This is a genomic window from Planococcus sp. PAMC 21323, from assembly GCF_000785555.1.
Lineage (GTDB): Bacteria > Bacillota > Bacilli > Bacillales_A > Planococcaceae > Planococcus.
On record NZ_CP009129.1, the window covers coordinates 2,364,248 to 3,196,500 of the forward strand.

759 protein-coding genes, 2 tRNA genes, 9 rRNA genes, 1 other RNA gene, 9 pseudogenes, 8 riboswitches and 2 other annotated features (1 of these 790 cut by a window edge) are annotated in these 832,253 nt (G+C 39.7%); of the genes and pseudogenes, 247 read left to right on the forward strand and 533 right to left on the reverse strand.

The annotated features are described in order from the left end of the window. On the forward strand, positions 1-422 hold the final stretch of the coding sequence (locus PLANO_RS11775) for a short-chain fatty acid transporter (RefSeq protein ID WP_038704638.1). The gene continues 907 nt to the left of window position 1, outside the view; only the last 422 of its 1,329 coding nucleotides appear in the window; the start codon falls outside the window, past its left edge; its stop codon occupies positions 420-422. A gap of 19 nt (positions 423-441) precedes the next feature. Next, on the forward strand, positions 442-1,959 hold the full coding sequence (locus PLANO_RS11780) for a class I adenylate-forming enzyme family protein (RefSeq protein WP_038704639.1): 1,518 nt from the start codon (positions 442-444) through the stop codon (positions 1,957-1,959). Between the two features lie 65 nt (positions 1,960-2,024). Here PLANO_RS11780 and wecB (PLANO_RS11785) read toward each other — a convergent pair whose 3' ends face one another. The 19 genes from wecB (PLANO_RS11785) to PLANO_RS11875 all read right to left on the reverse strand — a co-directional run bounded on the left by wecB (PLANO_RS11785) (position 2,025) and on the right by PLANO_RS11875 (position 22,884). Further along, entirely contained in the window at positions 2,025-3,113 is a 1,089-nt protein-coding gene (gene wecB, locus PLANO_RS11785) for a non-hydrolyzing UDP-N-acetylglucosamine 2-epimerase (protein WP_038705451.1), read from the reverse strand. A 33-nt stretch (positions 3,114-3,146) separates the two neighbouring features. Beyond that, positions 3,147-4,373, reverse strand: a complete 1,227-nt coding sequence (locus PLANO_RS11790) for a nucleotide sugar dehydrogenase (protein ID WP_038704640.1) — start codon at positions 4,371-4,373, stop codon at positions 3,147-3,149. Positions 4,374-5,055: 682 nt separating this feature from the next. Further along, positions 5,056-6,177 (reverse strand): glycosyltransferase family 4 protein, encoded by a 1,122-nt coding sequence (locus PLANO_RS11795; RefSeq protein ID WP_038704641.1) that lies wholly within the window; start codon positions 6,175-6,177, stop codon positions 5,056-5,058. 39 nt (positions 6,178-6,216) lie between these two features. Next, the gene (locus PLANO_RS11800; RefSeq protein ID WP_038704642.1) at positions 6,217-7,686 is read right to left on the reverse strand and encodes a lipopolysaccharide biosynthesis protein; all 1,470 of its coding nucleotides are present in this window, start codon (positions 7,684-7,686) and stop codon (positions 6,217-6,219) included. Beyond that, positions 7,679-8,971, reverse strand: a complete 1,293-nt coding sequence (locus PLANO_RS11805) for an O-antigen ligase family protein (protein ID WP_156108906.1) — start codon at positions 8,969-8,971, stop codon at positions 7,679-7,681. Before PLANO_RS11805 ends, PLANO_RS11800 begins: the two co-directional genes overlap by 8 nt. A 29-nt stretch (positions 8,972-9,000) precedes the next feature. Continuing rightward, positions 9,001-10,191, reverse strand: coding sequence for a glycosyltransferase family 4 protein (locus tag PLANO_RS11810; RefSeq protein ID WP_038704644.1), 1,191 nt, complete (start codon positions 10,189-10,191; stop codon positions 9,001-9,003). A gap of 13 nt (positions 10,192-10,204) precedes the next feature. After that, positions 10,205-10,807 (reverse strand): CatB-related O-acetyltransferase, encoded by a 603-nt coding sequence (locus PLANO_RS15990; protein WP_197053089.1) that lies wholly within the window; start codon positions 10,805-10,807, stop codon positions 10,205-10,207. Positions 10,808-10,824: 17 nt separating this feature from the next. Continuing rightward, complete coding sequence (gene wecB, locus PLANO_RS11820; RefSeq protein WP_038704645.1) at positions 10,825-11,949, reverse strand: non-hydrolyzing UDP-N-acetylglucosamine 2-epimerase; 1,125 nt, start codon at positions 11,947-11,949, stop codon at positions 10,825-10,827. A 2-nt stretch (positions 11,950-11,951) separates the two neighbouring features. Continuing rightward, positions 11,952-13,064 (reverse strand): polysaccharide biosynthesis C-terminal domain-containing protein, encoded by a 1,113-nt coding sequence (locus PLANO_RS11825; protein WP_038704646.1) that lies wholly within the window; start codon positions 13,062-13,064, stop codon positions 11,952-11,954. Then, positions 13,061-14,086 carry a nucleoside-diphosphate sugar epimerase/dehydratase gene (locus PLANO_RS11830; RefSeq protein ID WP_038704647.1) on the reverse strand — a complete coding sequence of 342 codons (1,026 nt, stop codon included), beginning with the start codon at positions 14,084-14,086 and terminating at the stop codon, positions 13,061-13,063. Before PLANO_RS11830 ends, PLANO_RS11825 begins: the two co-directional genes overlap by 4 nt. A 17-nt stretch (positions 14,087-14,103) precedes the next feature. Further along, complete coding sequence (locus tag PLANO_RS11835; protein WP_038704648.1) at positions 14,104-15,306, reverse strand: glycosyltransferase family 4 protein; 1,203 nt, start codon at positions 15,304-15,306, stop codon at positions 14,104-14,106. Between the two features lie 31 nt (positions 15,307-15,337). Further along, positions 15,338-16,309, reverse strand: a complete 972-nt coding sequence (locus tag PLANO_RS11840) for an ATP-grasp domain-containing protein (RefSeq protein ID WP_038704649.1) — start codon at positions 16,307-16,309, stop codon at positions 15,338-15,340. Between the two features lie 32 nt (positions 16,310-16,341). After that, entirely contained in the window at positions 16,342-16,854 is a 513-nt protein-coding gene (locus PLANO_RS11845) for a GNAT family N-acetyltransferase (RefSeq protein WP_052124317.1), read from the reverse strand. A 37-nt stretch (positions 16,855-16,891) separates the two neighbouring features. Next, a complete protein-coding gene (locus PLANO_RS11850) occupies positions 16,892-17,518 on the reverse strand; it encodes a sugar transferase (RefSeq protein WP_038704650.1) in 627 nt (208 codons plus the stop codon). Between the two features lie 3 nt (positions 17,519-17,521). Beyond that, a complete protein-coding gene (locus tag PLANO_RS11855) occupies positions 17,522-18,634 on the reverse strand; it encodes a DegT/DnrJ/EryC1/StrS family aminotransferase (RefSeq protein WP_038704651.1) in 1,113 nt (370 codons plus the stop codon). A gap of 42 nt (positions 18,635-18,676) precedes the next feature. Further along, positions 18,677-20,518 (reverse strand): polysaccharide biosynthesis protein, encoded by a 1,842-nt coding sequence (locus PLANO_RS11860; RefSeq protein ID WP_038704652.1) that lies wholly within the window; start codon positions 20,516-20,518, stop codon positions 18,677-18,679. Between the two features lie 124 nt (positions 20,519-20,642). Beyond that, entirely contained in the window at positions 20,643-21,410 is a 768-nt protein-coding gene (locus tag PLANO_RS11865; RefSeq protein WP_038704653.1) for a tyrosine-protein phosphatase, read from the reverse strand. Positions 21,411-21,457: 47 nt separating this feature from the next. Beyond that, positions 21,458-22,159, reverse strand: a complete 702-nt coding sequence (locus PLANO_RS11870; RefSeq protein WP_038704654.1) for a CpsD/CapB family tyrosine-protein kinase — start codon at positions 22,157-22,159, stop codon at positions 21,458-21,460. Positions 22,160-22,161: 2 nt separating this feature from the next. Beyond that, a complete protein-coding gene (locus PLANO_RS11875) occupies positions 22,162-22,884 on the reverse strand; it encodes a YveK family protein (RefSeq protein WP_038704655.1) in 723 nt (240 codons plus the stop codon). A gap of 179 nt (positions 22,885-23,063) precedes the next feature. On the opposite strand from PLANO_RS11875, the gene PLANO_RS11880 reads away from it, so the two are divergent. After that, positions 23,064-23,849 carry an SGNH/GDSL hydrolase family protein gene (locus PLANO_RS11880; protein ID WP_038704656.1) on the forward strand — a complete coding sequence of 262 codons (786 nt, stop codon included), beginning with the start codon at positions 23,064-23,066 and terminating at the stop codon, positions 23,847-23,849. A 14-nt stretch (positions 23,850-23,863) separates the two neighbouring features. Further along, positions 23,864-24,787 (forward strand): LCP family glycopolymer transferase, encoded by a 924-nt coding sequence (locus tag PLANO_RS11885; RefSeq protein ID WP_038704657.1) that lies wholly within the window; start codon positions 23,864-23,866, stop codon positions 24,785-24,787. 1,219 nt (positions 24,788-26,006) lie between these two features. Here the strand turns inward: PLANO_RS11885 and PLANO_RS11895 are convergent. From PLANO_RS11895 to PLANO_RS11910, 4 genes are all read right to left on the reverse strand, one after another. Beyond that, the gene (locus PLANO_RS11895) at positions 26,007-27,167 is read right to left on the reverse strand and encodes a glycosyltransferase (RefSeq protein ID WP_038704659.1); all 1,161 of its coding nucleotides are present in this window, start codon (positions 27,165-27,167) and stop codon (positions 26,007-26,009) included. A 31-nt stretch (positions 27,168-27,198) separates the two neighbouring features. Beyond that, positions 27,199-28,173 (reverse strand): GDP-mannose 4,6-dehydratase, encoded by a 975-nt coding sequence (locus PLANO_RS11900; RefSeq protein WP_038704660.1) that lies wholly within the window; start codon positions 28,171-28,173, stop codon positions 27,199-27,201. 418 nt (positions 28,174-28,591) lie between these two features. Continuing rightward, positions 28,592-29,617: an acyltransferase gene (locus tag PLANO_RS11905; RefSeq protein WP_038704661.1), complete on the reverse strand. Its 1,026-nt coding sequence runs from the start codon at positions 29,615-29,617 to the stop codon at positions 28,592-28,594. 239 nt (positions 29,618-29,856) lie between these two features. Further along, entirely contained in the window at positions 29,857-30,816 is a 960-nt protein-coding gene (locus PLANO_RS11910; RefSeq protein WP_038704662.1) for a patatin-like phospholipase family protein, read from the reverse strand. Between the two features lie 513 nt (positions 30,817-31,329). Here PLANO_RS11910 and PLANO_RS11915 point away from each other — a divergent pair. Then, positions 31,330-32,073, forward strand: coding sequence for a C40 family peptidase (locus PLANO_RS11915; protein ID WP_038704663.1), 744 nt, complete (start codon positions 31,330-31,332; stop codon positions 32,071-32,073). 793 nt (positions 32,074-32,866) lie between these two features. Here the strand turns inward: PLANO_RS11915 and PLANO_RS11925 are convergent. From PLANO_RS11925 to PLANO_RS11960, 8 genes are all read right to left on the reverse strand, one after another. Further along, entirely contained in the window at positions 32,867-33,277 is a 411-nt protein-coding gene (locus tag PLANO_RS11925) for a DUF6843 domain-containing protein (RefSeq protein ID WP_038704665.1), read from the reverse strand. Between the two features lie 600 nt (positions 33,278-33,877). Then, entirely contained in the window at positions 33,878-35,041 is a 1,164-nt protein-coding gene (locus tag PLANO_RS11930; RefSeq protein ID WP_038704666.1) for a S1C family serine protease, read from the reverse strand. Positions 35,042-35,124: 83 nt separating this feature from the next. Next, positions 35,125-36,159 carry a hypothetical protein gene (locus tag PLANO_RS16200; RefSeq protein ID WP_038704667.1) on the reverse strand — a complete coding sequence of 345 codons (1,035 nt, stop codon included), beginning with the start codon at positions 36,157-36,159 and terminating at the stop codon, positions 35,125-35,127. Between the two features lie 45 nt (positions 36,160-36,204). Further along, a complete protein-coding gene (locus tag PLANO_RS11940; protein ID WP_038704668.1) occupies positions 36,205-36,873 on the reverse strand; it encodes a hypothetical protein in 669 nt (222 codons plus the stop codon). A 79-nt stretch (positions 36,874-36,952) separates the two neighbouring features. Further along, entirely contained in the window at positions 36,953-40,606 is a 3,654-nt protein-coding gene (locus PLANO_RS11945) for a S8 family serine peptidase (protein ID WP_038704669.1), read from the reverse strand. Positions 40,607-41,961: 1,355 nt separating this feature from the next. Continuing rightward, complete coding sequence (locus PLANO_RS11950; RefSeq protein ID WP_038704670.1) at positions 41,962-46,230, reverse strand: S8 family serine peptidase; 4,269 nt, start codon at positions 46,228-46,230, stop codon at positions 41,962-41,964. A 1,225-nt stretch (positions 46,231-47,455) separates the two neighbouring features. Continuing rightward, positions 47,456-50,989, reverse strand: a complete 3,534-nt coding sequence (locus PLANO_RS11955) for a DUF6359 domain-containing protein (RefSeq protein WP_038704671.1) — start codon at positions 50,987-50,989, stop codon at positions 47,456-47,458. A 163-nt stretch (positions 50,990-51,152) separates the two neighbouring features. Next, positions 51,153-52,973 (reverse strand): FAD-dependent oxidoreductase, encoded by a 1,821-nt coding sequence (locus PLANO_RS11960; RefSeq protein ID WP_038705454.1) that lies wholly within the window; start codon positions 52,971-52,973, stop codon positions 51,153-51,155. Positions 52,974-53,168: 195 nt separating this feature from the next. Here PLANO_RS11960 and PLANO_RS11965 point away from each other — a divergent pair, with 195 nt between their 5' ends. Next, a complete protein-coding gene (locus PLANO_RS11965; protein WP_038704672.1) occupies positions 53,169-55,046 on the forward strand; it encodes an LTA synthase family protein in 1,878 nt (625 codons plus the stop codon). A gap of 580 nt (positions 55,047-55,626) precedes the next feature. On the opposite strand, the gene PLANO_RS11970 is transcribed toward PLANO_RS11965, so the two are convergent. After that, complete coding sequence (locus PLANO_RS11970) at positions 55,627-57,798, reverse strand: 5'-nucleotidase C-terminal domain-containing protein (RefSeq protein ID WP_038704673.1); 2,172 nt, start codon at positions 57,796-57,798, stop codon at positions 55,627-55,629. Between the two features lie 307 nt (positions 57,799-58,105). Between PLANO_RS11970 and PLANO_RS11975 the strand changes: the two genes are divergently transcribed. Beyond that, positions 58,106-59,236, forward strand: coding sequence for an acyltransferase (locus tag PLANO_RS11975; RefSeq protein ID WP_038704674.1), 1,131 nt, complete (start codon positions 58,106-58,108; stop codon positions 59,234-59,236). A gap of 79 nt (positions 59,237-59,315) precedes the next feature. Here the strand turns inward: PLANO_RS11975 and csaB are convergent, their stop codons facing one another. The 5 genes from csaB to PLANO_RS12000 form a co-directional block, all read right to left on the reverse strand. Further along, entirely contained in the window at positions 59,316-60,410 is a 1,095-nt protein-coding gene (csaB, locus tag PLANO_RS11980; protein ID WP_038704675.1) for a polysaccharide pyruvyl transferase CsaB, read from the reverse strand. Next, positions 60,407-62,320 (reverse strand): DUF5693 family protein, encoded by a 1,914-nt coding sequence (locus tag PLANO_RS11985; protein WP_038704676.1) that lies wholly within the window; start codon positions 62,318-62,320, stop codon positions 60,407-60,409. Before PLANO_RS11985 ends, csaB begins: the two co-directional genes overlap by 4 nt. Before the next feature lie 48 nt (positions 62,321-62,368). Then, on the reverse strand, positions 62,369-63,928 hold the full coding sequence (locus PLANO_RS11990; protein ID WP_038704677.1) for a putative polysaccharide biosynthesis protein: 1,560 nt from the start codon (positions 63,926-63,928) through the stop codon (positions 62,369-62,371). After that, positions 63,925-64,662: a WecB/TagA/CpsF family glycosyltransferase gene (locus PLANO_RS11995; protein WP_038704678.1), complete on the reverse strand. Its 738-nt coding sequence runs from the start codon at positions 64,660-64,662 to the stop codon at positions 63,925-63,927. Before PLANO_RS11995 ends, PLANO_RS11990 begins: the two co-directional genes overlap by 4 nt. Positions 64,663-64,780: 118 nt before the next feature. Continuing rightward, entirely contained in the window at positions 64,781-66,748 is a 1,968-nt protein-coding gene (locus tag PLANO_RS12000) for an S-layer homology domain-containing protein (protein WP_038704679.1), read from the reverse strand. A 428-nt stretch (positions 66,749-67,176) separates the two neighbouring features. On the opposite strand from PLANO_RS12000, the gene PLANO_RS12005 reads away from it, so the two are divergent. Then, positions 67,177-68,571 carry an N-acetylmuramoyl-L-alanine amidase gene (locus PLANO_RS12005; protein WP_038704680.1) on the forward strand — a complete coding sequence of 465 codons (1,395 nt, stop codon included), beginning with the start codon at positions 67,177-67,179 and terminating at the stop codon, positions 68,569-68,571. A gap of 75 nt (positions 68,572-68,646) precedes the next feature. Beyond that, entirely contained in the window at positions 68,647-70,296 is a 1,650-nt protein-coding gene (locus tag PLANO_RS12010; RefSeq protein ID WP_038704681.1) for a S8 family peptidase, read from the forward strand. 782 nt (positions 70,297-71,078) lie between these two features. Here the strand turns inward: PLANO_RS12010 and PLANO_RS12015 are convergent. The 17 genes and pseudogenes from PLANO_RS12015 to PLANO_RS12090 all read right to left on the reverse strand — a co-directional run bounded on the left by PLANO_RS12015 (position 71,079) and on the right by PLANO_RS12090 (position 88,267). Beyond that, complete coding sequence (locus PLANO_RS12015; protein WP_038704682.1) at positions 71,079-72,095, reverse strand: C40 family peptidase; 1,017 nt, start codon at positions 72,093-72,095, stop codon at positions 71,079-71,081. Positions 72,096-72,387: 292 nt separating this feature from the next. Continuing rightward, complete coding sequence (locus PLANO_RS12020; protein WP_038704683.1) at positions 72,388-73,806, reverse strand: alanine/glycine:cation symporter family protein; 1,419 nt, start codon at positions 73,804-73,806, stop codon at positions 72,388-72,390. A 181-nt stretch (positions 73,807-73,987) separates the two neighbouring features. Further along, on the reverse strand, positions 73,988-75,082 hold the full coding sequence (locus PLANO_RS12025; protein WP_038704684.1) for an amidohydrolase: 1,095 nt from the start codon (positions 75,080-75,082) through the stop codon (positions 73,988-73,990). A 253-nt stretch (positions 75,083-75,335) separates the two neighbouring features. Further along, positions 75,336-76,292, reverse strand: coding sequence for a nuclease-related domain-containing protein (locus tag PLANO_RS12030; RefSeq protein ID WP_038704685.1), 957 nt, complete (start codon positions 76,290-76,292; stop codon positions 75,336-75,338). Between the two features lie 378 nt (positions 76,293-76,670). Continuing rightward, positions 76,671-78,284: a M20/M25/M40 family metallo-hydrolase gene (locus PLANO_RS12035; protein ID WP_038704686.1), complete on the reverse strand. Its 1,614-nt coding sequence runs from the start codon at positions 78,282-78,284 to the stop codon at positions 76,671-76,673. A gap of 150 nt (positions 78,285-78,434) precedes the next feature. Further along, positions 78,435-79,349: a DMT family transporter gene (locus PLANO_RS12040; RefSeq protein WP_038704687.1), complete on the reverse strand. Its 915-nt coding sequence runs from the start codon at positions 79,347-79,349 to the stop codon at positions 78,435-78,437. Positions 79,350-79,386: 37 nt separating this feature from the next. Continuing rightward, the gene (gene panF / locus PLANO_RS12045; RefSeq protein WP_038704688.1) at positions 79,387-80,838 is read right to left on the reverse strand and encodes a sodium/pantothenate symporter; all 1,452 of its coding nucleotides are present in this window, start codon (positions 80,836-80,838) and stop codon (positions 79,387-79,389) included. Next, a complete protein-coding gene (locus PLANO_RS12050) occupies positions 80,835-81,104 on the reverse strand; it encodes a YhdT family protein (RefSeq protein WP_038704689.1) in 270 nt (89 codons plus the stop codon). Before PLANO_RS12050 ends, panF begins: the two co-directional genes overlap by 4 nt. Before the next feature lie 133 nt (positions 81,105-81,237). Next, positions 81,238-82,536, reverse strand: coding sequence for an efflux RND transporter periplasmic adaptor subunit (locus tag PLANO_RS12055; RefSeq protein WP_038704690.1), 1,299 nt, complete (start codon positions 82,534-82,536; stop codon positions 81,238-81,240). Next, positions 82,529-83,221, reverse strand: coding sequence for a hypothetical protein (locus PLANO_RS12060; protein ID WP_038704691.1), 693 nt, complete (start codon positions 83,219-83,221; stop codon positions 82,529-82,531). Before PLANO_RS12060 ends, PLANO_RS12055 begins: the two co-directional genes overlap by 8 nt. Before the next feature lie 385 nt (positions 83,222-83,606). Continuing rightward, entirely contained in the window at positions 83,607-83,834 is a 228-nt protein-coding gene (locus PLANO_RS12065) for a DUF2187 family protein (protein ID WP_008433044.1), read from the reverse strand. A gap of 85 nt (positions 83,835-83,919) precedes the next feature. Further along, entirely contained in the window at positions 83,920-84,858 is a 939-nt protein-coding gene (locus PLANO_RS12070) for a C40 family peptidase (protein WP_231554723.1), read from the reverse strand. 15 nt (positions 84,859-84,873) lie between these two features. Continuing rightward, positions 84,874-85,797: a S66 peptidase family protein gene (locus PLANO_RS12075; protein WP_038704693.1), complete on the reverse strand. Its 924-nt coding sequence runs from the start codon at positions 85,795-85,797 to the stop codon at positions 84,874-84,876. 313 nt (positions 85,798-86,110) lie between these two features. Continuing rightward, a complete protein-coding gene (locus PLANO_RS16240; RefSeq protein ID WP_081976660.1) occupies positions 86,111-86,284 on the reverse strand; it encodes a M55 family metallopeptidase in 174 nt (57 codons plus the stop codon). Beyond that, positions 86,266-86,403 (reverse strand): annotated as a pseudogene (locus PLANO_RS16245) (M55 family metallopeptidase); the annotation flags it as partial. The gene PLANO_RS16240 and the pseudogene PLANO_RS16245, both read right to left, overlap by 19 nt. Positions 86,404-86,986: 583 nt before the next feature. Continuing rightward, on the reverse strand, positions 86,987-87,457 hold the full coding sequence (locus PLANO_RS12085) for a hypothetical protein (RefSeq protein ID WP_038704694.1): 471 nt from the start codon (positions 87,455-87,457) through the stop codon (positions 86,987-86,989). A gap of 438 nt (positions 87,458-87,895) precedes the next feature. Then, on the reverse strand, positions 87,896-88,267 hold the full coding sequence (locus PLANO_RS12090; RefSeq protein ID WP_038704695.1) for a hypothetical protein: 372 nt from the start codon (positions 88,265-88,267) through the stop codon (positions 87,896-87,898). Between the two features lie 198 nt (positions 88,268-88,465). On the opposite strand from PLANO_RS12090, the gene PLANO_RS12095 reads away from it, so the two are divergent. Both PLANO_RS12095 and PLANO_RS12100 read left to right on the forward strand, forming a co-directional pair. Then, positions 88,466-89,998: a hypothetical protein gene (locus tag PLANO_RS12095; protein WP_038704696.1), complete on the forward strand. Its 1,533-nt coding sequence runs from the start codon at positions 88,466-88,468 to the stop codon at positions 89,996-89,998. Next, positions 89,995-92,718: a DEAD/DEAH box helicase gene (locus tag PLANO_RS12100; RefSeq protein ID WP_038704697.1), complete on the forward strand. Its 2,724-nt coding sequence runs from the start codon at positions 89,995-89,997 to the stop codon at positions 92,716-92,718. The genes PLANO_RS12095 and PLANO_RS12100 overlap by 4 nt, the downstream gene beginning before the upstream one ends. 63 nt (positions 92,719-92,781) lie before the next feature. Here the strand turns inward: PLANO_RS12100 and PLANO_RS16115 are convergent, their stop codons facing one another. Both PLANO_RS16115 and PLANO_RS12105 read right to left on the reverse strand, forming a co-directional pair. Further along, positions 92,782-92,925 (reverse strand): hypothetical protein, encoded by a 144-nt coding sequence (locus PLANO_RS16115; protein WP_197053091.1) that lies wholly within the window; start codon positions 92,923-92,925, stop codon positions 92,782-92,784. Positions 92,926-92,942: 17 nt separating this feature from the next. Beyond that, positions 92,943-93,353 carry a single-stranded DNA-binding protein gene (locus PLANO_RS12105; RefSeq protein WP_038704698.1) on the reverse strand — a complete coding sequence of 137 codons (411 nt, stop codon included), beginning with the start codon at positions 93,351-93,353 and terminating at the stop codon, positions 92,943-92,945. A gap of 287 nt (positions 93,354-93,640) precedes the next feature. Between PLANO_RS12105 and PLANO_RS12110 the strand changes: the two genes are divergently transcribed. Next, on the forward strand, positions 93,641-94,072 hold the full coding sequence (locus PLANO_RS12110; protein ID WP_038704699.1) for a YwpF family protein: 432 nt from the start codon (positions 93,641-93,643) through the stop codon (positions 94,070-94,072). A 70-nt stretch (positions 94,073-94,142) separates the two neighbouring features. On the opposite strand, the gene fabZ is transcribed toward PLANO_RS12110, so the two are convergent. From fabZ to PLANO_RS12280, 33 genes are all read right to left on the reverse strand, one after another. Beyond that, entirely contained in the window at positions 94,143-94,580 is a 438-nt protein-coding gene (gene fabZ, locus PLANO_RS12115) for a 3-hydroxyacyl-ACP dehydratase FabZ (RefSeq protein WP_038704700.1), read from the reverse strand. Positions 94,581-94,644: 64 nt separating this feature from the next. Then, complete coding sequence (locus tag PLANO_RS12120) at positions 94,645-94,908, reverse strand: DNA-directed RNA polymerase subunit beta (RefSeq protein ID WP_038704701.1); 264 nt, start codon at positions 94,906-94,908, stop codon at positions 94,645-94,647. A 96-nt stretch (positions 94,909-95,004) separates the two neighbouring features. Continuing rightward, positions 95,005-96,021, reverse strand: coding sequence for a rod shape-determining protein (locus tag PLANO_RS12125; RefSeq protein WP_038704702.1), 1,017 nt, complete (start codon positions 96,019-96,021; stop codon positions 95,005-95,007). A 221-nt stretch (positions 96,022-96,242) separates the two neighbouring features. Beyond that, positions 96,243-97,541: a UDP-N-acetylglucosamine 1-carboxyvinyltransferase gene (murA, locus tag PLANO_RS12130; protein ID WP_038704703.1), complete on the reverse strand. Its 1,299-nt coding sequence runs from the start codon at positions 97,539-97,541 to the stop codon at positions 96,243-96,245. 351 nt (positions 97,542-97,892) lie between these two features. Beyond that, positions 97,893-98,126, reverse strand: a complete 234-nt coding sequence (locus PLANO_RS12135) for a DUF1146 family protein (protein WP_038704704.1) — start codon at positions 98,124-98,126, stop codon at positions 97,893-97,895. A 453-nt stretch (positions 98,127-98,579) separates the two neighbouring features. Continuing rightward, positions 98,580-98,984, reverse strand: coding sequence for a F0F1 ATP synthase subunit epsilon (locus PLANO_RS12140; RefSeq protein ID WP_038704705.1), 405 nt, complete (start codon positions 98,982-98,984; stop codon positions 98,580-98,582). A gap of 24 nt (positions 98,985-99,008) precedes the next feature. Continuing rightward, on the reverse strand, positions 99,009-100,424 hold the full coding sequence (gene atpD, locus PLANO_RS12145; protein ID WP_038704706.1) for a F0F1 ATP synthase subunit beta: 1,416 nt from the start codon (positions 100,422-100,424) through the stop codon (positions 99,009-99,011). A gap of 104 nt (positions 100,425-100,528) precedes the next feature. Next, entirely contained in the window at positions 100,529-101,386 is an 858-nt protein-coding gene (gene atpG, locus PLANO_RS12150) for an ATP synthase F1 subunit gamma (RefSeq protein ID WP_038704707.1), read from the reverse strand. A gap of 47 nt (positions 101,387-101,433) precedes the next feature. Continuing rightward, entirely contained in the window at positions 101,434-102,942 is a 1,509-nt protein-coding gene (gene atpA / locus PLANO_RS12155; RefSeq protein ID WP_038704708.1) for a F0F1 ATP synthase subunit alpha, read from the reverse strand. A gap of 27 nt (positions 102,943-102,969) precedes the next feature. Beyond that, positions 102,970-103,500, reverse strand: a complete 531-nt coding sequence (locus PLANO_RS12160) for a F0F1 ATP synthase subunit delta (RefSeq protein ID WP_038704709.1) — start codon at positions 103,498-103,500, stop codon at positions 102,970-102,972. Next, positions 103,497-104,018: a F0F1 ATP synthase subunit B gene (gene atpF, locus PLANO_RS12165; RefSeq protein ID WP_038704710.1), complete on the reverse strand. Its 522-nt coding sequence runs from the start codon at positions 104,016-104,018 to the stop codon at positions 103,497-103,499. Before atpF ends, PLANO_RS12160 begins: the two co-directional genes overlap by 4 nt. Positions 104,019-104,177: 159 nt before the next feature. After that, positions 104,178-104,390, reverse strand: a complete 213-nt coding sequence (gene atpE, locus PLANO_RS12170; protein ID WP_008433003.1) for a F0F1 ATP synthase subunit C — start codon at positions 104,388-104,390, stop codon at positions 104,178-104,180. Positions 104,391-104,448: 58 nt separating this feature from the next. After that, positions 104,449-105,159 (reverse strand): F0F1 ATP synthase subunit A, encoded by a 711-nt coding sequence (atpB, locus tag PLANO_RS12175; protein WP_038704711.1) that lies wholly within the window; start codon positions 105,157-105,159, stop codon positions 104,449-104,451. A gap of 27 nt (positions 105,160-105,186) precedes the next feature. Further along, positions 105,187-105,558: an ATP synthase subunit I gene (locus PLANO_RS12180; RefSeq protein ID WP_038704712.1), complete on the reverse strand. Its 372-nt coding sequence runs from the start codon at positions 105,556-105,558 to the stop codon at positions 105,187-105,189. A 3-nt stretch (positions 105,559-105,561) separates the two neighbouring features. Continuing rightward, a complete protein-coding gene (locus PLANO_RS12185; protein WP_038704713.1) occupies positions 105,562-105,783 on the reverse strand; it encodes an AtpZ/AtpI family protein in 222 nt (73 codons plus the stop codon). A 353-nt stretch (positions 105,784-106,136) separates the two neighbouring features. Beyond that, the gene (wecB, locus tag PLANO_RS12190) at positions 106,137-107,261 is read right to left on the reverse strand and encodes a non-hydrolyzing UDP-N-acetylglucosamine 2-epimerase (protein ID WP_038704714.1); all 1,125 of its coding nucleotides are present in this window, start codon (positions 107,259-107,261) and stop codon (positions 106,137-106,139) included. Between the two features lie 19 nt (positions 107,262-107,280). After that, positions 107,281-107,910 (reverse strand): uracil phosphoribosyltransferase, encoded by a 630-nt coding sequence (gene upp, locus PLANO_RS12195; protein ID WP_038704715.1) that lies wholly within the window; start codon positions 107,908-107,910, stop codon positions 107,281-107,283. Between the two features lie 175 nt (positions 107,911-108,085). Then, complete coding sequence (locus PLANO_RS12200; protein ID WP_038704716.1) at positions 108,086-110,263, reverse strand: sensor domain-containing phosphodiesterase; 2,178 nt, start codon at positions 110,261-110,263, stop codon at positions 108,086-108,088. A gap of 117 nt (positions 110,264-110,380) precedes the next feature. Further along, complete coding sequence (gene glyA / locus PLANO_RS12205; protein ID WP_038704717.1) at positions 110,381-111,616, reverse strand: serine hydroxymethyltransferase; 1,236 nt, start codon at positions 111,614-111,616, stop codon at positions 110,381-110,383. Then, positions 111,603-112,187, reverse strand: coding sequence for a TIGR01440 family protein (locus PLANO_RS12210; protein WP_038704718.1), 585 nt, complete (start codon positions 112,185-112,187; stop codon positions 111,603-111,605). The genes glyA and PLANO_RS12210 overlap by 14 nt, the downstream gene beginning before the upstream one ends. A gap of 12 nt (positions 112,188-112,199) precedes the next feature. After that, positions 112,200-112,637: a ribose 5-phosphate isomerase B gene (gene rpiB / locus PLANO_RS12215; protein ID WP_008432989.1), complete on the reverse strand. Its 438-nt coding sequence runs from the start codon at positions 112,635-112,637 to the stop codon at positions 112,200-112,202. A 147-nt stretch (positions 112,638-112,784) separates the two neighbouring features. Further along, entirely contained in the window at positions 112,785-113,213 is a 429-nt protein-coding gene (locus PLANO_RS12220; protein ID WP_038704719.1) for a low molecular weight protein arginine phosphatase, read from the reverse strand. Positions 113,214-113,234: 21 nt separating this feature from the next. Further along, on the reverse strand, positions 113,235-114,227 hold the full coding sequence (locus PLANO_RS12225) for an L-threonylcarbamoyladenylate synthase (RefSeq protein WP_038704720.1): 993 nt from the start codon (positions 114,225-114,227) through the stop codon (positions 113,235-113,237). Between the two features lie 89 nt (positions 114,228-114,316). After that, complete coding sequence (gene prmC / locus PLANO_RS12230; protein WP_038704721.1) at positions 114,317-115,174, reverse strand: peptide chain release factor N(5)-glutamine methyltransferase; 858 nt, start codon at positions 115,172-115,174, stop codon at positions 114,317-114,319. Next, positions 115,161-116,240 carry a peptide chain release factor 1 gene (gene prfA / locus PLANO_RS12235; RefSeq protein ID WP_038704722.1) on the reverse strand — a complete coding sequence of 360 codons (1,080 nt, stop codon included), beginning with the start codon at positions 116,238-116,240 and terminating at the stop codon, positions 115,161-115,163. The genes prmC and prfA overlap by 14 nt, the downstream gene beginning before the upstream one ends. Before the next feature lie 455 nt (positions 116,241-116,695). Beyond that, positions 116,696-117,289, reverse strand: a complete 594-nt coding sequence (locus PLANO_RS12245) for a thymidine kinase (RefSeq protein WP_038704724.1) — start codon at positions 117,287-117,289, stop codon at positions 116,696-116,698. Between the two features lie 326 nt (positions 117,290-117,615). After that, on the reverse strand, positions 117,616-117,831 hold the full coding sequence (gene rpmE / locus PLANO_RS12250) for a 50S ribosomal protein L31 (RefSeq protein ID WP_038704725.1): 216 nt from the start codon (positions 117,829-117,831) through the stop codon (positions 117,616-117,618). 150 nt (positions 117,832-117,981) lie between these two features. Continuing rightward, on the reverse strand, positions 117,982-119,265 hold the full coding sequence (rho, locus tag PLANO_RS12255) for a transcription termination factor Rho (RefSeq protein WP_038704726.1): 1,284 nt from the start codon (positions 119,263-119,265) through the stop codon (positions 117,982-117,984). A 134-nt stretch (positions 119,266-119,399) separates the two neighbouring features. Further along, positions 119,400-120,365, reverse strand: a complete 966-nt coding sequence (gene glpX / locus PLANO_RS12260; RefSeq protein WP_038704727.1) for a class II fructose-bisphosphatase — start codon at positions 120,363-120,365, stop codon at positions 119,400-119,402. Between the two features lie 73 nt (positions 120,366-120,438). Further along, a complete protein-coding gene (locus PLANO_RS12265) occupies positions 120,439-121,737 on the reverse strand; it encodes a UDP-N-acetylglucosamine 1-carboxyvinyltransferase (RefSeq protein ID WP_038704728.1) in 1,299 nt (432 codons plus the stop codon). Between the two features lie 171 nt (positions 121,738-121,908). Further along, positions 121,909-122,556 carry a fructose-6-phosphate aldolase gene (gene fsa, locus PLANO_RS12270; protein ID WP_038704729.1) on the reverse strand — a complete coding sequence of 216 codons (648 nt, stop codon included), beginning with the start codon at positions 122,554-122,556 and terminating at the stop codon, positions 121,909-121,911. A gap of 76 nt (positions 122,557-122,632) precedes the next feature. Further along, positions 122,633-123,490, reverse strand: coding sequence for a class II fructose-bisphosphate aldolase (locus PLANO_RS12275; RefSeq protein ID WP_038704730.1), 858 nt, complete (start codon positions 123,488-123,490; stop codon positions 122,633-122,635). An 87-nt stretch (positions 123,491-123,577) separates the two neighbouring features. After that, positions 123,578-123,934, reverse strand: a complete 357-nt coding sequence (locus PLANO_RS12280) for a response regulator (protein WP_038704731.1) — start codon at positions 123,932-123,934, stop codon at positions 123,578-123,580. Between the two features lie 47 nt (positions 123,935-123,981). Between PLANO_RS12280 and PLANO_RS12285 the strand changes: the two genes are divergently transcribed. Then, positions 123,982-124,467, forward strand: coding sequence for a DUF2529 family protein (locus tag PLANO_RS12285; RefSeq protein WP_038704732.1), 486 nt, complete (start codon positions 123,982-123,984; stop codon positions 124,465-124,467). A gap of 53 nt (positions 124,468-124,520) precedes the next feature. Here the strand turns inward: PLANO_RS12285 and PLANO_RS12290 are convergent, their stop codons facing one another. The 29 genes from PLANO_RS12290 to PLANO_RS12430 all read right to left on the reverse strand — a co-directional run bounded on the left by PLANO_RS12290 (position 124,521) and on the right by PLANO_RS12430 (position 156,674). Beyond that, positions 124,521-126,119, reverse strand: a complete 1,599-nt coding sequence (locus tag PLANO_RS12290; RefSeq protein WP_038704733.1) for a CTP synthase — start codon at positions 126,117-126,119, stop codon at positions 124,521-124,523. A gap of 157 nt (positions 126,120-126,276) precedes the next feature. After that, positions 126,277-126,837 carry a DNA-directed RNA polymerase subunit delta gene (gene rpoE / locus PLANO_RS12295; RefSeq protein ID WP_038704734.1) on the reverse strand — a complete coding sequence of 187 codons (561 nt, stop codon included), beginning with the start codon at positions 126,835-126,837 and terminating at the stop codon, positions 126,277-126,279. A 575-nt stretch (positions 126,838-127,412) separates the two neighbouring features. After that, on the reverse strand, positions 127,413-130,664 hold the full coding sequence (icmF, locus tag PLANO_RS12300) for a fused isobutyryl-CoA mutase/GTPase IcmF (protein WP_038704735.1): 3,252 nt from the start codon (positions 130,662-130,664) through the stop codon (positions 127,413-127,415). Next, positions 130,664-131,311 carry a TetR/AcrR family transcriptional regulator gene (locus PLANO_RS12305; protein WP_038704736.1) on the reverse strand — a complete coding sequence of 216 codons (648 nt, stop codon included), beginning with the start codon at positions 131,309-131,311 and terminating at the stop codon, positions 130,664-130,666. Before PLANO_RS12305 ends, icmF begins: the two co-directional genes overlap by 1 nt. Before the next feature lie 15 nt (positions 131,312-131,326). Then, positions 131,327-132,466 carry an acyl-CoA dehydrogenase gene (locus PLANO_RS12310; protein WP_038704737.1) on the reverse strand — a complete coding sequence of 380 codons (1,140 nt, stop codon included), beginning with the start codon at positions 132,464-132,466 and terminating at the stop codon, positions 131,327-131,329. 14 nt (positions 132,467-132,480) lie between these two features. Next, entirely contained in the window at positions 132,481-133,617 is a 1,137-nt protein-coding gene (locus PLANO_RS12315; protein ID WP_038704738.1) for an acyl-CoA dehydrogenase, read from the reverse strand. Positions 133,618-133,635: 18 nt separating this feature from the next. Then, on the reverse strand, positions 133,636-134,487 hold the full coding sequence (locus tag PLANO_RS12320; protein WP_038704739.1) for a 3-hydroxybutyryl-CoA dehydrogenase: 852 nt from the start codon (positions 134,485-134,487) through the stop codon (positions 133,636-133,638). Positions 134,488-134,489: 2 nt separating this feature from the next. Then, entirely contained in the window at positions 134,490-135,683 is a 1,194-nt protein-coding gene (locus tag PLANO_RS12325; RefSeq protein WP_038704740.1) for an acetyl-CoA C-acetyltransferase, read from the reverse strand. 223 nt (positions 135,684-135,906) lie between these two features. Then, positions 135,907-138,042, reverse strand: coding sequence for a (Fe-S)-binding protein (locus PLANO_RS12330; RefSeq protein ID WP_038704741.1), 2,136 nt, complete (start codon positions 138,040-138,042; stop codon positions 135,907-135,909). A gap of 206 nt (positions 138,043-138,248) precedes the next feature. Then, positions 138,249-138,926, reverse strand: a complete 678-nt coding sequence (locus PLANO_RS12335) for a hypothetical protein (RefSeq protein ID WP_038704742.1) — start codon at positions 138,924-138,926, stop codon at positions 138,249-138,251. Further along, complete coding sequence (locus PLANO_RS12340; protein ID WP_038704743.1) at positions 138,916-139,398, reverse strand: ECF transporter S component; 483 nt, start codon at positions 139,396-139,398, stop codon at positions 138,916-138,918. The genes PLANO_RS12335 and PLANO_RS12340 overlap by 11 nt, the downstream gene beginning before the upstream one ends. 1 nt (position 139,399) lies before the next feature. Further along, positions 139,400-139,990, reverse strand: coding sequence for a cob(I)yrinic acid a,c-diamide adenosyltransferase (locus PLANO_RS12345; protein ID WP_038704744.1), 591 nt, complete (start codon positions 139,988-139,990; stop codon positions 139,400-139,402). Then, positions 139,987-140,394, reverse strand: coding sequence for a bifunctional adenosylcobinamide kinase/adenosylcobinamide-phosphate guanylyltransferase (locus tag PLANO_RS12350; RefSeq protein WP_038704745.1), 408 nt, complete (start codon positions 140,392-140,394; stop codon positions 139,987-139,989). The genes PLANO_RS12345 and PLANO_RS12350 overlap by 4 nt, the downstream gene beginning before the upstream one ends. Further along, positions 140,346-140,930, reverse strand: coding sequence for a histidine phosphatase family protein (locus PLANO_RS12355; RefSeq protein ID WP_038704746.1), 585 nt, complete (start codon positions 140,928-140,930; stop codon positions 140,346-140,348). Before PLANO_RS12355 ends, PLANO_RS12350 begins: the two co-directional genes overlap by 49 nt. Then, positions 140,903-141,673: an adenosylcobinamide-GDP ribazoletransferase gene (cobS, locus tag PLANO_RS12360; RefSeq protein ID WP_038704747.1), complete on the reverse strand. Its 771-nt coding sequence runs from the start codon at positions 141,671-141,673 to the stop codon at positions 140,903-140,905. The genes PLANO_RS12355 and cobS overlap by 28 nt, the downstream gene beginning before the upstream one ends. Continuing rightward, positions 141,670-143,127: a cobyric acid synthase gene (locus PLANO_RS12365; protein WP_038704748.1), complete on the reverse strand. Its 1,458-nt coding sequence runs from the start codon at positions 143,125-143,127 to the stop codon at positions 141,670-141,672. Before PLANO_RS12365 ends, cobS begins: the two co-directional genes overlap by 4 nt. Positions 143,128-143,131: 4 nt before the next feature. Next, complete coding sequence (locus PLANO_RS12370) at positions 143,132-143,680, reverse strand: bifunctional adenosylcobinamide kinase/adenosylcobinamide-phosphate guanylyltransferase (RefSeq protein ID WP_038704749.1); 549 nt, start codon at positions 143,678-143,680, stop codon at positions 143,132-143,134. Continuing rightward, the gene (locus PLANO_RS12375; RefSeq protein ID WP_038704750.1) at positions 143,662-144,741 is read right to left on the reverse strand and encodes a pyridoxal phosphate-dependent aminotransferase; all 1,080 of its coding nucleotides are present in this window, start codon (positions 144,739-144,741) and stop codon (positions 143,662-143,664) included. The genes PLANO_RS12370 and PLANO_RS12375 overlap by 19 nt, the downstream gene beginning before the upstream one ends. Next, entirely contained in the window at positions 144,728-145,681 is a 954-nt protein-coding gene (gene cbiB / locus PLANO_RS12380) for an adenosylcobinamide-phosphate synthase CbiB (protein ID WP_038704751.1), read from the reverse strand. Before cbiB ends, PLANO_RS12375 begins: the two co-directional genes overlap by 14 nt. Next, entirely contained in the window at positions 145,678-147,144 is a 1,467-nt protein-coding gene (locus PLANO_RS12385; RefSeq protein WP_038704752.1) for an adenosylcobinamide amidohydrolase, read from the reverse strand. The genes cbiB and PLANO_RS12385 overlap by 4 nt, the downstream gene beginning before the upstream one ends. A 2-nt stretch (positions 147,145-147,146) precedes the next feature. Next, the gene (locus PLANO_RS12390) at positions 147,147-148,139 is read right to left on the reverse strand and encodes a FecCD family ABC transporter permease (RefSeq protein ID WP_038705455.1); all 993 of its coding nucleotides are present in this window, start codon (positions 148,137-148,139) and stop codon (positions 147,147-147,149) included. Continuing rightward, a complete protein-coding gene (locus tag PLANO_RS12395) occupies positions 148,132-149,103 on the reverse strand; it encodes an ABC transporter substrate-binding protein (RefSeq protein WP_038704753.1) in 972 nt (323 codons plus the stop codon). The genes PLANO_RS12390 and PLANO_RS12395 overlap by 8 nt, the downstream gene beginning before the upstream one ends. 174 nt (positions 149,104-149,277) lie before the next feature. Then, a riboswitch (cobalamin riboswitch) is annotated at positions 149,278-149,464 on the reverse strand. Positions 149,465-149,510: 46 nt separating this feature from the next. Further along, positions 149,511-151,172: an arginine--tRNA ligase gene (gene argS / locus PLANO_RS12400; RefSeq protein ID WP_038704754.1), complete on the reverse strand. Its 1,662-nt coding sequence runs from the start codon at positions 151,170-151,172 to the stop codon at positions 149,511-149,513. Beyond that, the gene (locus tag PLANO_RS12405) at positions 151,172-151,579 is read right to left on the reverse strand and encodes a YwiB family protein (protein ID WP_038704755.1); all 408 of its coding nucleotides are present in this window, start codon (positions 151,577-151,579) and stop codon (positions 151,172-151,174) included. The genes argS and PLANO_RS12405 overlap by 1 nt, the downstream gene beginning before the upstream one ends. 194 nt (positions 151,580-151,773) lie before the next feature. Then, positions 151,774-152,997, reverse strand: a complete 1,224-nt coding sequence (locus PLANO_RS12410) for a cation:proton antiporter (protein WP_038704756.1) — start codon at positions 152,995-152,997, stop codon at positions 151,774-151,776. A gap of 152 nt (positions 152,998-153,149) precedes the next feature. Then, on the reverse strand, positions 153,150-153,647 hold the full coding sequence (locus PLANO_RS12415; RefSeq protein WP_038704757.1) for an antibiotic biosynthesis monooxygenase family protein: 498 nt from the start codon (positions 153,645-153,647) through the stop codon (positions 153,150-153,152). Positions 153,648-154,050: 403 nt separating this feature from the next. Beyond that, entirely contained in the window at positions 154,051-154,923 is an 873-nt protein-coding gene (gene speB / locus PLANO_RS12420; RefSeq protein WP_038704758.1) for an agmatinase, read from the reverse strand. 3 nt (positions 154,924-154,926) lie between these two features. Continuing rightward, positions 154,927-155,760, reverse strand: a complete 834-nt coding sequence (speE, locus tag PLANO_RS12425; RefSeq protein WP_038704759.1) for a spermidine synthase — start codon at positions 155,758-155,760, stop codon at positions 154,927-154,929. A gap of 398 nt (positions 155,761-156,158) precedes the next feature. Continuing rightward, the gene (locus PLANO_RS12430; RefSeq protein ID WP_038704760.1) at positions 156,159-156,674 is read right to left on the reverse strand and encodes a YwhD family protein; all 516 of its coding nucleotides are present in this window, start codon (positions 156,672-156,674) and stop codon (positions 156,159-156,161) included. 62 nt (positions 156,675-156,736) lie between these two features. Here PLANO_RS12430 and PLANO_RS12435 point away from each other — a divergent pair, with 62 nt between their 5' ends. Continuing rightward, positions 156,737-156,922: a 2-hydroxymuconate tautomerase gene (locus tag PLANO_RS12435; protein WP_038704761.1), complete on the forward strand. Its 186-nt coding sequence runs from the start codon at positions 156,737-156,739 to the stop codon at positions 156,920-156,922. Between the two features lie 185 nt (positions 156,923-157,107). On the opposite strand, the gene PLANO_RS12440 is transcribed toward PLANO_RS12435, so the two are convergent. From PLANO_RS12440 to PLANO_RS12450, 3 genes are read right to left on the reverse strand one after another with little or no spacing between them, the layout of a single operon-like run. Next, positions 157,108-157,602, reverse strand: coding sequence for a YwgA family protein (locus PLANO_RS12440; RefSeq protein ID WP_038704762.1), 495 nt, complete (start codon positions 157,600-157,602; stop codon positions 157,108-157,110). Further along, the gene (locus PLANO_RS12445) at positions 157,603-158,907 is read right to left on the reverse strand and encodes an HD domain-containing protein (protein ID WP_038704763.1); all 1,305 of its coding nucleotides are present in this window, start codon (positions 158,905-158,907) and stop codon (positions 157,603-157,605) included. Between the two features lie 53 nt (positions 158,908-158,960). Then, positions 158,961-159,782, reverse strand: coding sequence for an octanoyl-[GcvH]:protein N-octanoyltransferase (locus PLANO_RS12450; RefSeq protein WP_038704764.1), 822 nt, complete (start codon positions 159,780-159,782; stop codon positions 158,961-158,963). A 175-nt stretch (positions 159,783-159,957) separates the two neighbouring features. Here PLANO_RS12450 and hemQ point away from each other — a divergent pair, with 175 nt between their 5' ends. Further along, entirely contained in the window at positions 159,958-160,707 is a 750-nt protein-coding gene (gene hemQ / locus PLANO_RS12455) for a hydrogen peroxide-dependent heme synthase (RefSeq protein ID WP_038704765.1), read from the forward strand. A gap of 479 nt (positions 160,708-161,186) precedes the next feature. On the opposite strand, the gene PLANO_RS12460 is transcribed toward hemQ, so the two are convergent. From PLANO_RS12460 to PLANO_RS12475, 4 genes are read right to left on the reverse strand one after another with little or no spacing between them, the layout of a single operon-like run. Further along, positions 161,187-161,564, reverse strand: a complete 378-nt coding sequence (locus tag PLANO_RS12460; protein WP_038704766.1) for a DUF423 domain-containing protein — start codon at positions 161,562-161,564, stop codon at positions 161,187-161,189. A gap of 20 nt (positions 161,565-161,584) precedes the next feature. Next, positions 161,585-161,851 carry a YwdI family protein gene (locus tag PLANO_RS12465; protein ID WP_038704767.1) on the reverse strand — a complete coding sequence of 89 codons (267 nt, stop codon included), beginning with the start codon at positions 161,849-161,851 and terminating at the stop codon, positions 161,585-161,587. Positions 161,852-161,911: 60 nt separating this feature from the next. Further along, complete coding sequence (locus PLANO_RS12470) at positions 161,912-162,586, reverse strand: uracil-DNA glycosylase (RefSeq protein WP_038704768.1); 675 nt, start codon at positions 162,584-162,586, stop codon at positions 161,912-161,914. Positions 162,587-162,591: 5 nt separating this feature from the next. Further along, the gene (locus PLANO_RS12475; RefSeq protein ID WP_038704769.1) at positions 162,592-163,311 is read right to left on the reverse strand and encodes a DUF4230 domain-containing protein; all 720 of its coding nucleotides are present in this window, start codon (positions 163,309-163,311) and stop codon (positions 162,592-162,594) included. A 70-nt stretch (positions 163,312-163,381) separates the two neighbouring features. Here PLANO_RS12475 and PLANO_RS12480 point away from each other — a divergent pair, with 70 nt between their 5' ends. The 5 genes from PLANO_RS12480 (at position 163,382) to PLANO_RS12500 (ending at position 167,242) form a co-directional block, all read left to right on the forward strand. Further along, positions 163,382-163,636 (forward strand): hypothetical protein, encoded by a 255-nt coding sequence (locus PLANO_RS12480; protein WP_038704770.1) that lies wholly within the window; start codon positions 163,382-163,384, stop codon positions 163,634-163,636. 58 nt (positions 163,637-163,694) lie between these two features. After that, positions 163,695-164,528: a bifunctional hydroxymethylpyrimidine kinase/phosphomethylpyrimidine kinase gene (gene thiD / locus PLANO_RS12485; protein ID WP_038704771.1), complete on the forward strand. Its 834-nt coding sequence runs from the start codon at positions 163,695-163,697 to the stop codon at positions 164,526-164,528. A gap of 151 nt (positions 164,529-164,679) precedes the next feature. Continuing rightward, positions 164,680-165,030: a YojF family protein gene (locus PLANO_RS12490; protein ID WP_038704772.1), complete on the forward strand. Its 351-nt coding sequence runs from the start codon at positions 164,680-164,682 to the stop codon at positions 165,028-165,030. 15 nt (positions 165,031-165,045) lie between these two features. Then, the gene (gene bshB2 / locus PLANO_RS12495) at positions 165,046-165,735 is read left to right on the forward strand and encodes a bacillithiol biosynthesis deacetylase BshB2 (RefSeq protein ID WP_038704773.1); all 690 of its coding nucleotides are present in this window, start codon (positions 165,046-165,048) and stop codon (positions 165,733-165,735) included. Between the two features lie 154 nt (positions 165,736-165,889). Beyond that, on the forward strand, positions 165,890-167,242 hold the full coding sequence (locus PLANO_RS12500; protein ID WP_038704774.1) for a YjiH family protein: 1,353 nt from the start codon (positions 165,890-165,892) through the stop codon (positions 167,240-167,242). A 54-nt stretch (positions 167,243-167,296) separates the two neighbouring features. Here the strand turns inward: PLANO_RS12500 and PLANO_RS12505 are convergent, their stop codons facing one another. Then, positions 167,297-168,241, reverse strand: coding sequence for an L-threonine 3-dehydrogenase (locus tag PLANO_RS12505; protein ID WP_038704775.1), 945 nt, complete (start codon positions 168,239-168,241; stop codon positions 167,297-167,299). Between the two features lie 418 nt (positions 168,242-168,659). Here PLANO_RS12505 and PLANO_RS12510 point away from each other — a divergent pair, with 418 nt between their 5' ends. From PLANO_RS12510 to PLANO_RS12520, 3 genes are read left to right on the forward strand one after another with little or no spacing between them, the layout of a single operon-like run. Further along, complete coding sequence (locus PLANO_RS12510; RefSeq protein WP_038705456.1) at positions 168,660-169,469, forward strand: transporter substrate-binding domain-containing protein; 810 nt, start codon at positions 168,660-168,662, stop codon at positions 169,467-169,469. Beyond that, complete coding sequence (locus PLANO_RS12515; RefSeq protein ID WP_038704776.1) at positions 169,456-170,157, forward strand: amino acid ABC transporter permease; 702 nt, start codon at positions 169,456-169,458, stop codon at positions 170,155-170,157. Before PLANO_RS12510 ends, PLANO_RS12515 begins: the two co-directional genes overlap by 14 nt. A 36-nt stretch (positions 170,158-170,193) precedes the next feature. Then, positions 170,194-170,940 (forward strand): amino acid ABC transporter ATP-binding protein, encoded by a 747-nt coding sequence (locus PLANO_RS12520; protein WP_038704777.1) that lies wholly within the window; start codon positions 170,194-170,196, stop codon positions 170,938-170,940. A 348-nt stretch (positions 170,941-171,288) separates the two neighbouring features. Here the strand turns inward: PLANO_RS12520 and PLANO_RS12525 are convergent, their stop codons facing one another. Further along, on the reverse strand, positions 171,289-172,401 hold the full coding sequence (locus PLANO_RS12525; protein ID WP_038704778.1) for a mandelate racemase/muconate lactonizing enzyme family protein: 1,113 nt from the start codon (positions 172,399-172,401) through the stop codon (positions 171,289-171,291). A 97-nt stretch (positions 172,402-172,498) separates the two neighbouring features. On the opposite strand from PLANO_RS12525, the gene PLANO_RS12530 reads away from it, so the two are divergent. After that, a complete protein-coding gene (locus tag PLANO_RS12530; RefSeq protein WP_038704779.1) occupies positions 172,499-173,704 on the forward strand; it encodes a M20 metallopeptidase family protein in 1,206 nt (401 codons plus the stop codon). A 119-nt stretch (positions 173,705-173,823) separates the two neighbouring features. Here the strand turns inward: PLANO_RS12530 and PLANO_RS12535 are convergent, their stop codons facing one another. The 9 genes from PLANO_RS12535 to PLANO_RS12575 all read right to left on the reverse strand — a co-directional run bounded on the left by PLANO_RS12535 (position 173,824) and on the right by PLANO_RS12575 (position 184,284). Then, complete coding sequence (locus PLANO_RS12535) at positions 173,824-175,014, reverse strand: glycine C-acetyltransferase (protein WP_038704780.1); 1,191 nt, start codon at positions 175,012-175,014, stop codon at positions 173,824-173,826. 92 nt (positions 175,015-175,106) lie between these two features. After that, the gene (locus PLANO_RS12540) at positions 175,107-177,203 is read right to left on the reverse strand and encodes an immune inhibitor A domain-containing protein (protein WP_038704781.1); all 2,097 of its coding nucleotides are present in this window, start codon (positions 177,201-177,203) and stop codon (positions 175,107-175,109) included. Positions 177,204-177,513: 310 nt separating this feature from the next. After that, positions 177,514-178,647, reverse strand: a complete 1,134-nt coding sequence (locus tag PLANO_RS12545) for a bifunctional cystathionine gamma-lyase/homocysteine desulfhydrase (RefSeq protein ID WP_038704782.1) — start codon at positions 178,645-178,647, stop codon at positions 177,514-177,516. Between the two features lie 2 nt (positions 178,648-178,649). Beyond that, entirely contained in the window at positions 178,650-179,579 is a 930-nt protein-coding gene (locus tag PLANO_RS12550) for a PLP-dependent cysteine synthase family protein (protein WP_038704783.1), read from the reverse strand. An 11-nt stretch (positions 179,580-179,590) separates the two neighbouring features. Next, the gene (locus tag PLANO_RS12555; protein ID WP_038704784.1) at positions 179,591-180,064 is read right to left on the reverse strand and encodes an S-ribosylhomocysteine lyase; all 474 of its coding nucleotides are present in this window, start codon (positions 180,062-180,064) and stop codon (positions 179,591-179,593) included. Between the two features lie 12 nt (positions 180,065-180,076). Continuing rightward, on the reverse strand, positions 180,077-180,712 hold the full coding sequence (locus PLANO_RS12560; protein ID WP_038704785.1) for a class I SAM-dependent DNA methyltransferase: 636 nt from the start codon (positions 180,710-180,712) through the stop codon (positions 180,077-180,079). Positions 180,713-180,861: 149 nt separating this feature from the next. Beyond that, the gene (locus PLANO_RS12565; protein ID WP_038704786.1) at positions 180,862-181,503 is read right to left on the reverse strand and encodes a YczE/YyaS/YitT family protein; all 642 of its coding nucleotides are present in this window, start codon (positions 181,501-181,503) and stop codon (positions 180,862-180,864) included. 65 nt (positions 181,504-181,568) lie between these two features. Continuing rightward, entirely contained in the window at positions 181,569-182,060 is a 492-nt protein-coding gene (ybaK, locus tag PLANO_RS12570; RefSeq protein ID WP_038704787.1) for a Cys-tRNA(Pro) deacylase, read from the reverse strand. Positions 182,061-182,124: 64 nt separating this feature from the next. Continuing rightward, entirely contained in the window at positions 182,125-184,284 is a 2,160-nt protein-coding gene (locus PLANO_RS12575) for a DNA topoisomerase III (RefSeq protein WP_038704788.1), read from the reverse strand. 72 nt (positions 184,285-184,356) lie between these two features. Between PLANO_RS12575 and PLANO_RS12580 the strand changes: the two genes are divergently transcribed. Beyond that, positions 184,357-185,487, forward strand: coding sequence for a nuclease-related domain-containing protein (locus PLANO_RS12580; RefSeq protein WP_231554724.1), 1,131 nt, complete (start codon positions 184,357-184,359; stop codon positions 185,485-185,487). 156 nt (positions 185,488-185,643) lie between these two features. Here the strand turns inward: PLANO_RS12580 and PLANO_RS12585 are convergent, their stop codons facing one another. Both PLANO_RS12585 and PLANO_RS12590 read right to left on the reverse strand, forming a co-directional pair. Beyond that, positions 185,644-186,207 (reverse strand): NADPH-dependent FMN reductase, encoded by a 564-nt coding sequence (locus PLANO_RS12585; protein ID WP_038704789.1) that lies wholly within the window; start codon positions 186,205-186,207, stop codon positions 185,644-185,646. Between the two features lie 134 nt (positions 186,208-186,341). Continuing rightward, positions 186,342-188,165, reverse strand: coding sequence for a cation:proton antiporter (locus tag PLANO_RS12590; protein WP_038704790.1), 1,824 nt, complete (start codon positions 188,163-188,165; stop codon positions 186,342-186,344). Between the two features lie 147 nt (positions 188,166-188,312). Here PLANO_RS12590 and PLANO_RS12595 point away from each other — a divergent pair, with 147 nt between their 5' ends. Continuing rightward, positions 188,313-188,495: an SE1832 family protein gene (locus tag PLANO_RS12595; protein ID WP_008430410.1), complete on the forward strand. Its 183-nt coding sequence runs from the start codon at positions 188,313-188,315 to the stop codon at positions 188,493-188,495. Positions 188,496-188,532: 37 nt separating this feature from the next. Continuing rightward, positions 188,533-190,098 (forward strand): ABC-F family ATP-binding cassette domain-containing protein, encoded by a 1,566-nt coding sequence (locus PLANO_RS12600; protein ID WP_038704791.1) that lies wholly within the window; start codon positions 188,533-188,535, stop codon positions 190,096-190,098. A gap of 63 nt (positions 190,099-190,161) precedes the next feature. Here PLANO_RS12600 and PLANO_RS12605 read toward each other — a convergent pair whose 3' ends face one another. From PLANO_RS12605 to PLANO_RS12615, 3 genes are all read right to left on the reverse strand, one after another. Further along, the gene (locus tag PLANO_RS12605) at positions 190,162-191,616 is read right to left on the reverse strand and encodes a phospholipase D family protein (RefSeq protein WP_038704792.1); all 1,455 of its coding nucleotides are present in this window, start codon (positions 191,614-191,616) and stop codon (positions 190,162-190,164) included. Positions 191,617-191,712: 96 nt separating this feature from the next. After that, positions 191,713-192,249, reverse strand: coding sequence for an RNA polymerase sigma factor (locus PLANO_RS12610; protein WP_038704793.1), 537 nt, complete (start codon positions 192,247-192,249; stop codon positions 191,713-191,715). A gap of 189 nt (positions 192,250-192,438) precedes the next feature. After that, the gene (locus tag PLANO_RS12615) at positions 192,439-193,686 is read right to left on the reverse strand and encodes a CNNM domain-containing protein (protein WP_038704794.1); all 1,248 of its coding nucleotides are present in this window, start codon (positions 193,684-193,686) and stop codon (positions 192,439-192,441) included. A 149-nt stretch (positions 193,687-193,835) separates the two neighbouring features. On the opposite strand from PLANO_RS12615, the gene PLANO_RS12620 reads away from it, so the two are divergent. From PLANO_RS12620 to PLANO_RS12635, 4 genes are all read left to right on the forward strand, one after another. Continuing rightward, positions 193,836-195,212: a dipeptidase gene (locus tag PLANO_RS12620; RefSeq protein ID WP_038704795.1), complete on the forward strand. Its 1,377-nt coding sequence runs from the start codon at positions 193,836-193,838 to the stop codon at positions 195,210-195,212. 74 nt (positions 195,213-195,286) lie between these two features. Then, positions 195,287-195,847 carry a glycerol-3-phosphate acyltransferase gene (locus tag PLANO_RS12625; protein ID WP_038704796.1) on the forward strand — a complete coding sequence of 187 codons (561 nt, stop codon included), beginning with the start codon at positions 195,287-195,289 and terminating at the stop codon, positions 195,845-195,847. Between the two features lie 106 nt (positions 195,848-195,953). Then, positions 195,954-196,811: a DegV family protein gene (locus PLANO_RS12630; protein ID WP_038704797.1), complete on the forward strand. Its 858-nt coding sequence runs from the start codon at positions 195,954-195,956 to the stop codon at positions 196,809-196,811. A gap of 133 nt (positions 196,812-196,944) precedes the next feature. Continuing rightward, the gene (locus PLANO_RS12635; protein ID WP_038704798.1) at positions 196,945-197,964 is read left to right on the forward strand and encodes a DUF2804 domain-containing protein; all 1,020 of its coding nucleotides are present in this window, start codon (positions 196,945-196,947) and stop codon (positions 197,962-197,964) included. Positions 197,965-198,000: 36 nt separating this feature from the next. Here the strand turns inward: PLANO_RS12635 and PLANO_RS12640 are convergent, their stop codons facing one another. The 8 genes from PLANO_RS12640 to PLANO_RS12675 all read right to left on the reverse strand — a co-directional run bounded on the left by PLANO_RS12640 (position 198,001) and on the right by PLANO_RS12675 (position 206,938). Next, positions 198,001-198,714 (reverse strand): glycerophosphodiester phosphodiesterase, encoded by a 714-nt coding sequence (locus tag PLANO_RS12640; RefSeq protein ID WP_038704799.1) that lies wholly within the window; start codon positions 198,712-198,714, stop codon positions 198,001-198,003. Between the two features lie 10 nt (positions 198,715-198,724). Beyond that, positions 198,725-199,579, reverse strand: coding sequence for a tryptophan 2,3-dioxygenase (gene kynA, locus PLANO_RS12645; RefSeq protein ID WP_038704800.1), 855 nt, complete (start codon positions 199,577-199,579; stop codon positions 198,725-198,727). Positions 199,580-199,673: 94 nt separating this feature from the next. Continuing rightward, positions 199,674-200,522: a GNAT family N-acetyltransferase gene (locus tag PLANO_RS12650; RefSeq protein ID WP_038704801.1), complete on the reverse strand. Its 849-nt coding sequence runs from the start codon at positions 200,520-200,522 to the stop codon at positions 199,674-199,676. A gap of 155 nt (positions 200,523-200,677) precedes the next feature. Continuing rightward, the gene (locus tag PLANO_RS12655) at positions 200,678-202,501 is read right to left on the reverse strand and encodes an ABC transporter ATP-binding protein (RefSeq protein ID WP_156108909.1); all 1,824 of its coding nucleotides are present in this window, start codon (positions 202,499-202,501) and stop codon (positions 200,678-200,680) included. Next, on the reverse strand, positions 202,494-204,221 hold the full coding sequence (locus tag PLANO_RS12660) for an ABC transporter ATP-binding protein (RefSeq protein WP_038704803.1): 1,728 nt from the start codon (positions 204,219-204,221) through the stop codon (positions 202,494-202,496). Before PLANO_RS12660 ends, PLANO_RS12655 begins: the two co-directional genes overlap by 8 nt. Before the next feature lie 143 nt (positions 204,222-204,364). Next, on the reverse strand, positions 204,365-205,297 hold the full coding sequence (locus PLANO_RS12665; RefSeq protein WP_038704804.1) for a DMT family transporter: 933 nt from the start codon (positions 205,295-205,297) through the stop codon (positions 204,365-204,367). Between the two features lie 52 nt (positions 205,298-205,349). Further along, the gene (locus PLANO_RS12670) at positions 205,350-206,408 is read right to left on the reverse strand and encodes a copper resistance D family protein (protein ID WP_231554725.1); all 1,059 of its coding nucleotides are present in this window, start codon (positions 206,406-206,408) and stop codon (positions 205,350-205,352) included. Then, positions 206,408-206,938, reverse strand: coding sequence for a copper resistance CopC family protein (locus tag PLANO_RS12675; RefSeq protein ID WP_038704806.1), 531 nt, complete (start codon positions 206,936-206,938; stop codon positions 206,408-206,410). Before PLANO_RS12675 ends, PLANO_RS12670 begins: the two co-directional genes overlap by 1 nt. A gap of 164 nt (positions 206,939-207,102) precedes the next feature. Here PLANO_RS12675 and PLANO_RS12680 point away from each other — a divergent pair, with 164 nt between their 5' ends. Further along, on the forward strand, positions 207,103-209,109 hold the full coding sequence (locus tag PLANO_RS12680) for a sensor domain-containing protein (protein ID WP_038704807.1): 2,007 nt from the start codon (positions 207,103-207,105) through the stop codon (positions 209,107-209,109). A 307-nt stretch (positions 209,110-209,416) separates the two neighbouring features. On the opposite strand, the gene PLANO_RS12685 is transcribed toward PLANO_RS12680, so the two are convergent. From PLANO_RS12685 to PLANO_RS12700, 4 genes are all read right to left on the reverse strand, one after another. After that, positions 209,417-209,884, reverse strand: coding sequence for a threonine/serine exporter family protein (locus tag PLANO_RS12685; RefSeq protein WP_038704808.1), 468 nt, complete (start codon positions 209,882-209,884; stop codon positions 209,417-209,419). 12 nt (positions 209,885-209,896) lie between these two features. After that, the gene (locus tag PLANO_RS12690) at positions 209,897-210,652 is read right to left on the reverse strand and encodes a threonine/serine exporter family protein (RefSeq protein ID WP_038704809.1); all 756 of its coding nucleotides are present in this window, start codon (positions 210,650-210,652) and stop codon (positions 209,897-209,899) included. A gap of 180 nt (positions 210,653-210,832) precedes the next feature. Continuing rightward, positions 210,833-212,986, reverse strand: a complete 2,154-nt coding sequence (locus PLANO_RS12695) for a beta-propeller domain-containing protein (RefSeq protein ID WP_038704810.1) — start codon at positions 212,984-212,986, stop codon at positions 210,833-210,835. Between the two features lie 67 nt (positions 212,987-213,053). After that, complete coding sequence (locus tag PLANO_RS12700; protein WP_038704811.1) at positions 213,054-214,235, reverse strand: serine-tRNA(Ala) deacylase AlaX; 1,182 nt, start codon at positions 214,233-214,235, stop codon at positions 213,054-213,056. 107 nt (positions 214,236-214,342) lie between these two features. Here PLANO_RS12700 and PLANO_RS12705 point away from each other — a divergent pair, with 107 nt between their 5' ends. Further along, a complete protein-coding gene (locus PLANO_RS12705) occupies positions 214,343-215,254 on the forward strand; it encodes a diacylglycerol/lipid kinase family protein (protein WP_038704812.1) in 912 nt (303 codons plus the stop codon). Between the two features lie 179 nt (positions 215,255-215,433). On the opposite strand, the gene PLANO_RS12710 is transcribed toward PLANO_RS12705, so the two are convergent. Further along, complete coding sequence (locus PLANO_RS12710) at positions 215,434-216,600, reverse strand: saccharopine dehydrogenase family protein (protein ID WP_038704813.1); 1,167 nt, start codon at positions 216,598-216,600, stop codon at positions 215,434-215,436. 18 nt (positions 216,601-216,618) lie between these two features. Beyond that, entirely contained in the window at positions 216,619-218,100 is a 1,482-nt protein-coding gene (locus PLANO_RS12715; RefSeq protein WP_038704814.1) for an aldehyde dehydrogenase family protein, read from the reverse strand. A gap of 248 nt (positions 218,101-218,348) precedes the next feature. Between PLANO_RS12715 and PLANO_RS12720 the strand changes: the two genes are divergently transcribed. Continuing rightward, the gene (locus PLANO_RS12720) at positions 218,349-219,200 is read left to right on the forward strand and encodes a MerR family transcriptional regulator (protein WP_231554726.1); all 852 of its coding nucleotides are present in this window, start codon (positions 218,349-218,351) and stop codon (positions 219,198-219,200) included. Between the two features lie 170 nt (positions 219,201-219,370). Here PLANO_RS12720 and trhO read toward each other — a convergent pair whose 3' ends face one another. The 4 genes from trhO to PLANO_RS12740 form a co-directional block, all read right to left on the reverse strand. Continuing rightward, complete coding sequence (gene trhO / locus PLANO_RS12725) at positions 219,371-220,333, reverse strand: oxygen-dependent tRNA uridine(34) hydroxylase TrhO (protein WP_038704816.1); 963 nt, start codon at positions 220,331-220,333, stop codon at positions 219,371-219,373. 421 nt (positions 220,334-220,754) lie between these two features. Beyond that, positions 220,755-221,705: a 2-hydroxyacid dehydrogenase gene (locus tag PLANO_RS12730; protein ID WP_038704817.1), complete on the reverse strand. Its 951-nt coding sequence runs from the start codon at positions 221,703-221,705 to the stop codon at positions 220,755-220,757. Positions 221,706-221,777: 72 nt separating this feature from the next. Continuing rightward, positions 221,778-222,392 (reverse strand): DedA family protein, encoded by a 615-nt coding sequence (locus PLANO_RS12735; RefSeq protein WP_038704818.1) that lies wholly within the window; start codon positions 222,390-222,392, stop codon positions 221,778-221,780. Positions 222,393-222,405: 13 nt separating this feature from the next. Continuing rightward, the gene (locus PLANO_RS12740; protein ID WP_038704819.1) at positions 222,406-223,491 is read right to left on the reverse strand and encodes a metallophosphoesterase; all 1,086 of its coding nucleotides are present in this window, start codon (positions 223,489-223,491) and stop codon (positions 222,406-222,408) included. Between the two features lie 255 nt (positions 223,492-223,746). Between PLANO_RS12740 and PLANO_RS12745 the strand changes: the two genes are divergently transcribed. The 5 genes from PLANO_RS12745 (at position 223,747) to PLANO_RS12765 (ending at position 227,161) form a co-directional block, all read left to right on the forward strand. Continuing rightward, positions 223,747-224,094, forward strand: a complete 348-nt coding sequence (locus PLANO_RS12745) for a lmo0954 family membrane protein (protein ID WP_038704820.1) — start codon at positions 223,747-223,749, stop codon at positions 224,092-224,094. A 13-nt stretch (positions 224,095-224,107) separates the two neighbouring features. Next, entirely contained in the window at positions 224,108-224,746 is a 639-nt protein-coding gene (locus PLANO_RS12750) for a PspA/IM30 family protein (RefSeq protein ID WP_038704821.1), read from the forward strand. A 63-nt stretch (positions 224,747-224,809) separates the two neighbouring features. Next, positions 224,810-225,508, forward strand: a complete 699-nt coding sequence (gene liaF, locus PLANO_RS12755) for a cell wall-active antibiotics response protein LiaF (protein WP_038704822.1) — start codon at positions 224,810-224,812, stop codon at positions 225,506-225,508. Continuing rightward, positions 225,505-226,551 carry a sensor histidine kinase gene (locus PLANO_RS12760; protein WP_038704823.1) on the forward strand — a complete coding sequence of 349 codons (1,047 nt, stop codon included), beginning with the start codon at positions 225,505-225,507 and terminating at the stop codon, positions 226,549-226,551. The genes liaF and PLANO_RS12760 overlap by 4 nt, the downstream gene beginning before the upstream one ends. Then, on the forward strand, positions 226,526-227,161 hold the full coding sequence (locus PLANO_RS12765) for a response regulator transcription factor (protein ID WP_038704824.1): 636 nt from the start codon (positions 226,526-226,528) through the stop codon (positions 227,159-227,161). The genes PLANO_RS12760 and PLANO_RS12765 overlap by 26 nt, the downstream gene beginning before the upstream one ends. A gap of 75 nt (positions 227,162-227,236) precedes the next feature. Here the strand turns inward: PLANO_RS12765 and PLANO_RS16210 are convergent. Next, positions 227,237-227,347, reverse strand: a pseudogene (locus PLANO_RS16210) (AMP-binding enzyme); the annotation flags it as partial. A 105-nt stretch (positions 227,348-227,452) separates the two neighbouring features. Further along, positions 227,453-228,712 carry a mechanosensitive ion channel gene (locus PLANO_RS12770; protein ID WP_038704825.1) on the reverse strand — a complete coding sequence of 420 codons (1,260 nt, stop codon included), beginning with the start codon at positions 228,710-228,712 and terminating at the stop codon, positions 227,453-227,455. 207 nt (positions 228,713-228,919) lie between these two features. Here PLANO_RS12770 and PLANO_RS12775 point away from each other — a divergent pair, with 207 nt between their 5' ends. Beyond that, positions 228,920-229,150, forward strand: a complete 231-nt coding sequence (locus PLANO_RS12775) for a MerR family transcriptional regulator (protein ID WP_038704826.1) — start codon at positions 228,920-228,922, stop codon at positions 229,148-229,150. A gap of 80 nt (positions 229,151-229,230) precedes the next feature. Here the strand turns inward: PLANO_RS12775 and metX are convergent, their stop codons facing one another. Both metX and PLANO_RS12785 read right to left on the reverse strand, forming a co-directional pair. After that, positions 229,231-230,244 carry a homoserine O-acetyltransferase MetX gene (gene metX / locus PLANO_RS12780; RefSeq protein ID WP_038704827.1) on the reverse strand — a complete coding sequence of 338 codons (1,014 nt, stop codon included), beginning with the start codon at positions 230,242-230,244 and terminating at the stop codon, positions 229,231-229,233. Between the two features lie 12 nt (positions 230,245-230,256). Further along, positions 230,257-231,549 carry an O-acetylhomoserine aminocarboxypropyltransferase/cysteine synthase family protein gene (locus PLANO_RS12785; RefSeq protein WP_038704828.1) on the reverse strand — a complete coding sequence of 431 codons (1,293 nt, stop codon included), beginning with the start codon at positions 231,547-231,549 and terminating at the stop codon, positions 230,257-230,259. A 95-nt stretch (positions 231,550-231,644) separates the two neighbouring features. Beyond that, positions 231,645-231,762, reverse strand: a riboswitch (SAM riboswitch). Between the two features lie 133 nt (positions 231,763-231,895). Between PLANO_RS12785 and PLANO_RS12790 the strand changes: the two genes are divergently transcribed. Both PLANO_RS12790 and pepT read left to right on the forward strand, forming a co-directional pair. Further along, positions 231,896-232,537 (forward strand): glycerol-3-phosphate acyltransferase, encoded by a 642-nt coding sequence (locus tag PLANO_RS12790; protein ID WP_038704829.1) that lies wholly within the window; start codon positions 231,896-231,898, stop codon positions 232,535-232,537. Between the two features lie 125 nt (positions 232,538-232,662). Further along, positions 232,663-233,880, forward strand: a complete 1,218-nt coding sequence (gene pepT, locus PLANO_RS12795; protein ID WP_038704830.1) for a peptidase T — start codon at positions 232,663-232,665, stop codon at positions 233,878-233,880. 46 nt (positions 233,881-233,926) lie between these two features. On the opposite strand, the gene PLANO_RS12800 is transcribed toward pepT, so the two are convergent. Continuing rightward, on the reverse strand, positions 233,927-234,946 hold the full coding sequence (locus PLANO_RS12800) for an STAS domain-containing protein (RefSeq protein ID WP_038704831.1): 1,020 nt from the start codon (positions 234,944-234,946) through the stop codon (positions 233,927-233,929). Positions 234,947-235,074: 128 nt separating this feature from the next. Here PLANO_RS12800 and PLANO_RS12805 point away from each other — a divergent pair, with 128 nt between their 5' ends. The 3 genes from PLANO_RS12805 to PLANO_RS12815 all read left to right on the forward strand — a co-directional run bounded on the left by PLANO_RS12805 (position 235,075) and on the right by PLANO_RS12815 (position 236,791). Next, entirely contained in the window at positions 235,075-235,293 is a 219-nt protein-coding gene (locus PLANO_RS12805) for a hypothetical protein (protein ID WP_038704832.1), read from the forward strand. Positions 235,294-235,387: 94 nt separating this feature from the next. Beyond that, on the forward strand, positions 235,388-236,281 hold the full coding sequence (locus PLANO_RS12810; protein WP_038704833.1) for an EamA family transporter: 894 nt from the start codon (positions 235,388-235,390) through the stop codon (positions 236,279-236,281). Between the two features lie 87 nt (positions 236,282-236,368). Further along, positions 236,369-236,791 (forward strand): pyridoxamine 5'-phosphate oxidase family protein, encoded by a 423-nt coding sequence (locus PLANO_RS12815; protein ID WP_038704834.1) that lies wholly within the window; start codon positions 236,369-236,371, stop codon positions 236,789-236,791. 33 nt (positions 236,792-236,824) lie between these two features. On the opposite strand, the gene PLANO_RS12820 is transcribed toward PLANO_RS12815, so the two are convergent. Beyond that, positions 236,825-237,259: an RrF2 family transcriptional regulator gene (locus PLANO_RS12820; RefSeq protein ID WP_038704835.1), complete on the reverse strand. Its 435-nt coding sequence runs from the start codon at positions 237,257-237,259 to the stop codon at positions 236,825-236,827. 93 nt (positions 237,260-237,352) lie between these two features. Here PLANO_RS12820 and hmpA (PLANO_RS12825) point away from each other — a divergent pair, with 93 nt between their 5' ends. Further along, positions 237,353-238,540 (forward strand): NO-inducible flavohemoprotein, encoded by a 1,188-nt coding sequence (hmpA, locus tag PLANO_RS12825; protein ID WP_038704836.1) that lies wholly within the window; start codon positions 237,353-237,355, stop codon positions 238,538-238,540. A gap of 295 nt (positions 238,541-238,835) precedes the next feature. Further along, entirely contained in the window at positions 238,836-240,017 is a 1,182-nt protein-coding gene (gene hmpA / locus PLANO_RS12830; protein WP_038704837.1) for an NO-inducible flavohemoprotein, read from the forward strand. Between the two features lie 75 nt (positions 240,018-240,092). Here the strand turns inward: hmpA (PLANO_RS12830) and PLANO_RS12835 are convergent, their stop codons facing one another. Beyond that, positions 240,093-240,455 carry a VOC family protein gene (locus PLANO_RS12835; RefSeq protein WP_038704838.1) on the reverse strand — a complete coding sequence of 121 codons (363 nt, stop codon included), beginning with the start codon at positions 240,453-240,455 and terminating at the stop codon, positions 240,093-240,095. A 119-nt stretch (positions 240,456-240,574) separates the two neighbouring features. Between PLANO_RS12835 and PLANO_RS12840 the strand changes: the two genes are divergently transcribed. After that, the gene (locus tag PLANO_RS12840) at positions 240,575-241,255 is read left to right on the forward strand and encodes a hypothetical protein (RefSeq protein WP_038704839.1); all 681 of its coding nucleotides are present in this window, start codon (positions 240,575-240,577) and stop codon (positions 241,253-241,255) included. A 32-nt stretch (positions 241,256-241,287) separates the two neighbouring features. On the opposite strand, the gene PLANO_RS12845 is transcribed toward PLANO_RS12840, so the two are convergent. Then, positions 241,288-242,112: a VLRF1 family aeRF1-type release factor gene (locus PLANO_RS12845; RefSeq protein WP_038704840.1), complete on the reverse strand. Its 825-nt coding sequence runs from the start codon at positions 242,110-242,112 to the stop codon at positions 241,288-241,290. Positions 242,113-242,275: 163 nt separating this feature from the next. On the opposite strand from PLANO_RS12845, the gene PLANO_RS12850 reads away from it, so the two are divergent. After that, positions 242,276-242,587 (forward strand): DUF3243 domain-containing protein, encoded by a 312-nt coding sequence (locus PLANO_RS12850; RefSeq protein WP_038704841.1) that lies wholly within the window; start codon positions 242,276-242,278, stop codon positions 242,585-242,587. A gap of 21 nt (positions 242,588-242,608) precedes the next feature. Here the strand turns inward: PLANO_RS12850 and PLANO_RS12855 are convergent, their stop codons facing one another. From PLANO_RS12855 to PLANO_RS12925, 15 genes are all read right to left on the reverse strand, one after another. Next, complete coding sequence (locus PLANO_RS12855) at positions 242,609-243,877, reverse strand: MDR family MFS transporter (RefSeq protein ID WP_038704842.1); 1,269 nt, start codon at positions 243,875-243,877, stop codon at positions 242,609-242,611. 51 nt (positions 243,878-243,928) lie between these two features. Continuing rightward, the gene (locus PLANO_RS12860; protein WP_038704843.1) at positions 243,929-246,055 is read right to left on the reverse strand and encodes an ATP-dependent helicase; all 2,127 of its coding nucleotides are present in this window, start codon (positions 246,053-246,055) and stop codon (positions 243,929-243,931) included. Between the two features lie 145 nt (positions 246,056-246,200). Further along, positions 246,201-246,401 carry a YwbE family protein gene (locus tag PLANO_RS12865; RefSeq protein ID WP_038704844.1) on the reverse strand — a complete coding sequence of 67 codons (201 nt, stop codon included), beginning with the start codon at positions 246,399-246,401 and terminating at the stop codon, positions 246,201-246,203. 542 nt (positions 246,402-246,943) lie between these two features. Further along, complete coding sequence (locus PLANO_RS12870) at positions 246,944-248,041, reverse strand: DUF2382 domain-containing protein (RefSeq protein WP_038704845.1); 1,098 nt, start codon at positions 248,039-248,041, stop codon at positions 246,944-246,946. 464 nt (positions 248,042-248,505) lie between these two features. Then, on the reverse strand, positions 248,506-249,471 hold the full coding sequence (glsA, locus tag PLANO_RS12875; RefSeq protein WP_038704846.1) for a glutaminase A: 966 nt from the start codon (positions 249,469-249,471) through the stop codon (positions 248,506-248,508). Between the two features lie 105 nt (positions 249,472-249,576). Continuing rightward, positions 249,577-250,179 carry an alpha/beta hydrolase gene (locus PLANO_RS12880; RefSeq protein ID WP_038704847.1) on the reverse strand — a complete coding sequence of 201 codons (603 nt, stop codon included), beginning with the start codon at positions 250,177-250,179 and terminating at the stop codon, positions 249,577-249,579. Positions 250,180-250,329: 150 nt separating this feature from the next. Next, positions 250,330-251,208 (reverse strand): Hsp33 family molecular chaperone HslO, encoded by an 879-nt coding sequence (hslO, locus tag PLANO_RS12885; RefSeq protein WP_038704848.1) that lies wholly within the window; start codon positions 251,206-251,208, stop codon positions 250,330-250,332. Positions 251,209-251,243: 35 nt separating this feature from the next. After that, the gene (locus tag PLANO_RS12890; RefSeq protein ID WP_038704849.1) at positions 251,244-251,462 is read right to left on the reverse strand and encodes a DUF896 domain-containing protein; all 219 of its coding nucleotides are present in this window, start codon (positions 251,460-251,462) and stop codon (positions 251,244-251,246) included. Positions 251,463-251,480: 18 nt separating this feature from the next. Then, positions 251,481-251,963: an RrF2 family transcriptional regulator gene (locus PLANO_RS12895; protein ID WP_038704850.1), complete on the reverse strand. Its 483-nt coding sequence runs from the start codon at positions 251,961-251,963 to the stop codon at positions 251,481-251,483. Positions 251,964-252,112: 149 nt separating this feature from the next. Further along, positions 252,113-252,646 (reverse strand): chromate transporter, encoded by a 534-nt coding sequence (locus tag PLANO_RS12900; RefSeq protein WP_038704851.1) that lies wholly within the window; start codon positions 252,644-252,646, stop codon positions 252,113-252,115. Further along, the gene (locus tag PLANO_RS12905; protein WP_038704852.1) at positions 252,643-253,209 is read right to left on the reverse strand and encodes a chromate transporter; all 567 of its coding nucleotides are present in this window, start codon (positions 253,207-253,209) and stop codon (positions 252,643-252,645) included. The genes PLANO_RS12900 and PLANO_RS12905 overlap by 4 nt, the downstream gene beginning before the upstream one ends. 26 nt (positions 253,210-253,235) lie before the next feature. After that, the gene (locus PLANO_RS12910) at positions 253,236-254,840 is read right to left on the reverse strand and encodes a gamma-glutamyltransferase family protein (protein ID WP_038704853.1); all 1,605 of its coding nucleotides are present in this window, start codon (positions 254,838-254,840) and stop codon (positions 253,236-253,238) included. Positions 254,841-255,046: 206 nt separating this feature from the next. Further along, a complete protein-coding gene (locus PLANO_RS12915) occupies positions 255,047-255,493 on the reverse strand; it encodes a GNAT family N-acetyltransferase (RefSeq protein WP_038704854.1) in 447 nt (148 codons plus the stop codon). Between the two features lie 37 nt (positions 255,494-255,530). Then, positions 255,531-256,385 carry a patatin-like phospholipase family protein gene (locus PLANO_RS12920; RefSeq protein ID WP_038704855.1) on the reverse strand — a complete coding sequence of 285 codons (855 nt, stop codon included), beginning with the start codon at positions 256,383-256,385 and terminating at the stop codon, positions 255,531-255,533. A gap of 31 nt (positions 256,386-256,416) precedes the next feature. After that, entirely contained in the window at positions 256,417-257,094 is a 678-nt protein-coding gene (locus tag PLANO_RS12925) for an SOS response-associated peptidase (RefSeq protein WP_038704856.1), read from the reverse strand. 310 nt (positions 257,095-257,404) lie between these two features. Between PLANO_RS12925 and PLANO_RS12930 the strand changes: the two genes are divergently transcribed. Both PLANO_RS12930 and PLANO_RS12935 read left to right on the forward strand, forming a co-directional pair. Continuing rightward, positions 257,405-257,836, forward strand: coding sequence for a hypothetical protein (locus tag PLANO_RS12930; RefSeq protein ID WP_008498457.1), 432 nt, complete (start codon positions 257,405-257,407; stop codon positions 257,834-257,836). A gap of 129 nt (positions 257,837-257,965) precedes the next feature. Then, positions 257,966-259,165 (forward strand): MFS transporter, encoded by a 1,200-nt coding sequence (locus tag PLANO_RS12935; RefSeq protein ID WP_038704857.1) that lies wholly within the window; start codon positions 257,966-257,968, stop codon positions 259,163-259,165. A gap of 26 nt (positions 259,166-259,191) precedes the next feature. Here PLANO_RS12935 and PLANO_RS12940 read toward each other — a convergent pair whose 3' ends face one another. The 3 genes from PLANO_RS12940 to PLANO_RS12950 form a co-directional block, all read right to left on the reverse strand. Continuing rightward, positions 259,192-260,838 (reverse strand): SLC13 family permease, encoded by a 1,647-nt coding sequence (locus tag PLANO_RS12940; RefSeq protein WP_038704858.1) that lies wholly within the window; start codon positions 260,836-260,838, stop codon positions 259,192-259,194. 178 nt (positions 260,839-261,016) lie between these two features. After that, a complete protein-coding gene (locus PLANO_RS12945) occupies positions 261,017-261,205 on the reverse strand; it encodes a hypothetical protein (RefSeq protein WP_038704859.1) in 189 nt (62 codons plus the stop codon). A 59-nt stretch (positions 261,206-261,264) separates the two neighbouring features. Further along, complete coding sequence (locus PLANO_RS12950) at positions 261,265-261,741, reverse strand: metal-dependent hydrolase (protein ID WP_038704860.1); 477 nt, start codon at positions 261,739-261,741, stop codon at positions 261,265-261,267. Between the two features lie 164 nt (positions 261,742-261,905). Between PLANO_RS12950 and PLANO_RS12955 the strand changes: the two genes are divergently transcribed. The 3 genes from PLANO_RS12955 (at position 261,906) to PLANO_RS12965 (ending at position 264,950) form a co-directional block, all read left to right on the forward strand. Then, positions 261,906-262,535, forward strand: a complete 630-nt coding sequence (locus PLANO_RS12955) for an HD domain-containing protein (protein WP_038704861.1) — start codon at positions 261,906-261,908, stop codon at positions 262,533-262,535. Positions 262,536-262,621: 86 nt separating this feature from the next. Further along, on the forward strand, positions 262,622-263,929 hold the full coding sequence (locus tag PLANO_RS12960) for a hemolysin family protein (protein ID WP_038704862.1): 1,308 nt from the start codon (positions 262,622-262,624) through the stop codon (positions 263,927-263,929). Positions 263,930-264,053: 124 nt separating this feature from the next. Continuing rightward, positions 264,054-264,950, forward strand: coding sequence for a YihY/virulence factor BrkB family protein (locus tag PLANO_RS12965; protein ID WP_038704863.1), 897 nt, complete (start codon positions 264,054-264,056; stop codon positions 264,948-264,950). Between the two features lie 58 nt (positions 264,951-265,008). Here PLANO_RS12965 and PLANO_RS12970 read toward each other — a convergent pair whose 3' ends face one another. The 18 genes from PLANO_RS12970 to PLANO_RS13055 form a co-directional block, all read right to left on the reverse strand. After that, positions 265,009-265,962: a dipeptidase gene (locus PLANO_RS12970; protein ID WP_038704864.1), complete on the reverse strand. Its 954-nt coding sequence runs from the start codon at positions 265,960-265,962 to the stop codon at positions 265,009-265,011. After that, positions 265,963-266,685: a gamma-glutamyl-gamma-aminobutyrate hydrolase family protein gene (locus PLANO_RS12975; RefSeq protein WP_038704865.1), complete on the reverse strand. Its 723-nt coding sequence runs from the start codon at positions 266,683-266,685 to the stop codon at positions 265,963-265,965. A 140-nt stretch (positions 266,686-266,825) separates the two neighbouring features. Further along, entirely contained in the window at positions 266,826-268,316 is a 1,491-nt protein-coding gene (gene dacB / locus PLANO_RS12980) for a D-alanyl-D-alanine carboxypeptidase/D-alanyl-D-alanine endopeptidase (RefSeq protein WP_038704866.1), read from the reverse strand. A 563-nt stretch (positions 268,317-268,879) separates the two neighbouring features. Next, the gene (locus PLANO_RS12985) at positions 268,880-269,146 is read right to left on the reverse strand and encodes a hypothetical protein (RefSeq protein WP_038704867.1); all 267 of its coding nucleotides are present in this window, start codon (positions 269,144-269,146) and stop codon (positions 268,880-268,882) included. 169 nt (positions 269,147-269,315) lie between these two features. Beyond that, the gene (rbsB, locus tag PLANO_RS12990) at positions 269,316-270,239 is read right to left on the reverse strand and encodes a ribose ABC transporter substrate-binding protein RbsB (RefSeq protein ID WP_038704868.1); all 924 of its coding nucleotides are present in this window, start codon (positions 270,237-270,239) and stop codon (positions 269,316-269,318) included. Between the two features lie 13 nt (positions 270,240-270,252). Next, positions 270,253-271,197, reverse strand: coding sequence for an ABC transporter permease subunit (locus PLANO_RS12995; RefSeq protein WP_038704869.1), 945 nt, complete (start codon positions 271,195-271,197; stop codon positions 270,253-270,255). Continuing rightward, on the reverse strand, positions 271,181-272,680 hold the full coding sequence (locus tag PLANO_RS13000) for a sugar ABC transporter ATP-binding protein (RefSeq protein ID WP_038704870.1): 1,500 nt from the start codon (positions 272,678-272,680) through the stop codon (positions 271,181-271,183). The genes PLANO_RS12995 and PLANO_RS13000 overlap by 17 nt, the downstream gene beginning before the upstream one ends. 17 nt (positions 272,681-272,697) lie before the next feature. Then, positions 272,698-273,084: a D-ribose pyranase gene (rbsD, locus tag PLANO_RS13005; RefSeq protein WP_038704871.1), complete on the reverse strand. Its 387-nt coding sequence runs from the start codon at positions 273,082-273,084 to the stop codon at positions 272,698-272,700. Next, a complete protein-coding gene (rbsK, locus tag PLANO_RS13010; RefSeq protein WP_038704872.1) occupies positions 273,081-273,962 on the reverse strand; it encodes a ribokinase in 882 nt (293 codons plus the stop codon). The genes rbsD and rbsK overlap by 4 nt, the downstream gene beginning before the upstream one ends. Then, positions 273,959-274,942: a LacI family DNA-binding transcriptional regulator gene (locus PLANO_RS13015; protein WP_038704873.1), complete on the reverse strand. Its 984-nt coding sequence runs from the start codon at positions 274,940-274,942 to the stop codon at positions 273,959-273,961. Before PLANO_RS13015 ends, rbsK begins: the two co-directional genes overlap by 4 nt. Positions 274,943-275,095: 153 nt before the next feature. Continuing rightward, on the reverse strand, positions 275,096-276,340 hold the full coding sequence (locus tag PLANO_RS13020) for a dicarboxylate/amino acid:cation symporter (RefSeq protein ID WP_038704874.1): 1,245 nt from the start codon (positions 276,338-276,340) through the stop codon (positions 275,096-275,098). Positions 276,341-276,505: 165 nt separating this feature from the next. Next, entirely contained in the window at positions 276,506-276,871 is a 366-nt protein-coding gene (locus PLANO_RS13025) for a rhodanese-like domain-containing protein (RefSeq protein WP_038704875.1), read from the reverse strand. Between the two features lie 69 nt (positions 276,872-276,940). Continuing rightward, the gene (locus PLANO_RS13030) at positions 276,941-278,344 is read right to left on the reverse strand and encodes an MBL fold metallo-hydrolase (protein WP_038704876.1); all 1,404 of its coding nucleotides are present in this window, start codon (positions 278,342-278,344) and stop codon (positions 276,941-276,943) included. Between the two features lie 258 nt (positions 278,345-278,602). Continuing rightward, positions 278,603-279,496, reverse strand: a complete 894-nt coding sequence (locus PLANO_RS13035; protein ID WP_038705458.1) for an NAD(P)H-dependent flavin oxidoreductase — start codon at positions 279,494-279,496, stop codon at positions 278,603-278,605. After that, complete coding sequence (locus PLANO_RS13040; RefSeq protein WP_038704877.1) at positions 279,489-280,670, reverse strand: acetyl-CoA C-acetyltransferase; 1,182 nt, start codon at positions 280,668-280,670, stop codon at positions 279,489-279,491. Before PLANO_RS13040 ends, PLANO_RS13035 begins: the two co-directional genes overlap by 8 nt. Positions 280,671-280,703: 33 nt before the next feature. After that, positions 280,704-281,918 carry an acyl-CoA dehydrogenase family protein gene (locus PLANO_RS13045; protein WP_038704878.1) on the reverse strand — a complete coding sequence of 405 codons (1,215 nt, stop codon included), beginning with the start codon at positions 281,916-281,918 and terminating at the stop codon, positions 280,704-280,706. A gap of 219 nt (positions 281,919-282,137) precedes the next feature. Next, positions 282,138-282,857 carry a YebC/PmpR family DNA-binding transcriptional regulator gene (locus tag PLANO_RS13050; RefSeq protein WP_038704879.1) on the reverse strand — a complete coding sequence of 240 codons (720 nt, stop codon included), beginning with the start codon at positions 282,855-282,857 and terminating at the stop codon, positions 282,138-282,140. Between the two features lie 147 nt (positions 282,858-283,004). After that, the gene (locus PLANO_RS13055; protein ID WP_038704880.1) at positions 283,005-284,102 is read right to left on the reverse strand and encodes a nitric oxide synthase oxygenase; all 1,098 of its coding nucleotides are present in this window, start codon (positions 284,100-284,102) and stop codon (positions 283,005-283,007) included. A gap of 137 nt (positions 284,103-284,239) precedes the next feature. Between PLANO_RS13055 and PLANO_RS13060 the strand changes: the two genes are divergently transcribed. Further along, positions 284,240-285,028 carry an HAD family hydrolase gene (locus tag PLANO_RS13060; protein ID WP_038704881.1) on the forward strand — a complete coding sequence of 263 codons (789 nt, stop codon included), beginning with the start codon at positions 284,240-284,242 and terminating at the stop codon, positions 285,026-285,028. 301 nt (positions 285,029-285,329) lie between these two features. On the opposite strand, the gene serA is transcribed toward PLANO_RS13060, so the two are convergent. The 11 genes from serA to PLANO_RS13115 all read right to left on the reverse strand — a co-directional run bounded on the left by serA (position 285,330) and on the right by PLANO_RS13115 (position 297,644). Continuing rightward, positions 285,330-286,916, reverse strand: coding sequence for a phosphoglycerate dehydrogenase (serA, locus tag PLANO_RS13065; RefSeq protein ID WP_038704882.1), 1,587 nt, complete (start codon positions 286,914-286,916; stop codon positions 285,330-285,332). Then, on the reverse strand, positions 286,913-288,076 hold the full coding sequence (locus tag PLANO_RS13070) for a pyridoxal-phosphate-dependent aminotransferase family protein (RefSeq protein WP_038704883.1): 1,164 nt from the start codon (positions 288,074-288,076) through the stop codon (positions 286,913-286,915). Before PLANO_RS13070 ends, serA begins: the two co-directional genes overlap by 4 nt. 96 nt (positions 288,077-288,172) lie before the next feature. Continuing rightward, positions 288,173-288,397: a binding site (T-box leader), on the reverse strand. Between the two features lie 228 nt (positions 288,398-288,625). After that, positions 288,626-289,204, reverse strand: coding sequence for a TerD family protein (locus tag PLANO_RS13075; RefSeq protein WP_038704884.1), 579 nt, complete (start codon positions 289,202-289,204; stop codon positions 288,626-288,628). An 18-nt stretch (positions 289,205-289,222) separates the two neighbouring features. Further along, on the reverse strand, positions 289,223-290,305 hold the full coding sequence (locus tag PLANO_RS13080; protein WP_038704885.1) for a toxic anion resistance protein: 1,083 nt from the start codon (positions 290,303-290,305) through the stop codon (positions 289,223-289,225). A gap of 20 nt (positions 290,306-290,325) precedes the next feature. Then, the gene (locus tag PLANO_RS13085; RefSeq protein ID WP_038704886.1) at positions 290,326-291,939 is read right to left on the reverse strand and encodes a YceG family protein; all 1,614 of its coding nucleotides are present in this window, start codon (positions 291,937-291,939) and stop codon (positions 290,326-290,328) included. A gap of 24 nt (positions 291,940-291,963) precedes the next feature. Next, positions 291,964-292,779 carry an HAD hydrolase family protein gene (locus PLANO_RS13090; RefSeq protein ID WP_038704887.1) on the reverse strand — a complete coding sequence of 272 codons (816 nt, stop codon included), beginning with the start codon at positions 292,777-292,779 and terminating at the stop codon, positions 291,964-291,966. Beyond that, positions 292,776-293,885, reverse strand: a complete 1,110-nt coding sequence (locus PLANO_RS13095; protein ID WP_038704888.1) for a cysteine protease StiP family protein — start codon at positions 293,883-293,885, stop codon at positions 292,776-292,778. Before PLANO_RS13095 ends, PLANO_RS13090 begins: the two co-directional genes overlap by 4 nt. Continuing rightward, on the reverse strand, positions 293,882-295,252 hold the full coding sequence (locus PLANO_RS13100; protein WP_231554727.1) for a phosphoribosyltransferase family protein: 1,371 nt from the start codon (positions 295,250-295,252) through the stop codon (positions 293,882-293,884). Before PLANO_RS13100 ends, PLANO_RS13095 begins: the two co-directional genes overlap by 4 nt. Next, entirely contained in the window at positions 295,185-296,330 is a 1,146-nt protein-coding gene (locus PLANO_RS13105) for an HpcH/HpaI aldolase/citrate lyase family protein (protein ID WP_038704890.1), read from the reverse strand. The genes PLANO_RS13100 and PLANO_RS13105 overlap by 68 nt, the downstream gene beginning before the upstream one ends. A 106-nt stretch (positions 296,331-296,436) precedes the next feature. Continuing rightward, positions 296,437-297,015, reverse strand: coding sequence for a TerD family protein (locus PLANO_RS13110; RefSeq protein ID WP_008430247.1), 579 nt, complete (start codon positions 297,013-297,015; stop codon positions 296,437-296,439). Positions 297,016-297,029: 14 nt separating this feature from the next. Then, positions 297,030-297,644, reverse strand: coding sequence for a TerD family protein (locus PLANO_RS13115; RefSeq protein WP_038704891.1), 615 nt, complete (start codon positions 297,642-297,644; stop codon positions 297,030-297,032). Positions 297,645-297,923: 279 nt separating this feature from the next. Between PLANO_RS13115 and PLANO_RS13120 the strand changes: the two genes are divergently transcribed. From PLANO_RS13120 to PLANO_RS13140, 5 genes are all read left to right on the forward strand, one after another. Then, complete coding sequence (locus PLANO_RS13120; RefSeq protein WP_038704892.1) at positions 297,924-298,862, forward strand: glycosyltransferase family 2 protein; 939 nt, start codon at positions 297,924-297,926, stop codon at positions 298,860-298,862. Next, the gene (locus PLANO_RS13125) at positions 298,852-299,247 is read left to right on the forward strand and encodes a GtrA family protein (RefSeq protein ID WP_038704893.1); all 396 of its coding nucleotides are present in this window, start codon (positions 298,852-298,854) and stop codon (positions 299,245-299,247) included. The genes PLANO_RS13120 and PLANO_RS13125 overlap by 11 nt, the downstream gene beginning before the upstream one ends. Before the next feature lie 19 nt (positions 299,248-299,266). Beyond that, positions 299,267-301,864 (forward strand): YfhO family protein, encoded by a 2,598-nt coding sequence (locus PLANO_RS13130; RefSeq protein ID WP_038704894.1) that lies wholly within the window; start codon positions 299,267-299,269, stop codon positions 301,862-301,864. A gap of 193 nt (positions 301,865-302,057) precedes the next feature. After that, positions 302,058-302,690, forward strand: a complete 633-nt coding sequence (locus PLANO_RS13135; RefSeq protein WP_038704895.1) for a superoxide dismutase family protein — start codon at positions 302,058-302,060, stop codon at positions 302,688-302,690. Between the two features lie 151 nt (positions 302,691-302,841). After that, a complete protein-coding gene (locus PLANO_RS13140) occupies positions 302,842-303,717 on the forward strand; it encodes an SDR family oxidoreductase (protein WP_038704896.1) in 876 nt (291 codons plus the stop codon). 42 nt (positions 303,718-303,759) lie between these two features. Here the strand turns inward: PLANO_RS13140 and PLANO_RS13145 are convergent, their stop codons facing one another. Beyond that, on the reverse strand, positions 303,760-304,569 hold the full coding sequence (locus PLANO_RS13145) for a YtvA family blue-light photoreceptor (protein ID WP_231554728.1): 810 nt from the start codon (positions 304,567-304,569) through the stop codon (positions 303,760-303,762). A gap of 134 nt (positions 304,570-304,703) precedes the next feature. Here PLANO_RS13145 and PLANO_RS13150 point away from each other — a divergent pair, with 134 nt between their 5' ends. Then, entirely contained in the window at positions 304,704-305,408 is a 705-nt protein-coding gene (locus PLANO_RS13150) for a type 1 glutamine amidotransferase domain-containing protein (RefSeq protein ID WP_038704897.1), read from the forward strand. Between the two features lie 48 nt (positions 305,409-305,456). Continuing rightward, positions 305,457-305,672 carry a hypothetical protein gene (locus PLANO_RS13155; protein ID WP_038704898.1) on the forward strand — a complete coding sequence of 72 codons (216 nt, stop codon included), beginning with the start codon at positions 305,457-305,459 and terminating at the stop codon, positions 305,670-305,672. A 63-nt stretch (positions 305,673-305,735) separates the two neighbouring features. On the opposite strand, the gene PLANO_RS13160 is transcribed toward PLANO_RS13155, so the two are convergent. The 6 genes from PLANO_RS13160 to PLANO_RS13185 all read right to left on the reverse strand — a co-directional run bounded on the left by PLANO_RS13160 (position 305,736) and on the right by PLANO_RS13185 (position 313,005). Next, positions 305,736-306,929: a S1C family serine protease gene (locus PLANO_RS13160; protein WP_038704899.1), complete on the reverse strand. Its 1,194-nt coding sequence runs from the start codon at positions 306,927-306,929 to the stop codon at positions 305,736-305,738. Positions 306,930-306,942: 13 nt separating this feature from the next. Next, a complete protein-coding gene (locus PLANO_RS13165) occupies positions 306,943-307,809 on the reverse strand; it encodes a peptidylprolyl isomerase (protein WP_038704900.1) in 867 nt (288 codons plus the stop codon). A gap of 125 nt (positions 307,810-307,934) precedes the next feature. Beyond that, positions 307,935-309,338 (reverse strand): sensor histidine kinase, encoded by a 1,404-nt coding sequence (locus PLANO_RS13170; protein WP_038704901.1) that lies wholly within the window; start codon positions 309,336-309,338, stop codon positions 307,935-307,937. Then, entirely contained in the window at positions 309,319-309,999 is a 681-nt protein-coding gene (locus tag PLANO_RS13175; protein ID WP_038704902.1) for a response regulator transcription factor, read from the reverse strand. The genes PLANO_RS13170 and PLANO_RS13175 overlap by 20 nt, the downstream gene beginning before the upstream one ends. Positions 310,000-310,102: 103 nt before the next feature. Beyond that, entirely contained in the window at positions 310,103-311,116 is a 1,014-nt protein-coding gene (locus PLANO_RS13180; RefSeq protein WP_038704903.1) for a YcjF family protein, read from the reverse strand. A gap of 71 nt (positions 311,117-311,187) precedes the next feature. Beyond that, on the reverse strand, positions 311,188-313,005 hold the full coding sequence (locus tag PLANO_RS13185) for an LTA synthase family protein (RefSeq protein ID WP_038704904.1): 1,818 nt from the start codon (positions 313,003-313,005) through the stop codon (positions 311,188-311,190). 171 nt (positions 313,006-313,176) lie between these two features. Here PLANO_RS13185 and PLANO_RS13190 point away from each other — a divergent pair, with 171 nt between their 5' ends. Continuing rightward, positions 313,177-313,800 carry a flavodoxin family protein gene (locus PLANO_RS13190; RefSeq protein WP_038704905.1) on the forward strand — a complete coding sequence of 208 codons (624 nt, stop codon included), beginning with the start codon at positions 313,177-313,179 and terminating at the stop codon, positions 313,798-313,800. 50 nt (positions 313,801-313,850) lie between these two features. Here the strand turns inward: PLANO_RS13190 and PLANO_RS13195 are convergent, their stop codons facing one another. From PLANO_RS13195 to PLANO_RS13215, 5 genes are all read right to left on the reverse strand, one after another. Next, a complete protein-coding gene (locus PLANO_RS13195; RefSeq protein ID WP_038704906.1) occupies positions 313,851-314,381 on the reverse strand; it encodes a histidine phosphatase family protein in 531 nt (176 codons plus the stop codon). Between the two features lie 129 nt (positions 314,382-314,510). Beyond that, the gene (gene ribH, locus PLANO_RS13200; RefSeq protein ID WP_038704907.1) at positions 314,511-314,975 is read right to left on the reverse strand and encodes a 6,7-dimethyl-8-ribityllumazine synthase; all 465 of its coding nucleotides are present in this window, start codon (positions 314,973-314,975) and stop codon (positions 314,511-314,513) included. A 22-nt stretch (positions 314,976-314,997) separates the two neighbouring features. Then, positions 314,998-315,618, reverse strand: coding sequence for a 3,4-dihydroxy-2-butanone-4-phosphate synthase (gene ribB, locus PLANO_RS13205; protein WP_081976662.1), 621 nt, complete (start codon positions 315,616-315,618; stop codon positions 314,998-315,000). A gap of 17 nt (positions 315,619-315,635) precedes the next feature. Then, a complete protein-coding gene (gene ribE / locus PLANO_RS13210; RefSeq protein WP_038704908.1) occupies positions 315,636-316,265 on the reverse strand; it encodes a riboflavin synthase in 630 nt (209 codons plus the stop codon). Beyond that, a complete protein-coding gene (locus tag PLANO_RS13215; protein WP_038704909.1) occupies positions 316,266-316,547 on the reverse strand; it encodes a hypothetical protein in 282 nt (93 codons plus the stop codon). A 62-nt stretch (positions 316,548-316,609) separates the two neighbouring features. Continuing rightward, a riboswitch (FMN riboswitch) is annotated at positions 316,610-316,780 on the reverse strand. 132 nt (positions 316,781-316,912) lie between these two features. Between PLANO_RS13215 and PLANO_RS15900 the strand changes: the two genes are divergently transcribed. Beyond that, positions 316,913-317,236, forward strand: coding sequence for a CHY zinc finger protein (locus PLANO_RS15900; protein WP_081976663.1), 324 nt, complete (start codon positions 316,913-316,915; stop codon positions 317,234-317,236). Between the two features lie 75 nt (positions 317,237-317,311). Here PLANO_RS15900 and PLANO_RS13220 read toward each other — a convergent pair whose 3' ends face one another. From PLANO_RS13220 to msrA, 7 genes are all read right to left on the reverse strand, one after another. Then, positions 317,312-317,800: a GNAT family N-acetyltransferase gene (locus PLANO_RS13220; protein WP_052124321.1), complete on the reverse strand. Its 489-nt coding sequence runs from the start codon at positions 317,798-317,800 to the stop codon at positions 317,312-317,314. A 38-nt stretch (positions 317,801-317,838) separates the two neighbouring features. Then, a complete protein-coding gene (locus PLANO_RS13225) occupies positions 317,839-318,663 on the reverse strand; it encodes a metallophosphoesterase (RefSeq protein WP_038704910.1) in 825 nt (274 codons plus the stop codon). Between the two features lie 52 nt (positions 318,664-318,715). After that, positions 318,716-319,120 carry a VOC family protein gene (locus PLANO_RS13230; RefSeq protein WP_038704911.1) on the reverse strand — a complete coding sequence of 135 codons (405 nt, stop codon included), beginning with the start codon at positions 319,118-319,120 and terminating at the stop codon, positions 318,716-318,718. Between the two features lie 76 nt (positions 319,121-319,196). Next, complete coding sequence (locus PLANO_RS13235; protein ID WP_038704912.1) at positions 319,197-319,982, reverse strand: ABC transporter permease; 786 nt, start codon at positions 319,980-319,982, stop codon at positions 319,197-319,199. Further along, positions 319,979-320,860, reverse strand: coding sequence for an ABC transporter ATP-binding protein (locus PLANO_RS13240; RefSeq protein WP_038704913.1), 882 nt, complete (start codon positions 320,858-320,860; stop codon positions 319,979-319,981). Before PLANO_RS13240 ends, PLANO_RS13235 begins: the two co-directional genes overlap by 4 nt. After that, positions 320,857-321,051 (reverse strand): PLD nuclease N-terminal domain-containing protein, encoded by a 195-nt coding sequence (locus PLANO_RS13245; protein WP_038704914.1) that lies wholly within the window; start codon positions 321,049-321,051, stop codon positions 320,857-320,859. The genes PLANO_RS13240 and PLANO_RS13245 overlap by 4 nt, the downstream gene beginning before the upstream one ends. Before the next feature lie 25 nt (positions 321,052-321,076). Beyond that, positions 321,077-321,757 carry a peptide-methionine (S)-S-oxide reductase MsrA gene (msrA, locus tag PLANO_RS13250; protein WP_038705461.1) on the reverse strand — a complete coding sequence of 227 codons (681 nt, stop codon included), beginning with the start codon at positions 321,755-321,757 and terminating at the stop codon, positions 321,077-321,079. Between the two features lie 154 nt (positions 321,758-321,911). Here msrA and PLANO_RS13255 point away from each other — a divergent pair, with 154 nt between their 5' ends. Then, on the forward strand, positions 321,912-322,496 hold the full coding sequence (locus tag PLANO_RS13255; RefSeq protein WP_081976664.1) for a protein-L-isoaspartate(D-aspartate) O-methyltransferase: 585 nt from the start codon (positions 321,912-321,914) through the stop codon (positions 322,494-322,496). A gap of 49 nt (positions 322,497-322,545) precedes the next feature. On the opposite strand, the gene PLANO_RS13260 is transcribed toward PLANO_RS13255, so the two are convergent. Next, the gene (locus PLANO_RS13260; RefSeq protein WP_038704915.1) at positions 322,546-323,742 is read right to left on the reverse strand and encodes a MalY/PatB family protein; all 1,197 of its coding nucleotides are present in this window, start codon (positions 323,740-323,742) and stop codon (positions 322,546-322,548) included. A gap of 94 nt (positions 323,743-323,836) precedes the next feature. Beyond that, a complete protein-coding gene (locus PLANO_RS13265) occupies positions 323,837-325,945 on the reverse strand; it encodes a type IA DNA topoisomerase (RefSeq protein ID WP_038704916.1) in 2,109 nt (702 codons plus the stop codon). Between the two features lie 137 nt (positions 325,946-326,082). On the opposite strand from PLANO_RS13265, the gene PLANO_RS13270 reads away from it, so the two are divergent. Then, on the forward strand, positions 326,083-326,760 hold the full coding sequence (locus PLANO_RS13270) for a Rossmann-fold NAD(P)-binding domain-containing protein (protein WP_038704917.1): 678 nt from the start codon (positions 326,083-326,085) through the stop codon (positions 326,758-326,760). A gap of 38 nt (positions 326,761-326,798) precedes the next feature. Here the strand turns inward: PLANO_RS13270 and PLANO_RS13275 are convergent, their stop codons facing one another. The 17 genes from PLANO_RS13275 to PLANO_RS13355 all read right to left on the reverse strand — a co-directional run bounded on the left by PLANO_RS13275 (position 326,799) and on the right by PLANO_RS13355 (position 341,144). Next, entirely contained in the window at positions 326,799-327,575 is a 777-nt protein-coding gene (locus PLANO_RS13275; protein ID WP_038704918.1) for a sulfite exporter TauE/SafE family protein, read from the reverse strand. Between the two features lie 59 nt (positions 327,576-327,634). After that, on the reverse strand, positions 327,635-327,862 hold the full coding sequence (locus PLANO_RS13280) for a sulfurtransferase TusA family protein (protein WP_038704919.1): 228 nt from the start codon (positions 327,860-327,862) through the stop codon (positions 327,635-327,637). A gap of 38 nt (positions 327,863-327,900) precedes the next feature. After that, positions 327,901-329,028 carry an MBL fold metallo-hydrolase gene (locus tag PLANO_RS13285; protein WP_038704920.1) on the reverse strand — a complete coding sequence of 376 codons (1,128 nt, stop codon included), beginning with the start codon at positions 329,026-329,028 and terminating at the stop codon, positions 327,901-327,903. A gap of 39 nt (positions 329,029-329,067) precedes the next feature. After that, positions 329,068-329,625, reverse strand: coding sequence for a sulfurtransferase TusA family protein (locus tag PLANO_RS13290; RefSeq protein WP_038704921.1), 558 nt, complete (start codon positions 329,623-329,625; stop codon positions 329,068-329,070). A gap of 42 nt (positions 329,626-329,667) precedes the next feature. Beyond that, entirely contained in the window at positions 329,668-329,964 is a 297-nt protein-coding gene (locus PLANO_RS13295) for a rhodanese-like domain-containing protein (RefSeq protein WP_038704922.1), read from the reverse strand. A gap of 16 nt (positions 329,965-329,980) precedes the next feature. Beyond that, positions 329,981-330,346: a rhodanese-like domain-containing protein gene (locus tag PLANO_RS13300; protein WP_038704923.1), complete on the reverse strand. Its 366-nt coding sequence runs from the start codon at positions 330,344-330,346 to the stop codon at positions 329,981-329,983. Positions 330,347-330,376: 30 nt separating this feature from the next. Continuing rightward, complete coding sequence (locus tag PLANO_RS13305) at positions 330,377-330,859, reverse strand: DsrE/DsrF/DrsH-like family protein (protein ID WP_038704924.1); 483 nt, start codon at positions 330,857-330,859, stop codon at positions 330,377-330,379. Between the two features lie 140 nt (positions 330,860-330,999). Continuing rightward, the gene (locus tag PLANO_RS13310) at positions 331,000-331,260 is read right to left on the reverse strand and encodes a metal-sensitive transcriptional regulator (protein WP_038704925.1); all 261 of its coding nucleotides are present in this window, start codon (positions 331,258-331,260) and stop codon (positions 331,000-331,002) included. 147 nt (positions 331,261-331,407) lie between these two features. Next, a complete protein-coding gene (locus PLANO_RS13315) occupies positions 331,408-331,791 on the reverse strand; it encodes a DUF302 domain-containing protein (RefSeq protein ID WP_038704926.1) in 384 nt (127 codons plus the stop codon). 107 nt (positions 331,792-331,898) lie between these two features. Beyond that, positions 331,899-333,281, reverse strand: a complete 1,383-nt coding sequence (locus PLANO_RS13320) for an SLC13 family permease (RefSeq protein ID WP_038704927.1) — start codon at positions 333,279-333,281, stop codon at positions 331,899-331,901. Between the two features lie 11 nt (positions 333,282-333,292). Then, entirely contained in the window at positions 333,293-334,792 is a 1,500-nt protein-coding gene (locus tag PLANO_RS13325) for a tripartite tricarboxylate transporter permease (protein ID WP_038704928.1), read from the reverse strand. A gap of 14 nt (positions 334,793-334,806) precedes the next feature. Continuing rightward, positions 334,807-335,265, reverse strand: a complete 459-nt coding sequence (locus PLANO_RS13330) for a tripartite tricarboxylate transporter TctB family protein (RefSeq protein ID WP_038704929.1) — start codon at positions 335,263-335,265, stop codon at positions 334,807-334,809. Between the two features lie 65 nt (positions 335,266-335,330). Next, entirely contained in the window at positions 335,331-336,341 is a 1,011-nt protein-coding gene (locus tag PLANO_RS13335) for a tripartite tricarboxylate transporter substrate binding protein (RefSeq protein WP_038704930.1), read from the reverse strand. 991 nt (positions 336,342-337,332) lie between these two features. Continuing rightward, entirely contained in the window at positions 337,333-338,007 is a 675-nt protein-coding gene (locus tag PLANO_RS13340; protein WP_038704931.1) for a response regulator, read from the reverse strand. Positions 338,008-338,025: 18 nt separating this feature from the next. Next, positions 338,026-339,600 (reverse strand): ATP-binding protein, encoded by a 1,575-nt coding sequence (locus PLANO_RS13345; protein WP_038704932.1) that lies wholly within the window; start codon positions 339,598-339,600, stop codon positions 338,026-338,028. A 138-nt stretch (positions 339,601-339,738) separates the two neighbouring features. Further along, the gene (locus PLANO_RS13350) at positions 339,739-340,188 is read right to left on the reverse strand and encodes an OsmC family protein (protein WP_038704933.1); all 450 of its coding nucleotides are present in this window, start codon (positions 340,186-340,188) and stop codon (positions 339,739-339,741) included. Beyond that, on the reverse strand, positions 340,188-341,144 hold the full coding sequence (locus PLANO_RS13355) for a carbohydrate kinase family protein (RefSeq protein WP_038704934.1): 957 nt from the start codon (positions 341,142-341,144) through the stop codon (positions 340,188-340,190). The genes PLANO_RS13350 and PLANO_RS13355 overlap by 1 nt, the downstream gene beginning before the upstream one ends. Positions 341,145-341,305: 161 nt before the next feature. Here PLANO_RS13355 and PLANO_RS13360 point away from each other — a divergent pair, with 161 nt between their 5' ends. Beyond that, on the forward strand, positions 341,306-341,869 hold the full coding sequence (locus PLANO_RS13360) for a GNAT family N-acetyltransferase (RefSeq protein ID WP_038704935.1): 564 nt from the start codon (positions 341,306-341,308) through the stop codon (positions 341,867-341,869). Between the two features lie 68 nt (positions 341,870-341,937). Here the strand turns inward: PLANO_RS13360 and PLANO_RS13365 are convergent, their stop codons facing one another. The 4 genes from PLANO_RS13365 to PLANO_RS13380 all read right to left on the reverse strand — a co-directional run bounded on the left by PLANO_RS13365 (position 341,938) and on the right by PLANO_RS13380 (position 345,460). After that, entirely contained in the window at positions 341,938-342,762 is an 825-nt protein-coding gene (locus PLANO_RS13365; RefSeq protein ID WP_038704936.1) for a MetQ/NlpA family ABC transporter substrate-binding protein, read from the reverse strand. 12 nt (positions 342,763-342,774) lie between these two features. Then, positions 342,775-343,446 (reverse strand): methionine ABC transporter permease, encoded by a 672-nt coding sequence (locus PLANO_RS13370; RefSeq protein ID WP_038704937.1) that lies wholly within the window; start codon positions 343,444-343,446, stop codon positions 342,775-342,777. Beyond that, a complete protein-coding gene (locus tag PLANO_RS13375; RefSeq protein ID WP_038704938.1) occupies positions 343,436-344,449 on the reverse strand; it encodes a methionine ABC transporter ATP-binding protein in 1,014 nt (337 codons plus the stop codon). The genes PLANO_RS13370 and PLANO_RS13375 overlap by 11 nt, the downstream gene beginning before the upstream one ends. A 68-nt stretch (positions 344,450-344,517) precedes the next feature. Continuing rightward, a riboswitch (SAM riboswitch) is annotated at positions 344,518-344,622 on the reverse strand. A gap of 49 nt (positions 344,623-344,671) precedes the next feature. Further along, positions 344,672-345,460, reverse strand: coding sequence for a carbon-nitrogen family hydrolase (locus PLANO_RS13380; RefSeq protein WP_038704939.1), 789 nt, complete (start codon positions 345,458-345,460; stop codon positions 344,672-344,674). An 85-nt stretch (positions 345,461-345,545) separates the two neighbouring features. On the opposite strand from PLANO_RS13380, the gene PLANO_RS13385 reads away from it, so the two are divergent. After that, positions 345,546-346,709: a pyridoxal phosphate-dependent aminotransferase gene (locus PLANO_RS13385; RefSeq protein WP_038704940.1), complete on the forward strand. Its 1,164-nt coding sequence runs from the start codon at positions 345,546-345,548 to the stop codon at positions 346,707-346,709. A gap of 70 nt (positions 346,710-346,779) precedes the next feature. Here PLANO_RS13385 and lepB read toward each other — a convergent pair whose 3' ends face one another. Continuing rightward, a complete protein-coding gene (gene lepB, locus PLANO_RS13390; RefSeq protein ID WP_038704941.1) occupies positions 346,780-347,313 on the reverse strand; it encodes a signal peptidase I in 534 nt (177 codons plus the stop codon). Between the two features lie 226 nt (positions 347,314-347,539). Between lepB and PLANO_RS13395 the strand changes: the two genes are divergently transcribed. Both PLANO_RS13395 and PLANO_RS13400 read left to right on the forward strand, forming a co-directional pair. Further along, complete coding sequence (locus PLANO_RS13395) at positions 347,540-348,559, forward strand: SEC-C domain-containing protein (RefSeq protein ID WP_038704942.1); 1,020 nt, start codon at positions 347,540-347,542, stop codon at positions 348,557-348,559. Positions 348,560-348,832: 273 nt separating this feature from the next. Then, positions 348,833-349,351 (forward strand): DUF421 domain-containing protein, encoded by a 519-nt coding sequence (locus PLANO_RS13400; RefSeq protein WP_038704943.1) that lies wholly within the window; start codon positions 348,833-348,835, stop codon positions 349,349-349,351. Between the two features lie 48 nt (positions 349,352-349,399). On the opposite strand, the gene PLANO_RS13405 is transcribed toward PLANO_RS13400, so the two are convergent. Continuing rightward, positions 349,400-349,879, reverse strand: a complete 480-nt coding sequence (locus PLANO_RS13405; protein WP_038704944.1) for an acyl-CoA thioesterase — start codon at positions 349,877-349,879, stop codon at positions 349,400-349,402. Positions 349,880-349,975: 96 nt separating this feature from the next. Between PLANO_RS13405 and PLANO_RS13410 the strand changes: the two genes are divergently transcribed. Beyond that, positions 349,976-350,806 carry an AAC(3) family N-acetyltransferase gene (locus PLANO_RS13410; RefSeq protein ID WP_038704945.1) on the forward strand — a complete coding sequence of 277 codons (831 nt, stop codon included), beginning with the start codon at positions 349,976-349,978 and terminating at the stop codon, positions 350,804-350,806. Between the two features lie 14 nt (positions 350,807-350,820). On the opposite strand, the gene PLANO_RS13415 is transcribed toward PLANO_RS13410, so the two are convergent. From PLANO_RS13415 to adh, 4 genes are all read right to left on the reverse strand, one after another. Further along, positions 350,821-351,411 (reverse strand): Fic/DOC family protein, encoded by a 591-nt coding sequence (locus tag PLANO_RS13415; protein WP_038704946.1) that lies wholly within the window; start codon positions 351,409-351,411, stop codon positions 350,821-350,823. After that, entirely contained in the window at positions 351,404-351,592 is a 189-nt protein-coding gene (locus PLANO_RS13420; protein ID WP_038704947.1) for a hypothetical protein, read from the reverse strand. The genes PLANO_RS13415 and PLANO_RS13420 overlap by 8 nt, the downstream gene beginning before the upstream one ends. 144 nt (positions 351,593-351,736) lie before the next feature. Then, positions 351,737-352,099, reverse strand: a complete 363-nt coding sequence (locus tag PLANO_RS13425) for a DUF779 domain-containing protein (RefSeq protein WP_038704948.1) — start codon at positions 352,097-352,099, stop codon at positions 351,737-351,739. Positions 352,100-352,139: 40 nt separating this feature from the next. After that, the gene (gene adh / locus PLANO_RS13430) at positions 352,140-353,660 is read right to left on the reverse strand and encodes an aldehyde dehydrogenase (protein ID WP_038704949.1); all 1,521 of its coding nucleotides are present in this window, start codon (positions 353,658-353,660) and stop codon (positions 352,140-352,142) included. 208 nt (positions 353,661-353,868) lie between these two features. Between adh and rluF the strand changes: the two genes are divergently transcribed. Together rluF and PLANO_RS13440 are read left to right on the forward strand one after the other, a co-directional pair. Then, positions 353,869-354,576 (forward strand): 23S rRNA pseudouridine(2604) synthase RluF, encoded by a 708-nt coding sequence (rluF, locus tag PLANO_RS13435; RefSeq protein ID WP_038704950.1) that lies wholly within the window; start codon positions 353,869-353,871, stop codon positions 354,574-354,576. 13 nt (positions 354,577-354,589) lie between these two features. Next, the gene (locus PLANO_RS13440) at positions 354,590-355,306 is read left to right on the forward strand and encodes a DUF6904 family protein (RefSeq protein WP_038704951.1); all 717 of its coding nucleotides are present in this window, start codon (positions 354,590-354,592) and stop codon (positions 355,304-355,306) included. Positions 355,307-355,632: 326 nt separating this feature from the next. Here PLANO_RS13440 and PLANO_RS13445 read toward each other — a convergent pair whose 3' ends face one another. From PLANO_RS13445 to PLANO_RS13485, 9 genes and pseudogenes are all read right to left on the reverse strand, one after another. After that, a complete protein-coding gene (locus tag PLANO_RS13445) occupies positions 355,633-355,932 on the reverse strand; it encodes a cupin domain-containing protein (protein ID WP_038704952.1) in 300 nt (99 codons plus the stop codon). 99 nt (positions 355,933-356,031) lie between these two features. Next, positions 356,032-356,904 (reverse strand): glycine betaine ABC transporter substrate-binding protein, encoded by an 873-nt coding sequence (locus PLANO_RS13450; RefSeq protein ID WP_038705463.1) that lies wholly within the window; start codon positions 356,902-356,904, stop codon positions 356,032-356,034. A gap of 21 nt (positions 356,905-356,925) precedes the next feature. Then, positions 356,926-357,756: an ABC transporter permease gene (locus tag PLANO_RS13455; protein ID WP_038704953.1), complete on the reverse strand. Its 831-nt coding sequence runs from the start codon at positions 357,754-357,756 to the stop codon at positions 356,926-356,928. Continuing rightward, positions 357,753-358,946, reverse strand: a complete 1,194-nt coding sequence (locus tag PLANO_RS13460; RefSeq protein ID WP_038704954.1) for a quaternary amine ABC transporter ATP-binding protein — start codon at positions 358,944-358,946, stop codon at positions 357,753-357,755. Before PLANO_RS13460 ends, PLANO_RS13455 begins: the two co-directional genes overlap by 4 nt. A gap of 32 nt (positions 358,947-358,978) precedes the next feature. Next, a complete protein-coding gene (locus tag PLANO_RS13465; protein ID WP_038704955.1) occupies positions 358,979-359,446 on the reverse strand; it encodes a thioesterase family protein in 468 nt (155 codons plus the stop codon). Positions 359,447-359,486: 40 nt separating this feature from the next. After that, complete coding sequence (locus tag PLANO_RS13470; protein ID WP_038704956.1) at positions 359,487-360,449, reverse strand: L-carnitine dehydrogenase; 963 nt, start codon at positions 360,447-360,449, stop codon at positions 359,487-359,489. Continuing rightward, on the reverse strand, positions 360,449-361,342 hold the full coding sequence (locus tag PLANO_RS13475) for a beta-keto acid cleavage family enzyme (RefSeq protein WP_038704957.1): 894 nt from the start codon (positions 361,340-361,342) through the stop codon (positions 360,449-360,451). The genes PLANO_RS13470 and PLANO_RS13475 overlap by 1 nt, the downstream gene beginning before the upstream one ends. Positions 361,343-361,589: 247 nt before the next feature. Then, a complete protein-coding gene (locus PLANO_RS13480) occupies positions 361,590-362,126 on the reverse strand; it encodes a TetR/AcrR family transcriptional regulator (protein ID WP_038704958.1) in 537 nt (178 codons plus the stop codon). 419 nt (positions 362,127-362,545) lie between these two features. Then, positions 362,546-364,125, reverse strand: a pseudogene (locus PLANO_RS13485) (sensor domain-containing diguanylate cyclase). 1,598 nt (positions 364,126-365,723) lie between these two features. Between PLANO_RS13485 and PLANO_RS13490 the strand changes: the two are divergent. Then, positions 365,724-366,530 (forward strand): GNAT family N-acetyltransferase, encoded by an 807-nt coding sequence (locus PLANO_RS13490; RefSeq protein WP_038704959.1) that lies wholly within the window; start codon positions 365,724-365,726, stop codon positions 366,528-366,530. Between the two features lie 190 nt (positions 366,531-366,720). On the opposite strand, the gene PLANO_RS15710 is transcribed toward PLANO_RS13490, so the two are convergent. Next, positions 366,721-367,758 carry a family 20 glycosylhydrolase gene (locus PLANO_RS15710; RefSeq protein ID WP_052124324.1) on the reverse strand — a complete coding sequence of 346 codons (1,038 nt, stop codon included), beginning with the start codon at positions 367,756-367,758 and terminating at the stop codon, positions 366,721-366,723. A gap of 157 nt (positions 367,759-367,915) precedes the next feature. On the opposite strand from PLANO_RS15710, the gene pgaC reads away from it, so the two are divergent. The 5 genes from pgaC (at position 367,916) to PLANO_RS13520 (ending at position 372,645) form a co-directional block, all read left to right on the forward strand. Beyond that, positions 367,916-369,160, forward strand: coding sequence for a poly-beta-1,6-N-acetyl-D-glucosamine synthase (gene pgaC, locus PLANO_RS13500; protein WP_038704960.1), 1,245 nt, complete (start codon positions 367,916-367,918; stop codon positions 369,158-369,160). After that, a complete protein-coding gene (locus PLANO_RS13505) occupies positions 369,124-369,591 on the forward strand; it encodes a hypothetical protein (protein WP_052124325.1) in 468 nt (155 codons plus the stop codon). Before pgaC ends, PLANO_RS13505 begins: the two co-directional genes overlap by 37 nt. Then, positions 369,575-370,444 (forward strand): polysaccharide deacetylase family protein, encoded by an 870-nt coding sequence (locus PLANO_RS13510; RefSeq protein WP_038704961.1) that lies wholly within the window; start codon positions 369,575-369,577, stop codon positions 370,442-370,444. The genes PLANO_RS13505 and PLANO_RS13510 overlap by 17 nt, the downstream gene beginning before the upstream one ends. Positions 370,445-370,975: 531 nt before the next feature. Further along, positions 370,976-371,971 (forward strand): sensor domain-containing diguanylate cyclase, encoded by a 996-nt coding sequence (locus tag PLANO_RS13515; protein WP_231554730.1) that lies wholly within the window; start codon positions 370,976-370,978, stop codon positions 371,969-371,971. 308 nt (positions 371,972-372,279) lie between these two features. Further along, on the forward strand, positions 372,280-372,645 hold the full coding sequence (locus PLANO_RS13520; RefSeq protein WP_038704962.1) for a hypothetical protein: 366 nt from the start codon (positions 372,280-372,282) through the stop codon (positions 372,643-372,645). 184 nt (positions 372,646-372,829) lie between these two features. On the opposite strand, the gene PLANO_RS13525 is transcribed toward PLANO_RS13520, so the two are convergent. The 4 genes from PLANO_RS13525 to PLANO_RS13540 all read right to left on the reverse strand — a co-directional run bounded on the left by PLANO_RS13525 (position 372,830) and on the right by PLANO_RS13540 (position 376,629). Continuing rightward, positions 372,830-373,216 carry a DnaJ family domain-containing protein gene (locus tag PLANO_RS13525; RefSeq protein WP_038704963.1) on the reverse strand — a complete coding sequence of 129 codons (387 nt, stop codon included), beginning with the start codon at positions 373,214-373,216 and terminating at the stop codon, positions 372,830-372,832. Positions 373,217-373,257: 41 nt separating this feature from the next. Beyond that, positions 373,258-374,505, reverse strand: coding sequence for an MFS transporter (locus PLANO_RS13530; protein WP_038704964.1), 1,248 nt, complete (start codon positions 374,503-374,505; stop codon positions 373,258-373,260). A 245-nt stretch (positions 374,506-374,750) separates the two neighbouring features. Then, positions 374,751-376,025 carry an MFS transporter gene (locus PLANO_RS13535; RefSeq protein WP_038704965.1) on the reverse strand — a complete coding sequence of 425 codons (1,275 nt, stop codon included), beginning with the start codon at positions 376,023-376,025 and terminating at the stop codon, positions 374,751-374,753. After that, positions 376,018-376,629: a winged helix-turn-helix domain-containing protein gene (locus tag PLANO_RS13540; RefSeq protein ID WP_038704966.1), complete on the reverse strand. Its 612-nt coding sequence runs from the start codon at positions 376,627-376,629 to the stop codon at positions 376,018-376,020. The genes PLANO_RS13535 and PLANO_RS13540 overlap by 8 nt, the downstream gene beginning before the upstream one ends. Positions 376,630-376,916: 287 nt before the next feature. On the opposite strand from PLANO_RS13540, the gene PLANO_RS13545 reads away from it, so the two are divergent. Then, positions 376,917-377,534, forward strand: coding sequence for a recombinase family protein (locus tag PLANO_RS13545; RefSeq protein ID WP_038704967.1), 618 nt, complete (start codon positions 376,917-376,919; stop codon positions 377,532-377,534). Positions 377,535-377,621: 87 nt separating this feature from the next. Here PLANO_RS13545 and PLANO_RS13550 read toward each other — a convergent pair whose 3' ends face one another. The 4 genes from PLANO_RS13550 to PLANO_RS13565 all read right to left on the reverse strand — a co-directional run bounded on the left by PLANO_RS13550 (position 377,622) and on the right by PLANO_RS13565 (position 380,641). Further along, positions 377,622-378,026 (reverse strand): PBECR4 domain-containing protein, encoded by a 405-nt coding sequence (locus tag PLANO_RS13550; protein ID WP_038704968.1) that lies wholly within the window; start codon positions 378,024-378,026, stop codon positions 377,622-377,624. Between the two features lie 303 nt (positions 378,027-378,329). Next, positions 378,330-378,767 carry a hypothetical protein gene (locus tag PLANO_RS13555; protein ID WP_038704969.1) on the reverse strand — a complete coding sequence of 146 codons (438 nt, stop codon included), beginning with the start codon at positions 378,765-378,767 and terminating at the stop codon, positions 378,330-378,332. A gap of 125 nt (positions 378,768-378,892) precedes the next feature. Beyond that, positions 378,893-379,708 (reverse strand): hypothetical protein, encoded by an 816-nt coding sequence (locus PLANO_RS13560; protein WP_038704970.1) that lies wholly within the window; start codon positions 379,706-379,708, stop codon positions 378,893-378,895. 378 nt (positions 379,709-380,086) lie between these two features. Beyond that, positions 380,087-380,641, reverse strand: coding sequence for a recombinase family protein (locus PLANO_RS13565; protein ID WP_038704971.1), 555 nt, complete (start codon positions 380,639-380,641; stop codon positions 380,087-380,089). A gap of 553 nt (positions 380,642-381,194) precedes the next feature. Here PLANO_RS13565 and PLANO_RS16215 point away from each other — a divergent pair. From PLANO_RS16215 to PLANO_RS13575, 3 genes are read left to right on the forward strand one after another with little or no spacing between them, the layout of a single operon-like run. After that, entirely contained in the window at positions 381,195-381,686 is a 492-nt protein-coding gene (locus tag PLANO_RS16215) for an SMODS domain-containing nucleotidyltransferase (protein WP_231554731.1), read from the forward strand. Further along, the gene (locus PLANO_RS16220; protein ID WP_231554732.1) at positions 381,674-382,072 is read left to right on the forward strand and encodes a hypothetical protein; all 399 of its coding nucleotides are present in this window, start codon (positions 381,674-381,676) and stop codon (positions 382,070-382,072) included. The genes PLANO_RS16215 and PLANO_RS16220 overlap by 13 nt, the downstream gene beginning before the upstream one ends. Further along, positions 382,050-382,622: an SLATT domain-containing protein gene (locus PLANO_RS13575; protein WP_038704972.1), complete on the forward strand. Its 573-nt coding sequence runs from the start codon at positions 382,050-382,052 to the stop codon at positions 382,620-382,622. Before PLANO_RS16220 ends, PLANO_RS13575 begins: the two co-directional genes overlap by 23 nt. 389 nt (positions 382,623-383,011) lie before the next feature. On the opposite strand, the gene PLANO_RS13580 is transcribed toward PLANO_RS13575, so the two are convergent. The 5 genes and pseudogenes from PLANO_RS13580 to PLANO_RS13600 all read right to left on the reverse strand — a co-directional run bounded on the left by PLANO_RS13580 (position 383,012) and on the right by PLANO_RS13600 (position 388,349). Next, a complete protein-coding gene (locus PLANO_RS13580) occupies positions 383,012-383,908 on the reverse strand; it encodes a tyrosine-type recombinase/integrase (protein WP_038704973.1) in 897 nt (298 codons plus the stop codon). A gap of 585 nt (positions 383,909-384,493) precedes the next feature. After that, a pseudogene (locus PLANO_RS15715) lies at positions 384,494-385,005 on the reverse strand (transposase); the annotation flags it as partial. A 267-nt stretch (positions 385,006-385,272) separates the two neighbouring features. Further along, positions 385,273-387,435 carry an ABC transporter ATP-binding protein/permease gene (locus PLANO_RS15720; RefSeq protein ID WP_052124326.1) on the reverse strand — a complete coding sequence of 721 codons (2,163 nt, stop codon included), beginning with the start codon at positions 387,433-387,435 and terminating at the stop codon, positions 385,273-385,275. Positions 387,436-387,499: 64 nt separating this feature from the next. Next, positions 387,500-387,841 (reverse strand): hypothetical protein, encoded by a 342-nt coding sequence (locus PLANO_RS13595; protein WP_038704974.1) that lies wholly within the window; start codon positions 387,839-387,841, stop codon positions 387,500-387,502. A gap of 40 nt (positions 387,842-387,881) precedes the next feature. Then, positions 387,882-388,349: a hypothetical protein gene (locus PLANO_RS13600; protein WP_038704975.1), complete on the reverse strand. Its 468-nt coding sequence runs from the start codon at positions 388,347-388,349 to the stop codon at positions 387,882-387,884. A 230-nt stretch (positions 388,350-388,579) separates the two neighbouring features. On the opposite strand from PLANO_RS13600, the gene PLANO_RS13605 reads away from it, so the two are divergent. Beyond that, positions 388,580-389,467: a helix-turn-helix transcriptional regulator gene (locus PLANO_RS13605; RefSeq protein WP_038704976.1), complete on the forward strand. Its 888-nt coding sequence runs from the start codon at positions 388,580-388,582 to the stop codon at positions 389,465-389,467. Here PLANO_RS13605 and PLANO_RS16000 read toward each other — a convergent pair. After that, positions 389,464-389,622: a hypothetical protein gene (locus PLANO_RS16000; protein ID WP_156108911.1), complete on the reverse strand. Its 159-nt coding sequence runs from the start codon at positions 389,620-389,622 to the stop codon at positions 389,464-389,466. The genes PLANO_RS13605 and PLANO_RS16000 overlap by 4 nt on opposite strands. A gap of 559 nt (positions 389,623-390,181) precedes the next feature. Beyond that, positions 390,182-390,479 (reverse strand): annotated as a pseudogene (locus tag PLANO_RS16275) (ATP-binding protein); the annotation flags it as partial. Between PLANO_RS16275 and PLANO_RS15910 the strand changes: the two are divergent. After that, a pseudogene (locus tag PLANO_RS15910) lies at positions 390,474-390,689 on the forward strand (transposase); the annotation flags it as partial. The pseudogenes PLANO_RS16275 and PLANO_RS15910 overlap by 6 nt on opposite strands. A 306-nt stretch (positions 390,690-390,995) precedes the next feature. Here the strand turns inward: PLANO_RS15910 and gntK (PLANO_RS13615) are convergent. The 13 genes from gntK (PLANO_RS13615) to kduD form a co-directional block, all read right to left on the reverse strand. Beyond that, a complete protein-coding gene (gene gntK / locus PLANO_RS13615) occupies positions 390,996-392,540 on the reverse strand; it encodes a gluconokinase (RefSeq protein ID WP_038704977.1) in 1,545 nt (514 codons plus the stop codon). A 234-nt stretch (positions 392,541-392,774) separates the two neighbouring features. Beyond that, entirely contained in the window at positions 392,775-393,455 is a 681-nt protein-coding gene (gene rpiA / locus PLANO_RS13620; RefSeq protein ID WP_038704978.1) for a ribose-5-phosphate isomerase RpiA, read from the reverse strand. A 13-nt stretch (positions 393,456-393,468) separates the two neighbouring features. Next, positions 393,469-393,735 carry an HPr family phosphocarrier protein gene (locus PLANO_RS13625; protein ID WP_038704979.1) on the reverse strand — a complete coding sequence of 89 codons (267 nt, stop codon included), beginning with the start codon at positions 393,733-393,735 and terminating at the stop codon, positions 393,469-393,471. A 29-nt stretch (positions 393,736-393,764) separates the two neighbouring features. Beyond that, positions 393,765-394,760, reverse strand: coding sequence for a C-terminal binding protein (locus PLANO_RS13630; protein ID WP_038704980.1), 996 nt, complete (start codon positions 394,758-394,760; stop codon positions 393,765-393,767). Between the two features lie 29 nt (positions 394,761-394,789). After that, positions 394,790-395,686, reverse strand: a complete 897-nt coding sequence (locus PLANO_RS13635; RefSeq protein ID WP_038704981.1) for an AEC family transporter — start codon at positions 395,684-395,686, stop codon at positions 394,790-394,792. Between the two features lie 3 nt (positions 395,687-395,689). Beyond that, entirely contained in the window at positions 395,690-396,838 is a 1,149-nt protein-coding gene (gene dgoD, locus PLANO_RS13640; RefSeq protein WP_038704982.1) for a galactonate dehydratase, read from the reverse strand. Positions 396,839-396,918: 80 nt separating this feature from the next. Continuing rightward, complete coding sequence (locus tag PLANO_RS13645) at positions 396,919-397,563, reverse strand: bifunctional 4-hydroxy-2-oxoglutarate aldolase/2-dehydro-3-deoxy-phosphogluconate aldolase (protein ID WP_038704983.1); 645 nt, start codon at positions 397,561-397,563, stop codon at positions 396,919-396,921. Between the two features lie 18 nt (positions 397,564-397,581). After that, complete coding sequence (locus PLANO_RS13650; protein ID WP_038704984.1) at positions 397,582-398,550, reverse strand: sugar kinase; 969 nt, start codon at positions 398,548-398,550, stop codon at positions 397,582-397,584. 38 nt (positions 398,551-398,588) lie between these two features. Continuing rightward, positions 398,589-399,863 carry a TRAP transporter large permease gene (locus PLANO_RS13655; RefSeq protein WP_038704985.1) on the reverse strand — a complete coding sequence of 425 codons (1,275 nt, stop codon included), beginning with the start codon at positions 399,861-399,863 and terminating at the stop codon, positions 398,589-398,591. A gap of 32 nt (positions 399,864-399,895) precedes the next feature. Continuing rightward, on the reverse strand, positions 399,896-400,405 hold the full coding sequence (locus PLANO_RS13660) for a TRAP transporter small permease (RefSeq protein ID WP_038704986.1): 510 nt from the start codon (positions 400,403-400,405) through the stop codon (positions 399,896-399,898). Positions 400,406-400,531: 126 nt separating this feature from the next. Beyond that, positions 400,532-401,575: a TRAP transporter substrate-binding protein gene (locus tag PLANO_RS13665; protein ID WP_038704987.1), complete on the reverse strand. Its 1,044-nt coding sequence runs from the start codon at positions 401,573-401,575 to the stop codon at positions 400,532-400,534. Positions 401,576-401,654: 79 nt separating this feature from the next. Continuing rightward, the gene (gene gnd / locus PLANO_RS13670) at positions 401,655-402,551 is read right to left on the reverse strand and encodes a phosphogluconate dehydrogenase (NAD(+)-dependent, decarboxylating) (RefSeq protein ID WP_038704988.1); all 897 of its coding nucleotides are present in this window, start codon (positions 402,549-402,551) and stop codon (positions 401,655-401,657) included. 104 nt (positions 402,552-402,655) lie between these two features. Further along, on the reverse strand, positions 402,656-403,411 hold the full coding sequence (gene kduD, locus PLANO_RS13675) for a 2-dehydro-3-deoxy-D-gluconate 5-dehydrogenase KduD (protein ID WP_038704989.1): 756 nt from the start codon (positions 403,409-403,411) through the stop codon (positions 402,656-402,658). A 294-nt stretch (positions 403,412-403,705) separates the two neighbouring features. Between kduD and PLANO_RS13680 the strand changes: the two genes are divergently transcribed. The 4 genes from PLANO_RS13680 to PLANO_RS13690 all read left to right on the forward strand — a co-directional run bounded on the left by PLANO_RS13680 (position 403,706) and on the right by PLANO_RS13690 (position 406,909). Continuing rightward, positions 403,706-404,494 carry an IclR family transcriptional regulator gene (locus tag PLANO_RS13680; RefSeq protein ID WP_038704990.1) on the forward strand — a complete coding sequence of 263 codons (789 nt, stop codon included), beginning with the start codon at positions 403,706-403,708 and terminating at the stop codon, positions 404,492-404,494. Between the two features lie 85 nt (positions 404,495-404,579). Beyond that, on the forward strand, positions 404,580-404,705 hold the full coding sequence (locus PLANO_RS16250; protein ID WP_269429579.1) for a hypothetical protein: 126 nt from the start codon (positions 404,580-404,582) through the stop codon (positions 404,703-404,705). A 774-nt stretch (positions 404,706-405,479) separates the two neighbouring features. Continuing rightward, a complete protein-coding gene (locus PLANO_RS13685; protein WP_038704991.1) occupies positions 405,480-406,073 on the forward strand; it encodes a type IV toxin-antitoxin system AbiEi family antitoxin domain-containing protein in 594 nt (197 codons plus the stop codon). After that, the gene (locus PLANO_RS13690; protein ID WP_038704992.1) at positions 406,070-406,909 is read left to right on the forward strand and encodes a nucleotidyl transferase AbiEii/AbiGii toxin family protein; all 840 of its coding nucleotides are present in this window, start codon (positions 406,070-406,072) and stop codon (positions 406,907-406,909) included. Before PLANO_RS13685 ends, PLANO_RS13690 begins: the two co-directional genes overlap by 4 nt. 144 nt (positions 406,910-407,053) lie before the next feature. Here the strand turns inward: PLANO_RS13690 and PLANO_RS13695 are convergent, their stop codons facing one another. The 5 genes from PLANO_RS13695 to PLANO_RS13715 all read right to left on the reverse strand — a co-directional run bounded on the left by PLANO_RS13695 (position 407,054) and on the right by PLANO_RS13715 (position 410,798). Then, entirely contained in the window at positions 407,054-407,467 is a 414-nt protein-coding gene (locus PLANO_RS13695; protein WP_038704993.1) for a CBS domain-containing protein, read from the reverse strand. 151 nt (positions 407,468-407,618) lie between these two features. Next, positions 407,619-408,341, reverse strand: coding sequence for an amino acid ABC transporter ATP-binding protein (locus tag PLANO_RS13700; protein ID WP_038704994.1), 723 nt, complete (start codon positions 408,339-408,341; stop codon positions 407,619-407,621). Between the two features lie 12 nt (positions 408,342-408,353). Next, positions 408,354-409,022 carry an amino acid ABC transporter permease gene (locus PLANO_RS13705; protein WP_038704995.1) on the reverse strand — a complete coding sequence of 223 codons (669 nt, stop codon included), beginning with the start codon at positions 409,020-409,022 and terminating at the stop codon, positions 408,354-408,356. 28 nt (positions 409,023-409,050) lie between these two features. Further along, on the reverse strand, positions 409,051-409,887 hold the full coding sequence (locus PLANO_RS13710) for a transporter substrate-binding domain-containing protein (protein WP_038704996.1): 837 nt from the start codon (positions 409,885-409,887) through the stop codon (positions 409,051-409,053). A gap of 68 nt (positions 409,888-409,955) precedes the next feature. Beyond that, positions 409,956-410,798, reverse strand: coding sequence for a MurR/RpiR family transcriptional regulator (locus PLANO_RS13715; protein WP_038704997.1), 843 nt, complete (start codon positions 410,796-410,798; stop codon positions 409,956-409,958). A gap of 380 nt (positions 410,799-411,178) precedes the next feature. On the opposite strand from PLANO_RS13715, the gene PLANO_RS13720 reads away from it, so the two are divergent. Genes PLANO_RS13720 through PLANO_RS13735 form a run of 4 tightly spaced genes read left to right on the forward strand, consistent with a single transcriptional unit; the run spans position 411,179 to position 415,177 of the window. Further along, entirely contained in the window at positions 411,179-411,928 is a 750-nt protein-coding gene (locus tag PLANO_RS13720) for a carotenoid biosynthesis protein (RefSeq protein WP_038704998.1), read from the forward strand. Then, a complete protein-coding gene (locus PLANO_RS13725) occupies positions 411,925-412,605 on the forward strand; it encodes a lysophospholipid acyltransferase family protein (RefSeq protein WP_038704999.1) in 681 nt (226 codons plus the stop codon). Before PLANO_RS13720 ends, PLANO_RS13725 begins: the two co-directional genes overlap by 4 nt. After that, the gene (locus PLANO_RS13730) at positions 412,602-413,702 is read left to right on the forward strand and encodes a glycosyltransferase family 2 protein (protein WP_038705000.1); all 1,101 of its coding nucleotides are present in this window, start codon (positions 412,602-412,604) and stop codon (positions 413,700-413,702) included. The genes PLANO_RS13725 and PLANO_RS13730 overlap by 4 nt, the downstream gene beginning before the upstream one ends. Then, positions 413,699-415,177: a phytoene desaturase family protein gene (locus PLANO_RS13735; protein ID WP_038705001.1), complete on the forward strand. Its 1,479-nt coding sequence runs from the start codon at positions 413,699-413,701 to the stop codon at positions 415,175-415,177. Before PLANO_RS13730 ends, PLANO_RS13735 begins: the two co-directional genes overlap by 4 nt. Positions 415,178-415,233: 56 nt before the next feature. Here PLANO_RS13735 and PLANO_RS13740 read toward each other — a convergent pair whose 3' ends face one another. The 13 genes from PLANO_RS13740 to PLANO_RS13800 form a co-directional block, all read right to left on the reverse strand. Beyond that, positions 415,234-415,467 carry a hypothetical protein gene (locus PLANO_RS13740; protein WP_038705002.1) on the reverse strand — a complete coding sequence of 78 codons (234 nt, stop codon included), beginning with the start codon at positions 415,465-415,467 and terminating at the stop codon, positions 415,234-415,236. A gap of 36 nt (positions 415,468-415,503) precedes the next feature. Further along, the gene (locus tag PLANO_RS13745) at positions 415,504-416,337 is read right to left on the reverse strand and encodes a phytoene/squalene synthase family protein (RefSeq protein ID WP_038705003.1); all 834 of its coding nucleotides are present in this window, start codon (positions 416,335-416,337) and stop codon (positions 415,504-415,506) included. Further along, complete coding sequence (locus PLANO_RS13750) at positions 416,334-417,791, reverse strand: phytoene desaturase family protein (protein WP_038705004.1); 1,458 nt, start codon at positions 417,789-417,791, stop codon at positions 416,334-416,336. The genes PLANO_RS13745 and PLANO_RS13750 overlap by 4 nt, the downstream gene beginning before the upstream one ends. Further along, positions 417,788-419,314 (reverse strand): phytoene desaturase family protein, encoded by a 1,527-nt coding sequence (locus PLANO_RS13755; protein ID WP_038705005.1) that lies wholly within the window; start codon positions 419,312-419,314, stop codon positions 417,788-417,790. The genes PLANO_RS13750 and PLANO_RS13755 overlap by 4 nt, the downstream gene beginning before the upstream one ends. 235 nt (positions 419,315-419,549) lie before the next feature. Further along, positions 419,550-420,308 (reverse strand): LysM peptidoglycan-binding and 3D domain-containing protein, encoded by a 759-nt coding sequence (locus PLANO_RS13760; protein ID WP_038705006.1) that lies wholly within the window; start codon positions 420,306-420,308, stop codon positions 419,550-419,552. A gap of 245 nt (positions 420,309-420,553) precedes the next feature. Continuing rightward, complete coding sequence (locus PLANO_RS13765) at positions 420,554-421,999, reverse strand: DEAD/DEAH box helicase (protein WP_038705007.1); 1,446 nt, start codon at positions 421,997-421,999, stop codon at positions 420,554-420,556. A gap of 114 nt (positions 422,000-422,113) precedes the next feature. Continuing rightward, a complete protein-coding gene (locus tag PLANO_RS13770; RefSeq protein ID WP_038705008.1) occupies positions 422,114-423,985 on the reverse strand; it encodes an alpha-E domain-containing protein in 1,872 nt (623 codons plus the stop codon). After that, entirely contained in the window at positions 423,985-425,442 is a 1,458-nt protein-coding gene (locus tag PLANO_RS13775) for a circularly permuted type 2 ATP-grasp protein (RefSeq protein WP_038705009.1), read from the reverse strand. Before PLANO_RS13775 ends, PLANO_RS13770 begins: the two co-directional genes overlap by 1 nt. Positions 425,443-425,551: 109 nt before the next feature. After that, positions 425,552-426,016 (reverse strand): hypothetical protein, encoded by a 465-nt coding sequence (locus PLANO_RS13780; protein WP_038705010.1) that lies wholly within the window; start codon positions 426,014-426,016, stop codon positions 425,552-425,554. Positions 426,017-426,183: 167 nt separating this feature from the next. Further along, positions 426,184-427,671 (reverse strand): glutamate synthase subunit beta, encoded by a 1,488-nt coding sequence (locus PLANO_RS13785; protein WP_038705011.1) that lies wholly within the window; start codon positions 427,669-427,671, stop codon positions 426,184-426,186. Positions 427,672-427,778: 107 nt separating this feature from the next. After that, a complete protein-coding gene (gene gltB, locus PLANO_RS13790) occupies positions 427,779-432,365 on the reverse strand; it encodes a glutamate synthase large subunit (RefSeq protein ID WP_038705012.1) in 4,587 nt (1,528 codons plus the stop codon). A 251-nt stretch (positions 432,366-432,616) separates the two neighbouring features. Next, positions 432,617-434,392, reverse strand: coding sequence for a DNA helicase RecQ (gene recQ, locus PLANO_RS13795; protein WP_038705013.1), 1,776 nt, complete (start codon positions 434,390-434,392; stop codon positions 432,617-432,619). Between the two features lie 144 nt (positions 434,393-434,536). Continuing rightward, positions 434,537-434,893 carry a helix-turn-helix domain-containing protein gene (locus PLANO_RS13800; protein ID WP_038705014.1) on the reverse strand — a complete coding sequence of 119 codons (357 nt, stop codon included), beginning with the start codon at positions 434,891-434,893 and terminating at the stop codon, positions 434,537-434,539. 540 nt (positions 434,894-435,433) lie between these two features. Here PLANO_RS13800 and PLANO_RS13805 point away from each other — a divergent pair. Next, positions 435,434-436,930 (forward strand): peptide MFS transporter, encoded by a 1,497-nt coding sequence (locus PLANO_RS13805; protein WP_038705015.1) that lies wholly within the window; start codon positions 435,434-435,436, stop codon positions 436,928-436,930. Between the two features lie 582 nt (positions 436,931-437,512). Here the strand turns inward: PLANO_RS13805 and PLANO_RS13810 are convergent. Then, a complete protein-coding gene (locus tag PLANO_RS13810; RefSeq protein WP_038705016.1) occupies positions 437,513-438,154 on the reverse strand; it encodes a pentapeptide repeat-containing protein in 642 nt (213 codons plus the stop codon). A 70-nt stretch (positions 438,155-438,224) separates the two neighbouring features. Next, the gene (locus tag PLANO_RS13815) at positions 438,225-438,914 is read right to left on the reverse strand and encodes a universal stress protein (RefSeq protein WP_038705017.1); all 690 of its coding nucleotides are present in this window, start codon (positions 438,912-438,914) and stop codon (positions 438,225-438,227) included. Positions 438,915-439,232: 318 nt separating this feature from the next. Between PLANO_RS13815 and PLANO_RS13820 the strand changes: the two genes are divergently transcribed. The 8 genes from PLANO_RS13820 to PLANO_RS13855 all read left to right on the forward strand — a co-directional run bounded on the left by PLANO_RS13820 (position 439,233) and on the right by PLANO_RS13855 (position 446,522). Continuing rightward, positions 439,233-441,635, forward strand: a complete 2,403-nt coding sequence (locus PLANO_RS13820) for a Na+/H+ antiporter subunit A (protein ID WP_038705018.1) — start codon at positions 439,233-439,235, stop codon at positions 441,633-441,635. Then, positions 441,622-442,044, forward strand: a complete 423-nt coding sequence (locus PLANO_RS13825; protein ID WP_008498308.1) for a Na(+)/H(+) antiporter subunit B — start codon at positions 441,622-441,624, stop codon at positions 442,042-442,044. Before PLANO_RS13820 ends, PLANO_RS13825 begins: the two co-directional genes overlap by 14 nt. A 3-nt stretch (positions 442,045-442,047) precedes the next feature. Then, positions 442,048-442,386 carry a Na(+)/H(+) antiporter subunit C gene (locus PLANO_RS13830; protein WP_038705019.1) on the forward strand — a complete coding sequence of 113 codons (339 nt, stop codon included), beginning with the start codon at positions 442,048-442,050 and terminating at the stop codon, positions 442,384-442,386. Further along, entirely contained in the window at positions 442,379-443,860 is a 1,482-nt protein-coding gene (locus PLANO_RS13835; RefSeq protein ID WP_038705020.1) for a Na+/H+ antiporter subunit D, read from the forward strand. The genes PLANO_RS13830 and PLANO_RS13835 overlap by 8 nt, the downstream gene beginning before the upstream one ends. Positions 443,861-443,892: 32 nt before the next feature. Continuing rightward, positions 443,893-444,378, forward strand: coding sequence for a Na+/H+ antiporter subunit E (locus tag PLANO_RS13840; RefSeq protein WP_038705021.1), 486 nt, complete (start codon positions 443,893-443,895; stop codon positions 444,376-444,378). Next, positions 444,375-444,659, forward strand: coding sequence for a Na(+)/H(+) antiporter subunit F1 (locus tag PLANO_RS13845; RefSeq protein ID WP_038705022.1), 285 nt, complete (start codon positions 444,375-444,377; stop codon positions 444,657-444,659). The genes PLANO_RS13840 and PLANO_RS13845 overlap by 4 nt, the downstream gene beginning before the upstream one ends. Continuing rightward, positions 444,637-444,987 carry a Na+/H+ antiporter subunit G gene (locus tag PLANO_RS13850; RefSeq protein WP_038705023.1) on the forward strand — a complete coding sequence of 117 codons (351 nt, stop codon included), beginning with the start codon at positions 444,637-444,639 and terminating at the stop codon, positions 444,985-444,987. The genes PLANO_RS13845 and PLANO_RS13850 overlap by 23 nt, the downstream gene beginning before the upstream one ends. Positions 444,988-445,331: 344 nt before the next feature. After that, positions 445,332-446,522, forward strand: coding sequence for a CDP-glycerol--glycerophosphate glycerophosphotransferase (locus PLANO_RS13855; protein WP_038705024.1), 1,191 nt, complete (start codon positions 445,332-445,334; stop codon positions 446,520-446,522). Positions 446,523-446,591: 69 nt separating this feature from the next. Here the strand turns inward: PLANO_RS13855 and PLANO_RS13860 are convergent, their stop codons facing one another. Beyond that, the gene (locus tag PLANO_RS13860) at positions 446,592-447,347 is read right to left on the reverse strand and encodes an exodeoxyribonuclease III (protein WP_038705025.1); all 756 of its coding nucleotides are present in this window, start codon (positions 447,345-447,347) and stop codon (positions 446,592-446,594) included. Positions 447,348-447,565: 218 nt separating this feature from the next. On the opposite strand from PLANO_RS13860, the gene PLANO_RS13865 reads away from it, so the two are divergent. Beyond that, a complete protein-coding gene (locus tag PLANO_RS13865; protein ID WP_038705026.1) occupies positions 447,566-448,843 on the forward strand; it encodes an MFS transporter in 1,278 nt (425 codons plus the stop codon). A gap of 47 nt (positions 448,844-448,890) precedes the next feature. Here the strand turns inward: PLANO_RS13865 and PLANO_RS13870 are convergent, their stop codons facing one another. From PLANO_RS13870 to PLANO_RS13920, 11 genes are all read right to left on the reverse strand, one after another. Further along, positions 448,891-449,751: a YkuS family protein gene (locus tag PLANO_RS13870; protein WP_038705027.1), complete on the reverse strand. Its 861-nt coding sequence runs from the start codon at positions 449,749-449,751 to the stop codon at positions 448,891-448,893. An 84-nt stretch (positions 449,752-449,835) separates the two neighbouring features. Beyond that, entirely contained in the window at positions 449,836-450,324 is a 489-nt protein-coding gene (gene thiW / locus PLANO_RS13875; protein WP_038705028.1) for an energy coupling factor transporter S component ThiW, read from the reverse strand. Further along, positions 450,321-450,974 carry a thiamine phosphate synthase gene (gene thiE, locus PLANO_RS13880; protein WP_081976668.1) on the reverse strand — a complete coding sequence of 218 codons (654 nt, stop codon included), beginning with the start codon at positions 450,972-450,974 and terminating at the stop codon, positions 450,321-450,323. Before thiE ends, thiW begins: the two co-directional genes overlap by 4 nt. Then, positions 450,958-451,803: a bifunctional hydroxymethylpyrimidine kinase/phosphomethylpyrimidine kinase gene (thiD, locus tag PLANO_RS13885; RefSeq protein ID WP_038705029.1), complete on the reverse strand. Its 846-nt coding sequence runs from the start codon at positions 451,801-451,803 to the stop codon at positions 450,958-450,960. Before thiD (PLANO_RS13885) ends, thiE begins: the two co-directional genes overlap by 17 nt. Continuing rightward, positions 451,800-452,585 (reverse strand): hydroxyethylthiazole kinase, encoded by a 786-nt coding sequence (thiM, locus tag PLANO_RS13890; protein ID WP_038705030.1) that lies wholly within the window; start codon positions 452,583-452,585, stop codon positions 451,800-451,802. Before thiM ends, thiD (PLANO_RS13885) begins: the two co-directional genes overlap by 4 nt. Before the next feature lies 1 nt (position 452,586). Next, the gene (gene tenA, locus PLANO_RS13895; RefSeq protein WP_038705031.1) at positions 452,587-453,270 is read right to left on the reverse strand and encodes a thiaminase II; all 684 of its coding nucleotides are present in this window, start codon (positions 453,268-453,270) and stop codon (positions 452,587-452,589) included. 89 nt (positions 453,271-453,359) lie between these two features. Next, a riboswitch (TPP riboswitch) is annotated at positions 453,360-453,463 on the reverse strand. A 120-nt stretch (positions 453,464-453,583) separates the two neighbouring features. After that, positions 453,584-454,141, reverse strand: coding sequence for a hypothetical protein (locus PLANO_RS13900; protein WP_038705032.1), 558 nt, complete (start codon positions 454,139-454,141; stop codon positions 453,584-453,586). Between the two features lie 152 nt (positions 454,142-454,293). Continuing rightward, the gene (gene rlmN, locus PLANO_RS13905; RefSeq protein ID WP_038705033.1) at positions 454,294-455,367 is read right to left on the reverse strand and encodes a dual-specificity RNA methyltransferase RlmN; all 1,074 of its coding nucleotides are present in this window, start codon (positions 455,365-455,367) and stop codon (positions 454,294-454,296) included. 511 nt (positions 455,368-455,878) lie between these two features. Continuing rightward, positions 455,879-457,393 carry a succinyl-CoA:acetate CoA-transferase ScpC gene (locus tag PLANO_RS13910; RefSeq protein WP_038705034.1) on the reverse strand — a complete coding sequence of 505 codons (1,515 nt, stop codon included), beginning with the start codon at positions 457,391-457,393 and terminating at the stop codon, positions 455,879-455,881. A 522-nt stretch (positions 457,394-457,915) separates the two neighbouring features. Continuing rightward, positions 457,916-458,560, reverse strand: a complete 645-nt coding sequence (locus tag PLANO_RS13915; protein ID WP_038705035.1) for a LytTR family DNA-binding domain-containing protein — start codon at positions 458,558-458,560, stop codon at positions 457,916-457,918. Between the two features lie 95 nt (positions 458,561-458,655). Next, complete coding sequence (locus PLANO_RS13920; protein ID WP_038705036.1) at positions 458,656-460,158, reverse strand: succinyl-CoA:acetate CoA-transferase ScpC; 1,503 nt, start codon at positions 460,156-460,158, stop codon at positions 458,656-458,658. 320 nt (positions 460,159-460,478) lie between these two features. On the opposite strand from PLANO_RS13920, the gene PLANO_RS13925 reads away from it, so the two are divergent. Both PLANO_RS13925 and PLANO_RS13930 read left to right on the forward strand, forming a co-directional pair. Next, positions 460,479-461,678: an MFS transporter gene (locus PLANO_RS13925; RefSeq protein ID WP_038705037.1), complete on the forward strand. Its 1,200-nt coding sequence runs from the start codon at positions 460,479-460,481 to the stop codon at positions 461,676-461,678. A gap of 188 nt (positions 461,679-461,866) precedes the next feature. Further along, positions 461,867-462,754, forward strand: coding sequence for a MerR family transcriptional regulator (locus PLANO_RS13930; protein WP_038705038.1), 888 nt, complete (start codon positions 461,867-461,869; stop codon positions 462,752-462,754). A gap of 50 nt (positions 462,755-462,804) precedes the next feature. Here PLANO_RS13930 and PLANO_RS13935 read toward each other — a convergent pair whose 3' ends face one another. Together PLANO_RS13935 and PLANO_RS13940 are read right to left on the reverse strand one after the other, a co-directional pair. Further along, the gene (locus tag PLANO_RS13935; protein ID WP_038705039.1) at positions 462,805-462,990 is read right to left on the reverse strand and encodes a hypothetical protein; all 186 of its coding nucleotides are present in this window, start codon (positions 462,988-462,990) and stop codon (positions 462,805-462,807) included. A 92-nt stretch (positions 462,991-463,082) separates the two neighbouring features. Next, on the reverse strand, positions 463,083-464,381 hold the full coding sequence (locus tag PLANO_RS13940; protein ID WP_038705040.1) for an NCS2 family permease: 1,299 nt from the start codon (positions 464,379-464,381) through the stop codon (positions 463,083-463,085). A gap of 176 nt (positions 464,382-464,557) precedes the next feature. Between PLANO_RS13940 and PLANO_RS13945 the strand changes: the two genes are divergently transcribed. Beyond that, on the forward strand, positions 464,558-465,619 hold the full coding sequence (locus tag PLANO_RS13945; RefSeq protein WP_231554733.1) for a nuclease-related domain-containing protein: 1,062 nt from the start codon (positions 464,558-464,560) through the stop codon (positions 465,617-465,619). 274 nt (positions 465,620-465,893) lie between these two features. On the opposite strand, the gene PLANO_RS13950 is transcribed toward PLANO_RS13945, so the two are convergent. From PLANO_RS13950 to PLANO_RS13975, 6 genes are all read right to left on the reverse strand, one after another. Then, entirely contained in the window at positions 465,894-467,105 is a 1,212-nt protein-coding gene (locus PLANO_RS13950; RefSeq protein WP_038705041.1) for a NupC/NupG family nucleoside CNT transporter, read from the reverse strand. Positions 467,106-467,358: 253 nt separating this feature from the next. Continuing rightward, positions 467,359-470,406: an efflux RND transporter permease subunit gene (locus tag PLANO_RS13955; RefSeq protein WP_052124329.1), complete on the reverse strand. Its 3,048-nt coding sequence runs from the start codon at positions 470,404-470,406 to the stop codon at positions 467,359-467,361. Positions 470,407-470,505: 99 nt separating this feature from the next. Further along, positions 470,506-470,751, reverse strand: coding sequence for a hypothetical protein (locus PLANO_RS13960; protein ID WP_038705043.1), 246 nt, complete (start codon positions 470,749-470,751; stop codon positions 470,506-470,508). 114 nt (positions 470,752-470,865) lie between these two features. Then, positions 470,866-472,032, reverse strand: a complete 1,167-nt coding sequence (locus PLANO_RS13965; RefSeq protein ID WP_038705044.1) for a TraB/GumN family protein — start codon at positions 472,030-472,032, stop codon at positions 470,866-470,868. 131 nt (positions 472,033-472,163) lie between these two features. Then, positions 472,164-473,009 carry a KPN_02809 family neutral zinc metallopeptidase gene (gene ypfJ, locus PLANO_RS13970; RefSeq protein WP_038705045.1) on the reverse strand — a complete coding sequence of 282 codons (846 nt, stop codon included), beginning with the start codon at positions 473,007-473,009 and terminating at the stop codon, positions 472,164-472,166. A gap of 57 nt (positions 473,010-473,066) precedes the next feature. After that, positions 473,067-473,678, reverse strand: a complete 612-nt coding sequence (locus tag PLANO_RS13975; protein ID WP_038705046.1) for a class I SAM-dependent methyltransferase — start codon at positions 473,676-473,678, stop codon at positions 473,067-473,069. Between the two features lie 104 nt (positions 473,679-473,782). Further along, positions 473,783-473,961: riboswitch (Lysine riboswitch) on the forward strand. Positions 473,962-474,087: 126 nt separating this feature from the next. Between PLANO_RS13975 and dapA the strand changes: the two genes are divergently transcribed. Then, on the forward strand, positions 474,088-474,978 hold the full coding sequence (dapA, locus tag PLANO_RS13985) for a 4-hydroxy-tetrahydrodipicolinate synthase (protein ID WP_038705048.1): 891 nt from the start codon (positions 474,088-474,090) through the stop codon (positions 474,976-474,978). Positions 474,979-475,023: 45 nt separating this feature from the next. Here the strand turns inward: dapA and rpsN are convergent, their stop codons facing one another. After that, positions 475,024-475,293 (reverse strand): 30S ribosomal protein S14, encoded by a 270-nt coding sequence (rpsN, locus tag PLANO_RS13990; protein ID WP_038705049.1) that lies wholly within the window; start codon positions 475,291-475,293, stop codon positions 475,024-475,026. Positions 475,294-475,343: 50 nt separating this feature from the next. Next, positions 475,344-475,493 (reverse strand): 50S ribosomal protein L33, encoded by a 150-nt coding sequence (gene rpmG / locus PLANO_RS13995; protein WP_008498267.1) that lies wholly within the window; start codon positions 475,491-475,493, stop codon positions 475,344-475,346. Between the two features lie 220 nt (positions 475,494-475,713). On the opposite strand from rpmG, the gene PLANO_RS14000 reads away from it, so the two are divergent. Together PLANO_RS14000 and PLANO_RS14005 are read left to right on the forward strand one after the other, a co-directional pair. Then, complete coding sequence (locus PLANO_RS14000; protein WP_038705050.1) at positions 475,714-476,259, forward strand: YflT domain-containing protein; 546 nt, start codon at positions 475,714-475,716, stop codon at positions 476,257-476,259. Positions 476,260-476,392: 133 nt separating this feature from the next. Next, positions 476,393-477,184, forward strand: a complete 792-nt coding sequence (locus PLANO_RS14005) for a YsnF/AvaK domain-containing protein (RefSeq protein ID WP_038705051.1) — start codon at positions 476,393-476,395, stop codon at positions 477,182-477,184. Positions 477,185-477,308: 124 nt separating this feature from the next. Here the strand turns inward: PLANO_RS14005 and PLANO_RS14010 are convergent, their stop codons facing one another. Both PLANO_RS14010 and PLANO_RS14015 read right to left on the reverse strand, forming a co-directional pair. After that, positions 477,309-478,415 (reverse strand): mechanosensitive ion channel family protein, encoded by a 1,107-nt coding sequence (locus tag PLANO_RS14010; protein ID WP_052124330.1) that lies wholly within the window; start codon positions 478,413-478,415, stop codon positions 477,309-477,311. A 377-nt stretch (positions 478,416-478,792) separates the two neighbouring features. Continuing rightward, a complete protein-coding gene (locus PLANO_RS14015; RefSeq protein ID WP_038705052.1) occupies positions 478,793-479,419 on the reverse strand; it encodes a Yip1 family protein in 627 nt (208 codons plus the stop codon). Between the two features lie 162 nt (positions 479,420-479,581). Here PLANO_RS14015 and moaC point away from each other — a divergent pair, with 162 nt between their 5' ends. Next, a complete protein-coding gene (gene moaC, locus PLANO_RS14020; RefSeq protein ID WP_038705053.1) occupies positions 479,582-480,067 on the forward strand; it encodes a cyclic pyranopterin monophosphate synthase MoaC in 486 nt (161 codons plus the stop codon). Positions 480,068-480,142: 75 nt separating this feature from the next. Here the strand turns inward: moaC and PLANO_RS14025 are convergent, their stop codons facing one another. The 5 genes from PLANO_RS14025 to modA all read right to left on the reverse strand — a co-directional run bounded on the left by PLANO_RS14025 (position 480,143) and on the right by modA (position 483,854). Next, positions 480,143-480,655, reverse strand: coding sequence for a MogA/MoaB family molybdenum cofactor biosynthesis protein (locus PLANO_RS14025; protein WP_038705054.1), 513 nt, complete (start codon positions 480,653-480,655; stop codon positions 480,143-480,145). Between the two features lie 17 nt (positions 480,656-480,672). Further along, entirely contained in the window at positions 480,673-481,692 is a 1,020-nt protein-coding gene (locus tag PLANO_RS14030; protein WP_038705055.1) for a ThiF family adenylyltransferase, read from the reverse strand. A gap of 68 nt (positions 481,693-481,760) precedes the next feature. After that, complete coding sequence (locus PLANO_RS14035) at positions 481,761-482,399, reverse strand: ATP-binding cassette domain-containing protein (protein ID WP_038705056.1); 639 nt, start codon at positions 482,397-482,399, stop codon at positions 481,761-481,763. 4 nt (positions 482,400-482,403) lie between these two features. Further along, positions 482,404-483,087, reverse strand: a complete 684-nt coding sequence (gene modB, locus PLANO_RS14040; protein WP_038705057.1) for a molybdate ABC transporter permease subunit — start codon at positions 483,085-483,087, stop codon at positions 482,404-482,406. After that, positions 483,084-483,854 carry a molybdate ABC transporter substrate-binding protein gene (modA, locus tag PLANO_RS14045; protein ID WP_038705058.1) on the reverse strand — a complete coding sequence of 257 codons (771 nt, stop codon included), beginning with the start codon at positions 483,852-483,854 and terminating at the stop codon, positions 483,084-483,086. The genes modB and modA overlap by 4 nt, the downstream gene beginning before the upstream one ends. 197 nt (positions 483,855-484,051) lie before the next feature. On the opposite strand from modA, the gene PLANO_RS14050 reads away from it, so the two are divergent. Both PLANO_RS14050 and PLANO_RS14055 read left to right on the forward strand, forming a co-directional pair. Then, positions 484,052-484,990: a Gfo/Idh/MocA family protein gene (locus PLANO_RS14050; RefSeq protein WP_038705059.1), complete on the forward strand. Its 939-nt coding sequence runs from the start codon at positions 484,052-484,054 to the stop codon at positions 484,988-484,990. 123 nt (positions 484,991-485,113) lie between these two features. Further along, positions 485,114-485,788: an HAD family hydrolase gene (locus PLANO_RS14055; RefSeq protein ID WP_038705060.1), complete on the forward strand. Its 675-nt coding sequence runs from the start codon at positions 485,114-485,116 to the stop codon at positions 485,786-485,788. Between the two features lie 279 nt (positions 485,789-486,067). Here PLANO_RS14055 and PLANO_RS14060 read toward each other — a convergent pair whose 3' ends face one another. The 3 genes from PLANO_RS14060 to PLANO_RS14070 all read right to left on the reverse strand — a co-directional run bounded on the left by PLANO_RS14060 (position 486,068) and on the right by PLANO_RS14070 (position 488,343). Beyond that, complete coding sequence (locus PLANO_RS14060; protein WP_052124331.1) at positions 486,068-487,285, reverse strand: CynX/NimT family MFS transporter; 1,218 nt, start codon at positions 487,283-487,285, stop codon at positions 486,068-486,070. A gap of 270 nt (positions 487,286-487,555) precedes the next feature. Beyond that, entirely contained in the window at positions 487,556-487,948 is a 393-nt protein-coding gene (locus PLANO_RS14065) for an RDD family protein (protein ID WP_038705061.1), read from the reverse strand. 5 nt (positions 487,949-487,953) lie between these two features. Next, positions 487,954-488,343 carry a DUF4181 domain-containing protein gene (locus tag PLANO_RS14070; protein WP_038705062.1) on the reverse strand — a complete coding sequence of 130 codons (390 nt, stop codon included), beginning with the start codon at positions 488,341-488,343 and terminating at the stop codon, positions 487,954-487,956. Between the two features lie 88 nt (positions 488,344-488,431). On the opposite strand from PLANO_RS14070, the gene PLANO_RS14075 reads away from it, so the two are divergent. Then, the gene (locus PLANO_RS14075; RefSeq protein WP_038705063.1) at positions 488,432-488,776 is read left to right on the forward strand and encodes a hypothetical protein; all 345 of its coding nucleotides are present in this window, start codon (positions 488,432-488,434) and stop codon (positions 488,774-488,776) included. Positions 488,777-488,852: 76 nt separating this feature from the next. Further along, positions 488,853-489,464, forward strand: coding sequence for a hypothetical protein (locus PLANO_RS14080; protein ID WP_038705064.1), 612 nt, complete (start codon positions 488,853-488,855; stop codon positions 489,462-489,464). A 16-nt stretch (positions 489,465-489,480) separates the two neighbouring features. On the opposite strand, the gene PLANO_RS14085 is transcribed toward PLANO_RS14080, so the two are convergent. Further along, entirely contained in the window at positions 489,481-490,215 is a 735-nt protein-coding gene (locus tag PLANO_RS14085) for a glucose 1-dehydrogenase (protein WP_038705065.1), read from the reverse strand. A gap of 158 nt (positions 490,216-490,373) precedes the next feature. Here PLANO_RS14085 and PLANO_RS14090 point away from each other — a divergent pair, with 158 nt between their 5' ends. Continuing rightward, positions 490,374-490,958 (forward strand): TetR/AcrR family transcriptional regulator, encoded by a 585-nt coding sequence (locus tag PLANO_RS14090; RefSeq protein WP_038705066.1) that lies wholly within the window; start codon positions 490,374-490,376, stop codon positions 490,956-490,958. Between the two features lie 353 nt (positions 490,959-491,311). On the opposite strand, the gene PLANO_RS14095 is transcribed toward PLANO_RS14090, so the two are convergent. Together PLANO_RS14095 and PLANO_RS14100 are read right to left on the reverse strand one after the other, a co-directional pair. Beyond that, positions 491,312-491,671, reverse strand: coding sequence for a DUF4181 domain-containing protein (locus tag PLANO_RS14095; RefSeq protein ID WP_038705067.1), 360 nt, complete (start codon positions 491,669-491,671; stop codon positions 491,312-491,314). Between the two features lie 66 nt (positions 491,672-491,737). Then, a complete protein-coding gene (locus PLANO_RS14100; RefSeq protein WP_038705068.1) occupies positions 491,738-492,106 on the reverse strand; it encodes a DUF4181 domain-containing protein in 369 nt (122 codons plus the stop codon). A 345-nt stretch (positions 492,107-492,451) separates the two neighbouring features. Between PLANO_RS14100 and PLANO_RS14105 the strand changes: the two genes are divergently transcribed. Next, entirely contained in the window at positions 492,452-493,684 is a 1,233-nt protein-coding gene (locus PLANO_RS14105) for an AI-2E family transporter (RefSeq protein WP_038705069.1), read from the forward strand. Between the two features lie 40 nt (positions 493,685-493,724). Here PLANO_RS14105 and PLANO_RS14110 read toward each other — a convergent pair whose 3' ends face one another. Then, a complete protein-coding gene (locus PLANO_RS14110) occupies positions 493,725-494,147 on the reverse strand; it encodes a MarR family winged helix-turn-helix transcriptional regulator (RefSeq protein ID WP_038705070.1) in 423 nt (140 codons plus the stop codon). Between the two features lie 110 nt (positions 494,148-494,257). Between PLANO_RS14110 and PLANO_RS14115 the strand changes: the two genes are divergently transcribed. Continuing rightward, positions 494,258-495,244, forward strand: a complete 987-nt coding sequence (locus PLANO_RS14115) for a YhdH/YhfP family quinone oxidoreductase (RefSeq protein WP_038705071.1) — start codon at positions 494,258-494,260, stop codon at positions 495,242-495,244. Between the two features lie 293 nt (positions 495,245-495,537). Here PLANO_RS14115 and PLANO_RS14120 read toward each other — a convergent pair whose 3' ends face one another. The 3 genes from PLANO_RS14120 to PLANO_RS14130 form a co-directional block, all read right to left on the reverse strand. Then, positions 495,538-495,984, reverse strand: coding sequence for a DUF4357 domain-containing protein (locus tag PLANO_RS14120; RefSeq protein ID WP_038705072.1), 447 nt, complete (start codon positions 495,982-495,984; stop codon positions 495,538-495,540). An 83-nt stretch (positions 495,985-496,067) separates the two neighbouring features. After that, positions 496,068-498,959, reverse strand: coding sequence for a DEAD/DEAH box helicase (locus PLANO_RS14125; protein ID WP_038705073.1), 2,892 nt, complete (start codon positions 498,957-498,959; stop codon positions 496,068-496,070). Between the two features lie 31 nt (positions 498,960-498,990). Continuing rightward, on the reverse strand, positions 498,991-499,395 hold the full coding sequence (locus PLANO_RS14130) for a (deoxy)nucleoside triphosphate pyrophosphohydrolase (RefSeq protein WP_038705074.1): 405 nt from the start codon (positions 499,393-499,395) through the stop codon (positions 498,991-498,993). A gap of 219 nt (positions 499,396-499,614) precedes the next feature. Here PLANO_RS14130 and PLANO_RS14135 point away from each other — a divergent pair, with 219 nt between their 5' ends. After that, a complete protein-coding gene (locus PLANO_RS14135; RefSeq protein WP_038705075.1) occupies positions 499,615-500,406 on the forward strand; it encodes a putative hydro-lyase in 792 nt (263 codons plus the stop codon). Positions 500,407-500,472: 66 nt separating this feature from the next. On the opposite strand, the gene PLANO_RS14140 is transcribed toward PLANO_RS14135, so the two are convergent. From PLANO_RS14140 to PLANO_RS14155, 4 genes are read right to left on the reverse strand one after another with little or no spacing between them, the layout of a single operon-like run. Beyond that, complete coding sequence (locus PLANO_RS14140; RefSeq protein WP_038705076.1) at positions 500,473-502,092, reverse strand: M20/M25/M40 family metallo-hydrolase; 1,620 nt, start codon at positions 502,090-502,092, stop codon at positions 500,473-500,475. Positions 502,093-502,105: 13 nt separating this feature from the next. After that, on the reverse strand, positions 502,106-503,524 hold the full coding sequence (locus PLANO_RS14145) for an amino acid permease (protein ID WP_038705077.1): 1,419 nt from the start codon (positions 503,522-503,524) through the stop codon (positions 502,106-502,108). A 38-nt stretch (positions 503,525-503,562) separates the two neighbouring features. Further along, positions 503,563-504,321, reverse strand: a complete 759-nt coding sequence (locus PLANO_RS14150; RefSeq protein WP_038705078.1) for a dimethylarginine dimethylaminohydrolase family protein — start codon at positions 504,319-504,321, stop codon at positions 503,563-503,565. Next, positions 504,314-505,201 carry a dimethylarginine dimethylaminohydrolase family protein gene (locus PLANO_RS14155; protein ID WP_038705079.1) on the reverse strand — a complete coding sequence of 296 codons (888 nt, stop codon included), beginning with the start codon at positions 505,199-505,201 and terminating at the stop codon, positions 504,314-504,316. Before PLANO_RS14155 ends, PLANO_RS14150 begins: the two co-directional genes overlap by 8 nt. Before the next feature lie 162 nt (positions 505,202-505,363). On the opposite strand from PLANO_RS14155, the gene PLANO_RS14160 reads away from it, so the two are divergent. The 3 genes from PLANO_RS14160 to PLANO_RS14170 all read left to right on the forward strand — a co-directional run bounded on the left by PLANO_RS14160 (position 505,364) and on the right by PLANO_RS14170 (position 511,439). After that, complete coding sequence (locus PLANO_RS14160) at positions 505,364-506,101, forward strand: IclR family transcriptional regulator (protein WP_038705080.1); 738 nt, start codon at positions 505,364-505,366, stop codon at positions 506,099-506,101. A 296-nt stretch (positions 506,102-506,397) separates the two neighbouring features. Next, the gene (locus PLANO_RS14165) at positions 506,398-508,800 is read left to right on the forward strand and encodes a putative bifunctional diguanylate cyclase/phosphodiesterase (RefSeq protein WP_081976669.1); all 2,403 of its coding nucleotides are present in this window, start codon (positions 506,398-506,400) and stop codon (positions 508,798-508,800) included. A gap of 248 nt (positions 508,801-509,048) precedes the next feature. Beyond that, entirely contained in the window at positions 509,049-511,439 is a 2,391-nt protein-coding gene (locus PLANO_RS14170) for a putative bifunctional diguanylate cyclase/phosphodiesterase (protein WP_052124332.1), read from the forward strand. A 65-nt stretch (positions 511,440-511,504) separates the two neighbouring features. Here PLANO_RS14170 and PLANO_RS14175 read toward each other — a convergent pair whose 3' ends face one another. From PLANO_RS14175 to PLANO_RS14190, 4 genes are all read right to left on the reverse strand, one after another. Then, positions 511,505-512,098, reverse strand: a complete 594-nt coding sequence (locus tag PLANO_RS14175) for an NADPH-dependent FMN reductase (protein WP_197053092.1) — start codon at positions 512,096-512,098, stop codon at positions 511,505-511,507. A gap of 2 nt (positions 512,099-512,100) precedes the next feature. Beyond that, a complete protein-coding gene (locus PLANO_RS14180; RefSeq protein WP_038705082.1) occupies positions 512,101-513,084 on the reverse strand; it encodes a ring-cleaving dioxygenase in 984 nt (327 codons plus the stop codon). Between the two features lie 303 nt (positions 513,085-513,387). Further along, on the reverse strand, positions 513,388-515,103 hold the full coding sequence (locus tag PLANO_RS14185) for a sensor histidine kinase (protein ID WP_038705083.1): 1,716 nt from the start codon (positions 515,101-515,103) through the stop codon (positions 513,388-513,390). Next, positions 515,090-515,806, reverse strand: a complete 717-nt coding sequence (locus PLANO_RS14190) for a response regulator transcription factor (RefSeq protein WP_038705084.1) — start codon at positions 515,804-515,806, stop codon at positions 515,090-515,092. Before PLANO_RS14190 ends, PLANO_RS14185 begins: the two co-directional genes overlap by 14 nt. Positions 515,807-515,974: 168 nt before the next feature. Between PLANO_RS14190 and PLANO_RS14195 the strand changes: the two genes are divergently transcribed. Genes PLANO_RS14195 through PLANO_RS14205 form a run of 3 tightly spaced genes read left to right on the forward strand, consistent with a single transcriptional unit; the run spans position 515,975 to position 517,850 of the window. Next, positions 515,975-516,664 (forward strand): ABC transporter permease, encoded by a 690-nt coding sequence (locus PLANO_RS14195; protein ID WP_038705085.1) that lies wholly within the window; start codon positions 515,975-515,977, stop codon positions 516,662-516,664. Continuing rightward, positions 516,664-517,569, forward strand: coding sequence for an ABC transporter ATP-binding protein (locus tag PLANO_RS14200; RefSeq protein WP_038705086.1), 906 nt, complete (start codon positions 516,664-516,666; stop codon positions 517,567-517,569). The genes PLANO_RS14195 and PLANO_RS14200 overlap by 1 nt, the downstream gene beginning before the upstream one ends. A 26-nt stretch (positions 517,570-517,595) precedes the next feature. Next, positions 517,596-517,850, forward strand: a complete 255-nt coding sequence (locus PLANO_RS14205) for a hypothetical protein (protein ID WP_081976670.1) — start codon at positions 517,596-517,598, stop codon at positions 517,848-517,850. Between the two features lie 140 nt (positions 517,851-517,990). On the opposite strand, the gene PLANO_RS14210 is transcribed toward PLANO_RS14205, so the two are convergent. The 3 genes from PLANO_RS14210 to PLANO_RS14220 form a co-directional block, all read right to left on the reverse strand. Then, positions 517,991-518,323 carry an ArsR/SmtB family transcription factor gene (locus tag PLANO_RS14210; RefSeq protein ID WP_081976697.1) on the reverse strand — a complete coding sequence of 111 codons (333 nt, stop codon included), beginning with the start codon at positions 518,321-518,323 and terminating at the stop codon, positions 517,991-517,993. A gap of 34 nt (positions 518,324-518,357) precedes the next feature. Continuing rightward, entirely contained in the window at positions 518,358-520,103 is a 1,746-nt protein-coding gene (locus tag PLANO_RS14215) for a SulP family inorganic anion transporter (protein ID WP_038705088.1), read from the reverse strand. A 242-nt stretch (positions 520,104-520,345) separates the two neighbouring features. Further along, positions 520,346-520,909, reverse strand: coding sequence for an NADPH-dependent FMN reductase (locus PLANO_RS14220; RefSeq protein WP_038705089.1), 564 nt, complete (start codon positions 520,907-520,909; stop codon positions 520,346-520,348). Between the two features lie 336 nt (positions 520,910-521,245). On the opposite strand from PLANO_RS14220, the gene PLANO_RS14225 reads away from it, so the two are divergent. The 7 genes from PLANO_RS14225 to PLANO_RS14255 all read left to right on the forward strand — a co-directional run bounded on the left by PLANO_RS14225 (position 521,246) and on the right by PLANO_RS14255 (position 529,313). After that, positions 521,246-522,427 (forward strand): IS256 family transposase, encoded by a 1,182-nt coding sequence (locus PLANO_RS14225; RefSeq protein ID WP_038702803.1) that lies wholly within the window; start codon positions 521,246-521,248, stop codon positions 522,425-522,427. Between the two features lie 148 nt (positions 522,428-522,575). Beyond that, positions 522,576-524,612, forward strand: coding sequence for a PAS domain S-box protein (locus PLANO_RS14230; RefSeq protein ID WP_038705090.1), 2,037 nt, complete (start codon positions 522,576-522,578; stop codon positions 524,610-524,612). 131 nt (positions 524,613-524,743) lie between these two features. After that, positions 524,744-525,418, forward strand: a complete 675-nt coding sequence (locus PLANO_RS14235; protein WP_038705091.1) for a response regulator transcription factor — start codon at positions 524,744-524,746, stop codon at positions 525,416-525,418. Next, positions 525,415-526,785, forward strand: a complete 1,371-nt coding sequence (locus PLANO_RS14240) for a sensor histidine kinase (protein ID WP_038705092.1) — start codon at positions 525,415-525,417, stop codon at positions 526,783-526,785. Before PLANO_RS14235 ends, PLANO_RS14240 begins: the two co-directional genes overlap by 4 nt. 174 nt (positions 526,786-526,959) lie before the next feature. Next, positions 526,960-527,994: an ABC transporter permease gene (locus PLANO_RS14245; RefSeq protein WP_038705093.1), complete on the forward strand. Its 1,035-nt coding sequence runs from the start codon at positions 526,960-526,962 to the stop codon at positions 527,992-527,994. A gap of 1 nt (position 527,995) precedes the next feature. Then, entirely contained in the window at positions 527,996-528,670 is a 675-nt protein-coding gene (locus PLANO_RS14250) for an ABC transporter ATP-binding protein (protein WP_038705094.1), read from the forward strand. A gap of 166 nt (positions 528,671-528,836) precedes the next feature. Beyond that, entirely contained in the window at positions 528,837-529,313 is a 477-nt protein-coding gene (locus PLANO_RS14255; protein WP_038705095.1) for a nucleoside deaminase, read from the forward strand. Between the two features lie 160 nt (positions 529,314-529,473). On the opposite strand, the gene PLANO_RS14260 is transcribed toward PLANO_RS14255, so the two are convergent. From PLANO_RS14260 to PLANO_RS14320, 13 genes are all read right to left on the reverse strand, one after another. Beyond that, positions 529,474-529,701 (reverse strand): hypothetical protein, encoded by a 228-nt coding sequence (locus tag PLANO_RS14260; protein WP_038705096.1) that lies wholly within the window; start codon positions 529,699-529,701, stop codon positions 529,474-529,476. A gap of 52 nt (positions 529,702-529,753) precedes the next feature. Next, positions 529,754-530,338, reverse strand: a complete 585-nt coding sequence (locus PLANO_RS14265; RefSeq protein WP_038705097.1) for a DJ-1/PfpI family protein — start codon at positions 530,336-530,338, stop codon at positions 529,754-529,756. A gap of 119 nt (positions 530,339-530,457) precedes the next feature. After that, positions 530,458-530,883 carry a DUF4064 domain-containing protein gene (locus tag PLANO_RS14270; RefSeq protein ID WP_038705098.1) on the reverse strand — a complete coding sequence of 142 codons (426 nt, stop codon included), beginning with the start codon at positions 530,881-530,883 and terminating at the stop codon, positions 530,458-530,460. 22 nt (positions 530,884-530,905) lie between these two features. Further along, entirely contained in the window at positions 530,906-531,862 is a 957-nt protein-coding gene (locus tag PLANO_RS14275; RefSeq protein ID WP_038705099.1) for an ABC transporter permease, read from the reverse strand. Next, positions 531,855-532,775: an ABC transporter ATP-binding protein gene (locus tag PLANO_RS14280; RefSeq protein ID WP_038705100.1), complete on the reverse strand. Its 921-nt coding sequence runs from the start codon at positions 532,773-532,775 to the stop codon at positions 531,855-531,857. The genes PLANO_RS14275 and PLANO_RS14280 overlap by 8 nt, the downstream gene beginning before the upstream one ends. A gap of 154 nt (positions 532,776-532,929) precedes the next feature. Then, entirely contained in the window at positions 532,930-533,256 is a 327-nt protein-coding gene (locus PLANO_RS14285) for a PTS sugar transporter subunit IIB (RefSeq protein WP_038705101.1), read from the reverse strand. Between the two features lie 224 nt (positions 533,257-533,480). After that, the gene (locus PLANO_RS14290; protein WP_038705102.1) at positions 533,481-534,347 is read right to left on the reverse strand and encodes an N-acetylneuraminate lyase; all 867 of its coding nucleotides are present in this window, start codon (positions 534,345-534,347) and stop codon (positions 533,481-533,483) included. Between the two features lie 31 nt (positions 534,348-534,378). Beyond that, on the reverse strand, positions 534,379-535,068 hold the full coding sequence (locus PLANO_RS14295) for an N-acetylmannosamine-6-phosphate 2-epimerase (protein WP_038705103.1): 690 nt from the start codon (positions 535,066-535,068) through the stop codon (positions 534,379-534,381). 44 nt (positions 535,069-535,112) lie between these two features. After that, positions 535,113-535,955, reverse strand: a complete 843-nt coding sequence (locus tag PLANO_RS14300) for a MurR/RpiR family transcriptional regulator (RefSeq protein WP_038705104.1) — start codon at positions 535,953-535,955, stop codon at positions 535,113-535,115. Beyond that, a complete protein-coding gene (locus PLANO_RS14305) occupies positions 535,952-536,866 on the reverse strand; it encodes an ROK family protein (protein WP_038705105.1) in 915 nt (304 codons plus the stop codon). Before PLANO_RS14305 ends, PLANO_RS14300 begins: the two co-directional genes overlap by 4 nt. 19 nt (positions 536,867-536,885) lie before the next feature. Continuing rightward, positions 536,886-538,166, reverse strand: a complete 1,281-nt coding sequence (locus PLANO_RS14310; protein WP_038705106.1) for a TRAP transporter large permease — start codon at positions 538,164-538,166, stop codon at positions 536,886-536,888. After that, positions 538,167-538,634, reverse strand: a complete 468-nt coding sequence (locus tag PLANO_RS16125) for a TRAP transporter small permease (RefSeq protein ID WP_038705107.1) — start codon at positions 538,632-538,634, stop codon at positions 538,167-538,169. Positions 538,635-538,653: 19 nt separating this feature from the next. Continuing rightward, positions 538,654-539,676, reverse strand: a complete 1,023-nt coding sequence (locus tag PLANO_RS14320; protein ID WP_038705108.1) for a sialic acid TRAP transporter substrate-binding protein SiaP — start codon at positions 539,674-539,676, stop codon at positions 538,654-538,656. Between the two features lie 583 nt (positions 539,677-540,259). Here PLANO_RS14320 and PLANO_RS14325 point away from each other — a divergent pair. Continuing rightward, a complete protein-coding gene (locus PLANO_RS14325; protein ID WP_038705109.1) occupies positions 540,260-540,811 on the forward strand; it encodes a helix-turn-helix domain-containing protein in 552 nt (183 codons plus the stop codon). A gap of 9 nt (positions 540,812-540,820) precedes the next feature. On the opposite strand, the gene PLANO_RS14330 is transcribed toward PLANO_RS14325, so the two are convergent. After that, a complete protein-coding gene (locus PLANO_RS14330) occupies positions 540,821-542,035 on the reverse strand; it encodes an MFS transporter (RefSeq protein WP_038705110.1) in 1,215 nt (404 codons plus the stop codon). 217 nt (positions 542,036-542,252) lie between these two features. On the opposite strand from PLANO_RS14330, the gene PLANO_RS14335 reads away from it, so the two are divergent. After that, the gene (locus PLANO_RS14335) at positions 542,253-543,782 is read left to right on the forward strand and encodes an FAD-dependent monooxygenase (protein WP_038705111.1); all 1,530 of its coding nucleotides are present in this window, start codon (positions 542,253-542,255) and stop codon (positions 543,780-543,782) included. A 241-nt stretch (positions 543,783-544,023) separates the two neighbouring features. Here the strand turns inward: PLANO_RS14335 and PLANO_RS14340 are convergent, their stop codons facing one another. Next, the gene (locus tag PLANO_RS14340) at positions 544,024-544,431 is read right to left on the reverse strand and encodes a DUF4181 domain-containing protein (protein ID WP_038705112.1); all 408 of its coding nucleotides are present in this window, start codon (positions 544,429-544,431) and stop codon (positions 544,024-544,026) included. 13 nt (positions 544,432-544,444) lie between these two features. Then, a complete protein-coding gene (locus tag PLANO_RS14345; RefSeq protein WP_038705113.1) occupies positions 544,445-544,660 on the reverse strand; it encodes a DUF6366 family protein in 216 nt (71 codons plus the stop codon). Between the two features lie 200 nt (positions 544,661-544,860). Here PLANO_RS14345 and PLANO_RS14350 point away from each other — a divergent pair, with 200 nt between their 5' ends. Both PLANO_RS14350 and PLANO_RS14355 read left to right on the forward strand, forming a co-directional pair. Then, positions 544,861-546,045 (forward strand): MalY/PatB family protein, encoded by a 1,185-nt coding sequence (locus PLANO_RS14350; protein WP_038705114.1) that lies wholly within the window; start codon positions 544,861-544,863, stop codon positions 546,043-546,045. Between the two features lie 30 nt (positions 546,046-546,075). Further along, on the forward strand, positions 546,076-546,408 hold the full coding sequence (locus PLANO_RS14355; RefSeq protein WP_052124334.1) for a hypothetical protein: 333 nt from the start codon (positions 546,076-546,078) through the stop codon (positions 546,406-546,408). Between the two features lie 86 nt (positions 546,409-546,494). On the opposite strand, the gene PLANO_RS14360 is transcribed toward PLANO_RS14355, so the two are convergent. The 10 genes from PLANO_RS14360 to PLANO_RS14400 all read right to left on the reverse strand — a co-directional run bounded on the left by PLANO_RS14360 (position 546,495) and on the right by PLANO_RS14400 (position 561,649). Beyond that, entirely contained in the window at positions 546,495-547,991 is a 1,497-nt protein-coding gene (locus PLANO_RS14360; protein WP_038705115.1) for a BCCT family transporter, read from the reverse strand. Positions 547,992-548,238: 247 nt separating this feature from the next. Then, positions 548,239-549,189 carry a ribose-phosphate diphosphokinase gene (locus PLANO_RS14365; RefSeq protein WP_038705116.1) on the reverse strand — a complete coding sequence of 317 codons (951 nt, stop codon included), beginning with the start codon at positions 549,187-549,189 and terminating at the stop codon, positions 548,239-548,241. 444 nt (positions 549,190-549,633) lie between these two features. Further along, positions 549,634-551,469: a hypothetical protein gene (locus PLANO_RS14370; RefSeq protein ID WP_038705117.1), complete on the reverse strand. Its 1,836-nt coding sequence runs from the start codon at positions 551,467-551,469 to the stop codon at positions 549,634-549,636. Positions 551,470-551,600: 131 nt separating this feature from the next. Next, a complete protein-coding gene (locus PLANO_RS14375; RefSeq protein ID WP_038705118.1) occupies positions 551,601-552,401 on the reverse strand; it encodes a hypothetical protein in 801 nt (266 codons plus the stop codon). Positions 552,402-552,415: 14 nt separating this feature from the next. Further along, positions 552,416-555,847 (reverse strand): hypothetical protein, encoded by a 3,432-nt coding sequence (locus tag PLANO_RS14380; protein WP_038705119.1) that lies wholly within the window; start codon positions 555,845-555,847, stop codon positions 552,416-552,418. Continuing rightward, positions 555,837-556,736: a DUF4007 family protein gene (locus PLANO_RS14385; protein WP_052124335.1), complete on the reverse strand. Its 900-nt coding sequence runs from the start codon at positions 556,734-556,736 to the stop codon at positions 555,837-555,839. Before PLANO_RS14385 ends, PLANO_RS14380 begins: the two co-directional genes overlap by 11 nt. 56 nt (positions 556,737-556,792) lie before the next feature. Further along, positions 556,793-557,311, reverse strand: a complete 519-nt coding sequence (locus PLANO_RS14390) for a hypothetical protein (RefSeq protein WP_038705120.1) — start codon at positions 557,309-557,311, stop codon at positions 556,793-556,795. Then, positions 557,312-559,300, reverse strand: coding sequence for an AAA family ATPase (locus tag PLANO_RS14395; RefSeq protein ID WP_038705121.1), 1,989 nt, complete (start codon positions 559,298-559,300; stop codon positions 557,312-557,314). Between the two features lie 14 nt (positions 559,301-559,314). After that, the gene (locus PLANO_RS16005) at positions 559,315-559,488 is read right to left on the reverse strand and encodes a hypothetical protein (protein WP_156108912.1); all 174 of its coding nucleotides are present in this window, start codon (positions 559,486-559,488) and stop codon (positions 559,315-559,317) included. Beyond that, on the reverse strand, positions 559,475-561,649 hold the full coding sequence (locus tag PLANO_RS14400; protein WP_038705122.1) for a DEAD/DEAH box helicase family protein: 2,175 nt from the start codon (positions 561,647-561,649) through the stop codon (positions 559,475-559,477). Before PLANO_RS14400 ends, PLANO_RS16005 begins: the two co-directional genes overlap by 14 nt. 498 nt (positions 561,650-562,147) lie before the next feature. On the opposite strand from PLANO_RS14400, the gene PLANO_RS16010 reads away from it, so the two are divergent. Further along, the gene (locus PLANO_RS16010; RefSeq protein WP_156108913.1) at positions 562,148-562,303 is read left to right on the forward strand and encodes a hypothetical protein; all 156 of its coding nucleotides are present in this window, start codon (positions 562,148-562,150) and stop codon (positions 562,301-562,303) included. Positions 562,304-562,665: 362 nt separating this feature from the next. Here PLANO_RS16010 and PLANO_RS14405 read toward each other — a convergent pair whose 3' ends face one another. Genes PLANO_RS14405 through PLANO_RS14420 form a run of 4 tightly spaced genes read right to left on the reverse strand, consistent with a single transcriptional unit; the run spans position 562,666 to position 567,774 of the window. Then, the gene (locus tag PLANO_RS14405) at positions 562,666-564,033 is read right to left on the reverse strand and encodes a glutamine synthetase family protein (protein ID WP_081976672.1); all 1,368 of its coding nucleotides are present in this window, start codon (positions 564,031-564,033) and stop codon (positions 562,666-562,668) included. A 2-nt stretch (positions 564,034-564,035) separates the two neighbouring features. Beyond that, positions 564,036-565,217, reverse strand: a complete 1,182-nt coding sequence (locus PLANO_RS14410; protein ID WP_038705123.1) for a M20 metallopeptidase family protein — start codon at positions 565,215-565,217, stop codon at positions 564,036-564,038. Beyond that, the gene (locus tag PLANO_RS14415) at positions 565,210-566,598 is read right to left on the reverse strand and encodes an APC family permease (protein WP_052124336.1); all 1,389 of its coding nucleotides are present in this window, start codon (positions 566,596-566,598) and stop codon (positions 565,210-565,212) included. Before PLANO_RS14415 ends, PLANO_RS14410 begins: the two co-directional genes overlap by 8 nt. Before the next feature lie 18 nt (positions 566,599-566,616). Continuing rightward, positions 566,617-567,774, reverse strand: a complete 1,158-nt coding sequence (locus PLANO_RS14420; RefSeq protein ID WP_038705124.1) for an amidohydrolase family protein — start codon at positions 567,772-567,774, stop codon at positions 566,617-566,619. A 186-nt stretch (positions 567,775-567,960) separates the two neighbouring features. Here PLANO_RS14420 and PLANO_RS14425 point away from each other — a divergent pair, with 186 nt between their 5' ends. From PLANO_RS14425 to PLANO_RS14445, 5 genes are all read left to right on the forward strand, one after another. Beyond that, complete coding sequence (locus PLANO_RS14425) at positions 567,961-569,694, forward strand: sigma-54-dependent Fis family transcriptional regulator (RefSeq protein WP_038705125.1); 1,734 nt, start codon at positions 567,961-567,963, stop codon at positions 569,692-569,694. A gap of 2 nt (positions 569,695-569,696) precedes the next feature. Beyond that, positions 569,697-571,028 (forward strand): aspartate aminotransferase family protein, encoded by a 1,332-nt coding sequence (locus PLANO_RS14430; RefSeq protein ID WP_038705126.1) that lies wholly within the window; start codon positions 569,697-569,699, stop codon positions 571,026-571,028. Positions 571,029-571,422: 394 nt separating this feature from the next. Beyond that, on the forward strand, positions 571,423-572,358 hold the full coding sequence (locus PLANO_RS14435) for a DNA/RNA non-specific endonuclease (RefSeq protein ID WP_038705127.1): 936 nt from the start codon (positions 571,423-571,425) through the stop codon (positions 572,356-572,358). Between the two features lie 48 nt (positions 572,359-572,406). Next, a complete protein-coding gene (locus tag PLANO_RS14440; protein ID WP_038705128.1) occupies positions 572,407-572,808 on the forward strand; it encodes a DUF4362 domain-containing protein in 402 nt (133 codons plus the stop codon). A gap of 63 nt (positions 572,809-572,871) precedes the next feature. Further along, complete coding sequence (locus PLANO_RS14445) at positions 572,872-573,207, forward strand: hypothetical protein (RefSeq protein WP_038705129.1); 336 nt, start codon at positions 572,872-572,874, stop codon at positions 573,205-573,207. 172 nt (positions 573,208-573,379) lie between these two features. Here the strand turns inward: PLANO_RS14445 and PLANO_RS14450 are convergent, their stop codons facing one another. After that, a complete protein-coding gene (locus tag PLANO_RS14450; protein WP_038705130.1) occupies positions 573,380-574,069 on the reverse strand; it encodes a copper homeostasis protein CutC in 690 nt (229 codons plus the stop codon). Between the two features lie 229 nt (positions 574,070-574,298). Here PLANO_RS14450 and PLANO_RS14455 point away from each other — a divergent pair, with 229 nt between their 5' ends. Further along, positions 574,299-574,667, forward strand: a complete 369-nt coding sequence (locus tag PLANO_RS14455) for a hypothetical protein (RefSeq protein ID WP_038705131.1) — start codon at positions 574,299-574,301, stop codon at positions 574,665-574,667. 405 nt (positions 574,668-575,072) lie between these two features. On the opposite strand, the gene PLANO_RS14460 is transcribed toward PLANO_RS14455, so the two are convergent. Beyond that, the gene (locus PLANO_RS14460; RefSeq protein WP_038705132.1) at positions 575,073-575,345 is read right to left on the reverse strand and encodes an AbrB/MazE/SpoVT family DNA-binding domain-containing protein; all 273 of its coding nucleotides are present in this window, start codon (positions 575,343-575,345) and stop codon (positions 575,073-575,075) included. Between the two features lie 234 nt (positions 575,346-575,579). On the opposite strand from PLANO_RS14460, the gene PLANO_RS14465 reads away from it, so the two are divergent. The 4 genes from PLANO_RS14465 (at position 575,580) to PLANO_RS14480 (ending at position 576,990) form a co-directional block, all read left to right on the forward strand. Next, positions 575,580-575,972: a hypothetical protein gene (locus tag PLANO_RS14465; RefSeq protein ID WP_038705133.1), complete on the forward strand. Its 393-nt coding sequence runs from the start codon at positions 575,580-575,582 to the stop codon at positions 575,970-575,972. Positions 575,973-576,027: 55 nt separating this feature from the next. Next, positions 576,028-576,228: a hypothetical protein gene (locus PLANO_RS14470; protein ID WP_038705134.1), complete on the forward strand. Its 201-nt coding sequence runs from the start codon at positions 576,028-576,030 to the stop codon at positions 576,226-576,228. 57 nt (positions 576,229-576,285) lie between these two features. After that, positions 576,286-576,465 carry a hypothetical protein gene (locus PLANO_RS14475; protein ID WP_038705135.1) on the forward strand — a complete coding sequence of 60 codons (180 nt, stop codon included), beginning with the start codon at positions 576,286-576,288 and terminating at the stop codon, positions 576,463-576,465. Positions 576,466-576,531: 66 nt separating this feature from the next. After that, positions 576,532-576,990, forward strand: a complete 459-nt coding sequence (locus tag PLANO_RS14480) for a GNAT family N-acetyltransferase (protein WP_038705136.1) — start codon at positions 576,532-576,534, stop codon at positions 576,988-576,990. 48 nt (positions 576,991-577,038) lie between these two features. On the opposite strand, the gene PLANO_RS14485 is transcribed toward PLANO_RS14480, so the two are convergent. Both PLANO_RS14485 and PLANO_RS14490 read right to left on the reverse strand, forming a co-directional pair. Beyond that, a complete protein-coding gene (locus PLANO_RS14485; RefSeq protein ID WP_038705137.1) occupies positions 577,039-578,265 on the reverse strand; it encodes an ABC transporter permease in 1,227 nt (408 codons plus the stop codon). Then, complete coding sequence (locus PLANO_RS14490; RefSeq protein WP_038705138.1) at positions 578,252-579,151, reverse strand: ABC transporter ATP-binding protein; 900 nt, start codon at positions 579,149-579,151, stop codon at positions 578,252-578,254. Before PLANO_RS14490 ends, PLANO_RS14485 begins: the two co-directional genes overlap by 14 nt. Positions 579,152-579,348: 197 nt before the next feature. Between PLANO_RS14490 and PLANO_RS14495 the strand changes: the two genes are divergently transcribed. Continuing rightward, positions 579,349-580,092 carry an SDR family NAD(P)-dependent oxidoreductase gene (locus tag PLANO_RS14495; RefSeq protein WP_038705139.1) on the forward strand — a complete coding sequence of 248 codons (744 nt, stop codon included), beginning with the start codon at positions 579,349-579,351 and terminating at the stop codon, positions 580,090-580,092. Positions 580,093-580,562: 470 nt separating this feature from the next. Here PLANO_RS14495 and PLANO_RS14500 read toward each other — a convergent pair whose 3' ends face one another. From PLANO_RS14500 to PLANO_RS14510, 3 genes are all read right to left on the reverse strand, one after another. Continuing rightward, entirely contained in the window at positions 580,563-581,372 is an 810-nt protein-coding gene (locus PLANO_RS14500; RefSeq protein WP_038705140.1) for a hypothetical protein, read from the reverse strand. Positions 581,373-581,457: 85 nt separating this feature from the next. Further along, entirely contained in the window at positions 581,458-581,772 is a 315-nt protein-coding gene (locus PLANO_RS14505; protein ID WP_038705141.1) for a TIGR04104 family putative zinc finger protein, read from the reverse strand. 3 nt (positions 581,773-581,775) lie between these two features. Then, positions 581,776-582,030, reverse strand: a complete 255-nt coding sequence (locus PLANO_RS14510; RefSeq protein ID WP_038705142.1) for a hypothetical protein — start codon at positions 582,028-582,030, stop codon at positions 581,776-581,778. Between the two features lie 358 nt (positions 582,031-582,388). Here PLANO_RS14510 and PLANO_RS14515 point away from each other — a divergent pair, with 358 nt between their 5' ends. Both PLANO_RS14515 and PLANO_RS14520 read left to right on the forward strand, forming a co-directional pair. Next, positions 582,389-583,726, forward strand: coding sequence for a hypothetical protein (locus PLANO_RS14515; RefSeq protein WP_038705143.1), 1,338 nt, complete (start codon positions 582,389-582,391; stop codon positions 583,724-583,726). Positions 583,727-583,782: 56 nt separating this feature from the next. Next, positions 583,783-584,751 carry a class F sortase gene (locus PLANO_RS14520; RefSeq protein WP_038705144.1) on the forward strand — a complete coding sequence of 323 codons (969 nt, stop codon included), beginning with the start codon at positions 583,783-583,785 and terminating at the stop codon, positions 584,749-584,751. Between the two features lie 104 nt (positions 584,752-584,855). Here the strand turns inward: PLANO_RS14520 and PLANO_RS14525 are convergent, their stop codons facing one another. From PLANO_RS14525 to PLANO_RS14630, 22 genes and pseudogenes are all read right to left on the reverse strand, one after another. Then, entirely contained in the window at positions 584,856-585,347 is a 492-nt protein-coding gene (locus PLANO_RS14525) for a methylated-DNA--[protein]-cysteine S-methyltransferase (protein ID WP_038705145.1), read from the reverse strand. Between the two features lie 40 nt (positions 585,348-585,387). Beyond that, a complete protein-coding gene (locus PLANO_RS14530) occupies positions 585,388-586,074 on the reverse strand; it encodes a FusB/FusC family EF-G-binding protein (RefSeq protein WP_052124337.1) in 687 nt (228 codons plus the stop codon). Between the two features lie 162 nt (positions 586,075-586,236). Continuing rightward, the gene (locus PLANO_RS14535) at positions 586,237-586,980 is read right to left on the reverse strand and encodes an SDR family NAD(P)-dependent oxidoreductase (protein ID WP_038705146.1); all 744 of its coding nucleotides are present in this window, start codon (positions 586,978-586,980) and stop codon (positions 586,237-586,239) included. 158 nt (positions 586,981-587,138) lie between these two features. Further along, complete coding sequence (pabB, locus tag PLANO_RS14540) at positions 587,139-588,884, reverse strand: aminodeoxychorismate synthase component I (protein WP_038705147.1); 1,746 nt, start codon at positions 588,882-588,884, stop codon at positions 587,139-587,141. After that, a complete protein-coding gene (locus PLANO_RS14545; protein WP_038705148.1) occupies positions 588,859-589,482 on the reverse strand; it encodes an anthranilate synthase component II in 624 nt (207 codons plus the stop codon). The genes pabB and PLANO_RS14545 overlap by 26 nt, the downstream gene beginning before the upstream one ends. Before the next feature lie 136 nt (positions 589,483-589,618). Beyond that, complete coding sequence (locus PLANO_RS14550) at positions 589,619-589,966, reverse strand: GNAT family N-acetyltransferase (protein ID WP_038705149.1); 348 nt, start codon at positions 589,964-589,966, stop codon at positions 589,619-589,621. A gap of 21 nt (positions 589,967-589,987) precedes the next feature. After that, entirely contained in the window at positions 589,988-590,389 is a 402-nt protein-coding gene (locus PLANO_RS14555) for a DUF1259 domain-containing protein (RefSeq protein ID WP_038705150.1), read from the reverse strand. Positions 590,390-590,863: 474 nt separating this feature from the next. Continuing rightward, on the reverse strand, positions 590,864-591,307 hold the full coding sequence (locus PLANO_RS14560) for a flavodoxin domain-containing protein (protein ID WP_038705151.1): 444 nt from the start codon (positions 591,305-591,307) through the stop codon (positions 590,864-590,866). Next, the gene (locus tag PLANO_RS14565) at positions 591,288-592,334 is read right to left on the reverse strand and encodes a ribonucleotide-diphosphate reductase subunit beta (RefSeq protein ID WP_038705152.1); all 1,047 of its coding nucleotides are present in this window, start codon (positions 592,332-592,334) and stop codon (positions 591,288-591,290) included. The genes PLANO_RS14560 and PLANO_RS14565 overlap by 20 nt, the downstream gene beginning before the upstream one ends. 12 nt (positions 592,335-592,346) lie before the next feature. Continuing rightward, positions 592,347-593,276: pseudogene (locus PLANO_RS14570) on the reverse strand (ribonucleoside-diphosphate reductase subunit alpha); the annotation flags it as partial. A gap of 168 nt (positions 593,277-593,444) precedes the next feature. After that, the gene (locus PLANO_RS15730) at positions 593,445-594,179 is read right to left on the reverse strand and encodes a hypothetical protein (RefSeq protein ID WP_052124339.1); all 735 of its coding nucleotides are present in this window, start codon (positions 594,177-594,179) and stop codon (positions 593,445-593,447) included. Between the two features lie 146 nt (positions 594,180-594,325). Next, a pseudogene (locus PLANO_RS14580) lies at positions 594,326-595,690 on the reverse strand (ribonucleotide reductase N-terminal alpha domain-containing protein); the annotation flags it as partial. Between the two features lies 1 nt (position 595,691). Then, positions 595,692-596,177, reverse strand: a complete 486-nt coding sequence (locus PLANO_RS14585) for an acyl-CoA thioesterase (protein WP_038705153.1) — start codon at positions 596,175-596,177, stop codon at positions 595,692-595,694. Positions 596,178-596,327: 150 nt separating this feature from the next. After that, positions 596,328-596,506, reverse strand: a riboswitch (cobalamin riboswitch). A 244-nt stretch (positions 596,507-596,750) separates the two neighbouring features. Next, positions 596,751-596,882 (reverse strand): annotated as a pseudogene (locus PLANO_RS14590) (DUF3934 family protein); the annotation flags it as partial. A 76-nt stretch (positions 596,883-596,958) separates the two neighbouring features. Continuing rightward, on the reverse strand, positions 596,959-597,438 hold the full coding sequence (locus PLANO_RS14595) for a glutathione peroxidase (protein WP_038705155.1): 480 nt from the start codon (positions 597,436-597,438) through the stop codon (positions 596,959-596,961). A gap of 35 nt (positions 597,439-597,473) precedes the next feature. Then, on the reverse strand, positions 597,474-597,911 hold the full coding sequence (locus PLANO_RS14600; RefSeq protein ID WP_038705156.1) for a MarR family winged helix-turn-helix transcriptional regulator: 438 nt from the start codon (positions 597,909-597,911) through the stop codon (positions 597,474-597,476). Positions 597,912-597,934: 23 nt separating this feature from the next. Next, complete coding sequence (locus PLANO_RS14605) at positions 597,935-598,354, reverse strand: organic hydroperoxide resistance protein (RefSeq protein ID WP_038705157.1); 420 nt, start codon at positions 598,352-598,354, stop codon at positions 597,935-597,937. Positions 598,355-598,493: 139 nt separating this feature from the next. Next, positions 598,494-599,051 (reverse strand): methyltransferase family protein, encoded by a 558-nt coding sequence (locus tag PLANO_RS14610; RefSeq protein WP_038705158.1) that lies wholly within the window; start codon positions 599,049-599,051, stop codon positions 598,494-598,496. Between the two features lie 222 nt (positions 599,052-599,273). Then, positions 599,274-600,926 (reverse strand): b(o/a)3-type cytochrome-c oxidase subunit 1, encoded by a 1,653-nt coding sequence (locus PLANO_RS14615; protein ID WP_038705159.1) that lies wholly within the window; start codon positions 600,924-600,926, stop codon positions 599,274-599,276. Further along, positions 600,923-601,396, reverse strand: a complete 474-nt coding sequence (locus PLANO_RS14620) for a cytochrome c oxidase subunit II (protein WP_038705160.1) — start codon at positions 601,394-601,396, stop codon at positions 600,923-600,925. Before PLANO_RS14620 ends, PLANO_RS14615 begins: the two co-directional genes overlap by 4 nt. Positions 601,397-601,421: 25 nt before the next feature. Then, a complete protein-coding gene (locus PLANO_RS14625; RefSeq protein ID WP_038705161.1) occupies positions 601,422-601,544 on the reverse strand; it encodes a hypothetical protein in 123 nt (40 codons plus the stop codon). A 151-nt stretch (positions 601,545-601,695) separates the two neighbouring features. Then, on the reverse strand, positions 601,696-602,397 hold the full coding sequence (locus PLANO_RS14630; RefSeq protein WP_052124340.1) for a Crp/Fnr family transcriptional regulator: 702 nt from the start codon (positions 602,395-602,397) through the stop codon (positions 601,696-601,698). Positions 602,398-602,582: 185 nt separating this feature from the next. On the opposite strand from PLANO_RS14630, the gene PLANO_RS14635 reads away from it, so the two are divergent. Next, positions 602,583-603,047: a universal stress protein gene (locus PLANO_RS14635; protein ID WP_038705162.1), complete on the forward strand. Its 465-nt coding sequence runs from the start codon at positions 602,583-602,585 to the stop codon at positions 603,045-603,047. A 366-nt stretch (positions 603,048-603,413) separates the two neighbouring features. Then, complete coding sequence (locus tag PLANO_RS14640; protein WP_038705163.1) at positions 603,414-604,760, forward strand: murein hydrolase activator EnvC family protein; 1,347 nt, start codon at positions 603,414-603,416, stop codon at positions 604,758-604,760. Between the two features lie 75 nt (positions 604,761-604,835). On the opposite strand, the gene PLANO_RS14645 is transcribed toward PLANO_RS14640, so the two are convergent. The 8 genes from PLANO_RS14645 to PLANO_RS14680 all read right to left on the reverse strand — a co-directional run bounded on the left by PLANO_RS14645 (position 604,836) and on the right by PLANO_RS14680 (position 611,714). Beyond that, positions 604,836-605,771: a ring-cleaving dioxygenase gene (locus PLANO_RS14645; RefSeq protein WP_038705164.1), complete on the reverse strand. Its 936-nt coding sequence runs from the start codon at positions 605,769-605,771 to the stop codon at positions 604,836-604,838. 46 nt (positions 605,772-605,817) lie between these two features. Next, entirely contained in the window at positions 605,818-606,423 is a 606-nt protein-coding gene (locus tag PLANO_RS14650) for an alpha/beta hydrolase (RefSeq protein WP_038705485.1), read from the reverse strand. A 29-nt stretch (positions 606,424-606,452) separates the two neighbouring features. Beyond that, entirely contained in the window at positions 606,453-607,058 is a 606-nt protein-coding gene (locus PLANO_RS14655) for a flavin reductase family protein (protein WP_038705165.1), read from the reverse strand. 43 nt (positions 607,059-607,101) lie between these two features. Continuing rightward, entirely contained in the window at positions 607,102-608,043 is a 942-nt protein-coding gene (locus PLANO_RS14660; RefSeq protein WP_038705166.1) for a ring-cleaving dioxygenase, read from the reverse strand. 87 nt (positions 608,044-608,130) lie between these two features. Continuing rightward, positions 608,131-608,562 (reverse strand): MarR family winged helix-turn-helix transcriptional regulator, encoded by a 432-nt coding sequence (locus PLANO_RS14665; protein WP_038705167.1) that lies wholly within the window; start codon positions 608,560-608,562, stop codon positions 608,131-608,133. A gap of 221 nt (positions 608,563-608,783) precedes the next feature. After that, positions 608,784-610,166 carry a polysaccharide deacetylase family protein gene (locus PLANO_RS14670; RefSeq protein ID WP_052124341.1) on the reverse strand — a complete coding sequence of 461 codons (1,383 nt, stop codon included), beginning with the start codon at positions 610,164-610,166 and terminating at the stop codon, positions 608,784-608,786. Positions 610,167-610,314: 148 nt separating this feature from the next. Continuing rightward, a complete protein-coding gene (locus PLANO_RS14675; RefSeq protein WP_038705169.1) occupies positions 610,315-611,187 on the reverse strand; it encodes an anti-sigma-V factor RsiV in 873 nt (290 codons plus the stop codon). After that, positions 611,184-611,714 carry an RNA polymerase sigma factor SigV gene (locus PLANO_RS14680; RefSeq protein ID WP_269429580.1) on the reverse strand — a complete coding sequence of 177 codons (531 nt, stop codon included), beginning with the start codon at positions 611,712-611,714 and terminating at the stop codon, positions 611,184-611,186. The genes PLANO_RS14675 and PLANO_RS14680 overlap by 4 nt, the downstream gene beginning before the upstream one ends. Positions 611,715-611,984: 270 nt before the next feature. Between PLANO_RS14680 and PLANO_RS14685 the strand changes: the two genes are divergently transcribed. Genes PLANO_RS14685 through PLANO_RS14700 form a run of 4 tightly spaced genes read left to right on the forward strand, consistent with a single transcriptional unit; the run spans position 611,985 to position 616,926 of the window. After that, positions 611,985-612,938 (forward strand): ABC transporter permease, encoded by a 954-nt coding sequence (locus PLANO_RS14685; protein WP_038705170.1) that lies wholly within the window; start codon positions 611,985-611,987, stop codon positions 612,936-612,938. After that, the gene (locus PLANO_RS14690; protein WP_231554736.1) at positions 612,935-613,786 is read left to right on the forward strand and encodes an ABC transporter permease; all 852 of its coding nucleotides are present in this window, start codon (positions 612,935-612,937) and stop codon (positions 613,784-613,786) included. Before PLANO_RS14685 ends, PLANO_RS14690 begins: the two co-directional genes overlap by 4 nt. Next, a complete protein-coding gene (nikE, locus tag PLANO_RS14695) occupies positions 613,767-615,365 on the forward strand; it encodes a nickel ABC transporter ATP-binding protein NikE (RefSeq protein WP_052124342.1) in 1,599 nt (532 codons plus the stop codon). The genes PLANO_RS14690 and nikE overlap by 20 nt, the downstream gene beginning before the upstream one ends. Then, complete coding sequence (locus tag PLANO_RS14700) at positions 615,358-616,926, forward strand: ABC transporter substrate-binding protein (RefSeq protein ID WP_038705171.1); 1,569 nt, start codon at positions 615,358-615,360, stop codon at positions 616,924-616,926. The genes nikE and PLANO_RS14700 overlap by 8 nt, the downstream gene beginning before the upstream one ends. A gap of 74 nt (positions 616,927-617,000) precedes the next feature. On the opposite strand, the gene PLANO_RS14705 is transcribed toward PLANO_RS14700, so the two are convergent. The 12 genes from PLANO_RS14705 to PLANO_RS14760 all read right to left on the reverse strand — a co-directional run bounded on the left by PLANO_RS14705 (position 617,001) and on the right by PLANO_RS14760 (position 626,201). After that, positions 617,001-617,504, reverse strand: a complete 504-nt coding sequence (locus PLANO_RS14705; protein WP_038705172.1) for a hypothetical protein — start codon at positions 617,502-617,504, stop codon at positions 617,001-617,003. A gap of 36 nt (positions 617,505-617,540) precedes the next feature. Beyond that, on the reverse strand, positions 617,541-618,365 hold the full coding sequence (locus PLANO_RS14710; protein ID WP_038705173.1) for an urease accessory protein UreD: 825 nt from the start codon (positions 618,363-618,365) through the stop codon (positions 617,541-617,543). A gap of 1 nt (position 618,366) precedes the next feature. Continuing rightward, positions 618,367-618,978 (reverse strand): urease accessory protein UreG, encoded by a 612-nt coding sequence (ureG, locus tag PLANO_RS14715; RefSeq protein WP_038705174.1) that lies wholly within the window; start codon positions 618,976-618,978, stop codon positions 618,367-618,369. Positions 618,979-619,014: 36 nt separating this feature from the next. After that, positions 619,015-619,701 (reverse strand): urease accessory protein UreF, encoded by a 687-nt coding sequence (locus PLANO_RS14720; protein ID WP_038705175.1) that lies wholly within the window; start codon positions 619,699-619,701, stop codon positions 619,015-619,017. Continuing rightward, positions 619,694-620,149: an urease accessory protein UreE gene (ureE, locus tag PLANO_RS14725; protein WP_038705176.1), complete on the reverse strand. Its 456-nt coding sequence runs from the start codon at positions 620,147-620,149 to the stop codon at positions 619,694-619,696. The genes PLANO_RS14720 and ureE overlap by 8 nt, the downstream gene beginning before the upstream one ends. A gap of 11 nt (positions 620,150-620,160) precedes the next feature. Then, positions 620,161-621,873, reverse strand: coding sequence for an urease subunit alpha (gene ureC, locus PLANO_RS14730; RefSeq protein ID WP_038705177.1), 1,713 nt, complete (start codon positions 621,871-621,873; stop codon positions 620,161-620,163). Next, positions 621,870-622,193 (reverse strand): urease subunit beta, encoded by a 324-nt coding sequence (locus PLANO_RS14735; RefSeq protein WP_038705178.1) that lies wholly within the window; start codon positions 622,191-622,193, stop codon positions 621,870-621,872. The genes ureC and PLANO_RS14735 overlap by 4 nt, the downstream gene beginning before the upstream one ends. 24 nt (positions 622,194-622,217) lie before the next feature. Further along, positions 622,218-622,520: an urease subunit gamma gene (locus tag PLANO_RS14740; protein WP_038705179.1), complete on the reverse strand. Its 303-nt coding sequence runs from the start codon at positions 622,518-622,520 to the stop codon at positions 622,218-622,220. Positions 622,521-622,841: 321 nt separating this feature from the next. After that, the gene (locus PLANO_RS14745) at positions 622,842-623,084 is read right to left on the reverse strand and encodes a hypothetical protein (protein WP_038705180.1); all 243 of its coding nucleotides are present in this window, start codon (positions 623,082-623,084) and stop codon (positions 622,842-622,844) included. Between the two features lie 283 nt (positions 623,085-623,367). Then, positions 623,368-624,267, reverse strand: a complete 900-nt coding sequence (locus tag PLANO_RS14750) for a DMT family transporter (protein WP_038705181.1) — start codon at positions 624,265-624,267, stop codon at positions 623,368-623,370. Positions 624,268-624,418: 151 nt separating this feature from the next. Further along, complete coding sequence (gene panB / locus PLANO_RS14755) at positions 624,419-625,255, reverse strand: 3-methyl-2-oxobutanoate hydroxymethyltransferase (RefSeq protein ID WP_038705182.1); 837 nt, start codon at positions 625,253-625,255, stop codon at positions 624,419-624,421. 241 nt (positions 625,256-625,496) lie between these two features. Continuing rightward, the gene (locus PLANO_RS14760; protein ID WP_038705183.1) at positions 625,497-626,201 is read right to left on the reverse strand and encodes a Type 1 glutamine amidotransferase-like domain-containing protein; all 705 of its coding nucleotides are present in this window, start codon (positions 626,199-626,201) and stop codon (positions 625,497-625,499) included. An 83-nt stretch (positions 626,202-626,284) separates the two neighbouring features. On the opposite strand from PLANO_RS14760, the gene PLANO_RS14765 reads away from it, so the two are divergent. After that, on the forward strand, positions 626,285-627,052 hold the full coding sequence (locus PLANO_RS14765; RefSeq protein ID WP_038705184.1) for a nucleotidyltransferase domain-containing protein: 768 nt from the start codon (positions 626,285-626,287) through the stop codon (positions 627,050-627,052). Positions 627,053-627,056: 4 nt separating this feature from the next. Here PLANO_RS14765 and PLANO_RS14770 read toward each other — a convergent pair whose 3' ends face one another. The 9 genes from PLANO_RS14770 to gnd (PLANO_RS14805) form a co-directional block, all read right to left on the reverse strand. Then, positions 627,057-627,608 carry a GNAT family N-acetyltransferase gene (locus tag PLANO_RS14770; RefSeq protein ID WP_038705185.1) on the reverse strand — a complete coding sequence of 184 codons (552 nt, stop codon included), beginning with the start codon at positions 627,606-627,608 and terminating at the stop codon, positions 627,057-627,059. Positions 627,609-627,628: 20 nt separating this feature from the next. Then, the gene (locus tag PLANO_RS14775; RefSeq protein WP_038705186.1) at positions 627,629-628,168 is read right to left on the reverse strand and encodes a GNAT family N-acetyltransferase; all 540 of its coding nucleotides are present in this window, start codon (positions 628,166-628,168) and stop codon (positions 627,629-627,631) included. A gap of 91 nt (positions 628,169-628,259) precedes the next feature. Next, the gene (locus PLANO_RS16130) at positions 628,260-628,418 is read right to left on the reverse strand and encodes a hypothetical protein (RefSeq protein ID WP_197053093.1); all 159 of its coding nucleotides are present in this window, start codon (positions 628,416-628,418) and stop codon (positions 628,260-628,262) included. A gap of 19 nt (positions 628,419-628,437) precedes the next feature. After that, positions 628,438-628,911 (reverse strand): DUF4181 domain-containing protein, encoded by a 474-nt coding sequence (locus PLANO_RS14780; RefSeq protein ID WP_231554737.1) that lies wholly within the window; start codon positions 628,909-628,911, stop codon positions 628,438-628,440. Positions 628,912-629,139: 228 nt separating this feature from the next. Further along, a complete protein-coding gene (locus tag PLANO_RS14785; RefSeq protein ID WP_052124343.1) occupies positions 629,140-629,565 on the reverse strand; it encodes a DUF4181 domain-containing protein in 426 nt (141 codons plus the stop codon). Then, positions 629,555-631,225, reverse strand: coding sequence for an FAD-binding dehydrogenase (locus PLANO_RS14790; protein WP_038705188.1), 1,671 nt, complete (start codon positions 631,223-631,225; stop codon positions 629,555-629,557). Before PLANO_RS14790 ends, PLANO_RS14785 begins: the two co-directional genes overlap by 11 nt. A 299-nt stretch (positions 631,226-631,524) precedes the next feature. After that, the gene (gene gntK, locus PLANO_RS14795) at positions 631,525-633,069 is read right to left on the reverse strand and encodes a gluconokinase (protein WP_038705189.1); all 1,545 of its coding nucleotides are present in this window, start codon (positions 633,067-633,069) and stop codon (positions 631,525-631,527) included. A 66-nt stretch (positions 633,070-633,135) separates the two neighbouring features. Beyond that, entirely contained in the window at positions 633,136-634,476 is a 1,341-nt protein-coding gene (locus PLANO_RS14800) for a GntT/GntP/DsdX family permease (RefSeq protein WP_038705190.1), read from the reverse strand. 134 nt (positions 634,477-634,610) lie between these two features. Continuing rightward, positions 634,611-635,495 carry a phosphogluconate dehydrogenase (NAD(+)-dependent, decarboxylating) gene (gene gnd, locus PLANO_RS14805; protein ID WP_038705191.1) on the reverse strand — a complete coding sequence of 295 codons (885 nt, stop codon included), beginning with the start codon at positions 635,493-635,495 and terminating at the stop codon, positions 634,611-634,613. A gap of 127 nt (positions 635,496-635,622) precedes the next feature. Between gnd (PLANO_RS14805) and PLANO_RS14810 the strand changes: the two genes are divergently transcribed. From PLANO_RS14810 to PLANO_RS14820, 3 genes are all read left to right on the forward strand, one after another. After that, a complete protein-coding gene (locus tag PLANO_RS14810; RefSeq protein ID WP_038705192.1) occupies positions 635,623-636,474 on the forward strand; it encodes a MurR/RpiR family transcriptional regulator in 852 nt (283 codons plus the stop codon). Positions 636,475-636,626: 152 nt separating this feature from the next. Further along, positions 636,627-637,850 carry a dicarboxylate/amino acid:cation symporter gene (locus PLANO_RS14815; protein WP_038705193.1) on the forward strand — a complete coding sequence of 408 codons (1,224 nt, stop codon included), beginning with the start codon at positions 636,627-636,629 and terminating at the stop codon, positions 637,848-637,850. Positions 637,851-637,981: 131 nt separating this feature from the next. Continuing rightward, a complete protein-coding gene (locus PLANO_RS14820) occupies positions 637,982-638,575 on the forward strand; it encodes a histidine phosphatase family protein (protein ID WP_038705194.1) in 594 nt (197 codons plus the stop codon). Here the strand turns inward: PLANO_RS14820 and PLANO_RS14825 are convergent. Further along, entirely contained in the window at positions 638,569-639,381 is an 813-nt protein-coding gene (locus PLANO_RS14825; RefSeq protein WP_038705195.1) for a protein phosphatase 2C domain-containing protein, read from the reverse strand. The genes PLANO_RS14820 and PLANO_RS14825 overlap by 7 nt on opposite strands. A gap of 321 nt (positions 639,382-639,702) precedes the next feature. Between PLANO_RS14825 and PLANO_RS14830 the strand changes: the two genes are divergently transcribed. Further along, on the forward strand, positions 639,703-640,902 hold the full coding sequence (locus tag PLANO_RS14830) for an MFS transporter (RefSeq protein ID WP_038705196.1): 1,200 nt from the start codon (positions 639,703-639,705) through the stop codon (positions 640,900-640,902). A 275-nt stretch (positions 640,903-641,177) separates the two neighbouring features. On the opposite strand, the gene PLANO_RS14835 is transcribed toward PLANO_RS14830, so the two are convergent. Beyond that, entirely contained in the window at positions 641,178-641,507 is a 330-nt protein-coding gene (locus PLANO_RS14835; protein ID WP_038705197.1) for a potassium channel family protein, read from the reverse strand. 331 nt (positions 641,508-641,838) lie between these two features. Between PLANO_RS14835 and PLANO_RS14840 the strand changes: the two genes are divergently transcribed. Further along, positions 641,839-642,375 (forward strand): dihydrofolate reductase family protein, encoded by a 537-nt coding sequence (locus tag PLANO_RS14840; RefSeq protein ID WP_038705198.1) that lies wholly within the window; start codon positions 641,839-641,841, stop codon positions 642,373-642,375. A gap of 123 nt (positions 642,376-642,498) precedes the next feature. Beyond that, on the forward strand, positions 642,499-645,699 hold the full coding sequence (locus PLANO_RS16135; protein ID WP_038705199.1) for a hypothetical protein: 3,201 nt from the start codon (positions 642,499-642,501) through the stop codon (positions 645,697-645,699). Positions 645,700-645,764: 65 nt separating this feature from the next. Here PLANO_RS16135 and PLANO_RS14850 read toward each other — a convergent pair whose 3' ends face one another. Further along, positions 645,765-646,634 (reverse strand): hypothetical protein, encoded by an 870-nt coding sequence (locus tag PLANO_RS14850; RefSeq protein WP_038705200.1) that lies wholly within the window; start codon positions 646,632-646,634, stop codon positions 645,765-645,767. Between the two features lie 47 nt (positions 646,635-646,681). Further along, positions 646,682-646,769: riboswitch (cyclic di-GMP riboswitch) on the reverse strand. Between the two features lie 125 nt (positions 646,770-646,894). On the opposite strand from PLANO_RS14850, the gene mgtE reads away from it, so the two are divergent. Together mgtE and PLANO_RS14860 are read left to right on the forward strand one after the other, a co-directional pair. After that, a complete protein-coding gene (mgtE, locus tag PLANO_RS14855; protein ID WP_038705201.1) occupies positions 646,895-648,253 on the forward strand; it encodes a magnesium transporter in 1,359 nt (452 codons plus the stop codon). Between the two features lie 92 nt (positions 648,254-648,345). Further along, positions 648,346-648,759 carry a DUF4395 domain-containing protein gene (locus tag PLANO_RS14860; protein WP_038705202.1) on the forward strand — a complete coding sequence of 138 codons (414 nt, stop codon included), beginning with the start codon at positions 648,346-648,348 and terminating at the stop codon, positions 648,757-648,759. Positions 648,760-649,243: 484 nt separating this feature from the next. Here PLANO_RS14860 and PLANO_RS14865 read toward each other — a convergent pair whose 3' ends face one another. From PLANO_RS14865 to PLANO_RS14905, 9 genes are all read right to left on the reverse strand, one after another. Further along, the gene (locus PLANO_RS14865) at positions 649,244-650,521 is read right to left on the reverse strand and encodes a glutamate-5-semialdehyde dehydrogenase (RefSeq protein ID WP_038705203.1); all 1,278 of its coding nucleotides are present in this window, start codon (positions 650,519-650,521) and stop codon (positions 649,244-649,246) included. Positions 650,522-650,549: 28 nt separating this feature from the next. After that, on the reverse strand, positions 650,550-651,320 hold the full coding sequence (gene proB / locus PLANO_RS14870; protein ID WP_038705204.1) for a glutamate 5-kinase: 771 nt from the start codon (positions 651,318-651,320) through the stop codon (positions 650,550-650,552). 433 nt (positions 651,321-651,753) lie between these two features. Continuing rightward, positions 651,754-653,190, reverse strand: coding sequence for a carbon starvation CstA family protein (locus PLANO_RS14875; RefSeq protein WP_038705205.1), 1,437 nt, complete (start codon positions 653,188-653,190; stop codon positions 651,754-651,756). 226 nt (positions 653,191-653,416) lie between these two features. Beyond that, complete coding sequence (locus PLANO_RS14880) at positions 653,417-654,058, reverse strand: hypothetical protein (RefSeq protein ID WP_038705206.1); 642 nt, start codon at positions 654,056-654,058, stop codon at positions 653,417-653,419. A gap of 22 nt (positions 654,059-654,080) precedes the next feature. Next, positions 654,081-655,508, reverse strand: a complete 1,428-nt coding sequence (locus PLANO_RS14885) for an alkaline phosphatase (protein WP_038705207.1) — start codon at positions 655,506-655,508, stop codon at positions 654,081-654,083. Positions 655,509-656,075: 567 nt separating this feature from the next. Further along, complete coding sequence (locus tag PLANO_RS14890) at positions 656,076-657,281, reverse strand: multidrug effflux MFS transporter (RefSeq protein WP_038705208.1); 1,206 nt, start codon at positions 657,279-657,281, stop codon at positions 656,076-656,078. A 148-nt stretch (positions 657,282-657,429) separates the two neighbouring features. After that, entirely contained in the window at positions 657,430-658,503 is a 1,074-nt protein-coding gene (locus PLANO_RS14895) for a branched-chain amino acid aminotransferase (protein WP_038705209.1), read from the reverse strand. Positions 658,504-658,648: 145 nt separating this feature from the next. Then, positions 658,649-659,263 carry an NUDIX hydrolase gene (locus PLANO_RS14900; protein WP_038705210.1) on the reverse strand — a complete coding sequence of 205 codons (615 nt, stop codon included), beginning with the start codon at positions 659,261-659,263 and terminating at the stop codon, positions 658,649-658,651. A 61-nt stretch (positions 659,264-659,324) separates the two neighbouring features. After that, on the reverse strand, positions 659,325-662,465 hold the full coding sequence (locus PLANO_RS14905; protein ID WP_038705211.1) for a DEAD/DEAH box helicase: 3,141 nt from the start codon (positions 662,463-662,465) through the stop codon (positions 659,325-659,327). Between the two features lie 243 nt (positions 662,466-662,708). Between PLANO_RS14905 and PLANO_RS14910 the strand changes: the two genes are divergently transcribed. Continuing rightward, the gene (locus PLANO_RS14910) at positions 662,709-663,692 is read left to right on the forward strand and encodes a cation diffusion facilitator family transporter (RefSeq protein WP_038705212.1); all 984 of its coding nucleotides are present in this window, start codon (positions 662,709-662,711) and stop codon (positions 663,690-663,692) included. Positions 663,693-663,758: 66 nt separating this feature from the next. Here the strand turns inward: PLANO_RS14910 and PLANO_RS14915 are convergent, their stop codons facing one another. Continuing rightward, positions 663,759-664,637: an HAD family hydrolase gene (locus tag PLANO_RS14915; RefSeq protein WP_156108914.1), complete on the reverse strand. Its 879-nt coding sequence runs from the start codon at positions 664,635-664,637 to the stop codon at positions 663,759-663,761. Positions 664,638-664,850: 213 nt separating this feature from the next. On the opposite strand from PLANO_RS14915, the gene glcT reads away from it, so the two are divergent. From glcT to PLANO_RS14930, 3 genes are all read left to right on the forward strand, one after another. After that, positions 664,851-665,693 carry a glucose PTS transporter transcription antiterminator GlcT gene (gene glcT / locus PLANO_RS14920; protein ID WP_038705213.1) on the forward strand — a complete coding sequence of 281 codons (843 nt, stop codon included), beginning with the start codon at positions 664,851-664,853 and terminating at the stop codon, positions 665,691-665,693. A gap of 158 nt (positions 665,694-665,851) precedes the next feature. Continuing rightward, positions 665,852-667,888 carry a glucose-specific PTS transporter subunit IIBC gene (gene ptsG / locus PLANO_RS14925; protein WP_038705214.1) on the forward strand — a complete coding sequence of 679 codons (2,037 nt, stop codon included), beginning with the start codon at positions 665,852-665,854 and terminating at the stop codon, positions 667,886-667,888. A gap of 165 nt (positions 667,889-668,053) precedes the next feature. Next, on the forward strand, positions 668,054-668,596 hold the full coding sequence (locus tag PLANO_RS14930) for an ECF transporter S component (RefSeq protein WP_038705215.1): 543 nt from the start codon (positions 668,054-668,056) through the stop codon (positions 668,594-668,596). Positions 668,597-668,672: 76 nt separating this feature from the next. Here the strand turns inward: PLANO_RS14930 and PLANO_RS14935 are convergent, their stop codons facing one another. The 4 genes from PLANO_RS14935 to PLANO_RS14955 all read right to left on the reverse strand — a co-directional run bounded on the left by PLANO_RS14935 (position 668,673) and on the right by PLANO_RS14955 (position 676,062). Next, the gene (locus tag PLANO_RS14935) at positions 668,673-670,172 is read right to left on the reverse strand and encodes a malate:quinone oxidoreductase (RefSeq protein ID WP_038705216.1); all 1,500 of its coding nucleotides are present in this window, start codon (positions 670,170-670,172) and stop codon (positions 668,673-668,675) included. Between the two features lie 666 nt (positions 670,173-670,838). Further along, complete coding sequence (locus PLANO_RS14945; RefSeq protein WP_038705218.1) at positions 670,839-671,978, reverse strand: mannitol-1-phosphate 5-dehydrogenase; 1,140 nt, start codon at positions 671,976-671,978, stop codon at positions 670,839-670,841. Between the two features lie 5 nt (positions 671,979-671,983). Continuing rightward, positions 671,984-674,071, reverse strand: coding sequence for a BglG family transcription antiterminator (locus PLANO_RS14950; RefSeq protein WP_038705219.1), 2,088 nt, complete (start codon positions 674,069-674,071; stop codon positions 671,984-671,986). Between the two features lie 98 nt (positions 674,072-674,169). Beyond that, on the reverse strand, positions 674,170-676,062 hold the full coding sequence (locus PLANO_RS14955) for a PTS mannitol transporter subunit IICBA (protein ID WP_038705220.1): 1,893 nt from the start codon (positions 676,060-676,062) through the stop codon (positions 674,170-674,172). Between the two features lie 528 nt (positions 676,063-676,590). Between PLANO_RS14955 and ahpC the strand changes: the two genes are divergently transcribed. Together ahpC and ahpF are read left to right on the forward strand one after the other, a co-directional pair. Next, positions 676,591-677,160, forward strand: coding sequence for an alkyl hydroperoxide reductase subunit C (gene ahpC / locus PLANO_RS14960; RefSeq protein WP_038705221.1), 570 nt, complete (start codon positions 676,591-676,593; stop codon positions 677,158-677,160). Between the two features lie 12 nt (positions 677,161-677,172). Continuing rightward, on the forward strand, positions 677,173-678,720 hold the full coding sequence (ahpF, locus tag PLANO_RS14965; RefSeq protein ID WP_038705222.1) for an alkyl hydroperoxide reductase subunit F: 1,548 nt from the start codon (positions 677,173-677,175) through the stop codon (positions 678,718-678,720). A 75-nt stretch (positions 678,721-678,795) separates the two neighbouring features. On the opposite strand, the gene PLANO_RS14970 is transcribed toward ahpF, so the two are convergent. Next, positions 678,796-679,899, reverse strand: a complete 1,104-nt coding sequence (locus tag PLANO_RS14970; RefSeq protein ID WP_038705491.1) for a GGDEF domain-containing protein — start codon at positions 679,897-679,899, stop codon at positions 678,796-678,798. Positions 679,900-679,968: 69 nt separating this feature from the next. Then, on the reverse strand, positions 679,969-680,343 hold the full coding sequence (locus PLANO_RS14975; RefSeq protein WP_038705223.1) for a DUF1761 domain-containing protein: 375 nt from the start codon (positions 680,341-680,343) through the stop codon (positions 679,969-679,971). 360 nt (positions 680,344-680,703) lie between these two features. Between PLANO_RS14975 and PLANO_RS14980 the strand changes: the two genes are divergently transcribed. Beyond that, positions 680,704-681,549 (forward strand): alpha/beta fold hydrolase, encoded by an 846-nt coding sequence (locus PLANO_RS14980; protein ID WP_038705224.1) that lies wholly within the window; start codon positions 680,704-680,706, stop codon positions 681,547-681,549. Continuing rightward, positions 681,549-682,754, forward strand: coding sequence for a SpoIIE family protein phosphatase (locus PLANO_RS14985; protein ID WP_038705225.1), 1,206 nt, complete (start codon positions 681,549-681,551; stop codon positions 682,752-682,754). The genes PLANO_RS14980 and PLANO_RS14985 overlap by 1 nt, the downstream gene beginning before the upstream one ends. 39 nt (positions 682,755-682,793) lie before the next feature. On the opposite strand, the gene PLANO_RS15735 is transcribed toward PLANO_RS14985, so the two are convergent. From PLANO_RS15735 to PLANO_RS15060, 15 genes are all read right to left on the reverse strand, one after another. Continuing rightward, positions 682,794-685,205, reverse strand: a complete 2,412-nt coding sequence (locus tag PLANO_RS15735; RefSeq protein ID WP_052124344.1) for a bifunctional diguanylate cyclase/phosphodiesterase — start codon at positions 685,203-685,205, stop codon at positions 682,794-682,796. Positions 685,206-685,433: 228 nt separating this feature from the next. Beyond that, entirely contained in the window at positions 685,434-686,708 is a 1,275-nt protein-coding gene (locus PLANO_RS14995) for a hypothetical protein (protein ID WP_038705226.1), read from the reverse strand. A gap of 125 nt (positions 686,709-686,833) precedes the next feature. After that, entirely contained in the window at positions 686,834-689,050 is a 2,217-nt protein-coding gene (katG, locus tag PLANO_RS15000; RefSeq protein ID WP_038705227.1) for a catalase/peroxidase HPI, read from the reverse strand. A gap of 270 nt (positions 689,051-689,320) precedes the next feature. Next, on the reverse strand, positions 689,321-691,765 hold the full coding sequence (locus PLANO_RS15005; protein WP_038705228.1) for a putative bifunctional diguanylate cyclase/phosphodiesterase: 2,445 nt from the start codon (positions 691,763-691,765) through the stop codon (positions 689,321-689,323). 332 nt (positions 691,766-692,097) lie between these two features. Then, on the reverse strand, positions 692,098-693,867 hold the full coding sequence (locus PLANO_RS15010) for a sensor domain-containing diguanylate cyclase (RefSeq protein WP_052124345.1): 1,770 nt from the start codon (positions 693,865-693,867) through the stop codon (positions 692,098-692,100). Between the two features lie 154 nt (positions 693,868-694,021). Continuing rightward, positions 694,022-695,215, reverse strand: a complete 1,194-nt coding sequence (locus PLANO_RS15015; protein WP_038705229.1) for a DUF4317 domain-containing protein — start codon at positions 695,213-695,215, stop codon at positions 694,022-694,024. 110 nt (positions 695,216-695,325) lie between these two features. Continuing rightward, complete coding sequence (locus PLANO_RS15020) at positions 695,326-695,838, reverse strand: GNAT family N-acetyltransferase (protein ID WP_156108915.1); 513 nt, start codon at positions 695,836-695,838, stop codon at positions 695,326-695,328. Positions 695,839-695,914: 76 nt separating this feature from the next. Next, a complete protein-coding gene (locus tag PLANO_RS15025; protein ID WP_038705230.1) occupies positions 695,915-696,397 on the reverse strand; it encodes a nucleoside deaminase in 483 nt (160 codons plus the stop codon). Positions 696,398-696,582: 185 nt separating this feature from the next. After that, the gene (locus tag PLANO_RS15740) at positions 696,583-698,913 is read right to left on the reverse strand and encodes a putative bifunctional diguanylate cyclase/phosphodiesterase (protein WP_052124346.1); all 2,331 of its coding nucleotides are present in this window, start codon (positions 698,911-698,913) and stop codon (positions 696,583-696,585) included. A 4-nt stretch (positions 698,914-698,917) separates the two neighbouring features. Further along, positions 698,918-700,204: an aminotransferase class I/II-fold pyridoxal phosphate-dependent enzyme gene (locus PLANO_RS15035; protein ID WP_038705231.1), complete on the reverse strand. Its 1,287-nt coding sequence runs from the start codon at positions 700,202-700,204 to the stop codon at positions 698,918-698,920. Positions 700,205-700,716: 512 nt separating this feature from the next. Further along, positions 700,717-701,676 (reverse strand): nucleoside hydrolase, encoded by a 960-nt coding sequence (locus PLANO_RS15040; protein ID WP_038705232.1) that lies wholly within the window; start codon positions 701,674-701,676, stop codon positions 700,717-700,719. 39 nt (positions 701,677-701,715) lie between these two features. After that, positions 701,716-702,129 carry a MarR family winged helix-turn-helix transcriptional regulator gene (locus tag PLANO_RS15045; RefSeq protein ID WP_038705233.1) on the reverse strand — a complete coding sequence of 138 codons (414 nt, stop codon included), beginning with the start codon at positions 702,127-702,129 and terminating at the stop codon, positions 701,716-701,718. Between the two features lie 286 nt (positions 702,130-702,415). Beyond that, positions 702,416-703,213: an SDR family NAD(P)-dependent oxidoreductase gene (locus tag PLANO_RS15050; RefSeq protein ID WP_038705234.1), complete on the reverse strand. Its 798-nt coding sequence runs from the start codon at positions 703,211-703,213 to the stop codon at positions 702,416-702,418. A 21-nt stretch (positions 703,214-703,234) separates the two neighbouring features. Next, on the reverse strand, positions 703,235-703,984 hold the full coding sequence (locus PLANO_RS15055) for an SDR family NAD(P)-dependent oxidoreductase (RefSeq protein ID WP_038705235.1): 750 nt from the start codon (positions 703,982-703,984) through the stop codon (positions 703,235-703,237). 635 nt (positions 703,985-704,619) lie between these two features. Next, positions 704,620-705,291 carry an ankyrin repeat domain-containing protein gene (locus PLANO_RS15060; protein ID WP_038705236.1) on the reverse strand — a complete coding sequence of 224 codons (672 nt, stop codon included), beginning with the start codon at positions 705,289-705,291 and terminating at the stop codon, positions 704,620-704,622. 114 nt (positions 705,292-705,405) lie between these two features. Between PLANO_RS15060 and PLANO_RS16140 the strand changes: the two genes are divergently transcribed. Then, positions 705,406-705,543, forward strand: coding sequence for a hypothetical protein (locus PLANO_RS16140; RefSeq protein ID WP_197053094.1), 138 nt, complete (start codon positions 705,406-705,408; stop codon positions 705,541-705,543). 149 nt (positions 705,544-705,692) lie between these two features. On the opposite strand, the gene PLANO_RS15065 is transcribed toward PLANO_RS16140, so the two are convergent. Further along, the gene (locus PLANO_RS15065; protein ID WP_038705237.1) at positions 705,693-706,064 is read right to left on the reverse strand and encodes a winged helix-turn-helix transcriptional regulator; all 372 of its coding nucleotides are present in this window, start codon (positions 706,062-706,064) and stop codon (positions 705,693-705,695) included. Between the two features lie 208 nt (positions 706,065-706,272). Between PLANO_RS15065 and fdhA the strand changes: the two genes are divergently transcribed. After that, entirely contained in the window at positions 706,273-707,490 is a 1,218-nt protein-coding gene (gene fdhA, locus PLANO_RS15070) for a formaldehyde dehydrogenase, glutathione-independent (RefSeq protein WP_038705238.1), read from the forward strand. Between the two features lie 282 nt (positions 707,491-707,772). Here the strand turns inward: fdhA and PLANO_RS15075 are convergent, their stop codons facing one another. The 3 genes from PLANO_RS15075 to PLANO_RS15920 form a co-directional block, all read right to left on the reverse strand. After that, complete coding sequence (locus PLANO_RS15075) at positions 707,773-709,281, reverse strand: DUF1846 domain-containing protein (protein ID WP_038705239.1); 1,509 nt, start codon at positions 709,279-709,281, stop codon at positions 707,773-707,775. 320 nt (positions 709,282-709,601) lie between these two features. Continuing rightward, positions 709,602-710,081: a 23S rRNA (pseudouridine(1915)-N(3))-methyltransferase RlmH gene (gene rlmH / locus PLANO_RS15080; protein ID WP_038705240.1), complete on the reverse strand. Its 480-nt coding sequence runs from the start codon at positions 710,079-710,081 to the stop codon at positions 709,602-709,604. Between the two features lie 90 nt (positions 710,082-710,171). Beyond that, a complete protein-coding gene (locus PLANO_RS15920; protein WP_038705241.1) occupies positions 710,172-710,336 on the reverse strand; it encodes a CxxH/CxxC protein in 165 nt (54 codons plus the stop codon). Positions 710,337-710,706: 370 nt separating this feature from the next. Between PLANO_RS15920 and PLANO_RS15090 the strand changes: the two genes are divergently transcribed. Next, the gene (locus PLANO_RS15090; RefSeq protein WP_038705242.1) at positions 710,707-711,456 is read left to right on the forward strand and encodes an SDR family NAD(P)-dependent oxidoreductase; all 750 of its coding nucleotides are present in this window, start codon (positions 710,707-710,709) and stop codon (positions 711,454-711,456) included. Between the two features lie 97 nt (positions 711,457-711,553). Here PLANO_RS15090 and PLANO_RS15095 read toward each other — a convergent pair whose 3' ends face one another. The 14 genes from PLANO_RS15095 to rpsF all read right to left on the reverse strand — a co-directional run bounded on the left by PLANO_RS15095 (position 711,554) and on the right by rpsF (position 726,299). Next, complete coding sequence (locus PLANO_RS15095) at positions 711,554-712,759, reverse strand: S1C family serine protease (protein ID WP_038705496.1); 1,206 nt, start codon at positions 712,757-712,759, stop codon at positions 711,554-711,556. A 354-nt stretch (positions 712,760-713,113) separates the two neighbouring features. Continuing rightward, positions 713,114-713,902 carry an MBL fold metallo-hydrolase gene (locus tag PLANO_RS15100; RefSeq protein WP_038705243.1) on the reverse strand — a complete coding sequence of 263 codons (789 nt, stop codon included), beginning with the start codon at positions 713,900-713,902 and terminating at the stop codon, positions 713,114-713,116. A gap of 13 nt (positions 713,903-713,915) precedes the next feature. Beyond that, positions 713,916-714,725, reverse strand: coding sequence for a two-component system regulatory protein YycI (locus PLANO_RS15105; RefSeq protein WP_038705244.1), 810 nt, complete (start codon positions 714,723-714,725; stop codon positions 713,916-713,918). Continuing rightward, on the reverse strand, positions 714,712-716,046 hold the full coding sequence (locus PLANO_RS15110) for a YycH family regulatory protein (RefSeq protein ID WP_231554738.1): 1,335 nt from the start codon (positions 716,044-716,046) through the stop codon (positions 714,712-714,714). Before PLANO_RS15110 ends, PLANO_RS15105 begins: the two co-directional genes overlap by 14 nt. Next, positions 716,037-717,863, reverse strand: coding sequence for a cell wall metabolism sensor histidine kinase WalK (gene walK, locus PLANO_RS15115; protein WP_038705246.1), 1,827 nt, complete (start codon positions 717,861-717,863; stop codon positions 716,037-716,039). The genes PLANO_RS15110 and walK overlap by 10 nt, the downstream gene beginning before the upstream one ends. A 4-nt stretch (positions 717,864-717,867) precedes the next feature. Further along, positions 717,868-718,575 carry a response regulator YycF gene (gene yycF, locus PLANO_RS15120; RefSeq protein WP_038705497.1) on the reverse strand — a complete coding sequence of 236 codons (708 nt, stop codon included), beginning with the start codon at positions 718,573-718,575 and terminating at the stop codon, positions 717,868-717,870. Between the two features lie 224 nt (positions 718,576-718,799). After that, positions 718,800-720,086 carry an adenylosuccinate synthase gene (locus tag PLANO_RS15125; RefSeq protein WP_038705247.1) on the reverse strand — a complete coding sequence of 429 codons (1,287 nt, stop codon included), beginning with the start codon at positions 720,084-720,086 and terminating at the stop codon, positions 718,800-718,802. A gap of 132 nt (positions 720,087-720,218) precedes the next feature. Continuing rightward, complete coding sequence (dnaB, locus tag PLANO_RS15130; protein WP_038705248.1) at positions 720,219-721,574, reverse strand: replicative DNA helicase; 1,356 nt, start codon at positions 721,572-721,574, stop codon at positions 720,219-720,221. 12 nt (positions 721,575-721,586) lie between these two features. Next, a complete protein-coding gene (gene rplI, locus PLANO_RS15135) occupies positions 721,587-722,036 on the reverse strand; it encodes a 50S ribosomal protein L9 (protein ID WP_038705249.1) in 450 nt (149 codons plus the stop codon). Beyond that, the gene (locus PLANO_RS15140; protein ID WP_038705250.1) at positions 722,033-724,006 is read right to left on the reverse strand and encodes a DHH family phosphoesterase; all 1,974 of its coding nucleotides are present in this window, start codon (positions 724,004-724,006) and stop codon (positions 722,033-722,035) included. Before PLANO_RS15140 ends, rplI begins: the two co-directional genes overlap by 4 nt. Positions 724,007-724,020: 14 nt before the next feature. After that, complete coding sequence (locus tag PLANO_RS15145) at positions 724,021-724,980, reverse strand: YybS family protein (RefSeq protein WP_038705251.1); 960 nt, start codon at positions 724,978-724,980, stop codon at positions 724,021-724,023. A 215-nt stretch (positions 724,981-725,195) separates the two neighbouring features. After that, entirely contained in the window at positions 725,196-725,432 is a 237-nt protein-coding gene (gene rpsR, locus PLANO_RS15150; protein WP_006830564.1) for a 30S ribosomal protein S18, read from the reverse strand. 49 nt (positions 725,433-725,481) lie between these two features. Then, on the reverse strand, positions 725,482-725,961 hold the full coding sequence (gene ssb / locus PLANO_RS15155; RefSeq protein WP_038705252.1) for a single-stranded DNA-binding protein: 480 nt from the start codon (positions 725,959-725,961) through the stop codon (positions 725,482-725,484). A 50-nt stretch (positions 725,962-726,011) separates the two neighbouring features. Then, on the reverse strand, positions 726,012-726,299 hold the full coding sequence (rpsF, locus tag PLANO_RS15160) for a 30S ribosomal protein S6 (RefSeq protein WP_038705253.1): 288 nt from the start codon (positions 726,297-726,299) through the stop codon (positions 726,012-726,014). A 178-nt stretch (positions 726,300-726,477) separates the two neighbouring features. Here rpsF and PLANO_RS15165 point away from each other — a divergent pair, with 178 nt between their 5' ends. Next, on the forward strand, positions 726,478-727,035 hold the full coding sequence (locus tag PLANO_RS15165) for a DUF3267 domain-containing protein (protein ID WP_052124347.1): 558 nt from the start codon (positions 726,478-726,480) through the stop codon (positions 727,033-727,035). Between the two features lie 12 nt (positions 727,036-727,047). On the opposite strand, the gene PLANO_RS15170 is transcribed toward PLANO_RS15165, so the two are convergent. The 15 genes from PLANO_RS15170 to rpmH all read right to left on the reverse strand — a co-directional run bounded on the left by PLANO_RS15170 (position 727,048) and on the right by rpmH (position 739,951). Then, entirely contained in the window at positions 727,048-727,428 is a 381-nt protein-coding gene (locus tag PLANO_RS15170; protein ID WP_038705254.1) for a gamma-glutamylcyclotransferase family protein, read from the reverse strand. A gap of 99 nt (positions 727,429-727,527) precedes the next feature. Then, complete coding sequence (gene ychF, locus PLANO_RS15175; RefSeq protein ID WP_038705499.1) at positions 727,528-728,628, reverse strand: redox-regulated ATPase YchF; 1,101 nt, start codon at positions 728,626-728,628, stop codon at positions 727,528-727,530. An 88-nt stretch (positions 728,629-728,716) separates the two neighbouring features. Continuing rightward, positions 728,717-728,917, reverse strand: a complete 201-nt coding sequence (locus PLANO_RS15180) for a DUF951 domain-containing protein (protein ID WP_038705255.1) — start codon at positions 728,915-728,917, stop codon at positions 728,717-728,719. A gap of 15 nt (positions 728,918-728,932) precedes the next feature. Further along, complete coding sequence (locus PLANO_RS15185; RefSeq protein WP_038705256.1) at positions 728,933-729,826, reverse strand: mechanosensitive ion channel family protein; 894 nt, start codon at positions 729,824-729,826, stop codon at positions 728,933-728,935. A 19-nt stretch (positions 729,827-729,845) separates the two neighbouring features. Then, complete coding sequence (locus PLANO_RS15190; RefSeq protein ID WP_038705257.1) at positions 729,846-730,559, reverse strand: DUF554 domain-containing protein; 714 nt, start codon at positions 730,557-730,559, stop codon at positions 729,846-729,848. Between the two features lie 128 nt (positions 730,560-730,687). Then, positions 730,688-731,521: a ParB/RepB/Spo0J family partition protein gene (locus PLANO_RS15195; RefSeq protein WP_038705258.1), complete on the reverse strand. Its 834-nt coding sequence runs from the start codon at positions 731,519-731,521 to the stop codon at positions 730,688-730,690. Further along, entirely contained in the window at positions 731,514-732,275 is a 762-nt protein-coding gene (locus PLANO_RS15200; RefSeq protein ID WP_038705259.1) for a ParA family protein, read from the reverse strand. The genes PLANO_RS15195 and PLANO_RS15200 overlap by 8 nt, the downstream gene beginning before the upstream one ends. Positions 732,276-732,496: 221 nt before the next feature. Next, positions 732,497-733,360: a nucleoid occlusion protein gene (gene noc / locus PLANO_RS15205; protein WP_038705260.1), complete on the reverse strand. Its 864-nt coding sequence runs from the start codon at positions 733,358-733,360 to the stop codon at positions 732,497-732,499. Positions 733,361-733,444: 84 nt separating this feature from the next. Next, positions 733,445-734,158 (reverse strand): 16S rRNA (guanine(527)-N(7))-methyltransferase RsmG, encoded by a 714-nt coding sequence (gene rsmG, locus PLANO_RS15210; RefSeq protein ID WP_038705261.1) that lies wholly within the window; start codon positions 734,156-734,158, stop codon positions 733,445-733,447. Positions 734,159-734,260: 102 nt separating this feature from the next. Then, positions 734,261-736,150: a tRNA uridine-5-carboxymethylaminomethyl(34) synthesis enzyme MnmG gene (mnmG, locus tag PLANO_RS15215; protein ID WP_038705262.1), complete on the reverse strand. Its 1,890-nt coding sequence runs from the start codon at positions 736,148-736,150 to the stop codon at positions 734,261-734,263. A 22-nt stretch (positions 736,151-736,172) separates the two neighbouring features. Further along, the gene (gene mnmE / locus PLANO_RS15220; RefSeq protein WP_038705263.1) at positions 736,173-737,558 is read right to left on the reverse strand and encodes a tRNA uridine-5-carboxymethylaminomethyl(34) synthesis GTPase MnmE; all 1,386 of its coding nucleotides are present in this window, start codon (positions 737,556-737,558) and stop codon (positions 736,173-736,175) included. Between the two features lie 266 nt (positions 737,559-737,824). Beyond that, positions 737,825-738,553, reverse strand: a complete 729-nt coding sequence (gene jag, locus PLANO_RS15225; RefSeq protein ID WP_038705264.1) for an RNA-binding cell elongation regulator Jag/EloR — start codon at positions 738,551-738,553, stop codon at positions 737,825-737,827. Next, positions 738,550-739,329: a membrane protein insertase YidC gene (gene yidC / locus PLANO_RS15230; protein WP_038705265.1), complete on the reverse strand. Its 780-nt coding sequence runs from the start codon at positions 739,327-739,329 to the stop codon at positions 738,550-738,552. The genes jag and yidC overlap by 4 nt, the downstream gene beginning before the upstream one ends. 60 nt (positions 739,330-739,389) lie before the next feature. Then, a complete protein-coding gene (gene rnpA, locus PLANO_RS15235; RefSeq protein WP_038705266.1) occupies positions 739,390-739,731 on the reverse strand; it encodes a ribonuclease P protein component in 342 nt (113 codons plus the stop codon). An 82-nt stretch (positions 739,732-739,813) separates the two neighbouring features. Further along, positions 739,814-739,951 (reverse strand): 50S ribosomal protein L34, encoded by a 138-nt coding sequence (gene rpmH, locus PLANO_RS15240; RefSeq protein ID WP_038705267.1) that lies wholly within the window; start codon positions 739,949-739,951, stop codon positions 739,814-739,816. A gap of 489 nt (positions 739,952-740,440) precedes the next feature. On the opposite strand from rpmH, the gene dnaA reads away from it, so the two are divergent. The 11 genes from dnaA (at position 740,441) to PLANO_RS15295 (ending at position 758,128) form a co-directional block, all read left to right on the forward strand. Next, positions 740,441-741,784, forward strand: a complete 1,344-nt coding sequence (dnaA, locus tag PLANO_RS15245; protein WP_038705268.1) for a chromosomal replication initiator protein DnaA — start codon at positions 740,441-740,443, stop codon at positions 741,782-741,784. Between the two features lie 173 nt (positions 741,785-741,957). After that, positions 741,958-743,094 carry a DNA polymerase III subunit beta gene (gene dnaN / locus PLANO_RS15250; protein ID WP_038705269.1) on the forward strand — a complete coding sequence of 379 codons (1,137 nt, stop codon included), beginning with the start codon at positions 741,958-741,960 and terminating at the stop codon, positions 743,092-743,094. Positions 743,095-743,201: 107 nt separating this feature from the next. Beyond that, on the forward strand, positions 743,202-743,441 hold the full coding sequence (gene yaaA / locus PLANO_RS15255; protein WP_038705270.1) for a S4 domain-containing protein YaaA: 240 nt from the start codon (positions 743,202-743,204) through the stop codon (positions 743,439-743,441). After that, positions 743,431-744,543: a DNA replication/repair protein RecF gene (gene recF / locus PLANO_RS15260; protein WP_038705271.1), complete on the forward strand. Its 1,113-nt coding sequence runs from the start codon at positions 743,431-743,433 to the stop codon at positions 744,541-744,543. Before yaaA ends, recF begins: the two co-directional genes overlap by 11 nt. Positions 744,544-744,622: 79 nt before the next feature. Continuing rightward, the gene (gene gyrB / locus PLANO_RS15265) at positions 744,623-746,551 is read left to right on the forward strand and encodes a DNA topoisomerase (ATP-hydrolyzing) subunit B (protein WP_038705272.1); all 1,929 of its coding nucleotides are present in this window, start codon (positions 744,623-744,625) and stop codon (positions 746,549-746,551) included. Positions 746,552-746,581: 30 nt separating this feature from the next. Continuing rightward, positions 746,582-749,149: a DNA gyrase subunit A gene (gene gyrA / locus PLANO_RS15270; protein ID WP_038705273.1), complete on the forward strand. Its 2,568-nt coding sequence runs from the start codon at positions 746,582-746,584 to the stop codon at positions 749,147-749,149. A 909-nt stretch (positions 749,150-750,058) separates the two neighbouring features. Next, positions 750,059-751,608: ribosomal RNA gene (locus PLANO_RS15275) — 16S ribosomal RNA — on the forward strand. A gap of 196 nt (positions 751,609-751,804) precedes the next feature. Continuing rightward, positions 751,805-754,738, forward strand: a 23S ribosomal RNA gene (locus tag PLANO_RS15280). Between the two features lie 76 nt (positions 754,739-754,814). Continuing rightward, positions 754,815-754,930 (forward strand): 5S ribosomal RNA (gene rrf, locus PLANO_RS15285). Together the 16S, 23S and 5S rRNA genes form the textbook arrangement of a ribosomal RNA operon. A 266-nt stretch (positions 754,931-755,196) precedes the next feature. Next, a complete protein-coding gene (gene guaB, locus PLANO_RS15290) occupies positions 755,197-756,660 on the forward strand; it encodes an IMP dehydrogenase (RefSeq protein ID WP_038705274.1) in 1,464 nt (487 codons plus the stop codon). 109 nt (positions 756,661-756,769) lie between these two features. Continuing rightward, positions 756,770-758,128, forward strand: a complete 1,359-nt coding sequence (locus PLANO_RS15295) for a serine hydrolase (RefSeq protein WP_038705275.1) — start codon at positions 756,770-756,772, stop codon at positions 758,126-758,128. A 39-nt stretch (positions 758,129-758,167) separates the two neighbouring features. Here the strand turns inward: PLANO_RS15295 and pdxR are convergent, their stop codons facing one another. Then, positions 758,168-759,562 (reverse strand): MocR-like pyridoxine biosynthesis transcription factor PdxR, encoded by a 1,395-nt coding sequence (gene pdxR, locus PLANO_RS15300; protein ID WP_038705276.1) that lies wholly within the window; start codon positions 759,560-759,562, stop codon positions 758,168-758,170. 104 nt (positions 759,563-759,666) lie between these two features. Here pdxR and pdxS point away from each other — a divergent pair, with 104 nt between their 5' ends. From pdxS to PLANO_RS15320, 4 genes are all read left to right on the forward strand, one after another. Continuing rightward, positions 759,667-760,551 carry a pyridoxal 5'-phosphate synthase lyase subunit PdxS gene (gene pdxS, locus PLANO_RS15305; protein WP_038705277.1) on the forward strand — a complete coding sequence of 295 codons (885 nt, stop codon included), beginning with the start codon at positions 759,667-759,669 and terminating at the stop codon, positions 760,549-760,551. Positions 760,552-760,553: 2 nt separating this feature from the next. After that, a complete protein-coding gene (gene pdxT, locus PLANO_RS15310) occupies positions 760,554-761,168 on the forward strand; it encodes a pyridoxal 5'-phosphate synthase glutaminase subunit PdxT (protein ID WP_038705278.1) in 615 nt (204 codons plus the stop codon). A gap of 11 nt (positions 761,169-761,179) precedes the next feature. After that, positions 761,180-761,386, forward strand: a binding site (T-box leader). 62 nt (positions 761,387-761,448) lie between these two features. Continuing rightward, complete coding sequence (gene serS, locus PLANO_RS15315) at positions 761,449-762,723, forward strand: serine--tRNA ligase (RefSeq protein ID WP_038705279.1); 1,275 nt, start codon at positions 761,449-761,451, stop codon at positions 762,721-762,723. A 96-nt stretch (positions 762,724-762,819) separates the two neighbouring features. Further along, positions 762,820-763,680, forward strand: coding sequence for an alpha/beta fold hydrolase (locus PLANO_RS15320; RefSeq protein ID WP_038705280.1), 861 nt, complete (start codon positions 762,820-762,822; stop codon positions 763,678-763,680). Positions 763,681-763,695: 15 nt separating this feature from the next. Here PLANO_RS15320 and tadA read toward each other — a convergent pair whose 3' ends face one another. Then, positions 763,696-764,187: a tRNA adenosine(34) deaminase TadA gene (gene tadA / locus PLANO_RS15325; protein WP_156108916.1), complete on the reverse strand. Its 492-nt coding sequence runs from the start codon at positions 764,185-764,187 to the stop codon at positions 763,696-763,698. A 123-nt stretch (positions 764,188-764,310) separates the two neighbouring features. Here tadA and PLANO_RS15330 point away from each other — a divergent pair, with 123 nt between their 5' ends. From PLANO_RS15330 to PLANO_RS15340, 3 genes are all read left to right on the forward strand, one after another. Continuing rightward, the gene (locus PLANO_RS15330) at positions 764,311-765,171 is read left to right on the forward strand and encodes a YitT family protein (protein ID WP_038705281.1); all 861 of its coding nucleotides are present in this window, start codon (positions 764,311-764,313) and stop codon (positions 765,169-765,171) included. Between the two features lie 95 nt (positions 765,172-765,266). Then, on the forward strand, positions 765,267-765,905 hold the full coding sequence (locus PLANO_RS15335; protein WP_038705282.1) for a deoxynucleoside kinase: 639 nt from the start codon (positions 765,267-765,269) through the stop codon (positions 765,903-765,905). Next, on the forward strand, positions 765,902-766,570 hold the full coding sequence (locus PLANO_RS15340; protein WP_038705283.1) for a deoxynucleoside kinase: 669 nt from the start codon (positions 765,902-765,904) through the stop codon (positions 766,568-766,570). The genes PLANO_RS15335 and PLANO_RS15340 overlap by 4 nt, the downstream gene beginning before the upstream one ends. 129 nt (positions 766,571-766,699) lie before the next feature. Here PLANO_RS15340 and PLANO_RS15345 read toward each other — a convergent pair. Further along, positions 766,700-766,792, reverse strand: a tRNA-Ser gene (locus PLANO_RS15345). A 273-nt stretch (positions 766,793-767,065) separates the two neighbouring features. Between PLANO_RS15345 and ffs the strand changes: the two genes are divergently transcribed. From ffs to rsmI, 18 genes are all read left to right on the forward strand, one after another. Next, an RNA gene (gene ffs / locus PLANO_RS15925) (signal recognition particle sRNA large type) lies at positions 767,066-767,331 on the forward strand. Between the two features lie 164 nt (positions 767,332-767,495). Beyond that, positions 767,496-769,229, forward strand: coding sequence for a DNA polymerase III subunit gamma/tau (gene dnaX / locus PLANO_RS15350; protein ID WP_038705284.1), 1,734 nt, complete (start codon positions 767,496-767,498; stop codon positions 769,227-769,229). Positions 769,230-769,256: 27 nt separating this feature from the next. After that, positions 769,257-769,577: a YbaB/EbfC family nucleoid-associated protein gene (locus PLANO_RS15355; RefSeq protein ID WP_038705285.1), complete on the forward strand. Its 321-nt coding sequence runs from the start codon at positions 769,257-769,259 to the stop codon at positions 769,575-769,577. A 12-nt stretch (positions 769,578-769,589) separates the two neighbouring features. Beyond that, positions 769,590-770,186, forward strand: a complete 597-nt coding sequence (gene recR, locus PLANO_RS15360) for a recombination mediator RecR (protein WP_008497656.1) — start codon at positions 769,590-769,592, stop codon at positions 770,184-770,186. Between the two features lie 455 nt (positions 770,187-770,641). Next, positions 770,642-772,191, forward strand: a 16S ribosomal RNA gene (locus PLANO_RS15365). Between the two features lie 196 nt (positions 772,192-772,387). Continuing rightward, positions 772,388-775,321 (forward strand): 23S ribosomal RNA (locus PLANO_RS15370). Between the two features lie 76 nt (positions 775,322-775,397). Next, positions 775,398-775,513, forward strand: a 5S ribosomal RNA gene (gene rrf / locus PLANO_RS15375). Positions 775,514-775,668: 155 nt separating this feature from the next. Continuing rightward, positions 775,669-777,111, forward strand: coding sequence for an aminotransferase class I/II-fold pyridoxal phosphate-dependent enzyme (locus PLANO_RS15380; RefSeq protein WP_038705286.1), 1,443 nt, complete (start codon positions 775,669-775,671; stop codon positions 777,109-777,111). A 42-nt stretch (positions 777,112-777,153) separates the two neighbouring features. Next, positions 777,154-778,680, forward strand: coding sequence for an exopolyphosphatase (gene ppx, locus PLANO_RS15385; protein WP_038705287.1), 1,527 nt, complete (start codon positions 777,154-777,156; stop codon positions 778,678-778,680). A 37-nt stretch (positions 778,681-778,717) separates the two neighbouring features. Next, the gene (locus PLANO_RS15390) at positions 778,718-780,829 is read left to right on the forward strand and encodes an RNA degradosome polyphosphate kinase (protein WP_081976676.1); all 2,112 of its coding nucleotides are present in this window, start codon (positions 778,718-778,720) and stop codon (positions 780,827-780,829) included. 115 nt (positions 780,830-780,944) lie between these two features. Further along, a complete protein-coding gene (tmk, locus tag PLANO_RS15395) occupies positions 780,945-781,595 on the forward strand; it encodes a dTMP kinase (protein WP_038705288.1) in 651 nt (216 codons plus the stop codon). Positions 781,596-781,704: 109 nt separating this feature from the next. Beyond that, positions 781,705-782,034, forward strand: a complete 330-nt coding sequence (locus PLANO_RS15400; RefSeq protein ID WP_008498586.1) for a cyclic-di-AMP receptor — start codon at positions 781,705-781,707, stop codon at positions 782,032-782,034. A 121-nt stretch (positions 782,035-782,155) separates the two neighbouring features. Further along, the gene (gene holB, locus PLANO_RS15405; RefSeq protein WP_038705289.1) at positions 782,156-783,148 is read left to right on the forward strand and encodes a DNA polymerase III subunit delta'; all 993 of its coding nucleotides are present in this window, start codon (positions 782,156-782,158) and stop codon (positions 783,146-783,148) included. Between the two features lie 3 nt (positions 783,149-783,151). Then, positions 783,152-783,964 carry a PSP1 domain-containing protein gene (locus PLANO_RS15410; protein WP_038705290.1) on the forward strand — a complete coding sequence of 271 codons (813 nt, stop codon included), beginning with the start codon at positions 783,152-783,154 and terminating at the stop codon, positions 783,962-783,964. Positions 783,965-783,974: 10 nt separating this feature from the next. Continuing rightward, on the forward strand, positions 783,975-784,334 hold the full coding sequence (yabA, locus tag PLANO_RS15415; RefSeq protein WP_008433090.1) for a DNA replication initiation control protein YabA: 360 nt from the start codon (positions 783,975-783,977) through the stop codon (positions 784,332-784,334). An 84-nt stretch (positions 784,335-784,418) separates the two neighbouring features. Beyond that, complete coding sequence (locus tag PLANO_RS15420) at positions 784,419-785,156, forward strand: tRNA1(Val) (adenine(37)-N6)-methyltransferase (protein WP_197053095.1); 738 nt, start codon at positions 784,419-784,421, stop codon at positions 785,154-785,156. Beyond that, on the forward strand, positions 785,143-785,412 hold the full coding sequence (locus tag PLANO_RS15425; RefSeq protein ID WP_038705292.1) for a GIY-YIG nuclease family protein: 270 nt from the start codon (positions 785,143-785,145) through the stop codon (positions 785,410-785,412). The genes PLANO_RS15420 and PLANO_RS15425 overlap by 14 nt, the downstream gene beginning before the upstream one ends. Continuing rightward, positions 785,409-786,278: a 16S rRNA (cytidine(1402)-2'-O)-methyltransferase gene (gene rsmI / locus PLANO_RS15430; RefSeq protein WP_038705293.1), complete on the forward strand. Its 870-nt coding sequence runs from the start codon at positions 785,409-785,411 to the stop codon at positions 786,276-786,278. Before PLANO_RS15425 ends, rsmI begins: the two co-directional genes overlap by 4 nt. A gap of 325 nt (positions 786,279-786,603) precedes the next feature. Here the strand turns inward: rsmI and PLANO_RS15435 are convergent, their stop codons facing one another. After that, positions 786,604-786,882 carry a transition state genes transcriptional regulator AbrB gene (locus tag PLANO_RS15435; RefSeq protein ID WP_008433098.1) on the reverse strand — a complete coding sequence of 93 codons (279 nt, stop codon included), beginning with the start codon at positions 786,880-786,882 and terminating at the stop codon, positions 786,604-786,606. A 328-nt stretch (positions 786,883-787,210) separates the two neighbouring features. On the opposite strand from PLANO_RS15435, the gene metG reads away from it, so the two are divergent. From metG to PLANO_RS15530, 19 genes are all read left to right on the forward strand, one after another. Further along, positions 787,211-789,169 (forward strand): methionine--tRNA ligase, encoded by a 1,959-nt coding sequence (gene metG / locus PLANO_RS15440; RefSeq protein WP_038705294.1) that lies wholly within the window; start codon positions 787,211-787,213, stop codon positions 789,167-789,169. Positions 789,170-789,370: 201 nt separating this feature from the next. Next, the gene (locus PLANO_RS15445; protein ID WP_038705295.1) at positions 789,371-790,147 is read left to right on the forward strand and encodes a TatD family hydrolase; all 777 of its coding nucleotides are present in this window, start codon (positions 789,371-789,373) and stop codon (positions 790,145-790,147) included. A 77-nt stretch (positions 790,148-790,224) separates the two neighbouring features. Next, entirely contained in the window at positions 790,225-791,562 is a 1,338-nt protein-coding gene (locus tag PLANO_RS15450) for a resuscitation-promoting factor (RefSeq protein WP_038705296.1), read from the forward strand. A gap of 114 nt (positions 791,563-791,676) precedes the next feature. Beyond that, a complete protein-coding gene (gene rnmV, locus PLANO_RS15455; protein WP_038705297.1) occupies positions 791,677-792,234 on the forward strand; it encodes a ribonuclease M5 in 558 nt (185 codons plus the stop codon). After that, positions 792,234-793,112: a 16S rRNA (adenine(1518)-N(6)/adenine(1519)-N(6))-dimethyltransferase RsmA gene (gene rsmA, locus PLANO_RS15460; RefSeq protein WP_038705298.1), complete on the forward strand. Its 879-nt coding sequence runs from the start codon at positions 792,234-792,236 to the stop codon at positions 793,110-793,112. Before rnmV ends, rsmA begins: the two co-directional genes overlap by 1 nt. Positions 793,113-793,275: 163 nt before the next feature. Beyond that, entirely contained in the window at positions 793,276-793,539 is a 264-nt protein-coding gene (veg, locus tag PLANO_RS15465) for a biofilm formation stimulator Veg (RefSeq protein ID WP_006830753.1), read from the forward strand. Between the two features lie 147 nt (positions 793,540-793,686). After that, entirely contained in the window at positions 793,687-794,550 is an 864-nt protein-coding gene (gene ispE, locus PLANO_RS15470; protein ID WP_038705299.1) for a 4-(cytidine 5'-diphospho)-2-C-methyl-D-erythritol kinase, read from the forward strand. A 57-nt stretch (positions 794,551-794,607) separates the two neighbouring features. Next, positions 794,608-795,435 (forward strand): pur operon repressor, encoded by an 828-nt coding sequence (gene purR / locus PLANO_RS15475; RefSeq protein ID WP_038705300.1) that lies wholly within the window; start codon positions 794,608-794,610, stop codon positions 795,433-795,435. Further along, positions 795,436-795,813, forward strand: a complete 378-nt coding sequence (locus tag PLANO_RS15480; protein WP_038705301.1) for a RidA family protein — start codon at positions 795,436-795,438, stop codon at positions 795,811-795,813. A gap of 202 nt (positions 795,814-796,015) precedes the next feature. Next, positions 796,016-796,300 (forward strand): septation regulator SpoVG, encoded by a 285-nt coding sequence (gene spoVG, locus PLANO_RS15485; RefSeq protein ID WP_038705302.1) that lies wholly within the window; start codon positions 796,016-796,018, stop codon positions 796,298-796,300. Between the two features lie 244 nt (positions 796,301-796,544). Further along, positions 796,545-797,918, forward strand: coding sequence for a bifunctional UDP-N-acetylglucosamine diphosphorylase/glucosamine-1-phosphate N-acetyltransferase GlmU (gene glmU / locus PLANO_RS15490; RefSeq protein ID WP_038705303.1), 1,374 nt, complete (start codon positions 796,545-796,547; stop codon positions 797,916-797,918). Between the two features lie 15 nt (positions 797,919-797,933). Then, a complete protein-coding gene (locus PLANO_RS15495) occupies positions 797,934-798,896 on the forward strand; it encodes a ribose-phosphate diphosphokinase (RefSeq protein ID WP_008433114.1) in 963 nt (320 codons plus the stop codon). A gap of 113 nt (positions 798,897-799,009) precedes the next feature. Continuing rightward, on the forward strand, positions 799,010-799,657 hold the full coding sequence (locus PLANO_RS15500) for a 50S ribosomal protein L25/general stress protein Ctc (RefSeq protein ID WP_038705304.1): 648 nt from the start codon (positions 799,010-799,012) through the stop codon (positions 799,655-799,657). Positions 799,658-799,787: 130 nt separating this feature from the next. Continuing rightward, complete coding sequence (gene pth / locus PLANO_RS15505) at positions 799,788-800,351, forward strand: aminoacyl-tRNA hydrolase (protein ID WP_038705305.1); 564 nt, start codon at positions 799,788-799,790, stop codon at positions 800,349-800,351. A 69-nt stretch (positions 800,352-800,420) separates the two neighbouring features. After that, complete coding sequence (mfd, locus tag PLANO_RS15510) at positions 800,421-803,954, forward strand: transcription-repair coupling factor (RefSeq protein ID WP_038705306.1); 3,534 nt, start codon at positions 800,421-800,423, stop codon at positions 803,952-803,954. A 108-nt stretch (positions 803,955-804,062) separates the two neighbouring features. Then, the gene (locus PLANO_RS15515) at positions 804,063-805,667 is read left to right on the forward strand and encodes a putative polysaccharide biosynthesis protein (RefSeq protein ID WP_081976701.1); all 1,605 of its coding nucleotides are present in this window, start codon (positions 804,063-804,065) and stop codon (positions 805,665-805,667) included. Then, the gene (gene mazG, locus PLANO_RS15520) at positions 805,664-807,127 is read left to right on the forward strand and encodes a bifunctional methyltransferase/pyrophosphohydrolase YabN (protein WP_038705307.1); all 1,464 of its coding nucleotides are present in this window, start codon (positions 805,664-805,666) and stop codon (positions 807,125-807,127) included. The genes PLANO_RS15515 and mazG overlap by 4 nt, the downstream gene beginning before the upstream one ends. A gap of 1 nt (position 807,128) precedes the next feature. Then, entirely contained in the window at positions 807,129-807,419 is a 291-nt protein-coding gene (locus PLANO_RS15525; RefSeq protein ID WP_038705308.1) for an RNA-binding S4 domain-containing protein, read from the forward strand. A gap of 78 nt (positions 807,420-807,497) precedes the next feature. Next, entirely contained in the window at positions 807,498-808,907 is a 1,410-nt protein-coding gene (locus tag PLANO_RS15530) for a D-alanyl-D-alanine carboxypeptidase family protein (protein WP_038705309.1), read from the forward strand. A 46-nt stretch (positions 808,908-808,953) separates the two neighbouring features. On the opposite strand, the gene argF is transcribed toward PLANO_RS15530, so the two are convergent. The 3 genes from argF to PLANO_RS15545 are packed head-to-tail and all read right to left on the reverse strand — an operon-like array spanning position 808,954 to position 814,062. Then, positions 808,954-809,907, reverse strand: coding sequence for an ornithine carbamoyltransferase (gene argF, locus PLANO_RS15535; protein WP_052124348.1), 954 nt, complete (start codon positions 809,905-809,907; stop codon positions 808,954-808,956). Then, positions 809,904-812,999 (reverse strand): carbamoyl-phosphate synthase (glutamine-hydrolyzing) large subunit, encoded by a 3,096-nt coding sequence (locus tag PLANO_RS15540; RefSeq protein WP_038705310.1) that lies wholly within the window; start codon positions 812,997-812,999, stop codon positions 809,904-809,906. The genes argF and PLANO_RS15540 overlap by 4 nt, the downstream gene beginning before the upstream one ends. After that, a complete protein-coding gene (locus PLANO_RS15545) occupies positions 812,992-814,062 on the reverse strand; it encodes a carbamoyl phosphate synthase small subunit (protein ID WP_038705311.1) in 1,071 nt (356 codons plus the stop codon). Before PLANO_RS15545 ends, PLANO_RS15540 begins: the two co-directional genes overlap by 8 nt. A gap of 279 nt (positions 814,063-814,341) precedes the next feature. Here PLANO_RS15545 and PLANO_RS15550 point away from each other — a divergent pair, with 279 nt between their 5' ends. Further along, entirely contained in the window at positions 814,342-814,764 is a 423-nt protein-coding gene (locus PLANO_RS15550; RefSeq protein ID WP_038705312.1) for an FtsB family cell division protein, read from the forward strand. Positions 814,765-814,882: 118 nt separating this feature from the next. Further along, entirely contained in the window at positions 814,883-815,305 is a 423-nt protein-coding gene (locus PLANO_RS15555) for a S1 domain-containing RNA-binding protein (RefSeq protein WP_038705313.1), read from the forward strand. A gap of 158 nt (positions 815,306-815,463) precedes the next feature. Here PLANO_RS15555 and PLANO_RS15560 read toward each other — a convergent pair. Continuing rightward, positions 815,464-815,537: transfer RNA gene (locus PLANO_RS15560), tRNA-Met, on the reverse strand. Positions 815,538-815,647: 110 nt separating this feature from the next. Between PLANO_RS15560 and tilS the strand changes: the two genes are divergently transcribed. The 14 genes from tilS to rrf (PLANO_RS15630) all read left to right on the forward strand — a co-directional run bounded on the left by tilS (position 815,648) and on the right by rrf (PLANO_RS15630) (position 832,211). Continuing rightward, entirely contained in the window at positions 815,648-817,039 is a 1,392-nt protein-coding gene (gene tilS / locus PLANO_RS15565; protein ID WP_038705314.1) for a tRNA lysidine(34) synthetase TilS, read from the forward strand. A gap of 31 nt (positions 817,040-817,070) precedes the next feature. Continuing rightward, positions 817,071-817,622, forward strand: a complete 552-nt coding sequence (hpt, locus tag PLANO_RS15570) for a hypoxanthine phosphoribosyltransferase (protein WP_038705315.1) — start codon at positions 817,071-817,073, stop codon at positions 817,620-817,622. Positions 817,623-817,743: 121 nt separating this feature from the next. Continuing rightward, the gene (ftsH, locus tag PLANO_RS15575) at positions 817,744-819,762 is read left to right on the forward strand and encodes an ATP-dependent zinc metalloprotease FtsH (RefSeq protein ID WP_038705316.1); all 2,019 of its coding nucleotides are present in this window, start codon (positions 817,744-817,746) and stop codon (positions 819,760-819,762) included. Positions 819,763-819,877: 115 nt separating this feature from the next. Continuing rightward, positions 819,878-820,645, forward strand: a complete 768-nt coding sequence (locus PLANO_RS15580) for a type III pantothenate kinase (RefSeq protein WP_038705317.1) — start codon at positions 819,878-819,880, stop codon at positions 820,643-820,645. A gap of 17 nt (positions 820,646-820,662) precedes the next feature. Further along, complete coding sequence (hslO, locus tag PLANO_RS15585; protein ID WP_038705318.1) at positions 820,663-821,544, forward strand: Hsp33 family molecular chaperone HslO; 882 nt, start codon at positions 820,663-820,665, stop codon at positions 821,542-821,544. After that, positions 821,528-822,469 (forward strand): peptidyl-prolyl cis-trans isomerase, encoded by a 942-nt coding sequence (locus PLANO_RS15590; protein WP_038705319.1) that lies wholly within the window; start codon positions 821,528-821,530, stop codon positions 822,467-822,469. The genes hslO (PLANO_RS15585) and PLANO_RS15590 overlap by 17 nt, the downstream gene beginning before the upstream one ends. Before the next feature lie 132 nt (positions 822,470-822,601). After that, positions 822,602-823,543: a cysteine synthase A gene (gene cysK / locus PLANO_RS15595; RefSeq protein WP_038705320.1), complete on the forward strand. Its 942-nt coding sequence runs from the start codon at positions 822,602-822,604 to the stop codon at positions 823,541-823,543. Between the two features lie 117 nt (positions 823,544-823,660). Then, positions 823,661-824,473, forward strand: coding sequence for a dihydropteroate synthase (folP, locus tag PLANO_RS15600; protein ID WP_038705321.1), 813 nt, complete (start codon positions 823,661-823,663; stop codon positions 824,471-824,473). Continuing rightward, positions 824,473-824,838, forward strand: a complete 366-nt coding sequence (gene folB, locus PLANO_RS15605; RefSeq protein WP_038705322.1) for a dihydroneopterin aldolase — start codon at positions 824,473-824,475, stop codon at positions 824,836-824,838. The genes folP and folB overlap by 1 nt, the downstream gene beginning before the upstream one ends. Further along, a complete protein-coding gene (gene folK, locus PLANO_RS15610; protein WP_038705323.1) occupies positions 824,835-825,335 on the forward strand; it encodes a 2-amino-4-hydroxy-6-hydroxymethyldihydropteridine diphosphokinase in 501 nt (166 codons plus the stop codon). Before folB ends, folK begins: the two co-directional genes overlap by 4 nt. A gap of 145 nt (positions 825,336-825,480) precedes the next feature. Next, positions 825,481-826,965, forward strand: coding sequence for a lysine--tRNA ligase (gene lysS / locus PLANO_RS15615; RefSeq protein WP_038705324.1), 1,485 nt, complete (start codon positions 825,481-825,483; stop codon positions 826,963-826,965). Between the two features lie 374 nt (positions 826,966-827,339). After that, positions 827,340-828,889, forward strand: a 16S ribosomal RNA gene (locus PLANO_RS15620). A gap of 196 nt (positions 828,890-829,085) precedes the next feature. Further along, a 23S ribosomal RNA gene (locus tag PLANO_RS15625) occupies positions 829,086-832,019 on the forward strand. A gap of 76 nt (positions 832,020-832,095) precedes the next feature. Further along, a 5S ribosomal RNA gene (rrf, locus tag PLANO_RS15630) occupies positions 832,096-832,211 on the forward strand. Positions 832,212-832,253: the final 42 nt, after the last annotated feature.

The following is an 832,253-nucleotide window of genomic DNA, read 5'->3' on the forward strand; positions in this document are numbered from 1 at the left end:
GAATTCTTTTACAATTTCCATTTTATGCAGGAATTATGGGTATGATGGTGGGTTCAGGACTGATTGCTGTGATTTCGCAAGCCTTCGTTTCCATTTCAAACGAATACACTTTCCCACTGCTGTCGTTCTTATCGGCAGCTGTTGTCAACATTTTTGTGCCATCCGCTGGCGGTCAATGGCAAATTCAAGGTCCCATTATGTTGGAAGCGTCTAGAGCATTCAATATTCCGATTTCTTCCGTTGTGAACACCGTCACTATTGGAGATTTGGTTACCAACCTAATGCAGCCATTCTTTGTCTTACCTGCACTCGGACTATCGGGTCTTGGGTTAAAAGATATTTGGGGATATTGCTTAGTGTCTATGGTGCTGTTAATGATTGTGGCTGGAACCATCGTCACTGTCATTCCGTTAATTCTGTAACTTGAAAGGAGTTTTTTCTATGCTCACTCATGGTCATCATACAATTTATACAATGCTTGAAAAACAAGCCTTGCAACACCCTTCCAAAGAGTTTCTTGTTTTCGAAGACGCTAATTATAGCTACACGGAAATGCTCCAGCGAGTAAATCAACTCGCTCGCTGGTTTGAAGCTCAAGGCGTTGAAAAAGGCGATACCGTCGCTGCCTTTTTATCAAATTCTCCTTTGTTTTACGAAACCTGGTTTGCGTGTGGCGCAATTGGTGCAATTTTACTGCCAATTAACACAGCAGCTACTGCATCCGAACTCGACTATTTCCTTGAGCATTCCGAAAGCAAAGGGTTTTTATATGAAGCGGACTTAATCAACAATACTCATTTAGAAACGGCTCATCAAAAATCGTTGAGATTTTGTCAAGTAAGTCATGCGGCGTGGTACCAGCAACTCGAACAATATCCGAATGAAAACATTGCAAAAGACGTTTCTCCAAGTGATGTTGTGGGCATTATGTATACTTCCGGTACTACGGCTAAACCTAAAGGTGTGTTAATAACACACGAAAACTATTTGTTCGCAGGACACTCGTCAGTGTTATACCAACAATTAACTCCAAACGACCGATACTTGGTGTTCTTACCGTTATTTCACGTCAATTCCCAGTACTATACATCAATGGCGATGTTGGTTTGCGGAGGCACCATTGTATTGGAAAAACGCTTTAGTTCCTCTACTTTCTGGGACACGGTCGATCAACACAAGCCGACCGTCACCAGTATGGTCGCTACAACCATTAAAATGTTGCTCGAAAAACCACAACACCCAAAAGAAGCCACTAATAGCTTGCGACAAGCAGGCTACGGCTTGTTTGTCCCTACGCCAGACCTTAAAAAATTCCAATCACGTTTTGGCGTCAAGTTGTTTCAGTGGTACGGAATGACCGAGTCAATTACGACCAACATTGTAGTGCCATTATACGAAGACATGCCAGTGGATCCTGAAACCGGCATTTCGTCGATTGGAAAAGCAGCTCTTGGCCACCAAGTCAAAATCATCGACGAACAAGGTCAAGAACTGCCTCCTAAACAAGTCGGTCAAATTATTGTCAAAGGACCTTCGTTTATGAAAGGCTATTACAAAAACCCAGAAGCGACCGCGCAATCCGTGCAAAACGGTTGGCTATACACGGGAGACAATGGCTACTTTAACGAAGAAGGCTTTATTTGGTTCGTTGACCGTAACAAAGACATGATCAAACGGGCCGGTGAAAACATCTCATCTATTGAAATTGAAAACATTTTATCCAACCACCCTGCCATTCAAGCATGTGCAGTCATCGGTGAACCTGACCCCTTACGCGAAGAGGCCGTCATTGCATATGTAAAACTATACGATGGAGCTAAATTAGAAGAAAACGAATTACACGATTTTTGCGCAAAAGATCTCTCCTATTTCAAAGTGCCACAAGAATTCCGCATCCTTGATGATTTCCCAAGAACCTCGATTGGGAAAATCCAAAAAAACTTATTGCGTGGGAAATGACAAAAAACCGCTCACACTTTTGTGTGAGCGGTTTACTTTAGTTAGATGAACATTTTTTAAAAAACTTATAGATTCTCTGTTTCTAAAATATCAGCAATCCGTTTACTAGCAAAGCCATCTCCATACGGGTTACTTGCTTTACTCATTGACTCATATTTCGCTTCATCTTCTAACAATAATTTAAAAGCGTTATATATCGTTTCTTCGTTGGTTCCAACTAGCTCAAGTGTTCCTGCTGCAATTCCCTCAGGGCGTTCTGTTGTATCGCGCATCACTAGAACGGGTTTACCTAAACTTGGTGCTTCTTCTTGAATACCACCACTATCCGTAATGATAATATGAGAATTAGCTAAAAAGTTATGGAAATCGACAACTTCCAAAGGCTCAATTATTCTTACCCGATCCATATCACCCAAAATTTCTTTTGCTGCTTCTCTCACTACTGGATTCATGTGAATCGGATATATGGCTTTAATATCTGTGTGCTCTTCAACAATCCGCTTGATTGCTTTGAACATATTACGCATAGGTTCTCCAAGATTTTCTCTTCGATGAGCCGTAATCATAATAAGACGGCTATCGGAGGCCCAGTCCAACTGCTCATGAGTATATTCCTCAGAAACCGTTGTTTTTAAGGCATCGATTGCTGTGTTGCCGGTAACAAAAATAGATGCTGGATTTTTACCTTCGTTTAACAAGTTCTGTTTTGAAATTTCAGTGGGTGAGAAATTGTAGTTTGCTACAATGCCAACTGCTTGACGATTAAACTCCTCTGGATAAGGCGAATAAATGTCATAAGTTCTAAGACCTGCCTCAACGTGCCCAACTGGAATTTGCAAATAGAAACAAGCAAGAGACGTGACAAACGTTGTCGAAGTATCCCCATGCACTAAAACGACATCCGGTTTTACTTCTTCTAAAATACTCTTCATTTTCTCAAGAATGTTGATGGTTACATCAAATAAAGTTTGCTTGTCTTTCATAATTGAAAGATCAAAGTCAGGTACTACATGAAAAGCATCCAAAACTTGTTTTAGCATTTCTTTGTGCTGACCCGTTACACAGACAACTGTTTCTAACGTATCTCTTGTTTTAAGTTCTTGCACCAACGGACACATCTTAATGGCTTCAGGACGCGTACCAAATACGACCATTACTTTTTTAGCCAAATTTATAACCACATTTCTTTATAGTTTGTAAGAATTTTCTAGCGTGCAAATATTTTTTGTATCCAGTACAAATTTATCTTTCAGCATATCCATATTTTCTTTAATATGATCATGACCTACCATAACTACTACAATTTCCACATCATTGACGAAAGTATCAAAATCCATGATTTGGTTATCCACTAATTGTTCTTTTACAAACGGATCAAATACTTTTACGCCAAATGCCAAATGCTCATCTAATCGTTCTAGTAATTGAAGAGTTGGACTTTCTCTTGTATCGTCTACATTTTCTTTGTAAGCAAGGCCATACAAACCTACTTTTTTGATATCGGTAATGTTGTGCTCACGCATAATGTCTCGAATGCGCCCCAGTACGTGGCGTGGCATAGAATCATTGATTTTACGAGCAGCTAAAATCAAGTTCGTTAAATCTGGGTAATCTCCAACCAAGAACCATGGATCAACTGAGATACAATGTCCTCCAACTCCTGGTCCAGGTTGTAAAATGTTTACTCGCGGGTGCTTATTAGCTATACGTATAATTTCATAGACATCTATATTATCTGTACGACAAATCTTAGCCAGTTCATTTGCAAAAGCAATATTGACATCACGATATGTATTCTCTACAACCTTCGACATTTCAGCAGAACGAATATCCGTTAAAAGAATTTCCGACTTACAGAAACTAGCATATAATTCTTTAATTCGAGCAGCTACTTCTAAGTTATCTGCACCAATTGTTCTAGAGTTATACTCCAACTCGTATACCATGTTTCCAGGGATAATTCTCTCCGGTGCATGTAGCAAGTGAATGTCTTCTCCAATTACAAATCCTCTTGCTTCAATAATAGGTCGAATATGACGATCTATTGTACCTGGTGAAATAGTAGATTCAACAATAACAGCTGCACCTTTTTTGCACACATCTAATACACTATTTACTGCAGAAATAACATAGATAGGATCAAGCTTTTTACTTTCTTCAATATAGGGTGTTGGCACTGCGAGAATATAAGTATCTGTTTTTTTGTATTCTGTAGAGAATTCTACCCCATTAGCTCGTGCTTCCTCAAAAAGTTCTGGAAGACCCTCTTCTTCAAATGAAAGTTTTCCTTGGTTTAATGAATCTACTATACCTTTATTGTAATCCGTACCTACTACTTTTACTCCGTTTTTTGCAAACATCAATGCTGTAGGTAATCCTATATATCCCATACCAACGATATTTATTATAGACATTAATAGTTTCTCCTTTTATTTGTATTTTACTCTTCTATTTAATAGATTATGGTTACTTGTTAAATTTCTTATATTAAATCAATCGATGTTATTCAAAATTAAGTTACACAAGATAAACTGGGAATTTAATGTATATTTGTATTTCTGAATTAAGCCAAACTCTAAATGAAATTCTTCGATACCTCAAAAGGGATGTTTTGGCACACAGTTAAAAGTCAAATAAAAAGATAACATTTTTTGGACTATCTCATTGAGTCTAGCGACCATAAAGTATAATAGCTCAAGTAGTTATCGTGTATTAAATAGTGCGTGATCCAAATGAACTCTGCTTGTTTCATAGGAGGGAACATATGGTATTCAACGAAATTTTATTGTCTGAGAAAAAGTCACTTTCCTAAATTGAGGAGTAGTTAAAAAGAATTAAGAGCACCAACCACTATGAATTAAATGCTGTAATGCGTATAACATCTTTTTAACGCAGTTTAATTCCGATGTCAAACTGGGAAAATTGCGGCTGTATACCACTAGACGATTTATCTAGATAACTTCCATTATATCCTGGATAAATTAGAAATAAATTTTTAGACAACTTATATAAATTGTGGGGTAATTACGTAATCCAACTTCACTGCCATCCTAGTTAAATGCAAGAGTTTAAATAAATAATATTTGCAAATATTGTTTATTTAGATTCATTTAAAATTTTCATTACCACATTTTCGAAAATTTTAATATTATTACTTCCATCGAATCTATTAATTGCAAATTCTTTAGTATTTGCTTCCATGATATTCATAAGTTTTTCATTTTCTAAAATTCTTATTACTTCTTTTCCGAATGCTTGTGGGGATTTTTCATTTATTAAAAATCCAGTTTTACCATTAACTATGTACTCACTCATTATTTCACTATTTACAGAAATTAAAACTTTGCCATTACGCGGAACAATTCCCATCCCGGCACTTTTTTCATTTGCATAAACTCCTAAATCAATTATTTTCATTAGATCATCAACATCAGTCCGATTCCCACTAAAAATAACTTTATCTAATACATGATTTTTTTTCGCCATTTCTATCAAAACTTTTTTTAATGGTCCATCGCCAATTATTAAAAAAACTGCATTATCAATCTTTTCTAAGATTATTGGTATCATTTGGATGTATAATTCAAGACCTTTATTTTCAGCTAATCTTCCAATAGAACAAATTACTCTTTTTTCTTCATCAATTCCTAATCCTTTTTTAATTCTCTTTATTTTTTCTTTAGAAATTCCAAAATCTAAATCATAATATCCATAAATAGTAGTTATTTTTTCAGTTTTAACTCCTACCTCTACCAAGTCTTTTTTTGTCGCTTTATTAAAAGTAATAAAATGATTCGTCCATTTTTCAAAAGGTAAATATTTTAAAGTCTTAGCATTTTTTCTTTCGTATTTACTAATGAAGTTAGGCTGTGATCTAATGTGCTTGATATTAGTAATCTTTGCTGCTATAGAACCGATATAATAAAGAATAGGATCTTGAGTATGGATAATATTAATTTTATTTTCTTTGACATAACTACAAATTTTAAAAAAGTATAAAATATTGAAAAAGGACTTAATTTTTAATACGTCGCCTATTTTTTTTATTTTAACCTCTTCTTGATTTAATTCTTGTTTAAGAAGTCCTTCCTTAATGTATAACACAAAAATATTAAACTTTTTTTTATCTAAAGAATTTATCATACTTAGATTTACTCGTTGGACTCCGCCTACATCAAATTTATGAACTAAAAAGAGTATGTTTATCTTTTTATTCATTACACTCATCCTTCCTTAAAACATAAAATATATCGTGCGTTACACTCGCTCCTTTACTATATTAAAATGCTTAAGGAAATTTTTTAATGTCTGAATTTCTTTTTTGTTAAATAGAAATGACAGGACTATATATATAAATATCCCTGTAATTATTTGAACTATCATTAAAAAAACAGCTGATTGATTTAAATATTCTCCAGCTAACCAAACGAAAAAACCCATTATTATTGAATTAATCAATGTTGGATAAACGTCTTTTAATTGTAAATATAAGTTATAATTAATCTCTTTTCCAGAAGTGTAGGCACTTATAAATAAACTAACATACGAATTTATAACTGAAGCAACCATTAAACCTAAGATTCCTGATTCCGAAAAAATAGCTATTACAAGCAAGACTGTGAAAACAGTTTTTTTTATAAGTTCTAATTTAATAAATAAATCTGATCTATTCTTTATTTGTAAAATATTAAAATTTATCGCTTGAAGAGGATAAAGTAGCCCCGCAACACTTAGAATTTGAAAATAGCTCACCATAGGAATCCATTTTTCTCCGAATATTAATAAAACTAATACAGGAGCAATTGCTGCCGTTCCGAATATAAGGGGGAAATGAAAGAATACAGATAACTTTATAATTTTTCTATATGATTCTCTTAATCGATCATTGTCATCTTGTATAGTAGATAACACAGGATATGATACGCGTTGAACTGCCACAGATATCGATTGTGAAATCATGTCTTTTAGTTTTACAGCATTTGTATAATAACCAAGTTGAGTTGCAGAATATTGCTTACCAATTATTGCACTTAAAGAGTTACGATAAATTGAGTCAATTAGATTTGAAATTAATAGTCTTATCCCAAAGCTATAATATTTTTTTAGAGAGATTTTACTAAACGTCAAACTTGGTGTCCATTCTGAACTTCTCCATATGAGTACTAAATATATAGTTTTACTTAATAAATTATGAATAACTAAAACCCAGATTCCCATTCCAATTGAAGCTAAATATACAGCTATAACTCCAGAGACACCATTAGAAAACAAATTTATTTTTGTTAGGTATTTAAAATTCAGATTTTTTGTTAAAACAACTTTTTTAACTATTCCTAAAGCATTTAGAATAATTAATAACCCAAATACTTTTAAAATATTAACTATAGCTGGTTCATCAAAAAATAAACTTATAGGCTTAGAACTTGCGAATAAAAGTAAATAAATAAATATTGATAGCATAATATTAAAGTAAAAAATTGTTGAATAATCTCTGTTAGTCGTATTTTTATCTCTTATTAATGCTTGTGAGAATCCACTATCAACTAAAGAATTAGAGATGTTTATAAATATTAAAACAATTCCAATTAAACCGAAGTGTTCTGGTAAAAGTAACCTAGCTAAAATAATTTGAATAAAGAACTGAATACCTTGATATCCTAAAAAATCTAGAACAGTCCAATATATTCCTCCTGCTGCTTTTTTCTTTAGAGATATTTTTTCATTCATAGTTTTTTTCCTTTGTTTCATTTTCGATATCAATTCTCATAGTTTTTTTAAAATTTATATTTTCATTAGTAAAGGTAGAAGTAAAAACTAATATTAAAACAAACCAAAGTTCTGAAGATATCAAATAAGTTCCACTAAACATTAGCATTACTAGCGGATATAAAAACAATATTATTATAATTGTATTCTCTTTATTTACTTTTATCATTTTATTTAGTTTAACAAGAAAAAGAATAAATAATGTAGAAACAATTGCTAAATATATTACCCCTCCACCTAGTAAGATTTCTAAAACAATATTGTGTGGAGAAAAAGGCAAAAATTCCCAATAACCAAAAACACCATATCCCATTACAGGACTTTCTTTTATTAAGTTAAGCGCGTAACTATAAACTATATCTCTGCCAGATGTACCAGACCAATTAATTAAGTCATCACCTTCAACAAATTGAAATACTCTTGAGAATCCATCTGAGAAAATATGGTTCTTCATAAAAAACGGAAATAGTAATTGAATAGTAATTACGCTACTTAAAAATAAAAAAATAAAAAATAATATATTTTTTTTCTTTTTTGATTTCATAATTAAAATTGCTATAACTAGTGTATAAACACTAACAAGAACAATACCACCGCGTCCTCCGGATATTATCACACCAAGAATTTGAATGAAAAGCAAAAAAATACAAAACATTTTATATGATATTTTTTCCGTAAAATCTAGCCTTATATGGTGGCTTCCTAGTGTTAAAAAATATAAGTTCAATCCATAAGCAAATGCTGCAATATAGGATGCTGATTGATAAGTAGCTCCTCCTATTGAAGAAAAACTTTGACCAGATATAAAAGGAATAAAAGCTGAATTTATGATTGAAAAACTAAAAATCAGCATTACAATTTCTATATACTTTATAAGTTCGAAAAAACTTTTTTTCATATTTATATAAATAGCAATGTATGCAGCTGGTACTGACCACAACAAGAAATAAGCATAACTTAAAAATGCCGATTTGCTATAAGTATCATTAGTGAAAAAACTAAGTAAATACATTACTAAAAAAATAAAAGGTAATGAGTATGAAAGTAAATCTTTTTTATTTACTTTTACATTTTTTCTAAATAAGTATAAAATGCTTAATAAAAAGCAAAAACAAGCCACTCCTGAGCTATAAACCAAATAAATTTTACTCTCATCTAGTCCATTGTAGTTGTATCCTACTATCGCAGATATTGAGAAAAACAAATTCACACTAAAAATTCCAAAAATAAGTATTATTTTATTCAAATCACCTCTACCGCCCTTGTACAGCTTAATCAAATTTCGTGAAACCTATTGTATTCATCTGTTAATACCCTCGTATATTGATCAACGATATCTACATAATCATAATTTTTTTTAACGTAATTTAATGCATTATTTGAAATTTCCCCAATTTCTTCTTGGCTCATGTTAGCATATAGTTCTATTTTCTCCCTTAAATCTATACTAGAATTAACTTGGTATAATTCTCCATTACCGTGTGCTAATCTACCTTTGTTTATATTATTATTTTCAGCAATTACTGGAAGACCTGAAGCTTGAGCATCATAGAAGCTTAAACTACATTGCTTAGGAAAAACTGAGAGGTCAGCCATTTGGTAAAATGCCGATAAATTAACATACTCCTGTGTAGGAAAGCGAAGAATTCTATTCGCACTTTTTTTGAAAAGTTTTTCAACTTCTTTTTCATATTCTCCATTAGCATTCCCTACTGCTATTAATATTACTTTTTTATTAGTATTAAATTTTTTGATAAACGAATCTGCTAGTATCTTACCTCCTTTACTTTCATTTAGCTTTCCTGTGTAAATTACAACAAAATCATTTTCATTTATATCATATTTTTTTCGCATATTTCTTTTATTAGTCAAACTTGGATAAAAGAGAGTAGTATCTGAACCAAATGAAAGAAAAGGTGTTTGTTCTTTTGGAATTTTTAAATGCTTATTTACGTAATTATCATCTTGAGTTCTAATTACTACTAATTGATGTTTCTTTAGAATTGGCGTAATAAAAGTCCTGTAATAAAAGCGAAATAAATTACTTAAAGGATTTTTTGAGGCCATTTCCAACATATGATTATCAAATACAATTGGGATTTTTATATTTTTATATTTTTTTGTAATAATCATTGAAGACAAAGTATCATTAGTATGACAAAGTATTATGTCAGGTTTCAACTTTTTAATCATATTAATAAAGCCTCTTTTATAAATAACACGACCACTGACTACTTTATAGATAGGTAATCTAATTATTTTTACTCCATAGGTTTCCATGTATTTACGATCTTCTTCTTCAATATCGACTTGTGTTCCGAATTTCGAAAAAGTAGGATGTTTGTCAATTTTTTCCGAAGTCAATATTATAACTTCATGACCTTGTTTTACTTGGTATTTTGGAAGAATATTTATTTGATAACCGAAAGAAGGATGGAACATTTCATCCCAATGCAGAATTCTCATTTAATTAACCCCATTATAAGATTTTAGTAAAACTTTTTATATCATGAATTTTTGTAGATATATTTTTTAAACTAGTATTATCATATGTCCACCATTCACTCTTTTGAAGCATGGAAATAGTTTCTTCATCAAATCTTTTGCGAATCAACCTTGCGGGATTACCTGCCCAAATCTCATATGGACCAACATTTTTTGTTAAAACTGATCCCATTCCAATTATTGCTCCATTACCAATATGTAGTCCACTTTTTATTAATGAATTATTTCCAATCCATACATCACTTCCAATAACTGTTTCTTCCCCTGTGATAAAAGTGTGATTTGAAAAATTTTTTTTCATTACATTTTTTTTATTATGAAATACTGGAGAAGTTGACCCCCATTCTATCGGATGACTTGCACCTCCAATAATACAGTTATCTGCTACTGAACAAAAGTTTCCTATTCTTGCCTGAAGGACTGTGCAAGAGTTTCCAATATAGGTATACTTACCTATATTTGTATTTACTATATGAGATGCTGAACAAATTTTAGAAGATTTATGTATTTTTGAATTTTTAATTGCTGGTATGTGAATTTTTTTTACAATCTTTGAAATTAAATATAAAATATTCAAGGTTTCACCTGCTATTTTTATTTTCTCCACACTACTTTATTTACATAATCCGTATACGATATTATTATTCTAATTACCTTTTCAGAAACGTTTGGCATGTTATAATCTTTAACTATTCTTAATATATTCTCATTTTGATTTTCTAAAATAGCTAGCCCTTGCAAAATTCTATCTTTCTCTAGTCCAACCATCATGACAGTCCCTTCCTCCATTGATTCAGGTCTTTCATGTGCTTGCCTAATATTGAGTGCTTTAAAGCCTAGAATCGAAGATTCTTCACTAATAGTTCCACTATCACTTAGAACTGATTTTGATTTCATTTGTAGTTTTACGTAATCATTAAAACCTAATGGTTTCAGTATCTTGATCAATGAATTGAATTTAATCTCTTTAGCATCAATCATTTTTTGAGTTCTAGGATGAGTACTTATAATTATTGGCATACCATACTTATCTGCAATTGCATTTAAACTATCGCATAGGTCCATAAAGTTCTTTTCAGAACTAATATTTTCCTCACGATGAGCTGAAACTACAAAGTATTTATCTTCTTCAAGATTCAATTTGGTCACAATGTTTGATTTTTCAATGTCTTCTTTTCTTGAATTAAGAACTTCGAACATAGGGCTTCCCGTCTTAATAATCCGATCTGCTGGAAGACCCTCTCTTAATAAATATTCTCTAGCAATATCACTGTAAGTTAAATTGATATCCGCCGTGTGATCGACAATTTTCCGATTCGTTTCTTCTGGAACACGCTGGTCAAAACAACGATTTCCGGCTTCCATATGGAAAATAGGAACCTGTCTTCTTTTAGCTGCAATTGCACATAAGCAACTGTTTGTATCGCCGAGAACTAGCAATGCTTCTGGTTTAACTCCTTCTAAAATCGGATCGATTTTCACAAGAATATTACCGATTGTTTCTACAGCTGTACCATTTGCTGCATTTAAAAAATAATCCGGCTTTCTTAAGTTAAAATTCTCGAAGAAGACTTCATTTAATTCATAGTCATAGTTCTGACCAGTATGTACAAGAATATGTTCAATTGCATTCGATTCTTCCAGTTTATTGATCACTGCTGAAAGCCTGATAATTTCAGGTCTGGTTCCTACCACTGTCATTACTTTTAATTTCTTCATTCTTATACCTCCAAATAATGAGTGTCTGGCTTCTCTGAATCAAAGCTTTCGTTCACCCACATTACAGTCACTAAATCCGTATCTCCCACATTCACAATCGAATGTGTGTATCCTGTCGGAATATCAACTACCTGCAGCTTTTCACCATTCACATAATACTCAATTATTTCTTCCGAATCAATATTTCTGAATCTGATTAGACCTTTACCACTTACCACTAAAAACTTTTCATTCTTTGTATGATGCCAATGATTTCCTTTAGTGATTCCAGGTTTAGAAATATTAACCGAAACTTGCCCGCGATCAGGAGAGCGCAAGAATTCTGTAAAAGATCCACGGTTGTCCACATTCATTTTCAAGTCATATGAAAAATTATCATTTGGTAAGAAGCTAAGATATGTACTATACAATTTTTTTGTCAATTCATCGCTCATAGTCGGCACTGCTAAAGAGTTTCTGCTTTCTTTAAAGCTTCTGATTCGATCAGCCAAGTCACCTAATTCAATCTTATGTGTAACTGGTACAACACAAAGATTGTTGCATACAGTAGGAATGCCTTTTAAAGCTCTAAGAAATTCATCAAGAACATCATCGATATAAGCAAGATCAAGAAGCGCCGTAGAATTGTTTACCTGGATATCTAAATCTCTGGCTACGTTATAGCAATAAGTCGCAACTACTGTATTGTAATTTGGCTTGCTCCATTTACCGAATAAATTTGGCAAACGGTACACAAATACGTTTGCTCCTGTCTCGTTTGCATAAGCATGTAATTCATCTTCTCCAGCTTTTTTACTCTTACCATACGGATTATCTTTCTCAGCCTGAATGGAAGATGTGATTAATACCGTAGCTTTGTTTTCATTTTTTATTAAGAGTTGAAGTAGTTGTGAAGTTAACCCTTGGTTACCTTCCATGAATTCACTTTCATTCAGTGGCCGATTAACACCCGCTAAATGAAAGACGAAATCGCAGTCTTTTGTGAATTTTTCAAGCTCCTCCAAAGAGTTTTCTCTATTAAATAGATACAACTCTTCAAAGCCCTGATTTCTTAATTCTGCTACTAAGTTTTTACCAACAAATCCATTGGCACCTGTCACCAAAATTTTAGTCATTGCGTAACACCCATTTTTGCTAATTCTTCTTGTACTACATCTAGACTTAATAAAAGATCTTTGATTTCCTGCATATTCAAGCGATGAGTGTTATGAGAGTTATATTCCCAACCTTCAGAGATTTCTTCCTCACCTTCAGTGAAATATTTATTGTAATTCAAATCACGATTATCAGCAGGGATTCGGTAATAGCCCCCCATATCTGTGGCAACCGCCATTTCTTCTCTAGTCAAAAGAGTTTCATATAATTTCTCTCCATGACGAGTTCCAATCACTTCAATTGGGTTGTCTGCCTTGAACAACTCTTTAAGAGCCTGAGCAAGTTCACCAATTGTAGAAGCTGGAGCTTTTTGGACAAAGATGTCTCCCTGGTCCGAGTTTTTAAATGCAAATAGCACTAATTCAACAGCGTCTTCTAAAGACATCAAATAACGTGTCATTGCAGGATCTGTAATTGTCATTGGTTTGCCAGATTTAATCTGATCAATAAATAGAGGAATAACAGATCCACGTGAAGCCATTACATTGCCATAACGTGTACTACTGATAGTCGTATCATCCATATCTACTGTTCTCGACTTAGCAACAGTCACTTTTTCCATCATTGCTTTTGAGATTCCCATTGCATTGATTGGATATACAGCTTTGTCAGTAGAAAGACATATTACTTTTTTAACGTTATTTTGAATTGCTGCATTCAGCACATTTTCTGTTCCCAACACATTAGTTTTTACAGCTTCCATTGGGAAAAATTCACATGAAGGAACTTGTTTAAGTGCGGCTGCATGAAAAACGTAATCTACATTGTTCATTACAGTATTAAGGCTATTAACATCTCTTACATCGCCAATATAATATTTTACTTTTGGATTATTAAGACGTTTCCGAATATCTTCTTGTTTTTTTTCATCTCTAGAGAAGATGCGAATTTCCTTGATGTCTGTATTTAAAAACCGGTTTAGTACTGCATTACCAAAAGAGCCTGTTCCTCCAGTGATTAATAATACTTTATTTTTAAACATATTTTTACCTCTTTCTTTTACTCAAAATGACTCATAATGATATCGTATGAATGCTTTGAAGTATAATTTTCCTCTAAATACTTTCTAGCATTATGTCCCATTTTTTCTCTAACAGCTTTATCAGACAGTTGTCTTAATTTTTCACTAAATATTTGTACATCTTTACTCTCGCACCAATAACCAAATTCATTTTTTTCTATTATTTGACCAATATCGGTATTTGAGTCGGTCGTCGCTAGTACAGGCATAGATGCTTGCATATAAGAGAGGATTCTTGACGGGAAATTAGGAATAGTAAAACGGTGATCCAAGAATATTAAACCAACATCGCAAGAGTTCGCCAAAACTTCGTAATCGTTTTTAGGCAATTGTTTAAATAATTGTGCATTTATTGGTTGATTAACTTTGAAGTAATTCTGAATTTTGTTAAACTCTGTACCAGATCCTGCTATTATGAAATAAACTTCATTATTATTTCTATTTGCGTACAAACATTCAATTAAAAAATCTATTCCTTGGGGCTTGCCAAGATTTCCACCATATATGAATACTGTTTTATCAAAAGGTATATTATACTTTTCTCTAATTCTTGTAATCTGTGAGTTATCATTGTTAACTTTAACAACCTCTATACTATTAGGACTTATTTCGACCTTCTGAGAATTTAAATCCAAATTATGATTTAAAATAAATTCTACATTAGCTTGAGACATACATCCAATATAGTCTGACTGCTTGTATAATTTCTTTTCTTTTAATCTAAAATATTTATATATAAGGTTTTTTTTGCTAAACATATTTAAATCTACTGCATTTTGTGGAAAAATATCTTTAAGTAATAAATATGATTTAGCATTATCTCTCTTTTTAATATATCCAATTACTTTTTCAAAAGTAATTGGGGGAGTTGAATATATTATCAGGTCAAATTTGATATTCTTAAAGTATTTTTTAATAGCTTTTAAAAATAAACTTTCTATACATAGTGTCGATATTCCTTTTTCTAAGTTATTGACTTTTGTGATATTTCCGATTTTTACTTTTAAAAAATTCACTCCGTTTTCACTTATAAATTCAGTTGGTTTATTTACTCTTTTTTCTCTAGGACTCACAATGTACATTTGATGGCCATTATCTCTAAATTCTCTTAGTAAATCGGTATATAGTCCGCGATCTTCAATATTATTCAATTTACCAATCGATAAAAATAATATATTCACTTTCTCACCCTTACTCAAATAAACGTTGTTGTTATTTAATTATCTTTACTTCATTAAACTTCATCATATAAACACCCTCATCATATTTACCAGTAACATCTACATTCCTATAACCCTGGACATTATTAATAATCATCTCAGGAACGTTTGCCCCGCACTCATACGCATGAGGAAATCCTCCGCCAAATCTTGGGTTAACTTCAGAAATGTAATATTCCCCATTAACTTTAAAAATATCAATATCGATAATCCCTATAAAACAAGCTTTTTTCACAAAATCGGAGATTAACCTGAAAAGCATATCATTTTTTACCGAAACCGATTTATCTGTTTCTCCAGCTCTCATTTTCAGCTTTTCTTTTATAAATATTGAAACAGGTTCTTTGGAGATCATATCGATATAAACATCTGCTCCATATTCCGCTCCATCCATAAACTCCTGAATCATTAAATTATCAAACTGGCTAAATAGCACCTTAATTTCATTCTTTGTTGTTACTTTGCTAATATTAATACTCGCACTGCCTTTTACAGGCTTAACGAATACCGGAAAACCGATGTCTCCAGTTTCTAAATCATTGTAAAACTGGTCTTCGTTTATATAGCTTTTTACAGTTTGAAAATTATTTCGAACCATAAATTCAAACATTTTGTATTTATCAAAAGACATCTCAATAACGTCAAGTTCTGAAACAATTGGTAATGTTCCAATATCTAAAAATGCTTTCTTATTTTCAGCAAGGAAACTTAACTCCGGATCGACCAATGACAAAACAGCTTTTATCTTATTTTCTTCACAAATTGACAGTATACGCTCTAGATATCCTTCATCATCCAGTCTGGGAACGATAAAATATTCATCTGCTTCATATAGAGCGGGAGCTAAACTGCTACAATCCGTAGCCATAACTAAACCTTTACTATTCAATTCTTTTTTAAAATACTGCACTATTTTATTTCTTGTTCCGCAACTTAATATTAATATATTCAAATCTTTATCCATATAGCTATCCTCCATAATCACTTAAAAATATTTCAAATGAATTTTTCCATTAATACTAGATTTTTATATTCACCTTTTATGAATCGTTCTTCTTTATATTCACCAATCTTTTCATACCCTAAAGATTCCCATAATTTAAGGGCAGCTTCATTATCAAAAACTACATTTAATTTGATTTTTCTTAAATTCAAGTATTCTTTAGCAAATTTCTCGATTAATTTACAAGCCTCTTTACCATAACCCTTGCCTTTAACACTTTTACCTCCTATATATATACCAATCTCACAAGTTCTGTGTATATCTTTTATATCGTAGATACCAACCATTCCAATTGCTAACTTTTCCATATCACAAATAATAAACCGTTTATTATTGCCCGTAGTATCAATTAAAGAATCCATCCACTTTTCCTGTTGATCGACAGATGTTGGCATGAATCCACCACCTAAATATTTATATGTGTCTTCATCATTTTTCCACTCATTTAGAATTAATAAATCACTTTTTTGTATAGGTCTTAAAAAAATATTTTCACCTTTAATCAAACTCTCACCTCATTTAGTTGAACTTATAAAATGAAAATTAAAGAGAATTACTATTCTCCTTATCTTTTTCCATATAAATATTATCGGATTTAAACAGTTTAGAAAAAGTTTTAAATAATATTTTAATGTCAAACCATATATTAAAAGAATCAATATATTTGTTATCTACTATGATACGATCATCCCAACTGACTGAATTTCTCACAGTCACTTGAGTCAACCCTGTTACACCAGGCTTCATAATAAATCTTTTTTTTGCACATTCAGGAAAGTTTTCATACCCTTTATAAGGGAAGTAGGTAACAGGAGGGCGCGGACCTACTAAACTCATTTCCCCACTTAAAACGTTAAATAATTGAGGCAACTCATCTAAGCTAGTTGCTCGTAAAAATTTCCCCACCTTTGTAATTCTATTATCAGCTTTACTTTTTACTGATAATCCATCCCCAATATTCTCTGCGTTCACAACCATCGTTCTATACTTCAAAATTCTGAATACAGTTCCGTTTTCCCCTATTCTTTCTTGTTTAAAAAAAACAGGTCCTGTCGATGTCAATTTAATCGCAAGAGCAATAATAAGAAGAATTGGAGAAATTACTATTAGTCCTATAAGACTACCTAAAAAATCAATTATTCTTTTTATAAACAGATTAAAAGTTCTCATAGCTTATTTCCACAACTCTCGAATAATCTCCACAACTCTCTTCAATTGCACATCTGTAATCTTCGAATCACTTGGCAAACAAATTCCGTTTTCAAATAACTTCTCAGAAACGTCTGTACCTACATAATCGTGCTTCTCAAAATAAGGCTGCAAATGCATTGGCTTCCAAACTGGACGAGACTCAATGTTCTCTTTTTCCAAAGCTTCCACTACTTGAATTGGGCGAACCTTTCCAGTCAACGTCATAGCACTTAACCAATGGTTCGGCTGGTCCCATTCATTATTTGGCATGAATTCTACACCTTCAAGATCTTCCAGGTTGTCTTTGTAAAAATTATAGATGTAATTTTTCTTAGCCACTCGATCGTTTAAGACTTTCAGTTGACCTCTACCGATTCCAGCAACTACGTTACTCATGCGATAGTTGAAACCTAATTCGCTGTGCTGATAATGTCTTGCTTGATCTCTAGATTGAGTCGCCCAAAATCTAGCCTTTGCAATGCGCTCTTCGTTGTTAGAGACAAGCATACCGCCCCCAGAAGTGGTAATGATTTTATTGCCATTAAAGGAAAAAATCCCATAATCGCCAAAAGTGCCTGTGTGCTGCCCCTTGTAATAAGTTCCTAAAGATTCTGCAGCATCTTCAATTAAAGCAACATTGTGTTTTTTACATAACGCTACGATTTTATCCAAATCTGCAGATGCCCCATATAGATGAACTAATAAGACTGCTTTCACTTGTGGGTACTTTTCAAAAGCTTCTTCTAACGCTTTTGGAGACATGTTCCATGTTTCGTAATCACTGTCAATAAACACCGGAATAGCATTTTGATAAATGATTGGGTTCGCTGTTGCTGAAAATGTTAACGTTGAACAAAAAACGATATCGTCTTTTTTTACTCCAGCCGCTATTAGCGCAAGATGAATTGCTGCAGTACCAGATGATAACGCAGCTGCGGCTTTAGAGCCGACTTTAGCTGCTAATTCCTCTTCAAAGCCATTGACGTTTGATCCAAGTGGCGCAATCCAATTGGTATCGAATGCTTCTTTAACAAATTGTTGCTCGTAGCCTTCATCGCTCATATGAGGGGATGAAAGTAAAATTCGTTCTGCCATTTTGCTTGCTTCCTTTCTCGTTCCATCCATCTTCAGTATCAATTAATTTCTTATTTTTAAATCTTCTTTATCTTTTAACGCCACATTCTTCCGATTAGCCAACCCAACCAAAACATCCTTAACCTCATCGTTAGGCATCTCAGGCAACTTCTCGAGCAGATAAGTCAACTCACCCTCACTAACCGGATTCGCTTTCCCAATATAAATCTTCGGAAACACCTGATCAGTCTGGATTTCATTGTCATTCAACAACTCTTCAAACAATTTCTCCCCTGGACGAATACCAGAAAAGTTAATGCCAATCTCGCCTTCTGCGTAACCAGACAAGCGGATCAGGTTTTGAGCCAAATCAACAATCTTCACAGGTTCACCCATGTCTAAAACAAACACTTCGCCACCTTCAGCTAAAGTTCCAGCTTGAATAACTAATCGTGAAGCTTCTGGAATGGTCATGAAATAACGAGTCATGCGTGGGTCTGTTACAGTAACCGGACCACCTGCTGCGATTTGTTTTTTAAACAGTGGAATAACTGAGCCACGAGACCCAAGTACATTACCAAAACGCACCGCTGCGAATTTCGTATCGCTGCGTTTAGCTAAGTTCTGAACAATCATTTCCGCAAAGCGTTTTGTCGCACCCATAACGTTTGGCGGGTTAACGGCTTTATCCGTTGAGACCATGACAAAATTGCCTACACCGTTCATATGAGCTGCTTCAGCTACGTTTTTCGTTCCATAAACATTATTCTTTACAGCTTCCATTGGATTGCTTTCCATAAGAGGAACATGTTTATGCGCTGCTGCGTGGTACACAACGTCTGGTTTGTATGTATTCATAATATCCATCATGCGCGCACGATCTTGAACGTCTGCTATAATAGGGATGATTTCGGTATCAAGTGCGATTTTTTGACGCAATTCCATATCGATCAAGTAAATCGAATTTTCACCATGTCCTAAAAGTAACAGCTTTTTCGGTCCAAAGCGTGCGATTTGACGGGAAATTTCTGAACCAATCGAACCACCCGCTCCGGTTACCAAAATCGTTTTACTTGTTAATTGGCTGGCGATTTTGTCCATATCTAACTTAACTTCATCACGCCCTAGCAAGTCTTCAATTTTGACATCTTGAATGTCCGTCACCGATACTTTACCGGTCATAATGTCTTCAATAAGTGGTATGGTCTGCGTCCGGATACCGGAATCCATACATGTTTTGATGAGCTCAGCCGTTTCTTGCTTACCGAGAGAGGGGATGGCGATGATGATAGTATCGATTTGGTTATCTTGCGCGATTGCGGCTACTTCTTTCGTATTGCCATGAACAACACGAACGCCGTAAATATCAAGACCTTGTTTGTTTTTGTCGTCATCGACATATAAGACAGGCAATAACCCGTTTTCAGGATTGGCTAATAATTGGCGAGCAACTAAGCTACCTGCTTTACCAGCTCCGACGATCAATGTACGTTTCAACTCTAAGCTTTTCGGTTTAAATTTATTGTCTCGAAATAAGCGCCATGACAAACGTGAGCCGCCAATGAGCAATAGATGTAACATCCACGTGATAAGTAGTGCTCGGAATAAAACGTCACCTCTATATGCGTATTGCACAACACCAATCACAACAATTGACCAACTAACGGCTTTAAATATTGAAGTGAGTTCTCCGATTGAGGCATATTCCCATACTTTGCGGTACAAGCCGTAATACATAGCCAGCGCATGGTGTGCGATAAAAATGGTTAATGCACTTGCCAATAAAAATTGATTTTGCAGCACATCTTGATACGGGTTCAATAGGTAATAGCCAACAAATATTGAGAAAAAGACGATAAGCGAGTCGACGATTACTAATAGAGAGACGCGGTTTTTCAGTGACATAGGGTCAATCCTTTCAACGTCCAGTACTTTGGACTTATCTGAGTAAAAATCTTTACTCATTCTAACATACTATTTATGGTAAATGTAGATTTTAAAAAACAAAATAATACTTTTTTAACATTTCTTACGCAAATAGATTCCACCATTTCCCTATGGAGATGTCATCAGGCTCTAATACATGGAAATGCTCATCCAACAGGATGCGCTCGTTATTTTCCAAGAAAATATCAACCATGTCATGATTATTTTTCTTTTCTAAGTAATCGAGCCCTTTGTTAAATAGGAATGGTCGTTTATCGAGACTGTGGACATCCGATCCATACACATGGATTAAATTGGCATCGATTAAGCTCATCGCGGTGCGTTGAATCGCTTTGCCAAAACTGCCAGCAACCGATCCTGCAGTGACTTGCGCCATTGCTCCGTGAAGCAATAACTTTTTAAGACGTTCTGGTTTTTCAATAATGCCTTGATTGCGTTCAGCGTGAGCAATAATCGGTACATAATTGCGCGTAATCAATTGCTGAATAATCGGTACGGAGTAAGTTGGAATACCAGATGAAGGCAGCTCTAGTAATACATAGCGAGATCCCGCTAAAGTTAATGCTTCTTTTGTGTCTAATCTGTCAGGTAGTTTTTCACTTAATCGACATTCTTGTCCACTATAGATGGTAAGTGGCAGCTGTTCTTCAGCAATCCATGCGTTAACAAGTTCTAATTGTTTATTTAAAGCAGCGAGATTCGTTTGAAAGTTTGGATGAAAAGCGTGCGGAGTTGCAATAATCCCCGTTAATTGTTCCTCAACAGCTTTTTCTAACAATCGCTTTGTTTGGTCCATTGTTTCTGCACCGTCGTCAAGACCAGGCAAAATATGAGCGTGCGTGTCGATCATTATTCCGTCCCCTTTGCAAAGGAAAAAAGTAAAAAGGGATGTCCTTTTTACTCCGTGTTCCCGTAATATTGATAATAATAATTGTCTTTTGGTAATTCAAAATTGTTTAATACAGCGCCGATCAAGCGACTATTCGAAGATTCAATGGCTTCTTTTGCTTTGATCGCCATGTCTTTCTCAGTATTCCCAGAACTCAAAACAAGAATGGTTCCTTCACATTTGTTCGCTAAAATTTGTCCATCCGCTACAGACAAAACAGGAGGTGCGTCAAAAATGATCAAGTCATACATATTTTTTAATTGTCCGATTAAAGTATCCATTGACTTTGAAGCTAACAATTCTGCCGGGTTCGGTGGAATTGGTCCACATGTCATTAAGTCTAAACGGTCAACCGATGTTGTCCGTATCACTTCTTGAAGCGAGCTTTGACGCGTCAACACACTCGATAACCCAATCGTATTCCCCATTCGGAATGTGTAGTGAGTGGTTGGTTTACGCATATCGCCGTCGATTAATAACACCTTTTTTCCTTCTTGTGCAAATACAACCGCTAAATTGGCGGCAGTTGTTGACTTACCTTCTGAAGGTGCGGCTGAAGTAATTACCATTGTATGGATTTCTGAATCTGGTGATGAAAAATTTATATTGGTACGTAATGTACGGAACTGTTCAGATACAAACGAACGCGGCGTTGTGAAAGCGATGAGTTTACGCGCAGTTTCCTGCAGGACTTTTTTCTTTCTTGCCATGTTTATCCCGCCCTTCTCTTCGATGTTGGAGTTTCTTCTAGTTTAGCTTCTTCTTTAATTGGTGAAATCACACCAAGTAATGGAATGTCCAAAATTTCTTCGATATCTTGTTGGTCTTTAATCGTTGTATCTAAGTATTCAAGTAAGAATGCAATCCCTACACCAAGCATTAATCCAATTACAGCTGCAATCGCCATGTTTAACATTGGGTTTGGCGCAACAGGTGTTGGATTTTCTTTCAAGACAGCTCGAGACAAAATTGATACGTTATCAACGCTCATCAAGTTTTGAATCTCCGTTTCAAATACTTTGGCAGTAGTGTTCGCAATATCTACCGCTAATGCCGGGTCTTCATCTTGTACCGTGACATCCACTACTTGAGAATTCTCTGCAGTCGCAACGGTGATCTTACTGTTCAATTGGTCTGCAGACAGATCAAGTCCTAATTGGCTTGCTACTTCATCTAAAATTGCCGGACTTTTAATAATAACTGAATATGTATTGATCAATTGCAAATCGGTTTGGATGTTTTGGTTTGTCAATTGGGCAGCTTCTGACTGTTCCTGATTAACAAGAATTTGTGTAGAAGTCTGGTACATCGGTGTTAATACTAAAAACGACACAACGCCAGCGATCGTAATCGCTATAATGGTCATAAGCATGATTAACCCCGCCCGTTTTTTCAGCGTTTTAAAGAGGTCTTGTAAGCTAATGGTTTCTTCCATTTGGTGATTATCTCCTTTTATTTCATATTATTATCATTTTAATTCATAAACAACATAAAATAGTATAGCATAGGAGAGAATCAAAAGAACTTCCAATTTTAAAAAGTTTAGTAGGCTATTAGGATGATTTATGCTATCTTTATTTGTAAGTATCGGTGCTTTTTGAAAGGAGTATTCTCATGAATATGTATAAAATCGGAGCTTCCCTCGCTGTTATTATTTGTATCATTGCCCTAGTATTTAGCTATTTAGCGTGGCAGGACAAGCTAGAAAATGTATTAGGTGAACCCGAACAAGTAAAGGCTGAGTCTGTGGACACAGTGAAAAAAGAAACAGAGAAAGTAAAAAATGACGATTTTGTGAACATCGATTCGTTAATCGTTAACATGGATGCAGATGTACAACAAGTATTTACGGACCGCAACGATCAAGGTGAAGCTTTGAAATTTCTTATCGCGGGCTCTGCTGCCTTAGAAACAGGTGACCCTGGGTATGCAGAACGCTTACAAGATTCGTTAGAAGAAGCTTATGGAGATTTTATTGCTGTCGACATCGTTACTATAAAAGGAACTTCTGAATCATTAGCAGATGTGGATCTTTCAACAGGCTATGACGTCGTACTTCTTGAGCCTATGACATTGATGAACAACGACCGCATCGCCATTGAACAAGAACGTGAGCATATCAACGAATTTAATGAGCGTTTGTCTGACGAAGTAGAAGATGCTGTATTGGTTCTTCATCCGTCTCAACCGATTTATGGTGCTGGTTATTATTTAGCACAAATCGCAGCATTAAAAGAATTTACGCAAATTTATAGTTACGATTATATCGATCACTGGTCTTCATGGCCTGATACGGATAACGAAGTGTTAAAAGATCATTTGGCTGAAGATGGATTGCCAAACAGCAAAGGCGCAGAATTATGGGCAGAAGAACTGGAAGCGTATTTTATCGCTAACTAAAAGGGGAATTTTAGATGGGCAGAAAAGCAAGAGGCACAAAAAAGAAGAAATGGCCATGGGTTCTTGGCATACTTGGAGTTATCGTTATTGGTCTAGCTGTTTACCTATTCACCATTTACAATAGCTTTACGAATACATTAGAAGAAATACATGAACCAATTGAGCGTGAAGCATCAGAGAAACGGACGACTGACCAAGAAGTGGACTTAAATGATCAAGATCCTTTTTCTGTATTGCTATTAGGTGTCGATGAGCGCGAAGACGATCGCGGTCGGTCAGATACAATGGTTGTTATGACGATTAATCCAACAGATAAATCAACGAAGATGGTGTCGATCCCTCGTGATACATACACGGAAATTGTTGGACGTGGCACGACGGATAAGATTAACCACGCGTATGCGTTTGGTGGCATCGAAATGTCGATGGCAACTGTCGAGAACTTGTTGGATATTCCAATTGATTATGTGCTGCAAGTGAACATGGAAGGCTTCCAAGATATTGTTGATGCAGTTGGTGGCGTAGAAGTGAACAACACATTGGCGTTTGATGAGTTTGAAAAAGGGACTCTAGAGCTAGACGGTGAAGAGGCATTAGCTTATGTTAGAATGCGTAAGCAAGATCCTGAAGGTGATTTTGGTCGTCAGAATCGCCAGAAGCAAGTGATTCAAGGGATTATGAAAAAAGGTGCATCTGTGAATAGCTTGTTAAACTATAAGAGTATTTTTACGGCATTGGGTGATAATGTGCGTACGAATATGACGTTTGATGAGATGATGGATGTGCAGTCGAATTACCGTGATGCGATTGGTACGGTTGACCAGATGATGGTTGAGGATGGTACTGGCGAGACGATTAACGGGATTTGGTATTATATGATGAATGATGCGGAGTTGGCGGAAATTCAGTCGACGTTGAAGACGCATTTGAATATGTAAGATTTGTGAGCGTGGTCCTGTTATGGGATTGCGCTCTTTTTGTTGGAGTAGTTAGTGCGGGGTTTTTGTGTCGCTTCGCTCGCTTTGGGCATGGCTTTCGCATTAAGCCGAGAAGTGCACTCGTCTTATTGCTTCGCCTAGCCCTCGGCGCTCCTCAGCTTGGGTGTTGTTTTGAAACCAGCGCACATACTTTTTGATTTGTAGAAAGCGAAGTAGATTCTAGAGTCGCTCGGCCACGGTGATGCACGCGCCTTCGCTAGGAGTAACTTTAGTGGCTTTGCTAAGCTTTCATGTTTATACATGAACTTTTAACGTTTTTACCTTAACTTCTTAACTCTTTACATGAACTTTTTTGATCTTTACCTGAACTTTTGACGCTTTAAATAGGATTTGTTATCACACTGTGTATTAAGGTCAATTTCCCTATAGGTGTCTAGTTATAAAAAGTGACACTTAGAAGAAAGAGCGGAATTCGGCGACTCCTGCGGAACAACGTAGTGAAGAGACCCCGCAGGAGCTTGCGACGAGGAGGCTCAGCGCTGCGTCCGCGGAAAGCGTCCGAATGCAGCGATTTCTTCTTATTGAGCCTATACCAGTTTGCTAGATTGCCCGCGGGCAACTGGTACCGCGACGTCCTGTCGCACCAGTTGCATGACCCACATCCTGTGGGCCCAAAGCGTCCGAATGGAGCGATTTCTTCTTATCTAGAACTCTCTTCCACTTATTTCAACCAAACAAAAAACCCGCTCCAGTATTTCATGAGCAGGTTTGATCGCATTAATTTATTGGATGAGTTCGCGTCTGGAAAGGGAGATTATTTTTTTTTTGCAATTTGCGAATTTGAGTTTTTTTAAGTCGTATAAGTTAACAAAGTATATGACCGCCTGTCTTGGTATCCCAAGCTTCTTTGCGCTTACTGATGGCCCTAGATCTTCGTTGACATAAAGATCTTTAATGACTTCTGATATGGCTTTATTATGGTGTTTTTCTACTTTTTCTTTATAAGAGTCATACCCTGCCATAAACCATTCATCTCACTTTCGTTTGTTTTTTATAGGTCTGGTGCATCGCTAGTTATTTATTATTTTAATTATAATACTTTTGTATACCAATTACTAGTCATAATGTCACATTTATTTGGGTGATTTTTTGGTAATTGTATTGCAGATTAATATATTTTCTTAAAGCAGATTTTTTAATAGGTAATTTAAACTATATTCTAGTGTAAACGAAATGCGAATTGATTGAATTCGGCTTCTTTAATAAAGTTCTCCATCACGTGATCGCTTTCAAATTCATTGGCTTTGATGCGCTCTTTTTTCGAAATCTTATTGTATTCTTCTTTGCTCGACAGGAGCTTCATAATATGGTCTTCGACACTAAACAATTCGCTCGTGTCGGAGAAAGAATCTCCACTTTCGTATGGTGGCAATTGGTGAAGAAAACCTTCCGTTAGTCCGAAACGGTCATTTACTTTGCCGACGATTCCTGGAATGCCACATCCTGCTGCTTGAATAAGCGGAACGCCCATACCGACAAAACAAAATGTGTTTTGCAATGCTTCTTTTTTGTCGTTTGCGGTAAATTTCGTGTGCATGAAGATATGATTACGCGCCGGAGAGTTGGCGATTTTCTTACGTAAGCTTTCTTCTCCTTGCCCTGAACCGTAAATGTGATACGTAAATTCCGGGTCGACTTGGATCAAGCGTTCCATCATGTCGATCATGTAATAGTTATAAGTGCGAAAACGTGCCAATTGACCGATCGAGACAATACGGCGTGATTCGTAATTACCTAATGGATTCATCGCTGTGCAGAAATCCAGTGGCAGTGGGAAAATCGCATTTCCTAGCGGTCGTCCGATGGCATTTTCTGTTCTTTCTTTAATCGCTGGATTCATGAACATCAACTTTTGCGCAAATTTTGGATCGATCAATTTTAATGCGTTGACCGCTCCACCTTTTCCTTTTTGCGCGTAGCTATCTGGCGAATAAACACCCGACATGCGCTTTTTGGCTGGCAATAGGTAAGACAATAAGAACGACATCGGTCCAAACGAATACACCAAGTCAAATTTTTCTTCGATCCGCTTGCTCAACATTTTTGTCGCCATCCACACGTTTACCGCCGGATCACTATTGTCTTCGTCTACCACAATTGTGACCCCCTCAAGCGATTCGAGTTCACGCAATAATGGTCCCCCGCTGCTATACAAGAACAAAGTCACTTTATAGTCGCGCGCACTAAACCATTTCACCATTCGCACCACTAGCATTTCGATGCCACCCGGCTTCATGTTTTTATGAATCAAAGCAATCGACTTGATCGACCCTTTTGGTTTTTCAAAATCGAAGAAATTAGCATTATTAAATGTAATCATGTCTCCACCTCATCCACTGGTTTATCTTCTATTACTTTTTCAGAAAATCTTCAGCTTTGTTTTTACTGGAATACCAATTAAACGTAATGCGTAATCCTTTTTCGAACGGTGTAATTGGTACAATCCCTGGCAGTTGCTTTAGAGTGTCAGGTGATTTTTCTGGTGCAAATGCTTTATTGGAGAAATCGTTTTGTTTTTGTTGTGCATAATTTCCCGGGAAATGGGCTCCCATCAATGATGTGATGCACCAAGCAAGTTCTCGGTCTCCCATGCGTGCGTTATAGCCAATTTCGTATCGCTGTCCGGCATCCCCTAAATGAAATACCGTATCGATCGCTTCACATAAATCACTGACAAACAACCAATTGCGAACGTTTTGGGCTGACTCTTCAAAAACACCTAATTTTCCTTTTAGAGCTTGGTCAATATAAGCTGGGATCAGTTCTCCTTCTTTTTGCATGGGCCCGAAAACTTCCGGACTAGCGGTTGTGAGGACATTTAACCCTGTTTTCTTATGAAAGTCACAAATTATGGCATCTGCTCTTTTTTTGCTGTCGCTGTATAAAGTTTCTTTAGATATGTCTGTTAGAGAAATATGATGAAAGCAAGATGCCATATATTCTTCTTTTGGCTGATGCGGTGATTCCATCCAAGCATTTTCTGCCGCCTGCAGGAGGTTCATCGTACCGAGCACGTTTGTTTGTTCGTAAAGACGAATTTCTCCAACCCGTTCCTCGCTGCGTGTCTCTGCTGCGCAATGAATGATGTCGGTTATGTTATATAGCTCGAATAGATGATTGATTGCGTAAGCGTTCCGAATATCAACTCGGTGATACGAATAACGAGCTGCTTGATCTCTCCCAGTAACATTCCCTGGATAAGCGGCTTCCGTATTGTAATCGATATTCACAAGTTGGTATTCTGGATATTTGTTTAAATAATAACGAATAAGGTTAGACCCAATAAATCCGTGACCACCGGTAATAAGTATGGTTTTAGCATTCAAAGCCGTTCACCTCTCTCGCTTATTCATTAGGTCCAGGAAAGAAAAATGTGTTTTTTCTTTGTGCCACAAGACTTTTGTACCACTTACACTTACTATGTTATGACATTTAAGTTAAATCTAGGTTAAAAGTTCTTATTTTCTTAATATTTAATCATTATAACCCCTAAATAGATAATTTGCATTAGAAATCGACATAAAAGTTGGTCAATAGTCTTGATTTTAAATTAAATAGTCATGAATATTTAATAAAATGGAATTTATTTGATTTTATTTTACTTTTTTTAGGTTGCATCCAGATTTAATGTATCACTTTTTAGTTCTAAATGTTTACTGTTTTCGATTACTATTAATTATATTTTTATTTTTAGCCTAGAGTATATAAAAAAACAGCAGCCTCCTTTTAGAAGACTGCTGCTTTTTATGGTACTAACCGGTTGATAACGGGAAGCTTTTGCATGATCAAAATAATGACGAACGAAATGCTAAAGATTACTATCCACACAAGCGGCACACTAACAATCGGATTAAACGTGGTTTCATTGAGTCCGAAAAATTTATTTAAATAAATTTGGATAAGCGGATGAATGATGTATATCCCGAATGTCGCAGTACTGATGCGTGTAATCAAGGCGTTTGGTTTGATCTTATTGGCCCTATGTTGGAAGCCGATAAAGATGAATAATGTGATGAGTAGGTTGTTTGGACGGTAATGTTCATAGAAAAAGTCATCAAACTCACCTACAGGTAGACCCGCATTTAAATTGGAAGTGCCCCAAACCGTTGCGATATAGCTAACTAATGCCAGTATGCCCAGTGTCGGTAAATATTTTTTGGGTACTGGATAAAGGACCAAGTACGCACCTAGTAAAAAGTAGCCGATATACGGTTCAAAGAGTCCTGCCGATAAGGCGATTTCAAAGTCTAAGAATTTTGGAAGAAACGGCAGGAAACTTGAAAAGACGATCCAAAATAGTAATAGGGCTTGGAATGTTTTCTTATCCATGTACTGGACAAGTAGTTTTAAAAATGGCGCCATGATGTAAAGACCGGTGATGGTGTAGAGAAACCACAAGTGGTAATAGATGTCGTCGGTCAGGAATTGAACAAGAATTTCGTAGGCGGTATACGATTCTTCTAGTTCAACTATATTGTACAGCGTATAAACAATGCTCCAGAAGATTAATGGAATGACGACTTTAGACAAGCGTTTTTTCAGAAACTCCAGAACGCTTTCTTCTTTGTCGCGCGTTAAGAGCAATGCACCACTGAGCATAAAGAAGACTGGTACGCACCAGCGCAAGCCGGCATCAAAGATATTGGCAAAATGCCAGATCCAATCGTCGGGTGTGGTGCTATTGATGATTTTAGATACTACATGAATGCCAACGACGACGAATATCGATATCGCACGCAACCAATCCATATAGTCATATCTTCTAGTCATGGGGGGTGTCTCCTTTAGGTCATCTTTTTAGAAAGAAGAAAGCGCTTCGGGCGGACGATTGCTTCTTAGTGTGTGGTATTAAGGTTATTAGTGTAATTGTGTCGATTCCACTTTTTCGTGTGTATTATATAGAAGGAAAATATAAAGTCGTATAAATATGATGATTTTTTTCTTTTATTCGCTTTCTTATTTTAGCTTGTTCGCCCGAATAGAGCCACTACAATTTGATTGCAATTGTGTTACTTGATTAGTTGTTTGCAGAGCTCACGAATGTCTTGTTGCCGGGAGTCGAGTAGTTCTTGGCCGAGTTTGATGAGTGCGTTGATGTTTTGCGCAGAGCCGTCGTCTAGTTTTTCGGTGCCGGGTTGGAGCAATTCAATTTGAAAGCGGTAATACCGCTTGCTTTTTTCTTGGTCAGGTAGCACAAATTTTAGTTGGTAGTCGACGACGTCGGAGCTACCGTCGGATAGGACATACCATAAAGGCTTTGCCCAGCTGAGCAATCCCCATGTTCTGAATTTCTCGAATTGAATGGTCAGCTGTGGGTTGCCTGTTCCAAGCGATACGATTAATAACTCTTCTCCTGGAAAGACATCTTTTGCTTCTGCGTAAGCACACATCGCTGGATTATTGGCAAACACACCCCCATCGATAAAATTAGCTCCTGGATATTCTTTGATTTTCTTCGGAATAAAATAAGTAGGCGCTGCAGATGCTGCTCGGGCAACATCTCTCATCTCGACGTCTCGTTCAATTTTTTTCGTATGGATGTCTCGACTTTTAAAAAAAGCGGTAAAACGCCCTTGAAGTTCGTAGCTCGGCACAACAATATCGACAATTGCTTCTGACAGCATTGTGTGTCCGAAATATTTTTTCAATGCTTTTTCAAGCGCACGTGCTTGGTAGCGACTTGTGAATATACCTCGCGTTATTTTGAAAAATAAGGATTTGTCAAAAATCTCGTGTGACTCTTCTTTGTAGAACCCGAGAAATTGTTCTGCTGTGTATCGCGGCTTTGTTTGATCGTGTGGGTGTGGCGCAACGAGTCCGAGTGCCAATATGCCTCCCGTTGATGCCCCGACAACCAAATCAAATAGTTCCGAAACCGGCTTTCCACTTTGGGCTTCTAACTCTGCAAGCAGCATCGCTGGGATAATCCCTCGCACGCCGCCCCCATCTATAGATAAAATCCGTTTCATCTCGACACCTCTATTCAGAAAGTTCTGACTTTCATCTATTGTAAGAAGTTGGGCTCTGCTTGTCAAAATCATTTAGTCAATCATTATTGTAATCTCATTAGTCACGCAATTAAGATAGTAAATTACTTTTTTAATATTTTCTTGATCGAGAGATTTAGGTGTCTAGTCTGTAGTGCGTATTTTTTATATTTTTTTGCTTTTGTATAAGTCAGGTATAGCTGTAATACTTTTTAAATTTGGTTTTATTAGGCATTTAATTGTAAGTAAAAACCCATTATTTCCGCTCAAAACTGTTTTATTCGGCTGAAAAAGGCGTTTCCAAATCTTTTTCCTGCTTGAAAACACCTGGTATTAAAGGGTTTTGGAGTTGTCTTTTAATTGTTATACAACTGTAATATAACTGCAATTGAATTGACGTTGTTTTTAAGTTGCTCTGTCTATATAGTAAATGACAGAGCAAAATATTATTAATTCATATACTTGAATAATAAAAACTTGGAGGAACCAACAACAATGAAAAAGATATTCTTCACGCTACTTACAGCAGGATCATTGCTATTTGCTAACTCAGTCACTGACGCACAGACAACTCAACCGGTTCAAAACGAAATTTCAACTTCTCAAGAATCTACAGTTTCAACTATAGAGCAAGTTGCAGCAAGCAAAGCAACTGCCAAATCAGGTACATTTAAAACAAAATACAATTCTAATGTTCGCGCAGATGCGAGCACAAAATACAAAGTTGTAACGGTAGCTAAAAAAGGCGCAGTTGTTACAGCGACTCACCAAAAGAAAGTCGGCAAATCAACTTGGTATAAAGTAAAAGTTAACGGCAAATCTGGTTGGATTTTGAGCACATTGTTGACATCTACAACTGTTAAGAAAGCTTCCGTTAAAAAAGCTTCTTCTTCATCAGTAGTATCAGAAGCACTGGCTTTACAAGGCATTCCTTACAAATTTGGTGGCACGACAACTTCAGGGTTTGATTGCAGTGGATTTATCCAATATGCGTTCAAACAAGCTGGTAAAAGTGTTTCACGTACGACATTAACGCAGTTTGCTGAGAGCTATACAGTAAGCACTCCACAACCAGGAGATTTGGTTTTCTTTGCTAATACGTACCGCCCTGGGATCTCACACGTTGGGATTTACATCGGTAACAACCAGTTCGTCCATTCAGGCGGAGCGAAAGCTGAAGTTAAAAGCATGAATGATCCATACTGGGGCAAGAAATTCCACAGCTTCAAACGTTTCTAATCAACCATAGAACTCCAAAAGGGTGACCCGAAAGTCTGCTAATAGCAGGGTTTTGCTGGTCCTCTTTTTTTGTTTTTTTGGGGGGGGAGAAATCGCTGCAGATGGACGCTTTCCTGCGGGCGAAACGCTGAGCCTCCTCGTCGCAAGCTCCTGCGGGGTCTCATCACTCCGCTTTCCCGCGGGAGTCGCCATCTTTCGCTCTTTCTTAGGTTTTTCCGCACAGTATATGGATAGAATCTAATGATCATTTTTATATAAAGATTAGGTATGGATCTGTAGTTATTTGTACTTATCGCGTTTCGCACGCGAAACGCCGGCATTCTAAGGTAGTGGGTTTTTATATGTTTTTTTGTTTGATATATGCGTGTGATTTTCTTACATGAACTTTTTTACTTTTTACCTGAACTTTTTGTCCTCTTACCTTAACTTTTGACAGCTTTACATGAATTTTTGAATGCCTTATATGTAGGCGGTTTTCTTACGTTAACTTTTTTACTTTTTACCTGAACTTTTGACGGCTTTACATGAATTTTTGGACGCTTTATATGTAGACGGTTTTCTTACGTTAACTTTTTTACGTTTTACCTGAACTTTTCATCCTCTTACCTGAACTTTTGACGGTTTTACATGAATCAAAAGCCCACAACCTATGCATCATCTCCTTTTGTTCTCTCACAAGTTCAAAAACTGCTTTTATCATATCTACTTCACAAACAAGACATGTATTTCTTATGAAATGCATGTCCAAATTTGAACCAATAAAAAATAACACTGCTAGCTGCAGCGTTATTTTTTATTGACATAAGTCACTTGGACCGTCGAAAGAGAGAATGAATTTTTCACTAAATGGTGAGTCGCTCGAGATCATTGCACCATTCGCAAATTTTTCCGGATCTATTTCTTGAGTTCGTTCACCTTTTTTATTTACATAGAACGCTTTTTCCATATGCCATCCTAGATTCGTTATAACGCTTGAAGGCGAAGAGGTAAATAACGTTCCGCTTTCAGGTACTGGGATTAGCAGTTCGTCGTCTACAATCTCCAGTTCTGGTTTACCTTCTCTAAAGAAATGAACAGAGACACATCCTTCTAACCCTTCTGGCAGGAGATAAGTTACTTCGACGTCCTTTGTCTTCGTGTAAAACCAGCCAGCCACTAAATTGCCTACTAAAATAACGCTCAATATCACTACTAATGTTTTCATCTCCCGCACTTGCCTCTTCTCTCGACTAATTTTACGAATCTTGTGTTTGTCTTTTTCTTACCTTTATTATACTTTTTTAGTTTTGCAGAGCGGAAGTATTTATTTTTATTATAGGAATTCCACTCACAAATATAGAGTCACTTTTCAAAACATGCATCTTTGAAAGTATTAACACCTAGGAAACACGGCTATTTCTACCATCACTTAGCGAAGGCGCGTGCACCACCGCTGCCGAGCGTTTCTAGAACTTCACACGTCCATCCTACTACTAAAACATGAAGCTCCTGGTATACGCCAACTCTCCAGCCAAGGAGCGTCTCGGGCTAGGCGAAGCAAGAAGACGAGTGCTCTTCTCGGCTTATTGCGGGAGCCATGCCCAAAGCGAGCGAAGGCGACTTTTAGAACTCCTTAAAATTTATCACCGCTTTCCTACACACCAACCCTAGCCAAGGAGCGTCTCGGGCTAGGCGAAGCGAGAAGACGAGTGCTTTTCTCGGCTTATTGCGGGAGCCATGCCCAAAGCGACCGAAGGCGACTTCTAGAACCCCACATTACCTACTACTCAAAACACAAAAAACAGACTCCCTTAGAGCCTGCTCCTCATTGATTCACAATACCGTCTATCTGATAATCTCCGTACTCATCAATCACCACCGTGTACATGCCTTTATGCGAAATCGTAGACGACTTGTCGCTCGCTTTGTCATGATACGTAAACTCGGCTTCTGCTTCGACTAGTGCGCTGTCACCCTCAATTTCGATTGAAGTGATAGTTGGCTTGACGACGTCGTAAATGAGATTCGGGTCGCTGTATTCTTCGATCAGTCCAGTCGCTTGTTGTTCTGCATTACTGCCTGGGAAAATATAAGACATGTAATAGGTAGATTCACGATCGTTTAATGAATACGGCAATAGCTCATAATATGCGGAGATAAAGCCTGCTAGAAAGTCTTCATCAAAATACGCGTCTTTGACATCTTGCAGCACAATTTCCTCTTCTTCGGTAATAAGCGGATCATTGATCCATTCGGTTAGCTGATCCCATACGGTGTAGATGGGGATTGCGTAGCCCAGATCTGGATTTTCTTCAATAATGATGGAGTTGATGCCGAGTAATTTTCCGGTGTCGGCCGCGATTAAGGGGCCGCCACTAGAGCCTTGCGCGATTTCTGCGCTCATCTCGTACAGATTCGTGTATTCAAATTGATCGGAGAAATCGAGTTCGGTATCCGTGATTTCGCCTATCGTTGCCGTGTTGCTTTGGTCGTTCGGGCTACCGATGGCGACAACGGGCGTGCCAATGTCGACAGGTTCCATTTCAATTTCGAGCGGTTCTTTTCCAGCTAATTCGCTGACGCGAACGATGGCTAAATCTTGCGTTTCAGATATGCCGATTAGATTGCCGTTAAATTCTTGGCCATCACTGTTTTTCACCGTGATGTACGATGCGTCTAACACCACGTGAGCATTTGTTAAAATGTCACCTTGGTTGTTGATAAGAAAGCCTGATCCTTGTTCGAGATCGGTGTAAAGCGTGTAAACATGCGTTTTGGCGTTTGCGATCATCGATGCGAGTTCGGTTTCAGCTTCTGGTGTGCCACTTTCTGTTTGTTGTTGAGTTGATTGAGGCGGTCTGGTTTCAGCGGGTAAATCTGGTTTCATCATTAAGTAAATGCCCAATGCCATTACGAGTACCAATGCTATGGATAAGGCGGCGATGATTTGATTGGTTTTTTTGATTTCCTTGGATGTTCTTCGTGTCATTTCAAATCAACTCACTTTTTTTCGTTCTTGATTTTATTATAGACGGTTTGAGTAAGCAATGGTTTCATTTTTTTGAGAGGTGTTTATTCTTCTTGAAGCAAGTGATCAATCAGTTCTTTAGTTGAAGCATAGTTTTGGCGCTCTTCAAGTAACATAGTAACTTGTGGGCCTGACGGTTCTATCATTACTAATTCGACCGTTATTAACGGTGGCTCGATGTTGTCAAAAAAAGAAAAGATGGCGTCAAAATCCGCTGCTAAATTAGGATTTTGTTTATTAAGTTGACCTGATACAAAATAAATAGTTGTATATGACTCAGTGCACTCTCCTTGTTGATTGACCGCTTTGCAATAAAGCCATAAATCGCCTTCCGGTTCGCCACGAAATTCAAAGCGTTCTGTTTGTGCTTGAGTAGCCGCATCTCGCCATTTGTCTTGCAGCTGATTGCTTACTCTCGATAAATCATTGAGGCTACCCTTTAAGATATACGCTTCAACTTCTGCTAAACTTCGATTGTCACCTAGTTCCCGTAGATCTACAAAAATTCCGTATTTGCCTTCTTTATCGGTAATAAAGAATTTTTGAAAATCAAGTTTGTGTTTTTCTTGAAGATCGAGAAACTTTTTCACCTTCTTAACTTCAGATTTTTCAATCGTGTCAAGTTGACGATCTGTTTCTAGAATCACCCATCGAACCGAATCTTGAGTTCGGAAGCTTTTTACGACGTGATTGACGAAATCGCCAGTTGAAGGTTTTGTATATCCAATCTCTTCTAACTCAGGCAATAATTCCTCCAGTTGTTCTTTTAATTGATAAAACGCCAATTGCATTTTGTAATCATCGCGGTAAATCGTAGCGTAATTTTCGGTATCTACCGTGACCGTAAAAACAACATCTTTTTGTTCTTCAAAAGCCATTTGGTAGCTATGCCCATCTACGAAACTGCCCTTTGTTTCACTAATAATATCAACGTCCATATCATACTTTTCTTCAATAAATTCTTTTATTTTATGGTCTTCTATTTTATCATCAATAATCTGGTTAATAAGCCACCACATGACGACTCCACTGATTAAAAAAAACGGGATCGTCATGACGATTAGAACATTCTTTTTCACCCAGTATCACTCCTTTTCATCTTATTATTTTCATTAAAAAGCAGTTTACTGACTCATGATATACGCTTTTATTTCTTCGTCGCTTTGAATACCCTCTATCTCCTTCAAGTTTAAGACAATTTGTGACCGGTCCCAGCGGTTGTATAGTTTGATTTTCTGAACATCAATATCGTGATCTTTTATAAGATTCAACACCGCAATTATGGATTCAGCTTCATTTTTTTCAATGCTTTCGTAACTCGTTTCTGTTTCTAACATGAGCCAGCGAATCTGGTTCTCGGTTTTTATATTTTCTAAACCCGTTTGTATGAGCAAACCACTTAGTGGTTTTTTAAATCCAATCTTCTCTATTAATGGCAGGATTTTTTCTGCTTGTTCTTTTGCTTCATGCTCTGCCAACATAATTTCGTAATCATCATGATAAACGGTAGCGTAATTCTCGGTTTCGTATGTGACTGTGAAGACCACATCTTCTTGTTCTTTAAAAGCCATTTTATAGCTTTTGCCATCCACAAAGTTGTCAGGTGTAATATTTATAAAGATTGCGTCCATGCCATATTTTTCTTCGATAAAGGCTTTCGCTATCTCGTCTTCCGTTCGGGAGTCTTCAACTTCATCGAAAACGAATATCCCTACGTACCAAAAGACGATTAGCGTCGCTACACCAATCGCTAACACACATGCTGCTAAGATGCTTAGGAATATCTTTTTCATTCCCACCGCCCCTTTTTGCCTTATTATAACCTTAAACAAAAAGAAATAGCTGAGACAATTGGTCTCAGCTATTACGGCATTATTTTTTTATTGTAAAGTTTTGTTCTGTGACATTGCCTGCTGCGTCGATTACTTTTAAGGTGAATCTGTTCTCACCTAGATCAGTCACCGGAACATCAATCGTAATGTCTTCATCAAAGCTATTTTCTCCGTAAGGCTCGCTCATAGCCTGGCTATAAACTTCACTGTCGATTAAATATACTTTGATTTTGTCCATATTATCTGTCACGTTAAATGTGATTTCTGCGCTATCTTGATCAGTTTCTACAGTTTCTGGAACGTCCAATAGCTCGATTTCTGCAGGTTGCGTATCGATTAACACTTGGCTCCGTACTTCCATCTCGTTACCTGCTTCATCAACTGCTTTAACAAAAATATCGTTGCGGCCGTCTTCTAGTGTTAAAACGTGTTGGAAAAACATGCCGTCAAATCGATTGGCTTTTTCTTTGTTTACGGTCACCGAAACAATGCGTGAACTGTCTTCTACAGATCCGAATACTTCTACGCGTTTTGTGCCGTACACTTCAAAAGGTCCTGGCGCAAAAACAGAGATTGCCGGTTTTTCCGTATCGGCAATTGCATCTGTTAAGAACACCGTGGTTTTATTGCCAGCAGTGTCGTGGAAAACCGCTGTCAGTCGGTCACCTTTATCGATTGATACTGGCAGTTTATAGCTAGTCGTTTTAGGCGCTAAGGACTCGTCTTCATACGTATCAAGATTTTCGGTCAGTTCGATGCCGTTGTGGAACACTTCCCAACGGTCGGGTCCCCCGCCTCCTGTGTTATCAGCGAAACTCGTGACCTTAACGGTATTGGCCGCCGCGTCGAGTGTTGCAGTTGCCGTTGGCGCGACTGTATCGACAAGAATTGGCATGGTTAATGACTGCCACTCCGCATGTGGATAATCAATAACCGCACGCATTTCGATTTGATAGTTGCCGTCTTTAACGGGTATTCCTAGCACTTCCCCGTTCCATTCGTTGATGAAATCATAATAATACGAAAAATACTCGGCAAAGTTTTTCACTAAGTTCTTTTCCGTTTGCAAGGTGCGCAATATTTTGCCGTTCGCATCAAGTACATTTACTTCTAATTGTTTGGCGTTGCGTAGAAGCGAAAATACGGGAATGATCGATTCCCTACTGCCATCGCCGTTTGGTGAAAAAGCAAAACGTTCTGGCGCAAAGCCTGTCTGATGGCTGCCTCCATTTATAATCTGTCCGAAATCGTCCGTTAAAAACGTGGTTGCATAAAACGTTTCTGGACTCCATGCAACGTCATCGAAAACAGGGGCTTTGTCCCATTCGCCGTTAAATCCGAAATACGGTACGGAGAGTGCCGTATTGCCAGACACTGCTTCGTCCTTGTCAGTTAATGTAATAAACCCATCGATAAAATACCCATTTTTAAACGCCGCAAATTCTGGACGTCCACGTAAAGTCGAGATATCGATTGTCACATTGATTTCTTCTGTACTGTTTGCAGAAACAGTAACGGTTTCAGGTGCAGTAATATTCACGAAACTTGTCACTACGTTTGAGCCGGCACGGTTTGGGTCGGTAATATCAATTTTCCGTTCCGGGTGTTTGATCGCGTAATCGGTTTGCACGCTAACTGCGACATTGTAGGTCGCGTCCTTATCCGAAAAATTCTCGGCTTGCAGTGTCATGGTTAGTAAATTGTTTTTAATTTCTTTTAACGCTACTTTTGCGTCACCGGTATTTTCGTCGGTTACCAACACATCGGTTGATAGCGCGTCATGCAATTGCATGAGCCCCGCTCCTTGACGACGCGGCGACACGTATTGACCTGCGACAAGTTCCACAGGATTTGCCGTGTTCATCAATAAGTTTTTCGCAAACTCTACGCGGTCTCGCCCTTCTAGACCGAGTTCTTCAATCCGTTGGAACACAAGTGCACTACCACCCGCTACATGCGGCGCTGCCATTGAAGTCCCACTCATTAAGCCGTATTCATTGTTATTAAGTGTGGAGAAAATATTGCCTCCTGGTGCAGTGATTTCTGGTTTAAAATCCAAATTAGGTGTGGGTCCCCAAGACGTAAACTCACTCATTTTTCCTGCATTCGGATTAGGCGTTTCGAGTTGTTGGCCGTCAAAATCGATCGTGACCGCTTTCCCGCCGTCCAACGCTGCTTTCATTGCCAAGCCGTCCTTTTGTAATGTCGATAAAAATGGAATTTGAATAAACGGATCAAACTCCATACTGACGGGTCCAGTCGTGTTGTTGTAAATGAGTACACCAGCTGCCCCCATCGATTCAGCCATATACGCTTTTTCTGTAAATGGAATAACGCCTCGTTCGATTAAAGCAAATTTCCCAGCTACATCTTTTCCTTCAAAGTCTTCTGGTTGTCCAAGGCCGACGTCGACAACTGAGTACGATTTCCTCGGCAAATCTTTTGGGTCGACTTCATTTGCTGCTAAATACAACGCACGTCCTGTTTGTACGCCGTCAACTTGATACGTAAAACTTTCTGTTGTGATTATACTGTTTTCAAATGATGCCACTCCTAGCGAATCCATCGCGGTTCCTGGTGTACCGATTAATCCGTAATCTGGATTTTTCGCAAATGGCGATTGAAAGCCAGATCCGAGTAAGTCTTCATTGCCTGCAGAAATGGCAACGAGTATGCCATTATTGGTCGCGCGTTCCACTGCTTGCTGCTCTGGACTCGACGTATCCACAAACCCAGCCGTTGCACCGAGTGACATATTGATCACATCCGCGCCTAGCTTAATGGCGTCATCCATTGCTTTAATGTAAATATCTCCAAAAGTGGTCGGATACATGGCATCGTTGCCAAATACTTTTAGCGCCAGCAATTGCGCTTCTGGAGCAACCCCTTTAATGCCGCCGTTTTCTTCGTCGCCGTTAGCCGCAATTGTTCCTGCTACGTGCATGCCATGCATCGATGCGGTTGGGGCAATGTCGCGGATTTCATTGTTTTTATCCATATAGTTATAACCAAATGGTACTTTCTCCGTAAAGAACGCACCTTCTTCAATGCTGTGATCCGCAACAAATTCTTCTACTGTTTCTTTCGTTAACCCAGCCATTTCGTTATCATTTAGCACCATGTCACGGTGACCCGGGTCAATCCCCGTATCAATCACTCCGACAATCATTCCTTCTCCTTTAAAGCCGTAATCGCGCCAAGCTTGCTGCGCTTGTACGAGCTCTTTGGAATGTTTCATGAGTGGCTCTACTTTCGGCCGCTTGTATTCGGTCGCTTCGTATACTGCTTTCACATTTGGCAACTTTTCGATCTCTGCGACTTGCTCTGCTTCGACTTCTGCAGAAAATCCATTAAATACTGCCGTAAACGTTTCGAGGTAGTCGATTTCTGGTGCTATCTTATCGATTGCCACTTGCGCAATGTCTTGCTTTACAAGCGCTGCTGCTTCAATTTGTTCTTTTTGCTTTTCCGGTAATTCTTTATAAAGCACTCCTTTTGTCGTCGCCGCTTCAATCGTCGGCTCTTCTTGTAGTTCAATGATGATGCGCACCTGTTCTTTTGGTGACTGCGGCTTTAGCATCGCTTTTGATAAGTTAGCTTCCCTGTTTGGTGCTTCTGACAATACGGGACTGCCAAAAGCCGTGAAGCTGCTCCATACCAATAAAACACATAGCCACATACGCGTTTTTGTCATACAAATTCCTCCTTCGAGTGATTATTATCACAATTATCAAATAATTAAGTCATCTTCATTTTTCCAGTTAACGGACTAGAAGTCTATGGTTCCAAAGCTATCTTATTTGTTGGATTGTGGGATTGGATTTGGGTATTTTGATTAGTTGAGGGAGTGGTTTATTTCCTTTTTTTAGGTTTCTGGAGTTACCTTCGGTCGTGGCGCTCCTTGGCTGGGGTGTGGGGATGTGAGTGCGGGTTCTCGAGTCGCCTTCGCTCGCTTTGGGCATGACTCCCGCAAGAAGCCGAGAAGAGCACTCGTCTTCTTGCTTCGTCTAGCCCGTGGCGCTCCTCGGCTGGAGAGTTGGTTAATATAAAAAGAGCTACTTGTTTTGAGTAGTAGGTAGTGTGAAGTTCTTGTGATCGCCTTCGGCCGCTTTGGGCATGGCTCCCGCGATAAGCCGAGAAGAACACTCGACTTCTTGCTTCGTCTAGCCCTTGACGCTCCTTGGCTGGAGAGTTGGTTATATACAAAGAGCTTCTGTTTTTGAGTAGAAGGTAGATAGTGTGTGGTTTTAAAGTTGCTCGGCGGCTGTGGTGCATGCGCCTTCGCTAGTTTCGGATGATAGTGAGGTGTTAACCAGATGTTTAGTGTATATAAGAATGCTTATTGTTTATACCCAGGTATTCAACATCTTTACAGAAGCATTTTACTTTATACATGTATTTCATGAGAATTCATAGTTTACCTGTGAAATAGAATTGATAAAAAGCGACAATTACTATTTCAGGCTGTTCGCCGTGCGAACAGCTTGCAATCAGTCGCTTGAACTTGTGAGGAAAGACGAGTAGAGATTTCTGGGTGCCGTGTGCGGGGCGAGGAATTTTTGGGGTTCATATAAAGAGTCGAAAAAGTCATGTATAGATGTCAAAAGTTCAGGTAAAAAGTAAAAAAGTTAATGTAAGAGATCCGCACTCATATAACAAACAATAAAAATATATAAAAACCCACTTCCCTAGAATGCCAGCGTTTCGCATGCGAAACGCGATAAGTACAAATAGCTACAGAATCAATCCTAATCTAGTTATAAAAATAATCATTGAATTCTATTTATATACTACGTGGAAAAACCTATGAATGAGCGAAAGATGGCGACTCCCGCGGGATAGCGAAGTGCCGAAATCCACTCGGGCATTCGCCCGAGTTAGTTCGGCGCAAGCCCGCAGGAAAGCGTCCATCTGTAGCGATTTCCCCTTATACTTTTTGGTCTAGCTCGTAGTAGCGATTTCTCACACAAAAAAAGACAAGCAATCAAAATTCTGATTGCTTGCCTGATTTTTTATAGAAGAACGTTTATGTTTCTTCTATATAACAGCTTATTTCAATAGCTTCATCTTATCGAGGGCACGGTAAAGAACTGCCGCTGTTTCGCCTCGTGTGATTTTTGCTTGTGGGTCGAAGATGTTGCCTGTGCGACCTGTGATCAAGCCAAGTGCGTAAGCTTGTGCTGTTGCTTCGCTTGCGTACGGGCTGATTTTCTTGTTGTCCGCAAATTTATGCGTTGTGTCTAAGCCTTCAAGTAATGAAGCTTCTTTGTATTCGATTGCGCGCATCATCATGACTGCTGTGTCTTGACGCGAAATTGGTGCTTTCGGATCGAATGTGTTGTTTGGCAATCCAAGAACGATGCCTGCACGTGCTGCTGCTTCGATTTCTTTTGAAGCCCAAGTTTTGTCTGGTCCTGCATCTGTGAATCGGCCTTCATAGTCTTTCAAAGGCAATTCAAGTGTGCGAGCAAGCAATACTGCAAATTCAGCGCGTGTTAAGTCTTCATTTGGTGCAAATAATGTGTCTGTTTTTCCTTTGATAATGTTTTGTGAAGCAAGTGCTTCAATTTGAGTTTTTGCCCAATATGTTTTGATGTCGCTAAATGTTACTTTTGCTGCTTTTGTAATTGTGAATGTCTTTTTAGTTTCGTGACCGGCTGCATCTTTTACTAACAATGTGTAATTGTTAGCACCGATTTTATCAACCGCCACTTTGACTTTGATCGTTTTGTTAAAGCTAGCTTTTCCGTATGGCTCAGAAAGTTCTTTTTTGAAGACTTCGCTGCCATTTACGTAAGCGTAGATTTGATCCATATTGTCTTTTACGTCGAACGATACTTCAACTTCAGAAGTGTTTGCTCCGACTGTTTTCGGTGCTTTGATATTGGAAACTACAGCTGGTGTTGTGTCGACTAAGATTTGACGACGTAGTTCCATTTCGTTGCCGAATTCGTCGATTGCTTTGACGCTAACGTGCTGTGAACCGTCTTTAAGCGTTACTGTATGTTTGAAGTTTACGCCGTCAAATGCGTCTGCTTTGACGCCATTAACTGTAACTGAAACAACTTTCGAATCGTCTTCTACTCGTCCAGCTACTTGCACTTCGTTTTTGTCATACATTCCTAAAACTTCCGGTGAATCAAAGAAAATTACTGGTGCTACTTTTTCTTCTTTTGTAGAACCTGAAAGTTTCACTTTTGTTACGTTGCCAGCCGTGTCATAAAATGCAGCTGTCAGCGTATCGCCATCTTTAACTTCCGCTTCTACTTTATAAGAAGTTGTTGTTGGTGCTAATGATTCGTTAGCTGGTGTTTTTTCATCTTCTGTTACTTCTTTGCCGTTTACGAATACTTCCCAACGATCTGCGCCGCCGCCTGAAGCATTATCCGCAAATTTAGAAACGTTTACTGTTTTCGTTTCAGCATCATACATTGCTGCAGCTTCTGGAGCTACTGTATCAACTAAGATTGGGAAGCTAATTGATTGCCATTGTGCATTTGGATAATCAATTACCGCGCGTAGTTGAATTTGGTATTTCCCGTCTTTTACTAAATTGTCTGAAGCTTTTCCGTCCCAGCCATTATCTTGTCTAAACGTGTATGGTGGGTTTGTTGCAGATGCTGCGTAATGTTTCGTTAAGTCTGAAGCTGTACGAATCGTACGCAGTTTTTTACCGTCTGCGTCTAAGACGTTTACTTCAAATGCTTTAGCGTTTCTCATTAATGAATAAAGAGGAACTGCCATGTCTTGCATGCCATCACCATTTGGTGAGAACGCAAAGCGTTCAGGAACAAATCCGTTTGCATGTGTACCACCTGAAATTGTCTCGCCTTTTTCATCTGTTAATTGAGCAACTCCGTAATAGCTATTTGCATCCCATGCGAATTTATCGAAAATATTCGCATCGTCCCAGCTGCCGTTAAAGCCAAAGTAAGGAACGACTAACGGTGTATTACCTGTTACTTGTTCGTTTTTATCCGTTAATGTAACAAATCCATCAACAAAGAATCCGTTAATAAAGCTTGCATATTCCGGCATTTCTTTAAGAGCTGATACATCAACTGTTACTGAAATTTCTTTTGTTCCTTTTGCTGGAACTGTGACCGTTTTTGGTGCTGTAATTTTTACGTCTTCAGTTACAACATATGATCCTGTAAGGTTTGGAGCTGTTAATTCGACATCATTTGATTTTACTGAATTATCCGTTTGGACGTTTACAGCTACATCATACGTTGCTGCTTTGTCTGAGAAGTTTTCAGCTTTTAATGTAAATGTGAATTTATTGTTTGCGATTTCTTTTAATGCTACTTTTGCATCGCCTGTTGCTTTATTCGTTACCATAACGTCTGTTGATAACGCATCGTGCAATTGCATCAATCCAGCTCCTTGACGGCGCGGAGAGATAAATTCGCCTTTATCGAATTCCACAGGGTTTGCTGTGTTCATCAATAAGTTTTTCGCAAATTGAACGCGCTCGCGTCCTTCTAAGCCAAGTTCTTCAATGCGCTGGAAGATTAATGCTGCACCACCCGCAACGTGCGGAGCTGCCATCGACGTACCGCTCATTAGTCCGTAGTTATCATCGTTCAATGTTGAGAAAATATTGCCCCCTGGTGCTGTGATTTCAGGTTTGAAATCCAAGTTCGGTGTTGGTCCCCATGAAGTGAAATCACTCATTTCGCCAGCAGCTGGGTTTTGAATGTCAAGAAACTCTCCGTCAAACACGACAGATACTTTTTTACTTGCATCTAGTTCTTTTTTCATCGCCAAGCCATCTGCTTGAAGCGCTGACATGAATGGAATTTTGATCGCTGGATCTGATGCCATATTGATTGTGCCTGTTGTGTTGTTGTAAACAATTACGCCAACTGCACCAGCTGCTTGTGCTGATAACCCTTTTTCAACGAAAGAAATTGCTCCACGAGAAATTAATGCGAATTTCCCAGTAAAGTCTTTTCCTTCAAAATCTGCTGGTTGTCCAAGTCCAGCATCCATTACTTCGTAACTAGCGTTTGGTAAATTTGTTGGATCTGCATCATTCGCAAGCAAGTATAGCGCGCGTCCTGCTTGTGTGCCATCTACTTGGTAAGCTAAGCTTTTTGCTGTAATCATATCGTTTTCGAATGACGCTACGCCAAACGAGTCGATAGATGTACTTGGTGAACCTGTTAAGCCGTAATCTTGATTATCTGGACGTGGGTATGAAAAGCCCGATCCAAACATATCCGAGTTACCAGCTGAAATGGACATCAAGATACCGTTATTTGTCGCTCTTTCAACTGCTTTTTGTTCAGGGTTTGAAGAATCCACAAATCCTGCAGTTGAGCCAAGTGACATGTTGATAACGTCTGCCCCTAGTTTGATCGAATCATCAATAGCTTTAATGTAAATATCGCCATACGTTGATGGATAAAGTGGATCATTACCGAATACTTTTAATGCCAATAATTGAGCTTCTGGCGCAACTCCTTTAATACCGCCATTTGATTCATTGCCATTTGCGCCAACTGTTCCAGCAACGTGCATGCCGTGCATAGAAGCATCTGGGCCAAGGTCAAGAATTTCATTGTTGCCATCCATGTAGTTGTAACCGAATGGCACTTTTGCTGTGAAGAATTTACCGTTTTCGATTGATTTGTCAGCTACTAACGCACTCACTTCAGATTCTGTAATTTCACCTGTTGTGTTATCCGTTAATACCATGTCTTTGTGGCTCGGGTCGATTCCTGTGTCAATAACGCCGACAACAAGACCTGCTCCGCGATAACCATAATCTGTCCAAGCTTGTTGCGCTTGCACCAATTCTTTTGAGTATTTCATTTCTGGTTGTACTTCTGGACGTTGATATTCTGTCGACTCATAAACTGCTTTAACACCGTTTAAATTAGCGATTTCTTCAATTTGTCCAGCTTCCACTTTTGCGGAAAATCCGTTAAATACTGTCGTGAAGTTTTCAAGATATGTAATACGAGGAGCGATCGAAGCGATTGTCATCTGAACAGATTCTTGGTCAGATACGACTGCTGCTTCTAAACTCTCTTTTTGATTGTCTGGTAAATTTTTGTAAAGTACACCTTTGTTTGTAGCACTTTCAATTGCTGGTGCTTTATCGAGTTCGATAATCACCCGTACTTCTTTTTTCGGATCTTCTGGATTTACGAAAACTTCGGGTAGGTTTAGTTCCCCTTGTTTTAGCTCAACGTTTGGTACGCTCGATGAATTTACCGCTGCCGAAGCACCTGTAAGTCCAAAAAGAGCCGAGCTGAGTGTCATTATGAAGACTAATGCCAACAATAAAAACGGTTTTAACTTCGTCAATTTTTCTCCCCCTTAGATCTAATTCGCAATTATATAGAATTTTTACAATTGCACAACAAATTAAATTTACCATATATTTTCAATGTTGCAAATGCAATTTGGAGATTTTTTGATGTTTTCACTCTTTTTTAACACGTATTTACTAGATATGGCTTGATATTATTTAGTTTCTCGAATTAATATAAATATTTTTTTGTGTAGTAGGATTAGAAATACGGAAGGAAAAATTATCACTTTTATAGAAATCGCTGCAGGTGGATGCTTTCGGACAGGAGTCACCACTTTATTACGAGAGTGATTTGCACTTTCGCTTTTCGCGTGCGAAAAGCTGGCATCTTAGAGGAGCAGAGCGGATCGCTTTTTGGTTGGAAGGTGGGTGAAGTTTTTTAAAGGAAGTTTTTCGACTGTTACATGAATATTTGAGCGGGTTACATGAAACACAAAAATTCCTCGCCCCCGTACACGGCACCCAGAAATCTCTACTCGTCTTTCCTCACAAGTTCAAGCGACTGATTGGAAGCTGTTCGCGCGGCGAACAGCCTAAAATAGTAATTGTCGCTTTCTATCAATTCTACTTCACAGATAAACTATGAATTCCCATGAAATACATGTATAAAAGCAGAATTCTTCTGTAAAGATGTTGAATACCTGGGTATAAACAATAAACATTCTTATTATAAACACAAAACATCCGGGTAACACCTCACTATCATCCGAAACTAGCGAAGGCGCATGCACCACAGCCGCCGAGCAACTCTAGAACTACACACTACCTACCTTCTACTATAAAACAGACGCTCTATGTACAAACAACTATCCAGCCGAGGCGCGTCCACGGGCTAGGCGAAGCGGTAAGACGAGTGTTCTTCTCGGCTTACCGCGGGAGCCATGCCCAAAGCGGCCGAAGGCGATCACAAGAACTTCACACTACCTACTACTCAAAACAAGTAGCTCTTTTTGTATTAACGAACTCTCCAGCCAAGGAGCGCCACGGGCTAGGCGAAGCGGTAAGACGAGTGTTCTTCTCGGCTTAGCGCGGGAGCCATGCCCAAAGCGACCGAAGGCGACTTCTAGAACCCACACTACCTATTCCCGCAAAGAAAGCTTTTCATCAACTAGCGCCACACCCCAGCCAAGGAGCGCCACGGGCTAGGCGAAGGCGACTATTAAAATGCCACAAAAAAAAAACGCGATCAGATTTTCTGATCGCGTCTGGAAAGATTGGTTATTTCACCATATACGTGCGGAACAGTGAAAATATTTTCGCTGTTTCTTCGCGTGTTGTGTATCTCTTTGGCATGTATTTGCCGTTATAGCCTTCAACAACTTCGAAATCGTATAACATCGTGATGGCTTTTTTTGTTTCGGCGTTGAAGTTGCCGTAATCCGAGAATGGTGCGTACTTGTCGACTTTGTATTTGCCGTGGTTCATTTCGTATACACGGTTGAGCATCAATGCGAATTGAGCGCGGGTGATGAATTCAGTTGGACGGAATTCGGTTGTCGTTACACCGTTGACGATTCCTGCTTGGTAAGCGGCATTGATTTCGTTTTGATAAATTTTTGGTAGTTTTGAGATGTCTTTAAATGGTGACTTCTCGTTTCCTGTAATTTCAGTATCCAGGATACGTGTAAGGATCGTGACTGCTTGCATGCGCGTCAAGTTGTCTTTTGGTGCATACGTTGTTTCTGTTTTCCCAAGGATGATGTCACGGTCAAACAAATCCTTAATGTATGGATACGACCATGCTGTTTTGCTAACATCTGTGAATGGGAATTTTTTCTCTGGTACTTCTTGTTGTTCAAATGTGATTTGTGCAAGCAATGGATCGTGATCTGATGCACGGCCGTGCTGTTCCATGAACATTGAGTTGATGTGAACCATGTCCATTTCTGTATTTTTCGCTAAGTTATTTGTTACCAATAAGTGATCAAGTACTTGTGAATTTCCTTGATAATAATACGAATAGCGATCTTCTAATGGCACGTCTTCGACTTTATTTGTTAAAATATCACCTTTTAATGCTTGTAAGGCTGGTGTGAATTCGAAATCATTCATGTCGCCTGCAACAATGACGTTCAGGTTTGGATCCTGTTCTAGTCCATCTGCGATAAAGCCGTTAATCGCTTTTGCCAGTTCGATGCGTTCTGCAACAGAGCCCAAGAATGGCGGTTGGTTTTTACCGAATAATGGCTGGTCTCCACCTTTTGAGTTTAAGTGTGCACCAATCACCACAACTTGCTCACCTTGGAAATCAAATTGAGCTGCAATTGGTTTGCGTGTGTTTGGCATTGCGATTGGTTGAACGCGACCTGGGTTTAATGCAAGTTCGCCGTCTACCCATGTGTTGTTTTCAGTCGCTGTGCCTTTTGTTCCTTCAGAAAGTGTTACACGCTCTGGGTTGTACAAGTAACCAACGCGAATATTCCCGCCTGGTTGGCCACCGTCTTTATTGTATTCTGGCGCAATGTCTGTCCATGAATACGTTGGGCCGCCTGCTGTTTTGATGTCTTCTATTAGACGCTCGTAGCTTGCTGTTGCGTCACTATTGTTTGATGCAATTGGGCCGTCGTTGTCTTGTACTTCTACCATGACGATAATGTCTGGTGAGTTCAAGTCATCAACAAATGATTCTGCAATGCGCTGTGCTTTTGCGTCTGATGTATGGCTTGGGTCTGCAGAGAAATTCTCTACGTTATAAGCTGCTACAGTCAGTTTTTCTTCGTCTTTGACGATCCATGTTTGTTCAGGTTTTGTGCCGCCGTCTACTAATTTTGGCAAGCTGCTTTCTGTTGTCCACAGCTTATAGTTTCCGAAGCCAAAGCCCATTACGCCGATGATGTCACCGTCGAATAAGTCGCCTGCTTTAGCTACAAAGTCTTCGTTATCAAAATCAACGGTAATGCGTTCTGGGTTGTAGTCATCCTCTGCAAGCAAAACGCCGCCTTGTTTATGGAACTCTGTATTTGGCGAGTTTTCTGCAATAACGACCACTTCACCATAGTTTTGAGGTCCCACTACTTTTCCTTGTGGTACAGCTAAACGCATTAATTCTAGTGATTCCCAGAAATCAATGCCGTCTTCTTGTGGATCAAATGAAGTTAACTCATCATTGTCGATAATTTGGGATGGTGGTTGAACATCTTCCCCAATGACAATCGGTTCAGGAAGCGGAGCTGTTCCTGTTTTAACTGCGTCAGTTGCACGAATACGTGTAATTGGCAGATCGTTGTCTTTTGCATCAGAATAGCCTTCTTGGAAATGTTCTTCTACTGTTCCGCTAACCGTAACTAAATCTCCAACTTGAAGACCGTTTGATGATTTATTGACCATCAAGGCTTCTGAAGTTGTTACATCGTTGTCTGGGTTAGTATCTTGAATAACAAAGTTTGCTGAGTTGTAAAGGTGTGTAACAACCCCTTCAATGTCGTTTACGACTGCTCCTTTGTAAGCCGAATAATGGCCAGCGCCTTGGATATCACGAATGTGAAGATCGCCTGTTTTTAAAACCGTGTACGTAAATGTAAAAATCTCTGAGGTCTTGTCATTGATGGCAATTGCTTTAATCGATGTGTCTTTTGTTAATTTGATTGGTGCTGTGTATTTCATGCTCGATGCAGTTGGTTTCGACCCATCAAGTGTGTAGTAAATCGTCGCGTCTTCCATGCCAGATGCTAACGTAATTTCTGTGCCTTCAGAAACGACACCTGAAAAAATATCAGCATAAACGGCTGGTTTGTTTACTAAGTCAAAGCTTTCAAAGCCAAGCGTTTTTACTTGATACGAATCGTTAAATTTCGAAGCGATACCTGTTACGTGTACTAGGTCGCCTTCTTTGTATTGCTTCGTAAATTGTTCAAAGCTCAATCCGTTCCGGTTATCGTTGCGGATTGTGATCGTTTCGTCATTTTCAGCTTTTGCCGAAAATTCAAATGTTCCGTAATCATTTACAGATTTTAAGCCTGTAATTGTTACATTTTTTAATTCAATCTGCTCGCCTTGTGTGTCTTCATTAACACCGGCTGGAGTGATTGATTGTACTCCTGGTAATTTATTGTTTGAAGAAAGAACTTTTACTGTATTTGGTTGAAGTTGCAGTTCGCCACCGTATTCAGAAACGCTGCCCGTCATACGAACTTGGTCTCCTGGTGATACGTCTGCACTTGAAGTGAATACAAACATTCCGGCTGTGTCATCTTGAACGTAAAATGAATTTCCGCCCCAGAATCCTGTGCCCGTTGTAACAATTGCGTCTACTTGAATCAGTTTGTCTTTCATCGTACGTGCTTTTGCGAGAGAATCGACAACAGTCGCTGTCGGTGGTGTTTCACCTGCTGCAAGGATAGTGAACGCTTTTGGAGATTTTAGACCTGCTGTTTGGAAATAAGCTTCTAGTGATCCCGTAATTGTCACTTGCGCTTTGAAATTAGTTGGATTATCCACCAAATTCAAACCTGTACGGATCGAACCAGAAGGCAATTGAACCGGCAGTATTTTCGTTGGATCGGTTTCATCCGCAGAATCAGCAAGTCCTACGTTTGTAGGTGATGTAAATGGTGCTTCTTGGTCATAGCTAGTTTTACTGATCGTAGTGCCCACGATAAACCCTTTCACTGTAGCCGTTCCTGTATTGTTTGCAATGGCTTCAGTTACTGTAATCGGCTCTGCTGCGTTTGCAGTTGTTGCCATATAAGGTAACGCTACGGATAACACTAAAACAAAGCTTAACAAAATTTTACTAAAAGCATGTTTAGACAAGTTCTTCACTCCTGACTCGTATTTTTTCCTTACTTTCTTATTATAGCTTAAAATTGGAAGCGCTTTATATTATTTTTGTAAATTTTCTATCAATTCTCTTTATATTTTACTATTCCTCAAATAAAAAATCCTGTTACTCAAAATTTTGAGTAACAGGATAGAATCATTGAATATCTTCTAACACAAGGCCTGCTAAATAATAAGCTTCGGCACCAGTCATGCTTTTGTTTTCGTCCAATTTTTCAGTGAGTACATCATCTGTTAAATTGCGTTCCGCTAGAGCTTCCCACGCATTTTGTTCTTCTGTTTCAATTCCGTGTAAAGCGAGAACCATTTGGGCTGCTTTGTTTCTCGTCAATTCTCGCTCTTCTGTAATAGTCGAGCGGAAGACGTCCAGATTTTCTTGTAAAGATTGTGCTTCAGCATTGGTGATGCGCTGCACACCGTTGCTAAGGATATTGGCAAACGATATTTCTTTCATCGTTTTTTCAACTGGTAATTGGTTTTCGTAACCTCCGACAACCAATCCGTAATTCAGTAATGTACGGATGCCTGGGTAAAACCATTCGCCTTCATATGGAAACGACTCTTCAAAGGCGTAAAGATTGGCTCCTTGACTTTTCAGTTTGGCTTGCAATTGTTCGATCATCATTTGATTGGTTGCCATGTCACGGTAGCTTATGTCTTCTTCGATCGAAATGGCTGCGGCAGCACCTGCTGCTTGACCCGCTGTCATTCCCGCTGGTAAAACGCGTGCACTTGCTGCAGCTAACGAGCTATAACCTGAAGCTTTACTGGCAACGAGTAAGTTTTCGACTTGTAATGGAACGAGTGAACGAAATGGAATGGCATATTGAACTGGCTTTCCATAAACGTAGCCATAATCATTTGGTGATGTTGCTTGAACATCTACAGGATACGCTCCAAAACCGATTCTATCCCAATGGTCTTTATTTTCCCAAACATCGCTTAACGGCAATTGATATTCTGACTCAACATGAACCGTTTCTCGAATATACAGTTGGTCTGGATAACTGGCAATTTCAGCGTTTTCAAAGCCTGGAAAGTTTTCTTTTAAATATGCGAGTATGTACTGGGTTTCTGTTTTCCCGATTTCAATAGCTTTTTGTTTTTCTCCTTCATCTAGTCCATCGATTCCGAAAATTTGAAGTGCGTTAATGATGACACTGCCATCATTTTCTCGCACGATATTCAACCCGCGTAAACGAGTTAGTTCTGGAAAATGCGGTGTATAGGCATCGTGTAGTTCACTAAATCCCCACGCGACATTGCCATTAATCCCACCACCACCAAACACACCTTCGTCCGCAGCTTGGATTATTTGATCCCAATCGATATTGCTAAAATGGAACATTAACGTAACGGCCATCTTTTTTTCTTCTAAGCCAATATCACGACCACCGATAAAATAAGGGGCTCCGGCTGCAACAGCCAAATCCGCGTCTTTTGAGCTATCGATAAAACGGTCTGCTGTAATCGTTTGTTTTTCACCGGCAGTATTCGTAATTTCAACAGCAGTTAACTCTTTTTCGTCCTTGACGACATCTGATAGTTCTACACCTTCAAGTAAGGTTAAATTCTCTTCTTTTTCCATCATTTCAAGAAATGCAGCACGCGCTTCTCCAATATCAAAGCCGATTTTCCCTCCGACTTTTTCGTGCCATTCTTGGAAAATTCCTGTGTTAGCTGGATTGCCTTTTTGATCTGAGCTAACGTCTAAAAAGTTCAACATGCCCGACGTCATCAAGCCTCCGATATCCTCTTCGCCTACCATTAACACGGTACGCATACCGTTGCGTGCAGAAGATAGCGCTGCTGCAATGCCTTCAGGTTCTCCACTCAATACGGCTACATCATACGAATTAGGCGAATCTGCTTGCTCGCCTGTAAAAGCATTTACGACAAGAACCGCTCCTATACTGATAACTGCTAACACAGCAATTAACATGACAATCTTCCTCATTTTTTCCACACTCACATTCTTTTTTACATAGATTCCCACAACATTACCAAAAATATTCCTTTATTTCAATGTATTTCTTTGAATTGTTGACATCTTGTAAATTTTCCATAGAATATACAATAGCTTTGCACTTACCCGTACTCTTACCGTTATGGGGAATATCACAGCAAATACATACTATATAGGTGGTTCTTTATGAAGAAATCGTTTTTATTAAATTTATCAAAAAGTCATTTTTTTATTTTTACCGGTATTATTTTTCTGAAAGCATTATTTTTACGCTATTTACTGTTTCAAGATATTGAATTAACTCAAACAATTTTGTTGGAATTAAGCTATATTTTGATTTTTACTTCGTTGTTTGAACTGGCAAAACCCAGTTGGAAACCCGCTCTTTACTTTTTACTAAACGCTATTTTTTCTATTTTATTTTTAGCAGTTATTCTCTATTATTCATTTTTCGGGAGAATTGTTACGTATTTTGCCCTTTTCCAATTAGGTCAAGTTGGTACGATCAATGAAAGTGTATCGGCATTATTACAACCTATTTACCTGTTGTTTTTCTTAGACTTGATCTTCTTATTGGTGTTACTGGTTTTCAAAAAATACCCATTGCCACCTTTACAACTCAACCGAAAAATCATTTTAGCGGTTTTACTCGTTTTTGGCATCGGTGTATCAGCACTAAACTTTAATCTTCATAAAGATGAAGCAATTTCCAATAACGTCATTGCTGCACAAGAAAAAGGAATTTTAAACTACTCTGCTTTGGAAATTTATTATGGTCCTGAAAACTTAACAGCTGTTGAAACCAATGTTTCTGTAGACAATTTAGCTGAACTAAAAGAAGAAATTAACCGCATTAAACAATTGGAGATTGTACCAGAAGAAGAGCGCAATTATTTCAACGCTGCAGAAGGACGGAATTTAATCGTGATTCAAGTAGAATCGATGCAAAATTTCCCTGTTGGTTTGGATGTTGACGGTACCGAAGTTACTCCGCATATGAACAAACTGATTGAAGAAAGTTTCTACTTCCCAAATACGGCACAACAAACCGGACCCGGAAATACTTCTGATGCCGAATTTATTTTGAATACGTCGCTTTACCCAGTCGCGTTTAATCCAACATCGCAAACTTACGGCCACAAAAAATTCCCAAGTTTGCCTCGTTTGCTGGCTGCGGAAGATTATAAATCGATGACCTTCCATGCGGACGATATTAGTTTTTGGAATCGCGATGAGCTGTATCCTGCTCTTGGAATCAACAATTATTATTACGGAGAGTTTTTCGGAAAAGAAGACGTCATTGGTATTGGCCCTTCTGACCGCGTGATGTTTGAAAAAGCAATGCCGATCTTGCGCGAGCAGCATATGCAAAACAAGCCTTTTTACGCTCAACTCATTGGATTGACGAGTCATCACCCGTTCACCTTGCCCGAAGCTGACCGGAAATTAGAACTTCCTGAGCGGTTTGACAACTCATTGACGGGTGATTACTTGGTGTCGATCAATTATATGGATACGGTCATTAATGACTTTATCGAAGAATTAAAACGAGAAGGTATTTACGAAAATTCCGTTATCGCGATTTACGGAGATCATTTTGGTCTTCAACAAAGCGCCATTAGCGAGAATGATGTCAACTTGGTAAGTGAATTGCTTGGACGTGAGTACGGAACCTTGGACCGCTTAAATATTCCATTTATCGTCCATGCTCCCGGGATTTCAGATGATGGACAAACGTTTGAAAAAACGAGTGGTCAACTTGATATGATGCCAACCCTTGCGAATTTGCTAGGGATTTCACTGGATGAACAAATTGTCTTTGGTCAGGATTTGTTGAATCATGGCAGCAACTTACTAGGTGCGCGATATTATTTACCTATTGGTGCATTTTGGAACGATGAGATTTTGTTTATTCCGGAAAAAGACTTTAGCGACGGCAATGCTTACGATTTAGAAACGGATCAAGCGGTTGATGATTATGAGCAATATCGTGATGATTACGACCGCGTCTTGCAGCTTGAAAAGCTGTCAGATGAGTATATGGAAAGTCTGCCTGAGCAGTAGAAAGTGGAGCCTAGGTGCTCCGCTTAAGTCGTGTACAAAAGAATCTTATATTAGGTAAAGAATGAGTAATCATTTAATCACATATATAATACAGGATTCTGCGCTCCATACGGACGCTTTCCGCGGACGAAGCGCTGAGCCTCCTCGTCGCAAGCTCCTGCGGGGTCTCATCACTCCGTTTTTCCGCAGGAGTCGCCGTATTGCGCTACAAATCCTTGTGTGGTTACCCAACAAGCTTCTTGAAAGTAGGTTAGTTGGGTACTCTCTCTGATATAAGCCACATGCTCTCAACTAGTCTAGCCATTAAGGCTCTTGTGAGAGCAGCGAGGCAACGAGAGATGAAGACAGAACTATTCATTTCGACTGGACCATGTCTATTAACACAGCGGAGCCTAGGTGCTCCGCTTTTTTTGATTAAAGTAGCTGTTGCTATTCCGCAAAACAGCTACGCTTTCCGGCGGGCTTGCGCTGTTTTGTTGCATATCTTTATAAGCCTCGTTCTTTACTGTTTTAAAGAACAAAATCAAAAACCCCCATACACGGCTAATTACGCCGTATATGGGGGTTTTGGGTTCAGCTTTTATTTTTTTGAGTGTGGTGCAAATAATGACACCATTTTAGCCGTTTCTTCTCTTGTCGTGAACTTAGATGGCATGAACTTGCCGTTATAGCCTTGGACGATTCCAAGTTCGTGTAGTAATGTGATGGCTTCTTTTGTTTCAGCAGTATGCTGTCCGTAATCTGAGTACGGAGCGTATTTGTCTACTTTGTAATCGCCGTTTACTTTTTCATAAACGCGGCTTACCATCAATGCGAAATGCGCACGGGAGATTTTATCTCTTGGGTTGAATTTCGTTGTCGTTTTGCCTGTTACATAGCCTTCAGCAAATACGGCATTGATTTCTTTTTGGCGCTCAAGTGGCAAGTCCGAAATATCCGTGAATGGTGATGCTGGAGCTGTTTCTGGATCCAGTTTCATCAGACGCGAGATAATCGTTGCCGCTTCCCAACGTGTCAGTTCACGTTTAGGTGAGAACGTTGTTTCGCTTGTTCCTTTGAAAATGTTTCTGTGGTATACATCGTTAATGTACGGGTAAGACCAACGATCAGTCGCTACATCCGTAATTGGTGTAACTGCGTTAATGCGGTTTTCAAGCATCGGTTTAACTTGGTCTAGCGATTTTGCATGATCAATGAACATTTCGTAATCGATATTTCCTGGCTCACTTACACGACCGTCTTTATAAGCTGCTTCGAATGAAGCAAAGCCGTCGCCGCCTTTAGCTGTAAATGTGTTAGAAGCTACTTTGTACGATTTCTTCATATCCAAAGCAGTATACGTGTTACCGTTTTTAACTTTTACTTCTGTCACACGTGAACCAGCTGGTTTTGTCGCATCAAACGAAAATTGTAGACCCGCTACGTGCAAGAATCCGCCATTTTCAGCTGGGAATTGACGAACGCCGTGTTCAAGAGCCGTTTTCAGTTCTGCTCCTGTTATGTTCATAATTGCTAACGAGTTACCAAATGGCATTGTCGTTAATACTTCACCAACTGTGATGTCGCCCACATTAATCGATGCACGGATACCGCCACCGTTTTGAACTGCGATTACTGTATCTGCATCAATTTTTTTAGCTGCTGCTAACATGCCATCTGCGATTAAGTTACCAAGGTTTGTTTCAGAAGCGCGCACGCCGCCTTCGTTACGTCCACCGTTAAGGAAAACTTCTGCTGTTGCACCAGTAGATTGATTTTTTAATGCTTCAATTTCTGCCGCATAAGGTGCTAAAAGTTCAGCTGCTTCTTCATCTGCAACCACATCTTTTGCTCCTACTTCGTGTAACTTTCCAAGTTGTGATGTAATAACGCCATTTTCATCGAACGTTAAATCTAATTGTCCAAGGAATTTGTTGTATTCGTTGGCTTGAACGATTACTGTCGGGTCTGTATTCCCTTCATAAATAAATGGTTCGTCAATTTTTTTATGTGTGTGACCACCGACAATCACGTCAATTCCTTCAACTTTTTCTGCAAGCAATTGATCGTTATCAAATTCTGCCGAATCATCAAAACCAATATGCGTTACGGCAATAATTTTGTTGATGCCTTGTTTTTCAAATTCTGCTACTGCTTCTTTAGCAGCTTCAACATAATTAGAAAACGTAATCTCTCCTGGGCTTGAAATTGAAGCGGTCTCTTCTGTTGTCAAACCAAAAATCCCAACTTTTTCGCCATCAATTTCTTTGACAATGCCGTTGTAAATTTCACCATCGTTATACTCACTTGAGTACGTTTTGTTTTGCAATCCAGCCATGTCAGCGTCTCCTGAGAAGTCTACGTTTGCTGCTACAAGGGGAAATTCAGCACCCTCCACAAACTCAGCAAGAGATTTATGTCCGCGCTCGCTAGCCCCTAAATCAAATTCATGGTTACCAAATGTCATGGCATCGTATTTCATCAAATTCATAAACGTTAAATCCGCTTGGCCTTCGAACGTATTAAAGTAAAGTGTTCCGGAAAATACATCACCTGCGTCAAGCAATAGGTTATTGGGTTGTTCTGAACGAATTTTTTTCACTAGCGATACACGATTTGCTACTTTATCTAAGTTAGCATGCGTATCATTTGTGTGCATGATCGTTAGTTCGAAATCCCCTGTTGCCGCTTGCGCTGTTTCAGGTGATTGAACTCCCACTACGCTCGCCGTCAATGCAACTGCAATTGCTGATTTAAACATTTTCCCCTTCATTTGACACCATCCTCTGATTTTTTTGGACTACTTCGCTCAAACGCTATATGGATATTGTGTCCTATACTTACACATTTCACAATAATAGAAATTACATCCAATTATCGAGCGAAATCATTCATTTTCAGTGTAGCATGACAAAATTTATTCAACAATAGCATTATTCAATCTAATTTAAAATCAATACACTGTCTTAACATTTTTTACAAAAACGTAACCTTTATAAGCACCTGTCGTCCGGCAAAGCGTGGTAATATTAAATTGATACTTTTAAAATTTTTTGTCATGCAGAAAGCGTGGTAATTGTATGCAACCATTCACAAGAAAACATTTGGATGAAGTTCAATATGCACGGGTAATTGCCTTATTGGGTGTCTTTGCAGTTCATTCGTCATCTACTGGCCTTGTTAGTAGTATGCCCGGATCGCTACCGTTTACGATTTATAATTTTTTTAATATTGCTGGGAAGTTTGGAACTCCTGTATTTTTCTTCTTAAGTAGCTTTGTGCTTTTTTATACGTATTATCCACGAAAATTGACGGTTGGTTTATTTGCTAAGTTTTATAAAAAACGATTATTGTATATTTTAGTTCCTTATGTGGTTTTTTCCATGTTTTATTTTCTTCTTAAGGCTTATTTGTATCAAAACTACACGGATACTTCTCATATGTTTAGGGAATTTCTGATTGATCTAGCAACTGGCAAAGCGCACAGCCACTTATATTTTGTCTTTGTTAGCGTTCAATTTTACTTGATGTTTCCTATTATTCTTTACTTGTTCCAAAAGTTTTCTGCGATTCGCAAATACGCGATCCTTATTGGATTTATCATTCAATGGGCGTGGGTTTTGATCAATTCATTTTATCTTCAAGTACCTGCTAAAGGATCTGTTGCATTATCGTATTTTTGGTTTTATTTTTTCGGCGCATTTCTTGGTGTTTATTATGAAAAAGTGGCGGCTTGGATTGGCAATTGGCGCAAGGTTTGGCCGTTTATCGCTTCTATTGCAGTGGGTTATTTGTACATGATGTATTTCTACGTTTCGATCTACTATGATATTCGAACAAATCAATGGACTGGCAGTACCCGTACTGTTGAGTTTGCTTGGAGCACACATGCCTTTTTGGCTGCTACGTTAATTTTTATTGTTGTTCATTTTATGGAATCCTGGAAGTTATCTCGTTTTAAGAAAGTTGTCACAGAAATCGGGGCTGTTTCTTTCGGTATGTATTTGATTCACCCATTTTTCCTTATGATTCTAGAAAGGTTTATAACAGGAGGTACGCCGATTGTTTTCCACTCCTGGCAGCTGATGATTCTTTTTATCACCTTTTTCAGCAGTTGGTTATTGGTTCGGTTATTTTATGATTTTGTGCCCTATAGCTGGATTTTCTTCGGGCAAGGCAATCGCGTATGGAATAAACCAAGCAATAAGTAATCGATGTTAATTTTCAAAACAAAAACAGGCTGTACCAAAAGGTTTTAAACTTTTGGTACAGCCTGTTTGTTTATGATGATCAATTTGTTCCGGCAGCTAATCGTGTAACTGAGTCGATAACTGCTCGCGCTGTAGCATTTGCGCTTTTTTGAAGAGGCGCTACCTCTTTTTCAAGCTTTTCATGCACATCTGGATAATTCGAGAGAATATGTTCTATAGCTTCTACTAATCCGGTAGCGTTCCAATCTTTCGACTCTACATGACCAAGTACTGGCTGGTTCACAATTTCTGCAAATGAATCGATCTTCGGATCATAGGATAACGCAACAAACGGCGTAGTACCGACTGCTGCAAAAATTAACGCGTGCAGACGCATCCCGAACAATACATCAGACTCTTTCACAATCGCCATTTTTTCTTGAATGGTGCTATCGTGTGGCGCAATATATACGTTGTTGGTCATTAAGTCTTCAATCGATTGAGAAGTTTTAAAGTCGTGTATTCCATGCATGGGCACAAAAACGATTTCATGTCCTTTAGCTGCTAACTTATCGAGACCAGATGCAATTTCTTGGAAAGCGTAATTATCGTTTGCCCAATTTCGCACTGAAACAGTGATGACTTTGCGTTGGAAATTTTGTTGTTGGAGCCAACTGCTGTGAAATCCACTCGCATCAATGCCCATAACCGGATCCGGCACGAGTTGAATATCCGCTGCTACGCCGATTTTTTTCAATAATTGCTCAGACTGTTGATCACGAACCGTTAATAGCTGTACTGCATTTAATACATGCTTCACAATCATTTGGTTAAGCTTATTGCTAATTGGCCCCATGCCTTGTGCATAGACGAATACCGGTTTTTTTAATTGTTGAGCAATTTTTATAACACCGGCATAATACGGAATACTTTTAAATCCGGTTTCGTCTTGAAGCAAGCTCCCGCCTCCGCTAATTAATCCGTCAGAAGACTTGATCGTGGCACGAACTTCCTTCAAACTCCACCGGTTTACGGCTTTTACACGATACGTTTGAGCTGTTTTTTCTGGTTTATTGGATAAAACAACAATTTCGATATTTGGTTGGTACTCTTTTAACGAATGGATAATGGCGTAGAGAATTGCTTCATCACCTACGTTGTCAAAACCATAATATCCAGATAAAACAACCCTCACGCCTGCCACCTCACTCTTATAATGGTCACTATTTTTTTCCACACATTTTCATATAGCCAAATCAATACAAGTCCGATGATTAACCCGAAAACTATACTATACCCACTTCTAAGTAATGAAATCAAGAGTGGTATATGAAGATGAGTAAAAGTATTCACTAATGATAAAAACCCAATTACGCCTGGTATGAGCAGGAAGTAATAAGCTTTTGGATATGATTTGGCGATATGAAGTGCCAATACAAAGAGTGGGAATCCAATGAGAAACTCTTTTGTTCTCGGTCTAACGTATAGAATTTGTTCTAATAATGCACGTATTTGAAGTTCAATTTCTGGAGCCTGTCCATCATTACCTGTACGGCTAAAATAGTATAAAGCGATGCCACTAAGTATCGCGATAACTATAATATGCCAATAAATCACACTAGCTTTTAAGAAGGTCTCAATTAGACTACGCCAATAACCCGCATTGATCTTAGAAAGATGTTTAATATTTATCCAAATTGCATAACCAGCAACAACAGCAATCGGCACAATATAAATTAATGACACGCCTCTAAACAAATCAATGCCAAGTATATATTGATTACCGCTTAACAATACGACAATTAACCAAATACCAATTGCTGCAATACCAACTGCTTGCGCATAAGATTTCACCATATATCTTTTTTTCTGCGGCTCTTTTTTTAATAAAACTGCCCAAATAGGTGCTGTAATGGCAACTGCTAATGCCAGTGCCTTTAAAATGATGCTTTGTTGAATAACCAAATATAGTAGAGCAAACAAAGCAGATCCACTTAGCGCAAAGAGCGTTAGTTTTTTATTTTGGAATACAGATTGAGCAGCTAAGGTTAGAAACGCAACAATCCCAAATAATGCCATTACGGTCTGCCATAACGGAACGCTATAAGTTTCAAATATCCGTGAGTCTCCGCGCGCAAAACTCGCTGGCAAATCTAGATCTACTTCCGCTTGTAAGTTTTGCAATACCGGCAAAGCTTGTTCATATTTTTTCTGATCTATGTTTAGAAAAAATGCCCGCAAATTTCGTTCTTTTGCAGCGCGGACAATTTTTTCTGCGCTTTCTGTAATATTGTCTTCTGTAACACCTAGACTGTGAAGACGCACGAGATTTAAGTCGTTAAGGTATGCTAGTTGATTAAAACCGTTTTGTTCGGTAAATTCAATGTGCATCAACTCATAGCCTGCTGTGTTTAATTGTTCACCAAAGTTTTTCAAGCCGTCAGGATCTGAATTGAAGGGTACCTCTCCTCCACTGAACAATACTTTGTCAATACCAGGTTGTTTAATCGCGAGTAGATCTTCCTTTACTCTCTCAAGCTGAGCTTCTTCGCTATAATTTCCGATCCGCGGAATCACCATCATGTCAGCGTCTAATACGGTTTTAATCACTTCTCGATCATAGGAGACCGGTGTGGATAGAATCGTGCCGGCATCCCCTGGAATAAACAAATATTCGTCGTCATTCATGGTAAACGTATGTTGGTCTTCAAAATAGCCTTCTGTGACTTTTTCAAAATCATACGAAGCGTTTGAATGAATAAATAAACCTGGTCTAGTAAAAGGTTCTTCCAATAGATCTTGTTGTGTTAACAGTAGGTATTCTTGCATCCGAGACGTGCTAACTGCTGTAATCAGTCTTTTTCGTTCAAGAGAACTAACGGTATCTGGTTCTAAGCTGATACTTTGAACACCCGTATTTTTAAAATCCGATAATATCTGGTCTAATGTCAAACTCGGATCTTCAATCATCCAGTCTACCGTGGCTTTATAAGGAACAATAGTTTCGATGCTTTTATTTGATTCTTCTATTTGTACCCGTTGAACGATTGTTGGAATGGTTAGTAACAATGCAACAAGGAGGATACCGATTAATACTTTTTTCACGTAAGTACACACCCTTAACTTTTCTTGGATTGGCCTGATTTGCAGACGCTATTTCTTGGTGATGAATTTGTTGATGACAGGAATGCGTTGCAATACGCTTTGATCTATCGCTCCAGTTACTAGCAACAAACTAAAGTAAATCAGTCCGCCAATTGCGACTGCTGCTCCTACATACAATAAAGCTGCCAGTCTCGACAACTCTTCAAAATCCAATAATAAACTTGGTAGCCAAATAGCTACCCCCATGACAAGTGAAGCAACAACGATGGTACCGGTCTTTTTCGGAAAAAAATTGAATCCGGTATATTTCCGAATAGCTACGGCGTTAAGTAAGAATAGGATTATGTAAATAGCGGCTGTTGAAATGGCCGCTCCAACTAATCCGTATAAATTGACTAAGACCAAATTTAAAACCAATTTAATCGAAACACCGACAATAATAATCCATGCACCAAGGCGTGCTTTATTGATTCCTTGTAAAACGCCCGTCCCGAGCACGGTTAACGACGTAAATAACGAACTAAACGACACGATTGCGAGCACCATACTGCCTTGTAAATCCGTAAACAAACCTAAATTGATCGGCAAGGTTAGAACGACAAGCCCTACTGCAGCTGGAACGGATAATAAATACGTCAGGAAAAATGTATTGTCGATCAACTTTCTTGAGCCGACCTTATCATTTTGAGTTAATTTTGCAGAAATCGAAGGAATTAACGGCAAAATAACTGAACTTGCAAAAACCGTAACGATTTGAACAAGCGCTAAGCCTCTTCCGTATATTCCATAAAGTGAATTGATATCTTCAGTTGCTTCACCATGCATTTTCAATGCGGTTGGAATGGTCACTGAATCGATTAAATTTAATAATGCCATTGTAATGGCGCCAATAGCGATGGGAATCGAGATTTTTAAAATCGTTTTAAAGGTTGAACGAAAATCAGCTAATGTATAAGGCAACCGTTTTGCTACTTTAACCGACGATCGATTGTACAATATGCGCAAATAAACGAGTGAACCAAGCGCACCAATGATTGAACCCATCATAATGCCACCTGCTACTTGCTCGTCTCTGTAAAGACGTTCTACCATAAAAATGGCTACAAGTAGGATTAATCCAACACGGATAAATTGTTCAATCACTTGCGACACCGCAGTCGGCGTCATATTTTGATGGCCTTGGAAATAGCCTCTGTAGACTGCCATATAAGGTGCAATAAGTAATGTACACGCTACGACGATTAACGAAAGCCGCGTTGTAGGGCCCCCTAAAACCGTTGCGATTTGATGAGAAAATCCGTACAGAATTAAGAAACTTGTAACACCAAAAAGCAAGGCCAAAATACCAGAAGTGAAAAAGATATTTTTGACTTGTTGTTCGTCATTTGTCGCACGCGCTTCTGAAATCAGTTTGGAAATGGCGATTGGAATTCCTGCGACCGACAAAGTTAAAGCAACCATATAGACCGGGTATACTAATGTAAAAATACCGAGCACTTCATCTCCCGCAATATTTTGAAGCGGAATTCGGAACAAGCTTCCGAGTATTTTTGATAATAACGCTGCAATGGATAGGATTAATGTACTTTTAACTAAGGTGTTTTTCATCCCTTACGTAAAGCCTTTCGTCCAATCACAGTTGCCGCGAATTTCGGTAAAACGAGCATACGCTTCCACCTTGATGGTTGTTTCACAAGACGGTAAAACCATTCAAGGTTCATTTTTTGCCACATTTCAGGTGCACGTTTGACCGAACCGGAAAACACGTCAAAACTTCCACCAATTCCGATAAAGACTCCTTTATCAAATTGATCAATATTTGCGCCGATCCATTGTTCTTGCCTTGGAAATCCGAGTGCTACAAACACATAGTCGGGTGCTGCGTTTTTAATTTGTTGCGGTAATTGTTGATCGTTCCAATCAAAAAAGCCATTTTGACTACCGGCAACTTTGATGTCTGGATACTCTTGTTTTGCTTTTTTAACTGTCGCTTGTAATACCTCTTCAGCTGCACCTAGGAAAAATACGCTCGAATGATTTTTGTTTGCCGTTTCAAGCAAATCGAGCATAATGTCATAACCACTCACACGTTCTGGCAATGGTTCACCAACAATTGCGGCCGCTTTGACGATGCCAATACCGTCTGCTGTAATGTATGTAGCTTTCGCTAATGTTTGTTTGTACGTCTCGTCTTTTAACGAATGCATGACGATTTCAGGGTTGGCTGTCACTACAAATGCTCTTTCTTGCTGCGCGACATGCGTTTCTAGTGTTGCGATAAAGTCTTTTTGGGTCGTGTTAATGAATGGCACTCCCAATATATGAACGAATTTTAGAGTCATTATTAATCTCCTCTTCAGGGCAAAATATCTTAGGTTAGTATAACATAAAGAAGAACCCCGTGTTCAAGCTATAACGGCTTGAACACGGGGTTCTTCTATTAAGAATTTGTAAATTATATTACTGTACTACTGGCAACATCTTGATGTAATCGCCGTGAACAAAAGCCTTTGTATACGTTTTGTCTTCTGAAGCGACTTCATACCATAAAGAACCTGAAGCTGCTGTCGTCTGTGTGTGGATTACGACTGGAACTGCTGAAGTTTTCAATGTATAAAGTGAAGCAAACGACGTACTTGGATCTTTTCTGAAATTCAACGGGCTTGTTGTTGTGTAACCTAAGGTGTGAACATTTACATCTTTGTTTCCAAGATACTGATCCGTACGGAACATATGTCCCGCAATTTTCTCTCCCCAGAATGCATCTGATGCATAACGAACGTTCATGCCGATGCCTTTGTTTCCAAGAATCGATCCATTATAATAACTACCTGTTGGTGACTGGTAGCCTTTGCTGATGCGTTTAGCAGCATCTTCAATCGACTCTCTAAATGTCGCATAAGAATACGCTCCGTTATATGCATTGCCGTCTGCTGCTCCATAACCAAAAAGATTGTTTTTATCTTGTGCGATTTTGCTCGTTCCCCACTGACTTTCATGAATAGCATGAGACATTAAGTAAAGCGCATTAACTTTATGCGTTGCTTCCATTTCTTTAAAGAACTTCCCAGCACCAACAAGTGGGCTTTCTGTCCATTTTTTTTCGTACTGCATTTTATTGTAATACGGAAATTTGTCCATCAAGTATTTGTCTAGATCTTCCGCCGTGTAATTAGTTGCGGAATGAAGTGGCAGCATATTGAAGTATTGATAGTTTTCAGCTACTTTCGCGCCTGAAGCGTTTGTAAATGTTGCTCCGTCCCAGCTATAGTATTTCATGCCGCTGACAAATTCTTTTGGTGCTTTTCCAATAACGCCTGTTGAAGCATAGCTTCCAGTCGAGTGGTTGAAAATTTTGTGGACCAAACTGCTACCAGCCACTTCGTAATACGATTGCCCTTTTTGCATTTGTTGTGGAATGACACGCACTACTTTTGAACTGACATATCCGACTTTTCCAGCCAATTCTACTTTAACTGTTGTGGCTGTAGAATCGATGAATTTCATTTCGGTATTTGCAGGTACATACGGACGGAATGTGCTCGCGCTTGCTTTCAAGCTGTCCGTTGGATAAATTTCTGTAAATGCGTTAGTAGAGACAATTCCTTGCTTCATCCAAAGAATTTGATTACTACGTTCAACTACTTGAGCTTTAGAAGTTTTTTGTGCATATTGTTTTGCTTCTGCAAAATCATCAAATTGTTTTAAAACAGTTGTCTTGTCTTCAGTAATTGAAGAAACTTGAAACTCTAAAGTTTTAGGGGGTAGAAGTTCAGCTCTTGCTCTTAGCATAACTACAGCCACCATCCATCTAGTTGAGCCATCTTTTGGTTTAAACGTCTTATCATGATTTCCTGTAATAATCCCCAAATGAGAAAGAATACGAACATCGTCTTTGTGATCGTCTCTAATAGTAGAAGCATCTGTAAAATCCAATGCTTTTGTTTCTGAAACATCGATCACTACGCCTTTTGCTTTTAACGCACGCGCAACCATCGTCGACATTTGCTCACGGTTGATCAATTCATTGGGTCTGAAAGTATTATCATCATACCCTTTAATGATTCCGGCATTTACAGCCGCTGCAACTGAATTGTAATACCAAGCTCCTAATGATACATCTTTAAAACTTATTGCGATTTCAGTTGATGCAGCGGTAAATCCAGCGTTTTCTATAGAAGCGCTTTCTGCCGCAGGACCAAGGTCAAATGAATTCACAACCATTTTAGCGAACTCTGCACGCGTTACTTGTTGATTGGGGCGAATTGTTCCATCTTTGTATCCGACGATAACCCCTAACTTCATCAATTCTCTCATTTCTGCTTCATACGCATGACCTGTTAAGTCATCTGCCGCTTTTGCCGTTTCTTGTGTAAAAGCCGATAATGCTAAAAGCACCGCCAAAAAACTCATTAATAATTTATACATCCTCTTAAACTTCCTCCCTTTTGGTTATGAAACCAATATTATACAAATCCCTAGACTTTTTGTTCAAAAAACTCATAAATCTATCACTAAGATAGATTATTGAGAACAGGTATACAATCCTTCTTATTATCTATATTTAACCATTTTTACATGGACAAATAATTATTAGACATTTTTGAGTGTACCATTAATGCTTATATATTAGTAAAGACATTTTTTGTTATTCGTTATTTTTTTATTTTTTTAGCAATATCTCTGATTTAACTGAAACTTTAGTAGGTACAAAGTTATAAGACTAAACTAACCGAACAAAAATAAGCTTTTTAAACCATACTTTATTCTTATTTATTTAAAAAACCCATTAATTTGAATAAATATCTGCTATTATCACTAACAGATAGAATTTTATAGGAGGAAATGACAATTTTATGAAAAATGTATTATCAAAAATTGCCCTGTTTCTAGTTGCTGTTGTTTTTGTGATCTCCAGTTTAGGTGTTCAACCTGTTTCTGCTGCAAGTAATCCTTTTAAGGATGTTTCATCGTCAGACGAAGAAATTTTATATTTATGGAATAAAGGTTTGATTAATGGTGTTGCTAAAAATTCATTCGGACCATCTCAGTCAGTAACGCGTGAGCAAGCTGCTACTTTGATTGGTCGTGCATTAGGCTTAAACGGCAAATTGCGTAAAACATCGTTTCCGGATGTTAACCCAAGCCGCTACAGCTCAGGTTATATTCAATCAGCTTACGAAAAAGGCATCATTACAGGAAACTCCGATGGTTCATTCCGTCCGCAAGACACAATGACTCGTGGCGAAATGGCCTACTTATTAAGTCGTGCATTTAACTACTCAAGCACAGGAAACGTATTCTTTTCAGACATAAATGTAGATACGAGTAAAAACAGTCTTTATACTGCAGTTAGTAAAATCGCGACTGCCGGTGTTTCAAACGGTACTGGTACTGGTACATACTCACCGAACAAAAAACTGATTCGTGAAGAATTCGCTATTTTCTTAGCTCGCGCATTAAATTCAAAATATCGAGTGACCTATAAGAATGTCACTATCAATAATCTACGTGTCACAGTAAATAGCTTGAACATCCGTACAGGTCCAAGCACAGGTTACTACGCTCTTGGTAAATTAAACTCAGGCGATGCGTTCCAAGTTTATGGCTATAAAGGATCGTGGGCATACGGTAAAAGCGGCAGCTATACTGGCTATGTGCATTCTGATTATTTAGCAAAAGCTGTACCGGCAGCTGCTAGTAGTCGCTATATTACACTTGACCCTGGTCATGGCGGTCATGACGGTGGTGCAGCAGCAAATGGACTACTCGAAAAAGACATTAACCTTGACGTTGCAAAACGTGTCGAATCGAAGTTAAAAGCTAAAGGCATTAAAGTTTATATGACAAGAACAACCGATGTATTTCATTCACTAGGTGCTCGTGTTGATAAAGGTGTTGCTAGTGGATCAGATACATTCCTAAGTATTCACACGAATTCAGCAGGCGCTCATGGCGCAAGCGGTTCTGAAACTTACTATTCCGCTTCAGTAGGAAGTGATAGCAAGGAATTAGCCACTTTTGTTCAAAATAGACTTTACAAAGCTATGAACCATCCAAACCGCGGCGTTAAAAACTATGGTTTCCAAGTTATTCGTACGAACCCACTTCCAGCTGCTTTAGTGGAATTAGGATTTATTACGAACAAGTATGATTCTGCGAAATTAGCATCTGGTACTTACAAAGATCGTGCAGCTACAGCGATTGCTGCAGGAATCGAAGATTATTACAACTGGAAAGCAAAAAATTAATTTTTAAAACGGACTTTTTAGTCCGTTTTTTTGTTGTATACTACAGGAAAGTGTAATCTTTCAGGAGGGATTCTATTGAAAAAATTATCAGTTTTAGCAATCTCTGCGCTCCTTATCAGTGGATGGGCCAGTAGCAATGCCTCCGCTGAAGCCAATGATGCTTCAGATCGCGTGATCATTTCATTTAAAGAACGCATCGACTATGACTTGCTCGAAGAAATGGGCGCTGAAATTCACGAGGAATTTGATGCCATTTCTGCAGTTTCTGTCACCTTGCCTAATGATCAATTGGTTCAAACCGCTAGCAACGATTCCTCTATTAAATACGTAGAGGAGAATTCAATCGTTACCGCAGCTGGTCAAACGACTACTTGGGGCTATCGGGCGATTAAAGCGAATACCGCATCGAGTCTCGGTTACACGGGTAAAGGAATAAAAATTGCTATAATCGATTCAGGAATTAATTCTAAGCATCCAGACTTGAAAGTGGTAGGTGGCGTTTCCAAAGTTGCGAATTCAAGTGCTTTTACAGATGGTAACGGACATGGTACTCATGTGGCTGGTGTTATCGGTGCACAAAACAATTCAGTTGGTACCGTTGGCGTTGCTCCAGATTCATTAATTTACTCAGTTAAAGTTTTGTCAGCTAATGGCGTTGGCACGTTGGACGGTGTTGTTGCCGGCATTCAATGGGCGATAGATCAAAAAGTCGACATCATCAACATGAGCTTGACGACAATTAACGATGACCAGGCTTTACGAGATATTACGAAAAAAGCGTACGAAGCTGGCATTGTTGTGATTGCCGCATCTGGAAACGAACGAGAAAAAGGTCTTTATAAAGATGTTCTCTATCCAGCACGTTTTTCTTCTGTTATTGCTGTTGGATCTGTTTCTAAACTTAATAAGCTTTCTTATTTCTCAAATTATGGGGCATCACAAGAACTGGTAGCACCTGGAGAAGGCATTTTAAGTAGTTTTACTGATTCCAAAACAACATCAAATGCCGATTATGCGGTTTCTGAAGGAACATCTGTTGCGTCTCCTTTTGTTGCTGGTACGTTTGCGCAATATATGGAAGCCTATCCGCATCTATCTAACACGCAATTACGTGAAACTGTTAAACGAGCAGCACTTGATCTTGGTGTTAAAGGACGCGACAACACGTACGGAAACGGACTGGTTCAATCGCTGCAAACCAAAGCCGCATTGTTCCCCGATTTGAAAAATGATGTATGGTACACACTGCCAATCAAAAAGAACTTTGATCGTGGCATTATCACTGGCTTCCCTGACGGAACATACCGTCCCGAAGCGACCATTACACGCGCTGAAGCCGTTACCATGCTTGGCCGTGCACTAAAGTTGAATAAAACCAATACCAATCACCATTTTAGCGACGTACCAAAAGATTCGTTTGCAGCTGGCTATATAAACAGCGCGTATGAATTGGGTTATATCAAAGGGGTCAATGCACGCGAATTCCGACCAAACGATCCAATCAAACGTGGCGATATGGCAATTATCATGCAAGCTGCATTTAAGCTTGCTGGTACTCAACAAGCTGGCTTTAAAGATGTTCCAACATCTATGTATTATTACGACGCGATCCAGGCTGCCTATGCAAGTAACGTCGTCAAAGGCTACGCAGACAACACATTCCGACCGAAAAAACCAATCACACGCGCAGAAAGCGCTGAAATTATGAACAATGCATTGAAATAATGTGGAAGTTGAAGCCCAACCGGGTTTGCCGGTTGGGTTTTTCATTTTGGGGGAGATTTGGTGGGGGATTAGTTTAATCCGGGTGTTCGCTTTTTTTTACACGCATATTTTGGTTTTATACATGAACTTTTCGTGCTCTTACATTAACTTTTCATGCTCTTATACGAATCCTCTCAACCGGAGCTCTTTACATGAACTTTTGACACCTTTACATGAACTTTCCACTCGCTTACCTGAACTTTTTGCGCTCTTACCTTAATTTTTCATGCTCTTACATGAATCCACCCAATCCGGAGCTCTTTACAGGAACTTTCCACTCGCTTACCTGAACTTTTTACGCTCTTACCTTAACTTTTCATGCTCTTACATGAATCCGCCCAATCCGGAGCTCTTTACATGAACTTTCTACTCGCTTACCTGAACTTTTTGCGCTCTTACCTTAACTTTTCGTGCTCTTACATGAATCCACCCAATCCTGAGCTCTTTACATCACCTTTTGGCATATTTATTCTACTTTAACGAATTACCCTTCTCCCTTATTAGCTACCAAACTCTTTTCACTCTCCAATCCTCCTTCTACGTCTTCTTTTCACCATACTGTCAAAGTGACACGCAACCACCCCCTTCGCAGCTCGTATGCATGTTTTTAAGCGTTTAAACTATACGCTAACAATAACTGCCTAAAATTATTTCATACTTACAATATTTCACACAATCTAGCACCATAAAAAAACTGCAAATCACCTCGAGTAAATCGAGGTGATTTGCAGTTTTTATTGAATTTATTTGTTAGTGATTGCTCTGTGTACAAATGCTGTGTATTCTGCACGTTTTGCATTTGCGTTTGGCTTGAACGATCCGTCGTTGTGGCCATTCGCTAAGTTATGTGCAGCGATTGTGTTGATCGAGTTTTCAGCCCAGTGACCTTTAATATCCGTGAATGATGTTGAAGGTTTTGATGCTGATAATGCAAATGCTTTTGTTAACACTTTGCTGATTTCAGCGCGTGTAATGTTTTCATTTGGTGCAAAGTATCCTGGAGAGCGTCCGTTAACGATTCCGGCTTTCATGACAGCATTAATGTTACCAGCTGCCCAATGTGATGCGGGTACGTCTTTGAAAGCAGAACTTTTTACAGGAGCTAGTTTTAATGCGCGCGCAATGATTGTCGCTGCTTCTGCTCTTGATACATTATCATTTGGCTTGAAGATGCCATCACCTTTACCTGTGATGATTCCTGCTACGCTTAAATCTTTGATTTCTTTAGCTGCCCAATATCCTGAAGATACATCGTGGTATTGTCCAACTGATAGAGAAGGCTTAGAAACTGTAATTGTTTCATTTTTAACTTCATCCAGACGACGTGCGCCTGTATATTTTGGTGCCCAATACGGGTTTGTGTTTAAGTTCGCAATTGTGATTCCTTTGCTTGTAGCGGAAATAAAATCTCCATTCCCTAAATAAATTCCAGCGTGTGAAATTCCAGGTTTATACGTATCTGAAAAGAAAACCATGTCGCCTTCTTTTAAATTACTTTTACTGACGCTTGTTCCATTGTTGTACTGTTGAACAGAAGTACGGGGTATTGAAATGTCAAATTCATTGAAAACATAACGTAAATATCCAGAACAATCAAAGCCAGATGGAGTAGTTCCCCCAAATTTATACGGCGTTCCTAAGAATTTCTTTGCATATGTAACAATTTCATTTGGTGTAGCAGCACTGGCTTGTGTCGTATTGAAGGGACTAACTGATATTAATAAAATAGCAATTATCATGAGTATTAGACGATTCTTCACTTGGCACCTCTTTAGTTAAATTTCGGGAAGCTGATCAGGCATCTACCGTTTAATTACTTATTTAATATATTTTTGATTGTAACAGTGAAAACACGAAATTGAGGTTACATTTATGTTACAAATGTGTAACAAAGCATATTTATATGTTTATTTTTAGGAAATAAAAGGGATACAGTACTTACGTTTTTTCCAAATCATCTATTTCACCCGTTACATCACTTGATGAAAAATTACACGTATTACGACAAAAAAAGCCCTTATTGCGCAAGCGCAATAAGGGCTTTTGATCTTATTATTTGTGGCGAGTTTCGCCTTCGCCCCAGCATTCTGTGTTTTTCAAACCGGGGATATTTTTTGCAAAAAACTCTGGGTTTTTTCCAGCTTTACGTTGGCTTGTGTAATCTTCCAGTACTTTAAAGGCGGTTTTACCAAGTAACGCAATGACAACTAAGTTGAGTACCGCCATGAAGCCCATAAATAAGTCAGCCATATTCCAAACCAATTGAACTTGAGCAAGTGCACCGAACATTACCATCGCAAGTACACCGAAACGGTAAGCAGTTAACCATGCACTATGCGCATTGATAAATTCGATATTCGTTTCACCGTAATAGTAGTTGCCGATGATCGAACTAAAGGCAAAGAACAAAATAGCTACTGCTAAAAAGTAAGGAGCCCAGCTACCAAGATGAACATCTAACGAATCTTGCGTCAGCAAAATCCCGATTTGTTCACTCGTTGAGTAAAGGCCTGCCAAGATAATAATAAAAGCAGTTGCCGAACAAATAACGATTGTATCGAAGAAAACGCCTAAACTTTGAACAAGTCCTTGTTTGGCAGGATGCGAAACGTTGGCAGATGCTGCGGCATTAGGTACAGAACCCATACCGGCTTCGTTTGAGAACAAGCCGCGACGGACACCTTGCATAATAGCAGCACCAATACCGCCGCCGATTGCTTCTTCTAAGCCGAAAGCACTTTTCACAATAAGTGTGAAGACTGCTGGAATTTCGGTAATATTCATAATGATGATATATAACGCTACGATGATGTAAATCGTTGCCATAACCGGCACGACGACTTGTGTAACTCTAGCAATCCGTTTGACGCCACCAAAAATAACGATTGCCGTTAATAAAACAAGCCCGATTCCAATCGACCAATCTGGAATATTAAAAACGTCTTCAAATGATTGAGCAATCGTGTTTGATTGAACAGAGTTGAAAATAAATCCGAATGCTAATGTTAATAGAATCGCAAAGACAATACCTAGTTTGCGGTTACCGAGTGCTTTTTCCATGTAATAAGCAGGTCCACCACGGAATTGTTCTCCATCACGGACTTTGTAAACTTGTGCCAATGTACTTTCGACAAAAGCAGTAGCCATCCCGATGATCGCGACCATCCACATCCAGAAAACCGCTCCCGGTCCGCCAATAGCAATTGCCAGTGCAACTCCGGTAATATTCCCTGTTCCTACGCGTGACGCAGTAGAAATTGTGAAGGCCTGGAAAGCTGATATCCCGCTATCTCCATCCTTTTTTTCTGTGATTACACGGAACATTTCTCCAAATAATCGAATCTGAACAAAACGAGTGCGAACGGTAAAGTAAAGGCCAAGGCCCATAAGAAGTGCAATTAGTATGTATGTCCAAAGCAACGTATTGACGTTATCAACGAACCAGGTGATTCCATTTAAGAAAGCATCCATTCTACTTCTCCCCTTTTTCAATAAACTTGTATTCAATACCCTTTTTGTTAACGCAAAAAACGTTCTTTTCCAACATATATAAAAATGAGACCCTCTAGCAAAAGAGGGTCTCGGATGTCGGCTTTATTATTTTATCATGTGTTTTTCTCATATAAGAATTTTTAGTATTTTAAGTTTTTTCTTATTGAGTTGCTTTCACGGTATTTGCTAACACGCGCGCACCTATATCAAGCGCCTCGTGGTTAAAGCTCATGTTTGGATGGTGAAGTCCCGGTGTTAAATCAGCACCAACACCAATCATCGCTGCATGCAACTCAGGCTTTTTAATCGTGTAAAAATGAAAATCGTCAGCGCCGGTCGTATGAACGGGTGCCGCGGGTGCCACGTCTCCTAAAGTTTCACGAATCGCTGCATCCGCAATTTGCATCGCTGTTTCTGATACTTCAGCGGCTGGTGTGTAATCCGTCCATTCGAACGCAATTTCAACTTCGTGTAATTTTGCTATGTTGGCTAACCCATCGTTAATTTTTTGCTGAAGATGTTTCATCAATTCGTTCGACTGCGAACGAACATCCATCGCAAAATTTGCGCTTCCTGGAATGATGTTCAAGCTGTCGCCACCTGTTTGAATATGCGTAAGCTTTGCCGAATACGATTCAAACGGAGAGAAATAAATAGATTTCACGAATTGATGAATGGCTGCAATCACGTCGATGGCATTTTTCCCTTGGTGCGGACGTGCCCCGTGCGCATCAACTCCCGTAATTTTCCCTCTTAAGAAAATTCCCGACCCGTGATGAAGTGCAGGTGTTACTTGACCAAATGGCAATTCTTCAATTGGTCGGAGGTGTACGCCGTATAAATGCGACACTTCATCAATTGCTCCGCGCTCAATCATCGAAAGTGATCCGTTGCCTACCTCTTCTGCTGGTTGAAAAATAAAACGTACTCGTTTCGTCAGTTTTTCATCTTTTAAATACAGCAATGCGCCAAGCACCATCGACATATTGGCATCGTGTCCGCACGAATGATTGGCTTGCAATTTGCCATCGACTTCTTGCCAAAGCGCATCAATATCTGCGCGCACCGCCACCACTTCTTTCCCCTCACCAATTTCAGCAATTAAACCTGTCACATCTGGAAACGTGTGATGTTTCACACCTAGTTCCGTCATGATCGCTGCTAGTTTTTTGGTCGTTTCGACTTCTTGCCAACTCACTTCTGGATGTGTATGAAAATGGTTAAAATACTCAAGTATTTGCTGCTCGATGTTCATATGATGGTCTCCTTTGGGTTGATGGATATACTTTAATAGTTTGATTGTACAGGAGCGGGGTGGATTTAAATAGATTGTGGGTTTGATTGGGCTTATGGCTTACCCGGGTGTTCGTTCGTGTTACCCGGGTGTTCTCTCTTTTTATCGAGATAGATCTGGCTAACCCGGGTGTTTGTTCGTGTTACCCGGGTGTTCGCCCGCTTTACCCGGGTGTTTGCACTTTTTATCGAAATGGTGCTGGCGTTTACCCTTTTCACTTATGAAGTGGGTGATAGATATATTTACGATGTTTGCGTCCACCTACTGGCTGACAATTGTTGTTAAGTAGAAATCGTTTAGCCGTTTCTAAATTTTTGAATCCGATAAAATCACGACATTCGGCTGTGTTAATGGTGGGTTTTATTAGCATAAACCATTCTTGTAGCGTTACAACATGGGCATTTCTGCTGACGAGTCTGCACGTTTCGCATTCCCAGGCTATTTGAGTTCTGATCATTTTCCCGAAATGGCAACGTGGACAAAAAACGCCTGTTTCGATTTCAGTTGGGTTGATTTGAAATTTGGGAGCGAGCGGAAAAGGTTGATAGTCTTCATGTGCTGCGAGGAGTGCGTTACCGAGCTGGTGGAGTTCTTCAATAGAAATGATTGTCTTTGACAAATTTAATTTAGAAAGGTAAAAGTTGAGTTCACCTACTGCTAAAATGTGGGAATCTGGTGGTGTGTTTTCAACAATTTGCGAAGGGTGCGATATAACGATAATGCTAAAGATAGGCAACTGGCATCTCAGTGTTCTCAAAAATTTCCCCATACGCATCACCGTTTCGTTCATTTGTGTGATGGGACTTTTATAGCTCCTAATTTCTCCATCTGGCAAAACAGAATGGAGCGCGCTTGGATTTTGTTTGAATTGAAGCTTCCCTGTAATGTTTTTGACTTCAAGCAAAATCACACAGCTTTGTGTAATCAAAACGGTATCGACCTGTAACTTGTACGGTGCGGGCAATGAAAAATCTTGGATAAGTTGGTATGCATAAGGTGGGTCGAAAAAGTCGAGCGCTTCGTCTAACCGCTCTTCACCACCAAAACCCGCTCTCGCATTGTTAAGACTATTTTTCACTGCAGCACGTTTGGGATGAGTAGGTGAAATTCTCTTTAATAACGCTTCATAACCTGCAATTTTAGCTGGTTTTTCCCGGTGTTTAATAATCATAGACTCCCTCCTTTTTTATTAGTTTAGCAGGTCTTCAAGGTTTTTGCCATTTATATCCAAATTTCATTTTTGATGTGAATATACGGAGCAAATATTGTATTTGGAGTGAGTGAGTCGGCATTTCTATTTGAAATTTCTATAAAAATGACTCTCATCCACCCCCCAAAAACCAATATGCCCAAGAACGGCTTTTCGCCAGCGAAAAGCCCCAAAACATGAGCGATCTTCTTTATACATGACCTTCCTCCGCTTACCCGAACTTTTGAGCTCTTTACATGAATTTTCCGCACTCTTACATGAATTTTTTATTTCTTTACATGCATCCACTCCCCATCCGAACTCAATCTCTTTAAAGCAATCCCAACAAAAAAAGCCGCCTTAATGGCGACTTTTCACGGGTATTGAAAGAATCATTTCTTCTAGTAGTACCGGCATTTCTTCGAATGTGTTTTTGATGTGCAAGCGTTCTGTGCGTTTATGCGCATCTTTTCCGTAAGGGCCGACGTTTAGGACGGGTGCCTTGAGCTCTTTCATGGCTTGGAATGGAATGCTGTAGGAATCGCCGTAAACGGGTGTGTTGTTTTCGTAAGCGATCCATCCGTCACTTTGGTCGTTATAGCTGACGTAGCTCAAGTCTGAGATGCCGTTAAAGTAATGACCTTGTTTAACATCGAGGTCGAATTTTTGTTTGGCATTTGTTGTGACTTGTTCGACGCAACGTTTAACGAGTTCGTTTTCGGATGAATTGACGGATGGGTAATAAGGTGGTGCAAACATTAATACCATTGCCGGCGTCAATTCTTGGCAGTTGATCAGCAAGATGTCTGTGACGTGCATTGATTTTTCGCGAATGTCTAAATCAGGCATTATTAATGTGTCGTGTAATAAGTCTGTGATGTAGTCGTGACCGAATTTATTGCGTGCGTATTCCATTAGTTTTTCGTAGCGCATAACGTTGATTCCGCCGACTGGTTCGATGTTTTCACGTTCGCACATGGCGTGGTAGTCACGTTCGCAATGAGCTGCGGCTTCGATTGCGATGTTTTCGAAAATGTCGAAAACTTCTTCTGCGTTGCGTTCCATCGTGAAGACGTTGTACATCGCTGAAGTGCGGTATGGCGTTTGTGCTGAGTATTCTAATTTCATATCACGTTGCGTTAGTGTTACTGGCAGAGGTGTGGTTTCTCCGTAAACGACTTCTTTAAAGCTGGTGTTCCACTCCATGCGATGAGTTAAGTATGTTGAGATATAGCTTGATGTGATGCCTGATAAAGGTTCCCCAACATGGGTTTCTTTGCCATAAAACAAAGCGGATGGCATGATTTTCCCAATAGATCCTGTATATAAATAATGAGATGTATCTCCGGGTTTCATTCCAAAGACAGGTTCACCGTTTAAGAATAAAATATATTCTAAACCGTGCTCACGCTCAAGGTCAAGTAATCGGGAAGCACCGTAACGCATACCTGCTGAGTTTACCTCTTCGTCTGGAACGGTTAGAAGCAACAAATTAATTGGCCATTTTTCGATAGAGGCTTTTTCAATTAATGACATATGAAGCGCAAGTCCCGCTTTCATATCCATCGTGCCGCGGCCGAATAAGTATTCGTCTGAATCAAGGTCCTTTAATGTGTCCGCATCTAGTTCGTCACGAATACGTTTAAAAGCTTCGCCTAATTCTTTCGGGCTGCATGCTAAAGGTTCCAAGTCGCCATATTCCCCTGTGTGAACCGTATCAAAATGACTTAGTAAGACAATGGTTTCAACAGCTTCAGGATGTTTATAAAGAGCTGTCACGCTTTGGCGTCCCCAATTCACTTCTCCCATGCCAATATATTGTGGGTTTTCTTGAAAATATGGCAGCTCCATCAATTTGTCTTTTAACTTATAAGCAAACTCTACTTCTCCATCTGTTAAGGTCATGCTTTTCCAGCTGACAAGTTCACATAATAATTCCTGTAATTTCTCTGGCGTTCCCCATAATGTGGCCACGGCTTTTCACTCCTCTAGTTGCTTAAAGCTATTTATCTATCTTGTTCTTATTATAGTTATTTGTTGCCCAAATAAAAAGAGGATGAGAAAAAAATCCTATATTCGAAACAAAATAACTTTCTATCGACATTATTCCATAAAAAAAACGACTCAAGGTGAGAGCCGTTTTTTACGTTTCTTCAATATGTCCTCTGCTGCGCCGGAACCAAATAGTACACCAATTACAATGAGCACTAATCCAAATATGTGACCAGAGGTAATTTTTTCATTTAATAATACACTTGCTCCTACTAATGAAAATAAGGTGTTCAAGTTCATAAAAATCGCCGCTTTTGTTGGTCCTGCCTGTCCAATTGAGTAATTGTACAGCATATGGCCAACTGCTGTCCCGAGCATTGCCGAGAATACAAAAGCGATCCAAAATGACGTTGGCGCTGCCGCGAATGCTGCAATTTCGCCTGGTTCTTGTACGAGGGAAATGATAAACAATACGAGTGAACCAATTACAAACATATAGCCTGTCAAAATGCGCGGGTCGAGTGTACGCGCTGCATTAGCGATGACAATATAGCTCAACACTTGCGCTAATATAGAAATGAAAACAAAGATATCCCCTACGTTTAACCCTGAGGTAGCCCCACTGCCAACCATTACAGTAGCCGCGACTCCAGCAAAGCCAACGACCACTCCGAGCCATTGCAGTTTAGAAGGGTAATTGCGCATAATGAGCGAAACGAGCACCGCCGTTAACATCGGTCCCGTCCCTAAAATCAATCCTGCATTTGAGCCGGTCGTGATCGACAAACCACTGGATAAGAAATAATGATGGGCCACAACATTGAGTAGCGAGCCGAGAACAATAAACTTCCATTCACTTTTGGCGGGCCAACGTAACATTTTTATACTTGCGAGTATAGCCATTACGGATAATCCCGCTAATAAAATACGAAAAGCTGTTAAGGTAACCGGATCTACGTATCCCAACATGTATTTGACGGCTGATAAATTAAAGCCCCAAACAATCATTACAGCCGTTAAGATGCCGTAAATTTTCCATTTATTCAATCGCCAGACCTTCTTTCGACTTTCCGTAGAGAAGTCCTTATTTTAAATTGTATTGATAAGCTTTTCTTTCGATTAATAAGCTAAAGACGATAAAGGCTACGAGTGACAATAACACAGGCACCGTTACCGTATGTACGCCCAATAAATTGCCATTTTCGATATTGTAAAAATGGATCGCAATATAGCTGAATATCCCCGTTGCCATTGAAGCAATCGCTCCATATTTATTGCCCCATTTCCAATACAAACCGAGAACAATCGGCCAAATAAATGCCGCTTCTAGTCCACCAAACGCGAATAAATTCAAGAAAATAAGCAGCTCTGGTGGATTTAAGGCCAGCAAGAAAACAATTATGCCTAGTATACCGGTAACGCCAAACGAAATCCGTTTAATGGTTTTGATCGTGGCATCGGGTTTCACGTAATTCAAGTAAACGTCTTTTACAATCGACGAACTAACAAGTAGTAATAGAGAATCGACTGTAGACATAATCGCAGCCATTGGAGCAGCGAGTACGATTCCTGCAACCCACGGCGGCAAAGTTTCAAGTGCGATGAGCGGAATAACTTTATCACCAATTTCAATTCCTGGCATTACGGGACGTGCAAAAACACCGATTAAATGCATATTGAGCATAATAAACCCGGTAACAAACGTACCGATAATTAATGCACGGTGCATCGAACGCGAATTTTTATACGACATGGCGCGCACCGCAATTTGCGGCAAGCCAACAACGCCGACACCAACAAGAATCCAAAATGATGATACGTAAGCTGCCGTTAAATTACCGTCTGCACCAAATGGCGTCACCAAGTTTGGGTTTTCATTGATCAAATCATTGACGATGTTTGGTATACCGCCACCTGCGATAATGACTGCAATCAATAAAACCAGTGTCCCAACGAGCATGACCGCTCCTTGCACTGCATCCGTTAGGGCAACTGCACGGAATCCCCCGATGGTTACATACACCAGCACACTCACTGCAAATAAGAACAAGGCCGAATTATACGATAAGCCCGTTAAAGATTCGACGAGACGTGCGCCGCCAATCCATTGTGCAGCCATCGCTGAAAACAAGAAGACGATAATACTAAAAGCAGACAGCAACACCACAATCGTACTATTGTATCGAGCTTTCAAAAAATCAATCATCGTAATCGCTTTATAGCGACGCGCCATGATGGCGTATTTCTTCCCGAGAATCATTAACACGAAATAGCCTGTTACCACTTGGGCCATGGCGAGCAATACCCAGCCGAATCCCATTGTATAGGCCGTTCCAGGTCCACCTAGAAAACTAGATGCACTGCCATATGTCGCGACCATTGTCATAGCGAGTACAAAGCCACCAAGTTCACGACCACCTAAAAAATAATCACTAATAAAATTTGATGAACTCGCCAGTTTACGGCTTGACCAATAGCCGATAAAAAAGATAATTAATAAAAAAGCGAGCATCGGGACTAAAACCGCGTAATTCATCGAACGTCCTCCTCTTCATCAAATGGTACTTCTACAAAGAAGAACTTCACGATGACGACAACTAACACGGAAATCAGTAAAAAGCCGACCACGCAACTATAAAAAAACCAATCTGGCAAGCCGAAGACATAACTATATTCTTCAACTGGACGCGAACCTAAACCGTAAGCAAAACCAAACCACCAAACAAAATTAAAAATGGCCAAACCAACGCCAATCCATGCTTCTCGATGAGCTATTTTAAAACGCCAATCCGTTTCTTCCATCACATACACTCCGTTCGTCCATTTTTCATAATCTCCATCTATCGTACACTATTGCTCGCTCTAGATTAACCCCATTGACTCGCTTTTAAACAGCTAAAAACCCGAAAGCCATGGCTTTCGGGTTGATAAGTTATTAACGTGCCAGTAAATATTCGACGTATGCACGCCAATAGGTGTTTTTAGCAACTTCGAAATCAGGTTGACGACTCGGGAAAGGCATAAAGACTTTTGGAGGCGCTACAAATTCTTCAAGTTTCTCTTCATGAATCACAATCGTGCCAGCTTCAGGACCTTCTGACAACACTGCCTTCGTTCCTTTTTCAAACTCTGTAGTAACGGGCACCATTTTTGGACGACCGTTAATATTTAAAGTATGAGCTTTGCCGACTTTCCCGTCATAATCAAACAACCAAGGTGTTGGAAGTGCTACAGCATTGTCAGCTGTTTCTAAGGTGATTGCTGTATTGACGTTACTGCCAAACGGTAATGTATTATCCACCGGCAATTCAACCACGATTTGTATTTCATAAAATGCGAGCGGATTGTTTTGTTCTTTTGGATCTAGTTGATGGTAAGCTTCAAGCCATTTTGATTTTTCAGCAGGTACTTGAGAAATACGTTGAACTGTTCCTTGAACAATGCCATCTATGCCTTCACCTTGAATATTAACAGGATCTGCAACTTGAACTAATGGCCATTCATCCTCGAGAACGTAGCTGAGAAATACTTTTTCATTTGAATAAATTTCAATGCTTAGTGGTTCTGTATTTCGATTAATTTTAGATACAACACCATCTACTGGGCTAATGACTGATGGATTTGAAGGACTTTGAGCTAATTGTGCTTCTAATACGGCTAATTGTGCTTCGATAGAAGCCAGTTCTTGTTCAGCTTGAGCGATGCCTGCAGCATATGAACCGTCTTGTGGTACTGCGACTCCGACTGAAACATTCACATCAAAATCAATGACTTCATCATCTTCATTCGTAATTTGAGAATTATTAGACGCATCGCGCGAGACGACCCCGCCTTGAGCCGCTCTAGCTTGTTCAAGCGTAGTAAGCGAACTGTTTACTTCATTTCGCTGACCTTCTAGCGCCGTTTTTTGTGTTTCCCACAATGCTCGCTGACCTGCTGTTTCTGCTTCATTTAAAACAGCAAGTTCCGACCCAGCGGATACCGCTTCGCCTTCTTGAACCGTCCATTGTTGAAGTGCTTCGTGATCTTGCACATAAATTTCCAAAGTTTCTTGCGGCGCCGTCAATGCTTCTTTAAATAAATCGATGTTGTATGTACTTGCGTAAGCTTGTTCGTAATCGCTAACGTACACACTTTTCGGCAAAATGCTTTTCTCACCAAACATAAGTAGGGCATTTGCTGTCAAAAAAGCCACAACCGCGATGGATAATCCCACAAAATAAAACCTATTCAAAAAGATTTCCCCCATTCATAAAGCCGCTCAGCATATCGTCCGTAGGAATCAAACTAAACGATGCAACCACTAAAGCCACTAAAATATGGAGCATAATCAAGCCAAATAAAATTAGTTTCGGATTGATTTTTGTAAAGCTACGGATAAATCGGTATTGTACCGCAATAATTAATGACGTGAAAATCGTCAGTTGATTAAAGAAATAAATCAAATATTGATGATCTAAGAACGTTGCAGCAATCGGTCCAAACGAGAAAATCGATACCGACATCGCAAAGCCGGTCAATGCAAACAATAGGAAAATTAAACCTTTTTCAATAATTAGCAAAGCAACCACATACAGTTGCATAATAAGCGCTGCTCGCCAAGCTACTTTTACAATTTTGTTGAATAAAAAAGCCGCTCCATAAAGATGAAAAGCCAAATAAAAGCCTGCCCAGAGAAGCGTACCAACCAGAGAAGTCCAGCGCGCTAATGTATAAGCATCCCACATTCCTGCCGCCAGAATTGGCGTTAATGAATCGGTATTCATGCCCCAAATTTCACCCAGAGCAAATACCAATAGGCCAATCGCAAAGATCCATGCAATGCGTTTATTAACATCGCGCATTTCTGTCGTTTTTATATTATGTATAAGTTGACCTTGTCTTGGGAAAAAGTGCCAAAATCTGAAGTCTGATATCATGCGAATAGTTCCTTTCAAGGCAATTGACGTTCTGCTTCACTATACTTTACCAAAAAAGTGTCATCTTTGGAACGCATTAGATGGGACAATCTTCAATATTTAAATCGTTTGAGCCAAAAGATATAGAATTGCGGTTGAACGGGAGCGTTGCGGTTGGTTTTGCTTACCCGGGTGTTCGGTTTGCTTACCCGGGTGTTCGCCCTTCTTATCGAGATCTACCTCGCTTACCCGGGTGTTCATTTTTCTTACCCTTGTGTTCGCTCGCTTTACCCGAGTGTTCGCTCCCCTTACCCGGGTGTTCGCCCTCCTTATCGAGATCCCCCCACTTTACCAGGGCCCACAATAAAAAAAGCTGCTCACGAGGAGCAGCTTTTGCTTTATCAAATTATGCTTCGATAATACGGTATTTCTTATGTGAAATTACGGTCATGTTGGATGCCGCACCAATTTCTTTTGCGTCTTCTGGTGAAATTTCAACAATCACCGAGTTGTCCATAATTTTAAAAATGGTGCCGTTAACATCGACTCCGTTACGAGTGAAAGAAATCCATTCGCCTATGTAGCGTGCTGCTACGAATTCTGATACTTCTTTTTCATGGGGTTGGAAAGCCATCAATACCACGCCTCTCTTTTTAAAACGCTATCTGCCTATTATAGCACAAATTACCTTCTCTTTCATCTTTAAAGAAACGCAGCATTTATTCCATTTCCACAAATCGGCGAACTGCACATAACTCCACCTCATGCTTTGTTCTTGCGAGTTCAATAATTTCAACGGACTTTCCGGGTTTCGGGGCATGGAGCATTAAGCCATTGCCATAATAAACGCCGACGTGATGGATTTTCCCTTTGCCTTCCTCGTGAGCAAAAAACAATAAATCGCCAATGTGCCAAGAGTCGACGCTCCATGGATCCACTCTGTTTCCATCTAGCACTTGGTCCACAGCATCACGTGAAATGATAATACCATTTGCTTTCATTAAATTATATGTAAGCCCTGAACAATCAAATCCATAACTCGACATCCCTGCCCATAAATAAGGCAAATCCAAAAACTTCGCTCCAAGATTGGCGATGTCTAATCCGCTTCCATTTGGACTTTGGTTATAAGCACTAACGATTTCCACAGCATCTGTCATAATTAACGCATCACCATCGGGCGTTTGCAGTCGAATAAAATCGCCAACTTCTTTGACCGGTAACATCGTATTAAATGGCACCACTTTTAGCGGCTTAAAGTTTTCTGTCCACAATTGTGCTTTATTCTGCACAACGCGAGCATAGCCAAGTTCCGTTAAGTTTCCGACTTCTTTCAGTTGACTAACATGCACCCAACCTGGATAGCCGCGCTCATCTTTTTGGCATGGTTGCCAAAGCGCAACGATTTTCGCCCAGTCGTCCACTACTTCCTCAATCAACACAGGTTCCCCGTAAAGAAGTTGCGTTTGGATTCGGTTACTACTAATCAAGTCTTGCTTGTCTTCCCAGCTCATACTTTGCAGCCAATTGTTCATATTAGGGTGTTCTGCAAGTCCTTGTGCATCAACTGGACGCACCTTTTCTGGTGCTGTCCAAACGGTTCCAACTGGAACATTGCATACCCAAGCCGTGGATTCTGTCTGCAACAAACTGTTCACTCCGTTCTTGTTTTGTTATTCGACGCCCGGAAGAATCGTTAATGTTTTAGCATCTGCATCTAACTTAGCAAGTGCGCCCAGTGGCACAGAAAAATGAGGTTCACAATGACCGATTTTAAAGCCTTTTACGACTGGAATTTTTAAGTCGCTAAAGCAATTGTTTAATACTTGGTCTAATGTCAGAGACGGCTTGCGTTTATTCGGTTCCGCATTTTTGAAATCACCGATAATAATCCCCGCAGCTTCATCAAATTTTCGTGCCATGCGTAAATGGTTGAGGATTTCATCTACTTCAGCAGGTTCTTCATCCACGTCTTCGATCAACAAAATTTTTCCTTTTACATCCAAATCGAACTTCGTGCCGATTGCGCTGCGAATTAACGACAGATTGCCTCCGACTAACTCACCTTGTGCAACTCCACCTACCATTGTTTCGAGTGGCGACACTTCTTCTGTGTAATGCAATTCAAATGGTGCAAATAATTGACCAAACATGCGTCTGCTGCGCTCGTGAAATTCTGGCTTCCCGACATCTGACGCTAGCATCGATCCGTGGAATGTCACTAAATTTGCGTATTCTCCGATTGCGGTATGTAAGAAAGTGATATCTGAATATCCCCAAAACACTTTTGGATTTTCTTTAATCATGGCGTAATCGATTTGGTCTGCGTATCGTGCAGCTCCATATCCTCCACCTGCACAAAAAATACCAGCCACTTCGGGATCTTCAAACATGGCATGTAAATCTGCCAAACGTTCTTCATCTGTTCCAGCCAAATAGCCATTAACTTCGTAAACTGATTTGCCAAGTTTAACGTTCAAGCCGAGCTCTTCTAAAAACGGCAATGCTTTTTTTAAGTTTTCTTGATTTGGTGGACTCGAAGGAGAAACAACCCCTACCGTGTCTCCTTTTTTTAATCGTTTTGGTAAAGTTCTCACACAATCTACTCCTTTTACTCATTTAATCTTTCTCTAGTATAAACTGAAATGCTCGTCGAATAATAAAATTCCGCTTTAACAGAACTTTGTCTGCATTTCGAGTTTAGTCATAACCAACATCGCGCGGTAAGCTTCTAACATATCCTTTGCTTGAAACTGAACAACGGTAGTCCCTTTTTCTAACACACAATCAGCATCATAGTAGCAAGTTCGGCTTCTCCAATTCGAACTTCAAGAGCGGACTTGCTGGTGACACATGTGGTTTCACATTCTCCTTATTATCAATCGCACGAACTGTTCTTTCTTGGAGAAGTTAGTGTGCTTTTTTCGGCTGCAGTGTGCAAACTGCTGAACGTGTCAGCGATTGTTTAACAGCTGCAGTAGTCACATAAGGAATAAGCACTTCTGCTTCTCGACACCCACAATCATCTCCTGCAATGTAAGCATTAAAACTGAGCTCGCCAACTTCTATATCATTGATCCACATCGTTCGAACGGCAAAATCATCGAATAAGCCATTGCGACCTTTTGCCCAGCTCGTGCATGATAGCCAGCAAAAAATGCACCCGTAAATCGACTATCCAATCCTTCCACCATTGAATAAGCATTTACACCACCTTATGTATAATCCGGCAATGCTGTCACACCTTCCATATCATAGATAAATAAAATTTTATCGACAAACCTCCTTCTTCTTTTAGCATTCTTATGACTCAATGTACCAATACCGCTTTAAGAGTTCAATTGATCAGCTAATGATAGTTGACCGAAATCAACGAAAAAAATCTTTTTGTTATACTTTTTAGAATTTTTAGTTATTTTGTACGATGTTTATTACGAATCAGTCATTTATACTAAAAACAAGTTAGCAAACCGCTTAACTTATCAGTAAGATCTTCCAGTAATAAACTTTTAAAAAAGGAGTGGGTAGAGATGATGAATTTCGATAAAGTACTAGAACTAGGTTGGGGAGATCTTGCAATCGGAGTGGCTGGCTCTACAGCAGTTATGCTGTTTATCAATTTTTACACTTTGATGTAAGGGGTGACTTATGAATAACGCAGATATTTAAAAGCTCTTTTCTGATTTTTATTGGAAAAGAGCTTTTAATGTGGATTTTTTCGCATCTAAAAACGCCTTTCCAATTTGATCTGGAAAGACGTTTTATCCATAGGCTGCTATATTCACTTTACAAACCTCCATGTAATTGTTGTGATTCGCGCTGCTCGGCCAACAATGCATCAAACATCGCCCGGTCTCCTGAACTTAACGCTTCATCAATCATGCGATTGTAGTTTGCCTGTTCTAGAAAATGAATGGCATCCGACGCTTCTTTTCTCGTTTGGTCATTAACCTCAATGACTTCTGCTTTTTCTTCCTGCAGTATTGCTTGGAGATGTTTGTGTATATCAGATACCAGCAACAATTGGTATAGAGGCAAGCGGATAAAGCGATTGCCTTTTTGGAAGACGAACACTTCAGAAAGATTTTCTACTTGAAACGTATTGAGGTTGACGATAATTTCTTTGCCTTCCACCGGAATAAAGTGAAATAGCTCGTCATCTTTCATAATTGAGAAATACTGATAAGCGAATACAAATTTAACTAGATGCCCTTCTTTCTTCGTATAGAACGGCTTCATAAGTTTTACGTGCAACATTATAATCACCCCTCATATATTTGTCTTAATATTCCGACTACATTAATTATAGCATAAAATCCTATTTTCGAATATAGAAACGTATAAGAATTTCCTTATATAGTAGTCGTTTCGGAAACCATTTTGTCACATATTTTTAACAATTAAATATCTTTTTAGGATAAAACGCTATAAAACCTACTCCCACTCAATTCTTAAGGATTAGTAATTTCGAGTTTTTTAAAATCAAAAACCATAAAATAATCAAACTACACATGACCTTCAAAAGAAATAAATCGGTGTTGAATGAGCTTATGCGCTAGAGTTTGATATCTATCTTTTTCAGGAGAAATTTTTTCTCTATTTAAAGTGATTAGAGCTACGCTTAAATCTTACAAAATAAAAAAGCTTATCAACTACTTAAAGAAGGTAGCTTACAAGCTTTAGAAAGCGGTTACATTATTTCCGTGGACGCATTCGTTGATGACGATGACGCGGAGGTATAATCATAAAATGCATTTCGTTCGGTTTGATATGTATAGATACTCTCTCCATTATATAGCGAACCAACTTTTGAAATTCTTCATCAGGCATTTCTCGCTTGAAAAAAACGATTCGGTTCATTTTAAAATCGACTTGGACCTGCTCTAAACAATCTGGAAATAAACGTGGGTCTTGAATGCTGTAACAATCACCATCTGATGAAATTTGCCAACTGATCTTTCCAAACACCAACTCAGCTCTCGCATAGACTACTTCCCAAGCCACAACGTCCTTTGGATGCAAAACAGAACGCAAGTCAGGGATTTCTAAAATAAACGTATTGAACAACGATCATTCTCCTATCTTGACTAATATAATTAGGTCTTTATAACTCTAATAGTACCATTTAACTTACACAAAACAATCACCTTCTAAAAATAAATCTATGGAATATTGTGCTCTTTACGCGCTATCTACTCTTCATCATTTACGGAGCTGTCTGAAAGACGTATAATAGAGGGAAAGTTTTATTTTGGGGCGATGCATATGGCTACGGTTCAATCCCTGGCGAAAAGATTCGAAGATACAATACACAATTATATGGCTGCTATCGACAAATCACTTCTACCAACGCGCGCGTTGGATGAGGAAATGGTTCGAAAAGCAGTCTTTTTAGTGCGGCACGATGGTGTTCAAATTCAATCGTTTAATGAAGAGCGATTATTGCTTGAAGCGGTCGTTAAAGACGCACATGCAGTTAAGGTCGTACTTAACTTCGATAAACTTACAGCGATTTGTGTTTGTCCACAAGAAGAAATGTGCCGTCATCGGTTAGCTGTTATTTTCGCGCTTTATCAAAAAATTGGTTCTTTATCTGAATGGGTAGCTACTTGGCGTGAGCCTGAAAGCAAACAGATGGCTTTATTATCAGAAAAACGTTCTCCTGAGCAATGGACCAAGCTAATTCGCAGCATTTGGCGAGATGCCATTCCAGACTATACGACACGTAATTACTTTTACTATGAACAAATGTATGATGGCCGTTTAAAAAACGCCTTGTCTTATGTTCCATTGGAACGTGAGTGGAAAGTACTTTACCGTACATATGCTCATTTTATTTCGTTAACTGAAGTATGGTCAACATTTATTTCAGGTACTCAAGAAGTTCATCATTCGTTCTTCAAAACATGGTTTGATGATGAACTTCATGAACTACGTGACTTGCTTGGCCAGCTTCGTGTACAGCACCGAACATTTGAAGCAGATGCATTTTTTGAGCATTTAAAAGTTTTAGTCCGTGAATTTATTGAAGTGAAAGATTCGTCGTTTTCACAACGATTCTCTCTTTACCAACTATTTTGGACCGATTTGTATACGACAAGTAGACTACGTGAAAAGGAACTTGTCACTCTAAAAAATCCTGATGAACGATTAAAAGCTTTCTTTACTATTCTTTTAAAAAACGATCTAGATATTAAAAAAATCTCACCAAATGAAACTCATGACTGGGTAACTCTTGCAGTTCTTGCCGAAGAGGAAAACCACTTGCAAGCACTGACAAATATTTTATTGGCGATCAAGCCTCATGTGAGAACTTTCTTATTTGAAGGCCTCTATACTCAATACCGTCATCAGTACGTTCGGACACTTAGCCGATTGTTTTCACAAATTGAATTAAGTGAATTAGATTGGGAAGATCTGTTTAAGCAATTTGGACATTACGGATTGCCAGCCTACTCTGCATATTTGATTGAAAAACAAATGTACAAACAATGGGCAGAACTGCATCATCTTCACAATTCTCCTTTGTATTTTGCGGAGGAATGCGGTTTAAAAGAAGTACAAAGTGCAGCACCTGATTACGTGCTTCCCCTTCTCCACCGTTATGCACTTTCTTATCTTGAAGAACGCAATCGTCCTAGCTATAAGCAAGCTGTACGAATTTGGAAAAAGATGAAAGCAGCTTGTAAAAAAAGTGGTCAAATGGAGTTTTGGACTGCGTATATTACTGAAATTCGCAAGCAAAACAAACGCTTACGTGCACTCCAGGAAGAGATCGAGAAAGGAAATCTTATATGAATCAATTCCAAACTGAAGGAAGCCGTCTCTACTATTTAACCATCGATCGTGGAGAATCTTTCCGCATTCAAGCAGCTAATGAAGCTGGCAATCGGATTCCGCCGGAAATCTGGAAATCGTATTTGTATTTTCTAGATAAAGATAGCTTTTACGGCTTAACGGCACAAACGGATGGACTTGACTTAGTATTAACTCCCGCAGATTTTGTGCGGTTGTTTCAAAACGAACCTCATCATTACGTAACGTTTGCTGGTCAACGAGCAGAAGATGAAGCTTGGCTGAAATTGGCTGAAAAAGTGGCTGACTCTTTAAGTGACCCTAATTTATGGGACCATATATCGGTTGAAGAAAACAGTATTGTGATTAGTGATCAGTATGGAGATGACGAAATTCGAACATTTCTTGCTGATACGATTCAGCATCAATTGCGTCAAAAAGGCTTAACGGTAGCTCAACTTCCTTACATTCAAGGTTTTGTGCAACAAGCTGGTTGGCAAGGTTTGCCGGATGCAGATGATTATGTGGTCGCCGTACAATTAAGCGAACCTGATACAGATGAATTTTGGTCTTTTAAAGTCGTTATGCGCTCTAAACGAGGCAGTGTGTACTGGTCTCCTTCTAAACGTCGAGCAAATGAACCTATCCCTAAAGCGTTACCTGAAAAATGGCGTTCGTTTGCGCCAGATATTAAAAATCGCCAAGCTTTGCTATTAAGCTTATGTCCTTCTATTGAGAGCTTTGATGAAGATCTTTTTTATCATACTGAATGGACAGATGCAGAAATTCTTGAGTTCTTACGTAATGACGCAGAAATCTTACAAGCGTTTGGAGTAGAAGTATCGATCCCTTCTTGGTTAAAAGCTGTTCAAGAATCCAAAATTCGTGTGAAAGCCAACGTCAACTCGACGATTAAAAAAGCATCTGTTGTCGGACTTGATCAAATCATCAATTTTGATTGGCAGTTTTCGTTAAACGGACATGATTTGAGTATGCAAGATTTTCAGCGTTTAGTGTCTGAGAACAAGGAATTTATCCGTATAGGTAATGAATGGGTTCGTGTCGATTCCAATTTGTTAATGCAATTGCGGAAAATGATTGAAGAAGCAGAAGATGCTGATTGGACGATCAAAGATATGTTGTTCCAAAACGTACCGGAAATCATGCTTGAGGAAACAGCTGAAGAAGATGACCCACTCGTTGAATTTCATTTAAATAGATCGTTAAAAACATTACTCGATAAACTTCTTGATAAGCGTGACTTACCGGAAACAGCGTTACCAAAAAACTTATTAACAGAGCTACGTCCTTACCAGAAAATCGGCTTTGATTATTTAGTATTTATGCGTCAAGAAGGTTTTGGGTTATGTTTAGCAGATGATATGGGCTTAGGAAAAACAGTTCAGCTCATTACTTATTTGCTACATGTTCATGCAAAAAAACCAGATCAACCTTCGTTAATTATTTGTCCAACTTCTGTACTTGGCAACTGGCAAAAAGAAATAGAGCGCTTTGCGCCTGATTTAAAAGTAGTCACGCATTATGGCAGTGTTCGTCCAAAAGGTGAAGAGTTTAATGCCTTTTTAGCCGCGGAAAAACCTGATGTGGTGTTATCTACTTACGGCATTGCCTCTTCCGATGGAGAAGAAATGCAAAGTTTGCATTGGTCAAGCATCACACTAGATGAAGCACAGAATATCAAGAATATGTACACAAAACAGTCGCGTACGATTCGGAAATTCCGCGGAGATCACCACATCGCCTTAACAGGAACGCCGATTGAAAACCGCTTGTCTGAATTATGGTCAATATTCGACTTTATCAATAAAGGTTACCTTTACCGCATTAAACAATTCCAAGAAAACTTCATGATTCCCATTGAACGGGATAATTCTGAAGAACATAAAGAAAAGTTGCGTCAGCGAATTCAGCCATTCTTGCTTCGCCGGACGAAGAAAGATCCGGACTTGCAGTTAAACTTGCCTGAGAAACAAGAACAGCTGGAATATTGTCCACTGACTCCTGAGCAAGCCGCTCTGTACGAAGGACTTGTTCAAGACACGGTGCAGAAAATGGAGACGCTCACAGGTTTTGAGAAAAAAGGATTAGTGTTGAAAATGCTCAGCAAATTAAAGCAGCTATGTAATCATCCATCTCTTTATTTAAAAGAGCCGTATACGAATGCTGCTGAAATTCTTCCTCGTTCTCAAAAACTAGAGCGCATTGTGACCTTGGCCGGGGAAATTGCGGAACGCGGGGAACAATGTTTGATTTTCACACAATATATTGGAATGGGTCATTTATTACAGCAAGCGATTAACGAGTTGTATGGTCACGAAGTACCTTTCTTAACCGGTAGCATGCCCAAACAACAACGTGATACGTTAGTAGCTCAGTTCCAAGCTGGGAAGTTTCCAATCTTCATCTTGTCTTTGAAAGCAGGCGGTACCGGTCTGAACTTAACGGCCGCAACGCATGTGTTACATGCTGACAGATGGTGGAATCCAGCCGTGGAAAATCAAGCGACCGACCGAGCTTATCGGATTGGTCAAACTCAATTTGTTCATGTCCATAAGTTTGTGACTATCGGAACAATTGAAGAAAAAATTGATTCTCTATTGGTTCAAAAGCAATCGATGTCTGAAGAATTTATTCAATCTAGTCAATGGATGACTGATCTTTCGGATAATGACTTGAAAGAACTCTTTACTTATTCTCTATAACTAGCGTTAAATAATCCGGCCAGGTCCCCACCTGGCCGGATTTCCCCTTTTAGACATGAAAACTTACCCTTTTTGAACAGAGCAGAAAATCGCTTTTAACTCACTTAGTTCCCTCTCCGCTTCTGCCAATCGTTGATGCAGCAAAGCGGTTAGTTTAATTAATTGCTCCATATGCACTTCTAATTGCAGCTGCACATCTTTTGGCATCGCTAAGTGCCTCCTTTCTATGCGTTTACTTGTTCAGTTTCTGGCGGTTGGAAATCGAAGTCTCTATCGTTTTGTGGTGTTTCCTGCTGAGATGTGGTTTCTTCTTGTGTTTTTCTTTTATCGAGGAATCGGATTTGGTCGCCCAATACTTCTGTGACATAAATTCGTGTGCCGTCTTCTTTATCATAGGAGCGCGATTGCAGACGACCTGTAACTGCTACTAGTGATCCTTTCACACAGTATTTGGAGATGTTGTGAGCTGGCCTTCCCCAGGTGGAACAAAGCACGAAATCTGTTTCTGTTTCTCCTTTCTGATTTTTATAGTTTCTTGAAACTGCTACGACGAAGGAAGTATGTATTCGTCCTTCGGTCATGACTCGCATTGTTGGATCTTTCGTCAAACGACCTACAATTCCAACTTGATTCATTTTTTCACCCCCTTTCCTTATTTAGAGCATACTAAGAAGATTGAATTTTTTGCAAAACCGAAAAAATTATTTTTCGTCTATATTCTACTTCTATATTTCATTTTTGATATATTTTAAAAGATTTTTTGAATTATATTCTCTTGATTTTATTCAATTCCACTATAATGTAAGCTAAAAACAAATTTCACTTTTGGTACGCTCTTGTATTTTCAGTAGCTGTTTGCATTCGTCTCTAAAATCTTCTATATGCTATACTGAAACAAAGCTAGTATTGGAGGCATCGCCGCATGAAAACATTTAAAATGCTGTCATTAGGTATTGAAAAAGAAGATCAAGTGACTGATTATCCGGTACACGATGGCATCATCATTAACCAAGAAAATAAAGAGCGTTCGTGGATTTTAGAGATGCTCGTTGATTTACCGCATCAAGAAATCTTTGATCGCTTAAAAGAAAGCAACGAGTTAATAGCTGTGCAAGTGGTCATTTCCTATCCAAAAAACGAACCTGCCCCTTTTGAAGTCTTCGTTAAAGATGTAAAAATCATGGGAGACCATGTTTCGGTATTGATGAAAGGCACGTTAAAACGCGCCCGTCGTAAATATGCAGAAACACTTCTTTCTGAACTATTAGAAGATGGACTTGAAGGACAAGAGTTGCTTGAACGTTTTGAAACAGATATGCGGACTCGTCCAGGACTTCGTAAAGACGAAGCGTAAAAAATTTAAAATTCCACAAAAAAAGCTGTTGCCGAAAGTCTCTAAGACTCTCGGCAACAGCTTTTTCATATTATTTGGATGCTACTGGACCTAACGCAAAAAGAATATCGCATTCACAAGCGAGCTCACCGTCTACTGTCGCAATTGCATGACCTTTGCCCATTGATCCACGAAGTTTTGTTAAAACAACTTCTAAACGTAATTGATCGCCCGGTACAACTTGTCGCTTAAAGCGGCAATTATCGATTCCTGTAAAAAATGCTAATCGTCCTTTATTCGCTTCTAATTGCAAAACAGCTGCAGCGCCAACTTGTGCCAATGCCTCAACGATCAAAACACCTGGCATTACTGGATAACCTGGAAAATGCCCATTGAAGAAATCTTCGTTTGCAGATACATTTTTTAAGCCAACAGCTTTTTTGCCAGCTTCAATTTCTAAAATACGATCTACCATCAAAAACGGGTAGCGATGTGGTAAAATTGCTTGAATTTGTTCAGTTGTCAACAATCAATCCATCTCCTTTATCCTATATTAACGGACAACGCACATTTCAAACTGCTATATGTAATGCTTATTTACCGCCCATTATATCTAATATGTGTTGCCAAGTTTTCCATTTTAATGCATCGGCCGGACTTCCGTCTCCAATCACGCCAAAGCCTATCATCGCGCCTAGAACCGCCGCTAACGCGATTAAAGCGACGACTATGATTATACGTAGCCATATTGGAAATAGACGTATTTGAACCCACCATGTCCGTTTCGGACTATCTGATTTTACCACGTCTCTTTTAGCTTTTTTTCGAAGAGAAAAGTTTTTCTTTTGTTCAGTCATTCACTTTCTCAACCTTTCCATCTACTGAATTCTCGAATTTCATATGAAATTCGAATTTTAAACTCTAATAATTATAACCAGAAAGTACGATTATTGCTATCTGCTGTTTGACCTTGTTTTTTTGGCGCGAAATATATTTTCTTTCGCTTCAAGCATTAAACCTGTGCCAAGTACAACACATTCCATCGGGTTATCAGCGATGGAAATTGGAATCAGTAATTTTTCAGATAACAATTGATCTAAACCGTTTAGCATTGCTCCACCACCTGTTAAAACCGCACCACTTTCAATAATATCTGAAGCGAGTTCTGGTGGTGTTTTTTCCAGAACTGCACGTGTTGCTTCTACAATGGCTTCTACTGATTCTCTTAATGCATGTTCAATTTCAAATGAACTAATGACTAAGGTTTTAGGATAAGCAGTCAAAATATCACGGCCCCGGATTTCCATCTGTTTTTCTTCAAGATGCTTACCCGCAGTACCCAGTTCTATTTTGATTTTTTCAGCGGTTTTTTCACCAATCAGTAATTTATGATGATCCTTTACATACTTCAAAATTTGTTGATCAAATCGATCACCCGCTATTTTAATTGTTTCACTCGCAACTATGTCCCCCATCGATAAAATGGCTACATCGGTAGTGCCACCTCCTATGTCGATGACCATACTCGCATTTGGTTGATAAATATCAAGTCCAGCGCCGATAGCAGCTACTTTGGGCTCGACTTCTACGTAAACCTTTTTAGCACCCGCTTTTTCTGCTACTTCACGGATTGCATTTTGTTCAATACTCGTAATATTTGTTGGACAACAGATTAATATACGGGGTTTAGACATAAAGCCTTTTAATTTTAGAATCTGCACAAAATGTTTAAGCATTGCTTCAGTAACATCAAAGTCGTGAATGACACCATCTTTTAGTGGACGAATTGCTTTAATATGCTTTGGTGTTCTGCCTATCATGTTACTCGCTTCTTTACCCACTGCTAAAATTTCTTCTGTTTTTTTGTCTTTGGCTACTACTGATGGTTCATTTAAAATGATTCCTTTACCTTTTACATATATTAATACGTTCGCCGTACCAAGATCGATTCCAATGTCTTTAGAAAACATTAAGCCCACGCCCCTTTTAAGCCATTTGTTATGCTTTATCAGTTAAGTAAGTCGCTATTTTCTACGTTACCTATGCGAATCAAGATTTCTTTCAAAACCTTCTCTTAACTGAATATTTTATCATAGTAAGGATTGTATATACAAAAATCTTCAAACTGTCTTATTTCATAAAAAAAGCTTGCGGAACTGGTAATCAGCGCCGCAAGCCGGTTATGAATATATTAGACCAAATGCTCAACTTTTTCTACTACTTGATCAGCATTCACACGCTCAATATCAGCGCCCAAAGATGCAAGTTTTAAATGGAAGTCAACGTATCCACGATCTAAATGATAAAGTTCTGTAACGCGTGTAATTCCATCTGCAGCAAGACCCGCAAGAATTAACGCAGCCGCAGCTCTTAAGTCTGTAGCAGCAACTTCTGCACCTTGTAATTTCGATGGACCTTCCATAATAACTGAACGTCCTTCGATTTTAACTGAAGCATTCATGCGGCGGAATTCTTCTACATGCATAAAACGATTTTCGAAAACCGTTTCTGTTAATACTCCGTTGCCAGTTGCAGTCAACATTAATGACATCATCTGAGATTGCATGTCAGTGGGGAATCCTGGGTGAGGCATTGTTTTAATATCAATTGAACGAAGTGGACGACTTGCACTAACGCGCAATCCTTCTTCAGTTTCTTCAATATTAACACCCATTTCGCTCATTTTTGAAATCAATGCCGTCATATGTTCAGGCACAGCGTTTTCGATGATTACATCGCCTTCAGTAATTGCAGCAGCGACCATAAACGTTCCAGCTTCTACGCGATCTGGAATAATGTAATGTTCTGCACCGTGCATTTCTTCTACACCTTCGATGCGCATTGTATCCGTACCCGCACCAATAACTCGACCACCCATTTCGTTAATGTAATTAGCCACATCAACAATTTCAGGTTCTTTAGCCGCGTTTTCAATGATTGTTGTACCTTCAGCTAAAGCAGCTGCCATCATAATATTTTCAGTCGCCCCGACACTTGGGAAATCTAAATAGATTTTTGCTCCACGTAGACGACCATCAGTTTTTGCTTCCACAAAGCCATTACCGAAAGTAATGCTTGCGCCCATTGCTTCGAATCCTTTTAGGTGTTGATCGATTGGACGTGAGCCAATCGCGCAGCCTCCTGGTAAAGCAACACGGGCAAAACCGTTACGTGCAAGAACCGGTCCCATTACTAAAATAGAAGCACGCATTTTACGCACATATTCAAATTGAGCTTCACTTGATAATGTTGCCGAAGAGTCAATCAGCATTTCGTTCTTTTCCGGGAAATATTCAACAGTTACATTTAAACTTCTTAAAACCTCTTGAATTGTATAGACGTCTGCTAAATTCGGTACTTCTTTAATAATACTTTTGCCATTTGAAGCGAGTAATGCTCCAGCCAATACAGGTAAAACTGCGTTTTTAGCCCCTTCTACCCGTACCTTTCCTTTTAACTTTTGGCCGCCTTTTACGATAATCTGATCCACTAAAATACCCTCCATATGTTTGATTTACATCTATATATTCCTATTTACAATATAAAGTCCAATGTCATTCTTAAGAAACAAAACCTTACTCATATTACCTTCTTTTTTAATAAAAATCAAGAAAATTTACTCTCAATTTGTTCTCTTTCCAATTCTAACTTCATATTGTTCGAATAACATAAAGCTTTTATGTCCGTTAAAGGAAGATAGTCATGTTTTATTAATAATCTATTAGTGCTTTTCCCCTTGTTATAACATTTAAACCTTATACAAGAAGTTTATTTCACAGGAAATAATTATATTGCCGTTTTGCCATAGCCATGAGTTTCAAAGACATGGCAAAATGGCAATTTAAAATAGGTATGGCAGTTGCCGTGACCAAGATGATATATTTAGGAAAAAAGTAGATACCATGGTCCCGATTGATATGCTTAGAAAAATGTAGAGGATTTGTGCTTGTAAAACATGGTGTTTGTGTATGAACTTATCAATCATCAATGCCCGCATCGCATAAAAAGCAACACCAGTAAAGAAGATATGGCTAAAAATTGATATTAACGCTGTCTGTCCAATCATCATTTCCATTTAGATCTTCCTTTCTTAGTTATAAATTTATTCATTAGAAAAAGCGAACAAAAGTCAATTTCCCTTCTGTCCGCTTTTACTTTTCTTACTGTCTAGTTCCAACGACCAACTCCTAGAGTCATAAGTTAATCCACCTGCGTGGCAAAGTGCGCCACACTGTTGGTCTGCCTTATGCCTGTCGGAGCTGAATGGCCGTTTTCACTTTTCTTACTGTCTAGCTTCAGAGCCCAGATTCTAGGGTCATAAGCCACTCTGACTGTGCGGCAAAGAACGCCGCTTCGTCAGCGCGTCTTATGCCCGTCGAATCTACACGGGCTCTTACGCTTTTCTTACTGTCTAGTTCCAACGGCCAACTCCTCGGGCCATAAGTCAACCCACCTGCGTGGCAAAGTGCGCCACACTGTTGGTCTGCCTTATGCCTGTCGGAGCTGAACGGCCGTTTTTACTTTTCTTTTAAACATTACCCTCATAAACGTTGATACGATTCATCGCACGCTTTAACGCCAATTCTGCACGTTTAAAGTCGATTTCATCTTTATTAGCCTGTAAGAGTGCTTCTGCACGTTTAGCGGATTCTTGAGCACGAGACAGATCGATGTCTGTCGCGCGTTCTGCCGATTGTGCAAGGATAGTCACTTTTTCAGGGCGGATTTCAAGAAATCCACCGTTTACAGCAACTAATTCTGTTGAGTTCTCTGTCTTCAATCGGACTGCGCCGATTCCAAGAGGAGCAACTGTTGGAATGTGACCTGGTAAAATACCCATCTCACCTGTTGCTGTAACTGCAATAACCATAGATACTTCTGAATCGTATACCGGGCCGTCGGGAGTGACAATATTGACTGTAATGGTCTTCATTTTTTTCCCTCCTGGTCCCTGGTTTTAGACTTCTACGCCCATGCCTTTTGCTTTTGCAATAACATCTTCAATGCGTCCAACTAAACGGAAAGCATCTTCTGGCAAGTGGTCATATTTTCCATCAAGAATTCCTCTGAATCCTTTGATCGTTTCTTGAACAGGAACATAAGAACCTTTTTGGCCAGTGAACTGCTCAGCAACGTGGAAGTTCTGAGAAAGGAAGTTTTGAACACGACGCGCACGGTTAACCGTTTGCTTGTCTTCATCACTTAACTCATCCATACCAAGGATTGCAATGATATCTTGTAGCTCTCTGTAACGTTGTAAAGTTTCCTGAACTTCACGTGAGATTGCGTAATGCTCTTCACCAACAATTTCAGGTGACAATGCACGAGAAGTTGAAGCTAAAGGATCTACCGCCGGGTAAATACCCATCTCAGAAAGTTTACGCTCAAGGTTAGTCGTTGCATCTAAGTGAGCGAAAGTTGTAGCCGGAGCCGGATCCGTATAGTCATCGGCTGGTACATAAATCGCTTGAATCGATGTTACTGAACCTGCGCTTGTAGTTGTAATACGTTCTTGTAATTGACCCATTTCTGTAGCAAGTGTTGGTTGGTAACCAACTGCTGATGGCATACGACCTAGTAAAGCCGATACTTCAGATCCTGCTTGTGTGAAACGGAAGATATTATCGATGAAAAGAAGAACGTCCGCGCCTTGTTCGTCACGGAAATATTCTGCCATAGTCAAACCAGTTAAAGCAACACGCATACGTGCGCCTGGTGGCTCGTTCATTTGACCGAAAACCATTGCCGTTTTCTTAATAACGCCAGAGTCGCTCATTTCAAAGTATAAATCATTTCCTTCACGTGTACGTTCACCAACACCAGCGAATACGGATAAACCACCGTGCTCTTGAGCGATGTTGTTGATCAATTCTTGGATAAGAACTGTTTTACCTACACCGGCACCACCGAAGAGACCGATTTTACCACCTTTGATGTAAGGGGCAAGCAAGTCAACAACTTTAATACCTGTTTCAAGAATTTCAACTTCTGTGGACAAATGTTCGAATGTAGGTGCAGAACGGTGAATTGGGTCACGGCGTTCTGTTAATGGAATTTCTTCCCCTAAATCGATAACTTCACCAAGTACGTTGAATACTCGACCTAATGTTACATTTCCAACTGGAACAGAAATTGCTCTGCCCAAGTCATTTACTACTGAACCACGTTGTAATCCATCAGTAGATTCCATCGCGATTGTACGGACTGAATCGTCACCAAGGTGAAGAGCCACTTCAAGCGTTAAAACTACTTGAGCTTGTCCGGGACGATCAATATTTACAGTTAGGGCATTGTAGATAGCTGGAAGTTCGCCATTAGCAAACTTAACATCTACAACCGGTCCCATAACCTGAAGAACGTGTCCTGTATTCATGCTGTTCCCTCCTGTCTTACGTTTTTAAAAACTTCTATATAAAGAAGTTCGCAATTTTATTGTTAGCAGAATTTAGTGCCCATTTACATGGGCACCTTGCATTTTTACTCTTGTGCAGATGCTCCGCCGACAATCTCAGTGATTTCCTGAGTGATTGCCGCTTGGCGTGCACGGTTGTATTGAAGTGTCAATCCATTAATCAAATCAGACGCATTATCGGTCGCGCTCTTCATTGCTGTCATGGAAGCAGCATGTTCACTCGCTTTGCCATCAAGAACAGCCCCAAAGATTAAGCTTTCTGCGTATTGAGGAAGAAGAACTTCCAGAATCGCTTCTGCTGAAGGATCAAACTCATATGAAGCAGTTGATCCAGTCGGTTGAATATCCGTCAGCGGCAAGACTTTTTTCTCTGTGACTTCTTGTTGAATTGCTGAAACAAAGTGATTGTAGTACATATAAACTTCATCATACGTACCATCTGAGAACATACCAACAGCTTTGCGCGTTATTTCTTTAATATCCGCAAACGTCGGATGATCCGGAAGTGCGATTGCACTTTCAAGAATCGTCATTCCTTGCTTCGCAAAGAATTCCTGACCTTTCCGGCCAACGCTCAGGATAACAAAGTCGTCATTAGAGGTGTGTCGTTCACGGATTCTACTCATAACTGTACGAAGAATATTACTGTTATATCCGCCTACAAGACCACGATCTGATGTAATCACTAAATAAGCGGTTTTCTTTACAGGACGAGCAATCATCATCGGGTTGCTAGTGTCTGATGACCCAGCTGCGATTGATGCTACTACGTCTTGAATTTTGTGCATGTATGGAACGAACGCTTTCGCATTTACTTCCGCACGGCTTAGTTTAGATGCAGAAACCATTTGCATGGCTCTTGTGATCTGACTTGTTTTCTTAGTTGACGTAATTCGGTTTTTTATATCGCGTAATGATGCCACTGGTATTTCACCACCTTATTATTTTTTCTTCGTATTCGAACTCTGTATTACTCAGATTTAGCAAATGTGCGTTTGAATTCGTTAATCGCTGCAGCAAATGCGTCATCAGCAGGTAAGCCTTGAGTTGTGCGAATAGTATCCAAAATTTCTGTGTGGTTTAGATCTAACCAGCTTGTCAATTCAGCTTCAAAACGAGAAATGTCTTTAATAGCGATATCATCAAGGAATCCTCGAGTTAACGCATAGAAAATAACAACTTGTTTTTCAACTTTGATTGGGTTGTTTAAATCTTGTTTCAAGACTTCAACAGTACGTTTCCCACGCTCAAGTTTCGCAGCAGTGGCAGCATCAAGATCTGAACCAAACTGAGAGAATGACTCAAGTTCACGGAAAGCCGCTAAGTCAAGACGCAATGTACCCGCAACTTTTTTCATAGCTTTGATCTGAGCTGAACCACCAACACGTGATACAGAAAGACCCGCATTGATTGCTGGGCGTACACCCGAGAAGAATAGATCCGACTGAAGGAAAATCTGACCATCTGTAATCGAGATAACGTTTGTAGGAATATATGCAGCGATATCGCCAGCTTGCGTTTCAACGAACGGCAATGCTGTGATTGATCCTGAACCAAGAGTTTCGTTTAATTTCGCAGCACGTTCTAATAAACGTGAGTGCAAGTAGAAAACGTCACCTGGGTAAGCTTCACGGCCTGGTGGACGACGAAGTAATAATGAAAGTTCGCGGTAAGCAGATGCTTGTTTTGTTAAATCATCATAGACGATCAACACATGTTTGCCTTCAAACATGAATTCTTCTGCCATAGTGATACCTGCATAAGGAGCCAAGTACAATAATGGAGCTGGTTGTGAAGCTGAAGCTGTTACAACGATTGTGTAATCAAGCGCTCCATTTTTACGGAAAGTTTCTACTACGTTACGTACAGTAGATTCTTTTTGTCCGATAGCTACATAGATACAAATCATATCTTGGTCAGCTTGGTTTAAGATCGTATCGATTGCAACAGAAGTTTTACCTGTCTGACGGTCACCGATGATCAATTCGCGCTGTCCGCGACCGATTGGCACAAGTGCATCAATCGCTTTAATACCTGTTTGAAGTGGTTCATGAACCGATTTACGGGCCATAACGCCTTGTGCAGGGCTTTCGATTGGACGAGTTTTAGTCGTGTTGATTGGTCCAAGACCGTCAACAGGTTGTCCAAGTGGATTTACTACACGTCCAATAAGTTCGTTTCCTACTGGTACTTCCATAATACGGCCAGTTCGACGTACTTCATCGCCTTCTTTGATGTCTTTGTACGGGCCAAGGATAATAATACCAACGTTGTTGGCTTCCAAGTTTTGCGCCATACCAATAGCACCAGTAGAGAACTCTACAAGTTCTCCAGCCATGATGTTGTCGAGGCCATGAGCGCGTGCGATACCATCACCAATAGTGATTACTGTACCAACGTCGTCAACTTTCATCTCTGATTGATAATTTTCAATCTGTTGTTTAATCAGACTGCTGATTTCTTCAGCTTTGATGCTCATGTATGTCACCCTCTCATAATTTCATAATTAACCGATTAATTGACGTTCCAGGTTCGCTAATTTTGTGCTCACACTGCTGTCGTAAATACGGTTTCCGATTTGAATACGCAATCCGCCAAGTAATGATGGATCGATAATGTTTTCAATTCGTAAAGATTGTTTACCAATTTTATTAGCGAAAACAGAAGAAATTGATGAGCGTTCTTCTTCAGTCAAAGGACGTGTCGAATAAACTTCCGCATCTTCAATTCCTTGTGCATTATTAGATAAATTAATAAACTCGTCTACCATTGAGCCGACTTCATTTAAGCGTTTGCGTTCTGCCATCAATTGAAGTGTGTTTACAACAAATGAATTTGCCCCATTAAACACTTCTTTGATCAAGTTTGTTCTTTTATCAGCCGAAAGTTTTGGAGAGACAATCAAATTGTAAAGTTCTGGAGTCATGTTAAAGACCTTTTTTACTTCACGTAAATCTTGTTCAATCTCCAAAGATGATTCATGCTTTTGAGCGACTTGGAACAATGCTAAAGCGTATCGTTCTGCAACTTGACTCACTGAACTTCGCCTGCCTTCGCAATCGTTTCGTTAATCAACTGACGGTTGTCTTCCTCAGAGATTTCTTTTTCAAGCACTTTCGTAGCAGCAAGTAGTGACAATGCCACAACTTCTTCACGAACAGCTGAAATAGCTTTATCTCTTTCGTTAGCAATTTCTTGCACTGCTGCTTCTTTCATACGACCAGACTCAGCACGCGCAGTTGTAATAATTTCCTCACGCGAAACTTCGCCTTGCTTTTTAGCGTTCTCAACGATTTCTTGTGCTTGCGTACGCGCATCTTTAAGAAGGCTACGCTGCTCTTCAAGCAATTTATGAGATTCTAGACGGCTGTTTTCAGCTGTTTCAATTTCACTCTTGATCAAATCTTCACGTTGCTGCATTATGCCCATCAAAGGACCCCATGCGAATTTCTTTAAAAGCAACATTAACCCAATGAAGATGACAAGTGTGACGAGAATGTCTCCAATATTCAAAAACTCCCCGGTTGCACCGAGTACGAGGTGATCAAAAAACACGATTGTTTCACTCCCTTCAAGAGCCTAAAATGCAATTTCTTCTATAGTAAGATCTTTAGTTATTATAAGATGAACTTTCGAAAGCAAATGTTGCATACAAGTTTAAATGGCGAAAACCATATAATAGCATCCCCACCATTTAACTTTTGTATAGGAATCCTATCGGTTCATTACGATGAACGCGATAACTACAGCGATGATTGGCAATGCCTCAACCAATGCAACACCGATAAACATTGTTGTTTGTAGAACGCCACGAGCTTCTGGCTGACGAGCGATACCTTCAACTGTTTTTGAAACGATAAGACCGTTACCAATACCTGCACCTAGTGCTGCTAAACCTACTGCAATTGCTGCTGCTAATAAACCCATTTTAAAATGTCCTCCTCAGGATAATTGTTTTTTTTTTGCTCTATGAGCGGTTTTATACTCAATGGTCGTCGGCAACTTTATGCGATAAATAAACCATTGTCAACATAACGAAAATGAACGCTTGAATTGCCCCGATAAATATCGAGAAGCCTTGCCATAACATCATTGGCAGGATAGCTGCTGCGAATCCAAAAACACTTAATGATGCGAGACCCGCTAACAAAGTTAACAAGATTTCTCCCGCATAGATGTTTCCGTAAAGACGTAGACCGAGTGTCAACGTATTTGCGAATTCCTCAATAATCTTTAGTGGGAATAAGAATGGCATTGGCTTTATATAGCCTCCGGCATATCCTTTTAACCCTTTCAACTTGATGCCATAATAATGACTCAAGATGAGTACCGTAGCGGCTAAAGTCATTGCTACTGTTGGATCAGCTGTTGGTGATTTCCACCAAAGATCTCCGTTAACAACTATTGCAAATGGAAGACCTAACATGTTCGCAACAAAAATGAACATAATTAAGGTGATTCCAAGAACATGGAATCGGCCACCATCTTTCCAATCCATATTGCTCTTAATAATCCCTTTCACGAAATCCATGATCCATTCCATGAAGTTTTGCATGCCCGTTGGTTTAAGCTGCAAATTCCGTGTAGCGAAAAAAGCAATAAGGAAGACGATAAGAGCGGCTACAAGTAGCATCATAACGTTTGATAGGTTGAACCAGATCCCGAACACCTTGAGCATAGGAGCGCCATGTTCCACGATAGTTTCACCTCTCTTTCCACATTGTTAATGGTGTTTCACGTGATAAACAATCCGCTCTGTTAACAACAGAGCATAAGGGACCATCAACCCTATTACTGCACTGACCAAGTGAATGTGCTCTGCGAATAAAATAGCAATCGCTACAGCAGCAATACCTGATGCAAACCGTAATGCCGTTCCAAGCGAACGAACTTTCGAGCCTTCAGCCACCGCACGGTCAAATTTCTCCATCCGACGAACAAGAATCCACATGTTATAAATGCCGAACAAAGTTCCGATTATGAGACCCGCGAACACTTCTTGATAAGAGGTAAACCCCCAACCAATAACGTAGAGCGCTAAGATGAAAATAATCATCTTTTTTAGTCTTGTGTATATCTCCCTAAGTCCATCCATTTTCTACTTGTCTCCTGATTCGAATTTGCGGACGGTCTGAAGCATTGCCCAAACACCGGCAGTGATGCCTATGAATAGGCAGATGATCATGAAAAATGGTGCGGTTCCAATCTTTTCATCGAGCCACATACCCGTGAACACCCCGATGAGTACAGACCCGACAAGTTGTGACAGAATGGCACTATAAATTGCCATCGCTTGTAAGGGCTTTTTTGTTGGGCGCATGACAACCCCCTTGAACCTCGTTGATTTGACATTATACCCTCAAAAAGAGCAGTCGCATCAGGCTTCCACCTACATAATCTATGTAAGAAAACCATCTCATGCATACCCTTTGTAAGCATACATTAGGGGTAAAATCATGTCAATTAGTAGAAGTGAAAAACTTCACAAGCGATTTTTCTCTGACATATTGTGGACAAATTTCAACAAAAAAAAGTGGAATTGGCCGTTTTAGCTCTGACGGGCTTAAGACAGAATGGCAAAGTGGCGCTTTTTGCCACAAAGCCAGGCTGACTTAAGACCCCGAAGAGCTGGCCGATGCAACTAGACAACAAAAAAAAGTGGAATTGGCCGTTTTAGCTCTTCAGTTTTGAAAAATACACATGAAGTGCTTCAACAATTCGTGCAGATGCTTTGCCATCTCCGTATGGATTTGATGCTTGAGACATCGCTTTGTAAGCAGCTTCGTCTGTCAGCAATTCTTTCGCCATTCCGTAGATTGTTTCTTCATCTGTGCCGGCAAGTTTCAACGTTCCTGCCGTAATGCCTTCAGGACGTTCAGTCGTATCACGTAAAACTAAAACCGGTTTTCCAAGTGACGGTGCTTCTTCTTGAATCCCACCAGAATCAGTCAGAATAAAGAATGAGCGTGCCGCAAAATTGTGGAAATCCAAAACTTCTAGCGGTTCGATCAAGTGTATACGAGGATCACGCCCTAGTACTTCATCCGCAACTTCACGGACAGCTGGATTCATATGCACTGGATAAACCACTTGAATATCGTCATGCTCTTCAATCAAACGCTTGATGGCACGGAACATATTGCGCATTGGTTGACCGAGATTTTCACGACGATGTGCTGTCAGTAAAATCATCCGGTCGCTACCCATCTTCTCTAAAATTGGGTGCGTGTATGTTTCGCGGACGGTTGTTTGTAAAGCGTCGATCGCCGTATTACCAGTAATATAAATCGTTTCTTCTTTTTTATTTTCATCAAGCAAGTTTTGAGCTGACTTTTCAGTTGGTGAAAAATGAATATCTGCCATGACTCCCGTCAATTGACGGTTCATTTCTTCAGGATATGGCGAGTATTTGTTATGCGTACGCAAGCCAGCTTCCACATGTCCCACCGCTACCTGGTTGTAAAAAGCAGCTAGGCTCGCAGCGAATGTTGTCGTCGTATCACCATGCACCAAAACAATATCTGGCTTTGCTTCTTTCATTACCGCATCGAGTCCTTGCATTGCTCGCATTGTTACGTCGGTCAATGTTTGGCGATCTTTCATGATATTTAAGTCAAAGTCAGGTGTGATTTTAAATGTTTCTAGTACTTGATCCAACATTTCTCTGTGCTGTGCCGTTACCGTTACAAGTGGTTCAATGGTTTCTGGATGTTTTTGAAGTTCTAAAACAAGCGGCGCCATTTTAATCGCTTCTGGTCGCGTACCAAATATCGTCATTACTTTCCATTTTTTCGTCAAGCTGATTTACCTCGCTCTCTTATTTTGTTCCAAATAAGCGGTCGCCAGCGTCTCCAAGACCTGGGACAATATATCCTTTTTCGTTAAGTTTTTCATCTAATGCCGCGATGAAAATGTCTACATCCGGATGCGCTTCTTGTAAAGCTTCTACACCTTCAGGAGCTGCAATAATACACATAAAGCGAATTTTAACAGCGCCTCGTTTTTTCATCGAATTGACTGCTTCAATCGCTGATCCGCCAGTAGCGAGCATTGGGTCAACAACGATAAATTCACGTTCTTGAACATCGGAAGGCAATTTCAAGTAATATTCCACTGGTTGTAATGTAACCGGATCACGATACAAACCAATATGGCCGACTTTTGCCGCTGGAATCAATTTTAAGATTCCATCTACCATACCAATTCCTGCGCGCAAAATAGGGACTACGCCTAATTTCTTTCCTGCAAGAACATTTGACTTTGCCATTTGAACCGGTGTTTCCACATCAATTTCTTCTAAGGGCAAATCGCGCGTGATTTCAAATGCCATCAATGTAGCAATTTCATCCACCAATTCACGGAATTCTTTTGTCCCTGTCGACTTATCACGGATGTGCGTCACTTTATGTTGGATCAATGGATGATCAAAAACATATACTTTTCCCACGGCCTATCTCTCCTTTTCAAACATTATCTTAAATAGTATAACAGAAAATCTTTCGTTCAAGTTGTCAGATTCTGCTTTGGCATTATTCAGTTATTTCCGCCTATACAAATATTCTCAAAAAAAAACCAGAGAATAAATCTCTGGTTTTAAGATTAAGGATTATATTTTTTTCATTTTAAAGGAGATAAGCTTCGTCAAGAGACATTGGTTTGTAAAACAAATACCCTTGCCCTACTTTACACCCTAGACTCAATAAAATTCTTCGTTCTTTTTCTGTTTCTATACCTTCCGCAACGGCATGCATATTTAAATTATTCGCAAGTTGAATGATTGTATGGACAATCGCCAACGTTCCTGCTTCGTCCATATTTGAAACAAAAGAACGGTCTATCTTCAATTCTTCTATAGGTAACTTCTGAAGATAACTGAGTGATGAATAGCCTGTTCCAAAATCATCAATCGCAGTTGTAAATCCAAAGTATTTCAAGTTCTTAAAAATTTTATTAGCTGTCTCAATATCAACAAAGCCGATACGTTCTGTAATTTCCAATCGAATCCATTTTGGATCTATGCCATACATAGAAGTCATGTTCATTAAGTTTCTAACAAATGAATGATGGAAAAAATGTTCAGCTGATATATTGATGGCTACTTGTCTTAGCTTTAATCCTTGATCCGCTCTTTTTTTCATCCACCCTAGCACTTGCTCTAAAATACTTTTTTCTACCAAACGTATTTTGCCATTTTTTTCAGCAGCCGGTATAAAAATATCAGGGGGAATCACACCTAAATCTGGAGATGTCCAACGTGCCAAAGCTTCAAAACTCAAAATTTCGCCAGTTTCTAAATCAACTTTAGGTTGCAAGTGAACAGCGATTTCATTGCGGTTTAATGCTACTGTTAACTCGTTGGCAACTCGCAAGTCTCTCATCAAAAACTCATCCAGTTCACTTTCAAAATAACAAATTGCCTCGCCGGTCCGTAGCTTTGCTTGTGATAAAGCACTATCCGAGCAGCGGATTAACTCTTCTGAATCTTTTTGGTGTGGCATTACGATAGCGACACCAATTTTCAAGGTTAAGAACAATTCCATGTCCCCAACTTTGATGGGATCAGTAAACCCATGCATCAGTTGTTCCAAGTAGTCTGGTATTTTAGTAAACGGAGTTATGCTGTACATCGATAATGTAGAATCTGAAAATCGAGCAATCAAGTTTTCTGAGACATTTTGATGCAACATTAATCGTCTGCCAATTTCGGTCATGAGTGTATCTCCTGCACGGTGCCCGTATTGATCGACTACTTTTGTATATTCATCTGTTGAAATAAAAGCGACAAAACCTTCTTTGCCAATCTTCAACAATTTATCAATTTCATCTCTAAAATAATTACGGTTAGGTAAGTTCGTATCCCCATCACGATAAGCTAATCTTAATATTTCTTCATGTTGATGTGAGTACTTGATGGCTAAAGACACAATCGAAGCCACACCTTCCATGAATTTCAAATCTTTATCGTATGGAATAGCTGTTGCTGGAAAATAAATACCAAATGTGCCAACCACTTCATCTTCCACACTTAGTATTGGAATAGACCAACTTGAAACTAAGCCATGTTGCTCTACTAATTGTTGATGGTTTCTCCATAAATAATCCGTAGTCATATCCTTAACTACTACCGGCTGACCTCTATGAAATGCAGCTCCACAAGTGCCGATATCTTCCTCTACTTTTAACCCAATAATCTCTTCTTCAAAGCTTTTGGGCATTGATTCGGTAGCACCAATCGTATAAATTCTTTCTTCATTATCGATTAATAACACTGTGCACTTTGCACCGTCAATAAAGAACGATTCACATGTATCACAAATATTTTGAAGGATTGAACTCAACTTATTACCGTTTTCTATTTTTTTGTACGTTTGCTTTTGAAGCTTAACTAAAGCTTCTGTACGCTTTCGTTCAGTAATATCATTTTGAAGCAATAAAGTAAATTTGAGATTTTTTTCTGGAAACGTTAATGGTTGGATTGATAATTCATTCCAAAAAGGTGTTCCGTTTTTGCGGTAATTGATAATTTCAAAAATCCCTGTTTCTCCTTTAGCTATGCAGTCATGTATAGTTGCACCTACTTCTGGAGAAGTTTTTTCTCCGTGAAGAAAACGCCCGTTACGTCCTAACGTCTCTTCTTCACTATAGCCAATCATTTTAAAGAAAGCTTCGTTTGCATAAACAATTGGTTGTTCTTCTATTTCAGAGTTAACGACTAAGAACGATGTATGAAATTTAACACCGAGACGGCGTAGCCACTCTATGATTACATTTTTGTCATTCATTAACTCATGCGTATGCATACGACGCGCCTCCTTTTTTATATGTATATATTATTATAGTCCTCGTTTTTTAGAACTTACTTCTATTATAGTATAAAAATACAGCTGCCAACATTTTTATTTGGCAGCTGTGTGAACTTATTTATATAATGCATGCGCGGCAGTTAATTTTGCAACACGTTCTGCAGCTTCTTTTTTAACATTTTCATCTTCTGGTTTTTTTAGAAGCATTGCCATAATCATAGCAATTTCTTTCATGTCTTCTTCTTTAAAACCACGCGAAGTAACGGCAGCAGTTCCTAAACGGATTCCAGAAGTTACAAATGGGCTTTCCGGATCGAAAGGAATGGTATTTTTGTTTGTTGTAATACCGACTTCATCAAGAACATGTTCTGCCACTTTCCCCGTTAAGTTTAACGAGCGAAGATCAAGCAATAGTAAATGATTGTCTGTGCCGCCAGATACGATATTTACACCTTCTGCAATTAGCGCTTTTGCTAATGCATCAGCATTTTTCACAACTTGTTCAATATAGGTTTTAAATTCTGGCTTTTGCGCTTCACCGAATGCTACAGCTTTTGCTGCAATTACGTGCATAAGTGGGCCGCCTTGAATTCCTGGGAAAATTGTTTTATCGATTTTTTTCGCAAATTCTTCTTTGCAAAGAATTAATCCACCACGTGGTCCACGTAATGTTTTATGCGTAGTCGATGTAACAAAATGAGCATGTGGAACTGGATTAGAGTGAGCACCCGTTGCAACGAGACCAGCGATATGAGCCATATCAACCATCAAGTATGCCCCGATTTCATCAGCGATTTCACGGAATTTAGCAAAATCTAATTGACGCGAATATGCGCTTGCTCCAGCAACGATCATTTTGGGCTTGTGTTCTAATGCCACTTGACGAACTGCCTCGTAATCAATCAATTGCTCTTCTTGAGTCACACCGTACTCAACGAAATTATATTGCATACCACTGAAATTTACTTTGCTACCATGCGTTAAATGCCCGCCATGGTTCAAGTTCATCCCAAGAATCGTATCGCCTTTTTCTAAAACCGCTGTGTAAACTGCCATATTGGCTTGCGATCCAGAATGAGGTTGAACGTTCGCGTGTTCCGCACCGAAAATTTCTTTCAGGCGGTCGCGAGCGATGTTTTCAACAACATCTACATGTTCACAGCCTCCGTAATAACGTTTACCCGGATAGCCTTCTGCATATTTGTTCGTTAACACCGATCCTTGTGCATCCATTACCGCTTGTGAAACAAAGTTTTCAGAAGCGATTAATTCGATATTGGCTTCTTGTCTTTCTTTCTCTGCATTCATCGCTTCATATACTGCTGGGTCTTGCGCCTTAATCAATTCCATCCGTATATCCCTCCCGTGATTGAACAAGCTCACGATTATAGCGTGCACGTTCACCACCAATTAATTTTGGTCGTGTCGTTGCGGAAGCCACAATCGCTTCACCTACTAGTTTAACAGAAGTACGTAACGGAACGGCAACTCTTTTTAAATGCATGCCAATCATTGTTTGTCCAATATCTATTCCCGCATGCGCCTGAATTTCCTCTACCACTACCGGATCAATCATCTTACTAAATGCATGTGCACTCAGCGATCCGCCCGCTTTTGGTGCCGGAATAACAGCGACAGGCTCCCAACCATATTTTTCAGCTGCTCGACGTTCTACTGTCAAAGCTCGGTTAATATGTTCACAACCTTGGAACGCTAAAAAAAGATGGTGGCGAGCTGCGAATTTTTCTAGAGGTTCAAACAAACTTTCTGCAATATCAAGTCCGCCGCCTGTTCCGATGCGCTTACCTGCTACTTCTGATGTTGAACAGCCGACTACAAACACTTGGCCTTTCCTGAACTCGATCTGCTGCTCAAATTCGCTTAAAACCTCTTCAAGTTGCAATTGCCATAAAGTTTGCATGTCGACTCCTCCTTATTTTTCGAGGTCTGTGATTTTTTGAATGCGTTTTTCGTGTCTGCCGCCTTCAAATTCTTCAGTCAACCAAGTTTGAGCTATTTCACGAGCAAGTCCTGGACCAATTACACGCTCACCCATCGCTAAAATATTAGAATCATTATGCCCTCTTGTCGCTTTTGCACTGAAGACATCATGAACAAGTGCACAACGAATGCCTTTGACTTTGTTGGCAGAGATGGACATGCCGATACCTGTTCCACAAATCAAAATTCCACGATCAAATTCTCCACTTGCTACACGATCTGCTACAGGTTTTGCATAATCTGGATAGTCTACTGAATCGTCAGTATGTGGACCAAAGTCTTGGTATTCGATACCAATTTCATTCATTAAGTTAACGATTTCTTTACGCAGGTTATTGCCGCCGTGATCTGATGAGATTGCCACTTTCATAATAAACCCTCTTTTCTTGAAATCAAATTTATAGATCCGTAAAAGCGGCTTTGTCGAATTATGCCGAAAACCTTTTACGCTTTAAATCAATTCTACCATTTTCACGCAAAAAAGACAGACTAGCCTCTCGGATTGTCTGCCTTTCGTTTACGCTATTTTCATGATTAGTTTATCAATTAGCAATTTTAACTCTTGAAACGTTTTTTCATAAAGTGGAATTGGTCCCCCATATGGATCACTAACATCCTCTGTTGAACCAGCCGCAAATTCTTTTATAGTAAAAAGCTTTGTTGCTATTTCCGGATAAGCTTGTAATATTGCTGTTTTATGAGAGTTGGTCATTGTCAACACAAGTTCTGCCCACTCCAAATTTTCACTACTTAATGGTTTTGAAGTATGACTAAAAGAGATTTGTTGTTGGTTTAATACCGACTGCGCATTTTCAGAAAGAGGGGCTGTTCCTGCAAATATACCTGCAGAACGAGCTTCTACTCCTTCTACTTTTTTGGCGGTCAAAATTGCTTCGGCCATCGGACTGCGGCATGTATTCCCTGTACAAACAAAAAGAATTTTCATTGTGCCTCTCCTTTCACCTAATCAACTAAACCACTTGTGGTCTGCAGCTTTTTCAAGTCTGTTCATTAAAGCATCTTGGTCTTGTCCATCCGATTTAACTGTCGCCAAAATCAAATCGATGTTTGCTAAATCACAATCTCGCAAACTAGCATATAAACTTTCCATCGATAATGGGAAATTAAAATCCGCAATTGGATAATCCATTTCACTAATAACCGCTACACGCTTTCCTTTTTCTTGGACATGTTGGATCGCTTTTTCAATCAACCCTTTTTTGTCTTCAATCAAATATAAAGGTGCGGTCGGTGCATAATGCATATATTTCATGCCTGGTGATTTGGGCACATTGTCTTTATTTCCAGACGATGTACGAATTGTTCCGATCACTGTTTCGATTTGCTCTTTTGTTATTTTCCCTGGGCGCAATATAACGGGTGGTTCACAAGTCATGTCTAAAACCGTAGATTCAATGCCAATTTCTGTAGCTCCACCATCTAAAATTAACGGAATTCTTCCTTCCATGTCGTGAAGAACATGTTTTGCCAATGTCGGACTTGGCTTCCCACTCGTATTTGCACTTGGTGCAGCTAAAGGTAATTTTACTCTTTGCAATAATTTTAATGCGACGGGATGGTTTGGAACTCGAACTCCAACTGTTTCAAGGCTTGCTGTTACGTTACTCGCAAAAGTTTCTGGCTTTGCTTGCATAATTAACGTTAAGGCACCTGGCCAAAAAGCATCCATACATTGCAATGCTTTTGGAGAAACTTCCTGGACATAATTTAATGCCGATTCTTTTGAATCAACGTGAACAATTAAAGGATTATCTGCTGGACGTCCCTTTGCTTCAAATATTTTTGCAACGGCTTCAAAGTTTGTTGCATCTGCCCCTAATCCATAAACTGTCTCAGTTGGAAAAGCGACAACTTCGCCTATTTCCAATTTACCAACAGCCTGTGCATAACTTTTTTCTTCATCCACATTTTTATCCACAACAATCATTTCCGTTTTCACTCGAACAACTCCTATTTTTAAGGGTTTTTCACTTTTTACCCACAATCTGTGGATAAAAACATGTGGTTTGTGCGTAATTTGTGTATAAACTACTCAATTATCGCAAAAACCATTCGGTCGTTTTTGTTGATATCTTTTTTACAATAAATAATCGCTTCTGGAAAAGCCTCTTTTAGCATCTTTTCTACCGCCGCACCTTGTTGATAACCTATTTCAAATCCGATAATTCCAGGTTTATTTAGCAATTCCGGAATTTGTTTCGCCATTTTTTCATAAAGAGCTAATCCTTCATTATCTGCAAACAATGCATGATGCGGTTCAAAATCGCGAACACTATCTGATAATCCTGGCGCTTCTGTATAAGCAATATAAGGAGGATTAGATAAAATAACATCCCACTTTTGGTTTTCGATCGGCTTTGTTAAATCACCTAATCGAAAATCGATTTCAGCATTCAACTCTTCTGCATTTTGTGTAGCTGTTTTTAGCGCAGGCTCAGAGATATCTGTAGCTGTAACTTGCGCTTGTGGCAATTCACATTTCATTGTAATGGCGATAACGCCACTCCCTGTGCCAATATCAGCAATAGCTATTTCTTTTTTTGTCAGATGTCGATCAATCAGTCGCAGTGTTTCTTCTATTAACTCTTCTGTTTCTGGTCTTGGAATTAAAACATCTGCGTTAACATGAAACGATCTGCCGTAAAACTCTTCCGTACCCGTTAAATGTTGAACAGGAATTCCTTTTGCATGCTTTTCAATATTTGCCCAAAAATTTTCTAGTTGTGTTTCATTTATTTCATCACGCATCGATGCGATCAACCCGGAATAAGAAAGACCTAGTTCATGTTGGAGAAGAATACGCGCTCCTCCTTCTTCACGGCCGTGTTCCAGTAAAAAAGAAGAAGCCCTCTTCAGGGCCTCATAAACGTACTTAAGCTTGGTCATTATTGAGACTTTCCATACGAGCAGATTGCTCTTCAATGATTAATGCATCGATAATTTCATCCATTTTCCCTTGCAAAATCTGATCTAACTTTTGAATCGTCAAGCCGATTCGGTGGTCAGTTACACGGTTTTGAGGGAAATTATATGTGCGAATTCGTTCAGAACGGTCGCCCGTTCCGACTGCTGATTTACGGACTGCATCGTACTCAGCTTGTGCTTCTTGCTGGAATTTTTCATAAACACGCGCACGCAATACTTTCATTGCACTTGCTTTGTTTTTGATTTGTGATTTCTCATCTTGACATGTTACTACTGTATTCGTCGGAATATGCGTCAAACGAACAGCTGACATTGTCGTGTTTACCGATTGTCCACCTGCTCCAGAAGATGCATAAGTATCTGTACGAATATCATTTTCATGAATATCTACTTCTACTTCTTCAACTTCCGGCAAACAAGCCACTGTAGCCGTTGAAGTATGGATACGTCCGCCTGATTCTGTTTCCGGAACGCGTTGAACGCGGTGAGCGCCGTTTTCATATTTCATTTTTGAATAGGCGCCTTTACCGGTAATCATAAAGACGATTTCTTTAAAGCCGCCAAGTCCAGTTGGATTTGAATCCATCACTTGCACTTTCCAGCCATTCGATTCAGCAAAACGCGTGTACATACGGTATAAGTCTCCTGCGAACAATGCCGCTTCGTCCCCACCTGCTGCTCCACGGATTTCCATAATAACGTTTTTGTCATCGTTCGGATCTTTTGGAATCAATAATTTGTGAAGACGTTCTTCCACCACAGAAACCTGTTGGTCGAGTTCGTTCACTTCTTCTTTGACCATTTCGCGCATATCGGCATCCATTTTCTCGTCAAACATTGCTTTGGCTTCAGCCAATTGCGTTGTTAAATCTTTGTATTCACGGTAACTTTCAACCGTTTCTTGTAAGTCTGATTGTTCTTTTGAATAGTCGCGAAGTTTGTTGGTATCACTGACGATATCCGGGTCACTTAACAATTCATTTAAACGGTCATACCGATCTTCTACTGATTGTAATCGATCAAACATAGGTGTCACCTCAAGTTCTAATTTTTGGTTATTTATTCTAATGAAGAAATCGCTCCAGGCGGACGCTTTCGGGCTCACAGGATGTGAGTCATGCAGCAGGTGCGACAGGACGTCGCACCTGCTGCCAGGGGGGGCCGGCTTCAGCCGCTTCCCTCGCTCCGCTTAGTCCAGGGTCTTCAGCTCGTCCTAATCCCCTAGGAAAGTCATTGAACGAATGCAATTCGGCCAATGGCTTTGCGACGAAGCTAGCGAAGCGATGCAGGAGCATATCTTCGCACTTCGCCGCCTTCCGCTTTTTCTTCTAAATATGCTGTAAAACTTTATAAGCAACAATTGCTTGTAATCTAAGTATGGGATATGGAGAAACGAATCAGAATCTCCGCTAGTTTGCTTTATATCTCATTAATTATTATTGAGAATTTCAAATAATAATTGGATAGTAATTTTTTCAATATCTATTCGCTAACTGTTACACCAGTTGGAACTTCGTGATGATGGCGGCAGCGTGGTTCGTATGCTTCTGAGGCACCTACTAAAATAGTTGGGTCATCTGAGCCTGCTGGCTTTCCATCGATTAAACGTTGCGTCCGGCTTGCGGGAGAACCACAAACTGTGCAAACTGCTTGAAGTTTTGTAACTTGCTCGGCGATTGCAAGTAAAGCTGGCATCGGTCCGAACGGACGACCTCTAAAGTCTTGGTCTAGTCCAGCAACAATTACACGAAAACCGTGATTAGCGAGTTTCTGAACATTTTCGATAATCGCTTCATCGAAAAATTGCGCTTCATCTATCGCAATCACATCGAATTCATCTGTGATGTAATCCCACATTTCAGAAGAACGAGCAATGGGTAGCGCAATCACAGTTGCACCATTATGCGAAACAACCGCTTCTTTGCTATAACGGTCGTCGATTTTTGGTTTAAATACAGCAATCTTTTGTTTTGCGAATTGAGAACGGCGGACACGGCGGATCAGTTCTTCTGATTTCCCTGAAAACATGCTGCCGCAAATCAGTTCAACCCATCCCGTTTGTTTCATGACATACATAGGTGAGACCCCTTTCAAACACTCAGTTATTTTACTCTTACCGTGGCTTTTGCTATATAAATAGATGATGTAGATTCCTTATTAAATCAGCAAACACTCTATTTTTACCACGTAAGCTTTCTATTAATCATACCAAAATAATGCTGCATTCTGCTGATTTTTTGGCATATGTAGGTTATTTTTTCGGATTTAAAACGAAAAAAATACCCGCCAGGCGTTTTCGCGCGAGGCAGGTATAATTTTAATTGATACTTGAAAGCAAAAGACTGGATGATGGAAATTCGCAAATTGAAAATTCCCAATTCCAGTCTGACGCTTAGCAAGTATTACTCGTTGATTTCTTCTTTTAAGCCGTATTTTTTGTTGAAACGATCTACGCGGCCATCTGCTGCTGCGAACTTCTGACGTCCAGTGTAGAATGGATGACATTCAGAGCAAAGCTCAACGTTGATGTTTTCTTTTACAGAACCAGTTGTGAAAGAGTTCCCACATGAGCAAGTTACTGTAGCTTGTTTGTATTCTGGGTGAATTCCTGTTTTCATAATAATTTTCTCCTCTCGCCCTGAACCATCTGGAACAGAGTTTAATCTATTTTACTATTGCCTTACACGGTTCTTCAGACCGTATATGCAATAGCCTTGGTTTAAATCACTAGTAATATCATATCAAGTATCTAGATATTTTGCAAGTAATTAAATCATCTTCTTGTTGTTTCGATGCATTTTCATCTCAGTAGCCAGTTGCTCGAAAAATTCTTCATTCGTATTGGTTTGTCCTAGTTTCTTCAAGAATCGCTCTCCGAAATCATGCGAATCAGAGAAAGTTTTTCGAATTGACCAAAGCTTTTCAAGTTGTTTTGGTTCAATAAGCAATTCTTCTTTACGTGTACCCGAACGGCGAATATCAAGTGCTGGGAAGATACGGCGCTCAGCTAAAGAACGATCAAGGTGCAGCTCCATATTGCCTGTTCCTTTAAATTCCTCGTAAATAACTTCGTCCATGCGTGATCCGGTTTCAACCAAAGCAGTGGCTAATATTGTTAAGCTGCCACCTTCTTCGATATTCCGTGCTGCTCCAAAAAAGCGCTTAGGTCTATGGAAAGCAGCTGGATCAATTCCTCCTGATAGTGTACGACCACTTGGCGGAATAACCAAATTATATGCTCGCGCTAAACGTGTAATAGAATCCATTAAAATCACGACATCGCGTTTATGTTCAACAAGACGCATTGCACGCTCAAGAACGAGTTCTGCCACTTTTACGTGATTTTCAGGTACTTCATCGAACGTTGAAGATACAACATCAGCATCTACAGAACGCTCGATATCTGTTACTTCTTCTGGACGTTCGTCAATTAATAACACAATCAATTCTGCTTCTGGGTGATTAGTTGTAATAGAATTAGCGATTTCTTTTAACAGCATTGTTTTACCTGCTTTAGGCGGAGCTACGATTAATCCACGCTGACCAAATCCAACCGGTGAAACTAAATCCATAATACGTGTAGATAAATGCGCCGGTGTTGTTTCTAAACGTATGTGGCGATCTGGGTAAAGTGGTGTAAGTCCTGGAAAGTGAACGCGTTCTTTTGCCACTTCTGGATCTTCACCATTTACTGCTTCTACTTGAAGTAATCCAAAATAACGTTCATTTTCTTTTGGTGGGCGCACTTTCCCTGAAACTTTGTCCCCGTTTCTTAAATCGAAACGACGTATTTGTGAAGCAGAAATATAAATGTCCTGTGAGCTTGGCGAGTAATTGATTGGTCGCAAGAAACCAAAGCCTTCGGATTGAATAATTTCAAGAACACCTTCCATAAAGAAATAGCCTTCTTGTTCTGCGCGTGTTTTTAAAATCGCAAAAATAAGTTCTTTTTTAGAAAGCTTGCTGTAATTCGTTAGTTTGTATTCTTTTGCTAAGTTATAAAGTTCTTTTAAGGTCATATTCTCCAATGAGGAGATTGTAATCGTTGCCATTTTTTCGAACACCACTCTTATTCGGTTTATTTTTTTGGTTTGTAACTCTTTTGAGGATCGGTAGTGAATGATTTAGAAGATCTTTAAAGAAGAAGTCCGGCAAAATGCCGGACTCATTTTATGAAGTAGGATCGTTAATCGTTCATTACTAGATTTGGCTTTTTCTCCAAGCTGTGACGCCCTTCGATAAAGCGGACTGTTCCAGATTTTGCGCGCATAACTAATGTATGGCTTTCTGCAAATCCACCTTTTAACTGAACACCTTTTAGCAATTCCCCGTCAGTTACACCGGTTGCTGCGAAAATGGCATCATCGCCTTTAACAAGATCATCCATCATTAAGACTTTGTTTACATCGATTCCCATATCTAAGCAACGCTGTGCTTCTTCTTCGTTTTGCGGAAGCAGCTTCCCTTGGATTTCACCGCCGAGGCATTTTAAGCCGACTGCAGCGATAACGCCTTCAGGAGCACCACCGATACCGAATAAAATATCGACTCCGGTTTGGTCAAACGCTGTATTGATCGCACCAGCAACATCGCCGTCTGAAATTAATTTAATGCGAGCTCCTGCTGCACGAATTTGATCAATGATATCTTGATGACGTGGTCGATCCATAACTGTCGCAACGACTTCTTCGATGTTTTTGTTTTTGGCTTTTGCAACCGCACGAAGGTTATCAATTACTGGCGCGTTAATGTCGATTTTGCCTACTGATTCTGGCCCAACCGCAATTTTTTCCATGTACATATCTGGTGCATTTAAAAGGTTACCGCGATCAGCGATTGCTAGAACTGCTAATGCATTCCAACCACCTGCTGCAACAATATTTGTTCCTTCTAAAGGATCTACTGCAACATCCACTTCTGGACCATTGCCTGTTCCCAATTCTTCACCAATATACAGCATAGGCGCTTCGTCCATTTCCCCTTCACCGATGACGACAACTCCACGCATTGGAATGGTATCAAATACCGTTCTCATTGCTGTTGTTGCTGCATCATCTGCTTCGTTCTTCAAGCCACGGCCCATCCATTTTGAAGAAGCAATTGCTGCTGCTTCGGTGATCCGCACTAATTCCATCGATAGACTTCGTTCCATACGATCAGTTCCTCTCGTTCAGTATTAACTTTTCGGTAATTATTGTAGCATATTTTTTTGTACTAAAAGAGAGTCAATTTGTGTCTTGGTCAAGGTCAGACTTCATGCTCGTTACCGGATCAATTGTTTCTCTCCGGATATCTGCACCTATCCCTTGTAATTTTTCGATAATAGAAGAATAACCTCGTTCAATATGGTAAATTTCTCGAACTTCAGTTTCACCTTCCGCAAGTAACCCAGCAATTACTAAAGCGGCTCCTGCACGTAAGTCAGATGCTACTACAGTTGCAGCTGTCAACGGTGTTGGACCTGTAACAATCGCAGCTCTTCCTTCTACACGACCACTTGCATTCATTCGACGAAGTTCGTCAATATGTTTAAAGCGCGCTGAGTAAATTGTATCTGTGATCATCGAAGATCCATGAGCCTGTGTCATTAAGACAGAGAACGGCTGCTGAAGGTCTGTTGGGAATCCAGGATAAACCAGCGTCTTCACATCAATCGCAGTTAATTGTTCCGACTTTGGAATATATATCGATTCTTCGCCTTCTTGCACATCGACGCCCATTTCACGTAATTTAGCTGTTAAAGCTTCCATATGGAAAGGAATAACGTTATCAATTGTTATACCGTCGCCAATAGCGGCAGCCATAATCATGAATGTACCGGCTTCGATACGGTCAGGAATGATTGTATGGTTAGTACCATGTAATTCTTCTACTCCGTCGATCCGGATAACGTCTGTTCCAGCACCTTTGATTTTTGCACCCATGTTTGTTAACAAAGTAGCTACATCAATAATTTCTGGTTCTTTCGCCGCGTTTTCGATCGTTGTTTGGCCTTTAGCCATAACAGCAGCTAACATAATATTAATGGTTGCACCAACACTCACGACGTCCAAATAAATTTTTGCACCGCGAAGTTCATCAGCACGCAAATAAATTGCCCCGTGTTCATTGGTTACTTTTGCGCCAAGCGCTTCAAAGCCTTTAATGTGCTGGTCAATTGGACGTGGTCCTAGGAAACAACCACCTGGAAGACCGATTGCCGCATGTTTAAAGCGTCCAAGCATTGCACCCATCATGTAATAAGATGCTCGCAATTTTTTGACGTTGCCGTTTGGTAGCGGCATATCAATCATTTTCGTTGGATCGATATTCATCGTTCCATCTTCAAATGTTACTTCGCCACCGATTTCTTCCAAAATACTTTTCAGTGTCCATGCATCAGAAATTCCCGGTAACCCTTCAATCGATACAGGCGAATTGGCCAAAATCGATGCAGGAATCAAAGCAACTGCACTATTTTTAGCACCATTTACTTTAATTGTTCCGGAAAGACGGTTGCCGCCCTTTATTTTATAAACATCCATTGAATTTCTCCTTTATCCACTTTTTCGGCTGTTTTGCTGGCCCAAAAAAGTTCAATTGGTTCGGCTAATATGTTGATTGCCGATCACAACTTAGGTTTTCTCCGCTTAAGCGGTCAGTCTCGCTTCCACTTTTTTAGTAGGAATGAGACTGATTATTTTTATCTCGAATTTTTAAACTGAACGTTTTTCCCAGTCTGCAAGAAACGCTTCGATTCCTTGATCAGTTAATGGGTGTTTAAACATTTGGTGCATAACTTTAATCGGCATCGTCGCAATATGTGCCCCGTTCAAAGCAGCTTCGGTTACGTGCTGTGGGTGACGGATAGATGCTGCAATAATTTCTGATGAAATATCGTGAATTGCAAAAATTTCTGCAATCGTCGCAATCAAGTCCATGCCGTTATGCCCGATATCATCTAGACGTCCAAGGAATGGTGAAACGTAAGCTGCTCCTGCACGTGCTGCAAGCAATGCTTGGTTTGCGCTAAAGATCAACGTTACGTTTACTTTTTTGCCTTCTGAAGCAAGAACCGAACAAGCTTTCAAACCATCTGGTGTCATTGGTAATTTCACTGTGATGTTTGGAGCAAGGTCTGCAAGCTCACGACCTTCTTTAATCATACCTTCTGCATCAAGTGCAATAACTTCGCCACTGATTGATCCGTCAACAAGTGCTGCAATTTCTTTTAAGCGGTCATGGAATGAAACATTTTTTTCTTTTGCTACTAATGATGGGTTCGTTGTAACTCCTGAAAGTATACCCCAAGCGTGTGCTTCTTTAATTTCGTCAAAGTTAGCTGTATCGATAAAAAATTTCATTATTTCTCCTCCAGTATGATGGGAAAAAGAGAAGTTGTCTTGCGATCGCTTCTCTTGCCTCTTTTTTGTTTGCTACTTATGCTTTTTGAGAACTTCCAAACTCACGCATTTTACCCATTACGGTCTTCTTAATCGCTTCGCGAGCTGGTCCCATGTATTTACGTGGATCATAAACTTCAGAATCACTATTTAATACGTCGCGGACTGCTTGTGCTGATGTAATTTGGCTTTCTGTATTCACGTTAATTTTAGATGTACCTAAAGAAACAGCACGTTGAATATCTTTTAATGGAATTCCTGTTCCACCGTGTAAAACAAGTGGCACGTCACATAGCTGTGAAATTTCTTCCATTTCTTTAAATCCTAAGTTTGGCTCTCCTTTGTAAGGACCATGAACAGAACCAAGAGCAGGCGCTAAGCAATCAATACCTGTTCCGTCAACCATTTGCTTACATTCTTGTGGATCCGCGTAAATCACGCCGTCAGCAATAATATCATCTTCTTGTCCACCAACAGTTCCTAATTCCGCTTCAACCGAAACATTGTGTTGGCGAGCATATTCTACAACTTGTTTTGTAATTTCAATGTTTTCTTCAAACGGGTGATGAGAAGCATCAATCATAACTGATGTGAATCCTGCATCAATCGCTTCTTTACATTTTTCAAAGCTCGAACCGTGATCTAAATGAATCGCCACGGGAACTGTAATTTTATAGTCATGCATTAATCCTTTTACCATATTAACAACTGTCGTGAATCCACCCATGTAACGAGCAGCGCCTTCAGAAACCCCACAAATAACTGGTGAATTTTCTTCTTGTGCGGCTTGAAGAATCGCCTGTGTGAACTCTAAATTATTTAAATTGAATTGACCAATTGCATATCCTTCTTGTTTACCTTTTATCATCATTTCTTTCATAGAAACTAACGGCATTAAAATTTCCTCCTCAGCAATGTTTAAAGCGAATATCTTTTATACTATATCAAAAACCCACTATTTACGCCACTTCTTCGGTGTTTACTAATCTAATAATTGCTTCACGGCATCGCGTACTTCAAAGACATCAAATGGCTTTGTAAAATAATGCGCTGCTCCCCAATTGATAGACTCTCTAATAAGGTCGAGCTCTCCGTATGCAGTCATCATGAGAACATGAATATTTGGGTTGCTCTTTTTTAAGCGTTTAAGAATTTCGATGCCGTCCATACCTGGAATTTTCATGTCTAGTAAGACCAGATCTGGTGAATCTTGCTCTACTTTTTCAAGCGCTTCTAAACCACTGCCAGCTGTTATCGCTAAGTAACCTTCTTTAGTAAAGACTTCTTTTAACAACATTCGGATTCCTTGTTGATCATCTACTATCAAAACGGTTTTCAAAAAGAGCCTCTCCTTTATCTGCTATACTTTTTAAACGAGGTGATTTTATGGACTTATTCACAACTCAATTGACACGCTTGATTGAGCGATTATCAGAAGAGCACGAAGCGATTGAAAGCATTGCGGCTGTTTTAGCGCAAGCTGCAATTGCAGAAGGCACAATTTTCACTGCTGCTTTCGGTGAAATGAAAGCCGTGACTGCTGTGGCGTTGCATAGCGATAACCCTTTGCAAAATGCAGCCGAATGGTCGTCAGCAAGCATTGTTACAGACATCGATCGCGTCTTCATTTTGGCCACCAATAACGAAGGCGCAGAACTGGCCGGGCGGTTGTCAGATGCCGGTATTCCTTTTGCATATGTTGCACCACCTTCAAACGACAGTGAACTGGCCGATGCCTTTCTTGCTTTAATCAGTGAAGAAACTTCCCTTATACAGGACGGCAACAATGCTTTGTTAGTTCCGCATGCCTTGGCTGGACTTTACGTCTATTATGCCGTTAAATTACGCATTGATAAACTACTAGCTGAATAAATATTGTCATATACAAAAGCCTTCCCTATTTCTCAAGGGAAGGCTTTTGCCGTTTATTTGTTAGCGATAGCTGCTTTAACAAATTCACGGAACAATGGTTGCGGACGGTTTGGACGTGAAATAAACTCTGGGTGGAATTGACAAGCAACAAACCAAGGGTGGTCAGTTACTTCAATAATTTCCACTAAACGACCATCTGGGCTCGTGCCGGTAAATTTAAATCCAGCGTTTTCAAATGCTTCACGGTATTCGTTATTAAATTCATAACGGTGACGGTGTCTTTCGTAAACTAACTCTTCTCCATATGCTTCGTACGCTTTCGATCCTTTTTCAAGTTTCGCAGGGTACAATCCAAGACGAAGTGTTCCGCCTAAATCTTCGATGTCTTTTTGTTCTGGCAATAAATCGATAACTGGGTAAGTTGTTTTCGCATTTAATTCTGAAGAATGTGCGCCTTCTAAGTTCATGATGTTACGGGCAAATTCAACAGATGCTAATTGCATGCCTAAGCAAATACCGAAGAACGGTACGTTGTTTTCGCGAGCATATTGAGTCGCAACAATTTTCCCTTCAACACCACGATCTCCAAATCCACCAGGAACTAAGATGCCATCGCAATCTTTTAGTTTTTCTGCTACATTTTCAGCATTAACGTGTTCAGCATTAATCCAGTCTACTTCGATTTCAGATTCGAATGCGAAGCCGGCATGTTTTAACGCTTCTACTACAGAAATGTAAGCATCTTGCAGCTCGACGTATTTCCCAACTAGGCCGATACGTACGCTCTTTTTAAGAGATTGCACTTTCTCGACAAGTGTTTTCCAATCCGTCATGTCTGCTTCTGGAGCTTCGATTCCAAAATGATCTAAAACGATTTGATCCATATGCTGTTCTTGCAAACGAAGTGGCATTTCGTAAATCACGTCAACATCGCGTGATTCGATAACTTCTTCTGATTTAATATCGCAGAACAACGCAATTTTGTCTTTCATGTCTTGTGGCACTGGGTGTTCAGTACGCACAACAATTAGGTTTGGTTGAATCCCTAGGCTGCGAAGCTCTTTTACGCTATGTTGCGTCGGTTTTGTTTTCATTTCTTTCGCTGCGCCAAGGTAAGGAATCAATGTACAGTGAACGTACATTACTTCTTCACGGCCAAGATCTGATTTCATTTGACGAATCGCTTCTAAGAATGGCAGTGACTCGATATCGCCAACTGTTCCACCAATTTCAGTAATGACTACATCTGCATTTGCTGTTTTGGCAGCGCGCAACAAACGGTCTTTGATTTCATTTGTGATATGTGGAATAACTTGAACTGTTCCGCCCAAGTAATCGCCGCGACGTTCTTTTTGAATAACTGTCGAATATACTTTCCCTGTTGTTACGTTTGAATATTTATTTAAATTAATGTCAATAAAACGCTCATAATGACCAAGATCCAAATCCGTTTCTGCGCCGTCGTTCGTTACAAAAACTTCCCCATGTTGGTATGGACTCATGGTTCCTGGATCAATATTGATGTACGGATCGAATTTTTGAATCGTCACATTCAATCCTCTATTTTTTAATAAACGGCCTAATGATGCCGCAATAATTCCTTTTCCGAGCGATGATACAACGCCGCCAGTCACAAAAATATACTTTGTCATGCTTGTTTCCTCCTCGAATTATAAAAAATAAAAAGCGCTCCGCCTGCTGCATGCAGGGGAGCGCGTAAACTGTACGAATCATCTCTCCTATTATAAGGAGCCCAAATAAAATATTAGCCAGTCTTGCCTCATAAGTCAAGGTGAAAAAGTGTTCAGATTACTTCAAGTCATCTTCTTCGTCGTCGTCTTCGTCATCATCTTCGTCATCGATGATATTGCCATCCATGTCTTCAACTAGTACGTCGTCTTCTTCTTTGTCGTCATCCGCATCGAAATCAAGCACTTCGATAGGCGATTTAACGACTTCATCTTCCTCGTCTTCCTCATCATCTTCACCGAAATCTTCAAATTCCAACTCATCTTCTAGTGATAGCTCATCTAAATCATCAAAGCCTTCATCGTCAGCAACTTTTGCTTTCTTTTTACGCGCTTTAACAGTCGGTGCTGATTCTTCTTCGATTTGCTCAACCGGGTACCACTCACGTAGACCCCAACGGTTTTCGCCCAAGATTAAAAAGCGTCCATCAATATTAAGATCCGTATAGAATTGCACTAGACGATCTTTCATATCTTCTTTCGACAAGTTCAATAATTTCTCAATTTCTGTAACAAGTTCTGCATAAGTTTTTGTTTCATGTGTCTCTTCCAACATTGCATATGTCAAGTCAACAAACGACTCTTCTATTAGTTCTTCTTTAGATAATTCACGAATTTTCATTCCGTGCACGTCCCTTCTTCTTCTTAACTTAATCCATTATATACAAACTAACTAGTCTCCGCTACCGTGTATTCTTTTTTCTCGGATCTATTTGTTTCCATCCGAAATAAAATAAATAAATCGCCAGAACCATAAAAGGAATCGATCCCATCGCTTTATTGTACAGGAAGAAAATCAGTATGACACAGATTGCGATGATTATGTAGTGTACAGCATTTCGCATAGGATCCATCCTTCTTGATTTCTGTGATGCGTATTCTTTTATTATACAGAAGATGGAGAGGGATATCGAATGGAAGATGTGTGAAAGGATGGTTTATGATTTAAGTTGCCTTATTTTTGGTAATTTTTTCTTTATTTCATTAATTTGTTGGATTTAATTACTTTTTCTTATCTTCTTTTTCGCTGACCGTGCGTATTCTTGTTTGAACGTGCGTATTTTCTCCTGAGCGTGCGTATTTCTATTTGAACGTGCATATTTCTATTTGAATGTGCGTATCGCTCTCCCAACGCGCAAAAAAGATGGAACCCTTGCCATTCGACAAGTGTTCCATCTTTTTTAATCAAGCTTCTACTTACATATTACGTCTATATTGTCCGCCTACTTCGTACAAAGCGGTTGTAATTTGGCCAAGACTTGCGACTTTTACGGTTTCCATCAATTCTTCAAAGATGTTGCCGCCAGTTTTCGCTGCTTGTTTTAGACGTTCCAACGCTTCAGCTGAATCGTTGCGTTCTTGGAACGCGCGAAGATTGCTGATTTGTGTTTCTTTTTCTTCTGTTGTGGCGCGGGCGATTTCCATTGCGTTGATGTCGTCGTCCGTTTGCGGATTCGGGTTCAAGTATGTGTTAACTCCGATAATCGGCAATTCGCCTGTGTGTTTTTTCATTTCGTAATGCATCGACTCTTCTTGGATTTTGCCGCGCTGGTATTGTGTTTCCATTGCGCCCAAGACGCCTCCGCGGTCGTTGATGCGATCAAATTCAGTTAGCACCGCTTCTTCAACCAATTGGGTCATTTCTTCGATAATGAACGCGCCTTGTAACGGGTTTTCATTTTTCGAAAGACCGTGTTCTTTTGTGATGATCATTTGAATCGCCATTGCGCGACGAACTGATTCTTCTGTCGGCGTTGTGATAGCTTCATCGTATGCGTTTGTGTGCAATGAGTTACAGTTGTCTTGCAACGCCATTAACGCTTGAAGCGTTGTGCGGATATCGTTAAAGTCGATTTCCTGCGCGTGCAAGCTACGTCCTGAAGTTTGTACATGGTATTTTAGTTTTTGGCTACGTTCGTTCGCGCCGTATTTATCGCGCATGACAACTGCCCAAATGCGACGTGCTACACGTCCAATAACTGTATACTCTGGATCCAGTCCATTCGAGAAGAAGAACGAAAGGTTAGGAGCAAAGTCATCGATGTTCATGCCGCGGCTCAAGTAGTACTCTACGTAAGTGAAACCGTTCGACAATGTAAACGCCAATTGTGAAATCGGGTTCGCTCCTGCTTCTGCAATATGGTAGCCCGAAATCGATACGGAATAATAGTTACGAACTTTGTGATCGATAAAGTATTGTTGAATATCGCCCATCATCCGTAATGCAAACTCAGTTGAGAAGATACATGTGTTTTGTCCTTGGTCTTCTTTTAGAATATCCGCTTGCACTGTTCCACGAACCACTTGTAGCGTTCCTTCACGAACTTCTGTGAATTCTTCTACAGTTAACGTGCGGCCTAATTTTTCTTCGTTAATTTTTACTTGCTGATCAATTGCTGTGTTCATGAACATTGCTAAAATTATCGGAGCCGGTCCGTTGATTGTCATTGATACAGAAGTCGTTGGTGCACAAAGGTCAAAGCCTTCGTACAATTTCTTCATGTCGTCCAATGTACAAATCGATACGCCCGACTCGCCGACTTTTCCGTAAATGTCCGGGCGGTGGTCTGGGTCTTCGCCGTAAAGCGTTACCGAGTCAAATGCTGTCGATAACCGCTTCGCATCGTCGTCTTTTGATAAGTAATGGAAACGACGGTTTGTACGTTCAGGCGTTCCTTCACCCGCAAACTGGCGTTTTGGATCTTCTCCTGCACGTTTGAACGGGAATACGCCCGCTGTGTAAGGGAATGAACCTGGAGCGTTCTCCAAATAAACCCATGACAAAATTTCGCCATAATCAACGAATTTCGGCAATACCACGCGTGGCACTTTAATGCCTGACAAACTTTCTGTACGTAAAATCGTACGGATTTCTTTGTCACGTACCGTTGTGACAAATTCGTCACCCGCGTACATTTCTTTTAAAGCATCCCAGTTGTTTAGAATGCGTTTTGATTCGGCTGTTAGTTCATCGCGAACGCCTTCTGCAAGCGATTCGAGTGAAGCGACTAAAGCGTCATCTGGCGCTTTTTCTTTTACCGCTTCAATTGCTCCTTCTAATTGGAACAAACGACGCGCAAAAGCAGATTGCTCTTTTGTTTTCGCGTGATAGCCACGAACTGTATCTGTTAATTCGCGTAAATAATAGCGACGTTCGTTTGGAATAATGAGGTTTTCTTTTTGTGTTTTTACGAATTTATCGTAATCTGTTTCCCAATCCGTTCCACATTTTTCATTTACTTTGCCTACTAATGCAGCAAATAACGAGTTTGTGCCTTTGTCGTTAAATTGACTAGCGATTGTGCCGTAAACTGGCATATCGTCTAGCTCTTTGTCCCACATTAGACGACTGCGTTGGAATTGCTTTTGCACTTGACGAAGCGCGTCTTGTGAACCGCTACGTTCGAATTTATTGATACAAATTAAATCTGCATAGTCAATCATGTCGATTTTCTCAAGCTGTGACGGGGCACCAAACTCGCTTGTCATAACATACATCGAAACGTCTGAGAAGTTCGCAATTTCTGCATCGCCTTGTCCAATACCGCTCGTTTCAACAACGATTAAGTCAAAATCAGCCGCTTTTACAACGTCTAATACGTCACCGATTGCGCCTGACAACTCAGAACGTGAACCACGTGTCGCAAGACTTCTCATAAAGACGCGTTTGTTGAAGATGGCGTTCATGCGAATACGGTCGCCAAGAAGTGCGCCGCCTGTTTTTTGTTTTGTTGGATCGATTGATAAAATCGCAATTTTTTTGTCTGGAAGTTCTGATAAGAAACGACGAATTAATTCGTCCGTTAACGAACTTTTACCCGCTCCACCTGTTCCTGTAATCCCAAGAATCGGTGTGTTTTTCGTTTTTGCACGGACCGTTTTTAACAATTCTGTTGTATCGGTGTCGCGTGTATGTGCTTCTTCTGCTGCGGTAATCGCGTTTGCCAGTACAACCGGCTCTTCAGATGATAAGTTGTCAAAAGACTGACCCTCTTTAACTGTTGAGAAATCACATTCTTCAACAATTTCTGTGATCATGCCTTGTAAGCCTTTTTTACGGCCATCTTCAGGTGAAAAAATCCCCGCAACGCCATATGCTTCAAGTTCTTTAATTTCACGTGGCAAAATAACACCGCCGCCTCCGCCGTAAATGCGGATATGCGATGCACCTTTTTCTTTTAATAAGTCATACATATACTTAAAGTATTCCATATGACCGCCTTGGTAAGAAGAAATACAAATTCCTTGAACGTCTTCTTGGATTGCGGCATTTACTACTTCTTCAACCGAACGGTTATGACCTAAGTGAATCACTTCGGCACCACTTGCTTGTAGAATACGGCGCATAATATTAATTGACGCGTCATGACCGTCAAACAGGCTTGAAGCCGTTACAAAACGGATATGGTTTTTTGGCTGATAAGTTTTCGCTTCTTCAATGATCGCCATTATAATTTAGCCCCCTGTGTTGATATTTTTTCTCCTGCCATCCCCTGCAAAAGAAACTGTGTTTGAATATCGATAAATTCTTGAATGGTGTAGCCATCAAATGCCCATCTTCTAAATGCCCACATTTGCCCTTGAACAAATAAATGATGAGAGGCCATGCCCACTTCTTTTGTAGTCATGTCAATTTCGCCGTTTTCCACACATTGTGTCAACAAGCGTTCAAAAATCGCGACCATTTCGAGTTCTTTTTTGAGCACATAGCTTAAGGCGTCTTTTGGCAAGGATTTGGATTCCTGGTACATGACAACGAATTCATCCTGCATTTCGTCAATTAATGTGTAATAATGTTCAATCGCCATTGCTAGTACACTAATAGATCCTTGTTCAATATCGAGCCTGTCGAGGCGTGTATGCACTTCGTCATAAATCGAGTCACAAACAAGATACAACACATCTTCTTTTGTCCGGATGTATTCGTATAAAGTTCCAATGCTAAAACCTGCTGCTTTAGCAATTTCTCGTGTCGTCGTCCGGTGAAAGCCTTTTTCTTTAAATAGCGTGACAGCGCCGCGAATCATTTGTTCACGACGCTTTTCTATTAAGCTTTCATCTTTCACGGAAGACTCAATCTCACGCTTTTTGTTCATAAGGCAACCCTCCGCTTATTTCGTGACCATCCGAGAAATAACAAGACGCTGAACTTCTTGTGTACCTTCGTAAATTTGTGTGATTTTCGCATCGCGCATATAGCGTTCAACTGGATAGTCTTTTGTATAACCGTAGCCACCGAATACTTGTACTGCTTCAACGGTCACTTTCATCGCCGTGTCACCTGCCATTAATTTGGCCATTGCTGACTCTTTGCTGTAAGACAATTTGTTCGACTCTAGCCAAGCAGCTTGGTACGTCAACAAACGAGAAGCTTCGATTGAAGTTGCCATATCTGCTAATTTAAATGAAACTCCTTGGTTAACCAAGATTGGTTTACCGAATTGCTCACGCTCTTTTGCGTAATCGATTGATGCATCAAGTGCACCTTGTGCGATTCCAACCGCTTGAGCTGCAATTCCGTTACGGCCGCCGTCAAGTGTTTGCATCGCAATTTTGAATCCTTGGCCAAGTTCGCCTAAAACGTTTTCTTTAGGTACGCGGCAGTTATCAAAAATAATTTCTGTTGTCGGGCTTGAACGAATGCCTAGCTTACGCTCTTTTTTACCAACTGAGAAACCTTCAAAGTCTTTTTCAACGATAAACGCTGTCGTACCTTTATGTTTCGATTCTGGGTCTGTTACAGCGAAAACGACATAAATGTCTGCAATCCCACCGTTTGTAATAAAGATTTTCGAACCATTTAATACGTAATGATCGCCATCTTCTCTTGCAGATGTGCGCATAGAACCTGCATCAGAACCTGCAGATGGTTCTGTTAAACCGTAAGCACCAATTTTTGTTCCTTCAGCCATTGGACGAAGGTATTTTTGTTTTTGCTCTTCTGTTCCAAATGTATATACCGGCCATCCAGCTAATGAAGTATGTGCTGATAAGGTTACGCCCGTTGAAGCACATACGCGTGATAATTCTTCAACTGCGATGCAGTATGCCAAATAATCTGAGCCAATTCCGCCGTACTCTTCTGGCCATGGAATTCCTGTTAAGCCAAGTTCAGCCATTTTGTCGAAAATTTCACGGTCAAAACGTTCTTCTTCGTCGCGTTCTTCTGCAGTAGGTGCTACTTCTTTGTTTGCGAAATCTCTTACCATTTTTCGGATCATTTGGTGTTCTTCAGATAGTTGGAAATTCATTTTTTATTCCTCCATTATTTGGTTAGTTGTTTGCTAATAACGATGCGTTGGATTTCACTCGTGCCTTCGTAAATTTCCGTTACTTTCGCGTCACGGAATAAACGCTCAACTGGGTAATCTTTTGTATAACCGTAACCACCGAATACTTGGATTGCTTCAATCGTTACGTCCATTGCTGTTTTTGAAGCAAAAAGCTTGGCCATTGAAGCTTCTTTATTACACTCTTTGCCTTTTGAATACAGGTCAGCTGCGTTATAAACAAGCAATTTCGCCGCTTCTACTTGCGTTGCCATATCAGCTAGCTTAAAGCCAACACCTTGTTGATGAGCAATTGGTTTACCAAACTGCTCGCGTTCTTTTGCGTAAGCTACAGCGTATTCATAAGCCGCTTCAGCGATTCCAAGTGCTTGTGCTGCGATACCAATACGTCCAACGTTCAAATTCGCCATTGCGATGCTGAATCCTTTATTTTCTTCACCTAATAAGTTTTCAGCTGGTACGCGCATATTCTCGAATGTTAATTGAACTGTTTTCGAACCGTGAAGACCCATTTTCTTTTCATTTTTACCAATGATCAAGCCTGGCGTGTCTTTTTCAACAATAAAAGCTGAAATTCCTCGAGATCCTGCTTCTGGTTTTGTAGAAGCAAAGACAATGTACGTATCAGCTGCTCCACCGTTCGTAATAAAAACTTTTGAGCCATTTAATACATAGTCATCGCCGTCTAAAACAGCTTTTGTTTTCAAGCTCCCAGCATCAGATCCTGCAGCAGGTTCTGTTAAACAGAAAGCACCTAAGTATTCGCCACTTGCTAGTTTTGGTACATATTTTTCAATTTGCTGTTGCGATCCGAAATTTAAAATCGGGTTTGTGCCAACAGACGTATGAACAGATAAAATAACTCCGATCACACCGCTCGCTTTCGATAATTCATGAATCGCTGTGATATATGAAGTAAAGTCCATTTCTGAGCCGCCGTATTTTTCAGGAGCCGTAATCCCCATTAATCCAAGCTCGCCCATTTTCTTTAAAATCGCTGTTGGAAATTCATCGTTTTCCATATTTTCAATAAATGGTGTAATTTCTTCTTTTGCAAAGTCTCGCACCATGTTGCGCATCATAAGTTGTTCATCTGTAAAGTGCAAATCCATAAGGTTTCCTCCTAAATATTATGCGTAGCTATAAAATCCGCGTCCAGTTTTCTTACCAAGCCATCCCGCTTTTACGTATTGACGCAATAATGGGCTCGGACGATATTTGCTGTCGCCAAATCCTTCATGCAACACTTCCATAATATAAAGGCACGTATCAAGTCCGATAAAATCAGCTAATTCTAACGGTCCCATTGGATGGTTCATACCCATTTTCATGATATCGTCGATTGCTTCTTTTGTAGCGACACCTTCTTGAAGTGTGAAAATCGCTTCGTTGATCATCGGCATCAAAATTCGGTTAGACACAAATCCTGGAAAATCATTTACTTCTACAGGTGTTTTTGACAATTGAACTGTCATTTCTTCTACTTTTTTATATACTTCATCAGAAGTTGCCAAGCCACGAATAATTTCTACTAATTTCATGACTGGTACTGGGTTCATAAAATGCATACCGATTACTTGTTCTGGGCGATTTGTTACTGCCGCAATTTCTGTAATTGGTAGCGATGATGTGTTTGTTGCTAAAATGGCATGCTTTGGAGTTACTTCATCCAATGTTTTAAAAATGCTATGTTTAATAGCCATGTTTTCAACAGCTGCTTCGATAACAATATCAACATCGTGCGCGTCTTTTAAATCTAATGAAGACGTGATGCGGCCAAGAACTGCTATTTTCTCATCTTCTGTCATCCGACCTTTTTCCACATTGCGTGATAAGTTTTTCGTGATTGATGCAATGCCTTTATCGTATGCTTCTTGTTTCATATCGTTTAACTTCACATTTAATCCCGCTTGTGCACAAACTTGTGCGATGCCAGAACCCATTTGTCCTGCACCAATAACCATTACGTTTTGAATCGACATACTTATTTTTCCTCCTTAGGAACGCTAATCATAATCGCGTCGCCTTGTCCGCCACCAGAGCAGATGGCTGCGATACCAATGCCGCCTCCGCGACGTTTTAATTCGTAAGCGAGTGTTAAAATAATGCGCGCACCGCTTGCACCAATTGGGTGACCAAGTGCTACAGATCCGCCGTTGACGTTAACTTTTTCAGCGTCAAGTCCAGCAATTTTCGAGCTCGCTAATGCCACTGCTGCAAAAGCTTCGTTAATTTCGAATAAATCAATTTCATCAATCGATTTACCGGTTTTTTTCAATAGCTCATTAATAACAATTCCTGGAGTTTCAGGGAAACGATGTGGTTCAATTGCCACTTCTGTATGAGACAGAACATGAGCTAATACGTTTTTGCCTTCTTTTTGTGCGCGTTCTTCACTCATCAAGACAAGTGCTGCAGCACCGTCGTTAATTCCAGGTGCGTTTCCGGCAGTAATCGTGCCATCTTTTCCAAATGCAGGTTTTAGTTTTGCTAATGCTTCAATTGTTGAGTTAGCGCGCGGAGCCTCGTCCACATCAACCGTGATAGGATCTCCTTTGCGCTGCGGAATATCGATTGCTACGATTTCGTCAGCGAATAAATCTTTTGCCTTAATTGCACGCTCATGTGAACGAGCTGACCACTTGTCTTGCTCTTCACGCGACAAGTCGAAATCATTTGCAGTTGAGTTACCGTAAGTTCCCATATGGACACGGTCTGGGTGGAATGAACACGACAAACCATCATGTACCATGCCATCAATTACTTGTGAATCGCCCATGCGAAGGCCCCAACGTGCTTTTGGTAAATAATAAGGTGCATTTGACATCGATTCCATGCCGCCTGCAACGATAACTTCTTCGTCGCCTAAACGGATAATTTGGTCGGCCAATGTGACACTCCGCATACCCGATGCGCAAACTTTATTAATTGTTTCTGATTTTACGTTATATGGAATTCCCGCTTTCGTTGCTGCTTGGCGAGATGGAATTTGCCCTTGACCTGCTTGTAGAACATTGCCCATGATGACTTCTTGAACTTCTTTTGGTTGGATATCTGCACGGCTCATTGCAGCTTTGATCGCTTCTGCTCCAAGATCACTTGCTGATAATGTGCTCAAGTTGCCTCCGAATTTCCCAAATGCTGTACGTGCTCCGTCAAGTATGACTGTTTTTGCCATGATGATTTTCCTCCCTTAATGTGTTTCGTTGTAAACGTTTTCAACTGCTCTAAAAAAATAAAGCGAGTTGCTTTTTCTGTCGGCATTATATTGACTGAACGCTCGCTCGGTTTTTGAGCAAAAGAAAAGGGAGCATTCGACTCCCTTTCATTTCTTACTTATGCTGTTATTCTACTCAAATTTCTGTTATTAAGCAATTATTTTTTACTCAGTAGCTAAATGCTTATTGGACAATTGCTTCTGGTTCTGGCGTTGCATTTCCGAGAACAGCCATTTCCAATAGCTCAGCTACATCGTAAGTGCCAACTTGTTCTTCTACTTCTTTTGCTTTCGTACCATCTGATAACATCGTCAAGCAGTATGGACAACCAGAAGAGATCATCGTTGGGCTTACTTCAAGTGCTTGTTCAGTACGCGCAACGTTTACGCGATGACCTGCATCTTCTTCCATCCACATCATTCCGCCACCGGCTCCACAGCACATGCCGTCTTCACGGTTACGTTTCATTTCAACCAATTCTACGCCTTCGATCGCTTTTAATATTTCGCGCGGTGCGTCGTAAACATCGTTATAGCGACCAAGGTAACAAGAATCGTGGAACGTAATTCGTTCGTTTACCGGGAATTGTGGTTTAAGACGTCCCTCTTGAACAAGATCAAATAGCATTTCGGTATGGTGATAAACTTCCGCTTTAAAGCCGAAATCTGGGTATTCGTTTTTGAAAATATTATATGCGTGCGGATCAATCGTAACGATTTTCTTGATCTCTGCTTTTTCAAATTCTTTGATATTGCCTGTCGCTAGTTCTTGGAACAAGAATTCATTACCTAGACGACGTGGAGTATCGCCTGAATTTTTCTCTTTGTTTCCGAGAATCGCAAATTTCACTCCTGCCTCATTCATCAAACGAGCAAATGATAAAGCGATTTTTTGTGAACGGCTGTCGAATGATCCCATCGAGCCAACCCAGAATAAGAATTCAAATTCTTCTCCTGCTTTGTTCATTTCTTTTACCGTTGGGATATGAATATCTGGACGTGCATCTCTCCAGTTTTCTTTTTCTTTACGGTTAAGACCCCATGGATTTCCTTGACGTTCGATGTTTGTCATCGCACGCTGTGCATCCGGGTCCATTTTACCTTCTGTCATCACAAGGTAACGACGAAGATCGATAATTTTATCAACATGCTCGTTCATAACTGGACATTGGTCTTCACAGTTACGGCAAGTTGTACATGCCCAAATTTCTTCTTCTGTAATAACGTCTCCGATTAAGCTCGGGCTATAAAGTTCATCGATTGTAATGCCTTCAGCGCCAGCAGCCATTGCTAGCTGGTTTCCTTGTGTGTTGTTAAATGCCATTGCTGGCACCCAAGGTTTTTTCTGCGTCATAACAGCTCCTGTATTTGTCAGGTTGTCACGAAGTTTTGTAATCAGGTCCATTGGTGACAGCATTTTCCCTGTTCCAGTTGCTGGACACATATTCGTACAACGACCACATTCTACGCAAGCGTAGAAATCAATCATTTGGCTTTGTGAGAAATCAGTGATTTTCCCTACACCAAATGATGGCATCGCATCAGGATCTTCTTCGTCTTCCATTTCTTCAAAGTTGATTGGTTTTAAGCGACCTACATGATCAACTCTGTGGAACCATGTGTTAACTGGTCCGAAGATTAAGTGAGCGTGTTTTGATTGTGGAACATAAACCAAGAATGTAAGTAGGAATAGTAAATGTGCCCACCACATGATATAGAAAATCGTAACGGTTGCCGCTTCAGGTAACCAAGCAAATGCACTAGCTACTAAAGATGCTACTGGTTCAGTCCAAGCAGTTTCATGTCCGTGCCAGTTCATGTTCATTCCGTTTCCAATTAGTACAGTGACCATTAAGCCACCAATGAAAATTAACACAAGCCCTGACTTCCATCCGCGTTTCAAACGAACAAGCTTTTCAATATAACGTCTGTAGAACGCCCATATCACTGCGACTAAAATTGTTAATGTCACAATTTCTTGGAAGAACGTGAAAGCTGGATAAAGAGGTCCTAGTGGCAAATGTGAATCCGGAGATAAGCCTTTGATAATAAAATCAATAGCACTCGCCTGAACCAACAAGAACCCGTAGAAGAACATGACGTGAATCGTTCCACTCTTTTTATCTTTCAATAATTTTTTCTGACCAAATACGTTGACCATGACTTTACGCAAACGCTCGTTAAAATTTTCTTCAAACTCGACTTTTTTCCCGAGTTGGATAAAATCATATCTCGACTTCAATAAATAGATGAAGAGATAAACTGCGTAAGCGGTTACAGCTATGAATAAAACCCAGTTTGCAATTAATAATGGCTCCATCGCGATATCCCCCTTGTATTGTGTGTATTCAAAAATAACTTACTCAAAGTTTACGTGAATGACTCTAACTTGTCGATACTATGTTCTATATTAAAATATGAATGAGCATTCAGTCAACCTAAATATAAAAGAGAATGTAAATTCCATTGCATGCTCGAGCACTAAATAAATAAAGCAGTATCCCATTATAGGATACTGCTTAGACTTTACTCAAATTCGACTAAATACAAATGATCTCCAAAATATTGCTGTGCTCGCTCTACATTTTTGTGTTGCACACCCACTAAAACACAAGTTGCAGGCCCGCCAGATTTTTTTAGATCAAGTGCGCTTGAAATTTTCACTGACCACTTTATTAGCAATTTGAATTCTTCCGCAATACCTTTTGAACCAACTGGCCAAATTTGTTCGACTAAAGATAAGTCGAGTGCCTTTTTAAGTAAAGCTAGATTGGCCGTTTGATCTACTCTAGTCAATACTTCTGGGCCAATTAAAGGGACGCCATAAACAAACCATTGCAAAGACTCAACAGACATTGGTTTCCGCAACTCTTTGCCGATCATTGTAACAGCGATACCCGATTGCTTAGTAAGCATATTGGTTTCAGTACTCCCAGAAATTGCTGGAAGAGCTAATTGCGTTTCTGCAAAAAGCTCGGTAATTCCTTCGACATACTGATTCCAACTAGAAGCTCCACTGAAATTGTGAATGAGTACTGCTTGTGGTTCGCTACCTGCTGCCCATTGCTCAAGCAAGGCCACACGTGCCGCAAATTTTGCTGTAACAGCATCAGGAACTTGTAAAACATCTTGTTCTTTCTCGCCAATTGCTGCTGAATTATCTGAAGTGATGACAAATCCATCAATCAATAGTTCATGACGCATTTCTTGAACCCTCACTTATCTTCAAAACATAAGGCATCAATAGAGCAGCTACTGCAGCATTAATCGATGCCGCAATTAATAACGCAGGAACAGAAGCATAAAAAAATGCGGGTGACAGGAGGAAGTAAAACGGCACTGCTGCCAACACTCCGTTACCAATGATGAATGCAGCCCATTTCAACCAACGCTTTCCAGCATGATGCAGTTTTGCAAAAAGCCATACGACTGCCCACATTTCTACTGCAATAAGTAGGTGAAACGGTCCGAGTGGCAAACCCCCGAATGATGCCGATAATAAATGACCAAATGCCGCAATAGTACCGGCGAGCGGTGCTGTAAAAAACAGCACTGCTAAGAGTGCCGGCATCGCATCTAGCGCAATTGATGCGATACCTAGTGGGATTTTAATCATTCCACCAATTGCAGATAAGCTAATGAATAATGCCGCTAACGCTAGTTTTCTAGTCGTCATCTTACTCACCCGTTTTTTTGCTACGTCCGCCGTTTTTAAATACTTTCGCACTGCGAACATATTCGTTATCCGGCACGCTAGCACGCGAGTTGACTACGCGTGAAGCTGCGAATAAATAATCCGACAACCGGTTTAAATAACGTTGAACTACTTGTGGGAAATCTTCTCCAGATTTCATCAACGTAACTGTTTGTCTTTCAGCACGACGTGTAATTGTACGCGCAATGTGGAGCGTTGCAGCAGCTGGAGTTCCTCCAGGCAATATAAAACGTTCAAGAAGTGGTGGTTCTTCCATCAATTCATCAATTCGTTTTTCTAGAACTTCTACTGGTTCTTCTGTCATTTTATAATTCGGCTCTTTACGAACATCTGCCAAATCTCCACCACAATCAAATAATTCGTTTTGAATGGCTTCTAAATCTTCCAGTAAATCTGCATAAGTTTCAGGTGCCAATTCAGTCATCGCTTTGCCTATAAATGAATTGACTTCATCAATTGTTCCGTATGCTTCAACGCGTGGTGCATCTTTGTCTGTACGCGCTCCGATTAAACTTGTTTGTCCTTTGTCCCCTGTTTTCGTGTAAATCTTCATCCTTGATCCGCCCCTTTTATCGTTTGTGGAATACCGTACCAAATTCGTGTAATTTGCTGTGCTTCCGTAAATAAAAATTGATACAACCGGCCAACAAGGTCGCGCATTTCACGCTCGATCCGCTCTGTCGGCACGATGCCTCGGTTCAAATCTGTTAACACCCAGATTTGTTGCGATGAATTGTAGTGTAGTGTTTCTTTGATTTGCTCTACAATTTGCTGTTCTGTTAAGCCTTGTTCGAGCTCTTTTTTTACCCAATGCTCTACTCCGGCGATTACCATTATCGAATCATCGACAATCGCTTGTGGCAATACGCCTTCATACCAAGATGCTTTTTCATTTTGTATCAAATTTTTCACATATTGTCGTTTGCCGTTAAAGGCTCCACCGAAAACGATGTGCATAATGCCCGCTCCTCAAACGCTTGGCGACTTTGCCAAATTAACGTATGGCAGCCTCCGTGTAGCGCAATTTGATCTTGAAATTTCTCACCTAAAGCTTGTGCGATTAAATAACGAATCGGTCCTCCGTGAAGAACTAATGTAACTTTTTTGCCAATTGGTATTTTCCGCATGCCTCGCTCAACTCGCTCCGCCATGTCTTTTAAACTTTCACCACTAGGCGGGCTAATGTTCCAAGGATCGTCTATCCAGTCGCGATAATGTTGTATTTCTTTTAACTGTTCATAGGTTTTCATTTCCCATTGGCCGAAATGACATTCTCGCAAATCTCTATTTGCCCGGTAAACTGCATCTGGGAACAATTTAGCTGCGGTTTCTCGACACCGCTTTAAATCACTGCCCATAACTTCTTTTATCTGCAAATCAGGTTGAGCATCGAATGGCAAAACCGATTCATCGGTCCAGCCAATATAACGTTTTTGCTCGTTTCCTCGTGTTGGAGCATGGCGAATTAAACGAAGAACAAAAGAATTATCCATAATAAAATCTCCACTCCTTCCACATACGCACCAAGCAAATCTCCCGTCACGCCACCAAAGTTGCGGATACACCAAGCGCGGTAAAACCATGTAAATCCTATTAAAAAGATGATTATGATAATAACCGCTAAAAAAGGCGTACTCCAAACAAGTAGCATGAAGCTAAAAACAAATGCTGCGATGGCGACAAGCCTCAATTTATCATGGCTAACTCGTTGCTGAAAAAAGGCAGCTACGCCATCTGGCTTTGCCGATTTTGTAAAACTAAACAAAGCCAATAAGCCAATTCGCGAAAACACAGGTATCAATAAAACCCATAACAGTGATACTTCATTAATGATTTCAGCCACAAGAATGATTTTTCCCACAATGGCCATTACTAACACCATCGTACCAAAAGCACCGATTCGTGGGTCGCCCATAATCGCCAAACGCTTGTCACGGTCTTGATAAGAAAAGTAAGCATCTCCGGTATCTGCCAATCCGTCCATATGCAATCCACCGGTCAATGCAATTCCAATCAAAACCACTATAAAACCGATTATTAATGAACTACTATCTGTCGCATCACGCAATAACCAAACAATAGTTGCCATTATGCTACCAAATAATAGCCCTAGTATAGGGAGCATCCCATACATGACCGTAATGTATTTTTTCTCCATCGGAAATTGTTTATGGACTGGAATCACAGAGAAAAATTGAAGTGCCAATAGAAATCCGATCTTTAACTGGCGTGTCATAGGCTTGCCTCCATTATTTCTGTGACTTTCTTCCAGTCTAAATAATTTTTCACATGTTTTGCCCAGCTATCAATAGGATCTTCCCTTTTTTCATGTGCAGGTAACGGTAAGTTTTTCTGTTTGCGAATCGGCGCTAAAAATGCAGCTCGGCAGCTTGGGTTACGGAAAAATCCGTGTAGATGCGTACCCATTACCCGATTATAGCAATAACCTTCTCCCGAGTTTCCACAATCGATTAAAGAATGTTCGACTCCTGATACTTGGCCATGATGAATTTCATAGCCGCTCACTTGGACTTCTAAACTTCCGAATTTCACTTTTCCTTTTTGACGTTGAACCGTTTTTTCTTTTTCAAAAAGGACATGCATATTTGGCACCAAACTAAAGCCCGCTTCGGCTATTACTGCAACACCATCATGTCCCTCGGGATCTGATAAAGTTTCAGCAAACATTTGATAACCACCACATAAGCCGACCACCCATGTATCAGCTGTTAATGATTTCAACTTTTCTCCAAGCCCCTGCTTTTTCCAATAGCGCAAATCCGCAATGGTGCTTTTTGTGCCTGGCACCAATAAAATATCAGGTTGTCCAATTTCTTCTACAGTTTCTACCCAACGAATCGAAACATCTGGCTCGGTTAAAAACGGCTCAATATCGGTGAAGTTGGATACGTAAGGATGCTTACAAACCACTAAATCAATTGCGCCTTCAATAGCAGATTGCTGTTGCACCACTCCGACTCCGAGAGAATCTTCTTGCTCGATTTCGTGACTGTCCATATAAGGGATAACGCCAAGTACCGGAATGCCTGTATACGATTCTAAAAACTTCACGCCGTCTTCAAAAAGCTTGGCATCTCCTCTGAATTTATTGATGATCAAGCCTTTTATACGCTCTTTTTCTGGCACTAACGCGAGCGTTCCAACAATTGATGCAAAGACGCCGCCACGTTCAATATCTGCTACTAAGATTACCGGAACATCTGCCCGCTTTGCCACTGTCATATTGACCAGTTCGCGGTCGTTTAAATTCATTTCGGCGGGACTGCCCGCTCCTTCAATAACTAAATGGGTGAAGCTTTCTGCTAAATTGGTCAGTGCTTGATCAATTGCTTGTAATCCTTGTTCGTAAAATTGTGCTCGGTAGTCCATGCCGTCCATTGTTTCGAGGTGTTTACCAAACAACACCACTTGTGATTTCATGCCGCTTTCAGGCTTTAATAAAATAGGATTCATATCGACAGTGGCGATCGTGCGAGCTGCTTCTGCCTGTACACCTTGCGCGCGACCAATTTCTTCGCCAGACACCGTCACATAGGAGTTGTTCGACATGTTTTGTGATTTAAAAGGAGAGACTTTCACACCTTCATCCGAAAGAATTCGGCAAAATGCCGTACAAAGCATACTTTTTCCAACATCTGAAGAAGTTCCTTGAATCATTATTCCTCGCATGTTCTCACTTCCTTCTAAATGCCAGACCATTTTCCATTTCGATTGCTTTATCCGCTCTTTCTACAAGCCACATGTGAATTTTTCCAAGCCACGCTTGGTATCGTTCGTCTCGCACAAAATCATCGAGCACTTCATTCGAAACAATAGTCAATAAATCAACGGTATTTAGCATTTGCTCAATTGTCTTTTGCAAGTGGCTCCATTTCGCTTCCATACAGCCAGCTTTATCCGCACATATATTATTCGTTTCCCAACCTTCGTATAATTCATTGGCGAGCCATGTCGTCACACAATCCCATAACACTAAGTCATGCGGTTGCATTTTTTCGATCGCCTTTTCCATGTGATTTGCTTGTTCGATGGTAAACCAGTCGTCTTGCAAGCGATCGAGTTGATGACGCTCAATCCGTTCTTTCATTTCCTTATCGTGAGCTTGTCCACTTGCGATATACACTTTACGGGTCGCGCCAAATGTGCGGACAATCGTTTCGGCATAAGCACTTTTGCCACTGCGTACGCCTCCGCTAATAAAAACTAACTGACCTCGAGCCATTCGCTTATCGCCTCCCGAAGTTTTTCCATATAGTCAGATGATTTCATGCCGATTCGAAACCACTGGCCATCCATTCCTTGAAAAGATTCGGTATGACGAAGGACAATCCCTTTTTTCAAAAGGTCTGTAAAAAATGCAGTGGCATTTTTGGATTTAGGCAACTTAAATGACATGAAATTCACCGCAGATTTTGTTGTCTCACAATGGTGCATTGTTAAAAACCGTTGCATCTTTTCTCGCTCATCTGTTGCTGCTTTGATCACTTTTTCGCGATAATCACTTTGCTTTAAACAATCTGCGCCGATTGTTGCGGACAGCGCATTAACGTTCCAATGCGCAGCTCCACTTTTTAATTGTTTGATTGTCTCTTTCTGACTGACTACATAACCGAGACGCAGACCTGGAATCGCATACATTTTGGTCATGGAACGAACGACAATAACATTTGGAAATCTGTTTAAAAATGGTATGAAAGAAGCTTCTTCACCGATAAAATCGATAAACGCTTCATCAAGCACGAGTTCACAACCGTGATCTAGACACGTTTTCGCGATATGTTGAAGCATTTCAATATGTATGAATACACCCGTTGGATTATGCGGATTGCATATGTAGATTGCAGCACATCCCGGTATAGCATTCCGGACATTTTCGAGTGTTAATGTCCAATCGGTTTTTGATTGCAATTGAATCGCCTTAACCTCAACATTCTCCGCTTCCAAGGTTTGGCGGTATTCCGAAAAGGCTGGCTCGATTAAAACTATTTGTTGATTTCTATACCTTCTAGCCAACCAAGTAAAAACTTCAGCTGCTCCGTTTCCTACAGCTATTTGGTCCACACCGACATGATGAAAAGATGCCGCAGACGAACGAAAAGGTTCACCATCTGGATCTGGATAAGAACCGATTAATGGATACATTTCCGACCATTGATCTTTTAAAAACGCAGGTGGACCAAATGGGTGGACATTTTCACTAAAATCCAAAATCTGTTCGGGTGGGCTGATGCCTGCTTGTTTATATAAGCGCAGTGGATTGGCTCCGTGATTAGGTAATTCCAAGTAAAATTCCCCCTAACGCAAATAATATAAAAAACCCAATTGTTACTTTCTGCATATGTCTAATTGCCTCTTTAATATGATGTGCTTCAAGTTGGTAAATCGGACTTCCCATTAACGCACGATGCGATGTAACGCCGCGGTACCGATTTGTTCCACCTAATTCAACACCTAATTGAACAGCCGTTGCCGCCTCTAACCAGCCACTGTTTGGACTTGGATGCTTAGGTGCATCTTGTAACCAAATTCCAAGACGCTGACGTAATGATCGTGTTTGATGACTTTTTGTTAGAACGATCAGTAAAAACCCTGTTATGCGACTTGGTATAAAATTCAAGACATCATCTGCTTTTGCAGATGCAAATCCAAAGTCCCTAAACTCGTCATTTTTGTAACCGACCATTGAATCGAGTGTATTAACGGCTTTGTATAGCCACAAACCTGGTGCCCCAAGTAAAAACGCCCAAAATAATGGGGCTGTTACGCCATCACTCGTATTTTCAGATACCGTTTCGACAACGCCACGCGTAATCTCACTTTCATCTAATCCATCTGTGTCTCTTCCAACAATCCATGATAATTTCTCACGTGCCAAGTCCATATTTTGATCGACAAGGGGCTGATAAACATCCATCGCTGCATCTTTCAGCCCTTTTTGTGCCAGTCCTGATGCGATTAACAACGCTTCTATCGCAACACCGAATACCGGATTGATCGAGTAAGCTAAATAGACAATGCCATATACAATTAAGAAGACCGCAATCGCAATCGTTATAAGTAGTAAAAACCCGTTTTGGAATGTATTTTTTCCCCGATTCCAACGATTGGTTAATTTTTTTATTGCAGTCCCAATCCAACGAACCGGATGCGGCCAATTAGGTGGATCTCCAACAATGCGGTCAATAACGATTCCTAAAAAAATTGCTATTAGATGTAACATCATACGTTTTTCGCTTTCGCTAGTTCATATAATTCGAGCGCTTTAATTGTGCACTCAAAAACACCAATGCCGATTAATTTGCCAAGCTCTGTGATAGGACCTGCATAAGGTAAACTATCACCTTGTTGCGTGGCCGCTACTAAACAGCTGTCAGTAGATGTCCCTGTTGCAATCGTACCCGTGAGCGGATCTTTGACTTGTCTTTCTTGAAGTGCTTTCGTTTTAGCTTCAGTCGCCGTAATCATCGCTTGTATAAACGCTTCGTCTGACAAAACACCGTTGACCATAATCCACGTATTAATCGTTCCCACCTGTACCGTTCGTTCTACCGCTTTTGACACGTCTACACCATTGCCGACGCCAGCAGTAACCGCAATAACGACTGACCCAAATGGTCCTTCGTATTCTTTAACAATCGCGTCTTTCGTTTGAACGGCGGTCATCATCCCTACTGTGTCAGTTATTTTCAACCCATGACTCTCTATAAACTCGGTCATTTCTTGAACACTGTCATCTACGTTATAAGCGGCATCTACACGACGATTCATAAAATTTCGGAACCATCCAGCTCCTGCATTGACAACAGCCGAAGAAACCGTTTTTAATGGCGTTGGGCTCTGGTACAGCACCATATTTTTTGAAACGATAAAATCTTTTGCACAAATTCGATGGTTCTTTATTTCACTTTTGACTCCTGGCAATAACGTAATTTGCGGTTTTGGCAATTCCGGATGCGGATGATTGCTAACTCGCGTTTTGTAAACTGCTCTAATATCTTGCTCTCGCACCACTTCGTGCGGTTCACCAATTCGAACAATCGTTCCTTCATCGAGCAATAATAATTGATCGCAATACATAGATGCTAAATTGATATCATGGAAAATCGATACGATGGTTAAGTTTTTTTCAATCGCTTGTTTTTTAATTGTATCGAGCAATTCTTTTTGGTGATTAATATCTAAATGATTGGTAGGTTCATCTAACAACAAAATCCCTGCGTCTTGCGCTAACGCTTGTGCAACAAAGACACGCTGTTGTTCGCCACCCGACATTTGGTCAATTTGTGTTTTTTCATATTGGCTAATGTCCATCAATCTCATGGCTTCTTGTACCGCCTGCTCATCTTCTGTTGACCAAGAAGAAAACCAGCCTACTTGATGGGGGTAACGGCCAAGTGATACTGTTTCCCGAACTGTATGAGCAAAAGAATGAACGTGAAGTTGAGGCAATACGGCCATTTTCTTAGCTAGTTCTTTTGCTGGAAAATCTGAAATTGGTGTTCCTTCAATGCGAATTTCTCCACTCTTTGCTGGCAATACGCCACTGATTAATTTCATTAGTGTTGATTTACCACTGCCATTCGGTCCTAGTATACCGAGGATCGAGCCTTTATTGACGGTAAATGACACGTTTTCAACGATTTTTTTCTCGCCATATCCGCCTGTTAGTCCACTGATTTCGAGCATCGTTAAGCTCCTCCTTTGCGTTGACGGAAAAAGATAAAGGCAAATACTGGTGCTCCGATAAACGCAGTAATGACACCAATTGGTAATTCTGTTGGAGAAATAATCGTTCTTGATACTAAATCACAAACGATTAATAAAGCAGCCCCATTGATAAAAGATAAAGGCAACACATGACGGTGATCCGACCCCCATAGTAATCGAGTCATATGTGGCACGACTAAGCCAACAAAACCAATTGTTCCTGAAACGGAAACGGCAGCACCTGTCAGGACAGATCCCCCAATTAAAATCGTCATTTTGCTTTTTTTCACATCTACACCGAGATGTTGCGCACGTTCTTCACCAAACAACATCGCGTTCAATTCACGACGTTTGAGCCATAATACAAATGAGCCAATCAAGACGAAAGGCAATGCCATTCGCACATATGGCCACCCACGCATTGAGACGCTTCCGAGTAACCAACCAATTATTTGACGTAATTCTTCACCGGTTAAGGCAATCATCAACGAAATAATCGATCCAAGAAAAGAACTAAATATAATACCTGTTAAAATCACGGTTTCCATTTTCATCGAGCGATCCACCAATCTCGCAAAACTGACAACAGCAAACATCGTCAGTAATGCGCCGATCATGCTCATAACCGGTAAAGTGAATGGCCCTAAAAACGGGATAGAGATACCAAAAAAGAGCGTCATCACAGCGCCGACTGAGGCACCGGAAGACACTCCCAGGGTGTAAGGATCGGCCAATGGATTTTTCAAAAGCCCTTGAAAAGCTGCGCCAGCAATCGCTAACGCGGCTCCAACAAGTCCTGCTAAAACCACACGTGGCATACGAATATTCCATAAAATATTGGCAGCCGCTTCATCGAATGAAGGATTCCATAGCACCACCGGTGATATAGATACCGTTCCGACCGTAACACCTAACAATACCGCTCCCACTAACAGAAATAGCGAGACGCTATACGCTAGTATATTTTTACTCATTGAATACATCAGGATATACTGCCTGTGCCATTTCCATTAGTCCCGCTGTTAAACGTGGGCCAGAACGAGTGAGCATATCTGAATCTAAGCTGTAAACCGCTTCCTCTTTAACTGCTGTTACTTCTGCAAAGCCACCACGAGACTTGATTTGACCGACTGCATCTTCAACATAAGCGCCTTCGGTTGTAATAATGACGTCTGGATTTGCTGCAACGATTGCTTCTGGGTCCATAATAACCCATCCTTCTAAGTCGCCAGCAACGTTTTCTGCATTAATCAACGTTAACATTTCGTCCATGAACGTCCCGCTACCTGTTGTGTAAATATCCGGTTGACTGCCGACTTCTAAAAAGACCGTTTTTGGTTCTTCAACTGTTGCTGCCAACTCTTCAATCGAGGCTACTTGAGCTTCCATTTCCGAGACAATATTTTCCGCTCTTTCCATGCTACCTGTTGCTTGTCCGATTGTCGTAATCGAATCGTAAACTTCATCAAAGCTCTCTACATTTTGAACAACAAATACATCAAGACCGGCATCACGTAATTGTTGCAGTCCGGCATCGCCCACACCTAATCCTGATTCGTGTGCTAAAACTAAGTCTGGTTGAAGGCCAATGATTTTTTCAACATTGAATTCTTGTCCGCCGATTTTTTCAACGTCAGCTGTTTCTTCTGGGTAGTTGTCATATTCCGATACGCCAACGATTTTATCGCCCAATCCTAGCTCATAAGCAATTTCTGTATTAGATGGAATCATTGAAACAATGGCTCCAGGCTCTTCGTCAATGACAACTTCATTGCCTACAGCATCTGTTATTGTTACCGGAAACTCAACTTCCGCAACTTCAGTTGGTGGTTCTGCTGGTGTTTCGACTTCTTTTTCCGGAGCTGCTGTTTCTCCGCATCCTGCCATTAAAACTGCTGCTAATCCTGCTGTTGCCCCAAACTTCCATAACTTGTTCATCAATAAAATCCCCCTAGAGTATAGTGTTCTTGTTATAGAAAATCTTTGCAGACGGTCCCTTATTTGTGAACGACCCAAAACGAATCCAAAACAAAATCCCCCGCAAAGTTCTGCGAGGGATTGAAAGGACGCCATAAAAAAGCATGCGCATCCAGCCTTTCCTCGCAGGCATATGAGTGTGTTGACATAAAGGCAGGTCTCCTGGCTTGTGATCGTTGGTTTTTGCTCCTTCCCAAAGCGTTGCTTCAGTGGCATATTGCAAATTCCTCTCACGTACAGTGGCGGGACCGCGCCGGAATCGAACCGGCTTCCCTTTTAACTCATGTTCTTAGACATAAGCACCTTTATGAATTGCTATTAAGTTCTGTTTCTTGGTTTTATTATACACGCAATTGTTTAGCTTTTGCTTACATTTTTTCAGGAGCTTCGACGCCTACTGTTTTTAATGCATTCGCTAATGTTGTTTTCACAGCCGTGATCAATGCTAAACGAGCACTTGTCATCTCGACATTTGATGCATCCAATACTTTATTGGCATTGTAGAAGCTATGGAAATTTGACGCTAGCTCTTGGATATACGTTGTAATGCGATGAGGTGCACGTTGTTTTGCTGCATCTGCAATGACTTGTGGGAAATCACCGATCTTTTTCAAGACATCAATTTCTTTTTCTGAAGTCAATAAATTCAAATGCTCTTCTGAAGCTAGCAAACCTTGCTCTTCAGCTTGACGCAAGATCGAACTAATACGCGCATGCGCATATTGCGAATAATAAACTGGATTTTCGTTTGACTGAGAAACAGCCAAATCCAAATCAAAGTCCATATGCGAATCACCTGAACGCATTGCGAAGAAATAACGCACAGCGTCTAATCCGACGAGTTCGACTAGCTCGCGCATCGTTACCGCTTTACCAGTACGCTTGCTCATCTTCATTTTTTCGCCGTCTTTATACAATTGCACCATTTGAATAATGCTAACTTCAAGCGTTTCACGGTCATAACCAAGTGCTTCGATCGCTGCTTTCATCCGTGGAATATAGCCATGGTGATCAGCACCCCAAACGTTGATCAACTTACTAAAACCACGTTGCAATTTATCTTCATGGTAAGCGATATCTGGCATTAAGTATGTGTATGTGCCATCATTTTTAATCAATACGCGATCTTTGTCATCGCCAAATGTTGTTGAACGGAACCAAGTAGCGCCTTCTTCTTCAAAGACATGACCATTTTCACGAAGTTTAGCTAGAGCTTCGTCAATTTTACCGTTTTTGTATAGTGATGATTCTGGGTACCATTCATCAAACTCAACGCGGAAGTTCGCTAAATCATGCTGCAATTTAGCTAATTCTACTTTCAAACCGTGTTGACGGAACGTTTCAAAGCGCTCTTCATGCGTCATGCTGACAAATTTATCCCCGTGCTCTTGTACTAATGCTTCTGCGATATCTTTAATATCTTGTCCGCGATAGCCGTCTTCCGGCATGCTGTCGCCTTTACCTAACGCTTCAAAATAACGCGCTTCAATAGATAACGCCAAATTGTTAATTTGGTTACCGGCATCGTTAATATAATATTCACGAGACACATCATAGCCCGCTAAGTCTAAAATATTGCAAAGCGAATCGCCAACTGAAGATCCACGTGCATGCCCTAAATGCAGGTCACCAGTTGGGTTAGCCGAAACAAACTCGACTTGTATACGCTCATTAGCACCAGCTGTTGAACGACCATAGTCTTCTTTTTGCTCTAGCACCGTTTTGACAACGTCCTGCAAATAATCTTTTTTGATCGTAATGTTGATAAATCCTGGTCCAGCAATATCTACTGTTTGAATGTTTGCTGCATCTTTATCAAGATTTGCTACAATCGCTTCTGCAATCGCACGAGGTGGCTTTTTCGCCAAACGTGTTAACTGCATCGCAATATTCGTAGCATAGTCACCGTTTGTTTTATCTCTTGGCGATTCTAACTGTACTTCAACAGCCTCTGTTGTTAATTCTGCTTTTTCGATTGCTTCTGCAAATGCCGTTTTAATGGCGTGTTGAACTTGTTCTACTGCATTCATTATTTAACCTCCATAAATTGTATTTCCATTTCGTATTCCCCGACAGGATCTGAACCTAACGATAAATCGTAACGAACCATAAACCGCGTATCGCTGACAGAAAGCTCATGCGCTTTTGTCGTCAACATAAATGACCCTTGTTCATTTGTTAGATTGCCGGTTTGTTCTTTATGTAATAAAAAAGGGAGCCGCATCTGCAAGCCGCCGCTTCTCATAATCACTGCTTCATTTTCTTGAAGTTTAACTGTCGTCCGAATTTCAAGGTCGTCTTGCTGCTCGGCATACTGCAAATAGCGCAGCTGGTTTTTCTCCGTCAATGTTCCTCGAGATTCCAACACCATTACTTGTTCTTCCATATCCGGCTGACGGATCGTCGTTGTCAGTTTTATTTCCACTGTCTTTTGCATGTCTCTCCGCCTCCCCATCAAATAATAACCTTCTCATTATAGCCCGATTCACCCGCCTTTTTCAATACAGCACTCATTGTTTACGCCAGTTCTTTTTATCTGAACGCCAAGAGTTAAGAAATTCGACAATTGATACAGAAAAAAACCGACCCTATTATTACAGGATCGGTTTAATTTTATTGGCATTACTGTTTTTATTTTGATTGCAGTCCTAATAGTTTGATCAATGGTTTAATGGTTAACCCTTGGATGACGAGAGAAAACAGAACGACCGCAAACGTTAGGATTAAAATCGTTTCACGTCCGTCAAAACTTGCCGGTAGACTTAATGCTAAGGCAATGGATAAACTCCCTTTTAATCCGCCCCAGTTTAATAAAATCCGCTCTTTTCGATTTAAATCTTTGGCTGGCATCGTACTGAAAAATAGCGCTACAACTCTCGCCACTAAGACGATAACAATGGCCAATACAATAATTACATATTGTCCAGAAAAATCGATATTGCGAATTTCTAATCCGACAATCAAGAAAATTAACGAGTTCGCAATAAGTGTAATCACGTCCCAAAAGGTATTGATCGCATTTTTCGTTAACTCGGACATTCCAATTCTAGCGCCGTAATCATTAAAAACAAATCCTCCTGCCACTACAGCGATGATTCCTGATACGTGAATATGTTCTGCGATAAAATAGCTGCCGAAAAACAATAATGCAGATATGGCAATTTCAAAAGGATAATCGTCATAAAAACGAAGAATTTGTGAAAATAAGTATCCAAGAATGACGCCGACCAATATTCCTCCTACAGCAAAACGAAGAAATAGTAACACGCCACTGCCTAATCCTGCCCACCCCATATCAATATAAGTTAATAAATAAACAGATGCAATTTGAAATAGAACGATCGCAATTCCATCATTAAAAAGTGATTCACCTTCCATAATCGTTGACAGCTTTTCTGAAACGCCTGCCGATTTGAAAATCGATAAGACACTGATTGGATCGGTTGCACTCATTAACGCCGCAAACGTAAAAGCGACTGCTAAAGGAAGACCTAATAAAAAGTGAGTTGAAAAACCAATAAGTACAAATGAGATGAACGTCCCACCTAAAGCAAGACCAATTACCGTTTCTTTTCGTTTATATAAGTGATGAAAGGGCAATTTCAAAGTAGCATCCCCAAGTAAGATCGGTAAAAATAGTGAAATGATAATGACTTGAAAAACTTCTGACTGGGTAATAAATTGTTCCGCCTGATCTATAAAAGGAAATGGAAAACTGGTGGTACCAAGTAATAGCCCAACTAAAACTAATGCGATTGTATCAGGCTGCTTTACTTTTCTAGCGATGCCGACGACCGTTATCGCAATGGCCAATAAAACCAATACTTGTATGAACACTTCATCAAACTCATGCATAAGTCACTCTCCTTTCAGGATAATTGCTTACTCCATCTATATCTCTTATTGCCTATTACTAAACGCATACTTAAAATCCTGCTTAGGTAAGACGAAAAAAGCCTCCTAATAAAGGAGACCATTTTATAACTTGCTTGAGGGCAGTGTTGTATTTACTTCGTATAACTGGTCACAAAAGAAGAACGAGGGAAAATATTTGGACGTTTATCGATGCCTTCTTTAGTCCCGCGTTTTGCGTGCGCATGTCCATAGGCTTGAGACTGTTGCCAATCAATGAATGCTTGTTTGTCATCCCATAACGTGAGGATAATGTAAACATCCGAATCAAGTGGTCGCAATACACGAATTGCTGCGAATCCTGGTTCTTTTTCTACCATGCCCGCTCTATTTTGAAAACGTGATTCAAAAAGCTCACGACCTTCGTCTGTAACGGGAATATTGTTAAATACCGCGTAGTAACCATCAGCAAAATCCCCTACCGCATTCAATACTTCATACGCTTCAGAGGCTTTTAATCCTGGACCTCCGTCTGTTTCATAAAGCAGTACAGCTTCGTCAGTGTTTTTCAAGAGAGTCAGCTGCGCATTCGACAAACTTTCTACTAAGGCTTCAGCTTGATCTTGTGGACCTGTCCATTTATACAATTGCATCGTCAGCACCTCTTTCAGCTAGCTCGTTTCTATAATCTTATCGTTTTTAGAGAGAAGATTCTAATTTCAGGATTTAGCGAAAAAAAGTCGGACTGGATTTCCCAGACCGACTTTTAAAGATTTTAGGTGTTTAATAAAATACGCATCCGCTTTTCTTATTGTCTAGCTCCAGCGGCCAGATTCTAGGGTCGTAAGTCACTCTAGCTGTGCGGCTGGAAATACGCCGCTTCGCCAGAGCGTCTTACGCCCGTCGAATCTACACGGCCGCTGCCGCTTTTCTTATTGTCTAGCTCCAACGGCCAGATTCTAGGGTCGTAAGTCACTCTAGCTGTGCGGCTGGAAATACGCCGCTTCGCCAGAGCGTCTTACGCCCGTCGAATCTACACGGCCGCTGCCGCTTTTCTTATTTAATCCACCCTAATATCATTTCGCGCATTAGCTTGCTTGCTGTGTTTGCCGTTTGATCGGAATGATCGTAAACGGGTGCTAGTTCAACAAGGTCAAACCCAACAACGTTAACGCCTGACGCTGCAATTGCATGAATAGATGCAAGTAGTTCGCGAGACGTGATACCGCCTGCATCGACTGTGCCAGTGCCTGGTGCATGTGCAGGGTCTAATACATCCATATCAATTGTCACGTAAACGTTACGCCCTTCAAGCGTTGGCAGTACTTCTTTTAACGGCTCAAGCACTTCAAATTTTGAAATGTGCATGCCGTTTTCTTTAGCCCAGTCGAATTCTTCTTTCATTCCTGAACGAATCCCGAATGAATAAACATTCTCTGGTCCAATGTGATCTGCGATTTTGCGGATCGGTGTCGAATGCGAATATTCTTCACCTTCATAGTTTTCACGAAGGTCTGTGTGCGCATCAAAGTGAATGATTGCCAGGTCGTCGTATTTGCTCGCGACTGCTTTCATTACAGGTAATGACACTAAATGCTCGCCACCCATACCCATTGGAATTTTTTCGTCGGCTAAAAGTGTGTGTACATACGTTTCGATTTCCGTTAAGCTTTTTTCCGGATTACCGAATGGCAAAGGAATATCGCCTGCATCAAAAAACAGCACGTCTCCTAGTTCGCGGTCAAGGTACGGGCTATATTCTTCTAGCCCAATTGAAACCTCGCGAATTTTGTTCGGGCCAAAACGAGATCCTGGACGGTAACTAACTGTCCAGTCCATCGGCATGCCGTAAAGAACGGCTTTTGATTCTTCGTAATTCGGATGGCTTTTGATAAATACTTTTCCTGAATATGTTTCATCAAATCTCATTTTTTATTCTCCTGTTAAGTCTTTCACGAATTTCGGTAAAACAAACGCAGCGTTGTGCAACTCTGGCGTGTAGTATTTCGTGTCGACTTCATGGAAACGTTCTGCTGGTACTTCTAATGGGTTATACTTTTTCGAACCAATTGTGAACGCCCACAAACCGCTTGGGTATGTTGGGATGTTCGCCAAATACAAGTTCGTGATAGGGAAGATTTCTTTTACATCACTTTGAACTTGCTTGATCAAATCTGCTTTAAACCATGGGTTATCCGATTGCGCGACAAAAATACCGTCTTCTTTTAATGCTTTTGAAATCCCTGCATAAAAGCCTTTAGAAAATAAGTTTACAGCCGGTCCGACAGGTTCTGTTGAATCTACCATAATTACGTCGTATTCGTTGTCTGATTCAGCAATGTGCATGAATCCGTCTCCAACGATTACTTCTACGCGTGAATCTTCTAAGCCTGACGCAATGCTAGGTAAGAATTTTTTCGAGTACTCGATTACTTTTCCATCAATATCGACAAGTGTCGCTTTTTTAACAGACGGGTGCTTTAAAATCTCACGGATTACGCCGCCATCACCACCGCCAACTACTAATACGTTTTCTGGGTTCGGGTGTGTAAACAATGGAACGTGCGCAACCATTTCATGATAAACAAATTCGTCTTTTTCAGAAGTCATGACCATGCCGTCTAAAAACAGCATGTTGCCCCATTCTGCTGTTTCTGCCATTTCAAGATATTGAAAATCTGTTTGTTCTGTATGAAGGGTTTTATTGATTTTCATCGTAATCCCAAAGTTTTCTGTTTGCTTTTCTGTATACCAAAATCCTGCCATCTATAATCAAACTCCTTTTCATTCTGAATAAAATCCACTTAAAAAAGTATAAGTGTTTTCGAAAAAAGTGCAATATTTATTTCATACTCTTCTTTACCCGCTCAATACCGCATTACACTAAAAATAAAAAGGTTTTCTGTACAGGGAATCTTTCCCTTCACAGAAAACCTTTTTAAATCCTGATGGTGCGGAGCAAGAGACATGAGGCATTGGGCTTGGGTTTTATCGCAATGGCTCATGGCACTCGCTCGCTATCAGGTGTCCTAGCTTTCTATTGAAAAGCTGTAGTTCTAGTGTACTGCCTTTTATAAACAACTTCAACCGTACGGTAGACGCAATTTTAAATGTCACAATCTGTTCAATAAAGCATTTTTTTATTAGACAAAAACATTTATTTATTAGCGACCCAAATCTTGATGAAGTTGTTCTGTGCTATTGTTCCACATTTCTGCATTATGCGATGCTAAATAGTCAGCCAGTACGCGTTTTGATGGCTCATCCATTTGGTCCACAAGAATTTTACGTTTCATTGACTTGTCCATGCGGTTTACATGGTCAGCTAAAATTTTATAACCTCGACGTTTTTCACGATTAACGACCATTTCACACGCTGCAACTCCGGCGTAATAAGGGCCCACTGGATTAAAATCAATAGTAATCCACACAAGCCAGTAATCTTTACCGCCTGCCGAATCTTCGCGATTAGTCGTAAACTTAATCCCACGCTCGACTTCACTGCGAGCATGCATGGCACCAATATCAATAAAAGCTTCTTGCTCTTCTACGTCAATAAATAAGGGAGAAACGTTCTCCAAAGATAAAGACCCAATGCCGTATCCTTTATGACCGTCCGTCGGATCGTTTTTTATAATGGTAAATCCTACTTTTTGTTTTGATTTTTCTTCGTTCGCCATTGTCTGAATCCTCCGTTCTGCTATGATGATAGTATTCTTAAGAAAAAGGAGCTGCATCCATTATGCCATACGTTACTGTAAAAATGCTTGAAGGGCGCACAGAAGATCAAAAACGCGCACTAGTCGAAAAAGTATCTGAAGCTGTTTCTGAAACAACCGGTGCACCAATCGAGAACGTAACGGTCTTTATCGAAGATATGAAAAAAACAGATTACGGCACAAAAGGAAAACTCTTTAGCGATCAATAAAGAAAAGTGAAAGTGCCTGTTCAGCTCCGACAGGCATAAGACAGACCGGCAGTGTGGAGCTCTTTGCCACACAGTTGGGTTGGCTTATGTCCCGAGGAGCTAGGCACTTGCAACTGGACAATTAGAAAAGTGAAAGTGCCTGTTCTTCATTCAATACCCGAAAAACTCCCGTAACGGGAGTTTTTTTAAGTCCTTAATTCTTTAATAAAAGTAAAAGCTTCATCAATTTCTTCTGCAGTAAAGTTTAACTTACCTTTAACGACATGCAACTTATCGATTTGTTCTTGACGGGTTAAATGATCGAAATAAAGAAGTGTCGCAGTCAATTCCAAAAATCGACCACTTTTAGCATTAAGTTTTTCTGCGGTAAGTGGGGTATCTAAAATAGACTCTCCCAAAACTTTACGGAATTCCTGGCCTTCATCTGTCACGCTATATTTATATTGTACATATGAACCTTTGTCTTCTAATGCCTCTGATAAAAACCCCATGTCGCATAATTCTTCTACTCGAGCTGTTAATTCTTCTGAATACGGTCCATAAATATGAAACTCAAACTTTTCTTGGAATGGCATGTCTAGTTTCTTCATTATGTAAATCATTTTCTGCAATTTTTTGCGGCCGGTTACGCCTTCCGCTGTGGCAATAAAGTCCACGATTTTTGCGTGTCCCTGGAGCAACTATACCCCTCCTTCTCGAAGCATTCCCAAAATCTGCTGCTTGATAGCTGTTTTCTTGCCATCAATTAATAACTCAGCTGGAAAATACAATTTATAATCCGTTCTGCGTTTACCGGAAATGGCATCTACAATTTGAGACAAACGTGATAGTTCTTTAATATCTCCGTTTGGCATCAATAAATGAATTGGCAAACGTTCTTCTTCTTCTCCCGGTCGGTAAAAATCATATGGCAAGTCAGACGTGGAGTCATCGATTAAATAATATTCCGGATTGATGCCGGCAGAACGGAACAGTTCGGCCAATTCTCCAAGTTTTTTATAGTCTTTGCCTGGATCAAAATCGACATACTGGAACAAACGTCGATTTACAAAGCGGTCGCAAAGATCCGCTAAAATTGGATCGCGTTCGGTCATCCATAATTGGAAATAGGTCATTAAAACGCCTTCGTCTAACGCCAAATACTCTTTCAACGTAAAGCTCTGATCAAAAAACGATAGGAAATGAGTAGGTGGCTGTTCAAACTTATAGCCAGTTGCACTCAGTTCTTTTGCGCGTTGAAGAATTTTACGCAAAATCACTTCCGCACTACGAGCAACCGGGTGGAAATACACTTGCCAATACATTTGGTATCGACTCATGATGTAATCTTCAACGGCGTGCATACCGCTCGACTTAATAACAACTTGATCATCTAGTGGGCGCATCACACGAAGAATCCGCTCCATATCAAAATGGCCATAAGAAACCCCGGTATAATAAGCATCTCGTTGAAGGTAATCCATACGATCTGCATCTATTTGGCTGGAAATTAATGAAACGACTTGTTTATTTGAGTAGGTTTTCGCAATCACTTCCGCCACTTTTGTCGGAAAATCTGGAGAGACTTTTTGAAGGATTTCATTAACTTCCGTGTCTCCAAGTAAAATTTTCCGAGTATACTCCTCGTGGTCAAGCTCAAAAACTTTTTCAAATGAATGCGAAAATGGACCATGCCCTAAATCATGCAAAAGTGCTGCACTTAACACAACAAGACGCTCGCTTTCATCCCATTCTGGACGACCATGAAAAATATCATCCGAAATTCGGCGTACAATTTCGTACACACCAAGTGAGTGATTAAAACGACTATGTTCCGCGCCGTGGAAGACTAAATAAGAGGTGCCCAATTGCTTAATTCTGCGCAAACGCTGAACTTCACGCGAGTTGATTAAATCCCAAATCACTTGGTCGCGGACGTGGATATATCGGTGAACTGGATCTTTAAAGACTTTTTCTTCAGCTAATTTTTGTGTGGCGTAGCTCACTTGCGCACCTCCGTTTTTTCATGTAACAGCTATTCTACACTAGGGTCTTGCTCTTATTCAAGAGGACGTTCTAGCATTTTTCGGTTGCGTTCGACGACACGATTTAAATAAAACCCGTATAACTCTGTCTCGTCGGGTTGCAACGACATCGGTGCAGGTGCTCCCATTAAATCATGAAGGTCGATTACCACTTCTTGAACCGTAATTTTTCTACCGAGCAATTCACTGAGCGATGCCATCGTTTCAGGTTTTATTTCTGGGTAAGCGAATTTGGTTTCTTCTTCTTGAAGTCCTGCATCGTAAAAGTCGCGAATGATTTCAGCGCGTTCTGCACCACTGCCTTCAACGCATAAATACACTTGTACCGCAATTCCGCGGCGAATCCGACGTTGTGAAATGCCTGCGAATTTTCGTCCATTAATACTCAGGTCATAAGAACCCGGGCAATAAGAGCCAACAATTTCATATGCTTCTATAGTAGCTTCCGGAAAAAGTTCGCGCACTAAATCGAGCATTAAGTCGTAGCCTGCTGAGATATCGATGGCATTGTCTTTTTCCGATAGGACGAGCGAAATGTTTAAAACACCGGCATCTAGTACAACTGCTAGACCTCCAGAGTTCCTGACAATCGGCGTAAAGCCGTGCTCTTTTAATACATCCATCCCTTTTTCAATATGAGGCAAACGATGATCTTGTATACCTAACACTACTGTATCGTCATGAACCCATGTCCGAACGGTTGGCGCGCTTTTCCCCGATCCTACCAACTCGCATAATGTGTCGTCCGCTGCAAATGATTCAAGTGCAGAACGACTTTTCGCGCTTAACGATTGATCCCAAAAACGCCAAGCTGTTTCTCTAAAAAATAACGGCATGCCCACTTCTCCTCTTTTTACAATTCCTTAGCTCTAGTTTACCCTTTAAGTAAGCTGCTGAAAAGCCGTGTGCGCTATGTCGAATTCGTGACAGGCAGTAGTTTTAAAGGAAGTTAGATGCTTGTTGTGCTAAACTGAAAAGCGAGAGATTTATATTAAAAGGAGTGTTTGAATAATGAATGAAGCAGCAATTACATTAGACGGCTGGTACGTTCTCCATGATTTCCGCTCAATGGACTGGGTTTCGTGGAAAATGCTAACGGACGAAGAACGCCAATTTGCGATCGACGAATTCCAAGCATTCATGGACAAAATCAACCAAGCCGATGAAAATAAAACCGGTGCACATGCATTGTATTCAATTGTTGGCCAAAAAGCTGATTTGATGCTAATGATGTTGCGTGAAACAATGGATGAATTGAACGAACTGGAAACTGAATATAATAAGCTGACGTTAATCGCTTATACGGTTCCTACGTATTCGTACGTTTCAGTAGTCGAGCTTTCTAATTATCTAGCAGGCCAATCGGATGAAGATCCTTACCAAAATCCTCATGTCCGTTCGCGTCTATACCCTGAACTTCAACGTTCACAGTATATTTGCTTCTATCCAATGGACAAACGTCGCGATGGCGATGACAACTGGTACATGTTGCCAATGGATACGCGCAAAGAGTTGATGCTATCTCACGGTAAAATTGGCCGTGGCTATGCGGGCAAAGTAAAACAGATTATTTCTGGATCTGTCGGCTTTGACGATTACGAGTGGGGCGTTACTTTATTCGCAGACGACGTTCTTCAATTCAAGAAGTTGATTTACGAAATGCGTTTTGACGAAGTGAGCGCACGTTACGCAGAATTCGGTTCATTCTATGTAGGTACACGCCTAGATGCTGAACGTACTGCTAAGTTTTTAGAAGTTTAATTGATTCGAGTCGCCTTTTTGGCGGCTTTTTTTGTTGGAATTTTTGATGACTGCATTTCGCGATGAGATTTCCAACTGATCCTTATGAACTTATTCCAATTATTTGGATATACTGTCGAGTTGTGATGAAATACTGTCCGTTTCGCGACAAATACTGTCGGAATCACACCGGATACTGTCCGAATTTGAAAAATACTGTCCAAATGCTAAATACCAAAAAAAAAGGGCAATTCGCACGATGCGAATTGCCCACTGAAACACTAAAATCCCATCTCAACATGAGATCTCTATCAAACTCCTATGAATTTATTCCAATTATTTGGATATACTGTCCAGATGTGATGAAATACTGTCCGTTTCGCGACAAATACTGTCGGAATCACACCGGATACTGTTCGAATTTGAAAAATACTGACCAAATGCTAAATACCAAAAAAAAAGGGCAATTCGCACGATGCGGATTGCCCACTCAAACCTACTTACAATGCTTTTACTGCAGCCATGATCACCATTACCCATGCAGCGATAAATGCTACGCCGCCAATTGGCGTAATGGCACCAAGAATGCCGATGCCTGTCAAGCTTAATACGTATAAGCTTCCTGAGAAAATAACAATTCCCGCAAGCATTAAATAACCGGCCCAATTTAATGACCCAAGCGAACCGAGTAGTGATGAGCTCATCAAGATGGCAACCACCATCAAGCCAATCGAGTGAAACATTTGATATTGAACTGCGGTTTGCCATGTATCTAAATATTTATCTGCCACGCGACCTTCTAAAAGGTGTGCGCCAAATGCGCCGAATGCGACAGATAATAGAGCGTTAACCGCTCCAGCAATTAAGAAAAACTTCATAGTCTGTTTCCTCTTTCCATTTAAAATTCAAACAGTGAATCACCATTTGAGTCTTCTTCTTTCAGCTTGTTTACTGCAGATACTGTCTGCACTTGCGGCTGAGGGGAAGAAAGCGGCACGGCACGTGGTGCTTGAATATCGCTCATTGGTTGATCGTCTTCTAACAATAAATCACATAATGCACGAATTGCAGCAACCGAGTCACGAGCTTTTGCCACATCGCCGCTACGGGCACGTGAAGTATGTTTATCGATTTCATTTAAAATCCGCATAGTGTCGATGGCCATGATACAGCCCCCTCTCCGTTTTTGATTTACTTCCAGTTTAACACGCCACTGTTCTACAGGTCAGTCTAAACAGAAATCGATTGGCGCTTGGCCGCGACTTTGTAACAGACTGTTCACTTTTGAATACGGACGACTGCCAAAAAATCCGCGATACGCGCTGAGCGGACTTGGATGGGACGCTTCAAGTACATCGTGTTTAGTTATATCAATTAAGCGTTTTTTCGTTTGAGCAGGCTTGCCCCATAAAATGAAAATCACGGGCTCGTCGCGCTCTGACAATTTGCTAATTACGCTATCTGTCAGCGTCTCCCATCCTTTATTGCGATGAGAATGTGCTTCGCCCGCCCTCACTGTTAAAACTGTGTTCAACATTAACAGGCCTTGGTCGGCCCATTTTGTTAACGTACCGTCTATTGGTTGGTCGCAGCCAATATCTTCTTTTAATTCCTTCAATAAATTCCGTAAGCTTGGCGGATGCGGAACTCCCGGTAAAACAGAAAAACTTAAGCCATGCGCTTGGTTTGGTCCGTGATACGGATCTTGTCCAAGGATCACGACTTTTACATCGCGATAGGCAGTATGTTCAAATGCTGTCCAAATGTTTTCCATTGCAGGATAAACCGTTTGCTCAGCATATTCTTTCTTCAAAAACTCGCGCAAATTTACGTAATACGGTTTATCAAATTCTTCACTTAACACTCCTTGCCAGTCGTTATGGAAAATTTGTTTTTTCAACTCGCTCACTCCTTAAATTTAACCGTCACATCGTAGTCGACTAAGCCAAACATTTCTTGAACAGAGCGCACTGCATTTGTTTCTGCAGTTTGAAGTACACCTTGGCCTTCTGTTTCTTCAAGCATCATTTTCTTAGCCTCTTCAGCCAATTCATAAGCTTCCGAAATATCCGTCCTGCTGCGGAACAAACCTTCATAGGAATAGACTTCTACTTGATCCATAAACAATTCAGGACCTCCCAAAAATTCCGCGGGTGGCAAAGTTAATATTGCTGTTTTTGCTTCCTCATCTACCACAATATCTCCTTCTGATACTTTAGAAAAATTAATTCCGGCGCGTACTGAACCTGGAATGACCACTAATAACTGGCGTTTTGTGCCAGGCAAATCAAGTCCGATCTCTTTCCCAAATAACGCATTATCTTCCCGTTCAATAATTACTTTTGAAAAAGCTTCAGCTGTTGACAGTTCATTGAGTTCTTGGATTTGCTCTAAAAAAACACCTTTACTCTCAGTGGCCGTGCTGCCTTGAATCAGCCAAAAAGTACCGAGTGGCAATGCTACTAATAAGAGCAACAAAATTGTAATTAAAACTAAAAATGTATTACGCCAAACTCCCATTAATAATTTAACGCTTTTCCAGAAGCCGGATTCTTTTGTTTCTCCCTGTTCTTTCATTTCTTCTAATAAACGCTCGATCTCTGTCAACTTTGGATCTTTCGCCATGTTTTCCCCTACTTTCATATATTTTATTCAGCTCGGCTTCATGGTACGATTGCTTAAAGGAGCGATGATGATGGCCGATTGGCGCGGAAAGATAACTAGTGTTTCAAAAACGAAAGGCACAACAGCTCCAGAAAGCGCAAAACGCGCAGGACTCGGTTGTCTTGGCCTTATTATTGCAGTTGTTTCCATTCTAACATTACTTATTACGATTGGCCTTTTCAAAAGTGGCTTTGTATTAATGGGCAGTTTTGCAACGCTATTTTTACTTATTTGCAGTGCTACTACTGTTTTACTTCTCATGCCTCATAAGCAAAATCCGTTGTAAATGCCCGATTTTTTGTTAAAATAGTTGCAAAGACATTCCAATTAGAGGAGCAAACCTAATGACACTCAAAAAAACCTTAACCATCGCTGGATCTGACACTTCTGGTGGTGCTGGTATACAAGCAGATTTGAAAACGTTTCAAGAACATGGCACATATGGCATGAACGCATTAACGGTAATTGTGACAATGGATCCTGAAAACGGTTGGAGTCACGGCATTCACCCGATTGCTTTAGATACATTAGATGCTCAGTTGAAAACAGCATTTTCGACAGGCATTGACGCTTTGAAAACGGGCATGTTGCCAACTGTCGACATTATCGAAATGGCCGGAAAAGCAATTGCTGACTCTGGCATTCGGGATGTTGTGATCGATCCGGTAATGGCATGTAAAGGCGAAAATGAAGTCTTGTTCCCTGAAAATGTAGATGCGATGATTAAATATTTATTGCCAAACGCGAAAGTCGTTACACCGAATTTAGTGGAAGCAGGACAATTATCTGGTCAAGGTGCATTGCAAACTGTTGAAGATATGCAAGCTGCTGCTGAAAAAATTCATGCACATGGGGTTGAATTTGTAGTAATCAAAGGCGGCAAACAATTAAAGCATGAAAAAGCGGCAGATTTACTATTCGATGGCAAAACACATTATTTATTAACTTCAGAAAAAACAGATACAACTTATAACCACGGTGCAGGCTGTACGTTTGCTGCAGCAATCACTGCTAACTTGGCAAATGGTCAATCTGTTAAAGACGCTGTACTAAACGCAAAGATTTTCGTTGCTACAGCAATTCAACACGGCTGGAAATTAAATGAGTATGTGGGTCCCGTTATGCACGGTGCCGCATCGAAATTTACAAAAGCTGAAGTTGAAGTGACTACATTATAAAATAAGGAAGGTCACAGGAGGCCAATTCATTGCCTCCTGTGACCTTTTTTATGAGAATTTTTTGCTTGGCCAATCTCTTAGAGCAAGCTAATCGCATTCTCTCGCGCATTTCCCTATACTAATAGAATAATGATTTAATAGGAGGAACATCATGGAATTAGTTGAAGTAAAAAAATTGCAAGTTCAGTTAGATGCATTTGCAGGCAAAGATGTTTACCTTCATTTGGAAACGACAAATGGCTCTTATGCATCACATTTTAACGAAGGCTTTTTCAATGCCGGTGCATTTATTCGAAACGTTGTGATTAATTACGAACTCGGAAAAGTTGTCGGTGACAGCCCACACCGTGTTGGATTGAAATTACCACATGGTTGGGTTTATGCTCAAGGCATCACACATTACGAATTAGATGAAGACGGTCGGCTATTACTTGCTGGACACGCCGGAGACGGAAAACTAGCGGTTGCGCTCGAAATTAGCGAAACACCGTTTAGTTATTAAAGGAGGAAAATGATAATGACAATTCAACCAGAACGTCATGTGTTGGTCGTCTTTCCTCACCCAGATGATGAAGCGTTTGGGGTTTCCGGAACGATCACGACACATATTCAACAAGGCACTCCCGTAACATACGCATGTTTAACACTTGGCGAAATGGGCCGCAACCTAGGAAATCCACCATTCGCTACAAGAGAATCTTTACCAGCAGTTCGCAAAAAGGAACTTCTAGCTTCTGCAGAGGCAATGGGATTAACGGACCTTCGGATGATGGGCTTGCGTGATAAAACCATCGAATTTGAAGACGATGAAAAAATGGTTGGCATGATGACGGATTTAATCCAAGAATTAAATCCATCGAAAATCATAACGTTCTACCCTGGCTTTGCCGTTCACCCAGATCACGAAGCGACAGCTCGTGCAGTTGTTCGCGCAGTCCGTCGAATGAAAGATCGTCCTACTCTTCACGGGGTAGCTTTTGCTAACGACACATTGGAAAAGTTGGGCAAGCCGGATGTTGTTTATAATATTAGTGAAGTACGTACACAAAAAATGAATTCGATGAAAGCTCATATTTCTCAAACTGCTTGGATGCTTGAAGAAATGGAACATAAACTTCAGCAAGGTGATACAGAAACTGAAAACTGGCTAACGCAAGAGCGTTTTTATCATTATCGCTGGGACGAAGATTTCGAAAAATCCTTTTAAAATGACCCCTCAACTTTTTTTTAGTTGGGGGGTGTTTTTTTTTGTCGTTTTCAGATAATATAAACATTGGCGATAAAGCGTTTTCACGGGGAAAAACGCTGTATAATCAGTTATTATCGCGTGTATTCATGCAAAGAGAAAAGGGGAATTATTTATGCAAAAGTATTCAACTTCAACATGGTTATTGTTCTTGATTCCTTCTTTACTCGGAATCCTATTGTTCTTAGTACCAGTCCCAACTGAAGACGGTTGGTTGGTAACCATTGCAGTGCTCGCAAACATCATGGCCGGAGCTATCGAATCCATTGTACCGTGGATTATGATGGGTATTTTAATCGTGGCCGCATTAGGATCATTGCTCTTTGTCACGAAAAAAGTAAACGAAACCGAATATGTTTCATTTTTTGACAAGCTTTTTAACGTCAATCTCTTCTGGACTTTCGTTCGAGTGCTAGGTGCTGTTTTCTCGATTATGGTCTTATTCCAAATCGGTCCAGAGCCTGTATGGAATGAATATACTGGTGGACTTCTTCTTTCAGGAGATGGATTACTTTCTTTCCTTTTCACTATTTTCTTCTTTGCTGGACTTTTCCTTCCACTACTAATGAACTTTGGTTTACTTGAGTTTTTCGGTACGATGATGGTAAAAATTATGCGTCCGCTTTTCCGTTTGCCTGGTCGTTCATCTATTGATGCACTAGCTTCGTGGGTTGGAGATGGCACTATCGGCGTACTACTTACTAGTAAACAATATGAAGCCAATAAATACACACAACGTGAAGCAGCTATTATTGGAACGACTTTCTCAGTTGTTTCTATTACATTTGCGATTGTGGTAATTCAAGAAATCGGTCTTGGAACGTACTTCCTTCCGTATTATGCAACTGTTATTTTAGCGGGCGTAATTTTGGCATTAATCATGCCACGTATTTATCCTCTTAAAAACAAGCCAACTACTTTTATGGATGGTTCGCCACAGGAATCTCAAACAGAAGATGTTCCTAAAGGTTATAATATTGCGACACACGGACTTGAGAAAGCATTATCAAAGGCGGAAGACAACCGCTCAGTGAGCAAATTCTTCCAAGATGGTTTTAAAAACGTCTTAGATATGTGGATTGGTGTTGCACCCGTTGTTATGGCATTTGGTACAGTTGCATTGATTTTGGCTGAATACACACCTGTGTTCTCCATACTTGGCACGCCATTTGTTCCATACTTGAACTTATTAGGTGTTCCTGAAGCGGCTGAAGCAGCTCAATTAATGGTCGTTGGATTTGCAGATATGTTCTTACCAGCGATTCTTGGCGCAGACATCGAATCTGAAATGACTCGTTTCGTTGTTGCTACTATGTCTGTTACACAATTAATTTACATGTCTGAAGTTGGTGGATTATTACTTGGATCTAAAATTCCTGTAAACATTTTGGATTTAGTTGTGATCTTCTTGCTTCGCACAGTCATTGCGTTACCGATTGTTGTCGGTGTTGCACATCTATTGTTTTAATCTACATAAAATGCCATCCGCAAATTGCGGATGGCATTTTTTAATTAGGATTTATTAAACTAATTGAAGCTTTTTTTTTAATTTTTCGAGCATATCGACTGTCATTGCATCTAGGTCGTATGAAGTTTTAAAGCCCCATTCTGCTTTAGCAGCAGATGCATCAATATTGTCTGGCCAGCTATTAGCAATTTCCTGTCTCACAGGATCAACTTCGTAAGACATTTTAAATTCTGGAATATGCTTTTGGATAGAGGCTGCAATTTCTTCAGGCGTGAAACTCATTGCCGTTACGTTAAATGCATTACGGTGAATTAATTGGTCTGGGTCAGCTTCCATCAAGTCGACAATCGCTTGCAACGCATCTGGCATATACATCATGTCCATCGCTGTACCTTCTGCAATATAAGACGTATAGCTGCCTTTTTCAATTGCTTGATAATAAATATCGACTGCATAATCAGTTGTACCGCCACCTGGCTGCGCTACGTTTGAAATTAATCCTGGGAAACGAACGCCACGTGTATCGACTCCGAATTTGGTGTAGTAATAGTCACATAATAATTCTCCAGCAACTTTATTGACACCATACATCGTCGTTGGACGTTGCAATGTATCTTGTGGTGTATCTTTTTTAGGTGTTGAAGGACCGAACGCCCCAATAGAACTAGGCGTGAAAAATTGCATGCCAAGTTTACGAGATGCTTCAAGTGCATTGACAAGACCACCCATATTTAGATTCCAAGCAAGCAAAGGTTTTTCTTCAGCAGTTGCTGATAATAACGCTGCCATGTGGACCATTGTATCTGCGCCAAAGTCTTCTGCTAAATCATGCATTCTTTGCGCATCTGTTACATCTAAAATTTCAAAAGGTCCTGATTGATCATTAGATTGACGAATATCCGTTGCTAATACGTTCTCATTTCCATATATGCCGCGTAATTTCCCGACAAGTTCTGACCCTATTTGTCCTAGAGCACCTGTAACCATAATTCGTTCCATTTTCAACACTCCTTTTCCAAGAAAACATTTGTCCGTCCTAAAAACACAAAAATAACTATGTAAACCTTGTTGTTTTAAGCTTTAATATAAAGACATTATAAGTTGTTCTCTTTAAAAACACAAATATTTTATTTAGAAAAAGTACTTTAATTGATTATTAAAGAAGTTGAGCACAGGTTTAACTCTCTTTAAATTAAAAATAACTTTTTTCTGTTTAAGCTGTTTGAGAGTTATCGAATTGCGTGCTATAATAAATCAGCTTTAAGATTACTAGTGCTTTTTTTAGTAAGCGTCATTTTTTTTGGTTATTAAACCAACTAAACAAGTTGGTAATGTAAGCTATCGTCTTTACTTTGGCGATTTATTATCTGGTAATAAAGAGTACAACAAAAAAATTAAAAGAAATGAGGAGATTTTTATGAAAAAATTTAGTTTATCTTTTTTATTAATAGGAACAATGTCGGTTTTAGCTGCATGTGGTGGATCTGAAGAAACAGATACCTCTAATGGCGAAGCTAGTGGATCGGATCTGTTAACTACAGTGCAAGAAGAAGGCACCTTAGTTATTGGAACAGAAGGTACTTATCCCCCATTCACTTTTCACGATGACTCGGGCGAGTTAACAGGATTTGATGTAGAAGTTGCACGCGAAGTGGCTGATCGCCTTGGCGTTGAAGCTGAGTTTCTTGAAACACAATGGGATGCTATGTTTGCAGGGTTAGATGCTGGTCGTTTTGATATGGTGGCCAATCAAGTTGGGATCAATCCAGAACGTCAAGAAAGCTATGAATTTTCTTCTCCTTATATAACCTCTACTGCTGTTTTAGTTGTTGGCGAAGACAATACTGACATAAACAGCTTTGAAGATTTAGATGGCAAACTTTCAGCACAATCGTTAACGAGTAACTATGCGGAAACAGCTACTTCTTTTGGCGCAGAGTTGGAAGGTATTGAAGGATTTAACCAAGCAATCGAATTATTAAACTCGGGCCGTGTTGATGCGACAGTAAACGATAATTTAACGGTTTTGGATTTTATGAAGCAACGTCCAGATGCAAAAGTAAAAGTGGTTGATCAATCAGAAGATGCTGCTCAAAGTGCATTACTTTTTAGAAAAGACAGTGGCGCAATTGTAGATGAAGCCAACAAAGCTTTGGCCGATATGATCGAAGACGGCACATACGACGAAATTTCAGAAAAATGGTTTGGTGAAAATGTACTTGAATAGTATTTTTTCGGACCCGGTCAGAATGGAACGGCTTGTGGATATTGCGCAGTCCTCATTTCTTCCTTTGATCGAAGCAACGCTTCAATTCACTTTGCCATTATCCATTATCTCGTTTATTTTCGGATTGGCATTAGCGGTTTTGACAGCCTTGGCAAGAATTTCGACGGTTAAAATTTTTCAAGTTATCGCTCGTGTCTATGTTTCAATTATTCGTGGTACTCCTTTACTCGTTCAACTGTTTATTCTTTTTTATGGACTGCCAACACTCGGCGTGACAATCGATCCATTTCCAGCTGCTGTAATTGGTTTTTCATTAAACGTTGGAGCTTATGCTTCTGAAGTTATTCGAGCAGCGATTTTATCGATTCCAAAAGGTCAATGGGAAGCAGCCGGCACAATTGGCATGTCATACACACAATCATTGCGGCGTGTTATTTTGCCGCAAGCATCTCGTGTTTCGTTGCCTCCTCTGTCAAATACGTTTATCAGTTTAGTAAAAGATACATCTCTCGCCTCACTTATTCTCGTAACTGAAATGTTCCGAGTCGCTCAGCAAATTGCCGCGACTAATTATGAATTTTTGTTATTATACGGACAAGCAGCATTGCTTTACTGGGTCATCTGCTTTGCCTTGTCCATAGTTCAAGGCAGACTTGAAAATCGTTTTGATCGGTATATTTCTAGATAATAAAAGCAGTTTACTGATTGCAGTAAGGAGTTCACTATGATTTTAATAAAAAATTTGCATAAAAGTTTCGGCAAACTTGAAGTATTAAAAGGCATTGATACGGAAGTTCAAAAAGGACAAGCAATTGTCGTGATTGGTCCATCTGGTTCTGGTAAAACGACTTTTCTACGGTGCCTTAATACATTAGAAACACCAACTTCTGGATCGGTCACAATCGATGAACAAACAGTCGATTTTTCGAAACCATTGTCAAAAAAACAGATGATGGCTTTTCGTAAACAATCAGCAATGGTGTTTCAGCATTATAATTTATTTCCTCACATGACCGCTCTTGAAAATGTCATGGAAGGTCCTGTTACGGTTCAAAAACAAGATAAAAAACTAGCAAGGCAAAAAGCTGAGCAATTGCTGACAAAAGTCGGACTCGGTGAAAAGATGAATGACTACCCGTTCCAATTAAGTGGTGGTCAACAGCAACGCGTCGGCATCGCACGTGCATTAGCACTTGAACCAAAAGTTATGTTATTCGATGAGCCAACTTCCGCGCTCGATCCTGAGTTAGTGGGAGAAGTATTGCAAGTAATGAAAGAACTTGCGGCTGAAGGTATGACGATGGTCGTCGTTACGCACGAAATGCGCTTTGCTAAAGGTGTAGCTGATGAAGTTTTATTTATGGATGAAGGACGCATCGTCGAACGCGGTAAACCAGAAGACATATTCAATAACCCGAAAGAAGAACGAACAAAGCGCTTTTTAAGTTTGATTCAAGAAACAGAAGTATGAAGAAAAGCGGAAGCTGCCGTGTAGATTCGACGGGCGTAAGAAACTCTGACGAAACGGCATTTTTCCAGCCGTAGAGTTAGAGTGGCTTACGACCCTAGAATCTGGCAGCTAGAGCTAGACATGAAGAAAAGCGGAAATGGCCGTTTAGCTCCGACAAGCATAAGGTGCGGTGGCAAAGCGACGTGTTTTCAGTCGCACAGCCATCGCGACTTATGACTCGAGGAGCTGGCCATTTCAGCTAGATCAAGAAAAGCGGAAGCTGCCGTGTAGCATTTTGCAGTATCTTTAACAGCACGCTTCTAATGAAAAAACTCGCATTCCCATTATGGGCTGCGAGTTTTTCTATTTCTATTCAATCATGCATGATTTCACTGTAAGTTTATCTAATTGTGCTTGGTTTACTTCTATTCCCAAGCCTGGCTTGTCTGATAATAAGACATATGGATGTTCGTAAGTTAAATCCCCTATTTCTTCGCTGAATAGGAGCGGTCCAGTCAATTCTGTGCTTTCAATGTTGATGCGTGACATCGCTACATGGTAGCCTGCTGCTGAACCAACAGACGATTCAACCATTGAGCCGATTTGGCACAACATGCCAGCTGCTTCAGCTGTTTTCGCCATTTGGATGGCATGGAAAATGCCGGCACATTTCATTAGTTTGATATTAAGAACGTCAGCTGCCTGCAGACGAATAATTTCTAGTAAATCTTCCATCGATTGAATGCTTTCGTCAGCCATAATCGGAACAGCTGTTTTCGAGCGAACTTCTGCTAGCCCCCGAATATCTCCCATACGAATTGGCTGTTCAATCCAAGCAATATTAGCGCTTTCTAATTGTTTGATCGCCGCTACGGCAATACCTGGTGATTTCCACCCTTGGTTAACGTCAACACGAATAGGCATATCTTTTCCTACTGCTTCACGAACAGCTAAAATCCGATCCACATCTTCTTGCGCTTGTCCTTTTCCAACTTTGAGCTTTAATGAGGCATAGCCCATTTCAACAGCTTTTTTCGCTTTTTCAGCCATAATCTCAGGTGCTTCAATGCTCAACACTTTAGGGTAATCTAAATGAGGAGTCGCTTGCCCACCGATTAAATTGTAAACGGGCTGTCCAACAGCTTTGCCCATTAAGTCGTAGCAAGCAATATCAACAGCTGCTTTAGATGCTGGATTTCGCGACATTAAGGCATTCATTTTCGAATGAATAGCTTCTATATCAAACGGACTCATTCCAATAATCGCCGGCAGAAATTGTTCTTTTAAAATTTCATAGGCAGCAGTGAAATACTCTCCCGTTACATGCTCATCAGGGACCGCTTCCCCGTACCCGACAAGACCTGTATCTGTTTCTAAGGCAACAATCAATGCTGGCATATCTGGGTAAGTTGCATAGGAGATGATAAATGGTTCATTGAGCGGAAATCTGACTGCGTGCAAGCTTGCTTTAATGATTTTCATTTGAGTGCCTCCAATAGATTTATCTTATTGTATACTTCTACTATAGTGAATTTTATGACAGATTGATAACTTAATTTAATTTCAAGGGGGATTGTATATGACTGTAGCAAAACAGCTCGATAGATTGTACGAAGAAATGGTTGAGATGAGAAGACATTTGCATATGAATCCAGAACTATCGCACCAAGAAGTTGCGACTCCTGCTTTTATTGCTGAGCGTTTAGAAGAGATAGGTGTTGAAGTGCGCCGTAATGTAGGTGGGCGTGGTGTGGTTGGCACGATTCGTGGCGGCAAGCCTGGCAAAACGATTGCGTTTCGTGCCGATTTTGATGCGTTGCCGATTGATGATCAAAAAAACGTCTCTTATAAATCTACCGTGCCTGGCGTCATGCACGCTTGTGGACACGATGGTCATACAGCTGCGTTGCTTGGATTTGCGAAAGCGATGGTTGCTATGCGAGAAGATTTACCTGGCACGATCGTACTGATCCACCAATTTGGTGAGGAACTATCGCCAGGTGGTGCACGTGCTATGATCGAAGATGGTTGCTTGGATGGCGTCGATGCAGTTTATGGTGCTCACTTGCAGAGCAAAATGGATTATGGCCGCGTTTATTTGCGGGACGGCTTTTTGCAAGCTTCTGAAGATGCCATCAAAATTATTGTCCATGGTTCTGGAACTCACGGCGCAGAACCTCATCAAGGCATCGATCCGATTTTAGTCGCGAGTCACATTATAGTCGCGATTCAATCGATCGTCAGCCGCAACGCCAATCCATTAAAAGAATTGGTCGTCTCTATTGGGAAATTCCATGCAGGTGACGCCGACAACGTTATTTCAAGCAAAGCTGTTCTAGAAGGTACCATTCGCGTTTTTGATCCTGAGCTTCGTATTCTCGCGGGACAGCGTTTGCGGACAATTGTGGAAAATATCGCCATCGCGATGGGTGCTACTGCCGAATTGATAGTTGAAACAGGATATGATTCACTTTGGAATCACCCTGCTGAAACAGATATTGTTCGTGCTGCCGCGCGCGACGTGCTGGGAGATGAAAATGTAGTGGAAATTGATCCGGTAATGCCGGTTGAAGATTTCACGTATTATACACAGGTAAAGCCAGGCGCGTACTTTTTTGTTGGCGCCAAAATGGAAAATGACTCATTAGTTTACCCACATCATCATGAAAACTTTGATTTTAATGAAAACGCCATGTTGGTAACGGCAAAAGTGTTTGCTGCGATTTACTTTGAAGCGCAAAAATCTGGCGCGGACAGTATTCCGGTTGATTTGGACAGTATCTGAGAAATTTGGACAGTATTCTGCACGATTCGGACAGTATTTGGTCCAATCTCGACAGTATCGCCTTTATTTGGAAATAAAAACAAGCCAAGCGGCACGCCGCTTGGCTTGTTCTTGTTTTATTAGTTGATAACGCCTAATTCTTTGCCGACTTTTTCATAAGTCGCGATCGCTTCATCTAACATTTCTTTCGTGTGTGCAGCTGTTGGCATATTGCGTACGCGCCCAGTGCCTTTTGGAACCGTTGGAAAGACGATTGATTTTGCATATACGCCTTCTTCAAATAAACGTTTCGAGAATTGTTGTGTTAACTTCTCGTCACCAATGATGCACGGTGTGATCGGCGTTTCTGAATGACCGATGTCAAAGCCTAAAGCGTCTAGACCTTTTTTCAAGTAGTCACCGTTTTCCCATAGCTTATCGTGCAATTCTGTTGAGTCGATAATCATTTGAACTGCTGCTGTGATTGCTGCAACGTCGCCTGGAGTTACCGCTGTTGAGAACAAGAACGGACGTGAACGAACTTTCAACCAGTCGATCAAGTTTTTCTTACCAGCAACATAACCGCCGACAACGCCGACTGCTTTAGACAATGTCCCCATTTGCATATCGATTTCTTTTTCAAGACCGAAATGTTTTACAGTTCCTTTTCCTTTACCCGTTACGCCTGATCCGTGTGCATCATCTACATACGTAATCAAATCAAATTCTTTCGCAATTTCTACGATTTCTGGAAGCTTGGCAATATCGCCATCCATTGAGAAGACGCCATCTGTGATGACCATCACTTTATTGTAAAGACCTGATTCTGTTGCTTCTTTTGCTTTCATGCGAAGGTCTTCCATATCAGAATGTTTAAACGCAATGATTTTTGCTTTTGATAAGCGGCAACCGTCGATAATTGAAGCATGGTTTAATTGATCTGACAGAATCGCATCATTTTTGTCCATTACTGCTGAAATTGCAGCCATGTTGCAATTAAATCCTGATTGATACGAAATCGCTGCTTCTGTTCCTTTGAATTCAGCAAGCTTTTCTTCTAATTTCACGTGTAGGTCAAGCGTTCCGTTAATTGTACGAACCGCGCCTGCGCCAACACCGTATTTATCGATTGCGTCTTTTGCTACTTGCTTCAAGTCTTCGTTTGTCGCAAGACCTAAGTAATTATTTGAAGAAAGGTTGATTAGATCTTTGCCGCGCACTTTGATGATCGCGCCGTTCGGTCCTTCAACTGGGTCAATTTCGTTATAAAGACCCTGCTCTTTTAATTCTGTTAAGTTCTCATCTAAAAATGCATCTAGTTTTTTTGACAATGTCCTCTTCCTTTCAAAACAAAATTCTGTCTCTATCTTACCATACCGCCATTTTTTCCAAAAGAAAAAGCGGACCGAGGTCCGCTTTCTAGTTATTTTTTATCTTTTTTTGCTTTTAGATTTTTTGTTTTATACTGTACTTCATACGTAAATTCTTTTGCTTCTCGTTGTCCTGCTTCTGCAGCATATGAAGTAATCATTTTCACATTGCCTTCGCGCAGAACTTGTTGAAGATCAAGTGCTTGTTTATCTGTCACGTTAAATGGATCAACGTGGAAGACACGTTCTTTGCCATTCTTCTTCGTTTGGATAAATGTTGTTGTGAAGTCTACGTATTCACCTTTTAATTGTCCCAGTGATTGGAATGTATCTGTTGAAGTTCCATCCGCCGAGAAATCACCTAGTTGAATATCTTTAATAAACCAGCCTGCTTCATTATAACCCCAGTCCGTTAAGTTACGGAATGAAACAAGAACATCTTGTCCTCCATAAGCTGATAAATCAAAGGTTTCAGTTGTCCAATCACCGTTTGTTCCTGTAAATCCAGGAACGTTTTCTTTGATAGTGGGGTAACCTTCTTCAGTTACATCCGTACGGGTATTGGCATTTTCAAGGGAAGTCCACGTATCTCCATTGTCTGTTGACACTTGAACCATACCAAAATCCCATTGTTCTTCGATATTATAAAAATGGTCAAACGTTAATGTTGCGTTAGTAGCAGGAACCGTCGCACCAAAAATCAATGCTTGATCTGCTTCATCGCCATTATTGGCATGCAATACTTGTTCACCTGAACCTTTAGGATCTGCTACTGTTTGCCACTGCAATGGAAGAAAATCAACGCCGTCAAATTCTAATCCACGAACATCTTTGCCAAAGTTGAATTCTTTAAAGTCGCCGCCCCATGCCGGAACGCCTTCTTTTTCAAAGGTTTTCGCTTTTTCAAAGTCTACCGTTTTACCTCTTACCGCTCCATCATTCCCAACTGGTAGTTCGCGTAAATCAATGCTATCAAAATTGTAATCGCTGCTGACATTTGAATTATCTAATGTCAACGCCGTCATGAAGTTTTGATATACTTCTGTAAATGTTTTGTTCGTAGCATTATCTTGTAATACCTTTTCTACACTGGTGATTCCTTGACTAGTACCGTCTGTTGCTAATTCACGAATAAATTCTTTGCCAAATTTATCGTACATATACAGCGTAAACAAATAAACTTGACCATAGTCTGCAATCGTTTCTGGTCCTGTTGCCGCTGTACCATGTTCATCCCAGTTTACTAATGAGTTTTCCGGATGATCTAAATAAAAGTTAATTGACCCTTCTCCGTGACCATAACCGCCAAGGTATTCAGAGAATGTCGACATTCCTTCATTTAACCAACTTTCTTCCGCACCATCATTATCCGCTTGGATCAAATGTTGCAACTCATGAATAGTTGTTCCGAAGAAAGTGCTCTCTAAACGCGTGTCCCATGAATTCGTATCGATTGTAACAATGTTGCGATCGATGTAGTTTTCAAGTGTTTGCCAAAAGAATCCGGCAACGAAAAATGGATAACTTGGATCGTCCCAACCTTCATCTTGCACATTATCAACTAGCATAATAATTTTGTCTGATCCTTCATAATATCCTTCAGGAAGACCTACCATCCCTGGAAGTGGCGAATTCGAGCCATCTAATGACTCCGGTGTGCCAAAAAATTCAGTCGCCGTTGGATAAATATTGCTGTCGAATTCGTCGCGTAGTTTATCTACTTGTGCTTGTGTGACGACATCAGCCGGTTTCGGATTGTTTGGACCGTATGATAAATCGTTCGCTACCCAAATTTCTACATTGTCTCCAACGCTTCGAAGTGTGAAATCTTTAAAAGATAAGTTGCGATCTAAAAACTTTTTTGTGCCGCCATCGTATGTAAATGTTGCATTTGCCTCGGCATTAGCGTCTCCATTTCCTACTTCATCTGCTTGCGCTTTTATCTTTTTCTCCGCTTCCTTTAGGAAGTCGGCATCTTGTGACAGTTTATTCAGATTGCCATCAATGTCGATTCGTTCCCCATACCTATCGCTGTTCCAATCATTTATTGATGGTACGGTCTCGCTTGGTGCCGCTATTGCTGTTGGTGCCAATAACGATAACGTTAAAGCACTCGCTGATAAAATCGATATCCATTTACTGTTCTTCATTAGAGTTCCCCTTCCAAAGTTAAAATGTCAGAATATTATTTCTTTTAAAAAGCATAGCACTTCAGAATCATCAGAAGAATAGGGGAGAAGATGTATTTCGGGTTTCGAAACTATGTGTAATACGACTTACTTTTTCATCCTTTTACTGGTTCAATAGAGTTAAAAATAGTAACAACCCCCAAAAATTCTCTATATTTCACGACAAAGAATCGAATTAAAAACTAATTTTTTTCCTGAATCATTTTGCATCAATAAAAAAAGCTGTCGCCAAAAGTCATGTATCATGAGCTTTTGGCGACAGCGTCTTTACTTATTTCAACGCATTTTCTAGATCTTCAATCAAATCTTCTACATCTTCAATACCTACTGAAATTCGAACCAAACCTTCTACAATGCCGAGTTCTGCACGACGTTCAATCGGAATCGATGCGTGCGTCATTTGAGCTGGTACAGAAATCAAACTTTCAACAGCCCCTAAGCTTTCTGCTAGGGTGAAGTATTTTAATTTCGCCAATAATTCTCCAGCTTTTTCTTTACTGCCGACATCAAATGAAATCATGCCGCCAAAGCCCGTTGCTTGTCTTTGCATTAATTCACGGCCTGGGTGGCTTTCGAGCCCTGGATAAATCACTTTTCCAACAGCGTCATGTCCTTCTAAAAATTCCGCGATTTTTTGAGCATTGGAATTCGCTTCTTCCATGCGCAAACCTAAAGTTTTCAGTCCGCGAATAAGTAACCAAGAATCTTGCGGCCCTAAGATTGCGCCGATCGAGTTTTGCACAAAGTGAACTTCTTCAGCAAGTTCTGCAGAATTAACAACTACTAGTCCTGCCACGACATCACTATGGCCACCAATATACTTTGTTGCGCTATGCAAAACGATATCTGCACCTAATTTAATTGGGTTTTGTAAAAATGGTGTCATAAACGTATTATCAACAATCGTTAGTAAATTTTTTGATTTTGCAAACGCTGCTACAGCCTCAATATCCGTTACTTTCAACAAAGGATTAGTCGGCGTTTCAATGAAAATCGCTTTTGTGTTTTCTTTTACTGCGGCTTCTACTTCCGCTAAGTTTCCAGTATCCACAAAAGTAAATTCTAAGCCGAATCGGTTTAACACTTTGTTGATGACGCGGTAAGTTCCACCGTATACATCGTCAGTCAAGACAACATGATCTCCAGCTGAAAACAGCATCATGACAGATGAGATTGCGGCCATTCCTGAACCAAATGCAAAGCCAGCGTGACCAAATTCAATATCCGCAATTAATTCTTCAAGTGCATGACGCGTCGGATTTCCCGTACGCGAATATTCATAGCCTTTAAATTTCCCGACTGCTTCTTGCTTGTACGTACTAACTTGATAAATAGGTGTTGACACGGCACCAGTTGCTTCGTCTCCAAAAATGCCACCGTGAATTAATCTTGTTTTTGGTTTCACTGCTATTCCTCCTCAAAACTTCTATCGTAAATGTGTTGACTCATATAGCGTTCACTTGAATCTGCAAACACCGTTACAATGTGACTTCCAGGTTTCGCGCTTTCAGCTTCCCGTAACGCCGCTACAAACGCTGCTCCCGACGAACTTCCGACTAACAAGCCTTCTGCCTTCGCCAGTTCCCGAACTGCCATGAACGCTTCTTTATCCGTAATCGTATGAATGGCTTCAAAATAACTGTTATCCATGTAATCCGGCAAGAATTCCATGCCGATGCCTTCGGTCAAATGAGGTCCTGAGGGTCCACCGTTTAATATTGAGCCTTCAGGTTCCACAATGACTGTTTTGATTTCTTTCTTTTGAGACTTTAGATAACGAGCTGTTCCCATGAAAGTTCCGCCCGATCCCGCTCCTGCAACAAAGACGTCAATTTCTCCGTCTAAGGCATTCCACAGTTCAGGACCAAGTGTTTGGACATAGGTTTCCGGATTGGCTGGATTAGAAAATTGCGAAGGTGAAAATGCGTTTTGCTCTTCAACCAATTGCTCCGCTTTTTTAATCGCGCCTTTAATGCCTTCTTCAGTCGGGGTGTTAATCACTTCCGCGCCTAACGCACGCATCAAACTTTGTTTTTCTTGACTGAATTTTTCCGGCACCACAAATTTCACATGATAGCCTTTACCGATTGCAGCAATACCTAGACCAATGCCCGTATTACCGGCCGTTGGTTCGATTATCGTGCCGCCCGGCTTAAGGACCCCACGTTTTTCAGCGCCTTCTATTAAGGAAACGCCTAATCGGTCTTTGACACTGCCGCCCGGATTGAAATATTCAAGCTTCGCAAAAATGCGGCAGCCGTTTGGAATTTTGCTATGTGTTAATTCCATTAATGGTGTATCGCCAATCAATTGCTGAATGTTCGTTACATAGTTCATTGGTTGACTCCTTACTTAGCGTCTTCGGCAAAAACTTGATGCCACTGATCTTTCTCTGCCAACATTTCACGCGCCAATTCTTTCGCGCCTTCTAAACTATGACTCGCAGCCCAACCACATTGCACTTCATTGCATGCTGGCACTTCGTCTGCTTCTAACACGTCTTTTAATGTATTTTCTAAAATACGAAGGATTTCATCATAATCATCAAGATTGATGACCGACAAATAAAAGCCTGTTTGGCAGCCCATCGGTCCAATATCAACAATGTCCTCTGAATGATTGCGACTATGTTCAGCCATCATATGCTCAAGAGAATGAAGTCCAGGCATTTCCATATGTTCTTTGTTTGGCTGCTTGAACCGGATATCGTATTTGCGAATGGTATCGCCTTTAGCTCCTGTTTTTTCCCCTGCTAAACGGACATATGGTGCTACTACCTTTGTGTGATCTAAGTTGAAACTTTCAACATTCATTTTTTTCATCTCTATCGCTCCTTATAGTTTAGTTGCTTCAATCAGAAAGACATAGTTGTTCATCTTCGACAATTTCACGGTAAACCCTGCTTTTGTGATTAACTCTTCTAATTTCGGAATCGTGGTGTAATATTCGCGGTTCAAATCCTCTACTAAATTGACGTGACCTCGTGCTTCTTCAAAGGCAATTATTTCTTTCTTACTTTGCTGTGAATCAAACACCGTATCAGCAAAAATCACTTTCCCGCCAGCTGGCAGTTTTTCAGCATACAGCTTAAACGCCTGCGTTTTTTCTTTATCTGTTAAATGATGAAAAGCATAAGAACTTACAAAACTTTGAGGAGAAATCGGTGTTTCAAATTCTAGGAAATCTCCGTCAATAACCACTACACCTGGCATCTTTATATTGGTTACTTGCCGCATCGATTGATTGGGTTCTACTCCAACCACTTCTAAATTTCGCTCAAGTAGCTTTTCAGTCAAGTTTCCCGTACCAACGCCAAATTCTACGACGGGTCCTAAGGCTGCATCTGCTACTGCTTGTAAAATTTCATTATATTTTAAGAAAACATCTTTATATTGTTCATCGTTTCCATTTACAGATTCGTCATATGTATGAACCCATTCATCAAATATCTCTACAAATTCGCGTCCCATAAAAAATACCTCCTGAGGTTTTTATACAAAACCAATAGACTTACTAGGTTTTATTAAAACACATCACTCTTTAGGTTTCAAGTATTGTATGAGAAATCATTTACTCTTTTTCCATGAAAAAAAGCCAGGCATATAAGCCTGACTTTTGTTTATACCTTAAGAATGCGCGGCAGATTTTCTTTATCGCCGATTAATGTTATAAGAAGCCGTTCAAATTGTGGCAACGATTGCTGAACGATTCGACCAGTCAATAATGCAACAGCAATCGTTCCAATACCGACCGGACCACCAAGCATCCAACCGAGCAAAGCCACACCTACTTCAATGCCTGCGCGGACAACGCTAATGCTTAGCCCAGTTTTGTGAACAAGTAACATCATTAGGCTGTCTCGAGGGCCCGCACCGATTTTTGGTGATACATAAAGGCCAACGCCATAACCTGAAATGACAATACCCGCCGATAAAATCAGCACTTGTCCGACTAATGTCTGGATGTCTGGAATTAAAAAATTAAAAATATCAATAAAAACACCGACTAGCACCATATTCAAAAATGTGCCTATTTGCGGAACTTGTCGTGTGAAGAAAGCTGTGATCGCAATAATCGTGAATCCAGCAATAACAGACCAAGTGCCTATCGTCAGTCCAAAGTTTAAATATAAGCCCACATGTAGAACATCCCATGGACCGATACCTAACTTGCTGCCTTTAATAGTCATCGTAAATCCGAGAGCCAAAACGATTAATCCAACAATAAAAAACAACCAGCGATAAAATAACGCACGCTTCATTCAAATCCTTCTTTCTGTATGTTGATATGAAAAATCCATCCATTCATATTGAATGGATGGATGCTTTATTGACTCAATACAGTCAACTCAGCAAATTGGCCTTTCGTTACAGACACAAGTTCAGTTGGAGCCAGTTTTATTTGCATACCAATTTTGCCCGCGGAAACGATTAGTTGAGATAATTGCTCGGCTTCTGCCGAAACAAAAGTTGGAAATGATTTTTTCATTCCGACAGGCGAACAACCGCCACGGACGTAGCCTGTTAACGATAAAATATCTTTCACAGGAACCATTTCGATTTTCTTTTCACCGGCTGCTTTTGCTGCTTTTTTCAAGTCTAATTCTTCTGCTACAGGAATAACAAAAACATATGCCTGTTTAGATGCCCCAGACGCCACAAGTGTTTTATAGACTAGTTCTGGAGGATAACCGATTTTGCCAGCTACAGACACTCCATCTACTTTGCCATCTTCAACTGTGTAATAGAGCGATTCGTACGTAATTTTTTCTTTATCAAGCATGCGTGCAGCATTAGTTTTTGCAACTTTCTTTGTCATGACATCTTCTCCTAGCGTTGAAAAGATTCGTTAGTCACAGCATACCATCATCCGCAGCGGGATTCTATTCGCTTTGTCCTAATAATTTTTTTAACGCGTCGGCCATTGCTGTATTTTGTGGTGCTTCATCTTGCTGGTTTAAGTATTTATTGACATCTTTTTTATTGGCTTTAGATTGACCCGTTTTTTTGCGCTTTTCAAATGCTGATAGCTTTTCGCGATGTCCACATTTACAAACGAAAATCTTGCCGTCTCCTTCGCCTTGTAATTCCAATTTTTTATGGCAATTCGGACAGCGTGCATTGGTCTGCATCGCCACTTGTTTTTTATAGCCACATTCGCGGTCTTGGCAGACATTCATCTTGCCGCGCTTGCCATTCACTTCAAGAAGCGGTTTGCCACAATCCGGGCACATTTTGCCAGTGATGTTATCGTGCTTAAATTTCTTATCGCTCTTCTTAATATCGGAAACCGATTTTTCAGCAAAGGCGATCATTTCTGTAATAAACTGCTCTTTTTTGATTTGGCCTTTAGCAATTTTCGTTAATTGCTGTTCCCAATCGGCCGTCAGTTTTGGTGACTTTAAGTCTTCTGGCACCAATTCAAGCAATTGACGACCTTTTGACGTAATCGTTAAATCTTTGCCTTTTTTCTCAATCAGGAAGGTATTAAATAGTTTATCGATAACATCTGCTCGTGTAGCCACTGTGCCTAAACCACCGGCTTCACCTAGTGTTTGAATGACTTCTTTTGTTTCGCCGCTCATAAACTGCGCTGGATTTTCCATGGCGCCAAGTAGCGTTCCTTCATTGAAAAAAGCAGGTGGCTTGGTTTTTCCATCTGTTAATGCAATGCCTTTAAGTTTTAAGGTTTGACCTTTTTCAAACGCTGGCAACGTCGTATCGTTGCGATCGTCTTCGTCTTTGTATATGCGTTTCCATCCTTCATTGCGAACAGTATTGCCTTTCGCTTGGAAGGTCTCTCCCCCAGCCGTTAGTTTGACCGTTGTTTGATCAAATTCGTATTGCGGATAAAATACTGCGAGAAAGCGCTTGACGATCATGTCATATAATTTATGCTCTTTGTCCGATAAGTCATGCAATGGCGGTGTTTCTTCTGTCGGAATAATGGCGTGGTGATCAGACACTTTCGAATCATCGATTACTCCTTTTTGTGGTGCGATTGGATTTTTCAAAACGATCGCAGACAAGCTACGATACGGTCCGACTTGCACTGCTTTAACGCGGTCTATCAGTGTATCGCGCATATCACTCGTCAAATGCTTCGAATCTGTCCGCGGATACGTGACGATTTTATAGCGCTCGTATAAATTCTGCAGCGTGTTCAGCGTTTCTTTTGCTGACCAGCTATAGCGCTTATACGCTTCTTTTTGCAATTCAGTTAAATCAAATAAAGGCGGTGCCGGCTGACGTTTTGGCGTAATTTTAATATCTGTCACGGTGCCTTCATGCGTGTTTTCGAGTTTGCTGAATAGCTTGTCGATTTTTTCTTTATCAAACGATTGCGTCGAATTGCCATCGGTCCATGTAAATGTCGCTTGGTCAGTGATAGCTTGCATGCCGTAATAAGGTTTCGGCTGGAAATTGCGGATTTGCTTTTCACGTTCGGCAATCATCGCAAGTGTCGGTGTTTGCACGCGACCTGTTGATAATTGCGCATTGTATTTAACCGTTAGGGCGCGTGTTGCGTTAATGCCGACAACCCAATCGGCTTCAGCGCGTGCAACAGCCGCTGCATATAGATTTTCGTAAGCGCGACCGTCTTTTAAGTTATTAAAGCCGTCTTTAATCGCTTTGTCGGTAACCGATGAAATCCACAAACGTTTGACCGGTTTACGTGTATTGGTTTTCTCTAAAATCCAACGTGCAACAAGTTCACCTTCGCGGCCAGCATCTGTTGCGATGATCACTTCATTGACATCGCCGCGCTGCAATTGGGATTTTACCGCATTGAATTGTTTCATTGATTGTTTGATTGGCACCAATTTGAATGGTTTTGGAATGATTGGCAAAGTATCCATTTTCCATTCTTTAAAATCATTATTGTACTGCTCTGGCTGCGCATGCGTCACCAAATGGCCGAGTGCCCATGTGACGATATACTGTTTGCCTTCTAAATAGCCGTTGCCTTTTTGTTCGCACCCGAGAACGCGCGCGATGTCACGCGCGACGGATGGCTTTTCTGCTAAAACGATTGATTTCATTTATATTCACCCTCATTTCTAATGAGATTATTGTAACATTTTCTGTTGGAGCTGGCTTTTGAGAGGGTGTTTATGGGCGTTGGACAGTATTTTGGTGATTTGGACAGTATTTGGTGGAATCTGGACAGTATTCTAGCCAATTCGGACAGTATTTCAGCCAATCCCGACAGTACTTCCATTAACTTCAAATTCTGCTTGCACAACACTCAGATTCTAGCTATATTTAAAGTAATTTCACATAAAGGAGAGGATCGATTGATCATTAAAACACGCACCAAGCCCCCTGAAATCTTCCAACTAGAAAGTTTGCTACAACGAATGCCCACCGTCCATCCCCAATATCTCCACTGGACTGAAAAACTCCGTCGCATCACCGCCGGATATCACGGCGAATTACGCGTCGACTTCTTTTGGCACGAAATCGACCTTTCGTTACCACATTATTTCATCCACGACTTATTCATCCAAAAAGAGATGTCTTCCCATCAAATTGATAGCGTTCTGGTAACCAGTCGATTTGTACTGGCATTGGAAATCAAAAGCATTTCTGGCTTACTCAATTTCGATCCTACCTTAAGGCAATTTTCCCGAACCAATAAGGACGGCAGCATTGATGGTATGAAAAATCCAGATGATCAATTACGTCGCCACGAAAAATGGCTGGAACAGTTTTTATTCCAGCAACGCATCAAGCTACCTGTTGTCGGTGCCATCATCTTTACGTACCCATCGTCTGTAATCCAATCTCGCGCGGGCAGCCGCATCATGATTCAGTCGTCCGGACTGCCACATCTTATGGAGCAGTTAGTGATTCGCTACCCGCACGATGTCTTATCTAAGAATAAAACAGCTGCGCTGGCGCAAAACTTACTGACGCTTCATTCAATAAAACCATTTTCGTCACTTGGACTGACGGATTCGTTTTCAACTGGCGTCATGTGCCCCAACTGCTCGTATTGCGTCTTGCATTATCATGGTGGAAAGTGGCGTTGCAGTGTTTGTCCGCACTTTGATCCTCTCGCGCATCTTGATGCGCTCAGGCAATACCGCAGTTTGGTAAAAACGACCATCAACAGCCGAGAATTTCGCGATTTTACCGGAATTACGTCGCCATCGATTGCTGCAAAATTGTTGGTGAGTACGAAAATGGCCTATCACGGTAGTTTTAAAGACCGGCAGTATGTGATTCCGGAGGCGTTTTAGCTTTTGGACAGTATTTTTTTGATTTGGACAGTATTTGGTGGAATTCGGACAGTATTCTAGCCAATTCGGACAGTATTTCACTCAATCTCGACAGTAAGACCAATAAATGGAATAAAATCCAAAAAGAAGAAACCTCCCACATTCGGGAGGTTTCATTTAATGATTATCCAGCGTTTCTTTCGACAAATGCTTGCTCATTTCTGCGTATTGCACAAAGACGCGTGCCAGTTCGCGTAAGCGGTTGTGAACGTCTTCGCTGACAATCGTATTCGTGTCGTCAAAATGACTCGTATGCGTGTAAACATAGTTTGGCGTTACGAGACAACGGAAGTAATCAAGAATCGGCTTCAGCTGATTTTCAATCACTAAATGATGCTGATATGTTCCACCGTTTGCCACGATCGATACTGGCTTGTAGCGCATCGTGCGTGGGTGCAGCATATCAAATGTATTTTTTAACACGCCAGGAATAGATCCTTGGAAAATCGGTGTTGCGATGATATAGCCATCTGCTTCTTCAAAGCGACGAACAATTTCTTGCATGCTGTCATTGTATTCACCAAGCGGACGTCCATCAACAAACTGATGGTCATAATCAGCTAGCTTCAACAACTTTAACTCGATTTCAGGATTGGTTTCATTAATATAAACTTGAATTTGTTCTAGAATGGCACCGGTTTTTCTGCCGATGATCGTGCCGTCTACTAATAAAACTTTCATACTCTCTTGTCCTCCTCAAAATACGTTCTTGCTGTTAACTGCATCTACTTGCAACAATGCACTAACCTGTTTGTCTTCATCATAACAAACCCTGTTTCACAATACGTAGCAAAACTCCTTTTGAAAGAGAGATTTCATTCTTTAGTCTGAGAACCGTTTTTTGAACGCTTACTTTCTAGTCGTTGCTGAGTCCGTTCAGATTCAGGAGCGGATGCAGTAAAGCTAACGATGGTGTCTCCAGCTTTGGGCTCGAGTTTGTTGTTTTCTGCAAAAAACTCGATTTTTCCTTGTGAATAATGAACAAACAACGGAATGGTATCTTCCGTCCATTTTGCTTTAAAATCCTCGTAACTAAATTGTTCCGACAACTGGGTTTTGCGCATCGTGTAGCCTTCTTCTGCTTTCCACTCGAGCTCGTGAATGTTCCACGTTTCTCCAAACAAAGTTCGTCCGCTTAACGACGCATGGAAGTCACCCGGGTCGCCTTCATGAATCGCTGTTTGGTAAAGGTTTGCACGCCCCATCTCTGGAACAAAGTTATTTACAACGAGCGCGTTGTAAGAATCGGTGGCTGTCGCGACAACCATCGTTTCATACGGCGTTAAATCCACTTCATAATCGGTATGCTCTGATAAAATATCACCCGCATAAGTTTTCAATCCATTTTGACGAGCTTCCTGTAATCGTCCCCAAGATGAATCGATGATTAAGACGCCTTTATCAAATTCAGACAACACTTTTCCAAGTCTTGTTGCAAATCGACTCGCACCAATAATAATGACACCTGGGTCTTCAGCTGCAACAAGACCCAGTTTTTTGCCTACCCAACCAATTGTGAAACCATGAACGACTACGGTAGAAAATACCAGAGCGAATGTTAAGGCCGTCAGCAATTCTGCATCTTCAAACCCTGCTTCTAGTAAGACACCTGCAAAATAACCTGAAACGGTTAACGCCACAATACCGCGTGGGGCAATCCAACCGACTAAGGTCTTTTCTTGTATCGTCATATCAGTACCGATTGTTGATAGCCAAATTGACAATGGCCGAACTACAAATAACATCGCTAAGACGAATGAAATAATATTCCAATTAAAAATCCCGATTAACACATCAAGATTTAAAGAAGCCGTTAGCATTACGAAAATACTAGAAATTAATAGCACGGAAATATTTTCTTTGAAATGGCGCATGTCATTAATCGATGCAATTTTCATATTTGCCATGACCATCCCCATAGCTGTAACGGCGAGTAATCCAGTTTCGTGCATCACAATATCTGAAATAACAAAAACTAGTAAAACTACGCCAAAAACCATCGGCGCTTTTAAAAATTCAGGCACTTGTCCTTTCTCGAACATCATTCCCATTAATATTCCTGCCCCGGCACCAAGTGCAACGGCAAACAAAGAAGCTAAGAAAAATAGACCAAATGCGGCAGCTGTTTCTGCACCAATAGCGAATAGCACAAATTGGAATGCAAATAACGCAAGCAATGCGCCAAAAGGATCGACTACGATCCCTTCCCATTTCAAAATTGCCGCAGGACGTGATTTTAATTTTGCTTGACGCAGCATTGGCAAAATAACAGTTGGTCCTGTAACGATAAATAATCCACCGATAACAAACGCAACACCAAGTGACAATCCAGCGATATAATGTGCCGCAACCGAACCTGCAATCCAGGCGATAAATGCCCCGATTGTAACAATTCGCAATATCGGTTTTCCGAATGTACGGATTTCCTTGAAGTTCAAATTTAAACTACCTTCAAACAAGATGATGGCAACTGCTAATGAAATAAAAGGATTGAACAATTCGCCAAAACTTTCGGCGGGGTGGATCACTTCGAAAATTGGACCGACAAGAAGTCCGGCAATCGACATCAAGACAATGGCTGGCAGCTGAAGACGCCAAGCGATCCATTGGGAAAGTACTCCCAGAAAAATAATTAGCATTAAGTCGAACAATAAGCTGTCGATAGCACATCACTTCCTTTAGTTTCTTTTATGGAATTATACAGGTATTATATAACGAATGAAAATCGTAAAGCATTCAATTTTTGCGTTATTGTGTTACAATGATAGAAAAATAAGGGTGATTTTGTGAACAAACAGGAATTGGAGTATGCGATTGCTGAACTGAAGATGGATTATGTCCGCCATCAAGGTGATATCGAGAAGCTAGAAACGACTGGACACGCCGGTATGGTGGAGAAAGCCGAATTGCGTTTGGAAAAAATGGAACTACAACTTGCGGAACTAAACAAAAAACTCGCGGATCTGTAACCGCGGTTTTTTTTATGATAATGGAGGAATTTATTAAATGAGTTTATTAACAGTAGAAAATTTAAGTCACACGTTCGGGGATCGGACCCTTTTTAACGATGTCTCGTTCCGTTTAGTCGAAGGTGAACATGTTGGATTAGTTGGAGCAAATGGTGTCGGTAAATCGACTATGATGAATATTATAACAGGCAAAATCATTCATGATGATGGACGCGTAGAATGGCAACCACGTACACATTATGGATATTTAGATCAGCACACACAGTTGCAACCTGGACGTTCAATTCGTAAAACGCTTCAAGATGCGTTCTTGCCTCTTTATAAAAAAGAAGCCGAGTTGAATGATATCGCGATGCAAATGGGCGATGCAGATCCGGATCGTTTAGAAGAATTACTCGAGCAAATGGCTGAAGCACAAGACGCTTTAGACGCTGGCGACTTTTACACATTAGACGGCAAAGTTGAAGAAATTGCGCGCGGTTTAGGTCTCGATGCAATTGGACTTGAACGCAACGTAGAAGCTCTTTCAGGTGGACAACGTACTAAGCTATTGCTTGCGAAATTGCTTCTTGAAAAACCGAAAGTTTTGCTATTAGATGAGCCTACCAACTATCTTGACGAAGAGCATATTCAATGGCTCGTTAATTATTTGAAAAACTATCCGCATGCGTTCTTATTGATTTCGCATGATACAGAGTTTATGAGCAGTGTTACTGATGTTATATTCCACTTGGAATTTTCACGTTTAACACGCTATACGGCAACGTATGAAAAGTTCATCGAGCTTGCTGAATTGAGCAAAAAGCAACATTTAGAAGCTTATGAAAAACAAGAAGATATGATTAAGAAAACCGAGACCTTTATTGCGAAAAATAAAGCTCGTGCCTCTACTACTGGCCGTGCTAAGTCTCGTCAGAAGCAATTAGATCGTATGGATCGTATTGAAAAACCAGAAATTGCGGCAAAGCCACAATTTGCATTTAAAGAAACACGTAGCCCGAGTCGTTATGTTGTAGAAGCCGAATCTCTTTCAATTGGTTACGACAAACCACTTTTACCACCATTGACATTTATGATTGAACGTGGTGAAAAAATTGCACTTGTTGGTATGAACGGTGTTGGTAAATCGACGCTACTTAAAACCATGCTTGGCAAAATTAAACCTCTCGATGGCGATGTTCTTCGCGGAGAATATTTGACGCCTAGCTATTTTGAACAAGAAGTGAAAGCACCAACCCATACCCCACTTGATGAAATTTGGTCAGCTTATCCGAGCATGGACCAAGGTCAAGTACGCGGAGCACTTGCTCGAACAGGTTTGAAAAACGAACATATTTCACGTCCAATGACGCATTTGAGTGGTGGCGAACAAGCCAAAGTCCGCCTTTGTAAATTGATGATGGAAGAAAGCAATTGGCTAATTTTTGATGAGCCAACCAATCACTTGGACATCAATGCAAAAGCTGAACTTAAACGTGCAATGCAAGCTTATAAAGGAACGATTGTTTTGGTCAGTCACGAACCTGATTTCTACGAAGGACTCGCAACAAAAGTCTGGAATGTAGAAGAATGGATTGCAGCTGGAAAACCAGAAGAAGCTTAAACTAAAAAAGGGCTATTCCTGAAGGTCATGAACATGACTTTCGGGGATAGCCTTTTTTCTTTATTAGTATGTCGTCAGTTTGAATAACTTTTGGAAACCATATATTCCACGTTGCCAGAATGTTAGGTTATCTTGATACTCTTCGACATCTAATGTGTAAAGAGCATCTTCATTATTCCACAGTCGATCAAAATAAGTTGTCATCTCTTCCGTCAATTCACTGTCATTTGGAGCTAAAATGCGAATCGTACTTTCCATATTGTAATCATTAAATGCCCGTTCTGTATAATTAGTCGATCCACCCATAACCATCGTTTCATCTGCTGTTTGGATCATGATTGATTTGGTGTGGAACTGTCCCACAATCGCGTTGTACCAGCGTACCTGAATACGATCTTCTGACTCTGCTAACATTTCGTGGACGACTGGTCGATTTGGTAATCCAGTTTTCTCAGTACCAAAAGCATTTTCGTTGGCATCTAATATTAAGCGTACTTCCACTCCACGATTGGCAGCATCCGTCAAAGCACGAACAACGCTGCTTTCTGAAATATAGAACATTGCCAGATGGATTGAATCGCCTTCCGTTGTTTTTTCGATATCCGACAGCAAAGCATCCAATACTTTTCGCTCAGTCAAATATTGTACTTGGTAGTCTCCTTGTTGTTCTTTAGCTTCTATTCTTGGGAAATCAGGTCCTCCTGAATAGCGAGATACCGCTTCTTCTGCCTCGAGAATATCATTGATCACCGGACCGCTAACTTTAAATGCCATATTGCCATGTAAACCGCTGGCATTATGAGGATTTGCAGAACTGATAATGGCTTCTTTTTCAGTAATGACTGCTTTTCGGTGATTGGCTTTAATGTTCATCATTTTTAAATAAGAAGATAAGGTTAAATCAGGTGCATCACTCGACATGCCATTTGGTACCCATCCGTTTCCTCCGGCATCAAACCATTGGAAAATGACACGGTACAACCCAGAATAAAGAGGCGTGGAATCGCGCAATTTATCCAAATCAGTAATGATTACCTCGACACCTGCTTGTTCTAGTGTATCTAAAAATTGACTTTCATAAGAACCATAACCAATATTGATTGGGTCCGTAATAAAGTATATTGGCATATCCGGATTTTTTTCTTTTTTGTCGAGCAAATGATTTGTCAACGTTTCTGCAACTGCAGGAAAATCTGTTTTCAAATCATTGTAATTATCGAACAGAAAAAGATCGATAACGATAAACTCTTCTGCTTGGTCGATCATGTTATAAATTTCATTGAATATCCGTAGTTCACTCTCTGTTTCCGTGCCTTCTTTGTCTTGTGCATAAGACAAATCGTAAAGCATCTCTACTTTTTCTACATTATGAAGATCACCCTGACTTGAAACGCCTTCAGGCAATGGTTTAACTGTTTGCCAAACGATAACTAAAATATAAAGGAATGCTAGAATCCCAATAACTCCCATAATAACCCGCTTTTTCTTACTCCAATTTTGAAATTTTTTCTTTTTCATGATCCTGCCCCCTTCAGTCCATTATAACCAGTAAGAGCACAAAACCGTCATGAAAATTTCCACAAAAAAAAAAAAACCGAAAAATCGGTTGTTTTTTTACATTGCTACTACATATTCACGCGTTCGGTCATCGTCCATTAACATATCTTTTAATCGTTGTTTTCCACGGAACAAACGTGATTTTACTGTACCAATCGATACTTTCATAACATCTGCAATTTCAATCAACGAATATTGATGAACATAAAAGTATAAAATAGTCGTGCGGTAAATTGTATCAAGCTCTGCAATTTTATGGCGAATCATAACGGACACGTCTTGAGTTTCTAGTATTTCAGATACACCTGCTGAATCTGAAGGAATCAAGTCAAGCAACGAAACATCCAAACCTTCTGGCTGCTGAATCATGTGCTTGCTACGTCTTACATTTTTGCGGTAACGATCACGGAACGTATTCATACAGATTGTTGTTAACCACGCTTTCACATGATCTACTTCGGCAATTGAAGATTCATAACGTACCACTTTTAACCAAACTTCTTGCATCAAATCTTCAGCTTCCGCTTTATTGCGTGTTAGTTTCAAACATAAATGGTAGATATAACGATTATATTCTGTATATAAAGTCTCCATGATCGTGCCCCCGTCTGTTATATTATCGAGCGAAGCTAATTTTGCTTCCGCTTTCTCTTATAACTCTATATTGCCGGAGTTGTACCTTTCACTCTATCGCTTCTACTTTCATTCTCCTTACAATTGTGTAATAAAGGGAACTTTTTATTATTTACCAAAAAAAGATACCTGTCCGGAGACAGGTATGTTTTAAGCCAACACTTCTTCTACTTCTTCTTTTTTGGTAATGGTCAAACGGACGATGCGGTTACGGTCCATTTCGTTGATTTCCACGTGTAGGTTTTCGTATGTGAACTCTTCGCCTTCGTCTGGCACATGTCCCAATTGCTGCATAACAAAGCCGGCGATCGTATCGTGGTCATTTGGTACTTCTACTTTGAACATGTCGTTTACATCTTCAATTTCTAGTCGCCCATGACAAGACAATACTTCGTCTGTCATTTCAAAAACTAGTTCGTCATCTTCCTCGTCTGTTTCATCTTCGATATCTTGACCAATCATTTCTTCAATAATGTCTTCATGCGTCACAATACCGAGTGTGCCGCCGTACTCGTCAAGAATAACAGCCATATGTTTTTTCTTCGCCATCATCATTTTAAAGACTTTTTCAACACTAACAGATTGCACAACGAATAATGGATTGTCGTCCATCAATTCTTCTAACGTTAAGTTCGGGTTCATCGACCATTCAATTAGTTTCTTCGAATAAAACAATCCAACAACGTTGTCCATGCTTTCTTCATAAACAGGATAACGTGTATATGAAGAATCCAAAATCAAATCACGAACTTCTTCATATGTTGAGTCGAGAGCAATCCCTACCGTATCGGTACGGTGAGTAGACATAACGTCTGATACGTCTTTGTGAGGGAAATCTAGTACACCTTTAATTCGTTCAGATTCGTCTTCTTCAAACGTACCTTCCGTAGATGCAATATCAACCATCGTACGCAATTCCTCTTTCGTCATCGTTGCTTCTTTCACAGTACCTTTTGAAATGATACGAATAAACACATTCGTAAATTGCGCTAGTAACCAAGTAAGCGGCCTTAAAATAACCACCATAAAACTGATGACTGGGAAAACAATATAAGCTACTTTGTCAGCAAATGTCGCTGAAATTGTTTTCGGCAAAACTTCACCAAAAATTATCAAAACCACAGTTAAAATAGCAGTGGCAACGCCAACTTCCCACCCTCTCGAAATGGCGATCATTGTTACTAATGTTGGCAACATGATGTTGGCAATATTATTACCGATTAAAATGGTTGTAATCATTCGGTCCGGCTTCGCAATTAACTTCTGCAGTTTCTGCGCCTTGGCATCACCCTGCTCTGCGCGAAGATGGACCTTCATCCTATTTACTGCAGTTAATGCCGTTTCGCTTCCCGATAAGAAAAACGACATGACTAAAAATATCCCTAATGCTATAAACAATTTTATTTCCTCCAGTGTCATAAACACATAATTTTACGAACTCTTTCCGTAGTAAACACTATACCATAGCCAATTTCCTCTTGTCGAAAACCAAAACCTGGTATGTTATAATTTTTTCAGACATAAATATAATGAATCGAGGGATCTTGATGAATGCTCAAGCAATAGACCAATATTTTAAAAATAACCGTGAAACACATTTAGAAGAATTAAAAGCATTTTTACGTATTCCTTCTGTCAGTTCTTTATCCGAGCATAAAGAAGATATGCAAAAAGGAGCAGAATGGCTAGTGGCTGCTTTAGAAAATGCAGGGCTGGAAAACGCGAAAATCGATGAAACTGATGGACACCCGGTTGTTTATGCAGACTGGCTACATGCAGAAGGCAAACCAACAGTACTGGTATACGGCCATTATGACGTGCAACCCGTAGATCCTCTTCACCTTTGGGAAACCGCTCCGTTCGAACCACAAGTTCGCGGCAATAAACTGTATGCGCGCGGCGCGAGTGATGATAAAGGACAAGTGTATATGCACGTTAAGGCGATTGAAGCACTCCTACAGCTCAATGGTGAATTGCCAGTTAACGTTAAATTTATCATTGAAGGTGAAGAAGAGATTGGCAGTCCGAACCTGCCAAAATACGTTGAAGAAAACCAGGAATTATTGAAAGCCGATGTTATCGTCATTTCCGATACCGGTATGCAAGGACCTGGTCGCCCTGCAGTATGCTACGGATTACGTGGTCTTGCTGGTATTCAAATTGATGTTAAAGGACCGAAAGGCGATTTACATTCCGGACTATATGGCGGCGCCGTTCAAAATCCATTGCATGCAATTGTTGAGATTTTACAATCGTTCCGTAATCAAGAAGGATTGATTCAAGTAGAAGGATTTTATGATGATGTACTTGAAGTAGCTGATAAAGAACGTGAGGAATTTGCAGCGCTTGAGTTTGACTTAGAGCACGAGAAAAAAGAAATTGGAATTTCTGAAGACTTTGGTGAAAAGGGCTATTCATTTGTCGAGCGTACTTGGATTCGTCCAACACTTGAAATTAACGGCATTACTGGCGGGTTCTCAGGAGAAGGCATTAAAACGGTTTTACCTGCAGAAGCTAGCACAAAAATCACTTGCCGTTTAGTGCCAAACCAAGACCCTGACGACATCGTTGCGAAATTAAAAGCACATGTTGAATCCCATAAACCAGTAGGCGTATCTGTTGAAATTACTGAGTTTGATAAAGGGAAACCGTTCTTAACGCCTTTTGATCATCCTGCTATTCAAGCAGCTGGCCGCTCTTACGAAAAAGTATATGGCGTACCGACTGCATTTACACGAATGGGCGGATCGATTCCGATCGTTGCTGCGTTCGATGAAATTTTGGGTTTACCTGTAGTATTGATGGGCTTTGGACTCGCATCTGAAAATTTCCATGCACCAAACGAGCATTTCCATCTTGAGAATTTCGACAAAGGCCTCCGCGTTATCAGCGACTACCTTTTCGAAGTAGCCGAGTTAAATTAACTTTCCCTATAAAGGCCTTCCCATTATGTAGGGAAGGCCTTCAATTTTTTCTATAGTAAAACTGGAGGTACTTTATGATTGTTTACTGGTTAGTATCCTATTTTATCGGCAATTTACTAACAGCTTGGTGGATCGGTAAATGGAAAGGCGTCGATTTACGCCAACAACGTAGTGGGAACCTTGGTGCTAGAAATGCGGGTGTCACTCTCGGAAAGACCGCCTTTTTTTTAACATTTCTCGGTGATGCTGGTAAAGGAGCATTAGTTGTTTGGATTGGTTTCTTTTTCGACTTCTCCATTTGGGCAATCGCTGTGGCTGGCTTAGCCGTTATTGTTGGGCATCTGTTTCCATTTTGGCTCAAATACCGTGGGGGTAAAGGAATTGCAACTTTTATCGGTGTCAGCTTTTGTTTAACACCTGATTTGTTTTTAGTAATGTTTATCTTGTTTTTCGCCTTTTATCCTTGGTTAAAAAGTGCGACGCTATCCATGCTAGCAAGTTTTGCAGGATTTATTATAATGGCTTTTTTCCTTCAAGTTTGGATTGTGGTCTGGCCATTAGTAATGGCAATTATTATTATTGTCATTAAACATAAATACGATATTCAAGAATCCTTTAAAAGCCGGTTTCGTTGAGTTTTAAATAGGTATAAAACCTTTATATAGCTCACACTACCGTTAGAATATTATCCATGGTATAGTTTTTGTATTCTAATTATTCTAAAAAGATAGGGGTTTTTTTATGAAGAAACCGATTGCTTGGATCATTGATACAACAGGATTCGTTACAGAAGAATTTAAAGCTCATCCGGATGTTTACGTCGTTCCCTTAAATATTCACCTCGGTACGGAAGAATTTATTGATGATGGAATAGATTTAACGAACGAAGACCTTTACAAACGCATTAAAGCATCAACTAGTTTCCCAAAAACCTCCCAGCCCTCTGCTGGCAAGTTTGCAGAGTTGTATGATCGATTGAAAGAAGAATATGAATGTGCCATTGCTGTTCATGCTTCTGCAAAACTTAGCGGTACTATCGCTTCTTCTACAGCGGGTGCTGAAATGAGCGACTTTAAAGTTTATACAATCGATTCGCTAGCTTTGTCTTATGGCTTATCCGGCTTGATTGAGCGTGGTCTGAAACTTCAAGAGCAGGAACATTCAGCCGAAGAAATCGCACTGAAACTTGCAAAAGAAACAGAAAACTTCAGGAACTATATTTTGATTGGCAATTTAACGCAACTTTACAAAGGTGGACGCATGAGCGGTGCTCAATATTATTTGGGCAGCTTGCTTCAGATCAAACCAATTGTCCAACTTACTCGTGAAGGCGAGCTACAGCCTATCGACAAAGTTCGTTCCCATAAAAAAGCTATTCAGTATTTGATTAACCATGCGAAAAAGGATCATGCGGACTTTGGCGTGCGTCGCTTTCAGATTATGCATGGCAATGTACTGAAAGAAGCTGAGAACCTGAAACAGCTAGTATTAAAAGAAATTCCTGATGCAGATATATTAATCGGTGATTTAAGTTCTTCACTTGCCGTTCACGCAGGAGAAGGCACTATCGCATTTCTTTGGAGAAAAGAAACTTTCTAACACATATCAGAGACTAATTGCATATCGCTTGTTTTATTTTTCAGACTTTTGTCATGAATACAATGGTCCCAACGGATATTCTCGTTTTGTTCTGATACAATAAGAGGAGATGAATAACCGTGAGGTGGATTTAATGCAACATGTAGAACGAGAGATTACTGAATTCGTAAAACTTTGTGATGCAAAAGGCCAATTAAATCCCAATGCTATTGGATATGCAAAGCAGCCATTGGTAGAAAGCAATTTACGTGGAAATTTTTTGCGTAAAAAAAAGTGGAACTATTGGTGTGTATTCGGAGATGAGATCTTATTTTCGGCAACTATTTCCCACTTGGACTATGCGACCGTCTGTTTTGTGTATTTCTTAAATTATGAAACACAACGTTTTTATGAGAAAACCGTTGTGCTGCCATATACCCGACATGTGAAACTATCCGATAATGTATTAGATCCTTGTTACTTCCGAAGTGATGCTATGACGATTGAATCTGTATATAGCCAAGATGCCACACATTTAACCGTTAGCGTAAAAGAATTTGATGGAGAAGATTTAGAAGCAATACTGGTTATTTCCCATCCTAAAAATTACGAATCCTTAAATGTCGTTGTTCCTTGGAATCGCCAAACCTTTCAATTTACTGGGAAACATACATCTCTTCCAGTCAGCGGCATGGTAAAGATAGGAAACCAGCGTTTCGAATTTGAGAAACTCGATAGTTTTGCAGTACTAGATTATGGGCGAGGCGTTTTGCCACGAGAATCTCATTGGAATTGGGCAATGGCTTCGCAACGTTCACTTGGAAAAGTTATTGGTCTGAATTTAGGTGGAAAGTGGACAGATGGTACCGGAATGACAGAAAACGCTTTTTTTGTTAACGGCAAAATGACAAAAATACATGAAGATGTTTTGTTTCATTATGACCGCGAAAATTATAAGAAACCGTGGCTGATTCACAGTAAGTTTTCCGATGATGTGCGGCTAACTTTTTCTCCGTTTTTTGAACGTACAACCAAAACCGATGCACGTCTTGTCAAATCGGAAGTCCATCAATTGTTTGGTTATTATAATGGTTATGTTCGCTATTCAGATGGAAAAAAATTAAAGATTACACAGCTTCTTGGTTCTATTGATGAATATTATGCGAAATGGTAAAACAAAAAGACGCGTCGGATTCTCGACGCGTCTTTTTTATTCGAAATGTGCCAACATTTTTTCTGGATAATCCGTAAAAATACCATGGACACCAATTCTTTGGAGTTCTTCTGCATAACTTATATCATTAACTGTATAAACATAAACAATTGCGCCTTTTCGTAAAGCGTCAGTCGTCATCTTTCTAAAAGCTGAAGGCAAAGATACATGGATTCGTTTTGTTCCGATTACTCGTGCATAATCATAAACATCTACTAATACTTCAAAGGTTAAAATGGCACTTTCTACTTGTTTTCCTTGTACAACAGATTGAATGTCTTCATGATTAAAAGAGGATAATAGAATACGATTTCTAAACCCGCGCTTTGCGGCCAAATCAATTACTTTATCAGCCAAGCCATCGTACGGAAAAACATCTGATTTTATTTCGATGTTTAGACGATGGTTTGTGTCTTCAAAGATATCGAATACTTCATCTAGCGTAGGAATTTTTTCCCCGCTCCATTCTTCTGAATACCAAGAACCGCAATCTAATTGCTTTAACTCTTTTAATGTTAATTCTTTTACATAGCCTTTGCCATTGGTTGTACGATTGACTTTTTCATCATGAATAATGACGATTTCACCATCTTTTGTTAGGTGAACGTCAATTTCTACGCCTGTAATTGGCAATTCAGCCGCTGCACGAAAGGCTGCTAACGTATTTTCGGGATATGAGCCCGAGCAACCTCTATGAGCAAAAATTTTCACAAAAACCCTCCTAAATATCGGTTCTTATTTCCCATAGTTCCGGGAAGAAGTATTGATCTAGTACTTTCTTCAAATAATTAACTCCTGATGAACCGCCTGTTCCTTGTTTGAATCCGATAATGCGCTCGACTGTTTTCATGTGACGGAAACGCCATTGCTGAAGCCAGTCTTCAATATCCACTAGTTTTTCTGCAAGTTGATAAAGCTCCCAGTGCGTATCTACATCGCGGTACACAATTTTCCAAGCTTCACGGACACTTTCGTTGGATTCATAAACCATGCTCACGTCTCGCTCTAAAACTTCTTTATCTATGACAAAGCCACTTCTCGCCAGCTTTTGAATCGCGGCATCATAGAGTCCTGGTGCATTAAATGCTTTTTCTAATTCGGCATGAAGCGGTGCATCTTTTTCGTAAATTTTCAACACGTGTTTCGTTTTGTAGCCAAGAGCAAACTCAATCATTCGGTATTGATAAGATTGGAATCCACTAGCATTACCTAGATCATCGCGGAATTCCATATACTCTGCAGGTGTTAATGTCGACAAGACATCCCAACCTTGAATGATTTGTGATTGTATGCGAGATACTCTTGCTAGCTGCTTGAATGCTGGCTGAAGGTCGTCTTTTCCGATATGATCAATAGCTGATTGCAGCTCATGTAAAATCAATTTCATCCATAATTCCGATACTTGATGAATAATGATGAATAAGGTTTCATCATGATGTCCACTCACACCTTCTTGTGCAGTTAATAGTTTATCAAGATGAAGATAATCACCATAAGTCATGCTTTCTTTAAAATCCGTTCGGATGTTTTTTTCGGATGCTGCAGCAATATTTTGGCCATTTTCGTAGTTGTTCATCCCTATCACTCCGTTTCATCTCGGCTTTAGCTCAGCTAGTTTTACTGTTCACCTATTCTATAAATAGTGCTAGTTCGTAAATACTCGTATTGGTTTATAAGTCCGTTTTTGACTTCCAATAAGAAACGGTTTGCATACGGTCAAATCCAGACTTCTCGTACACGTGTAATGCTTGGTTAGTTGTTTCAACATCAAGATGGACTGCGTTCAATTCTCGCTTATACGCCAACTCACGGCACCATTTCAATAGTTGTTTGCCATATCCTTTGCCCTGATGGTCCGGGTGAACTGCAAATGCTGTAACCCATAAAACCTGCTCTTCAGTCACGAGCGTTGCAGTTCCAAGCACTTGTTGATCTTTTTGAAGCAGCCAGATTTCTCTTTCTGAGTCCACCATATTATGTTCTAAAATCGGTAAAATCGTGTCATCAAATGCAGCTATTAATAGCTTAGTTACCTCTTCCGCTTGTCCTGTTAAAGGCGCGATTATTAAATCATCCGGTAGTTTACTTTCTGGTAATGGCTCTGCGGAAAGAAGAATTTCATGAAAATCAAGTTCATATGCTAAACTCTCCATGAATCCAGCGATTTCTATATCCTCTACAAACGCTACTAATTCACTTTCGGCCTGACGTTGCGCTAAGCCGTGCGAAATGCCATCTGATAAAGCAGTACCCAGTGACAATCTTCTGTACTCTGGGTGGACGTATAGTGACCATTCGTAATGGTGTAATCCCACCATATCTGCTGCTGTTGCTACACCGATTAACTCCTCTTGTTCCGTATATGCAAGTACTGCAAACCCTCTTGCATCTGCAGCTTTCCATAAAGTCGGATGAAGTACTGACCACGATTCAGCTGGCAAATTTTCTAGTAATTTCGTCATATCGTTAGCTGTTTGCTCATCTACTGGAAATGAACTAATTGATAATGATAAATCCAATTTAACACCTCCTATTAACTTGATTTGGTTTGTTCACGATTTTAGCTGTTTATTAAAATCATTCGGTATTTTTATCCTATCACACCGCAGGAAAGAGTGGCGTTATGAAAATAAAGAAAAAGGTCTGCTCCGTATAAACGGGAGCAGACCTAACCTTATAATTTTGCTTCTGATAGCATGTTAGCATATATGCCTTTTGCATCTAGTAATTGTTGCTGCGTACCTGACTCTACTAATTTTCCCATCTCCATGACGAGTACTAAATCCGCCTTACGGATGGTATTCAGTCGGTGTGCGATAACGAAACTTGTACGTCCTGCCATAAGACGCTCTAATGCTTCTTGAATTTTTAGCTCTGTAACCGTATCGATGCTACTTGTGGCTTCGTCTAGCAATAAAATAACAGGATCTGCAATCAATGCGCGTGCAATAGACAGCAATTGCTTTTGACCTTGACTAATCATCGAACCGTCGCCTGTTAAAATCGTATCGTAACCATTTGGTAGCTTTTCGATAAATTCGTGTGCGTTAGCACCTTTGGCAGCTTCTATTACTTCTTCATCTGTTGCGTCAAGTTTGCCGTAACGAATATTTTCACTAACTGTCGCTTCGAACAAAAATGGATCTTGCAGCACAAAAGCAATTTGTTTCCGTAATGTTTCACGCGGCATGGAAGCAATCGGTAAACCATCCAAGCGAATCTCCCCTTTATTAGCATCGTAGAAACGCGCTAATAGTTGCATGATGGTTGTTTTGCCAGCTCCCGTTGCTCCAACCAAAGCCGTTGTTTGACCAATGCCGACGGTAAAACTAACATCGTTAATGGTCCAGTCTTCTTCTGCTCCTTCGTACTTAAAAGAAACCTGATCGAAAACTACTTCACCTTTTAGTTTTTTATCAACATTCAACACTAAATCATCTTTTTCTTCTGTTTCGTCCATAATAGCAAAAACACGTTCTGCCCCAGCAATCGCTGATAACACCGTATTAAACTGGTTTGCCAAATCATTTAATGGCCGTGTAAATTGCCGTGAATACTCAGTAAAAATAACGATAACTCCAATAGAAACCGAACCATTTAAAGCGAGAATCCCACCGACACCCGCAACAACCGCAAAACTGCCGTTATTCAAAAAGTTCATGACTTTTGGAATAAATCCAGCATAAGTCCATGCCCAAAATCCAGCTTGACGGAGGTTTTCACTTTTTTCCCGAAACTCTTCCATGACACGCGGTTCTTGTGAAAAAGCTTTGACAATCTTTTGGCCAGAAATGGTTTCTTCAATCATGCCATTTAATTCACCAATAGCCTTTTGTTGTTCTTTATACAGCCTGCTCGTACGTTTAGTAATCCATTGAATGGATACATACATAAGCGGAATAATAATTAATGTTAATAGCGTCAATAATGGACTAAGGGTCAACATGACGATCGCTGTACCCGTTAAGGTTAATATGCTTGAAAATACCTGAATAAATGATGTGTTCAAAGTAGATGAAACGTTTTCAATATCGTTGGTCATTCGACTCATCAATTCTCCGTGCTGTCGCTTATCAAAAAACGTCACAGGCAATCGTTGAAGATGTGAAAAAAGTCTTGTCCGTAAGCGATAAATCACTTGTTGAGCAATCCCAACCATCCAGAAATTTTGTAAATACAAAGATACAGAATGGCCAATATAAACCAAAATCAGCCAAAGTACGACCATACCCATTCCGCTAAAACTTTGAGGAACAATATATTCATCAATAATAAAACCGATTAAATACGGTCCAAGCAACGCCATCGCTGAGCTGACAAACACAAGCGCCAATACAACAATTAATAAAAAGCGCTGCTCATCGACTAACTTCCATATTTTCAAAAGGGTCGATTTCCAGTTTTTTGCACGTTCATCTTTTTTATCCTTCTTTTTGGTTAAATCTTCTTTTGTCAAAATGGGTTCATAACCAAATGGTCGACGGATGGCATCAAACATATTCATCCACCTCCTCTTCTTGTTGAGACATTGCAATTTGACGATACAGTTCCGAATGATACATTAAATGTTCATGCGTCCCGTAAGCAGAAATCTGCCCTTCTTCTAACAATAAAATCCGGTCTGCTCTCATCGCTGTTCGAATTTTTTGTGTAACTACGAGCATTGTCGCATGTTCTTGTTCAAGCTCTTCCCATAACGCGCCTTCGGTTTTAACATCTAATGCGCTCGTACTATCATCTAAAACTAAAATCGATGGATTGCGAACTAAAGCTCGTGCAATTGACAGCCGTTGTTTTTGCCCTCCCGATAAATTCACGCCTTTTTGACCAACGCGAGTGGAATAACCTTTCGGGAAGCGTTCAACGGTTTCATGGATTTGTGCTTTAATCGCAGCATCCGCTAATTCATCTTGTACAACTTCGTCTTTCCCCCAAGCAAGGTTATTGGAAATTGTTCCTGTAAAAAGTAACGATTGTTGCGGGACAATGCCAATGGTTTTACGTAGTTCACGCATCGACCATTCGGTAACATCACGACCATGCAATGAAACAACGCCTTCTGTTGCATCGTAAAAACGCGGTAGCAACTGCAGTAACGTAGACTTTCCTGATCCTGTAGCTCCCATAATTGCTAGTTTTTCATTAGGTTGTAATTCAAAAGAAATATTCTTTAATACAGCCTTGTTTGTTCCAGGGTACATGAATGATACGTTGTCGAAACGGACTTCTCCTGGGCGTATAGCTTCTTTTTCTCCAACATCTTCTTGTTCATGTCCGTCTTCTGCAAGCAGCACTTCTTCTAGTCGCTCAGAAGATGCTTTTGCTCGTGCAAAAATCATAATAATAAACGAAAACATCGAAAAAGCACCGGTCATGCGCATTGCGTAGTTGACAATCGCCACTAATTCACCAATTTGTGCTCCGCCCGCTCGAATTTCAAAAGCACCAAACCATAAAACAGCGAGTAACGACACGTTCATTCCAAATAACAAAATCGGTAAAATAATTTCCATGATTCGGAATGCTTTTACGGTATCTATTTTTAAATCTCCCGCAACTTCAGAAAAACGGTTTGCTTCGTATTTCCCACGCAAATACGCTTTGATCAAACGTACAGCTTGAAGGTTTTCTTGAACAATTCGATTGACCCGATCAAGTCGTTTTTGAACAAATCCAAAATACGACACGCCTTTTTTTACCATAATATAAAGAAATGCAAGCAAAAACGGAAAGACAATCACTAAATATAATGCCAATTTAGGATTAACTACAAAAGCCATAATCATACTTCCGACAACAAGAAGTGGTGCGCGCAACATAATTCGCAAGCCCATATACAATACTTGTTGAACCAATGTCACATCACTCGTTAGTCTTGTAATAAGCCCAGATGCTGGGAATTTATTAAACATTGCTAATGAAAATGATTGGATCTTCCCATACACAGCTTGCCGTAAGTCAAAAGAAAAACTTTGAGAAGCATGCGCTGCAAAATACGAATTGATGATTCCTGAAGCAAAAGCAATCACTGAAAGAGCCATCAATACAATTCCTAATTGAATGATGATATCTTGGTCTCTTGCGACAATTCCTTTGTCAATAATGCTTGCAATGACTAACGGTTGCATTAATTCCACTGCTAATTCTAGTAACATTAATATAAGTGCAATGACAATATAAAATTTATATGGTTTTGCATATGAAAAAACTGTTTTCACGAGCGTTCCCCCTAAACGTTTCGAAACCCGAACCTTTATACTAAATAGTATGCCACAATTTTCAGATATCGAATAGCAATCTATTCCATTAAAGAAAAGCGATACTCAAATTGAGCACCGCTTTTCTTTAAATTACTATTCTTTTAATTTATTACTTGCGGTAATTTGTTTTTGTTTTTCTTCTTTTTGGGATTTCCAGCAAGAGATAACCATGCGACAAATACCAACATCGCAAGTGCGCCTCCTAATTGAACTGGGGATAAAATTTGACCAAACCAAATCATGGATATGACCATCGCTGTCAATGGTTCAAAAGAAGACAAGATACTAGTTTCAACGGGTGTAATATAACGCATACTGCTAAGAAATAACACAAATGCGGCGGTCCCAAAAATAATAATCCCTATGATTGATCCACTTACTGCTGGTTCTGCCAAAATTGCAAATTCATTAATCAACGTAGTTGGGTTAATCAACCCTATAAATATTCCGCCAAAAAGCATGGACCAAGCTACGATAAGCAGCACGCCCCACTCTTGCATAAGGCGAGCGGGATAAAGCGTATAGAAAGTAAACGCTAGTCCCACTAGAACTCCCCAAAACAAAGCTTCTTCGCTAATAATCAATTGATCAGGTTTTCCATTCGTCAACAGCAAAAATAAGCCGGCTAACGTCCCTAATATCCCGACAACTTGATAGAGAGGCGGTAGTTTCTTATGCGTTATGGATACAAAAACTATGATGTATAGCGGAGCCAAAAACTGCATTAATGTTGCTACAACAGCATTACTTGCTTCGATTGCTGCCACAAAGCTATACTGAACACCCAACATGCCAAATAACGAAAAAATTAGCAAGGGGCGAATCCAGTACTTATTACGAAAAATAGCCGTAATACGAACGCCTTTCATCTTTAAAAACAAAAGTAGTAAAGTTCCTGCTACTGTTAAACGAAAGGTTATGATAAATGGCACTGAAATAGTGTAATTATTCATTACCCATTCCATTAAAGGTCCTGTGGCTCCCCACAAAATAGCCCCAATCAATATCATAGAAACTCCTTTTAATCGTTCCATTCACATACTCCTCCCTATAGAAAAACCAATCTAAATAGATTGGTTTAGTTTTTTAAAATGATAGATTCATCATCAATCCTATATAAAAACAACCAATAAAGCCAATACTGAAAAGAAGAGCCAACCAAGCATTTGCTTTTTTGAAAAAAACCACCAGCATGACGCTTAAACATAAAAAACTGAGCGCTATTAGCAAAGACCCATTTAACGTTAAATCCAGTTTAGCCCCAATAGGTATGTAGAAAGGTCCTGATAACTTTTCAATAAACCAACCACTGCCTTCAATCCGCAAAGTATCATTAACATCGTGAGGTGGAGCTTGTTTGCTCATAATAGCCGTAAACACAAAAACAAAAAGTAAGAGCAAACTTTCAACTTTTAACCACACTTGTTGAAATTCTTTTTGTTTGTTAAGAAACCCGTTGATCATTGCCGCTAAAAGAACCGGAATAATACTGATATGTTTCAATAACAGCAATTGACCATAAGGCAATGCCCATGAATCCACATAATCTGCAGGCGCTACGAAAAAAAACATAATAACAATTCCACTTGCAAATACGCCCGCAACACAGATTACCGCAAGGGGCGTGAACCATTGTAGAAAAGGACGCCAATTAGCTCCGTTTTTTGCAAACCATGCGACATGAAGCAAAACACCTGTCCAAATCGACACGAGAAGAATATGACTCGAATGAAGAGCAAAACCAACCCATAAATCTATTGTCGAAACATGACTATAAAATCCGACAGTTAAAATAAGCAACAAAATATAAAGTGCTTGTATAGAGCGATTTCCGTTCAAGTAAATTGCAATAGCTAAGATAATGCTAAGCAATAAGGTAATTATCCACCCTTGCCCAATACGAAACTCCGTTATGGCAATTTGATACGCTTCGAGTGGGCTTACACTACTTTGTAAAAACATAGCCAATTCATAAACAGGAACAAAAGATAATAAAGGAATGCTAGCTGTACTAATTAATAATAAAACTTTTGAGCTAGCCAAAAGTGGTTTTTTGTTTTCCGGTATAAACTGCAATAAAACAAAGCCTACTAAATACGAAAAAGCAATATATAGAAGTACATCTGCAAATGCTGTAAAGAACATCATTTCTTCTTCAACAATAGTTTATAAACACCATAAACTGCTAAAACAGCAGCCAATACCAATAAGAATGTCACTGGTACATTGCTGTTTTTTTCCGTTTCAAGTTTTGAAGATTTCTTCTCAGATGTGACTGATATTTCATTCGTATCTGAAACTGCTTCTGTTGTTTCGCTCTCTCCACTTTCGATTGCCATACCGAATGCAATTTCGCCTTCAATCGGATGTCCATCTTCACCAATAATATTCCACAAAATACGATATGATCCATTTGGCAATGTTCCATTAAACTTACCAATCATTAAATCATTTTTAATCGTTATCTCGTCAAATTCGAAAGAATTATTTTCACCTTCGATACTCATCGTACTGCCCTCTTCGATTTTAGTACCAAAAACCAATTCTACCTCTGATAATGCTTCTGACATATTTTCGCCTTCAATAGGTGTCGAAGACAGCAAAGTTGTGTGGGCTTGAACGGAAAAAGGGAAAAGAAACATTAATATAATAACTAATAAAAATTTCTTGTTCATATATTTACCTCAAATTTCATATGATTTATGCCTATTCTCTCACGATTAGTAAGGAAAGGATAGAAAAATCCTAAAAATTTGAGTAGAGATTATTTTGAAAAGGGTGACGATAGACCTTTTCTTCTCTATAATGAAAGTAAACTACGGTTAAGGAGCGTCAATGCATGAGCGAAATAAAAGAAAAACTAACTGACACCCTTGTTTTCAACCATATTCCCTTCCCAATCCTTATTATCGATAAAAACGGCTTGGTTACATGGTGCAATCAGCGCGCTGAGCATGTTTTCCAAATAGAAGCAGAAGCGGTTATAGGTCAGCTTTCTCCTTACATGAATCCTGAAAAAGCTGCATTAAACAAACATCCTTGGGAGAAGTTATTGCACACCGAAGAAGCAGTAAGATTTGAAAATATTGAAATAGAACTAGGCGATGGCGTTACAACTTATACGACAGTAGTCGCTAAACCCTATACATTTGATGGTCAACAATATGTTATGACTATTTACGAAATGAATGAGGCAGATAAAGATGGTTCTTCTTCTATCGAGTTAAACCATTTACGAAATGGCCTAGACGACTCTTTCATGATGCTTTATTGTGATCATGAATTCTTGATTACGTACGCCAACCCTTTATTTTTAAAGTCGAGTAAATGGACACCAAAACGAATTTTAGGTAAGCCTGTTTGGCATATGTTCGGCGACAGTGATGAGGACGTTCAATTTGTCGATTCGATTTTGTCGACTTTACGACAAGGGGATGTTTGGAATGGTGAAGCAAAAAAAGTGAAAAAAGACGGGGAAGTCTACTGGGTTGAATTAACAGCTATTCCTATGCAGCTATCAAGTGAAGACATCTATTATATTTTCCTAGAAAAAGACATCACTGCTAATAAGCTAGCTCAAAAACACCTTGAAGAAATTGCATTTATCGATCCGATCACTGGACTGGAAAACCGCCATCGATTGGAACAAATAGTGAATGAGTACATAGAAGAAGGACGTCATTTTTCCTTTGTTTTTATGGACATTGATCGTTTCTATACGTTACGTGATATCTCAGATACAGATGTTGAAAATGAGTTACTTATTGAATTTACAAAGCGTCTTCGCATGTATTTTTCCGATTCCATTATTACGCGTGCCGGTTTACATGAATTCGCTTTAGTAACTCCTTTAAGCAATTGGTTTATCGAAGGATTCCTTCACTATTTGCAACAACATCCTATCTACCTACAAGGGACAGCTGTACCTATGACTGTTAGTGGTGCTATCACTAAATACCCTGAAGACCAGCAGAGCTTTATGCATTTAATTAAAGCTTCTTATGCGACGATCAAAAAGGTAAAAGAGCGTGGTGGTAGCGAAATTTCTGCATTGACACCTAATGATCATGAGCGATTAAGTCGTAAAGCAGCTATCGAAAAACATTTAATCTATGCACTAGATCGTAAAAATTTACAACTCTTATACCAACCAATAGTCAATTTGACGAACGGTAAAGTTGAGCGTGTAGAAGCATTTGTGCGTTGGACCGACTCAGAAATCGGCGTCGTGACTCCCGATGAACTTATTCCAATTGCAGAAGAAAACGGGTTGATCAATAAAATCGGTAGCTTTGTTGTCGAAACGGCTTGTCGTCAGTTAAAAGATTGGAAAGCCAAAAACATTGAACTTCAAATTAGTATTAACTCATCTATCCATGAATTTAGAGATAAAGACATGTCGAAGATGTTGCTTGAAAACTTGAAGCTAAATGATTGTCACCCAAGTTCATTAATGATTGAAATCACGGAAAAATTTGCGCTAGAAGCTGAAGCCGAACGTTCAATCATGACACAGATGAAGAACCTTCACCAAGAAGGTATTACTTTTGCTTTAGATGATTTTGGAACTGGATATGCTTCGTTCCGCTACATGCTGTTATTACCGATTTCTTCGATAAAAATAGATCAAATGATCATTCAATCCATCACTAAGCAAGAAAGAATACAAAAACTAATAAACGGTATGATTCAGTTTGGTAAATCCCTCGATTTCCAAGTAACTGCTGAAGGTGTCGAAACGAATGAACAATTCGAACTTTTACGCGCCATGGGATGCGACAGCTTACAAGGATATATCATCGGTCACCCGATGACAGCTGCAGACCTAGAAAAATGGCTAGGGTAACAAGAAAAGCGCAAGCTGCCGTGTAGATTCGACAGGCATAAGACGCTCCAGCGAAGTGGCGTGTTTTCAGCCACACAGCTGGAGTGGCTTATGACCCGAGAATCTGGCAGCTGGAGCTAGACATCAAGAAAAGCGTAAGCTGCCGTATAGTCCCGACAAGCGCTGGAAGCCTTGCCGATAATGGCGCTCTTCAGCCATTGGCGGAAAGGCTGAAGCGACTCGAGGGGCTGGCAGCTGGAGCTAGACATCAAGAAAAGCACAAGCTGCTATCAACTAAACCAATAAAAATGGGACTGACAAACAAGATTTACTCTTGTGTCAGGCCCATTTTTTTCTGTATTCTTCTTGCTTGTCGCTTAAAAAATAGCTGCATCAACACTTCAGCAAAAACCAATCCCATAGCAACAGCTCCAGAAATCATCATGGCTTCAGAAGCAAAAGCGATGGCTTCTAAATAATTATTTTCTACAATGTTACGCATAGCATTATACGCTTTACTTCCGGGTACCAAAGGAATGATTCCGGCGATACTAAAAATGATCATCGGCATTCGAAACTTTTTAGCTAACAAATGAGCCACGATGGAAACCACAAAAGCGCCTGCAAAAGAAGCCTGAACCGAGTCATCGAAAGTCAGAAAGAATATGCGATAAATAAGCCAGCCACTCATACCAACTAATCCACAACTGATTAATGTTTGGCGTGGGGTATTAAAGATGACGCCAAATGCGCCTGCAGCCAAAAAGCTGAGAAATGCTTCTAATGGCCAATTCATCGAATCTCCTCCTTAAAATGATAAAACAACCGCAATACCTGCTCCAATTGCGAAAGCCGTTAAAAATGCCTCAGCGCCTTTAGACAATCCTGACATGAAATGACCAGCCATTAAATCACGAACCGCATTGGTAATTAGCAATCCTGGAACAAGGGGCATAATAGACCCAATAATTAAGGTATCCAAATCTGACGCAAATCCAATGTAAACAGTGATAGACGCCAAAATTCCGATAACAAAAGAACCGATAAACTCTGCAAATATCTTTACTCGCGTTTCTATCAAGATGGTTTCTACGATAATAAATCCAGTTCCCCCAAAGAGAAAGGCAAATGGAAGGTCTGCCCACTTACCACCTAATAATATAAAGAAACAGCCACTTGCTACAGCAGCAGCCAAAATTTGTAACGATATATGAAACCGATAATTGGTTTGATCGATCACTAGCATTTCGTCATATGCCTGTTGTAAGGTATATTCTCCCGCAACTAATTTCCGTGAAACCGAATTAATCAAGGCTACCCTCTCAAGGTCTGTACTCCGATTATTAATTCGAACAAATCGCGTTGCCAGTTCTTCGCTTGGAGAAAACATGATACCCGACGGCGTCACGAAACAATGAGAGTTCACCATATTTTGTGAGACAGCCATTCGAATCATTGTATCTTCAACACGATACGTTTCTGCGCCACTTTCCATCATAATTCTGCCGGCTAACAGAAAACAATCCAAGGCAAGTTCACGTCTCGTCTCTCCTATTTGCGCCACGTGTTCCTCTCCTCTCACAGTCAATATCTTTACTTATCATAACGCAATTAAACAAAAAACTAAATGTATCGGCAACTAGAAGAATTTCACAAGAGCTTCTTTATTCAGAGAAAAAGACTATAGACCTCCCGACTATGTCGAGTTTGTCTATAGTCTAGAGCGAAAAACAGCGTGCTCTTCTTATTTTTCGAATACCAAATCACCTAATGGCTTAAAGCTTTCTAATTCGTAGCTCTTAATTTCACCGTTTGCTACTGTGTACAACTCGTCATCAATATAAAGAAGACGTTGAACAAAGGTATTCCAATCTCCATATTGATTATTAGTTTGTTCGATTAAACTTGCCGCTTTAGAGATACCATCCGGAGTAATGGTGTAGACTAACGCACCCTCGCCCTCATATTTTATATATTCCTCTTCAGCTTCATCATATAAACTTACCGGGAATCCAAAAAGGTTTTTTTCTTGATGCGTAAACAATGCTTTGTGATCGTATTGCAATGCAGAATAGGTCCCAGGCCCGCCGATAATCTCGGTATCTTTCTCTAATGGATTTTCAAAATCACTAACGTCAAACAACGAAATCTTCATACCACCTGTAACAACACGAGGTTCACCATTTTTTACAGGTACTAATTTCGTATCATAACCAAATCCAATTAAATGATGATCATCCAATGGATGCAAGTAATTTGAGAAACCTGGTATTTTCAACTCTCCAAGTACTTTTGGAGAAGATGGAACTGAAACATCAATTACGAACAGTGGATCTGTTTCTTTAAAAGTCACCATATACGCTTTATCTTTAATAAAGCGTGCCGAATAAATGCGCTCGCCTGGTGCCAAATCTTCTACCGACCCAACTTGATTCATTTGCTTATCTAGAACAAATAAATGATTTTTTGATGGGGAAGTTAAGTCCCATGTGATTCCTTCTGTCGTAACCGCCCGGAAGTGACCATCGTATTCATCCATTGAAAATTGGTTAAGCAATGCTCCTTTTATTTCTGCAGATGCCATAAACTCTACCGTTGTGTCTGTTATTCCAAATTTGAATACTTTAGTATTGGCTTGTTGTGGGAACCAAATATCCATTCTTTGACCATCACGCATTTCTTCGTCATTTAATGGTACATAAGCAGGAGCTGTTAAATATAAATGATCTTTATTCATATAAAGTTGTTCACTTCCGCCTAAAAATCCATCTGTTGAAATGGCACTAGTTTCAGGGGCCGTCAAATCCATCGCTGTAATGACGCTATAACTGCCTTCCATTGACCCTGGAAGAATTGCAATGCTGTCATAAGGTACTGGCTGAAGCTCTCCACCTTGTTTCGAATCGTACTGATGAGGACGAAGTTCCGGCTCATCTTGTTCTTCTAACATCCAATAGTCTGGATAAACGTTTGTTACAAAATAAAGGATATTGTTCGTTAATCTAGCCCCGTTCAAATACCCTTCAGTACCAAAATCTCGAATCAGTTCTGGATTTTGCGGATTGCTAACATCATATAAATAAACAGAAGTGACACCAATCTGTGGCGTCCAGCTATGTGGCATACGAGCATTCACGTTTGGAAAAGCTGAATAACGGCTGCCCATGACGACCAATGTGTCTCCTGTTAAGAAAAGTTGCTCTGGATACATGTTTTCTGTAAATGGTAATACCGCTGCGATCGACATTTCCTGTGGATTTCGCACATCTGAAATGACGACTCGCGATTCGCTAATAGAATAAATGTACGAACCATCTGTTTTTACTAAATCCGCTTCATCTACTCCTTCTACTTGTGTGTTGGTAGTGGAATAATCATTTTCTGCAACAGCACCGTCACTCTTATTAGACGCAGAGTCTTCAGTTCCCGATGTTTCTTCCATACCTCCACCATACCATTGATTATCTTGATCTCTTTCCATCAATCGACCAAAATAATCTCGTAATTGTTCATCTCCGGAAAGCTTCTCTAATTGTTCCTGCACACTAAATGAAATTTCTGTATCTATTAAACTTTTGATAAAGCTATTCTTCAATGCTGCTCTTTTAACATGCAAACGATATTCACCCGTAGAGATGCCTACTACTTCTAGCGTCTTGCCATTATCTTGGATATACATCTCGACTTCTAAACGTTCGTCTTGTGCATCCGTAATGTACACGTCACCATTCTCTACAGCTTCTTGCTGAAGAGATGAAGAGAAATTAGCTTTCCATCCCTGCTCTGTTAAAGCGATTGGAGAAGCACTTACTGATACTTTGTTATTGAGCACAACAAATACTAAACCAATTACTGTAACAGCCACGATAGCAATAATCCAAAACTTTTTCTTCTTCACGACGCTCACGCCCTTTCAGACATCCCTTTTTCTATTAGACAGGGGAGCACTGGAAAAGTTACACATTTCACACGAATTTTTTTACTACTTCCTGAAAGGCAGACAAGAATGTTGCTGGAAGCTCAGTCGTTTTACCGCCTCCTTGAGCAAATTGTACATTACCGCCTCCTTTTCCATCAGTTAATGCTAGAAGGTGCTTTAATACCTCTCGCATATCTCCAGGTGCGTCTTCGCCTTTTGCACAGACAAAACGCATATCGTCTTCTATCTTGCTGATAAACAGCGCTGTTGCTAGAGTATGCTGACTAATAACTACTCGGGCGAGCTGTTGCAATTCTTTTATCGTTCGATTTTCAAAAACTTCTTGTATCAGGTTGTTTTCTGGCACAATCATTTTTGCTTCTAAGTTCAACAATTGCTCTTGAAGACTTTTTATCGTTTTATTCGTTGCCGTTTTTTCAGCTAGAAGAGCTTCCGCAGCTTTTGTCAATTCTGTAGCTGGTGCATTTAGATGAACAACTAATTGATCTGTTGTTTCTATTAGAGAATTGAAGTATCGCATTGCTCGATTTCCACATAAAAAATATACTCGTATGCCGCCTTTGTTTTTTTCTGTTGAAATGATTTTTAGTAAACCAATTTCTGCCGTGCTTTTTGGATGGGTTCCTCCACAAGCATTCAAATCAATTCCTTTGATTTCAACTAAGCGAATATCGCCTTCTACTGCTGGAGATTTTCTCAATTTCAGTGTTTTGGCTTTTTCTGCACTCACCCAATTCGTAGATATTGGAAGAGCTTTTCCAATAATTTCATTAGCTTTTTTTTCAATTTCTTGAATTTGTTCTTTTGTGGCTGTATCTAAATCCAAATCGATCGTCACGCGTTCTTTTCCTAAATGAAAACTTTGAGTTTTTAATCCTAAAATATCTTCAAATAAAGCGCTCAATAAATGCTGACCGGCATGTTGTTGCATATGATCCAGTCTTCTCTGCTCATCCAATTGAGTAGTAAAACGTTCTTTTGGTAGCTCAATATCTATATAATGACGAATTTCACCATTGATTAGTTGTACATCCCACACTTTTGCAGGTCCTATTTCTCCCGTATCTGCAGGTTGTCCGCCTCCCTCGGGATAAAAACAAGTTTGGTCTAAAACAACATAATAACCCGTTTCATCTTTTCCATTATCGACTACTTGAACAACTGCTGATGAAATCTCTGAATCTTGATAGTACAATTTCGTTGTCATCTCGAACCTTCTTTCTTAACTAAATATAGTTACTTTCATTCTATTGTTTACCAATTTTCATTTAGTGGAATTACTAAAGTAAATAGACTTACAGGAGGACAAGAGATATGCCTAAGTTCAATCGTTCCGTATTATTGTATAACGGCAATGCTGGACAGTCTACGGTAGACTCTGTTCTAAGATTAGCCGTACCCCACATTGCTCAAGCTTCGCATTCACTCGAAATTATTCAAACCGCTTCACCAGAAGAATTTGAAAGTTCTTGTCAGACTGCTGCACACGATGCAGACATTCTCTTTATCGCAGGTGGAGATGGTACCGTTCATTCCGCAGTCCGTGCATTAGCTAATGTCTCTAATCCAGCTCCAATGGCCATTTTACCCAGCGGTACAGCCAACGATTTTGCGCGCACTTTGAACATTCCACTAGATTTAGATTTAGCAGCGAGAGAATTGATAAATGGCGAGGTGAAAAAAATTGATACTGGAAAAATTAACGGAGGCTCATTTCTCAATTTTGCAGGAATCGGAGTAATCACTGATGCCTCATCTAATATTGACCCTTTATTAAAAGAACGCTACGGAAAAATCAGTTATTTTATGAGTGCCTTACAATCGATGCGGCAAGCCACGCCATTTTCAGTCGAGTTAAAAATTGATGGTATTAGCTATCTTGAAGAAGGTGTACTCGTCCTGGTCATGAACGGCAAATCGATTGGAACTCATAACTTCCCGCTCGCAACAATTGATCCAGCAGATGGATTGCTCGATCTATTTGTTATCCAAACTTCTTCTTTAGCAGCCATACGGGAGTGGTTTTCATTGGCTCAACCTGAAGTGATGACAGAAGAATTAGAGCACATTACGCATTATCAAGGGAAATCTATCTCTATTAGCACTGAAGAGAAATTAGACGTGGATACAGATGGAGAAATCTATTTAAAAACACCGCTCGATATTGAAATACAGCCTGGTAGCTTAAAAATGTTAATCCCTAAACAACTCGAAGATTTTGTTTAAACCATAAAGTCCGTTCGTACACTTTGTAAAGTACTAAGACCGTGCTAGTCGCTTTGAGGTGGACACGCCATCTCAAGTGTCAATGCTAAAAGAATAGCAAGATTATCCGATAAAAAGTAATAAAAGGACGGCTCCTAAAGGAACCGTCCTTTTATAATTGAGTTATTCAGCCCACTCCTTTATTTTTGAAAAGCTGAGCGATGAATCGTTTCTTTAATTTCAACTCCACGCTTTGCCATTTCAGCTATATACTCTTCTCCCGGAACAATCATCTCAGGAGGATAAGCTCCTCGTTTATCGATAATTCCTGTCCCAATCATTTGTGCTACCACTGAAATGGTATAGGCTGTCGCACGCGCCATCGCGGTGACGCCGGTTTTTTGGTCTTTTATCGTCACCATATTGTATTCGTACGTAACTTCTTCTCCCGCCTTTAGACCTGACACCATCACCCTTAAAACAACAGCGTCTTGTTTATCTCCAAGTTCTGTTATCGGCTCAAGTACAGCTTTTAAGACCGATCGAAGATTTACTTCACGGTTATCGACTGTCACCGTTTTTGTTCGATCTGTCAGACCCAACTCTACTAATAATTTAAACTTCTCGGCATGTCCTTTGTAACGTAAAGTTTTGTACTCCAATGAATGGACGTCACTAAACGTCTCAGTTAATGTCGATGTTCCCCCAGAAGTATGGAAAGCTTCTAGTTCTCCGAAATCTTCAAATTGTACGTGTTCGATTTCCGATAAAGATTCAACTTCGAGCAACTTACCGTCACGAATAACGTGCGATTTATCAGTGTAATGATCAAACACACCTTCTAAGGAAAAAACGTGATTGTATTCTAACGGAGGTTCGGGATGAACAGGAATGCCTCCAACAAACAAGCGAATATCTGATACTTGGTCCAGCTTACTTGCACCATATCCTGTCAAAATATTGATCATCCCTGGTGCTACACCTAAATCAGGGATGAGTGTCACGCCTTTTTTCTGCGCTTCTTCGTGCATTTCAAGAACTGCGTCTGTTGCTCCTCCAATATGGCCGCCTAAATCAACAGAATGCACACCACATTTTAATGCGGTAGCAGCCACTTTTTCATTAAATGTATAAAATAATGCATTGATAACAATATCTCCTTTTGACATTGCTGCTACTAAAGCTTCGTCATCACTAGCGTCTAACTCCAATACTTCTAACTTATTATTGCCGAGTTGCTCTTTGAAAAGCATCGTTTGCTCTTTATTTCGATCGGCTAAAAAGACCTTTTCAACAGCTTCGTTAGCTACTAAATCTCTTGCGGCTTGTTTCCCCATTAACCCTGCACCTAATACGACGATTTTCATTTCCCCATCCCCTTTCTATCATGCTTCGTTATCAATTTGCGCGCGTTGCAATTTGCCGCTGTAATCAACATAGACACTCTTCCATTCTGTAAAGACGTCTAATGCTGCAACTCCCGAATCGCGATGGCCATTTCCAGTTCCTTTAGTTCCACCGAATGGCAAATGAATTTCTGCCCCCGTTGTTCCGGCGTTGATATAAACGATGCCTGTATCTAAATCGCGCTGCGCTTTAAATGCTCGATTTACATCCGCTGTATAAATCGAACTAGATAACCCGTAAATCACACCGTTATTAATTTCAATCGCTTCGTCTAAACTCGACACTTCGATTATTGAAACGACTGGACCAAATATTTCTTCCTGCGCTATGCGCATCTCTGGTTTTACATTCGTAAACAATGTCGGAGCGTAATAGTTTCCTTTATCGTATATGCCGCCTGTTAAAATTTCTCCCCCTACAAGTAGAGTTGCTCCTTCTTGCTGACCAATTTCAATATAAGAGTGTATTTTTTCAATAGCTTTTCGGTTGATGACTGGACCAATTTTAATTTTTTCATCGGTGCCATCTCCTATAGTCAATGTCTCCATTTTCATTAATAACCGTTTTTGAAGTTCTTCTTTAACGTCTTTATGCACGATTACCCGACTACAGGCTGTACATCTTTGACCAGCTGTGCCAAATGCACTCCAAAGAATACCTTCTACAGCTAAATCTAGGTCAGCATCTTCCATCACAATTACTGCATTTTTACCGCCCATTTCTAGAGACACTTTCTTCAAATTACGCCCGCCCGCTTCAGCCACTTTACGACCAGTTTCTGTCGATCCAGTAAAAGAAATAACTCGAACATCTTTATGCTCTAAAAGTGCCGTTCCAACTTCTGAGCCGGCCCCAAACACAATATTAGCAACCCCTTCTGGAAGACCTACTTCTTCAAAGATTTTTGCCATTTCATAAGCCATCATGGGCGTTTCTGTTGCTGGCTTCCAAATAAACGTGTTGCCTCCTACAATTGCAGGAAACGATTTCCATGTTGCAATTGCTACAGGGAAGTTCCAGGGAGTGATTAATCCTACTACACCAATTGGCGACCGAATACTCATCGCAAACTTATCTCCCAGTTCTGATGGTGTCGTTTCACCAAACATACGCCTTCCTTCACCAGCCATATAGTAGGCCATGTCGATTCCTTCTTGAACTTCGCCGCGTCCTTCTTCAATGACTTTGCCCATTTCTTTCGTTAATACTTGAGCCAATTGTTCTTTTCGTTCTTTCATTAAACGACCTATCTCATATAAATAATCTGCGCGTTTCGGCGCCGGTACTTTTGCCCATTTTTTTTGTGCGATTACTGCGGCTTTCACAGCTAAATCAACATCTTCCGCTGTAGACATTCGGACTTGTGCCAACTCTTCTCCATTTGCTGGATTCAAAACAGGTCTAAATTCCGCCTGTTCTGTTTGTTGCCAATTGCCATTCACAAAATTAGTTAATTTCATCGTCATTGCCCCTTTCATCTAACAGGTTTTGATAGCGCTTTCATCTTTATTATTTCATAGTTTTCTAGAAAATAGTAGGAGATATCTGAAATTTCTGTATCTTATTAAATAATTCTTAATTTTTCATTAAAATTATTATGCTTTCCCGATTAATACGTTATAAATAAGACAAAAATAATACAGTTTGACATCTTTTTCATTAAACTATTGACACTAACGGTGCGTTATAGTGTATTTTAAAGAGAGAGGTGATTAGATTGTACAAAGTACAAGAAATAGCAAAAATAGCGGGTGTCAGTGTTCGGACTCTCCATCACTACGACAGCATTGGTTTATTGAAACCTTCAAATATTGGAACAAACCGATATCGTTATTACAATGGCGAAGATTTGAAATTACTTCAACAAATTTTATTTTTAAAAGAATTGGATTTCTCATTAAAGAAAATTCAAGAACTAGTAGCGGATGGTTTTGATCGTGAATACGCACTATCTCAGCATATCGAATTATTAGAACAAAAAAAGCAGCGTGTTGAAAAGTTAATTCAAAATGCAGAACGCACTCAGCGAGAGCTGCAAGGTCTAGAAAATTTGACAGACCAAGAACGTTTTTCGGCTTTTGCTAGCAGCAAAGCTGAAGATTTAATGAAGAAATATCAAAAGCCTGAAGCAAGTTCTACTCAAGAAGCTAGCAAACCACAAATTGAGACTGCATCTAGCTATGCTGAGACTCATGGAGAATCGGCAGTCGCTGTTGCCGTAGCACCAGTTGACACAACTTTACCTGAAGAGCCAGTTAAAGTAGAAAAAGAAGAAGAGGATTTAGAGGAAATCAATCGTGAAGGAGATCGCATCTATAATACAGTCGCTAGTTTGATGCACTTGCCACCACAAACAGATGCTGTTCAAAAAGAAATGAATGCTTACTACACTCTATTAAATCGTTTCTATGATTGTTCACCAAAAATGTTTCGTGGATTAGGCGACCTGTATGCATCAGACAGCCGTTTTGCAAGCAATATCGATCAGCATGGGCAAGGTTTAGCCAAATACTTAAAAGACGCTATGTACGTCTATGCTGAAGGTTTACAAGATGCTTGAACTCATCGGACCGTGCAGCAACTGTGGTAAAGACGTTTATTGCCGTGATGGTTTTTTAGATGGGGTTTATGTGGACGGAGAACTGGTTTGTTTTGAATGTCAGGAAGAAGTCGAGAAATAGTGAATAAAAAAGTGTGTTGGAATAAGTCTATTCCAACACACTTTTTGTTTTATACTCTGGTTGTTTCTTTTAATGCATCTAGACGAGCCTGTACTTGCTCTCCTGTTAAACCATGTTCAAATGCATAACGGTTACGTGGGTGTTCACGACATTCGTCTGAACATGAACGCATGTATTTATGTTCGTTTTCTTCAGATGTTAAGATTTTTGCATTACATTCAGGGTTTGCACAGTTTACGTAACGTTCACAAGGTTCGCCTGTAAAATGATCTTTCCCCACAATGACGTGCTCGACTTGGTTAACCGGTACAGCAATGCGTTCATCAAAAACGTATAATTGGCCGTCCCATAGTTCCCCTTTTACTTCTGGGTCTTTCCCATATGTCACGATTCCTCCGTGAAGTTGAGAAACATCTTCAAAGCCTTCTTTTTTCAGCCATCCAGAGAATTTTTCACAACGGATCCCGCCTGTGCAATACGTCAAAATTTTCTTGCCTTCAAATTGCTCTTTGTTTTCACGAATCCATTCAGGAAGATCGCGGAAATTTTCAATATCTGGACGAACCGCATTGCGGAAATGACCTAAGTCATATTCGTAATCATTTCGTGCATCTAATACGATTGTATCTTGCTCTTGCATTTGTTTATAAAATTCTTTCGGTTCTAAGTAAGTACCTGTTAGTTCATTTGGATTGATGTCGTCTTCAAGTCCAAGGTGAACGATTTCTTTTTTCGCACGAACGTGCATTTTTTTGAACGCATGTCCTTCTGCTTCATCGATTTTAAAAACGATGTCTGAGAAGCGCGAATCATTTTTCATCAATTCCATATAAGCTTCGGTTTGTTCAATTGTTCCTGAACATGTACCATTGATTCCTTCTTCTGAAACAAGGATACGACCTTTCAGCTCTAACTCTTTGCACGCTGCTAAATGCTCATCGGCAAAAGTTTCTGGATCTTCAATCGGTGTATATAGGTAGTAAAGTAAAACATTGTGTGTATGATTTTGCATGAATCATACCTCCTATTTCTCTATTTGGTTTTATTACAAAAAAGCAATAAAAACCTCAATCATTTTACAATAAATAGCGTCAAAGTTCAACTTTCACACAATAAAAATGAGTTATATGATTAATTTTTAGCGTTAAAAAGAGCAGCTATACAGCTGCTCTCAGGTCGTAAACAATAGAACTTTTATTTTAGTTAAAGAATGAGTATTCATTTCATCCTATACACTGGATTCTGCGCTTCTATTTGATTAGAGCCACATGCTGAAAACTGTTTTGATTACGAAGACTTCTATGGGAGTAGCAAAGCGACGAAAGCTGAAGGCCCAAGAGACTGAAGCTAAGCCGACGAAAAGAAAAGTGGCAAGAACACACGGCTATTCATATTAGACTTTTTACAGCCTCAAGCAGCTATATAATAGTTCATTAACAAACTCGATTTTTTACTGATTTGTTTTCGAAACATGCTTTAATTGCTTCTGCATTTAATGCCATCATCTCTAAACGTGTTTGGACAGTAGCACTACCAATGTGCGGTAACACCGTAACATTAGGTAAAGTGAGTAACGGATGATCTAGTGGTACCGGTTCTTGTTCGAACACATCCAACCCCGCACCCCAAATTTTCTTTTCTTTTAACGCTTCGTATAAAGCCTTTTCATCGACAATGCCACCTCTAGCTACGTTAATCAGACAGGCATTTTCTTTCATCATTGCCAATTCTTTTGAACCGATCATGCCTTTTGTTTCAGCAGTCAATGGCGTTAAGATCACGACATAGTCTGAGGTTTTCAGCAATTCTTCAAATTCAGCATAACGGACATCTTCTAAGTTTCTACGCGTCCGGTTGTGGTATAAAATGTCCATTCCAAATCCTTGTGCGCGGCGAGCTACCGCTTCACCGATTCTTCCCATGCCGATAATCCCGAGTGTAGCCCCTCCTACATTTTGACCCGTCATGCCCATGGGTGTCCAGGACTGCCATTCTCCAGAGTGAACCGTTTTTTCTGCTTCTATTACTCTTCTTGCAGTTGCCAATAATATTGCAAAAGTTAAATCTGCAGTCGATTCTGTTAAAACATCGGGTGTATTGGTAACTGTAACACCGTGCTTACGCGCCGCTTCTAAGTCTATATTATTGTAACCAACTGCTAAGTTACTAACAATTTTCAAATTAGGAGCAGCTTCAAAAACCTCTTGGTCCACTTGGTCGGATAGCATGGTCCAGAGTGCATGTGCCTCTTTTGCTTCTTCGAGTAATTTCTCGCGCGGAGCAGGTGTATTTTCTTCCGGCCACATACGGACTTCGTACTGCTCTTGTAAGTCCGCTACGGCTTGATCTGGCAATTTTTGCGTAATGAATACAATCGGCTTCATAACCATCCTCCGTCCCTTATTATTAAACAATTATAACAATTAAAAAAACTCCCGGCAATTGCCAGCAGTTTCCTAATTACTACTTGATTTCGATTTCTTAATGTAATACAAAATAAACGCTATAACACTCAATGCAATTAGGACATAAACTACGTTTGAATAAAGCGACAATTGACGCATAACTTGTTGCCGATTTTCTCCTACCGCTCCTCCTACAAACACCAATACCGTATTCCATAGCAAAGTTCCAAGTGTACTAAATAAAATAAATAACCATAATTTCATATTAGACATGCCTGCTGGAATCGAAATCAAACTACGCACTAATGGAATCAACCGTCCAAAAAATACCGTCCATACACCAAAGCGATCGAACCAGCTATCCGCTTTGTGTATATCTTCTTTTTTCACACGAAGCCATTTGCCATACTTATCGATAACTTTTTCCAAACGCTCTACATCTAACAGTATTCCAACGCCATACAAAATCATTGCTCCACTGACAGAACCCGCAGTTGAAGCTACGATTACGCCCAACATAGTCATTGTCGTAGTTGTCGTCATAAATCCGCCAACCGTCAATACCACCTCTGACGGAATTGGAGGAAATATATTTTCTACCATTATAAGAAAAAAGATTCCAAAATAACCATATTCGGACATGATTGATGTAATCCATTCTTCCATCCAAACACTCCTTTTAAGAAGATCGGAAGTTCAACGTCACCGACCATAATTCGGAACGACTTCCAATTCGAAGTGGCGGTCCCCAAAAGCCAAATCCAGAAGACACTAGAAAATGCGTCCCTCTTAACAAGCGATAGCCATAATCAACTTCAAACATGCGTCTTGTCAATAAATGATTAGGCCACATCTGGCCTTTATGCGTATGACCCGACATGTGAAAATCCACTCCTAGTCCACTTGGTGTTTTTAAATCTGCAGGCGTATGGTCCATAACAAGCCAAGGTAGTTTACTTTCTTGTGGTTTTAATGCTGCTAACGAAAGCCGATTTTGATTTGTACGATCTTCGCGTCCAGTTACATAAAAACGGTCAGCTATCAAAACGGTTTCATCTCTTAAAACTTTTACACCTGATTGATTCATCACTTTAACCAACAAAGGAATTTTCTTACCGTAATATTCATGATTTCCTAAAACACCATATACACCTAATGATGGTTTTAATTGCGTCATCACTTCAGACATGCCATATCGTGCATACCAAACCGGATCATCATCCACTAAATCACCTGCTAAAAATACAACGTCTGGATCAAGTGCATTTGTTTTATCTACAAAACGCTGCAAATGCCGTTTACCCGATAGAAAGCCTAGGTGAAAATCAGATCCAACGACCATGTGTAGAGGTTCTGCTGATTCTCCTTCTACTGTCACTTCAAGCTTTCGTACAACCGGACTATAAGCTAAATAAGTGCCTACAATAAATAATAGCAAGATGATACCCGTCGTCACTACGCCGATAACAAACACATCTCCATTAAAATCCATTATAAGTACCATAATGTTGCCCAGAGGAATCAATAAAATAGCGTATTGTAAAAATGCAAACCAATAAGATCCTAGCACCGTAAATCCAAGCCACTTGTGACCAATTCTTCCAACAACGTAACTATAAGCAATTACGAACCAAACAGCCGCAAATAGCCACGGGTTCATACTTTCTATAAAACTTGTCAGCCAAACAAAAACTGCCCAACCCAAATACGCAACAAGCGCTGTATAAATCAATAACGTACTGCCTATCCCCACAACCATCTTCATCAAAACGCCTCTTTCTTTTCCTCAAATGACTCTATTTTGAAATGAACATTTTCTTCCATGTCATAAAAAATAGTATAGCATTTCAACTCGCAAGCTTCACAATTAAACTCTCTTCCACTCTATATGCATGCAGCACGACTAGCACCTAGACTCTACTACGCCTCAAGTCCTAGTAAAAGATGCAGTCAGAGACCGTATTGAAAAGACCATTCTCTTAGTATGATTAACTTACAAATTAAAGAGGAGGCACATAATATGAACAAATTTTGGTTAGTAACACTAGGTATTATTGCAGGAATCGTCGCATTATCCAACATCGGTGCTTTATTCGCATTAGGTATATCCGCTGTCATCGTCTATGTAGGTGTGCATTATTACTTGCGCAGCTTATCCACTGGGGCAAGAGTATTTTGGGCGGCAGTCGCAATCATTGGTGCACTGTCTGCTATCTCTAACGTACCCGCATTGATCGGTCTTGCTGCATTTGCAGGACTGTGGATAATTTACCGCAAATGGAACGGACAAAACGTTTCGTTTGATGCTATTAAAGAAAGCGACCCATTTACAAACTTTGAATACCAATGGAACAAGTTAACTAAATAAGGAGGAAACGACTATGACAACTTTATGGGACCGGTTAAAATTTGCTGTAGCAACAGATGTAGATATGCTTGTTACAAAAAAAGAGGAAAAAAATCCACTAGCTTTGCTCAACCGTTATATTACAGAGGCAGAAAATCAAACTACCACTACAGGGAAATGGGTAGAACGCCAAGCTCAGCTAAATGGTAAACTAGAAAAAGAGTTGACCGAAGCTTCAGCAATGCTTCACAAACGTCAATGTCAATTGGAGTTGGCACAAGCTTCAGGAGAAGCTGACCTTGCTGACTTTGCAGCGAGGGAAGTTCAAATTTATACAACACGTGCTAAGACATTGCAAAGCAACCTTGACGAAAACATCGCTGAATTTACTGAGTTAGAACAACGGTACGAAGAAATGAAACATAAAGTAAAAGATATGAAAGTTAAGCAACTTCAATTAATGGGCAAAGAAAACGCTACACGCGCTCATTTCCAAATGGATAAATTGCTAAGTCCTGAACTTGTCGCAGAACGAATTGGCTCTTTTGAAGACATGACTTCTTACATCACGACACTTGGTACAAAAGTCGAAGAACGACACGAGCGCTCTGCAATGGAACGACGTCTTGAGTTTTTAGAAAAAAAGAGCGCAAACCAAAAAGAACTTGTTTAAACTAGAGTGAGAAGAAGTTTTTCTTCTTCTCATTTTTTCTGAACCAAAGAAGGAGGCAAAACCATGCCGCATTTTTCAACAAATAAACAAGCGTTTTTAATTTTGAGCGCTTTATTTTTAATTTTTGTAGAAGCTGCCTTTTTTGAAAATGGCAGTGTGTTTTTGATTCTTCTTGGTATCGGAACGATCTACTATGCATTAAAAAATAACGTAAAATACCGTCGTTCTTATTTTTGGACAGGTGCTTTTCTTATTGGAATATCCATTTTATCAATGTGGAGTTTACGCTTAATGGTATTTGGACTTGCCGTTTATTTATTACTGCGTTTATGGAAAGGTAACGAATGGCTTCAAACAGCTCCTCTATACGAGGCCACCGATAAAGGACTTATTCAAAACAAAATATTATCTGCACAAAGTACACCAATCGAAGCTTATGAGTGGAAAGACATACACATCCAAGGATTTGTCGGCGATATTTTAGTGGATACGACACAAACAGTATTACCTAAAAAAACCTCACTCGTTTCTATTCGCCAAGGATTTGGGAAAATCCAGGTTATTGTACCTTATGAAGTTCCTGTTCGTGTCTTTTATTCCACACTTCTTGGAGAATCTCGCTTTTTCAACGGCGATAAAAAGCGCATCATCAATGGAACCATTCATACAGAAGATGGTTATCCCGCAGACGAGGGCAGTAAAGTTGAATTGATTGTTTCTGTGACCACTTGGATGGGGGATGTCGAGGTGATTCGCCGATGAGACAAATACTCCCACGTAGCTTATTTTTTATTTCACTGTTTGCGTTAATCGTCTTTAGTATTTTATTTGCGCTACTTGGCTTGCCCTCATTCAAAGGCTGGGCTGTTTTATGGGAAGATTTTATCGCTGGCTTACCGCTTGGTATTTGGTTACTTGTTCTTATGCTTGCTTTATCTGTCGGTATTTCATGGTGGACAGAATCGTTATCGCGCTCAAAAGTCCAAGAAATCGAAGAGATCTTCCAAGCACTTTTACGAAACGAAGACAGTACAGTTGTTCAAGCTGCAAATATGAAAACTCTACCACGCAATTTATCCAGTTCTATATTAAAACTGCAAAAACTTCTGGAAACGCAGCGTAAAAGCTTAACGCGAATTGCCAATGAACGGGCCGAAACACAAGACCAAGTTATTCAAGAGCGTTTGATTATGGAACGGCAACGATTAGCAAGAGAATTGCATGACTCTGTTTCGCAACAACTCTTTGCTGCATCAATGCTATTATCGTCTATGACAGAAGGTGAAGATGTCCAACCTGGATTGTTGCAAACAGAAAAAATGGTTCAGCAAGCTCAACTGGAAATGCGTGCTTTGCTCTTGCATTTGCGCCCTGCAGCTCTACACGACAAGAGCTTACGACAAGGATTGTTTGAATTGGTCAGTGAACTAAAAGAAAAAGTATATTTTACTATTAACCATAAACTCGAAGAAGTGCCTTTGCAAAAAGGGGCAGAAGATCATTTGTTTCGTATTGCACAAGAAACTTTATCGAATACACTGCGCCATTCTAAAGCAACCGAAGTTCATATTTTGTTTGTTGAGCGTGACCATTTTGCAATTTTGCGCATTCAAGACAACGGCGTAGGATTTGAAAGTGAGCAATCCAAATCTACTTCTTACGGATTGAAGCATATTGAAGAACGCGCCATAGAAATTGGAGCAACTAGCAAAATTGTTTCCGTCCCTTCTGAAGGTACTATTGTAGAAATAAAAGTTCCGATTGAAAGGAAGAAAGCCGATGATTCGAATCTTATTAGTGGATGACCATGAAATGGTGCGCATAGGCGTCTCTGCTTATTTGCAGTCTCAGAAAGATATGGAAGTCGTGGGTGAAGCAACAAACGGTCAAGAAGCCGTCCAGATGGCATTAGAGTTACGCCCTGACTTGATTTTGATGGATATGGTCATGCCCATTATGAATGGGGCAGAAGCCACAAAAGCCATTATCAATCAATGGCCAGAAGCCAAAATTATGGTCGTCACCAGTTTCTTAGACGATGACAAAGTATATCCCGCCCTCCAAGCAGGAGCTGTCAGTTACATTTTAAAAACGTCAAAAGCTTCTCGAATTGCCGATTCCATTCGAGAAACCATGAATGGCACTCCGGTTTTAGAACCAGAAGTCATGACCAAGATGATGAAACAAATGCGTCACGAACGCGTGCTTCACGAGGAATTAACAGAACGCGAAATGGAAATTTTGCTACTCCTTGCCCGCGGCTTGACCAATCAAGAAGTTGCCGATCAATTGTTTATTGCTGTGAAAACGGTAAAAACGCATGTCTCTAATATTCTTGCAAAACTAGAAGTTCACGACCGAACACAAGCTGTTATTTATGCTTTCCAGCATAAACTAATAACCCCTCCTCAATAAAAATGCCGAGCAATCTATAGACTGCTCGGCATTTTAAGATTATGCATTTAATTTTCGTAACTCGACACGGCGCATACCTGAGCTAATGCTAATAGCATCACTCCTGCCTTCAAACCAGAAATAACCATCTTCGTCGCGTGATGCCTAGTCCCCTATTGAAGACCAGTCACCTCGGAATGCAGCTTTCATTTAAGTTTATATTTAAAAATAACTTTGTTCTCTCCTCGATTTCGAGCAACACAAAAAATCCCCTTAGGCTACTAACAACCTAAAGGGATTGATAAATGAAACTTATAGTTCCGGCTTATCGTTTTCTTTTTCCATTTTCGTTTCAAGCTTTTCAAGCTGACGCTTAGCAAACTCACGACCACCCATACCGAAGGAAATTGCAAATGCTACTGCAAGTCCAGCGATGATGAATAAGAAGGCTAAGTTAACGATGTTTGTTGCAAAATTCAACTGATCTAATGTCATGAATACGGCAACAATGATAATCACGTATTTCACAATAGCTCCTAAGAAACGGTTGCCAGAAGCTTGTTTTATATAGTTTCCAAGCAAACTACCACCGATCAATCCAAGTCCTAGAATAATTAGTGAACTAATGAGAAGTGGCAAGTAGCCAATTACAGCTTCACCAATTCCATTTAATACATCTAGTTGCAATACGTTCATCGCTTCTACAGTAAAGAAGATAATGATAATCGCTTGCACGACTTTCCCAATAATGTTGGCAAGGTCAAAACTCGGTGTTTTTGTTTTATCTGTATTCAAATACGTTGAGAAACGGTTAATCCCTGTTCCATTCAATAGGCTGATTAACAAATCTCCAACAAACTTAGCGATTAAGATACCTACTAAGATTAAGATAATCGCTACAAAAATATTTGGAATCATATTGAGAACTTGGTTAAGCATGTTCACAATAGGTTCTGAGATAGAGCGGATATTCAAGGTTTCTAGTGCAATTGTCAAAATTGGAATTAATACGATAACAAATACTACATTAGCTAAAACATTTGCTAATGTTGCTTTGTCTCCAGAATCCATTCTTGTCGTTCCTGTCGCACTACTTGGTTTGTTTGTAAATTTATTAAACCATTTATCAATATTGATAGCTGTCAAAAGGCTAACCACAAGATTTTTTACAAACTTAGCAATAAAGTAACCAATCACTAGGATAATAATAGCCATGAAAAGATTTGGCAAGAATGCCAACAATTTATCCATCATGTTTGATATTGGTTGTGCTACGTTGTTCATGTCCAAAGCTTGCAAAACGCTTGGAATAAACAAAATGAAGATTAGGTAATAAAGAATTTTCCCTATAGAATCCAGTATGTTATCTGCATCTTCTTTTGTTTTAGCCATATGTCCTTTGACCATGGCCCGATCTGCACCTGCTTTTTTCAATCCTTTAGTGAAAATAGCTCGTACAACCGTTGCAACAATCCATGCGACTAGTAATAATAATAATGCCCCTAAAACGTTTGGAATGTAGTCAATGATCGTATTTCCGACTCCTCTGAAAGAGTTGCCAATGTCATTCATAAATTCGTCCTCCTTTTGTTTTTTTTTCGCATTCTACTATTATTATCCCCTTACTTCTATGAAGCTAAACTCCTAGAAGCCAAATTGTAGGAAATTAATTGATAAATTAGATAAAAACATAAAATATCACTATTAATATCAGGATATTAATGGTTTGAGCTAACGATCTTCTTCTATTATAATTAAAAGAAAAGAGGAGGCGATCCTATGTATATGACAGTCCAGGAAACTGCAGCTTTTTTATCCATGCCTGAAGAGCAAGTCGACCGTTACGTGTTAGAAGGCCGCATTCGCGCAGTCCATGACGGGGAGCAATACATGATCAACACTTCTCAATTCGGCACGCACTTTCAACAATTGGAAGAGGCTAAATTAGCTTTGGAAGAATGGCGTGCTACGCCGATTCCGGATGACGTAGATATAAAAGATGAAGACTAACTAATAAAAGCATCTAGGACGGGTATGTCCTAGATGCTTTTGTATGTCATCTTCTCCGTACGTAATTTCAATAAATTTGTTTACTGGATAAGTTCTGGTACTAAAAGACTTTTTAACTTATCTTCTATAAAACCTCCCCATTTTTCAAACTCTATCAAAAATCCATCATGTCCAAAATCGGTTTCAATGATTTTCCAAGCTGCAGTCGTTTGTTTTTCAAGCCAAGGAACCATAAGTTCATTCGGATAAAGTAAATCATGGGTAAAAGATAAAGAATAAACGGGAACTTCTATAATCGCATCTTTGATATCATGGGTGTTCATGGCTTTTAACAATATTAAATAGCTATTCGCATCAAAACGACCTGCTAATTTTTTTCCTTGATAATTTAAATATGACTGAACATTAAATTCGCCATCTTTATCGCTTCGTTCAAACCGTTTATTGAACATATTGCCGCTGCGATAAGTGACCATGCCTGCCATTCTAGCTACTTCAAATCCTTTGATCAAACTAGCATCTTTATAATTTCCACCGTTATATTCCTTATCATTTTCGATAGCCACTATCCCAATATGATTAAAGGCTACTCCATAATCACTGTAATACGGCGTTACGGCTAGCGGAAGTATTGCATCGACAAATTCAGGATACATTCTCCCCCATTCTAGCGTTTTCATCCCACCAAGAGATCCACCGATTACCCCAGCTACCTTTTCGATGCCCAGTTTTTTTAATGCTACATATTCCGCTCGGACCATATCCCGTATTGTTAATGTTGGGAACTCTGCATTGTAGGGAGTTCCTGTAATAGGATTTATCGATATAGGACCGGTTGATCCATGACAACCACCCAATACATTAAAAGTAATCACCTGAAAAATAGTTGTATCCACTGGTTTCCCTGGACCTATCATCCCTGCCCACCAGCCCGGATTTTGCTCTGTGCCTACTGCATATTGATCACCAGTCAGCGCATGACAAACCAGAATAACAGGAGCACCTTTATCTCCGAGACGTTCATATGCAAGTTCTACATGTTCTATCGTCTTAGCTGAGTCCAGGGTTAACGAGCCAATGGATACTTTTTTCATGCCGATTCCTCCTTATACTTTTTCTAACACGGTCACTTGTATTGCTTGCTCTAAGTCAGCGATTAAATCTTCAGCATTTTCTAATCCGACAGAGAGTCGGATTAGCTCTTCTGTTACGCCTGATGATTTCAGCTCATCATTGTTTAATTGTTGATGAGTCGTAGATGCTGGATGGATAATAAGTGACTTTGCATCGCCAACATTGGCAACATGGGACCAAAGCTTAATGCTGTCGATTACTTTGCGTCCTGCTTCTCGTCCACCTTTAATACCGAAGTTAACAATCGATCCATAACCATCGTTTTTCAAGTATTTCTTCGCAATTTGATGAGATGGATGATCTTCAAAGCCTAGGTAATTGACCCATTCAATTTGTGGATGCTGTTTTAAATACTCTGCGATAATTTGAGCATTGTTATTATGCTTTGGAATGCGCAAATGCAAAGTCTCTAATCCTTGCAACAATGCATGAGCGCTATCAGGACTTAACGATGGACCAAAGTCACGCAATAATTGAACACGTAATTTTGTCGCAAATGCAGCATTCGGTACATCAATACCATAACGTAGCCCGTGGTAAGTTTTGTCCGGCTCGGTATAGTTCGGGAAGCGTGGATTGTCCCAATTGAATTTCCCTGCGTCTACCGCTACTCCACCAATTGTCGTTCCGTGTCCACCAATCCATTTTGTCGCCGAATGAATGACAACATCTGCTCCAAATTCAATAGGATTACTGCCATATGGTGAAGCAAACGTATTATCAATCAATAATGGCAAACCATGTGCATGAGCAATTTCTGCCACTTTCTCTACATCAAAAACATTTAAACTTGGATTACCGATAATTTCCCCAAATACTGCTTTTGTTTTATCTGTAATGGCTGCTTTAAAATTCTCTGGGTTTGTCGCATCAACAAATTTTGTCGTAATTCCATAACGCGGCAATGTATTTGCAAATAGATTGTAAGTGCCTCCATAAAGACTGCTATCCGCTACGATTTCATCTCCAGCTTCTGCAATGTTCAAAATAGAAAAAGCGATTGCGGCCATTCCTGAAGAAAGAGCTACAGCTGCAGTCCCACCTTCTAGTAAAGCTACTCGTTGCTCAAATACATCAACTGTTGGATTCATAATACGTGAATAAATATTGCCGACATCTTTCAAACCAAATAAATCTTGTGCATGCTGGGTATCTTTAAAAACATAAGAAGTAGTTTTATATACCGGTACACCTCTCGATCCCGTTGTTGGATCTACTTGTTGTCCGCCGTGTAATAATAATGTTTCTGGTTTTAAGTTTGTCATTTTCCATTCCCCCTATTTTTTGTTTTGTAACTGCGAAGGGGGACGAAAAAAGCCCCCTTCGCTAAGAAGAGGGCCGAATATACGGAGTTTTCCTCCTCTTATCTGTCAGAACCTATAACTCCGGTTCTGTAGGAATTAGCACCTTTCCAGACAAAATCGTCTGTTGGTTGCCGGGCATCACAGGGCCTATCCCTCCGCCACTCTTGATAAGAGTATTAAATTTAGTTTTTGATCTTGTTTTGTAGTATAGGAACTTTATTTCTGTTTGTCAACCCTATTAATCAAAATATTTTGAAACCTCACTCTATTTTAAACGTTATCTATTAATAGAATGGAGGAACCGGCTATGTTTATTTGGATTTTGCTATTATTTTTTATCAGCTATTTAATTGGTTGTTGTCATGGCTCTTTGGCGGCACAGCTGTTATCTGGTGTGAATGTCAAAAACGCTGGGATCAAAAATTCTGGTGCCTCGAATGCCGCTATTGTTTTAGGTTGGAAATACGGATTGCTCGTTGCTATTATTGATATCTTTAAAGGTTTTGCGGCAGTTGCAGGGTTACGTTTACTACTAGGTTTAGGTAATTTCTCTCCTGAACTCATATGGACGATGCTATTTATTGGCGGTGCTGGAGTTATTTTGGGTCACAATTTCCCGTTCTTTATGAAGTTTGATGGAGGTAAAGGAACCGCTTCTGTTATTGGCGTCATGATCGCACTCGACTGGAAGCTTGGTATACTTGGCCTATTATTATTGATTGCCGTTTCTCTTATAACAAACTATCTTGTCATTGGTGTACTCGTGTTATATGCAGTTTTCTTTGTAATAGCATTTGTCCCTGCAATTGGATCTTGGCCGCTAGTAATCTCTACTCTTCTTTTCACAATGGCCATTTGGAAACACCGTGAAAATATTATGCGAATAAAGAATGGCAATGAAACAAAAGTATCTTCGATTTTTCGGAAGAAACCTTCAGCACCTATTTAATACGAGTGCAAAAAAAATTTTGTTATTAAAACGATGTCCACCCTGGGCATCGTTTTTCTTTTGCGACAGAATTTTCTTGCTTCGTGTTAAAATAGAATCAAGACTGATTTTAGGGGGATTTATACATGTTTGAATCGTTAATTGAACGACTTGTTCGTTATGCAAAAATTGATACACAATCTGATTTCACAAGTGAGTCAACACCTTCTACACCGGGGCAATGGGACTTACTCCACGAACTAGAAAAAGAAATGACAAGTATCGGACTCACAGATGTTGGTATGGACGATGCTGGGTACCTTTTTGGAACCTTGCCTGCAAATACAGATAAAAAAATTCCGGTCATTGGTTTTCTAGCTCACGTTGATACAGCGACTGATTTCACCGGGAAAAATGTCAATCCAAAACGTATCGATCATTACGATGGCCAAGATATCCAATTAAACGATAGCATCCAGATGACCGTATCTGATTTTCCTGATTTGAAAAATTACGTCGGTCATACGTTGATCACAACAGACGGCACGACACTTCTTGGTGCTGACAATAAAGCTGGTATTGCGGAAATTATGACAGCCATGGATTATTTAGCTCAGCACCCAGAAATCGAACACGGAGAAATTCGCGTCGCCTTTACACCTGATGAAGAGATTGGTCGTGGTCCTCATAAATTTGACGTTGATCGCTTTGGTGCAGAGTACGCTTATACGATGGATGGAGGTCCGCTTGGCGAATTACAATACGAGAGTTTTAATGCAGCGAGTGGTAAATTGATTGTTCAAGGGAAAAGTGTTCACCCAGGATCAGCTAAAGACAAAATGGTAAATGCGCAAACGGTCGCGATTCAATTCCAGCAAGAAATGCCCAAAAATGAAGTTCCTGAACTAACGGAGAACTATGAAGGATTTATTCATTTGAATAGTTTTGAAGGTACTGTGGAATCTGCTGAATTAAGCTATATCATTCGTGATTTTGATAAAGAAAAGTTTGAAGCGAAAAAGCGCCATATGCAAGCTGTTGCAGAAAAACTTCAGCAACAATATGGAGACGAAGCCATTCGTTTAGAAATAGAAGATCAATATTACAATATGCGCGAAAAAATCGAACCGGTTATGGAAATCGTCGACAACGCCGAACGTGCCATGATTACTTTAGGTATCAAACCGAATATTGTTCCAGTTCGTGGAGGTACCGACGGCTCTCAACTATCTTACATGGGACTTCCTACACCAAATATTTTTACAGGCGGCGAAAACTATCACGGGAAATACGAATTTATTTCCGCTGAAAACATGGAAAAAGCTGCACAAGTCATTATCGAAATTGTTAAATCAGCTAAATAAAACTCAAAAAAGACGTATTGGATCTAATCCAATACGTCTTTTCTTCTTATATAATACTTCTGCCATTTTGAGCTAATGCATAATGAATACCATGCTGCAAAGTTTGGAAACACTCGAACTTTGATAAATTGATAGATGCCTCTGTAATGGTCTGGCTCATCTTCGCTGAAATACCAACCAAAATGGTTTGTGTGCCGATTAAAGAAGCTGTCGACCCAAGTTTTTCAATCAACATTGCCGCATGTTGTGTGAAATTAGTATTTAACCCTGTCAGGTCCAAAATTAAGTATTTGGATTTATACTTTGGCATATTCTGCAAAGTTTTCACTAATAGTTCCTCTGCACGCGCCTCATCATATGTTCCGAGTAGCGGGACGACAACAATATCTTCAAGAACTGGAATAAGTGGTGAGGAAATCTCTTTGATCATATCACTGAGTTCCTGTGTCTTTTCATCTACCAATCGTTCCAGTTCATTGATTTTTTCCGCTTCCTTTAAACGAGACAAACGATGAATGTTTTTTTCAATAGTCTCCTCTGAAGGAAAATATTGAATGACACTTTCTTCAAAGCCGTCTAGCTGATGATGCACGATCTTGTACCAAATGTTCTCATTGAATAACGAAGAGAAAATGCCGGCGTAATGGGCAGGCAGAAAGCTGCCCCCCTCCGTTTTTTCTTGTGCTACATTTATTAAATGCTCCCAGCTGTTTTTTAAATGTACTTTTAACGTACGTGCTTCTATATTCAAGTCTTTAATTTCTGCTAGTCCCCACCCTGCAGAAGCATACGTGTTCGTGATCAATTGAGACGCCTCTGCAACAGAGACATCTTCCATGCTCTGAAAATATCCTCCTACTATTAAACCCTGACGAAATCCTGTTGATTCTAACACGACATTTGCAGCATCCTCCCCAGAAATTTCTTCTATAGAGTCGAAAAACATTTTCATAGCTGTCGATGTCCAAAAAAGAACAGATTCCTGTCCTTCAAATAAAAAACGTCCTTTGGCCAAATCCCATTCGAAATTTAAGCCTCCTACGGTTATAGCTGGATTAGTAGTCATTATAAAGCTCCTCCCGATCATTGATTTTATTTTATCACAATTGCTATTTTCTTAAGTAAAAACTTCATGTTTTAAAATTTTCATTTAAGGAATATATATAATAATACAAAAAGGAAGAGGTGTACTCTATGTCAGAAAAAGAGCGCGACCGTAAACCGAGTGATCAGGCTCCTATGGACAATCCTGAGCAGTATAAAACAGATGAGAAAACTTTAACCGAAATGCATAAAGAAGAAATGAACGTCGATCCTATTCCCATGGAAGACTTAAAACAAGAGCAACGAGATGAAAAAGATAAACGTGGTTCGAAAGACAGTTCTTCAAGTCAAGAAAAATTTCCAGAGTAAACAACATAAGTGAACGTTTAGTAAAAAACCCGTAGAGACTAGTCTCTACGGGTTTTTTATGCTATGATTCTCATTTGAACAGGAGTGAAAACGAATGAAAAACTGGATTTATCCACTTATGGTCGTTGTAGCAGCTAGCTGTTATGGGGTCCTTTCCACGATTATAAAGGTAGCTATGAAAAATGGTTTCACCGCTGCAGAAGCAGTTACTAGTCAATACTTTATTGGGTTCGCATTAGCGGCTCTTTTATTTTTTGTCACACAACGTAAAATGCCCAAAATTAAAGGGTGGAAAATATTAGTGCTTTCCGGTAGTTCTACGGCAGTCACGGGTATGGTTTACGCACATTCATTAAACTATTTGCCTGCTTCTTTAGCGGTTGTCCTTCTTTTCCAGTTTACATGGATTGGTATGTTTCTTGATTGTATTGTGAATCGAAGATGGCTTAAGAGAACAGAAGTGTTTTCTTTAATTTTATTATTTGCAGGTACTCTACTTGCAGCTGGTATTATCGGCACTGACTTGAGTGGAATTCAATGGCAAGGTTGGGCTTGGGGAATGGGCGCTGCTTTTTGTTTTTCAGCATTCATGTTTATTAATGGTAAACAAATTCCTGGTATGGATACTTCTGCACGCCTGTTCTACGTATCGTTTTTCGCAGCCATAGTCGTCGGGTTTTTCCAAACACCTGAAATTGTTTGGAACGGACAGTTGTTTAGTGAAGGCTTATGGATATACGGATTATTACTGGGCTTTTTCGGCATAATTATGCCGATTTATTTCTTCTCGGTCGCCGTGCCACATGTTGGCTCTGGACTCGCTTCTATTTTAAGTGCAATGGAGTTGCCAGTCGCTGTAGTAGCATCTGTACTCATCTTGCATGAGACATTATCTCTTCTTCAAATCTTAGGAATTTTTATCATTTTAATCGGAATGATACTTCCGAGTATGTTTGATCGAACCCCTAAAATAGTTCAACAGATTTAACGGCCTGCTGCTCCAGCAGGTCGTTTTATGTTTAGTTCGAGCAAAATAAGGAATAGATAACTACAAAGACAAAAGGAGTGGTACTGGATGAATCAACAAGAAGTAAAAAAAGAGGCATTAAAAATACTCGAAAAAAGTTATGTGGGAACACTTGCAACTGTTAAAGGCAACAAACCCCATTCGCGTTATATGACTTTTTTTAACGATGATTTCACACTCTATACGGCTACAAGTAAAAAAACACAAAAAGTTGATGAATTAGAAGCAAACCCTCATGCCCATATACTTTTAGGCTATGACGGTGAAGGCGTTGGCGATTCATTCCTAGAGATTGAAGGAAGCATGTCGCTAAATGATGATCGTGAAATGATTGATAAAGTGTGGAACGAACATTTAGAAGGCTGGTTTGAAGGTCCGGATGATCCAAACTTAACCATTCTTGCGATTAAACCAACCCGTGTACGCTTAATGAATAAAAAAGGACAAGAACCACAAACTCTCGAACTGTAAACAAAAAACCGGCTCAACGTTATGAGCCGGTTTTTATGTTTTAAGAATTTCGCGAAGTCCTTCTTTATTGAACATTAAATCTTCAAGCGTATATTCATCAAGCACTGTCAAGTAAGCATGAAGCGCCTTCCCTAAAACGCCGCGAAGGCCACATACCGGTGAAATTGGACATCGATTTGTAGCTGAATCAAAACATTCGACCAAATGAAAATCATCTTCCATTTTTCTCACGACAGTCCCAACATTAATGTTTTGCGGGAGATCCGCAAGACGAATACCGCCACCACGACCTCTAACAGTTTGGATAAACCCGGCTTTTCCAAGTTCAAATGTAACTTTAGTTAAATGATTTTTAGATATATTATATGCTTCAGAAATTTCTTGTATGGTTGTCAGCTTATCAGCTTCTTTTGTGCCTAAATAGATCAATACACGTAATGAGAAGTCTGTATACATGGTCAATTTCATTTTTCTCACCTCTTCTGCCTGTCTATTATAGCGATTTTATCATTTGTTCGAAAGTAAATGAACCTCGACCAAAATAGAAAAGGAGTGTTTTATATGTTATCAGAACAAACACGCGAAATCGTTAAATCTACTATACCTGTTTTAGAAGAACACGGAGTAGCTATTACTACTCGATTTTATGAAAATCTTTTCGTCGCTCATCCTGAATTGCTCAACATTTTTAATCAAGCAAATCAAGCACAAGGTCGACAACAAGCTGCACTTGCAAGTTCTGTACACGCAGCTGCCGTTCATATTGATAATTTAGAAGAAATATTGCCAACGGTTGTTCAAGTGGCACATAAACATGTAAGCGTAGGTGTCTTACCTGAACATTACCCTATTGTTGGTGAGTATTTATTAAAAGCGATGAAAGAAGTATTAGGGGATGCCGCAACCGATGAGATTCTTGAAGCTTGGGCTGAAGCATATGGCGTTATTGCAGATGCTTTCATACAGGTTGAGAAAGACATGTACAAAGAAACCGAAGAACAAAAAGATGGTTGGATGTTTTTTAAAGATTTTATAGTAGCACGAAAAGTAAAGGAAAGTGACGTCATTACTTCTTTCTACTTGAAACCTGCAGACGGATCGAATATACCACCTTATACACCGGGTCAATATATTTCAATTCGTTTGACAATGCCCGGAGAAGAATTTTTAGTTATTCGCCAGTACAGTCTTTCTCAAGCACCGAATCCAAACGAATTCCGCATTTCCGTTAAAAGTGAAAATGACAACGATCCAAATGGCGTAGTCTCAAACTATTTGCATCGCAGCCTCAATGAAGGTGACCCCATTGAAGTAAGCGCTCCAGCTGGTGTCTTCGTTTTAGATGTCTCGAAAACTACACCGGTGGCTTTTATTAGTGGGGGTGTCGGTATTACCCCGATGATGAGCATGTTTGAAACGGTTGCGCATTCTACGCCCGAACGTTCCACTACATTCTTGCATGGAGCGCGAAATGCAAATCAGCACGCATTCGATTTAGATATTCAATCGTATGCCGAAAAAATGGAGAATGCTCGCTATAAAACCGTTTATTCAGATGAGCCCAATGGTTTTATTACCCGGAAAATGCTAGAAGACTACGTAGATCCTGCGAGTGATGTTTACGTATGTGGACCACCTCGCTTCATGGAAATTATGATCCACGAGTTGCACGGCATGGGGATTCCAGAAGAACAAATCCATTACGAGTTTTTCGGCCCGGCGATGGATTTACGTATGGATGATGAATAAATGCACTATCGCCCAGCATCCGCTGGGCTTTTTTGCGCTTGGACAGTATTTCGTGTATTTGGACAGTAAGTGATGTCATTCGGACAGTATTTCATCAATTTGGACAGTATTCGAACGGAAGTCGACAGTATCGCCATTTAATGGTAATAAAAACATTAAAAGATGATGCACTTACTTGATGTGACACTTTTGTGAACCTAAATGTGTCTAAATTTTAAAGATGTATTTTAAATGTATCTTTAAAAAGATTACAAGAGTATAGTCAAGTTATAGAAAACAAAAGGAGAGATTGACTATGTTATCAGTAGAAACAAGAACAATCATTAAATCCACAGTACCGGTATTAGAACAACATGGTGGAGCGATTACAACAGTATTTTACAAAAATCTGTTTGAAGCGCATCCAGAACTTTTAAATATATTTAATCACGCAAATCAAAAACAAGGTCGTCAGCAAGCAGCTTTAGCAAACACGGTTTATGCTGCAGCCGTTCACATTGACAATCTTGAAGCCATTCTTCCAGCAGTTGTGCAAATTGCCAATAAACACGTTAGTTTAGGCGTCAAACCTGAACATTATCCAATTGTTGGTGAGTTCCTATTAAAAGCCATCAAAGAAGTATTGGGTGATGCAGCAACAGATGAAATTATGGGAGCTTGGGAACAAGCTTATGGCGTTATCGCAGATGCCTTTATCGGCGTTGAAAAAGACATGTACGCAAATATGGAAACGCAAGAAAATGGCTGGAGTGTATTTAAGGAATTCACAATTGTCCGCAAAGAAAAAGAAAGCGACAATATCACTTCTTTCTATTTGAAACCAGTGGATGGTAAAAACGTTCCTACTTACAAACCTGGCCAATACATTTCTGTACGCATGGCAATTCCAGGCGAACAATTTTTATTCAATCGTCAATATAGCCTTTCTCAAGCAGCTCGTGAAGACGAATTCCGCATCTCTGTTAAACGTGATGCAGATAATGACCCGAACGGTCGCGTATCGGTTTACTTACACGATGAAATGAATGTAGGCGATCGCTTTGAAGTGAGTGCACCTGCTGGCGAATTTGTTCTTGATACAGAAAAAGATTCACCCGTCGCGTTTGTTAGTGGTGGCGTTGGGATTACACCAATGATGAGTATGTTTGAAACAGTTGCGACATTAACACCAGAACGTCCAACTACTTTCCTTCACGCTGCGCGTAATGAATCAATGCATGCTTTCGACAAAGACATTCAAAAACATGTTAATTCGATGGAAAATGCTAGCTACAAAACACTATACTCAGATCAGCCCGAAGGCTATATAACTCGTGCTATTTTAGAGGAGTATGTTGACATCACAGGTGATGTTTATGTATGTGGTCCTGTTCCATTTATGGAAGCAATGATTCAAGAATTGCATGCACTTGGCATGAAAGAAGAACAAATTCACTTTGAATTCTTTGGTCCAGCTGTCGCTCTTCAAACTGTATAAACCCTTTAAAAGCTGTCCATTTGGGCAGCTTTTTTGCAAATAACAATCGCTCTGCTTTTTGCAGAGCGATTTCATTTATTTTAAAAACTCTAACCGATTTCCAAAAGGATCAAAAACAAAAAACCGTTCGACCTCTGGAATACTGTCATCTTCTTTAAAATCTATTTTATTCGCTAGTAAATATTCTTTCATTTCCGTATAACCCGCTACACGAAATGCCGGATGCGCTTTTTTTGCTGGCGAAAAAGGATCTTCAACGCCTACATGCAACTGCTGGTCTCCAAACTCAAACCAAATTCCTCCTCTTGCTTTTAACGCTTCAGGCTTCTCAATTTTCTTCATCCCTAAAACTCCTGCGTAAAAAGAATCTGCCATTTCCTCTTGTCCAGCAGGTGCTGCCACTTGCACATGATCAATTCGCAAAACAGAAAATTTCATATCCTCACTCCTTTACTCGATTTTATCCATTTTCTTAATATTTTCCAAAAGAAATCTTTACGTGCACTTTGCAAACAACTAGTATTTACCGTAGCATAATTAAAAAGAGGTGAATCGTAATGACTTTTCCGCAACAAGCTAAGTATGGATTAAGTACACAATCTGTAGTAGTCGATCGTATGCCACAACAAAAACTTAACGCAGATATTCCTGCCATGATAGAAGAGTTAAAAGTTTGGTGTGATACGGATAATGCTGGCGTGGCTGTTTCTTATTTTTTCCGACAATACGCGTTGTATGTAACCGCTCAATTTAGTTTACTCTATCAATATAATGGTTATTTTGATATAGATTGGCGAAAGTTACAATTTGACCGCGTTCATAATTATGGATTGCCCTTATTACAAACGCATGTACCTTCTTCTACTTTTAAAACGATTGACTCGGATAAACGATTCCATGCCTTTCACGATATTCTTTATAAGCAAGTAGATGACTTGAGAACGGAGTTCAAAAAACACATAAAAATTTCACCCCTTACTTGCTGGGAAAATATTCTAGGTTCCTTGTTATGGTTTTATGCCAGTTTAGAACCACGAAATCCTCGACTAGTCGCTGAAGACATAGAATGGTTGCTAGAGAATGAGAACTGGAAGCCTATCAAAACATCTTACCTGGAAAAATTACTTGGTAACATGTCATTGCAACAAGCTATTTCAAAGCCGCTCCGCAAAACGTGTTGTCTCTATAAAGAAATGCCTGATTTTGCTACTTGTACATTTTGCCCAAAACCAAACTAAAAACACCTCAGCAAAATGCTGAGGTGTTCATTTTATACTTCAAATACTTCGTGTAGAATTTTTCCAGGATCGTTGTTCATTAAGTTTTTATATACACAGCTTTTTGGTTTTTGTTGAAGTGTTTTAGCAAATGATTTGGCGTGGTCGGCTTCTCCAACCACATGAATTTCTTCCCATTTGCGTTCTTTTTTCAACTTATCCATTTTGCCACCCATGTCTTTATAAAAACGCTCTAAGTTTTCTTTTAGTCTGTGGTCTAGTTCATCAGAGGGACTTCCCCCACCACCACCTGTGACTGTGCTACCTGCACCAACGCCTACTCGACCTGAGCTACGTGCACCCTTTTGTTCAGTCCACACTTCTAGTCCTGAATCAAACTCATAAAAGAACTCTTCGTTAATAATCCCCATAGAAGTATCAATAACACGGATTCCTTTAAAACCTGGTAAAACGATACCCGCGTATGGATATGCTTTATACATATATCTCAGTTCTTCTAATTCAGGTTTGTTTTCCCAATGGAAACTTGTTTTGACCGGTACTTGCACATAATGTACAGACCAAAGATCGTTTTGCTCAGAAGCAAAAATAACGACCCCTTTTTGAAGTTCATTTTGATTGTCTAGTATTTCTTTTTCCACTTTTTTTCTTATATTTTTATATGCCTTCATTTCTTCTTCATTATTTGATGCTTTTAAGTATTCATCTAATCGCTTTAAACCATTTTTCAGATGGATCTTCCATGCCCCATTCTGAGCATTCAGGTCAGTTGGATTGGTATTCAAATATACACTTAACACGCAACGATCTGGACATTCGAAACTTTTCAATTCCTGGATTTTGTCGTATAAGGTCATTTAGTCATCCTCCTCTTTATATTCCACCGTCACTATCTGATTACCCTTAAGCATTTAATTTAAACGAATTTTCCGAACCTTTATTATGAATTTGATGTTTAAACTATCGAATCAGTGGTAAATAAACACTGTATTGAAAAATCACAAGGGAGTTGGCGAAGAAATGGAAAACATCAATAAACAAGTTGAAGAAAAGTTATCAAATACAGATGAACAGAAAAAAGAACAGATTTTAGCGGATTTTTCCGTATTCATTAATTACTTGAGTGAAAAAGTAGCATTAGGCGAGAAAATGGGATTAAGCGAAGAACGCATTGCACAACTAGCAGAGAAAGTTGCATCTCATCTTGCGAAAAAAGAAGATCCTAAAAATAGTGAAGAATACTTACTACAACGTTTGTGGCAGGTTGGCGACAAAGACCAGCAACATATGTTAGCACATATGCTAGTGAAATTGGCTAAAGATCAAAACTAAATTAAATACAAAAGGCCTTCCTCAATGGGAAGGCCTTTTTTCGTACAATTTGAACATCAGTAGATAAACAAAGCCACTTGTAATTGCGAGGAGACCAAGAATGCCAAAAGTCCATGGAAAGCCAAACCAAGCAGTCATTGGGATGGAAATTGGTGCAATCATACGACCGATGGTATAACGCATACTCGCAGCGGCAAAATATTGGCCACGCATATCTTCAGGTGCTAGTTTTGAAATAAAACTTTGTTGTAGACCAACCACCATCAATTCGGCAAATGTAAAGATGGCCATTGCTACAACAAACATCCAAAACCAGGAAGTTAGCGGGAATAACCACATCGCCAGTCCGTAAAAAGCAGCTGAGGCAAAGAAAACCCATTTCTCTGGAAACTTCGTCATCCATCTTGTCACAACCACAGTGAGTAACGCAACGAACAATCCATTTTCAGCGAGTAAGAGTCCAAAAGAAGTCTCCCCAGTAACAAACCATTCCCTATCAAATAAGGTCGCGATCGTTTGACTATCAATTGTTTCTTTTAAGTAAATCGGGATGAGTAAATCTAATTGCATAAAGGTTTGGGCACCTAAAATCCCAGCAATGATGAATAATAAGAACAGACGATCTTTAAAGATTAAACCATATTCTTTAAACTGCTTTGAAATGGCGCCAACCCAGCCTATCGCCGTTTGCGACTGCCATTTGTTTACCATTTCTTGCGATAAGGTTTCTCTTGTCAAAAATCTCAATACTAAACCGAGTAGCATTGAAATAACTGTCACTACTAGCAATAATTCAAATCGATACGAGAAGAAAAGTACCGCGCCAAATAATGGACCTACTACTACCGCAATGTTTAAAGTCGTATAAAAAATAGCGAAGACATCACTTCTGTATTTTTCAGGTACAACATCCGCAATCATTGCCTGACTTGCCGGCCAATACAACGAGCCGCACATTCCTGCAAGTGTAAACGCTACAAACCCGAGCTCAGGAGATTGCATCCAAGGTGAATTGGCAAAGGCAAATAGCAAAAACGAAAACCCTTGTGCTACAGATGCAACAACAAGCATACGCTTACGACCAAAACGGTCTGCGCAATACCCACCGACTAAGTTTGCTGCTACAGAAAAAACTTGTGAAATTACGAGTAATAGTCCTGCGGTTCCTTTACCAAATTCTTCAGCAAAATAAATCGCTAAAAACGGGAATACCATCCAATAACTTGTATTCATGAAAAATTCGCCTATTAAACGAACTTTTAAACTTCGATCCCAGTCCCTCAATCTCATCTTTAGTTCCCCGCGTTCTTCTCTATGTCACATCTGCCTTTTGCAGAAGCGCTACTCGATCGTCTCTAATAATTTATAGCTTATGCAAATATCAATCATTAAGTCTTTTCTTTCTTTTGCAAATTGAATAGAAATCCGATCTTTGTCTCGTTCGACAATTTTTCCTGCTCCAAAAACGCGGTGACGAACCCGAACACCTTCACGCAAAACCTCTTCCGTGTGGATCGCATTTGGATTATCCGGAACTTTAACTTTAATAGGAGTTTTAGCTTTATCACTTTGAGTTGTGGCTAGTCTTTTTTCAGGAACAATGAGTTTACGCACTTCTCCAACAAAACGTGATTCGTTGCCATGACTAACCAGTTCTAAATGCGTTTTTGCTCTTGTCATGCCTACATAAAACAATCGACGTGCTTCTTCCAATAAATCAGGCGTTTCCGCATCGTCTTCTGTTGGAATAACACCTTCTACCAAATCAATCATATAAACCCGTTCAAATTCCAAGCCTTTTGAGCTGTGGAAAGTAGATAAGGTAAGCATATCGTCGGTTTTTTCTTTTTTAGCTTGTTGCGTTACTTGTTCTAATTGCTTGAGACGTTTAGCAAATGCCGTCATTGAGTCTAGCGGTTCTGCTATTTGTTCTAAAGTGGTAAGGATTTGTGCCAAGTACGTCATTTTCATCCCAAATTTCTCGGCACGACTGGCAAGCATTTGGTCGTAACCCATTTCCCCACGAATCGTTCGAATCACTTTTAAAGGTTTCATATTATTTAATGCTTCAAACCATTTTTTTTGCTCAGCCAAAATTTTAAGTTGATAGTCTTTTAATGTAATCGTCAAATTGATGTCGTCAAAGGCATGCTTACCTGTTGGCTTCATTCGACTCAGCATTTTCAATTGACTGCTTGACCAATACGCATTGGTTTTAGAAGCTACTTTTGAATAAATATCAATACGTTCCGGCTTTAAGCTAAAACGCATAAAATTCAACATGTCTTCCACAATCCAATGCGAGAAAAAGCGATTGTCCGAATCCTTCATATAAAACGGAATGCCTAAACGCTCAAGCTCGCTCATTAATAAAGTTGAAGATGAATTATTGCGATACAGAATAGCTACATCTCCATAGTCCGTCAATTCCTTCAATTCTTTTAGCACGTATTTAAATTGTGCATCTTCTGAACTTAATCGTTTCAAGACAATTGGATCACCTTCGCCTTGTTTGGTGAACATGTTTTTATCGTGACGCTTTTTATTGGTTTTAATAAATGCATTCGCAGTATGAACGATGTTCTGAGAGGAACGATAATTACGCTCCATTTTCATAATATAGGCGTTTGGATAAACGGTTCTAAACTTTAGTAAATACGTAGGTTCAGCGGCTCTCCACGTATAAATCGATTGATCGTCATCTGCCACGACACACAGGTTTTGGTGGCGTGCTACTAATTTCTCTACAATAGCATGTTGAATCTGCGAAGTATCTTGGCTTTCGTCTGTCATCACATAATCCCAGCGTCCTTGATACTTTGCTAGTAAGCTTTTATCTTTTTCTAAAGCCTCATAAGCGAGTGAGAGCATGTCATCAAAATCTACTAACCTTACGTCATAGTTTTCTTTGAAAGCTTCATAGGTTTTTAAGATTTCAATCGCTCCAGGAAAAGGTTCTTTTAGTTTAGCCCATTGCTTTCTTGGCAACATTTTATTCTTTACGAAACTAATAAACGAAATCAATTCTTCTAATTGATCGTCAGTAATTGGTTCATCGTTTTCTGTCCGGTACATTTCTCGAAGCAATTTCTTTTTATGAAGACCATTTGTTTCATTGCCTTCGATCATGAGATAACGTGATCCTGAAAAATAATCTCGAGTGATTTGAAAAGCTAAACTATGAATCGTAGAAAAATCAATAGGTTGTAATGTTGGGAAAAAACGTTTGTAACGCTCAAGCATATCGTTAGCTGAGGCTTTACTAAACGTAATCGCTTTGATCCGTGATGGGAAAACTCCTTTTTCCTCTATTAAATACCCGATTCGCATGATCATTGTGGTGGTTTTCCCAGATCCAGGACACGCTAGTAACAACAATGGACCTTCTGTTCGTTCGACTGCTTTTCGCTGTATTTTATTTAATTGAACTCCCAGTTCCTGTTTTTTTCGTTCAAAGAATTGGCTCATTATAAGAGACTCCTTCATTTTTTCAATACCCCTATATTAACACAAAACCGGACCCTTTTTATGGGTCCGGTTTTGGTGATTTTGTCTTTATTGATTATTGTACGTCTTTCCATCTTCTCGTAAATTTCAGGTTTAAAAATCACATTTACTTTCCAGTCAAAATTTCACAAACTCTTCCTACTTGTCCGTCTTCTAAACGTACTTTAATGCCGTGTGGATGAGTCGCTGAGTTTGTCAGTAAATCCTTAACAACTCCTTGTGTTTTCTTGCCTGAGCGCTGATCCTGTTTTAAAATCACGTTTACTTCAATACCTGGTTTCACGTCACTTCTTTTTTTGCCGTCCATGCTTATCCCTCCTAGCTTTCTTCTACTATACGCTATTCTTTCTAGACCGACAAAAAGACGGGGAGTTATCCCCGTCTCATGTCGTAGACAAAAGAGTTATTACGTTAGTTAACGAATAAACATTCATCTTATCCTATATACAGGATCCTTCGCTCCATGCGGACGCTTTCCGCGGACGAAGCGCTGAGCCTCCTCGTCGCAAGCTCCTGCGGGGTCTCATCACTCCGTTTTTCCGCAGGAGTCGCCGCATTGCGCTCCGTATCCTTGTGTGATTACTCATCAATCTTATTGAAAAGTAAATTCGCTGGTTACTCTCTCTGATTGGAACCTCATGCTAGCAACCGTTCTGGCCACGGAGACTCCTATGGGACAGCGAGAGCTGAAGACCCCGCAGGAACGTCAGTGACGAGGAGGCTGAAGCTGAGCCCATGGAAAGCGTAGTGGCTAGAACGGTTGTGGCTTTTACACAACTATACATTTTCAATAGACTTTGTCTACAGTATGAGACGGGGAGTTACCCCCGTCTTTCACATTCTTATCTATTAGAAACGATCACGATCTGTACGATCTTCACGACCTAATTTGTTATTCATTCCATTAGAATCATCATCGATATCTGCTTCTTCATGGCGAACCGTCTCGTTGAACGTTTCGGTATCCTGCACTTTACGTTTTCCAACGACAATTTCTTCAGATATTACATCTTTTTTTGTAACTTCTACATGTTCTTCTGATACGGGAATATGAATATCTTGTCCTTCTTGGTATGCATCTCCTGTTAATGTAGATTCTTTATCAAAAGAGTTGCCAACTGTTTCTTCGTTTACTGGGCGTCTTTCAATATAAACTTCTTCACGTTCAACAGGTACTTCAATTGTCTGATTTTCTTCAACGACATGTTTCCCAACATTTACTTCTCCCGTTTGCACACGCTCTTTATCAACGCTCAGGCGTTCTTCATGTAATTGCATTTTTTCTTCTTCTGTCGGAAGATTTTTGTCATTATTTTCAAAACGACTTGTATCTGTAGAATGTTCTTCTGTTCGATTAGACTCAAGACCAAATCCTGTTCCTGATTCGTTTCCAACACCTGCTGTTTCAGTAGTATCTCTGCCGAACGTATCATTTTTCTTGTTGTAATAGACTTCATTTTCATCATTAGTATCTACTGTTAAGCCGTCTCTACCTACTGCATCAGTGTCCATATGATTTCTGCCTAATCCTGTACCTGTTAAACCAGCCGCGCCCATTGTTCCTGCTTCTGCACTTGTTGATGTATTATCGTAAGGCGCCTTACCTTCGTAATTTGCGCCGTACTCACGGTCTACAAACAATAAAATTTTGCCGTTTTGCACTTCATTGTAATAGCGGTCCGCTTCATCTTTGTCTACTCCCATACCTGAGAATGCTTCACGTGTTGAGTCATCCCCTGATAAGAAGCCCATAAACTTGTCCATCCAGTTTCCTTCAGATGATTTATAATCTACATCTGTTCGTCCTCGGACCATCGAGATTTGATCTTCATCACGTGCCATTACATACATATCGTTTTCACTAGAACCTTGTGCTTTTAGTTCCTCAATTTTGTTTAGTACTTCTGTTTCACTGTCGAATGTACCCATAAATTTATTGTTAGTCATTTCCTATTCCTCCATTTTTTGTTTTTTAGTTGCTTGCTTAATCTAGAAAATACCCAATGCAAACTTTCTTAAACATTTTCGGAATGGACATGTATTTTATTAATTTTTATTTGCCTGCTCTGTTCCAATGACGATATCCACGAATGGCTTCTATGAATTCGAAAACTAGGTTGAATTGCTCAATCTGACATCAGCACATAATTGTCTGTGCTACTTCTTGGTTATTGAAAACAAAATATATCGTGCGCATTTGCAGCTTGTTACATTTCGTTATGAAGTTCTAGTTTTACTGAGTGAACAAAGTCCAAAAGTTTTTGTCTTACTTTTTTTATTCACTTCGGGTTCTTTTGCCATTTTGACACTCCTTTTTGTTTTATAATCATTCTCCTATTACCCGGTTTCAAGCTAATAAACCCATTTTTCAGAAAAAACCCCGTAGGCTTTATTTAGCCCACGGGGTTCTATTAAAAGATACTTAAATCCCATTCTTTTGAAATTTGTCGCAACATCATGGTTCCTGCTGCACTGTTTCCTTGTACGTCAATCGCGGGCCCATACACACCAATGCCCGCTCCAGCTCGGAATTCATAAGTTTGAGAGTGAAGCTTCGGTGGAACAGCTGCCATGATTCCACCTGATACGCCACTTTTCGCAGGAATTCCAACATGCGCTGCAAAATTACCTGATGAATTGTACATCCCACATGTTACCATCAATACTTTCGCAACTTGGGCAATTTCGTCTGAGAAATGTTTGACCTTGGTAATTGGGTTGTAACCGTCGTATGCAATAATCAAACCAATTAACGCCAAATCTTTCGTACTCACTTTGATCGCACATTGACGAATATAAATATCAAGTGCTTCTTCTACTTCAATCTCTAGGAACTTAGCTTCTTTCAAATAATAAGCTAAAGCTCGGTTGCGATGTGAAGAAGCCCATTCAGAATCATATACTTCTTTATCTAGTTCAAGCGGGTGACCCACTAAGTCTTCTAAAAAATGTAGAAGAAATTCGTATTTCTTTTGACTGGTCTGCCCCGGTAATAATGCTGAAATGGTAATAGCTCCTGCATTGATGAAGGGATTAAACGGTTTGTTCGGTCGATGAATTTCAAATGGAACAATCGAATTAAATGCTTCACCAGTTGGCTCTACATCAACACGCTCTAATACGAAATCCAAACCATAATTGCAACTTAACGCAATAAACGTTAATGCTTTTGAAATGCTTTGCAACGTAAATTCTTTGTCTGTGTCTCCTGCGCAATAATAATTCCCATTGTCGTCAAGCATACAGATTCCAAGCTGACTTGGATCTTCTTTTCCAAGTGCCGGTATATATTGAGCGGTTGTCCCTAATATTGCATGGCCTCTATTTGCCTCTACCCATGCTTCTAACTGTTCTTGAATACGCGGGTTAGTTTGCATAACACCCCTCCTAAGTTTTCTTTATCATGAATGAAAAGTGCTCGCTTTGTCAAAAGCTCATTATGTACTATCAAAACCTTCCCCAATTGCTTAGGGAAGGATTTTTTATAATTTATCGTACCAATCTTTTGCTGCTTCTACTTCTGGCATTGTTAATTGATGACCAAAGTCTTCCCAGTGCAATTGCACCTTTGCACCTGCATCTGTGAGTAGTTTTTCAAGATCTGTTGACTCTTCGGCAGAACAGATTGGATCGTTCGTACCAGCAGCAATAAATACAGGAACGTTTGTTAAATCAGGTAAATCAGTGTCTCGGTTTGGAACCATCGGATGATGGAGAATCGCTCCTTTTAAGGAATCTGAATACGTGAATAACAAGTTCGCCGCAATGTTTGCTCCATTTGAATACCCGATTGCGATAACATGATTACGATCAAAGTTATGCTCTATTGCTGCTTGTCCAATAAACTCGTGTAGCTCTTCTGTACGAAACTTTAAATCTTCCATGTCAAAAACACCTTCAGATAAACGTTTAAAAAAGCGCGGCATACCGTTTTCTAAGACATTGCCGCGAACACTCAATACCGAAGCCTCAGGATCTATATGCGCTGCGATAGCTAGCAAATCTGTCTCGTTGCCACCTGTTCCATGCAGCATCAAAAAAGTAGGTTTCGCTGGATTTGTCCCTTGTTGAAAAAGATGTTTCATTTGTAGGTTACCTCCAAATTTCGTTTCTTATTTAATTCCCTATCTAATCTCTCATAAACTTACTTTGAATTCGAGATAATTACAATATATTCCTTTTCTTTTCCAATAAAAAAGGTTCATGGCTTTTACACCATGAACCTTTTGCGATCGCTATACTTCTGTTTTCAACATATCTTGTAAATTTTCTTTTGAAAACAAATAATTTTCATTACAAAAATGGCATTGTGCTTCAGCTTTTCCGTCTGTCACAATCATATCTTCTATTTCAACTGTTCCAAGTCCTTGGATAGCGTTAGAAATGCGTTCTCTTGAACATTGACATTGAAATTTCACAGGCATTTCGTCCAAAACTTTGACGTTTCCGGCGCCTAATACTTTGTTTAAAATGTCTTCTGGCGTTAACCCTTCGCGTACCATATTAGAGATTGTCGGAATCACTTTTAGACGGGCTTCAATATCTTCAATGATGCTTTCTTCCGTGCCAGGCAATAATTGAATAATAAATCCACCCGAAGCTTGAATGGTATTATCCGGATTTACAATAACCCCAACTCCTACAGATGACGGAATTTGTTCAGACGTCGTAATGTAGTGCGTAAAGTCATCACCCAATTCACCCGATACTAATGGAACTTGTCCAACAAATGGTTGAAGTAGTCCAATGTCTTTGGAAATCGACAACGTTCCTTCTGTGCCGACCGCTCTTCGAACATCTAGTTTTCCTTGGTCATTTAAATCAAAGTGAGTTAATGGATTGCTTACATAACCTCTGACTTCGCCTTTTGCATTTGCATCTACTAAAATGGTGCCAATAGGACCCCCACCATTAATGCGAATCGTTAATTTTTCTTCACCTTTCATCATAGCGCCTAACATGACGCTCGCTGTCATGGATCGGCCAAGTGCTGCAGATGCAGTTGGCCACGTGTAATGGCGTCTTTGTGCTTCCCCAACCGTTTCTGTCGTACGTGCTGCATACGCGCGCACTTGTCCATCATAAGCTAAAGCTCTTACTAAATAATCGTTCATCTTGTTCTTCCTCTCTTTATGTGAGCTTTCTATGCTTAGATTGCTTGTTTTTTCATTCGAACTTTGTCAGGCGTGACGTCATCCCCTAATGGGTCAATGACCTTCATGCTTGTCACTGTTGATTCGACTTGACCACGAATTTCGCGTAAATAATCTTCACGCAAGACTTGACGTTCAACTTTTTCAGCGTCTGTTAGTCTTTCTTGACGCGCTTTCTGTGCCAATTCGTTAATGCGCGGTAAAATATCTATCATCATTAATCCTCTTTTCTGTTAAATCACTCGTTTTTGTTCAAGCCATTCGGCTAACTCGGTTGTTTTCTTTTGAAATCTCTGTTCTTTCATTTTTTGTGAAAGAGATTCGATTGTTTCTTGTTCCATACGGGAGCGCCATGCACTTTCAGCTTCTACCATTAGCTCTGTCAATAAGCAGCAAGATTCCGGTTCGTCAAGTTCCAATAAATCACCTAATACTCCGCTCGGTGAATAAAGCGATTGTTGACCTTCGATGGCAACATATATATCAAACACATTAATATCTGCTGGTTTCTTGTTAAGTTTAAATCCGCCTTTGACTCCCGGTACAGATGTGATTAAGCCTGCACTGACCAGTTTTCTTAATAGTTTTTGAAAATACGTTGGAGAAGTTCCTAACTGCTGACTAATTGCTTCACCCGGAAGAACAGCTTTCTCCGGAAGCATATTTAATAACAACACTGCATATACCGATTGCTCTACACCTGGTTTCATATGCACCCAAATCACCCTCTTTCAATTACGGATAACTATTATCCTTGTTGTCTACAATATACGCTCTCGAATTAAAAGTAAATAAATTTGCTTACGTTCTTTGGATAGTTAAAAAGCCATCCAGAATTGGATGGCTTTTCTATAGCTATATTGATTTACACAAGACCCGACACGGCACCGTAAACAAGTGCCATTAAAATGACGAGCGCAGGATGGACTTTTCTGATTTCTAGTAACCAATAGCTAAGAACAATTAATATTACCGTTTGTACTGTACCCGAGCTATCGATAGACGTCATGAAAAACTGAAGTGTCATTGCACCAAGCAACACTGCGATGACCGGTCGCACTAATTTGGTGATATTTTTAACCTTCGGAGAATCTTTGTATTTTAAAAGAGTGACCATCAAGATCACCATGAGAATAAGAGACGGCGCTACTGAAGCAAATAACGCAACAACTGCTCCAAGAATCCCGCCCTCTTCATATCCTATATAACCTGCCATTTTAGTTGCAATAGGTCCTGGCAACGCATTGCCTAGCGCTAAAACCTCTCCAAATTCTTGTGTCGTCATCCACTCATAGCGATCAACTACTTCTTTTTCCACCAGTGGAATCGAAGCCGGTCCACCACCATATCCCAATATCCCTGGAATAAAAAATGCTAAAAAGAGGTACCAGTAAATCATTTTGAGTCTCCTCCTTTTTTAAAGGAAGTTAAGGAAACGATTAAAATCCCTAAAATAACAATTGCGGGATGAATGGTTAAGAATTCTAATAAGACAATTGCAATCCCCGTAAACACAATAGCGCGACCCATTCCTAAAGACTTGCCTGACTTCTGGAAAAAATCCCACGTCATAATAGCAAGCATAACTCCTACAACGGGAACTACAGCTGCAGACATGCTATTGACCCATTCAAGATTTTTGTATTTTTGTAAAATACCTAACAAGATAATCATTAATACGACAGTAGGAACGACGGTAGCGATCAATGCTACAATACACCCCACCAAACCGTTAACCCGATACCCAATATAACCTGCCATTTTAGTAGCAATGGGGCCTGGCATTGTATTTCCTAAGGCCAAGGTATCTCCAAATTCATCTTCTGTCATCCATTTATAATTGACGACCGCTTCCCTGTGAAAAAGTGGAATCGCAGCAGGTCCACCTCCAAATCCAAGAAGACCTACCCGGAAAAATGCTAAAAACAAGTCTTTATTAATTTTCAGCTTGGAACTCCCCATTTGCTCTTCTCCCAATTTCTTGAGGCCTACCAAACAGCCACCGAACCATCTGTACGTGATTCAGTGCCGCCGGCTAATACACCTGTTTTAGGATTGCGCCAAATAATTTGACCTCTCCCAAAACTTCCGCCATCTGTCGCTACTTGAATTTGATGACCTTTTCGGGATAACGCCTGTGCCAAATAATTCGGGAAATCTGGTTCAACTAAAATAGTCTTTCCTTCAATCCATTGCCATCTCGGAGCATCGAGCGCTGCTTGTGGATTCATTAAGTAATCGATCGTATTGGTAACTACTTGGAAATGACCTTGTGGCTGCATATAACCACCCATAACACCAAATGGCCCTACAGCTTTGTCGTCTTTTGTCAGGAATCCTGGAATAATTGTATGGAAAGTTCGTTTACCGCCAGCCAATACATTAGGATGTTCTGGATCTAACGAAAAATCCGCTCCACGGTTTTGCAAGCTAATTCCCGTTCCTGGAATAACAATTCCTGAACCAAATCCCATATAATTGCTTTGAATATAAGAAATCATATTGCCTTCTTCATCGGCCGCAGATAAATAAACGGTTCCACCTTTAGGCAATTCATACGGTTCAGGATCAGATGCCTTTTCACCAATGGTCTTCGCACGTGCGGTTGCGTATTCTTCAGATAGTAAATGCTCTGTGCTGACAGGCATATTTTCTGGTTCTGTAATAAATGCTTTGCCGTCCGTAAACGCAAGTTTCATCACCTCGATTTGCTCATGGTACGTTTCCGCAGATTGCCATTTAGGTTGTTCGAGTTTTTTGAAGATGTTCAAAGCCATTAAAGCAACCATGCCTTGTCCATTCGGTGGAATTTCCCACACTTTATACCCGCGATAATCTGTTGAAACGGGTTCAACCCATTGCGGCTTGAACGCTTCTAAATCTTCTTTCGATAAAAACCCTTGGTGTTTTTTCATAAAACTATCGATTTTATCTGCAATGGCGCCTTCATAAAAAGAACGAGCATCGGTTTGTCCAATGTCAGTCAATGTTTTAGCATGACCTGGAGACGACCACATTTCGCCAATTTCTGGTGCGCGACCGTTTGGTGCAAATGTCTCGAACCAGCCTTGGTATTCTTCGCTCGTGAAAGATTCTTTGTATTTGGCATAAGCTGCTTGCCAATACTTCCCAAGAATTGGTGTTAACGGATAGCCTTCTTCCGCATATCGAATCGCAGGCTTTAAGGCTTCTGCAAGTGATAATTTACCAAATCTCTTCGATAATTCAGCCCATGCAGCTGGCACTCCAGGAACTGTCACAGGCACTAAGCCGAATGTCGGCATTTTTTCAAAACCAAGTGCTTTGACCGCTTCCGGAGAAATGCTTTTGGGTGCAGGACCTGAACTATTTAAGCCGTGGAGTTTGTCTTTTACCCAAACTAAAGCAAAAGCATCTCCACCGATTCCGTTTGAAGTTGGCTCTACAACCGTTAAAGCGGCAGCAGTGGCAATCGCCGCATCAATGGCGTTCCCACCATTTTGCATGACTTCAATGCCAGCTTGTGCAGCTAATGGTTGTGATGTGGCCACCATTCCTTTTTTTGAAAATACGGTTTGTCTTTGTGATGCAAACGGGTTATGTAAATAATCCATAATACCTCTCCCTTTCTTTTATGTACCATTCCGTACAAAACAATTCTCTATATCTTCAAGTATTTAACTTTAATCAATTTCCACTTAATAGTTTCAAAAGTCGAATACTTCTGATTATAGAGCATTGACATTTTTATTTCTATCTACACAATATGGTTCTGCAGCTTATAGATGCTGCAGAACCATATCTTTTGATCGTATTCTTTTTAATTATTTAAGTAAAATTGAGTGCAATAAATATTTGGGGCTACTTGGATCAAGTTTGACTCTTGAAAGCCAAACATTTTATAAAGTCCAATTGCTGGTTTATTAGCGGTTCCGGTACTAACTGTAAATTTGTATCCTCGATATTTTTTCAGCAAATAACTCACCAGTTTTTTCCCAATACCTTGCCGAAAATATATTGGGTCGACTACTAATCGATGAATATCGACTGTTTCTTCTTCTACCTGATAAGAAATAACTCCTTGCAGTTGTTCTTGACTGTATCCGATAAAAAGTTCTTTACTTTTTTGTAATTCTTGAACAGTCTCGTGAAGTTGTGGAATATCATTAAAGCCCATCAATTCAGCTTCTATGCGATAAGCAGCTTGTTGAATTTGATAAATTTTTTTCGCAATCTGTTCATCTTGGTGGTTTAGTTTGCTAATCATCCTTCACCACTCCTTACGATAAGACTTTTTCCATTAATTAGTTTTGAAGAAAATTAAGGATATCATCAAATTTTTCTGTGGCATCGTGATAACCTTGATTGTAGAGCGTTTCTAATTTCACAGGATTTCGCTCTAATCCTTTAATTTTGTATAAATCTTTTGGTCGAATTACCACTGCTAAACCATCTCGTTCCATTTGTTCGATAAGCTCTATTGATTCGTTATAATTTAAATGCCGATTTTCCATGGTCTTTGCGATCGCTGGATATTGCCGAACAAACGCTGGCATGATTCCAGCAAATCGACTCTTTTTTTTCCGATAGCCTTTTTCTCTTGTTAAAATAATAATGGGCTTAGTCACTCCATCGGATAACGCTTTCCGGATAGGCAGTGGATCTGCAATACTTCCGTCCATTAAAAGTTTTCCACCAAACTCTACTGGTTGCGACATTAACGGCAAGGAACTTGAAGCTCTTACAATCGTTAGTACATCTTCCGGACGTTTTTGTTTTTCAAAATAAACTGCTTTCCCTGTTAAACAATCTGTTACCCCTACAACAAACTCTTCTGTGGAGTTGTCAAAGCGATGATAGTCAAAGGGCACTAAGCTGTTTGGAATTTTATTAAAAATTAGATCCATGCCAAAAAGTTCACGCTTTGTCAGTAAGTTTTTAACCGAAAGGTATTCTGGGTGATTAACATAGCCAATTGTGACTTCTCGGTTCCGGCCATTTTGTCTTGAAATATAGGAAGATGCATGGCAGGCTCCGGCTGAAACACCAATCACGTAGTCCACAAAAACACTTTCTTCCAAAAGCTTTTCGAGTACACCACCCGTATAAACGCCTCGCATGCCACCGCCCTCAAGCACAATTCCACTTTTCATAATCAGCCCTCCTTCAGCTAGCTACATTCCCTTAACATTAACCGACTTTTTCAATCAACTCCGGCTTATTATTTTTGGGAGAATTCACTTCTTGAGAAACACGAAATGCCTCCATTTCTTTTGCTTGATAAGGTTTTAGTAAAGCTTTCAAAGTTTCGATATCTTCTACTCGTGGGTCTAGCCAAGTCTTTTCATCTGCTTTTGATAAAATTACCGGCATTCGATCATGAATTGACTCCATTAATTTGTTTGGAGCGGTTGTCAAAATCGAACAACTCTTCACTATTTGACCATCTGGCGCTTTCCACGATTCCCAAAGGGCTGCAAAAGCAAAAGGCTCTCCAGTTCTTAATTTGATACGCATCGGAACCTTTTCGCCATCTTTTTGCTGCCATTCATAAAAAGAGTCAGCTACCACGATACAACGTTTCTTTTTGAAGGCATTACGAAAACTAGGTTTTTCCGCTACTGTTTCTGAGCGAGCATTAATCATTTTATAACCAATTTTCTCATCTTTTGCCCAAGGCGGTATTAATCCCCACCGCAATTGACCTAATCGGTTTTTGTCACCATCATTTACGATCGCAATCACTTGTTGAGAAGGTGCAATATTATAACTAACGGAATATTCATCTTTGCTCAATGTTGCTTCTTCAATATTAAAACGCTCGATCAACACCGTATAATCAGTAAACAATGAGTATCTTCCACACACCTCGGTCACCCCTTCCATCATTCATTATTACTATAAATATAACAGAAAATTCATTCTTCTTCTTTGTTATTTCTTTTGATTTTATCGTTGTAAAATAAATGTCCTATTTCACCAAAAATTTTTAGGCTATCTCTCAAATTTCAGTTCAATAATTTGCCATTGTCCATTTTTTGTCTTTATTTAGTTATATTTACAGCTTTAAGCTTTTGTATTCTCTAGACTCTAAATCGATGGAAAATTCGTTAAGGTCCCTTAAATGGCGAAATAGTGTTATAATAGAAGAACTACGATTTATATTAGGAGGAATCACATGGCTACTGCACGCGAAATGAGTCTCGTCAACAAGGATTTTCTGGTTGAAGAATTAGGGCTGAAACAACAAGGTAACTCAACGATTTTTACGAATGAAGATTGTTTTGTGTTATCTCCATCTGTTCAGCGATATGAAAAAGGATTTGACGTCAGTGAATTTAATTTGGCAAAGTTCGATCCAGAACGTCAACAAGGCTTTTTGATTGTACGGTACATGGATACCTTTTTAATGGCAAAACTTGAAAGCTTCACTAAAAAAATGATGCTTCCTGAATTACAAATTAAAAAGAAAAACACAAAACCTCATTGGAAATTCACTGTTGCTGAAAATCCTGCTTATCACATTGTTAACACGCAAAACAAAGAATTGCGTTACCGTTTACAAGAACCAACTAAAAAACAAATTCTTTCTTTTTTTAATAAGCTATAAGAAAATCCCGCTGCTTACTGCATGCGGGTTTTTTATTGCTCTTTTTCGAAAAATTAGATTGCCAATGGTAAGATGATAATTAATATAGACAACTTCACTCATAGTTGATTGTCGATCGGATGTGATTTTATGGATTCCCCGCGATATACGGTTAAAGACCGTCAGTTCTGGAAAATCATCCTCAGTCTCCTTTTCGCTTCTTTATTTATTTTCGCTAATATGTATGCTGTACAGCCTTTGCTGCCAGTCTTTGTAGAAGAATTTCAAGTTTCAGTTTCCACAGCTAGCTTGTCTTTATCACTAACCATTGTCGGCTTAATAATCGGACTAATTGTTCTCGGATTTTTTTCTGATCGCAACGGCAGAAAATCGTATATTGTTTATTCTTTACTCGGTTCAGCCATTCCTTTTTTCATCATTCCTTTGACCGATTCATTTTCTATATTATTACTTCTTCGTTTTATTCAAGGCTTTGCACTAGCAGGTGTTCCTGCTGCTGCTCTCGCGTACATCAGTGAGGAAATCGATCGAAAAAACATTGCTTATGCGACTGCTCTTTATATTTCTAGTAACGCGCTCGGTGGGATGTTGGGACGTTTTTTAACAGGCTTTCTAACTGACCATTTCTCGTGGCAAATTTCTTTTTATGCTTTTGCGGTGACGGGACTCTTCATATTTGTTATTGTCCTTTATTTACTACCACCATCACAGAATTTCAAATCTAGCCAAGTAAGCTTTGCAAAAGATATAGCCGGCTTCTTGTTTCACTTAAAAAACCCTGCTCTACTCGTGGTTTTTGGTCTTGGTACAGTTTTGCAAACTTCTTTTACAGGTATTTGGACGTATTTGCCTTTTTATCTAGAAGCCTCTCCGTTTTCTATGTCGTTGCAGGCGATATCGTATTTGTTTTTCGCTTATGGTATCGGTGTCATTGGATCGCCAATGGCTGGTCGTGTTGCTGAAAAATTCGGCTTACGCAATGTCCGCCTGGCAGGTGTATTTATTTTATCTGCTGGAATTTTCATGACACTTAGTCCGTATCTTTGGATGATTGTTGTTGGCCTTTGTGTCACTTGCCTCGGCTTTTTCACTGCTCACGCCTTAACTGCTGCTTCTGTCAGCCAGCAAGCAACTCACCATAAAGGCAGTGCTTCGAGCCTTTATTTGGTATCGTATTATATAGGTGTTGCAGCAGGTAGTTCTTTGTTAAGTCCTTTATGGACCTCCGGTGGTTGGACTGGCCTAGTGCTATTTAGCGCTATTTTGCCGCTTCTTTATATAATGGCCATTACTTTATACCGAAAAAAAGCAGGCTCTCCCCGGAGGTGAGCCTGCTTTTTGCTGTCAATCAACTCTTATTTAAGAAAATCCGGTGGAATCGACATCAGATCTATTCCCCAAACAAGCGGTAGGAAGTAGAAGACCGCCAGTGCGACAAAGAAAATCCCAAAGATATTAAGCGCAAAACCCGCTTTGGCCATATCTGAAATCTTTAAGTATCCAGAGCCAAATACGACCGCATTTGGTGGTGTTGCGACTGGCAACATAAATGCACAAGATGCTGCAACAGCTGCTGTTACCATCAGTGCATAAGGGTGAATGCTAAGAGCGACTGCAAGTGATGCCATGATTGGAAACATCATCGAAGCCGTAGCTGTGTTTGAAGTAATTTCGGTCAAGAACAACACGAGCGCAGCTACTACCAAAACAATGATGAGAACATTAACGCCTTGTAACCCAATCAACTGATTACCGATCCATTCAGACAACCCGGAGCTTGTAAATCCAGCAGCGATAGCCAGTCCACCACCAAATAACAGTAAAATACCCCAAGGTAACTTAACAGCGGTTGCCCAGTCTAGTAAGTGATCGCCTTTTTTATTTTTTGAAGGAATAATGAATAACACCATCGCAGCAATCAAGCCTACTGTTGCATCTGTCATTTCTATGTTGGGTGCAAATGCATCCAAGATAAATGAGCGGCTGATCCAAGCAAGTGCCACCGCTATGAAAACGACAAAGACTGCTTTTTCTTCATAAGAAGCTCCACCTAAGTCCGCTTTTTGCTGACGTATTACTTCGCTTCCCCCTGGTAAATGCTTCAACTTTTGCGGATAAGCAACTTTCACTAGATAAATCCAAGCAACGAATATAAAAATCCACGCTAATGGTACACCAAACAACATCCACTGTGCAAAAGAGATTTCAATACCGTAAATTTCATTCACTGCACCTGCAAGCAACGTATTCGGAGGTGTTCCGATTAATGTGGCAATTCCTCCAAGAGATGCAGAATAGGCAATTCCTAACATTAAAGCTTTACCAAAGCTGAAATTCTCTTTTGAAGTATCGATCGAAGTATTATACTTTAGAGCTTCCGATACTTGATAAATAATGGCTAAGCCAATTGGCACCATCATCATCGCCGTAGCCGTATTGGAAATCCACATTGACAGGAATCCTGTTGCCACCATGAAACCGAGAATAATGCGCTCCGTATTCGTTCCAATTACAGAAATGATCGTTAAGGCAATTCGCTTATGCAAATCCCATTTCTCCATTGTCAGGGCAATCATAAAACCACCCATAAATAAAAAGATTGTATCACTGCCATACGCTGAAGTTGTAGCGCTTACATCGAGCCCTTTAGTCATTGGAAAAAGAATAATTGGCAGGAGTGATGTTGCAGGAATCGGAATGGCCTCTGTAATCCACCAAGTCGCAATCCAAATTGTACTGGCCAGTATCGCTTTTGCTTCAGGTGGCAGTCCATCAGGATTAAAGAATAGTAAAGTTAAGATAAAAAGGAGTGGACCGAGAAACAGACCGATTAACTGCGGTGTATTGTAACTCCTATTTTTTTTGCGCTCATCATAAGATCCGGCATCTTCGGCCCGGTCTCGATCATCAGGTATGCCAGAACTAGGATTGGTAAAAAATCGGAATGCATCTTTTACCTGATCATGTTTTTCCCACATCCAATTCCATGTTGTCGAAATCATCTTATCCCTCCATTATCTAAAAAACTAATTTTTCAATATTTATCTCCATAATTGTATAGGTTTCGACTCTTACTAACAAGATAAAACTAATTTTTGTCTATTTCTACTAAAAAATCCCACTAGAAAAGGACGGAGACCCATATCTCTGCCCTTTACTCTTACTTTCTTTATGCGTCACTTACTCTTCTTTAGACTCACCAATTGGATTATTTTCATCACCAATCCCTTTATTGCTATGAGCTCCTTTTTCTCTCATCTTTTCTCCACGATTTTTTTCCTGTTCATCGCTGCTTTTAAATTTTTCGTCTTGTCGCTGACCTTGGCTGCTCTCTTGATTTGCATGTTCTGAAAAATCATTTTTAGCCATAAACTTTTCCTCCTTATTGTGTTTATTTTTCATTCCCCTGAAAAATGAAAATAAAACACTTATAGCGGAAGAAAGACACCGTAACCAAAGTAGACGGTTAGAAGTGAAAGCAGTGCGAACACTAAATATTCGGAAGTGCCTCCCGTAGTGGCTGTTACTGGAAAGCGAACTGTCCACTTGAAAGGAAAGAATAATTTAACTCCTCTTTTGGTCGCCATATCCAATACGATATGACTGATCATCCCAACTAACAATCCAGCTGATATCGCCTCAATAGTCATAAAGCTTTCCAACAAAAAAGCAGCCAGCGCTAGAAACAACAGACTATGTGTAAATGTTCGATGTCCAAAAAGACGATTGATTATTTTTGATAATGCCGGCAACGTTCTACCTATTTTACTGCCACTATGACAAATGTCTGGAATTACCGCTCCTACTACCCCAGCTCCTACTAATAGGAGTGGATCGTAATTCGTAACTTGTGCAAAAGCAAGACTTGCTGCTATACCGCCAATAATATGTGTTTTTCCTGTCATGCTTTTTCTCCTTTGACGTACATAATTCGAGTTCATTTTTTATTATACTAAAATTCGTGTATGCTGAAGATAGGGATATTGACGGTGTATGTAGAATTTTACTAAGCAATGAGTTCTATATTAACAGCAAATACTCCACAAGGAATTTAAAAGGAGGCGTCATTATGGGAATTCACCGTTTTTTTACTTCATTAAACGATTTAGAACGAATTATCCGTGCACCTGGAATGTTCAAATTTGAAGAACATAATGTTGCAGCCCATTCATGGAAAGTAAGCCAGTACGCAATGTTTTTTGCAACTATTGAAGAACGTGCTGGACGAGAAATCGATTGGAAATCTTTATATGAAAAAACGATAAATCACGATTTTGCAGAAGTGTTTATCGGAGATATTAAAACACCCGTCAAATATGCTTCTCCTGAACTAAAAGAAATGATCGCAAAAGTAGAAGAAGGCATGATGGAAAAGTTTATCCTCAGAGAAATTCCAGAAGAATTTCACGATGTTTTTTTTGAACGTATGAAAGAAGGAAAAGACGATACTGTAGAAGGACGTTTGCTAGAATTAGCAGATAAGCTAGATCAATTTTACGAAGCTTTTGCTGAGTTGAAACGAGGCAATACAGATAAGGAATTTGTCGTCATGTACCGAATTGCTTTAACGAAATTGCTCGGTCTTCCGTTACCTGCAAGTGTTGAATATTTTAAAAAGGTAATGCTTGATGATGTCATTAATGAAGATACTGCCATCGATGTCAAAGAACTTACACGTAAGATCATTGCTGAGCATTGAGCTTTGTTCTATATTCGTGGTAAAATTATGGTAAATTTAACATCAACAACTACTTTCGGAGGTGAATCCCTTAACAAGGGAATTTATTGGACCCCATACTTATACTGAATTTAGCATTGCTCGTCTTATTAATCGCGTTAACGGCTGTTTTCGTCGGATCTGAATTTGCTGTCGTTAAAGTCCGGATGTCGCGCATCGATCAATTAATCGATGAAGGAAATAAAAAGGCTGTACTGGTTAAAAAAATTACCAATGACTTAGATTATTATCTATCGGCGTGTCAGCTTGGTATCACGATTACTGCACTTGGACTAGGCTGGTTGGGAAAACCAACAGTTGAACGTCTTTTTTATCCTTTGTTTGAAATGCTCGATGTTCCTTCTTCCGCATCGACCATCATCTCATTTGTTTTAGCTTTCTCGTTAGTAACATTCCTACACGTTGTCATAGGGGAAATGGCACCAAAATCATTAGCCCTTCAATTTACTGAACGGATGACACTTTTGCTGTCACCTTTTTTGTATTGGTTCGGCAAAATTATGTATCCCTTTATTTTCATATTGAATGGCTCTGCTCGTATTCTATTACGAATTTTCGGAGTTGAGCCTGCTAAAGAAGACCAAGCCCATTCTGAAGAAGAACTAAAAATCATTATGGCCCAAAGTTTCCAAAGCGGTGAAATCAATCAAACCGAATTGTCGTACATGCAGAATATTTTTGCCTTTGATGAACGCAGTGCAAAAGACGTGATGATCCCACGAACACAAATGATTGCCTTTGCAGATGATTTAACGAACGAAGAACTTCTCTCGCAAATCCGTGATCATCGCTTTACGCGTTACCCCATCGCAAGAGATGGAGACAAAGACGACCTTATTGGATTTATCAATGCAAAAGAAATTTTAACGCATTATGCGATCGATGGACAATTTGATATGCTGGAACTTGTCCATGATTTACCTTACTTCCATGAAACGACACCTCTTCAAAGCGCACTTGTGAGAATGCAAAAAGATCGTACGCATATTGCACTTGTAATTGATGAATATGGTGGTACTTCTGGTTTGATTACGATGGAAGACATATTAGAGGAAATTGTTGGAGAAATTCGTGATGAGTTTGACGCAGAAGAAGATGAAGAAATTATTAAGGAAAGCGATTCGCGCTATCTTCTGAATGGTCGTGTCCTGTTAAAAGATCTGGAAGAGCGTTTCGGTTTCAACTTTGAAGACAGCGAAGATATCGATACGATTGCCGGCTGGATTCAGCATCAGCTAATTGAAGCTGAAACAGGCGATCTTTTTGTAAAAGAAGGCTGCCAATGGTCGATTGTCGAAATGGAAAATCATCACATCTTAAAAGTTGCTTGTGACATCTTACCAAAAACACCTTAAAAAGAATGTCCGTGCAGCGGACATTCTTTTTATATTTCTATCTATTTGTCTTTGTTTCAGGATTAACCTGCTGCTGAATAGGGCATATACTTATATACAAAGTAATTATCATGGAGGTAATCAGATGATTAAAGCAATGGGATTTGTCAAAGAACTTGGCAATGAATTTAAAAAAGATAACGCAACGACCCTTGCTGCAGCACAAGCTTATTATTATTTATTAGCTATTGTGCCATTATTAATTTTGCTGCTAGCAATTTTGCCTTATCTTCAAATCGATCCAGACCGTGCTATTGAATTTATCGGCACCGTTTTACCAGGAGAAGTGGCTAATACATTTCAAGACACTATTGTTAGTGTCGTCACAACGCCATCAGGCGGCTTGTTGACATTTGGTATTCTCGGTACGCTGTGGTCTGCATCTAATGCATTAACAGCATTTATCAATGCTACCAACCAAGCTTATGGAATTGAAGAAACACGTTCTTTCATCAAACTTAAAGCAACAGCAATTGGTTTAACACTCGGCATGCTTGTTGCAGTCATTATTGCACTTGTACTACCAATCTTCGGGGGCACAATTATCGAAATCATCAAGTCGACATTAAGTCTCCCTGAGCAAACTGAGATTATTTTCCAAGTTCTCCGTTGGGCTATTTCTGTCGCAGTTATGAGTTTGGTTTTAGCTTTGATGTATAAATTTGCACCTAACAAAAACTTCCCATTTAAAGAAGTAATCGTTGGAGCAGTAATCGCAACCGTTTTATGGCAAGTTGTTTCATTTGGTTTCTCGATTTACGTCTCTAACTTCGGTAGTTATTCTGCTACTTATGGAAGTTTAGGGGGACTCATTGTATTAATGTTGTGGTTCTTCTTAACTGGCTTGATTTTGGTCATTGGCGCAGAAATAAATGCAATTTTGGACAGACGCAGAACGGCGAAAAAAACCGCGTCGCCTGATATGCTTGCAAATAGTGATGTTATACAGAAAGATGCAAAATCATCTATGAATAAGTATTAAGCAAAAGCCCGTTCATCAAATTGATGAACGGGCTTTTGAATTTGCAACTAATTTGCGTTTATATTCCAGGTCGGTGTTCCAAAAAATTGCGGTAAGCAAAGCCTTCTACTTCAGCTTCTGAATAATGCTTTTGTAATTCATTGATCAGATTTGGAAATTCTGCTGCATGATTGAGGTCTGTAATATATGCAGAAATCCCATCAAAATCTGATCCGATGCCAATGTTTTTGATGCCTCCAAGTGAACAAAAATGATCCACATGACGGATTAAATCTGATATGGTTGCTTGTTCACTGTCTTTATTAATAAATTGTGGACAAAACACGACATCAATCATGCCATTTTTGTCGAACATCGCTTTTATTTGCTCATCATTGAGGTTTCGTGGATGGTCGCAAAGCGCACGTGCGTTGGAATGACTAGCAATTGGGTATTTTGCTAACTCCATGACATCCCAAAATCCATTTAACGACAAATGAGAAACGTCTGTGAAGACATGGTGTTCATTATTAAGTCTAACTACTTTTTTTCCGAGAACGGTTAATCCCGCACCTCTTGGATCTCCAACACCATCTGCGCAAAGGTTCGCGTTATTCCATGTCAAACCAATAGATAGCACCCCTAAGCGATAAAGCTGACGCAACTTCACTAAGTCGTTGCCAAACGCATCTGCACCTTCTAGCGTCAACACGGCGCCAACCTCATCAGCCTTTAATGAATCAATGTCTTTCCAACTTTTAATATGCTTCATCAATGGATTCTTCCCAAGTATTTCACTATAGAACAAGTCTATTTGCTCAAGAGCATGTTGCCATTTTTCATCAGAAGGAAAATCTGGATGAATAAAAACAGCAAAAAATTGTACTTTTACGCCCCCAGCTTGCAATCGTTCAAAATTAGTATCCAGTTCTTTTGCGTGTTGAAAATCTAATAATTCTCCATTGAATAATGCATTGCGCTTTGCCATCTGTAGTTTCAACAATGCATCGCAATGTGTATCGAAAATCTTCATCTATTCATCTCCCTCTTCTTTACATGCCTCTACGAAACCTGAAAAAATTTGAAGCGATGCTGAATCTCCTGCTCTTGCCATATTTTCAGGATGCCATTGCACTCCCAATATAAAATGGTGTTGAGTACTCTCAATGGCTTCAACCATTCCATCGCTTGCTTTACCACTCACCACAAAAGGAGCCGGAACTAGCCGATTGGCTTGATGGTGACGGCTATTCACTTTAATACGCATTTTCCCAGTTAATCGGTTTAGCAGCGACCCTTCTGTTATATCTATAAAATGAGAGCCGTGGAATTTTGGTGCTTTTTGTTGATGTTGCAATAAGTCGTCTTTTACTTGCATCGTAATATCTTGGTACATATCGCCACCTACAGCGATATTCAAAATCTGTGCTCCTCGACAAACTCCTAAAATAGGTTTGTTCATAGCCATTACTTTTTTAGCTAAAGCTAATTCAAATGCATCACGTGATGGAATAATGACTCCGAGATTTGGATGTGGCTCTTCGTCAAATAAAGTTGGATCGATATCATAGCCCCCTGCTAAAAATAACCCATCAATATGTTCAGCAATTTCATCTAAATCTGCTTCTTCAACTAGATGTGGAAGCATGACCGGCAAACCTCCAGCAGCGAATATAGCTTCTGTATCCGCAAGTTCAATCCCGTAGTAGTCGCGCCCTAATTCAAGCGACGCCGTAACACCAATAATCGGTTTCATCTATGTATACCTCCAATAATAAAAAACTGAATATAATAAACATACAGACTTTTGAGGTAGAATACTAGCAAATACAAGTATTTGCTCAAATATGAACTTCTAAAAAAAACGGAAAGCATAGGAGCTCTCCGTTTTCTTTGCTATTCTTCACTATATTCTGCGATTGCTAGTGCAATGGCATCCTCGATTGCTGTAACAGAGGCTAAATCATTATTGATTATAATGGAAAAAATTAATGATTCTTCGTCTTTAGTTGTTGCGTACCCTGACAAAGCAGATACGGCAGTCAAACTACCTGTTTTTGCTTTAACATTTTGTTGCGCCGCTGTTTCTTTCATGCGATTACGTAGAGTACCTCCAACTAACCGTTCCGCATTTCCAGCAACAGGGAGCGCATTGACATAGCTATTAAACCATTCTTTTGAGCGAATTCCGAACAATAATTGCGAGATTTCGTTTGTTGGAATTAGGTTAACGTGAGACATACCTGAGCCGTCGCGAAGTAAAATGGTGTCGGTATTAACGCCAAATGTTCCGGCTACATTTTCCATCACGTCCAGTCCTGCTTCCCAACTTCCTTCACCTTCTACAATACGACCCATTTCTTTAACTAGCACTTCGCCATGCCCGTTATTACTGAGCTTCATAAAGGGAATTGATAATTCTGAGAGCGTCATTGATTGCTGCTCTAACAATAACGTACTGTTTGCAGGAGTTTCTCCCATTTTCATCGAATACTTCCCAGCCCACTCAATCCCTTCTGCTAATAAAGCATTTTCGAACAAGTCGAGTGCATAACCTGAAGGTTCATCAACAGCAATCCATTCTCTTTTCCGCGTGCCATCTATCGGCATATTGCCTTCTATAACAATCTGATTAGTTCCATGCTCACGGCTAATCGAAACCGTCTTTTCCTGATCGGCTGTAACTGTTTTTGCTTTATTAACAATCGATACATAATCGGTCTCAGGTGTTAATGATACTTTCGGTTCTTCACCAACCGTACCTCCTGGATTAACTTCGATGATTAGAGACCCTGCATCATAATCGCTATTTGGTGATGCAGTTAATGCAGATACTTGAGCTCCATAATAATACACTTCGTCTTGCCACGTAATATCTTCGGACAAACGTACCTTATCATACCAAGTATCATCCCCAATCAAATCTCCTTTAATCTTTTGGATTCCTTGTTTTTTGAGTTCGTGTGCAAGTTTTTCGAAATCCTCTTGTAGTAAGGTTGGATCTCCTTTTCCTTTCAAATAAAGATTACCTTGAAGCATTTTACCTTTTATAACACCGTCCGTATGTATTTCTGTCGTAAAGCGATAGTCTTCTCCTAGCATTTCAAAAGCAGCGGCAGCAGTAAACAACTTCATGTTCGAAGCAGGAATTAATCGAGTGTCTCCGAAATGATCGTAAATTTGTTCACCTGTATCTGCTTTTCTAATACTAACTCCTGCTAGCGCACCATCTAGTCGTTCATCATGCAAAATTTCATTGATTTCACTTACTAACGCAGCATATTCCTCGTCTGCATCTACTTTATTTTCGTGGCCTGTGAGATAAATTATTAGTACTGTCGCTACAAGTAAAGCCATAAAGCCTTTCACCATGTTTTTCTCCGTCATAATCACATCTCCTGTCCCATAATATGTTAAATAATGTATCACAGTATCCGCAAGAATTATCAGTTAATTCTATAAATAGATCTTTACACATAGTCATCCATTCCCATATCAGGTATATTATCTATTTAGAGCTAGCTTGATTTATCCTTTGATTCTACTAATAAGACAATCCACCTATTCTTTTCCATAGAAAAAGCAGTAGAAACATAAAAATTCTACTGCTTAGACTGTTTTCAAAACCTGTTTGATCAGTCTAAAGCTATAAAACCGCGCTGGTCGCTTTGGGGATGACTCCCGTAAGAAGCCAGCAAAACCACCTGTCTTCTTACTTCGTCTACCCCGTGGACGCGCTATCGCTAGTGTCTATGATAAATAGGCGTGCTTAAAATGATCAAAACTTTTATTTTTAGAATTAAAAGGGGACTCGTTGCCCGCGCCTCTGAGTCGTACAATAATCTTCGAAAATTACGCTAATTCAGGAATTTTTCAACAACTTAAAAAGCAGTAGAAACGAAAGTTTCTACTGCTTTGCTTAATTACTTTTTCAATTGTACTTTATGTCTCTATCCCATTTGCTGCTTTGTTGTATAAATTAATTCTTCTCCAACAAAGATACGACACTCTACTCCACAAAAGCAGGAACCAATCGACACTTTAATTTCTTCGTATTCATTATCTTTGTTTTTTACTTTTCCAAACAACCGGGAAGTCAAATTCAAACCTACTTGTTCGTCTTGTAAAACGCCGTCCACATATAACTTTTTATTGGTCCATGTATTAACAATACGAATTGTGTGATCACCATACTTTATCACCCAGACATCCTTCATCATACAGGCCCCCTACTCCAAGTTTTGACCATAGTATAACAGATAACTGTTAACCAAGTGCTCATTCGAAATATAAAGAATATCTTTTCAATTTTATCTTCCTTCTAAAAAAACCATAGATTCACTCAAGCAATTCGAGTGAATCTACGGTTTAGGTTGTTTAAAGCTATTATTTAATCAATTCCAACTCAACTGGAATTGATGCTTCAACTTCTTCGCCAGCTAATGATTGAACAGCTGCTTCTACAGCCATTTCACCGATCATTCCAGGCTTTTGTGCAACTGTACCGTCAAGACGGCCATCTTCTACAGCTTTCACTGCATCGTCTGTTGCATCAAATCCTACTACAGCAATATCTTTTCCTGAAGCTTCAATCGCTTCAAGAGCTCCTAAAGCCATTTCATCGTTGTGAGCAAATACTCCCGTAATGTCAGGGTTTGCTTGAAGAAGGTTTTCCATAACCGATAATCCTTCTGCACGGTTGAAGTTTGCTGTTTGTTTTGCAACCACATCCAAAGTTCCATCAGCTACATTATTAAAGCCTTCACCACGTTCACGTGCAGCTGAAGATCCTGGAACGCCTTCAAGTTCTGCCACTTTAGCGCCTTCACCTACGATTGAAATCATATGCTCTGCCGCCATTTCGCCACCTGCAACATTATCTGATGCGATGTGAGAAACGACTTCGCCACCTGCCGCACTACGGTCAACCGTAATAACAGGAATGTTTGCTGCGTTTGCAGATTCTACTGCAGCCGCAACTGCTTCAGAATCTACTGGGTTGATCATAATTAAATCTACGCCTTGCTGGATTAAGTCTTCTACATCACTTGCTTGTTTTGAAGCGTTGTCTTGTGCATCTACTACTGTCAAAGTAGCTCCTAATTCTTGTGCTTTAGTTTCAGCACCTTCATTCAATGTAACGAAGAATGGGTTGTTTAAAGTTGAGATAGAAAAACCGATTGTGTAATCCCCGCTAGCTTTTTCGTCTTCACCTTTTTCTTCTTCAGAACTTGATCCTGGAGCATCCATTGAACAAGCTGCCAAAATCATCATAACCATTAACATGAACACCAATTGCATTTTTTTCATTTCCCTACACCCCTTATGCTGTTTTTTTACGGTCCAGAAGAACCGCTAATAATATGACTGCACCCTTCACCACTTGTTGGAAGAAGGAGGTAACCCCAATTAAATTTAATCCATTATTCAGTACCCCGATAATTAAAGCACCAATTAATGTACCAACAATCCAACCGCGTCCGCCGGTTAGGCTTGTACCACCAAGTACGACAGCAGCGATTGCATCAAGTTCAAACATCTCGCCTGCAGTTGGTTGTGCTGAATTTAAACGCGATGTCAAAATCAATGAAGCCACTGCTGCTAACAACCCAAGCAACGAGTAAACATAAATTTTAATACGGTCCGCGTTAATTCCTGATAAAATCGACGCTTCTTCATTGCCCCCTACTGCATAAACACGACGGCCAAAAGTTGTCTTTTTCAAAATGAAATACAAAATCGCAAAACTAATAATCATTGTGACAACTGGAATCGGAACTCCAAGGAAATAACCTTTACCGAGCATTTGGAAAGTTAAGCTATCACCCAATCCCGAAATTGGTCGACCATCTGTATAAACAAGCGTTAGTCCACGATAAATGGTCATTGTTGCTAATGTTGCAATAAACGGCGCCACTTTTCCTTTCGCGATAATGATTCCGTTAATCGCTCCGAGAACAGCTCCGAGTAATAATCCAAGTAGCATAGCAAAAATTGGATCTACACCACTAGCCATTAACCCTGCCGTCACAGCACCTGTTAACGCTAAAGTTGAACCTACTGATAAATCGATGCCGCCTGTCAAAATAACAAAAGTCATTCCGAAAGCAATCAATGCGTTAATGGACACTTGCCGAAGTACGTTCATTAAGTTAGAAACAGATAAAAAATCTGGATTTAAAATCGTAATAATCGACATTATAAGAAATAAGCCGATAAATGGTGCTATTTTTTGAAGTACGGATTGATTACTAGTCTTTATCTGCAAGTTTTCCACCTCCTGTAGCAAAATGCATAATTCGTTCTTGTGTCATCTCATGTTTTGGTATATCTGCAGTTATTTTCCCTTCGTGCATAACTAATACGCGATCCGCCATACCCAGAACTTCTGGCAATTCCGAAGAAATCATTAAGATGGCGACTCCTCTTTCGGCTAATTCATTAATAATCGAATAAATTTCTTTTTTTGCTCCCACATCGACGCCACGTGTTGGCTCATCCAAAATAAGCAATTCCGGTTTAATACCGAGCCATTTTGCAATAACTACTTTCTGCTGATTCCCACCACTTAACGATTTTGCAGCTTGATCAGGTCCCGATGTTCGAATTCCAAGACGTTGAACCATCGACTCATAAAGCTTTCGCTCTTTATCTTTAGAAATTAGACCATTTTTTGAAATGGCTGCATAATTCGTCATGCTGACGTTTTCTTCTACTGAAAAGTCGACAACGAGTCCTTCTGACTTGCGATCTTCTGTTACATAACCGATGCCCATTTCTTTCGCTTTTTTCGGTGTATCGATTTTGACTTTCTTGCCATCAAATTCAATGGTGCCTCCATCGAGCTTTTTGTAACCAAAAAGTGATTGTGCGACTTCTGTGCGTCCTGCTCCCATTAAACCGGCAATCGACAACACTTCTCCTTTTCGAAGCTCGAATGAAACGTTCTCAAAACAACCTTTTCGATTCAAATCTTTAACAGAAAGTTTAATATCGCCTATTGCAGAATTGCGTTCAGGATAGCGCTCACCAAGTTCACGACCAACCATCATTTGAACCACTTCATCAAAAGAAGTTTCACTAATCTTCCGTTCCCCTACAAACTCACCATCACGTAAAATCGTAATTCGGTCACATAACGAGAAAATCTCTTCCATCCTGTGAGAGATATAAATAAACGAAACACCACGCTTTTGAAGTTCACGAATGGTTTTAAATAAGCTATCAATTTCGCGATCTGTTAGTGCCGCAGTGGGTTCATCCATGATAATGACTTCTGCCTCCACAGATAATGCTTTCGCAATTTCGACAATCTGTTGTTTTCCGACTGACAAGGAACTAGCAGGATCTGTTGGATTGATATCTAGTCCAAGATCTAATAGAATTTGACGGGTCTTTTTTTCCATTTGTTTGTTTTTCAAAATACCTGTGCGACCAAATGTTTCTTCCCGACCAAGAAATAAATTGTCCGAAATGGAAAGATGCGGCAAGATATTCAATTCCTGATGGATGACGGCGATGCCTGCTTTTTCCGCTTGTTTTGGAGAAGTGAAATGAACTTTTTCTCCTTTTACTTCGATGGTTCCTGAATCCCGTGTATAAATTCCGGACATGACTTTCATCAACGTTGACTTGCCTGCACCATTTTCACCCATTAGGGCATGAATTTCGCCTTTTTCCAAAGTGAAGTGGACATTATTCAAGACTTTATTGCCACTGAACGATTTGGAGATATCCGTCATTTTTATCATTCTACTCACCTGCCTTTTTAAAAAATAACGCCAGAACGAAGAACAATGTTAGCGTATGGTGTTGCTTCGCCTGTGCGGATGATTAATTTCGCTTGTTTGCTCCAGTCTTTTAGTTCTTCATGGGTAATATACTCAGCTGTTATTTTGTTCATAACTTCTTGTTCTATATGGGGGTTATGATTTGTTATTTCCTGGGCAATAAACGCCGCCTCTGCTTCAAAGTCCGCTAACACTGCATCTAGTATTGTTAAAAAAGCAGGATCTCCTACTTGATAAGATAAATCAACGCAAGAGACACCTTGTGGAATTGGCAAACCACAATCTGCAATGACAAGTAAATCCGTATGACCAAATTGTGCTAAGGCTGCTGCAATGTCACGATTGATCATGCCATGTTTCTTCATATACGCTCACCTGCCATTCGTTCTAAAACAGCCGTACGCTTTGGCATACCACCTTGCGCGCCAAACTTTTCAACGGATAGTGAAGCTGCCGCATTCGCAAAACGCACAGCCGATTCAAAATCTTGCCCTTCTACTAATGCTGTGGCTAGTGCTCCGTTAAATGTATCTCCAGCTCCAGTTGTATCAACCGCTTTGGTTGGAAAACCTTCAACTAACACATGCTTTTCTCCGTCATGAAATTGTGCACCTTTTTGACCAAGCGTTACGACAAGTCGATTGGGATACTCTACTAAAGCTTGTTCCCAATTCTTACCGAAGATTTCTTCTGCTTCTGTCTCATTAGGTGTTAAATATGTGCAAAAAGGCAGCATCTCCGGCGTGAATCCACTTGCAGGTGCCGGATTTAAAATGCTGGGCACCCCATGTTGATGACAAATTTCCAAAGTTCGTTGAACGACCGGTATCGGCATTTCCAATTGCAGCACGACTAGTTTACTTGCTGCTAGTTGATCAGCTAATGCGTCTATTTCTTCAGTTGTCACGCTATGATTTGCTCCCGGGACTACAATAATGCGATTATCGCCTTCTGATAAAAGAATGTTAGCAATTCCACTTGTGCCATCTGTTCGTTTGACTTGTTCAATTAAAACACCTTCATCTTTCAAACCTGCTAAAAGCTCGGTTCCAAAAGCATCTTGTCCAACTGCTCCAATCATTTGAACTGCGCTACCTAATCTTGCAGCTGCAACAGCTTGGTTCGCTCCTTTACCGCCTGATACTGTCGTATACAGGTTTCCTAAAGTGGTTTCACCTTGTTTTGGGAAGTTATCCGTCTTAACAACTAAATCCATGTTGATACTGCCTACTACTGTAATCATTCCACTACGCTCCTTGTTGTTCCACGAACAATTAATTTCACGGGAACTTCATAAAAATTCTGTTCAATCGGTTTATTTTCAATGCGCTTGATCAAAACACGTGTCGCAATGGCACCCATTTTATAAACATCCTGTGCAATAGTGGTCAATCCGGGTGATAACATCTCCCCCATAGCCACGCCGTCAAATCCAATAATCTGTAATTCGTTTGGTACATGAGTTCCAACTAAACTAGCTGCTTTTAATGCACCAGCTGCCGACACATCACTACTAGCAAAAATTCCATCGATTTCCGGATTTTCTTTTAATACTTGCTCTACAATTTTTTGAGATTCGGCAAAATGAAATGGACACGTTACAACCTGATATTTGACGTTTGACTGTTGAATCGCGTCCATAAATCCTTCGTACCGATCGTTTGCTGGATTCAACTCTGCTGGACCTCTCAGAAAAAGAATGTTTTGACATCCTCTTTCTAGCAATGCATTGGTTCCCATGATGGCCCCTTCTTTATTATTAGAAGAAACGGTTGGTATTTTTTCATTAATCGCTCGGTCAAGTGCCACAATTGGCACGTTGGCATTGGCGTAATGTGGCGCATCTAATTGGTTAGATGTAACGATAAAACCAGCAATGTATTTTTTCTTTAAGGTTTCGATATAATTTTTTTCTTTTTCTGGATTTTCATCTGAGTTACATAACACCACTGTGTATCCGTAGGTTAAAGCAACATCTTCAACTGCTCGCGCAAGTTCTGGGAAAAATGGATTGGTGATGTCTGGTAAAATTAATCCAATTAAATTGGATTTTTTCGTGTTCAACGAACGTGCAATCGGATTTAACTCGTATTTTAGTTCTTCTACCGCAGTTGTTACTGCTTTAGCAGCTTCTGCACTAACGTATCCGCTGTTATTTAAGAATCTAGAAACTGTAGCTACTGAAACTCCTGCTTTTTTTGCTACATCTTTAATAGTAGTCATACAAAACGACTCCATTTCTTTGTCGGTGTGTAACCGGTTACACACACTATATAATGCACATGAATTGTTGTCAATGTGAAGATTTTCCATTTAATAGAAGTTTTCGTTGTTAAAAAGAAAAAGTCCTCGCAAACACTGCGAGGACTTTGAAAATTATGCGTTCATGTTTTTTATACGTACTTCTCTATTTTTTTCAGTCTCTGCTACAAATACGGCGCATGCAGCATCCCCTGATATATTGATCGCTGTTCGAGTCATATCTAACAAACGATCAATTCCAATTACAAGACCAATTCCAGCTGGCGGAAGACCAACACTGCTCAATACCATAGCAAGCATAATCAGTCCAACACCTGGAACGCCTGCTGTGCCAATACTTGCTAGAACAGCTGTCAGAACAACCGTTATAAGGTCCATTGTTGATAGTTCAATGCCGTATGCTTGAGCGATAAACATGGTTGCAACACCTTGCATAATTGCTGTTCCATCCATGTTAATAGTGGCTCCAAGTGGTTGAACAAAAGAACTAACCGACTTTGGTACACCTAATTTTTCTTGCGCCACTTCCATCGAAATTGGCAAAGTGGCTGTACTACTCGAAGTACTAAAGCCGACACTCATAGCGGGTGCAAAGTTTTTGAAAAACCATACGGGACTTTTTTTCGCTAAAAACTTGATTGTTCCACCATACGTGATTACCGCATGAATCAAAAGAGCTGCCACAATGACAAGCATGTATGAGCCCATGGCTTTCATTGCCGATAACCCTTGTGATCCTACAGCCGTAGCAATTAAACCAAACGTACCGTATGGAGCAAACTTCATAACAACGCCTACTAAATACATCATGACATCATTAGCTTGTTCAAATAAATGCACAAGCCCTTTTGTTTTTTCACCCAACGCCGTTAATGCCAATCCAATAAAGACAGCAAAGAAAATAATTTGGAGCATATTGCCCGCACTTAATGCTTCAATCGGATTTTTCGGAATCATATTTAACAATGTATCGCCTACAGAGGGTGCAGTTTCTGCTTCAAATTCTGCGTTTGATAAATCAAAATCACCTGCAAGGCCAGGTTGAATAACAGCTGCTAATGATAGACCAATTACTATAGCAATAGTAGTTGTTAGCAAAAAATAACTGACAGTTTTGATACCAATTCGTCCTAATTTTGCAGGATCACCAAGACCCGCAGTTCCAAGAATTATTGAAAATAACACAAGTGGCACAACAAGCATATTTATCAAACTTAAAAATATTTGGCCAAGTGGCACAAATAAATATGTATTTAATTCAGCAAACCACTCTGGTACTAGTAGGTTTATCAATAATCCAACAATTGCTCCAAGAACAAGTCCAGATAATACTTTTACAGTTAATCCAGGTTTTTCCATTCATTTCCCTCTTCCATTTCTAGACGTAAAACTATTCTATAGGAAAGTAGACCTTTTTTACAACTTTTAAATCGTTGTCAGAATTAATGAAATTCTAGAGCTTAGATATTATTTTAACATACAAAAAACCTGTGTAAATGAAGGTACATTTACACAGGTTTCATCTTAACAACATGCCGTTTGCATCTTGTTTTTTCCTATTAAACTATAGCTCGCAACTTGGAATCCTTTTTGATGTAATAGTCGTGTTGCTATATTTTTTTCAACTTGATTTTCTGCAATCAAATGAATCGGTTTTTTTGGTATTTCTTTGTAACCCCTAGTGAAATATGAGATAGGCAGATTGAAAGCATCGGAAACGAGTTCTTTATAAGAGACATTATAAGCTCGAACATCGAGAAGCGCATATGAGTTACTGTCAATCTCATTAAGTTTTGCCTGCTTTACGCTAGCGATCGGGATATATCTCTTATAGGCGCTGTAGACTGCCATAAAAACTGGCAGCCCAATCAGCATAACGCTTGCAATCATATTATTTCTCCTTTTATACCATAAGCAAAACTTATTGTATTTCTTAAATTAGTTAATTTAAAGTCTCGATTAAACCGACAATACTTCTTTCCATTTCGCATAACCACCAGAAAGGTTGACCAAATCGTCAAATCCGTTTGCTTTTAGAAGACTAGTTGCAATCGCTGAACGCGCTCCAGACTGACATTGAACAATGATTGTTTTATCTGTTGGCACTTCATTTAATCGTTTTTTTAGTGTACCGATCATAATATGATTGGCTTGGTCGATGTGACCTTCATCATATTCAGATTGATTTCGAACATCAAGCACATTGGCTTTGCCATCTTTAATCATTTTCTTCGCTTCTTCAGGAGACACACTCTTATACGAATCTAATTCTCCTGCTTCTTCAATTAGCTTCGCAGCATCTCCGTAGCCAATTTCCCCGTCAATGCCGACAGAACGTAACACTTCTACTACTTTGTCTAAAGATTCTGGATCGAGTAGCAAGTATAGTGGTTTTTTGTAATCGACAATCCATCCAGCCCAGTTAGCAAATGATTTATTGAATGGAATGTTAATTGTGCCAGGGATATACCCATTAGCAAATGAAGCAGAAGCACGTGTATCAATAACTTGCTCTCCATCTGCAATTAGTTTCTTCAACTCATCTGCAGATTGGATCACTTGTGGTTTTGGTAAATCTTTCACTAGTTTTACACCTGTTTTATTCACTGATTTCATCACAGCGAAGTAAGACGGCGGCTCTGGTTGACCATCTAATAATTCTTTTTGGAATGCTTCAAGTTCATCGTATTGCAGTGCCCAGTTAAACATTTTCTCATATCCTACAGTCGTAGATGGTACTGCACCAAGTGATTTACCACATGCACTTCCCGCTCCATGAGCTGGCCATACTTGAAGATAATCTGGTAGCTTTTTAAAGCGTTCAAGTGACTCGAACATATCTTTAGCACCTGCTTTAGAAGTTCCTTCGACACCTGCTGCTTTTTCAAGTAAATCTGGTCGACCCACATCACCTACAAATACAAAGTCTCCCGTAAAAATACCCATCGGTTTATCTGCCGAACCACCGCGGTCAGTCAATAGAAACGATATACTTTCTGGGGTATGACCTGGCGTATGCAATACTTCAAATATCAAGTTCCCGATTTTAAACTGATCGCCATCTTTTACTAATTGATGATTTAACTGATCGATATTTTGATATTTCCAATCTGCATCACCTTCATCAGATAGATATAGTTTTGCGCCAAAACGATTTTCAAGTTCACGTGAACCTGATACAAAGTCAGCGTGAATATGTGTTTCAAGAGCTCCAACAATATTCAAGTTTTCTTTTGCTGCAAGTTCTTCGTAAGCCTTAATATTGCGCATCGGATCTACAACAATTGCCTCTCCCGTTGCTTGGCATCCTACTACATATGAAGCGTGAGCTAAATTTTCATCATAGAAATATCTTAATAACATATCATCAATTCCCTTCAATAATTTAATTACCCTCAATATACCACCCGGGGTATATTAAGTAAAATGTTCTGCTTATGACTAAACTTTATTAACATAGTTGAAATAAGAAACGAATTCCTTCTTCTTGTTTAGACAAAAAAGAGAGAGGCTAAACGTCATGGCTCAACGTTTAGTCTCTCTGAGCAATTATACTAACTTCTTTACTTGAACAAATTTGTGATTAGCATGCTCGTGAAATCCATTACAGTAATTTAGGATCTATACAAGCCTAGCTATTCCTTCATTATATTCAAGTAGTAGTTGGGCAACCACTTCTTTTGTAGTCTGTCGTTTAGTAATGGCTGTAACACCTTGACCCGCCGTCCAAATATCTCGCCAAGCTTTTGCATCAACTAAATGAGACAAATCTACACTTTCCCGCGGCTTTAAGGTTTTCGGATCGATCCCTGACTTCACTAAACTCGGGATCAAGATATTTGCATGTACACCACTAAACGAATCGGTATAGAGAATGTCTTCTACCGATGAATCGATGACCATTTGTTTATATTCATCTGGTGTACTGCTTTCTTCCGTCGCCAAAAAGCGGGTACCCATATAAGCGTAATCTGCCCCCATTAACTTAGCTGCAGCGACATCAGCTCCTGTGGACAATGAACCTGCCAAAATGATGGTCCCGCTATAAAACTCTTTAACCGCTGCAATAAAAGCAAACGGATTAATCGTTCCTCCGTGGCCACCTGCTCCAGCACAAACAAGAACCAGCCCATCTACTCCAGCCGACGCCGCTTTTTTAGCATGCTTAACATTTGCTACGTCCGAATAAACCAAGCCTCCGTACGCGTGAACAACTTTAATCATCTCTACTGGAGAACCAAGTGACGTAATCACAATCGGCGGCTCATGTTGACGGATCAACTCAAAATCTTCATCATAGCGCTTATTAGAGCCGCGGTGAGAAATAAAATTTACTGCCCATGGCTTTTCACCAAGCGCTTCTTTTATGTCTTTTAACCAAGAAGCGCAAGTTTCTACCGGTCGCGCATTAAGTAGAGGAAAGCTTCCAATTACACCTGCATTTGACGCTTCAATCACCATTTCAGGAGTCGACACTAAAAACATTGGAGCCACAATAACCGGTAGCTTAAGCACTTTCAATCACCACCGCAATTCCTTGACCTCCACCTATACATAAACTCGCCACACCGTATTTACCTCCGCGACGTTTTAATTCATACGCAAGAGATAATAAAATACGCGCACCACTTGCGCCGACTGGATGACCTAGTGCAATTGCGCCGCCATTGACGTTTACTTTCTCTCGGTCTAATCCAAGTTCTTTTTCTACTGCCAAATATTGTGCAGCGAATGCTTCGTTCACTTCAAATAAATCAATATCGTCAACAGTCAATTCAGCACGTTCTAACGCTTGTTTAATAGCTGGCACTGGTCCAATGCCCATAATCGTCGGATCTACTCCTACTACTCCCCAAGAGACAATACGCGCCATCGGCTTTAAGCTATGCCTGTTTACAGCAGCTTCGCTTGCTACGACGAGTGAAGCTGCACCGTCATTGATACCTGAAGCGTTTCCAGCCGTCACCGTACCTTCTTTTTTGAATGAAGGACGGAGTTTTGCTAAAGCTTCTTCATTTGCGTCTGGTTTAATATGTTCATCTTTATCTACTATTAAAACACCTTTACGCGTTTTCACATCGACAGCTACAATCTCTTCTGCAAATCTTCCAGATTCGACTGCTTTTGCTGCTCTCTGATTTGATTGTACAGAAAAAGCATCTTGTTCTTCACGCGAGATACCGTATTGTTCTGCCAGTTTTTCGGCAGTCATTCCCATGCCGCTCCCTGTATATTGATCCGTCAAAGTGGCAGTTAGCATATCTTCAAATTGTAAATTACCCATTTTCGATTTACTAAAGCGTTGGTTAAAACTAGCGTATGGAGACATCGACATATTCTCTGCCCCTCCTGCCAACACCAATTCCGCTTCGCCCAATAAAATATGTTGTGCAGCTGTCACAACCGCTTGAGCACCTGATCCGCATAACCGGTTTAACGTAAGCGCTGGAACTTCTTTAGGTACGCCTGCTTTTAACCCTATATGGCGTGCAACGTAAGCACCGTTTAAACTAGATTGAATAACATTCCCGTAAAAAACATGATTGATATCTTCTGCTTTTACATTTGAGCGTTTTAACGCCTCAATTGCTGTCGCCGCTCCAAGTTCAGTCGCATCCGTATTGACGAATGCTCCTCCAAATCCTCCAAAAGCGGTTCTTGCTCCATCTATTAAGTAAACGTTATTCATAGCGTCATTTCTCCTTTACTATATTTATTTATCTCAACTTCCCTTTAACTGCTCACGCAATTCTAACCGTCCAACATCACGTAAATGAACTTGATCCGGACCATCAACTATACGTAATGCGCGAGCATTGGCGTATTGTGCAGCTAATGGAAAATCTTCCGTTAATCCTGCTCCACCAAATACCTGAATGGCACGGTCAATGACATTTTGTGCAACCCGTGGAACTGCAACTTTAATCATGGCTATTTCTTTGCGAGCTGTTTTTGCACCTTCTACATCTATTTTATGAGCTGCATGTAGCGTTAACAGACGTGCTTGTTCGATTTCAATTCGACTTTCAGCAATAATTTCTTTTATCACATCTTTTTCTGCCAAACTAGATCCAAATGCTTCTCTGCTATCTGCTCTTTTACACAATAACTCGAGGGCTCTTTCTGCAGCTCCGATTGCTCGCATACAATGATGAATTCGCCCTGGCCCTAAACGTCCTTGAGCAATTTCAAATCCGCGTCCTTCTCCAAGCAAGATGTTGGTTGCTGGCACACGCACATTATTATAATGAACTTCTGCATGCCCTTGGGGTGCATCATCATAGCCAAATACAGTTAACGGCCGAATAATTTCTACACCAGGTGTATCAAAAGGCACCAAAATCATTGACTGCTGTTGGTGCTTCGCAGCCTGAGGATCTGTTTTCCCCATGACAATCGCAATTTTACAACGCGGGTCCATGGCTCCAGTTGTCCACCATTTTCTCGCATTGATGACATATTCGTCGCCATCACGGACGATGCTACTTTGAATATTGGTTGCATCCGAAGAAGCAACAGCAGGTTCTGTCATCGAAAAGCAAGATCGAATTTCTCCATTTAATAAAGGCTCAAGCCACTGTTTCTTTTGTTCTTCTGTCCCGTACTTAACGAATACTTCCATGTTCCCAGTGTCCGGTGCATTACAGTTAAATAACTCTGGTGCAATTAAGGATCGTCCCATAATCTCACATAGATGTGAGTAATCATAATTAGATAAACCAGCCCCGTATTCCGGATGATCTAAAAATAAGTTCCATAAGCCTTGCTCTTTTGCTTTTTCTTTTAACTCTTCAATAATGGGTGGAATCGTCCAACGGTCTTCTGCTTCTTTAAGGTATTTTTCTATAACTGCTTCATTTGGATATACATAGTCATCCATGAACAATAGTAGTTTCTCTCGTAAGGCTTCAGCTTTTGGCGATAATTCCTTAAGCATTTATTTTCCCCCAATATTTTATGTATTTTCAAATGCTATTTAATACGTTATTTTAAATTAAAACGCTTACATAATCAGTTTTAATAATCAGAATACTCCTTCTACTGATTCAAAGTTAGTATAGTTGTTCTACTTTTGAATTACAAGTTAAGGCCGCTAAAATTAGGAGTCTTTTCCATAAAAAAAGACACCCTGAATAACTCAGAGCATCTTTCACTATTATCCTTCTAAATCTACGTTGTGATAAACCTGTTGTACATCTTCTAGATCTTCAAGAGCATCAATCATTTTTTCGAATTGTTCCTGTGCATCTTCAGGCAATGGTAATTCGTTTTGAGCAAGCATCGTCAATTCGGCGACTGTGAATTCTGTAATGCCGGCAGTTTTAAACGCTTCTTGCACCAAATGGTATTGATCTGGCTCTGCGTAGACAATCACTCCGTCTTCTTCTTCCATAATGTCGCGAACGTCAATATCCGCTTCCATCATTAGTTCAAGAACTTCGTCAGCCGTTTTGCCTTCAATACCAAACACAGCTGTGTGGTCGAACATATAAGCAACCGATCCACTAACACCCATATTGCCTCCGTTTTTACCAAATGCTGCACGGACATCTGAAGCAGTACGGTTAACGTTATTCGTTAACGTATCTACGATAACCATCGAGCCATTTGGTCCAAATCCTTCATAACGCAATTCGTCGAAGCTTTCTTCCGATCCACCTTTAGCTTTGTCCACAGCTCGGTCAATGATTGCTCTCGGAATGCTGTAAGTTTTTGCTCGCTCTAATACGACTTTCAAAGCTTGGTTAGATTCTGGATCGGGTTCACCTTGTTTGGCAGCTACATATATTTCACGGCCGAATTTTGCGTAAATCCGACTTGTATTCGCATCTTTAGATGCTTTCTTTTCTTTAATATTATTCCATTTGCGTCCCATTAAATTTCCTTCTCTCTTCAAAGTTTCACATTAAATGATAATCACTATCTATTATTATAGTACAAATCATTCAAATGTAACGCATTTCGCTGTTAAAAACCGCAGTTTTTATCCATTTAAAGGGTGCATTAGAATAACTTTTAGTATTTAATTAGGAGTCGACTGATGAAAATAATTGGGTTTAACTAGTTTATTTTTATAAGGCTTGTGAAAAATATGCGTTGTAGCCGGAGACATCGGCGGAATGAGCCAAGCCCAATTCCCGGTAAGGTCACGTCCTTCACTTTCTTCTTTTTTCTCGAAACTTTTAAATTGTTTTGCTGCAGTATGATGATCTACGATTGTCACACCTGCTTCATGGTACGACTCTAAAACGGCAATATTCAATTCGACTAATGCTTTATCTTTCCATAAAGAACGGTTTGACTTTGTATTCAATCCCATGAGTTCTGCTACTGCTGGCAAAACATTATACCGGTCTTCATCTGCAAGGTTTCTTGCACCAATTTCAGTGCCCATATACCAACCGTTAAAAGGTGCCATTTTGTATTCAATACCGCCAATTTCTAATAACATATCTGAAATTAGAGGAACCCCGTACCATTTCAATCCCAGCCGTGAGAACCCTGAGATTTCCGGATGATCTATTTCTACTTCCTTAATCGATGTTCGTGGAATTTCCTTTAGATACAGTTCACCATTTGGCATTTCAAGGATCCATGGCAAAATATCAAAAGCAGATCCCGCTCCTTGCCAACCAAGTTCTAGACACCGCTTCGTAAATTCGATAGAACTCGAATCACCGATAATGCCATCCTCCGTTTCATACCCTGCATAACGGATGAGTTGATGATTCCATAAACGCATTGCTTTGTTCTCTTCCTGTTCTTGACGAAAAACGGTAATCGTAGGACGGATTTTACCGTCATTTGTAGCAAAATCGATATGTCGAACCAACGCATCGAAAACTTCATCTGCTGCTGTTTGATGTCGTTCGTCAAAGACCGTTAGTGAATTCCAAAACAACCGACCGATGCAGCGATTATTATTGCGCCACGCCATGCGAGCGCCATGTTCTAACTCTTCAAAACTATGCATATAAGTTCCCGTATTTTTGATTGCTATTTTTATTGCGAGTAACCTATTCGCTTTCTCGGCCTCACTCTTTCCAAGTTCCTCATAACAAATTTCTATAAAGTTAGTCGCCTCTTCTAATAAAAGCATTGTCGAATTGCCAATGGTCATTGTTTTCACTCCTTATCCATATCATACACTTGAGTCCGCTTATTTTCTGTGACAGTTCTCTGAACCCCTATATTTCCACCTACTTTTCAAGTACACTAAATGAAAAGTAAAGACATTATCAGGAGGAGCTCACACCAATGGTAAAAGCGATTTTTTTCGATTTAGATGATACTTTATTATGGGACAAGAAAAGTGTGGAAAAAGCATTTCAAGAAACATGCCGTTTAGCCGAAGAATTAACAGGTAAATCTTGCGATAATTTAGAAGAAGCCGTAAGAGCTGCCGCAACTGAGCTGTATTCTGGATATGATACATATGACTTTACAAAAATGATCGGCATCAATCCTTTTGAAGGATTATGGGGAACCTTTGATGATGAAGGAGCAGATTTTCAAAAGATGAAAACCATCGTTCCAACTTATCGACAAGACGCTTGGACGCTTGGTTTACAGAAAATCGGGATTGAAGATAGTGCTAAAATCGGCAGTCAACTCGCTGACTATTTTCCTGAAGCACGCAAACGAAACCCTGTCCTATATGAAGAAAGTTTAAAAGTACTCGCAGATTTGAAAGAACGATATCAATTGCTTTTACTAACGAATGGTTCACCTAGTTTGCAACAACTCAAACTTGAAATCACACCTGAAATCGCTCCTTTTTTCGACCACATTATCGTATCCGGTGCATTTGGAAAAGGTAAACCAGACCCTGACATTTTCGATCATGCTTTATCTAAATTCGACGTTACTGCCGACGAAGTATTGATGGTTGGAGATAATTTAATGACCGATATTATTGGTGCTGGAAAAGTAGGTATCCGCTCTGTTTGGATCAACCGTGAACAAAAGGCTCCGCACGATACCATCATTCCAACATATGAAATTCAACATTTAGAGGAATTGCTTCAACTGTTAGAACAACTTTAATCGAAAAGAGTCTCTTCTATAGTCTCTTAATAAAATTGGTAGAGAAAGTTTTTGATTTTTCTCTACCAATTTTTGCTTTCTATACAGTTGGAGATTAGGCTGATTGGAATGGAGGAGGCGGCGACTCCAGCGGAAACAGTGCGAGCCGGAGCTACTGGACTGAGCAGAGCGAGGGAAGCAGAGGCCGTACCCGCGGAAAGCGTCCGCCGCAATGGAAATTAGCCGATCTTTCCTGAGATGTCAAAAGGGCTGTCACCAAAAGTCATCTTTAATGACCTTTTGGGACAGCCCTTTCAATTTTTTATAAGTTAATAGCTGTAACGCCTTGAATTTCATCTAATTTTGACAATTGCTCAAGACTGCCTGCTTCTGCTGGTTTATCGATTGATAACATCATGATGGCACTTCCCCCAATAATAGAGCGCCCTACTTGCATCGTAGCAATATTGACATTCTCTTGACCAAGTAGCGTTCCTACTCGTCCAATCACACCTGGACGGTCATTATGGCTAACATATAATAGATGCCCTTCTGGTACAACATCTACTAAATAGTCATCTACTTTGACGATACGTGCGCCTTGTCCATTCAATAAAGTACCAGCAACTTTTCGAATACCGTTAGCCGTTTTTACTTCTACTGTGATGAGCGTCATAAATCCTTTTGATTCAGTCGTCTTTTGTTCAGTAACGACTATGCCTTTTTGGTTTGCCAGATATAATGCATTTACATTATTGACTTGCTTACCAAGATGACGTTTCAGCATCCCTTTTAACATATTGCGTGTTAACGGTCTTACGTCCATATTAGCGAGTTCTCCTGCATAGCGAACGGTAACTTCTTCTGCCGTTGTACCCGTTAAATCTGTTAAGAAAGCACCTAGACGTTCTGATAAATCGAAATAAGGTTCGATTTTCTTCATGATTTCTTTTGGTACAGATGGAAGATTCACTGAGTTGCGTACAGTACCAGTGGTGAAATAGCTGACCACATCTACGCTCACATCAACTGCTACGCTTTCTTGCGCTTCAAAAGTGCTTGCGCCTAAATGAGGCGTTGCAATAATCTCTGGTAAATCTAGTAAACGAAAATCAACCATCGGCTCTTGTTCAAAAACATCAAGCGCTGCTCCAGCAACTTTTCCAGATTTCACAGCATCGTATAACGCATTTTCATCAATAATTCCGCCACGTGCGCAATTGACTATTTGAACGCCATCTTTCATAATTTCAAATGCTTCTTTATTGATTAAATGCTTTGTTTCTTTTAATAACGGCGTGTGGACCGTTATAAAATCTGCTGCTCTTAAGACATCTTCTACCGAGCCAAAATCGACTCCTAGTTTTTCTGCTTTTTCAGCTGTTAAGAAAGGATCATAAGCAATAACGTTCATTCGTTGACCCTTTGCACGTGCCGCTACTTCTTGACCAATTCGTCCAAATCCAACAACGCCAAGTGTTTTGTTTTTCAATTCGACGCCGACATATGATTTCCGGTCCCATTGTTGATTGCGCAATGCATGGAAAGCTTGAGGAATTTTACGTGCCATTGACATAATCATGGCCATCGTATGCTCTGCGGCTGAATTGGTGTTACCGTCCGGCGCATTTACAACAATAATACCGTGTTCTGTTGCCGCTTCTAAATCGATATTATCGACACCTACACCTGCACGACCGATGATCTTCAAGTTCGACGCTTTTTCAATCAATTCACGCGTTACTTGCGTTTGGCTTCGTACCAGTAATGCGTCAAAACCATGAATACGATCTTCTAATTGTTCTGGAGTTAAATTGGTTTCCATGACGATGTTAACACCGTTTGCCTGACGTAAAGGATAGATTCCTTCTTCGCTTAATGGGTCACTAATTAGTATATGAAATGTCATTTCGTTTTCGCTCCTTTTGTTAAAAAGACTCGCTGTGCAGCGGCAATTCCTTTACCAAGTTCGATATTTTTACCGACTTTCATTAAGCCAATTTCCATTGCTGCAAGGGTCTGCAACATATCTGCCGGAGAGCAATAGCCCATATGGCCGATACGGAAAATCTTCTTCGCTAAATGTTGCTGTCCCCCGGCCACTTCTAAAGCAAATTCCTGTTTCATCACTTTACGGAACTCTTCCGCATCAAAATCATTTGGTTTTACAGCAGTAACTGTTGGTGATGCATCTATGTCAGAAGTTAGTAATGGAATTTCTAATGCGGTAAACGCTGCACGCGTCATATCTTTCATCAGACGGTGTCTCGCGTAAACATTCTCCAATCCTTCTTCTTCAAGCAATTTTAGAACTTGCTGCAAGCCAAACAAAATCGATAATGCAGGAGTAAAAGGAGTCGTATCTTTTACAATATTATCGCGGTGCTTTTTAAGGTCCAAATAAAATCTTGGTTGAGGATTGGCTTCTATTTTCTTCCATGCGCGTTCGCTTGCTGCGATAAATGACAGTCCTGCAGGTAACATAAAGGCTTTTTGTGAACCCGTCACAACTACGTCAATTCCCCATTTGTCCATTTCAGTTTCTGTTCCTGCTACACATGACACCCCGTCGACAATAACAAGAGCATCTGATACTTCTTTTACAGCTGCAGCCAATTCTTTAATTGGGTTTAGAACTCCTGTTGATGTTTCACAAAAAGTTGAAAACACCACTTTGATTTCTGGATGTTCTAAAAGGAAGTTCTTCACCGCCTCAGGGTCTACAGCTAATCCCCACTCTACTTCGAAAACATGAGTTTCAATCTCATATGCTTTACAAATTTTCGCAAATCGATCGCCAAATGCGCCTGTTACAAGAACTAGAACTTCTTCGCCAGGAGCAACAGTATTCACTACAGCTGTTTCTAAGCCTGCAGTTCCACTGCCTGTCAAAATAATGACTTCTTGTTCTGTACCAAAAACACGTTTCAGTCTTGGTCGGATGTCACTAATCATGTCAGATGTACTTTGTCCACGGTGGCCAATCATCGGTTGTGCCATAGCACGTTGCACACTTGGCGGGATTGGTGTTGGTCCTGGAATTCGTAAAATTTGTTGGTCTGTCAGCATATTGATTCTATTCCCCTTTCGATTTCTCCGCTTTTACGGAGCCGTGAGTGTATGGATTAAAGTAAAAAAAGACCCTTCTCCCCCCTACATAAAGATGTAAGGGGCGAAGAGTCTCTTGTTCGCGGTACCACCCTAATTCACTGTCAAAACAGACAGTCTCATTGGTTCACATGCGTAACGGGCACGAATCGGATGGACTTACTAATTGGTTCAATCCATCTATTCAGGAGTGCTACTAAATGCCGAAACCACTGATTCTCACCGACCATCAGTTCTCTTGAGATTTCCTTGCACAAAGTGTATCTCCATCAACATAGTTAATCTGTATATTTGAATTGTCTCCATCATATACAGCGAAAAAACCATTGTCAATATATAAAAAATATTAAGATTATTTTGCAAGCGTTTCCATTCTTCACAAACCTAGAAGTCTCTAAGCACAAAAAAATCAAAAGTTTTTTTACAATTCGGTGAATCTTTTTTCCAGTAGATATCATAGCTCAATAAAAAACCACTCATCATTTTTCGATGAGTGGTTTCGTTGATTGATCAACCTAAGCCAAAATCATTAACTAATGCTGCAAGACCGCCTTGGTAGCCGCTGCCAATTGCATTAAATTTCCATTCGTTACCGTGACGGTATAATTCTCCAACCACTAATGCCGTTTCAATAGAGAAATCTTCTCCAAGATCATAACGAATTAGTTCTTCGTTTGAGTTTTCGTTTAGAATACGGATAAACGCATTCGAAACTTGTCCAAAGTTTTGTCCTCGGCTATCTGCTTCGTGGATTGTAACTGTGAATACCACTTTATGAATATCAGCAGGAACGTGAGGTAAATCAACGATTACTTGCTCATCATCGCCTTCACCTTCACCCGTTAAATTATCTCCTGTGTGCACAACTGAGCCGTTTCCGCCTTCAAGATTGTTATAGAATACAAAGTCTTCTGGTCCACGCGATTTACCGTTTTCGCCTACTAGGAAAATAGATGCGTCTAGATCGAAATCTCCGCCACCACTGTATTTGTTCGTATCCCAACCTAAACCAACGACTACTTTTGTAAGACCTGGGTTTGTTTTCGTTAAATCAATTTTTTGACCTTTTGAAAGATTAATTGCTGACATTGTTATTTTCCTCCTCGATTAGTTAGCTTTACGTTGAGTATCTTCGTATTTCTTCTGTAATTCTTCGATGCGGAGACGTCCTTCTTCACGCATTTTGCGATTTTCTTGTTCAATCTCGCGTGTGTCGTTCATCCCTTGCATAATAGTCTCCCATGTCTGTTCGATCGTTTCAATCTTGATGCTCGGTTGACCCGACATTCTCGCAATATCGACACTTTGACGTGAGATATCATTAGCGTTATTCAATAACATTTCATTTGTACGACGATCCAGTTCACTCATCGACTCAGCTACTAAGTTTTGACGCTTAGCTGCGATCGCGTTGATTAAACCTGTTTTGAAAATTGGAATGGTCGTAACAAAAGCTGAGTTGATCTTCCCGATAAGTTTTGTGTTCCCACGCTGAAGCATACGAATTTGAGGTGCTGACTGATACGACACTTGTTTGGCCATTTCCAAGTCATACACACGTTGCTCTAAAAGCTCAATTGCGTTTTGAAGAGAGTTAAGCTCCATTAACGCCATTTGATCTCCAGATTCCGCTTTTGCACGAACAGCTGGTTCTTGAGCTTTTAGTTCTTCTACTTTAATATCGCCTGCTGCAATGTATTTTTCTAACTCCATAAAGTAATTAAAGTTTTGGTTGTACAGTTCTTCTAAAGTCGTTGTCGATTTTTTCATTTCGCCTTCGTACTTTGTAATTTCAACATATACTTTATCAATTTCAGTTCCCATTGTTTGATACTTATTAAATAATTGTTCGATTACTTTATTGCCTTTATTGAAGATTTTGTTGAGGAATCCTTTCTTTTCAACAAAATCCTTTTTGTCGAATTTGTCCATGATTTTACCTAATTGCTTTAGTAATTCACTAGACTCTTCCATGCTATTTGCTTGAACTGAATTTAATACTTTTCCAGTAAAAGCGGAAATTTCATTAGCTGGCTCTCGGCCAAACTCTAGCAATGCTATTTGGTTTTTCGGATCGATTTTTGCAGCTAATTGAAGAACTTCAGGGTCTTTTTTCAGTTGAACTTTTAATTGGTTTTCATCTTTCATCACCAATTCTTGTTGTTCGATTTGATCTGGCATGTTAGTCATCCGCTTTCACTCCTTATTGGCTATAGCCATTTTTTAAAAATTTTCTTGACGACCGAAGGTTCTCGGTAGGGCTCGTTAAAACTCCGTTCATCGAGCCAATGCGTATCAAATGATTCTACATCAATCCATCTTTCAATGTCTTGATGTCCTTGAGGATTTATCACAATCACATCAAGCCCAAATATATGAATTAATGCAATTGCATTGGCATCCGCACGACTCAACTCACCATCTTTTTCTTCGTTGTAAAACAACATCGTTGGTACAAATTGCGGATAGTCGAACAACTGAATCAATTGAATGACCGAATCTGGAATCGACATCGATTGTGAGAAAGCATATAGCTGCAAATCTTCAAACGATTCACTGCTTTGAGACTGCAAGATTGGTTTTTCTACATGTCTGGCAATTGCAGCAGCAATCGCAGTCTGAACACCGTCTGGCAATTTACTGTATTTCCACCAGTTGGCGGCTTTCATTTTTTCAGGATCAAGTTTCCCTGCTTTCCCAAGCGCTGCACGGTAATGAAATTGCTGATTGCCTTTTCGTTCTTCAATAAATGGAAAGCTTCGAATCAATTTTGTGTCTTCGCGTTCGGTCAAGTTGTGAACATTATCCCAGAAACGTTTTCGATCCTTTTCGATGCCCATTACTTTAGAAAAAACGACAGGAATGTTGACACGCCCGCTCCCTACTGAAAACGATGGGCGAACCATTGCACGTTCTTTAGCAAGCATAAACGCTTCATCCATGGTTGTCTTCAACCGAACAGATTGCGTCAAATAAGACTTGAATTGGAAAGGTTTATAAAGTCCTGAATCATCGTGATGCAACAATCGATCTACTTCTTGCGTAGCACGATAAGCGACCGTCCCTACCCGTTTTGGTTTTTCTTCTGGAAAAGGTAAGAGTGAATTCGAATTTACTTGGAAACTATGATTATGAAGACCTTCACTTCCAACAGCTTTCTCAAACCAACGTTCCCCTTTTGGGTCATAGACGATCACATGAAAGCCAAAAGCAGCTGATAGCTTTAAAAACCAAGTTTCACTTTCGGAAGCACTGCCATACCACAAAAATCCAGGCAAGCCTTTTTCTAGCTCTAACTTTTCAATTTCAGGCTCTAGATGATTAAACATCCACTTTACCAAGTCTGTCGTTACGCGGCGGAAAGATGAGTGAGTCGTATCTCCACCTGATTGTGCTTGAAACGCTTTCAGAATATCAATCAACACAATTCGCAAACGTCTGTTGAGCTCAGGATCTTTTAACTTAGGAAGTAGTCCTTTTCCGTCAAGAAAAGCTGCCATCCGATTTGGTGACAAACCTTTTTCTTTTTTATTCATTTCAAATAAATCTTGAAGTGTCCGCAAACGATCTTGTTCAATATGCTTGTTCATCTTGTCTGAAAGACGAATCAACCGACCTTCTGACGCTTCTATAACGTCATAGATAGATGCAAAATATTCATCCTCATCAAGTGTCATACCCGTGATTTGTCCAAGCAATTGGGGATACGTGATGCTATTATCTTCAATTTTAGTTTCGCTGTGATCCACTATCGGTTTTTTCAGCCATTCCCCGATTTTCTCCGGATCCCAGGTTTTAGCGGGGATTGGATTCAACTGAACCATCGGAATCTCTCCTTGCTTTGTTGCTTACTGGCGTTGCAATGCTATTTCAGCAACACGAGCTAAAATTTCCTCGCCTGCTTTAATACCGTAATTTTCTGTCTTATGAATATGTGCTGAAATGCGAGCTGCATTTTTTGCTGCTTCACCATGAGCTGCAAGCATGCCATAATCGGCACTTTCCAACAAATCAAGGTCTAACAAAGAATCTCCAGCAGCAACGACATAACTAGCACCTATACGTTCCTTAATATACTCCATTGCACCAGCTTTCGTAATACTTTCTGGCATAAAATAAAGTTTTCTACCTTGAAGTGATAATCCCCATCCAAGCTTCTTGAAAGTTTGAGTATAAAAATCTAGCTTATCTTCAGGAAAACGAGCACGGTCTATGATCAAATAAACAAACCAATCGTCTGCTTCTCTAACTTTTAGTACCCATTCCTCTGAAAAATGCCGCTCAATTTCCGGCAGTAATTCCTTTATAACCGTTTTACGATCTGTGCATGTTTGGCGAATTTTATCGGACCATTCTTTAATCGGCTGACCATTTTCTAAAATAACCGCACCATTAGAAATAACCGCAAAAAGTGGTGGTTGCTGTCCTTCAAAAATACCGGTTACTCGCTCGTATTGAGCTTGTGTGCGCGTTGTCACCGGAAGGAAAAAAGCTGAGTGTCCTATATTCCATAGCGCAGATTGACTGGATTTTGTCATATACGACAATGGTTTTCCTTCGTAACGCTCAACTTCAATTAATTCGTCTTCTGTAACGTCCATTCCCATGGAGTTCCGAGAATAAATTAAGGTTTGATCTAAATCACTTGCGAATAATACCGTCATATTTCTTTACCTGACCGGATCAAGCCAATTGCCCGATAAAACAAATCTGGAACCACTTCGACCGGCACGTCTTTTTCTTTTGCTAACATCAAAATATGATGCACGTCTGGATTTTCCAAACTATTTACGAGCACTTTCCATGGACTTCTACGCAACAAAACACGCGTGGTTTCGCCAACGCCTGGCTTAATCAAATGGTAGTCGGTTTCACGATACATCTGTTGGCCAATTTCTTCGACTTCTTTCATGCCTTGCCACGTTCTTTTTGCTGTAACTGGTGTTGAGACAGCATCTTTTTCAACTCTTTCTCGCACATCTATAAAGCAAGCTGTAATCTGATCGACAAAATCATTGGATAAATCCTCTTCTAACAATTCACCATAAAATTTCGCACCGTGAAAATCATTTTCACCGATGTACAATTTGTTTAAAATCGTCCGGCTCACAAGTCCCGATACGGTCGCATTTAAACATGCGCTAGGAATAAGAAAATCTTCGCGTGTACCGAATAATACTGCACACGCACCGGGATCTGCTAGTACGGCCATATCATCATGAAGATCTAAGCTCTTAGTTTCATTTAAATAATTTACAGCCTTGGTCAATTCTTTTTGAATTGCACCTTTACCAGTCCATCCATCTACAAATTGAATCCGACTTGTCGGATGTGCAGCACGAATTGAATCGATCGCTTTTTCGTCAATTCCTTTATCACGTAAAATGGAGACACTGTAATGCGGCCATTTCATATTCAGCACTTGTTCAGCGTAACGACGAATTAAGACACCGATTGGACTACCTGCGCGCGCTAAAGATACAAGCACAATATCATCTGTTCCTGCATTCATAAAAATGCGACGTGTCACGAGTCCTACTAAATAAGCTAATTGATTTTTCGTTTTTACGACTGTTTCGTGGTATAGCTTTGTATATTCATCAGATGGACGATACTCCATTGGTAATCTTTCCGCATAATGCGCACCTGTTTGAACCGCTTTTTCACGCTCTTCTAATGTACTTTCAGTAAATACTTCACTTACATCTTTCAATAGGAAAGTGATATCTTCTTTCGGATAACTCGTTTTTACTAAACCGGTAGCTATCATTCGATTTCTTCACTCCTTTTGGTAGTTGTTAAAGAGATCCATTCTACTGGTGCTTTTTCTTCTAAATAAGCAAGTAACGGCTGCCATTCAGATACATCAATAACCGATTCAGCAAGTAAATATATTTGATCAATATCCAAGTCGTTCAGGTTGTAGATGAATTGGCTTATTCCCTCTGCATCTGGTAAAACAAACTCAGCTTTTTCTTGAATTGGATAGCCTGTTGTTTTTGCAGCAAAAATCGGACTGCGTGTTGTTGTCTGCACGCGTGAATTGCCACCTAACGCTAAAGCAAAACGGATTGGCAAATACATATTCTCGCCTACGCCAATGACTAAAGCTTTATCGCTTCTTTTAGTAATTTGGGCTACTGCAGTTTCTACCCATTCAGTAATTTTATCATGTTCTTTACTTGTAAGACCAAAGCGGCCCGTATGCGAAATATATTGTTGGTTTGTTTTCGAAACAACCGATAATTTTTTCCCGCTCAATTCGATAGCTGGAGCTTTTTTACCTGTACCATTTAATATTGTTTCTTTAGGTTCTTCAGGCGCCTTGCTGTGCACCAATTCAAACTCACCAGACATTAACGATAAGATTTTCAAGCTTATGTCCCGACCTTTTATTGCGTTTTCGATTTTTTCTTGTTGGCTAGCATTTCGCCAATCGAGAATCGACAGCGACACATAGTTTTTCCCAGGAAATTGATCATCTAATGCACAAACCAAATTCAACAAAGTATTGCCCGTTGAAATTTCATCGTCAATGAGCACAATGGTTTCAGCTTCTTCAAGCATTCCTGAAGGCGCATATACTTTATGGGAAGTTGCGTGGGAATGTTCTTCTTCAAAGACAAAAGATGGGGTCATGCCAATAATTTCTTCACGGGTTGTATGAAGATACGCAGCTTTCTCAAAATGTTGAAAAACTGAATGACCAAGTCCTGTCGCAGTTTCTGCCATCCCGATAAAAACTGTTTTTTGTGGCAGCGCTTTTTTGAACTCAAGTGATCGGTTGCTAAGTTCTCGATTAGCTTTTCCGCTTTCAATCATTTCCACAAAAAGTGCTGTATCAGGATGTCCTTTAAGACCTGCTCTTTCCATTAATAAAGAAGCTAATAAAGTTCCTGTTCCAAGTGCTAAAGATGGATCTACAGCTAGATGTTTGGCAATTAGCTTACTAACAAATAGGAATTGGCGTTTTTTATTAACGCGCAAAGCTACAGAAAAAAGCGCTTCTGGAGAAAGCCCTTTATACGTATCTGTAATTGAAATATTCATCGTTAAGTTATCCCATAATTCAGTATTGATTTGATAATTGGTTCGCCCTGAGATGATTGAGGACGTCGATTGGTTGATAGTTTTCATTCAGCACCCCATAGACTTCCGCTTGAGCGATTATATTTTCAGCCCAGCTCAAATGCGGTTTTACTTCGTTCATTTTATTGCGTTTAGGACTTTGTAGAACACCATTTCTTCCTTTACTTTCACCTAGGATTAATTTGGCGTCTTCATAAGCTTCGAAGGATATGATATGCCCGGCATTAACAATTGCTATTTGAGACGGATGAATACAGGTTTTTCCTTTAAATCCATTTAAAATATCCAATTGAACTTCTTCCCAAAGGGTTTGTTCGGGTTTTGAAGAAAGCCAAAGCTTTTCTCTGACCGAAAAATGTTCATAAACAGGACCCGAAACGGTAAACCCATCTTCTGAACGACCAAACTGGTTTAGTATGGCGATCAAACAATCTCGAATGATATGAACATCGTAAATCGTTCGCTCTGCTGGTCGTCGCAAGCCATAAAGACTTGAAAAATCAGTTGCTCCAACCCGTACTGTTAATATCCGATCGGCTTCTGACTGTATAATTTTATATAATTCCGCTAAAGTTTGTTCACGAGTTTCACTATACAACACTTCTTTTGTTTCGAGTAAAGGCAAGGCATACAGCTTTCTACCAGCCGCTTTACTGGCACGATCGAGTGCTTCGAAAAAAGACGGCAAAGATTCAGGTGTACATTTCGGAAAGACAATTCCTGTTACAACACTTAAAGCAGTTCCGGCATTTTCAATCAATTTATCCAATTGTTCAGGTGTACGAATTCGTAAAAATAAAATTGGTCCTGCTGCCAATTGATCAGCATTTGCTTTTTCAAGTTTTTTAAATTCACTTACTGTGTTCTTTTCCGCTTGCTCTAGTTCCGTGTCAGCTACTGCATCTTCTAGGCAGACAATCAATGTAGTTAAGCCAGCAAACGCGCCTTTACTATAGCTACCATTCAAAATCTTTTGAGCGAAATCTATTCTAGATCCTGGTGTATAAAGCGCTGCACCCAGTGCTAAACTTAATGTTTCCCGTTTTGTATCACGGTTAAATTCTGCCGGGGAATATTTAAAAAAAGTCTTTAAATCAGAATCGGTTAATCCGTTAAAATGTCTCATGCGTGATCCCTCCCGGCATGCTGCCGTAACAGCCCTTTCAAATTGTCCATTCCTGTATGAATGGAGAAAAAGCAAGGAGACAGTCTCCTTGCTTTTCCATCGTTACTCAGCTGTTTAAGCCGAAGTCCTTTACAAGCGACTCTAAGCCACCTTGATAACCGCTGCCAATGGCATTAAATTTCCACTCTCCACCGTGACGATAAAGTTCACCAACAACTACTGCTGTTTCGATTGAGAAATCTTCACCGAGGTCATAGCGGATCAATTCTTCATTTGTATCACCGTTTACAATACGTACATATGAGTTGCTTACTTGGCCAAAATTTTGACCGCGTGCTTCAGCATCATGAATCGTAATGGCAAAAGTTGCTTTTTCGATAGATGCAGGAATAGCCGATAAGTTTACGTTTACTTGTTCGTCATCCCCATCACCTTCACCTGTTTTGTTATCGCCCGTATGTTCTACGGCACCGGCTGCGCCAGTCGTATTATTATAGAAGACGAAATCAGCTTCTGAAGCTGTTTTTCCTTCGCCATTTAATAGGAAGACTGAAGAATCCAAGTCGAAGTCTTGTCCGCCATCGTATTTATTTGTGTCCCAGCCTAAACCAACAACTACTTTTGATAAGCCCGGGTTACTTTTAGTTAAATCTACTTTTTGACCTTTTGATAAATTAATTGCCATTACTCCAACACTCCTTAAGAATATTTGTTTGCAATTGATCCAATATCAGGTTCTGATGCACCTTCACCGATAGCAGAGAACTTCCATTCAGTTCCTTGACGATAAAGTTCGCCTGTGATTAATGACATTTTGCCAGCATAGTTTTCTGTAAGATTATAATGTACTAGTTCTTCTTTCGACTGATTGTCTACTAAACGAATAAATGCATTTTCAATCATACCGAAATCTTGTTTCTTTTTCTGTGCATTATAAATGTTAACAACAAAAACCAAACGGTGAATTGATGGTGAGATTCGTTTTAAATCAATATTGATCATTTCATCATCGCCGTCGCCTTCACCAGTTAAGTTATCCCCTGAATGGACTACGCTACCGTCTTTGCTTTTTTTATTGCCGAAATAGATTAAGTTTTCTTTCGCAGTTAACTTGCCGTTTTCATCAAGCAATAGAACTGATGCGTCGCAGTCGACGTCAGCTCCGCCACTTGCTCCACCTAATAGGCTACTTAAAAAGCCTCCACTTTTTTTGGTTGCAACTGGATCCCAGCCTAAGCCAACCATAATGCTCGAAAGCGATGAACGTCCTTTTGTTAAATCGATTTTTTGACCTTTTACAAGATTAATCGCCATTCCTAACACTCTCCATTCATCATTATGTATTCTATTTTAATGGTATTGGTCTAACATGTAAAATTCAACGAATAAAGCTTACTCGAAATTTCAGTGTTGAAACTCCCATGGATACAAAAACACGCCGAATTTTCAGACAAATGTTTTCTTAAAACACCTGACGTATACTAATACGTATATAAAGCTAGGAAGTTTCATTTTCTTATGCTTACTTTATTATTAGCATGGGTAATGTGAGTTAATAAAGAAATATTCACTAGTAAGAGAGGGGAAACACAAATGAAGCTTATCTCAATCGTTGTTCCGGCTTATAACGAAGAAGCCAATATTGCAGCAATGTATGAAAAATTGATGCAGGAACTAGAGTCGCTTCCTTATCGATATGAAATCATGTTCATTGATGATGGCAGTAGTGATAACACTTTACAAGAAATTTTAAAATTAGCTGAAACGCACGAACACATAAAATACATTTCGTTAACACGTAATTTCGGAAAAGAGTCCGCGATGCTTGCCGGCTTAAAACGGATTCAAGGAGATGCAGCCATTGTAATGGATAGTGACTTGCAACATCCCCCTACCTTAATTGGGGAAATGATTCAAGGCTACGAAGATGGCTTTAACCAAGTCGTAGCTAAACGATCACGCACAGGAGATTCTAAAGTACGTTCTCTGTTTTCTTCTCTTTACTACAAACTCATTAACTCGATTACGGATGTAGATTTGCAGGACGGCGAAGGAGACTTCCGTTTATTAAGTCGCAAAGCCATTAATGCTATTTTGGCATTAAGTGAAAGCAACCGATTTTCTAAAGGTCTATTCTCATGGATTGGCCTTAGTAAAAAGACTATTAACTATGAAAATGTGTTGCGTACAGACGGCGATTCCAAATGGTCATTTAGCAATCTCGTCAATTATGGCATCGATGGCATCATTTCATTTAATATGAAGCCATTGCGCGTTTGCTTTTATACAGGCTTCTTAGTCTTATTCTTGTCTCTTCTATATATTTTCTTTACGCTCTACAATATTATGAGAGAGGGCATTGGGGCTCCAGGCTACTTTACGACAATCACAGCGATTTTACTCCTTGGTGGCATTCAGTTGATCAGTCTTGGTGTTATTGGTGAATACATCGGACGAATCTATAATGAAACAAAGCAACGTCCACACTTTTTAGTGGATGTCAGCAATGCGGATGAATACCATGAATCTTAAAGCGCTTAATACCGAATTTACTCGTTTTATATTTGTCGGTGTCCTTAATACCTTGAGTTACTATTCAATTTACTTAATACTTCATAATCTTTTCAACTTACCTTATCTTTTAGCGCATCTTGTTGGCTTTTTAATCAGTTTAAATATTTCATTTTTCTTAAACTGTTATGTCACGTATCGCATTAAGCCAACGCTAAAAAAATATTTGTATTTTCCATTAACACAGGTAGTGAATATGTCAGTTTCGACTATACTCATTTTTATTTTCGTTGAGTTTTTAAAACTTAACAGCAATATTGCACCTTTTGCTGCGGTCTTATTCACAGTTCCAATAACTTTTATCGTATCGAGCAAAATTCTTAAAGATACACCCTCACCAAAATAAGCAAAAAGACGGTGACTCTATGCAAAAGTTACGCCCTATTATCATTCTCATGACCATCAGTTTACTCTTGTCTGCGGTTGGACATATCGTTTTTCTTCAACAATGGTCTAACGAGCACTTTATGGTAGGAATTAATGATGGCCTTTCACAAATGATGCCTTTCAAGCAACTTCTCTATGAGCAATATACACAAGGCGAATATTTCTATTCATTTGATTTTGGCTTAGGAGCTGGCACGTTTAGTGAACTATCTTATTATTTCTCTACCTCCATCGTATTCTTTATTACAGTAGTAATCGTATCTATGCTAAAAACCTTGCACATTATTCAAACTACTGATGTGTTGTTTTGGGCAAACGCCGCTGTTTTTGTTAGCATCATTCGTTTAGCTGCTGTTTTATTTATTACCACTCGCTTATTTATGTATATGAAAATATCTAGACCTGCCGCATTAGTAGGTGCGTCACTGTACGGCATTTCTGGCATGTACTTCCGCCACGTTACGTACTGGGAATTTTTTGCAGATGCTTTTTTATGGCTGCCTATTCTTTTACTTGGCGTTGAAAAAATTTTCCGCGAGCAAAAGCCTGGATGGTTTATAATTGCCGTTGCAATCTCTATGATTGATAATTTCTATTTTGCCTATATCAATCTACTGTTAACAGCCATTTATATTTTGTTCCGTTTGTTTATTCCGTTAGCAGCAAATGAAAAAAGTAAAATGAAAAACATTGGAAGCTTTGTTGTCGCTGGATCTATTGGTGCTGGCATCAGCGCAGTATCGTTTATACCAGCAGTCTATGCTTATTTGAATAATCATAGACCGGATTTCAAACAAGAAATTTTGTGGATAGAAGAAACCATCGACAATATTTTGTTCAGCAGCTCTATCATTGTTCTGCCTGCATTTTTTGTCGTCGTGTTGTTTAGCTGGTTTTTATATCGCGATAAAACTTTCCGCTTGTTTGCACTTCTAGGAATTGTTGCAATCATTATGCACAATAGTCCAATGATTGGCAGCGCCTTTAACGGCTTTTCTGCTCCACAATATCGTTGGGAATACTTTTTGTCATTAGTTATGGGTGGAGCTGTCGCCGTTGCTTTTGATCATTTGGACAAATTCACATGGAGACGTTTCGTCATTCCGGCTATGCTGGCAATTTTGAGCTTTTGGCTTTACACACGAAAAGATGAATATTTTGAAATGGATGTGCCATCTTCAACATTGGCAATTAGCGCTTTAGTAATTACGCTCTTACTAGTATTGCTATACGCACTATTTCATAAAACCTTCATCAAAAGAATGTTGATGGCATCTTTAGTAATTTGGACGCTGTTATTTGCTAATCTTTATCAAACCGAAAAAATTCTAGACCAAGGAAACATTTCTCAAGTTAGCAAAGAGTTGATGACAGGTGTTGAGTACGACGACCCTGAGATCAATGAGTTGCTCGATTATATCCATGCTAGAGAAAATGACGAACTTTATCGTATTGACTGGATGGAAGGCGTTCGCAACAATACGCCAATCGTTCAAGATTTCCGAGGATTTAGTGCCTATTCCAGTATCTTAAATAAAAACTTATTGTACTTTTACTTGTATGATCTTGAAATTGATATGGGCCGTGAAAGTGTCAGCCGGTATGCGACACTTGGCAATCGCGCAAACTTGTATAGCATGCTTCAAGGAAAATACATTATTCGTTCTCGTGGAGATACCAATATCCCGTATGGTTTTAACGAAATCCATGCTTCTAAAAAATATATTATCTACGAAAACAAGTATGTCTTACCATTTGCTCGGGCTACTTCGAACGTATACGAAGAACAACAATTTGCCGAGTTGTCTCCGCTTATGCGCGAGCAGGCGATGATGACTGGAGTTGTATTAGATCGCAATCAGGATGGCGATCCTTTGCCAAAATCAAATGAAAATATTCGTGATTTTGACATAGCTGCAACTGGTGCTATGTTCAATGATGGCGTTTTAAAAGTAGTTGAAAGAACCGGTGGCTTAACCTTAAGCTTGAAAAATCCACCTAAACCTGGTGGTGATTTGTTCGTTTCTTTCCACTTAGTAACAAACGCAGAAGATCAAGGCTTTCTACTCGAAGTAAATGATTACCAAACGACAAGGAAATCCAATCAATCAATCTACAAAACATTTGTAGATGACTTAACCATTCGTATTCCGGCCGAAGAATCTATTGAAATTCGCTTGCCAAAAGGTGAGTATGAAATAACGAAAATTCAAGTATACTCGGCTTCTTATCAGTCGTTACGTGACCAAGCTGCTAGGCCAGATTTGTCTAGTAATTTGTCAATTGACGGCAGTCATGTTCGTATGGATTATGATAACACTGCGGAAGAGGATTTCTTAAAGCTATCCATTCCTTATGAACAAGGGTGGCAAGCAAAAGTAAATGGTCAAAAAGTAGATGTGTTGAAAGCTGACTTTGCCTTTATGGCAATTCCATTGGAGGCCGGGGACAATAAAATTTCACTATCTTACTGGCCGCCATTTTTTAAATCAACAGCTATTTTGAGCATCGCATCCTTGCTTCTTGGCTTAGTGTTGGTTTTCCGCAAAAGAAAAAAACGCGATAATTCGTTATAACGCTAATAAAAATGCTCCTACTTTGACTTTCCTAACCAGTCAAAATAGGAGCATTTTATTTAATTTTTATTAGGAAAGATTGACCTTATCTGGAAATTATCCTCCTACAAAAGAAATGGTTTTAACTAATTGTGTTTATTTTACTGATTTAACGTGTAAGGAAGAATAACACAAGTTTAAGGGAGGAATTCAGATGAAGCGTTGGTTTTTATTCGTTTTACTATTGACCTTTTTTGTATTTCTAGCAGCTTGCGGAAATGACAACACAGATGAACCCCCTACCGAATCTGATGGGGCAACAGAAACGACCAGTGACGACGGGACAGACAACCAAGAAACCACAGAAAGTGCACCCGCTGGTGGTGACGAAATCGCAATGGTGACGATCGATTTAATGAACAATGATGGGGATGCAATAGGCACTGCTCAACTAACTGATGAAGAAGATGGCGTGACAGTTGCACTTCAAGCTGAAAACTTAGAGGAAGGTATGCACGGTATACATTTCCACCAAGAAGGCATGTGCGAAACTCCTGATTTTAAATCAGCTGGCGATCATTTTAACCCTGAAAATTCAATGCATGGTTTAGAAAATTCGGATGGTCCACATGCTGGCGACTTACCAAATATTGAAGTAAGTGAAGACGGAACTGTTTCTCAAGAATTTAAAGCTGAAAACGTCACACTTAAAATTGGTGAAGAAAATTCGTTGCTTAAAGAAGGTGGAACTGCTTTAGTGATTCATGCCGGAGAAGATGACCAAAAAACCGATCCTTCCGGTGACTCAGGTGACCGGGTAGCTTGTGGAGTTATTACTACAGAATAATAAATAGGTTAAAAAAACCGATAATTCCTTAGCTGAAGTAGCGATTATCGTTTTCTTTGAATCCTGTCGTTTAGTTTATCTTTACGATGCTTGGACTATAAAAGATGGGAATAGTTAGATGACCCTTATTAAACTTAGAGGAGATTTTGTAATGACAAACGATAAATTTGAAAAAATAGATGCGCAAGTCGATGCACAAGAGCAATCCACACAACCCGGATCAGAAGAACAAATGCAACCGGAACCAATTTATGATGACAAAGAGTATATCGGTTCCGGCAAGCTTGATGGTAAAGTTGCGCTTATCACAGGTGGAGATAGTGGCATTGGCCGCGCAGTAGCCGTAGCTTATGCGAAAGAAGGCGCTAATATCGCAATTGCTTATTTAGACGAACACGAAGATGCCGATAAAACTCTCCGAGCTATTGAATCTTACGGAGCTAAAGGAGTTAAATTTGCTACAGATATTAGCGACGTAGAAAATTGCCATCAGTTGATTGTAGATGTTATTGCTGAATTTGGGCAATTAAATATTTTAGTAAATAATGCTGGCAAACAATTTCCACAAGAAGATTTTTTAGCCATTAGTCCGGATCAATTGATGGAAACATTCTCTACTAATATTTTTAGTATGTTCTATTTAACTCAAGCTGCTCTTCCCCATCTTGAAAAAGGAGACAGCATCATTAACACTTCTTCTGTAACAGCTTATCAAGGTTCACCTGGTTTAATTGATTATTCATCAACTAAAGGAGCAATCACGAGTTTTACGCGATCTCTGTCTGCTAATCTTGCACATCAAGGTATTCGCGTAAATTCAGTTGCACCTGGGCCTATTTGGACGCCACTAATCCCTTCAACTTTTGGGGCAGAAAAAGTCGAAAAGCAGGGCCAAGACACGTTGATGGAGCGACGTGGTCAACCTTCCGAATTAGCCCCCGCTTACGTATATTTGGCTTCTAAAGATTCTACTTATGTTACTGGACAAGCTATACACATTAATGGCGGAGACTTTATAAGTTCTTGAAAACAAGACAGACTCGGCAAATGCCGAGTCTGTCTTGTTTATTTATCTTATGCTCTTTTTGCTCTTTTCTTCTTTGTCAATAAAGTTCAATGCTTTTTCAATTGTTGAAAATGTAACTAAGTTCTCATCACGACTCAAATCATTCGAAAATTGTTGTGCTGCAGCTACGGTTATACCTGTTATATAAAGTTTGCTTCCCATAATTCGAAGTGCGTCGTAAATTTGTTTAAACCAATAAAGGGGTGATTCTTCATTCCAAGATAACCCGGTAATATCGATAATGACATATTCGATGCGATTTTCTTGAACGTATTCACATATCTTCACTTTCAGCGTTTCAAAGCGATGAAAGTTCATCGTCCCGACAAGCGCAACCGTCGCCACATTTTCTTGTACAGATAAGATTGGCAACATTAACTTTTCAATTTCGTTTTCATTGGCCATAATTGCTTCTTGCTGCGAACGCTCAAGAGTAATATCTGTTTGAGTTCCGATAAAATACAGCTTATCTTCAATGTAAATTGGCTCAATGGCAAGACGGTTCCAAAATGGCGAACCATCTTTACGATAATTCCGCAATGTCACAACTACTTTCTCTTTGTTGGCAATGGCTTTCCTGATTTTATCGACGTCTTCTTTTGCTGTATCTGGGCCTTGAAGAAAGCGACAATTATTTCCAATCATCTCTTCTTTTGTATAGCCAGACATTTCAATAAGAGTTTTATTTGTATAAATAATCGGATTGTCTGGTTGCGACGGATCTGTCACAATTGTTCCGACTTTACTGCCGTCTAACATCGCTTCGAGCAAAGTTACTTGTACCTCATGATTTAACTCTTTCAAGCAGTCCACCTCATCTTTCGTTTCATAAAATTAATCCTAGCATAACCGAGAAGCGAAATCCAAAGACTCCTCTACTTAAACGTTTCAGGATCTTTTCTCAGGGTAAATAAAGAACAAGTATTTTCAAACAGGAGGAAGATATAATGGCAAAAGTCTTAGCAGTATTATCAAGTGGCTACATAAATGAAGAACATAATTACGTGACTGGTTGGTGGGCAGAAGAGCTTTTTGCACCTGCACTCGAATTAGAAAAAGAGGGACATATGGTGGAACTGGCTTCTATTGATGGGGGGAAACCGATTGTTGATCCTATCAGTATTAGTGCTGAGTATGATCCGGAAGGCATATACAAAAAACAATATGAATCAGGTATTGCAGATAAAACAATGCCGATTGTTAATGTTAGAGCTAGTGATTACGATGCGATTATGATTGTTGGTGGGCATGGAGCCATGTTTGATTTAGCACATAACGAAGATTTGCATGCTGTGATTAATGTAGTTTACGAAACAGGGGGCATTGTTTCTGCTGTTTGTCACGGACCTGCACCACTTGTTTATACAAAAACAAAAGAAGGACGTAGTTTGTTAGAAGGCTTAAAAGTAACTGGCTATCCTAATAACAAGGAACCAAAAGAAGTTGTCGAGTTATTGCCTTTTAGTTTAGAAGACGAATTAAATAAAATCGGAATTTATCACCAAGAAAAAGATCATGATGCCTATGTTGTTTGGGGTAGTAAGCAAGTTCTGACAGGACGAGACCCGCAATCTTCTGAGTTATTCGGTAGAGAACTAGCTCAAAAACTAACTAAACGCACACTTCAATCAGAAGAAAAATTCACTAAATGACCAATACCCTAAAGTAAAGCATAGTACTGAATTCGAGGAGGAACTTATATGAACAAAAATAACAACGAAGATCATGAAGAAGAGTATATGGAAGCAACAAAAGCAGAAGCCGAACAACGTCCGTCCGACGAGAAAGAAGGCCTTCAAGAGCCCCGCGTGACCGGTTATAAACCTTTACAACTTGGTATGATTATTTTTGTAGTTATTGTTCTTGTTATTGTCGGCTTTGGATTTGGTACTGATTGGTTCGGAATTTTAGACTGATTATATTATGACGTATACTCATTATAAAAAGGCTTTCCGACATACGGAAAGCCTTTTTATATGTTAATTATTTTCGGTTAATGTTAGTTCGAAATTCTGAAGCTCACCATTTCTATAAGCCTTCACTTTTAATACGTCTCCGACTTTGGTTTCATTATACAAATACTGTCGAAGTTCTAAAACGGAATTTACCGGTTCGCCGTCTAGCTCGACGATAACATCATACGCTTCCATCCCAGCAGAGGCAGCTCCTGAGTCATCGGCTACTGATTGAATCACGATGCCTCCCTCAATATCTGTAGGCAAGTTTAATTCCCCGCTGCGATATTGTGCTGGAACTTCAGCTAAATCTATTATCGCAACTCCCATCGATGGGCGGTGTACAGCTCCCTCAGCTTCTAAATCTGATATAACTGGAATCGCAGTATTGATCGGAATCGCTAGGCCAATTCCTTCTACAGCATCTTGCGAAATTTTCATCGAATTTATCCCAATCAATTGTCCTTTTGCGTTGATCAACGCGCCGCCGCTATTTCCGGGGCTAATCGCTGCATCGGTTTGAAGAACTTCTGACTGCCAGTCTTCTACCCCATCTTGGTTAATATCAAGTGGCACTAAACGTTCGGTTCCTGAAATCACGCCTGTTGTGACAGATCCTGAAAATTGCAGACCTAATGGATTTCCGATTGCAATAACGGGTTCACCTGCTTGTAGGACTGATGAATCTCCAAATTCCGCAACTGTCTCTATACTTTCTCCAGGGACTTTCAACACAGCAAGGTCCGTCCAAATATCCGTTCCAAGCACTTCTGCATCAAGTTCGGTGCCATCTGCCAGTGTGACCATCACATCTTGTGCACCTTCTACTACATGATTATTGGTGACAATATACGCAATATCCCCATCTTTTTTATAAATAACGCCCGATCCTACACCCGCTTCTTGAGACTCTTTTTGCTCGCCTGTTTGTGAAGCAAACGGATTTTGCTGCGCAACTTGTAAATTAGAAACACCCACCACAGCACTAGAAGTTTCTTCTACAATTTGAGTGACATCTGAAGTAACCACTGTTGATGTTGTTTGCAATCCACTAACCGCTTGGTTTGTTGAAGTTGTCGCAGACTCTTCAACTTCCCCATCCGTCACACTTGGTAAAATAACACCTACTAATAACGCCCCAGCAATCAACCCTGTAAAACTTGATGCAAAGTAACCTTTTTTATTTGTTTTAGATTCTGAAGAATTATAATAGCCCATCTTTACGTCCTCCTTACTCTGTTAATTTATTTACAATATTATATGACTCTATTTTTTCTGCTAACCATTCCGCGTATTTTGTGTTTAATGCTTCATCAAATAATATTTCTTTTATTTGTTCTTTGCTATCTTCTAAAGTCGCTTCTTTTGCTTCTGTTTTACTAGTTACTTGAATAATATGAAAACCGTAATCTGTTTCCACAGGTTCACTTATTTCATCTACTTCCATACTAAAAGCAGCTTCCTCAAATTCAGGCGCCATTTCACCAGCTCCAAATTCACCTAATGCTCCGCCATTTTCAGCGTTGCTTTCATCTATTGAATATTCAGCTGCGAGTTCAGAAAAATCACTTCCATCATCTAATTTCGCTTTTACTTCGTCTGCCTCTGCTTGAGTTTCTACTAAGATGTGATTCGCTTCTACTTTTGAACTTTGTTCGAACGCTTCTTTATTTTCTTCAAAATAAGTACTCATTTGCTCATCGGTTATCTCGATATCTGGACCAATGATCTTTTCAACCTTCAAGTAGATTTTCATTTCCTCTTCCAAATCTGCTGTCGACATCCCGCTCGAGGCAAGCGCTTCTTCAAGTCCTTCTGCCCCGCCGTATTGTTCTTCATAAACCGCCATTTCCGCATCAATTTCTTCTTGCGTTACTTCGACCTTAGCTTTTTCTGCTTCTTGATCTACCACTTCATTGGAAATCATTACATCAAGTGTCGCCGCTCCTGAAGTAGCTACTAACTTTTCATATAATGCATCTTTTGTTATTTCCCGGTCTCCTACTTTTGCGACAGTTTCGTCACCATTAAACGCAGCTAGTATAAAAATAGCAGTTGCTGCTAATACCCCAATCGAAATATAAATCATTTTTTTCATTTTTACTTCCTCTTTTCCTATTCATTATTACTAGCTTAACAAGCAAATATGAATAAACTATGACTAGAGTTTTAACAAAGAAAGGTTTTTCAATAAAAAATGAGCTAAAGGATATTCCCTCTAGCTCATTTTTTATGTGGCAATTGAATAATGAATTTCGTTCCTTGCCCTTTTTTGCTTTCAACCTGTATTTCTCCATCATGAAGCGTAACCAATTGCTTGACAATGGATAAACCGAGTCCGAATTGACCACTTCCACGCGACAAGTCTGCTTTATAAAAACGGCGCCATACCAGATCAATTTCCTTTACATCAATTCCTGCTCCGTTATCTTCTACCGTTATCATCATCTTCTCTGCTTCAGTAACAGTCGAGATCGTAATGATGCCATTCTCAGTAAACTGAATCGCATTCTTAACAATATTCATCAGAATTTGAATCAAGCGATCCATATCTCCATAAATAACATCTCCTGGATTCGTATGGAGCACAATTTGATTGCCTTTTTCTTTTGCTTGCAAGTAAAGCTGTTCTTGAATAATCTCTAAAAGTTCATCCGCTTCAATTTCTTCTTTCGTTAAAGTAACTTGATTAGATCTGATTTTTTCATAATCTAAGTTTTCATTTACTAGTCGCATCAAACGCTTTGTTTCTTCACTTGCTAAACGAATGCCTTTTTCTCGTTGTCCTTCTTCAATCATATTATTAAGCAAACCTTCCATAATTCCCGCGATGGTCGTCAAGGGAGTTCGCATTTCATGTGAAACATCCGCCATAAATTGCCGTCTTCGGTTTTCAAGTCTATCGATTTCTTCATTAGACTGCTGAAGCTTGGCTGCCATTTTATTAAAGTCATGGGCCAAGTCACCAAATTCATCGAAATTCGACTCTGGTAAATTCACATCGTAATGACCTTTACTAATCATAGAGGTTGCTTTTCGCATACGTTCAATTCGACTAACATGCATTTTAGATAAACCTAAACTCAAGAGTAATGCGATCGCTAACGCAATCAAAACCGCCGTGACTAAAGTTTTATTTAACTCGGCAATCATTTCGCTAACACCGCTAATTGGAGAAGCCAGTAAAACACCTCCAGCCAATTGTCCATTTTCAAAATAGGGCATCGCCACAAATGTAACAGTCAATTCAAATCGTTCGACGTCTCGGTTAACAGTCAATGTTTCTCCTTGTTCAATGACATTCCATTCTTCTGGAGTCAACTCTACAGGTGGGAAAGAGCCCGATACTGGATACAAAATGCGACTTTGCTGATCAAAAACGATAAAACTGATATTCTGCGCTTTTAAAATTGAAACGTAAGCTTGTAGATTTGTCCCGGGACGTGCTTGTTCAAGTTCTTCGATTATTTGCTCACCGTATTTTTCTAGTTCTTCTGCCTTTTCAGCATAAGCAAAGTCGTCCACAAAGCGAACAAATAAAATACTTAAAAATAGAAAAGCAATTAGTAAAATACTCATATGGCTAGCGATTAGCTGATAAAAGTACTTAATCCGCGTGTTCTTCAAATTTATAGCCAACTCCCCATACTGTATGGAACAGCTTATCTCCGCCATTTATTTTTTTGCGCAATCGTTTTATGTGAACATCTACCGTTCGTTCATCACCATAAAATTGATAACCCCATACTTGTTCTAGTAATTGTTCTCGGCTGAATACTTGCTTTGGGTGTTGCAGAAAAAATACTAACAAATCGAATTCCTTTGGGGTTAAGCTAACCACTTCTTGTCCATCCTTCAAAATATCACGTGTTTCTTTATTCACAGTAAAATGAACGGTTTGAATTAAGTCAGACACAGGTTCCGCTTTTTGAACTCTTCTCGTTACAGCTTTTATACGTGCCATCAATGTTAATGGACTAAATGGCTTTGTCACGTAGTCGTCTGCACCCATTTCAAAGCCAATCACTTGATCAGATTCACTATCTTTTGCTGTTAACATGATAATTGGTACAGCATTTCCTTCTTCTCGTATTTTGCGACATAACGCAATGCCGTCCATTCCTGGAAGCATCCAGTCCAGAATCAGTAAATCGTGACCGCCTTCTTTATATTTCCGGTAACCTTCCAGCCCATCTGCTGCAAAATCTCCGTTTATTCCTTCTTTTGAAAAAAACAGCTCCAACATGGAACTGACACTCGGATTGTCTTCTACGACCAATATTCTCATCCCGCACCTCCGGCTATCTTTCTCTTAAAGTTAAATGACAAATCCAAAAGACGCAAGAAAATTGAAAGCCACTCTTCTAAAAAGAAGAGCGGCTAGACAGTCTTTATGTTTTTTTCTCACGGCTTTTTAATTTCTCGAACAACGAACCAATCATGTCGTAATCAATTTCGATATTGTTTTCATACGCATATTTCACGCCGTAACCAAGTGCTAATGTCATGGATGAGGCAACAGTTCCACCAATAATCGAGCCTGCCCCCGGAATAAATTTTAATGCCTGGCGATAAATGGTATGACCGATTGTTTTCGTAGCAGTCACAACAATCATGTCTTTCGCCGCTTTTTTAGTTAATGGCTTGTCGTAAAGGTTGGATAATTTAATGATTAAGCCTGCCTGTAAGGTGGTAAGTGGCAATACGTCAGAACCTGGGATTGGTGATGCGCCAATTACACCAGCTGAAACACCTGCGCCAATAATCCAACGATTCGCAGCAGAGGATTTTTCTTTTATGCTTTTGGCGAAGAGCAGGTCTTTACCCTTCTTTTCGAGCAAAAAAAGAATTTCCTTCTTTAAGTTATCCAAGTTTTCTTCTGTTTTTGATGAAATTGGAATAACTTTATATTTATTGGCAGTATGTCCTTTTATAAACTTGATGATAGACGGAATATCTTCTGCGGCATCGATTTTATTTAAGACAATCAAAATATCTTTATTGTGTTTTTCAATTTCATTAAACTTTTCTTTTTCGCTTTCAGAAAACACTGTTCCTGCAGCGTTAAGGAAAAACAACACGACATCGGACTTTTGAACAAACTCCAACGTTTTTTTAGGATTCTCGTCATTTGGGTCATTTAATCCGGGAGTATCCATAAACTTAATGTTTTCCAACCCTCGAATATTATAAGGATCTACGCTGATCGTTTCTCCTGGCATTGGATTTGTACTGGCAATATCTTCTCCAATGATTTTATTGATGGTAGAAGATTTCCCGGCATTTACTTCACCAATTAAAGAAATCAAAAGTTCCTGTTCAAGGGAATCGTTCACTTTTTTCATTTCTTTTTCAAACATCTTATCCATCGCTTGCATGACTTCTTTTTCAAATTCGTTCACCATGACTGATATGCCCCCTCATCCATACTTACTTATTATTCACTTTAACAGCTTTTCTTGAATTATGGGAATTCTTACTCTGTATAAACTTTCAATAACGTATCTGCATAGTTCATTAAGGTTTCTGTATCTTTCATGTGTTTTTTAGCTTCACTATTTTTACTGCGTATTTCCATCGTTTCTAAATCGTATAAAACATCCGATAATTTAGCTCCCGATGCTTTATAAAATTGTTCGGATTGAATATATGAGCCACCTGGTAAATAATAGCGCATACCTAACAGATTCTTTTTATACTGAAATAGGTTATGCCCCATCATTGGATGATCATAATCGACTCCGAGCAAAGCTAGCACCGTCGGCATAATATCTATTTGACCACCAAGACGCGTCATTTCTATTTCGTCAAAAAGATTGCCTCCTGTAAATAGCAAAGGAATGGTGAACTGATCTTTTAATGAATACTCATGTCCTAAAAAACCACTTAATAATTGACGATCTTCTTCTGTTACTAGGCTCCCATGCATTCCGGAATGATCTCCTAAAATAACGATCAACGATTCATCATAAATCCCTTGGTCTTTTAATTCTTGGATGAACGAGCCTATTTGCTCGTCTACATAACGAATAGATTGCAAATAATTGCCGATATACATTTCTTCATATTCAGATGGAAGATCTAAATATTGCATAGTGTCTGGCATTTCGAATGGTGTATGGCTAGTGACTGTGACAATATTGGCGTAAATCTGCTCATACGTCTCGAGCTGTCGTGGCAATTCACCTACTACAAAATCGAATAGCACTTCATCTGCAGGTCCAAAGCCAACTTCTTTAATGCTCGGAATGTCTTCACTCGAAAATACCTCCTCGTAGCCAATAACAGGATAAAGCACGTCACGGTTCCAAAATGTTACGTCATCGGCATGATATGTAGCTGATCCGTAAGCATTTTCTTTTAAGGCTCTAGCTAATGATGGCGCCTCTTTTCCTGAAAGACTATTTGATGTTGGAATCATGCCTTGTGGGTAAAGTCCGGTATTTACTATCCACTCCGCATCAGAAGTCGTCCCAGCCCCTATTTGCTGAAATACATTCGAGAAATAAGCACTTTCACTTAGCAATTGATTGAGATTTGGGGTGATTTCTTGGTTATTTACGGTTTTTCCTATGACGAAATTTTGCAGCGATTCGACTTGTATAACGAACAAATGACGTCCTTCAGCAACTCCAAAACTATCATGATCACGAACTTCTACAAATGTATTGCCTTTCAGTTCTTCTAATTCTCTTTCCGTTAATTTACTCGAAGAAGCATGAGCGCTATCTGTTGACCGCTTATACACTTGAGCTACTTGCGACTGCAAATACCCATGCTCTTTCGCAAAATACGAAACATCAATAATTGACTGCTGAAGAGCATAGACTGTTGTGATTGCACAAATCGTCACGATTCCAACAGCTACGTACTTGATCGCAAAAAGCTTTGCTGGTTTTTTCCAGCGCCGTACTAAAAACAATAGCAGCACAGCATCGAGGAAAAATAAAAAATCCCAAGGATTCGACAGCATGGTAATAGTACCACCAACCGAACTAGACTGCGTCAATTGTTGCAAATCGTAATAAGACGGAATCGTCGAGTAATAGCGCATATATAACGTGATTGTGAAAAAGATAACAGAAACCAAAAAATTAAATAGCCAGACTGCGCGCCATATTTTCTTACGAGCGATTACTAAAACAATTGTCAGCAGTAATGCCCACATCGGAAATTCGATTAGGAGAATGTTCCATACTGATTTTTCATTAAAAATAAGCACACGAAAAGCACTTACTTTTATTAATAATAAGAGATAAATAAAGACATATGGCATAAAATCTGCTTTTTTCATTCGGAGCACCTCTTTTCTACAGACGAAAAATATATTTGAATGTTGCATATATTCAATTTAAAAGGGAATAAAGAAAGGTATAGTGTTATTCAACCTGTCAGCAGGTCATAAATAAAGCAGTCAAAGTATTGGTTTTGTCATTGAACCTGACTAACTAAAGGGAGCGATTCGATGCAAGCAATAAAAGCACTTTTTATCAACACTTCATTAAAAAGTTCAAAAGAACCTTCCCACACGGACGAGTTTATAAAAGACGTTCAAGTTCACTATAATCAATTAGGTGTAGAATCTGAAGTTGTTCGTTTAGCCGATCACGCGATTGCCCATGGTGTTCAACCAGACATGGGTGAAGGTGATGAGTGGCCTCAAGTTTTTGAAAAAGTAATGGCCGCAGACATTGTGATTATCGGTACTCCTTTGTGGCTTGGTGAAAAAAGTTCGTTAGCAACGCAAACAATCGAACGTCTTTACGCGAGCAGTAGCGTGACGAACGATAAAGGACAGTCTATTTTCTACAACAAAGTTGGCGGTGTGGCAATCACCGGAAATGAAGATGGTGCCAAACATGCAGCAGCTTCTGTTCTTTATGCACTTTCTCATATTGGATTTGTTGTACCACCAAATGTTGATGCTTATTGGGTCGGTGAAGCAGGACCTGGTCCATCATATATGGATACGAAAAAAGATAATGAGTTTACAAAAAAAGCGATCAGACGACTTGCTTATAACACGTATCATTTTGCAGGTATACTTAAAAATAACCCAATTCCAAGTGAAGGAAATACACTTGAATAATTTCGATTAAACAAACTGACAGCCAAATTGCTGTCAGTTTTTCTATGTAATTATTTCCACAAACGGACTACAGAAGTATTCTCGTCACTTATTGTCACTTTAAAAACATCTGGATTGGTCAGTTTTTTCCATGCTAAAAAATCATATTGCGGATCAAATTGTTTTAATAGTAACCCGAGCAAGTTTCCATGAGTCACCGCAGCGGTTCCGTCTTTCATATCATTAAATGCTGCCATTGCACGGGTTGTTGCTTCTTTACCCGATTCGCCTCCACTAAATTTCAATTCATCATCAGTAAAGGACGCTTTTAGTTTCTCCATCCAATCTGGTAAATCTTCAGAACTTAATATGCGTTCAGCTAAGCGGTCGTCTATTGTAATCGACAAATTCAATTGCTTAGCTATCGGCTCAATAGACTGAATGGCGCGCGTGAACGGACTCGAAACAATATATTTGACTTGTCCTTGCTGCATAAATTCAGCCAAATCCTCTGCCTGTTTATTTCCTATCCCTGTTAACTGTGCATCTGGTGCCTGACCAGTCGCTTGGCAATGTCTAATTAGATAAATGGTTTTGTTCATAATTCTCCACCTATTCATTAATACTTTACAACTATTTTATCCTAAGCTACGCCTGTTATATCACACATTCCCCAAATCACATTTTCTAACCTCAAAAAAACTCCCGAGCATAAGCTCAGGAGTAATCATTTATAATTTTTTCATCAAGTTCGCCATTTCAATAGCGCCTGCTGCTGATTCCCAGCCTTTGTTGCCTGCTTTTGTTCCTGCACGTTCAATTGCTTGTTCAATTGAATCTGTAGTCAATACACCAAAGATCACTGGGATATCTGCATGGTCACTTGCTCTTGATACGCCTTTAGCAACTTCGCTACAAACATAATCAAAATGAGGAGTTGCGCCTCTGATAACTGTTCCTAAAGTAACGATGGCATCATAATCCCCACTCACTGCCATCTTTTTCGCGACAAGCGGAATTTCGAAAGCTCCAGGTACCCAAGCAATCGATACATCATCTTCTGCAACACCGTGGCGTTTTAAAGCGTCTTCTGCACCACTTAATAATTTACTTGTAATAAATTCATTAAAACGTCCAACAACTATACCAATTCGTAATCCTTCACCGTTTAAATATCCTTCAAAATGTACAGTCATGCAATCCATCTCCTCTAGTAGATTAATAAGTAGTCAAGTTTTGCTGTTCTTGTTGGTACGTTACTAAATCTTTAATCGTCAATATACCTAAACCAAGTCGTTCCGCCACATGCAACAAATCGTTTACTCGCGCCATCGTTCCATCAGCATTCATAATTTCACAGATAACTCCTGCTGGAGGCGAACCTGCAAGCTTTGCTAAATCTACTGCTGCTTCAGTGTGTCCCGTCCGTTCTAAAACGCCTCCATCTTTTGCGATCAAAGGAAAGATATGACCCGGACGTTTAAAATCAGTTGCTTGAGCATCCGATTTCACTAAGCTAGTAATCGTGTGAGAACGTTCAAACGCACTAATTCCTGTGGTTGTGTCTTTATGATCTACACTGATTGTAAAAGCAGTTCCATATTCATCTGTATTGTGGTCCGTCATAAGACCAATCTGTAAGTTTTGAGCGATTGATTTTGCAATTGGTACGCAGATTAATCCTCTTCCTTCAGTCGCCATCAAATTGACGATTTCAGGGGAAGCGAATTCTGCCAATGCAACAAAATCACCTTCATTTTCTCGGTCTTCATCATCAATTACGATGATGGCTTTACCATTCTTTAAATCTTCGATAGCTTTTTCTACCGTATAAAACATTTGTTTTGCGCCTCCTTTTAAAATCCGTTTTCTGCTAACCAGCTTCTACTGATTTTCGGTTCTGCTGTTTGAATTCGCTCAGTATACTTTGCTAGTAGATCACATTCGATATTGACCTTTTCACCAATCCCTTTTTCTCCTAATAGCGAATCTTCTTGCGTTGTCGGTATAAGAGAAATTGTCACGGTATTATGACCAAGTGCAAAAATTGTCAAAGAAGTACCGTCTACTGCGATTGATCCTTTTAGCATCATATACTTCATCAGCTGAGGCTCAAGCTCTATTGTTTTCGTGATTGCATTCGCTTCTTTTTTCACAGAACGGATAACGCCGACGCCATCAATATGACCACTAACAAAATGGCCACCGAAACGTCCGTTAGCTGGCATAGCGCGTTCTAAATTTACCCGAGAACCTGCTTTCAACCCAATCATCGTTGAAGATTTGACCGTTTCGGGAATCACGTCAACGGTAAAGGTACGAGAAGTGAATGTTGATACAGTTAAACAAACGCCGTTAATGGATATACTGTCTCCGCGCTTAACGTCTTCTAAAATTAGCGCACAGGAAATGGTTAACTCCATTGCTTGTGGCTTAGAGCGAACTGAGGCAACATGTCCAAGTTCTTCAACAATACCTGTAAACATTTAGGCACACTCCTCCATTCTGTTCGCTAAAGCGTATTCAATTTTTGTCTTACGAGTTTTCGGGTGCTTTCCACCATGGGGCGTATAGGTGGTGAGGAAAGATTTTTGCAGAAGAGTTTGAATCCATAACTTAATGTGCCCTGCTTCTTTATCAAGATAGCCAGTTGAATGGCTATTTTTCGTACCTTGAAAAAGCTCGTTTTCCACAGAGGAAATGAGCAGGTTTAAAGACCGTTGACTAGTATTTCCAGAGACTACTCCCTGATAAAGGTGTTTGGTCATACAAATTCCTCCTTTCAATTTCAACACATTGAAAAGAAGAGGCACATAACGAAGCCGATCTCTACATTCTTCTCCCATCCAGACTTTAACTGTCGGTGCCGGAGTTTCACCAGCTCCACCGCTTGAACGCTCCAAACATAGTGGCCTATGCTTGCCATCGTCCAACCGGGTCACGGACTTGCAGTTTCCTGCTCACCGCCGGTAAGGAATTTCACCTTGCCCCGAAGAATTAGATTCGTAGTTTCGTCTATTTAATAGTAGCATAGAAAGAAACTGAACCATATAAATCAAACTGATTATTTCCAACAAATGCTTTTCTGCCGTAACGATTTCCATTAAATTTGAAAAGGAGGCTTGGATAGGACATGACTCACTATCAACGAGTAATAGGGATTGAAGTAGATGCGGAAACTCGTTGCATCCACTACCACTCCCCTATTGACCGGATTGCGATAAAGTTTTTTTGCTGCCAATCATATTTCCCTTGCTTTGAATGTCACCAAGCTACAGGTTGTGGTGAGCATCAAGTATGGCCGAAAGAGCGGTTTTCGGAAAAGGCAGTGTTGTGTGGCACATGCGGGTCTGAATTATCCATCACGGAGTATTTGTCGTGTGCATCCACCTGCCCAAACTGCTCTTCGCTGTTTAATCCCGGCTGCAGCTTACACAAACACCTTTATTTTGAGTAAAGTAGACATCCACCTGCGAAGATTTGCCAACTGAATTGATTACGCCAACTCAAAAAGCCAAGTGAGAGTTTCTTCTCACTTGGCTTTTTGGGTGTGTAAGGACATGACAATGTGCTCGCCTTTAGAACGCATGATTCGCCTACCCGTATCTTCAAACCCCGCTTTATGGTATAAGCGCTGTGCAGGGATATTGCGAGCATTGACTCCTAATACTACCTGGTCAAACTCGGGAAACTCCATTTCTAAAAACTCGGGAAGCGCATAAATAGATCCTGTCGCGATTCCTCTTCCCTGATATTTAGGATTTACCGAAAATCCTCGGAGCAGTAATGCTTTTGGATTGTTCGAGTATTTTTTTCGATCATCTGATTCATCCAATTCGAAAAAACCCGCGTCTTCTCCCCGTGCTCGAATGATAATAAAATGCTTTAGCGGATCTTTTGCATCTTTTTCAATAATTTCTGTAGGCAGCCTTGTAAACTCTAATTGATGTGTCGGCAAATCATAGCCGAGCAATCGTTTCGAAGAATAACGATGCAATGTTACTTCTCTTTTTTTAATCATTCGAGAAGCCCCCCCTAGTTTTTATTTGATAACTATCTCTATTCTTTTTTCAATGTCACAACAACAACTTCGGGACGATTGAAAATTCGAATGGGAAAAGTACTATTCCCCAACCCACGACTAACGACCATTTGCGATTGATCTTCCTCAAAAACTCCTTCTGTTACTTTTGGAAACCATCCTTGTCCAGATGCATACAACCCGCCAATACCCGGAATACGCACTTGCCCGCCGTGAGCATGTCCAGCGAAAACAACATCAACTCCAAATTCGGCATAAGTAGATAAGTATTCAGGACGATGTACCAATAACAAAGTAAAGTCATCGGTCAAACGAGCAGATTCAAGAGAATCATGCATAACCTCATCTTCGTGCTTTGTAGGTTCGCTCAATGGATCATCAATTCCCGCAATCTGAATCGTGTCCCCATCCTTTTCCCATTCCACTGATTCGTTTGCTAAAACAGTAACACCGCGTTCTTGCAAAGCAGCCGCAATTTCTTCTACTTGATTAGAAGCTATTTCATGATTTCCGGTGACATAGTATACTTTATTCATTTTTACCAGTTCATCTATTATTACTAAGCTAGCTGACAAATCAAAGCGGTTACTATCGATAAAGTCTCCTGTCAAAAAAATAGCATCTGGTTTGACAGACTGTATTTCCTCTATTAAATTAGATTGATTTTTTCCAAAAGTCGCATTGTGTAAATCAGATATTTGAACAATTTTAGCCCCGTCAAAAGCAGCTGGCACCGCTTCAGATACTATCGTATATTCAGTGGTCTCTATCCACTTATTACTGCTCCAAACGCCACCCCATAAGACTAGTGCGAACAAAATAACGAGTATGATTTTCTTCATATGCGATTTGCCTCTATTCTATTTTAATTTTGTTGACCGCATCACATAAACATTAGACATGAAGATCTGTTCTAGTCGGTGCGACAATTTCTAATTTTAAACGATCGGGTCCTTCAAAGAAAACTGCATAATATTCAGGACCTCCCGCATAAGGATGGAGTTCTTTATATAAAATTCTTGCTCCTAGTTGTTCTACTTTCAAAGTCATTTCGTCTACATGCTCACGTGATTTCGCGTGAAATGCTAAGTGATTTAATCCTGTTTCTTTACGGTGGTACGGAACCTGTAAAAACTTTTCTTCTGTTTGTACAAAAACAAGATAAGTAGCGCCTGCCTTGTAACTAACTCCCTCTTCCCATTCTTGAAACAACGAATAGCCTAGTGGTGGCAATAGTTTACTGTAAAAAGATTTGGCTTCTCCCAAGTGTGAAACGTTAAGTTCAACATGATGCAGAATATCTAACAGCTCCTTTATGTTATTTTAACAGCTCATTAGAAGTAAAGCGTAAACCAACTCATCATAAAGCTTCCAACTAAACTTTAGTCTTTGCTTTATTTCTTTTTGCTATCCAACTTCCAACAGCAAATAAAAGAACCATAATCAAAACAGCTATGCCAATAGCTCCCCATAGACTTCCCCTATCAGGTGCGCCTGTTAACCACTCTATACCATATTGAGGGATCTTCACGGGGGAGAGCGTCCAGTTTAGTCCAAATAAACCATCAACTAATTGCAGGAGCAAATACGTAGCAAATGCTATTGCTGCAGCAAATCCGCTATTCGGCGCAAGTGCACTTGCGACCAGTACAAGTGTCATAATGAATAACACCCAAATACTATACGTTCCTACCAATTGAACGATTTTGACCCATTCAACTTCTCCAAAAAATAAAAATGTGTAATAATAGCCTGACAGAAAACCAAGCCAGATACTGACTAAAGAAATAGTAGATGCCATCGCCCATTTGCTTAAAAAATAAGCTCTAAATGACAGTGGTCGAACATATAGTAAAGTGGCAGTTCCACTTTTCCGTTCTCCGGCTATAGTTCCCATATAAGCTAAAATCAGCACGGCAACTCCAATCGTTTGGAATTGCTCCATGATTGCCGCTAGTATTTGTTCCGGGTTAGGTACTGGCAGTTCCAATACCGCACCTTCTGGTAATCCTCCAGAAGACTCCAAAATTTGTGGAAGAAAATAATTTATAGTAGGTTCAAGTATGCCTAAAAAGATAAAAATTGCAGGTATCCAGTATATTTTATAATTACGTGTATTTTCTAGCCATTCTTTTTTCAGTAGCATATAAAACTGGTTCATCGATCAGCAACCACCTTCAGAAAGATTTCCTCTAAAGAAGCCTCTTGAAATTCGACCCCTCTAACATCTTGCTCGGCAATAGATAAAGCATGGAGAACTTGCTGCATAGTTGGTCCTGCTTCAGAAACCGGTATCAAAATAAGATTTGTTTTGACCTCATGTGCCCATAGCTGATTGCTCATAAACTCTAACGCTTGTGTATGGTTTCCGAATTTTATCCGGATAGAAGGGTCGGCATGCTTTTCCTTAACTTTCTCTAAAGAACCTTGCTCAATCAAAAATCCATCTTTCATAAACAATAGCTGATCCGTCATTTCTTCCGCATCATTTAAAATATGAGTTGAATATAAAATGGTCGTGTCTTGTTGTAATGACTTTAACAAGTTCATAATTTCTCTACGTCCTGTTGGATCTAATGCCGATATTGGCTCATCTAATAAAAGTAATTTCGGCTGATGAACAATTGCCTGCGCAAGACCTAAACGTTGCTTCATACCTCCGGAAAAACTTCCTATCTTTTTTGTTAAGGAAGTTTCAAGTCCTACAAATTCCAAAGTTTTCACTGCTTGCAACCTTGCTTTTTTTGCTTCAATCCCACTTAGTTTAGCCGCCAATTCTGTAAATTCAATTGCTGTCAGCCAAGGAAAGAACTGGGGATATTGAGGAAGAAAGCCAATCGACAAATCTTTTTCCATCGTGATATTACCACTCGTCGGGGTTAACAAATTAGCCAACATCGACAAACTTGTTGTCTTCCCGGCTCCGTTTGGACCAATCAATGCAGTAGAAGTCCCTGCTTCAAGTATGAAAGAAAAATCTTTAACAGCGTTTTCTTCGCCATAGCATTTCGTTAATTTCTCTACTTCTACTATATTCAATAATTTCTCCTCCCAATTACAAAGTAAAGAATAGGTCCGAGAATATTGATGATGACAATAATAATCCCCCACATCCACTTTGGTCCATTTGGATTAGGATTCTTCACTAAATCTACTAAAGCGAAAATCATTAAAGCAAATTGAATAATAAAAAGTGGCACTAAAGCCATAATCATTGTAGTTTGATCCATCGATGAACCCTCCTTTCTATACCCCTTACCATTTCAATGATAAAAAAATATTTGTTAGAGAAGCTTTCTCAGCTTCTCCAATACTCCACTGATTTATCTCTTTTCGCATACTATCTTTTGTACCAAAACCTTTTACGAAGCCGTTTAATCGAGCCGCAAATATTGAGTCTACTAGCATTTCGCTGTTTGGATAAAGTGCTGTAAGCTGGTCAATCGCCTTCGGGTAGCGTTTTAAATAATATTTTTGATGGCGCTCTTCAGCTAGAGTAAACTGAGTAAAAGGAGCAATTTCCGTTTCTATCATTTCACCTAGTTCTACTTCCATTTCTTTTCGAATCGCTTCTATCATTTGTCTTTGTTCATCGTTGTGATAATGAAGTAAAGAAATATACTGTCTTCCTTTGTAATTATCTCGATTCGGGTAATGGTTTCGCCAAAACTCTCTCAGAATATCTGTATAGCTAACCACCTGTGGATCAAATTCGATTTGGATTGTTTCTGTGTGGTCGCCCATCTTTCGGTAAGTCGGCACCAATGATGTTCCACCTGCAAATCCGACACGCGTTCGCATAATCCCCGACATACTACCAAACCGCGCTTCTGGCCCCCAAAAACATCCCATTCCAAAAGTCGCGTTTTCCCAATTTTCTTGATTTGAATAAATCCCTTTTTCGATTGTCTCGATAGTCATTTGTTGATTTATCATCATGACAATCTCCTCCCCCAAAAATCTAGTAGCAAATACTATACAGCTTGCTGTCTTCCACTTAAAATTACTGTAACAAGACGTCTTAGAAAATGCATGATTTAAGCACTGCTTTGCTATGTATTTGCGTAGAAAAAGAAAGTAGGTAGAAATAATGGAAAATCGCAGAAAAGAGATTATTGCTTATTTCAGAGAAATGGATCGCAGCTATTTCATGGATTCCAATAAAGATCTTGCGTCATTCGACCATGCCCTGCCCATCGGATTTGAACAAACCATCTCACAGCCATCACTCGTTCTTGAAATGACCTTAGCACTCGATCTTCAACCAGGTCATAAAGTGCTTGAGCTAGGAACAGGTTCAGGTTTTCAAACTACATTACTAGCTGCTTTCGCAGATTCTGTCTTTACCATTGAACGAATTGAAGAATTACACAACCGTGCGAAAGAACGATTAGCTCGGTTAACGATCAAAAATGTCCACTTTAAGTTGGGTGATGGCAGCGAAGGCTGGCAAGAACAAGCTCCATTCGATCGAATTATGGTAACCGCAGCCGCTTCTAAAGTGCCAAAGGAATTGCTTGAGCAATTAAATAACGGAGGGAAGATGGTCATTCCAGTTGGTACATCTGTTGACCAAGAATTACTGTTAATCGAAAAAGATAGTAAAGGACAACTTCACACGACGTCTTTAAACAAAGTCTTATTCGTTCCGTTAAAAGGAAAGTATGAAATTTAATCAAACAAGGGGCAAACTCATTTTTTGAGCTTGCCCCTTGTTTGGTTCATTACTTTTTCGAAATATCTTCAAATTCTTTCGCAATTCTCTCTAAAGCTTCTTGAATAAGTGGTCGTGGTGAAGGCGTGCAAATTCGTTGATAAAACTCGCCTTCTTCACCGAACATATCACCATCTTCTAACAAGACATTAGCTTTATTATAAATCCGGTCGTGAATCTCTTTTGCCGAGATGCCGTACTCACTAAAGTCTAACCACATAATGTACGTACCTTCTGGTATCTCTACTTTAACTTGTGGCATCTTTTCTGCTAGAAATTCCTTTATATAAGTCATCGTGCCATCAACATAGTCTTTTAGCTGCTCTAACCAATCTTCGCCTTCCGTATAAACAGCGATTAATGCTGCAATCGCAAATGGTGATGCTAATTGCATGCCCATTTCAGTAGAGAATTTCGTACGCAACTCTTCATCAGAAATAACGACATTGGTGCAATGAAGCCCAGCCACATTAAAGGTTTTATTGATAGCTGTGCATGTAATGATATGATCATTGTGCGCCGCTACTTTCGCCATTGGCACAAATTTTTCGCCACGACGAAGCAAATCTCCATGAATTTCATCCGCCACAATTAAGACATTGTGTTCATGACAAATAGCAGCCATCTTTTGGAGTTCTTTTTCGTTAAAATTTCTTCCTGTCGGATTGTGTGGGTTGCAAAGGATAAACATCTTGGTGTTGTCGTCTTTTGCTTTAGTTTCAAAATCCTCAAAATCGATTGAATAGTAGCCAGCGTCATCTTTTGTCAATGCATTGTTGACGACGTGTCGATTATTCCCTTCAATGACAGAAGTAAAAGGTGGATAGACAGGTCGTTGAATCATGATGCCGTCTTCTGCATTCGTAAATGCTTTAACAGCAATGTTCAACGCATGAATAGTTCCAGGACTGTAAACAATATGCTCTTTTTCTATAGTCCAGTCATGTCGTTTTTTCATCCAAGTTTGAATCGCATTAAAGTATTCTTCGGGAAAAACAGAATAGCCATAGATTCGGTGATCAACTGTTTTGTGCAATGCGTCGACTAATGGTTGCGGTACTGGTAAATCCATATCCGCTGTAAATAACGGAATGGTATCTTCATCGTATCTTTCTGTCAGCCCGAATTGTTTAATCAATTCTTCGCCGTCCCATTTCAAAGAGTAAGTGCCTCTTCTATTAATCATTTCGTCAAAGTTATAGTTCATGTGAAACTCCCTTTCTTCCAGATCGGTTAGTTTACTGCTTCATTGATTATCGAAGAAATACGTGTGCTAGTTCAACTAAACCAGCTTCTGAATTTTAGAATTCCATTTTCAACTTTCCTTCTTCCAAAACAAGTTTCGCATTAAATTTCTTGCCATTTTTTGAAACAAAACCTTTAATGACAGGTGTCTTGCCTTTCGTACACAAATATTCGATTTGCTTGGCTGTTAATCGCTTTTTAAGGAATGTTGCCGGAAAAGACTGCTTGCAACCATTTGCGTATTCCGTACAATTATAAGAACCTCTTCGTGACACAATCATCCCTGTTTTGCACCTTGGGCAAAGCGCGATTTCGTCTTTTGCGTCAGGCGTTGCTAGTTGTGCTGGCAATCCATTTTTCTGCATTTGAGCCGGAACTTCATCGAGCAACTTCTGAATAAATTTTCCGATGGTAGCTAAGAAAACTTCAGCTGAACCTTCTCCGCGCCCAATTTTCTTTAAATAGGTTTCCCATTTTGCTGTCATAGATGGACTAGACAATAAGTTACCCTCGATCGATTGACATAAAATACGCCCTTTTCCCGTAATCGAAACAATATTTTTCGTAACCGAAATATATTCATGGCGCTTGATGGTTTCAATAATGCCACTTCTTGTCGCCTCAGTACCAAGACCTTCGATTTCTTTCAAAATCTCTGTGTCTTCTACGTCTTCAACAAACTTCCCGCAAGTCTTCATCATTGCGATTAATTGTCCTTCTGTATAAGGTTTTGGTGGCGTCGTCATGCTTTCTTTTATATCAATGGTACTCATTACGCGCTCTTGCTCATGCAATTCCGGCAACGAAGGCTCTTGCTTTGCTTCTTTAGCAACAGCAAATAGCTCTTTCCACCCTTTTTCAAGCTCCGTTTTCCCGGTCGTCAAAAAAGGTAAGCCTTTAACTTCTGTCGTTACTTTCGTTTCAGCATAACGATAATCTTTGTGGAACATCGCGAGTGTTGTGCGCAACACTTCCTCATACAAATTACGCTCATCTTTTGCTAATCCTTCAATTTTGCGCGCTGTCGGTATCGTTTTAGTCGGAATGATGGCATAATGCTCTTGAACTTTAGAACTGTCTACAAAACGCTTTTTAGGCGTTTTTGATGCGATTGGAAATGGCGCATGGATGATTTGCTGGTACTTCTCTACTTGCCCTGCCAAATAACTAAATTCACCAGGCGTAATATGTTGTGTATCGGTTCTCGGGTAACTAACCAATTTTTTCTCATAAAGACCTTGCATCACAGATAACACTTTCGCCGGACTATATTTCCACTTGCGATTGGCTGCTGCCTGCAAAGTAGATAACGAATGAAGTTGAGGAGGCGGCGTTCGTTTTTCAGCCGTTTTGACTTGTGTCACAACGCCCTCCTCTTTAGCTCCAATTGCATGCTTAGCAAGCAATTCCTCTGCTTCTTTACGCTCTTTTGCTCGCAACTTTACTTTGCCTTTGTAGCGACCTTTTTCTGCAACAAATAGACTCTCAATTTCATAAAAAGGTTCTGGCACAAATGCTTCAATTTCTTTTTCGCGCTGATAAATCAAAAAAACAGTAGGCGTCTGAACACGACCAATAGCGAATACTTCGCGTATGCCCTTTTCTTGAAGCAATAACGAATACAAACGAGATCCATTCATGCCAACAAGCCAATCGCTAATTTGACGCGCTTTTGCTTCTTGATACAATAACAAGTCTTGCTGGTTATCCCGCAACTCTTGAAAACCTTTTCTAACTTCATCTGCTTCTAATGAATTAATCCACAAGCGTTTAATTTTTTTGTTCTTGGCACCTGTATGGTAGTAAATACTATAAAATATATTAGATCCTTCCCGATCAACATCACATGCGTTGATGACCGTATCGGTTTGAAATATTAACTTTTTAATAATGCCAAATTGCTGTGCTTTGCCTCGCGCTATTTGAAATTGATAATTGCTCGGCAAAATTGGCAACGCAGCTAACGACCATTTTCCCCACTTAGGATCATAAGCCTTTGGTTCTTTTAACTCCACAAGATGGCCAATTCCCCAAGTGATATAAGCGCCTTCCGGAAAAATCGGATCTGGTGCAATTTCAATAAAGCCATCGCGTTTCGTTGACTTGAACGCCTCAGCATAGGCTTTGGCCTGGCTCGGTTTTTCAGCGAGTATCACTGGTTTCATGTGCGTCTCCCTTTCCTTTTGACCTTACTCTTATTGTACCCCTACAATAGAAGAATCAAAGCAAAAAGACATTTTTCTAAAAAATGAGGTATAGTAGATTTTAACCTAAAGAGACACTGACAAAGGAGTCGTTCATAATGAATAACAAAACTGCTTTACTAGCAGGAGCCGGTGGACTGGTTGGCAACGAAATGCTCCATATCCTATTAACCAGCTCACACTATAGCCATATTAAAATATTGGTTCGTCACCCGCTCGAAATCACTCATGAGAAACTGGAACAAATTACGACTGATTTCGATAAACTAGACGAGTATGTTCAACATTTTGATGTAGATGATGTTTATTGCTGTCTCGGCACAACCATTAAAAAAGCGGGATCACAAGAAGCATTCAAAAAAGTAGATTATAACTATCCCCTTAAAATGGCTGAATTAGCAGCGTCACAACAAGCAAAAAACTTTTTAGTCATTACAGCATTAGGCGCTGACTCTACTTCCAAAGTTTTTTATAGCCGTACGAAAGGTCAACTTCAATTGCGTCTAAAGAAACTAGGATTGACTGCGCTCCATATTTTCCAGCCTTCTTTACTATTAGGTGAGCGCAAAGAATTTCGCTTAGGCGAAAAAGCAGCTTCGTCGCTAAGCCCCCTTTTCAGTCGCTTTTTGAAAGGGAAAATGGAAAAATACAAACCTGTCGAAGCTAAATCAGTAGCATTAGCAATGTATGAAGTCGCTCAAATTGAGCGAACAGGAAACTACACTTATCCGTCCGATCGAATCGAAATTATAAGTAGAAAAAGCGCTGAAATATAAAAAAAAGAGGACGCCTTTAAAAGGCGTCCTCTTTTACATTAAAGAATATCTGTCCAGATTTTAATAGCTGTACCCAAAATCAATAAGGCCAAAATCCATTGAAGATATTTCGTATTCATTTTTTGTCCGAGCTTAGCTCCAAGTGGCGCTGCAATAATACTTGCCACAATCATAATAGATGCCGGACCGTACAAAATCTGGTCTGTAATAATTTTTCCGACGGTCGCACCGATTGATGACAAGAACGTAATAGCAAGGGAAGTTGCAATTGTCATCCGCGTTGGGATTTTCAATACAATGAGCATAATTGGTACCAAGATAAAGGCACCCGCTGCGCCTACAATTCCTGCTGCAATTCCGACCGCAAACGCTAATCCTGCGGCTAGCCATTTATTGAATGTAACTTGATCAAGCGGAATATCATCCACGCCTTTTTTAGGCATGAACATCATCACTACAGCAATTGTTGCTAATACAGCATAGACAATATTAATCGCTTGCTCAGACAACATGGTTGACCCGTAGCCACCGATAAAGCTACCGACTAAAATAGCACCACCCATATAAGCGATTAATGTTTTATTTAAATAGCCGCTACCACGATATGCCCAAACTCCGGCGATCGTTGCGAAAAAGACTTGGATGGCACTAATACCTGATACTTCGTGGGCACTAAATGCTGTGAAACCCAGCATTACTGGTATATAAAGCAACATCGGGTATTTGATAATCGAGCCGCCGATTCCTACCATTCCGGAAATAAAAGAACCAACAAAGCCGATGAGAAATATAACAATGATAAAATCTATGCTCATTTTACATCACCTTTCTAAAAGGGAAAAGGGTACCGTACCGATACCCTTTAATCCATCTATTAGCCTTTCTTAATCCAGAATTTAAAGACGTCGCCCTCTACTTGTGATTCCATTAGTTCGTGTCCACCTGATTTTGCCCATGCAGCTAAATCAGCTTGTGCGCCTTTATCAGTAGCTAAAATTTCAAGAACTTCGCCACTCTCCATTGTTTTCATTTCTTTTCTTGTTTTTACGATTGGCATTGGACATGCTAATCCTTTTGCATCTAATACTTTAGTTGAGTTCATCAATATCTCTCCTTTGAGTTGTTTGTAATTTTTTTTACTTAACGTACTGCGCAGCGATTAGGTCCAATTTCCATTTCGCGCTGTATTTCTTCATCTGGTGTGATCTGACCCATGTTTGTTTTGCGAATATCTTCGTATGCATTTGGTTGCGGCGGCAAGTTTTTTGTCACCATGTCACGGAATTCTTGCTCATCCGAAATGTTCAACCCGTGGTTTTCTTTAAACAAATCACCTAATTTTTTAGCCACGCTACCGTCTTCATTTAATTCATCAATAATCATGAAATGAGCGGGAAGAACAATAAGGTCATTTGCTAGATCCGGATAACGTGAATAAAGTGATTCTCTCAAATCGCCTACCCAGTCCTCAGCAAGACCTGCAAGATCCGGACGTCCGATTGAATCAATGAATAGAATATCTCCAGTCAACAAGTACTTGCTATCTACGATAAACGAAGTAGAGCCGATTGTGTGACCTGGTGAGTAAAGTGCTTCAATTTCAAGTTTCGAGTTGCCTATTGCCACTTCTAGACCGTTTTCTAAAGCCGCGTATTCAAATACGACTCCTTCTGCATCTTTTGACGGCAAGTAATATGTTGCACCTGTTGCTTCTGCAATTGCACGACCGCCAGAAATATGATCGGCGTGTAAGTGTGTATCAAATACGTGTTTGATTGTTGCGCCTTTTTCTTGCGCGAAGTCCAAGAAGATGGTTGCCATGCGAGTTGCATCGACTACAGCGGCTTCTCCTTCAGAGATTACCATATAAGACAGGCATCCCTTACCAAGACGTACAAATTGATATAATTCTCCGCCGTTGCTCAATTCACCGACTTTTACTGGTTCCAGATGCTCACTCCAGGCTTTCATACCACCTTCAAGATAAGCTGTTTGAACACCTTCTTCTGACAGCATTTCCGCTACCATAATAGAAGATCCTTCTTTTGCACAGACGACTAAAATATCTCTGTCTGTCGGCAATTCTGAAACCACTTCTTCGACGCCGTCCAATAAATCGAAATAAGGTATATTCAAATACTGGATATTGCCACCTTCAATTTTCCAATCTGCGAAGGCATCACCATTTCGTACATCTAAGATGAATAATGATTGGTTATTTACAACCTTTTTTGCTACTTCACTTGCTGTCATTGCTGTTACCGTCATACAAAATTACCTCCAGGGGTATATATTTGATTAAAATTTTTATACAGTCTTCCCTGTCCAGTCTCTCATGCCAGGTACTACGTTATAAAGTTTGTCAAAGCCTTTTTTAGCCATCAAATCTCCAGCAATTCCACTTCTGCGACCAGAATGACAAATGATAAAAATGGTCTCTTCTTTTTTCAACTCATCCATGCGTGTTTCCACTTCACCTAAGGCGATATGAACTGCACCTGGAATATGAGCTTCTTCAAATTCATCTTGTTCGCGAACATCTAAAATTGTTAGATTTTCATCTTTTTCAACTTTTTGAGCAAAATCAGATAATGCGATTTCAGGGATTGTAATAGTTTCTTCAGGAGATCCTGCACCATCTTTACGTAGGAAATGACGTAACACATCTCCTTCAGCTTCAGTGCCGATGTATTGATGTCCTGAGCTTTTTGCCCAAGCCTGGAAATCAGCTGTTGAGCCTTTGTCTGTTGCTTGAATTTCAAGTACTTTACCTGAATCCATATTTTTCATCGTTTTCTTTGCTTTTACGATTGGCATTGGACATGCCAATCCCTTTGCATCTAATGTTAAGTCAATTTGTACCATTAAATTTCCTCCTTGATATTCCGCCTGTTTTTCAGCAGCTTATTAGTTTGTTTCGCCATTCCAATTCAACATTCCGCCGTCCATATTCGTAACTTTATAGCCTTGGTTTTCAAGGAAACTAGTTGCTTGTCCACTGCGACCACCTGAACGACAAACCATAATATATTCTTGAGATTTATCAAGTTCACTTATGCGTGATTCCAATGATCCTAAAGGAATATTAATCGCGCTAGGAATTTTACCTGCTGCAACTTCGTCTGTTTCACGAACATCAATCAAATTGATGGATTGGTTACTTTCCAGTAATTCTTGAACTTCTTGAGTTGTCATAGTTTTCATGATAAATCTTCTCCTTTTATCTGCGGTAACTGCTCATTCCGCCTCTAATATTTGTAATTGCTGTAAAGCCGTTCTTTTTTAATATTTGGCTTGCTTTGCTACTACGCATGCCACTTTGACAGATGACTAATGTTTCTTTGTCTTTTGCTAGCTCATTCATGCGTTTCGGTAATTCATTCAATGGAATGTTTTTAAAGCCTTTAATATGATTTCCTTTGAATTCACCTGGCGTTCTTACATCGATATATTGCTTATCTTTCTTACCAAGTTGTGATTTCATTTCTTCTGTAGAAATCGATTGAACTCCTTTTGTAGGTGTAGTAAATCGATAAACCAACCAAAGAACAGCTGCTCCAACTATGAGCCATGTAATCCATTCCATATTTCATCTTCCCTTCTTCTTTAAATTTAATTAAATGAATAGGTTAACGTGGCCATCTTCCGCATCACCAAGGTAAGCTGCAACTCCTGCATACTCAATTCCGTCCAATAGTTCTTCTTGTTGCAAACCAAGGAGATCCATTGTCATTGTACAAGCAATCATTTTTACATCTTGCTCTTCTGCCATTTCGATTAATTGTGGCAATGATAATGCATTATGCTTTTTCATTACTTGTTTGATCATTTTAGGACCCATTCCACCAAACTGCATATTTGATAAACCAAGTTTATCTGCGCCTCTTGGCATCATTTTCCCAAACATTGCTTCTAAGCGACCTTTTTTCAAAGCAGGTGGATTTTCTTTTCGTAATGCATTTAATCCCCAGAAAGTATGGAAGATTGTTACTTCGTGATCGTATGCCGCAGCACCGTTAGCAATAATGTAAGCTGCCATTGCCTTATCATAGTCACCGCTGAATAATACGATCGTTGTTTTCTTTTGCTCTTGTGCCATTGTATTGCCTCCATTTAAATTACCCGTAGGGGTATTTATTTTCTCCAAAAAAAATAACGTTTTATAGTGGCGCCGCACTTTCTTGATACCCTACAGGGTATGTTAAAGCATATATTTTTATAAGTCAACCCTAATATTCATTATCGGCTTTTAACTAGTAAATCTACAGCTTCTTTGACCATACTTTCAGTGCTCTCGCCTTTTTCGATGCTTTCGCGAACACAAGTTTCAAGATTGTCGCTAACAATAACACCAATAGCACGATCTACTGCGCTTCTTACTGCTGAAAGTTGCATAACGACGTCTCTGCATTCTCCTTCGCTCTCAACCATTTTAATAACACCGCGTAACTGGCCTTCTATTCTTTTCAATCGATTTTCAACAAGTTTATCGTATTTCATATCAATGATGCCTCCTATTAATAAAATAAAGGATATCTTACTTACCCCTCATTTTATACCCCTTAGGGTATGTAGTCAACACATTAGATTATGATTGAAAGTCCCTTTGAAATAAAGACCAGCCCGCGTTTACATATTTATATCTTTTTATGCAGATTGATCAATACATTTGATTAAGCGTTGCTCGATGTCTTCAGCGATCGATTTAATGTTTTGATCTTCTACCATGCCAATCAAAGCAGTCGGCTTCGGCATTCCAATTTTTACTCCGTCGCTTTCTTTATAAACAACGATCTTACATGGAAGGAAATAGCCAATCATCAAGTTTTCCGATAGTACACGATTTGCTTCTTGTGGATTGCAAACTTCTAAAATTGTATATGGAGTATCAAAGTCTTCGCCCTTTTCTTGAAGTTTTGCAGTTAAATCAAAATTCCAAAGAACACCGAACTTCTCTGCCTTTAAGTTTTCCTCTAAGGCTTCAACGGCTTCACTCACTGTTTTTGATGTATCTACTGTGTAATTGAACATATCTTGGTTCCTCCTCATGATTTTTTCACTCTACAAGTACCCTACCCCGTATAAAATGCGTTAAACATATGAGTAACCTTGAGGTTTCTTTATCGCTGTTCTTTTACTCACCAAATAAATACTGCCCAAGTAATTGCGATTGTCATGATAACAAAACTCGAATAACTACCAATTATAAGTTGTTCTTTAAGTGAGAAAGCATTTTTTTGAAAAGCTAAAAATGTTGTTGGGGAGTGAATGGGTAGAATCGTAACACCACCAATAATCATAATCACTAAAAATGCACTCGCTAGTATGGACAAGTCAAGAATCTGCGCATAGTTCATAATAATAGGAAAAATAATAATCATTGATGTTGAGGGCACAACGAATAAGAAGCGCAACAAAAAAATAAAACCCGCAATAAAAACAAGATTGCCAAACTCCCCAAGTCCTTCTGGCAAAAAATTCATCAATTGTTCGGCTAACACTAAAGCCGTCCCATTCTTTTCAATTATGTAACCGAGTGAAAAAGATGAACCTATAAGCAAAAAGCTCTCCCAATCATAGTTTCTTACCGTTTTATTAGTGATTAGCCCATTTACTGGCATCCCATAATATCCTACTAATAAGAGCGGTGCTAAAATTAATGGCACTTGTTGATGATCTAAAACAATCCAACTAATAATCATAATTCCAAAAGGCAAGATAATCCACCAAAATCGAGGTGGAAGCTTTTCATCTCCTTCTATAGAAACCTCCGTATTAACAGGTTCTAAAGAATCGCTATGTTTCTTAAAGTAAAACCAGACGCTAAAACTAATAATTAGCATGGCAATCCATAAAGGCGGAGCAATACGCAAAAACCACCCGATCCACGAAATTTCAGTATCTGCGAAGTCCTTCAATAATTGTGCAGCCAGGATTGGAAATCCGCCACCGGTAAAAACAACCATTGTCGAATTTTGATTTAACATACCTATTAAGTACATGCAGTATTTACGAAATAAACTTTCTTGTCCAAAGCCGAACCGAGTATTTAACTCTTCAATAATTGGTTCAAGTATACGAAACCGAGCAACCGCTGAAGGCAAGAAAATGGGCATCCACAAAATGAGCAGAGGTAATCCGAACAAGATTGTTCGAAATCCACCTCTGCTAAATTTTAGAATAATATGCGCAAACACCCGATCTATCCCTGCACTTACTAAAGCAGCTGAAATAAGAGACAACACTAAAATAAAGTAAAGGGCACTCGAAAGAAATCCCGTAAAAGCTTCTTCAGGCTCATCTACTACACCGAACAACAACATCAGTCCAATCAGCACAAAACTCGATACTGCAATAGGCAGAGAACTAAGTGTCCAAAAATAGATAGCAATACTCAATAAGAGTAGCGTTAATTGCTGTTGCAGTGAATAAGTAGACGCTATATCGGTATACATGTAGAAGATAATAGCCAAACTCAACAGAAAAAATAAGCTCCAAAATCGAATTTTAGAAAAGACCACATTGTCCCTCCTTACATTTTAGCTAGTTTGCGACGTGTTCTCCATTTTAAAAGACCTGGAATAACTAGTGACAAGAAAGCAATCAGGATTAATGATAATGGCAATGGACTGTTAACAAAGATTGCTAAACTTCCATTTGAAATCGTCATAGACTGTCTGAATGCCTGCTCCATCATTCCTCCAAGGATAAACGCTAGGATAAATGGTGGTGCTGGAAAAGAAAATACGCGCATAGCAAAACCAAGTGCACCAAAAACAAGAAGCATGTAAAGATCAAATACATTGAAACTAATAGAATACACACCGATCAAACTAAACATGATCACCAATGATATTAATAATGGTCTCGGAATGCTCAGTATTTTGGCTAAGTAAGGAATCAACGGTAAGTTCAAGATTAATAGAAAAATATTCCCTAAATACATACTGGCAATAATTCCCCAAAAAATTTCTGGACGATCGGTCATTAATAATGGTCCTGGTTGAACACCTAACACAAGAAACGCTCCTAGCATAACTGCTGTCGTTCCAGAACCTGGAATACCAAGGCTCAATAATGGCACAAATGCACCACTCGTTGCGGCATTGTTCGAACTTTCTGGTGCAGCTAATCCTTTAATAGATCCTTTTCCAAATTCCTCTGGATTTTTTGAAATCCGTTTTTCAAAGATATAACTAATAAATGAAGCGATTGTTGCACCTGCACCTGGTAATACGCCGAGGATAAAGCCAACAAAAGACTGACGCGTCATAGGACCGCTCATTTCTTTCAAATCTGCTCGCGTCACTTTTAAACTACCGAGCTTTTGATCATCACTCAAGCTGCGATTTTTACGATTGAGTACTAACATGCAAACTTCTGCGATGGCGAATAAGCCAAGTGCAATAATTAAAAAGTCAAATCCATCAAATAAATTCACATTCCCAAAAGTAAATCGTTGAGTCCCTGTTTGTGGGTCAATCCCGATAGTGACGACCATTACACCAGCAACTGCAGCAATCATCGCTTTGATTGTAGAGCCTTCAGACAAACTCGATATGGCTGTTAACCCCATGAGCATTAATGCAAAATAAGCAGGTGGGCCAAATGAGATAGCTACACTTGATAATGCAGGGGCTAACAACATCAGCATAATAACGGATACGGTTCCCCCGAAAAATGAAGCAATCGCAGCAATCGCCAGTGCTTTTCCGGCTTTACCTTGCTGTGCCATTGGATAACCGTCAAAAGCCGTTGCAACAGTTCCTGATATCCCAGGTGCATTTAAAAGAATTGAAGAAGTCGATCCCCCAAACACAGCTCCATAATAAACTCCTGCCATCATGACAAGTGCAGGCGCTGGGTCCATTCCATATGTAATCGGAATCATAATGGCTATGGCGCTAATGGGTCCAAGACCTGGCATCATACCAATCAGCGTACCGACAATAACTCCGATTAAAACAAACAAAATACCTTCCCAACTTAAAGCAACTTGAAAACCCGTTATCATTCCATCAAAAGCATTCATAAAGTCCACACCTCCTAGATTGGTAAAATGCCTTTAGGTAACGAAATTCCTAAAGCAAAAACAAAAATTGCATACATTCCTAAAGGAAATAAAATTGAAACAATAATATTTGATTTCCACTTGGTATAACCTAAAAACCATGAACAGAAAAAGATAAAAACTGCAGTCATAATGACAAATCCAATGATTTCAAATAACAAAATGTAAAGAAAAATCATGGCAAAAACAGCTAGTAGCACAAGTAGTTCTTTTTTAGGAATATTACGTTTCTCTTTTTCCGCCTCAGTTTCAATGGCTTTCGAAAAAAAGAGCGCAATAGATAAAAGGATCATTAAGATGCCTAATCCTTTTGGTATAACATCAGCATCAATTGGTGCATAAGGATAATTTGGCAATTGAAAGCTTAAAAATAGGTAAATGGCTGCTATGACAAATAGGATTAGGGCTATTTTTCGATTGATCGTTAATGACATGTAAAACGCCTCCTTTATACTGAAAAGAAAGAAACCGAATAATGCTTATTCGGTTTCTCCTTTCTTTAGTTTCCTAAACCAATTTCCTCTAACAACACTTCGATTTCTTTGTATTCATTATCCAAAAATTCTTCATATTCTTCTGAACTTAAGAACATCTCGTTCCAACCATACTTTTTACGGACTTCAGCAAATTCTTCAGATTCACTCAACTCTTGGAACTTAGCTTCGTAGTATTCCACTGCCGCCGGATCCATGTTTGGCGGTCCGAAAAATCCGCGCCAGTTAATAAAGCTTTCATCAATTCCTTGTTCAATAGCTGTTGGGAAGTCTGAAAGAATTTCGCCTTCCATTCGTTCTTCAGCTGTCACACCAAGAACTTTAATGTTCCCAGCACGTACTTGTTCAACTACTTCACCGACACCCGTAGAAAACACATCCACTGAGCCGTTTAATACTGATGTTAATGCTCCACCATCTTGGTCAGATACATATTTGATCTTTTTTGGATCCACGCCTGCCGCTTTCGCAATACGAACAAACTGCATGTGGTCCATGCTTCCTGGTGAGGATGTTCCTACAACTGTTACACTCTCAGGATCTTCTTTCATTTGATCAAACAAATCATTCAAGTCTTCCCATTCACTATCTGCGCTAACTGCAAATGCGCCATAATCGGCAATCATATTTGCTAATGGCGTAAAGTCTTCATGACCATATTCAGACTGGCCATTTAACGGTACGAACATTAATGGAGGAGAAGAAACAAATAAATTATAAGGACTGTCGTCTTGTCCATGAATATATGCCCAAGCAATGGCTCCACCGCCACCTTCTTTATTAATTACGGTCATATTCTTTTCAATAATTCCGGTTTCCCCAAAAACTCTTGCCACTTCACGAGCTGTCGTATCCCAGCCACCGCCAGCTCCAGCCGGGGCTACCATTTCTATATTTTTTGTAGGTTCGAATGCACCACTTTCACCTGTAGTTTCATTCGTGGATTCTTCTGAGTTACATCCAGCAAATACTAAAGTGCTTGCCGCTAAAATTGTCGTAAGCATTGTTTTTTTCATCTGATTTCCTCCTCGTTTTTTAAGTAACTTGAGTATAACTTTGAATTTTCAGAATGTAACCGTTTGCAAAATAAGCTATTTAAAGAGTTTTAAGTTCTTTTTGTTCATAAAGTTCACTCAAAAAAGACTGATGAATAGCATCAGTCTTTACTGTCGAAAAAATTTACATATGCAGTTTAAGATGGCCTTAACCCGTGCTGGTGTCTTTTTTATAGACGAGTCGAAGAATTTTGAGGATTTTTTATAGATGAAGAGCGTACAAAAGAAAAGTAAGTGTGAGTCTGGGTTGTCCACATACACAAGTTTATGAAGTCTCAAAACCGTGCTGGTCACTTTGGGGATGACTCCCGCAAGAAGCCAGGGAAACCGCCTGTCTTCTTGCTTCGTATACCCCGTAGACGCGCCAGCACTAGTGTCTTTTTTATAGACGAAACAAATAAAGAAGAGGTATTGGAATAAATTTATTCCAATACCTCTTCTATCTACAGTCTATTGAAAATGTATAGTTGTGTATAACCACAACCGTTCCAGCCACTGCGCTTTCCATGGGCTCAGCTTCAGCCTCCTCGTCACTTGCGTTCCTGCGGGGTCTTCAGCTTTCGCTGTCCCATAGGAGTCTTCGTGGCCAGAACGGTTGTTAGCATATAGCTCCAATTAGAGAGAATAACCAGCGATTCCACTTTTCAAGAGGATTAATGAGTAATCACACAAGGATCCGAAGCGCAATGCGGCGAAGGGCAAAGATGTGCTCCTGCATCGCTGCGCTAGCTTCGTCGCAAAGGCTTGCCCTCACAGGTTTCGGACAATGCCTTTCCTGCGGAAAAACGGAGTGATGAGACCCCGCAGGAGCTTGCGACGAGGAGGCTCAGCACTTCGTCCGCGGAAAGCGTCCGCATGGAGCGAAGGATCCAGTATATAGGATAAGATGACTATTAATGCGTTAACTAACATAATAATTCTTTTGTCTACGAGCTGAGACTGATGTATAACATCAGTCTTTTTTCATATAATAATGTCGCTCTGGTCGTCCTACAATTCCGTATGCTAATTCCGCGTAGCATTCTTCGATCGTCACAAGGTGTTCTAAGTACCGGCGAGCTGTCGTTCGTGAAGCACCCATTTGTTCGCCCATTTTTTCAGCAGTGATGCCAGATGGATTGCCTGTTAAGATTTCTCTTACTTTTTGTAAAGTAAGAGGGTCAATCCCTTTTGCACCAATAGTCGGTTTTTGAACAAGTTCCACGCCAAAATAATTATCCAGAAATTGTTGGTCGATGTCGGGGGTGTTTTGAAGGGTTTTTTTGTTTTCTATGTATTTAACAATTGTCGACACGAATCTTTCTAATGTTGCTGGCTTGATGATTATACCTTTTACTCCTTTGCCTATAGCTTGTTCAATATAGCTTTTATCGTTTTCAGCGGATACTAATATAACATCTGTTTGTGGACTTAAAGAACGTATATCATCAATCAAGTCGATCCCTAAGCCATCAGGCATATAATTATCTAATATAATCAAATCGATTTTGTGTTCTTGTACTGCTTTTAAGGTTTCCTGACAATTACTGGCTTTGCCGAGTAATTGTGCTTCGGGTATTTTCTTAAGAAATTGCTCATGAATGTTCGCTACTCGAAAATCGTCTTCAGCAATATATACTTGGATCATTAACTTTCCCTCACTTTCTTATTTTGGTAAAAAGACAGTGAATACAGTGCCTTTTTCCAACTCTGAATTGACTTCTATGGTCCCTTGTAATTTTTCAACTGCTTGCTGCACAATTGCCAATCCGTACCCTCGGTCTTTTTTTCCAACTTTTGTTGAAAATCCTAACTTAAATAGTTTTTCCATGTGTTCTGCTGGAATTCCACGACCTGTATCTTCTACCTCAATGACCAAATCACGGCCTAAATCAGTAACAAAAAAAGAAACTTCTTTAACGGGTCTTTGCACTACTTCTTCAATTGCGTTGTCTATCAAGTTCCCTAAAATGTGAATCAGTTTGGCAATATCAAAGTGTTCTGGAAGTTCTTCTAAAGAGCTATTTTCATCAATGAGTAGTTCTACTTTATTTTCAGATGCCTTCCCCATTTTCCCAAGTAAGATAGCTTGCACTTTTTTATCCTTAATATGGTCCAGCATATATTTCGTCTGATTTTCATGAATCTTTGTTTCTTGTTGGATCAACTCAATCGCTTCATCTTTTTGTCCAAGTTGCAGCAATCCTGAAATTGCATATAACTTATTAGAATACTCATGGGTTTGAGCGCGTAATCCTTCTGAGTATTGCCGAATCTCCGATAAAGTTTCCAACACTTCTTGAATATCTGTTTTTTCACGGAAAGTTGAAACTGCACCTACAATTTCATTTTCATGCATAATTTGTGTACGGTTGATAATCAGTACTTTATCGCCAATTAGCATTTCTTCATTGCGCATAACTTTATCCTTTTGCAACGCTTCTTTCATTCGGGAATGAGGTAGAACCTCGGCAATATCCGAATTGATAACGGCCTGTGTGAGCCCAAGCATGTTTTCCGCAGATTGGTTGATTTCAGTAATTTTCCCTTGGTTATCAATAGCTACTACTCCCTCTACTATTGAAGAAAGTAACGCTTCCCGATCACGAAACATCGCGGCTATTTCCCTTGGTTCCAGTCCCATTGTTTCTTTTCTAATATTTTTAGCTAATAGAATACTTCCAACTACACCAATTACTAAAGCCAATAAAACAAACTTTAAAAGCTCTATACTTTTTTGAATGATGATTTGCTGCACATCTTCTAGTAGATAGCCGACTGAAACTAGCCCAACCACATTTCCATTACTATCAAAAATTGGAGCTTTTCCTCGTAAACTCGGTCCTAGTGAACCCTCCGCTTCAGAGGTATAAAATTCAGCATTTGATAATGCACGATCATTGTCGCCACCTACCATCACTTTACCAATTTTCTCTGGTGAAGGGTGGGAATAACGAATTCCGTTTTTATTACCTACTACGATAAATTCTGCACCCACCTGCTTTCTCATATACTCAGCTATTGGTTGGATGGTTTCTTCTGGATTGTCATCGTCCATCGCCTCTACAACGCTAGGCATAACCGAAATACCTATTGCGGTTTCAAGTGCACGTGTTCCTACATTACCTTTGGTATCACCAACTTCGTTATAAATAACAATGCCACCAAAAAAAACCGTAACAAATAATATCAATGACATACTTAGTAATATAATTTTTGTTTGAAGCGATAAATTCCTCATAATCGATACTCCTACAAGATACTGAATTTTTAATATTTGTAGTCTATCATACTTCATGTGAAGAAAATGCTCCTTTTCAAGACAATACCAACAAAAAACTTCATCCACTAGTTAAGGGATGAAGTAAATGGTCATGCGTTAGTTTTCTTTCCGAATATCTGCTTGCAGTTCAATTTCCACATTGCCTTTAATCGCACGTGTAATCATACATGAGCTTTCGGCTTTTTCTGCTAGTTTTTGTGCGACCGCCAAATCCTTCTCTGAAGCATCGCTGTTTAACACCAATTTGGGTTTGTGAATAATACGCTTATACGTTATGACACCTTTTTCAACTTCGACAATTCCTTCTGACTCCATCGTCAGCGATTGCTTTTCCAATTTGCTGCGCTCTAGCATTGCAGCAAGCGTGATGATGTAGCATGTGGCCGCAGCACCCAATAGCATCTCATCAGGGTTCGTACCGACTCCTGGTCCATCCATTTCTGGTGGAATCGAGATTTGCGTTTTTAAATTACCCGTGCTAATTTCTCCTACATCATTTCGTAGACCTGGCCAATTCGCCGTTAAATGAAAACTATGCAATGCCATTACATCTCTCTCCCTTTGTTTCTATTTTTATTCAATTCTTCAATACGCGGCATCGCTGTTAATGCACCTGCTTTTGTTGCACAAAGTGCTCCCATTTGATTGCCAAAGTTGGCACATTCCATGACTTCCTGTTGTGTGGTAGGCAAACCATACAAATAGACGTGACGAAGAATTCCTGCCATAAATGCATCTCCTGCTCCTGTCGTATCTACAGGTTGGACGGGAACAACTGGCACATGAATCGTTTGGCCTTGAAAAACTGCATACGTACCATTCTCCCCATCTGTTACAAAAACCAGTGGAATCGCATTGCCGGACAGTCGTTCGATTCCCTCTTCAAGTGATTCTGTCTTCATTAAAAAAGCAAGCTCTTCTGTTGTCAGCTTAATGATATCAGCCACAGGTAAAAATTTCATGACAGTTTCACGACAATACTCTTCACTTTCCCAGCGCAACGGCCGAATATTGACGTCGTAGGAACAAATAACACGATGCTCTTTGGCTAGTTCAATAGCCTTTTGCGTAGTCGCTCTCGCCTCTGGGTGAAAAAGAGTTCCCGAACAAAAATGAAATGCACACGCTTGCTCAAAAGATTCCGTGCTCAATTGTACACCTGTCACTTGAAGGTCCGGAGTTTCATTTACATAGGAAGCAAACACGCGATCAAACTCTGGCGTCAAATGAATGTAAACGCCACTGACTCTTTTTTCCGGAATCATAATCGCATGTGTTAAATCAACACCTTCACTTAGTAATTCATTACGCACAAAAGTAGAGGTCTCGTCTTCCCCTGTGATTGTGACAAAACTAGAAGGTACACCTAAACGGCTAATACCTGCAGCTACATTTACTGTAGCTCCACCGAGATGACGATTAAACGATTTGTTAGTAGTATCTGCGGCAATATAGTCCACAAACGCGTCTCCATATGTGAGGACGTATTTCTTGTTTTTCATGTAAAACTCTCCTTTATGTAAAAAGCATTCTTCATTGATATACTAGTAGTTGAGCGAATTCTGAGTAACATTAGAAGACTACATAACACGAATTCACTTTATTGTACTCTTCATTATTTCAGGCATAGCTGTTTTTAATCAAGTAAAAGGAGGTTTCCACCTTGGAAATCAGTATACGACAAGCACGACCAAGTGATGCTGAAAAAGTGGCGCCACTCATTATTAATGCAATTGGTGACATTGCGAATCACATGACGGCACAAAAAGAACCCGAAGCGGTACGGAAAAAAGTCGAAGAAATGGTTCGCGGAGAAAATACACGTCATAGTTACCGATATACATATGTAGCAACTTTAGATGGTGGAATTGCGGGCATTTTAGTCTTCTATCACGGAAATCAAGCTGAGGCATTAGATCGTTACTTAATCAAACAGTTGAAAAAGCAGGGACATGAGCGCAAAATCGAACCTGAAGCCCATACTGACGAATGGTATATCGATACTGTTTCGGTCGATTCGGCATATCAAGGAAAAGGAATTGGCTCAACATTACTTGATTATGCAGAAAAACTTGTATCATCTGACGGAGGTGGCAAGCTTTCTCTTAACGTTGATATCGATAAAGAAGGAGCTATCCGTCTTTATAAACGCCTTGGTTTTACTATTTCAGAACCATGGACAATTATCGGGGAACCTTTCCATCATATGGTGAAAATCGTTTCTTAAAACGATATAAATAATAGAAGAAAGCCGCTCCAGAAAATCTGGAGCGGCTTTCTTCTATTTAAATACGACTATTTTTTCTCAGTCATCCATTGAGGTTTACCAAAACCCTCAAAATTTTCATCAATTACCTTTTCAAACTCTTCTGATTCTACAATTCCGATTATATCGTTCGCTAATTCACTATCTTCATTTTCTGCTTTAACCGCTACTAAATTACGGTATTGATCAGGCATATTTTCAAGTGCTAATGCATCCAATAAATCCATTTCAGCTGCTAATGCAAAGTTTCCAGGAACCGCAGACAAGTCAGATCCTTCAACTGCACGTGGCAATTGTCCAGCTTCGATTGGTTGGAACACGAGATTTTTTTTGTTTGTAATAACATCTCTTTCTGAAATTTTTAAATCATCTACTTCTGGGTCTACTTCGACTAGACCTTGATCTTCGAGAATCTGTAAAGCACGCGCTGCGTTAACTGGATCGTTGGGAATGGCGATAGTTGCGCCGTCTTCGATATCTTCTAACGTATCAAATTGATTTGAATAAATGCCCATTGGTGCTGTTGGCACAACAATTAAGCCCGACAAATCCATATTGTTTTCTTTTGAAAAATTCTCTAAGTAAATGCTGTGCTGGAACAGGTTAGCATCAATATCGCCGCCATCAAGTGCGATGTTTGGCTGAATGTAATCGCTGAATTCTACTAGTTCAACTGTATAACCTTTTTCTTCAAGACCAGGAACGATGGCTTGTTTTAACATATCGCTATAAGGCCCTGCTGTAGCTCCTAGTTTAATATCTTTTGAAGGTTCTTCTGTTGTTTCGTTTTCTTCACTACCGCATGCTGCTAAAGCCAATGCACTTGCTGCTACAATTAATCCAAATTTTTTCATGTCATTCTCCCCTTATCGTTTATCTATCGCTTTCGCTGTATAGTCTCCTGCTTGTTGAATTACTTGAACCAGTACGATCAAAATAACGACCGTGACAATCATGATGGTGTTATCGTATCGATAATAACCAAAGCGAATGGCTAAATCGCCTATACCTCCGCCACCTACAACACCAGCCATAGCTGAATAGGCGACTAAGCTAATGATGGTTAACGTAATCCCTTGTACGATACTTGATTTTGCTTCAGGAAGTAACACGTCTTTAATGATCATCCATGGTGTAGCACCTACTGCAATCGCTGCCTCAATTACACCTTTGTCAATTTCACGAAGTGAGTTTTCTACAATTCGAGCAAAAAAAGGAATAGCTGCAACAGATAAAGAAACGCTTGCGGCAACTGGACCAATTGTTGTTCCTGTGATTAATTTCGTTAGCGGAATAAGTGCCACTAACAAAATGATAAAAGGAATGGAGCGTACAATGTTTACAATAAAGCCCACCACTGAATTTACTGGACGATTTTCTAGGAACAAACCTCGATCTGTTATAAACAATAAAATGCCAAGTGGCAATCCAATAATCAGTGACACCGATAGCGAGATGCCGATCATCATCAATGTTTGGAAAAATGCTGTTTGTATTTCTGGCCATAATTCAATAATTCGTCCCCATTCAATTCCCACTCGATATCACCTCCACGATTGCCGCTCTATTTTCTAAATACCGCAATGCCTCCATAACTTCCATTTCAGCGCCTTTCAACTCCATAATAAAGACGCCAAGTGGTCGTTCTTGAATATACTCGATAGCTCCGTGTAAAAAGTTGCCTTTTACCGAAAAGTTCTGCAACATATCGGAAATAACGCCTTCGCCTGCTACACCACCTTTAAATAGCACTTTCACTAAAGTTCCTTTAAATTCTTTCAAAATATGTATTGGAACATTAAAGGATACGACACTAGAAATAAATTCTTTCGTTAGCTCCTTTTGAGGATCTGCAAAAATATCGTATACTTGTCCTTCTTCAATGACTCGTCCGCCTTGCATAATAGCCATTCGATCACAAATTTCTTTTACAACATTCATCTCGTGAGTGATTAACACAATGGTGATGTTCAATTTCCGATTAATTTCTTTCAAAAGACGCAAAATGGATAAAGTCGTATTAGGATCGAGTGCTGATGTTGCTTCGTCACATAACAAGACTGCTGGATTATTTGCTAATGCCCGTGCGATGCCAACTCGCTGTTTTTGACCTCCACTCAACTGTGCCGGGTAAACGTCTCGTTTATCAGACAAGCCAACCATTTCTAGCAGTTCTTCTACACGTGTTTTAATCTCTTTAGAAGGTGTACCAGCCGCCCGAAGTGCAAAAGCGATATTGTCATAAACCGTCTTTTGACTAATCAAATAAAAATGTTGGAAGATCATACCGATTTTCAATCGTGCTTTTCTTAATTGATTGCTGCTCAACTTAGTTAAGTCTTTGCCATCGACTACGACACTGCCAGAGCTTGGTCGCTCAAGCAAGTTGATACAGCGAATCAGTGAACTTTTCCCAGCTCCTGAATATCCAACAATCCCAAAAATCTCACCTTTTCTGACTCTAAGTGAAACCTGATCTACTCCAGTAACGGTGCCGTGTTTCGTTATGTACGTTTTCGTTAAGTTCTCAATATGTATCATAGCTTCCCCCTAGCAACAAAAAGATGCCTCTTTCATCAAGAAAGAGGCATCGAAAAGTTTATTTTCTCGACTTATCTTCCGGAACGCTTTCACATTCCGCAGGACTTGGCACCTTCCCAATTGGGGGTTGCCGGACGTCATAGGGCCTACCCCTCGGTCTCTCTTGATAAGTTAGTTTATTAGATTGGATTTTATATTACAGACATGTTTTCAAAGTGTCAATTAAATTTTGAATGTTTCGTATAATTTTTCTCGACGATCGTCAAAGACCGGGATTCGTTTGCGGACTTCTTCAACTTCTTGTAAATCAATTTCCGCATACCCTATGCCTTCTTCTTTTTTCATGTCTAATCGAATTTCTCCCCAAGGAGCTATAACCATCGTGCTGCCACCAAATTCGTTTTTGGGGTCACTGCCAATACGGTTAACTGCAACGATAAAGCATTGGTTTTCAATTGCACGTGCTTGCAACAGAATACGCCAATGATCGATTCGAGCTTCTGGCCATTCTGCAGATACGAATATAAGCTTCGCATCGTTTAACGCCTGTGCACGAATCCACTCAGGAAAACGAATATCATAGCAAATAACCCCACCATAAACGACATTATCCAATTTAAATGTACCGAGAGTATCTCCTTCTTCTAAATGAATGTGTTCATCCATTAATCCAAAACGATGCGCTTTGTCATATTCAGAAACAAGCTCACCTTTTTTATCGACGACATACATCGTATTATAAAAACCATTATTTTTCTCTGTTGAAACAGAACCTCCAACAATGTTTACTGACTTTTCTTTTGCGAAGCTTTTTAACATCTCCACTGTTCGGTTTGTACTGTCCGCTAACGTATCAAGCTCTGTTAACGCATAACCTGTATTCCACATTTCGGGTAGAACAATGGTATCTGCCCCATTTTCAGCAGCTTCCGCTAAATAGTTCAATACTTGCTGGTAGTTCTTTTCTGGTTCCCCAAATACAATATCCATCTGAACACATGCAACCTTCATATTCTCTCCTCCAGTAGACAAGATAACCTAAATTCTATAAGATTCGGAGTAGAAGTGCAATTATTTCGAAAATGAGGAGAATTATATGGACTTTTCTAACCGTTTACAAAATTTACCCACTCAATTTTTTGCATCCCTCGTTGCAAAAACTAGCAAAGCCGTCGCGGAAGGACGCGATGTCATTAACCTTGGACAAGGCAACCCTGATCAGCCGACACCCGGCCATATCGTTAAAGCATTGCAAACTGCAGTGACAGATCCCAAAACACATAAGTACTCACCCTTTCGTGGAATTTCAACTTTGCGACAAGCTGCAGCAGATTTCTATAACCGCGAATATGGCGTCGAGATAGACCCTGATTTAGAAGTCGCAATTATGTGTGGAACCAAAATTGGTTTAGTGGAATTGCCATTAGCATTGCTAAATCCTGAGGACCTCTTATTGTTACCAAACCCGGGCTATCCTGATTATTTATCTGGCGCCCCTTTAGCAAATATTGATTTTGAACTGATGAAATTAAATCCGCAAAAAGGCTATTTGCCAAATTATGAAGAGTTATCTGAAGATATTTGCTCCCGTGCAAAATTAATGTATTTAAATTACCCAAACAACCCTACTGGTGCAGTAGCCACCAAAGAATTTTTTGATGAAACTATTGCTTTTGCAAAAGAAAATAATATTGCTATTGTTCATGACTTTGCTTATGGTGCTGTTGGTTTTGAAGGCAAAAAACCTGTTAGTTTCTTACAATCTGAAGGCGCAAAAGAAGTGGGCATTGAAATGTATACTTTATCGAAAACTTACAATATGGCTGGCTGGCGTATTGGGTTTGCTGTTGGGCATTCGAAAATGATTGAAGCGCTAAACTTAATTCAAGATCATTTATTTGCTGGGTTATTCCCCGCTGTGCAACTTGCTGCAGCAGAAGCTTTAAACGCCGATCAGCAATGCGTGGATGATTTAGTAACTCTCTATGAAAAACGTAGAAATGTACTTGTCACAGAGTGCGCCCGTATTGGGTGGGAAATAACAGCTCCACAAGGCTCGTTCTTTGCTTGGTTACCTATTCCAACAGGTTTTACGAGTGTTGGATTTGCTGATTACCTTCTTGAAAAAGCTGATATCGCAGTCGCTGCCGGCAGTGGTTTTGGAGATGGTGGTGAAGGCTTTATCCGTGTTGGATTGCTTGTTGATGAAAGCCGTATTGTTGAAGCATTAAAACGAATTGAGAAACTCGAGTTATTTTAAACAGCAAAAGACAGCTTCCCGTTTTTAGAGGAAGCTGTCTTTTGTTATCTATGAGATAAATAGAATGGGTTTATTCGACAATACCGATATGTTCAAACGGGGAAATTCGAACTTTCACTTCCCCTACAATACTCTTTTCAGAAATAAATCCTAAAACTCGAGAATCGGTACTGTTCAAGCGATTATCTCCCAACACATAATAAGATTCCGCGGGTACAGTAAATTCTTTTAAATCCTCTGTTAGTCGTAGCATTCCCATTCGCTTTGCTGCTTTTAAGTTTTTTTCTAAATAAGGCTCGACTACATTTTCTCCATTTATATACAACTGATCATCGTTCATGGAGATAACATCTCCTGGAATACCAATTACTCGCTTAATAAAATTAACGCCATTTGGTGCAGTAAAAACAATCATATCAAAATTTTCTATTGAATAAATTTTTGCTAAGACGACTTTGTCATTTTCTTCAAATGTAGGCATCATCGATTCTCCATGAACGGCTACTGGTTCAAACAGAAAATGCCGTGATAGTAGGACAATAAGCACCGTAGTTATGATGACCCGCATCCAGGACATAGATTCTTTTACAGGATCTTTATACACCTTGTCTCCCCCTATTATCCTTTAATATCTTTATTATAATACGGCTTGTGCTTTGTGCCTACTATATGGGATTGCGTTGAAAGTACGACTAGATCTTCGGATGTGTTAAACTTTTTCTAGTGTATTATTTTCGTTCTGCGTATTGGAACTACAAGGTCTGAATCGTCAGACTTTTGAGCCCTTCGCAATTTTATGTTACACTCAATAAAAAATGTAGGTGATTAGAATGGTAGGAAGAAATGATCCATGCCCATGCGGTAGTGGCAAGAAATACAAAAAATGTCACGGAAAACAAGAAACTGTATCTATCAACGATTTGGTTAATGAAGAACTATTCAAAGTACGTCAACAGTTCTTCTCGGAAAACCCAAATCAGACACATATTACTGAATTCCGTGAGTTACAACAAGAATGGCAGCCCCATTTGATGAAATCAATGGCTGAAAACGATGCACAAGCATTTGTTATTGAAAACTTCTTGTTCATGAAAAAACCTGAACTATGGGAAGAATTTCTTGATAAGCAAGTTGAACTTGCTCAACGTCCAACAACAAAAGAAGTACTTGAAAATTGGAAAGACGTAAAAGTATTCCTTGGACAATATGTTAAAGGAGATACAGAGAAGGCTCAATTCACAGATGTTTTCACTGGTGAAACTCTTGAAATGGTCGATCAACCGCCAACTGATATGGAAAATGGACAAGGCTTATTAGCAATTCTACTTCCAGATTCACGTGTTGGTGAAAAAGGCGTTCTATTCTTGAACGGCTATTTAACAGTTGTTGGAGAGTTTACTCCATTCTTCGAACAATTAAAAGAGCAAATTGCTGCTGAAAATGCTTCACAAGACGAAAGCTATTTACGCGATAACTACTTAACCATTGTTGAGAAAATCGTTAAATATTCGACAGGCAGTGTAGAAGAAAGCATCAAACTTTCTCCAGAACATGACGCTGTTATGGCTGAACTTGATAAGCATATTGAGAAAGCTGATTTTGATGAAGAAACTATTGACAATATCACAAGTATTTTAAATAGTTATCTAGTAAGCCAACAACCAACTGTCCAAAAACCTGAAGCTCTTGTATCAGGATATTGGAGATTCTTGCAGGATCATGAATTGGTAAAAGGCCCGATGCTATCTTCAAAAGACTTGAGTGAAAAATTTGGCGTATCTTCAAGCACTATCTTGAAACGTTCTAAAGAATTCAGCGCTTATTTCGAAGAATTATTAGCTAAAAAATAAAAATATTTCAATATAACAACAAAAAGAGTAGCCGGGGGGCTACTCTTTTTTGTTTGTTGATAACTTTAAAGGGAATTATAAAAGAAATCGGTGTAAGAGTGTAAAACCGCTGTCCATAAGTAAAACTCTCTATTTTTATCATCTTATACACATTAAATCTATCTATTTTGTGTGCTATGTGGATAAGTTTTTCGAATTTTATTAATTTTATTGCAGAAAAGAAACTTATTAACATGTGGACAATTTCATTAAATATAAAAAAGGAGGATAAATATGTTCGAAATTACGCTTAGCAGTTTTATACGGATTGTTACAGTCGGTTTTTTAGCTTATGTAGGACTTGTTATTTTACTTCGGGTTTCAGGCAAAAGAACGTTAACTAAATTGAATGCCTTTGACCTAGTAGTTACGGTAGCTTTAGGCTCTACGCTCGCTACCATATTACTCAACAATAGCATAAGCTTACTTGAAGGAATGACTGCTTTTGGATTGCTTATCGTACTACAATATTTAATGACTATTTTTTCTATCCATTTCGATTGGTTTAACAATCTTATTAAATCAGAACCACGCCTCTTGTATTTAGATGGAACTTTCTTAAGAAGTTCTATGCGCAAAGAACGAATCACGGAAATAGAAATTCTTCAAGCCATTCGAAATACAGGATTTGGATCTACCGAAAAAGTAAAAGCGGTTGTACTCGAAACAGATGGCAGTTTATCAGTGATTAGTAGCGAAACAGGCAATGCTTTAGAAAATGTTAACTCGGAAGTAGATGGGAACGAGACATAATTTAATCCGTATAAGAAAAAGTGCATGGATTTTACTCCATGCACTTTTTTATGGTCTAGGTGGCTTTACGCGCATTTTTCGATATTCTCGTCTTGCAGGCGCTGTATCAAAAAATAATTTTTCACCTACTGATTCTGGTAGTACAGCTGGCACAGGTGTCGGCTTGCCGTCATCTCCCATTGCGACCATCGTCAAGAATGATTCTGTAGTTAATTTTTCTTCACCAGTTTGTAGGTTTTTCGATTTCACTCGAACATAAACTTCCATAGAAGTGCGTCCTGTCGAAGTCACGTTCGCTTCTAGTTCTAAAACATCTCCAACTTTAGCTGAAGACAAAAAATCCACCGAGTCAATTGATGCTGTGACAACAACTTGACGACGTGCATGCTTCATTGCGGTAATCCCTGCAATTTCATCTATATACGCTAGCACTTTGCCTCCAAAAATAGAATTCATATGATTTGTATCGGGAGGAAGAACGAGCTTTGTCTGAATAGTTCTTGAATCTTTCATTGGTCTTGCTTCCATTGTTATCAATCCTTTCTATAATCACTCTGCTATCGGAAATTTCCCCAAAACAAGAGCCTTTCCTTTATAATATATTGAAATGAGGAGGAATACTTTATGTCAGAGTTATTGAACATTTTAAACACCCCAGAGTTTCAGTCGAAAACAACATTGATGCATCAGCTTCACAATCATGGCATCGTGGCTGGAGACCAAGTGATGGTTCATTCATCCTTAAAGTCTATGGGATGGATCGCTGGAGGCGCACAAGCGGTCGTTGAAGCCTTGATGGAAACTATTACAGAAAAGGGCACAATCATTATGCCCGCACAGTCTGCGGACAACTCAGACCCTATCAACTGGATGCAGCCACCAGTTCCTGAAAATTGGCACCAATCGATTCGTGAGCACCTCCCTGCTTTTGATCCTCACTTAAGTGGACTGCGTGGTATGGGAAAAATTGCGGAATGCTTTCATCGACAGCCTAACACCATCCGAAGCCCACACCCTTCTCATTCGTTTATGGCTTGGGGAAACCATGCCAGCGATTGGATGAGCGAGCAACCCATTGATGATTCTTTCGGTGAAAAATCACCATTAGCAAAAATGCTGAAGGCCAAGGTCAAAATCCTGCTGATTGGTGTTGGTTTTGATTCGTGTACCGCTCTTCACTATGCTGAATTTGTTCAAGAAAATCGGTCGACATCACCACAAGGAGCCGCTATGATGCAAAATGGGGAACGCATTTGGCAAACCTATGATTGTGTCGATATGGATTCAGAGCGTTTTCCAGAAATCGCTAAAGATTTTACCGGAAACATTTCCAAAGGAGTTTTAGGCCAAGCGGAAACACAAATCGTCGATATGAACGAGCTTATTGAATTTGGAATCGAATGGATCAAGGAACATCCTACAGCACAAAACATAGAAAATGCCAGCACTCTTTGAGCAGCTGGCGTTTTTCATGGCGTAATAACTTCAGATAATAGCCTTTCTAAACGATTATTGTCCTTATTGAATGAATCAACAAAAGCATTAATAATCTCTGCAGGTTCTATTGCTTTATCCCACTCTAATTGGTAACCCGCATTTAATAGCAGCTGCCGTGCAAATTCACGAATACTACGCCCATTTCCTTCTCGGAAAGGATGCAAAGCATTTAGTTCCGACAAAAAATAAGCAAGCCTACTAATTAACTGTTCTCGTGACAACTTCTTTAAATAATTTTCAGCTGCTAATTCACTAAAAATTTTCAGCAATTGTGCTTCGATATGTTTAGGATGAGCAAAAGAAGAAGATCCTTTAGAAATCATTTCCTGTCTCAATTCTCCAGCAAAAGGATAGACATCTTGAAGAATAGATTGATGAATGGCTAAGTAAGCTTTAACGTCTAAGGGATCTGCTGTCTTTTTTAACTGCAGCTCTGCCAGACGAAACAACGAATAGACTTTTTCAAGATCTTTCAGCTTTTCTTCATCTTCCACATCAAACAAATTGATCAACACGTCCGTGCCAGGGTAACAATACATTGAAGTATGTTGATATTTAGACATTAAACTTCCTTTTGATGGCCTGATGAAATTGTGCTTCCGTCCGTTCACCAGTTAGTACCGACCGAACAAAATTCTCATCCTCACTTGTCACATCAAATCCTTCAGTAATTAAAGAATGTGAAGCATAAGAAATTGCATGGTTGGCTTGTTCATGGGAAACTCGGTTTGCTAAATTCGTCAACGGGATGACCACCTTTCATGTAGGAATTATACCATTTTCCAAACATTTTTTCTATCATCACCCCTTGTTCTATCAAGGTTTTTAAAGATTTTTCTATATTGAATGCCATTAAAAAAACCCGGATGCATCTGCATCCGGGTCGGTTTAAACTTGTTGTTTCAATTCTTCATTTTCTTCGGCAGTAAAAGCTCTCGATCTCGTTAAAAACCGCTTACCTTCTACTCCTTCGAGTGAAAACATTCCACCGCGTCCTGGCACAACGTCAATAATCAATTGTGTATGACTCCAATAGTCAAATTGGTTTTTGTGCATATAGAATTCACTGTCTGCTATAACTCCCATTAAAATGTCTTGCTCTCCGACAAATAAGTCGCCTTTCGGATAACACATTGGGGAGCTACCATCACAGCATCCTCCGGATTGATGGAACATGACTGGACCATGCTTTTCCTTCAGCAATTCGATCAATTCAATAGCAGCATCTGTCGCAATTACGCGTTCGACCATTGCTATCCCTACTTTCTGGTAGTCTTTAGACTACGTTAGATCAAAAGAATCCTTGCTTGTCTTCGCTATAGCTAACTAACATATTTTTTGTTTGTTGGTAGTGATTAAGCATCATCAGATGGTTTTCACGACCAAAGCCAGACATTTTGTATCCACCAAACGCTGCATGAGCTGGATATTGGTGATAACAGTTTGTCCATACTCGTCCTGCTTGGATGCCGCGCCCGAAGCGATAAGCTGTATTCGTATCACGTGTCCAGATTCCTGACCCCAATCCGTACAACGTATCGTTAGCGATTTCAAGCGCTTCTTCTTTTGTTTTAAATGTTGTTACAGAAACAACTGGACCAAAAATTTCTTCTTGGAAAACACGCATCTTATTATGTCCTTTAAAGACTGTTGGCTGGATATAGTAACCTTCTGCTAGATCGCCTTCTAAATGGTTGCGATCGCCGCCTGCAAGAACTTCAGCACCTTCTTGTTTACCGATATCCAAGTAGGATTGAATTTTCTCCATTTGCTCTGTAGAAGCTTGTGCACCCATCATCGTTTCTGGGTCAAGCGGGTTTCCAAGTTTAATAGCAGCAACACGTTTTAATACCCGTTCCATAAATTCATCGTAAATATCTTCTTGGATCAATGCACGCGATGGACATGTACATACTTCACCTTGGTTTAAAGCGAACATAACAAAACCTTCAACTGCTTTATCTAGGAAAGCATCGTCCGCATCCATTACGTCTTTAAAGAAGATGTTTGGCGATTTCCCACCTAATTCTAAAGTAACTGGGATTAAGTTTTGAGATGCGTACTGCATGATCATACGACCAGTAGTCGTTTCACCTGTAAATGCTATTTTGCTAATGCGCGGGCTCGAAGCAAGTGGTTTCCCTGTTTCAAGACCAAAGCCATTTACAATATTTAATACGCCTGGAGGTAAAATATCGCCGATTAACTCAGCTAATACAAGAATACTTGCCGGCGTTTGCTCAGCTGGTTTTAATACAACACAATTTCCTGCAGCCAGTGCTGGAGCTAGTTTCCAAACTGCCATTAAAATAGGGAAGTTCCAAGGAATGATTTGACCAACAACGCCAAGTGGCTCGTGGAAATGATATGCTACAGTATCGTTGTCAATCTGGCTTAGCGACCCTTCTTGCGCTCGAATTGCCCCTGCAAAATAACGGAAATGATCGATTGCTAGTGGTAAATCCGCATTAAGCGTCTCACGCACTGCTTTACCGTTATCCCATGTTTCCGCAACTGCTAGCATTTCTAAGTTCTGTTCCATACGATCTGCAATTTTCAATAAAGCATTTGCACGTTCAGTAACAGACGTTTTCCCCCACGCCTCTTTAGCTGCATGTGCTGCATCAAGTGCTAGTTCTACATCTTCTGCAGTTGAGCGTGCAATTTCAGTGAATTTCTTACCTGTAACTGGTGAAACGTTATCAAAATATTGTCCTTTGACGGGTGCTTTCCATTCTCCATTTATAAAGTTTTCATACTTATCTTTAAAATTTACTTTTGAACCTTCTGTATTAGGTACTGCATAGACCATTCCTATCTCTCCCCTTAGTTCTTATTGCTGTTATGTATACGCTTACATAATTCCACTTACCCCATTGCGTAGTAATAACAGCTTCCTCTCTATATTGTCAAACTAATCTAAAAATTGCAACTGTAAAACATCAAAACTTTTTATCCTCCTTGCGCTTCATGTATAATAAGAGCGAGTCTAGGAAATACGGAACTGAGAGGAATTTATTATGCGAATCAATAAGTTTTTAAGTGAGACAGGAATTACTTCACGACGTGGGGCTGATAAGTTTATCGAAGCAGGTCGTGTAACGATCAACGGAAAATTAGCCGAACTTGGAAGCAAGGTCGAATCTAATGATGAAGTAAAAGTCGATGGAAAAATTATCGAGCAACCAAAGCAACAATATGTTTACTTGGCATTAAATAAACCGGTAGGCATTACAAGCACAACAGAACGTCATATCGAAGGAAATATCGTCGATTTTGTTAATCATCCTGAACGCATCTTCCATATAGGACGCTTGGACAAAGATTCCGAAGGACTGATCCTATTAACTAATGATGGTGATATCGTCAACGAAATTTTAAGGGTTGAAAACGAACACGAAAAGGAATACATCGTTAAAGTAGATATGCCAATTACTGAATCCTTCCTATCTAAAATGGAAGAAGGTGTTGAAATTCTCGGTACGAAAACACTTCCAGCTAAAGCTGAAAAGTTATCTAATTACACATTCAAACTCACGTTGCGTCAAGGTTTAAATCGTCAAATTCGTCGCATGTGTTCAGCACTTGGGTACGAAGTTCGGAATTTACAAAGAGTCCGCATTATCAACATCGTTTTAGAAGATTTGCCTGTTGGACAATGGCGTGATTTGACCGAAGCTGAACGCAACGAGCTATTTAATCAACTCAATTACACACCAAAACGCTGAGGAGGACATTAATATGTTAACCATGAAAAGCACACCTAACCATACAGGTGTTAAAATTAGCGGCGATTATTTTGATTTAGATGAGCTAAACTTAGCAATCTACAAAATGATTGGTCAAGAAGATCAGTATTATGGTTACGAAGGATCACGTATGAGAATTCTTGGCATTTCTTATGAAATCCGTCATGCTGCTCAAGGTGATCGCAACATAGACTTTGTTTTCAATGGTTTACACGAACATACAATGAAACAACACGAATTAATCGCTCCTGATAAAAATATTTATTTTTCTACCGAAGTGTTATGGCCAGAAATAATTTACGCAGCAATCGCGCTAAAAGATTTCGTTTCCTTTTATCAAAAAGACAAAGAATTTCCGTTTTGGGACGTTCACTTACCAGTTATTCTTCGCTTTCAATCGTTAGTCCTTGACTGCTTGCAAGGACATGTTTCCGAAGAAGAATTTGCGACAATCTTAAGAGCTTTTAACCAACCGGGCACAGTAAATGATTACGCTATTCAATACGTAGACTTATTAAATCTAAAATACATTGGCATGACTAAGAAACAACGCGAACAAAGCCTATCGACAATTGCCATGAAAATCGCAGTACAAGACCAAGATTACACAGCATTCCGCAAACAAGTAATCGCAGCCGCTTCTCCACACAAAAAACCAATACACGAAATATCCATAAAAGCCGAATACCCAGAAAACTTTGAATGGTGAATAGAAAAGTGAAAGTGCCTGTTCAGCTCCGACAGGCATAAGGCAGACCAGCAGTGTGGCGTCCTTTGCCACGCAGCTGGGTTGACTTATGTCCCGAGGAGCTAGGCACTTGCAACTAGACACCTAGAAAAGCGGAGGCTGCCATGTAGATTCGACGGGCATAAGACGCTCTGGCGAAGTGGCGTTTTTTCAGCCACACAGCCGGAGTGACTTATGACCCTAGAATCTGGCAGCCGGAGCTAGACAACAAGAAAAGTGAAAGTGCCTGTTCACCTAAAGTCTAATAACAATACAAAAAGCTCACGCTAACGATGCGTGAGCTTTTCTTACGGCGTAATTTGTAGGACAAGTAAATCACTCGGTTCCATGGCCGTTAAACTATGCTTTTCTTTTGGATTCATATGAAGAACGTTTTCAGGCGTCACTTCAACAACATTTCCTTCAACTTCAAATGAAACCTTTCCACTTCGCACAATGATGAGCACATCCGCGGCTGAATCGTGTTCTGGAATGTTTTCTCCAACTTGTAGTTGGATATTTACTACTTTAGTTTTTTCAAAGCTTACTACTTTTTGAACGTGCTTGTTTTTCTCGCCTAATAAATTAGGCGTATTAATCAATTCCATTTATACACCTCATTCCTGTTATATATACTCTATACCCATTTCCATAAAAAAAGTGTATTTCCCTTTGAATAACCAAAGGGAAATACACTTTCAACCTAATTACTTACCTAACATTTCATCTACTTTGTCTTGATTGTTGTCGATCCATTCTTGTGCAACTTCTTCAGGATCTCCACCTTCTTCAATTTTCACAATCATTTCTTCCACATCATCAATTGTAATACTCCAGTTGCTTAAGAACTCATAAGCTTCTGGTGCATTTTCTTTTAATTCGTTGTTTGTGATGACTTCAACTGAAGACGTTTCGAAAAATCCTTTTTCATTCGTTAATACTTTCAAGTCATATTTATTAAACATTGTATGTGGTCTCCAGCCGTAAAAGACAACTGGCTCTTCGCTTGCCATCATTTTTTGAGCTTGAGCTAACATACCACCCTCTGAAGAATTTACTTGAGTCATATCAAATTCATAGGCTTCAAGAATTTCGTTACTTTCAATTGTAGCTCCTGCTCCTGCTTCAATTCCGTAAAACTTGTTACCAAATTCAGCTTCGCGACCTTTTAAGTCTTCAACTGAATTGATATCTTCCATATAAGCTGGAACTGTCCAACCTGTTTCACCATCTGGGTAACTTACTGAAACACTTGAAATATCATCTTCGTATTTATCAAGATAACTTTGGTGCATCGGTACCCATGCATCCATAAATACATCAAGATCGCCGCGAGACAAACCAGTGTAAACACTTCCTGCATCCGCACTTGTTTCTTCTACTTCATAACCCATGTCTTTCAAGATTAATCCAGCAACTTTAGTTGGTGGGACCGTACTCGTCCATGGTGTTACACCGAAAGTGATTGTTTTTTGTTCAGCCTTTTCAGCGTCTCCATTCGCCTCTTCGTTATCAGAACCACATGCTACTAAAACTGTTGCGAGCAATGCTATCATTGCTAAGAATAAAAACTTTTTCATCATTCATTTCCCCTTTATGTTTTATTTTTTTGAAACTAATCCTTGAGTAATTCGATCCATCACAATCGCTAAAACAACAATACCTAAACCGCCTGTTAGACCAAGGCCAACGTTTACGGTCGAAATACCTTCAAGAACGACTGAGCCCAATCCTGGAGCTCCAATCATAGATGCGATAACTGCCATTGATAGGGCAAGCATCATTGTTTGGTTAATACCGGCCATAATAGAAGGCATAGCCAGTGGCAATTGAACTTTATAAAGCAACTGCCATTTCGTTGATCCGAACGCTTTTGATGCTTCTACTACATCTGCTGGAACTTGTAGAATTCCAAGTGTTGTCATACGAACTGCTGGTGGCGTAGCAAAAACAAAAGTTGCGATTACTGCTGGAACATTCCCCAGGCCAAATAATAAAATCGCTGGTATTAAATACACAAAACTTGGCAATGTCTGCATAAAGTCCAAAATTGGTCGGACGATACTAGCCATCGTTTTATTGGTGGCCGCTAATATCCCAAGTGGAATACCAATAATGACCGATATTAGCGTAGAAACGATAACAATGGCTACTGTCTGCATTGCTGCTTCCCATAGGTCAACAGATCCTAAATATAAGCTACCTATTAATGCGAATAGCGCCAGTCCTTTACCTGAAAACTTCCAAGCAATTAGGACAAGAATTAGGACAAGTAATTCCGGAGGAGCTGCGATTAATAAATTTGTTACTCCATCAACAAACGTTCGAAGACTGTCACTAATGCTGTCAAAAAAATCACCTGTAACTGGCAAAAGCCAATCATCTACAAATCGGTTTGTCCAATCTTCAATGGGTAATGTGAAATAGTTCATGATGTCGTCACCTCTTCTTTCCCTAAGACTAAGCCGGAAAGAATAGAAACCCGTGATACAATTCCGAGTAATTTTCCGTTCTCAACTACTGCCAGTGGATATTTCGCTTCGACAGCAACACCAAAGAGGTCATTTAAAGGGGTATCTGGAGCAATCTCATGAATATCTTCTATTAATACCGTTTCAAGTGCCAACTCTTTTTTATAAGCGTTAATGGCATTATCAATTGTTAGTAATCCTTTGAAATTGTTTTCTTTGTCTACTACAAAGATACTTGAAGCTCCTGCTTCTTCCATCTTGCGAACAGCTGCTAACGCTCCGCTCTTATCCATCATATGAACCGCAGGCTTTTTCATAACATGAGAAGCCATAAGAACTTTCGAACGATCCACATCTTTAACAAAGTTCGAAACATATTCATTTGCAGGGTTTTCCAATATTTCATCGGCCGTTCCTACTTGAACAATTTCACCATTTTTCATAATCGCGATACGGTCTCCTAATTTCAACGCTTCATCTAAGTCATGTGTAATGAACAAAACTGTTTTCCCTAATTTGTTCTGTAGATTTAGCAATTCGTCTTGCATTTCTTTACGAATCAATGGATCCAGTGCACTAAATGCTTCATCCATTAACAGAATATCCGAATCATTAGCAAGTGCTCGCGCTAATCCAACACGTTGCTGCATTCCGCCACTCAATTCTTTCGGATAACTTTGTTCGTATCCTTGCAAGCCAACATCCTCTATCGACTTTTGAGCGCGCTTATTTCGTTCTTCTTTTTTGACTCCTTGAATTTCAAGGCCATAAGCAACATTTTGCAAGACCGTTCGGTGTGGAAATAATCCAAACTGTTGAAATACCATGCCTAGTTTTTTACGTCTTGTTTCAATTAAATCGTTCTTGCCCATTTCAACAATATTTTGCCCATCAATCAATACTTCACCTGAAGTCGGCTCAATCAATCGATTTACTAAACGAATCAATGTTGATTTACCGCTCCCTGACAATCCCATAATGACGAAGAATTCACCAGCTTCTACTGAAAAAGATGCTTGGTTAACGCCTACTGTCATGCCAGTTTCAGCTAAAATGTCTTCTTTTTGTTCACCGTTCAGAAGTCTTTTTAACCCCTGTTGTGGATTAGAGCCGAAAATTTTAGTTAGGTTATTCACTTCTATCTTTTTCATCGACATGCTCCTCATTATTTTGTTACTGATAATCAACGAAAGCCGATTTTTCTACCTGCTTGTTTGGGTATCGGCAACTCTTTTTGTTTTAGTGCAAGTCTTTCTATTATTGTAGCTACCTTTTCTGGAAATGGAGCTGGTTTTCCTTGAGCAGAATCCATGCCCATCCACATTTGCTCACTTGTAGCGACCAATTCGCCAGCTGAGTTAGTCATTGTCAGGAAGGTATGCAATCTTTTGGCATCGTTATCCAACAACCTTACTTCGATTGCCAAGCTGTCCTGTTCGTGGACTTCTTTTAAATAACATAAATGTGTTTCCAGAGTGAAAATGGTGTAATTGAGCTGATTTCGAACATCTTCAGTCAATCCTAGAAAATCGATAAAGCTGTCTGTCGCTTGACTAAATACTTTTGCATAGGCCGCATCGTTCATATGGCCATTGTAATCAACCCATTCACTTTGAACCTTTTCTTCATATAGAAAAGATGATTCCACCATACCGCTCATCTCCTTTATACATATTATTCACAACTGCTAATTATTTTGCCGCTGTTGTTTCTGGCCAATAAGATTCGACCAAATCCAGTAACTCTACTAAGAATTCATTGCGTTTGTTTTCTAATTCGGCAATCGTGCTGTCATTTGCATGACTTTCACAGCCCGTTATCACTTTTTCTTTTAGTTCATCTGTTAATTCTGGCGCTTCGAGCTTGGTCCAAGGCAATTTTAATGCTGGTCCAAATTGCTCGAGCATATGGCGCATTCCTTTTTCGCCACCAGCAAGGTGGAATGTTAGGAACGGTCCCATTTGAGCCCAACGCAGACCCGCTCCGTAAATAATAGCAGCATCTACTTCTTCTGTAGTAGCAACCCCGTCATTTACTAGGTGCAATGCTTCACGCCATAAGGCTTCCATTAACCGGTCCGCCAAGTGACCTTCAATTTCTTTTTGAATGATTAACGGTTTCATACCCACACTTGCGTAGAAGTTTTTAGCGCGTTCTACAATATTTGCATCCGTTTTGCTCCCTGCTACCAGTTCAACTAACGGCAATATATATACCGGATTGAACGGATGAGCTACGATCAACCGTTCTGGGTGTTTTAATCCTTCTTGTAACACACTCGGCATAATTCCTGATGTACTCGACCCAATAATCGCATCTACTTTCGCATATGTGTCAATGCTAGCCAATACAGATTTTTTCAAGTCTTCTCGTTCCGGTACATTTTCTTGGATTAAATCAGCGTCACTAACCGCTTCTTCAATTGTTGGCATAAAGGTCAGTCGGTTCCGATCTGCGCCTTCTGCTAATCCAATTTTTTCTAAAGATGGCCATGCTTGATCTAAAGCTTTTTGCGTTCGTTCTTGTGCGCCTTCGGCAGGGTCAAATGCAATCACATCAAAGCCTTGAGCTAGAAAGCGGGCAATCCAACCATTTCCGATTACGCCCGTACCAACTACGGCTACTTTTTTAAACTGAGATACATGCTCGCTCATTATTTTCCACCTCCGTAAGGGTTTCGCAAGTTAAAATGAATCCGCGCTTCCTGAGGTGTCATTACTTCGACATTCGCTGCATGTAATTTAGTTACGGCTTGATCAACCAATTGCTCATTTGTTGCAAAAACGCCTTTTCCTAAATACAGATTGTCTTCAAGTCCTACACGAACGTTCCCACCATGCTGTGCAGCCATTTCCAAAATCGGCATTTGCATGCGACCTATACCAAATGCTGACCAGTGAGCGTTTTCGGGAATACGATTTTTCATATACATCATCGTTTCTTCATCTGCTTCAGCTCCCCACGGGATACCTAGACAAAATTGAAACATTGGATCGCCATCGATCAAACCTTCAGCAATCAATTGTTTTGCAAAACGTAAATGCCCTGTATCAAAACACTCTAATTCAGGCTTTACGCCACTTTCTTGTATCAATCTTGCTTGTTCACGTAACCATTCAGTCGGACTCATGTAAACCATATCCCCAAAGTTGACGCTTCCGCAGTCTAACGTACACATTTCCGGAAGCAAACTGCCCACCGGTTCGTGTCTTTCTTTAGGTGTTTGCATATCTGTTCCTTCGCCACCAGTTGATGGATTTGAAAGATTAGGGATAAAGTCTCCGCCCCCTCCTGAAGTGATATTTATAATTACATCGGTTTCAGATTCACGAATTCGTTCGATGATTTCTTTATAGTGATCTAAATCATGGCTAATGCCACCTGTTTTTGGATCACGTGCATGAACGTGCGCAACCGTTGCGCCTGCTTTTGCTGATTCAATGGCTGAATCTGCGATTTCTTTTGGAGTGACAGGAACGTATTTGTTCTTGCCGACTGTGTCACCAGCACCTGTTACTGCTGCTGTTAATAAAACTTTTTGTGTCATATAATCTCTCCTGCATTTTTTAGACATTTTATTTTTGGAACTCACTTTTAATCCCATATAACCAATTAATTTGTTTTTCTATATTCTAAACTGTACCATCCAGACGGTTCTCCTTCAAGGCGGTTTCCACTATAAATGGCCTGAATATTCAGCGTATCCCGCCGTCAGCCCAGTCACTCACTGGGCTCAAGCAATTATAAAAAAAATAAAAAAAACGTGTCATTTTGTGTAATGACACGGTTTTTACTTACTCATTTATCCAATTTTTCAATTTCAAATAGATTTCTTTTTTCTTATCTTCTCCTAAATGATGGATATCAAAAAGCTCCGATAACCAAATTCCATCTGTTGCTAAACGAATGATTGTTGCTTTTACAGGATCAATTCCATCATCCTCAATTGCAGCTTGCCATTCGTTATAAAGATCTCGAATTGGATCCAATAAATCAGAATTTACGGCTTTAGCAGCCAACAGTCCCGCATGCATTTCTTTATTTGGATACGGATTGTTAAATGTCACGTCAGCGTATGAACTAATCCATTTTCCATTTTCTTGTGTTGACTCTTCTACAGAAGCAGCAATTTTTTCTCGGTAATTTCCTGCTAAATGCTCAACCATTCCCTTAACTAATGCTTCTTTAGATGGAAAATGATAAAGTAATCCACCTTTACTGACTCCCGCTTCAATCGCCACTGCTTCTAACGTCAAATTGAAAATACCACGTTCACTGACGATTTTTGATGCAGCATGAAGAATCTCAATTTTTCTAGTTGCTCTAGCCATATGCATCTCCTTTGTTGACTGAATTTCACTTTACTATACTCTCTGGACGGTTTTTTTTCAAATTCCTTTTAGATTATATTTTATTTAAATCCATGTTTACTTGTTACCTTTAGTCCTGTTTCGTACATTTTTTCAAGCTTGTTTTGTATATCAATCGAAAACCCCCAGCAATCCTGTCAGTACAGGGTTGCTGGGGGTTCTATTTAATAAATAAACTCAGATCTTTTTTCGTTTATCTGCTTTCCTATCTAGTTTATATACCTGTTTTACCATTCTAAAATTTTAATGATCGATGGGTATGTGTTAACTTTTCACTATTAAACTTTTTCGTAAAAGTACAACTTTTTAAAAAAGAAAGCAACTCTTACTTGAGTCTCTTACCTTCATATATAAGCTAATTGCGATTCATTTAACTTTGATTAATTAGCGGAAATCGAACTACGGTTTCTTCCTTCGACCTTTGATTTATATAAGGCGGAGTCCGCAAATCCAAAAATTTCGGTCACCGAATTGGTTTGTGCTGGGTATTCTGAAATTCCAATCGACACAGTTAAAATTTTATTGGGTATATAGCTGGTTTTTTCAACTTTCCCCCGAATCTTTTCTGCCACCTTAAAAGCACTTAAAGCATCCGTATCAGGGAGAAGAACAACAAATTCTTCCCCGCACAATAATCATTCTTACGAATAACTGCACAAAGTGTTTCAGCAATCATTTTTAATACTTTATCTCCTACTTGATGTCCATACGTATCATTAACGGTCTTGAAGTAATCGATATCTAGCACTAGTAAAGAGAATAACCGACTTTCCGTTGACCAGACACTTAAAACTTCATCCAGGCTCCTCCGATTCAGCAGTCCTGTCAACGAATCAGTCTGTGCAGAGTGGGTGAGTTGCTGATTGTTTCGTTCAATTGTTTCAAAAGCCATACTCACACTTTTTGTTAACAGGTCCGCTTCCCGGTTCCAATGAGCTTCTGTAAGAATTTCTTTTTCAGATTGAATAATCGATTTTCCCTCAGCTAATCGATTTACTAGGATGCCAAGCCGATTAAAAGGTGCTGCTAACTTTCGTGCGATAAAGATTGATAATAGAAGTAGAAATAGAAATGGCACCAGGGCTCTCATCAGTAATTGTTGGAGCTCGCTTTTCAATAAATTCTCAACAAAGGAATATGGGGTCTGCTGCACAATTCCCCATTCTGCTTCTGGCACATAACTATAAGCTGATAGCATTGAAATACCCATGGCATTCTTAGTAATATCTGTTCCACTTTGTCCCGCTGCTATTTTACGCACCAACGAATGTTCATTAAAGTTTTCGCCAATTCGCTGGCTTTGCGGATGAAATAGCAGTCTTCCATTGGAGCCAACGACATAATAGTGGGAACCACTAGTATCACTCGCTTCATTATCAAGAATCTGATTCAAAGCATTCTCTTTTTGAAGATAAATGGTACCTCCTATTATTCCTCTATAGGTTCCATCTTTCGAATAAATGGGTTGACTCATTAAAATCAGTAGCCGATTCGAAGGTCCAACATAAGGTTTTGTTAGCATAGGCCTTTGTGCGTCCAACACGTCTTTTGTAACACCAGAGGTTAATGTTGTTCCTTCTAACCCTATGCCTCCTGGACTATTAACTCGGATGATACCTGTTTCGTCAATCCACGAAAAGGAATTAAAATATCCACTGCTCACCCTTAAAAGCTCTAAATGCTCCTCGAGCTCTTGATCCGTCATCTCCTCATTACTTTCCAAAAACTCTACCGTAGATTCTAAATGGGTTCTCATCGAAATAAATAATGAGTCGACAGAATGACTCATTTTTTCAGCTTTGGAGTAATTAAGCGCTAAATAAGTCGATGTTAAGGACTCTTTATTCGAATGATACGTCGAAATTGTAAGAATCAAAAGAGTTGATATCACAGAGATGGAAATAAGTAAAGATAACAACGTTGCCAAGCTCACTTTGCGAGTAGTAAAAATACTTTTCATTTAATGTACTCCTTAAAAAACTAATCATTATATGTATAAATGCGGTAATTCTTCGAGAATGCAAAATAGCATTCAAAGGATTAAGAATAAAAAAATCTTTGTTCCTATGAGTTCAATAGAATCGTTTAAGTCAACGAGTATAGTTCTTTATTTTCTATTTGTTCATTTTTATGAAATATTTTATACTCTCTAAGAAAAGCTTGTTTTACTATTTCTCACTATTAGTCTTGGTTTGTACATACGAAAATTCCCTTATGTTTTAAGATAACTATACCATTATTAATCTCAGGTTTTTGGTTACTTTTTGTCGCATATTAAAAAAGAGTTTAGTAGGAAAGTGAACTTATAGAAAAAAGGTACGCTTTGAGCAACTTCTCTTTTCTCTACATATTTAAAAACTTCCGATAGTCCTGAATATGTTAACTCCCATTCATTCCCCCACGTCTTATTTCGAAGAAACTACAACACAACCATTGACTCAGCGCTTGTAGCAATTATCAATAAGGACAATTCATATATGATTTTTTTATCTATGAGTTCTCTTTCTTCGGTCGGTATGTCCATATAACCATATGGATCTCCTACAAGCCTCTTGAGATGGCTGCACTTTTTTGATTGTCAACAAAAATAATTCGCGTTATTTCACTCCGCAACTTCTTCTAGATGAAATGGCTCTTAATTATCTTCACAACTTTTTTTAGTATCAAGTTAGAATGAAGTTCTTCTTTTTAAGCATAAAGAACTATAATTACACAATTTTATTCAATAAAATTATAAAAAATAGCTTATTTAAACTCAATAAGAAAATTATAAAAAGATATTTCTGAAAATTACAGTGTAAAAAGATGTATTAATTTTAAAAAATATAAATAAAATTAAAATTAATGGGTATATAAGCTTTGTAGCACTCAAGCTAAAATGAACAATATGGCTCAATTTAGGTGGATGGAGTTTTTTAAAAACTAAAGTTCTTTTCTTGATAGATTCTAAAAATGCAAGGAGATATTAGTCTGGAGTCTCAGCAGAGTGTTTATGTCGGTAGTGCAATTGCAAACTCCCTTTGCACTTCCGTATCTTCTAAAGCGTTTCTAGAATTACAGGGGGATGCAGTACATTACGACAGATAGAGAAATCCCCTGGCAATTTCCTCCCTTCGAGGTAAACACCAATTCTCTGCTAAAGTTATTTGCCATCCATTATTTTTTACAAAAAAATACAAATGATGCAATATAGAAATGTTTGAGCTAGAAACAACTCAACCGTTGATTCTTTATTTCGCTATTTTTCAGGAGGTTGTCTATTGAAATACAAACATTTTAAAAGTGTAATTGAAAATCAACACTAGACATTTAAAAAAAGAGTGCCTGTCTGAGTTTTTGTCGCAGAAGAATTGAATGTCGTGAAAGGCTCAAAAAATCGGGCTTAGCCAAAGAAGGATTTATTTGTTAGAAGCACTACTCTCGTTTTGAAGAAAGACAACGATTGTTTGACCGAGTGATAAAAGTGAGTCCGCTTTTTCAAGTGATGAAGCAAAAGAAGTTACTGAATGCTGCAATTCACTAATAAAAAATGAGAACGATTGAAAGGAATTAAAATCAATGACTATAGCGCTAGAAAAGAAATACATTCCATTAGCAAACTATTTTTCCATGGCAACAAAACCAACTCTTACGCTACACCTTACTGAAATCGAAAAGATTATGGGGCAGAACCTGCCCAATAGTGCCCACTTAAATCAAAGTTGGTGGAAAAAGACCAAATCACCTTCTAAGTATTTCCATGCTTGGCTGGATAACGGATATACGGTCAAGGAGTTCAAACCAAATCGTCATGTCAGTTTCGAAAAAATAGATTTTTTGGCTAAAAAAGGCGGAAATAAGGATTATGCCAATGAGGATATCTTGCTCATTCGACCAGCTGGACATAATGACGCCCGCTTTCTTGCAGAGTTGCAGAAAAATATAGAAGGAGAATCGGACTTTCTATTGTATGGAGAAGAGGAACGAGCACTGTCTACACAAAAAATGAGAAAGCAGATAATTGAGTGGAATCAAAGCGATCATTCAATCCACTTTCTCGCAATTTTAAATGGAGAGCATGTCGGGTATTTGATGGTCATAGGAAATGAGGCCAAGCGAGCCAAGCACCGTGCTGCCTTACTTCTGGGGGTTCAAGCTCATGCACATGGCAAAGGAATCGCTGTTTCTCTACTTCAAAAAGCAGAGGAATGGGCTATCACAAAAGCCATCAATCGTCTCGAGCTGACTGTTTCAGAAGAAAACACTCCAGCTCGGAAGCTTTTCGAAAAAGTCGGGTATGAACCGGAAGGCATTCGCAAAAACTCAATAATTATCAATAATAAACTGCACAACGAAATTTATATGGCCAAGATCTTGGACTACTAAAAAGGGCAGGCGCTTAGAACTCATATTATCTCTAATGACAAGCCCTTGGGTCTATGTTTTTAAGGATGAGTCCATTTGTCTATTACCGTGTGAACTGTCTGCAGTTGTTGTTCAAAATAGGCTGTTTTAATCTCAAAAGTTCTTTTCTACTAATCTTTGAGTCTTGGATTTACTGTGCCTAAATGTATGTTTAGTTTTGACTTATGTTTAAATAGTTTTTTATTAAAGGCAAAATTTGAGCTAATAATTGTTCATCTGTTAGTTCGATTCCACGCTCAGTCCAAAATGTGTATGCGGTACCTTTAAGGACATCTCGCGTGTTAACTTCGCCATAAGGATTATCTTTGTAACAAAATACAGTTGATTTATGAAACGACTTTACGTAGTCAATTTGTTCCGTGATAGCTTCTGTATTTATACTGTCAATACTTGGACTGTACACTAATGTGTAAAAATTTGAATTGTGAAGTGCTCTATTTTGTGCAATAAAAACCTCTGGGGTCAACATGCTTTCTTGCCAATAGACGATCTCTACATTTGAATTTAATGCATGTAACCCAACTTCAGTTAACGAATCGTTCCACATTCTTGGTTTGTAGCCGTATTGCTCGACATAACCAGAAATTGTATTGATAAACCTTATATACTCTTCCTGGAAGTTATTTGTCCCTGGCACTTCGTCACCGCCTATTGAGAATATTTGGTGTCCTTTATATTTGTCTTGCTTAAATAAAAAGGCTATTTCCTCGATCAAATGTTTAACGAGCGCTGTTGCTTGAAGGTTATCAAAATAGTCAACTAAACCCTCATCAAAGTCTGACACGATCGATTTATAAAAGTTTTCATCGAATTTTTCTTTGACCAGGTTCAACCACGCCTTTGAGTGGCTTGGAACATCAAAATCTGGAACGATCATCACATCTCTATCATTTGCATAAGCGATGAGTTCTAGAATTTCGCTTTTAACGAGGTATTGATCATTTGTTTTTGTCAAAGTCTGACCTAGGATTTCAGAGAATAACCGGTATCCCTCTGCATCCGAAAAATGTAATTGAAGATAATCTCCACCACCTATTTGAATTTCATCGATAACGCGCATTAAGAACATAACTGACATATGACGTCTCGAAGTATCTAATATAATACCGCTAATCAACCGTGGCCGAGTGGCTTCCCTATGTAGATGTTTCGATAATTTAAAGAGCTCTTTTTTAATACGGTTTTGCAAAATAAAAACCTCCTATATTTAAGTCTTTGGTTTAAGTAGTTCAGTTGCTTCCTAAGTATATAGACCTTTTAAAAAAGAAGTTAATAAAATTAATACATTTATTTTGTTGACAAAAATTCATTATATAAATACAGAACACGAAAGTAGGAATATTGAAATGGATTTCTTTTCAGGACCATATGGTTTGGTCGCAAGTTTTGTTTTTTGGTACCCATTTTTAATGGCACTTTTTTGGATGGCAGGATCTATTCTTTTTTTAAGAACAAAAGAAAAGAAACAAAGTGACATCGACATAGATGGATTTGACTGGCCGATGATCAGCATTCTCGTTCCTTGTTATAACGAAGAAGATACGATTAGGGAGACAATAGAAAATCTATCTGGATTGTCATATCCAAAAAAGGAAATTATTCTAATAAATGACGGTTCAACCGATCAAACTGCTTCTCTTTTAGAGGCATTATCAAAAGAACACAATGAAATAAGAGTGATTCAACTAGAACAAAATCGAGGAAAAGCAAATGCTTTACAAGTTGGCTTATTTGCTTCTAAAGCTGAGTATTTAGTCTGCGTTGATGCAGATGCCCTTTTAGCAGATACAGCCCCTTACTATATGATTCATCAATTTTTTGTAAGCGGAGAACGAGTGGGTGCTGTTACAGGAAGTCCATCTATTCGGAACCGAAATACACTTTTGAGCCGTATGCAATTAGTTGAATATGCTTCAATTATTGGCGCGATAAAACGAACACAAAGATTGTTAGGAAAAGTAATGACGGTATCGGGAGTTGTTGTGACATTTCGTAAAAAAGCATTAGTAGATGTTGGATTATGGGACCGCGATATGATTACAGAGGACATTGCGGTTAGTTGGAAATTGCAAAAACGATTTTGGGATGTTCGCTATGAACCTCGTGCAATTTGTTGGATGCTTGTACCGGAAACACTGTCGGGTATTTGGCAACAGCGGATTCGCTGGGCGCAAGGAGGACAGGAAGTAGTTTTACGTCATTGGCGCATCTTATTCAGCTGGAAACAAAGACGGCTGTGGCTTATTTTTTTAGAGCAATGTGTTAGTACAATCTGGGCTTTTAGCTGGCTATTTATTACACTGGTCCTTGTTTTTTCAGCTAATGCATTTCAAGACCTATTGTTTTGGTTGACGTTAACTTCTTTTTTCCTTGTATTTATTAGCATGATTCAACTGTTCATCTCTCTTGTAATAGATTCTAGACATAACGGTGTGATGAGATATTATTTTTGGGCCGCATGGTATCCGGCTATTTACTGGATGGTAAACACACTGGTAGTCGTTGTCGCATTACCAAGAGCCATTAAATCTCGTTACAAAGGAGGTTTCGCAATATGGTCGAGTCCAGATCGAGGTCTAAAGAAATCATGATCATTAGTGGGAATCGCTCAAATTTTAGATTTGTTACCGACCTACTTTTTACTTTGCTTTTTTGGGTATACACGATTATTGTGATGATTTTCATTTTATCAGCTACTACTGGATTTAGTAATGTTGTGACAAGAACGCTGAATACTGCATTCAAAACAACAAACAGTGAAGTTCAAGCAGTGATTTTATTTGGATTTGTCATATTTATAGTTATTTATTTATTATTGTTTATTAATCGCCTTTATAATAAAAAACGGTTTGGTAAACTAACCCGTCGATCTTACCCAGAATCAGTGACTGGGCGTGATCTAATTTCATTGCAATTAATGAGTGCCGAAAACATTGAAAAACTCCAAAGTAACTATGTGGTTTTTGAAAGAAACCCAATTATCTCATTAGAAGAGGAAAAAATAAATGAAGAAAGCGATTAAACTAATCATTATTCTAGCTTTAATATACACGTTTTTTTTGTTCAAAGATGATATCAAAGAAGAAGTGTTTACAGTAAATGAGTCAGCGATGTCTTTTCCAGAGGAGCTAAACAAAGAGAGCTGCCTAGGTTTAAACTATCACCGCGTGTTAGAGGATACTTTGCCTGTTCGATTAAGCAGGTGGCTATTAAACTCGGATGAATTGGTTAAGTACAGCGTGTTAAGTACTGAATTTGAAGAACAATTGACGTCGTTAGTCGATGCAGGAGCTGTTTTCTTGTCAGAAGACGAGTTACTTCAAGCAAAAAAATCAGGAAAATTCCCATCGAAATGTGTATGGGTTTCTTTTGATGACATCGATCACTCAGTTTACAAAAATGCCTTTCCGATTTTGAAAAAAGCAAATGTTCCATTTACCATGTTTGTCATTGCAGGACGCGTTGGAGATGAAGACTTCAGTAACTTAAAAATGGCAACATGGGATCAAATAAGAGAAATGGAAAAGAGTGGACTTGCCAGCGTGGGATCTCATACGTATAAAATGCATCGATTTGAAAACGAAACCCCTATATTTCTTGTTCCAGAAAATAGAGAGGCGTTTAAAAGCGATTTGAAAAAAAGTATTGAAGTTATTGAAAAAGAGCTTGAAATAACTGTACGTAGCTTTGCTTATCCATATGGGAATACTGATGACTTTACGGCTCAGGCACTACGGGATCAAGGACTAGAAGCAGGGTATATATTAGCACCGCAAACAATAGTGCCGACAGATGATAATTTTTACATCAATCGCGTACTTGTTAACGATGCAACACATCGCAAAGTCATTCTTCCTTTCATTAAAAGTCAGTAAGGTTCAAATAAAGAACATCAGCGAGTAGTGTTTTCTAAAAGTTACGTTTGAACGCTAACTTTCGGGAGGCATTACTAATTTTGATGTTCTTTTTTTGTGGCTATCATACGACTAGTTAATAGCTTCTTTTAAATCTGGTCCCCTTTTTTTCGTTCCACTCATTTTATCGCAGCCATAAGCTACTTTTGCATTCGTCTGTTCATATAAGTTTATAATTCTGTTGAAAATCGTACGCATTCCAAAAACAATAGTAGAAAAGTATATTTTATTGTCAACACTGAAATATAAAATATATATGACACACAAAAATCGTCACGACCATATCTGGCGCACCTATTCAAAAGAAACAGCTCTGACCGTATGACCCAGAAAGAGATTCTGGACTTTCTTCTGACGTTTAATTAGGTCACCCCAAAAGTACTCAATTACAACACGTCTTTGCAACTGCAAGCCCGCAAATAAATTAATCTAAAACGAGAAATTTTCGTTGTTGAATATAGTAGTGAAGAAGTCATGCTAAATGTCATAACTTTGACAGAATTACTTGCATTTCTTAGAATTCCGATTACTAGCTCAGTTAAACACTTTAATAAAAATATAAATCAAAGAAAGATGATGGTTATATTGAAGAAAGATTGCGAAAATATCCTATCAACAGAAGTAGGAATAGAGGAATCTATTCTGGATTCTTTGCGAGATCAAATTTGTTTGATTGATGCAACTGGTTCTATTCTTTTTGTAAATAATGAATGGCTTCAATTTGCATTAAGAAGTGGCGAAACTTTAGCGAGTTATGGTATTGGAATGAATTATTTAGAACAATGTGAGAATGAGCCTCTACTGCATCAGGGGCTACGAGCGATATTGACAGGACAGAAAGACTCTTTTAATTTTGAACAATCCTGTCACTCTCCTACTATAAAAAGATGGTTTTTGATGCAAGCTACGCCTCTTCAAACCGAGGGATTTATTGAAGGAGTAGTTATTCGCTATGTAGACATTACCAAACAGAAACTTCTAGAACTTCAATTAAAAGAATTGGCAGAACAAGATCCTTTGACCTCTCTATATAATCGTCGTTATTTTATGGAGCAACTAGCTAAAGCATCAGATTGCGCGCGTCATGATGGTAGATTTTTGGCCTTGTTATGTATTGATACAGACAATTTCAAAGCCATTAACGATACTTATGGACACCCTGCAGGAGACCATGTACTAAAAGAATTGGCAAATCAACTTAAAGAAGGCACAAGACTTGTGGACACTGTAGCACGTATAGGTGGAGACGAATTTGCTATCTTATTGCCCGACATCACTCAAGTTGAAGTGAAACTTATTGCTGACAGGTTACTCCTATCTATTCAGCAATTGACCATTCACTATCAAGATTGCCTGCTTGAGTTTACCGTATCGATTGGAGGGGGAATTTTCACTGATAAAATGCCGCTTACTTCTATGATGGAGTTAGTAGATAAATCCTTATATATAGCAAAAGATAAAGGGAAGAATAAAGTAGTCATTAGTTGAAAGTATATGGGACCTAATACAATTTATAAACTATCCATTAAATGGGGCGCGAATCGCAAGAATAAGAATTTAGTTTTATTTAAATAATCATTTCAGAAGTGTTTGTAATAGTGCACTTTTGCAAAAAAAAGGAGAAAAGATGCGCAATGGACAGCCTCTTCTCTCCTTTTCACTATAAGTAGCTTCCGATAACTTATGATATGTAAACTCATGTCTATTCAAAATACGATCTAATATGTTATATATGTTCTAACATTCTAAAAAGGATGCTCCCTTACTATCTCTAATTATTGAAAGGAGATTTATTGATGACCTATTTTTATTACATTGCCTCCGATATCGAGTTGACCACGGAAATCTATAAAGAACATGAATTATATTTTGAAAGATCTAATGAACGGATTAAAGGATTCGACTTTCCTATCCAGCTTGAAATTGATAATGGTATTAATACAAAAGAAGAAGTGGATATTCTGTTTGAGTACATTCACAAAAAAGCTGAGAATCACAAAAGATGTAGCTTTCAAGTTGCCAAGCTGGTTAATTCTAATAGAGTGCCATTTAAAGTCCTAGAGAAAAAACAAGTATTCTTACATAAAATAAAGTCTTCTGAAGAATTATTTTTGTCTGAAGGCCATTTGCTCACTATCAAAAAAGTTCCGGTGGTGTATTAAAATTGGAGAGACATATAAGCATTCATAAAAGTACACTTTTGCAAACTAAAAAGACAACGAACTCATAATTTGAACTGAGCCACTAATGTATCACTTTTTAAATGTCTATCACCTGGGGTTCAGTTCACCTCTTCCCCTCTTTTTTTTGCATCCTCTCACAATTCCTGTATATGAAATTAAACCATTATCTCCAACGTTCCATGGCCGCATCTAAATTTTCCATCCTCACTGATCCTTTTTGAAGAGGTATCGGACAAATTTGGTTAAATTCATGAATTTTATCGTTGAGCAACGCAACCTTTAATTGCACATCGCTTCTCTTTCCTTTGCTAAGTTGAAGAATCGCATCTTGAATCCCATCCCGAATATCATGCTGGAGCTTCAGCCAATGGGGTTTATGCCCTGCCTCATTTGCTACGCGCTGAAAATGCTGAAAAAGATCTCCTGAAAAATATTCCGCTGACAAAGGCTTTCCAGTACCGGGCAAATCATCCATTCCTCCTGTTTTAGTATATTCCTTTAAAATGTCTCCAATTAAATCATTCCGTGGATTCGAATCATATTCGCTCATCTGGCATCTTCCTTTCTACAAGAATTGAGTCTATAGAGTCATTAAACCAACACTTCCTTTTCGACCTCTTCCTCCTCTTCTCGGTAAAATGCAGCTTGTTGTGGTTTCAATACAAAATAGGAAAAGACGATTGATGCCAGCAGCATAATGCTGGCCAGTCCAACAATAGTGACTCGCAGGGAAATTACATCTGCCAAGATACCGATTCCTAAGATGAATAGGACTTGTACGACACTCTGCACCAATTGAAAAATGCTGGTGACTCTTCCCATCAGCGCAACCGGAATGTTGTTTTGGTAAAACGTAGCCATGCCAGTATTCATGAAGACATTGAAAAAACCTAAAATCAAGAAGCCGACTGTAATGGTGAGGAATGACCAAGAAAAAGCATACAGGACATAGCCGACCGCCGTCATCACCACACCGAGCACAATCATAAACCGTAAAGAGAACTTTGACGAAAAGATGGTAAGCAGAACGCCGCCACTAACTGAACCAATGCCGGTGATACTGATTAACAAGCTGTAGTCTACTTCGGAAAGACCGATTACCCGTTGGGTAAACACGACTTCCTGGGCATCCATGGCGAACGAAAAAATCATGACCAGAATAAAACTCAAGTAAATAATAGCGATGTATTTGTTTTCAGAAAGGAATTGCTTAACCACTGTAAAATCACTCCATACTTGAGCAACGGTCATCTTAGGAATCGTCTCACGGTCAATCTCTTCTTGCTCTGGAAGTCCCAAAAGCAGCAGTGCTGCAATCACAAAGAAAATTGCATTGATCCAAAGGGTGGCCTGAATCGAGCTAAGCAGAATTAACGTACCGCCAATGGCGGGACCGACGATAAATGCACCAGAAGAAGTAACCGAACGAATGGAGTTGAAACGTTTTCTCTTTAATTTCGGCACTAGCATGGTTGTATAGGTGGTCGAAGAAGGACCAAAAAAAGACTTAGCGATACTCAGGAAAACGAGAATCACGTAAATGCCAACGATGTTGGGAGCATAGGGAATCAATGCGATAAATCCTGCCCGTAAAAGATAAGTTGCGATAATGACTTTCTTCTTGCTGCGGTAATCGATAAAGCTTCCAGTCCAAAACTTCGTCAAGATGTTGACAATCGGTCCAATGATCCAAAGTCCGGCTACTGCTGCAGCAGAACCAGTCATTTGATAAACAATGATATTGATGGCGACCAGGTAAATAAAGTCACCGATGCCAGCAATGCCAAGTGAAGTCAACAGTATGGCTGGATCTTTCCAATCTTTTAACTTTTTATTCATTTTGGCCTCCTATAAAATATATTGGGTCTTCTAAAAGCACTGTTATTTAAGTAACTTATTTAATATTCTTATAATAACATTAATTTCCATCTGCAAGATATACGTAAAGTGTAGCCACGCATTCGTAAAAGTACATTTTCACGAACAAAAAGGAGAAAAGATGTGCTGGCTATAGCCTCTTTTCCCCTTTAAAATACACGTAGCTTCCGATAAGCTGCGATATGTAAACTTACTCCTTGCCACCTTTACGATTTTTCTTTCCCATTAATGGTCGATGGGTGTAATGACTCAGGAATTTTAAGGTTATAAGATTTATTAGCTTGGACCAATGCAAAGAATTGAGCAAACACTATAAATAATAGGAACAGAAACAGATAGTTTATATTTAGATTGGTTAAAAGCAGACCTCCGATTCCAGGTCCAATCGCATATGCGAAGTTTCCTCCAGCGCCAATTAAAGAAAAATACGTGGCTTTCAAATTTGTCGGAGCGCTTTTCGCCATGATTGCCTGCATTTTCGGTGCGACTATCATTTCTCCGATTGTGATAAATGCAAAAGAAACAAACCATGCGTAGGTAAAATTGTTTAAGAACAACAAAATTAAAAATCCAAGAAAGTAAAGACTGTTACCAAATATGAAGGAGCACACATTGCTAAACCGACTGAAAACGTGCGTTACAATCGGCTGTAAGACGACAATCAAGCCGGTCATCATGGCAACCAGCAATCCAAACAAGCGAACGCCATCTTCAAAAGAGCCATTTAAATATTGTGCAATGTTCGTATCGACTTGCGCTTCGATGAAAAAGATAAAGAAATAACTAAGCATCAGCCAGATCAGTACGCGGTCTTTCGTGAGCAAAGTGAATATTGATCTGGAGCCTGCCAGTTCTTTTTCTGCTTCTACATAGTGAATAGAGATATCTGCTTTTTTGATACGGAATAAACCAATCATTGATCCGGCCAACACGACTAAAATAATCGAAAACAAAATAATTGGCGTTTCATAACTCCCCATTTCAATGACCAGTACACCAAGCAACGGCCCTAAAACCCCGCCCAAATTGATAACCCAGTAGTTATAACCGAAAACCACTTCAGTATGCGCTTTGGGGGTATGCAGCGCAAGAATCGAATTACTAGTCGAATTATAAACAGTCCAACCGATCCCGGCGAGGACGGAAAACAGTGCGATAACCAGATAATTTTCGAAGACGATATAACCGATCAAACTCGCCGCTGGAATAAGCAAAGCGATAGGATAAACTTTATGTATCCCAAACTTATCAGCAATCCTACCACCTAAAACACTGAATACCAAAGAACTGAGGGGGGAAATCCCGATCAAGACCCCGACTTCTGCAGGCGTGAGGTTCAGTTTTTCGCTGAAATAAATGGCCATGAATGGCATGGACATAAAACGAAATGTATTGAAGATAATATTGGCCAAAAGCAAAGACCACACCAAAAAAGGAATTTGTCGGTAGCGTTCTTTAATTTTAGACAACTTACTATTCATGCTCTTCTCCATCTTCCGATGAATTGAAAAAAGGTTCATTCATACGGAAACCGAAGGTGGAAATATAGAACCACTCCCCATCTTCTCCCTCTTCTTCCACCCCTGTTAATTCTTCTAGTAAATTCTGGTATTTCATGACCCATTCTTTGAATTTTTTCTCCGTCATTTTCACTTCTAGCTGGCTGGAAATTTTACCCCATTCTTTCGGATTTTCCGTTTCTGTTATAAAGGCAGTATCAGGTGCTTTTAATACTCGTTCTTTGGTCCGTTCCAGCGCAGTGAGAGCCATCAGTTTTCCACCTTCATTTTGTATGGCTTGAAAAGGCATTAATTCTTTCGCAGGAATGTAACTTCTTGCGGTCGATCGGTATTGTTTCTCTGTCATATTTCGTTTTTTTGACTCACTGACCAGATAAATCAATTCATTTTTTTCTAAATCTTTTAAGTGATAATGTATTTTTGAACGCGGAATATTTAACAACTGAGAAAGCTGTTGGCCCGAGTAAGGTTTTTCGATTAGTAAATGCAGCATCTCCACCCGTAAGGGATCGCTTAAGCTCTTTAACTGGTCTAACTGAGTTAAAAGAAAAATGCTTTGTTTCATTTCATGTCCTCCTTTTTAGACTTGTCTATTTTTACTGACATAAAGATATCATTTTATATTCTCTCTTGTCAATAAAATTTGACATGAGAGAATATAAAAATAGATTATTCTATTAAACCGTTCGTAAAAGTACACTTTTGCGAACGCTTTGAAAACGGCTGAAAACGGCTGAAAATGACGTTCGTAAATGTATGAAATGACTTTACGAACGTTCACGAAATTGCACACACTTTTACGAACGGTTTTCAGGTATAATGAGAGGAAATAATCGTTTATAGAGGTGAATTATGGAACATCGCAAATTTGGTTACATACGCGTCAGCAGCAAAGACCAAAATGAAGGCCGTCAGTTGGAAGCTATGAAAAAAATGGGCATCACTGATCGGGATATTTATTTGGACAAACAAAGCGGAAAGAGTTTCGAGCGAGCGAACTATCAGTTGCTCAAACGGATTATCCGTAAAGGCGATATTTTATATATTCACTCACTGGATCGGTTTGGCCGAAACAAAGAAGAGATCCTTCAGGAGTGGAATGACCTCACGAAAAATATTGAAGCGGATATTGTGGTGTTGGATATGCCGTTATTGGATACGACCCAATACAAAGACAGCATGGGAACGTTCATTGCGGATCTGGTGTTGCAGATTCTTTCCTGGATGGCAGAAGAAGAACGGGAACGCATCAGGAAACGGCAGCGTGAAGGAATCGATTTGGCACTGCAAAATGGTATTCAGTTTGGCAGACCCGCAGTTTATGTTTCAGAGGAATTCAAAGAGGTATATAGAAAATGGAAAGCTAAAGAACTGACAGCAGTGGAAGCCATGCAACAGGCTGGAGTTAAAAAGACCAGTTTTTATAAATTGGTAAGAGCACTCGAAGAACAGGCAGCAAATCTATTATAATAGAAGAAACTTCAAAAAAAGAATGGCACTAAAGTTAACGAATAACTTCAGTGCCGTTCTTTTTTTGTTCTAGTACTTGTTATTTTTCTAAGATTCTATCTCTGGCAAGGATGGCGGAGTATAATTTTTATGTACATATAATTCTTCTGCAATCTCTCCGTTTTCCTTCTTTCTATACAAAAGTGTTAATCTGGTTTGAGTTTTTTCATAATCATTATTCAATCTAGGAAAGAAAGAGATGAGGATATAGTCGTTTGACAACTTGTCTTTTTTCAAAAATAAATTCAAGTAATATTCTTTGGAGTCTTGTCTTATCTTTAATCGTAATAAATAATCAGCATCTATTTTACTGTATGCTTTTTTCTTCAAAAAAATGAAGCTTGCTTCTCCAACGTCAATTCCTTCATCAAAAATAGGCTTAATTAGAGGGGAAAACTTAATCCTATTTTCAATAGAATGCTCAAACTGACCATGTATATAAGTAAGCGTCAAATAATTGGACGCTTACGTTTATGCAAAATCCATAATCTGTTTTTATTCTACAAAATTCCATTAAATAATAGGGATTTATAGTTATTAAAAATTTTAGCCAGAATTAAAAAACAGACGAAATGTTATTCGTCTGCTTTACTATCAATGTTTAATAGAGTTTTTCTTGCAGCACATAGCATTGAACTTTAAAGAATTCGATAATCATTTAGAAGATTTTATTAAAATAGAAATATGAAAATATAATAAAACATCTTCGAGTTAAAATTCCAGACGTTATATTATAAACACTGGACATCTTAACTACTAAAAATTATCTAACCATTCACCGTCTTGTTTATTTAAATGAACTATCAATTCTGTTTTTGCACTTAAGATACAAACTTCAAAATCTTGCACATTCAATAATTCAACACCATTTTTAAGTAAACTAAAATTCCATAGTGTACCTGTTGATTTACTAGGAGTCAAACACATATATTTTCGAATAAATGCTTTTGAACTCTCATTTAGTTCACTAGTATACTCAGTTGCCCACTCTAAATTACTCCAAGGTTTTTGAGTTGTTTTCAGTTGTAGACGTTCAAATTCTAATTTCCCTGTAAGTAACGGATTTTCTTCCTCATATTCTCCATTCGGAAAAACTACACAAAAACTATCTGCGTGTTCGAGCGCGGCTTTTAAAACCATATTCCAAGTAGAAAAGGAAGAAGAAATGTCTTCTAATACAATAAAGTTTTCCATAAATAACCTCCATTATAATTTGCTATATTATAATTCTTTAACTAGTGAATATTCATTTTTTATAATTAGAAATTAAAATGAAAAGTAAAGAGAGCTGTAAACTATTTTTTTAAAATATACAATTTCTACATATCTTCTTTGTATGGACCTGTGTATATAGGTGTATATATTGGTGTTGGTGTTGGAGTTAATGTAGTTCCTGGTGTTGGTGTTACGGTAGTAGTTGGTTCTTCGTATTCTACTATTGGAAGTTCAGTTATATTAGTAATATCGTCTCCAAGTGTACTGTTGACGACTGTACCGCCTAAAGTTTCCGACTCTATCTCTACTGAAGGGTCATAACCGGATATATCATTAGGTGGTTGAGGTTCAGTGATATATAGCGACTCATTATATTCTACCAGTATCTCTGTATCAACAGAAGCTGGTCTTACAGCATATCCACCTGTAAGTAACTTATAAAGAATTACAGGAACTATGGCGAATATTGAAAATAAACTAGTTTGATCATTAAAAGAAAGACTACTTTTTGCAAAAGACTTCATTGCATTTGCTCCTACTTTTGATAAGTCGTTCCAATTGGAAGTGGAATTACACGTATCTATAACAGTTTTCTTTTTCTTCGTTTCGTAGATGTAAATACATGTTTTGGACTTCTTAATGTATCTAACAACATGAAAATTATAATATGGTTTCCATTGGCCTCTTAAATCTTTTTTGTCTAAATGAACATTAGTATGCGGTGTGGAATTACTCGGGAATTTTGGGCCTGCCCAACCAGGATGGACATTGGTAACATATAGTTTCATACCACCCACAATTTTCGGACCATATGCTAGCTTTGCACTTGCTGCGGAAACACTTTGAGAGTGGGGAAAAACGTAAACTGAACTAAACGTAAAAGTGAGAAGAAGTAAAAAAATCAAAAACCTTTTTTTCATAAAATTAACCTCCTATTTTAATTTAAAAATCCCGAAAAACTAAAATTGAAAATAAATCCAAAGCACCAATTTAATTCTTCTTATTTACAATAAACTTTTGAAAAATATTTGTATATCGCATTTTTTTGATGAATATAACATTACTCATCAGTCTGGGAAATTGATTAATGATAATAAGCTTTTAAGTACAATCTTAAAATAGACCACTTGTGGTTTATTTCTACTGTTAAGTTGTAATTACTTTAACTTTTGTAATAGAAGATTATCACTACTAACGATAAAGAGAAAAATTTACAACAATATATATAAAACTAAAAGAGGCATAACATGGATTTTAAAATCCATGTTATGCCTCTTTTAATTTTAGAAAGTGCAAGTTTATTGTTTTTCCAAGTAACGATAAATAGTGGTACGAGAAACGCCCCATCTTTCAGCCACATCTTTAATCGGTGTCCCACCTTGAATCAACGAACGCATCATTTCAATATCTTTTGTGCCAAACTTCTCCGGTCGTCCACCGAGACGCCCTCTTGCTCTGGCAGCTGTCCGTCCGGCAGCCGAAAGTTCCTCAATCAAGTTCCGTTCGAATTCCGCAAATGCAGCGAACAAGTGGAACATCAATTGTCCAGTTGCATTGCGTTTATCCATCGTCAAGTTTTCCTGCAAACTGTGGAAGGTAACTCCCCGTTCATTTAAGGCATTTACAAGTTGAATCAAATCCTGCATGTTTCTTCCTAACCGATCCAATCGCCAAACAACAATCGTATCTCCTTCACGTGCATAGTTAATCGCTTCTTCTAAACCTGGACGCTGTTTTTTTGTGCCACTCATTTTATCGTGAAATGTTTTATCGCAGCCGTAAGCAGTTAACGCATCCATCTGTAAATCCAAATTTTGTAATCCCGTTGAGACCCGTGCATATCCAATTAACATCCAATCACTCTTTCGTCTTTTTCGTTAAATTAATTGTACCATAAGATAAAAAACCAATGGTTAGTGAACATAGAATAATGTACAGAGTTTTATTACACGTAACACATAAAAAAAGATCCTTTTCTAATCACCCAATGCCGTGTCCAGAAAAGGACGAGTTTTGGAACAGAGAAGGTAAGTGGACTTTTCAAAATTGAAGATATCTCTATGAACGTGCCTCCTCTGCAAATGACGAAATCATCATAAGAGTCATCGTGGTCTGTTCTGTTAAAAGTACTATGACATTTTTTGATGCTGTTCCCTCTATATAATAGAGTGTTCTTAAAGGTGGACTTTTACGAACGATTTGATTTGAAAAATTAACTTCATATTCTTTTTTAGTTGGGAATTTATGCTAAAATGAGTATATTGAATCGTGAAAAATGTATAATTACTTTGGTAATCTACTGCCCTTTTCAGTGAGCTATGTATTTTAAAATTTCAACAATGATATATCATGTGAGTTGTATTTCAAGTTCATTAATCGTTATATCAAATCAGGAGGTTATGTCCAGTGTCTGTAAGTGATTACTTTTCTACATTTTGTTCTAATCTAAGAATGAGTAGTGATAATGTTAACAAAATACAATATCGCTATAAACAAATAACTAAACGGATAAATACAGCGTATAGAGGAAGTACATCTGAGACGGCAAATAGTTTTTATGTAGGTTCTTACGGTCGTGGAACAAAAATATGGACCAGTGATATAGATGTAATGGTTCAATTACCTTATCAAACGTATAAAAAATTTAACGATTATACTGGTAATGGACAATCTGCTTTATTGCAAGAAGTAAAAAATGAATTGGAAAAGACATATAGCACATCGCATCTAAATGGGGATGGACAAGTGATTGCAATTAACTTTTCGGACGGAATCAGTTTTGAAATTGTTCCTGCATTTATCAATGACGGTGGTAGCTACACTTACCCAGACACCAACAATGGGGGGAGCTGGAAATCTACTGATCCAAAAAAGAAATTGAGGCCATGTATAATTTAAATAAAACTACAAATAAAAATTTAAAAAGATTGTGCAGAATGGCACGCTCTTGGAAAGCCGAATGTAGCGTTCCTATAAGTGGGATCTTAATTGACACGCTTGCTTATAGGTTCTTGAGCGATTGGGAACATAAAGATAAATCTTTTCTTTACTATGATTATATGAGTAGAGATTTCTTTAAATTTTTGAAGGATTTAGATAAAGAAAAGCTATACTGGTTAGCACCGGGCAGTGGTCGTTATGTTTGGAAGGGCGGCAATTTTCAAAATAAAGCTTCTGTAGCTTATAATCTTTCTCTAGAAGCTATTAATCATGAATCTAATGATCGGCCCTACTCATCTAAGGTAAAGTGGAGGGAAATATATGGAACGAAATTCCCTGGATAGTCAAGGTTATAAACTGGAATCCCAAATTAGAGAAGCATATGGACGATTAGTTTATACATTAACTTGTCATAATAAAATCGTTCACCGACTTATGTCGAAAAATAATACAATCAAAGTTTGGCAGATTATATTGTCAGCCTTAACCACAGGAAGTTTCTTGGCAATTATTTCGTCTTACGAGGTAATTGCCAGTATTGTGGGAGCTGTTATTTCCATTGCTTTGTTGATATTAAATGCCTATACCAAAAACTTCGACTTAGTTGAAACAGCTCAGTCACATCAGAAAGCTGCTGATGCACTGTGGAAGATAAGGGAGGAATACGTTTCATTACTCACAGATTTTGACTTGCTAGAGTCAACTGATGTAATGGAACGAAGAGATGATTTGCAAAATAGGACAGCAGAAATTTATGCTCAATCCCCAAGAACCGATGCGAAGAGTTATAAGGAAGCACAAAAAGCTCTAAAAACAGAAGAAGAGCAGACTTTTTCAGAGAAAGAGATTGATGTGATGCTTCCAAACTCGATAAGAAGAGAAAATAGAAATTAAGTTTTAAATCTTTATCTATTTGAAGAACTAGTTCAATTTAAACAAAGCTTTCCAAACAACGAGAAAATAAATTAATCAAAATTCTCTTGAAAATGATCTTTGCAACAGCTTGATTTTTAAACTCTATAAGAGGGTTCAGTTAACATATCACCGGATAATCGGTAGCTGCGATGGACCAAGTATATAATTCAAGAAACCCAGCAACCTTTTTATACTACGGTTATTGGGTTTCTTTAAATCCTATGCAAATTATCTCTTAAAGTAAAAAAATATAACTACTGGTAGTTGAATGAGTAGATATCTTGATTGTAAAACAGGACAGGGCTGCCGCAAAAGATACAGCTGTCCTGTACTATTTTTAATTTCTTAAATTCATTTCAATGTTGTGTTTATAAATACTTGTCTACGGTTACTTCGGACACTGTAAGATAGTGCTGAATTAACGTTTCAAGTGATTGATGTCCTGTTTGCTGTGCAATAGTCGGTAAATCAGCGCCTGCTGCATGCATGGCCACCACTTGGCTTTTCCGGAAATTGTATCCCGTAAGCCCAGTCCAGCGTTGCAAAAACTGATAATACCCGATTTCACTGATTGCTGTGCTTTCATAGCGTCCATTCTTATACACTCTCCCCACGAAATAATTGTCTGCTTTAAGATGGTATTCACGTATATAAACATCGATTGCATAGATAACTTCCGGCGTGAGTCGCTTAGTGTGCCATCTTTTTTGCTTCTTCAAATAAACATGTACGCATTTGTTTTTCAAATCGAAATCGTTTATTTTTAAACGCACCATTTCGCTTGGTCTGTTAGCGGTTATTAGATTAACTAGACAAATCGCCTTTGCTCTTATCGGGAGACGATCGAGCATATCCGTCAACTCTTTCTTATCAATGGCTGACTTTCCTCGAACTTGAGTCAAATGAGCGTATTGATCTTCCTGATACATTTTTCGTATCCCCGAAAGCTCATATGCCACTCCTGCTTCTCCTTTGAGCTCTATTTTATGAATGACACTCAAGTATTTTCTAATAGCTGCTAATCGGCGTTCCCACGTTGTTTTCTTAACTTGCTGTTCAGTCAGTGAGATGTACAAATAATCAAGCATGGCCTCTGTGCCAATTACTTGACCTGTGCTGCAGCAATAGTTCTTGTATCTCCGAATATCGCCCTCATATTGTTTTGGGATTTCCTCCATCTTTTTTTCAATATGAATTTTTCTGTTGTGGTAACGTTTCTGAATCTCCAGAGTGTCCTGGTAAATTGCCAATTTGAAACCTGTCATTTTTCTTCATCCCCATTTCTTTTCAAAATCATTGTGAAACAACATTTATGATAGATTGATTTTGAGAAAAGTAATGGGACAAAGCAAAAGAGCCAGAGAAGAAAATTGACTCCTTCTTCTCTGACTCTTATAAACCATCGTTTTTGATAGTAATATGATTCATGAATTGTGTTTTAAATTTTACTCAGACTTACCTTACTAATAAATAAAATATCTACTAAGACCATTATAGAAAAAATTTACATATAATTAACTAACTAGTCTATAATTAATCAAACGAATAGCAATACTTATTATTAGGTACTAATTAAATACAATCCAAAAAGGGGCTGGACTTATGAGTGTTTTAAAAGTTTATTCGGTATTACTGAAAAGAACGAAGTAAAAAGCAAACAAAAAGATAATTCAAAAAAAAGTACAAGAATCATTGATGTAGATACTTCCCCCTCTTTGACTATTTCAGCATCTCCTATAGGTGACATTACAGGCAGTACAGCAACAGATTTTTATGTATATGTAAATTGTCAATTCAAGTCGAACATGGTAAGAAATTTATGAATACCTCAAAGGCCGTATTGTAATTCACTTGCCGATGACGGTGTCGACTTCCCAATGGCCACTTGGCTTCGAGGCGCCAAACGTGCATGGATTTTTTTCAGACGAGGCAGCTTGCCCCGGATCACCACTTCATTGTTTTTCAACTTCTGTCCTTTACGGATCAGAAGCTTTGGGGACAGCTTGAACAGGCCAAGTGCCGCGTAACAATAGATGCTCGAGACACTAATTGGAAAGGGTTTCTTATGCGTTTTCCAGTGCCGTCCAACGAGGCATTCTGGTGACAAGCCCAACTTCAGTTTGGACAGGATATAATCGACGTCTTCTTGATTGACCGATCGTCTAGCGCCACAGTTTTCACGTTCGGCCTCGTAATCAGCCTGTGCCAACAGAGCGTTGTATGGCTTACAGCGTTTCAATTCATAGTGGATGGTGCTTTTACTTCGTTTCAACTGTTTCGCCATATAGGACAACGATTTCTCTTCGAGGCAATAACGCTCGATTAGCACACGTTCCCATGATATCATGTGGGCATTGCTCATTTTGGGACACTCCTTTAGTTGATTCGCGTTAACTACGGTGTACCCACTTGAGCTATTTTATTTTCTAACCGTTCGACTTAATATGATAATCTACAATAAGAAAGAAAACTCAATTTACCATTTGGTAACAGTTAAGCCTTCTTTCATTCTGTACTTAAATTTTCGCAAAATCACATTACAATATATTGCATTCTACAACTTCGAATGACAGCTTTTCAAAAAAATAATAGAAAATTTTTCACTTCTAACAAGAAGCATATATTAAAACTAACTGCTAGAATTCAAATGTTTTTTCAAAGATTTTTGCTTAATACCCCACACACCCCAAATTATTGAAATTACTAAAATTAATATCATTAAAAAAACTATTGAAATTAAAATATTAAGAGATAACAAGTTTTTGAACAGTAAAAAGTATGGTGTAGTACTTAAATAAAACTCATTAATTAGCAAAGCAGCTACATAGGATATAAATAAGTATCCAGAAAATAATAAAAGTGTTTCAAAGGAAATTATTGAAAAGATATTCTTTTTTGAATATCCCATACTATACAATATAGCTAATTCTCTATTTCTATCATTAATATGGCCTTTATTCAAAAAAGCAACTAAAACTCCAATAATTAACGCAATAATAGCTGAACCTATTACCAATCTCTTCATCAATGAAGAATATATGTTTGACAATTCTCCGTTTTTAATATCATACTGGGAAACTAAATGATACGAAGGAAATTGTTGTTGTAGTTTTTTGTGAAGAGTAGGAAGTTGATCTTTAGATTTTGCTACCACTATCATTTCGTTAGAACCAGTACCTACCGCCTTCTTAAATGAAGGATAGTCTTTAGTAATCTCCTCATTGAACTTTTGAGTCTGCTCATTTTCACTCAAGACGTTTGTGAAGTATTCATAACTTTCATCCTTAAGATACCCTTCTTGATCGCTTTGGTTAAAATAACTTGTGTAAATGCGATAATCAGTGGTTAAAGTTTGCTCATAATCAGTGGCGTATACTCCTGCAATCACATAGTTAACTTTTTTCTTTCTCTTCTCAAAAGATTCTACATCTAATGTTATTTCTCTATTAATTAATTTGCTGAAATTGCTATCTTGTATTAGTGTAAGAGCAAAGACGTCAGGAATCAGTATTTGATTACTTAAATCCTTAGGAAAGCTCCCTTTTATAACATTTAAGTTTTTCACATTATAATTAGGGATATAGCTCATAGGAACTTGTAATGCCGTAAAAGAAAAATTTATTTCCTGTATATCGTTGAAATATCCAGTATATTTCTTTAATTCATTTGGGAAGTCTTCTTCGGTTATACTTTCATCAAGAATATTTTTGTCTTTATCATAATTTGTTTCAACGTCTCCTGTTATTAAAATGGCATCTTCAACTTGCTCAATTTTCTTAACTTCCTGTAAATCCTCTTCTGAAAAACCGATTCTCATTCCATCAAATTGAGAACTAATATTTTTCTCTTGAATTTCACTTACGGTGCTCTGATTAAGTTCTTGCGTGTTTAAAACAACAGTTCTTTCACCTATACCTGAAAAAAATTTATCAAATGATTCTACAGATGAGGCTTGATATGCTGTAAAAGATAAAACAAAACTACATAAAATCATAATTATAGGAATAGCTAAGAAGCCAATCTTTTTTTTAGTTCTCGTTAAATTTTTTATAGCATAGGATAAAGAATGTTTTTTAGAGGAATAATTTTGTAGAGGTTCTTTTGATATCACACTCTCGTTGCTATTAATATTAATAGTTGAATTTTCATTTTTGATTTCTGTAATTTTTCCATCTTTTATCTCGTATAAAACATCTGCCATTTGAATAACTGATGGATCATGAGTTACTAGAAACACCAAAATTCCTTTAGAACGTAACTTTTGTATGTATTGCATTACTTTGGCTGATGTCATTCCATCTAGATTACCTGTTGGTTCATCTAGTAATAATATTCTAGGATTTCCAATAACAGCTCTTGCGATCGCTACTCTTTGTTTTTGTCCACCACTTAAGTTTTTCACTAAATTTCCAGATAAATCTATTATATCCATTTCAATTAGAATATTATTTATATTTTCTTCTGTATAATCACCTGAATAAAAAATGTTTTCATAGACCGTAAAGTTCTCTAATAACTTATAATCTTGGAAAACAATTTGAATATCATGAGTCCTCGAACGATTCCACTCTTTTTTTGAAATGTTCTTAGAATTTTGGTTTAATAAGTAATAATCGCCTGAAAAATCTGTATCTAAACCCAATAAGATATTTAGTAAAGTTGTCTTCCCTTGTCCGCTTTTGCCAATTAAAACGTGTATGTGGGACGGATTAGAAACGCTTAAGTTTACATTGTTAAATATAGTTCTTTTTCCAAATTTTTTTGATAAATTTTTCAACTCAAATATATTCATAAAATATGTCCTCCAAATTAAAAAGTAAAGAACGATATTAATATACCGTTCTTTACTTTGTGTTTTACACTTCGAACCATGGACTATGGTAGTATTGTGGACTAACTAAAACCATACCTTTTTTATCTCGACTAGGAGTTCCATAAAATGTAGACGATGCGCTTTTGTTAGTACCTAAATAGTATGATTTATTCCCCACTATAGTACCAGTTGCATACACAACCCTTAATTGATAATTGCCTCCCTCGGACGCATTGCTCGTTCCAACTGAAGAAATTCCATTAATGTCATACTTAAACGCTGAACTCCAAGGACCCTGAGCTGCAAATGCAGGCATTGTTGATACTAGAAGCAAAGATACTGCAAAAATTGTGCTAAAAATACCTAAACCTAATTTCTTTTTCAAAAAATCACCTCCCCTAAGTTTAAGAACTAAGAAATATTTTTTATTGTTTAGTAAAGTCTTTTATTAATTTCTTTTTTGTAAAATTATTAACTTCAATAGAATCTACGTTACCCTCACCTGTATTCTTTACAATTATTTCAGGTCCACTGATCAATACAATTTCTTTAACCTCTGTACTATCATAGTTAACAAGTACATTATCCAGAGATTGACTAAATTTATTCGATAGTGAAATGCCTTTTACGGTATTAATATAAACGTAAATAACTCCCTCTTTTTTTAATGCGGAAATGGAAGAAATTTTTTCGAAATTTCCTGCGTCAATAGTTCCTTCTAAGACTAAGTTGTCTGAAGGGATGCTTGAACTTTCTTCTTGGTTAATACTAATACCTTTAATTTTTTCAACATCTACGATTCCTCTTGTGCTATCTTGAAAAATTCTTCCTCCAATATATAAAAAAATAACTAAAACTAATAACAAAATAATTCTTATAGCCCATTTTTTCATTCGGCCACTTCCTATCGACATTGAATAACTTTTATTTTTCAACAAAATAATTGAAAAAACTATCAAAATATCTAATTACAGAAATAAAATGTTTTGATTATATAGTGATTTTTGTTTACACGATTTTTACCAAAATTATCTTTCTTTAAACATTTGAATTTGCTTTAATTAAAACTTAAAGTAAGATTTATCTATGATGCAATGGAAATTTATAGGAAAAAGGTGATGGTGTGCTTGATAAACAACGATTAGGATCCGAAATAAAAAGAATTCGTAAAGCAAAAAAGTTAACGCAAAACCAGTTAGCTGAAGGTATGTGCAGCCAATCAGAAATTAGTCGAATTGAAGCGGGTGAGTTCTATCCGAGTATAGATTTGCTCTATTTAATTGCCAACAAACTCCAACTTTCGGTCAATTATTTCTTTGAAATTTTAACTCATGAACAAGCTGAGGAGACAAAGACAATTAAAAACAAGATATGGGCTATGTCTTCTAATAAGAGCTATAAAAAGCTTCTTCAATATGTTGAAAAATTGCTGTTAGAAGAAAAAAACTTCCATCCTGAAACAAAAAAGTTTCTTTTATGGCAAAATTATATGGCTGCTTATTATTTAAAAAGAATTGATGCTGACAATTGCAAAACAGAACTTCTTCTCTTGTTGCGAAAAAAAATGCCAGGTATGGACAACCTTCTAAATCTTCATATTAAAAATTCAATTGCCAACATCTATGCAGAAAATAACTTCTTTAATAAGAGTATCGAGATTTATCAGAGCATATTAGATGAAGATTTAAATACTCAAGAAGCAGAAAATTTAAAAATAAAAGTAATTTACAATTTCGGGAAATTACTTTATTTGAAGAAGGACTACGCATCTTCTCTTTTGTATACTGATCAAGGAATCAAAATCTCAATTGAAACAGCCAATATGTCCCTTCTTGGCCAATTTTACTATCAAAGAGGTTCTTTATTAGAAGAGCTTGATTTCTCTTTCGAAGATATTACTTCCTCTTACAAGAGTGCTCAATTCTTCTTTGGATTGCTAAATCTTGATCTATACACAAATATTCTATTAGAAAATAAGTCTAATTATCTCTTAGAAAAGATAACAACCTAGTTTTCGAATGGAAGTTCAGTATTCGGAAATAAATCTCCAGCAATGTCCCCTCCGTTGCTGAAAGCACTGTCAATTTGCAAACCATTTGTAAATATTAAAGTTATTGAAAAAATAGCTATAATAGTACCCAATATAAAACTCTTACTTTTTAACATATTATTCCTCCTAGACATTTAACTTATAAATAATAAATTAACAGATTAAGTGGGAATAAAATATGTATTTATGCATATTTTATTCCCATTTAAATAATTTATATAAATATTTATGCCTATGACTATTTACCTCAACCTCTCTATTACCTAATATTCTTAAAGTTCCTGTTTACGTATCGGTTAATTTGGTATATTCCAATTTAAGATACAAGAGGGTAAAGGCATATTCTGATGACTCTGGTGTTGACCACAATCAACTTTTTTAGATACAATTGCTTACTCAAAATATCTTAATATTTAAAAAAATGGTGCATTATTAAGGTAGTTGATACCTCTTTAAAATAAATTGCAAAAAATCTATTTGCTATAACAACCGATGTTATCCATGATTTTTAAAGTAGTGAACCCTTTAGTATCAATGAATCATTGAAGAAGGACAAACTCGAGGACCAGTCGTGCCATGAAATAGAACCAGGGCGGACATGTTTAAAAACCACTCCGGACATCAGAGAACCACTCATAAGAATAAAAAGGCAGCCCTCGGGCGGTCTTTTTATTCTTATGAGTGAATCCCTAGTCTCTCTCGCATAGAAATCTTTCCGTCAATGAAAATGGAGTGCGAACTATGAATCACCCGGTCGAAAATGGCATCAGTTAACGTTGCTTCGCCAATTTATTCATACCAACCGTCTGGTTCAAATTGAGAACAGAAGACTGTGGGTAGCGTTCTGATACCTGGCCTCAACGATTTCCAAGACATCTCGTGCTTCATTTTCTGTCAAGGAGACAAGCATCCACTCTTCTAATTTCAATAAGTTTACCTTCCGGTAAGCTTTCATGGTTTTTTGGTAGGTTCCTTGAAATGGACGCTGTTCTATAAACAGCGCGCCGCAGTGGAACGCGTCAACGCTTACTTGAAGGAGTATTTCGATTTGAATAATGTTCGACACCGGACAGGCAAGAAAGCGAAAGTCCATTTTGAACTCGTTTCGTTGATTTACAACGCGTCCCGATTGGCGAGCGATCGTTTGAAAGTCGCTAGAAACCGTGCTTTAGCAGCCGCTTAAATTTTAAAAACAGGAAAAATGGTCCGAAAAACCGTCTAAACTTTTTTAAAAGGGCGATTTATGAAATTGATTCAAGAAACTAGGTTTTTGATATTGGACGCTTACAAAAGTAGAAGGTAAGCGAGGGTATATTAGTATTGGTATTCCTCTATTGTCCATATTCAAATTATTTACAAAAACTCAAAAAAGATGACTCCGGCAGAATACCGAAGTCATCTAATAGCAACCTAGCTGGGCTCTTTTTTTATAAACTGTTCATTTAATGGAGCGTAGATCGCATACTCGATGGGCCAGCACTTTTTCAGATTAGCCTAAATGCTTTCGTTGAAAATTGGAAATACTTTCGTATTCATCGGTCATCAAATGGGATAGACGGATGTAGATTGGCAATAACTCTTGATAGACAATACTTGTTTCTTTATTTGGTGTATGGGTGTAGGTTTGACCAATCATCTCTGAAACGATGCTGAAGTTGTCAATTTCACCTAATGCATACATGCCAAGCACCACAGCGCCAAGACAGGCGCTTTCAAAACTTTCCGGAACAACGACAGGTTTGTCGAAAACGTCTGCCATTAGCTGCCGCCACATTTCAGAGCGCGCAAAACCTCCCGAAGCTTGGATGCGTATAGGTTCGCCGGCTAATTCTTCAACCGCCAGCAAGACGGTGTACAGATTGTAGACGATGCCTTCCAACACCGAACGAATCATATGCTGTTTCTGATGATGAATGCTCAGGCCGAAGAAGGAACCGCGTGCATTTGCATTCCATAACGGGGCGCGTTCACCGGTCATATATGGGTGAAACAAAAGACCGTCGGAGCCTGGATTCACCGTGGATGCGATTTTGGTTAACACTTCATAAGGATCGATGCAGAGCCGCTTAGCTGTTTCCACTTCTGAAGAAGCAAATTCATCACGCAGCCAGCGTAGTATGATCCCGCCATTATTGACGGCCCCACCGACAATCCAGTGATTTTCCGTCAATGCATAGCAAAAAGTCCGTCCTTTTGGATCCGTTTTCGGTACTGGTGAGACGGTGCGAATGGCACCACTCGTGCCGATGGTCACGGCAATAACGCCTGGCTCGATGGCATCCACTCCAAGGTTGGCTAAAACGCCGTCGCTCGCTCCGACGATAAACGGCACATCTTCAGCGATTCCCATAAATGCCGCATGTTCTGGTTTTAAACCAACCATTTGATGAGTGGTCGGAACAGGTTTAGATAGATAATCTGACGTCACGCCGGCCACTTTTAAAGCACCTTCGTCCCAGTCAAGATTCTCTAAATTAAATAGACCGGTAGCAGAAGCAATAGAATAATCAATTATATATTTTCCGAATAACTCATGGAAGATAAACTCTTTAATCCCAATAAATTTGGCAGCCTTTTTGCAAATTTCCGATTTTTCCGCTTTCAACCACACCAACTTGGCTAAAGGTGACATAGCGTGAATCGGCGTCCCTGTGCGCAAATAAATTTCATGGCCCTTCATTTCTTCTTTTATTTTTTTTGCATGCTTGCCACTTCTTGTGTCGGCCCAAGTGATACTATTGGTTAGAAGCTTACCTTCTCTATCCACAGCGATTAGGCTGTGCATCGCCGAGCTAAACGAGACCAAACGGAGCGAGCCGGCTGGAATTTCACTTTGCTGGATAGTTTCTCGCACCGTTCCAAGTACTGCACGGAAAATTTCCTGTGGGTCTTGTTCCGCTGTCAGCGGATTCGGCGTATGTAGCGGATAAAGAATCGTATGACTCTTTATAACTTCTCCTTTTTTATTAAACAGGACTGATTTTGTTGAAGTCGTGCCGATATCTACTCCCAGATAATATACTTGCTCAGACATGATAGCCCTCCTTTATACATAAGAAAAAGGCAAAAGAACTTTTCTTTTTTCTTCATATTTTCCTTCATCATTGTTAGAGTCACATTTTTCTAATAACCCACTAATTCATCGATTACCCTCTCAGTAATTTCTCATGTAGGGCTTTCATTTCACAAAATCGACTATGAATAAAAAAGCCTAGCAGTCAAACTGCTAGACTGATAATTCCTTTATCTAATTAAAACTATATCTATTCTATTTATCAATCACTTTTACACCATTAGGACCTGCAAGAATGACTGTATCTGTCATATCAACAAACAAACCCGATTCAACAACTCCAAGAAGCTGTTTCAAGCTATGATGAAGGCTTTTAGGATCCGAAATGGATTCGAACGCGCAATCTAAAATATAATTCCCGTTATTGGAAACAAAAATATCCCCCTCTATTTCCCTTAAGACGGGAGTCGCTCCGAGTTCGGAAATTTTGTTAGCGGTCAGTTGCCAGCCGAATTGCAGGACTTCCACTGGCAGAGGAAACTTGCCCAATTCGTCGACCATTTTTGAATGGTCAGCAACGATGATCAGTTTTTTTGCGTGGGCATTGACAACTTTCTCTCTTACGAGAGAGCCGCCACCTCCTTTTGTAAGGTTGAAACTAGAATCGATTTCATCTGCACCATCGATTGCTACATCCAGAAGCTGAACTTCAGAAAAATCGGTAAGCGGAATTTTAAAATCTTTTGCCCATTTTTCAGTCCTTAGTGAAGAAGGAATACCTTTGATATTCAATCCCAGTTCAACCAATTCCCCAAGCTTTTTCAGCATCCAATAGACCGTGCTACCGGATCCGAGCCCTACCACCATACCATCTTTAATATATTCGACCGCTTTTTCTCCAGCCGCTTTCTTATAACAATTTGCTTGTTCTGCCATTTGGTCCATCTCCCTAAGGTTGGCTAAGATATCCAATGACATCTTCCATCGCTTCTTTACAATCTTCACCGACCGTGCGAATATTTAAATGATCTCCATTGCGCAACTGTAAAGTGATCAGTCCAAGAAAACTTTTCAAATTGATTTCATGGGGGGTACCGTTTAATTTTTTCTTGAGATAAATTTCAGATTCGAATTTTTGTGTCGCTTTACTGACCTCAACAATTGTCACTTTGTCTGAAATATTGACTACGATATCTTTCATCAAACTCTTCTCCAAAATATCCCTTCCTTTCTATTTCGGTTACTTTACTGTTTATCCCTTAAGCTTACTGTTTCTTTGACCACTTTATTGACCAAATAAGTCGGATAGTAGCCAGACAGCACATCTGCAACGTTCTCAGCCGTTTTCCGCTTCAGTTCCGTTTCAGCTTCAACTGAATAGAAAGCAGAATGAGGGTTAATGATAACATTATCCATTTTTAGCAATGGATTATCTGGTTCGACCGGTTCTGTTTCAAAAACATCCAATCCTGCTCCTGCAATTTGCCCTTCTTGTAGAGCTTTTATCAGCGCCTGCTCGTCAATAATCGGGCCCCGGGCTGTATTAATGATAAATACTTCTTTTTTCATTTTACTGAACTGTTCATAGCTGATCATTTTTTCTGTATGCTCGTTCAGCGGTACATGGATAGAAATATAATCCGAGTGTCTACAAAGTTCCTCCAGACTGACCAATTCAACATTTCTGCTGGCAGCCAGTTCTTCAGAAACAAACGGATCGTATGTAATCACATTCAAATCGAAAGTCTGAACCTTTTTCGCAACTAACTGAGGAATATTTCCGAATCCAACTAAACCGAGCGTGCGCCCTTTGAGACGGTAAATCGGCACAGCGACTTTAAAATCCCAATTTCCTCTTTTCACAGCATTATTCAGTTGCGTTACTTTGCGGGCATTAGAAAGTATCAAAGCTATCGCATGGTTCGACACTTCGTCTAGGCAGTAATCAGTCACATTGCTGACGATAATACCTTTTTCAGTTGCTGCATCCACATCAATTGTATTGAAGCCCACGCCGTAACGGGAAATGACTTTACATTTTTCAAGTTTTTCAATAACGTTCCGTGAAATAGGTGCATATTGGTTAATTAAAGCATCGGCATCTTTACAAGCTTCAATGACCTCATCCTCCGTTTTGCACTGCGCAAATTCAAGTTCTATTCCAAGCTTGCTTAATACTTCTTCTTCTGGTGCAAATGTGCTGTATTCGTAGTCTGTTACCACTACTTTAAACTGGCTCACCCTTTTCACTCCTTTAGTTATGATTGTTTTTATCCTAATAGAATAAGCATTATCGTAACCGTAAAAATACTGACTAGTGTTGTAATAAGCGTGATACTTGAAACTAGGTCAGATTCTGCATCGTATTGAACCGCGTAAATGACCGTGTTTGCCGCTGATGGCATTGCCGCTGTTAAGATAAGGACTTTTGCCAAAATCGGATCCATCGGAATAAGAAAGACTATTCCTACTGCAATAGCTGGAGAAATTATTAATCGGGTTACAACTCCAAAAGAAATTTTCTCCCATTCCAGCTTGAATAAATTAATGTCAGCAAGCTGCATTCCTAAAATAACCATAATAAGCGGGATAGTTGCAGGACCCAATAAATCCACTGCAGACATTAAATTCTCCGGTACCTTAATATCATTTATTTGAAGCAGAATTGCAAAGAGAATTGCATAAGTAGGCGGCATTGCTAAAACCGCTTTCAATGCTGCTTTGACACCGCTATCTCCTCTGGCTGCATAGTATATGCCAAAGAAATTCATCAAAATCGTATGAAGTACCAACAAAGAGACAGCATAAGCAAATGCTGTTTCTCCATATGCAAACAAAATAATGGGTGCTCCGTAATTGCCGGAATTCATAAAGGCCGTTGATAAAATAAGACCGCTTTCGGTTAGCCTGGTTAGTTTTCTAATACGAACATAAAATTTACAAATCAAAATGATTGCAGCCATTAAGATTATAGAAAATACGACCATATTGATATATTGCTGGTCAATTTTAGTCCTATAAAAGGTTTGAAAAATCAGCATAGGAGTGAAAATATATATCGCCACAGTAGAAAGGGGCTTTACATTAACCTTTTTCCACTTTTGTAGACCGAATCCTGCTGAAAAAATCAACAGAACTGGCAGTACTACCTGAACAAAGATCGTCATTTTTTACCACTCAGCAATAGAGCCGTCTTTATGGCGCCACACCGGATTTTTCCAGTTATGTCCAATTTCTGCTTGAGCCCGGACAAAATCTTCATTAATCGAAATGCCAAGTCCCGGCTGCTGAAGCATATCCACATAACCGTCTTTATATTCAAAAATGGTTTTGTCATTCAAATAATCTAGCAAATCACTACCTTGGTTATAATGAATGCCCAAACTTTGTTCTTGGATAAAGACATTATGTGAAGTTGCGTCCACTTGCAAACATGCAGCTAAAGCGATTGGTCCCAGTGGGCAATGAGGTGCAACGGCTACGTCATACGCTTCAGCCATGGCAAATATTTTCTTACATTCGGTAATCCCGCCGGCATGTGAAAGATCTGGCTGGATGATGTCTACATAACCATCTTCCAAAATCTTTTTAAAATCCCATTTCGAAAACATTCTCTCACCTGTAGCGATCGGAATATTAGTAATGCGGGCAATGTCTCGCAAGGCTTCGTTATTTTCAGGTAACACCGGTTCTTCAATAAACATTGGTCTAAACTGCTCCAGCTCTTTAACAAGTATTTTAGCCATCGGTTTATGCACACGGCCATGGAAATCAATGCCGATTCCTATATAATCACCAACAGCTTCGCGGACTGCAGCAATTCGTGCAACTGCTTGATCGATTTTTTCGTAGGAATCGATATACTGAAGTTCTTCAGTTCCGTTCATTTTCACAGCAGTAAAACCGGCTTCCACAGCTTCGGTGGCTGCTTTTCCCACATCATTCGGACGGTCCCCTCCAATCCAAGAGTAGACACGAACAGAATCCCGTACAGCACCACCCATTAATTCAGAAATAGGGGCGTTATGGTATTTCCCTTTAATATCCCATAGTGCCTGATCAATGCCGGCAATAGCGCTCATTAAAATTGGACCTCCACGGTAAAAACCTGAACGGTACATCATTTGCCATAAATCTTCGATACGGCGAGGATCTTTGCCTATCAAATAATCGCTTAATTCTTCAACGGCAGCCTTAACTGTTCCAGCACGGCCTTCAACAATTGGTTCGCCCCAACCAGAAATTCCTTCATCAGTTTCAATTTTCAAAAACAGCCATCTTGGCGGTACGATAAACGTTTCCATTTTTGTTATTTTCATAGTAAAACCTCGCTATCTAATATTTTTTATTGCTATACAGATTTTTTCAACCGGTTGATGATTACAGTCATTTGCTCCTTTTAGCTTCTTGCATTTTTTATTTTTTGTACAAATTGTTTTGAAAGATCAGTCAGCACTTCATAGCGCTCTTCAAAAATAGCTTTACTGTCCACCAATGAACCACCGGCTCCAACAGCCGTGGCGCCATTTTTAATAAATGTCTCAACATTATCGAGGTTAACACCGCCAGTTGGCATTATTGGAATATGACCCAGTGGCCCTTGCAAATCTTTTATAAAAGCTGCGCCAAGTGTTCCACCCGGAAAAATTTTCAACAAATCCGCACCTGCTGCATATGCGTTCACGATTTCAGTAGGGGTCATGACACCTGGAATGGAAATTCTTCCGTAACGATTGGCCATCTGGATGGTTTCGATATCGAAGCTCGGACAGAAGATGAAATCCGATCCGGCATCGATAGCCATTTTTGCGGATGGCGCGTCAAGAACGGTACCTGCTCCGACAAGGACACGGTCGCCGAATTTTTCTTTCATTTCACGAATCATATCGAGTGCGCCGGGAGTGTCCAGGGTAATTTCAAGGGCACCCGTACCGCCTTCGACAAGCGCTTCCGCAATATGATTGATCTGCGATTGTTTTGGTTTGCGGATGACTGCGATAAGTCCTGATTCTTTCAAACGGATCAGGTTTTCCCATTTTTTCATGACTGTTACCTCCTAGATTTAGCGTTTTACGTCGCGGTTTGCACCGCTCGGCTTCATGAAGCGTTCGACCGCTTCGAATGTGGGTAGCCCTTCAATGTCACCGCTGACACCCACTACCAATGCGCCTATTGCGTTGGCACGGCGCACCGCCTGTTCCAGCGGCTCCTCGCGCAGCAATCCACTAATGATGCCTGCAGCAAAGCCGTCTCCCGCGCCGACAGGATCGACAATACGATTTACTGGAAAGCCTTCTATATAAGCTGTTTGCTCACCTGCATGCAGATAAGCCCCTTTCTCTCCCAGTTTGATGACGATAATTTTTTTATTGTCTCCACCGGAAAGTGCCTGTGCCACTGCTTCGACGTCCGTTTCACCCGTCATCAGCTGGCCTTCATCGAGTCCTGGCAGGATGACATCGGCGTTTACAGCGATCTCATTAAATGTCTTTTTGGCTTGTTCAGCGCTATATAGTTTGAAGCGCAGGTTCGGATCGAAAACGATTGTTGTGCCGTTGCGTTTCGCTATATCAATCGCTTCCATAACTGTGGCAAGCGCCGAATCACTGAGCGCCGGTGTGATGCCACTGATATGCAGGATGCGCGCAGCAGCAATTGCGGCTGCATCCAGTTCTTGCGGCTGCATCAGGCTTGCAGCAGACCCTTTCCGGTAATAATAGACGTTCATGTCTTCCGGCGATAATTGTTCTTTGAACAAGAGTCCGGTAGGTGCTTCATCTGTCAGCAGACAGGACGAAACATCGACGCCTTCTCCGCGCACACTTTTCAGCACAAAGCGGCCGAACGGGTCGTTGCCGAGTTTACTGAACCAAGTGACAGAATGGCCAAGTCTTGCAAGGCCGATCGCGACATTCGATTCCGCTCCCCCGATTTTCTTTGGAAACTGATGGATGTATTCGAGCGGCAGCATCTGCTCCGGCTGGAACAGTACCATCGTTTCGCCGAATGTAAACACTTCTGATTTCTCCAATTAAGACACAACCTTCTAAAATAAATTTGCTAATTTTGTTATTCTGGTATAAAGAACATCGTGATTGCCGGAACAAATGTCAAGAATAATAATGTGATGATCATTGAAGTGACAAATGGCAATACAGCGCGGGAAAGTGATTCGATTGATACTCCGGAAATTCCCGATGCGACAAATAAGTTGACCCCGACCGGTGGCGTGAAGAACCCGATTGCCAGGTTGACGACCATCAAGATACCAAAATGGACCGGATCGTAACCAATTTGGACTGCGATAGGCAATAGGATTGGCGTCAAGATGATGATCGCGGCCAATGTATCCATAAACATACCTACGACCAACAATAACAGCATAATTAATAAGATGATGACGTATTGGTTCGTCGAAATTGACAGCAGAGCGTCCGCAATCTGGACCGGTACCTGTTCGATTGTCAACAGACGTCCGAAAGCGTTGGCTGTACCGACGATGATCAGCACTGTCGCTGTCGTCAATGCGGAATCGATGATGACTTTCGGCAAATCACGGATTTTCAATGCGCGGTAAAGGACCATCGCCGCGAATAAACCGTATACGACTGCAATGACAGCGGCTTCTGTCGGTGTGAAATAACCGCCGTAAATACCACCGAGGATGATGACGGGAATGAGCAATGCCCATTTAGCTTCCCAGAAAGCGATACCGATTTTTTTGAAGGAAGTCTTTTCTTCCAAACCTTTATAGCCTTTTCTCTTCGAATAGAAGTAAGCCCAGGCAATCATTGCCAGACCGACAAGGACGCCGGGGATGATACCGGCGATGAAAAGATCACCGATTGATACGCTGCCGGTTACCCCGTAGATGACCATCGGGATACTTGGCGGGATGATGACACCGATCGACCCGGCTGCCGCTACGGTAGCCGTTGCGAACTTGATGTCATAGCCCTGACGTACCATTGCGGGAATCATGATTCCACCGATTGCCGCAACTGTTGCGGGACCCGAACCCGAAATGGCCGCGAAGAACATGCAGGTAATGATTGTTGCAATAGCGAATCCGCCGGTTCTGTTGCCGACAAGTGCGTTCGCCACATTGAAGAGGCGTTCGGAAATACCGCCTTTGCCCATGATTTCACCGGCAAGGATGAAGAATGGAACCGCCATCAACGGGAAAGAATCAACAGACGTGATCAATTCCTTTGCAAGGAATTCGACCGGCAGACTGCCAGTATACATAATCGTGATAAGTGTGGATAAGCCGATTGCGATACCGATTGGCACCGTCAAGATCAGCAATAGCGCAAAACTGCCAAATAACACTGCAATAGTCATTCTATAAACCTCCTAGATGTTTCATTCCGGGCTTACCCTAGTTTTTCGACTTGCTTATCCTGAGTCACTTCATGCTTAAATGCTTTGATGTGTTTGATCAGGTTCTGTATCAGACGGATCAGCGTCAAGCCCATGCCGACCGGTGTTGCCAGGTAGATCAGCCCCATCGGAATCTGGTTGGCCGGAGATTTCTGACCGAATGCCAGCAATTGGCTGGCAATGTCATAACCGTAACGGATGACGAAAATGGCAAATGCGATGAACAGCAGATTAGCAATGATGGTTAAAATGATTTTGCCTTTGTTCTTAAGTACCAGTAACAGGACATCCACTTTGATGTGACGGTCTTTTTTGACACCGTAGCTGATGCCGATATAGACGAGCCAGATAAAGCTGTAGCGCGCCAGTTCTTCAGTCCAGGACAAAGAACTGTCGAGTTGTCTCATGACCACTTGCATAAAAATAACCGCTACCATTACCGTGGAGAAAAGGACTAATAACACTTCCTCGATATGACGGTCTAACCAATGTAGGATTTTCATGTCGGTCTCCTTTATCAATATGTATTTAAATAATTTCAGAAAATCTATTTAGAGAAATGTCAGTAAGTTTTGTAGAAAGAAAACGACTTTAAGGAAAAAATCCTCCTCAAAGCCGTTAATCCTATATTACTCTAACTCTGCTTCAGCAGCTGCGATTGCATCGTAGACTTCCTGAACTGTTTCCGCACCAATTTTTTCTGCGTACTCGTCAAGAACGGGCTGTATGAGATCAATCATTTCCTGACGTGCTTCTGGAGATACTTCGTTGTAGTTCATACCTTCGTCTTTCAAGTCCTGAAGATTTTCAGCAGTAGCTTCACGGTTAAGCTCACGGTTAAGAGCACCAGCTTCAACCGCTGCTTCTGTTACGATTGTTTGTTGTTCCTCAGTCAATCCGTCAAAGAATGATTTACTCATCAAGAATACAAATGGGCTGTAAATATGGTTTGTTGCAGAAACGTAATCCTGTACTTCATAGAAACCTTGCAGGTAAATTGTCGGGATCGGGTTTTCCTGACCATCAACAGTACCTTGTTGCATAGCTGTAAACAATTCCCCTAATGCCATTGGCGTCGGGTTTGCTCCAAGTGCTTTAAACGCATCTAGGTGCAATTCGTTTTCCATTGTACGAAGTTTCAATCCTTGTAAATCTTCTGCTGATTCAATCGGGCGTTCACTATTCGTGATATCACGGAATCCATTTTCCCAGTAGGCTAGTCCTACCAGATTTTGGTCTTCAAGCATATCAAGGAATTTTTGGCCAACTTCGCCATCCAATACTTTATCCGCAACTTGTTCGTTAGGGAATAGGAACGGGAAATCGAATACGCTGTATTCTGGTACAAAGTTAGCGATTGGTGCTGTCGAAGGAATTGTTACTTCCTGTGAACCGATTTGAAGTGCTTCAGTCATTGAACGGTCATCGCCCAATTGGCTGCTGTGGTACGTTTCAACTTTGATCGCGCCGTCAGTTTTCTCTTCAACGATTTTTTTCCATTCCAATAATGCCAAATACTGTGGGTGTGAATCGTTAAGGCCGATACCGGCGCGAATTGTTTTCGTTTCGCCTTCGTTCCCAGAACCTTCAGAAGCCTCATCGTCGCCTCCTCCGCATGCTGCAAGAATTAATACCATCATTGCCGATACGAATAAAGAAAATACCTTTTTCATGTTAGTCTCTCCTTTTTCATGTTTTTATTTTGCGAAAATTTGTAAACGCCTTTATAGAGTGAAACATGTGTAACCGTTATTATTTTTTGACAACATCGTGGCCGCCGAATTCATTGCGAAGCGCCGCTACGACTTTTCCGGTAAAGGTATCGTCTTCCTGAGAGCGATAACGCATCAACAGTGACATCGTGATGACTGGAGCTGGCACCTGAAGGTCAAGCGCGGTTTCCACCGTCCATTTCCCTTCGCCTGAAGAGTTCATGACGCCGCGGATCTCTTCCAGTTTCGGATCTTTCGAAAATGCACTTTCGACTAATTCCATCAGCCATGAGCGGATGACGGAACCATGGTTCCAAACTTTCGCCACGCCTTCGAGGTCGTAGTCGTAGTCGCTCTTCTCAAGAATGTCGAAACCTTCAGCCATTGCCTGCATCATGCCGTACTCGATACCGTTGTGAATCATTTTCAGGAAATGCCCGCTGCCGAGTTCACCGGTATAGAAATAGCCATTTTCGACAGAAACACTTTTGATGACCGGTTCAATTATTTTGAATGCTTCCGGATCGCCGCCGATCATCGTGCAGATCCCTTCACGCGCACCGGAAACCCCGCCGCTTGTTCCGCAATCCATGAAGTGGATGCCTTTTTCTTTCAGGCTTTCGCCCAATCTGACCGATTCTTTGAAATTGGAATTTCCTCCATCGATGATGATGTCGCCTTCATCGAGAAGCGGCTTTAATGTCGCAATGACATTTTCCGTAATCTCGCCGTGTGGCACTAGCATCATCAGAACGCGGGGTTTCTCCAATTGTTGCACGACTTCTTCGAGTGAATATGCGCCAATCGCGCCATCCGCAGCAATTTTGTCCACCTGCTCGCGGTTTGCATCGTGTGCAACGACCTGATGGCCATTGTCCATAAGGTTGAGTGCCAGGTTGTAGCCCATCTTGCCGCAACCAATCATAGCTAATTTCATAGGATGTAACCCCTCTCTTTTTACTTCAAAACGATTTGGCAATTTTCAAACTTTAAAGTGTGTAATAGCCGAATTCAAGAAGTTTTTTATTAGTTTTTGGTAATTCATCTTCCTAGCCAGCCTCCGTCAACCGGAATCGTGGTGCCGTGAAGATAATCTGATGCAGCGGAAGCGAGGAATACGGCTGCTCCATGCATATCTTCCGGTTTGCCCCAGCGACCTGCGGGAATGCGCTCCAGAATCTGGCGGTTGCGCGTTTCATCCGCCAGCAATGCCGTGTTCATCTCTGTATCTATATACCCCGGAGCAATCGCGTTGACGTTAACGCCGCGATGTGCCCATTCGTTGGCCAGCGCTTTTGTAAATTGAATCACGGCTCCTTTGCTCGCCGCATATGCTGGAACCCTTAGCCCCCCTTGAAATGATAATAAGGAAGCCATATTAATTATTTTACCGTAACCGCTTTCAAGCATATGTTTTCCAAATAGTTGACAAAGGAAAAAAGTTGCATTTGCATTAATATCTATCACAAAATCCCAATCTTCTTTTGGAAATTCCACTGAATCATATCGCTTTTGAACGCCGGCATTATTAACCAAGATGTCAACTTTTTCCGTCTCTAATAGGATTTGATCGAGTATACTGCTGTATTGATCAAAATTTAATAAGTCGAATTCTAGTTTCATAGCTTTTACTCCATGTTTCTCAATATCAGAAATGACTTGTTCATCTATTTTGCGTGCGATGACCACGATATTAGCTCCTGCTTCCGCAAGACCTAGCGCAATTTCTTTGCCCAGACCTCTATTTCCTCCTGTTACGACCGCCGTTTTACCGGTTAAGTCAAATAAGGAACTCATCTTCAATCCCCCCTTTGTTTTGTTCTCAATCAAACGATAGAAATTCTCAAGGATAAATTTTGGAGCACAATAAATTTCTATTGTTCTTTATTAAAAGATGGATTATAATTTGTTCCATATAGCAGAACAACGTTCCACTTTTCTATTATAACCTGTGTTTTAAAAATTTCAACAATAATTCAGATAATTTATTTCATTTTTTTGAGATGTTCAATGTATAAAACCTAAGTTTCCATTTATTATTGATATAATTGCAAAGTAAATACATGCAATGAGCAGAAAGAGGGATACTATATGTCAAATGTTCAATCTATAGAGCGGGCTTTTAAGCTTTTGGAAGTTCTTTCAGAATTTCCTGATGGAATTCAGATTACTCGTTTAGCCGAGAAAGTTAATTTGTCTAAAAGTACTGTGCATCGACTTTTGGCAACTTTAATAGATTTAAAATATGTCAGTAAAGACCGGGAAACCGAGAAGTACAGAATTGGCTATCGTTTAATTTACTTATCACGGAATCTTATCGACAATATTGATATCATCTCTATTGCCAAGCCTTTTTTAGAAGACCTTTCTGCGGAAGTAAATGAAACTATTCATTTATGTATCGAAGATTGCGGGGAAGTTTTGTATGTTGATAAAATTGAGAGTAATCAAACCATCCGGATGATTTCGAAAATAGGCAACCGTGCCCCAATGTACTGCACAGGGGTCGGTAAGGCTCTTCTTTCTGGCATGAACCGAGAGCAATTCGACAATGTCGCCAACAAAACAAATTTCATCATCCATACTCCTACTACTATTTCCACAAAAGAAGAGTTATGGAATGAAGTACAGTTGATTAAACAACAAGGTTATGCACTTGATAATGTAGAACACGAAGAGGGAATTCGCTGTATTGCAGCTCCTATATTTAATTCAGAAAAGAAAATAATTGCAAGCTTTAGCATTGCCGGTCCCAGTAACCGGATTACGATGGAAAGAATCGAATTCGAGTTAATAGAGAAAATTAGAAAAACTTCTTTAGATATCTCAAGAATGCTAGATTATAAAGTTGGCAGTTCCCTAAATTCTATTGATATGTAAATTGTCAATTTAAATCGAACACGACAAGAAACTCATGTATATTTCAAATGGTATGTTATAACTCAGCACTTTACGGAGGACCTGATTGAATACCCAAAAAGTTCATGATTTCCTTCTGACTCATCAGGCTGAAATCGACTCCTTTTGGACAGGTGCATCGGATGCGGTCATTGCTATTTTCGTTAGTGCCACGCCGGCACCCGAGAAGTAAAAAGGAACTTCTAGCTCCTTCTCCATTTCGACCCAGAGATGACGCTCCTTGCCCCGGGTCTCTACTTTGTTATTCTTCAGCTTTCGTCCTTTGCGAGTCACCAGCTTTGGAGACAGCTTGAACAGGCCAAGTGCAGCGTACCGGAAAATTCTCAAGACACTGACAGGAAGCGGTTTCTTATGCAATTTCCAATATCGGTCGACGATGCTTTCTGACGATCAGCCCAGCTTTAGCTTGGACAGGATATAATCGACGTCTTCTTGATTGATCGACCGTCGACATCCTCATTTTTTCCGCTTAATATCGTAATAAGCCTGCGCACAAAGAGCATTATACGGCTGACACGGTTCAAATCATAGTTGATGGTGCTCTTGCTTCGCTTCAATTCCATGGTGATGTAGGACAGGGATTTCTGTTCCAGGCAATAACTCTCGATAATCACGTACGATATGTGACACAGCTCATTTGAGAACACTTCTTAGTTGATTCGCGTTAACTACTGTGTATCCACTTGAGCTATTTCTATTTTCTAGCCGTTCGACTTAATATGATAATCTACATATTAACTATAGACGCTCCTCTATTAACACAACTAACGAAAGAATAACCACCTTAAGTGATTAATTTTTACGACTAGTTACCGAACCCACTACACCTCTTCATAAAGTGGACCACGGTGGGTCGCTCTATTTCTAGATCTTGGTTTTTATTTTTTGCATTTACACGCAATTAACATATAATTGTAGTATAAACGCAAAAAAGAAGGTGAATATAGTGTCCTACACAACAAAGCTCCTTGAATTGATTGATAGGCAAAATGGGCTCGTCTTGACACGAGATGCTGAAACAGCTGGAATTCCGCGGTATTATTTAACGTTATTGGTCCGTGAAGGGATCCTTGAGCGCGTGGGTCATGGGGTCTACTTGACCCCTGATACATTCGAAGATGACCTGTATATGCTACAGGCGCGAAGTCCACAACTCATTTTTTCTCACGAAACGGCTCTGTATTTGCACGATTTGACGGATCGGGACCCTATCTCGTATTCCGTTACTGTGCCAACAGGCTATCATAACCGACTCCTTATGAATAATGACTTACAAGTTTATACGGTAAAAAAAGAATGGCATGAGCTTGGGGTAACAGAATCTTCTACAGTTTATGGCCGGCAGATTCGTCTATACAATGCCGAACGTACCTTATGTGACCTGTTCAGGCAACGAAACAAAGTAGATGCTGACCTATTGAACGACAGCATGAAGCGTTACTTAAATCGGAAAGAAAAAAATATTCCGCAGTTGCTACGCTATGCTGACCTATTCCGGGTTTCTTCCCCGATTCGAAAGTATGTGGAGATTCTCTTATGAGAAGTTCTAGACAAGTGAAAGACCTCATTAAAAATATGTCCAAACAACGTGGAATTCACGCGCAGCTTCTTTTGCGGAATTACATGTTCGAACGCTTACTGGAGCGTATCGCCCATTCGGATTTCAATCAACATTTTGTACTAAAAGGCGGCGTCTTGGCAGCTTCTATTATTGGCGTTGATTTGCGTTCCACTATGGATATGGATGCAACAATCCAAGGGTATCCCGTGAACCAGGGTGCGATTGAGAAAGCCTTCTTGGATATCGTTTCCATTTCCCTCGAGGATGGCGTCATCCTGAGTTTAGAAAAGGTGGAACCGATTCGTGACGAAGCAGATTACAACGGCTTCCGTTTGTCTATATTGGCGCAGCTCGATCAAGTTCGACTTCCTTTAAAGGTTGATTTAACAACTGGAGACAAAATCACACCGAAGGAAATAGAATACCAGTATCAGCTTTTGTTGGAAGATCGGAAAATCGAGGTACTCGCCTATCCAATTGAAACGGTCCTCGCTGAAAAGCTCGAGACGATGATTACAAGAGGCACAACTAATACCCGACTTCGGGATTTTTATGATATTTATGCTCTACTCGAAACAAAAAAAGCCGGCTTCAATAATGACCTGCTGCAAAAAGCATTCCTCTCTACTGCCAACCACCGCGGATCTGAAGGATTGCTAAAAGATGGAGAAACTATTCTAAACGAAGTCTTTCAGAGCGATTATATGGAACAACTGTGGACTCGGTATCAGCAACAGTATCCGTATGCTATCGATATTAATTGGAAAGCCATCGAAAACGCCGTATTGCAGTTGTGGAAAATGAGCATTCAATAATAATCATAATGAAAGCCAACTTTTCCTTATGTGAGGAAAAGTTGGCTTTTTTTGAAAATCTCCTTTTGTTCTTTAAGTCAATCCTCTATTAACCCTATCTATTTTATTACACAAAAAACCGATTCATCGAAGAACCGGCTCATACTATTCTGTACTAGAATCTCTCATTTCAACTCTGGCAGGATGACTATCCGTTGCTTTAGTGATCGCAAAATCGCACCAGGAAACAATTCCAATCATGCGATTATTTTCGACAATTGGGAGTCGCCGAATTTTATGTGCAACCATTAATTCAATTGCTTGCTCGGCACTTAAGTCGATTGTGCCCGTAATAACTTGTTCTGACAAAATTTCCTCTACGGCAGTATCACTCGAAAGTTGTTCAGCTATTCCTCGAATGACGATATCTCGATCCGTAACAATTCCAACTAACCGATCTTGTTCACATATCGGAATAGCACCTACATTTATTTCTCGCATTTTTGAGGCAACTTCTTGGAGTGTTGACTTGGGCATACATGTTTCGACATCTGTGGTCATAATTTCTTCAATTTTCATCCCTTCTGCCTCCCCCTAATGGTCTCTTATACTATATCTTAACCGTTTTAAGGAGGGGCAAACGTCAATTGCTAAAAGAAGGAAAGAGTCAGTTCAAATGAACTGACTCTTTCCTTCTAATTATAGGATTTTCAACCCATTTTTAGTATGTTTATTCCACTAATTGAATAAATTGTTTTGTTCGCTCATTTTGTGGATTTTCAAAGAATGTTTTTGGATCTGCTGATTCAATGATGGTTCCTTTATCAATCATGATGATGCGGTCCGCTACTTCTTTTGCGAATTTCATCTCATGAGTCACAACAACCATCGTCATTCCTTCTTCAGCTAATTGCTTCATAACTTGAAGCACTTCTCCAACTAATTCTGGATCTAACGCCGAAGTTGGCTCATCAAACAACATAACCTTTGGCTCCATCGCTAAAGACCTCGCAATAGCCACACGCTGTTTTTGTCCGCCTGATAGTTTGCTTGGGTAAACATTTGCCTTATCTTCCAAACCAACTTTTTTCAACAATTCCATCCCTAGAACTTTGGCTTTTTCTTTTTTCATCTTTTTAACCGTAAGTGGAGCTTCGATTACATTTTCCAATACGGTCTTATGAGGAAACAAGTTGAAATGTTGAAATACCATGCCGACTTCCGCACGAATATTGGTTAAGTTGTCTTTTTTCGTATTTACCTCATGACCATCAATGGTGATTTTTCCTTCATTGATCATTTCAAGAAAGTTAAAGCATCTAAGAAGCGTACTTTTCCCTGAACCACTAACTCCAACAAGAACAACTACTTCCTGAGGCTTCACATGAAGGTCTACGCCTTTTAGCACCTCGAGGTCACCAAAGGATTTATGAATGTTTTCTCCAATAATCATGTTAGTTCCTCCTTAGGCCTTATCGACATCGAGTTTATTTTCGTACCAACGTAGCAGGTACGTAAAGATCATTACAAGTACTAAGTAGTAAAGTGCAACAACTAAGAAAGATTCAAAGGGTTGGAAAGACTGCGCAGCTTCACGGTTCGCTAGTGCAAAAATTTCCGATACTCCAATGATATAAACAAGTGATGAATCTTTTAATGTAATGATAAATTGGTTGCCCAGTGGCGGAATCGAGCGACGCAAAGCTTGCGGAAAGACAATACGCTGCATCGTCTGTTTCCGGTTCATACCAAGCGACATACTCGCTTCACGCTGTCCAGGGTCAACGCCTTGAATAGCACCACGGAAAATTTCCGCAATATATGCACCATTATGGATACCTAGCGCAATTGCACCTGCCCAGAAATTATCCATCGTATAAATTTCCACGATACCAAAGTACAAGAACATAATTTGAACGATTAACGGCGTTCCTCGGATAATGGTGATATAGACATTCGCAATGCCCTGTAAAATTTTCGATCCTGAAATTTTCATCAATGCAAAAACTAAACCAATCACCGTACCTAAAATAACACCAATCGCAGTCAATTGAAGCGTGACAACGGATGCTCTCAGAAATCCTGGATAAGTCCGCATGAATACTTCATAGACTGTTGAAAATAACTCTAACATAGACACCACTCCTCCTTATCCCATATGATTACTTGAGGATTTCTACACCTTCAAGATCTACATCAAGGAGGTTACGCCCAAACCACTTATCTGAAATCTCTTCATATGTGCCATTTTCAACGATTGCAGCTAACGCTTCGTTTACTGCAGCTAATAGTTCTTCGTCTTCTTTATTAATGGCAACAGCAGCTTGTTCAATCCATAATGGATCGCCAACCATCTCTACTTCAAGTCCTGCATTTTGTGCTTCAAATCCTACGACATCAGCAGTAATAACTGCATCCAGGCGCCCTTCAATTGCTAAATCCTGTAATGCGACAACATCACTATTATAGTACTGGATATCGTCTGTATATTTTTGTGCAGCTGTATCGTATGTGCTTTGACCAACTACGCCAATTTTTGCCCCTTCAAGATCTGCTTCAGACTTAATTTCTGTATTTCCAGCTCTTGTGAAGATTACGCCACCTGAGTAATAATATGGATCAGAGAACGAAACTTGTTTTTCACGCTCTTCTGTAATTGCCATTGATCCGATAATCGCATCGAAACGATTCGTTGTTAGACCCTGGAGAATTGTTTCCCATGGTGTCGTAACTGGATTTGGTTCAAGTCCCATTTCTTCTGAAAGTGCGTTGCTGATATCAATATCAAAACCAGTCAAATCCCCACCTTCTGTAAAGTTAAATGGCTTATACAGACCACTTGATGCTGTCGTGAATTTCCCATCTTCTACTAATTTTAAGTCGCTTCCGCCGTCAGTGCTTGATCCTTCTTCCGAACTGGTTGAGTCATCTCCTCCACAAGCTGCTAATAACATTCCTGTAGAAAAAATTACACCTAAAAATGATAATTTCTTTTTCATTTTGCTCTCCCCTTTTCGTTTATAATTGACCAAATCGCCAAGGCGTTTCGGAACTTCCATAAGTAATGTTACATAAAAAGATTCCGGTCTTTATAGACCGCTTCTACTTTCGCCAAATTACTATTCACTTTGGCGTGCTCTTTGACGTAAACAAAGCGCATAATTGAGGTTAATAGCGCATGAACAGATGTGTACGAATCGATGTTCAAGTTAGAATTTACAGATACCGTAAGCGCATAGTCCGCATAGGCAAGAGCCGGTGACTCCTTTGAATCTGTTAAAACAATAACTTCAGCCCCTTGTGCTTTTGCGCTTCTCAGCGTATCAATGACTAACCTCGTGTACCGCGGAAATACAAAGGCAATTACCAAATCCCCTTTTTCCACTTTAGAAAGCTGTGTGTAGTATTCTCCAGTTGAAGGATACATCGTTTCCGTATGACCTAGCACCAGGTTTAACCAATTGGCGAACCAATGAGCGATTCCATAATCGAAAAAATTTCCAGTTACATAAATCTGATCTGCTTGACTAATTTTGTCGACAACTTGAAGTAGTTTTTCTTCATTTATCGATTTCTTCAGCTTCACAATGCTCAAGATGTCTGCATCCAATAAATTTTCCAAAAAAGACTGATCGGCAATAGGTTCTGGAATTTTCTGCTCCGCTTTCTCCAGACGTTCTTCAGCCAGTTTTCGCTGCACAACTTGTTGGAATTCTGCATATCCTTTGTATCCAAGTTTTTGTGTCCACCTGATTACTGTCGATTCACTGACATTGACTCGCTTGCCGACTTCAAGAGCAGTAGAAAACGCTAAGAAAATAGGTTCTTTAAAAAACAAATCACCAACTTTTTTTTGGCCTGAACTAAAATCCGGATAAAAATTAGAAATACTTCGCAGTAAATCCTGCATATTTAACGCCTCCACTTGAAGAACACACTCATTTACTCTTTAAAGTATACCTTTATGCAGGAAAACCTGCAATAGTTTACTGAAAATTCTATAGAAATTATTTTCTCAGTTTATTTATAAAAATGCATAAAAAACCTTTCACAAAGGGCTTAGGAGGTTCTTTATTAAGATGAAAATAATTTAATTTTAATTACCGAACACTCCTTATCAGAGAGGACTTATCCCAACTCTAATTAATTGTTTTTCTAAAATCAGTCTTCTTTTGGGCGCTCTTACACAAAATCCACAATCACCTTCTTTATAGCATCGGTTCTTTTCATATTTCCCTTTCGCTCCTGTATAATCTTTGTATAAGTCAATCTAGTAAGGGGCTGTTTGTCGTGTGGGAAGATCGGATTTTTAAACTTTTTATCTTTTGGTATATTTGTGGCATTATACTTCTCGGATTTGACCTCTTACCTTCTTGGTTAGAATGGGCAAATGCATTCTTTTTGATTTTGGCAGGCACTCTTGGGTTTTTATATTTCCTTAAACGCTTTGGATTGGTTAGTGGGACTATATTAGGTATCTTTATTTTCTTCTCAACTTTTATTGTTGAATGGGCAGGTTCAGATAGCGGATTTTTATTTGGTTCTTATGATTACACAGATCGCTTTGCACCAAATCTATTTGGTGTACCCATCGCTATCGGGTTTGCTTGGCTAATGGTCATGGCCACTACACATGTAGTAGCACGTTGGATATTTCCTGCCGGTGGTTTGTTGTACACGGTAGCTGGAGGAATTGGTGCTGTGATTATCGATTTGATCATCGACCCAGTAGCCTATCAAATCAAAGAGTATTGGATTTGGGAAGATACCGGTCTTTATTATGATATTCCTTGGACGAACTTTTTTGGCTGGTTCGTAGTCGCTTTTGTTCTTCACATGGCAATCGACTTCGTCATGAATAAGAAGTCGCTGGTCGTTACTGCTGAACAAGCTGAAAAACGGATGGTTCTTTTATATGTATTGATGATTGCGATGTTTGTCATGCTTGGATTGATCGGTGGGTTATTATTAGCTTCCTTCTTAACTGCTGGATTAACGACTTTGATTGTTTTCGTCGCATGGAAGAGGCGACCCATATGATCCAAGCGAAAAAATCCGTTTTGTTTGAAATGGGCTTTAATCTATACTTAACACCACTTATTCGATCTTCCTTTTCTCGATTACTTGGAGATGGAGTAAAAGCAATTCCTGAAAAACCTGTGTTATTCATCGCCAACCATAGCTCATGGTGGGATGGGCTCGTTTTTTTCTATTTAAACCGCACAATCTGGCATCACGATATTCATATGATGATGCATGAAAAAGGTCTTAAAAGACATTCTTACTTTCGCTTTCTTGGCGCATTTTCCATTAATCGCAACAAACCAAAGGAAATTATAACTTCACTTCAATATGCTGAAGACTTATTAAAGCAAGGAAAATCGGTTGTTCTTTTTCCTCAAGGGGATGAATTCCACCTTGAAAAGCGGCCACTTTCGTTTCAAGCAGGTGTCGCTTATTTACTGGAACATTGTCCTGAAGTACCGGTAATACCACTTAGCTTTTACTATTCTTTCGGACACCAGCAAAAACCTGACCTTTGGATTCGTCAGCACAATGCGGTTTCTAAAAGCGAACTCGAGCATTTAACTCGCAAAGAAAAAACTTTGTATCTTCAACAACTTTGCACAGAACAACTCGACCTTTTAAAAACCACGGTAATGAATGAAAACAGCGAAGATTTTCATTCTCTAGGGAAAAGGAGAAGGAGATTATGATCTTTTATATCGGAATCCACGTACTTTTTTTGGCCTGGATTATCATCAACCGACTGTTTCTCCCTTCCTTACCAAAAAGACCAGAACTTACCGCTGAACCTTTAGTTTCTGTTTTGGTCCCTATGAGAAATGAAGAACGAAATGTAGCTACTTTAATAAAGTCTTTAAAACACTCTACGTATCAGCATGTAGAATTCATCCTACTAAACGATCAATCAACAGACGGGACACAGCTTGCATTAGAAAGAGAAATTGCAGGAGACCCACGCTTTACTATTATGATGGGCAAAAAACTTCCAGAGGATTGGGTTGGCAAAGTTCATGCTTGTCATCAATTACAACAAGATGCTTCTGGGGATTATCTCCTATTCGTAGATGCTGACGTTCGCTTTCGTCCAAAAGCTATCGAGCAATCACTTGCATTGCTTCAACGAAAAAAAGCCCATTTATTAACGGGGTTTCCAGCGTTCGATGTATCTCCCTTTCTCAGTAAACTTCTTGTGCCAATGCAGCATTTTGTAGTGTTATTTCATCTACCGATTTTTTTAGCTAATTACACAAAGTTTAAAGCTGCTACTGCTGCTAATGGCATGTGGATGCTGTTCGAAACAACTAGCTACCGAGAAATTGGTGGTCACGCAGCTGTTTACGATTCATTAGTAGAAGATGTTCACATTGCTCGCAAAGTAAAAGAGCATGACTTTCGAGTTGTCTTAGCCAATATTACGAGTTCAGTGAAATGTCGGATGTATGATACTAACGCAGAGGTATGGGAAGGCTTTTTAAAAAATAGTTATGCTGGAATCGGTCGTTCTCCTATCATGGCTATCATCTTGATTCTTTTTTATGGAATCTTTTACATTCTCCCTCCTTTCTTAGCTGTCTATGGAATATTCAACGGTTTGTATATATGGATTGTTCCTTATGTACTAACAGTAGCTCAACGCTGGTATATTGATATGGTTACCAATCAGCGCTGGTATTTATCATTTCTTATTCCGTTACAAGCTTTCGCCATGCTCGCAGTACTCACACAATCCATGCGAAAGTCTATAAAAAAACAAGCTTATTCATGGAAAGGAAGACATTATTCATGAAAAAAATTGTGATCGTTGGTGGTGGATTAGGAGGACTAGCTTCTGCTGTTACACTTGCTCACGCAGGATTTGATGTAGAACTTTTTGAAAAAAATGACCATCTTGGCGGGAAGCTAATGCCTGTTCAACTTGGCAATTATCATTTTGATTTTGGACCAAATACAATTACCATGCCAGAGGTATTTAATACCGTCATTTCTCAAACTGGGGAAAATCCACAAAATTATTTAAACTTTATCCCTTTAACTTCTCATACACGCAATCACTTTCCAGATGGCAGTGTTTTTGACTTTACGAGCAATCAGCAAGACATGATTTCACAACTCAAAACGATGGATATTAGGGCAGCAGAAGACTATCCTACTTTCATAAAAGAAATTAGTCGCTTGTATAAACTGTCAGAACGTTATTTCTTTCCCGTGACTTTTCAGTCTTGGCGTGATTACTTGTCACCGTCTCTAGGTTTCGCACTTTTTCAAGTACGTCCGACAGAATCGATGCATCATTTTTTCCAACGTTATTTTTCGAATCCCTTCTTGGTTCAAGCATTTGATCGATATGCGACCTATATCGGCTCGTCTCCTTACCGGGCACCTGCTACGTTTTCGATGATTGCTTATTTAGAGTTGGTTGAAGGCGTTTACTACACAGAAGGTGGTAATACTAGAATTGCTGAAGCTTTTGAAACAGTTGCAAGAAATGCAGGTGCTCAATTGCATACTAATACGCCCGTTTCAAAAATCCTCTCTAAAAAAGGAAAAGTGACTGGCGTCGAACTTCAAGATGGGACATCTGTTCCAGCTGATAAAGTAATTTTAAACGGAGATTTGTTATCGGCTTTCCCTGACTTAGTCGATGAAAAAGCACGACCTTCTTTATCTAACAAGAAGATCGCAGCTTTTGAACCTTCAATATCCGCTTTTGTTATTACTGCAGGCTTAACAAAAAAGTTGGATATGTTAAAACACCATAATGTTTTTTTCTCGTCAGATTATAAAAAAGAATTCGCTGATTTATTTGAGGCTTCTGCTTATAGTGATGAACCCACTGTTTATATTAGTAATTCTTCTTATACAGATTCAACGGTCTCACCAGAAGGAGATAATTTGTTTATCTTAGTCAATGCACCAGCATTAACGAAAGAAGGAAATCTTCAAATTGACCCTGAGTCCTATAAAGAACGAATTTATGACTTTCTCTTAAGTTATGGCATTGATATAAGGAGTCATTTAGCAGAGGAGAAGATTTTCACCCCCGCTTTTATTCGCGATCAATTTGGTTCGTTTCGCGGGGCATTATATGGCCCTTCATCCAATCGACGAAAAGACGCATTTTTACGCCCACCGAATGCTAGTCGCGATATTCAAAACCTATATTTTGTCGGCGGTAGCACTCATCCGGGAGGCGGATCACCGATGGTTGTTTTAAGCGGATTGAATGTAGCCCAAAAAATAATTGAACAAACTAAAAAATGATATTAAAGACAAAAAGACACTTAAACGCGGGCTCTATCCGTGTTTAAGTGTCTTTTTCATTTATCTTCAGGCAAGAGATCAAACTCTTCTTTTTTCTGCTCAACCCATGCGTTCATTTCTTCAGATGTTAATTTGCTCATGTCACTCATCGCATCAAGGTGAGCCTGATCTTCTTGTTGAAACATCTCTTTCCCGTGTTGCTGGCTTTTTGCTGCAATTTCCTCAAAAGAATCTGCACTGAATGATTGATCACAAGCTCCAGCTAATTGCCTGCAGGTCATAGCCTTCATTGTTATGCACTCCTCACTCAATATCAGTATTTGAGATTATAGACAAGCCAATATCGCTTGTTTCGATTCGTCTGGAACGTAATGTTTTTCGCAGAAGACCTTATATTCTTTTATACGGATTGTGGCTAAGATTTCGCGATATATGAGAGCTGCTCCTTTGACCGGTACACGTGAAGATAGAGGATATTCGTTAATTGTCTCAAAAGCTTTTTTATAGTGAAGTTCAGCTGTTTCTGCCAACTCTTCCCAAACTGCAATAAATCGAGGACTGACAATTCCAGCACGCAGTTCATCTTCATGCAATTCATATTTCTCCATAACTTCTTCTGGTAAATAAATTCTACCCATTTCCAAATCTTCCCCGATATCCCGAAGAATATTGGTAATTTGCATGGCATAGCCAAGTGAGATGGCACCTTCTTTTAGAACTGCTGTTTTGCTTGGCGCTAAAATTGGCAACAACATTAACCCCACTGTGCTTGCCACGTAATAACTATAGTTCAGCAATTCCTCCATTGTCCGGTAACGATTAATGGTCAAGTCCATTTCCTGTCCCGTAATTAAACCTGAAAATGCCTCAACATCCATATCATGCTTTTCAAATACATCTGCAAGTGCTACCCACATCGGATTTTCAATGTCGTAGTCGCCTGTCAAAAAAACTTGGAAGTCTGTTTTAAATTGTTCAAGTTCTTCTCTAGAATTAGAGCCTTCGTCCACAATATCATCTACTGTCCGGCAAAAAGCATAAACTGCCCAGACAGCTTTCCGTTTTTCTTTTGGCAATAACGAAAAAGCTTTGTAAAAACTTTTTGAATGCATGGCAATGATTTTTTCACAGGAAGTGTAAGCATCTTTTAAATTCATCATGCATTGCTCCTTTCCTTTGCAAAATCACTTTGAATTTCTTGAGCCAGCAACTTTGCGCCTTGCATTACAATCGGAATGCCTCCCCCTGGATGTACTGAGGCTCCAACTGCGTACAAGCCCTCTGTTTTAAACGGTTTGACTTGGGGGCGAAAAACACCGGATTGGAACAAAGTGGGACCTATTCCAAAACTGCCTCCTTTAAATAACCCAAATGCTTCTGCATCTGAAGGTGTACGAACTTCCATCCATTCAACAGCATTACGGAAATCCGGGAATGCTAAACTCTCCATGCGATCAATAATGCGATCAATCCACGCTTGATCATTTGCCCAATCGATATCGGTTCCTGAAGGTACGGGAACTAATACGTATAAAACCCCTTTGCCTTCTGGAGCTAATGAATCATCTATTTTCGATGGATGGAAAGTATAAATTGCAGGATTTTCGGTTTTCTGTTTTTTCACAAACACATCATCCATGTGGTCAACATAATTGTCTCCAATGAAAAATTGATGGACATTTCCTTCTTCGTATACTTTGTTTAATCCGAAATACAATAACACGCAGCCAGAAGACGCTGTATACTTCTTCTTTTTCTGCTCGGGTAATACTTTTTCAATGCCTGGAAAATCGCCATTATAAACAACCGCATCAAACGCTTCAAAACCGGCTGTTGTTTCGATACCTTTAGCTTTTTGGTTTTCTGTGACGATTTTTTTGACCGGACTATTTGTTTTAATAGTTACGTTATTTCGTGACCGAAGTGCTTTTTCTAGCACAGGGATTAAACTGCCATATCCACCTTTTAAGTAATAAACACCGTGTTCGTGCTCACTAAAAGGCACTAACGCATACATCGCCGGAGCACGAAACGGGTCCCCACCGATATACAATGACTGCAAGGAATAAGCTAATTGCAATCGTTCATCGCGGAAATAATTTGACATGAGCTTATTAACAGACTGCTGAGGTTTTAACTTCATTAACTTTTTTATATTATCTGCTGTAAAAAAACTGGCTTTGTTAACGAATGAATGCTCTAAAAATGAAGATTTACCAATTTTGAAACGCTCGCGTCCTTCTGAAATAAAGCGAAGAAACCCTTCTTTTTCAGCAGGAAAAACATTTTCAATTTCTTCTAGCTGACGATTAATGTCTGGGTATTTTGTGTAAACAACCCCGTCTGGAAAACGAATAGAGTAAAGTGGGTCACATAATAACAATTCGATATCTTCTTCTGGAACTCCTGCTTGTTGGAGAAGATCTTGGAACATTTCCGGTAACAGTACAATGGTGGGTCCTTGATCAACTTTAAAGCCATCTCGCTCTACAAATGTTAAACGACCACCTAGCTTTTCTTCTTTTTCAAAAATGGTGACGTCAAATCCCATATTAGATAAATACAAAGAACCCATCATGCCCCCAACGCCACTACCAATCATCGCGATTTTCATACAAATCCCCCCGATGCTGGAAGCGGTAAGATTGGAATCCCTGTTTTTCCATGCTGTTCAAGTATGCCGTTTGTTGTAATGCGTGCCGATTCCAAAATTGTGGGTAATCCACTCCCAGGATGCGTACCTCCACCGACTAACCAACAATTCTTTAGTTCTTCGAATTTATTGTGTGGGCGGAACACCATCATTTGTGTTAGTTGGTGTCCTAAGTTAAATGTTGCTCCTTGATACACTGAATAATCTTCCTGCCAGCCCATTGGCGTTAACATTTTTTCAACTTCAATATGATCTCGTAAATTCTTGAATTCCGATTTTTCTTCAATGGTATCCAGTACTAATTCACGAAAAGCAGCTTGTTCATTTTCCCAGCCGATGTCACTAAAGTTATTTGGCACTGGCGCTAGAATATATAATGCCGATTTGCCTTCTGGCGCTAAAGTTGGATCGGTAACACTGGCATTTTGCACATAGATTGAAGGATCTGCAGAGAGAATACGCGATTTCGTCATTTCTTCAACATTTTTCTTATAATCTTTCGCAAATATAATCGTATGGTGAGAAAGATCGTATTTTTTATCAAGACCTAAATAAAGCATGAATGTGGAGCACGAATATTTTTTCTTCGCTAGTTTCTCTGGTGTGTATTTTTTCAAGATTCCTGGTTCAACTAAGTGATTCATGACATGAGCAAAGTCTCCGTTAATAATCACTTCATCTGCTTCTTCACGTTTTCCGTTTTCAAGATCTACACCTTTAACTTTTCGGTTTTCAATCCATAGTTTTTCTACCCCTGTACTCGTGTGAATTTTACCACCTAGCTCTTCAACCACTTTAGCCATGGCTTGTGACAATTGATTGACTCCACCGATTGGATGATAGATACCATATGCATGCTCCATATAAGAAAGGATTGAAAAAGCGCCAGGACATTCCCAAGGAGACATTCCTAAGTATTTGGATTGAAAAGCAAACGCCATTTTTAAACGCTCGTCTTTAAAATATCGAGACAATACGTCATATAAGGTTTTATTAACTTCTAGTTGTGGCAATGCTCTTAACACTTTTGGGTGAACCATTCCAAAATAACTGTCCATTTTTGTTTGCAAAATAGGCGATAAGGCTTCTAGTTTCTTGCCCGTGTCTTTCATAAAACGTTCGTAACCTTCTCCATCACCTTTGAATTTCTCATTAATTTGCTTTTTCATTTCTTGGTTATTCCGCGTCATAACCAAATTTTCTTCTTCGAAAATCAACTCATACATCGGATCTAATTCAACCGCATTCATATAATCTTTTAACTTACGGCCTGTTACTTCAAATAGTTCTTCTACTAAATGAAGCATGCTCAAAAAAGTGGGGCCGGTATCGAACGTGAATTCACCTAGGCGGAGTTCCGCATTTCGGCCTCCTACCCATGGTTGTTTCTCATAGACATCTACTTTATATCCTTTACTTGCTAATAACATCGCTGCAGCCAGTCCTCCAGGGCCCGCGCCTATGACGATCATTTTCTCTGACATACTAGATGCCTCCATTCCAAATCTCTCTTAAACTCCACAATAGTTATACAAATATTATACCTCTCGATTTTTAAAAAACCTACTTATTTGAATTTACCCTCTTGTGACGTTTTTTATGTCTGCATTCGTTTATACATGAATCTTTATAGAACGATTGATCATCACTCCAGCAAGTCGAGATCGTGAATCTTGTTTAAACAAAAAAATCCAGCTCATGAACTGAGCTGGATTTTTCTTAGTTTAATATTTTTATTTTCACGTTTTTGCGTCCCCATTTAAGCGCTTTGCTTTGAGTCGGGATGAACACATCAATTTTATTTCCTTTGATCGCGCCACCTGTATCTCCAGCGACTGCATAGCCATAACCTTCAACATGTACTTTAGAACCTAATGGAATGACTCTTGGATCTACTGCAATCACTTTAAGTCCAGGGTTTTTCTTTAAGTTAATTCCTGTTCTTGTTATACCAGAACAGCCTTTGCAGTATGCTGTATAAGCTGTCGCACTAACTGTGAATTCTTTTGCTACCGATCCGCTCGTTGAACGAGAAGGAGTTGCTTTTTTAGAAACTGTTTTTGCTGCCGTTTTATTTAACTTAAGTTTTTGATTTGGATAAATTGTATTAGACTTTAAGCCGTTCCACGTCTTTATGTTTGTAACGGATACTTTTTGTGATTTTGATATTTTATAAAGCGTATCTCCACGTTTCACAGTGTATACTGTTGAACTTCCACTTTTAGAAGCAGATGCTTTTTTTGAAACTGTTTGGACTGTAGCTTTTTTCAATTTAAGTTTTTGATTTGGATAAATCGTATTAGACTTTAAACCATTCCATGCTTTCAAACTGCTAACTGATACGTTATTCATTTTTGAGATTTTATAAAGTGAATCCCCACTTTTTACTGTGTATGTATTAGATGCTGCTGAACTTTCAATCGAAGTGCCTAAGAATAAAATCAGTGCAAAACTCAAGATCATTAATAGTTTTTTCAATCCGCTATCCCCTTTGCTTTTTCTTAGTACAACCAAAATAGCACGGCAATATTACAGACATGTAACAATTTGAAGCATGTTTCATTACAATATGACTCTTTATTGTGACATAAGTATTGCTTATACCCTTTTTTATCCCTAAATATTGGGTTTATAAAAGACTATCAACCCATTCTATATGATACACACCCCTTTATTTCCGAGGAAATAAAAACACACGAGCTTTTATGAGCTCGTGTGTTTCGTTATTTGTTTGCTTTATGAACTTTTAATACTTTGCCTTTTACGGTCTTATCCTTCATAGCTTTTAGCACCATTGGACCTTTACCATTTAAAATATCAATATACGTTACGGTATCTTGAATCTTAATGATCCCAATATCTTCAGCTGTGACTCCTGGAATACTCGTCAATGTTCCAACAAAGTCAAAAGCACGCAGTTTCTTTTTCTTACCACCGTTAAAATAGAGTTTTAAAATATCTTTATTCACTTGTTCGTTTTTGTTTTTCTTTAATTTCGGGCGACTTTCGAGTTTCTCTGTAAAGGCTAGCATCGCTGCATCTACTTCATGAACGGAAGGTGAAGTTCTATGTGGAATTTCAAACCCGATATAATTTTCAATTTCAGTTAAGAATTTATCTTCATTCGGCGTTACAAACGAAATTGCTTTACCTGTTTTCCCAGCACGTCCTGTACGACCTGAGCGGTGGACGTAGCTTTCTTTTTCCATTGGTAAATCATAATTGATAACATGCGTGATATTGTCGATATCAATTCCACGAGCCGCTACGTCAGTGGCTACTAAATAACGGAACTCTCCACGCTTAAAATCATTCATAACCGCAGTCCGGTCTTCTTGTAACATACCGCCATGCAATTTATCACATGTATAATAATGTTTTTCTAATTGCTCCATCACAAAATCAACATTGTCTTTGGTGCGACAGAAAATAATACAGCTGTCTGGGTTTTCAACAATTGTCACGTCACGCAATAAAGAAAATTTCTTCTGTTCTGCTACCACAAATAAGGAGTGATCAATTTGATCTGTTAAAGTTTCAGTGGATGCAATTTCAATGTGCTGGGGGTCAATCATATACTTTTTCTGTAACTTTTCTACATTTTCAGGCAATGTTGCTGAAAAAAGCATTGTTGTGCGTTGCTTTGGTAATTTGTTAATAATCGATTCTACTTGTTCAACAAATCCCATATTCAGCATTTCATCTGCTTCATCGAGAACGAGGTATTCGATTCGCTCTAAGTTTAATGTGCCTCGTTCAATGTGGTCTAATACCCGACCTGGAGTTCCAACAACAACATGGCATTTTTGCTTAAGTTCAGCTTGTTGGTAAGCAAAAGGCTGTTTGCCATATACTGCTGCTGCTTTAATGCGTTTAAAGCGCCCAATATTTGTTACATCTTCTTTTACTTGATCTGCTAGTTCGCGTGTTGGCGTCAAAATCAATGCCTGTGGTTTGTTTTCTTCCCAATCCACTAGCTCACAAATTGGTATACCGAATGCTGCTGTTTTACCACTTCCTGTTTGAGACTTTACCGTTAGGTCAGTCTTAGACAGAGCTACAGGGATAACTTTCTCCTGCACTTCTGTTGGTTCTGTATAGCCAAGACCTTCAAGTGCCTTTACGATTGACTCACTAATGTTGTATTCGCTAAATTGTTTGTTACTCATAATTATTCTCCATCTCCGTTCAAAAATTTCAGGTTCTTCTATTATCGCACGGATTAGAACATTCTGCAGTTAAACGATTATTAAGTTATATCTAGTTTTGGTGAATCGACCCTATCATTGGTCCATTAAACTGACCGAAACTTTGACGTCTAATGACTGACTGCCACCTCGATAAACACCTTGTACTGGGCTCACATCATTATAGTCACGTCCAACGCCGACACGGATATGATTTTCTAATGCTTCTACATTATTTGTTGGATCTAGACCAACCCAACCAATTCCCGGCACCATCACTTCTACCCAGGCATGACTTGCTGCATCTCCCACAAGTGCAGAGTTTTCACCTACATATAAATATCCACTTACATAGCGTGCTGGAATATGCTTACTACGCAGAATCCCAAGCATAACGTGTGTAATATCTTGGCAGACACCTTTTTTAAGGGAGAACGATTCTTCTGCTTTTGTATGAACCGTTGTCGAATCTCCGTCATACGTAAAATGTTGATGGATATACTCCATGACATCAATCGCATATTGCACTGGGTTTTTCATTGTCCCAAGCTCACGATCAATTTGACTCATTTGTTCCGGTGTTAAGTAAGTGTAGGCTGTGTTACTTAAAAAAGCTAAATAATGCTCTCCGAATAATTGCGAATGAAAAATAGCATTCATTTCTGGAGAATAGTCTATTCGGTGGATAAATGGGCTTTTTTGAATACTGACAATCGAGCTTGTTTTAACTTCTAAATGCTGGTGATGCTCCGCAATAAAAAAGGTTTCTACATGGTTACCCCAAATATCAATATGTTCTTTTGTTAAAGAAGCAGGTGTAATTTCTGCGCGATAAGATAAAAGACGCTGACACTCATCTGTTCTTGGTTTTAAACGAATCGAGTTCATACTTTGATCGACAATGGTGTCATATTTGAATACATTCGTATGTTCAATTTTAAATTTCATAGAAGTTATTCCTTTCGCGCCCATGCTCTGTGATTGGCTGGATTCTACCAATTTCGTCTCGGAATCGCTTAAATAATAAGTCTTCGAGAATATATGCCCTACTTCATTGCAATTGTTTTGAAAATCATTGAGAAATTCCATAATTTCATCCGAGTTTAGTTCCTCCATACTGACTTCCTTAAACTCTTTTTGTAATTGATCTAGTTTTGCGTAAAGCTCCCAAGAATAATGCGAAATTTTCCCATCTTCCAGTTCATCCACTGCCTGGCGTACATGTGCCAAACAATAACGTATCGATCGTGGAAAATTGGTATTGGCAATTAAAAACGACAACACTTTTTTTGGTTTCATTTGGGGCGGATTCATTTTTAAATAAGCATTATAGCCGTTCGTCATTCGTAAAGCAGCTAACCAATAATAATAGTCTTCGGACTGCGTTTGAAATGCTCTTTCTAGTGTCCGTTCGCAAACTACATTTAAAATACGGGCTGTTTTTTCTGCACGCTCTAACCACTTAGCGATTTTAATAATCTGATATGGGACCCCGCGAGGCATAGAAGATTCGACAATCCCTTGTGTAATCAATGAGGTTAATTTGACTTGTTCTAAGAAGTCCCGCATTTGTTTAACGGTACAACTTTGTTGGTCCATTTCCTGTAATGTTAAATAACAGCGATTCCAAGCTTCCCAATAATCATCTGGAATATGATCTCTACTAATTCGGGCATTTTCTCGAACCACTTTTACACAGCTTGCGACAGCGTTGAAATTACTTTCTTCCATCGCCAAATAATATACAAGTTGGTCTTCTTGATAGCTCGGCATAGATTGTATTCGTTCCATCGTCTCGGTTGAAGCACAAATCTCATAAACCAATTTCCAGTCACTGCCTCGGGCCAACTCTTCGTCAGAGGCTTCAATCATCTGCAATAATTGCACGTCTAAAATGCGAGCATTATTCTCTGCCCTTTCTACATTTCTCGACATCCAATACAAAGAATTCGCTACACGACTAAGCATCAAGAGTCCCCCTCTTCTTCTTTATTTTTGAATACCCACGTATCCTTTCCGCCGCCACCTTGCGAAGAATTAACGACAAGAGAACCTTCTTTTAAAGCAACACGTGAAAGTCCGCCTGGCATAACATGCGTATCTCTCCCTCTTACCACAAAGACTCTCAAATCAACGTGACACGGATAAAACTCTTCTCCTTGATATGCTGGAGCACGAGACAGTTTAATAGTTGGTTGGGCAATGTATTGGTGTGGTGTTTCAATGATTTTCTCACGGAATATTTCGATCAACTCTTCAGATGCATGGGGTCCAACGAGCATATCGTAACCACCTGAGGCCCCAACATTTTTAACCACCAATTCATGTAAGTGATCTAATACCCATTCCCTTTCCTCCGGATTATCCAATAGATAGGTTTTCACATTATCGATAATTGGCTCTTCTCCCAAATAATAGCGAATCATGTCTGGTACATAAGCATAAATGGCTTTATCGTCAGCTACTCCATTGCCAATTCCATTTAATATAGCCACATTCCCTTTTCGATAAGCAAGCAGTAATCCCGGAACCCCTAGTGTAGATTCAGCAAGAAATGCTTCTGGGTCAAGGTAATCATCATCAATACGACGATATATGATATCGACTCGTTTTAAGCCTCTCATGGATTTCATATAGACAATATTTTTTTTGACGATTAAATCTCTACCTTCCACCAAATCAATGCCCATCTGCTGTGCTAAAAAAACATGATCATAATAAGCAGAATTATACATCCCTGGCGTTAACAACACTGCAAAAGCCTTGTCTTTTCTCGATTCTGGGGCATGATCGAGTATCGCTTGGTGTAAATGCGACAGCTGGTGTTCGAGGGTATGAACAGACTGGCTAGCGAAAAATTCGGGGTACACTTGCCGCATAACATAACGATTTTGGTACACATATGACAAACCTGAAGGATTGCGTAAATTATCTTCAAGCACATGATATTTTCCTTCTTCATCACGAATCAAATCAATGCCAGCTAAAAAAATATGATTTTTTAGCGGAATGTCTATTCCTTTTACTTGTTCATCATAATAATAAGGATTTTCTTCCACTAATCGTCTTGGAACAATTCCATCCTTGAGTATGCGCTTTTCATTGTAAACATCTTCTAAAAATTGATTGAGTGCTTCGGCACGTTGAATCATTCCTTTTTCGATCACTTCCCAATCTTCCGAAGGAATAATAATCGGAACAAAATCAAAAGGCATTGTTCTTTCAGTGCCCACATTATTGTTATAAACAGTGAACGTAATGCCTTGCCTTAAAAATGATAATTGAGCGGTCTCGTGCTTTTCTTTAAGCTCCTCTTTCGAAAACCTTTGAAGAACATCGAAAAACTTCCTATAATGCGATTTCGGTTTTCCATGCGGCGTAAACATTTCGTCAAAAAATGCTCCTGTTGAATAAGTTTTGAACAAACCGATGACCCCCTCTAATACATAGAATATTCAGACAAAAAATGAGTAAGAAAAAGCTATGCCGTTTCTGCAAACGCGCATAGCTTATCTTAATTCTATTATAACAAAATCATTTTCCGAATGTTGAATCTTCTGAAGATGACTGATTTTTTTTCAAAGAATCGCCAGTGCTTCCGCCGAAATCCCCGCTTGTCGGCTTGTTACTGTCCGCAGCACTTGCGCTAAAATCACTCTTGGAGCTATCTGTCTGTTTCGCAGTAGAATCCTGAAATTCTTTATTGGCTTTGTCTAAAACTTCTTTTTCTTTATTCATCATATCTTGCTGAGCATCTATTGCCGTTTTCACTTTTTCCACTGCTTTGTTGACTGTCGGTTTTACTTTATCAACCATGCCACCAGATTGTTCGTTTAAACGATCAAGCCCTTTTTTAATACTTGCTTTTACTTCCTCTTTATTAACTTGAGAAGTTCTGCCTGTCATCGTTTTTTGTTGAGTCATTGCCGCGCCAATTACAGCACCAAGACCGATTAAGACAAGCTTACCAAATAGGCCACCTGATGAATTTCTAGCCATATAAATCACTCCATTCTTAAAGTAGTTAAACTATTTTTATAAAGTATTGACTAATTTTTTTGTTTCTAAACATTTAAGTAAATAATGATACCTAAAAATAATTTTCAAAAAAACTGCGACAACTTCTGATTCAAGGTTGTCGCAGTTTAAAAATGATTCTTTTTTATTTACGGTAATACGGTAGTGCCCATTAAGAAACGATCGCATTCACGCGCTGCTTCACGACCTTCGTTTATCGCCCAAACGATTAAACTTTGACCACGACGCACATCACCTGCTGCAAAAATACCTTCTACACTTGTATTGTATTTGCCATACTCTGCTTTTGCTCTTGAATTCGTCTCTGTTTCAATTTCCAATTGCTGTAGTAGGTCCTGTTCTGGTCCACTAAAGCCAATGGCGATTAACACTAAGTCAGCTTTCCAGACTTTTTCAGTCCCTGGAATTTCTTCACGAATTCGATTGCCTTGCTCGTCTATTTTCAATTTCACATTGACTGTATGCACTTCTTTTAATTCACCTTGTTCATTGCCGACAAACTTCTTGGTCATAACAGCATATGCACGCGGATCTTCTCCAAAAGTTGCAGCTGCTTCTTTATGACCGTATTCGATACGATGAACTTTTGGATATTGCGGCCACGGATTGCCTTTTTCATCACGAATTGCACCTTTTTTATCGTATACATCAAACTGAACAAGGCTCTTACACTCATGACGCACTGATGTCGCTAAACAATCTGTACCTGTATCTCCGCCTCCGATAACGATGACGTTTTTGTCTTTTGCGGAAATATATTCACCATCTTCAAAGTTCGAATCTAGCAAACTTTTTGTACTAGCATGTAAAAAGTCCATCGCAAAGTGAACACCCTTTAGTTCGCGACCTTCTATATCAATATTTCGGTGCACAGTTGATCCTGTACACATGATTACCGCATCAAAATCTGCTTTTAGTTTTGAAGAAGGATAATTTTTCCCTACTTCTACACTTGTAATGAACGTAATGCCTTCTTGCTCAAGAATGTTCACTCGTCTGGTCACCATATCATATGGCAGTTTCATTTCTGGAATTCCATAGGTCAATAAGCCACCAACACGATCGCTTTTTTCAAAGACCGTTACGAGATGACCTGCTTTGTTTAACTGCGCTGCAGCAGCGAGACCTGCTGGCCCAGAACCAATAACCGCTACTTTTTTACCAGTTCGTGTTTTAGGTGGTTCTGGCACTACCCAACCTTCTGCAAATCCACGCTCAATGATCGAACGCTCTACTGTACGAATCGCTACAGGTGGTTCGTTAATGCCTAAAACACAGGCCCCTTCGCAAGGTGCCGGACAAGCTACTCCGGTAAACTCTGGGAAATTATTTTTTAAGTGCTCTCGGTGCAATGCTTCTTTCCATTGGTCACGGTAGACAAGATCGTTCCACTCCGGAATTAGGTGGTTTACAGGGCACCCTGTCGTTACATTTTCAAGTTCCATTCCTGTATGACAGGTTGGCACTCCACAATCCATACAACGTGCACCTTGCTTAGCAACTTCTTCATTTGTTAAAGGGATGGTGTAGTCGTTCCAGTCTTTTGTCCGTTCAGCCGGTAGTCGCTCTTTGACCGTTTGCCTGTCGTATTCCATAAATCCTGTTGGTTTCCCCATAGTTTCCCTCCTATACACATTACTTGATCTATTCTTCAGCGTTAGAGATAAAATTGAACGTAAATTTTTTAAGTTGCACGCTTTCTGCAAGAGGCACTAGAGCAAGCTTATTTGCCTGCTCCAGCCATTTTACTTTCCTCAAATGCAGCCATTTCAGCTTCGTCTCTTGTCATCCCACCGCTCTGCAGTTTATCAATTCGTTCATTAATCTGAAGATAAGCTTTTGGAATAACACGGACAAATTTAGCGGAATAGATGTCCCAATTCTTCAATAAGCGTGTTCCATTACGACTGCTTGTATAATGCACATGCTTTTTAATCATTTCACGTAATTCTTCGATTTCGGCTGGATCCGCAAGTGGTTGTAGATGAACCATCTCTGCGTTGCAACGCTCGCTAAATGTGCCTTCTTCATCAAGGACATATGCAATGCCTCCTGACATACCTGCCGCAAAGTTCTTGCCGGTTTGCCCAAGAATTGCGACTCGACCGCCAGTCATATATTCACAACCATGGTCACCAACACCTTCGACAACAATGTTTGCTCCACTGTTTCTGACCGCAAAACGTTCCCCAGCAACACCATAAATATAAGCTTCACCGGCTGATGCTCCGTAAAACGAGACATTTCCGATGATAATGTTTTTCTCAGGAATAAATGTTGAATCTAGCGCTGGATAAACCAATATTTTACCGCCCGACAATCCTTTTCCAACAAAGTCATTGGCATCTCCGATTAAATTCATCGTCATCCCTTTTGGAATAAACGCTCCGAAACTTTGTCCGGCTGATCCTTGGAAGTTCAAGTTGACGGTATCTTCTGGCAATCCTTCCGCACCGTAACGTTTGGAAATAGCGCTACCGACAATCGTTCCTGTTGCTCTATGAATATTACGAATGGCTGTAGCCACTTCTACACGTTCACCTGTTTCAATGGCTTTTTTGCATCGTGGCAATAATTCCTGATAATCCAAAGTTTGTTCTAATTCATGATTTTGCTTAATGGTTGCATAACGTCCCACTTTTGCAGGTAGATCGGGTTGATACAACAAGGCTGTTAAATCGATGCCGCCTGCTTTCCAATGATCGATTGCCTGGTTTGCTTCAATAACGTCAGTTCGACCAATCATTTCATTGATTGTACGGAATCCGAGTTCAGCCATTAGTTCACGCGCTTCACGTGCGATAAAACGCATAAAGTTAACGACATGTTCTGGATCTCCGCCATATTTTTCGCGTAGCTCTGGATTTTGAGTTGCAATACCAACAGGACATGTATCTAAATGACATACACGCATCATTACGCAACCAAGCACGACAAGAGGTGCTGTTGAAAATCCGAATTCTTCAGCTCCAAGTAGGGCTGCTGTCACGACGTCGCGACCGGTCATCATTTTGCCGTCTGTTTCGACAACAATTCGATCCCGAAGACCGTTTAAAAGAAGTGTTTGATGCGTCTCAGCTAAACCAATTTCCCACGGCAATCCTGTGTGCTTCAAGCTTGTTTTTGGTGCTGCTCCAGTTCCGCCGTCATAACCACTGATTAATACGACATCCGCACGCCCCTTTGCAACACCCGCTGCAATCGTTCCAACGCCTACAGCCGATACCAATTTAACGCTTATGCGTGCCGATGGATTGGCATTTTTTAAATTAAAAATCAGTTCCGCTAAATCTTCAATAGAATAAATATCATGATGCGGTGGTGGTGAAATTAATTCCACGCCTGGAGTAGAACCACGAACTTCTGCAATCCATGGATATACTTTCTTGCCTGGTAAGTGTCCGCCTTCTCCTGGCTTAGCTCCTTGCGCTACTTTAATTTGAATCTCATCCGCATTCACTAAATAATGGCTTGTTACACCAAAACGACCTGAAGCGACTTGTTTAATCGCACTACGGCGGTTATCTCCATTTTCATCAGGGATAAAACGAGAAGTTTCTTCCCCGCCTTCTCCTGAATTACTTCTTCCACCAATACGGTTCATGGCAACAGCTAGAGCTTCGTGCGCTTCTTTACTAATAGAACCATATGACATCGCACCTGTTTTAAAGCGCGCACAAATTTCGTCAACCGTTTCTACTTCATCAATCGGGACTGGCGTTCGTTTCTTAAAGGACATTAAGCCACGTAATGATTGAAGGTTCGCTTTTTCATCCGTTAGTAAATTCGTATATTTCTTAAAGACATCGTAGTTATTTGTCCGACATGCATGTTGCAATGTATGAATTGTTTTCGGATTGTATTGATGATTTTCTCCATTTTCACGGTATTGGAATTCATCACCTGATTCTAGTGCTTGATTGTCTCCTTGAGCTACAGGATATGCTGTTGCATGTCTCATGAGAACTTCTTGCGCAATGATATCAAGGCCAATTCCGCCCAGACGCGAAGAAGTACGTGTAAAGTATTTATCGATAACGTTCATATGAATACCGACAGCTTCAAAAATTTGAGCACCGCGGTAACTTTGAATCGTTGAAATACCCATTTTGGACAATACTTTAATGATGCCATCTGTAACAGCTTTAACATAAGTCGTTTCTGCTTCTTCAAAGCTTACATTTGGAATATCACCGATATCGATTAGGTTTTCAATCGTATCAAAAGCCAAGTAAGGATTGATACCTTCTGCACCATACCCCAGAAGAGCCGCAAAATGATGCACTTCACGAGGTTCTGCAGATTCGAGCAATATGCTCATTTGAATGCGCGTTTCTTGGCGAATCAAATAATGATGCAAACCTGACACAGCTAAAAGCGCAGGAATTGCCGCGTACTCTTCATTTACACCTCGATCAGACAAAATTAGTAGTTTGGCTCCATCTTTAATGGCTTGGTCTGCCTCAGCAAAAACTGCGTCCAACCTTTTTTCCATGGCTGCTGTACCTTCATCTTTTTTGAATAAAATTGATATCGTAGCAGGTTTGAAAACAGGAAGATCTTGCTGACGTAATTTTTCCAGTTCTGCATTTGTTAAAATTGGTGTTTCTAATCGAATGTGGCGCGCACTTTCCGGAGTTGGTTGCACCAAATTCGCTTCTGCTCCAATTGTGGTCCGCGCAGCTGTAATAATATGTTCACGGATCGCATCGATCGGTGGATTTGTTACTTGTGCAAATAATTGTTTAAAGTAGTTATAGAGAAGTTGTGGCTTTTTCGATAAAACAGCTAAAGGTGAATCATAGCCCATAGAACCAACAGGATCTTTTCCTTCAGTCGCTAACGGTTTTATGATTTTTTGAACTTCTTCCATTGTATAACCAAATGCTAACTGCCTTTTGATCAACGGTTCTGCATTAGTTGATTTAGATGGCATTACCGGCTCTGGAAAATCATCCATATCAAACATATTTTTATCGATAAAATCTTTATAAGGCAATTCTCCTGCTATTTGAAGTTTAATTTCTTCATCTGGAATAATCTTTCCTTCTTCTAAATCGACTAATAGCATCTTACCTGGACGTAAGCGATCTTTGTAAATAATGTCATCCGCAAAAATATCCAATGCGCCGACTTCTGAACCCATGACAATCATGCCGCTTTTCGTCACATAATAACGAGCAGGTCGAAGGCCGTTTCGATCAAGGCAAGCTGCAATTTGTTTCCCATCTGTAAAGACGAGTGCAGCGGGACCATCCCATGGCTCCATTAAAGTACTGTGGTACTCATAAAAGTCCCTTTTTTCTTTTTTTATCGTGTGATCGTTAACCCATGGTTCTGGTACCATCATCATTGCTGTATGCGCAAGAGATCTTCCAGATAAATGCAAAAATTCAAAACAGTTATCAAACATTGAAGAGTCACTGCCTGTTTCATCAATTACAGGTAAAACCTTTTTAAGGTCATCTTTATTAAATGCCGGTGATTCACACAGTACTTGACGGGCACGCATCCAGTTGACGTTTCCTCTCAATGTGTTGAATTCACCATTGTGGATGGAGTAACGATTAGGGTGCGAACGCTGCCAACTTGGGAAGGTGTTCGTACTAAAACGAGAGTGGACGAGAGCTAACGCTGATTTGAATTCAGGGTGGTTGAGGTCTATATAAAATGAATCTAGTTGTTCTGGGATAAGCATACCTTTATAAACAATCGTTCCTGCCGAAAGACTGCTGAAATATACATCTTTAAAATCTTCTTTGCCAAGCATAGCCTGCTCGATTCGTTTACGAATAATATAAAGTCGACGCTCGAGGTCAATTCGGTTTTCCAAGCCATGCGCGGCTCCGATAAACACTTGTCGAATAACCGGCTTCGTTTTTGATGCCACTTTTCCAACAAACGAATCATTGACGGGTACTGGTCGCCATCCGAGACAAATTTGTCCTTCTTCTTGAATAATTTGATGAATCATTTCTTTTGTTTTCATACGTAAATCATAGTCTTGCGGCATAAAGAGCATACCAATGCCGTACTTACCTTCTTCTGGCAATGTAATTCCTTCTTTTTCACATTGCTTTAAGAAAAAGCGATGTGGAATTTGAGTTAAAATTCCAGCGCCATCTCCAGTGCTCGTATCTGAGGATTGTCCGCCGCGATGCTCAAGATTACACAATATATTAATCGCATTTTGTACGATTGCATGTGATTTTTCTCCATTTATGTTGGCGATCATCCCGATTCCGCATGCCTCATGCTCTTGATCTGGATGATAAAGCCCTTGTGGAATTGGGTATTCTTTTTTACTCATCAAACCGCCTCCTTCATAACACTCATGTGTCATAATATTTTGATAGTATATCATAAGTCTGAATATATATACAATTCCCTAAAGTAAAAAAATACTAATAATAGTGCCGAATCCTTAACATATCAATGAAAACGTTTCCATTTCATGAATCTTAAACAGAATACTCCTATAATGAAAAAATGCATATTTATACAAGTCAGACAATTTAAAAATTAAAAAACCCCATTTTGTATGGGGTTTTTTGCTTATATTTATTCATTTTTTATAGCATCAAAAGAATGAATTGCCTGTAAAAATGCTTCTCCGTATTTTTCAAGCTTATTTGCACCTACGCCGTTTACTTTTAAAAATTCAGCTTCGTTCTTCGGTTTTCTCGCTACCATGTCTTGCAATGTTTTATCAGAAAAAATAACAAAAGGTGGAACTCCAGCACTCTCTGCTAATTTCTTGCGAATAACGCGCAATTCTTCAAATAAAGGATCGTTAGTAGCGATCTGTTTTGTTACGACAGCCCCTTTTCTTAGAACCTGTCGTTTACCTAACAATACATCTCTTCCACCATCAGGAACATAAATCGTTGGAAATGACCCTTGTTCTACAGCTAACAATTCTTGAGAAATCATAAACTCAATTAGATTTGAAACTTCCTTCGAATTTTGGTGTTTTAAAATTCCATAAGTCGAAAGTTTATCAAAACCAAAATCCAGTATTTTTTTATTGCGCGAACCTGTCAACACTTGAGCTGTCATCACTTTGCCAAATTTCTGTCCCATGCGAATAACACATGACAGCACCATTTGAACATCTTTCGTGACATCCAGACTTTCACGATCATCTAAGCAATTCCCGCAATGTCCACAAGGTTCCGCCGCCGTGTCTCCAAAATAATGGATGATAAACTGTTGTAAGCAATTTTCGGTATGACAATAGTCCACCATCCCTTGCAATTTCACTAGTTCTCCTGGAATTCGACTAGGGTCTTGCGCTTGGTCGATTAAAAATCGTTGTGTTTGGACATCTTGCGACGCGTACAACACAATACATTCACTCGGCAAACCGTCTCGCCCAGCACGACCTGCTTCTTGATAATAGCTTTCCATGTTTTTGGGGACTTGGTAGTGAATTACGAACCTTATATTGCTTTTGTCTATCCCCATTCCAAATGCATTTGTTGCTACCATAACTGTTACTTCGTCATTTAGAAAACGTTCTTGACCACTTTTTCTTTCATGGTCCGGCATTCCTGCATGGTACTTGGCCGCCTTGATGCCTTTTTTTAGTAGCATCTCGTAAACTGAGTCTACTGTTTTGCGCGTAGCAGCGTAAATAATACCTGCTTCTTTATCGTTTTTCGCCACATATTCTTTTACGAACCGCTCGCGGTCTTGTCCACGCACAACTGAAAAGGTTAAGTTTGCCCGTTCAAAACCAGTCATCACCGTATGTTGTTCTTCGATATTCAATATTCGACAAATATCCTCTCGAACTTGGGGAGTCGCAGTAGCGGTCAAGGCCAAAACTGTTGGATTATTTGGAAACAACTCTGTCATGCGACTGATCAAGCGATAACTTGGACGGAAGTCGTGACCCCATTGCGAAATACAATGAGCTTCATCAACTGCAATCAGCGGGACGTGTACTCCTTGTAATTCATTAAGAAACATTTCTGAATCCAATCTTTCTGGAGCAATGTAAAGCAGTTTAATGGCTCCGCGCTGAACATCGATCAAGGTCTCTCGAACTTCATCAAAACCGAGAGAACTATTTATATAAGCAGCTGGAATACCCGCTGCTAAAAGTGCATCTACTTGATCTTTCATTAATGAAATCAAAGGAGATACAACTATTGTGGTTCCTTCCATGACTAACGCCGGAATTTGGTAGCACATCGACTTACCTCCGCCTGTCGGCATGACGCAAATCGAATTATGTCCTTCAAAAACTTGCGTAATGGCTTGCTCTTGGCCGATTCGGAATGACTCATAGCCAAAATGGGACTGTAGTAATTGCTTTGCGCTTTCCAACAAAATCGAACACTCCTAATACTCGTATCGTTAAGTTAGCTTACCACATTTTTGTAACTTTTTCTGTGGCAGAATCTTGAGAAGCGCATACAAAAAAATGTTCACTCCTTGAAAAGGAGTGAACATTTTTAGTGGTTCTATCTACTATTAAGAAGTCGCTGTGCCATAGCTACCCATACGGCGTTTAACCTGAATGAATGATGCGGCCTCAGCAATCTCAGTTTGATTTAGTGGTTGATCATCTAGCATTAAATTGTAGTCATTTAAGAAACTAGTATTTTGAAGATCTACATTGATAGTCCGTTCGTCACGATCCAGCAAACTGTCGACCGAAATCTCAAAATAATCAGCAAGTCTTTCAAGATGAACTACAGAAACTTGTTTTTTCCCACTTTCATAAGCCCAAACCGTACTTTTTGCAAAGCCGATTGCTTCTGCTAATTCTTCAGTAGATAGTCCTTTAGCTTCTCTTAAATCCTTGATTCGTTTGCTTAACTGTTTCATTTACATTCCTGCTCCCTAAAAAATATTCTAACTATTTTAAATATACTGCACTTTGAGTTTTTTTGCAATAAATACATGGATATTATTTAAAAAAATTGTGAATAATTAGTGAACAACAACTAATTATTACTAAATATGGTATTTAAATAGGTTATATTATTTACTTTTTTTAACACTATAAATAATTTTTCAAATAACAGGTAAATAGACACTTTAAAATCAGAACCTTTTTTCGGCACGAACCTAATTTTTATTTTTCTTTTACTTTTTCTGATCAATAAATAACAATGCCTTAATTTCTTCTATATAAAGGAGCAAGAAAGCCAGTTACAATTTAACAGCTAGTTTAATTAAGATTAAAGTTTACTATAAAACTTTTGTGTTCAGAATTTAATAACTATTTTGAAAAAATAATATCTTACCATTTTTAAGTCGTATTACACCTTTAAAGAAGGCTTTAGTATTGATTTTAAAATTTATTTTGATTTTTTCAATTAAAAAAAGTATTATGTTAGAATAAACAAAATGGAGGTTAGTATGATGTCTGAAAAATATTCTCGACAAGAGATTGTTAAAAGTGTTCCTCAAAAAGGCTTTTTTGGTCATCCAAAAGGGTTGTTCACATTGTTCTTCACTGAGTTCTGGGAACGGTTCTCTTATTATGGAATGAGAGCGATTCTAGTTTTCTATATGTATTACGAAATGTCCGAAGGTGGACTTGGTCTTGATCAGACGACGGCTTTATCTATTATGTCTATTTATGGATCGCTCGTTTACATGTCCGGAATTATCGGTGGTTGGTTAGCCGACAGGATATTTGGTACTTCTAAAGCTGTATTTTACGGTGGAATACTTATTATGCTTGGGCATATTGCTCTAGCAATACCTGGAAATTTAGCTTTATTCTTTGTTTCAATGGTCTTAATTGTACTGGGTACCGGTTTATTGAAACCAAACGTATCGAGTGTAGTCGGTGAAATTTATGCAGAAAATGATGATCGCCGCGATGCAGGATTCAGTATTTTCTATATGGGTATCAATATGGGTGGTTTCTTAGCACCGTTAATCGTTGGTACAGTTGGGATGAAAATCAGCTTTCACTTAGGTTTCAGTATTGCAGCTGTCGGGATGTTCCTTGGTTTGGTTATTTTCGTACTGACGAAGAAAAAGAATCTTGGTTTGGCAGGAACGGTTGTACCAAACCCGTTATTACCTTCTGAACGTAAAGCAACAATTAAAGCGTTTACTATTGGTGCATTGGTAATTGCAGCGGCAATTGCTATTGGAATTCCAACAGGATTATTGACCTTTAACAGCTTTGTCGGGATTGTCGGGGTTTTTGGTATTTTAATTCCGGTTGTCTATTTCACTGTTATGTACCGTAGTAAAAAAACAACAGAAGTGGAACGCTCGCATCTGTTAGCCTATATTCCTTTATTTATCGCATCCGTTATGTTCTGGGCAATTCAGGAGCAGGGTTCTACTATTCTTGCTGCATATGCAGATAAACGCACAGATCTTGAATTTGCAGGATTCACGATTTCTCCTGCTTGGTTCCAATCATTAAATCCATTATTCATCATTATGTTAGCTCCGGTTTTTGCCTGGTTATGGGTTAAACTTGGAAGCAAACAGCCATCGATTCCGCAAAAATTTTCTCTTGGATTACTATTTGCCGGTTTATCTTTCTTAGTTATTTTATTACCAGTTTATTTCGGCGGACCAACAGCATTGGTTAACCCACTTTGGCTTGTTCTTAGTTATTTTATTGTTGTATTAGGTGAGCTTTGCCTATCTCCAGTTGGATTATCAGCAACAACTAAATTGGCTCCTGCCGCTTTCTCAGCTCAAACAATGAGCTTGTGGTTCCTTTCTAACGCTGCTGCTCAAGCAATTAACGCACAGTTGGTTAAGTTCTACACAGTTGAAAACGAAATGATGTACTTCGGAATTATTGGTGGTGTGTCTATCGTTCTAAGTATCGCGTTGTTCGTCTTTGCTCCACGTATTCAAAGCTTTATGAAAGGCGTTCGCTAATTACCATAAAAGCAATCATAAAAACCCCGACAGTTTTTTACTGTCGGGGTTTTAGACTGTAGACAAAGTCTTAATAAGATGAATAGTGGTGTATAACCTCCAATCGATCTGGCCACTTCGCTTTCCTGTGGGCTCAGCTTCAGCCTCCTCGTCACTGACGTTCCTGCGGGGTCTTCAGCTTTCGCTATCCCACGGGAGTCTTCGTAGCCAGACCGATTGGAAGCATTTAGCTTTAATCAAAAAGGAGACTCCTCATTTGGTTCTTACTAAGAGCGTATTAATACGCTTCATAAGCCCAACACTTCAGGATTCGGAGCGCAAGCCCGCGGAAAGCGTCCGCCTGGAGCGCAGAATTCGATAGAAACAAGATGAAAAAACTATACATTCTTTACCGGTTATAACTATTCTTTTGTCTACAAGCCGAAACCCCGACAGTTTTTTACTGTCGGGGTTTTGTACTTACTTGAAAAAATCTTCTTATTTTATTCGCTTCAGGTGGACGTGTCCGGACTCACAGGATGTGAGTCATGTAGCTTTGCGACAGGACGTCGCTATGAATTTTTAAACGTTTCTTCTATAATATTAGTCGTTTGCTATAATCATGCCCATTTGACGTGCAAAGGCAATTGCTTGATCAGTAGAAACAGTGCAACCCTGAAGTTTGTCTATTGATACTTGAATGCTTTCAAAAGTGTTGGTGCTAAGATCGATTCCGTTAAGACTTGTTTGCGTAAAGTTGATGTCATTTAGATCACATAACCGGAATTCACTGTTCTTTAGTTCCATTTCATAAAAGTCGGCAAACCTCATGGTAGAAGAAACAAAGCTAACTGTGTTACATAAGGTAAAACCAAAAGTAGCATAATTTAGCATGCATTCTTCAAAGAGCGTATGACGAATTCCTGCTTCAGCAAAATTGGTCCCCATCAGTTTGGAGTTTCGAAATTCAGTTCGGTGAAAAACTGCACGGCTCATGTCCATGTTTGATAAATCACAATTCAAGAATATTACATCGACAAACTCCGAACGGGGCCAGCTCGCTTCAAGAAATGTAACATTTTCAAATACCACTCTATCGATATGGAGTGCTTCCTCTGTATTAAAGTCAATGGTTTCCTGTGAAATTCGGCAATTGCTTATGTAATGATCATCCAATGCCTCTGTAAAAGAACGTGTTTCTAATTCTTTTGGGAGCAAAGGTGTTAATCTTTTTGTTTTTTTCATGTCGCAGTCTCTCCTTTTGAACATACAAAAGACCGCCTCAATGACGAAGCAGTCTTTTGTTGTGTTTTATTTATTTTTTTACTAGTTCTTTCCCTAAACATTCATCAATAATTTCAGGTAATTCGATTCGATCTTCCGTTACTTCAACTTGATATATTTTATTGTCGTGCATGAATTTAAAGATTCCGTTATCAAAATCGGTACCAATTTCTTTAAAGAAAATCCCTTCAAGCTGACAATTTTTCGATTGTGTAAAATGGACTTTATAGCTGTCGTCGTCTTTCATCAAGTAACAGCGTACACCTTTTTCAAACTCGTCACCTTCGACGCCCTTAACTGTTCGCGCGACTGAAACCACATGCAAGTCTACAAAAGGAATTTCGCGAAGCAGCATGTTCAAGAATGAGCCTTTCGTGATTTCTTCCCATCTACTTCTTGCTGTCTGCCCCATGACAATTTGGGTAATATTGCAATCATGCGCCACTTCCCCAATCACTTTTGCAGTCGGCCGTTTTTCATTATCACGAACTATAAATTCTTCAGCATCATACTCTTCAGCAAGTTCTCTCCATCGTTCAATATAAGAGGCTTTTTCAGCATCAAATTCATTAACAGACATTGGATCTACCGTTAAAATATACAACGGACAATCTAGCATGGTAGCAAGCTTGTTACCCCGATTGATCAAACGTTCACCATTCGGTCCGTAAAAAACACACACCAAAATACTTTCATCCATTCGTCCTCTGATTTTTTTCATTTATGTTCACCTCACTGAAAATATAATCTGTATATCATTCTTCAAAACTATGAAATTATACTTCTTCCTATACAGGAAATCAAGTGTTCTAGATAATTTCTGGATTTTTCACCTAATCACATTTTCTAGATTCTTCATCAATACTGGCTGACAAATGAAAAGCATACTGATTTCCTGTATAATTTAGATTGATTGCCTTGCGAACCCTTACTATAGTACAAGACGGGACAAGCGTAAACCTTTTGCCCTCATTATATACCTGCTCTATTACTTTTACATTTAAAACTACTTATTTAGTCTATTCCAGGAGGTTTTGCTGTGTATCTATTGATCTTGGCCATTTTAATTCCTTTCGTTTTTACTGCCCTTATTCCACTTATACATAATCGAGTTGGCTCGATTCATCTTGGTTGGCTCGTATTAATTGTGCCAATCGCATTGTTCAGTATGTTTGTTATCCAAATCCCCGCTATTGCTAATGGTGATACTCTGATTCAAACAGTCCATTGGATTCCTTCAATAGGTATTAATTTTACTGTTTATCTTGATGGTCTTAGTTTAATTATGGCTTTGCTAATCACAGGTATGGGCGCACTTGTCGTTCTCTACTCTATCTACTATTTATCACCATCTGATTCTTTTCCACATTTTTACGCCTATTTGCTGCTCTTCATGGGCGCTATGCTCGGAATTGTCTTATCTGATAACCTCCTTGTGCTGTATGTCTTCTGGGAACTAACGAGTATTTCTTCTTTCTTATTAATTGCATTTTGGTATCATCGTAAAAATTCACGTTATGGTGCACAAAAATCATTATTGATCACAGTATTCGGTGGATTAGGTATGCTTGCTGGCTTTTTAATGTTGCACTCTATGACTGGAACTTTCAGTATTCGGGAAATTATCATTACTATTAGCCAATATACGGATCACACCTTGTTTTATCCTGCGATGTTCTTAGTCTTGCTCGGGGCATTTACCAAATCCGCACAATTCCCTTTTCATATTTGGTTACCTGATGCGATGGAAGCACCGACACCCGTTAGTGCTTACTTGCACTCGGCAACTATGGTCAAAGCTGGTATTTATCTAGTTGCTCGCTTTACACCAGTTTTTGGTGGCAATGCGGCTTGGTTTTGGACAGTTACACTTGTTGGACTGATCACCTTATTCTGGGGAGCGTATTGCGCGGTTCGTCAAACCGATTTAAAAGCTTTACTTGCCTACTCGACAATTAGTCAATTGGGCTTAATTATGAGCTTATTCGGCCTTGGTTCAGCAGCTATACACTTTGGCGATGGCGAGCAAGGGGCCTTTTATGGGTTAGCTATTTTTGCCGCCCTTTTCCACATGGTCAACCATTCCACATTTAAAGGTGCGCTATTCATGGTAGTTGGGATTGTCGATCACCAAGTAGGAACACGTGACATTCGGCGCTTGGGTGGACTAATGGCAGCTTTGCCAATTACCTTCACATTTGCTGTAATCGGTAGCTTTTCAATGGCTGGACTGCCATTTTTAAATGGCTTCTTAAGTAAAGAAATGTTTTTTACAGCTTCCGTTAATGCGGCTGGACTGCCTATATTTGGTGCTTCAACATGGGGATTAGTCATTCCAATTATTGCTTGGGTTGCTTCGGTATTCACTTTTGTTTACTGTATGATTTTCGTATTCCGCACTTTTTTTGGAACACCTCAACTAAAAAGGGGTGTTAGAAAACCAGTTGAGCCTACCTTAGGAATGCTCGTTTCTCCAGCTATACTTTGCGTATTTATTATTGGGTTATTTTTTGCTCCAAACTTGCTAGGTGATTATTTATTAAAACCTGCATTGAATGGCGTTATTCCAGGAATTTCAGGAGCTGCTCCTCATATTTCCGCATGGCACGGCTTGAATACAGAATTATTTATGACAATCGGTATCGTAATTGTTGGGACGATTCTTTTCCTTACTTTCCGCAGCTGGTTTAAAATCTTCCGGATTCAACCAGCAGGTTGGACGTTTACCGCTGTTTACAACTCATTTTTGAAAAATTTAAAAAGAGCGGCTAACTGGATTACGACGCATTATATGACAGGCCACTTACCCTCTTATTTTGCTTATATCTTTATGTTCTTTATGTTAATAGCTGGAGGTACACTCTTATTTACAGGAGCACTATCGATTGATTTGACTGCTGACTCGCCTATCAGTGTTTATGAAGGCTTACTCACCGCAGTAATGGCAATTGCAGCGATCAGCATCTTGTTTGCTAAGTCCCACCTTTCAGCAATTTTATTAAATGGCGTATTAGGTTTTTCTATTGCGATTTTCTTTGTGCTCTTCCGTGCACCTGATTTAGCATTAACACAGCTTGTTATCGAAACCGTCACAACTGTCTTATTTCTATTATGTTTTCTCTTTTTACCAGCATGGACTGCTGAAGATTCTTCCAAACGAATAAAACTTCGAAACGCATTAATTGCGATTGGTGGTGGACTTACGGTTACATTAATTGGTTTAACCGTTAATAGCGGCAAATTATTCGATAGCATCTCTGGTTATTTTGAAAATTCCTATGAACTCACAGGTGGAGAAAATATTGTGAATGCCATTTTAGGTGACTTCCGGGCCTTCGATACAATGCTTGAATCCCTCGTTTTGTTTATTGCAGGACTTGGTGTCTATACATTGATTCGCCTAAAGCTTGGAAAGGGGTCGGGGAAAGATGAACATCAATGATGTGATATTAAAAACGGTATCAAAAGCTGTTGTGTTGATCATTTTAACATTTGGTATTTATTTATTTTTCTCAGGACACAATCAACCAGGTGGCGGGTTTATTGGAGGTTTAGTTATTGCATCTGCTTTTGTACTGATGTTTTTATCCTACGATTCAGAAACTGTCAGTGAGGCATTACCTATCGATTTCAAGAAACTTTCTGGTCTCGGTGTACTACTCGCTATGACGAGCGGAATCGCACCCATGTTTTTAGGTGGTGCTTTTCTAAGTCAAAGTTTCGGCTATTTTGATTTGCCGATTTTCGGTAAAACTGAATTGGCCACTGTTACCATATTCGAAGCCGGCATCGCATTAACGGTCATTGGTGTTGTCGTGAATATAATTCTAAGCATAAGTGAGGATGAGTAGCCTGTGGAATCATTGATCATTGTTTTGGTCGGCGTCCTTACCACGGTCGCCATCTATCTCGTTTTATCTAAAAATGTAGTTCGCATCATATTAGGGACAGCCATTTTATCTCACGCAGTCCATCTTCTCATCTTATCGATGGGCGGTTTGAAACTTGGGACTGTTCCACTACTCGGAGAAGAAGCAGGCAAGTATGTGGATGCTTTGCCTCAAGCATTAATTTTAACGGCAATTGTTATTAGCTTCGCCGTTACAGCGTTTATCCTCGTACTTGCTTACCGCGCCTATCAGGAATTAGGGACCGATAATTTAGGGGCTATGCGAGGTTCTGATGATGAATAATATTTTAGTTTTGCCGATGTTGCTCCCAATTATCGTAGGTGTATTACTGATTTTTCTTCGGACTTATGGTCGGATTCAAGCATGGATCAGCTTAGCTGCCATGGCATTAACTACTGGCATTTCAGCCTATCTTCTACATAAAGTTCAAACAGACGGCATTATGCGGCTGGACTTTGGAGGATGGGAACCGCCTTTTGGTATTTTGTTTGTTGCCGATTCATTTGCTGTTTTGCTGGTACTGACATCGAGTATTGTCACTGCAATTTGTTTGAGTTACGCGCTTATTTCTACTAGCAAAGAGTTGCAAACTATGTATTTTTACCCTACCGTGCTATTTTTAGTAGCCGGTGTTAATGGATCTTTTTTAACTGGGGATTTATTTAATCTTTTTGTTTGTTTTGAAGTCATGTTGCTGTCTTCTTATGTATTACTGACTTTAGGTAATTCCAAGCGTCAGTTACGTGAAGCTATTAAGTATGTATCCATCAATATCGTTTCTTCATGGTTCTTCCTAGTCGCTCTGGCTTTTCTTTACGGAGCCCTTGGCACATTAAATATGGCTCATTTGGCTGACCGTGTTTCAGAAGTGGGACAAACCCCTTTACTCACCACAATTAGTATTGTCTTTCTAATTGTTTTCAGCTTAAAAGCTGGATTGCTTCTGTATTTTTGGTTGCCAGGATCTTATAGCTCGCCACCTATTGTCACCTCTGCCCTATTTGGTGCTTTGCTGACAAAGGTCGGCATTTATGCACTGTTCCGTATGTTTTCACTGATTTTTCACCACCAGCCAGAAATCACACATACCATTATCGGAATTATGGCAGCACTCACTTTAATCGGCGGAAGTCTCGGAGCGATTTCATTTAATGATCTTCGTAGCATCGCAGCTTATAATGTCGTCATTGCGGTTGGGTTTATACTCGTTGGATTAGCCATTGCGACGCCTTCAGCGATTGAAGGCTCTATTTACTACATTATCCACGATATGGTTGCTAAGGCGCTGCTGTTCCTACTTATCGGGACGATGATTACGTTAAGCGGTACGTCAAAAATGGCAGGCATGAGTGGTCTCATGAAAAACTATCCTTTACTTGGCTGGTCTTTCTTTATTGCCATGCTATCACTTGCTGGTATTCCTCCGCTCAGCGGCTTTATCGGTAAAGTCTTAATTTCGAGTGCTGCTATCGACAACGGTTCGTATGTGTTGTTGGCATTGTCCTTACTTTCAAGCATCTTTGTCCTTTACTCTTTGCTTCGCGTCTTTAAAAATTGCTTTTGGGGTGAAACCATTGTTAGTAAAGAAGAGCAGTTGCCATTACGTAGAGGTGTCGTAATCCCCTGCCTAGTACTTGTAGGTTTAACGATCCTTATCGGTTTAGGCACAGAAATGATGTCTCCCTATGTTACCAATGCCGCGGAAACACTATTGAACCCTAGCATCTATATTGATGCGATCTTAGACAAAATCTAGTCGTCCAGTTCTACTGAAAGGAGTGAAATAGAGTGCCAGCTCAGTTTCTTTTAAATTTAACGATTGCGTTCTTATGGACTTTATTAATGGATGAAGATGCTTTTTATGTCAGAACTTTTCTGACTGGTTATTTGATTGGAGTTGGAATTCTTTTCCTGATGCATCGTTTCTTTGGAACAAAGTTCTACTTATTACGCGTCTATTCCACGATTAAGTTACTGTTAATTTTTATATCGGAACTTTCTCAATCCAGTCTGCTAATTATGAAACAAATTTTAAGTCCAAGATTAAATATAAAACCCGGTATTTTCACCTATGAACATAGTATGGAAGGTGATTACGAATTAACGACATTGGCACTCTTGCTCACTTTGACTCCGGGCTCTGTGGTTATGGAAGTATCGCCTGATGGAAAAACGTTCTACATCCATGCAATGGATGTAGAATCTTCTCGAGAATCTGTATTAAAGTCTATCAAGGTGTTTGAAAAAGCAATTATGGAGGTGACGAGAAATTGATCGATACAATATTGACGATCTCCCTATCTCTTTTTATTCTAGCCATCATTTTGGCATTGTACCGCATTATTCGCGGCCCTTCTATGCCAGACCGTGTAGTGGCCCTCGACATGATTGGGGTTAACTTGATTTCTGGTGTAGCGGTATTTTCAGTCGTTCTTAGTACGCACGCATTTCTCGAAGTTATTCTGATTGTTGGGATTTTGGCATTTATCAGTACCCTTGCGTTAGCACGCTATGTTGAAAGGGGCGATATCGTTGAGCATAAACACAATCGGTGAATATTTCGGTGTTTTCTTAATTTTAATCGGAAGCATTATGGCAGTCATCAGCGCGATTGGAATTCTTCGATTGCCGGATGTTTACACTCGTTCACATGCCGCTACTAAAAGTTCGACTCTGGCTGTTTTACTGTCCTTGTCCGGCACCTTTATTTATTTTTGGGCATCGGAAAATTTCATCAGCGTTCGACTACTGCTCGGGATAACGTTTGTCTTTTTAACTGCTCCTGTATCAGGTCACCTGATCACACGAGCCGCTTATCGGTCTAACGTTAAACTAGCCAACGCTTCTACAGAAGACGCCTTAGAAAAGTTGTTTAAAAAATAAACAGGCGCACTTTGCATGGGCTATAGTTACACTCGATTTATTCGAGTTATCTATAGTCTTTTTTATTGGAACTAAACTTATATGGGTAAATTGAAGATAGATAAGCACTCTTCTTTGTTGATCGTAATAGTTACGGGATATAGAATGATAATTTTTTCAACAAATCAAAATTTCACTATAAATATAGTTCGAGAATAGTAGTAGAAAAAGAAGTTAAGAAGGGATAATCGATTTAACTTGAATGAAATTTGGGTATATGTAAACTAAGACGGGGTCAATATAGACAAAGAATGGATTATATGAAAAACTTAAGAAATGATAACTAGCAGAAAGCAGGGTTTGGAATGAGTGTAGAATTAAAGGAAAAAGGTCGTTTAGATGCCTTAACTGTATTTTTTAAAGTAACAGCTGCCTATACCCTGTCTTTATTCATGAAAAAGAAGGACGGCAAGAAAATTGTTTTAGTCGGAGGAAACCTTGGAGAGAAATACGAAGATAATGCTGCAGTTTACCACAAATATTTACTAAAAAATCATAAAGAACAAGTGACTGCTTATTGGATGTTCGATCCTAAAACCACATACGCTAACGATCAAAAAATTGAAAATGCGATTCCGCTTGGAAGTTTCAAAAATTACGTACTGTTTTTCCAAGCTGACTATACGTTCCATGGGCATTCTCTTCTTTATGATATTGTCCCGGCAGCAGATAAATTTCTTTTTCTTAACCGGAAAACAATCATTACTCACATTAGTCACGGTATTGAAGGATTTAAGAAAATACTCATTCAAAAAGAAGATATTCCTTTATTAAAAAGAACTGATTATTTTAATTGTGCATCGCAATATGAATACAATTTAAAGTTACATGAGTGGAAAATGCCTGAGCATAAATTGATTATTACAGGTTTTCCTCGCTTCGACCGATACCCACCACAACAGCCTGCTAAAGAAGTTAAAAATATTTTGATGATGATGACTTGGCGGGAATGGCTTTTTGACTTATCTAAAGAAGAATTTACCAATAGCGCTTATTTTAAAAGTACCACCGGCTTATTAAAGCATGAGGGCATTCAAAAACTATTGATTGATTACGACATTCACCTGAACATTGCGTTGCATCCTTTTATGAAAAAATTTGAAAGCTACTTTACCAATCTATCAAACGATGAAAACCGCGTTACATTCCTTGATTTTAATAAACAAACAATCGAGCAATCTATTGATCAAAACGATATGTTATTGACCGATATCACGAGTGTATCTTGGGATTTTCTCTATCTCAATAAACCCATTATTTTCTATATGTTTGATCAACAAGAATATTTAGAAAAGCGTGGTGCCTATTTAAACATGGATACAGATCTTTCAGGCTATAAAGCAAACTCTATCGAACATGTTTATGAGTATTTGAAAAAAATTATAGAAGAGAAAATTACTTGGAACGACTGGTATCCGAAAGCAACAGATTATATCGATTATTTCGACCAAGACAATTGCAAACGGTTAACCCACCGTGTCATGAATTTACAATAGTTCCACGTGAAACTATTAAAAATTGTAATAAAAGGACTTAGAAAAGTATGCTATTTTTCTAAGTCCTTTTTAAAATTCTAGTTGTAATTCGACGGGACAATGATCAGAACCCCATACATCCTTGTGTATTTTCGCGCTTTGTAGATGCGACTCAAGTCTATGGGAAGCTAGGAAATAATCGATTCGCCATCCGACATTTTTCTTGCGACAATTAGAGCGGTAAGACCACCAAGAATAATGCCCTTCTTCTTCTGGATAGAAATGACGGAACGTATCAACAAATCCACATTCTAAAAACTGTGTCATTTTCCCTCGTTCTTCAGGTGTAAATCCAGAATTCTTTTTATTAGCTTTTGGATTTTTTAAATCGATTTCATTATGTGCTACGTTCAAATCTCCGCATAATAGTACGGGTTTATGAATATCTAAGGTCTTTATAAATGTCAAAATAGCATCTTCCCACATTAACCGATAGTCTAAACGCAACAAGCCATGTTGAGAGTTTGGTGTGTACACGGTTACTACATAATGGCTATCAAATTCTAATGTAATCATTCGCCCTTCAGTATCGAGTTCTTCTATTCCTAAGCCGTATTGAATAGATAATGGCTGTTGTTTCGTAAAAATCGCTGTTCCTGAATAGCCTTTTTTATGGGCATAATTCCAATACGTGTAATAGCCAGGAAGGTTCATGTCGATTTGTCCTTCTTGCAATTTAATTTCTTGTAAGCAAAATACATCGGCGTTAGCTTCAGTAAAAAATTCCATAAAGCCTTTTTTCATAACAGCACGAAGGCCATTAACATTCCACGAAATTAACTTCAAAAATTACCCCTTCTTTCTCTTCAATAATTCTATATGAAGCCTCAAGAAGACTCAAGAAATGTAAATTTTCTGTATTTTTTTAAATATTCCGCATCATTTACAAGTAACTTCTTGTACAATGAAACTATCTGATAAAGCACAGCGTCAATCATCGCAAATACAGTCTCTGAAATTTAGTCATTCGCCCGATTAGGATAAGAGACAAAGGAGATTAAACCATGAAAAAGTATTCAAAAGAAGAAAAAAGTTGGGCGCTATACGATTGGGGAAGTTCTGCTTATTCAATTATTATTACAACAGCCGTATTTCCGATTTACTATAAAGCTTCTGCTACTGACGCAGGCGTCAGTTTATCAGACTCAACGGCTTACTTAGGGTATACGATTGCGATCTTCACGTTCATATTGGCGATGATTGGACCTATATTAGGCACGATCGCCGATTATGAAGGCATGAAAAAACGATTTTTTACTGGATTCTTTTTATTAGGAACCATTTCAACAGCTCTACTAGCATTTATACCAAGTGAAAATTGGTTATTGATGTTAATTTGTTATGTGTTTGCCGCTCTCGGTGCGACCGGTGCCAATTTATTTTATGACGCATTTATTGTAGACGTAACGACGGAAAAGCGCATGAATAGCGTATCTTCTTTTGGTTACGGATTGGGTTATATCGGCTCTACAATTCCGTTTATCCTTTCAATTGCCCTTATATTACTCGCTCAAAATGGGGTACTTCCCATTTCTGTTACTGTTGCTAGTCGCATTGCCTTTTTAATCACTGCGATTTGGTGGATTGTTTTCTCAATTCCAATGTTCCGCCATGTTAAGCAAGTCCATTATATTAAGCGGGAATCACATCTTGTTCAACAAAGCTTTAAACGTTTAGGCAAAACAATCCGAGAAATCCGTCAATACCGTGCATTGGTCTTGTTCTTAATTGCTTATTTCTTTTATATCGACGGAGTCGGAACCATTATTGCCTTATCAACCGCTTATGGAACCGATTTAGGTTTAGATTCATCAAGCTTACTGATTATATTATTTGTAACGCAAGTAGTCGCGGCTCCATTCGCGATTCTTTACGGTCGTTTGGCTAATCGATTTACGGGCAAAAAAATGCTTTATGTGGGGATATGCGTTTATATTGTGATTTGTATCTACGCCTTTTTCCTCGAAACCATTACAGATTTCTGGATTTTAGCTATGCTCGTAGCAACGAGCCAAGGCGGTATTCAAGCACTCAGCCGCTCTTATTTCGGTAAACTTGTTCCTAAAGAAAACTCTAATGAATTTTTCGGATTTTACAACATTTTCGGCAAGTTCGCGGCAATTCTTGGACCTTTGCTTGTAGCCGTCACTTCTCAACTAACCGGCAAATCCAATATGGGTGTATTCAGTCTTGTGATATTATTTGTTATCGGCCTTATCGTCTTGTCTCGTGTACCTGAACCAAAACCTCATGAATCTGTAGATGAAGTATCAAATGTTTAAATTCAAAAAGGTGCCTTCCAATTAGATTGGAAGGCACCTTTTACTGATTATTTTTTATTGTGATCTTCAGCTTTTACTGTTACATTGCCTGCACTATCTTTTGTGATAGTTGCATCTTTCAAATCAACAACTTCAGTTCCGCCTTTTTCTTTATCGGCTTCTTTATTTGCTTTTTTAATTTCTTTTTCTACTGCTTTTTCAGCTTTTTCATGCTCTTTTTCAGCTTTTTCTTCTTGTTTTTCTTCTTTTTTCATTGCCTTTTCTTGCTCTTTTACTTCTTTTTCAATTGCTTTTTCTTGTTTTTTCACTTCTTTTTCTTCTTGCTTTTCTTCACGTTTTGCTTTTAGTTCATCCGCTTTTTCTTTAACGGTTTCAGTATAGTCATTCGCTTTTACTTTAGCTGTTTCTGTATAGTCAGTTGCTTTTTCTTTTAACTGATTTACTTTATCCTTTACTTGGTCAACAGCTCCGCCTGAACCTTCAGCGTTTTCTTCTTTTAAGGCAACTGCTTTTTCTTTAACAATTCCTTGAAGTTCTTTACCACTCTTCGGTGCTAATAAAAGCCCCGCCGCTGCTCCAATAATTGCACCAGTTGCAGCACCAGCTAAGAAACCTCCACCTCCGCCACTTTCTTTGCGGTCAGTTTCAGTAGATTGTGTATTTTGGATTTTACCACCGCGCACTAGACGCTCTTCTACTTCTTCTACGATTTCATATAATGTACGACCTTTAGCTTCAACAAGCGATACGCTCATGTGGTAGTCAGCTAAATCTGCCTGATCTCTGACAACGATCACGTCATAATCAGTCGAATCTGATTTTTCTTCAAGCATATCTGCCTGATACCCTTTTTTCTCTAATGCTTCGCGTACTGATGTAAATGGATGCTCAACTGCAATTTTTACCATACTCTTCCATCTCCCTTTATCAATGTCTATATCAATTATTGTTCCCTATTTGGGGAATAATAAACATTTACGGAATCTTCAATTTCATTGCCAGACTTGAATCGTATTTACTTTCTTCAGTCGTGCGACCACTAGTGCTCCTAAAACAGCACCGGTAAGACTAGAGATGAAAAAAGGTGGGATAAAAAAGAAGGCTCCAAATTCGGTTCCTAATAACAGACGAGCATAAGGTACTGCAATGAGAGATGCTATTAAACCTGTTCCTATTACTTCTCCTATTGCAGCGAACCAAATTTTTCCGAACTTAGCGTACATAATACCAGCCAAAAGGGCCCCAATCATGCCTCCTGGAAAAGCTAATAGCGAACCTGTACCAGTCAATACACGCACAACTCCGGTAACAAATGCGATGATTACTGCTGGACCTGGACCAAAAAAGACTGCTGCAATGACATTAACTGCATGTTGAATGGGATAAGCGCGTGCAATGCCCGCGGGAAAATACACAAAAGCAGAACCGGCAACTCCTATTGCAACGAACATAGCCATTAAGATTAGTTTTCTCGTATTCATCTGCCAATACCTTCTTTACTAGAATGTTGGAAAGCTCCTACTCGTTCAGCAATATCTTTAGCACTCGCTATTGCTGAAATAACCGCAACACCTGATACGCCAGCCTTCCATACTTGGTCAGCGTTTTCTGGTGTAATTCCACCGATACCCACAATTGGCAATTGAGGAAATTCACGTTTGACTGCCATGATTTCTTTAACACCCGCAGGCTTTTTGGCATCCGCTTTTGAAGTCGTCCCAAAAACCGGGCCCATGCCAACATAATCTGCACCAGCTTGGATAGCCGCTCTTGCTTCATCTACAGAATGAACAGAAACACCTAATAGTTTATTTTCCCCAATCAGTCGGCGCACTTGAAGAGCTGTTTCATCATCTTGACCAACATGAACACCGTCAGCACCGATGCTACATGCTAATTCGATATCATCATTAACGATGAAAGGGACTTTATAGCTTTGACATAGTTTTTGACAATGCAACGCAAAGTCGTTTAAGGCTGATCCCGTTAAAGATCCCTCTCCCTTTTCACGCAGTTGAAAGTGGGTAATGCCTCCTTCGAGCGCTCTCTCTAATACGACCAAAGGGTCTCTTGCTCCTGAATTTTGAGAACCCATTACAAAGTAAATTGCTGGTTTATTGGAAAACCTCAATTTTATTTACCTCCGTTTTTTCGTGTCTTCTCAGTTGATAAGCCCCGTGATTTGTAGGACCATGACCGTTACCAATATTCAATGGATCGCTGAGCGCTGCTTGGATAAACTCCTTCGCCGTCAAAATGGCCGCTGTTAGCTCTTGTCCTTTTGCGAGCTGTGCCGTTACAGCCGCTGCAAATGTGCATCCAGTGCCGTGCGTTTGGTTAGTCTCTATACGAGCAGATCGGTATACCGCTGTTTCCCTATTGATATGCAAAAAATAATCTTCTGCATAGTCTGGATCTGTACTATGGCCACCTTTAATGACAACCGATTGTGCTCCTAACGACAAAATATGTTCTGCTGCACGTCGTCGGCTAAAGACATCCGTAATAGAAATGCTCGTTAAAGCTTCTGCTTCCGGAATATTAGGTGTGACTAATAAAGCTAGCGGTAATAGATGGGTTTTTAATGCTTCTACCGCAGCAGGCTGCAATAAGTTCGCACCACCTTTCGCAATCATGACAGGATCTACAACTAAATTTCCCCAGCCAAACTGTTGAATCATTCTCGCTGTTTCTTGAATAATTTCTGGGTTAAACAACATACCTGTTTTCACTGCAGTTACGTCAAAATCACTGCCTATTGCCTCTAATTGAGTTTGAACAGCTTGCTTTGACATGGGATAAATCGCGCTAACACCCAGTGTATTTTGAGCAGTGACTGCGGTAATTGCTGAAGTCCCGTAAACGCCCAGCTCTTGAAAAGTTTTCAAATCCGCTTGGATGCCCGCTCCTCCTCCAGAATCTGAACCCGCTATAGTTAAGGTTTGTGGTGTTTTCTTCATACCGTTTCCTCCTGTAAAGAAATTCGTTTTTGTACTTCTTCATCTGTCAGGCTCGCTAATTGATTTAGAAAAGCTAGTTGAAATTCTCCAGGTAAATGTGCTTTTTGACTTGCTTGTTCACCCGCAATTGCGTAATCGCGTAAAACATCACAGGCGATTTCCACCGTTTTTTTAGTAGACACAGCAAGTCCAGCCGCAACGGCACTACTTAATAAACACCCTGTTCCTGTAACAGATGTCATCACCGGATTTCCAAAAGGAATTTCACGGACAACTTCCCCATCCGTCACGATATCTACAGGCCCTGTGACCGCTATGACTAATTTAAGTTTTTTTGCAGTGGTCATAGCCAGATTTTTAACGTCTAGAGAGCCTTCTCCGGCATCAACACCTTTTGACTGCCATTGTTCACCAGCTATCGCTGCGAGCTCTCCTGCATTGCACCGAAGCACATTTACGTGTACAGACTCTAAAATTTCACGGACAGCTTTTATTCGAAAGTCACTGGCCCCTGCTCCAACAGGATCTAACACTACTGGAATGCCTAATTGGTTGGCTTTTTTGCCAGCAATCAACATACTTTTAAGCGATTCCGTATGGAGAGTTCCGATATTTAAAGACAAAGCTTGTGATAAAGCAGCTAGTTCCGCCACTTCTTCAGGTGCTTCTCCCATAATCGGAGAAGCACCTATTGCTAATAGGCCATTTGCTTGAAAATTCGACACTACATGATTGGTGATGCAATGAACAATCGGTGCTTTTGCTTTTATTTGATGGAACACGCTACACACCTACTTTATCTACAGCGTCAATCGCCCAGGTTTCTTTTCTCCACGCTTGGTCCCAAAAGTTTAATTCGTAATAACTGCTCTTTTGGAAATGGTCTTTTAGTTCTTTGCGTCGTGCTTCTGGTAATTCTTCCGCTAACCGATTCATCCGGTCAATTTGTTCGTTAACGAGTTCTCCAAATTCTTCGGACCCGTAAGTCTCAATCCAACGGTCATAAATCGGATGATCAGGTTTTGCATGTTTCAATCGCTCACCAATTTCGTAATACAACCAGTAACAAGGCAATATGGCTGCTAATACATCTGCTAGTTCCCCTGCAGATGCCCGGTACATGTGTGATACGTATGCGTAAGCAGTAGGAGAAGGTTCGAATTGGGACCAATCTTTTTCGGTCACGTCTAAAATTTTCATAAAGGATTGATGTAAAGACAGCTCAGCTGTGCTGGTATGTGAGGCGTGAATCGCAAAACGTTGTGTGGTTTCTAAATCTTTTGCTTTAGATGCACCCAGCGCCTGGATTTTCGCAAAATGCGATAAATAATAAGCGTCTTGCATGACATAAAAACGGAATATGTCGACCGGTAATGTCCCGTCTTCAATTCCCTTAACAAACGGATGATCAAAACTTGCCTGCCATAAGTGGTCACATTCTTTTCTTACTTCTTTACAAAAAGTCATTTCTCCATCTCCTTTTTTGTGCTTGTACACAAAATAAAAACACCGCTCCCCAGTGAAGGGAAGCGGCGTGTGCAGTCGATAAGAAAATAGCAGACGGTCCGCCACTTCCCTCCGCTGGTATGATCCAGATCAGGTTCAAAGGGTCCGAGCTTATGCTCGTCTCAGCCGATATCCGGCTCCCCTAGTGGTGTTTTTATTTATGTTTTCGACATCACTATATCATAGATTCTGATAATTCTATAGTCTTTACAAAGTTCTTTTTGGTATTTTTGGATAGAATTGCGTATACACATGACTAGCATGCTCTAAAATGTTACTTCATAAATACGGTAATATCATTTTCATTTTTCTCCACCAACTTTTCTACCAAGTTCATATAATCTTCCCCAAATTCCTCCATCCATTCGAGGTCACTAATATCTCCACTCCCTAATTTCTCCTCAAGATACGCATTGATGTAAGCATTTTGTTCGTTAATTTTTTTAGCGTATTGTGTTTGGAACTCCTCAGGTGACATATCTAGTTTTTTAGCTTGAGCTATAGCATATGCACGTACTTGCTTACTGCCGTCATCTTTTGTATTTTCAGGAGGAAGTTTTTCAAAATCATCATGGTTTTTTTCTCCCGTCAACTGAGCAGAAATATCAAGGTCCATTTCCTTTACCTCTTGTTTGATCAACTCTACTTGTATTGCTGAATCTAAATAATTTAATGCCGCATCATCAGGATATAGAAATCGTAAATCCCCTATTGTAATTTCGTGGTTGTTTACGATAGCGGCCACTTCATCGTCCTCGTATGTTGAAATTCCGCTACAACTAGCTAACATAGTCGATCCAAGTAAAACCGCTATGCACAGAATCTTTTTCAATCCCCCACTTCCTTTCCTAACGCATGATCAATAAACTTCTACTTATAGAGTTTATACGTTTTTAAGGTTCAGAAAGTTTCGTTAACTGAAAATAAGATCCTAATTTTTAACACAAAAAAACGCCCCTGAAAATTCAGGAACGCTTGAGTTTATTAAACTGTTACTTCTTTTTTATCTTTTTTAATTTGTTTGCTTCGTAATTGACCACAAGCAGCATCAATATCTGCACCTTGCTCGTGACGTACGCCACAGTTAATACCTTTTTTCTTTAATGCATCATAAAATGCACTGATTGCTTCTGGTGTACTTTGTTGATATTGATCGTGCTCATCAACTGAGTTGTATGGAATCAAGTTAACGTATGACAAGTGACGCTTATCTTCTAGCAATTTTGCTAATTGATGCGCTTCTTCCACATGGTCATTCACATCACGCAATAAAATATATTCAAACGTAATCCGACGGTTGGATTTCTCCAAGTAGTAATCGATAGAAGCCATTAACTTCTCGATTGGATACGCTTTGTTTATTTTCATAATACGTGTGCGTAATTCATTTGTTGGCGCGTGAATCGAAATTGCAAGGTTAACTTGCAAACCTTCGTCTGCGTAATCGTAAATTTTTGGTACAATCCCACTCGTTGATACAGTAATGTGGCGAGCTCCAATTGCTAAGCCTTTTTGAGAGTTGACAACGTTTAAGAAGCCCATCAAATTCGTATAGTTATCGAATGGTTCACCGATACCCATAACAACGATATGACTTACACGCTCGTCTTTTTGTTGTGCATCAAAATGCGCTTGTACTTGCATAATTTGCTCAACAATTTCGCCCGCGTTTAAATCGCGGCTCTTTTTCAATAGTCCGCTGGCACAGAAACTACAGCCAATGTTACAACCAACTTGAGTGGTTACACATACAGAATTTCCGTATTTAAAACGCATCAATACCGTTTCAATCAAGTTGCCATCTTGCATTTGGAAAAGAAACTTAATCGTTCCGTCTGCAGATTCTTGTTTAACCGTTTCTTTTAACGTACGAATCAAAAAATTGTCTTCAAGCAGTTGAATGCATTCTTTCGAAAGGTTATTCATTTCCGCAAATTCAGTGACACGTTTAATATACAACCAATCCCATACCTGCTCCGCACGGTATTTTTTCTGGCCATTTTCTAAAAACCATTCTTTTAACTGGTCTATCGTTAATCCATAGATGGAATTTTTCATTTTAGAACCCTCATTTCAAATTTCACAATTGCTTATTATAATACTAAAAATAACGCTTGACAACAACTATTTTTGTTTAGACAGAAAAATCTGATTAAAAAACCGAGTTATATCAGGGGTTTAAGAATTGGCTTGGGTAAAAAGAAACGAATCTTCTAAGCTCAATTTCCTATTCAAGGAGGTGGAAATGAAAAAACCAGGCGCTTTTCGCGGACCTGGTTTTAGTGGATTATAAATTTATTGAACTCCACGGGTGCTCCCGCTTTTCTTGTCTAGCTCCGACTCTCAGATTCTAGGGTCATAAGCCACTCTAGCTGTGCGGCTGGAAACACGCCGCTGCGCCAGAGCGTCTTATGCCCGTCGAATCTACACGAGAGTCTCCGCTTTTCTTGTCTAGCTCCGACTCTCAGATTCTAGGGTCATAAGCCACTCTAGCTGTGCGGCTGGAAATACGCCGCTGCGCCAGAGCGTCTTATGCCCGTCGAATCTACACGAGAGTCTCCGCTTTTCTTTATACTAATTGCTCTTTTTTCTGTAGCATGGTACCGTTTTTCGCTAAGTCTGCATGCCACGAAAATGCTTTTTCTAATACATGTGGTGTTTGTCCGCCACGTGTTAGCGCTTCTTCATAATACTCGCGAAGTTGAGCGCGGTACATCGGATGTACACAATTAGTCAATATCACTTCTACACGTTCACGCGGTGCAAGTCCACGAAGATCGGCATAGCCTTGTTCTGTCACAACTACATCGACATCGTGTTCCGTGTGATCTACATGCGAAACAAAAGGGACAACACTTGAAATGTTGCCATCTTTCGCAATTGATTTCGTCACAAAAATCGCCAATCGAGCATTACGAGCAAAGTCACCTGAGCCGCCAATCCCATTCATCATTTTCGTACCCGAAACATGTGTTGAATTAACGTTTCCATACATATCAAATTCCAAAGCCGTGTTAATCGAAATCAACCCGAGTCGACGAATAATTTCTGGGTGATTGGATATTTCTTGTGGGCGCATTACGATTTTATTTCGGTAGTTTTCAAATTCGCCGTAGACTTGTTTCATTTTCGGTTCGGATAAGGTGATCGAGCAACAAGATGCAAAACTTACTTTTCCAGCATCGATTAAATCAAAAACGGAGTCCTGCAATACTTCTGAGTACACTTCTAAGTCCTCGAATTCAGAATCAATCATGCCATGTAATACGGCATTCGCGACCGATCCAATACCGGATTGCAATGGAGCCAATTTCTTCGTTAGACGACCTGCACGGACTTCCGAACGTAAAAATTCAAGTAAATGATCAGCCATGATTTTAGTTTCTTCATCGGGTGGCACGATGTTTGACGGAGAATCCAACTGTTCAGTGAAAACAATTCCACGGATTTTTTCCATATCGACTGGAATACCTTTTGTTCCAATACGCTGATCAGCTGCTGTCAATGGAATTGGCAACCGCTCACCTTGTTTGCCCGTATCATAAATATCATGAATGCCTTCAAACAATTCTGGCTGGGCCGTATTTATTTCAACGATGATGTTTTTTGCGTGCTTGGCAAAAACCGCAGAGTTTCCTACTGAAGTTGTCGGAATGATCATGCCATCTTCTGTAATCGATAACGCTTCCACTATGGCAAAGTCAATCGCCTCTGTAACTCCTGTGCGAATCCATTCTGCCGTATGGGATAAATGATGATCCACAAACAACATTTCGCCTTCATTGATTTTTTTACGCATAGCCGGTTCTGCTTGGAAAGGTAGGCGTTTATTAACGATACCCGCTTCTGCAAAAAGACGATCAATATCCGACCCTAACGAAGCTCCTGTAAAGACATTTACCTTAAAGCTTTCACTTTCCGAACGCTCGACTAGCGCTAAAGGAACCGCTTTCACATCTCCAGCACGCGTAAATCCACTAAGTCCAAGTGTCATGCCATCCTGTATCCATGAAGCAGCTTCTTGTGGAGTCACCACTCGTTCTTGTAAATGTTTTGCTTTAATACGGTCAAGTTTCTGTTCCATTCATATCACTCTCTTTCATTATCGTTTGAATCGCTCTTGTCAAAAAATAAAGCGTTTTCATGAGCGTGCGCTCAGTTCGAAATCGCAAGTCTTGTAAAAAGGGTAGGATTTTTCATTATCTATCAACACTTAATTATTAGATAATTTTAGCTTATTCTGTTACAGAGCTGATTTTTACCGTGTGGAAAAGCGTTTAATGACACAAAGCAGAATATCAACTGCTTTAAGCAGCATTTCTTCACAGCAAATGAAAAATGCCTGTCCTAAGAAAACTGGACAGGCATTTTCATTATTTTTTCTTTGTGGCAATGTTTTGTCAGAACTATACGGCTGAAAACATGCCGCTTCGCCAGAGCGTCTTATGCCCATCGAATCTACACGGGCGCTTTCGCTTTTCGTTTTGTCTAGCTACAGCGCCCAGATTCTTGGGTCATAAGCCACTCCAGCTGTACGGCTGAAAACATGCCGCTTCGCCAGAGCGTCTTATGCCCGTCGTATCTACACGGGCGCTTTCGCTTTTCGTTAGAACCCTAGAAGTTTTCTGAAGTAGCTTGAATACGACTGGCTGACGGGGATTTTTACGCCGTTGTTCATTGCTAACATGAATGTCGAATGTGTATCTGGGTAAATTTCTTTTATGTGATGCACATTGACGATAAACGATCGATGACAGCGGATAAATGATTCTCGTGGTAAAAGGAATTCAAATTCCTGAAGTGAATTTTTATTTGTTCCAGAATACCCTTCTGCATACACATGGGTTTTGCGATCTTTTACTTCTAAGTATTTTACTTCTGTAAACGGAATCGGCTTCCAACCATCTGGACTTTTCACCGTTACCACCGACTTCCCTTCAGTAAATGCCGGGTAGATGGCCATGACACATCCTTGAAGCTCACCTTCATGTTCAAATGGCACCGCCATCCCGTGATAAGGAACGCCAAAAAGTTCTCGATTGATAAATTCAGAGGTCTTTTGATTGGCCTGCAATGCTTTATGAGCAATCGTTCCTGGCTTTACCGGATCTCCAGGTTTTATTTTTAAATCTACTCGTTTACTTGGGCGATAATAGATGTACTCTTTCGTATTTGTTACAGCTATTGAAATTTCATCAGAAAACAATTCTCCCATGACGTCTAACAGCGATCCTAGTGTAAAACTTTCCATCGTACCCCTCCTGTTTTGACTCCTTAGTTTGATTATACATGAAAAATATTTTCTTCTATTAAAAAAACCAGCCTGTAAAAGGCTGGTTTCACTAGTTACTCAGATAGCAGCATGCTGCCATTAGTTGCTAAATTGGCATGCCATGAAAATGCTTTTTCTAAAACATGCGGTGTTTGACCACCGCGTAATAATGCTTCAGCGTAATAAGAACGCATTTGTTCTCGGTACATCGGATGAACGCAATTTTCAATAATGACAGGCACTCGCTCACGTGGAGCCAGTCCTCGTAAATCTGCATAGCCTTGCTCGGTGACCACGATGTCTACGTCGTGTTCGGTATGATCAACGTGCGTAACAAACGGCACCACACTAGAAATAATGCCCCCTTTAGCAATCGACTTTGTTACAAAGATTGACAACCGGGCGTTACGCGCAAAATCTCCTGACCCGCCAATACCGTTCATCATTTTTGTGCCAGATACGTGTGTAGAATTTACATTGCCATAAATATCGAATTCTAATGCCGTATTAATTGAAATCAACCCAAGTCGACGAATCAAGCCGGGGTGATTCGTAATTTCTTGCGGACGTAAAAGAATTTTGTTTCGGTATTTTTCAAAATCACCAAATACTTGTGCCATTTTTTCTTTAGACAAGGTAATCGAAGATGCCGAAGCAAATTTTACTTTTCCTGCGTCAATCAAATCAAAAACGGCATCTTGGAGCACTTCCGAATAGACTTCCATATCGTGAAACTCTGAATCAACCAAACCGTGGAGAACTGAGTTTGCTACTGAACCAATCCCAGATTGCAAAGGCGCAAGTTGATTGGTCAATCGGCCTGACGCTACTTCTGCTCGTAAGAAATCCAGTAAATGTCTAGCCATTATTTCCGTTTCCTCGTCTGACTCCAAAATCGTTGATGGCGAATCGGCCTGATCAGTAAAAACAATACCTCTTACCTTTTTAAAGTCTACCGGTATTCCGATTGTTCCAATACGGTCACTAACACCTGCTAATGGAATTGGCGAGCGTTGCCCTTGTTTGCCAGGTTCATAAATATCATGCACCCCTTTAAATAGCTCAGGCTGCGAAAGATTGATTTCAATAATTACGTTTTTTGCGTGCTTGACGAAAACCGACGAGTTCCCAACTGACGTTGTGGGGATAATCATGCCATCTTCTGTAATTTCCAACGCTTCTATAACCGCAAAGTCGATTGGCTCTATAACACCAGCACGAATCCATTCAGCAGTCTGCGACAAATGGTGATCGACAAACATGATGTCTCCGTTATTTATTTTTCTTCGCATGGCAGGTTCAGCTTGAAACGGCAATCGCTTATGAACAATTCCTGCTTCCGCCATTAATTTATCAACATCCGAGCCTAAAGAAGCTCCGGTAAAAACATTTACTTTAAATTGCTCTGTTTCGGCACGGCGAACCAATGCATAAGGGATTGCTTTAGCATCTCCTGCACGTGTGAACCCGCTTAATCCGAGTGTCATTCCGTCTTCTATCCAAGACGCTGCCTCGTCAGCAGATACAACTCGGTCTTGTAATTCCGTGGCTTTAATACGATGAAGTTTGTTTTCCATCCTTATCACCTTTCAGGGGCTTTAGTTTTTGTTAGCCTATACATTAATTATATCTTATCGGTGTTATTCTGAAGAATCGCTAGACTCCAACATCCACGTTTTTGTCTGCCTCCCTTCACATTCTCGCAACAATCTAGAGCCTTAGACCCTCAAAACAATTCTTATTTCTTGCAATAAAAACAGAAGCGATAAATTCTAATTAAGATTGGAAAAAATATCAAGCCAATTTTATTGACAATCGTTTTGCAGCTGAAATAATATAGAAAAGTTGTAGAAAATAAATTCATTTAATTTATATAGAAGAAAAGAGGCTAACTGCCATGTCGCCAGACCAAAAAAAGAAAATTTTTATTTTAATGATCAATATGTTTATTGCTGTCGCAAGTTTTGGAATTGTTATCCCCATTATGCCTTCCTATCTGGTATCCATTAACCAAGGCGGTATGGCAGCCGGCTTAATGATCGCTATTTTCGCAGCTTCTCAATTTCTTTTTTCACCGATTGCCGGAAAATGGGCAGATCAATACGGTCGCCGGAAAATGATTATTTATGGGTTGATTGGTTTAACCCTCTCTATGTTTGTATTCTATGCTTCCGATTCTATTTGGGTCTTGTATTTCTCTCGTGTCATTGGTGGCATAGGTGCAGCCATGCTTATTCCAGCCATTTTCGCTTATATCGCAGACATTACAACTTTTGACCAGCGCGCTAAAGGTACGAGCCTCGTTTCTGCATCGATGTCTCTCGGTATTGTTGTCGGACCTGGTATTGGTGGATTTTTGGCGGATTACTCTTTAAAACTGCCCTTTCTCGTCTCAGCACTCGTCTCTTTAGCCGCTGTTATTTTCTCAATCTTATGGTTAAAGGAATATGATGCGACTGATGCCAACCCAGCACTTGCGGCTAAATTGACCGATGAAGAATCGATGTTCACTAAAATCGGACGCTCTACAAAGATGCCATATTTCATTCCATTAATTATTACGCTCGTCATGAGCTTTGGTTTACTGGCTTATGAATCCGTCGTCGGACTGTATTTGGACAATCAATTCAATTCTACTGCGAAAGATATCGCTATTATGATTACCGCAACCGGAATAGTTAGTGTGATTGTGCAATTGTTTGTGGTTGACCGGATTGTTCGTCGATACGGTGAAGTTGCGATACTCGTTACGTTTCTTGGAGTCGCGGCATTTGGTTTCTTACTTTCTCTTTTTGCCGGAAGCTACGTGATGTTCTTTGCCGTTTCTTTGGTAATCTTCTTAGCTACTTCTATTTTACGTCCTGTCTTGAATACCTTAATTTCAAAAATGGCTGAAGGTGAAGTTGGTTTTGCAATGGGCATGAACAACGCTTATATGAGTATTGGCAATGTGGCAGGTCCTTTACTTGCAGGTCTTTTATATGATGTCAACATCATCTTCCCGTTCATTTTAGGTCTTACTATGCTGCTAATAACACTCTCGATTACTGTTGTTTGGCAACGTTCACGAGCTGTAAAAACATCTACTATTGGTTAGTCACGGGTTCTCTTTGGAGAATCCGTTTTTTAATAGATGATCTCTAATCCATTTTCGTGTTTTGGAACTTATTGTCTGTTATACGACGAATGCCTTGCACTAGCTGTGTCCAGCTTTACGCGTCTATTTATAAGTTGTATAATATTTGTACAACATTAACTATAAATCTATAGAATGAAGGTAATGCTATGTATAACATTAAAGCAGCTGCCAAAATCTTAGATATGCCGAAAGTGACAATTCGTTCTTGGGAAACGCGTTACAGTGCGATTACTCCTGCCCGAACAGAATCTGGCCATCGCTTGTATTCGGATCAAAATCTGGAAGATTTGAAATGGCTTAAAATACAAGTACAGGACAACGGCATGAAAATCAGTGAAGCTGTAAAAAAACTACACGCTTCGCGTCATCAATTTATTGTACCTAAAGAAGAGCTATCTCAGAATCTTAACTCAGAATATAGCGAACAAATCAATCAACTTTTTCAAGCGGCTGCCGAAATGGACACGGAACGCTTTAACTACTTGCTCGATTTGCACTTTTCTTTATTCCATCACCAAACTGTCTTTTTTTCAATAATTGCACCACTTATGATTCGAATTGGAGAAGCTTGGGAAGATGGCGTTATCAGTGTTGCTCACGAGCATATGATCACTCATATTGTTCAGCAACGCTTTAATCAGTTTTTCCGCATTTTCCCGACTTCACCAAGTTTGCCAAAAGTTATGGCCCTGAGCCCAAGTGGTGAGCAACATCAGTTAGGTTTGCTGTTATTTACTTTGTTCTTGCGAGAAAATGGCTTTTCTGTCGTTTATATTGGGCCTGATACACCTCTTGAAGGATTAGAAGAAATGATTGTGAAACACAACTTTCAAATCTTGTGTATGTCGATTGCCACACCTAAATTGATGACATCAGCGGATAAATATATGGACGCTTTATCAAGAGCTAAGCCAGAAATGCAATTTATTTTGGGTGGTCAAGGTGTCGAAGTAAAACAAAACGAAGACAATCGTTGGTATCTTGGAACTGATATAAAAGTTTGGCAACAATGGTTATCGGATCAAAGATTTTAAGTCTATAAAAAACGCCCTCAATCTTAAAGATTGAGGGCGTTTTTTTGATTTTATTCCCAATCAAGATCTTGGTAATCTTTTTGGTAAGGTCCATTATCTGTGACTTCTGAGTGATAAAGCGCTTTTAACGCAAAGCCTTTTTCAAGCTCCATTTCTTTCATCAAGACTTTCAACCTTTTTTTCAAATCCGGATGATCGCTGACCAATTGTTCCATTTTGGATTTGGTGTATTTCATCTGTATCCGCTCCTTTTAAATCTTCTTGTCTTTATTGTACACTGCTGCAGAAAAAAACGCACTTGCTCAGCAAGTGCGTTACTGTGTATTAATTAGCCTAAATAATGAAAAATGAAATTCGCTAGGAATAAACCTGCGATGACGTACAAAGTTGGAGACACTTCGCGTGCTCTGCCGACGGCAATTTTTAAAATGGGATACATAATAAACCCAATCGCGATGCCATCAGCAATGCTGTACGTAAACGGAATTAACGCCACAATCAGCAAAGCCGGAAAGCTCTCCGTCATATCCTTCATATCAAGATTTTTGATATTTTGAAGCATCAAAAATCCGATGATGATTAAGATTGGTGCAATGGCACTATCTGGTATCAGTTTGATGACAGGAATGAAAAACGAAGCAACGAGAAATAACAGTCCTGCCGTAATCGACGTTAAACCAGTCCGACCACCGGCTGTCATACCCGCAGCGCTTTCAACTGTCGCTACAGTTGGACTTGTACCGAAAATTCCAGACGTCATTGCAGATACAGACGTCGCCTGGAAAGCACGACTGAATTTCTCAGGGCGTTCGATAAACGCGACTTGTCCATGAACCAGCCCAATGTTTTCAAACACCAGCACCATTGTCAGGGAAAATACGGCGACCCAGAATGTAGTGGACAAAATGTTGCCGAATGATAGCGCACCAAATACCGCAAACGCTTCTGTCGCGTTAATCGAAGATTCATTCATACTGCCAAAGTCGATTAGGCCGAAAAGCGCCGCAATGATGGTCCCCACGACAATCGTAATCAGGAAGTTTCCTGGCACATTACGGATAAATAACACCACCGCAATAATGATCGTCAGAACCGTTGCCAAAACATGCGCATCAGCAAGCGAACCGAGTGCCAAAATCGAACTCGTGCCACGCTCAACAATGCCGCCTTTTTCTAGACCAATCAGCATTAAGAACAAGCCCAGTCCGACCGTAATCGCTTCTTTCAGCGAATGCGGCACTGCAGCACTCAACATTTTCGCGAAACGCGTAAAAGCAACCGTCACAAAAATCACGCCGGAAACAAATACGACCGCTAGCGCCTCCTGCCACGACAAGCCCATCGACTGAACCATCGTGTACGAAAATAACGCATTAATGCCCATACCTGGCACTAACAAAATCGGCGCATTGCCCCAAAAGCCCATGAGCAAACAACCGAAGACGGATGCCACAATCGTCGCAACAATAGCTGCTTCAAGCGGCATACCGGCTTCCGACAAAATCAGCGCATTGACGGCAATAATGTAAACCACCGTAAAAAAGCCGATCAAGCCTGCTGTCATTTCACGCCTAACTGTCGTGTCATTTTCCTGAAGACCGAAAAACCGATCCATCCAATTAAACATAGTCATAACCTTCTATTAAATTAGCCCTCTCCCTACCCGCTCTGCCTATCGAAATAGGTAAGCCAAGGTAGGAGTGTAATCTAAAATGAAGGCGCTGTCAAGGTAGCTTGTTTTGTGAGGGGATTTTTTGATGGTTCGCGCGAATTTACCGGTGGTCGCGCTTAAGAGTATGCAGTTTGGTTTTGTCGCTTTTCGCTAGCGAAAAGCCGGGTAATTGGGGTCTTCAAAATAAGCTTTTGCAGGATCTTCAAGAATGCTATAATTCTACTAATTCACATAAAGGAGGAATTCGTATAGCAATAAAAATTAGTCTACTATCACAAGTAGAAGCCTTATCACTCTTGCTCGCAAGACTGAATCCTCAACACCCAAAACGCCAGTTTCTTGAACAACAGCTCTCCTGGGCGACTGCTGGAAAACGTGGTGAAGAACGCATACAAAGAAAATTCAACGAGTTTTATATGGAAGAAGACTTCCGTGTGTTATGGGATGTTAATTTAACAATTGGAACTTGGTCTGTGCAAATAGATGGGCTGTTGCTGACGAAGCATTGCGCAATAATTATCGAGTCCAAAAACATTAGTGGTCAACTTCATTTCGATGAAAAAATGGGTGAGTTTTCTCGCGTTAATCTATCAGGCGAACGCACCGTTATGGACAATCCAAAAATTCAATTGAATAAGCACATTCGATTTCTAACACAATTCTTCAAACTGAAAAAAATCAGTTTGCCGGTAACTGGACTGATTGTCTTTACTTCGAAAGATTGCGAGTTTACTTCCAAGCCGCATGGCGTTTCTGTATGTAAAACCTATCAAATGATTGAATACTTGCTAAAAATTCTACAGGCTTTCCCCCTTGAAGCCGAAAATTGCAACTTGTCGAAAGTCCAGAAATTGATTTTGCTCAATCAAACCCCTTACAGACAACCCCCTTTGTGCACATACTATTTTATAGACCCAAAAGATTTGCAAACTGGAGTTTATTGCCGAAACTGCAAAGCGCTTACGATGAAGCGAGACAAACGAAGTTGGGTATGTAGTCACTGTGGCGTCAAAGATGTGCTGGCGCATCTTTTAGCAATTCAGGAATATTTCACATTTGTAGAATTGACTATAACAAATCGCAAACTTTGTGAATTTTGCAAGTTGGAATCTCCTTCTGTTGCAAAACGGTTACTAGCAAAGTTAGATTTAAAAAGTTCAGGCGCTTTAAAAAATCGGACTTATCATTATTAAGTAACTCGTGTTGTTCGAGGAGCGAAATTACGAAAAAGTAGGCGAGCGCCTGCAAATTGGGTTGAACGCCTGCATTTTTTTGTGTGCGCCTATAAATCCGCTTGAACGCCCGCAAATCAATTTGAACGCCCGCAAATTCAGTCAAGCGCCTACAAACTCGACTTCCGTTCGAAACACAAAAAACAAACCTCAAATGCCCCGCTTTTCGCGCGCGAAAAGCACCAAAACCAAAAAAAGGACCTGCAATAGCTGCAGGCCCTCTATATTTTATTTCTTAAACGAACATTCCTGCAATAGCCGCACTCAATAATGACGCGAGCATACCTGCTGCGACGGCACGAATACCGAGGCGCGCAATGTCAGGACGACGGCTTGGTGCAATCGCGCCAAGTCCACCAAGTAAAATTGCTAATGAGCTTAAGTTTGCAAAGCCACAAAGTGCAAAGCTGACTACAATTACTGTTTTAGGAGACAGGTTTGCAATTTCTGGAGTAAACGCTGTGTACGCTACAAATTCGTTAAGTACTAGTTTTTGTCCGATAAAGCTACCAGCTTGTACAGCTTCAGCCCATGGTACACCAATTGCCCATGCAAGTGGTGCGAAGATCACACCCAAAATACTTTGGATCGTTAATCCTTCAAAACCAAGCCATCCACCGAGGCCACCTAACATACCGTTCAACAAAGCGATTAATGCGATAAATGCAAGTAGCATCGCACCAACGTTTAATGCTAATTGAAGACCGTCAGATGCACCACGTGCTGCTGCATCGACAACGTTTACTGATGCTTGATCTTTTTCCATAGCGAAGTCTTTTTCTACGACTTCCTCTGTTTCTGGAATCATCATTTTAGCCATGATCAAACCTGCTGGCGCAGCCATGAAGCTGGCTGCTAATAAGTATTCAAGTGGAACACCTAGAAGAGCGTACCCAGCCAAAGTAGAACCCGCTACAGAAGCAAGTCCACCTGTCATAACTGCGAATAATTCCGACTTTGTCATCCCCGCGATAAATGGACGGATCACAAGCGGTGCTTCTGTTTGCCCAACGAAAATATTCGCTGCAGCTGAAATCGACTCTGCTTTACTTGTTCCTAGAAGTTTTGATAAAGCTCCTCCAAGAATCTTGATAATAAATTGCATAACACCTAAGTAATAAAGCACGGAAATTAAAGAAGAAAAGAAAATAATAACTGTTAGTACTTGGAAAGCAAAGACAAAGCCAAAGCCACCTACATCAGCCGCTGGACCGAATAAGAAAGCAATACCTTCCCCTGCATAATCAATAACGTTTTGAACTTTGTTTGAAATGAATAATAGTACTTTTTTGCCGAATTCCCATTCCAAAACCATAAATGCAAACGTAATTTGAATAGCTAATCCGCCGAGAATTGTCCGTGGCTTAATAGACTTCTTGCCGCTTGATAACAGGAAGGCAATTCCAAGAACAACGAATATACCAAAGATGCCCCACAATAAATTCACAACTTCACCTCATCTATATATATTTTTATCAGAAAATTAAGCAAATACATTGATTAACTCTACTGTCGTCAGACATCTTACCAAATCTAAAAGAAGAAGTAAATGGTTATCGTGTGACGAAATGAGAACGCATTCATAAACACGACTTTGTACCTTCAAGACTACTCTCTTTGTCTCCTATCCTCTTCCATTACAGGTTTTATTGCCCTGAAAATAAATATAAAAAAGTGCAACCCGGAGGCTGCACTTTTTGTTATGCTGTGACTTTATTTCTGCGGTGGTTCACTCGGTAAAATACCAAGTAAAGCGCTGGAATCATCACTAATGTGAACAAACTTGAGAATGCCAATCCGGCAATAATCGTAATTGCTAATGGTTCAAATAGAGGATCACCTGACAAAGCGATTGGCACCAGCGCAATAATCGATGTAATGGTAGTCAAAAGGATGGGTTTGATACGCGCATAACCAGACGCGATAATGGCTTCTTTAATATCAAGCTCTCCTGATAACCGACGAACTTCTACAAAGTCGATTAATACGACTGCGTTACGCACGACAATTCCTGTTAGTGAAACAATTCCCATCACACCAAGGAAGCTTAACGGTGTTTGTGTTAAGAACAAGCCAAGAATCGCACCGGAAATCCCTAAATACACAGCGATCAAGACCAGGAACGGCAAGCTAAATGATTTAAATTGGAACGCGATAACTAAATACACTAGCAAAATAACAACTAGGAACAAGATTCCGATTTCAGCAAAGAAAGCTTCTTGGTCTGAGTTTTCTCCACCTGTCGATAGTGAATAACCTGCTGGCAATAAATCACGTTCTGTATCGACAACTGCTAACATTTTGTTTTCAAAATCATCGACATCGCCAAATGCACGAAGCGTAATTGAGCGATCTGCTTCTTTATGCGGCACTTGCGATAATTTTGTGGTGTCTTCTGCTGTCAACAACTCATCCATCGGCACAAGCATCGGTGGTCCTTGTTCACTAAGTGCTGGAACTTCAAATTGAGACAAATCAATTGGCTGTCCTTCGTCAATTCCAGATTGCTTCAAGAAAACCTGATACGGCATTTGACCTTCATAGATGGTGTATAGTGGCACACCTTGTGTTAAAAGCTGCAGCTGATTTGTGACTGAGCTAAGTGCAATATTATTGTCTTGCAACGCATCTTGGTTCGGCACATACTCAATCGCGGGAACCGGATCGCCTAAATTATCCGTAACAATTGTTGCGCCACTAGCCAGCATTTGTTCTTTTAATTGATCGCGAAGCGATGCTAATTCTTCAATATCTTCGCCTTTAATGTCAACTGTAACTGGAGCTCCTACAGGTGGACCTTGAACAATCGTATCCAAGAAAATTTCGGCTTCCGGGAAACGCTCACGTAACTCAGGCTGCCATTTATCGATAAAGTCAGCAGCCGTTGTTTCATCACGGTTAATTCGTAATACCACTTGACCCGTATTGCCGCCCGTATTGTTCATGGATGAAGCAAACAAGTTCGGTAAGCCTTCTCCTGAGAAAATAGAGATTTCAGCAATATTATCATCTTCAGCCCCGACTTCTTCTGTTAAGTTAGCAAGAAATTTGTCCGTATCTTCAATCGTTGTGCCTTCTGCAAGGCGGACATTCATGGTCACTTCTTCACGGTCGGCTGCTGGGAAAAATTCAAACGGTGTAAAGAGTGCAAGTGACAATAATCCTGTCGCTATTAACAATCCGCTTGCTCCAACAATGAGTGGGCGTTTTAAGACACCACGTAAAACTTTATTGGAATAAAACAATGCAATTTTTTCGAGTGGTTTTCCTAAAAATCCAGGAGTTTCTGATACTTTGTTTGCTTTTCGTTTTGTTTTTAAATATTGCATCATCGGTACAAGTGTAATCGACAAAATCGTTGATGCAATGATTGTTGTAATTAAAATACTTGGCAAGGCTTTGATAAATGCGCCATTGCCACCTGACAAGAGCAGTAATGGTGTAAATGTAACGACGATCGCCAAACTAGAGGCAATAATTGACGGATACACTTCACGAACGCCGGTAATCGCGCCAGTAAGCGCAGAATCCCCTAATTTATACCGTCGCTGAATATTATCGTTTACGACAATGCTGTCATCGACTAAAATCCCGATTGCGATAATGAGACCGATCACTGAAATCTGGTTTAAATCGACGCCTAACCACGGAATTGGAATCATCCCGATCAAGACAGAAGCCAGTACCGTTAACGCAACCGCAAACGATCCAAACAATGTCAATCCGGCTGTCGTAACGATTAAAACAGCGAGTACAGCAATTGCCAATGAAACATAAAGACTGTCAAAGATTTTATTGACACTTTCTGCTTGAGATACGTATTTTTCAGCTTGAACACCCGCAGGCAATTCGGCTGTAAATTCTTCGATGACGCTAGTTACTTTTTTATCAACTGCAGGAACATCTTGTGCTGTCTGCAAAAAGACCGTGTATGAAATGGCGTTTTCGCCTTCAAATGTCACAATATCTTTCGTTTGTTGATCGATTATTTCAATCGTTGCAACATCTGCAAGTGGAACTGCAGCAGCACCAACTTGTAGTTCTTTTAGTTTCTCAATGCCTTGTCCTTGTTGCACAGTTAAGCTCACTTGCTCGTTGCCATTGTCATGTGTGCCAAGAGACAGTGGTTGATTTGCTTGTTGAAGCGATTGGAGTACTTCAAATGGCTGAAGCTGATTTGCCGCTAGCTTTTCGCTATCGAGCTCAATTAACACTTCTTGTGCGTTTAAGCCTTTAATAGTCGTCCCAGCAACGCCAGAAACAACTTCTACCTTTTTAGACAAAGCTGACAAAGTTTTTTCCATATCAGCTAACTCTTCTGTATCTCCGTAAAACATATACGATACCAAAGGCGAAGTGAAGCTCAATTTTTCAACGCTTGGTTCTTGTGCGTTATCAGGGAATTCCGAAGCTGCGCTACTTGCTTGTTGTTGAAGGCTATTAACGAACTCATCTGGATTTTCTCCATCCTCTATTTCTAATGTAATAATAGAAGCAGAATTAGAAGAAATCGATTGCAACGAGGCAATGCCATCTACTTTTTGAATTTCACGTTCAAGTGGGTTCGTAATAGAAGTTTCGACTTCCTCAGGTCCCGCACCTGGCAAAATTGTTGATATTAGTACGAGGCTTGACGGTGTTTCTGGAATTTCACGTTGCGGCAATGTAATAAAGACATATGCGCCAACAATCGACAAAATTAAAATTAAAAATATGAATAACTTGCTACGATCTAATATGTATTTCATTATTCCGCCCCCTCCACTTTTTTGTATAATAATTGTATAACTACAAAATTAAAAACACTAGCAATAAAGCTCAAAAACCAGATGGAATATCCATCTGGTTTATAAGTTTGGCATTTGCTGCTGCTTTAGCCAATACGCAGCGATAAATAATAACAGCGGCAACAAAATAGACATTCGGAACCAAATGCCTTCTCCACCCCAAAAAATCAGCGCCATTGGAGGTAGAAGTGCAATCCCGCTCCAAGCCAGTGCTTTCCATGATCGTTTCCATAGACCGACAATCGCCAATATAATTGACACAATCACCAGTGACCATAGCAAAATCCCAACCAGGAAAAAGCTCACGTTAACGCGCCTCCGTTCATCACCTTACTTAATGAATGTATACCCGATTTGCAAAATAAACATACACTATTATAAAAAAAGACAGCCTTTTCGGCTGCCTTCTCACTTACATTTTTATAGGTTTTGGAAAAACAAACGAATGACATCCAAGCCACCAATAACGTTACCTGCAGCAGTACCTAGATTAGTCAACACGACTACCAACAAGACACGTGTGACTTTATTGTCCCAAAATCCTTTGAGAGTAAAGACGTCTTTCGACAGGGTTTGGAAATCCCCAACGTTCGGGCGACGAACATAAGCCTGGGCCAGCCCAGAAAACCAGCCAGCAGCCAAAAGAGGATGCAAGGCACCAATCGGTCCTCCAACAAATGCGGTCAAAATCGCCAATGGATGACCAAATGCAATGGCTGCTCCAATTGCGCCGAGACAGGCTGTCCAAAGAATCCAACTAATTGTCTGATCGATACCAGCTGCCGGGTTGTTCATGAACGTAATAGCAATCATCGCAACAAGCGCCAACGGAATCGCCCAACCGATAATTTTCGGCCATTTTGATTTTGGTGGAACTTGTGATAGTTCTTCTAGGTCGTGATTGTTGTGAACTTCTTTTATGATTCCTGGAATATGCGCTGCACCAAGTACAGCGACGATTTTTTTACCAGGCGCATCTTTAATCTTCTGTGCCAAGTATTGATCTCGCTCATCGATAAGCGGTGTTTTTAGCTTAGGGAAAGCTTGTGTAAAGTCATCCATCACAGCGTTTAACGTGTCTTGCGACTTCATCTTTTCCAGATCTTCTTCTGAAATGGTTTCCTTACTGAAAATACTAAAGAATACAGAAGTCAGCAATTGTGCTTTTCCCATAAAACCGATATTTCCCCAAATGCGCGAAAACGTCACCTGAATATTGCGATCAGCTAGTACAAGTTCTGCTCCAACTTCTTTAGCAGAGGCAATTCCTTGAATCATTTCTTGTCCTGGTTTAATGCCAAACTGATCTGCAAGTCGGTTTTGAAATGAAGAAATGGCTAAGTTCATCAATAGTAAACTTGATTTTTTCTCTTTTATTACTTTGAAAATGTCGGTTTCTTTCCATTTGCTATCTTGCGTTACCGATTCATAGCGTTGTGCATCTAATTCGATACAAACGGAATCCGGTTGTTCCGCCTCAATAACTTCTTTAACCTGTTCAGCACTGGCTTTTGAAACATGCGCCGTACCAATTAAGATCAATTCTTTTTCGCCGTATTCTAAGCGTGTAATATTATCCTCGACCATATTGTACTTCCTTCATAGAACTATATTTCTTCTCATCTCAGATGAAAAGACTGTCTATTCTTTATAATGAATTAGAATAGCAAAAATATCAATGCTCGACCCTCTCCTTTAGTAGAGAAAAACAGGAAAGGTCACAAATCAGTTGCGTTAAACGTATCGCCATCTTTTAAATTACCTGATTTGAATCCTTTTTTAAACCAGCGCTGACGTTGTTCTGAGCTGCCATGTGTAAAGCTTTCCGGTACGACGTAACCACGCGAACGTTGTTGAATGGTATCGTCTCCTACAGCACTCGCTGCCGTTAAAGCTTCTTGCAAGTCACCTTCTTCTAAATAACCCATGCCTTGCGCATGATGTGCCCAAACACCTGATAAATAATCTGCTTGAAGTTCTAAGCGAACCTGCACTTTATTGTATTCTTCTTCACTTAATTGATTGCGTAGTGGCTGCACCTCTTCCATGACACCGAGTAAGTTTTGAACATGATGACCGACTTCATGTGCTACGACATAAGCCATCGCAAAATCTCCTGGTGCTTGGAATTGCGTCTGGAGTTCATTATAAAAACTTAAATCGATATAAAGTTTGTAATCGCCCGGACAATAAAACGGACCAACCGATGCTCCCGCTGTTCCGCAAGCCGATTCAACACTTCCTGTATACAACACAAGTGTCGGCTCTACATACTCCATGCCTTCTTCTGCAAAAACTTCTGTCCATACGTCTTCCGTGTCTGCAAGAACGACCGATACAAATTCAGCCAACTCTTCTTCTTCAGCTGTTGCTTCGTAAGGCTGACTGGACGTCGTTCCTGACGAGCCACCTAATTGATCCATAATAACACCTGGGTCGCCTCCTAAAAATGCGACTAGCAGTACGATTAAAATACCTCCGATACCACCTCCGGCTACAATCGCTCCACCTTTACCTCTTCGATCTTCAACATTTCTGCTGGTCTTTCTACCTTTCCATTCCATAGGGGTCCCTCGTTTCACAATGGTTTTATAGTTAGCATACCCTTAATCACTTTGGTTTTAATCCATTTTAGGTAGACGATAAACTAAAAATCGCTCACGCGGATCTTTATGAAAATCGGGTAAAGTAATTTCTTCTATTAATTGAAACGCCGTACTCGTTTCCAAGTAATCGTTATACTCTTGTGAAGCAAAAAATAAAACCACATCAACCGATCGTGGAGCTTGTTCAGCAGAGCGCAATATTTGATTGAGAAAAGAGATAAACACTTGGGCTGAAAAAGGATTAAAAAAATAAAACTTATTGTCTTGATCTGCAATTTGATAGTCCTGCGCTAAACAATTATAGAAGTCAATGCTCGGCCCCGCGCCTTTATGCTGAGTGAGATAAGATTTTTTATTTTCGAGAGCTTGAGCGTGGAATGCAGGATTCATCTCAATTCCCACACTTTTTGCACCGAAAAAATGATGAACGTAAAAGTTTAAGCGTCCCTTACCAGATCCAACATCCACTAATTGATCTTGCGCAGTTAAACGATAATCCTCGAACAGGATATCGAGTAAATCATAGGGAGTTGGCTCGTAACGGTTATGGTGTAAAGAATCAGTAAATCCTTTTTGGTGTTCGGCAGTTACTATATTTAGTCGGTGATCGTATATTTGGTCATTCACTTTAGCTCACTCCTCTCTTATAAATTTTACGTATTTTATCTTGCAATTAACAGATATTTTTGTTATAGTACAGCTAATTCAATATTTCTTGCTCCATTTTTATGGAGTAGGATAGAGGCGCAAAAACCATCAGTACGCAAAACGAGGACGATGAGGTCCATTGACGTTTGCCGAAAGGGGGATTTGCCGAAGTGACGGAAAACTCATATTTCCGTGCGCTGGGTCTGTATTTAACAAATACAGGACTGTCATATAGGAAACTATATGGAGGGCTATCTGATGCACAGGAACGAATGGTAAACATTGTTTCTACTGCAGCAACGGGACCCCCTGTTGCTGCTTTTTTGTTTATTCCTGACTGGCCCCTCACCTCTAAGCTACGAAAAAATTAGAAAAGGGTGTGTTGTTTATGAATTTCGGCCAAATCATCACAGCAATGGTAACACCGTTCGACCTTCAAGGAGAAATCGATTTCCCAGCAACCAAAAAATTAATCGAGCATTTAATCGCGAACGGATCTGATGGACTTGTCGTCGCAGGTACAACAGGCGAATCACCTACCTTATCAATCGAGGAAAAAGTAGAGTTATTCCAATTTACTGTAAATACAGTCGCTGGACGAATTCCAGTTATTGCAGGAACGGGATCCAATAATACACGCGCTTCTATTTCATTGACGCAACAAGCAGAAGAAGTCGGCGTTGATGGTGTCATGCTCGTTACGCCTTATTATAATAAACCTTCACAAGAAGGCATGTTCCAACATTTCCAAGCGATTGCCGAGTCTACAAATTTACCAGTCATGCTTTATAACATACCTGGTCGTAGTGTAGTCAATTTGTCTCCAGAGACAATCATTCGCCTATCTCAAATTAGCAATATTGTTTCGGTTAAAGAAGCGAGTGGCGATTTGGACGCAGCGGCAGAAATTATCGAAAATACAGCAGATTCATTTTCAGTTTATAGCGGTGATGACAGTTTAACATTGCCGATGCTATCAATCGGTGGCACTGGAATTGTTTCGGTTTCTGCACATATTATCGGTAACGATATGCAAGACATGATGACGAGCTTTCTAACAGGTGACGTCAAAACAGCAGCAGCTATTCATAGACGTTTATTGCCAACGATGAAAGCATTGTTTGCTGCCCCAAACCCAACTCCAGTTAAAGCGGCTCTCAACATCACGGGCGTTCAAGTAGGTGGCGTTCGCTTGCCGATGATTCCATTATCTGAAGAAGAAACTTTAACGTTACGTGCATCTTTACCTGATTTACATTCTGAAGCAGTAACAAACTAATATAAAAAACGCTGAAGTTTGTAAACTTCAGCGTTTTTTATTGATTTACCAACTCGCTTTTTTTACACCTGGAATTTGTCCTTTATGTGCTAGTTCTCGGAAAATGATGCGGGACATTCCAAATTTACGCATGTATCCTCTTGGTCTTCCGGTCACGCCACAACGATTTTTCAAACGTGTTGGCGAAGAATCTTTCGGCAATGCTGCTAGCGCCTGAAAATCTCTATTTTCTTTGAGTTCTTGTCGCCGATCTGCAAATTTTTCTACAAGTAATTGCTGTTTATCGTGCCTTGCCACTTTCGATTTTTTAGCCATTTCATCACTTCTCATTATTCGTAATTATTACGATTTAAATATTAAAAAAATTATTTTGTTTCACGATGAACAGTAACTTTCTTAAGACGTGGACTGTATTTTTTCAATTCAATACGTTCAGGATTTGTCCGCTTATTTTTAGTTGTACTGTAATTTCGATCTCCTGTTTCTGTGCATGCCAGTGTTATATTAACTCTCATTATATTTCCTCCTATACTTTAAAACTTAGTTTTTATAAATAGTAATAATTACGTTTTATAGTGTATAAAAAAAGAAACAAGAAAGCAAGCTTTTATTTTAAACTTTAAGATCCGGTTAAAATCTACTTTCAACAAAAAGGGTTTGTTATAAAAAACATCAGGGTACATAATCATTAACTTACTTTACAAATGATTTATCATAATTTAGGAGGAATTCGAGATGACTAACGAAGGAACAACATTAATCCAAGCATACGATGTGCAAGCAGAGGTTTTGCACAAAATTAACGAATTAAAAGCACAAGGCTTTAAAGAGGAAGATATGTACGTAATTGCCAAGCACGACGAGCAACTAACTATGGTTCAAGGACAAACCAATGTTCATTTAGACGCGCAAGAAGATGAGAATATTATGAGTAAATTCAAAGCGTTTATATCTGGTGAGGATTCTACCCGCCATGCATTTACACAAATGGGATTAGGCAGCAGCGAAGCGGACGATTATTACCGACAAGTTGAAAATGGCAAGCTGGTGCTTTATGTGAACAGCGACTATAGCACAACTTATCAGCCCGAAACTAATACACCTACAACTGCTCGAATGACGACTGCTGAAGAAGTACATTTGCGCTCTCAACCAGAGTCAATTGATGGTGTTGAGCGCAATATTCAAGATACAGAACCAGTGAACCCAAATAGTCATCGGGACGAATCAGATATAACGAAGATGGTAGATAACAAAAAAGACCAACAACATTTATTTTAAGTAGCCAAAAGCGTATCCGAATCATCACTCGGATACGCTTTTTACTATGCTTGTAAGGTTTATCTTATATGTATCATAGGGTAAATGAATTTTAGTAAATGGAATCGGTGCGAACAATATAGGAGGAATTAGCATGGAAAAAAAAGAAGATAAACTCATTGGGCTTTTTGATGCACAAGCGCAAGTATTGATTCAAGTTGGTCAATTAAAAGCCAAAGGATATGAAGAAGAAGAATTATTTTTAGTATCTAAGCATGACGAACAAATAGACTTGCTGATTGCTCATACCGCAGTTCATATCGATACACAAGACCGAGATAATTTTAAAGGTAAACTTATTTCATTTTTAGCTGGTGACGATATTACGAAAGATGCGTTTAACCGCATGGGATTGGACGAAGAACAAACAGATTATTATTTCCAACAAGTAGAACTTGGCAAACTGCTTCTTTACACAAGCAACCGCCCCGTATCGGCACTACACGCAGAGATCAACTCGAAAACGGAAGCTTTAATTAATACAGATGAAAAATCTCTTACTTTACACGAAGAACATTTGAGCGTTGAGAAGCAAAAAGTCCAAACTGGTGAAGTTCAAGTTCATAAACAGATGGTTGAAGAAAACCAAAAATTCCAAGTTCCTGTAGAACGAGAAGAAGTTGTGGTTGAAAGAAAAACTGTTCCAGCAGCAACAACTGATTATGACGAGTCAACACTAACTCCGGCACAAGTATATGAAAAAGGCGATGCCATTCATATTCCACTTACTGAAGAACGTCTCGAGATCGGCAAAAAACAAGTGGTTCGCGAGGAGATCGTCATCGGCAAACGCAAAGTTAAAGATGTTCAAGTCGTCAACGAAACCGTACGTCGTGAAGTCGCAGACATTGAAGAAAACGGTGTTGTTAATCGCGTAGATAAATAAACGTAACTAAGACTAGCACAATTTCTCTCTTATATAAAAATCAAAGGAAGAGACTCTGGTCTCTTCCTTTTTTGCTTTAGCATCGTTGCCTTTAGCCACTACTATGCAACTATGCTGTAATTTATTAACTCTCTTTTATCTCCGGCATGCTTTTAATATGCAAGTCGCGCTGCGGAAATGGAATTTCGATGTCGTGTTCCGCAAACAGCCGATTAATACGGAAATTTAAAGCACTTTTTGTCACGATGACTTGATTGGAGTTATCAATCCATACCATCAATTCAAAATCGAGCGAAGACTCGCCGAATGTCGCAAAATTCACAAACGGTTCCGGGTCTAGCAGAATAACACCATTGATCTGTTGTTCTTCTCCAACTGCTTGAATCAGCACTCTTTTAACCTTGTCAGCATCTGTTCCGTAGGCAACACCAACCGGTATAACTAGCCGCATGCGCGGATCTCCGTATGATCGATTAACTACCTGCTCCTCAAGAAAATAGGAATTCGGAACAATGACATGTTCATTATGAATCGTCTTAATCACAGTCGAACGCATCGAAATTTTTTCGACATCGCCGATCAACTCATCAATAATTACTCGGTCACCGACCTTGATTGGCCTTTCGAACAGCAAGATAATGCCCGAGATAAAATTCGAGGCAATATTTTGTAAGCCAAAACCAATCCCAACCCCAAGCACCCCAGCAAACACTGTCAATGCGCCTAAGTTTAAGCCGACCGTCGTCAAACTAACGATAATAGCAATGGCCATTACGGTGTAATGAAACATCCGATCGAATGTGTAGCTTACACCGCGGTCTAGATCATAACGCTGATAAACATTTGGCAAAATATAACGGGTGATGATTTTCGAAGCTCGGTTAGCGAGCGATACAATAAGGACTACCAAAATCAACAGAAACACCGTGATTTCGACGTTGCCCAGTTCAAATAATCGGTCGAACATCCAGCCCGAATCGGAAAAATAAAAAATCATAAACAGCAAGATCCCGTAGGTCGTCGCCCAGTTTAATAAGCTCCGCAAAATCGAATCGACATGCCGAAACAACCGATTTTTGCTCAAGCGTTTGGAAATCCCAAGTACCACGGCCCTTGCCAAAAAGATGCACGCTATATAAAACAAAAACAACAGCACTTCGGTCCATTCGATTTGCTCAAAGACTTCGTACCATCGTTTGGTCAACTCTTCCGGTTGTATTGTCAGCAGCATTATCTATCCCTCCTTTTCAGCTTCGTGCACTTTGACCGTCACCAGTCAGCTTCACCAGTTTTTTATAATTCACATGTTACCGCAAACAGCATATTTACACTTAAGCACATCTCGTCCATTCAATCTGATAACGTTACTAAAGATTCACAATTCTTTTCTTCATTATACAAGTAAACCTTGTTTTAGATGAAATTATCTGAACACGGAAGTTCCTCCTAATCCTCTTCTACTTTTAAAACTTATCACCGCGATCCGCTACACAGATAGATACCTGATCTTTGAATAAATATAAAGAGACCTCTTTTGGGATTTTATAAAATTACAGGCTTTATCAACATTAAAAAAAGACAACCTCTAGGCTGCCTTTTTTGTACATACTATAAAATAGCAATCATAATTGCAGCGATAATTGCCACAATGATTCCAATAAATAATATTGCAGGGATAATAATAACGAAGAAACCTTTCCAAGCAGAAAATCTGTGTGCTTCTCCTACTGCTTTACATTGAACAACGAATGTCCAGATAGAAAACAAGGACAGGACAAAAGTTAAAACAATCGATAAAGGACCGGCGTTTTCAAATGGCAGCTCTCCCTCTTGTAAAAAATACGTTACAGGAGACAAGAACATCCAACTAATCACAATAGGGATTAACCAGATTTGAATGATTTGACTGGTTAGTACCGCTCGAAACATTTCCTTATATGTCGCTTGACCTTTGAACAATCGACCGACCAGCAAATAGATGCCCGCCGCAACCGAAGTACCCACTAAACCTGCTAATGGACCCACAACCAGCGCCATTAATAGCACACCCCATAACGGGAAACCTTGCTCAGTTCCTTGATTGCCAATAAGAACGGCTATAAATCCGGATAACACAAGTAATAAAAAACTAAAATTCGACCCTTTTTCTTCAATCACATACCGAACTGTCTCACGCGGACGCGTCCAAATCGCTGTAAACGGATTTAAATTATCTTGATACTTTGCCTCTTCCATTAAAACCCCACCCTTTTATATACTAGTTCCATTCAATCACATTGGAATAATAATGTAAATATATGAAATTATATCCACCGATAGGTTTACAAAAGATAGCTTCACGCGTCTTTTGCTGACCGTGCTATACTAAAATTATTGATTACCGAAAGGATGATTCTTGTGTCAGAACTAACTCACTTTAATGCTCAAGGACGTGCCAAAATGGTCGACGTCTCAGATAAAAAAGACAGTGTACGAACAGCTCGTGCGACAACTTCTGTTTTAGTAAACAAAGCCATCTATGAACAAATTAAAGAGGGATCCAATAAAAAAGGCGATGTGTTTGCCGTCGCTCAAGTAGCTGGCATTATGGCAGCTAAAAATACGTCACAAATCATCCCGATGTGTCATCCATTAGCACTTAGTGGCGTGGATATCCAATTCGAATGGAATGTTGATGAAGAAAAAAATCATTTCGAAGTGTTATTAACAGTTGAAGTAAAAACAAAAGGACCTACAGGGGTTGAAATGGAAGCACTCACCGCAGCTTCCGCTACAGCTCTCACCATTTACGATATGTGCAAAGCCTCAGGAAAAGAAATGGTCATTGGGCCAACGATGTTGCTTGAGAAAACTGGTGGAAAATCTGATTACGCACGTGACTAAACACATAGCATATAATTGAAAAACCCTGTAGTACTGTCAGATTATAGACAATGTTACAGGGTTTTCGTTAAGCAATCATGAAAGAGATTGATGCTTCGTCAATTCCGTGTAAACATGCTTGATCTCCGGTAAAATCAATCGTTCCATCGCCAGCTTCACAGCGCCACGAGAACCTGGCAATACGAAAATAGCTTTATCACTAGCTACACCTGCTGCTGCTCGGCTAAGAAGAGCTTTGCTACCAACATCTTCGGTGAAACTAACGTAACGAAAGAGTTCTCCAAATCCTGATATCTCTTTCTCAAAAAGTGGCTGAATAGCCTCTAACGTGACATCGCGTTTAGCTATTCCGGTTCCACCAGTGGTAATAATTGTATCAATGTCATCCTGCCCCAACCAGTCAGAAATTTTTAGTCGAATGCTTGCAATATCGTCTGGGACTATCGCGTAATCATTAATTTCGAGCGCATGATCTTTAGCCATCTTTTGTACAAGCTGACCACCCGTATCAGTTTCTTTCGTTCTAGTGTCACTGACAGTTAAAACGGCAACACGTACTTGGTGATCTGTCTGAAACGTTTCCGACATACAACCGCTCCTCTCTTTTAGCCAAATACTTGATGATATAACTTCCGACCTTCTGCTATATTGTGGACGCCATGAATGAGTAATCGACCATTGCCGAACAACACCATGCGATGATCAAATACGTTCAACTCAACAAAATAAGGCGTTCTTTTTACCCTTGCCGCTAATCGTTGGCCAGCTTTTTCAGCATCGTCTAATGTAATCGGACGGTTCGCATCAGGTAAAATTTGCACAGCATCACGACCACATAAAACGGCGTAAGAACTAGCGGCTGTCTCGTTGAGTGACGGGAATACCGCATCTTCTCCACAAGTTTTGCAGTTGGGGTCTTTAATACGCGAAATGCCAATATCTAATTGGCTATTGTCCCACAAATTGAAGTGGTGAATTTTTTTACGCATAGCACCACGGTTGCCACTCAACCACTTTAAGGCTTCTGTGCATTGCAAGGCAGCTGTTACTTGAACAGCTGGCGAGATAATACCGACTGTATCACATGTTTCATTGATGGCTGGAAGAACGGGTATTAAACAACGGAAACATGAGCTTTCTTTCGGCACAAAAGGAAACACAACTCCTGAACTGCCGACGCATGCACCGTATATCCAAGGCACATCGTATTTTACAGAAGCATCATTGATCAACAACCGCGTTTCAAAATTATCCGTCGCATCCAAAATCAAATCACTAACGGCTGCTAACTTTTCCATACCTGTCGCATCGAGATGTTCTAAATACGTGAATAACTGCAAATCGCTGCGGATGGCTTTTAGTCTCTGCTCAGCTGCCGCCACTTTTGGCATCATTTGACGTGCATCTTCTTCTGTGAATAATTGCTGTCGCTGCAAGTTTGAGGCTTCTACATAATCACGATCTACTAAGTGAATCGTTCCAACACCTGCTCTCGTCAATGTTTCTGCAATCGCTGACCCTAAAGCTCCGCAACCCACAATGGTAACGGTCGCACGTGATAAGTGTTGTTGGCCCGACTCCCCAAGCGGTTTGAATAAGACTTGCCTTGAATAACGTTCATCCACTGTGATTCCCACCTTCTGGCCGTTTAATCGTTCTAACGGTTTTTATCATTCTAAACTTGTTCCTATTTTCAGCGTACAGTTTCTTCGGTCATCTGTCCTTTTTCAATTCTCATCATGCGATCTGCTAGTTTTTCAGCATCCGCAATTCGGTGAGTCACAAAAATAATGGGAATTTGCCACTGTTCGTGAATTCGCAGCAATTCACTTTGACAGCGATCGCGATTGGCATCATCCAGTGCTGAAAAAGGCTCATCTAATAATAAAATATCGGGCTGAGCGGCTAATGAACGAGTCAAGGCAACACGTTGCTTTTCACCGCCTGAAATTTGGTGTGGATATTTGCCTAACAAACCCTTTATGCCAAGAATTTTCGTTAATTCAGTTATATGCGCAATATCACTCTTTTTTGGCACCGCGTAAAGAATGTTTTGTTCTACAGTCAAATGCGGAAATAACGCGTAATCTTGAAACAAATAACCTACTTTTCGACTTTGTATCTTTAAAGGTTTATGCTCTTCTTTATAAAATGTTCGACCATTCAATGAAATTTCACCAGCATCTGGATGGACGATACCGGCGATGCAGTTTAATAATGTCGTCTTGCCAGAACCAGAAGAACCCACCAATGCTAAGATTTCTTTATCCAATTCGAATTGCATCGTTAACCGAAAATGATCTAATTGTTTTTGAAAATCCACTTGAAGCATGTGCTCATTCCCTTCCAATCCTCATGACCGTCTTTTTACGCCAATAATTAACCCATGTAATGGCAGCTACTCCAAGCGAAGAAACGATCAATACCCAAAACAAAGCTTTTTCCATATCCCCTGCTTCATAAGCAAAGTAAATAGCCAGTGGAATCGTTTCCGTCACCCCTGGAATATAGCCAGCAATCATTAAGGTAGCACCAAACTCACCGATGCCACGTGCAAAAGCCAAGATTAATCCTGCCAAGATCCCCGACCAAGCGAGTGGAAATGTTATTGTCCTAAAAATTCGCCATTCGGATACACCCATAGTTCGTGCTACATTTTCCCAGCGTGGGTCTATTTTTTCAAAAGCAGCCATTACACTTTGATACATAAGCGGCAACGATACAACAAACGACGCAATCGCCGCACCCATCCATGTAAACACTACGCGAAAGCCAAACCACTGTTCAAGGACTATACCGAGTGGTCCATTTACGCCAAATAACACAATCAACCCGAAACCAATTACGGTCGGTGGCAATACTAAAGGCAATAGGATCAAAGCTTCAAGAAAACTTTTGCCAAAAAACTCCCGTCTCTTCATTAAGCGAGCTAGCGCAAGGCTTACGATAAACACAAAAAAAGTTGAAATAACAGCGACTTTGAGCGATAGCCATAGCGGTGACAAATCATAAGCCATCATGGCGTTTCCTCAGCTACTGGCATAAATCCATATTCTTCAAAGATCGCTTGTCCTTTAGAACTAGTGACAAACTCTAAAAAAGCAGCTGCTTCAATCTTTTTTTCTGAATCCGCAACCACTGCTCCCGGATAGATAATAGAATCCTTCTGCCCTGGAACTTCTAGTGTTCCGACAATTTCCCGGGAAATAACAGCATCTGAAGAGTAAATAATACCGAGGTCTACATTCCCGCTTTCCACGTATGTCACGACTTGACGAGCATCTTTTGCATAAATAAAACGGCCATCAAGCGTTTGCCATAAATTTTCGTTTTCTAATGCTTTCTTTGAATAGGCACCGAGTGGAACACTATCCGGCTCGCCAATCGCAATCTCTTTTTCTGTATTAGAAACGAGGTCTTTAAACTCAGCAGTTACTGGAAACTCTTGTAATGAAGCTAAAACAAGTTGATTTTCAGCAAACGTCTTTATACTATCTGTGTTTATTAATTGTTGAGATTCGAGTAATTCCATATCTTTTTCACTCGCTGATAAAAACAAATCTGCCGGCGCACCTTGTTCGATTTGGCTTCTCAATTTACTAGAAGAGCCATAATTGAACGTTAGCTTAATATCCGGTTCTACTTCTTGAAACTGTTGCTCCATTTCTTTCATCACTTCAGTCAAACTAGACGCTGCTGAAACTAACAATTCTTCTTTTTTCGCAGAAGTATTGCTACAACCGCTCATTAATAAAACCAAACTGATCATACCCATCATTTTTTTCATTTAAAAGACTCCTCATACTTAAAAGTAGAGCTCAGCTATTTTAGTGAAGCTTCTGTGTACTTACAGTATAACGTCCGTAGAAGAGAAGCTGAATCATTTTCCGAACAATCTTTAGAAAGGACACAACCCCCGCTCTTTTTGGAGATATTTAGGTTAGAATAGAGGGTGAGAATAGTATATATATTGGAGGAGTTGCAATGAAGTTTGGCATTATCGGTACAAATTGGATAACTGATCGGTTTATTAAAGCGGCAAACGAACATACAGAATTCTCTATTGGCGCCGTGTACTCCCGGAAATTAGAAACTGGTAGAGCCTTTGCAGAAAAGTATAGCGTCAAAAACATTTATACAGATATGAGCGAAATGTTTAGCAGTGGCGAAATTGAAGCTGTTTACATTGCTTCACCTAACTCTCTGCATGCCGAGCAAAGCATACTGGCGATGAAGCATGGCATTCATGTTCTTTGCGAAAAGCCTGCGGTGACGTCAATTGAAGAAATGGACCAAATTATTGAGGCTTCAAAAACGTACAAAACGACTTACATGGAAGCGATGAAATCGACATTAGTTCCTTCTTTTTTAAACTTGAAGAAAAATATCGATAAAATTGCACCAATTCGTCGCTTTGTGTTTCATTACAATCAATATTCTTCGCGTTATGACAAGTACAAAGATGGCATTGTAGAAAATGCCTTTAAACCTGAACTTGGCAATGGATCTAAAATGGATTTAGGCGTTTATTGCATCGCGCCAATTATTCATTTAGTGGGTGCGCCGGAATCTGCGATTAAAAATCAATTTTTATTGTCAACAGGTGCTGATGGGCAAGGCAGCATGATTTTAAGTTACCCAACTATGGAAGCGATTATTATGTATTCGAAGATAAGCGATTCTTTTATGCCGAGCGAAATTCAAGGGGAGAATGGCAGAATCGAAATTGACCGCATCAGCGATCCCAAAAACATCACGATTACCTATAGAGACGGTCAAACTGAAGATTTATCGGTAGCGCATGACTTTGACTCGATGTATTACGAGTTAGCCGAATTTATCAGCTGCGTGAAAAACAAACAGTTAGAATCAGCGATCAATACACATGCTATTTCTCGTGAAGTGACGAAGTTGTTGACGTAGAGTGTAGTTTCCAAAGAAGAAAGCGCTACAGGCGAGCCCATTGTTTTGCTCTATATCTACTAAAGTGTAAAGTTAGTTTTTAAAAACCGTGGATTTTAGTAAATAATAAAGGATGTGCCCATTATGATAAATGGAATTATTTTCGACTTTGACGGATTGATTTTTGATACAGAAACGCATCAGTATCAACTTCTTCAAGAAATGTTTGCTGAGTATAATAGCGAATTGCCACTAGGCATGTGGCAAAATGAAGTGGGTACAGATGGTTCGTTTTCACCGTTTCATTATATGGAGCAGCAAATTGGCAAGCCCGTGGAACACGAGTTGCTCAATAAACAATACAAAGAACGCTTTCTTTCCGTGTTGTCTAAAGAAAAACCACGCGAAGGTGTCGTAGAGTATTTGGAAACGGCAAAAGAAATGGATTTGAAAATTGGGTTAGCATCGAGTTCTAGTTATCATTGGGTTTCAAGTCATTTAAAGCGCCTAGATTTGTATGATTACTTTCAGTGCATCCGAACGTCGGACCATGTTGAAAAAGTAAAGCCCGACCCTGCTTTGTATTTACAAGCGGCCGAGCATTTGGATTTAGCACCTAAAACATGCCTTGTTTTTGAAGATTCGGCTCATGGTGCCACAGCGGCAAAACGGGCGGGTATGAGTTGTGTGGTGGTGCCAAACCAAATCACAAGCACAATGGAATTTGGACACGCCGACCACCGATTGGATTCGATGGCTGATATGCCGTTAAAAGATCTTCTAAGTGTGGTATCGACTATAAAAGTAAATCAGTACTAATCGAAAAGAAGGTTCGAGCACAGTGCTCGAACCTTCTTTTTATTTTCATTAGCGGCTGCCAGTGTTCATCACACAATCCTTTTGTGCACCGTGCATGAAAGCCACTTGTGGTAAGTTTTTCGCTCTCCTTCATGGCTTATTGCGTTGCTAAAAATCCTACGGGCATAATAAATAGTACAAGGGAAACTGATTTCAATATATTTCCACTTGTTCATTTTATCCATAAAAAAAGACTTTCCTTATGATCGGAAAGTCGAATGATAAAAGCTTATTGCATATTTATGCTATTTTTTTGGCTCGTTCTGCTATTGTGCCTTCTTTACCGGATACAATACCGGCAAGTAAGATAATAATCGATATAAACATTAAGAATAACAGTGGCAATGTCCAACCACCACCGATATCGTACAAAACGCCCGCAAAAACAGGACCAACCGCCGCTAACATATAACCAAATGATTGAGCCATTCCTGACAACTCTACTGCTTCTTTTCCATCTTTGGTTCTCAATGTAAAGAACACCATAGAAAGACTAAATCCACTTCCCCCAGCAATTCCAAGCAAAACTGCCCATAACGGCACAAGCATCGCATTGCCAAAAAGTAATCCGGAAAAACCAGTCATGAACAGTAAGGCGGTTCCAATAGCGAACCCAACTTGGTTTTTTAGTTTTTCAGCAATGACCGGTACGACAAACGTAGTCGGAATAATTGCCGCCTGCATTAAAAAGACCATCCAACCAGCAGAACTTGCATCATACCCGATTGTGCTCAATATATCTGGCATCCAAGCGATTAGCGTATAAAAAACTAACGACTGTCCGCCCATGAAAAGAGTGACACTCCAAGCAAGTGGTGAGCGCCACAACTTGGTTTTTTGTTTTGGTTGTACAGATGCTCTTGGTACCACCTCTTGTTGCTTGCGTAACTGAGGGAGCCAAATGATTAAGGCAACAACGGCAAGCAATCCCCAAATCCCAAGCGCTCCTTGCCACCCCATATTGCCGATACCAGAAATGGGGACACTTAAACCAGAACCTAACGCACCAAATATATTCATAAAGACTGCGTATATCCCCGTCATGACTCCGATTCGATATGGGAAATTCATTTTAATAATTCCCGGAATCAAAACATTCCCAATAGAAATCGCCAATCCAATTAGAAGTGTTCCTGTAAATAAGAAACCAATTCCCGTTATAGACCTTATGGCAATCCCGATAATAAGAAATACCATGGAAAGGGCGATGGTCCATTGCATGCCGATACGGTTAGCGATTTTCGGTGCAAATGGAGAAAGCACAGCAAAAGCAATCAAAGGCAATGTTGTAACCAACCCAGCGACCGCATTGCTTATGGCAAGATCTTCACGGATAAACGACATGAGTGTGCCTACTGACGTGATCGGTACGCGCAAATTTGCTCCAATCAACACAATACCAATCAGCAATAACCAGCTAGCTTTTTCAGTATTGTTTATTTCTTTTTGTCTCTTCATACAGATCCTCCAACAGCTTACTTATCTATTCTTTCAAGCTATTTATATCGTTTTTGACGTGCGATTTTATACTTTTTATCTTTTCAAGAAATTGTAGAATGATTTAGCACCTTGGATATTGTAGCGTTAAAAAACAAAATTGTATATCGGTATAATATATTCTAATAAATCAAACTAGCATGACATGTCGGTAGATTACATTTTATATGCGGCACTATAATTTTCAAAAACCATAAAAAAATCCCTCCTTTTAATAAGGAGGGATGGCTTCTAATTTACTTTTTTAACGACTGTATGTGCATAAAAGTCATGTGGATATTTTTCACCTTTGTAACGATCATAGCGTGCTCGATCTTTTGCGTATATGATGGCACCAATCGTATCTCGGTACACGATGCGTTTGAAAATTTGTTCAGAACTTAGCTTTCCACCGACTTCGTCTTTTAACGCAATGCCTGTCATTTTCTGTCCAGCTGTTTGCCCCCTCATTCGTAGCTGCCCAAACTCGAGTCCAAGGAAAAAGAGATGCGGAAAAACCATCCCATAAAAAAATGGGCTTTTTATGTTCTTTTTCACTAACGGTTCTACCATAAATGACAAAGTTGTAGCAATCACCGAATCAATTAACAATGCTTTGGCGCGTTTTTTCGTCAATTCATACATAGCCTTCATCCTTTCATTAACAACAGCAAACTAAAAACTAGTCCAACAAAAATCGTCTCAGTCCAGTCATACCAGTATCGTGCTTTGTCTCTGTGGAGCAACCACTCTTCAAGTCCAGTTACAAATGTTTGTAAAACGAAGAAACCTGCCAAAGGACTGATTAGAATAGCTACAGAAAGTTCTGTAGCATCTAGTTCTGCAATCAAATACATACACGCGTAAATAAAACCTACGAAAATAATTCCTTGCACAATCAATACAAACCGATTTTTGTCTTCGTGGAAAATACTTCTCGAATCTCTTTTTATGCCACGCTTTTTCTTTAAATATCCGTTTGTAAAAAGAAAATAAGAAATGACAAGAACAAACAATCCAATATATATCATAACTTCCATATGCAAGCACTCCTTTGACTGTTAAAATTCTACAAAAGAAGCGCGTTTACCTTTTATTTATTTTCTTACTTGACTGGGGGCATCTACATTGAATACAGATATAGATTCACTTGTTATTTTTCTCATTGCTTTTGGCATACCGATTGGCATGATGGCACGGGCCTACTTTAAGATGAATGAGACGGACCAACAGTCGGTAAAATCCGATTTTACTTCACGCAGTTTCCTATTGAGCATAGGATCTGTTGCTTTAGGGAATTTTCTTATTGAATTTAGTGACACCTTTTCTACCCCTCCCCTACGATTAGTCGGTTTTGTTTTGGTGGTTATAGGTGTCATTGGCTCGGTTATCGTTACTTGGAAATCCAGTAAAGTCAGAAGTTTACTCATTGTCGTCGCATTTTCAGTTTTAACTTACTTCCAGCTAAGCTAACCCACCCACTCGTTTGTGTAAGTCTATTTTAGGGAATGAGAAACTTAATAACTCGGCTTCAAAAGGAGTGATAGCGGTGATTTTCTTAACGATTTGGCTTCTACTCATGGGCTATGCTGTTTTTTTAGCCCCTGGAGGCGAAACAGATCCGATTTTGACAAGCATATTCAGTGGCGACCTCGGTGCGATCGATCCACTCGTGCTTGCTGTTTTTAATTCACTGGGTTTGTTTCCAATGATGTTTGTAACGATCTTATTGTTAAACGACCGACTAAAATGGCCAGCATGGCCGTTTGCCCTACTTTCTTTTGGCATTGGTGCTTTTGCGCTTCTTCCCTATTTTGCGTTCGGCATTCTACAGGCCGACAGAGGACTACGAACACCAGAGTGGCTCTTTCGCTTTCTCAGTTCGAAATTTTGGCTCCTCGTATTAATGCTATTTTGGGTCATCAATACACTGACCTTGTTTCAAGGATTTTCGCTAGCTGCTTATCAAGAAGCTTTCTTCGCTTCAGGTCTTGTTTCCGTCATGACCGTCGATTGGTTTGTGCTTTGGGGCTTATCGGTTTATACCGTATATCATTTTTATCCACAAGCTAAACATAAGTCTCTTGCTTGGATTCCAATTTCAGGACCTATTCTCGTACTCTATCTAAATAAAAAAGCCGTTACGCTAAAATCAGCGTAACGGCTTTTTTTTTTGATTACTGAGCTGTTAATCCACCATCGATGATGAATTCTGAACCTGTAGAATAGCTTGCATCATCAGAAGCTAAGAACAAGACCATGTTCGAAACTTCTTCAGATTCTGCAAGACGTTTCATTGGGATTGATTTAGAGAATGCTTCAACAGCTGCTTTTGTATCTTCTTGAACAACCATTGGAGTTGCAATAACGCCTGGGTGTACAGAGTTTACACGGATGCCATAGTTTGCACATTCAAGTGCTGCTGCTTTTGTCATGCCACGAACTGCGAATTTCGTATCCGTGTAACCGATTGCGCCACCAACGATACCGTTCATCGAAGAAATGTTGACGATTGAACCGCCACCCACTTTTTGCATTGCTGGAATGACTGTTTTCATGCCAAGGAATACAGAAACTTGGTTAATGTCTACGATGCGACGGTATTCTTCTTCCGTCATTTTTAAAATTGATTTAGCCATCGTGATACCCGCATTGTTCACTAATACGTCTACTTGACCAAATGCTTTTTCAGTTTCAGCTACAACTGTTTCCCAGTCTTCAGCGCTTGTTACGTTTTGTTTCACAAATAATGCGTTGTCTCCAAGCTCTTTTGCTAACGCGCTTCCTTTTTCTTCGTTTAAATCTGTGATGACCACTTTCGCGCCTTCATCTACAAATTTTTTCGCGTGCGCCGCACCCATACCTTGTGCTGCTCCTGTTATAATTGCTACTTTACCTTCTAAACGTGCCATGTATTATTCCTCCTGAGGGTTAACGTGAATTTGAAATACTTTTAAACTACAATTGTAAGTTAACAAATAACTCGTCATGTTGTCCACTAAAAAGATTTAGTGTCATACTTAATATATAGTCCTGTTCACTTTCCATACACTTATAGGAGGAAAACAATATGCCTAACACCGAAGATCGTCGGATTCTCCGAACTCAAAAAATGCTAAAAAGTGCGTTACTACAACTATTAAATGAAAAAGAACTGTCGCAATTGACCATTACAGAAGTTGCCAATCAGGCTGGATGTAACCGCGTCACGTTTTATTCACATTACAAAGATTTAAACGAATTGCTTGCAGCGATCGTTGAAGATTACTTGGATGGTCTCGCCGGCTATTTCCGCAAAAGCTTCCAAGGACTAGAGCGCTTTTCTTCGACAGACATTCAACGACAGTTGCCGATATTTGAATACATTTATCAGCACCAGTCGATTTTCAAATTGATTATCACAGGAGAAATACTTCCTGGCTCACAAAACAAATTTTGCGAAGCTCTAGTGCAAGTAGCCGCAACCGAATTGCGCCTAGAGGAAGAAAGTGAATTGGAAATTCCAACACTCAATTACTTTATGACTTATGGAACATTAGGGTTCTTTCTCTATTGGATCAAGCAAGACTTTAAAGATTCTCCAGAAGTAATGGCGGCCAAACTATCCAAGCTTCATGGCAAAATGTATGACGGATCGGTTGTATTAGATAAATAACTTCTTATTTTTAACTAGTAAAAGTATCTGATTTTCACGAAGATGAAGTATAGGAGGATATCTACTTATTCCATATTCTTAAAAAGGCATTCCCTCCTAAGGGAATGCCTCAACATATAGACAAAAGAGGTATTGGGAATAATTTTCTCCAATACCTCTTCTTATTGCCTCCTTTATTTATAGAAAACCTGGATAGTATTTGATCCATCTATTTATTATAGACTCTAGCGTTGGCGCGTCCGCGGGGTAGACGAAGCAAGAAGACAGGTGTGTTCCTGGCTTCTTGCGGGAGTCATCCCCAGAGTGGCCAACGCGGTTTTCTGACTTTGAAACCTGCAAAAGTGAGCTTTGTTTTAAGTTGCTGCAACTATGAGAATGATCATAATTGCGAGTGCCCCAAGTGTAGAGTTAATGAGAGACAGTTGATATTTCCGCGAACCTTTTAAGTACTTCCACTCCAAATAAATTTGCACGCTATTTCCTATGACGAGGATCACTATTAACCAGAAGAAAAATGATTCTAACGAAGCATGTAGATTAAACCATAAAACGATAATTGCCACGATTAGTAACCAATTATTCCACCGCTCAAATTTCTTCACTGGAATCCCCGCTTGCTCTTCTTGGTCAATGCCAAAACGCTTTTTCAAAAACTTGTTTAATAAAGAAAAACCAATAATTACGATTAACCATATGAAAAAGACAAATTCCATTTGCCTCACCTCCTAAAACCTTTTTCTATTGGTTGTTAACAACCCAACGGATTAAAAAGCTTGCTACTAAATAATTTGTACATAGATGACTACATAAATCGCGATCATCCATATTGCTAAAAACGCAAAATCAACGAACGATAACACGTACTTTCGCGATCCTTTTAAGTATTTCCACTCCAGGAAAATTTGTACAGTGTTCCCTACTACGAAAACTGCTGTTGCTGAAATTAAAAGTACACTCAGTGAGTTATAGAAAACAAGTATCAATACAATTATTATTGATACAGATATCCCCGAATTCCAAAACTCAAATTTTTTGACGCGAACGCCTGCTTTTTCTTCTTTATCAATTCCAAGCTTTTTCTTTATAAGGTTTCGTAATACTGCGTAGCCAATAATCGCAAAGAACCAAAATATCAATAATTGTTCCATTTTCCACACCTCCAAAACCTTTATCTATTCTACGAAGCAATTGGGGAAAAGTTACGTTTTCTTGCTAAGATACCTCTCAATCAACATGCAAAATTCAAAAAAACATCTATCTACTAACTGTTTTCTTGAATATGTGGATGAATTCACGTTTAAACGGGGATAACTTTATCGTTTCGTCATTCTTTCAACTTTATCCACATGTGGATAAACATTTCTTTTCCGTTCATTAGAGGAAGTAAACGGATGGGCTGGTGTGAAAACTTTAATATACGGGTATTTTATAGTTAACAAATTACGGGTGTATTGGAGGGTCTAAAACAGCTTGATCAGAAAGAGGTGTTGACGATGGAGCATGATAAAAACAAACGGGCATTAAGCCAGGCAGCTTCTTGGTTTGTGAAATGGGTATTAAACAACAAAGCGGTATCTGTACTGATTATTGTTTTATTGATTTTGCTGAATTTATTGCTGTTACCTAAGGTCAGCTTTGTTTTTCAGCCTTTTGTTGCCTTTTTTGACGTCATGGGATTGCCGCTTATTATGGCGGGTGTTTTTTATTATTTGCTAAACCCACTCATTGACTGGATGGAGACTAAAAATATTCCGCGAACCGCCAGTATCTCCATTGTTTTTATTGTGATTGCTGGATTACTGGCGTGGGGCATTGCGACATTGATCCCAATTATTCGGGAACAACTGATGGGCTTGATCGATAATTGGCAAGACTATATGAATACCTTTATCTCTCAAGTCGATAATTTTTTCCAAAATGATTTGTTGTCACGATTGCAAACGCAATTAATGGGAAGTACAGAACCGCTATCCACATCAATCACCGGGCAAACAGAAAACGTCGTCGGTTCTACCGTCACTGGATTGGGCAGTGTTTTTGGTGTGCTATCCACAACTTTACTCGCTTTAATCACAACACCTTTTATCTTATTCTATTTGCTAAAAGATGGTCATCATCTGCCTTATCATATGATGAAACTTGTTCCGTCAAAAATGCGTGAAAATAGCTATTTGTTGCTACGCGAGATGAACTTACAAATTAGCCAATACATTCGCGGGCAACTTCTCGTCGCCTTTTTCGTAGGATTAATGTTTTGGATTGGCTTTAGCATCATTGGACTGAAATACGCGTTAACACTCGGTATTCTGGCAGGTGCGTTAAACTTAATCCCATTTTTAGGTTCTTTTATTGCCTTTATCCCCATTGTAATTATCGCGATTGTTGTGCATTCGCCCATTATGTTAGCTAAAGTGCTCGTTGTTTTTTTTATCGAACAAACCTTGGAGGGTCGTGTTTTTCAACCACTGATTCTCGGTAGTAATTTACAAATTCACCCGATCACCATTATTGCCGTCTTACTGACCGCAGGCAACCTGTTTGGTATTCCGGGCGTTATTCTCGGCATACCTGCTTATGCCGTCATCAAAGTGGTGCTAGTCCATTTATTTAGCTGGTATCAGCGCTATACCGGATTGTATGATGATCCATCTAATCCAGCACCAAAACCACCTGTCTCTGAAAAGAAAAAGAAAAAACAATTGAGCTTGAAAAAGAAACTACGTTAAAAAAGCCACCGAATCCCATGATTCAGTGGCTCCTTACTAGTCAATTAAAATCCGATTGAATAATCGTGCCTAATAATTTCTTTAACGCCATTTGGTCACTATCTGACAAGTCTTGAAGAACCGTTTGGTTTAATCTTTCAGTCGTCTCTTCAACCTCTTTTTGAATGGCTATTGATTTTGACGTTGGTACAACTAAAATATTGCGTCGATTTTCAGGATCGATCGATCGTTCGATAAAGCCTGCTTTTTGCATTTTATCCAAGATTCCAGATACTGTCGAAGCTTCTAGGCGCATCATTCCGCCAATTTGCTTTGGAGACAATTCACCTTTACTCCATAAACAATTCAGTACACCATACTGGGCTGGTGTTAAATTATGTTCTTCTAAAAGTACGCTAAAGTATTTAAAGACCTTATTTTGACTAACACTTAATAAGTAATTGATACATTCTTTAATATCCATAAAATCTCCTCCATATTGACATCATCTATCTTAACATGTTAGGTTTTGTATTCAAACAGTTTTGTCGCAGAACTATTTTGTGATAAAAGATACTGAAAGGGGCTAATCACGTGAAGTCATTTAACGCCGTTAGAGTAAAAGAACATGAAGACCAAATTATTTATGGTTCAGAAGAGATCAATTTAGACCAACTTTCTGAAGGCGACGTTTTGATCAAAGTTGCTTATTCTTCGATTAATTACAAAGACATGCTTGCAGTTCAGAAAAATACAGGTGTCATCCGCAATTACCCAATGATTCCTGGCATCGATTTGAGCGGTACTGTCGTTTCTTCAACAGACGCTCGCTTTAGCGAAGGACAACAAGTGATCGTCACAGGATTTGCGATGGGCATGAGCCATACTGGTGGATTTTCTGAATATGCACGTGTGCCTGCAGAATGGATTGTCCCGTTACCTAAAAACTTGAGCTTAAAAGACGCAATGGTTTTCGGAACTGCTGGATTCACAGCAGCACTTTCAATCCATGCATTAGAACAAAACGGCATGGACTTAGCGAAAAACCCTGAAATTTTAGTAACCGGCTCAACAGGCGGTGTTGGCAGTATCGCATTGCAGATTTTATCCAAAATGGGCTTCCAAAACATTTCAGCTTTAGTGCGAAAAGAACACCAAGAAGAAGTCGCAAAATCACTTGGCGCCACAAACGTTGTTTTTGCAGAGGACTTAGGTGAATTGCAAAAGCCTTTAAACAAAACACGTTTTGATTATGTATTAGATACGGTTGGCGGTGACATTGCTTCCGTATTGATCCCGCAAATTTCATACGGTGGCAGCATGAGTATGTGCGGAAACGCCGGTGGTCTTCAAATCACAACGACGGTCTTGCCGTTTATCCTACGAGGCACAAACTTACTTGGAATCGACTCTGTCAACGTACCAATCGAAAACCGAGGCGCGATTTGGGACAAAATGGCCGACGATTGGAACATTACACAAACGACTTTAGTAAACGAAATTACGCTCAGTGAACTGACCGAAACGATTGATGCCATTAAAAACGGGCAACATTTGGGAAGAACGATTGTGAAGTTATAAGATTTTCTAGTCTTACCAGAAAGAGATATTCTGTCTAAAAATTTTTAATAAGTCATGGTTTTCCGAAGCTTACCGTTCGCTTTCCGCGGGCTCGCGTTCAAGCCTCCTCAGTCACTTTGTTCCTTGCGGGGTCTCGACCGTCTCGCTAATCCGCAGGAGTCGAACGGACACTTCTCCAAACCATTTGGTGAAGGCTTTCTCCCCTAACATGTAGTTTGCCTTAACCAATCAAATAACTTTTCAAAACCTAAAAAGCGGAAAAGCTCATGTGAGCTTTTCCGCTTTTGTTCACTTTATTTATTATTAGCTGCTTTCCAATCATGTGCACCCCGTACCCAGCCACCAATGACCGCCCCCATCGCCATCATCGGTGAATCAAATTCGGTATCTTCCATTAATAAAAGTTGGTGTTGAAACGGTACCAGTAATTTGTCGAGCACTAAGTTTTCTCGCAGCTTTATATACTTTTTCGGACATTTCGGCGAAGTCGATGCCGCAAACTTAGAACCTCTCTGCACAACGAATTGATTCTTTCGGTAAAACCCGGTCGCATCCGCTCCGCGTTTTGACGTGATGAAAAACAAATCAGGTGCTCTTTCAAGTGGTGCATGCAATTGCAGCATACCTGATTCAAATGGATCGATAATTTGTTCCAGACCCGTTTTGTTATCCACCTCTAGAAATTGATATAGTTCGCCTTCTTGTGGGTGTTGAACTTTCTTTACGTAGTATTCTTTCATTCTCTCTTCCTCCTCTATAGTAAGTTTCGATTCCTTACAATAGAAATAGAGAAACAATTAAGAAATGGCTACACGATCTCAAATCATTCTTCACTCGTAATATAATGGTACAACTTGCTATTTACCGCATTTTGCAAAGCTAAATGCATATGAACGACTGGAATTTCTTTAGCGTTTTTATCTTTCATTAACGCTTGCTCGATATTTTCTTTATCTGGCAAGGCTTGACCTAAATAATAAAAGTCTCCACCTTCATCGTCATCTTTTTTGATGAACAAGTGAAGGTCAATATTGTTTTCAGCAGCGTCGATGATTGTTTTTACTTCTCCAGATGCTAATGTACGATTGCTTCTTGTCGACCACTTGAAAATTTCTGGACTGACAAACCCTTCTGTATAAGCAACACTCGATTCGACCTCGTCAGCTTTATGATATGTTACAAAAATTGGACACGACCCATGCTTTGTTTTATATCCGTAAATGGTAGAACTTTCATCACTCGCCCAATTTAATAACCGACAAGCATCTTTACGCGTGTACTTTTTATAAAGTGTTAATGGACGGTCGCATTCATAGTTTTTACTTAGCTCTTTCCCACTTACAACTAAGTCCGTAAACATCGCTCTGAAGCTAGAATTCTTTTTTAAACTTTCTTGAATGTCTCTATTAAAATGAATATCCATTTCTCCGAAAACCACAAGTGGTTTATCCCCATATTTTTTTTGCGGACCTTGATTGAAAAAGCGCAAATCCAAAACTCGTTGTACAGAAGCTAAAGTTGTAGCGTCAACCGTACAGTTATGCGATGTTACGTATTCGACATACGCTTCCATCGTGGTTTGACCTTTCTCCAATAATAACTCTAGCAATAAAATTTCATGAAGTCGTTTGCCGTTTAAGATCTCTAATGACAGCATTGTCAGCACTTGCTCTTCATAAACCGTTACAAGCGGATCTACTTCTTTTAGCTTTAATAAAAACTGATGATAGGTCGTGTACTTTTGAACAATGACCAACGGATCAATTGAATTATGATAGATAAAATCTTGAAGTTGCGGAATGTGGCCGATTCTATTTTTTAATTCGATATAAGCATCACGAAGAATTTTCATATCACTTAAATTACTTTTTTTAATCGCTGAAAATACTCGGTTTTTCGCGATTTCTTCAAAATTTACAGTAGAAATCCCTTTAATATAACTCGTATCTTTCATGCGACGACGAATATTATCTTTATTTTGCGAGCGCTCTCCTGACAAAGCTACTGGAATCAGGTAATTGTTTTTATAATTCCCGATAAAATCAATGATTGTCACAAATTCTTTAGAGCCATGCTTACGCAACCCACGACCAAGCTGTTGAATAAAAATAATGCTCGACTGCGTTTGTCTTAACATCACAACTTGGTTAACACTCGGTATATCAATTCCTTCGTTGAAAATATCGACCGTTAAAATATAATCCAGTACACCATTTTCCAATCGACCAACTTGTAAAACTCGTTCTTCTTGCGAATCTTGACCGGTTAATGCGACTGTCTTTAAGCCGCGCCGATTCAATTCTTCAGAAAGCTTAATCGCCTCATCTTTTCGACTGCAAAACATTAACCCTCTCACTTTTTCACCCGAGTGACCGTAATAATGAATTTTTTGCATGATGTGGTCGACTCGTTCTGTTGTGACGAGTTTTGAAAAGACAGTCGCTTCGTCAATGACACCTTCTTCATACTCCACATCAGTTACCCCAAAATAATGAAACGGACAAAGCATGTCTTCTTCCAATGCTTCTTGCAAACGAATCTCATACGCTACGTTATAGTCGAATAGCTCATATATATTAAAATCATCCGTTCGCTCTGGTGTTGCCGTCATGCCCATTAAAAACTGAGGCTGAAAATGCTCAATCACTTTTTGGTAGGATTTCGCTCCCGCTTTATGTACTTCATCAATTAAAATATAATCAAAAGCTTTTGGATCTAATTGCTTGAGTGTTTCTTCCTTCGAAATCGTTTGGATCGTAGCAAACAAATAACGCGCATCGGTCTCTCTTAAATTCCCTGAAAGAATACCAAAATCAGATTCCACGCCACCCAATATTCGAATAAAGTCAGATTTTGCTTTTTGAAGAATTTGTTCTCGGTGCACGATAAACAACATGCGCTTTGGCGCAAAGCTCCGCACGTCAAAGGCTGATAAATATGTTTTCCCAGTACCCGTTGCTGAAATCACCAGGCCTTTATCATTTCCTGATTCGCGTACTGCCTGAATTTCTCGAAGAGCTGCTTTTTGCATTTTATTTGGTTCAACAGTAACTGCTAGCTCTAGTGGGTTTTCGATATAAACTTCCGGGAACTCCGCTACATTTTTTAGCTCTTTCCGATACTCCACTGGAACATACGACTGTTCATAAGTTTCAATCCATTGATCTGTTAAAGATTGTGCATTCTCCCAAACTTCTTCGAACTGTCGATAGAAATGCGAAACCAATTCGCCATTTTCATGAGAACTCAATTTGACATTCCACTCATAATTCACTTTTAATGCTTGTGCCGTTAAATTAGAACTTCCGACGATTAAAGTTTGATGTGTTTCATGAGAAAAAATATATCCTTTTGAATGAAATCCTTTCATGCTCGATAAACGGACTTCGATGTTATTGATTTTCAAGAGTTCCTTAAAGACTTTCGGCTGATTAAAGTTTAAAAAAGTTGAAGTTAAAATTCTTCCTTTAATTCCTTTTCGTTCAAGATCCGATAAATGGGTTTTTAACGTCGCTAACCCACTCTCAGTTACAAAAGCAACAGAAAAGAGAAACGATTGGCAACCATCCAACTCCTCAGTAATCGAGTTCAGCACCGTTTCATTTGTTTTTGTATTATTGATGAGCAAAGTCGGTTTAAAACGTTCGCCACTCGGTTTTGCTTGATCGATAAAACCTTTGTATAGTGAGTCCTCTAAATTCTGAAGAAAATTCATCTCTGTCCCTCGCCTCTCTTAGCCAGCGTACTTACTTCTGAGCTTGATAAGTCTTTTTTAACTTCTCGATTGCCGGTATATCAGCGGGTGCCCAGTCTAATTTTTCTAAGTCATGGGCTTCTAGCCATTTAATTGCAATATGTTCAGTTAAAACAGGAGTGCCTTCAACTAAATGACAATAGAAAGTCGTCAAATGAACAATACCAAAATCGTATTCGTACACAGTATGTTCGACTTGTTCACCGATCTCTACGCGACAATGCATTTCTTCTTGAATCTCTCTCTGCAATGCTTGTTGTGGCGTTTCAGTTTCTTCTATTTTCCCACCTGGAAATTCCCAAAGACCCGGCAAACTTTTTTCCATTCCGCGTTGCGCACATAAAATTTTGGCGCCATCTGTGATGACCGCTCCCACTACGTGTATGTTCTTTTTCATTTATTTTCACCTTTCCTCTTTAAATATTATTGTTACTATTTCATTTTCAAGGTTCTCTTATTGATCTATATTCTAACATTAAATTCTTATCATCTATCTCTCAGTTTTGTACACAATGCCGAATCTATAGAAGCATGCTAAAATGTCACTATATTCAACAATTCCTATTACAAGTTGTCCAATCCAGGAAATTCATTTTTTCAGATAGGAGAAGATCAAATGATCAACTTACAAAATTCCACACCCGAAGAAATCCGGCAGCTGATTCGAGAGGGCAATTTAGAAAGTCCCACTTCAGGGATGGCGAATGGCTTTCTACAAGCAAACTTAGTCATTCTTCCGAAAGATATGGCATTTGATTTTCTGCTATTTTGTCAGCGCAATCCCAAATCTTGTCCGTTAATAGATGTGACAGAAGCCGGTTCATATACTCCTGTCCAATCTGCGCCTACAGCAGATATTAGAAGTGACATCCCGCTTTACCATGTTTACCGCGACGGAAAATTGACGGAAACTCTTAGTGATATAACCAAACTTTGGAATAGTGACATGGTGGCGTTTCTCATCGGCTGTAGTTTCACGTTCGAGGAAGCTTTAGTTAAAAATGGCATTCCAATTCGCCACAACGATGAAGGCTTAAATGTCCCAATGTATAAAACATCCATTCCAACCGTAAAAGCTGGAATATTTGAAGGACCCACTGTCGTCAGCATGCGCCCTGTTGCTGAACAAGATGTGGTTCGTGCTGTGCAAGTGACTAGTCGCTTCCCAACCGTGCATGGTGCACCGCTCCATATCGGCAATCCCGAATCGATTGGCATCACCAATTTAAATCAGCCTGACTACGGTGACCGTGTGACGATTAACGACGGCGAAGTGCCTCTTTTTTGGGCTTGCGGGGTCACGCCGCAAGCAATTGCTGCACATGTCAAACCGCCATTTATGATTACACATGCCCCAGGGCACATGTTTATTACGAATATTAAGACAGAAACAGTTGGGGTCCTATAAGTTCGGAAAAAACAAAAAGCACAGCCAAACGGGGGTCCGTTTTGGCTGTGCTTTTCATCTTTCTCGTTAAACTGTTTCAAGAACTTTTTTACACAAACTTTTCATCAAACTCTCCAACATATGAGGCGTTTGGACAAAGGCACTGTCGATATGAAGGCGTTCTGTGTATTGATGGGCATCTTTGCCGAACGGCCCCACATTTAAGACAGGAGCCTGCAGCGCTAGCATGTCAGCAAACGGGATGCTGTAAGTCTCTCCCCATACAGGCGTATTGCGTTCATAAGAACTCCACCCGTTTCCAGGATCTTTGTAATTTACATAACTCAAATCGCACAATCCGTTAAAGTAATGGATTTGGTCAACTTCGACGCCATTTTCTGCAGCAGCTCTTTTTACTGTTTCGACGCAGTCCATGATAAACGGATCTTCCGATGAATTGACTGCTGGGTAATATGGTGGCGCGAACAATAAGATCATCGCAGGTGCTAGTTCGTGACATTGAATCATCAATTTATCAGCAATGCGCAACGATTTTTCACGTTCGTCCCATTCTGGGTGCGCTAAAATTTCTTCTTTAATTTTTGAAACAAACCGAGTTCCGCGCTTTGCTTCTGCGTAGTCGAGTAATTGCTCATAACGCAACACTTGCACTTCCCCAATGCCTTCAATTTTCTCACGCTTGCACAATTCGGTATATGCCGTATTGCACATTGCCGCTGCTTGATTTGCCGTTTGTTCAAACAGCTCCATAATTTCTGCAGCATTGCGTTTCATTAAGAAAATATTGTACAAAGCGGTCGCCCGGTATGGCGTTTGAGTCGAATATTGCGTTTTTAAATCTTTTTGTTGAAGCGATACTGGCAGTGGCGTGCTTTCCCCAAGATCACTTTCACGGAATGCTGAGTTCCATTCCATTGCTTGTGCTAAAAACGATGCCATGTAATTGGCCGTCATGCCTTTTAACGGTTCACCGACATGCGTTTCTTTGCCGTAAAAAAGAGCCGCGGGCATAATTTTCCCGAGTGTTCCGGAGTAGATATAATGCTTTTCGTCCCCTGGCTTTTGTGAAAAGGCCGGTTCGCTATTAAAGAACATTTTATACGTTAAGCCACGCTCTTCACGCAGTTTTACTAATTGTTCTACCGCTGCTCGCATACCGGTCGAATTTACTTCTTCGTCCGGTACAGTCAACAGTACAAGATTAAGCGGCCATTGTTCATGACTCGCTTTTTCAATCAACGCCATATGGAGAGCCAGCCCCATCTTCATATCCATCGTGCCACGGCCGAATAAGTAACTGCCTGATTCGAGATCTGTGCGTGCTTCATCTGGCAGATCGTCTTTTCGCTCAAACAGCTTTTTCGTCAATTCTTCAGGACGAAACGCGAGTTTTTCCAGATCTCCATATTCCTCGGTTTGCACCGTATCAAAATGGCTAATGAGTACAATTGTATCCACCGCTTTCGGATGTTCATAAAGCGCCATCACCAAGTTTCGTCCAGGGTCTGCTTCGTGAAGTGCTAAATATTCCGGATGCGCCTTGAAATATTCGAGCTGTTTCAGCTTACCCTCCACTTTAAAAGGAAATTCCTTTTCTCCTTCTGTCAATGTCCGACTTTCCCAGCTGACTAACTCACACAATAGCGTCCGAAGATCGGCTGGCGTTCCCCATAATAATTTCTCCACTCGATATTCCTCCTTATTCGACAGTTTCCACTTCTACACTCGTTGGAACAATGTTTTTCTTTTCTAGTTTTACTTTATAGAACACCATACAAGCGACAAAGAATCCAACCCCATAAAACAAACCGAGTCTTTGCGTCGGATCAAAAGCTAAAAATACGAGAATGAGCAAACAAAAAGCAATACAGAAAATCGGCACAAACGGATAAAAAGGAACTTTATATTTTAAATCCGCGATATCTCCACCGGCTTTGACAAAGTGGCGACGGAACATCAATTGAGACGTAGCAATCCCCATCCAGGAAATCGTTACGGAAATCCCCGCAATCGACATCAATAAGATAAACACAGTGTCAGCTTCCATAACACTCGTCAATAGCGACAATAACGAGAACATCATCGTAAAAATTAAAGCAGCAAGTGGCACTTTACGTTTTGTTAATGTGCTGAAAATTCGTGGCGCCATGCCATCGTTAGCCATCGCCCATAACAGGCGCGTAGATGCGTAAAGACAAGAGTTCCCTACTGACAAAATCGCTGTCAAAATAACAAAGTTCATAATGCTTCCAGCGTACGGGATTCCCGCCATTTCCATAAGCGTTACAAACGGACTTCCCATTAGGCCAAGTTCAGCAGCCGGGAAGATTGCAGATAAAATGATAATGGATGCAATGTAAAAGACGATAATGCGAACAAGAATATTTCGGATCGCTCTTGGAATATTCTTTTCAGGATTTTCTGTTTCACCAGCCGCAATCCCCACTAGTTCCGACCCTTGATAAGAGAATATGACGTTCATCATTGTAATAAAGATGATAGCAATACCCGCTGGGAACAATCCGGTCGGGGCCAGGTTATCGAGAAACGGCGCCGGACGATCTGCCAACGGAATCAGACCAAAAATCGCAGCAGCTCCAATCGCGATAAATAATAAGAGTGCCACTACTTTAATGCCAGCAAACCAAAATTCAGCTTCTGCAAACCCTCTTGTAGTTAATGCGTTAATCGCAAATAGCAAGACGATAAATATTGCACACCAAATCCAAATAGGTGTTTCCGGGAACCAGTATTTCATCAAGATGCCTGCAGCGGTAAACTCAACACCCGCGGTCGCAGCAGAGCCGACAAAATACATCCAGCCTAATGAAAATCCGGCAGAGGGACTAATGTACTTTGACGCATAGGTTTGAAAAGAACCCGTAACTGGCATATGAACAGCAAGCTCACCAAGACAAACCATGACCATGTACAAGATCAAGCCGCCGATCAAGTAGCCAATCAGCGCGCCTCCTGCACCGGATTGATTAATCGTGTATCCTACATTCAAAAACAAGCCGGTTCCAATAACGCCTCCAAGCGAAAGCATAAACAGATGTCGACTTTTCATCGAGCGATTCAACTGATTAGCAGCTGGCACTTCCGGTGTTTGGTGCATAAAATCTCTCCCTTCCCTTTGCTATAGTTAGTGTCTTCTTAAAATCGCAATGACAAGCAGCTAAGTCCGCCGTCGTGTTTTTGGAATTCCGACATTTCAAGTTCAATCGTTTCAAGGCCGCGTTCCGCTAGCTTTTGTTTGGTTTCCTCATAGCCTTTTGGAATGATCACGTACTCGTTCACTTTGATGCAATTTGCGGAATATTCATCTTCAGCCGGAATTTGGACTTTTTCATACGTTGCAAAATCGGGATGATCCAGAAACTCTCCAGCTGCCGCAACGGTGTTGTCTCCAAGATAAGCAATGCCTGTTTTCAAGTGGAAAAATTCTTGCAGTTCAACAATCGTTGCTGTATAATCTTCAGACTCGACGATTTCTTTAAACTGTTCGGCTCCTTGCTGATTTGTACGTTCAGAGATGCCGACGTAAAAATGTTTGTCTACTTGCAAAACATCTCCACCATCCAACGTGCCTGACGTAATGTAATGGAATTTCGAATAGAATTTTTTTAACACCGCTTCGATTTCTTCTTTTTCGCCGTTGCGACTTTCTGCGCCAGGGTTGGTGATCATCGCAAATTCCGGTGTTAATACCGCTGCGTCTTCAACAAATGTCGAATCTGGGTATTCTTCACTTTCTGCTAAATGCGTAACTTCAACCCCACACGTTTTTAATGCTTCGATATAAGCTGCGTGTTGTTCGAGCAAAAGATCGTAATCTGGCTTGCCGAGGTCTGATGTAGTTAATCCATTTACATAACTTTTTCCTGGAGTTTTAACAATGACATTTTTAAACATGTGAGTATCCCCTTTTTTCTGTAGTTTTGAGCCGTACGGCAGGACTTGTGAGACATGTTGGTCCACCCGTTCCTTTAACGCTAATTTCTTCGCCTTCGTATTCGTAGACAATCGCTCCTGCTTGTTGCAATTGGTGTTTTGTCAATTCATTGCCAGCCACCATAATGCAAACACTCGGTGCAACGGCCAATACATTACAGCCAAGAAGGTCGTATTCTGCTTTTGGTACTTCGATCAATTGAATGCCACGGGCCAGAAGTTTTTTTCGAAATGCAACTGGCATTAATGGCGAATAGACGACTGCGAGGTCTTTATCGACCATGCTGATAAATGACATGAGATGAAGGCATTCTTCTTCTCCGTCTGCATGCGGCAACTGAACTTCGATAAATTCATCCACCATATGTGCCGTCATTTCTTTAATTTGGCGAATTGCTTCTTCGTTAGTTCTGTAACCGTTACCAACAGCTAGCACACGTTCATCGAGCCAAACCATATCTCCACCGTCCGCTGTTGCATCACCTGTTAGTTCACCAAGGATGGGGATTTCTTTGTCTTCCAAAAACTTACGATAAACTTGAGCTTCAGGCTGACGTAATTCTTTCCCAGACTTTAAGATAATCGCTCCTTCAGATGTAAACTTCACAGGATCATGCGCATAAATAGAATCCATACTGACATGTTCCGATAAAGGCAAATAGTCGATAATTGGAACGTGTTTTGATAGTAATGAAATAAATTCAGCATATTCTTTTTTCGCTTTTTCAAAATCAGGTTCAGATAAATAATTGAGTTTTTGCCACTCGTTTTGAATATGTTGCTGGCTGATAAAAGCCTCGTTTGGATGTTTGACAATCACCCGTTCTAACGGATGATACATTGATGAAGTGCTAATAACTTACCCCTCCATTTTTCCGCATAGTGGAAACTATTTCCGCTATATGAAAAGTTATTTTTCATAATATAAATTATTCGTGTTATAATGTCAATATATTTTAAATGTTTAGATAACAACTTTCTATAAAGGATAGGTGACGAACAGATGCAGTCAATCGACCGGGCAATGGGTGTAGTAAAATTATTAGTGTCTCGATCTACTGAAGGAGGCTTGTCGATTTCAGAACTAGCAAGTGAATGCGAGCTTCCCGTTAGTTCCATGCACCGGTTATTGAAATCTATGGCCGTCCACGGCATGATTCAACAAAACGCCAAAACAAAACATTATGATTTAGGGGATATTTGGTTAGAGTATGGTTTGCATATGTACGATACGATGGACTATATCAGCACCATCAGACCTGAGTTAGTAACTCTCATGGATAAAACAGGAGAAAGCGTCTACTTAAGCCAACCCATGGGCAGCGAATCATTAATCACCGAGCGCATCGACAACGAAAATCACGCGATTCGGGTTTACGACAAGCTGGGATCCCGTATTCCGTTGCATATCGGAGCCGCCAATAAAACCATGCTTGCCAATATGCCCAATGCCGAAGTAAAAAAGATTCTCCATACGTATATCGATAAAGAACAACATTCCACTTTTTACGAACTGTTAGAACAAATAAAAAAACAAGGCTATGCGATCAGCCATAGTGAACGAACAGAAGGCACTTCATCTGTCGGTGCTCCGATTTTAAACGGTTTTGGAAAAGTTCAAGGAGCGCTTAGTATTGGTGTCGTGAGTCATAACTTAACAGAAGAACGATTGGCATTTCTTGCCGAACAAATAAAAGAAACGAGCAAACGCATTTCTGCTAAATTGGGATACAATAATTAATCAAAAAGCACAGCCAAAACGGAAAACCGTTTTGGCTGTGCTTTTTTTGCTAAATCCCTTCAACTCACAACAAAACTTCACAAACTAAAATAAGTTTGTATTACCTCTCATAGAAAGACATCAAGTGGTTTTACAGCTTTAATAAAAAAGCATAAAAAGGACTTTAGACTTAATAATTATATGCATAATTGTGTATTTAGTTGTTTCTTTATTACAATATATTCTTTATAATTGGGATTACTATCATTGAAAAAATATATTTTATTATCTTTTTATAGATAAGCTGAGGTGAAAAAATGAAGCTTTCAAAGCTTAAAAAATGGTTTGCTTTTTATATTTTTATACATATTTCTTTCTATTACTATTTTGTTTTATCTGCCGGTTCAAATGATCGCGGTTATTTAATGGCTGCTAACTTTTTTTCGTGGCTAGCTCCTACCATTGCCTGTGTTGTTCTTTTTTACATTTACCGAAAAACAAAAGTGCAAAGTCGTCTTTTCTGGTTATTTTTTGCACTTGGGTGTTTTAACTATTCGATTGCAGAAAGTATTTGGTTTTATACGGATAGTATTTTACAAGAAGAAGTTCCTTACCCTGGCTGGGCAGACTTTTTTTATTTTCTTCAAATTTTCTTCTATTCGGTGGCTTTTGTTTATTATTTGAAACAAAAGAAAGAAATTTCCTATGAGGTGAAATTCTTTTTCGATATCATGATCATCATCATTGTATCCACTGCCCTTAGTTGGCATTTTCTTATCCAAAACTTACTTCCCGGACAAGGCGCTTCACTCCCATTACTGATTGTTTCAATCGGCTATCCTTTTGGTGATTTGTTGCTACTTTTTGGTGCGATTTGTCTCTATATTAGCCGACCATCTTCTCTTTCAAATCGATTATTAGCTCTTATGATTACGGGTTTAGTTATTCAAGTTTTCGCGGATAGTGCTTTTCTCTATTCTACAATCTTTGATACTTACGTTTCTGGTAGTTTGTATGACCCACTATGGTCGCTTAGCGTATTATTGGTTGCTTTTGCTAGCTTACACGCACTTGATCCACAAAAAGACCTTGGTTCAACGGACACGTACTCGCCAAGTGATAACCAAATTTCGTTGCGTTTACTGCTACCGTATTTTAGTTTGATGATCTTATTTGTGGTGATCAATGCGGAACAGCAAAAAGGAATTACGGGTTTGATATTATGCGCTAGTCTTGCGACTGCTTTACTCATTGGCCGACAGATATTCACATTACGCGATAATCGACGGTTGGTGCTCAACTACGATCAGTTAACCTCGAGCCTTGAGCATAAAATTGAGCAACGAACGACGGAAGTTACACTGAAAAATAACCAATTGAAAAAAGCCGTGCAACAAATGAAACATATTGCTTATCACGATGTGTTAACCAATTTACCTAATAGAAGGCTGTTTTTGGATTATCTAGAAGACTCGATACTCGAAGCGCAAGAGCTACAAGAAAAAGTTGCTGTGGTGTTTATTGATTTAGATCGCTTTAAGAACATTAATGATACTTTTGGTCATGAATTTGGCGATTTATTGCTGCAAGGCTTTTCTGAAAGGATCAAACAAAACTTACGCTCGGACGATATCGTTTCTCGGCAAGGTGGAGACGAGTTTACGCTGATTCTCAACAATATTTACGATGAATGCGATATCTCGCCACTCATTCAGCGCCTGCAAACTGCTTTGATAAAGCCTTTAATCGTTAACGAACACGAATTGCATATTTCAATGAGCATTGGCATCGCTCTTTATCCCAATGATGGCCAAACGGCAAGCGAATTATTAAAGCATGCAGACAATGCCATGTATAGCGCAAAAGCTAAAGGTAAAAATAATTTCCAGTTTTTTTCAGAAGATATGGCTTTAGTCGCTTCTCGAAAAATAGCGCTCGAAAATAATATGCGCCGCGCTATAACGCATAAAGAGTTTATCCTGTATTATCAGCCACAAGTTAACGTAGAAACGGGTGACATTATTGGCATGGAAGCTTTAATACGCTGGAAAAATACCGACGGTGAAATTATATCGCCAGCAGAATTTATCCCGCTAGCAGAAGAAACGCGCTTGATCTTGACTATGGGCGAATGGGTTCTTTACACGGCATGCGAACAGGCAAAAAAATGGCATGATGCGGGCCATTGTCACTTAAAGCTTGCTGTCAATTTATCGCCCCTTCAGTTTTTACATGAAGATTTAATGGATATGGTGAAACAAACGCTCCATAAAACAGGTTTTCCTGCATCTTCACTTGAATTAGAAATAACCGAAGGCGTCGCTGTCGACGATGCCGAAATAGCAATTGTTCGAATGCAAGAGTTGAGGGAAATTGGCGTGAAAATTGCTATTGATGATTTTGGCACAGGTTATTCTTCACTCAGCTATTTAAAACGATTCCCGATCAACAACTTGAAAATTGCTCAGCCTTTTGTTCAAGATATGGCGACAAATCCTTCTGACAAAGCACTTGTCGAAGCCATGGTCTTTATCGCTCACAACTTGAACATGTCGGTTATTGCAGAAGGTGTCGAAACCGATGAGCAGTTAACTTTATTAAAACAACTAGGCTGTGACGAAATTCAAGGTTACCTCTACAGCAAGCCACTGCCTCCCGACCATTTTGAAGACTTACTTCTTGATGAGCTTGTTTTAGAAAAGATTTCTAGACATATGTGAACGGACTTTTCCAAACACATTAAACAGCCCCTTATCGTAAACTAAACGTTGCGACAAGGGGCTATTTTTAAATTTAAACTCTTAGATCTTTCCTCCACTAATAAATAAATATAAATATTTAACCATCAAATGGAATAAAAAGGTATTTTGCTATTTATTTATTATTATATTTTCTTTATAATTAATGAATGTATCCATAAAGTTACTATTTCAGCAGATTTTTCTGCTCAATGAATGAGGTGAAACACATGAAGCCTTCAACTATTAAAAAGTGGTTCGCCGCATATATTTTCTTACATATCTCTAGCTATTATTTCTTTATTTTAGTTAATGCCAACACAGATACTTATGACGTAATCATTCAAACGCTTTCATGGCTAGCTCCGATCATAGCCTGTGCAACTCTTTTTTACGTTTCTCGAAAGTCAGTTGGTAACAATCGAATATTTTGGCTGCTGCTGTCACTTGGATGTTTAAGTTATATTGCTGCAGAAAGCATTTCGTTCGTTAGCCACACCGCTTTTGATCTTGTGCTTCCTTATCCCGGATGGCCCGACTTGTTTTACTTTCTTCAAATCGCTTTCTTCCTAGCTGCTTTTGTTTATCAACTTACACAGAACAAACAGGCATCTTATCAGATTAAATTCATTTTCGACATGATGATTATTATTGCTGTATCTACTGCGCTTAGTTGGCATTTCCTTATCCGACATTTGCTGCCTACAGAATCAGATTCACTCTTGTTACTCGTTGTATCACTTGGTTACCCCATTGGAGACTTGCTTCTACTATTTGGTGCGGTTAGCTTTTACATCGGCAGTTCCCAGCCCCTTCCATCTCGCGTACTTTTTCTAATAGTTGTCGGTTTAATATTTCAAGTTTTTGCGGATACTGCTCATCTCTATTCGACATTCGCAAACACCTATGTTTCAGGGAATTTATATGACCCATTGTGGGCACTGAGCCTTCTACTCGTTGCGCTTGCTGGCTTATGTTCGCTCGACCCTACAGAAAAAATAATGCCAAAACGGGTTTTAGCAGCAGGTGACGAACAATTATCTTTCCGGATGTTATTGCCTTATTTCAGCTTGCTTATATTGTTTATCGCTATGGTGGCTGAGCAAACAGAATCGATGAACGGTTTGATCGCGGGTGCCGGCGTTGCAGCCCTGTTAATTATATCTAGACAAATTTTCACCATGCAGGATAATCGGCGGTTGATCTTTAAATACGACCAACTCACTTCTGCTCTCGAACACAAAGTCGAGCAACGAACGATAGAAGTGACTTCTAAAAACGAGCAACTAAAAGATTCCGTTCAACAAATGAAGCACTTGGCTTATTACGATCTATTGAGTGGTCTCCCAAACAGAAGACTGTTTCTTGAAAAATTAGAGGCCGCTATCGTTTCAGCCAAGCAGAACTCACATAAACTTGCGGTCGTTTTTATCGACCTAGATCGATTTAAAAACATTAATGACACGTTTGGTCATGATTTTGGTGATTTGTTGCTTCAAGAGTTTTCTCAAAGAATTAGAGAAAACTTACGTTCGATCGACACGCTTTCTCGACAAGGTGGAGATGAGTTCACGCTAATTCTCGATTACGTTAAGAACGAAAAAGATATCGAATCCATCATTCGAAAACTTCAAAGAACGCTTGAAAAACCTTTAACCATAAATGAACAAGAACTCTTTATCTCAATGAGTATTGGTATTTCAATTTATCCAAAAGATGGAGAAACAGCGAACGAGTTGATGAAACACGCTGATAATGCCATGTATAGCGCTAAAGAAAAGGGCAGAAACAATTATCAATTTTTCTCCAATGATATGGCCTTTATCGCTGCACGAAAAACGGCATTGGAAAACGATTTAAACCGTGCCATTATCAATAAAGAATTCACCTTGCATTATCAGCCTCAAATACAAGCTGCAACAGGAAAAATTACGGGAATGGAAGCGCTAATTCGCTGGCAAAAATCAGACGGTAGCATCATTTCACCCGCTGAATTTATCCCATTAGCAGAAGAAACACGATTGATCTTGCCAATAGGCGAATGGGTTCTTCAAACAGCTTGTCTACAAGCAAAAGAATGGCACGATTCCGGATATTCCCACTTAAAAATTGCGGTAAACTTATCTTCTTTACAGTTTCTTCACGATGACTTGATGAAGGTTGTCCAAAAAGCTTTAAAGACGAGCAGACTTCCGGCGTCCTCTTTAGAGCTAGAGATTACTGAAAGTGTGGCACTCGATGATGCAGAAAAAGCGATAGCACGCATGCAAACCTTAAGAGCAATGGGTGTTCAAATTGCCATTGATGATTTTGGCACTGGCTATTCGTCACTCAACTATTTAAAACGATTCCCACTTACCAATCTAAAAATTGCCCAGCCTTTTGTACAAGACATGGCGACAAACCCGCGTGATAAATCACTTGTTGAAGCGATTGTTTTTATCGCTCATAGTTTTGATATGTCAGTTATCGCAGAAGGTGTGGAAACAGAAGAACAGTTTGCTTTATTAAAAGAGTTGAATTGTGACGAAATTCAAGGATTTCTCTTTAGCAGACCCTTACCTGCTCATCACTTTACAAAGTTGCTAAAAACCGGATTACCTTCAGTGAATATGGTTTAAACATAAAACAAGGCAAGGCGCAGTTGACTGCGTCTTGCCTTGTTTTTGGTTAGCCTATAGTTAAATTAACGAATCGTTTTTAAAGCTGTTGACCATGGAATTACTTGGTCTAACATTTGATTAACAGAATCTGCTTGAACCGGTGCTGCTTTTAAGACAGAACCGTTTTCAAAGTCAGTGAATAATGATAACGCTGGATGTACACGCACATCTGCTACCGACAGTTCGCCTAAAATGCCACGTAAATGTTCTGCTGCACGAGCACCACCGACTGAACCATAAGAAACGATTCCGGCTGCTTTGTTATTCCATTCTGCACGCAAATAGTCCAACGCGTTTTTCAACGATCCCGTAATGGAATGGTTGTATTCTTGTGTAATAAAGACAAAGCCATCTTGTTTTGCAATCGCTTCTGACCATGCGGCAGCACCTGATGCATCTGTACCTTCTTCTCCAAGCAATGGCAATTTGTAGTCTGCGATGTCAATCACTGTATAGTTCGCGTCTCCGCGTTTGTCTGCTAATTCTTTTACCCAGTTCCCTACTTGTGGGCTTAAGCGCCCTTCACGTGTTGATCCTAAAATTATACCGATATTTAATGTTGTCATTGTTGTTTCCTCCTGTTGTTTGGTTCCAAATAATCTGCTGAATATATTCATGCTTATAAATACTCTTCTTCAAATGTGCGTGTGCTGCGAACTGTATCGATTGGACGCACCAATTTTTCTATTTGATCGCGTTTTGCTTCTAAGAAAGGCGGCAATGATAATTTTTCTCCTACTGTTTCATATGGCTCATCGCCCATAAATCCTGGACCATCTGTTGCCCATTCGAACAAAACTCCTGGTGCGACGCGTGCATACAACGATTCAAAGAAGAAACGATCAACATAACCAGAAGTATGGAATCCTTGATGTTGCATATGGTTGATCCACTCTTCTAAAACGTTTCGATCTGCTACACGGAATGCCGCATGGTGAACGGTACCAAAGCCTTGGCGACCTTGTGGCAATAATTTATTGTGCTCAACAATGACTTGCGCACCATTACCGCCTTCTCCGATTTCAAACAAATAGAACGAGCCCTCTTTAGCGATTTGACGCATTAACATCGCTTTTTCCAATACTTCTTTGAATGCATCAAAGTCTGCAATGCGGATATGAACAGGTCCTAACCCTGTAATCGCAAACTCAAGTGGTACCGGACCGTTTTGCCACGGTGTACCCGATGCTACGCCTTTGTTTGTTTCATCTGAAATCAGCATGTATTGCTGATCGTCAAAATCAACGAATGAGATGGTTTTTTTACCGAATACTTCTTGAATGCCTTTATGAGCAACTTCGTATTTATCAAAACGTTTAATCCAGTAGTCGAGTGCAGCATCTGTTGGTACGCGGAATGCAGTTTTGTAAATTTCATTCGTGCCGTGCGTTCCTTTCGGAATGTTCGGGAAGTCAAAGAACGTCATATCGGTTCCAGCAGACCCTTTATCATCTGCGAAAAATAAGTGATACGTTTGGATATCGTCTTGGTTAACGGTTTTCTTTACTAAACGCATCCCTAGTACGTATGTGAAAAATTCATAGTTTTTCTCGGCAGAGCTTGTAATAGCAGTTACGTGGTGAATTCCTTTTAATTCATTCATGGGTCATTCTCCTCTTTGATTGTATTTTATCTCGAATTCGAGATATATGATTAAAAAAAATAAACTGTCGTGCATTAAACTATGTTCCGAATTTGTTTCTTATAAATTTATCTTTAAACTATTTATCTTTAATTCAAAGTAATAATACCATGTAGGTTTTTATGTGTCAACAGGTTAGTTTCTCTTTTTTATGAGAAGCTTAATTGAATTGAGTGCTCATCATAACTAAATATAACCTAGCAAAAAGAGAACAGGAAACTGCTCCTATTCTCTTCATATAGCTTGGTAATACAAGTGCTACTGCTACTTACTGGGTACAATAAGACGCACAATAGTGCCTTTCTCGAGTACACTATCTATGTGTATTGAACCGTTGTGAAGTTGAACCAGTTGTTTAGTAATAGCTAATCCAAGTCCCGTTCCACTTGTCACATCTTCAGTGTTAGTACCACGATAGTATCGGTTGAATAGCTTATCTAGTGTTTCTGTTTCCATTCCTACCCCATCATCTTCAATGAGTACGATAAACAAATGCTGCTCAATTGCCGTGATGGAGATTTTAATTTCTGTACCGGATGGATTGTATTTTATCGCATTGGCAATTAAATTGTCGATTATTCGCTGAAACCACTTCGGATCAATCTGCGCACGGATACTTGAAGATGCTGGTTCAAAGTTAAATTTCATATTGGAAGCTGAAGGATCATTGATAAACTGAATAACAATTCGACGGATAAATTCATTTATATCTGTGTCTTCTTTAACCAATGGAAGTGCATGATTTTTTAACCTAAACGTTAACGTAAGCTCTTCCAGCAATTCCATCATATAAGAAGACTTTTCTTTCATGATAGTAGCGAACTTCCTGGTTTCTTGCGTAGACCAAACATATTCGGGAGCTTCAAGCATTTGAGCATAACCCGAAATTGACGATAAGGGTGTTTTTAAATCATGTGATAATCCGCTAATCCAGTCTTCTCGCGTTTTCTCTAACGTTTCTTGTTGCTGTTTGTGAATTTTCAGCGTTATAGTCAAGTCTTCAAGTGTTGCAATCAGGTCTTTATAGAGCCTGTACTTCCTCTTTACTTTTCCTTTTTTATTGACAATAGAGGAACCATTTCTCTGTTGTGATGGTTGTTCGTATCGGCCTTCTCCAAGATTTTGAATCCACTGCATCAAGACTAGTAAGGGCAAGCCAAACTTACGTGCATACCAAAATGTTCCTAACATTAATAAAATGAGTAGAATTAATAAACCTACAATAAGATTTCGATTAGAAAAAGTCGTTTCCCATGCATTGGTTGGAATTTTCTTTACCCCTGCAATAACTGTTTGATTGGAATCTTCATTACTTACTGATGAAAGAAACTGATTTTGATCCTGCAATTCTCCTAATTCTTGTATAGTATATTGACTACTTTTGTTGACTTCACCGTACTCATCCAACACTTGACCTTCTGCGCTAATAAGCTGCATCCAAGCATCTGTTTTAGTTATGCGTTTTTTCATTTCAGCTGATAAACTTAATCTCTTCTGTTGCCAGTCGACTGATGGACTAGCCGCTACAAGTAATTCTTCTGCCAAATTTCTTTGACCATACAATAAAATTAACGGGTCCATATCCATGAGTTCAATTTCCCAATAACTAAAAAACTCGTTTTTTTCAGATACGCCCCACAACCTATCTGTAAAATCCCCCGTAGCAAATTTTGTTTTTAGCGCTTTTGGTGCATTGTAAGAATCAACTATTTCTCCTTCTGTATCTAAAAGAATCAACCAACCACCCTGATTCTCTACTAACTCTTTTAAATCTTTCGCTATAGATTGTTTCTCAGAATCACTAGTTATTCTATTCGTAAAATAACTAGCATTCGCCTTTGATAAATCTGATTGAATTTCATCTTTCGAGAGAGTGAAACCAATAATCCCCCAAATCGTTAAAATCAGGACTAAGAAAAATAGAGACAATAAAAATAATTGAATAAAAAATTGCACAATAAATCGTTTATGTAGATTCATGATTTCCCTCATCTGAAACAAATTTATAGCCAAGCCCTCGGACAGTGATGATAAAATTTGGAGTACTCGGGTTTTTTTCGATTTTCTCCCTTAGCTTTCTAATATGTACCATTACCGTATTGTCTTCACCTAAAAACTCTTCTCTCCAAACTTTTTCATACAGTTGGCTTTTACTGAATAATTGATTGGGGTGTCGGCAAAAAAACAACAATAATTGATATACTTGAGCAGCTAGTTCAACAGGCTGTCCATCAACTTTTACAGTTGCTGATGTCGTATTTACCGTAAGTTGACCGTATTCAAAAATACTTTCGTCAATTTTTAGCGTATTGCCAAGACGTCTTCTAAGATGTGCTTTAATACGTGCAGCAACTTCCAGCGGATTGAAGGGCTTCGTAATATAGTCATCTGCACCTACAGCAAATCCTGAAAGTTTATCCAAATCCGTGTTTCGTGCCGTTAAGAAAAAAATGGATGCATCTGAAATCTCTCGAATAAGCGGACAAATCTCCAAACCACTACGCCCCGGAAGCATGACATCTAGTAAGATCAAATCATAAGATTTTGCCTTACATAGAGCCAAACCCTCTTCTGCTGTGTCTGCTGTATCAATATAAGAGAAATTCTCTTTCTTTAAAATAGTTACTAGCATATGTGAAATAGCTTGTTCATCTTCAACAATTAATAATCGCGGCTCCTTCATCCTGATGCCACCTTCCACTATGGATTCTATAGACAATCATATCATTTGATTAATTAAAAATAGGAGAATTAAGGAAAAATTAAGGTGATGATTCCTTTGCCTTAAGAATTGTCCCTTACACTTAAAACAAACCTCTCGTAGGAGGCAATAAAAATTGGGGGATCTACTATGATAGCAATTGGGAAAAAAGAATTTGTTGATCTGTTCAAAAGCATTAAATCACTTATTATTATCGCTTTACTGCTTGTTACATCTTATTTTTCTGCAAAATACTCAGATATTTTAGGCACTGCTGTTGCTTTGACTGAACAAGAAATGAAAGATGTGTACACAGCGGGACTGGTTTTTTTATTGATATTTTTTGGTCAGCTGTTCGTAACTAGTATTTCACACGACACGATCAACAAAGAAAGTCATGAACGAACGATGCGATTTCTAGTAACGCGTACTTCTCGAGGTCAAATATTATTCGGTAAATTTTCAGGAGTCTGGCTATTTTGGTTTAGTTGTATTTTCGTTTCATTTTTACTAATCAGTATTTTTTCTTCACAATTCCATTTTCTGATTTTCTCTCAGGCGATTGCCTTATTGACCTACCAAATTTCGTTAACTGTCTTATTGTCTGTAGTCATACATAAGCCTTCTATCACAATGTTTTTGGGTGTAATGATCGGATTACTGTACCCAATTTTCAACTTTTGGTTGATGTTAACAACTAACTCGTGGTTTAGTTGGCTAAAGTTTGCAAGTCCTTATTATTACCTTATGGAAACAGACTACTTATTTTTAGTTGTCTTTGTCTTTTCCGCAATGATACTAGCCATTGCATTGCTAGTTTTTAATAGGAGGGAATTTTAATGCACGCAATTCAAACTCAGTTTTTGACTAAAACTTATGGGTCTACTCCTGTAGTTAAAGGCATCAATCTTATTGTAGAGGAGGGTGAAGTTTTTGGTTTTCTCGGTCGAAACGGAGCGGGCAAGTCAACATTTATCAATATGCTAACAGGCATTACACATCCTACAAGCGGAAGCTTTTCTCTTCTTGGCATTGACGGCCCAAATGAAAACGTTAAAAAGCTTGTCGGTGTCATGCCAGACTATTCAACCCTATTTAACTCGATGTCTGCCATCAACCAGTTAAAATACTTATCCTCTCTTTCTGGTGTGCCGGTTTCTAATGCTGACTGCGAACATGTATTAAAACTGGTTGGTCTTGAAGAAACAGGAAAGAAAAAAGTAAGTAAGTTTTCGTTTGGAATGAAGAAAAAACTTGGCATTGCACAAGCCATCATTCACAATCCTAGTTTGATTTTTCTCGACGAACCAACCTCTGGATTAGATGCCGAATCCGCTTTACACATTCATAAATTAATCGTTTCTTTGCAACAGCAAGGAAAGACTATTTTTATGACTTCTCATAATCTAAATGAAGTTGAAAAGATATGTACGACGATAGCTATTATGAAAGATGGAAGTATTGTCAAAAGTGGAACTATAGAAGAACTGCGTGCATTTTATCGTTCAACAATAACTGTAGAACTAAAACACGAACTTATTCCGCCCAGTGAAGCTACGAAGTTAGATACATGGTTAGAAACTGTGGGTTCAGAACTTCAACAAACTTCTTCTACTACAACTATTACGGTTAGCAGTGAACAAAAAATCGCCGAAATCATTCGTGCTTTCACTCATTGCCAAGTGGATATTTTAAGAGTAGGGGTTAGCGAGCTATCTTTAGAAGAAATGTTTCTAGCTGAGTAATATAAAATCTGAAAGGAGGAAGCATGGTGAATGAACTTTTATCTCCACTGTTAATCACATTAGCGTTAGCAGCACAATATTTTTTATCTTCTCGTAACAGTAAATACTTAGGATTTATTGTTCCAACCCTAGTTATTGGTGTTTTAACATGGATGCTGCTCACTAATTTAATCGGAAGTTTGCTCTCGTATACCATAATCGTATTGATTCTATTCGTTTTCCTCCTCGAACAATGGTTTAACGGGCGCAAAACTCTTCATAGAACTACACAAAAAAGGTAGATAAATTTAAAAGGACGTTATGAGTTAACTAATTCGCTTAACCAACAAAACCAGCAATCTCAATTGATGAGATTGCTGGTTTTTACTGTCATATGAAGTAAGAATAGAAAGTTTTTTCTGTTCTCTTCAATACCGATTAATTACTCTACTTTCTCGCCTTCATTCAACCGATCCAATATCGTAATGGTTTCCGACAATTGGTTATTAAAAATTTTCTTCGCTACATCCAATAAGTCGATAATTATGGGATCGCGCAAAGAATAAATGACCCGGTTTCCTTCTTTGCTGCCGGTAACAATGTTTTTTGACCGCAAAACGGTTAATTGTTGCGAGACGGCCGAGCCTTCGCTTTCGGCAAGTTGCTGGATTTCGTTTACGCTTTTATTGCCGTCCGCCAAAATTTCTAGAATTCGGATGCGAAGTGGATGCGCTAAAGCTTTGAAAAACTCGGCTTTAAACTGTTGCATGGCCATGTCCAAAATAAGTTTCTTCCTCTCTATCACGGTTTTACGGACTTTCCGTTTTTTTGTAATCCAGACCCGCTGAAAGTGCGGTGCATTCTTTAAATGCAAAATGTTGACACCCTAAGCATTTGTTTCGGTCCAGTTGTTCTAATGAAAAATCAATGGCTTCTCCAGTATGCTCGAAGAAATGCCCTTCTCCAGTATAATCATATAAACCTGTTTTTTTCACGATACTTAACGGATGCGGATTCATTCCCGAAAAGATTACCGTTCCATGTTTTGAAAAATCTTTTACAATACTTGATAAATACGCTTCACCCGTCGCATCCATAAATGGCACTTTGCCCATTCGTAACAACAAGACATTAGGTTTGTAGTTTATGGTGCGCATAATCGACTGTTCGAAGGTTTGTGCTGACCCAAAAAATAACGGACCTTCGATATTAAATATACTAATTTGTGGACAGTCCCGACTATTCGTTACGCGGTGAGTTTCGACTCGTTCGTTTTTATGTTTTGGGTCTGGCAATGCTTTTGCGATGACCAATTGTTCACTCATTTGTTTTACAAATAAAATCACAGCAGCCAATAACCCTACTTGTACCGCAACGGTCAAACTGACAAAAACCGTTAACAAGAACGTCACGAGTAAAACGAGTGAGTCTGCCGTTTTGGTTTTCATCAAAGAAACAAACACACGTCGCTCACTCATATTCCACGCAACAATCATCAGCACAGGTGCCATACTGGCTAGTGGAATAGCTGAAGCGTAGGGCGCGAACAATAATAGAACGAGAAGTACCACAAGCCCGTGTATAATTCCCGAAAACGGTGAAACCGCTCCGTTTTTAATATTTGTAGCAGTTCTTGCAATGGCGCCTGTTGCGGGAATTCCGCCAAAAAGTGGCGTGACCATATTGGCAATTCCTTGTCCGATCAACTCTCGATTGCTATTGTGCTTAGTACCGGTCATGCCATCTGCTACAACGGCAGATAACAAGGATTCAATTCCTCCGAGCATCGCAATGACAAACGCAGGGCCTATTAGAAGCTGCACGCGCTCCCACGTAATTTCGGGAAAATGAAATGCTGGCAGCTTGTTTGAAATTTCCCCAAACGCCGATCCAATAGTTGCTACTTCACTTGGGAAAAAGGCTGTTGCTGCGACAGTAGAAACCAATAAGCCAATAAGCGGGCCTGGCACTTTCGGCAACATTTTTGGCGTCAAAATAACGGCAACTAAACAAATGACAGCTGTCACTACACTATATAAATTGATTGTATCGATTCGGAGGAATAGCTCTTTTACGTTCATTAGGAAGGATTCGTGTTTTTCAACATCACGTAACCCTAAAAAATTCGCAATTTGACCTACGAAAATAAGGACAGCAATTCCCGACGTAAAGCCGATTGTGACGGGTCGTGGGATATACTTGATCAACGACCCTAGTCTGAAAATCCCCATTAATAAAAGCAGTATTCCAGCTAAAAATCCGGCGATCAGTAAGCTTTCGTAACCATACGTCAGCACAATGGCAAACAAGATGGGTATAAATGCACCAGTTGGACCCCCAATTTGAAATTTCGAACCACCAAACAACGAAATCAATATCCCGGCAATAATGGTAGTATAAATGCCATACTCGGGATCTACACCAGAAGCAATGGCAAACGCCATGCCGAGTGGAATCGCAATAATACCCACGACTAGCCCCGATAACAAATCTTTCTTAAAGCTGTCGACTGAATAACCCGCATATCTTCCTGTGAAAATCGACTTCTTTTTCATGTAAGGACCTTCTTCTTCGAATTATAGTATATCTGATTATTTGAATATATTATAATTCAAATATAAACCGTTTGTTCTTTGTTGTCAAAGTTGGAATGATGGACAAGCCCTACACGTTTGTTTCGTTCAGACAACAAAAAACCGCCCCACCGTCATCTTCATGACAGGTTAGGGCAGTTTTAATGCGATATATAGTGATGGATGAAATGTTCATTCTTAAATTCAATTTATCTAATTTATGGTTACTTATTTCTTAACGGTTCAAATGCATTCGTCCAAGCATTTACTTGATCCAGTAAAGTTGTCACCGATTTCTCGTGCAGATCGGCCGGTTTAAACTCACTCATTTTCACAAAATCTGTGAAGAGCGACATCGCCGGATGCGTTCTAACGGTAGCCACTTGCAGCTCAGCTAATATAATACGCAATGCTTCAGCTGCACGCACCCCGCCTGATGAACCGTAGCTGACGATTCCAGCTGCTTTATTATTCCATTCTGGATATAAATAATCGATGGCGTTTTTCAAAGCAGATGTTACCCCGTGGTTGTATTCCGGACAAATAAACACATAGCCGTCCAGCTCTTTAATTTTTTTAGCCCACGGAATCGCTTCAGGGGTTTGATAATCTTGACTGTACGCAGCTGAAACAGGCTCTGCATACATCGGCAAATTAAATTCAGCCAAATCAACCACTTCGTATTCAGCATCTCCGCGTTTGTCTGCAATGTTTTTTACCCATTGTGCTACTTGCAAGCTATTGCGTCCTGGTCTTGTACTGCCTGTAATAATCCCAATCTTCGTCATGAATCGTTTCCTCCTCAAATTGTGATCCTACTTTAGCTCTGTGAACCTTCACTCTTTGATGCCTCTTCATCATAAGGGAAAAAGACAGGCATTTCAATTAAATAGACAGATTATTCAACCACTTAAATACGGTAGACTGTCACCAAATTAAAACCCCTCTAGTAAATAAAATTGATATAGTAGAAAGCACTATCTTGTTTTTTATTTATCCACTAAGATTATAAAAGATGTTAGAGAGCGTAAAATATCTTGTGTAAATGAATAAATAGAAAAAGGAAGACCTTTTCTTGTAGAATTAAGTCACCACAACCAATTCACAGAAAAGAGGCCTTCCCTATGACTCAGTTTACAACAGATATTATGCAAGCTCTAGTAAAAAAAGAAGACATCTCCGAAGTTTTCCGTAAGCACCTGGAGACGGCGGTCAATACGCTCCTCCAAACAGAACTTACAGCTTTCCTGGATTACGAAAAATACGACCGCATCGGTTTCAATTCCGGCAACTCACGCAACGGTGTCTACACGCGGACACTCCATACGGAGTATGGGGATTTGGAGCTTTCGATGCCACGGGACCGGAACGGCGAATTCAACCAACAGACGGTCGCTCCGTACAAGCGCTCAAACGATACGCTGGAAGCCTTCGTTATTCATATGTTCCAAAAAGGCGTGACGATGTCCGAAATATCGGATTTGATCGAGAAGATGTACGGTCATCATTACACGCCACAAACCATTTCTAATATGACGAAAGTGATGAGCGAACAGGTCGAAGCGTTTAAATCTCGTCCATTAGATCAGCGCTATGCTTGCGTCTATCTCGATGCAACTTACATTTCTCTCAAGCGCGACACGGTCTCGAAGGAAGCTGTCTATATTACTGTTGGCATCCGAGAGGACGGCTCAAAAGAAGTGTTGGCCTATACAGTGGCCCCTACGGAATCCGCATTCGTTTGGGAAGAAGTCCTGTTGGACTTGAAAGAGCGCGGTGTCGAAGAGGTGCTTTTGTTTATCTCCGACGGCTTGAAAGGCATCACTGATCGCATCTTTTCGGTCTTTCCCGATGCTCAATATCAGGCGTGCTGCGTCCACCTGTCGCGTGGTATCCGACACAAAGTTCGCGTCACCAATCGCAAGGAAATTCTTGATGATTTCAAATCGGTCTATCGGGCAGAGAACCGGGAACTGGGTGAAAAAGCGTTGAAAGTCTTTGTCGATAAATGGAAAACGGCCTATCCCAAAGTGACGAAATCGTTGGAAGCGAATCCCTATATTTTCACCTTCTACAGTTTCCCAAAATCCATTTGGCGAAGCATCTATTCGACGAACCTGATCGAATCGTTCAACAAGAACGTAAAGAAATACAGCAAACGCAAGGAGCAATTTCCGAACGAAGATTCCTTAGATCGCTTCTTGGTTTCCCAATTTGAAATCTATAACCAGAAATTCTCCACCCGTTGCCATATCGGATTCGATCAAGCCCGTGCAGAGCTGGCTGAGATGTTCAAGCAATCTTAATGGATATACATACAAGAAAAGGATTTACTTATTTACACATAATTCTTGACGCTCTCAGATGTTAAATACTAACTTAAAGTTATAATAAATAGACAAATAAAGTGAACACGCTGCTTTACACTTATAAACTGAAAGGAGGTCTACAGTTTTGAAAAATTTTATAGACAAATCTCAACATCCTGTTTTAGCTTCTACTGAAATACTCGACTTGATACAAGATCCTATTTTTTTAATAGCTGAAGATCACGAGACGTTTCGTTATGTTTACGCAAATCCAGCCGCTTGCAACATCCTTTCTCTTCAAAAGACCGATATCGGAAAAAAATTAGAAGAAGTCTTATCATCTGCACATATCCCGCTTTACTATTATCGAAAAGTCCAATCTTCAACAACTAAAATAGAAGTTACTGAAACGATTCGAACAGAAGATGGCTCTATTCTTGGAGATATTATGCTTAATCCCATCCTGTCAGACGGTGGGCAGTGCATTTATATTTTAGTTACCATTAAAGAGTTAACAGAACTGAAAAAAACTGCCCTCCTTTTAGAAGAAAGTGAACAGCGCTATCAATCTTTAGCGGAAAACCATCCGTATGGTATTTTTGAATTCGACGCAAATGGACATTTAAAGAGCGGCAATATCGGAACAGAAACAATTACCGGCTACTCTGCGGAGGAATTGCTAGAAACATCGTTCTTATCGATGATTGTTTCGACCGAAATCGAAAAAATTCGACATCATTTTTACGAAACTTTACACAACAATCGACTTGAACGTTATGAATTTGCCTACCGTCATAAAAATGGCAAGCTCTTATATCTTCAAGCTACAAATATACCGATACTGCTCGATGGAAAATTGGTGGGCATGCATGCCGTAGTGACCGATATAACGGAAGTCACCTACGCGAAAAAGAGTTTAAATGAAGCTAAAGAAAAGTTAGAAATCTATTGGAAAAATTCAGCTGTCCCGATTTTTTACATCGATGCTAAGGGAGATATATTAAGTGCAAATCCTGCATTTGAAGAAATATTTGGTTTTACTGAAGAAGAAATGATCAATAAAAAAGGATCCATTATCCCTCAAGAGATGAAGCCTGCTCAAATGGCCATGTTAAAGCGAATTCTTCAAGGAGAAACGATTGAATCACACGATACCGTTCGTATAACCAAGTCAGGGAAATTACTGAATATCATCTCCTCTTACTCCCCTGTCCGGAATGAAAAAAAAGAAGTAGTAGGCGCAACCATTATATCTAAAAATGTAACAGAGCTTAAAAAAGTGGAAAAAGAACTTCAGAAAAGCCAGGAAAAATATCGACTAATTACAGAAAGCACATTAGATATTATTACGTTAATCAATCTTTCTGGACACATTGAATATGTCTCCCCTGCCAGCGAAAAAATTCTAGGGTTTCCGGATCACGTATACATTGGAAAGCTCTTTACTCAAAATATCCATCCAGAAGATACCTTCAAGTTAATAGACAACGTAACTGCTTTGATTAATGGAGAAAAACCTACTGCACTCGACGTTCGTTACTTGCACTGTGATGGTCATTATATTTGGATGGAAGTTTCTCCTACCCCCGTTTATTCAAATGGAGAAATGACTCAATTATTTACACTCGCTCGAGACGTGACAGAACGAAAAAGACTGCAAAGTGATATTGCTAAAATGGCGTTTCATGATCATTTATCCGGCATACCAAATCGCCGCAGTTTTGACGACAAATTAGAAAAAGCGGTTCTTCAAGCAACTCGGACAAATAAAAAAATCGCTGTTTTAATGCTAGATGGCCGTAAGTTCAAAAAAATTAACGATCAATTTGGTCATGATGTAGGAGACGCTGTCATTAAAGAAATGGCTACCCGGCTACAAGCCTCGATTCGTCCTGGTGATACCGCAGCCCGATTAGGTGGAGATGAAATGGGGGTTATTCTACCTGACATCGACTCTTTGGACATTGCAATTGCTACTGCCGAACAAATTCTCAAGTCCTATGAAGCGCCCGTTTTCTTTAACGGCCACAAAATCACAATGGGGGCAGGCATTGGTATTTCTTTATACCCGGATGACGCTGTTAATGAAAAACAACTGATCAAACACGCAGATTTAGCTTTATATGAAGCAAAAAAAGCCGGTCGTGACACTTATCGTGTTTATGAAGAAGGTCAGAGATAACTCGATGCAAAACGACCGCTTAAACGAACAAGCTCACCCTTTTAAGAGGATGAGCTTGTTTTTATGACGTCCTCAGAAATCTACAAATATACCCGTTCATTGTATAATACAAATCAAGGAGGCTGATTGGAATGATTCGGATATTAGCGGTTGATGACGATATACATATGTTGAGTTTCATTGCAGCTGAGCTTCGGCAAGCTGGTTATGAAGTCGTAGAGGCCACTTCAGGCGAAGAGGCCTTGGATATATTAGAAGATGAAATCATGGATTTAGCTGTGGTAGATGTGATGATGCCGGGCATTGATGGTTTTGAACTGACGCGAATTGTTCGGACCGAGTACGATCTTCCGGTTATTTTGTTGACAGCTAGGCATCATATTGAAGATAAAGAGCGCGGATTTTTAGCAGGTTCAGATGATTATTTGGTTAAACCTTTTGAAGCGAAGGAATTGTTATATCGCGTTAAAGCCATATTGCGTAGATACGATCATCCTGAAGATGATTTGCTTGTTATTGGCTCTGTAAGCATTGACTTGAAAAGCTATGAAGTAAAATCACCCAATGGCATCTTGTTTATTCCATTAAAAGAATTTGAGTTACTGGCTTTAATGGCATCAAAACCGCGACAAGTGTTAAGTCGCGACTTGATCATTGAGAACGTTTGGGGAATTGACTTTCAAGGGGACGAACAAACCATTAACGTTCATGTAAAACGACTTCGTCAACGACTTGAACGTTTCGCGCCTGATGTGAAAATCGTTACGGTGAGAGGTGTGGGGTATAAACTGGAGGTTGTCACATGAGTCTTTACGTCAAATTCATTTGGTTTACCTTTGCTACTATGTTGATCAGCAGCACCATCGCCTTTTTCGGGATGAATGCTTATTACCATAGCCAGTTAAAAGGAGAAAACAACGATAAAAACATGGCCATCGCCCAATCATTCGCTAATTTCTTGGATGATATTCCTGCAGACGAGACACGTGATGCATTGATGACGTTAGGCGATGCTGGCTATCAACTTTATGTAACCGATGGTGAAACAGTCGAACGCTATGGCGGCGACTACCGAGACGAGACGATCAATCCTTCGGAAGTTCAACAAGTATTAGACGGGGCGGAATTTAACGGCATACGCGACTTTCCTAGAGAAACCTTTGTGACCGGCTTTTTTGCGAATGAACTAAAAAATACGGTCGGCGTTCCTGTTAGACTCGATGGCAAACCGCATGCCTTGTTTATGCGACCAAATATCGGATTGTTGTTCCAAGAGCTTCATTTGTTATTTGGCGGTCTAGCCGTTGCCATCATATTATTGAGTTTTATTGGCATGCTAGTCGTTGCGAGGTTACTGATTCAACCAATTACCAAATTAACTGAAGCGACTGAAAAAATGGCAACAGAAACATTCGATGTCCCACTGGCCATTCACCGGAAAGATGAAATTGGCCGTCTCGCAGATCAATTTTCTACGATGCGTTCACGAATCGAGCAATCTACTTTAAAACGAAAAGAATTTGTTCACAATGTGTCTCACGATATTCAGTCACCACTTCATACAATTCAAAGTTATTTAGCTTTGCTTCAAAAAGAAGGCATCGGTAAAGAAGAAAAAGAACAGCACATGGCAGTTATTCAAGATGAAACGACCCGCTTGTCTTTATTGACGAAACAATTGCTCACCTTAGCGTCCTTTGATGCGGAAGCTGCTGAGTTGGTTGAAACGGTGTCTGTCGACCAACAGCTTCAGCAAACTTTGTCGCATTTACGTTATGCTTTTGAAGAAAAAGAACTTGGCATCTCGGCACAACTCGCTGAAGGAAGAGTCCAAGGAAACGGCGTCCTTCTTCAGACAGTGTGGGAAAATTTACTGACCAATGCGATCAAATACAGTGAACCTGGTAACTCCATTGAAGTTCGATTGACGACAACTGAAAATCACGTAGTCTTGGACTTGCAGGATGAAGGCATCGGCATGTCATCAACTGAAGTGGAACACGCTTTTGACCGTTTTTACCGGGCAGATCAAGCACGTACACGTTCGACAAAAGGATCTGGTCTTGGACTCGCGATTGTAAAAGAAATTATCGAATTACATGACGGAACCGTCAAAATTTCCAGCACGATTGGTGAAGGTTCGACTGTTCAAGTTACACTTCCACGTATCTAGATTTTATATAGCTGTACGCAAACGTTTTTTATGACGTTTGCGTACAGCTTTTTTATTTTTATTTTCATTCCAGCCATATACATCACTAGTTATTTTGGAATGTTACCCTTCGTTCACGTTCCGTTCATGTTGACAGCTTATAGTAAAGTTATCAAAGAAACCGGAGGCGTTACCATGAACATCGCATGGAAAGAAATTAAAAAAAATAAAGTACGATTTGCCATTTTAGGTTCGATTGTTTTTCTCGTTAGTTTATTGACGTTTATCATATCAGGACTAGCGAATGGCTTGTCACAAGACAATGCTGCGCTTGTTAAAGATTTACCAGACGGTCAGTTTTACATGGCCGAAGATGCAGAAGGTACGCATAACTTGTCTCGAATCGATTTAGAAGTTCAAGATCAAACCTTGGCAGAAACAAAAGATGCAGTTGCCTTATCGATTCAAATGGGCTTTTTAAATGATGAAGATGACAAACAACGCAGTGTGGCATTTGTCACGACGACGGATTCCCCACTGTTTGAAGATGTAAAAGCTGGTGAAGTTGTACTCGATCGTTCTTTAGAAGAAGCCGGCATAAAAGTTGGCGATACTTTGACGAATGATCAATTTAGCGGAGAGTTTGTGGTTAAAGGGTTTGCGGAGCAGCAAAAATACAGCCACGCACCCGTTGCATTTATCAACATGGAAAACTACAAAGAAATATACCGTACGGATGAAATGCAATTGATGTTCGTCCCTGAAAGTGACGAGTACCCAACCATTGCAGGTCTCGAATCTTATACAAACAAAGAGTTTCTTTCAGCTATTCCAAGTTATAGCGCTGAACAACTCTCACTTAACATGATTGTTTGGTTTTTAGTAGTTATCAGTGCCCTATTGTTTGCGATTTTCTTCTATATGATGAACGTTCAAAAAATTGGCTTGTATGGTATTTTAAAAGCGATCGGTGTGAAAACAAGTACCTTGTTTAAAATGATGTGGACGCAAATGTTCTTTATTACGACCATCGCGCTTGTATTCTCCATTACGTTGAGCCAATTATTCAATCAATTCGCACCAGCAGGAATGCCGTTTAGCTTAACCGCTACCGTAACAATTCAATTGTCGATTGTGTTTTTAGTTATTGGCTTTATCGGTGCTACTTTATCTGGTATCCAAATTAAAAAAGTCGAACCATTACAAGCAATTCAACAAGGAGAGGTTTAATATGACGATTTTTGCAGCTCAAGAAGTACGAAAAACGTTTATAAATGGTGAAGTCGCAGAAGAAATATTAAAAGGAATCGACTTGTCTCTTCAAGAAGGTGAAATCACAGCGCTTGTCGGCGCTTCCGGTTCTGGTAAAAGTACATTATTAACCATTGCAGCAGGATTACAACCAACATCAGATGGTCAAATTGTTTTTAACGGACAAAACATGACCGATATGTCTTCTGAACAAATTCGGAAAATACGAGCTAGTGAGTTCGGATTTGTTTTCCAAGCAGCTCACTTAGTGCCGTTTCTAACGGTAGAAGAACAATTATTGCTTATGCTTGATGTAGCTGGAACTAAATTGTCGAAAAAACAGCAAAAACAAGAAGTTGGCGAATTGCTTGGACAAGTCGGTATGAATCACCGAAAAGATGCTTATCCGGCTTCCTTATCCGGCGGTGAGAGACAACGGGTTGCTATTGCCCGGGCAATAATCCACAAACCGAAAATGTTGTTTGCCGATGAACCTACTGCAAGTCTCGACTCAAAACGATCAAAAGAAGTAATGACTCTGATCCATGATTTGACGAAAACTTTACGCATTACAACGTTAATGGTGACGCATGACGAAGAAATGCTGTCGTATGCGGATCACGTCGTTACGATGAAAGATGGATTAGTGAGTTAATCTATAAAAGATAACAAAGAAGGACGTTGCTAAAATAGCTGCGTCCTTCTTTTTCACTGTCTCTGTCACTTTTAAAGAACACCTATCTCTTCATTAGTTTGAAAATTAAGCAGTCGGGAATAGCTTAGTTATTACAATAAATAGTTTTGACGAGAGGGTGTATACAATGGATATTATTGAACGAGTGATTCAATTGGCAAATAAGAACGTTGACGAAGGCGGACGACCCTTTTCATGCATCATTACGCGCGGGGATGAAATTATTGCTGAACGCGCAAATCAAGTGGCTCAAACAAACGACCCTACCGCACATGCAGAGACGCTTGCAATTCAAGATGCCTGCAAAAAGTTAGGCACTGAACACTTAACAGATTGTGAAATTTATATTTTGGCTAGCCCATGTCCTATGTGCTTAGGCGCTATGTATTACTGCAGCCCTAAAAAAGTAACGTATATCACGACAAGGGAAGAATACAAAACTTATTACCGTGATGACCGTAAATATTTTGAGCTAGAAAATTTTTACGATGAATACCCAAAATCAGTTGAAGATCGCCGCTTGCCTATGGAGCAACTAGATCACGCTGACAGACTTGATCCCTACAAACGTTGGAATGAAAAACACGGGACGAAAAAAGCCTGACCAACTGTCCTAGTCTGCACATACTAGATTATACTGATGAAAAGATGGATGACTTCTAATAGTCATCCATCTTTTTTTAGTTGAGCTATAACTTTCGTAACATCGTTCCGATCAATACGATTGCTCGTGTTGATAGCTCCCAACATCCTCCCTAATTGAGCTACTTCTTGCTTCCCCCATGACCATTCTGAGGTTTGTCTTTTTTTCTATCGACTAAAAACCAGATTAAATACCCGACAAGACCCAAAATAACAATTAAAGACGCGATTGGTTGAAATTCAATCGGTAAAACAAACGTTAATAATGTAGCTATGAAAATTAATGGCAGCATAACAACAAAATACACTTTCACTTTCTTATTTTTGAAACTCATATCAAATCGATTCACGGCTACTTCCCCCTTATTATCGTTACAACGTACTTTCTTCATTAACACTTCATCACGCAAACCCCATCAATTCTTTTACTTTTTCTTTATTTTCCTTTGACGTGACCATTTCAAGCAGTTCAAAAGCCACATCAAACGCCGTTCCTGGGTTGGAAGAAGTAATAATATAGTCCTCACAAACAATTCGCTGATCCATCACTTGTACACCGTATTGTTTTAATTGATCGCGTCGTTTGCTTGTTGGGTGATCGTAAGTGGTAGCTTGTTTGTTTTCTAAAATCCCACTGTGTGCCACCATTAATGCCGCGACACAAATCGAAGCAATCGGTTTTTTGTGCGCATCAAAATAACGCACGACTTCTTGAAAATCTTCACTAAATGCGTCTTCATAAAATCCTGCTTCTTCAAAACCGCCAGGAATCGCTAACGCATCAAACTCTTCTAATGATATATCACTTAGCTGCTGCTCTGGAATCACTTGAAAGTTCCACGTACATTGTAATTGGGGATGCTTTCCGACAGTCACCACGTCTGTAGAGCCGTCACCTTCCCACTTGTTCCACCCCATCACATCCGTAAAGACACTCGCTTCAGAAGCTTCAAATCCATTAGCTAAGAGTAATAATATCTTTGTCATCGAATCTCTCCTTTATATTAGATTTTATAGGATCGTTAGGTTTTCACAAATGCCTTTCAAAAAGAAAAAATGACCTGAAATATACACTCGTATACTTCAAGTCATCTTATCAAACTAATTTATCCCTCAATCACAATCTTAGGCTTTCGTACAAGCGCCATAATACCAGCAATCAGGTAGAAAATACCTGCTAAAATACCGGCTCCACCTGTTACAAACGAGACGATTACCGCAGTAGCAATTAGGATAATCCCCGCTACTACAGGCTTTTTGTTTCCTTTAAGTAAAACCATTGCCACAATTCCTAAAATTACTGCGACTACTGAAGCAACCGCAAGAAACCATCCTCCAGTGCCCAGCATATTCAGCATTTCATCCAAATCGCCCATACCTATTTCAGGGGTTTCTGCGGCCATTTCATTAAACGACTCTTCCATAATTCCTCTGTTGTTTTGAAGCCAAATCATTATACCTCCAATGGCTGCGATAAATACAAAACCTAGCGCACCAATGATTGTTAAGACTACTTCTGCTGTTCGTTTCATATTCTTCCTCCTCAAATTTCGTTTATTGTCCTGCGATGTCGCGCTTAGTGAATGCTGTCCATGCTGCTCCTAAAAACACAATAAAGTAAACAAGGAGCACCACAACTGAAAACGTTAAGGTCATGTCCTCATTGATCGGCATACCACCAGCCATATACTGTTTTAAATTAGTATTGGCAAATAAAATATATTTAGCCCAATCATATTGTGCGAAAAATACAACAATCGTATTACCTGCCATCATTAAGAAGATCGCCAGTCCAATTGCCATACCACTACTTCTAAAAATTGCCGAAATCATAAATGCGAACGTCGCCATCATGACTAAAGTGACCAAGCTGTACCCGTATGCTTCAACAATTTCACCAAGCACACCTACTTGAACAAAGCCTTCTATTTGTTGCTGAACTAATGATGGATTTAAGCCATTTAATCCGAACAATACGGCTCCTGTCATCCAAGAAGTTACCAATAAGAATAAGAGCAATGTAAGTGCAAAAACCAATACGGATACATATTTTGAGAATAAAATCTTTGTTCTTGAAATGGGACGAATCAATAATAACTTTATTGTACCCCATTTAAACTCGTTTGATATGATTCCAGCTGCCACGACAATGGTGAACAAGCTGATTAATGACGAAAGGAAACTGTTTTCTAGTACATACTCCCAGCCGTCATAAGGTGCAGGTTTAATATCATTTTCTAAATAGTAGTTATTTTCTTCAATCATCGGTTGATTTATGCTTTGGATAAATTCATCATTTTCCATCTCAGCGGTTAGCTGCGCATTTTCTTCTTGAAGCTCTGCTTGCCAATTGTTTCCGTATTCTTTAAAGTCTGATTCCGTGCCCATGTATTTTGTTAACAGCCCGCCACCAACTGCGATTGCAAAAATGGCGATAAACATAACCCACGTTGATTTTTGAGCATATAATTTTATTTGTTCGTTCCAGATTAAGTTTAAGAAATTACTCAATGGTATTCTCTCCAATCAAGTCAAAGAATTTATCCTCTAGCGTCGCTTGTAGCACACGAACGCCATAAATGTTGATCCCTTGTTCTACAAGTTTCTTCAAAATAGCCGGGATTTCTTCACGTTTAACCGACATCGACAGTTCTTTAGCGGTTATTCCGATTTTGTTTGCTAATTGTGTTTCCAAATACGTTTTAGCAGGTGCTAGCGGTTCTGCTTCGATATAAACTTCATGTAATGTTTCTTCAGTTTCAACGCTCTGCACGTTTTCAATCGCAACCAATTCACCATTTTTAATAATGCCGATCCGGTCGCACATTAATTCGATTTCCGAAAGCAAATGACTCGAAACAATAACTGCCACATTTTCTTTTTCCGCTAAATTGCGTATGTATTTACGAATCTCCCGAATACCCGATGGATCCAAACCGTTCGTTGGCTCATCTAGTATTAATATCGATGGACTGTGCAACAACGCTTGCGCAATTCCGAGACGTTGGCGCATACCTAGTGAATACCGCCCTGCTTTTTCATGAATTGCGTTGCCTAAACCGACAAGTGAAACCACTTCGTTCATGCGGGCTTCCGTCACACCTTTGACCATACGCGCATAATGCTGCAAATTTTTCCAACCACTTAAAAATGGATACATCTCCGGATTTTCGACGATTGCGCCCACGTGCTGAATCGCATTCTTAAAGTCAGTCTTGATGCTTTTTCCTTCAATCAGTACATCGCCTTCTGTAATATCGATCAATCCGACCATCATGCGGATCGTTGTTGTCTTACCCGCTCCGTTCGGTCCTAAAAACCCAAATACTTCTCCTGCTTTGATCTCAAAATCCAATCCTTTAATAATCGGCTTTTTCCCGATCGTCTTTTTCAAATTAACCAATTGCATGGCTGATTTAGACATAAACTCGCCTCCATAAATTATGTTTCCCCCTAACTTTACGAACGAGAAAAGAGAAAGTTCCTATAAATGGGAAATGAGATAAAACATCAAAAAGTTAATAAAAAAATTCTGCCGATTTTCGTCATCGGCAGAATTTTTTATGCGCTCTTCAGTTTTATTGTTCGAGTATCTCTTCGATTTCATTTTTTATAACGGATACTTGAGGTCCATAGACAACTTGAACTCCCGTTCCGTTCATAATGACTCCTTTACTGCCAGTCGCAGGAAACGCGTTTTTCTTTACCAGTTCCGGGTCTTTAACCGTTACACGCAGTCGTGTCGCACAGTTATCAAGGTCTACAATATTCCCTTTTCCTCCAAATGCGTCGATGATTGTATGCGGACGGCTCTTTTGCGAATCAACAGCCACTTCATCTACTACAACTTCATCTGTTTTTTCATCTTCACGTCCTGGAGTTTTAAAGTTAAATTTCTTGATCAATCATCGTCCATGAAAGTGTCTGGACTGGCAAACCGCCACCGAAGCCTTTGAAGAAGAACTGTTGCACTTAATTTGACAAACTACCACAAAGAAAAAAAGAGTACCTCCCGTTTATTCAGGATTTTATAAATCTCATTTTCATCCCAAACTTATGGAGGTACTCCTTTTAAATTTTTCAACGCTCTACTACAAGAGGTGAAAGTTTTGTTTCGTGATTAAAAATCTTAAAAGTATTTCGCAGCCATTTTCTTCGCAACTTCTACTTTTTCTTCTGTCAATTCTTTCATTGGCTGACGGCAATAACCTGCGTCTACGCCTTTTTCTTTCAAAATTTCTTTTAATGTTTGGTAAAGGCCGTTGTTTAACAGCTCTGTGATGAAATCGTTTGTTTCGTGTTGGATTTCACGCGCTTTGGCAATTTCGCCTTTGTTTGCCAGCTCATAAATTTCACGCGCGCGTTGTCCGTTAACGTTAAACGTACTCCCAATCGCACCATCTACTCCAAGAACAGCTGCGGATAAAAGCATTTCATCAAATCCAGCATAAAGTAATTTATCCGGGAATGTTTTTCTCATGCGCTCTAATAGATAGAAGTCACCCGCTGTGAATTTCACACCGATGATTTTTTCATTTTCAAATAGCTCTGCAAATTGATCAATGCTAATATTTACGCCAGTTAAGAATGGAATTGAGTAAATGATCATTTTATTGTCTACTGAATTGATAATGGTGTTGTAGTAGTTTTTGATTTCTTCAAAATCAAACTTATAGTAAAACGGTGTAACGGCAGAAAGTGCATCATAGCCTAAATCAGTTGCGTATTTAGCAAGCTCAAGAGATTCTTTCAAGTTGACTGATCCGACTTGTGCGATCAACTCGACTTGATCTTTTACTTCGTCTTTTACAATGCGGAAAATCTCTTTCTTTTCTTCAGTAGAAATCATGAAGTTTTCCCCTGTACTGCCGTTTACGTATAAACCATCTACTTTTGTTACATCTAAATTGTATCGAATAATTTCACGTAATCCTTTTTCGTTGATTTCTCCGTCTTTATCGTAAGAAACCATTAACGCTGTAAATAAACCTTTCATCTTATAACCGCTCCCTTTATCATAATGTGTTCTATTTGTTGAGACTTGAGACAAAACGTTTTGTGATTTCTCGTGGTCGTGTAATAGCTGACCCAACGATGCAACCGTGAGCGCCGTAAGCCATCGCTTGTTCAAGCTCTTCTGGACGCCAGTAACCGCCTTCTGCCATTATTGGGGTGTCTACCGCTTCAGTAAGAGATTTGATCAACTCCGTATTTGGAAGCACTGCGTTTTTCGTGTATTGTGTGTAGCCAGAAAGTGTTGTGGCAACTAAGTCAAAACCAAGCACACTTGCTTTGACACCTTCTTCAAAGGTTGAAATATCCGCCATTAATAACACATCCGGAAATGCATGTCGGATTTCTGCGTAAAATTCATCCAAGCTTTGGCCGTTTGGTCTTAGCTGATTTGTTGCATCAAGAGCAACGATTTCTGCTCCCGATTTCACTACTTCTTCTACTTCTTTTAACGTCGCTGTGATAAATACGTTGCTGTCGTCGTAATCGCGTTTTACAATACCAATGACTGGCAAGTCGACCCGTTCTTTTATAGCACTGATGTCTTCATAGCTATTCGCTCGAATGCCGATAGCTCCACCTTCTTGAGCTGCTACTGCTAGTCTAGACATGATGTACGAACTATGTAGCGGTTCGTCTTCTAGAGCCTGACACGAGACAATGAGCCCACCTTTTAGTTTTGCTAGTAATGACTGTTTATCCATAATGACTACTCCCTAATATTCAATAATGTAAAATTCGTACTCAATCAATACAGTTTACTGGATGTGTTTTCTGAGATTTTTAATTGTACGGCTTTTGCTTCTTTTACATTTTTCATCGCTAACCCTGTACAGATCAAATCAATTAAATACAGCTGAGATATTTTCGAAACTAATGATCCACTGTCTAGTGGACTTTCTTTTGAAGAGGATAATAAGACTAAATCAGCAAATTTCGTCAAAGGGGATTTTGTATAGCTAGTTAAAGCAATCACAGTTGCACCGTTTTCTTTTGATGCACTTACTGCGTCTACAATATCTTTCGTACTGCCAGTTAAACTAACGGCAATAACAACTGTCTTTTCCGTCATCGAAGCTGCTCGCATCATTTGAAAATGTGAATCGGTTATGACGCTGGCATTTTTGCCAATTCGCATCAATCGGTTTTGCATATCGAGTGCTGCAATTCCAGATGAGCCAACCCCGAAAATCACGACATCTTCAGATTCTGCTATTTTGATAATGGCTTGTTCTAACAGTTCTTCGCTGATTACATCGGACGTTTCAGTAATCACTTGAATGACATTGTTTTTCACTTTATCTACATACGTATCTTCAGTGGTTTCTAGAGTGGTTGTTGAAATTTCTTGAGCAAGCATAAACTTAAAGTCTTGGAAGCCTTTATAGTCCAACTTCCTGAAAAAACGTAATAATGTTGCTTCTGCAACGCCACAAGCTTCAGCCATTTCCGTTAAAGAATGATAAAGAACTTGATCTTTATTCCCCATAATATATTCATATACTTTTGTATCTGATTTTGTAAAATCAGCTTTCATCTGTGCCATCAATAGCGTCGGTTTAAGACCGACTAGTTTTGTTTGTGTTTTCATTTAGCATCTCGCCTCGCTTGTTGGATTTCATAGTTTTTAATGGCACCCAACAAATTTGATCGATTACCATTCTTCGCTAAACGAATGATGAGCTTTTCTTTGAAGGGATCTAGCAAGTTTTTGAAAACAGCTTTCTCAATTTCTTGCTCTAGCCACTTTCCTTGAGCTGAAATCCCGCCTCCAATAACAATAGAGTCAGGATTCCAAACATAAATCAAGGATTGTAAGCCAAGCGCCAAATCAGCTAGCCATTCATGAAATAAGTTGAGCGACTCGTGGTCACCTTGTTTAACTTTCTCCATAAATGCAGGCAATTGTTGCTGTGGATCTAGTTCTTGGATTTTTTGTTGTAAACGGCTAGCAGATGCATATTGTTCAAAGCATCCCTTTTGTCCGCATGAACAAAGTCTTCCGTTAGGGTAGAGATTCATATGACCAATGGCTCCGGCTAAATGAGTAGAGCCTTTATGGATTTGCCCATCTAGCGCCAGTGAACCACCAATTCCTGTGCCAATCGTCAGAAATAATAGGTGATGAGCATCTAACGCTACGCCTTTTGAGAGTTCACCAAGCGCACCGCAATGTACATCATTTTCAAGTTCGACCGGGAGCTGAAGTTCAGTTTCAAGTATTTTTTTCACGTTCATCCCCGTATAGCCTGGAATGGTTTCTGTCGCATAAATTACTTTACCTGCTCTTGAGTCAATCGATCCTGCTGTACTAATTGCGACGCCTTCTATCGCCCATTCTTTTTGAAGGTCTTTTGTTAGCTCTTTAATCTTTTCAACTAGTGTTTTTCCACCTTTAGCTGCTTCCGTTGGCGTCACTTTCTCAACAACTAAATTACCTTCAGAATCCCCAACACCATATTTAATATTTGTTCCACCAATATCGAATACAGCTAGTAACATGTGGGGTTCCAACTTTCTTTTAAGGTAATAATAGGTCAGGTAAGAACAACGTAATCTGCGGGAAGAACGTAATTAATAGTAAACAAACGACTAATGGAATGATAAATGGTATTACGCCTCTCGTTAAAGTGGCTACCGGAATGTTGCCGACCCGTGATACAACGAACAAGGCCATGCCCATCGGTGGCGTCAAAATTCCAATCATCAAGTTTAGAATAACAATTATACCAAAGTGTACAGGATCGACACCTGCTACAAGTACGACTGGCACTAAAATCGGTACCAATAAAATCAATAACGCTAATGACTCAACAAACATACCTAAGAATATAAGTAACAAGTTCATCAATAACAATAAAACAATCGGGTTATCAGTCACGTTCAAGAAGAAATCTGCGACTTTAATCGCGACTTGTTCGTGCGCAATCATTTGGCCGAAAAATTCAACACCCATGATCATCAATACCGCAACACCGGTTAATTTCATTGATTCAACGACATTTGTGAACAATAGCTTAAAGCTAAGCTCTCTGTAAACAAAGAATCCTAAGAACATTGCATAAAGCGTTGCGACAATTGCCGCTTCAGTTGGCGTAAAGAATCCAGAGAAAATCCCGCCAATGATAATAATCGGTGTTAACAACGCCCAAAATGCGCGTTTAAAATGATAAAACCTTGTTTTCAACGAAGCTTTTGGTGCTTTCGGATAGCCACGCTTTTTCGCCCAAATATAAGCGACAACCATTAGTGAAAACGTCATTAACAATCCAGGTAACACACCTGCTAAAAACAAACGAGCAATCGATTGATCCGAAATCACGCCATAAATAATGAGTGGAATACTCGGTGGAATAATTGGCCCGATAATAGCCGAAGCTGCTGTTAAACCGCCTGCGTAATCGTCATCGTATTTTTCGTCTCTCATCGATTTGATCTCTAACTGCCCAAGTCCGCCAGCATCTGCCAAAGCCGATCCAGACATTCCTGAAAACATAAGAGAAGCCATAATATTTACATGGCCAAGACCACCACTATAGTGACCAACCAATGATTTCGCAAAAGCAAAAATTCGTTCTGTGATTCCTGAAGAGTTCATCAACGTTCCCGTTAAGATGAAAAATGGAACCGCCAGTAACGCAAAACTATCGATACTATCGATTAACTTTGCTCCCGAGAAGAACACTAAGCTCCAATCAGTCATCGCGAAGTATGCGAGTGCCGCAACGATTAATGTAAAGCCAACTGGCATTCCTAAAAACAGAAGCAGCAGCCAGATGATAAAGATAATGCCCACTTCCATTTAAATCTCCTCCTTCGCATTGCGCCATTCTCGGTAGTTGCGCTCAAGAAGACGATAAATCATCAATACCGAAAGAAGTGGAAGAGCACTATACATATACACATACGAAATTCCTAATGCCACAATATCAACCGGCACTTTTCGCAAAGCCATTTCGTATCCAATATACGCCATCAGTAACAATACGATTAGGATGACGAATTGGAATACATAATTCAACCCTTTTTGAATCGCTTTTGGCATCTTTTCAACAAAATAATCAATATACACATGTCCATTTTCTTTTATCCCAATGGATACCGCTAAGTAGCCAACATAGATAAAGATAAACTTCGCTAATGCTTCTGACCATGTTAACGGCTGATCAAGAACGAGGCGGGAGAAAATTTGCATCGTCAAGACAATCAACATGATGATAAAAAGAACCCCGCCCACAATCTCTTCAAAATTTGCCAAAAACTTTTTCATGATTTCACCTGATTCCTAATTAATCGTTTGCGCCTTGAATTTCTTTCAAGTAGTCTTCTGCGCCTTCACCAATTTCTTCAAGGTATGATGGGTAAGCTTCAGATACTGCTGTTTTGAATTCTTCAAGGTCTGGCTCTGTTACCGTCATGCCTTCTTCTTTAAACTTCTCTACTAAGCTTGCTTCTTGCTCTTCAAATAGAGTTGTATGGTACGTTGTTGCTTCTTCGATACCTGCTTGGAAAATTTCTTTCAAGTCTTCTGGTAGTTTGTCCATTGTTTGTTTGCTTACTACATAGTTAACATCGTTTAATACGTGGTTCGTAATTGCTAAGTAATCTTGTACTTCATAAAATTTCTGTGCATCGATTGTTGATAATGGGTTTTCTTGACCATCTACAGCGTTTGTTTGTAACGCTAAGTAAACTTCCGTGAATGCCATTGGTGTTGCAGATGCGCCTGTAAAGTTCGCGTAGTCTAGCAAGTTTTGAGCTTCTGGTACGCGTAGTTTCAAGCCTTTCATGTCTGCTAATGATTCAATTGCACGGTTTGATGTTGTTTGACGTGTGCCGTTGTAAGCATTTCCTGCAAGTACCCAGTTATGCTCTGCTGCTAACTCTTCTTTCAAGCCTTTGCCGTACTCTGTATCGTTTAATACTTTTGTGATGTGTTCGTAGTTATCGACAATGTATGGCAAGCCCATTAGAGAAGCACGTGGTACCCAAATTCCAAAGCGTCCAGTTTCAGCTAATGTGATATCCAATGATCCTTCGCTTGCTTGTTCTAGCATTGCGCGGTCATCGCCCAATTGAGAGTTTGGATATAATTTTACTGTTAAACGTCCGTCACTTTCTTTGTCTACGTATTCTGCTAATTTTTCAGCTGCTTTGTATTCGTTTTGCTGGTTTCCAGCAACCATTCCGAATTTCAATTCAAATTTCTCAGCAGATTCTTCCCCGCCGCTTTCTTCTTCACTTGATGAACATGCGCCTAAGATGAATAATGCTAAAAACAATACCCCTATTGATAACCAACGTTTTGTCATGATTTTTCTCCCCTTTTTCCTTTTTTAATGAAAGTGCTTACAAAAACTGAAAGCTAACTTTCAATTTTTATTTATTTTTGACAGTATACTTTCACTAAATTAAAGTAAGTATACTTTTATGAGAGTTTTCTGTCAACATTATTTTAATATTTGACTGTTGGTTGTCAGAATAGGTAAATTGAATATTTTCTTAATATAGCGGTTTTCTAAATTATAAGACAGTAAAAAAAAGCAAAGAAAAGTCTCTTCGCTTCTTTCGTCTTATTTATATGGGATTCTACGTTCCAGGCGGTCGCTTTCCGCGGACGGAACGCTGAGCCTCCTCGTCGCAAGCTCCTGCGGGGTCTCATCATTCCGTTTTTCCGCAGGAGTCGCCGCCTTGCACTCCGAATCCTCGTGTGTTGAGTTACCTTGTGTCTTGAAATTTTCTGAGGAAGAAACTGAAGGTCTTGTAATATATGAAGGGAAAATTTTTATAAACCATACAAATGAAGCGACTTTAATAAATTCTCCTTTATCGTCTCTTGTTAAAATAATTTAATCCGTTAAAATTAATTTAGATGCATGGCAAAGGAGTGTACTCATGACGAGTAATTTTGATTTGATGAAATTGATTGCTGACCCTAAAATAGAAGCGATTTTGTACTCGATTCAAGCTGTAGACAAAACGGTGAAAGAAATTGCTAGTGAATTGGATGACAAGCCTTCGAGGCTGTATTACCCGATCCAAAAGCTTTTGGATACAGGACTTGTTCAAGTGAGTGAAGAAAAACAAGTTGGCAACTTAATCGAAAAGTATTATACCTCTCGTCCGCTTTTTGGTACTAACGAGGAGTTTTTATCTATTGAAGGAGAGCTTGCGCGCAAGAATTCAGCAGCACTCTTGTCTCATATGTTTTTGACGTTCAATAAAGGTGCGAATTTATTGAAAGCCGATTTAGAAAATGCAGTCGAAACGCGTGCTATGTACAGAGAAGCTACGGTTTCACTTACTCATGCTGAATGGTTAAAGGTGAATGAGGAGATCGAAAAATTGGTTAGCAGCCGCTCTTCTACAGAAGAGACAACAGATTATACATTTTCAATTCTGACCTATGAAACCAACACAAAAGCCATTAAGCCTACAAAAGCTTAATGGCTTTTTCTATTCTTGTAATTGAATGTCTTCAATTTTTGGCAAAGAGCGAATGTTTTTATTGAGCAAAAAGTAAAACACGATAGCCAATAAACCTGTTGAACTCACTAGCATCATGTTTCCAACGCCTACAACAGGTGATAAAATCCCGCCAAGCAAAGCACCAAGTGGCATCGCAGATACTAAAACACTATCAATAATAGACGACACTCTTGCTAGCAAATGTTCTTCAATTGATGTTTGTAAAAAGGTAATCAGTAAAATACTCATCATCCCAAACGGAATAAATGCCAAGCCTAAAAGAATCGTCGAAATTCCAATGTGATCCATGACGATCGATGACGACCAAAAAAGAAATGACAGTAATGGCAAGACAATCATTAAGAGTCCTAGCGGATACTTCATGACTTTCACTACCAGCAACGATCCTGTGAGGTTACCGAGCGTGATGGCAAGGATAAAGACACCGTATTGTTCAGCTCCTCCTCTTTCATGAGCGTAAACCGGGAGAATGGCTTCTGTCATACCAAACGAAAAGTTAGCGATTAAAAAGGGTAAACAAATAAAAATGATTTTCGATTTAAAAAAATAAGCAAAGCCGGATTTTAAGCTCATCTTGTATTCAGTCCAGTCTTTCGTTTGCTGTTGGTCTTGTCTCGATGTTGACTTTATCTTTAACAAACTAAAAAAGACTGCCGCTACTAGAAAACTAAATGCGTTGAACAAGTAAATGTTTTGTACACCAATCGTCAATATAAATCCGGCAAAGACGGATTTCATCGCGATGTCGACCATTTGCTGTGAGCTGTTGATCCACGAATTGAACTTTCCACGATTTTCTTTCGAAATGATTTTAGGGACGACCGCAATTTCAGCAGTTCCTTGGAAATTTTCCAGAAAAGAAATGCAAAACAGTATACCGAGAACAAGAAAAACAGATTCGTACCCTAGCCATATCCCGATTGGAATCAAGAGCATTAAAAAGAACTGAAAAAACTGGGCATAAACTAATACTTTGGCTTTGTTCATACCCTCAATTAATGGACCTAATAAGAAGTTAAGACATTTAGGAATCATGACAATGGCCGCGGCTAGTCCTGTGTAAAAAGCATTTTGTGTGAGTTCAAAGACGTACCAAATCACTGCAATTTCGTATAGGCTATCTCCCGAAGTTGAAACAAGTCTTCCTAAAAAGAGATTTCGACTGTTTTTATTATCAAACATTTCTGCACCACCCAAATTATATTTACCGTTAAAATATATTTTAACGGTAAATATAATTTTGTCAACGAGAAAAACACTTTTACAAGCATGGTTTGCTTGAAATACCTCCATAACGGATATAGTAATAGTACGAGATTTTTTAAGTGAACGAATCTTTACCAGAAATTTTAGGACTTCAACTTTTACTATCCTTTAATCTAATTAGGAGGTATTCATTGTGAAACCACAAATATTGATTGTAGGAGCTGGTCCAACTGGACTTGACTTGGCATATAGCTTGGCTCGTTTTGATATTCCTTTTCGGATTATCGAAAAAAAATCCGGAACTGGTACTGCCTCTCGGGCACTCGCCGTGCATGCGCGGATACTCGAACATTACCAACAGCTGGGCATATCCGAACGAATTGTTAAACAAGGACAACCGATTTTATCACTCGATTTGAGTGATGGAAAAGAAGTAAAAGCCAATTTGAAATTTCGCGATTTTGGCAAAGGGCTGAGTCCATTTCCGATGATTCTCAGTTTGCCACAAGATGAACATGAAGACATTTTAGTAGATGAACTGAATAAATTAGGTATTAATGTGGAATGGGATACGGAATTATCTTCATTTACAGATACTGGCGAAGGTGTAAAAGCGATATTAAAAAAAGAGGGGATTTCTGAAGAAACTGCGGATTTTGATTATTTATGTGGATGTGACGGTGCAGGAAGCACGGTCCGAAAAGGGCTAGGTTTTGATTTTCCTGGCGGCACATATAAGCAATTGTTTTTCGTAGCAGATGTCGAAACCGAAATACCAGAAGACGAAATGGAAAAGATGGACATGTATATGGATGATGATGGCTTTATGTTGTATATGTCTGTTCGAAACGACCAGACAAAGAGAATCCTTGGCGTAGTGCCTGAAGATCTAAGTCAGATTCCAGATATTGAATACCATCACATTCGTGAATACGTTGAAACAAAGATCAAAGTCAACGCCTCACACGTCAATTGGTTTTCGACGTATCGCGTGCATTACCGCGTGAGTGAGCATTTTTCGAAAGGACGTATTTTTATATTGGGAGACGCGGGACATCTTCATAGCCCAGCAGGTGGACAAGGGATGAATACCGGGATCGGGGATGCCTTCAATTTGTCGTGGAAACTTGCAGCGGTACTACAAGGGAAAGCCGCGCCTTCTTTGCTCGATACGTATGAAACAGAGCGTATTGCTTTTGCCAGGCGACTAGTCGCTACGACGGACCGCGCATTTCAAACCATTATCAACCAGCACCTTCGCGGTACCTTATTGCGCAAAGTTGCCGTGCCGTATATTTTGCCTTCCATGTTTAAGTTGGCATTTGTTAAAAAGACGGGCTTTAAAATATTGTCTCAAATTCATATCAATTACCGGGACAGCGCCCTTAGCAAAGGCAAAGCTGGCAAAGTTTTTGCGGGCATGCGCTTGCCTTGGATCCAATTCGCCGATAGTGACAATTTTTCTCCACTGCAATCTGTTGATTGGCAAATTCATGTATACGGCAAAGCAAGCAAAGAGTTGTTGGATTTTGCCCATACGCAGTCTTTACAGCTTTATGAGTTTCCATGGCAATCTGACATGAAAGATGCCGGTTTCCAACAAAATGCCCTGTACCTTGTGCGTCCTGATGGACATGTGGCTGTAGCGAACAAGAAACAAGACGTGGGTGTATTGAAAGACTATTTAGATGAGTTTAAACTAGTGGCTTTTCACGCACGTTAACGGTATTTAGCGCCTTAGTGTGGGTTATAAAATTAAATATCAAAAAAAGGACTTCAGCTATTGAAGTCCTTTTCATTTGTAGACAGAGATTATTAAAATAGTTCGTAAAACTATAAAACCGCACTGATTGCTTTGGAGATGACTCCCGCATGAAGCTAGGAAAACCAACTTTCTTCTTGCAGAACGATTTTGTTAAATAAGAAGTAGAGTGAATATAAAAGATAACCATTGGCATTCCAGATCACACCTTAATATCAAGCAAATCAAACTGAATCACTACCGCCAGAAATGCGACGATTAACACTAGCTCACTTATTGTCAAAATTGATTGTTTGGGATGATCCGAGTATTTCCATTCGAAAAATGCTCTTACGGAATAATCGACAATTGTCGACACAAGCAAAGCTAGTGCAACCCAGATGAACGTCCTTTCTTGGAATATGACCATATAGAAAGTTCCAATCATCACAACTGTCGTGATGTTTCTTATCATCCGATCTACTTTGCCATGCAGTTTGTTCACATGATTATAAGAAAACCACTCTCTCTTTGGCTTTTCAATATTAAGTAGTTTTCGTAATACCCATTTCAATAGCCACATGACACTGAAAAGAACGATTAAAAATAAGCTGAGCATTAACCAAAACATCTAAAATCCCCTTTCAATTAAAAAACAGCTGATAAATCACGTATGCAATGATCAATACTAAAATTAATAATGCCATGTCTTTCCATCCCATGTCACCTGCTATGTCTGTTAAGTTCCCATTGCCTGCTCCTTGGTCAAATCCGTCCCGCAAGTTTCTAGCTGCATTGTTTTTCTGCTCTTTTTGGTGTAATTTCTGTCTTTTTTCTCGAGTTGTGTTCTGCTTTTCCATAGTACGCAGCTCTTTCTTTATCGTCGAACTATTTAATCAACTACTTCCTATTGTGCCATAAATTGGATAAAACAACCAGACCCTTTACAGAGCCCGCTCTTGATAAATCGACATAAACGGGCTATGCTCTCATTAGCTACTTTGATACAATTGCCTGCTAGTTCACTAGCTTTAATCTACTTGATAAGGGAGACACCACTATGAATTCTTTTGAACGCGTATATGACCGAAAAAAAAGCCGCTCTGTTAAATGGGATACGATCGGCGAAATTTATGGCTTAGAGGATACTTCAGATATTTTGCCAATGTGGATTGCCGATATGGACTTTCCCGCGCCCCCACCTGTTTTAAAAGCATTGCATGATCGAGTAGAACATTCGATTTTCGGGTATTCGTTTATGTGTAAAGAATGCAGAACGGCTGTAATCGAGTGGCAATCCAGACGAAACGACTGGAAAATCGAACCCGACTGGTTACTTTTCCACCAAGGTATTATTCCAGCTATTGCTTCAATTATTGAAACCTTTACCGAAAAGCACGATAAAATCGTGGTGACACCTCCTGTTTACCCTCCTTTTTTCCAACTGGCTGAACACCAAGATCGAGAAGTTCTTTATTCTCCGTTAATTGTGCAAGACGGACAATATAAAATCGATTTTCAGGACTTTGAAGACAAATTGCAAGAAGCTGCGTTGTTTATATTGTGTAACCCACATAATCCAGGTGGACGTGTTTGGACACCTGAAGAGTTAAGAGAAATTATCCGTTTATGTACAAAGCACGACGTCCTCATAATTTCAGATGAGATTCATGGAGATTTGATGTTAGATGAACATCGCCACACGCCGCTTGCGAAAATTGCGGGCACTGAAAGCGATCGCGTTTTTACGTGTATGGCCCCGACCAAAACATTCAATTTAGCGGGCATTCAAGTTGCCATGATTATCGCAACCGATAAAGAAAAACGCGATAAACTAGAAAAACATGCCCTTGCACACGGCTCTGGCATGCTCAATGCATTTGCCCCAACGGCTTTAACCGCGGCATACAACGAAAGTGAGTCTTGGTTAGAAGAAATGCTTGAGACGATTGCTGGCAATATCGAGTTTGCCACAAACGAATTGCAGAAAAAAGTCCCGGGATTACGTGTCATGAAGCCACAATCGACTTATTTGTTGTGGATCGATTACAGTGAGTTGGGCTTAACAGAAGACGAAGTTATGAAAAAACTGCTGGGAACGGGTAAAGTTGCCTTGGAGCCTGGCAGCAAATACGGAGCTGCCGGAATCGGTTATTTACGCTTAAACGCAGCATGTCCGAGAGTGACTTTATCTGATGGCATTGAACGGATTGCTACAGCCCTTGCACAAGAGAAGAATGAATAGTTCCATATTCAAAAGGAGAAGTTAACCAATATGAGTAAGAAATGGATCACTTTGCTCTTATCGGCATTTGTTTTGAGCGCCTGCAGCGATAGAGCATCGTTAGACAACACTGAGGCGACTGAGGAGATCGGCGGACACGAAGAATGGGCTGATTTACCTGAGTACCCTACCCTCATCGACACCATTGGCAATGATGATTATTCGATCAAAACGGTAACGGACAATCAAGGAAAACGAATTCTCCTACTTTCTGATTCATCCGGTACAGAAAAATACAAATCGATTCTCATAAAAGATACGAACCGTCTTAAAATTATTAAAGTAGACGACGACGGAGAAGTTTTTAACGAAATCTTGGATTAACACCTACAAAAGAAAAGCCTCGAGCGATTCCACTTAAGGAATTGCTTGAGGCTTTTGTGTTTTCTGCTATATTGACAAAAATAGATTTACTTTTTCTTGCCAACCACTAATTTTTCTTCTGCTTTTAATGACTTCAGCAACGACCAGACCATCAAGATCACAACAAACGAGAACGGCAAGGCCGCGATGATGATGGTGTTTTGAATTGCGGCTAACCCACCAACTGACAAAAGAATAGCAGCAATAGACGACTGAAGAACGCCCCAAACAATTTTCACACTGTTTACAGGAGTTAATGATCCATTTGTTGACTGCATACCAAGTACAAACGTTGCCGAATCGGCAGACGAGATAAAGAATGTCAGCAATAACAAAATGGCAATAATCGAAAGTCCAAAGCCAAATGGCATTTCATTAAATACCATAAACAAGATTGTTTCGACTGCACCAGCTGTTAAGTCGACAGCGCCACTTTGTTGAATATCGATAGCCGTGACACCAAATGCAGAAAACCAAATCGCACATAATAATGTCGGCAAAAGAACGACATAGATTAAGAATTCACGAATGGTTCTACCTTTAGAAACACGCGCGATAAACATACTGACAAATGGTGCCCAAGAAATCCACCAAGCCCAGTAGAAAATGGTCCATGCATCTAACCACTGGCGATCTTCGTTACTAAAGGCTGCGGTTTTCGTACTAATTGACATCAGATTTTGGATGTACTCACCAAACGATTGGGTGAAGACATTCAAAATGAGGAGAGTCGGTCCCAAAATGACAACAAGCACTAGCAAAATAACCGCTAACACCATATTGATATTGGATAAATATTTGATCCCTTTTGAAAGTCCAGACCATGCAGATGCCAGGAACAATACCGTAATAATGGCGATAATAATCAGTTGGCTCCAATTGTTGTTACTAATACCAAACAAAAAGCTAAGTCCGCCGTTAATTTGAACAGCACCAAATCCTAGTGACGTTGCAACACCAAATACAGTTGCGAAAATTGCGATCACGTCAATCATCGTTCCCCAGCCACTGTTCATTTTGTCTCCAAAGATTGGACGCAATGTACTCGAAATAAGTCCACGTTCGCCTTTACGGAATTGGAAATAAGCAAGTACTAATGCGACAAGACCGTACATTGCCCAAGCATTAAATCCATAGTGGAAAAAAGTGCGTTGCATGGACTCTTGAAATGCTGCTTGTGTTCCAGCTTCAGCAGTTGCCGGTGAAATGGCAAAATGGGAAAGCGGTTCATACGAGCCGTAGAACACGAGTCCAATCCCAAGTCCTGCTGAGAAAAGCATCGCAACCCAAGTGGGTGTTCTAAACTCTGGTCGATCGTTCGGTTTACCGAGACGGATATTGCCGTAAGGACTAACAATAAGAAATCCGACAACAATCAGAATCAGTGTCATAATCAGCATATAATACCAGCCGAAAACGGTACTCAGTAAAGATGTAATATTGCCTGTCACTTGTTCATATGCTTCTGGCATAAGCGCTGCGATCAAAACCGCCGCAATAACGAGTGAAATGGTGATGTAAAATACTCTTGTGACCTCTTTCATAGGAGTCTCCTTTTCATAGATGAATTTTTACTCGTGAAGCAGTCGTACAATAAGTGCGGAAAAAAAAAGAAGAAAAAATTGACAGACTATAAAATTTACATACCCAATTCTCATTAAATTATTCGTTTTTTCGTGAGTTTTTTTGAGAAAAGTAAATTTCGCATTTCAAAAGCACCACAGAAAATTTCTTCCGTGGTGCTTCTGTTAGACATTTTTTACAAAAAGACTTTATTAATCGAAGCGGTTTTTATTCAAATAAAGGGGTAACCGGCTTTTCGTTATGAACATGCTCAATCGCTTCAGCTAAAAGTGGTGCGACCGATAAAATCGTCACTTTCGGAGTTTGCTTTTCTTTTGGAACATGAACCGTATTGGTTACAACCAATTCCGTAATTGCCGACGCTTCGATTTTTTGAATCGCATCGCCTGACAACACCGCATGTGTACAGCAAGCATAAACGGCTTTTGCACCGTTTTCTACCAACACATCGGCAGCCGCCGCAACGGTTGTTGCCGTATCAATAATGTCCACGATAATGATAATATTTTTGCCTTTAATGTCTCCGACAATATTGACCATTTCAGGCTCGTCTGGGTGCATGCGGCGTTTGTCGATAAAGCCGATGGGTACGTCCAAATGACTTGCTAGCTTACGAGCACGTCCGAGTCCACCGTTATCTGGTGCAACCACGATCGCATCTTCTAAAGCCTTTTCGGTAAAATGTTGCTCTAAAATCTTACCACCGAGCAGCTGATCAACTGGGACATTAAAGAAACCTTGAATTTGAGGAGCATGCAAATCCATCGTGATGATATGAGTCGCGCCTGCTTTTTCTAGCATATTCGCAACCAGTTTTGCCGTAATCGGTTCACGTGAACTCGCTTTTCGGTCTTGTCGCGCATAGCCGTAATAAGGCATCACCACATTGATGGTTTTCACAGATGCACGTTTTAACGCATCAATCATGATCAACAATTCCATCACATGCTCAGTTCCGGGCTGTGACGTCGATTGCACAACATACACATCTGCCCCGCGAACACTTTCTTGAATGTGAATTTGAATTTCTCCATCACTAAAATGAGTAATGGCGCTTTTTCCTAGCTCACAACCAAGCGAATCCGCTATTTCCTGTGCCAGTTCTGGATTTGAATTTAACGTAAACAGCTTAAAGTTTTTTCGTAATTGATAAGCCAACTTATAGCCCCCTCGAATTTTTATCTTATCTAGTAGCTGAATAGCTAGTGCCAAGCCATGGCAAATAGCCTGTAGCTGTTGGTTTTATGATAACCTTTTAGTGGGGTAATAGCCATAGGTGTATCTGCACTGAAAAAGTACTGAGTTTTAATGAATAATATAGACTCAAAGTTAATTTGGTATGGAGCTTCTGCGGACAGTACTCATGTGCTAAGGAGTCTATCATTATAGAGAAGCTTACTCTGTCTAAGCAGACTACTATCTCTGACTATATGTAAAAAACGAATAAATCAACATAATTTTTCAATTGCGATTCTCTGTACTATTTCGCTTCATTTCTCATGCACTATCGTGTTCAACGTACCAATATTTAGAAGGATTTTGTATTTAATAGATTACCTAGTAGAGTTTATCGCTATAGATATTTCTTTAGAATTTGTCTGATTACATGTCTGGTACCTCTCCTAGGATTGACTTTATAAGTCTGTCAAAATAGTATTTATTGATAGTAACTTTATTTCCTTCTATTTCAGATTCTATTAAAATATCCAAAGCACTTTCAGTGATTGAATAATCAACTGATGGTGAACTTTTTGTTTCATTTATGTCAATCTCTTCATTTTTTTCATACTCTTTGTTTCTTTTTTGACTATCAGTCAAGTGACTATTGAATCTTTGTTTTTCTTTTATATTATTATATACTTTTTTTAATACACTCTCATTTAGTCTAAGCAAAATATATAAATCTTCTCCATCAATACAATTCTCCGGAAAATTATTTTTTATACCTTCTAATAACTCTTGCATACTTAATTTTAGTTCATAAGCTAAATTTTGAAGAGAAATTTTTTCTATTATACCTATTTCAATCAATTCTTGAAAAAGTTCTTGATACTCTTCACTACTCATTTGATAAGGAAATGCTATCTTACATAAGGAACTAAGATTTACATCATCTATATAAAAAACGGATTTATCTTTACTTTCTAAATAGAAATTTTCTTTCTCTTCCAAAATATATCTTAAAATTTCTTCATAATAACCTTTAAGTTTATTATCAATAAGATACTCATTTATCGGCTTATAAATTTCTTCAAAGAACTCCGATTTAATTCTATTTAAATTATAATTAACTCGCTCTTTAGTATTCCTTTTCGCTTTCTTTTCTTCTACACGGTTATTTCTTTCATGTTTTTCTTCAACCTGGACTTCTATGTTTTCTTTTTCTGTAATATTTTCTGCATCATTATAAATGGTACTAACTTTTTCTTTTTCAGCATTTTTTTGTGCAGTGCTATCTACTATTTTTTCATAGTCCGATTTGGAACTAATTAACGACAAGCTACCAACACCAGGCAATACATACAAATCTGGTTTCCTTTTTAGTTCCCTTTCTTCTATAAATCTTAATAATTTATTGTCTATTTGATTAAAGCTTATTTTTTCAATTAAACCAACTTTGATTAAATAATCTATTTTTTCGATATAAAAATATTCATCTTTTAAAGGATGCATTCTTTTGAATTTGATTTTTAGTTGATCAAATCTCCATAGAAACGCTGGTCTTCCAATATTTATGCTAAGATCTATCTCTTTATGCAATCTACATTGTGAAACTAATAATGAAAAAGTATAAATTAATTCAGTGTCATTAAGCACTTCATCCAATTCATTATTTTTATTTAGCTCTTTCATTTTTTTCAACTCATCATCTAGACAAGTTAATAGTTCAAAAAATTCTTCTTTATTATTCAATTGATTTTGAACTGGTATCGTATTTACTTCTACTATGTCTTCTTTAAGTTTTTCGTCCATTATACAATCATTCTTCACACTCTTTATTTTTAACGCTAAATTATTTAATACTTGTTCGTCTAATTTAAGTATAATTATGAAATTATTCTGCACATTCTCTTTTCGTGTCAAACTCCAATACTCGAGATTATTACTTCTTAAATATTCATTTTCTAAGTCTACATAAGAAACTCTCTTAAATAAATCTAATTCAATAAATTGCGACACTAAATTTTGGTGTCGACTATCTAGTACATTTAGATTTATTTTAACAACTGAATTTTTTTTATAACTGAAAAACGCATTCTGAGGAAATCCAGAAATTTTTTGCAGAATTTCTTCATAGGATCTTTTTAGATTCTTCGCAATTAGATATTCATTCAAATCTTTAAATATCTCTTTAAATTCTTCTGAATCAATTAAATTAAGATTAAATTTCATAACTTGATTTGCCTCTTCAACGATGCAATCTTTTTTTCTTCCCATAGAAACTACCTCCTTAATATAACATTTTTTCCTTTTGGAAACTTTTGATATTTTATAAATTTATAGCCGCACTATGTAATTAAAAACTACAATAATGCGGCTAATACAAATTGACGGGAATAATGTTTTATTTAAGAAAATGAACAGACACACGGAACAGTTTCATCAGGAATTTTCAAGAAATTCTCAACGCCTTCACGATCCATACGTTCACGGTATTCACGCAAAGTATACGGTCCGCCATCTTTTTTCAAGATAGAGACGTTTTTCTCGAAATCTTTTCTGAAGTTCTCTTCCATTTCTTCTTGTAATGCGTAACGTTCTGGCCATACGTTATAAAGTTGTGCGTAGTGCTGGAATCCTCCACGTACACAACGTCCACCACAGTTAGCATGAGAGAATCCCATAGCATACATTCGTGGTAGCTTAATACCCCATTCTTCTTCAATTATTGATTTAACATCGATATCTTCTCTAAAGGTTTCAATCATTGGAAATCTAGTTTCAATAGGCTCTAGAGGACGATGTGAATAAAACTCTCTTAAATTATCAGACCGATGTGTTTCATGTGGTCCTATACCAAAATAAAGTACTGGTTCTAAATTGTGAACGTCCCTTAATTCTTCAAGAAAAACAATCGTTTGTTGAACTTTTAACTCTTCTGAGCACTTCGCTAATCGAGAATTACCAAGAAAACGATAATCATAAAATACTTCTTCAGGAGTTCTACCATCAACTCTTTCAGTGATTTCAACCCCAATATAATCTGCAACTTCATACATGAAGCGATAATTGTCTTCATCTTCCCAAAGGGTGTTTGTAAAGAACAATATACAGTTCTCTTTCCCATGAGCTTGCACCATTTGATAAGCGACATAAGCGCTAGAAGCACCACCACTATACATAGCTACATGCACTTTTTTTCTTTCCACTTTAACTCCTCCTACTACTCTATATACTCTTCAAGCAACTTGAAGATAAGATATTCAATTTCCTCTCTAGGAACGCTTCTTCCGGCATTGTTTATTATGCGATTTACATTCTCGTAAACTGTATTGGCTTTATTGGACAACTCTACTTTTTTTACAGATTTTTGTAAATTCCCATAACCTAATACAATCATATCACTATTATCGGAAGATATACCCAAGTCCCTATAATCATTTTGCATCTGTTGTTCAAATAAATCAAATGTTGTGTCTGACCAGTTTTCTAGTTCTACGCCTGTATATTTATTTGCAAACTTTCGAGTGAAATCATTAATCTCTGTATCTATAGACTTAAGCAATCGATTTCGCTTACCTAATTCTACAGAAAAACTTTTGCGTTCTTTTTCTAGTCCTTCAAATGAGTTTACACGGAAAGTTTCAAACACTTTTTCAAGCAGCTTCGTTTCAAACTGAGCAGAGTGTTCCTCTAGCTCAGTTTTCATTTCCATTAATACATCTATTCCAGAAAATTTCTCTTTCAGCATTTCCAAACTAACAATCGGACTAACTTCAATTTTTCTAACTATATTTTTAAAGTCTAATAAACTTGCATTCATTTTGTTAGTAGTTTGGGTATGGCGTGGTAATTGCCTTAACCAGTTCAATATGCCACTACTTGCTCTAATCACGACCGTTTGTTCTTTCACATATTCACTTTCATAGGGAAGAAATAATTTTTCTACACCTCTAACGAACTGTAGAAACTCTGGTGAATAGTCATTAAAAACATACTGATATTCTTCTGGTTCGTTGAATATTCCATACAGTTTTTCAGCGTCTATAGCCGCAATATACATATCATTTCTGTAGAACATAAGCTGTTCCCACATATCTCTTAATAAACCTACAAATAATACTGGAATTAACGGCTTACGAATACCGAAAGGAGGTAAAGTGAAAATATTTTCGAGCTCACTGATAGAACCTTTTTTATTATTTTTCAAAAAACCGATTAGTGTTTCTCTAAGTTTTTTATAGGGTTCATAAGTTAATCGATCTAAACGACTAACATCAAGACTATTATTTTTAAATACTGTGGCGTACACTAAATAATCTGGCCCTTGACCTTCTATCCCCAGTCTTTCAAAACTTGGATTTTTGATAACGTTATTTAATACTTTATAGATAGCTTTTGTCTGCATTCCATTTAAGTTCCTTCTATTTATGGAATCATTTCTAATTTCAGGAGTATCCGGATACATTTCACTCATTATTTCACTTATCTTATTTTCTAAATGCACCTGATGACTTACAGTGACTTGCGTACCTTCATAAATCCATATTATATTTTCTTGAAAGTCCTCAAAGGCCTTAAGAAATTCTCTAATTCCAAATTGAGTTTCTGCTATCAGCACGTTCACTTCTTCTTCTAACCGACTATATTCAGATAGAAGATTTTTATTTGAGTATATAGACTGCAAACCTATTAGTTTGTCTATATACGTCCGAATAGACTTAAAATCTCTATTTGTAATAGAGAAAATTAAGCGCTTATCTTTAATAGAAGATATTGCAGAGATAGATTTTGCATAAGAAATTTCATCATTAGGAATTACGTAGTATATATAACCATCTGCATCAAATTCTATTTCCTCTAAAAAACTAGCTTTCAGTAATTGCTCTGAAGTTATGATATTCACTTGCATAAACCTGGTTATATTTAACTCATCATTATAATCTGTAGCAAGATAAAATTTCTTTTCGAGAATTTCCTTTAAAGTATCTAATCGAACTTCATTATTTAATTTCAGTTCAGCCCTTTCTTCATTAAGCAATTCATCAACTAAAACGGAGCTTCCTTCATTTAACTCCCATTGCCCAAGAATTCTATTAAAGCGCAACATTTTCTGGTCAACTAATTTTTTTAAATTTGAATTTAATTCAGCTAATGTTTGTCCCGTCCCAAAGATTAGTAATTCCTCGTTTAGTTTTAATACATTAGTGGCACCCGACAAGTCCCATAGAGTAATTATTTTTAGTAAATTTATTTGTCCTTCATTCTGCTTAGTTGTCTTTATTTTATTAGTAACTTTAGCGAAAGTTTTTAAAGACGAGAAGTTTTCATTTCCTAGAAATTCACTCATTGAATTTTTAAAAAAATAATCAAAAAGCATATGAGGATAATACATTCCTTCTGTGTGCTTCGTCACAAAATTAGTCAATCCACCTGTTTCTTCACTCTCAAGAAATGTGAATAACGTTCGCTCATTTTGCCCGAAAACACTAGATAGCCTTGGAAGTAAAAATAAAGCTAACGGATGTAAAGGATAGGACCCCTCTACAATCATCTTTTCAATTTCTTGATGATTCAGTTCGCTAAATAAATTGTATTTTTTTAATATCCATTTGGAATCTGCTGATTCAAGGTTAAGCAACATTAACTCTTTTTGCATATTTTTTGTGTATTCTTGAGCTATACGGTAAAAAGTAGCTTTATCACTCTCTACAAAATATGTTTTGAACCGCTTTTCAATCCTTTGGAATTCCGCCTTAAATTCTTCATTATGTCCTAACATATATTGCGACATATTTTTATGCGATATAAGTAATAGTTGTAGAGCATTACCACTCCGTCCCGCTACTTCCGCTAAATCCTGCACATCCTGCATCGTTTTATAAATTTGTGAGACTTCTAAAGACTGAAGAAAGCGACCAAATTCATCGTAAGCAATAAAAATTTTAATATTCTGTTCTTTTAACTGTGTAATAATATGTGTAATATTATCTATAAAGTTAGCGTTATAATCTACTTGAAACTTTGCACCTGCACTTAGTGAAGAATATTCCTTAATGAACCACTCTATCTCTTCCAAGTTGTTAGTTTGAAGCTCCTTCTTCCACTGTACTAATGTATATTGACGATTTTTAAGTGACTTTTTAAAGGAGTTAAAAGTTTTTGGGAATACTAATTCCCAATTCTTCAAAGTACTAAAAACCTCTTCAACTTCTCCAGGAACGTTTAGCTGAAAGCCTGCTTCCTTTACGGACTTTACAATAGAATTTATAATCGACTTGCTAAATGGACCTTCATTTCCCGAGAGTACAACTGGAATAAAGAAATCATTAGATTGCTTAGCTGCATTTAGTTTTTCAAAAACTTCCTGATCTACATCTTTAAACTTATCTATAAGCGCATTAAAATCTTGTGAGTTAATTCTTCGGGAGAAAATATCAGCTACGATAGTCGCTGCCAATGATTTGCCACTCCCATAAGGTCCTATCATGATATGGGCATTATTTTTTCCGTCTCCTAGAAACCCCCCAATGATACTTTTCAAAAATTCTGCATGAGAGGGTGTAGGTAAGTAACGTTTAATAAATTCCTTATTACCAATATCAAACTTCAGATTTATACTAGTTGTGAATGTTTTTTTACTTTCAGTAATCATAGTTTTTTTCTACCTTTCGTTCATACTCGTAGTAAATAAACTCTTCCGGTGAAACTTCCGGCAGACGAACAGTATCCAAATTATTAGTTCTTGTAAAAGTTGCAGGATATTCCGGGTGTTCTGTCCACCCACTAATTAAATTTACAATTGTGGATCTCTTCATGTTGTACAGCTTACCTAGCAACTCTTCTTTATGCACCAAATCATCTATACTAATAGCACTTAAATTTCTTCCTTGCATATATTTAAGCAAAGTATACCCCACTAACAATAAATTACTTTTATCCATTTGAGCTTCTTTTTTGTAGATAATTCCATTACGTTCCTCTAATAAATTAAGTTTAAATAACGGACTAAGAATTACTTCCTCAGGATCTGCTGTACTACCTCCACTTGTGTAGAGTTTAATTAAACAGTCTATATCACGTTTTAAAGAGTTCTCCGAAACGACCCGTTTTTCTCGTTTCTGAACCCAATTAGTAAGCTCTTCTAATACATCTTCTCTAGTAAAAGCAGTCTCTGTGTATATATTAAAAAACCAATACCAAGTTGTACTAATATCTTTATTAGTCGCTAAAGAATGATGTAGTAAGCCTGCGGTATTAAAATATTTAATCGCGCGATCCTTCTCTTTAATAAATTTACCTAAGCGAGTTATTTGATGATACTTTTGATTATTATCTCGAAGCTCTTCATATATTTTGGTAGCTATAGTCCAATATTTTAAGGACTGAACCATATTTTTGCCTAAACCTATTTTTTCAAATGCATCTTTCTCAAAGAAAAAGGATGCATTTCCCTCTATACCTTTAATGGCCTTGCTCACCCATCTGTCTCGTAAATAAAAACTTTGATGTTGACTGTAACCCATGTATACCCCTTCTTTCATTGGAGGTCTTCTCCAGTAAAAATTTACTCAAAGAAAAAAGACTCAATGTCTTTTTTCTATAGTGCATCTATCAATTCATCAGCTGCACCTTCTTCTATTTCTTCGCTTCTACTTTTCATAAATTCATAGGAATTTTTCATGAAATCTTCTTTTGTAATTCCTTCTTTAATAATTTTATCATATAAAATTGTAATTCCACCCAATGCATATTCTTTAAATAATTCTAAGTTCTTTTGATGTCGATCAGATACGTCACTATTAGCATCATCTCTAAAAGCTCTATTAATCCTTCCTTCTAAGTCTATATTTCCAGAATCATCTAGCAGCATAATTAATCGGTATATATAATCTAAATTAGCTTTTTCTTTATTGATTGCTGCTGCAAAAATACTAATACTAGTATCTTTATATTGAGATTCTTTATCTCTTACTTCTCTCTTATCAAAGATGAGCCCGATAACTGCACTATTCATAAAAACATCTAAATATCTGTTGAATAACTTGTTTTCAGAATCTCCTAGCTCTTTTACGTACTGTGCATGTTTGCCATGTAATACAATATCATCTGTAAACATCTAATTATTCACCTCAACTATCTTAGTTAAAACTTCAGATTTTTTATCAAGGAAATATCTTTTACCAACCTTTTTCCCCATAGCTTTCTCTGCGTAATTCCAATCTTTTGCCATTACTATCAATACCAATTGGCTGGCAACTTCAGGAAGTACCTTAGATATATTCTCTACATGTCTTTCATCTGCATTTGAAAAAGGTGCATCTAAAATTAATGGATAATCTTCTGAATCTTTTTCACTAGAATTGGAATCATCTTGTAGCTTTTCTTTCGCCATATCTACTAAGCCCGAGATGAAAGCAAAATTCTTTACTGTTTCCAACCCTTGAGATTCATCAGTTATTAAATCCTGATCAGAGCTAGTTGTTATTAACGTTACTTTATACTTTTCATCGACTTTAACTTTGCGTTTACCGTGATATATTTTCGAAAAATATTCATTAACTTTTTCTTCCAGTTTAATTCTAATATCACTCTCTCTAACTTTATACCTTTTTTCTACCCATTCTTTAATAGCAGTTGCATAAGCCATATATTCTAAAATCTCTTTATTCTTTTCAGAGGTACTAACGTTATTATTGTGAATAGTTTTGTTGCTACTAATTATGTTATCTTGTTCCCAAATTTGTTTTTCAAGGTTCAATAATAGGTTTTCAAGTTGACGAATTTTACTTTCTGTGTCAGTAAGATTTTCTTGATACTTTCCTACTGAATCCTTGCCTTCTAACTCAGTTTTTATAGAATCTATTTCATCTTCTAGCTCCGCTATTTTCCCCCTTCTTCTCATAGCATTCTTGTAACTGCCTTCTAAATTCGACATGTAGTTTTGGGAGGAACTCAACATTAATTCTGTTTTTTCTTTAAAATTCCTTATTATATTACCAATAGATTCAGGCGGTAAAAAATTGATTTCTTCTAATAGATGTTTGTGAGCTACATTTCCCTCAACTACTTCTGTTCCGCAAACACATTTCCCTCGAACAATAATATCTTTGATAGAATTGGCATTCATATCTTTAATTCCTTTATCGTCGACATCAGCATTTTGTAACTCTATCAATGCTTTTTTCATCAAAGGATTTGCAAGATAGATAAATGTATTTGCTTTAAAGTTTTTGAAAAATTGATCGTTCTGCTCAATTAAAAATCCATTTTCATAACTTAATTCTTTTTGTTTTAAGTCTCGTTCTTTTTGTAGTCTTGCACTTGCCTCTAGGGTTCTTAACTTCTCTTCTAGCTGTCCTTTGGTCATTAAATAATGTTCCAACTCTTTAGTTTTTTCTTTCTTACGATTAATTATCTCTTCCTTCTTCTCTTCAGCTTCTTGCATTTTCTGAAGAGCTTCACTCGCTTTATTATTTCCAGTCAAATTTAAACTAGCATAAAATTTCCCTAATAATGTGGTTTTCGAAGATTCTTTACCAATGTGATCGATTGTATGCTCCAATACGGTGAGTCCTAAAATGCCTTTGACTGCATCTGTGACATCTGATTTTGTTGTGATATTTCCAAATCTTTCTGTATCATAAAGAAAATATGTAGACAAATCTGCCGGAAGAATTTCTTCTATTTTCTGTTTTATTTCGTACGACGGAATTTGCTTCATCTGACCATCAGTTTCTTTATAAGACATCTCAACAGTATTTATAGTGGCCGGTTTTATTTCACCATTCTTTAACATGTATTTAAGAGTTCTAGAAATTATATAATCTACTCCATGATGACTTAACTCTATAGAGACTTTAACTTCATCATCTTTCCTTAAGTTTTGCATCTCATATGCAGCTACTGTGTTTATTAGCGCATCTTTGCTTTTAAAGTTTGCTTGTCCGTACAGACACCATAGAAATGCCTGTAATAAAGTAGTTTTTCCACTTGTATTATCACCTTGAATTAACGTTATATTTTCATCCTGTGCAGTCGAAAATATTATTTTTTGTATACCTTTAAATTGTCTAAAGTTTTTTATTTCAATACTCTTAATAATCAACTAGTCTACCCCCTTTAATACTTCGTTTTAACTTCCTCTATAATAATTCCTTTGATCTTTTCAATCATCGCATCTTTAGTTTTGTCTTTTGTTTTTACATTTTGCTTTTCTTCTCTAATAATCTTCAACTTCATAATTTCCAACTTTTTCTTATCAATCTCAAATTCATCCAAATTATAGGAATTCATTATTTACTTCCTCCTCTTTATTTAAATGATAAAACTCTTTAATCTCATTAATTAAAGTGTCAGCAACAGAAGAGTTTTCTGCAATTGATGCGAAATCCTTCATTCTAGCAATTTCTCTTAATGGTAAAGATTGCATAGACTGAACTTCTTCTGGCATTAATTCGCCCATGAGTTCAAATGGCATTGGTAAAGTAATAAAATCATAAATTATTGCATGTTTTTTCCCATCAAACTTCCTGAGTACTCGTCCCCTTCTCTGAACATACTCTTTTGGATTAGTACTACTTGCTAAAATAAAAGCCGTTTTTATACTTGGTATATTTACACCCTCATCTAAACATCTAATTGCAATCAAACTTTGTAGATGATCTCCTTTGGAGAATGTTTTTTTCAATTCTTCCCTTTCTTCTGCTGACTCTTCAGAAGTAAATTTCGATACTTTAAACCCTAACTTATTTCCAAGTAAGCTGGTTACAACATCAATTTGCCTCTTTTCTTCTTCATCTGCACTTCCTTCATAGTATTCTGGATCATTAATGGTAGTCGCTCCACAATAGACTAATATATGGGAGTCGTTTTGATATTTTTTAATTTCATTTTCAAGTTTGGTTATTTTTTCTTGAGCCCCTGCTACAATTTTCGCTCTTTTCAGAAGTAAAAATTTTGCTGATTCTGAAAAAGTAACTTTTCCAAACTTATCTTTTCTAACAGCTTTTGCAATTTGAGTAGTTAGTTCTTGATACTCCAGCAATTCATCTGGGGTTAAAAATACGGGAACCGGATAGTAATAATAAGGCGTGAGCATATTATTGTTAATTGCCATCTCCAGTGTATACTCAATGCATTTTTCTCCAAAATAATTAAATAAACTTTGAGTTCCAACCTCATCATTGTGCCTATTTATAGTTGCCGAAAGTGCTAATCTGAATTGAGCATTATGTAGTAACTTTGTCTGCAAATGTTCCGCTCCAAAATTGTGAGCTTCATCTACAATCAATAATAGATTCCGTTTTATAGACTTCAGTTGATTTTGAACGAAGTCAGAAGAGAAGGTTGCATTTGTCGTAACTAAACAAAAGTGATTGTTAACTTCGATATTATATAGTTCAGTTTGCTGCTCTAACCTCTTTTTCCAAGACTTTTGCTTAGATGCAGAATGGGCTACAATTGGCTTCATATTAAATAACTCAATATCTTCGACCCACTGATCTACAAGGTGTTGATATGGACATACTATGACTACTGCAAGATTATAATTCAAGTTTTTCGCCAGTTCTGCTGCGGCACCTAAACCAGTGATAGTTTTCCCCGTACCAGTAGCCATATCGAAAACTCCATTATATCCATGTGTTTTCCATTTTTCTATAGCTTCTATTTGATATTCCCTCAAATGAACGTTCTCAGGCGTAACCGGCCCATCAATTCTTTCTCTTTCTGCTATCGCGCTTTTTATTACATATTCCTCTTGCTCATCCAAAACTAATTCAATTTCATCAGTCTTATAACTTTCCAACTTCTCCTTTACTAGTTTTGGAAAATCTATAGTCAGGACGTTTTTTGCTTGGTTGGTCCAAATATTTTCAAAAGCTAACTCTTTAGCAGCAACTCTATCTTCTTCAAATGTCCAAGAACGAAAAACATCTATTGATTCGTAGTTATGAGAAAAAGCAGCCCCTGTTTCATTTAAAGAACCGGTAAAAGCAATTTTATTTCCTTTTTCATCTTCCACAATCCCCATTTTTTCGTGAAAGATACCAATGCTATTATTATCTTTAATTAAAGCGATTTTGATATCTATTATTCCATTCGCTATTAAATTTGCCAATAAATTCAAACGCTTCTTGCTAAAGAAATCTAAATCAGAATCAAATGAATTTAATAATTTTTCTTCTATTATTTTATCTCTACTTTTATATCCAAAATAAATTGCATCGATATCTTCCTCAGATAATCTCGGAGAAGCTATAATCCTAACTTTCCCTTTATTCCTAATTAGCCCCGCTATACCCTTAGTAATTTCTATTAATGCTGTTGATGAAAAAAAACCAACAGCTCGATCGTATCTAATTGCAGTCTCAAGAACAGGAATATAAAATTCTTTGACCATATCATTTTCAAAAGATCTATATTCATTTTTGATTTCGATGTTTACTAGACTCATTTTATACCCTCCCTTAATTATAGATTTAACTATTAATGGCATAGTTATTATGATTTACGCCCATGTATCTTTATACTCAAAACATAGAAGTCATTTACATTTATTATCCTACATTTCCCATTGTTTATAAAGTATTATTTATAATTTTCCTTTTTTTCTATTTACATTTTAGGCACATATGCTTAAAACATAAATTTAAACTACTGAGTCGATATTTAAGCATTTTAATAAATTCTTGTAATTAAAATAACGTATTTTTATGTCATGTATTCACTATTATTTAATTTTTGCTATCACTAACCGCCCTCACATCTTATTAGAATAGCTTCAATAAAATCCTGAAATCTCTTAGCGCTATATTAGTTTCAAACTCCTCTTAAAAAATTCGGTCTACAAGAAGATCGATTTTATAACACACTAATATTAGAAAAAAATATTGATAATTGTAAACCTATTAAACTTTAAATCTAAACGAAACGATTAGAGAAGTGTTCCAAATTGAAAGTGAACCATTTAATGATCCTATTGCCGTCTATCTTTCTAGTTGACTGTACGGATATCAAAGACGCAGTTATGACAGATGTCGAAGTACATGAAGAAACCGCAGTTGAAACAGAAGAACTTGTCACATCTATTGTGAAGAATCAGAAGTAGAGAAAACTCAGGCAAAATCAAATAATGAATTATTCGCAGTACACAAATTAATCGAAGTGGATGAAGGAGACTTGTCTAGCGACCAATCGACATTAAACACCATTATCTTTCTATACTCTTCATATAAGAACACCTCTTATCTATTCCAAATCAAAGGTACTCATATTTCTTTATTAAAAAGTAATTCAAAAAAGCCCTCTTGTAATTATTCCGGATCATGGTCAAGTAAATTGACACCGAAATATTACAAAAAGGGCTTTATACTATTTATTATTAAAGGAAAATCAAGAAAGTTATTGGACAAACAATCACAATTTTCCTTTTCAGTTCATTCTACTATTCTTATCTTCCTATCGAGCTTTTTAATACACGTTAGAATACAGTTTTCTTTCCCATTCATCCACACGGTAAAAATGAAGCTTCCACTCTTCTTGCTTCACTTTTATAAACTCCTGCCAAATATCACGACCGATAGTTTCTGCTAGAATCGTGTCTTCTGCCAAATAGCTTAAAGCTTCTTTCAAATCACGAGGAACCCATTCGACTCCTAAAGCATCCAGTTCTTCTTGAGAAAGATTACCGACGTCTTTTTCTAAAGGCATTCCAGGATCCAGTTTCTCTCTCACACCGTGTAGTCCAGCTGCTATCAAAGATGCTGACAATAAATACGGATTGCATGTTCCGTCTGCACCACGGTATTCAAAACGTCTCTCTCGTCTCGGTTCTAATACGCGCACCAAGCTTGAGCGGTTTCCGACACCATAGCAAATATGGGCTGGTGCAAATGAACCTGGTATCATTCGTTTATACGAGTTTACCGTCGGCGCAGCAATTGCAGATAAGGCTTTTCCGTGATGAAGAATACCTCCGATAAAGTAATATGCTACTTCTGAGAGGTCGAGTCCACGACTGTCATTCAAGTCTTTAAATAAATTCTTATCTCCTTCAAACAGACTCATATGCACATGAAGTCCACTTCCTGCTAACTCATTGAATGGTTTTGGCGCTAACGTTCCCACCATGCCAGCTTCTCTCGCCAAATGTTTGAATAACTGTTTGAACGTTACTTGATCATCGGTTGCTTTTAAACAATGATCGTATTTTAAATTAATTTCTACTTGTCCAGGACCGAACTCGCTCGAAACTTGCTCAGTCTCTACTCCCATTAATCCCATCGTTTCGATAAAATTCTGGATGAAATCTTCTTGAATATCTAAACCATCCGTTGAAAAACACGCGCTATTGTCAGCCGGAACCAGCTTTCCATCTTCTTCTTTCATTAAATATGCTTCTTGCTCGTAAACCATTTTGATTTGTCCACCTAGCACTTCTTCTGCTTCTTTTAAAAGCTTCTTTAATACGCTGCGTGGACAGCCTTGCCAAGGATTGCCGTTTTCATCAACCAAGTCGCAAAACATGCGTGCCGTTTTGCGGCGATGTGGCAATATAACAAATGTATCGGGATCGGGTAAGGCGAAAAAATCACCGCTGTCTGCTCCGTATGAAGGGTTCGGAACATACGTATCGAACATTGTGAAATCCATAATCGCCGCGCTGAAATTGACCCCTACTTCCATTGCATTCGCAATCTGCTCTTTTCTAATTGTTCTAGCTCTTGTAACCCCTGAGTAATCTAAAAATTCAACACGTATATAATCAATATTTTCTTGTTCAATTTTTCTCATGACTTCGCTGATTTTTGTTTCGATTACGCCTATGTTTCTTTCCATCCTTAACGCCTCACATTCTGCAATAGATTGATCGCGTAATTCACATACAAGCTGACTCCTGTAGCCAAGACGGCATCGTCAAAATGGAATCGTGGATGATGTAAATCATACGTTGTTTCATCTTCTTTTTTAATCCCCAGACGGAAGTACAAACTAGGTATCTTTTCAGAAAAATAACCAAAGTCATCTGCTCCCATTGAAGGTTCTGGCAAATCGACTACCTTCTCCTCACCTAGTAGTTCGCTTGCTGTTTTGATAAACTCAGAAACCAAAGTAATCTCATTTTCGATTTGTGGAGCACCGAGTAAGAATTCAATATCAATTTTGACATCCCATTGAATTTCAGAGGCCCGACATACTCGTTCAAGTTCCGTTCTCAACTGACTTCTTACTTCGCTATTTAATGCTCGATATGTTCCTTCCATAACCACGTGGTCTGCGACAATATTGCTTGCCTCTCCCCCATAAATTTTACCAATATGGATGACTTTCGGTTGTGTCGGATTAATATTTTTGGCAGCTACTAGTTGTAGTGTCTGCATAATCTGTGATGCTACTAAGATGGCATCAACCGCTTGATGCGGACGTGCGCTATGGCCAGATTTACCGCTAATTGTAATTTTGAAATCATCGCATGAAGCCGTCATGCTCCCTGATTTGACGCCTACAGTCCCAATTGGCAAATATGGCCATAAATGAAGACCTGTAATAGATTCGAGGTGAGGGTTTTTTAAGATCCCCAGTTTAATTAGCGCAAGTGCGGCTCCATCTGCTTCTTCACCAGGTTGAAAAATGCAACGCACAGTTCCTTTGAGAAGTGTTTTGTTGTGATGTAATTCATAAACAGCTCCTAGCAAAATAGCGGTATGACCGTCATGCCCACAAGCATGCATTACTTGTTGATGAGTGGATTTAAAAGGCACCTCTGCTTCTTCCTGTATGGGTAAAGCATCAATGTCTGCGCGTAAGCCTATAGCCGGACCGTTTTTGTCCCCTACAATATCGACAAAAATTCCTGTTTCCCCAATTCTTTCATAAGGTATTCCCCATTCCTCTAATACCGCTCCAATATAACGAGCTGTTTCGAATTCTTTAAAGGAAAGCTCAGGATATTGGTGGAGATGACGCCTGATAGCAACGACCTGTGCATCGATTTCTTTAGTTGATTGGAATTGGTTAGTCATTTGAAACTTCCCCTGCTTCTTTTTCTTTCACAGGTCTCTTTAATCCCTGGAATGCTGATTTATTGAAAACAGCAAATAGTAAGAATAATATAGTTAGCCAAATACCTCCGCGGACAAGCGTCATAAGAGAACCAACAAAAGATCCGTATAATACGACGATGATTCCGATAAACCCTAAAACTGGGAATAACGGAAATAGTGGCTGCCTCCAAGATAGTTTGGCCACTTCTTCTTTATGTTTCAATCGGAACAGCACTCCGGCAATCAATGCTAAACTCCAAGAAAATAACCATGCAATAACAAGTTGATTTGATAATTCAACATAGATAAACTCTGGATTAATTTGACCAATCAAAATCAAGGAAATTGTTGCTAACCAAATGACAATGATCGCATTTACTGGCGTATAGGTTTTCGGATGAATAACCCCCAAAAACTTAGGCAACATTCCTTCTCTTGCCTGTGAATAGAAAATCCGAGAAGTAGCATAAATGGTACCCATAATAATACAGGTTGCCGCTGCAATCCAAGCGGCGAGGTTCATGATAAAGGCACCTGCGACTCCAAAAACTTGACCAGCAGCTACCGTAAACGGCGAACTGTCCATAGTTACTTCATTCCATGGGATAATACCTTGTAAAACGAAATGAGCAAACGAGTAAAGAAGAATGAAAGTAATACTAGACCAGATTAATCCTCTTGGTAAGTCGCGTTGCGGATTAATGGCTTCTGCTCCTGCTGTCACTAACGTCAATGCACCAAGGTAAGCATACGTTCCAAGCGGAATGGCACTGAAAAATCCTTCTGCGCCATACGGTAAAAACGGTGTGAAATTCGCTAAGTTAACATCTTTCAATCCAACAATACCGAATATCACCATTACACCAACCAATGCCAATACCATGTACAATTGAACACGTGCGGCAATGACTGCGCCTAGAATATTGATCACAGCAAAAAGTGTCACGAAGAAAATAGCGAAGAACGCTGGCCACCATGCTGCTGTCAATGATGGAAAGAACCATACGCTAATTTTCCCTAACGCCAAGCCAACACTACCTCCGGCAATAATCCAGCCGATCGCAAATGTAAACCCGGCTAGGAATCCCCATGATTTCCCCATCATTCTTTGCACCCACGTCGACATAGCACCCGCATTTGGCATAGCGATCGCCATTTCAATTAATGCTATTATTAAAAATAGCTGCAATAAACCAGATACCATGTAAGAAACGATTGATCCTGGACCCGCAGTTGCAATGCCTTGTCCCATTAATAAGAAAATACCATCTCCAACTACCGCACCTACACCCAAAGCCCAAATATGCCAAAACTTCAAAGTTCTTTTCGGTTGTAAATCAAGACTAATATTTTGACTCATCCCATTTCCCCTTTTCGTTTATAGTTTTGTTTTATAGATATTCTCGAAGTTTCTGTACAAAATCATTTCACCGATATAACGAGCTTTTTCTGAATCCATATAGTCTTTTTCAACCCAATCATTTAGCACACGCTCGAAACATTCCACAAACAATTTTGCTCCCATCCAATTCATTTCCGGGACAGTAAACGCATCCGATCCATACATAACTTTGCCGAAAGGTGCTAGTTCCAATACTTGCGAAATAATACGCTCGACCCCATGACCTGTAAACGGATTTTGCAAGGATATATCCATGTAAACATTCGGTAATATGCTAACTATGAATGCCGCTTCTTCCATCCATGGGTAACCGCCGTGTACCAAATGGACTTTTGTGTCTTTATATTTCTCTAGTCTTAATGTATCTAATAAGTAACTCGGGCTAGCCTTGGTTATTACAACCTCCCCATCACCAATCCCTGTATGGATATGCATAAACTTATCAGCGGCTGTACATTCTTCCATAGCAATATGGAAACAATAATCACGTAATGATTTTGCTGGTGAGCGATCGTTTTCCACAAATTCCTTGTAGCCTTTACGCGCTTCTTCTTCATTCATGTCCATAATTTCGAGACCACTTCGATAGGCGATAATCGTTTTTAACCCTACAACTCCCGGTTTCGATAAATTTTCTGATAAACGCTCTCGGTATCGACGGACAAATTCATTAAATTCTAATCCTTCTTTTCCGAACTCCACCATGATGGTCTCGATTCGGCTGATCTCCCAAATTTTTGAGCCACTCAGTTTTTCGAAATCTTCCCGTTTTAATGGTGGCTGCGGATAGCCGAAATCCATAATTGCACCTTCCAACTGAACATCTCCAAATAATTCTTTTGTATACGCTCCATAGTCCGCAGCTTTTTTGTTACGAGCTTCTACTATAGATTCAAGTGTTTCCTCACAAGACAAATATTTCGCCATATTCCTTAATAAAATCTGAATCCACATATTTGAGTTTGGAACTGGTTGTGCTTTATCTGCTTTTTGGCTTGCTACAAACATTTCCTCATTAACTGATAATGACAATTTACGTAAGAAACTAAGTGGCGTTTCTTTTTCTTCCGGTGCTGCGAATGGATGAGCATGGACATCAACTACTTTGACTCCCGCTAAACTAACCTTAGACAATATACTCCACTCCTTTAGTTTTAGAAAAATTTTTTTCGCAAAAATTCTTTCATCTTCTCTTATTTCTAAATAAATAAAAGTTTGAAAAGAAAGAAAATTTAATCTATTATAGATTAGAATTGATTATATAGTTATTATTATTTCTTACACAACGAATAGAAAAAAATTTTACGGTGGTGATTCATTTTGAAACACATATTGAAAGATGTTTATTTAAAGGACGTAGCCGATTTTTTATTAGAAGGAATTGTTTTAACTGATGAGAACGGCGTTATATTATCGTTGAATCACATTGTTAGTGATTTTTTTCCCAAGCTATCTGATAGCGATTTAATTGGCAAGCGTATTCAAGATTTTGTGCCATCGAAGGATTTGTCTCAGTTTTATCTCCTTAAACAGGAAACTAGAAATATCTCCTTATCTATTGGGATGTTTCAACTATTGGCTAATTTTCGTTTTATTGACGACAGCACAGCTTTCCTTAATTTTCGGAATATCACGAAAATACAACGCCTATCCCAAGAAATTGTAGAAGCTCAAAATCAAAATAGATTGTTTCAATCTATCTTAGATAAAGTAGACGAAGGGGTTTGTTATATAGATAACAATCAAAAAATTGTCTTCTATAATACAAAAATGGGTGAATTGGATTCGAAAGAACCCTCAGGGGTAATTGGAAAGCGATATGCGTCCATTTTTGAAGGTGCAACGCATCAAGTCTCTCCTCTTTTGAATTCTCTAGTATCGGATAAACAGATCGTCCAAAATGAGGCGTTTTTTTCAAAAACCGGCAAACGCTATATCGTCAACAAGAAAAGCGAACCCCTTTTTTTAGGAAGTCAAAAAACTGGAGCACTTTCTACCGTCAAAGATTTCTCCACTATAGCGTCAATGGCAGACACTTTATTTCAGAACAAAAGAACAAAGGCAATTTCTTCTACTGAAGTAGCTATTTCCAGAGAAAACTTACCCCCAATTATTCAAGTGAGTAAATCCATGAAAAAAGTGATAGATACCACTGAACTTCTCACAAAATCTACCGCTAACCTATTAATTTGTGGAGAAAAGGGTGTTGGAAAAAGTCTGCTTGCCCGTTTTACCATTGAACGGCTAAATATACTAGATGCTAATTTTATAGAATTGAATTGCGCCGATATCCCTTCTCTTTTATTGGAGGAAAACTTATTTGGCATCTCTAAATCTCCAGGATTATTAGAGCAAATGAAAAATGGGATAATCGTGCTCGACCATATCGACCAACTAGACATTGCGATTCAAGAAAAATTATTACGTGTTATCCAATCCAAGACATTCTTTAGTTCTAAAGACAATAGCGAAATAAGCGTCAATACTCGTTTTATTGCATTATTGTCACAAAAACCGAATATCGCATTAAAACAAGGAAATTTATTAGAAGACTTGTTTTATGCCTTAAGCACAATCACATTGACCGTCCCTTCTTTACGCGACAGAAAAGAAGATATTCCTTTACTTATAAATTATTTTTTACAAAACAAGAATAATTCTACGCGCGGGTTAAACACCGCAATTTCAGAAGACGCACTAAAAGCATTAACCTCATACAGCTACTCTGGGAATGTCCGACAGTTGGGGTACATTATAGAAGGCGCAATGACCTTGGCGAAAGATGACGGGATAATTACACTTGATCACTTGCCGTCTTATATGGTTGATTTTAGTCATTCAGATAATGAGAGCGTCGCACTATTTAACGAACAAGATTCCTCCCACTCTTTAACCAACCAAGTTGAAAACTTTGAAAAGCAATTGATTTTAAATGTATTGAAAAAAACTAATTACCACATTACTAAAACAGCTGATAATCTCGGAATTTCTAGGCAAAGCTTGAATTACAAAATACGCAAATACGATATTGAATTTACTAGAGAGGATAGATAGCCGTGGAACAAAAAGAATTACTCGACAAAGATCACCAAGTAATCTCACAAGGTTTAAAACTACGTTTTTCACCTATGACTGTGGCATCAGCTTCCGGATGTTGGCTAACCGACCTTTCTGGCAAAGAATATTTGGATTTAACTGCTGGTTGGGCAGTTGCCAATATAGGATATGGTCGTGAAGAGATCGCTAAAACCATCTTCGACCAATACTTAAAATTATCTTTTACTACACAGCTCAGCGCACCTAGTGAGACCATGGTACAACTTGCTGAAAAACTTATCAGTTTAACTCCAGGGGACTTCGAAAAAAAAGTGTGGTTCGGTCACTCTGGGTCAGATGCTAATGAGTTAATTAGTAAATTCATTCCTATCGCTGCTGGACGTTCTAAAATGATTTCATTTATCGGCTCATACCATGGTCAAACAATGGGTGCTTCATCGTTGTCTGGTCATAGTGCGCAGGCACGTTTCGAAGGAAGAGGCAATGTCGTCAAGATTCCTTACCCGAATCCTTACCGCCCATTCAGCGGCATCAGCGCCAACCTTACCGAACAAACACTCCATTACATGAAAGAAGTGTTTGCAACGATATGTCCAGCTGACGACACAGCAGGAATTATTATTGAAGCTATCCAAAGTGATGGTGGCATGATTTTACCACCCCCTGCTTTTTTACAAGCGTTGAGAGAGATTTGTGACCAATACGGCATTTACTTAATTATCGATGAAGTAAAAGTCGGAATGGGTAGAACTGGAGCCTGGTTTTCGTTTCAACATTGTGAGATTGTACCGGATGTAGTCGTACTAGGGAAATCCCTCGGTGCTGGTCTTCCTATTAGCGCTGTTGTCGGAAGGAAAGAACTACTAGATGCAGTTTCTGCAGGTCATATGTTTACAACAAGCGGGAACCCCGTGTCTACTTCTGCAGCCCTTAAAAATATTCAACTGATCGAAGAAGAAGGTTTATTGGAGAATGCTAAGCATCAAGGAATATCTTTTCTTAACGGTTTGCACAAGCTTCAAGAAACTTACCCCTGCATAGGAGATGTACGAGGAAAAGGGTTGGCTATCGGTGTAGAAATTGTCGAAAATCGACATTCCCAAAATCCAGATCCTTTAAAAACTGCAGCCATTTGTTACCGAGCCTATGAACTCGGACTGCTTATTTACAATGTTGGCATTTATGGAAATGTGTTAGAAATCACACCACCACTTACAATAAACGCTCTCGAAGTAGAACGAGCACTTGCTATTTTAGAAGAAGTATTTAAAGACGCAGAAAATGGTCACATTGATTTACATAAAGTACAAGAATTTAGTGGATGGGGCTAATTTTAGTTACTAATAGGTAAACTGCCGATTATTCACAAGAAAGAGATACACACTTTACAGCCTTCTTTAACTACATTCACTTTTCTTTAAAACTAATATTAGCAAGAGCTTTTCATGCATGAAGGTGTTTTTCAGATGATCGTCTGCACAGAACATTATTTCCCAGGAAAAGTTTTAGTTATTTCTGTTCGTATAAACGTACTGGACCTAGAGCTGATTAAAAGTTCTAGGTCCAGTACGTTTTATTACTTGTATTATTCGATTCTCCCTTACTAAAAGTATCCCTGTAATAAAGTCACTTTTGTAATATACTAATATTAGGAAAAAATACTCATCACTGTTAAATCATGAGATTTTTTAAATTAGTATGGAACGATTAGAGGAGAGTTCTAAAATGAAAGTGAACCATTTATTGATCCTATTGCTATCGGGCTTTCTAGTTGGTTGTACCGAGGTCGAAGAAACTGCCATCACAGAAGTAGAGGCGCAAGAAGAAACAGCAGTTGAAATTGAAGAAAGTAGCGAAAAAGAAGAACCTGTCACACCCATTGTTGAAGAGCCAGAAGTAGAGGAAGCTCCTACAGAACCAAATAGCGACTTATTTGCAGGCTACGACTTAATCGAAGTAGATGGCGGGGATTTGTCCGGTTACCGTGAGTCTAACGTTGTCGTTAACGTTGGTTATGGCGATCGCGACTATTGGGCTTTCACCAACGAGCACGGACAGTTAGAACGGGTTGTGGCGGATGAAATCGTTTTGCAAGATGACGACAATGAACCTGTTTTATCGACTGGCCGGTATTATTCGGACGAAGCAAAAGTTCCAGGTGTGGAAAGTGATGTACTAGATGAAGGGCACGTGCTTGCCGATTCGCTTGGCGGGGTTTCAAATGCATATAACATCACTCCCCAAGAAAGTACGCTCAACCGACATGGTGATCAAGCTTATATGGAGGATACGATCCGCAAAGCAGGTGGCGCGACCCATTTCGAAGCCATTATCACCTATCCAGATACCGAAACGCAGATTCCTTCAAGCTATCAATATACGTATACGATAATGGGTAATGAAGTCGTTGATACGTTTGAAAATGTGAATCCTGATGAAGTCAATGCATCACTCGGGTTAACTCAAAGTGAGCCTGCAGATATAGCTAGTTCAAGTAGTTCAAATACTAACGAAGATGTTTCGAGTGTTGATACAAATGGGAATGGACAAGTGACGATTAAAGAAGCGAAAGCAGCAGGGTTTAGTATGCCAATCATGAGCGATCATTGGCTATATCCGCATATGCGAGATAATGATAATGACGGTATGGTCGGCGAGTGATTTTTTAACTTATGTGCAGCCTGTCACCTATTTAAGGAGGTCAAGCGAGTGAAAAAAGGATTTCTTTTAATTCTACTGACTATTTTCTTAACTGCGTGTAACCCAATTGAGGATAGCGATATCGTGATCGAGCAAAACGAAATAACCGCCAATCCGGATAAATTTGAAGCATTTATCGGAAATCTTGAGAACGGCAAACAAGATAAAATACGGATTGTCCAAAGAACTACAGAGGGCGACCCAATTTTTGAGACCTTAGAGTATGATAGTGAAATTATTACGTATACGTATGATAATTCTCACGATGAGTACGGCGCTGAAAACAAAGGAAAACAAAGTGGAACTTGCGAAAATCTAGAAAGTGAAACGAGCGAAACAGGTACAATCTACCGCTTGAGCGGTTGCTCTTCTGAAGTCGGAAAGTATTTCGAGCTTGAAGTTCTAGAGTAACTTTAAAATATTTGGAGAAATGTTAGTAAATTTTAAAGAAAGACGACGGAGGGAGTAGAGAAGATGTTCAAAAACCATATTAGTGGATTGTTAATCGTTTCGGTCTTATTAGCAGTTGTAGGCTTGATCTTACTGTTTTCAAGTGCTTCATTCGGAATGTCTTTAGGAAACTCTTGGCTTATGAGTCAACAAGATGGTATTGCTGATACTAGCCAGTTCATGATGGTGATGGAAACGTATACCACTGCCTTTATTGTTGCGGGTGGTATTCTATTTGCTGCTGGTCTATTAATGGCTATACTCACCTATTTCACTGCCTTAGTTTTAGGCGATAAAAAAACGGAAGTTCCGTCTGAAGGGACGGACTCAAAAGAGCTATTGGCTGATGATTTTAATTAGCAAGCATTTATAAGAGCGTAACCTAAACCCCAAATGGCGGACACTTTAAAAAGTGATCTCATTTAGGGTTTAAGTTTGTAAGATTTTGTATGATTTTTTATACCTTTTTATAAAATTGCTCTCGAAAAAGCGCAGTATTTTTGATGAATTCCATTCAAGTTAAGCTTCTGTGCTAACCCTCTAATGCTGTAATTTGTTCAACTACTCTTTTGTCGAACCCCTCTGAATAAGAACCATCTTTCCGAACGCCGCTCCCGAAATGATATTCATTAGCCTCTACAGTTTGATGAATCTCTTTTATATTCGTCGACGTTAATCCCCCACCACAAAGAATAGCAGGTCCCTCTATCTCTTTTGATAGCTCGACTAACTTTCTTAAGTCATGCTTCCCTCTCAAACAATCTTCGTGACCACCAGATGTTAAAATCCGCTTTACCAGTTTTTTGTAGTCTGTTAATAATTTATAGGCGCTCAACTGATCGTCAATTTCGTCAAACGCACGATGAAAGGTAATATCGAGTTGATCAGAGACTGCCATGACTTTTTCAAGTGCTGTTTCATCTATTGTATAATCCTTTGTCAAAGCGCCAAATACGATTCCGTGACCACCTAAACTCAACACATTTTTGACGTCTTCGATGATTGTATTCATTTCTAGATCGCTATAGAAAAAATCTCGACTATGGGGGCGTATCATTACTTGAACCGGTATCGTGACGCTGTTTAAAACTTGCTTGATGATCTCAAAACTCGGTGTTAGCCCTCCCTCATCAATTGCGGAAACAAGTTCTAGTCTGGCTGCTCCCAATTTTTCTGCTTGGATTGCTTCTTGTTCATTTTGCACAATAACTTCTATTCTCATTTTTCATTTCCTTTCAGATCGGACGATTTCTATTAACTATGATAGACCACTGATTTTAATTGCTCCATCAAAGGACACCAGACTAGCATAATTTCACACAATAAAAGAGGAGTTATCTATAAAGATATTGAAGTATACCACTACTCGAGAACAATAAGCAGGTATTCTCGCAACTAACATCTGTTCTAGTTGTTCCATCTAGAGACAATAATTTTATGGGAGGTTCCAAATGAAAACTCCACTTAATAAAGAGTTAATATCAGGTGATAAGTTTCAGTCCCTTTCTCTGCAAAAATTACTCTCGCTAGTTGAGAGTAATGAAGAAGTTGGGATAGTTATCAACGACCAAGTATCTATTGCCATACTGAAATGGGAAAAATACGAAGAATTACTGAGTGTTTTAGCAACTCAAGAGAACCGCATTAATGAAATCGAAAGTCAGTTTGAAGACTTGATTCTATCAATAAATACTTCTGAAGCTGTTCAAGCAGCAGAGAGCGGTCATTCTAAAAAATACGCAGTAGAAAATCTTACTGAGGCTTTCGATATGCTACAGCCACGAAGTAAAAAAAATGACTCTACAGAATCTAATTCGTAGAGTCGTTTTTTTGTATTCAATTTATTTAAATCACGACTTTTTTAAATATCAATATTTATTTTGCTAAAATGCCGATGTGACTAACAATGTTGTTGAAAAGGTTAACATCAAATAAATGAGCTAATTGCAAGAGGCAGACGTTTCGTTGGATTCGATGATTCTAAGAGTAATTTTACCTTTGGAATCCTTTACGGTCTCCCCACGTTTTTTATAGGAATATAAAAAATATAAAAAACAAGCAAAAGTTGCCTTAAACTAGCAGTTGCTCTACTAGTCACATGTGCAGCATCATTTTTATTAACGATTAATTGGTTCGATTGATGAGGGTTATTATGACGTACAAATTTTGGAAATAGTAGAATTGGCTACTCGGCTCTCTGTTCACTTTTACCTTTTTTAAAGAAGTTAGCTTTTTTTATTTTGCAGCTCTTGCAAGAGAATGCGCGCGCCCTCTAGACTTAAGGTAAGTCCTGGCGCAAATTCTTTATTTCCCGCTTGAACTTCACCTGTCACTAAACAAGCACCTGCGGCTTGGTATTTTCTTAGCACAATCTCGTCTTCTTCTACTAAAATCTCCACGGGATCGCCTACGTTTATCTCCATTCCCCTTCTCAGTTCTTTCGGAATGACGATGCGTCCCAGTGGGTCTGTGTTTCTCACGATTCCTGTGGTTTTCATGGTTCGACTCTCCTTTTACTCCGTACTATTTTAGCAAACTTAATTCCTCAAAAAGAACGCACGTTCTCATTATAGCACTCTTCTTCTATTCGAACGCATAAATTTCAGGAAAAAATTCAAAGAGCAAATTTCTGTGTTTGATTTTGATCAAACCGTGAAACAAAACCTAAGCTGATTCGTAGTAAGGTTATAGGCATAAAAGATGTAGATCTTCACCAAAGGAGGAAATAACACGTGAACAATAAAGTATTTTCTAGTATTGGTTGGATACTGCTTGGACTCGTCGGGGTTTCTTGGATTGCGTTTGGTTATTCGAGTTGGTACTTGTTACTGCTCCTATTATCCCGTCTTTCTTTTTCTGTTAGCGATGGCAGCATTAAAAAACTTGGAAAGTTATCGCTTTCTCATTGGCTGCAACTCTCAGTCACATTGGCAATAGCTGTTGCAGTTGCGTTCGGGTTGATTGTTCTCGCTAGTTTTCTAATCACGGATGTTCTACACATAACGGGTTGGGTCAAAACGGTATTCCAATTAATCGCAATTATTTTAGCTTTGTATCCTGCAAAATTTGTATATGACAGTGTTGCACAAAAAGTATTCGACGATGCGAAAACTGAAGAAGCTTAACTGTCGAGCGCTAAGGTATCTAGCGTTAGCGTTGAGATTATAGGAGTGAATTGGCATGAAAAATGAAAAAGTGTATTTCTTAGGTTATTTCATCTTATTTCCGGTACTTTTTCTGTTTAGTTCGTTGCTGTGGCGATTTCTGATTCGAAATGGTGATTTACTTGTTGTCGCAACAGATGTGTTATCTATTTTAGCTATTTATTATTTTATCGTGAGTGCTTTTTTTGCGATTCAGATGAAAAAATCTACGTCGTAACGGTTCCCTTAAGCTTTCATTTGCAAAAACGACGTGCGTAGAACAGGAGGACCGGAATTGAAAAAATATTACGCTTATCACTCGCTGATTATGGTGATTTATACGGCTGTGCTTCTTTACTGCTTGCTGAACAACCTGTTTATGCCTATTGTGATTGCGGCCGTACTGGGAACTCCACTGCTCATTATCAATTACCGAATAAATCATCCCGCTCGCAATCACAGAGCAGTAAAGTAAAAGTTAAGTTTGTTTGTCTGCCTAGCCTGAAAACATTTGCGTTCAAAACAAAGGAGTGTGGTTCAAGTGATTTTTCGAAAAGCCATGATCGACGATTTGCCCGACATTGTTCAGCTTTTGGCGGATGATGAACTGGGTGCTACGCGTGAACAGTTTGAAACTCCTTTACCAGATACTTATTTCGAAGCATTTAAAGCCATTGAAGCTCAAACTGGAAACCAACTCCTTTTAGCTGTTGAAGGAGATTCTGTACTTGCCTGCCTTCAGTTGACGATCATTCCGGGCTTAGCTAGAAATGGCTTGAAACGCGCGCAAATTGAAGGCGTGCGTGTAGCCAAGGATCAGCGCGGGAACAAAGTCGGAGAAGCCATATTTAAAAAAGCGATTGCGATCGCCATAACCGAAAACTGCGGATTGGTCCAGTTGACTACAGACAAACAACGTGAGGATGCTCATCGTTTTTATGAACGCTTGGGGTTTGTCGCAAGCCATGAAGGCATGAAATTGATGATAGAGCCCACCTGATTTGAATTTTTTCATAAAAAAGAACCTTGCTTTCGCAAGATTCTTTTTTTATTTTTTAAACGATTTGATAACGTCTTTGAATTTCAGACGATTGCCGTAATTTAATGAGCCAAATTTGTAAATGTGAATCGATAACGCGGCGAATAGTGCGACTGTAACGATCATAATTACGCTTGAAATCAATAGAGAAGCCAGGGGTACACTGGTCAACATATACCGAATCGGCATCGTGAATATCGAAACAAACGGGATAAACGATGTAACTTTTACAATGGCGTTATCAGGTGCGTTCATAGCAAACGTTGCTGCAAAATAAGCCAGGATAAACAAGAATGTAATCGGTGTTACGGCCGAATTGACGTCTTCTACTTTGGACACTAAGCTTCCTAACGCTGCATAGATAAACATATACAAAACATAACCCAGTACAGAAAACAGGATATAGACAACCAGGACATCTCCTGTCATCGATCCTTGAACGAGCTCTAGAACAAAATCAGGATAGTTTTCTTTGTTTAGCATAAATCCAATGACACCAAATAAAATGATTGCGGCCACTTGGAATATACCGGTTAACCCTACTGCTCCGACTTTTCCGAGTATCAGTGTGCGCGGGTTACTCGATGTAATAAGCAGTTCCATTGTGCGGGAATCTTTTTCTCTCGCAACAGAAGTTGCCACGCTACTACCGTATAGCAAAATGAGCATATACATGGTGATCATCACAGCAAAGGCAATGGCTGTTCCTGATTCAGCGTCTTTTCCAAGAAAGACGGTTTCTTGTTGGATGGGTTGATTTAAAACTTCACGTACTTCTTGACTGTCTATTCCCTTTTCATCAAACAATCGGTCCTCATTGAGTTGTTTTAGTTGGGATTCAAAAACGAATGGTTCGGCTGAATCCGTCGTGCTATCAAAAGAAATGTAGGTAAAGCTGTCATAATCGTTTACGACAAAGCCTGAAGCTTCCTCTTCACTTTGAACTGCACTTTTCAATTCCTCTTCTGTCGCATACTTTTCTTTGCCGAGAGCGAGACTCAAGGCATCTCTCAATTCTTCGTTTTGATAGACTACTACAAAGCTTTCGTCCTCAGCGGGTTCTCCCGTCTCTGTAGAATTTTCTTCTGTTCCTCCACCATCAAACCACATCATAAATGTAGGAACGGTGGTGATAAGTAATGTGATGATGCACATGATCGCCGTTGTCACAAGCAAGCTTTTCTTTTGAATCATTCCACGCAATTCGAAATTAAAAACGGTTTTAAGCTTTTTCATTTTGATCACCTGTTTTCTCAATGAATATTTCTTGAAGGCTCGGTAAGTAATCCATAAACATTGTCAGTTCGATTCCTTGATTGAATACCGCTTCGACAAACGATTTTTTCGTTTCATTTGGTTGAAGCGCTAAAATAATATCTTGTTTTTCGAGTGTGTATTCATAGCCTGACAGAAAACTTAAGTTGTGTTGATCCGCAAAGCGTAAACGCAGCTTGTCTTTGCCCATTTGTTTTCTTATATCGTTTAAATCGCCATCTAATACAATTTTTCCATCATTGATAATGGCAATATCATCACAAAACGACTCGATATACCCCATTTGGTGAGAAGAAAAAATAATAATGCGATCTTCACGTATGTAATTCACTAACGAATCTTGAAAGATTTTTGAATTGACCGGATCCAAGCCTGAAAAAGGTTCATCCAAGATCAAAATATCCGGCTCACAAATAAACGCTTGTGCGATTTGAACTTTTTGTTGGTTTCCTTTTGAAAGCGTCTCAAGTTTTTGGTCTAAATACATCGCAATGCCAAATTCTTCAGCCCATTTTTTCATGGAATGCTCAGCGTCTTTTTTGTTAGCTCCGCGCAGTTCCGCAAAATAAATCAATTGATCTTTTACTTTAAACTTTGAATACATGCCACGTTCTTCAGGCAAATAGCCAATTCGGTAATCAGTCGGCTTGAACTTTTTGCCGTCTATCGTAATTGAACCACTGTCTCCTTCAAATACGTCCATCAAAATTCGCATGGATGTTGTTTTTCCAGCACCGTTTCTCCCCAAATAACCAAAAATTTGCCCGGAGTTGATAGTTAAATTAATTCCCTTTAACACATGCTTGTTGTTAAAGGATTTGTTTAATTCTTCGATAACGAGTTTCATTTTGACACCTCCAAAGAGTAAATTATATCCAAAATATATCTTAACATAGAATAATTCCCAAAAATCAGTTTTAGTATATGTTTTGTTAGTAAATACGTTACCCGCCTATGCGCTAAGGTTACAAAATTGGATATGATTTATACTACACTCCCATTACGTTAGAGTCACATGTTATATTGATAGAAAGGAGTGTTTCCATGCCAAACTTAACGAATACCGTCATTCTTGTCACTGGAGCTAACCGAGGGCAAGGCAAAGCAATTGCTGCGCATCTTGCGTCATTGGGTGCTCAGGTTGGAATTGGTGCGCGAAATTACGAGGAAGCTCAGGAAGTCGCCGAGAGGATTGGAGAACGTGCCTTTTCGGTTCAGTTAGATGTGACAAAAGAGTCAGAGTGGACAGCAGCAGTTGATGCAATGATCTACCAATTTGGTAAACTTGATGCGTTGGTGAACAATGCAGGCGCATTAAAGCGAAACTCGTTTAGAGAAACAACATTAGAAGACTTTCAGCAGTTGATCAACGTCAATCAACTGGGTGTTTTTCTTGGCATGCAAGCTGTGATTCCGCAAATGGAAAAACAGGGAAAAGGATCCATTGTCAACAACATTTCGATTTCTGCATTTTCCCCCATTGCGAAATCATCCGCTTATGCAGCCACAAAAGCAGCTGTGGTGGCGATGTCCAAAGTTGCCGCGATTGAACTCGGTTCACTCGGAATCCGAGTAAATATGATTCATCCCGGCGGCATCGAAACGGATATGGCGACTGGCGGCAAAGACGTTCCTGCCTTTTACGATTCTGTTCCGCTAGGGCGTATTGGCCAACCACTTGAAATCGCAAAAGCAGTCGCCTTTCTTGCTTCAGACGACAGTTCTTATTGTACGGGTACGGAGATTGTTGTCGATGGTGGCATGACGCTTGGGGTTGCGGATGAGTAAGCACTTCCCCACTACAGGTGGAACAAAAGCTCTCATCCAATAAATGAGTTTGGAAAAATAGTTTCTGGTTGCTCTTTCTAGATTGTTACCTTCAACAAGTCAAAAACAGCGCAGTCTTTTATTTCTTATGCTTATATTCACGAGTTGAAACGAGAGAGATTTTAGGTTTTGTAAAGATTTTATAGCTAATGAAGTTCTGGCGATGCCGTTATGATATTAACTTTTTATACTTATATTACGCCATTTATTCCCAGATATTTGGATATACTATCCGAATTAATCGAAATACTGTCCGATTCGACTCAAATACTGTCCAAATTGAATGGAATACTGTCCAGATCAAGTGATTTACTAGCGAGCGCATTTTTTCAGAGGTCAACCCATATTTTGTATAAAGAAATTCCAATTCAAAACAGCCACAAAATCTCTTCAAAAGAGATTTTGTGGCTGCTTTTATTCGACTACTAGTCTTAACTTGTTGTTTTCGGAAAAAGGCCTTTGTCATTTTTAATATATGTCCACGCACTCGCAATCAGCAATAGGACAATTCCAGCTACTAAAACGGCTTGAATGGTTGTTGCCATCGATGCCTCTAATACGCCACTCGCGTATGCGCTGTAGATACCAAAGAACGCCCATGCGATTGGCAGTGGAAATGCAGCGTTTTTGTATAGCGCCAAGTAGAAAAATACAAAGCCAATGGCCACAAACAAAATGGCGATGGTCCAAATCGAATCGGATAGTCCAAAGCCGTTCCACTCTAGCTGTACTAAAAATAGCGAGGTGTTAACGATTGTTGCGATAAATACCCACGAGCTGTAGAGCGTGAAACTGATGCCTGCCAGCGTACTCGGAAATTGGTCGCGGTTGTTGGTGATTTTTTTGACGATCAAAATCAACGAGAACAGGAGACCCAAAATCAGTAACGTTGAAATCCCTAATAACTCGTATGAGAAGACGATAATCCATGCCATATTAAATACGGCACTGGCGATAAATAAAGGCGACACCAACCGAATCAGTTTTCCAACGCGTTCGTCTTTTCGTTTAATAAAGAAATAAACCAACGTGACTAGTAGCAATGTGTAAATCACACCCCAAATTGAGAACGTGAACGGCGCTGGTGAAATGAGTGTCATGTATTTGTCGGACAGATCTTTTTGACTCATGCCATTAAAAAATCCGGTTGACCCGAGTGAGTTGATGCCTAAAGTGAGAAAATAGAAAACTAAATTCAAAATGGCGAAGAGTGTTGTTTTCTTACGCGTTTTTTCGTCCATAAGGATTGCGCCTCCTGATTTTTGTTCTTTCTATAGTATAAGATTCCCCTTATATACGCTCTACTAAACAAAGCATCTTGTAAGATCACCACATTTTATAAGTTAGCATTGGATCCTCATTTGAAAGTTTCATCATAAATGGATAAAGCCCTAAAAACGCAATCATTAACGTAATGGCAAGCAGGAAAACTCCCAATCCATTGAAATCTAAAACTAACGTTAGTGTAATAATGAGAAATGCCGGTATATAAGCAAACATGGCGGTTAGTTTTCGTGATTTGGGTATGAGGTATTGCGGAGTTCCACAATGCGGACAGTTAATTTTATTAGTGAGCTTGAAGGTTTTTGAAACAGTAGTTTTCCACGGCCATTTTTGCCCACAACTTTCGCAGTTTGGCATCGTTTACTCCTCCTTAAATTGATGATCCGTTTGCATGTAACGAGTAAAATAAGCACCTGTGATTAACAGTGCCACGGTTAGCGCCATCGTGAACACGCCAAGATTCTCTAACCAATAACCAGCTATGTTAATAATACTAATTAGTAAGAAACAAATCGCCGTCACTTTGCTTTTGGGATCTGCGTTTATTTTGATGATTTTATTGAGCGCGATGCCTAATGCTAGGACTGCTAGTAACGTAAATACGATTGGCCACAAAAATAGCGCCTCCTTTTATTTCCTGTACCTGTATTTACGAGTTGAATAGAGAGAAGTTTCGGGTTTTTAGAGGTTTGATTGTTAGTTGCTTCTTATATAGTATGAATTTCTTTTGAAGTTGTTATTTTATACTTATATCGCGCTCTGAATTTCCAGTTAATTGGATATACTGTCCAGTTTTGTAGAAATACTGTCCGATTCGACTCGAATACTGTCCGAATGACACTGAATACTGTCGAAATCACACCATTTACTGTCCGAATTAAAATTCCAGCCAATTCCCCTCCAAAAATGTGATCTAAATTCTCACTCCCTCCGTTATGTGTGTAATAGATTAAAAAAAGAGGAGTGTTTTTATATGAAATGGAATAAAATATTGGTACCTGTATTAGGAGCAGCGCTTTTATTACCGGGCATGGCATCAAACGCATTAGCAGCAGAAGAAGGTTCACCTACTGAAACGACAGGTGTGGAACTTCGCACAAGCTTAGACTCATTATTATCTGAGCATTACGCATTGGCAGTCGATTCGATGATGAAAATTTACGATGAAGACGAGGCAGCTGAAGCGGCGATTGCAGCACTTGATGCAAATGCAGCGGACATGGAGCCAGTTATTGCTTCTGTTTATGGCGAAGAAGGCGGCGCAGCGTTTACGGAAATTTTTGATAAGCATAATACCGGAACGGATGATTATGCGGCAGCAGTTCGAGATGGCGATGACGCAATGAAAGAAGAAGCGTTAGACGAAATTCAATCTTTTGTTGACGACATGGGCGCATTTCTTGGAACAGCGACAGAAGGAAATCTTCCTGAAGACGGTGCCACTGCAGCGCTTCGCGAACATGAAGATTTTGTCCAAAACACATTTGATCTATACGTAGAAGGAGATTATGTGGCAGCTTACACTTCTTACTTAGATGGTTTTACACAAATCTTTGGAGCGGGTAGCGCAATTAGTGGAGCCATTTCGACTCAGTTCCCTGATCAGTTTTCAGATCCAAATACGCCAGCCGGTGATTTTCGTTCAACTGTAAACCGTATCGCTGCTGAGCATTTCGCTTTAGCGCAATTGAGCATGACAAAAGGGTATAATGGTGCTGAAGACTTTGACTTTGCCGATTGGGCGCAAGATCAAAATACGGAAGAATTCCGTGCAGCCCTTGCCACTGTTTATGGTGAAGAAGCAAGTAACGAATTTGTTCAATTATGGAACAATCAACATATCTCGGTTCAAGGTGACTTAGTAATCGCTGTAGCAGCTGACGACAAAGAAGCGGCTGAAGAAGCAACAAATACATTAACAAGCGCTTTCGCAAAAGATTTAGGCACGTTTTTGAATGCAGCAACAGAAGATCGTATGCCTTTGGATGAAACAATTGCGGGTGTGAAAGCTCACGAAATGTCAGTCATCGATACTTTCCAACAATACGTATCAGGTGATTACGAAACATCTTACGAAACTTACCGTTCAGGATATGCGATTATGTTTGATATTGGTAAAGGGTTGAGTGGTGCAGTTGTTGATCAATTCCCTGAGAAATTCGAAAACAATTCACCAGAAAAAATGCCTGCTACAGGACTTGGCGGCATGTCAAATCAATCAAACACAATGATCTTATGGATCACATTGAGCATGATGATTTTATTAGCAGCTGGAACAATTACTTACCGCCAAACAAAAAAACAATCATAAATTAACAGAAAGAGAGCCTCAAGCTCTCTTTCCCCTTTGGAAAGGAGGAATGACAAATGAAGCAGCTTGTCACAATAAGTACAGCCTTAGTTTTATGTCTCGCTTTGTTTATCATATTAAAGCCCTTAGCCGCTAGCCCCACTTTTGAAGATCAAATTGAGCAAGTCAAAAAAGCGGAAGAAAAAGAGCCTGTAAAAAAAGAAGAAGTAACGGGCAACTACGTAGACAAGATTGCGGAGTTTCCAATCCTTCCAGAACAACGTGAAAAGCTACAAATGTTGCAACGTGAACGTCAAGAAAGTATCAAAGGTATGGAGCCTTTTCAAATTAAAATTCCTTCAATCGGTGTCGATGCAGCCATCGAATCGACTGGTATTTTAGATAATGGCGAAATGGGTGTCCCTGAAGATGTAGACCAGGTTGGCTGGTTCGAGCCAGGCTATAAAGTTGGTGCGAAAGGTCATGCGGTTTTAGCTGGTCACGTCGATAGCTTGACAGGACCCGCAGTATTTTATGAATTGGAAAATATAGAAATTGGTGAAACTGTCACAGTAACAGGACCCGATGGACGCGAAATGGTTTATAAAGTGACCGATTTAACTAGCTACGAAACAGACGATGCACCGATTGAAAAAATATTCGGTAGCTCAGATAAACGTCTCTTGAGCTTGATCACATGTACAGGTGATTACAACCGCGATATCGGTTCACACGAAGAACGATTGGTTGTAACAGCTGAGTTAATTTCTGATACAAGCGTTACTGATAAACAGCCTGAACCACCGGCAAACGTACTAGCGACTGCTTTCAATATTTCTTGGCATGCAGTGCGTGACGATGCGATTATCGGTTACCGCATTTACGAAGAAGATATCCAAACTGGCGAAATGACAAAAATCGAAACCGTTTCATTGTTTGACCGTAAAAAAGTAGATATTCAAAAAGACGACACGAAGCGTTATTTTGTCACTTCTGTAGATGTTGATTTGAATGAATCTAAAAAAGCTGCGGCAGAAACAGAGTAGTTTTTTACTCAAAGAAATCGTTCTAGCCCTAACTTTATGAACAATAAAAAGCTGTCCCCAAAATCATGTAAACTGATTTTGGGGACAGCTTTTTCGTTTTATCTTTATACAGTTTGATTTTCTCTACATGCTTTTTCATGACGAAGTAGCCATTCTTTCCGCGGTAATGTGCCAGCGTAGCCAGTTAGTTTGCCATTTGCACCAATTACCCGGTGACATGGAACAATAATGCTTAGCTTGTTTTTACTATTAGCGTTGCCCACTGCTCTGACGGCTTTTTCGCTGTCGACGGCTTTAGCAATTGTTCCGTAAGAAGCTGTTTCTGCGTATGGCACATCTGTTAATGCGGTCCACACTTTTTGTTGAAATTCAGTTCCTTTCGACTCAAGAGGAATCGTGAATTCCATGCGTTGTCCTTTAAAATATTCGACAAGTTGCTGGTGGCAATCTATTAAAACTTGCGGTGTATTTACAGAAATTGGCGAGCTGACCTCGCTTTTTTCATTAAATAAAATAGACAAAACGGCTTTTTCTGTCCCTGTAATTTCAACGATGCCGATTGGCGATTCAAACTCTACGTGATGCACTTGACTCATAATAACGACCTCCATAAAAGAATGTGGTGCACGACTTTAATTATCTCTGAAACTGCTCTATAAACTCTGCTAGCTGATCCAAACTTTTCATGTTGTTATTACAAACCCCAGCATCTTGGCAAATGTAATTGCCGCGTTTAATAAATTGATCGTTGCCAGAAGTTTTCGTTTTGGCAATAAATAATCCGACTTCGCTATGGCACTTACATACCGAACAAACCCCACGTTTTTGACTGCGTGTAGTACTGCCTTGAATACCTACAAATTGATCGTTTACATCCGCTACTAAATACCGTAAATTAGAGCTTTCAGTCCATCCTAAATAAGAAGTCTTATGGAAGTTAATAGCTTCCACTTTTGGTCCCTTTAGTTTTTTCGCTTTAGGAAATAGTTTCTTTAAGTCTTGTTCAGTTACCGCTTTAAACGGAATGAGATAAGGCTGCAGTTGTCCTAAAAAAACTTCTGCCTCAGCAAGTTCTTTTACTTTGACTAACGGCTCGAGAACTTTCTTTTGTGCATCTGTGAGCGTCGGAAATAGCTTTTGGACTTTTTCATGCGCGAGATGGCGCAGCACATTTAATACTTCAGCGTCGTTCGTGCTAGTTTGCGCCGTCAGCAAAATTTTCGTTTGGTCTTTGATGAAATTATATTGATCATTTCGAATAAAAGCTTTTGGATGATCAGCAATAGTAATATGGTTTTCTGTCGTTTCCTTAACATGAATCATCAGAACCCACTCCTTACGTTTTGATACTTGCCTAGTTACGGAAGAAAAAGGTTTTCTTGTGGTTTTATCATACTTTATCCAATGTTTCTTTTCCATCCATCAGATTCTAGTTACTTTTTTCCACTAAAAAAAGCTGCAATTTGCAGCTCTTCTATTTTCTATTTATTGAGTCGTATATCCACCGTCGACCATAATCGTTGTGCCTGTCACAAACTCATTTTCAACTAAAAAGACAATCGCGTGCGCAATTTCTTCTGGCTGACCAAGTCGACCAACCGGGTGCTTCGCTACCAAAGCGTCGTAAAAATCACCCAAGGCTTCTTTGCTAACCATACCGGTTTCTACATATCCTGGTGCTACTGCATTGACGCGAATTTTATGCTCTGCGTATTGCAGTGCCAACGATTTGGTCATCAAATTGACCGCGCCTTTTGATGCATTATAGGCAAAAGCTCCTCCTTCACCAACAGATCCTAAAATTGATGAAGTGCTAATGATCACGCCTCCGTCACCGTGTTCTAACATGTTTTTAATCGCGTGTTTTGCGCCAAAAAAGACGCCATCTTGATTGACTGCTATCACCTTGTGATAATCTTCATAAGACAATTCATGCGTAACCGTCAGTTCGCCGATTCCCGCATTGTTGACGATAATATCCACTCTGCCGAAACGTTCAACAGTAGTTGCTACCATTTGTTCAACAGAGTCTTCACTTGCAACATCTACTTTGACAAAAGCTACGTCTGCGCTTTTTTCTTTTAATTGTTGTTCTGCTTGCTGACCACCTTCTTCGTTATGGTCAGCAATCACCACTTTTGCACCTTTATCAATAAATGCTTTAGCTGTCGCAAAACCAATACCAGATGCTCCTCCTGTTACAATTGCTACTTTACCTGCTATTTCCACTCATTCCGCCTCCTTGTATTGAAAAGTTCCTACCCCCCATTAAACACTTGATTTCTGAATATTACAACATTAGAAACTTAAGATTACTGACCACAACCAACTAAAACACAAAAGCCTAACCGAAAATTTCTCGATTAGGCTTTTAGATTTCATAGTATTTACTCACTTAACTCCACAGCGAGCCATCCCCGCACTCCGTTAATAAACCAGATTGCATCGTATTCATGTAATTCGTCTTTTAAAATAATTTTTTCTTCGATTTTTTGCTGATCTAGTAATTGCTGCCTCAAAGTACCTGCTAATAAACCGCAGCCAATAGGTGGTGTGAAAAAACGACCGTCTTTTTCGACAACGACATTGCCAATTGTAAATTCCGTAATTTGTTGTTTTTCATTCCATAATAAGACTGAAAACTGCTCTTTTGAAAGTTCAGCACTTGCTTTTTCATAGACTTCGCGATGGGTCGTTTTGTGAAACAAAAACGGATTTTCGCTATCTATAGGTGCGCTGGCGAGTACACATTTTACCGCATCATCCACCGGAAACGTTTCTTGTGCTTGTAACTCCAACTGACCTTTCCGATCCAATAAGAGACGCACTTTGTATATTCCTTGCGGATGTTGTTGCGCCAGTTTAACTAATTCAACTTTGACTCCTTCGGTATTTCCCGGGAAATGAAAATAATCCGAAGAGTCTTGGAGTCTAGCCAAGTGATAGGGCAGCAATGGGTATTTCCCGTCTTCTAGCTTTAATGATTCAAGTAATTTAAATACAGGGCGTTTTGCAGTAAGTACTTCTGCTTTTGTTTGCAACTCTCGGTATTCTCCGTCAGAAGTTGAATCCCACGTGATGCCGCCTCCTACTCCGTAACTCGCCATGCCCTTTTCCTTATCAATAATAACGGTACGAATAGGTACATTAAAAACCGCATCTTTATTAGGCGTGATAAATCCAATAGCGCCGCAATACACTTCTCGCGGCGTTTGTTCTAATGAAGCTATGTATTTCATTGTACTAATTTTTGGTGCTCCAGTAATCGAGCCACACGGGAATAAGGCTTGAAACCAGTCCCAAATGGTGGTGCCGTCTTTTAAGTCAGCAGTGACTGTTGAAGTTAGTTGATGAACCGTTGGATATGTCTCAACTGTAAAAAGTGGATCAGCTTTGACGCTGCCTTTTTTAGCCAGGCGGCTCATATCGTTTCGCAGCAAGTCGACAATCATTAAATTTTCAGCTCTTTCTTTCTCAGACGACAACAAGGCTTTTACGTGTTCTTGATCTTCTTGTGTCGTACGTCCTCTTGGCGCTGTGCCTTTCATCGGCTTAGCAGTCAGTTTGCCCTCTTGAACTTTAAAAAATAGCTCGGGCGATGCCGAAAGTAGACGAAAGCGGCCTAAGTTTAAATAAGCTCCATAATCTGCTTGTTGGTTTCTTGCTAATTGGTGATAAAAGGCCAAGTCGTCACCCGTAAATCTCGCAGTCAAACGTTCTGTGTAATTTACTTGGTAGGTGTGCCCTTCTTCGATGGCTGTTTTGATTTGTTGAATGCCATCTTTGTATTTTTCGATTCGACTTGCCATTTTCCAATCTGAGACATGGTAGCTTTCTTGTTCATTCGAAACAAGCGGTATTTTTTGCGGCTCTTTAAAAATGCCAAACCAAAGGAGTGGCATTTCACCCGTTGATTGAACACGCATTTCTGGGCGAAAAGCCGGAGCTGCTTCATACGACACATAGCCTGCTGCATAAAATCCGTCAGCTACTGCTTTTTCAACTTTTTCTAGAATACCAGCTACGCTTGCTAGCTCGTTTGTTTCTAAAATGGTGACCGGATTGCTAAAATGCAGTGGTTCGATGTCTCCTGCACTGTTTTTAAACTCATACATAAGGTAAGGGTTCGACACGATCAACACCTCCCTTTTTTATTTTGTTCCACTCTATGGCTTGTTCATAACTATTTTTCAACATATGAAAGCCTTCTACTGTTAACACTGACTCTGGATGAAATTGGATGCCTTCGACCGGGAAATTGCGATGACGTACGGCCATAACCATATTGTCCTCAGAACGTGCAGTCACCAATAAGCAGTCGGGCATCGTATTTTCAGCCACTAATGAATGGTAGCGCGTTACGAGTGTAGGATTGGTGATTTCTTTAAAAACTCCTTTTCCATCATGCGTCAGTGTAGAAACTTTGCCGTGCATTGGCTGTTCTCCTTTTGTTACTGTGCCTCCAAAATGTTCCACAATAGTTTGATGACCGAGACAAACTCCTAGTATTGGAATATGTCCGCTTAATGCTGTTAATACTCGTTTACTTGCCCCACTCGCTATAGGTCGACCCGGACCAGGGGACAGAACGATTAGGTCGGGTTTTAATTCTTCTATTTGTTTTTCTATATGTTCATCGTTTTGAAATACACGGACATTATCGTCTAATTGCTCGAAATAGTGAACGAGATTATAGGTAAACGAATCTTGGTTATCGATGATAACGATCATGGGCACACCTCTTAACTCTACTTTAGTCGAATCTGATGTTTTTATTATACGCTGTTGATAGGTTTGTTGGGAATTTATCCATAAAAAAACCGGTTGTGTATTCCCACAACCGGTTGACTATCGAATATCTACTTGTTCATGCACTACATTTTGTCATAAAGGCTCTGGTAGATTCAGCTGGTTTTACTTTGCGGTTTCCCATGTACTTTTCAACACATGCCATCATCTCGTGGCCGATTCCCTCTCCGCGGTATGAAGGAATTACCGAAATGTGCTGAACTGAGAATGATTTGTCGTCTTCTATATAAACGCCAATGATGCCCACATACCGATCGTTTACTTTCCAAAAGAAAAGCTGCCAATCTGGGCGTTCATTGTATAATCCCATGGTTGTTTTCAGTTGTTTAATATTTCGTTCTGCCGGCATCAAGGCCAGTAAGCCCATTGCTACTTTTTCATAAGCCCGTTTGTATCTAGTTAACATGTAACTCTCCCCCTTCAGTCATCACTTTACTAACGAAATTTGCTTGATCATCTGGAATGCAGTAGATAATCTTGCCGCAAAATTTTCAGGTGCTTCTTCTGACGACAAATAGATGCATACAATATTAGGATTCGTATCCACACGCTGCCGGTAGTTAGTGGGTAGCGGATGTTGGTGAAGTGCATTTATAAAAAGTTCTAGCTCTTCTGGAAGTAAGAATATTTCTGCCTGGTTAAGCGCAGTTCCGTCTTCTTTAAGATTTTTAAACGAAATATCATGATCGAGCACACAATTGAAATTTTTGTTTTGAGAGGAAATATTGATAGTCCTTGTTCTTTTAACCAAACATTCGCCGCCCTGTACTTCCACTTCCGCATTTAGCAACACGCCAACTTGTTCGGCCAATCGCTCGAATCTTTCCACTCAGCTCACCCTCCTGTTTTCCATATAACTTTATATGGTGGTTTTTCAGACACAAAAACACCGAAAAGAATCCTTAGACTCTTTTCGGCGTTTTTTCTAGCCAAAATCTTGAACGGATTGTATGTTGTTGCTCTTTTAGTTTGTGACCAATAAAATCATTTAAATGAAAACGCCGATTTCTCATTTAAATATTCGCTCAAAATTACTATGGGTGCGTAATTTTAATCCATAAAAAAATTCACAACGAAAATCCCCAACGCTAGCTACAGCTGGAAATAGTAAAAATATGATTTCCATTTGTTTATATTCTATACCCCGTTTTCAAAACTTAAACACTTTTAGACAAAATAAAAAAACCGCTAAAAAGCGGTTTCAGACTGTAAACAAATAGGTTGATAAAGAGTACTTTAAGAATTCCGAGCGCAGGGCGACTCCATGAAAAACAGGATGAGCTGAAGACCCTGGACTGAGCAATCACTTAATAAGTTCCGCTAGTTTTTCACAGCGCACGACATCTTTTGGTTGAGGCGTCAGTTCTACTTTTAAACTAGCGATCAATTTTGTTTTAACAAATAACATGTCTCGAAAACGATCGACCGCTCCGCAAAATTCTGCAAAAAAACTATCACCTGTTCCGAAAACAGCTGTTTTCAATTCTTTTTTTTCAAGCTCTTCAATCGCTTTATACAATTCGTGCATTTCTGCTGGGATTTCACCGCTCCCCCATGTATAAGTACCGATTAATACACAATCAAAAAAAGGTAGATCCTCTATTGAAAACTCTTCTATTCGGTAAAGCTCCACCGAGATTCCTCGGTGGAGCATGGCCGTTTGCAGCATTTCTGCTAACTGTTCCGTGTTACCGGTAACCGAAGCATAAATGATTGCTGTTCGTGAATTAAAGCTCGTCAAAGCCATTCGTTTGTGACACTTTCGTATACGTTCTTGATTTTTGTTCAAAGAAATCCGATTTGGTGTCGTTCATCATATCATCACCAAATACTTGAATCCACGGCATTGGGTTGCTGCGCTCTTCGTATAAATTATCTAGTCCTAATTGACGTAAGCGTTTATTGGCCAAGTATTCAACATATCCTGTAAACTCTACCAAATCTAAGCCTTCAATGTCAGCTAAGATGTAATACGCCCATTCTTTTTCTAACTGCACAGCTTTATCTATCGTCGTATAAATGTATTGAATGTTTTCGTCTGTATTCAATTCTGGATTTTCCGTCAACATGATGCGGATAAACTGCGCGATAAAATACGCATGCTGCATTTCGTCGCGTTGAATATAGCTAATCATCGTGCTGGATTTCAACATTTTTTGCTGACGCGCTAAATGGTAGAAAAATGCGAATCCGGCATAGAAATAAATACCTTCTAAGTTAATAGAATTGACGCTTAGCTTAAACAAGTTTTGCGGCGTAGGATTTTGACGGAATTCCTCGTACGCATCCAAAATTAAATCGTTACGTTTTTGAACTACTGGATCGCTTTTTGCTTGATCAAAGCGTGCATTTTGTTCGCTTACGGATACGAGAGAACTTAAGATGTACGAATACGACTCTGTATGAACAGCTTCTTGTTGGGAAATGACCGCAAAGATCGCTTTAAAGCTCGAATCAGTGACGTAATCCATTGCTTGGCTCATTGTTGGTGTTTGCAAGCTATCAAGTGAGGCAAGTTGCGTATTAATGCGTAAAAAGACGTCTTTTTCTACGTCGCTTAAGCGGTCCCATTGCTTAATATCGTCTTGCATATTGATTTCTTGCGCTTTCCAGAAGTTAGCCAATAGCGCTTGATACAAATCGTACATTTGCGGATACGCAATATCGTTCCAATTTAACAAGCCCGAAGACTGGCCATTTAATACGCCAGTCGACTTGTTCGGATGTTCGGGATTTAATAATTTAATCTTTTTTAACGGTTCATGTATCGTCATGATCATTCTCCTTTAGCTTTGACATGCTTCGCATTCTTCAATTTCTGCTTGAGATGTACTGCGAACATAATAAGTCGTCTTCAAGTTTTGCTTCCATGCTTCTAAATGCAGCTCTAATAACTCTTTTGCTTTAATGGTGTGCGGCACATAAAAGTTAAAGCTGATCGATTGATCAATATGACGTTGACGCGCTGCATTTTGGCGTATGCTCCATTTTTGGTCGAGCACGTGACGCGAACGTCGGTAATATTCGTACGTGTTGTGGTCCAAGTCAGGAGCAGTCACTTTAAATTTGAAGTTCTTTTTCTCTTCGGCGTATTCTACTGCGTATAATGGATCGATGCCGTCTGTTGAACCACCGATTTTTGCAGTCGATGAGTTAGGCGCTACAGCCATCATCCAGCCGTTTCGAACGCCATTTTTAGCTACTTGCTGTTGCAAGCTGTTCCACCGCTCGCTCGTGTAGTTGCGGCGCTCAAAATACTCGCCTGTGTGCCATTCTGAACCTGAAAACTGACTAAATGCACCTTTTTCTTCCGCTAATTGCATAGAAGCTTGAATGGTTTGATACGCAATTTCTTCGTATAGCTTATCGGCAAATTCAACGGCTTTTTCGCTTTCCCAATGAATGCCTTCAAGCGCTAGTAAATGGTGCCATCCAAAAGTTCCTAAACCAATGGCGCGGTATTTTTTATTTGTTGCTTCAGCTTGTCCTACTGAAATCGTATTCAAGTCAATGACGTTATCAAGCATACGTGTTTGAATCGGCACTAAACGTTCTAATACGTCCGCTCCAACCGCTCTTGGCAAGTTGATCGATGACAAATTACAGACGACAAAATCACCAGGCTTACGGATCATGACAAGGTTGCCTTCGTCATCGGTATATTCTTTAACAATAGTCGTAGCTGACATATTTTGCATAATTTCGGTCCCCTTATTCAATTGAATTCGCTAAACTCAACCCGCATACTAGATGCAGCTGCATGTCGCCATGCAGAGTAGACTATATCATCACCCTTATATAATAAGGGTGCCCACCGTATCGGACCGCTTGGCCCTACTCTACTCGCTTCCGCATAATGCGTGCTTTCGATAGTCGTTCGGCATTTACTCTTTAATTATGAAGTAATCTGGAAAGTTTTTTGAATACATTCGGTTTCTCATACTATGGGTTGAAATTCCATGAGCACTAGCAGCTTTAGCAATACTCTCGTATTGAATATTACCTATTTGACATTTATAAGCACTAGTTTTGTTTGTAGGTCTGTTCACTTTTTCATAGAGTCTTTCATAATTCGGAAAATGATCTGAGCCTAAGCGATAATTAAGAGTTGTAGTTTTAATATTTAATATCTCCGCTGCCTCTTTACCCGATGAATACTCTACATTATCAATCATTACCACTCTAGAATTTGCTTTTCTAACAGATTCAATCATTTTTTGGCTTTTAGCTTTACCATATTGATGATTGCCTTCTCCAGACATCTGTTGAACTCTTTGCAGTCTTATTGATTCCTTATTTGGATTCATTGTAAAAATGTCGCCACCAATAGAAGTGAATTTAACATTGTAATAAGTTGGAGACTCGACTGCTTTATATAACAAAATATAGTATTCCTCCAACGCATTAAGTTCTTCAGCTGAATTAGCTTCTGCTAGAATGACCCTCGTAAAATTTTCCAACCCATATTTCTTAATTGCTCGCTTGAGATATAGACCCGACCCCATATACACTTTCCAATTATTCTTTCGCGTGTATATACATTTCCCAATATACTTCATGTTATTTACTTGATTAGTTGTTTCGTATATAAAGCCAAAAGGATTAACTATGCCTTCCACCTCATTTAGTTTTTCCTTATTATGCTTTATTACTTCTCAACATTCAAAATTAAAGAGATTTAGCACGGGATTGACTTCATTTAAAAGTGTTTCCCCGTTTAGATGGGTTTTCGACAGCCATTACTGACTGAAGGTGCTAAAAATTAACACAAATTACTGCAATAAATTGATGTCAGCCCGCGACCTCTTGTGTGCTTGTTCGGGTTTTGTCGATTGACTTCGTCCCGGTAAAACATATACGGCGTGCCCGTTTCTAATTGCGACACCATGATGCGCGCCATAATTTCCATTGCGCGGTAGGTTTTACGCGGCAATAACGGATGGTCGACTGCTTCTTGGTATTTTTCACTAAAGTATTTTACGTCTTTTTCATCGTAAAAATCTTCAAGTCCTAAGGCGTTGCCATTTTCATCTTTCCAGCCCATGACTTGTTTGACTTGGTGTGGACAGAAGGTGTGCCACTCACCAATACTGCGTCCGTTTTCGTCTTTATCTTGCAGACGCTCCATAAATAAATCGGGAAGCGATACACCTGTGAAAATATCATGTGCTTTACGGCGCTCGTCGCCATTATTGGTTTTCAAATCCAAGAAGCCGTTCATAATGTCTTTATGGAAGACGTCTAAGTAAATCGCGACGGCTCCTTGACGTTGACCTAATTGATCCACACTGACCGCTGTATCATTAAGCAAGCGAATCCACGGCACAACACCCGAAGAATTTCCTTTGAATTTTTTAATGTCCGAACCTAACGCCCGCACTTTTCCGTAATAAATACCGATGCCACCACCGTCTTTACTAAGGCGCGCGATATCCCAGTTGTTTAAATAAATGCCGTCTAATGAATCGTCCACTGTATCGATAAAGCATGACGACAATTGTCCAAAGCTTTTACCCGCATTTGATAAAGTTGGAGTCGCAACGGTCATATACAAATGACTCATTGCCCAATACGCTTCTTTAACTAGCTCTACACGACGATCTTTTGGTTCGTTTTGCATCAATGTCATGGCAATGACTAAAAAGCGCTCTTGCGGAAGTTCAAACAAACGCCCTTCATAGTCTTTAGCTAAATAACGGTCTGCCAACAAAAATAAGCCAATGTAATTAAACAATAAATCCCGCTCTGGATCGATTGCTTGTCCAAGTTCTGCGATTTCTTCTTGCGAATAACTAGACAATAAGTCTTTTGAGTAAATTCCAACTTGCGTCAGTTCTTGAACGAGCTTGTAAAAATCTCCGTACTTTTCAGAAGAAGTGTACCCGCGATGTTCTGCTGCTTTCTTATATAAATCACTCGCATACAATTCTGCCGCTACATAAGTCCAATCTGGTTGATCCATGGTGATGTGGTTGAGCGCGTAGAGTAAAGATTGTTCGCCTTTTGCTTGTTCGGCAAGTTCGCCTGCCCGCTCGAGTAACTCGCGTGTATCTAACCCATATACATCCGTAGCCCGTTCAAGCGCTTTTTCTACTGATGACATTTCAGCCGTCTCAATTTTCATCTTCATATCAGCACAACTCCTTTGAGTATTCATTTAATTGCATGCGTCGTTGTTTTCGTTCTTGTGCGCTATGGAATAATTTTTTCTCTGCATCGGTTTCAGGGATTACGCCTTTTACAGGGATTGGTTTGCCGTTACTGTCAACCGCGACCATCGTCAATATAGCTGTCGTTGTTAAACTGGTCACGCCCGTTTCAATTTGTTGGCATTCTGCTTTAACATAAACTTCCATCGACGTTCTTCCAGTCGAAATGACTACACCTTCTAAAATGAAAATGTCACCCACTTTAGCAGAAGATAAAAAGTTCACTGTGTCGATTGAAGCGGTTACGACCGCTTTGCCGCTATGTCTCATTGCGGTAATCGCCGCGATTTCGTCTATATATGCGAGTACCGTCCCTCCAAATATCGTTCCTAAATGATTGGTATCCGGTGGCAACACCAATTTTGTTTGGACGGTTCTCGCTACACCTGCAGCTAATGCTTCTGTCATAACTTCCATTCCTCCATCTCTATAACAAACAAAAAAACCCATCCTCTCAGGGAGGATGGGTTTGAAAACGCAGAATAGCAACTCAAGACAGCTAGAACTAGCTGCTTGCGCATCATTTCTTCGTTATCTCTCTCAACTCCCGGAGAAGATCATAAACTTGTAACGAAGACAGGTCTCCTGGCTCGTGCGTCATCCTCTGCTGTCTCCTTCCCGTCCATTGGACAGTGGATTGCGACAGCTCGTCAGCACTTACAGTTGCGGGTACAGCTCCGGCATTTTACCGAATTCCCTATTAAGCCTTTTCAGGCACCTTCGTTATCGATTTCTACTATATATAGTAATTTTTTATATTTAAACACTAAATATTGTATTCATAAACTATAAACCACTTTCACTAGTTTAACAAGTCGTTTCACAATTTCAAAGCATTTGGTGAAAAATTATATTTTTCCTACCGAACTTTTCACCATTTCTACATAAAAAAAGGATGCCCTTTTTGGACAACCTTTGAATTTCTATTTATGCATCGACCCATACAGAAGCTTTTTCTTTATCTGTTTTTGGTTCGTCCGCTTTTTTATTATTTTTGCTTGTATACGGTTTAAAACTCTTTGCTTTGTTTGCGCCAGATTTCCAGCGAGTCCAGCCTTTTTTACCAGTTCCTTGGCCCGTACCGCTCTTTGCTTTCGCTTTTGCTTTGCTCATTATAATCACTCCATTACTACTACGATGATGTACAGCTTATCACATCGCAACCGCTAGTGAAACAGAAACCTTCTCGTTACGAGCGAGTAAGTACTTTTTCGATGTCTTTTTTAAACGATTCTGGTGTATCTTTTGGAGAAAATCGAGAAACAATATTGCCATCTTGATCCACTAAAAATTTCGTGAAATTCCATTTGATGCCGCTTGTTAAAAACCCTTTCGTGTTGCTCGTTAAATAAGTAAACAACGGATGTGCATCTGCGCCGTTGACTTTTACTAAATCATGCATCGGGAAAGTCACACCGTATGTCATGCGGCAAGCTTCCTGTGCTTCTGCACCTGTAGCTTCTTCTTGCTTAAACTGGTTAGATGGAAATCCTAAAACAACCAATCCTTGTTCTTTATACTCGGCGTACATTTTTTCGAGTCCATCAAACTGATCGCGTAGCCCGCATTTTGTTGCTGTGTTAACAATTAACATGGCTTTGCCTTTGTATTCACTCAATGGATATACTTCGCCGTTTGGTTTTGGTACTTCAATATCATAAATATTCATCTTGCTCACTCCTCATTTACTAATTTATGACGCTCTTAAAAATTCATGGTTTTGAAGGCTGCGTTCAACTCTTTTAAATTAATCATTAATGTCATCGCATTTACGCCCATAAAATTACAGCTCTCAACTTTTTCAAAAACGGCTCTTTCGATAGCTGGTTGTTCTTTTCTCGCTTTTTCCGTTAACGAAATCACAAATGCACGTTTATCTTTTTCAGATTGTTGCTTTGTTAAATGACCGTTGTCTATCATCCGCTTAATAATTGGATTTAAGGTGCCTGTCCCAAGCCCTAATCGTTCCCCAATATCTTTTGACAATAACTCGTGCTCGTCCCAAAGAACGAGCAGTACTAAGTATTGCGAAAAAGTTAAGTTGAAAGGCTCTAATGCTCTTGCATACATTTTCGAAAAATTACTTGAAGCTTTATACACTTCAAAACATAATTGTTGCTCTAATTTCGTTGGGTTTGCCATTTACATCTCACCTATACTAATTATTATAAAACGGTTATTTCTACATCCACAGATCCTTGAATAGCTTTTGAATACGGGCAAGTTTTATGCGCTTTTTCGACGTATTGTTGTTTTAATTCTTCAGCAATACCAGTAATATCTACCACTAGTTTTATCGCTAGTTTCACGCCGCCATCTGCTTTGTCTCCTATCAACGCAACAGTTGCAGTCACTTCACTTTTCTCTATCTCTACTTTATCAGCTTCAAGCACCAATTCCAACGCACTGTTAAAGCATGCACTATAGCCAGCCGCAAAAAGTTGCTCTGGATTTGTTGCAGTTGTAGCAGAACCTCCGAGCGCTTGTGGTTTTGCTACGTCCATATAAAAAATATTGTCCGGAGAATATACCGCTCCGTCTCTTCCGCCTGTATTCGTCATTGTTGTTTCAAATAGTGTTTTCATTGTATGTAGTCCTCCATCCATTTATATCGTACACGACTTATAATAAACTATATCGTACACGATGTAAAAAGAACTGCTCATAGACTAAAAAAGCTTTCATTCTCTGTTCAGAAGAATAAAAGCTTTAGGTTAGAACTTATTAATAAACAAATGGGATTAATCTCGCGCGCTGCTTCATCCAAAGCTCATAATCTGGACCGAACTTTTCAATGAGCAAACGCTCTTCGTAATTGATGCGCCGAAGTAAGGCCCATACCATCGCAATGCCTCCTACAAGTGTGGCAACTAAGCTACCAAAGAATAAAGCCATGCCAAGCGTTATTAAAAACAATCCTGTATAAAGTGGGTGCCGTAGCTTCCGGTAAGGACCGGTACTAACTATTTTATCGCCCTCTCGAACTGTAACGTAACGTGTGAATTGTGATTTCAAGTGGATAATCCCCCAAAAACGTAAAAACACTCCTGTAGCAAGAAAGATGATTCCCACCACTTGTCCAACAAACGCTACCATTTGGAACGGCTGGAGTTCTTGTAACAAATACGCCAATAGAATAGTAGCGATTAATACACCAAAAATTGCAACAAACGTACGTTTTTCCAACGAATCTCCTTGACCAACTCCACGATTGCGAAAAATAATAAATTCACTCAACCAAAAAACGCTTATCGCTGTAAACATCCATTCCATGATCGTCATCGCTAAGTCCCAACTTCCTGTTTCTTTCCTTATATACTATAGAAAGCGATAAACGATTACTACTATTCTAAAACACAAAAGACAGTTAAGAACTCTTGTAATAAGAATTCTTGACTGCCTTCGCTTTATTCTTCCATCGAAGATATTTCAACTAACATCGCGGTAAACGCGATAAACACAACCATTAATGACAAAACCATAGTGAACATTGTCCCTCAACTCCTACCACGTTTTGAATCCTTCTGAGCCTGGCGGTGCATGTTGAATCATATGCGTTAATGGAATCGCATAGGCCAAAGCAATAAGTGCTGCAGCAAGTCCAATCCAAATCCACCAATTTTCTAACCATTTGGGGGTGTTTGTCATATCGCTTTCTGCTAGCGGGAAATCGACGATGTCTTTTGCGTCGACTGCTTTTGGCGACAAGAACATGGTCATGACGACGATATAAATCAAGATCATTGCCGATACAAACAAGATGCTACCTCCAATTGCCATCGTCACATGATTGGTTAAGATACCGTCAAACCATTCCATTGCAGCAGGGTGGTCGTTATAACCAGAGTACGCTGTTCTTCTTGGTGCTCCAAGAAGTCCTAACAAATGCTGCGCTGTCGACATTAAAACCATACCAATCGACCACGTGATAATTTGAACAAGTCCTAAGACTTTCATCGACTTCGTAAATTTACGCCCTGTTAAATAAGGGATCAGCCAAAATGTTACGCCCATAAATGTCATCGCTACAGGAGTTCCAACCGTAATATGGAAATGTCCCACAATCCATAACGTATTGTGAACCACTTCGTTTAACTGGAAACTTGCATTGATAATTCCGCCAGCTCCACCGGGAATAAAGAACAGCATAGCGATAAAAATAGATGTAAATCGAATGTCTTTCCATGGCAGTTTTGTAAACCACCCAAAAAGACCTTTGCCGCCATTTTTGCGTCCCGCAATTTCAAATGTCGCAAACATCGAGAACGCCGTCATTAATGAAGGAACAATGACCATAAACGTCAACACTACTTGAAGAAACTTCCAAAAGTTCGAAATCCCTGGTTCGGTTAGTTGATGATGAAATCCAACTGGAATCGAAAACAGGATAAAGAGCACAAAAGACATGCGGGCAAGTGAATCACTGAATACTTTTACACCTAAAAGCTTTGGTACGATTACATACCAAGCCATATAAGCTGGCAATAACCAAAAGTAAACTAATGGATGACCAAAATACCAAAATAGTGAGCGACTGAGTTCGACGTCAATCGTATCGGTCCATCCGAACGCCCAAGGAATGTATTGAAACAAGACCGTCGCTACTACACCCAGACAGGCAATGATCCACATAATAATCGTTGTAATCGTCATAAAAGCAAACAATGGGCTTAATTGACCTTTATGGTTTTTACGCCATACGCGGTAGTGGCCCACCAATGCAAAACTGCTAATCCATGTGCCAATAATGACGAGTGCCAGTCCTACATAGAAAAACCCACTTGCTTGTAACGGAGCATAAAATGTATACATAACCGAAGCTTGTCCAGAAACAATCATGACCGTTGCCATTACGGTTCCAAGCAAGGTCACCCAAAAGCCAATCCATGAAAACAAGAGAACTTTTGGTCCAAAGTTGCCGAGACTTTTACTCATGCCTGTAATAAAAAAGCCGAAAATAAAAAATGTCGTAAAGATAAGAGCAAGTAAAACGCCGTGTGCCGTTAAAATTTGATAATAATCTAGCCAAGCAGGTAATTGAAGCGCGTCATTACGGATAAAAACTTGAAGCAATCCGCATAGGGTTCCGATTAAAAATGCGGCATACGCGACACCAATATTCCATAAAGCGAGTTTACGATCTTGTAAAGCAATCATTCTTCATACACCTCTATTTCTGTATACATCATATGGTGACCTGTTCCACAGTATTCATTACAAAGAATTAAATAAGTGCCGGGTTTTTCAAAAGTATAAGATTTTGTTGTAATCCGCCCTGGAACGACCATCATATTTACTTTCGTATTATCAATGGTAAAACTATGAACTACATCGGTACTGGTGACTTTAAAGATAACTTCTTTCCCCACCGGAACTCTCAATTCGGGAGCGGTGTAGCCAAAAGCCATCGCCACTATCGTTGCTTGATAGGTATTGTCATCTAATTGCGTAACACCTGGCTTATCAAACGGCGCAGTTTCATTTACTTTTTTTGGATCAATGGTTTCCATCCCACCAGCAGGGGTGTGATTCTGAGAGAATGCACTCACTCCCACTACACTTAAAAACACGATTAGCGATGCTATCCCTAATATCAGCCAAATTTTTTCATATTTATGTAGATGCATTTTAATCTACTCCTTTCGTTTTACGTTAACGAGCTACATACAATAAATAAACGGCTACCCACATCACGACAATGACGAGCCCTACTATAAGAACACTTACAAACGTACCTTTCAAATTGACCTCTGGCTCTGATTTTCTCTGACCCATTTGCTCTCACTCCTCATTCCTACAAACTTTACTTTTAGCCTATGTTATTTCTAGACTTCACACTGTGACATTTATCACACCCACTGCTTATTTTTATTAAATAGACAAATTTAAGACAAAAAAAAGCCTGCCTCATGGCAAGCTCATTTACTTAATCAATTTTACATAAATAAATTGGGCAGTTTTCGCAATTGGTTTCCGTCTTTAAATGCTCTAAATCATGAATAAAAATCTTTCCTTCACGCAAACTTATTGTTCCATTCTTTTTAAGATTTCCTAGCATCCGATTAACTACTTCTCTAGTCATTCCACAAAAATTCGCCAATTCTTGATTGGTCAGTACAATATCAATTAAGATTCCACTTTCTGTTTTCACTCCGTAACTATTGGAAAGTCGAATCAGTGTAGAATATAGTGCGCCTTTTTTGCCGTGAAGCAAGAGATCTCGAAACTTCGTTTGCGTTTTTTGTTGATCTATTCCCATCCACTTCATGAACGCAATAGAAAGTCGACCATTTACCTCTAACGCTTCTTCCAAATCTTTTATCGAAATTTGAAGATAAACGGTATCTTCAATCGCCCGGGCAGCAAGCATATATTTAGGTGTCTCTGAGAAAATTGTCACTTCTCCAACAAGCTGTCCTGGTCCACTAATCTTCAAGGTCAATTCTCGGCCATTCGGCGTTACTTTTTCAATCCTAACTTTCCCAGATTGAACTATATAAACATTTTCAGCAAAGTCTCCTTCTCGAAACAAAAAACGTTCTTTCTTTATTTCCTTTACTTGGTGGCGGATAGACTTTAATTCTTCTATTCCTGTTAATGCGTCTGTATTTCCTAAATTGGTTTTCAAACCGCATCTGCCTCCCTACTATCTATCGAACTATTCTTGTTGGTCTATTTTACCACATAAATTTTGTGAATTAATATGAAGATTCACGTTATGGACACTTTTGACTAATATGGTAGGGAATTCGAGAAGGAACTCTAATGCACGACGGCGAATGCTTACTATAGAGACATAAGGAGGAATGCTTAATGACATTAAAATATTCCAATATTCTCGTAGCCATTGATGGCTCGAAAGAATCAGAACTCGCTTTTAAGAAAGGGTTAGCTGCTGCTACTCGAAATAACGCTACATTGCATCTTGCACACATCATTGATAACCGTTCGTTTGGTTCGATTGAAGCATATGACCGTACAATTGCAGATCGCACCAAAAAAACATCTGAAGAACTATTAGCAAAGTACAAAGAAGAAGCACTCGCTGCTGGTGTTGAAAACGTAAATGTCATCATCGAATACGGTGTACCTAAAATCGCCATTCCGAAAGAACTCGCACCTAAATTTAATATTGATGTCATCATTTGTGGTGCTTCAGGATTAAATGCTGCTGAACGATTCGTAATGGGAAGTGTCTCAGAGCGAATTGTTCGTACCGCAAAATGCGACGTACTTATTGTCCGTAGAGAACAAGAAGATGTATTAGCAGACGAATAACTAATAAGCCTTTCCCGAATTTATTGGGAAAGGCTTATTTTTTTGCTTTCAACTCTGTCTCTCCACACAAAAATCCCCACCATTAAACTCAAATGGTTAATAAAACCATAATTATTTACTGAAAAATCTAAATACAAAGCATTTTTATGTTAAAAATGAGCATTTTATTACTATTTTCTGATAGTTTGTCATGTATGCATTGAAATTGATAAGAAACTGTAATAATAAATAGGTTTATGTGGTGTTACAATGATTCTGCTGGATTTTTCCTAACGGATACCAAAAACCGTAGGAGAAATCATTTTTATGTAAAGAATTTCACGATAACTTATAGATAGTCACGGATATGAAAGGGGCGCAATCGTTTTGAATAGATCATCAAAATTTTTAACAGTCGCTTTATCGACTTTATTGGCTTTAACCATGTTTTTGCCTTCCGCAAATGCTGATAAATTAAGCGATTTAGAAAAAAAACAGCAAGAGGTTCAACAAAAGCAAAGTGAACTAAACGCTGGAATTCAGCAAAAATCAAGCGAGATTTCACAGAACCAAACTACTCTTGAAAAAATCATCGCTAAAATTAGCGAGTTAGATAATCAAATCGTTGAGACACAAAACAAAATTGACGTTGCTCAAGCCGAAATCGATCAAACAAAAGTGGAAATCGATAAATTGAGAAAGTCTATTGAAGAATTGGAAAGAAAAATCGCTGAACGCGAAGAATTATTAAAAGAACGTGCTCGTGCCATTCAAATGAGTGGTGGATCAGTAGATTATATAGATGTATTATTAGGTGCAAATAGTTTCGTTGATTTTATTGACCGCTTTTCAGCAGTTAATATCTTAATCGAAGCAGACCGTGAAATTATGCGTGAACAAGCAGCTGATAAAAAACTTCTGGCTGAACAAAAAGCTGAAGTTGAAACAAAATTAGCCGAACAAGAAGCGAAAAAAGCTGAACTAGTCGACTTAAAAAATTCATTAGACTCTCAGAAAAAAGAACAAGCACAACTAGAAGCTGATTTAAAAGCTGAACAAGCACGCTTAGCTAAAGAAAAATCAACTCTTGAAATGGAACACAATGAAACAGCAGATATCAGCGCGGCACTTGAAAAACAAATTGCCTCTGAACAAGCACGACTTGCAGAAATCGCACGTAAAGCTGAAGCGGAACGCCTAGCTAAAGAAGCAGCAGCACGTAAAGCTGCAGCAGTAGCTGCGGCTAAGAAATCAGCAACATCTACAGCATCAACAGCATCAACAGCATCCGCTGCACCTGTGCAAGCTGTTGCACCATCTTCTGGTGGGTCAACATTCATCCTACCTGCATCTGGACGCTTTACTTCTGGATTTGGTGGACGTGATATTGGCGTTGGCGCAGAATCACATCTTGGTATGGATATTGCGAATGTACCTGGTACTCCTATCTCTGCTGCAGCTAGCGGTATCGTTTCTTACGCTGGTAACATGGGTGGATACGGAAATGTTGTTATCGTTACACATTCGATTAACGGACGTACGCACGCTACTGTTTATGCACACATGAATTCTATCAACGTATCAGTAGGTCAATCTGTATCACAAGGTCAACAAGTTGGCGGTATGGGTAACACTGGTCGTTCGACTGGGACTCACCTTCACTTTGAAATTCACGTAGGACCTTGGAATGGCTCGCGTTCAAACGCAGTTAACCCTGCTCCTTACGTACGATAATAGACTAAAACGCCGAATTCTCTACTGAGAATTCGGCGTTTTTTCTTTTTACTTTATGACGTCAAAGCTAATGCTTCAATCTATCGAACGAACTTCAAATGGGATAAGGGATTCTTTTACTTTTTCACGGTGCTGCTCATATTGTGGAGGCAACATTAAGTTGTCTCCCATTGTTTCAAGTGATTCATCATGTGCAAATCCTGGAGGATCTGTTGCGATTTCAAACAAGATTTCTCCATGTTCTCTAAAGTAAATGGCATTAAAATAATTGCGGTCTTTTACTTCTGTTACACCAAAGCCTTGGTTGCGAACAAATTCTTGCCATTCCACTTGATCTTGATCGTCATTTGCACGCCAAGCAATGTGGTGCACAGTTCCAACACCCATTTCTCCACGACCAAGAGGTGTCGCTTTCAAGTCGATGATATTGCCAATTTCACTAGAAGAACGGAAACGGATTAAGTCGCCTTCTTCTCCAACTTTCTCAAGTCCCATCACTTCTTCAAGCGTTTTTGCCGTTTGCTCTGGACGTGCCGAAAGTAAAGTGGCACCTGCAAATCCTTTAATCGCGACTTCTGGAGTAACATCTCCAAATGCAAAATCATTTTGTTTTCCAGCTTGTCGTTCTACCAACTCAAGTTGTAGGCCGTGAGGATCTTCAAACGTTATAAACGTTTCGTTAAAACGTTGTTCTTTTGCAAAGTTGATGTTGAGTTTTCCTAAACGATTTTCCCAGAATGACAATGCGCCAGTTGGCACAACAAACGAGATAACGCCAACTTGCCCTGCTCCAATTTTCCCTTGAAATGCATTTGCCCACGGGAAAAACGTAATAATCGTTCCAGGTTCGCCGCCTTGGTTTCCAAAGTACAAGTGGTATGTTCCTGGGTCATCGAAGTTTACCGTTTTTTTAACTAATCTTAAACCGAGTACACCCGCATAAAAATCAACGTTTTCTTGCGGGTGCCCTACGATTGCTGTTATATGGTGAATTCCAGTAGTTTTTTTCATATTGTTTCCTCCTCTATTACGCGAACTTTTTATTTGGTTTGTCTTTTTAAAATCTATCGTTATACCATTGTCTTGCAGCTTCTACTTCACTTCCGGTTAATTGGTGGCCATTGTTTTCCCAATGAACTTCCACAGAAGCTTTTGCAGATTTCAGCATCTCATGAAGTTCTTCTGCTTCTTTTACCGGTGAAATCGGATCATTCGTTCCGGCTGCGATAAAGACTTTTCTTTCTGAGAGGTCTGGCAGTTCAATATTGCGTAATGGCACCATTGGGTGATGTAAAATAGCGCCTGTTATTGCATCTTTAAAGTGATATAACAAACTTGCTGCGATGTTTGCACCATTTGAATAACCAATAGCGACGATGTTATTGCGGTTGAATTCATATTTCGCTGCCGCTTCATCTAAAAATTCATTGAGTTCATTCGTACGGAATACTAAATCCTCTTCATCAAATACGCCTTCGCTTAAGCGTCTGAAGAATCGAGGCATGCCTTGTTCTGAAACATTTCCTCGTACACTAAGGACAGATGCTTCTGAGTCAATCATCGGTGCAAGTGACAAGAGTGAATTTTCATTTCCGCCTGTTCCGTGTAATAACAATAATACCGGTTTTTCTGGATTTGTTCCTTTTCTAAAAACATGTTCCATTTTCATTTATTATTCCTCTTTTCTTTTTATTATTTTGGTCTTTCGATTGAAAAAATTTCGCCTATATGCGCATAATTTGTACCTGCTAAACGGCTAACTGCCCCTAATCCTCTAGGATCAATACGACCACTTTCATATATTTCTTCATCCACATGAAATTGAATAACTTCTCCAATAAACAAATCACTACCAGGTCCATCTCCGCCTAAAGGGATGGCTTGTACTAAACGACATCCCATACGCACTTTCGCTTCTTTTACACCAGGTACTGAAATTTCTGTACTTGGAATGAGCGTTAAATCAGATTTTTCTATTTCACTTTCTGACGGTGGCAAAGATGCTGCTGTTTCATTGATTTTTGCAACATTTTCACCATCTACAATATGCACAACGAATTCGCCTGAATCATAAATGTTTCGTGCCGTGTCTTTCAATGTATCAGTCGGTCGTTGTATCGCCACAGATACCATTGGTGGATTTGAAGAGACAATGTTGAAATAACTAAATGGTGCTCCGTTCACAACACCTGATTCAGATTGTGTGGTGATAAATGCAATTGGTCGCGGAATAATGGAACCAATTAATAGTTTGTAATTGTCTCGCTCGCTATTTTCTTTCGGATTGATCGAAATCATTGTGAATTACCTCTTTTCTATTGAGTATTGAATATGGATTAAGTTATTCAATTGGTTCTAACATTTCTTCAATTCCAGCTCTTCTATCTTCTAGAAAAGGTGGTAAGTCCAGATTTTTTCCTAACAACTCGATTGTTGAATCGATTGTAAAACCAGGTCCGTCTGTTGCCATCTCAAACAAGATTCCGTTTTCATCTCGGAAATACAAACTCTCAAAATAATAACGGTCGATTATTTTCGTGACTTTTAAGCCAAAGTCTATAATCTTTTGTTCCCATTCTCTTAGTTCCTCGCCGTCTTTCACGCGAATCGCCAAGTGATGAATACTCCCTTTTCCAGGCTTTTCTTTCGGACCATCTTGCTCAACCACCACGATCTCACCAAACGCTTGTCCTGTGACAGATTGGTATACAGCCTCATGACCTTGCTCTAAAGCAAGTTCATATCCTAACAAGTTGGTTAAGACATTCCCTAAGCTCTGTTTTGACTGAACCGTCATTTCTACTGCACCCATTCCTACTATGCGGTGTTCAGAAGGAACTGCCGACTCTTGCCATTCTTGCCAATGGTCAGGGACGTCTTCACCATTATTGTTCAATAATACGAGTCGCAACCCTTCACCATCTTCAAAATAGAGCGCTTCTCGATCCGCATAGTTGGTGATTTCTCCATGCTGTACTTCTAGTGATTCAAACCTTTTCTTCCAATACAGTAAACTGTCATAAGACGGAACAAGCAATCCAATGCGTGTGATTGCATTTGTTCCGCGTTTTGTTCTACCAACCATCGGAATTTCAAAGAAAGAGAGTTCGGTACCGGCACTTCCCGTCAAGTCACCATAAAATAAATGATACATACTTGGGTCTTCCTGGTTAACCGTCTTTTTCACTCGGCGAAGCCCTAATATTTCCCGGTAAAAATGATCTGTTTCATGTCCTTTTTTAGTAACCATCGAAATATGATGATGTCCTGCAATTCTATTCATCATTACCCTCCCTTTCTTTGAAAAAACAATTTTCTAGTAATCAGGCGCCTCATTTATCTTTAATTCGAGATAGTCATTTAAAAAAATTTATTTCTTTTGAGCTTGGTAACCAATCTTTTTGACACTTTCGATAAGTGCTTCTATCTCAGTTTGATCGATGTTTTGAAATACTTCGTTGATCACTTTTTCGTGATGCGGGAATACTTTCTTCATTAATTGTTGACCTTCATCCGTTAGCTCGACATACGTTACGCGGCGGTCTTGTGAACAGGCATTTCGAACAACATAGCTTTTTTCTTCTAATTTATCAATCACATACGTGATGCTGTTAGCGATCAATGCTTTTTTACCAATGAGTTGAATCGGCTGTTTTCCCTGATGGTACAGTAATTCTAAAACCGAAAATTCAGTAGGATTCAATTTATATTGGGCGACATCCTTTTTTATGACCTCATGAAGAGCATCTGTTGCCCGAATTAAAACGGTCAATGCTTTTAAATTGAGATTTGGCAATTCCATTGAGTTCACCCCATTTACCTTCGAATTAATTATCTTTAATTAATATATCTTTAATATGAGATAATATTATCATGGTAAGTTTCAATCGTCAATATCTTTGATTGAATACAAGGGGACACAATACACACTAGGCTCCTGTAATCCATATATGACATCAAAAAAGAGACGTGGATTTATACCACGTCTCTTTTTTGATATTGTTTTTAATTTGAAACCGATTGTTACAAGTCTGAAACTTTGACGAAAGTGTAGCCTTCACTTTGTAAATAAGCTAATACTGCATCAAGGCCGTCTGCTGTTGATTGGTGGATATCGTGCATAAGGACTGTACTACCATTTTTCACATCACGTTTCACATTAACCAGTAATTGATAGGCATCACGATCTTTCCAATCGAGCGTATCCACGTTCCACAAAACTATAGATAAATTTGTTTGTTGGCGAACAGCTGCATTTACTGCTCCGTATGGCGGTCTGAAGCTAGTTGGATTTTCACCTGTAACCATTTCAATAATTGTGTTCGTGTCTCTGATTTCACTTTGTATTTTTTCTGTACTTTGCTTTGTTAAATCCGGATGATTCCATGAATGATTGCCGATTTCGTGACCAGCCTCTTGAACTTTTTTCGCGATTTCAGGATAGGCTTTTACCATAATTCCTAACATAAAAAACGTGGCCTGAGCATCATATTTGTCTAATGTCTCGAGTATTTGCATAGTTGTTTTTGGATTGGGTCCATCGTCAAATGTTAAAGCGACTTTCTTCTTTGTCTCGTCAGGTGCTTGTGTCACTCCCTCTTCCTTCTCTTCTATCGGTAATTGGAATGGCTCAGCGAGCAACTCATTAATCGTAGTTAATGGAACGGTTGCAACTAGAGGATTACCAATGCCTATCCCTTCTTCAGATTCACCGAAATAAAACATAATGGATTCATCTGTAACTGCAAATCGTTCAAAGTTTGCCCAAATTGGTTCTGTCTCTACACGAATTTTTTCTTGGAAAAACTCTTTAGTCACAGTTGAGTTATTATATAGATCGTGACGTACTAACGTAGATAAAACCATTAAATGTTTTGAATCATTGCTGAGGATATCCGAAATGGTGAAACTTTCACCTGTTTCAAGATTCCAATGAAATGATTCTACTCCCTGCTGTTCACTAGCATCTCCAATCACTCGGTTGGTCGTTAACACAATCGAATAATTTTTTGAAGAATGAGGGATGATTTCATAAGAAATCTTCAAACTTCCTTTGATTTTTCCGTTCTTAGCTTTCGTTAAATAATCTTCTTTCGCTCTTTTTATGTATTGAAAAATAGCTTTATTATGAGTGCTATGTTTGGTTTGTGGATATTGAAGAACAAAAGGAGCCGCTGCATTAGTTGACGTTTCCGTAATGATTTTTATACCTGGAACATCAGATTCAGCTGTATTAAACATAATTTTAGTTGGTACCGTCACTTTAGTTGCTTCAGGTGTTGAGGCATTTTCTTTCTTTGTAGCCATCGTGATTAAACTAAATGTAGAAACTGTGAGTATCCCTATAAAAAAGATTAATAAAGCATTTATCCAAAAAGAACGACGTTTTTGATTTTTTCTGTTCACGACTAAAACTCCTTTAATTGTTTATAAAAAAGTTAGACGGATACTTATCAAAAATAGTTTGGATAAAGTAAGAAATATTTTAAAATTATTATGCAATTTTATAGAAGCAGTAAACTCCTTGAGTTATTTACTGCTTCTACAATCAGAACTAGTTAATGTATCGATCACTTACCAACAAGTCTTTCAATATGTTTGTTGGAATTTCAAATGTTACAACTCCCATATACCCCGCTGCTACTTCGTACTCATCAAATGCAATCACTAGTTTGTTTGTTGGGGTGATATAAAATTTTTGATCCGGTTTAATGGCGCTAAATCCTGATGTTATATCGTCTGAAGTAAAATAAGAAATTTCTTCATCTACAGCCATTTGTCTTTTCATTTCATCCGCAATATATAAACTGATCACGTCAATGTACTGGTCGTCTTTGAAAAGACTTGGCAAGGTGATTAATACACTATTTTCTTTATCAACGGTGTCATACTTCATCGTCATTGAAGATGACCCACCGATTTCAACTTCATAACGCGCAATAGACAGCAATTGCTCTGTGTCAGTGATGACTTCATATCCTGTATCAATTCCAAGGTGTCCCTCGCCAATCTCTTTCATGCCCGCAATTTCTTGTTCAAATTGTTCTAAAAGCACTTTATTTTCCTCAATGTATTTTTCATTTAACGAATTTTGTAACTCACTGTTTTCTAAGCCTTCAATCGCAGGTGTCGTAAGATTCGCTTGATAGGTTTCTTCATCTATCGCTACCTTTTGAACGGTAAAGACCTCCACAATCGCGCCAAGTCCAGGAATCGATGACATCGATTGTGCCCATGCTGGACTTACATTGATGCTCCCAACAAATATTGCCGCTGCTGCAGCTGAAGCGAGAGACCATTTTTTTGCACGCCTTGGCTTTTTCTGTGCTGATTTTGCTTGTCGTATCGAGTCTTTTACAAGACCTTCTAGTTCTGATGGAATTTCAATTTCATCATAGTCTTTTTTTAATTTCTCAAGTTTTTTCATGACCAAAGGTCCCCTCCGATTTCAATGCGCAATTTTTTCAAGGCGCTATACAGTCTAGTTTTAACGGTATTCACATTTTGTTCGGTTATTTCTGCTATGGTGTCGATTTTTAAATCCTCAAAAAACCGAAGAATAATCACTGTTTTGTATTCTGGAGAAAGTTGTTCAATGGCTTCTTGTAAATCCATATCATGCAGTTCATTTTCTAAATGAGGCAAATAGACTTTCAACACTTCATCGTCCATTACCGTCGATCGTTTATTTTTTCGAATAAAATCAATCGATGTGTTAATGACAATTCGGTAAAACCAGGTTTTTAATAAGTTGATGTCGTCTAGTCGATCAATCGAATTGAGCGCTTTCAAAATAGCATCTTGCACAATATCGAGTGCTGTATCTTTGTTTCTTACATAGCTATAAGCAAGTCGATAATGCGATTCTCGATTTTCGATTATAAATTTCTCTATGAGTTTAAATTTTTCTGCTTTTGTCATGACAAAGTTTTCACCTTTTCTAATTTCCAACATGTCGCGTACACGTTCTTATTATTTGACGGATTAAACGATTAAAAAGTTTGAATCGTCCTTTCTTTTTTTCAGCAGGTAATATTGGTTTGTAAATTGGCTAAAACCCTCGTCTATTTCCTTACTAAAAAACATCGATAAAGTTGATTAAACCAAGGATTCCACTCGTATTCGTTAAGATTTTAAATGGGGTGTCTATATGATAGAATAGAGCATGGTGTTATTATTTTCACCACTTAAAATCCACAATTCTTTATAGAAAGCAGGAAGAAAATGGGACGTTTTATTTTAAAGCGAATCGTTGAATCGCTTTTTGTTTTACTAATTGGCAGTGTGCTTTGCTTTGCCTTTATCCGTGTTCTTCCCGGCGATCCCGCTGCTGCTATGTACGGAGATCAACTACAGAAGCTGAGTGATGCTGATCGACTTCGCATTACAGAAAATTTGGGTTTAGATGAACCACTTCCGACGCAATATGCGAAATGGATAAGCCAAGTTTTCCAAGGTGAATGGGGCCAATCCACCATTTCTGGCATGGACGCTGCATCTGTTGTCGCAGGTTCTTTGCAACCAACCTTCCTATTATTATTGTCATCTCAGTTCCTCATTCTTATACTCGCTGTATGTTTCGGTGTATCTACCGGATTAAAGCATCGTTCACTGTACGATCATGCAGTAACCATTATTAGCTTCGTTTTCCTGTCTATTCCTCCATTTTGGTTTGCTTTGATGCTGATGATTTTCTTCTCGGTTTATTTAGGCGTATTGCCTACATCTGGCATTGGTAACGGAGAAATCCGCTACCTCATACTGCCTTCACTCGTCCTCGCATTATCACATGTTGGTTACTTTCTTCGACTTATACGAAATCACATCATTATGACAAAAGACAGCGGCTTTGTCTTTGCGTTAAAAGCACGAGGTTTTTCAGATTGGTCTATTTTAAAAAATCATCTTTTGCCTAATGCTTCGATCCCATTATTGTCTTATGCGGGAATTTCGCTTGCTGTAGCTTTAGCAAGTTCAGTGGTTGTAGAAACGATTTTTTCTTGGCCAGGACTTGGTCGACTTGCATTAAAGTCAGCACTTGCTCACGATTACCCAGTTTTACTAGCCATCATCATGCTAAGTATGGTGTTTGTCATCCTTGTTAATTTACTTGTCGATCTTCTTTGCGCATGGATTGATCCAAGGTTACGTCATGATGTACTGGAGGAAGGACAATGATGAACATTAGACGTCATTGGTTTCTCTCTCTTACACTTACTTTATTTAGCGTACTTCTTGCTGCGATTGTATTTGCACCATTACTGACCATCCATAACCCGTTAACTGTTGAAATGAACAGTGTGCTACAGCCTCCGAGCTCTGCTCATATATTAGGGACAGACGAATTAGGGCGAGATGTTTTTTCGCGTCTGTTATACGGAGGTCGTGTTTCTCTTCTTGTCGGGACCGTTGCGATGGTTGTCTCTGTAGTGGTAGGTGTCATTTACGGAGCCATTAGTGGGCTAGTAGGCGGACGACTTGACCAGATTATGATGCGTTTGATCGACGCACTCTTAAGCATTCCTTCATTATTATTAATGATTGGTCTTCAAATGGTATTCTCCTCAAGTCTGTTGTCTATTATTTTAGTGATTAGCCTGACAAGCTGGATGCCGATTGCACGGTTAATCCGCACAGAACTGATTGCTATAAAAAATGATGTGTTTATACAAGCATCAACCGTTGTCGGTGCTTCGCCTTTTCAATTGTTGCGCCGGCATATGTTGCCGCAAAGTATTCCAACAATTATTGTACTCGCTGTTAGTGGAATCAGCCATGCAATTCTTGCAGAAGCGACACTTAGTTTTTTAGGAATCGGGATTCCCCCTCAAGAACCTTCGTGGGGCAATATGTTAATGGGAGCTCAAGTTCACTTGCTTTCAGGAGCTTGGTGGCTAGCTGTATTCCCGGCCAGTTGCATTACGTTCACCATTCTTGCTGTTAACTACTTTGGAGACAAGTTGCAAGATCATTTTGCAGCTCCACAGTTTAGAAAGGGGGATAAAAATGACTGGATTTCTTCTTGAAGTGGATCAGTTAACACTTGCTAAACAACAGCAAGCTCTTGTTTCTGATATCTCTTTTTCTGTTCAAAAAAATACAATCACCACAATTATTGGAGAAAGTGGCTCCGGAAAAAGCTTAACTGCACGAGCTTTGATTAATTTACTCCCAGAAGGGATTGCTGTTCAAGCAGGCACCGTCAAATTCTCTGGCGTCTCGGTTTTTTCAATGACTACTAAAGAAAGAAAACATTACCTTGGAAAAGAAATCGGCATTGTCTTTCAAGATACTTGGCAGACATTTGATCCGATTCAAACGATTGGACGACATTTCTTAGAACTGTTTGCAGCGCATCTTTCTTTATCCAAAAAAGATGCGAAACAACGAGCACTCGATTTACTTTATCAAATGAAATTTGATGATGCTGAAAAAGTTTACCATGCATTTCCACATGAGCTTTCAGGTGGCATGAGGCAGCGAGTTCAATTAGCTTTAGCAATCTCGATGAATCCCACTCTGTTAATCGCTGATGAGCCGACAACTGCGCTCGATTTGCAAACACAAATGGACATTATCCAATTAATAAAAAGTTGGCAAGAAAAAACGGAGAGCTCAGTCTTATTTATCACTCACGACCTTGGTGTGGTCTCTAAAATTGCAGATCGAGTCATTGTCATGAGTAAAGGAAAAATAGTGGAATGCGCTCCTACAGAACAATTGTTAATGTCTCCACGTTCTCAACAGGCTAAGCAATTGCTAGCAGATTATTTATTGCTTTCTCGTCCAAGCACATCGACTAAGCCTTCTAGTAGAGACGTGTTGATGCAAGTGGACAATGTAACCAAAAACTACACAAAGAAAAGCTGGTTTAAAAAAGACGTGTTTTCTGCTGTAGCAGATGTATCGCTTTATATTTCCAAAGGTGAGATTGTCGGATTGATCGGTGAAAGTGGCGGAGGCAAAAGCACGTTATCTCGGCTAATACTCGACTTAGAAACATGTTCAAGTGGGACCATCCGTTGGTTAGGGTCAAAACCTCTTCGTCAAAGCATTCAATGGGTTCATCAAGACCCACTCGCTTCCTTTAACCCACGATGGACTGTTGAAAAAATTATTGGCGAAGGATTAGACTATACAAAAGAAGACAAAAAAAGAAAAGACGAACGCGTACACGCCGCGCTTCAACAAGTTGGCTTGTCTTCTAACGACGCCAAACTTTATCCTCACCAATTATCAGGCGGCATGCGCCAACGTGCTGCCTTGGCACGTGCGCTGCTCCTCGAGCCTGAATTGATCGTATTAGATGAGCCATTTGCCAGCTTAGATATGAGTTCGCAAGCAAAACTAATTTCATTGATTCGGACGATCAATGAACAAGAAAATTTAGCGGTTTTATTTATTACACACGACATTCAAGTTGCGCTAGCAACATGTCAGCGACTTTACGTAATGGAAAAAGGGACGATTGCTGAAGAAGCAACAGCCTACGAATTACATTTAACAACAGACCCCTATACAAAGCAATTATTAGCCTGTATGACGGGATTGGAATTTAACCGAACACCCACTACTACTAAGATAAAGGCGGATATGAATGAATAAATTAATATGGAAACTTATAATGATTGTTGCTTTGGTCGCTCTTGCTGGATGTGCTCAAGATAAAGGTACATCTGCGGATCCCCCCCCTATTAAGCAGCTCGTTTATGGAATGAATACGGAAATTGAAAAAGTGAATCCGGTTTTAGACGAAAGTCAGGAAATCGATACCCTTCTTTTTCGCGGGTTAACTAAACCGGATAAAGATAATCAAGTCACTCCTGATTTAGCTGAGAGCTGGGAAATTTCAGATGACCAATTGTCTTATACCTTTACACTTCGCCAAGATGCGACATGGCAAGACGGCGAACCGGTAACAGCAAAAGACGTGAAATTCACATTTGATCAAATTCAAAACCCAGAAACTAACACACCCATCTCTGGTGAATTTAACGAAATTGCCTCTGTGGAAATAGTAAGCGACTTTGAGGTTAAAATGACATTGCACCGGCCTTTTCCTCCTCTTCTCGACAAGTTGAAGATTGGGATTGTCCCGGAACACTTACTACAAGGCGAAGACCTTCATACAACTGAGTTTAATCAACACCCTATCGGAAATGGTCCTTTCCAATTGAAAAGTTGGGGTGCTGACCACACCATTACATTAGAGCGAAACGACGCCTATTATGGACCCGCTCCTAAATTAGACGAAGTGGTTTTTAAAGCCGTGCCCGATGCGAATACACGTATGATTCAGTTGAAAACTGGGGAAATTGATTTAGCCCTTGTAAACCCAAATCAATTGGCCGGGATGAAAGAAAATGACCCGTACACAGTTCATGAAATTCCAACGGCAGATTACCGCGCTATCATGTATAATTTCGATCTTCCTTTATTCCAAGATAAACGAGTTCGCCAAGCGATGAGCTATGCGATCAACCGAGACGATTTGGTGAAAGGAATATTGGCTGGTAAAGGTGAAGCCGCATACGGTCCTTTACAAAATTCTTGGGCAGGCACTTCTAATAAAGCTGGATATACGTACAATCCTGAAAAAGCTGAGCAGCTATTAGCAGAAGCTGGTTGGCTTAAAGATCAAGATGGCGTACTGACAAAAGATGGACAGCGCTTTGAATTTGAATTGGTGTCCCCCATACAAGACACGGTACGCGTATCACTCGCCAATGTGGTTTCTGAACAACTTAAACCATTTGGCATAATCGCTACACCCAAACCTGTCGATCAAAATGCCGTGCAATACGATGGTGAAGAAGCATTGATCATCGGCTGGGGCAGTGAATTTGATCCGGATGACCATACGTACCGCTTGTTCCACAGCAGTGAAATAGGCGATGGACAATACAATTTCGGTTCATACCAAAATTCAAAAGTTGACGATTTGCTATTACAAGCGAGAACTGCAACAGACCTAGATGAACGTAAAGCTTTGTATCACCAATTCCAAGAAGAACTAACCATTGACCCACCGTACAACTTCCTGGTTTACCTTCAAGCGTTATACGGCGTGAATGATCAAGTTTCTGGAATCAGTACACGGACACTTGGACATCACGGATTCGGTGTTTTGTGGAATATCGAAGAATGGGATAAAGAAATAAACTAAATAAATCTAAAGAAAGGCTGTCACCCAAGGTCATAAACATGACTTTAGGTGACAGCCTTTTTGTTCTCGAAACATTAGTTGTTTTCTGTTCCAGAACTTTGTTCGTTTTCTTCTTTTTTAAATTCTGCTAATTTTTCATGGATTTCGGTTTCAATCGCTTCTACTTTTTCATCTTCTAGCTTTTGCTTTGGTTGTGGATGAAACCACTTGATTTCACTTTCATGGACGAATCCTTTAAATTGCTCTCCGTCTACTTTCAACGTAAATTGATGGCGTTTGTATGCTTTATCTTTGAAAACTGGCTTTATTTTCAATTCTTTCGCTTCTGCGTCAGTTGATATTCCATACTCGACCATCAATTTGTAAATAACGGATTCGATCGCATCTACTTTTTCTTCTTCGATTAATTGTTTCGGATGAGGGTGTAGCCATTGAATTTGGTTTTCATGAAAATGTCCTTTAAGTGCATGCTCTTCTACCGTGAAGGTGAAAGCATACCTTTCATGAACGCGATCTTCAAAAACTGATTCTACTTCAAAATTTTCAATTCCTGAACGATCTTTATCTTCTTCATCCATCATTCGAACCTCCTTGTGTTTCTTTAATCGGAATGCTTAATACTTTCTTAAAGAATTCGGAGTGACCCCAAACCACCGCTCGTGTATGATTCTGTGACACTCATTTATAATCTTTTCGATCACTTGCGTTGAATTTGCCAATATTCGAATACTCAAGCCTGAAACGACCAATTCCGACAAGCCAAATTTCACATCAGCCTCTTGAGAAAGAATCGCCTCATACAGTTCATCGAGCAGCTCCTTAGTCGTTTGTTCCCCAATCACAATCATCGAACCGATATGGCTATAGCCTTCCATCATCCCTACTCCCGAGATATTTTGCTCTCCTGGAGATAGTTTAATGTGATCAAATACAGCAAGGTCGCCATCAACATAGATTTTATTCACCAGTTGAACCGAATGATACGTAAATTTCTTTCCACTCGGCGACCAGCCTGGCGTTAAAATATCCGTATAAAGAAAAGTCGCACCCGTTTCCAGTCGTACCGTATTATATTGACGATAATTTGCATTTTCATAGGCAATTAATGGATCGGGCAGAAATTCTAAATAACTTCCTTTTTCTAAATAAATTTCTGTTTCTTGATAAGCGTATCCTTTTGGTGTTTTATACACTTTTGTTGCAGATTGTGTAGTCAATGTCACTTTAGACCCCGTACTCGCCGATACTTTCATGCGGTAGCGGTCGCCATCTAAATATCCACCTCCAGGATTCAGTAGATAATAACAAACTTTTCCCGAGTCTTCAAGGTAAACCGGGCGCATTACTTTAAATGCACCTTGAAAATATACGTTCTTCGCAACGGTCTTTCCTTTTCTCTCTTCTATATCTAGCGATAACTCGCCTGTCCACTGTCCCATATTATTCTAATCCTTTTAATAAAACATGACTTTTCAGCCATTCGATAACTTCTTCGAGACCTTCCTCAGTTTTCAAGTTGGTGAACACGAATGGTTTTTCGCCACGGAACACTTTTGTATCAGAAGCCATCACATCCAAGCGAGCTCCTACATACGGAGCCAGATCCGTTTTATTAATAACAAATAAATCGGATTTGATCATGCCTTGTCCACCTTTTCGTGGAATTTTTTCACCTTGAGCAACATCAATGATGTAGATTGAAAAATCTACAAGCTCAGGACTAAACGTTGCAGCAAGGTTATCCCCACCACTTTCAACAAAAATCAATTCGACATTTGGATGGCGTTCTACTAATTCGTCAATTGCTGCAAAGTTCATCGATGCATCTTCACGAATCGCTGTATGTGGACAGCCTCCTGTTTCAACGCCAATAATACGATCTTCTGGCAATACGCCATTTTCCATTAAGAATTTTGCATCTTCTTTTGTGTAAATATCATTTGTTATAACAGCCATTTCAATTTCTTTTTCTAATGTGCGGGTTAGTTTTTCAACAAGCATGGTTTTCCCTGCTCCTACTGGCCCGCCGACACCAATTTTAATCGGTCCCATTCCAATCCACTTCCTTTTCTATTTAAAAAATCATCGTTACGACATAAAAATACGAATATTAACGCGTTCGTGATGCATTTGAGAAAGTTCAAGTCCAGGCGAAGTGATTCCAAAATCATCTTCGGTTAACTGTACAACTTTCTCTGCTGCCAACTGCAATTCAGGATGAAAGTCATGCGTAATGATAATTCCAGCCGTTTGTCCTAATGGAATTGCTCGTACGGCATTTTGCGTAAGGCTCGAAGAAGAAGAGTAAAAATAGTATAAAACCGTTTCTTTCTTCGAACAACCAAGTCCGTGCGCAATCATTGTAAAGACAATTGCTGGATGAGCAAATGCTTTTTTGTTTTTTATTTGCTCTCTGTATAAAGCGAGAATAGGAAAGTCATACAAAGATTGGGCGATTTTCAATAACCGGTCCCCAATCATTTGCGTTCCCTCACGCGTTTCACGAGGTAAGTTTTGAACCATTAACATGCGGTCCCATTTCCATATTTCGAGTAAATCTTGTTCTTCAAGCGCATCATAAACAAAACAACATGCCACTCCGTCTGTGTAAATTAATTGTTCATGTACATACACTTTAAGCCAATCAAAAAAGGTTTTTTGATCTTTGACGATGTCTGCTTGTATATAGCTTTCCAATCCGAAAGAATGACTAAAAGCGCCTGTTGGCAAGCCTGAGTCACATAGTTGAAATAGCGATAGCAGGTTTTTATTCATGACTATGTCCAATATGACGGAAGGCTTTTTTTACTTTGCGGTCTTCTCGTTTAAACGGAATACCCATTTCTTGTAGGAGTTCCTCAACTAAATAATCGTATTGAACCAACATATCGTCGCCTTCAAACTGAGCGGGCAAGTGACGATTGCCTAGTTGGTGAGCGATATTGCCCATTTCGTTAATGCTGCGAGGACTAATGACGATTAAATCATCAGACAGTACATCAATGACAATCATGTTTTTGTCGTCCATAAATAGGACATCGCCTGCAACCAAGTCACGTGCTTCTTTCAAGCGGATTCCGAGCTCATTGCCATGATCGGTCTTTACTCGCTGGATTCGCTTGACTAAATAGGCACTTTCTAAATAGACTTTTTCGATATGACGTTTACCGATTTCAGTCTTGTCCATTTCTTCTATATTCGTTACTACCTTTTCAATGATCAAGTCTGTTCACCTCAGAATAAGAAATATCGCTGTCCCATTGGTACTGTATCTACAGGATCACAGGTTAGCAATTCTCCATTTATTTTTACTTCATACGTTTGCGGATCTACTGTAATATTGGGCGTTTCGTTATTTAATTTCATGTCTTTTTTCGTCAAATTACGGATTCCCCCAACAGGAAGAATGATTTTTTTCAATCCAAGCTTTTCGTGAACTCCATCATCGAAAGCTGCTTGAGATATAAACGTAACTGAATGATTTGATAACGCTTTGCCATACTGCGCATACATTGGACGTGAAATATAAGGTTGCGGAGTAGGAATCGATGCGTTCGCATCTCCCATTAACCCGACTACAGCCATTCCGTTTTTCAGAACCATCTCAGGTTTCACACCAAAGAAAGCCGGATTCCATAAAACTAGATCCGCCATTTTCCCTACTTCAATCGAGCCCACATGTTTTGAAATTCCATGTGTGATTGCGGGATTGATCGTATATTTTGCGATATAGCGTTTTGCACGGTTGTTATCGGCATATTCGCTATCGCCTTCCATTACGCCACGTTGCATTTTCATCTTGTCTGCTACTTGCCATGTGCGAAGTACGACTTCTCCTACACGGCCCATCGCTTGTGCATCCGAACTGACCATACTGAATACACCCATGTCATGTAAAATATCTTCTGCCGCAATTGTTTCACGGCGTATTCTTGAATCAGCAAAAGCAATATCTTCTGGTACTGAAGGATTTAAATGATGGCAAACCATTACCATATCTAAATGCTCATCTACTGTATTAATCGTATAGGGGAGTGTGGGGTTAGTCGAAGACGGTAATATATTGTGATAGCCTGCTGATTTGATCAAGTCTGGTGCGTGTCCACCGCCTGCGCCTTCTGTATGGTACATATGAAGTACACGGTCTTTCACGGCAGCCATGGTTTGTTCCATAAATCCACTTTCGTTTAATGTATCGGCATGAAGTGCCACTTGAATATCGAATTCTTCGGCAACACTCAGTGCATGATCAAGAGAAGATCCTGTTGCGCCCCAGTCTTCATGTACTTTCAAGCCAATCACTCCAGCTTTTACTTGTTCTACTAAAGGTGCGCGATCGGCTGCATGTCCTTTTCCTGTAAAACCGACGTTGATTGGTAATCCTTCTGCTGCTTCTAACATACGATGAATATTCCATTCACCCGGCGTTACTGTTGTTGCTTTAGATCCAGCTCCCGGACCCGTACCACCACCGATTAACGTAGTTGTCCCAGCTGAAAGTGCTACTTGAACTTGTTCTGGATTGATAAAGTGAACATGCGTATCAATCGCTCCCGCTGTCACGATTAAGCCTTCACCTGCAATTACTTCTGTAGCCGCTCCAACAACAATGTCAACATTGTCCATAATTAACGGATTTCCGCTTTTTCCGATGCCAAATATTTTGCCGTCGCGAATCGCAAGGTCAGCCTTTACAATTCCTGTGTAGTCAAAAATGATAACGTTTGTGATCACTGTATCCGGTACGCCATCTTCGCGCGTAGCAAGTGGATGTTGTCCCATTCCATCACGAATAACTTTCCCGCCGCCAAACACCATTTCTTCACCGTAAGTTGTATAATCTTTTTCAACTTGGATAAATAAATTCGTATCAGCCAGTCGGACAGAATCGCCTGTAGTTGGCCCGAACATTTCTGCATATTGTTTTCTCGTCATTTTAAAACTCATGATTGTTCCCCGCTTTCTAGTGGTCCATCCACCTTGTTATTGAAACCATATACACGGCGTTCTCCAACAAACGGTATTAATTGGATTTCTTTTTCGTCTCCTGGTTCAAATCGGACAGCAGCTCCAGCAGGAATATTCAATCGCTTTCCGTACGCCTCTTCTCTAGTAAACTTAAGAGCGATATTGACTTCGTAAAAATGGAAATGCGAACCTACTTGGATTGGGCGATCTCCTGTATTTATAACCGAGACTGTATTTACTGTTCGGCCTTCGTTACAAATAATATCTTCATCTTTTAAAACGTATTGTCCTGGTTCCATTCGTCTCTACCTCCTTGGAATAATTTAACGAATTGGGCTGTGTACTGTCACAAGTTTCGTACCATCTGGGAATGTGGCTTCCACTTGGATATCTTTGATCATTTCTGGAATACCTTCCATGACATCTTCTCGAGTTAAGATGGTTGCACCGTATTCCATTAATTCTGCTACAGTTTTTCCGTCTCGTGCGCCTTCTACGATTTCGTAGGTAATAATGGCTACGGATTCCGGGTGATTCAATTTTAAGCCTCTGTCTTTTCTTCTTCTCGCTAAGTCAGCAGCTACCACAATCATTAATTTGTCGATTTCTCTTGGCAATAAATGCATCTACTACACCTCCCTTATTTTTTGGAGAAAGTAAAAAAGCCCTCTTCTACGAGACTTTTTATTTTGCAAGATTCAGAAATTTTAGAAACCTATGCATTTTATATGGTTTTCTGTTTCAACATAATTTTCGTCTCTTTTTTATACTCTCTCTAAAGCAATTTAGCATGTGGGTATTTAAAGGTAAAGACCTCTTACGTAAAGCAGTTATTTATAACTACTTAAAGATATTATAAAGAACTATATAACCTCTTAACACTTCTTACTTATCGCTTTTCGGCTCTGCTATTAACAGGAATAAAGAACTAGTCAAAGGATAGCTGTTTAAAGATTTTTCGATTTTTGCTGCAATCTATTATAATATTGTACGCTGGTCAAAGCGCCTTCTTCTACCATGTCAGAGTCATCGATATCCGACGGCTTGCCCAAGTTTTTCACATATTGTGTTTTTAAATCCTTCATATCAATATCGAGGTCTTTTGCTTTTTTCTGCTTTTTACTTTTAGCAAGATATATAGTTCCTGCAGCGAGTCCTGCAAGCCCCAATACTTTTGTCTTTTTCTTCATTCCATTCAACTTCCTTTCATTATTTTTTAACTAAAAGAAGCCGTAGTTAATTAACTACCGCCTCCATGCATCTTCATATAATAAATGTCTACATCTGTTTTTTCGTATTTTTTATAAGCCTTGTGTAAGTTCTTGTGTTTTGTCCCGTTCATTTTTTCAACCACCTTTTTCTAGTGAAGTTGCATTAAATGTAAAGTTAAAAACATGACTTACTACTAACATAATACATTCAGGGGAGGTTTACAATCGATTTCCAGCCTTCTAAAAGAAATATTCAGTCAATTCACGGCTTATCGATGGTACGAAAAGATTTTGTTCGTAACGAGATTAAAATTCCGGTAATGATGATTAATCCACCTATAAGCTGTGGTGCACTGATGATCTGTTTCAACAAAATATAACTGAAGATCATGGCGATAAAAGGCTCTAAATTTAATAGGAGTGAAATATTTGAGGCTCCTGCCGCTCGAATAATCCCGTTCCATAAATACGTACATAAGCCGTGCATAATAACTGCCGTAATGATTAGCAGAACCCAATATTTCCATTCCACATTCAGCGCTGAAGGAAAAGATTTCCACGAAACAAACGGCAACAACCCGATCATTCCGATTAAGTTGGTATACCACGTTATCGCGCCAACACTCATTGTTTTAGACATATGTTGAACGAGTAAGATAAATATAGAAAACGATAACATCGTCCCTCCGATAAGCAACTCGCCCAAGCCAATTGACGGTACAAACCATGTCCCTTGAGTAATGACGAGCCAAACACCAGATAAACCTACTAAAGCGCCTACCCAAAACATTAATTGCTTTTTCTCTTTTAAATAGTAAGCAGATAATGCGACCGTTACGATAGGCGAAAGCGCTAAAATAAGCGAAGCTGTTACAGGTTCTGTGTACTGTAAGCTAGCGTAAAAGCTCCATTGATTAAATGAAACTCCGATTAATCCTCCTGCAACCAGGAGCAGCCATCCTTTTTTATCAAACCTCGTCCCACGCACTTGCTGATGCGTTACGGTATACAAGAACATTAAAATAAATACTAAGCGAATAACTGCAATGATTCCTGGATCAAATTGCTTTACCAAGATCGATCCAAAAACGAAGTTACTGCCCCAAGCTGTTACACAAAATATACCGATTAAATACAATTTCAATTGACTATTTATGTTCATCACCCACCATCTAAAAAGGCATAGTTGCATTCAACTACCCATTTTCTATTATATAGGGAGTGTCGCGTTGTTACAATTTCGCCTTCGACAGTATTTCATGATTATGAAAAACCTAGCATCTTTTTCAAGATACTAGGCTCTGTCTTATTACTTATTCTTTTCCGCCATATAATTGCTTCAGCTCTTCTTCTTTCATCGTAAAACGATGTTCTTCTGCAGGAAATGCGCCTGATTTCACTTCATTTACATATGTCATCAAGCCGTTTTTCATACTTTCTCCTGTTTCAGCGTAGGAGCGAACAAATTTCGGTAAATGGTGAGAGCCATATTTCAGCGTATCGTGGTATACCAGCACTTGACCATCTGTTTCGCTGCCCGCTCCAATGCCAATAACAGGGATTGTAAGCGCCGCAGTTACTTTTTCAGCTAGTTGATAAGGAATGCATTCAAGTACCAGCATACACGCGCCTGCCGCTTCACAAGCGAGGGCATCGTCGATTAGTTTTTGTGCCGCATCTGCAGTTTTCCCTTGCACTTTATAGCCACCAAGAACACCTGCCGATTGAGGCAGCAAACCGAGATGCGCGACAACTGGAATGCCGGTATGAGTTAGTAATTTGATGGCATCTAAAACACTATCTGCGCCTTCCACTTTGACCGCTTCCGCTCCAGTTTCTTGAAAAATCTGGACGGCGTTATCGATTATGCGCTGTTCACTTCCGTGAAACGAAGCAAACGGCATATCTACAACTAAAAAGGTATCGGGTGCTCCGCGCCGGGCCGCTTTTCCGTGATGAATCATGTCGTTAATTGTGACTTTGACTGTCGAATCATATCCAAGAACAACCATTCCTAGAGAATCTCCAACTAAAATAACATCCACTCCGGCCTCCTCAGCAAGTTTGGCTGACGGATAATCATAAGCGGTGAGCATGGCGATTTTTTCGTTTTGTGTTTTCATTTTGATCAGTGATGCTGTATTCTTCATTTTTCTCTCTCCTTTTGGGAGGGAAACCAAAAATAAAGCCCATCTTTCCAATTTTGGACAGACGGGCAGGAAGTTTATTGTAGGTTTTCTCCGTCCCTGTCGATTTAAGATCAAGGCAGAACTATGCAGTTGTTGAGTATTTTTATAGGTGCAGTTCAGCAATGATACTGCCCTTAATGTCACTATAGCAGAAGTATGTGTGTTGGAACATGGTTTGTGTCTACTCATAGAGAGCTTGAAGCTAAGGATTCAGAAGATTTCGCTCCCCCAAGTACTCAACCACCAATTCCTCTTCTCCACCTTTATACACGCGGTAAACTTTAGCTGCAGGTCTTGAGCTAACAATCTTTTTGATGTCGTGGTCAATATAATGAACTGCTGCTCCGTCATCTACAGCGATGCCAGATTGTATTACTCCTTGGTCCACAAACTGGCGATAGGTCGGTCTTCTTTCAGCTTCGCCGTCGTAATGTGGGCAATGGCTTCCTGGTAAAAAGCCGAGCGCATCGAGTGGTTCGAGTTTGTCGCCATAAGAATCGGTAATCCCTTGTTCATACCAGCAAATCGATCCTGCACTAAGACCTGCTAGCACAATTCCTTGTTCCCACGCCTTTTCCAAAATACGATCCAGTCCCCACTCTTTCCAAAGCACCAATAAATTTTTCGTATTGCCACCGCCTACATAAATGATGTCTTGCTGTAATACAAACGCTTCTAAGTTTCGTGTATGTGGTTTGAATAATGATAAATGACTTGGCTCGCAGTGTTGTTGATTGAAAAAATCATAAAATTTGTCAATATAACTATCTGCATCTCCACTCGCTGTCGGGATAAAACAGATTTTTGGCCGAGCTTTGTTTGCTTGTTTCAATATGTAGTGATCGAGTAGCGGATTATCTGGTTCCATGGAGAATCCACCGCCTCCCATCGCAATAATTTGACGCATATAGAGCACCTCCGCTTAATCAAATTGGAACTTTTATCCTCTTCTGCTATAATATAAAAATTCAGTTATTGGGGGAATTGCTTATGCTTATCCAAGAAATTGCAGTCGTAGAAATCACAACGAGTTTAATGACTAGTCCCCATGTAAGGGCTATTTTCCTGAAAGGTTCCATGGGCAGAAATGAACACGATGAACATTCAGACATCGATCTTTATTGCTTAGTCCATCAAGAACAAGAAGAACTTTTTCTGAAACAGCGACTATCTCACTTAGAAGCTTATCGACCGGTGTTGTTTCAAGATGATATCTTCATTATTGCGCCTCAATTAATCGCGGTTTTTGATAATTTATTGCATATCGATTTGTTTACAGTGACGGTTGAATCGTTTACTACGAAGGATTTTTTCAAAGTGTTATACGACCCCGAAAATTTGCTCGATCAATTTGTAGAATCACAAAATCTCGAGCTTAGCAAAGAAGAATATACAGATCATGTTATTGATGTTGCGTGGTTTTTATTTCAATACCGCAAAGCGAGTGGTAGAGGAAATGGCGTTTGGGCCGTGAAAATGTTATCTCACGTAATTGAACATTTGGCACGTGTTTTGTTATACCGATATGCCCCTCACCGCGCTCAATTAGGATTAAAAACAATCAGTCAATCGCTACCAAAGGCTGTGTTTTTAGAAATAGAGTCTATATCTAATTTCATGACGCCTGAAAACCATGCACAAGCTGCTTTTCAAATACGGCAATTAGTTGCTAAGGAAGCTAGTTGGATCGATGAACATGTTGAAGAGCGCAAAACGATGATGCCGCTAATGACGGCGATGCTCAACGAGTCCCGTTAAGGCTTTACTCAAGGTTTTCTAGCCATTCCGTTTTCAATAGAGAAAAAATATAAGCATCGTGAGACTGATTTCGCTGGTGTAAATAACCACGGAGGCGGCCTTCTAATGTAAAGCCGAGCTTTTCCAATAATCGGTTTGATGCTGTGTTTTCTGGAAAAGTCACAGCTCCTATACGGTGTAAATCCAGTTCAGAAAAAGCGTAGTTTAATACGGCTTGATTCGCTTCTTGTGTATAGTATTGATGCCAATAATCCGGATGAAGCTCGTATCCAACTTCCGCTTTTTTTGCTTTGGTATTTAAATTATTTAATCCAATCGTCCCAATAAATTCATTGTTCTCTTTTAAACGAATCGCCCAGCGCATTCCGCGATTTGCGATTAAAACGGCTTCAAACGACCGAATGATTTCAACGGCTTCTTCAGGATCAGTCAAACTATCCATTCCGTAATACTCGGTTACACTATCGCGCGACATAATATCAAAAAAGCGGGGTGCATCCTTTTCTTCGACTTTCGTTAACGTTAATCGTTTGGTGGTCAGTGTTGAAAGTTCCATCGTTCTACATCTTTTCGATTTCACAAATCTCGTGGATTGATGATCGCCAGTATTTGGTGGTCCTGCCATTTGCCATTGATTTCAACATTTTTCGAAGCAATGCCTTCTCGATGAAAACCGGCTTTTTCCAGCACGCGAATAGAAGCTTCATTTCCTGGCATAACGCCTGCTTCGATCCGGTGTAGCGCTAGCTTTTTAAAAGCGTATGCCACGGTTAACTCGATTGCCTCTGTCATATAGCCCCTATTGTTATAGGCTTTGTCTAGTGCGTATCCCAATATCGCGCTTTGCATTGGTCCTCTAATGACTTGTACTAAGCTAATCGTTCCGACCAACAAATCGGATTCATTCTCAAAAATTCCAAAGCTATACGATAGATCATCTTCTTTTTGATCAGCGTAAATTTCAATAAGCTCTTGCTGCATCTCAAGCGTATAAAAGTCCGAATAACGCGTCACCGAATAGGTTTCGAAAAAGTCACGATTTGCTATTTCTAGTTTCAGTTTTTGCGCAGCATCTCTTGGCTGAAAAAAACGAATATGCACTTTTCTACCTTTCACTGAAGACCCTCCTCTAAAGTTTCACGTGAAACAACTTTATTCTTGTATGGTTTTTGAGAATCTTGATAGTGTGTCAAAAATCATTACTCTTCTAATTCATTCGCTTACTTTCCTTCAATAACGCAATGATTTCATTGTTTTGCTCAATTTGTTTCTCAGAATTTAGACGAATTTGCCGAATCCATCTAAATGCAAATGCCACAATAAAAATAGGTATTAGGATAAAGAGTGTTCCAATGATGTCGCCCATCTTGTTACCTCCTTCCTTTTTAAAAACCTGGTGATAAAATCCACAACAGCGCTATGACAACAGCACCTGCTAATCCCATGACTGATATTGTGTATAAGTATTCATTGGGGTTTTCTGCATATTTTCGTTCAAATCCTATTTGAACCAATACCGGTAAAATCATAAAGACTGAACATACGAGAAATAGCGGTGTACTCATGGAAAGATCTGTATTCCAAAGGATAAGTAGGATTGTTATTAATACAATACTTGATACTATGCTTACAATTCTGTCCCATTTTTTGTGTAAATCATTTACGTATTTATCTTTAACAGGTTTCTCTTTTTCATCCCCACTGATTCTTTTTAACAAGCTATTCGTTAAAAAAATAACTGCTATGCTGCCACCTACAAAAAGAATAAAACGGAATGCCATTTCACTTTCTGAAACTCCGTCTCCAACTAATATAGGAATGCTCTCTCTCATGCTCATCGCATCGAAATCCACCCGCATTATACCTCCCTGATTCTGAATAAGTGCTTTATTTCTCTTATCGTATCATGTGAGATTGGAAAATTATAGATATTTTCAGATAGTTTTATGTATTCTGCAAACAAACTCTTTGGAACGCGCATATTTTTGTTTTACCGCGCGCATTCCACTCGCAATCGCTCATAAGCATTACAGAAAACAAAAACACACAAAACCAGTCTCCTAGTTCTGCGTGTGCGTCGTCTTTTGTTAGTAGATATTGAGTACAAACGTAATAAAATCTGGAAATAAACTTACGCCAAAGGTCAGTAAGATAATAACGTTCGTTAAAGCTTCTAAAATGGTGAACAAATAATCATTCGGGTTTTCTGCATAATTTTTTTCGAACCCTGCTCTCAGCAAAACTTGCGCAATCCCAATGACAACAGTTAGTACAAATACAAATAGGCTTGCTGTGGGTCCAAACTTAATCACCGCCATCGACGCGCAAAAAATAGCGATGCCCGAGCCTATATTTAATATTCTCTCCCACTTTTTATGAAGTTCGTTTATTGGCTCAGCTTTCTTTTTCTCGACACCTAAAAAGTTTCGAAGAAAGGTGTTCATGAGGTAAATACTCGATACACTGCCAGAGGCAAAAAGAATAACTTTCCACGCAATCCCTTCAAAGAGCACTTGCCGAACCTCCTTTATCGGCTACTGCCCTTCCTGCTACTCTTCCTGAAAACAAGCAACCCCCTAGAAATGTTCCTTCTAGTGAACGGTATCCATGAACGCCACCGCCACCAAAACCAGCGACTTCTCCTGCCGCATATAAGCCAGGTACAGGTTGACCTTCATCATCAAGTACCCGTGCAGATAAATCCGTTTGCAAGCCGCCTAAGGTTTTTCGGCTTAATATATTTAACCGCACTGCAATGAGCGGACCTTTTTTGCGGTCGAGTAATTTATGCGGTGTCGCTACACGAATTAACCGGTCTCCTCGGTAATTTCGAGCACCTCGCATCGCTGTGACTTGAAGATCTTTTGAAAATTCATTATCAAGTTGTCCGTCGCGTGCTTTGATTTGTTGCTTGATTCGCGAAACATCCAATAAGTTTTTTCCAGTTAACGTATTCATGCCCGCAACTAGCTCTTCGAGTGTATGAGCGACAATAAAATCTTCACCTTTATCCATAAATGCTTGCACCGGCGCGGTCGCTCCTGCACGAACGCGTGACAAAACTTGCGGAATGCTTTTGCCGGTTAAATCCGGATTTTGTTCAGAGCCCGACAGCGCAAATTCTTTTTCAATAATTTTCTGCGTTAAAATAAACCACGAATAGCTATAGCCGGTTTTTTGAATGGCTTCCAGTGTTCCAAGCGTATCAAACCCCGGGAAATTGGGTGATGGCAAACGCTCGCCTGTCGCATCAAACCACATAGAGGAAGGTCCCGGCAGAATTCGAATGCCATGTTTGTTCCAAACCGGAGCCCAATTTTTTATTCCTTCTGTGTAATGCCACATCCGGTCCCGGTTAACGATTCGTCCTCCCGCTTTTTCAGTAATCGCCAGCATTCGTCCATCGACATATGCCGGAACGCCTGTCAGCATCGTTTCTGGTGCCGTGCCTAAACGGCTGGGCCAATTTTTCCGAATCAATTCGTGATTGGCACCGATTCCACCGCTTGTGACAATGACTGCTTTTGCTTTGCAACGAAAGTTGCTGATGACGTTTCGTGAACTGGCTTCTCCCCGTTTGGCATCACTCGGTTCTAATAATGAACCTGTAACTCCGACCACACGCCCCTCTTTTGTAATTAATTCATCTACTTGGTGACGTGGTTGGTATTCAATCAAGCCGTTTTTGATATGCTCTCGAATGCGTTGCTCAAATGGTGCTACAATTCCTGGACCTGTTCCCCAAACAATGTGAAAGCGTGGCACCGAATTGCCATGGCCTTCCGCTAAATGGCCACCACGCTCTGCCCATCCAACTACCGGAAAAAACTTAACACCCATTGCGGCTAGCCAGTTTCGTTTTTCATGTGTTGCAAAGTCAACGTAGGCTTGTGCCCACTTCTTGCCCCAATAATCTTCATCTTGTTGTCGATCAAAGCCAGCTGCCCCAAGCCAGTCTTGCCAAGCCAGTGCTTTCGAATCTTTGATGCCCATTCGTCGTTGCTCAGGTGAATCAACTAAAAATAAGCCGCCAAACGACCACCAGGCCTGTCCGCCTAAAGAAGCTGCCGGTTCTTGGTCAAGCAATAACACTTTTTTGCCAGCGTCTGCGATTCCCGCAGCCGCCACTAACCCCGCAAGTCCCGCTCCTACCACAATCGCATCGAGTTCCATCTCTACATCCCCTTTGATGTTTACTGATTTCTTCGTTAGCTTTATCGTATCATGAGCGATTGGAAAATTATAGATATTACTGAAAATTCATTTAAATGAGCTTATCCGTTTTATCGAACGTCTGTATTTTTGTCTGAGCGCCTGCATATGTTGCTGAACGCCTGTATTTTTACCCGAGCGCTCATAAAAGTGGCTGAACGCCTGCATTTTTTATTGAACGCCTAAAAACAATGTCGCGTTATATAAAACTCAAAAAAAAAAAAAACCGGAAACCAGCTCACTGGTTTCCGGTTGCTCTATCACTCTAAATGTTTTCGTTGAAAATCGGCAATACTCTCATATTCTGCTGTTAATAGGCGCGATAAGCGGATGTAAATCGGCAACAGCTCGCGGTAAATGCCCGCCGCTTCTTGTTCCGGCTCGTGCGTGTGTGTTTGACCAATCATATCCGAAACGATGCTAAAATCATCAATTTCGCCAGTAGCGTACATACCCAGTACGACTGCACCAAGGCACGAACTTTCAAAACTTTCCGGAATAACAACTGGTTTATCAAAGACATCGGCCATTAACTGCCGCCACATAGCTGAACGCGCAAAGCCGCCTGACGCTTGAATACGTACCGGTTCGCCGGTCAACTCTTCTACTGCTAACAATACCGTATACAAATTAAAAACAATGCCTTCCAACACAGCTCGAATCATATGCTGCTTTTTATGGTGAATGCTCAGCCCAAAAAATGAACCGCGTGCATTGGCATCCCAAAGTGGCGCACGTTCTCCTGTTAAATAGGGATGAAACAGCAAGCCATCCGCCCCAGGATTGACCGTCTCGGCAATTTTCGTCAGTACATCGTACGGATCGATGCCGAGTCGCTTCGCCGTTTCCACTTCTGATGAAGCAAACTCATCACGTAGCCAGCGCAAAACGATACCCCCGTTATTAACTGGACCCCCGACTACCCAATGATTTTCCGTTAGGGCATAACAAAATGTCCGCCCTTTTGGATCAGTTTTTGGCTCAGTCGTAACCGTTCGAATGGCACCACTCGTACCGATCGTCACAGCTAGGACACCTGGTTCGATAGCATTTACGCCCAAATTGGCTAATACTCCGTCACTTGCACCAATAACAAATGGCACATTTTCGGGAATGCCCATAAATGCGGCATGTTCCGAGTCCATTCCTGTTAGTTTATACGTCGTTGGTACGGGACGAGATAAATTCCCAGGCGTAATGCCTGCTACTCTTAATGCCTCTTCGTCCCAATCCAATTGCTGTAAATTGAATAATCCTGTAGCTGAAGCAATTGAATGATCGACTACATATTCATTGAACAATCTCTGAAACACAAATTCCTTAATGCCAATAAATTTCGCTGTCTGCTCGAAGATTTCCCGCTTTTCGTCTTTTAACCATAACAATTTTGATAGCGGCGACATCGCGTGAATCGGCGTACCTGTGCGCAAGTAAATTTCATGACCATTTAGTCTTTCTTTAATATACTTTGCATGCTTTGAACTTCTTGTATCGGCCCACGTGATACTTTGTGTTAGTAAATCGCCTTTTGCATCTACTGCGATGAGGCTGTGCATTGCTGAACTAAACGATACGAGTTTGAGCTGAGTTGTATCGATTGCGCTGTTGCGAATGGTTTTTCGAACAGAACTCAATACCGCTCGAAAAATCTCCTCTGGGTCTTGTTCGGCTACTAATGGATTTGGCGTTTCAAGCGCATAAAAAACCGTGTCTGCTGATATGATTTTACCGGACTTATCAAATAACACCGCTTTGGTGGATGTGGTACCGATATCTACTCCAAGATAATATGACTGTTCAGGCATGAGAGCCCTCCTCTATAGACAAGAAGAGAAAAAGGCGAAATTCCCTTTTTCTCTTTCAAGTTTAATTTAGATAAAAAAGCTTATGATTAACACTACCACGAAACCGGTTAACCCGATAATGGTTTCCATAATCGTCCAAGATTTCAGTGTATCTTTGACGTCCATACCGAAATAACGGTTAACCAACCAGAATCCAGAGTCGTTGACGTGTGATAACACGGTCGCGCCTGAAGCAATGGCAATAACGATCAAGCCAAGAGCAGGACCTGTCATACCAACGATTTCAAGAAGTGGCGTGATTAGACCAGCTGCCGTTACCATCGCAACTGTTGCAGATCCTTGTGCAACACGAACTGCCGCAGCGATCAGGAATGCTAACACGATTGGCGGCAATGCCGAATCGCCCATCATGTCACCAAGCACCGCGCCGACTCCCGAGTCGATTAATACTTGTTTGAAAACACCACCTGCACCTGTAACTAAGATGATAATCCCAGCAGGTTCAAGTGCTTTAGTGGCAATATCTTGTACTTCCTGACGCGAATACCCGCGTTTCGTGCCTAGTAGGTAAAATGTCAGCAACGTAGCGATTGTTAATGCCACAAACGGGTGACCAAGGAACGTCAAAATCTCACGTACGGTATTGCCTTCTTCTAGCAACACGCCTGATAAGGTATTAAATAAGATCAATACAAGCGGAATCAAAATCAACGACGTGATCATCGCAAAACTTGGTAGTTCTTTATCGTATTCCTTTTTTTCAAGCTCCATATAATCTGGGATTAAGACGTGAATTTTTTTACCGATAAAGCGACCAAACACTGGTCCAGCCAAAATCATCGCAGGAATACCAGCAAGTACACCGAATAAAATAACCCAACCCAGTTCTGCACCAACTAATTCAGCAACTGCAATCGGTCCTGGTGTGGGCGGGATAAAACTATGCGTAACCGCAAGACCTGCTAGTAATGGAATTCCGTAGTGCAAAAGCGACTTACCTGTTTTTCTAGCCAACCCGTATACAATTGGCACCAAAATGATAAAGCCAACATCAAAAAATACAGGGATCGCTACAATAAATCCAGTAACACCTAGCGCCCATTGTGCTTTGTCTTCACCAAATTTGCTAATCATCGTCGAAGCCAGACGTTCTGCTCCACCCGATACTTCTAGCATTTTACCGAACATGGCACCAAGACCTACCACCACAGCGACAAAGCCAAGTGTACCGCCCATGCCGTTTTGAATAGATGTAATAACTTCGTTCAGTGGCATGCCAGCTGCAATTCCGACAAGTAAACTAACTAATAATAAAGCCACAAACGCATGTAGTTTGGTACGAATAACTAAGAATAACAATAAAAAGATACCTGCAAGCGCTACCATAATCAACATTGAACCTGACATATTTTTTCCCCCTTGGTATATAGCTTTCATCAAATGCTATTTAAGAAATATAGAAATCGCTCCAGGCGGTTGCCGTCATCCGCTCGTACTCTACCGCCTGTTGCTCTTTCTTTTTGTAAATTAAAGCTAAAACCTTATTTTTTCTCTACTGCATGCCCACCAAATTCGTTGCGTTGTGCGGCCACGACTTTACCTGCGAACGTGTCTTCTTCTAATGAACGGTAGCGCATCATTAGCGATAAAGTAATCACCGGTGCAGGAACGTTCAAATCAAGTGCTGTTTCTACTGTCCATTTGCCTTCACCTGAAGAATTCATCACCCCTTTGATGCCTTCAAGTTTCGCGTCTTTCGAAAATGCATTTTTGGTCATTTCCATTAAATACGAGCTAATGATGGAACCGTTGTTCCAAACGTCAGCCACTTTTTCAAAATCATACCCAAATGGACTTTTGTTTAGAATGTCAAAGCCTTCAGCAATGGATTGCATCATGCCGTACTCGATTCCGTTGTGGATCATTTTTAAGAAATGACCGCTGCCCGCTTCGCCAGTATATAAATAGCCGTCTTCTACAGAAATATCTTTCAAAAGAGGTTCAATCGTTTTAAATTTTTCCGCGTCGCCACCAATCATCGAACAAATGCCGTGACGTGCTCCGTCTGTTCCCCCACTTGTTCCACAGTCAAAGAAGAAAATTCCATGCTCTTTCAAGTTGGCTGCACGACGAACTGTATCTTTATAGTTAGAGTTACCCCCATCAATAATCGAATCTCCCTCTTCTAGTAACGGAGTCAATTCTTGAATAACCGATTCTGTAATTTCACCAGCTGGTACCATTAACCACAACGTGCGCGGTGCTTTTAATTCTTTTATCATTGTTTCAATAGAAGAAACTTGAGTAAAACCGACTTCTTCAACTGCCGCATGACTGTCGTAGCCGACAACTTTATGATTATGGTCGATTAAGTTTAACGCCAAGTTCAATCCCATTTTTCCTAAACCGATAATTCCAATTTCCATTGAAAATCCTCCTCTTTTTAAAAAAGAATATTTTTCTTTATTTAGTTAATTGTATCAAATATTTTTCCATACGCAACATGTTATTCTATAATAGACTTATATTATTAAAAGAAACGAGGCGCGGATCATGAAACAACAGCAATTTGCGCTGGCTGCCATTCGCGGTAGTTACCGCCATTTTAGTGAAAAAGAAAAAAAGATTGCCGACTATGTATTACATGACCCAAAGAATATTATCCATTTGACGATCAATCAAATTGCGGATGAATTAGGACTCGCGGAATCCACCATTTTTCGCTTTTGCCAACGCATCGGCTTTAAAGGGTTTCAAGCTTTCAAAATTTCACTTGCTGCGGAAGTTGTCGCACCTTTAAAAGATATTCATGAAAAAATTGAAGAAGGCGATAGCATTAGCGCTGTCACCGAAAAGGTTTTCCGCTCTAATATCAAAACGCTCGAAGATACGCTTCAAATTGTTGATGCGGAAGCGATGGAGCAAGCTACACGTAAATTAATGAGCGCTCGAAAAATCGATTTTTATGGAAACGGTGGATCTGCGATGGTCGCTATGGATGGTTATCATAAATTTGTCCGTCTAGGCCTTCAAGTTTCCATGAATTTAGATTCTCATATGCAGTTGATGGCTGCTTCTCAGCTGCAATCTGATGATGTGGCGATTGTGATTTCTCATTCGGGTTCAACGACTGATGTGCTCGATGTCCTTCGGGTATTGAAAGAAAAAGGCGTCACAATTATTTCTGTCACGAATTTCGCGAAATCCCCGCTATCTAAAGAAGCCGATATCGCCCTTTATACAGTTTCAGAAGAAACCGACTTCCGTTCAGAAGCACTGTCTTCACGAATTGCGCAACTCAGTTTGATCGATGCTCTTTACACCAACTTGATGATTCTCCGTGGCGACGACGGAAAAAAAGCACTTCAAGACATGCGTGAAGCAATGTCCCATAGACGTTTATAGAAACAAAAACCCATTCCTTTTTTTGAGGAATGGGTTTTTTCGTTTATCTAAGCAGATGTATTGACACTTCTACTCATCTTGCTATAAATTAATAAGATGAATTCCGATAGACTTTATAGGGATTTAATTCCCCTGGAAATGAGAGGTACGTTATGAAAGCTTTGTGGACTAACTATTTGAATACTTCATTGATTGTAAAAATTACAATTGCACTCATACTCGGCGTTGCCGTTGGCGTGATATTCGGAGAACAAGCAGCTGTATTAGCGCCCTTGGGCGACTTGTTGCTTAATTTATTGACCTTATTAATCGTTCCATTGATCTTATTCACAATGATGGTCGGGATTAACCAATCTTCTATTGGCGATCTTGGACGAATGGGTGGAAAAGTATTTATTTATTACACTTTAAGTTCTGCGTTCGCCATTATTGTGGGTCTCACAGTAGCTAGTTTGTTACAGCCTGGTTTGGGAATGGAACTGCAAGGCAACGAAACTTTTGATGTGCCGGAAAACCCAGGAATCGTCAGCGTGCTGTTGAACATTGTGCCATCTAATATTTTCACGGCCTTTGCTGATCTTAATTTACTGGGTATTATTTTTATTGCTTTTGCTTTTGGTATTGCGTTGTCTTATATGCGCAATTCGACTGAATTGGAAAGCTTGGGCGAGCATTTGTACAAAACCGTTAATGCATTAAATGAAATGACACTGCTCGTGTTAAAAGCAGTTCTTCAATATGTACCAATCGGTATTTTTGCGATTATGGCAAAAACTGTTGGAAATCAAGGCTTAGATACGCTTGTCTCTTTAGGCGAGATGGTCGGAGTGCTCTACATTGCTATACTGGTTCAAATTGCACTTTATGTCCTGCTGTTATTAGCATTCAAAGTAAATCCACTTAGCTTTTTCAAACAAGCACGTACACCGATGCTGACGGCATTTGTTACACAAAGCAGTTCTGGTACATTGCCATTAACGTTGAATGCTGCGAAAAACTTAGGTCTATCTAAAAGCTTATACGGCTTTAGTTTGCCGCTCGGTGCGACAATTAACATGGACGGCGCAGCCATTCGAATTGCGGTTTCAGCCGTTTTTGCTGCGAATCTTGTAGGTGATCCGCTCAGCCTTACTGAAATGTTAATGGTTGTTCTTATTGGTACGCTTGCATCTGTCGGAACTGCGGGCGTTCCTGGGGCTGGTATTGTCATGATTGCGACCGTCTTTGTTCAGTTAGGTTTACCGATCGAAGCTGTCGCGTTGCTAACTGCAATAGACGCATTAGTCGGAATGGGTGCAACAGGACTTAACGTTACAGGAGACTTAGTCGGCACTACCATCATTGATAAAAACGAAAAGAAACAACAAGCGGCTTAACAAATAACCCCCTTAACATGAGTATGTTCTCACGTTAAGGGGGTTTTCAAACATCATAAAAAACTCATTATTTGTCTGCTCTTTCGATTTCCGCTATCCTTTAAAAGAGTATAGTAAAGGAGATGGCATTCTTGACTACAATTGGATTTGTACGACATGGCATCACAGATTGGAACATACAAGGCATCGCACAGGGCTCTGCGGATATTCCACTTAATGATACTGGAAAGCAACAAGCAGAGGCACTTGCCGAACGCTTGGCTGGAGAAGGTCAATGGGACAGAATTATCTCAAGCGACTTGTCCCGTGCAAAAGAAACAGCGGAAATCATTGGCCACAAACTCAATTTGCCAGTTAGTCATTTTGATGTTCGGTTGCGCGAAAGAAGTGGTGGTAAAATCGAAGGCACGACAGAGCAAGAACGCATTGAAAAATGGGGAACTGAATGGAGAAATCTCGACTTAGCTATGGAAAATTTGGACGATGCAGCAAATAGAGGAATTTCTTGCGTTGAAGATGTTTTGGACCAGTTTAACGGACAACGCATCTTGCTTGTGAGTCACGGTGCATTGATTGGATTGACGTTAAAAAAACTCTTACCTGAAAAATTTAAAGAAACATCTCTAGACAATACATCCATTACGATTTTAACGAATGCTGAAAATAAATGGGATTGCTCACTGTATAATTGTACCATCCATTTAGCTAAAAGCGAAAGTTATTGATTGCTGGCGTAACTTGCTTGTTCAGTTACATCAACAGTCCATGAAACCACGGTCGTGCTATCACGAACGTGGTTTTTTTCGATTGTTTTCAGTAAGTTAGTTACGCCATCCGTTACTGTAGTCGTTGATACAAGCTGCGAAATGCTCTTAGGCTCTGCAAATACATCACCAGGGCATTCGACAAGTCCATCTGTCGTTAGCAAGAGCTGATTTTTCCCTCTACGCAATTCACGAATTCCACTACTAAAACACGGCACAGATTTTTCAAACGTGTTCACTTTTCCTATCCATTCGTAAAATTGACGCTGATTGATTTGGTATTGATCGAATGCGGCTAGTTCCGGATGGAATACATACAATAGGCAATCTCCAACGGAAAACCAATAAAGATATTTTCCTTTTCGGATGGCGATTAAGAGGGCTGTCTCTCCTTGTATATGACGACATTTCTCCAAAAATTCTTGTTCGAGAACCAGCGCTAGTAAAGCTGTTTCTAGACTTTTAAAAAGCTCACCATTTATTCGATTTGATAGCAAAGAAGTAAGAACCTCTTTATTCTTTTCCAACTGTTCAGTGACGAGCTCAGCACTTTTTGCTGAATGATGCGCATCTAAAACCGCAACAAACTCCCAGTTCTCTTCTCGACTAAGCCAAATCAAGCATCCGTCTTCGTTTTTAGTTTGACCAGAAGCAGAGTTCCCACCAAATCGACCAAGCGTAATATGCTGAACTGAAAGGACGTCTACTTTATCAATAAAAGAGTTCTCACTCCCTATCCAGCTTATGGCTTTTAATTGCTTATCCATTTACAGCACCTCTCTTTCACTATTGATATAAGTATAAGTCAGCATTAGAAAGTTGGATAGAAAACTTCACGTCCTCTGCCTCACAGACATCTACTTGACGAATATGATAAAGTTAACAACAGTTAGCTACTCATATTCGTACAAAAAACTATCGCCGACACTTGGTAGTGAGTTGGTTATCACAAAAGTTGGTGGTCTTGTTGAAGCCATAACTACAAATAATTTGGATAAACAGATAGCTTAATTGGGCTGTCTGTTTCTTCTATCATTCTTCACCTCTTCTCCTCATTACAACTATCGCTTAGCAAGGAGCTACTCACTATGAACAATTCAAAACCAGCTTTATGGACAAGAGATTTTATCCTCACTTCTATAGTGAATTTCTTTTTAATCCTCATTTTCTATTTGCTGATGGTCACCATTGCTGTCTATGCGGTCAATGAATACGGTGCATCAACGAGTGAAGCTGGACTCGTTACAGGAATTTTCATATTAGGTGCATTAACTGGCCGGATCTTTATTGGTCGCAGCATCGATAAGATTGGCCGTAAAAAAACTTTACTCATTGGGACAACATTATTTACGTTGACGACTTTTTTCTACTTTTTGAATCTTGGATTGCCATTCTTAATGGCCAACCGTTTTCTTCACGGTATGACGCTAGGAATGGCGAGTACTGCTGCAGGAACCATCGTTGCGCAAATTATACCGATGACCCGCAAAGGTGAAGGCATCGGCTATTTTAGTATGAGTTCTACATTGGCCGCGGCTTTTGGTCCGTTTATTGGGTTAATGCTGAGTCAGTACAGTAGCTATGAAATGATTTTCACGGTCTGTTTAGCCCTTGGTGTAATCAGTCTCGTCATTTCATCATTAGTCTATGTACCACCCGTCGAAGCGCCTCCGAACCCAAACCTTACGAAAGGGTTTAAGGTTTCAGAATTTATTGAGCCAAAAGCAGTTCCAATCGCCATTATTTGTTTAGTAATCTCACTTTGCTATTCTAGCGTACTGTCATTCATTAACTTTTATGCGATGGAAGAAAACCTTGTACAAGCCGCCAGTTATTTCTTCCTTGTTTATGCGATTTCAATACTAATATCGCGCCCCTTTACAGGACGACTCATGGATTTAAAAGGCGCAAATTTTATCATGTACCCAGCATTCGTCCTTTTTGCATCAGGTCTATTTTTATTGAATATTTCTAACAGTAGCACTGGTTTATTAGTCGCTGGTGCATTGATTGGATTTGGTTTTGGTAATATGCAATCAACCACACAAGCTGTGGCGATTAAGCTGACACCTACTCATCGCATGGGACTTGCCACATCAACGTTTTTCATCGCAATGGACACGGGGTTAGGATTTGGTCCTTACCTTCTTGGCTTTATCATTCCGATGATCGGTTATAACTCACTTTATGGATTTTTGGGCTTTGTTGTACTTGCTACTGCATTTTTATATTATGTATTGCACGGCAAAAAAGAACGTGCAGATGCAGTTGAATTGGGCTATAAATAAATCGATAAATTACTCCATCAAAAAACGCTTAACCTTTTTAGGTTAGGCGTTTTCACATTTCATTGTTCTTTTTTGAGCCTAGCAACTTCACTCTCAAGAAAATCTATGCGTTTATGAATTCGATAAAAAATTGGTAAATACGCTAAGACAATTATGATCATCCACCCCATCATACATCCCCCTTTTTCACACTTTACCATATAGATTTACAAAGTTCCCCAAACATAAACAGACAGGATTCTTCATAAGTGAAGAATCCTGTCTGTTTATGTTGTTTACACTTGTTTCTTTTTGTTTTGCATTTGCAAAGATACTTTTACAAGTAAACTTAACATAACTCCAATGCCAGTAATCATATATAAGATGGTGAAAATTTTACCGAAAGCTGTAATGGGTTCTAAAGTTGCTGAACCAACAGTTGTCAGCGTCGCTACACTAAAATACAAAGCGTCCACTATGGTAAACCCTTCTACTGTGGAATAAAAGATGGTACCTGATATCAAAATCGCTGCGGTTAATCCGAGCAATACTTGGAATTCCTTATCTTTAATCAGTTGAAAAAATGTTTTTAGCATTCGTCTTAATGTCAAAAAAAATGATACCACTTAGCTCGCCTCTTCATTCATAGTTATCTTTTCATTATAAAGTATTTATAGAAAAGAAATCCAACAACTAGGCAAGTTTTTGGTTTTAGCTCTCTACATGTTCTGACAACATGACGATTGAACACAAGGTATATTCAAGAAAATTCACCGGTATCGAAATAAAATAGTTTATTTTAAACGACTATTTTCACCTAATACCGACTTCCAACTATAATATACCTCAAAATTTAAAGGAGATTTTTCAATCAAGCTCGAATTAATGCTAGAGAGAATCTACCGATCATGCTTCAAGAACCGCCCGCTATTAATTCATTCACAAAGGAGAATGATTATGGGAAAAATCATTGTAGCCATGTATTTGACACTTGATGGGGTTATGGAAGAACCTTCTTGGACGGCTCCCTACTGGGACGACGAGATTGCTAAATTCCAATTGGATCTGCTATTTGGTAGTGAGGCATTATTGCTCGGACGCGTAACTTATGAAGGGTTTGCAGCAGCTTGGCCTTCTGCCGAAGATGAAGAAGGCTTTGCAGAGCGCATTAACAAATTGCCAAAGTATGTCGTTTCTACGAGCTTGAAACGTACTGAATGGAATGCTCGCCTCATTTCTAGCAACGTACCGCAAGAAGTGACTAAACTTAAAAAAACAGGTCAGCGATTATTGGTTTATGGAAGTGCTGAACTTATCGAAACTTTATTAAAGCATGACTTGATCGACGAACTTCATTTAATGACATTTCCACTCGTATTAGGTGAAGGAAAACGGCTATTCAAGGAAAATGCTGATCAAAAAATGTTTAATTTACAAAATATCCGTTGGACTGATTCTGGTGTTCTTATCGCTAGTTATACCCCGGATAAATAAACGAAAAGACTCTTAAATGAGTCTTTTTATTTTGATTAAAAAGGTAATTTCTTTCTATTAATAGTGTCTTTCAAGCTATAATAACTAATGAGTTGTATTTTCAAATAGAAAAGAGTGGTTTATATGAAAAAAATAGGATTGTCTCTAGGCGGAGTGGTCGTTTTACTTGCACTCCCTATCATAATTTGGTTTTTACAAGAAGAAAAAATAGTTAATATAGCCATTATCGATAAAACCGTACCATCCGAAAGTTATAGGGAACATAAAGGCTTAACCTGGTTATTAAATCACCAGCGTTATGTTTCTGAACCAGGAGAAACCTATAACGAATCCGTCGACTATTACGGTTTTGTTCCCGATGAAGAAAATGAGAGCTATACGATCCGTGAATTGCCTACGGATTATTCCGGAACTGACCTCATTTATCTAGCTGATTCTTATGGAGTTTACGAGGAAGACCTGCCTTGGCAAACGAAAGACAAAAAACCAGGTAGTTCATCTATGATTACAGGTGGACTCCAAATGGACGAGTGGCAGACGATTAAACAACAAGTCCAGTCTGAAGGCACCGACTTAGTTATGGAATTCAACACGTTTGCTTCTCCGACTTCTAAAGAAGTTTCACAAGATATGAATGAGTTTTTAGGTCTTGAGTGGAGCGGTTGGAGCGGTCGCTATTTTAAAGAGTTGCAAACTTCTAAAAATGCCGTTCCTCAATGGATTGTTGAAAATTATGAAAAAAATGATGTGCAATGGCAGTTTGAAGGCGCTGGGTTTGTATTGGTTAACGATGAAACCGGTGAAGTAGTGATTCTTTCTGAAGAAGCAGACGAAATTGGTAGCGACGGTCTATACCTAGAATTCACGGAACAAGGAACTGATCAATTTGATCTGAAAAATAGCCCTTCTTTCGATTATTGGTTTGATATCAATCTGGCTCTTCCAGAAACTGAAGTTCTTGCAGACTATCAGTGGGACTTGCAAGATGCAGGCAAGGAGAAGTTGGAAAAAGCGGGCATTCCAGAAAACTTTCCTGCTGTGTTCCATCAATCCAAATATGGAGCAGACGTTTACTATTTTGCCGGGGATTTTGTCGATATCAATGATGTTCCAAATTTTTATCGCTTTGCAGGTTTCTCAAAACTGCGTTCTATTCTTTCTACAGAAGCATTAGATGCTGAAAAGAGTTTTTACTGGAAAACGTATATCCCCATGATGGAATCTATTATGGCAAATGCAGCAGCTAAAAAAGCCCCTGCTGAAAAGGCACAAAAAGCGCTTGCCGTTGAAAATGGCGTTTCTTATCCTTCTCGTGTCAACGACCAAACATTTGAAGTTTATGAAGATGGTGAATGGCAGCCACTTACTATTAAAGGGGTAAACCTAGGAATGGCTAAGCCGGGAACATTTCCTGGCGAAGCAGCCATTACACGTGCAGAATATGATCGGTGGTTTAAAGCAATTGGCGAAATGAATGCTAATGCAGTGCGTGTCTATACACTGCACCCTCCTGCTTTTTACGAGGCATTTGCGGCATATAACGCTAACGCTAAAGAGCCTCTTTATTTGTATCATGGTGTTTGGATTGATGAAGAACCGTTGGTGGAGTCTTTAAATGCTTTTGACCCTGACATTACTGAACGCTTCCAGGCAGAAGTCAAAAAAATCGTGGATGTTGTCCATGGCGATGCGGTTGTGGAACAACAACCCGGACATGCTTACGGTAATTATAAAACCGACATCTCTCCTTACGTGATCGGTTGGATGATTGGTATCGAATGGTTCCCAATTATGGTTGATCAAATGGAGCAAGATTATCCTGATCTTGGCGAGTACCAAGGTCAATACATCTACACGGAAAATGCCAACCCGATGGAAAATTGGTTGGCACAGCAATTAGATCTTCTCGCTTCTTATGAACTTGAAACTTACGACAGTATGCGTCCGTTAAGCTTTACTAACTGGGTAACAACCGATAACATTGATCAACCTGCAGAGCCAAGTGATCAAGAAGATATGGCGACTGTTGATCCGAATCACATCAAGACCAAGGACATAACGGATACAGTTGGCATGTTTGCTTCGTATCATGTCTATCCGTACTACCCGGATTTCTTGAATTTAGAAGAGCGTTATACAGAGTATGTCGATCACCGCGGTGAATTTAATAACTACGCCGGCTATTTAAAAGACTTGAATGACTCTCACGATATACCCGTACTCATTGCTGAGTTTGGAGTCCCTGCTTCACGTGGGATGACTCATGAAAATCCATTTGGTTGGAATCAAGGGTTTATCTCTGAAAAAGAACAAGGGGAAATCGTCAGTCACATGTACGAGGATATTCTTGAAGAAGGCATGCTAGGCGGTATGGTCTTTACTTGGCAAGACGAGTGGTTTAAACGAACATGGAATACAATGGAGTACGATAATCCGAACGAACGACCATTTTGGTCGAATGCCCAAACCAATGAGCAACAATTTGGTTTGTTGAGCTTTGACCGTCATAAAGTAAAAGTCGATGGTATAGATGATTGGCAAGATGGAAAAACACTTTACGAAAAAGATGAAGGTGCACTTAACAGTGTTACGATGGATTCAGATGAGCGATATGTCTACGTTAAAGCGCAATTTGACCCAGCCAATAACAATTGGTGGACTGAAAATGATTTTAATCTCTACTTTAGTATCCGTAACAACAAAGGCATTGCGGTCGATGCTTTAGAAGAAACTGAATTTCTAGCAGATTTCCAGTTGAAGATTGAAAATCTAAAACAAGCACAATTGCAAGTGGCTGGCGATTACGATAGTTTTTACTATGATTATCATGAACGTTTAAAAATGATTCCCGCAGAAGAAAACATCGAATCGACATTCCATCCAATTCGACTTGCTTTAAACAAAGAGTTTGTACGTCCGGACACTGGGGAACTTCTACCGTTTTCTTCTTATGAAACTGGAATTTTCCAATTTGGCATTGCCAATCCAGAACACGAAGAATACGATTCGTTAAATGATTATTATTACGATGAAAAAACCGGCGTTCTGGAAATTCGAATTCCTTGGATGTTACTAAATGCGAAAGACCCAGCAAAACGTGAATTTACAGGCGACCTTCAAAAAGATGGCATCGAGGCTTCTCAAACGATTACAGGTCTTGATGTTGCAGCGAACTTAACCAACAAAGATGGAAAAGTTGTAGAAGCTTTCGATTCGAAGAAAGTTGCTCAATATTCGTGGGAAACATGGGGATTACCACAATCCGAGGAACGGTTAAAACAATCGTATTACATTCTTCAAGAAACGTTCGGGGAAACCGAATAATATGTGAGCAATTAAAAACTGACGGAGAAAAGGACAATCCTTTTCTCCGTCAGTTTTTTTAGATTTTAAGGTTTCATTGTTTTCCAGCTGTCTACATGATGAACGGCTACGCCACCAAATCCAGATGCTGCCGCATAATAAGCAGATACTGCCGCCAACTCACCGTTCATGAAAGCTTCGCCTTCTTCAAAGAACGAAATATTATTGCCTTCATCGGTTTGACCTGTTTCAACTCCGACTACTACTGTTTTTCCATATTTTTCTGCATAAGCTACTTCATTTTTTACTAGTTCTGTAATCATTGCCGCTGAATCTCTGTATGCCATTAATGTAACACTGTCTGTATTGGCAATTACCCATTCAGCGAGTAGACCTTTGCCATAAATGTTTTTATAAGCGATTTCATCGAACCAGAAAGGCATATCTGCCTCGAGTGGTAAATTCATCGCAGCCGTGCTCGATGCTGCTTTACTTAAAAGAGATTGATAAGATTTGATCGTTGTTGCTCGGTTCGTATTCCAACCACTATATAAATACGGCTCAACATCCAAGTGAACACCCGTGAACTTCTGAGCTGGTAATGCATTTTGCTGATAAGTAGATAGCCAGTTCATCAACCGGTCTTGTTTCGTAAAGCCTTTAGGTGCTACCCAATCATTTGCTCCGTCTAGTGCATATATTGTCATGCCCAATGCGCCCGCTTTTTCAATAAAGCTTTGATAAACAGTTACAGGAATGTCTTCATCGATTTGTACGTAGACCTTATTGAGGTCTTTGCTTTCTAAAAAGGCAAGTGTGCCTGCTTCATCACTATAAATCATCCACGGATTCCATAACCATGTAGCTTTAACATCCACTTCCATTGCATGAGCGTTGACACCCGTTTGTGTCAGCATAAACAATAATAATACACCTGCCATCATAAATTTTTTCATTTCCCCATATCCTCCCGTTCTGTAAGCCGCGACTCAAAGAACGAGACCCTGGCAACCTGACGACCTTGCGTTTTTCAACGGTTAGGCTCATGGCTTTGCGTCCTCCTCTTTCGATGGAGTTTGCCTTTTTCAGATTTTCATTATTATATGTCAATTAATGCATTTTTACCATCTTTTATAAGTATTCCTTTTCAAATACGCCATTTAAGGCAATAATCAACAAGAGCAGCTTAGAATTATGAACAAAAGGAGTGAAGCTTATGACAACCCTATTGCGTGAAGACGAAATTACATTGGTTTTGATCAAGTCATTAAAAGAAGGCAAATTAAATGAATTCCAAGAAATTCTAGAAGAACTTCAACCATACGATATGGCGATTCAATACCGACATTTACCAGACAAGCACCAGAATAAATTTTTGCTATACCTAACCATTCGCCAATTAACAGAGTTGATGCAAGAACTGTCTAAAGTTGAACAAATCGATATTCTTCAAAAATTAGGCATAGAAAAATCAGCCCAAGTTTTAGATCGTATGGACAATGATGATTTAACACTACTCCTTGCCGATTTAGAACCAGAGCGCATTGAAGAACTATTGTCACAGATTAATCAGGACGATTCTAAGTTTATCCATACCACAATGACCTATCCTCCTGAAACAGCCGGTCGCTTAATGAATAACCGCTATGTTTGGATTCCACGTCATTACACCATTCGTGATGCTATAGATAAGATCAAGCATTTCGCAGAACTAGCAGAATATCTCAACTATCTTTATATTGTCGATGAAGATAAAAAGCTACTTGGAGTAGTTTCCTATAAGGATTTGATCCTTGGAAATCTAGAAGACAAAATTGAAGAAGTTATGTATAAGCGCGTTGTTAAAGCTGACGTGTTGATGGACCAAGAAGATGTGGCTCAAATCATTAGCCGTTATGATTTTGTCACTTTGCCAATCGTGGAAAATGATAATACACTTGCCGGAATTATCACTGTTGATGATGTCATTGATGTTGTCATGCAAGAAGCCAATGAAGATATTGAAAAGCTTTCTGCTTCCGGTAAATCAATTGACTTTAATACACCTGCTTGGACAGCAGCCTACCGTCGACTGCCTTGGCTAATTTTGCTGTTATTCATTGGACTTTTTTCAGGTAGTATAATTAGCCGTTTCGAGGATACTTTGCAAGCTGTTGTTGCGTTAACTTTCTTTATGCCGCTAATTGCTGGGATGACTGGAAATACCGGCACACAATCCTTGTCTGTCGTAGTCCGTGGATTAGCTTCACAAAAACTAAATTCCAAGCAAACCGTCAAGCTAATCGTGAGAGAATTATGGGTCGGCATTATTATTGGTGTCATCTGTTCTGTTCTTATTTTACTAATTGCTTATGTATGGCAAGGTAGTTTTGTATTAGGTATTGTGGTTGGTGGGTCGTTATTAATGACTTTAATCATCGGAACCTTAGCTGGTACGATTATCCCTCTTATTTTGTACAGATTTAATATTGATCCAGCTGTTGCGTCTGGTCCTTTAATCACAACCATTAACGATATTCTGTCCTTATTGATTTATTTTGGTATGGCGACTTTGTTTATATCTCAGTTGATGTAAAAAAATTAATAAAAAAAGCTTTTTTCAAGCATTATTCTTTAAACCAAGTAAATCTCTTGGTATAATTGGTTGAAACTTAAGGAGGCGCGTTTATGACTATTCCAAAACCCCTTGTTCAAACCAACCAAGCTTTTATCGTTGTTACTGTCATAATGGCGCTTTTGCTCCATCCAGCTATTTTATTGTTACCATTTGCCGTTGGAGCTTATACATTATCTACAAAGAAAAACCCTGTAATTTTGTGGAGCCGCCGCTTTTTGAAAAAACCCATGGCAAGTTACCAGCAAGAAGACCGAGATCAACAGTTGTTTAATCAATGGATTGCCACTATCTGTTTAGGACTTTCATTCTTATTCTTTTCTGTTGGTTTACCGTTACTCGGTTTTGCATTTAGTATTATGGTCATTATCGCTGCAGGTGTCGCATTGATGGGTTATTGCATCGGCTGTACAATTCGTTACCGTTACATGATGTGGAAACATAACCGCACAAAAGTACAGGCATAAAAAAGGACCCGGAGCTTTTGCTCCGGGTCCTTTCAGATTTTAGATAAAGTCTTGTTAAACTGAATAGTGGCGTTTATCCACAACCGTTCTGGCCACTGCGCTTTCCATGGGCTCAGCTTCAGCCTCCTCGTCACTGACGTTCCTGCGGGGTCAGCTCTCGCTGTCCCATAGGAGTCTCCGTGGCCAGAACGATTGCTAGCATGAGTCTCCAATCAGAGAGAGTAACCAACTAATTTACTTTTTAAGAAGCTTGATCATTCCTAACTCAGGGTCTAGGGAAGCGCCTGCATGATTAGTATATATGACGATATAAGTATTCATTCTTTGGCTAACACATGAAATTTATTTGTGCAATTTACAATGCTATAAACCGCTCTGATCGCTTAGGAGATAAATAGATAGATCAAAGAGTATCAAGAGTTTTTACAATTAAACAATTCAAGAAGAGGTATTGGATGCACCGCCCCAATACCTCTTTTACTCTTTATTTTATTTGCCCATTTCCGCGTATAATGTATTTTGTTGAGGTTAAGGCTGGCAACCCCATGGGTCCTCTTGCATGAAGCTTTTGTGTGCTAATGCCGATTTCTGCGCCAAATCCAAATTCGAAACCATCTGTAAAACGAGTCGAAGCATTGTGATACACTGCTGCGGCATCAATTTCCATGAAAAATTGATCGACGTTTTCTGGATTTTTCGAAATGATTGCCTCTGAATGTTTGGTTCCGTATGTATTGATGTGTTCAATTGCTTTACTGACACTATCCACAGTTTTGATCGCCACTTCAAGTCCGAGGTATTCTGTTCCCCAATCCTCTTCTTCTGCAGCTATCACATTAGGTGAGAGTTTTTGCACGGGTTCGTTCCCGTGGATTGTTACTTGCTGGTCTTGTAAAGCACTCATCAATAGTGGCAAATGCTTATCGGCCCAAGCTTGGTGAACCAAAATACTTTCACAAGCATTGCAGACAGATGGACGTTGTGTTTTGGCATTTAACGCGATATCAATTGCCATTTGAACATTTGCTGTTTCATCGATATAAATATGACAGTTTCCTGCGCCAGTTTCTAAAACTGGAACTGTCGAATTTTGAACAACCGTCTGGATCAACTTCGCGCCTCCACGAGGAATTAACACATCCAAGTATTGATTTAACTTGAACATATGCGATGCTGCTTCTCTGCTCGTGTCTTCTAATAACTGCACAGACTCCACTGGCAACTCACTTTTTTCTAATGCTCGGTGAATAACAGCAACAATTGCTTTATTCGAATAGATGGCTGTAGAACTGCCACGCAATACGACCGCATTCCCTGTTTTCAAACATAAGCTCGAAGCATCTACTGTAACATTCGGGCGTGCTTCATAAATCATGCCAACAACACCTAAAGGTACGCGAATTTTGGACATGGTTAAACCGTTTGGACGCTCCCATTTCTCAAGTACTTCACCCACGGGATCTGCTAGTTTTGTTAGTTGGATCAAAGCATCCGCCATGTCTTTGATTCGATCTTCATCTAGCTTAAGACGATCTACTAACGACTCACTCATATTATTTTGACGGCCAACTTCCACATCTTTGTTGTTTTCCATTAAAATATAAGTTTGTTCTTCTAGCAATTGTGCTGAAATGGAACGCAAAGCGTTATTTTTTTGCTTTGTCGTCGACTTTGCTAGTATCGCTGAAGCTTGTTTTGCCTTTTTCGCTTTTTGTAGAAGTTCGCTTTGGTCCGTTTCTTGCTCTTGAAAAAGTTTCGTCATCCAATTGCCCCTTTCAATTTTTGGTTTATTAAACGTTCATTTCTGTTTTCACACCGATATAGGTTCCATCGCCAATGCCTTTAAAAATATCGACTAGTTTTTCGCTGCCAGTTCCAGAACCGATAAATACTTGGACGCCAAAAGCAAGCGCCGTACGAGCGGCTTCTACTTTAGATTTCATACCGCCAGTTCCTACGTCAGAGCCTTCAGAAGAAGTTGCAGCTATTAGTTCATCAGGGATGTCTTGTAAATAGAGGTATTTCTGAGCTTGAGGGTTGGTTCTTGGGTTTTCGAGATAAATGCCATTAATATCGGTTAAAATTATGAGGAAATCGGCATGAATCAGCCCACTAACTAGCGCAGACAACATGTCGTTATCACCAAAAGTGAGTTCTTTTACTGCAACTGAATCATTTTCATTAATGATTGGCATAACATTCCGTTCCAAGAGCTTGGAAATGGTATCATTGGCATTTTTGTAAAGATCTTTCGTCAGCAACAATTGTGCTGCGACAATACTATGCTTTTTACACTCATCGGCGTACGCCTGCAGTAACAAGCTTTGCCCCACTGCTGCAGCCGATTGTTTATCGACTGTCGTATTAGGTCGAGATAAATACCCCATGCCCATACATCCTGCAGCAACAGCTCCAGACGAGATCAATACCACTTCGTGTCCTTCTTCTTTTAAACGAGCTAGTGCATCCACGTGCTCTCGCAACTTCTCAATTGATAGCTTTCCCTGTTCATCTGTTAACGAACTACTTCCGATCTTCACAACAATTCTTTTCTTCTCCACGTGCATTCACCACCCGTTTTTGATAAATAAAAAAATCTTCCATTTGTTCAAAAACGGAAGAACCTTGCCTCCGTGACTAAATTTCCATCGACTTTTTTATCGAATCTCTTGAATAGAGTTATTATGCACTCTTTCGTATTTTAAGTCAATTATTTATTTGTATTTTTCTTTTAAATAAGACTTTAATGGATTTAAATATACAATATTAATGAATATTTATTCATTTTAATGTAGTGTTATTAACGATCTTTTTTAGGCTATCTGTTTCGCAAGGACGAAAACACAATAAATGAGTCAGATTATTCTGCATAAAAAAGAACTTAAAATATACGTCAGTTTACCATATATTTTCAGATTCACACACGGCACTTTTGACTGAGAATTTGCTGCATGAAAAAAAGCACAGGAGAAATCCCATGCTTTTTCGTTACTATTATAAAGTGTGGTAGTCTGCTTCTAATTGTTTTATGCTTCTGTACTTCATAATTTGAGCTGCGTACCACCCAACAACTACCAATGTGATGCAACCGCCAATAATCGCAGATACTTGGTAATCCATATTCAAGCCTTCTGGTGCATAGAAAATGTACATGGAAACGACTGCTGTCATAAAGATTGCAGGTACACCTGCCACCCAGTGAAATTTAAAGTTTTTCAATAAGTAAACTGCTGCCGTCCAAAGCATAAACGTTGCTACCAACTGATTGGTCCACCCAACATAACGCCAAAGGAATGTATAATCGATTGTTGCCATATAGAACGTTGGAATTCCTAGTGGTATCGTGACTAGCAAAACTTTCACTTTGCCTTGCATGTTGACAAATTTCGAAAGAATATCCGTTAAAATCATTCGTGAAGAACGAAGTGCCGTGTCACCTGTAGTGATAGGCAAAATAATAACACCAAAAATCGCTAGCAAGCCACCGATCGATCCAAGTAACGTGATTGAAATTTCGTTGACCACACCAGACGGACCACCTGCAGCCAGCGCCGCTCCAAGTCCCTCAGTGCCGTTGAAAAATGTCATTCCGGCTGCTGCCCAGATTAAAGCAATAACACCTTCAATAATCATAGCTCCGTAAAAAATCTTACGACCATCTGACTCTTTTTTCATCGTTCGTGCAATAATCGGGCTCTGCGTACAATGAAAGCCAGAAATTGCACCACATGAAATAGTGACCATTAATAACGGCCAAATCGGCAAAGTGCCTGGATGTAAATTTTCGAAAGTAAGGTTTGGCATTGGTTTGCCAGAGAATACGAGTGCCACAGCTACTGCAATCGCCATAAATAGTAAAATCCCGCCTAGTAGCGGATAAATACGCCCAATAACTTTATTAATGGGTAAAATCGTTGCCAAGATAAAATAGAAGAAAATAATTGCTAATGCCGTGATAAAGTTAATCGGTGTAATTTGCGCGATCAACTGTGCCGGACCAGCCGTAAAAGCTGCAGTCACCAATAACATCAACACAAGAGAAAGGCCATTGATGAATACTTTCGCATTTTTCCCTAGGTACTTCCCAACCAAGGTTGGAAATTGTGCCCCGCCGTGACGCATCGAAAGCACACCTGAAAAATAATCGTGTACCCCTCCAGCGAAAATACTACCCACAACAATCCAAACAAAAGCTACCGGACCGTACAACGCACCTGCAACTGCCCCGTATATTGGACCAAGACCTGCAATATTCAATAATTGAATCAAATTACCTTTCCACCAGCTCATTGGCACAAAATCTAATTTATCGGTTTTGGAATACGCGGGTGTGGGTGTCTGATCATCAATTCCAAAAACACGTTCGATGAATTTCGAATAAAATACATAGCCTAAAATAAGTAGTACCAGTGCAGCAAAAAAGGTTATCATATGCGGTTCCTCCTGATGTGTTGTTAAGTATAAAGAATGATAACATGTTTTTTCAATATATAAACATAATATTTAGAAAAAACCAAATTTACTGCAAATTAACTACTTCATCTATTTCAAACGTGGTTTTACTGGTTTTATGTACTCATATAGTAGGCATTTCATATTTCTCAATAGTAATAAAAAAGTACTCGGATGTAATTCATCCAAGCACTCTTTGTAGTGATTAATCAAATTGCGTAGTAAAATTTTTTGCTTTTGCAAGTTGTTCTCCATGACTACTAAAGACATCACTTGTCGTAATTTCGATTGAATCGATCTTACTTTCCTCGATGATAAATCCTACATTTCCTCGCTTTGTTTCGCCTGCCATTAGTGTACCGGTCAGTTCCTCCAAATAAATATCATCTTCCCAAAGCTTTAGTTCTTCTTTGTCCGTTTCCAGTAAAGCTACTGGGGCAAAGTTCACATCCTCGTCAGAGAGATTGGAGATTTCTACGAACATCTTAACTAACGTGAATTCTTGTTCATGTGTGTAGGAGTGGTAAAAATCGATTAAGCTATAATCCGGCTTTAGTTGTAAAATTTTCGATTCTTTTACGGTTAACTGGACAGGTCCAATTTCATACGCTTTGGAATTCATGTTGACTGCTTTTACAACCGCTTCTCCTTTAGCATCCTTCTTGCTTTGACCAAGGTTTTGCAAGGTGCGATCATCTGTAACTTGAGGATTCAAGACATAGTCTTCGTAATAGTCAGGAATTTCTTGTTCAGCAACTGCTGAAGCCACCGCTACCGTATCCTGCTTCTCAGAGCATCCTCCGAGTATCAATGCCGAGAATATGGTTAAATAAATCGCTTTTTTCATTCCATGTCCTCATTTCACTTTATTACTTGTCGTTAATCTCAACTTTTGCTTTTAGCAAATCGAAAATGATTTTAGCATGATCCGTATTGTCGAGCTTGCCTGCAAACTTGTCACTTGCTGGACCATATGCGTAAACTGGAACATCTTCTCCCGTGTGGCCCCCAGTTGTCCATCCTGTATGTGTGCGCTCATTGAAAATTTCTTCGATTGCGTTATCAATAGCTGTGTATTTTCTACCTTCTGCAGCTTTTTTCACAGCTCCTATTTCTTCAGCAGTTAAGTCAAGGTCAATATAATCGCTTAACGTTTCCTCTACACTAGCACCGTCTACAATTTGTTGCGCCATAAAATCAGGTGTCCGCTTTGCTGCTTTGATCGGCTCGCCGAACCAGTTATAGATTCCGTCTGCTCCAATCGAGAAGCCGCCTGTCGAATGATCGGCTGTTGCAACCACTAACGTATTACCGTCTTCCTTTGCAAATTTGATTGCAGCTTGGAATGCTTTATCAAAGTCTTCCATTTCGCTCATAGCTGCGACGATATCATTATCATGTCCTGCCCAATCAACTTGACTGCCTTCTACCATTAAGAAGAAACCCTCCTTGTCTTTTGATAAACGATCAATGGCAGATGTCGTCATTTCTTCTAACGATGGTGTGCTATCGTCACGATCAATCATTTTTGGAAGACCTGCCGGTGCAAACAAACCAAGCACTTGCTCATCATCATTTTTTAAGAGTTCATCACGGTTTGTCAGGTAGCTATAACCGTCTTTTTGAAATTCTTCCGTAAGATTACGGTCTGTTCGTTCGAATAAAGAAGTTCCTCCACCTAAAAGAACGTCTACTTTATGTTCTCCGTCGATTAATTCGTCGTAATAGTCATCTGCAATTGCATTCATATTTTTTCGTGCAATGTCATGAGCACCAAACGACGCTGGTGTAGCGTGTGTGATTTCAGATGTTGCAACGAGGCCTGTTGATTTGCCTTTTTCTTTGGCTGCCTCTAGAACTGTTTTCACGCTGTTTTTATCATTATCAACAGCGATCGCACTATTATAAGTTTTAATCCCCGCGGCCATAGCTGTAGCTGCGGACGCAGAGTCTGTAACGTTTTGGTGTGGATCTTCAGGGTAAGTTGATTGTTGGCCAACCAGATACGCATCGAGTGCTGTATTTTCGACAAATTTAGTCGAAGGGTCATTTTGCAAGTATCGATACGCAGAGGTGTACGATGTGCCCATCCCATCTCCAATTAAAAAAATAACATTCTTTACTTTTTCTTTTTTATTCTTTTTGTCTTTAGCATCTTCATGTCCATGTGCTTTTCCTTGGTGTTTGTCAAAGGCCCCCGCTTCAGCCGATGGTGTAAATAGACCGACCCCTGTAAATGCCACTGCTGATGCTAAAGCAATCGGTAAAACTTTTGTTTTCAATTTTCTATGTATCATGTTTTCTCCTCCAGTCATTTAATCTACACGCTCAGTATAAAAGTTGATTGTTAAGATTTAATTAGAGAATTGTTTAGACTTTGTAAATTGTAAAAAACAGGTATTTTTACACAATACAAAAAGCCCAGAAAAAATTCTGGGCTTAGACTGTAGACAAAGCTTATTAAACTAAATAATGATGCATACTCTTCAACCAGGCTGGCCACTTCGCTTTCCGTGGGCTCAGCTTCAGTCTCCTCGTCACTGACGTTCCTGCGGGGCCTTCAGCTTTCGCTTTCCTACAGGAGTCTTCGTGGCCAACCCAGTTGAAGGATTCCTGCTCCAAACAAAGTAAGATTCTTTAGTACGCTTCATCATAAAAGTAACTTATGAAAAGTTTTTCCCTCTACTCACTCCAGGATTCGGAACACTAAGTGGCGAAGGGCAAAGATATGCTCCTGCATCGCTGCGCTAGCTTCGTCGCAAAGCCACTGCAGGAAAGTCCCTTCGGTCACTGACTTTCCTGCAGAAAATGAGTAAGTATTCTTTTGTATGCAAACCGAGCCCCCAAAAATTTCTAGGCTTTAATTAGTTAGCAATTGATGAAGTTGTGTTTTTTGCTAATAACAAATATGAAAGCAATGCGATCAAACACATCGAAAAAATCACGAGTCCCATCGGAACCGCTGTATTTTCTCCTGCGATTCCTACTAACGGTGCCGTTGTAGCGCCAAGGATGAAAGGAAGTAATCCGAGTAAAGCAGATGCACTTCCTGCGACGTGTCCTTGGCTTTCCATAGCCAGCGTGAAAGATGATGTTCCAACTACCCCAATAGCCATGATGAAAAAGAAAATGGGAATTGCAACAGCCCATAAAGGTCCATCTAGCAACACGACAGTCAATAAGATGGCGCCTGCAATAGTTGCTGCGTAAAGCGCTGTTTCCAAAAATCTTTTTTCAGACCAAATATGTGTAAATCGGCCAACCGAATAGCTGCCAATAATGAGCGCAATGCCGTTGACCCCAAACAGCAAACTAAACATTTGCGGAGAAGCACCATAAATATTTTGATAAATAAACGGCGTACCCGATACATAAGCAAAAACTCCACCAATTAAAAAGCCTTGTGCTAATGCATATCCTGTAAACTGACGGTTTTTTAAAATCCCTGCAAAGTTACCAACCGTGGATTTCAAATTGCTTGGTACTCGTTTTTCAGGCGGTAAACTTTCTTTTAAACGCAAAGCAGAAAGTACCAATAAAAAGATTCCGAGAATCGTCAGTAACATAAAAATCCCTTTCCAATCTGCAAACAACAGCACTCCACTTCCAATAGATGGAGCGATTAATGGCACCAAATTACCGATAACCATTAATAGCGCAAATAATCGTGTTAGTTCAGGACCATGACTGACATCTCGCACTATTGCCCGGGAAATAACCATTCCACCTGAAGCTGCAAATCCTTGTACAAAACGTAAAAAAACAAATATGTAGATGTTTGGCGCAAATATACAAGCGACTGATGCGCCAATATAAGCGATTAAAGAAATTAATAACGGTTTGCGCCTACCGTGCATATCACTCAGTGCACCCGCAACCAATTGACCGATTGCTAACCCTAACAAACATGCTGTGAGACTTAATTGAACAGCACTAGCGTTAGTTTGATATACGTCTGCTAAAATCGGAAACGCCGGCAAGTACATATCAATTGTAAATGGAACTAAAGTAGTCAAAGCACCCACCAATAAAATAAACTGAGTGCGTGAGAGACCTATCGAACTTTTCAAAATTTCTACACCTTCTTTTCTGTCATCACTTATCTATAAATCCTAGTACAAACTTATGTAAATTGCATAACCAAAAAACCCGCAACTATCAGTTTATCACAACGGATAAGCTGACAGCTACGGGCTAAAATAATGCCTTTAAAACGATTTATTTTACTTCCACAGTCCAACCAAGTGTATCTTCTACTTTTCCTGTTTGGATGCCTGTGATCGTATCGTAAATTTTTTGAGATAATTCACCGATTTCATGATTATTCACAATCATTTTCTTGCCTTTCCAGTTTAATTCACCAACTGGAGAAATAACGGCTGCTGTACCTGTTCCGAAAACTTCTTCCACTTGTCCAGCTTCGTATGCTTCATAAAGCTCATCCACTGAAATGCGTTTTTCTGTAACTGGTATTCCCCATGTGCCAAGTAACTCAATAATCGACATACGCGTAATACCTTTTAAGATACTGCCATTCAATTCGGGCGTGAATACTTCTCCGTTAATTTTAAAGAAGATATTCATACTTCCGACTTCTTCGATGTACTTTTTCTCAACACCGTCTAACCAAAGTACATCCGCATTGCCTTCTTTTTTGGCATTGGCTTGTGCTTGGTAACCAGAAGAATAGTTTCCTGCTGTTTTCGCCATACCCGTTCCGCCTTTTACAGCACGCGTAAATTTATCTTCTACATGAATCACAACTGGCTTCAGTCCACCTGGGAAATAAGAGCCTACTGGCGACAAGATCACCATGTATTTATACGTTTGAGAGGGTCCAACTGCAAGATTAGCATCTGTTGAAATGATATAAGGGCGAATATAAAGAGATGTTCCTGGTGTTTTAGGAACCCAGTCTTTTTCAAGCTTAATCAATTCCGTTAAATGCTCTAAAGCTAATTTTTCATCAATTGCTGGAATGCTCAAGCGTTCGCTTGACAGGTTTAAGCGCTCAAAGTTCTTTTCCGGACGGAACAATAAAATGCGGCCGTCTTCAGTACGGTACGCTTTCATGCCTTCAAAAACCGTTTGTCCGTAGTGAAAAATCATCGCTGCAGGGTCTAACGTAATCGGTCCATAAGGAATAATTTTCGGATCATACCAGCCTTTTTCTGTTTCATATTCCAAGACATACATATGATCTGTAAATGTAGTCCCGAATGGCACTTGATCTTTTACCGGTTTTTCTTTTTTGTTCGTATTTTCAAGAACTTCTAGCTGGTATGTATTCATTGTCAGGACTCCTTCTGTAAAAATAGTTTTAATTATCAGTCATATGAATAATTATACACGCTTATTCTATTCTTTTAAAGCTTATCCTGTTCATAATTCAAAAATTACGATAAAAGACCTGTCTTTTTCAAAATAAAAAGACCATTCAACGAATGATCTCGATAAAGTGGGAAAGGATTTTGGCAGTCAGCCCCCAAATCACTTTGTCTTCATAAATATAAAAATATTCATCAACTTGACGTGTATGCCAATTGTAATTTTCTCCCCCAGCAATTAAATCGTAGGGAAAGTTTTCTTCTGGTTGGATATCAAAGTTGATTCGGTATACTTTCGGCTCTTTTTCTAAGAAGAACGATAATGGCACTGTAAAAATATGATCGACTTCCGGTGGGTTGGGACTAAATGTAACCGTTGGATCAATGACACCCGCAAATGAGTAAATCATCATCCCAAAAGGTGAAACGATATAGTCGAGTGGATAGACGTTTGAAATATCCGCTTTTTCAATCCCTAGTTCTTCCATCGTCTCTCGCACTGCAGCCTCTTCTTCCGTTTGATCTTCATCATCAATTCTTCCTCCTGGAAAACAAATTTCTCCTGGCTGACTTCTCAAATCATGAGAACGAACTTCGAAGAGAATATGAGTTTCTCCATCTTTTTCAATAAGAGGTAACAAAACCGCTGATTTCAAGAAATCCTTATTTCCTAATACTCCAGGAGCTCGGTTCTCCATTTTTTTCAATAGTTTTTTTGGATCCATCTCAACACCCCGTCTCTTCTGTCCATTTTACCAAATCTTAAAAAATAATTCCTTTAAGAGATTAGATTGTTAAAATCTCACGGATATCGGCAGCAGACATCGCCTTTAACGGTTCTTCCCCTGATAAGATGACATCATCAATCAAGTTTTTCTTTTTCATTTGCAATTCGTTAATTTTTTCTTCAATGGTCCCTTTAGCAATAAGACGAACCACTTGAACTTCCTTTTCTTGTCCCATACGATGTGCACGATCAGCCGCTTGTTGCTCGACCGCTGGATTCCACCAAAGATCATATAAAACGACTGTGTCAGCACCCGTTAAGTTCAATCCCGTCCCACCAGCTTTTAACGAAATTAAAAACAAATCTCCTTGTCCTTCATTAAAACGGTGGCAAAGCTCTACACGCTCTTCTGGAGGTGTCTGACCATCCAGATAAAAGTACGGAACTCCTTCTCTTGCCAATTGATTGCCGATGAGGCCAAGCATTTTTGTAAACTGTGAAAATACGAGGACTCGACGTCCAGTGGCGCGGCATTCTGCTAAAATTTCCATAAGCTGATCAAACTTAGCAGATCCCCCGTCGTACCCTTCAACAAACAAAGCAGGATGGCAACATAATTGACGCAGCCTCGTTAGTCCCGCTAATATGCGTATGCGATTTTTTTGGAAGCTATCTTTGTTCAAATGTTTTAAAGCATCTTGTTTTAATTCCGCTAAATAAGCAGCGTATAATTTCTTTTGATCTTTTTGTAATTCTGAAAAATAGATCGACTCTACTTTTTTAGGAAGCTCTGTTAACACATCGGCTTTAATGCGACGCAAAATAAATGGACGGACTCGTTTTTTAATAGCGTCTCGTCTCATTTCACTAAATAGTCGGCGGTTTGGCAAAAGTTCAGGAAACACCACATTGAAAATTGACCATAACTCATCTAATGAGTTTTCAATCGGTGTGCCCGTCAAAGCGAATCGGTGGTCTGCTTTAATGCTTTTCACAGCTTTTGCTGTTTGAGTAACTGGGTTTTTAAAGGCTTGCGCTTCATCTAAAAATAACGTGTGGAAGTGCTGGTCTCGGTACAATACTTGATCCATGCGTAAAGAAGGATAAGATGTAATGACAACATCTAGTTTTGTGATGTCTTTAATCAAGGAAGCTCTTGTCGTTTTACCACCGTCTATGATTCCTGCTTTTATACTTGGCGCAAATTTCGTTAATTCATTTAGCCAATTGTAGACGAGCGACGACGGGGCAACGACTAATATAGGTTGCTGGTTTTTACGAACCTCTGGCAGTACTGAAACGATAAAAGCAATACTTTGCAAGGTTTTTCCAAGCCCCATATCATCAGCTAAAATGCCCCCGAATTTGTAACTGGCTAATAGTTTGAGCCAGCGAAATCCTGCTTCTTGGTAATCACGGAGTACTCCATTTAAACCTGCTGGAATATCCGTTCCTAATTCTTCCGGACGATGTAAATTTTGCAGCAAGTGAGCAAAATTCACTCCTGGGTCTAGCAACTGTCCTTCATCTAGAGAAGCGACTAAATGCAAACCATGAATTAAGGGAATCCGAATTTCTTCTCTTCCAAAGTTAGCTACATCGACATTTAATTCACGTAGAAAGTCACTCAAATCAAGGAATTCTTGATTTTCCAGCGACATTAACGTACCGTTAGGGATACGGTAAAATGGTCGCTTTTCTTCTAAAGCTGTTAAAATCTTTTTAATCTCTGCTTCAGGAATATCTTGCATGTCAAAACGAAATTCTAGCCAATCCGTTCGTTCACTAATCTCAACTTTTACTTTCGGCCCGCCATAATTTTTTTGGACGCGCATTTTAACGGCAGTTGTCGCAAAAATTTGCATTTTTTCTTCCAGCTCCGGAATGACATGATACAAAAAATGATATTCTGCATCTTCATCCTGCATATAAAAACCGCCATCGGTTTGCGTAAATGCACTTTCTTTCATTATTCGCATGATGTCTTGTTCTTCTTCGCGTTGTCTACGGATGCCTGGATAATGACGGAATTCGTCTTCTGGCTCTTCGCATGGATTGATCACTAAATGACCATAATGAAATTCCACACCTGCTAGTAACCGGTGTCGGATACGGTCGAGAAATAATTGGGCGCGAAGAGGCGTTTCCACAAGTCGCTCTGCTACCGCATCTGCGATATAGACGTTTCCTAAACGCTCTAACCCTGGGACCACAGTTGCCATAAAATAGTCTATTTCTTCTGCTAGGATTAACAGTTGATCTAATCCATTTGGAAGTAATTCTTTCAGCTCCGACAATCGTTTCGCATCTTCATTAGGCAAATGAACAAGAGCTCGATCTACAAACGCCAATTCATAATCGTGTAGAATGAGGACTTCTTCAAGTCCCTCTACATCCAAGCGAAATCCGCCTTCTCGGTATTCGTTAAAATGAAAGGACAGCGGTAATTGCTTTTCAATCAATAGACCGTCTGTAATCCTACCTGCTCCAACAAGCTTTACGTTAGGCGCAAATTGCAATAATGGCAATAACCGCTCCCAATCCGAAGCTGTAATAACTTGCATATCTTTTTTAAGTGATATTTCATCCTCTATAATTCGCATTTTTGCTAAGTAATCAAGAACTTCTTCTGTACTCTTCTCTAGGCGATGGAGTTGTGGGGAATAATCGACTCCAAACGGCTCATTGTATGGCTTTTCGGATCTCACTGCATGTAGAAATTTACCGATATTTTGAATGGGTTCATTATCCGCAGCAAGACGCATCGTGAGATACGCTTCGTCTCTCACTAAAACCGGCACTACATTAAATTCAATTTGGCATAGTTGGCGTTGATCAAAATACTGGCGTCCTTTCGTTCCCTCGGACTGTCGTGAGAACAACTCCACCATTTTTCTTGTCGGATTTTCACGTTGCTGCATACTATCAATAGCCAGTAGTACTCCTGCAATGTGATGGCAGTAAGTTTTTACAAAACCTACTGGGGGGCAGCTACAAGAAGCCAAAATTTCTCCATTTTGCTCTTGTTTAATACTGACATGAAATTCGTTGCGTCCTGCAACAACAGCTTTTATAAACCCGTCATCACTCGGGTCTGGCATTAGCTGAATTTTTCCTGCCTGAAAAAAGGACCTTCCTTTTTTGAAAGCCACTTGTCCGCATAATTTTTTAATTTTTGATTCATTAAGTGAAAAATTCATATAAAATATTCCTTCCTGAGATAACTTTCTCGGGACTATTTTGATGTTTCTCTATTATCTCTAATTGTAAGATACGAATCAACGATCGTCAGACACTCATCAAATAGCTGTTCTTATAAGTATACACTCATCAGAAAAGAAACAGTTTCATGTGTACTACTGTGTTTTAATTTTAACGCTGGGGGAATTAAATAAAGAAACGACTTAATTACTTATGTCTTGTGACTGAAAGGAGAAGTTTACATGAAAGAACTTTTAGGCCTGATGAAGTTTGGTACAAAGTCCGCTTTATGGGCAGCTATAATAAATACGATCGTTGCCATTCTTAAAACGGCTGCTTATTTGATTACTGGGAACGTAGCGATGTTTGCTGAAATGATGCATAGTTTCGGGGACGCTGCGAACCAATTTTTTGTTTTTGTTGGTTCTGCATTAAGTAAAAAAGAACCGACAGAGCGCTTTCCAGGAGGATTTGGTCGATTGGTCAACCTTGTGCTACTCGGCGCTGTCCTAATTGTTGGAGTATTAGCCTATGAGACCATTGTCGAAGGAATTCACCATATTTCAAATGCCACACATTCGGAAGATTGGTTTTGGTTGAATATGGGTGTGCTTGGTGCTTCTGCATTGCTTGAAATGGCGGTTCTTTATAAAGCGATGAAGGAAATTACAGAACACTTACCAAAAGAACAAATAAAAGGCTTTAAAATAATTCCTGAAAGCTATAAGCATGTGAAAGATGCTAAGCCGGCTTCGAAGCTCGTTTTTTTAGAAGATAACGTTGCTGTTGGTGGCGCATTACTTGCGATGCTTGCTATTGTTATCGCTACTTATACACCTTTCCATAGTGCTACGGGATATGCTTCAATCGTTATCGGTATTGCACTTATCTTTGTTGTAGGTCGTATCTTTATGGATAACGCGGCAGGCGCACTTGGCGTTGCAGATGTGAAAATGCAGGCAAAAATGGGTGCACGTATTTTGCAACATCCACATATTAATGATATCCAAGACTTGGATGTTATTAAAGAAGGTGAAAGTTTACACGTCGAACTAAAAGTCGAAGTCGATCCTCATATGACCATTAAAGAAGCTGATGAAATTCGAAATTATATTGAGAAAAAGATTAAAGAAAGCGTCGAAAACGTAACCGATGTGATTATCGAGTTTGATGATGATGATGGCGTGGACACATGGAGTCAGATTTCAAATGAGGAAAAAAAGTAGTTTTGTAGCAGTAGAAAAGACAATGGGAACCGCGAAAAATCGTCGGGTTTCCATTGCCTTTTTAGTTTATGCTTGTGAAACTTTCGTGATAGGGTCTAATACAGCTGTTTTTAAATACTGATATACACCATTTTCGTCGCAAGTAAACTCCGTAACTTCATCTGCTTTTTCTTTAATATGATCCGAAGCATTTTTCATGGCGACGGCATGGTTAACGTATTCAAACATTTTCAAGTCATTATCGCTATCTCCAACGGCTAAAGTCTCGCAGCCCGTTAAGTTAAATCGCTCTAGCATTTCTTGAATTCCTGATGCTTTGTTGACATCGGCAACCATAACTTCTGCATTATGCGGTGACGAAGGTGTCATCGAAAAATCTGTCTCTTTTTGCAATTTTTTTAGTTCAGCTTTCCAGTCTTCGATTTCCTCCCTCGTTCTTGCGAAAAAGTAAAATTTCGAAAAATGATCTCCTGTTATTTCTGATGTCCACTCGATATCTTCTTCTATTGCTTTTTGACGCGAAATCCATTCGTTAATCTGAACGGAATCAGGCTTTGGATCACGAATTGCCGCTTCAATAAAGGCTTTATTTTGTTCTAATACGACTCGCGAATTACCATGCGGGAAAAGCTCGTAATAGATTTTTCGTTCACGTGCTTTCTCAATAATCGTTTTCACCAATTCGATCGGCAACGCGTGCTCAAAAACGACTTCTTCACCAATATAGCCTGCCATGCCATTTGCGGTAATAACGCCATCTACTGCAAAGCCTTCAGGCAACATTTCTGCTAGCTCATCCACTGATCGACCTGTTGCGATGAAAACAAAAATTCCTTGCTCACGCAATTCATCGATTACTTGTTTCGTTTCTAGGCTAACTTCGTTCTGATGATTTAAAATGGTTCCATCCATATCTAAAAAAATGGCTTTCGGGTTACTAGTCACTCTATTACCTCCTGTTGTTCTATACACATGATATCCCTCAGTATACGCCGTGCTATTTTTAAACTCAACGAAAGGACAGCTCTTCTTACTAAAGGGACTAGAACTATTGTAGAAAGACAGAAAATGCTAGAATGATAGAAAGAGAAGTTTTCAGATTTTAATTGATATGACAGGAATTTTGTTTATCTATGCTAGCGGCAGACGGAGGTTAACATGAAACAAGCCTTGACCATTCAAAAAGTATTAAATAATAATGTCGTGATCGCTCATAACGACGTCTATAAAGAAGTGGTATTAATCGGTAATGGTCTCGGTTTTAATCGCAAAAAAGGAGACACCGTTCCTTTTGACCAAGCCGATAAAACATTTCTGCTCAAAGACGAGAAAGAAATGGAGCAGTATGTAAATTTGCTTCCTTATATCGACGAAAAACTCATTTCCTTTATCCAAGACTTGCTCGTTTTCATCGAAGAAAGAATGGCTAAAGAATTGAACGAACACATTCATGTTGCACTGACCGATCATATTGCCTTTGCGATTAATCGTGCCAAAAAAGATATCCAATTCTCCAATCCCTTTTTATTTGAAATAGAATCGCTGTACCCAAAAGAGTATCTAGTTGCTAAAGATGTTGTTCAAAAAATAGAAGATAGAACGGGTGTCTTTTTCCCTGAAGGTGAAATTGGCTTTATCGCACTTCATATTCATAGCGCGGTAACCGACAAGTCTTTACGTGACATTAAGCGCTATCATTCTTTGCTATCACAAATGGTGAACATCATTGAAGACAACTTAGATATTCAATTAGACAAAAACAATATCGACTATCATCGCTTAATCCAACACCTTCACCGGGCAATTGACCGCGCTGATAAAGGCACGGCCGTTGGCGAAGAAAATAAATTGGCTGCCATGTTGAAAAGCGAATATCCGATATGCTATAATCTTGCTTGGAAGCTCATAAAAGTAATGCAAAACCAATTGAATAAGCCAGTCGATGAATCAGAAGTCATGTATTTGACGATTCACTTGCAGCGCTTGACACATAAATTCTGACCATACGTGTTACTGATTCGATCAGGCATGAGTATGAAAAGACGAAAGTAGACCAACAGGACAACTCTGTCCTTTTATCCACTTTTCCCTTTTCTGCTCATGCCTTTTATAATGGATTCAATTGTTTATCACATACAAAATATAGAGGAGGAAGTTACATGTCATTTAATTTATTTGGTACATTGCAAAAAGTAGGTAAAGCGTTAATGTTACCCGTTGCACTCTTACCCGCTGCTGGTATTTTACTAGCTTTCGGTACAAGTTTTGCACAAGAATCATTTTTGGAAGCGGTTCCTTTTATGGGAGCTAACTGGATTCAGCAATTATTATTCATTATGGCAGAAGCGGGCGGCGTTGTTTTTGACAACTTGCCTTTACTGTTTGCCGTAGGTGTAGCCATTGGTCTTGCTGGTGGTGATGGTGTTGCAGGTCTCGCTGCCATTATTGGTTACTTGATTATGAACGTCACCATGAAAGCTTTTGGTGGCATTACACTAGAAATGACGAGTGACCCGGCCTACGCTAACGTGTTAGGTATACCTACACTACAAACAGGAGTTTTTGGCGGGATTATCGTCGGTATTTTAGCCGCTTTCCTGTACAATAAATTCTTTAATATTCAGTTGCCTCAGTTTTTAGGATTTTTTGCAGGTAAACGCTTTGTCCCAATTATTACCGCGTTCTCAGCCGTTTTCCTTGGTATTGTTATGTTCTTCCTTTGGCCATTTGCTCAAGGCGGCTTGAATACTCTTTCTCACTTTATGTTGGAAACAAACCGTACACTAGCAGCTTTTGTTTTTGGAACGATTGAACGTTCATTAATCCCATTTGGTTTACATCACATTTTTTATTCGCCATTTTGGTTTGAATTTGGTCAATATACAACAGCTGCAGGAGAAATTGTCCGCGGTGATCAACGTATTTTCTTTGCGCAACTACAAGACGGTGTAGACTTTACAGCTGGTACGTTTATGACGGGTAAATTCCCATTCATGATGTTTGGCCTTCCGGCTGCAGCTCTTGCAATCTATCACACAGCACGTCCTGAGAAAAAGAAAATTGTCGGAGGCATCATGGCTTCGGGTGCTTTAACTTCTTTCCTAACAGGGATTACAGAACCTCTTGAATTTACATTCTTGTTTGTTGCTCCCGTGTTATTCGGTATTCACGCTATATTCGCAGGTTTATCGTTTATGACGATGCATTTACTTAACGTTAAAATCGGTATGACATTTTCCGGTGGCTTGATCGATTTCCTACTATTCGGTGTTATGCCAGGTAGAACGGAATGGTTCTGGGTTATCGTCGTCGGTCTCGTGTTCTCAGTCATTTATTACTTTGGTTTCCGTTTCGCGATTCAGAAATTCAATTTAATGACTCCTGGTCGTGAAGCAGATGAAGAAGGCGATGAAGAAGTAAAAGAAATTGGCGACTTGCCATATGAAATTCTTGCTGCTATGGGTGGACAAGAAAATATCACCGACTTAGATGCATGCATTACGCGTCTACGTGTCAGCGTTGCAGATAAAGGTAATGTAGACAAGAAGCGCTTGAAAAAACTGGGTGCTTCTGGTGTCATGGAAGTCGGCAATAACATTCAAGCCATTTTTGGACCTGTTTCAGATAGCTTACGCGGACAAATGCAGGATATTATGAACGGCAAGTCTCCTCGTCCGATTGCCAAAACAGAAGGTTCAACTGAAGGTCTAGTTGCTTCAGGGACAGCTTTAGAATTTAATAACCCGATAACAGGTGATATCTTACCGATCTCAGAAGTTCCGGATCAAGTATTTTCCGGTAAAATGGTCGGAGACGGATTTGCGATCAAACCAACTGAAGGAAAAGTCTTTTCTCCAGTGAACGGTAAAGTGGTTACAGTCTTCCCTACCAAACATGCAATCGGTATCGCAGCTGATAACGGCACAGAAATTTTGATCCATATCGGTATCGACACAGTACACCTAAAAGGTGAAGGCTTTACTTCACATATCGAACAAGGCGATTTGGTTGAACAAGGACAGCTCTTAATGGAAATGGACTTGGATTATATCGCTGAACATGCAGCTTCTATTATCACACCTGTCGTCTTCACCAACCTTGAAGAAGGACAATCGATTAAACTTAAAAAATCTGGTGCCGTTTCAGCTAAAGATACAGGCATTCTGGAGATTATCAATGGCGAATCTGTCGTCTGATTAAAAATTTCCACTAAAAAACCGATCTCATTTGGAACGTTCAAATGAGATCGGTTTTTATTATTTCTATCTGACCCCTAAGTTTTGTTTGAAATTGACGCTTTTAACTAGTCCACCGCTCTGCTAATCTTATCTGAAAAAGAAAAGATAGGATGGTTACTACTCATGCAAAAAACTACTAGCTATTCACCAGCAGCTAATTCTCGTACCTTTGATTTGGTTTTGAGCTCGATGGCCATTGCGCTTGTCTTTGTGGCTACGTTACTCTTGAATATTCGTTTGCCAATTGCTGCTAATGGAGGACTAGTTCACCTCGGCACGGCTATGCTTTTCATTATCGCGATTTTGTTTGGTCCTAAAAAAGGATTAATCGCCGGTGCTATCGGCATGGGTTTGTTTGATGTAGTTTCAGGCTGGCATTTATGGGCGCCAATCACAATTGTCGCACGCGGTCTTCAAGGATACTTAGTTGGGAAAATTGCCTGGTTAGGTGGCAGAAATGGCGGCTCGACTTCTTTTAATATTTTGGCAGCAATCGTTTCAATTCCACTTATGGTTGCGATTTACTACGTTGGTGAAGCAATTATTTTCAGCAGTTGGATCATTCCAGCAGCGTCGATTCCTGGCAACCTTGTTCAAAATGCAGTTGGACTGATTATCGCAATTCCTGTCGCGATTGCATTGAAGAAAACACCTTACTTCAAATAAAATAGTTTGTTACACAATAAAACCCCGCTCACCTTTTATAGGTGAACGGGGTTTTTAAAATACATTTAGTAACGGCTTATTTTGTGATTGTGTTTTTTTCATCCAATTGCAATGCTTTTGCAGTGGATGCATGGATTTCTTGAAGAAGCTCAGGGTTTTCAGACAATGATTTTCCGTATGACGGAATCATTTCTTTGATTTTTGGTTCCCATTCGCCTACTTGTTCTGGGAAACATTTTTTGAAAATTTCAAGCATCGCATGAACTGCCGTAGATGCGCCTGGTGAAGCTCCTAATAATGCAGCAATTGAACCATCTCCAGAAGTGACAATTTCTGTACCAAATTGAAGTGTTCCCTTGCCTTTATCTGTATCTTTAATCACTTGTACACGTTGTCCTGCAACGACTACTTCCCAATCTTCTAGTTTCGCAGTCGGGATAAATTCACGCAATTCTTCTACACGTTTTTCATTTGAAAGTAACACTTGTTGAATAAGGTACTTCGTCAGTGACATTTCTTTCGCTCCTGCAGCAAGCATCGTGAAGACGTTATTCGGCTTTACAGAACCGAGTAAGTCCATATTCGAGCCTGTTTTCAAGAATTTTGGTGAAAATCCTGCAAACGGTCCGAACAACAATGATTTTTTGCCATCAATAAAGCGTGTATCTAAATGCGGTACGGACATTGGCGGAGCGCCAACTTGTGCTTTCCCATAAACTTTTGCATGGTGTTGCTCAACAATTTCTTGATCATTACATACTAAGAACAACCCACTAACCGGGAATCCACCAATATGCTTAGATTCAGGAATGCCTGTTTTTTGTAGCAATGGCAAGCTTCCGCCACCGCCGCCGATAAAGACGAAATCTGCGCTATGGTATTCGATTTTGTTGTTTTCAAGGTCCTGTACTTTTACTTCCCACGTACTGTCGTCATTACGTTTAATATCTTTTACTGTGTGGTTGTAATTCATTTCGACTTGTTGTTCGCCTAAGTACTCAAACAACATTTCTGTTAACGCGCCAAAGTTGACGTCAGTTCCAGAATCGATTTTTGTCGCTGCGATTGCTTCAGTCGAAGTACGGCCCTCCATAATAAGAGGCATCCATTCTTTTAACTTTTCTGTTTCAGTTGAGAATTCCATTCCTTTAAACAAAGGACTTTTCGTCAAAGCTTCAAAACGATTTTTTAAAAAGCGAACGTTGTCTTCGCCTTGTACCATACTCATATGTGGAATCGACATGATAAATTCTTTTGGATTTTCAATGCGTTTATTGTTTACAAGGAACGACCAAAACTGTCTAGAAAGTTGGAATTGTTCGTTGATGCTGCTCGCTTTTTTAATGTCAATCGAGCCATCCTCTTGTTCAGGAGTATAGTTCAATTCGCAAAGTGCGGCATGTCCTGTTCCTGCGTTATTCCATTCGTTAGAACTTTCAGCGCCTGCTTTTTCAAGTTTTTCAAATACTTTAATATTCCACTCTGGAGCAAGTTCTTTAAGCATTGCTCCTAAAGTTGCACTCATAACTCCAGCGCCGATTAAGATGATATTTTTGTTAGTTTGTTGGTTGTCCATTAAAACCTTCCTTATCCCGTATATTTGCAAATAGGTGCAGCTTGCTCCTGATCAAATAATACAAAAAGCCAGGTTCAACCATAAAACACACCTTTTCTGCTCCAATTATATAATTATATCATATTTCCTGATTGTACCTATCTACTTTTGCCTGTCCATTATACCTCAATTCATAGCTCCGCAAAAGCGAGATCTTCTTTTCTAATTGTTAAACGACAAAAAAGGCAAACACGCATTATTAACGTGTCTGCCCCAGACTGTAGACAAAGTCTTATTAAACTGAATAGTGATGCATACTCTTCAACTGGGCTGGCCACTTCGCTTTACGTGGGCTCAGCCCAGTTGAAGGCTTCTTGCTACGAACAAAGTGAGATTCTTTAGTGCACTTCACCATAAAAGTAACCTATGAAAAGGTTTTTCTCTACTCACTCCAGGATTCGGAGCACCAAGTGGCGACTCCTGCGGAAAAACGAAGGGATGAGACCCCGCAGGAGCTTGCGACGAGGAGGCTCGGCGCTGAGTCCGCGGAAAGCGTCCACTGGGTGCGGAGAATCCCCTCTACATACAAAAAAATGAGTAAGTATTCTTTTGTCTATAAGCTGAGGCAAACACGCATTGTTAACATGTCTGCCCTTTTTATTTTGTTTATTACTTATTGACTTGTAGTTAAGCTTTCAACGCATGGTAGCGGCTTACGACTTCTTTTGTAATGTCACTGTCTTTAGGTAAACCACTAATGGTCGTTAAAACAGCCGCAGGTCCGTTGTCTCGAATTATTTTTTGAATTTCCAACGCTTCTTCATCTTCTGGATAATCAAACAACAATGCAGCCGCAATCGCGTTTGCTAAGTGCGTATAAGACAAGCCTGCTTTTTGAGCTTGTGTAGCCGGACGAATCAATCGATCTTCTGGTCCTAGTTTCCGAATAGGTGCACGCCCTACTCGTGTCACACCGTCATTCAAGTATGCATTTTTAAAGCGTTCAATGTTTTTATCGATATAAGCTAAATGCTCTTGTTCATCAAGTCCATATTCTTTTACTAAATACGCACCCGTTTCTTTAAGGGTCTCTCTGACCTGTGTAACAATTTCCTCATCGGCTAATGTTTCGTCGATTGTTGATTTGCCGGCTAAATACCCCAAATAGGCAATCACGGCATGACCCGTATTTACTGTAAATAATTTTCGTTCAATAAAAGGAGCGAGATCTTCAACTAGCGTCATACCTGTTACTGGTGGAATCGTTTCTGTAGTTTCCACTACCCATTCAAAATACGGCTCTACTAATACATCTAAAGAACTTTGGTCTTGTATGGGTACAATGCGATCAACTGCTGAGTTGAAAAAATATACTTTCCCTTCTAGTTTCGCTATTGTCTCGTCATCTAAACTGTCTAGAATGTGCTGCTTTAATATGTCAGTCGCACCAATCTGATTTTCGCAGGCGATGATATACAACTTTTCGTCTGTCGCCAATATACGCTCTGTTAACCCTTGTGCAATTAATGGAGCGATTCTCGGCAAGATGTTTGGCCCAATCGCAGTTGTTAAATATGTCGCTTGTTGAATCACTCTAATCACATCTTCGGCATGTGTCATATTATTAATCCCCGAAACGTTTTCAATTGTAATCTTTTCTTCTTGTGATTGGGCTAGTTTTACTTGATAGCTTTTTTCTTCATTGAGCTTATTAATTACTTGCTCTGCCACGTCGACAAACGTCACGTGATAGCCTGATTTAGAAAATAAAGCCCCGATAAATCCTCTGCCAATATTACCTGCTCCAAAATGGACGGCTTGTTTCATTGTCATCATTCCTTTATTAACTTATTTTGTAAGTACTCCCAAAAAACCTCTTCTAGTTTCTGTCGAATGACTTTTTCATTAGAAGAAGTAAAAATCATCATCGACTGCTCACTTTCAATCAAACTGGTGCTAATCAAACTCAATATGTCTTGTTGCCGGTCGGTCAATATGGTTGGCGCTAGCATCAATAACAAGTTTTTAACCTGCATATCTTTGCCATCCATTCCTTTTACGGTAAGCGGATTATCTATATGGATGACTTGAAACAATAGCTCTTGTACTGATTCATCGCGGCAATGGAAAAGTGCCATAGTCGTTTCTGGTATCCCTAACCCACCTTTGTTCTCTCGTTCCTTTAGTTCACTCACGGCAGAAGCTACGTTTGTAACTGCTCCTTCTTTTTTAGCCATCTCTATAACTTCCTGCAAAATCTCCCAATGATCTGTAGCAAATTGTTTGCGAACAACTTTAAAATTGGTCAAAACTACATCCATACTGTGCTGCACTTGTTTTATTTCTTGCAGCAGCTGTTGGATATTTGGTCGATTTTTTGTTGACTGTGAGTTGCTCGTCTTTTCGCGATTTAGATAATTTGTTTTACCAGTTATTTTTTTAACATTATTCTGCAAATAACTTTCAATGTAACCAATATCACGCTCATTTAATAAAGGACTTACGCGTATATAATCCACTTCTGTAACAGGCAATCGAATGGTCGAAATGACCAAGTCGTAATCTTTAAAGTCAGCTGCTTGAAAGTCTTTTATTGAAAGAATTTCTACTGAATTGATCTCAGGAATTTCTTTTTGAATACGACTTGCAAGCATCTTTGAAGTGCCTATGCCTGAGGGACAAATAACAACTGCATCTATTTGAACCCTTTCTTCTCCCATTAACATAGCGGAACCAAAATGAAGAACTACAAAAGCAGTTTCATCAGCAGAAAAATTTAGGTCCTCAAATTCATTTTCTATTCCCTGTTTTACGGCCATAAACAAGACTGGGTATTTACGTTTAATCTCATCAGTTAAAGGATTAAACGACTCGATATTTTGGTTTAAACGGAAAATTAGCGGTTCCATATGTGCCAATAACCCTTGATACAACGAGAAGTCATCAATAAGATCAACACCTAACTGTGACGAAACGTTATAGATTAAATTTTTGACTTTTCTCCCCAAAAAGACGCTATCGTAGTAAGAACCCTCAGCAGCCTGGACTTTGGAACCCTTTAATAAAACTGACAAAAAATGCGCATCAGCCATCGTAAGCTGTACTGCAAGCTGATTACTCATTTTTTTACACATCTTGTCCATCAACTGATACTCGTTACTCGAGTTGTCCTCCACCACGTCTTCAGTCTCTAGTAGAAATCCTTTTTCTGTTCGCTGAAGTGTTATACAACTATAAACAACCAATCCAATATAATCACTATCAGCTAACTTCGTTTGTTCTTTGTTTATTTTTTGGTTTATCAAAAGATCTACTACTACCAAATACTCCGCAACAAAATAACCAAGAATGTTTTCTTTTCGACTTTTCCCTTGTTGCAAATGGTATAAGCTCTCAATGATTTCTTCGTAAAAATAAGCCAATAAGTAACTGCCAAGTGCATAGCGCATATTGGTTTCCTCACCATCAACTTCTATACCGACACCTTTTGTTCGAGATATCGTGACTGAAAACTTCTGTAGCCACTCAGTTAAATCATCTAAATGAGCCGTTAATGTAGCATTACTAATTCCTAACTGACTTGCAAGAACTTGCTTTTTAAAAAATGGTCCTTCGTGCAATAAAATAATGAGCAGTTTTAACTTTCGTTCTTCAGGCGTCTCATCTGCAGGACTAACCGTTATTAAATTCTGGATAAGACGATAAATTTGATCGTTGGGTCCTGTAATTAATAGCCCTTCATCTGCGGTACGTTCAATTTTTAAATCAAACTCCACTAATGTCTTTTCAATTGATTTTAAATCTCTTTGAATTGTACGGACACTAACATCTAAATGCGAAGATAAGGAATGAACTGTATGTTTTCCAGAGGTTCTGACAATCAATTCGATTATGGATTTTTCTCTAAACGTGATAAACATAGCTGTCCCCCTATTCCACTTTTAAATGTCTATTTTTAATGCTAGAAAATATAGATAGAACAAAAAGGCAGGAAATCCTACCTTTTTATTCGTATTATTTAATTGCCGTTAATGATATCGATTATTTCTTTCGCAGATTTCGCTTCTACTAACCGATCCACATTGCTTTGATCGGCACAAATAACTGCAATCCCAGATAATATTTCTAAATGCGTTCCATCTTTTCCGGCAATCCCGAATATTATTTTCGCACTCTCTCCATCAAAGTCTACTCCATTCGGTACTTGAATAACAGTAAAGCCCGACTTGATGACAGATTTTTTTGCATCTTCTGTGCCATGAGGAATTGCGACATTATTGCCCATGTAGGTTGTTGTGATTTCTTCACGTTTCAACATTTCGTCTACGTAAGATTCTTCGACATAACCAGCTTTAACTAATTGCTGTCCTGCAAAGCGAATCACTTCTTCTTTCGTACGGAAGCGCTGTCCGATAAAGACATTTTCTTCCCGTAATAGTTGCTCGTCTTCCGAACTTGAAGATGTTGTTTCGTTTTCTTCAACAAGAGTCGCTTCATTAACCTCTCCGTTTTTCAACCGATCGATCAGCTGGTCATATTCTGGACTCGACAAGAAATTGTCCACTGAAATATGATAAGCATCCGGCACTTTGTTTTCAGCGCGCGGTGTTAGCTTTTCTTGCGTAACAACAATTTGAGCGTCTAAAGGGATTGTGCTAATTGCTGTGTTCGATACCGATACATTTAATCCTGCTTCTTTTACTTTTTTGCGTAATAGAGAAGCTCCCATCGCACTTGAACCCATTCCCGCATCACAAGCAAAGACGATTTTTTGAGCATTTGTCGGGAAAGCACCTGTTGCAACTGAATTTGATGCTGTTATTTCCCGGGAAATAGAACTTTTTTTGCCTTTCATTTGTTCCATTTTCTTTGTGGCTTCTTCCATATCATCATCTGTTTGTTTACTCGCTTTTAAAATGACTGCTGAGATAACAAATGAAACCGCCGTAGCAACAAAGACTGCTGCAAAGTTGGCTAAATATGCCATTCCTTCCGGTGGTGTAACAGCTGCAATTGCTAGAATACTACCTGGTGACGCTGGAGCAACCAATCCGCCACCCATTAAAACAAGCGTGAATACGCCACTCATACCACCAGCTACAACAGCTAGCAATAACATAGGTTTCATTAACACGTATGGGAAATAAATTTCGTGAATCCCACCAAGGAAATGGATAATCGCCGCACCAGGTGCAGATTGTTTGGCAATTCCTTTTCCAAATAACATAAATCCGAGTAACACACCAAGTCCCGGTCCTGGGTTGGCTTCTAATAGAAACAAGATTGATTTCCCTGTTTGTTGAACTTGCTCTAATCCAATTGGTGTCAACACACCGTGGTTAATCGCGTTATTCAAGAAGAGGATTTTGGCCGGTTCGATTAAAATACTCGTTAGCGGTAGTAATCCCGCTTCTAGCAACCAGTCTACGCCTGTAACAAGAACTTCTGTAAAAGCACTTACAGCCGGTCCAATTCCTTTAAATGCAAGAAGCGCTAATCCCCCACCTAAAATACCTGCTGAGAAATTATTTACTAGCATTTCAAAACCTGTTTTGATCTTTCCTTCTATCAATTGGTCAAATTTCTTAATAACATATGCACCAAGTGGTCCCATAATCATGGCACCTAAGAACATTGGCGTATCAGGAGCTCCGATAATAACACCCATTGTCGCAATCGTACCAACTACAGCGCCTCGTTGTTCGTAAATCAGTCGGCCGCCTGTATATCCAATAAGAAGTGGCAACATGTAGATAACCATTGGGCCTACTAATTTACTAAATTCCTCATTCGGATAAAATCCTGTTGGAATAAATAGAGCTGTGATTAATCCCCAAGCAATAAATGCACCGATATTAGGTAAAACCATAGAACTTAGAAAATTACCGAATTTCTGTACCTTCACTTTCATGTGATCCTCTCCTTCTTAAAACTAGTTTGTCATAATGTACTCTTATCATAGCCCCTAAATGGAAGCGCATTCAAGAACAAGGAAAGTCAACTTTGTCGGGCTTGTCACGACATGGCTGTAGTTTATTGAATTAGAGAAAAGTCGTAAGAAGCATTTTAACTTTTTGTAGCATGTTTGGATATACTCTTATGCTCTCTCAATTACATACTTCTAATGAGAAAAATGTTTGATTTCTAACTGTTAATAATATTCTGAAATTATTAATTGGGTAAATCTTTTTTTCTTAATCTTGCTTAGAAATCACTCCAAATTGAGTAACTCATAACGTGTTCACTCATTATTCATAGTAATTCCAAAGTATGTAAGGAGACTAATGGGTTCTCTTTGACAAAAAGACGTTTTCATATAACAATAGTAATATAATTAGAATAATTATAATTAAATAACGATGATTGATTAAAGAGAGTTTTCATTCAACTTTACATCGTTACATGTAATTGTTCTAAAAACATTAGGAGGTCATTATTTATGTCATTAATCGGGAAAGAAATTCAACCATTTAACGCTTCAGCATACCAGGCTGGAAGTGGAGAGTTTATCGAACTAACAGAAGAAAACCTAAAAGGTCAATGGAGTGTTGTGTGCTTTTACCCAGCAGACTTTACATTTGTTTGCCCAACTGAATTAGAAGATCTTCAAAACCAATACGCAACATTGAAAAGCTTAGGAGTTGAAGTATACTCTGTTTCTACAGATACTCATTTCACACACAAAGCTTGGCACGACCATTCAGAGGCAATCGGCACGATTCAATACACAATGATTGGCGACCCGTCACAACGCATTTCTCGCGGCTTTGATGTACTTGATGAAGAAGCAGGTTTAGCACAACGCGGAACATTTATTTTAGATCCAGAAGGTATTGTACAAGCTGCGGAAATTAACGCAGACGGTATTGGCCGTGACGCAAGCACACTTGTTGGAAAAATTAAAGCAGCACAATACGTGCGCAACAACCCAGGCGAAGTTTGCCCTGCAAAATGGGAAGAAGGCAGCGAAACACTTAAGCCAAGTCTTGATCTTGTAGGTAAAATTTAAGGAGTGCAGGACATGATATTAGATAAAGCAATAAAAGCGCAATTAGAACAGTATCTACAATTGCTGGAAAACGATGTGTTGTTAAAAGTCAGCGCTGGAACTGATAAGTTTTCTCGCGATATGACAGCATTGGTCGAAGAGATATCTGCTATGTCTTCCCGCATTACTGTAGAGCATACAGAGCTAGAACGAACACCAAGCTTTAGCGTCAATCGCCCTGGACAAGATACAGGGGTTGTATTTGCCGGTATTCCTTTGGGGCATGAGTTCACGTCTCTTGTTCTAGCATTATTGCAAGTGAGTGGACGTGCACCGAAAGTCGATCAACACGTAATTGATCAAATTCAAAGCATTGAAGGTTCATACCATTTCGACTCTTACATCAGCTTGAGCTGTCAAAACTGTCCGGAAGTGGTTCAAGCGCTCAACTTGATGAGTATACTCAACCAAAACATCACACATACCATGATCGACGGAGCAGTATACAAAGAAGAAGTTGAACGTAAAGACATCATGGCTGTACCAACCGTTTTCTTAAACGGTGAATCGTTCGCAAGTGGACGTATGACACTTGAAGAATTGCTCGCTAAACTTGGCAGCGCTCCAGATGCTTCTGAATTTGCCAACAAAGAACCGTTTGACGTACTTGTTGTCGGTGGCGGACCGGCTGGAGCCAGCGCTGCGATTTACGCAGCACGCAAAGGAATCCGTACTGGTATTGTTGCTGAGCGTTTTGGCGGTCAAGTAATGGATACGTTGAGCATCGAGAACTTCATTAGTGTCAAAAAGACAGATGGCCCGAAATTTGCGGCTAGTCTTGAAGAGCATGTGAAAGAATACGATATTGACGTGATGAACTTACAACGTGCGAAAAAGTTGGAGAAAAAAGAATTTTTCGAGCTTGAACTTGAAAATGGGGCTGTTGTAAAAGGCAAAACCATCATTCTTTCAACTGGTGCACGCTGGCGTAATGTTGGCGTTCCAGGTGAAGAAGAATTCAAGAACAAAGGTGTTGCTTACTGTCCACATTGTGATGGTCCATTGTTTGCGGGCAAAGACGTAGCGGTTATCGGCGGTGGAAACTCTGGCGTTGAAGCAGCAATTGATTTGGCAGGTCTTGTGAATCACGTAACTGTTTTGGAGTACAACTCTGAGCTTAAAGCCGATTCAGTTTTACAAGATCGTCTACGCAGCTTACCAAACGCAACGGTTATCACAAACGCTCGCACACAAGAAATTACCGGAACAGATAAAGTAAACGGCATTTCTTATCTTGATCTGCAAACCGGGAATGTGAACCACATCGAATTAGCTGGCGTGTTTGTTCAAATTGGTCTGGTACCGAATACAGATTGGCTAGGAGACTTTGTTGAACGCACACAGCATGGTGAAATCGTCATTGACCAGCGTGGCGCGACTAACGTTTCAGGTGTTTTTGGAGCTGGAGACTGTACTAACATCCCTTATAAACAAATCATCATTTCAATGGGATCTGGTGCGACTGCCTCATTGAGTGCTTTCGACCATCTTATTAGAAGTGAAGTTCCTGTTTTGGTTTAATAACAAAGTAAAGGACGGTAGACAACTCGATTGGATCGAGTTTGTCTACCGTCCTTTTTCAGTTTTTTTAAAAACTCAACTTCCAATATAACTTGGACAAATCCTATTTCTTCCTGTGCGTTTTGCTGTATATAAACAATCATCCGCAGTATTTACGATTTGCACTGTGTCACTAACTGTTTCTGGATATGTAGCCACTCCAATAGAAACCGTAATAGAGATTTCTTCTTTCGGTGAAATTTTAAATTTGTGTTGCTCTACAGCGCACCTTATACGCTCTGCTATTTCAATCGCTCGTTGATGTGGACAATCTGGTAAGATTACGGAAAATTCCTCCCCACCATTTCGGGAGACAATATCAAAAGAGCGTGTGCTGTTTTTCAACACTTTTCCTAACTCGATTAAAATTTTGTCCCCGATTGGGTGACCATAGGTATCATTAACATGCTTGAAATGATCAATATCAATCATTAACAAAGATAGTCTTTCTTCTTTCTCAGTAGCATTAGTGGTGAGCGTATTCCAAACGTTATCGAACTGACGCACATTGTTTAAGCCTGTAAGAAAATCGGTAGTAGAGTCTTTTTCATACTTCATCAACAAGTATTGCGTTTTTCGTATATAGCTAACAAATACAACCGAAGTCAATCCCCCAATTGTCGAAACTACCCAGAAGGAAAACACTAGGTTTTTTAAAACTATAGTATCTTTCACTAAATATGAAATAATTATACTAAATACAATATTTGAAAAGATTATCATCGAAAAGCTTTGTTTAAATGCATTCTTTTTAAAATCCGCACTTTTACATAATTTATGAATTATCACAAAACCTATAATTGTAATAGTCATCAAGACCATGGCAGCTATGGCTGAAGTTGTAAAACCAAACATAAATCTAGTTAAAATAATTAAAATCGCGCTAATAACAGCTTGAGGTACCCCTATATAGATGATCAACAACATAACTGGTACATAACGCAAATCAACTATCGTTTCAGCTGAAACTTGGATAGAAAAAAACATTAGGAAATAGCCTAATAAGCCTCCAGCAAAACCGTCAACTAAAATAGAGATGATGCGATTTTTTTGTTCCAATTTAAGTTTTATCCTAATTTGTAAATACATAAAAACCAATGAACCTAGTACGCACATATTTACAAACAAATCCGTCAGCATTGTCGACAAAAATAATCCTCCCCGATATCCCTAAATTCAAGGGTAAAAACATTTTTATTAAGCTCTTCCTTACCCTAAAAAACCATGTAACGCTCCGACCAATGTGAAGATAATTAAATGATCTCCAATAGCAATCGCACAACTTTTTGTGTTAATCAGCCCGAAGAACGTATTTTTTACATACACAAGTGAAATTAAGAATCCTACGATACTTCCTATCAAAGCTCCCCCTAGCAAACTATTCGAACCAGCTGCTTGAACGAGAACTGCTATAAAAAAAGAACTAATAAATGCTACCATCACCGAAACCACATATTTTAATGAGCCGGAGTTCGAGTTTTTCTTTCCGACTAATACCGTATAGTAAATACCTCCATAAAACATATACAAAATTCCGCCCGCCAAAATCGCCCAATAATTTAATGTATTCAAGTCCAATAACATATTTTTACCTCTTTTCAACAGAATTTAATGTTTTACTTATTAAATAGAGATTGAATATACCATGAAATTAAAAATGAACATATCCTCAAAACTATACTTAACAAACTATTTTTTTACACATATTGGACATAAACAAGGTCTATTGGTTAATTTATCTCTTAATTATAGACTATTATTAAATTAAGATACCCTTTTTTATTTGAAAACCGTTCGTTGTACTAAATCATTTTCAAATTTACTTATTAAATAGGCAAGTTAACCCATTTTTGGTTCAACATATTTAGTGTTAACAGTACGATAATGTTATAATTAACAGTATATGAATAACTTTATAGATATAAGTACACAAGGGGGTTTACGATGAACCAGAACGTCTTAACTCGAAACAATGTAAAAATTACAGGCTCCGGAAAACAAGCAATGATCTTTGCGCCAGGATTTGGTTGCGATCAAACGGTTTGGAATGCAGTTGCTAAATCATTTGAAAAAGATTATCAGGTTATTTTATTTGATTATGTAGGACTCGGACTTTCAGATGTTAAGGCCTATGATTCTGATAAATACAGTAAACTTTCTGGATACGCACAAGATGTATTAGATGTTTGTTCGGCATTAAATTTAAAAAATGCTGTATTAGTGGGTCATTCTGTTGGAGCCGTTATTGGGATGTTGGCATCATTACGTGAACCAGATTATTTTTCTGACCTTGTTATGGTTGGCCCTTCTGCTTGTTACTTAAATGATCCACCTGGATACATTGGCGGTTTTGAAAAAGAGGATTTAATCGGTTTAATGGATTTAATGGCTAAAAATTATATTGGGTGGGCGAATGTTTTTTCGACAACAGCTTTAAACAACCCAGACCTTCCAGATCTTGAAAAAGATATTGAAGATCGTTTCTGTTCTACAGATCCAGTTATTGCACGCGACTTTGCTGAAGCATGCTTTTTCGCTGATAATCGACAAGATTTATCAAAAGTAACTGTACCTTCTTTAATCTTGCAATGTGCTAATGATGTAATTGCACCCGAATCTGCGGGCGAATATATGAACCAATGCTTACCTAATAGCACGATTAAATACATGAACGCAACTGGTCATTTCCCACACATGAGTCATCCTGAAGAAACGACACTTTTAATACGTGAGTATCTTTTAGAAACCTCAAAACCCCTGGAAAAGCAGGATGTAGGTGGACACACGTAATGGATGACCAATTAAACCACGCACCTTGTGGATTTCTGACACTTACGAAGGATGGCAAAATCATTTCTATAAATGAGACATTGCTTCGAGTGATTGATTACACGTCAGACGAACTTATTGGTCAACATATTAATGCTATTTTAACCAATTCAGCTCGTGTCTTTTTCCAGTTGTACTTTATTCCACTGCTTACTGTGCAACATAAAGTAGAAGAAATGCACCTTTCGTTAAATGCTAAAAATGGCAAAGATACGCCTGTTCTTATTAATGCTGCTCATTCTCAAGAAGAGCAATTAATTACATGCGTTATCATTCCTATTCATAAACGAAGTGAATATGAAAATCAATTGCTGATTGCTAAAAAAGTAGCTGAAGACGCTTTCAAAGAAAAAGAAAAAGCACATGTGGAGTTAGAAGCTGCGCTTAAAACTCTGGAAACCAATCAAAAGGAACTTCTCGAAATCAATAAACAAAACCAAAAGTATAATCTAGACACTCACCGGGAATTGCAACTTGCTAAGAAAATACAAGAGCGTTCATTAACCAAACCCATCAGTAACGAGAGTCTTCAAATTGAGTCTTATTATAAAGCCTCGAGTGGATTGTCTGGGGATATTTATGGTTTTTATAAGATTAACGACCACCAATACAGCATCATCTTACTAGATGTAATGGGACATGGGATTTCTTCTGCACTTATCACCATGTCTCTTCAGTCTTTGTTTCACCGACTCATTTCAACAGGCGTTTCAGCGAACATGGTCATAAAAGAATTAGACAACCACTTACATACGCTATTCCCTAGCAACGAAAGTGTTTGGCATTATTGCACGGCTGTTTATTTGTTTATTGATACGAAAAAGCAAACAATAGAATATGTTAATGCGGGACATCCGCCAATACTCTATCAAGATTCGGATGACGAGCAACTTGAGCTTTATGCAAGTTCTCCACCACTTGGAACCTTTGATGATATTCACTATAAGACAAATACGTTTTCCTATAAAAAAGGTTCTCGAATCTGCTTATACACAGATGGTGTGTCCGAATCTCTCGAGCCAGAGCATTTAAATTCCTTATTACGAGAGAATTCCACTCTTTCTCTAACACAATTTAAACAGAAAATTTTAAACTCACTTGATGAAAAGGTAAACACCAATCATAAAAAAGACGATCAATGTTTTATATTGGTCGACTTAAAATAAAAGGACAGAGAAAATTGAAATCATTTTCTCTGTCCTTTTCTATGCCCGCTCTTTTGTATCATCCTGTTGAAAATAAGTAGTATTACGGATCATTTCAGTAGCCTGTTCTGTAGAGACTGCTGCACTGTAATAGTAGCCCTGAATTTGATCGACTTTATAATGTTTCAACAGCGTTTTTTGTTCTTCTGTTTCAACGCCTTCTGCAACGAGCTTGCAATCTAAACCATGTCCCATCGTAATAATCGCTTTTGTGATACTCTTCATTTCTTTATTATCAACAATATCTTTAATAAAAGAACGATCGATTTTAATGGTATCGATTGGAAATCGTTTTAAATAGCTTAACGAAGAATAACCTGTCCCAAAATCATCAATCGAAATTTTAATACCTAGTTTCTTCAAACTTTCAATCGACTTTAATACATATTCTTCATTATTAATCAACAGACTTTCTGTTAACTCTAACTCTACCCATTCGCCTGCTAGACCTGTCTCTTTTAATACTTCAGTGACCGTTTGGACAAGACTGCCATAATGGAATTGGTAGGCTGAGATATTTATAGCCATCACCACTGGCGGAAGCCCATCATCTTGCCATTTCTTATTTTGTCTACACGCCTCACGTAACACCCATTTACCAATAGGATTGATCAATCCTGTTTCTTCTGCGAGTGGTATAAATTCAGCTGGAGATATTGCGCCCATTTCAGGATGAGACCAGCGAATCAATGCCTCCATTCCCCCGATTTCCTCAGAAGGCATTTTTATTTTTGGTTGATAATATACTTGAAACTCTTCTAGTTCTAAGGCTTTACGTATATTATTTTCTAATTGCAGTCGTCTTATTGGTTGATTATTAAATTCATTTTGATAAAAAACATAGTTAGACTTTCCTGATTCTTTTGCTTTGTACATCGCTATATCCGAATTCTTTATCAATAGTTCACTATTGCCTCCATCCATCGGATACATACTTATTCCAATACTGGTACTAATATAATACTCATTGTTTTTTAATACAAATGGTTTTAAAATAGTTTCATTTATTTTTTGAGCCAATTCATGTACAAGATCTTTACTTTTTATATCGTTAAATAAGACCGTAAATTCATCTCCACCAAAGCGTGAGACGATTGCCTTTTCCGGCAAACAATTTTCCAATCGGATTGCCACTTCTTTAAGCAAGGAATCCCCAGTTGAATGCCCCATTGTATCGTTAATTATTTTAAATCGATCCAAATCAATAAACAACACCGCAAATGCTTTATTATTTTTATCATTCTTGATGGAGTCAATCAGGTTATTCACTTGCTTTTGGAACAAAACGCGATTTGGTAATCCGGTTAATGCATCGTAATGAGCTTGTTTAGTCAGATCTTTTTGATATCCGTTAATCTCATTAAATATTTTATTAATGATACCCCAGGCACCCAAAATAAATAAGAGCAAGATAAGAAACGTGACATACATCACTACGTTGGAAAATGATAAAAAAGCATTACTCGGAACTGGTTTGATCAATCCTACTACCCAATTCATATCGTCACTGAATTTTACTTGTTCATACGCTACAAAATAGTCTTTTCCATCTCTTTGAATTACGTTAGTACCTTTTATGTTTTGATTTATTTGATTCCATAGCTCTTTGTTTCCAGTAAGTTCATCTACATGCGGAAGCTTTACAGTTCCTTGAAACTCTCCAAACTCTTCTTCTGAAAGCTCACTTGCTTTCGCAGTTGTGGCCGCAATGGCCTCTTTTTTTTCTTCAACGCTGCTAGCGATTAAATCACCAGCATTATTAACCACAAAAGCTTCAAATTTATTATCTCCACTATCTATTAGCTCATTTGATAAATACGCTAAATTAACCTCATAATGGATAAGGCCTACTTTTTCATCCTTATAAGGACCCTCTTCTTGATTGATCAGAGGTGTTACATTTCCAAAAACCCAACGTCTGCTATCTGCTGAAACATAAGGCATAGATTGATAGACTTCTCCACGATCTACGGCCATCGCCGCTTGGTAAAATGGTTGTTGCTTTTCAGAAGGAGAAAGATCATGACTGTGCGCTACCTCTTCATCCACGCGAACAACTTCTTCTCCGTTATGTGTATCATCTAAAAAACAGGCTTCATCCGTTTCAGGAATTTGTTCTTTAACATATTGGAATGCTTTTATTTGTTGTTCTCTCCAATACTCTTTTCGCTCTGGTTCTGTGTAGTATTTTTCCCATGCAGGATTATTTGCCAATAACAATACAGTTTGACGCATTTTCGCTAACTCTTTATCAACCAAATTCGCTACTTGATTGTTCTCGGTTTCTAGCTCTGCTAAAGATAGTTCTTCAAACTTTTTTTCATTAATAAAATATAAAATTAAAACAGGTATGATGCATATGACTACAGATAAGAGCATTAATCTACGTTTTGATTTCTTTTCATTAAACATGATGAGATCTACCTTTCTTAGCTGAGCCATAATCATTTGATGACATTTTAGCATATTTGTACTTTTTGGAAGTTAAAGTAAGATAAAATTAAGTCTTTTTTATAGATATGGAATTATATACCTAGTTTATCATAGTAATTCTGACTTATATATTCTTTCATAAAACTTATTTTACATACTAAAAAGTAGCTCCTATCTTAGTTGACGGGAGCTACTTTTTATATGTTTTCATTTCGTAAATATCCAAATATCCAATGTTGCTTTGTCAGTACCTGCAGCTAGTACAGCTTGTTGTTCGCTTGATACTGAAACGATGTTCGAACTTAGCGTTCCTTGTAATTGGAGCTGCTTTATTGGTTCAAATCCATTAATGGTTCTTTGAACGCTAACTAATGCATCTTTTCGCTGGCTAGGCACCCACAACTCTATTTGACCGTCGAAATCAGCATCCAACGCCGTGTACATATCGAGATTTTTACTGCCAATCGAGTGTGTCGAGTATTCCTTTCCAGAAGCGATGACTTTTAATTGTTGATTTTGTTGATCCCACTCTATAAATTGCAAGTTACCTCCTATATGAGGCGTGGTAATCTCCGCTAACTCCAAGTTCTCTGTAGAATTAAATGCATCAATGGTTAATGCATGTCTCCATCGATGACTCTGTCCGAGCGGTTGACCTTCAGCTAATTGCTTTCCGGTTTCATCATATAACACTAATCTCGCTCCTTCTTCATCATTACTCAATGTTAATATGATTTCTTTCGTTCCATTTTGATCCCAATCTATCCACAGTGGCTTTAAACTTTCAATTACATCGCTTTCAGGCACAGAGGCTTCGTAGATTACCGCTCTTTTATTGGCATCAATAATCGCAAAGCCGCTTGCTTCTGTTTTGTCTCCGAAAATACCATGATCATACCGAGTAGATGGTTGCGTTAGCACAAGAACCCGATTATCGTCATCTGCTAATAAATATGAATCGGGAAGTGCATCAATCGTAATTCGCTTTACTTCCTGTTCACCATTCCAAAAAACCAAATCACCATTTGAGTCTACATATACAAATTCATCTTCTTTTGTTTGTAATAAAGTTGTCTCTAAGTTGCCTATCGGTTGTGGCAGTTCTGATTGAATAACCGTTTCTGACGATGGTTTCACAAAAAAGCTTGAGAATTCTGGATTTTTTTCTTCAGTAATTTCTTTTACCTGTCCATTTTGCGTATTTACATCGAACCTTTGAATCTTCCCATCTTCTAGCACAACAGACCATTCCATTTTTACGCCCACTCCGTTACTTTCAATATGAATGGGAATGCCCTTGAGGTCAATTTGCAGTTCTTTTAGTCCGCTAATATTGGATTTTTGTAAATCAGCTGTTTTGTTTGGTTCATCTGTTGACTCCGCATCTCGAACACTGTTTTCGCTTTGACTGAAATCCTTTTCTTCTACACATCCTGATAATATAGCTAGTATTGCTAAAAGAACTATATGCAATTTTCTCATTTAGACACCTCTTTATGCTTATCGTAATAAATCCTCTACAAAATTAATGTAAGGCAGCTTACATCAGAAGTCTCTCTTTAACTTAAAAAAATCCTAGTCAGCAAACTGACTAGGATTTTTTCTACTTAGTTTTGTAAATCGAAACGATCGGCATTCATCACTTTGTTCCAAGCTTTGATGAAATCACGCGCGAATTTTTCTTTGTTATCGTCTTGTGCATATACTTCAGCGATTGCACGTAAGATCGAGTTAGAACCAAATACTAGGTCAAAGCGTGTGGCTGTGCCAACTACTTCACCAGTTGCACGATTTTTACCTTCGTATTTATTGAACTCTACTGGCGTCCAGTCGATGTTCATATCTAATAACTTCACAAAGAAATCATTTGTCAGTACGCCGACTTTGTCGGTCAAAACCCCTTCAGTAGCGCCTTTATAATTTGCACCAAAAGCACGCATTCCACCAACTAGCGCTGTCATTTCTGGAGCTGTTAAGCCAAGTAATTGTGCTTTATCAAGCAACATTTCTTCCGGGCTAATTGAGTATTCTTTTTTCTGGTAATTTCTGAAACCATCTGAAACTGGCTCTAATACATCAAAGCTTTCTGCATCTGTTTGTTCTTCAAGTGCATCTCCGCGGCCTTGAGAAAATGGTACAACAAGATCAAATCCAGCTGCTTTGACAGCTTGCTCAATTGCAGCATTTCCTCCAAGTACAATTAAATCAGCGATGCTTACTTTATTGCCAGTAGTTGCTTGTAACTCTTCATAGAAGCTGAGTACTTTAGCCAATTCTTCCGGCTCGTTTGCTTCCCAATCGCGTTGTGGAGCAAAGCGGATACGCGCACCGTTTGCACCGCCACGTTTGTCTGAATCACGATACGTGCTAGCAGAAGCCCAAGCCGCTTTAACTAACTGCTGTGGGTTTAATCCGCTTTCGAGAATTTTCACTTTCAACTCATCTAATTCTTTAGCTGTTAATGTACCTGGTGCTGCTGGTATTGGATCTTGCCAGATCAACACTTCTTCTGGAACTTCTGGTCCTAAATAACGCTCTTTAGGTCCCATGTCACGATGAAGAAGTTTATACCATGCACGAGCAAATGCATCCGCGAACTCGTCCATATTTTCGTAATACCGACGTGAAATTTTTTCATATACCGGATCCATGCGAAGTGCCATATCTGCCGTTGTCATCATTGTTTTTACTTTGATTGAGGCATCTTCTGCGTCGGGTGCCATTTGGTGTTCTGACAAATCTTTGGCTGTCCACTGGTACGCGCCAGCTGGAGATTTTGTTAACTCCCATTCGTATCCAAACAATTGCTCGTAATAGCCATTGTCCCATTTTGTTGGGTTAGCTGTCCAAGCACCTTCAACTCCACTCGAAATCGTGTCACGGCCTTTACCAGAACCGTATGAGCTCTTCCAGCCAATCCCCATATTTTCAATTACGGCTGCTTCTGGATCGTCTGCTACTTCAGCAGGGTCTCCCGCTCCATGAGCTTTACCAAATGTGTGTCCCCCTGCGATCAACGCAACTGTTTCTTCATCGTTCATTCCCATACGTGCAAAGGTTTCACGGATGTCGACAGCACTACCAAGAGGGTCCGGCTTACCGTTTGGTCCTTCAGGGTTTACATAGATTAAGCCCATCTGTACAGCAGCGAGAGGGTTTTCCAAATCGCGTTCCCCTGAATAACGATTATCTTCTAGCCACTCTTTTTCATTGCCCCAATATACGTCTTCTTCTGGTGCCCAGATATCTTCACGTCCTGCACCAAATCCAAAGGTTTTAAAGCCCATCGACTCAAGCGCAACGTTACCTGTTAGTACCAGTAAGTCGGCCCACGAAATTTTATTGCCGTACTTTTTCTTGATTGGCCATAACAAACGACGTGCTTTATCCAAGTTCACGTTATCTGGCCAGCTATTAAGCGGCGCAAAACGCTGGTTCCCAGTAGAACCGCCTCCACGGCCGTCTGCAGTACGGTAAGTACCTGCAGCATGCCAAGACATACGGATAAATAACCCACCATAATGCCCGTAATCTGCTGGCCACCAGTCTTGGCTATCTGTCATCAATTCGTGAAGATCTTGCTTTAACGCATTAAAATCTAATTTCTCAAATTCTGTTTTATAATCAAATTCCTCGCCAAGAGGATTTGTTTTTGTATCATGCTGGTGAAGAATATTCACATTCAACATATTTGGCCACCAGTCTTTGTTTTGCGTTTTTCCTGGCTTGTTTGAGGTTGTAATTGCACTATCTTTATGGCCACCTGTTACCGGACATTGCCCTTCCCCTGCTGCAGTATGGCGCTTTTCTTCATTGTTCTCCATCTAACATAACCTCCTATTTAATAGTAAGAATAATCTGTCTTTTTGAAAGTCACGTACCCCTTTGTGATACTTTTGTGTAAATAATTATCACATTAGAATTATACTAAAGTGCAGAGAGACTGAACAGCAATAAGGTTACTGATGTAAAAGCGATCTTCGAAAAAAATATCTATAGTTACTAAAAGAAAAAAACTATGCGAAGTGCTTAAAAGTAAGAAGTTTACTTTTAAAACATCGCTATAGTTTTTGAGAGTTATTGCCCATTCATGATTAAGTAACATCTATTCTACTTAACAAGCTAGCATGATAGTTTTTGGCTAAAAACTTGCTCATTTTCTCTCCAGTTAAAGGCTCTGAGTACAAATAGCCTTGCACTTCGTTACAGCCAATCGACTTTAAATATTCTTCTTGCTCTACCGTTTCGACTTGTTCTGCAAGTGACAGTAATTTTAAGTTTCTAGCCATGACAATAATCGTATCGATAATGGTTCTTGCCTTTTCATCATGCTCGATATCCCGAATAAGAGAACCATCAATTTTCAATCGATCAATCGAAAAGTTTTTCAAATGATTTAACGAGCTATACCCTGTACCAAAATCATCCATACTAATCGAAATGCCAAGATGTCTTAACCTATCAAAAATATCTTTTGCATATTCTACATCTTTAATCGCTAGGCTTTCGGTTATTTCTAAGTCCAAGCGCTCAAAATTGTATCCCGTTTCTCTAAAAATTTCTTGAATCTTGCCGATAAAATTATGATGAAAAAATTGTTTAATCGATACGTTAACACTCAAATACAACTCTTCGCACCCTTGCTCTTGCCAGCTTTTTACTTGTTTACTAGATTCGCACAATACCCATTCGCCTAACTCAATGATTAACTCACTATCTTCGACTATCGCAATAAAATCGTCCGGCTTTATTAATCCCTCTTTTGGATGATTCCACCTGAGTAAAGCTTCTACACCAAACATTTTTCCAGTTGCATAGTCTATTTGCGGTTGATAATAAATCTCGAATTCTTTCTCTTTAACCGCTTTTCTAACGTCTGCCTCTAATGAGAGTTGTTTAGGGTTTATCTCTTTTAAATAATTATGATAAAACTCATACATGTTTTTCCCTTTTTCTTTAGCACTGTACATAGCTGCATCAGCGAACTTCATCAAATCTTCACCATCTTGACTATCTTGAGGATACATTGCGACTCCGATGCTCCCTGTTATGTAAAGTTCTTGATTTTGATTTCCTAAAAGGAATGGTGTTTGGATTTGAAGTAAAATATCTTCCAACTGCTTTTGAAACGCTTCGAAAACTGAGACATCAGGAAATAGAAAAGTAAACTCATCTCCACCTAACCTCGACACGATTACGTCTTTGTCTACTAGAGATCGGAATCGATCAGCTAATACTTGTAGTAGTTGATCGCCTACTTGATGCCCTAAAATATCATTCACTAATTTAAAGCGGTCTAAATCTAAAAAGCAGACAGCCATTTGTGAATAGGCAGTTGAAAAGGAAATTCTGCGGTCTAACTCTTCAACAAAAAATCGTCTGTTTGGCAAAAGAGTTAGTGGATCGTGATATGCCATATGGTGCATCTTTTCTCTCGCTTCCGCAATCTCTGTAATATCTTTTACAAAAACATTGATATGTGACAGCTCTTCATCTAGAAAATTTGGCACTAATGTAATTTGCACATCGATGTGACTTTTAAACTTAGTAAGCAGTTTTGTTTCAAACATTTGCGAGTCGCCATTAAATGCAATTTCTAAGAAATTTGTGAATTCATCACGCTGAGATTCATGAATCAAGTCTTTAAACGAAGCATATTTTCTTAGTTCCTCTGGGTGGAAACCTGTTATTTCTTTCGTAGCTTCATTCACTTTATTGATTTCACCTTTAGTATCTACAGAAAATATAGCAATCGCTTGGTTCTCAAAAAGTGCTTCATATTGGTGCTTATTTCGATAAATAAGCTCTCGTTGTTTTTCGCTATAAAGTTCAGATATAAAACTTGGAAACAGTTCTAAAAATACTAAGCCGAAGATGTTAATCGTTAATGGTAATAATGTGTTATTAAAGTAAATCCCATCGTAAATCGGAACGTTATGATTACTAAACAAATCATATTGAGAATACAAAGTGATGCTAGAAAACAAAGTATACCTGATGCTTGCAAATGCAAGTCCAATAGCAACACTTCCATAAATAATCCATTTCACGTGAATTTTCCCTATTTTTCTTAGCTGACGAATAAAGCGAAAGCTAGCTATTGTATTTCCTAATAGCAAAGTGTTCGCACCGATAAACAATAAGAGATTCAAATTCAAATTATTTTCTATCAATTCTCTTCTAAGATCAATAAAGTTGACTAAGCTAATGCAACTAGCAAAAACAATAGAGCCGATAAGTAAGCGTTGAAATGTAACTTCTTTAAAACAAATTGTACTTACAGCTGTATAAACTGAAAAAGCACTAAATAAGATAATGGCTACGATTAAGGATAAATCAATTAATGTAAGAGCACCTGAAAAATAGGTATCGAGGTATGCAAAATAAATAATACATCCGACAACCAAAGAGGTTATACGTAATTTATTTTTATTTTTATCCAAGAAATCAATTTTCATTATAAATTTGACACCTATAAAAGCAGCTAGACTGGCAACTACAATTGATAGCATGTAATCATTAAGTGAATAGTAATCCATAATTAAACCTCTTTCCTAATCAATTACGCATGCTATAACAAAAAAACAATACACTCATCCTACTTTATAATTACTAACGATAATTTTGGGTTGATTTTCTTATTTTATGTATTATTAGAAGTAAACCTAATGAACTAAATTATATCCATAATACAGGTATAATCACCAAATTTCAATAGAAAATTCCGAAAAATCAGCAAAAATAAAGCATCTAGACAATTTTGAATGTCAAAATCAAAATTGAACAGATGCCTTTGCTTTAACTTGAAGAAACTACCACTTATTTCAAAATTTGATCGCACAATTACAGCAGTAATGCACTACCTACTATATCAAACTTCTGCTTCCAAAAGAGACTCTTCGAAATTCTTCTCACTTAAGTAATCTTCATAAAATACATACCTATTTTTCCCATGTTCTTTAGCACTATACATTGCCATGTCCGCAAACTTCATTAGGTTATCACATGATTGACTGTCTTGAGGGTATATAGCGATGCCTAGGCTACCTGTCACATGAAACTCTTGATCTTGATTCTCCAATAAGAAAGGGGTCTGAATTTGTATCAAAATCTCTTCTAATTGCTTTTTAAACTTTTCATTCTCCACAATATTAGGAAATAGGAAAGTAAACTCATCCCCTCCTAATCTTGCAATGACTACATCTTGATCAACGGTATTTCTAAATCGATCGGCCACTATTTTTAGCAATTGATCTCCTGCTTGATGTCCCAATGTATCATTCACTAACTTAAAGCGATCTAAATCTAAAAAACAAACGGCCATTTTCGATTGACTATGAGATTTAGCGATCTGTCGATTCAACTCTTCTACAAAAAACCTTCTATTCGGTAGCAGCGTCAGGGAATCATGATAAGCCATGTAGTGTATTTCTTCTCTTGCTTCTGCAATTTCAGATATATCTTTCGCAAATATATTAATATGTGTCAGTTTTTCTTCTAAGAAAATTGGTAGTAAAGTAATTTGCACATCCACTGGCGTTTGAAGTTTAGTTACTAGTTTTGTCTCAAACATTTGGGATTCACCATGAAATGCTATTGTCAGTAGATGTATAAAATTTTCCTTTTGTGTCTCGTGGATCAGCTCACTAAAACAAGCTAAGCCTTCTAGTTCTTCTGAGTCGAAACCCGTCATTTTTTTAGCAATTTCATTTACTTTCGTTATTTTCCCTTTTTCATTTAACGATAAGATGGCAACTGCTTGGTTTTCGAAAAGCGCTTCATACTGATATTTGTTTTGATAAATAAGCTCTCTTTGTCTCTCGCTATAAACATCAGACACAAAGTTGGGGAATAACTCTAAAAACACTAATCCAAAAATATTAATCGCCAGTGGCAGTAGAGTATGATCATTATAAAAAAAGTTTAATAATGGAATGCCTTGATAACCAAATAAGTCGACGTTCGAAAATAAAGTGATACTAGAGAAAAGCGTAAACCGAATGCTTGAGAATGCTAGGCCAATAGCAATACTCCCATATATGAGCCAGCTAATTTTTACTTTCCCCAACTTTCTAAGTTGACGGATAAATCGAAACGTGGCTATTGTGTTCCCCAATAATAAAAGGTTTGCACTAATAAATAACCATAGATTCATTTTAAGATTTTGTGCAATCATCTCTGTTCTAATATCGATTAAGTTTACTAAGCTAATGCAACTAGCAAATATTAATGCACCAACTACTAGACGACGAAATGAAACTTCTTTGTTGGTAATTGTATTTATTGCTAGATAAACTGCACCAGAACTAAACAGAATGACCAATACAATAAACACCCAATTGACAGATGAACGTATATCCGAAAAATAAGAATTGAGAAATGCATAATAAATCATCATACCGAAAACTAAAGAAACAATACGTATTTTATTTCTGCTTTTCTTGTTTACATTTACTTTTATGATAAAACTAACACCTATGAATGAAGCGATACTCGCTATTACTACTGATAATACATAATCACTAAAGGTATAGTAATCCATATGAACACCCTCTTCTAACCTTTCACACCCATAGGGGCAACAGATTTTTTGTTTTTTTATCGTTTTTTTATAAATAAAAAAACCTTTAATTAAATACATTAATTACATACACCTATATATTAATAAACAAAATAAAACTTAATACCTAAATAACATTTATTTTACAGGTGTTGTTTATAAAAATCAACAAAAAAACTGCCAAACAAAAGTAGATCATTCCACTTTTGTTTGGCAGTTATTCCGCGCGAGATATTTACTCGATTAAGTCTTCTGAAATCAATTTAAATCCTTCAATCATCGTATCTTCTTCTACTTCAATTAATACACAACGTTTACCATTGTAATTAACTTGTTTGACGTAACGTAAGTCTTGAGGATTTATCGCAATATCCGCTACTTTCGTACTGATTTTAATTGATTTCGAAGTGTAACTAGGCACAATATGGCTAGCCTTCATTTCGTAGGTTTTGTCTTCAACCACTTGCTGAAATGCTCGTTCTACTTTTTCTGTACTAATATCTTTCATGCCGCTCGCTTTTAATACACGCTCTACTTCTTTAACGTCCATCATAGGAGTTTCTTCATCGTCATCGTCACTTTCAGCTTCAATGACTAACATCTGATTGATTTCATCGTATACACCTGCAAGTGTTCTCGAATCAACTTCGTCTCCAATCACTGCTTTGACAATTTCCTCGAATACCGCTTTGTCTTCTTCAGCTGTAACGATCTCATCTCCATTTAATACATTTTCGATAAATTGGAAATCTGGCTTGTTTGTTTTTCCAGCGGAATACAAAATGCGATTGATGTCTGCCGCATTGTCCGTAAAGCTTGGGAACAAGAAACCACCAATTGGCGAAGATAGTTTAATAACTGGATCGACTAGTATATTCGATTTAAATTCTTTTTCCACAAAATCAAATACCAGTGAACTTTTCGGCAGTTCGGTTTGGTTCATGCTGCTTAAAATAAATGGAGTGGTGTAAGTCTCATCTCGAAAATCCATTTCAGATTCATCTGATTTACGTTTTGTGGTTTTATGGTAGTTCCCACGAATAAACGTAATGACTATATCCTTTTCGTATTGAACATCTTGAACCATCTTTAAAGCAATTTGTTGCATGTTTTCTTTCCATTCTGCGACTTCTTTTGCTTCAAGTCCCTCGTATAATAAATGTTGCGTATGGTCTTTTTGTCCTTCTTCTTGTGGTTGGAATTTCACTTCAAATAGCTTAATATCCAGTTTTCCACCTAATACTTTTTTGAAATTGGCAAGAAAAAGTTCTTGTTGTTCTCGGTCTAATAAAGAAAATGACCGACTTTCCTCATGGTAAATTTCACTACTTTCCTGCTGAATATACACGTTATAAATGTCACCGATTTTCAGTAGATCGGAGTCTACTTTAAATCGTTTGCGAATATCTGCTATGTCTTTGTTATTCATCTTTTCTCCAACTCCCTAACTAAATCTGTATGACCCAAAAAAGAGTATCAAAGCCGTAGGTTCGCTTTTGATACGCTCTTATTATAACAATGATTAAAGCAAACGAATGGTTACTCCACTAAATTATGAGGCATAAAATAAATGAATTCATCATCTTCCTTTTCGAGTAAAACAAACCCTACTTTTTCTAATAATTGAATAGATGCTCTGTTTTCTAACGCGACACTAGCCTTTATTTTGAATTCACCTTGTTTTTTGACCCAGTGAATAACCGTATTCACCATTTCAAAAGCATATCCTTGCCTTTTAACTAGCGGACTTATTGTATAGCCAATCCAGTAAGTATTCGCTTCTTTTTTCAAAAAAATATCTCCAACAAGAGTTTGGTCAGTTTTTCGGATGATTGCAAGTTGGATTCCATTTTCCACAACCGGTTGTTTCAACAAGGCTTCTTCGTAGTCTTTTCTTGCCAACCCTTTAAAGCCCTGGAACTTCATCCACTCTAGATCATTTCGATACAACATAAAAGCATCAAGGTCTGATTCGATAAAGGGTCTTACAAAACATCGCTCAGACTCAATCAGCAAGTTTTGGTTATCATTTATCATGTCCTCTTTCGTCATTTTTTACCTTCCCTTCATACGAATCAATAGACACGAAAAGCACATCTCTGTAGCACCCATAATTGAATCGATTATTTTACTGCTTTGCATCAAACGAACGTTGGTGAAGTTTGTGCACCTGCTCGGCTAGCTCCGCAACGGGACCATCTACTACCGCATCCTTAATAACCTCTCCAATAGCTAAATTTCGAACGCGTGAAGGCGCTGCTCCCATATCACTTAGCCAGTCGGTTAGTTGCTTAGAAGAGCTTGCATAAACGATTCTTCCCAAACCTACCCATCCATGAGCTGCTGCACACATTGGACAGTGTTCTCCCGACGTATAAACCGTTGCTTTGCTTCGTTCTTCAAGTGGTAAATGGTTTGCTGCCCATCGTGCAATTGTAAATTCAGGATGTTGTGTATGATCGCCTCCTGCTACGTGGTTATGATCCTCAAAGAGAACGTCTCCTGTAACTGAAACGAGAACCGAACCAAATGGCTCATCGCCTTTTTCTAAAGCTATTCCCGCTAATTCCACACACCGCTTTAAATAAATTAAATCCGTTTCACTAATCATTTTCTTCCTCCTTACTTCTTACTTCTTACTTCTTACTTCTTACTTCTTACTTCTTACTTCTTACTTCTTACTGAATAATCTACCTTAATGTTCCACTAGCATACCCCAAACTCAAAAAACGGACAGCAAAAAAGAGTTTCTTTTTCGCTGTCCGTTTTATTTGATTGGCTTACTGAAAAGTTATTTCATTTCACAGGTACTTCAACTGTTTCTACGACTACCGCAAAATTATCATCCACTTTTTCAACATCCCACTCTGTCCGATCGAGTAAGTTTGCTATTTGATCTACAGGCACTGGCCGGCTGAAATAATAGCCTTGTGCTAGGTCGCACCCTTCTTCTTTAAAGTAATTATATTGTTCTAAAGTTTCTACGCCTTCAGCAACAGACTTTAAATCCAACTTCTGTGCCAAACTAATAATTGTAGAAATAATAGAGTTGGTTTTTTTATTTTTAGATAGATTTCTAATAAAGGATTGATCAATTTTGATAGAGTCGATTGGAAGATCCTTTAAGTAAGATAAGGAAGAGTAACCCGTTCCAAAATCATCAATCGAGATTCGAACCCCTAGCTTTTTCAATTTATTCATAATGGCTATCATCGATTCAGTATTTTCTAGGAAAACACTTTCGGTTAACTCAAGTTCTAATATGTTCGGATCTAACCCTGTTTCCTCGAGAACCTGTTGGACAGTATCCACGATATCATTATTCACAAATTGTTTGACTGACAAGTTCACAGCTATATGGAAAGGACGACCATACGTATCGTTCCATTGTACCGCTTGTTTACAGGCCGTTCTTAGCACCCATTCTCCTATTGGAATGATTAATCCCGTTTCTTCTGCAATCGGAATAAAGCGATCAGGTGGAACGATTCCCCACTCTGGGTGGATCCAACGAATAAGCGCTTCTGCCCCATACATACACCCTGTTTTCGGATCGATCTGCGGTTGGTAGTACATGACTAACTCATTATTTTCTAGCGCGTTATGAAGATTTTCTTCAAGGTTGACTCGTTCTTCAAAAGAGCTATTCATCGAGTTCGTAAAGAACTTGTAATTGTTCCCGCCTAATACTTTACTATTGTACATAGCAATATCCGAATTTTTTATCAATGACTCTATATTCTCACCATCTGAAGGATAAAAACTAATGCCAATACTAGATCTCAAATATAGTTCATGCTGATCGATAAAAATCGGCTTACGAATTTCTTCTAAAATCCTCTCTACGATACGAGAAACTTCAAACTTCGTTCTTCCTAATAATATAACGGTAAATTCATCTCCACCTATACGAAACACAATATCTCCTCTAGAAACGCAACTGTTTAATCGTTTTGCGATTTGCTGCAAGAGTTTATCACCAACTGTATGGCCACGCGTATCATTTACCATTTTGAATTTATCTAAATCAATAAATAATACAGCAATTTCCTGTTCTAATTCCACAAAGCTATTTAGTTTCTCTGTAAACTGCAGACGATTAGGAAGTCCCGTTAAGTTATCGTGATAGGCCAGATAGGTACTTTCCTCTTCGGCTTTTTTGCGATCAGTAATATCCTGGATGGCACAAATAGACATCTTCTTTCCTTCTCTTTCTACAAAGTTCACATTGATTAATGTAGAAATGATATGTCCTTCTCGATCGACTAGCTCTGCTTCAAAGTTATGAATCGGGGTTCTTTTTAGAAAGCCTTTAAGCAAAGTCATTCGGCGACGTTCAGAAGGTGCCAATAAATCGAGTAAATACTGCTGTTCTGTCCCAAAAAGTTCATTTGATGCTGGATTGGTTTCCAAAATTTGATGATCTTCTTGAGCAACAATAATCGGTACAGGTACCAAGTTGAACATATTACTCAAAAACTCGCCTTTGTCACGGTTCTCTGCCTCAGCAATTCGGCGTAACTTGTTTTGAAAAAATGTTTTGCGGTTTGCCTGTTCTAAAATGTTTCCGCCTACGATACAAGTTCCAACAAGCACCCAAAGAAGTAAAGAAAGTATTTCAACTTCACTTGTGCCTATTAATGTAACTTGATAGATGATCACATAGCTTAGGGTAATTGGAACCGCAATTTTAAATCTTTGTCTCAGTATAAAGAATGCAAACATACTGACTATAATTATTCCACAAATCGATAGAATATAATTATCTAATACAATTTGACCTATATAAACTACACTCATCCCTGCAAAGCCATTGGAGATTGCTGTCATAAGCTGATGGTATTTTGAAAGGCGATTTGAAGATAAAACTAGTAAATTCAACGTAAATATAGGGTATAAGACAAAAAATATCACCTTAGCAATGTGCGGGTACTCTGGTTGTATATTAATATACGAGAATATAACCAAAGTAAGCCAGGCAAAGTAAGACAAGGCTATACCTAGTTTATTAAACACTCGTACTTCATTGTCATTTATAGATTTAAATTCATTTTCTAGTGAACGGTCCCGAAAACTTAAGGTCATTGGATGAAAAGACAATACAAGTTGATTTTTATTATTGTTCATATGCTCACATAACTCTATGCATATCAACTAATCTATTTTCTTTAATTCCACTAACTTGATGTTTGCCACAAACCTCTTCTAAAGCATTTACTGTATAATCAATCTGCTCTTTTGTATGATTGTAGTTGACGATTAACCTAATTCTTCCTTGGTTCATTTTCACAGCAGGAAAAACAATAGGAGTAGAATAAACACCCATATGATAAAGGTCATTGACGACCAATCTCAATTTATTATGATCCTCAATAAATACGGGAATAATCGGGCTCTCGCTGCTTCCAAGGTCAAATCCTTTAGATATTAATGAATTTCGCATGTAGTTACTTTTAGCATGCAGTTCATGAATTAATGAAGGATTGTTTTCTATCTCTTCAAGTGCTGCCAAAACCACTGCAGCATCTGCAGGTGTTAAACAGGCTTGGAATAAATAAGAATCGGAAAACCGGAGCAATGAACAATATTTCTTGTCTGCTGCAAGAAAACCACCAATAGAAGCTGTTGCTTTCGATAACGTAGACATAATAAAATCAACTTCACTACTTACCCCTTGCTCATAACAATACCCTTGTCCTTTGTCTCCATAAATACCGAATGTATGTGCTTCATCAACGTATAGATAAAAATTATGCTTCTGCTTTAACCTTACCATTTCTTTCAATGGAGCTAAATCGCCACTCATTGAATAAGCTGACTCAATAACCACAAAAATATTTTCAAATGAATCTTGATATCTTGCTAACTTCTTTTCAAGATCCACAACATCGTTGTGTTTAAATGGAACCCATTTTCTAGCATTAGATAGCTTTATACCGTTAATGATAGATGAATGACTCTCGCGATCAAAAAGAATAAGATCTTTGCTACCTACTAACATTGAAATAGCACCTAAATTTGCAGTAAATCCTGTTGGGAAAAGAACAGCACTTTCTTTTCCAGTCATTTCACTTATCTTTCGCTCTATATCTTTGTGTAAAGTTGTCATTCCACAAGAAGAGGCAGAAGTTCCAGCCCCAGTACCAAACTGACTTAAAGCGCGAGTCGCTTTTTCAATGACATTCTTATTTCTATTTAAACTAAGATAATGATTCACATTCCATAAAATACATTCTTTTTTTTCACCTGTTTGTTCTGTAATAACGTTCATTAAAGTAGCAGGACCACTTTCTAAATATCGGTCATATTCATTATCTACCTCAACAAAACTATGAATTGTTTTAGCTCTTTCCTCTAAATCAGTGACATCTTTTAAATAAGTAAGGACTTCCCCAATTGAAGCAAAGTTATTCGTCATTATAAAACCCCCGTCGTATATTTTTAAAATATAATTTATTAGTACTATCGTAACTATTCATAGTGCTATTGTAACACTGTTGTAAATTTATTCAATTAAATTTTTATTAATTCTCAAAAATATACTAAATATTTTCAGATAATAGGGACTAAAGAGTTTCTTATCAATAAAAAACGCGTCATTAAAGGATTCTTAACATCTCATTGTTAGTAGAGATTCTCGCATTAGGTTATTTATCAGGCTTTTTTAAGTTAAAAATTGGAAATTTTTTATTTGAAGTAAGCATTTAGAACCCTAAAAACCTTAATTAATATGTTCAAAACCAGGTATTCTCTTCAACTAAATTGTTTTAGAGAAGACTAAATGTCTATTAAAGAGTTTTTTTAAAGGACCAATATACCCTGTCGTTATTTAAAAATATTACTCTCCTTTTCTAACCCCATAAAAAAGAGCGTCTACAAGTCGATTATTCGACTCGTAGACGCTCTTTTTTAGATCTCTGAAGCTTTCCATTAATTCAATCTGTCCGAAATAACTTCTACCGCTTTTACAAATTCAGCGACAAATTCTTCGCGATTAACGGTATGAAGAACGTGTACGTTTGGCTTTTTGCCGGAACGACTTGTATAGTCAACAACTGTAGCTCCCGCTGTAAGCCCTTCTAGCGCTACTTCTACATAGCAATCTTGGCCTTCAAATAATTCGGGTCTCAACAAATACATAACGGCACAAACATCGTGGAAATGTAACACTTGATCATAGTTTTCTTCATGAAACGGTGTTCGCTTCATAACTTCCAAATAATAAGTCACAAGATGATACGCTTTTTCTGCAAATTCTGTTCCGATCGCCAATATACTTTTGGCTTCATCGATTGTGACAAACGCTTTGTGGGTAACGTCTAATCCGCTCATCACAACGGGTACACCTGAACGAAACACAATTTCTACTGCGTGCGGATCTACATAGGCATTAAATTCTGCACTTGGCGACATATTGCCACCTACTGCTGCTCCGCCCATCCAAGAAATCCGCTCGATTTTTGGTTTGACTTCAGGGTGTGCCAGTAACAACGCTGCTACATTGGTTAAGGGTCCAGTTGCGACAATGGTCATTTTCTCATTACTCGCCATAATTGTTTCCAGCATGGCTGTGATAGCTGGTCGTTTACTTACTGGTAAGGTTGGTGCGGGAAATTGTACATTGCCAAAGCCACTTTCTCCGTGAATATCTTCCGCCACTTCTAGTTCACGAAAGATCGGCTGTTCTAATCCACGTGCTATTTCAACATTTGCTCCGATATAACTTAAAAAAGAACGAGCGTTGTAATTCGTTTTGTCTTGAGAGATATTTCCTGAACACGTGGTAACAAGTCGAACGTCGAAAGCCTGTTCATTTGCAAATGCTAAAGTTAGCATCATCGCGTCGTCAATTCCTGGGTCTGTATCGATAATGAGCGGTAATTTAGTCATTGAAAAAGCCACCTTTCTTGAATTTCTAATGCATTATTCTCATTTATTTAATTTGCGGAAAATCTTGAGTAGCTGATCTCTTTCTTCAGCTGTTAAGGTTTCAAATAATTTTTTTCGCAATTCGACGCCTTCTTCGTTTGCTCTTTTGACCATTTCTGCGCCTTTATCTGTAATGGATAAAATAATCATTCGACGATCGGAATCCGATGTCGACCTAACCGCTAACTTTTTACTGACAAGTTTTTCTGATAAATGCGTTATTGTCGGAGGAGTTAACCCAACTTCTTTAGCGATGTCCGATGGGAAGCTATCTCCATGAGCTTTTAAATGAGCCAGAACCAAGATATGCGACACTCCAAGATCTTCATTGAAAGCCTTATTCCATTGAACGATTAAATTATCTGTTACTTTATCCATATTGTGAATGATTTCAAAAATAGTCTGCTCACTCATGTTCATAAATCCCTACTTTCTAATGAAGAAGAGCCCCTATTCTCTAGGGGCTCTTCATTTAGATATTACTTATATCAATCATATCATAGCGAGGAAAGCACATTATTACAAAACGATACGGACATTCTCAACTTACTTAGTTTTTCCAAGCCCCTGCGCTTAAAAGTTTTTCTTTGCCTTTGAAAGCGTAAAGAACAGCTACGATCGCTAGCACTAACATAACAAGAATTGTGTACAATCAACCTTAATAGCTACCGGTAAACTGGAAGATGTAGCCGTAATCGTCTTAACCATTTGATAACTCCTTAAAATCTGGAATGGTCGGATTGCTCAAGTAATGTCCGCCTTCTACTTTAATCGTTTGACCTGTAATAAACTTCGATTCATCAGAAGCAAGGAATAGCACTGTGTTTCCGATATCATCTGGTTCGCCGTGGTATGGCAGTTGATTGTATCTCATAAACGTATCTAAAAGCTCTGGAGATAAACTGTTTTTTGCAGCTGGCGTTAAAATTAATCCAGGTGCAACTGCGTTGCAACGAATATTTTGCTTGCCGTATTGAGTGGCAATGTATTTTGTTAAGTTAACCACACCTGCCTTTGATGCCCCGTATGCTGAACGAACCGAGTCGCCTGCAAATCCAGCCATAGACGTCGTATTAATAATTGCACCGCCACCATCTTTAATCATATGGGGAATCGCAAATCGACTTCCAAGAAGAACGCTCTTCAAGTTCAAATTCATCAAGCGGTCCCATTCTTCAAGATCCAAATTGACCACATCGATATCCTTTTTCAAGTTAGTTCCGCCAACATTATTCACCAACACGTTGATTTTTCCATATTGTTCTACCGTGTACTCAACCGCTTCTTGAATTGAGCTTTCTTTGCTTGCATCAAGGAAGATCCCTAGCGCATCGCCGCCTTGTTCGTTAATCTGTTTTGCCGCTTCTTTCGCGCCTTCTAGATTAAAGTCTGCAATGACGACTTTTGCTCCTTCTTTTGCTAATAAATTAGCTGACGAAAGTCCAATTCCAGAAGCTCCACCTGTAACTAACGCTACTTTGTTTTTTACTCTAGCCATTGTTCATTCTCCTCTTCAAATTTAACGTAATTTCACACTACCGCCATCTACCATAAGCGTTTGCCCCGTAATAAAGTCTGCATCTTCACTTGCTAAAAAGACTGCTGCTCTTCCAATATCCCCTTCAGGATCGCCAATGCGACGAAGCGGAATATTATTAATCATGGCTTCATACATTTCTGGTGCATTGTCTCGCCATTGTTCTACTCCAGATGTTAATGCGATTGGAGAAATAATGTTGACGTTGATGCCGTCTGGTCCCCATTCGTTTGAAGTCACACGCGAAATCGCGCGTATTGCTTCTTTTGCAGCTGCGTATGAGGTTTGTGTGTTTTGTCCGTTTATGCCCGCTCCTGATGCAAAGTTAATTACTTTTCCTTTGTTTTTCTTTAACTCTGGATAAGCTGCTTGCATAAAGTGAACCGTCGGATAAAAGCCTGTGTTAAACGATAAATCAAATTGTTCTTGCGTCGTTTCAATAAACGATGCTTGTTGCGATGCATGTGCGTTATTGACTAAAATATCGAGCGTTCCAAACTCCGCTACCACATCACTGACAATTTGTTGCACATTTTCTTTTACCGCTATATCTCTAATGAATAGAGCGCCTTTCGTGTACTGATTGATTTCTGCTAAAGTTTCTTGTCCTTTTTCCTCATTGATATCGACAATTGCAATATGTGCGCCTTCTTTAGCCATTGCAAGAGCAATTCCTCTGCCGATCCCTGAAGCACCGCCTGTAATGATTCCAACTTTTCCTTCTAGTTTCATTCTATTCACTCTTTCCATATGAAATATTTAGATATCTAAGTATTAGACTCCTAAATATTATCAGCAGCCTATGTATTTTACAACTTAATTGATAAATTCAACGGGTACTTCTATCTTTTGGCCTGGGAAATTTTTTTATTGGTTATATTCTTGTAAAAAAGACGCGTTTTTGGGTTTAATCTATTATTTACTTTTAAATCAATGAACGTTAAAAAGGCGATTCCCTTTTGAATAGGATCGCCTTAGCTTGTAGAAAAAGAATAGTAATTCATTGTTTCTTATTTATATGGGATCTTCCGCATAAAACGGACGCTTTCCGCGGACGAAGCGCTGAGCCTCCTCGTCGCAAGCTCCTGCGGGGTCTCATCACTCCGTTCTTCCGCAGGAGTCGCCGTTTGATGCTCCAGATCCTTGAGTGACGGCTTAAAAAGACCTCGTAACGCTTTTGTTAGTAGATAATAAACTAATTCAACTCACTTTGATTAAAGCAGGAAGATTCCAAGCGTTCTGACCACGGAGACTCCCGTGGAGTAACGTAGCGACGAAAGCTGAAGACCCCAGTGACGAGGAGACTGAATGCGATTACCTTTTGAATGGAATCGCCTTTTTTATACCATTTTTTAATCATAACTTTACTATTCTTCTAACAGTTTAATCATTGCGGTATAGCCTTTTTCCTTCGCATAATCGAGTGCTGTTTTATCCGAGTTGTCACGAAGTTCTTTGTTCGCATTAAATGTTACCAATACCTGTACAATTTGCTGATATATTTCCGAACCGTCCGTTAATGCGACTGCTTCAATCAATGCCGTATAGCCAAAATTATTTTGATGATCGATGTCTACTTGACCATCTTCTAACAGTAGCTTCACATTGTTTAAATGTCCTTTTTCAGCAGCAGGTATTAACGCATTGCCCCCATAACGATTCACAATCGATTGATTGGGTTTTGCATGCTCGATCATATACCTTAAAATCTCTGTTTTCCCTTGGGCGCCTGCATATAAATAAGCACTATCTTGAATACTATCTTGTTGATTGATGTCTGCTCCCGCATCAATCAATAGTTTCGCTATCTCGACATGATTGCCATGCGTGGCAATTAATAGCGGTGCTTCCTTTTTAGTATTCGTTTCATTTATTGGATAGGATGGATCCTGTAAAATTTCTTGCACCTTTTTTAACTCGTTGTTTTCAACTGCTTGAATAAGTTCGCTTGAGTGTTGCTGCACAATCTTCTCCCCTTCCTGACTACATCCCGTGACTAGTAATAAACTACTTGCGACCAGGCCTATAAAGCGGTTCATGCAAAACCTCCTTTACGCAATTCGAATGTGCGTTAAAAAGTTATGAAACAGCAAAGTACCATTCAAGTATTCTCTGCTTTATACTAATCTTACTTACTAAAGGGGGCAGACACAATGTCCGAAATGGCAAACGATTTTAAAGAGGCGTTAATCGCGAAAGTAAAATGTCTATCTACGAGTTCGCTGTACTTAATAAAGTATATGGCCATCATTTTGGTGCCGTTATACATTATTTATTTATTTTTGAATTGATAGATGTCAAAAAGACGATTCCGTTTTGTACGGACTCGTCTTTTTTGTTTCGAAGTTTTTATTGAAGCTTTAAAATTAGTTACTTGTGATAGGTTTTTCTACGGTATAGCTTATTAAGGTTAGATTTATTAAAAATGAAAAAAGAGTCTTTATCCATTTTTTGCAACAGGAAAATGTTTGATGTTTTTCTTTCCCCATTCGTCCATTAGTAAAACGATTGGAATTAGGCTTTCCCCTAAAGTGGTTAATGAGTATTCTACTTTCGATGGAACTTCAGCAAATACTTCTCGGTGGACAATCCCATCCTCTTCTAGCTCTCTAATTTGAGTAGTCAGTACCTTATGTGAAATTTTGGGAAGTAGGCGGTTAATCTCACTAAAGCGCAACACACCCTCTGTCCCCAAATAATAAATAATAATGATTTTCCACTTGCCACTAATAATCGATAAGGTCAGTTCCTTTTCGCAATTAAATTCGCCACTCTCAATTTCCCTTTTTATTTCTGACCGCAGATCACCCATTAGATTGCCCCCCTTCTTCCATTTCTTCCTGAAAGTAACCTTTAGGTAACCTTCTCACAAAAAAGTGCGTTCTTCCATTAAAAAGAATTATAATTTAGAATATAAAGAATATTGAATATAAATAACCAAATGTTTGCCCTTCTCCGATGCTGCCCCGGTGCAAAGATTCGATCTTTATCTGTAAAAAATTAGATAGGAGCTGACAGAAATGGCAGGAAACAGAGCGGTTGTATACAGAGGTGCTGGAACTGTAACAGTTGAAGATATTAGCTACCCTGAATTAATCATCAGAGACGGTCCCGGGGTAAATCCATTGAATGTAGGGCGTAAATGTGAACATGGCGTGGTTGTAAAAGTTGTTACTACGAATATTTGCGGAAGTGATCAACACATGGTGCGCGGCCGGACGACAGCTCCTGAAGGGCTTGTACTCGGCCACGAAATCACAGGAGAAGTCATTGAAGTCGGCCGTGATGTTGAATTTATCAAAAAAGGGGACCTGGTGTCTGTTCCATTTAATATTGCTTGTGGCCGCTGCCGCAGCTGTAAAGAACAAGACACACATATTTGCGAGAACGTAAATCCGGATCGTCCTGGATCTGCTTATGGCTACGTAGACATGGGCGGATGGGTCGGCGGGCAATCGGAATATGTGATGGTCCCTTACGCAGATTTCCAGTTGCTGAAATTTCCGGATAAAGATCAAGCGATGGAAAAAATACTGGATTTAACGATGCTTTCCGATATTTTCCCGACAGGCTACCACGGCGCTGTGAGTGCGGGTGTGAAACCAGGAGCTACTGTTTATGTTGCCGGGGCTGGTCCTGTAGGTTTAGCCGCTGCCCACTCTGCTCAACTACTGGGTGCATCTGTTGTCATCGTGGGGGATTTAAACAAAGAGCGCCTTGCACAGGCTCATAGTTTCGGCTGTGAAACTGTCAACCTTCGGGAACATGCGAACCTTGCGGAACAAATTGCTCAAATCTTAGGCGTCCCAGAAGTGGATTGCGCCATTGATTGTGTAGGCTTTGAAGCTAGTGGACATGGCGAAGGAGCCGGAGAAGCACCGGCTACCGTATTAAATTCCATTATGGAAGTTACTCGTGCAGGTGGACGTCTTGGTATACCAGGCCTTTATGTAACCGGTGATCCTGGCGCTGCTGACCAAGATGCTCAAAATGGAACCTTGAAGGTACGCTTAGGACTTGGCTGGGCAAAAGCTCACACGTTTGTGACGGGCCAAACTCCGGTTATGAGATACCATCGTGACTTGATGAAATCGATTTTAAGCGGAAGAGCACAAATTGCCAAAGCAGTAAACGCAACGGTCATTACGTTGGATCAATCACCAGAGGCATACGCTGAATTTGACCAAGGGGCTTCCAAGAAGTTCGTCATTGATCCTCATGGGCATTTTAAAAAGTAGATTGCTTAAGGCATGCATGATGCGTAGTTGGCTATTAGATTTTCCAAAACAAAGCATCACTATTTCGATATGAAGAAGCGCCAGGATAATGATCCTGGCGCTTTTGCGAAGTTGCATTACTAAACAGTCTACTAGCTCTTTACAGAACTAATCTGTCCTTGCTTAATTCAATTTTAAGCCGAACAAAGACATCGCAAGTTCAAAATAATCATATCTATATAAACAAAAAACACCTGCTTCAGACTTCTATGTAAGAAGAAATAGGCAAGTGTTTTCTAAAATCTAATTGTAATACAGGTTCTCAGTTGGATAGATCGGATCATTGGTGATGTCGATTCCAAGCTTCTTAAAAGTCTGTTCGTTTTCTCTATTCAATATGACCGTAGAATGAGCTTGAGTGTCTTTTAAATTTGGTAATTGCTTATAAGCCAGCTCAGAAGTAGGATTGGTGACCGCACTGATTGCCAGTGCAATGAGCACTTCATTGGCGCTTAATGTTGGGACGCGGCTGTTCAAGTCATCCGTTTTCAACCGTTGAATCGTCTGTAAAATCATCGGCGACAACAAATTAATTTCATCGGAAATATTGGTCAATTTCTTCAACCCATTCAAAATCGCGGCTGCCGAAGCATCCATCAAAGTTGTCGTTCGACCGGTGATTATCTCACCATTCGGCAGTTCTATCGCAATTACGGCTTGTAGATTCGTGCTGTCAATCTGCTCTTGGATTGCTTTCGCATAATTACGGGCCGGCAATACAGGTGTCCGGTCCTCTTTCTTTAAATTGGTCTCTTCCAGAATCACTTGCATGTGGCTTACACTGTCTTCATCGGCAAGCCCTTTTTTATAGTCATTCTCTACGACGAAACTGCGCCGAATGATTTCCTGCTTGGCAGCTTCCTGGACAATCCTATCGTCGGTAATGCCCGATTTCAGACGATTGACCCCCATATCAGTTGGTGAGCTGTAAACAGACGCTTTACCGGTAATCCTTTCGATAATCCTTTTGATGACAGGAAACGTCTCAATATCACGATTGTAATTGATCGCTACTTTTCCGTATGCTTCATAGTGATAATTATCAATCATATTTACGTCTTTCAAATCGACGGTAGCCGCTTCATAAGCGATGTTTACCGGGTGCTTTAATGGCAAGTTCCAAACCGGAAACGTCTCAAACTTGGCATAGCCGACTTCATTTCCAAGTTTATTCTCGTGGTACATTTGGTTAAGGCAGGTGGCCAGCTTTCCGCTACCTGGGCCAGGGCCCGTTACTACTACGATTGGCTTTGTCGTTTGAATATAAGGGTTTGTCGCAAATCCCTCTTCCCCAAGGACCGCGTCCACGTTTGTCGGATAACCTTCGATTTCACGGTGAATACAGACGCTAATTCCGCTTCTCTCAAGCTTAGTCATAAATACTTTGACTGTTGGTTGCCCTTGATAACGAGTGATTAAGACGCTGTTGACAGAAATGCCATATGCCCGATATTCATCAATTAAGCGCAAGACATCTTGGTCATACGTGATGCCGTAATCTTCACGGACTTTGTTTCGTTCGATGTCTCCAGCGTAGACACAGATGATGATTTCCGCCTTTTCTTTCAGTGTATGCAATAGTTTGATTTTGGCATCTTCATCAAACCCAGGCAAGACACGCTTGGCATGTTTGTCGCCTATCAATTTTCCGCCAAATTCCAAGTAAAGTTTATCGTACTGCTGCACCCGTTCTAGGATGTAGGCTGATTGTTCTTGCAAATATTTCTCCGAATCAAATCCAATTTTTTTCATTAATTTTGGTCCCGCTTTCTTTGCTTCAAAATTTCTCTTAACGCAATCGATAAAAACGCCTTAAGAGAAAATTTCAGCTAAAATTCATCTTCTATCATTATATAGCTTTTTAAAAAAAGAGAAAGGAAAACCACCTCGGTCCGTTCGATGATTGCGTGGTTTTAATAAGTGCCGCCATAACCTTATCATCCATGTATTCAAACAAAATAACGAAATTTAGACCCGCATTTAGCAGATTCAAATAGCCAAAACTTTATTTCCTTTTGATGGTTTTCAATAACTGAATTGTTCTTAGCGTTTGGTAATAATATAAACCCCATTTACTTATGATAAGGTTCACCCTTCATAATCCGAAACGCTCGGTAAACCTGCTCCACCAAAATCAACTTCATCAGCTGATGAGGAAACGTCATTTTTGAAAACGATAATTTTTCATCTGCTCGCTTTAATACATCATCGTGTAAGCCAAGTGATCCGCCAATGACGAAAACAATTTTGCTGCGGCCATAGGTCATTAACGATTCGATGTCTTTTGCTAGCTGCTCTGAAGTTTTCATTTTCCCGTCAATGGCTAATGCAATGACATACGCGTCAGCGGAAATTTTCGCCATAATTCGATCGGCTTCTTTCTTTTTGACAATTTCCATGTCCGCATCGCTTAATTGCTCTGGTGCTTTTTCGTCTGCAACTTCAATTTCGTTAATTTTTGAATAGCTTCCTAATCGTTTTGTGTACTCTTCAATTCCAGATTTCAAGTATTTTTCTTTCAATTTTCCTACACTGATAATTGAGATATTCACAACTTATCCCCCTTTACATTAAATTTACAAACAAGTTATGCACAAAAGTTATACACATACTCACAAGGCGAATCAACATCTTGTGTTCGGTTAGGTATTCGCCACAAGATACGTTGCAGCCTCTTTACAATAGTTGCAGGTTGTGGATAACTTTTCTGTATCTGATAATTCCGTTAGAATAGGATAGTTTTTAGTCTCTGCTACGAATACGTCTAACGCATGTTCTACATGGGTTTTACAGCATTTTATCTCCATTTATTCCACCTCTTTCGATTTCCGAATATTCCACATAGTTATACACATTTCATCTAGCTTTATCCACACCCTATTTTAACAGACCAAAAGAGTTCCGGATAGCGGAGCTTTTGTCCTCTTGTGGATTGTTAACAATAAATTTACAGATGAAAAGTTATCCACATACTATTTCTATGTTTTCGAGTGTTCCTTCTTCTTCTCTTCATTGTAGATTTTGATATTTGAATAGTATTAGTTCAAGACAATAGGTATTGACTTTGCGATAAGCACCCACCTGAAGTGACCCTACTCAGATTTCCTTTGCCTATACGAATGTTATATACTGATTTCACATATCTATCACTTTATTATTACATTTGGAGGAGATCTTATGATGTTCGAAAACAAAGTAGTAATTGTTAATGGTGGAACCGACGGAATCGGTAAGGAAGTCGTCTATTTCTTTTGTAAAGAAGGGGCTACTGTTCATTTTACCGGAAGAAATTGCGACAAAGGCTCTCAAGTAGAGAGCGACTGCAACGGAAACGCTCATTTTTACCAAGTTCATAACGAAAACGTGGAAGAAATCGAAAGCTTTTTTAAAACACTTGAAGCTGACGAACATCATGTTGATATTTTGTTCAACAATGCGGGTATTCTTTCTACAGGAATGGGGCCTTTGTCTCGAGTAAAGTTGGATGACTGGAATTACTTGATCGCTGTCAATCAAACAGCTATCTTCGCTTACATGAAATATTCTTTACTTGTGATGAGTAAGAAGCGTAGTGGAGTCATTATTAATAATGCCGCGATTCTTGGAAACGACAAAGTTAATCCGATGCTACCCGCTTATAGTGGAACAAAAGCAGCAGTTGTGGCGATGACCCAAAGCACAGCACTTCGCTTTGCTAACTTAGGTATCCGCGTCAATTGCATATCTCCTGGCCCTACAGAAACTGACTTATCCATTAACGCATATGGTGGAAAAGAGAATTATGAAAAACAATCTAAAGGACATCCTAGAGGAAGTTACGGGAAAACCAGTGAGATTGCAGAAGTTGTTTTATTTTTAGCTTCAGACAAAGCATCTTATATAAACGGTGCGGAAATAGTCGTAGACGGTGGCTATTCCTTAAAATAAACAAATTCAGGGTGCAAAAAAACTGTAGACCACTCGAATAAACCGAGTTTGTCTACAGTCTGAGTCCGCATAGAACCCTCTATGCGGATTTTTTATTTTATAGAGCTGAATTGTCAACAAGCTTTAGTTTAAACTCCATCAACTCACCATCTCGGTAAGCTTTAACCGTCAGTTCATCACCGATTTTCTTTTCATTGTATAGATGCTTTCGCAACTGAATAATATCATCTATTGCAATCCCATCCATCTCGATAATCACATCAAACTGCTCCATACCTGCTTTAGCTGCAGCTGAGCCATCTATCACTGAATTAACGACAACACCCTTCATAAGGTCTTCAGGAAGGTTTAACGTATCTTGACGAGAAGCTTGAGGCACTTGAATCAGATCCATCAAGGTAACACCCATCGCTGGTCGAATCATCTCACCATTTTGTTCAATCGACTCGATCACCGGAATCGCGGAGTTAATGGGAATTGAAAACCCAATACCTTCTACTTGTGAAGTCGCGATTTTCATCGAATTAATACCGATCAATTGCCCCGCTAAATTGACCAATGCTCCGCCACTATTCCCCGGATTGATCGCTGCGTCTGTCTGCAACACTTCTGCCTGCCAATCTTCTTGGCCATCGCCATTTAAATCCACTGGGACCGCTCGATCTTTACCAGAAACCACTCCTGTCGTCACTGAACCTGAAAAATCGAGACCTAATGGATTGCCGATTGCAATTACTGTTTCTCCTTGCTTTAACGCATCTGAATCCCCAAATTGAGCAACAGCTTGCACTTTAGCTCCATCCATTTCGAGTACAGCCAAATCCGTCCAAATATCGCTTCCTACTAGCTCGGCTTGAACTTTCGAACCGTCCGACAAGGTCACTTCAATACCGCTAGCTCCATCAATCACATGATGGTTGGTAACGACATAGGCCGTGCCATTTTCGTTTTTATAAATGACACCAGATCCTGTTCCAACAGCTTGCTCTTGTTGAGACGATTGGGACCAAAAATCTCCATTTGCTTGCAAATTACTGACGCCTACAACGGCATCAGCCGCTATATCAACTGCTTTCGTAACATCTGTCGTAATATTAACCGAGATCGTTTCAGAACCTGCCTTCGTCTCTTGCTCTTCAATTTGCGTAGTACTAGTCGCACTATCTGGTCTCATTTCTGGTAATGTATAAAACAATACCCAAACCAGTAATGCACCTACTACAACTCCACCTAATCCTGCAGCAAACGCACCTAAACGACTAGGTCTTTGCCTACCGTTCGGAGTTTGATTGTAATAACCCACCGCACTCATCCTTCCTCTTCTTCTTTATCTGTTTACCCCGCTTGAATCATTTATAAGACCTTTATCATTTTAGTTTAAAAATTTTGCGTGACCAAAGCAAGTCGGAAAAACTTTGTATATTTAACTTTCCTCTAGTATCAACAAAAAGAATAATTCAACACACTCAGAAGAAAGAGCGGAAGGCGGCGACTCCTAGGGGATCAGGACGAGCTGAAGACCCTGGACTGAGCAAAGCGAAGGAAGCGGCTGAAGCCGGCCCCCCTGGAAAGCGTCCGCCTGGAGCGCTTTCTTCTTTTATTACAAATAAAAAAGCCATCCAAAAGTCATTTTCATGACCTTTGAACAGCTTTTCTCTTACACAACGATTAATTTAGTCGGTATATTAGCATCCGTATCAAACAGATTCACGTATTCACCTGTGATAATCCCTTTTGACTGCAAGGTTTGCTCGACACTCATACGCGCTAAATCCTTCATATTATTATCTTTACTCAAATGCGAAAGATAAATACGCGTCGGTTTTTCAGCAATCACTTCACTCATCGCTACTGCCGCATCTTCATTAGACACGTGACCCACATCACTCAAAATCCGGCGCTTGATCGACCATGGATAACGGCCCATCTGCAGCATTCCTACATCGTGATTACTTTCAAACACGTATGAATCAGACGCTTGAATAACACCTTTCATCCGGTCGCTCACATAGCCTGTATCTGTAATTAACGACAGCTTTCGGCCATTTGCATGAAACACATAAAACATTGGATCTGCTGCATCGTGTGACACCGCGAACGATTCAATATCCATCGAACCAAAAGTCTTTACCGTGTCCATATCAAAATGAAAACGTTGCTCTACAGGAACCGCTCCGATTAACCCATCCATAGCAGTCCATGTTTTCGCATTGGCGTAAATCGGTACTTTATGTTTACGCGCGACAATACCCAAGCCTTTAATATGGTCGCTATGCTCATGCGTAACCAAAATGCCATCTAAATCGCTCATTTTTTTACCGATTGCAGCAAACAATTCTTCCATCTTACGGCCACTAAGTCCCGCATCGACTAAAAAAGAATGCTCCCCGTTTTCGATATATGTGGCATTGCCGCTTGAACCGCTGGCTAATACACTGAATTGCATAGTGAAAATCTCCTTACTCTACTTCTTCTGGTGGTTTGTTCAATTCAATAACTCCGTCTTTTACAGCATTCACAAAATAATCTTGGCGAGTACCATCTGAAAGTTCTGCTTGAACATGCCAAGTTGGGACAAACATTTGACGGTCTTTTGATACTTGTACGTGTACTGAATACCCAAGCTCCGTGTTCACAATTTTAGAGCCGTATTCTAGCTTGTTTTTTTGGTAAAGCGTATGAATCGCAGTTACGGCTGTGACTAAGCTTTTCGGTTCTTCATTTTCGATAATATTGGTAAACATTGTTTGTTCATAACGAACAATATCCCCTTCTTTATCCCAATAAACCGTTACTTTTCCATCGTCACTAAAATAAAGAAGTTCGCCCGCCAGCTTTTGGAAATAAGTAGCTTTGTTTAACTCTTTATCAATTTCCCATAACTCATAAGAAGTGCCTTCATATACGTTTTGTTCCATAAAGGTATTCAACGCTTTCGCACTTCCTGGTTCTCCAACAGGTGCTAAGGCTTTTTCATAAGAAACTTGAAGTTTTTTACCTTCTTGAATATTGACTTGAACGTTATCTTTGGGTGCCTCTTTTGCAGTAAAGATTTTCGTTTCTCCACGAATATAAGGCATTCCTTCAACGTTTTCAAGAAGGTTTGAATAGCTAATTTTATCAGCTTGTAACTTTTCATCTACTGAGGATTCTGAAAGAACTTCTACATTTTTCGCTTCTGTATAACGGTTTAGATACAAGGAATACAAAAAAACATTTAAAATTGAAAAGACAATGATAAAAATGGTCTTGGTTTTATTCCAATCCAACTTCTCGCCCTCCTGTCAATTCAGATGGCAATTCCGTCCAAATACCATTTGTTTTAACGTACCAAGTCGGCTCAAATGTAATGATAAAATCATCTTCACTTCTCGTTAAGTGATAAGCAGGCGTGATATCTGTGATATTGGATCGTTCTTCATCGTCTAATTTTCCAAGAGCTTTTAATACATTTTCACCTGAGTCCAACACGACTACTCTGTTTTCTGCTTCAGAATCTAATTGATACGCAGGTCGAATATAGCTATAAACTTGTTCGATTCCGTCATCTATCCCCCACTTGATCTCTAAGGTGGTTGTTGTAGAGTTACTGAACACCGGTAAATCAGCTACGTATAATTGATACTCGATTTGCTGATTGACAGAATTCATTCCTGTGTAGAAATACTGATCCGTCCACCCACCATGTGCATTAATGTAGTTAAGTGAATCGAATAGTAAATCTGAAGGAATGGCAGGGTCTCTTGTTTCTGCTTTTGGCTGGATATAACTTATGCTTTTTGCATTCGGATTTTCTCTCATTAATGCGCCCGATTCATCTGTATACTCTTGAGTTTTTAAATCCGCTGAGAATACTAATTCCGGACTATTTAACAAGGCGTCCGCAAAATTCGAAGTCGAAATGCCTTCTAATAGAAAACCGATGCTCGATTTTTCGATTCTATCTTTTTGAACGTAAATTGGTAAGGTTCCAATCGCTTCATCTGTTACATAAGTTTCAAAGTCTTTCGCTTGATCTACTATTTCTGTTTTAAATTGATATAGATCTTCTACTCGTAGATCTGCTTTATAGATTCTGCCAGACAAAGTATTAATAAAGTATAATGCGGGACGGTCATTAGCTGGCGCATCCCACTCAACAATTAACCGATCAAATGAAGATTCTGGAATTGTTGTATCAATAATATTATTAATTGAACCAAAGACAGGCAATGGCACTAATCCAGGATAATAAACAAGCGCTCTATTTGAGCTATGCATATAAGACTTGATCGTTGCAGGTGTAGCTTCATCCTGCACCATTCTAATGTTGCTAATTTGCCAATTCTTCACAGATTCAATTAACAAACCAATATTATTTTGATCGCTTGTACCTGTCACATCTTCGGTGTGATGAAATAATAGTTTTACAGGTCGAACGATTTCTTCTGTGTTTTTAGGTTTTGAAATTGGTGCATCGACCGTAGTCGTTGGTTCAATAATTTCATGAGTAGGAGTGAAAGTCCAAATCGTGAAGGTTAATGCAAGACTGAGTAGGATGAGTAAAAACAAAGCAATTGACTTAATATGTTCTACATACTTCAATCCCACTCACCCCCGTCGTCTTCTTCGAATGGCAGTGTAAAGAAAATACTTGTTCCTTTACCCAACTTACTCTCAGCCCAAATAACGCCTCCATGAGCATTGATCATTTCTTTGGAAATAGCTAAGCCTAGTCCCGTACCGCCCATTTCACGTGATCTTGCACGATCTACGCGATAAAAACGATCAAAAATTCGATCAACATTTTCTTTTGGAATTCCCATTCCTTCATCACTAATCTGAATCAGTAGGAAACCTTCTTCTACTGTCATATTAAAGCGAACTTTTCCGCCTTCTGGAGAATACTTCAATGCATTCGAAATAATATTATCAATTACTTGAGTCAATTTATCCGGATCAATTTCCACAAAATACTGTTCTTTAGGCAATTGACGTTTAAAATTCACTTTATGCGACTTCGACATCTCAAAACGATCAATGATGCGATTGAAAAAGACGTTAAATTCGACCATTTCTTTACTCAATTCGGTTTCACTCGAATCCATTTTTGATAATTTCAGTAAATCATTTACCAGTCGAATCATTCGTTCTGTTTCCGTTTGCGTTACATTTAAAAAGTTTGGCGCTAAGTCTGGATCTTGCCATGCCCCATCAGCTAAAGCCTCTAAATAACTGCGCATCGTTGTCAAAGGTGTCCGCAATTCATGTGATACGTTGGCAACAAACTCACGACGTTCAATATCAATTTTCTCTTGCTCCGTATTGTCATGCAATACCGCAATTAATCCATTAACAAATCCCGTTTCTTTTTGGATCACAGAAAAAGTTGTTCGTAATAATGTGCTTTGTTCATACGAACTCAAATCTAGCGTGACAGAATCTTTCATATCAATCAAATCTTCGAAAGTATATTCTTCTTCAAGACCTAATACGCTTGTCACTGGTCGATTAATAACCGTTTCACGTGAAACATTAAGCAATTGAAGCGCAGGGTCATTAATCAAGATAATGCGTCCTCGTCTATCAGTTGATAATACTCCATCTGTCATATTAGAAAGAACAGATGCCAATTTACGGCGTTCACTTTCTGTCGATTGTTGAGATTCCTGTAATCGATTTGTTAAATGGTTAAAGGCTCGAGCCAGCTGACCAATTTCATCGTCACTATAAACCCTTACCTTGCGTGAAAAGTTTCCTTTCGCCATTGCTTGTGCTTGTCTTCGCATATCGGCAATCGGACGTGAAATGGTTTGAGCAACCAAAATCCCTAAAATCGCAGTAATAACCAAGGAAATGGTCGTACCTACGGCAAGGATCGAGTTGATATCATCCATTTGGTCATATACATTTTCAATTTCAGCTTCTACATATAAAGTTCCGAGCAAGGTGCCACCTGTTGCAACAATTGGCAAGGTACGCACCCAAATTCGCTCTTCACTTTCTTTATCGACATAAGTTTGTTCTAAATCGATTTCTCCAATGATAGATTGCCGAACTAAATCATTAGTTGAGCGTTGCCCAACTAATATTTGATTTTCGATAACAGACGATGCAAGAATGCTGTACCGCGTATCCACTACCCGTATTTCATTAATATCATCTGACTGAAAACCATATAATACGGTCCGCAATGTTTGCTCTAGTGTTGAATTTTCATCTGTACGTTCTTTGATCATTTCTTCACGTACACTAAATTCGATGATTTCCATACGGTCTTCGATGGAACTTATAAAGTTCCCTTTCAATGTTTCTTCAAGCTGCTGAGCGAAATACAACCCAATAATCTGCATAGCCAGCAAAATCAACAAAATATAAATTAGCACAAATTTCACATGTATCGACTTTAAAAAATTTACTTTTGACATTTAACTACTCCTGTTCAGGATTTCGCAAATAATACCCTACACCGCGACGTGTCACAATCCATGCAGGATGACTTGGGTTATCTTCGATTTTTTCACGCAAACGTCGCACTGTAACATCGACTGTACGAACATCCCCAAAATAATCATAGCCCCATACCGTTTGCAATAAATGCTCGCGGGTCATGACCTGTCCAATATGCTTGCCAAGATAGTGAAGCAATTCAAATTCACGGTGAGTCAATTCGATTGTTTCTTCACGTTTTAAAACAAGGTAAGCATCCGGTTGAATCGTTAAAACACCTACTTGAATATCATTAGAATTTTGTCCTTCTTCTTCAGCAGGCGCTACATTTTGTCGTCGCAAATTGGCCTTCACCCGTGCGATTAATTCGCGCGTTGAAAATGGCTTTGTGACATAGTCATCAGCCCCTAATTCTAGGCCTAAAACTTTATCAATTTCAGAGTCTTTTGCCGTTAACATAATAATTGGGAAATCGAATTTTTTGCGGATTTCACGACAAACTTCCATCCCGTCACGGTTCGGCAACATAATATCCAATAGCATTAAATCAGGCTGGATTTCTCCTGCAATTTTAATCGCCTCATCCCCGTCATATGCGCAAACTACATTAAAGCCTTCTTTTTTTAAGTTAAATTGCAAAATATCCGCAATCGGTTTCTCATCGTCTACAACTAAAATTGTTTTACTCATCATTTTTCTCCCCTTTTTCTTCCCATCTATACCCTTTTTGCTTATCATTGTTCGTTCTTTACTACCCTATACTTTATCATTGTTCAAGGCTTTTCGCACCTATCAGTGGCTACGTGTCGCTTTGCCAAAGGAGCTCAAAACCTAATCTTAATCTACAAAAGTAAAAAGCAGCCGCCCATAGGCGACTGCTTGATCTCGTATCATAAGCTATCATAATGTAAAAACTATCTCCAAACACTTGTAACGATGTTTGTTTGGTTGCGGTCAGGACCGACAGAGAAAATTGAAATTTGTACGCCCGTCAATTGTGCAATACGCTCTAAGTAATGACGTGCAGTTTCTGGCAACTCATCTAATGATTTGCAGTTTGTTACGTCTTCAGACCAGCCTGGAAGCTCTTCATAAACAGGCTCGCACTCATCTAACATACGCAAGTTTGCAGGGTATTCTGTGATCAATTCACCTTTGTAACGGTAAGCTGTACAAATCTTAACTGTTTCAAGACCTGTTAATACATCAATCGAGTTAACCGTTAAATCTGTTAAACCACTTACACGTCTTGCATGACGAACAACGACGCTGTCAAACCAGCCGATGCGGCGTGGACGTCCTGTAGTTGTCCCATATTCTTTCCCAACTTCACGGATTTGTTGACCTACTTCATCAAACAATTCTGTTGGGAATGGTCCATCACCTACACGTGACGTGTACGCTTTACATACTCCGATAACGTGTTGAATTGTCGTTGGGCCAACTCCAGCACCAATTGTTACTCCGCCCGCTACTGGGTTAGAAGATGTAACAAAAGGATATGTTCCTTGGTCGATATCAAGCATTACGCCTTGAGCGCCTTCAAACAATACGCGACGTCCATCATCAATTGCATCATTTAATACTTTTGATGTATCTGTTACATATTTAGCGATTTCTTGACCATATGCATAATATTCTTCCATAATTTCTTCTACAGTAAATCCTTCTGTTTCATAAAACTTCTCGAACAGACGGTTTTTCTCGATTAAGTTCATGCGCAGTTTTTCTTCGAACACAACATGGTCCAATAAATCCGCCATACGAATTCCGACACGTGCTGCTTTGTCCATATAAGCAGGTCCGATGCCTTTACCTGTTGTTCCAATTTTGTTTGCTCCGCGTCGTGCTTCTTCTACTTCATCTTGTTTAATATGGTACGGCAATAAAACATGTGCGCGGTTTGAAATGCGCAAGTTTTCAGTTGTGACGCCACGCTCATGAAGACCTTTTAACTCTTTAACAAGCGCTTTTGGATCGACAACCATTCCGTTTCCGATTACTGATGTTTTATCTTTATAAAAAATTCCTGAAGGAATCAAATGTAATTTATACGTTTCTCCACCGAAAATGATGGTGTGTCCAGCGTTATTACCGCCTTGGTAACGTGCAATTACTTCTGCATGTTCTGATAGAAAATCAGTGATTTTCCCTTTTCCTTCGTCTCCCCATTGCGTTCCTACTACTACGACTGACGTCATAATTCCGCACCTCCGTTAGGCATATGCCCTATCTCAAACAGCTTTTATTATACCAAGCAAAACAAATACCGTCAATACAAAACAGAAGAAAACACGAACATATAAATGTGTTACCACATTTAATGTTCGTGTTTAAAAATCTCCGCCCGATTCATGTTGACTCCAATCGATGGTTACGAATTTATTATATTCTTTCACAAACGCTAGTTTAACAGTACCTGTTGGACCGTTACGTTGCTTCGCGATGATAATTTCAATCATATTTTGATCTTCTGTTTCTTTGTCGTAATAATCCTCACGATACAAGAATGACACAATATCGGCATCTTGCTCAATACTTCCAGATTCACGTAAATCCGACATCATTGGTCGTTTATCTTGTCGCTGCTCTACTCCACGAGACAACTGAGACAAGGCGATAACGGGTACTTCAAGTTCACGAGCCAAACCTTTTAATGAACGGGAAATGTCCGAAACTTCTTGTTGACGGTTTTCGCCGGATTTTCCGGGTCCCTGGATCAATTGAAGATAATCAATCATGATCATGCCGAGTCCGTACTCTTGTTTCAAACGACGACATTTTGCACGAATGTCATTTACCCGAATACCTGGCGTATCATCGATAAAGATTCCGGCATTGGATAAACTCCCCATCGCCATCGTCAACTTGCGCCAATCTTCATTTTGAAGTGCACCTGTACGAAGCACTTGTGCATCAATATTACCTTCTGCACAAAGCATACGCATGACGAGCTGTTCCGCACCCATCTCCAAACTAAAGATGGCGACATTTTCGTCTGTTTTCGTCGCTACGTTTTGTGCGACGTTCAAAGCGAAAGCGGTCTTACCAACAGAAGGCCGTGCAGCTACGATAATCAAGTCGTTTCGTTGAAACCCTGCTGTGACCTTATCAAGGTCTCGGAAGCCTGTAGGAATACCTGTGACGTCTCCTTTACGGGTATGCAACAATTCGATATTGTCATAGGTCTTGACCAGAACATCTTTGATGTGGGTAAAGTCACCGGCCTTTTTCCGGCTTGATACTTCCATCATTTTCTTTTCTGCTTCAGAAAGCAAGGCTTCTACTTCATCTTCACGTGTAAAGCCGTCTTCTACAATCGTTGTCGCTACACGGATTAATCGACGAAGCAAGGCTTTTTCTTCAACAATATGTGCATAATGCGCAACGTTAGCAGCTGTTGGTACAGCATTAGCAATTTCCGTTAAATAAGATAAACCGCCGACATCTTCTAATTCTTTTTTGACAGAAAGCTCTTCTGTCACAGTCACAACATCAATCGCTTTTCCTTGATCTGATAAATTCAGCATCGTCTGGAAAATCTTTTGATGGGCAATGCGGTAAAAATCTTCCGCCATGACGATTTCAGCAACCGTAATCAGGGACGGTGGTTCTAAAAAGATGGCACCAATCACCGATTGCTCGGCTTCATGGTTGTGCGGGGGGACACGATCTATCATTTCGTTCATCGGTGTCTCACCTTACGCTTCTTCAGTAACATGAACTCGAAGTGTAGCAGTTACATCCTGATGCAATTTCACAGGAATATTCGTATAGCCAAGCGCACGGATAGCATCATCTAACTCCATTTTACGTTTGTCTAATTTGATGCCATTTTTCTTCTCAAGAGCTGTCGCTACTTGTTTTGTTGTTATTGATCCGAAAATACGTCCGCCTTCACCCGATTTAGCGGTCAATTCGATTGTTAAGCTTTCTAGTGTTTCTTTCAATTGTTCCGCTTCTTGACGCTCTAAGTCAGCTTCTTTTTGCTCTTTTTTCTTTTGTCCGTCCAACTTACTAATTGTTGCTTGGTTAGCTTCAATCGCCCAATTGTTTTTCAGTAGGAAGTTATGTGCGTAACCATCTGCTACGTTTTTAATTTCACCTTTTTTGCCTTTGCCTTTTACGTCTTTTAAGAATATTACTTTCATTCGTTTGTTCCTCCTTCAGTATCTTCCAAAATCACCGCTTTTAATTGTTCAACGGCTTGTTCTATTGTTGAATTTGGCATTTGGGTAGCCGCATTTGTTAAATGACCACCACCGCCGAGGTTTTCCATAACTATTTGAACGTTGACTTCACCAAGTGAACGGGCACTAATTCCAATGCCGCCTTCTGCTCGCTCAGCCACAACAAAAGACGCATTAACATCTTTCATCGTTAATAAAATATCTGCTGTTTGCGCAATCAGCACAGGGCTGTAAACACGATCTGTTTCCCCTTTTGCAATCGCGATACCATCACCAACAAATTCTACAGTTTGAACAATTTTAGCACGTTCTACATAGGTTTCTAAGTCTTCTTTTAGTATACGTTGAACGAGTACTGTATCAGCTCCATTTGAACGCAAATAAGAAGCGGCTTCAAAGGTGCGGGCACCTGTTCTTAACGTAAAGCTTTTCGTATCTACGATAATACCAGCTAGCATCGCTGTTGCTTCTAACATCGACAATTTCTCATGCTTTGGTTGATATTCGATCAATTCAGTTACCAATTCCGCGGTCGATGAAGCATAAGGTTCCATGTAAACGAGCATTGTATTGGTAATGAATTCCTCACCTCTACGATGATGGTCGATTAATACAACTCGTTCCATCCTTTGCAATACGCGTTCATCAATAACCATTGACGGTTTATGCGTATCGACTACAACAAGAAGTGAATTCTCGGTCATTTCAGCTAACGCCTCTTCAGGGGTTATAAACTGTGAAAACAATTCCGGTTCGCCTTCAATTTCTTCCATTAAGCGCATAACGCTGCGATCGTATGCGTCAAAGTCAATAATGATGCGTCCTTTGACTTTGTTCATGGCTGCCATTTTAGCTACACCGACTGCGGCACCGATTGAATCCATATCTGGCATTTTGTGACCCATGATAAACACTTGATCACTTTCTTGGATTAAATCACGTAGCGCATGTGAGATAACGCGCGCCCTGACACGTGTCCGTTTTTCAACGGGGTTGGTCTTGCCGCCATAAAACTTCACTTTTCCACTTGGGTGCTTGATGGCAACTTGATCGCCACCACGTCCTAGCACTAAGTCCAAGCCAGATTGAGCGAGTCCACCTAATTCAACTAATGAAGCAGAACCTGCTCCAACGCCGATACTAAGGGTCAGTGCTAGATTATCTTTAGATGTAACTTCACGAATATCATCCAAAATAGCAAATTTCGATGATTCAAGCTCTTTTAAAATCGATTCATTAAAGACAGCCATAAATCGTTCAGAAGAAATACGCTTCACAAAAATCCCATGATCTGATCCCCATTGATTGACCAATGAAGTAACTAAACTATTGACTTTGCTACGTGTTTGATCGTCCATACCTTGTGCAAGTTCATCGTAATTATCAATGAATAAAATTCCGATAACCGTACGATCGGCATAATAAAGCGACTCAATTTCCACTTGTTCTGTAATATCAAAAAGATAAAACAAGCGGTCGTCCGCCTTATAATAGACACGGTATTTCCGATCGCCAAACGCGATTGTCAGCTCTTTTTCATCCGATTTCACAAGCGGATGAAAGTCCTCAGATAAAGTAAAGAGAGATTCTCCGATTAATGTATCGTATTCAAGTGTCGAAGTCATATAAGGATTTGCCCATTCGATGTCATACTGTTCATTGACTAACAAAATACCAATCGGCATTTCGAGCAAAGCTTCTTCCCCGACTTTCTTCATTCGGTACGATAATGTTTCTATATGCTTTTCAGTAGCCTCATAAACTCTTTTTTCGGTCACCCAAGTGGCTGTAAAAGCCAACACAAAAAGCAGTGTAAAAATACCAGCGGCCCATTCAGACCAAAGCGAAATCAAAATCGCTGCGGCCATGCCAAGAGCTAGGAGTGCGATAAGTGGATATCGAAGTTTTCGTTTTCTGAAAAAAGCCGACATTATTCTTCAGCTCCTTATTTTCCTTTAAACTCGTGTGCTCGTTTGACCCAACCACGGATATCAAATCCAAGATCTACGATTCCGACAATACTCGTGAATGACTGCAAAGGAAATGCCAATACAGTAACTAGCACTGTCACCCACTTTGGCCAGCCTTCTTGGTGAATGTAGTAGTGGTAAAAAGAAACACCCTGCAAAAACAAGAGGAATTGGAGCAACACGGTGGCATTGATGAAAATCATGTACGCCATTGTACCAGGTTCAAACTCTGATAATAACGAAACAAGCAACACGATTAAATAATACCATAAAACAGATTTCGGCAATTTCATGTTCCGAAAAGGTGGAAACTTAGGAGCCATAATCCCAAAGCGTTTCAAGATTGGCAGGAGAATCAGTAATAACACCCACACAACTGCAAAAACGCCTAATACGAGTAACACGGGCAATAAGGTTTCAAATGAAAACTGCAATTGCGAAACCAGTTCATTATAATCTGCTATAGAAGCTTCAGAAGCTCCTAGCTTTTCCATCATGACACCCGTTTGTTCATAAGATTGATCAAAGCTTGCAGAAAACTCTTCTAACACATTGATGCCAAACAGTAAAATTGAAGCCATATATTGAACCATTAATGACATCAGCAGGACTAAACTCGCACCCATGAACATAAATAATTTACTCTTCTTATAATAAATCGAAATACCGATTACCAACCCTAGCGGTACGTGGATTAAGGCTAACGGTAATGAAAAAAGGCCACCAATGATAAAAGCTAGTATCAGGCAGACTGCTGCGAAAAGCGCAGAAGCTTTCCAAGGATATTTCGCACTGTACCAAGCAATTGGCAATGCCAAAACTAACGTACTTACTATACTTAAAACAGGTACGTAAACTGAAATGGCTAGCAGCACGGTAAATACCGTGGCCATCATCGCACCGTTTGTAAGTTGTCGCGTTTGTTGATTTTGCATATGACTGTATTTCCCCTTCTTTCGGGTATATTTCATCCTTGTAATTGTACCATGATTCAAGAACTGGAACAAAAAGAGCTGTCCTCAATAAGACGGTAACTGTTGTAAAACAAGAGTGATGTTAAAATTATGACTTCCGCTATCATTTTTCAACATATTTCCTTGTTTTAACGCATAAAAAAAAGACCGGTTTCCCGGTCTTTTTGGAATCTTAATTATCTTTCTTCCGCAACAAACGGTAGAAGTGCCATGATACGTGAGCGTTTAATAGCGATTGTCAACTTACGTTGCCATTTAGCGCTAGTGCCTGTAACACGACGTGGCAAGATTTTCCCTCTTTCAGAAATAAATTTCTTCAAAAGATCAGTATCTTTATAGTCAATGTGCGTGATGTTGTTGGAAGTGAAGTAACAAACCTTTTTCCGTTTTTTTCCTCCGCGACGTGGTGCCATATCGAATTACCTCCTTTACTTAATGATTAATCGTTAGTTTTGGTCCATCTTAGAACGGTAAATCGTCATCCGATACTTCTATCGGGCCGCTACCACTTGAGAATGGATCTTCATCTACACGAGTATGGTTTTGCTGACTTGGGCTCGGTGATTGGTTCTGTTGATACGAAGGCTGCTGTCCTTGTGAACGGTCCGTATTAGCATTAGCATTTTTTGGCTCAAGAAATTGAACACTATCTGCCACTACTTCTGTTGTATAGACGCGTTTCCCGTCTTGTCCCTCGTAGCTACCTGTTTGGATACGGCCTTCAACACCAGCTAAGCTTCCTTTTTTCAGGAAATTCGCTGTATTTTCAGCTTGTTTGCGCCAAACGGTACAATTAATGAAATCAGCTTCGCGTTCACCTTGAGCGTTTGAGAATGTCCGGTTTACAGCAAGTGTAAAACGAGCAACTGCCGCGCCGCTTGGTGTGTAACGAAGGTCTGGATCTTTTGTCAGTCTTCCGACTAAAACAACTCGGTTAATCATCAGAATTCAACCTCCTTCAAGTCAAAAAAATTTCAGTGTCGGTATCCTGTTTACGCGTCTTTGCGTACAGCGATATGACGAATAATGTCTTCGTTAATGTTCGCAAGACGTGTGTATTCGTTGATAGCTTCAGAACCAGCGTTTACTTTTACGATCTGGTAGAAACCTTCACGTAAGTCGTTGATTTCATAAGCTAAACGACGTTTACCCCACTCTTTCGACTCGATGATTTCAGCTCCGTTAGAAGTAAGGATGTCGTTGAAACGCTCTACTAGAGTTTTCTTCGCTTCCTCTTCAATTGCAGGCTGAATGATATACATTAATTCATATTCTCTCATCGTGTTGTCACCTCCTCATGGACTTGGGCCCTGCTGTATCCAGCGGGCAAGGAGCAAGCAATTCATAAATATTACTCACATCACAGTATTGTATCACAATAACAGTGCACTAGCAAGCATGTTTTCAACTTTCAAATCAGCTATACTTTCTATCATAGATCTCAAAGGACGTGAAGTGATGAGCCCCTCTCGAATCATTGAATTAGAAATGGAGAAAATAGCACCTCAAGCGCTTTGGTTTAATGCTGCTTTACTCGTTGCATTCGCTGCTCTTTATCATTTTTTTAACGAGCCGCTAGCGTTTGGCTTTTCTTTAATTGGCATTTCTTTGTTTTTCACCGGCTATCTTTTGCTAATCGTTTTACATGAACTGTTTCATTTAATAGGCTTTGTGATATTCGGAAAAGTGCCGATTTCTTCATTGAATTACGGTGTAAACTTGAAACTTGGTATCGCCTATGCCACTACCAATAAACCTGTACAAAACCCCGCCATGCGCAAAGCGCTCCTATTACCTTTTTGGACAACCGCTTTTATCCCTACCGTGTTAGGGTTTTGGGTCGATAGCCAAGTCCTCGTTTTTTTAGGAGCTATGCTGACCGCAGGTGCTTTTGGCGACTTTGTTATGTATAAAGAATTGCGCAAAGAAAAAAACGCGGCATGGATCCTCGATGATCCTTCGCTGCCGCGTCTTCATGTTTATGATCACTATCCTGATCATGAAAGCACTGATTAATTTCGGTGCTTTTTATACCGCTGAATAGCTTACTTCCCATTTTCCTGTCGGGATTGGTGTTTTCAATAAATTTTTATCTTTTGCAAGATACGCAAGTGTTTCGACAACTTTGCCGTCAACTTTTACTTGAATTTTCTTCTTATCGTATAAATCTATTTCAGGATTTCCTGAGTAGTCTTCCAAATAATCTAGAGCTGGCCATAATACTTCGGGAACATTATATATTTCTCCTTCAACTTGACCTTCACTAGCTAAAACCATTGCTGGATAGCCCATTTCAGTGTCATATAAAGATCCTTTTGCCATTGCCCGTTCTTCCACTAATTCAGCTTCTTCCAAGTAACAGTGATACTTCCCGCCTTGTTTTAGCGTTCCGTATACAAATAACAACATTCTCAATTCCTCCATGCAAAAACCGGATGCGGTAAGGCATCCGGTTTTTTTTAGTTTTGTGATCTTTCATTCAATAGTGCATAACGGTCGTTTCCGCTTTTAGACGTTAAATCTAAATAGCATTACGTCGCCGTCTTTGACGATGTATTCTTTACCTTCTTGACGTACTTTTCCTGCTTCTTTTGCTGCTGCCATTGATCCAATTTCGACCAAATCATCGTAGGCAACTGTTTCAGCACGGATAAATCCGCGTTCAAAGTCAGAGTGAATAACGCCGGCACATTGTGGTGCTTTCATGCCTTTTTTAAATGTCCATGCACGTACTTCTTGAACGCCCGCTGTGAAGTATGTTGCTAGTCCAAGCAAGCTGTACGAAGCTTTAACCAATAAGTCTAATCCAGACTCTTTAATCCCTAGTTCTTCAAGGAACATTGCTTTTTCCTCGTCTTCTAGTTCAGCCATTTCTTCTTCGATTTTCGCACAGATGACGATAACGTCTGCATTGTCTTTCGCAGCGAAATCACGAACCGTTTGAACGTATTCGTTGTTGTCTGCATCTGCAATTTCATCTTCAGCAACGTTTGCTACGTAAAGCATTGGTTTGATCGTCAATAAGTTCAAGCCTTTTGCAATCTTCAATTCATCTTCTGTAAATTCAATTGAACGTGCCAATTGACCATTTTCAAAGGCTTCACGCAATTTCATTAGTACTGGCTCTTCTGCAACAGCGTCTTTATCTTTTTGCTTTACTAATTTCGCTGCACGCGCAATGCGTTTTTCGATACTTTCCATATCAGCTAAAATTAACTCTAAGTTAATAACTTCAATATCAGAAATCGGATCTACTTTACCCGTTACATGCGTAATGTTGTCATCAGCGAAACAACGAACCACTTGGCAAATTGCGTCAACTTCACGAATATGAGACAAGAATTTATTTCCTAATCCTTCGCCTTTACTCGCGCCTTCTACAATTCCAGCAATGTCCGTAAATTCAAAAGCAGTCGGAACGGTTTTTTTCGGTTCCACTAATTCTGTCAATTTATCAAGACGCTCATCTGGAACTTCAACAATTCCAACGTTTGGATCTATTGTACAGAACGGGTAGTTTGCCGCTTCTGCACCCGCTTTAGTTATTGCATTAAATAATGTGGATTTCCCCACGTTTGGTAATCCTACAATCCCTGCAGTTAATGCCATAGGATGCACAACCTTTCCTCTATATAAAACGAATTATTTTTTACACAACCATTCCATTATAAGAACGAAACATGAAATTGTCCATTTTTCATTCTCTTTCGGCTTTCACTAAAATCTTTTTCATCTTTTTATTAAATTCCATACGAGGTAGCATTACACTATGTTGACAACCTTCGCATTTTATTCGGACGTCTGCTCCCATGCGGATAATTTTCCATGCATTTGCTCCGCAAGGATGACCTTTTTTCATTTCCACTATGTCATTCAGCCCAAAATCCTTCATTTCCATGAATTTTTCTCCTTTTTATTCATTTTTAGCATTTTTGGTTATATTAGATTCTCCAGGAGACCGCTGAACCATCACCATACGTGGATATGGAACTTCGACTCCTCGTTGATCCAAGAAATCTTTTAAATCACGGCGTATCTCTCGTGCTACAGCAAAATGCTGCATCGGCATGGTTTCCGCTGTAATTCGCATAACCACTTCAGTCGTCGTTAAGTTTTGTACGCCTAGTAATTCTGCCGGTTTGATAATTTGTTCGTATCGCTCCTGCAAGCCCCCTAGAAATACCATAATTAATTCTTCGACGCGTTTAATATCCGACTCATATGAAATATTAATGTCCACAACAGCAATCGAATTATGAACTGAAAAATTCACGACATCCTGAATATTGCCATTCGGAAAAATAAACAATTCACCGGTCCACGCCTTCACCTTTGTTGTTCGCAATCCAATTTCTTCAACAGTTCCTTCAGCAGCTGCAATACGCACATAATCCCCTACAGAAAACTGATCTTCAAAAATAATAAAAAAGCCTGTAATGACATCGCGCACCAAATTTTGTGCACCGAACCCTACTGCTAAGCCTAAAACCCCTGCACCTGCAATAAGCCCTGTAATGTCGATTGTAAAAGTCGCCAATATAGAAACAACTGCTATAAAGTAAACGACATAGGCTACGACATTGGATAATAATTTCGATAAAGTTTGCTGTCTTCGCTCATTGTAAACAAGCGGACCTCTAATGCGGACAGAAAAAGTTTTACGTATCAGCATGCGCAATACTTTTACCAACACAATTGCAGCTACTGTAATCAAAATCACTTTCAAAAACACAACGAACAAACCTACCCACATGGCTTCATCTGACAGAATCGTTAAAATGCGTTGCATTATTTTTTCAACATTCACTCTTTCACCTTCCTGGTCTTTACATCAAATTAAAGTTATATATAACCGAGACAACTATCCCTACAACTACTATTCCTGGCAATAAATTAGCCACTCTAATTTTCGTTATCCCCATCAAATTCAACCCGATTGCAACGATCATGATGCCACCGGTTGCGCTCATTTCTAAAATAAACATCTCCAACGCTTCAGCTGGGATTAATATGCTGATTTGAGTCGCAAATAACGCAATCAATCCTTGATAAACAAATACAGGAATCGCTGCTAGCATTACACCAAACCCAAGTGTAGACGCTAAAATTATAGAAGTAAATCCATCAATAATCCCTTTAGAGATCAAGACGCCATGCTCGTTACTAAGACCACTTTCCATTGCTCCGATAATACCCATCGCACCGATGACAAATATTAAGGTCGCAGTTACAAAACCTTGAGCTAAGCTACCTTTACTTTCTTTTGTTCCAAGCATACGTTCAATCCAGTGACCAAAGTCATTTAACTTTCCTTCTAGATTTGCCCACTCGCCAATGACTGTACCTAGCACTAAACTGATAATAACAATCACAAAATTTTGACTTCCTAACCCCATATCTAGCCCTAGCACAATTACCGATAAGCCGATTACATACATAACCGTTTCTTTCATTTTTTCAGAAATATTACGAAGAGCTCTTCCAAGTATGGTTCCCACTATAATTAAAACAGCATTTATCAATGTACCTAAGAGAACCATTACATTTCTCCCCCTTTATCTTGCCTACTTACAGCAAGGTCCTCTTCTCCCTCTTTTTGAGAGCATTACTCAGTTTTACACTTATCAAAAACAGAACCTATTCCCCTGTTTTGGGAAATAGGCACTTATCAGCTTAATAATTCTAAAATTCGTTCTAAATCATCTTCTGAGAAAAACTCGATTTCTATTTTCCCTTTGTTCTTGTTTTTCTTAATTTGTACTTTTGTACCGAAACGATCTCGTAATTCTGATTGTTTTTCTTCTATAAAAATATCTTTCTTTTTCTCTAGTGTTTCACGTGGAACATTCTCATTTAAACGTTGCACTAAATTTTCCAATTGACGCACATTCAGACTTTCTTTCACTACTTTTTCAGCAGTTTCCGGAATAAGTTTTTTGCTTCTTAAGCCAAGTAAAGTACGCCCGTGCCCCATCGACAATTCCTTGTCAGAAATAAGTTTGCGGACAGCTTCTGGTAATGCTAAAAGTCGGATGTGATTTGCAATATGTGGACGACTTTTCCCTAAACGAAAAGCTAATTGTTCTTGAGTTAAGTTCAACGCTTCCATTAATTTCTGATAGGCTTCTGCTTCTTCAATCGGCGTTAAATCTTCACGTTGAAGGTTTTCTAATATAGCAAGTTCCATCATTTGTTGATCTGATAATTCTTTTACGATTGCTGGAACTTTTTTCAACTTCACTAATTTTGCTGCACGGAAACGACGTTCTCCAACCACTATTTCATACTTTTCGCCTGCTTTTCTAACGACAATTGGCTGCAAGATTCCATGTTCCTTAATAGACTCTGCCAATTCCTCTAAAGCTACTTGATCAAATATTTTTCGTGGTTGATATGGATTGGCTTGGATTTCGCCAACATTGATTTGATTTACTTTGTCAGTATCACTAATTGTTTCTCCTGGAAACAAGGCATTAATACCTTTTCCTAATCCTTTAGCCATTACCAATCACTTCCTTTGCCAATTCTAAATACACTTCTGCGCCTCTGGATTTCGGATCATAAATAATAATTGGCTCTCCATGACTCGGTGCTTCGCTTAATCTTACGTTTCTTGGAATAATCGTTTTATATACCTTATCTTGAAAATACTTTTTCACTTCTTCAATTACTTGCACGCCTAAATTTGTACGTGCGTCTAGCATCGTCAGCAAAACACCGTCAATCATTAAATCGTGGTTTAAGTGTTTTTGCACTAAACGAATCGTACTTAATAGTTGGCTTAGTCCCTCTAATGCATAATATTCACATTGTACTGGAATAATAATGGCATCAGAAGCTGTCAATGAATTTAAAGTCAGTAACCCTAATGATGGCGGACAATCAATGATTATGTAATCGTACATATCTTTGACTTCTGCTAATGCATTTTTTAAGCGAGCTTCTCTTGATATTGTTGAAACTAACTCGATTTCAGCTCCAGCTAAAGAAATAGTTGCAGGCACTACATGCAAATTTTCTACTTTTGTTTCCATTATGGTATCTTTTACAGCAATGTCGTCGATTAAAACTTCATAAATACATTTTTCGACGTCCCCTTTGTTGACGCCTACTCCACTCGTCGCATTTCCTTGAGGATCGATATCTATTAATAGAACTTTTTTGCCTAAATAAGCAAGGCAGGCACTTAAGTTCACTGAAGACGTTGTTTTTCCTACGCCGCCCTTTTGATTGGCGATCGCAATAGTTCTCCCCACACTTGCACCAACTTTCTTTATTACTTTCTTTATTTTACTGCGGAATCTTTATTTTAGCTATTTTATTAACGCTAAAAAAGATGTTCGCAACATTTTATTCAATAAAAATCAGATACTTACTTTATAGTAGCATCCTATTTTTATATTGTATCAAAATTTTTCAACAATACGATGTTCTAACCACGAAAAAAGCTCTTTCCAATCTGGGAAAGAGCTTTTCGTTATTTTTTCTTCGGAATTTTCACTGTGATTTGGTAGTATTCTTCGTGTTCTTCTTCTTCTGTCGTCAAATCAATGCCACTTTTAGAAACCATACTTAAAGATTCTTTAATCGTGTTCATCGCAATGCGCATATCTCTGCTAAAGGCTTTTTTTCGTGCTTTTGGCTTTTTAGGTTCTGTTGAAAGTAATTTGATCACTTTCGCTTCTAGCTGCTTTACATTTAAACTTTCTTCAATGGTTTCATCAAACAATTTCTTTTGTTGCTCTGCGTCTTTTACTTGCAATAATGCTCTTGCATGCCGCTCTGTTAACAATCGATTAAGTAGCGCTGTCTGAATTTCTTCAGGCAATTTTAACAAACGTAGTTTGTTCGCGACTGTCGACTGACCTTTACCCAGGCGTTGTGCTAAAGCTTCTTGCGTAATTTCTTGTATATCTAGCAAGTTACGATAAGCATGTGCTTCTTCTATTGAAGTAAGTTCTTCACGTTGAAGATTTTCGATTAAAGCGATAGATGCTGTTTCTTTATCGCTCAAGTTACGAATAATAGCCGGTACTTCTGTCCATTCGAGCGATTTCATTGCACGAAAACGTCGTTCACCGGCAATGATTTCATATTCGCCTTCATTTCCAGAGTTTCTGACTACAATCGGTTGAATGACCCCATGAACATGAATCGTCCGGGCAAGTTCTTCGATTTTTTCTTCATCAAAAATTGTTCTCGGTTGATATTTGTTTGCATGTATTTTATCGAGCGGCAGTTTAATGACTTGTTCTGACGCCTGATGTTCTGCTGTTTCCTTCTTTGCTGTATCATTTGCTTTATCTCCGCCTCCAAAGAAACGAGAAAAAGGACTTTTCATCCTCAAGCACCACCTTTTACAAGCTCACTTTATCACTGAATCTACAATCACTTTTACTGCTCGCTTAATGTTCCACGTGAAACATTAAGCGATTGGTGACTTGTTTGGAACTCCAGCTTTCCGTGGATATTTCTTTGGTGTTTCTTTAAACTTTTTAAATACCTGAATATAACGCTCGCTTTCTTCTACCGGTAGTAAGAAAGAGTGAACGGCTTCTAGCTTTACACCTAGTTTTTGTAATGCTTTTTCTGCATCATCTAATTCATCTGAAGCCGTTGCTGCTTTCATCGCTGCAAAGACCCCGCCCTTTTTAACAAGTGGCACACATAATTCAGCTAGTACCGATAACCGTGCTACTGCACGGGCCGTTACGACGTCATAGCTTTCACGATGAGCAGATTGTCCAAAGTCTTCTGCTCTAGAATGTATAAATTGAACTTTAGAAAGTCCAAGTTCACCACTCAAGTGCTGCAAAAATTGAATGCGTTTGTTCAAAGAGTCCACTATCGTAACCTCAATATGGGGAAAACAGATTTTTAGTGGGATACTGGGGAATCCTGCACCGGCACCTACATCACAAATTTTCATCGGTTTTGTGAAATCTAAGTAAAATGCCGCAGTAATAGAGTCATAAAAATGCTTTAAATACACAGCCGATTGTTCTGTAATTGCCGTCAGGTTCATCTTGTCGTTCCATTCAACTAATTCCTTATGATAGATTCGGAATTGCTCGAGTTGTTTTTCGGTTAAGACAATCCCTTTTTCATTGAGGGCATCTTTAAACTGTTGTTCATTCAAACTAGCTTCCTCCCTCTTTCTTAATCTTTATGTAAATTAAGAAATGGACTGGTGTGAGCCAGTCCATTCTTTTGTCTAGCTTATGCCTTTAGTTGTTTTGCGTTAAACAGAGATTTTTGCAATCTTTCCTTGTTCAATATACACCAATAAGATGGATATGTCAGCCGGATTAACACCAGAGATGCGTGACGCCTGCGCGATCGACAACGGTCGAACTTCTGCTAGCTTGCCTCGTGCTTCGGTCGCAATTCCAGAGATTGCGTGGTAATCGATATTATCTGGAATCTTTTTGTTTTCCATTTTTTTGAGTTTGTCGACTTGTAACAACGATTTCTCAATGTAACCTTCATATTTAATATGAATTTCGACTTGTTCTTTTACTTCATTTTCAAGCTCTATTGATGAAGCTGTCAGTTTAGAAATCATGTCGTATGTCATTTCTGGACGTTTCAACAAATCCGCTCCACGAATGCCATCTTTTAATTCACTGCCCCCTGCATCGCGAATCGCTTGCTGGGTTGCTTCATTTGGCTTGATCATGATGCTTCTTAAACGTTTGATTTCTTCTTCAATACACTCTTTTTTAGCAAGAAACTTCACATAACGCTCTTCAGTGATCATGCCAATTGAATACGCTAATTCTGTTAAACGAATATCAGCATTATCATGGCGAAGTAATAAGCGGTATTCAGCACGAGATGTTAACAGACGATAAGGTTCGCTTGTTCCCTTTGTGACTAAATCATCGATCAATACACCGATATATGCGTCAGAGCGGCTCAATATTACTTCTTCTTTTCCTAGTACTTTTGCTGCAGCATTAATTCCAGCCATCAAACCTTGTCCCGCTGCTTCTTCGTAACCAGACGTTCCATTAATTTGACCTGCTGTGTACAAATTCACAATTTGTTTTGTTTCTAGTGTTGGCCATAATTGCGTCGGAACAATTGCATCATATTCAATAGCATATCCAGCACGCATCATTTCCGCCTTCTCGAGCCCTGGAACGGACTCTATTAGCTTCCGCTGGACATGTTCAGGCAAACTCGTTGAAAGGCCTTGTACGTAAACCTCGCGCGTATTACGGCCTTCTGGTTCTAAAAAGATCTGATGACGCGGCTTATCGTTAAAACGAACCACTTTGTCTTCGATTGAAGGACAGTAGCGTGGACCTGTTCCTTTAATCATTCCTGAGTACATTGGTGACAAATGAAGATTGTCATCTATAATCTGATGAGTTTTTTCATTTGTATAGGTTAACCAGCATGGCAGCTGATCTGTAATGTATTCCGTCGTTTCATGACCAAACGCACGCGGTACATCATCGCCTGGTTGAATTTCCGTTTTGCTGTAATCAATGCTATTGCTATTTACACGTGGAGGCGTTCCCGTTTTAAAACGAACTGTTTCAAAGCCAAGCTTCTCCAAGTTTTCTGCCAATTTAATGGATGGTTGTTGATTATTGGGGCCACTTGAATAACGTAGATCTCCAATAATAATTTCACCACGCAAGAAAGTACCTGTTGTGATAACAACTGATTTTGCACGGTAAATTCCGCCTACTTGAGTGATAAGTCCTTGGATCTTACCATCTTCAACGATCAATTCTTCTGCAATTCCTTGATGCAATGTTAAATTCGGTGACTCTTCCATCAAGCGTTTCATTTCTTGTTGGTAAAGTACTTTATCTGCTTGTGCGCGCAGTGCGCGAACAGCAGGTCCTTTAGCTGTATTCAACATTCTCATTTGAATGTGTGTTTTATCGATCACGCGTCCCATGGCTCCGCCAAGTGCGTCTATTTCACGTACAACAATGCCTTTCGCTGGTCCACCAATAGATGGGTTACACGGCATAAATGCGATCATATCCAGATTCATCGTCAAAACAAGCGTTTTAGCACCCATTCGCGCAGACGCAAGAGCAGCTTCCGCTCCTGCATGTCCGGCTCCTACAACGATGACATCGAACGTGCCTGCTTCGTATTGTGGCATGTTCGTTCATTCCCTTCGAGTTTTATTTCCCTAGACAGAACTGAGAGAATAATTGGTTTAAGAGGCCGTCATCTGCGGTATCTCCAATGATTTCACCAAGAAGTTCCCACGTTCGAGTAACATCAATTTGAATCATATCTACGGGAACTTCCATTTCAGCGGCTTCAATAGCGTCTGAAATGGTTTTATGTGCCTGATGCAACAATGCAATATGGCGCACATTGGATACATAGGTCATGTCCCCTGCTTCTATTTCTCCTTTGAAAAACAAGGCAGCAATCGCTTCTTCAAGCTGATCAATTCCTTCTTCTTCAACTAATGAAGTTGTCACTAGCAATTTATCTCCAGCTAGCTTCTGCACCTTTTCTAAATCGATTTTCTGAGGCAAATCGGTTTTATTGATTACGACAATATAGTCCATATCTTTCACCGTTTCAAACAACAGTTCATCTTCGTGAGTTAGTGCTTCTGCATAATTTAACACGTAAAGGATCAAATCAGCTTCTTTTAATACTTTTCTTGACCGTTCAACACCAATTCGCTCGACAATATCTTCTGTTTCACGAATTCCTGCCGTATCAACTAAACGCAATGGAACACCACGGACATTCACGTATTCCTCTATTATATCACGGGTAGTTCCTGCTATTTCTGTGACAATTGCTTTATTTTCTTGAACCAGACTATTTAAAAGAGAAGATTTCCCAACGTTCGGACGCCCTAAAATGACGGTTGAAAGCCCTTCTCTCAAAATTTTCCCTTGCGAGGATGTTTGCAACAATTTATCAATTTCAGAACGAACCCATTTTGATTTTTCCAGCATAATCGGACGTGTCATCTCTTCCACATCGTCGTATTCTGGGTAATCGATATTGACTTCCATTTGAGCAATTGACTCAAGTAAGGCTTGACGCAATGTGCCAATTAGCTTCGAGAGCTTGCCTTCCATTTGATTGAGTGCAACATCCATGGCACGATCCGTTTTTGCACGAATCAAGTCCATAACCGCTTCTGCTTGAGACAAATCGATTCGGCCATTTAAAAATGCTCGTTTCGTAAACTCACCCGGTTCAGCAAGTCTTGCTCCTGCACGTAATACCAATTCAAGCACTCGATTTACCGAAACAATTCCACCATGGCAGTTGATTTCAATAACGTCTTCGCGGGTGAAGGTTTTAGGCGCTTTCATAAGAGATACCATAACTTCTTCCGCTATTTCACCAGTCGCCGGATCTTCAAGATGTCCATAATGGATTGTATGCGTTGTTTGAGCAGCTAATGCTTTATTGCTTGGAGCCCGGAACAGCTTGTCTGCAATTGCAACAGCTTCAGGTCCGCTCAAGCGGACTATAGCGATTGCTCCCTCTCCGCTCGGTGTCGATATGGCAGCGATTGTGTCGAATTCCATGATGTTCCCTCCTCTTAAGAAAAGCAGCACATTCCGCTCTGTGGATAACAATCAGAGCAGTAGAGCAGCTTGATAACAAAAATATATAGTCATCCTTTTATTTTTTGCTTAAAAAAAGTTGTCCACATGTGGACAACCAGTAAATGCACATGGCTTTCTAACATACTACAATAGCATAAAGTACTTGAAATCGAAAGACACAGTGCTTCATATTGCTAAATTTCGTTAATTTGGCATAAAAAAACCCGCCTACATGGCGGGTTTTCTTATTTATGAGGTTCGATGACAAGATATCGATTAGGATCTTTGCCTTCAGAATGCGTATCAATGTCTAAACGTCTTGATAATGTTTGATGGATCACTTTGCGTTCGTAAGATGGCATTGGTTCAAATTGAACACGACCACCCGTACGAATTGCTTTATCCGCCATACGATCCGCTAGCTGCTCCAGCGTTTCTTGACGACGTTCACGATAATTTTCAGCATCTAATTGAATCATCATAAATTGATTTGAATATTTATTGGCCACAAGCTGAGCTAATTGTTGAAGAGAATTCAAAGTTTGACCTCTTTTTCCGATCAACATCGCCACTTTTTCGCTTTCAAGGTAAAAATTTACTTTTTTATTGCCTCTTTGTTCATGAGTAATTGATAAATCATCAATTTTCATGTCTTTGGCGATTGATAAAATGTAATTTTTTGTTTCTTGAATTGCTTTTTCATTTGAAAGAGCAGGAACTTTCTCCTTTTCCTCTTCAATAGGTGTTTCAAGAATTTCAGCATCGGATTCTGACGGAGCCTCTTGTTTAGAAGAGGCAGCTGGTTCAATAATTGTAACTTCAACTTCAGCTTTTTTGGCACCAAAACCGAAAAATCCTTTTTTCTCTTCTTGAATTATGTTAATACTTACTTCTTCACGTGTAACTTGGAGTCTTTCTAATGCTTCAGATATCGCGTTTTCAACAGTTAAACCCGTTTGCGTAATCTGTTTCACTTTTTAGCCCCTCCTGCTTTCGTTTTAACAGGCTCTTGTACCTCTTTTTTCTCCCACGGACGGTAAATTACCAAGTTTTGGATAAGTGAAATGATATTTCCGATAACCCAGTACAATGTTAGAGCGGAAGGTAATACAATACCGAATCCAATAATCATAACCGGCATGAAATACATCATAATTCTCATTTGAGGATTGTCCATCGCTGGTCCCGTACGTAAAACGATAAATTGCATCAATCCGGCAATAACTGCCAAAATAATACTCGGTTCAGCAAGTGGGAAAATAAGAAATGCTCCCAAATCGATTTCAGGGGTATTATTCATACGACTAATTGCATGATAGAAGCCAATTAGTACTGGCATTTGAATCAATACAGGTAAACAACCTGCCATTGGGTTAACGCCTTTTTCTTGGAACAAGGCCATCATTTCTTTTTGGTATTTTTGCTGCGTTACAGCGTCTTTAGACTTGTATTTTTCTTTTAGTTTAACAAGTTCAGGTTGTACTTCTTGCATACGTTTTGAACTTTTCGTTTGTTTGATCATTAATGGCAACATGACCAATCGAATGATAATGGTTACTGCGATAATCCCAAAACCGTAAGTTCCTAATAAGCCTTTAAAATATGTGATCGTTGAAACTAATGGCCAAACAATAAACTCATTCCAAAAACCTTCACTTTGGTCACTGATCGGCTGATCAAACTCTGTACAGCCAGAAAGCAGCAAAGTAACTGCAATCAGTGAAAAGAGCAAAACTAATTTCTTATTCACCTTTTTTCCCCCAAACTAATCTAAATTACTTCTATAATAACATCTATTTTGTGCAATCTTCTACTTTCTCGGTAATGTACGAGCAATTTTCAATACATGTTCGAGGCTTTTCTTGCTTTCATGAAAATCTAATGTGGCCGCCTGTGGTCGGGCGATGATAATGTAGTCCGCATTTGGCAATAAATCGTCTTTCAATTCCAAGAAAGTTTGCCGTATGTACCGTTTAATACGATTACGTGCTACTGCGTTTCCAACTTTTTTACTGACAGAAAGTCCTATGCGAAATTCGGGTTGCTCGCTTTTCAATACATATACGATAAACTGTCGATTCGCAAAAGATTTACCTTTTTTAAAGATATGTTGGAACTCTTTGTTCTTCTTGATCCGTTGATCTTTGTTCATTCTTTCACCTGCTTAATTTACTACTTTTTGGCTCAAATCGAGCAAAAAAGAAAAAAAAAGACCACTGATGCGGTCAGTGGACTTAAGCTGATAATACTTTTCTTCCTTTACGGCGACGAGCTGCGATAATGCGACGTCCGTTCTTTGTGCTCATACGTGCTCTAAAGCCGTGTACTTTGCTATGCTTACGTGTATTTGGTTGGTATGTGCGTAATGTCATATATGACACCTCCTATATTGAGAGTTAACTATTTTCTAAAGACAGTCCTGTACATTATAAGGGTCTACGCGTATAAATGTCAATGTTTCATGAAAAAAATACCCCAAGCCGCTCTCCTCCGCTTTGATCAAGTTATACACAATTCTTCTTTTTTTCTCTTAATCTCCTGTTTATTCTTTTTTTCTTAAAAATATTTATCCACATGCCTTATCTACAGTTTTTTAACATACAAACCCCCTGTGGATAGATTAATTGTGAAGAAAAAAGATTATGTGGATAACTTAAAGAACTTCTTGTATTGTCTATTCTTTTTTGGTAACATTAACTTGTTTTCACTTGTTAACAATTTTCCATCTAAATAAGTTATCCACAAATTGTGGGTAAGGTGTGGACAGTTATTCACCAGCTTGTTTATCAATGTTATCCACAAGCTGTGATTTTGTGTATGGTATACTTTAAAATATCGTTAAATATAAAGGAGACGAGCTATTGGAACACTTAGACGAATTATGGTCGAGTGTCTTAGCCCAAGTTGAAACCAAAATCTCCAAACCGAGTTTTGAAACGTGGTTAAAATCGACAAAGCTTTTATCCTACCAGGATGATACAGTCACTATTTCAGCGCCTAATTCTTTTGCTCGTGATTGGTTAGAAAACCATTACGTGCATTTGATCACCGGAATTTTATCCGATACTACCGGCGATGATATGATGATTAAATTTGTTGTGCCTAAAGATCAGGATATGGATGATTTTCAACTTCCTGCGCCTCGTATTAAACCGGGACAAGAGCAGCAGCACGAGTTTTTACCTGGCATGCTGAATCCGAAATACACTTTTGATACATTTGTAATTGGTTCAGGAAACCGGTTCGCACATGCCGCATCTTTGGCTGTGGCCGAAGCGCCAGCGAAAGCTTATAACCCGCTGTTTATCTATGGGGGAGTAGGACTTGGCAAGACACATTTAATGCATGCAATAGGACATTATGTCCTTGAACACAATCCAAACGCGAAAGTCGTTTATTTATCTTCGGAGAAATTTACGAACGAATTTATCAATTCAATTCGTGACAATAAAACAGGTGAATTCCGCGACAAATATAGAAGTGTCGATATTCTTTTAATCGATGACATTCAATTTTTAGCGGGCAAAGAACAAACACAAGAAGAATTTTTCCATACGTTTAATACCTTGCATGAAGAGTCTAAGCAAATTATTATTTCGAGTGATCGGCCGCCAAAAGAAATTCCAACACTAGAAGATCGGCTCCGCTCACGCTTTGAATGGGGCTTAATCACTGATATTACGCCACCGGATCTGGAAACACGTATAGCGATTCTACGTAAAAAAGCAAAAGCAGATGGTCTTGATATTCCGAATGATGTAATGACCTATATTGCTAATTCGATTGACTCGAATATTCGTGAACTTGAAGGCGCGTTGATTCGCGTTGTGGCTTATTCTTCTTTGATCAACCGCGATATGAGCGCAGAACTTGCTTCAGAAGCGTTAAAAGACATTATGCCGAACTCAAAACCAAAAGTTATTACAATTTTGGACATTCAAAATGCTGTCGGTGAGCAATTCAACGTAAAATTAGAAGATTTTAAAACAAAACGCCGGACAAAAGATATTGCTTATCCACGCCAGGTTGCTATGTACTTGGCACGTGAGATGACGGATTTCTCGCTGCCTAAAATCGGCGAAGAATTTGGGGGCCGTGACCATACCACGGTTATTCATGCCCACGATAAAATTTCTAAAATGCTACTAGATAATCAACAGCTTCAACAAGACGTCAAGGACATCAAAAGTGCGCTTGGCAAGTAAAAATGATTGTGGATAAACCCATAAATCAGCAAGCAGTTTATGCACAGGCTGTCTACATGTGGATAAACTGCTTTTATTGACTTTTTAAGGCTTATCCACATATTCACAGGCCCTACTACTACTATTACTTTAAAAGCCCTTAAATAAAATATATATATAAGCGAGGTTCGAGAATGAAATTCGAGATAAAACGTGAGCGATTAGTTGAAGGATTAAACGATGTAATGAAAGCAGTAAGTTCAAAAACAACCATTCCGATTTTAACGGGGATTAAAATGGATGTTTCTTCAGAAGGAATGAGATTAACAGGAAGTGATTCCGATATCACGATCCAAACATTTATTCCAGCAGAAGAAGATGGAGAACAAATCATCCAAGTTACTAATGGAGGAAGTATTGTTCTTCAAGCTAAAGTTTTTGGAGAAATTATTCGTAAGTTACCGACAAACGAAGTTGAAATTGAAATTACAGGGAATTTCCAAACTCATATCCGTTCAGGGAAATCAGAATTCCATTTGATCGGCTTGGATGCAATGGATTATCCACAATTGCCTGATATTCAAGACGATCGTTTGTTTACCATTCCAGCAGATTTGTTAAAAACAATTAACCGTGAAACGGTATTTGCTGTGTCTAGTTCTGAAACACGTCCTGTTTTAACAGGTGTTCATTGGGAAGTTAAAGATGGAGAACTGATTTGTGTCGCAACAGACAGTCACCGCCTAGCTCGACGTAAAACAAAACTTGAAACATTACCAGAAGGGGAGTATAGCGTTGTTATTCCAGGGAAAAGCTTAACTGAGCTCAATAAAATCCTTGATGACACTTCTGAAGCTGTTGAAATCGTGATGACAAATCAACAAGTATTGTTCAAGTCAAAACATATTCTTTTCTTTTCTCGTCTATTAGAAGGCAACTATCCAGATACAAGCCGTTTAATTCCAGCGGAGTACAAAACAACGGTTACTGTAAACGGACGTTCACTTCTACAAGCAATTGATCGAGCATCTTTGTTAGCTCGAGAAGAACGCAATAATGTTGTACGCTTTTCTGCAAAAGAAGGCAGCGATGTTGAAGTTTCATCTAATTCACCTGAAGTAGGGAAAGTAGAAGAGCAATTGCAAGCGCAAAGTATTGAAGGAGAAGAACTGAAAATCTCATTTAGTGCTAAATTTATGATGGATGCACTAAAAGCCATCGATGGACAAGATGTAGTTATTCAATTTACTGGAGCTATGCGTCCATTCATTTTGAAATCAGCATTAGATGACTCGATTTTACAGTTGATTCTTCCTGTCCGAACATATTAAAAACAAAACGCACCCTCAGGATAGCCATATAGGCTATCCTTTTTTACTTTCTAGCTGAAATAGGGTAAAATAGAGGGATAGACTATGAATCGAAGGATGAGTGCATTTTGAGAGAAATCGGGATTGAGACTGAATATATAACTTTAGGGCAATTGTTAAAAATGACGGACACAATAAGTTCAGGCGGAATGGCAAAATGGTTTTTAAGTGAACACGAAGTTTTTGTAAATGGTGAAGCTGAAAATCGCAGAGGACGCAAATTGCGTGCAAACGATCTTGTAAATATTCCAGGGTTTGGAGATTTTCGTATCATGACGGCTGAAGGCATGAGCTTCGATGCGGATTGACCGCCTTGAGCTCGTCAATTATCGAAACTATGAATCATTAGAACTGGAGTTTTCTCCAGAGATTAATGTCTTTATTGGTGAAAATGCACAAGGCAAAACCAATATCATGGAATCTTTGTATGTTTTGTCTATGGCAAAATCGCATCGCACTTCTAATGACAAGGAATTGATACGCTGGGATGCTGAATATGGTAAAATTAAAGCTGATGTTTTCCGGAAATACGGCAAACTCCCGCTTGAAATCACCTTGTCAAAAAAAGGGAAGAAAGCAAAAGTCAATCATTTAGAACAACGCAGACTGAGTGATTATATTGGCCAATTAAACGTTGTGATGTTTGCTCCTGAGGATCTTCACCTTGTAAAAGGAAGTCCACAAGTACGCAGACGTTTTATCGATATGGAAATTGGGCAGATCTCTCCGGTTTATTTGCACGATTTAGTAAATTACCAAAAACTCCTTAAACAAAGAAATCATATATTGAAACAACATTATGGAAAACAAACGATTAATGACGTCATGTTCGATGTGTATACGGAACAATTTATCGAAGCAGCTGTCAAAATTATCCGCAAGCGGTATCAGTTTATGGAGCTTTTGCAAAAATGGGCTGAACCGATTCATCACGGCATATCTCGGGGGCTCGAACAACTTCAAATCCGCTATCAACCGATTAGCGGTTTAAAGCCTGAATGGACGCCTGAGGAAATGGCGTCTTTTTTAGAGCAGAAACTGATTGAAGTTCGTAAAAGAGAAATAGAGCGGGGCGTCACACTTGTGGGTCCACACCGCGATGAACTGCAGTTTTTTGTAAATGGTTACGATGTTCAAACTTATGGTTCACAAGGACAGCAACGCACAACTGCTTTATCGTTAAAATTAGCTGAAATTGAGCTGATCAAACAAGAAGTTGGCGAAGCACCTGTGCTGTTGCTCGATGATGTATTGTCTGAACTAGATGATTACCGACAATCTCATCTATTGAATACCATTAAAGGTTCTGTCCAAACCTTTGTCACTACAACAAGCGTTGAAGGTATTCAACATGAAACAATTCAAAATGCGCGTCTTTTCGAAGTTTCACAGGGCACTGTAACTAAATAAAACACTTTAATATAGCGATATACCTTTGATTGTAAATAGGCAGGATTATGAAATGCGTTAGAAAGAGCAGGTGAATGGAATGGCTATGGAAGAAAAAGGTCTACAAGAATCATATGAAGCGAGTCAGATTCAAGTTTTAGAGGGATTAGAAGCTGTTCGTAAAAGACCAGGTATGTATATAGGATCTACAGGAGCAAGAGGGCTACACCATTTAGTTTGGGAAATCGTTGATAATAGTATCGACGAGGCACTCGCTGGTCATTGTACAGAAATCCGTGTATCTATCGAACCAGACAACTGGATTCGTGTAGAAGATAATGGACGTGGAATTCCTGTTGGTATGCAAGAAAAGATGGGCCGTCCAGCAGTAGAAGTTATTATGACAGTACTTCATGCAGGCGGTAAATTCGGCGGCGGCGGTTACAAAGTATCCGGTGGTCTTCACGGGGTAGGCGCGTCTGTAGTAAACGCTTTGTCTGAAACAACTGAAGTATATGTAAATCGTGACGAAAAAAGACATTATATTAAATTTGAACGCGGAGCGGTAATCGAAGAACTGAAAGTGATTGGAGATTCAGATCACACAGGGACGACGATTCGTTTTAAAGCAGATGCGGAAATCTTTAAAGAAACTACCGTCTATGAATTTGATATTTTAGACCATCGCTTGCGTGAACTTGCTTACTTAAACCGTGGCTTGAAAATCGTTGTGAAAGACGAGCGCGAAGGCGAAGAAAAAGAAAAAAATTACCATTTCGAGGGCGGTATTAAATCGTACGTCGAACATTTAAATAAATCAAAAGATCCACTTCATGAAGAAGCTATTTTTGTTGAAGCTGAAAGAGACGGCATTACTGTTGAAGTTGCGATGCAATATAACGCAGGTTATGCAGCCAATATCTTTTCTTTTGCTAACAACATTAATACACACGAAGGCGGAACACACGAATCTGGATTTAAAACGGCCTTGACACGCGTAGTTAATGACTATGCTCGTAAAAAGAACTTGTTGAAAGAACAAGATCTTAATTTAACTGGAGATGACGTGCGCGAAGGATTGACTGCAATCATTTCTATCAAACACCCAGATCCACAGTTTGAAGGTCAAACAAAAACTAAACTTGGCAATACGGAAGTCAGCACCATCGTTAATAATTTATTCTCTGGCGGGTTTGATCGATTCTTATTAGAGAATCCTACCGTTGCAAAGAAAATTGTTGAAAAAGGGATTATGGCTTCTCATGCACGTATGGCTGCTAAAAAAGCGCGTGAATTTACACGTCGTAAATCAGTTCTTGAAGTATCAAGTCTGCCAGGTAAACTTGCTGATTGTTCATCGCGTGATCCAAAAATTAGTGAAATTTACATTGTTGAGGGTGACTCAGCTGGCGGATCAGCAAAATCAGGTCGTGATCGTCATTTCCAAGCAATTTTACCGTTGCGCGGAAAAATCTTGAACGTTGAAAAAGCTCGTCTTGATCGAATTCTGACTAACGAAGAAATTCGTAATATCATTACAGCATTAGGTACAGGAATCGGCGAAGAATTCAACCTTGAAAAAGCGCGTTATCATAAAGTCGTTATTATGACAGATGCCGATGTCGATGGAGCGCACATTCGTACGTTGCTATTAACATTCCTTTTCCGTTATATGCGTCCATTGCTTGAAGCTGGTTATATTTATATTGCCCAGCCACCATTGTTCCAGATCAAACAAGGCAAGCACATTGAATATGTTTATACAGACGAACAATTAAAAACAGCACTTGAAAACTTATCTCCAACGCCAAAACCGAATATTCAACGCTATAAAGGGTTAGGAGAAATGAACGCAACACAATTATGGGACACAACAATGGATCCAGATGTTCGGACATTGCTGCAAGTTACATTAAACGATGCGATGGTAGCAGACGAAACTTTCCATATTTTAATGGGTGACGATGTTGAACCACGCCGTAACTTTATCGAAGAAAATGCAAAATACGTTAAAAACTTAGACGTTTAAGTGATATAAAGTTGAGAGGAGGCTGCGGATATGGCTGAACGGCCGAGCAGTGGTGTTGAAGAAATAAACATAAGTACGGAAATGCGGACTTCATTTTTAGATTATGCAATGAGTGTTATCGTATCCCGCGCCTTACCAGATGTACGTGATGGATTAAAGCCAGTTCATCGCCGCATTCTTTATGCAATGCATGATTTAGGCATTACAGCAGAGAAAGGCTATAAAAAATCAGCGCGTATCGTTGGAGATGTTATTGGTAAATACCATCCTCACGGTGACTCTGCTGTTTATGAAACCATGGTTCGTATGGCGCAAGATTTCAGTTACCGCTATATGCTTGTAGATGGACACGGAAACTTCGGGTCAGTCGATGGAGATTCTGCTGCAGCAATGCGTTATACGGAATCTAAAATGTCGAAGATTTCGATGGAATTATTACGTGACTTAAACAAAAATACTGTTGATTATCGCGATAACTACGATGGTCAAGAAAAAGAACCAATTGTGTTACCAAGTCGATTCCCTAACCTTTTAGTAAACGGTACTTCAGGGATTGCTGTTGGTATGGCTACGAATATTCCGCCACACCATTTGGGCGAAACAATCGATGCGGTTTTGGCACTTGCTGATAATCCAGCAATCACGACTGAAGAACTTATGGAACATATCGAAGGACCTGATTTCCCGACTGGTGGTATTATCCTTGGTCGTAGTGGGATTCGTCGCGCTTATGAAACAGGTAAAGGTTCTGTGTTAATTCGTTCGGTTGTCGATATCGAAACAAAACCAAATGGCAAAGAAGTCATTATCGTTAATGAAATTCCTTTCCAAGTCAATAAAGCCCGTTTGATTGAAAAAATCGCAGAACTTGTGCGCGATAAGAAAATCGACGGAATTACTGATTTACGAGATGAGTCTGACCGTAACGGCATGCGTATTGTCATCGAAGTTCGCCGAGATGCCAGTGCAAGTGTTTTATTAAACAATTTATACAAACAAACGGCGATGCAAACCAGTTTTGGACTTAACATGCTGGCACTTGTAGACGGCCGACCAAAAGTTCTTAGCTTAAAAGAAATTCTTTTCCATTACCTTGAGCATCAGAAAGTGGTTATTCGTCGTCGTACACAATTCGAATTGACGAAAGCAGAAGATCGCGCTCATATTTTGGAAGGTTTGCGAATTGCATTAGATCATATTGATGCCATTATTGCGTTAATCCGTGGATCACAAACCGCAGAACAAGCACGCAATGGTTTAATGACTGATTTCAATTTAACTGAACGTCAATCTCAAGCCATTTTAGATATGCGATTGCAACGTTTAACAGGGTTGGAACGCGATAAAATTGAAGAAGAATATCAAGCATTAGTAAAATTAATCGAAGAATTGAGATACATTCTTGCGAATGATTACCGCATTCTTGAAATCATTAAAGAAGAAATGCTTGAAATTAAAGAACGCTTTAGCGACAAACGTAGAACTGAAATTACGACCGGTGGAGCGGAAATGTTTGAAGATGAAGATTTGATCCCAGTGGAAGCAACAGTATTAACACTGACTCATAACGGTTATATCAAACGTTTACCAGCTAACACTTACCGCAGTCAAAAACGCGGTGGACGTGGCGTACAAGGTATGGGGACAAACGAAGACGATTTCGTTGAACATTTATTGTATACGTCTACTCATGACACCATTCTATTCTTTACAAACAAAGGGAAAGTTTATCGTAAAAAAGGATATCAAATTCCTGAATACGGCCGGACTGCCAAAGGCTTACCATTGGTTAACCTTTTAGAAATTAGTAAAGAAGAGAAAGTTACAGCTGTTATCCGTGTGAAAGAATTCAAAGAAGACTCATTCTTCTTCTTTACAACACGTGAAGGTCTGAGCAAACGGACACCTGTAACAAATTATGCCAACATCCGTCAAAACGGTTTGATTGCGATTAGTCTTCGTGAAGAAGATGAACTTATTTCAGTGAAACTAACAGACGGCACTAAGGAAATGGTCATTGGTACTAAAGATGGTGCATTGATTCGCTTCCCTGAAACCGATATTCGCAGCATGGGCCGAACAGCTAGTGGAGTTCGGGGCATTCGTCTGCGTGAAGGCGATGCAGTAGTCGGTATGGAGATTTTGGATCCTAACGATAATGTATTGGTCATTACAGAGAAAGGATATGGTAAGCAGACGAAAGAATCTGAGTACCGTGTTCAATCTCGTGGCGGTATGGGAATCAAAACGTGTCAAATTACAGATAAAAACGGGCCTCTTGTTGCGGTGCGAACTGTTAATGGCACGGAAGATATCATGCTCATTACGGTCAATGGTATTTTAATTCGTATGGATGTTAACGATATTTCAACTACAGGCAGAAGTACGCAAGGCGTTCGTTTAATTCGATTAGGCGATGACGAAGTAGTAGCGACTGTGGCTAAAGTTAAAAAAGATATCGACGTTCCGGAAGAGTTAGAAGAAGGCGACGAAGAGAATGCAGAAACAGCAGTCAACGAAAACTCTGAAGCAAATGAAGTTGTTGCGGATGACCAAGTTGATCTTATAGAAGAAACTCCAGAAGAAGACGGAGAATAAGCTTGAGCCCCTTGATTCGAATCGAGGGGCTTTTGTTATGGAAAAAATTATTACGAGTTCGTCAGTTTTTTGAGTCAACAGAAAAGATGAAGTTTAATTTTTATAAGCTTAAGATCGCAGCAGACGTTTTACGATCAAGTCATCAATATCTCATGGCAATCGATTGTGTTCGGAAGTAGTTTCTAGAACAGCGACAAAGCGAAAGCTACGATTTTTTATTCAATCGTACTTTTCGAATCTTATTAACTTATGAGCCTATTAAAAAATGGCGAGAAGTTATATGGAAGAGCAATTTATAGATATAAGCTTGATCTACCCTGATGACTAATTCAGAAAGGTATCTTATAGATAAACAACTTTAAAAGTAGAGTTGGGATATTGAAACTGAGATATAGAATATACTAAATTGTTTCCAAAGCAGTTATGTTGGATACACGCTATTCATAAGTGAGTGGTTCAATTAGGGAAGTCGAATTGTTGATGAGTAGATTTCGATAATAATTTCACCTGTAGTAATACTGTCTTTTAGTAAGCGGAGTAGAGTGAAAAAGCTAGGGAAAACAAGTGGTGGAAAGGTTTAAGGAGAATTCCAAGAGTTCATTGTCTTTATCTTATTTAGCATATAAAGGAGGGAATCTTTATTTTGAAATAGACTTATTTTATTAAATTGAAGATTTCTTTGCATAAAGTGTTGACTCTCATATATCAGCATGGTATATTAGTTGAGTCGCCAATGAGCGCGGCAAACAACTTGAACCTTGAAAACTGAACAGCAAAACGTCAACAAATAGCAACGGTCGCGCAAAACGGCCCGCGCAAAACTTACTGATCAGCATTACGCAGATCAAAGCGAATCGTGCGTCTTCGGACGGCGATACGCCAGCAGTATTGAGCAATCAACACTACTCTATAATGGAGAGTTTGATCCTGGCTCAGGACGAACGCTGGCGGCGTGCCTAATACATGCAAGTCGAGCGGAACATTGGGAGCTTGCTCCCAATGTTTAGCGGCGGACGGGTGAGTAACACGTGGGCAACCTGCCCTGCAGATCGGGATAACTCCGGGAAACCGGTGCTAATACCGAATAGTTTGCGGCCTCTCCTGAGGCTGCACGGAAAGACGGTTTCGGCTGTCACTGCAGGATGGGCCCGCGGCGCATTAGCTAGTTGGTGGGGTAATGGCCTACCAAGGCGACGATGCGTAGCCGACCTGAGAGGGTGATCGGCCACACTGGGACTGAGACACGGCCCAGACTCCTACGGGAGGCAGCAGTAGGGAATCTTCCGCAATGGACGAAAGTCTGACGGAGCAACGCCGCGTGAGTGACGAAGGTTTTCGGATCGTAAAACTCTGTTGTGAGGGAAGAACAAGTACCAAGTAACTACTGGTACCTTGACGGTACCTCACCAGAAAGCCACGGCTAACTACGTGCCAGCAGCCGCGGTAATACGTAGGTGGCAAGCGTTGTCCGGAATTATTGGGCGTAAAGCGCGCGCAGGCGGTTCTTTAAGTCTGATGTGAAAGCCCACGGCTCAACCGTGGAGGGTCATTGGAAACTGGAGAACTTGAGTGCAGAAGAGGAAAGTGGAATTCCATGTGTAGCGGTGAAATGCGTAGAGATGTGGAGGAACACCAGTGGCGAAGGCGACTTTCTGGTCTGTAACTGACGCTGAGGCGCGAAAGCGTGGGGAGCAAACAGGATTAGATACCCTGGTAGTCCACGCCGTAAACGATGAGTGCTAAGTGTTAGGGGGTTTCCGCCCCTTAGTGCTGCAGCTAACGCATTAAGCACTCCGCCTGGGGAGTACGGCCGCAAGGCTGAAACTCAAAGGAATTGACGGGGGCCCGCACAAGCGGTGGAGCATGTGGTTTAATTCGAAGCAACGCGAAGAACCTTACCAGGTCTTGACATCCCACTGCCCGGTGTAGAGATACACTTTTCCCTTCGGGGACAGTGGTGACAGGTGGTGCATGGTTGTCGTCAGCTCGTGTCGTGAGATGTTGGGTTAAGTCCCGCAACGAGCGCAACCCTTGATCTTAGTTGCCAGCATTCAGTTGGGCACTCTAAGGTGACTGCCGGTGACAAACCGGAGGAAGGTGGGGATGACGTCAAATCATCATGCCCCTTATGACCTGGGCTACACACGTGCTACAATGGACGGTACAAAGGGTTGCCAACCCGCGAGGGGGAGCCAATCCCATAAAACCGTTCTCAGTTCGGATTGTAGGCTGCAACTCGCCTGCATGAAGCCGGAATCGCTAGTAATCGTGGATCAGCATGCCACGGTGAATACGTTCCCGGGCCTTGTACACACCGCCCGTCACACCACGAGAGTTTGTAACACCCGAAGTCGGTGAGGTAACCCTTGTGGAGCCAGCCGCCGAAGGTGGGACAGATGATTGGGGTGAAGTCGTAACAAGGTAGCCGTATCGGAAGGTGCGGCTGGATCACCTCCTTTCTAAGGATAAATTCGGAACCGAGTTTTCTCGGGGTTGACGTTTTGCGTTCAGTTTTGAAGGTTCACCTTCAGGCGGCAACGCCTTTTTTTGTGACTTTCAGACTTGTTCTTTGAAAACTGGATAAAACGACATTGAAACAAATGCAAGAAATTCAAGTACGCGTGACCATTGGTCACAACTTTTTAATTAACCATTGGTTAAGTTAGAAAGGGCGCACGGTGGATGCCTTGGCACTAGGAGCCGAAGAAGGACGGCACTAACACCGATATGCTTCGGGGAGCTGTAAGTGAGCGATGATCCGGAGATTTCCGAATGGGGGAACCCACTACCTTTAATCGGGTAGTATCCATGTGTGAATCTATAGCACATGAGAAGGCAGACCCAGGGAACTGAAACATCTAAGTACCTGGAGGAAGAGAAAGCAAATGCGATTCCCTGAGTAGCGGCGAGCGAAACGGGATCAGCCCAAACCAAGAGGCTTGCCTCTTGGGGTTGTAGGACACTCTATACGGAGTTACAAAAGGTAGGATTAGGCGAAGCGACCTGGAACGGTCCGCCACAGCGGGTAACAGCCCCGTAGCCGAAAACCCTACCCCTCCAGAGTGGATCCTGAGTACGGCGGAACACGTGAAATTCCGTCGGAATCTGGGAGGACCATCTCCCAAGGCTAAATACTTCCTAGTGACCGATAGTGAACCAGTACCGTGAGGGAAAGGTGAAAAGCACCCCGGAAGGGGAGTGAAATAGATCCTGAAACCGTGTGCCTACAAGTAGTCAAAGCCCGTTAATGGGTGATGGCGTGCCTTTTGTAGAATGAACCGGCGAGTTACGATTACATGCAAGGTTAAGCTGAGAAGGCGGAGCCGCAGCGAAAGCGAGTCTGAATAGGGCGCCAGAGTATGTAGTTGTAGACCCGAAACCAGGTGATCTACCCATGTCCAGGGTGAAGGTAAGGTAACACTTACTGGAGGCCCGAACCCACGCACGTTGAAAAGTGCGGGGATGAGGTGTGGGTAGCGGAGAAATTCCAATCGAACCTGGAGATAGCTGGTTCTCTCCGAAATAGCTTTAGGGCTAGCCTCAAGATAGAGAATCCTGGAGGTAGAGCACTGTTTGGACTAGGGGCCCATCCCGGGTTACCGAATTCAGACAAACTCCGAATGCCAGTGATTTATGCTTGGGAGTCAGACTGCGAGTGATAAGATCCGTAGTCAAGAGGGAAACAGCCCAGACCACCAGCTAAGGTCCCCAAATATCCGTTAAGTGGAAAAGGATGTGGCGTTGCTTAGACAACCAGGATGTTGGCTTAGAAGCAGCCATCATTTAAAGAGTGCGTAATAGCTCACTGGTCGAGTGACACTGCGCCGAAAATGTACCGGGGCTAAACGGATTACCGAAGCTGTGGATGGATCTCGTAAGAGATCCGTGGTAGGAGAGCGTTCTAAGGGCGTAGAAGTCAGACCGGAAGGACTGGTGGAGCGCTTAGAAGTGAGAATGCCGGTATGAGTAACGAAAGACGGGTGAGAATCCCGTCCACCGAATGCCTAAGGTTTCCTGAGGAAGGCTCGTCCGCTCAGGGTTAGTCGGGACCTAAGTCGAGGCCGATAGGCGTAGACGATGGACAACAGGTTGATATTCCTGTACCACCTCCCCGCCGTTTGAGCAATGGGGGGACGCAGAAGGATAAGGAGAGCGTGCCGTTGGTTGTGCACGTCCAAGCAGTGAGGCGTGGAATGAGGCAAATCCCATTCCTGATACGTTGAGCTGTGATGGCAAGAGGGTTTACCCTTAGAGTCCCTGATTTCACACTGCCAAGAAAAGCCTCTAGCGAGGCGGGAGGTGCCCGTACCGCAAACCGACACAGGTAGGCGAGAAGAGAATTCTAAGGTGAGCGAGTGAACTCTCGTTAAGGAACTCGGCAAAATGACCCCGTAACTTCGGGAGAAGGGGTGCTCTGGTAGGGTGAATAGCCCGAGAGAGCCGCAGTGAATAGGCCCAGGCGACTGTTTAGCAAAAACACAGGTCTCTGCAAAACCGTAAGGTGACGTATAGGGGCTGACGCCTGCCCGGTGCTGGAAGGTTAAGAGGAGTGCTTAGCGCAAGCGAAGGTGCGAATTGAAGCCCCAGTAAACGGCGGCCGTAACTATAACGGTCCTAAGGTAGCGAAATTCCTTGTCGGGTAAGTTCCGACCCGCACGAAAGGCGTAACGATCTGGGCACTGTCTCAACGAGAGACTCGGTGAAATTATAGTACCTGTGAAGATGCAGGTTACCCGCGACAGGACGGAAAGACCCCGTGGAGCTTTACTGTAGCCTGATATTGAATTTTGGTGCAACTTGTACAGGATAGGTAGGAGCCTGAGATTCCGGAGCGCCAGCTTCGGAGGAGGCGTCAGTGGGATACTACCCTGGTTGTATTGAAATTCTAACCCACAAGCCTGATCGGCTTGGGAGACAGTGTCAGGCGGGCAGTTTGACTGGGGCGGTCGCCTCCTAAAGAGTAACGGAGGCGCCCAAAGGTTCCCTCAGAATGGTTGGAAATCATTCGTAGAGTGTAAAGGCAGAAGGGAGCTTGACTGCGAGACGTACATGTCGAGCAGGGTCGAAAGACGGGCTTAGTGATCCGGTGGTTCCGCATGGAAGGGCCATCGCTCAACGGATAAAAGCTACCCCGGGGATAACAGGCTTATCTCCCCCAAGAGTCCACATCGACGGGGAGGTTTGGCACCTCGATGTCGGCTCATCGCATCCTGGGGCTGTAGTCGGTCCCAAGGGTTGGGCTGTTCGCCCATTAAAGCGGTACGCGAGCTGGGTTCAGAACGTCGTGAGACAGTTCGGTCCCTATCCGTCGCGGGCGCAGGAAATTTGAGAGGAGCTGTCCTTAGTACGAGAGGACCGGGATGGACACACCGCTGGTGTACCAGTTGTTCTGCCAAGGGCATCGCTGGGTAGCTATGTGTGGCCGGGATAAGTGCTGAAAGCATCTAAGCACGAAGCCCCCCTCAAGATGAGATTTCCCATTGCGCAAGCAAGTAAGATCCCTCAAAGACGATGAGGTAGATAGGTTCGAGGTGGAAGCGTGGCGACACGTGCAGCTGACGAATACTAATCGATCGAGGACTTAACCAACAAATTGTAGGCGAAAATCTTGCACGTTCCAATGTCGTTTATCCAGTTTTGAGTGAACAAGCACTCAACCAAATAGTCCAGTGATGATGGCAAAGAGGCCACACCCGTTCCCATCCCGAACACGGCAGTTAAGCTCTTTTGCGCTGATGGTAGTTGGGGGTTTCCCCCTGTGAGAGTAAGACGTCGCTGGGCAATTCAAGAAAGTCGTTACCGATTCCGGTAACGGCTTTTTTTCATGGTTATTAGAGAAATCAAATCAGTACTAAAATATGTAAATAAACAAATATCAATATAATGAAGTTACCCGTAAAATCATATAATATAAGAATTTAAAAACAAACACCTTCATTTGATTAATTATTCTAAATTTTTTTTCTTTTAGTAGTTTCTTGACACACTATATGGACGCTGATAACCTTAACAATAATATTTAAAGGAAGCGGGAGGCGCGTTAATTTATGTGGGAGTCAAAATTTGTAAAAGAAGGCTTAACGTTTGATGATGTATTACTTGTACCAGCTCATTCGGAGGTATTGCCGAAAGACATTGATTTGGCAGTTGAATTAACACCAACACTTAAGTTGAAAATTCCAGTAATCAGTGCAGGTATGGATACGGTGACAGAAGCTAAAATGGCTATTGCTATGGCTCGTCAAGGCGGATTAGGGATTATTCATAAAAATATGAGTATTGAAGAACAAGCTGAACAGGTCGTGACTGTAAAGCGTTCTGAGAACGGCGTTATTACAGATCCTTTCTTTTTGACTCCTGAACACCAAGTTTATGATGCTGAGCATTTAATGGGGAAATATCGAATTTCAGGTGTTCCAATTGTAAATAATGAAAAAGAACTTAAACTTGTTGGAATTATTACGAACCGCGATTTGCGCTTTATCCAAGATTATTCTTTGATGATTAACGATGTAATGACAAAAGAAAAATTAGTAACTGCCCCAATCGGAACAACATTAGAAGATGCTGAAAAGATCTTGCAACAATATAAAATTGAAAAATTACCAATCGTTGATAGCGAAGGTGTTTTAAAAGGCTTGATCACAATTAAAGATATTGAAAAAGTGATTGAGTTCCCGAATGCTGCAAAAGATAGTCATGGTCGTTTGCTAGTAGGTGCTGCTGTAGGTGTTACTTCAGATACAATGAAGCGCGTTGAAAAATTAGTCAAAGCTTCTGTAGATGTTATCGTACTAGATACAGCTCACGGTCATTCAGAAGGCGTATTAGGAATGGTTAGACAAATTCGTGCGACATACCCGGAACTATCAATCATTGCAGGAAACGTAGCTACTGCTGAAGGCACAAAGGCATTAATTGAAGCTGGTGCAGATGTAGTTAAAGTAGGTATCGGGCCTGGTTCTATCTGTACGACTCGTGTTGTAGCAGGCGTGGGTGTTCCGCAAATTACAGCAGTTTATGATTGTGCAACAGAAGCTCGTAAACATGGCAAAGCAGTCATTGCTGATGGCGGGATTAAGTATTCTGGCGATATCATCAAAGCATTAGCAGCTGGTGGACATGTAGTAATGCTAGGTAGCTTGCTAGCTGGTACAACAGAAAGCCCTGGAGACACAGAAATTTTCCAAGGTCGTCGTTTTAAAACATACCGTGGAATGGGATCGATTGCTTCAATGGAAAAAGGTTCAAAAGACCGTTATTTCCAAGACGATGCAAAAAAACTAGTTCCAGAAGGTATTGAAGGCCGCATGCCATATAAAGGACCTCTATCTGATACGATTCATCAATTATTAGGTGGTATTCGTGCAGGAATGGGATATTGCGGAACAAAAGATTTACAGGTTTTACGTGAAGAATCACAATTCATCCGTATGACTGGAGCTGGCTTACGTGAAAGCCATCCTCATGATGTACAGATCACGAAAGAATCTCCTAACTACTCAATTTAATATACCGAAAGCACCTGATTCATCATCTTAATGGATGAATCAGGTGCTTTTTTTATGTTTATGTCTTAGAGTCTCGTGGATATGCTAAAATAGCATGTGGAAACTTTTAATGGAGGTATTTAAACAAGTGAGAAATTTAGTAGACAAAGGATTATTAATAGCATTACTAGCTGTATTCATGATAACTACAATGACTCCGCAACAAGTAAATGCTGAGGAGTCATTAACTATAATGGCGGAAGCTGCAATATTAGTAGATGCTGAAAGTGGTAAAATTCTTTATGAAAAAAATGCTGAAAAACCTTTAGGGGTTGCCAGTATGACAAAGATGATGACGGAGTATTTATTGTTTGAAGCGATTGAAGAAGGTAAAGTAACTTGGGATCAAGAGTATCAAGTAACGGATTATACTTATCGTGTTTCTCAAGACATGCGTTTGAGCAATGTACCATTTCGTGCAGATGGCTCTTATACGATCAAAGAAATGTATGAAGCAATGGCCATTTTTTCTGCCAATGCAGCAACAATCGGTATCGCGGAAACCATTGCTGGGACGGAAAGTGACTTTGTTCAGTTGATGAATAAAAAAGCAAAAGAAATGGGTTTAGAAGAAACTACTTTTGTTAATTCTACGGGCCTTAGCAATTCAAGCTTGATGGGGATGCATCCAGAAGGCACAAAAGAAACAGATGAAAACATTATGCCGGCACGTTCAGTTGCCAAATTAACGAAAATTCTATTGGACGATTATCCAGAAGTATTAGATACAACAAAAATTCCATTAAAAATGTTTCGTGAAGGAACGTCAGATGAAACTCGTATGGAAAACTGGAATTCGATGCTTCCAGGATTGATTTATGAATATGAAGGTGTCGATGGATTGAAAACGGGTAGCACGGATTTTGCCGGGTATTCGTTTGCAGGCACAGCAAAGCGTGATGATACACGTTTGATCACTGTTGTGATGGGAGCTGTAGATAGCAAGGGTGAAGGTTCTTACAAAGCTCGATTTGATGCAACTCGTGTGTTATTCGATTACGGTTTTGATGAATTTACGAAAGAAGAGCTTATTCCTGCGGGATATCAGTTTAAAGAACAAGGTACATTAGAAGTTGAAAAAGGTGTAGAAGAAAAAGTTGCTATTGCGGTAAAAGAGCCGGTAACGATGATGATTCGGACGACTGATAAAGAATTGTATCTACCGGAATTGGTATTAGATAATTCAATTGTTCAAAATGGCAAGTTAGAAGCTGAAGTAGAAAAAGATTTAGTGGTAGGTTCGATAGAGATTACCAAAACAGACGGAACGGAATATGGTTATTTAAGTGGCAATGAAAAGAACGTCAAAGTTGCCACAACTGAGTCTGTAAAACGTGCAAATTGGGTATCTTTATCATTGCGTAGTGCAGGAGAATTTTTATCTTCTGCATGGGACGATGCCAGCAATTTTGTAAAAGAGTTATTTTAATAGGGAAAGCCGTTCATCTATTCGGATGAACGGCTTTTTTTACTGAATTTCCCAACAAGACATTAATTCAGTAATTCCAGTATGAATTTCTTCTTCAGACAATCCACCAAATCCAAGCACGATTTTAGGAAATGTGCTGTCTTTTTTATAGACATCGTAAGAATGTAAGCCAGTGACGCGAATTCCCACTTGTTTTGCTCGTTGCACTAGTTCGTTTTCGCTCAAATTGGTTTGTATGGTTAAAACGATGTGCATACCTGCTTGTTCGCCAGAAAGCGTAACTGCTGGAGAGAATGGAGCGAGAGATAGACTAAGTCGTTTTATTTTCTTTTGATACAACTTACGCATGCGATTCAAGTGACGTGCGAAATGACCTTCTTTCATAAACTTAGCGACCATGTGTTGATCGTGTCTCGGTACAGAAGAAGAGTAATGCCTAAAGGTTTGCTGATATGATGACAACAGTCGTTTAGGCAATACCATATAAGCAAGACGCAAAGAAGGCATTAATGACTTGGAAAAAGTACTAATGTAGATGACACGATCACTTAAATCGATACTTTGAAGAGCTGGAATCGGCTGACTTGTATAGCGGAATTCACTGTCATAATCGTCTTCGATAATATAGCGTTCGGGTTTTGCTGCAGCCCAGTTTAGTAGTTGTGCTCGTTTTGTAGCACTCAACACAGACCCAGACGGAAATTGGTGTGAAGGGGTTACATAGGCCACATCGACGATAGAAGCTTCTAGTTGGCTAATATTTAAGCCGTCTTGTTCTATATCAATAGGGATTGCTTGACGGTCGTGATGATTGAAAATACTATGGGTCAAGGCATAACCAGGATTTTCATAGCCATAGACCAGTTTTTTATCAAGTAATCGAATCAATAAAGGCAATAATTGTTCTGTTCCTGAACCAATAACGATTTGATCTGCCTGACAAACAACACCACGTGATTGATACAAATAACGAGCAATTTCTTGACGTAAGGCGTCATCACCTTGAGGATGACCAGATAATAATAATTCATGATTGGAATCATCCAAAATATCGCGTGTCAGTTTCCGCCAAGTTAAAAAAGGGAAAGAATGCGTATCGATGCTCCCAGAGTTGAAATCTATTTTATATGAAATGGGTTCTTCTATAACGGGTTCGTCATGCGGAATATCTAAATAGGCCAGTTCTTCAACCGGTTGGGCATAAAAACCTTTGCGCGGTCGTGACTCAATAAACCCTTCAGCAACAAGTTGTCCATAAGCAAGCTCTACAGTTGTTTGGCTTATTTGTAGGTAATCGGCTAATTTTCGTTTACTTGGCAATTTTGTATCGACGCGTATTTTACCTTCAATAATTGCTTTTTTAATTTCACGGTAAAGCTGCTTGTATAAAGGGATTTGTGATTGTTTTTGAAGCTGAAACATCAGCATATCCATGTGAATTCCTCCGACTGACCTTATTGAAATGATTATAACTGAGTCTTTTTATATGGTCAATTCCTATTATACTGAATTTATCAACAAATAGGAGGAATTCACAAATGACTGAACAAGGAACAGATCGTGTAAAAAGAGGAATGGCCGAAATGCAAAAAGGTGGCGTGATTATGGATGTCGTCAACGCAGAACAAGCACGTATCGCGGAAGCTGCAGGAGCTACGGCTGTTATGGCACTTGAACGAGTGCCTTCTGATATTCGGAGAGATGGCGGAGTCGCACGTATGGCAGACCCGCGTATCACCGAAGAGGTAATGAAAGCTGTATCCATCCCAGTGATGGCGAAAGCTCGTATTGGCCATATTGTAGAAGCTCGTATTTTAGAAGCGATGGGTGTCGATTATATTGATGAAAGTGAAGTACTAACACCGGCAGATGAAGAGTTTCATTTGCTAAAAAATCAATACACAGTCCCTTTTGTTTGTGGATGTCGTAACTTAGGTGAAGCAGCCCGTAGAATTGGCGAAGGTGCTTCGATGCTTCGAACAAAAGGTGAACCAGGTACAGGTAATATTGTCGAAGCGGTTCGTCATTTGCGACAAGTAAATGCAGAAGTGCGAAAAGTCATTGCCATGAGTGAAGACGAACTAATGACAGAAGCCCGTAACTTAGGAGCTTCTTATGAGTTTTTAAAAGAAGTTAAAAGTTTAGGGCGCTTACCGGTAGTTAATTTTGCTGCAGGTGGGATTGCTACACCAGCGGATGCTGCGTTAATGATGGAATTAGGAGCGGACGGCGTATTCGTTGGTTCTGGTATTTTTAAATCGGATAATCCTGAACGATTTGCACGTGCGATTGTTGAAGCGACTACACATTACCAAGATTACAAATTGATCGCTGAACTGTCAAAAGACCTTGGTATTGCGATGAAAGGTATTGAGATTTCAACGATAGCTGCTGGCGAACGTATGCAAGAGCGGGGTTGGTGAGGATGAAACGAGTTGGGGTCCTCGCTTTGCAAGGGGCAGTTCGTGAGCATATCCAGTCGATTATAGCCTGCGGAGCGGAAGCGATTGCTGTTAAATGGCCAAAAGATCTTGAAAACTTGGATGGATTAATCTTACCAGGTGGAGAAAGTACGACAATGCGCCGACTAATTGATCGTTACGGCTTGATGGAGCCACTTCGAGAATTTGCTCACACAGGAAAACCGATGTTTGGTACATGTGCGGGATTGATTTTGCTTGCTGAAACAGTCGTTGGCAACGATGCTGCGCATATTGGTGTGATGAATGTTCTGGTTGAACGAAATTCATTTGGTCGACAAGTAGATAGTTTTGAAGCACCACTTGAGATAGAAGGCATCGATGGAGCTTTCGACGCGGTCTTTATCCGAGCACCACATATTGTCAGTGTTGGCGAAGGGGCCGAAGTGTTATGTACACACGACGGAAAAATTGTGATGGCGAGAGACGGTCAATTTCTCGGTTGCTCGTTTCATCCAGAACTAACTGATGACCACCGCATTACCAATTATTTTCTAAATATAATACCGGATAAGTCAGACCTTCTCTTGCCAAACCCATCAACTTATAGTAAAGTATGATTAATTTAAAAGACGAAACGTTGATGGGAAGTAGTAAAACGAGTGTTTTTCTAAAGAGAGCCGGTGGTTGGTGCGAACCGGTGAAAAACGCGTTTGAATCCACCCCGGAGTTGCATGGCGAAAAAAGCCATTGCCGGTTTAAATGCCGTTATGTGATGAAGAGGATTGGCTTTTGCCGATCAATCAGGGTGGCAACGCGGGTAGCTCTCGTCCCTTTACCAAGGGATGGGGGCTATTTTTGTTGTCTTTTTTTATTTTAAAATTTGAGGAGGAAAACAGTATGTTGGATATTCGTTTTGTACGTGCCAATTTTGAAGAAGTAAAAGCCAAGCTTGGAAAGCGCGGAGAAGATATTTCAGTGCTTAATGATTTTGAAGGGTTGGATCTAAAACGCCGTGAATTGATCGCGCAAACTGAAAAATTAAAAGCCGAGCGTAATGAAGCGTCTCAAAATATTGCAACGATGAAACGTGCGAAAGAAAATGCGGATGAGGCTATTGCTAAAATGCGTGAAGTCGGTGATCAAATCAAAAAGATTGATGATGAGTTAAAAGCAGTAGAAGAAAGCTTAAATTATATTATGATGCGTGTGCCAAATATTCCTCATGATAGCGTTCCATTTGGTGATTCTGAAGACGACAACGAAGAAATTCGTACATGGGGTGACAAGCCTGAGTTTGACTTTGAAGTTAAGCCACATTGGGATTTAGGAACAGATTTAAACATTATTGATTTTGAACGTGCAGCGAAAGTAACAGGAAGCCGTTTTGTCTTTTACCGTGGTCTTGGCGCACGCTTAGAACGCGCATTGATCAACTTTATGATGGACCTCCATCAAGAAGAGCATGGCTATGAAGAAATGTTGCCGCCTTATATGGTGAACCGTGAAAGCTTAACAGGCACTGGCCAATTACCGAAATTTGAAGAAGATGCATTCTTAATCGAGAAGGAAGATTATTTCCTGATTCCGACTTCTGAAGTACCGGTAACTAACTTTTACCGAGATGAAATTTTAACGGCAGATATGCTACCTCAGGCCTTTGCATCTTATAGCGCGAATTTCCGCTCTGAAGCGGGTTCTGCAGGTCGCGACACACGCGGACTAATCAGACAGCACCAATTCAATAAAGTCGAGCTAGTGCGCTTTGTAAAGCCAGAGGATTCTTACGACGAATTAGAGAAATTGACAGGACATGCGGAGAAAGTACTGCAACTTTTAGGACTACCTTATCGCGTCTTAAAGATGTGTACAGCCGACCTAGGGTTTACAGCTGCCAAAAAATACGATATCGAAGTATGGATTCCAAGCCAAGAAACATATCGTGAAATTTCTTCTTGCAGTAACTTTGAAGATTTCCAAGCAAGACGTGCAAATATTAAATTCCGTCGTGAAACAACAGGAAAACCTGAATTTGTTCACACATTAAACGGCAGTGGATTAGCAATTGGTCGTACGGTGGCAGCATTACTTGAAAACTGTCAGCAAAAAGATGGATCAATCCTAATTCCTGAAGTATTGCAGCCTTATATGGGCGGCAAAAAGATCATTGAATAATCGTCTAAAAAGCTCAAAAGCATTTGCTTTTGAGCTTTTTTATTCGGCAAAGAGGGTAAAGAGGGGGTAACAGTAAGCAAGATAGGAGTGATTTGTATGAGCAGCATAAGCTTTCGCTATATCGAGACTAACGGCATCAAGCTGCATACTGCGATAGCAGGTCCAAAAGATGGTCCTTTAGTTGTTTTATTGCATGGCTTTCCGGAATTTTGGTTTGGTTGGAAAAATCAAATTCAACCCTTGGCGGAAAAAGGCTATCGAGTAGTAGCACCTGACCAACGTGGCTATAATTTGAGCGATAAACCGAAAGGCATTGATCATTATACAATTGATTATTTGCGGGATGACGTGATTGGGATTATTGAATTTTTTCAAAAAAAGAAAGCGATTATTATTGGCCATGACTGGGGCGGTGCAGTGGCTTGGCATTTGGCGTCCACGCGTCCTGAATATGTGGAGAAATTGATTGTGTTGAACATCCCACATCCACGAGCAATGCCGCGGGTATTTATGAAAAATCCGTTACAGTGGATGAAGAGCTCCTATATCGCGTTTTTTCAATTACCAAACTTGCCCGAGAAAGCTCTTGGTATGAGAGAGTTTAAAGTCATGCAGCAAGGCATTGCAAAGTCGAGCAACCCGGACGCTTTTTCAATCGCTGAAATCGAGCAATACAAAACGGCGTGGTCGCAGTCTGATGCATTGACGGCGATGCTTAACTGGTACCGGGCTATCCGGAAAGGGAGCTTTAAGCAATTGTCCGAAGCGAAAATCAACGTGCCGGTCCGAATTATTTGGGGATTAGGCGATCAGTTCTTGTCACCTATGTTAGCAAAAGAAAGCATGTCTTTTTGTGAAGAAGTCAATTTGGCATTTGTCGGAGAAGCGACGCATTGGATTCAGCATGAACAACCAGAAATCGTCAATCATTTAATTGATCAATTTATTAATGAATAAAAAACGGAAACCCCTCTACAGCTGGGTTTTCCGTTTTAGTTTTTTTGCTTCTCTTAAATTTCGGAAAAACTGTGTTAATAATTGCCCACATTCGTCAGCAAGTACATTTTCTGTAACTTGGCATTGATGATTAAAGCGGTCGTCATTTAGCAGACGATACAAAGAATCGACACAACCAGCCTTTGCATCTCGTGCTCCGTAAACGATATGTGGAATGCGTGATTGCAATATGGCGCCCGCACACATTGGACAAGGCTCTAACGTAACGTAAAGCTTTGTATCTTCAAGTCGCCAATTGCCAAGGTGCAGGCAAGCTTCTTGAATGGCTAATAGTTCAGCATGTGTTACGGCATTTTGTGTTGTTTCGCGCAAATTATGCGCACGTGCAATCACTTTGTCTTTATAGACGATCACGGCGCCAATCGGAACCTCGCCTTTAGCAGCTGCTTTATTGGCTTCTTCAATCGCTAATTGCATATAAAAATGATCTTTTTCCATTCCGTTCATGATGCATCGCTCCTTGAATCTAGTGTAGCATTTTCTATTGAACAAAAGAGTCATGCAGACAAAAATCATAGAACAGCGTAAAATGAAGAAACTAGATACTAGACAGTGGGGAGTGGTAGAAGAATGAAACAACATAAAAAAGAAAAACCTCTTCATTTCATTCTACGATTTATTTTTATCTTTATTGGTGCTACTATGGCAGCAGCTTCCATCGAATTATTCTTAGTCCCCAATTCGATTATTGATGGCGGTATTATTGGGATTTCTCTAATTATAAATTATTTGACTGTTATTCCTTTTGGAGTATTGATCGTGGCGATCAATTTGCCTTTCCTTTATTTTGGCTATAAGCACATCGGTCGAAACTTTTTCATCTCCTCTATTTTTGCGATTGTTGCGTTGGCATTGATCGAAATTCCAATGCATAAAATCGAACCTTTTATAGATGACCCACTTCTAGCTACCATATTTGGTGGATTGCTTCTTGGTATGGGCGTTGGACTTGTTATCCGCAATGGTGGCGCACTGGATGGCACCGAAATTCTTGGTATTTTATTGACGAAAAAATTGCCATTTTCAATCGGTGAATTTGTGATGTTTTTCAATATTTTTATCTTCGGATGGGCTGCCTTTGTTCTTGGGCTTGAACAGGCAATGTATTCGGTTTTGACTTATTATATTGCTTCTAAAACAATTGACGTGGTCATACAGGGACTTGAAGATACGAAAGCAGTACTCATTATATCTGAAGAATACGAAGAAATCGGTTCGGCGATTAATGATCGTCTTGGACGAAGCTTTACGAAGTTACATGGTCAAGGGGGGTATTTGAATACACCCAAAGATGTCATATATGTGGTGGTCACTCGTTTAGAATTGACTAAGCTCAAGCAAATTGTCGCAGATGTTGACTCGAAAGCCTTTTTAACGGTTATGGATACACAGGAAGTCCACGGTGCGACCTTTAAAAAACCGATTCATTAATAAATTCCTCCATTTTCCACTCTACTTTTAAAGAGAGTGATGTGGTAAAATAAATGGCATTGCAATTTACTTGAATCGAAAAAGGAGGACTTCACATGCCGGTTCCATTCATCACGGTAGAAGGCCCGATTGGTGTAGGTAAGACTTCGCTAACCAAAGCGCTCGCCGATCAAAATCAATTTCAGCTATTAAAAGAAATTGTTGACGAAAACCCGTTTTTAAATAAATTTTACGAAGATATAGCAGAGTGGAGCTTTCAGACAGAGATGTTCTTCTTGTGTAATCGTTATAAACAATTAGCCGATATACAGAAAAAGTTCATCTCTAATCACGAACCAGTAGTCGCGGATTATCATATCTTTAAAAATCTTATTTTTGCGAAACGTACATTGCCAACAGCTGAATATGCCAAGTACGAAGCCATCTATAAAATTTTAACAGTAGATATGCCAAAGCCGAATATGGTGATTTACTTACATGCGAGTCTAGATACGTTGATGAAACGCATCAAGTTACGAGGACGCGAGTTTGAGCAAATGATTACACCTGAATATATGGAGCAATTGGCTGCGGATTATCATGAGTTTATCGAACGCTTTGAACGAGAGCATCCGGAAATTCCCGTTTTACGCTTTAATGGGGATGAAATCGACTTTGTTCAAAACGATGGCGACTTGCAACTGATCCTGGACAAAGTAGATGCAACTTTACAGAAGAGGAGTTTGACCTTATGAATTTACGTGAAAAATACGGCATTCCACAAAATGCTGTAATTACAATAGCCGGCACAGTAGGTGTTGGGAAATCTACGATGACAAAAGCTTTAGCAGATGCATTGCAATTCCGCACATCTTTTGAAAGTGTTGAGTCCAATCCATATTTAGATTTGTTTTACGATGATTTTGAAAAATGGAGCTTCCATTTGCAGATTTATTTCCTTGCAGAACGCTTTAAAGAGCAAAAGCGGATGTTTGAATATGGTGGCGGATTTATCCAAGATCGTTCAATCTATGAAGATACCGGGATTTTTGCGAAAATGCATTGGGATAAAGGCACAATGAACAATGTGGATTATGAAACGTATACGAATTTGTTTGAAGCTATGGTCATGACTCCTTATTTCCCACATCCAGATTTATTGATTTACTTAGAAGGTTCGATCGAAGACATTCTGTCGCGCATACAAGAACGTGGACGGGCGATGGAGCAGCAGACACCGGTCGATTACTGGCTAGAAATGCACCAGCGCTATGAAAATTGGATCAACTCTTTTAATGGCTGTCCAGTATTGCGTTTAAACATCAATGATTACGATTTATTGAAGAATCCGGAGTGTTCGGAACAAATTGTTGAACGCATCGGTGACTTTATGCAACAAACGTCGATTTTACGCAAATAAACAAACCCCTTGAGCAATTGCTCAAGGGGTTTGTTTATTTCCCGGGAAATATAAAAAGGACATAAAAAAACCGGAAGGCCTGAGCCTTCCGGTTTGCTATATCGTAGTTATAAAAAGTTAAATTAAAAATGGAGGAGGAAGAGGGATTCGAACCCCCGCGGGATTTGACTCCCCTGTCGGTTTTCAAGACCGATCCCTTCAGCCAAACTTGGGTATTCCTCCGTGTGAGACAAGAATTAATTTATCATGGATGAATAATAACTGTCAACAGTTTTTAAAGATTTTTTTATTTTATTTTAAAATAATCTTATTTGATGGATGAAAAAGCTGAATGACTGGTAAGTCTGAAAGTAGTATAACTAAGCTCCATATGCAATAGTGAAAATAGAATTTGAATAACACGTGGACCTATACTCAAGGCAATGAAAAAGAAATTTTCATCAATTGAAGGTTACGGATTGATTTTTCGTAGATTAATTCGTATACTAGTAAATGCCGTGCTAGGTGGGAAGATAGCGGTGTCCTGTAACCTGCAATCCGCTTTAGCAGGACTGAATTCCTTTCTGAGGCTGTTTGTATGTAAGGTCTGCCTCGTGCACGTAGTGTTGACATCTGGGTCCTGCGCAATGGAATCCCATGAACCATGTCAGGTCCGGAAGGAAGCAGCATTAAGTGGAACATTCCATGTGCCGCGGGATCGCCTAGATCGAGCCAACGACAAGGGTAACGCTTATGTACAGCAGTCGAAGAAAGGTGCACGGCAAAAATTGTAATTTCAAACCTGTCCGCTCTCGTAGCGGGCAGGTTTTTTTATTTTTTAAGTCGCATAATCGTCACGTGAATCGCAGGGTATCGTTCAGAAAAAACTATGTTTTATGGTATAATGACAGGACGAAAAACAGATTCTTCAAAAGGAGAGAACAAGTTGGCGTATCAAGCTTTTTATCGTGTTTATAGACCACAGTCCTTTTCTGAAATGACAGGTCAGATGCATGTCAAACAAACCCTTCAAAATGCTCTCCTTTACAATAAGACGACGCATGCTTATTTGTTCTCGGGACCAAGAGGTACAGGGAAAACCAGTGCCGCTAAAATATTCGCGAAAGCGTTAAACTGCGAACAAGCTCCAACGGCAGAACCTTGTAATGAATGTACTTCTTGTAGAAGCATTAACGAAGGATCCAATACCGACGTGATTGAATTCGATGCGGCTTCCAATTCTCGTGTAGAAGAGATGCGGGAAATCATTGAAAAAGTCCGGTTTTCACCGGCCAATTCACGTTTTAAAATTTACATTATCGATGAAGTGCATATGTTATCAAACAGTGCCTTTAATGCGTTGCTAAAAACATTAGAAGAACCGCCAGAACATGTGGTCTTTATATTAGCGACGACCGAACCGCATAAACTACCATTGACGATTATTTCTCGCTGTCAGCGCTTTGATTTTAAATCTCATACGCAAGTCGATATTGTTTCTCGTATGGTAGAAGTGTTAACAGATGCGGAGATTCCTTATAATGAACAAGTGCTAAAAATCATTGCGCAAGCTGCTGCAGGTGGCATGCGGGATGCACTTAGTTTGCTCGATCAAGTAGTCTCGTTCAGCGGAGATGAAATGACGGTTGAAGATGCATTGCTCGTGACGGGTTCTGTGAGTCAAGATGTGTTTTACGGCATTGCAGAAGCGTTACTCGCTAAAGATATCGGACAAGCTTTGACATTATTAGAACAATTGGTGCGCGATGGCAAAGATCCTGTACGGTTGGTTGAAGACTTTATCACGTTTTTCCGTGATTTGTTATTGATTCAAACAGCGCCAGACCTTCATGATATGTTAGAACTTGCAGCGCATGAACCGCGTTTTGAAGAGTTGGCTAATCGTTTTGAGTCAACGACACTTTATAATTGGATAGATGTGTTATCGAAAACGCAGCAAGAAATGCGTTTTTCAAATCACACAAAAATCTATATGGAAACCGCGTTGCTGAAAATGGCACAAGCAGACGTTCCGGTACAAAGTACGGCCTCAGCTGTATCGCCTGAATTAGAAGCGAAAGTGATCCAGTTGGAAAACTTAGTGCGTGAATTACAGCAACAAGTAAAAAATGGTGCAGGAAGTGGTGCACAAGCGGCGCCGACCGAGCAGAAAAAGCGTCAGCGCGTGCAAAGTAGCTTTAAAATACCAACCGGGCGCATTCAAGACGTCTTGAAAAATGCGACCAAAGCAGATATTCAAGCAATTAAAACTAATTGGGCTACTGTCATGAATCAATTGCAGCGGTCGCATTCAGCTTTATTGAACGATGCGGAGCCAGTAGCGGCATCAGCGGATGCATTTGTGTTAAAATTCAAGTATGATATTCATTGCCAGATGGCTTCTGAAAACCAGACCTTTGCTGCGACATTCAGCCAGTTGCTAGAGCAGTATGCAGGCAAAGCGTATACACCGGTTTTCGTTCCAGACGCCAGTTGGCTGAAAATCCGTGAAGAGTTTATTAAACATAGCGGGTTAAAGTCTGGCACTGAAGAAAAGCAGTCAGAGTCTGAAGAAGAAAATCCGTTTTCGGGTGAAGGGGCAGTAGCGGAAGAAGATCCGTTTATCTCAGAAGCCGAGCGTCTTTTCGGAAAAGACTTTGTCGAAGTTCATGATGATTAAAATGAAAATTCTAAGGAGGAACTAATTATGCGCGGTGGAGGAAATATGCAAGGCATGATGAAACAAATGCAAAAAATGCAAAAAGAAATGGCAGTGGCTCAAGAAGAGCTAGGAACATTGAAGTTTGAAGGATCAGCAGGCGGCGGTATGGTTAAAGTAACTGTATCTGGACATAAAGAAGTATTGGATATGGTTCTTGATCCAACTGTAGTAGACCCAGAAGATGTTGAAATGTTACAAGATCTTTTAGTTGTTGCGACAAACGAAGCGTTTAAAAAAGCGGATGAACATGCGAATTCCACAATGGGGAAATTCACGAAGGGCTTAAATCTCCCGGGCATGTTCTAGGAGGTAAACGAGATGCATTATCCAGAACCCATTTCAAAATTAATGGAGAGTTTTATGAAATTGCCAGGAATCGGGCCGAAAACAGCGGCCCGTCTGGCGTTTTTTGTTCTCGGTATGAAAGAGGATACAGTGCTTGATTTTGCAAAAGCGTTGGTCGATGCAAAACGAAACTTGAGCTTTTGCTCGGTCTGCGGGCATATTACCGATGTCGACCCTTGTCATATTTGTCAGGATCAACAACGTGACCGCACGACGATTTGCGTAGTACAAGACCCGAAAGACGTCATTGCGATGGAGAAGATGCGTGATTACAAAGGTTTGTATCATGTCTTGCAAGGGGCGATTTCACCAATGGATGGAATTGGTCCTGAAGACATCAATGTTCCATCTCTATTGAAACGTCTTCAAGATGAAGAAGTAGAAGAGTTGATCTTAGCTACCAACCCAACAATCGAGGGAGAAGCGACAGCGATGTATATTTCTCGTCTCGTAAGACCGTCAGGAATCAAGACGACTCGAATTGCACACGGACTTCCAGTGGGTGGAGATTTAGAGTATGCCGATGAAGTGACTTTATCAAAAGCGTTGGAAGGTCGACGAGAGCTTTAATAGAGGTTTTGGATTTCTAAAAAAATGGAAAAAATTCTGATTTATTATGTTTTGGATATAATTGTTAGAAGTGTGAATCGTCCATTGTATAGAAAGAGAGAAAAAGAAGTTGGATTAAAATGGCTTTTATAAAGCAATTCAAACAACTTCTTTTTTAAACTCTTATATAGAAGGAAAAGAGAATCTAGTAGTTAATGTTTTATAAATATAATTTTATTTACCAAAAGTGTTGACAGTCTGAAGTATATGCTTTAGTATCATAGGAGTCGTAAAGAACGACACAACAACTTGAAACAACTTGAACCTTGAAAACTGAACAGCAAAACGTCAACAAATAGCAACGGTCGCGCAAAACGGCCCGCGCAAAACTTACTAATCAGCTTACGCAGATCAAAGCGAATCGTGCGTCTTCGGACGGCGATACGCCAGCAGTATTGAGCAATCAACACTACTCTATAATGGAGAGTTTGATCCTGGCTCAGGACGAACGCTGGCGGCGTGCCTAATACATGCAAGTCGAGCGGAACATTGGGAGCTTGCTCCCAATGTTTAGCGGCGGACGGGTGAGTAACACGTGGGCAACCTGCCCTGCAGATCGGGATAACTCCGGGAAACCGGTGCTAATACCGAATAGTTTGCGGCCTCTCCTGAGGCTGCACGGAAAGACGGTTTCGGCTGTCACTGCAGGATGGGCCCGCGGCGCATTAGCTAGTTGGTGGGGTAATGGCCTACCAAGGCGACGATGCGTAGCCGACCTGAGAGGGTGATCGGCCACACTGGGACTGAGACACGGCCCAGACTCCTACGGGAGGCAGCAGTAGGGAATCTTCCGCAATGGACGAAAGTCTGACGGAGCAACGCCGCGTGAGTGACGAAGGTTTTCGGATCGTAAAACTCTGTTGTGAGGGAAGAACAAGTACCAAGTAACTACTGGTACCTTGACGGTACCTCACCAGAAAGCCACGGCTAACTACGTGCCAGCAGCCGCGGTAATACGTAGGTGGCAAGCGTTGTCCGGAATTATTGGGCGTAAAGCGCGCGCAGGCGGTTCTTTAAGTCTGATGTGAAAGCCCACGGCTCAACCGTGGAGGGTCATTGGAAACTGGAGAACTTGAGTGCAGAAGAGGAAAGTGGAATTCCATGTGTAGCGGTGAAATGCGTAGAGATGTGGAGGAACACCAGTGGCGAAGGCGACTTTCTGGTCTGTAACTGACGCTGAGGCGCGAAAGCGTGGGGAGCAAACAGGATTAGATACCCTGGTAGTCCACGCCGTAAACGATGAGTGCTAAGTGTTAGGGGGTTTCCGCCCCTTAGTGCTGCAGCTAACGCATTAAGCACTCCGCCTGGGGAGTACGGCCGCAAGGCTGAAACTCAAAGGAATTGACGGGGGCCCGCACAAGCGGTGGAGCATGTGGTTTAATTCGAAGCAACGCGAAGAACCTTACCAGGTCTTGACATCCCACTGCCCGGTGTAGAGATACACTTTTCCCTTCGGGGACAGTGGTGACAGGTGGTGCATGGTTGTCGTCAGCTCGTGTCGTGAGATGTTGGGTTAAGTCCCGCAACGAGCGCAACCCTTGATCTTAGTTGCCAGCATTCAGTTGGGCACTCTAAGGTGACTGCCGGTGACAAACCGGAGGAAGGTGGGGATGACGTCAAATCATCATGCCCCTTATGACCTGGGCTACACACGTGCTACAATGGACGGTACAAAGGGTTGCCAACCCGCGAGGGGGAGCCAATCCCATAAAACCGTTCTCAGTTCGGATTGTAGGCTGCAACTCGCCTGCATGAAGCCGGAATCGCTAGTAATCGTGGATCAGCATGCCACGGTGAATACGTTCCCGGGCCTTGTACACACCGCCCGTCACACCACGAGAGTTTGTAACACCCGAAGTCGGTGAGGTAACCCTTGTGGAGCCAGCCGCCGAAGGTGGGACAGATGATTGGGGTGAAGTCGTAACAAGGTAGCCGTATCGGAAGGTGCGGCTGGATCACCTCCTTTCTAAGGATAAATTCGGAACCGAGTTTTCTCGGGGTTGACGTTTTGCGTTCAGTTTTGAAGGTTCACCTTCAGGCGGCAACGCCTTTTTTTGTGACTTTCAAACTTGTTCTTTGAAAACTGGATAAAACGACATTGAAACAAATGCAAGAAATTCAAGTACGCGTGACCATTGGTCACAACTTTTTAATTAACCATTGGTTAAGTTAGAAAGGGCGCACGGTGGATGCCTTGGCACTAGGAGCCGAAGAAGGACGGCACTAACACCGATATGCTTCGGGGAGCTGTAAGTGAGCGATGATCCGGAGATTTCCGAATGGGGGAACCCACTACCTTTAATCGGGTAGTATCCATGTGTGAATCTATAGCACATGAGAAGGCAGACCCAGGGAACTGAAACATCTAAGTACCTGGAGGAAGAGAAAGCAAATGCGATTCCCTGAGTAGCGGCGAGCGAAACGGGATCAGCCCAAACCAAGAGGCTTGCCTCTTGGGGTTGTAGGACACTCTATACGGAGTTACAAAAGGTAGGATTAGGCGAAGCGACCTGGAACGGTCCGCCACAGCGGGTAACAGCCCCGTAGCCGAAAACCCTACCCCTCCAGAGTGGATCCTGAGTACGGCGGAACACGTGAAATTCCGTCGGAATCTGGGAGGACCATCTCCCAAGGCTAAATACTTCCTAGTGACCGATAGTGAACCAGTACCGTGAGGGAAAGGTGAAAAGCACCCCGGAAGGGGAGTGAAATAGATCCTGAAACCGTGTGCCTACAAGTAGTCAAAGCCCGTTAATGGGTGATGGCGTGCCTTTTGTAGAATGAACCGGCGAGTTACGATTACATGCAAGGTTAAGCTGAGAAGGCGGAGCCGCAGCGAAAGCGAGTCTGAATAGGGCGCCAGAGTATGTAGTTGTAGACCCGAAACCAGGTGATCTACCCATGTCCAGGGTGAAGGTAAGGTAACACTTACTGGAGGCCCGAACCCACGCACGTTGAAAAGTGCGGGGATGAGGTGTGGGTAGCGGAGAAATTCCAATCGAACCTGGAGATAGCTGGTTCTCTCCGAAATAGCTTTAGGGCTAGCCTCAAGATAGAGAATCCTGGAGGTAGAGCACTGTTTGGACTAGGGGCCCATCCCGGGTTACCGAATTCAGACAAACTCCGAATGCCAGTGATTTATGCTTGGGAGTCAGACTGCGAGTGATAAGATCCGTAGTCAAGAGGGAAACAGCCCAGACCACCAGCTAAGGTCCCCAAATATCCGTTAAGTGGAAAAGGATGTGGCGTTGCTTAGACAACCAGGATGTTGGCTTAGAAGCAGCCATCATTTAAAGAGTGCGTAATAGCTCACTGGTCGAGTGACACTGCGCCGAAAATGTACCGGGGCTAAACGGATTACCGAAGCTGTGGATGGATCTCGTAAGAGATCCGTGGTAGGAGAGCGTTCTAAGGGCGTAGAAGTCAGACCGGAAGGACTGGTGGAGCGCTTAGAAGTGAGAATGCCGGTATGAGTAACGAAAGACGGGTGAGAATCCCGTCCACCGAATGCCTAAGGTTTCCTGAGGAAGGCTCGTCCGCTCAGGGTTAGTCGGGACCTAAGTCGAGGCCGATAGGCGTAGACGATGGACAACAGGTTGATATTCCTGTACCACCTCCCCGCCGTTTGAGCAATGGGGGGACGCAGAAGGATAAGGAGAGCGTGCCGTTGGTTGTGCACGTCCAAGCAGTGAGGCGTGGAATGAGGCAAATCCCATTCCTGATACGTTGAGCTGTGATGGCAAGAGGGTTTACCCTTAGAGTCCCTGATTTCACACTGCCAAGAAAAGCCTCTAGCGAGGCGGGAGGTGCCCGTACCGCAAACCGACACAGGTAGGCGAGAAGAGAATTCTAAGGTGAGCGAGTGAACTCTCGTTAAGGAACTCGGCAAAATGACCCCGTAACTTCGGGAGAAGGGGTGCTCTGGTAGGGTGAATAGCCCGAGAGAGCCGCAGTGAATAGGCCCAGGCGACTGTTTAGCAAAAACACAGGTCTCTGCAAAACCGTAAGGTGACGTATAGGGGCTGACGCCTGCCCGGTGCTGGAAGGTTAAGAGGAGTGCTTAGCGCAAGCGAAGGTGCGAATTGAAGCCCCAGTAAACGGCGGCCGTAACTATAACGGTCCTAAGGTAGCGAAATTCCTTGTCGGGTAAGTTCCGACCCGCACGAAAGGCGTAACGATCTGGGCACTGTCTCAACGAGAGACTCGGTGAAATTATAGTACCTGTGAAGATGCAGGTTACCCGCGACAGGACGGAAAGACCCCGTGGAGCTTTACTGTAGCCTGATATTGAATTTTGGTGCAACTTGTACAGGATAGGTAGGAGCCTGAGATTCCGGAGCGCCAGCTTCGGAGGAGGCGTCAGTGGGATACTACCCTGGTTGTATTGAAATTCTAACCCACAAGCCTGATCGGCTTGGGAGACAGTGTCAGGCGGGCAGTTTGACTGGGGCGGTCGCCTCCTAAAGAGTAACGGAGGCGCCCAAAGGTTCCCTCAGAATGGTTGGAAATCATTCGTAGAGTGTAAAGGCAGAAGGGAGCTTGACTGCGAGACGTACATGTCGAGCAGGGTCGAAAGACGGGCTTAGTGATCCGGTGGTTCCGCATGGAAGGGCCATCGCTCAACGGATAAAAGCTACCCCGGGGATAACAGGCTTATCTCCCCCAAGAGTCCACATCGACGGGGAGGTTTGGCACCTCGATGTCGGCTCATCGCATCCTGGGGCTGTAGTCGGTCCCAAGGGTTGGGCTGTTCGCCCATTAAAGCGGTACGCGAGCTGGGTTCAGAACGTCGTGAGACAGTTCGGTCCCTATCCGTCGCGGGCGCAGGAAATTTGAGAGGAGCTGTCCTTAGTACGAGAGGACCGGGATGGACACACCGCTGGTGTACCAGTTGTTCTGCCAAGGGCATCGCTGGGTAGCTATGTGTGGCCGGGATAAGTGCTGAAAGCATCTAAGCACGAAGCCCCCCTCAAGATGAGATTTCCCATTGCGCAAGCAAGTAAGATCCCTCAAAGACGATGAGGTAGATAGGTTCGAGGTGGAAGCGTGGCGACACGTGCAGCTGACGAATACTAATCGATCGAGGACTTAACCAACAAATTGTAGGCGAAAATCTTGCACGTTCCAATGTCGTTTATCCAGTTTTGAGTGAACAAGCACTCAACCAAATAGTCCAGTGATGATGGCAAAGAGGCCACACCCGTTCCCATCCCGAACACGGCAGTTAAGCTCTTTTGCGCTGATGGTAGTTGGGGGTTTCCCCCTGTGAGAGTAAGACGTCGCTGGGCAATTCAAGAAAGTCGTTACCGATTCCGGTAACGGCTTTTTTGTGTTTGAAAAAAATGAAATGAAAGAATAACCTGATCTTTTAGTTTCGAAACCGCGATTCTTAAAAAAGACTTGTTATAATGAAATCAATTAATCAATGTGAGGATGAAAGTTTATGACGCAACGACGTCCGATTGTAGATGCCTTAATTCAGTTTCAAAAAAAACAGCCGATTTCTTTTCATGTACCGGGCCATAAGCACGGAATCTTATCAGGGCTACCTAAAGAAATTCACCCCGCACTTTCCTATGATTTAACAGAATTAACGGGATTGGATGATCTTCATTATCCAGAAGGGGTGATTCGAGAAGCTCAGCTTTTATTGGCAGAGGCTTACGGAGCCAAAGAAAGCTTTTTACTGGTCAATGGTTCAACTGTCGGGAATTTGGCGATGATTCATGCCGCATGTAAAGAAGGAGATGTGGTGATTGTTCAGCGCAATTCGCATAAGTCGATTTTCCACGCATTAGAGCTTGCACATGTGCGCCCTGTCTACGTTTCACCCCAATGGGATGAATACTCTATGACAGCTGCTGCAGTGTCTTTAAAAGCAATTAACGCAGCAATCAACGCATATCCTGAAGCAAAGGCTGTCGTGCTCACCTACCCGAACTATTACGGAGTGGTTTCGGATGAACTCTCTGAAATTATCACCATATGCCATGAAAAAGAAATAGCTGTTTTAGTAGATGAAGCACACGGAGCTCATTTTCAGGCAGGTGAGCCGTTTCCAGTTTCGGCCCTAGAGTTAGGAGCAGACGTCGTTGTGCAATCGGCGCATAAAACTTTGCCAGCTATGACGATGGGGTCTTATTTACATATGGGCAGCAATCGTGTAAGTGTCAAAAAGGTCAAAAAGTATTTGCGAATGTTTCAATCGAGCAGTCCATCGTATTTAATCTTAGCTTCGTTAGATGATGCACGAGCTTATCTTCAAAGTTACTCCCCACCCGATATTCGGTCGTTTAATGATAAGCGTGAACGTTTTCTAAGCAGCTTGCGGATGATTCCACAGTTACTCGTAGTGGAATCGGATGATCCGTTAAAAATCATGTTACGTGTTGCTCACCATAGTGGCTATCAACTAAAAGAAAAACTCGAGCAAGTTGGTATTGAAGTTGAACTAGCAGATCTTTTTCAAGTATTGCTGATTTTGCCATTATTAAAACAGCGTCATGCTTATCCATTTGCAGAAATTCGAATTCGTTTAAAAGAAGCGGTAGCCATGCTTGATGGAGAAATCAGGCAAGAAATAAAAATGGAAATAAATAAATTAGACGATGTGACAGTGCCAGAGTTGTCTTTTGAAGAAATCGACTTAGCTGACCAAGAATGGGTTTCCTACACACAAATTATCGGACGGATTGCGGCAGGGATGGTGACACCTTATCCACCGGGTATCCCATTAATTGTAGCTGGTGAAAAATGGACCATGCTTAAAGTGGAAGAATTGATGAATCATCTAGCTGCAAAGGCGCAAATTCAAGGTGATCACCGTTTAGCATCTAAAGAGTTGCCAGTTCTTATGCAAGATACTGAAGTAGTAAGCAAAGTATAAAAGGGTATACTAAAGCATCGACTAGGATGAGGAGGGATTTTCATGGAGCAAGAAAAATATGCAATCATTGATATCGGTTCGAATACCATTCGACTTGTCATTTATACACGGGACAAAAGCGGACGCTTTACTGAAAGTGAGAACGTTAAAGCAGTGGCTCGACTGCGAAGTTATTTAAACGAGGATAATGTTCTAGAACAAGAAGGTATTGAACTATTAGTGAAGACATTAAAAAGCTTTCAGGAAGTGACTCGTCATCATCAATTAAAATCTATTAAATGCGTTGCGACTGCTGCAGTACGTCAGGCAGAAAATCGAGCCGCTATTTTAACAACAGTAGAGGACGAAACTGATTTTTCTATCCGTATTTTATCTGAATATGAAGAAGCACATTATGGCTATCTCGCGGTAGTCAATTCAACACCATTCACTAGTGGCATCACCGTTGACATTGGTGGAGGAAGCACGGAAATTACGTATTTTAAAGATCGTCAGCTCATTTATTTCTATAGTTTTCCATTTGGCGTGTTGTCTTTAAAAGAGCAGTTTATCCAAGAGGATACGCCGAAAAAAGGAGAAATGCGTGAGTTACAAAGCTTTTTAAAAGAACAATTCGATCAGTTAGAGTGGCTAGCCGATAAACGCTTGCCGCTAATTGGTATCGGAGGAAGTGCGCGAAATATGGCTCAAATTCATCAAGAGCATATTGAATATCCTTTTTCTGGTGTGCATCAATACATGATGAACAAAGATGATGTAGAAGAAGTTTATGACTTGTTGAATTCTCAAGATTTTTCAGAGCTTCAACGATTGGAAGGTTTATCAAAAGACCGAGCCGACATCATTATCCCTGCCGTTGAAGTGTTTCGTTATTTGATGGAGATGATTGATACAAAAGAGTTTGCGCTGAGTAGAAAAGGTTTACGGGACGGAGTCTTTTATGAAGAGATGACGAAAAGCTTTGATTTGACGGTATTTCCTAATGTTATAGAAGAAAGCTTTCATGAGTTAGCCATTGATTATGACATTAATTTAACTCATGCATTCCATGTTACAAATAGTGCGTTACTCATTTCAAAAGCTTTAGAAGCTATTGATTTATTGTCTTTGGAAGAACAAGATTATAAACGTTTAAAACTGAGCAGTGCTCTCTATAATTTAGGCAGTTATATCGATTCAGAATCTAGTCATCAACATACGTTTTACTTATTAAGCAATCGAACGATAGATGGCTTGTTGCATAAAGAACGCGTTATTATCGCATTGATGGCTTCGTTTAAAAACAAAGGGGTTTTTAAACGAAATGTCGCACTTTATGAAAAGTGGTTTACTAAAGACGAATTAGCAAAATATACATTACTCGGAGCAATCATTAAAGTAGCTTATAGTTTGAATGCGACTAAGCGGGATATCGTCGAAAGGATTGAGCTCGACCAACAAGACGATGTGTTGGTTTTCTCTGTTCAATGTCGTGAAGATTGGGAGCCTGAGCAATACCAAGTGGAAAAACAGAAAAAACATTTGGAAAAACAGCTTAAACAAACGGTGGAATTTAAGTTTTATAAATAATCAATCGCTAAAAACAGAGTAAAAGGTGGTGCGGGCAGTGGAGACAGGGAAAAAGAAGAATATGGAACTCAGAAATCCGGCTTATTATAATAACCGAGAATTGAGTTGGCTCGCTTTTAATGAACGTGTTCTACAAGAAGCACTTGATAAAAAAAATCCTTTACTGGAAAGGCTAAAGTTTTTAGCGATTTTCAGTTCGAATTTAGACGAATTTTTTATGGTTCGTGTCGCAGGGCTGCAAGATCAAGTGAAAGTTGGTTTTACAAAGCCTGAAAACAAAGCGGGAATGACACCAAAGCAGCAGCTAAATGAAATCGCAATGAAAACCCATCAACTTGTAGATTTACAGTACGAAACAGTACGAAATACATTATTGCCAAAGCTTCAAAAAGAACATGTCGAGTTTATGAAGATGAAAGATTTAAATGCTGAACAAATAGAAGCAATGGAAGTGTATTTTGAAGATTATATTTTCCCTGTACTGACGCCTATGGCAATTGATGCGTATCGGACTTTTCCGATGTTGCTCAATAAAAGCATCAACTTAGCTGTGAAATTAGAAGCGGAAAAAAAACAAGACGAAGAGGGACAGAAAATCGCGATTGTTCAAGTGCCTGCAGTGTTGGAACGATTTGTTCAGATTGAGCCAGAGAAGAGTAGTCACAAATTAGTGTTATTAGAAGATGTTATTAGTTTCTTTATTCATAAGCTATTTCACGGGTATCAAGTTACTTCAGTTTCCGTGTTCCGAATTACACGGAATGCCGACATGACCATACATGAAGAAGGCGCGCGCGATTTACTAAAAGAAATTGAAGAAGAGCTTCGTAAGCGAAAGTGGGGAGCAGCAGTTCGTTTAGAGGTGCAACAACCTGGATTTGATTTGGATATTTTGGATTATTTGACGGACGAACTAGAAGTCCATAAAAAAGATGTTTATGCAATTGAAGGATTTTTAGATTTAACAGCATTTTTCAACTTTTATAAGAAAATGGCACCTGTTTGGGAGCATTTGGTCTTTGAAGGAAAAGTTTCTCAATTGCCAGCTGGTATGGAGACAGGCAAGCAGATCTTTCAAAAAGTCAGTGAGCAAGATGTCTTTTTGCATCATCCGTATGAGTCCTTTGAGCCTGTTGTCCAATTTATTTCAGAAGCTGCAGATGATCAAGATGTTTTAGCAATCAAGCAGACTTTATACCGTGTTAGTGGAGATTCACCCGTTATTAAAGCATTGAAAAGAGCGGCAGAAAACGGCAAACAAGTAACCGTGCTCGTTGAATTAAAAGCTCGTTTTGATGAAGAAAACAATGTTCATTGGGCAAAAGAGTTAGAAAAAGCGGGTTGTCATGTTATTTATGGCATGACGCATTTGAAAACACATAGTAAAATTACGCTCGTTGTCCGTAAAAAAGAAAATAAAATTGAACGATTTGTTCATTTAGGTACCGGTAATTACAACGATCAAACCGCTAAAATTTATACCGATATGAGTTTGTTTACGTCAAAACGACAATTTGGAATAGATGCAACTAATTTCTTTAATTATTTGAGCGGTTATACGGAAAAACCGGAGTTTCATTACTTATCAGTAGCACCATTTACGATTCGAAAAGACATTATTGAATTGATCGATGCAGAAATTCGTTTTCAGAAAAAAAACGGCAACGGCCGGATTGTTGCAAAAATGAACTCATTAACAGATAAGGCTATTATTATGAAACTATATGAAGCATCGAGTGCTGGAGTCAAAGTAGAGTTAATCGTTAGAGGAATTTGTTGTTTGCGACCAGGAATACCGGGAGTAAGTGAAAACATCCGAGTACGAAGCATTGTCGGTAGTCTCCTAGAACATAGTCGTGTCTATTTTTTCAATCAAAATGGAAAAGAAAGAATTTTTTTATCTTCAGCAGATATGATGACCCGAAATTTAAACAACCGCATTGAAATATTATTTCCAATTATCGATGATAAAATTAAAGACCAAGTCCAAACTATTTTGGAATTAGGGCTGTTGGATAATGTCAAAGCTAGAGAGCAAGCTGCAGATGGAGTTTATGATTATGTTTCTCGTAAAGATCATGAACATGCTGTAGACAGCCAAATGGAATTGTTTCGGCGAGCTTACCAAGTGGCAGAAGATGAAGAATAGTGGCAATTATGTAGTTTTACAAGCTTACTGTAAAAGGCATTCTGTTTCGTGTATAGTATAAAGAGTTTGAAACAGTAGATTATGATTAATTTCATGGAATAAGGTGATCAGTAAAATGAGTCTTTTAATCAATCTTGAAGGTGGAGAAGGATCGGGGAAATCAACGGTTCTGAAAATGTTGGCAGAAGCATTAACGGAAAAAGGATATTCGGTTGTTTGTACGAGAGAACCGGGCGGCATCGATATTGCCGAACAAATTCGTGAAGTGATTTTAAACCGAGAAAATACAGCAATGGATGCACGAACAGAAGCTTTGTTATATGCTGCTGCAAGAAGACAGCATTTAGTGGAGAAAATTATTCCTGCGCTCGAAGCGGGAAGCATTGTGTTATGTGATCGATACATTGATTCGAGTCTAGCATATCAAGGTTATGCACGCGGTCTAGGTATGGATGAAATTTTTGCCATCAATAAATTTGCCATCGATGAATACATGCCAGACTTGACTCTGTATTTTGATGTAAATCCGAAAGTCGGATTGGCTCGGATTGAGAAGGATGCGGGGCGTGAAGTAAACCGTTTAGATGTAGAATCGATGAAGTTTCACTATAAGGTAAGAGAAGGTTATTTATTGTTGTTAAGTCAAAATCCGGAACGTATTCGTTTAGTAAATGCAGAAAACGAGCTTCCAGTCGTTTTTACAGATGCATTAGAAACGGCAATACGTTTTATAGAAGAACGACAAACGACAGTAGATCTCACATAAGTCTTTTCGAAGCATCTATTTTTTGATTAAATGATGGGAAAGATATGCAGTGCTTAGCTTTGTTCATGTTATACTTATATAGAAGAAAGATAAAAAGGAGTGGGTGCTGATGAAACTCGTAGTAGCAGTTGTACAGGACCAAGACAGTAACCGATTATCCAATGCATTAACAAAAAATGATTTCCGGGCTACAAAGCTTGCCAGTACAGGAGGGTTTTTACGCTCAGGGAACACCACCTTTTTAATCGGTGTTGAAGATGATCTCATCCCGAAATTGATGGACTTGATTCGTGAAAATTGCCGTTCTCGTGAACAAATGGTCGCGCCAGTTTCACCTATGGGTGGTAACGCTGACTCATACATTCCTTATCCTGTGGAAGTTGAAGTAGGCGGAGCAACAATTTTTGTCTTGCCAATTGAACAATTCCATCATTTTTAATCAATAGGACAAGTAAGTTTCCTGTGATAACTAACACGGGTATCGTCCAGCAAGTAACATAAACAATACCCGTGATCCAATCGGAACACGGGATTTTTTACAAAGTCTGAAGGTGAAGTTGATGCAAAAAACAACTGATGAATTTTTGGAGATGCAACCGGTAGTTATGAAGCGACTGCAAGGAGCTTATGGAAAAGAGCGTCTCGCGCATGCTTATCTATTTGAAGGGCCTGCAGGATCAGGAAAAAAAGAAATCACTCATTTTTTTGTGAAGCTCTTGCTATGCGAATCACCTATTGAAAATGTTCCATGTGAAACATGTCGGAGCTGTCAATTGTATAATTCCGGAAATCACACAAATGTCATTTTCATCGAACCGGATGGTCAAAACATTAAAATCGACCAAATCCGCGAGTTAATTTTTAAATTGAATAAAACGGGCTTAAATACAGGCCGTAAAATATACGTAATTGAGCAGGCAGACCGGATGAATAATTCTTCTGCTAATGCGCTATTGAAGTTTTTAGAAGAGCCGGAGTTTAATGTTACGGCTATCTTGTTAACAGAACGTCTGAATGCGATAATGAGTACAATTCGTTCTCGTTGCCAATTGGTATCATTTCGTCCATTATCACGTTCAAAGTTGATGGGGAAGTTGATAGCGGATGGTATGACTGAATCTATGGCAGCAACCGTGAGCATGTTAACACAAAGCGAAGATGAAGCTATTGCATTAAGTCAAGACGAACAGTTTTCACAAGCAAGAAAAACCGTTTTAAAAATGGTAGAAGTGGCGAGTAGCAATGTTCATGAAGCACTTTTAATGCTTCAATCCGACTGGCTGCCATTATTTAAAGAAAAAGAAGATGCCGAAAGAGGTCTAGACATGTTATTATTTGCATATCGGGACATCGCTTCGGTAAAAGCAGGTCTTGAGACTGCACGAACATATCCAGACATGGAAGAAACTTGGAAGCAGATGGCTCTCCAACGCTCCTTTACGGTATTGTCCAAGCAGTTGCAGGCTATATTACAAGCCAAACAGCAATTGCCACGCAATATGAACCGGACGCTGTTGATGGAGCAGTTAATGCTGAATCTGCAGGAGGGGTAGCAATTGTATAATGTGATAGGAGTTCGCTTCAAGAAAGCGGGTAAAATATATTATTTCGATCCAGCTGAATTAGGCATCGAAAAAGACGACTATGTCATCGTAGAAACAGCAAGAGGCATAGAATATGGAAAAGTAGTTGTGCCAACGAAAACAGTTGGAGAAAACGATGTGGTTTTGCCTTTAAAACAAGTGGTGAGAATAGCAACAGAACGTGATCGCCAACAAGTAGAGGAAAATCGACTAGAAGCAAGTCGTGCCTTTGAGATGGGTACTGAAAAAATTGAAGAACATCGACTGGATATGAAGCTAGTTGATGTCGAATACACGTTTGATCGCAACAAAGTTATTTTTTACTTTACGGCAGAAGGTCGTGTGGATTTCCGGAACTTGGTCAAAGACTTGGCTTCCATTTTCCGTACACGCATTGAACTTCGCCAAATCGGTGTTCGTGATGAAGCAAAAATGCTTGGTGGCATAGGTCCCTGTGGGCGTATGTTGTGCTGTTCTACATTTTTAGGGGATTTTGAACCAGTATCCATTAAAATGGCGAAAGATCAAAATTTATCGTTAAACCCTTCGAAAATCTCAGGCTTATGTGGCCGCTTAATGTGCTGCTTAAAATATGAGAACGATGAGTATGAAACAGCGAAAAAAGAAATGCCAGATGTTGGAACACGAGTAACGACGCCAGACGGCGATGGTCGTGTTGTTGGCATGAACATTTTAGAACGAATTTTAAAAATTCGTTTAACTGAGCAAGAACAAACACTTGAATATACATTAGATGAGATAATGGGCCAAGGAACGAGAGCGTGAGGTGGTTTAAGTGAAGGAAAAAAACTTTTTAGATACAGTCATGGAATTTGAACAGCAACTCCAATCAATGCAAGAGCAATTTAGCGAGTTAAAAGCCGTTGTTGCTCGAACGATGGAAGAACACCATGCGTTGCAGTTAGAAAATCATCATTTACGTTCACGATTGGATGAATTTCATAAGGCAGTGCCAGAAGTGGCAGCGGTAGATCCGGTGAAATTGAAAAAAGCTGTTATGGATATTGGTGAAGGCTACGATAACTTAGCGCGCTTATATCATGAAGGTTATCATGTCTGCAACGTCCATTTCGGAAGTTCCCGAAAAGGCGATGATTGTCTGTTTTGTTTGTCATTCCTGAATAAACAAAACTAAAAAGTAAAGATGAAGACTGATAAAGAGAAAGGCTTCCGACACTTCGTGTGGCGGCAGCCTTTTGTTATGCTAGGAGTTGAAGAAATGTTAGTGGATGACGAAAGATTGGATTATTTATTAGCGGAAGATTTACGGATTATTCAAAGTCCATCGGTGTTTTCGTTTTCTTTAGATGCTGTTTTATTGGCGCGCTTTGCATATGTGCCATTAAAACGAGGAACCATAGTGGATTTATGTACAGGCAACGGAGCAATTCCGTTGTTTCTAAGTGCACGGACGGAATCTCGTATTATCGGAGTAGAGTTGCAAGAAAGACTTGCTCACATGGCACGGCGGAGTATAGCTTATAATGAGCTCGAAAAGCAGATCGAAATTATTGAAGGCGATGTTAAAGACATGCCTAAACAATTAGGGTTTGAAAAATACGATGTCGTTACTTGCAACCCACCTTATTTCCCGGCACATGAAATGAGTGATAAAAACATTAGTGAGCATATGGCGATTGCACGTCATGAATTGCATTTAACATTAGATGAAGCGGTACGAGCTGCTAGTCAATTGCTTAAGCAAGGCGGAAAAGCGGCATTTGTTCATCGCTCAGGTCGCTTGATTGATTTGATGGCGGCAATGCGAGCAAATCGTTTAGAACCAAAACGGATTCGTCTTGTTTATCCAAAAGCCGGAAAAGAAGCAAATACGTTATTGATCGAAGGCATTAAAGACGGCAAACCGGATCTGAAAATATTGCCCCCGCTGATTGTTTACGGAGAAGATGGAGAATATACAGAAGAAGTACGCGAGTTATTATATGGAAATAACTAGTCATTATTTTTATGTATTGGAATGCGCCGATCAATCTTATTATGCAGGGTACACCAATGACCTTGAAAAACGGTTAGCTGCACACAATGCAGGAAAAGGCGCAAAATATACTCGGGCTAAAGGGCCGTCTAAATTAATTTATCATGAATGTTTTGAGACAAAGCAAGAAGCTATGAAGGCGGAATATGCTTTTAAGCAATTAACTAAGCCTCAAAAAATTCGTTATATTGCTGAAGAAAAGGAGAGCGGCAAATGAAATCTCAAAAAAGTTTTCAGCACAAAAGAGCTACTTTGTATTTAGTAGCAACCCCCATTGGCAACTTAGAAGATATGACAATTCGTGCGCTGCGCATTTTAAAAGAAGTTGATATTATTGCAGCCGAAGATACACGCAACACTAAAAACCTGTGTAATTATTTTGATATACAAACCAAATTGGTTAGCTACCACGAGCACAATCAAGAAAGTGGCGGTTTTAAAATTTTGTCGTATTTGGAACAAGGCAAGTCGGTTGCATTAGTTAGTGATGCAGGCATGCCGTGTATTTCGGATCCGGGCGAAGATATTGTGAAACGAGCTGTAGCAGAAGACTTTCCTGTAGTACCAATTCCTGGAGCTAATGCTGCACTTAGTGCATTAATTGCTTCTGGAATAGCACCACAACCTTTTTTGTTTTACGGGTTTCTATCGCGCAATAAAAAAGAACGATTAGCTGAGCTCGAAGTATTGGGTCAGAAAGAAGAAACGCTGATTTTTTACGAAGCGCCTCATCGATTAAAAGAAAGCTTGAAAAGTATGCAAAAAGCAGTAGGCGATGACCGGAAAATTGTGTTAGCGCGCGAAGTAACCAAGAAATTTGAAGAGTTTATTAGAGGAACAGTAGAAGAAGCTGTCGAATGGGCTGACGAAAATGAAATTCGTGGAGAATTTTGCATCGTTCTAGAAGGAAATGCAGATCCTGAACCAATAGAAAACGTGAAGTGGTGGGAGACGCTATCTATTGAAGAGCATGTCGATCAATTAGTAGAAACCAAAAATCTAACGTCAAAAGAAGCCATTAAAGAAGCCGCAATTGAACGGCAATTGTCGAAAAGAGAAATATATCAGGCATATCATACTTAAGAAAAGCGCAAGCACCCGTGTAGCTCTGCCGGGCGTAAGACGGTCTGGCAAAGTGGCGTATTTTCAGCCACACAGCCGGAATGGCTTACGATCCAAAGAGCTGGGTGCTGGAGTCTAGACAAAGAAAAGCGCAAGCACCCATATAGCTCTGCCGGGCGTAAGACGGTCTGGCAAAGTGGCGTATTTTCAGCCACACAGCCGGAATGGCTTACGATCCAAAGATCTGGGTGCTGTAGCTAGACAAAGAAAAGCGCAAGCACCCGTGTAAGTAAAAGATAGATAAGCATAAAAAAAACCGGATGCACAAGGCATCCGGTTTTTTAACTTATTTATTTAAGTTGTTTTGAATTTCTTTTACTAACATTTCTGCGCCTTCAGAGCTTAAGATCAGTTTACCGCCAACTAATTGCATGTTTTCGTCTGATACTTCACCTGTAACTGCACATGTCATGTTTGGTAAATATTTCTTCAAGATGATTTTATCGTCATCCACATAAATTTCCAATGCGTCTTTCTCAGCGATTCCTAGAGTACGACGTAATTCGATTGGAATTACCACTCGTCCTAGCTCATCTACTTTACGAACAATACCTGTTGATTTCATAATTATAGTCCTCCTTTAAGTTTATCGGATGTATTCGTCAAAATTCGACATTTTCCACTTCCTGTAATAAATCATACCAAGTACTGTCAATTAGGTCAATAAAAAACTATCGAAAATATAATAAAATTTAATATAAGGTGTCAATTTATTGGGTTTTTGCCCATGAGATGTCATAAATTCGACAAATTGTCGAATGGACTGATAACATCATTGCTGTAAACAGCAAGCTATAATACCTAATTAACGGGTTTGTTGGAATTGAAAGATTGTACAAAATTGGGGACTTGGTTAAAATAAGGACTATACAAAAAAACTGGAGGAATTTTTCGTGACTGCTAACAATAATACATTTTATATAACTACACCGATTTACTACCCAAGCGGAAAATTCCATATTGGAACAGCTTATACAACGGTCGCTTCTGATTCAATGGCCCGCTATAAGCGCTTACGCGGATTCGATGTCCGGTTTTTAACTGGAATGGACGAACACGGCCAGAAAATCGAGGAAAAAGCAATTGAAGCAGAAAAAGCGCCACAAGAATTTGTAGACGATATGGCTGCAGCTGCAAAACAAGTGTGGTCGGTTATGGATATTACTTATGATGACTTTATCCGAACGACAGAAGAGCGCCATAAAGAGGGTGTCGAGCGGATCTTCAAAACTTTTCTTGATAATGGTGATATTTATAAAGGTCAATATGAGGGTTGGTATTGTACACCTTGTGAATCATTTTTCACTGAAAATCAATTGGAAAATGGCAATTGTCCAGACTGTGGACGCCCAGTTCAAAAAGTAAAAGAAGAGTCGTATTTCTTCAATATGAAAAAATATGCAGCACGTCTTCTGGAATACTACGAAAATAATGTCGAATTTATTGAACCAGAATCGCGTAAGAATGAAATGATCAATAATTTCATTAAACCAGGACTAGAAGATTTATCGGTTTCACGAACTTCTTTTGATTGGGGAATTCCAGTTCCTGGGGATCCAAAGCACGTAATTTACGTTTGGGTAGATGCATTGTCGAATTATATTACGTCACTTGGCTACGGTTCAGATGATGACAGTTTATTTAATAAATACTGGCCAGCAGATGTTCATGTAGTCGGTAAAGATATCGTTCGTTTCCATACGATTTATTGGCCAATTTTCTTAATGGCTTTAGACTTACCATTACCGAAAAAAGTTTTTGCACATGGCTTTATTATGATGAAAGATGGCAAAATGTCGAAATCCAAAGGCAACGTTGTGTATCCAGAAATGCTTGTTGAGCGTTATGGTCTTGATGCAACGCGTTATTTCTTATTGCGTGAATTGCCATTTGGTTCAGATGGTGTTTTTTCACCAGAATCGTTTATCGAGCGAACAAATTATGATTTAGCAAATGACCTTGGGAATTTATTGAATCGTACGGTATCCATGATTAATAAATACTGCGAGGGAATGGTGCCACAAATCAATGGCATCCAAACTGAGTTTGACGAACCTCTACAACAAGTAGCTGCGAAAACAGTAAAAGCGTACGAACAGTACATGGAAAAAATGCAATTTAGTATTGTATTAAGTGAAGTTTGGACATTGATTTCCCGAACGAATAAATACATTGATGAAACGCAGCCATGGGTACTAGCAAAAGATGAAAATGAAAAAGAGAAACTAGATTCTGTTATGGCTCATTTAGCGGAAAGTCTGCGAATGACTGCGGTTATGCTGCAGCCGTTCTTACCAAATGCACCAAAACAAATAATTGAACAACTTGGTTTAACAGAAGAGTTTTTAGCTTGGAATACATTACAAGACTTCGCCAAAATTCCTGCTGGCACTCGAGTCGTATCGAAAGGAACGCCAATTTTCCCGCGCCTTGAAGTAGAACCAGAAGTAGCGTATATACGTGATCAAATGCGTGGATCTGTAGCGCCTATCGAGGAAGAGCCAGAAGTTATGGAAGTTCCGGATGTGCCAGAAATTGAGATAGAAGATTTTGCGAAAGTGGATCTGCGTGTAGCAACCGTGATCGAATGCGAAGCAGTACCAAAGACGTCAAAGCTATTAAAGCTGCAATTAGATATGGGATATGAAAAACGACAAGTAATCTCAGGAATCGCCGAACATTACAAGCCGGCTGACTTAGTTGGCAAAAAAGTTGTTGTTGTTGCAAACTTAAAACCAGTGAAGTTGCGTGGAGAATTATCCGAAGGAATGATCTTAGCTGGTGAAAAAGATGGATACTTAACGTTAGCATCTGTCGCTGAGAAGCTTCCAAACGGCTCAAAAATCAAATAAAAACACTGAATAAGAACTGTTTTGACCCACTTTCATTAGTGGGTCTTTTTTTGTTTTTCTAGGATAGATTGCCCAATATTACATGGAAATAACCGAAAATGACGCGGAATTAACATGTTTTGTTACCGAATTGTAATGTTGCTGTGAAGAAAGATACAGGTAGAACCATTAGAATAAAGCTTAATGTGAGGAGAATGATTGATGTTTATCGATACCCATGTACATTTAAATGCAGATCAATACGATGAGGACTTAGTAGAAGTCATTGAGCGCGCACGAGAAAACCATGTGGAGAAAATGGTAGTCATCGGCTTCGACCGAAAAACGATCGAACGAGCCATAGAGTTGGCTGAAAGCTATGAATTTATTTTCGCAGTCGTTGGATGGCATCCAGTAGATGCCATAGATTGTACTGAAGAAGATTTACAATGGATTGAAGAACTAGCAGCGCACCCGAAAGTAGTAGGAATCGGAGAAACCGGTTTAGACTACCATTGGGACAAATCACCAAAAGAGGTTCAACAGGAAATCTTCCGTAAGCAAATCCGATTGGCTAAAAAAGTGAAACTGCCAATTATCATCCATAACCGAGAAGCAACTGCAGATGTCTTAGAAATTCTTAAAGAAGAAAATGCAAAAGAAGTTGGCGGGGTTATGCATTGCTTTAGTGGCAGTTTAGAAACAGCGCATCAAAGTATAGACATGAACTTCATGATTTCACTTGGTGGGCCCGTAACATTCAAAAATGCCAAAAAGCCAAAAGAAGTTGCTGAGGCGATTGCACTTGATTACTTAATGATTGAAACAGATGCTCCATATTTAGCGCCGCACCCGTATCGTGGCAAACGAAATGAACCATCTTATGTACCGCTAGTAGCACAAGAAATCGCGCGGTTAAAAGGCATTTCAATAGAAACTGTTGCAAAAGCAACGACAGAGAACGCTGAGAGGTTTTATAAGTTTTCTCAAAAAAAGTGAAATTAAGAAATTCGCATTCGTTGACAGGGCGAACATGAGCCCATATAATCACTCAAGTGAAAGAGGAGGAAATATTTTTGACAAATCAAACAAATAGTACCAATTCGACAAAGTCATTTAAAGGTAAATCGTTGGCGGTAACAATTGCTACGGTATTGTTGTTCGCAGCGGTTTTAACTTTTGCTATATACGAAGGAACAAAAAACACAGTTACGGTAACGGCTAATGGGGAACAAGAGCAGGTAAGAACGCATGCAGAAACAGTAGGTGCTTTTTTAGAAGAACAAGACATCAAACCTGGAGAACATGATTTTGTGAGCCATTCAACGGAAACACCGATTAACGAAGATATGAAATTAGAGTGGGATGCTGCAGAACAATACGCAGTAACAGTTGATGGCGAAGCAACTTCAGCTTGGACCACTAAAAATACGGTATCAGAAATTCTGGCAACAGCGAATATTGAACTAACGAAACATGATAAAGTAACACCAGCATTAGATGAACAAGTAAATGAGGACACAAAAATCTCAGTTGAAAAAGCATATGAAGTGACGATTCAAGACGGTCTTGAAGAAAAGAAAGTATGGTCTACTTCAACAACAGTTGCTGATTTCTTAAAAGAAAACAAAATCACTTTAGGTAAACTAGATCGCGTTGAAAGTGAAATGGACGAATTGGTTTTACCGAATTCTGAAGTCAAAGTAGTACGTGTTGAAAAGCTTACTGATGTCGTTGAGGATTCTGTAAAGTATGCAGTTGAAACTAAAAAAGACGACACACTTCTTAAAGGTAGTGAAAAAGTAGTTCAAAAAGGTCAAAATGGTTTAGTTGAAAAAACATACGAAATTGTAAAAGAAAATGGTAAAGAAGTAAAACGAGATCTTAAAAATGAAAAAGTTGTTAAAGCACCAACAAAACAAGTAACAGCAGTTGGTACAAAAACGGTTGTAGCTAGTGTATCTCGTGGTACTCAAAAAGCGACTGTTAAAACTGCTACAAAAGAGAAAGCAGCAGTAACAACTACTCAAGCAACACCAAAAGCAGCACCAAAGACAGCATCGAAAGAGCAACCAAAAGCAACACCAGTTAAAGCGGAACCTGCAGCAGCGGAACCAACTGGTGGAAAAGAATTTTATGTATCGGCAACAGCATACACAGCAAGCTGCACAGGCTGTTCAGGAATTACTGCTACAGGCATTAACTTGAAAACAAACCCGGGTCTTAAAGTAATTGCAGTAGATCCTAGCGTTATTCCATTAGGCTCTAAAGTATGGGTTGAAGGATATGGTAATGCGATTGCAGGCGATACAGGTGGAGCAATCAAAGGAAATAAAATTGATTTATTCATGGCGAACAAATCAGATGCTTTGTCATTTGGACGGAAACAAGTGAAAGTTAGAATCTTAAACTAATCTAATTTTAATCCAACCAAAAGCTTTCCTGGGATATTTCCCGGGAAAGCTTTTTACATGTCTATCTGCAAACCTGTAAAATAAATAACAAGCTAGAAAAGAGGGGTTTACTAAATGAAGATAACTGAAATTATTGTAGTTGAAGGAAAAGACGATACAGTAGCTATTAAACGCGCAGTCCACGCAGACACCATTGAAACAAACGGTTCAGCTATTAATACAGAAACGCTCGCGCGAATCGCTCATGCACAAGAAAAGCGGGGAGTCATTGTTTTTACGGATCCGGATTATCCTGGAAGACGCATCCGTGCTATTATTGAAGAACATGTGCCACAGGCAAAACATGCATTTCTAGCAAAAGAAAAGACAATTGCTAAAAATGGCAAAGGGCTTGGGATAGAACATGCTCGCGATGAAGACATTCGCGAAGCGCTAAAAGCGGTGTATACACCGTTAGAGCAAGATCGTGCTGTTGAGATTACGATGGAAGACTTAATAGATGCTGGCCTTGTTGCCCACCCACAAGCGAAACAGCGACGCATTGCAATTGGTAACGCATTGCAAATTGGCTACACCAACGGCAAGCAATTACAAAAGCGACTCTACATGTTCGGCATTTCGAGAGACCTGTTTATCAAAGCAGTACAAGCGTTAACTCAGGAGGAAAATTAATGACTAAAGATATTGCAACACCTATTCGTACGCAACAAATCATGACGAAATATAATTTAAAAGTAAAGAAAAGCTTAGGACAAAACTTTTTAATCGATCCGAATATTTTGCGCAAAATTGTTGGGCAAGCCAACTTGACAAAAAAATCGGCAGCAATAGAAATTGGTCCTGGTATCGGCGCACTAACTGAACACTTGGCAAGAGAAGCGGGGAAAGTGCTAGCTTTTGAAATCGATCAGCGTTTATTGCCAGTCTTAGCAGACACTTTATCTCCGTATGACAATATTTCGATTGTTCATGCTGATATTTTAAAAACAAATGTACAAGAGGCGATTGATCGTGAATTAGCAGACTATGATGATATTGTCGTAGTGGCAAATCTACCTTATTACGTGACAACTCCGATTATCTTGAAGTTATTGCTTGAAAAGCTGCCAATTCGTAGCATGGTCGTTATGCTGCAAAAAGAGGTAGCTGAGCGTATTACAGCTAAACCTGGAACAAAAGCCTACGGATCGTTATCAATCGCTATTCAGTACTACACACAGGCTGAAATGGCGTTAACTGTTCCAAAATCCGTATTCTTACCTCAACCCAATGTAGATTCTGCGGTTATTCGTATGACAAAGCGTGAAGTGCCGGAAGTTGTAGTAATTGACGAAGACTTTTTCTTTACAGTTACAAGAGGATCGTTCGTTCAACGAAGAAAAACTATATTAAACAACCTTCAAGTGGCAATGCCTTCAGGAAAAGAGAAAAAAGATCTCATTTTAAAAGCGCTAGAAGAAGCTGAAATTGATCCAACAAGACGTGGCGAAACATTAACCATCAAAGAATTTGGTTTATTATCGGATAAATTGTACGCATATTTCCAGTAATAACGCCGTTCTGTTACAAAATCTACACAATTTGTTTCGAGTCAAAGAAATTTCGAATAAATAAATATTGACAGCAACAGAGTGTCGCTGATAAAATTATAAATTTGCTTGACTATTCCATCAAATTATGGTAGAATTTTATCCATAGTGAGGTGTAGACAAAATGCCCAAAACTTTGGCGGATATTAAAAAGTCGTTAGACCTACATTTAGGAAAACGATTGCTTTTGAAGGCAAACGGAGGTCGCAAGAAAACGGTTGAACGTGCCGGAATCCTGCGCGAAACATATCACTCCGTGTTCGTGATTGAGTTAGATCAAGAAGAGCATGCATTTGAACGCGTGTCTTACAGCTACGCAGACATCTTAACTGAAGCAGTAGAAATTACTGTGTACGAAGGAACTGAAGATGCACTTGTTGTGAAATAATCGAACTACATTTATAAGATACTCCAAAAACTTGCTCCTGCTGATTAAGCGGATTGCGAGTTTTTTTGTTTCTGTCGCTACTTTGCTTTCCATTAGCCCGCGGTGTGTTAAAATAGTCTTCATCAGAATATAAAAGGAGGCAGTGGGATGCTCTACGTGAAAGCGCCTGCCAAGATTAACTTAACATTAGATGTTTTACATAAACGTCCAGATAACTATCATGAGATTGAAATGATTATGACCACGGTGGATTTGTCGGATCGCATAGGCTTGATGGGGACGGCAAAAGGCATACATATTCAGTCTGCAGATCGCTTCGTGCCAAATGATTCCCGCAACCTTGCTTATCAGGCAGCACAACTGATTAAAGATACATTTAATATTAAAACCGGTGTTATCATTTCGTTGGATAAAAAAATTCCGGTTGCCGCAGGTTTAGCCGGAGGAAGTAGCGATGCTGCTGCTACATTAAAAGGATTAAACAAGCTTTGGCAATTAAACTTGTCGCTTGATGAACTAGCTGAACTAGGTGCAAAAATCGGTTCGGATGTATCTTTTTGTGTTTACGGTGGCACCGCTCTTGCAAAAGGACGTGGAGAAATAATCCAACAATTACCGACTCCACCAAATTGCTGGGTCATTTTAGCGAAACCAACCATAGGCGTTTCTACAGCCGATGTATATGGCGCATTTGATGTTACAACAGCGCAGCATCCAAATACACAAGCAATGATCCAAGCGCTCGAGGATGGCGATTACGATGCGATGTGTGCCAACCTTGGCAATGCACTTGAGAGCGTTACGTTGAAGCTATATCCAGAAGTAGAACAAATTAAAGAGCAGATGAAAAAGTTTGGTGCAGATGCCGTATTAATGAGTGGGAGTGGCCCGACAGTTTTTGGGTTGGTCTACCAAGAAGCGCGTATTCCGCGTATATATAATGGCTTGCGTGGCTTTTGTTCGGAAGTATACGCAGTACGGTTGATTGGTGAACGAGAGCCCCTTGCTTAAATACGGACATTTATGGTAAGTTTTCTATAAATCATTCGTGTTTAGGAGAGGGTAGTTTTGAAGTGGAAGCGCAGTGAACGGCTTGTTGATATGACACATTTTTTATTAGAACATCCACATAAATTGATTTCGCTATCTTATTTCTCGGAGCTGTATCAATCAGCTAAGTCATCTATTAGTGAAGATTTAGGGATTGTTAAAGAAACGTTTGAAGAAAAAGGGATTGGTTTGTTGATGACTGTACCGGGAGCAGCTGGCGGCGTTAAATATGTTCCGAAGCTTCAAGCTGGTGAAATCAAAACCGTGATAGCAGACTTGATGGAAGAGTTAAGCCATTCGGATCGACTGTTGCCAGGTGGCTATTTGTATATGACCGATGTACTTGGCAATCCAGAAATGATGAACCGAGTTGGTAAAGTATTTGCGACAGCATTTGCAAAAGAGAAAATTGATGTCATCATGACGGTAGCAACAAAAGGCATTCCAATTGCCCACGCCATTGCGCGTCACTTAAATGTGCCAGTGGTAATTGTCCGTAGAGACAGCAAAGTTACTGAAGGGTCTACAGTCAGCATTAATTATGTATCGGGTTCATCTAGACGCATACAGACAATGGTGTTGTCAAAACGTAGCATGAAGAGCGGACAGCGTGTCTTAATTACCGATGACTTTATGAAAGTCGGCGGAACGATGAATGGTATGAAAAACTTGCTTGAAGAGTTTGAATGCACGTTAGCGGGCGTCGCTGTACTCGTTGAAGCAGAGCATTCAGATGAACGTCTTGTCGAGAAGTATTTATCTCTCGTTAAATTGCATGAAGTTAGTGAAAAAGAACGGACCATTGCATTAGAAGAAGGAAATTACTTTGAAAACGGGGGAATTTAAATGAATTTCGTAGCGACAAACAAAGCAGCAGCTGCAATCGGACCATATTCACAAGGTGTAGTTTCAGGAGGACTTTTGTATAGCTCAGGTCAAATTCCATTAACAGCAACCGGTGAATTGGTTGATGGCTCTATCGCCGACCAAACTCATCAAGTATTTTCAAATCTAAAAGCAGTCCTTGCAGAAGCAGGTTCATCTCTTAATGATGTTATTAAAACCACAGTTTTTATTAAAGATATGAATGATTTCGTTGCCTTAAACGAAATTTATGCAAGTTATTTTGGCGATCATAAACCAGCGCGTTCGACAGTTGAAGTGGCGCGGTTGCCAAAAGACGTAAAAGTAGAAATCGAAGTTATCGCAAAAGTGAGCGAGTAAAATTAATAAACTAAGTAAAAAAGCAGGTCAACCCACAAATTTGTGAGGTGACCTGCTTTTTTGTTCGTCCATTATCCTCTTCTTCTCTTTATTGAGTAAATTTTCTAATAAGTTTTGTTATTTGTGAAGGAGAATAGTCCTTTGTAGCGAATAACCATAATTAGGGTTTAAAACAGCAGCTGAGAGGAGGGGGAACAAGAGAATGGAAGTAACAGATGTGAGACTACGACGTGTACAAACCGACGGTCGAATGAGAGCAATCGCCTCCATCACGCTGGATAACGAATTTGTGATTCATGACATTCGTGTAATTGATGGAAACGATGGCTTGTTTGTAGCGATGCCGAGCAAAAGAACGCCAGATGGAGAATTTCGAGATATTGCCCATCCGATCAACTCGAGCGCACGCACGAAATTGCAAGAAGCCGTCTTAACTGCATATGAGCAAAGTGAAAGCGAATCGGTCTTAGAAAATGCCGGCGTTTAATGAAGCTGAAACAAGGAGCCTTCTATTGTAAAATAGGCTCTTTTTTTATTTGCCTTTTTTGTCATGGGATTGTCATGCTTAAGAACCTTGAAAAATCAAGGTTTTTCCGCTATAGTCAATAAGGAAAAGCGAATTTTTTGATTGACATGTCTAGGGTAACACTTGACTAATCAATTGATAGAATAAATACATGGGTAGAACTAACAAAAGGGTTCTGATCAAATTGGGAGTGGAGGGATAACAGATGGCAAATACATATGCAGTAATTTTAGCAGCGGGTCAAGGAACGCGCATGAAGTCGAAGTTGTACAAAGTACTTCATCCGGTCTGTGGTATGCCAATGGTTGAACATGTAACAAATAATGTTGAGCAACTCGGTGTTGAGAAAATCGTTACAGTTGTCGGCCACGGTGCTGAGAAAGTTCAACAGCAACTAGGGGAAAAAAGTGAATACGCTTTGCAAGCTGAGCAGCTTGGAACGGCTCATGCGGTACAGCAAACAGCTTCATTGATCGAAGGTTTAGCGGGCACAACTTTGGTTGTTTGTGGCGACACACCATTAATTCGTCCAGAAACGATGCAAGCCTTACTTGACCAGCATGCTGAAACTAGAGCAAAAGCAACAATTTTAACAGCAATTGCAGAAAATCCGACAGGTTACGGTCGAATTCTTCGCAATAGCGACGGCATTGTTGAAAAAATCGTTGAGCAAAAAGATGCTTCTCCAGAAGAGCAACAAGTAAAAGAAATCAATACAGGAACATATTGCTTTGATAATGAAGCGTTATTTGAAGCGTTACAATTGGTTTCTAATGATAATGTTCAAGGTGAATATTATTTGCCGGATGTTATTGAAATTCTTCAAAAGCAAGGTGAAATCGTTGCTGCTTATGCAACAGATAGCTTTGATGAAACATTGGGAGTCAATGACCGCGTTGCGTTAAGCCAAGCTGAGAGCACTATGCGCAAACGAATTGCTGAAAAGCATATGAGAGCGGGCGTTTCGATTATTGATCCGGCAACTGCTTATATTAGTGCACAAGCCGAAATCGGAGCAGATACGATTATTCATCCGAATGTAACAATTGCAGGCGACACAAAAATTGGCGAAGACTGCATTATTTCTTCAAACAGCCAAATCGTTAACAGCGTGATCGGTGACCGTACAACAATTCGTAGTTCAGAAATTTACGATAGCAGCATTGGTACAGATACAGCTGTAGGGCCATTTGCGCACGTTCGTCCACAATCAGTTTTAGGCAACGATGTGAAAATCGGTAACTTTGTCGAAGTGAAAAAAGCAGAAATCGGTAACGATAGTAAGGTTTCTCATTTGAGCTATATTGGCGATGCTACTGTCGGAACAGGTGTGAATATCGGCTGTGGAACCATCACTGTAAATTATGATGGCAAAAATAAATTCCAAACCATTATTGAAGATGACACATTCATCGGTTGTAATTCAAATCTGATTGCACCGGTTACTGTAGGCAAAGGATCATACGTTGCCGCAGGATCTACGATTTCCAAAAATGTACCTGAGGATTCATTGGCGATTGCACGTTCACGCCAAGAAAATAAAGAAGGCTATGCAAGTAGATTAAACAAGAAAAAATAGGAGGGTTCACACCTAATGGGCTATCAAAATGCAAACTCGAAATTGAAAATCTTTTCATTGAATTCGAACCAGGAGCTAGCGGAAGAAATTTCTGAACATGCAGGTATTCCACTTGGAAAAAGTTCAGTAACACATTTCAGCGATGGTGAAATCCAAATTAATATTGAAGAAAGTATTCGTGGCTACGACGTATTTATCGTGCAATCGACTTCTCAGCCGGTCAACGAAAACTTGATGGAATTATTAATTATGATTGATGCTGTTAAACGTGCTTCTGCCCGCACAGTCAATGTTGTAATGCCTTACTATGGTTATGCGCGACAAGACCGTAAAGCCCGTTCACGTGAACCGATTACAGCGAAATTAGTAGCGAACTTATTGGAAACTGCAGGAGCAACTCGTGTCATCGTACTTGATTTGCATGCTCCTCAAATTCAAGGGTTCTTCGATATTTTGATTGACCACTTGGTAGCCGTACCATTGCTTTCTGATTATTTCTTGAATGAAAGTGGCGTTGACCTTGAAAATGTCATCATCGTTTCACCAGACCACGGCGGGGTTACACGCGCTCGTAAAATGGCGGATCGTTTGAAAGCACCAATCGCCATTATTGATAAACGTCGTCCAAAACCAAATGTTGCTGAAGTCATGAACATTGTAGGGAATGTAGAAGGCAAAACAGCCATCATTATCGATGATATTATTGATACAGCAGGTACAATTTCCATTGCTGCGAGTGCATTAATCGAAAGCGGTGCGAAAGAAGTTTTTGCATGCTGTACACACCCAGTCCTTTCTGGTCCAGCTGTGCAACGTATTAATGATTCGGTTATCAAGGAATTGATCATTACCAATTCGATTGCATTGCCTGAAGAAAAGAAATCTCCTAAGATCAAGCAGTTATCTGTAGCTCGTTTGCTAGCTGAGACAATTGTTCGTGTTCACGAACAAAAATCTGTCAGCACTTTATTTGATTGATCATTTGTAACATCTATCTATGCTCTATGTTTCATTAAGACAAAACACGGGTATGTACTAAGTATGTACTTATAGTGAACACGTACTTTTAATATAACTGGAGGCTGAAATCAATGGTAAAAATGACTGCACAAAAAAGAGAAAGCAGCAATAAAAATTCTGCATTAACGGAACTTCGTGGACAAGGCAATGTGCCGGGCGTAGTTTATGGTTTTAAAACAGAGACAACACCAGTGACAGTAACTGAAATTGATTTGATTAAAACGTTACGTGAATCTGGACGTAATGGCGTTATCAAATTGGAAATTGACGGTACGACTAAAAACGTCGTATTAAGCGACTATCAAATGGATGCGTTAAAAGGTAGCTTTAAGCATGTCGACTTTTTAGCAATCAATATGTCAGATGAGCTAGAAGTAGCTGCAGCTGTTCACTTAACTGGCGAATCAGTTGGTGAAAAAGAAGGCGGATTTGTTACTCAGCCGAACCGCGAAGTAAATATTCGTGTGAAACCATCTGATATTCCAGATGCACTAGAAGTAGACATCTCGAAATTGGAAATCGGCGAAACGATCACGGTTGGTGATATTCGTGAAACGGTATCTTATGAAATCCTTGACGAAGATGACTTTATCCTTGTTTCTGCAACTGCACCTCGTACACAAGATGAAATGGACGAACTTGAGTCTGGAACAGAAGAAAATGCAGAACCAGAAGTGGTTGGTAGCGAAGATTCTAAAGAAGAAGATAAAGAAGCATAAATTTGAATGGAAAATAGGGACTGTCGAGAGACAGTCCCTATTTTTACGTTGTATGAAAAGTCGCATATGCTTTTTTTACAAACTAATTATGATAAAATAAAAAACAGTGATAAAGCAAAGGAAGATGGATATGAAATTGATTATCGGCCTGGGCAATCCGGGCAAAGCATATGAAGATACGCGTCATAATATCGGCTTTAAAGTAATCGATTACTTGGCGAGCCAATGGAATGCACCGCTAACACAATCTAAGTTTAAAGGCATGTATTCTGTGAGTCACCGACCTGAAGGCAAAGTGATGTTGTTAAAGCCATTAACATACATGAATTTATCCGGTGAGAGCGTAGGAGCATTAATGGATTACTATAATATTGATTTAAAAGATATACTCGTTATTTACGATGACTTGGATTTGCCGACAGGGCAACTAAGATTACGTCAAAAAGGCAGTGCAGGTGGTCATAATGGCATTAAATCGTTAATTCAGCATGTAGGAAATCAGGAATTTAACCGTTTGCGCATTGGGATTAGCCGTCCCCCAACAGGTATGAAAGTACCGGATTATGTATTGCAGCGATTTTCGAAAGAAGAAATCCCAGAAATGACTGCGGCGATTAAAAAAAGTGCAGCTGCTTGTGAAACATGGCTATCTAAACCTTATGTAGAAGTTATGAATGAGTTTAATGGAGTTTAACCGCTTTGACGCATTTGGCGTTCAGGGCTTTTTTCTGTTTCATGTATTTTTTTGAAAGGAGGAAGTTGGATGAATCATATTTTACAGATTTTTTCGGAGGATACACAGACACAACGATTTATGGACGATTTAAAAAAAGGAAACGACCATCAGTTGATTTCCGGTTTATCCGGCAGCGCAAGACCAATTTTCTATCAAACGATTTGGACCGAATTAGAAGAACCTTTATTGATTGTGACACCCAATTTATTGCATGCACAGCGTGTGTACGATGATTTGGTTCGTCTAGTAGGAGAAGAACAAGTTCACCTTTATCCCGCAGAAGAACTAATCGCAGCAGAGGTATCGTTTTCCGGTCCAGAATTAAGGGCTCACCGCATTGACACCCTTGATCATATGAAGAGTGTCGGTAAAGGTATTTACATTACACCAGTTGCAGGCATGCGCAAGTTATTGCCAACAAAAGAGCAATGGGATTATGCTAATTTGCGAATTGCAGAAGGCGAAGAACTTGATACAAATGAATGGCTGTTAAAATTGGTAGCAATGGGATACTCGCGTACGCCAATGGTCACCACACCCGGTGAATTTGCGCTTCGTGGAGGCATTTTAGATATTTATCCACTGAATTTTGAACATCCCGTGCGCATCGAATTATTCGATACGGAAGTGGATTCGTTGCGCTTGTTTTCAGCGGAAGATCAACGTTCACTCGAAAAAGTCCAATCGCTCTGTATTTTGCCAGCCAGTGAATTGGTACTGTCCCCGGATCAACGAACTCAATTGGCGGAAAAGCTGGAAGTTCAATTGGCTTCTAGTTTGAAAAAAATCAAAGCTGACGATACGAAAGCCTTAATGCTTCAACATATTCAGCATGACATCGATTTATTGAAGCAAGGAGAAACTCCTGAACAATTAGCGAAGTACGCTTCATTAATTGATACACAATCAGCATTTTTGGGTGATTATTTCCCGGGGAATGGACTGGTCTTTTTTGATGAGCTCGGACGAATTCAAGAAATGACGGATACTCTGGAACGTGAAGAAGGCGATTGGATTGTTTCACTTCTTGAAGAGGGGAAATTTGTTCACGATGTGCCGTTAACGTATACGTTCCGCGAAATGATGTCGAAGTTGCAGCATAAAGTCACTTTTTTATCCCTATTCGTTCGGACGTTCCCCATGGTATCTATCAAAAAGTCATTGGCTTTTTCCTGCAAGCCGATGCAATCTTTTCATGGGCAAATGCATTTACTAAAAGCTGAAATGGAGCGCTGGACGTCAGGGAAGTCGCAAATTTTTATCGTTGCACAGGGAGATGAGCGTCTAGAAAAAGTTCGTTCAGTGTTAGCAGATTACGATATGGAGGCTGTGATTGCCACCCCTTCAACTGAAATACAAGGCGGGCAAATTTATTTGCTTGATGGGGAATTGTCAACGGGCTTTGAAATGCCGTTGCAGCGACTAGCCGTCATTACAGACTCTGAATTGTTTAAGCAACAGCCAAAAAAGAAAACACGTGCACAAAAACTAACAAATGCTGAGCGTATTAAGAGCTACTCAGAGATTAAGCCAGGGGATTACATTGTACATATCCACCACGGGATTGGTCGCTTTATAGGCATTGAAACGCTTGAAAGCGGAGGCGTTCATAAAGATTATTTGCATATCGTTTATAAAGCTGACGATAAATTATTTGTACCGGTCGATAAAATTGATTTGATACAAAAGTACATTGCCTCTGAAGAAAAAGAACCAAAACTGCATAAAATGGGCGGCGCAGAATGGAAGAAAACACGTACAAAAGTTTCTGCAGCGGTCCAAGACATTGCAGATGATTTGATCAAGCTATATGCCGAACGCGAAGCATTGAGAGGCTTTGCCTTTTCCGAAGAGCAAGATATGCAACGACAATTTGAAGCCGAGTTTCCATATGAAGAAACAACCGATCAATTGCGCTCGATTAACGAAGTAAAGCGCGACATGGAAAATGAACGACCGATGGACCGCCTTATATGCGGAGATGTTGGCTATGGGAAAACAGAAGTTGCCATTCGTGCAGCATTTAAAGCAGTACTCGACGGCAAACAAGTAGCATTTCTTGTACCAACCACAATTTTGGCGCAGCAACACTTTGAAACCATGAGTGAACGATTTAAAGATTACCCAATAACGGTCGGATTAATGAGTCGCTTCCGCTCTAAAAAGCAGCAAACAGAAACCGTTAAAGGGTTGAAAAATGGCTCGGTTGATGTTGTCATCGGCACGCATCGTATTTTATCGAAGGATATGCAATACAAGGATCTAGGATTATTAATTATCGATGAAGAACAGCGCTTTGGTGTTACTCATAAAGAAAAAATCAAACAGATGAAGACAAACGTAGATGTCTTGACGTTAACAGCGACGCCAATCCCCCGTACGCTTCATATGTCGATGATTGGTGTGCGCGATTTGTCCGTAATCGAAACACCACCAGCAAACCGTTTTCCTGTCCAAAGCTACGTGATGGAACATAACGGTGCGCTCGTTCGCGAAGCCATTGAACGTGAAATGGCGCGAGGTGGACAAGTCTTTTATTTGTATAACCGTGTGGATGATATGACGCGGAAAGTAGAAGAAATTCAACAATTGGTTCCTGAAGCACGCGTTGGTTATGCTCATGGGCAAATGAGTGAAACGGAATTGGAATCAGTTATCTTGAGTTTTCTTGATGGCGATTACGATGTTTTAGTGACAACGACAATTATCGAAACCGGCATTGATATTCCAAACGTAAATACATTGATTGTCTATAATGCCGATCGCATGGGATTGTCACAGCTGTATCAATTGCGTGGGCGTGTTGGACGTTCGAGTCGTGTGGCGTATGCATACTTTATGTACCAGCGTGACAAAGTGTTAACCGACGTTGCCGAAAAACGATTGATGGCGATCAAAGAATTCACAGAGCTTGGTTCTGGTTTTAAAATTGCTATGCGCGATTTAACCATACGCGGAGCGGGTAATTTACTCGGGTCACAACAACATGGCTTTATTGATTCAGTCGGTTTTGATTTGTATTCGCAAATGCTGCAAGAAGCAATTGATGAACGTCAAACTGGCGTTAAAAAAGAAGTAATACCGGAAATTGAAATTTCACTCGATGTAGATGCTTATATTCCAGATGCCTATATTAGTGACGGTTACCAAAAGATTCAAATGTACAAGCGCGTTAAAGGCGTTGAAACAGAAGAAGAAATGCGTGAATTGCAAGATGAATTGATCGATCGTTTCGGAGATATGCCGACTGAAACGGATAGTTTATTGCGCATTGCGCGTATGAAAGTGTGGGCGCGCGAAGTCGGGGTAGAATCGATTAAACAAAATGGCAAAATGGTTTCTGTTCGCTTAAGCGAAAAAGGCACAGCGAGTATTAACGGCGGAAAAGTGGTCGAAGAATCTGCCGCTTATGGCCGTGCTGTTGGATTTAGTATGTCTGGTCAGCAATTGGTCATGACCATTGATGAAAATAAAACCAAAAAGCAGCACCCGTTTGATGTTCTTGAAGGTATGATGAAATTACTGCCAGAATCGTTGCGTGAAGAAAAGTCAGCTTTGTAAATTGAGGGAATGTTTTCCTAGTTTCTTGCGAGAGCTATGCCCAAAGCGCCAGAGCGATGTATAGAAACGAACGATAACCTTAATGTCAGAAAGAGATGAGTGGGTCCTTTGAACAATGAAGGCACAATGAAGTCGTTTATGAAAGGTGCAGTCTTGCTAACGATTGCGGGATTTATCGTTAAATTGCTCAGTGCTATTTACCGAGTGCCTTTTCAAAACCTTGTCGGAGACCAAGGCTTTTATATTTATCAGCAAGTGTATCCGTTTGTCGCCATTTTCGGCATATGGACTTCTTACGGTTTTGCCGTGGCGATTTCCAAATTATTAGCAGACAACCATCAGTCGGCGCACCGGGCAATTTTACGCATTGCATTTATTTATGTAGCAGCTATTTCTATTACAGTATTTGTTTTATTGTTTTTCGGTGCTGAGATGCTCGCCAGTTGGATGGGTGATGCGAAATTAGATAGCTTACTTAAAGTCGGGGCATTTGCGGTTTTATTGATGGCACCGCTCGCGATATTAAAAGGCTTTTTTCAATCACGCAATGATATGGCACCCGTTGCCTATGCTCAAGTAATCGAGCAAGGCTTACGCGTCTCGGTTATATTGATTGGAACGTGGATTGTGATCTCGCGGGGCTTTTCTCTGTATGCAGCAGGTCAAATGGCCATGCTCGGTGCTGTTGCGGGTGGTTTTGGAGCAGTGATGTTGTTATTGCTGTATTTTCGTCGTCATTCTAGTTTTTTCAAACAGCATTCATCAGTTCAAACTTGGTCAGTGATTAAAGAAATGACCGCAATTAGTTTGAGTGTCAGCATGAGTTCGTTAATTTTGGTGCTCTTTCAGTTAGTAGATTCGTTTACGGTATTTCGATTGCTAGAAGAAAGTGGCTTTGCTCGAATGACGGCCATGGAACAGAAAGGAATATATGATCGTGGTCAGCCGTTGGTGCAATTTGGTATTTTGATCGCCACTTCGCTTACTTTAGCGATTGTTCCGTTAGTGGCGCGGACCTCTCGGAATACAACTGGTAGGTCGGCCGACATGTATGCCCGTTTAGCCTTTCGCGTGTCGTTTTTATTTGCGTTTGCTGCTGCGGTTGGACTCACTTTCGTTATGCCATATGTCAATGAAACCTTATTTCAAACGCGCGAACAGTCATGGACGTTAATCATTTTTAGTTGGCAAATTGTATGGATGTCTTTACTTCTTATTATGACAGCGATGCTTCATGGACTTGGAAAGGTGAGAGTTCCAGCTGTATTGCTCATATTGGGGTTAGTGGTAAAAGTTATTTGCAACTTGTTGTTATTGCCAGTTTGGGGAGTAGCGGGAGCTGCTGTTGCCGGAAATATCGGTCTGGCCGTAATCGTTTGCGGTTTACTCATCTATTTTAAAAAAGTATGGTCACTTCAATTTGCATCTCTTTCTTACTATTGTTGGCTTACGGGAGCTGCACTGGCAATGTCTGCTGTAGTGTTAGGGTGGTCGCTAATAGCTGAAGGCTATTTATTTGATGGCTTATCGAGCCGCTCCAGCGCTGCATTTACCACCATGACAGCCATTCCACTCGGCGCATTCCTATTTATGATCATCATCGGAAAAAGCCGAATCATTACAGAGAAAGAATGGTACATCATTCCATTTGGTCGCAAGCTGGCCAAATTCCAATTAGCAATAAACTCAAAGAAAAAAGGTGAAAAGCGATGAATACTATTCACATAATCGGTCTTGGAGCCGGAGATCTAGATCAATTGCCGCTCGGCGTTTATAAAAAACTAAAGGCCTCAACAAATTTATATGTGCGGACAGAGGACCATCCGGTGTTAACAGAGTTAGCAGAAGAAGGCGTAACGTTTACAAGTTTTGACAGTGTGTATGAAAAACACGACAGCTTTAGCCCAGTGTATGCAGAAATTGCCGAAACTTTAATCTACTTGTCTGTTGGAAAATCGGTCATTTATGCTGTGCCAGGTCACCCGTTAGTGGCAGAACAAACGGTACAAAATTTGATAGCAGCTGAAAAACAAGGACGCTGCCACTTGTCGATTGAAGGCGGGCATAGCTTTTTGGATTCTTTGTTCGGCGCACTTCGCATCGATCCAATCGAAGGGTTTCAATTAATGGATGGCACTGAGATGACGAGCGATCAAGTAAATATGACGCAGCATTTACTAATTGCTCAAGTATACGATAGCTTTAGTGCATCTGAAGTAAAGCTAACGCTTATGGAAAAGTATCCAGACGACTACCCGGTGACAATCGTTACGGCAGCGGGGTCAGCAAACGAAGTATTACGTACCGTACCGCTTCATGAATTGGATCGCGTGGCGGAAGTTACTAATTTAACGACAATTTATGTGCCACCAGCAGCAGAACAAACCGAGCGACTAAAAGAGTGGCAAACGTTCCGCAGCGTTATCGCGAAGCTACGAAGCCCTGAAGGTTGTCCGTGGGACCGTGAGCAGACGCATGAGTCGTTGAGTCCACATTTAATCGAAGAAGCACACGAATTGCTTCAAGCGATTCAAGAAGAAAATGATGAAGCCATTGTCGAGGAGTTGGGCGATGTCTTATTGCAAGTATTTTTACACGCCCAAATTGGTCAAGATAACGGCTATTTCCAAATAGAAGATGTACTTGAATCCATTAACGCAAAAATGATTCGTCGTCATCCTCACGTGTTCGGGGAGGTATCAGTTGAAGATTCCGAGCAAGTGATCGCCAATTGGCAAGAAATTAAAGCGCAGGAAAAACCGCTAAAAGATTCATTGTTAGAAGGACAAGAACGATTTAGCTCTTCATTGACAACCTCGTTTAATTATCAAAAAAAGGCGGCGAAAGTTGGTTTTACTTGGCGGGACGCTGCATCTGCTTGGGATAAATTCCATGAAGAATTGCAGGAGTTCCAAGAAGAAATAGCGAATGGTTCTAAAGCTCGCCAATTAGATGAATTGGGCGATTTACTGTTTACATTAGTGAATCTTGCGAGGTTCTTTGATTTGTCACCCGAAGAAGCTATGATGCAAGCGAATCGTAAATTCCAAAGTCGTTTTTATTATGTCGAACAGCAAGTAAAGCAAGGAACCGGTGATTTTAGTGATTATTCGTTAGAGCAGTTAGATGCATTTTGGAACCAAGCCAAATTATTGGCAAGAAAGGAAGACTAAAATGAGACTCGATAAATTTCTAAAAGTATCGCGCTTGATTAAGCGTCGAACTTTAGCTAAGCAAGTAGCGGACCAAGGACGTATTACGGTAAACGGCAATAAAGCAAAAGCAAGTTCAGTGATAAAAGAAAATGATGAGCTGCAAATTCGCTTTGGTCAAAAAGTTGTTACAGTCCGCGTTGATATGTTGAAAGAAGTCGCGAAAAAAGAAGATACAGTTAACATGTACACGATTTTGAGTGAAGAAAAACTAGAAAAAGTAGAACCTGAATTTATTGATGATGAAGCGTAAAAACCTGCCTTGAGCAGGTTTTTTTAGATTATAATGGCAATAAGTAAGATCCGATAAGAGGTTTACTGAGAGGAAATGATGAGATTGCTGAAAAAATCACTAAACAAGAAGATTGGGTTAGTAGTTGCCACATTATTATTGGCTTTAACGCTAATGCCTGGGTCAAGCAATGCTACAAGCTCTTTTAAAGACGTGACAAGCTTTAAAGAAGAAGTCGATTTTCTATCAGGGTTAGGCATCATCAAAGGGTTTCCGGATGGTAGTTTTAAGCCAGCAGCTGCGATTACACGTTTAGACGCTGTCCGTATGATTTTGCGTGAATTAGATGATAAAGATACTGTAGGCAGAGACCCTGGTTTTGCAGACGTAACACCTGATACACCGGGATATGACGAAGTGGCCAAAGCGGTGAAATTAGGTTTTATCGAAGGAAAAGAAACGACAGAAGGCGTAAAATATTTTGATCCAAAAGGTCAATTAACTCGTGCAGAAATGGCAAAGATTTTAACGCTAGCCTACCAATTAAAAGAGGATAAGAAAATTTCTTTTATCGATGTCCACTCTTCTTATTGGGCTAATGCTTATATTAGCCGTTTAGCAACAGCAGGTGTGACGAACGGATATCCTGGTGGAACATTCAAACCAAACGAATCTTTGCAACGCCAGCATTTCGCGGCATTTATGGCGCGTCTTTTAGCTCCTGAAAAATTCCCGGTGGCTCCAAAGACACCTGAGAAGCAGGTAACTTATGTAACCATTGATCAATTAAATATGCGTTCAAAACCAAGTGTCAGCGGTTTGATTATTGGCTCGATCCCTAAAGGGGGAAAAGTTGAATACATGAGCAAAGAAGGCACTTGGTATAAAGTGAAATATGGCAGCAAGGCGGGGTGGGTCAATTCAGCTTATTTGAGCAATTCATCAAGTCTCAAAACAGCTTACCCAGCACCATCAAATAAGACACCCGGAACTTATGCAGCGGGCATCTTAATTGTAAATAAACAATATGGTCTACCGTCTAATTATAATCCAGGCGTCAACAAACTGGCGCAAAAGGCCATAGATGCTATGGTTCTTGAGGCGAAAAAGCAAGAGGTTGGGTTGACTGCTTTTAGTACGTTTCGGTCGTATAATCGTCAAAAAGAACTTTATAATAATTACGTACGTAAGAACGGAGTAGCAGAAGCCAATCGCTTTAGTGCAAAGCCTGGTTATAGTGAACATCAAACGGGCTTAGCATTCGATTTGGGTGGCAGCAATCAATCGCAATGGCTGAAAGAATCGTTTGCTGCAACAAAAGAAGGGAAATGGCTTGCAGCGAATGCTCATCAGTACGGATTTATTCTGCGGTACCCTAAAGGCAAAGAAAAAATTACCGGTTATATGTATGAACCTTGGCATTACCGTTATATAGGATCTGAATTGGCGCCTAAAGTGAAAAATAGTGGCAAGACTTTAGAAGAATACGTGAATGTTGCTGGCAAATAAACAGCAAAAGCCTTAGGAATCAAAATTCCTAAGGCTTTTTTCTGTTTTATTTATCTCCCATTAATGCCACAAGCACAGCTTTTTGTGCGTGCAAACGGTTTTCAGATTGCTGGAAAATGACCGAATGAGAGCCTTCTAAAATAGCGGTAGTCACTTCTTCCTCGCGATGAGCAGGCAGACAATGCATAAAGATAAAGTCAGGATTGGCATGTTTAATGAGTTCTTCGTTTACTTGAAATCCTTGGAAATGTTCGAGGCGCTCAATGGTTTCTTGTTCTTGCCCCATGCTCGCCCAAACGTCTGTATAAACAGCATCACTGCCCATTACCGCTTTTTCCGGACTATCCGTAATTTCAATAGTCGAACCTGTGTATTGTGCAATATCTTTTGCTAAAGCAACCATTTCTGGTGTCGGGGCATAGGCGGCAGGTGAAGCAATGCTAATGTCCATGCCAACTTTAGCTGCGCCAATCATTAACGAATTGGCCATATTATTGCCGTCTCCAATATAGGCCATTTTCTTACCTTTTAAGGTGCCGAAATGCTCGAGCATCGTCATTAAATCAGCCATCACTTGGCATGGGTGATAATCGTCTGTTAAGCCATTGATGACCGGAATAGAGCTAGAATCTGCTAGTTCTTGAACTGTTGATTGGTGATATGTACGAATCATCAACCCGTCCAAATAACCGGATAAAACCCGTCCCGTATCGGCAATGGTTTCACCGCGTCCGAGTTGCGTATCTTGCGAACTCAAAAACATAGCGTGACCTCCAAGCTGAAGCATTCCCGCTTCAAATGAAACGCGCGTACGAGTAGAAGATTTTTCGAAAATCATTCCGAGTACTTTTCCTTTTAACAATGGCAACTGTTTGTTTTCTGGTTTTTTCAATTCAATCGCTAGATTCAGTAAATCCATCAATTCAGTTGTGCTGTAATCTTTTAGCGACAAAAAGTCTTCTTGAACAATCGATGGGGCAAATGGAATCGTCATCGTCATTTTGCAAGCACTCCTTTCGGGAATAAGGTAGATGTAAAGCCGCCGTTAAACGCAGCCATCGTTTCAAAGCGTGTCCACACGTGAAGACGGTGGATTGCGGCCTGCTTAGCATTTGTACTGTCCGGGTCAGGAGAAAAATCGATATATGCTTTTTTATTTTCTGTTTGTAACCAGTCGTCAAAAGACTGAGTGCTTCTAGTGACAAGCTCGTGTCCAAGCGTTTTCCATAAAGCGCTGTCGACTTGATCAATTGATGATTCTGCGACAAACAATGTTCCGCCTGTCGTTAGGTCAGCCAATTGAACAGAAGCACCGACTAGCGCTTTTGCTAACGCCAAATCTAAATCTGAACTAGATCCAATCACTTCACCTGTCGACATCATTTCGGGTGACAGTACAGGAGACAAGCCTGGCAATTTAATATGCGAGAAAACCGGAGCTTTTACGGTATATTCAGGTTGTCCGTTGAAACTTTCTTCAATGGCAAGTTCTTCGAACGGTACACCTAATAATAAAGCTGTAGCGTGTTTCACAAGTGGTACATCCGTTATTTTTGAGCTGATTGGAGCGGTACGTGAAGCCCGCGGGTTGATTTCCATGACGAATAATTGGTCGCCTTCGTAAACAAATTGGATATTAAATAAGCCTGTATAGTCCATGTTTTTGGCAATGTGTTTCGCTGTTTCAGTTAGTTCTTGCAACGCGCGTTCTGATAATGAGACCGGTGGGGTAATCGAGATGCTATCACCCGAATGAACACCAGTTCCTTCAACGTGTTCGAAAATAGCTGATACCCAAACATTTTCACCATCTGTCAAAATGTCCGCTTCAACTTCCTTACCAGTAACAAAATGATCAACCAATACAGGGAATGCCATTGTCGTTTGTTGCAACCAGTCAGTTAATTCTTTCTCATTTGCTAACACAAGCATGCCGCGCCCACCGATGACATAAGAAGGGCGCAATAACACCGGGAAGCCGAGTGAGTGAGCTGCTGGCATCACGTCAGCGGCATTAAGTGCTGTTTTACCTGGAATGGTTGGTAAGCCGATAGATTCCAAAAATGCGTAAAAACGATCACGGTCTTCCATTTGATCTAGTAAATCAACTGTTGAGCCGAGAACTGTAATGCCTGCGCTTTCCAAAGCAGCCGCTACATTTAGTGAAGTTTGTCCGCCAAATTGGAGAATAACTTGATTGATGCCTTCAAAGTCCAAGACATTCAAAATATCTTCTGGTGTAATTGGCTCAAAATACAGCGCGTCTGCTATTTCATAATCAGTACTAACAGTTTCAGGATTGTTATTGATCATAATCGCTTCATAGCCCAATTTTTGAGCGGCTAAAACACTATGAACGCAACAATAATCAAATTCGATACCTTGACCAATACGAATTGGCCCCGATCCAATGACCGCTACTTTTTTCTTGTGATGAGGTCGAATAAGATCTGAAGCACCTTGCCAACTCGAATAAAAATAATTGGTATTTGACGAAAACTCAGCAGCGCACGTATCGATCATGCGATATGCAGGAGTTACTTGCCAAAGCCTGCGTTGTCCCCAAACTTCAGAGCAAGAGACATTCCATAAATCCGCTAATTGCTGATCGCTAAAACCTAAAGTCTTCGCCTGAAGTAAACGTGCGCGTGTCATATTGTTCCAATCGGTTTGTTGAAGTTTCTGCCATTCTTCAACGATATTGTTCATCACCCATAAGAAGTAGGGGGTAATGCCAGTGAGGCCGTGTAAAAAATCAATCGACTTGCCACGAACCAATAACTCGAAAAGTACGAATAGGCGGCGATCATCTGCTTCGATAGCTAATTCGCATAAACTTTCTGTCGATAACTGGTTAAGAGCGGGTAAGCGGAAGCCATCAATTGGTAACTCGAGTGAACGAATCGCTTTTTGCATTGCCGCTTCCATGCTGCGTTCAATCGCCATCACTTCACCAGTAGCTTTCATTTGTGTGCCAAGCTTTCGCTCGATTTGCGGGAATTGATCAAACGGCCAACGCGGAATTTTCACTGCTACATAATCAAGCGCTGGTTCAAAACTAGCAAATGTTGTACCCGTCACTGGGTTTTTTAATTCGGCTAATTGATAGCCAAGTGCCAACTTCGCCGCAATTTTAGCAATCGGATAACCAGTTGCTTTTGAAGCGAGAGCAGAAGAGCGACTGACGCGCGGGTTAACTTCGATTAAATAATAAGCCGAAGTTTCAGGGTGCAAGGCGAACTGCACATTACACGCACCGATAATGCCAAGCGCTTTAATGATATGAATCGAGGAGCTACGTAACATATGGAAATCTTGATCGTTTAAGGTTTGACTAGGCGCCACGACAATCGAGTCACCCGTATGCACCCCGACAGGATCGAAGTTTTCCATATTGCAAATCGTAATACAAGTGCCGTCTGCGTCACGCATTACCTCGTACTCGATTTCTTTATAGCCCGCGATACTAATTTCAACTAAGCATTGCTTAATAGGACTAGCACTCAACCCTTGTTTTACTAAGTCGATATACGTTTTTTCATCTTGAGCAATCCCACCCCCAAAGCCGCCAAGCGTATAAGCTGGGCGCACGATGAGGGGATAGCCCGCAGAATTCGCAAATTCCAAAGCACCTTCAATTGAATAAATAATATCACTATCAGGAACAGGCTCGCCTAGCTGATTCATCAAAGAGCGGAATTGTTCACGATCTTCCGCTTGTTTGATGGCTTTCATATCGGTACCAAGTAACGTAACGTCATATTTCGTTAAAATACCTGAATCAGATAAAGACATCGCTAAGTTTAAAGCAGTTTGTCCGCCAACAGTTGCAAGCAATCCATCCGGTCGTTCTTTTTCGATAATGGCCGTGACGCTATCCAAAGTTAGTGGTTCGAAATAGACTGTATCGGAAATCGATTTATCGGTCATAATCGTTGCAGGGTTATTGTTAATTAAGATGACTTCCACGCCTTCTTCTTTTAACGCGACACAAGCTTGCGTGCCAGAGTAATCGAACTCCGCTGCTTGTCCGATGACAATAGCGCCAGAGCCAATGACCAATACTTTTTTTATCTGTTGTTGCTTAGGCATGGACTTTCACTCCTTCTTGCTGCTTGGCTACGTTTAGAAAGTGTTGGAATAATTCAAGGTGGTCAGTTGGACCTGGTGCTGCTTCTGGATGAAATTGAACGGTGGTAATCGGTAAAGTGTCGTGAATAAGTCCTTCGATACTGTCATCGTTGACGTTTTTATAAAGAGCCGAAAAAGGTGTTTGTGTAAGGCTATCGTTTTCGACGACATAGCTATGATTTTGTGAACTCATGCTGACACGTTTTGTCTGCATATTCATTACAGGGTGATTGGCTCCGCGGTGGCCATAAGCGAGTTTTGCGGTTTTCGCACCAAACGCAGAAGCCAGTACTTGGTGGCCGAGACAAATACCGAAACTCGGATAGCGCTCTGCCCAGTCGCGGTAGATTGGAAACAGTGATTGGAGAGCTGCGGGGTCTCCAGGACCATTTGAAAATAATAGGCCATCAAGCTCGAAGCGATCCAGCTGTTCTGTCGAAGTTGCATAAGGAATAATGGTTACTTTGCAATCGAGTAATAACAATTGTTTTAAAATGGACGACTTATAATGAAAATCAATCAAGCCAATATGTGTCATACCAGTTCCGATGGTTTGGAGTTCTTGATCTGATTGAGTAGCAAGGAAAAAATGTGTTTGCACGGATTCCCAAGCTAGTTCGGACAAAGTGTTGTGTAGCAATTGCGATTGCATCGTACCGGAATCGCGAATGCTTTGGATAATAGAGCGCGTATCAACACCGCTTAAAATTGGTATGTGGTGGGTATCGGCAAACTCAGCGAGTGAAATGGCATCTTTGCAAAGAGGTCCTTCATATAAGTTCGCAACTATAATTCCAGCCGCTTGAATAAGATCTGATTGTGCATAAAGCGATTCGATTCCATATTGTCCAATTAAAGGATAGGAAAACACGACGATTTGTCCTTTATACGATGGATCTGTTAAAACTTCTTCATAACCGGTCATGCCTGTGAAAAAGACAATTTCTCCTTGAATAGCAGAAGCTTTACCGTGCCACTGACCTTTAAATGTTTTTCCATTTGATAGTGTGATGACTCCTGACATTTTCCCACCCCTTACTTTATTCATTTATAATGCATATTTATAAGTTGGTTATTTTTATTTATCCGATAAATCCTATGTTTTGTAAGTAGAAAGATAATGATTAGTATTATATGTCTGTATAAAAATTAAGTCAACTGTATTTTTATGATAAAATGAATAAAGGTAATAAGTCCTTATTGAAGAAAGAAGTGAAAAAAGGGAAAATTATTGAAAACGCTTATCTTCTCAAAGCTTTTCATGTATAATAATGACAAAGTTAGTATGAAGGGAGAGCGGGTCATGAGTTTGAAGAGAGATAACAAAGCTGATAAGCGCGAAGTCACCTCAATTCGCAATGACTATGTCCGTTCGGTTGAAATCGAAGAAAAGCGTAAATCTGCTCATAAAGTACGATTAATGAGAAGGTTGGCAGTATTTGGGTTCGTGGTTTTGATGGCAACTATTTGGATTGGGTCAACTATTTATGCGCAAACACAAACCATTTCTGAAAAAGCGCAGCTTCGTGAAGAAGCGCTGTTAGAGCTTGAAAAAGTGGAAAAGCAACAAAATCAGCTAGAAGAACAAATTTTGCTACTGAATGATGAAGAATATTTGGCTAAATTAGCGCGCAAAGATTATTTCTTATCAGAAGAAGGAGAAATCATTTTTACTACGCCACATGATGAAAAAAAAGATAAAGAAAAGCCATCAGAAAAAGAGTAGTCAGTTGACACTCTTTTTTTGATGGTTATAATAAAAAGTGGGACAAGTCCCGCAAAATGACAGCGTGACCTAATATCATTTAGAGTCACCTTTAATTTTAAGGAGGAGCATTTTTTTTATGTCGATTGAAGTAGGCAGCAAGTTAGAAGGTAAAGTCACAGGTATTACAAACTTTGGAGCATTTGTTCAGCTTCCAACTGGTGCAACAGGCCTCGTGCATATAAGTGAAGTAGCCGACAACTACGTTAAGGATATTAACGATCATCTTAAAGTTGGCGAAATGGTAGAAGTGAAAGTCATGAATGTAGAAGCAGACGGAAAGATTGGGCTTTCAATTCGTAAAGCGAAGCCACAACCAGAAGGCGGCACAGAACGACCACAACGACCACGCCCAAGCAACAATCGTTCATTTGATCGCGCTCCAAAAGAGAACTTTGAAACAAAAATGGCGAAGTTCTTGAAAGACAGCGAAGAAAACATGACGACCTTAAAGCGCGCGACTGAATCAAAACGTGGCGGCCGAGGGGCAAAAAGAGGCTAACTTGCTAGCTGTTTTAATAGTATAGGGAAATGCTTCACTACAGCTTGAAATTTATAAATGAAACGCTTCTCAATTTGAGAAGCGTTTTTTTTGAGTATTTATTTTCCGCAATAAAAAAAGCAGTGCCCTTAAAGGACGCTGCTTTTGTGGAACTATAATGGCGGCAGAGGGGATCGAACCCCCGACCTCACGGGTATGAACCGTACGCTCTAGCCAGCTGAGCTACGCCGCCTTGTTTAAACGAACATTTAATAGCATACTATTGATAAATGCGTCTGTCAATTGCAATTCAAAAAAATTTCAACAGAATTTCAATATAGAGAGTAAGCAGGTGAGAGAGTAATGGAGAATTTTCAAACATTAATGATGCAGTATATCAAGGAGCACAAACTGTTGGAAGCTGGAGACAACGTACTCGTTGGTTGTTCAGGAGGAATTGACTCGATGGTCTTGCTCTATTTTCTGAATTCTATAAAGAACGAACTGGGTATTTCAGTCGCAGCCGTTCATGTAGATCATATGTTAAGGGGCGAAGAATCCCGTGAAGATCGTCTGTTCACGGAAGAAAAAGCAAAACAATGGGGGATTAAATGCTTTAGTCGAGCGATTCCCATTCCGGAGATTTTAGAAAAAAAAGGCGGCAATAAGCAACAACTATGTCGAACTGAACGCTACGCTTATTTTCTAGAAGTGATGGATCAAACCGGTGCCACTAAATTTGCGACGGCCCATCACGCAGACGATCAGCTCGAAACCATCCTGATGTCAGGGCTAAGAGGCAGTTTGCAAGACGGATCATTTGGCATGCGAACAATTCGCCCTTTTGGAAGAGGTTATTTAATTCGTCCGCAGTTGGCGGTAGTGAAAGATCAAATTGCGGCATATGCAAAAGTGCAGGACATTCTATACCGAGAAGACTCGAGCAATGCAGAAGCTGCATATACACGGAATCGTTTGCGGCAACATGTTTTACCGCTTTTAAAAGAAGAGAATGATCGTGTTTCTCAAAATTTCGTGGAACTTGCAGAAGACATGCAACAAGATCAACAGTTTTTACAAGAATTAGCCGAACAAAAAGTAGCGCGAATCATTAAGGTGGAAAATGAAGAAATTATTTTATCTGCCAAAAGTTTCAGAGTTGAAGCGCACGCTTTACAAAAAAGAATGGTTCTACTACTATTAAACTATCTATATAATCCGAAGCAAGTTCCGTTAACGAGACAGCTGGTTGAACAAATGCAAGAAATGCTGCAAAGTTCATCGGGCACTGTTTTTTTACATTTGCCGCAAAATTATATAGCGATTCGCCAATACGACGAGGTTTTGCTCAGTCGTCAATCGCAAGAAACAGTGACTGAACCGACATCTAGTATCATTACCGAAAACTGGACGCCTATTTATCAGGGACGCCAGTATAAAGTGATGCCAACTGCTCGACAAGAACAAATAGAAAATGCTGCCACATGGTATTTTCAAGCACCTGAAAACGCCAGTTTCTTTTTGCGAAGCCGAAAACCGGGTGACCGGATTCTGCTCGCTGGGATGAACCATCCAAAAAAACTGTCGCGTTTAATGATTGATGAAAAAATTCCTGTGCCTAAGAGAGAAAGTTGGCCTGTCATCACGACTGACGAAAACGAACTTTTATTAGTGCCAGGCATACGAGCATCCGCCCTCGTTAGCCGCCAAAAGCGCGATGGAGACAATTGGGTACTAATTGAACAAAATTTATAAAATGAAAACAAGGAATACTAGGAGGTCCACCATGCTACAAAATGACATTAAAGAAATATTAATTAGCGAAGAACAATTGCAGGACAAAGCACGTGAACTAGGAGCGACGTTAACAGAGGATTATAAAGGTAAATATCCACTGGCTATCGGCGTTTTAAAAGGTGCAATGCCATTCATGGGAGATTTGATGAAACGTATTGATGGGTTTGTTGAAATGGATTTCATGGATGTTTCAAGTTATGGCAATGCAACTGTTTCTTCTGGAGAAGTTAAAATTGTAAAAGATTTGAATGCAAGTGTCGAAGGACGCGATCTACTAATCATTGAAGATATCATTGATAGTGGGATGACACTTAGCTATTTAGTGGACCTGTTCAAGTACCGCAAAGCAAATTCAATTAAGATTGTCACATTATTGGATAAACCGACAGGGCGAAAAGTAGACTTGAAAGCCGATTACGTTGGCTTTGAAGTACCGGATGCATTTGTTGTTGGATACGGTTTGGATTACGCAGAAAGATATCGGAATTTACCGTATATCGGAATTTTGAAGCCTGCGATTTATAGTGGGGAAGAAGAATAGACAACGATCGTTCACAGTCTATCAATTTAACAGCGAAAATAAGGCCTTTTCGTTGTATGCTGAAATGTACCTATGGTAGTATTTAGTTTAGTTTTAGGGAAACTTTATGAGGAGGCGCGGGATGAATCGGATATTTCGATACACCATATTTTATTTACTGATTTTCCTAGTTATTATCGGGATTCTGGGTACCTTTAACAATAGTAACCAGCCGACTGAAAATATAGGATATAATGATTTTTTAACTGCACTTGAAGAAGGCAAGATTGAAGAAGTAACGATCCAACCGGATGCAATGGTTTATGAAGTGACAGGGAAAATGACTGGATATGAAGACGGTCAATCTTTTGTAACGAACATTCCATTAGAAAACGATGCATTAACTGCTGAAATTCAAGCCGTTGCAAAAGCACAAAATGGTGTTGAAGTTGAATATTTGAAAGCTCCACAAACAAGTGGTTGGGTTTCATTTTTCACAGGAATCATTCCGTTCATCATTATTTTCATCCTTTTCTTCTTCTTACTTAATCAATCACAAGGCGGCGGAGGCGGCCGTGTGATGAACTTTGGTAAAAGTAAAGCGAAGTTATATGATGATCAAAAACAAAAAGTTCGCTTTAATGATGTAGCTGGAGCAGATGAAGAGAAACAAGAACTTGTAGAAGTTGTTGATTTCTTGAAAGATCCGCGTAGATTCGCAGACATTGGCGCTCGTATTCCAAAAGGTATTTTACTTGTTGGACCTCCGGGTACTGGTAAAACTTTACTAGCTCGTGCTGTTGCTGGAGAAGCAGGCGTTCCTTTCTTCTCTATTAGTGGTTCGGACTTTGTTGAGATGTTTGTTGGTGTCGGGGCTTCACGAGTTCGTGATTTGTTCGAAAACGCTAAGAAAAACGCACCTTGTATCATTTTCATTGATGAAATTGACGCGGTCGGACGCCAACGTGGCGCTGGTCTCGGCGGTGGACACGATGAACGTGAGCAAACATTAAACCAACTATTGGTTGAAATGGATGGCTTTGGTGCAAACGAAGGCGTTATTATTATTGCCGCAACTAACCGTCCGGACATTCTGGATCCGGCTTTGCTTCGTCCAGGACGTTTTGACCGTCAGATTACTGTAGGTCGTCCAGATGTTAAAGGCCGTGAAGAAGTTCTGAAGGTTCACGCGCGCAACAAGCCATTAGACGAAAATGTTGATTTAAAAGCCATTGCTCAGCGTACGCCTGGATTCTCAGGAGCTGATTTAGAGAACTTGCTAAACGAAGCAGCTCTTGTCGCAGCTCGTCGTAGCAAACTCAAAATTGATATGTCCGATCTTGACGAAGCGTCTGACCGTGTTATTGCAGGTCCTGCTAAGAAAAATCGTGTCATCTCGAAAAAAGAGCGCAATATCGTGGCATTCCACGAAGCGGGTCATACAGTTATCGGGTTAACGCTTGATGATGCTGAAACAGTTCACAAAGTAACAATCGTTCCTCGCGGACAAGCTGGCGGCTATGCGGTTATGCTACCAAAAGAAGATCGTTACTTTATGACAAAACCTGAATTACTTGATAAGATTTCCGGATTACTAGGCGGACGTGTAGCAGAAGACATCATGTTCGGCGAAGTATCAACGGGCGCTCATAACGATTTCCAACGTGCAACGGCAATTGCCCGCAGCATGGTAACGGAATACGGCATGAGTGACAAAATCGGTCCTGTTCAATTCGGTACGGCACAAGGCGGTAACGTATTCTTAGGACGTGACTTTAACTCTGAACAAAATTATTCAGATGCTATTGCTTTTGAAATTGATCAGGAAATGCAACGTATTATTAAAGAGCAGTATATTCGCACGAAAGAAATTCTGACTGAGAAGAAAGAACTTCTTGAATTGATCGCGACTACATTGCTTGAAGTGGAAACATTAGATGCAGGTCAAATTATGCATTTGAAAGATCATGGTACGCTTCCTGTAAGAGATTACGAAACATTAAATGGTGATTTCGGAGACGAAAGCAAACCAGATCTGAAAAAAGACAGTGACGCTTCAGAAGCAGTAGGTGCTCCAGCTGATCCTTCAGCAGGAGACTTGCCGACAGAAGACGCTCAAACGGACTCAGTAGGAGATTCGATCGACGAAAAGCGTAAATAATAAGAGTAACGAGCTGGTTGCCCATTCCCTTTCAAAGGGGAAGGCGATCAGCTTTTTGCTTTCTCTTAATTGTGGTATGATGTTTTGGAAATTCGTCAATAAGTGAGGCTAAATGATGATTTTAGTAATGGACGCTGGAAATACAAGTATTGTCCTTGGTGTATATGACCAGGACCAATTAATGCACCATTGGCGTATGGAAACGCTTCGCCATAAAACAGAAGACGAGTACGGAATACAAATTAAATCATTTCTTCAAGATGTTGATTTAAGTTTTTCGTCGGTAACAGGGATTATTATGTCGTCTGTTGTTCCGCCGATTGTTTCTATATTAGAGCGGATGTGCCAAAAGTATTTTAAAGTAAATCCTTTGATTGTCGGTCCAGGTGTTAAAACGGGTTTAAATATTAAGTATGATAATCCTCGTGAAGTGGGTGCTGACAGAATCGTCAACACGGTTGCAGCCATTCATGAATACGGAAGTCCATTAATCATTGTGGATTTTGGCACTGCCAATACTTTCTGTTATATTAATGAAAAGCAACAATACATGGGAGGCGCCATTGCTCCCGGTATTAACATTTCAACAGAGGCGTTGTACGCTCGTGCTGCTAAACTTCCGCGCATTGAAATCACCACACCAGAACATGTGGTTGGTAAAAACACGGTTTCCGCTATGCAAGCTGGTATTGTATATGGTTACGTTGGTCAAGTAGAAGGAATTGTTGGGCGCATGAAAAAAGACAGTAAAGAAAAACCGACAGTTATTGCAACTGGCGGTATGGCTTCTTTGATTGCTAATGAAACAACCATTATTGATTATGTAGATCCTTTATTAACGTTAAAAGGACTGTATTTAATTTACAAACGCAATCAAGCGTAAAGAAAGGAACGATAGATGTGTCAGATTATTTAGTTCGCGGCCTCGGTTTTAATGGGAGTGTTCGTGCATTTGCAGTAGATAGCACAAAAGCAGTAGGAGAAGCGCAACGTCGTCATATGATGTGGCCAACTGCGTCAGCCGCATTAGGACGAGCGATGACAGGTGGCGTAATGCTTGGCGCTATGCTAAAAGGCGATGATAAAGTAACAGTTAAGTTTGAAGGTGGCGGACCTATTGGTGCATTGCTAGTGGATAGCAATGCTAAAGGTGGCGTACGCGGTTATGTTTCTAATCCGCAAACTCATTTTGACTTAAACGCACAAGGCAAACTAGATGTTAGTCGGGCAGTTGGGACAAACGGCATGATGTCAGTTGTTAAAGATTTAGGGATGCGCGATAATTTTACAGGTCAAACACCGATTGTTTCAGGAGAAATTGCGGAAGATTTCACTTATTATTTTGCGACTTCAGAACAAGTACCTTCATCAGTAGGGCTTGGTGTTTTAGTGGATACAGACAACTCAATTTTGGCGGCTGGTGGTTTTGTCATTCAATTGATGCCAAATACGGACGACGAAACCATTACGAAAATTGAAGAACGTCTTTCTGGTATTGAACCTGTTTCTCATATGATTCAGCGTGGATTAACACCAGAAGAAATTCTTGAAGCAGTACTTGGAAAAGAAAATATTCAAATTCTTGATAAAATGCCGGTACATTTTGACTGCAATTGTTCTAAAGATCGTTTTGCGACGGCTATTCTTGGACTTGGAAAAAAAGAAATTCAAGACATGATCGATGAAGATGGAATGGCGGAAGCGCAATGTCATTTCTGTTTGGAAACGTATCATTATTCTAAAGAGGAACTCGAGACGTTTATCAATGAGCTCCAGTTATAATAATCGGCGACCTGTGCCACCGGCAGGTACAGTCAAGCCTAAACGACATTTAAAAACCAAACCGGTGCTAATAGTCATTGGGGTATTGTTATTAATTAATATTTTGTGGTTTATTGCTTGGTTAATACCAAATGATACGGGCAAAGCGGAAAAAGTGGCTTCTGTCAGCGGTGAAGCAATCACGCGAGAAGAGTGGTTAGCTTCTATGGAAGAGCAGCACGGCCGCGAAGCATTATTAGAGTTAGTCAATGAAAAAGTAATGGCCACGGCAGCTAAAGATTATGGAATTGAAGTCAGTGACAAAGAAATTGATTTAGAGTTAGCGCTCCTGCGTTCATCGCGAGATGGTACGGAAGCGGCATTATATGCTGTAGACGATGCACGTCAACGCGAAAAAATAAAAGCTCAATTAATTTTAGAAAAAGTACTAACTAAAGATATTGTCGTTGAAAAAGAAGAGATTAAAGCATTTTATGACGATAACGAATCGCTATATGACGTTAAAGATTCATACCGGACACGTATCATTGTTCTAAATTCATCAGCAGAAGCAGAAGAAACCATCAAAGAACTTGAAAAAGGTTCTTCGTTCGAAGCAACTGCTCGTGAACGATCCATTGACAGTGCGACAGGTAATCTTGGCGGAGATATTGGTTATATATCTAATGGCGAGCCAGGTGTAGATGCAAACATTGCTAAAGCTGTTTCAAAAGTAGAAGTTGGTGGATGGTCTTCGCCATTGCCACTGGAAAACGGCAAAACTGCCATTATTTCCGTTACAGAAAAAGTAGATGGCCAAACATTTTCTTATGAAGATGTAGCCGGTCATATTAACCGCGAGCTAGCACTTGAACAATTACCACAAGCTGTTACTCCTGAAGCTTTCTGGCAAGAGTTTGACGCTGAGTGGTTTTACGGAGAATAAACAACTCTTAGGCGTTTCGCTATGAAACGTCTATTTTTTATGAATTCATGCAATTTGACAAAAGGTCCGCGATATTGATAACATTAGCTTCATTAAAGTCGACAAAAATACTAGGGATTAGGAGTGGTGAAAATGGCGCGTGTAGGTAATTCGATCACCGATTTAATAGGGCAAACACCAATTGTGAAATTAAATCGGTTAACAGGTCCTGAAGATGCAGACGTTTATTTGAAATTAGAGTACTTCAATCCGGGCAGTAGCGTGAAAGATAGAATTGCATTATCGATGATTGAAGCGGCTGAAAAGTCTGGAGATTTAAAAGAAGGCGATACAATTATCGAGCCGACGAGTGGTAACACAGGAATTGGTTTGGCAATGATTGCGGCAGCAAAAGGCTATAAATCTGTTTTAGTTATGCCAGATACAATGAGTATGGAACGTCGCCAATTATTGCGTGCTTATGGAGCTGAATTGATTTTAACTCCAGGTTCAGAAGGCATTAACGGTCCGAATGGGGCTATTAAAACTGCTGAGAAAAATGCAGCGGAACATGGTTGGTTTATGCCGCAACAGTTTAATAACGAAGCAAATCCTGAAATTCATCGGTTAACAACTGGTCCAGAAATCATTGAAACAATGGGTGATCAATTAGATGCATTTGTTTCGGGAATTGGTACAGGTGGAACGATTACAGGGGCTGGCCAAGTATTGAAAGAAAAATATCCTGAAATTAGCATCGTCGCAGTAGAGCCTGCTGATTCAGCAATATTATCAGGTTGTAAGCCAGGACCTCACAAAATCCAAGGAATTGGAGCTGGCTTTATACCTGCTGTACTCGACACCAAAGTGTATGATGAAATTATTCAAGTAACGAGCGATCAGTCGTATGATACAGCGCGTCAAGTGGCTCGTGAAGAAGGTATTCTAGGAGGCGTTTCTTCGGGAGCAGCTATTTATGCAGCGCTTCAAGTCGCTAAACGTTTAGGCAAAGGTAAAAAAGTATTAGCGATCATTCCGTCTAACGGGGAGCGTTACTTGAGTACGCCACTATACCAATTTGACGAATCTGATTGAGCGATTAAAAAGAGCGGGCATCACGCCTGCTCTTTTTTTATGGAAACTACCAGTTTAAATAAGGTAAGATAAAGGCGGCTTAATGATACATATTCGAATGGTTGGACGGTGAATTCTATGGAAATCAACTTTAAAGATAAAACGCTCGTTATGGGCATATTAAATGTTACGCCTGATTCTTTTTCTGATGGCGGCAAGTATAGCGGAGTGCAACAAGCGCTGATACATGCTGAGCAAATGATTGCCAACGGTGTGGACATTATCGATGTAGGTGGCGAATCCACACGTCCTGGCCACGTGCAAATTTCAGATAAAGAAGAAATCGAACGGATTGTTCCTGTCATCAAGGCTTTGCGCCAAAAGTTCGATGTATTAATTTCTGTTGATACTTATAAATCACGTGTTGCAGAAGCAGCAATTGCCGCAGGAGCTCACATAATCAATGATATTTGGGGAGCTAAATATGATTCGGAGATTGCGAATGTCGCAGTGAAATGGAATGTGCCGATCATCTTAATGCATAACCGAAACAATACAGCTTATTCGAATTTTCAAGAGGATGTATTGAAAGATCTTACGGAAAGTATTGAAATCGCTCTTTCTGCTGGAGTACCACAAGAAAACATTTGGCTAGACCCTGGGGTTGGGTTTGCTAAATCGGTAGAGCAAAACCTTCAAGCAATCCAGTTGATTGAGCGAATAACTGAGTTGGGATATCCGGTACTTCTTGGTACCTCTAGAAAGTCGTTCATTGGCAAAATTTTAAATACAACCGTAGAAGAGCGACTAGAAGGTTCACTCGCAACAATTTGTTACGGCATTAACCAAGGTTGCAATATCGTCCGCGTTCATGATGTGAAAGAAACGGTACGCACAGTCCGAATGATGGACGCGTTAACGGGCAAGCGCCCATACAAGGAGGAGAAATAATGGATTTTATTCACGTAAACGATATGGAGTTTTATGGATATCACGGTGTATTCCCTGAAGAAACAAAATTAGGTCAACGATTCCGCATGACGGTTTCATTGGCAGTGGACCTTCAGCAAGCTGGAGAGACGGACGCTTTAGAACATACAGTGCATTACGGAGAAGTCTATGAAGCTTGCCGTTCAATCGTCGAAGGAGCACCGAAGAAATTAGTGGAAGCTGTAGCGGAAAGTGTAGCCAACCGAATTCTAGCTGAATTTCCTTTAGTAAAGGGCATTCGCGTGCAGCTAATCAAACCGGATCCACCAATTCCTGGTCACTACAAATCTGTAGCAATTGACTTAACGCGAGGAAAGTTCGTATGAACCAAAGTTACTTGTCACTAGGTTCTAATATGGGGAATCGCCTCGAGATGTTAAAACAAGCTGTATCACAACTCTCAAAATCTCCATCTATTATAGTTACACGTATTTCCTCTCTCTACGAAACAGATCCAGTAGGATTTACAGAGCAGGATCCCTTTCTAAACATGGTCGTTCAACTTGAAACAAAATTAGATGCATTTGCTTTATTGGATGTGTGCCAAGAAATTGAGCAAAACTTAAATCGTAAACGTCTCGTTAGGTGGGGCCCGAGGACAATAGACCTTGATATTTTATTGTATAACCGAGATAACATTCAAAACGACAGGCTTATTGTGCCGCATCCGCGAATGGATGAGAGAGCCTTTGTAGTTGTGCCGTTACTCGAAGTAAATCCGGAATTTAAAGCAGTGGACAACTTTGAGGCAGAAGGTGTTCGTTTATGGAAAACTTATAATGATGTTGAAGCGTTTTTGCAGGGCGTACAAACGGATTTGTAATTGAAGTTAACGCGTTATTAATTAGTGGAACGTAAAGCTGCCACAAATTCGTGGCAGCTTTTTTATGTAGTATGGTAAGAAATTGTGTACAATAGAGAAATACATGAATGAGATTGAGTGTTAAACAGATAAAGGAGTGTAGGGTATGTCAGAAGAATTAAATGATCAGTTATTAGTTAGGCGCCAAAAAATGCAAAACTTCCGAGATAACGGAATGGATCCGTTTGGTGGTCGCTTCGAGCGGACTCACTTGTCTCAAGAAATCATTGAGCAATACGGAGAACTTTCTAAAGAAGAGCTTGAAGAAGCATCTCATGAAGTAGTTATTGCTGGACGAGTAATGACGAAGCGTGGGAAAGGGAAAGCTGGATTCGCGCATGTTCAAGACTTAAAAGGTCAAATTCAAATTTATGTTCGTAAAGATGCAATTGGCGATGATGCTTACGAATTTTATAATACAGTCGACCTAGGAGATATTTTAGGGATTAAAGGAACTGTTTTTAAAACAAATGTAGGGGAATTATCTATTAAAGCAAAAGAAGTAGAATTCCTTACAAAAGCATTACGTCCGTTACCGGAAAAATTCCATGGCCTAAAAGACGTAGAGCAACGTTACCGTCAGCGTTATTTAGACTTGCTTACAAGTGACGAAAGCAAAGAGACATTTATTCTACGTAGCCGAATTATCCAATCGATGCGTCGTTATTTGGATAATGAAGGATTCTTGGAAGTCGAAACTCCAATGCTTCATTCAATTGCGGGAGGAGCGGCTGCAAAACCGTTCATTACACACCACAATGCTTTGGATATGGAGTTATATATCCGAATTGCGATTGAGTTGCACTTAAAACGATTAATCGTAGGCGGCTTAGAGAAGGTTTACGAAATTGGGCGTGTCTTCCGAAATGAAGGAATCTCGACTCGGCATAACCCTGAATTCACGATGTTAGAATTATATGAAGCTTATGCAGATTATAATGACATCATGGCACTTACGGAAAACTTAGTCGCTCATATTGCACAAGAAGTTCTAGGAACTACTACAGTACAATATGGAGAAGATCAAATTGACTTGGCTGTAGGGTGGAAACGACTGCATATGGCTGATGCTGTTAAAGAATACACAGGTGTAGACTTCTGGGAGCGTATGACTAAAGAAGAAGCTCAAACATTAGCGAAAGAACACGGTATTGAAATTAAATCTACAATGGAAGTCGGGCATATCTTGAATGAGTTCTTTGAGCAAAAGGTAGAAGAGCAACTAGTTCAACCAACTTTTATTTTCGGCCACCCGGTTGAAATTTCACCTTTAGCTAAGAAGAATCCAGAAGATGAACGCTTTACTGATCGTTTCGAATTGTTTATCGTGCGCCGTGAGCATGCAAATGCATTTACAGAGTTAAACGATCCAATTGATCAACGTCAGCGCTTTGAAGCACAGTTGGTTGAAAAAGCTGAAGGCAACGATGAAGCTCATGAAATGGATGAAGATTTCATTGAAGCTTTGGAATATGGATTGCCACCAACAGGTGGATTAGGAATTGGTATCGACCGATTAATTATGTTGTTAACTAATTCCTCATCTATTAGAGATGTTTTGTTGTTCCCGCAAATGCGTCCAAAAGAATAAGTGGGTAAAAAAGAATGCTGATTTAACGGTCCAAGATCGTTGAATCGGTATTTTTTTAAAAAAATACTTGTGTCATTTTTTTAATGGTGCTATACTACTTCTTGTCGCGTTTTTCATAATAAAAAACACGAAGAAACAAAAAGTGGAAAGTAGTTGACTTCCTAAAAAGAAGTTGGTAATATTGAAAAGTCGCCGTGACATTAAGCGGTAAACGATTTGAACCTTGAAAACTGAACAGCAAAACGTCAACAAATAGCAACGGTCGCGCAAAACGGCCCGCGCAAAACTTACTGATCAGCCTTACGCAGATCAAAGCGAATCGTGCGTCTTCGGACGGCGATACGCCAGCAGTATTGAGCAATCAACACTACTCTATAATGGAGAGTTTGATCCTGGCTCAGGACGAACGCTGGCGGCGTGCCTAATACATGCAAGTCGAGCGGAACTTTGGGAGCTTGCTCCCATTGTTTAGCGGCGGACGGGTGAGTAACACGTGGGCAACCTGCCCTGCAGATCGGGATAACTCCGGGAAACCGGTGCTAATACCGAATAGTTTGCGGCCTCTCCTGAGGCTGCACGGAAAGACGGTTTCGGCTGTCACTGCAGGATGGGCCCGCGGCGCATTAGCTAGTTGGTGGGGTAATGGCCTACCAAGGCGACGATGCGTAGCCGACCTGAGAGGGTGATCGGCCACACTGGGACTGAGACACGGCCCAGACTCCTACGGGAGGCAGCAGTAGGGAATCTTCCGCAATGGACGAAAGTCTGACGGAGCAACGCCGCGTGAGTGACGAAGGTTTTCGGATCGTAAAACTCTGTTGTGAGGGAAGAACAAGTACCAAGTAACTACTGGTACCTTGACGGTACCTCACCAGAAAGCCACGGCTAACTACGTGCCAGCAGCCGCGGTAATACGTAGGTGGCAAGCGTTGTCCGGAATTATTGGGCGTAAAGCGCGCGCAGGCGGTTCTTTAAGTCTGATGTGAAAGCCCACGGCTCAACCGTGGAGGGTCATTGGAAACTGGAGAACTTGAGTGCAGAAGAGGAAAGTGGAATTCCATGTGTAGCGGTGAAATGCGTAGAGATGTGGAGGAACACCAGTGGCGAAGGCGACTTTCTGGTCTGTAACTGACGCTGAGGCGCGAAAGCGTGGGGAGCAAACAGGATTAGATACCCTGGTAGTCCACGCCGTAAACGATGAGTGCTAAGTGTTAGGGGGTTTCCGCCCCTTAGTGCTGCAGCTAACGCATTAAGCACTCCGCCTGGGGAGTACGGCCGCAAGGCTGAAACTCAAAGGAATTGACGGGGGCCCGCACAAGCGGTGGAGCATGTGGTTTAATTCGAAGCAACGCGAAGAACCTTACCAGGTCTTGACATCCCACTGCCCGGTGTAGAGATACACTTTTCCCTTCGGGGACAGTGGTGACAGGTGGTGCATGGTTGTCGTCAGCTCGTGTCGTGAGATGTTGGGTTAAGTCCCGCAACGAGCGCAACCCTTGATCTTAGTTGCCAGCATTCAGTTGGGCACTCTAAGGTGACTGCCGGTGACAAACCGGAGGAAGGTGGGGATGACGTCAAATCATCATGCCCCTTATGACCTGGGCTACACACGTGCTACAATGGACGGTACAAAGGGTTGCCAACCCGCGAGGGGGAGCCAATCCCATAAAACCGTTCTCAGTTCGGATTGTAGGCTGCAACTCGCCTGCATGAAGCCGGAATCGCTAGTAATCGTGGATCAGCATGCCACGGTGAATACGTTCCCGGGCCTTGTACACACCGCCCGTCACACCACGAGAGTTTGTAACACCCGAAGTCGGTGAGGTAACCCTTGTGGAGCCAGCCGCCGAAGGTGGGACAGATGATTGGGGTGAAGTCGTAACAAGGTAGCCGTATCGGAAGGTGCGGCTGGATCACCTCCTTTCTAAGGATAAATTCGGAACCGAGTTTTCTCGGGGTTGACGTTTTGCGTTCAGTTTTGAAGGTTCACCTTCAGGCGGCAACGCCTTTTTTTGTGACTTTCAAACTTGTTCTTTGAAAACTGGATAAAACGACATTGAAACAAATGCAAGAAATTCAAGTACGCGTGACCATTGGTCACAACTTTTTAATTAACCATTGGTTAAGTTAGAAAGGGCGCACGGTGGATGCCTTGGCACTAGGAGCCGAAGAAGGACGGCACTAACACCGATATGCTTCGGGGAGCTGTAAGTGAGCGATGATCCGGAGATTTCCGAATGGGGGAACCCACTACCTTTAATCGGGTAGTATCCATGTGTGAATCTATAGCACATGAGAAGGCAGACCCAGGGAACTGAAACATCTAAGTACCTGGAGGAAGAGAAAGCAAATGCGATTCCCTGAGTAGCGGCGAGCGAAACGGGATCAGCCCAAACCAAGAGGCTTGCCTCTTGGGGTTGTAGGACACTCTATACGGAGTTACAAAAGGTAGGATTAGGCGAAGCGACCTGGAACGGTCCGCCACAGCGGGTAACAGCCCCGTAGCCGAAAACCCTACCCCTCCAGAGTGGATCCTGAGTACGGCGGAACACGTGAAATTCCGTCGGAATCTGGGAGGACCATCTCCCAAGGCTAAATACTTCCTAGTGACCGATAGTGAACCAGTACCGTGAGGGAAAGGTGAAAAGCACCCCGGAAGGGGAGTGAAATAGATCCTGAAACCGTGTGCCTACAAGTAGTCAAAGCCCGTTAATGGGTGATGGCGTGCCTTTTGTAGAATGAACCGGCGAGTTACGATTACATGCAAGGTTAAGCTGAGAAGGCGGAGCCGCAGCGAAAGCGAGTCTGAATAGGGCGCCAGAGTATGTAGTTGTAGACCCGAAACCAGGTGATCTACCCATGTCCAGGGTGAAGGTAAGGTAACACTTACTGGAGGCCCGAACCCACGCACGTTGAAAAGTGCGGGGATGAGGTGTGGGTAGCGGAGAAATTCCAATCGAACCTGGAGATAGCTGGTTCTCTCCGAAATAGCTTTAGGGCTAGCCTCAAGATAGAGAATCCTGGAGGTAGAGCACTGTTTGGACTAGGGGCCCATCCCGGGTTACCGAATTCAGACAAACTCCGAATGCCAGTGATTTATGCTTGGGAGTCAGACTGCGAGTGATAAGATCCGTAGTCAAGAGGGAAACAGCCCAGACCACCAGCTAAGGTCCCCAAATATCCGTTAAGTGGAAAAGGATGTGGCGTTGCTTAGACAACCAGGATGTTGGCTTAGAAGCAGCCATCATTTAAAGAGTGCGTAATAGCTCACTGGTCGAGTGACACTGCGCCGAAAATGTACCGGGGCTAAACGGATTACCGAAGCTGTGGATGGATCTCGTAAGAGATCCGTGGTAGGAGAGCGTTCTAAGGGCGTAGAAGTCAGACCGGAAGGACTGGTGGAGCGCTTAGAAGTGAGAATGCCGGTATGAGTAACGAAAGACGGGTGAGAATCCCGTCCACCGAATGCCTAAGGTTTCCTGAGGAAGGCTCGTCCGCTCAGGGTTAGTCGGGACCTAAGTCGAGGCCGATAGGCGTAGACGATGGACAACAGGTTGATATTCCTGTACCACCTCCCCGCCGTTTGAGCAATGGGGGGACGCAGAAGGATAAGGAGAGCGTGCCGTTGGTTGTGCACGTCCAAGCAGTGAGGCGTGGAATGAGGCAAATCCCATTCCTGATACGTTGAGCTGTGATGGCAAGAGGGTTTACCCTTAGAGTCCCTGATTTCACACTGCCAAGAAAAGCCTCTAGCGAGGCGGGAGGTGCCCGTACCGCAAACCGACACAGGTAGGCGAGAAGAGAATTCTAAGGTGAGCGAGTGAACTCTCGTTAAGGAACTCGGCAAAATGACCCCGTAACTTCGGGAGAAGGGGTGCTCTGGTAGGGTGAATAGCCCGAGAGAGCCGCAGTGAATAGGCCCAGGCGACTGTTTAGCAAAAACACAGGTCTCTGCAAAACCGTAAGGTGACGTATAGGGGCTGACGCCTGCCCGGTGCTGGAAGGTTAAGAGGAGTGCTTAGCGCAAGCGAAGGTGCGAATTGAAGCCCCAGTAAACGGCGGCCGTAACTATAACGGTCCTAAGGTAGCGAAATTCCTTGTCGGGTAAGTTCCGACCCGCACGAAAGGCGTAACGATCTGGGCACTGTCTCAACGAGAGACTCGGTGAAATTATAGTACCTGTGAAGATGCAGGTTACCCGCGACAGGACGGAAAGACCCCGTGGAGCTTTACTGTAGCCTGATATTGAATTTTGGTGCAACTTGTACAGGATAGGTAGGAGCCTGAGATTCCGGAGCGCCAGCTTCGGAGGAGGCGTCAGTGGGATACTACCCTGGTTGTATTGAAATTCTAACCCACAAGCCTGATCGGCTTGGGAGACAGTGTCAGGCGGGCAGTTTGACTGGGGCGGTCGCCTCCTAAAGAGTAACGGAGGCGCCCAAAGGTTCCCTCAGAATGGTTGGAAATCATTCGTAGAGTGTAAAGGCAGAAGGGAGCTTGACTGCGAGACGTACATGTCGAGCAGGGTCGAAAGACGGGCTTAGTGATCCGGTGGTTCCGCATGGAAGGGCCATCGCTCAACGGATAAAAGCTACCCCGGGGATAACAGGCTTATCTCCCCCAAGAGTCCACATCGACGGGGAGGTTTGGCACCTCGATGTCGGCTCATCGCATCCTGGGGCTGTAGTCGGTCCCAAGGGTTGGGCTGTTCGCCCATTAAAGCGGTACGCGAGCTGGGTTCAGAACGTCGTGAGACAGTTCGGTCCCTATCCGTCGCGGGCGCAGGAAATTTGAGAGGAGCTGTCCTTAGTACGAGAGGACCGGGATGGACACACCGCTGGTGTACCAGTTGTTCTGCCAAGGGCATCGCTGGGTAGCTATGTGTGGCCGGGATAAGTGCTGAAAGCATCTAAGCACGAAGCCCCCCTCAAGATGAGATTTCCCATTGCGCAAGCAAGTAAGATCCCTCAAAGACGATGAGGTAGATAGGTTCGAGGTGGAAGCGTGGCGACACGTGCAGCTGACGAATACTAATCGATCGAGGACTTAACCAACAAATTGTAGGCGAAAATCTTGCACGTTCCAATGTCGTTTATCCAGTTTTGAGTGAACAAGCACTCAACCAAATAGTCCAGTGATGATGGCAAAGAGGCCACACCCGTTCCCATCCCGAACACGGCAGTTAAGCTCTTTTGCGCCGATGGTAGTTGGGGGTTTCCCCCTGTGAGAGTAAGACGTCGCTGGGCAATTCAAGAAAGTCGTTACCGATTCCGGTAACGGCTTTTTTT

Excerpts from the sequence above, each read along its gene's own strand:
- mnmE (WP_038705263.1), bottom strand. The coding sequence starts at position 737,558 with ATGGAATTCGACACAATCGCTGCCATATCGACACCGAGCGGAGAGGGA.
- PLANO_RS13025 (WP_038704875.1), bottom strand. The coding sequence starts at position 276,871 with ATGATTGCAAGCGTTATGCTGATTGGGCTGCCAGTTTTTATGGCAGTC.
- PLANO_RS14610 (WP_038705158.1), bottom strand. The coding sequence starts at position 599,051 with ATGACGATCATGGAATGGATGTTTACAGCGATAAGCGTTTTTTGGTTG.
- PLANO_RS12945 (WP_038704859.1), bottom strand. The coding sequence starts at position 261,205 with ATGGCTAAAAATGATTTTTCAGAACATGCAAATCAAGAGAGCAGCCAA.
- ppx (WP_038705287.1), top strand. The coding sequence starts at position 777,154 with ATGGAGCAAGAAAAATATGCAATCATTGATATCGGTTCGAATACCATT.
- ptsG (WP_038705214.1), top strand. The coding sequence starts at position 665,852 with ATGTCATTTAATTTATTTGGTACATTGCAAAAAGTAGGTAAAGCGTTA.
- atpD (WP_038704706.1), bottom strand. The coding sequence starts at position 100,424 with ATGAATACAGGACACGTTCTTCAGGTTATGGGACCGGTTGTAGATGTT.
- PLANO_RS14745 (WP_038705180.1), bottom strand. The coding sequence starts at position 623,084 with ATGAAGAAAAAGACAAAAGTATTGGGGCTTGCAGGACTCGCTGCAGGA.
- hpt (WP_038705315.1), top strand. The coding sequence starts at position 817,071 with ATGCTACAAAATGACATTAAAGAAATATTAATTAGCGAAGAACAATTG.
- PLANO_RS12200 (WP_038704716.1), bottom strand. The coding sequence starts at position 110,263 with ATGCATACGCATGAGTTAATGAATGACAAAAATGTAATCATAGAGTGG.
- PLANO_RS14310 (WP_038705106.1), bottom strand. The coding sequence starts at position 538,166 with ATGGAAGTGGGCATTATCTTTATCATCTGGCTGCTGCTTCTGTTTTTA.
- PLANO_RS13330 (WP_038704929.1), bottom strand. The coding sequence starts at position 335,265 with ATGTCATTAACGATCAATCGAAAAATAGCCCTAATCCTATTTGTCATA.
- PLANO_RS14050 (WP_038705059.1), top strand. The coding sequence starts at position 484,052 with ATGAAGTTTGGCATTATCGGTACAAATTGGATAACTGATCGGTTTATT.
- PLANO_RS12005 (WP_038704680.1), top strand. The coding sequence starts at position 67,177 with ATGAAAAATGTATTATCAAAAATTGCCCTGTTTCTAGTTGCTGTTGTT.
- PLANO_RS14750 (WP_038705181.1), bottom strand. The coding sequence starts at position 624,267 with ATGAACATAAATAGTCAATTGAAATTGTATTTAATCGGTATATTTTGT.
- metX (WP_038704827.1), bottom strand. The coding sequence starts at position 230,244 with ATGAAAAAAGTATCCATTGGCTCGTTAACCCTGGACTCAGCTAAGACG.
- PLANO_RS16220 (WP_231554732.1), top strand. The coding sequence starts at position 381,674 with ATGTATAATTTAAATAAAACTACAAATAAAAATTTAAAAAGATTGTGC.
- PLANO_RS12210 (WP_038704718.1), bottom strand. The coding sequence starts at position 112,187 with ATGCAAACTTTATGGCAATTGCAACTTGAAGAGGTTTTAAGCGAATTT.
- PLANO_RS14970 (WP_038705491.1), bottom strand. The coding sequence starts at position 679,899 with ATGCTGACGGATTTGTTTGTAAATATGTGCGTACTAGGTTCATTGGTT.
- PLANO_RS14740 (WP_038705179.1), bottom strand. The coding sequence starts at position 622,520 with ATGCATTTATTGCCAAGAGAAATCGACAAATTAATGATTGTGGTAGCT.
- PLANO_RS12745 (WP_038704820.1), top strand. The coding sequence starts at position 223,747 with ATGAACAAATTTTGGTTAGTAACACTAGGTATTATTGCAGGAATCGTC.
- cysK (WP_038705320.1), top strand. The coding sequence starts at position 822,602 with ATGGCGCGTGTAGGTAATTCGATCACCGATTTAATAGGGCAAACACCA.
- cobS (WP_038704747.1), bottom strand. The coding sequence starts at position 141,673 with ATGACACGCCAGTTAAAGATCGGATTTCTATTGGCACTTCAATTTTTC.
- PLANO_RS12515 (WP_038704776.1), top strand. The coding sequence starts at position 169,456 with ATGTACTTGAATAGTATTTTTTCGGACCCGGTCAGAATGGAACGGCTT.
- pth (WP_038705305.1), top strand. The coding sequence starts at position 799,788 with ATGAAATTGATTATCGGCCTGGGCAATCCGGGCAAAGCATATGAAGAT.
- PLANO_RS15495 (WP_008433114.1), top strand. The coding sequence starts at position 797,934 with ATGGGCTATCAAAATGCAAACTCGAAATTGAAAATCTTTTCATTGAAT.
- PLANO_RS14865 (WP_038705203.1), bottom strand. The coding sequence starts at position 650,521 with ATGACGAAACTTTTTCAAGAGCAAGAAACGGACCAAAGCGAACTTCTA.
- PLANO_RS15480 (WP_038705301.1), top strand. The coding sequence starts at position 795,436 with ATGAATTTCGTAGCGACAAACAAAGCAGCAGCTGCAATCGGACCATAT.
- PLANO_RS12675 (WP_038704806.1), bottom strand. The coding sequence starts at position 206,938 with ATGAACAAGAAATTTTTATTAGTTATTATATTAATGTTTCTTTTCCCT.
- PLANO_RS12405 (WP_038704755.1), bottom strand. The coding sequence starts at position 151,579 with ATGCAAAAGACAGTGGAAATAAAACTGACAACGACGATCCGTCAGCCG.
- PLANO_RS12105 (WP_038704698.1), bottom strand. The coding sequence starts at position 93,353 with ATGAATCAAGTTGGAATTGTAGGTCGTTTGACGAAAGATCCAACAATG.
- PLANO_RS13735 (WP_038705001.1), top strand. The coding sequence starts at position 413,699 with ATGAAAAAAATTGTGATCGTTGGTGGTGGATTAGGAGGACTAGCTTCT.
- PLANO_RS14565 (WP_038705152.1), bottom strand. The coding sequence starts at position 592,334 with ATGACGATACATGAACCGTTAAAAAAGATTAAATTATTAAATCCCGAA.
- PLANO_RS13055 (WP_038704880.1), bottom strand. The coding sequence starts at position 284,102 with ATGACCATTGGCAATTCGACAATGCTTTTATTAGAAGAGGCGACTAAC.
- PLANO_RS14685 (WP_038705170.1), top strand. The coding sequence starts at position 611,985 with ATGGGACGTTTTATTTTAAAGCGAATCGTTGAATCGCTTTTTGTTTTA.
- PLANO_RS12740 (WP_038704819.1), bottom strand. The coding sequence starts at position 223,491 with ATGAAGATGGTTGTGGGGATAGGCAGTACGTTATTGATTTATACAGCG.
- PLANO_RS12680 (WP_038704807.1), top strand. The coding sequence starts at position 207,103 with ATGAGCGAAATAAAAGAAAAACTAACTGACACCCTTGTTTTCAACCAT.
- PLANO_RS14700 (WP_038705171.1), top strand. The coding sequence starts at position 615,358 with ATGAATAAATTAATATGGAAACTTATAATGATTGTTGCTTTGGTCGCT.
- PLANO_RS13770 (WP_038705008.1), bottom strand. The coding sequence starts at position 423,985 with ATGCTTAGTCGTGTAGCGAATTCTTTGTATTGGATGTCGAGAAATGTA.
- PLANO_RS13265 (WP_038704916.1), bottom strand. The coding sequence starts at position 325,945 with ATGAAACCAGTGATACTCGCTGAAAAACCGAGCCAGGCCAAAGCCTAT.
- PLANO_RS11885 (WP_038704657.1), top strand. The coding sequence starts at position 23,864 with ATGGGCAGAAAAGCAAGAGGCACAAAAAAGAAGAAATGGCCATGGGTT.
- PLANO_RS14445 (WP_038705129.1), top strand. The coding sequence starts at position 572,872 with ATGTTCAAAAACCATATTAGTGGATTGTTAATCGTTTCGGTCTTATTA.
- PLANO_RS14705 (WP_038705172.1), bottom strand. The coding sequence starts at position 617,504 with ATGGATGAAGAAGATAAAGATCGTTCAGGAATTGAAAATTTTGAAGTA.
- PLANO_RS12000 (WP_038704679.1), bottom strand. The coding sequence starts at position 66,748 with ATGTATAAATTATTAATGAGTTTTTTGGCGGTGCTTTTAGCATTATCG.
- PLANO_RS13135 (WP_038704895.1), top strand. The coding sequence starts at position 302,058 with ATGAAGCGTTGGTTTTTATTCGTTTTACTATTGACCTTTTTTGTATTT.
- ispE (WP_038705299.1), top strand. The coding sequence starts at position 793,687 with ATGCTCTACGTGAAAGCGCCTGCCAAGATTAACTTAACATTAGATGTT.
- PLANO_RS14345 (WP_038705113.1), bottom strand. The coding sequence starts at position 544,660 with ATGGAAAAGCAGAACACAACTCGAGAAAAAAGACAGAAATTACACCAA.
- PLANO_RS14520 (WP_038705144.1), top strand. The coding sequence starts at position 583,783 with ATGAAGCAGCTTGTCACAATAAGTACAGCCTTAGTTTTATGTCTCGCT.
- PLANO_RS13460 (WP_038704954.1), bottom strand. The coding sequence starts at position 358,946 with ATGAAAAAGATAGAAGTGAATAACCTAACTAAAATTTTCGGCTCTAAT.
- ypfJ (WP_038705045.1), bottom strand. The coding sequence starts at position 473,009 with ATGGAATGGAAAGGTAGAAAGACCAGCAGAAATGTTGAAGATCGAAGA.
- PLANO_RS14270 (WP_038705098.1), bottom strand. The coding sequence starts at position 530,883 with ATGAAACGAACAGCAGAAGTAGTCTTAACAATCATTGGTGCGCTAGGT.
- PLANO_RS13580 (WP_038704973.1), bottom strand. The coding sequence starts at position 383,908 with ATGACAGGTTTCAAATTGGCAATTTACCAGGACACTCTGGAGATTCAG.
- PLANO_RS14800 (WP_038705190.1), bottom strand. The coding sequence starts at position 634,476 with ATGTCAGGTTCAATGTTGATTATGGTAGCGCTTGCAGGTATCTTTTTA.
- PLANO_RS12810 (WP_038704833.1), top strand. The coding sequence starts at position 235,388 with ATGAAAAACTGGATTTATCCACTTATGGTCGTTGTAGCAGCTAGCTGT.
- wecB (WP_038704645.1), bottom strand. The coding sequence starts at position 11,949 with ATGAAGAAATTAAAAGTAATGACAGTGGTAGGAACCAGACCTGAAATT.
- PLANO_RS12050 (WP_038704689.1), bottom strand. The coding sequence starts at position 81,104 with ATGGAAGAAACGGATTGGCGTTTTAAAATAGCTCATCGAGAAGCATGG.
- PLANO_RS14450 (WP_038705130.1), bottom strand. The coding sequence starts at position 574,069 with ATGAGAATAGAAGTTATTGTGCAAAATGAACAAGAAGCAATCCAAGCA.
- PLANO_RS12410 (WP_038704756.1), bottom strand. The coding sequence starts at position 152,997 with ATGCATGAGTTTGATGAAGTGTTCATACAAGTATTGGTTTTATTGGCC.
- PLANO_RS12760 (WP_038704823.1), top strand. The coding sequence starts at position 225,505 with ATGAGACAAATACTCCCACGTAGCTTATTTTTTATTTCACTGTTTGCG.
- PLANO_RS14515 (WP_038705143.1), top strand. The coding sequence starts at position 582,389 with ATGAAATGGAATAAAATATTGGTACCTGTATTAGGAGCAGCGCTTTTA.
- ribH (WP_038704907.1), bottom strand. The coding sequence starts at position 314,975 with ATGACTGTACATTTTGAAGGATATTTAAACGGTGAAGGATTACGAATT.
- PLANO_RS15015 (WP_038705229.1), bottom strand. The coding sequence starts at position 695,215 with ATGAATAACAAAGACATAGCAGATATTCGCAAACGATTTAAAGTAGAC.
- PLANO_RS13080 (WP_038704885.1), bottom strand. The coding sequence starts at position 290,305 with ATGACTAACATGCCAGATCAAATCGAACAACAAGAATTGGTGATGAAA.
- PLANO_RS13255 (WP_081976664.1), top strand. The coding sequence starts at position 321,912 with ATGGAAAATCGCAGAAAAGAGATTATTGCTTATTTCAGAGAAATGGAT.
- PLANO_RS12395 (WP_038704753.1), bottom strand. The coding sequence starts at position 149,103 with ATGAACAAGTTATGGAAGTTTGGGGCAACAGCAGGATTAGCAGCAGTT.
- PLANO_RS11830 (WP_038704647.1), bottom strand. The coding sequence starts at position 14,086 with ATGTTTAAAAATAAAGTATTATTAATCACTGGAGGAACAGGCTCTTTT.
- rbsD (WP_038704871.1), bottom strand. The coding sequence starts at position 273,084 with ATGAAGAAACATGGCATGATCAATCGTGACATTGCAGCAGCCTTAGCA.
- PLANO_RS12955 (WP_038704861.1), top strand. The coding sequence starts at position 261,906 with ATGGGAATTCACCGTTTTTTTACTTCATTAAACGATTTAGAACGAATT.
- PLANO_RS12930 (WP_008498457.1), top strand. The coding sequence starts at position 257,405 with ATGGCTACTGCACGCGAAATGAGTCTCGTCAACAAGGATTTTCTGGTT.
- PLANO_RS15540 (WP_038705310.1), bottom strand. The coding sequence starts at position 812,999 with ATGCCTAAGCAACAACAGATAAAAAAAGTATTGGTCATTGGCTCTGGC.
- PLANO_RS12335 (WP_038704742.1), bottom strand. The coding sequence starts at position 138,926 with ATGCGTCATGAACTATTGATTGATGGATTTGTCATCACTTCAGATAAT.
- rpsN (WP_038705049.1), bottom strand. The coding sequence starts at position 475,293 with ATGGCTAAAAAATCGAAAGTGGCAAGGCACGATAAACAGCAATTACTT.
- PLANO_RS13225 (WP_038704910.1), bottom strand. The coding sequence starts at position 318,663 with ATGAAGAAAATCATACTCGTTATTTTGTTCGCACTAGTCTTATGGGGT.
- ribE (WP_038704908.1), bottom strand. The coding sequence starts at position 316,265 with ATGTTTACAGGTATTGTTGAAGAACTTGGACATGTTGCCTCAGTTCGC.
- PLANO_RS12290 (WP_038704733.1), bottom strand. The coding sequence starts at position 126,119 with ATGACAAAGTATATTTTTGTGACTGGCGGCGTTGTATCATCGCTCGGA.
- PLANO_RS13050 (WP_038704879.1), bottom strand. The coding sequence starts at position 282,857 with ATGGGACGCAAATGGAATAATATTAAAGAAAAGAAAGCATCTAAAGAT.
- msrA (WP_038705461.1), bottom strand. The coding sequence starts at position 321,757 with ATGATAAATCAACAAATGACTATCGAGACAATCGAAAAAGGGATTTAT.
- PLANO_RS13280 (WP_038704919.1), bottom strand. The coding sequence starts at position 327,862 with ATGAACTCAACTAAAGTATTAGATGCAAAAGGATTAGCATGTCCAATG.
- spoVG (WP_038705302.1), top strand. The coding sequence starts at position 796,016 with ATGGAAGTAACAGATGTGAGACTACGACGTGTACAAACCGACGGTCGA.
- PLANO_RS12285 (WP_038704732.1), top strand. The coding sequence starts at position 123,982 with ATGGACTTATTCACAACTCAATTGACACGCTTGATTGAGCGATTATCA.
- PLANO_RS12065 (WP_008433044.1), bottom strand. The coding sequence starts at position 83,834 with ATGGCTTTCCAACCCCATGAAAAAGAAGTATCAGAATTCGTAGCAGCA.
- mfd (WP_038705306.1), top strand. The coding sequence starts at position 800,421 with ATGAATCATATTTTACAGATTTTTTCGGAGGATACACAGACACAACGA.
- PLANO_RS14190 (WP_038705084.1), bottom strand. The coding sequence starts at position 515,806 with ATGAAGGAGCCGCGATTATTAATTGTTGAAGATGAACAAGCTATTTCA.
- PLANO_RS14875 (WP_038705205.1), bottom strand. The coding sequence starts at position 653,190 with ATGATAACCTTTTTTGCTGCACTGGTACTACTTATTTTAGGCTATGTA.
- PLANO_RS15555 (WP_038705313.1), top strand. The coding sequence starts at position 814,883 with ATGTCGATTGAAGTAGGCAGCAAGTTAGAAGGTAAAGTCACAGGTATT.
- PLANO_RS13565 (WP_038704971.1), bottom strand. The coding sequence starts at position 380,641 with ATGTTAATTGGATATGCACGGGTCTCAACGGGATTACAAAATTTGGAT.
- panF (WP_038704688.1), bottom strand. The coding sequence starts at position 80,838 with ATGAATTACGCGGTTTTAGTCCCGATGCTCGCTTTTTTATTAATTATC.
- PLANO_RS13870 (WP_038705027.1), bottom strand. The coding sequence starts at position 449,751 with ATGGTAAAAATTGCAGTTGAGCATCCATTTACATCAGTACGCGAAGCA.
- PLANO_RS12625 (WP_038704796.1), top strand. The coding sequence starts at position 195,287 with ATGATTGTTTACTGGTTAGTATCCTATTTTATCGGCAATTTACTAACA.
- PLANO_RS12905 (WP_038704852.1), bottom strand. The coding sequence starts at position 253,209 with ATGGGGAGTTCCAAGCTGAAAATTAATAAAGACTTGTTTTTAGCATTT.
- folK (WP_038705323.1), top strand. The coding sequence starts at position 824,835 with ATGAACCAAAGTTACTTGTCACTAGGTTCTAATATGGGGAATCGCCTC.
- holB (WP_038705289.1), top strand. The coding sequence starts at position 782,156 with ATGCAAAAAACAACTGATGAATTTTTGGAGATGCAACCGGTAGTTATG.
- PLANO_RS14710 (WP_038705173.1), bottom strand. The coding sequence starts at position 618,365 with ATGGGACAGTGGACAGGCGAGTTATCGCTAGATATAGAAGAGAGAAAA.
- PLANO_RS12900 (WP_038704851.1), bottom strand. The coding sequence starts at position 252,646 with ATGATTTACTGGTACCTCTTTTTAGCATTTTTTATTCCAGGGATATTG.
- ribB (WP_081976662.1), bottom strand. The coding sequence starts at position 315,618 with ATGTTTTATACGGTAGAAAAAGCTATCGAAGATTTAAAGAATGGTAAA.
- PLANO_RS15420 (WP_197053095.1), top strand. The coding sequence starts at position 784,419 with ATGTTAGTGGATGACGAAAGATTGGATTATTTATTAGCGGAAGATTTA.
- PLANO_RS12555 (WP_038704784.1), bottom strand. The coding sequence starts at position 180,064 with ATGAAAAAAATGAATGTTGAAAGTTTCAACTTAGATCACACAAAGGTA.
- PLANO_RS12785 (WP_038704828.1), bottom strand. The coding sequence starts at position 231,549 with ATGACAAACTTAAAACCAGAAACATTATTATTACACGGCGGACAACAA.
- PLANO_RS13745 (WP_038705003.1), bottom strand. The coding sequence starts at position 416,337 with ATGATGAATTTAAAAGATGCTTACACTTCCTGTGAAAAAATCATTGCC.
- dgoD (WP_038704982.1), bottom strand. The coding sequence starts at position 396,838 with ATGAAAATAACAAAAATGGAAACGTTTATCGTACCGCCAAGATGGCTG.
- pdxT (WP_038705278.1), top strand. The coding sequence starts at position 760,554 with ATGAAACGAGTTGGGGTCCTCGCTTTGCAAGGGGCAGTTCGTGAGCAT.
- PLANO_RS15445 (WP_038705295.1), top strand. The coding sequence starts at position 789,371 with ATGTTTATCGATACCCATGTACATTTAAATGCAGATCAATACGATGAG.
- pepT (WP_038704830.1), top strand. The coding sequence starts at position 232,663 with ATGTTTGAATCGTTAATTGAACGACTTGTTCGTTATGCAAAAATTGAT.
- PLANO_RS14810 (WP_038705192.1), top strand. The coding sequence starts at position 635,623 with ATGAAACAACAGCAATTTGCGCTGGCTGCCATTCGCGGTAGTTACCGC.
- PLANO_RS14985 (WP_038705225.1), top strand. The coding sequence starts at position 681,549 with ATGGATGACCAATTAAACCACGCACCTTGTGGATTTCTGACACTTACG.
- PLANO_RS14130 (WP_038705074.1), bottom strand. The coding sequence starts at position 499,395 with ATGAAAAAGAACATACACGTAGTGGGAGCGGTCATCACAGATGGCGCC.
- PLANO_RS13910 (WP_038705034.1), bottom strand. The coding sequence starts at position 457,393 with ATGGAACAGAAACTTGACCGTATTAAAGCAAAACATTTACAAGAACGA.
- PLANO_RS14255 (WP_038705095.1), top strand. The coding sequence starts at position 528,837 with ATGGATATTATTGAACGAGTGATTCAATTGGCAAATAAGAACGTTGAC.
- PLANO_RS13835 (WP_038705020.1), top strand. The coding sequence starts at position 442,379 with ATGAATAATATTTTAGTTTTGCCGATGTTGCTCCCAATTATCGTAGGT.
- PLANO_RS14380 (WP_038705119.1), bottom strand. The coding sequence starts at position 555,847 with ATGATTACTGAAAGTAAAAAAACATTCACAACTAGTATAAATCTGAAG.
- rpiA (WP_038704978.1), bottom strand. The coding sequence starts at position 393,455 with ATGGCAGAACAAGCAAATTGTTATAAGAAAGCGGCTGGAGAAAAAGCG.
- pdxR (WP_038705276.1), bottom strand. The coding sequence starts at position 759,562 with ATGGATATGCTGATGTTTCAGCTTCAAAAACAATCACAAATCCCTTTA.
- PLANO_RS13425 (WP_038704948.1), bottom strand. The coding sequence starts at position 352,099 with ATGGTCGAACGCGTAATTGCGACAGATGCTGCTATTGAATTGATCGAA.
- PLANO_RS13155 (WP_038704898.1), top strand. The coding sequence starts at position 305,457 with ATGAACAAAAATAACAACGAAGATCATGAAGAAGAGTATATGGAAGCA.
- PLANO_RS13075 (WP_038704884.1), bottom strand. The coding sequence starts at position 289,204 with ATGTCAGCAATTAATCTTTCAAAAGGTCAAAAAATTGATTTAACGAAA.
- PLANO_RS13920 (WP_038705036.1), bottom strand. The coding sequence starts at position 460,158 with ATGGAAAACAAACTTCATCGTATTAAAGCCACGGAATTACAAGACCGA.
- PLANO_RS15590 (WP_038705319.1), top strand. The coding sequence starts at position 821,528 with ATGAGCTCCAGTTATAATAATCGGCGACCTGTGCCACCGGCAGGTACA.
- PLANO_RS12315 (WP_038704738.1), bottom strand. The coding sequence starts at position 133,617 with ATGGATTTGCACTTTACAGATGAACAACTTATGATGCGCAACATGGTG.
- PLANO_RS13505 (WP_052124325.1), top strand. The coding sequence starts at position 369,124 with ATGGTCGAGTCCAGATCGAGGTCTAAAGAAATCATGATCATTAGTGGG.
- PLANO_RS14720 (WP_038705175.1), bottom strand. The coding sequence starts at position 619,701 with ATGAATAAAAACCTGCTATCGCTATTTCAACTATGTGACTCAGGCTTG.
- PLANO_RS14690 (WP_231554736.1), top strand. The coding sequence starts at position 612,935 with ATGATGAACATTAGACGTCATTGGTTTCTCTCTCTTACACTTACTTTA.
- PLANO_RS16135 (WP_038705199.1), top strand. The coding sequence starts at position 642,499 with ATGAAAAAAATAGGATTGTCTCTAGGCGGAGTGGTCGTTTTACTTGCA.
- PLANO_RS12705 (WP_038704812.1), top strand. The coding sequence starts at position 214,343 with ATGCCTAAGTTCAATCGTTCCGTATTATTGTATAACGGCAATGCTGGA.
- PLANO_RS14350 (WP_038705114.1), top strand. The coding sequence starts at position 544,861 with ATGAATTCTTTTGAACGCGTATATGACCGAAAAAAAAGCCGCTCTGTT.
- PLANO_RS14655 (WP_038705165.1), bottom strand. The coding sequence starts at position 607,058 with ATGATTTCGATCAATCCGAAAGAAAATAGCGAGCGAGACAATTACAAA.
- lysS (WP_038705324.1), top strand. The coding sequence starts at position 825,481 with ATGTCAGAAGAATTAAATGATCAGTTATTAGTTAGGCGCCAAAAAATG.
- PLANO_RS14000 (WP_038705050.1), top strand. The coding sequence starts at position 475,714 with ATGACTAACGAAGGAACAACATTAATCCAAGCATACGATGTGCAAGCA.
- PLANO_RS13415 (WP_038704946.1), bottom strand. The coding sequence starts at position 351,411 with ATGTCTAAATATCAACATACTTCAATGTATTGTTACCCTGGCACGGAC.
- PLANO_RS15180 (WP_038705255.1), bottom strand. The coding sequence starts at position 728,917 with ATGGAAATGAAGGATTTTGGGCTGAATGACATAGTGGAAATGAAAAAA.
- PLANO_RS12770 (WP_038704825.1), bottom strand. The coding sequence starts at position 228,712 with ATGAATGACATTGGCAACTCTTTCAGAGGAGTCGGAAATACGATCATT.
- PLANO_RS13165 (WP_038704900.1), bottom strand. The coding sequence starts at position 307,809 with ATGAAAAAAATGATTTATATTTCGATTGGGGTATTAGCAGCAACTGCT.
- yycF (WP_038705497.1), bottom strand. The coding sequence starts at position 718,575 with ATGAGTAAAACAATTTTAGTTGTAGACGATGAGAAACCGATTGCGGAT.
- PLANO_RS14035 (WP_038705056.1), bottom strand. The coding sequence starts at position 482,399 with ATGCTTCAAGTGGATTTTCAAAAACAATTAGATCATTTTCGGTTAACG.
- PLANO_RS13130 (WP_038704894.1), top strand. The coding sequence starts at position 299,267 with ATGCAAAAGTTACGCCCTATTATCATTCTCATGACCATCAGTTTACTC.
- PLANO_RS12845 (WP_038704840.1), bottom strand. The coding sequence starts at position 242,112 with ATGACCTTATACGACAAAATCCAGGAATTGAAAAGTTTCGAATGTCCA.
- PLANO_RS12935 (WP_038704857.1), top strand. The coding sequence starts at position 257,966 with ATGGATTCCCCGCGATATACGGTTAAAGACCGTCAGTTCTGGAAAATC.
- kduD (WP_038704989.1), bottom strand. The coding sequence starts at position 403,411 with ATGAGTTCCTTATTTGACTTAACCGGTAAAACGGCGGTCGTAACAGGA.
- PLANO_RS11995 (WP_038704678.1), bottom strand. The coding sequence starts at position 64,662 with ATGACTCTAAAATTCGTTCATATATTGGGAGTGCCATTCATTAACACG.
- PLANO_RS13070 (WP_038704883.1), bottom strand. The coding sequence starts at position 288,076 with ATGCTGACAGACCAACAAATTTTACGAATTCCAGGACCAACACCAATC.
- PLANO_RS14825 (WP_038705195.1), bottom strand. The coding sequence starts at position 639,381 with ATGGATAAGCAATTAAAAGCCATAAGCTGGATAGGGAGTGAGAACTCT.
- PLANO_RS13305 (WP_038704924.1), bottom strand. The coding sequence starts at position 330,859 with ATGGCACAAGAGCAAAAGAAAACAACGATCGTATTATTCAGCGGTGAC.
- PLANO_RS12355 (WP_038704746.1), bottom strand. The coding sequence starts at position 140,930 with ATGGATAATTCTTTTGTTCTTCGTTTAATTCGCCATGCTCCAACACGA.
- PLANO_RS13015 (WP_038704873.1), bottom strand. The coding sequence starts at position 274,942 with ATGACTACTATTAAAGATGTAGCAAAAAAAGCAGGAGTTTCAGTAGCT.
- rbsB (WP_038704868.1), bottom strand. The coding sequence starts at position 270,239 with ATGAAAAAAATGCAATTGGTGTTCATGTTAATGGTTATGATGATTTTG.
- gltB (WP_038705012.1), bottom strand. The coding sequence starts at position 432,365 with ATGAGTAAAAAAGAATACCCAATTCCACAAGGGCTTTATCATCCAGAT.
- PLANO_RS12965 (WP_038704863.1), top strand. The coding sequence starts at position 264,054 with ATGATTAAAGCAATGGGATTTGTCAAAGAACTTGGCAATGAATTTAAA.
- PLANO_RS15020 (WP_156108915.1), bottom strand. The coding sequence starts at position 695,838 with ATGACGAAAGAGGACATGATAAATGATAACCAAAACTTGCTGATTGAG.
- PLANO_RS12490 (WP_038704772.1), top strand. The coding sequence starts at position 164,680 with ATGGAATTAGTTGAAGTAAAAAAATTGCAAGTTCAGTTAGATGCATTT.
- PLANO_RS11870 (WP_038704654.1), bottom strand. The coding sequence starts at position 22,159 with ATGGCAAGAAAGAAAAAAGTCCTGCAGGAAACTGCGCGTAAACTCATC.
- PLANO_RS13785 (WP_038705011.1), bottom strand. The coding sequence starts at position 427,671 with ATGGGGAAACCAACAGGATTTATGGAATACGACAGGCAAACGGTCAAA.
- PLANO_RS15340 (WP_038705283.1), top strand. The coding sequence starts at position 765,902 with ATGAATTTACGTGAAAAATACGGCATTCCACAAAATGCTGTAATTACA.
- hemQ (WP_038704765.1), top strand. The coding sequence starts at position 159,958 with ATGAATGAAGCAGCAATTACATTAGACGGCTGGTACGTTCTCCATGAT.
- PLANO_RS12460 (WP_038704766.1), bottom strand. The coding sequence starts at position 161,564 with ATGAAGTTTTTCTTAATTGCTGGAGCGGTTAACGCTCTATTATCTGTC.
- rpmG (WP_008498267.1), bottom strand. The coding sequence starts at position 475,493 with ATGAGAGTTAATATAACACTGGCATGCACAGAAACAGGAGATCGAAAT.
- rpsR (WP_006830564.1), bottom strand. The coding sequence starts at position 725,432 with ATGGCACCACGTCGCGGAGGAAAAAAACGGAAAAAGGTTTGTTACTTC.
- PLANO_RS13220 (WP_052124321.1), bottom strand. The coding sequence starts at position 317,800 with ATGATTAAAAAAAGAGAAGTAACATTGCATCGTTATTCTTCGAAACGA.
- PLANO_RS14595 (WP_038705155.1), bottom strand. The coding sequence starts at position 597,438 with ATGAATATTTATGATATTGAAGTACCAAAACCAAACGGCGAAGTATAT.
- PLANO_RS13365 (WP_038704936.1), bottom strand. The coding sequence starts at position 342,762 with ATGAAAAAATTTGGATTAATTGTAGCAGCAAGTGCATTGGCTTTAGCA.
- PLANO_RS13660 (WP_038704986.1), bottom strand. The coding sequence starts at position 400,405 with ATGAAAATCCTACATTGGTTAGACCGTCATATCGAGGAAGTGTTATTA.
- PLANO_RS13400 (WP_038704943.1), top strand. The coding sequence starts at position 348,833 with ATGTTCGAAATTACGCTTAGCAGTTTTATACGGATTGTTACAGTCGGT.
- PLANO_RS12850 (WP_038704841.1), top strand. The coding sequence starts at position 242,276 with ATGGAAAACATCAATAAACAAGTTGAAGAAAAGTTATCAAATACAGAT.
- PLANO_RS12435 (WP_038704761.1), top strand. The coding sequence starts at position 156,737 with ATGCCATACGTTACTGTAAAAATGCTTGAAGGGCGCACAGAAGATCAA.
- PLANO_RS11795 (WP_038704641.1), bottom strand. The coding sequence starts at position 6,177 with ATGAATAAAAAGATAAACATACTCTTTTTAGTTCATAAATTTGATGTA.
- PLANO_RS15900 (WP_081976663.1), top strand. The coding sequence starts at position 316,913 with ATGACTCACTATCAACGAGTAATAGGGATTGAAGTAGATGCGGAAACT.
- fdhA (WP_038705238.1), top strand. The coding sequence starts at position 706,273 with ATGGCAGGAAACAGAGCGGTTGTATACAGAGGTGCTGGAACTGTAACA.
- PLANO_RS13705 (WP_038704995.1), bottom strand. The coding sequence starts at position 409,022 with ATGTTAGAGTTATTTTCAACAGTCTATGAAGTATTCATGCGGACTTAT.
- PLANO_RS14910 (WP_038705212.1), top strand. The coding sequence starts at position 662,709 with ATGAAAGAACTTTTAGGCCTGATGAAGTTTGGTACAAAGTCCGCTTTA.
- PLANO_RS15335 (WP_038705282.1), top strand. The coding sequence starts at position 765,267 with ATGCCGGTTCCATTCATCACGGTAGAAGGCCCGATTGGTGTAGGTAAG.
- PLANO_RS13175 (WP_038704902.1), bottom strand. The coding sequence starts at position 309,999 with ATGAGAATATTGGTCGTAGAAGACAATCCGAGTGTCAGTTCCATGTTG.
- PLANO_RS13270 (WP_038704917.1), top strand. The coding sequence starts at position 326,083 with ATGAATAACAAAACTGCTTTACTAGCAGGAGCCGGTGGACTGGTTGGC.
- PLANO_RS14390 (WP_038705120.1), bottom strand. The coding sequence starts at position 557,311 with ATGTTTACAGATGATATTGTATTACATGGCAAACATGCACAGTACGTA.
- PLANO_RS11800 (WP_038704642.1), bottom strand. The coding sequence starts at position 7,686 with ATGAATGAAAAAATATCTCTAAAGAAAAAAGCAGCAGGAGGAATATAT.
- PLANO_RS13530 (WP_038704964.1), bottom strand. The coding sequence starts at position 374,505 with ATGAATAAAAAGTTAAAAGATTGGAAAGATCCAGCCATACTGTTGACT.
- PLANO_RS11960 (WP_038705454.1), bottom strand. The coding sequence starts at position 52,973 with ATGAGGAAGATTGTCATGTTAATTGCTGTGTTAGCAGTTATCAGTATA.
- PLANO_RS14160 (WP_038705080.1), top strand. The coding sequence starts at position 505,364 with ATGCAGTCAATCGACCGGGCAATGGGTGTAGTAAAATTATTAGTGTCT.
- PLANO_RS14605 (WP_038705157.1), bottom strand. The coding sequence starts at position 598,354 with ATGAAAACACTATTTGAAACAACAATGACGAATACAGGCGGAAGAGAC.
- modB (WP_038705057.1), bottom strand. The coding sequence starts at position 483,087 with ATGATGGCTTATGATTTGTCACCGCTATGGCTATCGCTCAAAGTCGCT.
- ureC (WP_038705177.1), bottom strand. The coding sequence starts at position 621,873 with ATGAGTTTTAAAATGACGAGAAAACAATATGCAGAAATGTTCGGGCCA.
- PLANO_RS14410 (WP_038705123.1), bottom strand. The coding sequence starts at position 565,217 with ATGACTAACCAATTCCAATCAACTAAAGAAATCGATGCACAGGTCGTT.
- PLANO_RS13695 (WP_038704993.1), bottom strand. The coding sequence starts at position 407,467 with ATGAAAATTGAAGAAATTATGACCACAGATGTCGAAACATGTATGCCC.
- PLANO_RS14895 (WP_038705209.1), bottom strand. The coding sequence starts at position 658,503 with ATGAATACATACCAGCTAGAAGTTCTTGAAAATACGAACAAAAAAGAA.
- PLANO_RS12500 (WP_038704774.1), top strand. The coding sequence starts at position 165,890 with ATGCAAAAGTATTCAACTTCAACATGGTTATTGTTCTTGATTCCTTCT.
- PLANO_RS12835 (WP_038704838.1), bottom strand. The coding sequence starts at position 240,455 with ATGAAATTTTCTGTTTTGCGAATTGATCATGTGCAAGTGGCAGCACCT.
- PLANO_RS11840 (WP_038704649.1), bottom strand. The coding sequence starts at position 16,309 with ATGGATAAAGATTTGAATATATTAATATTAAGTTGCGGAACAAGAAAT.
- PLANO_RS13525 (WP_038704963.1), bottom strand. The coding sequence starts at position 373,216 with ATGAGCGAATATGATTCGAATCCACGGAATGATTTAATTGGAGACATT.
- PLANO_RS13440 (WP_038704951.1), top strand. The coding sequence starts at position 354,590 with ATGTTAACCATGAAAAGCACACCTAACCATACAGGTGTTAAAATTAGC.
- gntK (WP_038704977.1), bottom strand. The coding sequence starts at position 392,540 with ATGTCTGAGCAAGTATATTATCTGGGAGTAGATATCGGCACGACTTCA.
- PLANO_RS15525 (WP_038705308.1), top strand. The coding sequence starts at position 807,129 with ATGAGACTCGATAAATTTCTAAAAGTATCGCGCTTGATTAAGCGTCGA.
- PLANO_RS15500 (WP_038705304.1), top strand. The coding sequence starts at position 799,010 with ATGGTAAAAATGACTGCACAAAAAAGAGAAAGCAGCAATAAAAATTCT.
- PLANO_RS14195 (WP_038705085.1), top strand. The coding sequence starts at position 515,975 with ATGATAGCAATTGGGAAAAAAGAATTTGTTGATCTGTTCAAAAGCATT.
- katG (WP_038705227.1), bottom strand. The coding sequence starts at position 689,050 with ATGGAGAACAATGAAGAAAAGCGCCATACTGCAGCAGGGGAAGGGCAA.
- PLANO_RS13045 (WP_038704878.1), bottom strand. The coding sequence starts at position 281,918 with ATGCTTAAGGAATTATCGCCAAAAGCTGAAGCCTTACGAGAGAAACTA.
- PLANO_RS13480 (WP_038704958.1), bottom strand. The coding sequence starts at position 362,126 with ATGGCTAGAGCAACTAGAAAAATTGAGATTCTTCATGCTGCATCAAAA.
- PLANO_RS12890 (WP_038704849.1), bottom strand. The coding sequence starts at position 251,462 with ATGATAGATATTTTACCGCGCATTAACGAATTGGCACAGAAAGCGCGT.
- rpiB (WP_008432989.1), bottom strand. The coding sequence starts at position 112,637 with ATGAAAGTGGCAATCTCATCAGATCACGGCGGCAATAACCTGCGTAAA.
- PLANO_RS14625 (WP_038705161.1), bottom strand. The coding sequence starts at position 601,544 with ATGGGTCAGAGAAAATCAGAGCCAGAGGTCAATTTGAAAGGTACGTTT.
- ahpC (WP_038705221.1), top strand. The coding sequence starts at position 676,591 with ATGTCATTAATCGGGAAAGAAATTCAACCATTTAACGCTTCAGCATAC.
- PLANO_RS15320 (WP_038705280.1), top strand. The coding sequence starts at position 762,820 with ATGAGCAGCATAAGCTTTCGCTATATCGAGACTAACGGCATCAAGCTG.
- PLANO_RS14500 (WP_038705140.1), bottom strand. The coding sequence starts at position 581,372 with ATGGACGAAAAAACGCGTAAGAAAACAACACTCTTCGCCATTTTGAAT.
- adh (WP_038704949.1), bottom strand. The coding sequence starts at position 353,660 with ATGGTCTATGCAGTACCTAATACAGAAGGTTCAAAAGTAAATTTTAAA.
- PLANO_RS13395 (WP_038704942.1), top strand. The coding sequence starts at position 347,540 with ATGGTAGGAAGAAATGATCCATGCCCATGCGGTAGTGGCAAGAAATAC.
- PLANO_RS15065 (WP_038705237.1), bottom strand. The coding sequence starts at position 706,064 with ATGGGTGATCTGCGGTCAGAAATAAAAAGGGAAATTGAGAGTGGCGAA.
- PLANO_RS14180 (WP_038705082.1), bottom strand. The coding sequence starts at position 513,084 with ATGAATGAATTAAAAGGAATTCACCACGTAACTGCTATTACAAGCTCT.
- PLANO_RS12870 (WP_038704845.1), bottom strand. The coding sequence starts at position 248,041 with ATGACTAACAATAAATTTATGGGTACATTCGACAGTGAAACAGAAGTA.
- PLANO_RS12860 (WP_038704843.1), bottom strand. The coding sequence starts at position 246,055 with ATGAGCCAATTCTTTGAACGAAAAAAACAGGAACTGGGAGTTCAATTA.
- PLANO_RS13410 (WP_038704945.1), top strand. The coding sequence starts at position 349,976 with ATGTCAGAGTTATTGAACATTTTAAACACCCCAGAGTTTCAGTCGAAA.
- PLANO_RS14400 (WP_038705122.1), bottom strand. The coding sequence starts at position 561,649 with ATGAGTCTAGTAAACATCGAAATCAAAAATGAATATAGATCTTTTGAA.
- PLANO_RS11970 (WP_038704673.1), bottom strand. The coding sequence starts at position 57,798 with ATGAAGGGGAAAATGTTTAAATCAGCAATTGCAGTTGCATTGACGGCG.
- gntK (WP_038705189.1), bottom strand. The coding sequence starts at position 633,069 with ATGCCTGAACAGTCATATTATCTTGGAGTAGATATCGGTACCACATCC.
- PLANO_RS13940 (WP_038705040.1), bottom strand. The coding sequence starts at position 464,381 with ATGTTTAATTGGATGGATCGGTTTTTCGGTCTTCAGGAAAATGACACG.
- PLANO_RS13680 (WP_038704990.1), top strand. The coding sequence starts at position 403,706 with ATGTCAAATGTTCAATCTATAGAGCGGGCTTTTAAGCTTTTGGAAGTT.
- PLANO_RS14935 (WP_038705216.1), bottom strand. The coding sequence starts at position 670,172 with ATGGACAACCAACAAACTAACAAAAATATCATCTTAATCGGCGCTGGA.
- pdxS (WP_038705277.1), top strand. The coding sequence starts at position 759,667 with ATGACTGAACAAGGAACAGATCGTGTAAAAAGAGGAATGGCCGAAATG.
- PLANO_RS13110 (WP_008430247.1), bottom strand. The coding sequence starts at position 297,015 with ATGGCAATTAATTTATCAAAAGGTCAAAAAGTAGATTTAACTAAAAGT.
- PLANO_RS12430 (WP_038704760.1), bottom strand. The coding sequence starts at position 156,674 with ATGGCGAACGAAGAAAAATCAAAACAAAAAGTAGGATTTACCATTATA.
- PLANO_RS14850 (WP_038705200.1), bottom strand. The coding sequence starts at position 646,634 with ATGAAAAAATTTATGATGGCAGGTGTATTATTATTGTTTATGCTGACA.
- PLANO_RS14495 (WP_038705139.1), top strand. The coding sequence starts at position 579,349 with ATGCCAAACTTAACGAATACCGTCATTCTTGTCACTGGAGCTAACCGA.
- PLANO_RS15720 (WP_052124326.1), bottom strand. The coding sequence starts at position 387,435 with ATGAATATATTTGAGTTGAAAAATTTATCAAAAAAATTTGGAAAAAGA.
- PLANO_RS14265 (WP_038705097.1), bottom strand. The coding sequence starts at position 530,338 with ATGACAAAGATATTATTACTCTTAGCTAATGGATTTGAAGCTTCTGAA.
- atpA (WP_038704708.1), bottom strand. The coding sequence starts at position 102,942 with ATGAGCATCAAAGCTGAAGAAATCAGCAGTCTGATTAAACAACAGATT.
- argF (WP_052124348.1), bottom strand. The coding sequence starts at position 809,907 with ATGACGATGACGATTCCATTTGCCCCATCGATTGTTCAAGAAGACTTT.
- PLANO_RS15355 (WP_038705285.1), top strand. The coding sequence starts at position 769,257 with ATGCGCGGTGGAGGAAATATGCAAGGCATGATGAAACAAATGCAAAAA.
- PLANO_RS15140 (WP_038705250.1), bottom strand. The coding sequence starts at position 724,006 with ATGTCGGCTTTTTTCAGAAAACGAAAACTTCGATATCCACTTATCGCA.
- PLANO_RS13245 (WP_038704914.1), bottom strand. The coding sequence starts at position 321,051 with ATGGATCAAACTACAATGATTATGGCTTTAGTGCCACTTTTTATTATT.
- PLANO_RS15125 (WP_038705247.1), bottom strand. The coding sequence starts at position 720,086 with ATGACGTCAGTCGTAGTAGTAGGAACGCAATGGGGAGACGAAGGAAAA.
- PLANO_RS12085 (WP_038704694.1), bottom strand. The coding sequence starts at position 87,457 with ATGTTGCACGTAAAACTTATGAAGCCGTTCTATACGAAGAAAGAAGGG.
- PLANO_RS14305 (WP_038705105.1), bottom strand. The coding sequence starts at position 536,866 with ATGTTACTAGCTGTATTCGATATTGGTGGAACAAATATTAAATATGGT.
- PLANO_RS13825 (WP_008498308.1), top strand. The coding sequence starts at position 441,622 with ATGAACATCAATGATGTGATATTAAAAACGGTATCAAAAGCTGTTGTG.
- PLANO_RS14385 (WP_052124335.1), bottom strand. The coding sequence starts at position 556,736 with ATGAAAGAAGGGGTATACATGGGTTACAGTCAACATCAAAGTTTTTAT.
- PLANO_RS12125 (WP_038704702.1), bottom strand. The coding sequence starts at position 96,021 with ATGTTTTCTAAAGACATTGGAATCGATCTTGGTACGGCGAACGTATTA.
- glyA (WP_038704717.1), bottom strand. The coding sequence starts at position 111,616 with ATGGAATTGATTAAGGCGCAAGACCCAGCAGTATATGAAGCGATGAAT.
- PLANO_RS15550 (WP_038705312.1), top strand. The coding sequence starts at position 814,342 with ATGAGTTTGAAGAGAGATAACAAAGCTGATAAGCGCGAAGTCACCTCA.
- PLANO_RS13560 (WP_038704970.1), bottom strand. The coding sequence starts at position 379,708 with ATGAAAAAAAGGTTTTTGATTTTTTTACTTCTTCTCACTTTTACGTTT.
- PLANO_RS11860 (WP_038704652.1), bottom strand. The coding sequence starts at position 20,518 with ATGTCACTGAAAAACCGCGTCTCTCTATTAGTAATCGTCGACTCGCTT.
- PLANO_RS12665 (WP_038704804.1), bottom strand. The coding sequence starts at position 205,297 with ATGGAACGATTAAAAGGAGTTTCTATGATATTGATTGGGGCTATTTTG.
- PLANO_RS12110 (WP_038704699.1), top strand. The coding sequence starts at position 93,641 with ATGAAAACATTTAAAATGCTGTCATTAGGTATTGAAAAAGAAGATCAA.
- PLANO_RS14560 (WP_038705151.1), bottom strand. The coding sequence starts at position 591,307 with ATGGCTTTGACGAGCTTTAATTCACGAACAGCAATCATTTATGCTTCG.
- PLANO_RS12560 (WP_038704785.1), bottom strand. The coding sequence starts at position 180,712 with ATGGGACGCGAATTTGTAGAGATATTTGATGAATGGGTTCATACATAT.
- PLANO_RS13315 (WP_038704926.1), bottom strand. The coding sequence starts at position 331,791 with ATGTTCAATTACACAGTAGATACATCAAAAACAGTGAGTGAAGCCGTT.
- PLANO_RS14550 (WP_038705149.1), bottom strand. The coding sequence starts at position 589,966 with ATGTTAACTAGATACAAACGGGCTTATGAAAAAGTAGCAATGGGCTTA.
- PLANO_RS14760 (WP_038705183.1), bottom strand. The coding sequence starts at position 626,201 with ATGCGTCAAATTATTGCGATGGGAGGCGGTGGATTCTCCATGGAACCA.
- PLANO_RS14200 (WP_038705086.1), top strand. The coding sequence starts at position 516,664 with ATGCACGCAATTCAAACTCAGTTTTTGACTAAAACTTATGGGTCTACT.
- PLANO_RS13160 (WP_038704899.1), bottom strand. The coding sequence starts at position 306,929 with ATGGGCTATTATAATTCTTCAGAATCTAAAACAAATAAAAAAGGTTAC.
- PLANO_RS13810 (WP_038705016.1), bottom strand. The coding sequence starts at position 438,154 with ATGAAAAAAACAAAAAGATTAACACCTTTGCTCCCAAAAGAATTAGAA.
- PLANO_RS13150 (WP_038704897.1), top strand. The coding sequence starts at position 304,704 with ATGGCAAAAGTCTTAGCAGTATTATCAAGTGGCTACATAAATGAAGAA.
- PLANO_RS14135 (WP_038705075.1), top strand. The coding sequence starts at position 499,615 with ATGATCAACTTACAAAATTCCACACCCGAAGAAATCCGGCAGCTGATT.
- PLANO_RS14955 (WP_038705220.1), bottom strand. The coding sequence starts at position 676,062 with ATGAAAGTGAAGGTACAGAAATTCGGTAATTTTCTAAGTTCTATGGTT.
- PLANO_RS13935 (WP_038705039.1), bottom strand. The coding sequence starts at position 462,990 with ATGAAATACACCAAATCCAAAATGGAACAATTGGTCAGCGATCATCCG.
- PLANO_RS13965 (WP_038705044.1), bottom strand. The coding sequence starts at position 472,032 with ATGGTCGAGGATAATATTACACGCTTAGAATACGGCGAAAAAGAATTG.
- PLANO_RS14930 (WP_038705215.1), top strand. The coding sequence starts at position 668,054 with ATGCAAAAAACTACTAGCTATTCACCAGCAGCTAATTCTCGTACCTTT.
- glcT (WP_038705213.1), top strand. The coding sequence starts at position 664,851 with ATGAAACAAGCCTTGACCATTCAAAAAGTATTAAATAATAATGTCGTG.
- PLANO_RS12590 (WP_038704790.1), bottom strand. The coding sequence starts at position 188,165 with ATGCTAATTATTTTTCTGGGAGTACTTTCCCAATGGATCGCTTGGCGT.
- PLANO_RS12525 (WP_038704778.1), bottom strand. The coding sequence starts at position 172,401 with ATGAAAATCATTAAAGCAAGCTTGCACGCAGTCAGATTTCCGCTCAAT.
- PLANO_RS13100 (WP_231554727.1), bottom strand. The coding sequence starts at position 295,252 with ATGAAAACTATCAACCAATCGACGTCCTCAATCATCTCAGGGCGAACC.
- PLANO_RS15330 (WP_038705281.1), top strand. The coding sequence starts at position 764,311 with ATGAAACAACATAAAAAAGAAAAACCTCTTCATTTCATTCTACGATTT.
- PLANO_RS13375 (WP_038704938.1), bottom strand. The coding sequence starts at position 344,449 with ATGATACATATTGAGAACTTAACGAAAACGTACATAACGAAACACGGC.
- PLANO_RS11880 (WP_038704656.1), top strand. The coding sequence starts at position 23,064 with ATGAATATGTATAAAATCGGAGCTTCCCTCGCTGTTATTATTTGTATC.
- hmpA (WP_038704837.1), top strand. The coding sequence starts at position 238,836 with ATGTTATCAGTAGAAACAAGAACAATCATTAAATCCACAGTACCGGTA.
- PLANO_RS13115 (WP_038704891.1), bottom strand. The coding sequence starts at position 297,644 with ATGGCGATTAATCTTGTAAAAGGTCAAAAAATCGATTTAACAAAAGGA.
- PLANO_RS11780 (WP_038704639.1), top strand. The coding sequence starts at position 442 with ATGCTCACTCATGGTCATCATACAATTTATACAATGCTTGAAAAACAA.
- PLANO_RS12505 (WP_038704775.1), bottom strand. The coding sequence starts at position 168,241 with ATGGAACGAATTATGGTTACAGGTGCTCTAGGACAAATAGGGTCAGAA.
- PLANO_RS13350 (WP_038704933.1), bottom strand. The coding sequence starts at position 340,188 with ATGGCATTGCATAGTTTTCATTTAACGGCGAATTGGCCAGGTCTACGA.
- PLANO_RS12620 (WP_038704795.1), top strand. The coding sequence starts at position 193,836 with ATGAATGCTCAAGCAATAGACCAATATTTTAAAAATAACCGTGAAACA.
- PLANO_RS14060 (WP_052124331.1), bottom strand. The coding sequence starts at position 487,285 with ATGAAGAGACAAAAAGAAATAAACAATACTGAAAAAGCTAGCTGGTTA.
- folP (WP_038705321.1), top strand. The coding sequence starts at position 823,661 with ATGGAAATCAACTTTAAAGATAAAACGCTCGTTATGGGCATATTAAAT.
- PLANO_RS13260 (WP_038704915.1), bottom strand. The coding sequence starts at position 323,742 with ATGAACTATAACTTTGACGAAATGATTAATAGAAGAGGCACTTACTCT.
- PLANO_RS14185 (WP_038705083.1), bottom strand. The coding sequence starts at position 515,103 with ATGAATCTACATAAACGATTTATTGTGCAATTTTTTATTCAATTATTT.
- rsmA (WP_038705298.1), top strand. The coding sequence starts at position 792,234 with ATGACTAAAGATATTGCAACACCTATTCGTACGCAACAAATCATGACG.
- PLANO_RS15545 (WP_038705311.1), bottom strand. The coding sequence starts at position 814,062 with ATGTCAGGAGTCATCACACTATCAAATGGAAAAACATTTAAAGGTCAG.
- PLANO_RS16005 (WP_156108912.1), bottom strand. The coding sequence starts at position 559,488 with ATGAATTCCTATAATTTGGATGAATTTGAGATTGATAAGAAAAAGTTG.
- tilS (WP_038705314.1), top strand. The coding sequence starts at position 815,648 with ATGGAGAATTTTCAAACATTAATGATGCAGTATATCAAGGAGCACAAA.
- liaF (WP_038704822.1), top strand. The coding sequence starts at position 224,810 with ATGCCGCATTTTTCAACAAATAAACAAGCGTTTTTAATTTTGAGCGCT.
- rsmI (WP_038705293.1), top strand. The coding sequence starts at position 785,409 with ATGAAATCTCAAAAAAGTTTTCAGCACAAAAGAGCTACTTTGTATTTA.
- PLANO_RS13730 (WP_038705000.1), top strand. The coding sequence starts at position 412,602 with ATGATCTTTTATATCGGAATCCACGTACTTTTTTTGGCCTGGATTATC.
- PLANO_RS13185 (WP_038704904.1), bottom strand. The coding sequence starts at position 313,005 with ATGAAAAAAGCAGATTTTATGCCATATGTCTTTATTTATCTCTTATTA.
- PLANO_RS15045 (WP_038705233.1), bottom strand. The coding sequence starts at position 702,129 with ATGAGTGAGCAGACTATTTTTGAAATCATTCACAATATGGATAAAGTA.
- PLANO_RS12910 (WP_038704853.1), bottom strand. The coding sequence starts at position 254,840 with ATGGATTATTTACATAACCCGTTTGCATCACAAAGACAAACCGTATTT.
- PLANO_RS11850 (WP_038704650.1), bottom strand. The coding sequence starts at position 17,518 with ATGAGAACTTTTAATCTGTTTATAAAAAGAATAATTGATTTTTTAGGT.
- PLANO_RS14645 (WP_038705164.1), bottom strand. The coding sequence starts at position 605,771 with ATGAAAAAAACTACTGGAATTCACCATATAACAGCAATCGTAGGGCAC.
- serS (WP_038705279.1), top strand. The coding sequence starts at position 761,449 with ATGTTGGATATTCGTTTTGTACGTGCCAATTTTGAAGAAGTAAAAGCC.
- mgtE (WP_038705201.1), top strand. The coding sequence starts at position 646,895 with ATGACAACCCTATTGCGTGAAGACGAAATTACATTGGTTTTGATCAAG.
- PLANO_RS13060 (WP_038704881.1), top strand. The coding sequence starts at position 284,240 with ATGGTAAAAGCGATTTTTTTCGATTTAGATGATACTTTATTATGGGAC.
- PLANO_RS12390 (WP_038705455.1), bottom strand. The coding sequence starts at position 148,139 with ATGAGTAAAAATATACTAGCGTATAGCGTCTCGCTATTTCTGTTAGTG.
- rpmH (WP_038705267.1), bottom strand. The coding sequence starts at position 739,951 with ATGACATTACGCACATACCAACCAAATACACGTAAGCATAGCAAAGTA.
- rbsK (WP_038704872.1), bottom strand. The coding sequence starts at position 273,962 with ATGATTACAGTAGTAGGCAGTATCAACATGGATTTAGTTGTTAAGACG.
- PLANO_RS15530 (WP_038705309.1), top strand. The coding sequence starts at position 807,498 with ATGAGATTGCTGAAAAAATCACTAAACAAGAAGATTGGGTTAGTAGTT.
- PLANO_RS13510 (WP_038704961.1), top strand. The coding sequence starts at position 369,575 with ATGAAGAAAGCGATTAAACTAATCATTATTCTAGCTTTAATATACACG.
- PLANO_RS14300 (WP_038705104.1), bottom strand. The coding sequence starts at position 535,955 with ATGAAAACACAAACAAAACTAGTCGGTCTTAAACCGACGCTATTGATG.
- rluF (WP_038704950.1), top strand. The coding sequence starts at position 353,869 with ATGCGAATCAATAAGTTTTTAAGTGAGACAGGAATTACTTCACGACGT.
- PLANO_RS15195 (WP_038705258.1), bottom strand. The coding sequence starts at position 731,521 with ATGGCTAAAGGATTAGGAAAAGGTATTAATGCCTTGTTTCCAGGAGAA.
- PLANO_RS12185 (WP_038704713.1), bottom strand. The coding sequence starts at position 105,783 with ATGCGCCCAACAAAAAAGCCCTTACAAGCGATGGCAATTTATAGTGCC.
- PLANO_RS14435 (WP_038705127.1), top strand. The coding sequence starts at position 571,423 with ATGAAAGTGAACCATTTATTGATCCTATTGCTATCGGGCTTTCTAGTT.
- PLANO_RS12880 (WP_038704847.1), bottom strand. The coding sequence starts at position 250,179 with ATGAAACATCTTTTTCAACAAGGGACAAATCCAGCGAAACCTACTTTT.
- PLANO_RS12800 (WP_038704831.1), bottom strand. The coding sequence starts at position 234,946 with ATGACTACTAATCCAGCTATAACCGTAGGAGGCTTAAATTTCGAATGG.
- PLANO_RS13345 (WP_038704932.1), bottom strand. The coding sequence starts at position 339,600 with ATGAGGAATTTATCGCTTCAAACAAAAATTATATTACTAAGTATGTCA.
- PLANO_RS15735 (WP_052124344.1), bottom strand. The coding sequence starts at position 685,205 with ATGTTTAATGAAAAGAAATCAAAACGTAGATTAATGCTCTTATCTGTA.
- PLANO_RS12985 (WP_038704867.1), bottom strand. The coding sequence starts at position 269,146 with ATGAAGGATGTCTGGGTGATAAAGTATGGTGATCACACAATTCGTATT.
- PLANO_RS12735 (WP_038704818.1), bottom strand. The coding sequence starts at position 222,392 with ATGGAAGAATGGATTACATCAATCATGTCCGAATATGGTTATTTTGGA.
- PLANO_RS15100 (WP_038705243.1), bottom strand. The coding sequence starts at position 713,902 with ATGCAATTCAGTGTATTAGCCAGCGGTTCAAGCGGCAATGCCACATAT.
- PLANO_RS12480 (WP_038704770.1), top strand. The coding sequence starts at position 163,382 with ATGGCCGATTGGCGCGGAAAGATAACTAGTGTTTCAAAAACGAAAGGC.
- PLANO_RS12475 (WP_038704769.1), bottom strand. The coding sequence starts at position 163,311 with ATGGCGAAAGATCCAAAGTTGACAGAGATCGAGCGTTTATTAGAAGAA.
- glpX (WP_038704727.1), bottom strand. The coding sequence starts at position 120,365 with ATGGAACGAAGTCTATCGATGGAATTAGTGCGGATCACCGAAGCAGCA.
- PLANO_RS14905 (WP_038705211.1), bottom strand. The coding sequence starts at position 662,465 with ATGAATTTTTCACTTAATGAATCAAAAATTAAAAAATTATGCGGACAA.
- PLANO_RS12610 (WP_038704793.1), bottom strand. The coding sequence starts at position 192,249 with ATGGAGACTTTATATACAGAATATAATCGTTATATCTACCATTTATGT.
- PLANO_RS14790 (WP_038705188.1), bottom strand. The coding sequence starts at position 631,225 with ATGGAACTCGATGCGATTGTGGTAGGAGCGGGACTTGCGGGGTTAGTG.
- PLANO_RS12950 (WP_038704860.1), bottom strand. The coding sequence starts at position 261,741 with ATGACAGGAAAAACACATATTATTGGCGGTATAGCAGCAAGTCTTGCT.
- PLANO_RS14995 (WP_038705226.1), bottom strand. The coding sequence starts at position 686,708 with ATGAGAAAATTGCATATAGTTCTTTTAGCAATACTAGCTATATTATCA.
- PLANO_RS12020 (WP_038704683.1), bottom strand. The coding sequence starts at position 73,806 with ATGGATGCTTTCTTAAATGGAATCACCTGGTTCGTTGATAACGTCAAT.
- PLANO_RS15165 (WP_052124347.1), top strand. The coding sequence starts at position 726,478 with ATGAGCCCCTCTCGAATCATTGAATTAGAAATGGAGAAAATAGCACCT.
- PLANO_RS13095 (WP_038704888.1), bottom strand. The coding sequence starts at position 293,885 with ATGATAGCTACCGGTTTAGTAAAAACGAGTTATCCGAAAGAAGATATC.
- PLANO_RS14280 (WP_038705100.1), bottom strand. The coding sequence starts at position 532,775 with ATGTCTAAATCAGCCATGCAATTGGTTAATTTGAAAAAGACGATCGGG.
- PLANO_RS14600 (WP_038705156.1), bottom strand. The coding sequence starts at position 597,911 with ATGGCAAACCCAACGAAATTAGAGCAACAATTATGTTTTGAAGTGTAT.
- PLANO_RS13710 (WP_038704996.1), bottom strand. The coding sequence starts at position 409,887 with ATGAAAAAGAAATTATCATTTTTAGGTGTAATTTTTTCTACAGGAATG.
- gyrA (WP_038705273.1), top strand. The coding sequence starts at position 746,582 with ATGGCTGAACGGCCGAGCAGTGGTGTTGAAGAAATAAACATAAGTACG.
- PLANO_RS14295 (WP_038705103.1), bottom strand. The coding sequence starts at position 535,068 with ATGGATAAACAGTCATTACTAGCAAAACTAAAAGGTGGGCTCATTGTC.
- rnmV (WP_038705297.1), top strand. The coding sequence starts at position 791,677 with ATGAAGATAACTGAAATTATTGTAGTTGAAGGAAAAGACGATACAGTA.
- PLANO_RS13235 (WP_038704912.1), bottom strand. The coding sequence starts at position 319,982 with ATGAACCAGTTTTATATGCTACTGAAAAAAGAATGGCTAGAAAATACA.
- PLANO_RS15035 (WP_038705231.1), bottom strand. The coding sequence starts at position 700,204 with ATGACGAATAACTTTGCTTCAATTGGGGAAGTCCTTACTTATTTAAAA.
- PLANO_RS12220 (WP_038704719.1), bottom strand. The coding sequence starts at position 113,213 with ATGAAAATTCTTTTTGTTTGTACAGGGAATACATGCCGCAGTCCGATG.
- PLANO_RS12265 (WP_038704728.1), bottom strand. The coding sequence starts at position 121,737 with ATGGATGTTTATAAAATAAAGGGCGGCAACCGTCTTTCCGGAACAATT.
- PLANO_RS12600 (WP_038704791.1), top strand. The coding sequence starts at position 188,533 with ATGAGTTTATTAACAGTAGAAAATTTAAGTCACACGTTCGGGGATCGG.
- PLANO_RS14770 (WP_038705185.1), bottom strand. The coding sequence starts at position 627,608 with ATGGAACTTTCAACACTGACCACCAAACGATTAACGTTAACGAAAGTC.
- PLANO_RS13665 (WP_038704987.1), bottom strand. The coding sequence starts at position 401,575 with ATGAAAAAGGTATTTTCTTTATTCGTATCGGCAATGATGGTATTAATT.
- PLANO_RS12790 (WP_038704829.1), top strand. The coding sequence starts at position 231,896 with ATGTTTATTTGGATTTTGCTATTATTTTTTATCAGCTATTTAATTGGT.
- PLANO_RS14360 (WP_038705115.1), bottom strand. The coding sequence starts at position 547,991 with ATGAAAGAGGTCACAAGAGTATTTTACATCACCATTTCACTCGTTATT.
- PLANO_RS11865 (WP_038704653.1), bottom strand. The coding sequence starts at position 21,410 with ATGATCGACACGCACGCTCATATTTTGCCTGGTCTTGACGACGGTGCA.
- PLANO_RS12415 (WP_038704757.1), bottom strand. The coding sequence starts at position 153,647 with ATGCAATTGTATAAATGGACAGGTCCACAAGATCAAGCTGAAGCCTTA.
- PLANO_RS14095 (WP_038705067.1), bottom strand. The coding sequence starts at position 491,671 with ATGGAATTTGTCTTTTTCATATGGTTAATCGTAATTATTGGTTTTTCT.
- PLANO_RS14155 (WP_038705079.1), bottom strand. The coding sequence starts at position 505,201 with ATGTATCATCCGTTAGAACGGGTGATTGTCAAACATCCAAACGAGGCT.
- PLANO_RS12305 (WP_038704736.1), bottom strand. The coding sequence starts at position 131,311 with ATGAACAAAAAGCGTGAGATTGAGTCTTCCGTGAAAGATGAAAGCTTA.
- PLANO_RS14225 (WP_038702803.1), top strand. The coding sequence starts at position 521,246 with ATGACTCAGTTTACAACAGATATTATGCAAGCTCTAGTAAAAAAAGAA.
- PLANO_RS13090 (WP_038704887.1), bottom strand. The coding sequence starts at position 292,779 with ATGACGGTATTATTCGCAAGTGATTTAGATCAAACCTTAATTTATTCT.
- PLANO_RS14405 (WP_081976672.1), bottom strand. The coding sequence starts at position 564,033 with ATGGAAAGAAACATAGGCGTAATCGAAACAAAAATCAGCGAAGTCATG.
- PLANO_RS13385 (WP_038704940.1), top strand. The coding sequence starts at position 345,546 with ATGGACTTTTCTAACCGTTTACAAAATTTACCCACTCAATTTTTTGCA.
- ftsH (WP_038705316.1), top strand. The coding sequence starts at position 817,744 with ATGAATCGGATATTTCGATACACCATATTTTATTTACTGATTTTCCTA.
- PLANO_RS13925 (WP_038705037.1), top strand. The coding sequence starts at position 460,479 with ATGTCGCCAGACCAAAAAAAGAAAATTTTTATTTTAATGATCAATATG.
- PLANO_RS12060 (WP_038704691.1), bottom strand. The coding sequence starts at position 83,221 with ATGATATCAGACTTCAGATTTTGGCACTTTTTCCCAAGACAAGGTCAA.
- PLANO_RS14585 (WP_038705153.1), bottom strand. The coding sequence starts at position 596,177 with ATGACAGAAGCATTAGCTGCAGGTGTAGCGAGAACCGTCCAAACAAAA.
- PLANO_RS12750 (WP_038704821.1), top strand. The coding sequence starts at position 224,108 with ATGACAACTTTATGGGACCGGTTAAAATTTGCTGTAGCAACAGATGTA.
- PLANO_RS12140 (WP_038704705.1), bottom strand. The coding sequence starts at position 98,984 with ATGAAGACCATTACAGTCAATATTGTCACTCCCGACGGCCCGGTATAC.
- speE (WP_038704759.1), bottom strand. The coding sequence starts at position 155,760 with ATGGCAGGATTTTGGTATACAGAAAAGCAAACAGAAAACTTTGGGATT.
- PLANO_RS13355 (WP_038704934.1), bottom strand. The coding sequence starts at position 341,144 with ATGAAAAACAAGAAATACGTCCTCACATATGGAGACGCGTTTGTGGAC.
- PLANO_RS13855 (WP_038705024.1), top strand. The coding sequence starts at position 445,332 with ATGAGTGTAGAATTAAAGGAAAAAGGTCGTTTAGATGCCTTAACTGTA.
- serA (WP_038704882.1), bottom strand. The coding sequence starts at position 286,916 with ATGACATTTCATATACTAATTAGTGACCCATTAAGCGAAGAAGGAATC.
- PLANO_RS14635 (WP_038705162.1), top strand. The coding sequence starts at position 602,583 with ATGACATTAAAATATTCCAATATTCTCGTAGCCATTGATGGCTCGAAA.
- PLANO_RS13930 (WP_038705038.1), top strand. The coding sequence starts at position 461,867 with ATGTATAACATTAAAGCAGCTGCCAAAATCTTAGATATGCCGAAAGTG.
- PLANO_RS14455 (WP_038705131.1), top strand. The coding sequence starts at position 574,299 with ATGAAAACTCCACTTAATAAAGAGTTAATATCAGGTGATAAGTTTCAG.
- glsA (WP_038704846.1), bottom strand. The coding sequence starts at position 249,471 with ATGCAAACTAACCCGCGTATTCAAGAACAGTTAGAAGCATGGGTAGAG.
- PLANO_RS14675 (WP_038705169.1), bottom strand. The coding sequence starts at position 611,187 with ATGAAAAAACTTGAGAAATTAAAAAAAGACTATGATGAAATTGAAATT.
- PLANO_RS14860 (WP_038705202.1), top strand. The coding sequence starts at position 648,346 with ATGACTATTCCAAAACCCCTTGTTCAAACCAACCAAGCTTTTATCGTT.
- dapA (WP_038705048.1), top strand. The coding sequence starts at position 474,088 with ATGAATTTCGGCCAAATCATCACAGCAATGGTAACACCGTTCGACCTT.
- PLANO_RS12520 (WP_038704777.1), top strand. The coding sequence starts at position 170,194 with ATGATTTTAATAAAAAATTTGCATAAAAGTTTCGGCAAACTTGAAGTA.
- PLANO_RS12370 (WP_038704749.1), bottom strand. The coding sequence starts at position 143,680 with ATGGCTCGAGGTCAGTTAGTTTTTATTAGCGGAGGCGTACGCAGTGGC.
- PLANO_RS14355 (WP_052124334.1), top strand. The coding sequence starts at position 546,076 with ATGAGTAAGAAATGGATCACTTTGCTCTTATCGGCATTTGTTTTGAGC.
- PLANO_RS12120 (WP_038704701.1), bottom strand. The coding sequence starts at position 94,908 with ATGACTGAACAAAAGAAAAACTTTTCTCTTCGAAAAAAAGCTAAAAGA.
- PLANO_RS14680 (WP_269429580.1), bottom strand. The coding sequence starts at position 611,714 with ATGTTGGAAATTAGAAAAGGTGAAAACTTTGTCATGACAAAAGCAGAA.
- rpoE (WP_038704734.1), bottom strand. The coding sequence starts at position 126,837 with ATGAAAATTCGTGAATTATCTAAAGAAGAACTAATAGAAGAGTCGTTT.
- PLANO_RS13575 (WP_038704972.1), top strand. The coding sequence starts at position 382,050 with ATGGAACGAAATTCCCTGGATAGTCAAGGTTATAAACTGGAATCCCAA.
- PLANO_RS14980 (WP_038705224.1), top strand. The coding sequence starts at position 680,704 with ATGAACCAGAACGTCTTAACTCGAAACAATGTAAAAATTACAGGCTCC.
- recR (WP_008497656.1), top strand. The coding sequence starts at position 769,590 with ATGCATTATCCAGAACCCATTTCAAAATTAATGGAGAGTTTTATGAAA.
- PLANO_RS13700 (WP_038704994.1), bottom strand. The coding sequence starts at position 408,341 with ATGATTATTGGAGAAAACATTCATAAATCCTTTGGTGACCTCGAGGTG.
- PLANO_RS13470 (WP_038704956.1), bottom strand. The coding sequence starts at position 360,449 with ATGAGCGAGCATGTATCTCAGTTTAAAAAAGTAGCCGTAGTTGGTACG.
- PLANO_RS12025 (WP_038704684.1), bottom strand. The coding sequence starts at position 75,082 with ATGAACATCGAGCAGCAAATACTTGAGTATTTTAACCATTTTCATACA.
- PLANO_RS12730 (WP_038704817.1), bottom strand. The coding sequence starts at position 221,705 with ATGAAGCCGATTGTATTCATTACGCAAAAATTGCCAGATCAAGCCGTA.
- PLANO_RS14525 (WP_038705145.1), bottom strand. The coding sequence starts at position 585,347 with ATGAGTCAAGTGCATCACGTAGAGTTTGAATCGCCAATCGGCATCGTT.
- PLANO_RS13140 (WP_038704896.1), top strand. The coding sequence starts at position 302,842 with ATGACAAACGATAAATTTGAAAAAATAGATGCGCAAGTCGATGCACAA.
- PLANO_RS13645 (WP_038704983.1), bottom strand. The coding sequence starts at position 397,563 with ATGAAAAAATGGGAAAACCTGATCCGTTTGAAAGAATCAGGACTTATC.
- PLANO_RS14240 (WP_038705092.1), top strand. The coding sequence starts at position 525,415 with ATGAGTCTTTACGTCAAATTCATTTGGTTTACCTTTGCTACTATGTTG.
- folB (WP_038705322.1), top strand. The coding sequence starts at position 824,473 with ATGGATTTTATTCACGTAAACGATATGGAGTTTTATGGATATCACGGT.
- PLANO_RS13405 (WP_038704944.1), bottom strand. The coding sequence starts at position 349,879 with ATGGAAGCAAGACCAATGAAAGATTCAAGAACTATTCAGACAAAGCTC.
- PLANO_RS13030 (WP_038704876.1), bottom strand. The coding sequence starts at position 278,344 with ATGTTATTAAGATATTTCTATGATGAAAATTTAGCTCACGCTTCATAT.
- PLANO_RS12715 (WP_038704814.1), bottom strand. The coding sequence starts at position 218,100 with ATGAAATTAACTAATTTTGTGAATGGCAATTGGCAACAAACAGAACAG.
- PLANO_RS15025 (WP_038705230.1), bottom strand. The coding sequence starts at position 696,397 with ATGATTAGTGAAACGGATTTAATTTATTTAAAGCGGTGTGTGGAATTA.
- PLANO_RS13325 (WP_038704928.1), bottom strand. The coding sequence starts at position 334,792 with ATGAATGCTTTTGATGGAATGATAACGGGTTTTCAAGTTGCTTTAAGT.
- PLANO_RS14830 (WP_038705196.1), top strand. The coding sequence starts at position 639,703 with ATGAACAATTCAAAACCAGCTTTATGGACAAGAGATTTTATCCTCACT.
- PLANO_RS11905 (WP_038704661.1), bottom strand. The coding sequence starts at position 29,617 with ATGACTAGAAGATATGACTATATGGATTGGTTGCGTGCGATATCGATA.
- PLANO_RS13125 (WP_038704893.1), top strand. The coding sequence starts at position 298,852 with ATGAATCTTAAAGCGCTTAATACCGAATTTACTCGTTTTATATTTGTC.
- PLANO_RS12465 (WP_038704767.1), bottom strand. The coding sequence starts at position 161,851 with ATGGCCATCGACACTATGCGGATTTTAAATGAAATCGATAAACATACT.
- ureG (WP_038705174.1), bottom strand. The coding sequence starts at position 618,978 with ATGGGACCGATTAAAATTGGTGTCGGCGGGCCAGTAGGAGCAGGGAAA.
- PLANO_RS14120 (WP_038705072.1), bottom strand. The coding sequence starts at position 495,984 with ATGAAAGAATACTACGTAAAGAAAGTTCAACACCCACAAGAAGGCGAA.
- PLANO_RS14945 (WP_038705218.1), bottom strand. The coding sequence starts at position 671,978 with ATGAAACAAGCCGTCCATTTTGGAGCAGGTAATATTGGCAGAGGATTT.
- dacB (WP_038704866.1), bottom strand. The coding sequence starts at position 268,316 with ATGACGGAGAAAAACATGGTGAAAGGCTTTATGGCTTTACTTGTAGCG.
- PLANO_RS12685 (WP_038704808.1), bottom strand. The coding sequence starts at position 209,884 with ATGAATTGGCCATTAGAAGCATTTCTCAGCTTTTTGGCTGCAGGCGCA.
- PLANO_RS13040 (WP_038704877.1), bottom strand. The coding sequence starts at position 280,670 with ATGAATAACGTTTACTTAATAGATGGAGCAAGAACCGCTTTTGGAGGA.
- argS (WP_038704754.1), bottom strand. The coding sequence starts at position 151,172 with ATGAATGCAGTAGAACAAGTTCAACACGCCATTAAAACGGCATTTGCA.
- rlmN (WP_038705033.1), bottom strand. The coding sequence starts at position 455,367 with ATGAAAAATTCCATCTATGGATTAACGATAGACCAGTTAAAAGAATGG.
- PLANO_RS13215 (WP_038704909.1), bottom strand. The coding sequence starts at position 316,547 with ATGACCAAACACCTTTATCAGGGAGTAGTCTCTGGAAATACTAGTCAA.
- PLANO_RS11825 (WP_038704646.1), bottom strand. The coding sequence starts at position 13,064 with ATGACTAAAATTTTGGTGACAGGTGCCAATGGATTTGTTGGTAAAAAC.
- PLANO_RS12630 (WP_038704797.1), top strand. The coding sequence starts at position 195,954 with ATGAAGAAACCGATTGCTTGGATCATTGATACAACAGGATTCGTTACA.
- PLANO_RS15920 (WP_038705241.1), bottom strand. The coding sequence starts at position 710,336 with ATGGAGATAAAATGCTGTAAAACCCATGTAGAACATGCGTTAGACGTA.
- PLANO_RS12565 (WP_038704786.1), bottom strand. The coding sequence starts at position 181,503 with ATGAAGCGTGCGTTATTTTATCGCTGGTTGTTTTTTATTGTTGGATTA.
- PLANO_RS11990 (WP_038704677.1), bottom strand. The coding sequence starts at position 63,928 with ATGAAAAACACCTTAGTTAAAAGTACATTAATCCTATCCATTGCAGCG.
- PLANO_RS11790 (WP_038704640.1), bottom strand. The coding sequence starts at position 4,373 with ATGTCTATAATAAATATCGTTGGTATGGGATATATAGGATTACCTACA.
- PLANO_RS12345 (WP_038704744.1), bottom strand. The coding sequence starts at position 139,990 with ATGAAGATTTACACGAAAACAGGGGACAAAGGACAAACAAGTTTAATC.
- PLANO_RS11875 (WP_038704655.1), bottom strand. The coding sequence starts at position 22,884 with ATGGAAGAAACCATTAGCTTACAAGACCTCTTTAAAACGCTGAAAAAA.
- rho (WP_038704726.1), bottom strand. The coding sequence starts at position 119,265 with ATGGCAACGATTACAATCTCCTCATTGGAGAATATGACCTTAAAAGAA.
- PLANO_RS14070 (WP_038705062.1), bottom strand. The coding sequence starts at position 488,343 with ATGGAAGTTATGATATATATTGGATTGTTTGTTCTTGTCATTTCTTAT.
- PLANO_RS14010 (WP_052124330.1), bottom strand. The coding sequence starts at position 478,415 with ATGCTGCTGACAATACAACCGGAAGAGTTGACCAAACGATGGTACGAA.
- PLANO_RS12135 (WP_038704704.1), bottom strand. The coding sequence starts at position 98,126 with ATGGAAATGATGATTGGACAGACAGCGTTAATATCAATTTTTAGCCAT.
- PLANO_RS13475 (WP_038704957.1), bottom strand. The coding sequence starts at position 361,342 with ATGACACAAAAAGTTTTATTAACAGCAGCAGTAACAGGTGCTGGTGAC.
- gnd (WP_038705191.1), bottom strand. The coding sequence starts at position 635,495 with ATGGAAATTGGAATTATCGGTTTAGGAAAAATGGGATTGAACTTGGCG.
- PLANO_RS14780 (WP_231554737.1), bottom strand. The coding sequence starts at position 628,911 with ATGCGGGTGGATTTCGATGCGATGAGCATGAGAGAGAGCATTCCTATA.
- PLANO_RS12550 (WP_038704783.1), bottom strand. The coding sequence starts at position 179,579 with ATGAACTATGTAACGAACATTCAGCAATTGATTGGCGATACACCATTA.
- PLANO_RS15040 (WP_038705232.1), bottom strand. The coding sequence starts at position 701,676 with ATGACTAAATTACCGCTCATTATCGATACAGACCCAGGAATTGACGAC.
- PLANO_RS13690 (WP_038704992.1), top strand. The coding sequence starts at position 406,070 with ATGAGAAGTTCTAGACAAGTGAAAGACCTCATTAAAAATATGTCCAAA.
- PLANO_RS14340 (WP_038705112.1), bottom strand. The coding sequence starts at position 544,431 with ATGTTTTGGTTAATGCTCAGCTTATTTTTAATCGTTCTTTTCAGTGTC.
- PLANO_RS15380 (WP_038705286.1), top strand. The coding sequence starts at position 775,669 with ATGACGCAACGACGTCCGATTGTAGATGCCTTAATTCAGTTTCAAAAA.
- nikE (WP_052124342.1), top strand. The coding sequence starts at position 613,767 with ATGACTGGATTTCTTCTTGAAGTGGATCAGTTAACACTTGCTAAACAA.
- PLANO_RS11925 (WP_038704665.1), bottom strand. The coding sequence starts at position 33,277 with ATGAAAACATTAGTAGTGATATTGAGCGTTATTTTAGTAGGCAATTTA.
- PLANO_RS15055 (WP_038705235.1), bottom strand. The coding sequence starts at position 703,984 with ATGAAACTAGAAGGAAAAGTTGGAATCATTACAGGCGGTGCTTCAGGG.
- PLANO_RS15400 (WP_008498586.1), top strand. The coding sequence starts at position 781,705 with ATGAAACTCGTAGTAGCAGTTGTACAGGACCAAGACAGTAACCGATTA.
- PLANO_RS12775 (WP_038704826.1), top strand. The coding sequence starts at position 228,920 with ATGTATATGACAGTCCAGGAAACTGCAGCTTTTTTATCCATGCCTGAA.
- PLANO_RS15425 (WP_038705292.1), top strand. The coding sequence starts at position 785,143 with ATGGAAATAACTAGTCATTATTTTTATGTATTGGAATGCGCCGATCAA.
- PLANO_RS14950 (WP_038705219.1), bottom strand. The coding sequence starts at position 674,071 with ATGTTTATCACGTTTAGAGAAAAATCCATAATCGAATTGATTGTCAGA.
- kynA (WP_038704800.1), bottom strand. The coding sequence starts at position 199,579 with ATGAACAACTACGAAAATGGCCAAAATATTGCTGCAGCATCCGAAAAA.
- PLANO_RS16140 (WP_197053094.1), top strand. The coding sequence starts at position 705,406 with ATGTCCGAAATGGCAAACGATTTTAAAGAGGCGTTAATCGCGAAAGTA.
- PLANO_RS14245 (WP_038705093.1), top strand. The coding sequence starts at position 526,960 with ATGAACATCGCATGGAAAGAAATTAAAAAAAATAAAGTACGATTTGCC.
- PLANO_RS16125 (WP_038705107.1), bottom strand. The coding sequence starts at position 538,634 with ATGAAAAAGTTTTTGGCAAATTTTGAAGAGATTGTGGGCGGGGTTCTT.
- PLANO_RS15435 (WP_008433098.1), bottom strand. The coding sequence starts at position 786,882 with ATGAAATCAACAGGTATTGTTCGTAAAGTAGATGAGCTAGGACGAGTG.
- PLANO_RS13310 (WP_038704925.1), bottom strand. The coding sequence starts at position 331,260 with ATGAAATACGATAAACTTGTTGAAAATCGATTGAAAAGAATAGAAGGC.
- panB (WP_038705182.1), bottom strand. The coding sequence starts at position 625,255 with ATGAAGAATACAGCATCACTGATCAAAATGAAAACACAAAACGAAAAA.
- thiD (WP_038704771.1), top strand. The coding sequence starts at position 163,695 with ATGACACTCAAAAAAACCTTAACCATCGCTGGATCTGACACTTCTGGT.
- rplI (WP_038705249.1), bottom strand. The coding sequence starts at position 722,036 with ATGAAAGTAATATTCTTAAAAGACGTAAAAGGCAAAGGCAAAAAAGGT.
- PLANO_RS13715 (WP_038704997.1), bottom strand. The coding sequence starts at position 410,798 with ATGCAGGATTTACTGCGAAGTATTTCTAATTTTTATCCGGATTTTAGT.
- PLANO_RS14290 (WP_038705102.1), bottom strand. The coding sequence starts at position 534,347 with ATGAAAGGTTTATTTACAGCGTTAATGGTTTCTTACGATAAAGACGGA.
- PLANO_RS14170 (WP_052124332.1), top strand. The coding sequence starts at position 509,049 with ATGAAGCCTTCAACTATTAAAAAGTGGTTCGCCGCATATATTTTCTTA.
- PLANO_RS12245 (WP_038704724.1), bottom strand. The coding sequence starts at position 117,289 with ATGTATGTCATGAAACAAACGGGATGGGTTGAACTGATTTGCGGCAGC.
- PLANO_RS13445 (WP_038704952.1), bottom strand. The coding sequence starts at position 355,932 with ATGGAATTGATTAATACGCCTAATTTATTAGGCGAGAAAAACAAGCAC.
- hslO (WP_038704848.1), bottom strand. The coding sequence starts at position 251,208 with ATGAACGATTATTTAGTAAGAGCTTTAGCTTATGATGGACAAGTGCGC.
- PLANO_RS14145 (WP_038705077.1), bottom strand. The coding sequence starts at position 503,524 with ATGCACCAAACACCGGAAGTGCCAGCTGCTAATCAGTTGAATCGCTCG.
- PLANO_RS11930 (WP_038704666.1), bottom strand. The coding sequence starts at position 35,041 with ATGACACGAAGAACATCCAAGGAAATCAAAAAAACCAATCAAATCATC.
- PLANO_RS14325 (WP_038705109.1), top strand. The coding sequence starts at position 540,260 with ATGACGAGTAATTTTGATTTGATGAAATTGATTGCTGACCCTAAAATA.
- PLANO_RS11940 (WP_038704668.1), bottom strand. The coding sequence starts at position 36,873 with ATGAAAAAGATATTCCTAAGCATCTTAGCAGCATGTGTGTTAGCGATT.
- cbiB (WP_038704751.1), bottom strand. The coding sequence starts at position 145,681 with ATGATGTTACATCTAATAGCAATTTTTTTAGGAATCGTTATTGACCGC.
- PLANO_RS15580 (WP_038705317.1), top strand. The coding sequence starts at position 819,878 with ATGATTTTAGTAATGGACGCTGGAAATACAAGTATTGTCCTTGGTGTA.
- PLANO_RS13190 (WP_038704905.1), top strand. The coding sequence starts at position 313,177 with ATGCAAGCAATAAAAGCACTTTTTATCAACACTTCATTAAAAAGTTCA.
- PLANO_RS14150 (WP_038705078.1), bottom strand. The coding sequence starts at position 504,321 with ATGTTTAAAAATGTCATTGTTAAAACTCCAGGAAAAAGTTATGTAAAT.
- PLANO_RS12385 (WP_038704752.1), bottom strand. The coding sequence starts at position 147,144 with ATGCTCGAAATCAGTGGACTAACAGGCGGATATGGCGAGAAAAAAATC.
- PLANO_RS12605 (WP_038704792.1), bottom strand. The coding sequence starts at position 191,616 with ATGAAAAAGAAAAAATTTCAAAATTGGAGTAAGAAAAAGCGGGTTATT.
- PLANO_RS14005 (WP_038705051.1), top strand. The coding sequence starts at position 476,393 with ATGGAAAAAAAAGAAGATAAACTCATTGGGCTTTTTGATGCACAAGCG.
- PLANO_RS14765 (WP_038705184.1), top strand. The coding sequence starts at position 626,285 with ATGCTTATCCAAGAAATTGCAGTCGTAGAAATCACAACGAGTTTAATG.
- icmF (WP_038704735.1), bottom strand. The coding sequence starts at position 130,664 with ATGGCGATCATTGAAGAAGCGAAAACTTATCAGCCAAAAAACCATATC.
- PLANO_RS12970 (WP_038704864.1), bottom strand. The coding sequence starts at position 265,962 with ATGAAGATTTTCGATACACATTGCGATGCATTGTTGAAACTACAGATG.
- PLANO_RS15005 (WP_038705228.1), bottom strand. The coding sequence starts at position 691,765 with ATGGATTACTATTCACTTAATGATTACATGCTATCAATTGTAGTTGCC.
- PLANO_RS15010 (WP_052124345.1), bottom strand. The coding sequence starts at position 693,867 with ATGTATTTAATTAAAGGTTTTTTTATTTATAAAAAAACGATAAAAAAA.
- thiW (WP_038705028.1), bottom strand. The coding sequence starts at position 450,324 with ATGAATACGAGAAAACTAATCTTAATGGCTATGTTCGTTGCAATAGGA.
- PLANO_RS13780 (WP_038705010.1), bottom strand. The coding sequence starts at position 426,016 with ATGGCTAGAAATTCATCAGGTGGCCTATTTGGTAAGCTTGTCTTAATC.
- prfA (WP_038704722.1), bottom strand. The coding sequence starts at position 116,240 with ATGTTTGATCGATTACAATCAGTAGAAGATCGGTATGACCGTTTAAAT.
- PLANO_RS11895 (WP_038704659.1), bottom strand. The coding sequence starts at position 27,167 with ATGATTACATTTAATAATGCTAATTTCTTCGATTTTGAAAAACCAAAA.
- PLANO_RS13490 (WP_038704959.1), top strand. The coding sequence starts at position 365,724 with ATGACTATAGCGCTAGAAAAGAAATACATTCCATTAGCAAACTATTTT.
- PLANO_RS14660 (WP_038705166.1), bottom strand. The coding sequence starts at position 608,043 with ATGAATAGAATTGCAGGACATCATCATATTTCGATGGTTACTAAAAAA.
- PLANO_RS13455 (WP_038704953.1), bottom strand. The coding sequence starts at position 357,756 with ATGAACTATTTCACATTACCCATTGAAGATTGGACAAACCGATTTGTA.
- dnaN (WP_038705269.1), top strand. The coding sequence starts at position 741,958 with ATGAAATTCGAGATAAAACGTGAGCGATTAGTTGAAGGATTAAACGAT.
- veg (WP_006830753.1), top strand. The coding sequence starts at position 793,276 with ATGCCCAAAACTTTGGCGGATATTAAAAAGTCGTTAGACCTACATTTA.
- gnd (WP_038704988.1), bottom strand. The coding sequence starts at position 402,551 with ATGAAATTAGCTATGATTGGTTGCGGCAAGATGGGCTACAACCTGGCA.
- PLANO_RS13545 (WP_038704967.1), top strand. The coding sequence starts at position 376,917 with ATGGAACATCGCAAATTTGGTTACATACGCGTCAGCAGCAAAGACCAA.
- PLANO_RS11915 (WP_038704663.1), top strand. The coding sequence starts at position 31,330 with ATGAAAAAGATATTCTTCACGCTACTTACAGCAGGATCATTGCTATTT.
- PLANO_RS15740 (WP_052124346.1), bottom strand. The coding sequence starts at position 698,913 with ATGAACAATAATAAAAATCAACTTGTATTGTCTTTTCATCCAATGACC.
- glmU (WP_038705303.1), top strand. The coding sequence starts at position 796,545 with ATGGCAAATACATATGCAGTAATTTTAGCAGCGGGTCAAGGAACGCGC.
- PLANO_RS12765 (WP_038704824.1), top strand. The coding sequence starts at position 226,526 with ATGATTCGAATCTTATTAGTGGATGACCATGAAATGGTGCGCATAGGC.
- mnmG (WP_038705262.1), bottom strand. The coding sequence starts at position 736,150 with ATGCCACAATACGAAGCAGGCACGTTCGATGTCATCGTTGTAGGAGCC.
- PLANO_RS13755 (WP_038705005.1), bottom strand. The coding sequence starts at position 419,314 with ATGTCAGAGAAAATGATCGTCATAGGCGCGGGCCCTGGAGGACTGGCT.
- PLANO_RS13750 (WP_038705004.1), bottom strand. The coding sequence starts at position 417,791 with ATGAAAATCGCGATGATTGGTAGTGGCGTTGGGGGCATGATGGGTTCT.
- PLANO_RS13800 (WP_038705014.1), bottom strand. The coding sequence starts at position 434,893 with ATGAAACAGTTAAGCAAACGAATCAAGGATTTAAGAGAAGCTAAAGGA.
- PLANO_RS14220 (WP_038705089.1), bottom strand. The coding sequence starts at position 520,909 with ATGACGAAGATTGGGATTATTACAGGCAGTACAAGACCAGGACGCAAT.
- mazG (WP_038705307.1), top strand. The coding sequence starts at position 805,664 with ATGAATACTATTCACATAATCGGTCTTGGAGCCGGAGATCTAGATCAA.
- PLANO_RS11855 (WP_038704651.1), bottom strand. The coding sequence starts at position 18,634 with ATGGCAGAACGAATTTTACTTTCATCCCCTCATATGAGCGATGAAGGC.
- PLANO_RS12585 (WP_038704789.1), bottom strand. The coding sequence starts at position 186,207 with ATGAAAGTTTTATTAGTAGACGGCACGATCATCGGCAGAAAAACCGGT.
- PLANO_RS14415 (WP_052124336.1), bottom strand. The coding sequence starts at position 566,598 with ATGAGTCAAAATATTAGTCTTGATTTACAACCGAAAAGAACTTTGAAG.
- PLANO_RS13275 (WP_038704918.1), bottom strand. The coding sequence starts at position 327,575 with ATGAGCATAGATTTTATCATTGTTATATTTCTCATCGGCTTTGTTGGT.
- PLANO_RS13555 (WP_038704969.1), bottom strand. The coding sequence starts at position 378,767 with ATGGAAAACTTTATTGTATTAGAAGACATTTCTTCTTCCTTTTCTACT.
- PLANO_RS14015 (WP_038705052.1), bottom strand. The coding sequence starts at position 479,419 with ATGGAAGAGGCAAAGTATCAAGATAATTTAAATCCGTTTACAGCGATT.
- PLANO_RS14330 (WP_038705110.1), bottom strand. The coding sequence starts at position 542,035 with ATGTTTGATAATAAAAACAGTCGAAATCTCTTTTTAGGAAGACTTGTT.
- ybaK (WP_038704787.1), bottom strand. The coding sequence starts at position 182,060 with ATGACAAAGAAAGTTGCAAAAACTAATGCTGCACGCATGCTTGATAAA.
- PLANO_RS14665 (WP_038705167.1), bottom strand. The coding sequence starts at position 608,562 with ATGGAATTGCCAAATCTCAATTTAAAAGCATTGACCGTTTTAATTCGG.
- prmC (WP_038704721.1), bottom strand. The coding sequence starts at position 115,174 with ATGACCAAGCTTAAGTACGTTTATGAGGCCCTGAAGAGGGCTTCTTCT.
- PLANO_RS13520 (WP_038704962.1), top strand. The coding sequence starts at position 372,280 with ATGACCTATTTTTATTACATTGCCTCCGATATCGAGTTGACCACGGAA.
- PLANO_RS13535 (WP_038704965.1), bottom strand. The coding sequence starts at position 376,025 with ATGAATAGTAAGTTGTCTAAAATTAAAGAACGCTACCGACAAATTCCT.
- PLANO_RS15075 (WP_038705239.1), bottom strand. The coding sequence starts at position 709,281 with ATGAAAAAAATTGGATTTGATTCGGAGAAATATTTGCAAGAACAATCA.
- PLANO_RS14055 (WP_038705060.1), top strand. The coding sequence starts at position 485,114 with ATGATAAATGGAATTATTTTCGACTTTGACGGATTGATTTTTGATACA.
- PLANO_RS13085 (WP_038704886.1), bottom strand. The coding sequence starts at position 291,939 with ATGGTTCAGTTGAATCCAATCCCCGCTAAAACCTGGGATCCGGAGAAA.
- PLANO_RS14490 (WP_038705138.1), bottom strand. The coding sequence starts at position 579,151 with ATGAAACTCGTTATCGAAGAATTAAACAAATCCTTTAACAACAAGCAT.
- hmpA (WP_038704836.1), top strand. The coding sequence starts at position 237,353 with ATGTTATCAGAACAAACACGCGAAATCGTTAAATCTACTATACCTGTT.
- PLANO_RS12580 (WP_231554724.1), top strand. The coding sequence starts at position 184,357 with ATGGGCGTTGGACAGTATTTTGGTGATTTGGACAGTATTTGGTGGAAT.
- PLANO_RS13635 (WP_038704981.1), bottom strand. The coding sequence starts at position 395,686 with ATGACGATCTTTGTTCAGGTAGTACTGCCAGTTCTGTTGATTTTTTCA.
- trhO (WP_038704816.1), bottom strand. The coding sequence starts at position 220,333 with ATGCAAAATCATACACACAATGTTTTACTTTACTACCTATATACACCG.
- guaB (WP_038705274.1), top strand. The coding sequence starts at position 755,197 with ATGTGGGAGTCAAAATTTGTAAAAGAAGGCTTAACGTTTGATGATGTA.
- PLANO_RS14250 (WP_038705094.1), top strand. The coding sequence starts at position 527,996 with ATGACGATTTTTGCAGCTCAAGAAGTACGAAAAACGTTTATAAATGGT.
- PLANO_RS12320 (WP_038704739.1), bottom strand. The coding sequence starts at position 134,487 with ATGTCGATTCAAAACGTAATGGTTATTGGTGCAGGACAAATGGGTTCT.
- tmk (WP_038705288.1), top strand. The coding sequence starts at position 780,945 with ATGAGTCTTTTAATCAATCTTGAAGGTGGAGAAGGATCGGGGAAATCA.
- tenA (WP_038705031.1), bottom strand. The coding sequence starts at position 453,270 with ATGACTTTTTGTAAAGAAGTAAGAAAAGAATGTGACCACTTATGGCAG.
- PLANO_RS14615 (WP_038705159.1), bottom strand. The coding sequence starts at position 600,926 with ATGATTGCTTTACAAGATCGTAAACTCGCTTTATGGAATATTGGTGTC.
- PLANO_RS13600 (WP_038704975.1), bottom strand. The coding sequence starts at position 388,349 with ATGAAAAAATGGGCTATAAGAATTATTTTGTTATTAGTTTTAGTTATT.
- PLANO_RS14215 (WP_038705088.1), bottom strand. The coding sequence starts at position 520,103 with ATGAAAAAGAAGTCGATTTTCACAGGAAGATATGCGGGTTATTCAGTC.
- PLANO_RS12340 (WP_038704743.1), bottom strand. The coding sequence starts at position 139,398 with ATGACGACTAGAAAACTAGCGTTAGCGGCATTATTCATTAGCTTATCT.
- rpmE (WP_038704725.1), bottom strand. The coding sequence starts at position 117,831 with ATGAAAACAGGAATTCACCCAGAATACAAACAAGCTACAGTAACTTGC.
- PLANO_RS12975 (WP_038704865.1), bottom strand. The coding sequence starts at position 266,685 with ATGAAACCGATTATTGGTGTTACGGCGTCGCTTGAATTAGGGCGCGAC.
- PLANO_RS14900 (WP_038705210.1), bottom strand. The coding sequence starts at position 659,263 with ATGGATCCAAAAAAACTATTGAAAAAAATGGAGAACCGAGCTCCTGGA.
- PLANO_RS15190 (WP_038705257.1), bottom strand. The coding sequence starts at position 730,559 with ATGGTTCTCTTAGGTACATTGATAAATGCTGTTTTAATTATAGTGGGA.
- PLANO_RS14975 (WP_038705223.1), bottom strand. The coding sequence starts at position 680,343 with ATGTTATTGGACTTGAATACATTAAATTATTGGGCGATTTTGGCGGGC.
- PLANO_RS13915 (WP_038705035.1), bottom strand. The coding sequence starts at position 458,560 with ATGGAAAGTTTTACACTAGGATCGCTGTTAGACGTCATGGGAGAATTG.
- PLANO_RS12100 (WP_038704697.1), top strand. The coding sequence starts at position 89,995 with ATGAATCAATTCCAAACTGAAGGAAGCCGTCTCTACTATTTAACCATC.
- PLANO_RS13300 (WP_038704923.1), bottom strand. The coding sequence starts at position 330,346 with ATGGAATGGATTACATGGCTCATAGTTGGAGCAGCTGTTCTTTGGTTG.
- PLANO_RS12865 (WP_038704844.1), bottom strand. The coding sequence starts at position 246,401 with ATGGACGGCAAAAAAAGAAGTGACGTGAAACCAGGTATTGAAGTAAAC.
- PLANO_RS12310 (WP_038704737.1), bottom strand. The coding sequence starts at position 132,466 with ATGAATTTCCAACTATCTGAAGAACACCAAATGATCCGAAAAATGGTA.
- PLANO_RS12915 (WP_038704854.1), bottom strand. The coding sequence starts at position 255,493 with ATGATTAGCAAACTAAACCACCAAGATGAACAGATTGCGAAAAAAATT.
- PLANO_RS12635 (WP_038704798.1), top strand. The coding sequence starts at position 196,945 with ATGCAACATGTAGAACGAGAGATTACTGAATTCGTAAAACTTTGTGAT.
- PLANO_RS13805 (WP_038705015.1), top strand. The coding sequence starts at position 435,434 with ATGTCTGAAAAATATTCTCGACAAGAGATTGTTAAAAGTGTTCCTCAA.
- ssb (WP_038705252.1), bottom strand. The coding sequence starts at position 725,961 with ATGATTAACCGAGTTGTTTTAGTCGGAAGACTGACAAAAGATCCAGAC.
- walK (WP_038705246.1), bottom strand. The coding sequence starts at position 717,863 with ATGTCAAAAGTAAATTTTTTAAAGTCGATACATGTGAAATTTGTGCTA.
- PLANO_RS12095 (WP_038704696.1), top strand. The coding sequence starts at position 88,466 with ATGGCTACGGTTCAATCCCTGGCGAAAAGATTCGAAGATACAATACAC.
- PLANO_RS14210 (WP_081976697.1), bottom strand. The coding sequence starts at position 518,323 with ATGGCCATGCAACAGTTTAAAGCCGAGTTTTTCAAAGCTTTAGCGCAT.
- PLANO_RS13540 (WP_038704966.1), bottom strand. The coding sequence starts at position 376,629 with ATGAAACAAAGCATTTTTCTTTTAACTCAGTTAGACCAGTTAAAGAGC.
- PLANO_RS16130 (WP_197053093.1), bottom strand. The coding sequence starts at position 628,418 with ATGGGCGACATCATTGGAACACTCTTTATCCTAATACCTATTTTTATT.
- PLANO_RS14085 (WP_038705065.1), bottom strand. The coding sequence starts at position 490,215 with ATGGCACGTTTAGAAGGTAAAGTAGCAATTATAACAGGAGCAGCACAA.
- PLANO_RS12670 (WP_231554725.1), bottom strand. The coding sequence starts at position 206,408 with ATGTTCTTTACAGCATTTGCAGATGTACTTCTATATATTGCTTTTTCG.
- PLANO_RS12275 (WP_038704730.1), bottom strand. The coding sequence starts at position 123,490 with ATGCCGTTAGTTTCTATGAAAGAAATGATGATAAAAGGTAAACAAGAA.
- PLANO_RS12350 (WP_038704745.1), bottom strand. The coding sequence starts at position 140,394 with ATGCACATCGTTTTCGGTGGAGCCTTTAACGGCAAACGACAATATGTG.
- PLANO_RS12820 (WP_038704835.1), bottom strand. The coding sequence starts at position 237,259 with ATGAAATTGACCATGTATACAGACTTCTCATTACGTGTATTGATCTAT.
- PLANO_RS12030 (WP_038704685.1), bottom strand. The coding sequence starts at position 76,292 with ATGATTATTAAACACCGGGAAAAACCAGCTAAAATTGCAGGTTATGAA.
- PLANO_RS13180 (WP_038704903.1), bottom strand. The coding sequence starts at position 311,116 with ATGGTGAACGAATTTGAAAAAGAAGTCATGCAAGCGATGGATAAGATG.
- PLANO_RS13340 (WP_038704931.1), bottom strand. The coding sequence starts at position 338,007 with ATGATCCAAGTATATATTGCTGAAGACGATTTTCGAGTAGCGAACATT.
- rpsF (WP_038705253.1), bottom strand. The coding sequence starts at position 726,299 with ATGAGAGAATATGAATTAATGTATATCATTCAGCCTGCAATTGAAGAG.
- PLANO_RS13955 (WP_052124329.1), bottom strand. The coding sequence starts at position 470,406 with ATGAAATACATATTAGATCGTAGCAAGTTATTCATATTTTTAATTTTA.
- PLANO_RS11910 (WP_038704662.1), bottom strand. The coding sequence starts at position 30,816 with ATGAAACGGATTTTATCTATAGATGGGGGCGGCGTGCGAGGGATTATC.
- PLANO_RS12450 (WP_038704764.1), bottom strand. The coding sequence starts at position 159,782 with ATGCCGTTATTTTTTAGAGAAACAGCTTGGCGTTTTTGGGATCAATCG.
- PLANO_RS14100 (WP_038705068.1), bottom strand. The coding sequence starts at position 492,106 with ATGGAACAATTATTGATATTTTGGTTCTTTGCGATTATTGGCTACGCA.
- PLANO_RS16240 (WP_081976660.1), bottom strand. The coding sequence starts at position 86,284 with ATGTGGATCAATGATATAGAAGTTGGCGAGCTCAGTTTTAATGCTTAC.
- PLANO_RS13450 (WP_038705463.1), bottom strand. The coding sequence starts at position 356,904 with ATGAAAAAGTTTTTATTCTTAGCAATGATAGCATTGCTCGCAACAGTT.
- PLANO_RS15060 (WP_038705236.1), bottom strand. The coding sequence starts at position 705,291 with ATGAACCGCTTTATAGGCCTGGTCGCAAGTAGTTTATTACTAGTCACG.
- bshB2 (WP_038704773.1), top strand. The coding sequence starts at position 165,046 with ATGACAATTCAACCAGAACGTCATGTGTTGGTCGTCTTTCCTCACCCA.
- PLANO_RS12510 (WP_038705456.1), top strand. The coding sequence starts at position 168,660 with ATGAAAAAATTTAGTTTATCTTTTTTATTAATAGGAACAATGTCGGTT.
- PLANO_RS12855 (WP_038704842.1), bottom strand. The coding sequence starts at position 243,877 with ATGAGATTGAGGGACTGGGATCGAAGTTTAAAAGTTCGTTTAATAGGC.
- dnaB (WP_038705248.1), bottom strand. The coding sequence starts at position 721,574 with ATGAACGAAATGATAGATCGTGTCCCCCCGCACAACCATGAAGCCGAG.
- PLANO_RS14620 (WP_038705160.1), bottom strand. The coding sequence starts at position 601,396 with ATGCATCTACATAAATATGAAAAAATTTGGCTGATATTAGGGATAGCA.
- PLANO_RS15145 (WP_038705251.1), bottom strand. The coding sequence starts at position 724,980 with ATGCAAAATCAACAAACGCGACAACTTACAAACGGTGCGATGATGGCC.
- PLANO_RS13195 (WP_038704906.1), bottom strand. The coding sequence starts at position 314,381 with ATGAACAAAACCATTTATCTAATTAGACATTGCCAAGCGACTGGTCAG.
- PLANO_RS14485 (WP_038705137.1), bottom strand. The coding sequence starts at position 578,265 with ATGAAAAAGCTTAAAACCGTTTTTAATTTCGAATTGCGTGGAATGATT.
- PLANO_RS15050 (WP_038705234.1), bottom strand. The coding sequence starts at position 703,213 with ATGGCTAGAGTAAAAAACAAAGTAGCGTTAGTTACAGGTGGAGCTTCT.
- PLANO_RS13000 (WP_038704870.1), bottom strand. The coding sequence starts at position 272,680 with ATGATAAAAATGACGGATATCTCCAAATCGTTCAGTGGCAATAAAGTC.
- PLANO_RS12655 (WP_156108909.1), bottom strand. The coding sequence starts at position 202,501 with ATGTTTGATGCCATCCGTCGACCATTTGGTTATGAACCCATTTTGACA.
- PLANO_RS14840 (WP_038705198.1), top strand. The coding sequence starts at position 641,839 with ATGGGAAAAATCATTGTAGCCATGTATTTGACACTTGATGGGGTTATG.
- PLANO_RS14125 (WP_038705073.1), bottom strand. The coding sequence starts at position 498,959 with ATGAATTTTCTTCAGAATTTAGAGGACTCACTATACAAAGGTTTTATC.
- PLANO_RS12940 (WP_038704858.1), bottom strand. The coding sequence starts at position 260,838 with ATGATTTCGACAACATGGAATTGGATGTGGGAAAAACATGATCAGGTA.
- PLANO_RS14505 (WP_038705141.1), bottom strand. The coding sequence starts at position 581,772 with ATGCCAAACTGCGAAAGTTGTGGGCAAAAATGGCCGTGGAAAACTACT.
- PLANO_RS14025 (WP_038705054.1), bottom strand. The coding sequence starts at position 480,655 with ATGTCGGAAACGTTTCAGACAGATCACCAAGTACGTGTTGCCGTTTTA.
- PLANO_RS13290 (WP_038704921.1), bottom strand. The coding sequence starts at position 329,625 with ATGGTACAAATTGACTTAACATTAGATGCAAAGGGATTGGCATGTCCA.
- modA (WP_038705058.1), bottom strand. The coding sequence starts at position 483,854 with ATGAAAAAAATGATGGGTATGATCAGTTTGGTTTTATTAATGAGCGGT.
- PLANO_RS14235 (WP_038705091.1), top strand. The coding sequence starts at position 524,744 with ATGATTCGGATATTAGCGGTTGATGACGATATACATATGTTGAGTTTC.
- PLANO_RS13335 (WP_038704930.1), bottom strand. The coding sequence starts at position 336,341 with ATGAAAAAAACAATGCTTACGACAATTTTAGCGGCAAGCACTTTAGTA.
- PLANO_RS15295 (WP_038705275.1), top strand. The coding sequence starts at position 756,770 with ATGGAGGTATTTAAACAAGTGAGAAATTTAGTAGACAAAGGATTATTA.
- atpE (WP_008433003.1), bottom strand. The coding sequence starts at position 104,390 with ATGGGTTTATTAGCAGCAGCAATTGCAGTAGGTTTAGCAGCACTAGGT.
- PLANO_RS13285 (WP_038704920.1), bottom strand. The coding sequence starts at position 329,028 with ATGACGGTAACAGCAATGACAGCAAGTGAAGTAGCAAAAAAGGTTGTA.
- PLANO_RS12710 (WP_038704813.1), bottom strand. The coding sequence starts at position 216,600 with ATGAAAATCGTCGTATTAGGTGCAGGGTTAATGGGGAAACAAGCCGCA.
- recF (WP_038705271.1), top strand. The coding sequence starts at position 743,431 with ATGCGGATTGACCGCCTTGAGCTCGTCAATTATCGAAACTATGAATCA.
- PLANO_RS15090 (WP_038705242.1), top strand. The coding sequence starts at position 710,707 with ATGATGTTCGAAAACAAAGTAGTAATTGTTAATGGTGGAACCGACGGA.
- PLANO_RS12840 (WP_038704839.1), top strand. The coding sequence starts at position 240,575 with ATGACTTTTCCGCAACAAGCTAAGTATGGATTAAGTACACAATCTGTA.
- PLANO_RS14470 (WP_038705134.1), top strand. The coding sequence starts at position 576,028 with ATGAAAAATGAAAAAGTGTATTTCTTAGGTTATTTCATCTTATTTCCG.
- PLANO_RS13725 (WP_038704999.1), top strand. The coding sequence starts at position 411,925 with ATGATCCAAGCGAAAAAATCCGTTTTGTTTGAAATGGGCTTTAATCTA.
- rnpA (WP_038705266.1), bottom strand. The coding sequence starts at position 739,731 with ATGAACAAAGATCAACGGATCAAGAAGAACAAAGAGTTCCAACATATC.
- PLANO_RS14880 (WP_038705206.1), bottom strand. The coding sequence starts at position 654,058 with ATGAAAAAAGCGATTTATTTAACCATATTCTCGGCATTGATACTCGGA.
- PLANO_RS11975 (WP_038704674.1), top strand. The coding sequence starts at position 58,106 with ATGCAACCATTCACAAGAAAACATTTGGATGAAGTTCAATATGCACGG.
- PLANO_RS12365 (WP_038704748.1), bottom strand. The coding sequence starts at position 143,127 with ATGCGAGGAATAATGATTCAAGGAACTTCTTCAGATGTTGGAAAAAGT.
- PLANO_RS14165 (WP_081976669.1), top strand. The coding sequence starts at position 506,398 with ATGAAGCTTTCAAAGCTTAAAAAATGGTTTGCTTTTTATATTTTTATA.
- PLANO_RS12815 (WP_038704834.1), top strand. The coding sequence starts at position 236,369 with ATGAATCAACAAGAAGTAAAAAAAGAGGCATTAAAAATACTCGAAAAA.
- wecB (WP_038705451.1), bottom strand. The coding sequence starts at position 3,113 with ATGGTCGTATTTGGTACGCGTCCTGAAGCCATTAAGATGTGTCCGTTG.
- pgaC (WP_038704960.1), top strand. The coding sequence starts at position 367,916 with ATGGATTTCTTTTCAGGACCATATGGTTTGGTCGCAAGTTTTGTTTTT.
- noc (WP_038705260.1), bottom strand. The coding sequence starts at position 733,360 with ATGAAAAGTCCTTTTTCTCGTTTCTTTGGAGGCGGAGATAAAGCAAAT.
- PLANO_RS11810 (WP_038704644.1), bottom strand. The coding sequence starts at position 10,191 with ATGAGAATTCTGCATTGGGATGAAATGTTCCATCCTTCTTTCGGTTAT.
- gyrB (WP_038705272.1), top strand. The coding sequence starts at position 744,623 with ATGGCTATGGAAGAAAAAGGTCTACAAGAATCATATGAAGCGAGTCAG.
- PLANO_RS14735 (WP_038705178.1), bottom strand. The coding sequence starts at position 622,193 with ATGGAACCAGGACAATACGTTTTAAAAGATGAAGATATTATTTGTAAC.
- PLANO_RS14370 (WP_038705117.1), bottom strand. The coding sequence starts at position 551,469 with ATGGGAAGAAAAAAAGATTGCATCGTTGAAGAGGCAAATCAAGTTATG.
- PLANO_RS13120 (WP_038704892.1), top strand. The coding sequence starts at position 297,924 with ATGAAGCTTATCTCAATCGTTGTTCCGGCTTATAACGAAGAAGCCAAT.
- PLANO_RS13105 (WP_038704890.1), bottom strand. The coding sequence starts at position 296,330 with ATGAGACATTTTAACGGATTAACCGATTCTGATTTAAAGACTTTTTTT.
- PLANO_RS13020 (WP_038704874.1), bottom strand. The coding sequence starts at position 276,340 with ATGGAAAAACCTGGATTAACTGTAAAAGTATTATCTGGACTTGTTCTT.
- PLANO_RS13380 (WP_038704939.1), bottom strand. The coding sequence starts at position 345,460 with ATGAAGGTTGCATGTGTTCAGATGGATATTGTATTTGGGGAACCAGAA.
- PLANO_RS12330 (WP_038704741.1), bottom strand. The coding sequence starts at position 138,042 with ATGGAGCCATTATTAATTGCAAACTGGGTTTTATTCATAGCTGTAACC.
- PLANO_RS14090 (WP_038705066.1), top strand. The coding sequence starts at position 490,374 with ATGCCTAACACCGAAGATCGTCGGATTCTCCGAACTCAAAAAATGCTA.
- thiD (WP_038705029.1), bottom strand. The coding sequence starts at position 451,803 with ATGAAGAAAACACCACAAACCTTAACTATAGCGGGTTCAGATTCTGGA.
- PLANO_RS14065 (WP_038705061.1), bottom strand. The coding sequence starts at position 487,948 with ATGTATGAATTGACGAAAAAACGCGCCAAAGCATTGTTAATTGATTCG.
- PLANO_RS15170 (WP_038705254.1), bottom strand. The coding sequence starts at position 727,428 with ATGTTGTTATTTGTATACGGAACGCTAAAACAAGGCGGGAAGTATCAC.
- PLANO_RS13740 (WP_038705002.1), bottom strand. The coding sequence starts at position 415,467 with ATGAAGGCTATGACCTGCAGGCAATTAGCTGGAGCTTGTGATCAATCA.
- PLANO_RS12530 (WP_038704779.1), top strand. The coding sequence starts at position 172,499 with ATGACTGTAGCAAAACAGCTCGATAGATTGTACGAAGAAATGGTTGAG.
- PLANO_RS14175 (WP_197053092.1), bottom strand. The coding sequence starts at position 512,098 with ATGAATATATTCAGCAGATTATTTGGAACCAAACAACAGGAGGAAACA.
- PLANO_RS14885 (WP_038705207.1), bottom strand. The coding sequence starts at position 655,508 with ATGATACATAGAAAATTGAAAACAAAAGTTTTACCGATTGCTTTAGCA.
- PLANO_RS11965 (WP_038704672.1), top strand. The coding sequence starts at position 53,169 with ATGAAGAAATCGTTTTTATTAAATTTATCAAAAAGTCATTTTTTTATT.
- PLANO_RS14815 (WP_038705193.1), top strand. The coding sequence starts at position 636,627 with ATGAAAGCTTTGTGGACTAACTATTTGAATACTTCATTGATTGTAAAA.
- PLANO_RS13865 (WP_038705026.1), top strand. The coding sequence starts at position 447,566 with ATGAAAAAGTATTCAAAAGAAGAAAAAAGTTGGGCGCTATACGATTGG.
- PLANO_RS14650 (WP_038705485.1), bottom strand. The coding sequence starts at position 606,423 with ATGGAACATGTTTTTAGAAAAGGAACAAATCCAGAAAAACCGGTATTA.
- ychF (WP_038705499.1), bottom strand. The coding sequence starts at position 728,628 with ATGGCATTAACTGCAGGGATTGTAGGATTACCAAACGTGGGGAAATCC.
- PLANO_RS14320 (WP_038705108.1), bottom strand. The coding sequence starts at position 539,676 with ATGACAAAACGTTGGTTATCAATAGGGGTATTGTTTTTAGCATTATTC.
- PLANO_RS12180 (WP_038704712.1), bottom strand. The coding sequence starts at position 105,558 with ATGGATGGACTTAGGGAGATATACACAAGACTAAAAAAGATGATTATT.
- PLANO_RS12575 (WP_038704788.1), bottom strand. The coding sequence starts at position 184,284 with ATGAAATCAATCGTTTTAGCAGAAAAGCCATCCGTCGCGCGTGACATC.
- ahpF (WP_038705222.1), top strand. The coding sequence starts at position 677,173 with ATGATATTAGATAAAGCAATAAAAGCGCAATTAGAACAGTATCTACAA.
- PLANO_RS13295 (WP_038704922.1), bottom strand. The coding sequence starts at position 329,964 with ATGAAAACTATGACAACTCAAGAAGTTCAAGAATTACTGGAAAGTAAC.
- tadA (WP_156108916.1), bottom strand. The coding sequence starts at position 764,187 with ATGAACGGAATGGAAAAAGATCATTTTTATATGCAATTAGCGATTGAA.
- PLANO_RS13655 (WP_038704985.1), bottom strand. The coding sequence starts at position 399,863 with ATGACTATTGCAGTGTTATTTGGCAGTTTTGCGCTATTGCTGATCTTG.
- speB (WP_038704758.1), bottom strand. The coding sequence starts at position 154,923 with ATGAGATTTGATGAAACATATTCAGGAAAAGTATTTATCAAAAGCCAT.
- PLANO_RS11945 (WP_038704669.1), bottom strand. The coding sequence starts at position 40,606 with ATGACAAAAACGCGTATGTGGCTATGTGTTTTATTGGTATGGAGCAGC.
- PLANO_RS14105 (WP_038705069.1), top strand. The coding sequence starts at position 492,452 with ATGGAGCATGATAAAAACAAACGGGCATTAAGCCAGGCAGCTTCTTGG.
- PLANO_RS13765 (WP_038705007.1), bottom strand. The coding sequence starts at position 421,999 with ATGAGTAACAAACAATTTAGCGAATACAACATTAGTGAGTCAATCGTA.
- PLANO_RS12540 (WP_038704781.1), bottom strand. The coding sequence starts at position 177,203 with ATGAAGAACAGTAAATGGATATCGATTTTATCAGCGAGTGCTTTAACG.
- PLANO_RS12325 (WP_038704740.1), bottom strand. The coding sequence starts at position 135,683 with ATGGCAAAAACAGTCATACTTGACGGAGCACGTACAGCATTTGGGAAA.
- PLANO_RS14545 (WP_038705148.1), bottom strand. The coding sequence starts at position 589,482 with ATGATCGTTATCATCGATAACCAAGATTCGTTTACCTATAATCTCGTT.
- PLANO_RS14110 (WP_038705070.1), bottom strand. The coding sequence starts at position 494,147 with ATGGATATTAAAGAATGTATCAATTACTTATTAAGTGTTAGTCAAAAT.
- PLANO_RS13815 (WP_038705017.1), bottom strand. The coding sequence starts at position 438,914 with ATGAAAAAAATCAGAGGACGAATGGATGAAAGTATTTTGGTGTGTGTT.
- PLANO_RS16000 (WP_156108911.1), bottom strand. The coding sequence starts at position 389,622 with ATGTTAAAAAGTAAGAGTTTTATATTGGGTACTATTATAGCTATTTTT.
- PLANO_RS13465 (WP_038704955.1), bottom strand. The coding sequence starts at position 359,446 with ATGGTGGAATCATCTTTTCTATATGAAGAAAAGGTTCAAAGTGAATGG.
- PLANO_RS12700 (WP_038704811.1), bottom strand. The coding sequence starts at position 214,235 with ATGACAACGAAATTGTACTATCAAGATTCAGAGATTTCATCAGCAGTT.
- PLANO_RS14530 (WP_052124337.1), bottom strand. The coding sequence starts at position 586,074 with ATGATTCATGTTAAGGAAACGACAGAAAACCATATTACTATTGCTGAT.
- PLANO_RS12805 (WP_038704832.1), top strand. The coding sequence starts at position 235,075 with ATGTCAGAAAAAGAGCGCGACCGTAAACCGAGTGATCAGGCTCCTATG.
- PLANO_RS16115 (WP_197053091.1), bottom strand. The coding sequence starts at position 92,925 with ATGCCAAAAGATGTGCAGCTGCAATTAGAAGTGCATATGGAGCAATTA.
- PLANO_RS14460 (WP_038705132.1), bottom strand. The coding sequence starts at position 575,345 with ATGAAAACCACAGGAATCGTGAGAAACACAGACCCACTGGGACGCATC.
- fsa (WP_038704729.1), bottom strand. The coding sequence starts at position 122,556 with ATGAAATTTTTTATCGATACAGCTAACTTTGACGAAATTAAAGAAGCA.